The 922,746-nt window shown below is 52.3% G+C and carries 821 protein-coding genes, 23 tRNA genes, 2 other RNA genes, 9 pseudogenes and 2 riboswitches (2 of these 857 running past the window's edge); of the genes and pseudogenes, 499 read left to right on the forward strand and 356 right to left on the reverse strand.

Annotated features, from left to right (window positions below):
- The 13 genes from rpsJ to IDM49_RS03285 all read left to right on the forward strand — a co-directional run.
- On the forward strand, window positions 1-107 hold the final stretch of the coding sequence (rpsJ, locus tag IDM49_RS03225; protein ID WP_168614567.1) for a 30S ribosomal protein S10. 202 nt of this gene lie to the left of the window's left edge; 107 of the gene's 309 nt are visible here — the last part of the coding sequence; its start codon lies beyond the left edge, outside the window; the stop codon is at window positions 105-107.
- 16 nt (window positions 108-123) lie between these two features.
- Window positions 124-780: a 50S ribosomal protein L3 gene (gene rplC, locus IDM49_RS03230; protein ID WP_168614568.1), complete on the forward strand. Its 657-nt coding sequence runs from the start codon at window positions 124-126 to the stop codon at window positions 778-780.
- Window positions 781-785: 5 nt separating this feature from the next.
- Window positions 786-1,409 carry a 50S ribosomal protein L4 gene (gene rplD / locus IDM49_RS03235; protein ID WP_190725009.1) on the forward strand — a complete coding sequence of 208 codons (624 nt, stop codon included), beginning with the start codon at window positions 786-788 and terminating at the stop codon, window positions 1,407-1,409.
- On the forward strand, window positions 1,409-1,714 hold the full coding sequence (rplW, locus tag IDM49_RS03240; RefSeq protein ID WP_168614570.1) for a 50S ribosomal protein L23: 306 nt from the start codon (window positions 1,409-1,411) through the stop codon (window positions 1,712-1,714). Before rplD ends, rplW begins: the two co-directional genes overlap by 1 nt.
- A 39-nt stretch (window positions 1,715-1,753) precedes the next feature.
- Window positions 1,754-2,590, forward strand: a complete 837-nt coding sequence (gene rplB / locus IDM49_RS03245) for a 50S ribosomal protein L2 (protein WP_190725010.1) — start codon at window positions 1,754-1,756, stop codon at window positions 2,588-2,590.
- A gap of 12 nt (window positions 2,591-2,602) precedes the next feature.
- Window positions 2,603-2,884 (forward strand): 30S ribosomal protein S19, encoded by a 282-nt coding sequence (rpsS, locus tag IDM49_RS03250; RefSeq protein ID WP_168614572.1) that lies wholly within the window; start codon window positions 2,603-2,605, stop codon window positions 2,882-2,884.
- 58 nt (window positions 2,885-2,942) lie between these two features.
- A complete protein-coding gene (gene rplV, locus IDM49_RS03255) occupies window positions 2,943-3,308 on the forward strand; it encodes a 50S ribosomal protein L22 (RefSeq protein ID WP_168614573.1) in 366 nt (121 codons plus the stop codon).
- On the forward strand, window positions 3,309-4,112 hold the full coding sequence (gene rpsC, locus IDM49_RS03260; protein WP_168614574.1) for a 30S ribosomal protein S3: 804 nt from the start codon (window positions 3,309-3,311) through the stop codon (window positions 4,110-4,112).
- Window positions 4,113-4,529 carry a 50S ribosomal protein L16 gene (rplP, locus tag IDM49_RS03265; RefSeq protein WP_168614575.1) on the forward strand — a complete coding sequence of 139 codons (417 nt, stop codon included), beginning with the start codon at window positions 4,113-4,115 and terminating at the stop codon, window positions 4,527-4,529. It abuts the gene before it with no gap.
- 3 nt (window positions 4,530-4,532) lie between these two features.
- Window positions 4,533-4,766, forward strand: coding sequence for a 50S ribosomal protein L29 (gene rpmC, locus IDM49_RS03270; protein WP_168614576.1), 234 nt, complete (start codon window positions 4,533-4,535; stop codon window positions 4,764-4,766).
- 5 nt (window positions 4,767-4,771) lie between these two features.
- Entirely contained in the window at window positions 4,772-5,044 is a 273-nt protein-coding gene (gene rpsQ, locus IDM49_RS03275; RefSeq protein ID WP_168614577.1) for a 30S ribosomal protein S17, read from the forward strand.
- Between the two features lie 230 nt (window positions 5,045-5,274).
- The gene (locus IDM49_RS03280) at window positions 5,275-6,984 is read left to right on the forward strand and encodes a (2,3-dihydroxybenzoyl)adenylate synthase (protein WP_228008170.1); all 1,710 of its coding nucleotides are present in this window, start codon (window positions 5,275-5,277) and stop codon (window positions 6,982-6,984) included.
- Complete coding sequence (locus IDM49_RS03285) at window positions 6,977-7,204, forward strand: phosphopantetheine-binding protein (RefSeq protein WP_190725011.1); 228 nt, start codon at window positions 6,977-6,979, stop codon at window positions 7,202-7,204. The genes IDM49_RS03280 and IDM49_RS03285 overlap by 8 nt, the downstream gene beginning before the upstream one ends.
- Before the next feature lie 44 nt (window positions 7,205-7,248).
- Here the strand turns inward: IDM49_RS03285 and IDM49_RS03290 are convergent, their stop codons facing one another.
- Window positions 7,249-8,478, reverse strand: a complete 1,230-nt coding sequence (locus IDM49_RS03290; protein WP_190725012.1) for an alpha/beta hydrolase — start codon at window positions 8,476-8,478, stop codon at window positions 7,249-7,251.
- Window positions 8,479-8,618: 140 nt separating this feature from the next.
- Between IDM49_RS03290 and IDM49_RS03295 the strand changes: the two genes are divergently transcribed.
- From IDM49_RS03295 to IDM49_RS12405, 32 genes and pseudogenes are all read left to right on the forward strand, one after another.
- On the forward strand, window positions 8,619-9,647 hold the full coding sequence (locus IDM49_RS03295; RefSeq protein ID WP_190725013.1) for a FecCD family ABC transporter permease: 1,029 nt from the start codon (window positions 8,619-8,621) through the stop codon (window positions 9,645-9,647).
- Window positions 9,644-10,705 carry a FecCD family ABC transporter permease gene (locus tag IDM49_RS03300; protein WP_190725014.1) on the forward strand — a complete coding sequence of 354 codons (1,062 nt, stop codon included), beginning with the start codon at window positions 9,644-9,646 and terminating at the stop codon, window positions 10,703-10,705. The genes IDM49_RS03295 and IDM49_RS03300 overlap by 4 nt, the downstream gene beginning before the upstream one ends.
- Complete coding sequence (locus IDM49_RS03305; protein ID WP_190725015.1) at window positions 10,702-11,484, forward strand: ABC transporter ATP-binding protein; 783 nt, start codon at window positions 10,702-10,704, stop codon at window positions 11,482-11,484. Before IDM49_RS03300 ends, IDM49_RS03305 begins: the two co-directional genes overlap by 4 nt.
- A gap of 58 nt (window positions 11,485-11,542) precedes the next feature.
- Window positions 11,543-12,571 (forward strand): Fe2+-enterobactin ABC transporter substrate-binding protein, encoded by a 1,029-nt coding sequence (fepB, locus tag IDM49_RS03310; RefSeq protein WP_190725016.1) that lies wholly within the window; start codon window positions 11,543-11,545, stop codon window positions 12,569-12,571.
- A gap of 147 nt (window positions 12,572-12,718) precedes the next feature.
- Window positions 12,719-19,810: an amino acid adenylation domain-containing protein gene (locus IDM49_RS03315; protein WP_190725017.1), complete on the forward strand. Its 7,092-nt coding sequence runs from the start codon at window positions 12,719-12,721 to the stop codon at window positions 19,808-19,810.
- A complete protein-coding gene (locus IDM49_RS03320) occupies window positions 19,807-21,255 on the forward strand; it encodes an MFS transporter (RefSeq protein ID WP_190725018.1) in 1,449 nt (482 codons plus the stop codon). The genes IDM49_RS03315 and IDM49_RS03320 overlap by 4 nt, the downstream gene beginning before the upstream one ends.
- A 330-nt stretch (window positions 21,256-21,585) precedes the next feature.
- Entirely contained in the window at window positions 21,586-21,957 is a 372-nt protein-coding gene (gene rplN, locus IDM49_RS03325; protein ID WP_168614898.1) for a 50S ribosomal protein L14, read from the forward strand.
- Window positions 21,958-21,960: 3 nt separating this feature from the next.
- Window positions 21,961-22,296, forward strand: coding sequence for a 50S ribosomal protein L24 (gene rplX / locus IDM49_RS03330; RefSeq protein WP_168614899.1), 336 nt, complete (start codon window positions 21,961-21,963; stop codon window positions 22,294-22,296).
- A complete protein-coding gene (gene rplE / locus IDM49_RS03335) occupies window positions 22,296-22,856 on the forward strand; it encodes a 50S ribosomal protein L5 (protein ID WP_168614900.1) in 561 nt (186 codons plus the stop codon). Before rplX ends, rplE begins: the two co-directional genes overlap by 1 nt.
- Window positions 22,857-22,930: 74 nt before the next feature.
- Window positions 22,931-23,329: a 30S ribosomal protein S8 gene (rpsH, locus tag IDM49_RS03340; RefSeq protein ID WP_168614901.1), complete on the forward strand. Its 399-nt coding sequence runs from the start codon at window positions 22,931-22,933 to the stop codon at window positions 23,327-23,329.
- 26 nt (window positions 23,330-23,355) lie between these two features.
- Window positions 23,356-23,892 carry a 50S ribosomal protein L6 gene (rplF, locus tag IDM49_RS03345; protein WP_168614902.1) on the forward strand — a complete coding sequence of 179 codons (537 nt, stop codon included), beginning with the start codon at window positions 23,356-23,358 and terminating at the stop codon, window positions 23,890-23,892.
- A 2-nt stretch (window positions 23,893-23,894) separates the two neighbouring features.
- Entirely contained in the window at window positions 23,895-24,257 is a 363-nt protein-coding gene (gene rplR / locus IDM49_RS03350) for a 50S ribosomal protein L18 (RefSeq protein ID WP_168614903.1), read from the forward strand.
- Between the two features lie 35 nt (window positions 24,258-24,292).
- Window positions 24,293-24,952: a 30S ribosomal protein S5 gene (rpsE, locus tag IDM49_RS03355; protein WP_375546063.1), complete on the forward strand. Its 660-nt coding sequence runs from the start codon at window positions 24,293-24,295 to the stop codon at window positions 24,950-24,952.
- Window positions 24,952-25,161, forward strand: coding sequence for a 50S ribosomal protein L30 (gene rpmD, locus IDM49_RS03360; protein WP_168614905.1), 210 nt, complete (start codon window positions 24,952-24,954; stop codon window positions 25,159-25,161). Before rpsE ends, rpmD begins: the two co-directional genes overlap by 1 nt.
- Window positions 25,162-25,163: 2 nt before the next feature.
- Window positions 25,164-25,619 (forward strand): 50S ribosomal protein L15, encoded by a 456-nt coding sequence (gene rplO, locus IDM49_RS03365; RefSeq protein ID WP_168614906.1) that lies wholly within the window; start codon window positions 25,164-25,166, stop codon window positions 25,617-25,619.
- Window positions 25,620-25,863: 244 nt separating this feature from the next.
- Window positions 25,864-27,174, forward strand: coding sequence for a preprotein translocase subunit SecY (secY, locus tag IDM49_RS03370; RefSeq protein ID WP_168614907.1), 1,311 nt, complete (start codon window positions 25,864-25,866; stop codon window positions 27,172-27,174).
- Window positions 27,171-27,734 carry an adenylate kinase gene (locus IDM49_RS03375; protein WP_190725019.1) on the forward strand — a complete coding sequence of 188 codons (564 nt, stop codon included), beginning with the start codon at window positions 27,171-27,173 and terminating at the stop codon, window positions 27,732-27,734. The genes secY and IDM49_RS03375 overlap by 4 nt, the downstream gene beginning before the upstream one ends.
- 114 nt (window positions 27,735-27,848) lie before the next feature.
- A complete protein-coding gene (map, locus tag IDM49_RS03380) occupies window positions 27,849-28,682 on the forward strand; it encodes a type I methionyl aminopeptidase (RefSeq protein WP_190725020.1) in 834 nt (277 codons plus the stop codon).
- Between the two features lie 24 nt (window positions 28,683-28,706).
- On the forward strand, window positions 28,707-29,891 hold the full coding sequence (gene rlmN / locus IDM49_RS03385; RefSeq protein WP_190725021.1) for a 23S rRNA (adenine(2503)-C(2))-methyltransferase RlmN: 1,185 nt from the start codon (window positions 28,707-28,709) through the stop codon (window positions 29,889-29,891).
- 263 nt (window positions 29,892-30,154) lie between these two features.
- On the forward strand, window positions 30,155-30,376 hold the full coding sequence (infA, locus tag IDM49_RS03390; protein WP_005505018.1) for a translation initiation factor IF-1: 222 nt from the start codon (window positions 30,155-30,157) through the stop codon (window positions 30,374-30,376).
- Between the two features lie 131 nt (window positions 30,377-30,507).
- Window positions 30,508-30,621: a 50S ribosomal protein L36 gene (gene rpmJ, locus IDM49_RS03395; protein ID WP_168614911.1), complete on the forward strand. Its 114-nt coding sequence runs from the start codon at window positions 30,508-30,510 to the stop codon at window positions 30,619-30,621.
- A gap of 186 nt (window positions 30,622-30,807) precedes the next feature.
- A complete protein-coding gene (rpsM, locus tag IDM49_RS03400; RefSeq protein ID WP_168614912.1) occupies window positions 30,808-31,176 on the forward strand; it encodes a 30S ribosomal protein S13 in 369 nt (122 codons plus the stop codon).
- A 71-nt stretch (window positions 31,177-31,247) separates the two neighbouring features.
- Window positions 31,248-31,652 carry a 30S ribosomal protein S11 gene (rpsK, locus tag IDM49_RS03405; protein WP_168614913.1) on the forward strand — a complete coding sequence of 135 codons (405 nt, stop codon included), beginning with the start codon at window positions 31,248-31,250 and terminating at the stop codon, window positions 31,650-31,652.
- A gap of 142 nt (window positions 31,653-31,794) precedes the next feature.
- Entirely contained in the window at window positions 31,795-32,790 is a 996-nt protein-coding gene (locus IDM49_RS03410; protein WP_168614914.1) for a DNA-directed RNA polymerase subunit alpha, read from the forward strand.
- Between the two features lie 112 nt (window positions 32,791-32,902).
- A complete protein-coding gene (gene rplQ / locus IDM49_RS03415) occupies window positions 32,903-33,583 on the forward strand; it encodes a 50S ribosomal protein L17, sunset domain variant (protein ID WP_190725022.1) in 681 nt (226 codons plus the stop codon).
- Window positions 33,584-33,673: 90 nt separating this feature from the next.
- Window positions 33,674-34,600, forward strand: coding sequence for a tRNA pseudouridine(38-40) synthase TruA (gene truA, locus IDM49_RS03420; protein WP_228008171.1), 927 nt, complete (start codon window positions 33,674-33,676; stop codon window positions 34,598-34,600).
- 278 nt (window positions 34,601-34,878) lie between these two features.
- On the forward strand, window positions 34,879-35,322 hold the full coding sequence (rplM, locus tag IDM49_RS03425; protein ID WP_190725023.1) for a 50S ribosomal protein L13: 444 nt from the start codon (window positions 34,879-34,881) through the stop codon (window positions 35,320-35,322).
- 34 nt (window positions 35,323-35,356) lie between these two features.
- A complete protein-coding gene (gene rpsI, locus IDM49_RS03430; RefSeq protein ID WP_168614918.1) occupies window positions 35,357-35,854 on the forward strand; it encodes a 30S ribosomal protein S9 in 498 nt (165 codons plus the stop codon).
- Between the two features lie 178 nt (window positions 35,855-36,032).
- Window positions 36,033-37,112: a polyphosphate kinase 2 gene (gene ppk2 / locus IDM49_RS03435; RefSeq protein WP_190725024.1), complete on the forward strand. Its 1,080-nt coding sequence runs from the start codon at window positions 36,033-36,035 to the stop codon at window positions 37,110-37,112.
- Window positions 37,113-37,134: 22 nt separating this feature from the next.
- Window positions 37,135-38,493: a phosphoglucosamine mutase gene (gene glmM, locus IDM49_RS03440; RefSeq protein ID WP_168614920.1), complete on the forward strand. Its 1,359-nt coding sequence runs from the start codon at window positions 37,135-37,137 to the stop codon at window positions 38,491-38,493.
- Between the two features lie 341 nt (window positions 38,494-38,834).
- A pseudogene (locus IDM49_RS12400) lies at window positions 38,835-40,691 on the forward strand (PTS mannitol transporter subunit IICBA); the annotation flags it as partial.
- Window positions 40,686-41,829 (forward strand): annotated as a pseudogene (locus tag IDM49_RS12405) (mannitol-1-phosphate 5-dehydrogenase). The pseudogenes IDM49_RS12400 and IDM49_RS12405, both read left to right, overlap by 6 nt.
- A 319-nt stretch (window positions 41,830-42,148) precedes the next feature.
- On the opposite strand, the gene mscL reads toward IDM49_RS12405, so the two are convergent.
- Entirely contained in the window at window positions 42,149-42,529 is a 381-nt protein-coding gene (gene mscL / locus IDM49_RS03455; protein WP_168614922.1) for a large conductance mechanosensitive channel protein MscL, read from the reverse strand.
- 218 nt (window positions 42,530-42,747) lie between these two features.
- On the reverse strand, window positions 42,748-43,689 hold the full coding sequence (coaA, locus tag IDM49_RS03460) for a type I pantothenate kinase (protein ID WP_168614923.1): 942 nt from the start codon (window positions 43,687-43,689) through the stop codon (window positions 42,748-42,750).
- Between the two features lie 295 nt (window positions 43,690-43,984).
- On the opposite strand from coaA, the gene glmS reads away from it, so the two are divergent.
- The 3 genes from glmS to IDM49_RS03475 all read left to right on the forward strand — a co-directional run bounded on the left by glmS (window position 43,985) and on the right by IDM49_RS03475 (window position 48,015).
- Window positions 43,985-45,868, forward strand: a complete 1,884-nt coding sequence (gene glmS / locus IDM49_RS03465; protein ID WP_190725026.1) for a glutamine--fructose-6-phosphate transaminase (isomerizing) — start codon at window positions 43,985-43,987, stop codon at window positions 45,866-45,868.
- 190 nt (window positions 45,869-46,058) lie between these two features.
- Window positions 46,059-46,493, forward strand: coding sequence for a holo-ACP synthase (locus IDM49_RS03470; protein ID WP_168614925.1), 435 nt, complete (start codon window positions 46,059-46,061; stop codon window positions 46,491-46,493).
- Window positions 46,486-48,015, forward strand: a complete 1,530-nt coding sequence (locus tag IDM49_RS03475) for an NAD(P)H-hydrate epimerase (protein ID WP_190725027.1) — start codon at window positions 46,486-46,488, stop codon at window positions 48,013-48,015. The genes IDM49_RS03470 and IDM49_RS03475 overlap by 8 nt, the downstream gene beginning before the upstream one ends.
- A 301-nt stretch (window positions 48,016-48,316) precedes the next feature.
- Here IDM49_RS03475 and IDM49_RS03480 read toward each other — a convergent pair whose 3' ends face one another.
- The 3 genes from IDM49_RS03480 to IDM49_RS03490 form a co-directional block, all read right to left on the reverse strand.
- Window positions 48,317-49,795, reverse strand: a complete 1,479-nt coding sequence (locus IDM49_RS03480) for a sugar transferase (protein WP_190725028.1) — start codon at window positions 49,793-49,795, stop codon at window positions 48,317-48,319.
- Between the two features lie 199 nt (window positions 49,796-49,994).
- Window positions 49,995-50,798 carry a phosphatase gene (locus IDM49_RS03485; RefSeq protein ID WP_228008172.1) on the reverse strand — a complete coding sequence of 268 codons (804 nt, stop codon included), beginning with the start codon at window positions 50,796-50,798 and terminating at the stop codon, window positions 49,995-49,997.
- Between the two features lie 6 nt (window positions 50,799-50,804).
- A complete protein-coding gene (locus tag IDM49_RS03490) occupies window positions 50,805-51,998 on the reverse strand; it encodes a glycosyltransferase (RefSeq protein WP_190725029.1) in 1,194 nt (397 codons plus the stop codon).
- A 156-nt stretch (window positions 51,999-52,154) separates the two neighbouring features.
- Here IDM49_RS03490 and alr point away from each other — a divergent pair, with 156 nt between their 5' ends.
- The 5 genes from alr (at window position 52,155) to tsaD (ending at window position 56,257) form a co-directional block, all read left to right on the forward strand.
- Complete coding sequence (gene alr / locus IDM49_RS03495; RefSeq protein ID WP_190725407.1) at window positions 52,155-53,339, forward strand: alanine racemase; 1,185 nt, start codon at window positions 52,155-52,157, stop codon at window positions 53,337-53,339.
- Window positions 53,340-53,344: 5 nt separating this feature from the next.
- Complete coding sequence (gene tsaE / locus IDM49_RS03500) at window positions 53,345-53,905, forward strand: tRNA (adenosine(37)-N6)-threonylcarbamoyltransferase complex ATPase subunit type 1 TsaE (RefSeq protein WP_190725030.1); 561 nt, start codon at window positions 53,345-53,347, stop codon at window positions 53,903-53,905.
- Window positions 53,906-53,969: 64 nt separating this feature from the next.
- Window positions 53,970-54,668, forward strand: coding sequence for a tRNA (adenosine(37)-N6)-threonylcarbamoyltransferase complex dimerization subunit type 1 TsaB (gene tsaB / locus IDM49_RS03505; protein WP_190725031.1), 699 nt, complete (start codon window positions 53,970-53,972; stop codon window positions 54,666-54,668).
- The gene (gene rimI / locus IDM49_RS03510) at window positions 54,655-55,152 is read left to right on the forward strand and encodes a ribosomal protein S18-alanine N-acetyltransferase (protein ID WP_190725032.1); all 498 of its coding nucleotides are present in this window, start codon (window positions 54,655-54,657) and stop codon (window positions 55,150-55,152) included. Before tsaB ends, rimI begins: the two co-directional genes overlap by 14 nt.
- Before the next feature lie 4 nt (window positions 55,153-55,156).
- Window positions 55,157-56,257, forward strand: coding sequence for a tRNA (adenosine(37)-N6)-threonylcarbamoyltransferase complex transferase subunit TsaD (gene tsaD, locus IDM49_RS03515; protein WP_190725033.1), 1,101 nt, complete (start codon window positions 55,157-55,159; stop codon window positions 56,255-56,257).
- 527 nt (window positions 56,258-56,784) lie between these two features.
- Here tsaD and IDM49_RS03520 read toward each other — a convergent pair.
- Together IDM49_RS03520 and IDM49_RS03525 are read right to left on the reverse strand one after the other, a co-directional pair.
- A complete protein-coding gene (locus IDM49_RS03520; RefSeq protein ID WP_190725034.1) occupies window positions 56,785-57,921 on the reverse strand; it encodes a glutamate--cysteine ligase in 1,137 nt (378 codons plus the stop codon).
- 97 nt (window positions 57,922-58,018) lie between these two features.
- A complete protein-coding gene (locus tag IDM49_RS03525; protein WP_190725035.1) occupies window positions 58,019-59,284 on the reverse strand; it encodes a class I SAM-dependent methyltransferase in 1,266 nt (421 codons plus the stop codon).
- A gap of 278 nt (window positions 59,285-59,562) precedes the next feature.
- On the opposite strand from IDM49_RS03525, the gene groES reads away from it, so the two are divergent.
- The 9 genes from groES to IDM49_RS03570 all read left to right on the forward strand — a co-directional run bounded on the left by groES (window position 59,563) and on the right by IDM49_RS03570 (window position 70,425).
- A complete protein-coding gene (groES, locus tag IDM49_RS03530; protein ID WP_228008226.1) occupies window positions 59,563-59,859 on the forward strand; it encodes a co-chaperone GroES in 297 nt (98 codons plus the stop codon).
- A 43-nt stretch (window positions 59,860-59,902) separates the two neighbouring features.
- Entirely contained in the window at window positions 59,903-61,486 is a 1,584-nt protein-coding gene (groL, locus tag IDM49_RS03535) for a chaperonin GroEL (RefSeq protein ID WP_190725037.1), read from the forward strand.
- Between the two features lie 183 nt (window positions 61,487-61,669).
- The gene (locus tag IDM49_RS03540; RefSeq protein ID WP_190725038.1) at window positions 61,670-63,712 is read left to right on the forward strand and encodes an acyltransferase family protein; all 2,043 of its coding nucleotides are present in this window, start codon (window positions 61,670-61,672) and stop codon (window positions 63,710-63,712) included.
- A 178-nt stretch (window positions 63,713-63,890) separates the two neighbouring features.
- Entirely contained in the window at window positions 63,891-65,408 is a 1,518-nt protein-coding gene (gene guaB / locus IDM49_RS03545; protein ID WP_168614938.1) for an IMP dehydrogenase, read from the forward strand.
- A gap of 85 nt (window positions 65,409-65,493) precedes the next feature.
- Window positions 65,494-66,600, forward strand: a complete 1,107-nt coding sequence (locus IDM49_RS03550) for a GuaB3 family IMP dehydrogenase-related protein (RefSeq protein ID WP_228008227.1) — start codon at window positions 65,494-65,496, stop codon at window positions 66,598-66,600.
- Between the two features lie 97 nt (window positions 66,601-66,697).
- Complete coding sequence (locus tag IDM49_RS03555) at window positions 66,698-67,669, forward strand: SURF1 family cytochrome oxidase biogenesis protein (RefSeq protein WP_228008173.1); 972 nt, start codon at window positions 66,698-66,700, stop codon at window positions 67,667-67,669.
- A gap of 19 nt (window positions 67,670-67,688) precedes the next feature.
- Window positions 67,689-68,243: a DUF3817 domain-containing protein gene (locus tag IDM49_RS03560; protein WP_190725040.1), complete on the forward strand. Its 555-nt coding sequence runs from the start codon at window positions 67,689-67,691 to the stop codon at window positions 68,241-68,243.
- A 115-nt stretch (window positions 68,244-68,358) separates the two neighbouring features.
- Window positions 68,359-69,954 carry a glutamine-hydrolyzing GMP synthase gene (guaA, locus tag IDM49_RS03565; protein WP_190725041.1) on the forward strand — a complete coding sequence of 532 codons (1,596 nt, stop codon included), beginning with the start codon at window positions 68,359-68,361 and terminating at the stop codon, window positions 69,952-69,954.
- A 333-nt stretch (window positions 69,955-70,287) separates the two neighbouring features.
- Window positions 70,288-70,425, forward strand: coding sequence for a hypothetical protein (locus IDM49_RS03570; RefSeq protein ID WP_168614942.1), 138 nt, complete (start codon window positions 70,288-70,290; stop codon window positions 70,423-70,425).
- A gap of 413 nt (window positions 70,426-70,838) precedes the next feature.
- Here IDM49_RS03570 and IDM49_RS03575 read toward each other — a convergent pair whose 3' ends face one another.
- From IDM49_RS03575 to IDM49_RS03585, 3 genes are read right to left on the reverse strand one after another with little or no spacing between them, the layout of a single operon-like run.
- Window positions 70,839-72,557, reverse strand: coding sequence for a glycoside hydrolase family 13 protein (locus IDM49_RS03575; RefSeq protein WP_190725042.1), 1,719 nt, complete (start codon window positions 72,555-72,557; stop codon window positions 70,839-70,841).
- A 40-nt stretch (window positions 72,558-72,597) separates the two neighbouring features.
- Window positions 72,598-74,310, reverse strand: coding sequence for a glycoside hydrolase family 13 protein (locus tag IDM49_RS03580; protein WP_190725043.1), 1,713 nt, complete (start codon window positions 74,308-74,310; stop codon window positions 72,598-72,600).
- Window positions 74,311-74,333: 23 nt separating this feature from the next.
- The gene (locus tag IDM49_RS03585; protein WP_190725044.1) at window positions 74,334-75,209 is read right to left on the reverse strand and encodes an endonuclease/exonuclease/phosphatase family protein; all 876 of its coding nucleotides are present in this window, start codon (window positions 75,207-75,209) and stop codon (window positions 74,334-74,336) included.
- Between the two features lie 253 nt (window positions 75,210-75,462).
- On the opposite strand from IDM49_RS03585, the gene IDM49_RS03590 reads away from it, so the two are divergent.
- The 5 genes from IDM49_RS03590 (at window position 75,463) to IDM49_RS03610 (ending at window position 82,877) form a co-directional block, all read left to right on the forward strand.
- A complete protein-coding gene (locus IDM49_RS03590) occupies window positions 75,463-77,400 on the forward strand; it encodes an alpha-glucoside-specific PTS transporter subunit IIBC (RefSeq protein WP_190725045.1) in 1,938 nt (645 codons plus the stop codon).
- A 95-nt stretch (window positions 77,401-77,495) separates the two neighbouring features.
- Window positions 77,496-78,260 (forward strand): MurR/RpiR family transcriptional regulator, encoded by a 765-nt coding sequence (locus IDM49_RS03595; RefSeq protein ID WP_190725046.1) that lies wholly within the window; start codon window positions 77,496-77,498, stop codon window positions 78,258-78,260.
- Complete coding sequence (locus IDM49_RS03600) at window positions 78,257-78,715, forward strand: cell shape determination protein CcmA (RefSeq protein ID WP_168614948.1); 459 nt, start codon at window positions 78,257-78,259, stop codon at window positions 78,713-78,715. The genes IDM49_RS03595 and IDM49_RS03600 overlap by 4 nt, the downstream gene beginning before the upstream one ends.
- Before the next feature lie 108 nt (window positions 78,716-78,823).
- Window positions 78,824-82,666, forward strand: a complete 3,843-nt coding sequence (locus IDM49_RS03605; protein WP_193836674.1) for a DEAD/DEAH box helicase — start codon at window positions 78,824-78,826, stop codon at window positions 82,664-82,666.
- Window positions 82,659-82,877 (forward strand): hypothetical protein, encoded by a 219-nt coding sequence (locus tag IDM49_RS03610; RefSeq protein WP_190725048.1) that lies wholly within the window; start codon window positions 82,659-82,661, stop codon window positions 82,875-82,877. The genes IDM49_RS03605 and IDM49_RS03610 overlap by 8 nt, the downstream gene beginning before the upstream one ends.
- 71 nt (window positions 82,878-82,948) lie before the next feature.
- Here the strand turns inward: IDM49_RS03610 and IDM49_RS03615 are convergent, their stop codons facing one another.
- On the reverse strand, window positions 82,949-83,125 hold the full coding sequence (locus IDM49_RS03615) for an FmdB family zinc ribbon protein (RefSeq protein ID WP_168614950.1): 177 nt from the start codon (window positions 83,123-83,125) through the stop codon (window positions 82,949-82,951).
- Window positions 83,126-83,202: 77 nt separating this feature from the next.
- Entirely contained in the window at window positions 83,203-83,805 is a 603-nt protein-coding gene (locus tag IDM49_RS03620; RefSeq protein ID WP_190725049.1) for a 5-formyltetrahydrofolate cyclo-ligase, read from the reverse strand.
- Window positions 83,806-84,104: 299 nt separating this feature from the next.
- On the opposite strand from IDM49_RS03620, the gene galU reads away from it, so the two are divergent.
- The 5 genes from galU (at window position 84,105) to IDM49_RS03645 (ending at window position 89,624) form a co-directional block, all read left to right on the forward strand.
- The gene (galU, locus tag IDM49_RS03625) at window positions 84,105-85,013 is read left to right on the forward strand and encodes a UTP--glucose-1-phosphate uridylyltransferase GalU (protein WP_168614952.1); all 909 of its coding nucleotides are present in this window, start codon (window positions 84,105-84,107) and stop codon (window positions 85,011-85,013) included.
- Window positions 85,014-85,161: 148 nt separating this feature from the next.
- The gene (locus tag IDM49_RS03630) at window positions 85,162-86,034 is read left to right on the forward strand and encodes a hypothetical protein (protein ID WP_190725050.1); all 873 of its coding nucleotides are present in this window, start codon (window positions 85,162-85,164) and stop codon (window positions 86,032-86,034) included.
- 156 nt (window positions 86,035-86,190) lie between these two features.
- Entirely contained in the window at window positions 86,191-87,804 is a 1,614-nt protein-coding gene (locus IDM49_RS03635) for a CYTH and CHAD domain-containing protein (RefSeq protein ID WP_190725051.1), read from the forward strand.
- A gap of 355 nt (window positions 87,805-88,159) precedes the next feature.
- Window positions 88,160-88,648, forward strand: coding sequence for a DedA family protein (locus IDM49_RS03640; protein WP_190725052.1), 489 nt, complete (start codon window positions 88,160-88,162; stop codon window positions 88,646-88,648).
- 46 nt (window positions 88,649-88,694) lie between these two features.
- Complete coding sequence (locus IDM49_RS03645) at window positions 88,695-89,624, forward strand: LysR substrate-binding domain-containing protein (protein WP_190725053.1); 930 nt, start codon at window positions 88,695-88,697, stop codon at window positions 89,622-89,624.
- A gap of 79 nt (window positions 89,625-89,703) precedes the next feature.
- Here IDM49_RS03645 and IDM49_RS03650 read toward each other — a convergent pair whose 3' ends face one another.
- Complete coding sequence (locus tag IDM49_RS03650; protein ID WP_228008174.1) at window positions 89,704-90,705, reverse strand: mechanosensitive ion channel family protein; 1,002 nt, start codon at window positions 90,703-90,705, stop codon at window positions 89,704-89,706.
- Window positions 90,706-90,858: 153 nt separating this feature from the next.
- On the opposite strand from IDM49_RS03650, the gene IDM49_RS03655 reads away from it, so the two are divergent.
- The 3 genes from IDM49_RS03655 to IDM49_RS03665 are packed head-to-tail and all read left to right on the forward strand — an operon-like array spanning window position 90,859 to window position 93,703.
- Window positions 90,859-91,323, forward strand: a complete 465-nt coding sequence (locus tag IDM49_RS03655) for an NUDIX hydrolase (protein ID WP_228008175.1) — start codon at window positions 90,859-90,861, stop codon at window positions 91,321-91,323.
- A 33-nt stretch (window positions 91,324-91,356) separates the two neighbouring features.
- Entirely contained in the window at window positions 91,357-92,472 is a 1,116-nt protein-coding gene (locus IDM49_RS03660; RefSeq protein ID WP_228008229.1) for an ABC transporter substrate-binding protein, read from the forward strand.
- 10 nt (window positions 92,473-92,482) lie between these two features.
- Entirely contained in the window at window positions 92,483-93,703 is a 1,221-nt protein-coding gene (locus tag IDM49_RS03665) for a pyridoxal phosphate-dependent aminotransferase (protein ID WP_168614959.1), read from the forward strand.
- Between the two features lie 62 nt (window positions 93,704-93,765).
- Here IDM49_RS03665 and IDM49_RS03670 read toward each other — a convergent pair whose 3' ends face one another.
- The gene (locus IDM49_RS03670) at window positions 93,766-94,026 is read right to left on the reverse strand and encodes an exodeoxyribonuclease VII small subunit (RefSeq protein ID WP_168614960.1); all 261 of its coding nucleotides are present in this window, start codon (window positions 94,024-94,026) and stop codon (window positions 93,766-93,768) included.
- A 19-nt stretch (window positions 94,027-94,045) separates the two neighbouring features.
- Window positions 94,046-95,335, reverse strand: coding sequence for an exodeoxyribonuclease VII large subunit (xseA, locus tag IDM49_RS03675; RefSeq protein WP_190725055.1), 1,290 nt, complete (start codon window positions 95,333-95,335; stop codon window positions 94,046-94,048).
- A gap of 129 nt (window positions 95,336-95,464) precedes the next feature.
- On the opposite strand from xseA, the gene IDM49_RS03680 reads away from it, so the two are divergent.
- The 3 genes from IDM49_RS03680 to IDM49_RS03690 all read left to right on the forward strand — a co-directional run bounded on the left by IDM49_RS03680 (window position 95,465) and on the right by IDM49_RS03690 (window position 98,399).
- Window positions 95,465-96,781, forward strand: a complete 1,317-nt coding sequence (locus IDM49_RS03680; RefSeq protein ID WP_190725056.1) for a hypothetical protein — start codon at window positions 95,465-95,467, stop codon at window positions 96,779-96,781.
- A 23-nt stretch (window positions 96,782-96,804) separates the two neighbouring features.
- Window positions 96,805-97,905, forward strand: coding sequence for a 4-hydroxy-3-methylbut-2-enyl diphosphate reductase (locus tag IDM49_RS03685; RefSeq protein WP_168614963.1), 1,101 nt, complete (start codon window positions 96,805-96,807; stop codon window positions 97,903-97,905).
- 110 nt (window positions 97,906-98,015) lie between these two features.
- The gene (locus IDM49_RS03690) at window positions 98,016-98,399 is read left to right on the forward strand and encodes a DMT family transporter (RefSeq protein WP_168614964.1); all 384 of its coding nucleotides are present in this window, start codon (window positions 98,016-98,018) and stop codon (window positions 98,397-98,399) included.
- A 54-nt stretch (window positions 98,400-98,453) separates the two neighbouring features.
- On the opposite strand, the gene IDM49_RS03695 is transcribed toward IDM49_RS03690, so the two are convergent.
- The 4 genes from IDM49_RS03695 to IDM49_RS03710 are packed head-to-tail and all read right to left on the reverse strand — an operon-like array spanning window position 98,454 to window position 101,871.
- Window positions 98,454-99,065, reverse strand: a complete 612-nt coding sequence (locus tag IDM49_RS03695; protein WP_190725057.1) for a response regulator transcription factor — start codon at window positions 99,063-99,065, stop codon at window positions 98,454-98,456.
- The gene (locus IDM49_RS03700; protein WP_190725058.1) at window positions 99,062-100,171 is read right to left on the reverse strand and encodes a sensor histidine kinase; all 1,110 of its coding nucleotides are present in this window, start codon (window positions 100,169-100,171) and stop codon (window positions 99,062-99,064) included. The genes IDM49_RS03695 and IDM49_RS03700 overlap by 4 nt, the downstream gene beginning before the upstream one ends.
- Before the next feature lie 15 nt (window positions 100,172-100,186).
- Window positions 100,187-100,951 (reverse strand): ABC transporter permease, encoded by a 765-nt coding sequence (locus IDM49_RS03705; RefSeq protein ID WP_190725059.1) that lies wholly within the window; start codon window positions 100,949-100,951, stop codon window positions 100,187-100,189.
- A 17-nt stretch (window positions 100,952-100,968) separates the two neighbouring features.
- Window positions 100,969-101,871 carry an ABC transporter ATP-binding protein gene (locus IDM49_RS03710; protein ID WP_190725060.1) on the reverse strand — a complete coding sequence of 301 codons (903 nt, stop codon included), beginning with the start codon at window positions 101,869-101,871 and terminating at the stop codon, window positions 100,969-100,971.
- A gap of 214 nt (window positions 101,872-102,085) precedes the next feature.
- Here IDM49_RS03710 and ychF point away from each other — a divergent pair, with 214 nt between their 5' ends.
- The 4 genes from ychF to IDM49_RS03725 all read left to right on the forward strand — a co-directional run bounded on the left by ychF (window position 102,086) and on the right by IDM49_RS03725 (window position 104,336).
- Window positions 102,086-103,171, forward strand: a complete 1,086-nt coding sequence (gene ychF, locus IDM49_RS03715; protein ID WP_190725061.1) for a redox-regulated ATPase YchF — start codon at window positions 102,086-102,088, stop codon at window positions 103,169-103,171.
- 220 nt (window positions 103,172-103,391) lie between these two features.
- On the forward strand, window positions 103,392-103,880 hold the full coding sequence (locus IDM49_RS12215) for a hypothetical protein (protein WP_228008176.1): 489 nt from the start codon (window positions 103,392-103,394) through the stop codon (window positions 103,878-103,880).
- Window positions 103,881-103,957: 77 nt separating this feature from the next.
- Window positions 103,958-104,092 carry a hypothetical protein gene (locus IDM49_RS12410; protein ID WP_265578804.1) on the forward strand — a complete coding sequence of 45 codons (135 nt, stop codon included), beginning with the start codon at window positions 103,958-103,960 and terminating at the stop codon, window positions 104,090-104,092.
- Window positions 104,058-104,336: a nuclear transport factor 2 family protein gene (locus IDM49_RS03725; RefSeq protein WP_190725062.1), complete on the forward strand. Its 279-nt coding sequence runs from the start codon at window positions 104,058-104,060 to the stop codon at window positions 104,334-104,336. The genes IDM49_RS12410 and IDM49_RS03725 overlap by 35 nt, the downstream gene beginning before the upstream one ends.
- A gap of 140 nt (window positions 104,337-104,476) precedes the next feature.
- On the opposite strand, the gene IDM49_RS03730 is transcribed toward IDM49_RS03725, so the two are convergent.
- Entirely contained in the window at window positions 104,477-104,650 is a 174-nt protein-coding gene (locus IDM49_RS03730; RefSeq protein ID WP_190725063.1) for a hypothetical protein, read from the reverse strand.
- A gap of 286 nt (window positions 104,651-104,936) precedes the next feature.
- On the opposite strand from IDM49_RS03730, the gene IDM49_RS03735 reads away from it, so the two are divergent.
- Genes IDM49_RS03735 through IDM49_RS03745 form a run of 3 tightly spaced genes read left to right on the forward strand, consistent with a single transcriptional unit; the run spans window position 104,937 to window position 106,453 of the window.
- Window positions 104,937-105,503, forward strand: coding sequence for an amidohydrolase family protein (locus tag IDM49_RS03735; protein ID WP_190725064.1), 567 nt, complete (start codon window positions 104,937-104,939; stop codon window positions 105,501-105,503).
- Window positions 105,499-105,900 carry an amidohydrolase family protein gene (locus IDM49_RS03740; RefSeq protein ID WP_403215252.1) on the forward strand — a complete coding sequence of 134 codons (402 nt, stop codon included), beginning with the start codon at window positions 105,499-105,501 and terminating at the stop codon, window positions 105,898-105,900. Before IDM49_RS03735 ends, IDM49_RS03740 begins: the two co-directional genes overlap by 5 nt.
- Window positions 105,901-105,952: 52 nt before the next feature.
- Window positions 105,953-106,453 carry a 2'-5' RNA ligase family protein gene (locus IDM49_RS03745; protein WP_168614968.1) on the forward strand — a complete coding sequence of 167 codons (501 nt, stop codon included), beginning with the start codon at window positions 105,953-105,955 and terminating at the stop codon, window positions 106,451-106,453.
- Window positions 106,454-106,528: 75 nt separating this feature from the next.
- Here IDM49_RS03745 and IDM49_RS03750 read toward each other — a convergent pair whose 3' ends face one another.
- Window positions 106,529-107,770, reverse strand: a complete 1,242-nt coding sequence (locus IDM49_RS03750) for a glutaminase (protein ID WP_190725066.1) — start codon at window positions 107,768-107,770, stop codon at window positions 106,529-106,531.
- Between the two features lie 188 nt (window positions 107,771-107,958).
- Between IDM49_RS03750 and IDM49_RS03755 the strand changes: the two are divergent.
- Both IDM49_RS03755 and IDM49_RS03760 read left to right on the forward strand, forming a co-directional pair.
- Window positions 107,959-108,319 (forward strand): annotated as a pseudogene (locus IDM49_RS03755) (zinc ribbon domain-containing protein YjdM).
- A 132-nt stretch (window positions 108,320-108,451) separates the two neighbouring features.
- On the forward strand, window positions 108,452-108,790 hold the full coding sequence (locus tag IDM49_RS03760) for a hypothetical protein (RefSeq protein WP_193836676.1): 339 nt from the start codon (window positions 108,452-108,454) through the stop codon (window positions 108,788-108,790).
- Between the two features lie 78 nt (window positions 108,791-108,868).
- On the opposite strand, the gene IDM49_RS03765 is transcribed toward IDM49_RS03760, so the two are convergent.
- Window positions 108,869-109,210: a DUF952 domain-containing protein gene (locus IDM49_RS03765; RefSeq protein WP_168614972.1), complete on the reverse strand. Its 342-nt coding sequence runs from the start codon at window positions 109,208-109,210 to the stop codon at window positions 108,869-108,871.
- 140 nt (window positions 109,211-109,350) lie between these two features.
- Window positions 109,351-109,449, forward strand: a riboswitch (TPP riboswitch).
- Here IDM49_RS03765 and thiM point away from each other — a divergent pair.
- From thiM to IDM49_RS03795, 6 genes are all read left to right on the forward strand, one after another.
- Window positions 109,439-110,260 carry a hydroxyethylthiazole kinase gene (gene thiM / locus IDM49_RS03770; protein WP_190725068.1) on the forward strand — a complete coding sequence of 274 codons (822 nt, stop codon included), beginning with the start codon at window positions 109,439-109,441 and terminating at the stop codon, window positions 110,258-110,260. It overlaps the preceding riboswitch by 11 nt.
- Window positions 110,261-110,269: 9 nt before the next feature.
- Entirely contained in the window at window positions 110,270-111,019 is a 750-nt protein-coding gene (locus tag IDM49_RS03775) for a thiamine phosphate synthase (RefSeq protein ID WP_190725069.1), read from the forward strand.
- A 2-nt stretch (window positions 111,020-111,021) separates the two neighbouring features.
- A complete protein-coding gene (locus tag IDM49_RS03780) occupies window positions 111,022-112,611 on the forward strand; it encodes a bifunctional hydroxymethylpyrimidine kinase/phosphomethylpyrimidine kinase (protein ID WP_190725070.1) in 1,590 nt (529 codons plus the stop codon).
- 31 nt (window positions 112,612-112,642) lie between these two features.
- Entirely contained in the window at window positions 112,643-113,587 is a 945-nt protein-coding gene (locus tag IDM49_RS03785) for a patatin-like phospholipase family protein (protein WP_190725071.1), read from the forward strand.
- 14 nt (window positions 113,588-113,601) lie between these two features.
- Window positions 113,602-114,951: an MFS transporter gene (locus IDM49_RS03790; RefSeq protein WP_190725072.1), complete on the forward strand. Its 1,350-nt coding sequence runs from the start codon at window positions 113,602-113,604 to the stop codon at window positions 114,949-114,951.
- A gap of 135 nt (window positions 114,952-115,086) precedes the next feature.
- Entirely contained in the window at window positions 115,087-116,052 is a 966-nt protein-coding gene (locus tag IDM49_RS03795; RefSeq protein WP_190725073.1) for a DMT family transporter, read from the forward strand.
- Window positions 116,053-116,130: 78 nt separating this feature from the next.
- On the opposite strand, the gene IDM49_RS03800 is transcribed toward IDM49_RS03795, so the two are convergent.
- The gene (locus IDM49_RS03800; protein ID WP_190725074.1) at window positions 116,131-117,201 is read right to left on the reverse strand and encodes a lipoate--protein ligase family protein; all 1,071 of its coding nucleotides are present in this window, start codon (window positions 117,199-117,201) and stop codon (window positions 116,131-116,133) included.
- Between the two features lie 141 nt (window positions 117,202-117,342).
- On the opposite strand from IDM49_RS03800, the gene tpx reads away from it, so the two are divergent.
- The 4 genes from tpx (at window position 117,343) to IDM49_RS03820 (ending at window position 121,300) form a co-directional block, all read left to right on the forward strand.
- Window positions 117,343-117,843 carry a thiol peroxidase gene (gene tpx, locus IDM49_RS03805; RefSeq protein WP_168614980.1) on the forward strand — a complete coding sequence of 167 codons (501 nt, stop codon included), beginning with the start codon at window positions 117,343-117,345 and terminating at the stop codon, window positions 117,841-117,843.
- Between the two features lie 167 nt (window positions 117,844-118,010).
- On the forward strand, window positions 118,011-118,457 hold the full coding sequence (locus tag IDM49_RS03810) for an OsmC family protein (RefSeq protein ID WP_168614981.1): 447 nt from the start codon (window positions 118,011-118,013) through the stop codon (window positions 118,455-118,457).
- Window positions 118,458-118,705: 248 nt separating this feature from the next.
- Window positions 118,706-120,199 carry an amino acid permease gene (locus tag IDM49_RS03815; protein WP_190725075.1) on the forward strand — a complete coding sequence of 498 codons (1,494 nt, stop codon included), beginning with the start codon at window positions 118,706-118,708 and terminating at the stop codon, window positions 120,197-120,199.
- 183 nt (window positions 120,200-120,382) lie between these two features.
- Window positions 120,383-121,300 (forward strand): type IV toxin-antitoxin system AbiEi family antitoxin domain-containing protein, encoded by a 918-nt coding sequence (locus IDM49_RS03820; RefSeq protein WP_190725076.1) that lies wholly within the window; start codon window positions 120,383-120,385, stop codon window positions 121,298-121,300.
- Between the two features lie 74 nt (window positions 121,301-121,374).
- Here IDM49_RS03820 and IDM49_RS03825 read toward each other — a convergent pair whose 3' ends face one another.
- From IDM49_RS03825 to IDM49_RS03835, 4 genes and pseudogenes are all read right to left on the reverse strand, one after another.
- Window positions 121,375-121,911 carry an NAD(P)-binding protein gene (locus IDM49_RS03825; protein ID WP_228008177.1) on the reverse strand — a complete coding sequence of 179 codons (537 nt, stop codon included), beginning with the start codon at window positions 121,909-121,911 and terminating at the stop codon, window positions 121,375-121,377.
- A 79-nt stretch (window positions 121,912-121,990) separates the two neighbouring features.
- Window positions 121,991-122,680: pseudogene (locus IDM49_RS12525) on the reverse strand (cation:proton antiporter domain-containing protein); the annotation flags it as partial.
- A complete protein-coding gene (locus tag IDM49_RS12415; protein WP_190725078.1) occupies window positions 122,587-122,976 on the reverse strand; it encodes a cation:proton antiporter domain-containing protein in 390 nt (129 codons plus the stop codon). The gene IDM49_RS12415 and the pseudogene IDM49_RS12525, both read right to left, overlap by 94 nt.
- 25 nt (window positions 122,977-123,001) lie before the next feature.
- Window positions 123,002-124,339 (reverse strand): DUF2252 domain-containing protein, encoded by a 1,338-nt coding sequence (locus IDM49_RS03835; protein ID WP_190725079.1) that lies wholly within the window; start codon window positions 124,337-124,339, stop codon window positions 123,002-123,004.
- Window positions 124,340-124,570: 231 nt separating this feature from the next.
- Between IDM49_RS03835 and IDM49_RS03840 the strand changes: the two genes are divergently transcribed.
- From IDM49_RS03840 to IDM49_RS12530, 3 genes are all read left to right on the forward strand, one after another.
- On the forward strand, window positions 124,571-125,191 hold the full coding sequence (locus tag IDM49_RS03840; protein WP_190725080.1) for a thymidine kinase: 621 nt from the start codon (window positions 124,571-124,573) through the stop codon (window positions 125,189-125,191).
- Between the two features lie 281 nt (window positions 125,192-125,472).
- The gene (locus tag IDM49_RS03845; RefSeq protein WP_190725081.1) at window positions 125,473-125,799 is read left to right on the forward strand and encodes a helix-turn-helix domain-containing protein; all 327 of its coding nucleotides are present in this window, start codon (window positions 125,473-125,475) and stop codon (window positions 125,797-125,799) included.
- 24 nt (window positions 125,800-125,823) lie between these two features.
- Window positions 125,824-126,285: a transposase family protein gene (locus tag IDM49_RS12530; protein ID WP_228008230.1), complete on the forward strand. Its 462-nt coding sequence runs from the start codon at window positions 125,824-125,826 to the stop codon at window positions 126,283-126,285.
- Here the strand turns inward: IDM49_RS12530 and IDM49_RS03855 are convergent.
- From IDM49_RS03855 to IDM49_RS03880, 5 genes and pseudogenes are all read right to left on the reverse strand, one after another.
- On the reverse strand, window positions 126,272-127,123 hold the full coding sequence (locus IDM49_RS03855; protein ID WP_190725082.1) for a hypothetical protein: 852 nt from the start codon (window positions 127,121-127,123) through the stop codon (window positions 126,272-126,274). The two genes, IDM49_RS12530 and IDM49_RS03855, sit on opposite strands and share 14 nt — an antisense overlap.
- A gap of 258 nt (window positions 127,124-127,381) precedes the next feature.
- Window positions 127,382-127,723: pseudogene (locus IDM49_RS12535) on the reverse strand (transposase family protein); the annotation flags it as partial.
- Window positions 127,724-128,437: 714 nt separating this feature from the next.
- A complete protein-coding gene (locus IDM49_RS03870; protein WP_190725084.1) occupies window positions 128,438-129,463 on the reverse strand; it encodes a hypothetical protein in 1,026 nt (341 codons plus the stop codon).
- A gap of 1 nt (window position 129,464) precedes the next feature.
- Window positions 129,465-131,645 (reverse strand): hypothetical protein, encoded by a 2,181-nt coding sequence (locus IDM49_RS03875; protein ID WP_190725085.1) that lies wholly within the window; start codon window positions 131,643-131,645, stop codon window positions 129,465-129,467.
- 100 nt (window positions 131,646-131,745) lie between these two features.
- The gene (locus tag IDM49_RS03880) at window positions 131,746-133,965 is read right to left on the reverse strand and encodes an NADP-dependent isocitrate dehydrogenase (RefSeq protein WP_190725086.1); all 2,220 of its coding nucleotides are present in this window, start codon (window positions 133,963-133,965) and stop codon (window positions 131,746-131,748) included.
- Window positions 133,966-134,101: 136 nt separating this feature from the next.
- Between IDM49_RS03880 and IDM49_RS03885 the strand changes: the two genes are divergently transcribed.
- From IDM49_RS03885 to IDM49_RS03900, 4 genes are all read left to right on the forward strand, one after another.
- A complete protein-coding gene (locus IDM49_RS03885; RefSeq protein WP_190725087.1) occupies window positions 134,102-134,461 on the forward strand; it encodes a DUF488 domain-containing protein in 360 nt (119 codons plus the stop codon).
- Between the two features lie 2 nt (window positions 134,462-134,463).
- Window positions 134,464-134,883: an NUDIX hydrolase gene (locus IDM49_RS03890; protein ID WP_190725088.1), complete on the forward strand. Its 420-nt coding sequence runs from the start codon at window positions 134,464-134,466 to the stop codon at window positions 134,881-134,883.
- A 403-nt stretch (window positions 134,884-135,286) separates the two neighbouring features.
- A complete protein-coding gene (locus tag IDM49_RS03895; protein ID WP_168613836.1) occupies window positions 135,287-136,165 on the forward strand; it encodes a VOC family protein in 879 nt (292 codons plus the stop codon).
- Between the two features lie 126 nt (window positions 136,166-136,291).
- Complete coding sequence (locus tag IDM49_RS03900; protein ID WP_190725089.1) at window positions 136,292-138,274, forward strand: S9 family peptidase; 1,983 nt, start codon at window positions 136,292-136,294, stop codon at window positions 138,272-138,274.
- A gap of 93 nt (window positions 138,275-138,367) precedes the next feature.
- On the opposite strand, the gene IDM49_RS03905 is transcribed toward IDM49_RS03900, so the two are convergent.
- From IDM49_RS03905 to IDM49_RS03925, 5 genes are all read right to left on the reverse strand, one after another.
- Window positions 138,368-138,796 carry a DUF805 domain-containing protein gene (locus IDM49_RS03905; RefSeq protein ID WP_190725090.1) on the reverse strand — a complete coding sequence of 143 codons (429 nt, stop codon included), beginning with the start codon at window positions 138,794-138,796 and terminating at the stop codon, window positions 138,368-138,370.
- Entirely contained in the window at window positions 138,771-139,286 is a 516-nt protein-coding gene (locus IDM49_RS03910; protein ID WP_190725091.1) for a DUF805 domain-containing protein, read from the reverse strand. Before IDM49_RS03910 ends, IDM49_RS03905 begins: the two co-directional genes overlap by 26 nt.
- 39 nt (window positions 139,287-139,325) lie before the next feature.
- Window positions 139,326-140,144: a DUF805 domain-containing protein gene (locus tag IDM49_RS03915; protein WP_190725092.1), complete on the reverse strand. Its 819-nt coding sequence runs from the start codon at window positions 140,142-140,144 to the stop codon at window positions 139,326-139,328.
- A gap of 273 nt (window positions 140,145-140,417) precedes the next feature.
- The gene (locus IDM49_RS03920; RefSeq protein ID WP_190725093.1) at window positions 140,418-140,837 is read right to left on the reverse strand and encodes a DUF805 domain-containing protein; all 420 of its coding nucleotides are present in this window, start codon (window positions 140,835-140,837) and stop codon (window positions 140,418-140,420) included.
- Between the two features lie 80 nt (window positions 140,838-140,917).
- Entirely contained in the window at window positions 140,918-141,577 is a 660-nt protein-coding gene (locus IDM49_RS03925; protein WP_190725094.1) for a DUF805 domain-containing protein, read from the reverse strand.
- Between the two features lie 120 nt (window positions 141,578-141,697).
- Between IDM49_RS03925 and IDM49_RS03930 the strand changes: the two genes are divergently transcribed.
- Entirely contained in the window at window positions 141,698-142,363 is a 666-nt protein-coding gene (locus tag IDM49_RS03930; RefSeq protein WP_190725095.1) for a pyroglutamyl-peptidase I family protein, read from the forward strand.
- Window positions 142,364-142,487: 124 nt separating this feature from the next.
- Window positions 142,488-143,828 carry an MFS transporter gene (locus IDM49_RS03935; protein WP_190725096.1) on the forward strand — a complete coding sequence of 447 codons (1,341 nt, stop codon included), beginning with the start codon at window positions 142,488-142,490 and terminating at the stop codon, window positions 143,826-143,828.
- Here the strand turns inward: IDM49_RS03935 and IDM49_RS03940 are convergent.
- Both IDM49_RS03940 and pgi read right to left on the reverse strand, forming a co-directional pair.
- Window positions 143,825-144,295 (reverse strand): DUF805 domain-containing protein, encoded by a 471-nt coding sequence (locus IDM49_RS03940; RefSeq protein ID WP_190725097.1) that lies wholly within the window; start codon window positions 144,293-144,295, stop codon window positions 143,825-143,827. The genes IDM49_RS03935 and IDM49_RS03940 overlap by 4 nt on opposite strands.
- A gap of 128 nt (window positions 144,296-144,423) precedes the next feature.
- Window positions 144,424-146,103, reverse strand: a complete 1,680-nt coding sequence (pgi, locus tag IDM49_RS03945) for a glucose-6-phosphate isomerase (protein ID WP_190725098.1) — start codon at window positions 146,101-146,103, stop codon at window positions 144,424-144,426.
- Between the two features lie 389 nt (window positions 146,104-146,492).
- On the opposite strand from pgi, the gene IDM49_RS03950 reads away from it, so the two are divergent.
- From IDM49_RS03950 to IDM49_RS03980, 7 genes are all read left to right on the forward strand, one after another.
- Window positions 146,493-148,445 carry a BCCT family transporter gene (locus tag IDM49_RS03950; protein WP_228008178.1) on the forward strand — a complete coding sequence of 651 codons (1,953 nt, stop codon included), beginning with the start codon at window positions 146,493-146,495 and terminating at the stop codon, window positions 148,443-148,445.
- Between the two features lie 267 nt (window positions 148,446-148,712).
- Entirely contained in the window at window positions 148,713-150,620 is a 1,908-nt protein-coding gene (typA, locus tag IDM49_RS03955; RefSeq protein ID WP_168613827.1) for a translational GTPase TypA, read from the forward strand.
- A 148-nt stretch (window positions 150,621-150,768) separates the two neighbouring features.
- Window positions 150,769-151,644 carry a PIG-L family deacetylase gene (locus IDM49_RS03960; protein WP_190725099.1) on the forward strand — a complete coding sequence of 292 codons (876 nt, stop codon included), beginning with the start codon at window positions 150,769-150,771 and terminating at the stop codon, window positions 151,642-151,644.
- A complete protein-coding gene (locus IDM49_RS03965) occupies window positions 151,641-152,075 on the forward strand; it encodes a hypothetical protein (protein WP_190725100.1) in 435 nt (144 codons plus the stop codon). Before IDM49_RS03960 ends, IDM49_RS03965 begins: the two co-directional genes overlap by 4 nt.
- 157 nt (window positions 152,076-152,232) lie before the next feature.
- Entirely contained in the window at window positions 152,233-152,556 is a 324-nt protein-coding gene (fdxA, locus tag IDM49_RS03970) for a ferredoxin (protein WP_168613824.1), read from the forward strand.
- Window positions 152,557-152,754: 198 nt separating this feature from the next.
- On the forward strand, window positions 152,755-153,888 hold the full coding sequence (gene dapC, locus IDM49_RS03975) for a succinyldiaminopimelate transaminase (protein WP_190725101.1): 1,134 nt from the start codon (window positions 152,755-152,757) through the stop codon (window positions 153,886-153,888).
- A 159-nt stretch (window positions 153,889-154,047) separates the two neighbouring features.
- Window positions 154,048-155,337: a citrate synthase gene (locus tag IDM49_RS03980; protein WP_190725102.1), complete on the forward strand. Its 1,290-nt coding sequence runs from the start codon at window positions 154,048-154,050 to the stop codon at window positions 155,335-155,337.
- A gap of 152 nt (window positions 155,338-155,489) precedes the next feature.
- On the opposite strand, the gene galE is transcribed toward IDM49_RS03980, so the two are convergent.
- Window positions 155,490-156,503, reverse strand: a complete 1,014-nt coding sequence (gene galE, locus IDM49_RS03985) for a UDP-glucose 4-epimerase GalE (protein WP_190725103.1) — start codon at window positions 156,501-156,503, stop codon at window positions 155,490-155,492.
- Window positions 156,504-156,712: 209 nt separating this feature from the next.
- Window positions 156,713-157,666, reverse strand: coding sequence for a 2,3,4,5-tetrahydropyridine-2,6-dicarboxylate N-succinyltransferase (gene dapD, locus IDM49_RS03990; RefSeq protein WP_403214983.1), 954 nt, complete (start codon window positions 157,664-157,666; stop codon window positions 156,713-156,715).
- Between the two features lie 59 nt (window positions 157,667-157,725).
- Here dapD and dapE point away from each other — a divergent pair, with 59 nt between their 5' ends.
- A complete protein-coding gene (gene dapE, locus IDM49_RS03995; protein ID WP_190725104.1) occupies window positions 157,726-158,865 on the forward strand; it encodes a succinyl-diaminopimelate desuccinylase in 1,140 nt (379 codons plus the stop codon).
- Window positions 158,866-158,954: 89 nt separating this feature from the next.
- Here the strand turns inward: dapE and IDM49_RS04000 are convergent, their stop codons facing one another.
- From IDM49_RS04000 to IDM49_RS04015, 4 genes are read right to left on the reverse strand one after another with little or no spacing between them, the layout of a single operon-like run.
- A complete protein-coding gene (locus IDM49_RS04000) occupies window positions 158,955-159,875 on the reverse strand; it encodes an amino acid ABC transporter permease (protein ID WP_190725105.1) in 921 nt (306 codons plus the stop codon).
- Window positions 159,872-160,555 (reverse strand): amino acid ABC transporter permease, encoded by a 684-nt coding sequence (locus tag IDM49_RS04005; protein WP_168613817.1) that lies wholly within the window; start codon window positions 160,553-160,555, stop codon window positions 159,872-159,874. The genes IDM49_RS04000 and IDM49_RS04005 overlap by 4 nt, the downstream gene beginning before the upstream one ends.
- A 42-nt stretch (window positions 160,556-160,597) precedes the next feature.
- Window positions 160,598-161,449 (reverse strand): glutamate ABC transporter substrate-binding protein, encoded by an 852-nt coding sequence (locus tag IDM49_RS04010; protein ID WP_168613816.1) that lies wholly within the window; start codon window positions 161,447-161,449, stop codon window positions 160,598-160,600.
- Window positions 161,450-161,484: 35 nt separating this feature from the next.
- A complete protein-coding gene (locus IDM49_RS04015) occupies window positions 161,485-162,213 on the reverse strand; it encodes an amino acid ABC transporter ATP-binding protein (RefSeq protein ID WP_190725414.1) in 729 nt (242 codons plus the stop codon).
- Between the two features lie 219 nt (window positions 162,214-162,432).
- Here IDM49_RS04015 and IDM49_RS04020 point away from each other — a divergent pair, with 219 nt between their 5' ends.
- The gene (locus IDM49_RS04020) at window positions 162,433-162,759 is read left to right on the forward strand and encodes a DivIVA domain-containing protein (protein WP_190725106.1); all 327 of its coding nucleotides are present in this window, start codon (window positions 162,433-162,435) and stop codon (window positions 162,757-162,759) included.
- 24 nt (window positions 162,760-162,783) lie between these two features.
- Window positions 162,784-164,130: a hypothetical protein gene (locus tag IDM49_RS04025; RefSeq protein WP_228008179.1), complete on the forward strand. Its 1,347-nt coding sequence runs from the start codon at window positions 162,784-162,786 to the stop codon at window positions 164,128-164,130.
- Window positions 164,131-164,215: 85 nt separating this feature from the next.
- Here the strand turns inward: IDM49_RS04025 and IDM49_RS04030 are convergent, their stop codons facing one another.
- Window positions 164,216-164,851 carry an O-methyltransferase gene (locus tag IDM49_RS04030; protein ID WP_190725107.1) on the reverse strand — a complete coding sequence of 212 codons (636 nt, stop codon included), beginning with the start codon at window positions 164,849-164,851 and terminating at the stop codon, window positions 164,216-164,218.
- A 98-nt stretch (window positions 164,852-164,949) separates the two neighbouring features.
- Here IDM49_RS04030 and IDM49_RS04035 point away from each other — a divergent pair, with 98 nt between their 5' ends.
- The gene (locus IDM49_RS04035; RefSeq protein ID WP_168613812.1) at window positions 164,950-165,336 is read left to right on the forward strand and encodes a twin-arginine translocase TatA/TatE family subunit; all 387 of its coding nucleotides are present in this window, start codon (window positions 164,950-164,952) and stop codon (window positions 165,334-165,336) included.
- Window positions 165,337-165,402: 66 nt separating this feature from the next.
- Here IDM49_RS04035 and IDM49_RS04040 read toward each other — a convergent pair whose 3' ends face one another.
- The 3 genes from IDM49_RS04040 to IDM49_RS04050 are packed head-to-tail and all read right to left on the reverse strand — an operon-like array spanning window position 165,403 to window position 168,512.
- Complete coding sequence (locus IDM49_RS04040) at window positions 165,403-166,581, reverse strand: P-loop NTPase (RefSeq protein WP_190725108.1); 1,179 nt, start codon at window positions 166,579-166,581, stop codon at window positions 165,403-165,405.
- Between the two features lie 4 nt (window positions 166,582-166,585).
- On the reverse strand, window positions 166,586-167,200 hold the full coding sequence (locus IDM49_RS04045; protein ID WP_190725109.1) for a DUF1003 domain-containing protein: 615 nt from the start codon (window positions 167,198-167,200) through the stop codon (window positions 166,586-166,588).
- Window positions 167,193-168,512, reverse strand: coding sequence for a magnesium transporter MgtE N-terminal domain-containing protein (locus IDM49_RS04050; RefSeq protein ID WP_168613809.1), 1,320 nt, complete (start codon window positions 168,510-168,512; stop codon window positions 167,193-167,195). Before IDM49_RS04050 ends, IDM49_RS04045 begins: the two co-directional genes overlap by 8 nt.
- Window positions 168,513-168,666: 154 nt before the next feature.
- Between IDM49_RS04050 and IDM49_RS04055 the strand changes: the two genes are divergently transcribed.
- Window positions 168,667-169,659 carry a general stress protein gene (locus tag IDM49_RS04055; protein ID WP_190725110.1) on the forward strand — a complete coding sequence of 331 codons (993 nt, stop codon included), beginning with the start codon at window positions 168,667-168,669 and terminating at the stop codon, window positions 169,657-169,659.
- A gap of 84 nt (window positions 169,660-169,743) precedes the next feature.
- On the opposite strand, the gene IDM49_RS04060 is transcribed toward IDM49_RS04055, so the two are convergent.
- Window positions 169,744-171,276 carry an aminopeptidase P family protein gene (locus IDM49_RS04060; protein WP_190725111.1) on the reverse strand — a complete coding sequence of 511 codons (1,533 nt, stop codon included), beginning with the start codon at window positions 171,274-171,276 and terminating at the stop codon, window positions 169,744-169,746.
- Between the two features lie 119 nt (window positions 171,277-171,395).
- On the opposite strand from IDM49_RS04060, the gene IDM49_RS04065 reads away from it, so the two are divergent.
- Window positions 171,396-172,229 carry a PHP domain-containing protein gene (locus IDM49_RS04065; protein ID WP_190725112.1) on the forward strand — a complete coding sequence of 278 codons (834 nt, stop codon included), beginning with the start codon at window positions 171,396-171,398 and terminating at the stop codon, window positions 172,227-172,229.
- Between the two features lie 460 nt (window positions 172,230-172,689).
- A complete protein-coding gene (locus tag IDM49_RS04070; protein WP_190725113.1) occupies window positions 172,690-175,068 on the forward strand; it encodes a fibrinogen-like YCDxxxxGGGW domain-containing protein in 2,379 nt (792 codons plus the stop codon).
- 114 nt (window positions 175,069-175,182) lie between these two features.
- On the opposite strand, the gene IDM49_RS04075 is transcribed toward IDM49_RS04070, so the two are convergent.
- From IDM49_RS04075 to IDM49_RS04095, 5 genes are all read right to left on the reverse strand, one after another.
- Window positions 175,183-176,232, reverse strand: coding sequence for a DNA-methyltransferase (locus tag IDM49_RS04075; protein ID WP_228008180.1), 1,050 nt, complete (start codon window positions 176,230-176,232; stop codon window positions 175,183-175,185).
- A gap of 9 nt (window positions 176,233-176,241) precedes the next feature.
- The gene (locus IDM49_RS04080) at window positions 176,242-177,837 is read right to left on the reverse strand and encodes a DEAD/DEAH box helicase (protein ID WP_228008181.1); all 1,596 of its coding nucleotides are present in this window, start codon (window positions 177,835-177,837) and stop codon (window positions 176,242-176,244) included.
- A 297-nt stretch (window positions 177,838-178,134) separates the two neighbouring features.
- Window positions 178,135-178,362 (reverse strand): DUF3107 domain-containing protein, encoded by a 228-nt coding sequence (locus IDM49_RS04085; protein ID WP_190725114.1) that lies wholly within the window; start codon window positions 178,360-178,362, stop codon window positions 178,135-178,137.
- A 117-nt stretch (window positions 178,363-178,479) separates the two neighbouring features.
- Window positions 178,480-179,133 (reverse strand): TetR/AcrR family transcriptional regulator, encoded by a 654-nt coding sequence (locus IDM49_RS04090; protein ID WP_190725115.1) that lies wholly within the window; start codon window positions 179,131-179,133, stop codon window positions 178,480-178,482.
- Window positions 179,134-179,226: 93 nt separating this feature from the next.
- Window positions 179,227-180,516 (reverse strand): glutamyl-tRNA reductase, encoded by a 1,290-nt coding sequence (locus IDM49_RS04095; protein ID WP_168613803.1) that lies wholly within the window; start codon window positions 180,514-180,516, stop codon window positions 179,227-179,229.
- A 610-nt stretch (window positions 180,517-181,126) separates the two neighbouring features.
- Here IDM49_RS04095 and hemE point away from each other — a divergent pair.
- The 8 genes from hemE to hemL all read left to right on the forward strand — a co-directional run bounded on the left by hemE (window position 181,127) and on the right by hemL (window position 190,176).
- Window positions 181,127-182,239 carry a uroporphyrinogen decarboxylase gene (gene hemE, locus IDM49_RS04100; protein ID WP_228008182.1) on the forward strand — a complete coding sequence of 371 codons (1,113 nt, stop codon included), beginning with the start codon at window positions 181,127-181,129 and terminating at the stop codon, window positions 182,237-182,239.
- Between the two features lie 5 nt (window positions 182,240-182,244).
- Window positions 182,245-183,705: a protoporphyrinogen oxidase gene (gene hemG / locus IDM49_RS04105; protein WP_190725116.1), complete on the forward strand. Its 1,461-nt coding sequence runs from the start codon at window positions 182,245-182,247 to the stop codon at window positions 183,703-183,705.
- Window positions 183,706-183,807: 102 nt separating this feature from the next.
- A complete protein-coding gene (gene hemQ / locus IDM49_RS04110; RefSeq protein ID WP_228008183.1) occupies window positions 183,808-184,635 on the forward strand; it encodes a hydrogen peroxide-dependent heme synthase in 828 nt (275 codons plus the stop codon).
- Window positions 184,636-185,964, forward strand: coding sequence for a ferrochelatase (locus IDM49_RS04115; RefSeq protein WP_190725117.1), 1,329 nt, complete (start codon window positions 184,636-184,638; stop codon window positions 185,962-185,964). It begins immediately after the preceding gene.
- Entirely contained in the window at window positions 185,961-186,968 is a 1,008-nt protein-coding gene (gene hemC, locus IDM49_RS04120; RefSeq protein ID WP_168613800.1) for a hydroxymethylbilane synthase, read from the forward strand. Before IDM49_RS04115 ends, hemC begins: the two co-directional genes overlap by 4 nt.
- A gap of 50 nt (window positions 186,969-187,018) precedes the next feature.
- Window positions 187,019-187,804, forward strand: a complete 786-nt coding sequence (locus IDM49_RS04125; RefSeq protein ID WP_190725118.1) for a uroporphyrinogen-III synthase — start codon at window positions 187,019-187,021, stop codon at window positions 187,802-187,804.
- Complete coding sequence (hemB, locus tag IDM49_RS04130) at window positions 187,801-188,808, forward strand: porphobilinogen synthase (RefSeq protein ID WP_190725119.1); 1,008 nt, start codon at window positions 187,801-187,803, stop codon at window positions 188,806-188,808. The genes IDM49_RS04125 and hemB overlap by 4 nt, the downstream gene beginning before the upstream one ends.
- Before the next feature lie 42 nt (window positions 188,809-188,850).
- Complete coding sequence (gene hemL, locus IDM49_RS04135) at window positions 188,851-190,176, forward strand: glutamate-1-semialdehyde 2,1-aminomutase (protein WP_190725120.1); 1,326 nt, start codon at window positions 188,851-188,853, stop codon at window positions 190,174-190,176.
- A gap of 119 nt (window positions 190,177-190,295) precedes the next feature.
- Here the strand turns inward: hemL and IDM49_RS04140 are convergent, their stop codons facing one another.
- The 3 genes from IDM49_RS04140 to IDM49_RS04150 form a co-directional block, all read right to left on the reverse strand.
- Window positions 190,296-190,685 (reverse strand): SRPBCC family protein, encoded by a 390-nt coding sequence (locus tag IDM49_RS04140; protein WP_190725121.1) that lies wholly within the window; start codon window positions 190,683-190,685, stop codon window positions 190,296-190,298.
- 12 nt (window positions 190,686-190,697) lie between these two features.
- On the reverse strand, window positions 190,698-192,032 hold the full coding sequence (locus IDM49_RS04145) for a threonine/serine exporter family protein (protein WP_168613795.1): 1,335 nt from the start codon (window positions 192,030-192,032) through the stop codon (window positions 190,698-190,700).
- A gap of 82 nt (window positions 192,033-192,114) precedes the next feature.
- The gene (locus tag IDM49_RS04150) at window positions 192,115-192,798 is read right to left on the reverse strand and encodes a 3'-5' exonuclease (RefSeq protein ID WP_168613794.1); all 684 of its coding nucleotides are present in this window, start codon (window positions 192,796-192,798) and stop codon (window positions 192,115-192,117) included.
- Between the two features lie 147 nt (window positions 192,799-192,945).
- On the opposite strand from IDM49_RS04150, the gene IDM49_RS04155 reads away from it, so the two are divergent.
- From IDM49_RS04155 to IDM49_RS04165, 3 genes are read left to right on the forward strand one after another with little or no spacing between them, the layout of a single operon-like run.
- On the forward strand, window positions 192,946-193,443 hold the full coding sequence (locus IDM49_RS04155) for a hypothetical protein (RefSeq protein WP_190725122.1): 498 nt from the start codon (window positions 192,946-192,948) through the stop codon (window positions 193,441-193,443).
- Window positions 193,444-193,501: 58 nt separating this feature from the next.
- Complete coding sequence (locus IDM49_RS04160; protein ID WP_228008184.1) at window positions 193,502-196,993, forward strand: ATP-dependent helicase; 3,492 nt, start codon at window positions 193,502-193,504, stop codon at window positions 196,991-196,993.
- Window positions 196,994-197,010: 17 nt separating this feature from the next.
- A complete protein-coding gene (locus IDM49_RS04165) occupies window positions 197,011-200,763 on the forward strand; it encodes an ATP-dependent DNA helicase (RefSeq protein WP_190725123.1) in 3,753 nt (1,250 codons plus the stop codon).
- Window positions 200,764-200,906: 143 nt separating this feature from the next.
- Here IDM49_RS04165 and IDM49_RS04170 read toward each other — a convergent pair whose 3' ends face one another.
- A complete protein-coding gene (locus IDM49_RS04170) occupies window positions 200,907-202,181 on the reverse strand; it encodes a macrolide 2'-phosphotransferase (protein ID WP_190725124.1) in 1,275 nt (424 codons plus the stop codon).
- Between the two features lie 139 nt (window positions 202,182-202,320).
- Here IDM49_RS04170 and nudC point away from each other — a divergent pair, with 139 nt between their 5' ends.
- From nudC to IDM49_RS04185, 3 genes are all read left to right on the forward strand, one after another.
- On the forward strand, window positions 202,321-203,424 hold the full coding sequence (gene nudC / locus IDM49_RS04175) for an NAD(+) diphosphatase (protein ID WP_190725125.1): 1,104 nt from the start codon (window positions 202,321-202,323) through the stop codon (window positions 203,422-203,424).
- 134 nt (window positions 203,425-203,558) lie between these two features.
- Window positions 203,559-205,385 carry an ATP-dependent helicase gene (locus IDM49_RS04180; protein WP_190725126.1) on the forward strand — a complete coding sequence of 609 codons (1,827 nt, stop codon included), beginning with the start codon at window positions 203,559-203,561 and terminating at the stop codon, window positions 205,383-205,385.
- 8 nt (window positions 205,386-205,393) lie between these two features.
- Complete coding sequence (locus IDM49_RS04185; RefSeq protein ID WP_190725127.1) at window positions 205,394-205,996, forward strand: M48 family metallopeptidase; 603 nt, start codon at window positions 205,394-205,396, stop codon at window positions 205,994-205,996.
- Between the two features lie 268 nt (window positions 205,997-206,264).
- Here the strand turns inward: IDM49_RS04185 and IDM49_RS04190 are convergent, their stop codons facing one another.
- A complete protein-coding gene (locus tag IDM49_RS04190) occupies window positions 206,265-207,683 on the reverse strand; it encodes a zinc-dependent metalloprotease (RefSeq protein ID WP_190725128.1) in 1,419 nt (472 codons plus the stop codon).
- 186 nt (window positions 207,684-207,869) lie between these two features.
- On the opposite strand from IDM49_RS04190, the gene IDM49_RS04195 reads away from it, so the two are divergent.
- The 3 genes from IDM49_RS04195 (at window position 207,870) to IDM49_RS04205 (ending at window position 212,532) form a co-directional block, all read left to right on the forward strand.
- A complete protein-coding gene (locus IDM49_RS04195) occupies window positions 207,870-209,009 on the forward strand; it encodes a YlbL family protein (RefSeq protein ID WP_190725129.1) in 1,140 nt (379 codons plus the stop codon).
- A 211-nt stretch (window positions 209,010-209,220) separates the two neighbouring features.
- A complete protein-coding gene (locus IDM49_RS04200) occupies window positions 209,221-212,256 on the forward strand; it encodes a UPF0182 family membrane protein (protein WP_190725130.1) in 3,036 nt (1,011 codons plus the stop codon).
- Window positions 212,257-212,458: 202 nt separating this feature from the next.
- Window positions 212,459-212,532, forward strand: a tRNA-Met gene (locus IDM49_RS04205).
- 140 nt (window positions 212,533-212,672) lie between these two features.
- Here IDM49_RS04205 and IDM49_RS04210 read toward each other — a convergent pair.
- From IDM49_RS04210 to IDM49_RS04220, 3 genes are all read right to left on the reverse strand, one after another.
- On the reverse strand, window positions 212,673-213,503 hold the full coding sequence (locus tag IDM49_RS04210) for a helix-turn-helix transcriptional regulator (RefSeq protein WP_228008185.1): 831 nt from the start codon (window positions 213,501-213,503) through the stop codon (window positions 212,673-212,675).
- Between the two features lie 131 nt (window positions 213,504-213,634).
- Window positions 213,635-215,008 (reverse strand): L-serine ammonia-lyase, encoded by a 1,374-nt coding sequence (locus tag IDM49_RS04215; protein ID WP_190725132.1) that lies wholly within the window; start codon window positions 215,006-215,008, stop codon window positions 213,635-213,637.
- 56 nt (window positions 215,009-215,064) lie between these two features.
- Window positions 215,065-216,432, reverse strand: coding sequence for an SLC5/6 family protein (locus tag IDM49_RS04220; RefSeq protein ID WP_190725133.1), 1,368 nt, complete (start codon window positions 216,430-216,432; stop codon window positions 215,065-215,067).
- Window positions 216,433-216,891: 459 nt separating this feature from the next.
- On the opposite strand from IDM49_RS04220, the gene udk reads away from it, so the two are divergent.
- Window positions 216,892-217,527: a uridine kinase gene (gene udk / locus IDM49_RS04225; protein ID WP_190725134.1), complete on the forward strand. Its 636-nt coding sequence runs from the start codon at window positions 216,892-216,894 to the stop codon at window positions 217,525-217,527.
- A gap of 121 nt (window positions 217,528-217,648) precedes the next feature.
- Here udk and IDM49_RS04230 read toward each other — a convergent pair whose 3' ends face one another.
- Both IDM49_RS04230 and IDM49_RS04235 read right to left on the reverse strand, forming a co-directional pair.
- The gene (locus IDM49_RS04230) at window positions 217,649-218,365 is read right to left on the reverse strand and encodes a PspA/IM30 family protein (RefSeq protein WP_190725135.1); all 717 of its coding nucleotides are present in this window, start codon (window positions 218,363-218,365) and stop codon (window positions 217,649-217,651) included.
- Between the two features lie 170 nt (window positions 218,366-218,535).
- Window positions 218,536-220,560 carry a TPM domain-containing protein gene (locus tag IDM49_RS04235; RefSeq protein WP_190725136.1) on the reverse strand — a complete coding sequence of 675 codons (2,025 nt, stop codon included), beginning with the start codon at window positions 220,558-220,560 and terminating at the stop codon, window positions 218,536-218,538.
- Window positions 220,561-220,817: 257 nt separating this feature from the next.
- Here IDM49_RS04235 and IDM49_RS04240 point away from each other — a divergent pair, with 257 nt between their 5' ends.
- The gene (locus IDM49_RS04240; RefSeq protein WP_228008186.1) at window positions 220,818-222,359 is read left to right on the forward strand and encodes a S1C family serine protease; all 1,542 of its coding nucleotides are present in this window, start codon (window positions 220,818-220,820) and stop codon (window positions 222,357-222,359) included.
- A 73-nt stretch (window positions 222,360-222,432) separates the two neighbouring features.
- On the opposite strand, the gene IDM49_RS04245 is transcribed toward IDM49_RS04240, so the two are convergent.
- On the reverse strand, window positions 222,433-222,900 hold the full coding sequence (locus IDM49_RS04245; protein ID WP_190725138.1) for a tRNA (cytidine(34)-2'-O)-methyltransferase: 468 nt from the start codon (window positions 222,898-222,900) through the stop codon (window positions 222,433-222,435).
- 152 nt (window positions 222,901-223,052) lie between these two features.
- On the opposite strand from IDM49_RS04245, the gene IDM49_RS04250 reads away from it, so the two are divergent.
- The 10 genes from IDM49_RS04250 to secA all read left to right on the forward strand — a co-directional run bounded on the left by IDM49_RS04250 (window position 223,053) and on the right by secA (window position 235,868).
- The gene (locus IDM49_RS04250; RefSeq protein ID WP_190725139.1) at window positions 223,053-224,303 is read left to right on the forward strand and encodes a cysteine desulfurase family protein; all 1,251 of its coding nucleotides are present in this window, start codon (window positions 223,053-223,055) and stop codon (window positions 224,301-224,303) included.
- A gap of 63 nt (window positions 224,304-224,366) precedes the next feature.
- The gene (gene mnmA, locus IDM49_RS04255) at window positions 224,367-225,551 is read left to right on the forward strand and encodes a tRNA 2-thiouridine(34) synthase MnmA (RefSeq protein ID WP_190725140.1); all 1,185 of its coding nucleotides are present in this window, start codon (window positions 224,367-224,369) and stop codon (window positions 225,549-225,551) included.
- Between the two features lie 84 nt (window positions 225,552-225,635).
- Complete coding sequence (locus IDM49_RS04260) at window positions 225,636-226,016, forward strand: chorismate mutase (protein WP_168613775.1); 381 nt, start codon at window positions 225,636-225,638, stop codon at window positions 226,014-226,016.
- A gap of 4 nt (window positions 226,017-226,020) precedes the next feature.
- Entirely contained in the window at window positions 226,021-227,133 is a 1,113-nt protein-coding gene (locus IDM49_RS04265; RefSeq protein WP_190725141.1) for a uroporphyrinogen decarboxylase/cobalamine-independent methonine synthase family protein, read from the forward strand.
- Window positions 227,134-227,201: 68 nt separating this feature from the next.
- Entirely contained in the window at window positions 227,202-227,888 is a 687-nt protein-coding gene (mtrA, locus tag IDM49_RS04270; RefSeq protein ID WP_190725142.1) for an MtrAB system response regulator MtrA, read from the forward strand.
- Between the two features lie 5 nt (window positions 227,889-227,893).
- The gene (gene mtrB / locus IDM49_RS04275; protein ID WP_168613772.1) at window positions 227,894-229,594 is read left to right on the forward strand and encodes an MtrAB system histidine kinase MtrB; all 1,701 of its coding nucleotides are present in this window, start codon (window positions 227,894-227,896) and stop codon (window positions 229,592-229,594) included.
- Window positions 229,595-229,596: 2 nt separating this feature from the next.
- Window positions 229,597-231,279: an LpqB family beta-propeller domain-containing protein gene (locus IDM49_RS04280; RefSeq protein ID WP_190725143.1), complete on the forward strand. Its 1,683-nt coding sequence runs from the start codon at window positions 229,597-229,599 to the stop codon at window positions 231,277-231,279.
- A gap of 231 nt (window positions 231,280-231,510) precedes the next feature.
- Window positions 231,511-232,155, forward strand: coding sequence for a ComF family protein (locus IDM49_RS04285; protein ID WP_190725144.1), 645 nt, complete (start codon window positions 231,511-231,513; stop codon window positions 232,153-232,155).
- A gap of 219 nt (window positions 232,156-232,374) precedes the next feature.
- A complete protein-coding gene (gene hpf, locus IDM49_RS04290; RefSeq protein ID WP_228008187.1) occupies window positions 232,375-233,064 on the forward strand; it encodes a ribosome hibernation-promoting factor, HPF/YfiA family in 690 nt (229 codons plus the stop codon).
- Window positions 233,065-233,264: 200 nt separating this feature from the next.
- Window positions 233,265-235,868 carry a preprotein translocase subunit SecA gene (secA, locus tag IDM49_RS04295; RefSeq protein ID WP_190725145.1) on the forward strand — a complete coding sequence of 868 codons (2,604 nt, stop codon included), beginning with the start codon at window positions 233,265-233,267 and terminating at the stop codon, window positions 235,866-235,868.
- Between the two features lie 62 nt (window positions 235,869-235,930).
- Here secA and IDM49_RS04300 read toward each other — a convergent pair whose 3' ends face one another.
- A complete protein-coding gene (locus IDM49_RS04300; RefSeq protein WP_190725146.1) occupies window positions 235,931-236,437 on the reverse strand; it encodes an Rv3235 family protein in 507 nt (168 codons plus the stop codon).
- A 5-nt stretch (window positions 236,438-236,442) separates the two neighbouring features.
- Complete coding sequence (locus IDM49_RS04305) at window positions 236,443-237,267, reverse strand: LysM peptidoglycan-binding domain-containing protein (RefSeq protein ID WP_190725147.1); 825 nt, start codon at window positions 237,265-237,267, stop codon at window positions 236,443-236,445.
- A 265-nt stretch (window positions 237,268-237,532) separates the two neighbouring features.
- On the opposite strand from IDM49_RS04305, the gene IDM49_RS04310 reads away from it, so the two are divergent.
- Window positions 237,533-237,952 (forward strand): hypothetical protein, encoded by a 420-nt coding sequence (locus IDM49_RS04310; protein ID WP_168613766.1) that lies wholly within the window; start codon window positions 237,533-237,535, stop codon window positions 237,950-237,952.
- Between the two features lie 3 nt (window positions 237,953-237,955).
- Here the strand turns inward: IDM49_RS04310 and IDM49_RS04315 are convergent, their stop codons facing one another.
- Complete coding sequence (locus IDM49_RS04315) at window positions 237,956-238,174, reverse strand: helix-turn-helix domain-containing protein (RefSeq protein ID WP_168613765.1); 219 nt, start codon at window positions 238,172-238,174, stop codon at window positions 237,956-237,958.
- Window positions 238,175-238,453: 279 nt separating this feature from the next.
- Between IDM49_RS04315 and IDM49_RS04320 the strand changes: the two genes are divergently transcribed.
- The 3 genes from IDM49_RS04320 to IDM49_RS04330 are packed head-to-tail and all read left to right on the forward strand — an operon-like array spanning window position 238,454 to window position 242,085.
- Window positions 238,454-239,113, forward strand: a complete 660-nt coding sequence (locus IDM49_RS04320; protein ID WP_190725149.1) for an SAF domain-containing protein — start codon at window positions 238,454-238,456, stop codon at window positions 239,111-239,113.
- 3 nt (window positions 239,114-239,116) lie between these two features.
- A complete protein-coding gene (locus IDM49_RS04325; RefSeq protein ID WP_190725150.1) occupies window positions 239,117-240,451 on the forward strand; it encodes an AAA family ATPase in 1,335 nt (444 codons plus the stop codon).
- Between the two features lie 26 nt (window positions 240,452-240,477).
- A complete protein-coding gene (locus IDM49_RS04330; RefSeq protein WP_190725151.1) occupies window positions 240,478-242,085 on the forward strand; it encodes a sensor histidine kinase in 1,608 nt (535 codons plus the stop codon).
- Window positions 242,086-242,136: 51 nt separating this feature from the next.
- Here the strand turns inward: IDM49_RS04330 and IDM49_RS04335 are convergent, their stop codons facing one another.
- A complete protein-coding gene (locus tag IDM49_RS04335; protein WP_168613761.1) occupies window positions 242,137-242,385 on the reverse strand; it encodes a WhiB family transcriptional regulator in 249 nt (82 codons plus the stop codon).
- Window positions 242,386-242,746: 361 nt separating this feature from the next.
- Between IDM49_RS04335 and IDM49_RS04340 the strand changes: the two genes are divergently transcribed.
- A complete protein-coding gene (locus IDM49_RS04340) occupies window positions 242,747-243,151 on the forward strand; it encodes a hypothetical protein (RefSeq protein ID WP_190725152.1) in 405 nt (134 codons plus the stop codon).
- Here IDM49_RS04340 and IDM49_RS04345 read toward each other — a convergent pair.
- The gene (locus IDM49_RS04345; protein WP_190725153.1) at window positions 243,114-246,860 is read right to left on the reverse strand and encodes an FtsK/SpoIIIE domain-containing protein; all 3,747 of its coding nucleotides are present in this window, start codon (window positions 246,858-246,860) and stop codon (window positions 243,114-243,116) included. The genes IDM49_RS04340 and IDM49_RS04345 overlap by 38 nt on opposite strands.
- 384 nt (window positions 246,861-247,244) lie before the next feature.
- Here IDM49_RS04345 and glf point away from each other — a divergent pair, with 384 nt between their 5' ends.
- From glf to IDM49_RS12230, 5 genes are all read left to right on the forward strand, one after another.
- Window positions 247,245-248,432, forward strand: coding sequence for a UDP-galactopyranose mutase (glf, locus tag IDM49_RS04350; RefSeq protein WP_168613757.1), 1,188 nt, complete (start codon window positions 247,245-247,247; stop codon window positions 248,430-248,432).
- Window positions 248,433-248,456: 24 nt separating this feature from the next.
- Window positions 248,457-250,481, forward strand: coding sequence for a glycosyltransferase (locus IDM49_RS04355; protein ID WP_190725154.1), 2,025 nt, complete (start codon window positions 248,457-248,459; stop codon window positions 250,479-250,481).
- Entirely contained in the window at window positions 250,478-251,374 is an 897-nt protein-coding gene (locus IDM49_RS04360; protein WP_190725155.1) for an ABC transporter permease, read from the forward strand. Before IDM49_RS04355 ends, IDM49_RS04360 begins: the two co-directional genes overlap by 4 nt.
- 2 nt (window positions 251,375-251,376) lie before the next feature.
- On the forward strand, window positions 251,377-252,423 hold the full coding sequence (locus IDM49_RS04365) for an ABC transporter ATP-binding protein (protein ID WP_228008188.1): 1,047 nt from the start codon (window positions 251,377-251,379) through the stop codon (window positions 252,421-252,423).
- A gap of 395 nt (window positions 252,424-252,818) precedes the next feature.
- Entirely contained in the window at window positions 252,819-253,277 is a 459-nt protein-coding gene (locus tag IDM49_RS12230; protein ID WP_228008189.1) for a hypothetical protein, read from the forward strand.
- A gap of 170 nt (window positions 253,278-253,447) precedes the next feature.
- On the opposite strand, the gene IDM49_RS04375 is transcribed toward IDM49_RS12230, so the two are convergent.
- Both IDM49_RS04375 and IDM49_RS04380 read right to left on the reverse strand, forming a co-directional pair.
- Window positions 253,448-254,623, reverse strand: coding sequence for a helix-turn-helix domain-containing protein (locus tag IDM49_RS04375; RefSeq protein ID WP_190725157.1), 1,176 nt, complete (start codon window positions 254,621-254,623; stop codon window positions 253,448-253,450).
- Window positions 254,624-254,779: 156 nt separating this feature from the next.
- Complete coding sequence (locus IDM49_RS04380; protein ID WP_190725158.1) at window positions 254,780-255,598, reverse strand: hypothetical protein; 819 nt, start codon at window positions 255,596-255,598, stop codon at window positions 254,780-254,782.
- Between the two features lie 114 nt (window positions 255,599-255,712).
- Here IDM49_RS04380 and IDM49_RS04385 point away from each other — a divergent pair, with 114 nt between their 5' ends.
- The 3 genes from IDM49_RS04385 to IDM49_RS04395 are packed head-to-tail and all read left to right on the forward strand — an operon-like array spanning window position 255,713 to window position 259,610.
- Window positions 255,713-256,921 (forward strand): tyrosine-type recombinase/integrase, encoded by a 1,209-nt coding sequence (locus tag IDM49_RS04385; RefSeq protein WP_190725159.1) that lies wholly within the window; start codon window positions 255,713-255,715, stop codon window positions 256,919-256,921.
- 24 nt (window positions 256,922-256,945) lie between these two features.
- On the forward strand, window positions 256,946-259,144 hold the full coding sequence (locus tag IDM49_RS04390; RefSeq protein ID WP_190725160.1) for a tyrosine-type recombinase/integrase: 2,199 nt from the start codon (window positions 256,946-256,948) through the stop codon (window positions 259,142-259,144).
- 34 nt (window positions 259,145-259,178) lie between these two features.
- A complete protein-coding gene (locus IDM49_RS04395; protein WP_190725161.1) occupies window positions 259,179-259,610 on the forward strand; it encodes a DUF6262 family protein in 432 nt (143 codons plus the stop codon).
- Between the two features lie 27 nt (window positions 259,611-259,637).
- Here IDM49_RS04395 and IDM49_RS04400 read toward each other — a convergent pair whose 3' ends face one another.
- Window positions 259,638-261,275, reverse strand: a complete 1,638-nt coding sequence (locus tag IDM49_RS04400; protein ID WP_190725162.1) for an Eco57I restriction-modification methylase domain-containing protein — start codon at window positions 261,273-261,275, stop codon at window positions 259,638-259,640.
- Window positions 261,276-261,368: 93 nt separating this feature from the next.
- Here IDM49_RS04400 and IDM49_RS04405 point away from each other — a divergent pair, with 93 nt between their 5' ends.
- The 14 genes and pseudogenes from IDM49_RS04405 (at window position 261,369) to IDM49_RS04470 (ending at window position 271,600) form a co-directional block, all read left to right on the forward strand.
- Window positions 261,369-262,643: a phospholipase D-like domain-containing protein gene (locus tag IDM49_RS04405; protein WP_190725163.1), complete on the forward strand. Its 1,275-nt coding sequence runs from the start codon at window positions 261,369-261,371 to the stop codon at window positions 262,641-262,643.
- A gap of 128 nt (window positions 262,644-262,771) precedes the next feature.
- Window positions 262,772-263,593 (forward strand): annotated as a pseudogene (locus tag IDM49_RS04410) (CpaF family protein); the annotation flags it as partial.
- Window positions 263,590-264,444, forward strand: a complete 855-nt coding sequence (locus IDM49_RS04415) for a type II secretion system F family protein (protein WP_168613753.1) — start codon at window positions 263,590-263,592, stop codon at window positions 264,442-264,444. The pseudogene IDM49_RS04410 and the gene IDM49_RS04415, both read left to right, overlap by 4 nt.
- Window positions 264,441-265,373 (forward strand): type II secretion system F family protein, encoded by a 933-nt coding sequence (locus tag IDM49_RS04420; RefSeq protein WP_190725164.1) that lies wholly within the window; start codon window positions 264,441-264,443, stop codon window positions 265,371-265,373. Before IDM49_RS04415 ends, IDM49_RS04420 begins: the two co-directional genes overlap by 4 nt.
- A 51-nt stretch (window positions 265,374-265,424) precedes the next feature.
- On the forward strand, window positions 265,425-265,613 hold the full coding sequence (locus tag IDM49_RS04425) for a hypothetical protein (protein ID WP_228008231.1): 189 nt from the start codon (window positions 265,425-265,427) through the stop codon (window positions 265,611-265,613).
- Window positions 265,614-265,617: 4 nt separating this feature from the next.
- Window positions 265,618-266,013: a TadE/TadG family type IV pilus assembly protein gene (locus IDM49_RS04430; protein WP_168613750.1), complete on the forward strand. Its 396-nt coding sequence runs from the start codon at window positions 265,618-265,620 to the stop codon at window positions 266,011-266,013.
- The gene (locus IDM49_RS04435; protein WP_190725165.1) at window positions 265,994-266,464 is read left to right on the forward strand and encodes a pilus assembly protein TadE; all 471 of its coding nucleotides are present in this window, start codon (window positions 265,994-265,996) and stop codon (window positions 266,462-266,464) included. The genes IDM49_RS04430 and IDM49_RS04435 overlap by 20 nt, the downstream gene beginning before the upstream one ends.
- Window positions 266,461-266,928, forward strand: a complete 468-nt coding sequence (locus tag IDM49_RS04440; protein ID WP_168613748.1) for a pilus assembly protein TadG-related protein — start codon at window positions 266,461-266,463, stop codon at window positions 266,926-266,928. The genes IDM49_RS04435 and IDM49_RS04440 overlap by 4 nt, the downstream gene beginning before the upstream one ends.
- Before the next feature lie 101 nt (window positions 266,929-267,029).
- Window positions 267,030-268,142 carry a peptide chain release factor 2 gene (prfB, locus tag IDM49_RS04445; protein WP_190725166.1) on the forward strand — a complete coding sequence of 371 codons (1,113 nt, stop codon included), beginning with the start codon at window positions 267,030-267,032 and terminating at the stop codon, window positions 268,140-268,142.
- Window positions 268,143-268,164: 22 nt separating this feature from the next.
- A complete protein-coding gene (gene smpB / locus IDM49_RS04450) occupies window positions 268,165-268,656 on the forward strand; it encodes an SsrA-binding protein SmpB (RefSeq protein ID WP_168613746.1) in 492 nt (163 codons plus the stop codon).
- Between the two features lie 26 nt (window positions 268,657-268,682).
- Window positions 268,683-269,309 carry a DUF4190 domain-containing protein gene (locus IDM49_RS04455; protein WP_190725167.1) on the forward strand — a complete coding sequence of 209 codons (627 nt, stop codon included), beginning with the start codon at window positions 268,683-268,685 and terminating at the stop codon, window positions 269,307-269,309.
- Window positions 269,310-269,468: 159 nt separating this feature from the next.
- Window positions 269,469-269,842: a transfer-messenger RNA gene (gene ssrA / locus IDM49_RS04460) on the forward strand.
- 111 nt (window positions 269,843-269,953) lie between these two features.
- Window positions 269,954-271,048, forward strand: coding sequence for a class I SAM-dependent methyltransferase (locus tag IDM49_RS04465; protein ID WP_190725168.1), 1,095 nt, complete (start codon window positions 269,954-269,956; stop codon window positions 271,046-271,048).
- A 132-nt stretch (window positions 271,049-271,180) separates the two neighbouring features.
- Window positions 271,181-271,600 (forward strand): hypothetical protein, encoded by a 420-nt coding sequence (locus IDM49_RS04470; RefSeq protein WP_190725169.1) that lies wholly within the window; start codon window positions 271,181-271,183, stop codon window positions 271,598-271,600.
- Window positions 271,601-271,662: 62 nt separating this feature from the next.
- Here the strand turns inward: IDM49_RS04470 and hisN are convergent, their stop codons facing one another.
- From hisN to IDM49_RS04490, 4 genes are all read right to left on the reverse strand, one after another.
- Window positions 271,663-272,463, reverse strand: a complete 801-nt coding sequence (gene hisN, locus IDM49_RS04475; protein ID WP_190725170.1) for a histidinol-phosphatase — start codon at window positions 272,461-272,463, stop codon at window positions 271,663-271,665.
- 30 nt (window positions 272,464-272,493) lie between these two features.
- On the reverse strand, window positions 272,494-273,582 hold the full coding sequence (rsgA, locus tag IDM49_RS04480) for a ribosome small subunit-dependent GTPase A (RefSeq protein WP_190725171.1): 1,089 nt from the start codon (window positions 273,580-273,582) through the stop codon (window positions 272,494-272,496).
- On the reverse strand, window positions 273,582-274,943 hold the full coding sequence (aroA, locus tag IDM49_RS04485) for a 3-phosphoshikimate 1-carboxyvinyltransferase (RefSeq protein ID WP_322745991.1): 1,362 nt from the start codon (window positions 274,941-274,943) through the stop codon (window positions 273,582-273,584). The genes rsgA and aroA overlap by 1 nt, the downstream gene beginning before the upstream one ends.
- A 169-nt stretch (window positions 274,944-275,112) precedes the next feature.
- Window positions 275,113-275,625, reverse strand: a complete 513-nt coding sequence (locus tag IDM49_RS04490; RefSeq protein ID WP_190725173.1) for a DoxX family membrane protein — start codon at window positions 275,623-275,625, stop codon at window positions 275,113-275,115.
- Between the two features lie 303 nt (window positions 275,626-275,928).
- On the opposite strand from IDM49_RS04490, the gene IDM49_RS04495 reads away from it, so the two are divergent.
- Together IDM49_RS04495 and rsrA are read left to right on the forward strand one after the other, a co-directional pair.
- Window positions 275,929-276,561, forward strand: a complete 633-nt coding sequence (locus IDM49_RS04495) for a sigma-70 family RNA polymerase sigma factor (RefSeq protein WP_190725174.1) — start codon at window positions 275,929-275,931, stop codon at window positions 276,559-276,561.
- 6 nt (window positions 276,562-276,567) lie between these two features.
- The gene (gene rsrA / locus IDM49_RS04500) at window positions 276,568-276,828 is read left to right on the forward strand and encodes a mycothiol system anti-sigma-R factor (RefSeq protein WP_190725175.1); all 261 of its coding nucleotides are present in this window, start codon (window positions 276,568-276,570) and stop codon (window positions 276,826-276,828) included.
- A gap of 84 nt (window positions 276,829-276,912) precedes the next feature.
- Here rsrA and IDM49_RS12540 read toward each other — a convergent pair whose 3' ends face one another.
- From IDM49_RS12540 to IDM49_RS04510, 3 genes are all read right to left on the reverse strand, one after another.
- Window positions 276,913-276,987 (reverse strand): 50S ribosomal protein bL37, encoded by a 75-nt coding sequence (locus tag IDM49_RS12540; RefSeq protein ID WP_095343185.1) that lies wholly within the window; start codon window positions 276,985-276,987, stop codon window positions 276,913-276,915.
- Between the two features lie 173 nt (window positions 276,988-277,160).
- Window positions 277,161-277,760: a GDSL-type esterase/lipase family protein gene (locus tag IDM49_RS04505; RefSeq protein WP_168613736.1), complete on the reverse strand. Its 600-nt coding sequence runs from the start codon at window positions 277,758-277,760 to the stop codon at window positions 277,161-277,163.
- Window positions 277,761-277,975: 215 nt separating this feature from the next.
- Window positions 277,976-281,749, reverse strand: a complete 3,774-nt coding sequence (locus IDM49_RS04510; protein ID WP_228008190.1) for a multifunctional oxoglutarate decarboxylase/oxoglutarate dehydrogenase thiamine pyrophosphate-binding subunit/dihydrolipoyllysine-residue succinyltransferase subunit — start codon at window positions 281,747-281,749, stop codon at window positions 277,976-277,978.
- A 607-nt stretch (window positions 281,750-282,356) separates the two neighbouring features.
- Here IDM49_RS04510 and IDM49_RS04515 point away from each other — a divergent pair.
- The 5 genes from IDM49_RS04515 (at window position 282,357) to IDM49_RS04535 (ending at window position 287,656) form a co-directional block, all read left to right on the forward strand.
- Window positions 282,357-283,694 carry a hemolysin family protein gene (locus tag IDM49_RS04515; protein WP_190725177.1) on the forward strand — a complete coding sequence of 446 codons (1,338 nt, stop codon included), beginning with the start codon at window positions 282,357-282,359 and terminating at the stop codon, window positions 283,692-283,694.
- Complete coding sequence (locus IDM49_RS04520) at window positions 283,691-284,764, forward strand: hemolysin family protein (RefSeq protein ID WP_190725178.1); 1,074 nt, start codon at window positions 283,691-283,693, stop codon at window positions 284,762-284,764. The genes IDM49_RS04515 and IDM49_RS04520 overlap by 4 nt, the downstream gene beginning before the upstream one ends.
- Window positions 284,765-284,927: 163 nt before the next feature.
- Entirely contained in the window at window positions 284,928-285,890 is a 963-nt protein-coding gene (locus IDM49_RS04525) for a metal ABC transporter substrate-binding protein (RefSeq protein ID WP_190725179.1), read from the forward strand.
- A 5-nt stretch (window positions 285,891-285,895) separates the two neighbouring features.
- Window positions 285,896-286,747, forward strand: a complete 852-nt coding sequence (locus tag IDM49_RS04530) for a metal ABC transporter ATP-binding protein (protein WP_190725180.1) — start codon at window positions 285,896-285,898, stop codon at window positions 286,745-286,747.
- Window positions 286,748-287,656, forward strand: a complete 909-nt coding sequence (locus IDM49_RS04535) for a metal ABC transporter permease (RefSeq protein WP_190725181.1) — start codon at window positions 286,748-286,750, stop codon at window positions 287,654-287,656.
- Window positions 287,657-287,719: 63 nt separating this feature from the next.
- On the opposite strand, the gene IDM49_RS04540 is transcribed toward IDM49_RS04535, so the two are convergent.
- Window positions 287,720-288,142 (reverse strand): Fur family transcriptional regulator, encoded by a 423-nt coding sequence (locus IDM49_RS04540; RefSeq protein ID WP_190725182.1) that lies wholly within the window; start codon window positions 288,140-288,142, stop codon window positions 287,720-287,722.
- Between the two features lie 162 nt (window positions 288,143-288,304).
- On the opposite strand from IDM49_RS04540, the gene IDM49_RS04545 reads away from it, so the two are divergent.
- Both IDM49_RS04545 and IDM49_RS04550 read left to right on the forward strand, forming a co-directional pair.
- The gene (locus tag IDM49_RS04545; RefSeq protein WP_190725183.1) at window positions 288,305-288,955 is read left to right on the forward strand and encodes an MBL fold metallo-hydrolase; all 651 of its coding nucleotides are present in this window, start codon (window positions 288,305-288,307) and stop codon (window positions 288,953-288,955) included.
- An 18-nt stretch (window positions 288,956-288,973) separates the two neighbouring features.
- Window positions 288,974-289,402: an HIT family protein gene (locus tag IDM49_RS04550; protein ID WP_168613727.1), complete on the forward strand. Its 429-nt coding sequence runs from the start codon at window positions 288,974-288,976 to the stop codon at window positions 289,400-289,402.
- Between the two features lie 180 nt (window positions 289,403-289,582).
- Here the strand turns inward: IDM49_RS04550 and hrpA are convergent, their stop codons facing one another.
- On the reverse strand, window positions 289,583-293,920 hold the full coding sequence (gene hrpA, locus IDM49_RS04555) for an ATP-dependent RNA helicase HrpA (RefSeq protein ID WP_228008191.1): 4,338 nt from the start codon (window positions 293,918-293,920) through the stop codon (window positions 289,583-289,585).
- A 105-nt stretch (window positions 293,921-294,025) separates the two neighbouring features.
- Here hrpA and IDM49_RS04560 point away from each other — a divergent pair, with 105 nt between their 5' ends.
- On the forward strand, window positions 294,026-295,000 hold the full coding sequence (locus tag IDM49_RS04560) for a GNAT family N-acetyltransferase (RefSeq protein ID WP_190725184.1): 975 nt from the start codon (window positions 294,026-294,028) through the stop codon (window positions 294,998-295,000).
- Here IDM49_RS04560 and IDM49_RS04565 read toward each other — a convergent pair.
- Both IDM49_RS04565 and IDM49_RS04570 read right to left on the reverse strand, forming a co-directional pair.
- On the reverse strand, window positions 294,997-295,881 hold the full coding sequence (locus tag IDM49_RS04565; protein ID WP_190725185.1) for an alpha/beta hydrolase: 885 nt from the start codon (window positions 295,879-295,881) through the stop codon (window positions 294,997-294,999). The two genes, IDM49_RS04560 and IDM49_RS04565, sit on opposite strands and share 4 nt — an antisense overlap.
- Before the next feature lie 239 nt (window positions 295,882-296,120).
- Window positions 296,121-296,193 (reverse strand) — tRNA-Arg (locus IDM49_RS04570).
- A 241-nt stretch (window positions 296,194-296,434) separates the two neighbouring features.
- Between IDM49_RS04570 and argS the strand changes: the two genes are divergently transcribed.
- The 9 genes from argS (at window position 296,435) to IDM49_RS04615 (ending at window position 309,012) form a co-directional block, all read left to right on the forward strand.
- Window positions 296,435-298,096: an arginine--tRNA ligase gene (argS, locus tag IDM49_RS04575; protein WP_190725186.1), complete on the forward strand. Its 1,662-nt coding sequence runs from the start codon at window positions 296,435-296,437 to the stop codon at window positions 298,094-298,096.
- Window positions 298,097-299,581, forward strand: coding sequence for a diaminopimelate decarboxylase (gene lysA, locus IDM49_RS04580; protein ID WP_190725187.1), 1,485 nt, complete (start codon window positions 298,097-298,099; stop codon window positions 299,579-299,581).
- Window positions 299,582-299,742: 161 nt separating this feature from the next.
- Window positions 299,743-301,038, forward strand: a complete 1,296-nt coding sequence (locus IDM49_RS04585) for a homoserine dehydrogenase (RefSeq protein WP_190725188.1) — start codon at window positions 299,743-299,745, stop codon at window positions 301,036-301,038.
- Between the two features lie 56 nt (window positions 301,039-301,094).
- Window positions 301,095-302,195, forward strand: a complete 1,101-nt coding sequence (gene thrC, locus IDM49_RS04590) for a threonine synthase (RefSeq protein WP_190725189.1) — start codon at window positions 301,095-301,097, stop codon at window positions 302,193-302,195.
- 106 nt (window positions 302,196-302,301) lie between these two features.
- Window positions 302,302-303,321: a homoserine kinase gene (gene thrB, locus IDM49_RS04595; RefSeq protein WP_228008192.1), complete on the forward strand. Its 1,020-nt coding sequence runs from the start codon at window positions 302,302-302,304 to the stop codon at window positions 303,319-303,321.
- Window positions 303,322-303,713: 392 nt separating this feature from the next.
- Window positions 303,714-305,843, forward strand: a complete 2,130-nt coding sequence (gene rho / locus IDM49_RS04600; protein ID WP_190725190.1) for a transcription termination factor Rho — start codon at window positions 303,714-303,716, stop codon at window positions 305,841-305,843.
- Window positions 305,844-305,962: 119 nt separating this feature from the next.
- Entirely contained in the window at window positions 305,963-307,042 is a 1,080-nt protein-coding gene (gene prfA / locus IDM49_RS04605; RefSeq protein ID WP_168613718.1) for a peptide chain release factor 1, read from the forward strand.
- A 6-nt stretch (window positions 307,043-307,048) separates the two neighbouring features.
- On the forward strand, window positions 307,049-307,939 hold the full coding sequence (gene prmC / locus IDM49_RS04610; RefSeq protein ID WP_190725191.1) for a peptide chain release factor N(5)-glutamine methyltransferase: 891 nt from the start codon (window positions 307,049-307,051) through the stop codon (window positions 307,937-307,939).
- Between the two features lie 47 nt (window positions 307,940-307,986).
- Entirely contained in the window at window positions 307,987-309,012 is a 1,026-nt protein-coding gene (locus IDM49_RS04615; RefSeq protein WP_228008193.1) for an L-threonylcarbamoyladenylate synthase, read from the forward strand.
- Window positions 309,013-309,089: 77 nt separating this feature from the next.
- Here IDM49_RS04615 and IDM49_RS04620 read toward each other — a convergent pair whose 3' ends face one another.
- Window positions 309,090-310,160, reverse strand: a complete 1,071-nt coding sequence (locus tag IDM49_RS04620; protein ID WP_168613715.1) for an NAD-dependent epimerase/dehydratase family protein — start codon at window positions 310,158-310,160, stop codon at window positions 309,090-309,092.
- 283 nt (window positions 310,161-310,443) lie between these two features.
- Here IDM49_RS04620 and IDM49_RS04625 point away from each other — a divergent pair, with 283 nt between their 5' ends.
- The 14 genes from IDM49_RS04625 (at window position 310,444) to IDM49_RS04690 (ending at window position 323,761) form a co-directional block, all read left to right on the forward strand.
- On the forward strand, window positions 310,444-312,324 hold the full coding sequence (locus IDM49_RS04625) for a glycosyltransferase (RefSeq protein WP_190725192.1): 1,881 nt from the start codon (window positions 310,444-310,446) through the stop codon (window positions 312,322-312,324).
- Between the two features lie 2 nt (window positions 312,325-312,326).
- The gene (locus tag IDM49_RS04630; protein WP_228008194.1) at window positions 312,327-314,162 is read left to right on the forward strand and encodes a nucleoside-diphosphate sugar epimerase/dehydratase; all 1,836 of its coding nucleotides are present in this window, start codon (window positions 312,327-312,329) and stop codon (window positions 314,160-314,162) included.
- 11 nt (window positions 314,163-314,173) lie between these two features.
- The gene (locus IDM49_RS04635; RefSeq protein WP_190725193.1) at window positions 314,174-315,184 is read left to right on the forward strand and encodes an MraY family glycosyltransferase; all 1,011 of its coding nucleotides are present in this window, start codon (window positions 314,174-314,176) and stop codon (window positions 315,182-315,184) included.
- The gene (locus tag IDM49_RS04640) at window positions 315,174-315,632 is read left to right on the forward strand and encodes a hypothetical protein (RefSeq protein ID WP_168613712.1); all 459 of its coding nucleotides are present in this window, start codon (window positions 315,174-315,176) and stop codon (window positions 315,630-315,632) included. The genes IDM49_RS04635 and IDM49_RS04640 overlap by 11 nt, the downstream gene beginning before the upstream one ends.
- Before the next feature lie 2 nt (window positions 315,633-315,634).
- Window positions 315,635-315,901, forward strand: a complete 267-nt coding sequence (locus IDM49_RS04645) for a DUF2339 domain-containing protein (protein WP_190725194.1) — start codon at window positions 315,635-315,637, stop codon at window positions 315,899-315,901.
- 99 nt (window positions 315,902-316,000) lie between these two features.
- On the forward strand, window positions 316,001-316,792 hold the full coding sequence (gene atpB / locus IDM49_RS04650; RefSeq protein ID WP_168613710.1) for a F0F1 ATP synthase subunit A: 792 nt from the start codon (window positions 316,001-316,003) through the stop codon (window positions 316,790-316,792).
- Window positions 316,793-316,921: 129 nt separating this feature from the next.
- Window positions 316,922-317,131 carry an ATP synthase F0 subunit C gene (atpE, locus tag IDM49_RS04655; protein WP_190725195.1) on the forward strand — a complete coding sequence of 70 codons (210 nt, stop codon included), beginning with the start codon at window positions 316,922-316,924 and terminating at the stop codon, window positions 317,129-317,131.
- A 50-nt stretch (window positions 317,132-317,181) separates the two neighbouring features.
- Complete coding sequence (locus tag IDM49_RS04660) at window positions 317,182-317,733, forward strand: F0F1 ATP synthase subunit B (protein WP_168613708.1); 552 nt, start codon at window positions 317,182-317,184, stop codon at window positions 317,731-317,733.
- Window positions 317,733-318,545 carry a F0F1 ATP synthase subunit delta gene (locus IDM49_RS04665; protein WP_168613707.1) on the forward strand — a complete coding sequence of 271 codons (813 nt, stop codon included), beginning with the start codon at window positions 317,733-317,735 and terminating at the stop codon, window positions 318,543-318,545. Before IDM49_RS04660 ends, IDM49_RS04665 begins: the two co-directional genes overlap by 1 nt.
- A 173-nt stretch (window positions 318,546-318,718) precedes the next feature.
- A complete protein-coding gene (gene atpA / locus IDM49_RS04670; RefSeq protein WP_190725196.1) occupies window positions 318,719-320,344 on the forward strand; it encodes a F0F1 ATP synthase subunit alpha in 1,626 nt (541 codons plus the stop codon).
- A 75-nt stretch (window positions 320,345-320,419) separates the two neighbouring features.
- Window positions 320,420-321,346 carry a F0F1 ATP synthase subunit gamma gene (locus IDM49_RS04675; RefSeq protein WP_168613705.1) on the forward strand — a complete coding sequence of 309 codons (927 nt, stop codon included), beginning with the start codon at window positions 320,420-320,422 and terminating at the stop codon, window positions 321,344-321,346.
- 59 nt (window positions 321,347-321,405) lie between these two features.
- A complete protein-coding gene (atpD, locus tag IDM49_RS04680) occupies window positions 321,406-322,869 on the forward strand; it encodes a F0F1 ATP synthase subunit beta (protein WP_168613704.1) in 1,464 nt (487 codons plus the stop codon).
- Between the two features lie 2 nt (window positions 322,870-322,871).
- Window positions 322,872-323,129, forward strand: a complete 258-nt coding sequence (locus IDM49_RS04685; protein ID WP_168613703.1) for a F0F1 ATP synthase subunit epsilon — start codon at window positions 322,872-322,874, stop codon at window positions 323,127-323,129.
- An 89-nt stretch (window positions 323,130-323,218) separates the two neighbouring features.
- Complete coding sequence (locus IDM49_RS04690) at window positions 323,219-323,761, forward strand: mycothiol transferase (protein WP_190725197.1); 543 nt, start codon at window positions 323,219-323,221, stop codon at window positions 323,759-323,761.
- Between the two features lie 61 nt (window positions 323,762-323,822).
- Here the strand turns inward: IDM49_RS04690 and nucS are convergent, their stop codons facing one another.
- Window positions 323,823-324,539: an endonuclease NucS gene (nucS, locus tag IDM49_RS04695; RefSeq protein WP_168613701.1), complete on the reverse strand. Its 717-nt coding sequence runs from the start codon at window positions 324,537-324,539 to the stop codon at window positions 323,823-323,825.
- 106 nt (window positions 324,540-324,645) lie between these two features.
- On the opposite strand from nucS, the gene IDM49_RS04700 reads away from it, so the two are divergent.
- Window positions 324,646-324,972 carry an ATP/GTP-binding protein gene (locus tag IDM49_RS04700; RefSeq protein WP_190725198.1) on the forward strand — a complete coding sequence of 109 codons (327 nt, stop codon included), beginning with the start codon at window positions 324,646-324,648 and terminating at the stop codon, window positions 324,970-324,972.
- 71 nt (window positions 324,973-325,043) lie between these two features.
- On the opposite strand, the gene IDM49_RS04705 is transcribed toward IDM49_RS04700, so the two are convergent.
- The gene (locus IDM49_RS04705) at window positions 325,044-326,303 is read right to left on the reverse strand and encodes an AI-2E family transporter (RefSeq protein WP_228008195.1); all 1,260 of its coding nucleotides are present in this window, start codon (window positions 326,301-326,303) and stop codon (window positions 325,044-325,046) included.
- A gap of 134 nt (window positions 326,304-326,437) precedes the next feature.
- On the opposite strand from IDM49_RS04705, the gene IDM49_RS04710 reads away from it, so the two are divergent.
- The 4 genes from IDM49_RS04710 (at window position 326,438) to IDM49_RS04725 (ending at window position 330,360) form a co-directional block, all read left to right on the forward strand.
- Window positions 326,438-327,379: a co-chaperone YbbN gene (locus IDM49_RS04710; RefSeq protein WP_190725199.1), complete on the forward strand. Its 942-nt coding sequence runs from the start codon at window positions 326,438-326,440 to the stop codon at window positions 327,377-327,379.
- 106 nt (window positions 327,380-327,485) lie between these two features.
- Window positions 327,486-328,421: an ABC transporter ATP-binding protein gene (locus tag IDM49_RS04715; RefSeq protein ID WP_190725200.1), complete on the forward strand. Its 936-nt coding sequence runs from the start codon at window positions 327,486-327,488 to the stop codon at window positions 328,419-328,421.
- The gene (locus IDM49_RS04720) at window positions 328,403-329,998 is read left to right on the forward strand and encodes a hypothetical protein (protein ID WP_190725201.1); all 1,596 of its coding nucleotides are present in this window, start codon (window positions 328,403-328,405) and stop codon (window positions 329,996-329,998) included. Before IDM49_RS04715 ends, IDM49_RS04720 begins: the two co-directional genes overlap by 19 nt.
- Before the next feature lie 74 nt (window positions 329,999-330,072).
- Window positions 330,073-330,360, forward strand: a complete 288-nt coding sequence (locus IDM49_RS04725; RefSeq protein ID WP_168613696.1) for a DUF3039 domain-containing protein — start codon at window positions 330,073-330,075, stop codon at window positions 330,358-330,360.
- Between the two features lie 58 nt (window positions 330,361-330,418).
- On the opposite strand, the gene IDM49_RS04730 is transcribed toward IDM49_RS04725, so the two are convergent.
- Window positions 330,419-330,997: a YdhK family protein gene (locus IDM49_RS04730; protein WP_190725202.1), complete on the reverse strand. Its 579-nt coding sequence runs from the start codon at window positions 330,995-330,997 to the stop codon at window positions 330,419-330,421.
- A gap of 267 nt (window positions 330,998-331,264) precedes the next feature.
- On the opposite strand from IDM49_RS04730, the gene IDM49_RS04735 reads away from it, so the two are divergent.
- Window positions 331,265-333,061, forward strand: coding sequence for a DEAD/DEAH box helicase (locus IDM49_RS04735; RefSeq protein ID WP_190725203.1), 1,797 nt, complete (start codon window positions 331,265-331,267; stop codon window positions 333,059-333,061).
- A gap of 83 nt (window positions 333,062-333,144) precedes the next feature.
- Here the strand turns inward: IDM49_RS04735 and IDM49_RS04740 are convergent, their stop codons facing one another.
- Window positions 333,145-333,771 carry an isochorismatase family protein gene (locus IDM49_RS04740; RefSeq protein WP_190725204.1) on the reverse strand — a complete coding sequence of 209 codons (627 nt, stop codon included), beginning with the start codon at window positions 333,769-333,771 and terminating at the stop codon, window positions 333,145-333,147.
- Window positions 333,772-333,785: 14 nt separating this feature from the next.
- Complete coding sequence (locus IDM49_RS04745; protein ID WP_265578806.1) at window positions 333,786-335,105, reverse strand: nicotinate phosphoribosyltransferase; 1,320 nt, start codon at window positions 335,103-335,105, stop codon at window positions 333,786-333,788.
- A gap of 264 nt (window positions 335,106-335,369) precedes the next feature.
- On the opposite strand from IDM49_RS04745, the gene clpS reads away from it, so the two are divergent.
- From clpS to IDM49_RS04780, 7 genes are all read left to right on the forward strand, one after another.
- Complete coding sequence (gene clpS / locus IDM49_RS04750) at window positions 335,370-335,651, forward strand: ATP-dependent Clp protease adapter ClpS (RefSeq protein WP_228008233.1); 282 nt, start codon at window positions 335,370-335,372, stop codon at window positions 335,649-335,651.
- Window positions 335,652-336,212: a DUF2017 domain-containing protein gene (locus IDM49_RS04755; protein ID WP_190725207.1), complete on the forward strand. Its 561-nt coding sequence runs from the start codon at window positions 335,652-335,654 to the stop codon at window positions 336,210-336,212.
- A gap of 146 nt (window positions 336,213-336,358) precedes the next feature.
- Window positions 336,359-337,330, forward strand: a complete 972-nt coding sequence (murI, locus tag IDM49_RS04760) for a glutamate racemase (protein WP_168613690.1) — start codon at window positions 336,359-336,361, stop codon at window positions 337,328-337,330.
- Window positions 337,331-337,360: 30 nt separating this feature from the next.
- Complete coding sequence (locus IDM49_RS04765; protein ID WP_190725208.1) at window positions 337,361-338,212, forward strand: MBL fold metallo-hydrolase; 852 nt, start codon at window positions 337,361-337,363, stop codon at window positions 338,210-338,212.
- A gap of 38 nt (window positions 338,213-338,250) precedes the next feature.
- A complete protein-coding gene (rph, locus tag IDM49_RS04770) occupies window positions 338,251-338,991 on the forward strand; it encodes a ribonuclease PH (protein WP_168613688.1) in 741 nt (246 codons plus the stop codon).
- A 3-nt stretch (window positions 338,992-338,994) separates the two neighbouring features.
- The gene (gene rdgB, locus IDM49_RS04775; protein WP_190725209.1) at window positions 338,995-339,630 is read left to right on the forward strand and encodes an RdgB/HAM1 family non-canonical purine NTP pyrophosphatase; all 636 of its coding nucleotides are present in this window, start codon (window positions 338,995-338,997) and stop codon (window positions 339,628-339,630) included.
- A gap of 92 nt (window positions 339,631-339,722) precedes the next feature.
- Window positions 339,723-340,541: a phosphotransferase gene (locus tag IDM49_RS04780; RefSeq protein WP_193836678.1), complete on the forward strand. Its 819-nt coding sequence runs from the start codon at window positions 339,723-339,725 to the stop codon at window positions 340,539-340,541.
- Window positions 340,542-340,596: 55 nt separating this feature from the next.
- On the opposite strand, the gene IDM49_RS04785 is transcribed toward IDM49_RS04780, so the two are convergent.
- The gene (locus IDM49_RS04785) at window positions 340,597-341,637 is read right to left on the reverse strand and encodes an ADP-ribosylglycohydrolase family protein (RefSeq protein WP_190725211.1); all 1,041 of its coding nucleotides are present in this window, start codon (window positions 341,635-341,637) and stop codon (window positions 340,597-340,599) included.
- A gap of 92 nt (window positions 341,638-341,729) precedes the next feature.
- Between IDM49_RS04785 and IDM49_RS04790 the strand changes: the two genes are divergently transcribed.
- From IDM49_RS04790 to IDM49_RS04800, 3 genes are all read left to right on the forward strand, one after another.
- Window positions 341,730-342,884: an exonuclease SbcCD subunit D gene (locus IDM49_RS04790; RefSeq protein ID WP_190725212.1), complete on the forward strand. Its 1,155-nt coding sequence runs from the start codon at window positions 341,730-341,732 to the stop codon at window positions 342,882-342,884.
- Complete coding sequence (locus IDM49_RS04795) at window positions 342,881-346,015, forward strand: AAA family ATPase (RefSeq protein WP_190725213.1); 3,135 nt, start codon at window positions 342,881-342,883, stop codon at window positions 346,013-346,015. The genes IDM49_RS04790 and IDM49_RS04795 overlap by 4 nt, the downstream gene beginning before the upstream one ends.
- A gap of 76 nt (window positions 346,016-346,091) precedes the next feature.
- Complete coding sequence (locus IDM49_RS04800) at window positions 346,092-347,339, forward strand: hypothetical protein (RefSeq protein WP_190725214.1); 1,248 nt, start codon at window positions 346,092-346,094, stop codon at window positions 347,337-347,339.
- A gap of 81 nt (window positions 347,340-347,420) precedes the next feature.
- On the opposite strand, the gene IDM49_RS04805 is transcribed toward IDM49_RS04800, so the two are convergent.
- From IDM49_RS04805 to bcp, 8 genes are all read right to left on the reverse strand, one after another.
- The gene (locus tag IDM49_RS04805; protein WP_168613681.1) at window positions 347,421-348,068 is read right to left on the reverse strand and encodes an MBL fold metallo-hydrolase; all 648 of its coding nucleotides are present in this window, start codon (window positions 348,066-348,068) and stop codon (window positions 347,421-347,423) included.
- A 31-nt stretch (window positions 348,069-348,099) separates the two neighbouring features.
- Window positions 348,100-349,188, reverse strand: a complete 1,089-nt coding sequence (locus tag IDM49_RS04810) for an S-(hydroxymethyl)mycothiol dehydrogenase (RefSeq protein ID WP_190725215.1) — start codon at window positions 349,186-349,188, stop codon at window positions 348,100-348,102.
- Window positions 349,189-349,288: 100 nt separating this feature from the next.
- The gene (locus IDM49_RS04815) at window positions 349,289-350,023 is read right to left on the reverse strand and encodes an alpha/beta hydrolase (protein WP_190725216.1); all 735 of its coding nucleotides are present in this window, start codon (window positions 350,021-350,023) and stop codon (window positions 349,289-349,291) included.
- 223 nt (window positions 350,024-350,246) lie between these two features.
- Entirely contained in the window at window positions 350,247-351,362 is a 1,116-nt protein-coding gene (locus IDM49_RS04820; protein WP_168613678.1) for a YihY/virulence factor BrkB family protein, read from the reverse strand.
- A 148-nt stretch (window positions 351,363-351,510) separates the two neighbouring features.
- Complete coding sequence (locus tag IDM49_RS04825; protein WP_190725217.1) at window positions 351,511-352,986, reverse strand: malate:quinone oxidoreductase; 1,476 nt, start codon at window positions 352,984-352,986, stop codon at window positions 351,511-351,513.
- Window positions 352,987-353,155: 169 nt separating this feature from the next.
- Window positions 353,156-354,829 (reverse strand): ABC transporter substrate-binding protein, encoded by a 1,674-nt coding sequence (locus IDM49_RS04830; RefSeq protein WP_190725218.1) that lies wholly within the window; start codon window positions 354,827-354,829, stop codon window positions 353,156-353,158.
- A 78-nt stretch (window positions 354,830-354,907) separates the two neighbouring features.
- A tRNA-Leu gene (locus tag IDM49_RS04835) sits at window positions 354,908-354,989 on the reverse strand.
- Window positions 354,990-355,061: 72 nt separating this feature from the next.
- Window positions 355,062-355,535 (reverse strand): thioredoxin-dependent thiol peroxidase, encoded by a 474-nt coding sequence (gene bcp, locus IDM49_RS04840; RefSeq protein ID WP_190725219.1) that lies wholly within the window; start codon window positions 355,533-355,535, stop codon window positions 355,062-355,064.
- Between the two features lie 150 nt (window positions 355,536-355,685).
- Here bcp and IDM49_RS04845 point away from each other — a divergent pair, with 150 nt between their 5' ends.
- From IDM49_RS04845 to IDM49_RS04855, 3 genes are all read left to right on the forward strand, one after another.
- Window positions 355,686-356,258 carry a MarR family winged helix-turn-helix transcriptional regulator gene (locus tag IDM49_RS04845; protein ID WP_168613674.1) on the forward strand — a complete coding sequence of 191 codons (573 nt, stop codon included), beginning with the start codon at window positions 355,686-355,688 and terminating at the stop codon, window positions 356,256-356,258.
- A 179-nt stretch (window positions 356,259-356,437) separates the two neighbouring features.
- Window positions 356,438-356,510, forward strand: a tRNA-Lys gene (locus tag IDM49_RS04850).
- Between the two features lie 263 nt (window positions 356,511-356,773).
- Window positions 356,774-356,846 (forward strand) — tRNA-Lys (locus tag IDM49_RS04855).
- A 93-nt stretch (window positions 356,847-356,939) separates the two neighbouring features.
- Here the strand turns inward: IDM49_RS04855 and IDM49_RS04860 are convergent.
- Window positions 356,940-357,404 carry a hypothetical protein gene (locus IDM49_RS04860; RefSeq protein ID WP_190725220.1) on the reverse strand — a complete coding sequence of 155 codons (465 nt, stop codon included), beginning with the start codon at window positions 357,402-357,404 and terminating at the stop codon, window positions 356,940-356,942.
- A gap of 407 nt (window positions 357,405-357,811) precedes the next feature.
- On the opposite strand from IDM49_RS04860, the gene IDM49_RS04865 reads away from it, so the two are divergent.
- The 5 genes from IDM49_RS04865 (at window position 357,812) to metG (ending at window position 364,840) form a co-directional block, all read left to right on the forward strand.
- Window positions 357,812-359,650, forward strand: coding sequence for an acetolactate synthase large subunit (locus tag IDM49_RS04865; RefSeq protein WP_190725221.1), 1,839 nt, complete (start codon window positions 357,812-357,814; stop codon window positions 359,648-359,650).
- Window positions 359,651-359,655: 5 nt separating this feature from the next.
- On the forward strand, window positions 359,656-360,165 hold the full coding sequence (ilvN, locus tag IDM49_RS04870) for an acetolactate synthase small subunit (RefSeq protein ID WP_168613671.1): 510 nt from the start codon (window positions 359,656-359,658) through the stop codon (window positions 360,163-360,165).
- A 137-nt stretch (window positions 360,166-360,302) separates the two neighbouring features.
- Window positions 360,303-361,331: a ketol-acid reductoisomerase gene (ilvC, locus tag IDM49_RS04875; protein ID WP_168613670.1), complete on the forward strand. Its 1,029-nt coding sequence runs from the start codon at window positions 360,303-360,305 to the stop codon at window positions 361,329-361,331.
- Between the two features lie 279 nt (window positions 361,332-361,610).
- Complete coding sequence (gene serA / locus IDM49_RS04880; protein WP_228008196.1) at window positions 361,611-363,206, forward strand: phosphoglycerate dehydrogenase; 1,596 nt, start codon at window positions 361,611-361,613, stop codon at window positions 363,204-363,206.
- Window positions 363,207-363,301: 95 nt separating this feature from the next.
- Window positions 363,302-364,840: a methionine--tRNA ligase gene (gene metG, locus IDM49_RS04885; protein WP_190725223.1), complete on the forward strand. Its 1,539-nt coding sequence runs from the start codon at window positions 363,302-363,304 to the stop codon at window positions 364,838-364,840.
- 65 nt (window positions 364,841-364,905) lie between these two features.
- On the opposite strand, the gene IDM49_RS04890 is transcribed toward metG, so the two are convergent.
- Window positions 364,906-365,958, reverse strand: coding sequence for a hypothetical protein (locus IDM49_RS04890; RefSeq protein WP_168613667.1), 1,053 nt, complete (start codon window positions 365,956-365,958; stop codon window positions 364,906-364,908).
- A 116-nt stretch (window positions 365,959-366,074) separates the two neighbouring features.
- On the opposite strand from IDM49_RS04890, the gene IDM49_RS04895 reads away from it, so the two are divergent.
- From IDM49_RS04895 to IDM49_RS04940, 10 genes are all read left to right on the forward strand, one after another.
- Window positions 366,075-366,980: a hypothetical protein gene (locus tag IDM49_RS04895; protein WP_190725224.1), complete on the forward strand. Its 906-nt coding sequence runs from the start codon at window positions 366,075-366,077 to the stop codon at window positions 366,978-366,980.
- A 146-nt stretch (window positions 366,981-367,126) separates the two neighbouring features.
- Complete coding sequence (locus IDM49_RS04900) at window positions 367,127-368,191, forward strand: 3-isopropylmalate dehydrogenase (protein ID WP_190725225.1); 1,065 nt, start codon at window positions 367,127-367,129, stop codon at window positions 368,189-368,191.
- A gap of 110 nt (window positions 368,192-368,301) precedes the next feature.
- Entirely contained in the window at window positions 368,302-369,405 is a 1,104-nt protein-coding gene (locus IDM49_RS04905) for a branched-chain amino acid aminotransferase (RefSeq protein ID WP_190725226.1), read from the forward strand.
- Window positions 369,406-369,532: 127 nt separating this feature from the next.
- A complete protein-coding gene (locus IDM49_RS04910; RefSeq protein ID WP_190725227.1) occupies window positions 369,533-370,306 on the forward strand; it encodes a fumarylacetoacetate hydrolase family protein in 774 nt (257 codons plus the stop codon).
- Window positions 370,307-370,350: 44 nt separating this feature from the next.
- Window positions 370,351-371,868, forward strand: a complete 1,518-nt coding sequence (gene gltX, locus IDM49_RS04915) for a glutamate--tRNA ligase (protein WP_190725228.1) — start codon at window positions 370,351-370,353, stop codon at window positions 371,866-371,868.
- Between the two features lie 392 nt (window positions 371,869-372,260).
- Window positions 372,261-372,332: transfer RNA gene (locus tag IDM49_RS04920), tRNA-Gln, on the forward strand.
- Between the two features lie 22 nt (window positions 372,333-372,354).
- Window positions 372,355-372,427: transfer RNA gene (locus IDM49_RS04925), tRNA-Glu, on the forward strand.
- Between the two features lie 153 nt (window positions 372,428-372,580).
- A tRNA-Glu gene (locus IDM49_RS04930) sits at window positions 372,581-372,653 on the forward strand.
- A gap of 41 nt (window positions 372,654-372,694) precedes the next feature.
- Complete coding sequence (locus IDM49_RS04935) at window positions 372,695-374,701, forward strand: dynamin family protein (RefSeq protein ID WP_228008197.1); 2,007 nt, start codon at window positions 372,695-372,697, stop codon at window positions 374,699-374,701.
- Complete coding sequence (locus IDM49_RS04940; RefSeq protein WP_190725229.1) at window positions 374,701-376,419, forward strand: dynamin family protein; 1,719 nt, start codon at window positions 374,701-374,703, stop codon at window positions 376,417-376,419. Before IDM49_RS04935 ends, IDM49_RS04940 begins: the two co-directional genes overlap by 1 nt.
- A gap of 66 nt (window positions 376,420-376,485) precedes the next feature.
- Here the strand turns inward: IDM49_RS04940 and IDM49_RS04945 are convergent, their stop codons facing one another.
- Complete coding sequence (locus IDM49_RS04945; RefSeq protein WP_168613842.1) at window positions 376,486-377,193, reverse strand: IclR family transcriptional regulator; 708 nt, start codon at window positions 377,191-377,193, stop codon at window positions 376,486-376,488.
- Between the two features lie 220 nt (window positions 377,194-377,413).
- Between IDM49_RS04945 and leuC the strand changes: the two genes are divergently transcribed.
- The 6 genes from leuC (at window position 377,414) to IDM49_RS04975 (ending at window position 384,081) form a co-directional block, all read left to right on the forward strand.
- Complete coding sequence (leuC, locus tag IDM49_RS04950) at window positions 377,414-378,835, forward strand: 3-isopropylmalate dehydratase large subunit (protein WP_190725230.1); 1,422 nt, start codon at window positions 377,414-377,416, stop codon at window positions 378,833-378,835.
- Between the two features lie 36 nt (window positions 378,836-378,871).
- Complete coding sequence (leuD, locus tag IDM49_RS04955; protein ID WP_190725231.1) at window positions 378,872-379,459, forward strand: 3-isopropylmalate dehydratase small subunit; 588 nt, start codon at window positions 378,872-378,874, stop codon at window positions 379,457-379,459.
- Window positions 379,460-379,747: 288 nt separating this feature from the next.
- Window positions 379,748-381,070 carry a UDP-N-acetylglucosamine 1-carboxyvinyltransferase gene (gene murA / locus IDM49_RS04960; protein WP_168613658.1) on the forward strand — a complete coding sequence of 441 codons (1,323 nt, stop codon included), beginning with the start codon at window positions 379,748-379,750 and terminating at the stop codon, window positions 381,068-381,070.
- Between the two features lie 5 nt (window positions 381,071-381,075).
- Window positions 381,076-381,855: a lysophospholipid acyltransferase family protein gene (locus tag IDM49_RS04965; protein ID WP_168613657.1), complete on the forward strand. Its 780-nt coding sequence runs from the start codon at window positions 381,076-381,078 to the stop codon at window positions 381,853-381,855.
- A gap of 10 nt (window positions 381,856-381,865) precedes the next feature.
- A complete protein-coding gene (locus IDM49_RS04970) occupies window positions 381,866-382,936 on the forward strand; it encodes an NAD(P)H-dependent glycerol-3-phosphate dehydrogenase (RefSeq protein WP_228008198.1) in 1,071 nt (356 codons plus the stop codon).
- 20 nt (window positions 382,937-382,956) lie between these two features.
- On the forward strand, window positions 382,957-384,081 hold the full coding sequence (locus IDM49_RS04975) for a D-alanine--D-alanine ligase family protein (protein WP_168613655.1): 1,125 nt from the start codon (window positions 382,957-382,959) through the stop codon (window positions 384,079-384,081).
- A gap of 80 nt (window positions 384,082-384,161) precedes the next feature.
- Here IDM49_RS04975 and IDM49_RS04980 read toward each other — a convergent pair whose 3' ends face one another.
- The gene (locus IDM49_RS04980; protein ID WP_228008199.1) at window positions 384,162-384,662 is read right to left on the reverse strand and encodes a DUF3515 domain-containing protein; all 501 of its coding nucleotides are present in this window, start codon (window positions 384,660-384,662) and stop codon (window positions 384,162-384,164) included.
- A 141-nt stretch (window positions 384,663-384,803) separates the two neighbouring features.
- Between IDM49_RS04980 and IDM49_RS04985 the strand changes: the two genes are divergently transcribed.
- From IDM49_RS04985 to rsmD, 5 genes are read left to right on the forward strand one after another with little or no spacing between them, the layout of a single operon-like run.
- The gene (locus IDM49_RS04985) at window positions 384,804-386,057 is read left to right on the forward strand and encodes a hypothetical protein (protein WP_190725233.1); all 1,254 of its coding nucleotides are present in this window, start codon (window positions 384,804-384,806) and stop codon (window positions 386,055-386,057) included.
- A 2-nt stretch (window positions 386,058-386,059) separates the two neighbouring features.
- Window positions 386,060-387,115, forward strand: coding sequence for a thiamine-phosphate kinase (gene thiL / locus IDM49_RS04990; RefSeq protein ID WP_190725234.1), 1,056 nt, complete (start codon window positions 386,060-386,062; stop codon window positions 387,113-387,115).
- Entirely contained in the window at window positions 387,045-387,932 is an 888-nt protein-coding gene (locus IDM49_RS04995) for a DAK2 domain-containing protein (protein ID WP_228008235.1), read from the forward strand. The genes thiL and IDM49_RS04995 overlap by 71 nt, the downstream gene beginning before the upstream one ends.
- A complete protein-coding gene (locus IDM49_RS05000; protein WP_190725236.1) occupies window positions 387,932-390,748 on the forward strand; it encodes an ATP-dependent DNA helicase RecG in 2,817 nt (938 codons plus the stop codon). Before IDM49_RS04995 ends, IDM49_RS05000 begins: the two co-directional genes overlap by 1 nt.
- Window positions 390,749-390,781: 33 nt before the next feature.
- Complete coding sequence (gene rsmD / locus IDM49_RS05005; RefSeq protein WP_168613649.1) at window positions 390,782-391,357, forward strand: 16S rRNA (guanine(966)-N(2))-methyltransferase RsmD; 576 nt, start codon at window positions 390,782-390,784, stop codon at window positions 391,355-391,357.
- 59 nt (window positions 391,358-391,416) lie between these two features.
- On the opposite strand, the gene IDM49_RS05010 is transcribed toward rsmD, so the two are convergent.
- A complete protein-coding gene (locus tag IDM49_RS05010) occupies window positions 391,417-391,989 on the reverse strand; it encodes an LURP-one-related/scramblase family protein (RefSeq protein WP_193836680.1) in 573 nt (190 codons plus the stop codon).
- Window positions 391,990-392,050: 61 nt separating this feature from the next.
- Window positions 392,051-393,250 carry an aminotransferase class I/II-fold pyridoxal phosphate-dependent enzyme gene (locus tag IDM49_RS05015; protein ID WP_190725238.1) on the reverse strand — a complete coding sequence of 400 codons (1,200 nt, stop codon included), beginning with the start codon at window positions 393,248-393,250 and terminating at the stop codon, window positions 392,051-392,053.
- Between the two features lie 103 nt (window positions 393,251-393,353).
- Between IDM49_RS05015 and coaD the strand changes: the two genes are divergently transcribed.
- From coaD to mutM, 5 genes are all read left to right on the forward strand, one after another.
- On the forward strand, window positions 393,354-393,830 hold the full coding sequence (gene coaD / locus IDM49_RS05020) for a pantetheine-phosphate adenylyltransferase (protein WP_168613646.1): 477 nt from the start codon (window positions 393,354-393,356) through the stop codon (window positions 393,828-393,830).
- A 228-nt stretch (window positions 393,831-394,058) separates the two neighbouring features.
- Entirely contained in the window at window positions 394,059-394,547 is a 489-nt protein-coding gene (locus tag IDM49_RS05025) for a YceD family protein (protein ID WP_190725239.1), read from the forward strand.
- Window positions 394,548-394,573: 26 nt separating this feature from the next.
- Complete coding sequence (rpmF, locus tag IDM49_RS05030; protein WP_168613645.1) at window positions 394,574-394,777, forward strand: 50S ribosomal protein L32; 204 nt, start codon at window positions 394,574-394,576, stop codon at window positions 394,775-394,777.
- Between the two features lie 11 nt (window positions 394,778-394,788).
- Window positions 394,789-395,481 (forward strand): ribonuclease III, encoded by a 693-nt coding sequence (gene rnc, locus IDM49_RS05035; RefSeq protein ID WP_168613644.1) that lies wholly within the window; start codon window positions 394,789-394,791, stop codon window positions 395,479-395,481.
- Window positions 395,482-395,544: 63 nt separating this feature from the next.
- Complete coding sequence (mutM, locus tag IDM49_RS05040; protein WP_190725240.1) at window positions 395,545-396,531, forward strand: bifunctional DNA-formamidopyrimidine glycosylase/DNA-(apurinic or apyrimidinic site) lyase; 987 nt, start codon at window positions 395,545-395,547, stop codon at window positions 396,529-396,531.
- 85 nt (window positions 396,532-396,616) lie between these two features.
- Here the strand turns inward: mutM and IDM49_RS05045 are convergent, their stop codons facing one another.
- The 3 genes from IDM49_RS05045 to IDM49_RS05055 form a co-directional block, all read right to left on the reverse strand.
- Window positions 396,617-397,681, reverse strand: coding sequence for an NAD-dependent epimerase/dehydratase family protein (locus tag IDM49_RS05045; protein ID WP_190725241.1), 1,065 nt, complete (start codon window positions 397,679-397,681; stop codon window positions 396,617-396,619).
- Window positions 397,681-400,350: an alpha/beta fold hydrolase gene (locus IDM49_RS05050; RefSeq protein ID WP_190725242.1), complete on the reverse strand. Its 2,670-nt coding sequence runs from the start codon at window positions 400,348-400,350 to the stop codon at window positions 397,681-397,683. Before IDM49_RS05050 ends, IDM49_RS05045 begins: the two co-directional genes overlap by 1 nt.
- Before the next feature lie 65 nt (window positions 400,351-400,415).
- Complete coding sequence (locus IDM49_RS05055) at window positions 400,416-401,447, reverse strand: 3-oxoacyl-ACP synthase III (protein WP_190725243.1); 1,032 nt, start codon at window positions 401,445-401,447, stop codon at window positions 400,416-400,418.
- Window positions 401,448-401,731: 284 nt separating this feature from the next.
- On the opposite strand from IDM49_RS05055, the gene smc reads away from it, so the two are divergent.
- Entirely contained in the window at window positions 401,732-405,178 is a 3,447-nt protein-coding gene (gene smc, locus IDM49_RS05060) for a chromosome segregation protein SMC (protein WP_190725244.1), read from the forward strand.
- An 83-nt stretch (window positions 405,179-405,261) separates the two neighbouring features.
- Here the strand turns inward: smc and IDM49_RS05065 are convergent, their stop codons facing one another.
- On the reverse strand, window positions 405,262-406,614 hold the full coding sequence (locus tag IDM49_RS05065; RefSeq protein ID WP_190725245.1) for an MFS transporter: 1,353 nt from the start codon (window positions 406,612-406,614) through the stop codon (window positions 405,262-405,264).
- 245 nt (window positions 406,615-406,859) lie between these two features.
- Between IDM49_RS05065 and ftsY the strand changes: the two genes are divergently transcribed.
- The 23 genes from ftsY to IDM49_RS05180 all read left to right on the forward strand — a co-directional run bounded on the left by ftsY (window position 406,860) and on the right by IDM49_RS05180 (window position 427,410).
- The gene (gene ftsY / locus IDM49_RS05070; protein ID WP_168613637.1) at window positions 406,860-407,948 is read left to right on the forward strand and encodes a signal recognition particle-docking protein FtsY; all 1,089 of its coding nucleotides are present in this window, start codon (window positions 406,860-406,862) and stop codon (window positions 407,946-407,948) included.
- 274 nt (window positions 407,949-408,222) lie between these two features.
- Window positions 408,223-409,488 carry an ammonium transporter gene (locus IDM49_RS05075; protein ID WP_190725246.1) on the forward strand — a complete coding sequence of 422 codons (1,266 nt, stop codon included), beginning with the start codon at window positions 408,223-408,225 and terminating at the stop codon, window positions 409,486-409,488.
- A 3-nt stretch (window positions 409,489-409,491) separates the two neighbouring features.
- A complete protein-coding gene (locus IDM49_RS05080; protein WP_190725247.1) occupies window positions 409,492-409,830 on the forward strand; it encodes a P-II family nitrogen regulator in 339 nt (112 codons plus the stop codon).
- Between the two features lie 154 nt (window positions 409,831-409,984).
- Complete coding sequence (locus IDM49_RS05085; RefSeq protein WP_190725248.1) at window positions 409,985-410,569, forward strand: GNAT family N-acetyltransferase; 585 nt, start codon at window positions 409,985-409,987, stop codon at window positions 410,567-410,569.
- 30 nt (window positions 410,570-410,599) lie between these two features.
- Window positions 410,600-411,187 carry a GNAT family N-acetyltransferase gene (locus IDM49_RS05090; protein WP_190725249.1) on the forward strand — a complete coding sequence of 196 codons (588 nt, stop codon included), beginning with the start codon at window positions 410,600-410,602 and terminating at the stop codon, window positions 411,185-411,187.
- A 128-nt stretch (window positions 411,188-411,315) separates the two neighbouring features.
- Window positions 411,316-412,143 (forward strand): exodeoxyribonuclease III, encoded by an 828-nt coding sequence (locus tag IDM49_RS05095; protein WP_168615324.1) that lies wholly within the window; start codon window positions 411,316-411,318, stop codon window positions 412,141-412,143.
- A gap of 189 nt (window positions 412,144-412,332) precedes the next feature.
- Window positions 412,333-413,907 (forward strand): signal recognition particle protein, encoded by a 1,575-nt coding sequence (gene ffh, locus IDM49_RS05100; RefSeq protein ID WP_190725250.1) that lies wholly within the window; start codon window positions 412,333-412,335, stop codon window positions 413,905-413,907.
- Window positions 413,908-414,142: 235 nt separating this feature from the next.
- Window positions 414,143-414,631, forward strand: a complete 489-nt coding sequence (locus IDM49_RS05105; RefSeq protein WP_168615322.1) for an NUDIX domain-containing protein — start codon at window positions 414,143-414,145, stop codon at window positions 414,629-414,631.
- Window positions 414,632-414,670: 39 nt separating this feature from the next.
- Window positions 414,671-416,593 carry a hypothetical protein gene (locus IDM49_RS05110; protein WP_190725251.1) on the forward strand — a complete coding sequence of 641 codons (1,923 nt, stop codon included), beginning with the start codon at window positions 414,671-414,673 and terminating at the stop codon, window positions 416,591-416,593.
- Window positions 416,594-416,890: 297 nt separating this feature from the next.
- Complete coding sequence (rpsP, locus tag IDM49_RS05115) at window positions 416,891-417,319, forward strand: 30S ribosomal protein S16 (RefSeq protein WP_168615320.1); 429 nt, start codon at window positions 416,891-416,893, stop codon at window positions 417,317-417,319.
- A gap of 1 nt (window position 417,320) precedes the next feature.
- Window positions 417,321-417,563 (forward strand): RNA-binding protein, encoded by a 243-nt coding sequence (locus IDM49_RS05120; protein ID WP_190725252.1) that lies wholly within the window; start codon window positions 417,321-417,323, stop codon window positions 417,561-417,563.
- 131 nt (window positions 417,564-417,694) lie between these two features.
- The gene (gene rimM / locus IDM49_RS05125) at window positions 417,695-418,282 is read left to right on the forward strand and encodes a ribosome maturation factor RimM (protein ID WP_190725253.1); all 588 of its coding nucleotides are present in this window, start codon (window positions 417,695-417,697) and stop codon (window positions 418,280-418,282) included.
- On the forward strand, window positions 418,283-419,179 hold the full coding sequence (gene trmD, locus IDM49_RS05130) for a tRNA (guanosine(37)-N1)-methyltransferase TrmD (protein WP_168615317.1): 897 nt from the start codon (window positions 418,283-418,285) through the stop codon (window positions 419,177-419,179). It begins immediately after the preceding gene.
- Between the two features lie 312 nt (window positions 419,180-419,491).
- Window positions 419,492-419,839, forward strand: a complete 348-nt coding sequence (gene rplS / locus IDM49_RS05135) for a 50S ribosomal protein L19 (RefSeq protein ID WP_168615316.1) — start codon at window positions 419,492-419,494, stop codon at window positions 419,837-419,839.
- 13 nt (window positions 419,840-419,852) lie between these two features.
- Window positions 419,853-420,533 carry a signal peptidase I gene (lepB, locus tag IDM49_RS05140; RefSeq protein WP_190725254.1) on the forward strand — a complete coding sequence of 227 codons (681 nt, stop codon included), beginning with the start codon at window positions 419,853-419,855 and terminating at the stop codon, window positions 420,531-420,533.
- Between the two features lie 66 nt (window positions 420,534-420,599).
- Window positions 420,600-421,349 carry a signal peptidase I gene (gene lepB, locus IDM49_RS05145; protein WP_190725255.1) on the forward strand — a complete coding sequence of 250 codons (750 nt, stop codon included), beginning with the start codon at window positions 420,600-420,602 and terminating at the stop codon, window positions 421,347-421,349.
- Window positions 421,349-422,116 (forward strand): ribonuclease HII, encoded by a 768-nt coding sequence (locus tag IDM49_RS05150; protein ID WP_190725256.1) that lies wholly within the window; start codon window positions 421,349-421,351, stop codon window positions 422,114-422,116. The genes lepB (IDM49_RS05145) and IDM49_RS05150 overlap by 1 nt, the downstream gene beginning before the upstream one ends.
- The gene (locus IDM49_RS05155; protein WP_168615312.1) at window positions 422,113-422,445 is read left to right on the forward strand and encodes a DUF2469 family protein; all 333 of its coding nucleotides are present in this window, start codon (window positions 422,113-422,115) and stop codon (window positions 422,443-422,445) included. The genes IDM49_RS05150 and IDM49_RS05155 overlap by 4 nt, the downstream gene beginning before the upstream one ends.
- 218 nt (window positions 422,446-422,663) lie before the next feature.
- Window positions 422,664-423,047 carry a YraN family protein gene (locus tag IDM49_RS05160; protein ID WP_168615330.1) on the forward strand — a complete coding sequence of 128 codons (384 nt, stop codon included), beginning with the start codon at window positions 422,664-422,666 and terminating at the stop codon, window positions 423,045-423,047.
- A 3-nt stretch (window positions 423,048-423,050) separates the two neighbouring features.
- The gene (locus IDM49_RS05165; RefSeq protein ID WP_190725257.1) at window positions 423,051-424,589 is read left to right on the forward strand and encodes a YifB family Mg chelatase-like AAA ATPase; all 1,539 of its coding nucleotides are present in this window, start codon (window positions 423,051-423,053) and stop codon (window positions 424,587-424,589) included.
- A 42-nt stretch (window positions 424,590-424,631) separates the two neighbouring features.
- A complete protein-coding gene (gene dprA / locus IDM49_RS05170; RefSeq protein ID WP_190725258.1) occupies window positions 424,632-425,888 on the forward strand; it encodes a DNA-processing protein DprA in 1,257 nt (418 codons plus the stop codon).
- Window positions 425,889-425,901: 13 nt separating this feature from the next.
- Window positions 425,902-426,888, forward strand: a complete 987-nt coding sequence (locus IDM49_RS05175; RefSeq protein WP_190725259.1) for a tyrosine recombinase XerC — start codon at window positions 425,902-425,904, stop codon at window positions 426,886-426,888.
- A gap of 24 nt (window positions 426,889-426,912) precedes the next feature.
- The gene (locus tag IDM49_RS05180) at window positions 426,913-427,410 is read left to right on the forward strand and encodes a DUF3145 family protein (RefSeq protein WP_168615308.1); all 498 of its coding nucleotides are present in this window, start codon (window positions 426,913-426,915) and stop codon (window positions 427,408-427,410) included.
- A gap of 55 nt (window positions 427,411-427,465) precedes the next feature.
- Here the strand turns inward: IDM49_RS05180 and fabF are convergent, their stop codons facing one another.
- From fabF to aceE, 5 genes are all read right to left on the reverse strand, one after another.
- Window positions 427,466-428,731, reverse strand: a complete 1,266-nt coding sequence (fabF, locus tag IDM49_RS05185; RefSeq protein WP_190725260.1) for a beta-ketoacyl-ACP synthase II — start codon at window positions 428,729-428,731, stop codon at window positions 427,466-427,468.
- Between the two features lie 109 nt (window positions 428,732-428,840).
- Window positions 428,841-429,086, reverse strand: coding sequence for an acyl carrier protein (locus tag IDM49_RS05190; RefSeq protein ID WP_168615306.1), 246 nt, complete (start codon window positions 429,084-429,086; stop codon window positions 428,841-428,843).
- A gap of 201 nt (window positions 429,087-429,287) precedes the next feature.
- Window positions 429,288-430,313: a beta-ketoacyl-ACP synthase III gene (locus IDM49_RS05195; RefSeq protein ID WP_190725261.1), complete on the reverse strand. Its 1,026-nt coding sequence runs from the start codon at window positions 430,311-430,313 to the stop codon at window positions 429,288-429,290.
- 14 nt (window positions 430,314-430,327) lie between these two features.
- Window positions 430,328-431,245: an ACP S-malonyltransferase gene (locus IDM49_RS05200; protein WP_190725262.1), complete on the reverse strand. Its 918-nt coding sequence runs from the start codon at window positions 431,243-431,245 to the stop codon at window positions 430,328-430,330.
- A 235-nt stretch (window positions 431,246-431,480) separates the two neighbouring features.
- The gene (gene aceE, locus IDM49_RS05205; protein WP_228008201.1) at window positions 431,481-434,225 is read right to left on the reverse strand and encodes a pyruvate dehydrogenase (acetyl-transferring), homodimeric type; all 2,745 of its coding nucleotides are present in this window, start codon (window positions 434,223-434,225) and stop codon (window positions 431,481-431,483) included.
- Window positions 434,226-434,619: 394 nt separating this feature from the next.
- Here aceE and IDM49_RS05210 point away from each other — a divergent pair, with 394 nt between their 5' ends.
- The 5 genes from IDM49_RS05210 to IDM49_RS12550 all read left to right on the forward strand — a co-directional run bounded on the left by IDM49_RS05210 (window position 434,620) and on the right by IDM49_RS12550 (window position 438,095).
- Window positions 434,620-435,030, forward strand: coding sequence for a DUF3052 domain-containing protein (locus IDM49_RS05210; RefSeq protein WP_228008202.1), 411 nt, complete (start codon window positions 434,620-434,622; stop codon window positions 435,028-435,030).
- A gap of 374 nt (window positions 435,031-435,404) precedes the next feature.
- Window positions 435,405-435,719 carry a transposase family protein gene (locus tag IDM49_RS12545; RefSeq protein ID WP_210729674.1) on the forward strand — a complete coding sequence of 105 codons (315 nt, stop codon included), beginning with the start codon at window positions 435,405-435,407 and terminating at the stop codon, window positions 435,717-435,719.
- A 510-nt stretch (window positions 435,720-436,229) separates the two neighbouring features.
- Window positions 436,230-436,883: a hypothetical protein gene (locus tag IDM49_RS12235; RefSeq protein ID WP_228008203.1), complete on the forward strand. Its 654-nt coding sequence runs from the start codon at window positions 436,230-436,232 to the stop codon at window positions 436,881-436,883.
- Between the two features lie 439 nt (window positions 436,884-437,322).
- Window positions 437,323-437,829 (forward strand): transposase family protein, encoded by a 507-nt coding sequence (locus tag IDM49_RS05225; RefSeq protein WP_190725263.1) that lies wholly within the window; start codon window positions 437,323-437,325, stop codon window positions 437,827-437,829.
- Window positions 437,727-438,095 carry a transposase family protein gene (locus IDM49_RS12550; protein WP_403215262.1) on the forward strand — a complete coding sequence of 123 codons (369 nt, stop codon included), beginning with the start codon at window positions 437,727-437,729 and terminating at the stop codon, window positions 438,093-438,095. Before IDM49_RS05225 ends, IDM49_RS12550 begins: the two co-directional genes overlap by 103 nt.
- A gap of 3 nt (window positions 438,096-438,098) precedes the next feature.
- Here IDM49_RS12550 and IDM49_RS05230 read toward each other — a convergent pair whose 3' ends face one another.
- A complete protein-coding gene (locus tag IDM49_RS05230) occupies window positions 438,099-438,875 on the reverse strand; it encodes a transposase family protein (RefSeq protein WP_190724528.1) in 777 nt (258 codons plus the stop codon).
- A 274-nt stretch (window positions 438,876-439,149) separates the two neighbouring features.
- Here IDM49_RS05230 and IDM49_RS05235 point away from each other — a divergent pair.
- The 4 genes from IDM49_RS05235 to gndA all read left to right on the forward strand — a co-directional run bounded on the left by IDM49_RS05235 (window position 439,150) and on the right by gndA (window position 441,165).
- Window positions 439,150-439,222 (forward strand) — tRNA-Val (locus IDM49_RS05235).
- 41 nt (window positions 439,223-439,263) lie between these two features.
- Window positions 439,264-439,336, forward strand: a tRNA-Val gene (locus tag IDM49_RS05240).
- 61 nt (window positions 439,337-439,397) lie between these two features.
- A complete protein-coding gene (locus IDM49_RS05245; RefSeq protein ID WP_190725264.1) occupies window positions 439,398-439,577 on the forward strand; it encodes a hypothetical protein in 180 nt (59 codons plus the stop codon).
- A gap of 109 nt (window positions 439,578-439,686) precedes the next feature.
- Window positions 439,687-441,165 (forward strand): NADP-dependent phosphogluconate dehydrogenase, encoded by a 1,479-nt coding sequence (gene gndA, locus IDM49_RS05250; protein ID WP_190725265.1) that lies wholly within the window; start codon window positions 439,687-439,689, stop codon window positions 441,163-441,165.
- 72 nt (window positions 441,166-441,237) lie between these two features.
- Here the strand turns inward: gndA and epsC are convergent, their stop codons facing one another.
- The 3 genes from epsC to msrA all read right to left on the reverse strand — a co-directional run bounded on the left by epsC (window position 441,238) and on the right by msrA (window position 443,554).
- Complete coding sequence (gene epsC / locus IDM49_RS05255) at window positions 441,238-441,822, reverse strand: serine O-acetyltransferase EpsC (protein WP_168615300.1); 585 nt, start codon at window positions 441,820-441,822, stop codon at window positions 441,238-441,240.
- A 144-nt stretch (window positions 441,823-441,966) separates the two neighbouring features.
- The gene (gene cysK / locus IDM49_RS05260; protein WP_190725428.1) at window positions 441,967-442,893 is read right to left on the reverse strand and encodes a cysteine synthase A; all 927 of its coding nucleotides are present in this window, start codon (window positions 442,891-442,893) and stop codon (window positions 441,967-441,969) included.
- A 139-nt stretch (window positions 442,894-443,032) separates the two neighbouring features.
- Window positions 443,033-443,554 carry a peptide-methionine (S)-S-oxide reductase MsrA gene (msrA, locus tag IDM49_RS05265; RefSeq protein WP_190725266.1) on the reverse strand — a complete coding sequence of 174 codons (522 nt, stop codon included), beginning with the start codon at window positions 443,552-443,554 and terminating at the stop codon, window positions 443,033-443,035.
- A 117-nt stretch (window positions 443,555-443,671) separates the two neighbouring features.
- Here msrA and IDM49_RS05270 point away from each other — a divergent pair, with 117 nt between their 5' ends.
- Window positions 443,672-444,574, forward strand: a complete 903-nt coding sequence (locus tag IDM49_RS05270; protein ID WP_190725267.1) for a Nif3-like dinuclear metal center hexameric protein — start codon at window positions 443,672-443,674, stop codon at window positions 444,572-444,574.
- A 54-nt stretch (window positions 444,575-444,628) separates the two neighbouring features.
- Here the strand turns inward: IDM49_RS05270 and IDM49_RS05275 are convergent, their stop codons facing one another.
- Entirely contained in the window at window positions 444,629-445,396 is a 768-nt protein-coding gene (locus tag IDM49_RS05275; protein ID WP_190725268.1) for a YaaA family protein, read from the reverse strand.
- A 42-nt stretch (window positions 445,397-445,438) separates the two neighbouring features.
- Here IDM49_RS05275 and rnpB point away from each other — a divergent pair.
- Window positions 445,439-445,803, forward strand: an RNA gene (rnpB, locus tag IDM49_RS05280) — RNase P RNA component class A.
- 490 nt (window positions 445,804-446,293) lie between these two features.
- Here rnpB and def (IDM49_RS05285) read toward each other — a convergent pair.
- The 3 genes from def (IDM49_RS05285) to orn all read right to left on the reverse strand — a co-directional run bounded on the left by def (IDM49_RS05285) (window position 446,294) and on the right by orn (window position 447,834).
- A complete protein-coding gene (def, locus tag IDM49_RS05285; RefSeq protein ID WP_168615295.1) occupies window positions 446,294-446,863 on the reverse strand; it encodes a peptide deformylase in 570 nt (189 codons plus the stop codon).
- 120 nt (window positions 446,864-446,983) lie between these two features.
- Window positions 446,984-447,056 (reverse strand) — tRNA-His (locus IDM49_RS05290).
- A 154-nt stretch (window positions 447,057-447,210) separates the two neighbouring features.
- Window positions 447,211-447,834 (reverse strand): oligoribonuclease, encoded by a 624-nt coding sequence (orn, locus tag IDM49_RS05295; RefSeq protein ID WP_190725269.1) that lies wholly within the window; start codon window positions 447,832-447,834, stop codon window positions 447,211-447,213.
- A gap of 190 nt (window positions 447,835-448,024) precedes the next feature.
- On the opposite strand from orn, the gene mptB reads away from it, so the two are divergent.
- A complete protein-coding gene (gene mptB, locus IDM49_RS05300) occupies window positions 448,025-449,569 on the forward strand; it encodes a polyprenol phosphomannose-dependent alpha 1,6 mannosyltransferase MptB (RefSeq protein ID WP_190725270.1) in 1,545 nt (514 codons plus the stop codon).
- Window positions 449,570-449,692: 123 nt separating this feature from the next.
- Window positions 449,693-449,765: transfer RNA gene (locus IDM49_RS05305), tRNA-Arg, on the forward strand.
- Window positions 449,766-449,822: 57 nt separating this feature from the next.
- Here IDM49_RS05305 and IDM49_RS05310 read toward each other — a convergent pair.
- Window positions 449,823-450,488: a hypothetical protein gene (locus tag IDM49_RS05310; protein WP_190725271.1), complete on the reverse strand. Its 666-nt coding sequence runs from the start codon at window positions 450,486-450,488 to the stop codon at window positions 449,823-449,825.
- 85 nt (window positions 450,489-450,573) lie between these two features.
- Window positions 450,574-451,122 carry a DNA-3-methyladenine glycosylase I gene (locus IDM49_RS05315; protein ID WP_190725272.1) on the reverse strand — a complete coding sequence of 183 codons (549 nt, stop codon included), beginning with the start codon at window positions 451,120-451,122 and terminating at the stop codon, window positions 450,574-450,576.
- Between the two features lie 209 nt (window positions 451,123-451,331).
- Between IDM49_RS05315 and IDM49_RS05320 the strand changes: the two genes are divergently transcribed.
- Window positions 451,332-451,940 (forward strand): single-stranded DNA-binding protein, encoded by a 609-nt coding sequence (locus tag IDM49_RS05320; protein ID WP_168615290.1) that lies wholly within the window; start codon window positions 451,332-451,334, stop codon window positions 451,938-451,940.
- Window positions 451,941-452,094: 154 nt separating this feature from the next.
- Window positions 452,095-453,774 carry an energy-dependent translational throttle protein EttA gene (gene ettA, locus IDM49_RS05325; RefSeq protein ID WP_168615289.1) on the forward strand — a complete coding sequence of 560 codons (1,680 nt, stop codon included), beginning with the start codon at window positions 452,095-452,097 and terminating at the stop codon, window positions 453,772-453,774.
- Window positions 453,775-453,838: 64 nt separating this feature from the next.
- Here the strand turns inward: ettA and IDM49_RS05330 are convergent, their stop codons facing one another.
- The gene (locus IDM49_RS05330; protein ID WP_190725273.1) at window positions 453,839-454,744 is read right to left on the reverse strand and encodes an acyl-CoA thioesterase; all 906 of its coding nucleotides are present in this window, start codon (window positions 454,742-454,744) and stop codon (window positions 453,839-453,841) included.
- 76 nt (window positions 454,745-454,820) lie between these two features.
- On the opposite strand from IDM49_RS05330, the gene IDM49_RS05335 reads away from it, so the two are divergent.
- Window positions 454,821-455,492 (forward strand): transcriptional regulator, encoded by a 672-nt coding sequence (locus tag IDM49_RS05335; RefSeq protein ID WP_190725274.1) that lies wholly within the window; start codon window positions 454,821-454,823, stop codon window positions 455,490-455,492.
- 25 nt (window positions 455,493-455,517) lie between these two features.
- Here IDM49_RS05335 and IDM49_RS05340 read toward each other — a convergent pair whose 3' ends face one another.
- Window positions 455,518-455,925: a globin gene (locus IDM49_RS05340; RefSeq protein ID WP_168615286.1), complete on the reverse strand. Its 408-nt coding sequence runs from the start codon at window positions 455,923-455,925 to the stop codon at window positions 455,518-455,520.
- Window positions 455,926-456,035: 110 nt separating this feature from the next.
- A complete protein-coding gene (gene pepN / locus IDM49_RS05345) occupies window positions 456,036-458,579 on the reverse strand; it encodes an aminopeptidase N (RefSeq protein WP_190725275.1) in 2,544 nt (847 codons plus the stop codon).
- Window positions 458,580-458,836: 257 nt separating this feature from the next.
- Here pepN (IDM49_RS05345) and IDM49_RS05350 point away from each other — a divergent pair, with 257 nt between their 5' ends.
- Together IDM49_RS05350 and IDM49_RS05355 are read left to right on the forward strand one after the other, a co-directional pair.
- Window positions 458,837-459,328 (forward strand): ribose-5-phosphate isomerase, encoded by a 492-nt coding sequence (locus IDM49_RS05350; RefSeq protein ID WP_168615284.1) that lies wholly within the window; start codon window positions 458,837-458,839, stop codon window positions 459,326-459,328.
- An 80-nt stretch (window positions 459,329-459,408) separates the two neighbouring features.
- Window positions 459,409-460,296: an Fpg/Nei family DNA glycosylase gene (locus IDM49_RS05355; protein WP_190725276.1), complete on the forward strand. Its 888-nt coding sequence runs from the start codon at window positions 459,409-459,411 to the stop codon at window positions 460,294-460,296.
- Window positions 460,297-460,366: 70 nt separating this feature from the next.
- On the opposite strand, the gene IDM49_RS05360 is transcribed toward IDM49_RS05355, so the two are convergent.
- Window positions 460,367-461,854 carry an LssY C-terminal domain-containing protein gene (locus tag IDM49_RS05360; protein WP_228008204.1) on the reverse strand — a complete coding sequence of 496 codons (1,488 nt, stop codon included), beginning with the start codon at window positions 461,852-461,854 and terminating at the stop codon, window positions 460,367-460,369.
- A gap of 79 nt (window positions 461,855-461,933) precedes the next feature.
- The gene (valS, locus tag IDM49_RS05365; protein ID WP_190725277.1) at window positions 461,934-464,567 is read right to left on the reverse strand and encodes a valine--tRNA ligase; all 2,634 of its coding nucleotides are present in this window, start codon (window positions 464,565-464,567) and stop codon (window positions 461,934-461,936) included.
- Between the two features lie 202 nt (window positions 464,568-464,769).
- Here valS and IDM49_RS05370 point away from each other — a divergent pair, with 202 nt between their 5' ends.
- Window positions 464,770-465,561: an SDR family oxidoreductase gene (locus IDM49_RS05370; protein ID WP_190725278.1), complete on the forward strand. Its 792-nt coding sequence runs from the start codon at window positions 464,770-464,772 to the stop codon at window positions 465,559-465,561.
- On the forward strand, window positions 465,562-466,293 hold the full coding sequence (locus IDM49_RS05375) for a sirohydrochlorin chelatase (RefSeq protein ID WP_190725279.1): 732 nt from the start codon (window positions 465,562-465,564) through the stop codon (window positions 466,291-466,293).
- 92 nt (window positions 466,294-466,385) lie between these two features.
- Here the strand turns inward: IDM49_RS05375 and pdxY are convergent, their stop codons facing one another.
- Entirely contained in the window at window positions 466,386-467,237 is an 852-nt protein-coding gene (gene pdxY, locus IDM49_RS05380) for a pyridoxal kinase PdxY (protein ID WP_168615278.1), read from the reverse strand.
- A 310-nt stretch (window positions 467,238-467,547) separates the two neighbouring features.
- Between pdxY and IDM49_RS05385 the strand changes: the two genes are divergently transcribed.
- From IDM49_RS05385 to IDM49_RS05405, 5 genes are read left to right on the forward strand one after another with little or no spacing between them, the layout of a single operon-like run.
- A complete protein-coding gene (locus IDM49_RS05385) occupies window positions 467,548-468,348 on the forward strand; it encodes a phosphoadenylyl-sulfate reductase (RefSeq protein WP_190725280.1) in 801 nt (266 codons plus the stop codon).
- Window positions 468,345-469,253 (forward strand): sulfate adenylyltransferase subunit CysD, encoded by a 909-nt coding sequence (gene cysD / locus IDM49_RS05390; RefSeq protein ID WP_228008205.1) that lies wholly within the window; start codon window positions 468,345-468,347, stop codon window positions 469,251-469,253. Before IDM49_RS05385 ends, cysD begins: the two co-directional genes overlap by 4 nt.
- A gap of 1 nt (window position 469,254) precedes the next feature.
- Entirely contained in the window at window positions 469,255-470,529 is a 1,275-nt protein-coding gene (locus tag IDM49_RS05395) for a sulfate adenylyltransferase subunit 1 (RefSeq protein WP_190725282.1), read from the forward strand.
- Between the two features lie 33 nt (window positions 470,530-470,562).
- Window positions 470,563-471,474: a sulfite exporter TauE/SafE family protein gene (locus IDM49_RS05400; protein ID WP_168615274.1), complete on the forward strand. Its 912-nt coding sequence runs from the start codon at window positions 470,563-470,565 to the stop codon at window positions 471,472-471,474.
- Between the two features lie 31 nt (window positions 471,475-471,505).
- Complete coding sequence (locus tag IDM49_RS05405; protein WP_190725283.1) at window positions 471,506-473,233, forward strand: nitrite/sulfite reductase; 1,728 nt, start codon at window positions 471,506-471,508, stop codon at window positions 473,231-473,233.
- Between the two features lie 77 nt (window positions 473,234-473,310).
- On the opposite strand, the gene IDM49_RS05410 is transcribed toward IDM49_RS05405, so the two are convergent.
- Complete coding sequence (locus tag IDM49_RS05410) at window positions 473,311-474,669, reverse strand: SLC45 family MFS transporter (RefSeq protein WP_228008206.1); 1,359 nt, start codon at window positions 474,667-474,669, stop codon at window positions 473,311-473,313.
- A 216-nt stretch (window positions 474,670-474,885) separates the two neighbouring features.
- Window positions 474,886-475,254 carry a hypothetical protein gene (locus IDM49_RS05415; RefSeq protein WP_190725285.1) on the reverse strand — a complete coding sequence of 123 codons (369 nt, stop codon included), beginning with the start codon at window positions 475,252-475,254 and terminating at the stop codon, window positions 474,886-474,888.
- Between the two features lie 324 nt (window positions 475,255-475,578).
- On the opposite strand from IDM49_RS05415, the gene IDM49_RS05420 reads away from it, so the two are divergent.
- From IDM49_RS05420 to IDM49_RS05430, 3 genes are read left to right on the forward strand one after another with little or no spacing between them, the layout of a single operon-like run.
- Window positions 475,579-476,802, forward strand: a complete 1,224-nt coding sequence (locus tag IDM49_RS05420; RefSeq protein ID WP_228008207.1) for a DNA adenine methylase — start codon at window positions 475,579-475,581, stop codon at window positions 476,800-476,802.
- Entirely contained in the window at window positions 476,803-477,720 is a 918-nt protein-coding gene (locus IDM49_RS05425) for a Dam family site-specific DNA-(adenine-N6)-methyltransferase (protein ID WP_190725286.1), read from the forward strand.
- 1 nt (window position 477,721) lies between these two features.
- Window positions 477,722-479,497 carry an AlwI family type II restriction endonuclease gene (locus tag IDM49_RS05430; RefSeq protein ID WP_190725287.1) on the forward strand — a complete coding sequence of 592 codons (1,776 nt, stop codon included), beginning with the start codon at window positions 477,722-477,724 and terminating at the stop codon, window positions 479,495-479,497.
- Between the two features lie 67 nt (window positions 479,498-479,564).
- On the opposite strand, the gene cobA is transcribed toward IDM49_RS05430, so the two are convergent.
- Both cobA and nirB read right to left on the reverse strand, forming a co-directional pair.
- The gene (gene cobA / locus IDM49_RS05435) at window positions 479,565-480,641 is read right to left on the reverse strand and encodes a uroporphyrinogen-III C-methyltransferase (protein WP_190725288.1); all 1,077 of its coding nucleotides are present in this window, start codon (window positions 480,639-480,641) and stop codon (window positions 479,565-479,567) included.
- Window positions 480,642-480,788: 147 nt separating this feature from the next.
- Window positions 480,789-483,440: a nitrite reductase large subunit NirB gene (nirB, locus tag IDM49_RS05440; protein ID WP_190725289.1), complete on the reverse strand. Its 2,652-nt coding sequence runs from the start codon at window positions 483,438-483,440 to the stop codon at window positions 480,789-480,791.
- A 159-nt stretch (window positions 483,441-483,599) separates the two neighbouring features.
- Here nirB and nirD point away from each other — a divergent pair, with 159 nt between their 5' ends.
- The gene (gene nirD, locus IDM49_RS05445; protein WP_190725290.1) at window positions 483,600-483,935 is read left to right on the forward strand and encodes a nitrite reductase small subunit NirD; all 336 of its coding nucleotides are present in this window, start codon (window positions 483,600-483,602) and stop codon (window positions 483,933-483,935) included.
- 176 nt (window positions 483,936-484,111) lie between these two features.
- Here nirD and IDM49_RS05450 read toward each other — a convergent pair whose 3' ends face one another.
- Entirely contained in the window at window positions 484,112-484,807 is a 696-nt protein-coding gene (locus tag IDM49_RS05450; protein ID WP_190725291.1) for a GNAT family N-acetyltransferase, read from the reverse strand.
- Window positions 484,808-484,876: 69 nt separating this feature from the next.
- On the opposite strand from IDM49_RS05450, the gene IDM49_RS05455 reads away from it, so the two are divergent.
- The 7 genes from IDM49_RS05455 to ndk all read left to right on the forward strand — a co-directional run bounded on the left by IDM49_RS05455 (window position 484,877) and on the right by ndk (window position 493,264).
- A complete protein-coding gene (locus IDM49_RS05455; RefSeq protein WP_190725292.1) occupies window positions 484,877-485,323 on the forward strand; it encodes a precorrin-2 dehydrogenase/sirohydrochlorin ferrochelatase family protein in 447 nt (148 codons plus the stop codon).
- Between the two features lie 926 nt (window positions 485,324-486,249).
- Window positions 486,250-489,552: an isoleucine--tRNA ligase gene (ileS, locus tag IDM49_RS05460; protein WP_168615415.1), complete on the forward strand. Its 3,303-nt coding sequence runs from the start codon at window positions 486,250-486,252 to the stop codon at window positions 489,550-489,552.
- A gap of 1 nt (window position 489,553) precedes the next feature.
- Window positions 489,554-490,975, forward strand: a complete 1,422-nt coding sequence (locus IDM49_RS05465) for a bifunctional folylpolyglutamate synthase/dihydrofolate synthase (protein ID WP_403215169.1) — start codon at window positions 489,554-489,556, stop codon at window positions 490,973-490,975.
- Complete coding sequence (locus IDM49_RS05470) at window positions 490,976-491,437, forward strand: DUF4233 domain-containing protein (protein ID WP_168615414.1); 462 nt, start codon at window positions 490,976-490,978, stop codon at window positions 491,435-491,437.
- 196 nt (window positions 491,438-491,633) lie between these two features.
- The gene (locus IDM49_RS05475) at window positions 491,634-492,251 is read left to right on the forward strand and encodes an LGFP repeat-containing protein (protein WP_190725293.1); all 618 of its coding nucleotides are present in this window, start codon (window positions 491,634-491,636) and stop codon (window positions 492,249-492,251) included.
- A 6-nt stretch (window positions 492,252-492,257) separates the two neighbouring features.
- Window positions 492,258-492,650: an LGFP repeat-containing protein gene (locus IDM49_RS05480; protein ID WP_190725294.1), complete on the forward strand. Its 393-nt coding sequence runs from the start codon at window positions 492,258-492,260 to the stop codon at window positions 492,648-492,650.
- A gap of 194 nt (window positions 492,651-492,844) precedes the next feature.
- Window positions 492,845-493,264: a nucleoside-diphosphate kinase gene (ndk, locus tag IDM49_RS05485; protein WP_168615412.1), complete on the forward strand. Its 420-nt coding sequence runs from the start codon at window positions 492,845-492,847 to the stop codon at window positions 493,262-493,264.
- Between the two features lie 86 nt (window positions 493,265-493,350).
- On the opposite strand, the gene IDM49_RS05490 is transcribed toward ndk, so the two are convergent.
- Window positions 493,351-493,995 (reverse strand): vitamin K epoxide reductase family protein, encoded by a 645-nt coding sequence (locus IDM49_RS05490; protein WP_168615411.1) that lies wholly within the window; start codon window positions 493,993-493,995, stop codon window positions 493,351-493,353.
- A gap of 522 nt (window positions 493,996-494,517) precedes the next feature.
- On the opposite strand from IDM49_RS05490, the gene IDM49_RS05495 reads away from it, so the two are divergent.
- The 12 genes from IDM49_RS05495 to IDM49_RS05550 all read left to right on the forward strand — a co-directional run bounded on the left by IDM49_RS05495 (window position 494,518) and on the right by IDM49_RS05550 (window position 507,654).
- The gene (locus tag IDM49_RS05495) at window positions 494,518-497,934 is read left to right on the forward strand and encodes an Rne/Rng family ribonuclease (protein WP_190725295.1); all 3,417 of its coding nucleotides are present in this window, start codon (window positions 494,518-494,520) and stop codon (window positions 497,932-497,934) included.
- A 402-nt stretch (window positions 497,935-498,336) separates the two neighbouring features.
- The gene (rplU, locus tag IDM49_RS05500; RefSeq protein WP_168615409.1) at window positions 498,337-498,648 is read left to right on the forward strand and encodes a 50S ribosomal protein L21; all 312 of its coding nucleotides are present in this window, start codon (window positions 498,337-498,339) and stop codon (window positions 498,646-498,648) included.
- Window positions 498,649-498,699: 51 nt separating this feature from the next.
- Window positions 498,700-498,957, forward strand: a complete 258-nt coding sequence (gene rpmA, locus IDM49_RS05505; RefSeq protein WP_168615408.1) for a 50S ribosomal protein L27 — start codon at window positions 498,700-498,702, stop codon at window positions 498,955-498,957.
- Between the two features lie 149 nt (window positions 498,958-499,106).
- Window positions 499,107-500,678, forward strand: a complete 1,572-nt coding sequence (obgE, locus tag IDM49_RS05510) for a GTPase ObgE (RefSeq protein ID WP_168615407.1) — start codon at window positions 499,107-499,109, stop codon at window positions 500,676-500,678.
- A gap of 94 nt (window positions 500,679-500,772) precedes the next feature.
- Window positions 500,773-501,933, forward strand: coding sequence for a glutamate 5-kinase (gene proB, locus IDM49_RS05515; protein WP_190725296.1), 1,161 nt, complete (start codon window positions 500,773-500,775; stop codon window positions 501,931-501,933).
- A 63-nt stretch (window positions 501,934-501,996) separates the two neighbouring features.
- The gene (locus IDM49_RS05520) at window positions 501,997-503,289 is read left to right on the forward strand and encodes a glutamate-5-semialdehyde dehydrogenase (RefSeq protein ID WP_190725297.1); all 1,293 of its coding nucleotides are present in this window, start codon (window positions 501,997-501,999) and stop codon (window positions 503,287-503,289) included.
- A 106-nt stretch (window positions 503,290-503,395) separates the two neighbouring features.
- Window positions 503,396-503,641: a hypothetical protein gene (locus IDM49_RS05525; RefSeq protein WP_210729685.1), complete on the forward strand. Its 246-nt coding sequence runs from the start codon at window positions 503,396-503,398 to the stop codon at window positions 503,639-503,641.
- 103 nt (window positions 503,642-503,744) lie between these two features.
- Window positions 503,745-504,461, forward strand: a complete 717-nt coding sequence (gene nadD / locus IDM49_RS05530; RefSeq protein ID WP_190725298.1) for a nicotinate-nucleotide adenylyltransferase — start codon at window positions 503,745-503,747, stop codon at window positions 504,459-504,461.
- An 80-nt stretch (window positions 504,462-504,541) separates the two neighbouring features.
- Window positions 504,542-505,789: a putative sodium/potassium/calcium exchanger gene (locus IDM49_RS05535; protein ID WP_190725299.1), complete on the forward strand. Its 1,248-nt coding sequence runs from the start codon at window positions 504,542-504,544 to the stop codon at window positions 505,787-505,789.
- A 65-nt stretch (window positions 505,790-505,854) separates the two neighbouring features.
- A complete protein-coding gene (gene rsfS / locus IDM49_RS05540) occupies window positions 505,855-506,301 on the forward strand; it encodes a ribosome silencing factor (protein ID WP_168615403.1) in 447 nt (148 codons plus the stop codon).
- A 103-nt stretch (window positions 506,302-506,404) separates the two neighbouring features.
- Window positions 506,405-506,477 (forward strand) — tRNA-Ala (locus IDM49_RS05545).
- 79 nt (window positions 506,478-506,556) lie between these two features.
- On the forward strand, window positions 506,557-507,654 hold the full coding sequence (locus tag IDM49_RS05550; protein WP_190725300.1) for a tyrosine-type recombinase/integrase: 1,098 nt from the start codon (window positions 506,557-506,559) through the stop codon (window positions 507,652-507,654).
- Window positions 507,655-507,714: 60 nt separating this feature from the next.
- On the opposite strand, the gene IDM49_RS05555 is transcribed toward IDM49_RS05550, so the two are convergent.
- The 51 genes from IDM49_RS05555 to IDM49_RS05805 form a co-directional block, all read right to left on the reverse strand.
- Window positions 507,715-508,080 carry a hypothetical protein gene (locus IDM49_RS05555; RefSeq protein WP_190725301.1) on the reverse strand — a complete coding sequence of 122 codons (366 nt, stop codon included), beginning with the start codon at window positions 508,078-508,080 and terminating at the stop codon, window positions 507,715-507,717.
- 1 nt (window position 508,081) lies between these two features.
- Entirely contained in the window at window positions 508,082-509,542 is a 1,461-nt protein-coding gene (locus tag IDM49_RS05560) for a GH25 family lysozyme (protein ID WP_190725302.1), read from the reverse strand.
- 78 nt (window positions 509,543-509,620) lie between these two features.
- Window positions 509,621-511,015 carry a glycosyl hydrolase family 28-related protein gene (locus IDM49_RS05565; protein ID WP_190725303.1) on the reverse strand — a complete coding sequence of 465 codons (1,395 nt, stop codon included), beginning with the start codon at window positions 511,013-511,015 and terminating at the stop codon, window positions 509,621-509,623.
- A gap of 11 nt (window positions 511,016-511,026) precedes the next feature.
- On the reverse strand, window positions 511,027-511,989 hold the full coding sequence (locus IDM49_RS05570) for a spherulation-specific family 4 protein (protein ID WP_190725304.1): 963 nt from the start codon (window positions 511,987-511,989) through the stop codon (window positions 511,027-511,029).
- 14 nt (window positions 511,990-512,003) lie between these two features.
- Complete coding sequence (locus IDM49_RS05575) at window positions 512,004-513,461, reverse strand: SGNH/GDSL hydrolase family protein (protein ID WP_190725305.1); 1,458 nt, start codon at window positions 513,459-513,461, stop codon at window positions 512,004-512,006.
- A gap of 2 nt (window positions 513,462-513,463) precedes the next feature.
- Window positions 513,464-513,880: a hypothetical protein gene (locus IDM49_RS05580; protein WP_190725306.1), complete on the reverse strand. Its 417-nt coding sequence runs from the start codon at window positions 513,878-513,880 to the stop codon at window positions 513,464-513,466.
- Between the two features lie 47 nt (window positions 513,881-513,927).
- Window positions 513,928-514,248, reverse strand: a complete 321-nt coding sequence (locus IDM49_RS05585; protein WP_190725307.1) for a hypothetical protein — start codon at window positions 514,246-514,248, stop codon at window positions 513,928-513,930.
- Window positions 514,245-514,640 (reverse strand): hypothetical protein, encoded by a 396-nt coding sequence (locus IDM49_RS05590; protein ID WP_190725308.1) that lies wholly within the window; start codon window positions 514,638-514,640, stop codon window positions 514,245-514,247. The genes IDM49_RS05585 and IDM49_RS05590 overlap by 4 nt, the downstream gene beginning before the upstream one ends.
- A gap of 73 nt (window positions 514,641-514,713) precedes the next feature.
- The gene (locus IDM49_RS05595) at window positions 514,714-515,013 is read right to left on the reverse strand and encodes a hypothetical protein (RefSeq protein ID WP_190725309.1); all 300 of its coding nucleotides are present in this window, start codon (window positions 515,011-515,013) and stop codon (window positions 514,714-514,716) included.
- Complete coding sequence (locus IDM49_RS05600) at window positions 515,013-515,180, reverse strand: hypothetical protein (RefSeq protein ID WP_190725310.1); 168 nt, start codon at window positions 515,178-515,180, stop codon at window positions 515,013-515,015. The genes IDM49_RS05595 and IDM49_RS05600 overlap by 1 nt, the downstream gene beginning before the upstream one ends.
- Before the next feature lie 21 nt (window positions 515,181-515,201).
- Window positions 515,202-516,449, reverse strand: a complete 1,248-nt coding sequence (locus IDM49_RS05605) for a hypothetical protein (RefSeq protein ID WP_190725311.1) — start codon at window positions 516,447-516,449, stop codon at window positions 515,202-515,204.
- Window positions 516,450-517,544 (reverse strand): hypothetical protein, encoded by a 1,095-nt coding sequence (locus tag IDM49_RS05610; RefSeq protein ID WP_190725312.1) that lies wholly within the window; start codon window positions 517,542-517,544, stop codon window positions 516,450-516,452.
- Between the two features lie 3 nt (window positions 517,545-517,547).
- On the reverse strand, window positions 517,548-518,423 hold the full coding sequence (locus tag IDM49_RS05615) for a hypothetical protein (protein WP_190725313.1): 876 nt from the start codon (window positions 518,421-518,423) through the stop codon (window positions 517,548-517,550).
- A gap of 8 nt (window positions 518,424-518,431) precedes the next feature.
- The gene (locus IDM49_RS05620; RefSeq protein WP_193836682.1) at window positions 518,432-518,974 is read right to left on the reverse strand and encodes a hypothetical protein; all 543 of its coding nucleotides are present in this window, start codon (window positions 518,972-518,974) and stop codon (window positions 518,432-518,434) included.
- A 328-nt stretch (window positions 518,975-519,302) separates the two neighbouring features.
- The gene (locus IDM49_RS05625) at window positions 519,303-522,686 is read right to left on the reverse strand and encodes a phage tail protein (protein WP_190725315.1); all 3,384 of its coding nucleotides are present in this window, start codon (window positions 522,684-522,686) and stop codon (window positions 519,303-519,305) included.
- A 24-nt stretch (window positions 522,687-522,710) separates the two neighbouring features.
- Window positions 522,711-523,016, reverse strand: coding sequence for a hypothetical protein (locus tag IDM49_RS05630; protein WP_190725316.1), 306 nt, complete (start codon window positions 523,014-523,016; stop codon window positions 522,711-522,713).
- A 71-nt stretch (window positions 523,017-523,087) separates the two neighbouring features.
- A complete protein-coding gene (locus IDM49_RS05635; RefSeq protein ID WP_190725317.1) occupies window positions 523,088-523,504 on the reverse strand; it encodes a hypothetical protein in 417 nt (138 codons plus the stop codon).
- 94 nt (window positions 523,505-523,598) lie between these two features.
- Window positions 523,599-524,222, reverse strand: a complete 624-nt coding sequence (locus IDM49_RS05640; protein WP_190725318.1) for a phage tail tube protein — start codon at window positions 524,220-524,222, stop codon at window positions 523,599-523,601.
- A gap of 60 nt (window positions 524,223-524,282) precedes the next feature.
- Window positions 524,283-524,669, reverse strand: coding sequence for a hypothetical protein (locus tag IDM49_RS05645; RefSeq protein ID WP_190725319.1), 387 nt, complete (start codon window positions 524,667-524,669; stop codon window positions 524,283-524,285).
- A complete protein-coding gene (locus IDM49_RS05650) occupies window positions 524,666-524,968 on the reverse strand; it encodes a DUF5403 family protein (protein ID WP_190725320.1) in 303 nt (100 codons plus the stop codon). Before IDM49_RS05650 ends, IDM49_RS05645 begins: the two co-directional genes overlap by 4 nt.
- A 333-nt stretch (window positions 524,969-525,301) precedes the next feature.
- Complete coding sequence (locus IDM49_RS05655) at window positions 525,302-525,727, reverse strand: Gp19/Gp15/Gp42 family protein (protein WP_190725321.1); 426 nt, start codon at window positions 525,725-525,727, stop codon at window positions 525,302-525,304.
- An 11-nt stretch (window positions 525,728-525,738) separates the two neighbouring features.
- Entirely contained in the window at window positions 525,739-526,035 is a 297-nt protein-coding gene (locus IDM49_RS05660; RefSeq protein WP_190725322.1) for a hypothetical protein, read from the reverse strand.
- A gap of 2 nt (window positions 526,036-526,037) precedes the next feature.
- The gene (locus IDM49_RS05665; RefSeq protein WP_190725323.1) at window positions 526,038-527,063 is read right to left on the reverse strand and encodes a major capsid protein; all 1,026 of its coding nucleotides are present in this window, start codon (window positions 527,061-527,063) and stop codon (window positions 526,038-526,040) included.
- A gap of 17 nt (window positions 527,064-527,080) precedes the next feature.
- Window positions 527,081-527,455 (reverse strand): hypothetical protein, encoded by a 375-nt coding sequence (locus tag IDM49_RS05670; RefSeq protein WP_190725324.1) that lies wholly within the window; start codon window positions 527,453-527,455, stop codon window positions 527,081-527,083.
- 3 nt (window positions 527,456-527,458) lie between these two features.
- The gene (locus IDM49_RS05675; protein WP_190725325.1) at window positions 527,459-528,337 is read right to left on the reverse strand and encodes an AAA family ATPase; all 879 of its coding nucleotides are present in this window, start codon (window positions 528,335-528,337) and stop codon (window positions 527,459-527,461) included.
- Window positions 528,334-529,410 carry a hypothetical protein gene (locus IDM49_RS05680; RefSeq protein WP_190725326.1) on the reverse strand — a complete coding sequence of 359 codons (1,077 nt, stop codon included), beginning with the start codon at window positions 529,408-529,410 and terminating at the stop codon, window positions 528,334-528,336. Before IDM49_RS05680 ends, IDM49_RS05675 begins: the two co-directional genes overlap by 4 nt.
- Before the next feature lie 14 nt (window positions 529,411-529,424).
- Window positions 529,425-530,867, reverse strand: coding sequence for a phage portal protein (locus IDM49_RS05685; RefSeq protein ID WP_190725327.1), 1,443 nt, complete (start codon window positions 530,865-530,867; stop codon window positions 529,425-529,427).
- Window positions 530,868-530,882: 15 nt separating this feature from the next.
- Entirely contained in the window at window positions 530,883-532,562 is a 1,680-nt protein-coding gene (locus IDM49_RS05690) for a terminase (protein WP_190725328.1), read from the reverse strand.
- Between the two features lie 3 nt (window positions 532,563-532,565).
- Entirely contained in the window at window positions 532,566-533,015 is a 450-nt protein-coding gene (locus IDM49_RS05695; protein WP_190725329.1) for a phage terminase small subunit, read from the reverse strand.
- Window positions 533,016-533,168: 153 nt separating this feature from the next.
- Entirely contained in the window at window positions 533,169-533,468 is a 300-nt protein-coding gene (locus IDM49_RS05700) for an HNH endonuclease (protein WP_190725330.1), read from the reverse strand.
- 238 nt (window positions 533,469-533,706) lie between these two features.
- Entirely contained in the window at window positions 533,707-533,952 is a 246-nt protein-coding gene (locus tag IDM49_RS05705; protein ID WP_190725331.1) for a hypothetical protein, read from the reverse strand.
- A gap of 67 nt (window positions 533,953-534,019) precedes the next feature.
- Window positions 534,020-534,092, reverse strand: a tRNA-Thr gene (locus tag IDM49_RS05710).
- A gap of 213 nt (window positions 534,093-534,305) precedes the next feature.
- A complete protein-coding gene (locus IDM49_RS05715) occupies window positions 534,306-535,019 on the reverse strand; it encodes a hypothetical protein (RefSeq protein ID WP_190725332.1) in 714 nt (237 codons plus the stop codon).
- A complete protein-coding gene (locus tag IDM49_RS05720; RefSeq protein WP_228008208.1) occupies window positions 535,020-535,406 on the reverse strand; it encodes a VRR-NUC domain-containing protein in 387 nt (128 codons plus the stop codon).
- Window positions 535,399-536,619 (reverse strand): HNH endonuclease, encoded by a 1,221-nt coding sequence (locus tag IDM49_RS05725; RefSeq protein ID WP_190725333.1) that lies wholly within the window; start codon window positions 536,617-536,619, stop codon window positions 535,399-535,401. Before IDM49_RS05725 ends, IDM49_RS05720 begins: the two co-directional genes overlap by 8 nt.
- A gap of 98 nt (window positions 536,620-536,717) precedes the next feature.
- Window positions 536,718-537,161, reverse strand: coding sequence for a hypothetical protein (locus IDM49_RS05730; RefSeq protein WP_190725334.1), 444 nt, complete (start codon window positions 537,159-537,161; stop codon window positions 536,718-536,720).
- Window positions 537,158-537,481, reverse strand: a complete 324-nt coding sequence (locus IDM49_RS05735; protein ID WP_190725335.1) for a hypothetical protein — start codon at window positions 537,479-537,481, stop codon at window positions 537,158-537,160. The genes IDM49_RS05730 and IDM49_RS05735 overlap by 4 nt, the downstream gene beginning before the upstream one ends.
- Window positions 537,478-537,786, reverse strand: a complete 309-nt coding sequence (locus tag IDM49_RS05740) for a hypothetical protein (RefSeq protein ID WP_190725336.1) — start codon at window positions 537,784-537,786, stop codon at window positions 537,478-537,480. Before IDM49_RS05740 ends, IDM49_RS05735 begins: the two co-directional genes overlap by 4 nt.
- Window positions 537,787-537,940: 154 nt before the next feature.
- A complete protein-coding gene (locus tag IDM49_RS05745) occupies window positions 537,941-538,708 on the reverse strand; it encodes a hypothetical protein (protein ID WP_190725337.1) in 768 nt (255 codons plus the stop codon).
- Window positions 538,705-539,463 carry a phage antirepressor KilAC domain-containing protein gene (locus tag IDM49_RS05750; RefSeq protein ID WP_190725338.1) on the reverse strand — a complete coding sequence of 253 codons (759 nt, stop codon included), beginning with the start codon at window positions 539,461-539,463 and terminating at the stop codon, window positions 538,705-538,707. The genes IDM49_RS05745 and IDM49_RS05750 overlap by 4 nt, the downstream gene beginning before the upstream one ends.
- A 307-nt stretch (window positions 539,464-539,770) precedes the next feature.
- On the reverse strand, window positions 539,771-540,016 hold the full coding sequence (locus IDM49_RS05755; protein ID WP_190725339.1) for a hypothetical protein: 246 nt from the start codon (window positions 540,014-540,016) through the stop codon (window positions 539,771-539,773).
- Between the two features lie 84 nt (window positions 540,017-540,100).
- On the reverse strand, window positions 540,101-540,712 hold the full coding sequence (locus tag IDM49_RS05760) for a hypothetical protein (RefSeq protein WP_190725340.1): 612 nt from the start codon (window positions 540,710-540,712) through the stop codon (window positions 540,101-540,103).
- Window positions 540,712-542,133: a ParB/RepB/Spo0J family partition protein gene (locus IDM49_RS05765; protein ID WP_190725341.1), complete on the reverse strand. Its 1,422-nt coding sequence runs from the start codon at window positions 542,131-542,133 to the stop codon at window positions 540,712-540,714. Before IDM49_RS05765 ends, IDM49_RS05760 begins: the two co-directional genes overlap by 1 nt.
- Before the next feature lie 62 nt (window positions 542,134-542,195).
- Window positions 542,196-542,477, reverse strand: coding sequence for a hypothetical protein (locus tag IDM49_RS05770; protein WP_190725342.1), 282 nt, complete (start codon window positions 542,475-542,477; stop codon window positions 542,196-542,198).
- Window positions 542,434-542,730: a hypothetical protein gene (locus tag IDM49_RS05775; protein ID WP_190725343.1), complete on the reverse strand. Its 297-nt coding sequence runs from the start codon at window positions 542,728-542,730 to the stop codon at window positions 542,434-542,436. The genes IDM49_RS05770 and IDM49_RS05775 overlap by 44 nt, the downstream gene beginning before the upstream one ends.
- Before the next feature lie 14 nt (window positions 542,731-542,744).
- Window positions 542,745-543,068, reverse strand: coding sequence for a hypothetical protein (locus IDM49_RS05780; RefSeq protein ID WP_190725344.1), 324 nt, complete (start codon window positions 543,066-543,068; stop codon window positions 542,745-542,747).
- A 75-nt stretch (window positions 543,069-543,143) separates the two neighbouring features.
- Window positions 543,144-543,365, reverse strand: coding sequence for a hypothetical protein (locus tag IDM49_RS05785; protein ID WP_190725345.1), 222 nt, complete (start codon window positions 543,363-543,365; stop codon window positions 543,144-543,146).
- Window positions 543,362-543,613, reverse strand: a complete 252-nt coding sequence (locus IDM49_RS05790) for a hypothetical protein (protein WP_190725346.1) — start codon at window positions 543,611-543,613, stop codon at window positions 543,362-543,364. The genes IDM49_RS05785 and IDM49_RS05790 overlap by 4 nt, the downstream gene beginning before the upstream one ends.
- A 7-nt stretch (window positions 543,614-543,620) precedes the next feature.
- Window positions 543,621-543,902, reverse strand: coding sequence for an OTU domain-containing protein (locus IDM49_RS05795; protein ID WP_190725347.1), 282 nt, complete (start codon window positions 543,900-543,902; stop codon window positions 543,621-543,623).
- Between the two features lie 8 nt (window positions 543,903-543,910).
- A complete protein-coding gene (locus tag IDM49_RS05800; RefSeq protein ID WP_190725348.1) occupies window positions 543,911-544,198 on the reverse strand; it encodes a hypothetical protein in 288 nt (95 codons plus the stop codon).
- A gap of 72 nt (window positions 544,199-544,270) precedes the next feature.
- Window positions 544,271-544,507 (reverse strand): helix-turn-helix domain-containing protein, encoded by a 237-nt coding sequence (locus IDM49_RS05805; protein WP_190725349.1) that lies wholly within the window; start codon window positions 544,505-544,507, stop codon window positions 544,271-544,273.
- A gap of 114 nt (window positions 544,508-544,621) precedes the next feature.
- Here IDM49_RS05805 and IDM49_RS05810 point away from each other — a divergent pair, with 114 nt between their 5' ends.
- The 3 genes from IDM49_RS05810 (at window position 544,622) to IDM49_RS05820 (ending at window position 546,278) form a co-directional block, all read left to right on the forward strand.
- Window positions 544,622-544,951, forward strand: a complete 330-nt coding sequence (locus IDM49_RS05810; protein ID WP_190725350.1) for a helix-turn-helix domain-containing protein — start codon at window positions 544,622-544,624, stop codon at window positions 544,949-544,951.
- A 36-nt stretch (window positions 544,952-544,987) separates the two neighbouring features.
- Entirely contained in the window at window positions 544,988-545,407 is a 420-nt protein-coding gene (locus tag IDM49_RS05815) for an ImmA/IrrE family metallo-endopeptidase (RefSeq protein ID WP_190725351.1), read from the forward strand.
- Between the two features lie 64 nt (window positions 545,408-545,471).
- Window positions 545,472-546,278: a hypothetical protein gene (locus IDM49_RS05820; protein WP_190725352.1), complete on the forward strand. Its 807-nt coding sequence runs from the start codon at window positions 545,472-545,474 to the stop codon at window positions 546,276-546,278.
- Window positions 546,279-546,522: 244 nt separating this feature from the next.
- On the opposite strand, the gene IDM49_RS05825 is transcribed toward IDM49_RS05820, so the two are convergent.
- The 4 genes from IDM49_RS05825 to IDM49_RS05840 form a co-directional block, all read right to left on the reverse strand.
- Window positions 546,523-547,491 carry a hypothetical protein gene (locus IDM49_RS05825; protein ID WP_193836684.1) on the reverse strand — a complete coding sequence of 323 codons (969 nt, stop codon included), beginning with the start codon at window positions 547,489-547,491 and terminating at the stop codon, window positions 546,523-546,525.
- Between the two features lie 85 nt (window positions 547,492-547,576).
- Window positions 547,577-547,864, reverse strand: a complete 288-nt coding sequence (locus IDM49_RS05830) for a helix-turn-helix domain-containing protein (RefSeq protein WP_190725354.1) — start codon at window positions 547,862-547,864, stop codon at window positions 547,577-547,579.
- A gap of 565 nt (window positions 547,865-548,429) precedes the next feature.
- On the reverse strand, window positions 548,430-548,807 hold the full coding sequence (locus IDM49_RS05835; protein ID WP_190723847.1) for a type II toxin-antitoxin system death-on-curing family toxin: 378 nt from the start codon (window positions 548,805-548,807) through the stop codon (window positions 548,430-548,432).
- Entirely contained in the window at window positions 548,804-549,325 is a 522-nt protein-coding gene (locus tag IDM49_RS05840; RefSeq protein ID WP_190723848.1) for a Panacea domain-containing protein, read from the reverse strand. The genes IDM49_RS05835 and IDM49_RS05840 overlap by 4 nt, the downstream gene beginning before the upstream one ends.
- A 599-nt stretch (window positions 549,326-549,924) precedes the next feature.
- On the opposite strand from IDM49_RS05840, the gene IDM49_RS05845 reads away from it, so the two are divergent.
- Entirely contained in the window at window positions 549,925-550,329 is a 405-nt protein-coding gene (locus IDM49_RS05845) for a hypothetical protein (protein WP_193836639.1), read from the forward strand.
- On the opposite strand, the gene IDM49_RS05850 is transcribed toward IDM49_RS05845, so the two are convergent.
- Window positions 550,326-551,303 carry a GNAT family N-acetyltransferase gene (locus tag IDM49_RS05850; protein WP_190723850.1) on the reverse strand — a complete coding sequence of 326 codons (978 nt, stop codon included), beginning with the start codon at window positions 551,301-551,303 and terminating at the stop codon, window positions 550,326-550,328. The two genes, IDM49_RS05845 and IDM49_RS05850, sit on opposite strands and share 4 nt — an antisense overlap.
- 647 nt (window positions 551,304-551,950) lie before the next feature.
- Between IDM49_RS05850 and IDM49_RS05855 the strand changes: the two genes are divergently transcribed.
- The 11 genes from IDM49_RS05855 to IDM49_RS05905 all read left to right on the forward strand — a co-directional run bounded on the left by IDM49_RS05855 (window position 551,951) and on the right by IDM49_RS05905 (window position 563,087).
- Window positions 551,951-553,036, forward strand: coding sequence for a 2,3-butanediol dehydrogenase (locus IDM49_RS05855; protein WP_190723851.1), 1,086 nt, complete (start codon window positions 551,951-551,953; stop codon window positions 553,034-553,036).
- Between the two features lie 141 nt (window positions 553,037-553,177).
- Window positions 553,178-553,609, forward strand: coding sequence for a hypothetical protein (locus IDM49_RS05860; RefSeq protein WP_190723852.1), 432 nt, complete (start codon window positions 553,178-553,180; stop codon window positions 553,607-553,609).
- A 124-nt stretch (window positions 553,610-553,733) separates the two neighbouring features.
- Window positions 553,734-554,813, forward strand: coding sequence for an App1 family protein (locus IDM49_RS05865; RefSeq protein WP_190723853.1), 1,080 nt, complete (start codon window positions 553,734-553,736; stop codon window positions 554,811-554,813).
- Between the two features lie 593 nt (window positions 554,814-555,406).
- Window positions 555,407-555,631 carry a glutaredoxin-like protein NrdH gene (nrdH, locus tag IDM49_RS05870; RefSeq protein WP_168615397.1) on the forward strand — a complete coding sequence of 75 codons (225 nt, stop codon included), beginning with the start codon at window positions 555,407-555,409 and terminating at the stop codon, window positions 555,629-555,631.
- Window positions 555,632-555,802: 171 nt separating this feature from the next.
- Window positions 555,803-556,279, forward strand: a complete 477-nt coding sequence (gene nrdI, locus IDM49_RS05875; protein WP_228008013.1) for a class Ib ribonucleoside-diphosphate reductase assembly flavoprotein NrdI — start codon at window positions 555,803-555,805, stop codon at window positions 556,277-556,279.
- Window positions 556,249-558,429, forward strand: a complete 2,181-nt coding sequence (nrdE, locus tag IDM49_RS05880; RefSeq protein WP_190723854.1) for a class 1b ribonucleoside-diphosphate reductase subunit alpha — start codon at window positions 556,249-556,251, stop codon at window positions 558,427-558,429. Before nrdI ends, nrdE begins: the two co-directional genes overlap by 31 nt.
- A gap of 223 nt (window positions 558,430-558,652) precedes the next feature.
- A complete protein-coding gene (locus tag IDM49_RS05885) occupies window positions 558,653-559,042 on the forward strand; it encodes a MarR family winged helix-turn-helix transcriptional regulator (RefSeq protein WP_190723855.1) in 390 nt (129 codons plus the stop codon).
- Window positions 559,043-559,160: 118 nt separating this feature from the next.
- Window positions 559,161-560,135 carry a class 1b ribonucleoside-diphosphate reductase subunit beta gene (gene nrdF, locus IDM49_RS05890; RefSeq protein ID WP_190725434.1) on the forward strand — a complete coding sequence of 325 codons (975 nt, stop codon included), beginning with the start codon at window positions 559,161-559,163 and terminating at the stop codon, window positions 560,133-560,135.
- 446 nt (window positions 560,136-560,581) lie between these two features.
- Window positions 560,582-561,448: a GNAT family N-acetyltransferase gene (locus IDM49_RS05895; RefSeq protein ID WP_228008014.1), complete on the forward strand. Its 867-nt coding sequence runs from the start codon at window positions 560,582-560,584 to the stop codon at window positions 561,446-561,448.
- A gap of 2 nt (window positions 561,449-561,450) precedes the next feature.
- Window positions 561,451-562,137, forward strand: a complete 687-nt coding sequence (locus tag IDM49_RS05900; RefSeq protein WP_190725436.1) for a lipoate--protein ligase family protein — start codon at window positions 561,451-561,453, stop codon at window positions 562,135-562,137.
- Entirely contained in the window at window positions 562,137-563,087 is a 951-nt protein-coding gene (locus IDM49_RS05905) for an SOS response-associated peptidase (protein ID WP_190723856.1), read from the forward strand. Before IDM49_RS05900 ends, IDM49_RS05905 begins: the two co-directional genes overlap by 1 nt.
- Before the next feature lie 50 nt (window positions 563,088-563,137).
- Here the strand turns inward: IDM49_RS05905 and IDM49_RS05910 are convergent, their stop codons facing one another.
- Window positions 563,138-563,650, reverse strand: coding sequence for a GNAT family N-acetyltransferase (locus tag IDM49_RS05910; RefSeq protein WP_190723857.1), 513 nt, complete (start codon window positions 563,648-563,650; stop codon window positions 563,138-563,140).
- Window positions 563,651-563,782: 132 nt separating this feature from the next.
- Between IDM49_RS05910 and IDM49_RS05915 the strand changes: the two genes are divergently transcribed.
- Window positions 563,783-564,619 carry a fumarylacetoacetate hydrolase family protein gene (locus tag IDM49_RS05915; RefSeq protein WP_190723858.1) on the forward strand — a complete coding sequence of 279 codons (837 nt, stop codon included), beginning with the start codon at window positions 563,783-563,785 and terminating at the stop codon, window positions 564,617-564,619.
- A gap of 79 nt (window positions 564,620-564,698) precedes the next feature.
- On the opposite strand, the gene IDM49_RS05920 is transcribed toward IDM49_RS05915, so the two are convergent.
- On the reverse strand, window positions 564,699-565,286 hold the full coding sequence (locus IDM49_RS05920; RefSeq protein WP_228008015.1) for an ArsR/SmtB family transcription factor: 588 nt from the start codon (window positions 565,284-565,286) through the stop codon (window positions 564,699-564,701).
- A gap of 256 nt (window positions 565,287-565,542) precedes the next feature.
- Here IDM49_RS05920 and thrS point away from each other — a divergent pair, with 256 nt between their 5' ends.
- Window positions 565,543-567,570, forward strand: coding sequence for a threonine--tRNA ligase (thrS, locus tag IDM49_RS05925; RefSeq protein WP_190723860.1), 2,028 nt, complete (start codon window positions 565,543-565,545; stop codon window positions 567,568-567,570).
- A 258-nt stretch (window positions 567,571-567,828) separates the two neighbouring features.
- On the opposite strand, the gene IDM49_RS05930 is transcribed toward thrS, so the two are convergent.
- Window positions 567,829-569,691, reverse strand: a complete 1,863-nt coding sequence (locus IDM49_RS05930; protein ID WP_190723861.1) for an NERD domain-containing protein/DEAD/DEAH box helicase — start codon at window positions 569,689-569,691, stop codon at window positions 567,829-567,831.
- 278 nt (window positions 569,692-569,969) lie between these two features.
- Between IDM49_RS05930 and IDM49_RS05935 the strand changes: the two genes are divergently transcribed.
- Window positions 569,970-570,353, forward strand: coding sequence for an STM3941 family protein (locus tag IDM49_RS05935; protein ID WP_190723862.1), 384 nt, complete (start codon window positions 569,970-569,972; stop codon window positions 570,351-570,353).
- Window positions 570,354-570,444: 91 nt separating this feature from the next.
- Window positions 570,445-571,743: a carboxylesterase family protein gene (locus IDM49_RS05940; protein ID WP_190723863.1), complete on the forward strand. Its 1,299-nt coding sequence runs from the start codon at window positions 570,445-570,447 to the stop codon at window positions 571,741-571,743.
- 28 nt (window positions 571,744-571,771) lie between these two features.
- On the opposite strand, the gene IDM49_RS05945 is transcribed toward IDM49_RS05940, so the two are convergent.
- Window positions 571,772-572,797, reverse strand: coding sequence for a nitronate monooxygenase (locus tag IDM49_RS05945; protein WP_190723864.1), 1,026 nt, complete (start codon window positions 572,795-572,797; stop codon window positions 571,772-571,774).
- A 17-nt stretch (window positions 572,798-572,814) separates the two neighbouring features.
- The gene (locus IDM49_RS05950; RefSeq protein ID WP_190723865.1) at window positions 572,815-573,306 is read right to left on the reverse strand and encodes an FBP domain-containing protein; all 492 of its coding nucleotides are present in this window, start codon (window positions 573,304-573,306) and stop codon (window positions 572,815-572,817) included.
- Between the two features lie 143 nt (window positions 573,307-573,449).
- On the opposite strand from IDM49_RS05950, the gene IDM49_RS05955 reads away from it, so the two are divergent.
- The 3 genes from IDM49_RS05955 (at window position 573,450) to IDM49_RS05965 (ending at window position 575,734) form a co-directional block, all read left to right on the forward strand.
- Entirely contained in the window at window positions 573,450-574,535 is a 1,086-nt protein-coding gene (locus IDM49_RS05955; protein WP_190723866.1) for an NADH:flavin oxidoreductase/NADH oxidase, read from the forward strand.
- Window positions 574,536-574,675: 140 nt separating this feature from the next.
- The gene (locus IDM49_RS05960; RefSeq protein WP_190723867.1) at window positions 574,676-575,131 is read left to right on the forward strand and encodes a 23S rRNA (pseudouridine(1915)-N(3))-methyltransferase RlmH; all 456 of its coding nucleotides are present in this window, start codon (window positions 574,676-574,678) and stop codon (window positions 575,129-575,131) included.
- A 48-nt stretch (window positions 575,132-575,179) separates the two neighbouring features.
- Window positions 575,180-575,734 (forward strand): HIT family protein, encoded by a 555-nt coding sequence (locus tag IDM49_RS05965; RefSeq protein WP_190723868.1) that lies wholly within the window; start codon window positions 575,180-575,182, stop codon window positions 575,732-575,734.
- A 139-nt stretch (window positions 575,735-575,873) separates the two neighbouring features.
- Here IDM49_RS05965 and IDM49_RS05970 read toward each other — a convergent pair whose 3' ends face one another.
- A complete protein-coding gene (locus tag IDM49_RS05970) occupies window positions 575,874-576,881 on the reverse strand; it encodes a hypothetical protein (protein ID WP_190723869.1) in 1,008 nt (335 codons plus the stop codon).
- A gap of 130 nt (window positions 576,882-577,011) precedes the next feature.
- Here IDM49_RS05970 and IDM49_RS05975 point away from each other — a divergent pair, with 130 nt between their 5' ends.
- The 9 genes from IDM49_RS05975 (at window position 577,012) to IDM49_RS06015 (ending at window position 587,851) form a co-directional block, all read left to right on the forward strand.
- A complete protein-coding gene (locus IDM49_RS05975) occupies window positions 577,012-578,289 on the forward strand; it encodes a Mur ligase family protein (RefSeq protein ID WP_190723870.1) in 1,278 nt (425 codons plus the stop codon).
- Window positions 578,289-579,020: a type 1 glutamine amidotransferase gene (locus tag IDM49_RS05980; RefSeq protein WP_168613863.1), complete on the forward strand. Its 732-nt coding sequence runs from the start codon at window positions 578,289-578,291 to the stop codon at window positions 579,018-579,020. The genes IDM49_RS05975 and IDM49_RS05980 overlap by 1 nt, the downstream gene beginning before the upstream one ends.
- A 111-nt stretch (window positions 579,021-579,131) precedes the next feature.
- Window positions 579,132-579,893 carry a YebC/PmpR family DNA-binding transcriptional regulator gene (locus IDM49_RS05985; protein WP_168613864.1) on the forward strand — a complete coding sequence of 254 codons (762 nt, stop codon included), beginning with the start codon at window positions 579,132-579,134 and terminating at the stop codon, window positions 579,891-579,893.
- Between the two features lie 28 nt (window positions 579,894-579,921).
- Complete coding sequence (ruvC, locus tag IDM49_RS05990) at window positions 579,922-580,602, forward strand: crossover junction endodeoxyribonuclease RuvC (protein ID WP_228008016.1); 681 nt, start codon at window positions 579,922-579,924, stop codon at window positions 580,600-580,602.
- Between the two features lie 57 nt (window positions 580,603-580,659).
- Window positions 580,660-581,286, forward strand: coding sequence for a Holliday junction branch migration protein RuvA (gene ruvA / locus IDM49_RS05995; protein ID WP_190723871.1), 627 nt, complete (start codon window positions 580,660-580,662; stop codon window positions 581,284-581,286).
- A 44-nt stretch (window positions 581,287-581,330) separates the two neighbouring features.
- Window positions 581,331-582,362, forward strand: a complete 1,032-nt coding sequence (ruvB, locus tag IDM49_RS06000) for a Holliday junction branch migration DNA helicase RuvB (RefSeq protein ID WP_190723872.1) — start codon at window positions 581,331-581,333, stop codon at window positions 582,360-582,362.
- Between the two features lie 203 nt (window positions 582,363-582,565).
- Window positions 582,566-584,251, forward strand: coding sequence for a protein translocase subunit SecD (gene secD, locus IDM49_RS06005; RefSeq protein ID WP_168613868.1), 1,686 nt, complete (start codon window positions 582,566-582,568; stop codon window positions 584,249-584,251).
- Window positions 584,244-585,305 (forward strand): protein translocase subunit SecF, encoded by a 1,062-nt coding sequence (gene secF / locus IDM49_RS06010; protein WP_190723873.1) that lies wholly within the window; start codon window positions 584,244-584,246, stop codon window positions 585,303-585,305. The genes secD and secF overlap by 8 nt, the downstream gene beginning before the upstream one ends.
- Window positions 585,306-585,478: 173 nt before the next feature.
- A complete protein-coding gene (locus tag IDM49_RS06015; protein ID WP_190723874.1) occupies window positions 585,479-587,851 on the forward strand; it encodes a RelA/SpoT family protein in 2,373 nt (790 codons plus the stop codon).
- 66 nt (window positions 587,852-587,917) lie between these two features.
- Here the strand turns inward: IDM49_RS06015 and IDM49_RS06020 are convergent, their stop codons facing one another.
- On the reverse strand, window positions 587,918-588,664 hold the full coding sequence (locus IDM49_RS06020) for a hypothetical protein (protein ID WP_193836641.1): 747 nt from the start codon (window positions 588,662-588,664) through the stop codon (window positions 587,918-587,920).
- 96 nt (window positions 588,665-588,760) lie between these two features.
- The gene (locus IDM49_RS06025) at window positions 588,761-590,050 is read right to left on the reverse strand and encodes a DUF349 domain-containing protein (RefSeq protein ID WP_228008017.1); all 1,290 of its coding nucleotides are present in this window, start codon (window positions 590,048-590,050) and stop codon (window positions 588,761-588,763) included.
- Window positions 590,051-590,388: 338 nt separating this feature from the next.
- On the opposite strand from IDM49_RS06025, the gene hisS reads away from it, so the two are divergent.
- The 30 genes from hisS (at window position 590,389) to IDM49_RS06175 (ending at window position 623,730) form a co-directional block, all read left to right on the forward strand.
- A complete protein-coding gene (gene hisS / locus IDM49_RS06030; protein ID WP_190723876.1) occupies window positions 590,389-591,732 on the forward strand; it encodes a histidine--tRNA ligase in 1,344 nt (447 codons plus the stop codon).
- Between the two features lie 105 nt (window positions 591,733-591,837).
- Window positions 591,838-593,616 (forward strand): aspartate--tRNA ligase, encoded by a 1,779-nt coding sequence (gene aspS / locus IDM49_RS06035; RefSeq protein ID WP_190723877.1) that lies wholly within the window; start codon window positions 591,838-591,840, stop codon window positions 593,614-593,616.
- A 213-nt stretch (window positions 593,617-593,829) separates the two neighbouring features.
- Window positions 593,830-594,267, forward strand: a complete 438-nt coding sequence (dtd, locus tag IDM49_RS06040; protein WP_168613875.1) for a D-aminoacyl-tRNA deacylase — start codon at window positions 593,830-593,832, stop codon at window positions 594,265-594,267.
- The gene (locus IDM49_RS06045) at window positions 594,267-595,637 is read left to right on the forward strand and encodes a replication-associated recombination protein A (protein ID WP_190723878.1); all 1,371 of its coding nucleotides are present in this window, start codon (window positions 594,267-594,269) and stop codon (window positions 595,635-595,637) included. The genes dtd and IDM49_RS06045 overlap by 1 nt, the downstream gene beginning before the upstream one ends.
- A 305-nt stretch (window positions 595,638-595,942) precedes the next feature.
- Window positions 595,943-596,731 carry a hypothetical protein gene (locus IDM49_RS06050; RefSeq protein ID WP_190723879.1) on the forward strand — a complete coding sequence of 263 codons (789 nt, stop codon included), beginning with the start codon at window positions 595,943-595,945 and terminating at the stop codon, window positions 596,729-596,731.
- A 411-nt stretch (window positions 596,732-597,142) separates the two neighbouring features.
- Window positions 597,143-597,775, forward strand: coding sequence for a 30S ribosomal protein S4 (gene rpsD / locus IDM49_RS06055; RefSeq protein WP_168613878.1), 633 nt, complete (start codon window positions 597,143-597,145; stop codon window positions 597,773-597,775).
- Between the two features lie 176 nt (window positions 597,776-597,951).
- Complete coding sequence (locus IDM49_RS06060) at window positions 597,952-598,347, forward strand: DUF948 domain-containing protein (RefSeq protein ID WP_190723880.1); 396 nt, start codon at window positions 597,952-597,954, stop codon at window positions 598,345-598,347.
- A 5-nt stretch (window positions 598,348-598,352) separates the two neighbouring features.
- Window positions 598,353-598,832, forward strand: coding sequence for a peptide chain release factor 4 (locus tag IDM49_RS06065; protein WP_190723881.1), 480 nt, complete (start codon window positions 598,353-598,355; stop codon window positions 598,830-598,832).
- A 50-nt stretch (window positions 598,833-598,882) separates the two neighbouring features.
- Window positions 598,883-601,561 carry an alanine--tRNA ligase gene (gene alaS, locus IDM49_RS06070; protein WP_190723882.1) on the forward strand — a complete coding sequence of 893 codons (2,679 nt, stop codon included), beginning with the start codon at window positions 598,883-598,885 and terminating at the stop codon, window positions 601,559-601,561.
- A 27-nt stretch (window positions 601,562-601,588) separates the two neighbouring features.
- Entirely contained in the window at window positions 601,589-602,110 is a 522-nt protein-coding gene (ruvX, locus tag IDM49_RS06075; RefSeq protein ID WP_168614057.1) for a Holliday junction resolvase RuvX, read from the forward strand.
- Window positions 602,103-603,308 (forward strand): endolytic transglycosylase MltG, encoded by a 1,206-nt coding sequence (gene mltG, locus IDM49_RS06080; protein WP_228008018.1) that lies wholly within the window; start codon window positions 602,103-602,105, stop codon window positions 603,306-603,308. The genes ruvX and mltG overlap by 8 nt, the downstream gene beginning before the upstream one ends.
- 9 nt (window positions 603,309-603,317) lie before the next feature.
- Window positions 603,318-604,238, forward strand: a complete 921-nt coding sequence (locus IDM49_RS06085; RefSeq protein WP_190723883.1) for a shikimate dehydrogenase family protein — start codon at window positions 603,318-603,320, stop codon at window positions 604,236-604,238.
- Between the two features lie 118 nt (window positions 604,239-604,356).
- Window positions 604,357-605,571 carry a chorismate synthase gene (gene aroC, locus IDM49_RS06090; RefSeq protein ID WP_190723884.1) on the forward strand — a complete coding sequence of 405 codons (1,215 nt, stop codon included), beginning with the start codon at window positions 604,357-604,359 and terminating at the stop codon, window positions 605,569-605,571.
- Window positions 605,572-605,574: 3 nt separating this feature from the next.
- Entirely contained in the window at window positions 605,575-606,210 is a 636-nt protein-coding gene (locus tag IDM49_RS06095; RefSeq protein ID WP_168613884.1) for a shikimate kinase, read from the forward strand.
- Window positions 606,210-607,307, forward strand: coding sequence for a 3-dehydroquinate synthase (gene aroB, locus IDM49_RS06100; protein WP_168613885.1), 1,098 nt, complete (start codon window positions 606,210-606,212; stop codon window positions 607,305-607,307). Before IDM49_RS06095 ends, aroB begins: the two co-directional genes overlap by 1 nt.
- A gap of 156 nt (window positions 607,308-607,463) precedes the next feature.
- Window positions 607,464-608,027 carry an elongation factor P gene (gene efp / locus IDM49_RS06105; RefSeq protein WP_168613886.1) on the forward strand — a complete coding sequence of 188 codons (564 nt, stop codon included), beginning with the start codon at window positions 607,464-607,466 and terminating at the stop codon, window positions 608,025-608,027.
- A gap of 8 nt (window positions 608,028-608,035) precedes the next feature.
- Complete coding sequence (gene nusB / locus IDM49_RS06110) at window positions 608,036-608,446, forward strand: transcription antitermination factor NusB (RefSeq protein WP_168613887.1); 411 nt, start codon at window positions 608,036-608,038, stop codon at window positions 608,444-608,446.
- A 186-nt stretch (window positions 608,447-608,632) separates the two neighbouring features.
- Entirely contained in the window at window positions 608,633-609,208 is a 576-nt protein-coding gene (gene pyrR, locus IDM49_RS06115) for a bifunctional pyr operon transcriptional regulator/uracil phosphoribosyltransferase PyrR (protein ID WP_190723885.1), read from the forward strand.
- 5 nt (window positions 609,209-609,213) lie between these two features.
- Entirely contained in the window at window positions 609,214-610,194 is a 981-nt protein-coding gene (locus IDM49_RS06120; protein WP_190723886.1) for an aspartate carbamoyltransferase catalytic subunit, read from the forward strand.
- A gap of 35 nt (window positions 610,195-610,229) precedes the next feature.
- Window positions 610,230-611,540 (forward strand): dihydroorotase, encoded by a 1,311-nt coding sequence (locus tag IDM49_RS06125; RefSeq protein ID WP_168613890.1) that lies wholly within the window; start codon window positions 610,230-610,232, stop codon window positions 611,538-611,540.
- A 13-nt stretch (window positions 611,541-611,553) separates the two neighbouring features.
- On the forward strand, window positions 611,554-612,078 hold the full coding sequence (locus IDM49_RS06130) for a PH-like domain-containing protein (RefSeq protein WP_228008019.1): 525 nt from the start codon (window positions 611,554-611,556) through the stop codon (window positions 612,076-612,078).
- A gap of 39 nt (window positions 612,079-612,117) precedes the next feature.
- The gene (gene carA / locus IDM49_RS06135; RefSeq protein WP_168613892.1) at window positions 612,118-613,275 is read left to right on the forward strand and encodes a glutamine-hydrolyzing carbamoyl-phosphate synthase small subunit; all 1,158 of its coding nucleotides are present in this window, start codon (window positions 612,118-612,120) and stop codon (window positions 613,273-613,275) included.
- A gap of 17 nt (window positions 613,276-613,292) precedes the next feature.
- The gene (gene carB, locus IDM49_RS06140) at window positions 613,293-616,598 is read left to right on the forward strand and encodes a carbamoyl-phosphate synthase large subunit (RefSeq protein WP_190723887.1); all 3,306 of its coding nucleotides are present in this window, start codon (window positions 613,293-613,295) and stop codon (window positions 616,596-616,598) included.
- Window positions 616,595-617,434, forward strand: coding sequence for an orotidine-5'-phosphate decarboxylase (gene pyrF / locus IDM49_RS06145; protein ID WP_190723888.1), 840 nt, complete (start codon window positions 616,595-616,597; stop codon window positions 617,432-617,434). Before carB ends, pyrF begins: the two co-directional genes overlap by 4 nt.
- Before the next feature lie 186 nt (window positions 617,435-617,620).
- Window positions 617,621-617,935 carry an integration host factor, actinobacterial type gene (gene mihF, locus IDM49_RS06150; protein ID WP_190723889.1) on the forward strand — a complete coding sequence of 105 codons (315 nt, stop codon included), beginning with the start codon at window positions 617,621-617,623 and terminating at the stop codon, window positions 617,933-617,935.
- A 17-nt stretch (window positions 617,936-617,952) separates the two neighbouring features.
- Window positions 617,953-618,522 carry a guanylate kinase gene (gene gmk / locus IDM49_RS06155; RefSeq protein WP_190723890.1) on the forward strand — a complete coding sequence of 190 codons (570 nt, stop codon included), beginning with the start codon at window positions 617,953-617,955 and terminating at the stop codon, window positions 618,520-618,522.
- Window positions 618,523-618,694: 172 nt separating this feature from the next.
- Window positions 618,695-619,084, forward strand: a complete 390-nt coding sequence (gene rpoZ, locus IDM49_RS06160) for a DNA-directed RNA polymerase subunit omega (protein ID WP_168613897.1) — start codon at window positions 618,695-618,697, stop codon at window positions 619,082-619,084.
- Between the two features lie 17 nt (window positions 619,085-619,101).
- Window positions 619,102-620,352 (forward strand): bifunctional phosphopantothenoylcysteine decarboxylase/phosphopantothenate--cysteine ligase CoaBC, encoded by a 1,251-nt coding sequence (gene coaBC, locus IDM49_RS06165; protein ID WP_190723891.1) that lies wholly within the window; start codon window positions 619,102-619,104, stop codon window positions 620,350-620,352.
- A gap of 40 nt (window positions 620,353-620,392) precedes the next feature.
- Complete coding sequence (gene metK, locus IDM49_RS06170) at window positions 620,393-621,598, forward strand: methionine adenosyltransferase (protein ID WP_168613899.1); 1,206 nt, start codon at window positions 620,393-620,395, stop codon at window positions 621,596-621,598.
- Window positions 621,599-621,606: 8 nt separating this feature from the next.
- Complete coding sequence (locus tag IDM49_RS06175) at window positions 621,607-623,730, forward strand: primosomal protein N' (RefSeq protein WP_190723892.1); 2,124 nt, start codon at window positions 621,607-621,609, stop codon at window positions 623,728-623,730.
- A gap of 9 nt (window positions 623,731-623,739) precedes the next feature.
- On the opposite strand, the gene IDM49_RS06180 is transcribed toward IDM49_RS06175, so the two are convergent.
- Window positions 623,740-624,837 carry a glycosyltransferase family 4 protein gene (locus IDM49_RS06180; protein ID WP_190725440.1) on the reverse strand — a complete coding sequence of 366 codons (1,098 nt, stop codon included), beginning with the start codon at window positions 624,835-624,837 and terminating at the stop codon, window positions 623,740-623,742.
- Window positions 624,838-624,841: 4 nt separating this feature from the next.
- Window positions 624,842-625,726, reverse strand: a complete 885-nt coding sequence (locus IDM49_RS06185) for an alpha/beta fold hydrolase (protein ID WP_228008020.1) — start codon at window positions 625,724-625,726, stop codon at window positions 624,842-624,844.
- A 158-nt stretch (window positions 625,727-625,884) separates the two neighbouring features.
- On the opposite strand from IDM49_RS06185, the gene leuS reads away from it, so the two are divergent.
- From leuS to holA, 6 genes are all read left to right on the forward strand, one after another.
- Entirely contained in the window at window positions 625,885-628,440 is a 2,556-nt protein-coding gene (leuS, locus tag IDM49_RS06190) for a leucine--tRNA ligase (RefSeq protein WP_168613902.1), read from the forward strand.
- Window positions 628,441-628,530: 90 nt separating this feature from the next.
- On the forward strand, window positions 628,531-629,409 hold the full coding sequence (locus IDM49_RS06195; RefSeq protein ID WP_190723893.1) for a DegV family protein: 879 nt from the start codon (window positions 628,531-628,533) through the stop codon (window positions 629,407-629,409).
- A 412-nt stretch (window positions 629,410-629,821) separates the two neighbouring features.
- The gene (locus IDM49_RS12245) at window positions 629,822-630,364 is read left to right on the forward strand and encodes a helix-hairpin-helix domain-containing protein (protein ID WP_228008022.1); all 543 of its coding nucleotides are present in this window, start codon (window positions 629,822-629,824) and stop codon (window positions 630,362-630,364) included.
- 2 nt (window positions 630,365-630,366) lie between these two features.
- Complete coding sequence (locus IDM49_RS06205; protein ID WP_190723894.1) at window positions 630,367-631,950, forward strand: ComEC/Rec2 family competence protein; 1,584 nt, start codon at window positions 630,367-630,369, stop codon at window positions 631,948-631,950.
- On the forward strand, window positions 631,934-632,836 hold the full coding sequence (locus IDM49_RS06210; protein ID WP_190723895.1) for a ComEC/Rec2 family competence protein: 903 nt from the start codon (window positions 631,934-631,936) through the stop codon (window positions 632,834-632,836). Before IDM49_RS06205 ends, IDM49_RS06210 begins: the two co-directional genes overlap by 17 nt.
- 61 nt (window positions 632,837-632,897) lie before the next feature.
- On the forward strand, window positions 632,898-633,878 hold the full coding sequence (gene holA / locus IDM49_RS06215; protein ID WP_228008023.1) for a DNA polymerase III subunit delta: 981 nt from the start codon (window positions 632,898-632,900) through the stop codon (window positions 633,876-633,878).
- 81 nt (window positions 633,879-633,959) lie between these two features.
- Here holA and rpsT read toward each other — a convergent pair whose 3' ends face one another.
- Together rpsT and IDM49_RS06225 are read right to left on the reverse strand one after the other, a co-directional pair.
- A complete protein-coding gene (gene rpsT / locus IDM49_RS06220) occupies window positions 633,960-634,226 on the reverse strand; it encodes a 30S ribosomal protein S20 (protein WP_168613907.1) in 267 nt (88 codons plus the stop codon).
- 182 nt (window positions 634,227-634,408) lie between these two features.
- Complete coding sequence (locus tag IDM49_RS06225; RefSeq protein ID WP_190723896.1) at window positions 634,409-634,975, reverse strand: type II toxin-antitoxin system PemK/MazF family toxin; 567 nt, start codon at window positions 634,973-634,975, stop codon at window positions 634,409-634,411.
- A gap of 235 nt (window positions 634,976-635,210) precedes the next feature.
- Between IDM49_RS06225 and lepA the strand changes: the two genes are divergently transcribed.
- The gene (gene lepA, locus IDM49_RS06230) at window positions 635,211-637,067 is read left to right on the forward strand and encodes a translation elongation factor 4 (RefSeq protein ID WP_190723897.1); all 1,857 of its coding nucleotides are present in this window, start codon (window positions 635,211-635,213) and stop codon (window positions 637,065-637,067) included.
- Window positions 637,064-638,311 (forward strand): radical SAM family heme chaperone HemW, encoded by a 1,248-nt coding sequence (gene hemW, locus IDM49_RS06235; RefSeq protein ID WP_190723898.1) that lies wholly within the window; start codon window positions 637,064-637,066, stop codon window positions 638,309-638,311. The genes lepA and hemW overlap by 4 nt, the downstream gene beginning before the upstream one ends.
- A gap of 71 nt (window positions 638,312-638,382) precedes the next feature.
- Here hemW and IDM49_RS06240 read toward each other — a convergent pair whose 3' ends face one another.
- The gene (locus IDM49_RS06240) at window positions 638,383-638,799 is read right to left on the reverse strand and encodes a DUF4870 domain-containing protein (protein ID WP_228008024.1); all 417 of its coding nucleotides are present in this window, start codon (window positions 638,797-638,799) and stop codon (window positions 638,383-638,385) included.
- Between the two features lie 133 nt (window positions 638,800-638,932).
- A complete protein-coding gene (locus IDM49_RS06245; RefSeq protein ID WP_190723899.1) occupies window positions 638,933-639,796 on the reverse strand; it encodes a DUF3097 family protein in 864 nt (287 codons plus the stop codon).
- Between the two features lie 173 nt (window positions 639,797-639,969).
- On the opposite strand from IDM49_RS06245, the gene hrcA reads away from it, so the two are divergent.
- From hrcA to IDM49_RS06305, 12 genes are all read left to right on the forward strand, one after another.
- Window positions 639,970-640,950 carry a heat-inducible transcriptional repressor HrcA gene (hrcA, locus tag IDM49_RS06250; RefSeq protein ID WP_168613912.1) on the forward strand — a complete coding sequence of 327 codons (981 nt, stop codon included), beginning with the start codon at window positions 639,970-639,972 and terminating at the stop codon, window positions 640,948-640,950.
- Between the two features lie 63 nt (window positions 640,951-641,013).
- Window positions 641,014-642,141, forward strand: coding sequence for a molecular chaperone DnaJ (gene dnaJ / locus IDM49_RS06255; RefSeq protein WP_168613913.1), 1,128 nt, complete (start codon window positions 641,014-641,016; stop codon window positions 642,139-642,141).
- A gap of 25 nt (window positions 642,142-642,166) precedes the next feature.
- The gene (locus IDM49_RS06260; protein WP_190723900.1) at window positions 642,167-642,931 is read left to right on the forward strand and encodes a 16S rRNA (uracil(1498)-N(3))-methyltransferase; all 765 of its coding nucleotides are present in this window, start codon (window positions 642,167-642,169) and stop codon (window positions 642,929-642,931) included.
- 130 nt (window positions 642,932-643,061) lie between these two features.
- Window positions 643,062-644,159: a PhoH family protein gene (locus tag IDM49_RS06265; protein ID WP_228008025.1), complete on the forward strand. Its 1,098-nt coding sequence runs from the start codon at window positions 643,062-643,064 to the stop codon at window positions 644,157-644,159.
- Window positions 644,160-644,162: 3 nt separating this feature from the next.
- Window positions 644,163-644,669, forward strand: a complete 507-nt coding sequence (ybeY, locus tag IDM49_RS06270; RefSeq protein ID WP_190723901.1) for an rRNA maturation RNase YbeY — start codon at window positions 644,163-644,165, stop codon at window positions 644,667-644,669.
- A gap of 5 nt (window positions 644,670-644,674) precedes the next feature.
- Complete coding sequence (locus IDM49_RS06275; protein ID WP_228008026.1) at window positions 644,675-645,973, forward strand: hemolysin family protein; 1,299 nt, start codon at window positions 644,675-644,677, stop codon at window positions 645,971-645,973.
- Window positions 645,974-646,128: 155 nt separating this feature from the next.
- Window positions 646,129-647,217 carry a GTPase Era gene (locus IDM49_RS06280; RefSeq protein WP_190723902.1) on the forward strand — a complete coding sequence of 363 codons (1,089 nt, stop codon included), beginning with the start codon at window positions 646,129-646,131 and terminating at the stop codon, window positions 647,215-647,217.
- 91 nt (window positions 647,218-647,308) lie between these two features.
- The gene (locus tag IDM49_RS06285; protein WP_190723903.1) at window positions 647,309-648,787 is read left to right on the forward strand and encodes an LCP family protein; all 1,479 of its coding nucleotides are present in this window, start codon (window positions 647,309-647,311) and stop codon (window positions 648,785-648,787) included.
- Between the two features lie 238 nt (window positions 648,788-649,025).
- Complete coding sequence (gene leuA, locus IDM49_RS06290; protein ID WP_190723904.1) at window positions 649,026-650,771, forward strand: 2-isopropylmalate synthase; 1,746 nt, start codon at window positions 649,026-649,028, stop codon at window positions 650,769-650,771.
- A 102-nt stretch (window positions 650,772-650,873) separates the two neighbouring features.
- Window positions 650,874-651,647, forward strand: coding sequence for a DNA repair protein RecO (gene recO / locus IDM49_RS06295; protein ID WP_190723905.1), 774 nt, complete (start codon window positions 650,874-650,876; stop codon window positions 651,645-651,647).
- A complete protein-coding gene (locus tag IDM49_RS06300; protein ID WP_190723906.1) occupies window positions 651,637-652,410 on the forward strand; it encodes an isoprenyl transferase in 774 nt (257 codons plus the stop codon). Before recO ends, IDM49_RS06300 begins: the two co-directional genes overlap by 11 nt.
- 54 nt (window positions 652,411-652,464) lie before the next feature.
- A complete protein-coding gene (locus tag IDM49_RS06305) occupies window positions 652,465-653,550 on the forward strand; it encodes a quinone-dependent dihydroorotate dehydrogenase (protein ID WP_190723907.1) in 1,086 nt (361 codons plus the stop codon).
- Window positions 653,551-653,608: 58 nt separating this feature from the next.
- On the opposite strand, the gene IDM49_RS06310 is transcribed toward IDM49_RS06305, so the two are convergent.
- Window positions 653,609-654,277: a DUF3043 domain-containing protein gene (locus tag IDM49_RS06310; protein WP_228008027.1), complete on the reverse strand. Its 669-nt coding sequence runs from the start codon at window positions 654,275-654,277 to the stop codon at window positions 653,609-653,611.
- Window positions 654,278-654,332: 55 nt separating this feature from the next.
- Between IDM49_RS06310 and IDM49_RS06315 the strand changes: the two genes are divergently transcribed.
- From IDM49_RS06315 to IDM49_RS06335, 5 genes are all read left to right on the forward strand, one after another.
- The gene (locus IDM49_RS06315; protein ID WP_190723908.1) at window positions 654,333-655,733 is read left to right on the forward strand and encodes a M20/M25/M40 family metallo-hydrolase; all 1,401 of its coding nucleotides are present in this window, start codon (window positions 654,333-654,335) and stop codon (window positions 655,731-655,733) included.
- Between the two features lie 120 nt (window positions 655,734-655,853).
- A complete protein-coding gene (locus IDM49_RS06320; protein ID WP_168613923.1) occupies window positions 655,854-656,207 on the forward strand; it encodes a HesB/IscA family protein in 354 nt (117 codons plus the stop codon).
- A 238-nt stretch (window positions 656,208-656,445) separates the two neighbouring features.
- Complete coding sequence (ctaC, locus tag IDM49_RS06325) at window positions 656,446-657,315, forward strand: aa3-type cytochrome oxidase subunit II (RefSeq protein ID WP_168613924.1); 870 nt, start codon at window positions 656,446-656,448, stop codon at window positions 657,313-657,315.
- A gap of 10 nt (window positions 657,316-657,325) precedes the next feature.
- A complete protein-coding gene (gene ctaD / locus IDM49_RS06330) occupies window positions 657,326-659,035 on the forward strand; it encodes an aa3-type cytochrome oxidase subunit I (RefSeq protein ID WP_168613925.1) in 1,710 nt (569 codons plus the stop codon).
- Between the two features lie 4 nt (window positions 659,036-659,039).
- The gene (locus IDM49_RS06335) at window positions 659,040-659,441 is read left to right on the forward strand and encodes a cytochrome c oxidase subunit 4 (protein ID WP_168613926.1); all 402 of its coding nucleotides are present in this window, start codon (window positions 659,040-659,042) and stop codon (window positions 659,439-659,441) included.
- Between the two features lie 1,335 nt (window positions 659,442-660,776).
- On the opposite strand, the gene qcrB is transcribed toward IDM49_RS06335, so the two are convergent.
- Genes qcrB through ctaE form a run of 4 tightly spaced genes read right to left on the reverse strand, consistent with a single transcriptional unit; the run spans window position 660,777 to window position 665,100 of the window.
- A complete protein-coding gene (gene qcrB, locus IDM49_RS06340) occupies window positions 660,777-662,465 on the reverse strand; it encodes a cytochrome bc1 complex cytochrome b subunit (protein ID WP_190723909.1) in 1,689 nt (562 codons plus the stop codon).
- Window positions 662,465-663,559 carry a cytochrome bc1 complex Rieske iron-sulfur subunit gene (qcrA, locus tag IDM49_RS06345; protein ID WP_168613928.1) on the reverse strand — a complete coding sequence of 365 codons (1,095 nt, stop codon included), beginning with the start codon at window positions 663,557-663,559 and terminating at the stop codon, window positions 662,465-662,467. Before qcrA ends, qcrB begins: the two co-directional genes overlap by 1 nt.
- Before the next feature lie 53 nt (window positions 663,560-663,612).
- Window positions 663,613-664,407 carry a cytochrome bc1 complex diheme cytochrome c subunit gene (gene qcrC, locus IDM49_RS06350; RefSeq protein ID WP_190723910.1) on the reverse strand — a complete coding sequence of 265 codons (795 nt, stop codon included), beginning with the start codon at window positions 664,405-664,407 and terminating at the stop codon, window positions 663,613-663,615.
- Between the two features lie 54 nt (window positions 664,408-664,461).
- Complete coding sequence (gene ctaE, locus IDM49_RS06355) at window positions 664,462-665,100, reverse strand: aa3-type cytochrome oxidase subunit III (protein WP_168613930.1); 639 nt, start codon at window positions 665,098-665,100, stop codon at window positions 664,462-664,464.
- Window positions 665,101-665,295: 195 nt separating this feature from the next.
- On the opposite strand from ctaE, the gene trpD reads away from it, so the two are divergent.
- A complete protein-coding gene (gene trpD / locus IDM49_RS06360; RefSeq protein ID WP_190723911.1) occupies window positions 665,296-666,342 on the forward strand; it encodes an anthranilate phosphoribosyltransferase in 1,047 nt (348 codons plus the stop codon).
- A gap of 42 nt (window positions 666,343-666,384) precedes the next feature.
- Here the strand turns inward: trpD and IDM49_RS06365 are convergent, their stop codons facing one another.
- A complete protein-coding gene (locus tag IDM49_RS06365) occupies window positions 666,385-666,732 on the reverse strand; it encodes a DUF3054 domain-containing protein (RefSeq protein WP_168613932.1) in 348 nt (115 codons plus the stop codon).
- Window positions 666,733-667,274: 542 nt separating this feature from the next.
- Between IDM49_RS06365 and IDM49_RS06370 the strand changes: the two genes are divergently transcribed.
- The gene (locus tag IDM49_RS06370) at window positions 667,275-667,613 is read left to right on the forward strand and encodes an RNA polymerase-binding protein RbpA (protein WP_190723912.1); all 339 of its coding nucleotides are present in this window, start codon (window positions 667,275-667,277) and stop codon (window positions 667,611-667,613) included.
- Between the two features lie 91 nt (window positions 667,614-667,704).
- Here the strand turns inward: IDM49_RS06370 and IDM49_RS06375 are convergent, their stop codons facing one another.
- From IDM49_RS06375 to IDM49_RS06445, 15 genes are all read right to left on the reverse strand, one after another.
- Complete coding sequence (locus IDM49_RS06375; protein WP_190723913.1) at window positions 667,705-668,439, reverse strand: polyprenol monophosphomannose synthase; 735 nt, start codon at window positions 668,437-668,439, stop codon at window positions 667,705-667,707.
- 113 nt (window positions 668,440-668,552) lie between these two features.
- Complete coding sequence (locus IDM49_RS06380; RefSeq protein WP_190723914.1) at window positions 668,553-669,623, reverse strand: amidohydrolase family protein; 1,071 nt, start codon at window positions 669,621-669,623, stop codon at window positions 668,553-668,555.
- A gap of 31 nt (window positions 669,624-669,654) precedes the next feature.
- A complete protein-coding gene (locus IDM49_RS06385) occupies window positions 669,655-672,504 on the reverse strand; it encodes a DEAD/DEAH box helicase (protein ID WP_168613936.1) in 2,850 nt (949 codons plus the stop codon).
- A gap of 36 nt (window positions 672,505-672,540) precedes the next feature.
- Complete coding sequence (gene tatC, locus IDM49_RS06390) at window positions 672,541-673,398, reverse strand: twin-arginine translocase subunit TatC (RefSeq protein WP_168613937.1); 858 nt, start codon at window positions 673,396-673,398, stop codon at window positions 672,541-672,543.
- A 111-nt stretch (window positions 673,399-673,509) separates the two neighbouring features.
- Window positions 673,510-673,773, reverse strand: coding sequence for a twin-arginine translocase TatA/TatE family subunit (locus IDM49_RS06395; protein WP_168613938.1), 264 nt, complete (start codon window positions 673,771-673,773; stop codon window positions 673,510-673,512).
- The gene (locus IDM49_RS06400) at window positions 673,773-674,135 is read right to left on the reverse strand and encodes a hypothetical protein (RefSeq protein ID WP_190723915.1); all 363 of its coding nucleotides are present in this window, start codon (window positions 674,133-674,135) and stop codon (window positions 673,773-673,775) included. Before IDM49_RS06400 ends, IDM49_RS06395 begins: the two co-directional genes overlap by 1 nt.
- Before the next feature lie 90 nt (window positions 674,136-674,225).
- The gene (locus tag IDM49_RS06405; RefSeq protein ID WP_193836643.1) at window positions 674,226-676,076 is read right to left on the reverse strand and encodes a helix-turn-helix transcriptional regulator; all 1,851 of its coding nucleotides are present in this window, start codon (window positions 676,074-676,076) and stop codon (window positions 674,226-674,228) included.
- 89 nt (window positions 676,077-676,165) lie between these two features.
- A complete protein-coding gene (locus IDM49_RS06410; protein WP_190723917.1) occupies window positions 676,166-676,564 on the reverse strand; it encodes an FKBP-type peptidyl-prolyl cis-trans isomerase in 399 nt (132 codons plus the stop codon).
- Window positions 676,565-676,592: 28 nt separating this feature from the next.
- Window positions 676,593-677,621 (reverse strand): FKBP-type peptidyl-prolyl cis-trans isomerase, encoded by a 1,029-nt coding sequence (locus IDM49_RS06415; protein ID WP_190723918.1) that lies wholly within the window; start codon window positions 677,619-677,621, stop codon window positions 676,593-676,595.
- Window positions 677,622-677,705: 84 nt separating this feature from the next.
- Entirely contained in the window at window positions 677,706-679,139 is a 1,434-nt protein-coding gene (pafA, locus tag IDM49_RS06420; protein WP_190723919.1) for a Pup--protein ligase, read from the reverse strand.
- A 48-nt stretch (window positions 679,140-679,187) separates the two neighbouring features.
- Window positions 679,188-679,388, reverse strand: a complete 201-nt coding sequence (locus IDM49_RS06425) for a ubiquitin-like protein Pup (RefSeq protein WP_168613944.1) — start codon at window positions 679,386-679,388, stop codon at window positions 679,188-679,190.
- 46 nt (window positions 679,389-679,434) lie between these two features.
- Window positions 679,435-681,024, reverse strand: a complete 1,590-nt coding sequence (gene dop, locus IDM49_RS06430) for a depupylase/deamidase Dop (RefSeq protein WP_190723920.1) — start codon at window positions 681,022-681,024, stop codon at window positions 679,435-679,437.
- Between the two features lie 2 nt (window positions 681,025-681,026).
- The gene (gene arc / locus IDM49_RS06435; RefSeq protein WP_190723921.1) at window positions 681,027-682,703 is read right to left on the reverse strand and encodes a proteasome ATPase; all 1,677 of its coding nucleotides are present in this window, start codon (window positions 682,701-682,703) and stop codon (window positions 681,027-681,029) included.
- 51 nt (window positions 682,704-682,754) lie between these two features.
- Window positions 682,755-683,774, reverse strand: coding sequence for a tRNA (adenine-N1)-methyltransferase (locus IDM49_RS06440; protein ID WP_190723922.1), 1,020 nt, complete (start codon window positions 683,772-683,774; stop codon window positions 682,755-682,757).
- 104 nt (window positions 683,775-683,878) lie between these two features.
- Window positions 683,879-685,021 carry a zinc metalloprotease gene (locus IDM49_RS06445; RefSeq protein ID WP_190723923.1) on the reverse strand — a complete coding sequence of 381 codons (1,143 nt, stop codon included), beginning with the start codon at window positions 685,019-685,021 and terminating at the stop codon, window positions 683,879-683,881.
- A 127-nt stretch (window positions 685,022-685,148) separates the two neighbouring features.
- Here IDM49_RS06445 and IDM49_RS06450 point away from each other — a divergent pair, with 127 nt between their 5' ends.
- Window positions 685,149-686,024 carry a proteasome assembly chaperone family protein gene (locus IDM49_RS06450; protein WP_190723924.1) on the forward strand — a complete coding sequence of 292 codons (876 nt, stop codon included), beginning with the start codon at window positions 685,149-685,151 and terminating at the stop codon, window positions 686,022-686,024.
- Between the two features lie 93 nt (window positions 686,025-686,117).
- Here IDM49_RS06450 and mshC read toward each other — a convergent pair whose 3' ends face one another.
- The 3 genes from mshC to IDM49_RS06465 form a co-directional block, all read right to left on the reverse strand.
- Window positions 686,118-687,401 carry a cysteine--1-D-myo-inosityl 2-amino-2-deoxy-alpha-D-glucopyranoside ligase gene (mshC, locus tag IDM49_RS06455; protein WP_190723925.1) on the reverse strand — a complete coding sequence of 428 codons (1,284 nt, stop codon included), beginning with the start codon at window positions 687,399-687,401 and terminating at the stop codon, window positions 686,118-686,120.
- Between the two features lie 86 nt (window positions 687,402-687,487).
- Window positions 687,488-688,318, reverse strand: coding sequence for an undecaprenyl-diphosphate phosphatase (locus IDM49_RS06460; RefSeq protein WP_168613951.1), 831 nt, complete (start codon window positions 688,316-688,318; stop codon window positions 687,488-687,490).
- Window positions 688,319-688,409: 91 nt separating this feature from the next.
- Window positions 688,410-688,715, reverse strand: a complete 306-nt coding sequence (locus IDM49_RS06465) for a hypothetical protein (protein WP_190723926.1) — start codon at window positions 688,713-688,715, stop codon at window positions 688,410-688,412.
- Between the two features lie 52 nt (window positions 688,716-688,767).
- On the opposite strand from IDM49_RS06465, the gene IDM49_RS06470 reads away from it, so the two are divergent.
- Window positions 688,768-689,010 (forward strand): DUF5703 family protein, encoded by a 243-nt coding sequence (locus IDM49_RS06470; RefSeq protein WP_168613953.1) that lies wholly within the window; start codon window positions 688,768-688,770, stop codon window positions 689,008-689,010.
- A 101-nt stretch (window positions 689,011-689,111) separates the two neighbouring features.
- Here the strand turns inward: IDM49_RS06470 and IDM49_RS06475 are convergent, their stop codons facing one another.
- Both IDM49_RS06475 and IDM49_RS06480 read right to left on the reverse strand, forming a co-directional pair.
- Window positions 689,112-690,080, reverse strand: a complete 969-nt coding sequence (locus IDM49_RS06475; RefSeq protein WP_190723927.1) for an L-lactate dehydrogenase — start codon at window positions 690,078-690,080, stop codon at window positions 689,112-689,114.
- A 306-nt stretch (window positions 690,081-690,386) separates the two neighbouring features.
- Window positions 690,387-690,472 (reverse strand) — tRNA-Leu (locus IDM49_RS06480).
- Between the two features lie 355 nt (window positions 690,473-690,827).
- Here IDM49_RS06480 and pepN (IDM49_RS06485) point away from each other — a divergent pair.
- Entirely contained in the window at window positions 690,828-693,488 is a 2,661-nt protein-coding gene (gene pepN / locus IDM49_RS06485; RefSeq protein ID WP_190723928.1) for an aminopeptidase N, read from the forward strand.
- A gap of 149 nt (window positions 693,489-693,637) precedes the next feature.
- Window positions 693,638-694,804: a hypothetical protein gene (locus IDM49_RS06490; RefSeq protein ID WP_190723929.1), complete on the forward strand. Its 1,167-nt coding sequence runs from the start codon at window positions 693,638-693,640 to the stop codon at window positions 694,802-694,804.
- A 94-nt stretch (window positions 694,805-694,898) separates the two neighbouring features.
- On the opposite strand, the gene IDM49_RS06495 is transcribed toward IDM49_RS06490, so the two are convergent.
- The 4 genes from IDM49_RS06495 to IDM49_RS06510 form a co-directional block, all read right to left on the reverse strand.
- Window positions 694,899-696,083, reverse strand: a complete 1,185-nt coding sequence (locus IDM49_RS06495) for an LCP family protein (RefSeq protein WP_190723930.1) — start codon at window positions 696,081-696,083, stop codon at window positions 694,899-694,901.
- Between the two features lie 139 nt (window positions 696,084-696,222).
- Window positions 696,223-696,477 (reverse strand): type B 50S ribosomal protein L31, encoded by a 255-nt coding sequence (locus IDM49_RS06500; protein WP_168613958.1) that lies wholly within the window; start codon window positions 696,475-696,477, stop codon window positions 696,223-696,225.
- A gap of 203 nt (window positions 696,478-696,680) precedes the next feature.
- Complete coding sequence (locus tag IDM49_RS06505; protein WP_190723931.1) at window positions 696,681-697,559, reverse strand: TrmH family RNA methyltransferase; 879 nt, start codon at window positions 697,557-697,559, stop codon at window positions 696,681-696,683.
- 164 nt (window positions 697,560-697,723) lie between these two features.
- Window positions 697,724-698,509, reverse strand: a complete 786-nt coding sequence (locus tag IDM49_RS06510; protein ID WP_190723932.1) for an ABC transporter ATP-binding protein — start codon at window positions 698,507-698,509, stop codon at window positions 697,724-697,726.
- Window positions 698,510-698,631: 122 nt separating this feature from the next.
- On the opposite strand from IDM49_RS06510, the gene serB reads away from it, so the two are divergent.
- A complete protein-coding gene (serB, locus tag IDM49_RS06515) occupies window positions 698,632-699,564 on the forward strand; it encodes a phosphoserine phosphatase SerB (RefSeq protein WP_190723933.1) in 933 nt (310 codons plus the stop codon).
- 317 nt (window positions 699,565-699,881) lie between these two features.
- Here the strand turns inward: serB and IDM49_RS06520 are convergent, their stop codons facing one another.
- Both IDM49_RS06520 and IDM49_RS06525 read right to left on the reverse strand, forming a co-directional pair.
- Complete coding sequence (locus IDM49_RS06520) at window positions 699,882-700,625, reverse strand: SDR family oxidoreductase (RefSeq protein WP_190723934.1); 744 nt, start codon at window positions 700,623-700,625, stop codon at window positions 699,882-699,884.
- A gap of 50 nt (window positions 700,626-700,675) precedes the next feature.
- Entirely contained in the window at window positions 700,676-701,386 is a 711-nt protein-coding gene (locus IDM49_RS06525; protein WP_168613963.1) for a beta-ketoacyl-ACP reductase, read from the reverse strand.
- A 208-nt stretch (window positions 701,387-701,594) separates the two neighbouring features.
- Here IDM49_RS06525 and IDM49_RS06530 point away from each other — a divergent pair, with 208 nt between their 5' ends.
- The 4 genes from IDM49_RS06530 (at window position 701,595) to IDM49_RS06545 (ending at window position 704,200) form a co-directional block, all read left to right on the forward strand.
- Window positions 701,595-702,083 carry a DUF3099 domain-containing protein gene (locus IDM49_RS06530; RefSeq protein WP_190723935.1) on the forward strand — a complete coding sequence of 163 codons (489 nt, stop codon included), beginning with the start codon at window positions 701,595-701,597 and terminating at the stop codon, window positions 702,081-702,083.
- The gene (locus tag IDM49_RS06535) at window positions 702,080-702,319 is read left to right on the forward strand and encodes an acetone carboxylase (RefSeq protein ID WP_168613965.1); all 240 of its coding nucleotides are present in this window, start codon (window positions 702,080-702,082) and stop codon (window positions 702,317-702,319) included. The genes IDM49_RS06530 and IDM49_RS06535 overlap by 4 nt, the downstream gene beginning before the upstream one ends.
- Before the next feature lie 68 nt (window positions 702,320-702,387).
- Window positions 702,388-703,353, forward strand: a complete 966-nt coding sequence (locus IDM49_RS06540; RefSeq protein WP_168613966.1) for an SURF1 family cytochrome oxidase biogenesis protein — start codon at window positions 702,388-702,390, stop codon at window positions 703,351-703,353.
- Window positions 703,354-703,474: 121 nt separating this feature from the next.
- Window positions 703,475-704,200, forward strand: coding sequence for a metal-dependent hydrolase (locus IDM49_RS06545; protein ID WP_168613967.1), 726 nt, complete (start codon window positions 703,475-703,477; stop codon window positions 704,198-704,200).
- A 557-nt stretch (window positions 704,201-704,757) separates the two neighbouring features.
- Here the strand turns inward: IDM49_RS06545 and abc-f are convergent.
- Window positions 704,758-706,356 carry a ribosomal protection-like ABC-F family protein gene (abc-f, locus tag IDM49_RS06550; RefSeq protein ID WP_168613968.1) on the reverse strand — a complete coding sequence of 533 codons (1,599 nt, stop codon included), beginning with the start codon at window positions 706,354-706,356 and terminating at the stop codon, window positions 704,758-704,760.
- Window positions 706,357-706,596: 240 nt separating this feature from the next.
- Here abc-f and IDM49_RS06555 point away from each other — a divergent pair, with 240 nt between their 5' ends.
- The 10 genes from IDM49_RS06555 (at window position 706,597) to IDM49_RS06600 (ending at window position 716,383) form a co-directional block, all read left to right on the forward strand.
- Entirely contained in the window at window positions 706,597-707,193 is a 597-nt protein-coding gene (locus IDM49_RS06555; RefSeq protein WP_168613969.1) for a biotin transporter BioY, read from the forward strand.
- 70 nt (window positions 707,194-707,263) lie between these two features.
- Window positions 707,264-707,995, forward strand: coding sequence for an energy-coupling factor ABC transporter ATP-binding protein (locus tag IDM49_RS06560; protein ID WP_228008028.1), 732 nt, complete (start codon window positions 707,264-707,266; stop codon window positions 707,993-707,995).
- Window positions 707,992-708,639 (forward strand): energy-coupling factor transporter transmembrane component T family protein, encoded by a 648-nt coding sequence (locus IDM49_RS06565; protein WP_190723937.1) that lies wholly within the window; start codon window positions 707,992-707,994, stop codon window positions 708,637-708,639. Before IDM49_RS06560 ends, IDM49_RS06565 begins: the two co-directional genes overlap by 4 nt.
- 95 nt (window positions 708,640-708,734) lie before the next feature.
- Window positions 708,735-709,646 (forward strand): KPN_02809 family neutral zinc metallopeptidase, encoded by a 912-nt coding sequence (gene ypfJ / locus IDM49_RS06570; protein ID WP_190723938.1) that lies wholly within the window; start codon window positions 708,735-708,737, stop codon window positions 709,644-709,646.
- A 109-nt stretch (window positions 709,647-709,755) separates the two neighbouring features.
- Window positions 709,756-711,558, forward strand: a complete 1,803-nt coding sequence (locus IDM49_RS06575; RefSeq protein WP_190723939.1) for an ABC transporter ATP-binding protein — start codon at window positions 709,756-709,758, stop codon at window positions 711,556-711,558.
- A complete protein-coding gene (locus IDM49_RS06580) occupies window positions 711,555-713,462 on the forward strand; it encodes an ABC transporter ATP-binding protein (RefSeq protein ID WP_190723940.1) in 1,908 nt (635 codons plus the stop codon). Before IDM49_RS06575 ends, IDM49_RS06580 begins: the two co-directional genes overlap by 4 nt.
- A 421-nt stretch (window positions 713,463-713,883) precedes the next feature.
- The gene (locus IDM49_RS06585; RefSeq protein ID WP_190723941.1) at window positions 713,884-714,168 is read left to right on the forward strand and encodes a hypothetical protein; all 285 of its coding nucleotides are present in this window, start codon (window positions 713,884-713,886) and stop codon (window positions 714,166-714,168) included.
- Window positions 714,169-714,326: 158 nt separating this feature from the next.
- Window positions 714,327-714,473: a hypothetical protein gene (locus IDM49_RS06590; RefSeq protein ID WP_168613977.1), complete on the forward strand. Its 147-nt coding sequence runs from the start codon at window positions 714,327-714,329 to the stop codon at window positions 714,471-714,473.
- Window positions 714,474-714,532: 59 nt separating this feature from the next.
- Window positions 714,533-714,772 carry a hypothetical protein gene (locus IDM49_RS06595; RefSeq protein ID WP_190723942.1) on the forward strand — a complete coding sequence of 80 codons (240 nt, stop codon included), beginning with the start codon at window positions 714,533-714,535 and terminating at the stop codon, window positions 714,770-714,772.
- A 21-nt stretch (window positions 714,773-714,793) separates the two neighbouring features.
- Window positions 714,794-716,383 carry a hypothetical protein gene (locus IDM49_RS06600; protein WP_190723943.1) on the forward strand — a complete coding sequence of 530 codons (1,590 nt, stop codon included), beginning with the start codon at window positions 714,794-714,796 and terminating at the stop codon, window positions 716,381-716,383.
- A 74-nt stretch (window positions 716,384-716,457) separates the two neighbouring features.
- On the opposite strand, the gene gltS is transcribed toward IDM49_RS06600, so the two are convergent.
- Window positions 716,458-717,684: a sodium/glutamate symporter gene (gene gltS, locus IDM49_RS06605; protein ID WP_190723944.1), complete on the reverse strand. Its 1,227-nt coding sequence runs from the start codon at window positions 717,682-717,684 to the stop codon at window positions 716,458-716,460.
- A 352-nt stretch (window positions 717,685-718,036) separates the two neighbouring features.
- Here gltS and IDM49_RS06610 point away from each other — a divergent pair, with 352 nt between their 5' ends.
- The gene (locus IDM49_RS06610) at window positions 718,037-718,939 is read left to right on the forward strand and encodes a GDSL-type esterase/lipase family protein (protein WP_190723945.1); all 903 of its coding nucleotides are present in this window, start codon (window positions 718,037-718,039) and stop codon (window positions 718,937-718,939) included.
- A gap of 186 nt (window positions 718,940-719,125) precedes the next feature.
- On the opposite strand, the gene IDM49_RS06615 is transcribed toward IDM49_RS06610, so the two are convergent.
- The 5 genes from IDM49_RS06615 to IDM49_RS06635 all read right to left on the reverse strand — a co-directional run bounded on the left by IDM49_RS06615 (window position 719,126) and on the right by IDM49_RS06635 (window position 723,836).
- The gene (locus IDM49_RS06615) at window positions 719,126-719,467 is read right to left on the reverse strand and encodes a metal-sulfur cluster assembly factor (RefSeq protein ID WP_168613981.1); all 342 of its coding nucleotides are present in this window, start codon (window positions 719,465-719,467) and stop codon (window positions 719,126-719,128) included.
- 6 nt (window positions 719,468-719,473) lie between these two features.
- Complete coding sequence (gene sufC / locus IDM49_RS06620; RefSeq protein WP_168613982.1) at window positions 719,474-720,229, reverse strand: Fe-S cluster assembly ATPase SufC; 756 nt, start codon at window positions 720,227-720,229, stop codon at window positions 719,474-719,476.
- Between the two features lie 86 nt (window positions 720,230-720,315).
- Window positions 720,316-721,566, reverse strand: a complete 1,251-nt coding sequence (gene sufD, locus IDM49_RS06625; protein ID WP_190723946.1) for a Fe-S cluster assembly protein SufD — start codon at window positions 721,564-721,566, stop codon at window positions 720,316-720,318.
- Window positions 721,567-723,024: a Fe-S cluster assembly protein SufB gene (sufB, locus tag IDM49_RS06630; protein WP_168613984.1), complete on the reverse strand. Its 1,458-nt coding sequence runs from the start codon at window positions 723,022-723,024 to the stop codon at window positions 721,567-721,569.
- A gap of 77 nt (window positions 723,025-723,101) precedes the next feature.
- Window positions 723,102-723,836, reverse strand: coding sequence for a helix-turn-helix transcriptional regulator (locus tag IDM49_RS06635; protein ID WP_228008029.1), 735 nt, complete (start codon window positions 723,834-723,836; stop codon window positions 723,102-723,104).
- 197 nt (window positions 723,837-724,033) lie between these two features.
- Here IDM49_RS06635 and IDM49_RS06640 point away from each other — a divergent pair, with 197 nt between their 5' ends.
- From IDM49_RS06640 to IDM49_RS06650, 3 genes are read left to right on the forward strand one after another with little or no spacing between them, the layout of a single operon-like run.
- Window positions 724,034-725,047 (forward strand): ABC transporter ATP-binding protein, encoded by a 1,014-nt coding sequence (locus tag IDM49_RS06640; protein WP_190723948.1) that lies wholly within the window; start codon window positions 724,034-724,036, stop codon window positions 725,045-725,047.
- On the forward strand, window positions 725,044-725,805 hold the full coding sequence (locus IDM49_RS06645) for an ABC transporter permease (RefSeq protein ID WP_168613987.1): 762 nt from the start codon (window positions 725,044-725,046) through the stop codon (window positions 725,803-725,805). Before IDM49_RS06640 ends, IDM49_RS06645 begins: the two co-directional genes overlap by 4 nt.
- Window positions 725,806-725,841: 36 nt before the next feature.
- Window positions 725,842-726,951 carry a COX15/CtaA family protein gene (locus IDM49_RS06650; protein ID WP_190723949.1) on the forward strand — a complete coding sequence of 370 codons (1,110 nt, stop codon included), beginning with the start codon at window positions 725,842-725,844 and terminating at the stop codon, window positions 726,949-726,951.
- A 349-nt stretch (window positions 726,952-727,300) separates the two neighbouring features.
- Here the strand turns inward: IDM49_RS06650 and IDM49_RS06655 are convergent, their stop codons facing one another.
- A complete protein-coding gene (locus IDM49_RS06655; protein WP_168613989.1) occupies window positions 727,301-727,900 on the reverse strand; it encodes a hypothetical protein in 600 nt (199 codons plus the stop codon).
- A 218-nt stretch (window positions 727,901-728,118) separates the two neighbouring features.
- Here IDM49_RS06655 and IDM49_RS06660 point away from each other — a divergent pair, with 218 nt between their 5' ends.
- Together IDM49_RS06660 and IDM49_RS06665 are read left to right on the forward strand one after the other, a co-directional pair.
- Window positions 728,119-728,547 carry a LexA family protein gene (locus tag IDM49_RS06660; RefSeq protein ID WP_168613990.1) on the forward strand — a complete coding sequence of 143 codons (429 nt, stop codon included), beginning with the start codon at window positions 728,119-728,121 and terminating at the stop codon, window positions 728,545-728,547.
- On the forward strand, window positions 728,540-729,820 hold the full coding sequence (locus tag IDM49_RS06665) for a Y-family DNA polymerase (protein ID WP_190723950.1): 1,281 nt from the start codon (window positions 728,540-728,542) through the stop codon (window positions 729,818-729,820). Before IDM49_RS06660 ends, IDM49_RS06665 begins: the two co-directional genes overlap by 8 nt.
- Window positions 729,821-729,914: 94 nt before the next feature.
- On the opposite strand, the gene IDM49_RS06670 is transcribed toward IDM49_RS06665, so the two are convergent.
- Window positions 729,915-730,889: a heme o synthase gene (locus tag IDM49_RS06670; protein ID WP_168614065.1), complete on the reverse strand. Its 975-nt coding sequence runs from the start codon at window positions 730,887-730,889 to the stop codon at window positions 729,915-729,917.
- A gap of 478 nt (window positions 730,890-731,367) precedes the next feature.
- Here IDM49_RS06670 and tkt point away from each other — a divergent pair, with 478 nt between their 5' ends.
- The 5 genes from tkt to pgl all read left to right on the forward strand — a co-directional run bounded on the left by tkt (window position 731,368) and on the right by pgl (window position 738,080).
- A complete protein-coding gene (gene tkt, locus IDM49_RS06675; protein ID WP_228008239.1) occupies window positions 731,368-733,443 on the forward strand; it encodes a transketolase in 2,076 nt (691 codons plus the stop codon).
- 145 nt (window positions 733,444-733,588) lie between these two features.
- On the forward strand, window positions 733,589-734,683 hold the full coding sequence (gene tal / locus IDM49_RS06680) for a transaldolase (protein ID WP_190723952.1): 1,095 nt from the start codon (window positions 733,589-733,591) through the stop codon (window positions 734,681-734,683).
- 124 nt (window positions 734,684-734,807) lie between these two features.
- Window positions 734,808-736,343, forward strand: a complete 1,536-nt coding sequence (gene zwf, locus IDM49_RS06685; RefSeq protein WP_190723953.1) for a glucose-6-phosphate dehydrogenase — start codon at window positions 734,808-734,810, stop codon at window positions 736,341-736,343.
- Window positions 736,343-737,326 (forward strand): glucose-6-phosphate dehydrogenase assembly protein OpcA, encoded by a 984-nt coding sequence (locus IDM49_RS06690; RefSeq protein WP_190723954.1) that lies wholly within the window; start codon window positions 736,343-736,345, stop codon window positions 737,324-737,326. The genes zwf and IDM49_RS06690 overlap by 1 nt, the downstream gene beginning before the upstream one ends.
- Complete coding sequence (gene pgl, locus IDM49_RS06695; protein WP_190723955.1) at window positions 737,319-738,080, forward strand: 6-phosphogluconolactonase; 762 nt, start codon at window positions 737,319-737,321, stop codon at window positions 738,078-738,080. Before IDM49_RS06690 ends, pgl begins: the two co-directional genes overlap by 8 nt.
- A 167-nt stretch (window positions 738,081-738,247) precedes the next feature.
- Here pgl and secG read toward each other — a convergent pair whose 3' ends face one another.
- From secG to uvrA, 11 genes are all read right to left on the reverse strand, one after another.
- Window positions 738,248-738,508 carry a preprotein translocase subunit SecG gene (gene secG, locus IDM49_RS06700; protein ID WP_168613997.1) on the reverse strand — a complete coding sequence of 87 codons (261 nt, stop codon included), beginning with the start codon at window positions 738,506-738,508 and terminating at the stop codon, window positions 738,248-738,250.
- 158 nt (window positions 738,509-738,666) lie between these two features.
- Entirely contained in the window at window positions 738,667-739,446 is a 780-nt protein-coding gene (gene tpiA, locus IDM49_RS06705) for a triose-phosphate isomerase (protein ID WP_168613998.1), read from the reverse strand.
- A 178-nt stretch (window positions 739,447-739,624) separates the two neighbouring features.
- Complete coding sequence (locus IDM49_RS06710; protein ID WP_190723956.1) at window positions 739,625-740,848, reverse strand: phosphoglycerate kinase; 1,224 nt, start codon at window positions 740,846-740,848, stop codon at window positions 739,625-739,627.
- A 95-nt stretch (window positions 740,849-740,943) separates the two neighbouring features.
- Window positions 740,944-741,948 carry a type I glyceraldehyde-3-phosphate dehydrogenase gene (gene gap, locus IDM49_RS06715; protein ID WP_168614000.1) on the reverse strand — a complete coding sequence of 335 codons (1,005 nt, stop codon included), beginning with the start codon at window positions 741,946-741,948 and terminating at the stop codon, window positions 740,944-740,946.
- Between the two features lie 428 nt (window positions 741,949-742,376).
- Entirely contained in the window at window positions 742,377-743,345 is a 969-nt protein-coding gene (gene whiA, locus IDM49_RS06720; protein ID WP_168614001.1) for a DNA-binding protein WhiA, read from the reverse strand.
- A gap of 117 nt (window positions 743,346-743,462) precedes the next feature.
- Window positions 743,463-744,473 carry a gluconeogenesis factor YvcK family protein gene (locus IDM49_RS06725; protein WP_228008030.1) on the reverse strand — a complete coding sequence of 337 codons (1,011 nt, stop codon included), beginning with the start codon at window positions 744,471-744,473 and terminating at the stop codon, window positions 743,463-743,465.
- Between the two features lie 10 nt (window positions 744,474-744,483).
- Window positions 744,484-745,371 carry an RNase adapter RapZ gene (rapZ, locus tag IDM49_RS06730; protein WP_190723957.1) on the reverse strand — a complete coding sequence of 296 codons (888 nt, stop codon included), beginning with the start codon at window positions 745,369-745,371 and terminating at the stop codon, window positions 744,484-744,486.
- Window positions 745,372-745,437: 66 nt separating this feature from the next.
- A complete protein-coding gene (uvrC, locus tag IDM49_RS06735; RefSeq protein WP_190723958.1) occupies window positions 745,438-747,459 on the reverse strand; it encodes an excinuclease ABC subunit UvrC in 2,022 nt (673 codons plus the stop codon).
- 20 nt (window positions 747,460-747,479) lie between these two features.
- Window positions 747,480-748,154, reverse strand: coding sequence for a lysophospholipid acyltransferase family protein (locus IDM49_RS06740; protein ID WP_190725444.1), 675 nt, complete (start codon window positions 748,152-748,154; stop codon window positions 747,480-747,482).
- Window positions 748,155-748,282: 128 nt separating this feature from the next.
- Window positions 748,283-748,963 carry an HAD hydrolase-like protein gene (locus tag IDM49_RS06745; protein WP_190723959.1) on the reverse strand — a complete coding sequence of 227 codons (681 nt, stop codon included), beginning with the start codon at window positions 748,961-748,963 and terminating at the stop codon, window positions 748,283-748,285.
- Between the two features lie 4 nt (window positions 748,964-748,967).
- Entirely contained in the window at window positions 748,968-751,853 is a 2,886-nt protein-coding gene (uvrA, locus tag IDM49_RS06750; protein WP_190725445.1) for an excinuclease ABC subunit UvrA, read from the reverse strand.
- A 145-nt stretch (window positions 751,854-751,998) separates the two neighbouring features.
- On the opposite strand from uvrA, the gene IDM49_RS06755 reads away from it, so the two are divergent.
- A complete protein-coding gene (locus IDM49_RS06755; RefSeq protein ID WP_190723960.1) occupies window positions 751,999-752,688 on the forward strand; it encodes an MBL fold metallo-hydrolase in 690 nt (229 codons plus the stop codon).
- 60 nt (window positions 752,689-752,748) lie between these two features.
- Here IDM49_RS06755 and IDM49_RS06760 read toward each other — a convergent pair whose 3' ends face one another.
- The 5 genes from IDM49_RS06760 to IDM49_RS06780 all read right to left on the reverse strand — a co-directional run bounded on the left by IDM49_RS06760 (window position 752,749) and on the right by IDM49_RS06780 (window position 759,444).
- Window positions 752,749-753,378: a pentapeptide repeat-containing protein gene (locus tag IDM49_RS06760; RefSeq protein WP_190723961.1), complete on the reverse strand. Its 630-nt coding sequence runs from the start codon at window positions 753,376-753,378 to the stop codon at window positions 752,749-752,751.
- Window positions 753,379-753,486: 108 nt separating this feature from the next.
- Entirely contained in the window at window positions 753,487-755,196 is a 1,710-nt protein-coding gene (locus IDM49_RS06765; RefSeq protein WP_190723962.1) for a formate--tetrahydrofolate ligase, read from the reverse strand.
- 109 nt (window positions 755,197-755,305) lie between these two features.
- The gene (locus IDM49_RS06770) at window positions 755,306-757,042 is read right to left on the reverse strand and encodes an ABC transporter ATP-binding protein (RefSeq protein WP_190723963.1); all 1,737 of its coding nucleotides are present in this window, start codon (window positions 757,040-757,042) and stop codon (window positions 755,306-755,308) included.
- The gene (locus IDM49_RS06775) at window positions 757,035-758,762 is read right to left on the reverse strand and encodes an ABC transporter ATP-binding protein (protein WP_190723964.1); all 1,728 of its coding nucleotides are present in this window, start codon (window positions 758,760-758,762) and stop codon (window positions 757,035-757,037) included. Before IDM49_RS06775 ends, IDM49_RS06770 begins: the two co-directional genes overlap by 8 nt.
- A 133-nt stretch (window positions 758,763-758,895) precedes the next feature.
- Window positions 758,896-759,444 carry a P-loop NTPase family protein gene (locus IDM49_RS06780; protein WP_190723965.1) on the reverse strand — a complete coding sequence of 183 codons (549 nt, stop codon included), beginning with the start codon at window positions 759,442-759,444 and terminating at the stop codon, window positions 758,896-758,898.
- A gap of 170 nt (window positions 759,445-759,614) precedes the next feature.
- On the opposite strand from IDM49_RS06780, the gene IDM49_RS06785 reads away from it, so the two are divergent.
- From IDM49_RS06785 to IDM49_RS06800, 4 genes are all read left to right on the forward strand, one after another.
- Window positions 759,615-762,212, forward strand: coding sequence for a DEAD/DEAH box helicase (locus tag IDM49_RS06785; protein ID WP_190723966.1), 2,598 nt, complete (start codon window positions 759,615-759,617; stop codon window positions 762,210-762,212).
- 95 nt (window positions 762,213-762,307) lie between these two features.
- Window positions 762,308-762,925 carry a cation transporter gene (locus IDM49_RS06790; protein WP_190723967.1) on the forward strand — a complete coding sequence of 206 codons (618 nt, stop codon included), beginning with the start codon at window positions 762,308-762,310 and terminating at the stop codon, window positions 762,923-762,925.
- A 51-nt stretch (window positions 762,926-762,976) separates the two neighbouring features.
- On the forward strand, window positions 762,977-764,407 hold the full coding sequence (locus IDM49_RS06795; RefSeq protein ID WP_190723968.1) for an alpha/beta fold hydrolase: 1,431 nt from the start codon (window positions 762,977-762,979) through the stop codon (window positions 764,405-764,407).
- Between the two features lie 129 nt (window positions 764,408-764,536).
- Window positions 764,537-765,751 (forward strand): right-handed parallel beta-helix repeat-containing protein, encoded by a 1,215-nt coding sequence (locus IDM49_RS06800; RefSeq protein WP_190723969.1) that lies wholly within the window; start codon window positions 764,537-764,539, stop codon window positions 765,749-765,751.
- A gap of 84 nt (window positions 765,752-765,835) precedes the next feature.
- On the opposite strand, the gene IDM49_RS06805 is transcribed toward IDM49_RS06800, so the two are convergent.
- The 6 genes from IDM49_RS06805 to coaE form a co-directional block, all read right to left on the reverse strand.
- Complete coding sequence (locus tag IDM49_RS06805) at window positions 765,836-766,189, reverse strand: SdpI family protein (protein ID WP_190723970.1); 354 nt, start codon at window positions 766,187-766,189, stop codon at window positions 765,836-765,838.
- A 244-nt stretch (window positions 766,190-766,433) separates the two neighbouring features.
- Window positions 766,434-767,630 (reverse strand): TerC family protein, encoded by a 1,197-nt coding sequence (locus IDM49_RS06810; RefSeq protein WP_190723971.1) that lies wholly within the window; start codon window positions 767,628-767,630, stop codon window positions 766,434-766,436.
- Between the two features lie 307 nt (window positions 767,631-767,937).
- Window positions 767,938-768,573, reverse strand: coding sequence for an NAD(P)-dependent oxidoreductase (locus IDM49_RS06815; protein WP_190723972.1), 636 nt, complete (start codon window positions 768,571-768,573; stop codon window positions 767,938-767,940).
- A 101-nt stretch (window positions 768,574-768,674) separates the two neighbouring features.
- The gene (gene uvrB, locus IDM49_RS06820) at window positions 768,675-770,828 is read right to left on the reverse strand and encodes an excinuclease ABC subunit UvrB (protein ID WP_190723973.1); all 2,154 of its coding nucleotides are present in this window, start codon (window positions 770,826-770,828) and stop codon (window positions 768,675-768,677) included.
- Between the two features lie 126 nt (window positions 770,829-770,954).
- Window positions 770,955-772,805 carry a BCCT family transporter gene (locus IDM49_RS06825; RefSeq protein ID WP_190723974.1) on the reverse strand — a complete coding sequence of 617 codons (1,851 nt, stop codon included), beginning with the start codon at window positions 772,803-772,805 and terminating at the stop codon, window positions 770,955-770,957.
- Between the two features lie 137 nt (window positions 772,806-772,942).
- Entirely contained in the window at window positions 772,943-773,608 is a 666-nt protein-coding gene (coaE, locus tag IDM49_RS06830; RefSeq protein ID WP_228008031.1) for a dephospho-CoA kinase, read from the reverse strand.
- A 42-nt stretch (window positions 773,609-773,650) separates the two neighbouring features.
- Here coaE and IDM49_RS06835 point away from each other — a divergent pair, with 42 nt between their 5' ends.
- Entirely contained in the window at window positions 773,651-774,334 is a 684-nt protein-coding gene (locus IDM49_RS06835; RefSeq protein ID WP_168614022.1) for an IMPACT family protein, read from the forward strand.
- A gap of 135 nt (window positions 774,335-774,469) precedes the next feature.
- Here the strand turns inward: IDM49_RS06835 and rpsA are convergent, their stop codons facing one another.
- From rpsA to polA, 3 genes are all read right to left on the reverse strand, one after another.
- Entirely contained in the window at window positions 774,470-775,939 is a 1,470-nt protein-coding gene (gene rpsA, locus IDM49_RS06840; protein ID WP_190723976.1) for a 30S ribosomal protein S1, read from the reverse strand.
- A gap of 267 nt (window positions 775,940-776,206) precedes the next feature.
- Window positions 776,207-776,845: a GNAT family N-acetyltransferase gene (locus tag IDM49_RS06845; protein ID WP_190723977.1), complete on the reverse strand. Its 639-nt coding sequence runs from the start codon at window positions 776,843-776,845 to the stop codon at window positions 776,207-776,209.
- Between the two features lie 86 nt (window positions 776,846-776,931).
- Window positions 776,932-779,763 (reverse strand): DNA polymerase I, encoded by a 2,832-nt coding sequence (polA, locus tag IDM49_RS06850; RefSeq protein WP_190723978.1) that lies wholly within the window; start codon window positions 779,761-779,763, stop codon window positions 776,932-776,934.
- 145 nt (window positions 779,764-779,908) lie between these two features.
- Here polA and IDM49_RS06855 point away from each other — a divergent pair, with 145 nt between their 5' ends.
- The 3 genes from IDM49_RS06855 to IDM49_RS06865 all read left to right on the forward strand — a co-directional run bounded on the left by IDM49_RS06855 (window position 779,909) and on the right by IDM49_RS06865 (window position 781,993).
- Entirely contained in the window at window positions 779,909-780,334 is a 426-nt protein-coding gene (locus IDM49_RS06855; RefSeq protein WP_190723979.1) for a PaaI family thioesterase, read from the forward strand.
- A gap of 119 nt (window positions 780,335-780,453) precedes the next feature.
- Entirely contained in the window at window positions 780,454-781,722 is a 1,269-nt protein-coding gene (locus tag IDM49_RS06860; RefSeq protein WP_190723980.1) for a dicarboxylate/amino acid:cation symporter, read from the forward strand.
- Between the two features lie 118 nt (window positions 781,723-781,840).
- On the forward strand, window positions 781,841-781,993 hold the full coding sequence (locus IDM49_RS06865) for a hypothetical protein (protein WP_190723981.1): 153 nt from the start codon (window positions 781,841-781,843) through the stop codon (window positions 781,991-781,993).
- A gap of 107 nt (window positions 781,994-782,100) precedes the next feature.
- Here IDM49_RS06865 and IDM49_RS06870 read toward each other — a convergent pair whose 3' ends face one another.
- Entirely contained in the window at window positions 782,101-782,712 is a 612-nt protein-coding gene (locus IDM49_RS06870) for an ANTAR domain-containing response regulator (protein ID WP_168614029.1), read from the reverse strand.
- A gap of 196 nt (window positions 782,713-782,908) precedes the next feature.
- Between IDM49_RS06870 and IDM49_RS06875 the strand changes: the two genes are divergently transcribed.
- Window positions 782,909-782,990: transfer RNA gene (locus tag IDM49_RS06875), tRNA-Leu, on the forward strand.
- Between the two features lie 146 nt (window positions 782,991-783,136).
- On the opposite strand, the gene IDM49_RS06880 is transcribed toward IDM49_RS06875, so the two are convergent.
- Together IDM49_RS06880 and pyk are read right to left on the reverse strand one after the other, a co-directional pair.
- Window positions 783,137-784,138, reverse strand: a complete 1,002-nt coding sequence (locus IDM49_RS06880) for an acyl-CoA thioesterase (RefSeq protein ID WP_190723982.1) — start codon at window positions 784,136-784,138, stop codon at window positions 783,137-783,139.
- A gap of 176 nt (window positions 784,139-784,314) precedes the next feature.
- The gene (gene pyk / locus IDM49_RS06885; protein WP_190723983.1) at window positions 784,315-785,784 is read right to left on the reverse strand and encodes a pyruvate kinase; all 1,470 of its coding nucleotides are present in this window, start codon (window positions 785,782-785,784) and stop codon (window positions 784,315-784,317) included.
- 330 nt (window positions 785,785-786,114) lie between these two features.
- Here pyk and IDM49_RS06890 point away from each other — a divergent pair, with 330 nt between their 5' ends.
- On the forward strand, window positions 786,115-786,684 hold the full coding sequence (locus tag IDM49_RS06890; protein WP_168614031.1) for a flavodoxin domain-containing protein: 570 nt from the start codon (window positions 786,115-786,117) through the stop codon (window positions 786,682-786,684).
- Window positions 786,685-786,779: 95 nt separating this feature from the next.
- Here the strand turns inward: IDM49_RS06890 and IDM49_RS06895 are convergent, their stop codons facing one another.
- The 12 genes from IDM49_RS06895 to IDM49_RS06950 all read right to left on the reverse strand — a co-directional run bounded on the left by IDM49_RS06895 (window position 786,780) and on the right by IDM49_RS06950 (window position 802,750).
- Window positions 786,780-788,243: a glutamate synthase subunit beta gene (locus IDM49_RS06895; RefSeq protein ID WP_168614032.1), complete on the reverse strand. Its 1,464-nt coding sequence runs from the start codon at window positions 788,241-788,243 to the stop codon at window positions 786,780-786,782.
- Window positions 788,236-792,894: a glutamate synthase large subunit gene (gene gltB / locus IDM49_RS06900; protein ID WP_190723984.1), complete on the reverse strand. Its 4,659-nt coding sequence runs from the start codon at window positions 792,892-792,894 to the stop codon at window positions 788,236-788,238. Before gltB ends, IDM49_RS06895 begins: the two co-directional genes overlap by 8 nt.
- Before the next feature lie 486 nt (window positions 792,895-793,380).
- Complete coding sequence (locus IDM49_RS06905) at window positions 793,381-794,001, reverse strand: DsbA family protein (RefSeq protein ID WP_168614034.1); 621 nt, start codon at window positions 793,999-794,001, stop codon at window positions 793,381-793,383.
- A gap of 98 nt (window positions 794,002-794,099) precedes the next feature.
- Window positions 794,100-795,380, reverse strand: coding sequence for an ATP-dependent Clp protease ATP-binding subunit ClpX (gene clpX / locus IDM49_RS06910; protein WP_168614035.1), 1,281 nt, complete (start codon window positions 795,378-795,380; stop codon window positions 794,100-794,102).
- Window positions 795,381-795,566: 186 nt separating this feature from the next.
- Window positions 795,567-796,244: an ATP-dependent Clp protease proteolytic subunit gene (locus IDM49_RS06915; protein WP_168614036.1), complete on the reverse strand. Its 678-nt coding sequence runs from the start codon at window positions 796,242-796,244 to the stop codon at window positions 795,567-795,569.
- Between the two features lie 37 nt (window positions 796,245-796,281).
- Window positions 796,282-796,920, reverse strand: a complete 639-nt coding sequence (locus IDM49_RS06920) for an ATP-dependent Clp protease proteolytic subunit (RefSeq protein ID WP_168614037.1) — start codon at window positions 796,918-796,920, stop codon at window positions 796,282-796,284.
- A 192-nt stretch (window positions 796,921-797,112) separates the two neighbouring features.
- Window positions 797,113-797,868, reverse strand: coding sequence for an iron ABC transporter ATP-binding protein (locus tag IDM49_RS06925; RefSeq protein ID WP_168614038.1), 756 nt, complete (start codon window positions 797,866-797,868; stop codon window positions 797,113-797,115).
- Window positions 797,865-798,932, reverse strand: a complete 1,068-nt coding sequence (locus IDM49_RS06930; RefSeq protein ID WP_168614039.1) for an iron chelate uptake ABC transporter family permease subunit — start codon at window positions 798,930-798,932, stop codon at window positions 797,865-797,867. The genes IDM49_RS06925 and IDM49_RS06930 overlap by 4 nt, the downstream gene beginning before the upstream one ends.
- On the reverse strand, window positions 798,922-799,758 hold the full coding sequence (locus IDM49_RS06935) for an ABC transporter permease (RefSeq protein WP_400679999.1): 837 nt from the start codon (window positions 799,756-799,758) through the stop codon (window positions 798,922-798,924). Before IDM49_RS06935 ends, IDM49_RS06930 begins: the two co-directional genes overlap by 11 nt.
- A 234-nt stretch (window positions 799,759-799,992) precedes the next feature.
- Window positions 799,993-800,988 (reverse strand): siderophore ABC transporter substrate-binding protein, encoded by a 996-nt coding sequence (locus tag IDM49_RS06940; RefSeq protein ID WP_322745978.1) that lies wholly within the window; start codon window positions 800,986-800,988, stop codon window positions 799,993-799,995.
- Window positions 800,989-801,241: 253 nt separating this feature from the next.
- Complete coding sequence (gene tig / locus IDM49_RS06945; protein WP_168614040.1) at window positions 801,242-802,549, reverse strand: trigger factor; 1,308 nt, start codon at window positions 802,547-802,549, stop codon at window positions 801,242-801,244.
- 126 nt (window positions 802,550-802,675) lie between these two features.
- Window positions 802,676-802,750: transfer RNA gene (locus IDM49_RS06950), tRNA-Pro, on the reverse strand.
- Between the two features lie 314 nt (window positions 802,751-803,064).
- Here IDM49_RS06950 and IDM49_RS06955 point away from each other — a divergent pair.
- From IDM49_RS06955 to IDM49_RS06965, 3 genes are all read left to right on the forward strand, one after another.
- Window positions 803,065-803,138 (forward strand) — tRNA-Gly (locus IDM49_RS06955).
- Window positions 803,139-803,301: 163 nt separating this feature from the next.
- A tRNA-Leu gene (locus IDM49_RS06960) sits at window positions 803,302-803,387 on the forward strand.
- A 178-nt stretch (window positions 803,388-803,565) separates the two neighbouring features.
- Window positions 803,566-804,936 (forward strand): threonine/serine exporter family protein, encoded by a 1,371-nt coding sequence (locus tag IDM49_RS06965; RefSeq protein WP_190723985.1) that lies wholly within the window; start codon window positions 803,566-803,568, stop codon window positions 804,934-804,936.
- A gap of 49 nt (window positions 804,937-804,985) precedes the next feature.
- Here IDM49_RS06965 and lgt read toward each other — a convergent pair whose 3' ends face one another.
- The 8 genes from lgt to hisI all read right to left on the reverse strand — a co-directional run bounded on the left by lgt (window position 804,986) and on the right by hisI (window position 812,032).
- Complete coding sequence (lgt, locus tag IDM49_RS06970) at window positions 804,986-805,876, reverse strand: prolipoprotein diacylglyceryl transferase (protein WP_190723986.1); 891 nt, start codon at window positions 805,874-805,876, stop codon at window positions 804,986-804,988.
- Window positions 805,873-806,724, reverse strand: coding sequence for a tryptophan synthase subunit alpha (trpA, locus tag IDM49_RS06975; RefSeq protein ID WP_190723987.1), 852 nt, complete (start codon window positions 806,722-806,724; stop codon window positions 805,873-805,875). Before trpA ends, lgt begins: the two co-directional genes overlap by 4 nt.
- On the reverse strand, window positions 806,724-808,043 hold the full coding sequence (gene trpB, locus IDM49_RS06980; protein WP_190723988.1) for a tryptophan synthase subunit beta: 1,320 nt from the start codon (window positions 808,041-808,043) through the stop codon (window positions 806,724-806,726). Before trpB ends, trpA begins: the two co-directional genes overlap by 1 nt.
- A gap of 55 nt (window positions 808,044-808,098) precedes the next feature.
- Complete coding sequence (trpC, locus tag IDM49_RS06985) at window positions 808,099-808,920, reverse strand: indole-3-glycerol phosphate synthase TrpC (RefSeq protein WP_190723989.1); 822 nt, start codon at window positions 808,918-808,920, stop codon at window positions 808,099-808,101.
- Window positions 808,921-809,028: 108 nt separating this feature from the next.
- On the reverse strand, window positions 809,029-809,307 hold the full coding sequence (locus IDM49_RS06990; protein WP_168614046.1) for an HGxxPAAW family protein: 279 nt from the start codon (window positions 809,305-809,307) through the stop codon (window positions 809,029-809,031).
- A 128-nt stretch (window positions 809,308-809,435) separates the two neighbouring features.
- Window positions 809,436-810,059, reverse strand: a complete 624-nt coding sequence (locus IDM49_RS06995; protein ID WP_190723990.1) for a Trp biosynthesis-associated membrane protein — start codon at window positions 810,057-810,059, stop codon at window positions 809,436-809,438.
- A complete protein-coding gene (locus tag IDM49_RS07000; RefSeq protein WP_190723991.1) occupies window positions 810,052-811,644 on the reverse strand; it encodes an anthranilate synthase component I in 1,593 nt (530 codons plus the stop codon). The genes IDM49_RS06995 and IDM49_RS07000 overlap by 8 nt, the downstream gene beginning before the upstream one ends.
- 4 nt (window positions 811,645-811,648) lie before the next feature.
- A complete protein-coding gene (gene hisI, locus IDM49_RS07005; RefSeq protein WP_190723992.1) occupies window positions 811,649-812,032 on the reverse strand; it encodes a phosphoribosyl-AMP cyclohydrolase in 384 nt (127 codons plus the stop codon).
- Window positions 812,033-812,154: 122 nt separating this feature from the next.
- On the opposite strand from hisI, the gene IDM49_RS07010 reads away from it, so the two are divergent.
- From IDM49_RS07010 to IDM49_RS07040, 7 genes are all read left to right on the forward strand, one after another.
- On the forward strand, window positions 812,155-812,814 hold the full coding sequence (locus IDM49_RS07010) for a TIGR03085 family metal-binding protein (protein WP_190723993.1): 660 nt from the start codon (window positions 812,155-812,157) through the stop codon (window positions 812,812-812,814).
- Between the two features lie 338 nt (window positions 812,815-813,152).
- The gene (locus IDM49_RS07015) at window positions 813,153-814,538 is read left to right on the forward strand and encodes a hypothetical protein (protein WP_168614051.1); all 1,386 of its coding nucleotides are present in this window, start codon (window positions 813,153-813,155) and stop codon (window positions 814,536-814,538) included.
- A 42-nt stretch (window positions 814,539-814,580) separates the two neighbouring features.
- Window positions 814,581-814,751, forward strand: coding sequence for a hypothetical protein (locus tag IDM49_RS07020; RefSeq protein ID WP_168614052.1), 171 nt, complete (start codon window positions 814,581-814,583; stop codon window positions 814,749-814,751).
- A gap of 137 nt (window positions 814,752-814,888) precedes the next feature.
- On the forward strand, window positions 814,889-816,877 hold the full coding sequence (locus IDM49_RS07025; RefSeq protein WP_228008033.1) for a type I restriction-modification system subunit M: 1,989 nt from the start codon (window positions 814,889-814,891) through the stop codon (window positions 816,875-816,877).
- A complete protein-coding gene (locus tag IDM49_RS07030) occupies window positions 816,877-818,148 on the forward strand; it encodes a restriction endonuclease subunit S (RefSeq protein ID WP_190723994.1) in 1,272 nt (423 codons plus the stop codon). Before IDM49_RS07025 ends, IDM49_RS07030 begins: the two co-directional genes overlap by 1 nt.
- Before the next feature lie 8 nt (window positions 818,149-818,156).
- Window positions 818,157-819,479 carry a hypothetical protein gene (locus IDM49_RS07035; RefSeq protein WP_190723995.1) on the forward strand — a complete coding sequence of 441 codons (1,323 nt, stop codon included), beginning with the start codon at window positions 818,157-818,159 and terminating at the stop codon, window positions 819,477-819,479.
- 676 nt (window positions 819,480-820,155) lie between these two features.
- Entirely contained in the window at window positions 820,156-823,293 is a 3,138-nt protein-coding gene (locus IDM49_RS07040) for a type I restriction endonuclease subunit R (RefSeq protein WP_190723996.1), read from the forward strand.
- Window positions 823,294-823,411: 118 nt separating this feature from the next.
- Here the strand turns inward: IDM49_RS07040 and IDM49_RS07045 are convergent, their stop codons facing one another.
- The 25 genes and pseudogenes from IDM49_RS07045 to zapE all read right to left on the reverse strand — a co-directional run bounded on the left by IDM49_RS07045 (window position 823,412) and on the right by zapE (window position 844,937).
- The gene (locus IDM49_RS07045) at window positions 823,412-824,053 is read right to left on the reverse strand and encodes a hypothetical protein (RefSeq protein ID WP_168615652.1); all 642 of its coding nucleotides are present in this window, start codon (window positions 824,051-824,053) and stop codon (window positions 823,412-823,414) included.
- 109 nt (window positions 824,054-824,162) lie between these two features.
- Entirely contained in the window at window positions 824,163-824,924 is a 762-nt protein-coding gene (gene hisF, locus IDM49_RS07050) for an imidazole glycerol phosphate synthase subunit HisF (protein ID WP_190725449.1), read from the reverse strand.
- A 60-nt stretch (window positions 824,925-824,984) separates the two neighbouring features.
- The gene (gene hisG, locus IDM49_RS07055) at window positions 824,985-825,830 is read right to left on the reverse strand and encodes an ATP phosphoribosyltransferase (RefSeq protein WP_168615667.1); all 846 of its coding nucleotides are present in this window, start codon (window positions 825,828-825,830) and stop codon (window positions 824,985-824,987) included.
- A gap of 17 nt (window positions 825,831-825,847) precedes the next feature.
- Complete coding sequence (locus tag IDM49_RS07060; protein WP_168615654.1) at window positions 825,848-826,111, reverse strand: phosphoribosyl-ATP diphosphatase; 264 nt, start codon at window positions 826,109-826,111, stop codon at window positions 825,848-825,850.
- Between the two features lie 239 nt (window positions 826,112-826,350).
- On the reverse strand, window positions 826,351-826,824 hold the full coding sequence (gene ribH, locus IDM49_RS07065) for a 6,7-dimethyl-8-ribityllumazine synthase (protein ID WP_168615655.1): 474 nt from the start codon (window positions 826,822-826,824) through the stop codon (window positions 826,351-826,353).
- A 33-nt stretch (window positions 826,825-826,857) separates the two neighbouring features.
- The gene (locus IDM49_RS07070; protein ID WP_190723997.1) at window positions 826,858-827,610 is read right to left on the reverse strand and encodes a GTP cyclohydrolase II; all 753 of its coding nucleotides are present in this window, start codon (window positions 827,608-827,610) and stop codon (window positions 826,858-826,860) included.
- Window positions 827,607-828,905, reverse strand: coding sequence for a 3,4-dihydroxy-2-butanone-4-phosphate synthase (gene ribB, locus IDM49_RS07075; RefSeq protein WP_190723998.1), 1,299 nt, complete (start codon window positions 828,903-828,905; stop codon window positions 827,607-827,609). The genes IDM49_RS07070 and ribB overlap by 4 nt, the downstream gene beginning before the upstream one ends.
- A 59-nt stretch (window positions 828,906-828,964) precedes the next feature.
- Window positions 828,965-830,008 carry a bifunctional diaminohydroxyphosphoribosylaminopyrimidine deaminase/5-amino-6-(5-phosphoribosylamino)uracil reductase RibD gene (gene ribD, locus IDM49_RS07080; RefSeq protein ID WP_228008241.1) on the reverse strand — a complete coding sequence of 348 codons (1,044 nt, stop codon included), beginning with the start codon at window positions 830,006-830,008 and terminating at the stop codon, window positions 828,965-828,967.
- 13 nt (window positions 830,009-830,021) lie between these two features.
- Window positions 830,022-830,735: a nicotinamide riboside transporter PnuC gene (pnuC, locus tag IDM49_RS07085; RefSeq protein WP_190724000.1), complete on the reverse strand. Its 714-nt coding sequence runs from the start codon at window positions 830,733-830,735 to the stop codon at window positions 830,022-830,024.
- A 148-nt stretch (window positions 830,736-830,883) separates the two neighbouring features.
- Window positions 830,884-831,011, reverse strand: a riboswitch (FMN riboswitch).
- Window positions 831,012-831,090: 79 nt separating this feature from the next.
- Window positions 831,091-831,879 carry a tetratricopeptide repeat protein gene (locus IDM49_RS07090; protein ID WP_168615660.1) on the reverse strand — a complete coding sequence of 263 codons (789 nt, stop codon included), beginning with the start codon at window positions 831,877-831,879 and terminating at the stop codon, window positions 831,091-831,093.
- A 42-nt stretch (window positions 831,880-831,921) separates the two neighbouring features.
- Entirely contained in the window at window positions 831,922-832,506 is a 585-nt protein-coding gene (gene bioD / locus IDM49_RS07095) for an ATP-dependent dethiobiotin synthetase BioD (RefSeq protein ID WP_228008034.1), read from the reverse strand.
- Between the two features lie 57 nt (window positions 832,507-832,563).
- Complete coding sequence (locus IDM49_RS07100; protein WP_190724002.1) at window positions 832,564-833,562, reverse strand: aminotransferase class I/II-fold pyridoxal phosphate-dependent enzyme; 999 nt, start codon at window positions 833,560-833,562, stop codon at window positions 832,564-832,566.
- Window positions 833,562-834,427, reverse strand: a pseudogene (locus tag IDM49_RS07105) (aminotransferase class III-fold pyridoxal phosphate-dependent enzyme). Before IDM49_RS07105 ends, IDM49_RS07100 begins: the two are co-directional and overlap by 1 nt.
- A gap of 190 nt (window positions 834,428-834,617) precedes the next feature.
- Complete coding sequence (locus IDM49_RS12460) at window positions 834,618-834,881, reverse strand: aminotransferase class III-fold pyridoxal phosphate-dependent enzyme (protein ID WP_311242438.1); 264 nt, start codon at window positions 834,879-834,881, stop codon at window positions 834,618-834,620.
- 180 nt (window positions 834,882-835,061) lie between these two features.
- Complete coding sequence (rpe, locus tag IDM49_RS07110) at window positions 835,062-835,721, reverse strand: ribulose-phosphate 3-epimerase (RefSeq protein ID WP_190724003.1); 660 nt, start codon at window positions 835,719-835,721, stop codon at window positions 835,062-835,064.
- Window positions 835,722-835,886: 165 nt separating this feature from the next.
- Window positions 835,887-837,278 (reverse strand): NAD-dependent succinate-semialdehyde dehydrogenase, encoded by a 1,392-nt coding sequence (locus tag IDM49_RS07115; RefSeq protein WP_190724004.1) that lies wholly within the window; start codon window positions 837,276-837,278, stop codon window positions 835,887-835,889.
- 216 nt (window positions 837,279-837,494) lie between these two features.
- The gene (locus IDM49_RS07120; RefSeq protein WP_228008035.1) at window positions 837,495-839,273 is read right to left on the reverse strand and encodes an RsmB/NOP family class I SAM-dependent RNA methyltransferase; all 1,779 of its coding nucleotides are present in this window, start codon (window positions 839,271-839,273) and stop codon (window positions 837,495-837,497) included.
- A complete protein-coding gene (gene fmt, locus IDM49_RS07125) occupies window positions 839,270-840,205 on the reverse strand; it encodes a methionyl-tRNA formyltransferase (protein WP_168615664.1) in 936 nt (311 codons plus the stop codon). Before fmt ends, IDM49_RS07120 begins: the two co-directional genes overlap by 4 nt.
- Window positions 840,206-840,835 (reverse strand): peptide deformylase, encoded by a 630-nt coding sequence (gene def / locus IDM49_RS07130; RefSeq protein ID WP_168615665.1) that lies wholly within the window; start codon window positions 840,833-840,835, stop codon window positions 840,206-840,208. It lies immediately after the preceding gene.
- 102 nt (window positions 840,836-840,937) lie between these two features.
- Window positions 840,938-841,951: a PD-(D/E)XK nuclease family protein gene (locus IDM49_RS07135; protein WP_168615666.1), complete on the reverse strand. Its 1,014-nt coding sequence runs from the start codon at window positions 841,949-841,951 to the stop codon at window positions 840,938-840,940.
- 267 nt (window positions 841,952-842,218) lie between these two features.
- Window positions 842,219-842,292, reverse strand: a tRNA-Cys gene (locus tag IDM49_RS07140).
- A gap of 65 nt (window positions 842,293-842,357) precedes the next feature.
- Window positions 842,358-842,430: transfer RNA gene (locus IDM49_RS07145), tRNA-Gly, on the reverse strand.
- 1,046 nt (window positions 842,431-843,476) lie between these two features.
- Window positions 843,477-843,548: transfer RNA gene (locus IDM49_RS07150), tRNA-Val, on the reverse strand.
- A gap of 30 nt (window positions 843,549-843,578) precedes the next feature.
- Window positions 843,579-843,651: transfer RNA gene (locus tag IDM49_RS07155), tRNA-Gly, on the reverse strand.
- Window positions 843,652-843,884: 233 nt separating this feature from the next.
- Window positions 843,885-844,937: a cell division protein ZapE gene (gene zapE, locus IDM49_RS07160; protein WP_190724005.1), complete on the reverse strand. Its 1,053-nt coding sequence runs from the start codon at window positions 844,935-844,937 to the stop codon at window positions 843,885-843,887.
- 238 nt (window positions 844,938-845,175) lie between these two features.
- Between zapE and ybaK the strand changes: the two genes are divergently transcribed.
- Complete coding sequence (gene ybaK, locus IDM49_RS07165) at window positions 845,176-845,673, forward strand: Cys-tRNA(Pro) deacylase (protein WP_190724006.1); 498 nt, start codon at window positions 845,176-845,178, stop codon at window positions 845,671-845,673.
- Window positions 845,674-845,745: 72 nt separating this feature from the next.
- Here ybaK and IDM49_RS07170 read toward each other — a convergent pair whose 3' ends face one another.
- Complete coding sequence (locus IDM49_RS07170) at window positions 845,746-847,014, reverse strand: alpha/beta hydrolase family protein (protein WP_190724007.1); 1,269 nt, start codon at window positions 847,012-847,014, stop codon at window positions 845,746-845,748.
- A gap of 116 nt (window positions 847,015-847,130) precedes the next feature.
- Here IDM49_RS07170 and IDM49_RS07175 point away from each other — a divergent pair, with 116 nt between their 5' ends.
- The 4 genes from IDM49_RS07175 (at window position 847,131) to IDM49_RS07190 (ending at window position 850,199) form a co-directional block, all read left to right on the forward strand.
- Entirely contained in the window at window positions 847,131-847,625 is a 495-nt protein-coding gene (locus IDM49_RS07175; protein WP_190724008.1) for a hypothetical protein, read from the forward strand.
- A gap of 87 nt (window positions 847,626-847,712) precedes the next feature.
- Window positions 847,713-848,129, forward strand: a complete 417-nt coding sequence (gene msrB / locus IDM49_RS07180) for a peptide-methionine (R)-S-oxide reductase MsrB (protein ID WP_168614997.1) — start codon at window positions 847,713-847,715, stop codon at window positions 848,127-848,129.
- Window positions 848,130-848,420: 291 nt separating this feature from the next.
- Window positions 848,421-849,710 carry an HRDC domain-containing protein gene (locus IDM49_RS07185; RefSeq protein ID WP_228008036.1) on the forward strand — a complete coding sequence of 430 codons (1,290 nt, stop codon included), beginning with the start codon at window positions 848,421-848,423 and terminating at the stop codon, window positions 849,708-849,710.
- Window positions 849,711-849,767: 57 nt separating this feature from the next.
- The gene (locus IDM49_RS07190; RefSeq protein ID WP_210729633.1) at window positions 849,768-850,199 is read left to right on the forward strand and encodes a Rieske (2Fe-2S) protein; all 432 of its coding nucleotides are present in this window, start codon (window positions 849,768-849,770) and stop codon (window positions 850,197-850,199) included.
- 61 nt (window positions 850,200-850,260) lie between these two features.
- Here the strand turns inward: IDM49_RS07190 and IDM49_RS07195 are convergent, their stop codons facing one another.
- A complete protein-coding gene (locus IDM49_RS07195; protein ID WP_190724010.1) occupies window positions 850,261-851,220 on the reverse strand; it encodes a hypothetical protein in 960 nt (319 codons plus the stop codon).
- 77 nt (window positions 851,221-851,297) lie between these two features.
- Window positions 851,298-853,295, reverse strand: coding sequence for a 1-deoxy-D-xylulose-5-phosphate synthase (dxs, locus tag IDM49_RS07200; protein WP_190724011.1), 1,998 nt, complete (start codon window positions 853,293-853,295; stop codon window positions 851,298-851,300).
- Window positions 853,296-853,789: 494 nt separating this feature from the next.
- Between dxs and IDM49_RS12555 the strand changes: the two are divergent.
- The 3 genes and pseudogenes from IDM49_RS12555 to IDM49_RS07210 all read left to right on the forward strand — a co-directional run bounded on the left by IDM49_RS12555 (window position 853,790) and on the right by IDM49_RS07210 (window position 855,807).
- Window positions 853,790-854,669, forward strand: a pseudogene (locus tag IDM49_RS12555) (alanine:cation symporter family protein).
- The gene (locus tag IDM49_RS12560; protein WP_403215273.1) at window positions 854,654-855,016 is read left to right on the forward strand and encodes an alanine:cation symporter family protein; all 363 of its coding nucleotides are present in this window, start codon (window positions 854,654-854,656) and stop codon (window positions 855,014-855,016) included. Before IDM49_RS12555 ends, IDM49_RS12560 begins: the two are co-directional and overlap by 16 nt.
- 161 nt (window positions 855,017-855,177) lie before the next feature.
- Entirely contained in the window at window positions 855,178-855,807 is a 630-nt protein-coding gene (locus IDM49_RS07210) for a mismatch-specific DNA-glycosylase (protein WP_190724012.1), read from the forward strand.
- An 80-nt stretch (window positions 855,808-855,887) separates the two neighbouring features.
- On the opposite strand, the gene acnA is transcribed toward IDM49_RS07210, so the two are convergent.
- The 4 genes and pseudogenes from acnA to IDM49_RS07230 form a co-directional block, all read right to left on the reverse strand.
- On the reverse strand, window positions 855,888-858,572 hold the full coding sequence (gene acnA / locus IDM49_RS07215) for an aconitate hydratase AcnA (RefSeq protein WP_168615002.1): 2,685 nt from the start codon (window positions 858,570-858,572) through the stop codon (window positions 855,888-855,890).
- Between the two features lie 287 nt (window positions 858,573-858,859).
- A pseudogene (locus IDM49_RS07220) lies at window positions 858,860-859,818 on the reverse strand (aldo/keto reductase).
- Between the two features lie 80 nt (window positions 859,819-859,898).
- Window positions 859,899-861,341, reverse strand: coding sequence for a class I SAM-dependent RNA methyltransferase (locus tag IDM49_RS07225; RefSeq protein WP_190724013.1), 1,443 nt, complete (start codon window positions 861,339-861,341; stop codon window positions 859,899-859,901).
- A gap of 11 nt (window positions 861,342-861,352) precedes the next feature.
- Complete coding sequence (locus tag IDM49_RS07230) at window positions 861,353-863,302, reverse strand: APC family permease (protein WP_190724014.1); 1,950 nt, start codon at window positions 863,300-863,302, stop codon at window positions 861,353-861,355.
- 272 nt (window positions 863,303-863,574) lie between these two features.
- Between IDM49_RS07230 and IDM49_RS07235 the strand changes: the two genes are divergently transcribed.
- Together IDM49_RS07235 and IDM49_RS07240 are read left to right on the forward strand one after the other, a co-directional pair.
- Window positions 863,575-864,258 carry a potassium channel family protein gene (locus IDM49_RS07235; protein ID WP_168615005.1) on the forward strand — a complete coding sequence of 228 codons (684 nt, stop codon included), beginning with the start codon at window positions 863,575-863,577 and terminating at the stop codon, window positions 864,256-864,258.
- Window positions 864,259-864,269: 11 nt separating this feature from the next.
- A complete protein-coding gene (locus tag IDM49_RS07240) occupies window positions 864,270-864,926 on the forward strand; it encodes a potassium channel family protein (protein WP_190724015.1) in 657 nt (218 codons plus the stop codon).
- 66 nt (window positions 864,927-864,992) lie between these two features.
- Here IDM49_RS07240 and IDM49_RS07245 read toward each other — a convergent pair whose 3' ends face one another.
- The 4 genes from IDM49_RS07245 to dut are packed head-to-tail and all read right to left on the reverse strand — an operon-like array spanning window position 864,993 to window position 867,401.
- Window positions 864,993-865,640 carry a DUF3159 domain-containing protein gene (locus IDM49_RS07245; protein WP_190724016.1) on the reverse strand — a complete coding sequence of 216 codons (648 nt, stop codon included), beginning with the start codon at window positions 865,638-865,640 and terminating at the stop codon, window positions 864,993-864,995.
- A 21-nt stretch (window positions 865,641-865,661) separates the two neighbouring features.
- On the reverse strand, window positions 865,662-866,141 hold the full coding sequence (locus IDM49_RS07250; protein ID WP_190724017.1) for an asparaginase: 480 nt from the start codon (window positions 866,139-866,141) through the stop codon (window positions 865,662-865,664).
- Window positions 866,142-866,144: 3 nt separating this feature from the next.
- A complete protein-coding gene (locus IDM49_RS07255) occupies window positions 866,145-866,909 on the reverse strand; it encodes a DUF3710 domain-containing protein (RefSeq protein WP_190724018.1) in 765 nt (254 codons plus the stop codon).
- A gap of 45 nt (window positions 866,910-866,954) precedes the next feature.
- Entirely contained in the window at window positions 866,955-867,401 is a 447-nt protein-coding gene (gene dut, locus IDM49_RS07260; protein WP_228008037.1) for a dUTP diphosphatase, read from the reverse strand.
- Window positions 867,402-867,603: 202 nt separating this feature from the next.
- On the opposite strand from dut, the gene IDM49_RS07265 reads away from it, so the two are divergent.
- Window positions 867,604-868,158 carry a DUF3093 domain-containing protein gene (locus tag IDM49_RS07265; protein ID WP_190724019.1) on the forward strand — a complete coding sequence of 185 codons (555 nt, stop codon included), beginning with the start codon at window positions 867,604-867,606 and terminating at the stop codon, window positions 868,156-868,158.
- A 60-nt stretch (window positions 868,159-868,218) separates the two neighbouring features.
- Here IDM49_RS07265 and IDM49_RS07270 read toward each other — a convergent pair whose 3' ends face one another.
- Complete coding sequence (locus IDM49_RS07270) at window positions 868,219-868,515, reverse strand: DUF4193 domain-containing protein (RefSeq protein ID WP_168615011.1); 297 nt, start codon at window positions 868,513-868,515, stop codon at window positions 868,219-868,221.
- A gap of 589 nt (window positions 868,516-869,104) precedes the next feature.
- Here IDM49_RS07270 and sepH point away from each other — a divergent pair.
- Together sepH and IDM49_RS07280 are read left to right on the forward strand one after the other, a co-directional pair.
- On the forward strand, window positions 869,105-870,631 hold the full coding sequence (gene sepH, locus IDM49_RS07275) for a septation protein SepH (RefSeq protein WP_190724020.1): 1,527 nt from the start codon (window positions 869,105-869,107) through the stop codon (window positions 870,629-870,631).
- 48 nt (window positions 870,632-870,679) lie between these two features.
- Entirely contained in the window at window positions 870,680-871,687 is a 1,008-nt protein-coding gene (locus tag IDM49_RS07280; protein ID WP_190724021.1) for a hypothetical protein, read from the forward strand.
- A 149-nt stretch (window positions 871,688-871,836) separates the two neighbouring features.
- Here IDM49_RS07280 and IDM49_RS07285 read toward each other — a convergent pair whose 3' ends face one another.
- The 4 genes from IDM49_RS07285 to IDM49_RS07300 all read right to left on the reverse strand — a co-directional run bounded on the left by IDM49_RS07285 (window position 871,837) and on the right by IDM49_RS07300 (window position 878,252).
- Window positions 871,837-873,069 (reverse strand): alkaline phosphatase family protein, encoded by a 1,233-nt coding sequence (locus IDM49_RS07285; RefSeq protein WP_190724022.1) that lies wholly within the window; start codon window positions 873,067-873,069, stop codon window positions 871,837-871,839.
- Window positions 873,069-873,656, reverse strand: coding sequence for a DUF5998 family protein (locus IDM49_RS07290; protein ID WP_190724023.1), 588 nt, complete (start codon window positions 873,654-873,656; stop codon window positions 873,069-873,071). The genes IDM49_RS07285 and IDM49_RS07290 overlap by 1 nt, the downstream gene beginning before the upstream one ends.
- 76 nt (window positions 873,657-873,732) lie before the next feature.
- The gene (locus tag IDM49_RS07295; protein ID WP_228008038.1) at window positions 873,733-876,522 is read right to left on the reverse strand and encodes a bifunctional acetate--CoA ligase family protein/GNAT family N-acetyltransferase; all 2,790 of its coding nucleotides are present in this window, start codon (window positions 876,520-876,522) and stop codon (window positions 873,733-873,735) included.
- Between the two features lie 143 nt (window positions 876,523-876,665).
- Window positions 876,666-878,252, reverse strand: a complete 1,587-nt coding sequence (locus IDM49_RS07300) for an Ig-like domain-containing protein (RefSeq protein WP_190724025.1) — start codon at window positions 878,250-878,252, stop codon at window positions 876,666-876,668.
- Between the two features lie 706 nt (window positions 878,253-878,958).
- Here IDM49_RS07300 and IDM49_RS07305 point away from each other — a divergent pair.
- Window positions 878,959-881,604 (forward strand): DNA gyrase/topoisomerase IV subunit A, encoded by a 2,646-nt coding sequence (locus IDM49_RS07305; RefSeq protein ID WP_190724026.1) that lies wholly within the window; start codon window positions 878,959-878,961, stop codon window positions 881,602-881,604.
- An 82-nt stretch (window positions 881,605-881,686) separates the two neighbouring features.
- Here the strand turns inward: IDM49_RS07305 and IDM49_RS07310 are convergent, their stop codons facing one another.
- The 3 genes from IDM49_RS07310 to IDM49_RS07320 are packed head-to-tail and all read right to left on the reverse strand — an operon-like array spanning window position 881,687 to window position 883,009.
- Window positions 881,687-882,154, reverse strand: a complete 468-nt coding sequence (locus IDM49_RS07310) for a hypothetical protein (RefSeq protein WP_190724027.1) — start codon at window positions 882,152-882,154, stop codon at window positions 881,687-881,689.
- A 52-nt stretch (window positions 882,155-882,206) separates the two neighbouring features.
- The gene (locus IDM49_RS07315) at window positions 882,207-882,524 is read right to left on the reverse strand and encodes a hypothetical protein (protein WP_228008039.1); all 318 of its coding nucleotides are present in this window, start codon (window positions 882,522-882,524) and stop codon (window positions 882,207-882,209) included.
- Window positions 882,525-882,550: 26 nt separating this feature from the next.
- On the reverse strand, window positions 882,551-883,009 hold the full coding sequence (locus IDM49_RS07320) for a prevent-host-death protein (protein ID WP_190724029.1): 459 nt from the start codon (window positions 883,007-883,009) through the stop codon (window positions 882,551-882,553).
- A gap of 121 nt (window positions 883,010-883,130) precedes the next feature.
- On the opposite strand from IDM49_RS07320, the gene IDM49_RS07325 reads away from it, so the two are divergent.
- Entirely contained in the window at window positions 883,131-883,937 is an 807-nt protein-coding gene (locus tag IDM49_RS07325; protein WP_190724030.1) for a GIY-YIG nuclease family protein, read from the forward strand.
- A 103-nt stretch (window positions 883,938-884,040) separates the two neighbouring features.
- On the opposite strand, the gene cydC is transcribed toward IDM49_RS07325, so the two are convergent.
- From cydC to IDM49_RS07350, 5 genes are all read right to left on the reverse strand, one after another.
- Complete coding sequence (gene cydC, locus IDM49_RS07330; RefSeq protein ID WP_228008040.1) at window positions 884,041-887,616, reverse strand: thiol reductant ABC exporter subunit CydC; 3,576 nt, start codon at window positions 887,614-887,616, stop codon at window positions 884,041-884,043.
- A 38-nt stretch (window positions 887,617-887,654) separates the two neighbouring features.
- Window positions 887,655-888,716 carry a cytochrome d ubiquinol oxidase subunit II gene (gene cydB, locus IDM49_RS07335; RefSeq protein WP_190724031.1) on the reverse strand — a complete coding sequence of 354 codons (1,062 nt, stop codon included), beginning with the start codon at window positions 888,714-888,716 and terminating at the stop codon, window positions 887,655-887,657.
- Window positions 888,717-888,728: 12 nt separating this feature from the next.
- Window positions 888,729-890,306: a cytochrome ubiquinol oxidase subunit I gene (locus IDM49_RS07340; RefSeq protein WP_190724032.1), complete on the reverse strand. Its 1,578-nt coding sequence runs from the start codon at window positions 890,304-890,306 to the stop codon at window positions 888,729-888,731.
- Between the two features lie 258 nt (window positions 890,307-890,564).
- The gene (locus tag IDM49_RS07345) at window positions 890,565-891,587 is read right to left on the reverse strand and encodes a malate dehydrogenase (protein WP_190724033.1); all 1,023 of its coding nucleotides are present in this window, start codon (window positions 891,585-891,587) and stop codon (window positions 890,565-890,567) included.
- 102 nt (window positions 891,588-891,689) lie between these two features.
- Window positions 891,690-893,792: a DNA gyrase/topoisomerase IV subunit B gene (locus IDM49_RS07350; protein WP_190724034.1), complete on the reverse strand. Its 2,103-nt coding sequence runs from the start codon at window positions 893,790-893,792 to the stop codon at window positions 891,690-891,692.
- A 215-nt stretch (window positions 893,793-894,007) separates the two neighbouring features.
- Here IDM49_RS07350 and IDM49_RS07355 point away from each other — a divergent pair, with 215 nt between their 5' ends.
- Window positions 894,008-894,205, forward strand: a complete 198-nt coding sequence (locus tag IDM49_RS07355) for a DUF7455 domain-containing protein (RefSeq protein WP_190724035.1) — start codon at window positions 894,008-894,010, stop codon at window positions 894,203-894,205.
- 287 nt (window positions 894,206-894,492) lie between these two features.
- Here IDM49_RS07355 and IDM49_RS07360 read toward each other — a convergent pair whose 3' ends face one another.
- The 3 genes from IDM49_RS07360 to IDM49_RS07370 all read right to left on the reverse strand — a co-directional run bounded on the left by IDM49_RS07360 (window position 894,493) and on the right by IDM49_RS07370 (window position 898,668).
- Window positions 894,493-895,884 carry an RNA polymerase sigma factor gene (locus tag IDM49_RS07360; protein ID WP_400680289.1) on the reverse strand — a complete coding sequence of 464 codons (1,392 nt, stop codon included), beginning with the start codon at window positions 895,882-895,884 and terminating at the stop codon, window positions 894,493-894,495.
- 186 nt (window positions 895,885-896,070) lie between these two features.
- Window positions 896,071-897,528 carry a DUF4192 family protein gene (locus IDM49_RS07365; RefSeq protein WP_190724037.1) on the reverse strand — a complete coding sequence of 486 codons (1,458 nt, stop codon included), beginning with the start codon at window positions 897,526-897,528 and terminating at the stop codon, window positions 896,071-896,073.
- Between the two features lie 210 nt (window positions 897,529-897,738).
- Window positions 897,739-898,668, reverse strand: coding sequence for a proteasome assembly chaperone family protein (locus IDM49_RS07370; RefSeq protein ID WP_168615035.1), 930 nt, complete (start codon window positions 898,666-898,668; stop codon window positions 897,739-897,741).
- Between the two features lie 256 nt (window positions 898,669-898,924).
- Here IDM49_RS07370 and IDM49_RS07375 point away from each other — a divergent pair, with 256 nt between their 5' ends.
- The 4 genes from IDM49_RS07375 (at window position 898,925) to IDM49_RS07390 (ending at window position 904,441) form a co-directional block, all read left to right on the forward strand.
- Complete coding sequence (locus IDM49_RS07375) at window positions 898,925-900,439, forward strand: leucyl aminopeptidase (RefSeq protein WP_190724038.1); 1,515 nt, start codon at window positions 898,925-898,927, stop codon at window positions 900,437-900,439.
- 319 nt (window positions 900,440-900,758) lie between these two features.
- Window positions 900,759-902,138 carry a dihydrolipoyl dehydrogenase gene (lpdA, locus tag IDM49_RS07380; RefSeq protein ID WP_168615037.1) on the forward strand — a complete coding sequence of 460 codons (1,380 nt, stop codon included), beginning with the start codon at window positions 900,759-900,761 and terminating at the stop codon, window positions 902,136-902,138.
- Between the two features lie 92 nt (window positions 902,139-902,230).
- On the forward strand, window positions 902,231-903,916 hold the full coding sequence (gene sucB / locus IDM49_RS07385) for a 2-oxoglutarate dehydrogenase, E2 component, dihydrolipoamide succinyltransferase (protein WP_190724039.1): 1,686 nt from the start codon (window positions 902,231-902,233) through the stop codon (window positions 903,914-903,916).
- Between the two features lie 180 nt (window positions 903,917-904,096).
- Window positions 904,097-904,441 (forward strand): DUF2463 domain-containing protein, encoded by a 345-nt coding sequence (locus tag IDM49_RS07390; protein WP_168615039.1) that lies wholly within the window; start codon window positions 904,097-904,099, stop codon window positions 904,439-904,441.
- Between the two features lie 67 nt (window positions 904,442-904,508).
- Here the strand turns inward: IDM49_RS07390 and IDM49_RS07395 are convergent, their stop codons facing one another.
- Window positions 904,509-906,143 carry a serine/threonine-protein kinase gene (locus IDM49_RS07395; RefSeq protein ID WP_190724040.1) on the reverse strand — a complete coding sequence of 545 codons (1,635 nt, stop codon included), beginning with the start codon at window positions 906,141-906,143 and terminating at the stop codon, window positions 904,509-904,511.
- Window positions 906,144-906,326: 183 nt separating this feature from the next.
- On the opposite strand from IDM49_RS07395, the gene lipB reads away from it, so the two are divergent.
- The 3 genes from lipB (at window position 906,327) to IDM49_RS07410 (ending at window position 909,050) form a co-directional block, all read left to right on the forward strand.
- On the forward strand, window positions 906,327-907,022 hold the full coding sequence (lipB, locus tag IDM49_RS07400) for a lipoyl(octanoyl) transferase LipB (protein ID WP_168615041.1): 696 nt from the start codon (window positions 906,327-906,329) through the stop codon (window positions 907,020-907,022).
- A gap of 53 nt (window positions 907,023-907,075) precedes the next feature.
- A complete protein-coding gene (gene lipA, locus IDM49_RS07405; protein WP_190724041.1) occupies window positions 907,076-908,089 on the forward strand; it encodes a lipoyl synthase in 1,014 nt (337 codons plus the stop codon).
- Window positions 908,090-908,219: 130 nt separating this feature from the next.
- A complete protein-coding gene (locus IDM49_RS07410; protein ID WP_375546070.1) occupies window positions 908,220-909,050 on the forward strand; it encodes a DUF4191 domain-containing protein in 831 nt (276 codons plus the stop codon).
- 132 nt (window positions 909,051-909,182) lie between these two features.
- On the opposite strand, the gene IDM49_RS07415 is transcribed toward IDM49_RS07410, so the two are convergent.
- Window positions 909,183-909,614 (reverse strand): RDD family protein, encoded by a 432-nt coding sequence (locus IDM49_RS07415; protein ID WP_190724042.1) that lies wholly within the window; start codon window positions 909,612-909,614, stop codon window positions 909,183-909,185.
- A gap of 299 nt (window positions 909,615-909,913) precedes the next feature.
- Between IDM49_RS07415 and glnA (IDM49_RS07420) the strand changes: the two genes are divergently transcribed.
- Window positions 909,914-911,338, forward strand: coding sequence for a type I glutamate--ammonia ligase (glnA, locus tag IDM49_RS07420; protein ID WP_190724043.1), 1,425 nt, complete (start codon window positions 909,914-909,916; stop codon window positions 911,336-911,338).
- A gap of 395 nt (window positions 911,339-911,733) precedes the next feature.
- Window positions 911,734-912,486: an acetolactate decarboxylase gene (gene budA / locus IDM49_RS07425; RefSeq protein ID WP_168615046.1), complete on the forward strand. Its 753-nt coding sequence runs from the start codon at window positions 911,734-911,736 to the stop codon at window positions 912,484-912,486.
- Window positions 912,487-912,551: 65 nt separating this feature from the next.
- Here budA and IDM49_RS07430 read toward each other — a convergent pair whose 3' ends face one another.
- Together IDM49_RS07430 and glnA (IDM49_RS07435) are read right to left on the reverse strand one after the other, a co-directional pair.
- Window positions 912,552-915,713: a bifunctional [glutamine synthetase] adenylyltransferase/[glutamine synthetase]-adenylyl-L-tyrosine phosphorylase gene (locus tag IDM49_RS07430; protein WP_190724044.1), complete on the reverse strand. Its 3,162-nt coding sequence runs from the start codon at window positions 915,711-915,713 to the stop codon at window positions 912,552-912,554.
- Between the two features lie 115 nt (window positions 915,714-915,828).
- Window positions 915,829-917,169, reverse strand: a complete 1,341-nt coding sequence (glnA, locus tag IDM49_RS07435; protein ID WP_190724045.1) for a type I glutamate--ammonia ligase — start codon at window positions 917,167-917,169, stop codon at window positions 915,829-915,831.
- 251 nt (window positions 917,170-917,420) lie between these two features.
- Between glnA (IDM49_RS07435) and panB the strand changes: the two genes are divergently transcribed.
- Window positions 917,421-918,323 carry a 3-methyl-2-oxobutanoate hydroxymethyltransferase gene (gene panB, locus IDM49_RS07440; protein WP_190724046.1) on the forward strand — a complete coding sequence of 301 codons (903 nt, stop codon included), beginning with the start codon at window positions 917,421-917,423 and terminating at the stop codon, window positions 918,321-918,323.
- A 48-nt stretch (window positions 918,324-918,371) separates the two neighbouring features.
- Here the strand turns inward: panB and IDM49_RS07445 are convergent, their stop codons facing one another.
- Complete coding sequence (locus IDM49_RS07445; protein ID WP_168615050.1) at window positions 918,372-918,563, reverse strand: SPOR domain-containing protein; 192 nt, start codon at window positions 918,561-918,563, stop codon at window positions 918,372-918,374.
- Window positions 918,564-918,760: 197 nt separating this feature from the next.
- Here IDM49_RS07445 and map (IDM49_RS07450) point away from each other — a divergent pair, with 197 nt between their 5' ends.
- Entirely contained in the window at window positions 918,761-919,660 is a 900-nt protein-coding gene (gene map, locus IDM49_RS07450; protein WP_168615051.1) for a type I methionyl aminopeptidase, read from the forward strand.
- Window positions 919,661-919,700: 40 nt separating this feature from the next.
- Entirely contained in the window at window positions 919,701-920,528 is an 828-nt protein-coding gene (gene ppgK / locus IDM49_RS07455; protein ID WP_168615052.1) for a polyphosphate--glucose phosphotransferase, read from the forward strand.
- A 116-nt stretch (window positions 920,529-920,644) separates the two neighbouring features.
- Here ppgK and nrdR read toward each other — a convergent pair whose 3' ends face one another.
- Window positions 920,645-921,121 carry a transcriptional regulator NrdR gene (gene nrdR / locus IDM49_RS07460; protein WP_168615053.1) on the reverse strand — a complete coding sequence of 159 codons (477 nt, stop codon included), beginning with the start codon at window positions 921,119-921,121 and terminating at the stop codon, window positions 920,645-920,647.
- A gap of 43 nt (window positions 921,122-921,164) precedes the next feature.
- Window positions 921,165-922,505, reverse strand: a complete 1,341-nt coding sequence (gene hisD, locus IDM49_RS07465) for a histidinol dehydrogenase (RefSeq protein WP_190724047.1) — start codon at window positions 922,503-922,505, stop codon at window positions 921,165-921,167.
- A 148-nt stretch (window positions 922,506-922,653) separates the two neighbouring features.
- Here hisD and IDM49_RS07470 point away from each other — a divergent pair, with 148 nt between their 5' ends.
- Window positions 922,654-922,746: the 5' portion of a ferritin gene (locus tag IDM49_RS07470; RefSeq protein ID WP_168615572.1), read on the forward strand. 426 nt of this gene lie beyond the right edge of the window; only the first 93 of its 519 coding nucleotides appear in the window; its start codon is at window positions 922,654-922,656; its stop codon lies beyond the right edge, outside the window.

Raw genomic sequence — 922,746 nt, forward strand, 5'->3', positions numbered from 1 at the left:
GTACTCACAAGCGTCTTATCGACGTGGTTGATCCGACTCCGAAGGCTGTTGATGCACTTATGCGTCTTGACCTTCCGGCAGACGTGAACATCGAAATCAAGCTGTAAGAGGATCGTCTCAAAAATGACTAACAAATTCGAACGCCAGGTGAAGGGCCTGCTCGGCACCAAGCTTGGCATGACCCAGGTCTGGGACGAAAACGGCAAGTTCGTGCCGGTTACTGTCGTCAAGGCCGATTCCAACGTAGTAACCCAGCTGCGCAATGCAGAAACCGACGGCTACGAAGCTGTTCAGATCGGTTTCGGCGCTATTGAAGCTCGCAAGGTAACCAAGCCTTTGGCTGGTCACTTCGAGAAGGCTGGCGTAACTCCTCGCCGTCACCTCGTTGAACTCCGCACCTCAGATGCTGCTGAGTACTCCCTCGGTCAGGAACTGACCGTAGAGCTCTTCGAAGCAGGTCAGAAGGTTGACGTAGTTGGCAAGACCAAGGGTAAGGGCTTCGCAGGCGTCATGAAGCGTCACGGCTTCGCAGGCGTAGGCGCATCACACGGTGCTCACAAGAATCACCGTAAGCCCGGTTCAATTGGTGGCGCATCATACCCCGCACGTGTGTTCAAGGGTATGCGTATGGCTGGCCGTATGGGCGCAGCACGTCACACTACCATGAACCTGACTATCCAGGGTGTAGACGCAGAAAACAACGTACTTTTGATCAAGGGTGCAATCCCCGGTCCTAAGGGCGGCGTTGTTCTGGTTCGCACTGCTGTGAAGGGAGCCTAATTACAATGGCTGTTAAGACCCTCAAGGTAGATTTGCCCGCAGACCTGTTCGACGCACAGGCATCAGTGCCTCTGCTTCACCAGGTAGTTGTTGCACAGCTTGCAGCAGCACGCCAGGGCACTCACAAGACTAAGAACCGCGGCGAAGTTTCCGGCGCAGGTCGTAAGCCCTTCAAGCAGAAGGGTACCGGCCGTGCACGTCAGGGCTCAATCCGCGCACCGCATATGACTGGCGGTGGCGTTGTACACGGTCCTACTCCGCGTAACTACGCACAGCGTACCCCCAAGAAGATGATTGCAGCTGCACTCCGTGGCGCACTTTCAGACCGCGCACGTAACGGTCGCGTTCACGTTGTTGAAACCCTGGTAGAAGGCACCAAGCCCTCAACCAAGGCAGCAAAGGCAGCACTTGCATCAATCTCAGATCGTAAGAACGCTCTCGTTGTTATCGATCGCAAGGAAGACGTTGTTGCATTGTCAGCTCGTAACCTTGAAAACGTACACGTTCTCTACGCTGACCAGCTGAACACCTACGATGTTCTGGTTTCAGATGACGTTGTATTCACCAAGGATGCATTTGACGTATTCGTCGCAGTTGCTTCTAAGGCTAAGAAGGAGGCCGCTAAGTAATGAGCGTCCTGACTTACAAAGATCCCCGCGACGTTGTTATTGCACCCGTCGTGTCAGAAAAGAGCTACTCACAGCTCGATGAAGGTAAGTACACCTTCCTGGTTGACCCCAGCTCAAACAAGCTGGAAATCAAGCAGGCTATCGAAACTATTTTCGATGTAAAGGTTGCTTCAGTAAACACCGCCAACCGTGCAGGTAAGCGCAAGCGCACCCGTTTCGGCTGGGGTGCTCGCAAGAACACCAAGCGTGCGATTGTGACCCTCAAAGAAGGCACCATCGACATCTTCGGCGGTCCGCAGGCATAAGGCCCGCGGAGACCACTTTAGCGAAGGAAAAATATCTAAATGGGTATTCGTAAGCACAAGCCGACGACCCCGGGCCGCCGTGGCTCGAGCGTTGCAGATTTCGCAGAAATCACTCGCTCAACCCCGGAAAAGTCCCTGGTTCGCCCGCTTCCTAAAAAGGGCGGCCGTAACAACACCGGTCGCATCACCACCCGTCACAAGGGTGGCGGACACAAGCGCCAGTACCGTCTGATCGACTTCCGTCGTCACGACAAGGACGGCGTAAACGCACGCGTTGCACACATCGAGTACGATCCCAACCGTACCGCTCGCATCGCACTTCTGCACTACGTAGACGGCACCAAGCGTTACATCATCGCTCCTAACCGTCTCAAGCAGGGCGACGTTGTTGAATCAGGTCCCAGCGCAGATATAAAGCCCGGCAACAACCTGCCGTTGCGTAATATCCCCGTTGGTACCGTTATCCACGCTGTAGAGCTTCGCCCCGGTGGCGGCGCTAAGATGGGCCGCTCAGCTGGCGCATCAATCCAGCTCGTGGCTAAGGAAGGCAAGTACGCTCAGTTGCGTCTGCCTTCAGGCGAAATCCGCAATGTTGACGTTCGCTGCCGCGCAACTGTTGGTGCAGTTGGCAACGCAGAGCAGTCAAACATCAACTGGGGTAAAGCAGGACGTAACCGCTGGAAGGGCATCCGCCCGACCGTTCGTGGTGTCGTTATGAACCCGGTTGACCACCCCCACGGTGGTGGTGAAGGTAAGACCTCAGGTGGCCGTCACCCGGTTAACCGCAACGGTAAGCCCGAGGGTCGTACCCGTCGTCCCAACAAGGAAAGCGACAAGCTCATTGTTCGTCGCCGTCGTACTGGCAAGAAGCGCTAAGGAGCCTGAAACATGCCTCGTAGTTTGAAGAAGGGCCCTTTCGTTGATCAGCACCTTTTCTTGAAGGTTGCAGCTCAGAACGAGAAGGGTACCAAGAATGTAATTAAGACTTGGTCCCGCCGCTCGATGATTATCCCCGACATGCTCGGACATACCATCGCAGTGCACGACGGACGTAAGCACGTACCGGTATTCATTACCGAGTCAATGGTTGGACACAAGCTCGGCGAGTTTGCGCCCACCCGTACTTTCCGTGGCCATGTGAAGGACGACCGTAAGGGTAAGCGTCGCTAAGTCGGTTATACCGATTTAGTCTCGTAACCCTTTCGGCAAAGACGAAAGAGAGATAGGCATGGAAGCCAAGGCATCAGCGCGCTATGTACGCGTTACGCCTATGAAGGCACGCCGAGTCGTCAACCTGATCCGTGGTAAGCAAGCGGAAGAGGCTCTGGCAATTTTGAAGTTCGCTCCTCAGGGCGCTTCAGAACCGGTGTACAAGATCGTTGCATCAGCTGTTGCAAACGCTCGCCAGAAGGCAAACGCTGAAGGCGTTTCCTTCAAGGAAGAAGAGCTGTTCATCAGCGAAGCATTTGTGGATGAAGGACCCACCATGAAGCGTTTTCAGCCTCGTGCACAGGGTCGCGCATTCCGCATCAACAAGCGCACCAGCCACATCACCGTGGTTGTTGCGACCCCGTCAGAGGAGGAGGGCCGCTAAATGGGTCAGAAAATTAACCCGAACGGTTTCCGACTGGGCATCACCACCGGACACGTTTCAAAGTGGTTCGCAGACTCCAACAAGCCTGGCGAACGTTACGCTGACTTCGTAAAAGAAGACGTTCAGATTCGCGAACTCCTGTCCAAGGGCATGGAGCGCGCAGGTATCGCAAAGGTAGAAATCGAGCGTACCCGTGACCGCGTACGTGTGGACATCCACACTGCACGCCCCGGTATCGTTATCGGTCGCCGCGGTGCAGAAGCTGATCGTATTCGCGGCGAGCTGGAAAAGCTCACCGGTAAGCAGATTCAGCTGAACATCCTCGAAGTTGCACAGCCTGACCTGTCAGCACAGCTTGTTGCACAGGGCATCGCAGAGCAGCTCGCTTCACGTGTGGCATTCCGCCGCGCAATGAAGAAGGCAATTCAGTCAGCACAGCGCGCAGGCGCTAAGGGTATTCGTATCCAGTGCTCAGGCCGCCTCGGTGGCGCTGAAATGTCACGTTCAGAGTTCTACCGCGAAGGTCGTGTACCCCTGCACACCCTGCGTGCAAACATCGACTACGGCTTCTTCGAAGCTAAGACCACCTTCGGTCGCATCGGTGTTAAGGTATGGATCTACAAGGGCGACCTGACCGACAAGGAACTGGCTGCACAGCAGGCTGCAGGTAACCGTCGTGGCGGCCGTGGTGGCCGTGATGGTGACCGCCGTCGTGGTGGCAACCGTGGTCCTCGTCGTGAACGTCGTAACGACAACGCTTCAGCAAACACTGAAGCAAAGACTGCAGAAAACGGTGAGGCATAAATGCTTATTCCCCGTCGAGTAAAGTACCGCAAGCAACACCACCCCAAGCGTAACGGTCTCGCCAAGGGCGGCACCGAGGTTACCTTTGGTGAGTGGGGCATCCAGGCACTGAGCCCTGCATACGTGACCAACCGTCAGATTGAGGCTGCACGTATTGCTATGACCCGTCACATCAAGCGTGGCGGTAAGGTCTGGATCAACATTTACCCCGACCGTCCGTTGACCAAGAAGCCTGCTGAAACCCGTATGGGTTCCGGTAAGGGTTCACCCGAATGGTGGGTCGCAAATGTAAAGCCCGGTCGAGTCATGTTTGAACTCTCCGGTGTATCCGAAGAAGTGGCACGCGAAGCTATGCGCCTCGCAATCCACAAGCTCCCGATGAAGGCACGCGTTGTGCGTCGCGAAGGTGGTGAATAAGAAATGGCAGTTGGATCAAAGGATCTGAACATCGACAAGCTCGCAGAGCTCTCCAACGAGAACCTGGCTGACGAGCTGCGCAAGTCGAAGGAGGAACTATTCAACCTCCGTTTCCAGGCAGCCACCGGCCAGCTTGAAAACCCCGGTCGTATCCGTACCGTCAAGCGCGATATTGCACGCATTTACACCGTGCTGCGTGAGCGTGAGCTCGGTATTCGTCCCTCAACCGAAGGTTAAGTCAAGTGAGTGAAGTAAAGACTGAAGAGCGCGGCTACCGCAAGACTCGCCGTGGCTACGTAGTGTCCGACAAAATGGACAAGACTGTAGTCGTTGAGGTCGAGGATCGCGTTAAGCACGCACTGTACGGCAAGGTTATGCGCCGTAGCTCAAAGATCAAGGCACACGACGAGCAGAACACTGCTGGTATCGGTGACTTGGTTCGTTTGGCAGAGACTCGCCCGCTGTCAGCGTCAAAGCGCTGGCGCGTGGTAGAGATCATCGAAAAGGCTAAGTAAGCCCTTTTCGTTCTCTACTAGAACATGAGCTAAAAAGGCTCCTTCCACGAAAGTGGAAGGAGCCTTTTTGTTTTAATCCAGTGGGCCAAACGGTAGAAATTGAAGTATAACTTACTTAAAGATAAGGTAAGGCTTAGTAAAAGATTTGCTAGGGCTAAATCAGTCGGTAAATGCCGTGTTTTGCATAGATTTTGCCCTCTTTGCACTTATCTAGCGAAAGAACCATTACTGTGTGTGAAACTCCGTCGCTTCTACCGGTTGCTCCTTACCCCGATGAATTTGCTGAACGCTATCGAAAAGCAGGGATGTGGGTTGATGAGACCATTCCCGAATTTCTTGAAACCTCTTGCACGGACTCTGCAGAAAATCTAGCTGTCATTGCGGTCTCGCATCAAAAGATGTCACAAGGTGAGTCCGATCTGGTGGCGAGGCTGACGTATGCAGAGCTGCGGGAACAGGCGCTGCTGGCTGCGGCTCGTGTGCGAGACGCCGGTGTGCGGCCGGGGGATCGCGTCCTGCTTCAATTACCTAATATCGCCGAATACCTCGTGTATTTATTAGGTATTTTTTGGGCTGGGGGAATTCCCGTCTTTTGTCTTCCTGCTCATCGGGCATCGGATCTAATTCACTTTGCTATAAAATCTGATGCTTCAGCGCATGTATTTTCTTCGCGCACTACCGGTGCAGATTTTCAGCAGCTACACCGGTCAGTCGCCTCGGCTGTGCAGGACCAGCAATGCCGTAGGTTAGCCGGTATCGACGCATCCTTGCCCTATGATACGGAGAAGTCTGAATCTTTCACCCCTGCACAGCCCGTCATCAATACTGATAGGACGCGAAAGAGCGAGCAGGTTGCCTTCTTGCAGCTTTCAGGTGGCACCACGGGGCTTTCCAAGCTCATCCCTAGAACTCACGCTGATTATTTGTATTCGGTGCGTCAGTCGGCGAAGATCTGTCAGCTGAATCAGGAAAGTACCCTGCTAGTTGTTTTGCCTGCCTCTCACAACTTCGCCATGAGCTCCGCGGGCATTTTAGGGGCAATATACACCGGTAGCACCATTGTCTTTGCGGCCGATCCTAGCCCGAAAACTGCATTTACTTTAATCGAGCAAGAAAAAGTGAGGGTGGTGCAACTTGTGCCGCCTCTCGCTCAGGCGTGGTTGGCTTCCGCTCCTAAGCGTCAACCCAACCTAGAAACCTTAGAACTGATTCAAATTGGGGGCGCAAAACTACTGCCGTCCGTTGCAGAGCAGATTACGCCTGTGCTCCACGGAAAACTGCAACAGGTTTTCGGGATGGCAGAGGGCCTCGTGAATTACACGAGAGCTGATGATAGTGATGAGATGAGGCTGCATACTCAAGGACGCCCGATGAGCGAGTTCGATGAGATCCGTGTGGTTGACGATAATGATGTGCCGGTTGCAGAGGGAGAATCGGGTCATTTGCTGACTCGTGGTCCCTACACGATTCGCGGGTATTACAACGAACCTCACATTAACGTGAAAAGCTTTACGGAAGATGGTTTCTATCGCACCGGTGACATTGTGCGACTGCATCCCACTGGCGATATTGAGGTCACAGGCCGGGCTAAAGATCAGATTAATCGCAACGGAGAAAAAATTGCGGTGGATGAAATCGAGGATGTCGCTCTGACGCATCCGCACGTATACGACGCGGTTGCGGTGGGGCTACCTGATGAGGCGGTGGGGGAGCGCATCTACTTGGTTGTTGTTCCTCAGCCGGATGCAGACTTCGGCGAATCTCCCGTGAGTGCCATGCGCGAGTATTTTGCTGAACGGCAGGTGACTCCATATAAATTCCCTGAACTGGTAGAAGTCATGGACGCGTTACCGCTGACTAACGTTGGCAAAATTTCCCGCCGTGATGTTCGAGCTGCCGTATTAGATCATGTACTACAGAATAAGGAGAATCATGCCTAACAATGAGCTGATAAATGTTTTGGAGCGTCACATTAAAGACCCCATGGGGCTTGAGAAAATTGTGTCCCAGCCTGAAACTGACTTGTTTACCGTGGGGCTTGATTCTATGAGCGCGTTTGCTCTTATCGATGACTTGGAGGAGATTGGTATTAGCGTGGAGTTCACTGATTTATTAGCGAACCCTACCGCTCAATACCTAGATAGCCAGTTGCGAGAATAAGGTAAAGCAGTGGCCTCTTCCCTTTTTGGGTAAGAGGCCACGTTTTATTTCTGGGTGAAATAATGAAGCGAATCTACGATTCCCCGGCTCCAACAGGCGTAATCGTGCCCTCCTGAATATTCCCGGTAGGTATGCGTAATGCCTTGTTCTTGAAGAACCTTTCTAAAGGCCCTGTTCCATGACAGTAAATATCCTTCGTATGCGCCGACCTCTACAAACAGATTGATATCTAAAGGCGTTGTATCTGCCTTTTTCCATTCGACCAGCAGGGTTCCTTCGGTGATGTCGTTCGAAAGGTTGTTCCACCACCAGGAGGCTGACTGCACGGTGGCGCATCGAGCGATGTGAGGGTAATATCTGCATAGCTCGGCTGCAGCTAAACCACCCAGCGAGCCACCCGCGATGATGCGGTGCGTCGCATCCGGAAGAACTGTGAGGCTTTGTGCCCATGGCAAGACATGTTGCTGAAGTAGTGCCGCAAACAGGTCTCTCTCTGCAAAAAGTTTTGCTCGATCGAAAGGGCCTTCCGCCCACAAAAAGAGCACCGCTGTTGTGGCAGAAAAAGGAGTTTCTTCTAGGGAGTTGAGCAGTCCGTTGGAAAGGTGCTGATCGCCATCTAGCGCTATTACTAAGTGTTCAGGTGCTTCGGGCGTATAGAGCGCGACCTGAACTGGCTCTGCGAGGTCAGGAAGCGTAAAAGAGGTAGAGGAAAGATCAGGGGCGGAATCTGCAGGCGGTAGAAGTTCGAGGACGCTAGATTCTGCGGTAATCACAGAAGTCCTCACGTGGGAGGGAAGATCTTGACCGCGCGCGCTAAGGGGCTCGGTGCGGCTGAAAAGCTCCCGCCACTGACCTCGATCCGTGATTGCATCAAGCTCGGACTGGCTGGTTCTTATCATGCCTGCGGTGCTCACAATATCCGAGGGTACTTGGAAAACAGCTGCGTGTGCTGGAGTTCCTTCAACCTCTATCTGCTGAAGGATGAGGGGTGTCATGTCGTGTTTGTGCATGTGGGTGACGGTATCCAGCACAAAGATCATTCTTTCATCTGTACTTTGCGCAGGGTAAATCAACTGAAGTGCCCGGGTGCCAGCTTCTTGAGTCTCATTAATCGAGATTCCCCAGAGTATTTCTAATGATTTTCCGTCAGCTATCTCGGATTCGATGAGAGCTTTGACCTGGGCGGCCTCTAATTGCGGGGGAGGCGGTGGTGTGAAGGTGTGCTGGTTGACGGTTTGAAGCCACTGTTTTTCTGCCGCAGTTAGACGCGTCATGAGGTCAATCTTTCGCTCAATTTTTAACTTTAAGGGAAGCTTAAATACACATTAAGACATAGCTATGCTATAACTAAGGCTGACCTAATAAAAATAGGTCAGCTTTTTATGACTTAATTTTTTTTGAGGAAACGTTCGCCATGACATTGGAACCGCAAGCCAGTGCCCCCAGCTCTCGACTCTCTCGTCGGATCGCTGTGCTCGCCGTGGGATGCGCGTTGCTGTTTTTGTGCATCGTTGGCTCATTCCTGGTGGGATCCTCGCACATATCCGTTGAGTCTGTTCTGACCTATCTGCAGCATCCTGATGGCTCGAACGATAGCTATATCGTCAACGAACTGCGGAAAACCAGAACGCTTTTAGGGGTGCTCGTGGGGGTATGTTTAGCGGTTGCTGGGGCAGTGATGCAGGCCGTCACCCGTAATCCCTTAGCCGATCCGGGCTTGCTGGGAGTGAATGCGGGAGCGTCCCTTGCTATAGCTGTGGGAGCTGCGGTTTTTGCTGCGCACAGTACGGTTGCTCAGTTCTTCTTGGCATTGGCGGGGGCATGCATCGCTTCGCTGATTGTGTACCTTGTGGGCAATGCTGGCCCGTACGGCGGAACACCGGTGCGGTTAGTGCTGGCAGGCGTGGCGTTTTCTACCGCAGCAGGTGGTGCAACCAGCGCTTTGCTGATGATTAATCCAACAGCTTTCAACACCTTTAGATTCTGGGATGTTGGCGCACTCACCCGTACCGATATTTCCCTGCTCGGACTGCTAGTGCCTGCGCTTGCAGGACTGGGGATTATCGCATCCATTGTGCCGGGCCTCTCGGCACTGGCGTTAGGCGACGATGCGGCAACAGCTCTCGGCACTCGTGTGAAAACGGTCCGTGCATTAGCGCTTTTAGCGTTGACGCTCCTGTGCGCTGTAGCTACAGCGGCAGCCGGCCCTATCGGTTTTGTAGGACTGATGGTGCCCTACTTTGCTGGAGTACTGGTGGGAGCCCACCGCGGCTGGATTATCGCCACCTGCGCCGTGCTTGGGCCAGTCTTGGTCTTGAGCGCAGACATCCTAGGACGCGTGTTAGTGCGTCCTGCAGAAATGCAGGTAGGTTTGCTGACGGCGTTCGTTGGCTCGCCGGTTCTATTACTTCTGGTCTACAAGATGCGGGGAATCAAGCGATGAACAAAGCTCAAGTTTCTGCGTTTGTAGAAAATCCACCTCGCGATGTGTGGCTGAGAGCCGGTTCTCGAAGCGTGCTGATCCGCCGCCGAACCGCCGTGATAACCGCGGTGCTACTGCTATCCGTTGTGGCAACGGGTCTCTGGGCTCTGGGTGTTGGTGGTAGTTCTTTGAATCATTTCAAGGTCGCGGAGGTTTTGATGGGCGGCGGAACCCCCGGTCAACGGATGATTCTTGTACAGTGGCGTGCTCCCCGCATCCTTGCCGCAGTAGTGGTGGGCGGTGCCCTGGGAATTTCAGGCGCAATTTTTCAAACACTCACCAGGAATCCGTTGGGGAGTCCCGACCTCATCGGCTTTACCATGGGTGCGCAGACCGGGATCCTTGTCGCGGTTATCGTGGCAGGCGCCTCGCTGGCGTCCGTGACGTCTTTTGCTCTGGTGGGCGGTCTGCTAGCCGGCGCTATTGTTTATGCTCTGTCATTCAAAGGCGGCTTTGGCGGCTTGCGCCTGATACTTGGCGGTATCGCGGTGAGTTCTATGCTGGGCTCTTTTAACCGCTGGTTGATTGTCCAAGCAGACTCCGATACCGCATACGGCGCCCTCAAAGCAGTAACCGGAACCTTTGCCAGCGTTGGCTGGGACACCGCAGGGTGGTCTTTAGCGGGAATAGCTCTGATAAGTTTGCTCGCACTAGGGTTTTCACAATCATTAGAAACCCTTTCTCTCGGACACGAACTGGGAACCACTCTCGGTTTACCGATGCAAAGAATCCAGGCTCTGATGGTTCTCACCGGCGTCGCCCTGGTCGCCCTCGCCACGGTCGTGGCAGGACCCATCTCATTTATAGCTCTCTTAGCCCCGCACATCGCCCGGTCTCTGTGTCGTAGCTACGTCGCTCCGCTCGTAGCATCAGCGCTTACCGGATCGCTACTGCTACTTGCCGCAGACGTCCTGGGCCAAGCCGTGCTCGAATCGCTACCGGTCGGTATTGTCACCTCCGCACTGGGCGGCCTTTACTTCCTTGCACTCTTGATCGCAGAAACGAGAAAGAAACTGTGAACGCACGCTTTACTCTCGACAACATCACACTGGGCTACGACGAATCAGTGATTTGCCAGTCGCTGAGCCTGAACATTCCTGCGGGTGAGTTTAGCGTCATTGTGGGACCCAACGCCTGCGGAAAATCGACGCTACTCAAAGCGCTCGCACGCATCCTCAAACCAATGAGCGGAATTATCACTCTCAACGGGCAGGCACTTGAAAGCTATAAAGCAAAAGAAGCTGCGCGAACGGTCGGTCTGCTACCGCAAAATGCTATTGCTCCAGAAAAGATGCTGGTGCGAGATTTGGTGGCCAAAGGACGCGCACCCCACCAGAGCCTGCTGAAACAGTGGAGCCTTGCTGATGCTCAAGCGGTACATCGAGCCATGGAACTGACAAACACGCTTGACCTTGCGGATGCTGCGGTGGATGAGCTTTCCGGCGGTCAGCGACAGCGCGTGTGGATTGCAATGGTGCTAGCGCAGGATACCGAGACAATCCTGCTCGATGAGCCCACCACTTTTTTGGATCTCAAACACCAAATTGAGGTGCTTGAGCTGTGCAAAAAGCTTCACCGTGACGAAGGACGAACGATTGTTGCTGTGCTGCACGACCTCAATCAAGCCGCACGCTATGCAACCCACCTTATCGCGATGAAAAAGGGATCCGTTCAGGCTCAGGGGCGGCCAACAGAGGTTGTGACTCAGCAAAATATTGAGGCGATTTTTGATCTTCAATCTGAGATTATCAGCGACCCCATTACCAACACTCCCATGGTTATTCCGTACGGAAGTTAACCGCTTTTTCAAAGACTTGAACCACATCAAACACTAACTCACATGAAAGATTGAACCTGTGAAAAAACTATCCTTCTCACGCCTTCGCGCAGTACTCGCGCTGGTACTGGTAGCCTTCGTCGGCTTGTTCGTGACCGCTTGCTCACCGAGCGGAGAGTCCGCAGAATCTTCCGCTGCATCGAACGCAACGGAGGGTAGCTGGCCACGTACTCTTCAAACTGATGACGGGGAACTTACGTTAGATGCTAAACCCGAGAAAATCGTGTCAACTTCCACTACGTTGACGGGTAGCTTGCTCGCTGTGGGCGCTCCTGTTGTGGCTTCAGCTGCTACCGTGCCCAACGTTGAGGGACTGAGCGATGATCAGGGCTTCTTCTCACAGTGGAGCCAAGAAGCTAAAGACGCCGGCGTCGAAAAACTCTACGAAAATAGCTCACCCAACCTTGAGAAGGTAGCAGAGTACAGCCCCGACCTCATCGTCGTCTCAAAGAACAGCGGTGACTCGGTGATGGATAGCGTTGACCAGCTACGCAAGATTGCTCCGGTTTTGGTCATCGACTACAGCGGTTCTTCATGGCAGGATGTCACCACTAAGGTCGCTGAGGCAACCGGACACGAAGAAGAAGCGCAGAAAGTTATCGAAGATTTCGACACCCGTCTGAACGAGGTTAAAGACAAGATTACCGTTCCTGAAGGTAGCACCTCAGCGTTCATCGTTTTCGGTGATGGTTCCGGCGCAGCTGCTCTCACCGAAGAAGCTCCTCAGGTGCAGATTTTGACCAGCCTCGGCTTCACTATGGCTGAGATTCCTGAGGACGTTAAGGGCGATACCTCTATGGGCGCTGACCGCCAAGATATTGTCAACCTCTCCCTGGAGAACGTGCAGAAAGGCTTGACCGGCGACAACTGGATCGCTGTCTCAGCAGACGATGTGGCTAAGGATCAGATTAAGAATGATCCAGCGTTCAATACCGCTGCAGCTGTTAAAGACGGCAAGGTTTACTACACTCCCGGTGAAACTTTCCGACTTGATAACTACTCAGCGCACATCATGCTCGATTCTCTTGAGCAGTCATTCGCTCAATAATCACCACCAATAGTTCATAGGGCGGAGCCTATTGTCTACCCCAGGCAGTGGGCTCCGCGCCATTTAGATTGAACAAATGACCGTGCTGATAGTGGCACGTTTCGCGCTACACCACTTGAAACCACCAACAACGGAGCGAAAATTTTTATGTCTACCCGAACCTTCCCTATGACTGCTGCACAGCAAGGCATCTGGATTTCGCAACAGCAATTAGATGATGCGTGTGTATACGGAGTTGCTGAAAAAATTTGCATTGAGGGAGAACTCGATGTGGATATTCTCAGGTCTGCTGCGCATCGTGTTCTTGCGGGCATACCGTCATTGACGATGCGTTTGGCAACGGACGATGGCGCAGATCTTCCACAGGTAGAGGTAACTGGTAAAGCTACAGCCGAACCTACGGTGTGCGATGCGCGTGGCCAGGAAAACCCGCGCAAGTTTGTGGATCAAAAGATCGCTCAAGCACTTGAGGTTCCTCTGGATCCGTTTGTGTCGATGGTTTCACACGCGATTTTATTCCAAGTATCTGAGACGGAATTTTGCTGGTTTTTGCGTGTTCATCATTTAGCTGCTGACGGCTTTGCATTTGCCTTGATAGGTAAAGAGCTAGCCGCAGCGTATTCCTTACTAGCAGGTGGTGCAGATGCCACAGAACCGCATCGGCTGTCTGATACCGTACTGCAACGCTATACGCAGTCTATGCAGGATCTGGAGAATTCTTCGGACGCCGATAGCCAGGCGTACTGGAAGAGTCAAGAACCTGAAGAAGACGTGCGCGTGCTTGCCCCGGCTCATGAATCTACAACCAATACGCGGTGGTCCGCCGGACGCTACGCGCACCGAATCTCACCCACACATCTAGCCTTGGCGACCAGCATCCTGGTGAGCACCATTAATCGTAAGGATGAGGTTATTCTCGGCATTCATATGATGGCGCGCTCTACTCGTGCTTTGCTGGGGACAGTGTGTACCACCCAAAATGAGTTGCCGCTGAGGGTCCAGTTGGATGCTACTTCTTCCGTTGCACAGTCGTTAGAAGAAGTTGGTGACCTGTGGGCTTCTATGGGTAAACACCAGCAGTATCGTCACGAGAGTATTCGTCGTGATCGCGGATTGACTGCAAATGCCCCACTTGTTGAGGCAGCGTTGAACATTGTTCCTTTTGGGCAAAAGCTAGTTTTTGGTGATGCGGTGGGCTATGCCGAGCCGGTCTGGGACGGGCCGGCTGATGTTCTGACCATTGATGTTCGTGCAACTGCCTCTAAGGAGCACGAGGTTTCTTTGTTAGTTCCGCAGGGAGCTATGGCAGAGGCTCAAGCGCAGGGCCTCACTCAGATGTTTGACGTGATTTATCGTCAAATACTCGATGCATCAGCGGCAGAAAAGCAACTGCGTCAGATTGAGCTGATCGACAGCCCTACCGAGGTTCCAGAGTGGTTGCCGGGAAACTGCGATATTTTCAATGAGATTTTAGGATGCTGGCAGACAGAAGGAATCGCCGTGTCTGCGCCGGATCGTGAGCTCACCGGAGACCAGACCACGGAAGAAATTACGGCGTTGAGCCGTCTGCTCCGCTCTCACGTAGCACCCGGTGGGAGCGCTCTGTTGGCGCTTCCTCGCAGTAGCTGGGCAGTTTTGGCACCCGTGGCATGCATTCTGAGCGGTATTACCTTTATTCCTGCCGATATTCAGTGGCCCGCTGAGAGACTGAGGACTATTGCAGAAATTGCTGAGCCTGACATTCTCGTAACTACTCGGAACTACCGGGACGGAATTGTGGCTTCATGTAAGGGCTTGGAAAAGACAATCGTGGTGCTGGACGAAACCGCATCCTATGAGAGCCTCGGCCATAATCTTGAGTTACCTGGCACTGAGATTCCTGACGATGCTGCAGCGTACATCCTCTTCACTTCTGGCACTACCGGTGTGCCCAAGGGCGTTGTGGTGGAACGTCGTAACCTTGCAAATTATCTGCGCACCGTACAAGAGGTTCATATACCACGTGCTCTTGAAGCTGCAGGAGAACCGCGGGCATTGAAATGCGTTCACGAACACTCGCTAGCTTTCGACTCAGCGTTGAGCCCCCTTGCCTTCTTTATGCGGGGTCACAGCCTGTTCATACCCGATGAGAACACTCTTAAGGACGCTGTAGCGCATCGGGCGTACCTTGAAGGTCACCGCATTGATGTTCTAGATATCTCACCCATTGTGGTTCAAGAACTGATGCGAGAAGGCTATGTTTTCGGTGGTGCTTGCGGCGCCACCACTCTCATCGTCGGTGGAGACCGTTGCCCCGATGCACTGTGGGGCTCGCTTCACCAGCGTCCTGAAATCTACGCGGTCAATTCTTACGGGCCAACAGAAAATACCGTTGATGCTACCTACGCAGTCATTGCTGACCATCCCTCACCAAGCATCGGTGGCAGTTACCCCCACCAGTTTGCTGTGGTTACCTCAGCGTGGGGGCAAGAATGCCCCGCTCTAGTTCCGGGAGAGCTGCGATTGGGCGGCGCTTCTGTTGCCCGAGGCTATCTCAAAAACCCCGAGCAAACCTCCCAATCCTTTATCACCACTGAACGCTGGGGACGCCTGTACTCAACGGGAGACCTTGTATCGCGAGACCTTCAGAACAGCATTGAATTCTTAGGACGCTGCGACCACCAGATTTCTTTGAACGGTGTACGTATCGAGCCCGCTGAAGTAGAAAGAGCACTGGGCGATATTCCTGGCGTGCATCAGGCATATGTAACCGTACGCAATGAAGGCGCGGGGGATTACCTTGTTGCCTATCTGGTGAGCTCCCGCAATTTTGAGGGGTCTCATTTAAGGGGCCTACTTCTTGAAAAGCTACCGGCTTCTTTTGTGCCCATCGCTTTCATCGCTTTGGACGCTTTGCCGCTGACCGAGCGCGGAAAAGTTGACCGCAAACGATTGCCTGCCCCCTCGCAGAGCATCTACAGCCAAGGACGTTCGTGGGAACAGCTCAGCCACGAAGAGCAGGCTGTTTCGCACATTTTTGCAGAAGTTACGGGTACCTTTGCCCAAGAGATGACGAGTGCCACTGATCTCTTCCTCATCGGCGGGCACTCTCTGTCAGCGACCCGCGTCTTGGGCCGTCTGAAAGAGTTGGGATGCAAAGAACTTGGTCTCAAGGATATTTTTGCGTCCTCCACTGTGGAAGCACTGGCGCAGTTATGTCCGGGTCTGAAGATATCCTCGCTTTCGAAAGAAGAGCCCGTAGCAGAACAGACGCCGGCGCTCACCGATGCGCAGCGTCGCCTGTGGTTCATTGAAAGCGCACAGGGACCCTCACCGCTTTACACAATCCCTCTGGTTTTCGACGCTCCGCTAGAGACCGACCTAGAGATTTTCACGCTCGCGCTGCAAGACACAGTGGCTCTCTACCCGAGCTTGCACTCACGCTACGGAGCCGATGCAGAAGGAAACCTACACCTTGCTGCCGCGACCGAAACCGAGCTACGCAAGATCGTTCAACTGCACGAGCGTCCTTACACACAAGACACTTACGAATTCGTGCAGTCTCTACCACTTACGATAGATATCAGCGCAGAACTGCCCCTCAAAGCCTTCTACGCGCGCGGTTCTAAAAGCCTGAGAATAGCCCTCATCATTCACCATATCGCTGCCGACGGATGGGCACTATCTGCCCTGACTGAAACGCTGTCGAAAGCATACGCGCGGCGAAGCGTTGGCCAACAGCTAGAAGAAGTAACCCCCTTCTCTGTACCTGCCACAACCACACCTACAGCAGAAGAACTTAACTGGTGGCGCGAAAAAACCAGAGCCCTCCCCACCGCCATTGAGCTACCGAGCGACCGCCCGCGTCCGAACACACGAAACCACGAAGGCGGCGAAGTTCGCCTCACCTTCACTCACGAATTATCACAGGGATTTGCGAAACTTGCCCAGCGCCTCAACTGCACCCCCTACATGCTGATGCAGGTGGCGGTGGCGTCAGTTCTCACCCGATGCGGTGCGGGAGACGACATCGCGCTAGGAACCATCACCTCATCACGCGCAACTGCCACCGAAGAAGCTGTGGTTACCTTTGCCGCCAACACCGTGGTGACCCGAACAGACACAGCGAACAACCCCTCTTTTGCCGCGCTCGCAGAGCAGGTTCGAGAGAGCACCATTGAGACGCTGAGTTATGCGCATGTTCCGTTCGACGCTGTAGTCGCTCAAGCCAATCCGCTGCGGTCGACGGCGCATCATCCCTTGTTCCAAGTACTGTTAATTCATCAAAATACTCAGCGTCTCGAGATGGAACTTCAACCGGGAACAACGATTTACCCGCAAACTATTGGAACTCAGTCCGCAAAATTTGATGCCACGTTTGAATTCTCACAGGTTACTGAGAACGGCCAAGACCTATTAGAGCTGCGTTTTGAGTACGCGACGGACATTTTCGAACGTGAAACAGCTCAGAAGATATGTGTTTGGACTCAGCGCGTGATGGGTCAGATGGTGAATAATCCTTCTGTCCATCTGTGGGACTTTCCCTTGGATAAGACCAAAGTGCAGGATGCCGTCGCTGAGGCTCGACGCATGCTTGAATTCCGGCAGCAACAGCGTGAAGCTTCACCACAGTTCCCTTTCCGCATCGATAAGTCTCTGACCGAGTGCCTTGAGCATGCTATGCAGTCTTACCCGGATTCTGTGGCTTTAGTAGAAACTGCTACTAACGGAACACGCATCTCACGGACATACCGTCAGCTGGAGCAGGAGTCACGACAGCTCCGTGATTATCTGATACATCAGGGCATTGCTCCCGGCGAGCGCGTTGCCTTGCTGATTCCTCGGTCTGCTCAACAAGTGATTGCGTGTGTTGGCGCTTTGCGCGCGGGTGTTACGTATGTGCCTCTTGACCCGCAGTATCCGCTGAGCCGTTTGCAGAATATTCTTGAGGACGCGCAGGTGAGTGCCGTGCTGTATCAGGATGCCGCTGAGGTTCTTGAGGAACTTCCTGCAAGCGGCTTAGGCGTTCCCGCTGTTGATCTTGCGACTGTGGAACCGGTTCCCTCACCGGTGGTTGTTCCCGATATTCCGGCGGAGACTCCGGCTTACATTATCTTTACATCGGGTTCCACCGGGCGTCCGAAGGGTGTGGTGGTGCCGCAGAGCAATGTTCTGCGCCTCTTCGCATCAACGCAGCATTGGTTTGCCTTTGATTCCAAGGACGTGTGGACGCTCTTTCACTCTTTTGCTTTCGATTTTGCGGTGTGGGAGATGTACGGTGCCTTGTTGACGGGAGCAAAACTGGTAGTTGTCCCGCACGAGATCAGCCGGAGCCCGCAGGAGTTTGCCGATGCCCTGGTTGAACACGGAGTCACGGTGCTGAACCAGACACCGTCAGCTTTCGCGCAGTTGGTAATTGCTGATGAAAGTACGCCGGGAAGGGATTTTGCTGTGCGCACCATTGTTTTGGGCGGTGAGGCAATGGACTTGCCGATGGTGCGCAGATGGCAGAAGCAGCATCCTGCAGAATCATGCGACGTTATTAACATGTACGGCATTACTGAAACTACCGTGCACGTGACCTATCACAGGGTGCTTGAATCGAGTACCGGAGTGTCGCCGGTGGGGGAGCCTATTCCTGATCTGTCGGTGTATCTTCTTGATGAAGGTGGACACCCTGTACCCGATGGTGTGGTCGGTGAAATTTATGTGGGCGGCGCCGGTATCGCTCAGGAGTATTTTGGCCAGCCTGAGTTGAGTGCTCAACGTTTTATTCCTGATGTGTATGCGCGGCAGGTCGCCGCCGAGAACCCCGATTTGTCTGCCGGCTTGGGCGCTTTGCGTATGTATAAGTCTGGGGATCTGGCCGTGCGAGGTGCCGGTGGTGTACTTGATTTTCGAGGACGCGCAGACCGACAAGTGCAGGTACGAGGTTTCCGTATCGAGTTAGGTGATATTGAAGCAGCTGCTGTTGGCTGCCCGGGCATTGATGATGCTTTTGCTCGCGTTGATGGCGCAAAAGAAAACGATCAAAGGCTCTTGCTGTATGTGACCGGCCCGAATTCTCTGCTCATAGATCCGGTGGAGGTACGTAGAACTATTGCGGCTGCTCTGCCGGCCTACATGGTGCCCTCTCACGTTATTGCGGTGGATCAGTTCCCCCTGACGGTGAACGGCAAGCTAGACGTTGACTCTTTGCCTGCCCCTGTGAGTAAGCATACGGGCGGACGCGCGGTAGAAGGAGCACTGGAAGAGCAACTTCACGAGTGTTTTACCCGCGTCCTGGGTATTGAGAGCTGTTCAGCTGAGGATTCATTCTTCGATTTGGGCGGGCATTCGATGCTTGCTGTAGAACTGGTGGCAACTATCGATGAGCTTACGGGACACAAGGTGCGTGTGGGTACCTTGATGGGCGCGCCCAGCATCGCGCAACTCGCGCAGACACTTACCGATAAAGAGTCTGAGCAGGCACCTGAACTCGAGGTGATGCTACCTCTTCAACGCTCGGATTCATACGAGCACGGTGCGCTGTACTGCATCCATCCGGCAGGTGGATTGTCGTGGTGCTACTCATCGATGACCAAATATCTACCGGGGGATTTCCCGGTGTGGGGTATACAGGCTAGGGGAGTGCTGTCGCCCGATCAACAGCCCGCGTCCTTAGAAGTGATGGCTCGCGATTACTTGGCAGAAATTCGAAAGGTACACCGAGGCGGTCCCCTGCATATTGTGGGTTGGTCTCTGGGCGGTATGGTGGCGCAAGTATTAGCTGCTATTGCCTATGAGGAAGACTTGCCGATCGGCACTGTAGCCTTACTCGATGCTTATCCCTCTGAAGCTGAAAGCAATATTGAGCATCCGCCGTATGAGGACGCGATTTCGTCGGTGCTGGCGATGGCCGGACTCGAAGACGATGTGCTCAGCGGGCAATTTACTTCTGCCGCCTTAGCGGAGGCACTGACGGAGCACGCATCGCCGATGGCAGGTTTATCTTCTGACACGATTGATGCTTTGCTAGTGACTTACCTGAACACTGCAAAGATTTTGAGGGAATATGCGCATCCGGTGCTTGAAACAGATGTGCTGTTCTTTAGCGCGCTGAAAGCTGGTGTGGGTAAAGACCATAATCCTAACGAATGGTTGCCCTACATCGGCGGAGAGCTGAAAGAAATCGGTATTGATTGCACTCACCGTGAGATGACGCAGGCTGGGCCTATGTCAGTGATTGGTCCGGCTATTGCGCGGGAGGTTTTGCGATGAGCAAAGCAGTAACTTCTGCTACCGCACCAACTGAGCGCCGACAAATACCGGTAGCTGTTATTGTGATTTATCTGTGCGCGATGGCAATCAATGGTTTTGACGGAACCGTGGTGGCGCCCGTTCTACCAGCAATTGCTCACGATTTTTCGGTGTCCCCGGAGTCGCTTGGGTCAATTGAGTGGTCTTTCTTGTTCGCATCTGCGGTGGTGTTACCCGCAGCTGCGTGGCTAACGCATTGGCAGGGTACTTCCCGGATTTTTTGCTGGTGTTTGGCGGGGCTTAGCATCGGTCTTGTCTTATCAGCCTGCGCACCGAACCCAGCGCTACTAGTGGCTGCCCGATTGGTGCAGGGAGCAAGCTCAGGCATTTTGGTGCCGGTTGGTTTAGCGCTGATGTACAAGGACGCAACGGGCGAAGACCGTCTGCGAATTGCCCGGTGGACGCTGGTGCCGCTCACCATTGCACCGATGCTTGGTCCGGTGGTCGGTGGCGTAGTAGCTGAGCATTGGGGATGGCGCTGGATCTTTGGTGCCCTAGCGCTTCTTTCGATGTGTACATGGGCGGCGGCTTATACCCTGCTACCGCGAAAACGCACCATCGATAGTGGTGTGAGAGGTCACCTTGATATTGTGGGGTTGTTCCTGCTGGCTGCGGGCACCGGTGCCCTCACCCTTGTTGCGCCGCTCATGGGCGAATCTATTCAGACTCACGGCATTGTATCCTGGCGCTTTGCGGTGCTAATTGCTGTTGCCGGAGCGGGAGTTATAGCTTTGATCGCGTGTGTCAGGCGAAGTCTGACATCAGAATTCCCGGTATTAGCGCTTGAGGTCTTCCGTTCGCCCCTGTACAGGTTCAGCGTCTTATCTATCAGCACCGCATCACTTGCACTATCGGGCTTCTTGTTTTTCTTGCCGCTCATGCTCAGCGCGCAGGGTCACAGTCTTCAGTCCATTGGGGTAACGATGTTCCCCGAAACTCTGGGGCTTTTATTGGGCAGTCAGATGATGATGCATCTGAATAAGAAGTTCGGTTCTCGATGCACAATGCTCGGTGGCTTGATGGTTGCGCTCGGGGCTTTGATTCCGATACTTCTGATGCAATTGCCACTTGTGGCCGTAGGACTACTTCTTTTGGTCTTTGGTGTCGGTTTGAGCCAGCCCGTTTTGCTGGGGCAAGCTGCTGCATTCAATGACATTGCACCGGAGCAAACTGAGGATGCCACTACTTTATTTATCGTGATTCGCACAGTACTGAGTGCGTGGGGAGTGGTGTTGGTGATGTCATTAATCCATGCTGAGCCGAATAGATGGGGGAGTGAGCCGTCATATTCCGTTGCTTGTGCGCTGGGGCTTCTGATAGTTGGTGCGGGGGTGTGTCTTCTTGCGCTTCCGGCACATCGATGGCAAGAAGCAACCTCCACAGAGCCGCCTCAAGAACAAGGGTGAACCATGCAGTACACATCACTTTTAATCCTTGAAAACACCCCTGTTACCTGAAAATATGCTGTGCTAAGATTGTAAATCTGTGTGGATTACTCTATCTACACAAACCACGGATTTTTCCGTGCCAAAGCATAATGCCGCTACATCAGTGGGCACTCGCCCGCAACCGATGCGGGTCAAATGTTCCTGGCATGGCCAAATCCCAGGCGTAACCGCTAACCCACTTTTCATCACGAAAAAAGGGACCGGTGCGTCACAATCCCGTAAAAATGTTCCGCAAGGCTGGCCCACAAAATACCGTGCGGTCGGAACCGGTGAGACGACAGGAGAAATATGATTCAGCAGGAGTCACGACTGAAGGTCGCTGACAACACTGGTGCTAAGGAAATCCTTACCATCCGTGTTCTCGGTGGTTCTGCACGTCGTTACGCAGGCATTGGCGACATTATCGTCGCTACCGTCAAGGATGCAATCCCTGGCGGCACCGTAAAGAAGGGCGACGTCGTTAAGGCAGTTGTCGTTCGCACCAAGAAGGAAACCCGTCGCCCGGACGGTTCCTACATCAAGTTTGATGAGAACTCAGCAGTTATCATCAAGAACACTGATGGTGATCCCCGCGGTACCCGTATTTTCGGACCCGTCGGTCGCGAGTTGCGCGATAAGAAGTTCATGAAGATTATCTCGCTCGCTCCGGAGGTGCTCTAACCCATGGCTAAGATTAAGTCAGGCGACCTCGTTCAGGTTATCGCAGGTGCAGACCGCGGTAAGCAGGGCAAGGTACTCAAGGTATTCCCTAAGACCGAACGTGTACTCGTTGAAGGCGTAAAGGTCGTCACCAAGCACACCAAGGCTAACCCGATGACCGGTGCAGCCGGCGGCATTGAAAAGGTTGAGGCTCCGATTCACGTATCAAACGTCGCAATCGTTGATCCCGAGACCAAGAAGCCGACCCGCGTTGGCTACCGCCTCGAGACTGAAGAGCGCAATGGCAAGACCCGCACCAACCGCGTGCGCGTTGCCAAGAGCTCGGGTAAGGACATCTAATGACCGAAACCAAGATCACCCCTCGCCTCAAGACCAAGTTCAACGACGAGGTAACCAAGGCACTGCAGGAAGAATTCTCATACGAGAACGTTATGCAGGCTCCCAAGGTTGTCAAGGTAGTTGTAAACATGGGTGTTGGTGAAGCTGCTAAGGACGCGAAGCTCATGGATGGTGCTGTTCGCGACCTTGCCGCAATCACCGGTCAGAAGCCGATGGTTACCCGTGCAAAGAAGTCAATTGCACAGTTCAAGCTCCGTGAAGGTCAGCCCATCGGTGCGCACGTTACTCTTCGTGGCGATCGCATGTGGGAATTCCTGGATCGTTTGATCTCATTGGCTCTGCCCCGTATCCGCGACTTCCGTGGTCTCTCAGACCGCCAGTTCGACGGCAACGGTAACTACACCTTCGGTTTGACCGAACAGTCAATGTTCCACGAAATCGATCAGGATTCAATCGATCGCGTTCGCGGTATGGATATCACCATTGTGACCTCCGCAAAGACTGACGAAGAAGGCCGCGCACTTATCAAGGCGCTTGGCTTCCCGTTCAAGACCCAGTAACAACTACGTTGTAGGTCCCTCCCAATAATTTTCAAGGGTGAGGAAACCACAGCGAGGAAGGGCTAAAGCCCACTATGACTATGACAGATCCTGTCGCAGATATGCTGACTCGTTTGCGCAACGCAAACTCTGCATACCACGACTCAGTATCTATGCCCAACTCAAAGCTGAAGTCTCACATTGCTGAGATCCTGAAGGCTGAGGGCTACATCGCTGACTTCAAGGTAGAGGACGCTAAGGTTGGCAAGACCTTGACCCTCGAACTGAAGTTCGGCCCCTCACGTGAGCGCTCCATCGTAGGCGTTCGTCGTATCTCCAAGCCGGGTCTGCGTGTATACGCAAAGTCAACCAACCTGCCTCAGGTTCACGGTGGCCTCGGTATCGCAATCCTGTCAACCTCTTCAGGTCTGCTCACTAACAAGCAGGCTGCGAAGAAGGGTGTTGGCGGCGAAGTCGTCGCTTACATCTGGTAGTCGGTAAGAAGAGAAAGGAAGAGCAAATGTCACGTATTGGACGTCTCCCCATCTCGGTTCCTGCCGGCGTTGAGGTTAAGATTGATGGCAACGTAGTTGCTGTAAAGGGTCCCAAGGGCGAACTGTCCCGCGAGATCTCAGCACCTATCACCGTTGCTCAGAATGACGGCGAAATCGTAGTTTCCCGTCCGAACGACGAGCGTGAATCACGCTCACTGCACGGTCTTTCACGCACCCTGATCAACAACATGATCATCGGTGTCACCGAAGGCTACACTAAGAAGCTCGAAATCGTTGGTACCGGTTACCGCGTGATGGCAAAGGGTTCCGACCTGGAATTCGCACTGGGCTACTCACACCCCATCAGCATCAAGGCACCCGAGGGTATCACCTTTGCTGTAGAGGGCGCTAACAAGTTGTCAATCTCAGGTATTGATAAGCAGCTCGTTGGTCACGTAGCAGCTAACATCCGTGGTCTGCGTAAGCCTGATCCCTACAAGGGCAAGGGTGTTCGCTACGAAGGCGAGCAGATCCGCCGCAAGGTCGGAAAGGCTGGTAAGTAATAATGGCTATCAAGACAAAGTCAGCTGCACGCGCACGTCGTCACGCACGCGTTCGCAAGTACATTTCAGGTACTTCAGCACGTCCGCGTCTGAGCGTTACCCGCTCATCACGCCACATGTTCGTTCAGGTTATCGACGATACCAAGGGTCACACCTTGGCATACGCTTCAACCATGGAAGCAGACCTGCGCAACGCATCAGATCTCGATAAGACTGCTAAGGCTAAGCGCGTTGGCGAGCTCGTTGCAGAGCGCGCTAAGGCAGCTGGCGTTGAGTCAGTTGTATTCGACCGCGGTGGTAACAAGTACCACGGTCGTGTAGCAGCAGTAGCTGAAGGCGCACGCGAAGGAGGCCTGGCACTCTAATGAGCGAGCAGACTGTAAACGAAAAGGAAACTCAGGTGACTGAAGCAACTGCAGAAGCAGCTGAAACCACCGAGAACTCCAAGCGCGAAGACCGCCGCAACAACCGCGGCGAGCGTGGCGGCCGTGGCCGTGGCGAGCGCGGTGGCCGCAACAACCGCGGTCGCGAAGAGGAGAAAGACAAGTTCATTGAGCGCGTTGTAACCATCAACCGCGTTTCCAAGGTCGTCAAGGGTGGTCGTCGCTTTAGCTTCACCGCACTCGTCGTTGTTGGTGACGGTAACGGCATGGTTGGCGTTGGCTACGGCAAGGCTAAGGAAGTTCCCGCAGCTATTGCTAAGGGTGTTGAGGAAGCAAAGAAGAACTTCTTCCGCGTTCCCCGCATCGAAGGCCGCACCATTCCTCACCGCGTTCAGGGTGAGCGCGCAGCAGGCGTAGTTATGCTCCGTCCTGCTACCGCAGGTACCGGTGTTATCGCTGGTGGTCCTGTTCGCGCGGTACTTGAAGCAGCAGGTATTCACGACGTGCTCTCCAAGTCACTCGGTTCTTCAAACCAGATCAACATCGTTCACGCAACTATTGAAGCATTGCGTCAGCTCGAGGAACCCGTTGCTGTTGCAGCCCGCCGTGGCCTGCCCAACGACGAGGTTATCCCTGTGTACTTGCTCAACGCTCAGAACGAAAAGGCAGGTGCGTAATGACCGGTAAGCGTATTAAGCCCAGCGACGCAAAGCTGGAAATCACCCAGGTCAAGTCCTACGTTGGTGAAAAGCAGAACATGCGCGACACCCTTCGTTCACTCGGTCTCAAGCGTCCGGGTAACACTGTTGTCCGTACTGCTGATGCTGTGACCGTTGGCATGATCAACACTGTCGCTCACCTCGTGAAGGTTGAGGAGGTCAAGTAAAGATGGCAGAACAGAACGACGCTATCAAGATTCACGATCTGCGCCCGGCTCCGGGTGCCCACAAAGCAAAGACCCGCGTTGGCCGTGGCGAAGGCTCAAAGGGTAAGACTGCAGGTCGCGGTACCAAGGGTCAGAAGGCACGTTACCAGGTAAAGGCTGGTTTCGAAGGTGGTCAGCTACCGCTGCATATGCGCCTTCCGAAGCTCCGTGGCTTCAAGAACCCCTTCCGTACCGAGTACCAGGTTGTTAACTTGGATCGCATCTCAGAACTGTTCCCCGAGGGTGGCGACGTCACCGTTGAGGCACTGGTTGCAAAGGGTGCTGTTCGCAAGAACGAGCTGGTTAAGGTTCTCGGCAACGGCGACCTCACCGTCAAGGTGAACGTTACCGTTGACAAGGCTTCAGCAAGCGCAATCGAGAAGATTGAGGCTGCTGGCGGTTCAGTAACCGTTAAGTAAGTAGCTTTGTAAAAGTGGCTATGCCTTCCCCTTCAAGGGAAGTGCATAGCCACTTTTTGTTTTAAGTTTGTTCAGTTTTTCTAAGTTACTTTTCAGCTGTGCGATGTAACCGGTGTTAGCTGGCTTATCTTTTGGTGCGTGAGACTGAAAGTTTGTAGCATTCGCGCTAGACTGTTCAGAAGTATGTATTCAGGTAGGGCAATACTCTGTGTCCTTCCTGAGCGAGAAAATTTCAGGAGGACATGTGCTGAGCGCTTTAGGTCGGGCTTTTAAAACCCCCGATCTGCGAAACAAGCTGTTGTTTACCCTGGGCATTATCGTGATTTACCGTATTGGCGTGTTTATTCCTGCGCCAGGTGTCTCTTTTGGAAACGTGCAGCAGTGTATGGCTACTGCTAGTGCTTCTGGTGGAGTCTTTGACATGGTGAATCTCTTCAGCGGTGGCGCTTTGTTGCAGCTGTCGATTTTTGCTCTGGGTGTGATGCCGTATATTACGGCGAGCATTATTGTTCAGCTTCTACGCGTGGTTATTCCACGATTCCAAGAACTTCATGAAGAGGGCGCGCAGGGTCAGACTAAGCTGACTCAGTACACCCGTTACCTGACTATCGGTCTGGCATTTTTGAACGCGACCACCATCGTGTCATTGGCACGCTCTGGTTCTTTGCTTCCTGGCTGTACTTTGCCTGTTATTCCTGACGATAGCTTGATTCACATTTTGTTGATTATCATTACGCTGGTTGCAGGTACTGGCGTCATTATGTGGCTCGGTGAGCAGATTACTGAAAAGGGCGTTGGCAACGGTATGTCACTGCTTATTTTCACTTCAATCGCATCAAGCTTCCCGACCGCACTGGGCGACATTCAGCGCACCCTGGGCTGGGGAATTTTTGCGGGCATCGTTGCGATTGGTCTGCTGACCATTATTGCTGTGGTCTTCGTTGAGCAGTCTCAGCGTCGCATCCCTGTTCAGTACGCTAAGCGCATGGTTGGACGCCGCACTATCGGTGGTACGACCACTTACATCCCGCTCAAGGTCAACATGGCTGGAGTTATCCCCGTCATTTTTGCATCGTCATTGCTGATGCTCCCGGGTATGCTTGCGCAGTTCAACACCCCGCAGGATGGCTCTGAACCCGCTCCTTGGGTGACTTGGATTAGCACCTACCTGGTGCGCGGCGACCACCCGCTGTATATGCTCTTGTACTTTTTGCTGATTATCGGTTTTGCATACTTCTATGTATCCATTACCTTCAATCCAGAAGAAGTCGCTGGCAACATGAAGAAGTATGGCGGTTTCATTCCGGGCTACCGTGCAGGGCGCCCCACTGAGCGTTACCTCAGCTATGTGTTAAACCGTATTACTTTGCCCGGTGCATTGTACTTGGGCATCGTTGCATTGATTCCGCTGGTTGCGTTGGTTCTGTTCAATGCAAACCAGAACTTCCCGTTCGGCGGTACATCTTTGCTCATTATTGTCGGTGTCGGTCTTGATACTGTGAAGCAGATCGACGCTCAACTCCAACAACGTCATTACGAAGGATTGCTACGATGAATCGTTTGCTCATTATTGGTCCTCCCGGTGCAGGCAAAGGCACCCAGGCTGTTCGCATCGCTGAAAAGCTGAATATCCCCGCCATCTCTACCGGCGATATCTTCCGTAAGAACATTAAGGAAGAAACCGAACTCGGTAAAGAAGCTAAGCGCTACATCGATTCAGGCAACCTGGTTCCTGACTCAGTGACCAACAATATGGTACGTGCTCGTTTGGCTGAAGAAGACGCTGCAAACGGCTTCTTGCTCGACGGTTACCCCCGTAACGTAGCTCAGGTTCAGGAGCTCGACAGCATCCTTGAAGATATGGGTGTTGAGATTGGTCGTGTGCTCTTGCTCGTAGCTGATAACGATGAGCTCGTTCAGCGTCTGCTGAACCGCGCGGCTGAGCAGGGTCGTTCAGATGATAATGAAGAAGTTATTCGTCACCGACTGAAGGTGTATGAGGAAGAAACCGCTCCTTTGGTTGCTCTTTACACCGAGCGCGGTATCGTCAAGGAAATTAACGGTCTTGGTGATATCGATGAGGTTACAGAACGCATCTTGGATGCTCTCAAGTAAATCTTGAGAACGTTGTGCCCCCGGTCATTGCGGGGGCACACTTTTTTAAGCAGTATTAGTTAGTTACGCGCAATGAACCTTACCCCGCGTCCTTGGAAGATAGAAAGAAAATAGATGCGACGTATTGAATATAAAAGTGATGCCCAACTTGCCATGATGGCCAAAGCAGGCGTCGTTACCTCGCGAGCCTTGGACGCGGCAGTTGCAGCTACCCGCCCCGGTGTTACTACCGGTGATCTTGACTTGGCGTTCCGTGAGGTCTTGGCTGAGAATAATGCAACCTCAAACTTCTTGGGGTATTACGATTACCCCGCAACTATTTGCGCGTCTGTAAACGATGAAGTGGTGCACGGTATTCCCGGTTCTAGGGTTCTTGAGGATGGCGATATGATTTCCATCGATGGCGGCGCAATTATCACTGAACCTAGCGGAAAGAAGTGGAACGGCGATTCTGCTCGCACTGTATTGGTCGGAAATATTTCTGATGAGCGTCGTGAGCTTTCAGAAATTACGAGGGCCGCATTGTGGCACGGTATTGCTGCTGCAGCATCAGCCCGCAAGGTCGGTGAAATTGGTGTAGCGATTGAGGACTTTGTGCGTTCAGAAACCGGCGATAAGTACGGCATTATTGAAGATTTTGTAGGCCACGGCATCGGTTCGCAGATGCACATGGCGCCGGATGTGTTGAACTATGCTACTCGTGATCTCGGTCCGCGCCTCAAAAAAGGTATGGCTCTAGCGATTGAACCGATGCTGGTAACCGGTTCAATTGAGACGACGACTTTAGAGGACGAGTGGACTGTTGTCACCAACGACGGCGGGGACGCGTGTCAGTGGGAACATTCGGTAGCTTTCCATTCTGAAGGTATTTGGGTTCTTACTGCTGAGGACGGCGGTGCATCGGAGCTTTCCAAGCTTGGCGTTACCGTGAAACCGATTCCTGCCTAAGACAGATTTTTACTAAGGATTTTTATGACTGAAACAACCACTAAGACTCCGGTTGAGATCTCACCGATTCGTCCTGAAGCGGGCAAGATCGCGCTGAAGGCTCCTCGCCGTGAACAGCCTCCAAAGCATATTGCTGATTTCGATATGGCTGGTCGTCGTGAGTTCCTTCAGGAGCTGGGGTACAAGCCTTTTCGTGCGTCGCAGCTGTCTAAGCACTATTTTGAGCGCTTGGTGACTGATCCTGAGCAAATGACAGATTTGCCGGCTGCTGAGCGTGAGGAGATGGTTGCTAAGGCTATGCCTCAGCTGCTGACCACAGTGCGTACTCTAGAAGCTGATGGGGGAGACACCCTCAAGGTTGTTCACCGTCTTTTTGATGGGGCTCTCGTTGAGTCTGTGATTATGCGTTATGACAACCGCGTTACGATGTGTATTTCTTCTCAGGCCGGTTGCGGAATGAACTGCCCTTTCTGTGCGACGGGACAGCAGGGGCTTACCCGAAATCTTTCAACCGCTGAAATTGTTGAGCAGGTTGTTGCAGGTGCGCGTTACCTCAAGCAGATGAAGGGCTTAGAAGAAGCAGAAGGCGGTAGTGAAGATACCCGTCCCCTGCGCGTCTCAAACATTGTTTTTATGGGTATGGGCGAGGCTCTTGCTAACTATAAGCGTACTATGGGTGCGGTTCACCGACTCATTGATTCTTCGCCCGAAGGTCTCGGTATTTCTGCTCGCGGTATCACCATGTCGACTGTTGGTTTGGTTCCGGGTATCCGTAAATTTGAGATGGAAGAGTTGCCTGTTACTTTGGCGCTATCTCTTCACGCACCGGATGATGAGCTTCGTGATGAACTGATTCCCATCAACACTCACTGGAAAGTTGATGAAACCTTGGACGCGGCATACAGCTATTACCGCACGACCGGTCGCCGTGTGTCTATCGAATACGCGCTTATTCGCGATATCAACGATCAAGGATGGCGCGCTGATCTGCTGGGTAAGAAACTTGCGCAGCGTGGACGCGGCTGGGTACATGTCAACCCGATTCCGCTGAATCCGACCCCCGGTTCTAAATGGACGGCATCACGCAAGGGCGTTGAGCAGAACTTCGTTGAGCGTCTGCGTTCACACGGGATTCCAGTAACTGTCCGCGATACTCGTGGTAGCGATATTGATGGTGCTTGCGGTCAGCTGGCAGCGCAAGACGACTAACCCCTACGAGAGCCCAGAGTAGCGAACCGATAACCAACTGATAAAAATGCATAGCGGGTTTGTTTGATATACAACTCACACAAATTAAGTGAATCAAAGCATTAACTTATTTGACTGAGTACCGTAAACTTATGAGTTGGTTGTCTGTGCCGTTCATAAAACAGGCATCTCTTGTCGCTTTCTGTAAGAAGGCACAGGAGAAACAGATATAACAATCAACTGCCCCTGCAGATGCAGTAGGGCACCGAACGTTAGCGGAGGATATGGCCAAGAAAGACGGCGTCATTGAGATTGAAGGCTCTGTGGTAGAAGCTCTGCCCAACGCAATGTTCCGCGTTGAGCTGGACAACGGTCACAAGGTTCTTGCACACATCTCAGGTAAGATGCGTCAGCACTACATTCGAATCCTACCTGAGGACCGAGTAGTAGTGGAGCTGAGCCCTTACGACCTCTCCCGTGGTCGTATCGTTTACCGCTACAAATAACCACGAACGCAAACGTCGCGCATAGGTGCGGCGTTTACGCCGTGTAAAAGGGGGTAATAGTTCAGTTCACGCTGAACCTCTTATCCCGCAAATGTCAATGCAAATAATTGCAATCAACGCAAAGGAATGCGATGAAGGTCAAGCCGAGCGTTAAGCCGATCTGCGATAAGTGCAAAGTGATCCGCCGTAATAGCGTGGTCATGGTGATCTGCGAGAACCCGCGCCACAAGCAGCGTCAGGGCTAATTTTTATCCCTCACGCTCTTTAGAGTGAAAAACTGCTTCGATGATAAGAATCGAAGCAGTCACATGAAATAAGGCACCGCTTCTCGTTCAAACGAGAATACCTCCGGATTCAGAGGCCGGGGACCGAAAAGAACTTTCGGGCAGTGATGCCGAAGACCTCTGGTAATAACAAGGAGAACGCCCCATATGGCACGTCTCGCTGGAGTGGATATTCCTCGCGAAAAGCGCGTGGAAGTAGCTCTTACTTACATCTACGGCGTGGGCAAGACCCGTGCAAAGGAAGCTCTTGCTGCAACCGGTGTCTCACCCGACATCCGCGTCAAGGATCTTGACGATCAGCAGCTCGTAGCACTTCGTGACTTCATCGAAGGTAACTACAAGGTTGAAGGTGACCTTCGCCGCGAGGTTGCTGCAGATATCCGCCGCAAGGTAGAAATCGGTAGCTACCAGGGTCTGCGTCACCGTCGTGGTCTGCCGGTACACGGTCAGCGCACCAAGACCAACGCACGTACCCGTAAGGGCCCGAAGCGTACCGTTGCAGGTAAGAAGAAGTAATAAGCGTTGAATCAGTTGAACATTTCTTGCTCAACCAACGCTAATCAACCAACTTTGTAGGAGAATCAATAATGCCTCCCAAGACTCGCGCAGCGGCTGCTCGTAAGCCCCGCCGCAAGGTTAATAAGAATATTGTTGCAGGTCAGGCTCACATCAAGTCAACCTTCAACAACACCATCGTTTCAATCACTGACCCCTCAGGTGCAGTTATCTCTTGGTCATCAGCAGGTGAAATTGGCTTCAAGGGTTCACGTAAGTCAACTCCTTACGCAGCGCAGATGGCTGCTGAGACCGCTGCAAAGCGCGCTCAGGAACACGGCGTTCGCAAGGTAGACGTATTCGTGAAGGGCCCGGGTTCAGGTCGCGAAACCGCAATTCGCTCACTTCAGGCTACCGGCCTCGAAGTTGGCTCAATCCAGGACGTAACCCCCGTTGCTCACAACGGTTGCCGTCCTCCGAAGCGCCGCCGCGTCTAATGCCGGTTCGTCCCGAAGCACGTTAGTTTCGGGCAATCACGTATTCTCGTGATTACAGACGGATCGTTACGTCTGCTTCCTTATCCCTTGTTTTCCCAAACTTGTGAGCTCATATAGCGGATGCTCACTGAAAGGAAACACAGTGCTAATTGCACAGCGTCCTACTTTGAGTGAAGAAGTAGTAGCGGATAACCGCTCACGCTTCACCATTGAGCCCTTGGAACCCGGCTTCGGCTACACCTTGGGCAATTCGCTTCGTCGTACCCTGCTTTCTTCAATCCCCGGTGCTGCTGTAACCAGCGTTCGCATTGACGGTGTGCTGCACGAATTCAGCACGGTTGAGGGCGTTTCTGAAGACGTTACCGAGATTATCCTGAACATCAAGAAGCTCTCAGTATCTTCAGAAAACGACGAGCCTGTAACTGCTTACCTGCGCAAGCAGGGCCCCGGTGAACTCACCGCAGCAGACATTGAGGTACCTGCAGGTGTTGAAATCCATAACCCGGAACTTCACATCGCAACCCTCAACGCTAAGGCTAACTTTGACGCTGAACTGACCATCGAACGTGGCCGTGGCTACGTTTCGGCAGCTCAGAACAAGACCGGTGACTCAGAAATCGGCCGTATTCCGGTTGACTCCATCTACTCACCTGTTCTCAAGGTAACCTTCCGCGTGAGCGCAACCCGCGTTGAGCAGCGCACTGACTTTGATCGTCTTACTTTGGACGTTGAAACCAAGGAAGCTATTGCTCCTCGCGACGCAGTTGCATCAGCAGGTAGCACCCTGGTAGAGCTCTTCGGTCTTGCACGCGAACTCAACACCGCTGCAGAAGGTATCGAAGTTGGTCCGTCACCCGCTGACGAATCAATGGCAGCTGACCTGGCTCTTCCGATCGAAGATCTTGAAATGTCCGTACGTTCGTACAACTGCCTCAAGCGTGAAGGCATCCACACTGTGGGTGAACTTGTAACTCGCTCAGAGGCAGATCTCATGGACATCCGTAACTTCGGTGCAAAGTCAATTGACGAAGTCAAGGCTAAGCTCACTGAGCTCGGCTTGGCTCTCAAAGACTCACCTCCCGGTTTTGACCTAGCTTCACGTGCATACGATGAAGACGGTTACGGTAACGAGTTCTAAGACTAAAACGGTCCGCACCTCATTGCTAGGTGCCTCAACGTCATAAACTTGGTTTCTTGTCGCTTCCACAGGTGGAATCACACAGGAAACAAAAACCATGGAGAAATAAGATATGCCTACTCCCACTAAGGGTCCCCGCCTCGGCGGTAGCCCGACTCACGAGCGTCTGATGCTCAACAACCTGTCACAGCAGCTGTTCGAGCACAAGCGCATTACCACCACTGTTACCAAGGCAAAGCGTCTGCGCCCCGTTGCAGAGCGCCTCATCACCTTCGCTAAGAAGGGTGACTTGGCAGCACGTCGTCGCGTTCTGCGTTCACTGACCGACAAGTCAGTTGTTCACGAACTCTTCACCGTTATCGCTCCCGCAATGGCAGAGCGTCCCGGTGGGTACACCCGCATCACCAAGATCGGTAACCGCAAGGGCGACAACGCTCCCATGGCAGTTATCGAACTGGTTATGGAGCCCGTAGCATCAAAGGGCGCAGTAGCTGAGGCAACCAAGGTTGCTGAAACCGCTGCTCCTGCTGAAGAAGCTCCCGCGGCAGCAGCACCCGCTGCTGAAGCAACTTCAACCGAACTTCCTGCTGGTGCACACGCACCCATCGAGTCCGGCGAAGCGCCCGAGGGTTTCGAGATCAAGGGCAAATCAGACTCAATGAAGTATCACGTACCCGGCTCACGCTGGTACGCAAACACTCAGGCTGAGATCTGGTTCGATACCAAGGAATCAGCTGAGGCAGCAGGCTACGCACCCGCAGGTGGCGCAGCCGCTCAGACCATCTCAGAGTAATCTGATTTAGGTTTTATACTTCATAAAAATCCGTTGCTCACTGGTACAGTGAGCAACGGATTTTTCTTTTAAACGGTGAACGGTGTGTACGTGGAATCTAATTTTCAGCGGGTTCGGATTGATCTTGCCTACGACGGCGGAGCTTTTGCAGGCTGGGCAAAACAACCCGGTTTGGTGACTGTTCAAGGATGCTTGGAACAGGCGCTTGCGCTCATAACCAGGGTTGACCTACAGGTAACGGTTGCGGGACGAACGGATGCCGGTGTTCACGCATCGGCGCAGACTGTTCATGTTGATATTCCTCGTGAAAATTGGGCTAGAATTCCTGGTAGAAGCAAGAGGGCACCAAAAATTGCGCTGGAAACTCGTTTGCGTGGGGCGATGACGCGGGTGCTTGCCGATGCTGAAGCTCAGCTGGGGTTGCCTAGCACTATGCGAGGTTTCATGCAGGGGGCTATCTCAATTCATCATGTCTCAGCGGTTTCAGCTGATTTTGATGCTCGGTTTTCGGCGTTATCGCGTAGATACGAGTACCTTATTGCCGATAACTCCCTGCACCAAGCTCTTCCTGTTCAGCGTCTGAGCTGCTGGCAAGTTGAAAGTTCATTGGACATTGATTATATGAACAACGCGGCTCGAGAGCTTCTTGGGCTCCATGACTTTTTATCCTTTTGTAAACCACGTGTTGGTGCGACGACTATCAGGGAGCTACGAGAGCTTGAATTTGAGCGTCGTGACGATGCAGTCATTGCCGCTCGCATTGTTGCGGATGCATTTTGCCATAATATGGTGCGATCACTGGTGGGCTCTTTGGTGATGCTGGGAGCAGGGGAGCGTTCGTATGAGTGGCTGCTAGACCGCATTGAAAATCCTCAACGGGACGCCACCGTAAAGTTAGCACCGGCTAATGGGCTCAGCCTGGCGGAGATTTCTTATCCCGAAGCGGCTCACTATAAAACCCAAGCTGAACGTACCCGTAATACTCGGAAATTACCGGTAGAAAAGCGTCCTAAATAACAACGATGGCATTTACTGCGGTTTAAGTGTCCTTAATCCCTTATTAAATATGGATTAAGGGCTGTATCTACTGTATAGTTTCATACGTTGTGCGTGTTCCACCCTGATTCACGCGTACCATCTGACGGTCCAGTTGCAGGACGACACGCAGATAGGTGCCCAGGGGATGTGAACGAGCAGTTAGCTTCTGGTCCTCACCCAGATCCTGCTATCGCACGTGGTAATAGGCGCGATACCCAACTAGCGCCGACATGAACAAACGAGACAAAGGCGAAATTTTGCGCACTTACACTCCGAAACCCGGCGAAGTAGAGCGCCAGTGGCACGTTATTGACGCTACTGACGTTGTTCTGGGTCGTCTTGCAAGCCAGACCGCTATTCTTCTTCGCGGTAAGCACAAGCCCACTTTTGCACCCCACGTTGACACCGGTGACTCAGTTATCATCATCAACGCTGAAAAGGTTGCACTGACCGGCGCTAAGCTCGAGCAGAAGAGTGCATACCGTCACTCAGGCTACCCCGGTGGTCTAAAGTCAGTTAACTACGCAGAACTGTTGGAAACCAACCCCGTTCGCGCAGTTGAGAAGGCTGTTAAGGGTATGCTTCCCAAGAACAAGCTTGCAGCTCAGCAGCTTAAGAACCTCAAGGTCTACGCAGGTGCAGAGCACCCGCACGCTGCACAGCAGCCCAAGACCTACGAATTCAACCAGGTCGCCCAGTAATTCGGGCCTACGAAGACAACTTTAAGGAGAAATCGTGGCTCAGAACGAAGAGCAGATTGTAAACGAGGAAGAGCTCACCAGCTACACCTCAGAATCCTCAGCTCCTGTAGCAGAGGCAGCTAAGGCAAACCGTCCTGCACTGACCGTTTCAGGTCAGGCGGTTGGTCGCCGTAAGGAAGCTATTGCACGCGTACGCGTTGTGCCTGGCTCAGGTCAGTGGACCGTTAACGGTCGCACCCTGGATAACTACTTCCCCAACAAGCTGCACCAGCAGGAAGTAAACGACCCGTTCAAGCTTCTTGAACTCGAAGGCGCATACGACGTTATCGCTCGTATCTCCGGCGGTGGCCCCTCAGGTCAGGCTGGTGCACTTCGCCTCGGTGTTTCACGCGCGCTGAACGAAATCGATACCGAGAACAACCGTCCTGCACTGAAGAAGGCAGGCTTCCTTACCCGTGACGCACGCGTTATCGAACGTAAGAAGGCTGGTCTTAAGAAGGCACGCAAGGCTTCACAGTTCTCAAAGCGTTAATCAACGTTTCGACTTCGTGTCGTATCTTGTACAAAGGGCTTCTTCCCTCAAGGGAAGGAGCCCTTTGGGTTTTAAAAAAACCAAGACAAAATAGCTGTATGACTTTAACGCAATACTTCGGGGAATACGTGAGGGAACATACAATTAAAGCATCTATGTGAGACAAAGGAGTCCTATAATGCCATCACAGCAGCCCTCACGTCGCCCTTCAGCCAAGGGCGCTTCGCGTACATCGGAAACTACGAACTCTGGAACCCAGGCGGATAAGACTACACCTGCTACTTCGGAGAGCAACGAGCGCAAAGACGCCGTCAAAGCTGCCCTGAAACGCGAGGCGAGGCGTCCTTCAGTGGTGAGTGATTACGCCACTGAACTTGATGAAATTGCGTCATTAACTCACCGCCTCAACGGGGACAACGATAGCTCCGATGCCTGGAAAAAGGGCTACCCCTACGATAAAAAGATGAGCCGTAAAGAGTACGAAAAGACAAAGCGTGCCTTACAGATTGAATTGCTGAAATTGCAGCTCTGGTTTAAAGAGACCGGTCAGAAGGCACTCATTATTTTTGAAGGACGCGACGCTGCAGGTAAAGGTGGGGCCATTAAGCGTTTTACCGAGCACCTGAATCCCCGAGGATCACGCGTCGTCGCACTTGAAAAGCCTACCGAGGTTGAGCAGACCCAGTGGTATTTTCAGCGTTATATCGCGCACCTGCCTTCAGGCGGTGAAATCGTGATGATGGACCGCTCGTGGTACAACCGTGCCGGTGTCGAGAGGGTGATGGGCTACTGCACCTCGCAACAGTACTATGAGTTCATGCGAGAGGTTCCAGAGCTTGAACGTATGCTGGTGAACTCGGGAACTAAACTCATTAAATTCTGGTTCTCTGTAACGCGAGCGGAGCAGCTGGCTAGGTTCAACTCGCGTCGTACCGATCCTGTACGCCAGTGGAAGCTTTCGCCCACAGATTTGGCCTCACTTGATAAGTGGGACGACTATACGGCGGCTAAAGAGGCAATGTTCTTCTATACTGATACAGGAGACGCGCCTTGGACTGTTATTAAATCCAATGACAAAAAACGCGCGCGTCTAGAAGCAATGCGTCATGTACTCGCTCAATTCGAATACCCCAACAAGGACTATTCAGTGGTTGGTGCCACCGATCCTTTGATTGTAGGACCAGCGTCCGCGATATTTGAGGAGGACGAACTTGAGAATCCTTCGGGTTTTCCAGTTCTAAAAGATGACACAAAGTAAACACGGCGTAGAATGAAGCGTGATGTCACAAAGATTATTTGGTACCGACGGTGTACGCGGTCTAGCTAACGAAAAGATTACCGCTGAGCTTGCTTTGAAGCTGGCTCAGGCGGCTTCAGTAGTTCTTGGTCATAGAGCAAAGGCGGAGGGGCAACGTCCCCGCGCGGTAATTGCCCATGACTCTCGCATTAGCGGTGAGTTCATTGGTGCAGCGATGATGGCGGGTTTTGCAAGCTCAGGTGTTGATGTATTCGACGCCGGTCTTGTGCCGACTCCTGCATGCGCTTACCTCGTTGCTTCAACCGAAGCGGACTTTGGCGTAATGATTTCAGCATCGCATAACCCCGCTGAAGATAACGGCATTAAGTTCTTGGCACGCGGTGGCAAGAAGCTTGATGACGCTATTGAAGACGAGATTGAGGCTCTGTATCGTTCAGAGAAATTTGATTTTCCGACCCACGGCGATGTGGGACGAATCAAGGTTCTTGCCGATGGCGAAGATCGCTACGTGACCCACTTGATTTCAACGATGCCTGACCACCGAGGTCTGTCTGGTCTCACGGTTGTTTTGGACTGTGCAAACGGTGCTTCATCTGGCGTCTCGCCAGACGCTTTCCGTGCCTTGGGCGCAAAAGTGCACGTTATTGGTGCTGAGCCTAATGGCACCAACATCAATGACGGCTTTGGTTCAACCCACCCTGAAATTTTGCAGGAAGCTGTGAAGTTTATTCAGGCTGATTTCGGTATTGCTCATGATGGTGATGCTGACCGTTGCATGGCTGTTGACGAACAGGGAAACCTGGTCGACGGCGATCAGATTATGTCGATCTTGGCAGTTGCTATGAAAGAAGCGGGCAAGCTCAAGGACAACACTCTGGTTGCAACCGTTATGTCTTCGCTGGGGCTTGAGCTGTATCTCAAGGAACAGGGCATTAAGTTGGAGCGTACCGCTGTGGGTGACCGCTACGTCCTCGAAGCTATGCGCGACACCGGGTACAACTTAGGTGGTGAACAGTCTGGCCACGTCATTATGAGTGACCACGCAACCACCGGTGACGGTGTGCTGACCGGTCTGCACCTTGCGGCTGAAATTGTGCGCACCGGTTTACCGCTTTCTGAGCTTGCTAACCGTATGCAGGCAACTCCTCAGAAGCTAATCAACGTCAAGAACGTTGATCGTTACGGTATTGATAACAGCGATGCGCTACAGTCTGAAATTTCAGCTGTGGAAACAGAGCTGGGGGAGACCGGACGTGTTCTTTTGCGAGCGTCCGGCACTGAGCCTTTGGTACGCGTGATGGTTGAGGCTGCTACTCAGGAAGAAGCAGACTCGTACGCTCAGCGTCTTGCCGATGTTGTAGCTAAGGAACTTGCGCTTTAGACACGATTGTCTTTGATGACGGGGGTTCACCTTTCGATAATGAAAGGTGAACCCCCGTTTTTCGTATGGAAAGCTAGCTGCGAGAAAACAAGACTACTTGGTATAAAAATCAGGCAAAAGTTTCTGTGTCGGGTAACCCAGAAAACCGCGTTCAATCTGGTAATGGAGTGTAGTTTTGACCCTAAGGGCTAAGCTGTCTAGACAGGTTGTCTAATGCCTTGCCCATTTCACTGCAAAAATACTCAATGTTCTTTGAAAGAACTATGTCTACGACAACTACTGAAAAGGCCAGCGTACGCGTTCGCGTGTAGCGCTTTGGTACTTTCCTCTCCTCAATGATTATGCCCAATATCGTTGCATTCATTGCATGGGGTCTTATTACTGCTCTGTTTATTCCAAAGGGCATTATTCCCGCACTGTTCCCCTCAGCAACTGACTTCAGCGCCAAGGTTGCATCCATGGTGTTTTACCTCTTGCCGATTCTGATTGCTTACACCGGCGGTAAGCTGATTTATGAACACCGCGGTGGCGTTGTTGGCGCAACTGCAACTACGGGCGTTATCCTCGGTACCTCATCAGAACTCTTCGTTGGTCCTGAAGGTGCTAAGTCACCGATGTTCCTCGGCGCAATGATCATGGGCCCTCTGGCCGCATGGTGCATGAAGAAACTTGACGGCCTGTGGGACGGTAAAATCAAGCCCGGCTTTGAGATGCTCGTTAACAACTTCTCAGCCGGTATTTTCGCTGCAATCGCCGCGATGCTGTCGATGTTCTTCCTCAGCCCCATTATGCATTTTGTTCAGTCAGTCGCCCGTGCAATCGTTGACTGGTTGATTTCTCACAACCTCTTGCTGCTCACCTCATTGCTGATTGAGCCCGCAAAGGTTCTGTTCCTGAATAACGCCATTAACCAGGGCTTGCTAACCCCGCTAGCGGTACAGCAGTCACTCGAACAGGGCAAGTCACTGCTCTACCTGCTTGAAGCTAACCCCGGCCCCGGTTTCAGTATTCTTCTTGCGTACATGTTCTTTGGCCGCGGTTCAGCTAAGGCAACTGCGCCCGGTGCGGCAGTCATCCACTTCTTGGGTGGTATTCACGAGATTTACTTCCCCTACGTCTTGATGAAGCCTCAGCTCATTATCGCTGCCATCGCAGGTGGTATGAGCGGTATCGCTGTTGAGAGCATCTTCAAGGTTGGCTTGGTTGGCCCCGCAGCTCCCGGTTCAATCTTCGCTGTTGCCGCTATGACCTCACGCGATAGCTACTTGGGTATGGCACTTGGCGTACTTGCCGCAACCGCTGTGTCATTCATTATCTCTGCACTGATCCTCAAGTTCTCTAAGCAGGAACAGGGCGATCTCGCCGCTGCTGCAGAGAAGATGCAGGACATGAAGGGTAAGAAGTCATCTGTTGCTGGCGCTTTTGCAACTTCAGATAACAACAGCAACAAGAAGATTGAAAAGATTGTATTTGCTTGCGACGCTGGCATGGGTTCATCTGCAATGGGCGCATCTGTTCTGCGTAACAAGATTAAGGACGCGGGCCTTGGCGACAAGGTGACTGTTACCAACTCAGCGATTAACAACCTGAAAGACGAGTACGATCTGCTCGTTTCTCACCAGGATCTCGGTGACCGCGCAGCAGCGCCGACTCCTTCAGCTATCCACGTTGCCGTTGATAACTTCATGGGATCACCGCGTTACGACGAAATTGTTGAAAAGCTTCAGGAACAGTACTCCGATGCCCCTGCAACTCAGCAGACCGCTCCTGCGGCTGAGACTGCAGCACCCGCATCCGCAGGTACTGCTGCAGCGACCAACTCTCACATTGCATCTATCAAGGGCAGCGCAGTTCGCGCGGTAGATAACTCAAACTACGTGCTGACTAAGAAGTCCATCGTCATGGATGGCGTAGCATCATCCCGTGCAGAAGCTATCGACCAGGCTGGCCACCTACTGGTCAACACCGGTTCAGTGGACCAGTCATATGTTGCAGCAATGCACGAGCGTGAAGCATCCGTATCAACCTTCATGGGTAATGGACTCGCAATTCCTCACGGCACTAACGAAGCCAAGAGCGCAATCTACGACTCCGCGATGTCCTTTACTCGCTACAACGAGCCCGTAGACTGGAACGGTAAGCCCGTAAAGTTCGTCATCGGTATTGCTGGTGCCGATGGTGAACACCTCGAACTGCTTCAGAAGATTGCAAAGATTTTCTCATCAAAGGCGTCGGTAACTCAGCTTGAAGAAGCAGGCTACGAACTCGTTTTCTCCGATGTAGCAGCACCTGTTATCGACAAGCTCAATTCCCTGGAGTCATACACCGTCCACGAAGTTGGACACGACCCCAAAGACATTGAGATTAAAAACTTCCGCGGTATTAACTCCGCTGAGAATCCCGAGGCCTTGGCTGAAGAAATCGCAACCTCAGATGTTGTGACCACTGCAGTTGGTCCCACCATTCTTAAGTTTGTTGCTAAGAATATTGCTGAAGGCCTCGAAAAGCGTGCTGCTGCTGGAGCTTCAGGCAAGGTTGCTGTCATGGCGTGTGAAAACGCTATTAACGCAACTGATATTCTTGCTGCCGCTGTTCGTGAGCATTACCCGGCAGCGGATAACGTTGCTGTCTTTGCGAACACCGCAGTTGACCGCATCGTCCCTGCACAGGATCCCGGTGAAGGCCTGGATGTTACCGTGCAGAACTACTACGAATGGGCCATTGAAACTGGCCCGTTCGGTGACAGCCACCCGGATATCCCCGGTGCAACGTGGGTCGATGACCTCGCCCCCGTACATCACCCGTAAGCTCTTTACCGTGAACACCGGTCACGCAATCACCGCTTACTTTGGTCGCGCGGCTGGAATCTCAAAGATTTCTGAGGTTCTTGAAAGCGATGATATCCGCGCCAAGGTTGAAGCTACGCTGGCAGAAACCAAGGACCTTATCGTCCGTAAGTTCGGTTTTGAGCCCGAGGTTCAGCAGGCATACATCGAGAAGATTATCTCTCGCTTTGAGAACCCGCACCTGCCTGACACCGTAGAACGTGTAGGTCGCGGTCCTCTGCGTAAGATTTCACGCCACGAGCGTTTTATCGGTCCGGCAGCGGAGCTTGCTGAGATGGGCCGCCCCACCGATGCACTTCTAGCAACGGTCGAGGTGCTGCTGGCCTTTGATGTTGCTGAGGATGAAGAATCACAGCAGCTTCAAGCTAAGTTGGCATCGCTCAAGGCAGGGGAGACAACTCCTGCGGCGCTGGCAACCGAACTCAACGGTATTGAATCAGGTCACCCGCTCTTCGGCGGCCTTGAGAAGGTGTTCGCTAAGCTTGCATAAGCAATAAAGCACAGAATAAAGCCGGATGCTTTGTCCCCGTGAGGGGCGGAGCATCCGGCTTTTTCGTTGGGTGATACCTTACTGTGAAATATATTTATAGGTGCTAAGAGCCCTCTTCAATGGCAGCGACGACCGACGATCCTTTCTCATTCTCTGCTTTATTTTCCAGTGAATCCGTGCAAGACTCAGCTAGCTTAGCGGTCGTTGGATATACTGGCGAGCCATCAGCTAGTGAACGCTATCTGAGCTTTAAGAGAAGAATTAGGATAAGAAAAAAAGGGGCTGATCAAAAGATCAGCCCCTAAGTTATACGACTTAATTATTTACCGGCAACCAAAGCGTCACGGATTTCCTTGAGCAGTGCAACGTCAGCTGCTTCTTCTTCAACTTCTTCTTCAACAGCGAGCTTTGCGTTACGACGCTCGTTCATCTTGTTGATGGGCATAACGATGCAGAAGTACAGAGCAGCTGCGATAAGTAAGAAGTTGATAACTGCGGTGATGAAAACACCAATTTTGATGTCGCCAAATGCCAGCCAGTTATCGAAGTTGGGTGAGCCAAATACTCGCGCAATGGCGGGCATGAGGATGGAGTTAACGAGGGCGTTAACAACACCGGTGAAAGCGGTACCTACAATGAGACCTACTGCGAGATCGATAACGTTACCGCGGGTGATAAATTCTTTGAATCCACTAAGCATGAGATAACAATAGACTGATATATATGCAGGTGGAAAGTGTTTACAGCGATAAAAGTTTACATCCAAAAGTATGTTTAATCACAACTCCGCAATATTATAGTCGTCCGTCACTTTTTGGGCTGTTTGAGGGACAAAATCACCTGTTAGCCAGGCGTAAGGCCCCACAAGAGTGGCGCTAAGTGATAACAGGGTAACTTGTCAGTTTTGTCTATAAACTCTTAGTTCTTTCGCAATAAAACGCGATGTGCCGAGTGGTCGGAGGCTTTAGACAAGATCAAGTGAGCTCGGCTACGAGTAGGACGCACATTTTCGAGCAAATTGGGCTCGTTGATACTCTTCCAGATTGACGTTGCACGAGCTACGGTTTCATCGTGTGAGAGATTTGCGTACTTTTTAAAATACGATTCTGGATTCTGAAAAGCAGATTGCTGAAGTGAAAGAAAGCGGTTGATGTACCACCGTTCAATATCGGAGGTACGCGCATCCACATAGATAGAGAAATCAAAGAAATCGCTGATCGAAAGAGCCCCGGATTTATCGGGAGCAAGTACATTGAGCCCCTCAATAATGAGCACGTCGGGTGAAGTGACCTGAATTTTTTCATCGGGAATGATGTCGTAATACAGGTGAGAATATTTTGGTGCTTCAACGAGTGGGGCGCCGGATTTAATCTCTGATACAAAGCGAAGGAGCGCGCGTCGATCGTATGACTCAGGAAACCCCTTGCGGTGCATGATGCCGCGTCGTTCTAACTCCGCATTAGGGTAGAGAAAGCCGTCTGTGGTCACGAGCTGAACGTTAGGGGTTGACGGCCACCGGCTGAGCATCGCTTGCAGCATACGAGCCGTCGTTGACTTGCCCACTGCAACGGAGCCTGCAACGCCAATAATAAAAGGGACACGACGCTGGGAAGCTCCCAGGAAATCGTTAGTCATGTGGTTTAGTGAACTCGCCGCGTTGACATACAGGTTGAGGAGTCGTGAAAGCGGAACATACACCTGCTGAACCTCATCGACATCCAATATTTCGCCGAACCCGCGCAGATTTGCAATTTCTGATGCCGAAAGAGGTACAGAAATGGTCTCCGCAAGACGTGACCAGGTGTTCCTGTCGAGTTCAATAAAGGGCGAATGCTTAGCAATCGAAAGTTGAGGGCTCATTCAATACAGTCTAAATAAACACCGAGGTGCGCGCACATTGCGACTTGCTCATTACGCCGGTACATGATTCTTAGCGCATGAGAAAGCAAAAATGAGCGCTGATGCAGGGCACAAAAGCGAATTGTTGAAGAAATGCGTGCAACGTTCGTAAAAATACTTATAAATTAGTGATAATAAGCCGTATTTGTTCTTGGGGTTCTTAGAGTTTTAAAGACGCTTTTCCTATGAAGAGCATCATCAATGTGTGTACATTCAACACGCATTATTCCTAAAGTCAGTGGGGTAAACTAAAACCATGTGTGGAATCGTAGGATACGTAGCTCTGGGAACTACCCCGGACAATAAGAAATTTGACCATACCGCGTACGACGTAGTGCTTGAAGGCTTGCGCCGTCAGGAATACCGCGGTTACGACTCAGCAGGCGTTGCTGTTATCGGCGATAACGGAATTGAATTCCGTAAGAAGGCCGGTAAGCTCGTCAACTTGGCAGAAGCTGTAGAAGCATCACCCCTGTCAGAGTCATCAATCGGCATTGGCCACACCCGTTGGGCAACCCACGGTGGTCCCACCGACGCTAATGCTCACCCCCACGTTGTAGACGGCGGGAAGCTCGCTGTAGTTCACAACGGCATCATCGAGAACTTTGCAGAACTGCGCTCAGAACTTCTGGACGAAGGCGTACAGTTCCTGTCAGAAACCGATACCGAAGTTGCAGCAAACCTGATTGCAAGCATCTACAACAAACTCGAGAACAAGGACCTGACCGAGGCTATCCGCCTGGCATCAAACCGTCTCGAAGGCGCATTCACCATCCTTGCAATCCACGAGGATCACCCTGACCGCGTCGTTGCAACCCGCCGTAACTCACCGCTGGTTATCGGTCTTGGCGAAAACGAAAACTTCCTGGGCTCAGACGTTTCAGGCTTCATTGATTACACCAAGGAAGCTGTTGAAATGGGCCAGGACCAGATTGTTACTATCACTGGCGAAGGCTACGAAATTATCGACTTCGACGGTAACTCAGCAGAGGGCAAGCCCTTCCACATTGAGTGGGACGCAACCGCAGCTGAAAAGGGCGGCTACGACTCCTTCATGGAGAAGGAAATCCACGAGCAGCCCGCAGCTGTTCGCGACACCCTCATGGGCCGTCTGGATGAAAACGGTAACCTCACTCTTGACGACATGAAGATTGACGACGCTATCTTGCGTTCAATCGACAAGATTATTGTTGTTGCATGTGGTACCGCAGCTTACGCAGGGCAGGTAGCGCGCTACGCTATCGAGCACTGGTGCCGTATTCCCACCGAAGTTGAGCTCGCACACGAGTTCCGTTACCGCGATCCCATCGTGAACGAGAAGACTTTGGTTGTTTCACTCTCACAGTCCGGTGAAACCATGGATACCCTGATGGCAGTACGCCACGCTCAGGAACAGGGCGCAAAGGTTGTTTCAATCTGTAACACCAACGGCTCAACCCTGCCCCGTGAATCAGACGCAGTTCTGTACACCCACGCAGGTCCTGAGATCGCTGTCGCATCCACCAAGGCATTCCTGTCACAGATTACCGCTGCTTACCTGCTGGGTCTCTACCTCGCACAGTTGCGCGGCAACATGTTCAAGGACGAAATCAAGACCATCCTTGCTGAACTTCAGGAAATGCCCGAGAAGATTCAGAAGCTGATCGACAACGAGCAGCAGGTAAAGGACCTCGGCACCTCCATGAAGGACGCTGATTCCGTACTCTTCCTCGGCCGTCACGTAGGCTTCCCTGTAGCACTCGAAGGCGCACTGAAGCTCAAGGAAATTGCGTACATCCACGCTGAAGGCTTCGCAGCAGGCGAGCTCAAGCACGGTCCTATCGCTTTGATTGAAGAGGGCCAGCCCGTCTTCATCGTTGTACCTTCACCCAACGGTCGCGATTCACTGCACTCCAAGGTTGTCTCAAACATCCAGGAAGTTCGCGCACGCGGTGCAGTAACCATCGTTATCGCTGAAGAAGGCGACGAAGCTGTAAAGGCATACTCGGATCACCTGATTACCATTCCGGCTTCACCGAGCCTGCTTCAGCCCTTGCTGTCAACCGTTCCTTTGCAGGTCTTCGCATGCGCGCTGGCAGCTGCTAAGGGCTACGACGTTGACCAGCCCCGTAACCTGGCTAAGTCAGTAACCGTTGAGTAATCCTCGGTTGGTGATTTCACGATAGTCAGTAAATGATGAGCGACTAGAGTGAACAGCTAAAGATGCCGCCCGACCTGGCACCTTCCATAGAGTAGGTAAGCTAGAAGGGCGGCATTTTTGTATTAAAAGACCAGCGAATTAACGAGTTCAACGCACAGATGCTGGAGAACAAGCGGGGAGAAAACAAATCATGATTATCGGTACAGGCATTGACGTGGTGAACATTGAACGCTTTGAGAAAATTATTGAGCGTAACCCGGCTTTGCTGAATCGAGTTTTTGTAGAGCACGAACGTCAACTCAACCTGCGTTCACTGGCCGCCCGTTTTGCCGCTAAGGAGGCTATCGCAAAAGCACTGCGCGCCCCTGCCGGCATGGTCTGGCAACACTGCTGGATTGAGAACACACAAGACGGCGCGCCCTACATCGTGACGGAAGGGACAGTAGCCGCCACCGCCGCGTCCTTAGGTATTAATCGCTGGCACCTGAGTATTACCCACGATGATCCCGTTGCCATCGCATCTGTGGTCGCCGAGCACCTCACCGATCAAGATCTCTTACTGCTGGCACAACTAGACCCCGAAGGCAGAGGACTTTCACCTGTCAGGAGTGAAAACAATGATTAACGCATACACCGCCGAAGATATTCGCCGACTCGAAGAGCCATATGTTACCGCTGAAACATACGACGGCTCTTTGATGCGCAAAGCCGCTTACGGACTCTACAAACACGCCGCGCAACTTCATGAGCAGCGGGCGGACTCTCGCATCCTAGTGCTCGTTGGTAGCGGAAACAACGGCGGCGATGGGCTCTATGCCGCTACCCACTTACTTGCCGACGGGTTTGCAGTGGATGCGGTCTTGCTGGGGTCGCGGGCCCATACTGAGGGACTGGAAGCATATAAAGATGCCGGGGGAAACCTTATAGACCCTGATTCGCTCGACCCATCAGCTTACGGTCTGATAATTGACGCGATTTTAGGGACCGGCGCTCGCGGAGGCCTGAGAGATGAGGCTGCCACCGTTGTTAACCGGCTGCGTACTGAAACCGACCGCGATATTCTTGTTATCGCCTGCGATGTTCCCTCCGGCGTCGACGGAAATACCGGTGCCGTTCATCAGCCCGTTCTGCCGGCGGACGTAACCGTCACCTTCATAGCTCGGAAGGTACCGCACCTGAGTGCAGCAGAACATTTGTGCGGACGCGTGGAGGTAGTGGAACTCGGTATCGAGGAGGATCTGGCGAAATATGAACCTGCGGTATCCCGGCTGGAAATTCATGAACTCCGCCAAGCAATGGTTGTTCCTGGGCCTTACGATCATAAATACACGCGGGGCGTCTGTGGAATCCTCACAGGAAGTGAGGAGTACCCCGGTGCCGCGCTCCTGAGTACCCAGGCCTGTGTCAATACCGGTGTTGGAATGGTGCGATTTGGGGTAGTGGGCCAACTAGCCAGTATGATAAATCTGCGAACCCCGGAAGTCGTTTGCTTTACATCCAGCCCTGAAGAACAACACGTGCAAGCCTGGCTAGCAGGCTCTGGTGCTACCGGAGAGGCCCGTGAACGAGATATTGACGTAGCTTTGGCCGCCTCTGAGCCAGCAATTCTTGACGCGGCAGCGGTCGCTAGAACCGCTCAATGGGTCAGCGATAACGGAGTCCTTGAGACGAATAATATTCTGACACCGCATGCTGGCGAACTTGAAGAATTTCTGGTCTGGATGAGTGCCTTAAGCTATTCAACATGGCACCGAGTTGTGGGGGATGAAAAAGCTCCCACCCGCGCCGAGATTGAAAACGACCCTCTTCGTTGGGCAAAAGTTGCCAGCTCTCTCAGCGGAGCAACCGTTCTTCTCAAAGGCGCGGTCACCCACATCGCCAGCCCCGATGGTAAGGTACTCAGCGTCCGCTCCGACGCCCACTATCTCGCAACAGCAGGAAGCGGGGACGTCCTTTCCGGTATTCTAGGCGGGCTTATCGCACAGAACGAGGCGCAGACAAAGCCCGCACCCACCGCTCATGTCGCTGCCCTGGCTAGCGTCATCCACAGTAACAGTGCACTTTTAAACAACGGCGGCAAAGGCCCGACACCGGCATCGGCAATAGTGGACAATATTCCAACCGCTATAGCGTATTTGCTGGGGTAGCTGGGGTAAAGAAAGCACGTTGGGGCGCTACCCAGCTAACGATCGCTGCCGCCATATACCGCGGGCAATTACTCATAAAAATCAAATAAACAATAAGCTCGGGATCAGATAACTCATCTGATCCCGAGCTTTTGCATCTTGAGTATTTTCTGTAGAGCTCTATTCGTCAAGCTATTGGCTCCGTGTACATCTACAGCGGCGAAGCAATCCTTCTCACCGGTTCGCTTCGCTCACAAAGCGATTGCCTAACTCAGCCCAGTCTGCCGTCCGCTGTATATGTCTTTTCGGCTACATACGTCTTTTAGTACGCGCCGTCTTTCGCGAACACTGCGCGGACAGTACGGAAAAGAATCACGAAGTCGCCAATAACAGACCAGTTATCAACGTAGTAGAGGTCCAGACGGATTGATTCTTCCCACGAAAGGTTGGAACGTCCTGAAACCTGCCACAGACCGGTAATACCGGGCTTTACGAGCAAGCGGCGGTAGGCGTCCTCTTCGTACTGCGCAACTTCAGAAGGAAGCGGCGGACGAGGGCCAACCAATGACATATCACCGACAAAAACGTTCCATAGCTGAGGAAGCTCATCAATGGAGTACTTGCGAATGAACTTACCAATCTTGGTGATGCGAGGATCGTCGGCCATCTTGAAGAGAATGCCGTTACCCTCGTTCTGACTCATCAGCTCCTTCTTCAGTTCCTCGGCATTAGTCACCATAGAACGGAACTTAATCATGTGGAACGGGCGGCCACGGTAGCCCACACGCTCCTGGAAGAAGAAAATCGGTCCGCCATCTTTTTTCACCATCAAAGCAACGACCACAAGAAGCGGCGAAAGCACGATGAGACCCAAACCCGATGCCACGATGTCCAAGGTGCGCTTCAAGAAAGCAGGGAAGCCCTCCAGACGAGGAGTGGACACGTGAATCAAGGGCACGCCGTTGAGCGGCTGCGTCTTGATACGTGGACCGGCGATATCGGTGGTAGCAGGCGCCAGAATAAGCGAAATATGCCATGCTGCCAATTCCCAGCCCAGACGACGAAGCTCCTGCGGAGTCAGACCGTGACCGGAACCCAAAGCAACCGCATGAATGTTGTTCTGACGAACAGCCGCCAGAATATCTTCAGCATCGTGCGAGTAACCCAAAATGGGAAGGTCATGATCCTCAGAAATCGTGGTTCCCTGTGCCTCACCGCTCAGATAGAAAGCAGCTGGGCTCAAACCTGACTGCTGACCTGCCTTGAGCGTGGTGTACAGGTGCTCACCGGAGCTAACGTCCGAGAGAATCATGACGCGGGTAAGCGCGCGACCGCGGTCGCGGAAAGCGACAAGGACGCGACGCAGACACCAGCGTCCGATCAGCAAAAGCAAAATGCCGATGGGGTAGGCAACAATGATGTAGCTACGCGCAAAATCAACCGTGGTCAAATACGAAAAGATGACGATAAGGCAGAAGAAATATGTGGTCGCCTTAGTGACCAAACGATATTCATCGTTACCCTGACCAAGGTGGCGCACATTTCGCGAATCTGAAATATGCAGTGCAATAAACCACAAAATGCCAATGACTGGTCCGACCATAAAATAGTTCCAGTCGGTTTCACTGCGGCCGAGCACCGGTGCGTCGCGCAAACCAAAGCTGACAAAGTGGGCAACCACCAAGGTGATGAGAATTGCTAAGGCATCTACTGCGTAGAGAGCCGCAACAATTTTAGGATGCCAGGATTTTCTAATGCGCGTACCTGACCAGCGCTCTTCTAAATCAATGCCATCTAGCACGTGATTCTTACCCCCAAAAAATGCAAAAATCTGCCGACCTTAATTTATTTTCCCCATTTATTGGTCGCAGAATTGTTCTAAAAGTATATCGTGAACAATTTATTTATAGCAGTGTAAATGGGAGGTAAGTTCCGCTGTACATTAGGGGACAAAATGGGCGAATTTGGCTCTATCTAGGGTAAATGTGAGCCTCGACAATCTATTTTAGGTTGGCGTGAGTCACAATAAAATTGGTTACTGGCTTGTAAAGATGCGGGGTTACATTGTCGTCCATGGGCACAGCGACTTTGATTTGGTTCTGCTCTGCGGAAACAAATAGACCGGGATCATTGCAGTCAGCAATTCCAATAGTCGAAATGCCTCGAGAGGCCGCAACACCGGCAAGACCGTGGTCCGCAACAATAAGATCCGGAGTGATGCCGCGCTCCGTCAGCTGAGTCAGCGCCAATTCCATGGGGCCGGGAAAATGCGTGTGCTGCAAATTGCCGTACTGCTCAAACATCACAACGTCAAGAATCTGGCGAATATCACCGTCTAAAAACTTATCGCCCTCATCAATAGTGAGAACCTCAGCACCGAACGCCCTAGCAACACGAGCCAGTTCTACATAAATTGGAAACAGTCCCGCCGGATGGCCGGTAGCAAAAAGAATCTTTCCGCGATTTCTCACTGCCTCACCAAAGATTTCTGTATAACGGTAAAGTTGCGTGATGCATTCTTCGGCGCTAATAGTGTCTTGGCCAAACAGGTGGTGAGGATCAGCGCTGGTGCCTACTCGGCGCGCCATCAACTCAAAAATGTCCTCGTACGTCCACTCACGGGTGAGCTTCACGCCGAACTCAAGGTGTTCGTTACCCTCAACAAAACCGTGCATATGGGCGATGTTGACCTCGCGTGAGGTAGCTACTTCACCGCAAATTTTAGAGTCGTTGAGATACTGCGCGAATTCGCTGTCAGACATTGAAAATGCATAGCTATCGAGAAGAGAAGAAAGATTGGTCATGAGGATTTACTTTTCTTTCGTGAGAGAGGAATAAAGCTCTAGCGTAGTGGATGCTGCTGACGCCCAGTCCATCGTTTGGGCGCGCTGTGCTCCAGCGCGTCCTAACTTTTGGCGGATATCAGGGTTGCGGATGAGGTATTCGAGTGCAGCTGCCCAGGCGGAGGGGTCGCGGGAATCAACCAGCAATCCGCTCTCGGCGTCGGCCACCGCGTCCTGTAACCCGTCGACGCGGGTTGCAATCACCGCAGTGCCGGTGGCCTGAGCCTCTAAGGCAACCAACCCGAAGGTTTCTGATGACGAGGGACAGGCTACGATATCGGCTTGTTGCATGGCGCGGGCAAGCTCGGGTGCAGGGAGAGCTGGAACAATGCGCACTTTATTGCCGAGCCCGAGAGCCTTGGCGCGAGCCACCAACCGATGCTCGTAATCATTAGCTGAAGTACCGACCATGGTGAGCGAAACGTTGAGTTCGCGAGGCAGAAGGGCTAAGGCTTCGACCAAGATATGCGGCCCCTTAAGCGGTTGCGGTCGCCCCGCAAAGAGAATCTCTCCTGCCGCGTCACTGAAATTAGTTTTTACTGCAGGATAGAAAATCTCGGTATCGACACCGGGGCGGATAATATGCAGGTTCGACGCATCGGCGGAATAAAACCGAACCATCTGTTCTAGTTCGTGCATCGTGTTCACGACTAGGGCATCGCATGCATCAACGATGCGTCGTTCCCCGTCAATGCGTTGCTGCGGTTCAAGCGGTTCACCGGCGCAGGCCTTGTCGTTTTTGACTGCGCCCGTGGTGTGCATGGTGTGAACAATCGGAACGTCCTCCGGCGCATACTGCAATGCCGCTAAGCCGGAAAGCCAGTAGTGCGAATGCACGATATCTGGAGTGTTTACCGCATACCGGCGCATATGCTCTACAAACTCGGGGATGAGCTGCGGCAAATCTTCTTTCACAGCACCTTCAGCCCGTTCAAAAGCCAGCGTGTGAACACTACAGCGTTTCGAAAGGTCTGTGCGTTCATAGATTGCACCGAACTCAGTCGAGAGAGTAAAAACTTCAATATGCAGATTCTCGTCTGCTGCGAGCATAGCTTTCACCAGGCTGACGATATAGACGTTCATACCGCCGGCATCCCCGTTACCAGGCTGAGACAGGGGAGAGGTGTGCATTGAAATCAGATGAAGGTTGCGAGTTTTCACGTTTCTAACTCTAACAACTCTCACCTGCGGTTACATTTTGGGTGTATACCTAGTGAGTGAAACAATAAGTACACGACCCACCGCTACTACACAGATGAGGTTTAGTCCATGAGTTCTCAGCAACCGACAGTAACTTTCGACTCGAATGTTCTGAATATGCTCACGAGCGGCCCTGAACGTGTTGCGGAGGTTAACTTAGACGCTATAGTGCACAATGTGCGCACCATTAGATCGTTGATTGGTGAGCGAACGCTGATTGCTGTGATTAAGGCAGATGCGTATGGTCATGGAGCTGCGGGGATTGCTCAGACCGTGCTGGATGCAGGTGCGGATGCGCTCGGTCTGGTGCACGTGCGTGAGGCATTGGCATTGCGCGCTGTTGGTATTGACGCGCCGCTGATGGCCTGGTTGCATACGCCTTCCACTGACTTTGTGCGAGCAGTGCAAGAGGGCATTATTCTTGGCGCATCGGGCTGGGATCTAGAGGCGATTGCCTACGCCGCCCAACAGGTCGGAGCTGTTGCACGCGTCCACCTCAAAATTGATACAGGCTTGGGACGCAACGGCTGCACCCCAGCTGACTGGCCGAGCTTCACCGCACGAGCCAAGGAACTTCAGGACGCGGGACTGATTGCCGTTGAAGGAATCTTCACCCACCTTGCAGTAGCCGATGAGCCAGACCGTAAAGAAACAGATCAGCAACTGGACGTATTTGAAAATATGGTGTCGCAAGCTCGGGCGGCAGGGCTTAATCCTGAACTGATTCATGCAGCTAATACGCCGGGAACCTTCACCGCTGCAGATAAAGAAACCGGTGAGATCCTTTTGGGTAACGGAGTGCGCGTAGGTCTAGGACTGTACGGGCTATCGCCCTTGGCTGGGGTAACCTCTGGTGACCTGAACCTGCGTCCGGCCATGACTGTATCTACGCGGGTCAACTCCGTCAAAGAAGTGCCTGCGGGTCAGGGAGTCTCGTACGGTCTCAATTACTCGACCCCGCATGCCACCACACTGGCGCTTATTCCCGTGGGATACGCAGACGGTGTGCCGCGTGTTGCTACAGGTGCACCGGTTAGGCTCTATCCCAACGGAAAAGCTGAACCTCGTACGTACCCGGTTGTTGGGCGCATCGCCATGGACCAGATGGTTATTGACTTGGGAGAACCCGGTCTTTCAGCACCCGAGCACGGTTACTTGGGTGCACGCGCAGTTCTTTTTGGTGAAGGCGAAAACCCTCCCGTCGAAGAATGGGCGGACGCGGCCGGCACCATCAACTACGAAATCGTCACCCGCATCTCACCCCGCGTAGCTCGCGTGCACACAACCGACAAGGACGCCTAAACCGCATGGAACACCTCGACATTACCGTTAGCGACCCGGACCATACTCGCAGGCTAGCGCATGCGCTCGCCGATTACTTGAGTGCCGGCGACCTGCTTATTTTGACAGGCGAACTGGGAGCGGGTAAAACCACTTTCACCCGCAGCCTTGGTCAAGGCCTAGGCGTACGCGAGGGTGTCATTTCACCCACTTTTGTGTTATCCCGCGTGCACCCGAACCTACCCGACGGCAAACGTCCCGGTGGCCCAGACCTAGTGCACGTTGATGCATACCGACTCACCAGCCCCGACGAAATCGATGACCTAGACCTTGAATATTCGCTAGACCGGTCAGTGACCGTAGTGGAATGGGGAAAAGACAAAGTAGAGCACCTCAGCGAATCTCGCCTAGAGATTGAACTGACGCGGGTTACCGGGGACTTACTGGATCTGAGCGATCCCCACGCTTTTGATGATTTGGATGATGAAGATGTGCCAGAATCTCGCGAGATGCGCGTGATTGCCGTCGGCCCTCGTTGGCGAGGCTCCGCCTGGGCGTCTTTGCAGCAAGCGCTACAACAGGCTTAAGGCTATGCGCGGGTGTGAGCGGCAAAACTGAGCGGTTATTTCGCACAGAAGCTAAGATAGATGAGTGCTTATATTAGCTATCGACTCATCAGCAACCGCATCCGTTACCCTGGGCAAAATCAGCTCCACCGTAGCAGGCTCAGAAGTAGAAATCATTGCGCACCGTGAAACTCAAGACACCCGTTCACATGCAGAGGTGATGTCTGCCTTCGTCCGAGATGTGTTGGCAGAGGCCCAGGTCTCTTCTCAGGACATTGACGCGATTATCACCGGTACCGGACCGGGGCCTTTTACCGGCCTTCGCGCGGGCATTGTCACCGCCCGCACCTTGAGCTTTGCATGGGGTGTGCCGCTGTACGGACTGATGAGCCTGTACAGCATTGCCGAAAACGCCTGGCAGGACGCCAACGAGCGCAACTACACGGAATTTTTGGTAGCTGCCGACGCGCGTCGTCGAGAGATTTACAGTGCAACTTTTGCGCAGCATGAGGCCGGTTACCAGCTTGTAGACGGCCCAAACGTAGGCGCAGCAGCAGATGCTCCTGCTCTACCCGCCTACGGCTTTGGTGCTGGGCTTTACCGTGAACAAGTGGATGCTGTCGAAGAGTTCGATAGCCTTCACGCAAACTCTCGTGGGCTCCTCAAGGCTGCCGCGCGCATCGGACTCACCAACCTCAGCACCGACACTCAGGCGCTGTATCTTCGGGAATCAGACGCTAAGGTTCCGCAAGCCCGCAAGAAGGCGACCCATGCTCAACGCTAAACTGCCTGCGGATATCGGCACCATTACCTTCACCGAAATGACACTGCATCATCTAGAAGCAGTGCACATTCTTGAAACCGATCTCTTTCCCGCCGATGCCTGGCCTCTTGAGATGTTTCTTGCCGAGCTCCAGCATCCTACCCGCGGATACATTGCCGCCTTTGACCGGGATCTTTTAGTGGGATACGCAGGCGTTATGAGCATCGCCGAAACAGCTGATGTGCAAACTATCGCTGTACGTCCAACTTACGAAGGACGGGGGATAGGACGCGCCATGCTCGACTTCCTGCATCGTGAGGCAGCCGCACGCGGCGCTGAGACCATACTGCTTGAAGTGCGCGCCGACAATCCGCGCGCCCAAGATCTGTACACCAAAAACGGTTACGCCCACATTCACACCCGCCCCGGCTACTATAACGACGGTGTCGATGCGCTGATCATGCAAGCACCGCTGACCGCCCACCCCACAACCGAAAGCGAATAACACCGTGACGCACGAACCCCTGATTCTCGGCATCGAATCATCATGCGACGAAACCGGCATCGGTATTGTTCGCGGGAGCACCCTGCTCACCAACACCGTCTCATCTTCCATGGACGAACACGTAAGGTTTGGCGGGGTAATTCCCGAAATTGCCTCCCGTGCTCACCTCGACGCTATGATCCCCGCCCTTCACGCCGCGCTTGAGGAAGCCAACGTCACCCTGGATGAAATGGACGCCATTGCGGTCACCGCTGGGCCCGGTTTGGCAGGCGCACTCATGGTAGGCGTCTCAGCGGCAAAAGCGCTCGCTGTAGCTGCCAACAAACCGCTCTACGGCATCAACCACCTGGTAGCTCACGTAGGCGTTGGACTGCTTGATGACAGCGGCATTGAAGGTTTCAACGCTGACTTCATGGACTCCCTACCGAAAGAAGGACTGGGTGCTCTGCTCGTCTCAGGTGGACACACCGAAATCCTTGTGGTACGAGATATCACCTCTGACGTAGAACTCTTAGGCGCAACCCTCGACGACGCTGCAGGCGAAGCCTACGACAAAGTAGCGCGTCTACTCGGACTCAACTACCCGGGTGGCCCAGCTATCGATAAGGCAGCTCGTAACGGCAACCCCAAAGCCTTCGCTTTTCCTCGCGGACTGACCGCCCGTAAATACATGGGAACCGACGAAGAACACGGCCCGCACCGCTACGACTTCTCATTCTCCGGGCTTAAAACAGCCGTCGCGCGAGTTGTGGAAGGCTTCGAAGCGCGAGGCGAAGAAGTGCCGGTTGCAGATGTCGCCGCGTCCTTCCAAGAAGCAGTGGTAGATGTCATCACCCGCAAAGCGATGCTCGCCTGCACCGAACAGGGCATCAAAACTCTGCTACTTGGTGGAGGCGTTGCCGCAAATTCTCGCCTGCGCGAACTCACAGCGCAACGTTGTCAGGAGCACGGTATCAAACTCATCATTCCCAAGTTGAGCCTGTGTACCGATAACGGCGCGATGGTTGCGGCACTCGGTGCCCGATTGATGGGTGAGGGGCGTGCTCCCTCGGCCATTGACTTTGTGGCGGATTCGTCGTTGCCGGTGACGACGGTGCAAATTTAGGTTTTTTGAGTACGCAGGCGGAAGTTTTTTGAGTAACGCGGGCGTGGATGTGCTTAGCGTAGGTGCCGCGGGCGTGGATGTGCCCCTGTCTGCGATGAAGCGGTCGCTGGGCGACCTGTCATCGGCAGACAGACGGAGCCCACGCCCCGCAACACCCGAGGGAAAATCGTAGCGGCTTCTTATGTTGCCTTAAGTATTAGCTGGTACTTAGGAATTAAGTTCAAGTAGTAGATACGTCAATAAGCTCCACTGCCTGCAGCACCGAAGAGAAAAATTCGGAGAAACTTCTCGAATTACTTACAGTAGGCAAAGCGCCAAGCGCTAGCTACGGCAGTAAAATCACCTGCTCTACCGGGGTAGGCGCGCTGCCTATAGAACTCGCTCCGGCTATACCTTCCGAGTGATGCAAGGCGTGGGCTTCGTCCTGCAACAATGTGCAGGACGCCCAGCGTCCTCTCACATTTTGCAGGGGGCACACCCACGCCTGCATTACTCAAAAAACACCCACGACCGCAATACCTAAATAGCTATGCGCGTCCTTGTTTCACGAGGTCGAAGACGACTGCGGTGAAGTCGCCGTTGTTTTGTTCGGCGATGCGTCGTTGGCGTTTGTAGCCGGGGCCGTCGTTGATGATGCGTTCGATCTGTGCGAGGTCATCTGAGCAGCCGAGGTCTGCCGCGATGGGTTCGAGGATGTTGAGGGTCTCGAGGGTGTGTTCGGTGACGAGTTGTTCGGTGTTTTGGTTATCTAAAATGACGATGGCGTCGGTGCCGTAGCGTGCTGCTCGCCATTTGTTTTCTTGGACGTGCCAGGGTTTGAGGGGTTCGATGTGTTTGCCGGCGTCTACTTGGCGTGAGAAGTGTTCCGCGAGGCATTGGGTGAAGGCTGAGATGCCTGCGATGTCGTTGAGGGATGCGAGTCCGTCGCAGACGCGCATTTCGACGGTGCCGTAGTGGGCGACGGGGCGGATGTCCCAGCGGTTTTCGCCGGGTTCGTCGATGACACCGGTGGTTTTGATGTCGTTGAAGTATGACTCGTATTCTTCCCATGTTTCGAAGTTGAAGGGTAGCCCCGCAGTGGGAAGTTGTTGGAACATCTGGGAGCGGTGGGAGGCGAATCCGGTGTCGGTGCCTTCCCAGTAGGGGGAGGATGCGGAGAGCGCGAGTAGGTGCGGGTAGAAGTTGGTGAGTCCGTTGAGGACGGGGAACGCTTTGTCGCGGGCGTTGACGCCGACGTGGACGTGTACTCCGTAGATAATCATTTGACGGCCCCAGTATTGGGTGCGGTCGATGACTTTTTGGTAGCGCTCTTTGTCTGCGACGGGCTGTTCGCGCCATTGTGAGAAGGGGTGGGTGCCTGCTGAGAAGAAGCCCAGGTTGAGCGGTTCGAGCACTGCGTTGAGTGCGTCTGTAGCTTCTTTGAGCTGTGCTGTTGCTTCTGCCGGGGTTTTGCAGACGCCGGTGACCAGTTCGACGGTGTTGTCGAGGAATTCGCCGGTGATGTGCGGACCGTTGTTTTCTTTGAGGATTTCTGGTGATTGTGCTTCGAGCGCGGCAAATACTTCTTGCGCGCGTGAGGCGAGTTCCCCTGTGGAGAGGTCGACAAGTGCGAGTTCCCATTCCACGCCGAGGGTGGATTGTGGGGAGGATGCAAAAGAAATCATGGGGTCTCTTCCGTGCAAGTACTGGTCATATCATCCTAGAGCAATAAGGTGAGGTTACTAGGACGGTGTTCAGTAGGTGGGCGAACTTGACTCTGTATTACGCGACCGGTTTGACGTGAAGGGCGAATCGCTCTGACAATGCCCCCGAACCTATGCGGGTTGCTATGAGGGTAGCAGTAACAGCGGGCTGTCCTTTTTTCTTTTTTGAGCCTGCAAGTAGTTTTGAGCGCAGGGTTTCGGGCACGACGTCCACACCGCGTTTTTTGATGGTGAGTGCGGTGATTCTCTGTTCTTTAACCCATTTTTTGAGGTGTTTTTCGTGCAGGGGAAGTTTGTCGATGATTTCGTATGCGCTCGCTAGGGGAGTGGGAACGTATTTATCGCCGGTGAGGTAGGCAATGTTTTCATCGATGAGGTGGAGGCCTGTTTCTTCGGCAAGTTCAGTGACGAGGTGGGCTCGGATGACGGCGCCATCGGGTTCGTAGATGAACTGCTGTAGTTCGCGGATTTCGGGCTCTGGGGAGTTCTTATCCCACACATCACTGGTGATTTCGCCCAGAACTTCCGGTTCTAGCGCGTTGTTGCTCATGACGGTGGCGGATCTTTTTACCCCGGGACGGGCTAAAGCGTTGAACCAGAGCACTACTTCTACCACGCTGCCGCCATGTGAAATCCACTGGGCTTCGCAGTTATCGGGAATTTCATCGTGGGGAATTCCCGGCCCCATTTTGACGCCCATGGGTATGCCCGTTGATGCGAGCTTCTTGACGAAGGAGAAGGGCGGCGAGAAACTTTCAGCGTCCCACACACGTCTGGACGCTGAGCCCTCCACCTCGCGGCGGGCAGGATCAAGCCATAACGCTCCAATGGGCTGACCGGTAGCGTCCGTCAGTTGGCTGAAGGGCAGCTCCATCATGTTGGCGCAGATAACCTGGCAGTTTTCATAGGCAGACATATTGTGTTGCGTAAAAGCGGCGGTTTGTTCATCTAGCTCGACCGAAACTACCTTGAGCCCCGCATCGGCAAATGCCATTGAGTCTGCCCCGATGCCGCATCCTAGATCTGCCACAGAAAAGAGATTGGCATCGATAAACCGCTGTGCGTGTAAACGAGCGACAGCCAAGCGCGTGGACTGTTCATACCCGGCTTCTGTGAAGAGCATAGTCAAAGCGCGCTGACCGAACTTAGCCTGAGCCTGAGTGCGAAGCTTCGCCTGCGTCAACATGGCCGATGCGTCGGCAGAGTCGATACCGGCCTTGCGTAACCGCGTGGCTGCAGTGAGCGCAGAATCGGCGGTGTAGGGGACGCAGGAGTCAATGAGTTCGAGCTGAAGCGGCGAGAAAATCGCGGTAGAAGAAGTCACGCCCCTATTTTAGAACAGAACCTTACCCTCTAAAGATCGGCGGTTCTTAGATTCTTGAACGATCACAGACAATACATTCGTTATGCCCACAGCCATAAACAAAACCGCTCACCTTGACCCTCTACACACACCGGTTCTAAAGTTTTAGTTAGCACTTGGCTACAGACAGTGCTAACGTCTTCTTGAGTACTGGCACCGCGACGACAGTGCTCACCGGACGCTAGCGCCCCGTTGACAGCCACCCATGAATACAAGAATTCATTCTTAAACAAGGAGCTATCATGGCAAACATCAAGCCTTTGGAAGACCGCATCGTTGTTCAGATTGTAGAAGCTGAGCAGACCACCGCATCAGGTCTGGTTATTCCTGACACCGCAAAAGAAAAGCCCCAGGAAGCAAAGGTCGTTGCAGTTGGTCCCGGTCGTGTAGACGACAAGGGCAACCGCATCCCCGTAGATGTTGCTGAGGGCGACATCGTCATCTTCTCAAAGTATGGCGGAACCGAAGTTAAGTACGACGGCGCAGAATACCTCGTACTCTCAGCACGCGATGTACTTGCTGTAGTAACTAAGTAATTTATTCCTTCACCTGATTTTTAGAAGGAGATGAGACGGATTCATGGCAAAACAGCTTGAATTCAATGATGACGCACGTAAGCACCTGCAGGCCGGCGTCGATAAGCTTGCCGATGCAGTCAAGGTAACCCTGGGTCCTCGCGGCCGCAATGTAGTTCTTGATAAGCAGTGGGGCGCCCCCATTATCACCAACGACGGCGTATCCATCGCTCGCGAAATTGAGCTGGAAAACCCGTACGAAAATTTGGGTGCACAGCTGGCTAAAGAAGTAGCAACCCGCACAAACGATGTTGCTGGTGACGGCACCACCACCGCTACCGTGCTCGCACAGGCTCTCGTAGCTGAAGGTCTGCGCAACGTAGCATCCGGCGCGGCACCCGGTGAAATCAAGCGGGGCATCGAAACCGCTGTGCAGGCAGTTTCAGCTCGTTTGCTGGAAAACGCACGCGAGGTTCAGGGCGAAGAAGTTGCTCACGTAGCTGCTATTTCAGCTCAGTCACCTGAAATTGGTGAACTGCTGGCTGAGGCATTCGATAAGGTCGGCAAGGACGGCGTTATCACCATCGAAGATGGCTCTTCAACCGATATCGAACTCGATATCACCGAAGGTATGCAGTTCGATAAGGGCTACCTGTCACCCTCATTCGTGACTGATCCCGAGCGCGCTGAAGCAGTTCTTGAAGACTCTTTGATCCTGATCTATCAGGGCAAGATTTCTTCAATCGCAGACATCATGCCTTTGCTCGAGAAGGTTGTTCAGGCTAAGAAGCCTCTGACCATCATCGCTGAAGACGTCGAGGGCGAGGCTCTATCAACCCTCGTTGTTAACAAGATGCGCGGCAACCTCGACGTTGTAGCGCTGAAGGCACCCGGTTTTGGTGATCGACGCAAGGCCATCATGCAGGATCTTGCGATCTTGACCGGCGGCACCGTTATCACCGGTGAACTCGGTATCTCACTGGATTCAGTGACTATCGAGCAGCTCGGTTCTGCCCGCCGCATCACCGTTACCAAGAACAACACCACCATCGTTGAAGGTGCTGGCACCGCAGAAGCTGTTGCAGAACGCGTTGACCAGCTCCGCGCCGAAATCGACCGTGTTGATTCTGAATGGGATCGCGAAAAGCTCAAAGAACGCTTGGCTAAGCTCGCCGGTGGCGTAGGCGTCATCAAGGTGGGTGCAGCAACGGAGGTCGAGGCCAAGGAACGCAAGCACCGCATCGAGGACGCTGTTTCCTCCACCCGTGCAGCTCTTGAAGAAGGCATTGTGGCTGGTGGCGGTACCGCACTGGTACACGCGCTTAAGGCACTGGACGGTTTTGAACTGGAAAGCGCTGATGCGCAGACCGGCGTTGATATCGTTCGCCGAGCCCTGGTTCAGCCCTTGCGCTGGATTGCTGAAAACGCTGGCGAAGATGGCTACGTTGTGACCTCAAAGGTCGCTGAGCTTCCTCTTGGCTCCGGTTTCAACGCTAAGACCGGCGAATACGGCGACCTCATCGGCGCCGGCGTTATCGACCCGGTCAAGGTCACCCGCTCAGCTTTGGAAAACGCATCATCCATTGCAGCGCTGGTTCTGACCACCGAAACCCTCGTGGTAGAAAAGCCCGCTGAGGAAGAAGAGTAAACTTCTCACCGGCCGATAGTAAGCCCCGTTCATTGTGTTAGTCACAGTGAGCGGGGTTTTCTCGTTTTAAGCCAAACTTCACAAAAAATCTAGGTAGTGTTTTGACGGTGCACAGATTGAGTATCGACGGTGCATTTTACTTTTTACTCCCCTAAGAGACAGTGCAGCGGCTAGAGACCCTTCATGAGAATTTTTGCTGACCCCAACGCATCGGAGACCGCACCTAAGCTGGCGTTTCGTCCGGAAATTCAGGGACTGCGCGCTCTCGCGTTGTTCTTGGTGGCTGCTTATCATTTTTGGTTTGGCAAGGTCTCCGGTGGCGTCGACGTCTTTTTGCTGATTTCAGCGTTCTTGATGACTCTTTCGTTCACTCGCAAAATCGAGACGGGACAAAGGGTTTTTCTGGGGACGGTCACAAAATACTGGGCGCATACTTTCAAGCGCATTGTTCCGCTGGCAACGGTCACGGTGTTACTGGTTCTGCTAGGAACCTGGCGTTTTCTGCCTGAGCCTCGCTGGGCAGGGATTATGAATGAGGCTCGCGCTGTTATCTTCTACCGCGATAACTGGTGGAGCATCAAAAATCTGGTGGATTACTACGCCGCTGATTCTTCAGAATCTTCACCGCTGAGACATTTTTGGTCGTTGTCAGTTCAAGGGCAGATTTTTATCATCTGGCCCCTGCTCTTTGCCCTGTGCTGGTTGCTGTACCGAATCACTAAAATCAAGGCGAGACTGATTCTTGCTGTTGTTTTTGGCTCCGTATTTATCTGGTCTTTAAACTATTCTGTTCACGTCACTGCCGCCGATCAACAAAGTGCTTACTTCAATACCTGGGCTCGATTGTGGGAGTTCGCTCTAGGTACCTTGGTGGCATTAGTCCTGCCGTATCTCAAGCTTCCTGCGGTGCTTCGTGCGCTCATGGGGTGGGTTGGAATTTTTGGTATCGTCACCTGCGGTCTGTTGTTGGATGTCGAGGGAAACTTCCCGGGCTTTTATGCCCTGTGGCCTACGCTTTCTGCATCCTTCATCATTCTTGCCGGTTCAACCGGTACTTCCTGGGGCGCTGACCGTATTCTCTCGCATCCTTCTCTTCTCTGGCTGGCTAAGTACTCATACGGGCTATACCTTTTGCACTGGCCCATGTTGGTGTTCTACCTGTACATGGTCAATCGCGAAAAAGCTGGATTTTTGGCAGGGCTGGTGCTTTTCGCCGCGTCCTTAGCCCTGTCGTATGTACTGACTCGTTTAGTTGAGAATCCTCTGCGTTCGTGGGCGTGGCTGGATGCTGCTCGCTACCGTGGCGTGGCATTAGTGGCGCTGTGCATGATTGCCGTAGTCGGAGCCACCAATGCATGGACTGCGTACAACCAACACGAAACCGAACGTTTATTGGCGCGCGCATCCGTGGATAATCCCGGCGCGAAAATTCTTGATCCGAACTTTACCTACCAGGGGAGCGCAGATGCCGGATACCTGCCGCTGTCGGTAGAACGCTACAGTGACCGCCCTATTTTCAACAATCTGTGCGATGTCGCAAAAACTGACAGTTTTGGCATGCCCACCTACACCTGCCACCATATTGTGAAAAACGAAAATCCCTCTAAAACGGTGATCGCTTTTGGTAACTCTCACGTTGAGCAGTGGATGGCAAACCTAGAGCAGACCGGTGAGGAAAACAACTGGGACGTTAAATTCTTGCAGTATAACGATTGCCAGGTTTTTGATGCCAGCGTGAACAAGCAGCCCTGCAACGAGTGGACCCAGCAGGCCTTTGAATACATCAAGGACGCTCGTCCCGACTTCGTCTTTACAATCGGCACGGTCTCGGTATGGGAGAACGCGGGGGAATACGTACCGAGCGGTCTCGAACCCTATATCCAACGCCTGCAATCTGAAGGGACTCAACTGATAGCTCTGCGTGATAATCCGCGTTTTCAGGTGCCGCATTCTGACTGCGAGACTCGAACCAACGCCGACTGCACACTGCAATCAGAGATAGCGCAGAACCCTGACCCGCTGGTGGATCTTGAGAAAAAGTACCCCAACTTTTCGGCGATGGACATGACCGATATCATCTGCCCCAATGGTGCCTGCCCGTCAGCTGTTGGAAACGTGTACACCTACCGTGACCACTCGCATCTGACCAAAACCTTCACCGATTCAGCGCAGGGATTCTTCGACGACAGACTGCAACGCGCGCTCGCGAGCTCACACGGGGAATGAAAACTGCCGGAGACTGGTTACAGTCTTATATTCCAAACCGGTAGCTTGAGCTGTGGTACTCAACACGCTTGAGGTGCAATGGGTCGAACGAATCAACCTGCCGGTTTACTATTGAAAAAACACATGTGCAATGCGTTAGTGTCCAACGTTGCTTAGTCCCGAAAGGTACAAAGGTTCTATGACCACTCCTACCGCTCTGTCCGATGATCCCTTTGGCTTTACCGGCCTCACCTACGATGATGTGCTGCTTCTGCCGGGCAACACCGACGTAAATCCTGCAGATGCAGATACTTCAACCAAGCTGTCTAAGCGTATCCATCTGAACACCCCCATTATCTCCGCCGCAATGGATACCGTGACCGAGTCTGAGCTGGCTATCGCCATGGCTCGACTGGGCGGCATGGGCGTCCTGCACCGTAATCTTTCCATCGAAGATCAGGCTTCTCACGTAGACCGCGTCAAGCGTAGCGAATCAGGTATGATTACCAACCCGGTGACCATTACCCCCGACGCGACCATTGAAGAGCTGGACCAGGTTTGCGGTCATTTCAAGGTCTCTGGTCTGCCTGTTGTAGATGAGAACGAGGTTCTGGTTGGTATCATCACCAACCGCGACATCCGTTACCTGCCCGAGGCTGACTACGCAGAGCGTACCGTCCGCGAAATCATGACCCCCATGCCTCTGATTACCGGTCGCGAAGGCATGGACAAGGACGAGGCTTTCAAGCTGCTTTCCGATAACAAGATTGAGAAGCTGCCTTTGGTGGATGATGCTGGTAAGTTGACCGGTCTGATTACCATCAAGGACTTCATCAAGACTGAGCAGTACCCCAACGCTACTAAGGACGACGAAGGTCGCCTGCGCGTTGGTGCAGCTGTTGGCTTCTTTGGCGATGGCTACGAGCGCGCAATGTCTCTCATTGAAGCTGGCGTTGATGCTCTATTCATCGACACTGCTAACGGCCATTCCCAGGGCGTGCTCGACATGATCGCTCGCCTGAAGAAGGATTCTGCCGCAAACCACGTTGATATTATCGGTGGACAGGCTGCTACCCGCGAAGGCGCCCAGGCAATCATCGATGCCGGTGCGGACGGCGTGAAGGTGGGCGTTGGCCCCGGTTCTATCTGCACCACCCGTATCATCGCGGGCGTTGGTGTACCTCAGATTACCGCAATCAACGAGGCAGCTAAGGCCGCAATTCCTGCGGGCGTTCCGCTCATTGCGGACGGCGGTATGCAGCACTCCGGCGAAATCGGCAAGGCACTGGTTGCTGGCGCTGACTCCGTGATGATGGGCTCCATGCTGGCAGGTACTGCCGAGGCTCCCGGCGACCTCATCTTTGTCAACGGTAAGCAGTTTAAGGCCTACCGTGGTATGGGATCACTGGGTGCGATGGTTACCCGTGGCCGCCACAAGTCATACTCTAAAGACCGCTACTTCCAGGCAGATGTTAAGGGCGAAGACAAGCTCATCCCCGAGGGCATTGAGGGCCAGGTGCCTTTCCGCGGCCCGCTATCATCCGTTTTGCATCAGCTTGAAGGCGGCTTGCGTCAGACCATGTTCTACACCGGTGCTCGCACTGTTGAAGACCTCAAGAACAACGGCAAGTTCGTTCGTATCACTCCTGCAGGTTTGAAAGAATCGCATCCTCACGACATCATGATGACCGTTGAGGCACCGAACTACCGCCGCTAACCCTCAAAGTCGGTACCACCGAGAATTATTCGGCGTTACCGCGCTTGTGAAAGGAAAACACCGCGTGAGCGATATTCAAATTGGCATGTCAAAACGTGCCCGACGCACATATTCCTTGGACGACATTGCGCTCGTTCCCACCCGCCGTACTCGCGATGCATCAGATGTTGATACATCGTGGCAGATTGACGCGTTCAAGTTTGATACTCCCTTGATTGGTGCACCGATGGATTCGGTCACCTCACCCGCTACAGCTATTGCCCTCGGTAAGCTGGGCGGTCTGGGCGTGCTCAACTTGGAAGGTCTGTGGACCCGCTACGAGGATCCCCAGCCCTACCTGAACGAAATCACCGCTATGCCGGTAGACAACCCCATTGCGGCTACCTGTCGTATGCAGGAAATCTACGCGGAACCCATCAAGCCCGAGCTTATTACTGCACGACTTTCGGAGATCCGCGAGTCAGGCGTCATTGTTGCAGGTTCATTGACCCCGCAGAACATTCAGGAGCACTACGAGACCGTCGTCAAAGCCGGCGTCGATATCTTTGTAATTCGCGGTACCACCGTCTCTGCGCAGCACGTTTCGCAGAACCGTGAGCCGCTGGACCTCAAAAAGTTCATTTATGAGCTCGATGTTCCTGTCATCGTTGGTGGCGTGGCTGGTTACACTCCGGCGCTGCACCTGATGCGTACCGGTGCAGCCGGTGTGCTCGTTGGCTTCGGTGGTGGCTCAGCAATGACCACCCGTCGCGGTCTGGGCATTCACGCGGCCATGGCAACCGCTATCTCTGATGTTGTTCAGGCTCGTAGCGACTACCTGGATGAATCAGGCGGACGCTACGTGCACGTGATTGCTGACGGTGGCCAGGGACGTTCCGGCGACATCGTAAAATCACTGGCACTTGGCGCAGACGCAGCTATGATCGGTGCTCCTTTGGCGCGTGCTGAAGAAGCCCCCGGACGCGGTCTCTACTGGGGCAACGAGGCACACAGCCCCGAGTATCCCCGCGGCGTCCGCACCTCGCTTGAAGTTGTAGGACCGCTAGAGGAAGTTCTCTACGGCCCCTCACACCACGTTGACGGTACCTCCAACATTGTCGGCGGCATCAAGCGCGCCATGGCAACCTGCGGTTACACCGATCTCAAATCCTTCCAGCGCTCAGAAGTAACGCTTATTCCGTACGGCGGCTAATAACCGGTGAACGCTTAAGCTGAAAGTTCCCCGCACATCGGTAGATATCCCACGATGATGCGGGGAATTTTTACTTTAAAACAGATAGGGTAGAAGGGTGTTAAAACAGGCTCTTAAACCTCGGTGGATTGGTTTGCTACTGGTGGCGCTCGCGCTGGTCAGTGGCTTTGTCATGCTTTCGATGTGGCAACTTAATTCTTCGACGCTGGGGCGTGTGAACGCTGATCCTGCTAAAGATCGGGTGCGTCCTTACACAGAGGTTCTCAAGGCTAATGAGCCGCTGATACAAACTCAGGTTGATACTGTGGTTGAAGCTGAGGGCACATACGTTCAGGGGTCTTCGTATCTGATCGAGAACCGCCTGGAAAACGGTGCACACGGGTATTGGATTGTTAGTGAATTTGTGCCCAAAGACGCTCAAAAAGTGTCTATCGATGGCAAACAGACCCAGCGCGCTATAGCAGTTGCCCGTGCGTGGTCTCGCACCACTGAGATTCCTCAAGAGCCGCAAGGGACGGTCAAGATTGCAGGACGCGTGGTTTCTAACGAACCCGCCGTTGCCAGCCAATCTCGTCACGATGAGGATGCCGCAAACCCCCGCACACTCGCATCCACCAGCACTGCCCAGCTCACCAACCTGTGGGAACGTCCGCTCTATTCATCTATCCTGACGGTTGCCGCAGAAGTTCCCGCCTCGCAGAGCCTTCCGGTCACAGTGGAGAAAACTATCGATGAAAGCTCCACCATCATAGGGCAGAACCAGGATCTCACCCCCGTAAGAGCTGCCCAGGTTGAAGACCACGATATCAACTGGCTCAACATTTTCTACTCGCTGGAATGGCTGGTATTCGCAGGCTTTGCACTGTACCTGTGGTGGCGTATGCTCAAGGATTCTCTCGACAAAGAAAGTGATCCCGCTCAATACTTTGAATACACCGGTGAGTACTTTATCGATGAAGAAACCGGACGCGCCTACTACTTTGATCCCGCCGATCAGCAGTACTACTTCTTTGATACGGTCCCTGATATGCCGTCGTCCACAACTACTTCCCGACCTACTGCGCAATAGCTAGAAAAGAGATTAATGTATGGCTTCTGATAAGACCCCGCGTCCTGTTGAAAGAACCGACGGTAAGAAAGTGACCCTCGCATCATCAGCATCGCAGGATGCCAATGCGCGCGGTGGTTTTACCGTTCGCAAAAAATTTGGCGGTACTGAGTCGCAGATTCGCTCAGCTCTGACGCTCTACAAATGGTGCGCCTGGATTTCAGGTACGTTTTTGCTACTGCTAGTAGCCGAGATGATTTCTCGCTATATTTTTGGTTACGACCTCATGGCAGGAGCTACCAATGCGGCAACCGGTGAAAACGTTGCTCTAGGCTGGCTCAACCGAGAAACGGGCAACCTGACTGGCGGTATTAACATCTCAACTTGGATTTTGATTGTCCACGGTTGGTTCTATGTCATTTACCTGCTGTCATGCCTGCGCCTGTGGTTGCTGATGCGCTGGGGTATTGCTCAGTTGATTGTGATGGCTCTTGGCGGCGTCGTGCCTTTCCTCTCATTTATTGTTGAGAAGAAGATTCACCGTGAGACTCTGTCGCTGGTTGAGGCTAACCCGCAGGCTTTAAAGCGCTACTAAGCACATGTGGGCACAGGGCAGTGATGCATAAAGTCCGCTCTGTAGCTTAGAATGAACCATAGACCAGGTCTCAACACCTGTTGAGGCACAAAACCACCGACCTTTAAGGTAATAAGTGACCAACGCAGAAAATACCGTAGAGCAGCTCGAAGAGCGCCCGGTACTGGTTGTAGACTACGGTGCTCAGTACGCGCAGCTGATTGCTCGTCGCGTACGTGAGGCCGGTGTTTACTCAGAAATCGTTCCTCACAGCATGTCCACCGAGAAGATTTTGGCGAAAGATCCTGCCGCAATCATTCTTTCGGGCGGTCCTTCATCTGTTTATGCAGATGGTGCGCCTGCAGGTGATATCGCTTTGTTCGAAGCTGGCGTACCTGTTTTTGGTATTTGCTATGGCTTCCAGCTGATGGCTCATACTCTGGGCGGTACTGTTGCTCAGACAGGTTTGAGTGAGTTCGGCGCTACTACCGCGACCGTGTGTGCTGAAGACTCATCATTCTTAACCGGCACCCCCGACAGCCAGAATGTTTGGATGAGCCATGGTGATTCCGTGTCGCACGCACCTGAGGGGTTCGATGTTTTGGCGAAGACCCCCGGCGCTGAGGTGGCTGCTTTCGTTGATACCAAGCGTAAATTCGGCGGCGTGCAGTGGCACCCCGAGGTTAAGCACTCTGATTACGGTCAGGTAGCTCTGGAGAACTTCTTGTTCAACGTTGCGGGCCTTGAGAAGACATGGTCAACGGGCAATATCATCGACGAGCAGGTTGCTAAGATTCGTGAGCAGGTTGGCGATGACCTCGTAATCTGTGCACTGTCCGGCGGCGTTGATTCTTCTGTTGCTGCGGCTTTGGTCCACAAGGCTGTTGGCGATCAGCTGACGTGTTTCTTTATCGATCACGGTTTGTTGCGTGAAGGTGAGCGCGAGCAGGTTGAGCAGGATTACGCGTCAACTATGGGCATCAAGGTTGTGACTATCGATGAGTCAGAGCGTTTCTTGGGCGCTCTGGAGGGCATTACTGAGCCTGAGGCTAAGCGTAAGGCTATTGGTCGTGAATTTATCCGTTCGTTTGAGGACGCTCAGCGTAAGTTGATTGCTGAGGCTGGCGTTGAGGGAGCGGATATTAAGTTCTTGGTACAGGGCACTTTATACCCGGACGTTGTTGAGTCCGGCGGCGGCGAGGGCGCGGCTAATATTAAGTCTCACCACAATGTGGGCGGTTTGCCTGAGGATTTGAAGTTTGAGCTTGTAGAGCCGTTGCGCACTCTCTTTAAGGATGAGGTTCGCGCTATTGGTCGTGAGCTTGGCGTTCCTGAGAAGATTGTTGCTCGTCAGCCCTTCCCGGGTCCTGGCTTGGGCATTCGTGTAATTGGCGAGGTCAATAAGCACAATTTGGATGTTTTGCGTGCGGCTGATGCGATTGCTCGTGAGGAGCTGACTGCTGCTGGCATGGACGAAGAGATCTGGCAGTGCCCGGTAGTGTTGTTGGCTGGTGTTCGTTCTGTTGGTGTGCAGGGTGATGGTCGTACGTATGGTCATCCGATTGTGTTGCGTCCGGTTTCTTCTGAGGATGCGATGACTGCGGATTGGACTCGTATGCCGTACGATGTGTTGGCTAAGATTTCGAATCGTATTACGAATGAGGTGCGTGAGGTTAACCGAGTTGTGCTAGATGTGACTTCTAAGCCGCCGGGAACAATTGAATGGGAATAAAAGCAATTTTCGGCTTCGCCGAAATAAAAATTGCTTTTATTAAAACGCCGACGTAGGCGTTTCTCAAAGGGGACAGATTCTCAAGGGTCTGTCCCTTTTGTCTGGTTTCGCCCGCAGGCGGAAAAGAAATTCAGATTAATCAGGCGTTGATGTAAACGTCTGAGGAAGGGGACAGGTCTTCGCGGATCTGTCCCTTTTCTGTTGCTCTTTTTGTTGTTTGGGTGGGTTTTGCCTTCAACTAAGTGGTAATCATGCTTATTTCCTGTATGCTGTGGTGGTTATAGTAATTAGGGCGGGCGTGTGAGCGTCTGTGCCTGTTCCGGTGGAGGAAAGATGAATAACGTACTTCGTACTGTTGTGGCTAAGTTGACTGAGATCGCTCGTGATCCTAAGAATCAGCAAAAGATTCGGGAGTTTGCTGCGAAGGTTCAGCCTAAGGTGCAGGAGCTGTTGCGTAAGCGCAATAAGTAAGTATTTTTTGATGCCCTGTCTCCGGTGGAGGCGGGGTGTTTTTGTTAAAGGAAAAGCCTCGCCGTACACTACTCGGCGAGGCTTTTGCATCCTAAAAAATAAATGAGGTGCTCTCTATTCATTCACATGTGGATGCTTTGCTTTGCGGCGCTTTTTGGGGAATCTGCCGCAAAGAGGTTCGCATTCGAGTAGGGAAAACCTCGAGTGTGCGAACGTTTTTATTCTAGTATGCGGTGGATTTTTTAGGAGGCATGGCGCGTTGTGCGCGATAGAAGAGCGTACAAATTAATTTACTTTGTCGGTCAAACCGTTGTCCTAGATATAGATTTTCGTGGTGTAAGTAACCACCTTGAATAGGCCAAAAAGGGGCTTAGCTGCGTGTGCATGCTAAGCCCCTGTTTCGGTAGGACGTATTAGTCGGAAATTTTGTATACCTTGGCTTCGTACGGTCGCAAGGTGTCACCGGCGTCATCGGAGTAGTTAGAGATGACGAGCTGCTGGCGGCCGTCTGCTAGCTCGTAGCTACGTTCTACGTCGTGGTCGGTGAAGTTCGCGATGACAAGAAGTTTCTCGCCGTTCGATGCGTGACGTTCGTAGGCGTATACTTCTGAGTCTTCGGCGTCCAAGGGCTTGAAGGACGCGTACACCATGTGGTCTTGCAGTTCGCCGCGTCGTAGGGAGATGAGACGCTGGTAGTAGTAGAACAGTGAGTCTGGGTTATCCAGTGCTGCCTGGGCGTTGATTTCGGTGAAGTTGGGGTTAACGTCAATCCACGGAGTTCCGGTGGAGAACCCGCCGTGAGCGCTGCTGTCCCACTGAACGGGGGTGCGTGCGTTGTCGCGTCCTTTGGCGTAGATCAGTTCCATGCCCTCAACAGGAGTTAGAGAGCCGCGATCGGTCACAAAATCGTCGTACATGTTGAGGGAATCGAGATCGCGATAGTCCGAAATGCTCGGGAACTTCACGTTGGTCATGCCGAACTCTTCGCCCTGGTAAATGTAGGGGGTTCCCTGCATAAAGTGAAGGACGGTGGCAAGCATTTTCGCGCTGACTTCGCGGTACTCAGCAGAGTCATTGCCAAAGCGCGATACCACGCGCGGCTGATCATGGTTGTTCCAGTAGAGTGAGCCCCACGCCTTGCCGTCCAACTCCGTCTGCCAGGCATTCAAAACCTTTTTGAGCTCGCGAAGATCGTATTTTTGTAAGGACCATTTGCCCATGCCAGCGCCCGGGTCTGAGTCCACACCCATGTGTTCAAAATGGAAGATCATATTGAGCTCATCGGTTTCAAAACCGGCGAACCCTAAAGCTTCGGACGGGGGAGTTGCAGACATCTCTCCAACCGTCATGCAGTCGTAGCGCGAGAATGCCTGCGCATTCATCTCGTGCATCCATTCATGAACCTTAGTGCCATTGTGAATGACGAAGGGAATGGACGAACTGTGTTTGTCAGGATCCACTGAAGGATCGTCAGGCAATCCCTCGGGTTTGGAGATGATGTTGATTGCGTCCAGGCGGAAGCCATCGATTCCTTTATCTAACCACCAGCGGGTCATCTCGTAGATAGCCTCACGCACCTTGGGGTTTTCCCAATTCAGGTCGGGTTGCTTCTTCGAGAAGATGTGCATGTACCACTGATCGGTGTTTTCGTCGTATTCCCACGCGCGTCCGCCAAATTCCGAGCCCCAGTTATTCGGCGGGAGTGGATTGCCCTGATCATCGACGCCGGAAGAATCTCGCCAGTAGTAGAAGTCGCGGTAGGGATTGTCTGTGGAGGCACGCGACTGCACAAACCATTCGTGCTCATCAGAGGTATGATTGGCGACCATATCCATCAGAATTTTGATGCCGTGGTTGTGAGCGGTTTCTAGAAGCTCATCAAAGTCAGCCATGGTGCCGAACTCGTCCATGATGCTGTAGTAATCGCTGATGTCATAGCCCATGTCGTCGTTGGGAGATCCAAAAACGGGGGAGAGCCAGATAACGTTGATGCCTAGCTGCGAGAGGTAGGGAATACGCGAGGTGATACCGGGGATATCGCCGATGCCATCGCCGTTAGAATCTTGGAATGAACGCGGCCATACCTGATATACAACGGCTTCTTTCCACCACTGTTTACCTGCGTTAGACATAAAATTTCTCCTTCAAAAACTAAAATATTGCTGTTGCCCGTTATGCGGTGAACCTGTAGACAACTGACTCATAGGGGCGCAAGACGTTGTCTGTGGGTGCATCCTCGTAGTTGCTGATCAGCAGCTCGGCGGATGCGGTATCATAGCCGTAATCACGTTCAACAAGCTGATCGGTGAAGTTACTAATGACTAGCAGGGTCTCGCCCTCAGACTCTCCGGTGCCTCTGCGCAGGTAGGCGTAAACCGCTGCATCATCGGAATCTAGCAGCTTGTAGATTCCGTTGATAATAATCGGGTGGTTCTGCCGTAATTCAATGAGCTTCTTATAGTGATAGAAGACGGAGTCTTTGTCACTCAGTGCCTGGTCAGCGTTGATTTCTGTGTAGCGCGGATTGAGCTTGAGCCAGGGAGTACCGTCGGTGAAGCCTGCGTGCTTGCTGTTGTCCCATTGCATGGGGGTGCGTGCGTTGTCGCGTCCTGACGCTGAAATATAGCGCATCATGTTCTCATGCGGTACGGTGCCAGAATCCACGAGTTTGCGGTAGTTATCGTGAATTTCGATGTCGTTGTAATCGTTGATGTCCTCAAAGAAGACGTTGGTCATGCCCAGCTCTTCACCTTGATAAATGTAGGGGGTTCCCTGCATCATGTGCAGGGTTGTGCCCAGCATTTTGGCTGATCGGACGCGGTGCTCCGGGCTGTCATTGCCAAAGCGAGAAACAGCGCGCGGCTGGTCATGGTTGTTCCAATACAGAGCGTTCCAAGCCTTGCCTGAGAGATCATCCTGCCATTTAGTCAAAATGCGTTTGAGGTCAACGAGCTGGAACCGAGTATCGTTCCATTTACCGATCATCGGGTCTGGGTTAGAGTCCACTCCCATGTGCTCGAACTGGAAGAGAGTTTGTAGTTCTTCACGGTCAAAGCCGGTGTAGAGCAAGCCGTCTGCAGTTGTCACGCAGGGTGTTTCACCCACCGTCAATACGGGGTACTTGCTCAGGACCTCTGTGTACATCTCATGGAGGAACTCATGAACCCGAGGACCATTAGCGGCCATAATCAAAGAATTATCTTTTGAACCTGCGGTGACAGCTAAATCATCGGGGTATGACTGATCTTTAGAAATCAGGTTGATGACGTCCATACGGAAACCGGCAACACCTTTGTCGAGCCAGAACCGCATGACATCGTAGACTTCTTCGCGTACCTTGGGATTCTCCCAGTTCAAATCAGGTTGTTTGATGGAGAACATATGAAGGTAGAACTGCTGGGTAGTTTCATCCCACTCCCACGTAGACGGTGAGAACGCTGCAATCCAGTTGGTGGGCGGAATCGGGGTGCCGTCGTCCTCGAAGCCCTGTGCGTCCTTCCAAATGTAGTAATCGCGGTAGGGATTGTCTTTTGAGGACCGCGCTTGCTTAAACCACTCGTGTTCATCTGAGGTGTGGTTGACCACGAGGTCCATGATGATTTTGATGTTGTGCTTGGTCGCCTCGGCAAGGAGCTCATCGAAATCTGCCATGGTGCCGAACTCATCCATGATGGCTCGGTAATCAGAGATATCGTAGCCGTTATCGTCGTTGGGGGACTGATAGACGGGGGAGAGCCAGATTGCTTGAATGCCTAGGTTAGCGAGGTAGGGGATGCGAGAGGTAATGCCCGGGATATCTCCGACACCATCGCCGTTAGAGTCTTGAAAACTGCGGGGGTAGATCTGGTAGATGACGGGTTCTTGCCACCACTGAGTTGTGCTCATGGTTCTTTCCTTAAATGTGGGGTTTAGGCGGTACGGGCGAAGAACGCTTGTGACGGGTGCGAGAGTTGAAGCGGGTCGAAGGATGCGAGCACGCCACTGTGATCTGAAATTGCTTGTGCGGTGTTGTCGGCAAATACGACCTTGTGAGTCTTGAATTCAATGGGTTCAGAGGTGAAGATGTGATCCAACGTCATGGCTGATAGGACTTCGTCCCAGCCGTGGATTGCTTTGTGAACGGTGGCTTCGCCTGAAACCTGGGTTGCCGATGCTCGGGCATCATGCCATCCGCGGGAGAGTACCAGATCGTACCCCTGTTCCCGCAGGGCACTGTCATTGTTGAAGTCGCCCATCATCACGGCAGGGGCATCCGCAATCTCACGTAATTGGCGGTCAAGAAGCGCAAACTCGTGTTCAAAGAGGGACTGCCCGTCGTTATTCCACCACGACAGGTGGCAGGTTGCAAACCATAGCGGCTGGCCTTGAACTTCAATTTTCGCAGCTAAAGCGAAGCGTTTTTGGATGTCATAGAAGCCGTAGTTCGGCGCTAAATCGAGGGCTTGAGTGCGTTGAAGCGGAGCCTTAGAAAGTATCGCGAGTCCTTCTTCGTACATCTCAAAGCCAAGGTGGGTTGCAATCCAGCTCCAATGGTAGGTGTAGCCCATCTTTTTCAACAAACGGACCAGGAGTAACGCGTAGTTATCTTCGCGGATGGGATGTTCGACTGAGGTCGATACAAAACATGGGGTAGAGGTGGCCTCGAAGAACTGTTGGTGTTGGTTGACTTCTTGCAGGGTAATGACATCAATGTCTTCGTTGACGATGTAATGCGCTAAATCGATGAGCTTATCAATCTGGTTAATCTCTAGCCAGCTATGGGTGTTGAGAGTCAAAATTTTCATGACCGGAAGGAACTTCTAACGCTAATAAAGGGGTGTGGTGATAGTAGAAAAATCAGTTTTATCCTATGGACGTTTGCACCGCGAATGCGAGGGAAAGGGCGACCGCGATGCCCAGAACTTTTACCAAGTCTTGAAACACTAATGCCACGTTGTGAAACTCTTGTTCAAGATAGAGATTTAGTGCGGTGAAATACGTTACTTCGGGGTATTCTTCTATTCGTTACTGGTACTTTTGAAAACGAGGTTTGATCCGATGATGGAGAAAATCCAGAGGTTCGGCTCGGCAATGCTTGCCCCCGTCCTCCTCTTTGCTTTTGCTGGTCTTGCAGTAGGTATCGCTATTATCTGCAAGAACGAGCAACTCCTTGGCCCGATCGCGGCTGAGGGTACTGGCTGGTTTAACTTCTGGTCAGTGTGGGAGGCAGGCGCTTGGACTGTCTTCAACCAGATGGAATTGTTGTTTGTTCTTGGTTTGCCCATTGCACTGGCAAAGCACGCACAGGCACGCGCTGTTCTTGAAGCAGCAATGGTTTACCTGACCTTCAACTACTTTGTAGCTACCATCCTCAGCATTTGGGGCAACAACTTCGGTATCAACTACGAGCAGGACATCACCGAAACCGCTGCCGGTACCGGTTTGAAGATGATCGCTGGTATTAAAACCATGGACACCGGTATTTTCGGTGCGATCATCATCTCTGCAATCGTTGTGTGGTTGCACAACCGCTTCTTTAACACCAAGCTTCCGGACTTCCTCGGTATCTTCCAGGGCACTCAGTTTGTATACGGTATTGGCTTCTTCTTGATGATGCCCGTAGCACTTTTGTTCTGCGCTGTTTGGCCCACTATCCAGGCAGGTATCGGCTCGTTGCAGGGTGTTTTCATGGGCTCAGGCGTCTTCGGCATCTGGCTATACGTCTTCTTAGAGCGCATCCTGATTCCCACCGGTCTGCACCACTTTATCTACACCCCCTTTGTCTTTGGTCCCGCTGTTACTCCTAACGGTGTTACCAAGGACTGGGTTGCTGCACTGCCGCAGATTGCACAGTCATCTGCACCCCTATCAGAGCAGTTCCCCGCTGGTGGCTTTGGTCTGCACGGTAACTCAAAGGTCTTTGCGCCGCTGGGCATTGCTGCAGCGTTCTACACCACCGCGCGTCCTGAGAAGAAGAAGGAAACCCTGGCACTTCTCATTCCCGTTTGCTTGACCGCAATCCTCATCGGTATTACCGAGCCTCTTGAATTCACCTTCCTCTTCTTGGCTCCGCCGCTGTTTGCTGTTCATGCAGTATTGGCTGCAACCATGACATCAGTGATGTGGCTCTTCGGTGTTCGCGGCAACATGGGTGGCGGTCTGATTGACTTCCTGTTCCAGAACTGGATTCCACTGTGGAGCAACCACTCAGGCACCTACATCGCTCAGATCATTATCGGTCTGATCTTCACCCTGATTTACTTTGTTGTCTTCCGCTTCATGATTTTGAAGTTCGATTTCAAGACTCCCGGTCGTGAGGTCGACGGTGGCGAAACCAAGCTGTACTCAAAGGCTGAGTATCGTGCAGCAAAGAAGAACGGCAAGATTGGTGTTGGTTCAGTAGCTGCAGCAAGCGCAGCTGGTGCTGCGACCGGTGCTGTTACTGCGGATGCTGATGACACCTACAGCCAGCGTGCACGCGACTTCCTGGGACTGCTGGGTGGCCCGTCAAACATCACCGATGTTAACAACTGCGCAACCCGCCTCCGCGTTTCGGTGAAGGATCCTGAACTCGTTGGTAACGAGTCAGACTTCAAGAGCGCAGGTGCTATGGGCCTGGTCAACAAGGGCAAGGCGCTGCAGGTCATTGTGGGTATGGACGTTCCTCAGGTTCGTGACCGTTTCGAGGATATGGTCAACGCAGCTGACTATGCTCCTGCCGAAGCAACCGCATCCAACGATCCTTATTCACAGCGCGCTCACGATTTCTTGGCTCTGCTCGGTGGCGCTGAGAACATCACTAACGTGAATAACTGCGCAACACGCCTTCGCGTTTCTGTTGCAGATGAGAACAAGGTTGATACCTCGGATGCGAACTTCAAGAACGCCGGTGCACTCGGTGTTGTTCGCAAGGGCAAGGCATACCAGGTCATTGTTGGTATGGACGTTCCTCAGGTTCGCGATCGTTTCGAAGATATGGTTAATTCCAACAAGTAACCGTTCAGGTCTCTGAGCGGATACGTTAGCTCCCGGTGTTTACGATGCTGTACTATCGTTTTTGATAGTAAGTAAGTATTCACCGGGAGTTTTTGTTGGATCTGCAAGACGTTGTCAACGCGAATCAGCATCGATTTAGTGAGACTGAGCGAGATATTCTTGCCTTCATGCTAGAGAACGAGGAATTCGTTGCAGAGGCAACTATTTCTTCCCTTGCTCACCGCACTTTTACGTCGACGTCCAGCATCATTCGACTGACAAAGAAACTCGATTTCTCGGGTTTTGCTGAGCTGAAATACTTCATTAAATCTTCTATCAACAAACCCACAGATTCTGCGGTTGACTTTATCCAAGCCGGTAAAGATGACATCGTGAAAACTCTGGAATTTGTCGAGTATTATAATCTCAAACCGGTGTTAGCGAAGATTCAGAACGCGCGCAGTGTCTACTGCTATGGCACCGGTTATGCCCAGCGAAATGCAGTTCAAGAATTTGCGAAATCGATGTTAGCGTGCGGCAAATTTATGCACGTTATTCCGGCACATAACGAGTTTTCCGGTAGCGTGGACGCGATGACCAGCGAGGACCTTGTGATTGTGGTGTCGCTATCGGGTAATACGGATCAGATTCGCGAGACGCTCAAAATGCTGTCACTGCGTAAAATCCCGGTCGTTGCCGTGACTGATTTTGGAATGAATTATCTGTCATCCATCGCCGTTCATAGCCTGCACTATGCGGCCACTCCAACTACTATCAATAATCAGCGTGCGCCTTACCATTCCTTTGTTGGCCTCAATATTTTGCTTGACTATTTAGTGCGTAGCTACATCGATTTTATTGACCCGAAAGATACACCATGAGGGCCCTTTTACTTTTGCTGAGCGACTCAGCTAAGCTGACTAAAATTCTGTTTTGGTACTGGTTGTTGAGCGCCGGTGCTTTCGTGCTGTTTGCGTTTACGCAGGCTAGTTCTACGAGTACATCGTTTGAGCAGACGCTTCAGCAACCTTCGATTGCCCTGTCATTTTTGATTTCGTGCATGTCTATCATTCAAGCGGTCATGCTGAAGATGGCGCATAGTGAAAATGAAAATACGGTGCGAATTTTTTCGATTTTTAGCGGTGTTCAGCAGGTGCTGGTAGGCAATATTCCTGCTGCGCTTTTATCGTATTTTCTAGCCCGGTCTTTGCATGATGCTCCGCGTGAGCCGTTCGCTCCTACCTGGCGTTGGGTACTGATCGGCGTGTGTATTCTTTTGAGTTTCTTGACATTTTTGACGCTACTTGCACGCTATAACCAGTTCTTTGGCGCATAAGAAACAGACGGGTTTATGAGAACCGGTCATTGATTGATGCTGTCAGCACGTAAAATAGTGGCGTAACACTTTGTGAGGGTGAGAAAAATTTCTAACGAATCGATGCACTTGGGGCAGACCTCTGATGCCGCTGAACAGAACGACGACGTTGAGAACACTGGTTTCAATGAGGAAAGCGCGGCAGGCCTAGAGAAATGGGCTGAGCAGATGGACCTGTATACAGGTCCTGACGCCCTGCTTGATTTTAATCAGGTGGACTATGTCCATATTGATTTCACCCATGCCAATCCTTCAGGTATCGCGCAGCTGATGATGGGACGTAAGACTCGTCTTTCAACTATTTTGCGCGATAAACAACAGCTCGAATCGGGTATGCGGGCTGCCCGAGGCTTGCGCGCTAAGATTTTTGAGCTTGAAACCGGGCACGGATTGGACGCCGGTTACTTTGTTGCTGGTACCGCGTCCTGGCTGTCGCACGATGTGCGCGAGCGAGGAATGGCGAGTGAAAAGCGCTTTATTGCGCCAATTTTGCTGGCTCCATTAGCCATTACTCCTCATGCCTCGAGTGATGATTTTGAGCTTCGTTTAGCGGGTTCAGCTAAGCTGAATCCGGCTCTAGTGCGCCAGTTGCGTAAGGAATACGGCATCGATTTAGGAACGATGGATGTTGCCGCTCTTGCCAACTCCATGTCGCGTCTTGATCCAGAGCCTGTGATTGATCGTATGCGCGCATCGACCGCATCTATACCGGGCATGATGATTGAAGCGAAGTATCTCGTCTCGACCTTCGCTGATCTGAAGGAAAGCATGGGGGAGCTACCCCATACCGCCCACACTAAGGTTGTGCGTGACTTAGCGCAACTGAAATCCGGTGTTGAGGGCTCAGGCAATATTGCCGAAGTCTCAACTACCCGTCCTCCGCTTGATGCGCGTAATCCCGAAGACGAGATGCTGGTGTTGGATGCCGACGCCGCTCAGCAAGAAATTATCGACCTCGCCTATGAGGGATATTCTCTGGCTGTCACCGCCGCACCCGGCACCGACTCTTTACGCACCGCGGTAAACCTATCCACCACGCTGATTGCACAGAACAAGTCTGTTTTGGTAGTGGGCGAGAAAAGCTCAACTCTGCGCGATTTTTCGTCCTTGCTCGCTAAAACCGGCGTGCAGGAACTTCAGTACGACCTGCTGGCTGATACCGAACCTGAAGAACAGCGTCAGCAACTGATCCGCGGTATTGTACGCAACGAAAAAGCGATTACTCCTAACTACCGCGATGTTCAAGAAGAACTGGTTGAAACCCGCAATAAACTGGCCGGCCACATTAACGCACTGAAGTTTACGGAATCACGTTGGGGATGCTCACCGTTCGATGCGATGCAGACTCTTGCAGCGCTCACCGCACAGAACCCAGCACCTGCCTCTCACGTTCGTTTTGATCGTCCAGTCATGGATGCTCTCACCGAACGAGCACAGACCACCAAAGACCTGGTGCGTTTAGGCGAGCTAGCTGCTTTCAAGAAATCCACCCGTCAGTCACCGTGGCATAATGCCAAGCTCATTAGCGAAGAAGAAAGTTCGGTTGCACACGAACTCGTTAAGAGCCTTCAAAAATCGCTGACGTCCATGAACGCAGCGATGAGCCGTATGGCCGCTGAAACCGGTATGCGCGAAGGCAACTGCCTCAACGAGTGGGAAGAACAGCTTAACCTGCTCACTCGCATCCGCGAAACGCTCAAGAGCTTTACCGGCGATATCTACGACCGGCCGGTGACCGATCTGATTGCCGCAACTGCAAGCGGTTCGTGGCGTCGAGAAAACGGCATCGACATGAGCACCATGCAGCGTTCTCGTTTGCGTAAAGCGGCTAAAGAGTACATTCGCAACGGCGTACATATCTCTAACGTGCACGAGGCTCTGACAGTCGTACAGTCCGAGCGAGAAGAATGGCTACAGTGGGCTACCAAGGGCCACAAACCCGTTCCACCAGCCAACCTTGACGAGTTGAAAAACGAACTCGAGGTACTGCGTAACGAATTTTCCGGTCTTGCGCTGGTGCTTGAAGAGAGCCCATACGGCAACGACTTCTTCAACACTCCCGTGACTCAGATTGCGGACCGTCTAACTCAGCTAGCAGAAGATGAGTACTTGCTACACACTCTGCCTGAGCGCGACCGTCTGCTAGAGCGCCTACGCCAACAGGGCTTACACGATCTCATTGAGGACTTGCACGAGCGTGAAGTTGAAGCTTCGAATGTTGCAGCCGAGCTCGAGCTCGCATGGTGGCAGACTGCACTTGAAATGATGCTGGCTTCACAAGAAATCGAGATCTTAGACGGCGATGCCCTGCGCGACCTCGAAGCAAGGTTCCGCCGCGCTGACTACCGCCACCTCGCGTCCGGAGGCGCCCGTCTGATGTCGCAGGCAGCTGCGCACTGGAAGCAGGCAATTTCAGAGAATTCTCACCAAGCCGCCTATCTGAAATCTCAGCTACGCGGCCACGAATTCAGTATGAATGCAATGCTGTGCAACGCCGCCCATATCACCACTACCCTCTACCCGCTGTGGACCACCAGCCCCTTCGCGATCTCGCGTAAGCTACCGGTTGATATGCGTTTTGATGCGGTGATTTTGCTGGATGCGGACTCCACCCCGCTTGCTGCCAACCTGCCGGCGATTACTCGCGCTGATCAGGTCATCGCAATTGGCGACCCCGTCAGCGGTGTACCCGAGCCCTTCATGGTCTCGGCTATTGCTAACCCGGCAGTTCTAGAGAACGACGAAAAACTCGATTCAACCATCGAAGTATTAGCAAAGATTTTGCCCACGCGCTCGTTGGCTGTTATCAACCGGGCTCTTGACCGTTCTGTATTCAATTACCTGAACGAGAACTTCTACAACAACCAGCTGAAGAACTACCCCTGGGGCGAAGAACTGACGGATAACGTCAGCGGCTTTAGCGTAGACCGCATTAGTTTAGAAGGACGCGTCAGCGATAACGCATCGCTAGATTCCCCTTCTTTGGAGGTTGAGCACGTGGGGTGGCGCGTTATTGAACACGCCATTAAACGACCGCAACAATCTCTTGCCGTTGTAGCAGCAAGTGTTCGACATGCACAGCGTATCGCTGATTTTGTGCGCCGTGCTCTTGCCCAGTACCCGCAAGCGGCGGACTTCTTCAAACCCGGTAAAGAACCTTTCCGCGTGGTTGATATTAGCCGTGCAGACGGTATTGAGCGCGACGTTATTATGTTCTCTCTGGGAGTGGGGCACGCCCGCCATAAAGCACCCGTGCACCAGCTCGGGCAGCTCTCTGAACCCAACGGACGCAACCGTTTTGTACTGGCCATGACACGTGCTCGCCACGAGACGCGCATTATGACGTGCCTAGAACTTGACGATATGGATCCGGCGCTCATGCAGCACGGTGCACTGGATATGTATAAGCTGCTTCAGGAATACGAACGTCAGCAGGCTGTCGATACTGAAATGCAGCTCAACGCGCAGATCACCGATAAGCTACCCGCCAACGAATTTCTGCTCAATGAAGACATTGAAGCAACCGATATGGGCGACTGGTTGCTCAACGATCTTGTGCGAAGGCTCAAAGAACGCGGAGCCACTGTGCACACCTCATATAACGGTGAAATCTCTTTGATTGCTACCGCCGACAGTGAGTCTCTCTCAGCTGGTGCTGTGCAGTCACCGCGTGCTCGTGCGACTTCCCAGAACCAGAAGACGCTTCGTCTGCCATTGGCGCTGTCTTCAGACGGTGCTGATAATTGGGCAGAGCTATCGGTACGCGAACGCACGCGTCTTCTGCCCGAGCGTTTGGGCAGAACAGGCTGGAACTACCTCACTCTGTGGACGATTGAGGTGTTCTCTGACCCCGAAGCAGTGGTAAACCGTATGAGCACCTACTTGGGAATCAGCGAGCCTGAGCATGTCTAAATCGCAGGAACAAGCACCGTCGGTGGGTTACTCGGCGACTCCTCAGAAACGACGCGGCCCGCGTCGGGCAACAGGCGGAAGCTCCATTGGCGGACCCGAACCTCAGCTTGCCGGTCTCAGCGCCCCCGTTGAACCTGAGGCACGAGCTGAGAATAACTCCCGCGATGAGTGGATGAAAGAGCAACGACCACCGCATTACGGTGGTAACTAGTAGACCAACTTAAAAAGCGGTGGACGCATCTTTTGATGCGCCCACCGCTTTGACATAACGAGTGTAACTTTTTACTTATCGTTGGAGTAAAAACCTGAGCCTTTAAAGACGACTCCCACGTTGCCGAACTTCTTACGAAGCTGATCTTCGCCGCAGCTGGGGCAAGTTTTCAGTGGTGCATCTGAGAACGACTGGTGTTCTTCAAAAGCATGTCCGCAGTTCTTACACTGGTAAGCATAAACTGGCATGGGTATTCCTTAGACGTCTGTGCTGATAATCTGCACACCATACTACCGCGAAAAATAAGACGGTTATGCCATGCTTTCTAGGAGCGTAGTCGACGAGGTCCGCTGGGCGTAAGAACAGCAGGTGTTATGAAATCATGCTTCTCGTAGGGCAGTCCGTCGAGCAAGTCTTCATCGAAAATAACGGTGTAGGTGCTTTGAAGATGTTGTTCTGTCAGCGCAGCGCAGAGCGTATCGTAAAAGCCGCCTCCCTGGCCCAGTCGATGGCCTTCGACATCGACTGCCAGGGCGGGCATGAGCCTGATATCAGCGTCCAAGAAAATCTCGGAACCATATTCTTCGCCTACCGGCTCATCAATTCCTAGAACATTGTGGACGCTCGGCGCATCCGGAACCCAACGCACCCAGGCAAGTTGTCGCGACGGTTTTACCACGGGTACAAAAATATTAATTTTGCGATTTATAAGGTTCAAAAGAATCTTTTCAATGGGCGGCTCGTGTACCAAAGGCAAAAAAGCTACTACCGCATCTCCTTCTTTTAGGAAGGAGAATAAATCCTTTGAGTTTTTCTCAAATTCTTGGGCAAGAAAAGAGCGGTAATCAGGATTAGACCGTAATTGACTGCGGCGTCTACGGATAGAAGCCCGAAGGAAAGCTTTATGGCTCTTTATACCTAGCATCATTGTTTTTCTGCGTCCTTGTCATGTATTGCAACTACAAAACATCTCTGTTTCACCCGGCACTCGTACACCGCCGGCAAGCGAATACTGCTGTAAAGGCTCGGTGGTTGCCCCGACCTCTATGAATAAAACACATCACACGTAAATCAGAGTATGAAATGAATATTTATGAATTTGTTTTGGCGTAGGGGCTGTTTAGTCTACAAGTGCGACGAAAAAGGGGGTATTTAGCGTCCGTAATTTGCTGAACATTACTTACTAATAAGCAGGTTTGCTCTATTTTATCGGCTATTGTTGACTCTATGACTGATACTAATTCACCTCGTCCTGTTACCAAGGCAGTAATTCCTGCAGCTGGTTTGGGCACCCGTTTTCTTCCTGCTACCAAGGCTACTCCCAAGGAAATGCTGCCGGTAGTTGACCGTCCTGCAATTCAGTATGTTGTTGAAGAGGCTGTTTCAGCAGGTCTGAACGACGTTCTGATGATTACTGGTCGTAACAAGCGCGCTCTTGAAGATCATTTTGACCGCGTTCCCACTCTTGAGGACTCCCTCGAAGAGCAGGGCAAAGACAAGCTTCTCAAGTCTGTTTTGGACACCAACGATATGGGCGAAATTCACTACGTTCGCCAGGGCGACCCTAAGGGTCTGGGTCACGCGGTGCTACGCGCTAAGATTCACGTTGGTAACGAGCCTTTCGCTGTGTTGCTCGGTGACGACCTCATTGACGAAAAGGATGACCTTTTGTCAGAGATGGTTCGCGTGCAGCAGAAGACCGGCGGCTCCGTTATTGCGTTGATGGAGGTTCCTGAAAGCCAGATTTCAGCATACGGCTGTGCAGCGATTGAAACGGTTGACGGTGAAGATTTCTTCAAGGTTTCTGAGCTTGTTGAAAAGCCCGCAGTTGAAGAGGCGCCTTCAAACTACGCGGTGATTGGACGCTACGTTCTCTCACCTAAGGTATTCGAGGTTCTTGAGAACACTGCGCCCGGTCGCGGCAATGAAATTCAGCTGACCGACGCACTGCAGACTCTTGCTAAGGGTAATGAGGAAGGCGACGGCGTATACGGCGTTGTCTTCAAGGGTCGTCGTTTCGATACCGGCGATAAGCTCAGCTACCTAAAGGCTAACGTTATTCTCGCTGCTGAGCGTGATGACCTCGGTTCAGAACTGCGTTCATGGATCAAGGAATTCGCATCAGAGCTCGACTAATAGCTTAATAATTTATCTAAAAGTGAGACAGAAAATATTTTCTGTCTCACTTTTTGCTTTTAATGAGTGACACTGTTGTAATTTAGATAGACTAAATTTTTGTAAGTGTGGGCTTGACGCTGTTTTTCAGTAGACTGGGGTGGATTGTATGGCTTGGGGTTGGCTGGGCGCATCTAGTTTTTTGCTGGTTATTGCCGCAGTTGTGACCTATATAGCCATGATCCGTCTCAACCGCTCGCGATTTGAACCCATTGGTGCTGAAAAGATGGCATGTGATGTTCTGGCGCAAGAGGCACGCTCGTCCGAAAGCACGGATATTGATTCATCATTCAGCAACGATGAACGTGGACCTTCTCGAAGTGGGCGTCTAGCTATTTTCGGTGCGGGTTCTCTTTCACTGGTGCTCGGTCTGCTCTTTGTGGCGGTTGCTGCTTTCACCAATGTTTCTTGGGCTGTGCCCGTGTGTTTTGTACTTGTAGGTTTTGGGTCTCTTGCCTTGCTACGTTTTTGGGCAGTGCGAGATCAACGTGCTCAGCAAGAGCGTTCAGTAGCTTATTCGGCAGGTATCCCTAGCGACCATGAATCGGGTGAAACCGTAAAACGCCAGGACGCGTCGACTCACTCTGAAAACCCGGTTTCGGATGCGCATTCGGCAGGTGCCCGCGTCGTGAAAGCAAAGCCTGTTGCTGCGTCCGTCAAGTCGCTACGATACGCTCGCACGCACCGAGATTTTGATCGCTACGAAAATAAAGCTAATGACCTTCAGCGCACAGCGACGCCCGAGCGCAAGGTCGCTACATCTTCAACGATTGACCACCGCGCCTTGCAGGTTGAAGATAACTCCTGGGCACCGGTGCAGGTACCGCGTCCGCTCTATCTAGATGCTGAAGAGCGCTTTCAACACATCGAACTGATGGAACTGCCAGAAGAGCCTTATGCTCGCTCCAAGACGCTCAAAGAAGCCGCATCGGGTAGCGTCCGCATTGACCTTGACGATGTACTGAACCGTCGACGCGCCTAAGACACATTCGTTTGCGCCCTCCCTCGCCGAGAACGGTGAGAGAGGGCGTTACGTCTTAAAGATACGACTGCTGAGAACGATGGGTATTTGTTATCTTTGAAAGTGGACAAACGCACAAATGATGCGCTGATTATGAGCCAGACTAAGGGGATATCAATGCCTGCTCATCACCTAGAAATTGAACGCAAATACGAGAGTCCCGATGGGGCAGAGCTGACTATTGATTTCTCATCGCTCAAGGGCTTCTCAATTCAGTCGCCGGTGACCGAAGAGATGGACGCCGCATACATGGATACCGCCAACCGTGACTTGTCTTCAGCGCGGGTAGCGTTGCGCCGTCGGCTGGGCGGTTACGACGAAGGCTGGCACATTAAATTCAATGGGCATAATGGCGGGCGTCACGAAGTAACTTTTGAACTGCTGAAAAACCGCGAAAAAATGCCCGCTGCCGTTGAACACATTCTGCAAGGTGTAACAGCGGGGCAACCCTTACAAGAAGTTGTCTCTCTCAAAACAACGCGTATTCGAACCGTTGTCACCGACGGGGCGCAGCATCAGATTCTTGAAATCTGTGATGACACCGTACAGGCCTTTGACTTCACCACTCAGGTAGAGCGTTCATGGCATGAGTGGGAAGTTGAACTTATTGACCCGGAACACGAGAAAGCTGATGAAGCCTTCAGCGCAGTGGATGCGATCATCACCGAAGCCGGAGCCCAAGAATCTCAGTCAATCGCTAAAATTGCCCGCGCTATGGGGCAGGATGTTGCCTTCGAACAGCGACGCGGCGCACTCACAGAAGCCCCTGAAGGCACTGCCGAAGACGACCAGCATCAGTGGCGTCCCGCTCAAACCGTCGAGTATCGTGTGCGGTCAGGCCTTGACCATCTGGTCTCCGATTTAGCAATAAGCGATCTGAAAGTCAGAGCAGAGATTGACGATGGTACCCAGCAGCTGCGCGTCAGCGCCCGCAAGCTTGCAGGTTTTATCGAACTCGCAGTGCTGCCTTTTGTGAGCGATGAGCAGGCAGAAATTGAGCTCAACGAGGTGATTACAGAACTCAGCGAGCTCGCAGCTGATACCGCTAGCGTCCGTGAGCTGGTAGCGGTGCGTCGTTTTATGGCCGGGCACAACGACTACGGTGTTATCTCGCAGTCTGCCGAAAACGAGTTAGAAGCTATGATTCAAAAAGACGAAGAGGCAAGCCATCGCGCTGTTCGCCGCCGTCTGGATTCAGCAGAATACCTCGAGCTGGTTCTTTTCTTGCGCTCGCTAGTGTTGCACGTGCAAGACCACATTGAACTGCCGCGTGAGGAAAAAGAGTTTCTGAGCGCGGTTGCGCAGCACGGACGGTCGATGCTGAAAATGCATCTGAAAGACTCAAAGGCGCTGTGGAAGGCAAAACGCGCTAACTTTATTGATGTACCCGAGTGCGAAAATACGTTGCGCATGATTGCCCTGGACGCTAAAAGTGTGGCGTACGCACTGGGCACCTGCCGTAGCGCCGGGCTTAAACTTCCTAAGAAAATCAAGCGTTTAGCTAAGCTGACGGATCAGCTGCAAGAAGGATTGATTGAGCAACGGCAGCTTCAGGAAATTCATCAGTGGCTGGATGCTGCCACCCGTAAAGTGGGGCGTGCAGGTAGCGACCGTTTAGCGGTGGGGTACTTGCTAGGTATTGCAGAGCAGAAGCGCTATACCGTTGCCTATGAGGCTCACAGCTATGTGCCCGAACAGCTACAGAAAATTAAGGACAACAAGATTAAATAAAGCGTTCGTTCTGTGTAGCACGCCTGATACTGGGGTGCTGAGAGATAGAACCTGAATAAAAGTTAGGGGCTGAATCATCTTGAGATGATCCAGCCCCTAGCATCACACACAGGAAGAAAAGTCTTCACACCAAGTTTCGGGACTTCCCACAAGCCCTGAAGTATTTGGTAATAAAAATATAACCTAATTATTGGTGCGATTTCTACCCTCTTTCTCAAAAAATTTTGAAAAACCTTCCCCAGAACTTAGGTTTGCCTTAATAAGTAACTGAACGGTGCGGAAAATCAGCGGAATTTCGGTGCTTTATGGCACAGTCGACCCGCACTTTCACTCACCCTGAGTAAACTAAAGGGCGATGAAGGAATGGATTGAGAGCTTAGACCTGTGGGCTGCCATAACTGTCTTATGGGCAGTAGGGATTCTACGAACGAGCATTATGTTTAGCTTGGGACACTTGGCCGCGGCAGGCGGTGCACGTTTTCAACGCATCCGGTCAGCTCTTGAACACCCGATTTACCGCAAAGCTCAAGCCTTCGTTAACCGCTGGGGCGCGCTGGCAGTGCCTGCCTGCTTTTTCACCGTGGGCTTTCAAACAGCGGTTATCGTCACCACAGGCTTTACTAAAATGCCACTGTCGCGATGGATTCCAGCGATGCTGGTGGGCACCTTTATCTGGGGCGTTATCTACGGAACTGTAGGCATGGCAGTTGTCTGGGCCTGGCTTGAGCGTCCTTGGATTGCAACACCGATTATTCTTATTGCTGTAATTCTTGTGACGGTACGCCATTTTTACCGCAAAAAAGCTCGGAGAACCGGCAACGTGCAAGCGCACGACACCATCTAATTCCCCTGTCTGACCGCACCATTCCCGCCTTCAGAAAGAACTTTGTATGACAGAACAAGCCGATGCAACGCGTCCTCTTTTGCACCCGAAACACGAGGAACTATTAGCCGACCCCCAAGTTTTTGAGCGCCTATCTGCCTACCGGCAACAAGAAAATCAGCTGGTGGTGGGCTTCGTTCCCGGCATGATGCCCGGTAAATGGTTTGGACGCTGGCACGAGAGATTTGGGCAGATTCGCTCGCTGGTTGAAATGCCGTTGAGCGAGAAAAACGGTCTTCGTGCTCTCGATGAGTTTGCCACGATGGTTCTTCTGCGACCGGAACATGAACCGGAATCTGCCGATAAGGATCGCTACCACCGGATTGAGCTTTACCGCGAGAAACAGGTGGTCGTGATGCCCACGGACCACGTGCTCACAGTACTTAATGAAGTGCCGGTGGCAGAGCTCGCCGAGGAATTTCTCCTGCAAGAGCCGCAGACCGCACCGGAATGGGCCGAAGCCTCAGCGGAATATCGACAGCAGAATCCACAGAAACTCCCGCAGATGCGTCATACCAAGGACGCTATTGAGCTGGTTGCCGCCGGAATCGGCCTGCTGATTGTTCCGCTGTCGGTTGCTCGCATCTATCACCGTAAAGACCTCACCCACCGTGTGGTGCCCGATGCGGCAGAAACGTCTGTGGCGCTGGTGTGGAAGCGTCAGGTGCGTGAGGATGTTGAAGAAGCCATGGTGCAGGACTTCGTGGGTATCTGCCGAGGACGCACCGCATCCTCTGATCGCGGTAGTGACAGTAAGCAGACAGCGCTAGAGAAAAAACGCAAAGAAAAAGAAATTGCCCAGCGCAAGCGTCGTGCGGCTAATGCCCGTCGTGAGCTTGCCGATAAAAAGGCTCGGAACGCGCGCAAAAACGGGAATGCGCGTCAACATGCGGCGCAAAAGGCTAAGAGCAAGTCCGGCGGTAAAAAGCGCCGCTAAAAAGATTCGGAAAAGATAGCTGTGGGATTTGGTGAAAAATGCTAAATCCCACAGCTATTTTGACAGTGCCAGGAGTAAGTTAGCCTTCGGTAGCTCCGGTATCTTGCGGTATGATGCTCGTTGCTCCAGCTTGTTGTGATGCCGTGTGATCCGGCGCTGAGCGCACAACAGACTGATTGATGAGCGGGATATGGTAGCCGTTGTTATCCAGCGCCTGCTTGAGAGCAAGACGCAGGACGCGTGCAACCGCCCACTGCTCACTCGGCGCAGTCTTGACGGAGAGGCGAATGGTGAGAGCCTCACCGCTGACCTTCTCAACGCCCCAAATTTCTGGTTCACTCACTACGTGGTCGCGAATGGCGTCTGTTGCGATTGCTTCTTTCGCGGCGTCCATAAGCACAGAATTGACGTGCTCAATATCGGCATCGTAGGGCACAGGCATATCGATGTTGGTGCGTGCCCAGCCCTGAGATGAGTTGCCCACCCGCAGGATTTCGCCGTTGCGCACGTGCCACAGTGTGCCGTTCGTGTCTCGAATTTGGGTAGTGCGCAGGCTCACTGCCTCAACTTCACCCGATGCCTCACCTACATCTACCCAGTCGCCAATGCCTAGCTGGTCTTCGGCGACAATAAAAATACCGGTCAAGTAGTCCTTAACTAGCGACTGAGCGCCAAAAGATAGCGCCACACCGACAACGCCTGCTGACGCTAGCACCGGTGCAATATTGAAGCCCAAATCAGCGATGATCATGACGATTGCAACTGCCCAAATCACAATGGACGCTACAGAACGTAGAACCGACCCCACCGTTTTAGCGCGTTGAGCCTGGCGCGCGTTTGCCGTTTTGATGTCTTGCGTCCAGCGGCCTCCATAGGATTTGCTGGATGCCGGAATAACGCGTGCACGAGTGCCACGATCAATCGAGTTGGTAATGTGTTTGATCGCGATCTGCATGAGAGCGCTTGTCACCAGCGCAAGTACTAAAATCAGCACAATTCGCAAGGGCTTATTCACCCAAAAATCAAGAGAGCTGATGGACCGCAACACTTTATCGGCTGCAAGAGTTACTGAAGACGTCATAAACGGAGATTCTGCCACAATCATAGTTACGAGACTAACCGGTTATTGCGGGCTCATTCCAACTAATTCACGGTGAATTACTAGACTCTATGGTTACTTTCAAGAATGCATCAGCGTGCGTAAAGCTTTAGTATTGAAACTATGCCGCTTTCTATGGATACACGCCCCTCTGCTTACGCCGTCATTATCGAACAAGGCAAAATTCTGCTCACTCGCTGGGTGCCTTCTGACGGTAAAACTCCTGCATGGAGTCTGCCCGGTGGCGGTATAGACCCGGGGGAGCAACCTTATGACACCGTGGTTCGTGAGGTTTTTGAAGAGACCGGGTACGACGCGGCCCCTGAGGATTTGCTCGGTGTGGATGCCGGCTACTTCGATCCCAACGCTGGCTCTGATCGCATCTTTTGTGCCCTGCGTATTGTGTATCGCGCCCATATCGAGGGTGGTACTTTGCGCCATGAAATTGGTGGCTCATCAGATCAAGCCAAATGGGTGCCTATTTCAGACCTCGACAAAATCCAAAAAGTACATCTGGTAGATGCAGCGGCAACCATGATGGGGTATGCGAATAGCACCGACTGGGCGCGTCGTTTTAGAGAACGTAAACTCGCTAAATAGCGCGGGAATTCAAGGGATATTGCAGTGAAGAAAATGCGTCGAGCGCGTGTTCTAACCGGTAGCGCACTTGCCGGTTTATTGGTGTTGAGCGGGTGTAGCCAGGCATCGCCTACCATTCCTACCGACCCCAAGGGTTCGGATCTTGGCACCATTACTATTTCTTCTGGCATCTCTTCTGAAACTGAGATCGTTGCCAATATTTATGCCCAAGCGCTTGAGCGAGCGGGGTACACGGTTGAAGTTACTGACACCGGCGATAGTCGCGATGACTACCTGACGGCAATGGAAAGCCCCCGAGATTCTTCCGGCGCTGAAGAAAGCACTGATAGTGCATCGGCATCTGACGAGACCGTGGTCAATGACCCAACCACCGTTGATATCACTCCTGACTACAGCGGTAACCTGTTGCTCAAACTCACCAACGACGGTGAAATCAGCCCCTCCGATATTGAAAAAGAGCGTCAAGAAGAAACGGAAAGCCCTACGCCGGAGCCCACTGAAACCCTGCCCGGTCTGACTCAGTCACCCACTCCCTCTCCCACAGGTAGCCCCCTCAACATCCGCGGGATGAACGGTAACGACATCATCTCAACTCTCGACCGCGTGCTACCCACCGGACTGAGCCTACTCGACGCCGCAAGCGCTGAAAACAAGGACGCCCTCGTCGTAACCCGTGTGACAGCGGCTAGATACGACATCAGCACCATCAACGATCTTGCACAATACTGCGGAAAGCTTACTTTCGGCGGCCCAGAAAGCTTTAGCACCAGAAGCTACGGTCTACCCGGCCTCGCAGAGAACTACAGTTGCAAACCCGCAAAGTTCATCGGCGAAGACTCTCAACAAAAACTCGCCGACAACCTCGCCGACGACACCGTTCAGGTAGCAGATATCTACACGAGCTCACCCGACATCGTTGACAACAAGTTCATTGTGCTCGAAGATACTCAAAACAACTTTATTGCCCAAAACATTGTGCCCGTTGTCCGAGAAAACGAGTTGCCCAGTACCGCAAAAGACACCATCAACACCGTCTCAGCGAACCTGAAAACAACCGACCTCGTTCAGCTCAATAGACTCACCACCGGTGAGCACTCTATTACGACACAAGAAGCGGCAAAATTCTGGTTAGACCACCTAACGGAGTAACCTAAATCTCATGGCAGTATATAAGCAGTCGAAAAAGCTCCAGAACGTTCTGTACGATATCCGCGGCCCGCTCCTTGAAGAAGCAGAGCGCATGGAATCCCGCGGTCAACGCATCCTCAAGCTGAATATCGGTAACCCCGCGCCCTTCGGCTTTGAAGCCCCGGACGCCATCATGATGGACATTATCCGTCACCTACCCGAAACCCAGGGGTACTCAGACTCTCGCGGTCTCTATACAGCGCGTACTGCCATCATTCAGTACTACCAGAACAAGGGAATCATGGACATCGAACCCACCGATGTCTACCTCGGCAACGGCGTCTCAGAACTTATCCCCATGACCCTGCAGGCACTGTGCGATCAGGGCGATGAAATTCTCGTGCCCATGCCCGACTACCCGCTGTGGACGGCATCCACCGCGCTCGCTGGCGGCACTCCTGTGCACTACCGTTGCGATGAAGAAAATAACTGGTTCCCGGACGTTGAAGACATCAAGTCGAAGATTACGTCTAAAACCAAGGGCATCGTTATCATCAACCCCAACAACCCCACCGGCGCAGTCTACTCCAAGGAGATTCTGCAGGAGATTATTGATGTGGCCCGCGAGTACAACCTCATTGTTTTCGCTGACGAGATTTATGAGAAAATTACCTATGATGGCGCTGAGATGGTTCACGCCGCAACAGTGTGCGACGATGACGTGCTGTGCTTGACCTTCTCAGGCCTATCTAAGGCGTATCGCGTGTGTGGCTACCGCGCAGGCTGGGTAGCTATTACCGGTCCCAAGTGGCAGGCAACCGACTACCTCGAAGGTATTCAGCTGCTCGCATCTATGCGCCTGTGCGCCAACGTACCCGCACAGCACGCTATACAGACCGCCTTGGGTGGATACCAGTCCATCAATGAGCTTCTGGTACCTGGCGGACGTCTGAAAGAACAGCGCGATTTGAGTTACAAGATGCTCAGCGAGATGGACGGCGTGACCGTTAACCAAGCTGACGGCGCGCTCTACCTGTTCCCCAAGTTAGATACTGACAAGTTCAATATCACCTCGGACGATCAGTTTGCCCTGGACCTGTTGCACGATCAGAAGATTCTCATTAGCACCGGTAGCGCTTTCAACTGGGACGCTCCCGACCACTTCAGACTGGTCTTCCTGCCCGATACGCAGACTCTGCACTCGGCACTTGAACGACTAGGAAACTTCCTGTCTGAATATAAACAGAACTAAATACTGTATCTACATCATGGGGCGAACACTCGATGCGTTCGCCCCATTTTTATATCCGAAAGCTATGAGCCGTGGTTTTCAGCGTGATTGGGCTCAGCCCTTGCCGCGGCAAGACGAGCCTGCGCACCGTCCAACCACGCTTCACAGCGGGCTGCCAAGGCCTCGCCGCGCTCCCACAACGCAATGGATTCTTCAAGAGACGACGTACTGGATTCCATGCGGGTAACAACCTGCATCAGTTCTGTACGTGCCTGCTCGTAGGTAAGTTCCTCTGCCGGGGTGCCGCCGGTGGAATCATTGAAAGTAATGTTGTTCTCGCTCATAATGTGCCTTTCCTAAAAATTAGATATTCGATTCAAAAACAGTGGTGATATTAGCCTTCGCGGAACCCTGAGCCGCACGAATCATAACCTCAGTGCCCTCAGCCAAAGCGGCGGCGTCACGTACAAGCTCGCCAGCATCCGTCTGCACCACCGCGTACCCGCGTTCAAGTGTTCGCTGCGGTGAAAGAGCGGTGACGCGCGCTCGCAACTGCATGATATTCTCGCGACCTCGCAGCACCTGAGTTTGTGCCGCCATGTGCAGGCGCGACCGCAGACGTTCGAGATCTTCTTCGCGAGCTAGTAGCGTTGAATCCGGGGTGGCCAGTACAGGGCGCGATCGAATCTGTACCAGTGCGTACCGTTCATTTTCAATGAACTGCTGCACGGAGCGTTCGATATAGGCACGTGCCTGAACGATGCGTTGTTTCTCATCAGCAACATCGGGCACGATGCGTTTACCCGCGTCCGTGGGAGTGGACGCGCGAACATCGGCAACAAGATCGAGGATGGGGTTATCTGCCTCATGTCCGATAGCTGAAACCACGGGCGTGCGAGCAGCTGCCACGGCTCGAACCATCGTTTCTTCGCTGAAGGGCAGAAGATCTTCGAGTGAGCCACCGCCACGAGCAATCACAACCACGTCAACCTCGGGGTGAGCATCTAATTCTGCAAGAGCCGCCGTTACCTCACGCACAGCGTGAACACCTTGCACAGCGACCTCTCGCACCTCAAAATTGACTGCTGGCCACCGCAAAGAGGCGTTGCGAATAACGTCCTTCATCGCATCGGAATCTCTACCGGTAATCAAACCAATGCGGTGAGGTAAGAGCGGGAGCGGTTTTTTCAGATGATCGGCAAAAAGTCCCTCTTGCGCTAGAGCCTGTTTGAGCTTCTCAATACGCTCTAACATCGAACCTGTGCCCACAGGGCGGACGTCGCGTCCTAACATCGATAAACGGCCGGTCTTAACCCAAAAATCAGGCTTAAGCTGAATGACCACACGCTGACCGCGCTCAAGATTTTCCTGCACCTTAGCCATTTCCTGGCCGAACAAGGTAACGGACACCGAGATTTCTTCATCGACATCTCGCAAGGTTAGATAGGTGACGCGGGCACGCTTATTGAGCTCAATAATCTGACCCTCAACCCAGGTCGGTGAAGAGCGGGCAATATACTCATGCAACTTGGTCGAAAGCACACGCAACGGCCACGGGTTCTCGGGCGTAGTAGAACCGGCGGTCGGCGCCAAAATACGCTGAACATCGGGTACTGGCACCTCGCCGGGAGCTGGTTCAAAAGATTGGGACATGTCTACAACCTTAAAGGCAACCCCTGACAATATAAGAGCCTTCGCAAAAATAGCGCGAAAATTCTCGCAAAAAATCAGCTCACCGCGCATCCCTAGCCTGCGCACAGAAACACCCTGTACTTTAAAAACATGCCATCACAGCAAAACCGATTCGAAGATCCGGACGCTACAGAAATCTTTTCTGCCGCGGTCGATGACCACACGCGTCCTATGAACACCACTGAACAATCCTTGCCCAAGGTAACTCCGCTCAACGACGACTACGGTGATGGCAACTGGGAGAACCCTGAAGTACCTGCCTACACACAGGACAGCGATTACGCACAACATCATCAAAGCGTTGCGGCATACTCTGCGCCGGTAGCTCAGCCAGTCAAGCCGAGTCCTCAGGCTTTTTATCCTGCGCATCATCAGGTGTCTCATAACTATGCCGAGCAACTTCACAGTTATATACGCAACGAAGAAGTACAAGAAGTAGCGGCTTACTCGCCTGAAAGAAGGACGCGCCGCGCTCCCATTCTTGCCAAGACGCGTCGTGCCCTGTGCATAATATTGGCCCCATTTTTCTTACTGTCTGGTGTAGCCAGCGCACTGGCCTACTGGACACAGCAGACTATCATCGATCCGCAAGGTTTCAGCCAGATTAGCTCGTCGATGGCTCACAACGCTGATTTTCAAAGTTCACTGGCGAACTCTGTGGCAGATGACGTCATGAACTCATCGAGCGTTCAGAGCGTGCTAGGCGATGGTAACTCAACGGCCTGGTACGGTAGCGCGCAGAACTGGTTGCACGATCAAGTGAATACGACCGTTCATGATTCAGCTCAAGCTGTGGTGACGAACGACAACTATCCGCAGACCTGGGAAACCGTCATGAACGATACCCATAACTACTTATTTAACGGCGAAGTAAAACCTGCAGCGCTTGATCTGAACTACCTGTATGACCAGGTGGATCAGACTATCGGGCAACCGCTTGGCATCGATATCAATGCTGACGCCGATCAAAAATTGGTTCTGCTGGATGGATCGGACGGCGGGTACCCCATTAACTCGTTTGCTCAGCGTCTGACAAACTTTGCAGCAAGTTGGAAAATACTGACAGGAATTACAGCGGCTCTTGGGCTGGCGATGTTTGCTCTGTGGCCGAAAAATCGCTTCTTGTTCACCGCGATTGTTGGATTTATCGGCGCTGCTATCCTCTGGATTTTTTCGATGCTCGCATCCGGCGCGACATGGGGATTGGGGTCACTGAACATACCCACCAACACCGGTAAAACATTCATGAACCAGCTGGTGCAAACCCTCTCAGGCTCAGTTGCCGAATTCGCCAAAATGCTGGCTACTAACGTCGCTCTTGTTTCAGCGGTATGCCTGCTTCTTGCCATTGCAATAAGCGTTGTATCTTACGGTGTCAGAGCCACCACATCGGCACGCACCCGCTAAAAATTCCTATTAGGATAGAGACTATGTCTGCACTTTCAGTCGAAAACAATTCTGTTTCTCTCGGTCTGCCCCATGTACCGCGCGTCCGTCGTACTCGCGAAGAAGTTGAGGTGGCAGCCCCTGTACTCGGTGAGAAGAAGGTTCTTCTTGCTGCCCCTCGCGGTTACTGCGCTGGCGTTGACCGCGCGGTGATTGCAGTTGAAAAGGCTTTGGAACACTACGGCGCTCCTGTGTACGTGCGCAAGCAGATTGTGCACAACCGCCACGTGGTTGAGACATTAGAGGCGCAGGGCGCAATTTTTGTGGACGATGTTGATGAGGTTCCCGAGGGCTCAGTCACCGTGTTCTCAGCGCACGGTGTCTCACCCGCTGTGGTGAACTCGGCTGCTGAACGCCAGCTCAACACTATTGACGCGACCTGCCCGCTGGTGAATAAGGTTCACCGCGAAGCTGTGCGTTTTGCAAAGCAGGACTACGACATTCTGCTGATTGGTCACACCGGTCACGAAGAAGTTGAAGGCACCGCTGGTGAGGCTCCCGAACACATCCAGATTGTGAATTCACCTGATGAAGTTGACCAGGTAACAGTACGCGATCCTGAGAAGGTTGTGTGGCTGTCGCAGACCACTTTGTCTGTCGATGAGACCCTTGAAACCGTTGAGCGTCTTAAAGAGCGTTTTCCCTCGTTGCAGAACCCGCCGTCAGACGACATCTGCTACGCGACCTCAAACCGTCAGGGCGCTATCAAGGAGATCGCTCCCAACGCCGATTTGGTGATTGTTGTGGGATCCACCAACTCATCAAACTCAGTGCGTTTGAAAGAGGTCGCCCTGGAGTACGGTGCAAAGCAGGCATACCTGGTCGACTTCGCCCACGAGGTAGATGAGGCATGGTTTGAAGGCGTAGCAACGGTTGGTGTAACTTCCGGCGCCTCTGTGCCCGATGTTCTCGTGCAGGACGTGTTGCGTCTGCTGTCAGATTACGGGTACTCAAGCGTTGAAGAAGTTGAGACCGCTAAAGAAGACATTCTCTTCTCCCTGCCTAAGGAACTGCGGTCTGCGCTAAAGGGTACTGAAGCCGAAGGACGCCAGCTAGGCGGACGCGGCTCGAAGCCAACTCGCTAGGCTTTCGCCTGAGCGTAAGAGGTACCGTAGGTTCAAGGTTGAACCTACGGTACCTCATTTATTTGTAGAGAAATTATGCACACATTGACCACAGCATTCAGGAACACCACATGCCCTACCTCTTTTTGACGCTAGCCATCGGCGCAGAACTTCTAGCAACGTCCCTGCTGAAAACCACTGAGGGTTTTACCCGTTTGCTACCGACGCTAGGTTGCTTGACACTTTACGCTGTATCGTTCTTCGGCCTTGCCCAGGCAGTCAAGGTAATCCCCGTGGGCGTAGCGTACGCGATGTGGTCCGGGCTGGGCACTGCAGCGATTGTCGCGATAGGTGTAGCCTTTTTGGGCGAGCCGCTGAGCCTTGTAAAGGTTGTAGGCGTGGCGCTCATTATCGCCGGCGTCGTCATCATCAACCTCGGCGGGGGAGCGCACGAAGCCGTCGGCCCCATGACCGGTGTTATCGATATTATCGACATACCCGAGCATGAGGTTTAGGCGCGGGGCATAACAGATAAAAAGTCTGAGCTGAGCCCGATGTGACGCCGAAACCTATAGCCACCCGTTCTGCTCAGCCTTGCGCGCCGCATCAAAGCGGTTCTCAGCGTCGAGTTTTGCGATAGCGTTCGAGAGATGATTGCGAACAGTTCCTTGAGACAGGTGGAGCCGTTTGGCTATCAGCAAAACAGATGCGCCCTCTTTAGAAGACACCAGAACTTCGCGCTCGCGTGTGCTCAACGGTGACGCACCGACCGAAAAACTCTCAGCAGCTAGAGCCGGGTCAACCACTCGTAGACCAGAATGCACTTTACGAATAGTCTCCGCTAACTGAGAAGCCGGAGTATCTTTAACGATAAATCCGCTGGCACCAGCTTCTAAGGCGCGTGAAAGATAACCGGGGCGTCCAAAAGTTGTGACAATGAGAGGCCGAACATCGAATTTGTGTGCCTTCAGCTGTGTCGCAACTTCAATTCCCGAAAGTCCGGGCATCTCAATATCAAGCAACACGACATCAGGCTTAGTCTCCTGAACGAGTGGCATCACTTCGTCACCACGTCCACAAGAACCTACAAGCTCTATATCCGGTTGCAAAGAGAGCAAAGTACCCAGAGCCTCGCGAATAAGTTGCTGATCATCTGCAATCAGAATTTTGATGGTATTCACTGTATAGTTCCTGTCTTAACAAGGGGGCTAGTATCGCCGTTCATGGTGACCAATATGCGAGTCATATGAGTGGTCGATAAGAAGAAGTCGCCTCCTGCTTCTTGCACTCTATCTCGAAGACCAATCAGCCCATTACCCGGCGCGAACTGTGTGTCCAACCCGTCGTCTACAATTTCTATTCGCTCGGGGTCTATTGCCACCCAACAATTATTAGCGTGTGAATGGCGTATCACGTTGGTGATAGCTTCTCGCAAAACCCAGCTAAAGAGCGTGGCATTATTACCGGGTACTTTCGCCTGATCATTAGAGGGCAGATGAGCTGTTATAAAAGCGGTATTAAGTGCTCGTTCCGCTGCTTCAAGTTCCCCAGCGAAATCTGGTTTTTTCATACGAGTCACGGTGGCTCGTACTTCTGCAAGTGCAGTTCGAGACAGCTCGGCGATCTGTTGCATCTCCTCGACCGCCCTGTCAGGTTGCGAAGAAGCGAGTGCTGATGCTAATTCAGCTTTGAGATTGATAACAGTCAACGAGTGTCCCAAAATATCATGGACGTCGCGAGCAATTTGTTCTGCTTGTTTTGACTGAGCTAGTTCAGCGTCTTTAGCGCGACGAACCTCACCAATACGCATCAGTTGAGCAACGATTAAGACAAAACCTGCGCCAATGACAAAACCGTAACCGCCGTTATCCCAAACCTCTGGGGCGAAAAAGTACATCACAAGGTAGCTAATAATAGTGATGCCGCTACCAACCTTGATGCCCACTGCTGGAACGGTAAAAGCCCACAGAGAAACGAAGTAGGTGGAGAGAAATAGAATCCAAGGGCCTAGAGCTAGAAAAAGCCCCAAGGTTGGTAAGAGTAATAAACCACTCCAGGATAGTGTTCGTACTAAAACTGATGGAGCAACAACCAGTTTATTTGCGCCAAAAGCAAGAATGTAAATAGCACAAAAAACAATGATGCTTGCTGTGCCACCATACGTTTGAACTGGAGTATATCCAGAGTCTGCCCACAAATACTGCAGAGGGTATCCCAAAAAGATAAGCCATATACCTGCGTTTACTGCTACAGCCTTATCAAAGGTACGAAGTGCTGAGGTGTTCATGGGAGGCTCTATCCACTAGCGAGTTTTAGCACGGTTACGTAGGGCAAAGCACAGTCCCACAAAGAACGTGCCCCATATTAGAAAATTAGCCGTTGCGTACCATAAGGGTTCAGTGGTAATCATGTTTGCACTATCAGTAGTGAGCGTATCGCCACCAGTAAAAGCGTAACGCGAAAGCTCCGTAACACCATACATTGGGGTGAACCGAGCGATTTTCAGCAGATCTAATGGAAGAGGGTTGAAAGTGGTTCCGAAGAATGAAAAGAACAACATGATACCCGAAGCAATTGAGACTGCTCGTGAGCTCTTGAAAAGTCTCACCATAGCAACAGCGTAGAAAGAGAAAATAATTCCAGTCGTCACTGCAATGAGAGAACAAACAATTTGTTGATTGAGGGGGATTTTAACGTTAGTTGCAACCGCCACCACATTGACACCTAAAACCGGAACTAGTGTGGTGACTAGAGCTTTTGTTGCATGGACCAAGCTATGTTGTGTATTCGTTAGTGGCGTGAGTGCTAGTTGACGCCCCCACCCGGCGTCAAGTTCAGTCGCGGTGTTACCTGCAGCTGACATTGCGCCTAACGTTGCACCGTAAATACACATGCCAATCATGACGTAGGCGGCAAAATTACCACTCCTAAAACTGTAGGAACCGTAATCTTGAGCGGCGCCAAAGATGAGGTACATTCCGCACGGAATGATGATGAGGTTGAACAACGCGGAACCGTTGAGAAGTGATTGTTTGAGGTCATATCCAATGAAACGAATTAATTGCATGAGAGTACTTTCTATAGCTATGCGTGAGCGAGTTTGCTGAACGCCTCGGCAAGAGTTGGACGGATAATTTGTAAGTCACTAACTTCGTATGAAGAGAGCACATAGGGGAGAAAGTTCTCTACGGATGCGCATCTCATTGAATACTCCGTACCATTACTGATGAGATTGGTGATTCCCCAGAGCTGTTTCTGCTCGGGGGTGAGTTCTAAATGTTGTTCGCCTGGTAGGGAAAAAGATATTTTTCGGAGACCGTTTAAGGTACGAATCTTGGTTGTAGTCCCATCGGCAATCACTTGTCCGTGGGCCATCATGATGATGCGATCAGCAAATTCCTCTGCTTCTTCAAGGTAATGAGTAGCGAAAATAATCGTCTTTCCTGCATCCGCCAAAGCGTGCATTGAATCCCAGAACGTTTTGCGAGCATTTACGTCCATTCCGGTTGTGGGTTCATCCAAGATTAGAATTTCTGGATTCCCAAGAAGCGCGATAGCGAACTTAACCTTCTGTTGCTGACCGCCGGAGCACTTACCAATTTTTTGCGAAGCTATATCAGTAATACCAGCTTCGGTAAGAACCTGTTGCGCACCGGTTGAATTCTTATATGTTGAAGCTACCATTGCCACTTGGTCTTTAACCGTCAACTCTTTGAGCAACCCACCAGCCTGCAACATTGCGCTTACCAGAGAGTGACGTACGGCTTCGACAGGGGATTCACTCATGAGTTCAACTGAACCGGATGAAGGGACAGATAACCCTAAAAGCATGTCTATGAGAGTTGATTTCCCAGCACCATTTTCACCGAGCAGGGCAACAACTTCGCCCCGAGGGATACTGAAGCTGACGTCCTTGACTGCTTCTACTGAACCTGTCGTGGCTCTAAATGTCTTTGAGACGTTTTCAACGTTTACTGCTGTATTCATATTTATAGTTTGCACTTGTCAAACTGAAGGCACAGATGCTAAAAGTCATCACTTAGAACTGACATTTGTCACGGTTCGCAGAGCTTCTAGGGTCATAACTTCAGCAAAGTAAAACCAAACTCACCTGCCTTGTTCGCATCGGAACAAGCGCGCGCCTTGCTGTGCCTAGTAGACTAGAGGCAAAAGAACGTCCACAAACAAAGGTTTATTTTCCGTGGCTCTTACTATCGGCATTGTTGGTCTGCCCAACGTTGGCAAGTCAACCCTCTTCAACGCGCTGACCAAGAACAACATCCTGGCAGCAAACTACCCCTTCGCAACCATCGAACCCAATATCGGTGTTGTGAACCTTCCCGACGAGCGTCTGAATCGTCTAGCTGAAATCTTCGGTTCCGAGCGAATCCTGCCCGCAACTGTCTCCTTCGTTGATATTGCGGGTATCGTTCGCGGTGCGTCCGAGGGCGAAGGCCTGGGCAACCAGTTCCTGGCAAACATCCGCGAAGCACACGCTATCGCGCAGGTTGTTCGTGCCTTCGATGATCCCGACGTAATCCACGTTGACGGCAAGGTTGATCCCGCGTCCGACATGGAAACCATCAACACCGAGCTGGTTCTTGCCGACCTGCAGACCCTCGAAAATGCTATTCCGCGCCTTGAGAAGGCTGTAAAAATCAAGAAGGGCGACGCCGCCCAGCTTGAAGAATACAAGAAGGCTCAGACCGTCCTTGAAGCAGGCGACACCCTGATCTCTAAGAAGGACGAGGCGAAGCTGGACTTCGCACTTTTACGCGAGCTGAACTTGCTCACCACCAAGCCTTTTATCTACGTCTTCAACTCAGACGAAGGCGTCCTGGCATCTGAAGAAAAGCAGAAAGAGCTGCGCGACCTCGTTGCGCCTGCTGAGGCTGTCTTCTTGGACGCCAAGCTCGAAGCTGACATGGTTGAACTCGACGAAGAAGAAGCGCGCGAGATGCTCGAAATGTCAGGTCAGGACGAGTCAGGCCTAGACAAGCTTGCACGCGTTGGCTTCTCCACCTTGGGGCTACAGACCTACCTCACCGCAGGTCCTAAGGAATCACGCGCGTGGACCATCTCAAAGGGCGACACCGCTCCGCAGGCTGCTGGTGTTATTCACACCGACTTCGAGCGCGGCTTCATTAAGGCTGAGGTTGTCTCATTCGAAGACCTTGATGCCGCTGGCTCCATGCAGGAAGCGAAGGCAAAGGGCAAGGTCCGTATGGAAGGTAAGGACTACATCATGGCTGACGGCGATGTTGTAGAGTTCCGCTTCAACGTCTAACCCCGGCTGATGCATCGTAACCCCTAGCGTTCCGCTCACCAGAAGGACTTAAAGTCCCAGTGGATGAGCGGAACGCTAGGGGTTTTGCGTACCCTGTGAAAAATAATCAGCCCACTTGATAAAAGTTCGGTGAACTTGGTGTGTTATGAGGCGGACCACTTTGGGTTGTTTGGCATAATGACAAACAGTAACCGCTCACTTCAAACAAGAGGTATTTACTATGAAGACTCGTTTGGCATTTGTAGCTGGCGCAGGTGTTGGCTACGTACTCGGTGCACGTGCAGGCCGTGGCAGCTACGAAAAGCTCAAGACCCAGGCTAACAACGTGTGGAATGACCCCAAGGTTCAGGAAACCGTAAAGACAGCACAGGAGACCATCAGCGAAAAGGCTCCCATTGTTGCTGACAAGGCTAAGGAAGCCGCTGCAACCGGTGCTGAAAAAGCTAAGGCTAAGACTGAAGAGGTTAAGGAAAACCGTGCTGAAGCTAAGGCTGAAAAGCAGGCAGAAAAGGACCTCGCTAAGGCAGAGAAGCAGGCTGACAAGGAGCTTGCTCAGGCAGAAAAGGATGCGGCTAAGGTGGAAAAGAAGGCAGAAAAGGAAGCTGAGAAGGCTGACAAGAAGGCTCAGAAGATCGCTGATAAGGCTCCCGCAGATGTCGTTTCAGACCCTGCAGCTGACCCCAACGATGAAGGTCCTGCAACTGCATAAGGTGTAGAGCCTCATGTGCAAGTGAGTTGCCAGATAATCCAACCATCTGGCAACTCATTTTTTGTTAAGGAAAGTAAATGTCCCACCAGGCTAAAGAAGGAATCGCAGATAATTGGAAAGCGCAGCTGGCCGCAATGGATGCTGCTGACACCATTGCGTTGAGAGAGTGCTTCACGGATGACGCCTGTGCTGGTGCATATGATTGGCTATAGACAACCGCTGGATGAGTGGATGCGCGGCATCGAGTCGGAGGAGTTTGTTTACCACCAAGTCATCGAGAAGGGAGTGAGCATTTCTGTTCTACCTCATTCCGAGGCTAAGGTGGTCGGCGATATCATCACCGGGTATAGAGCCGACGGCACGGGCCAAGCATGGCCGCTGCATGTAGAACAGAAGTTTGTGCAGGAAAATGGGCGCTGGCTATGTGCCGAAAGCATTGTTAACTTGGGCCGTTAAAAAGAAATCTTAAATAAAGAAACCCACCCGCTAGGGGTGGGTTTCTTGAAGAAAGTCGACTGGAAGTCTTCTTCCAGTCAGGCTAGCCCAATCTTAGTAGCCAAGGTTGGGGATGTAGACGCCGGGGAAGTACTCATTAATCATGAGACCCCAGTCTTCCTGAACCAGCTTGTTGTACTCTGCGTCCGACAGGTTTTAGTGTCAGCAGCATTTGCAGGAGCAGCTGTGCCAAACAGGGTAGCGGTTGCAAGAGTTGCACCAGCAAGGGTAGTAGTCAGCTTCTTCATGGTGTTCATCTCCTCTGGGTTGCCCACAAGCTTTTCTTGTGGATCTTTTGGTTTGAACAATTTCTAGCCTAGTAAATACTTGTAAGTAAAAGTAACTGTTTTGTTGAAAAAACTGCAAAAAATCTGATAAATAATGCTCTGGCTAGTGTAAATAGATTTAATAATCAAGTAATAACGGGTACCTCTCCCAGGATTTGTGTGCGGTTTCGGATGCGAATCTGCCGCCGTAGTGCGAGAGTAAAAGACGCCATGGCAAGGCATATTCTTGCCGGAGAAAAGGTCTTGCACACCCCAAAATTGATAGGCTAAAACCATGACTCTTGTACTCAAAAACGTTCGTGAGTGGTCTGCAAGCAACGGTGCTGAGACCACAGATTTTCTGATTGAAGACGGGCAGATTTCTCGCAAAGAACCCGAAATAACCGCGCCGCAAGATGCAACGATTATCGACGGAAAAGGGCTTCTGGCTCTGCCGGGTTTTGTGAATGCTCACGCGCACATCGATAAAAGCTGGTTGCACCGCGACTGGGTGTCTAATCGTGCTGAGCCCAGCACTCAGGGGCGCATCTCTTTCGAGCGAGAAAAGCGGGATGAGTTCAACATTCCTAGTACCCAAGTGACTGAAACCGTTTTGTGCCAGATGCTGGCCTTCGGCACCACGCGCATCCGCTCTCATATCGATGTTGATTTGGGAGTTGGTCTTCGCGGGCTTGAAACTGTTGCTGAAGCTGTAGAGAACCTGCAAAACGCCGTAGAAGTTGAGGTCGTAGCCTTCCCTCGAGACGGTGTGATCCGTCGCCCTGGCGTCCGCGACTTACTCGAAAAAAGCTGCGAGCCCTGGCGTCGCTCATATCGGTGGTCTCGATCCTTGCCTGATTGATCGTGATCCTGCGGGGCAGCTCGATCAGCTTTTTGAAATCGCTTCAAAATACGACTGCGGTTTGGATATTCACTTGCACGATGCGGGGACACTGGGTCATTTTGAATACGAGATGATTCTGGAGCGCATCCACGCGTTTGGTCTCCAGGGCAAGGTCAACATTGCTCACGGATTTGCGTTGAGTACTGTTCCTGCATCGCGCCAGGAGTCTTTGCTGAAAGAGCTGGGCGAGGCCGGTGTATTGTGGTCAACTGTCGCTCCTGTGGGGTCTGCCCGTCTGCCGCTGCAGCTGATGAAGAACAACAGCGTGCGTTTAGGGCTTGGTACGGATGGCATTCGGGATTTGTGGTCGCCGTACGGTGATGGTGATAGCCGGCGGGCAAGTCGTCGTGCGTGAGGGCGAATTGGTGATCTAACGGTCTCTTACGCGGTGAGGAAGGGAATCATTAGTGCCATCGCCTGAGAACATTTTGTTGAGGCTGTCTGCTCGTGATGATGCGTATGTGCGCGAGCTTTTCGACAAACTCGAAGCTCTGGGTTTTCCCAGGCAGCATCAAAGTCCGCATATTTCTCTTACATTTGCACCAGAGATGGACGCTGCAGTGGTGCATCGGGCGCAGGAGGTTCTGCCGGGGTGCGTACCTTCGTTCTTGCGACGAGCTGGCATTGTCACCTTTGGCGTGAAACGTAAGCAAACAGTGGCGTGGCTACTAGAGGCATCTGATGATCTCGAGGACGCTGCTCGCCAGCTCAGCGCCCTCAATCCGGAAGGACGCGGTTCGCGTTGGGTTCCGCATCTGACCTTGGGTCTGCGACTTCCACGCGAGATAGTGCCCGATTATATTCGGGCGCTGGATGAACTAACGTCTCCTTATGTCAGAGAACTGACGGCTGAGCGGGCAGTTTACTGGCGGCCTCAGCTGGGTGAAGAAACTCAGCTTGCGCCGTGACAGATGTTACCACGAAAGCGTCATTTTCGCCCGATAAAACCGGGGAAAATGACGCTTTCGTGGTCACCTTTGTAGTTAGCCGCAGTACTCGAACGGGTACGTGCCGTCGCCCATGTCGGGCTTGGGCAGTACGCCCTCGGGGTCTGCCAGGCCTACCTGCTTGCCTTCTGCACACAGTCGGCGCATCGCCTCAAGCGTCATACGGCGGCCCACACCGGTAAAACGTTCAACACGGCTCACATCGAAAACGACCTTAGAGCTGAGCTTCTCATTCTCCAAACGGTAGAGCAGGCTTTCCGCTGCGTTGAAGGTAAAGCTGCCCTGCAACGTCACGATGCTGGTGTCATCACCCGTATTGAGGGTGCGAACGGAGCGCGACACCACACCGTCAACTTCCATCATGTGCATGGACATATCCGATGACATGCGCTTGAAAACCTCAACGCCGCGCACACTGTTGCCGTGAGAATCCAGGAGAGGAGAAAACACACCTACACCCAGCTGCCCAGGAATCGCGCCGAGAATACCGCCGGCAACACCTGATTTCGCCGGAATTCCAACATCTGTAAACCACTCACCGGCAGAATCGTACATACCCGAGGACGCCATCACGGACAGCACATGACGCACCACGCTGCGTTTAATCACGCGCTCACCGGTTACCGGGTGTACACCACCGGTTGCGAGGGTTGCGCTCATCATTGCAATATCCTGAACATTGACCAAAATGGAGCACTGGGCGGTATAGCCCGCAACTGCCTCGTGAGCCTTGCCTTCCATCATGCCGTAGCTGGTCAGCATGTGCGCAAAAGCAAGGTTGCGGTGGGAATGATCCATTTCTGACTGGAACACTTCTTTATCCATGGTCAGCTTGCGGCCAGCCAGTGCCGAGAAGAAATCAGTCACGCGGTCAACGCGTTCTTGCATTGTCGCGTCCTCACCGATGAGCATCTGGTGGGCCAAAATGGCACCGGCATTAATCATGGCGTTCTTGGGACGCTTGGTGTCTTCTTCAATTGAAAGGTCGTTGAAAGCATCACCCGAGGGCTCAACATCGATTTTGGTCTCCACGAAATCGATGCCGCGGTCAGTCAAGGTCGCAGCGTAGGCAAAGGGCTTAGACATGGACTGGATAGAGAACTCAGCCTCAACATCACCGGCAGAATAGGTGTGTCCCTCAGCGGTGGTCATGGCGATACCCAGCAGGTTAGGGTCAGCGTCCTTCAGTGCTGGAATGTAGTCGGCAACTTCGCCGTCTTTAATATCGCGAACCGAGTCGAGGATTTCCGTCAAATAATCGGGGATAGGTGTACGCATCTGTCCTGTCTTGGATAGTGAAGTTGGGCAATATACTTTTATATAACTATTGGCGCTCTTTTCGCTATCAATGGTGATAGAAAGCTCGAAGCTTTCCGCCGCTAACAGGTCAGCTGGGTGATATCTACCGTTTAGTATTTTTAAAGCATGATGCGCGTTAATGCGACTCACACAGACAAGGGATCCTCATGGCTGATACTTTGCCCGCTTGCCCCGAATGTTCAGAAGACTACACCTACGAAAACGGTGCGCTTTTTGGTGTGCCCTATGTGCGGTCATGAGTGGTCCGCGGATGCTGCTGATGCTGAAACCTCCGAGGTTGCAGTGGCGGTCGTGAAGGACGCGGTGGGTAACGAATTAGTAGACGGTGACACCGTTACTATTGCTAAGGGTCTGAAAGCCAAGGGCGGTGCTGATATCAAGGCCGGCACTAAGGTTCGCGGTATTCGCCTACTGGAGTCACCTGTCAACGGTCACGATATTGAAGCGAAGGTTCCCGGCGCAGGCCAGATGTACCTCAAGTCCTCTGTCGTGAAGAAGGCTAAATAGCCTTCTTGTTCCTGTAGGTGAGCCAGAGAAAAAGCGTTACTGGTAGCGGGCGTCCTGCAGTCTGGGATAGCCACTTGAAACACCATTGCTCATACTACTTATTTACTGCGAGCGGGTTGTAGTATGGCTTACATGGAAACACCTTTTGGCAAGACTCTCGAAGTCTACGAAGATAAGCAGTCCTTCTACAAGAGCTTCCCCGAAGCCGGTGAAGGCTGGAACCTGCAGGAATACCCCGGCAAAAGCCCTCTCGGGATTGACCTCTTTGATGGTAGCCCTGAAGACGACCCTCGCTGGGTGGTGACGTTCTGCGCACCGAAGAAAGCCGTCGAATTCGAAGAGACACCGTCAGGTTCATGGCCTGTAGTTGCGTTCGACCGTAACTCCGGTGACATCTATCTGCTGGCAGAAAGCGTAGCTTTCGAGCAGGCTAAAAACTCATACGACCACCTCTCACACGAGGTCAACTAATTTCATTTAGAACAAAGAAGTCGGCACCTTTTCATAAGGTGCCGGCTTCTTTTATATAAGTATTGGGGTGTTCCGATGCTAGTTCAGTGGAAGTCCAGATGACTGAATTTTCAGGGTAGACAGGGGGAGCGGACCGCCGTAAATATGCGGGAAAATCTCGGATTCAGCATCGTTGGGATCGCTGTTTTCAAACTTGATAGTGAGACCTTCTGCTTCAACCGCGTCCTCGTTGATGGCGAGCAGAAGAATGTCTTCACGGTCGCTGTAAAAAGCCTGCCACACTTCGCGCACCTGTTCGACGGACGCTGAGCAGTGAATAAAGCCAACCTCGTCAATAGTGCGACCGCGGGTTGAAACGGTGTAAACGCCGGTGTCTTGAGCTACGGCAAAGTCTTCGGGCAGAGCGAGATGAAACAACATATAGATAGCTTAGTGGGTGAGTGCTCTGATAAAAGAACTCTGTGCAACCAAAGAATTAACTTTTCACATATTTTCGTAAAAAATACTGTCAAATATCTGTTTACTCTTCTCTGACTAGGGTTAACAGGTGTAGTGTGTTGCGTATTGCCACGGGGTGTCTCTATGCAGGGAGGCTGAGAAAATACCCGTTTGAACCTGATCTCGGTAATTCGAGCGGAGGAATGGACAATGAGCGAAGTAGCTCTTGTGCGACGTATTTACGATGTATGGAAAGCATTACCCACCCATAACCCACTGGTGCAGTGCCTCACGAACACAGTGGTTCAGGGGTTTAGCGCCAATGTTTTATTGGCGGCTGGGGCATCGCCTGCGATGGTGGATGTGCCCGGTGAGGCCGGAGATTTTGCGGCTATCTCATCTGCAACGCTGATCAATTTAGGCACTATCGGCACTAGCCAGCAGTTGGCGATTCCAGAAGCGGCACAGTCCGCTCACCATTCTCAGACTCCCTGGGTACTAGACCCTGTGGCTGTTGGTGCGTTGAAGGTTCGCACCCGTCTAGCCCATGAGCTATTGAACTACCGGCCCACAGTGATTCGCGGTAATGCCTCCGAAATTATTGCCCTGTGCGGTGGTGCAGCCGCCCGAGGCGCAGACAGCACAGCTCAGGTGCAGGACGCACACGGGAGCGCCATAGAACTGGCGAAAAAGCACAAGACCGTGGTCGCGGTATCGGGAAGCGCAGACTTTATTACGGACGGCGAACGCCACTACCAATGCGCTAACGGCCATGCCATTCAGACCAAAGTAACCGGCTCGGGGTGTGCATTGGGTGCGGGGATTGGTGCCTGTGTTTCTGTCACCGAGGATGCCTTGTGGGGCACGGTTGCGGCACATGCAGTGTACGGGATTGCCGCTCAACAGGCCCAAGAGGTGTCAGCCGGTCCCGGTACTTTTGCCGCGAATTTCCTGGATGCTCTTGCGAACGTGAGCGAAGATGACGTGGAACGACTTCTCGCTGTACGACAGCTCGCCACCGATAAAGAATAGGTGGCGACCGTGCAACAGAACTCACCGCGGCCTGGAATTTACTTGGTGACGGATCCGCCGCTTTCCCTGGCGACTCATGCCCCCGAGCGGCACTTTAGAAGTGAGGCAGAGCGTCACAGCGCGGCTATCGATTTGACGACTCAGCTGGTAGAGACTGTCGTTGCGGCGGGAGTCTCAACCGTTCAACTGCGCTGGAAGAACGTAGAAGCCAGGTATTTTTATGACCTTTCGTTAGCAGTCTCAGACGTCACCGCTGGCACAGCGGATTTAATCATCAATGACAGGGTCGATGTTTATTTAGCAGCACGCGAAGCTGGCGCTCAGCTTGCGGGGGTGCACATCGGCCAAACCGACCTTCACCCGAGTAGCGTCCGAAAACTGATAGGCCAAGACGCACAGATTGGCTGGTCGGTCTCGCAACCGGCAGAGATCGTTGAGGCTAACCGGCTAGCTGACGTGATTGACTCGGCAGGTGTTGGTGTTTTGCGGGCGACCGCCACTAAAACGGATGCTCCACCACCGCTTGGATTCGACGGAATTGCTCGCCTTGCGGACGAACTTAAAGTACCTACCACAGCCATCGGTGGCATTAAAACAGCCGATATTGCGCATCTGGCGCCGAGCGTCCATAACATCGCGGTGGTTTCAGCGCTGGTGGCTTCACCCGCCCCTGGTCAAGAAGCCCGCGAGATGGTGCGCCTGTTCAACCATGCCCGTCAACCGGGTGAAACTTTCACTGCAAACGCTCAAGGAGCATAGAGATGGCTATTCCTCGTGTACTTTCCATTGCGGGAACAGACCCCACTGGTGGCGCTGGAATCCACGCCGATATTAAATCTATTACTGCTGCCGGCGGCTACGCTATGGGAGCGGTGACCGCACTGGTTTCGCAGAACACTCACGGGGTAACTGATGTACATTACCCCGACGCCTCAGTGCTTACCATCCAGTTGGAATCGGTCTCAGCAGACGTGATTGTCGATGCTGTGAAGATTGGTATGCTCGGACAAACTGCCTATATTGATGCTGTCAACCAGTGGCTAGAGAAAACAAAACCGCCGATTGTGGTCATTGATCCGGTAATGGTTGCAACCTCAGGCGACAGACTCATCGATGAGGACGCCGAGCAGCATCTGCGTCAGCTTTTTCACCGTGCAACGGTGCTAACTCCCAATGCTCCAGAGCTTGAAATTCTGGCAGGATGCGAAAGCGGGAGCATTCTCAGTGATGAGGGCGCGATTGATGCGGCGCGTACACTGGCGCAGCAGTACGATGTGCTGGTCGCGGTGAAGGGCGGGCATCTTGACGGAGAGCGCATTATCAATCATCTGGTGGATGCGCACGGTATTGTTGCGACCACCATGCAACCTCGCATTCAAACAAAATCAACTCACGGCACCGGTTGCTCACAGTCGTCGGCGCTGGCTACCCGGCTCGCGGCAGGAGAGAACCCCCAGGATGCTTTAGGCTGGGTGTCGCGTTGGCTACATGATTCCATTAGGGCGGCCGATGGACTGCAGGTTGGCACGGGGCACGGTCCCATTGACCACTCGCACCGGGCGCGTACTCTCGCCGCTCATGCGCTCAACACACCGTGGTTATCGCAAACTGTGGATCTGCAGGCGCTCGCCTCAGATCCTTCCTCCGACTTATTGCCGCACGCTGACGCCGTGGCACGTTACCGCATCCAACCTGCCGGTCAGTGGACGCATCTGCTGGCGCAGCTAACGCACGACATCTTAGAGCAGACCCTGTTCGATGACTTTCTCACCGTTTTGCGGGAAGGAACTCTTGAAACCTGGGAGTTCACCGCTTATCAGCGTCAGGACGCGCACTACCTCAACCGCTACGCGCGTGCCTTAGCGGCGTTGGCGGCACGAGCAGCAGACCCGGTGCACACCGTGTTTTGGAGTTCCGGTAGCGCCTCAGCTATCTCTGTGGAACAGGTTCTTCACCATACGTGGTTGGCTGAGGTTACCGGTGAGGAGCTGACCCAGGTAGCCTCGATGGCTATCACGCCCATTACTGCCGGGTACACCAACCACCTGTTAGCAAACACTGCATTAGAAAGCTACGTTGTAGGTGCAGCCGCCGTTCTGCCCTGTTATTGGATGTACGCAGAAATAGGCCTTCGACTCAGCGAAATCAACACTGAAGATCACCCTTACCATGCGTGGCTGACCACCTATCAGGACGAAGCTTTTACCCGTTCTACTCAACAGGCGATTGCTATCGTTGAAAGTCTGTTAGCGGCTGCTTCTGCACCCGAACGTGAACAAGCCATGCGCGCGTTTATCGAAGCAAGCCTCTGGGAGCGTGAATTTTTCGACCAGGCTAGCCGTATGCGCTAAGTACAAAAAGTGTGCAGTAAAGTTAGGCTTTATGCACCCCACCTTAGAACTTATTCAGCAACGCTATGAATCAAACTCTCTTCCCCTGCATCGTACTGACGATGCGCGGTTAGCCCTTGTGCTGGAAGGCGGAAGTTCACGCGCTGCCTACGGCGGTGGCATGGTGGGCGTGCTCGAAGACTACGGACTTGTGGATGTTTTTGACGCGGTCTACGGCACCTCAGCCGGTGCGCTGAACGCCGCCTGGTTTGTCTGCCAGCGCGCCAACGCTAATATGTTCGGCTGGTGGGAGCCGGAATCGATGAAATCAATCATCAATTTTTGCAACGTGCTGGCGCGTAAGCCTATCGTTGATGGCGACTACCTGATCGATTACGTGTACCAGAACATCACGCACATGGGTTTTGACGACATCATCGCCTCAGACGTGGAGTATCACGCTATCGCAACCGACGCTGACACCGGTGAAAACGTTGACCTTCACCCCTTCATCACCGATGTTCCCAGCCTGAAAAAAGCGATGAAGGCGACCGCGCGCATCCCCGTGCTTTCCGGACAGCCGGTGGAGCTTGCCGGACGCCGGTTTATTGACGGCGGTATGACGGAGAACGTACCCGTTGAAACTGCTCTTGCTGACGGCGCTACGCATGTACTGGTCATCCGCACCAAAGCCCCGAGCATTGAGCTACCGGCTACCAACAAATACAAGCAGCGCGTTGTCACCCGTTGGATGGAAAAACACACGCCTGGTTCAGCGCACACCTGGGAGCTTCGCAACCGGCGCAAGCAGGAGATTGAGATTCTGATGCACGAATCTTCTGACCGCGTATTGCAGGTAGCACCGCCTGCAGACGCGCCGAAAATCTCCATGGTCAACAGCAACACTCAAACACTCAAACGTGCGGTGGACATCGGCAAAACCACCATGCAAGCGGCGCTCGCTCCGCTCAACCTTGACCAGCGCTCACGCCGATAGGAGGTAAAGCACTCATGAAATGGCTCATTTGGGCGGTGAGCGTACTTGCCTACGTGCTAGCTGTCATCAACCGAAGCTCGTTTTCTGCCCTCGGCCCCGTTGCCCAAGAGCACTTTGGCGCCGAAGCAACCGCGCTGTCTACCTTCCTCACCGTGCAACTGGTAGTGTACGCCGGTGCGCAGATTCCCGTAGGCATTGCGCTTGATCGCTGGGGCGCACCAACCCTGATTACCAGCGGCCTCAGCGCAATGGCAGCTGGCCAGTTCCTGCTAGGAGCCTCAGACTCCATTCCCGTTGCAATTATCGCCCGCATCCTCGTTGGTGCGGGGGACGCGTGCATCTTCACCTCAATGGTCCGGCTCATCTCTGAATGGTTCGGTTTCAAACAGATTCCCGTGATGAACCAGCTCAGCGGCAACATCGGACAAATCGGGCAGATTATTGCCGTCACCCCGCTGGTGATGCTGGTTGCCGCCGCCGGATGGCAAGGAGGCTTCAGCGTCCTCGCTGTTCTCTGCCTGATCGTGGCGCTCGCATCCGCTGTTATTCTGCGCGATAACCCGCGCCAGAACACCGTTCTGCAACGTTTGCGCGGCAAGAAAGCCCAGCAACACTTTGAACAGGCTAACCTCGAACAAGCTCATCAGGCATCGCCGATTACCGAGGCGCTACCGATTACCGGGCCAAACTCCAGCGGTATTTTTCCGGCACTCAAGGCACTGCTCAAGCGCCCGGGTATACGTATGGCGTTTTGGGTGCACCTGTCAACATCTTTCACGATTTTCAACTTCACCCTGCTGTGGGGCACCCCGTTTGTGACCGGCGGTCTAGGCTATTCGCAAGGTGTTGCAGCGATGCTGATTACCACCATCATCATCACCACACTCGTCTTCGGCGTTTTTGCGGGCGGCTTGCTCACCCGTTTTGCCAGCTACCGCGTACACATGGTGCTAGGACTGGTCATCTGCTCACAAATTTTGTGGGCAATCATCGTCTTGATGCCCGGTCAACCTCCGCTGTGGCTACTCTTTACGCTGGTCATTGTGCTTGGAATGAGTAGTCCCATTTCGATGGTCGCCTTCGAGCTCGTTCGTGCTCACGCACCACTGACGCAACGCGGCGTAGCCACCGGCATCGCCAACATGGGCGGTTACGTTGGTGCTTTTTCGATGATGCTGATCGTTGGCCTTCTGCTGGATGCGCAGGGCGCTGGCTCACCCGACACCTACGCCATGCAACCGTTCAAGTGGGCAATGGCGTCCCAGCTGGTAGTCGGAGTACTGGGAATCTGCATGATTCTGCGTGAGTACCCCCAAGCCAAAAAATATTTGCTCTCAAAATACCCGCCCTCGCACAGAGGCTAACTGGCAGCAGGCACTACTGCCCAACAGTTACTACTTCTGAACATAGCGTCCTAAGTGAGAACGGGCGAGATGACGGTCCGCAGATACTTTCACCTACAATAAAAATGAACAGAGGCGGGTGAAAGGACATTAGATATGCAGGGGCTTGAAACATTCGGTGTAGGTATTGGCGTGCTGGCAGGCTTGCTGCTACCTATCCAGACCTGCCTGAACTCGCGGCTGCGTGAATCTGTAGGATCGCCCTTTCTCTCGTCCTTGATTTCGTTCATTGGCGGTACGGTGTTTTTGTTCATCGTTACCTTATGCGTGAATGGCTCCGTGCTCTTTCCGCTCAGCACCATCGCGCAGAACCCCGCGTGGCTGTGGCTCGGCGGTTTATTCGGCGTTATTGGTCTCACCACTAACATCTTTATCTTTCCCAAAATCGGTGGAGTTCAAACCGCGATTCTGCCGATTACCGGACAGATTATTATGGGGCTGATTATCGATACTTTCGGGCTGTTCTACTCAGCCCAACAAACCCTCAATATCACCCGGCTACTCGGTATCTTGCTGGTAATCGCCGGCGTGGTTGGTGCCGTAGTTCTGGGGCAAAAGCGCTCTCATAAAAATCTGCCTTCAGATTCTTCGCCCTCTGATGGACAGGACGCGGGGCTGTGGGGCTGGCGCGCGCTCGCACTGGGAACAGGTTTCTTGATGGCCGCCCAGTCAGCTATCAACGGTCACCTCGGCGTAGTTCTCGGTTCAAGCGCTAAGTCAGCATTTGTATCTTTCACCGTTGGTACCATCGTTTTAGCCCTGATTGCTTGCGTGCTCAAGCTGAAAATTCGCATCCGCGCGCCTCAAGGCAAGACGAAGAACCCCTGGTGGATGTACTTTGGCGGCGTGCTTGGTGCGCTGTTTGTTGCCGGTAACGCGCTTCTTGTGCCCGTTCTCGGCACCGGGCTGACGATTATGGCGGCTTTGACCGGCATGATTACCGGCTCGCTCATGGTCGACAAATTTGGGCTTCTGCAGGCTCCGCAGCGGGCAGTAACGCTGACGCAGGTGCTCAGTCTGGGCGTCATGGTCATCGGCATTGCGCTGGTGCGCCTGACGTAAAGGCATCTCACGCGACAGGACGCGCCCCTGAGTCAAGGGACGCGTCCTTTCATGTTTGTACGGCGGGTAAGGTGCGCTTTATGGCACGCGATGACGCCACTGCTCGGTGGAGAACTTCTCCTCAACGAGCTTTTGACCGGCTGCCAAATCAGCTTCGCTGAGTTTGCCCATGTGAGAGGCGTAGCGGGAGGTGAAAGTGTCGATGAGGGTCTGCACCACTTCTTCGCGGGTCGCACCGGTTTGACGGCGTAGCGGGTCTACTCGCTTCTTCGCTGAGCGGATTCCCTTGTCAACGATTTTGACCTTACCGATGCGCAAAACGTCCATCATCTTATCGGCATCGATATCGTAGGACATAGTGACGTGGTGTAGAACTGCACCGTTAATACGCTTTTGTGCGGCACCACCAATCTTGCCGTTATCCGATGTGATGTCATTGATCGGCTGGTACCAGGCATTGACACCCAGTTTTTTCAATGCCGCCAAAACCCACTGATCCAGGTACTCGTAAGACTGCTCGTAGCTCAGACCAGCAACGAGTTCTTCAGGGAGGTACAGCGAGTAGGTTACGCAGTTGCCGGCTTCCATGAACATGGCACCGCCGCCAGAGATGCGTCGAACCGCCTGTATACCGTGCTTCTCAACGCCTTCTTGGTTAATTTCGTTTTGGTACGACTGGTATGAGCCAAAGACTACCGCGCGATCTTCCCAGTCCCAGATGCGCATGGTGGGGCCGCGGCGTCCTGCCTGCACTTCTTCAAGCAGGTACTGGTCAAGAGCAACATTCAAAGGTGAGGGAAGCGGGCCGGGGTTGAGAACCTCCCACTCGTAATCGGTGAAATCCTTGGCGCCGGATACAGCTCGTTTAACCACGAGAGCCACATCAGCGGTAGAGAATCCATGGAGCGCAAGCGACTCACCGTATTTAGCGAGTGACGCGTCCAGGCGGTTCTTCAGCTCATCGGCAGAATCTTTGGTGGACGCATCGACCAACGCCTGCGTCATATCGTCGAAAGCCTCTTCAGGCTCTAGAAAATAGTCCCCTGAAATAAGCGTTGAGGTAATGATGGTGTCCTCAACGGTTACATCTGCAACGAGCAGTTTTCCGCCGGGAACCTTGTACTCAAAATGGAAGGAATTCGTGTTCATGCAGCAGAGTCTATGCCCGGCCCAACAGCTTGTATAGGAAGTTCGCAACCAGCCAATCTTTACCCGCAGGCAGACTTGGCAATCAGCTTAATTACGTTTTCTACCTGTACAAAGTGCTGATATGTGACCCACAATAAAGATATGGCTGAAACTAAATTCCAAGGAACTGAAGTACACACCGTTGGCGAGCTGCCCGCAGTAGGCGCGCTCGCACCGGCGTTTTTGACCGTCAACACCGACCTCGAAGACGTCAGCGCTGATAAGTACTCAGGTAAGAACATCGTTCTCAATATCTTCCCGTCCATCGACACCGGCGTCTGCGCACAGTCAGTCCGCCAGTTCAACCAGGACGCTACCAAGCTCGAAAACACCGTTGTTGTAGGTGTTTCACAGGACCTTCCCTTCGCACTGGGACGCTTCTGCGCTGCTGAGGGCATCGAAAACGTTGAGGCAACCTCAGCATTCCGCTCATCATTCGGTGAAGACTACGGCGTGAAGATGGAAGACGGCCCTCTGGCAGGTCTGCTGGCGCGCGCAGTTGTCATCATCAACACCGAGGGCGAAGTTATCTACACCGAGCTCGTTCCCGAAATCACCGAAGAGCCTAACTACCAGGCAGCTTTGGACGCGCTCAAGAAGTAACGCGTTACAGCTTTTAACTTTGTTCGGCCTCGTCGCTATGTAGCGGCGGGGCCGTTGTAGTGTGTATGCGGTGTCCGTCTTCGCAAATGCGGGCACCACTCAGGAATATTTCGAGTACTCGCGTCCTTATACTGGGGTAAGAAAAATCTTCTGAAAGGACGCCTGACATGAGCGAAAACAACGAGCGTGCACAAGACCCCAACTACCGCGCAGTTAAAGTGGAACGCGTTGGACAAAAGCACTACCGCGCCACCAATAAAAACGGCGATACCCTCGATTTCGGGCAAGGCGAGGGGATGCTCACTCCGGTCGAGCTCCTGCTGGCAGCTATTGCAGGATGCTCGTCTGTTGACGTTGACGTCGTCACCTCTCGCCGTAGCGAACCCGAAACGTTCGAGGTACTGTCCTCGGGCATTCGCAAAGACGATAACGGTGCCGTCAGCCTGGACGATATCGAGGTCAGTTTCAATGTGAAATTCCCGGCCGACGCTGATGGTGAAAAGGCACAGGGAATGGTCGATCGCCTCATCAAACTTTCAGCAGAAAAAGACTGCACCGTTTCGCGCACTGTCGAACACGGCGCATCCGTCAATTTCATCAACGAAAACGCGTAAGCTACGTCTACGAAAAACCCAGCATTACAAGGGCATCTGCACTCACAGCAGATGCCCTTGTGCGCACCTTGCTGGTAGATGCGTCTCAAGAAAAGCCCCGACACTTGCCTGCAGTGGGCAAGGACTGAGAGATAAAGTGATGAGCAGACTTAGAAAGAACGCCGCGCGGTGGTAATCTAAAGAAAGTCTTAAGGGGCATAAGAAAACATTAAGATGCCCGTTCATCAACGTTACGGAAAAACACTCCTATGGCTTCACACTCAGCCGGGTCGGATATCGAGCAGGTCAACACCACCGCCGACGACTCCAAGCTTCAGCGCGGGCTGGCTAACCGCCACCTGCAAATGATCGCAATCGGCGGTGCAATCGGTACCGGTCTGTTCGTGGCATCAGGCTCATCCATCGCAACAGCAGGCCCCGGCGGCGCACTTCTCGCCTACGGCCTCATCGGCATTATGGTGCTCCTGCTCATGCAGTCACTGGGCGAAATGGCAGCGCACCTGCCCATCGCAGGCTCCTTCCAAGCCTACGCATCCCGCTACGTCTCACCCTCCTTCGGCTTCGCAATGGGCTGGAACTACTGGTTCAACTGGGCAATCACTCTCGCTGCCGAGCTCGTCGCAGCAGGCATCATCATGGCTTACTGGTTCCCCAGTGTCCCCGGATGGATCTGGGCAGCAGTCTTTCTCGTAGCCCTCACCGGTCTCAACGCGCTCAGCGCTCGCGCCTACGGTGAAGGCGAATTCTGGCTGGCAACCATCAAGGTTGTCACCGTTATCGTCTTCCTCATCGCTGGCATTGCTATGATCTTCGGCATCTTCGGTGGACACACCGGCGGCCTCAAGTACTGGACCGAAGGCGATGCGCCCTTCGTCGGCGGCTGGCTCTCCGTCGTCTCTATCTTCATGGTCGCAGGCTTCTCCTTCCAGGGCACCGAAATGATCGGTACCGCAGCCGGCGAAGCTGAGAACCCGCGTCGTGACGTCCCCAAGGCAATCAAGACCGTGTTCTGGCGCATCATGCTTTTCTACGTGGGCGCTATCTTCATCATCGGCACCCTGGTGGTGTACACCGACCCCAACCTGCTGCGCTCGGATGCAACCGACATTGCGTATTCGCCGTTCACCATGGTTTTTGAACGCGCGGGTCTGGCATTCGCAGCTGGACTGATGAACACCGTTATCCTGACCGCGATTCTTTCAGCAGGTAACTCCGGTCTCTACGTGTCCTCACGTATGCTCTACGGTTTGGCGAAAGAAGGTCAGGCGCCAAAGATTTTCACCCGCGTGAACTCAGGTGGCGTCCCCGTACCTGCACTGCTTATGACCGCAGCTGTTGGCATGGTTGGATTCGTTACCGCAATCGTCGGTCAGGGCACCGCGTACACCTGGCTGATTAACATCTCCGGTCTGTCCGGCTTCATCGTGTGGGTTGGCGTGGCACTGTGTCACTTCCGTTTCCGCCGTGCCTACGTCAAGCAGGGTCACGACCTGAAAGCGTTGCCCTACCGTGCACCGCTGTTCCCTGTCGGCCCGATTCTCGCATTCGTCATGTGCAGCATTGTGATTCTCGGCCAGAACTATGAGGCGGTATTCGCAGGACGCGGCATGGAAGTTCTCAGCGCCTACATCGGCTTGCCCGTATTCATCGCTGTATGGCTGATCCACAAGGCTGTTACCAAGTCGAAGACCGTCCCGCTGGAGACCATGGACGTGTCAGGTTTGGACGTGCAGCAGCGCTAAATCCGCCTAGGCGGCTACTACATACAAAATTCCCGAGCTACATATGCTTTTGATATGTAGCTCGGGAATTTTGTATGTGGACACTTTTCAACTGTTGACACCCAGCTTGTGGAAGAGCGTTGACTTATCCACATTTCAGCGTTTCTGCATATATGTCTTACCGAATCGGCTCATAGTGGGCTTATGAACCATGAAAAAGACATTCCACGCATCATTGCGCTGACCAAAACCACTCAAGATCTAGTCAACGCTGGTGGTAGCACTTCTAGTATCAGCAGGCAGACCCAGCAAAAGCAGCTGCACCGGTTACGCCACGGAGTGTATATGGACGCGGCTACATGGAAGACACTGAACCCAACGCAGAAGTATGTGGCCTCCACTGTTGCTGTTCTCAAGACCTCCACGGCTCCGGTGCTGAGCCACCAAACAGCGGCACTCTGGTACGGCGCGCCGCTTTTGAGTCCGCCCACCAGCATCCACCTTGCTGTTGCCCAGAACCGTATTGGCAAACGACGTGGAGTTACTGCGCACTGCAACAAAGCGGAGGTAATAGAAGACTCCTGCCTCTTACACGGGTTTGCAGTAAGTTCTGCTTTACATACTGTTGTAGATTGTGCGGGCGTTTTACCTTTGAACTCTGCATTGTGCATTGCTGACTATTTTGCTCACCACGGGCTGGTAAGTATTCCCGAATTACAGGAAGCTTTAAAACAGAAAACAGGCAGGGGAGCGGCGGTATCTCGCACGGTTGCGGCACGCGTCAGTCCTTGTAGCGAGTCACCTGCTGAAAGTATCGCTCGTAACCTGATGCACCAGTGGAAGATTCCCCTTCCCGAAGAACAGTCTGTTATCTATACCCGTTCAGGTGGGGTTTATCGTCCGGACTTTTTATGGCGCGAGCACGGCGTCATTTTAGAAGTGGACGGTGAAGTGAAGTACTCGGGAATCTATGGGGACGCTGAGGTCGTTATCCGCAGGGAACATCGACGCCAGCGCGAATTAGAAGCGGAGGGCTGGAAAATTATCCGAGCGCGCTGGAATGAATTGCTAAACCATCCGCATACTCTGCGTCGGCGGTTGGCGGCTGCTGGCATCCGGTAGTAACTACATACGAAATGCCCGAAGTACATATGAAAAACGTATGTATCTCGGGAACATCGTATGTAGTTGGCGTCCTACCGCGCCGCGTCCTTACGTTTCATGTTGATGAAGGCATCGTAGGCGTGCTCCGCGAGTGTTTCGCCAGCACCGTCGTACACGTTGATGACTTTGTCGATACCCAGCGCTTTGAGCTCGCGGTACTCATCGACGTATTGGGCGACGGCGGCAAAGGCACATTCTGATTTAGCTTCGAGTGCGTAATGGTATGCCTCAACGTTCACACCGTGCGAGGGCATGGCGAGCACTACGAGTTCGACGTCTTGGTCGTCTTTGAGGCGCTTCCAGAATTCGGCGTCGGATGCGTCTGCCTCCAGCACGTTGTACCCGCGGGATTGTAGGTTTTCCACGCGGAATTCTGAGTTGTCTACGCCGATGACATTGAACTGATAGTCGTCTGCGAGCTGGTCGTAGGCACGGCGTCCGATGCGTCCCATGCCGAGTACGACGGCTTGTGCGGTGCCGAGGTCGATGGGGCGTTCTTCGGGGGTGCATACGATCTTCTGGAACCTGTGGGATAAATGAGCCGAACCATCGCGGGAGCTTGGAGCCACGCATGTTGAGCACGGTTGAGACCACAAAGCTCAGCGAAACGGCGATAGAGAACGGTACAACCCAGGTTTCGCTGACTAGGCCTGTGCTGGCACCAATAGCGCAGATGATAATGCAGAATTCTGAGAAGTTGGTGAGGGTAAAGGACGCGAGTGTCGAGGTTCGCGGGGATAGTCCGGTGAGGCGCAGAATGCCAGCGTAAATGACGGTATTAATGGGTAGTAGGATCAATAGCACGATGGCAAAGCCGACCTGCGCTAGCGTGGGCGTGGCGCTCAGGCCGATGGATACAAAGAATCCGATGAGCATGAATTCTTTGAGGGAGAAGAGAACGCGAGAGAGCTCGTTGGATTTGGGATGCGTGGCGATGAGCATACCGATGATGAGCGCGCCGAGATCACCCTTGATGCCGACGAGGTCAAAGAGCCAGTAGCCGGGAACAAAAGCCAGTACCACGCCGTAGAGCACGAGTAGCTCGCCGTGGCCAACGCGCGTCAGACCCTTGTCGAGGAGCCAGCGGGCGGGAATCAAGAGTACTAGCAGTAACGCCCACGGGCTGGGCAGATGTTCGCCGGTGAGAGCCATGAAGATGACGGCGAAGATATCTTGAATCACGAGGATGCCGATGGCAGTGCGTCCGTAGAGGGAACGTGTTTCGCCGCGTTCTTCGAGGGTTTTTACAACGAGTACTGTGGACGAGAACGACAGGGCAAAGCCGAGGAGTGCAGCCTCACCGAGCGGGACAATGCCGCTGCCGCCGAGCCCCAGCATCGTAAGCAGAAGAATAAGACCGGTACCCAGGAATGATGTGAGCACCACGTGTATGCCTGAGTCAGCCAGACTTCTTTGCGGGTAAGCAGGCGAACGTTGATTTTCAACCCGATGGTGAAGAGCATGAGCGTGACGCCGAGGTCGCCGAGTTCGGTGATGATCCCGAGCTCTTCGTAGCCCATGAAATTCAGTATGAGGCCGCTGACCAGAAAGCCGATCAGCGGTGGCAGGTTAATTTTCTTGGCGAATAAACCGCACAGCACCGGAACAACGAGATAGGGGATATAGTGCGACATCTGGCTCCTTTGCTGTGCTACGGGGTTAGAGACCGTACTGGACGGGTACGACACCCTTTTCTGCTACGTATTTGAGGTTTTCGAAGTCTTTCATGCACTGTTGCGCGTAGCCTTTTGACCACTGTGCCAGCGCGATATCTAGCGGTTTGCCGCCTTCAGCGAAGATCGCGATATCGCCGATGCGGTGAGACTGCGCGTGCGCGCGAGCCAGCAGGGACGCGCAGAGTTTAGCGGTGCCTTTGAGGCTGTTGGCGTCGAGCGCGGCGAGGTTGATGGACCCCTTCATATCGCGGAACTGGCGCACGTAGTAGTCGCGGGGGAGTCCGTCGTGGCCGGGGATGCGGTCAACCCAGCCGAGGAACATATCTGACTGTGCCTGCAGGACCTTCTGCGATGCGACCACGCGATAGCCGTTGCCGCGAATCTCGTTACCACCGGGAATGTGCGCTTGGGAGCCCATTTTGCCGTACTGGTAGAGAACGGAGGTCTGCGCTTCCTTGATTTGCAGGAAAAGCGGCGCGCGGTTGACGTCCTCAAGTAGCGAAATATAGCAGCGAGTGCCCACAGAACCTACACCGACCACGCGAAGCACCTGGTCAACGACCTCAAAACTCTGCAAAAGGTAGCGGATTTCGCTGGATGCGCTATTGATGTACTTGCCCCACAGCGTCTCTTGGACGTCCTTGGGCAGAGCATCGGAGTGCATGGTCAGCGGCGGCTGGTCAACGATGCGGTGGCTACCGTTTTCCTCGCGCACGGCGAATTTGGCGAGTGCTTGCGCTGAGTTGCGTGTGCGTGCCTTGTTGGTGATCTTCTCGAACTGCTTGCGCATCTTGCCGTGGGTGAGCGTGGGCAGAATGTTGTCGGCGTCCACGGAGTAGTAGAAGCGCTCAAGGGTATCGAGCTCCAGCATCTCGAGCAGGGTCTCGCGGTAATACTTGGAGGTCTTGCGGGTGATCTCGAAGGCGGTGTCTTCAGATTCTTTGTTGTCGAGGGCAGCCAGATAGACGGATGCCATCAGACGTTTGAGATCCCATTCCCAGGGGCCGTAGCCTGACTCATCAAAGTCGTTGAGATCGAACAGGAGCTTGCGCTCGGGGGAGGCGTAGAAACCGAAGTTGGAGATGTGCGCGTCACCGCAGATCAGCATGTGCACGGATGAGTTAGGCACAGTTGCTAGGTCAGCCGCCATGATGCCCGCTGTGCCGCGGTAGTACGCGAACGGTGACTCCAACATACGCCCCATACGCACCGGCACCAGGTGCGCCAGACGCGTCTGGTTTTGCTCCATGAGGATGTCCAGCGGCTTGCGCTCTCGCTTAATCGGTTCAGAAAGAGCAGCGATATCGGATTTAGAGAGCACGGTGGAAACTTCCTCATATCGAATTCACGCATAAAAATGCTTTTACTTAACACTAACTGCTTGCGCGGTTGGGAAGGTAACTGGATAACGTTTATGACGGGTACACCAAGAACAATGGGTGAGAATACTCGCACAGATGACGCTCATTAGCTTCACCAGACAACCCGTGGTTAGGGGAGTGGGCTAAAATTATCTGCAGTTTTGGTTATTTGTGCGAAGGTGGTCTGTCTCGTGGCTAAGCTTTATTTCCGTTATGGCGCGATGAACTCGGGCAAGTCAACTGCGCTGTTGCAGGCTGCCTATAACTATGAGGAGCGTGGTCAGCGCGTCCTGCTGGCTAAGCCTCGAGTTGATACTAAGGGCGATACCGAGATTGTCTCGCGCCTGGGCGTGACCCGTCAGGCGGACTTTCTGATCGGTCCCACCGATAGCGCGCTAGATCTTTTTCATGCCGCAGCTGCTCAGGACGAGAATGACGGACGCATGCACTGGCATCTGCCGGTTTCGTGCCTACTCGTGGATGAGGCTCAGTTTCTCACCGCTGAGCAGATTGACGATCTGATGCGTATCGCCGTGGTGGAGGATATTCCCGTGATGGCGTACGGCATCCGCACGGACTTCAAGACGATTGCGTTCCCCGGTTCTTCGCGTCTGCTGGAAATCGCACACACCCTGGAAGAGTGGAAGACCATTTGCAGGTGCGGACGCAAGGCTTTATTCAACGGACGCACGGTGGACGGCAAGTTCATCTTTGACGGCAATCAAGTGGCCATTGACGGTGTGCACGTAGGTTACGAGTCGCTGTGTGCGACCTGCTACTTGGAGGAATCGGGCGGGAAACTGAGCCAGTAAGTTAGCACGATTTCGACGCCTCACCCTTGCGGGTGGACGCTACCTTTTTTCATGTGAAAAAGTTAACAATGAAAGCAAATTCAATTCGAATTTAAAATAAGAAAGCAGAATGTTAACTATTTGTTGTTAAATTTCTTTTTGATAAAGTGTCGTTTTCAATATTTCTATACCTAGAGACTTATTCATAAGGGGTAAAACCCACCAAGAGACAACGGTCCCACCGAAGGCAAAAATGAGCATTAAATCATCACAAATAACCTCAAGCCAAACCGGAAGAACCGTTGCACAACAAGCGTACAACCGGGCTCACTAGCGCACAATTCGCCACACCCCTGAACAAGAACCTTATCTGGAATCAACCAGGCACCAGACCTCGCAAAACCAGCCTGACACAAGCCCAGAAAATTACCCTCATCTATCTACGCCACAACATCACCGAAGACCTCTTAGCTGATATCTTTGATCTCTCGCAAGCCACCATTTCTAGAATCATCAACCGCATCGAAAGTGCCTTATTGAAGCTGACTGAGTTGAAGGTTCCCGAGCTTGAATCACTCAAGAATGTCCCTGGCTCACTCGTAATAGACGGCACGTTAATTCCCATCTAGAACTGGTCTTCACAAGGGCAAATACTGTTTTCAGGTAAGCACAGAAGAACCGGTTTCAATCACCAAGTCATCTGTACCTTAGACGGGAGATTGCTAGCCATTACCGACCCGGTGCCGGGGGCTAGGCATGATGTTTATGCTTTTCGCTTTCACCAGCTAGGGAGGTTCTTGGATGAGTCCACTTTGGCAGATAAGGGGTACATCGGGCTGGGGTTGCTCACACCGACTAAACGAAAAGCGGGTGCAAGGATGAGGGCTAGGGTGAAGGAGAATAATCGGAGGATCAATCGGTTACGTTCGGTGGTTGAACGGACGATTGCGCAGGTGAAGACCTGGCGGGTTTTACATACGGGCTTCCGTCGGTTGCTCGGTGTTTATTTGTGGGTGTTTTCTTCTGGTGCGGGCGCTGATTTTCTTTGCGGTGTCGGAACCTTTATGAATAAGCCTCTTTGTATAGATTCGCTCAGAATCGTTAGCAACGGTTGATACCACCGGGGGAGTCTGAAGAATCACATACCTTAGTGCTGGGTTGATACATCGTCAGTGTTGTGCTTACACCGTTGACGGTGTAGGTAAGATAAACAGTTCTATCCACATAAATGGTGCGTTCAGCATTAGCTGCCTGCAGAACATTGGGGTAAGAAACATTAAACTGAGGTGTATTAAGCTGTGGTAAATCAAGGCAGCCCGTAGTGGCATTATTCTTAAGCTGTGCCGTAGCAAGCTTAGGGTCGCCAATAAACTGAAACTGCCATGCTTTTGCAGTGACGGTAGAACCGTCGAGCTTCTTAAACTTATGGTCCACCCAGTTAGCAGTAACAGCGGCTTTCGAAGTGCCGGAAGTGAATACTGGACTGGCGGGGAATTTTGAGTTATTACTCAAAGGAGTCGATAGACCCGAGTAGGAACAGCCCGTAATAGTGCTGTAGCTTGTCGTACAGGTTCCTGCAGTCCTCGTGGAAGCTTTGGAGTTACCAGGATCGTAAATACCTGGACCGTGGCCACCAGATGACCCATCAGGGTTAGTAAGGCTATCATTACGGTTCTGAATCCAGTATTCAAAGCGGATATCAGTAATTACAGCTCCAACAGGTAGCCCAGTAGCGTTCATGGCGACTACAAGGCTTAATTTCTGAGTAGTGGTGCTAGAAGTCTTAGGGTCGGTAGCCACAACTCCCCAGTTGTAATCAACAGATCCCTCGGCGTAGACAGAGGGATTATTACATTGAGAAGCTGCGTATGCCGGAACAGCTGAAGATGCAATGACAACGGGGGCTACCCACGCTGAGCCCTTTGCAAGGTTGCGTCGTGAAATCTGTGTCATGAAGTTTTTCCCTAGATTGCGAACGTGAGGGATAGATGCCTCCCCAGTTTAGGGGATAAAGGTAACTTTTTCAAGGGACACAGAATCCCTAAATATCGTGTTTCAGATGCGAAACAATTATCTGTCGTTTTAAAAATCTGAAATACCTTTTATTCTTACCATCTCGATGTCACAACTCACATAAATAATGAGGCTTATTCATAAGGGGTGCCCCGCAACCAAAAACACCAACCCCCACACCAGAAAAAACACCCGCCCCTACAAACCCAACGGGCGCCTGAACCCGGTATGAAAAATCCGCCAGGTCTTTACCTGAACGATGACCCGCTCCACCACCAACCGCAAACGATTAAGCACCCGATTATTCGTCTTCTGCTCCCGAAGCAGCCGCAGCCCAGGCCTGCCCTGAGTAGGGGTAGTCACGTCAAGTCCCACATAGCCCTTATCGGCCAGGGTGGATGAATCCAGCAGCTAATTAAGTCCATGAGCCCCAAAAGCATGAGCATCATGCCTAGAACCAGGCAGCGGATCGGTTATCGCCAGGAGTGTGCCATCAAGTGTGCAGATCACTTGGTGATTGAATCCTGCGCGTTTGTGCTTGCCTGAGAAGTTTGTTTTTCCTCATGGACGCCAGTTCCAGATGGGAACTAAAGTGCCATCCACCACGAGGGAACCAGGTGCTTTAAGGTTCTCTTTGAGAGGTCGAGTCAGTGGGGTGAGGACTTTCTCTAGGGCCTTCTCGGTTGTTTTAATGGTTGGTGAGATAGTTGGCTGTGAGACTTCGAAGAGGTGGGTGAGGGCTTCTGGGGTGAGGTTGCGGGGTTTTCAGCAGGTTTGACCCAGGTGGTGGGTGGGGGCTGTGATGAGCGTGGCGAAGTGTTTGGCGGTGAGGCCGGTTGTACGCTGGTGGGGCAACGGTTCTTTTGGTGTGGTGTGAGGTTATTTGTAGAGATTTAGTACTCATATTTTTGCCGCCTGGTGGGGTCGTTGTTTAGTTGGTGGCGGGTTCTTGGTTTTTACCCCTTATGAATAAGCCTCAGTATAGAACTGAACTGCAGACTGCGCTCGATTCTTGCGGTGCCATGAATAAATTAATAATGGATAATTTTATAAAATCATAGATGGATACTTTGCTCAGATAACTTAATCTTTCAGGCTCGCTTTCTCTTTAAGAAAGCGAGCCTACAATTTTCAGAATATCTCGGGAACTATGATAAGAGTTTCTTAAAATATTTTATTCATTACAAGTTGGCTAGAGTTTCACTGTAATTACCATTTTTAACGAAGGGGAGGGCGGATAAACATTTAGAAATATCATAAATACCGAGGCAGGAATTGTTCTTGTGAAATTTTATCCTGGACCCTATTTTGACCATTGAGCCAGTAGACTGATAATAGTTGTGAAATTGTCTTGAAACCAGAATCATTTTCTTCATTAGGAAAAATTGTTTGATTATTTATAAGACTACTATTTCCAATGGCGGATATCGCTAATTTTGTCTTAAGTTTTACCCCAACCACATTAGTGGTTTTAGGATCGGTTAACTTTTCAGTTGATTTATATTCTCTTAAAAGCATAGCATGTTGAGAATGCGGTCTTAGATATCGTGATGGTAAAGCTTCTCTTAAGTCGAGTAACAGCGAGTCCTCGGATTGATATAGACCTAAATCTATAATTTTGCTTGGGGTAAATGAATACATGTAAAGGTAGATATATGCATCTTCATCGTATTTAATCTCACTTACTTTTATCGGATTATAGCAGTTAACTTTATCAAAATTTTCAGGTAGCTGAGGTATATAACTTCTAGTAGCCATCCAGAGAGCAATCTGTAGATTATCAACTACATCTATCCATCTAGTGCTCCCAATATATTGTTGAAGCAATCCTTCTAGCGCATACTCTGGTACATGTTGGTTAGTGTAGGTCCCAGCACCACCAAGACCATCAATCTTATTCTGTGACTGAGATATGGCATCGAGAGATGCCCAAAAATCCAACTTGGATTTTCCTCTTTCAAGAATATTAATGCCCGGGCATGCAAGAATAAACTCAAGCGTTTTTTCTTTGTTACATAGCGCCGAGCTAGAAGGATTTGATAAATCATTTCGCTCTTTACCAGAAATTGGAATTTGTTGATGAAATTTACTCTGTCCCCTAAAAAAAGTTTTTGCTTTTTGGTATTCTCTCCAGTTTGCAATTACTTTATTTAGAGATAATTCATTGCTCACTTCGATTACAGGTATAGGTTTAGAGTTGATTTCTTCAACAGGGTAACTTATATTCTTATCTTCAAAATTCTCTTTCAAATCCCTTATGAAGTCAATGCTATATTTCATATTAGTTATCCTTAAGAATTTCAGTTATATCGTTCAATAAGGATGCCCAATTTTTTCGTTTTGACTCTGCAAGTGAATTAAATCCAATTGACTTAGAAGTAGACACAGGTGTTTCAAATAAGGGATAATTTTCATCAATATCTGTATATGTAATTTTATCGCCAGATGTTGATATTATACTGCGAGTTTCGAGTTCTTTTATCACTTTAGAACTCTTTTCATTCTTTTTATCAAGATGGCAATATGCGCAAAACCCACTTCTGGATAATCCGGACTCTTTATATTGCTTAGATAGGGCATCTAGAGCTGAAATAACATAAAAGACTCTGGGGGAGTAAGAATCAAAAGTTGGAATTCTTACGATAAAATCATTCCAGGGATAACCTAAATTCCAGTTAATATCGGATTTTTCTTCCTCGTCGGAATTTTTTATTTTAATAATGGCAGGGTTGCTGTAGGGGTTGCTCTGAGTGTATCCAAACAACACTGGTAGGGGCGATACTATTTGTTCCGTAGCTATTGCTGTTTGTAAAGGCTTGCCGTAAAGTGCAGGAATCTTAATCTCTTGAGATTCTATGAATATACTTTTGCAAAAACAGAAGAATTCTGGTCCTAGCTCAGGCGAGGCAGATTCAGGTCTAAAGATGACTTTTGAACTTCTGGTATTTATTCTGATATTTTTTGGTTCTGAATATAATATAAGTTCATTTTCAGATGAAGACATAAATTTAATTGAAAATGGCTGATAATCTTCTGATTTTTTTTCGTATGGATTTATTGACGAATATGTGAAATACCCCTTTTCGATGCTCTCAGTAATTTCAATAATATTTCTATCAAAAGCGGTTGTTGAGTAACTGGCGGGGGTTTCCGCTCGATCATCATATTTTAACGCTATGAACGAATTATGTAACGCAGAGACCATCCAATGGTCATAAATATCATCCTTATCGAGAATCCCAATTGACAGGAGGTAAAATACAGGATTGTGAGAAGCTCGATGATGCATTTTTTTCATTTCCGAAACAAATTTAAAACCTTTGATAAAACAATAGGCTTCAAATATGTACGAGGCCCACTCGCCAGAGTGATTCACGTTCAAAAAAGGATGATCTTGAATTTGAACGGCTCGTTGGTCCTGGTAGTTTTTTTGTTTATCAATAGGTATATCGGCGGGAACTGGCGCTGGAGAGGCTAAATTCATTTCTGCCAATAAACATTGGATTTGCTCTTTAACCCGGAAATAATTGTCAGATCGTAACTCTGGGTCTAGGGCAGATATGAATTTTTTCTGTTCACGATTAAGTATATTTTCGACTATCTTATCAATACGTTCAGCTCTTTTGCTGATTGAATTTTCATTTAATTCGTTGACGTAAGAAGAAAGGTTGTCGGAGTTAGAAAGCTCTGTTGATATAGCCTCCAGTACTGGAGCATAACCGAGAAAATTTTTCTGATCTTCAGCCGATAGGCCCTCAATTTTAATATTATCTATTAATTGATCTCGGGCTTGCGTGTAGTGTTCACTTGTGACAAGGGTGTTGTGGTTCACTAGAGAATACTTTGAATCTATAAATTGCTTTATTTGTGTTTCATTAAAGTTTTCGATTATGAAGGATTTATATGGAATATTTTCATCCTGAAAATCTTTCATTAAATCGAACAAAGCATTTTCGCGTCCTAGGAATATGTACTTTAGACCATTTTCGCTCATTCTCTTTATGCCTTTTTTGAAGTCAATCCAGGTTTGTGGAGAAATTTCTACCATGGCTTCATCAAGAGCGTCTACGATAATTAAAGGGTTTTCATTTTTTGAGAAAAATTCCTGGAAATTCTTTTCATTTGTAAAATCAATGAGATGTAACTTTAATGAATGTCCATTAATTGTCCAATCCTCCGAGGTCATCCATAGTGGGGCTTGAAGATGATTTGATAAATATTTTGCAAATGCAGTCTTTCCAGTTGCCCCCCTAGCTACAAAAAAATAATTGATAGTTGATTTGTCTGAGGATTCTGGATCTAAGCCTAATGGGTTTTGAATTAATTGGGTTGGTATATAGTTTTGCTCAGAGTCAACCGTAAAAAAGGCATGCTCTAATTCTGGGTCTCTTTCTTTGGAGAATTGCTTTATCCCGGATTTTTTTATGGACTGAGCTATTTGCATTGTATTAATTTCAACCATTAAATTTACCCTCATTGTAGGTTAGATTTTGAAATGGCTGGGCATTAACTGCAGAGTGCCCAGCCAGTTTAATTTTATTTACTTATAGAAACAGAAGCTCTTACTTCAGCCCCTCCACAATTGCATTCAGCGTCTCACTCGGGCGCATCACGCCGCTAGCCTTCTCATCAACCGGCTTGTAGTAGCCGCCGAGGTCCGCAGACTTGCCCTGCACGCCGAGTAGCTCAGCAACGATTTGCTCTTCCTTCTTGCCCATAGCCTTCGCTACCGGCGCGAACTTCTTAGCCAAACCAGCGTCCGCGGTCTGCTTAGCCAGCTCTTCAGCCCAGTACTTCGCCAAGTAGAAGTGTGAGCCACGGTTATCGATCTCGCCGACCTTACGTGACGGTGACTTGTTCTCGTTCAAGAAAGTACCGGTCGCCGCGTCCAAAGTGTCAGCCAGAACCTGAGCCGACGCGTTATCGTACTTCTTTGCCAAGTGCTCGAAGGACGCTGCAATCGCCAAGAACTCACCCAGCGAATCCCAACGCAAGTGGTTTTCCTCCACCAGCTGCTGAACGTGCTTAGGTGCAGAACCACCCGCACCGGTCTCGAACAGGCCACCACCATTGATCAAAGGAACAATGGAGAGCATCTTTGCAGAGGTGCCCAGTTCCAGGATCGGGAAGAGGTCGGTGTTGTAGTCACGCAGAACGTTACCTGTCACCGAGATGGTGTCCTCACCCTTGCGGATGCGGTCAATCGAGAACTGGGTTGCTTCCTCGGGGGAGAGGATGCGGATATCCAGGCCTTCGGTGTCGTGCTCGGGCAGGTACTGCTCAATCTTCTTGATGAGGTTAGCGTCGTGTGCGCGCTTCTCATCCAACCAGAAAATAGCGGGAGTCTTTGAATCGCGTGCGCGAGTTACTGCCAGCTTGATCCAGTCCTGAACGGGGATGTCCTTGGTCTGGCATGCACGCCAAATGTCACCTGTTGAAACTTCGTGTTCAATCAGAACATCGCCAGCGGAGTTTACAACCTGAACCTTACCGTCAGCGGCAATCTCGAAGGTCTTGTCGTGTGAACCGTACTCTTCAGCCTTCTGCGCCATCAGACCAACGTTAGGAACGGTACCCATGGTGGTAGGATCAAACGCGCCGTTCTTCTTGCAGTCATCAATGACTACCTGGTAGATGCCAGCGTAGGATGAGTCGGGCAGAACTGACAGGGTGTCCTGCTCAGCGTCGTCCTTGTTCCACATGTGGCCGGAGGTGCGGATCATCGCGGGCATGGAAGCGTCCACAATAACGTCTGAGGGAACGTGCAGGTTGGTGATGCCCTTAGCGGAGTTCACCATTGCCAAATCGGGGCCGTCCGCGAAGCCCTTCTCGATGAGCGCACGAACATCGTCCTGAATATCTGCAGGCATAGTCTTGATGCCGTCGAGAATTGCAGCCAGACCGTTGTTGCCGTTCAGGCCAGCTTCTTCAAGAGCCTTACCGTGCTTCTCAAACAGTTCTGAGAAAAAAGCGCGTACCACGTGGCCGAAGATGATGGGGTCTGAAACCTTCATCATGGTTGCCTTCAGATGCACGGAGAACAGCACGCCTTCTTCTTTGGCACGAGCAATCTGAGCCTTCAAGAACTCATCAAGCTTTGCTGCATCCAGGTAGGTGCCGTCGATGATTTCACCCTTGAGAACCGGCAGTGATTCCTTGAGGACGGTCTCGGTGCCATCAGCAGCAACGTGCTTGATAACCAGGGTGTCGTCCTGCTCAAGAATGACTGACTTCTCGTTGGTCTTGAAGTCGTTGACGCCCATGGTCGCCACGTTGGTCTTCGAATCAGCTGACCAAGCACCCATCTTGTGCGGGTTCTTGCGAGCGTAGTTCTTCACCGACAGAGGAGCGCGGCGGTCTGAGTTACCCTCACGCAGTACGGGGTTCACCGCTGAACCCTTAACCTTGTCGTAACGTGCGCGAACGTCCTTGTCCTCATCAGTCTTAACTTCGTCAGGGTAGTTGGGCAGGTCGTAGCCCTTTTCCTGAAGTTCCTTGATAGCTGCCTTGAGCTGCGGAACGGATGCTGAAATGTTGGGCAGCTTGATGATGTTAGCTTCGGGCTTCTTTGCCAGCTCGCCAAGCTCAGCCAAAGCATCGGGCTGACGCTGTTCTTCGGTCAGGCGCTCCGGGAACTGCGCAATAATGCGGCCTGACAGCGAGATGTCGCGAGTTTCAATCTCAACGCCCGCGCTGGTGGCAAAAGCCTCAAGAATCGGCTTGAACGAGTAAGTCGCCAGCAAAGGCGCTTCGTCAGTGTGAGTGTAAATAATCTTTGCCATGTAAGGCCTCTCCCTTGAGATAAATACGGGCAGTGTCAATAGTTACATTACCCGATGTGCCACCCCTCACTAAAAATGTTGCGTTGTAGGGTGGAGATAAGAAGTATATGACGTTCAACCCTCACAAGGAGTTCTCATGAAGATCACCGTTCAGCGAATCTATGATGATGCGAGCACCGGTAGCGCCCTGCGCTGGCTGGTGGATCGCGTGTGGCCGCGCGGCGTGGCAAAAGAGGACGCGGCGCTGGATGAATGGGCGAAAGATTTAGCGCCCAGCACCGACCTGCGTAAATGGTTTGACCACCGTGAAGACCGCTTCGACGAGTTCTCAGAGAAGTATCGGCACGAGTTGGACGAGCGCGATGAAGCCGGTGAACTCATCGACCAGCTAAAACAGTCGAAGAAAAAAGAGCTGGTACTGCTCTACGCCGCCAAAGACGAAAAGATTAACCACGCAGTCGTCTTGCGCGACTACCTGAAAGAACAGCTGAAATAAACATGGGAGTTATCGAAGTAAGCGCCGTCGTTTTTGTCAATGAGCACAACGAAATTCTGACGGTGCGCAAACGCGGAACCACCGGCTTTATGATGCCCGGCGGAAAACCAGAGCCGGGGGAGAGTCCCGCGCAGACGGGCGTCCGCGAAATATCAGAAGAACTTGGCCTTGAACTGTCAGAAGATAGCCTGTGCACAGTGGGTATCTTTCAAACCGCAGCCCTCAACGAGCCCGACATGCTGGTGCGAGCCAACGTCTTTATGGCGCCGCGTCTCGACCAAGAAACATTGGACACCCTGAAACCCTCTGCGGAACTCGACGAGTTCCGCTGGGTGCAGCCCGGCGCATCTGACCATGAAAACCAGGCACCGCTCAACCTGGAATTTATCTTCCCGACAGTGGCAAGGATGCTTGAGAGCTAGAAGTTGTTGGTTGCACAGTGACTTCTGGTTTGTGGATGATGGCAGTGCCTCGTCCTCAACTTCCCTTAAACGCCAGCCCCGAGCCAGTTGATGACGAGACACTGCCACCCGCGAGTCAGGGTGCACGTAAGGTCGCCAGCTGGCATCGGGTCTGGCGTGAATCGCGTATGAGCGCCTCGCGCGAATCCGCGAGAGGGACTGCTGGCGACTGCGTGCGCCCCGATGAATTGCAGTATCAAGAAAAGTTGACTACATCGTCCTGTCTGTGCCTCTTTGTTAGTATTCAGGAGACCAAGCCGCAAAACATGAATTTAGATTCCTCGAAAAGTTTTTCTTGACATTCAAAATAGTTTACACGTAAAGTAATTCTTGTTCGTGAAATAGACCAAGAAAGAAGATAGCCATGAACGTTCTCGATAAACTTCCCGCACAGACAGACATGGGCGCAGTTCGCTTGCGCGTTCGCGATATGAAGGCTGTCTACGACTTCTACACCACCGGTGTTGGTCTGCAAGAAATCCCGACCGACAACAATGAGACCTGGTTGGGGTTGGGGGATAAGCTCATTCTTATTCTTGAGCACGATGCGACGTTGCGTCACCCCTCACGCACTGAAGCTGGTCTTTTTCACGTAGCAGTTCTGTTTGATAATCCGCATGATCTCGCGCTGTCATTGGTGAGCACCCTGGCTCGTTACCAGGAGCGTTACACCGGTGCCGGTGACCACCTGGTGTCCGAAGCGTTCTATTTCGCTGATCCTGAAGGTAACGGCGTTGAGCTTTACCATGACCGTCCTCGTGAGCAGTGGCAGTGGAACAACGGTCACGTGGCGATGGATACCCTCTACATTGATCCCGTGGCGTTTATTAAGAAGCACGCCACTGATGAGGAAATCGGCAAGACCATTACCGAAGGCCCGAATCTGACCGGAAAAGTCGGCCACGTGCACCTGCAGGTGGGCGATGTTGAAACCGCGCACAAGTTCTACGTCAAGGCTCTCGGCTTTGATGAGACTTCACGCTTTGGTTCGCAGGCGCTGTTCGTTTCAGCGGGAGGCTACCACCACCACATGGCGATGAACACCTGGAACTCGGCCGGTGCGTCACCGCGTCAGAAGACCCTCGGCTTGGGGGTTGTAAACCTGACTGTTCCTGAGGGGCAGACCATCGAAGCTGTACGCGATCGCCTCAAGTTCTCGGGCATCGAATCAAACAATGAAGGCTCGGCACTGACCTTCCTTGACCCCTGGAATAACAGCATCCGCTTGACTGCAGCTGCATAAAACTTCTTCCTGAGTGCTCTCTATAGGGCGCCGTAACATCGTGACATTCTGGTCATCTGCGATGTTACGGCGTCTTTTTTCTTCCGGTTCTTTACCTTCAAATGTGACCGCCATTATGTTTGAAGTATGACTGATTTTCTCAATGATCTGATTTCTAAACCCCGCGTGACGTCGCTGGTTGCTAACCGCGCTGGCGATGCCGTACTGAACGTTAATTACCTTGCCAAAGACGGCAATAAATATCGTTCGCAGCTATGGCAGGTCGCCGAGAGCGGCAACGAACTCGCAGAGCCGTATGCACTGACCTCACTAGATTCCAATGCAAAACTCCAGGTGCTGGCTGACAACGGCGATATCTACTACACCCTCGATAAAGAGGTGGACGGTGCCGATTCATCCAACATCAAGGGCGTCTGGAAGTTGGGTTCGCGCGGTGAAGCCCAGCTTGCCTTGAGCTTTCCCGGTGGCATCGATGAGCTTTCCGTGCGGGAGACTTCGAACGGTACCCGTCTGATTTTCACTGCTACGGCTATTGGTGATGACTTAGAAACGCAGACCAAGATTCTGGACGCCCGCGATAAAGCAGGTGCCAGCGCGGTGCTGTACGACTCTTTCCCCACGCGTTTTTGGGATCACGATAATGGCATCGGTTCAACTGCACTGTACGTACACGATGGTGAGAAACCGCGTCGTATTACCGGTTTGCCCGAGGGGAAACTAGAAGACTTTGAAGTTTCACCGGACGGCTCAACTGCGATCATCACCGTTGGTACGGTACTGCGCGGCATCCACCAGCGTTCCAGCGTCTTCCAGATTTCTTTGGACGGCGACGCTGCACCCCGCCTGATTGCTGAGGCCGATGAGAAGCACAGCTATTCAGCAGGAGCATTTAGTCCTGACGGTTCACAGGCGGTTATCTACAAGAACCGCATCTGGCTACCGGGGCAGAGCCTGCAGGTTACGGCTCACGTCTATAACTTGGATACCGGCGAGTTCACCGCACTTGCTGAGGATCTTGACCGCTGGCCGGGTGACGTGGTCTGGCTCGATGAAAAACGTTTTGCTTTTGCTACCGATAATCTCGGTGCAGGCGCAATTTTTGTGGGTGAAGTCGGTGGAGAGTCTCGTCAGCTCACCACAACTGACCGCACCTATTACGCGTCCTTGAGCGTTTGCGACGGCAAGCTGGTGGCGCTGCGTAACTTCATTGACCGAGCATCCGAGCCTATCGGCATCGACCCTCAAACCGGTGTTGAGACTGAACTGCCTTCACCCGTTAAAAACTTTGTGGCGCCCGGACGCATAGAGCAAGTCAAAACCACTGCTGAGGACGGTAGCGAAATTACTTCATGGCTTGCGCTACCGCGTGAAGCTAATGGCAAGCATCCACTGGTAATCTTCGCCCACGGTGGGCCGTGGGGTTCGTGGAATGCTTGGACCTACCGCTGGAACCCCTGGGTGCTCACTGAGCTTGGCTACGCTGTCTTATTGCCGGATCCCGCGATTTCATTGGGCTACGGCCAGAAGATGCTTGACCGCGGTGGTGATGCCATTGGCGACACCCCGTACACCGACATTCTTGCCCTGATTGATGCTGCATCGCAGCGGCAGGACATCGACGGCAACAACGTTGCTTTTATGGGCGGCTCCTACGGCGGGTACATGACCAACTGGGTAGCCGGGCACGCCGGTACTCGCTTCAAGTGCTACGTCACCCACGCGTCCCTTTTCAACATGGAAAATATGTACTTCACCACCGACAACGGCAGCTGGCACGAGTGGATGTACGAGCACGAAAACGGTCAACGCAACACCTACTCACCGCACCAGCACATCGAAAGTGTTCAAGCACCGATGCTGGTGATTCACGGCGATAAGGACTACCGCGTGCCGATCGGTGAGGGGATGGCACTGTGGGCGTCCTTGCAGCGTAACTCCCCGGAGCTCGGCCACAAGTACCTGTACTACCCGGATGAGGGACACTGGATTCTCAAGCCCGAGAACTCGCGTATCTGGTATCAGACCGTGAGCGCCTGGTTAAACCAGCACCTTCGCGGTGAGAACTTTGAGGCCCCGGAGAACCTGGGCTACGCCAACCCTGCCTCATAAAACATACTGAAACACGCCAGAACCCTTCATGGTAAGCCTTTATAAGAGCTCTTCCATGAAGGGTTCTGGCGTATTTTACAGTGTCTGATGCGTCTAATCGATCGTGCCCTGTTTGGCGTTGAGACGGCGGCGGATCAGAGAGATAAACGGGCCGATGTTCGCCATAATCCACAGGGGTACCAGCCAGTACATCAGCATGTAAACCGTGCGCACGAGTGAGGACGCGGTGCCGTTGGTGACCATATCTCCCATGACACTCATTGCTACGGCTAAAAGCATGGTGATAATAGCGATCCAGAGCATCGCCCACCAAAATTCTGAGGCTGACGCACCGCCGCGTGAGTTCCAGTAGTTACCGTAAAACCTGCGGATTGCACCGGGCAGAGAAACCCCGTGCGCGGGTACCGCGGCAGCACGAACTTCTGAATCGGTTTCTTCATCATCGTAGATGCCGTCGATGTTGAGGGCATCCGGTGTGTCGTGAAGTTCTAAGGGCTCATGGTGCAGATGTTGTTTGCTCACCTGACCCATTGTGCCAGAAACCGCCGGCGTCCACTGCCCGGTACATTTCGGTTGGTGGTGCGGACGCCTGCCCCGACAATACTTGTGGCGGTGCACTAAATCCCGAGGGAACACCGCAAGGTGGTGATGCCGTGGGTATCGAAAATACGGGGGAGTGCTGGTAGCTAGTTGGTGTTTGATCGTAGATAAACCCCTTGGACGATGACGGGGAGAAAGGCAGCATCACCCCGCCTAAGAAGAGTACCGCCCAGCCGCTGAACCCAGCGTCGTGCAGACGTCGTACTGTCACGGGAATGAGCGTGAACCCCAGCGCAACCACAAGGGCAAAGGCAACTTTGAGCCCCACGGGAAACCAAACAGTGAAAAAGAAGTCGAAACCGGGATTAGCCAGCACTCGATAACCGTACTGATCCACTGCCGCGTAATCACCGACGCCGCGGGCGAAGAACCACCAACAGATACCGGCGCCTACTAGCCAGATGAGATACACGGTAAGAGAAGATGCACTAACGAAGAAGATGCTCCACGCCTATTCGCTCAGACCGGCCCTCCCCGAGAACGTGAACAGTCGTTTGCAGAAAAGTTTGAGTGAGGTGCGCGCACCAGTGTAAGAGGTGTAGCGGTGTGAAACGCCGTTGACAGTATCAAAGTGCTGATGCTCAGCACCACCATTAATGGGAAAGCCGGTACTGACCTGACGTAACCGCTCTAACTCGGGAACCGGGTGCCATACATATGCAGGGTCAACGCCGGGCGGTAGCTTGTAATTAACGGAGTTAAAGCCGGACTGAAGGGCCAGTGGATGATTCGGTGGCACGCAATAGTCCGGAATCCGAGCTACCGACCGCGGAAGACACCCGATGATGAGATGCCCAAAACCTGGCGCTAACACTAACAGTAGATAACCCAGCCATACGGGCATCGAGGTGTCGTGGACGCGTCGCATCGTCACGCCGAAGGTGCAGCCCTGCCACGCCAGAATGAAAAACAAGTAGAGGGTCACGGGAATTACACCGTAGGACGCCGGTATCAGGAGCACATCGGCAAGAAACTCGAGGTCGGCGTCGTAGTAGGAGGCGTCCTGCGTAAAAGCGGTAAAGAGCCAAATGCTGATTGCGCTACCACCCACCACGACCAGCAGAAAGATTGCTATCCATAGCGTGTGTTCCTCCCAAAACTGGGTGCGTGATGCCGTACCACGCAGATCGAAACGGTGAATGAGAAACCGCATAATGCTGTGCCTGAAAATGGGACGGTTGTAATGATCTTCGAGAGTCGGATAGAAGGGCGGGACAGCTGACGTGAAAGCCTGTGGGAGAACCTGTGGCGGCTGGTTCGCGAAACTCACGGTGGGTCCTTTCGTGACGAAATACGCCCACACGCTAACACCGGGCTGATCTTGTTTTCTCCCTCAGGTTTTTCGGCTGTGGATAAGCCACAACTAAACCACTACTTGCGCTGGTCAGAGCCACAACCCAAGGATGTCCACAGTGGGTCTGCACTCGCGTCATCATTACCCCAGCGCCTCATCTTCTGTTGTCAGCACCGCGGACCCACGGCCTGGCAACAACAAAAGCGGCGGCGCAGACACACTGCACAGCCGCTTAAATACTGAGACCGTTTAGGGGCGGTTAACGTCAACCGGTTTGTCGTACTCAATGCCTGTCGGCGACGACGGCATGATGCACAAAATCAACGGTACGATACCGAGCCCAGCAATACCAACAAACTGCAAAAGGTAGATAAAGCCGGGAAAACCTGCGTCATGCAGTCGCCGCCAGCCGAGGGCAAGCGTGGTGACACACATGGTAAGTGACAAGATGACCAACAACGCCACGATGATTCCTTCGCCCGTTGTAAATGCTTCACTGCGAGGAGCATCGGAGCCGAAAAACCTCAGCGAGATGAAAGAAGCTACAGCATAGAGCGCAAAAATTATCAGCCAGAAAAGCTGAATCCACCAAAACTCAGACCGCGACGCGCGACCGGAAAAGTGGAAAAGATAAGCTCCCCAATTCTTTACGGCCTGTCCAAAACTCACGTGCGGTCTGGGCAGCGGTGCGCTTACGTACTCACGGTGATACTCAGACTCAGAGGGATATTCCACTGTTATGTCCAGACCTAGGGACGGTTAACGTCAACCGGTTTGTCGTACTGGTAACCGCTGGGTGATGACGGCATCAGGCACATGATGAAAGGAACAATGCCAAGACCTACGAAGTTCAACAGGTAAAGACCACCCGGAAAACCAGCGTCCTGCAAACGGCGCCAGCCCAAAGCGAGGGTTGTAATCCCCTGTACGAGGCCGAGCACCAGAATGAGGATGTACGCGAAGAAGAAGGAACCCAGGAACCAGCTTTCAGAGGTCGTAAACGCCTCGTCGGGTGCGCTGGTTTCCATGGCGGATGCCTGACCAAGCAAGACGACGAAGGTTATCGCAACCAGTCCAAACATGATCAGTGCCCACAGAAGCTGAATCCACCAGTACTCGGAGCGTGATGCTCGGCCTGAGAAATGGAAGATGTTGTCTTTCCACTTTTTGATGGCTTCACCAAAACCAACGTGCGGGCGGGGTGAGAACTGACCTGAACCGTGATAGCCACCGTAGGGGCTTCCATAGCTGGAGTTGTTATAGTTTAGCGACTGATCGCCGTAGCCGGTGTCATATGTCGGAGGAGTGCTCTGCGAATAATCACCGTAGTGCTGATTCGAGGACTCTGGAGAGCCGCTTCCCTGAGAATTGCCGTCGTTGTGTGAGGGGAGAGGAGATGAAGAAGTCATATACTTTTCTTATAAGTGAATATGTGAAAGTTGTCAGTATACAGTATGGCAGATGCGCCTATTTTCTAGTGCATATTACGGCGGGCTTTCCCCAAGCCACCGAGCGGAATGGAGGTTTCAATGAAGAAGCTACTCATCACCTATTTCGGTGCTTTTGAAGGCGTTGAGAAGAACCCGACGCAGGAGATTGCGCAGAACGTTCGCGACTTACTGAGCGAAACGCATCCGCACACTCAGGTGGTACTTACGGAGCTACCAGTGAGTTTTGCAGGTTCTACACGGGAGTTAGAAGCAGTTCTGCAACGTGAAAAGCCGGACGCTGTGTTGAGCTTGGGCGTAGCTGTAGGTCGTGACAAAGTGAGCCTCGAGAGAGTCGCCATTAACCTTGATGATGCTCGAATCGCTGATAACGACGGAGTGGAGTCCTGCGATCAGCCGATCCGCGTGGACGGGCCGGTCGCCTACTTTTCGAGGTTGCCCTACCGTGAGCTATTCACCAGTATGAAAGATTCTCAGCTGCCGGTGGAAATTTCCGATACCGCGGGTACCTTCGTTTGCAATCACGTGTTCTACGAGCTGATGCACGCGCTAGAGCCCACCGACATTCCCGGCGGTTTTGTGCATATTCCAGCGACGCGTGATGACGATCAGACTTCACATACTGCTGAGGGTATGACAGCTCATGCTGATGCCGGTGGGGCAGAAGGACGCGAAATCCCCGCGCTACCTGTGAGCACAGTGAGCGATATCGTTGCGTGCGTAGCCCGTGCCCTTGTGGAACTTTAATCCAGAAAAAGAAACAGTAAGCTGAGCTTATTGACAGCCACATCTTTGACATTAAACAACTGGCGAGGGGGAGATGACGCTAATCTAGGCAGTACAAAAGATTAGATATATCGAAAGAACTGCTATGTCATCAACAATTTCTGGGAAGAAATCTAAACTTCCTGTTTTCCTCCGCAAGGGACGTGTGAGTGGTTATCTGACAGTCGCCATGGCTGGACAGCTGGTGTACTCGTCTTTTGAGGCGTTCAAAGGCTCACTGATGGTGCCGCTGACTAACGCCCTGGGCATCGGTATCGACCAGTTCGGTATTCTCATGGGCTGGCTGGGTATCGCAATGTTCTTGTATGTACCCGGTGGCTGGGTCAACAACCGCTTTACGATTCGCTCCATTCTGATTGCTTGGGGCATCTGGCGTATGCTGACAGCGCTTGCACTATATCTTGTGCCTGATTTGTCCTTCCACATGATGATTGCTATCGCGATTTCATGGGGCGTGTGGGATGCGATTGGCTGGCCTGCCGTGGTCAACGGCGTTGCGTTCATGTCTCAGGATGCCGATAAAGAAGGTCGTGGTCTGGCAATGGGACTTCTGGAGTCAATCCGACGCGGCGCGGAGTTTTTGATGAACCTTGGCATTGTTGGTTTGCTGGCAGTGATGCCGGATAGGGCAGACACCGTGATGACGGTGATGGGCGTGCTGTACTCCCTACTCGTTATCCCGTTGATTTTCTGCTTGCAACGTTTTGTGCCCCGTAATGCTGTTGCAGGCCAAGAAAAGCGCGGTACCGAAGTACCCACAGAGAACGCCAACATTGCAGCTCTGAAGGGTCTGGTCAAAGTGCTGGTTCTGCCTCGCGTCTGGCTGGCAGGCTTGGCCGGTCTTTGTGTGTACTGGTGCTACGTCAACCTGGTGTACTCGTCCGCGCCGTACCTGTCACTCGTCTTCAACGCTTCTGACGCTGTATCCGGTGCCTTCGGTATTTTCAACACCGGTTTGGTCGGTATTCTTGCGGGGCTGGTCTCTGGTCTGCTGGCTGATTACATTTTCAAATCATCAACCCGCATGCTGGGAGTCGCCCTAACTGTGGTGGCACTGGGCACAGGACTGGTGTACCTGCTACCGGCATCCACCAGCATGTGGCCAGCCATGTTGCTTTTGATGGTCATGGCATTCGGTGTCTTCATGGGCAAAGCCGTCATTTTGGCACCCATTGCCGAGCTACATCTACCGGAGCAGATCAATGGTTCTGCGATGGCTGTGGGCTCTTTCTTGGTCTACGCGTCAATCTTCTGGGCTAACCCGATGACATCGAGCATCGTAGAAGCCAACCGCGACAACGCTCACGAAGGCTACCAACAGATCTTCCTGATAACCCTGGCAGTTGCTTTGGTGGGAGCAATCTGTGCCTTTGTCTTAGACCGCGTCAACGCACGCGTACTGACGCGGGAAAAGAGCCGCGACTAGCGTCCCTGCTGTGTGTAGCCCTGCTGTTGATGCTGAATCTGCGACGGCAGGGCGCACAGAATCAAGACCACCGTGAGCCCCGGCGGAATCAAGCAGAACCAGAAAACCCAACCCGGGGTGCCGGCATCCTGTAGTCTGCGCGCGCCTAACCCCGCGTTCAGTATCGTAAATAAAAGCCAGAAGAGGCCATAACAGGTTACTATCCCAAGCCAGACCTGAAAAGCGCGTTCTTCCCAGATGCTACCGGTTGGAGCTGAAGGCGGGTTGGTAGCTAGAAAATGTAGGGTATATATCCACACCGACATAGCCACGATGTTCACCACAATCCACGCCACTAACCACAGCCCAATAACCTTCCAGAACTCAGAACGGCTGGCTGTTCCCTGAAAGACAAAAAGGTTTTTACGCCACCGGCTCAGAGCGGTTTTTAAAGTGGTGCCCGGCTGGGCGATAAGGTGGTTCTTCATCGGTAGTACTTTCAGTCAATCACCGGTGTGAGAGCCGGCAATAAAGGTGAATGGCTTTAGTGCGAGCATATACAAAAGGCGAGTACCCGCTGAGGGTACTCGCCTTTTGCTCTGAAAGAGCGCAAATATTACTTGCGGTTATTCAGGTAGAAATCAACCAGACCCTGGGTCGATGAGTCCTGCTGAGCCAGAACTTCACGGTCGCCAGCAACAGCCGGTGCCAGTTCAAGTGCTAGCTTCTTGCCGAGCTCAACGCCCCACTGATCGAATGAGTCAATACCCCATACAACACCCTGAACAAAGGTGATGTGCTCGTACAGTGCAATGAGCTGACCCAAAACTGACGGGGTCAGCTTGGACGCCATAATTGAGGTGGTCGGGCGGTTACCGGTGAACACGCGCGCCGGAACAATAGCCTCATCGGTGCCTTCAGCACGAACCTCGTCGGCGGTCTTGCCGAAAGCAAGTGCCTTGGTCTGTGCAAAGAAGTTAGCGAGGAAGAGCTCGTGAACGTCCTGCTCGCCATCCTTAGCAGGATGCACGGGGTTAGCGAAGGCAATGAAGTCCGCCGGAATGATGCGGGTACCCTGGTGAATCAGCTGGTAGAAAGCGTGCTGGCCGTTGGTACCGGGCTCGCCCCAGAAAACTTCACCGGTTGAGGTGGTCACGGGTGAGCCGTCCATGCGAACGCCCTTACCGTTTGACTCCATGGTCAGCTGCTGCAGGTAGGCGGGGAAGCGGTGCAGGTACTGATCGTAGGGGAGTACCGCGTGGGTTTCAGCACCGAGGAAGTTGACGTTCCAAATGTTCAGCATGCCCATGAGAGCCGGAACGTTCTTTTCGAACTCGGTGGTGCGGAAGTGCTCGTCCATGGTGTGGAAGCCTGCGAGGAAGTCCTCGAAAACGTCCTTGCCGAAGACGATAGCCAGCGAAGTACCGATAGCTGAGTCAACGGAGTAGCGTCCGCCCACCCAGTTCCAGAAACCGAAAGCGTTCTCGGGGTCGATGCCGAATTCTGCAACCTTATCCAGCGCGGTTGAAACCGCTACGAAGTGCTTTGCAACTGCTTCGGAGTCTTCCTTGCCTTCTAATGCGCCAGCCTCGCGAAGAGCGTTCAATAACCAAGCGCGAGACACACGAGCGTTGGTCAGGGTTTCGAGAGTGCCGAAAGTCTTTGAAGCCACGATGAACAAGGTGGTTTCGGGATCTAGATCAGCTACAGTCTCAGCCACGTCGGTGGGGTCGATGTTCGAGATGAAACGAGCTGACAAGCCCTCCTGCTTGTAAGGTTTGAGGGATTCGTAAACCATGACGGGACCAAGGTCTGAACCGCCGATACCGATGTTAACAACGGTTTCAATCTTCTTGCCGGTGATACCCACCCATTCACCGTTGCGAACGCGATCAGCGAAAGCGTAAATTTTCTTGAGCACGGCGTGAACGTCTTCGTCCACGTTCTGACCGTCGACAACGAGCTCGGGAGTCTTACCTTCGGGGCGACGCAAAGCAGTGTGCAATACAGCGCGGTCTTCGGTGATGTTGATGTGCTCACCAGAGAACATTGCTTCGGTGTAACCCTTGAGGTTTACAGCCTCAGCGAGTTTGCCCAAAAGCTCAATGGTCTCATCGGTGATGAGGTTCTTAGAAAGATCCACGTACAAATCGCCCGCGGTGTGAGTGTGCTTGGACGCACGGTTGGCGTCAGCGTCAAACCATCGGCGAAGATTGGGAGTCAATGAGTCGTGGTGTTCGTTCAGTGCCTTCCACTCGGGTGTGGTGGTGGCATCTACTAGCTTTGATGAATCCATGTCTCTATTGTCGCTCTAAAACGCACACAAAACCACCTGATTTCTACTTAAACCGAGAAGAAAAGATGGTTTTTTGTCTTAAATACACAAAACAATATTAAGGTTCATTTGACGCAATCTTGCCTGTTATCTCAAGGAAGTATCCCTGTTCCAATTCCTTGATCTCAAATGTGACCTTTATCGAGTGGTCAACATATGTCTAGATATCAGAGGAGCATTTCGTTAGGGTTGAAAGTAAGTTATATGAGTTATGCCAAGTTCGCGTGACATTCAGGCACCCTCATACGACGTAAGCTTTCGCCCTTTGATGAACCACCTGCGCCAAAGGGCTTTTTTATGCCCGTCGATCATGTATCGGCAGCATGCACATACAATACGAAGGAATCAACATGGCACGAGATATTAAAGCTCCGCCCGGAGACGCCGGTCTTGCACCCAACGGTCTCTCGAAAGAGATGATGGACAAGGTCGAGGCTGGTTCGCTGGCTAAGCGCGTTTTCTGGCCCGCTGCCATCATCATGGCGGCATTCATCGGATGGGTTTTGCTCTTTCCCACCAGCGCGCAGGAGATTTTCTCTAACCTGCAGACCCAGGTCATCGGCTACTTCGGCTGGTACTACGTTGCGCTGGTAGCGTTTTTTGTTATTTTTGCGCTGTACGTGGGCTTCTCCCGTCTTGGCGACGTCAAAATCGGTAACGACGATGACGAGCCCGACTTCGGGTTTATGACCTGGCTGTCCTTCCTCTTCGCAGCGGGTATGGGCATCGGTCTGGTGTTCTACGGTGCATCCGAGCCGCTGATGCACTACGTGAACCCGCGTCCCGGCGTTTCGGGTAACGACGCGCAGGTAGCGCAGGCTGCAATGAGCCAGTCATTCTTGCACTGGGGTCTGCACCCTTGGGCTATCTACGTGATCGTAGGTTTGGCGCTTGCATACGCTACACACCGTCAGGGGCTGCCCCTGTCAATTCGTTACGCGCTGAAGCCGATTTTCGGTAAGAAAGTTGAAGGTGGCTGGGGCGACGCGATTGACGTTGTTGCTCTTGTAGGCACCCTGTTCGGTGTTGCAACCTCTATGGGCTTGGGCGTTATGCAGATTGCTGCTGGTCTGGGCTACATGAACATCGATGCGAACACTAAGCTGGGTTACGTTATTATCATCGCTGTTCTGACCGTTGTCACCCTGGTTTCAGTGGTTACAGGTCTTGAAAAGGGCATGAAGTGGCTGTCTAACGGTAACCTGATTCTGGCGGCAGTCGTCTGCCTGTTTGTGCTGGTAGCTGGCCCTACAATCTTTATCTTCCGCGAATTTGTTTCAGCTATCGGTAACTACGCTCAGAACTTCATTTCGCTGACATTCAACACCTTGGCGCTGTACGGCGATGAGGGACAGAAGTTCCAGGCTACCTGGACTACCTTCTATTGGGGCTGGTGGATTTCATGGTCGCCCTTCGTAGGTATGTTCATTGCTCGCGTTTCTAAGGGTCGTACCGTTCGCGAATTCGTTCTCGGTGTTCTGCTGGCACCGTCACTGATTTCATTCTTCTGGTTCACCGTGATGGGCGGCTCAGCTCTCTACCAGGAGCTTTTCACCGATAAGCCCTCACTGCTTGAAGCAGACGGTAGCGCAGTTGCTGAGCATATTCTCTTCAACATGCTGGGCAATATGCCCGGATCAGTTGCTCTTACCATCGGTAGCGTTCTGCTGATTATCATCTTCTTCGTGACCTCAGCAGACTCAGGCGCTCTGGTTCTGGGTATGATTTCCACCCACGGTTCGCCCGAGCCTAAGACCTGGATTCGCGTGTTCTGGACGCTGGTTGCAGGCGCAGCATCCGTTGCTCTGCTTCTTGCAGGTGGTGCGGAATCGCTGACCACCATCCAGACCGTCGCTATTCTTACTGCACTGCCGTTCTCCGTCGTCATCTTGCTGATGTGCGCATCCTTGACTAAGACCCTGCGCCACGAGCACCAGCTCATTGTGCGCGGTCAGCGTCGGCAGGCTCGTCAGGAAATCGAGCGAGCTGTTCACAGCCGCGTCTCTGACAACATCGATGAGATAGTGGCAACCGAGGTCAAGTCATCGGTTTCATCGGTGGTGGACGCTCGTGTTGAGGCAGCAGTTGATGAGGCCGTGGCTGAAATAGTTGAAGAACGCGTTGAAGCTGCGGTATCAGACGTTGAGTCTCGCGTGGATCGCGTGGTCAACCAGGTCAACCTGCACAGTGTAGCCATTGAGCAGATGACCGATACTCAGGCTCAGCGTTCTCTCACTCAAGAAGAAGTTGAAGCTGACCGTACAGCTAAAAAGCCGGGTACTTCGGCTCCTTGGAAGAAGTAGAGACTTCTCCCAGGCTCTAAAGAGTGAGTGACTTTCTATCGCGCTCGCACACTGTGTGCGGGCGCGATAGTGCTTTAAAAAGCGAATGTGCCTGGACGTTTTATAGGTGTCGAGCGCACCACAGATATGGGGTGTGGTGCAATAGACAAGCTTTTAGGGGCATTCAGTAGGTATGATGTACCTAAAGCCCGTGCTGTTGCGCGCCTAAAAACTTGTTATAGCGCACACGAGCATTTCTATTCCCTAGATTAAGCGAGATCATAACGCATGTCTGAAAACACCGCTTCACGTAGCGATCTACGCAATGTGGCAATCGTTGCTCACGTTGACCACGGTAAGACCACCATCGTTGACGCGATGCTCAAGCAGACCAACGCATTTAGTGCACACGCGGATGTTGAAGACCGTGTCATGGACTCCGGCGACCTTGAAAAAGAAAAGGGCATTACCATCCTCGCGAAGAACACCACCGTGTTCTACGATGGCCCCAGCTCAAACGGTGAAAAGATCACCATCAACGTCATTGACACCCCCGGCCACGCCGACTTCGGTGGCGAGGTTGAGCGCGGTCTGTCCATGGTTGACGGTGTTGTTTTGCTGGTGGACGCGTCAGAAGGTCCCCTGCCCCAGACCCGCTTTGTACTGCGTAAGGCACTTGCTGCAAAGCTTCCCGTTATTGTTGTGGTTAACAAGGTTGACCGCCCCGACGCTCGTATTGACGAAGTCATCGGCGAGACCATGGACCTTCTGCTCGGCCTGGCATCTGATTTGGCTGAAGAAGTACCCGATCTGGACGAAGAATCACTGCTTGATGTGCCGATCGTTTTCGCATCCGGTAAGGCAGGCGCCGCGTCCTTGAACCAGCCTGCTGACGGCTCACTGCCCGATAACGATGATCTTGAGCCGCTGTTCAAGACCATCATCGAACGCGTTCCTGCACCTACTTACAACCCCGATGAGGTTCTGCAGGCGCACGTGACCAACCTTGACTCATCACCCTTCTTGGGTCGTTTGGCACTGCTCCGTATCTTCAACGGCACCTTGAAGAAGGGCCAGACCGTTGCATGGGTACGCCAGGACGGCGAAACCAAGAACGTTCGTATCTCAGAGCTTCTGGCTACCAAGGCGCTTGAGCGTGTTCCCGCTGAATCAGCTGGCCCCGGTGAAATCGTGGCGGTTGCAGGTATCGAAGACATCACCATCGGTGAAACCTTGACCGACCCTGAAACCCCCAAGCCACTGCCGCTGATTACCGTTGATGACCCCGCGATCTCCATGACCGTCGGTATCAACACCTCACCTTTGGCTGGTAAGGTCAAGGGCGCTAAGGTGACCGCTCGCCAAGTGAAGGATCGCTTGGACAAGGAGCTCATCGGTAACGTCTCCATCAAGGTTCTTCCCACCCAGCGTCCTGACGCATGGGAAGTTCAGGGACGTGGCGAGCTTGCTCTTGCAATTCTGGTGGAGCAGATGCGTCGTGAGGGCTTCGAACTGACTGTTGGTAAGCCTCAGGTTGTTACCAAGACTATTGACGGCAAGGTTCATGAGCCCATGGAGCACATGATCATTGACGTTCCCGAAGAATACTTGGGTGCTGTTACTCAGCTGATGGCTGCTCGTAAGGGCCGTATGGACAACATGTCCAACAACGGCACCGGCTGGGTTCGCATGGAATTCAACGTTCCCGCACGTGGCCTGATTGGCTTCCGCACCCAGTTCCTCACCGAAACCCGCGGTGCAGGTATCTCATCGTCCTACGCAATTGGTTACGAGCCCTGGGCAGGCGACATCGAGTACCGCACCAACGGCTCAATGGTTGCAGACCGTGCCGGCGTTGTAACCCCGTACGCAATGATTAACCTGCAGGAGCGCGGCTCATTCTTCGTTGAACCCACCTCAGAGGTTTACGAAGGCATGATTGTTGGCGAAAACTCCCGTGCAGATGACATGGAAGTTAACATCACCAAGGAAAAGAAGCTGACCAACATGCGTTCAGCATCTGCAGATAACTTCGAAAACTTGACCCCTCCGCGCAAGCTGACCTTGGAAGAGTCACTGGAATTCGCTCGCGAAGACGAGTGCGTTGAGGTTACTCCCGAGGCTATCCGCATCCGCAAGGTTATCCTGGACGCTAACGAGCGCGTTCGCGAATTCCGTCGCCGTGCGCGTGCATAAGCTGCACTAGCTGTTATACAAAAGTGAGGTGAGAGCCGGTTGGCTCTTACCTCACTTTTAGTATGGGTGCCGATCAGGTTCGCAGAAAGCACCCAGCAAGACCCTATAAAATAGGTGAGACCTCAAAACACGTATGAAAGTGATGGCAGTGACTCAAGAGAACACCCCCTACTATCCGGAGCAGGGTAGCTTTGTGGCTGAGAACTACGTGCAATCGTTATTGCCCGCAGATCTGGCTCCTGCTGATGCCAGGGTTCTTTTTGTGCACGCGCATCCTGACGATGAATCTACCTCGACCGGCGCCACCATGGGAGCACTGAGTAGAGCCGGTGCACAGGTAGATTTGCTGACTGCTACCCGCGGCGAGATGGGCGAGGTCATTCCTGATGACCTCAAATATCTTGAGGCCTGGGACCCCGGTACTACTGATCGGGGAGAGGGCCTAGGGGAGCTTCGCGAAAAGGAACTCAAAGCAGCCCTTGACGTTTTAGGCGTAAGGCACCATGAATATTTAGGACGCGGTGATGCTCGCGCAGAAAACGGTGCAACGATTTACCGTGATTCCGGTATGGAATGGGGTGAAGACGGCCGCGCTAAGGCTAACCCGGTAGCTGCCGATGACTGCCTGACCAAGCTCTCGGAGGAAGAAGAAGCCGAAGCAATCGCATCCTATATTCGCGCGCACAAACCGCATGTTGTGGTGACCTATGACGATGGTGGCGGGTACGGCCACCCAGATCACGTACGTGTTCATCTTGCGACATCTCGGGCATTGAACATCTTGCGCGGTAGTGATGCTGAGCCGCATCTGGCTTGGGGGCTTGAAGGTGACTCCAACCCCGACGATACCCGCTTGCAGGCTGTTATTGAGGGCGATAAGGACGCTAAACGTGAAGCCATGCGCGCTCACGCCACACAGGTCATTATCGTCTCTGACGACGTCTTTAAATTCTCCAACCTCGTGCCGCAAAAAATCTCAGCGGTAGAGACCTACCGACTTCTCAGTTCAAAGGGTTCAGCATGATGAAACCTTCTTCGCCTACCGCGCCGGGAACAGCATCCAGCGCGATTGCTGCTATAGCGCTGGGTGCTATCGTGGCGTTTTGTGGAACCATGTGGCACGCATCCATCTGGTACCTCTCGCAGACCGTTTATATCCCGTGGGGAACCCTGCTCGCCCTGCTGATGACGTGCCTGGCGACCATCTGGCTTTGCTTGCACACGCAAAGAACGTGGACCGGTGGTCTGATGGGTGTGACGATTTTTGCGATTATTACGTATTTTGCGTTCGGCCGCGCCCGCGATCAATCAGTTTTAGTGCTGATGAATACCGATTTGCCCATTGGCGTCGCTGGTACGCTATGGGGCTTAGGTTCCTTATTTTGCGTGACTTTAGGCATCATTATCGCCGCAAAATCGCACGCCAGAAACCGGGCAAAAGTAGCCCGCGACTAGCTCGATTTTCCGTGTAGTGTATGCCACTAAAATCTGTTTCGATGCAGGTTAAGGGCTAAACTGTTCTAAAGATAACCCAATTTCGCACACAGGACGCCCGGGTCCCATCTCATTCCCACTTTTAGAGATCTCGGGCGGACGCTAGAGAAAGGCAAGCATGACTTACGTTATTGCTCAGCCCTGCGTGGATGTTAAGGACAAGGCATGCGTTGAAGAATGCCCCGTTGACTGCATCTACGAAGGTGAACGTTCCCTGTACATCCACCCCGACGAGTGCGTTGACTGTGGTGCATGTGAGCCCGTTTGCCCCGTTGAAGCTATTTACTACGAGGACGATGTTCCCGAGGAATGGGCTGATTACTACAACGCAAACGTTGACTTCTTTGACGACCTCGGTTCACCCGGTGGCGCAGCTCGCTTGGGCAAGATCGAGAAGGATCACCCGATGATTGCGGCTTTGCCTCCTCAGAACCAGGACTAAGCGTCCATTTACTGATGAAAATCCTGCTGGCTATATGCTGGCAGGATTTTCTTTTAACTTCTTTTATAGCGGCGTTTAGCGTGAAATACGGGTAGCGCTGAGGTTTCTATAGATGAAATTTTTGGTTCTGAACAAGCGGGCGACTTGCCCAGAGGTTTAGACTGGAAAAAATATTCAACGAGCTAGAAGAGATTGACGATGCCTGAATTTGGTTTGCAACTGCCCGATTACCCGTGGGATACCATGGTTCCTTACCGTAAGACAGCGGAGGCGCATCCGGACGGCTTGGTGAATCTTTCGATTGGTACGCCTGTTGACCCTACGCCGGATGTGATCCGCCGTGCTCTTGCTGATGCGACGGATGCGCACGGCTACCCAACAACGCACGGTACGGTTGAGGTTCGCCAGGCGATTGTTGACTGGTTTGAGCGTCGCCGCAATGTTCCCGGGCTGAGCGTTGAGCAGGTGATGCCGACTGTTGGTTCTAAGGAGCTGGTAGCCTGGTTGCCTTTCTTGCTTGGGCTCGGCAAGGGCGATGTCGTGGTGCGTCCAACCGTTGCTTACCCCACCTATGATATTGGTGCCCAGCTTGCCGGGGCGGACTTTGTTGCGGCTGATTCTTTGGACGAGCTGGATGCTGAAACCCGTGCTCGCGTGCGCTTGGTGTGGATTAATTCTCCGGCAAATCCCACCGGCATCGTTCGTGACGTAGATGAGCTGAAGAAACTCGTTGATGACGCCCGAGCTATCGGTGCCGTGGTCGCATCTGATGAATGTTACGCCGAATTAGGATGGGGCGAATGGGACGTTCAGCGCGGCGGACGCTCCGTTCCTTCAATCCTTGATCCGGCAGTAACCGGTGGTTCTAACGACCTATTGCTCAGCGTTTATTCCCTGTCTAAGCAGTCAAACTTGGCGGGCTATCGCGCCGCATTCATTGCGGGCGATGCGGCGATTATGAAGAACCTTGTGAACTCTCGCAAGCATGCCGGCATGATTGTGCCAGCGCCTGTTCAGCAGGCAATGACAGTAGCGCTGACTGAAGATTCACACGTAACGGCACAGAAAGATCTCTACCGCGCGCGTCGAGAAATGTTACTACCTGCCGTCGAGAAGTTTGGGTTGCGCGTCGAGCATTCTGAGGCTGGCCTCTACCTGTGGGCTACAGCGGGGGAGAGCACCTGGGATACTGTGCAGCGTTTTGCCGACAAGGGCATTCTGATTGGTCCCGGTGTTTTCTACGGGGACGCGGGTGAAGGCTACGTGCGTATCGCGCTGACCGGTAGCGATGAAAACATCGCAAAAGCTGCGCAGCGCCTCTCTAACGGTTAAACCTTGCCGGTGCAAATATTTCGTCCGAAGAAGCGCCCGATGTGACCGAGTGCATGATTCAGGGTAATCTAAACAACAGATGTTTGGTGATGTTGAGGTGCACTGTGTTCGATGTCGAACCTTCCACCTCAACTACATTCCACGAAAAATGGAGGAACAATGGCTGAGACTTCAGCAACTCTAAGCTTCGGCAAAAAGGAACTAAAGCTCCCCGGTGTTAAGGCAACCGAAGGTGGCAACGGCTTTTCAACCGCAGGATTGCTCAAAGAAACCGGTCACGTAGCCTACGATCCGGGCTTCATGAACACCGCTAACGCTAAGTCAGCAATTACCTATATTGACGGTGACGAAGGTATTCTGCGCTACCGCGGTTATCCCATTGAAGAATTGGCAGCTAACTCAAGCTTTGTTGAAGTAGCTTACCTTTTGATTTACGGCGAACTACCCAGCGGCTCACAGCTTGATGAGTTCGACACCATGATTCGTCGTCACACCATGGTGCACGAGGACTTCAAGACCTTCTTCTCGGGCTTCCCTCGCGGTGCTCACCCCATGGCTGTGCTTGCAGCGAGCGTTTCTGCAATGTCCACCTTCTACGGTGACTCACTTGATCCTTTCGACGATCATCAGGTTGAGGTTTCTACCTTCCGACTGTTGTCTAAGGTTCCCACCCTGGCTGCTTACGCGTTCAAGAAGGAACGCGGTGAGCCTTTCATCTACCCCAAGAACGATCTCAACTACTCAGAAAACTTCTTGCGCATGTGCTTCGGCTTCCCGACCGAGGACTACGAAGTTGACCCCATAACGGCCAAGGCACTCGATACCCTCTTGCTTCTTCACGCTGATCACGAGCAGAATTGCTCCGCATCAACCGTGCGCCTGGTAGGTTCAGCTCACGCTAACATGTTCACCTCTGTTTCAGCAGGCATCAATGCGCTGTACGGCCCGCTTCACGGCGGCGCTAACGAGGCTGTTCTCAACATGCTCCGTAAGATCAAAGAAGAGGGCATCAGCCCCGAAGACTTCATGGAGAAGGTTAAGAAGAAGGAAGACGGCGTACGCCTGATGGGCTTCGGCCACCGCGTCTACAAGAACTACGATCCTCGCGCACGCATCATCAAGAAGACCGCGGACGAGGTTCTGGGCAAGGCAGGTGGCGATAACGAGCTGCTTGAGATTGCTCAGCGTCTTGAAGAGAAGGCTTTGGCTGATGATTACTTCATCGAGCGCAAGCTCTACCCGAACGTGGACTTCTACACCGGTCTGATTTACACCGCTATGGGCTTCCCCGAGCAGATGTTCACTGTGCTCTTTGCACTGGGACGTATGCCCGGCTGGATCGCTCAGTGGCGCGAAATGATTCAGGACCCGGACACCAAGATCGGACGTCCTCGTCAGATTTACACCGGCGAGAAGCTGCGTCACTACCCGGGTGTAGAGACTAACTAAAGTTTCCGCGAGGGGGCATGTATCGTTCAAAAATCATGAGATTTGAACGATACATGCCCCCTCGCAGTGTATCCGAGCACTACTTATAACGAGGGGGCGGGAACTTTCACAGTGAAAGTCCCCGCCCCCTCGTATTTGAGATTTAAGAAAGCTTAGGCTTCGTAACCGTTGGGGTTGTTCTTCTGCCAGTTCCAGTGGTCGCGAACCATGGTCTTGATATCGCGTGAGGCGCTCCAACCCAGGTCAGCCAGTGCTGATGAAGGATCAGCGTAGGAGACTGCTACGTCGCCGGGACGGCGGTCAACAATCTTGTAGGGCAGTTCCTTACCAGCTGCTTCTTCAAACGCGTGCAGAACTTCCAGAACCGAATAGCCGTTGCCGGTACCCAGGTTCCACGTGTGCAGCCCGCCGTGCTCAGCAATGTAATCCAGTGCCTTGAGGTGGCCGTCAGCCAAGTCAACCACGTGGATGTAGTCGCGCACACCAGTGCCGTCCACAGTGGGGTAGTCGTTGCCGAACACGTTCAGGTGTTCGCGGCGTCCGACTGCAACCTGAGCGATGAAGGGAACAAGATTGTTGGGGATGCCTGCAGGATCCTCACCAATACGACCTGACTCGTGTGCGCCAACGGGGTTGAAGTAGCGCAACAGAGCGATGTTCCATGAATCATCGGATGCTGCCAAGTCAACGAGCATATCTTCGATGTGCTCCTTGGTGCGGCCGTAGCAGGACTGCGCGTCCATATTGATCTTTTCGGTCAGCGGCATTTCTTCAGGAGCACCGTACACGGTTGCTGACGATGAGAAGACGATTGACTTGCAACCCGATTCTTCCATTGCGTACAGCAGATTCAAGGTACCGGTGACGTTGGTCTGGTAGTACCACAGCGGCTTTTCAGCCGACTCGCCAACAGCCTTCAAACCAGCGAAGTGAATAACAGCGTCGGGCTTTACTTCGTTGAACAGATCCTTCATGCCCTGAAGATCAAGCAAGTCAACGTTGCGGAAAGCGGCCTTCTTGCCGGTCAGCTCTGCCACGCGTGCCAATGATTCTTCTGATGAGTTTGCCAAGTTGTCCATGACAGTGACGTCGTGGCCTGCGTTGAGTAGCTCTAGAACGGTGTGCGAGCCGATGTAGCCGGCGCCACCGGTAACCAAAATCTTCATAAATCCCCTTTAGATGAAACCGTGCGTTATTCCCCACGCACGATAAGAAAGCAAATGCTTATTATATAGTGCAATTTCTACTCTACCCGTAGAAGCAATTGCGGTGGCAGTAATTCCGCTAGTGAGCGCACAACTACCTACAAAATTACGATGAAAAGGGGAGTACGAAAAAGGTTTTCGTACTCCCCGGTAATGTTTACCAACTGGAATTAGTTGATATGCAGTGCTTCGTTAAGCTCAACCGTGTTATTTGCGCGGGGCAATACTTCGATTGCACCGGTGAGTGAATTGCGGCGGAACAAAAGGTTCGAGACGCCTGAAAGTTCAACTGCTTTGACGGTCTTAGGCTCAGCGCCCTTTTCAAGAATGACATTGACGCGAGAACCCGCAGTGATGTAAAGACCGGCTTCAACGACGCAGTCATCGCCCAGGGCAATGCCGATGCCAGCTTCAGCACCAACCAGCGAACGTTCACCTATAGAGACGCGTTCGGTGCCGCCGCCGGAGAGAGTGCCCATGGTGGATGCGCCGCCGCCGATATCAGAACCGTCGCCGACGATAACGCCCTGCGAGATGCGTCCTTCGACCATTGAGGTGCCACGAGTACCCGCGTTAAAGTTGACGAAGCCTTCGTGCATGACGGTGGTGCCGGACGCCAAATGCGCGCCAAGACGCACACGGTCAGCGTCGCCAATACGAACGCCTGCAGGTACCACGTAGTCAATCATGCGCGGGAACTTATCTACGTGAGAGATGCTCAGATGGCCACGGGTACGCAACTTGATGGAAAGCTCATTGATTTCAGATGCCAAAACAGGGCCGAAATTAGTCCACGCCACGTTAGCGAGCTTCCCGAAAAGACCGTCAAGATTGATGGAGTTGGGCTCTACCAGCGTATGCGAGAGAAGGTGCAGGCGCAGGTACGCGTCTGATGCGTCAGCGGGAGCCTCGTCCAAGTTGATGGAAACATCCACAACCTCGGTGCGAACGTTGCGAGAAGCGTCCTCCGCAACGAGCTGCTCTAGCGCTGCTCGTGAGGATTCGTCTGCCTCTTTGGTAAGTGCCGGTGCAGGAAACCAGGTATCAAGAACCGTGCCGGCATTGTTGCCAGAATGTACGATGGTTGCCAGGCCCAAGCCTGAAGCTACGCGTGAATCAGTCATACAGTCCAGTCTACGAAAAGATGATGAGTCTTGCCCAGTGGTAGTTGTATGGTGGACGCATGACTACAACACCTCAGACAGCTGATAATTTTTCTGATATCGGACCTCAGGAGCTCGACTTAACCCAGGACGTTGCGGAGCTGACTCGCGATCTTTTAGATATTTTTTCTGTGTCGAGCGATGAGAAACGCATCGCTGATGCTGTTGAGAAGCAGCTGACGTCCTTAGAGCATCTGAGCGTCACTCGTGACGGGGATTCCATTATTGCGCGTACTAACTGGGGCAAGGACAAGCGAATAGTGCTTGCCGGTCATCTCGATACCGTACCCCTGCCGCAGGTTGAAGGGTCTTTGGGTACCGTGCCGAGCCAGTGGGTCGAAGAAGACGGCGAAAAAGTGCTATACGGACGCGGCGCCACCGACATGAAAGGTGGCGTGGCTGTGCAACTGGCATTGGCGGCTGCACTGACCGACGCTCACTATGACATTACCTACGTCTTTTACGATCACGAAGAAGTCGCCTCGGAGCTTTCCGGCCTTGCCCGCCTCATGCGCAATCACGAGTCTTTGCTAACAGACGCTGATTTTGCGGTGCTACTAGAACCCACTAATGGCACTATCGAAGGCGGCTGTAACGGCACCATGCGTTTTTGGATTCACACTCACGGTAAGGCATCCCACTCAGGACGCTCGTGGGTGGGGGAGAACGCGATTCACAAGATGGCAGACGTCCTGGGCCGCCTGGCCACCTACGAGGCCCAAACCTACGATGTAGAGGGACTTGCCTTCCGCGAAGGGCTCAACGCTGTGCAGATTGAGGGCGGTATTGCGGGCAACGTGATTCCCGATCATTCTAAGGTGCACATCAATTACCGTTTTGCGCCCAACAAGACGCTGGATCAAGCTATCGCTCACGTTGAGAACGTTTTTGAAGGCTACGAGCTAGAATTCGTTGATAAGTCGTCAGCGGCGCGTCCTGGACTCGATGCAGAACTCTCACGTTCCTTGATTGAATCTGTAGGTCAAGAGCCTAAACCAAAGTACGGTTGGACGGACGTGGCACGCTTTAGTGAAATCGGTATTCCCGCCGTGAACTTCGGCCCCGGTGACGCTCTACTAGCGCACACCGATAACGAGCATGTCAGCGCCGAAGCCATCCGCGAATGCTACCGCGCACTGTACCAGTGGTTGACTGCCTAGCAGATACGCCCGGGCAGAACTAAAGCACCCGCGTCTTTACCTGTAGTAGGTAGGACGCGGGTGCTTTTATTTGCTGCGAAAGAGCCAGATTACGCCTTAGGAATCTTGAACATCATTTCGGTCTTCGGGCGAGGATCATCGACCTCGCCGGGAACACCGTCAGCGTGCTTGATTTCCACGTTGGAGCGTGAGCTCATGAACTTCGATAGACGTTCAGCAAGCAACGTCAACGCAAAGTTGATGACGATAAACAAGAGAGCTGCCAGAAGGAGCATCTGCAAAATGTTGCCTTCACCGGAGCCAAAGCGTCGTGCGGATGCGAGCACCTCGGGGTACGAGATGATGTAGCCGAGCGCGGTGTCTTTAAGGATCACCACGAACTGTGACAGCAAAGAGGGCATCATGGCGGTCATAGCCTGCGGCATCAGAATCGAAGTCAGAACCTTCCACGGGGTCAAACCGATGGCAAGGCCAGCTTCACCCTGTCCCTTAGGAAGCTGATGAACACCGGAACGCAAGAGCTCTGCAATAACCGATCCGTTGTAGAGCGTCAGACCCAGCACAACAGCGATAAAGGGAAGCTGCTGCGGTGAGAGCACAGAGAACTTGCCCAAGAAGAGCCAGAAGAAAATCATCATGATTAACACCGGCACTGCGCGGAAGAACTCAACAACGATAGTTCCGAACCAGCGTACGGGAGCTAACGGTGAGAGGCGTGCCATGCCAAAGAACACACCGAAAGCTACAGAGGTAACGACTGAAATTAGCGCAGCTTTCAAGGTATTCCACAGGCCGGGCAGAATGTAGTTAGCCCATAGGTTGCCACTGAAAAGGGACGTCCACTTATCAGCCTCAAGCTGTCCCTGACGATGCATGACATAACCGATGTAGCCAAGAAGCGCGAGAATAGCGAGCACCGACAAAATATTGAAAAGTCGGGTGCGAGCCACTGCCTTAGGGCCGGGAACGTCAAAGAGTACAGATGACGAGGTAGTAACTTTACGATTCATCGTTTCACCGCCAGTTTACGTGAAGCCCAGGTAGTGAGCAGACCGATCGGAACCACGATCACCACAAAGCCCATCGCAAAAACAAAGAAGATCATGAACACTAGATCAGAGTTGAACTCGATCATGGATTTCATCATGCCCGATGCTTCTGCCACGGACGCTACGGTAGCAACAGTGGTGTTCTTAGCAAGAGCAATCAGAGTATTGCCCAGAGGAGTAATAGAACCACGCAGCGCCTGCGGGAAAATCACGTAGCGTGCAGTGGGCATAAAACCCAAACCAATAGCACGTGCAGCTTCCGCCTGACCGGTGGGCACAGTATTCACACCGGAGCGAATAGCCTCACACACAAAAGCAGCGTGATAAATCGCCAGGACGATAATTGCGTAGAGAAAGAAGTTAGTCTCAAAGTTGCTTGAGAGGGAGAGTTGAAACTGAGTCCACACGCCCAAAATTGCCAAAGTCATCAAAATGGTCAGCGGAGTATTGCGAACCAAGTGAACGTAGGCGGTACCCGCCGCACGCAGCGAAGGAACCGGTGAAATACGCATCAATGCCAGAATCGATCCGAGAACAAAAGCACCGATAGCTGCCCAGAAGGTCAACTGCACGTTTGTCCAAAACGCATCGATCACATTGTATTTGGCAAAGAGCGTGGAGAGCTGTTCAGAGAACGACATGAAAGTCTCCAATATCTAAAAGTATGTATAGGTGAGAGATGCTTATTTAGCCGGTGCAGTAGCGCAGGCTGAGTCAAGCTTGGGAGGGTTGAGTTCGCGGTTGTACTTGAAGCCGGATTCACCAACATTTTTGGTGAGGGCTTCTTCCCATGCACCGGTTTCAACCATTTTGTTAATGGCTTTGTTGATAGCCTCGCACTTGTCGGTACCCTTAGGCAGGCCAACGCCGTAGCGTTCCTCAGTGAAAGTATTGCCGACTACCTTGAGCTCACCTTTATTAGCTTTGGTCGACGCAAGACCAGCCAAAATGATGTCGTCAGTAGTCACCGCATCCACCATGCCAGCGTTCAGCGCGACCACACAGTCAGAGTAAGAATTCTGCTGAACCAGCTGAACAGAGGATGCGTACTTATCCTGAACTTTTTTCGCCGAGGTTGAACCGGTCACAGAACACAGGTTCTTGCCATCGAGCGTATCGGGGCCGGTGATGTCAGTGTTGTCCTTCTGTACCAGAAGGTCCTGGCCCGCGGTAAAGTATGGGCCGGCGAAATCAACGGTTTTCAAACGCGATTCAGAAATGGAGTAGGTCGCAAAAATCATGTCGACCTGTCCGTTTTTCAGCATGTTTTCGCGGTTTGCTGAGGGAGATTCAACCCATTCGATATGGTCTTCATCGTAGCCCAGCTCGTTGGCAACGTAGCGGGCCACATCGGTATCAAAACCGGTGTAGTCGCGCCCGTCCTGGTAACCCAGACCTGGCTGATCGTACTTGATGCCGATGCGGATGGTATCGCCATCTGCCGACGTTGAAGAACCACAACCGGTCAGCGCAAGGGTCGCAACTGCAGCCACGGATGTTGCCTTTGCGATTTTGCTTGTGATGTTGTTGAACATGTGTGTCTCTTTCACATCTAAAACCGGTGCGCCGGTTAGTGGTTGAGGATTTTGCCCAAGAAGTCGCGTGCGCGTTCTGACTTGGGGTTTGAGAAGAATTCGTCGGGGCTGGACTGCTCGATGATTTCGCCATCTGCCAAGAAAACGATGCGGTCGGCTGCGCGGCGGGCAAAGCCCATTTCGTGGGTTACTACAATCATGGTCATGCCTTCGCGAGCCAGTGAAACCATGGTTTCGAGAACCTCATTGACCATTTCGGGATCGAGCGCTGAGGTGGGCTCGTCAAAGAGCATGACCTTGGGCTTCATGGCTAGCGCGCGCGCGATAGCAACGCGCTGCTGCTGACCGCCGGAAAGCTGAGCGGGCATCTTATTTGCCTGTGAATCAACGCCGACCTTCTTGAGAAGTTGCATGGCTTCAGCCTCAGCTTCTGACTTGGACAGGCCGCGGACCTTGCGAGGGCCGAGCGTTACGTTATCCAAGATGGTCTTGTGCGCAAAGAGGTTGAAAGACTGGAAAACCATGCCCACATCTGCACGAAGTTTAGCTAGTTCTTTGCCCTCGGCGGGAAGAACCTTGCCATCGATGAGGATTTCACCGTTATCGATGGTCTCAAGACGATTGATGGTGCGGCACAGGGTGGATTTACCCGAGCCTGAAGGGCCGAGCAAAATAATGACTTCACCTTTACCAACCTCTAGGTTGATGTTCTTGAGTACGTGTAAAGCACCGTAGTGCTTATTGACGCCGCGTACCTGAACCAGAGCTTCTTGGCTCATCGGGGCCCTCCTGGGTCTTGTAGAGTAATTTGCTCATGTAGCATGAAGTATTTAGGCATGCTTCACGAGCTTGAGTGTGGCATGTTTGAATCAACAGTAAACAGTCAAAGTAACCGATATGTTACGGACTGCATCTTTTGGAGTGATTCACTTCGCTCATATGGTGTGATGTGCACAATATCCTATGAAGGTAAGGTAGGGCAAATGGCGTATATTTTGGTGGTTCTCGTTTTTGTCATGCTGGCCATGCTTGTAATTGCAGGATGCTTGTTAGGCGGTCAGCGACTCTTTCCCGGACGACAGACAATGGAGCACTTTGCCTCTGACGGAATCGATCTTCATGAAGCTGTTGAACCAGCCCTGATCTTGCCTGAGAATCTATCTGCCGAAGACCTCAAGCGCCTTCGATTTGCGACCTCTCTAGGTGGCTATAACAAGAGCGAAGTTGACCAGTTCATTGCTCAGCTTATCGAGCATAACGAAACGCGGGTAACTCACCACCACCCTGCGTCCACCACCGAGGTCAAATAATTGTCGGCAGACAATAGGTCTCCTGTGTACCCCTCTGATCAACTGGAACCCCAAACCGGAGCCAGAAAACTTCGTGTACCGCAGGCAACTCAGCGGTTGGTTGAACTGTTTCTGCGTGCCAAACTCCGCTTTATGGGTTTGCCTGCCTTCGCGCAGGTACTTCTTGTGTTTGCTGCATCAAGGGTTTGGGGATGGTTCGTTTTCTCAACGGTAGCGCGCCAACAACTGACAAGCCCCTGGGGTAGTGGTCCTCTGAGCTATGCCCAGTTTTTGAGCATCTGGGATGCTGGCTGGTACGAGAAAATAGCTGTTAGCGGCTACCCCCAGCACCTTCCGCACAGCGCCAGCGGGGTAGTAGAACAGAACCAGTGGGCTTTCATGCCTGCATATCCCATGGTCTCCGGTGGGCTAGCCAAAATATTTGATGTTAGTTATATGAGTGCCGCCATTGGGGTAGCTCTTATCTCCGGGTTCATTGCAGCGTGGGTCATCTACCTGCTCTTTAAAGAGTCTCTTGCTAAAACCAACTGGCAGGAGCCAGAATCTGTATCGGCTGCTTCAGCTCAAAGTAGCCGCCACACCTTAGCTCTGTGGGCAGTTGCTGTCTTTGGTTTCGCACCCGTGAGCGCAGTCCTGCAAATTCCCTACGCGGAATCGTTTAACCTCATTTTTCTTGCTGCTAGTCTTTTATTTTTACTGCGCAGCCACTATATTCTTGCCCTGCCGTTTGCACTCATCGCCTGCCTCTCGCGTCCTATCGGTGTGCCGCTAGGTGCAACCTTTGGGCTGTGGTGGGCATGGACAGTCTTCACAGAATCAGGCGGTACAGCGCTGAGCTACAGAAAGCTAGCTACATCTTTCAAGAAACACCTGGTACAGCTGGTGTGCGCGTTGGCGGTGTGTGCCTTCGCTCTTCTCTGGCCTTTAATAGCGTGGATGCGCACCGGAGAACCCGATGCCTATACAGCAACAGAAACAGCGTGGCGCGGTAGCCACCTGTACCTCTTTGCACCGTGGATCGAACAGAGTAAACACTATCTCGGCGTTTTTGGCCCGCTTTTACTGGCAGCATTGGTAGTTGCCTTTTTCGGAGTGCTATTGTCGCCGCTCACCTCACGGACGCTTGCCCCAGCCCTGAGACTATGGTGTGCAAGTTTTGCGGTCTACTTACTGCTGTTCTGGTTCCCGCAGAGCTCAACCTTCCGCATGATGCTACCGCTTTTTGTTCTTGTATTGCCGCTGGTTGCACTTTCAACATCGCGAGCCTACAGAGCACTGCTGATTATCAGTGGTGCTGTGCTTCAGGCTGGGTGGGTTGGCTGGCTTTGGCACTGGAAGCAACTGCCCGGTGGCGGAGACTACCCGCCGTAAAAAATATCTCGATCTCCCAAAGCTACAGATTGGGGTAAGAGAGCTTTACCCACCGGAGGCAAGTCAGCCATTGGCTGTAGAAAATCTAACGTTTATAGACCAGAAACAGCCCCAAGCCAGCATGCACCAGCGAGACAAAAATATCGTCGATTTCGCGTAGCGAGTTCAACACCGAACGATGCGAGTTAGTCACTTCATCGCGCGCAGTAGGCGAAGCCACCGCCCCGTTGTTGAGCGCATCATGCACTATGAGCAGACCCCCTGTTTTGAGCAGGGCCAAACATTCATACACATAGTGTTCAAAGTGTTCTGCATCTGCGTCGATAAACGCAAGATCGTAGGAATTTTCAGACAGACGGGGGAGCACGTGGGCGGCATCCCCGGTGATAGCACGAACCCGGTGAGTCTTATCAAAGCCCGCCGCCTTAATAGCTTCTTTAGCCGTTTGCTCACGGGTGGAGTCGATATCAATGGTGGTCAGCGCTGACCCCTCGGGCAAGCCTTCTAACAGGGCAAGCGTCGATACACCGCTACCTGTACCCACCTCAACGGTATTCTGAGCAGCAGAAACCGCCGCGAGAACAGTCAGCAAAGAAGCAACAGGGGCGGAGACACCCGAGACACCGCTGCGCTCGCCCTCGGCACGGGTTTGCTGCATCAACTCGCTTTGTCGAGGGTACTCCTCAATGAACGCTGCGCTGAGTTGAGCTAGCTGAGCCATAGATAATCTCCCTGAAAAGCTGTGGATTCCCTACTAATCATATAGACCCGTACCACTTATATGTGCGTTTTGTGCGCCAATGCTGGTAATCTCTCAATGTGTTCGGAATTAGCGGTATGGAATTTATTATCATTGTCGTCATCGCACTAGTGGTGATCGGCCCAGAACGCATGCCCGAATACGCCCAACAGCTCAAAGAACTTGTGAAGTCTGTTCGTCGTATGGCGTTTGACGCCAAAGACGATTTCAAAGAGGCAATGGGCCCTGGTGTATTGGATGACATCAACTGGCGTCAGTATGACCCTCGCCAGTATGACCCCCGCACCATTGTTCGAGAGGCGCTGGCTGAGGACGACGCTGAGCGTGAGAGAGAGCGGCAGGCAGCTGAGCAGCGCACGCGAGTGATTGCGCCGGTTCAGGGTACCTCTCAGACTGACCGTTTGAGTGCAGGTAAACTCGCTCCGTTCGATATCGAAGCCACCTAAAATTTTATGTACAAAGAGCCGCCCGGAACATAAGTTCCGGGCGGCTCTTTATCTGTTGCTCATTGGCTAGAAGTTCAGCGGAAGTGCCTTACCTGCGAGATCTCGCTTTTGTTCAAGGACGCGGTCGGCTACTGCCTGCATAGCTGATCCGGCAGGGGAGTCGGGGGCGCTCCACACCACTGGAACACCGGCGTCCCCACCGCTGCGCAGGCTAACATCTAACGGAACCGAACCCAAAAGCGGCACCTCGTAGCCCAACGCATCACGAAGACGCTGTGAGAGTACCTCTCCACCGCCGGAACCGAAGACCTCCATGGTGCTACCGTCGGGCATTACCATTGCGCTCATGTTTTCGATAATGCCGGCGACTTTCTGTTCTGTCTGAAGGCTAAGAGTACCTGCGCGTTCGGCAACATCAACGGCAGCCACCTGCGGGGTTGAAACTAATAACAGCTGAGCGCCGGGCAGAAGCTGAGCCATTGAAATCGCGATATCACCGGTACCCGGCGGCAAATCCAAAAGCAGAACATCCAGATCACCAAAGTACACATCGGTCAGAAACTGCTCTAGCGCGCGATGCAACATAGGACCACGCCAAGCAATAGGTTGGTTGCCCTCAACGAACATGCCAATGGAGATGACCTTGATGAAACCGGGATCTTGGTGGGGGTGTCCTTTTTCCCAGGCCTGACGCTGAGCCTCTGGCAGCGGCACAACCGGCGGCAAAATCATTTCTTCTAACTTAGTGGGTGGCTGCGTAATGCCCAACAAGCCTGGAATAGAAAAGCCGTGAACATCGGCATCGACCACACCAACTTTGAGCCCGGCAGATGCCATCGCGGCAGCTAAGTTTGCTGTTGCTGAGGACTTGCCAACGCCGCCTTTGCCCGACACCACCGCATAAACCTTGGTCAAAGAATCGGGGCTGGCAAAAGGATTAGCGCGGGAGCTGTGACCCAAAAGTTTTTTGAGCTCGCTTCGCTGCTCGGGGCTCATATAGCCAATACGAACATCCACCTGTTCGATGCCGTCCACTGTCAGGGCAGCCTCGCGTACATCCTGCTCAATAGTGTTTTTGAGCGGGCAACCCTCAATGGTCAGCAGAACCGCCACGGTGGCAACACCTTCGCTGACTGTAGCCGAATCCACCATGCCAACCTCGGTAATGGGCTTACGCAGTTCGGGGTCAATAACGGTATCGAGGGCGCGCATCAGCGCGGTATCAAGCGATTCGTGATCGCTCATGACATCACTTCTTTTCGATAGTTTCGTCGTCTTCATCTAGGTCTTTGACGAGCTTGACCTCGCGGTCTTTACGCTGATAATCCTGCTCATCATCATCCGTAGCTGACTCATGATTTTTCTCATGCTGCTGCATTTCCATGATTTCTTCGAGCATGTCTTTGAGTTCGCTACGCACAAAGTCGCGGGTGGCAACTTCGCGAAGGGCAATGCGCAAGGACGCGATTTCACGGGTCAGATACTCGGTCTCCTCCAGATTTTGCTGATCACGCTTGCGGTCTTCGGTCGCAACAACGCGGTCGCGGTCATCCTGACGGTTCTGTGCCAAAAGTAGCAGCGGCGCAGCGTAGGACGCCTGCAATGACAGCATGAGCGTGAGCAGTGTGAAGTTCAAAGAGCGCGGATCGAACTGCATACTCTCTGGCGCCAGCGTGTTCCACCCAATCCAGATGGCACAGAACAAAGTCATCCACAGCAAAAACTGCGGAGTACCCATGTAGCGCGCAAAACCTTCGGTCATACGCCCGAAAGAATCGGGGTTTGGCTTAGGCAAAAGTGAAGGACGCTTGGCCTGTTGAGGGGTGCTCAGCGAACCGAAACGGTCACGGTTTTTATCACTCATAGCGGCGTCCTACCTTTCGAATGGGGGTTCCGTCATCGTATGTACGCCAGTCCTCTGGCAGAATCGCATCGAGAACGTCGTCAATAGTAATAGCGCCGACCAGGCGGTTAGCGTCGTTCACAACGGGGAGCAGAGTGAGGTCGTAGGTCGCCAAAATACGGGAGATTTCTTCCATCGACGACATATCTGAGACCGGCTCAATGGAGCTATCCAAGAGCGTGCCTACCTGAACGGACGGCGGAACGCGCAACAGTTGCTGCATGTGAACCATGCCCAAATATTTACCGGTGGGTGTCTCTAGCGGAGGACGCGCTACCAGAACCGCCGCAGCCATCGCCGGCGAGATTTCTTCTTGACGAATATGCGCCAGCGCCTCAGCTACGGTAGCCTCGGGTGGCAGGATGATGGGGACGGGGTTCATCAGTGAACCAGCAGTACCTTCCTCATATTCCAGAAGGCGTCGGACGTCGTCTGCCTCTTCGGGCTCCATGAGCTTGAGCAACTCTTCGCGCTGGTTGTCCGTCAGCTCGTTCAGAAGGTCGGCAGCATCGTCGGGTTCCATCTCTTCAAGCACCTGAGCCGCGCGTTCAACGTCAAGGTTCGACAGAATCTCAACCTGATCGTCTTCAGGCAGCTCCTGCATAACGTCTGCCAGGCGCTCGTCTTGAAGTTCTTGCGCAATTTCAATCATGCGCTTGTCATTCATCTCGTGCAGAGCGTCCGCAAGGTCTGCTGCCTGGGTATCTTCGTGATTAGCCACGAAGGATGTTGCCGCCTGCGGCTCATGGTCGGTAGAGACAATTGCCTCGTGCCAGTCAATAATCATGGACTCTTTACGGCGACGCATCAGACCGGTGTGGCCGTTGCCTCGAGAAACAAAGAGCTCAGAAATAATCCAGTCACCGTTGCGACGCTGTTCCATCGCTACGTCCTCGATAATTGCCTCTTCAGAACCGTCCGTCATTTTGACGCGACGATCAAAAAGTTCAGCCACAACCAGCGCCTCAGAACCGCGCTGTTCAAATCGGCGCAGGTTCACCAGGCCTGTCGAAATCACCTGGGTGGAATCAATTGAAGTAATGCGTGTCATTGGCACAAAAATACGTTTTTTGCCCAGCACCTCAATAACGATGCCGACCACAACGGGTTCTTTGCCAATAGAAGGCAAAGAACTAGAGACGGACGCTGCCGAACCAAAATTACGTTTGAGCACGACAACATCGCGTAATCGACCCAGGCGGTCGCCCATCGGGTCAAAAACGTCGAGGCCTAGAAGGCGGGCAATAAAAATCTTATTTGGTGCACTACTCACATCTATAAGACTAGGGGCAAGCAGTCACAAAATACAGTTGAGTTACAGAGTTTGTGGGGCAATACACCCGGTTAAACCTCCGCTGTTTTCACCGGTGGCGATAACGTGAGGTTTCTCCTGTGACAAAGAGCAAAAGTCCTGAAAAATAGAGGGCATGGAACAAGTTCACATCGAAAACGTAGCACTGAATGGAAATAGCATTCCGGACGGCCAGAAAATCGGTACTTTCAAGAACCGTGATGAGATCAATCAGGCTGTAGCTCGCCTGTCTGAAGCTGGCGTGCCGGTGCAAGGTCTCTTTATTGTGGGAAACAATATTCGCCAGGTTGAGTTGATTGCTGGCAAAATGACCTACCCTAAAGCCGCAATCTCAGGGGCTGTCTCAGGTGCTGTTTTCGGTGGTTTCATTTCGGTGATTATGGCACTTGTTACCAATACTTCATTCTTGGCAAATGCTCTGACCGCTATTCCGCTGGGTATAGCATTTTGGATGCTGTCAGGCGTTTTATCGGTCTCCCGCAACAAGAGCCGCGGATCCATTGTTACCCGCCCGCAGATGATTGCTGACTCCTATGACCTCATGGCGGTTGGTCCCATTGCGCACCAGGCACGTCAAGTACTGGGTGTGCCCGGATTCGGTGTGCCTCAGCAGTTCAACTCGCAACACAGCGGCGGTCAAAACTACGGTGCACCCCATCACCCTGCGGGTCAGCCAAGCCAGTCGCACCAGCAGCCCAATGGTCCGGGATATCCTCAGTGGCAGCGTCCTACCAACTCGCCAGCACAGCCTTCACCGCATCACCAGCCTGAACCCTGGAATGCCAGCCCGCAAAATGACCAGCACGCGGCAGAACAGCACGGCTCGTATGTGGCTCCTGAGCAGTCCCAGCCTCGCGAGGAAACTCGCCAGAGCGCCGAATTCGCCCCTCCCACAGCGCAAGAAGGCAGCGCCTCTAAGTTCGGTTTACGCGTGAATAACCCCGCAGAATACGAGGCAATGATTCGTCAGGCACCGACTTCACCCGAAACAAACCCCGCTGTTGAAGCTGTACGCAATGAAAAGCCTTTGCAAAAGTACGGTAAGCGTATAGAAGACCCCGCAGAATACGAGGCAACTATTCGCAAGCCCGAGGAAAATCAAAACTAAGACTTTCCACTCATAGATAAAGGTGGCGTCCTTTCCAGTTCAAGGAAAGGACGCCACCTTTATATAAGGCGAACCTACCGCAGGTTATTTGAGGATGTCAGCCATCCACGCCTCAACATCCTCAACGGTGCGAGGTAGCGCAGCCGAGAGGTTCTCATTGCCGTCTTCAGTAATCAGAACATCGTCCTCAATACGCACGCCGATGCCGCGATATTCTTCAGGAATGCCGAGATCTTCTTCCTTGAAGTACAAACCGGGCTCAATGGTGAAAACCATGCCGGGTTCAATCACACCATCGATGTAGAGCTCTCGCTTAGCCTGTGCACAGTCATGCACATCCAAGCCGAGATGATGCGAGGTACCGTGAGGCATCCAGCGGCGATGCTGACCGCCCTGTTCAGACAAAGAAACCTCAGCAGAGACAGGCAACAGACCCCACTCTTCAAGGCGAGCCGCCAGAACTTCCATAGCGGCCTGGTGAACATCGCGGAACTTATTGCCCGGCACTGCCACCTTGAAGGCCGCATCCGCAGCCTCAAGAACAGCGTTATAAACCTTCGCCTGAACCTCTGAATACTTACCGTTGACAGGTAAAGTTCGGGTGATATCGGCGGTGTAAAGCGAATCATCCTCAACACCGGCATCCACCAGAATCAACTTGCCCTCATCGACAGTGCCGGTGTTATGAATCCAGTGCAGAATCGTTGCGTTATTACCGCAAGCCGCAATGGTGTCATAGCCCAAGTCGTTTCCCTCTGCACGTGCCTGCGCAAAAAATGCGCCTTCAACGATGCGCTCGCCGCGGCGGTGCGCGGTTGCCCGGGGGAATGACTCCACAATCTTTTCAAAACCAGCAATGGTGGATGCGACGGAGCGGCGCAGGTTTGCAAGCTCAACCTCGTCCTTAACCAGACGGATTTCGCTCAGTGCTTCGGTGAGCTCACCGTCGAGATTGTCGGACTGTTCCAAATCTACGCCGGTGTTGTAACGCGAAGTATCAATAAGGGCATCGACGTTGAGATCCACGTTGCGGACCAGGCGGATGCGAAGGCCGCCTAGAGCCTCGTTGCCTGCGTTCTTGGTGACAGCGACTTCGAGTTCAGCTAAATCAGCGGTTTTGATGCCGTATTCAGCTTCGATGCCGGCAAGCGTGGGGCGCGGACCAATCCAGAATTCGCCGTAGCGGGGGTCAGCATAAAACTTTTCGCTTTCGCGTCCTGCCAGCGGTGTAAAGTACAGGGTTGCCTTGTGATGCGAGCCGTTATCGCCTGTTCCCTCGTCAACGGGATCCAGCACGAGTACGGCGTCGGGCTCATGGTCTACACCTAAACCAGTGAGGTGCGCGAATGCTGAGTGCGGGCGAAAACGGTAGTCGGTGTCGTTAGAACGAACCTTGAGCGGGCCGGCAGGAATCACCAGACGCTCACCTGCAAAACGCTGGGAAAGAGCAACGCGACGCTTCGCCGCAAAATCTGCAACCTCTGCGCGTTCGGGCAGGGTTGAATCGGCAGGCGCCCAGTTTGATGCCATGAAATCTTTGAAAGCCTGCGATGTAGGAGGCTGCGAACGGTTATTGACGCGTTCTTCAATATTTTGAGGGATAGTTTCTTCAGTCATGCTCTCCACTGTACGACCTTGGGCGCGACTGTGCTAGCTACGCCCAACGTTCACTGGCTTTATGTGCCTCACCGGATGCGCGCCCACCATAAACTCCTCTGATTGGCTAAAGTGGAGCTATGGCATACGATCTTCACCTGCATTCTGTGCTATCGGATGGCACACAAACCGTGGATGAGCTTGTTCGCGAGGTTGCGGCTACGGGGCTCACAGGCTTTGCATTGACCGACCATGATACCACGGTGGGGTGGGCTCGCGCCCAAGAGCTTGCTGGTGAGCTTGAACTGGATTTCTTGCCGGGGATGGAAGTCTCGTGTGCAACGGCCGGGCTAAGTGTGCATCTGTTGTCGTACTGTCACGACCCGCGCAATGAGGCGCTGTTGGCTGAAATCGCTAAAGCCCGCGATTCTAGGCTCACCCGTGCGCAGAAAATGGTGGAGCTGATTAGCCGTGATTACCCCATCACGTGGGAATCTGTTCAACAATGGGTGGGGGAAGGCGCGACCGTGGGGCGTCCGCATATTGCCGATGCCCTGGTCGAAGCCGGTGTTGTTGCTACTCGATCCGATGCCTTTGCTTCTTTACTGACTCCTCATGGTGGCTACTACGTTCCTCATTACGCAGTGCACCCGGTGGACGCGGTGCGCTTAGTACGCGATGCCGGGGGAGTTCCGGTGATGGCCCACCCCAGGGCCCGATCTCGTGGAAAAGTTGCGTCTGTAGAGCTCATTGAAGAAATGATTGATGCGGGTCTTGCCGGACTGGAAATCTATCATCGCGATAATTCTCCGGAAGATCGAAACGTGTTGCTGGAGATCGCGCGGCAGCATGATTTGTTGGTGACTGGTTCTTCTGATTACCACGGAACCGGTAAACCCAATGTCTTGGGTGAGAACACGACGAATGCGCAGGCAATTCAGAGAATACGCGAGCTCTCATCGTTCTCTCAGTAGATCTGTCATAGAGACGTACAAGGAGGTAGACCTTTGTCTGCCTCCTTTTTGTCCACTACTTTGTGGTTCTTGCTCAGGTTCTACGCTAGTTAAGCCTACAAAGCGTTCATTTGCGATGCAGATAACTTTACTTGTCAGTAGGTTCATCTACTCTATGAGGTAGGGAATCTTATTTGGGGATGCTAAACATGCCTTCGGGGAAATGTTGTGCATTGTTTATAAGTTACGCACTTTATGTTTGCTGTCGGGGAATTCCGCTGTGAAGTCTTGCCTGTAAATAGCAAAAAGTCTAGTCAAGCCAGAAAATAGGAAGTTCTGGCCGTGCCTGGAAAGCAAAACCTCTCTGAGAGGTGATTGTCGTTCAAGGTTGATTTTGACCGGTAAAGAATACGGAACTATAAATTATGCGGCTCTCAGTAATTTCTTATGCATAAATGTTAAGAACGTTTAAAGAATAGAAATGACATACACTAAAAAACTCGTGGGAGTTGCCTCATCTTTGGCTGCTCTCACCATGCTCTCAACCGTTCTACCCGCGTCCTACGCAGTAGATACTGAAGAAACAACAAACACTTTCGACGGTTCATCATCAGAGAAAGCAGCTGCGTCCTGCTTTGATATTAAGCAGCAGAACCCTGACTCGCAGTCCGGTTCTTACTGGCTCTATACGCCGCAGATGGACGCACCTGCCCAGTTCTACTGTGATCAGGAAACCGACGGCGGTGGCTGGGTCATGATTGGCCGCGGTCGCGAAGGCTGGTCTGAAGATTACGATGGTAAAGGCAACGTAGCTGACCTCGCGTCGAACCCCGACGGTACCGATGCTTTCAAGCCGGTACAGCTTCCTTCAAAAACCGTTGATGCTTTGGCTAACGGTCAAAAGCCCTCTGAGTACCAGGACGGTGTACGTTTTCGTCGTTCCTACACCGCAGACGGCACGCAGTGGCAGGAAGGTCGCGCAACTCGCGGTCGCGTTGAAAACTGGACCTGGGCACTTCGCGGTTACGCAGAGTGGAACAAGGTCAGCTTCAACACTCCTGGTCAGAGCACCTATACCTTTAGCCAGGACTACAACCGCATCTTTTCAGAGCCTCTAGAGCGTCAGAACACCATGCGTTTTAACGCCACTAAAGACACCGGTTGGAACATTGGCTTCCAGTACGGTTCGCGCTTTGTAGGCGGTAGCCAGGATGCAAACTCATACCTGTACTCAAAGACCGGCTCAGCGCCGTTGCCCTTTACCCAGGTATACATTCGTCCGCACCTGACTCAGGCAGATCTTCACTTTGACGCTGTGGGCGCTGAGGGCACTGCTGAGAAGACTCAGCCTAACTTGCCCAGCAACTACTCCGATGCGTGGAAGTGGCGTACTTCTGAGGAAACCGCAAGCGGCAACGTCAACGAGATGAACACCTATGTTCAGGCGATTACCGAGGTTGACGGTATCGTCTTCACCGGTGGTGACTTCAAGTACCTTGAAAACAACGCAGGTGCTCGCGTCGACCAGTCTTACTTGGCTGGTTTTGATGTGAACTCCGCTGAACTCGTAGAAGGTTTCAAGCCCACTTTCAACGGTCAGATTAAGGCTCTTGAAGCTTTGCCCGGCGGACGCTTGGCTGTAGGTGGCGAGTTCACCGAAGTTAACGGCACTCCGGCAGCGGGCTTTGTCATTCTGGACGCTCACACTGGCCAGATTGATAACACCTGGAACATTCGTTTTGAGAACAACCTCAAGACCGGTATCACCTCCGTTCGTACCCTGCAGGTGTCAGGCGACTACCTCTACGCAGGTGGCTCCTTCACCCACGTGAAGGGTAATACTTCAGAGGCGACTACCTACGCACGTAGCGCAACCCGATTCAACCTTAAGACCGGCGGTGTTGACTGGAACTGGCGTCCTAACTTCAACGGTACTGTCAACGGTATTAGCGCCGCTGAAGATGGCGGTAAGGTCTACGCTGCGGGTTACTTCACTACTAACCACGGCGCATCCTCGCACAAGCTGGCTGAGCTTGATCCGACCACCGGTAAGCTCGCTCGTGACTGGAAGTGGGATCTTTCCTACATTCCGCCGTCATGGGGCATGAGCAATGCTGGCTTCCAGTTCGACGTGCAGGATGCCGGTAACACCGTGTGGACCGGTGGCGCCGAGCACCTGATTGCGCAGTACTCCAAGCAGGATCTTTCACGCGTTCGTTCGCACATCACCAAGGCTGGTGGCGACTTCCAAGACCTTCATAAGTCGGGCAACGTGATCTACGGTGCGTGCCACTGTGGCGACTTCATCTACGAAGACGCTAAGACTCACAACAACCCCTGGCGTGAAAACACCAATATTCATAAGGTTCGCCTCGTCACTGCAGTGGACGCAACCACCGGCGATATCATCCCTGACTTCAACATCAATGTCAGCGGCCGTAGCGGCTTTGGCGTGTGGGAATCATTCGTTGATTCAACCGGTACTCTGTGGATCGGTGGCGATATCAATTCATCGCTGAGCACCCGCGGTGTCCAGAAGACCGTTGGTTTTGCTCGCTTCACCCCGCGTGACGCTGCAGCGCCTGCATCAGCTACTAATCTCCAGGTTAAGCGTCAGGACGACAAAGATGTTCTGAACTGGACTCGCAGCTCGGAGTGGGGCGTTACCTACCAGATTATTCGAGATGGTCGCGTCATTGCTACCACTAAGAACACCACCTATGAGGTTGAGGCATCGGACGCTGGCCAGTACGCGGTACGCGTTGCAGACAGCGCCGGTAACATCTCAGCGTCTACCGCTCCTGTCATCTCGCAACCTGCCCAGGCCCCGGTCCAAAAAGAGCAGGCACCCGCTGCCTAGACTCTAGCGGTTGCATTAACAAAAGCGGTGGTCATTTCTTCCTAGAAGAAACGACCACCGCTTTTCCTGTCTGTGGATGAGGAAAACCGGCGCGAAGCCCGAGCCTACGAAAGTCTATTCAGCACCCATAGCCGGCGCAACTGCCGCTTGTTCAGCTAACCGTTGCTGTTTGGCTCGCTTGCGTTCAGCCCGTTCTTTGCGTCGGGCTTCAAGAACAGCAGTCTCGGCTTCGATGCGTTTTTCAATAGCGCGAGCAGACTTGTGCTTGTCATAGACCGCACTGACGTTCTCACCCATCTCGGTGAGGAGCTTCGCTTTACGCACTCCCACGGTATTCAACCGTTTTTTCATGACCTTGATAGCGGGCGGGTTCTGATCGATACACACAAAACGTCGTCCCAGCTCTGCTGCCGCTGCACCAGTGGTGCCAGAACCGGCAAAGAAATCTAGTACCCAATCGCCCTCACGAGTAGAAGCTGCAATCATACGGCGCAACAGGCCCAGCGGCTTCTGAGTCGGATAACCCGTCTTTTCTTTACCGGTGGGGGAGACAATCGTATGCCACCACACGTCAGTAGGTAGCTTTCCACGAGCAGCTTTTTCAGCCGTGACCAGGCCCGGAGCCATGTACGGCTCACGGTCTACCTCATCGGTATTGAAATAATACTGATCGGGATTCTTCACGTAGACCAAGATATTGTCGTGCTTGGTCGGCCAACGTTTAGTCGACTTAGCACCAAAGTCATAGGCCCACACGATCTCGTTCAAAAAGCACTCGCGTCCAAAAATCATGTCGCACATGACCTTTGCGTAGTGCACTTCTCGCCAATCAAGGTGAAGATACAGGGTTCCATCTTCTGCCAACAGACGATGAGCCTCACGAATACGCGGCTCCAAAAAAGCCCAGTAATCCTCAAAAGTATCTGAATAACTCGACAGCTGAGCGAGCACCGAAGAATACGATTTTCCCGCGAAACCAACCCGGTCGCCCTCACCCTCTTCTACAGGTTTAGTGGTGAGGGTGCGACGGGTCTGAACCTTACCGGTATTAAACGGCGGGTCAATATAAATCATGGTGAAGGACGCGTCTGGAAGCTCGGCGAGGTACGCCAAGTTGTCAGCTTGAACCACCATGCAGTGGCCATCAACATCGAAACGAGTCAACAACGAATCCTATTCGGTCTCGGAGGCAGGCTTACGGCGGCGACGGCGTCGGCGGGCACCGTTTTCAGTTTTCTCTACAGACTTGGTACGTTCAGGCTTGCCCTCCCCACCGCGAGTGCGACGACGCGAAGAAGCTGATGACGAAGACTTCTGCTCAGCACTCTCGCGGTGCTCAGATGTCTGGGTGTTGTCACCGTTTTCGCCTGAACGGGTGCGACGACGGTTGCGAGAGGGACGCTCGCTTGAACGTGAGCTCTTATCGCGTGAACCGCGACCGCCTGTACGACCACCCGAGCGTGAATCACGGTTGGAATCGCGTCCGCCGCGTCCTTCGATGTCTTTACGCTGTGATCCAATGCCTTCGAGGGTCTGCTCTTCCTGAGGCAACTTACCCTTGGTGCCCTTGGGAATATCCAGGTCAGTGAACAGATGAGGAGATGAAGAATAGGTCTCAACCGGCTCAGGAACATTGAGCTCAAGTGCCTGGTTGATGAACTTCCAGCGCGGTACGTCTTCCCAATCAACGAAGGTTACTGCGGTACCCTTGTTCGCAGCGCGACCGGTACGGCCGATGCGGTGCGTGTAGGTTTTTTCGTCCTCAGGCATCTGGTAGTTGATGACGTGGGTGACGTCGTCAACGTCGATACCGCGGGCAGCCACATCCGTAGCTACCAAAATATCAATCTTAGAATCGCGGAAAGCCTTCAGCGCCTTTTCACGCGCACTCTGATTCAAATCGCCGTGCAGAGCAGCAGCCGCGAAACCGCGATTAATGAGCTCTTCAGACAGCTTTGCCGCACTGCGCTTAGTTTTGGTGAAGATGATGGTGCGCCCGCGTCCTTCTGCACGCAAAATACGCCCCACCATTTCATCTTTATCCAAAGGATGCGCGCGGTAGATGACCTGACGGATAGAAGCCTTGGTCTTTGAATCGTCGCCGGGTGCTTCTGCACGAATGTGCATGGGCTTATTCATATAACGGCGCGACATGGTGAGTACCGGGCTGGGCATAGTTGCCGAGAACAGCATCGTTTGGCGTACCTCAGGCAAAGCCGCCAACAGCTTTTCAACATCGGGCAAGAAGCCCAAGTCAAGCATTTCGTCGGCTTCATCAAGAACCACAATCTTCACCTGAGACAGGTTCAAATGGTGCTGACGGTGCAAATCAATCAAACGGCCGGGCGTGCCCACAATAATTTCAACGCCCTTTTCAAGAGCTTTGACCTGCGGATCGTAGGGAGTACCGCCGTAGAGAGTCTCAATACGAGCGTTACGCTGCTTAGCAGCTGCCTTCAGATCAGCACCCACCTGAACACACAGCTCACGGGTAGGCACCACAATCAAAGCCTGAGGAGCACCCGGAGACTTTAGCTTTGCCCAGCCTTCATCATCGCGTCCTACAACACGCTGGATAGCGGGAAGACCGAAACCCAGAGTCTTACCGGTACCGGTCTTAGCCTGACCAATAATGTCATGACCATCCAGTGCAACAGGCAAAGTCAGCGCCTGAATAGGAAAAGGGGTAGTAATGCCCTTTTCAGCGAGGGCAGCGGCGATATCTTCGCGCACCCCGTAATCAACAAAAGTCTTATTTTCTTCCGACACGTCGAAATTCCTTAGAAATGATAAATAGCGCTCTACAGCGCACAATACATACGAGGAAGCCGATCGCGGAAAATGCGTGATGGGCTCGTTATGAGCGAACACATCAAAATGTCTTTGGTGTAAATAATCTTAGAAACGACCGGGCAACCACATCAAGAGACTTCACTAGTCTATACGTTTCACCGAACAAAGAGCCAAAACCCCGATAAAAATCACGCTGAAAAGTACACAAAAAACCGGTGGTGAGCGTAAAACTATTGACGCTCACCACCGGTTTAAAACCGAATATGTGAAATTCTATTCAGCGAAGCCGAAGCCAATACGACGCTTGTTCTCAGCGCCGAGCTCAACGTAACCAATCTGAGCCGCAGGAATCAGAGTCACTGAACCCTTGCTGTCGGTCAGTTCAAGGACGCCGCCTTCTGAAAGTGCCTGAGCTACCTGAGCCTTGATGGTCTCTGAAGACTCTTGGCTTTCAATAACAATTTCACGCTGAACGTGCTGAACGCCAATTTTGATATCCATCGGAAGTGTACCTTTCTGATGTATTGGATGTCGAGAGACAACGTACACTGTGAATCAGTCTACAGTTATCGGTTCGGCGGTGTATCGCCGCATCTCTAACAGAGAACAGAAAAACTTTTACATCCAGTCTTCGTCAATAATTGAGACGCCACCCCAGGCAAGCTTGAACACGAGTTTGCCAACCTGATCAAGTTCGGCGGGGCTCATGCCGCTTTGCAACGCGTGCTGGGTAGCACTCAGCGCCATGCCCGAGAGAGTGCGGGAGAGCAGAATCGCCTGTTCCTGTGCAAGACCGGCATTCGGTCCGAGAATATCTGCAATATGCTGCGCAATGGAGCGGTACAGTTCTTCGACGCGGTCTTGAACCATGAGATCTCCGTGCACATCTGACTCAAAAATCAGACGGTAGCCCTGAGGGTTTGAACGAGTGAAGTCGAAGAAAGCCATGAGCATGCCCTCAACACGGTCACGATTCACTTCGGTTTCATACAGCGGAGATGTCACAGCAGAAACAAAATCTGAAATCTGCTCATCCAAAACCGCCAGATAAAGATCCTGTTTGCCGGTGAAGTGCTGGTACAGCACGGGCTTTGAAACCTGAGCTTCTTCTGCCACATGTTCCATAGTGGTCACATGGTAGCCCTGCGACGAGAACACACGAAGAGCGCTAGCAAGCAACTGCTTGCGGCGAAGTGCCTTAGGTAGACGAACGGTGCCGCTACCTTCCTTAGAAGAAACGCGGCGCGGTTTACGAGTTTTTGCTTCAGCCATTTTTAATATCCTGGTCTAGATGTAAATACATGCAAGATCAGCAGGAATTCGTTACACAGCGGGGGTTTGTTTAACGTCCTACCAACGAAGTCGCTAAGAAGCGTTACGCTTCTGCTCAGAGACTTGGGGCTGCTGAACATCAATGCCGTAGAGAGCATCGAGTGCAGCAATATAATCTGCTGTGCGACCTTCTTGAGCTAGCTCACGCGCGCGTACTGTTGGGGTGTGAAGCAAAGACTTCACCATGCGACGCATTGCAAACTCCACCTGTTCTGCGGCGGCGCCGCAACCAAACTGACCGCGAACTTTTTGCAGTTCGGTTTCAAGAACAGACATTGTGTGTGCTCGGAGAGCAACGATAGCAGCATCCACGTTTCTCGCCTTTTCTTTTTGCGCAAAGTCTGCGCTGGCGGCGTTAACGATGGTGCGTGCCGTTTCTACTGATTCCGCTGTTTCCTCGGGGGCAGCCAATCGGACAGACTCCAAGGTGATGAGGTCTATCTCTGGCATGTCAGCCACAGCGGGATCAAAATCTCGGGTGAGGGCAAGGTCTAGAATGACGCGCTTGCCCGCAGGAATTTCGTTGGGGTGCAGGGGAGTGGAACCTCCCGAGCAACCAATGATGACATCAGCTTTTTCCATGGCCGGATGTAGCTGATCAAGAGGAACAGGGGAGCCGCCGCGTTTTTCGGTGAACGTTTCTGCGCGGTTTGAACGGGAATACACATAAATTTCGGTGCACCCTCGATCGCGTAGAGCTGCCATCGTGGCGCCCGCGTATGCACCGGTGCCGAAGACCAACGCGGTGCGGTGTGCCCAATCGCTGTCAGAAACTTCGTCAGCCAAATCAAGAGCCACGGAGACAACCGAGCGTCCACGTGAACCCAGGGCAGTTTGCTGACCCACCTGACGAGCGGTGTGCGCGCCCCTGTCGAAAAGTCGTACCAGATTACCCGTAGCGTAGCCATCGTCTTGAGCGGTTGAAATAGCGCGTCGTACCTGACCGGTAATTTCGCGCTCACCGACAACAGCCGATTCCAGGCCGGATGCCACCGTAAAGAGGTGGTGCGCGGCTCTGTCATCGATAAATGTTTCAAAGCTGGTAGCTACAACCGACAAAGAAAGCGATGACGTGCGAGCAATATAATCAAATATCTTTTCGCTGATAGTTGCTACCTGAGTAGCAATAAATTGCTCGGTTGAAGAAGGTGGGGTGGTTACCTCAACGTAAAGTTCAAGACGGTTGCATGTTGATAAGACCACAGATCCATCAATATTTTCTTCACGCAAATATTCAGGTAGACCAATAACACCGTTGCTCAACTGGGCAACGGTTTCTAAGTCAACTGACTGGTGCGATGCTACAAGGGTAAATATTGTCATGAAAATTTAGGTTCTTATTTCGAGAACTCATCAACAGTATCAAATATTTTGGGTTCTGCCCTATTAGATAGCTAATACAGGGAATGCTGTACCCATAAGAGGGAGCGAGGTGGGGTGCAGATTGCTAAAAATAGTGAAGGAATAAGGGGATTCTTACGTGCTCTGCGGGTAGCTATCGTATGTAGATGCTAGGGATCGATTTATCGGGAGTGTAAAGTCCTTCGCAAACACAGCGGCGGCAAACAGTCCTTCTCTCCCGGTTCGCTTCGCTCCCAGGACGATTCATGCCAGACCCAGCCAGTTTGCCGCCCGTTGTTTTTGCCGCCGGATTGTCACCGAGAGAAGTCTTTAAGGCCGTTTGCAAAAAGAGCAACGGGCGAGTGCACTGCTTGTCCCTGAGGTGATTCGCCCTTTGTAAGCATAAGACATTGATGATGAAAGTGCCGTTAATTTGTGAGGTAAGAGCGTCTGAAGCATTACCTAAGTTTTTGTCAGGACGCATGTATGAAGGGTCCGAAAACCTGCGGGGCAGGGGACAAAACGCCATGCCGGTACTTTCGGTGACACTGTGTCTGCAAACTTCAGCTCATTAATTGGCACAATGGTGAATATGCCTAATTCTTTAAACCAGCGTCCGCTACTGACGGATGCACATCTCTCACTGCTTTCACCGCAGCATCCACTGCGCGCGGCGAACACCGCGGATTCCGCAATGTTGCAAGCTCTGACGGGGCGCGCCTCCGCACACACACCCGTGTGGTTTATGCGTCAGGCAGGACGCTCGCTACCTGAGTACCGTAAGGTACGCGAAGGTATTCCGATGCTGGACTCCTGCCTGAACCCTGAATTGGCTGCTGAAATTACGGTACAGCCCGTGCGCCGTCACCAGGTGGATGCCGGAATTTTCTTCTCGGACATTGTGGTACCGATGAAGCTTGCCGGCGTCAACGTTGATATCGTGCCCGGTCGTGGCCCCGTGCTTGATGTGGCAATCGATAGCATGAGCGATATCGATAAGTTACCTGAACTTGAAGACTCTGCTCTTGATGTTATCCGCGAAGCTGTGTCTAACACCGTCGAGCAGCTTGGGTCTACCCCGCTTATTGGCTTTGCAGGCGCTCCCTTTACCGTCGCGGCCTACATGGTAGAAGGTGGCCCCTCACGCGATCACCTCAAACCGCGCACCATGATGCACGCGAACCCTGAGGCGTGGGCAAAACTAGCCGCGTGGGCTGCTCGTACCTCAGGCCAGTTCCTGCGTGCTCAGATTGAAGCTGGCGCATCAGCAGTTCAGCTCTTTGATTCCTGGGCAGGTTCTTTAGGTGAGGCCGACTACCGCCGATTTGTGCAGGAGCACTCAGCAACCGCGCTGTCGATGGTCGAAGAATTCGGTGTTCCCCGCATCCACTTTGGAACAGGCACCGCGGAACTTCTACCCGCAATGCATGAGGCTGGCGCCGACGTCATGGGCGTTGACTACCGACTGAGCCTCTCCGAAGCTAACCGTCGACTGGGCGGCGGCATCCCTCTTCAGGGCAACATCGACCCCGCGCTGCTTGCCTCGGGAAGTGAAGCCCTGTTCGCGCACGTCGACCAGGTGCTTGAGTCAGCTCAGGCAGCTCCGACTCACATCGCTAATCTCGGTCACGGCGTACCGCCGAGCACCGACCCTCAGGTTCTCACCGATCTCGTTTCATACATCCATACGAACACAAAGAAGTAAGAATCATGGCAGTTTCACCCGCTTCATCATCAACCGAACAAAGTGTGCTCGTCGTAGGTGGCGGCATCGCCGGTTTGCTCTCTGCTCGCATGCTGGCACGCAAGGGCTTTAAAGTCACCGTTGTTGAGGGGCGAGCGCACTTAGGTGGTGCGGTGGGCTCCCACCAGCTTGCGGGTATGGTGCTGGATGCCGGTGCTGAATCTTTTGCAACGCGCTCTACGGTTGTCTCTGATTTGCTACAGGAGCTGGGGCTCAAAGATAAAATTGTGTTGCCGAATAGCTTGGGTTCCTGGCTGTATCTTCCCACGGGAGCTAAGCCTTCGCCCAGCACCGGTTTGATGGGTATTCCCGGCAGCTTTGATGATCCCGCCTTGAAAGCTACCCTGAGCGCCAGCGGTATTGCTCGCGCTCGCATGGATAAGTTTTTGCCAGCATCCGTGGGAGCGAAGGCTAAAACGCTGGGTGAGCTGGTACGGGCACGTATGGGTCAACAGGTGCTGGATAATCTGGTAGCGCCTGTAGTTTCAGGTGTTCACTCGGTGCACCCCGATAAGCTCGATGTTGATGTTGTGACTCCTGGCCTCAAGGACGCAATGCTGCGCCTGGGTTCTTTGGCTGCAGCGGCGGGCTCCATTCGTAAAGCGGCTCCCGCGGGGTCTGCCGTTGCGGGTATCGAGGGTGGCATGAACCAGCTGTCTGAGGCTTTGGTGCAAGATTTGCAGCGCATGCACGTGCGCATCATGACGGGGTTCAACGTTATTGCTGTAGACCGTGATCCCGTGACAGGGGAGTGGACCTTAATCCAGCGCCGCTCGGATGTGGGGGCGCGTCCTATCGCTATCTCAGCACCCAATCTCGTCATGGCAACAGACGGTCCCACCGCTGTGCGTATTTTGGGCTCGCACCTTCCCGCACACGCGGTGCCCTCCATCAAGGCCGGGCCCGAAATTGCTTTGGTCTCACTGGTCGTTGATAAGCCTGAACTTGATCGCGCACCGCGCGGCACCGGCCTGCTCATTTCAGATCAGGTGACGAACGTTCGCGCAAAAGCCCTAACCCACGCATCGGCAAAATGGCAGTGGGTTGCCGACAAACTGGGCGAAGGACGCCACGTTGTCCGCCTGTCGTACGGCCGCTCCAGCGACGCCAACTCGCCGCTGAGCGAGGTAGCCTTGCACGATGATCAGCTCATTACGCTGGCACTGCATGATGCCTCAAAGTTGCTGGGCACTAATATCTCTCCCAAACAACTGGTGGACGCCGACGTTGTGCGTTGGCAGGGCGCGATGCCCGCGCCTAAAGCCGGTCATAAAGAAAAGATCGTTGCCTTTAGACAGTCACTGGACCAGCTAGAGGGAGTCTGCGCCGTTGGAGCATGGCTTTCGGGCACCGGACTTGTAGCGGTTACCAAAGACACTCACGCTGTCATCGAAGCATACGCCGATGAACTGTTGAACCACCACTAAAGACTTGCTGGTTGAGAACAACCGGCACACTATTAGCCCTGCACCGCAAAACGGTGCCCGGCAAACTCACGCACAAGCTGTGAAATGAAAGGAATTATTCACATGGCACACCACGGCAAGCCCGAAGAGCACGCACACGAAACCGCTGGCGGTTCACACCCCGCGTATTCTCACAGCGCACACGGACGTCCCGCTATGCCCACCGCCAAGGACGCTCACGGCAAGATCCAGGGGCAGCGCCCCGGTGAGGTAGCGGAGGGAGACAGCCAGTTCCACTACGCTCTTTACACTGTTTTTGCCCGCGAAGGCGCACCGAGTGCTACCGCTAACTCAACAGAAGCAACTGCAGAGCTCAACGCTGTGGTCGAAAATTTGAAGTCTCGCGGAGTCACCGTTCGTGGCTTCTACGATGTTTCAGCAATGCGCAATGACGCTGATGTTATGGTGTGGGTTCACGGCGATAAGCCTGAGGAACTTCAGGCAGCAATCCGCGATATCCGCCGTACCGATGCTTTCTTCGGCACCAAGATTGTGTGGTCAACAATGGGCGTGCACCGCGATGCTGAATTCTCAGCCGGTCACACTCCCTCCTTCGCTAAGGGTATTGACCCCGAGAAATGGGTCTGCGTTTACCCCTTCGTTCGTTCATACGACTGGTACACCATCAACCCCGAAAAGCGCCGCGAGATTATGAAGAATCACGGTATGAAAGGCATCGACTTCCCCGAGGTGTTGCCCAACACCATCGCAACCTTCGGCCTGAACGACTACGAGTGGCTCATTGCTCTTGAAGCTCCCGAACTCGTTCTGCTCGTTGATCTCATGCGTTCATTCCGCAACACCGAAGCGCGCCTCTACGTTCGTGATGAGCTGCCCTTCTACACCGGTCGCCGCATCGAAGCTGGCGAGGTCGCAAAGGTACTTGCCTAAATGACTGCAACCGTACCTAACGACGTTCGACCCAACCGCACTGACCCTCACAACACCGCGTCTAACGGACCTGCTGTGCTTGATGAGAACAGCGCACCGGATTTTCACGGCGAAGAAAACCTTGAGCGTGCGCGTTCACAGGCACCTGAGGATTACGACCTCGTGATTCTGTCATCGTTTGGCGGTCCTGAAGGTCAAGACGACGTGATTCCCTTTTTACGCAATGTCACCGCAGGACGCGGGATCCCCGATGAGCGCTTAGAAGAAGTCGCTACTCACTACCGTGCTAACGGCGGTGTCTCACCGATTAACGAGCAGAACCGTGCCCTACTGGAAGCTTTGCGCGAAGCCCTTGAGACGCGCGGGCCCAACGTGCCTATCACCTGGGCTAACCGTAACTGGGAGCCCTACGTCAACGACGTGGTGCAAAAGGCATATGACGACGGCGCCCGCAAAATTCTGGTGCTGGCAACTAGCGCTTACCCCGGCTACTCATCGTGCCGTCAGTACCGTGAAGACTACGGTATGGCACTTGAGAAGCTCGGGTTAGAAGGCAAACTTCAGATCGATAAGGTGCGTCAGTTCTGGGATGCCCCCGGTTTTATCAAGTCATTTGTGGATGGCCTGGTGGACGGTCTGACTGAGGTGCGTTCCGGCATTGCCTCTGCAGAAAAAACAGCGGCTGGCAATGGACGCGTTCGCATCATGTTCTGCACACACTCGGTACCCACTAGCGCAGCGAATGAGGCTGGCCCCCGCGGGGTAGACTACGAAGGCGGTAGCGCCTATGTAGAGAAGCACCTTCAGGCTGCTCGCGCTGTACTGGCAGGTGTAGAAGCGGTTGATCCCGCTTTGTTGGATAACGTTGATTGGGAGCTGGTCTACCAGTCACGTTCAGGCCCGCCCAGCATGCCCTGGCTTGAACCAGACGTTAACGATGCCCTTGAAAAGCTTGAGGGTGAGGTTGACGGTATTGTACTGGTGCCTCTGGGCTTTGTCTCTGACCACATGGAGGTCAAGTGGGATCTGGACACCGAGGCTCTTGACACCTGCAAGAACCTAGGATTCATCGCCACGCGTACTCCCACCCCGGGTGTGCACCCCGAATACATCGAGTCCTTGCGTCAGCTCATTGCCGAACGCGTAAGCTCAACGGCAAGTTCTCAAGACCCTGCTGAGCTCGAACAAAACCGCGATTCCGTGTGCGGATCCCGCGGTTGGTTTGATGCCTGCAACCCCGATTGCTGCAAGTCAGCGCGGGCTAAGGTCGACCGTCCCGTGATCGCTAACTATCAGGGCGACGACGCTCAGGCAGGTGCTCGCTCATGAGCAAGTACCTGCTAGGCACCCGCGGATCAGCGCTGGCTCTCACCCAGTCAGGCATGGCAGGGGCACTCGTTGCAGAAGCCGGGGACTTCGACGTCGAGCTCAAAACAGTGAAAACTGAAGGGGACGTGCTCACCGGCCCGCTCTCGCAAATGGGCGGTACCGGCGTGTTCGCCGCAACCTTGCGTATGCGCATCCTTGATAGCACCGTCGACTTTGCGGTTCATTCACTCAAAGACCTACCCACCATGCCCGCTGAAGGCTTGGTCGTAGCGGCTATTCCCGAGAGGGAAGACCCTCGCGACGCCCTGTGCGCTCGCGATGGCCTGACCTTAGAGCAACTTCCTGAAGGTGCTCGCGTGGGAACCGGCTCGCCGCGTCGTGCCGCGCAGATCCTTGCTCTTCGCCCCGATATTGAGATTGTTGATATTCGCGGCAACGTGGGAACTCGCCTGGCGCGCGTGAAAGGTCTTGAAGAACACGGAATCGCAGCGCACGGTTTGCACGGTGAGAAAAAGCTGGGTGCCATTACCGGCGACTGCGATGCCGTTGTGCTGGCTGCGTCCGGCTTGATTCGTTTGGGCAAAGAGGACGCGATTACCGAGTACCTAGCGTGCGATAAGGTACTGCCCGCTCCGGGGCAGGGGGCTTTAGCCCTTGAGACCCGCTCCACTGAGTTCGGTGCTGAAGGCGATCAGCCCAGTGAACTGGCGAGGGCTCTGGTTGCCGTTGACCACCTTGAAACCCGTTTGGCGGTCACCGCTGAACGTGCGCTTTTGCGTCGTTTAGAGGCTGGATGCGCCGCCCCGGTAGGCGCTTACGGGCGAATTCAAGATGGTTCTTTGGTGCTCGATACTCTGGTCGCGCATCCGAATGGTACGCGCACCCTGCGTCATCAGGATTCAACGTCGGATATGAGCGTTGAAGCTGCCTACGAACTCGGCGTGCGAGTTGCTGAGGCACTGTTAGACCAGGGCGCCGCAGAGTTGGCTGGTCTAACCCTGTGACCTGTACAGACCGAAGGGTTCTTATCACCCGCACGCATGGGGCAGCTGGTGTGTTCGCGCAAGAACTTGCCAGCTGCTCTGGTCGGTTAGCGCCTGTGGAGCTTATCTATGCGCCTGTTCATGAGGCTGAGCTTTATCAAGGGGCGAAGGCTGAGCGTGAGGCATTTTTAGGTAAAAACTTTCGTTGGGTCACCTTTACCAGCGCTAACGGCGTTCTCGCAGCTGAGGTTGTTTTGCATCAGCCGCTGAGTCAATTTTTAGCGTCGTTAAAAGTAGCTTGCGTGGGCAAAGCTACGGCTCGTGCACTGGAAGGCAGGGGAGTGAAAGTAGACTTCACACCCACAGTTTCCGATGCCGCCCACCTGGCGAGTGAATTGCCAGAGACAGCTGCTGATCACGCGAACCGTGCTGTACTGTGCGTTCAAGGAACGAACGCTCGGGCAACCCTTACGAAGGGGCTCACCTCAGCGGGGTGGGAGGTTACTCCGTGGAATGTCTACACCATGAGCCCGTACCCCTGCCAGAACCCGCTGAACACTCGGGAAGCAGACGCTGAACTTACCAATGTGCGGATTGACCAGGCCGTTGAAGAACTGCCGTCGGTAAGAGCAGTGGTCGCAACAGCTCCCTCCCTGCTAAACGGGCTTTACGAAAGTTGGCGTTTAGCGCAAAAGGAGCCCGACACCGAGTTTCCGCTGGTCATCGCCATTGGCGCAACCACTGCCCGCACCGCTGAGCAACTGGGACTACGCGTCGTGCAATCTCCTACACCTTCGCCCAGCGATCTAGCGCAGACAACCATTGACAGTATTGAAAAGGAAGACAACGCATCATGAAAAATCTTGATTTAGCTTTTCGACCGCGCCGCGCGCGTACCACCGATGCTATGCGAGCACTGACTGCCCAGACTTCGCTGGAACCTCGCAACATGATTCAGGTTCTCTTTGTGCGAGATGGCATTGATGCCCCGGTAGCCATCGAATCTATGCCCGGACAGTATCAGCACACCCTAGACAGCCTCAAATACGAGGTACGTCAAGCTATCGATGCAGGTATTGCGTGCGTTGACCTCTTTGGCGTGCCGCGCGATGAAGACAAGGACGATGAAGGTTCAGTAGCGTGGGCTGAGGACGGTATTCTCAACCGCGGTATTCGTGCTCTTCGCGAAGAATTCGGCAACGAGATTGTCATCATGGCAGATACCTGCTTGGATGAATTTACTTCTCACGGTCACTGTGGCCCGCTGGTCACCGATGAGTGGGGCAACGAGGTTGTTGACAACGATCGCGCTGTGGAATCTTACTGCAAGATGGCTGTTTCACAGGCGAAAGCAGGTGCGCATACTGTGAGCCCCTCGGGCATGATGGACGGTCAGGTCGGCGCAATCCGTGCGGCTCTTGATGATGCCGGATATCCCGATGTTTCTATCATGGCGTATTCTGCAAAATACGCATCAGCCTTCTTTGGTCCTTTCCGTGACGCCGTCGGTTCAACCTTTAAAGGCGATCGCAAGACGTACCAGCAGGACCCCGCTCAGCGCCGAGAGGCACTGTTGGAAGCTCAGCTGGATATTGAAGAGGGCGCTGACTTTGTGATGGTCAAACCCGCCATGGCCTACCTTGATATCGTGCGTGAACTTGCCGATGTATCACCAGTTCCCGTCGCCGCTTACCAGGTCTCTGGCGAATACGCCATGATCGAAGCAGCAGCAGCTAAAGGCTGGATTGACCGTGAGCGCATCGTCACGGAATCGCTGATGGGCATTCGCCGCGCCGGCGCCGATATCATCTTGACCTACTACGCGACCGAAGTTGCTACCTGGCTGAACCAAACCAAGTAAGCTGACAACACCACTGTTTTCACCGTCGAAAGAAGATAACACATGACTCATAACGAAGAGCTTTTTGAACGTTCTCGTCGCGTAATCCCCGGCGGCGTGAACTCACCCGTGCGTGCATTCAACTCTGTGGGCGGCACTCCCGCGTTCATGGTGGATGCCGAAGGCGCCTACCTGCGCGATGCTGACGGTAAAGAGTACGTTGATCTCGTGGGGTCTTGGGGACCTGCGATTTTGGGTCATAAGGACGCTCGCGTCATTGATGCTGTACACACCGCAGTTGATCACGGGCTATCCTTTGGTACCTCAACAGAATCTGAAACTCGTTTAGCTGAGCTGGTCATCGAGCGTATTAACGCTGTTACTCCCGGGGCTATCGACCAGGTTCGTATGGTCTCAACCGGCACCGAAGCCACCATGACGGCAGTGCGCCTGGCACGCGGTTATACGTCCCGCGACAAAATCATCAAGTTCGCTGGCTGCTATCACGGACACGTGGACGCCCTGCTCTCAGAAGCGGGCTCAGGCGTAGCTACCCTGGCACTGCCGGGTTCCGCAGGCGTCACCGCCGCAACTGCAGGGGAGACCATCGTCCTGCCCTATAACGACGAGGACGCCCTGCGCGCAGCTTTTGAAACCTACCCCGGTGAAATCGCAGCGGTCATCACTGAATCAGCGCCCTGCAACATGGGCGTTGTCACCCCTCACGAGGGATTCAACAAAACCATTCGCGAGCTCACTACCGCAAACGGTGCCCTCATGATTTTCGATGAAGTTCTTACGGGCTTCCGCGTCTCATCTGCAGGTTACTGGGGCTTTGCATCACCCAACGACGGCGGCTGGGTTCCCGACCTCTTCGCTTTCGGTAAGGTCATTGGCGGCGGTATGCCCATCGCTGCGCTCGCCGGAAAGCGCGAGATCATGGAATACCTCGCTCCCACCGGACCCGTCTACCAGGCTGGTACTCTCTCGGGTAACCCCATCTCTATGGCAGCGGGCATCGCCACCCTCACAGCCGCAGATGCTGCGGCGTACCAGCATATCGATGAACGCTCAGCTCAACTCCAGAAGGCTTTGACTGAAGCATTCAACGATGCCGGAGTGGACCACTCCATCCAAACGGCTGGCAACCTCTTCTCGGTGGCTTTCGGTACCTCTGCCAACGGTGTTCACAACTACGATGACATCAAGGCAAGCGAGACCTTCCGCTACAACGCGTTCTTCCACTCCATGATGGAATCAGGCGTCTATCTGCCGCCGAGCGCGTTTGAGGCATGGTTCCTCTCCGCCGCTCACGATGATGCTGCGATGGATCGCATCATCTCGGCTCTTCCTGCAGCGGCTCAAGCAGCGGCATCAGCCACCGCATAAGCGTCACGACTCATCAGACAGGGCACCTGAAATTTTCAGGTGCCCCGTTGCTGTTTATAGATTTGTGCGCCGTAGCGGTGTTGCGGCGAAGGCTGTAGATTACCGCGATTTTCTGTCTTTTACCGCTCTAACAGCTGAGCAAGCGTCTCTAAATCTGCAGCCACAGCACGACAATCGGCGGCGAACTGTTCATCGCTCATCTCTAACTGTCGCACCGTAAAGATAATTTCAGAACCCTGCGGATGCGGTATGACGCGCATTGGGTTGTAGAAAGTTGCGCCGTTCTCGGTGATGACCCCGTGGTCTAGCACCCCAGAACTGTTGGTCTGCACAAAGCGTACCTGCACGCGTCCAAAAGGAGCCTGCGCAAAATACCTTCCGTTATCCTCAGTCACAGTTGAAGTCGCCAACCCCGCGGCCCAGAGCGGCAGGGTGAACGGATTACGCACATAGTCATACACCTTCTGCGGGGAGGTTCCGATGATGCGTGAAATATGTTGAGAGACCACGGCTGGTTGTTCCTAACGCATGTGTTGATCGGCTCTGAGAGAGCCAAGCTTTTGTGTATCGCGATCGTACAGCCAGTTTTTATCCATCATCAAACGAGCTGCGGCAAGTCCCATACCGATGGCGGCGAACACCAATATCACTTGCACCATTCCTGCGAGCGCCGAGGTGACATCGCCGTTACTAAAGTGAGCCATCGACATATAAAACAGCACGCCTGGAACCATGGTGACCACCGCGGGCACAGAGAGTGAAACGCGGGAGATTTGACGGTGATGAAGCGGCGCAATAACTTCTGCCAGCAAACCGGCGACAAACGCAGCAATAGCAACGGACAATTGGGGTGCTAAACCGGCATCCGTCAGCCACACGCGTGCGGGGTTAACCAGTGCAGCGATAACTCCTGCCCACGTGCAGGCCAGCGGAGTTGCATTGAACAGCATGGCAAAACCGACGGCGGCACAGAAGGACGCGATGATTTGCAAAGCTACGAGCGCAAGCACCGGAAGCCCCAAATCAGGGGCAGTTGATAGCGGCACATCAAAAAGAAAGGACAGGAGCCAAATCGCGAAGGACGCACTCATCAGCATCAGAACCACGTACGTTAGGCGCGAGAGCCCTGCTGAGATATCCATCCGTGCTAAATCCAGCATCCCGGTGACCAGCGGAAAACCCGGCACCAGAAACAGAACCGAAGAAATGAAGCCCACCATATGGTCGGCAGAAATAAGCCCAGCGGAGCTGAACCCCGTCATCACGGCGATATATAAACCGGCGGAGAGCACCCCGCACAGAATCCACACCGCCATATGGTTAATGTGCCGGTGAAGTAGCTGAGAGCGAAGAAACTGACCTGCGCAGGCGGCAAAAAACACCACGGTACACTCCAGCAAACCACCGCGGTTCATGAACGCAAAAGCCGCACACGCTATACCGGCGATCAAGGCCAAAAGCCACGGCGCATACAGCTTGGGCAACGCCTCAATACGGTCGAGAGTGCGGTTTGCAACCGCCGGCGAAATCTGAGAAGGCAAAGCAGAAACAAACTCGCCTAAAGCATCGATGCGATGCGCATTGATTCCCACGGCGCGCTGTTCGGAAATTTCAGTGCGGTAAAAACCCTTGGCATAGGACGTCGTAGAGATTTCAGTGAATGATACCTGCGCATGATGCTCGGTGAGTCCAACAGCACGAGCCAACCGAGCCATCGACGACTTCACTCGGTACGCGCTCGCGCCCGATGCCATCAGCATCATACCCAGGCGCATCACCACCGCAGACTGTTGAACGAGTTCCTCATGTTGTAGGCGAGAAGAGCCCAGAGTGATACTGCGGGTAAAATCATCCATCGCTATCTATCCTGAGTGTCGAGATACGAAAACAAGAAAATATCGGCCGCAGAATAACCTGCGACCGATACGTGAATCTGAGCTATCGAACAGGCCAGGTGCCGTCTATATCTGCCTGCTTTCCAATACGATCAAAGTACGCCTGAAGGTCAGCTGCTTGTTCCGCTGCCCAGCCAATCTGCGCATTGTGCAAGGTGACCGCGTCCTGCTCAAGTTCATCGGGGTACTCAAGGCTCATCGCGGTGAGAACACGTTCAGCGGCAATAGCATCTGCGGTTGATGAGTGCGCATTATCAAGCTCGACATTGTATTCTTGCGCCAGTACTTCTAAGGTGCGCTTGCCCTTTTTGAACTTATGTACCTGCTTGTTAATAACTAGCGGGTCAAGAACAGGGAAGGCGGTGAGCGGCGGAAAACCGTAACGAGAAAGCTCGTAGTGCATGACCGAAAAATCGTAAGCGGCGTTGAAAGCAATCACAGGCACACCATCAGCAAACAGACCGCCGAGCGCCATAGCAACTTCGTAGGCGACCTGCTGGCCGGGCTTACCGTTAGCCTTTGCGTATTCGGTGGTAATGCCGTGAACCTTAGAAGCTTCTTCGGGGATTTCTACGCCCGGATCTGCCAGCCACTCAGCCTGACGGATAACCTCACCTTCAGCATCCACCAGAATAAGGGATGCGGTGACGATTCGAGCGGTGCGCACGTCGATGCCGGTGGTCTCTAGGTCAAAGGTGGCGCGGGGTAGTTCAGTCCATGAAGTCATGTTCTAAGAGTACAACGCGGGGCAACTGTGGGCGAGTACATGCGAAAAGATGCTGATTTGAGAAGGTGTCTTCACGAGAAGTTTTAAGTCACGGATGGTTGAGCAGACTACACTTATAAAGCGTACTTATTGTTGGAAGGGGAAAGCATGGCTCAAAAATTTAGTAGCGGCTACTCGCATGGAAGGGGTAGCCGAGAAGAACAAATCATGCAAGCTATCAACTGGGGTTTGGAGTTTGCGGCTTCACGCAATCAGTCGAGTTCACATCGTAAAAAATCAAAGTTATCGCAGGCACTGTTTATCGCGCAGCAGGTCAACAAATTCAAAAATGGCTCAACGCGTGGCACGGGGTTTAGACGCGGTAAATCAGCGGACTACCATCAGGGGTACGACCGCGGTTTCCAAGACGGTATGCGCCAAGCCGGTGGATCGCGTCCGGGGTACTCCAAGCCAACCGGTGGGTTCTTTGGCGGATTCGGGCAGGGCAGTGCCCAGCAACAGAATCCCTACAGTCAAACGCATCACGGGTACAACCCCTATAACGAGCACCAGCGTGGCACCTCATCGCAGAGCGCCGGCCTGTACGCGGCTGAACAGTTAGCCCGTCACTTGCCCACAGTGCTCAAAATGATGAAGAAAAAATAAAGCCGAGAGATCTCAAAAACGTTCTTATTTTGTCAGTGGGTGCTGAAAGAATAAGAACATGAGCACTTCTTTGCACAACACGATGGACGCCGCTAACCGTTTGAAAGAGGTGAGCGGTGTTCATTTTATTGCCGGAGCACCGGGCACGGGAAAGACGCGCGCGCTGATTGAACGAGCCGCGCAGTTCATTGAATCCGGTGGTAATCCTGCGCGACTGCTAGTGCTCACCCCCTCGCGTGCTAGTGCAACTCGCGTCCGCGAAGAACTGACAGCCCGCGTGAACACCACTATGTCTTCAGCTCCGGTGCGCGCATGGCAGGCATACGCCTTTGATGTTCTACGCCGCGCTCATATTCTGGAGCTCCTACCGGGTCTAGAGTTTGCACCCAAATTGCTCTCAGGCCCTGAACAAGATGTGATGATCCGCGAACTTCTTGAGGGTCACAGGCAAAGCGGGTTTGGCCCTCACTGGCCTACGGACTTAAGTGAGGCTTTGCCAACCAACGGTTTTCGCCATGAGATTCGCGATTTCTTTGACCGTATGGCCGAGTACAATCTGGACGCGGGCGCCGTCCAAGAACTAGCCAGCCGGTATCAGCACCCTGAATGGGCAGCAGCTGCGCAACTTTACACGGAATACCGACAAATTCGTCGTTTGCGCGCCCCCAACGCCTTTGACCCTGCGGCACTCATCCACGAAGCCGCCCGGGTTTTTGTGGCTAACCCCGAGTTTTTAGCTGACGAACGCGCTGCATTTGACCTGATTCTAATTGATGATTTGCAAGAGGCAAGCCCGTCGATCTACAGGCTACTCAGTATTGTGTGCGGCCACCAGCTTTCCCTTGTTCTCGCTCAAACAGCGCAGAACATGACGGTGGACGCCGACGCCCTCGCGCAAGCTTTTACCGTTGAACCCACCGTGTATATGACCGCCTGCACTGACACCGTGGTTCAAGGTTTCCGCGGCGCGCGCCCCGACATGATTGCCCGCGTCCGCGATATTTTCACCGAGGTGAATGTTCACAAGCTCAAGACCTCGTATCGAATGAACGCTGAAATCGCGGGTGCCTGGTCTGCACTCGCTCACCGCATTCCACCTGCTGTAGCTGGTTTGGACGCCCCGCGCATCCTTGAACAACCTGAAGAAACTGAACTGATACAGCAAGAACTTTTGCCACTGGGCGATGACCACGAGCTACTAGATCTTGAAAAATCAGCGGGAAATGACCTAGCTGTTGAAGCACTAACCGTTGATAGCCCGCAGCACGAAGGTGCCTTGCTGGCTCAGATGATTCTCGAAGACCGCCTGCACCGCGGTAGAAGCTACCGCCGTAGCGCCATTATCGTGCGTAACGGTGCCGATATCTCTCGTCTCAAGCGTGTACTAGACGCCCAGGGAATCCCCGTTGAAGTATCGGCTGCCGAGACTCCTGTGCGTGATGAACCTGCGGTACGTCCCTTCTTAGATGCCCTAGCGCTTATCATTAATGCCGCTGCTTCTCAGCCTGAGGATGATGCGGACGGCGCACTCACTATGAATACAGAGGGGAGCGCCGCGCACGATACCGAGGCTGATATCGCCGCTGAGAACGCGCAACCTTCATCGTCCTACGCCCTGGGCTATGAAAACGCCGTCGCGTTGCTGTCCTCGCGCCTGGGTGGAGCATCCACCATGGACATCCGTAACCTCAGGCAGCTGCTGCGCGGGCAAGAACTTCGTGCCGGTGGCAGCCGGAGCTCAGAAACCTTGCTAGTGGAGTGTCTGACTAACCTTCCTATGATTCCTCGCGGACGCGACGGCGCCGCCGCCCGGCGTGTAGCGAAAGTTCTGTCGGCGGGCACAGAGGCACTTCATGTTCCCGGGGCTACCGCCGAAACTGTGCTCTGGGCTTTGTGGGATGCCAGCGGCCTGGCTGAGATGTGGCGAGAAATTTCTGCAGAAGACAGCACCGCAGGCCAACGAGCACACCGCGATTTGGACGCCATGATCGGTCTGTTCGAGGCAGCCACCCGCTATGTTGACCAGATGCCAGGGGCTACGGCTGCGCAGTTCTTGGAGTACATTGATTCGCAAGATTTGCCCATGGATACCCTGGCAACCCGTTCGACGGCGCAGGACGCTGTGGCTTTGTTGACCCCGGCAACGGCAGCTGGACGCACATGGGACATTGTGTACGTTGCAGGTCTTCAAGACGGCGTGTGGCCCAACACGACAATTCGCGGTTCTTTGCTGAGCACTCAAGAGTTAATCGATACCGTTGAATTTGGTGGGGATATTGCCCGCACCATGACTATTTCTCAGCGGATTCGCGATACCCGATACGATGAATACCGCATGTTCTCCACCGCGATTTCTCGTGCTGAATACAGACTGGTGTGCACAGCGGCGTCCTCAGCAGACGATATGCCCTCAGAGCTGATAGATATTGTGGCACCTGCAGTGGGCGAAAAACGCGTCAATACTGAAGTTCGACGCCCGCTGACCCTGCGTGCCCTGGTGGCTGAGTTGCGTCAATGGGTCGCTGAAGAGGACCGCAACCCGGTGCGTGCCCATCACGCTGCTGTTTTGCTCAACCGCCTCAATAACCCGGAACAAACAGCCGGGGTAGAGGTTCCCGGTGCGCACCCGGCAAGCTGGTGGGGCCTGTTACCGCTCTCCTCAAGCGGACCCATCTTCACCCGCGAAGAACGAGTGAGAATCTCACCGTCGCGCGTTGAAACAATTCACCGTTCGCCACTGGATTGGTTTGTTCAAGCCGCGCGCGCAGAAGCTCTCACCGACGTCTCACGCTCCATCGGCTCGCTGGTACACGCTATCGCTGAAGATCTACCGCAGGGCACTGAAGCGGAGCTCCTTGCTGAACTGCGTACCCGCTTTGAAACCCTCCATCTGCCCGATACCTGGGAAACTCAGCAACAGTTTGACCGCGCTCAAGAGATGATGCGTCGCTTCGCATCCTACGTGCAAGAACTCTCGACCAACGGACGCGAGCTCGTCGGCGTAGAAGGCTCCTTTAGCGTGATTGTTCCCGGACCAGCAAAAGACGCTATTTTGTCTGGACGCGTGGACCGCCTTGAGGTCGACCAGGCGGGTAAATTTGTGATCATTGACTTGAAAACTGGAAAGAGCAAACCCACCAAGAAAGACCTCGAGATGCACCCGCAGCTGGCTGCTTACCAGGTAGCTCTCGAAGCCGGTGCTGGCCAGCAAATGAACGACGATATTGAGGCAATCCACGAAGGAAAAGACCACCCCTATATCGCCGAGGATGAAATGCCCGAGCTGGTAGGTTTGCACGAAATGACCGGCGGAGCGTGGCTCATTCAACTGGGCGATAAGAGCACCAAGGTCGATACCTTCAGCCAGAAACAAGAACCGCTGAACCCAGACACCGGGCAGTGGGCGATTGAGCTCATTAACCGTGCCGCCGAGCTGATCTCGCACGATACTTATCAGGCCCGTCATACTGCCGATGGAGGCTTTAGCATCGGCTGTAAGCTACCAGAAATCTGTCCCTTGTGCGCTCGCGGCCGTCAAGTAACACAGTAGGGGAAAGAGAAAGAACAATGACTAACGAGAGAATTCTGAGCCCCGAAGATATTGCTGATGTACTGGGCAGGCACCGTCCAACGCCTGAACAGTCGCAGATTATTTCTCTGCCGCTGAAACCTCGCCTGGTAGTTGCCGGTGCGGGTTCGGGCAAAACTGCCACCATGGTTGATCGCGTGGTGTGGTTGGTTGCTAATGGCTACGTTCGCGCTGATGAGGTGCTGGGCGTGACCTTTACCCGTAAGGCTGCCGGTGAATTGCGTGAGCGTATGCGTAGCGGGCTTGAGACTTTGCGGGCTAAAGGGCTGATGCGCGTGGCAGAGGGTGCGGAACACGAGGTGACGTCCACTGATCCGGTCGTGAGCACCTATCATTCCTACGCGAACACTCTGGTGCAAAACTACGGGTTGCGTATTGGCATTGAGCAAGACGCGCAGATGCTGGGACAAACCCAGTCGTGGCAGCTGGTGGCGCAACTGGTGGAATTCTATGAGGGCGAATTGCCCGAGAAAGCTATGGCGAAGTCTACGCTTATTTCTGCGGTGATGAAGCTAGCCGGTGACTGCTCAGAGCACCTGGTATCTACCGAGCACGTGCGTGAATTCTGTCTACAGCAACAAACTATATTAAAGAACCTGGAGAAGCCCGGTGCGGTTTCTAAACGTAACGGTGTGGCACAAAATATTCAGGCGCGGCTGGTCGTAGCAGATTTAGTGGAGCGTTACGTCCGTCTGAAAAAGAGTATGCAGGTACTGGACTACGGTGACCTCATTGCCAACGCTGCTCGCATCGCCCGTGATGTACCGCAGGCAGCAGCCGCAGAACGAGACCGCTTCAAAGTGGTGCTACTCGATGAATTCCAAGACACTTCTCATGCTCAGATGAAGCTGTTCTCTGACCTCTTTGGCGCTACTCAACGAGCCGTTGATGCTGAACGACGCGCCGAACACCCCGTCATGGCGGTGGGCGATCCCAAGCAGTCTATCTACGGTTTTCGCGGAGCATCGGACGGTCAGCTCTTTAGCTTCTACGATTTCTTTCCAACTGATGACACTACACCCAGCTACCTGAGCGTTGCTTGGCGTAACGACACCTCAATTTTGGCAGCCGCTAACCGTGTAGCTGAACCGCTGAAAGAACCTGCTAAGTGGGTACGCGCGTCCAACACTATCGATTTACCTGACCTGAAAGCACGACCCAAGCCAGGCACCGGTCAGGTACTGGTGGGAACATACATCAGCGAAGAAACCGAGGCCGACGCTATCGCCACCTTGATTGCTGAACGTCGCGCGCCCTTTGCTGACAAACCGCTTCATCAGATGCCCACCATGGCGGTACTTACCCGCGCTAAATCGAGCATGGAGCCACTGCGTCAAGCCTTCGAACGCGCCGACATCCCTTACCAGGTAGTGGGGCTCGGAGGTCTTCTCGATACGCCCGAGATCGTTGATCTCGTCTCTATCATGCATGTGCTCTCTGATCCGGGACGATCCGATGCCCTCATGCGTATTCTCTCGGGCGCTCGCTGGCGTATTGGTGTCTCAGACCTGCTGGTGCTGGCTGAGTGGGCCCGGTTCTTAGAAAAACGACGCGAACTTTTAGTGCGCGAAGGCATTGAACTTGATATTGCTGCCATGGGCGAAGGTCTAGATCTTGAAGAGCTTTATGCCGTTGCCACTCAAAGCGCACAGAGTGCAGAGGAGCTTATAGCTGAACACTCACGATCTAAGAGTGCCGCTTCGCGCGCTAAAGATGAGCACACGCGTCGTCAAGCCCGCGAAAAATGGGCAAGTATTACAGCGGCGGCAGAGTCTGATATTGCAGATAACTCGTCATTGATTGAGGCAGTTGAAAACCTCCCACCGCAGGGCTGGGTATCACCGGCATCCGGACGTTCGTTCACCGATACCGGGTATGCGCGTCTGTCGCGTATCGCCTACGAGCTTGCCTACCTCCGAGAGTTTATGGCTGATGATCTCAATACCTTGATGTACCGCATCGAAGAGACAACGCTCATGGATATCGAGGTTGCCGCGAAATCGCCGGTGAACTCGCAGACTGCGCGCCGACACTTGGATGCTTTCCACGATGTCGCGTCCTCGTATCTTGTGAGTGCACCGCGCATTAACGCCACTCTTCTAGCCGGACGCGACGGTGTGGCAACGAGCGCGGATAGCGAAGGTGAGCAGGTGCAGTTCTCGCTCAATACGTCCTCGGCATCTGCTAACGGTGTGAGCGGTTTTCTTGCCTGGTGCGAGCAGGCAGCACAACAGGAAAACGGCCTTGAAACTGCGGGGGAAGAACCCCGTCACGATGCCGTTCAGATTCTGACCGTGCACGCATCGAAGGGGCTGGAATGGGATCATGTGTATATCCCGGCGATGTCCACGGGTAAATTTCCCTCCACAAAAGATAATCGGTGGACTCAAAACGCTGAGTCATTGCCGTGGGTCTTGCGCGGGGATCACAACTATCTGCCGCCGTGGGAAGCAACGCCAGGAACTTTGCGGGAGCTGGACGAAGAACTTGCCCTCTTCAAAGAACAAGCTGACGAGCACGCTCTAGGCGAAGAACGCCGTCTTGCCTATGTGGGGTTCACCCGCGCGCGTTCATTGCTAATGCTCAGCGCAAGTAGCTGGATTGGCTCTACTCAAAAACCAGCTGAAACGTCCATATTCTTGCAGGAGCAGTTAGAGATCGCTGACTCTGAGAACGCTGAGGCACCGGAACTCATCGCTTACGCTACGCCCGAAGAAATCGGTGAAGAAAACCCTCAACGGGCTGCCATTACGACTGCGCTGTGGCCGTTTGACCCTCTCGATGGTCCGGTGACACGTACTTGGGATTCGCAGGAGGACTTAGATGCGGCCGGTGCTGAGGCCGCGTTAGAGGGGCGGAACGTTGAACATTCAGCTCCTGCACCTCATGACCCAGCCCTGCATTTTGCGCTGTCGCGTCGTGCCCGTTTAGAGCGAGCCGCGCACAACGTCTTTAGGGGAGGCTTAGAAGGCGGTGAACCGCAACCAGATAGCGATGATCCGCTGCAATATGTTCGCGATGAATCTGCCGAACAGGTAGTGGCGTGGCGTGATGAAACCGAGCTGTTGCTCAGCATCCTCAACGCTCCACAGCGTGAAAAAACGGTGGAGTTACCAGGCCACATGAGTGCTTCGCAGTTGGTGTCGCTGAGCTCATCGCCCAAAGACGTGATTGAGCAGCTGAGACGTCCCATGCCGGTGCGTCCCACTTTGAGTGCACGGCAGGGTACAGCTTTTCACCTGTGGATTGAAAACCATTATGAGAGCGCCGCTATGCTTGATCTCGGGGAGGATATTTACGCCGATGACGAGGTTGAGGAGTCGCTTCAGCTAGAAACGCTCAAGAACAATTTCTTGGGCAGTCGCTGGGCGCATCTGACCCCGTGGGCGGTGGAGTACCCGATTGAGACTCCTGTTGACGGTATTTCGGTGCGAGGACGCGTGGACGCGATTTTCAAACGTCCGCTAGAGAACGGTGAGGTTGAATGGGAGCTGGTTGACTGGAAGTCTGGACGCGTACCTACCGATAGTGAACTCAAGCATCGTGAAGTTCAGTTGGCTGTGTACCGTCTGGGGTTCTCGCGGCTGATGGATGTTCCGCTGGAGAACATCCGGGTGACCTTCTACTATGTGGCCCACGATTATGAGCATTCACCGGAGGACGTTCGCTTGGCTGATGAGAAGAAACTGACGCAACTGATCAAGAAGGCGCGTAGGCTCGGCGCATCCTAGAGCGAGTGCTTGCACCATCGCTGAGTCGGCGATTGTTAACAAAAAGGATGCTGGTGTGCACCTAGATGGTGGCCACCAGCATCCTTTCAGAGATCAACAGAAGCTCAGGTGCGCAGGGGTTTTAGACGCTTATGAATAAGTCTCTATGCCCTTACCGAACCGCCTGCTGGATCGTGGTGAGAATCTGTTGCGTCCAAAGTTTTTCGTTGCTGAGGTTGTGAAATCTGAGCGATATCGTCGAGCAGAGAGCTCTTGGGACGTGACGCGGAGGACGTCGTGCCCGCATCGGAATCAGCCTTTACTGAACCGGCGGAAGGCTGAGTCTTAGAGCCCTCAGCCTGAACTTCAACAGCGTTTGAGGCATCCTCAGCCGGTTTGCGCTCAGCGGCACCGGTTGACGGATTCCACGTGATGGTGGGGTCAGTATCGGGAATGTCAGAATCATCGACGGCAGCCGGTAGCGGCTGTTCAATTTTGAGCTCACCGGCATCGTACAAATCGCGTTCGAGCCCCTGAAGCATGCCAATGCCCTCAGCAATCATGCCGTCATCATCCAGCTCAATACCGCGAATCAGCCACTGCGCCAGCGCGAACTCTGCATAGAGGTTCGCGCGACGCTGCAGGTTGCGATCAGGACGCTGCGGCATCTGCTCCGAATACACGTCAATGACCTTGTCTCCGAAACCTTGATCTGAGCAGGCGAGCAACCACGAGAAATCCACAGCGGGATCACCCACACAGACCTCAGACCATCCAGTAACTTCGCTGACCTTTTTCTTATCGATAACCAGATTGTCTTCGTTCAAATCGCCGTGAATTACGCGGGTGCGGAAAGACCACATCTCATCATCGTTGAGCATATCCGTCCAGCGTTTGAGCAGGGCGGTGGGTACCTTGCCGGTTTCGCGCGCGCGGGTCAAATCAGTGCGGCGACGTTCGCGTAACTCTTGCGCAGAATAGACCGGCAAATCAGCTTCATCAATGATGGTCTCGGGCATCACATGGATGGTAGCAATAAGCCTGCCGAGCGCAGTGGCTAAATCTTCGGTGCCGGGTTTTGCCATCGCCGAGATTTCTGCGAGATCGTCGATGTCGTAGTGTTCACCGGGAATATGAGTGTAGATAAAGGTTTGCATACCGTTCAGCGGCACAGTACCCACGATGGTGGGTAGCTGGAACGGCAGACGAGCGCGCAAACCAGCAGAGAATGACTGCAAAATAACGTGCTCCGATTCAAGGCGCACACTAGCTTCAGGGTGGCGCGGCGAACGCACACGCCAACGCTTATTGGCGGAGTCGATGATAATTGCCGAATCGAAATCGGCAACGTCGTCGGCTGAAGGCAGGGCGGCTACGGGGTAGAGCCCCGGCACGCCTGCAGATACAAGAGCGGCAAGTTGAAGCGGTGTAACAGTCACCCTTTAAGGGTACTAGAGATAAACACCCACATGAATCGGCTGAAAGCATACGCACCGTTTTTTATGGGTTTTCTCGGCAGAACCCAAAAGAATGCATGTTTATGATGGAGTGGAGTATTCGTCACAAAAAGGTTGAGACATGAATTTTTCACCGCTAGGCGCAACGCCCCTCTCAGGAACAACGATGCGCCGGTTCGATGAGCTACGCAACCGGGACGACTTTCTATCGCACCTAGTAGAAGCTGTTGCAGGAAAGACCCCGGATGCGGCTATTTACCCCTGGAGTGAAACCCCCGTGGTGATTGCGGTTCAGGGGGAGTGCATTCTCATGCAACGCAATGCCGCCGGACGCGTCGTGCCTCAAGAGCTCCAGCTAGAGCAGCTCAACCTTGAGGCGTTGCGCACCCACGTCACCGACCAGCCCAGCACGTCCTCACTCATCTACAGCGGTGAACTCGTAGTGGACACCCTAGACTCTGCCCGCCCGGTCTTAGCAATTATCGGAGACCACGAGAGCCTGCTGAGCCACGAATGCTGGACCGAACTCAAGGATGCTCAGCGGGCGTCATCACTGGCTGATATAGAGAACACACCGGCCCTGGTGCACCTCAGAACTTTCGCTCCGCTCAGTTTTGACGTGCTGGCGGAGAACCGCGTTGAACGCGCTTGGGGAGATATTCTCAGCGCAACCATCGCGTTGAACAACTGGCATCAACGCGCGTCCTTTGACCCCGCAACCGGCCAGCCCACCCGCATCATCAAATCAGGGTGGGCACGAGTGACGCCGGAAGGACGCGAAATTTTTCCGCGCACAGATCCGGCGGTTATTACCGTGGTCAGCGCAACTTTCGACGGCGAAGAACGCATACTTTTAGGTAACGCTCAAGCTTGGGGTAAGAACCGGTTCTCAACCTTTGCTGGCTTTGTTGAGGTTGGCGAATCCCTTGAAAATACTGTGGAGCGAGAACTTTTTGAAGAAGCCGGTGTGCGGGTTGAAGCCATGCAGTACATGGGCTCTCAGCCCTGGCCGTTCCCTCGCTCGCTGATGCTGGGATATAGCGCGGTCGCCGCTAACCCTCATGAGGTTCAGGCCGATGGTGAAGAAATCGCAGAAATCCGCTGGTTCACCCGCGATGAGTTGCGCACCGCTTGCGCAAGTGGAGAAATCAGCGTGCCGCAGCGTAGCTCCATCTCCCGTAAGCTCATCGAACACTGGGTTGGGTGCCCCTTGCCCGTGGAATAACCAGAGGTAAGCCCTCCTGTCGGGTGCTCTCACGCCTGAACTCCCACACAAGACTATGAGTTTTCGCACGCCCCACACCCGTGCGAAAAGCACTAAACTAAATGGGCAACGTTTGAAACTCGTAAGGGGCGCATATGTCACAGCAGGTAACCACCGCTTTACCCACCGCAGGCGCTCCCAGCCCAGAACAAATCCTTGAGGGCCTTGACCCGGAGCAGCGACGCGTCGCCACCGAACTTGACGGGCCTATGTGCGTATTAGCCGGTGCAGGTACCGGTAAAACCCGCGCAATCACGCATCGTATTGCCTACGGTATTGCCATCGGACGCTACGTTCCCCAACGAGTTCTTGCATTGACTTTTACCACGCGTGCAGCTGACGAGATGCGCGTGCGTCTACGCCAGCTCGGCGCCGTTGGCGTGCAAGCACGAACCTTCCACTCGGCGGCACTGCGTCAGCTTCAGTACTTCTGGCCCCAAGCTGTGGGCGGCACACCGCCCACCATCATCCCTCACAAAGCACAACTCATCACCGAGGCAGCCAACCGTCTGCGCCTGTCAACAGACCGCGCTACCATTCGAGATCTTGCCGGCGAAATTGAGTGGGCAAAAGTCAAAATGCTCACCCCCGATACCCTGATGCCGCATCTAGCTGACCGCGCGCTACCTAACGACATCACGCCCATTAACATGGTGCGTCTTTACCGCACTTACGAAGAACTCAAAGACGAACGACACATCATCGACTTTGAAGATGTACTCATGCTGACAGTGGGCATCTTAGAAGAAGACGAAACCATTGCCGCCGCCGTTCGCGCTCAGTACCGTCACTTTGTGGTTGATGAATACCAGGACGTTTCACCTCTTCAACAACGTCTGCTCAACGTATGGATGGGCGGACGCGATGACGTCTGCGTAGTGGGCGATGCCTCGCAGACCATCTACTCATTTACCGGCGCAACCAGTCGGTTTCTCATGGACTTCAAACGTCGCCACCGTAACGCCAACGTGGTCAAACTCGTGCGCGACTACCGCTCCACTCACACCGTGGTAGAGCTCGCTAACAACCTACTCAAAGCGCGCAAGCCCGGCAAAGATTCAACACCCGGCGCATGGGCTCAGCCCCTCGAACTAGTCTCGCAACGAGGTAAAGGGCCGGACGCTGACTGGATTGAGGCAGCAGACGACGAAGACGAAGCGCACCGCATCGCCCGAGACATTAAAGAACTCATCCACCACAATGAAATTCCCGCATCAGAGATTGCCGTACTGTTTAGAACCAACGCGCAGTCGGCAACACTGGAACAAGCACTCTCAGAAATCGGTGTGCACTACCAGCTGCGCGGCGCCGAGCAGTTCTTTGCCCGTCCCGAGGTTCGTAACGCAATGACCTTGCTGCGCAATTCAGCCAACGCCCAAACAGACGAAAAAACCCCGCAACTAGTACGCGATGTCCTCAAATCTTTGGGATACTCCGATCAAGCTCCCGCATCTAGCGGCGCAGTACGCGCAAAATGGGAGTCACTCGCGGCCCTGGTCTCCATGGCTGATTCGCTCAACGCCACCCGCGAAAAAGAACGCGCCCAAGCACGCGAAAACAACGCCAGCGAACTCCCTCAAGTCTTTAGCCTGCACGAATTCGCAGCCCACCTCGCCCAGCGTCTTCAAAACCAAGATGCACCCAGCATGGACGGCGTCACGTTAGCATCGCTGCACTCCGCTAAAGGCCTGGAATGGGACGCGGTCTACCTCTGCGGACTCAACGAAGGGCTGATGCCTATCTCCTTCGCCAAAACAAGCGACGAAATCGATGAAGAACGCCGCCTGCTCTACGTAGGCATCACCCGCGCACGCAAATACATCACCTTCTCGTGGTCGCTATCGCGCACCCCCGGAGGCCGCGCCAACCGCAAGCGCTCGCGCTTCTTAGATACCCTTGCACCCAAGAATATGTACAGGTAGGGCAACAGATGCCGCGAAAAACTGCTTCTCGCACCGGTACACCTCGCACTAGGAACACGAGAACTGAGTGGTGGGATGCCACAGCTCAGCATCCTGCCGTTGAAATTGTGCGTTCATCGCGTCGTACCAAGACAGTCAGCGGAGCCATGAACCCCGATGGCAGTCTGCGGCTACTCGTGCCAGCATCCTCTACTAGACACGATATTGAAGAATATCTTCAGCAACTGGCACCCAAAATAATGGCGCGAGCGCAACAGCAGGGGCAACGCAAACGCAAGTTCTCCAGCGATGCCTATCTGGTCGAACGCGCTCAATACCTTATTGACACTTATTTGCCCGAAGTCAGCCTGCCCGATGAAATTCGCTGGGTCACCAACCAAAAGACCCGATGGGGTTCGGCAACCCCGGCGACCTCGCGCATCCGCATCTCTCATATGATCCAGGGCGCGCCCGAGTACGTGGTGGACTACGTGCTACACCACGAACTCTGCCACTTTGTGCATCTGGACCACGGGCCGCAGTTCAAAGCCCTCGAAAAGCGCTACCCTCACCTTGAGAAAGCGCAAGGATTCTTGGACGGCGTGAGTTTTCAGCACCGTCAAGAGAGCTAGCGGTGTTTTGCAGAAAGACTGAGACTCTCCTGCTAAGCAAGAAAAGCATCTGAATACATAAATGCCGGGAACACCCGTGAAGGGAATGTTCCCGGCATCGATGTTTTAACCAGCCTATTTCTCTACAGCATATTCTGGTCGCCAGCTGGCATCGGGTCTGGCGTGAATCACTTCCGAGCGCCCCGCGCGAGTGAAGTGAGAGGGACTGCTGGCGACCAGAAATGCTGTGGAGATTAACTCATGGCTGTTCTCGACGGTTTCAATTTGGCTACTGTTTACCCTCTGAACTATCGTCATCAGAACCGTTGTCGCCTGAGTCCTCGTCAGTCTTTTTCTCATCGGAGCTGCCCTCCGCGGGCTCGTCATATCCGCCGGCTAGAAGTTTCTCAAGCGCTGCATCGAACTCATCGTCGGATGCGTTGAGGAATTCGCTGCGTTCTTCGAATGCTTGAGCGTTATCCATTTCTTCGCTGGTGGGCAGATTTTCGGGTGCTTCCCAGAGTCCATCGCGTGCTACTGCGCCGTGTTCTGATTCATAGGTGCGCCAGAAATCGGTTGCTTCACGGAACTTTCGGGGTTGCACTTTGAGGCCCAGTAGGCCCTGGAAAACGTGCTGAACGGGGCCGCCGGATGCGCGTCGTCGAGCCATTGCTTCGCTCATGCGTGATGAACTGGGCAGGTTCTTGGTTGCTTGTTCGGTGACCACTGTTGCCCAGCCATCAATGAGCGCTAGCAGGTTTTCGATGCGATCGAGCGCTAGTTGCTGGTCCTCGGTATGCTGGGGTTCGAACATTTCGGCACCGAAGATTTCTTGCAGGTTTTCGGGATTAAGTGAATCAAGGTCAATCTCAACTGCCTGCGATTGGATGCGTTCGATGTCTACGTGGATACCGCGGGCAAAGCGCTTGATGAGGCTCATGATGTCTTCGCGTAGCCAGGGGTTTGCCTTGTGCAGACGAACGAGGGCAGCTTCACGAACAGCCAGGTAGAGCATGACTTCCTGGGCTGGGATTTCTAGATCGTCGGTGAAGGACTTGATGGCGTCGGGTAGTAGCGCGCTGCGTCCTGAGATCAGTGGGATGCCGATGTCGTTGGTAGAGAGAACTTCTTGCGCTAGCTGGGCAACACCTGAGCCGACCTGCATGCCAAACATCATGGAGCCGATACCGCCGAGCAGATTACCGCCACCGAGCATTCCCTTCATTTCTTCGGGGATCTGCTGCTGAATGGACGCGTTCATAGCGTTGGTGGTCTCTTCAGCGACGGGGCTTGCGATTTCGGTCCAGGTGTCGAATGAGTTCTCTACCCATTCTGAGCGTGACCAGCTTTCGGTGGCGTAGTCGGGGCGTGAGAATTCAACGACGGGGTCAAGCCACAAATCTGCTAGTTGAGATGCGTCGCGTACCGCTGATTTCTGGTTGGCGGTGACTGAAGGATCGTTTTTAGCTGCAACAGTCTGACGCGCGTGCTGGCGAGCCATATCCCAGTTGACGCTACCGTCCTCACCCTGCCCGTTCATCATATTGGTGAACTGGGAAAAGATGCCTTGGAGCATTGAGGGATCGAGCGGGATTCCCATGCCGCGCAAGTCATCAGCGTTGAAGTTTGCGCCGCCGTTTTGGCTGAGTTTTTTGAAGAATTCTTCGAACGGGTCTTGGCCGTTTTCACCGAAGGGGTTGTTAGACATTGTGCACCTTTCGTTGCCTTACCAAAACAGGCTTACTGTCTCTACGTTACAGATTTTTGCTGGGAGTTGCGTAAGTGTTTAGCGCACAGCCGAGAAGAACCGGTTCCAAAGTGGTTCTTGTGACGGTGCTGGGCGGGTAGTGCCGTTATCAGCGTCTTTGCATGTTTTCGCGGTACTCTAGTACGCATGCACAGTGAGCGTCCTTCTTCTATTTCTTTTGCATCCGAGAATCAGTCCAAGCGAGCCCACAATTTGCGGCGCGCAAATCGTTCGCGTCGCCCGTGGACGCTTGCTCGCGCTTGCGGTTTTGGTACGGCGTTGTTGGCGCTTGGCTCGTTTGTGATTCCGGTGCAGTACATTACTGAGCAGCCCGGTCCTACCTTCAACACCATCGGTGAATATGACGGCAAGCAACTGATTACTATTGAGGGGGAGAAATCTTACCCGGTCGAGGGACAGCTAGATATGACCACCGTATCTGTTGCGGGCGGGCCTAATACCGATGTGAATTCGCTGTATGTGCTGGCGAATTTCTTTGATAAGGCATCCAACGTGGTGCCGAGCGCGCTGATGTATGCTCCCACCACGTCTTCTGACGAGGTGAGCGCACAAAACGCTGCCGATATGACAGATTCCCAGCAAAATGCTGAGGCAGCTGCATTGACGTATCTCAAGAAGGATTTCACTGAGAAACTTGTGGTTGCAGGTTTGGCTGATGACAGTGCCAGCGCAGACAAGATTCAAGAAAACGACGTTGTTACCGCTATCAACGGTGAAAAACTCGAGCATTATGATCAGCTGAACAAACTGGTTGATGAATCAGACGGTAAAGAGATCACAGTAACGGTGGAACGCGATGGTAAGGAACACAACGTCGCAGTAACTCCTCGTTATAACGAAGATTCTCAAAAGTATCTGCTGGGGCTTTACATCAAGAAGGACTACACGTTCCCGTTTACCGTAAATTACGGACTTGAAGAGGTCGGTGGTCCAAGCGCAGGCATGATGTTTGCCTTGGGCATTATCGATGAGCTCAATGAAGTGAACATGACCGGTGGCAAGCATTTTGCGGGAACAGGTACCATCGATAGCGCCGGAAACGTTGGTGCTATCGGCGGGGCGCCGCAGAAACTGACCGGTGCTCAAGACGCCGGTGCCGAAATCTTCTTGCTACCTGCCGATAATTGTGCGGATGTTGCCGGACGAATCCCCGAAGGCCTGACTGTTATTCCTGTGAAGACTCTGGATGAGGCAGCTCAAACAGTGCAGCAGATAGGGGAGGGCAGTAAAGATCCCTCAGACTTCGCATCCTGCCCGGCCCCGTAAGTCTGAATATTTACCGAACGTCAAAGATTTGGGGCTTAAAACCGCTTAACAAGGTCATCTCGCCTTATATCTGCAGGCGCGAGCTGGCACAATAGATAGTAATAATTTTTTCAAAATCGCACATTTTGAAATTCAAGCAGTGCCTGCCTACAAGGCATAAGGCAACGACATTACTATCGATGAGGAAAACGTGATAAACGGACCATCCAGCGTGCGGCCCGCCCCATCAGGTAAGCGCAAAAATAACACCCTCACGCTCACTCTTATCATCGTGGGCATTCTCATTGCACTCTTTGTGTTCGCCACCCAGGTGTACACCGAGGTGCTCTGGTTCAACCAGCTCGGTTTCGGCAACGTCTTTGTAACCGAGAACCTAGTGAAAATCGTGCTGTTTTGCGTGGGTACTTTGCTGATTGCCCTGCCACTGTGGGCTAGCATCCGGTACGCTCTCAAACATGCAGATCCGCAGGCGCAGACGACATCGCGTCCGCGTACTACTCACCAGCGTCCACAGCAGTTCGATGCTCAGGGCAACCCCATTCCGCAGCGTCCGCAGGATTCTTTTGTGGAACTGCAGGATATGTTCAACCAGAACCTTAACCGTTACCGCAAAGCCGGTGATTCCCTGAGCAAGACGTTGACGTGGGTTGTGCCGCTTATTGTGGGCGTGTTCTTAGCGTCTTCGTTGATGACTCAATGGAAAACTGTTCTGCTGTTTTTCAACGGCGTAGATTTCGGTCAGACCGACCCCGAGTTCAACAAAGATATCGGCTTTTACGTTTTTAATCTGCCGTTCTGGAACTTGCTCACAGGCTTTTTGAGCTCAGCAATCGTGATCTCAGCTATCGGCGCTATTGTGGTCCACTACTTCAACGGCGGCATCAAGGTACTCGACCGCGGTGTTGAAACCACTCGGCACTTCAAGCGTCATATTGCTGTTTTGATCGCCTTGTTTATCGTGGTGCGCGGCGTGCGCTATTGGCTTGAACGCTACACCGCGATTCAGAGCCAGTCCGGACGCTGGGCCGGTGCTATGTACACGGACGTCAACGCTATTATTCCCACGCGTGCAATCTTAGCGGTTGCCGCTGTGCTGGTAGCCGCCTTGTTTATCTACGCAGCTGTCTCTCATCAGTGGCGCCTGCCTCTGATCGGCACCGCAGTCTTGCTGATAACCAGCCTTGTGGTAGGCGGTATCTACCCGTGGATTGTTCAGCGTTTTCAGGTCACCCCTAACGAGCAGGCCTACGAGAACGAGTACATTCAACGCAACATCGATATGACGCGTGCTGCCTACGGTCTCGATAAAATCGAAACTAGCGATTACGACGCGACTACCAACGCCGCATCCGGCGCGTTGAAAGGTCAGTCAGAGACCGTTTCAAACATTCGTTTGCTTGACCCGAACGTAGTGTCAGATGCTTTTGCGCAGCTTCAGCAGTTCCGACCCTACTACCGTTTTGAAGATAACCTGGCAGTTGACCGCTATGAGATTGACGGCGAGGTCCAAGATACCGTTTTGGCTGCCCGTGAGCTCAATCCCCAGCAAAACGCTGACTCATCGTGGCTGAATCAGCACGTGGTTTATACTCACGGCTACGGTGTTATTGCGGCATCCGGTAACCAGGTTGAATCAGATGGCAAGCCGAAGTTCACTCAGTCGGGTATTACTGCGACCGGTGATATCTCTAAGGACTACGAGCCGCGCATCTATTTTGGCCAGTCTTCACCGGACTACTCCATTGTCGGTGGCGGCGAGGGAGACGAAGCTCTTGAGCTTGACCGCCCTCAAACTGCAGGTGATGAGAAGGGCGATGCCAAGTACACCTTCACCGGTAACGGTGGCCCTAGCATCGGTAATGCTCTGAGTCGTCTGGCGTACGCTATCAAGTTCCAGTCCACTGATATCTTGCTATCGGACGTCGTGCGAGATAACTCGCAGATTCTCTACAACCGCAATCCGTCAGAACGCGTTGAGAAGGTAGCGCCCTATCTGACCGTTGATGGTAACCCCTACCCGGCAATTGTTGACGGTCAGGTGCAGTGGATCGTGGACGCCTACACCACCTCTGACCAGTACCCCTATTCTGAGAATTCACAGCTGGATGCGGCTACTTCAGACTCAGAGACCGCAGCGGGTGTGGCGCAGGCACTGCCGCAGGATGAGGTCAACTACATCCGTAACTCGGTGAAGGCTACGGTCAATGCGTATGACGGTTCTGTCACCTTGTACGCGTGGGATGAAGAGGACCCCGTACTGCAGGCATGGCAAAAGGTATTCCCGAATAATCTGAAGAGCTACAAAGAGATGAGCTCCGAACTGCTGGATCACGTGCGCTATCCGCAGGATATGTTCAAGGTGCAGCGCGAGATGCTTAACACGCATCACGTGACTGACGCGAGCAGCCTCTACGCAGGCGACGACGTGTGGGCAACTCCTAACGATCCCACCGTTGAGTCTGAGACTCCTCAGCCTTTGCCGCCGTACTACCTCTCATTGCAGATGCCCGATGAAAAGAAGGCAGCGTTCTCGCTGACCACCTCGTTTATTCCGCAGCAGTCAGATTCCAACACGCGTAACGTGATGTATGGTTTCTTGGCGGCGAACGGCGATGCGGGTACCGGTAAGGATGGTGAACGTAGCGCGGACTACGGCAAGCTCAAGCTGTTAGAGATGCCACGTTCATCGGTTGTTCCTGGTCCCGGCCAGGCGCAGAATAACTTCAACTCTGATGCCGATGTGTCGACGGAACTTAACCTCTTGCGTCGCGGTGCGTCCACTGTGATCAACGGTAATCTGTTGACCTTGCCCGTGGGTGACGGCATTTTGTATGTGCAACCTGTCTATGTGCAGTCATCCGGCGATTCTGCTTACCCGACCTTGCGTCGTGTGCTGGTCAGCTTTGGCGATAAGGTGGGCTTTGCTCCTACCTTGGATGAGGCGCTGAATGAGGTCTTCGGTGGAGATTCCGGGGCAAATGTAGCCGCTGACTCCGGAGTTGATGAGAAGAAGGCAGCTGCTGAGACCGGCACGGAGTCGGTTGATGAGAATAAGTCTGACTCTAATGATTCAGCTTCTTCTGCTGATACGCGTAGCCTGCAGCAGGCACTCGATGACGCTAATACTGCAATGAAGGACGCCGACGCTGCGATGAAGAAGGGCGACTGGGCTGCCTACGGCGAAGCTCAGAAACGACTTCAAGAAGCGTTGGATCGTGCTATCGAGGCTGACGGCGCGAACAAGTAGTTTACTCGCATCAAGTCAGCGTCATTGACCCCCTGCCGTACGGTTCTGTGCGGCAGGGGTTTTACTTGGGATGCGGTAGGGGTGTTCCTCAAAGAGCCTCTGGTTATCTACGCCCAATCGTGCTTATAATTGTGTTTTGAGTCTCAAACGGGCAAATTGGTTTGCAATGACTGTTTAAGGTGTGTAAAGTAAATATCAACGCCGCGGGGTGGAGCAGTTCGGTAGCTCGCCGGGCTCATAACCCGGAGGTCGCAAGTTCAAATCTTGCCCCCGCAACGATAAAGAAAAAGACCCAGTTCTTCGGAACTGGGTCTTTTTGCTTATCTACAATTAGTTGCGAGAAAGTTACCCGGTTTCCGCGCCACATCCACCAAAAATCGGGCATGAAGCGCGGAACCGGGTAATTTTTTATCTACTTAGTCTCGCACCTGTACAAGATCTCGATACACGGTCGGCTCAGAGACCCCCAAGCGCTTAGCGGCTGCCGTGATGCCACCCTTGAGAATAAAGAAACCCATATCTTCCAGGTCTTTTACAACAGCAAGTCGCTCTTCCTTCTGCATACGCTCTGGCGGAATACTTTGCTTTGACAGTGCCGTATTCAGCATTGAATCGATGAGGTTCTGAATATTGGAGCGCAGGCTTTCTGTAATGACTTCTTTCCCGTTTTCACCCACAGGAGCCGTTGGCGCCGCCGCCGCGGGAGCTGCCGCAGGTAAGCCCGCGTCCTGAACTGTAGGCTGCACGCTATCTACAAAATGCGAAACAACAGCGTCGGCATGGGCAGGGAGCGGCGTCCCCGGGTAGCTACCAAAGGCGTCAAATTTATCGGGAAGGGTTGTTTCTGAGCCACCCAACATTCCCGCGGCAACATCGCGCAGGTGAATCCACTCTGAAATATCAACGTTGATGCAGAGCATCCCCCGCATGACATCATTTTCATCGCGCAAGAAATAACTGGACGAGCGGCATACGCGACCTTCTGCATTGACCGCACGGTAGCCTGTCATCATGGGTACGTGGGCGGTGTTGCCCTGCTGCATAAACCAGAGGGCAAAATCTGTGACGGGGCCACCAATTTCACGACCGCTGATGTGGCTATTGGCGATGGCAATGATGGAGCGGTCAGGCACATCAAGATCATGCAGCACAATCTCAACGTTTGGTCTTAACGATTGGCCCAGAAAATCAACGAGAGGAATGTAGCGCTCAATAAACCTGCTGGTGTTTTCAACTGGTGTAGCCACATTTGCCTTCATTCTGCTGTGTGTTATGCAACTCATAAAATTTCATTTATTATGACACAAACTTTTTATAAGAATGGGGTGCGTCCGCTTAGAATCAAGCGAAGCGCCCCCTAACTATGTACAGGTATTAGTTAACCGCAGGGAGCTACCTTGGGCTTGATAACGGAAGCTAAGCCGCCCAGCGAGGTCTCTCGGTACTTGCGATTCATATCTTTACCGGTCAGGTACATGGTTTCGATGACCTTATCCAACGAGACACTGGGCGTGGTTTCACGCTGTAGTGCCATGTTAGCTGCATTGATAGCCTCAACCGATGCCACGCCGTTACGCTCGATACAGGGAACCTGTACCTGCCCAAGAACCGGGTCACAGGTAAGACCCAAGTTGTGTTCCATGCCGATCTCAGATGCAACGCAGACCTGCTCGGGTGTTGCTCCAAGAAGCTGGGCTAAACCGCCGGCCGCCATTGAGCACGCAACACCGATTTCACCCTGGCAACCAACTTCAGCTCCTGAAATCGATGCATTCATCTTGTAGAGCGATGCAATCTGGTTACAAGCAAGAATGTAATCGGTCAGTATCTTCTCATCAACAGGAGCCACAAACTTGTCGTAGTAGTGCAGAACCGCTGGAACCACACCGCACGCACCGTTCGTGGGAGCTGTGACCACGCGTCCGCATGATGCGTTTTCTTCAGAAACCGAAAATGCGAACATATTGATCCAGCTCAGCACACTCATAGCATCGGTGGTCTCTTGAGCTTCTAAGCGACGACGCAGGGCTGCTGCGCGACGCGGAAGCAAAAGGTTACCGGGCAATGGCCCATCAGAGTGAGAGCCGCGTTCTACACCTGCGTGCCAGACTTCCCACACCTTATGGATATGAGCGCGAATCTCGTCCTCGCTTCGCACTGCTGTTTCATTAGCCCAGCCGAGCTCTGGAAGAGTGAGATTGTGCTTTTCGCACAGTTCCAGCATCTCTTCTGCATTGCTGAAATCGTAGGGGACCTCAGCCCCGCTCTCGCCGCGCTTTGCGAAGTTCTCTTGATCTACGATGAAGCCGCCACCGATGGAATAGTAGGTTTTGTGAAGAACCTCTGTTTCACCGTTGAAAGCGATGATGCACATACCGTTTTCGTGCATGGGCAAACATTCATCGCAGAAGAAGAATCCGCTGTCGCGGGGAAAATCAACAGGATGGGTGCCAGCCAACATGAGTCTTTCGCTGGAGCGAACCTCCGCCATGAACGAATCGATAGCGTCAGTGTCAACGGTTTCTGGAACCTCACCGGCGAGGCCGAGCAAAATAGCTTTGTCAGTTGCGTGGCCGATGCCGGTGAGGGATAGGGAGCCGTACACGTTCGCTTGAACACGAGTCACTTGCTCCAGTTTGTTTTCTTCGATGAGCTGATCGACAAAAGCTTTACCTGCTTTCATGGGGCCAAGCGTATGCGAGCTGGAGGGGCCAATGCCGATCTTGAACATATCAAAGATACTGATAAACATTTTTCATAGTCCTTGCCATGAGAATGCGCGAATAATATTCGCTAATAAATCATCGTTTAGAAGGCCTGAACGATGCTGTAGATAATGGTGGCTAGTGCAACTAGTCCCATGAAGAAGATGAAGTAGTTTGAGGCCTTACCCTTGTACTTCTGAAGTGCGGGCACCGTATGAATTGCCCACATCGGCATGAGGAAGAGCAGAATTGCGATGGTCGGGCCGCACAGGGTCTCAATCATGCCCAGAATTGAGGGGTCAGCCCATGCGACGAGCCAAGCGGTGATCAGCATGAAGAGCAAGGTTGCGGTTGAGAGCTTCTTGCTGTGTCCGATGGAGCGCTTGCCGCCTGCGTTTGCCCCCTTGATAACGAGGCCTTCGAAGCCTTCAGCTGCACCGAGGTAGTGGCCGAGGAATGACTTTGCAACAGCAATCATTGCGATGACGGGAGCAATCCACTGAATGATGGGGTTGTCGAAGTGGTTTGCGAGGTAAGAGAGGATGGTGACGTTCTGCGCTTTTGCTTCAGCCATATCTGCGGGGCTGAGTGCCAGCGCACAGGAGAAGACGAAGAACATTACAACGATGACCATCAGGCCTTCTGCGCGGCGCAGAATCTGACCGGTTTTTGCATCTGCGTGTTTGCCGTACTTTTGGCGGCGGTCAACGGCAAAGGAGGAAATCATGGGTGAGTGGTTGAACGAGAACACCATCACGGGAACAAGCAGCATGAGCGTGACAGCGAGTGAGTGGCCGGACGCTTGTGCGGCTACCGCGGGGTCGAAGGTCTGGAAGATCGCACCGTTCCAGCTGGGGATGAGGTAGAGCGCTAGAAGAACCAGTACCGCGATGAAGGGGTAGACTAGGTATGACATGACGCGAACGATGATGTCTTTACCCATGCGAACAATCAAAATCAGGCCGCCCACGAGAATGAGTGACATGAGCCAACGGGGGAGCGGGGTGATACCCAGCTGGTGTTCTAAGAATGAGTTGACGGTGTTGGTGATGGTGACCGAGTAGACCAGCAGAATGGGGTAGACCGAGAGGAAGTACAGGACGTTGATGAAAGCGCCCGCTTTGATGCCAAAGTGTTCGGTGACGGTTTCGGTGAGGTCTGAATCCGCTGTTTTTCCTGACAGTACAAATCGGGTGAGGCCGCGGTGTGCCCAGTAGGTCATGGGGAAGGCGATGACCGCCATGATGATCAGCGGGATAATGCCGCCGATGCCTGCGTTAATGGGGAGGAAGAGGACGCCGGCGCCGATTGCTGTGCCGAAAAGGCTCAAGGTCCAAAGAGTGTCTGTTTTATTCCAACGGGGAACTGCACTGTGTGCTTCGGAATCTTGGGTTGCTGGTGACTGACCAGCGCGAGTAGATGCCCCTGATATGCGGTGTGAGCGCTTGGGTGACTCAGCGGTGAGTGCCATTTTTCTCTCCAGTTGTGGTGAAGTAACGGCCGAAGTCAGTGGGAGTTGGAATCCTCTGTAGGGTGAAAAATTTTTATCAGTGTCCGCGGGGTATTGCGGGATGATAAATTTTTCTCTCACTCGTGGATGCTGCGCTGCGGCAGATTTTCCTGATTTCCCGGTTCTTCGGAAGATGTAATCCATGTTACACGCTTAAAATCTGAAAATATATAAGAAATTATCAATCTGATAAATAATTTATTATCAAGTTGTGAAACTTAGGGTCAGAGCCTTACATGCGCCGCTTCTTGTGGCAATCTATCCCGCTAAAGACAGCATCAAAAACCGAGCAGTTACTGGCAAACCGGGTGAGTGCCTGCGCACAAAAACCAGACACACGCGTCCTCACACCGCAAAACATGGAAGAATAGAGCAAAACTTTTTATCAGTCACCAAACGCGCACGAACAGGGGATAGGGCATGAAACCGCTCGTCATGGGTATTGCCGGTGGTACCGGATCGGGAAAAACCACTTTAACGCAGGCAATCGTAGAATCTTTCGAAGGCCAAGTAGCTGTTGTCTACCACGACAACTACTACAAGCGAAACGATGGGCTAACCTATGAAGAACGCGAACTGCTGAACTACGATGCGCCAGAGGCCTTCGACAACGAACTGATGACCGCCCAGCTCGACGAGCTAATCTCCGGACAAGTCATTGAGACCCCGGTCTACGACTACACCGTGCACAACCGTAGCGAAGAAACCATTCCAGTTCAGCCCCGACCCATCATTATCGTCGAAGGCATCCTCATTTTCGCCGAACCTGAGATTCGCGAACGTTGCGATATCAAAATCTTTGTTGATACCGATGCCGATGTACGCATTCTTCGCCGTATGCGACGCGATGTTGTGGAGCGCAAACGCACCATTGAGTCAGTACAAAATCAGTACCTTGCCACCGTCAAACCCATGCACGAATTGCACGTGGAGCCTTCAAAACGTTTTGCTGACATCATCATCCCAGAAGGCAAGAACATGGTAGCGCTGGATATGCTGATCCACCGTATTCACCGTCAGCTTGAACTGGGGCAAAACCCCACAGCGACTGTCTAACCCACTGTCACAGCGCCGAAAATAAAGCAGGCTAAGCTGACACAAGAAAAGGTCCCGCATCCTTAGATATCAAGGATGCGGGACCTTTCAGCTTCTTGGCCCTTATGCGGAAAACCAGACGCTATGCGTTCTTGTTCTTCAACGCTGCAAGGCGAGCATCAAGCTCTGACTGCTTGCCGAGCTCTTCAAGCTCGTTGAACTGAGCATCGAGTGAGGACGCTGCGAGCTCCTGCTGGCCGCGAACCTTCGCTTCTTCACGGCGAACTTTCTCTTCGAAGCGTGAAACTTCGCTGGTGGGGTCCATAACGTCGAACGACTTGAGAGCGTCGTTGACCTGAAGCTGGGCAGATGCTGACTTCTGACGAGCGTTGAGCTCATCGCGCTTGTTGGCGAGCTCATTGAGCTTCTCATGCATCTTGTTCAGACCGTCCTTGAGCTTTTCAACAACCTCGGTCTGAGCAGCAATCTGAGGTTCTGCTGCCTTAGCTTCGCTTTCAGCCTGAATCTGGCGTCCTAGAGCGACCTTTGCCAAGTTATCGAACTTGTCAGCATTTGCGGTATCGCCAGCGGAACGGAACTCATCAGCCTTATTGGATGCAGCGAGAGCCTTTGAACCCCATTCCTCAGCTTCGCGGAGATCCTCTGCGTGATCTTCCTCGAGCATACGAAGGTTACCGATGGTCTGAGCCACAGCCTGCTCTGCTTCTGCAATGTTATTGGTGTAGTCGCGAACCATCTGATCCAGCATCTTCTGCGGATCTTCAGCGGAATCCAACAGTGCGTTGATATTCGCCTTGGTCAGCTGAGCAATACGACCAAAAATTGACTGCTTTACCATGAATTACCTTTACCTTTCGAGGTGAAGCTTCAAGCTGGATGCTTGGTGAGCTACATATATCTATTTTCTCACGACGCCCTGACGTTGGGTAGGGAGGTTTTTGTGTGAAGGCTGAAAATCTGTGCGCTCTGCGCTGAATTTTCAGCGCAGGACGCAAGAGTACGCCGGACTTAGAAGTTGCCGCCTGCTCCGCCGCCATCGCCCCAGCCGCCGCCACCAAAGTCGCCACCGCCGAAACCTCCGCCGCCGAAGGAGCCTCCGCCACCCCAACCGCCGCCGAATCCGCCGTGATTGCCTCCGTTGAGGATTCCGCCGAGCAAAATACCGCCGAGCATCGCCGAGTTGAAGTCAACACCGCGTCCGCCACCGCCGCCGTAACGGTTGAAATCATCAACATCGTTCTGAGCGATGCGCTGCGCTTCGCTGGCAAGACGGATGGCGTCGTTAGCGTGCGACAAGGCGGTAACCGCGTCGGTGTTTTGAAGGGCCTGTGCGTCCTGAAGATGGCGTTCTGCTTCTCGCAAACAAGTACGCGCATCCTGGCGTACTCCACCGCGTCGAGCCCATACATAATCGCTAGCAGTTGAAACCTGAGCCTGCGCCGAGATCAATGCGTGTTGCAGGTTCTGACGCGCTGCATTTTGTTGGTCGTTGACTTCACGCACGGTGCCCAAGGCACGGTCAAGGTCGCTGCGAACAGCCTGTAAGCGCTCTGTGAGAGCCAGCGGGTCGGATTTACCGTTGGCGCTGGAGGCTCTAATCTCATCAAGAACCGCATTGACGCCAGCAGCAGCGGATGCGAGCTCAGCCGTATTGCCGCCGTGTCGGGAATATTCCTGAGCCTGAGCAACGTCGCGAGCTGCAATCAACAAAGCCTGATTGAGTGACTCTTGAGCCTGAGCCAATTCGATTTTGAGGTTGCGAATAGCGTTGAGCAAGCCCTGAGCCTGATTTTCTGCTTCCTCTGCCGCGCGCAATTTGATAATCGCCTCGGAGCGATTGGTATCTACTAGTGTGCGTGCTTCGGCCAACGTGGTACGGGCAAAATTCAAACGGCTGCGTGCCTGATCGATATTGTCAGAAACATGCTCTGAAGCGCTCGGCGCGTAATCGCGCTGCAACTGATCCAACGTTTGCTGCGCTTCTGGGAACGATGCCTCAACGTTTGCAATAGTTCGCTCAGCATGGTCAATGGCAGCAGGGGCATTCTGCTCCAGCTTGCGCAAAGCAGAAAAATTCTCATTTTGTTCATTGAGTGACTTCTGAGCGTCCTGCGAGCGCGCAATAATCTCGCCCAGCCAAGCGCGCTGATCCTGCTCGGTGTCGGGAATATCGTCGTCTAACTGTTTCTGAAGTTGGAACGAACGTTGCATGTGCTGCTTTGCTTCTGCAATAGCCGTAACGAACGGCGCCACCTGCTCTTCGCCGTACTGTGCACGAGCAAACTCAATTTCTTGCTCTGAGTGGGCAATTGCGTCATCGGTTTGAATCAGTAAAGCTCCGGCTTGCTTTCGTAGATCTTCAAGGGGCGGGAGGGGAGCGCCGTTAGCGTACGGCTGACTGTTGCCTTGTTGCGGTGCGTAAGATTTCTTTTTGCGACGCCCGCGAGTTGCAAGGTAAGCACCGCCAGCGGCTACCGCACCAACACCAACCAGTGTTGCTACGCCGGTGCCAACTCCGCCGTCTGAGGAGTTATTAGCAGAAGAGGACGAAGTTCCAGAAAGCTTGGCATCAATTCCTTCGAGAGCTGCCTCAGCAGCACCTGCATAGTCGGAGCTACGCAGCTTGGGGAAGATGTAATCGTTGTAGATTTCTTCTTGCTGGGTTTGAGAAAGGACGCCGTTGCCACCTGCGGTGAAGTACGCCTGGCGGTCCTGAGTTGCAATGACAAGTACAGCGTCATTGGTGCCCAGGTTATTGAGTTTGGCAAACTGGTCGGCCCACTGCTGAGAGTTGGTGGGGCTTTCAAAAGAATCTACGGTTACGACAAAAAGATTAACGTGCTCATTTGTGGCCAGCTGATCAATATCGCTTTGCAGGGTAGAGGTGTTACCGAGCGCTTTTGTGGTGTCGAGGATGCGCACACCCGGATCTAAATCCATGGGCGCCTCAGCGAACGCGGCGGTGGGCAAGGCCATCAGACCGAGCGCAGCCAAAGAGGCAAAGAGCGTACGATGCGAAGACTTGGGCGTCATGAAATGTCCTTACTGTCTAACTGCCGTGAGACGTGAGTACTCGAGAGCGGAGCGTCGTTTTAAATCATTGTAGGTGTCGGAGGGAACATCGAACAGGTGCGGCTAGCGGGTTCGCGGCAGGCACAACAAAAAATGCGGGTCAAACGTAACGAATACTTTCAGTGAACTTTCAGAATTGGCTCACGATTAGCACAGAACCGCAAGGCATAGTAGGTGCTAAGTAAAACTTTGACATGCACGCACGAAAGCGAGTTGTGATGACTAACAACCCCTGGGGACAGTCCCGCGACAACAACCCCGAATTCCAGCAGAATCCACCGGCCGGTGCTGGATCGTATCACCAGAACTCTTCACAGTGGGGTGCTCCCGGGGCAGATGCAGATGCAACTATCCCGCTTCAGGGACATCACACGGAGAACTCCCAGCAGGCATACAACCATCAGGCGTCCGGAAGCTATAGCTCCGCTCAGGGGCAAGCGTCCAACCCCTATGGGTACCCGCAGCAGGGCGCTTACGACAATTCTCACGGCTACTATGCGCAGCCTGGGCAAGAGCAGTACCCCGTAACTCACGAGAACCCGCGTAAAAAGCACACCACCCGATTGTTGCTCACCTCAGCAGCGCTCGCTGCTTTAATCGGTGGTGGCGTGGGCGGATGCGCCGCAACACTCGGTTCGCACGGCGGCAACGCCTCAACCGTTTCAAGCGGCACCACCATCGTGAACAACACCGATTCGGTCAACACCGTCACCGCGGCAGCTGAGAAGGCGACGCCATCGGTGGTCACTATTTCAGTTGCTGGTTCTGGTGCATCAGGCTCTGGCTCTGGCATTGTGCTTGACGATCAGGGGCATATTCTCACCAACACTCACGTGGTGACTCTTGACGGGGCAGCTGCCAACGCTGATGTTGAGGTGAAACTTTCTGATGGCACCGTTAAGAAGGCATCCATCGTTGGTACTGACCCCACCAGTGACCTCGCGGTGGTAAAAATTGATCCCGCAGGACTGAACCTGACACCGGCTACCTTGGGAGATTCTGACAAGCTCAACGTGGGCGATATCGCTGTGGCTATTGGCGCGCCGCTGGGTCTGGATGGCACCGTGACGGACGGTATTATTTCAACGCTCTCCCGCACTATAGAAGTCGCATCCAGCGCAGCACCTGAAGGCGATCAAGAGACCAGCGGTTCTCAGAATTCGCAGCAGGATTCCCCTTTCCAGTTCGAGTTGCCCGGCCAATCCCAACAACAGCAGGCTCAGAATACTATCTCTTTGAACGTGCTTCAGACAGATGCTGCGGTGAACCCCGGTAACTCGGGCGGTGCGCTGGTGAACTCCCAAGGTGAGGTGATCGGCGTTAACGTTGCTATTGCGTCAGCTGGTTCTAGCTCATCCTCAAGCGAGGGTAGCACCGGCAACATTGGCGTTGGTTTCTCCATTCCGATTAACTACGCCCAGCGTATCGCTCAAGAAATTATTCAAAACGGTAGTGCATCACACGGCTACCTTGGCGCATCCGTTAGCAGCTCACCGGCAAACAACGATTCAAGCCAGAGCTTTGGCGACGGCGCTGTTATTCAGTCCACTGTTTCAGGTGAAGCCGCTGAAAAGGCCGGCCTAAAGGAAGGCGACGTCATCGTAGAGTTCAACGGAAAGAAAATTTCCGAGGCGAATGAACTCACCGCCGCTGTACGTCAGGCTGCCCCCGGCGACACCGTGAAGGCTAAAGTCCAGCGAGGAAACAGTACTGAGGAAGTTGAGATAACGCTCGGTAATTCTGACAACGCCAATAACTAATAAGGTTCGGCAAAAGCGCTGAGCTCACTAACAGTGTCCCCGTAGCTGATGAGCTACGGGGACACTGTTAGTGTTACAGCGAACCTCCGGCAAAACTGTGTTGACGCCAGGCCTCGTACACCGCGATAGAGGCGGAATTGGCGAGGTTGAGGGAACGGCGGCCCTCAAGCATCGGAATCTTCACGCGCTCGGTAATATGAGCATCATTCTGCACCTCTGGCGGCAAGCCCACAGATTCAGGGCCAAACATCAACACGTCGCCTTCTTGATAGTCGATATCCGCAAAACTGGTGGTTGCCGTGGTGGTGAAAGCAAAAACTCGTGCCGGCATGAGGGCGTCCCACGCGTCTTCAAGAGTTTTATGAACTGTCATGACAGCTAGGTCATGGTAGTCCAGCCCGGCACGACGCAGATGCGCGGATTCAAAGTTAAAACCAAGAGGTTCGACCAAGTGCAATTCGGCACCGGTGATAGCTGCTAGACGAATAGCATTACCGGTATTGCCGGGAATTTCGGGAGTATAGAAAAGAATTTTGAACACGTAGGTAAGTTTAGTGCTCCAAAGCTGAAAACGCCCAGTACGCACTGAGACCCAGGGGGTAGCCAACGGTTATTAAGTTCGTGGCATATCTCATGCGCATAAACACTGCGTGCACCGTAGAATAGTTCTCGCCCCTCGTCCCTAAATATTTGATGCGTAAAGGAATAATCGTGGCTCGTATCTACCTTGATCACGCGGCAACCACCGACACCTTGCCTGAGGCTGTTGATGCTGTTGTTGCTCAAATGCGAGCCGGTGGTAACCCTTCATCGCTACACTCTGCGGGACGTCGTGCGCGATCTACCGTTGAAATGGCGCGTGAGAAAATTGCGCGTGTTGCCGGATGCGACAGCGCTGAAATCATTTTCACATCGGGCGGCACCGAAGCGGATAACTTAGCTATTAAGGGGCTGTACTGGAAGCGCCGCGAAGCTAACCCTGCTGCCCGCAAAATTCTCGTGTCTTCTATTGAGCACCATGCAGTGGGCGACGCCGTTGAATGGCTTGAAAAATATGAGGACGCGACGGCGGTCTGGTTGCCGGTTGACGAGTTCGGCGTCGTGGACCTTGAGACACTACGCGCCGAGGTCTCCTCTGACCCCGAATCTGTAGCGCTGGTGACGGTGATGTGGGCAAATAATGAGGTCGGGAGCATCCAGCCTATTGCTGAGATCGCTGCAATCGCTCAAGAATTTGATATTCCAATGCATACCGATGCTGTTCAGGCATTCGGCGCTATTCCGGTGAATTTCCGTGAATCCGGCGTGACCACGATGGCGATTTCCGGCCACAAAATCGGAGGACCTATGGGCGTTGGTGCGCTGATTGCCACGCGTTCTGCGGCCATGATGCCTGTATTGCACGGCGGCGGGCAGGAACGTTCGGTGCGTTCGGGCACTATCGATGCGGCGTCCATCGCTGGTTTTGCCGCTGCAGCCACCAGCGCGGGGGAGAATCTCGCTGAAGAGTCAACCCGGATCGCTCAGCTTCGAAATACCGTGATAGAGCGAGTACAGCAGCTGATTCCCCAGGCCACTTTGCGAGGCCCCCACCCCGAGAGTAACGAAGAGCTTGGTTCAATGCCGTGGCGTCGATTGCCCAATAATGCTCACTTCACCTTTGAAGGGTGCGAGGGAGATTCTTTGCTATTCCTGCTAGATATGGCTGGTATTGAAAGCTCCACCGGCTCGGCATGCAACGCCGGGGTGCCGCGTCCTTCACATGTTTTGCTAGCAATGGGACTCGACGAGGTGACCGCGCGTGGTGCGCAACGCTTCACTCTGGGGCACAGCACCACTGCAGAAGATATTGAAGCTTTGATCAAGGCTTTGCCCGCGGCGTTTGAACAGGCCCAAAAAGCAGGCCTTGCAGCGCATACACCCGACGCCGCCTTGTGGCACTAACGCAATTTTTACGTATTTACTGATGATGTGTGCACGCGGATGCGTGATGAAGGATAGAAAATTATGAAGATTCTTGCTGCGATGAGTGGCGGCGTGGATTCAGCTGTAGCTGCCGCACGTGCGGTTGAAGCTGGTCACGATGTTGTTGGCGTTCATTTGGCGCTGTCTCGTATGCCCGGTACTTTGCGTACCGGTAGCCGTGGTTGCTGCACTATCGAGGATTCCATGGATGCGCGTCGCGTGTGCGATCAGCTCGGCATTCCCTTCTACGTGTGGGATTTCTCCGAGCGATTCAAAGAGGATGTTGTGGATGACTTTATCTCTGAATACGAGCACGGTCGCACCCCCAACCCTTGTATGCGATGCAACGAAAAGATCAAGTTTGCTGCGCTTCTTGAAAAGGCAGTGGCTTTGGGTTTTGACGCGGTGGTTACCGGTCACTACGCCAAAGTGATTACGAATGAAAACGGTAATCGTGAGTTGCACCGTGCAGCTGACTGGGCGAAGGACCAGTCGTATGTACTCGGTGTTCTGACTCATGAGCAACTCAAGCATGCGTGGTTCCCCCTAGCTGATACTCCGTCTAAGGCTGAGGTGCGTGCTGAGGCTGAACGCCGCGGCTTCTCTGTGGCTAAGAAACCTGACTCCTACGATATTTGCTTTATTCCTGAGGGTGATACCCGCGAGTGGCTGGCTGAGCATATTGAGATGAACATCGGCGATATCAAAGACACTGAAGGTAACGTGCTCGGTCAGCACGAGGGCTCACAGGCATTTACCGTCGGTCAGCGTAAGGGGCTGAAAATTGGTCACCCGGCTCCCGATGGTAAGCCCCGCTTTGTGCTGGAGATCAGACCCAAGAGCAACGAAGTTATTGTAGGATCCAAGGAACTTCTTGCCGTTGAAGAAATCCGCGGCATCCGCTGCACGTGGGCGGGTGAACCCGTTGCTCAGTTCGCTGAATTCATCCAGCGCCCGGCTGAGCTTGGCGCAGCGAGCGCTGACATTGATATCACCTCTCAGGTGCGTGCCCACGCAGACCCTGTACTGTCTTCCGCGCATCTTGAATGGGTCAGCGACGATGAATCAAACGATGAAAACGCTCTGCGCCTTGAAATCGTCGTGCGCCTGAAAGAGGGGCTGCGAGGAGTAGCACCGGGGCAAACCCTCGTCATGTACCAGGACACCCGCGTCCTTGGGCAGGCAACGATCAACCGCGCGTACTCACTCGACCGCGCAGACGTCTAAAACCAACACAACACCTGTCTAAATGGTGGGCAAGCTATGAGACCCATTTCGCGAAGTGGGTCTCATAGCTTTTAGACTAGGTATATGACTTCAGCCGAAAACCCCCAAGACGTACAGGCACACCAAGAATTCGATGCAGAAGCGAGTTCTTTGCGTGGAACAGTAGATGAAGCCGTGTTGCAAGAGCTTTACTCTATTCGTCAGAGTATTGATAATTTGGATGCCGCTTTGGTGCATGTGCTCGCTGAGCGTTTTAGGGCTACTAAACGCGTGGGCTATCTCAAAGCAGAGCATAATCTTCCCTCTGGCGATCCTGACCGTGAAGCTGCCCAGATTGAGCGACTGCGCTCGCTTGCTGAGGTAGCTCATCTTGACCCCGAGTTCGCTGAAAAAATTTTGAACTTTATTATTTCTGAGGTGATTCGTCACCACGAAAGAATTGCTGAGCAGACACGAGAGAGCTAGCGTTGTGAACCGTCGCGTGGCCGATAGCTACAAGATTTTAGATGAAAACGAGCGGGCGCTGCTTGCCGATTTGCGCGCGCAGGCTTTGGAGCACGACATTAATTTTGAGCCAAAGTTTTTTGTTCAGGCAACTGCTTTAGGCAGGTGGCCCGGTGAAGACGCCGTGGACGCGGTAACCCGTGTTCGCGGGGAGTTAGGCGATCCGCATCTTTCGTACCTTCCGGAACTTTCGCAACGCGGTTTTCAAGCCACTACTCTGGCACGAACCATTGCAACGTTCGAGGGACTTGAAGCCGACGGAACATCAGCCGGCTGGCGTATTAATTCTGGCTTTTCGCAAGAAAGCCAGTGGGCGCGTCATACCTTTGCTTCTGACATTAATGTTCTAGCCGATGTTATTGGTAAAGAAAGCGCCAAGCCGCGTGAGCTGAAGATCCAGTTTGTGGGTCCGCTGAGTCTAAGCGCTCAGCTTTATCTGACGAACGGTGAGAGAGTGTTGAGCGATGTCGGCGCTCGCCGCGATGTGCGTGATTCATTGATTGCTGGTTTAGAAGATCAGCTCAAATCGCTCCGTGAGGCGGCTCCCGGCGCCAAACTCATTGTGCAGTTTGATGAGCTGGATATGGTGAGTATTCTAGAGGGCACTATCGCCACATCAAGTGGCTATCGCACCTTGCGCGCATTGCGTCCTCACGAGGTTCACGAAAACTTTGATGTACTGACTCAAGCAGTGCGTCAGCAGAACGCTCAGCCTGTTATCAACGTGGGGCCACAGGTCGTTCCGGTTTCTTTCCTCCAGCCATTTGAGGCGGTTGCTCAGAGCGTCCAAGGTTACAAAGACTCCGACTGGGAAAAGATCGCGGCTCTAGTTGAAGCCGGCCAGCGTCTGTGGCTGGCAACCGTGAATCCTCACGCCAAACAATCGGTGAGGACGCTTGTTGATTCAATTTTTGGGCCGTGGCGACGCGTCGGCTTACCGGCGGCTCAGCTGTCGCAGATTAGCCTCACTGAATCCGCGTCCCTAGAACATTGCAGTCCAGCTCATGCCACAGCGGTGTTGGCCCACCTGACAGAAACCGCCACAGCGCTGTCTGAAACCGCGCAAAATTCTGAGTAAATGCACTAACCACCGGCAAAACACGTAATATAAAGAGTCAGATATTTTTTGCTCACGAGAGGAGGAGCATGAACGCAACGATTCTAGTTGTTGACGACGATGAAGCTTTGGCAGAAATGGTTGGCATCGTCCTGTCTCAAGAAGGCTACGAAAGCGTATTTTGTACCGCTGGAGATCAAGCTGTAGAAGCATTTGAACAGCATCAACCCGAATTGGTTTTGCTTGATTTGATGCTGCCCGGTATGAACGGTATCGAGGTCTGCACTGAGTTGCGCAAGGTCACTGAAGTACCGATTATCATGCTCACCGCTAAGTCCGATACCGAGGACGTCGTAAAGGGGCTCGAAGCAGGGGCAGACGACTATATCGCTAAGCCTTTCAAACCTGCCGAGTTGCTTGCTCGCATTCGCGCTCGTTTGCGTCCGCGCGAAGACAAGAATAGCGAAATCATCAATATTGGTGGTCTCACTATTGATCTTTCGGGCCACAGCGTTACCCGTAACGGCGCCCCCATCGCATTGACACCGCTTGAATATGATCTTCTGGTGAACATGGCCCGTCAGCCCGGCCAGGTTTTCTCGCGCGAAGCTCTGCTTGATAACGTCTGGGGCTACGGCAAAACCGTTGATTCTCGCCTGGTTAATGTCCACGTTCAGCGTCTTCGCGCAAAGATTGAGCAGGATCCCGAAAACCCTGAAATCATTTTGACGGTTCGCGGCGTCGGCTACAAAGCTGCTCCCGCTAACATCCGATAGTTCAGATGGCTGAAGAATCTCTTACACCCTCACCGACATCGCAACGCTGGTATAAATCACCGATTAAACAACTGGCGTGGCGATGGCAGCATTCCCTGCAGTTTCGCGCTGTGGCGATGGCAATCATTTTGCTCATGATTACCTTCGTTGTGGTGGGAACCTTCCTCTCTAGCCAGATTGCGTCATCGCTCTTTAACGGTCGGCTTGACCAGGCACTTGAGGAATCCTCAGCAGGGTTTACGAACGTGCAAAGTGTTATTGATTCTTCAGACGCGATTGATCGCACAGAGATTGAGTCGGATGTTCGTAGATTCTTGACGGTGCTTGAGACAGGTAGCACCGACTCTCAAAGACAGTGGATGCTGATACCGACTGAACCTGATAATTCTCAGAGTTTTATTCAACAACAGGCCCAATTTTCGTGGGCTAACCCCGATGATATACCAGAGGATCTGGTGCATACCGTCGCCGGGCAAGACGGTATTTATTGGCAATCTGCGCAGATGCCTGTTCAAGAAAACGGTAGTCCAGTTCCTGTGGTTGTCGTGGGCACTCGCATCAACATACCGCAGAGCCCCGAATACGGGCTGTTTCTCGTCTATGACCTCTCCAGTTCGCAACAGATCGCTCAGTACATCAGCCTGGTGCTGTGGCTTGGGTTCGCCATTATGCTACTGGTCGTTGTCTCTATCGTGTGGCTGATTACCCGTTCCGTGATTCGTCCTATCAGTCTGACAGCTGTTACTGCAGAAAAGCTGGCCGCGGGGGATCTCAATCAGCGCGTTAATGTTCAGGGGCTTAATGAGACGTCGCGACTCGGTGTTTCCTTCAATAAAATGGCTGATAGCTTGCAGGAACAGATTTCGCGTCTTGAGACTCTCTCTACGATGCAGCAGCGTTTTGTCTCTGATGTTTCGCATGAGTTGCGCACTCCGTTGACGACGGTTCGTATGGCAGCTGAACTTCTTCATGATGCTCGCGATGGTCTTGACCCTCTTCACCGACGTTCTACCGAGCTGCTGTATAACCAGGTCGATCGTTTTGATACCTTGCTTGCTGATTTGCTTGAGATTTCTCGTTTCGACGCGGGGTCAGCAACCCTGGATCTTGTGCCCGCTGATATTTTGACAGTGCTGAATGAAATCATTGATTCCGCTCAGCCTCATTTGGAGCGCGTGGGAGCACCCTTAGAAGTCCATACGGATATCGCTGAGCTCACCGTAGAGATGGACCACCGACGCATCGAGCGCGTCCTGCGTAACCTTATTTTCAACGCGATTGAGCACAGCGAGGGGCGTCCCATCGACGTCTATGTTGCTGCCAGCGATACCGCGGTGGGTGTAGCTGTTCGCGACCACGGTGTGGGGCTATCACCGGATGCTATTGACCATGTCTTTGACCGTTTTTGGCGTGCTGACCCTTCGCGCAAACGTACTTTGGGCGGTACCGGTCTGGGACTTTCAATTTCTGCAGAGGACGTGCATCTGCACAGAGGTACCCTTGAGGCCTGGGGACGCCCTGGTGAAGGTGCTTGCTTCAGAATGACTATTCCTTTGACCCAGGGAGCAGAATTGGGGGAGTCCCCGGTACTGCTGAGCGGTGAGCCCGATGTGAAGTATTTCGAGTTGGAGGCGCCGTCCACCGCATCGACTTCGATTCCGATTATCATGACAAGTGCTTCACCTATCGCTGAGGATGAAAAGTAGCCATGGCAAAGTTATCTCGTCTAACAGTTATCACCGTCAGTTCTGTAGCACTTTTGGCGTTGAACGCGTGTGCCGGCATTCCCACCAGCGGTTCCGTTAACCATTATGCGGATCCGCGCGCCACAGCATCCTCTACGAGTGAGAGCATCGAGATTGACGGCCCCGCTGGCGGTGCTTCACCTGAAGAGATTATTCGCGGCTTTTTAAACGCAGGAGTTGGCGTTCGCGATGACTATAAGGTCGCACGAGAATTTTTGACGGACGATTACGCTCAAAGTTGGGCACCAGATGATCACACCGTGGTTTATTCTGATCAGCCAAGCATCACTAATAGTTCTGGCGATAGCTATAAAGTGAGTGTGCCTGCAACTTCTGAGATTGATGACCGCGGCATTGCTACTTCTTTCAACGCCAATGAAACAAAAAACTTAGAGTTTGAGCTCAAACGCGTGGACGGCAACTGGCGTATTAGCTCAGCTCCGGGAGAAATAGTTCTTCAACAGAACCAGTTTGATCAGGTGTACAACCCGTTTACCCTGTATTTCTTTGACCCGACTTATTCGTATGCGGTGCCGGATGTGCGCTGGTTTGCCGATCGCGATACTGTTGCTACCTCTTTGATTCGAGTTCTTTTGCAGGGGCCTGCACCGTATCTTAAGGACGCGGTGGTCTCGGCAGTGCCGGAGGGAACCAAGCTGACGCGTAACTCGGTGCCGGTTGACGGCGGTACCGCTGATATTGACATTTCTGGTGATGGAATTAGCAATAACCTCTCACAACTGACCATTGAGCGCATTAACGCGCAGATGAATGAGACTCTGACTTCGCTGGCAAATATTAATTCTGTGAAGCTTTTGTTGAATGGTCAGGCGGTGCAGACAGGCACCTTGTCTGAGGTAAATCCCATCGTTGATCCCTCGGTGCCTGATTCTGTGATTGGCACCGAAGACGGCTCGCTCGTTACTCGCTCGCAAATTGACGATCCTGCTAGCCAGAGTACTGTTTATACGCCGCAGGGAGCGAATGCTACCTTGCCTGCTATGGGTATTGCGCGCGGTATTTACAGCTACCTGAGCGAAGATCGCAAGAACATGTGGCTGGTGCGTAATGGCGAAGCACAGCAGATCCTAACGGGTAACGATCTTTCCCAGCCAAGTTTTGATTACCTGCACTGGGCATGGGTAGCTCACGATAATTCAACGATCTCAGTTGTATCTTCGACCGCTGAAAATCCGGAGCCTGAAGATCTTGAGGTGCCGTGGCTCAACGGGTACTCCGTCCACTCAATTAACATCTCGCGAGGTGGCTCTCGCGCGGTGTTGACGGGAACCGATGGAACCTACTCGTACGTGTGGGTCTCTGGGGTGATCCGCGGCAAAGATGGTAAACCCATCGGACTTCAAGAACCTGTACGTATCGGTACCTCAATCATCCCTGATTATGCTGACTTCACCTCTGATCAGGAGATTGTGGTTGCTAATTATGAAGAAGGAACAGCGGAGATTGTTTCACTTTCTGGCATTAGTCGTTCCCTGGAACCTCTCAAGGGGCTGACAAAGCTTACCGTGGGTGGTGGCGACAACCAGATTATGGCTGAAACTAAAGATTCAACGCTGTATCGCCTCACCTCATCCGGGTGGACGCGCGTTGAGAGCAGTATGCACGATTTCAACTATTCAGGCTAGGGAATAGGTCGGCGTTATCCACAGACACACGATGTCCACAGTTTCCGGGTAACTCCAAGAAGCTACAAAAAATGCATCACTATATCTGATATGAACTTTTCAAGTATCAGAAAGAGTGTGTGGCAGATAGCGGAGCTTTCTGTACCTCAAACGTGTGCCAGCTGTCGCACCTATGGAATAGAGCTGTATAACAACAATGGCTTGTGTCCGGCTTGCTCACAGTTGGTAAGAATGAGCCTGCTAAATGTGCATGTACCTCACCTGCGTGTTCCTTTGAACAATGTGGTTGCAGCCGGGGTCTATGAACATGAGTTAGCCCGGACTGTCCTCGCCTTCAAGAACGAGGGCAGATACGATCAGCACAGGGTTCTTGGGGGAGGACTGGCTCGGTCGATACAACTTATCCTTGAAGCACATGAAAACCCGTCAATGTGCGTCCTTGTACCGGTTCCATCGTCCTCAAAGAACACGAAAAAACGAGGTTATTCCCCGGCTGAAGTGCTGGCCCAAACTGCCCATAGAGACCTCAAGTTGCAGGGTATTAACATCACCCGTGTTATCCCCGCTGTGTCGGTAGGTCGAAAGGTATCCCAGGCCAGCGGACAGAAAAATCTTGGCGCGCAAGCCCGCTGGGCACGCATCCATCGCAGCATGGTTCCGGCGACCTTACCGAGCATGTACCTGGGGTTCTCTATCGACCTACGCGATACCCCTTGCATCGTCTGCGACGACGTAGTTACTACAGGTGCATCAATGGCCGAAACCGGGCGAGTTTTAGCGGAGATGGGTGCACGCGTTATCGGCTATGCGAGCGTGGCTGCAGTGCCCCGCCGAAGTGAGCTTCTCCCAAAGCAGCTAGAGAACAAGAACTGCTGAGTACGCTGTGCAGGAGCAACAGACTTCAAGCAACAAACAATATGCTGAGCTAGAAAATAACGAGTGATTTTTGCCCGCTTGTCACCATTTTCCAACACTTCTGCAGTCAAGAACAAATATGTCGGCTACTAGGTGAAACAAACAAAAATGTGATGTAACACATGATTTTTGGTGCTTGAAAGGGCTACAGTTGAACTACGGAGCAAGAAACTCCCGGACATGAACCGCTTCATGGTCCTCGCCGCTAATGCTTTGGAGGCAATCGTGGAACTGAACATCTACGGACGCAACGTCAAAGTAACTGACCGACTGCATGAATACGTTGAAAGCAAGGCTGAAAAGTTTGAGCAACTCGGCGATCACGTATCTGACATCGAAGTCAAATTCACCAAAGACGGACGCACCGGCCCTAACACCATCCGAGTTGAAATCACCGTAACCGGCCGTGGTCCCGTTCTTCGCGCTGAATCAGTAGGCTCAGATAAATATTCAGTCTTTGACGATACTTACGGCAAGCTACTTGAACGCCTTCGCCGAGCCCGCGACCGCCGCAAAGACCAGCGTCATGGTGGACGCGCCCCCGTATCAGTTTCAGAGGCAACAGGATCAATGCCAATTGTCGGTGACCAGACCTCCGTCACCGAAATTCACTACGACGATGTACCGCTTGAAGAAGCAGCATTCGATAACCAATACGCACTGACCGATGAGGTTCAATCGCCCATCGAAATCCGCCGTAAGACCTTCCCCGCAGTCAAGCTCACCGCCGAAGAAGCTGTCGATCACATGGAACTCGTTGGCCACGATTTCTTCATCTACATTGATGCTGAAACCGGAGCGCCCAGCGCAGTCTACCGCCGTAAGGGATGGACCTACGGTGTTATCTCACTCGATGAAGAAACCGCATAAAAATTAGACCCCTCACACCAAAGGACGCCGCCGAAAAAATTCGACGGCGTCCTTCATCTTTATACTTCACCTGCACATATTTGTGTGCTGACAGCTATATTTTTATTTATTTTTTGCACGCGTGATTTACAATGAGTTGTTAGTCTGCGTGCAAGTAACGCACTATATTTCACCGTCTTCAACCTCAAGGAGCACAAGTCGTGGCATCTTTCTTGGAAAAACTACTCCGCGTCGGAGACAAGAAAGTCCTCAAACAGCTTCGCACCTATACCGATGCTATTAATTCGCTCGAAGACAGCATGGTAGAACTTACGGATGCTGATTTGCGTGCAGAAACCGATAAGTTCCGCGCTCGCATTGAAGACGGCGAATCACTTGATACTTTGCTTCCCGAAGCTTTCGCCGTGGTTCGTGAGGCCTCAAAGCGTACCTTGGGCAAGCGCCACTACGATGTTCAGCTGATGGGCGGAGCCGCTCTGCATCTGGGCAACATCGCTGAAATGAAAACCGGTGAGGGCAAAACTCTGGTGGCAACTGCACCGGCATACCTCAATGCACTCAGCGGTAAGGGCGTTCACGTGGTGACTGTGAACGATTATCTTGCTGAATACCAGGCAAACCTCATGGGACGCGTCTACCGTTTCTTGGGTCTTGAAAGCGGCGTTATTCTCTCTAACCAGAACCCTGAGTTGCGTCGCCAGCAGTACCTAGCAGATATCACCTACGGTACGAACAATGAATTTGGCTTTGACTACCTCCGCGACAACATGGCGTGGGCGCTCGAGGAGCAGGTTCAGCGCGGTCACAACTTCGCTATCGTCGATGAGGTCGACTCAATTCTCATTGACGAAGCCCGTACCCCGCTCATTATCTCAGGTCCCGCATCCGGCGAAGCCAACCGCTGGTACGGTGAATTTGCGCGCATGGCTCAAAGCCTCAAGGTCGATGAAGACTACGAAGTCGACGAGAAAAAGCGCACCATCGGCGTTCTCGAATCCGGCATCGATAAGGTAGAAGACCACCTCGGTATTCGAAACCTTTACGAATCCGTCAACACTCCTCTAATCGGCTTCTTGAACAATTCGATCAAGGCTAAGGAACTGTTCAAGAACAACAAAGATTACGTGGTCGTCAATGGTGAGGTGCATATCGTTGATGAGCACACCGGCCGTATTCTGCCCGGTCGACGTTACAACGAAGGCATCCACCAGGCTATCGAGGCTAAAGAAGGCGTCGAAGTAAAGCCTGAAAACCAGACCATGGCTACCGTTACCCTGCAGAACTACTTCCGTATGTACGACAAGCTCTCGGGTATGACCGGTACCGCCGAAACTGAAGCTGCTGAGTTCATGAACACCTACGAGCTCGGTGTTGTTCCGATTCCGACTAATAAGGACGTTCAGCGTACTGATCAGTCCGATAAGGTCTACAAGAACGAAATTGCTAAGTTCCGCGCTGTCGTTGAAGACATCAAGGAACGCAACGAAAAGGGTCAGCCTATTCTGGTGGGTACCACCAGCGTTGAAAAGAGCGAATACCTCTCTAAGCTGCTTGTTAAAGAAGGCGTCCGCCACGAAGTTTTGAACGCTAAGAACAACGAACGCGAGGCTGCAATCGTTGCTCAGGCAGGCCGCAAGGGCGCAGTTACTGTTGCTACCAACATGGCAGGACGCGGTACCGACATTATGCTCGGCGGCAACGCAGAGTTCAATGCGGTAGAGAAGATGGAGACCTTAGGTCTTGATCCCAACCGAACCCCTGAAGAATACGAGCAGAAGTGGCCTGCAATTCTTGAACAGTGCGAGGCAGAGGTTGAGGCTGAACACAACGAGGTTGTAGAACTCGGTGGTCTCTATGTTCTCGGTACTGAGCGTCACGAGTCACGCCGTATCGATAATCAGCTTCGCGGTCGCTCCGGCCGTCAGGGCGATCCCGGCGAATCTCGTTTTTACCTGTCATTGACTGACGATTTGATGCGCCTGTTCAACGGTCAAGCAGCAGGTCGCCTGATGGCAGGTGCCCCCGACGACACCGCGTTGGACTCCAAGTTAGTCTCACGCGTCATTGCATCTGCTCAGGGACAGGTTGAGGCTCGCAACGCTGAGCAGCGTAAGAACATCCTCAAATACGATGATGTTCTAAACCGTCAGCGCGAGGCGATGTACAAAGACCGTGCTGAAATTTTGCACGGTGCAGATATTCAGGAACAGATTCAAAAGTTCATTGATGAGGTTGTAGTCTCAACCATCGTTGAACACACCGCCGGTCACCCTGAGGATTGGGATCTCGAGAAGCTGTGGGATGTTCTGAAGCCGATCTATCCCGTGTCAATCACTATTGACGACATGATTGAAGAAGCTGGGGATCGAACCAAGCTCACTCAGGAGATGCTGATTACTGAGTTGCTCACTGATGCGAAGTACATCTATGAGGAACGAGAAAACAAGGTCGGCTCTGAAGCGATGCGTGAGATTGAGCGCCGCGTGTTGCTCTCCGTTATCGGACGTCGTTGGCCTGAGCACCTGTACGAGATGGACTACCTCAAGGAAGGTATCGGCCTGCGTGCAATGGCTCAGCGCGATCCCTTGGTTGAATACCAGCGTGAGGGCTACTCCATGTATCAGTCCATGATGGAAGCTATTCGTGAAGAGACCGTTGGCTACCTGTATAACTTGGATCTTTCAAAGCAGCGTACTACTTCTTCAAGCATCAAGATGAACCTGCCTCCGCAGCCTAAATTCTTGAAGTATTCAGCGCCTTCTGAAGACGGCGGCACTGACGTGCGAGTACAGGAAAATAAGTAGCTTTTAGAAAGCAATAGCCGGGGTGGCACACTGATTTCAGTGTGTCACCCCGGCTATTTTGCTTAAGCAATCTCGATTTCGACAACCTTCCACATAGCGCGGATTTTTTGGACTCGGAAAGCAAGTGCACGGACTCTGTATCCGTCCTCAACAATGACGCAGGCCTCGATAGTTGACTCATTAATTTGCTGAGCGTGTGCCCTGCGAACTTTAGGCCGGGTGAGGTCTTGCGTAAATGGATTATGCTGATGCTCATTTTGTGCCTTGGCAATCAGCACTCGGCGAGTGAGATCTGCGCGGCGCTTGATTTTCATGAGGCATTCGGATGAGAACCATTTTGCAATCTGTTGAGCTCCACGTTTTCCTGCAAAGATTTCTAGAACGGCTATTGATAAACCGCTGCACATGGTTTCAACCGATTGACAGAGTGAAGATGCTTCTTCAAGCGGTATGCCGCTTGAGGGGGTGATGACAGATGGGTTGGCTTGTTTGAATGACTGCCTTAACAGCATGTAGTGTTCGGCTGAAACTGCATAGGGCTTGTGTTCGCGATGTGCTGGGGAGTTCATGATGATTATCTTTCTTGCGCTGTGGGGATAAGAAGTTGTTGACCGGGCCGTATCAAAGTGTCTATAGAATCTAGCTGGAATTCGTTGAGGTGGTATATCTCATTTACAAACTCCATGATTTGTGCATCCGTGGAATCGGTAGGTAAATAGTGTTCTGCAATAGTCCAAAGTGAATCTCCGGCTACGACGGTGTGAAGCCCACTTGAATTAGCATCGCTTGCATCTAGAGGTTCTCTAGGGTTCGCGGTGAAGAATGGATTGATAGATGGGGCTGTCTGGTTGGTGTATGTTTTGACATCGACTTCTTGTATTGAAACACCGGTGTCATAGAAGAACGAAATGGGATCTTTATCTGCGGTCGAATCGGCTGGTGCTGTGAAAAACGATGATATGGAGTTCTTTTGCGCGGAGCTCAGGGACGAATCATGTTCAACAAAATCGGTGAGGTGTTGCGCTGACGATTGTTCAACTGCGGTTGCTGGTGCTATGGACGTAACAACTGGTGCAGCATAAATGCTAAGACCGATGGACCCGATAGCCAGCTTCTTCAAAACCTTTGGCATCCAGCGAGGGATTGAAACTGCTTTTCCTGAAGCTTTCTGGTAGGCGGCCAACACCGCCACAGTTACAAACCCGAATAACCACCAGCACAGAATTAAGGCGCTACTGATGGTAACTACCATAATGACGGTGCGTTCAATCGGTGATAAGTATTCGGCAAGCGTCAAGAGCAAAAAACACAGCGCAAGCGCCACGCTGGCTACCAGCGGCGTGAGAAGAGCTGCCACCCACGCTTCATAATCTTGATGATTGCGATTATTTTCGCTCATTGCGTCCCTAAACGTTTCATTTGATGTCATTTGATGATGTTTAGAGTATCTATCTTTTGTTTGAGAAAGTAAAGCTTTTTTCCAAATATTTAGTATCGGTGGGGTCTGATGGGTGAGGCTTATGGCGCGAGAGTACCCTGAGGGTATGGCAAATTTAGACAGAATTTTTAGAGATTATGAAGTGCAGCTGAACGCTGCCAAGATGCGGGAAATGGAGCAGGACGCGCAAGAGGTGAGGCGGCACGAGTTTTCCAGGGTGCAGCACATGGATCGATTCGCTGCGCAAATTGGGGAGCTGATTACCTGCTTTACCGTCGATTCGCAACGGCTCATCGGTGTTTTGGATGGCATCGGTCAAGGCTGGATACAGCTAAATACTCGTGCTGAGTCCCTGGTGATTCCTTTGACCGCTATTGACTTTTGGGAAGGCGGAAACAAATTCTCACACGTAGATGCCTCATCAGTGAATCGAAAGCTGTCTTTTGCGTTTGCGCTGAGAGCGCTTTCCCGTGCGCGAGCGCACGTGAGGTTTTACCACGTATCCGGTTCTATGAGCGAAGGCGTGATTGAGCGGGTAGGTGCTGATTTTGTTGAAGTATCTGTTCGAGGAGAAGACGAAAAAGGCAGGACTCAAAGGGGGATGAGAGTCCTGCCGTTATCGTCGGTTATTGCTGTTGGTTCTTAGTCTTTAGGCATTTTGCCGTTCTTTCGCAATTGACTGTTGGGTCTTTGCGTACGCCTCAGAGATGTATTCTTCGAGCTTGATTTTCTCAACTCGCCATTGGTTGCGGCCACCAATCTGTATTCCCTGCAATTCTCCTGATTTAACAAGCTGACGCGTTTGGGAAAGGGTGATATTTAAGATTTCTGAGACTTCTGGAAGGGTGAGGAATCGAGGTTCTGCCACGGTGGCTCCTTAGAACGGGGGAGTGGTACTGTTCTTCATCATTGCACGGTTTGTCGGTCGTGTGGTGGATATTTTCACCTTTGTCGCAGTTTTGTGTCGTTTGATGAAGTTTAATGATTGTCGATGTGACTTGGCTTTTTGTCGTGTGGGTCATTCTGTGATGATGCATTAGCTTGTAATTTGGTGTGTCCTGACTGAAAATTGCCGTGAGCTAGCTTATTGCTGGCTTCATAGTTGACAAACACCGGGTGACACCGGATTACCTCGCAGGAATATCACATGGCATCGAAAAAATCTGACGCGACCGCTGTTAGTGCTCGTTTTCAGCGTCCAGGCTTTAAAGACCCCCGCCTACTCATTGGCCTTCTGCTGATAGCAGTCTCAATTGTTGCTGTTATTGGGATTTTGAGGCTGGGCAATAAAACTGCGCCTTATTACAAAGCGAACCACGATATCAGCGTGGGCGAAAAAATCTCTGCTGATGATTATTCCCTGATTGACGTTCGATTAGCCGATGCTGAAAATCTTTATGTTTCGGAGCAACAGGGTATTCCCGAAGGAGCTGTTGCTACCTCACGCATTGCAAGCGGACAGCTGCTTCCTTCTACTGCAGTATCTACCCAAAATACGGATGGACGCCGATTAGCAACGGTTACCGTAGACAGTGCCTATGCATCCACCCTGACGGCTGGAACTCAGGTAGATGTCTGGGTATCAGCCAAGCAGGACGGGGCCGGCAATAGCTTTGCCGATCCCACCGTGGTGATGGAAGGTGCTGAGATTTCTAAGATTAGTAACGAAGAGACTCTCATGGGTGGAACAGGTAAATCTGCGGTGCAGTTGCTGGTCAGCGAAGATGCACTGGGCACAATTCTGCGCGCTATCAACAACGAAGAAAAAATCAACCTTGTTCCTACTGACTTTTCACAGAAAGGTTAGTTCGTGAATATTCCAGTTGTTGTCTATGCCGACCACGCTAACCGTTTCATTAGCGATATTGAAGCTCAGCGCGGTGAAGTGAGCGTTGCTCGACATGTTCATGATATTTCTGAAGTGTACGGATTGGGTCAGACAGGCATCGTGCGTGCAGCTCTGCTAGTTTCTGACTTTCAAGAGTTCCTCAGCGCATCCTTTGTCGCGCAACTCAAGGATGTTGACGTTGCTGTTGTCGCTGTGTGCGACCCCGGCGAAGAAATTGAAATCTCAGGTGTCCATTGCATCAGCTCCTTGGCTGAACCGGATGAGGTTATTCAAGCGATTTCTTATGCTGTGGCGCATATCGATGACATTCCAGCATCCTCTGCAACCCATGCCCTTGAACCTGAAGATACTCTGTCTGCCTCAGAAAGCGGCACTGATGATGACCGCGGTCGTGTGATTACTGTATGGGGTAGTGGCGGAGCGCCGGGACGCACCACTGTTTCTACAAATCTGGCAACATCGCTGGCTCAGCAGGGGTACTCCGTTGTCCTAGTAGACGCAGATACTTACGGACCTTCCGTTGCAATTTCTCTTGGTCTTATTGATGAATACTCTGGCTTGTCTCAGGTCTGTCATCTGGCGGACCACGCTGAGTTAGATGAGGAAAACTACGAGAACTTAAAGAGCACAATTGCTGTCGGTAACACTTACTTGGATGTTCTCAGTGGACTGACGCGTCCTGACCGTTGGGCTGAGATAAGGGAAAAACCGTTGGCTGATGTGCTGACGTTTCTCAAAGCACGATATGACGCTGTGGTGATTGATACCGGGTTTAGCGTAGAGGCTGATGAGGAACTTAGTTTTGACGGAGTGGCGCCTCGGCGAAACGGGGCAACGTTGACTGCTATCGAAATGGCCGATGCCGTGGTGCTGATCGGTGCTGCTGATGTCGTGGGTTTTCCCCGACTAGTGCGTGCTTATGAGGAACTCACCCGCAGTCATGTTGAACTTTTGCCTCAAGCAGAGGTCTTTGTGTGGCTCAATAAGGTGCGCTCCGAGATCACCGGTGGACGTTCAGAAGAAGAACTTGAGCGCGCATGGCAACGTTTTGGTCCCGGCCAGGAACTGAACGGTTTTGTTCCCTATGCACGTGCAGAGCTGGATAAAGCAATTTCAGCAGGAAAAACAATGATTGAGTTTTCACCGGGGCATGAGCTCTCAACTGCATTCGAGAAAATGGCGCAGACAGCAATCGGTAAAGAGAGAAAACCCAATGCACACCAACAGCACGAAACGTCTCCCACTCAATCAACGCGTTTTTCGTTGAGGGGAACTTTTGCTCGGAAGAAGCGATAAATCGACTCCTGGGCAGTACACACGGTATGCTCAAATTATTCTGCCTGTCACGAGCTGGAGTTGCGCTGTTGTTTACTAAGCCTATTTTTGAAGCCGCCGAATACGGCCCAGGAGACACCGAATGGTTACACTTGCTGGTGGGGGATTGGCAGATTATTGCTGACACCGCTCACGGTGATCTCGTTCTGTGGTTGCCTACCCAGTTTGAGTCTACTGTCATGCATTTGCGTGATTATCCGGTTGGCCCGACGCAAGACAGTAACTTCACGGCGGTGGCGCAAGTACGCCCCTCTACAGTGCATACCCTGTTTTATAAGGACCTCATCAATCAGCAGATGAAGCCCCAGCTACGTGCAATTGCGCACCGAGTGTGGAAGACCCAACAAACCGAAAGATTCGCTGACTCCGAGACTATTGCCGGGCTAGACATGCAGACAACTGCTGTACCTCTGATTCGAAACGGTCGCACCTTAGCTGTTCTTACTCTGCACTCAGAAACCGTCAAGCCACGCCAGCGTACTCACGTAGAACTTGTCTACCGAGAGCTCGCAGACGAACTGCTGAGGATGACGAGCAGAGGAATCTGGCCAGAATTTTCTGCGCCCGTTGGGTCTTCGCGAGGTAACCCGCGAGTGAGCGATGGTCTGATTACTGTAGATGCCGAAGGTAACGTTACTTTCGCATCGCCCAACGCGGTTTCCATTTATAAACGCCTGGGGTTTGAAGAAGACCTAGAAACCCACAGCCTTACATCCATTACCCGAGATTTGCTTCCTCAAGGCGATCAAGTTGATGAAACCCTTCCGCTCGTGTTGGCAGGGAGAATGCCGTGGCGCTCTGAGATCCGCACACATACAGTGAGTGTTACTTTCAGGGCTATACCGCTTCGTCGCGCAACAGCACTGGGTGAGGAACGTTTTGGCGCCATTATTCTTTGTCGCGATGTCACTGAGCTGCGACGTCGTGAAATGGAATTAATGACTAAGGACGCGACGATTCGTGAAATCCACCACCGCGTCAAAAATAATCTTCAAACCGTCTCAGCTCTGTTGCGGCTTCAAGCACGTCGAATGGAAAGTGATGAGGCGCGTCAGGGGCTTGAACAGGCGATGCGACGAGTTGCAACAATTGCCACCGTCCATGAAGCTTTATCGCAGGGTCTCACCCAAAACGTAAATTTTGATGGTTTGATTGAGCGGCAATTTCATTTGGCAGCTGAACTGGCTTCTCCCGGACAGCACGTTCGTACCGTCCTAACCGGCGAATTTGGTGCGTTGCCCAGTAAATTTGCTACCCCCTTAGCACTGGTTATCAATGAGGTTGTAGCCAATGCGGTTGAGCACGGACTTGGCACCGAAACCGGCACCGTTACCATGGATGCTCATCGCTCAGTTAATTCGAGAGCAGAGCAAACATTGACCGTCACAATCACTGACGACGGCCGTGGCATGGGAGCTAAGAAAATTGAGTCATCGGGTGTTGGTACATACTCATCCTCTGGAGATGGATTGGGCATGCAAATTGTACGGACGCTGGTGGCAAGCGAACTCAACGGATCAATCCGTTGGGAAGATAATGAACCGCGAGGTACAAAAGTAATCATCGATGCGATCCTGATCGGGGCGCATACTTAAAATAAATGGCGGTAGTTGGCTAATCCAACTACCGCCATTTCATATGTAATGTTATGAAGCGCGACGGGCGCGTGCTGCGCGGCGTTTCATCGCGCGGCGTTCCTCTTCGCTCATTCCACCCCATACACCGGAGTCTTGTCCGGTTTCGATTGCCCACTGCAAACAGGTGTCCATGACCGTGCAGTTACGGCAAACCGTTTTTGCTTCTTCAATCTGCAAAAGGGCAGGACCGGTGTTTCCTACAGGAAAAAACAGTTCGGGATCCTTTTCCAGGCAAGCAGCACGGCTACGCCAATCCATGAGCACGCTCTCCTCATAAACTAATACTTGAACGACATCACATGCGATAAAAGTGATGCACCAATAAATCAGGCCCCTGGAAAACCGGGGCCGGATTGAACCTAAATAACTTTCGCATGTAAGCAGAGAGTAAACAAGGGGTTTATAGTCGAAAACTCTTCATGAACCCTGAGTTATGTATCACATGAGGAATGTATTGCTGTTATCAGTAGAAATTTGTGGGCGTAATTGCTGTTGATAAAACTCATGGTCTAAGAGCAAACACGTTAAGCTAATGGGAGCTTCATATATCATCAGAATAAATTTCACCCGGTGTTGTGGCGAGAAAGTTACTTGTAAACAAGATGGAAAGGCATTAGCTGTGCGGTTACCAGCTCCAGTCAAAGTTATTTTGTCGTTGATGGCACTTGAGGTTCTAGCGGTGCTCGCTATCGCTGTTTTGATGGTCGTCAGCGCTGCTCATACCCCTGGTGAGTCGGTAACATCAGCTATTTTATTAGCCGTCGCTTTCGTCCTCATTGCAGGAGCTTTGGCAGTAGCAATGGCGGGGATGCGAAAAGGACGCTTGTTCTCTCGAGCATTAACGCTTATTTGGCAGGTCTTTGGCGTCATTATTGGCACTCAGACAGCCTTGGGTGGACAACCCGGAATCGGCATCCCGGTAGTGGTTGTATCGGGTGCTGTATTGCTTTTGCTCTTTTCGACTCCGGTCATGAATCACCTGCGTATCAATAGCAATCTTCCGCCTCTGGGGCAGGACCGCTAATAGGCGTGCACTTTGCCACTTGAAAGGCACGGGCTGATGCGGACTCTATATAAATCGCTCGTCCTGCAGGTAAAGCCCCATCGGTCTTGAGGGTCAGCGGTAGATCTCCCATCGTGAAAATTTCAAGATCGGAGGCGGTTGCCGGTTGCAGAACAATTCCTTTGCTTGTTCCTGCAAGCTTTGAAAGCAGAGGCGAGCTGTGCCATCTCTTCCACGATGTGAAAGCTATAAAAACATGCTGAAATAAGGCGCTCGCGTTGATGACAACGTTTTGGCATTGGGCATCTAACACTTGCAAATTATCAATCAAAAGTGCTTTTTGTTCGCTCTGTGGCACACTAGAGAGCACCTGTTTAAGGGCTGTTGCGCTAGGTACTTTACACCCGTCTACGGTGATGAATTCTTGATGCGGATTAAGGGCTATGAGCGCGCTGAGAGCAGAGGTTTTCCCCGATGATTTTTTGCCTGCGATACAGAAGAACTTAGAGCCTTCATTTCGAATATAGACAGGTTTGGAGTGGCTATCTATTCCTAGGAGAAAATCATGGGGGTTTGCAGGTACCGTTCGCGGAATGTCTTGATCAAAGATTACAATAGGTAGCTGATTGAGCACGGGTGATAAAGGACACAGCTGGTCGGCTTTTTGAACCGTTAAGACGGCATTGCTTCTGGGGTCGTTTTGAAGTTTTTCTCGCACAATTTCGCCTAGCATTTTCCATTGATGAGGAAGCGGTGGTATTTCAGTGCGCGGTTTAAGTATTGAGAGATCCTGAGTGTAAGAACTTTCATGTATTGCTGTATTCGAAACGGCGGTAGCAAATTTACCTCTGAGCGATAGATGGGAAGACGTCACCACGCTGATTCCTGAACGATGTCCGTCCTGAAGTAGCTGAAGGAGCTTGAGCTGGAGATCCGGCGACCGCATCGTTTCTTCTAGCAGGACGTCTAGCCCGTCAATGATGATTCCGGCGGGAAGAGTATTTTTCGTGAGTAGATAATCGATAATTTCGTGCAGGAAATCAATATCCTGTAGGCCTAATATGCAGTGTGTAACAGGGCTGGCTGCTTTGAGTTGCCGATAGAAATTTCCATCCGCGGTGAAAATGGTGCACGCCGTATCTGAGTGAGACCACTGCTGCACGATGGAAAGTTCAACGGACTGACGGAGAGCACTATCAGCTACGAGATGAAGAGATCCGTGCGTAGTTGGCTCCCAGATGAGGTTCTCTATGAATCCGGCAGCAGGATTTTCGTGCAGACCTAAATACAGCTGGCCTGCATGAAGCTGGTTCTGCCCAGGCTGCAAAGGTGCAACAAGCGGCGCCGGAATAAGATTCTGTGAGCCGTGCTCTGCAATACCTCGGGTGTAGGCTGCAACGATACGCTGAAGCACCTGGTCTTCATGTTCATCTGAGCGAGCAATTTTTGGCACCTCAGATTTCGTCCTGAGGTTAGTCAGACTGACGGCATCATTATTCAGCTGTGGTACCTGATCAATCAGGGGAGCCTGAAAAGCCACCGGACTGGCTTCTGGAGTTTTAATATAGCCGGCACCCGGGGTAGAAGCTGAGATCGAGGATGCTGCCGGGCCGCCAATAAGATTGTGTGAATCTTGTTCGCTGGATACTCGCAGTGCGATAGTCGTTGCAATATTTGCCCGAATATCTTGCGAGATAGCGCCCTGCGGTCTCTGGGTGGCGAGCACCAGGTGAACTCCGAGTGAGCGTCCAATAGTTGCCACTTTCAGAAGTTCCGTCATAGCTTCTGGCATAGATTCAACCAGCATTTTGAATTCATCGACAACGATAAAAATCTCGCTGAACTCCAACGGCTCCTGTGTCTTTCGTCGGATGCTGACGTAGTCACGGTATGAACTGATGCCAAGAGCCGCAAAAAGGGATTCGCGGCGTTTAAGGTTGGCAGTGAGGAAAGCTAGAGCACGCTTGACAGCTGCGATATCAAAATCGCTGAGAAGCCCCAGAGAATGAGGGAGCTCATTTAGCGGCCCTAAACCTGCGGAGCCTTTGAAATCAATCAGAAGGAATGAACAGCGACGCGGTGAATATTGTGCCGCTAAGGATAGGATGATGGATCTCAACAACTGGGATTTTCCGGCACCGGTCGTACCGCCGAGTAAGAAATGCGGACCGTGGAGCGTAGCGTTCAGGCTCTCGCATCCTAAACCGATGTGCAGGTTGAGCTCGTTCTGATAGTAGGTTTCATGCCAGCGTTGCTGCCGTGTCTCTGTTGCCAGGTCTCGCAAGGACGAGAAACGGTGTGGACGACCGTGAGGGCTGAGGTCTGAGCCATGAGCGAGCGTGCCTGAAGATTGAGTTGCTGTGTGTAGCGCGGTTTGAAATGCTGAGGTGCTGATGCCGTCTGCACATACCTCTAAGGTACGGTCTACGGACAGCCCCGGTACTAAAACTTCTTCATGCTCATGAATCTGCTGAATTTGGATGTATCGATGATTCGCCTGTAAAGAAATAATGATGTCAGTGGCGGGCTCAATGCGGTGCTCTAGTGTGTTTGAAGCAATTCTAAAGACGGACTGCTGGGCCGATTTTTTCAAGGTGCGTGCTGATGCATGCCAGATGATATCTGCCTGACTTTCGTGCTGATGTGTCGGCAGAATTTCGACATTTCGCAAACCGTAAAGGCTGTGGAGCTTCGGGTTTTGCTGAACTAATGTCTCATCGATTGCAATGGAATACTTTGTTGTACAGATGATTTGCATGAGGATGCTGCGCTGTACGGCCTCATCGACGTTGATGAGGTAGGTGAGCCCCTGGTGCAGAGGTAGGAGGCAGAGGATGTCATGTTGCTGGGGAATCGTGTAGCGGTCGATATTGCGGCCACGAATGTTAGCTGGACGATGATGTAAACCGAGCGAAAAGTATTGTTGCGGTGCAGAACCTAGAGACTGAGCTATCGCTCCTAAAGAAGGGTACGCGCTGATGTGGTCTTGCTCCTTAGCGGACGCTTGTGCAAGCGCCTGGCGCGTTTTTCTGCTGCTGCCTCCCTGCGCAATCAAGTGAGTGCCCATCACCACAGTGGTAACCAGACTCATCACCATAAAAAGCCAGTTGTGTGTTAGCCATGAGACGATGATTCCGGCGAGCAAGGGTACACCGATCATGACGAGGGTCAACGTAAGACTGCGCGGCGGGTTGAGATCGAGCTGTACCGGGGCAACTGAGACGGTTGGTGAAGGCTGAGGGCCTTTCGTAGAAATGATGAGCGTAGTAGCACCAACGGTGAAGTGTTCGTTGGCTGTTACCTGTTCAAATTTCTGGCCAGTCTGCCACTGGAAGCCCGATTCGAGAACATGCAGATACCCGTGACGCGGTTCCAGTGCATCATCTGCGATAGTGAGATCGCATTGGAATTTGCCAAGAGAGTATACGCCACGATGGAGGGGGTAGCGGGTACCGGCATCCGGGCCATGTAAAACCTCTAAAGACGCAATTTCTGAGTGATGGTTAGAGGCGGCTGAGGGGATGCGAGATATTTCAGCTCCGTCTGTCAGCGGCGCGAGCCCTACAGTGCATTGATCAAGTGGAGTGTCTTGCACCCACCATTGAGAGCGGCGACCAAATACATCATCGAGCAGTGCGCACAGTTTGCCGCCGGGGCTAGCGTCAGCAGCCTCAAATTCAAATGGCTCCCAAATACCACGGGTGATCTCTACGAAAATCCTCAGTTTCATAGCTCTATACGACGCGAAGATGAGGTGAGCTGCAAGAGGCGGCCTGTGAGTCTGTGGATAACTCACGCTATCTGATAGAGGGTACAGGTTGTGTGTCCACAATCGAGCTCTAAAACCGGGAATTTTTGTCATAAATACGTCATACGGATTGCGGCTCTTCTCGTGCTCAGGACATCCGCCAACCATAGAGTTCTCTAAGAATCACATCGAAATGCGCGGCATCAAGTGATATCGATTCAAAAATTCCGGTAGTTTTATAGGTACACATAAATGTGCACTTATTGATATAAGTTCCCTTACTAAGCCGTTGCGTACACGCAGCGGTTCAACGGAAGACTTCACACGCAAAGTGTGTGGCACATCCACAATCAGCAGGAGACTCTTGTGAACGCAGATCTGGTAATTGTCGGCTCGGGCCTGTTTGGTCTGACTATTGCAGAACAGGCAGCAACCGAGCTTGGACTGAAAGTTGCCATCATCGATCGTCGTCATCACATTGGTGGTAACGCATACAGCAAGTTCGAAGAAAACACTGGCATCGAGGTTCACCAGTACGGTGCTCACCTCTTCCACACCTCAAACGAGCGCGTATGGGAATACGTTAACCGCTTTACTGAGTTCACCAACTACGTACACCGCGTCTACACCCGTCACAATGACATCGTGTACCCCATGCCTATCAACTTGGGTACCATCAACCAGTTCTTCAACGCGGCATACTCACCTGCAGAAGCTAAGGCACTCATTCAGGATCAGGCTGGCGAGCTGGCAGGAACCAACCCTAAGAACCTGAACGATAAGGGCATCTCACTAATTGGCCGCCCTCTTTACGAAGCTTTCATCAAGAACTACACCGCTAAGCAGTGGCAGACTGACCCCTCAGAACTGCCCGCATCCATTATTTCCCGTCTTCCGGTTCGCTATAACTACGACAACCGCTACTTCAACGACAAGTACGAAGGTCTGCCCTTAGACGGTTATGCAGCGTGGCTTGAGCGTATGGCTGCTCATCCGAACATTGAAGTTCACCTCAACACTGACTTCTTCGAAGAAGGTCACGAGTTCTCACGTTCAAAGGTTATCGGCCAGGCACCGGTTATTTACACCGGCCCCATCGACCGTTACTTCGACTACGCTGAGGGGGACCTCTCATGGCGCACCATCGATCTGGAAGAAGAGATTCTTCCCATCGAAGACTTCCAGGGCACTTCCGTCATGAACTACGCTGACGCAAACGTACCCTACACTCGCATCCACGAGTTCCGTCACTTCCACCCCGAGCGCACCTACACTAAGGACGCGACCGTTATTCACCGTGAGTTCTCACGCTTTGCAGAACACGGCGATGAGCCTTACTACCCGATTAATACCTCCGCTGACCGCGAGAAGATCCTTAAGTACCGTGAGCTTGCTGCAGGCGAGAACCAGGTTCTGTTCGGTGGACGCTTGGGTAACTACAAGTACTTCGATATGCACATGGCAATCGGTGCGGCTTTGTCGATGTTTGACAACAAGATCAAGCCTCACTTCACCGGTGGAAACAAGATTGTTTCCGGCGGCATCGACGAATAATTTTCTAAAGGATTGTAAAAACTTATGTCAGTTACAACAACTGTCGATACTTCTACTTTGCGTACCTTGCAGCGCGTCATTTTGCCTGATGCTGTTCAGACCGATGTCATTCCGCTGTACGTGGATGCTGGTGCTGCGACCGGTGTACAGTTGCCGACGCGTGAAGATGGCGATTCTTCAAAGACTTTTGCTCAAGCTGCTGCGGCTCAGGAACAGTCGAAGGCCAGCTCAAGTCAACCGGCAGATGCAGGCGATGTTTTGGGACGTCATTCAACTCAGGTAGCGCAGGGCAAGTCTTTGTCTTTTGGTACCTACTTCAACGCGTTTCCTGCTTCCTACTGGCGTCGTTGGACTGAGCTGCGCACTGTCTACCTCAGCGTGAAAACTGAGGGCGAGGGCATGATTGTGGTGTACAAGTCTAATGCTCGCGGTGTTATTCAGCGCGTTGACGCCAATGTTGTGTCAGGTCGCCAGGAGTCAGTTTTTGAACTTACTTTAAACCCGTTTGGTGATGGTGGCTGGTACTGGTTCGATTTGGACGCTTCTCGCGGGGATCTTGAACTGGTTGAGGCTAACTGGCTGGGCGATATTACTCCTCGAACCGGTGATGCTGGCGGTAAGGCAACTGTTCAGATTACTACTATGAACAAGGTGTCATACTGCATCGATAACATCCGTGTTTTGGGCGAGAATATCGATGTTTTTGATTCTGTCAAGGAGCTTCTGATCGTTGATCAGGGCACCGATAAGGTTCAGGATCACCCTGATTTTGAGGAGGTTGTAGCTCCTCTGGCCGGAAAGTTCCGCATCATCAACCAGGGTAACCTGGGTGGTTCTGGCGGTTTTGCCCGCGGTATGTATGAGTCAGTGAACAACGGCAGCGATTACGTGCTGTTGTTGGACGACGACGTGGTTGTTGAGCCTGAGTCGATTTTGCGCCTTATCACCTTCGCGGACTACTGCAAGAACCCCACCATTGTGGGTGGTCACATGTTCGACATGTACGACCGCACTGTTCTTCACGCATTCGGTGAAGTCGTCAATCCGTGGCGTACTTTCTACGATCGTCCGCACGATGACATGAGCTTGGGTCACGACTTGGGTCGCTCAAACCTGCGCAATACTCACTGGTTGCATCGCCGTGTAGACGTTGACTATAACGGTTGGTGGATGTGCCTCATTCCGACTGAGGTCATCAACAAGATTGGTCTGTCTTTGCCGCTGTTCCTCAAGTGGGACGATGCTGAGTACGGTCTACGCGCTAAAGAAGCGGGCATCGCAACGGTTTCATTCCCCGGTGCCGGTCTTTGGCACGTTTCCTGGACCGATAAGGACGACTCCGTTGGCTGGCAGGCTTATTTCCACGAACGTAACCGCCTGATTACCGCATTAACCCACTCACCGTTCGAAAAGGGCGGTTCAGTCATGCGTGAATCACTGTTCTTGGATGTCAAGCACGCTCTCAGCATGCAGTACTACACCGAAGAAGGACGCCTGATGGCGCTTGAAGACCTTCTGTCGGGTCCTGAGCATCTGCACGAGTCATTGAGTGAGCGTCTGCCTGTTATTCGTGGCAAGGCGAAGAACTACATTGACGCTCAGCTGAAAAGCGATATCGATGCCTACCCTGCGCCCAAGAGCAAGAAGCCCCCGTTCAAGGGGCGTCGCAACTTCTCACCACCGTCCTACGGCAAGCTTTTGCCCTGGGCAGCTAAGACTGTTGGACGTCAGGCATTCGTGCCCGTTGACGAACAGGCTCAGCAAAACCCGCAGATTCAGCTGTCTTACCAGGAAAACCGTTGGTGGACTGTGTCGCGCTTTGATTCATTGCTCGTGACCAACGCTGAGGGTACCGGTGTTTTCTGGTACAAGCGCGATCCTAAGGAGCTTCGTTCAAAGCTAGCTAAGGCAGCGTCATTGCACGCCAAGCTATTCAAAGACTGGGCAAAGCTCCGCGCACAGTACCGCAATGCAGCGCAGGATGTCGCGTCCTACGAGGCCTGGAAGAATACTTTCGATAAGCATACGGAGTCAGAACTTACTCGATGAGTGATTTAGCGAATCGAGAGTTTTCAGCCCCCGGTCGTGGCCGGGGGCTGAAAGACGCTCTCAATAACAGGTATCTACTGAAGCTGCTGGTTGATAAGGAAATCCAGGTTCGTTACCGAGGCTCAGTGCTGGGTATCGTCTGGTCTTACATCAAGCCCGCAGTTCAGTTTCTGGTGTTCTACTTGGCACTGGGTATTTTTTTGGGTCTTGAAAAGGGTCTGCATAACTACTCGGTGTACTTGTTTTCGGGCATCATCGTCATCAACTTCTTCTCGGAGTGCTTTAGCAACGGCGCCCGCGCTTTTGTGGTGAACGGTGCGTTGATTAAGAAAATTTATCTGCCGAGGCAGTTGTTTTCTCTGTCGACAATTTGGGTGGGTATTATTCACTTCCTCCCTCAGATTTTGGTTCTGATTGTTGCCTGCCTTTTTGTAGGGTGGACGCCTGATCTTAAGCAGATTGCCGCGATTATTGTTGGCATTCTGCTGATTATGCTCTTCGGCTTGGCTGCCGGCATGATTTTCGGTGTTGCAAACGTCTTCTTCCGAGATTCTGAGAATCTTGTGGATATGTTCTTGATGATGGCAACCTGGCTGTCACCTGTGATGTATTCATGGACCATGGTGGCGCGAGAGGTTAAGTTCCCCTACATTGAGCAGATTTATATGTCTAATCCGCTGAGTGTGGCGGTAGAGCTTTTCCATTATGCATTTTGGCAGCCAACGTTGAGCCCCGAGCAGCAGCTCGGTTTGCTGAATGAAGGTAACTGGCATATGTTCCCGCACCTTTTGACGGTGTGGGTGCCTATCGCTTTTGCCGTATCTCTCGTGTTGTTGCTGATTGGCAACTTCTTCTTCCGCAAATTTGAAGGCAACTTCGCTCAGGAGCTCTAATCATGAAACTGGATATTTTTGATTTACCCCCAGTCTCACCTGATGCTCCTGACGTTATTCGCGTGGAGAATTTGGTGAAGCGTTTTGTGTTGCGCCATACCCGTTCCATGAAGGAAGCTTTTATCTGGCTCATCAAGGGGCGTAAAGGTGATTTGAGCGAGAAGTTCAACGCGTTGAACGGCGTTTCTATGAACATTCGTGAGGGCGAGCGTGTTGCGTTGCTGGGCTATAATGGCTCGGGCAAATCAACCATGCTCAAACTCATTTCCGGTGTTATGCAACCGGACGGCGGTAGCGTCCTGACGCGCGGTCGTATTGCTGGTCTGATAGAGGTGGGCGCGGGTTTTCATCCGGACCTCACCGGTCGCGACAACGTCTACCTGAACGCTGCAATCCTTGGTATGTCCAAGGAACAGACCGATGCATTGTTCGATGAAATCGTTGCTTTCTCTGAAATTGGTGACTTTATCGATACCGAGGTGAAGTTCTATTCATCCGGTATGTACTTGCGCTTGGCGTTTGCTGTAGCGATTCACACTGACCCTGAGATTTTCTTGGTGGATGAGATTCTGGCGGTGGGCGATGAGCCTTTCCAGAAGAAGTGTCTGAAGAAAATCAAGGAGCTGTGTGCCACCGGTAAAACTCTTGTGGTAGTTAGCCATGACCTTGATCTGGTGTCACAGATTTGCGATCGCGGCGTTGTGCTTGAAAAAGGCAATGTGAAGTTTGACGGTAAGGCTATGGAGGCGGTTGACGTGATGCGTGATCAGCCTCTTGGCACCACTTTGAAGCATCGCAATGAGGGCGACCTTTTGGTTGCTCAGCAGAAGCTTGAGACCCTTGCTATCAATAAGCGTGATCTTGAGTCTGCGATTGCAGCTGGTTCTTCTGAACCTGTAACTGTTGCGTTGCTGGGCATTGCTGATGAGACTCAGGCTGAGCTTGATGCGATGTCGAACCCGCAGAAGCTGGAGATCGTGAATTCTGAGATTGAGCGACTTACCAAGAAGAAGGCTCGTTTGACCTCTGAGATTCAGAAGTACCAGTAAGTTAAATCAGTAAGCCCCGTAGGGCAAGCACAGCTTACTCAAGAGCGGTGCAGGACGTACCAACGTCCTGCACCGCTCTTTTTTGTATCTGTGGCGCAGTGGCTCAAAGCGGGATATTTCTAAATGTTACGTAGGTCATGCAGATATGTGGACACAGCGACCCGGTAGGAAGAGGCGTTAAGTTACTGAAAAGTACCGATAGGTCAAACGTCTGTTACCTTGCGGTAGTTAAAGTTTGTAAATCACTAAATGGGTTACATCGGCCAAGTTATCCACAGGCAAGAAATTGGGCGATTGAAATCTTGAGAGGTTGTCGACTATCTTCAGAAATCACCAGGTTGCATAACGCAACGGGGGAACCACTTCGCGAACCACACATCAAGAAAGGGGTAGCCTTGGCTACTACACAAGAAGCCCGTCAAGGTTACCGCCTTGTTGAAAACGAGGTGCGTGAGCTCATCCGTCAAAGTGGTATCGACCCGCTGACTGATACCGAACAGGCAAAGAAGCTTATCGATACAGCACTTGCCGACTATGAAAAAAGAATGATCAAGGGCGCCCTGCCGCTGATCGATAACTTGGTGAACGCTCAGCGTTGGCTGATCGACTCTATCTGTGGTTTTGGCGAGCTCCAGCAGTATCTTGACGATCCCACCGTTGAAGAAATTTGGATTAACTCTCCTCACGAAGTTTTTGTTGCGCGAGCAGGGGAGTCAGAACTCACAGGGCTTTCACTCACCCACGAGCAGGTGCGTTACCTGGTGGAGCGTATGCTCAAATCTTCTGGCCGTCGCCTGGACCTCTCAAGCCCCTTCGTAGACGCGTCTCTACCTGATTTATCTATAGTTCTTTAGATAGTGGAAACGTAGTTACCCAAGTAAGGAAAGAAGAACCTACACCACTTAGGTAACAGTCTTATATGTAGTACCAAGAACCACGTCAGAATAATAACCAACAACCTAAAAAAATGCCCCTAGCTCTTGTGAAAGAGCTAGGGGACATCCCTTATGCTGTTCTATCTAAATCAACCAACAGCTAGTCTCATGGAAGCTCTACCGGCACCCTGGGACAATTTGTTATCAACACCGACAACCTGCTCAAAATCGTTTCTGCGGACATACACCTCAGAAAGCACAGAAGCCATATTCCAGTGATAGGTTTCTAAGAAATCGGTAATCTGGCCGAGAGCTTTGAATACTACGGGATAGGCAGGGATTTCGTTCTCAATTCGCCTTTTAGTAATACCGCCCAGACGCTTATACCAGGATGAGGCCTGGTCTTTACTAATATCGCCATGCAGCGATGCTCTTGTAACAAAGCTCTTGGGGTGTAGACCCCAATAATGGCTGAGATTAATTAGACCATCCACATCCCCAGTCTTTAACGCAAGGAATTGCTCTTTGACAACCTCGTAGGGTGCTAGTAGTTCGCCAGCAAATAGATCAGCACGAGCCTCAACATCCTTGGGGGATTCTAGCTGAGCTGAGTGCTTATCTAGTACCAGGTGCGCGAACTCGTGAGCCATCGTGAAACGTTTAGTGCTGTCAATGGTTTGGCGGGTAAGCATCATCAATGGCGGGGTTAGCTCATCATGCCAATAGGTAACGCCGGTGACTTTCTCGATTTCGATAGGTAAGAAAGAAAGCAGGATTCCATCGTGCTCCAGGTGGCCTGCAAGGTTTCCTATAGGTGTATCTGCGGGTATGCCCCAGCGTGTGCGTGTTTGTGCCGCTGCTTCAACAATCTGCTCTTTAGTGTTAGCGGCAATCTGTTCAAAGCGTGGTGCACCAGGCTGGTTAGAGATTTCTAGTAGACGATTGATGACATGCAGGCGTACAGAGGCTTCCGACTCCAGCCTGGAAACAGTTTTCATAGGTGTTCGATACTTACGGAACATCATGCCTTCAGCATTTACTGCTGGCAGGTCGATTGTCATTAGTTTTACAGGAACTTCTAGGATTTCTGCGTAGCGTTCTAGGTCTTCACCTTTGAGGGCTAGGTTTCCGTTTTCAATTTTTGATGCCCAACCCTTTTGTTTACCGATTTGAGCTGAGGCGGATTCAAGAGTGAAGCCTCGGCGGAGGCGTAGTTTTTTGACGGTTTCGGGAATCGCTACGAGTTCCTCAGAGGCCTGCTGAAAGAGGGTTAGATTTGGTGATGTTGATTCAGGGTTGCTTACTAGTTGAACAGTGGCGTTCATACCTGTACCTACCCTTCCTTGATGGAGTTAGTCATGCGAGGGTTTCAAGAAGTCGGTTCTTGTAAACGTGTGAACGGTTTTTACAAACGTTCTATGATACACATGTTAATCCATCAAGGAAACAAAGGGGTAGATTTTTCGGTTTTAGGATAATAGTTACAAGCTCTTACGGCTGCCCTGTCGTTCTTCTTCTTGGAGGGGTGCAGGGGCAGGGGTGATGCTGGTATCGAGTTCTCGTCCCACATCCTGCGTCTGAACGGGTGAAAGCTGATGGGTTTGTAGCGCAGGGGCAGGGACGGTGTTTTGGCGCAGTAGAGTGGCGGGGGTAAAAATATCCGGGTCGCTAGCCAATAGTTCTTCAAGTAGTTCGCGCACTTTTACCAGATCAAGCTCATACGTGAAGATGGGGTGCTCTTGTGAGATAGTTTGTGCCGAAAATACTGCCTTGGTTAGCATCCCGTTTCTACCTACACGGTATTCCAGTTGGCAATATAAGGGTTCATCGTCAACAGAAGCCTGATGGTTGGGGGAAAGGCGCGAACGGTAGAGGTCTGCTGATATATCATCGGATTCGTCAAAGAGGTTTTCCATATCGTCTTTGATGGTGTTGATGATGTCCAGCTGCTTCTTGCGACTAGATTTATTTGAAGTGCTGCGCAGGAGGTAAATCTGCACTTCTTTATGTCGGAACTCGAACCAATCGTTATTCCATAGGTCAATCGTTTTGAGGGCGTCTGCGTGGCTGGTTTTTGCCAGGCGTTTGATGAGTAGAAGGCTGAGGGAGGTGGCTGAGAGTGACCTGTTTTGTTGAATGAAGACCTTTTTATCGTACTTATCCCAGCCTGCCGTTCGGCGTTCAAAGTCGGCATAGTTTTGGGAGTGGGCGTACATGATGCAGGTGGCCATTTTTTCTGCAACCGCTAGCGTGCCATCGTTCGCTAGTAGCTCTGAAATGTCTTCTCGATCAATTCGCATTGCTTTTCACCCTCCGATACAGGTACGATTTTTATGTGAAAAAGTTTCACATAAAGTTTCCTGCGGTTAAAGGTAGCAGGTGAATAGGTATCGTGCAATAGAAGATGCAAGCAGATGTATAAGACCCAGAAAATACAGCACCTTAACGGTGGTAAAAGCCTGACTATCATCGGCTCTGACTACTTACCCTTCCCACCGGCACACAAATACCTGACCTTCCTGCGTTACCAAGAAACATCACCTAATACCATCACTACCTACGCCACCGCCTTGACTCAATGGCTGAACTTCTTAGAACTGACTGAAACGCCCTGGGAAACCCCTAACAATTTGACTGTTGCCCAGTTCGCGCACTGGCTCAAAACAGGGCTAACCCCCACCATGCCCTACGTCGGCAAAGAACCAGAACCCTTACGTTCACCAGCCACTATTGGTCTGAAAATCGCTGCCGTATCAGCCTTCTATAAGTTTCACGCCCAAAATACTGGTAACGACTCCGGCTACCTAGCAGTAACCTCACATCATGGTTCCCGCTACAGCTCACCCTATAAAGGTTTCTTGACTGGTGTAGCTGATAAAAAGCCCACCCGCTCCCCGGTATTCCGCATCCGCACAGGAAACAAAACACGCACACCCATATTCACACCCACCGAGATAAAAACCATCCTTGATGCCTGCGCCACCCAAGACGAATACGGGTACTGGAAAGCCAGTATGCAAGGGGTGCGTAACCGCTTCCTCTTTGCAACCCTGGCAGAAACCGGCATACGACTAGGCGAAGCCCTCTCACTAAGGCACCAAGACATCAATATCACCTCTGGGGTGCAACCCTATATTGACGTGATACCCCGTCAAGACCACCCAGGCGGCTCCCGCGTCAAAGCCCGCTACGAGCGACGTATCTACATCGGGGATGACCTAGCCTCCCTCTACTCGGCCTACGTCTGGGAGTTGATGGAGAACAACATCGACCTGGTAGTAGATGAACTGGGGCAACACTTCATCCTGGTCAATGGGCACAACGCTAAAGACCCATTTTCTGCTTTGACTCAAACCAACGTCTATGACCTGGTACGCCGCCTGAAAAAGAAACTAGGTGCCAAGGTAAACCCAGCATGGACTCCGCACTGGTTTAGACACACTCACGCTACCGCACTTCTGCTCTCTGGGGCACCACCTCATATCGTCATGCGAAGACTCGGGCACCAAGACATCCAAACCACCCTGAACACCTACGGGTGGGTGACAGAAGATGCAGAACTCAAATCCATCAGTAGCTGGAAAGATTATGCAACCGGCTGGGAAAACCACACCGCAGACTAAAACAAGCAGAAGCAGGGAAAAATCATGGTACAGAAAAACATCCTGACATTCCCCACCATACCCGAACCAGCTCTTAGTCGTTCATGGGAAACCGCGTGGGAAAAAGTACCAGCAGAATGGCAAGAACCGGTCTACCGGCTAGATCGGGCACCAAACAACCGGGTATTCGTGCGCAACTCCAACTACCTCTACTCCAACAAAACCTACGACTACCGCACCGGTCACACCCTAGCCGATCAAGAACTAGCCTGGTACATCTATACCATCTGGTCTGAGGGCACCCTGAAAGTAGACCCCGCTATGCTCCGCTGGTACGTCACCAGCACCCAAGCCCTAATAGACCGGCAACCAGCAGAGATGCGTGATACCTATTCCCTGGCGAATATCGAACCATATATGCTCATCAAAGAAGCCGCCCGCGCCTTCTACGAACGCAACGAACGCTACCCCTCACCAAACAACCTCAAAAATGTAGAATCCATTGCTAAAAACCTCTACCAGCATCTGACCGTTCGATGCTCAGATACGCCCTGGTACGAGCATGATGTATGGAATATGCGCCTAGACTCTCGTATTCCACGCCGCGAGAACGAACCCCACGCAGAAAGAGTCATCAGCCTAGAACAGCTTACTCAGACCTGGCTTAAAGAGGCCGCCCGATTCTGGTTCTCACAAGCCCTGACCTATGGGTACTACACCTGGACTTCAGTTGCTTCACGGGTAACCTACCTCAACTATTTTTCACGGTTCCTCGCCACCTACGAGCACACCCCAGCAACACTAGGGGAAAGCCTCGGGTCAATCCGAAAGCTCACCACAGCCTTCACTGATTACCTAAAAAACCCTGTAGAAGGTTGCCATGAGAACGCACTCTCAGAAACTACCATCGGTTCAGTAACCTCAACCCTGCAACGCTTCTACGAGTTCGCCTACGAAAACAAAGACCTCATAACAGAAACCACTCATACCGAAGCCTGGTTGAACCTAACTGCTGACCACACCCGACTATTCCCTACTTACAGGCGCAAAAAGAAGGGTAAAGCGCACCCGGTTACTTTCTTCACCTCAGACGAGCTAACCCTCATGCTAGCTCATCTGGATGTGCTGAAAACACCTATGACCCAACAGGTAACTGTTCAAACGCCCGGTGCGGAACCTGCCACATTTACTGGGTTAGGGGATGAACAAGCAGCCCGCGCCTGGATGATCCAAGCCTTAACCGGACGCCGCGCCTCAGAAATCCTGATGATGGACTACCAGCCTCTCACCATGCTGGATGTAGACCCCGAAAAAATCCAAGAAGACTCCTTCATCGCCCGCATGACCTACCAACAAACCAAAGTAGACGGCGTAGAACCAACCATTCTGGTTGATGTTGCGGTGGTAAACATCATCAAAGAACAACAAGCCTATGTAGAAGAAAAGTACCCAGGGCTAGAACACCCCTACCTCTTTCCCAACCCCAGAGCCAACTTCACCGGCTCCAGGCCACGCTCATACCGCTCCTACGCTGATACCCTCAAACGCCTAGATGCGACCGTAAAACTCACCAACAAAGCCGGTGAACCTCTACGCTTCTCACAAACCCACCGCCTACGCCACACCCGCGCCACCGAACTACTCAACAACGGCGTACCGGTGCATGTGGTTCAACGCTATTTGGGGCACCGCTCCCCAGAAATGACCATGCGCTATGCAGAAACCCTAGCGGCAACCGCAGAAGCAGAGTTCCTACGTTATAAAAAGGTAGGCTCAGACGGACGTGACCTCGGACTCTCAGCTAAAGACCTGCTAGAAATCAGCCAACTAGACCACAGAGCAGACCGTATTCTACCCAACGGGTACTGTATGCTCCCACCAACCCAAACCTGCGACAAAGGCAACGCTTGTCTACCCTGTGGAGCTTTCGCTACCGACGCCTCCTACATTCAAGAGCACCGCGATCAGCTCACCCGCTTAGAAGCCCTCATTGAAGCCCGCAAAAACCAGTACAAAGCGCGGCGCGGGGAAGACATGCCAGAAACTAACGTATGGCTCACCGGACGCCTACGAGAAAAAGCCTCCCTTGAAGCCATTATCACTAAACTAGAAAACGAAGCAGCCCAAAACAAGGCGGTTTCCGGTGCAGGAACATCAGGGCGTGTAGCACTAACCCTCCTCACTAACCCTGCCAAGAACGGCACCTCACCCATCGTCCAACCTAACCTACGCACCCAACGCTAAAACCCTATCCCTGCTCTGAGACAAACTAACCCCCATGCTAAACACCGCCCCTGATACCAGCCCGGAAGAAAAACGCGCCGACGCCCTCCGAAAGGCAGGTAAAAAACGCACCCAAGAAGCCATCACCTGTACAGAAAAAGCCATCCGCCAACTCATCAAAGACGGCGGAGCCATCAACTTTTCCTCTGTAGCCCGCAACGCAGGAGTCTCCACCAAGTTCCTGCACCAAAACCAGGAACTAGCAGAACGCATCCGCACCCTAGCAGACCAGCAAAAAGGAAAGCCCCCACGCCGTCTGACAGAAGCCAGAGACACGGGGGACTCACCAATTATCGCTGTGCTCAAAAAAGAGCTAGAGAACGAAAAGCAACGTACCAAACAGCTACGCAATCAAATTGAGGAACTAGAGGATGCTAACCAGAAACTACTAGGCCGCCTCATGCAATACGAAACCTACATGGATTAGTTAGTAACCTGATTGGAGGCTCATTGCTTAGAGATCAAAAAATTTAGCATGGGTTCGCATGATTCTCCGATTATTTAAGTCTTGACGTGCTTCATGGAGCGTCCAAAGCATCTCAGCGTCCAAAGCAGGTGAAAGTTCTGAGACTACCCTGTTCGTAGCTTCGATGAACTCATCAGAGTCTCCGATTTCCCTATAGAGTTTATCCAACTCTGGAAGGTGTTTCCCAGCACCTTGCGTTATCGGGAGAATCAATGAACTAACTTCGCTAGGAACTAGCTCAAGCACACCGCCACCAAAATTTCTACCTTCAATCTCAGCAGATAACAGAGTAAGCGAGTTATGGAAGGTAGCTGCAAAGTCATCCGCAGTCACAGGTGAACCTGGTAGTAAAACACCTCGATAAATAGTATCGGTCGTATATACGTTGGCATGATTAGAGATTACACGTGGGAATTTATTTGATCGTTTTGACAAGAGTAATTCCCCCGGTGCAACAACAGGAACTCGATACCAGGGAGTCCTGATTCTGCACTTGTAGCGAGCATCTATCCCTAAGTGCACACCTGATCCCAAGTATTTTTTCGCGATAGGAAATTCCATAGGATCAGGGTTTACAGAGGAAAAATTGATAAGGCTGGACTGGACACCTGATGCTTTAAGATTTGCGTAGTCCTGCTGTGTGAAGATAAGTCCATCAGCGTAACGGGTGCGTGAAAGTAGAGGAAGAACCCAGTCGTCTAAACCATTTTCTGCCACAGTATCTTCAGAAACACAAAAGAAATTATTAGCACCAGTGACAGTCGATACGCTAAATTTTGCTATCTCATGCAGTTTTCTAGTCCCAGAGTGGTGTTGTGCTTCTACATAAGCTTGGTTTTGTTTTGGAGTAAGTAGGAAATTAGTCCAGGTTCCACTACCTACGTTTATTACATGTTCCCATTCCCTCACGGAACCATTGTGGTCGCTAAATCTAACGAAACGGCTGGTAGCGGAACTATCGGAAATCTGACCAGTGAGTACCAGAACCTCCTGAAGAACACTCGGAAAAGAACCTGGTTTGAATAGATCAATATGCAAGTTCTCAGCATTGGCTACTAGCCAATTTCTGATGGAGCTTGCTGAGATTCCGGTAAGAAATTCAGTTGGCAAGATTACGGAGAATACGCCGCCGGTTCGTAGTTTGGATAGACCTAGTAGCAGCACTGAAATCCAGAGGTTTGATACAGAGCTACTACTGATTCCATTTTGCGTCAGTATCGTTTTAGCTCGTTGCTTATCTTCATCGCTGATGAATTGGAAACGAACGTAGGGGGGGTTTGCCAACATGATGTCATATTTTTCCTTGTTGGTTTCTCCCCATTCAAGAAAATTGCCGGTGACAACTAAACCTGATAGCCCAGACTCTGACAGGGCGGCGCGTGCCTTATCAGCTTCTGTCGGGATGAGTTCAATAGCGGTGATGTCATTGACTCGGTTTGTAAGTGGAGATTGAGAGATCCCCCGGATGAACGCACCGTCTCCTGCTGATGGTTCTAGCACGCGCAGTTTCTCATTCTGTTTTGCTGTTAGGTCGTTTGCGCGTTTGAGGCAAAGCTGAACCAACGGGGCGGGAGAGTAGAAACCGCCCCGTAATTTTTCGTCACTAACTTCATTTTTTGTACGCATTAGATCCTCACTTCAGTTACTGAAGTAAATTATATCTTACGATTGCGTTCCTTTGAAAGATGGACTGAAATAGCTACATGGAAAACTATAAGAATGGAAATAAAATTTGTAGGTCAGCCCTTCGACCAGTACAGCAATTTGCTGGAATTTATTAAGTACGTCGAAGAAGAAAAATACTCATCCCTAAAGATCGCTGTGGCATGGGCTAAAAAATCCGGCATAGGCCGCGTCTGGGACAGCTTAGAAAACTTCAAATCCGAGGGAGGGAAACTAGAGCTAATACTTGGAGTAAGTGAAGGCGGAGCAACCGAAGAAGGTCTGCTCCTGGCAAATGAACTCACCAATAATCAATCAGGGTTCGTCTTCCACGACCCTAACAGAACTTTTCACCCCAAAGTGTATTGGGCGGCAGCAGATGATGGTCGTAATACTATTTTCGTAGGTTCGAGCAACCTTACCGCTGGGGGAGTTGCCTGGAACTATGAAGCCTCGCTATGGGTAACACTTGCACCTGGCGAAGAACCGGAACTTGTCGCTAACGTGCAAGAATGGTTTTCAATCCTCAAACAGAACACAGGCTCTCTTAAAAAAATCGATCAAACTCTAATTGATAACTTGCTCAATAGCAGCGATATACAAATAGGCCAAGAAGGAAGAAGCCGAAGAAAACCTGCCACTAAAACAGCAGAAGAACCTGAAGATAACGACAGCCTAAATTCCAATGCGATAAGTGGAATCTTTGACAAGATAGTAACTAACTTAAAGTCGTTGCCCAAGATCAGTGCAAAGCTCCCTAAAATCTTCACAAGGCCTGGAGCGAATAGCCAGGCTCCCCTGCCAACCCCCAATTCCCAAACGAACGTAGGTACTACACAGACCTCATCTCCATCTAGCAATACGCCGACAAATACGCTTCCGCCTGAAAATCAGGTCTATCGTAGATGGTCAAAACAGATGGGAGCATCGGACGCGCAGAACCCACCCAGCGCCAATACGAATCCTACCGGTGCTTTGCGACTTGCTGTTGTGGATTCCAATTACTTTACTTCGCTCTATTTCCGACAAGATTTTTGGGGCAATGAACCGTGGGGAACACCAGATTCAGGCGGTAAAGAAGAGCTATTTGTTAATTTCGATGTATGGATAGATGGCACTTACCTTGGCAAGTATGAAATTCGTATTTCGCATAAGCCATCACGCGCTGCGAATCAGGGGAACGTCATGACGGTGCTCCACTGGGGTCACGATTTGGTTCAAGAGCTGAGGAAGAAAAATTACAAAGACTACTATGTGAATCTGGAAGAGACTCGTTCGGGTGATTATTTATTGATAGTCAGCGATAAACAGCGAGGGGTTTTGAAACCGTAAAAATAAGGGCTGGCAAAGTAGTTGTCAGCCCTTAACTTGCAACAGGGGTAATACTGTTACTGACGTTGTTGCACTCACTATCAGGGGATTTTTAAGAAGGTAGGCTCAAAGCCTATATATAATCTGGCGGGTCTCGCCTTCACGTAGTAATCCCTGACGTCACCCGTAAGCACTGGTCGGTCAACATTCGTAAATTCATTGCCCGTGCCCGTCGACTTGATGACCTGGTAACCCTTGGTTCTTTGAGCAAAGAAGCGGCAACATTTTTGGACGCGGCAGTGGCAAGCGGTCTGAATATTCTTGTTTCCGGCGCTACCCAAGCCGGAAAGACAACCATGTTGAACTGTTTATCAGCATCAATTGGCGCTCGTGAACGTGTGGTGACCTGTGAAGAAATTTTTGAGTTGAATGTACCGCTACGCGATGTCGTTGGAATGCAGTGCCGACAGCCCAACCTTGAAGGCAAGGGTGAAATCCCACTGCGTCGGTTGGTCAAAGAAGCTTTGCGTATGCGCCCCGACCGTATGCTGATCGGTGAGGTTCGTGAAGCAGAATCTCTAGACATGCTGATTGCTCTGAATTCTGGACTGCCCGGAATGGGAACCATCCACGCAAACTCAGCGCGAGATGCCATCACCAAGATTTGCACCCTGCCCTTGTTAGCGGGCGAGAATATTTCATCGAGCTTCGTTGTGCCGACCGTCGCTTCTTGTTTCGATCTCGTGGTTCACTGCCAACGAGACCGCAGGGGGCGTCGCCGCGTGCTTGAGATCGTTGCTCTGGGCAACCGCGTGGAAAACAATGTCATCGAGACTTCAACGGTTTTCCAGCTGGAATCAGGGCAGCTGACATGTGTGGCATCAGAATTACCCGCTGCATATAAGTTTGAACGCACCGGTTACCGAGCAGACGCAGTGTTGCCTTCGCTGACCTCTGAGGTGTTGAAATGATTGCCCTTGTTGGATTATTGACGGGGTTAGGTACTTTCTTAGTGTGGTGGTCTTTCTGGCCGTTGACCACGCGAGAGAAGAAGCCGAAAAATACATCACCAACTCTGGCATTGCTTCAACAAGCAGGGGTTGAGAGGGTTAGCCCGTCCTTGTTCTACGCCATGTCTGTGATGTGCGGAGTCATTATTGCCCTGCTGACTTTGGCTGCGACAGGTCTCTATAATCTTGCGTTGCTCCTGTTTCTCGTGGGAATCATCCTGCCACGGCTGATTATTGGGTGGCGCGCAAACAAGCGCCAGGCGCAGATTCGTGAGCTGTGGCCAGATGTCGTTGATCATCTTCGCTCAGCTATCCGTGCAGGTCTTTCACTGCCAGAAGCTCTCATGCAGTTGCAGTATCGCGGGCCTGAACCCCTGCGTCCGGCTTTTGAGGTTTTCTCCCGCGATTATCGGGCAAGCGGTGAATTTGTGTCTTCCCTGAACCGTTTGAAAGACCGACTTTCCGATCCCACCGCAGATAACATCATCGAAGCTCTCAAGGTAACTCGTGAAGTGGGCGGTACAGATCTTGGACGGTTGCTAGGTACCTTGAGTGAGTTCCTTCGAGAGAGCGCGAGAACCCGCTCAGAGCTTGAAGCGCGCCAGTCATGGACAGTGAACGCGGCGCGTCTAGCTTCTTTTGCGCCGTGGCTCATTCTTTGTCTGATGGCAACACAACCGGGAACTGTACAAATCTATAACTCTTTTGCCGGCTTTGTGGTCATGCTAGGTGGTCTTACTGTCACCATCTTCGCGTACGTGCTCATGTTAAAACTCGGTGCATTACCGCAAGAGAAACGAGTGCTGGCATGAACTGGACCATCATTATTGGGCTGATTCTGGCAAGCGGTCTATGGCTGGTTTTTCAAAGTGTGAAGGCCGTTCGAACCCTGAACTTCAGTGACCGAATCGCACCATATATGCGGTCGTCAGAATTGCAGGCATCTCTTTTAGAAGAGACTAAAACTAACCCCAAAGGTATGTGGGATGGGTTCTATGAGCTGTTATTGCCGTTCATTACAGATGCCGTCTCTAAGCTGAACAAAACATCAGCTAATACGCATCTGCTAGAGAAGCGGCTAGAACAGGCGAATCTACCTAAGACCACCGCTGATTACCGCGCGGAACAAGTGGTGTGGGGCTTTATCGCCTTCATAGCTTCTGTGGCTTTATTGGGTCTGGCAGCGATACAGGGGCGAGTCTCCGTCGCAGGAGCATTGATTTTGTCAGTAGCTTGCGCTGTTACCGGTTTCTTGGCTCGAGATTACTGGCTGACTCAGACCATCAAAAAACGTGAGAAGCAGATGCTGGCCGAGTTCCCTGCGCTCGCTGAATTGATGGCTTTATCGGTGACTGCCGGTGAGTCTGCTGTTGCAGCATTGGAGCGTGTGTGCAGAGTTTCCTCCGGTGAGCTCTCTACCGAGTTCAATAAGATTCTGGCTCAAACAAGAGCCGGTGATGGTCTTGTTCCTGCCTTACAAGAATTTTCGCAGCGTACATCTGTTGCAGCGCTTGCAAGATTCGTCGATGGCATCGTTGTCGCTATTGAACGCGGCACGCCGCTCTCGGACGTCCTCAGGGCTCAAGCTCAAGATGTTCGTGATGCTGCTAAACGAGAACTCATGGAAGCCGCCGGCAAGAAAGAGATTGCCATGATGGTCCCCGTCGTATTTTTTATTCTTCCACTCACAGTGGTTTTTGCGATTTTCCCCGGAATTTCGCTGTTACAAATCAATCTGTGACGTCTACACACATCCATTATCGAAAGGTAAATAACCATGAAAATCCTTCTGATGCTTCAGGTATTCGTAGCCCGTTTCTTCGCTTTCTTGGCTACGGATGATGATAGCGAGCGCGGCGATGTTCCCGGCTGGGTCATGATTACCATGATGACCGCGATCCTTGTAGCTGCCTTGCTGGTCGTTGCTCAGGATGCGCTGGTGGCAATGTTCCAAAACGCTATGGCTAAGGTGAGCGGCTAGTTCTGTGGTTAATCCATCGAAATCATCGAATTCGGCAGAAGCGGGTAACGCCACTGCCGAATTTGTGATGGTGATTGGGCTGGTTGTTCTGCTGTTTGCGGGTGTATTGCAGGTAGCTTTTGTGCTGTATACCCGCAATATGATGGTGGACGCGGCGGCCTCCGGCGCTAGGTATGGGACTTTGCTTGATAGGAGTTATGAGGATGGTGCTGTGAGAACCCGTCAGTTACTTGACGACAATCTGCCGGTGGGTGGAACGACCGAGGTGAGTTATCAGGTCGTGAACCACGGCGGCGTCCAGATGCTTGAGATGCGGGTTAATGCTCCTTTGCCTATTATTGGCCCGTTTGGGGTTCCACATACTTTGACGGTGAGTGGTCATGCAGCTTTGCAGCGATAACACATCCAGTGCTCAACAGCTCAGCGGAGAGCCAGCGCGATGCGGAGAAGATGCGGAGGCTGGCAATGCCATGATTGAGTTCGTGGTGCTGGGGTTGATGCTTATGATTCCCACGGTTTATTTTTTGCTGGCAGTATTTCAGGTCCAGTCCGCCGCGTTGGCAGCCAATGCTGCAAGTCAGCAGGCGGTGCAGTTAGTTGCATCCACTCCGCGAGATCAGATTACCTCGCAAGGCTTGACTGGGGCTGCGCAACTTGCCGCCGCAGATTTCAAGGTTGCTCCCGAAAATATGTCAGTGAGTATGAGCTGTGATGGTGGCTGTTCTGATCAGTCGCCCATTCGTGTAGATGTAACGGTGCAAGCTACCTTGCCGGTGATTCCGTGGATAGCTCCGGGCGGTTTTGCTGAACTTCATTCCTCTGCGACCAGCTGGGGAGGCAAATACAGATGATCGTTAAACTCACTCAAAAGCTCCCCGCAGATGAGCCAAAAGACCAGGGCAGTATTTTATTGCTACTTATTGGACTGTGCGCGATTCTTTTGCTGGTTGCTTCCGTTGTTACAGGTGTTACCGGCGTCTATCTCGAAAAACAAAAGTTGCAGGCGCTGGCTGATCAGACCGCATCCTCTGCCGTGCAGAATTTTGCCGGGCTGCAAGGGGAGCGCGGCAAGCGTCCAACCCCTGTACTCACGAGCGAAAAGGTTTCAGGTACATCGCAGGAATTCCTCGCTCAAACTGGTGCCTACGCAGAATTCGACGGTCTTCAGCTGGTAGCGCCCACCGGTATTTCTGATACGTCAACCGCTCAGGTGGGCTTAGCCGCAGTTGCTCATCCACCGCTGGTATCCTTTATCGTGCCCAACGGGGTGCCTATCAGCGTTGAAAGTAGCGCTCGCATCACCGTCAACCAGTAAGCGTTACTCTCTCGCGCTCACAGCGTAAAAACCGGTAGTTTGAGGGCGCTCACGCCTGAAAGCTCGCATAGTTCAGCGTTTATCCGATAGGGTTAATAGTCATGGCTTCTATCGATTTTTCCGCTGAAATTAAGACCTTACGTTCCACCTATTCATCTATTGAAGAGGTGTCGAATGTTGATGCCATCAAGGCATCCATAGCGGAACTTTCTGAGGCTGCCAACGCGCCAGACCTATGGGATAACCCCGATCAAGCTCAGAAAGTTACCTCACAGCTTTCGCGCCAGCAAAGCGAACTGGAACGGTTAGAAACACTCAAGTCACGCATCGATGACCTTGAGGTTATGGTGGAGCTCGCTGATGCTGAGGACGCCCCTGAAATGCTGACCGAAGCTGAAGTTGAGCTTCGCGATATCAGCAAAGTGCTGGCAGAACTTGAAGTTGTCACCTTGCTCTCGGGCGAATACGATCAGCGCGAAGCTGTGGTGACCATCCGTTCGGGTGCTGGCGGCGTGGACGCGGCTGATTTTGCGGAGACCCTACTGCGCATGTACTTGCGGTGGGCTGAGAAAAATAACTACCCAACCCAGGTACTTGATACGTCCTATGCTGAAGAAGCCGGTATTAAGTCAGCGACTTTTGAGGTACAGGCCCCTTACGCTTTTGGGCGGCTCTCCATTGAAGCGGGTACCCACCGACTGGTGCGCATTTCGCCTTTCAACAGCCAAGGTAAACGCATGACGTCCTTTGCTGCTGTCGAAGTCATTCCGCTGATCGAAGGAACGGAAGCAATCGAAATCCCCGAATCGGAGCTTAAAGTTGATGTTTTCCGCTCATCGGGGCCCGGCGGTCAGTCCGTCAACACCACCGACTCTGCCGTTAGAATGACGCACATTCCCACCGGCATCGTGGTCTCCATGCAGAACGAAAAATCGCAGATTCAAAACCGCGCAGCTGCTTTACGCGTTTTGCAATCGCGCCTATTGTTGCTGCGTAAGGAGCAAGAGGACGCAAAGAAAAAAGAGCTTGCGGGCGATGTGAAAGCCTCGTGGGGAGACCAGATGCGCTCCTACGTGCTCAACCCTTACCAGATGGTTAAAGACCTGCGAACCAACTACGAAGAAGGCAACCCGCAATCGGTGTTTGACGGGGCTCTAGATGGTTTTATTGATGCCGGTATTCGCTGGCGAGCAGCTTCTCGCAACGAAGCGTAGAGACAGAATTTAGAAGGAAAAGATGGCACAGAAGAAAAAAGCGGGTACAAAAGACCCGAATAATCACATCATCGCTCAAAATAAGAAGGCACGCCACAACTACAATATCGTAGACACGTGGGAAGCTGGCTTAGTATTAATGGGGACAGAGGTTAAATCGCTACGAGATGGCGGGGCCTCTATAACCGACGGATTTTGCCAAACCTATAACGGTGAACTGTGGCTTGAAGGCATTCATATCGCCGAGTACGGACGCGGCTCGTGGACAAACCACGCAGCCAGGCGCCGTCGCAAGCTACTGATGCACCGCACTGAAATTAATAAGATTGACCAAAAGCTGAGGGAAAGCGGCTACACCGTTGTTCCCCTCAAACTCTACTTTTCTAATGGTCGAGCAAAAGTTGAAATCGCTCTTGCCACCGGTAAGCGCGACTACGACAAACGCCAAGCATTGCGTGAGCGTCAAGATAACCTCGAAGCGCGAAGAGCAATGCGGTATAAAAACCTGGGCTAGTCCGAGGCGAAACTAAGGAGAGAATAATGTCTCAAGATAACACCCCGAACAGCAACTCAAACTCACCGTACGGTTCATACGGTGACACTTCTGCAAACCGTGACTCAGCGTCATACAACAACGCAGGCTACAGCAACAATAGCGGTAGCTCAGTTGCAGCAGGTTCGCAGGATTCCGCGTACACCAACCAGAACCACTACGCACAGAACAACACCGCTTACACCAACGACGGTTACAACAATAACTACGCCCAGGCGCCGGCTTACAACGGCAACCACAACGATCAGTACGTAATGCACAACCGCAAGCCCAATGGCCGCGGTTTGGCTATTGCGTCACTGGTTCTCGGTATCCTGGGTCTGTTGACCTTCTGGGTATTGGGTTTCGGTGGCCTGCTGGGTCTCATCGGTCTGATTCTGGGTATCGTAGCAATCGTTAAGCTCAAGAAGTCCCACGGCTCGAAGGGCTTGGCTATCGCAGGTATCATCACCAGCATCCTGGCAACCTTGCTGGGTGCAGGTATGCTTGTTCTGAGTATCATTGCCGGTGGCGCTGGTCTCGATGCTTACAATGCTTGCCAGGATCACCTCAACGACCAGGCTGCTTTGGAGCAGTGCATGAACGACCACATCAACAACAACATGGGTAAGTAGTCTTTAGCGACTGACAATGCTCATGCCCTCGCATCCTCTTGAAAAATAGGGGAGGCGGGGGTATATTTATATCTCAACGCCTTAATGGCCCGGCGCTCTATCTTAGGTAAGAGTACAGCTGATAACTTTTTGGCGTATGTTCTTTGAGAACTAAATATTGGGGATGATCGGTTTCGACGATGCGGGTTGAGACAGGGGAAGCGTGCCGAGGATGCAGAGTTATCTCGTAAACGCTCTCTGTAAAAAAATAAGTGCAGAATCTAAGCGCACTGACTTCGCTCTCGCTGCCTAAGCGCGACTAGCGAATCTGCTGGCCTGAGCTCGCCTTTAGCTCAGTTACCAGTATCAGTTTAAAAGGCCACTGCTTTCTATCTTCGTCGTAGGGATAGAAGGAACACTTATACGAATAGGTTCGGCAGCATGTGTGTTTGTGCAAATGCTGGAGCCGAAAATTAACCGTTACGCAAACTGCGCACGGAGAAGACCTGACGAGGTCGCATCGGACCGGGGTTCGATTCCCCGCATCTCCACTTTTCTTACCTCGGTGTGGTTCAGCTGAATCGCACCGAGGTATTTTTGTAGGTGTGAATAATGAGTTAAACTGTCGCCCGTGGGGGTGCGGTGCTTGGGGGGGGGGCGAAGTTATGACTGCTCGAATTGATGAGGTTTTGCTGTCTGTGCTCAGCGACGAAATTGCTGATGCAAACGGCGATTTTGTGGTTTTTGATGATCCTGACGGTGCGTTGCTTCGCTTCAGTCTTGATGCTGTTCGAGAGACCAGCAATGGTGTGTATGTAGCGTCCCGTAGTTTTTCTCAGGCGGTGTCTGCCCAGCGGGTTTCCCACCAGGAGGCAGCATCCAACGTGCTGGTTGCCGGTATGGATAATCCACTATACCTGCCAGATTTCTTTGCAGAGAATTTTACGGATGAGACTCGTACTGTTATTGCGCTAGGCCGTTTGCCTAAATCTTTGGCGGAGCTGGATTATATTGCCCACTGTCTGGCTCAGGTGAAAGGCACTGCTACGTTCGTTGCTGTGGGGAATACCAAGCACATGACCAAGTCCCAGAACCACGTGCTCAGTCAGCATTTTGCAGAAGTTTATGCGAGCCGCGGGCAAGGTAAGTTCCGCTGCCTAATAGCTCGAAATACTGAAAAGACAAGTGCGCAAACCAGTACATACCAGCCCGCTGAAAACGAAGGACGCTACGGCGTCGGAGGCGTCTTCGGCTCGGCTAGTCGCGATCACGGCGGCACTCTCTTGGCTGAAACCGTTATACCTTATCTGCTAACCGGTGGGCGCGTCCTTGACCTTGGTTGCGGCAACGGTCAAGTCTCATTTGACCTCCTTACAGCGGTACCGGGAATTAAGTGCATAGCTACCGATATTTCGGCGGACGCGGTGGTGTCGGCGCGAATGACGCTGCATGAGCATGTAGAGAACAACATGGCGCAGGTAATCTGGGACGATGCGGCCCGTTCTCTTGATGACTCATCGGTAGATACTGTGGTTCTCAACCCGCCTTTCCACGAGGGTACGAGGGTTGACGCGTCCCTATACGAGGAACTGGTGAAAGCGGCGCATCGAGTACTCAAACCGGGAGGAAATCTCTTTCTCGTACATAATTCTCACCTGCGCTATCGCGGGCTGCTCGATAAAAACTTTGCAACTGTAGAACAGCTAGCCCGTAACTCGAAATTTACGGTTTTGCGGGCGACCACAGCGTCAGCAAAGTAGTTCTGTAGGAGCTTGTCGCTGCCTTATCGCTCGGAGCACACCCAAAAGTAGGTGCGGGTTATCGCGTCCTACACCCCTAGCCCTGTAGGCTAGTGAACATCAGATAGCTTCAAATCTTTAGAAGGATCATAGATGTCGACCCAGCCTCAACTGCAACCTCAGATGGCTCCTGTTCAGCATCCCTACGATATGACAACACCGGGCGAACCTGCAGGCTATCGCATACCGGCACAGTACCGCCGCCCTCTCGGTGAGTTTCCTCGCGATAAACGAGGGGCAGGCTGGTTTTACGCCTTTGCATCGGTCACCTCGCTCATCCTGACCATATTCATGCCGCTAACAGGACTCAGCGGAATCTTCGGACTCACCGCCATACCGTCGGTCGCAGCTGTGGTGCTCGGTATCGTTGCTCTGGTCAAACTCGGTCGATACCCTCAGACAATATACGCAGGCAAAACCAAGGTGTGTGCCTGGATTGGCATCATTGGTGGGGTGTTAGGCACTCTCATCGCCCTGTCGCTTGCGGTACTTTTTATCACCATTGATTTCTAACGCAAAAATGGCGGTTGTACTCACCAAGTACACCCGCCATTTTTGTCTTTTACACGGTTTAGTTAGCTGTTTGATGTTCCGATGCGACGCAGAACAGTATCATGCAGGTGACCATTAGATGCTAGAGCGTTAGCACCAAAGGGGCCTTCTTCACCGTCCAATGAGGTGAAGCGTCCGCCTGCCTCAGTCACAATGGGTACCAACGCGGCCATATCGTGCAGAGCCAATTCAGGTTCTGCCGCAAAATCAACAGCCCCCTCAGCAACCATGCAATACGACCAGAAATCGCCGTAGGCGCGAGTACGCCAAACATCGTCGGTCAGCTGAATAAACTCATCACGCTTACCCAGTTCCTTCCAACCCGAAAGAGAAGAATATGAGAAAGAGGCATCGCTGAGGTTAGTAACATCTGACACCGAGATGCGTTTTGCATTAGCCAGCGAACGGCCGGTATACGCGCCTGTTCCTTCAGCCGCCCACCAGCGTCGTTGAAGAGCGGGAGCAGAAGCAACACCCACAACTGGCTTACCGTTATCAACAAGAGCAATCAAGGTGGCCCACACTGGCACACCGCGCACAAAGTTCTTGGTACCGTCAATGGGATCAATAATCCACTGGCGCGGTGAAGCACCGGTTGCCCCGAATTCTTCGCCCACAATGGCATCACGGGTACGGACGCGGGAGAGCTGCGAACGCACCAGCTGCTCGGCTTCTTTATCCGCTTCGGTAACAGGGGTGAGATCAGGTTTAGTCTCAACCGTAAAATCTTGTTTTTGAAAGCGGGTCAGGGTGAGCCTATCCACGGCATCGGCAATAATGTGAGCCAAGCGGAGGTCTTCGGTGTACTGGCTAGATGATTTCATGGTTACTTTTCGTGTGTGAGTAAAGGTCTGTTACAGAACGATACCGAGTTCTTTTTCAGAATCAGCATCGGTTTCGGTAGATACGTTCAAAAGTTTTTGAAGCGATTCGAGGCGAGCTTGCCCGGAGTCTCCAGCTTGACCGCTGTTGACGTAGGCGATGATGCCGCATCCGGCAGAGGCAGGGGAGTGCTCGCAACCCTTGGGGCAATCCGCTGAACCGGGAGCAAGGTCCTCGAACGAGGCAACGATAGTCTCCGGTTCAATGTGCGCTAAGCCAAAGGAGCGGATGCCCGGTGTATCAATAATCCAAGTACCGGCAGTTCGCTCAGCAGGACGCACAGCGAGAGCAGAAGAGGACGTGTGGCGTCCTCGCCCCGTATGGGCATTGACATGGCTCGTGGCACGGTCAGCGCCCGTTAGAGCATTGACCAGGGTCGATTTACCAACGCCCGAATGCCCGAGCAAAACAGAAACCTGCCCCTGTAGATGCTCACTTACCTGCTCCACCAGCGAAGCATCTAAACCCTGAGTATTCTCTTCACTCGGCGCTAAACCGTCGAGAGATTTAGAGAGCACAATCTGAAGACCGGTATTGGCATAGTAATCAAGAAGCTCTTGGGGATGCTTGAGATCCGTTTTGGTAATACACAAGACCGGGGTAATACCGGCATCAAAGGAAGCTGCGATTGAACGGTCAATAAAGCCCGTTCGCGGCTCGGGATTCTGAGCTGCCACCACAATCACGAGCTGATCAGCATTAGCAACAACAACGCGTTCCACCGGGTCAGTATCGTCAGCGCTACGACGCAGCAATGACGTACGCTCCTGAATGGTGACAAGACGCGCCAGAGTATCGGGCTTACCTGAGGTATCACCGACTAGCCCCACGATATCGCCGGGAACCACCGGCGTCCTGCGCAAATCTTTAGCTCGTACCGCTGTGACAGTGCGCTCGCTATCGGTGTTCTCATCGAGAACAGCAGTGTAACGGCCGCGGTCAACGGTGATAATTCGTCCGAGCTCCGCTTTATCGTACGAAGGACGGTCTTTGGTACGAGGACGTGAGCCTTTTTTATTGGGGCGGACGCGAACGTCGCTTTCATCCCAGCTTCGTCGCATTAGTCAGCCTTACCTGTTGATGAAAAGTTCTCTAGCATGGTTTCCCATAAGCCGGTGAAATTCGGCAGGGTCTTTGCGGTCGTTGCAACGTTCTCAACGATAACGTTGTCAACGGCGAGCCCAATAATAGCTGCGGCTGTGGCCATACGGTGGTCAGCGTAGGTACTGAACCTACCACCGTGCTGGACAGGGCCGAGGATGCGGATCCCATCCTCGATTTCCTCTGCACGAGCCCCCAACTTGTTGAACTCGGTGGTGAGCGCAGCTAGTCGGTCAGTTTCATGCCCACGCAAATGCGCAATGCCGCGTAGAGTCGAAGGTTGCGGACTCAATGCGCACAGCGCCGCAACGGTGGGCGCCAACTCGCCGGCTTCTGACAAATCTAGGTCAATTTCAGGTAACGCTGAAAGATTGTCTTCAGCCGGACCTGTCACGGTCAACCCCTCAGCAGTAAGTTCCACCGAGGCACCAAACAGAGGCAAAATCTTCTTCCAATGATCCCCACCCTGAGTGGTTTTAGCAGGCCATAACGGGACATTGACACGAGAACCTGTGACTACAGCGGCGGCAAGGAAAGGGCCTGCATTTGAAAGGTCGGGTTCAACAGTTACTTCAAAACCCTCAAAGGTTTGCGGTTCAATAATCCAACGATTCGGCTGAGAGTCATCGACCTCAATACCTACCGAGCGCAAGACATCAACCGTCATTTCGATATGCGGCATCGAAGGAATGGACGCACCAACATGTTGCAGATCCAGACCGTTATTAAAGGAACTGGCAGCCAGCAACAGCGCCGAGACGAACTGAGACGAACCCGAAGCGTCAATTTCTAGCTCACGAGCAGCTACTGATCCGCTAGCAGAGACAGTGAACGGTAACGCACCGCGGGCGTCATCTTCGACTAAAATACCCAACGAACGCAGGGCATCGATGACCGGTCCCATAGGGCGAACACGAGCATGCGCGTCCCCGTCAAAATGGATATCACCTGAGACCAGCGCAGCAACAGTCGGCACAAAACGCATCACCGTTCCTGCCAAACCAACGTCCACGCTAACACTGCCGAGATTAGCGGCACGGTTCAACGGCGTTACTCGTAGATCAGGACCGAAGACCGAACCAGTCTCAATTTCTTCAAACTGTGCGCCCAAAGAAGTCAGCGCAGAAATCATCAGCGCAGAATCGCGAGAGTGAAGAGGTGCATGGATTACTGAAGGCGAGGACGCTAACGCTGCCAACAGCAGATAGCGGTTAGTCAGCGACTTCGAACCGGGCACAGCAACGGTTGCATGACCGCCACGTGCTACAAATCGCGGTGCCAACCAGTCGCCGGGCATCAGCGCAACCTCTGCAGAACCCAAAATACAAACCTCACTTCTCATCACGTGCATCAACGTAACGCTGTCTTTAGTTATCACGCCTATTTTACGCTGGCACAAGGCATACAAAAAGCTCCGCGCCGAGCCGGCCAAATAAGAAAAATCCTAAATACCGTCTCAGCGCGGAGCCAACTCTCTCAAGAGTCAAAGATTAGCTATGGAAAAGGTTATCTGCCTTATCCAGAACATCTGAAGAAATCTGCTCAGACTTCTTAGCAACCTTGTCGCTCAGCTTGCTTGCACGCCAAGCAAGTGAAGGGCTACCGTCGGTGTCAACCGAAGCAATAGCGATAGCACCAAGAAGCGATGAATTCTTCACTAGGTTGTTGACGCGAGCTGACTTCTGTTCCTTGCTGTCATGCTCGGTTGTCATGAACTCGAGGTAAGCATTAACAGCACCGGTCGCAAGCAAAACGGTTGATGACAAACGGGGGAGCTTGCCCAACGCAAACAGTGAACCTGCAGCCACCTGTGAACCGGCAAGAGCCTGGCCAACCAAACGCTCCTGACCCTTCAAAACTGACAAGTAAGGTGAAGTGGAAGCTGCAAGCGAAACAGCCTTTTCAAGGTGAGCTGCAGAAGCGGGGTCCTTCAAACGATCAACGCCTGAGAGAATAAAGCTAGATGCAAGCGCGGGACGCGCGAGACGACGTACTACTGACATAAAACACTCCTAAGTGTCGATGGTCGGGGATCATAACGAGAAAATCCCCTCTACCCACCATCATAAGCTTGCTGGCAGTATTCGACTAAAAATAATCGCGATTTCAGCAAAGATTTCTTGAGTACTCAGCCTCAAGAAAGGTGGGGTGTCTTATGAAAAGAATGGTTTGTCTAACACGATGCCTCACCCGGGAATAAACCCGCATGCCGTAGGGTTGAACCTAACAGATGTTTCACGCATCCTCACATTCAACAACCTGTGAGTACAAGGCTCTACCATCGGGAAAGAGCAAAAGGAAAGCCAATGACAGCACCCACCGTTGCCAAGCACGAGACACCGGTAGATCTTGCCACGGAAACAGCCGAACAACGCAAAATTCGTTTTGAAAAGGACGCGATGCAGTACGTTGATCAGCTCTACGCAGCTGCTCTGCGCATGGCACGCAACCCCACCGATGCTGAAGACCTCGTGCAAGAGGCATACGCGAAAGCGTATTCCTCATTCCACCTGTACACGCCGGGTACTAACCTCAAAGCGTGGTTGTACAGAATTCTCACGAACACGTACATCAACCTCTACCGTAAGCGCCAGCGCGAGCCCCAGCAGTCTCACACCGACTCTGTCGAAGACTGGCAGCTAGCCCAAGCAAGTCAGCACGACTCATCGGGGCTGAAATCCGCTGAAATGATGGCGTTGGATAATCTACCCGACACCGACATCAAACGTGCCCTTCAAGAAATCCCCGAAGATTTTCGTATGGCCGTTTACTACTCAGATGTTGAAGGGTTCTCCTACAAAGAAATTTCAGACATCATGGGCAGCCCCATCGGCACCGTTATGTCTCGACTACACCGAGGACGCAAGCTACTGCGCGACTCCCTTGCTGACTACGCCCGCGAACGCGGCATCACCACCAACAACTCGCAGAAAGGATAACCTGCAATGACCGATTCATCAGATAAATCGCAGAACTGCTGCGAGCAAGAAATCAACAAAATCTATGAGTACCTTGATGGTGCCGTCAGCAAAGAAGACGTTGAAACCTTCAAAAAACATCTGGGAGAGTGCACCGACTGCACACAGGAACACGACCTTGAAGTCATGATTCGCGAAGCTATTAAACGCTCCTGTTGTGAAAAAGCACCCCAAGAACTTAAAGACAAAATTCGTATCAGCATCGACGAAATCAAAAATAAAGCATAGGCGAAGCTCATTTGCCTGTTAAAAACCAGGCGCCGGTTAGACTCTAAAGAATCTAACCGGCGCCTGAAAAGTATTCAAGGTACCTTATGCGTTGGGGCGCTTACCGTGGTTTGCGCCGCCCTTACGACGGTCCTTGCGCTTACGACCGCGCTTGCTCATGAGAGCCTCCTTCTACAAATTACGGTTCTACCGCAACCCAAAAGACGGGTTACAACCGAATGTACTGCTGCGGCAGAAATGAGCCACAGCACTGCCGTCCATTTTCGCACAAATAACAGGTGAATGCACCTTTAACCGTGCACAAAAAACAGCGGGACGGCTCACACCGAACCCTAGACAGGCTCAGGCAGATTCAACCAGGAGTACCAGCCGCGGTGCAAAACAAGCCACGCCATCAGACCGTAGCCTGACTGGCCGGGACGTCCGTCATTAGCTGCCAAGTCATTGCGCCACTGCTCGTGATGCAACAGCGGGTTGAATGTATCAACATAGACATGGTTTCGGCGAGTCACAACATCAGCGTAAGCCGCTGACAAATCAGCGATACGGCGGTTGCGTTCAGCGTCCAGTGTCGGGGGAGGACCAACGACCAAGACCTTCACATTGTTCTGCGAGGCCATATCGACCATGTTCGCAAGGTTCAAACGTGAACGAGCGCTGGTGATATCCAAATCAACATCCAAAGTTGAAGGTGCAATCACTAGGCGGTTATCAGCACCCTGCGAAAAACGACGAGCCGCCTCTTCAAACCAGCGGCTATTCAACAGTTCGCTACCTTCGCCCGGTGCCGCCAAATTGTAAGCTGCAACCGATGCGATATTCTGCGGGGTGCGTGCCATGACGCGGCCGAACCAACCCAGGGCGCGGGGATCTCCAACGCCTGAGAGCAGCTCATCACCCACTGCTACAATTCGAATGTTTCGCTGATCCACGAGAACCTTTTCTGTTGTTGACTGAAATGCGCACTTTCACGTGCCCACTTTTACTCTTACATACAGAATACAAGGCACGCGCGTTATCGTGCCAAACCTAGTACATATTTACTTAAGTTCGTGAACTCTATGAAGCTGTATTTGCTGTACAAAATGCCCCGTACCGTCAAAGACGACAGTACGGGGCATTTTGTGAGTAGCTTCTAAGCTAGAGTTTAGCGGTCAAACGCCTCAGCCAAGATGTTGTCCAATTCAGCCTGGTGGCGACGTCCGGTACCGGCAGCCGGTGAAGCTGAAGCGGGACGTGATACCAAGCTCATCTTGTAACCAACATGGGGCAGAAGGTTGAGAGCCATAAAGGGCCACTGACCCTGGTTAGCAGGCTCATCCTGTGCCCAGATCAACTCTGCGTTGGGGTACTGGGCAATCTGCTCCTTGATTTCTTCAAGAGGCAAGGGGTAGAGCTGCTCGACACGAACAATTGCAGTCTTGGTGTCCTTGCGCTTGATGCGCTCAGCCTCCAAGTCGTAGTAGAGACGACCGGAGACCAGGATCAAGCGGTCTACCTCTGAAGCATTCAGGTTGCCCTGATCCTCGATAACAGGCTTGAAGCTGCCGGTGGTGAAGTCCTCAACCGATGACGCTGCTGCCTTGAGACGCAGAAGCTGCTTGGGAGTGAACAGAACCATGGGCTTGTGAGGACGCGAGTGAGCGTGCTTGCGCAACAGGTGGAAGTGCGATGCCGGGGTGGAGGGCATAGCAACAGTCATGTTGTTCTCTGCACACAGCTGCAAGTAACGCTCGATGCGAGCTGATGAGTGGTCAGGGCCCTGACCCTCAAAGCCGTGAGGAAGCATCATAACCAGTGATGAACGCTGTGCCCACTTCTGCTCTGCTGAAGAGATGAACTCATCGATGATGGTCTGAGCGCCGTTAGCGAAGTCGCCGAACTGAGCTTCCCAAACAACCAGTGAGTCAGGGCGCTCGACGGAGTAACCGTACTCGAAGCCAAGCACGCCGTACTCAGACAGCAGTGAGTTGTAGATGCTGAACTTACCCTGATCTTCGCTCAGGTGAGCCAGCGGGGTCCATTCTTCGTCAGTCAAACGGTCGTGCAGGACAGAGTGGCGCTGTACGAAAGTGCCGCGCTGAACGTCCTGACCTGACATACGCACGTCGATACCCTCCAGCAACAAGGAACCGAAAGCAGCGAGCTCGCCGAAGCCCCAGTTAATACCGCCCTCGGTTGCCATTGCGGTGCGCTGTTCCAAAAGCTTCTTGAGTTTCTTGTGAACAGTGAAGCCCTCGGGAACAGCCGCAAATGAATCGCCGATGCGCTTGAGAGTATCGGCCGAAATTGCGGTTGAACCGGCTTCCTGAACTGAATCCTCTGACTGCTGAGCAGCCGGACGCTCGATGTTAGCAACAGCCGCAGCATCAGCGGTGACCAGGGGAGCAGACGATGACTGGGCCTCGTGGGTCTCAGTGAAGATCTGCTCCAGACGTGACTGGTAGTCCTTGAGTACGCGCTCTGCTTCTTCCTGGGTGATATCGCCGCGTCCTACCAAAGACTCGGTGTAAATCTTGCGGGTTGAAGGCAACTCTTCAATCATGTTGTACATCTTGGGCTGGGTCATCGAAGGATCATCAGCCTCGTTGTGACCGCGGCGACGGTAGCACAGCAGGTCGATCACGATGTCCTTGTTGAATCGCTGGCGGTACTCGAATGCCAGGTGACCTGCACGAACAACTGCCTCGGGATCATCTGCGTTGACGTGGAAGATCGGTGCCTGAATAGCACGAGCCGAGTCAGTGGAGTAGGTCGATGAACGGCCATCTGACGGGGTGGTGGTGAAGCCCACCTGGTTGTTGACGATCACGTGAACGGTGCCGCCAACCTTGTAGCCCTCAAGCTGTGACATTTGCAAGGTTTCAAAGACAATGCCCTGACCAGCGAACGCTGCGTCGCCGTGAACGAGAATCGGCAGAATCGGGTAGTCCTTAGCGCCGGTACCTGCAAGGTTATCCTGCTTAGCGCGGGCAATACCTTCGAGCACGGGGTCAGCGGCTTCAAGATGCGAGGGGTTAGCAGCCAGGTAAACCTGGGTCTGGTTACCGTTATCTGAGGTGAACGTGCCCTCGGTACCCAAGTGGTACTTAACATCGCCCGAACCACCGGTGATGCGCGGATCCATCTCGCCTTCGAACTCGCGGAAGATCTGTGCGTATGACTTGCCCGCAATGTTGGTCAGAACATTCAGACGACCGCGGTGAGCCATACCGATAGCAACACCAGACATACCATCATCAGCAGCTTCAGAAATGATGTAGTCGAGCAAGGGAATCAAGGATTCGCCGCCCTCGAGCGAGAAGCGCTTCTGACCGAGGTACTTGGTCTGCAAGAAAGTCTCGAAAGCTTCTGCAGCGTTGAGCTTACCCAGTACACGGAACTGCTCCTCGCGGCTGGGCTTGGAGTAACCGTGCTCCAGCTGATCTTGGAACCACTTACGCTCGACGGGGTTTTCAATGTGCATGTACTCGACGCTGACGGTCTGGCAGTAGGCCTCGCGGAGCAATTCAAGAATCGCGCGCAACTGCAAGGTGTCCTTCTCACCGAAGCCGCCGGTAGGCCAGTAACGATCCAAATCCCACAGAGTCAAACCGTAGTTCTCAATGCGCAGATCCGGGTGTGTGAGCATCTCATAGCCCAGCGGATTGGTCTGTGCAATCAAATGACCGCGAACACGGTAAGCGTGAATGAGCTGCTGGATGCGAGCAACCTTTGAAACCTCAGTTGCGGGGTCAACCTGGTTGTCCTTAGCCCAGCGAACGGGCTCAAAGGGAACGCGAAGGGCTTCAAAAATCTCATCGTAGAAGCCCTCGTTACCCAGCAAGTAGCCTTCAATAATCTTCAAGAACTCACCGGATCCTGCACCCTGAATGACACGGTGGTCATAGGTTGAGGTAAGGGTGAGAATCTTTGAAACGCCAGCGCGAGCAATAGTCTTATCGGATGCGCCGCGGTACTCTGCCGGGTAGTCCAAAGCACCTGCACCAATGATGGCGGCCTGGCCCTTTGAGAGGCGGGGGACCGAGTGGACGGTACCAATACCACCGGGGTTGGTTAGTGAGACAGTGGTGCCACGGAAGTCCTCAACAGTGAGCTTGCCATCGCGTCCGCGCTTTACGATGTCATCGTATGCCTCCCAGAACTCTGCGAAGGAGAGCTCTTCAGCGCCCTTAATGTTGGGAACAACCAGGTTGCGGGTTCCATCGGGACGGGGAAGGTCAATAGCCAAACCGAAGTTGACGTGAGCGGGCTGAATAGCGGCGGGACGACCCTTCTCATCTTCACCAAAGGTAACGTTCATAGACGGGAAATTCGCAAGGGCGCGAATAATGGCGTAACCGATGATGTGAGTGAACGAAATCTTGCCACCGCGAGTACGAGCCAAATAATTATTAATCGCGGTGCGGTTATCGATGAGAACCTTGGCGGGAATTGCGCGAACAGTGGTCGCGGTAGGAACAGTCAGTGACTCTTCCATAGTGGTTACAACTGCCTTTGCGGGACCGCGCAAGGTAGAAATTGTTTCTTTCTTTTCTTCTGCAGGTTCCTGAGAAGGTGCCACGGTCGCCTCTTTTTTCTTCAGTTTCTCTTCGGTTTTAGACACAGTACCGCTTGCCTTTTTGACCTGTTCACCCTCATCGGTAGGCGCAACTGGGCGGGGTTCTGCCTGAGCCGGTGCGGTTTCTTTGACCTTGTTGGGATCAGGGTGATGATCTTCTTTTTTCTCTGCCGGTGCAGGTTTCTCTGAAGACTGTGCGGATACTGAGCTACCGGACTTCTTCAGTTCTGCTTCGAACAATGGCCACCAGGACTGCTCAACTGATGATTTATCGTTCTGGTACTTTTCAAATAGTTCATCAATGAACCACTCGTTACCAGCAAATTCTTCTGGCCAGCGACTTTCTGACTGGTTTGGCACGTTTAGCCTCTTCCATTCGATGTGGGGTTTGAACGCCGTCGAGTTGCTTGGTTTCGAACCATGCCTCGGAAGGTATCTGGGTATCCAAGCGAACGGGTCAGCTTCGTCTCTTGAGACCAGTCTAATAACCCAAGAGCTATATGACGAAAGGCACCGAGGCATAAAGAAACATTATTTCGCGCAGAAAAATAAGTTTCAGGCAGGGGAGTTCAGGTCAAAGAGCAACAAACCACACGATACCCATGCTTATTTGTGGGTTTGACCCTGTAAAACAATTGGTTTTGAGTGGGTTTACCTATTTTTGTGTCTGGAAAAAAATTCTAAAATATTAACTGCCGTGACACGCAAAGGCCTTTCACGTACTGAACTGGCTCAGAATAAACCCCACCTTTACGCCCCTGGCAAACACACGCATCCGTAACGAACCTCGCAGAACAAATACTAGGAATAGCACTCACTCTTTGATTAAAATTGGGGCATTATGGACGACTCTTTTAGTTGCCGCCCACACCAGCATCATGCGCTCAGCGCAGATGCCAGAGTCACTGGATATCCGGCTCCCGTTTTTACATCACATTCGTGCCCTCGCAACAGGGGGATTCGCTAAATGGAATGGCTTCTTCTTCTCGTTGGTATTTTGCTGATTTTTGGCACTGGATTCTTCGTTGCAATGGAATTCGCACTGGTTGCTTTGGACCAGTCAGCTGTCCAGCAAAAAATTGACAATGGCGATACCAAGGGAGTTGCGGTTTTAAAATGTCTCAAGACATTGTCAACCCAGCTGTCCTCGTGCCAGTTGGGTATTACCATCACAACCCTGCTCACCGGTTACACCTTGGACGTTGCACTCCAGGCTCTAGTGGTTGACTCAGTATCTAGCTGGGGTCTTCCTGAATCGGCTGCCCGCATCCTTATCTTGATTTTCTCAATGGGTGTAGCCACCGTCTTATCTATGGTGCTTGGTGAGCTGATTCCCAAAAATATGGCGATTGCTGTCTCTTACCCCACTGCACGTGCCCTGGCACCTTATCACCTGATGTTCACCAAAATTATGAACCCGCTGGTGCGCACCATGAACGGGGGAGCCAACAAAATTTTGCATCTCTTTGGGTTGGAGGCGAAAGAAGAGCTTTCTGGTGCTCGCACTCCCGAAGAGCTTTCATCGATGGTTCGTCGATCAGCCGTTGAAGGCACCTTGGATTCAGATACCGCACGGTTTGTGGATAAGACACTATCCTTTGCAGAGCTGACAGCTGTAGACGTGATGACCCCGCGCCGCCAGGCAATCATGCTTGAAGACACCGCTTCGGTTGCGGACGTCGTTGAGATGGCGCGTACCACCGGTCACTCGCGTTTTCCTCTCTATCGCGAAGACCAGGACAACGTTGTTGGCGTCGTCCATCTGAAAAAAGCTATCGGTGTTCCTGAAGATGTGCGCCCTAATCTAGAAGCTGGTGCGCTGATGGAAGACGTATTGCGTGTTCCCGAAACGGTGCACCTTGACTCCTTGCTGTTGCAGCTGCGCGAGGGTGCCTTGCAGCTGGCTATCGTTCTCGATGAGTACGGTGGCACTGCGGGTATGACCACTCTTGAAGACCTCGTCGAAGAAATCGTTGGCGAAGTTTCTGACGAGCACGACTCAGGTAACGTAGAAGAACGCCCCCTGCACATGGGTAACGAAGACTGGATGTTCTCCGGTCTTCTGCGCCCCGATGAAATCTCTGATTACATCGATGAGCTGGATATTGAAGAGAACCCTGCCTTTGAGACCATGGGTGGTTTCATGATGTACGCGTTAGGACGCGTGCCTGAGGTAGGCGACACCGTACCTGTAGAAGGCGGAACACTGCGCATCGAAACTATGGAGCAGCGTCGTGTCGACCGAATCCGCTTTATTCCCACCCCTGAAGCTAGTTCAACACGAGAAGGGAGCGTGCGCGCATGAATGACTGGTTAGCACTTGGTCTTTTGGTTGTTTTGTTGGCGGGTAATGCTTTCTTCGTGGGAGCTGAGTTCGCGATTATGTCGACCAGACGCTCACAGATCGAGCCTCTGGCGGAAGCCGGTAACAAGCGGGCGAAGACGGCACTGTTTGCGATTGAACACGTATCTTTGATGCTGGCTACCTGCCAGATGGGTATTACTGTTTGCTCGCTGCTGATTTTGAATGTTTCAGAGCCGGCTTTGAAACACCTCATGGCTGGCCCGCTAGAAGCCATCGGTATTCCTTACGAAATCGTGGCGACTCTCAGCTTTGTGATTGCCCTGATTATCGTGACCTATCTGCACGTTATTTTCGGTGAGATGGTGCCCAAGAACGCGTCTGTTTCGCTGACCGATAAGGGTATCGCTCTCTGGTTTGCACCGCCGCTGGTATTCTTCTCGCGTCTGCTCAAGCCCATCCTCGTGTTCTTGAACTGGTTGGCGAACCATGCTTTGCAGGCTTTGAAAATTGAGCCTAAGGATGAAGTTTCATCGACCTTTACCCTGGATGAGCTTCAGAATATCGTGAAGCATTCCACTGAAGAAGGCACCGTTGAAGATGAAACAGGTGTGCTTTCTGGTGCTTTGGAGTTTAGCTCTAAAAAGGTGGAAGAGATCATGGTGGAGTGCGAAAAGGTGGTCACCCTTGACTTCCCGTGCACCCCCAACGATATTGAGCATGCTTGTGCACAGACCGGCTATTCCCGTTTTGTGATGCAGGATGCGGCGGACGGTACCTATATGGGCTACGTTCACGTCAAGGACATGCTTGCATACGTTGGTTCTCGTGGCGATGAAAATATCCCGTGGGGACGCCTGCGTCCGATGGCGATTCTTCGCCCGGATGTGGAGATTGACGACGCGCTTGCAGCTATGCAGCGTAACCGGGCGCATCTTTCGCATGTGGTCTCTGCAGACGGCGTCAGCTTGGGTGTTCTCTTCCTGGAGGACATTCTGGAACAGCTGGTGGGCGAAATCAAAGACACCACGCAGGAGCACGTTCGTAGGCGTGAAGCCGCGAACAGGGTGTAAGGCTCACTGAGAAAAGTCTAGGGAAGGGTCGATGCTGGAATACCGGCGTCGACTCTTCCGTTGTATTCAGTGTGTTCTGAAGTACGCAGGCTTATATTGCAAAAAGGTTGCGGGAGCAAGTAAGCTCTATTTGAAAATGATTCGCGTTTAGAAAGTTCTAAAAATGTCCAAGTTGCTCAATAATGTAGCCCTGTTTTCCGTAGCAGCCCTTGCACTTGCTGGTTGTTCAGCGGGGGATAGCAACGCATCCGGATCATCGGATGACAGCCTGAAGATTGTAGCTACTACGGACGTCTACGGCGATATCGCCAAGCAGGTGGTCGGAGATAAGGCTGAAGTTACCTCCATTATCAACTCCACCAGTCAGGACCCCCATTCATACGAATCAACCCCCAACGACCGTCTGACCATTAAGGACGCTGACGTTGTAGTGTACAACGGAGCGGGATACGACGTTTTCGCTGAAGAGATGGTGGGGCAGGATAACCCCGACCAGAAGGGCGTCAACGCCGTTAAGCTCTCCGGCATGATCTCTGATGATGAGTACAAGGAGCTGTACGAAGAGCACAACCAAGCTCATCAGGAAGGCGAGCATACCGCGCACGACCACGAATTCAACGAGCACATGTGGTATAACCTTGAAACCATGAAAAAAGTAGCTGATCAGGTAGCTACCGATATGGGTGAGCTCGACACCGAGAACGCTCAAGCTTACAAAAAGTCTGCAGAAGAGTTTGACCAGAAGCTTGATACCATCAAAGCATCTGCCAAAGATTCTGGTGCTCAAGACAAAAAGTTTGTGACCACCGAGCCTGTACCCAACTACCTGCTGGAAACCGCGGGTATGCAGAACGTAACCCCCGAAAACTTTGTGGCAGCTATTGACTCGGACTCTGACGTAGCACCGCTGACCATGCAAGAAATCAAAGATCTGATCACTGCTGGAAACCTCGATTTGGTTGCCTACAACGAGCAGACCGAAACCAGTCAGACCAAAGAAATTCGTGATACCGCTGAGAATTCATCTGTGGCCACCGAATCATTCACAGAAACCCTGCCCGAAGGCAAAGACTACGTTCAGTGGATGACCGACAATGTAGAAAACGTGAAGAAGGCAGTAGCCTAGAACCTATGACACATGTGCAGCACGCGCCCGCGTCCATCGAAATAGCTAACGGTGCGCTATCCTTCGGTCAGCGCGACCTCTGGCAAGACCTCAACCTTCGAGTCGAACAGGGCGAGTACTTTGCAGTGCTCGGACCTAACGGCTCAGGAAAGTCAACATTTTTGAAAGTTGTTCTGGGTCTCACCCACATGAACAGTGGTCAGATTTCGGTGCTTGGTGCGCCTGCACGTGCCGGTAACCCCGGCGTGGGGTATGTGCCTCAGCAAAAAAGCATTAGTCAAAATACACCCATGCGAGCTCGAGACCTCGTGGGATTAGGCATCGACGGGCACAAGTGGGGGATTCGCCTCAACACGAGATCGTACCGGTCAAAGGTTGATGAACTCTTAGAAGCTGTCGGCGCAACTGAATACGCTAATGTACCCGTTGGTCTCTTATCGGGTGGTGAGCAGCAGCGTCTACGTATTGCTCAGGCCCTGGCAAACGATCCGCAAATTCTACTTGCCGATGAAGCCCTGCTCTCGCTGGATCTACACCACCAATACGCTGTCTCTGATCTGATTCACCAGTACAACAAGCGACATAACGCAACCGTTGTCTTCGTGACCCATGAAATTAATCCAATCATCGATCACGTAAATCGTGTGCTCTACCTAGCAAATGGACGTTTTACCGTGGGCACAGTTGAGCAAGTGATGACCTCTGAGGTGCTGAGCGATTTGTATCAAACCCATGTTGAAGTCATACGATCCAACGGACGCTACATCGTAGTTGGCGGCGATCAAAACGCTGAACACGAAATGCACCAGGGGCTAGAGCACGCGCTTCCTGCAGACCCAGCGAAAGGACATCACTAATTGAACTCTCTTGTACTTGGAGTAACTGCTAGTGATCTGCTCAGTCGCATCTTTGTATTTGACCGCTACGGCGAGCTCGTTGACCTGCTGAGCCATTCTATTTGGGCCGGTGCTGTCCTGGGCGTTATCGGTGGCTTTGTGGGAATGTTCATTATGATGCGCGACCACGCGTTCGCTGTGCACGGCATCGCTGAAATTTCTTTTGCCGGCGCGGCTTTGTTCTTGTTGCTAGGTTTCAACGTGGTGACAGGCTCTTTGGTGGGATCGATCGTTGCGGCTCTCTTGATTGGTCTTTTGGGTGTGCAACGCGCTGAGTCTAACTCAGTCATCGGCGTGCTCATGCCCTTCGGGTTAGGTTTGGGTATTCTCTTTCTGTCGCTCTATGAAGGACGCAGTGCCAACAAGTTCTCCCTGCTCACCGGCCAGATTGTCTCAATTAGTGGCTCGCAGCTGGGCACCATGATGATTGGTGCGGTGGTGATTATCGCGGCTTTGGTAGCTCTGTGGCGTCCCCTCACGTTCGCCTCTGTAGACCCTGACGTGGCTCGCGCTAAAGGTGTGCCGCTGGGCTTCCTGTCCCTAGCATTTATGGTCATTCTCGGCATTGCCGTCGCGCTGTCAGTACAGGTTGTCGGCTCGCTTTTGGTACTTGCCCTGCTCGTCACCCCGGCTGCATCCGCACTGCAGGTGACCGCGTCCCCACTCAAAGCACTCATCTTCTCAGTAATTTTTGCTGAACTTGCAATCGTCGGTGGCATTATGCTGGCGTTGGCAGGCACGCTGCCCATCAGCCCCTACGTCACCACTATCTCATTCATTATCTACATTATCTGCCGCATCATCGGTGGCTACAAACGCCGCAACAGCGCATCGGGACGTCATCTTGGTGCCGTCAAAGTGGCGTCCTAGAAACATAAAGAATGGGGGCGGTGACATCTCGAGTCGCCGCCCCCATTATTTGCTGTTTTAGACCTAACGGGCTGCTTCTGAACATTCCTTACACAGACCGGTAATCTCTACCACGTGTGAGAGATCAGTAAACCCGTACTTCGCCGCAATAGAATGAGCCCACTCCTCAATAGCAGGAGCCTCAAGCTCTACCGCCTTGCCACAATTGCGGCACAGCAGGTGGTGGTGATGATGCTCTGCCTCGCACCTGCGATAAATGGACTCACCATCTTCAGTACGAATAACATCCACCTCATTGTTAGCCGCCATGGACTGCAAAATACGGTAAGTAGTTGCTAGAGAGACTGACTCGTTACGAGATGCCATGAGCTGGTGAAGTTCCTGAGCGCTCATGAAATCATCGAGATCAGCGAGGGTCGCATTGACGATGCGACGCTGCTTAGTATTGCGGATTTCAGGCTTACCATCTGACTTAGTTTGAGGCATAGCATCGTCCTTAGCGGTAGAAAATCTTTTTCTCAGTAAACTTTACCGGAGCGAGAAATATTCCGCAGACTCTCTCACCTCTCGGCGAATTGTTGAAGAAATAAGCCAGCTTGTTGCCGCAAGTCAGATGAATTTACTGACACCGTGGACTAGGGTTGAGGTATGAAACTTACTAAATACACTCACTCATGTGTTCGTCTTGAAAATGAAGGCAAAACGTTGGTTCTTGACCCCGGTGGATTCTCTGAAGTTGAGAAGGCACTGGACGGCTCAGATTATATTTTCATCACCCACGTGCATCCTGATCACTTTGATTCTGAGCGTGTTATCGCATTTTTGAAGGAAAATCCCGAAGTTCCTCTTTACGCACCTCAGGCTGTTATCGATGAGGTTTCCAAGGAACTTCCCGAGGCTAAAGTCCAGCTGGCTGATGCTAAAGAAACCATTGAGCTAGAAGGTTTTACCCTGAAGACCTACGGTGGTCAGCACGCACTGATTCACCCGTTGGTACCCACTATCGATAACGTTGGTGTTTTGGTCAACGACAACGTGTTCCACCCCGGCGATTCATTCACCGTGCCTCACGGAATCCAGGCAAAGACCCTGCTCGCTCCCATCCACGCACCGTGGAACAAAATGAGCGAAGTCATCGACTTTGTGATTTCAGTTCGCGCGCCTCAGGTGTACCCGATTCACGACTCGCTCTTGGCTGACAACGGTCGAAACCTCATCGAAACTCAGGTCACCAACCTCACCGCGGACTACGGTGTCACCTACGCCCACCTTGACCCCGAAGAAAGTGTTGAGCTTTAAACTTGAGCGGAGGAAGACATGTCCACTGTATTCACCAAAATCATTGAAGGCGAAATTCCCGGACGCTTTGTGTGGAGGGACGAGAAAGCTGTTGTTTTCTTGACCATCGAGCCTTTGGCGCAGGGCCACGTACTCGTGGTGCCTCGCCAGGAAATCGAGCACTGGGTAGATATGCCCGCGGACCTTTCAGCCCACGTCTTTGATGTGGCGCACAAGGTGGGTAACGCTATCAACAACGTCTGGAATCCCACTAAGGTGGGCGTCGAAATTGTCGGCTTGGACGTCCCACACGTTCACGTTCATGTATTCCCGGCCAACGACTTCCAAACCTTCAACTTCGCTAACGCAGATTCAAACCCCGACTCAGCCGTTATGGATGAATCAGCGGAAAAGATTCGCGTAGCATTGCGGGATGCTGGCTTCGGAGAGTTCGTTCCTGAAAGCTAGAGCGTGAGCTGAATGTTTTGCGTCGCGGGATGCTGATGGTCAATTGGCTCGGGGCTGGCGTTTAAGGGAAGTTGACCATCAGCATTCTCGCAGACGCGTTGTAACCACCATTTCTAGAAAAATCCGGTGCCGTTGACATCAACGACACCGGATTTTTGTTACCCCTGCAGAGTAGAGAGTCTAGCCCTTCTTCAGCGCCTCTACAGCTTCGCGCAGTGCCTTAGAGATGCGCTTTTCGGACACGGTATAAGCGGTACCTAACTCTTGGGCGAAGAAGCTCACGCGCAACTCTTCAATCATCCACTCCACACGCTCAAGATCGCGAGAGGGCGATGTTCCCGTTGGCAACGATTTGATAGCCGCATCGTAGGCGTCCTCAAGATCTTGAACAATCAGCATCTGCTGGTTATCGCGGTTGACGTTGGCGCCCACCAGCTTTTCAATGCGGGACTGCATTGCTTTGAGATAGCGCGGCATATGCACCAGCTGGTCGTAGCCTGTTTGCGCCACGAAACCGGGGTAAACCAGGTTATCTAGTTGTCCCTTCATATCGCTCATGGCGTGTACAACAGCCAGCGATGAAGATTTCTTGATCATCTTGCGTACCTTGCCGGCCTCGCTGAGAATTTCGGCCACGAGCTTGGTGACGTCGAAGACGGTATCAATGAGATTGGCACGGACTGTGTTGAACAGCGCATCGAACTCACCCTTGGTAAAGGGCGCGGACGCGGGCGTCAGTTTATCGACGGCAGCCACTGTGCAGTCGGTGATAAGCTGGTCGACTGAGCCGTGCGGGTTCTGGGTGAAGACGATTTTCTCTTTGTTGTTGAGATGATCGCTCACGTAGCGCACGGGGGAGGGAACCTGCAACTGCAAGAGGCGAATAACACCGCTACGCTGAGCCCGGTCTTGCTCGTGTGTTGAGGTGAAGATGCGAATGCCCACCGATTTGCCTTCATCTACCAGAGCGGGATAGCCCGATACCGCCTGGGTTGCGATAGTGCGCTCAATCTTGCGGGGCAGATCCTTCTGAGGCCATTCGGTGAGGCCGCTACGCTCTACAACACCGTGCGACGCTGGTTGCGCGGATGAGGGAACAGGGGACTGCTTCTTGCCGGGCTGACCGGGTTTGCCGGTATTCTTACCCGGTTTTTGAGTAGCTGACTTACCGCCCATCATCGCTGCCAGAGCATCGGGGGATGCCCCTAACGATGCCGCCAGCGCAGAACGAATCTCGGTGTGTAGCTTGCCCTGAAGCTCTTTCAGGTCTTTGCCCTCACCGAGAATCTTGTTCTGCGGGTTGCGTACCTGGAAAGTGAAGCGCAGATGAGCAGGGACAGCGTCCCAGTTGAAGACCTGCGGGTCTACAACATGGCCGCGTAGGCGTCGCAGGGTTAAAGCCAGAGCTTCTTCAATCGAAGTTTCAAGTGGGGAGAACTCCTCGCTCATCGCGGCTACTGCTTGGCGTGCAACATCCGGTGCTGGAACAAAATTCTTGCGAATCTGCTTAGGCATGGACTTGATCAGCGCGGTCACAAGTTCTTCGCGAAGGCCAGGAATCAGCCATTTAAAGGGCTCAGGTTCGAGCTGGTTGAGAAAGAGAATCGGCACCTGTACCGCGATACCGTCTGTTTGTGCCTCATGAGAACGCACGCCGCCCACCGATACACTCGGCGCGTATTCGTACCGCAAATCAAGAACCAGCTCGCCATTGGGGCTGTGCTGGGTCCAGGTGCGGGGAAACTGCGACTCATCGTAGTTAGCAGCGTCCTCATCAATGAGATTTTCGAGATCAAAATCGAGAAGGTGCTCGTTGCGGGTTCGTTCGTCCTTCCACCATTTATCAAAATGGCGTTCAGAGACGATATCAGCGGGAATGCGCGCATCGTAGAAGTCGAAGAGCGTTTGGTCATCGACGCGTAAGTCACGACGACGCAAGCGTGCTTCAAGTTCTTCGACGGCTGCCAGAGCTTTCTGGTTGCGTTTGAAGAAGTGATGACGCGTGTTCCAGTCGCCTTCAACAAGGGCTGCCCGAATGAACATTTCGCGGGCAGTTACTGGGTCGATGCGCCAGTACTGCACACGGCGGTCGGCAATAATGGGCACTCCGTAGAGGGTGACTTTCTCGTGTGCCATGACGGCGCCGAGCTTGGACGACCAATGTGGCTCTGAGTACTGACGCTTCACCAGGTGAGAGCCGACTTCTTCAACCCACTCGGGTTTGATGTCGGCATTGACGCGCGCCCACAGGCGACTGGTTTCCACGAGCTCCGCTGAAACGACACAGTCAGGACGCTTCTTGAACAGTGCCGAGCCGGGGAAAATCGCAAAACGGGTACCGCGAGCGCCCAGGTATTCATTGGGGTTGCGTTCGTCTTTCAGACCAATATGGGAGAGCAGGCCAGAGAGCAGTGACTTATGGATTTCGTCCTGGTGGTCAGCGGGGGAGATATCGCGTCCACCGCTCACGTTCATGCCGGCGCCGCGTCCCATCTCACGCAGCTGCGCAAACAGATCCTGCCATTCACGAACGCGCAAAAAGTTGATGAACTCGCGGTGGCACATCTTGCGGAACTGACTCGAAGACAGCTCGTCCTGCTTTTCGTTGAGGAAGTTCCACAGTAGCAGGAAGCTCATAAAGTCTGAAGTTTCATCGGTGTAGCGTTTGTGGAGCTCATCGGCTTCGCCGCGTTTTTCGGCAGGATGCTCGCGCGGGTCTTGGACGGTCAGCGCCGCCGCAAGCACCATCATTTCTTTGGCGCATCCGCGTTTATTGGCTTCAACAATCATGCGGGCAAGACGCGGGTCAACCGGTAGCGACGCCATGGCACGTCCGACTGCGGACAGAGGTGAGTTTCCACGACGATTGTGACCGTGCGAATGCTTGCGCTCGCGTAGGGCACCCAGTTCACGCAAGAGGTTAACGCCGTCGTTAATAGCACGCTGCTCAGGCGGCTCAACAAACGGGAACTTCTCAATATCACCGGGCGCACGAACCACACCGATAGAGGTCATTTGCAAAATAACAGCAGCAAGATTGGTGCGCAGAATTTCGGGGTCGGTGAATTCGGGGCGTGATGCGAAATCATCTTCGGAATATAAGCGAATAGCAATACCGTCAGAGGTACGGCCAGCGCGTCCAGAACGCTGATTAGCGCTCGCCTGCGAAATGCGTTCAATCGGCAGGCGCTGCACCTTGGTGCGAGCTGAATAACGCGAGATGCGGGCAGTACCCGTATCAATCACATACTTGATGCCGGGCACCGTCAGCGATGTTTCAGCAACGTTGGTTGCCAACACGATGCGCGGCTTCCCCGAAGGTCGGAAGACGCGGTGCTGCTCTGCCATGGACAGACGGGCATAGAGCGGCAGAATTTCATAGTTTCCGAAACGACGCGACGACGTCACCAGCGAACGCAAAGCGTCCTCAGCATCGCGAATTTCGCGCTCACCCGAGAAGAAAATGAGGATGTCACCAGGCTCTTCTTCTGAGAGCTCGCGAACGGCGTCCAAAATGCCGTCGATAGGGTCGCGGTCATCATCGTCTAATCCGTCGCCCGCGTCGTCGGCGTCCTCGCCGCCGTCGCCTGTGCGTGGATCAGACAGCGGGCGGTAGCGAATTTCCACCGGGTAAGTGCGACCGGAGACCTCAATGATCGGCGGGGCATCATCGGGTAGAAGTTGCTCAGCAACTTCCTTCTCTTCGGGAGAGAGTGAATCATCAACGATGCCTTCACCGGGCACGAAAGAAGGCGCAAAATGTCGGGCAAAACGCTCGGGGTCAATGGTCGCCGAGGTGATAATGACTTTGAGATCGGGACGCTTGGGCAACAGACGCTTCAGATAACCCAGAATAAAGTCGATGTTAAGTGAACGTTCGTGAGCCTCATCGATGATGATGGTGGAGTACTTCTTGAGCTCGCGGTCGTTGGCGATTTCAGCCAGCAAAATACCGTCTGTCATCAGCTTGATCGCTGAGTTTTCTGAGACTTCAGAGGTAAAGCGCACTTGGTAACCCACAGTGTTACCAAGTTTCTCGCCCAACTCCTCGGCGATGCGCTCAGCGACGCTTCGGGCTGCCAGACGACGGGGCTGGGTATGACCAATCAAGCCGTTGTCCGCCAAGCCCAGCTGCAGGCACATCTTGGGAATCTGGGTGGTCTTACCCGAGCCGGTTTCACCCGCGATGATAACCACCTGGTTGTCTCGAATGGCGTCCATGATGTCATCACGGCGCGCTGAAACGGGTAGGGACTCAGGGTAGGTAATCTCATCGAGATTGAGCGTGACGACCGGCTTTTCAAAACGGGCTGGCTGCTTGTTGCCGCGCCGCTGACCACCAGGATTGCGGGGCATACGACGCTTGTCGCTGGAGGTGCGCTTGCCGCGCTCGCCGGGCGGCGCGTCCGTATTGGCGCGCTGTTCTTTGGCGCCGGGCTGCGGTTCAGAACGATGCGTGGGTGCGGCGTGCATTGCGGATGCGACTGAGGCTAAAGAAGGCTTAGAAGAATTAGACATACTGCACACTATTTTAGTGCGAGCAGGTCAAATTTGACTATGAGCCACAGCGCGGGCGCAGAACGTGAGAAGATTCTTAGAACACAGGGTAGAAAGGGCGAAGACATGACTGATTTTCTTCTGACCATGTGGAATGAACGTCACGCGCAAGGACTTCTAGACGCTTACGTTCAGAATCCTGATATCCATCGTCAAATGGATGAACTGGTCTCTGCCGAAGATGCACGTCGTCTTATTGCCGAACAGTATGCGATGTCTGCAGAACGAGCTGTGTGGTGCGTTGAAGCTAACAAGCAACCGGTAGGGGCTATCGGCGTGACGTACTCCGGGATATCCGATTCAGGTTTCGATCGGGGATGGGTGTTCTATTGGAACGTGCCACCCTTACGCGGTTCAGGCATCATGAAACACCTTGTCAAGCAGGTGTGTGACTGGGCTTTAGGGAATACCGAGCTCGGCACTAGTGATTTAATGACTGCTGATATATCGGAGCTTGTAGCTCAACCGAGTCCTTGCTTGCGCAGACTTGAACTGGGATATCGGGCTAATAACCCTACCTCAGCATCTGTCGCTCAATTCGCCGGTTTCAGCGTTGAAGGGTGCGAGCGTGAAAAGTTTCTGGTAGATGGAACGCCTGTAGACGTCATTACAGCCGGCCGCTTAGCGACTGGCCCTACACGTGTCGCGCGCAATGGCGGATTACACCATATTGAGCTATGGGTTTCAGATTTTTCTCACGATCTTCCTGCGTGGACCTGGCTATTTCAACAACTAGGGTGGAGGGTTTTAGATAACTGGACCAACGGGGTCTCTTTCCAAGACCCGATAAGCTCTACCTACTGCGTCCTCGAACAATCACCTGATGTGCAAGCGTGTCATAACCGTATGAACGCAGGTCTAAACCATATAGCGTTTAGGGTTCGTGAGAAGGATATGTTGGACCGAGTCCGCTCTGATGCCCGTCAACACGGTTGGGAAGAGCTGTTTGGGCAGAGTTACCCTCATGCGGGAGGTTCGCAACACATGGCTCTCTACCTTGAGAACTCCCAGGGGTTTGAAGTCGAGATAGTGGCGGACTAAAGCCCTACCTGCACGATCGACCACGCAACAATCTGCTGTAGCAGCAGGGGGTTCGCGTAAATCGCGGGATCGCCGTGTTCTGCGTCCTCTACTAATTTCAATTGCGTCTCGATGCCGTGTTTCTCTAGTGCTGTAAATGCTTTGGATGATTGATTCCACGGAACCAAAGAATCTGCAGTACCGTGTACGAAGAATAGGGGCGCGTGCTGGTGTGTGCCGCTTGGGCTTGCCAGCTGAGCATAGTCAATAGGATGCGCGGTAGCCCACGCCTGCTCAGCATCAGAACCACGGGGCGCAGGGTAAGCACTGCCCAAAAGTAGCTTTTCAGCGTCTCCATCTTCTGGGTGTTCGCCGCTAAAACCGCAAGCTACTCGGTCATCAAAAATCGTGCGCAAATCACTGACCCCGTAGATGCTAATCGCAGCTTGAATATCTGACAAAGTATCAGGAGCCGCACCTTCTGAATACGCATCTTTCAAGTGTCCTGTACCAGCCAAGAGTTGAGCCAAGTGCCCACCGGCTGAGCCACCAGCAACGACGATGCGGGACGCATCAATGCCTAGCTCTAAAGCGTGTTCTTTGAAGTACCTAACGGCGGCTTTCACATCGTGCAACTGTGCGGGAAACTGAGCGATGTCAGAGAGACGATAATTGATCGAGGCAACCGCAAAGCCAGCTGCAGTAAATGCGATGCGGAGTTTATGCGCACCGGACAGTGAATTTTCCGCGCTACTTTTATCACCGTAACGCCACGCTCCTCCGTGAATATAAATCATGAGAGGTGCACGTTCAGTACCGTGCAAGGATGCTTGCGGCGGGTAGAAATCGAAGGCATGACTGACGTCGTTGTTAGGTGTGTAGAAACCGGTGAGCGGTGTCATTAGAAGGGCTCGCTCCAATCAACGGGGGTAGTGGTTCAATCAGCAAGAACCTCAGGATTCATGAGACCACCATCATATTCAAAAAGGACGCGTACATGCGGCTGTTATGAGCCGAGATCCTGTTTTGTCGCCGAAATCCTGATTTATACCAGGATTTCGGCGACAAAACAGGATCTCGAGGGTTAGCGCGTGGCCAAGAAAAAATCCCAGCACAGAAAAATCTGTACTGGGATGTTATGTGCCCCCGAAAGGAATCGAACCTTCGACACCAGGTACCGGAAACCTGTGCTCTATCCACTGAGCTACGGGGGCCTATATTTATTTTAGTTTTGCCGGTGGTAGCTCAGCGGATGGCAAAGCTGGCGCTTTGTTCTACGCCTTGATTTTTGTTTCCTCGCTTGCTCGGAAAATCAATGCGTAGCTGAGCCACGAGTGTAGCCGCCACACCTACCGGTATAACACCCCGCCATACTACCAGATGAGGAGGGCAAGTGACCAAGTCTTGCCCTGTTTCAGCTGTTATCAAAGGGCGATGTGCGGGTAGACTGAGGGTATGACTCCCGAAGAATTATCACTCGCAATTGAAAATAGTTTGAATGAAGCGCTGGCTGAAGGTCAGCTTGAACTTGTTGAGGGCGCTGATCGCCCGCAGGTTAAGGTTGAGCGTCCTAAGAACCGTGACCACGGTGACTGGGCTACCAACATTGCTTTGCAGCTGTCTAAGAAGGTCGGTAAGAACCCGCGTGAGGTAGCGACTATTCTCTCCGAGCGCATTCAGCAGATTGATGGCGTGACGAAGGTTGATATCGCAGGTCCTGGCTTCTTGAATATTGTTCTGGATGCGGCTGCTGCTGGCGAACTGGCAAAGACTATTGTGGAGGCTGGTAAGTCTTTCGGCACAACAACCGAGCTTGAGGGCAAGACCATCAACCTCGAATTTGTGTCTGCTAACCCCACCGGCCCCATTCACTTGGGCGGTACCCGCTGGGCAGCTGTTGGCGACTCGCTGGCACGCGTCCTTGAGGCTTCAGGCGCGAATGTTGTGCGTGAGTACTACTTCAACGATCATGGTGGCCAGATTGACCGTTTCGCTCGTTCGTTGCTGGCTCGTGCTAAGAACGAGGCTGCGCCTGAGGACGGTTACGGTGGAGAGTATATCACCGACATCGCTAACCGTGTGCTTGAGGCTAATCCCGGTGCCCTGGAGTCTGAGGACCCTCAGGAAGCTTTCCGCGCTGCCGGTGTTGAGTTCATGTTCGGTGATATTAAGAAGTCACTGCACGAATTCGGCGTTGATTTTGATGTTTACTTCCACGAGAATTCACTGTTCGAAAACGGCAAGGTCGAAGAACTCCTTGAGAAGCTGAAGGAGTCAGAGAACCTTTACTTCAAGGATGGCGCATGGTGGCTGAAGTCAACTGACTTTGGTGATGATAAGGACCGTGTTGTTATCAAGTCAGATGGTAACGCTGCCTACATCGCTGGCGATATTGCGTACTTCCAAGATAAGACCAAGCGTCCTGAAAACCCTGCTGACTTGGCTATTTACATGCTGGGTGCTGACCACCACGGTTACGTTGCGCGTTTGAAGGCGGCAGCTGCTGCTCTCGGTGATGATCCCGATATGGTTGAGGTCATGATCGGCCAGATGGTGAACTTGGTCAAGGACGGTAAGCCCGTCCGCATGTCAAAGCGTGCAGGTACCGTTGTGACCATGGAAGACCTCGTCGACATTGTGGGCGTTGACGCGGCGCGTTACTCACTGACCCGTTACTCGGTTGATTCAAACATCGATATCGACCTTGACGTGCTCACCAAGCAGTCCAACGAGAACCCTGTCTTCTACGTGCAGTACGCTCACGCTCGTACCTGTGCTGTTGCTCGAAACGCTGCGACCGCTGGCGTTGAACGTACAGCTTTTGACGCGTCCTTGCTTGACTCGGACGCTGACTCAGAGCTGTTGGCTGTTCTCGGCCAGTACCCGAATGCGGTGAAAGAAGCGACTAACTTCCGCGAACCTCACCGTGTAGCTCGCTACCTCGAAACTCTGGCTGGTGCCTACCACCGCTGGTATGGTAACTCCCGCGTTGCACCGCAGGGCGAAGAAGAGGTCTCGGATCTGCACCGTACCCGCCTGTGGCTCAATGACGCTACTCGCCAGGTACTCGCTAACGGACTGGGTCTGGTTGGCGTGACTGCTCCGGAGAAGATGTAAATGGGTGCAGAAGCAGCTTTATACAAGCCTGAGTGGCTGACTTACCCGGAAAACCCCGCTGAGCTAGATCGCCGCATTTGGACGCAGTCCTTTGACCGCGCCGATGACGGTGAGCTCACCGTGGACGGCGTTCGTGTCAGCCAGTTGGCGGAAAAATTCGGCACCCCCGAGTATGTCTTTTCTGAAGACACCTTCCGTGCCCGCGCTCGCGAGTTTTGCACTGCTTTCGAGGACGCTTTTTCAGCCCACGGTGCTGAGGTTTCGGTCTACTACGCGGGCAAGGCTTTCTTGACAACGGCGGTAGCTGCTTGGGCGAAAGAAGAAGGTCTCAATATTGATACCGCATCCGGCGGCGAGCTGGGCATAGCACTTCGTGCCGGAGTGCCGGGGGATCGCATCGCTCTTCACGGCAATAACAAGTCGGTGGCTGAGATTCGTCGTGCTCTGGAAAATAAGGTTGGACGCATCGTTGCTGACTCGGTGCCCGAGGTGCAGTTGATTGCCCAGGTGGCAGCTGAGATGGGTGTCGTTGCTCCTATCATGCTTCGTCTGACACCCGGCGTGCACGCGTCCACTCACGACTTCATTGCTACAGCGCATGAGGATCAAAAATTCGGTCAGTCGCTGGTGGAGGGTACGAGCGGTCTTTCAGGTCTGTCATTGGAAGAACTACTTGGGCTAGGCCTGGACGCCAATGATTGCTATGCGGCAATTTCCGTAGCTATTGCTCATCGCGAGCAGTCCCTGGACCTGCGCGGTTTGCACTGCCATATTGGTTCTCAGATTTTTGAGGCTGATGGTTTTGGTAAGGCAGCTGAGAAGGTGCTGACTTTCATGCACGAGATGAATCAGCGCTTTGGTATTACTATGCCTGAGATTGATTTGGGCGGCGGCTACGGTATTGGTTACACCGAAGAGGATCATCCTCGCGGTTCTGCAGATGTGGCTACTTCGTTAGCTGATATGGTTTCGAAGACTTGCGCAAATTTGGGTATGGATATTCCTCACCTGTCATTTGAGCCCGGTCGTTCCATTGCCGGCCCCTCGGGCATCACTCTCTACACAGTAGGAACTATCAAGAACGTTTCTATTGAGGATGAAAACGGTGATACCCGCGTACGTCGCTACGTGTCGGTCGATGGCGGTATGAGCGATAACGCGCGTCCGGTTCTTTACGAATCTGACTACACTGCAACACTGGCTAACCGTGCACCCGCCGGAGAGCAGGTTCTCTCACGCGTGGTGGGTAAGCACTGCGAGTCCGGCGACATTGTGGTTCGCTACGTTTATTTGCCCGAAGATTTGCAGGCAGGCGATATTCTGGCGGTTCCCGCCACCGGTGCGTACTGCTTTGCGCTGAGCTCTAACTACAACTACCTGACGAAGCCGGGCGTTGTAGCAACCAGCGCAGATAAAGCACCTCGAGAAATCGTTCGACGCGAAACCGAAGAGGATATGCTTCGCCGCGATATGGGCCTTGTCTAACCGCCTGTTCATCTCAAAGTTTAGAATGTGAGCTCAACATACGGTAATGCGTGTAATACTGCACCATAATGTAGTGGGTAAAGCTTTTAAAAAGTTTTGCCCACTACAGTTGTATATCAGCGAAATATTCAACATTTTTTATCTAATCACGGGAGTGATGCATGAATAATCAGGCCATCAAGGTAGCCCTTTTGGGAGCCGGAAATGTGGGTTCGCAAGTAGCTCGCATGCTGCTGCAGGATGCCGAGACTTTGGCGCAGCGAATTGGTGCGCCTGTTGAGCTGATTGGTATTGCTGTTCGCGATACCTCAGCTAAGCGTCACTTTGAGGTTGATGCATCGTTATACACCACCGATGCTGATGCGTTGATTGACGCTGCTGATGTCGTGATTGAGCTGACCGGCGGTATTGAACCGGCTCGCACCCGTATATTGCGAGCGTTGACCGGCGGAAAATCTGTTGTCTCAGGTAATAAGGCTTTGCTTGCTAAGCACGGCATGGAGTTGCAGGCGGCTGCCAAAAAGACCGGTGCTCAACTTTCTTATGAAGCGGCAGTGGCAGGTGCTATCCCGATTATTCGCCCGCTGCGCGACTCGCTGGCAGGCGATAATGTCACGCGTGTTCTGGGCATTATGAACGGCACCACCAACTACATTCTTGATCAGATGGATACCACCGGTGCTCAGTTTGAGGATGCGCTCGCTGAGGCCCAGCGTTTGGGCTATGCCGAGGCTGATCCCACTGCCGATGTTGAGGGTCACGATGCTGCTTCTAAAGCGGCTATTGTTGCCTCCCTTGCATTCCATTCTGAATTCACTATTGACGATGTTCATATTGAGGGCATTACATCTGTGACAGCAGATGATGTTGAGGCCGCGGTTGCTGATGGCTTTGTTATCAAGTTACTTGCAGTGTGTGAACGCGATGGTGATGGCGTGAACATTCGAGTCAATCCAACCTTGGTTCCTCGTAAGCATCCGTTGGCATCTGTTCACGATGCTTTCAACGCTGTTTTTGTACAGGCAGATAACGCCGGTGAACTCATGTTCTACGGTCCCGGTGCAGGTGGCGCACCCACCGCATCGGCAGTGCTGGGTGACTTTGTGTCGATTGCCCGCCGCATGGTTCTGGGTGGCCCCGGTATTCCCGAATCGTCGCACGCCTCTTTGCAGGCAACCGCGATGAAGGACGTGGTGTCTCGCTACTCGGTAGGTCTTGAGGTCGAGGACAAGATTGGTGTGCTGGCGAACATTACTCGCATTTTTGCAGAGCACTCGGTGTCCATTCAGACCATCCGTCAGAACCACTTATCTGGCGATGAAGAAAACAGCATCAGCTCTATTCGCATCGTGACTCACCGAGCTACTGATGCCGACCTCACGAAGTGTATGGCAGTGGTGGATGCGCTCGATACCGTGCGGGAGATTACCAGCGTCATTCGCGTTGAGGGCGAGTAACCCTCTCATCCGTTTTTGATCCTTATTAGTTATTTTTGTAAGAAACGAGGCACCCCATGGCGCATGTGTGGCAGGGCGTAGTTAATGAATACCGAGATCGCCTTCCTTTCGGCGATGATGTTGAGGCTGTAACTCTGGGCGAGGGTGGCACCCCGCTTATTTACGCTCCGGCGTTGAGCGCTCATACCGGGAACAAGGTCTACATCAAGTTTGAGGGTATGAACCCTACCGGATCTTTCAAGGATCGCGGTATGACCAGTGCAATTACTGCGGCTAAAGCTGAAGGTGCTCAGGCTGTTGTCTGCGCTTCAACCGGTAATACCTCAGCTTCTGCTGCAGCGTATGCAACCCAAGCTGGTTTGCGCTGTGCTGTATTGGTGCCTGAAGGCAAGATCGCTTTGGGCAAGCTTTCTCAGGCTATTGCACACGGAGCTGACCTTCTACAGGTTAACGGCAACTTTGATAACTGCCTTGAAATTGCGCGCAAACTGGCCGATAACTATCCCGTGTTCCTGGTGAACTCGGTTAATCCTTACCGTATCGAGGGTCAGAAAACCGGTTCTTTTGAGGTCGTTGACACTTTGGGCGATGCCCCCGATTACCACCTGCTTCCCGTGGGCAACGCCGGTAACATCACCGCTTACTGGAAGGGTTACAAAGAATACTCAGAGAAGTGGGAGGACCGCGACGGTAACGTGCTAGAACCCGTAGCAACCAAGCGTCCTAAGATGTGGGGATTCCAGGCTGCAGGCGCAGCTCCCATTGTTTTGGGTCACCCCGTTGATGAGCCAGAAACCATTGCAACGGCAATTCGTATCGGTAATCCTGCGTCTTGGGCTCAGGCTGAAGCTGCTCGCGACGAGTCCGGTGGCTTGATTGACTCTGTGACTGACGAGGAAATCCTTGAAGCTCATCGCTGGCTCTCGTCGAAAGAAGGCGTGTTCTGCGAACCCGCCTCAGCTGCGGGCGTTGCTGGTCTGCTGAAGAAGTTTGAGGCTGGCGAGGCTCCTCAGGATTCAACTATCGTGATTACCGTGACCGGTCACGGACTCAAAGACCCGCAGTGGGCTTTGAAGAATGCTGATGGTTCTGATATTCAGCCCACCAAGGTAGACTTCGATGTTGTGTCGGTAGCGGATGCGCTCGGACTGGCATAAACAGTGCTGAGGGAAAGTGCGCGACCGCCTTTGCGTCAGGTCACACGCTTTCCCTTTTTTGCTTAAACTCAAGGTTATCTCTGGCTCAAATTTTAAAGGTTTTCCCATGACTATTCCTATGATTGACGGTTCTAACGAGGCTCAGTACACCCCAGATATTATTCCGGTGGGCACCTCCGTAACCGTGCACGTGCCGGCATCTAGCGCTAATCTTGGCCCCGGCTATGACTCTCTGGGTGTGTCTTTGGCGTATTTTGATGAGTTGACGATTACTCGTATTGAAGAAGGTCTTGAGTTTGAGCTGTCGGGGGAGGGTGCCGAGGAGGTTCCTCAGGACGCCTCGCATTTGGTGGTAAAGGCGATGCAAACCGCGTGGAAGGCTATTGGCCTCTTCGAGCTCCCTACTTTACGCATCACGGCGCATAATCGCATTCCGCATTCACGTGGCATGGGATCTTCAGCTTCAGCTATCGTTGCAGGTGTTGTTGCCGCAAATGCACTGCTCCCTGAAGAAGTTCGTCTGAGCGAGGACGCTGTTTTGCAGATTTGCTCCGGCATGGAGGGGCATCCTGACAATGTGGCTCCGTCGCTGTATGGAAACCTTGTCATTTCTTATGGTGATAATGAGGGGTGGCATTCTCTGCCGGTAGCAGTACACCCTGACATCAAGCCCGTTGTGGCTATTCCTGATTATGAGGTGCCCACTAAAGTCGCGCGAGGGCTGATTCCCGAGACCGTCCCACACCGCGATGCAGCTGCAAACTCAGGACGCGCGGCCCTCCTGAGCCAGGCGTTGAGCAGTCATCCCGAATACCTGTTTGCAGCCACCCAAGATCTGCTTCACCAGTCTTACCGTGCCACCGCAATGAAGCCCAGCGCATCCCTGGTAGCGGTGCTTCGCGGCCACGGATACCCGGCAGTTATCTCGGGTGCTGGCCCCACCGTTATGGTATTTACACGTGGTCAAGAAGAGCGTGAAAACGTTATTTCCACCATCGAGCACTTCAGCCAAACATCACCAGCATCCATCTTTGATCAGCGAAAGCTGGTGTGGCGTGTGCTACCTGTCGAAATCGACACCAAAGGTGTTATAGTTACACGAGAAGAAAACGCATCTGCCAAATAAATTGGCACGTTGACTTCAGCTGTTATTGAGCAACTTCTGATGTTGCTCACGCAAGATTTACTTCTTCTGAAAGTAGTAAATCATCAACAGCGCACCGTGCAAAATGTTTTGAGTGTTAGAGCATAGCCGTGCGAACATCTAGAACACTTGTCTTTAGTTTTCCTTTAGCTCATCGCGCGCATACAAATCCCTGTGACGGCACCCGATTTACTCGTTGAATCTGGATGTTCATGCCAATAGTTTCAGGCAGCGTTGTGAACCAGCTCTTGGTGAACTTTCTTGAACCTGAGAAAGACTGCTAACGCTGTGGGCGGGAAACTTATCGCATCATTGCACCGGCACGCATCTGTACGCGTTGCCCACCAACCGACCATTCCAGGGAAGGACCATTCGTGGCAGAATCCACCGACCAGAACACTGGTGCGGACACCACCGAAAACAAGACCCCTAGCCTGAGCACCCTGAAACTTGCTCAGCTGCAGTCTCTCGCATCGCAACTTGGCATCGTTGGCGCCCGCCGCATGCGCAAGTCAGATTTGGTAGAGGCTATTACCGCTCACCAGCGTGGCTCATCTGTGGCTGATCGCCCGGAGGCTACCGCTAGCACCGAAGCTAGCGAGAACTCCTCGAAGCCCGCTCGTAAGCGTTCCACGCGTAAAACTGCTGCTGATAAAGCGCAGAGTGAATCAGCGCAGGACAATGGCGAGCAGGTTGCTACTGAAGCAGCAGCTCCCGAGGCTCAGAGCGAGCAGACTGAACAGGCAGAAAAGCCCGCTCGCAAACGTCGTAACCGTCGTGCAAGCTCAACCGGCAACACAGTAGAAGCTACTTCTGAAACTTCAGAAAACACTGCGAATACCCAGGCCGAAGACAACAAGCAGAACGCTGAGTCCTCAGAAGAAAACTCTTCAGAGAACACTAACCGTCGCACTCGTTCACGTTCAGACAGTCGTCGCAAGAAGACTGACGATTCAGCTAACGAGGCCGCAGAATCATCGCAGTCAGAGGCTAAGAAGGACGACGCGTCCAACGACGAATCAGCGCCTAACGAAAACGCTGAAAAGAGCGAGCGTCACGACAAGAACGAACGCGGCGATAAGAACGAGCGCAACGAGCGTCGTAACCGCCGTGAGCGCAACAACCGTGATGATCGTAATAACGACCGTCGCGAGCGCAACAACGATGACAAGAGCGAGAAGAACGAAAAGTCTGATCGCAACGATAAGTCGGAGCGTAACAACCGCGATAACAACGGCCCCGATGACGATGATCGCCGCAACCGCCGTAACCGCAACCGTCGTGACCGCAACCAGGAACGTCGCGAGCGTCGTAACCGCCGCAATGACAACGACGAGCCCGAGATTACCGAGGACGATGTTCTTGTACCGGTAGCGGGTATCTTGGACGTCCTGGACAACTACGCTTTCGTGCGTACTTCAGGCTGGCTGCCCGGCCCCAACGATGTCTATGTATCACTGGCTCAGGTCAAGCGCTACGGCCTGCGTAAGGGCGATGCTGTAGTGGGTGCTATTCGCGCACCTCGCGATGGTGATAACCAGAACAACAGTCGCCAGAAGTTCAACGCTTTGGTTCAGCTGACCTCAATCAACGGTTTGAGCCCTGAAGAGTCAAAGACTCGTCGCGATTTCGCAAAGCTGACCCCCTTGTACCCCAAGGAGCGACTGCGTCTGGAAACCGAGCCTAAGAAGATTGGTACTCGCGTGGTTGACCTCGTGGCTCCCATTGGTAAGGGTCAGCGCGGTCTGATTGTCTCACCTCCTAAGGCAGGTAAGACTCTGATGCTGCAGTCAATCGCAAACGCTATCACCACCAACAACCCCGAGGTTCACCTCATGATGGTTTTGGTCGATGAGCGTCCTGAAGAAGTGACCGACATGAAGCGCACCGTCAAGGGCGAAGTTATTGCTTCGACCTTTGACCGTCCCGCAGAAGATCACACCACTGTTGCTGAACTGGCTATCGAGCGCGCTAAGCGTCTGGTAGAGCAGGGTCACGACGTTGTTGTTCTGCTGGATTCTATGACCCGCTTGGGACGTGCTTACAACCTCGCGGCACCGGCATCAGGACGCATCCTCTCCGGTGGTGTGGACTCAGCAGCTCTGTACCCGCCCAAGAAGTTCTTCGGCGCAGCTCGCAACATCGAAGAAGGCGGCTCGCTCACCATTTTGGCAACCGCTCTGGTTGAGACCGGCTCAAAGATGGATGAGGTCATCTTCGAAGAGTTCAAGGGCACCGGCAACATGGAGCTTCGCCTCTCACGCCAGTTGGCTGACAAGCGAATCTTCCCCGCAGTCGACGTTAACGCATCGGGTACCCGTCGCGAAGAGAACCTGCTGTCTTCTGAAGAAGTCAAGATTATGTGGGGTCTTCGCCGAGTTCTGGCGGGCATGGAGCAGGAGCAGGCACTGAACCTGCTGACTACCAAGCTCCGTGACACCGGTTCAAACGTAGAATTCTTGCTCTCTGTGCAGAAGTCACAGTTCAAGGGCTACAACGACTAGCAGCTTGATGTGCACCGCGGAACACCACCGCGGTGCTCATTAGCGTTAGTCCACAAATTTTTTTGAGCGCGCCGTGGTACAAGGCTCGGTGCGCTGACTCAGATAAAAGAAGGCATAAAATGTTTGATTCAATTCAGACTCTGCTTGATGAACACGCTGATATTCAGCAGCAGCTGGCAGACCCCGCGGTTCACGCTGACCAGGGAAAAGCTCGCAAGCTGGGACGTCGTTACTCAGAACTCAACGGTATTGTTGAGGCGCATAAGCGTTACGAAGGTCTTAAAGGCGACCTCGAAGCAGCGAAAGAAATGGCGGACGAGGATCCCGAGTTCGCAGCTGAAGTTGAAGAAATCGAAGCTCAGATTCCCGAGGCAGAAGAGAAACTCCGTCGCTTGTTAATTCCTCGCGACCCGGATGATGGCCGTAACGTCATTCTCGAAGTTAAGGGCGGCGAAGGTGGCGACGAAGCTTCCTTGTTCGCTGGCGACCTTTTGCGTATGTACACCCGTTACGCTGAAACTAAGGGTTGGAAGACCGAGATTATCGAGTCGAACATGACCGATGTCGGCGGTTACAAGGACGTTCAGGTTGCAATTAAGGGTAATTCCAACGATCCCGCCGAGGGCGTTTGGGCTCACCTGAAGTACGAAGGTGGCGTGCATCGTGTGCAGCGCGTTCCCGCGACCGAGTCACAGGGCCGCATCCACACCTCAGCGGCTGGCGTTCTTGTCTTCCCCGAAGTTGATGAACCCGACGAAATCGAGATCAACCAGAACGATCTGAAGATTGACGTCTACCGTTCATCCGGTCCCGGTGGTCAGTCTGTGAACACCACCGACTCCGCTGTCCGTATTACCCACCTGCCCACCGGCATCGTGGTAGCAATGCAGAACGAGAAGTCACAGTTGCAGAACCGCGAAGCTGCAATGCGAGTTCTTCGCGCCCGTCTGCTCGCCCACCAGCAGGAGCAGATTGACGCTGAAAACGCAGCGCACCGAGCATCTCAGGTGCGTACTATGGATCGTTCAGAACGTATTCGTACCTATAACTATCCTGAAAACCGCATCGCTGATCACCGCACCGGCTACAAGGCATACAACCTTGACGCTGTGATTGACGGTGCTCTTGACCCGGTGATCCAGTCCGCGATTGAGATGGACGAAGCTCACCGACTCGAGGCTCTGGGCCAGGAGAAATAAGAGCTCGTGAGCGATTTTGTGTATCAGCCCGGTGAAGAGCTTGATTCAGCCCTTCGCCGGGCTGGCGCGTATCTTCAGAGCGCCGGTATTGATTCTGGTTTTGTGGATGCACAGTTGATTGCTGCGCATCTTGTGTCGAGTGAGTTGGGGGAGGACGTCTCTCGTGGACGCATCCAGTCCATGGCTCTTACAGGTACTGCTGTTCCTGCTGGTTTTGCTGAACTGGTTAGCGAACGCGGCGCGAGGGTGCCGCTACAGCACTTGACGGGACAGGCATACTTCAGGCATTTGACGCTAAGAGTGGGGCCCGGCGTCTTTACCCCGCGTCCTGAGACTGAACTGCTGGTTGATCATGTCCTGGACTATATGCGATTCCGTAGCCTGGAAAATCCGGTCGTTGTTGATTTATGTACAGGATCCGGCGCAATCGCTGCCTCTGTAGCAACTGAAATACCTGGTTCTCAGGTGTTCGCTGTTGAACTGAGCGAGGATGCTTGTGCTTGGGCAGCGCTGAATCTTGAGCCTGTGGGTGTTCAGCTGGTTCAGGGGGATGCGACTGATGCTCTTGAGCATCTGGTCGGTGAAGTTGATGTGGTGGTGACGAACCCTCCCTACATTCCAAATGGGGCTGTGCCTAAAGACCCCGAGGTGCGCGATCACGATCCGCACTTGGCGCTTTTTGGCGGTAGCGAAGACGGGATGAAGATACCTTCAGCTATTGCGAATCGGGCTTATCAGTTACTGAAACCCGGTGGGTTTGCCATAATGGAACACGCAGAAACGCAACGTGAGCTTGCTGCCTCCCTCTTCAAGAATCTCGGGTTTACCGGTGTGCAATCGATTGATGATTTAGCGGGTAAACCGAGACACACTGCCGGCCGCAAACCCTTGGGATAAGCTGAAAGAGATTTGGCTTCCTTAATTTTCGTGGAAGAATGGAAATCGTGACTGCAACTATTTTTTCTGTTGAGACTTCTGAAGAACGCGCCGAGGCACTGTCAGCGGCAGCTACTGCCGTGCAGGGTGGCAGGGTCATTGTCGTACCCACGGATACTGTTTACGGCATTGCAGCCGATGCTTTTTCAGCCGGTGGCGTTCGCGCCTTGCTGGCTGCTAAGGGACGCTCTCGTCAAATGCCTCCTCCTGTTTTGATCTATGATCCTTCGGTATTGCCCGGGCTGGCTGATCGCATCTCGTCCGATGCGCAGGCATTGGCCGATGCTTTTTGGCCCGGTGCCTTGACTCTGATTTGTCATGCTCAGCCCTCGTTGACCTGGGATCTTGGCGAGACCAAGGGCACCGTAGCTTTGCGTGTACCCGATGATGAGCTCACTATTGAGTTGCTGCGTCAGACCGGGCCGCTGGCGGTCTCATCAGCTAATAAGACCGGACGTACTGCCGCTACTACCGCTGAAGAAGCAAACAGCCAATTGGGTGAGAACGTCAACCTCATCATCGACGGTGGTATGCGTCCACGCAACCGCGCTGAAGGCACAGCGGCTCAAGATGTTGCACCTTCCACCATTATTGACTGCACCGGCGATGTCCCGGTAGTAGTGCGAGAAGGTGCTATCTCGCTAGCAGAAATTCGTTCCGTTGCTCCCAGCGTTATGACGCGTGATGAATGGGAGGAGCAAAAGCGACAGGCAGCCCAGTCCTCACTTCAAAATGCTGGTGGTAGCGTTGCCGCATCCTCGGTTGAGCAGTCACAGGCAGGTGAAACTGAGAGCAAAGATTCAGGCTCACCCCATGACGACGCGGTAGAACCTATCAAGCCTGCCCGTCAGGCGGCACCAGTGTCAGCGGGTAGTCCCCTCAATGGTCTGGTCACCGCTTCAGGGGCTCAAACACAAGCTATTGATCAGTTGCGCACCGAGGGCGCGCACTTTGTCGATACCAAACGAGTCTCAGATCAGACAAAACCTCTGTCAGTGTCTGACGCACGCGCTTTAGTTTTCGGCGAAGACTAAGAATTCCTGGCCGACACAAAAATACGGGGCGTTATCGCTAGATGCGATAACGCCCCGTATTTTTTATGAATTTTTCATTATTTGCTGTACTTTTTATCCTGCTTTTTGCCAAGAGCAGTATGGGCATCGCGCAAAACTTCGCTGACTCGAGAGGTCGGAACCAAAGAGTTGGCGCGCGTCCACGAGTCATCTTGGTCTTGCCCAAACCACATCAGCTCTACTCGGCGTACCGGTGCCTGAAAACGGTCACCACAGGCGCGTGACACGGCGTAGCCGGTTGAGACCGCAACCTTGCAGAGAGCAGCCGGAAGGCGGAGCGGAAAACGGCGCCCTGCATCCATGAGCACGCTAGAGGTGGTAGCGCCTTCCCACGGTTGCAAAACGATGGGCGGTAGCTCACCCTGGAACTGGCCAATCATGACGGTGAATTCTGCCAGTGCATAGTTTGAGGTAATCGGTGACTTGCGATCACCAGAAGCGACGGAAGCCAGGGGAGAGGACGCGATTTTCGCAAAAGCTTCGGTGGTACGACGGCCACGGCCCATCACAGAAGTTGCGCGAATAATACACAGCTCTAGTGCATGGTGAGCTGAAACCTGAACAGGTGCAGCAGCTGGAGCGGCAGGAAACTGTGACTGCTCAGAGCCGGGCGCTACACCAGCAGCTGCGGTCTCCTGAATAAAAGCACGCAAGTAGAGTAGCGCTTCTTCACCCAAAGCCTTAGAGAAAGAGTACTCAGAGAAGGGATCGGTGCGAGGGGACGCATCCAACGTTTTAGTATTACCCTGCACCGCTGCCGAACTCATGTGGATCAGTCGCTTAACACCTGTACGCTGAGCCGCGATAGCGATAACAGCCGGCAAAAGAGCGTTCGCGCCGATGAGTGGAGCGGCATCTTGCTGAGAAGGAGCCGCAAGACCGGAAGCATTCACAATAACTTCAGCACCGGCAAAAGAATCCGCTAAATTATCGATAATCGATTCAAGGTTGCGAGCCTCTTTGACGAGTTGCTGCACATTCGTGGTGTGGGTTGCAAGACGAGGTGCTTCGATAGGATCAGCATCGATACCCTCGGCACGTAAACGGGCAAGAATGGAAGACCCCACAAAACCGCTCGCACCGATAACTTTCCAGGAGGAAGAACTCATAGGGTAGGTAGCTCCTTAGATTGTGGCATTACGATATAAAACGCGATACCTTGAATACTTACCTTCAACTCTTGCATATAATGAGGGCAAAACCACGAAGACTTGTCCGGTGTACTCCACGGAAATCTGAGATTTAGACAGAATCTATTCAGACAGTTTGGGTAAACTTACTACAGCTACTAAATACTGGCTCACCAAAGCACAATTCTTGAACCACGTTGAGCGCAACAGCGTCGCAGCACGTAGCTACTGTCAGAAGATCCAGAAAGGTATTGGGTAACCTATGCAGAACCATTCACAGGTATTAGTGGATTCGTATGCACATGAACTACCTGTGTTGCATGATCGTGTGGTTGCTGTCGTCGTCACCTACAACCGTCTAGAGCTTCTCAAGAAGACCATTTCTGGCATTATTGAAGCTCAGCGCGTGCCCGATACTGTGGTGATTGTTAATAACGCTTCGACCGATGAGACCGCTCAGTACTTGGCAGAGTTAGACCTCCCCGTAGCGGTAGATATTATCAACCTGTCCAAGAATACGGGCGGTGCCGGTGGTTTTACTGTTGGTATTGATCGCGCGCTCACTCAACACCGCGCTGATTTAGTGTGGGTTATGGACGATGACACCGAACCTACTGACAACACATTGGCAGAATCTCTTGCGGCGTGGGAGAACTATTCACCTGTACGGCTTCAGCGTCCTGCGGTTGTCGCGTCTAAAGTGGTGTGGGATGACGGCACCGACCACCCCATGAACACGCCGCGTACCATGTTTGCCGCAGGCTCTAAGCGTCACGAACGGGCGCAGGCTGTAGGCGCTCGCCCCATTCGCTCGGGTTCTTTTGTTTCTTTGCTCATGGATGCTACCGTCATGCGTCAATACGGTCTGCCCATTGCAGAGTTCTTTATCTGGAACGATGATTTTGAATATTCAACGCGTCTGATTCACCACCGCGACGGTATTTCAACTGATCAATCGGTGGCGTGGCATCATACTAAAAACGCAGGGAACACGAATTCTGATCCCGGCCCTCGTTTTTATAATGATGTGCGTAATAAGCTATGGGTCTTTACCCGTCGCCGTACTCTGGCCTCATGGGAGAAGGTTCTCTACGGCGGTTCAACTGCCCGACTGTGGGTCACCACCTTGCTCAATACCGCCGAGAAGAGAACCTACGTGGGCTACCTTCTACAGGGGCTTAAGGATGCGGCGCGGAACTTTAGAGACAACACGGCGTTTTTGCAGGGCGTCTATGAACCTCAGCTACCGCTGACAGCTCATCATCTAGAGCCGGTTGAGCAGAAGTTTTCGCTTCTCATGAGCGTTTATTCCGGTGACACTGCGCATCACCTACAGCAAGCTTTGATGTCAAGTATTGATGAGCAGACAGTACGACCAGATGAGCTGGTACTTGTCGTGGACGGTGAAATTTCACGCGAGCTAGCAGAAGAAATTGAGCGCTGGAAGTCTCGTTCAACCGCCGGTGAAATCTGCCCTATGACCGTGGTGACTTTGCCCTACAACGCGGGGTTAGCGGCAGCATTGAACGAGGGCCTTCGTTACTGCTCCTACGATATTGTGGCACGAGCAGATGCCGACGATATCTCGTTGCCCGCCCGTTTTGAACAGCAGATTCCTGTGATAGCAGCTGGCAACTTGGCAGTACTAGGTTCTGCGATGGTTGAATTCGATGGGAAATCCGATGCCCCGGAAACTTCGCGAGAAGCACTAACGGGTAGTGAAAAACTGAAAAAAGTCTTGATGACTCGTAACCCCATCATGCACCCCACCGTGGTTTTGCGTAAATCAGCAGTGGATGCCGTGGGCGGTTATGAGCATGTTACCGGAGCGGAAGATTACTGGCTGTGGGCTCGGCTCACCCAGCGCGGGTACCGCATGGACAACCTGACGGTTCCCCTCGTGAAGTACCGTGTCGGTGAAGGAGCCTACCAGCGTCGCGGTGGGGCACAAGCCCTCTCAAAAGATATAGAAATCCAGCACCGCTTATACACGGGTGAGTTTATTTCTGCGCCTCAGCTGGTTAAAAATATGGTAGTTAGAGTGGGATATCGAGCTATGCCTGTTGAGCTACGCAAGAACTTGTACCGAAAGCTCATCGGGCAAAACAAGAACGCTGTCACGGTATTTCGTAAAGGAAAATAACGGTGCCTGAAAACGTAAACACCACAACAGTTCCCGTCGTGAATACGGGATATGAACGTAAAACCTGGTGGAAGTATGTTCAGGTTCTGCTTGACTCAGTAGCTTGGATGGTTGCTCTGCCTATTGGCTTTGCCTTGCGCTATGGTGGGCATCTGGGAGCAATTAGCCCTAGCGGAATCCTCATTGTCATCGTGACGGCTATTGCTTTGCAGATTGGTATTGGCGCTGCCTGCGGTTTGTATCGAGGACGCTACAGCTACGGTTCTTTTGCCGAGGGTAAGATTCTCTACCCGGTGACCGTTGTGGTAACGGTTCTGATGCTGGGAATTTTGCTGATGTTTGCGTGGCATATTGATGTGCCTCGCTCGGTCATTCTAATCGCCTTCCCCTTTGCGCTGCTGTTGATGATGGTTCTGCGCTATATCAAGCGTATTATCGAGGACTTCACCAACCGTCCCAGCTACGAACATTCTGAACCGGTGATTGTGTACGGTGCAGGTTTTGTAGGACGTGCACTGGTGTCCAATTTGATGTCGGATACTAACGGCACCTACCGTCCCGTAGCTATTGTCGATGATGATCCTTCATTGCGAAATGCTCGCATCCAGTCAGTGTCAGTGTTGGGTACCGGAGCTGATTTGCCATCGCTGGTCAAGCGCTACCACGCGACCAAAGTGTTCGTGGCGATGACGGATATTCGTGACACCAAATTTTCGCGAATCCGTCAGTCCATGCGCGAGCTTGGCGTAGATGTCTATCGGGTAAAAAACATTCTGTCCAATATCTCTGGTCTCAACGAAGATAACGTGAAAGATATCAATCGTCACGTCATTGAGGGTATTCGCGGCAAGATTGACTATCAGATTAAAGATGAGGACATCCGTTCGTACATCACCGGTAAGCGAGTGTTGGTGACTGGCGCGGGGGGATCGATTGGTTCTGAGCTGTGCCGTCAAATTGTTGATTACAATCCGTCAGAACTCATGATGCTGGATCGTGATGAAACTCTTTTGATGGATACCCGTTACACCATTTGGGGCGATTCTAATCTGAACGATCCGTCAGTAATCTTGGCTGATATTCGTGATCAGGACGCCTTGCATAAAGTTTTTTCTGAACGTAAACCTGAGGTTGTATTTCACGCGGCTGCACTCAAGCATGTGACCGCTCTTGAGGCATACCCCGAAGAAGCGTGGAAAACCAATACCTTGGGAACTCGAAATGTTCTTCAGGCTGCATCTGAAGTAGAGGTTGAAGTTTTCGTGAATGTTTCAACCGATAAAGCTGCAGACCCCACTACCGCTTTAGGTCAGTCAAAACTGACTGCTGAGATGTTGACCAGCTGGTTTGGCGATCAAACGGGCAAACGCTACGTATCGGTGCGATTTGGCAACGTGTTTGGCTCTCGAGGTTCGATCAAGCCGCTGTTCACCCGTCAGATTATGGATGGCGGTCCGATTACGGTCACCGATATGGAGGCTACCCGCTACTTCATGCTTATTCCGGATGCTTGTTTGCTGGTGATGACGGCAGGGGCGATCGGTGCTCCTGGGGAGGTGATGGTCCTTGACATGGGCGAACCCGTCAAAATTTATAACGTTGCTGAAAATCTGATTCGTACTTACGAACGCTATGACGTGGAAATTAAGGTCACCGGATTAAGAGCCGGTGAAAAACTCGATGAGGTGTTGTTCGGGCAGAGCGAGGACTTTGAAGTAAGTGATCGTAACCCGTTTATTTCTCACACTCATGCTGAGCCGAAGAGCCCGGCATCCTTGGATTACTCAGCATGGTACGAGAACTACCTTGATCATCGCACCTACACCGTGAAGAAGTAGGGGAGTATAACATGAACTTTTCACTGGTTTTCCCTGCGCTGTGCGCCGGTGTTCTGGGGTTGCTGTTGCCATTTGCTGTGCGACCTCTTCTCCACCGCTGGAACTTAGTTGATTTGCCAACCGCTCGTTCATCTCATAGTGAGCCGGCCTTTCGCGGCATGGGATTAGCTACTGCTATCGCGGTAGCTGCTACGTATTTTGTGTCGTTGTTGCTGGGGCTGATCGCTGTTGACCGTTCAGTGGCACTGGTAGTGCTTGCTGGGGCTGTGCTTGCTGGCATCCTGGGTTGGTTTGAGGATTTGCGAGGCGTGGGCATTCTCAAACGCTTCAGCGTCCAGTTGCTCATTGGCATTGCGGTGACCGTAGCTCTGACCTTCATTTTGAATACGGCTATCTGGTGGATTCCGGTAGGTGTATTTGCCATTGCTGCCTACATCAATGTGGCGAACTTTATGGATGGCGTCAACGGCATTTCGGGTTTGCACGGCTTGATGGTTGGCGTTTTTTACGCTTATGCAGGTGTGCAGACAGATACCCAGTGGTTGATGGTGGGTGGCGCGGCACTGGCCGCAGGATACACAGCTTTCTTACCCTGGAATGTCCGCACGGGTAAAAACGTATTTTTGGGGGACGCTGGTTCTTACTTCCTGGGTGGAGCTATCGCTTGCATGGCAGTTGGTGCATTCTTAGCAGGTATCTACGTAGAGTACATTCTCTCTCCGGTGTTGATTTATTTGGCAGATACCGGTTTTACGCTTCTCAAGCGCATGCTGCGAGGCGAGCAATGGTACAAACCGCATCGCACCCATGTGTATCAGCAACTCACTGACTATGGTGTTTCGCATATTGGGAGTGCCCTCATCGTCAACGGCGTATCTGCACTGGTCTCCATCATTACGATCGTTGCCTTGCCGTTCCAGACTCAGCAAGCTGTCTGGGCGGGGCTTGCGGTCGTTCTAATCATCGCAGGCTACCTGTCGTTACCTACTTTTTTGAGGAAAGTGACGCGACGTGAGCGTTAGCGGTTCAGCGGCTTCTATCGGCTCTGGAATATCGTGGAAAAATATTTTTCTCAACGTGAGTAAGTATTTAGGGGCAGTCACCCTGCTAGGGCTAGCGATCGGCGGAGTTACTAGGGGATACGAAGGTTCCTTGGCATTTTTGGCGGGTTCACTTTTAATCTATCTATGCTTTAGTATTGGTATTGTTGTAGTCTCCATTACAGAACGTCGTTCTATGGCGAATGCAGCACGCGCTCTAGTAGCAACCTATGTAGTAAAGGTGTTCGTTTTGGGAATCGCTCTGTTAGGGTTTTCTTGGCCATCAGCTATTAAAAACGGTTGGATGCTTGCTGGAGCTATTTGTGCCGTGACAGTTTGGCTTGTCGTGGAAATGATAACCATCATGAAAATGAGAATTTTGTACTTTGATGACCATGACGGTTCAGCCGCGAAGCATTTGGGAGATTAGACGTGACTCGTTCACATTACCAGGATGCAGACAAAGTTAAACTTCGTACCACGGGGGAGCTGGTCTCTGGCGGCGGATTATCCGGTGCAATCATGACACTTCTCTATGTCATAATCGGCATTGCTTTCTGGAGTTTGGTAGGCTTTGGGCTTGACAAGCTTTTTGGAACCACATGGATTGTTTGGGTAGGGGCACTTATTGGTGCTTTTGGCGGGTTTTATCTTGTCTATTACTACATGTCGCAGAGCAATTCAGATCATAAACGCTGATTTTTATTGGCCATACACATCAAACTTTGACAATACGACGTTGTCTGCAATGGATGCAGTCAACTACAGCGTACGCACACTGCAAGAAAGGAACTTGCCTTGATTTCAAACGGGCTAGTTGTCGCAGCGGGGTATACCGCGCCCACTGTAGAAGAAATGCATCTTCCCGACTTCTTCCAAATCGGTTCGTTTGGCTTTGGCAAGCAGATGCTTCTTGTTCTGCTTTCAGTTGTCATCGTGAGCTGGTTCTTCCTCGCCGCTGGTCGCAAGCGGGCGATGGTGCCTTCACGCACCCAGTTCTTGGCTGAGTCAGGTTATCTGTTCACACGTAACTCATTGGGTAAGCAGTTGATTGGTGTTCACCACTTCAAGCCATTTGTGCCTTTACTATTCACCTCTTTCTTCTTTGTTTTGGTGAACAACCTGTACGGCTCAATTCCTCTGGTTCAGTTGCCGTCCTTCTCTCACGCAGGTAGCGCATACGCAATCGCAATTATTGCGTTTTTGGTGTGGGTTGGCGTTGGCATCAAGCGCAAGGGGCTGGGTGCCTTCTTCAAGGACCTCACCATGCCTCCCGGCGTGCCCCCGGTTCTATACATCATCCTCGTCCCGATCGAACTGCTGTCTAACCTCATCATTCGTCCCGTTACTCACGCATTGCGTCTGTTCGCGACCATGTTCGGTGGTCACTTGGCAATGATGGTTGCAGCCTCACTCGTTGCTTACATGGCAACTCAGCTCGGTGGTATCGCCGCTGTTGGAGCTATTGCTCCTACCGCTTTGGGTCTGTTCCTCTTCTTCCTAGAGTTGATGATTCAGGTTATCCAGGCTTACATCTTCACCCTTCTGCTTGCTGTATACCTTCAGGGTTCAGTTTCAGAAGGTCACTAATAAAGTTTTCTTGCGGAACCCCGCAACGAATAAAGCAACTCGCATCTAGGCGAGTGTTATATACCCTCATAAAAGCTCCGTTCAAGCACACACATCCCGTACGTTTGAACGCTGTTGAAAGGAAACACAATGGAAATCACCGGTTCACTGAGTGCTATTGGTTACGGTCTCGCTTCAATCGGTGGCGGTATCGGCGTAGGTCTGATCTTCGCTGCATACATGACCAGCGTTGCACGCCAGCCCGAATCACAGCGCACCCTGCAGCCGATGCTGTTCATGGGCTTCGCGGTTGTTGAAGCTTTGGCTATTCTCGGCCTCGTGCTTGCCTTCATCGTCTAATCCAGACGCCAATCACTGACCGTACTTACTAGAGAACAGGAAAATTCCCTATGTCATATCTGATGGCAGCTGAGGAGGGTCACACCAACCCCCTGCTCCCGAATATCTGGGAAATCGCCATTACCGCCATTGGGTTCCTGATCCTCCTTTTCATCGTCACCAAGTACGTTGTCCCGATGTTCGAATCGATCTATCAGGACCGTAAAGAAGCAATTGAGGGTGGTCTTGCCAAGGCTGAAAAGGCTCAGGCAGAGGCAGCCGCGGCTCGCGCAGAGTACAACCAGCAGCTCGAAAGTGCTCGTCTGGAAGCTCAGAAGATTCGCGAAGAAGCACGTGCAGAAGGCGAAGCTATTCTCGCCGACTACAAGCAGCGTGCAACTGTCGAGGCTACTCGCATCACCGACAACGCTCAGAAGACAATCGAAGCAGAGCGCTCAGCAGCTCTCATCTCACTTCGCAGTGAGGTAGGAACCCTGGCAACTGCGCTGGCTGGCAAGATTGTTGGCGAGTCACTCAACGATGATGAGCGATCAAACCGCGTGGTCGATCGTTTTCTTGCTGACCTTGAAACCGAGCAGCGAAATGCAGGTGCTACTCGGTAATGACAGGAGTATCGACTGAATCACTGAAGAAGGTGGAAGAGGTTCTGCACACTAACGTAGACCAGAACCCCACCCAACTTGCAGAAGAGCTGTTTGCTGTGGTTGACCTTGTTGACCGCGACGGCAGTCTGCGCCGCGCTCTGATTGATTCTTCCCGCGAGCCTGCAGCACGCGCTGGAATCGTCAAGGCTTTGTTCACCGGTAAAGTCTCTGAATCAACCTTCAACGTAGTCTCAGCTGCTGCTGAACAGCGTTGGAGCGAAGAGAGAGACTTTGCTGATGCACTGGAAAACGTAGCGGTTGTAGCAGCGGCAGCTGGTGCAGAAGCTCGTGGTGGCGCTGATGCACTTGAAGCAGTGGTCAACGAACTATTGACCTTTATCAATATTGTTGATTCTTCTGCAGAGGCTCAGGCGGCCCTTTCCGATGGCCGAGCAAGTAATGAAGCAAAGCAGAAGCTTGCAGTTTCACTCGGTGGCGTAAACCCCACTGCTGAAGGCAAGCTCTTGCTCGAACGTGCAGGCGCACATTCACGCGGTACCACCGCATCGCGCCTTGCACAAAAGTTCGTGGAAATCATCGTCAAGCGCCAGAACCGTTGGATTGCACGCGTTACCGCTGCACGTCCGCTGTCTGACGCTCAGATTCTGAAACTCCAGAATTCTTTGAACCGCGTCTACAACCGCAACCTGAAACTCGATATCACTATCGATCCTTCAGTTATTGGTGGTTTGCGTGTTCAGGTAGGGGACGAGGTTGTAGACGGTACCGTCTCAAACCGCCTTTCAGATCTGGATCGAGCAGTCGCGTAACACCCAACGGGTGACCTCTGTGCAGGCAGACGGTGATTTAGAAGATACAACTCGTTTGTTCTTCACGAAAAAGTCAATGGGTGACTGTTTTCGTGAAAAACACACAAGCAAGATTAGGTTCTAACTGATGTATATCGGTACAGAACCACAAATTAGGAGAGCAGGGACACAAGATGGCCGATTTGACCATCAACGCCGATGACGTCCGTAATGCGCTGAATGAGTTCGCGGCGTCTTACGAACCCGGCAACGTAGAACGTGTTGAGGTGGGTCGCGTAGCAACCGCGTCCGACGGCATCGCACGTGTCGAGGGACTTCCCTCAGTAATGGCTAATGAGCTGCTTCGCTTTGAAGACGGCACTTTGGGCCTTGCACAAAACTTGGATACCCGCGAAATCGGTGTCATCATCTTGGGTGACTTCACCGGTATCGAAGAGGGCCAGGCAGTTCACCGCACCGGTGAGGTTCTGTCTGTTCCTGTGGGTGATGAATTCCTTGGTCGTGTAGTTGATCCCCTGGGTCAGCCCATTGACGACCTCGGTCCCATCAACGCTGAAGGCCGCCGCGCACTGGAGCTCCAGGCACCCGGCGTTACCATGCGTAAGTCAGTTCACGAACCTTTGCAGACCGGTCTCAAGGCTATCGACGCAATGATTCCGATTGGTCGTGGTCAGCGCCAGCTCATCATTGGTGACCGCCAGACCGGTAAGACCGCTATCGCTGTTGACGCAATTCTGAACCAGAAAGCTAACTGGGAATCGGGCGACGTCAACAAGCAGGTTCGTTGCATCTACGTGGCTGTTGGCCAGAAGGCATCAACCATCGCATCAGTTCGCTCAACCCTTGAGGCACAGGGTGCACTTGAATACACCACCATTGTTGCATCACCCGCATCAGATGCTGCTGGCTTCAAGTACTTGGCACCCTACACCGGTTCAGCAATCGGTCAGCACTGGATGTACGGCGGCAAGCACGTTCTGATCATCTTTGACGATTTGTCAAAGCAGGCAGAAGCTTACCGTGCAGTGTCGCTTCTTCTTCGCCGCCCGCCGGGACGCGAAGCTTACCCCGGTGACGTCTTCTACTTGCACTCACGCCTTCTTGAGCGTTGTGCAAAGCTGTCAGACGAACTCGGTGCAGGTTCAATGACCGGCTTCCCGATCATTGAAACTAAGGCTAACGACGTTTCAGCCTTCATTCCGACCAACGTTATTTCAATTACTGACGGTCAGATCTTCTTGCAGTCAGACCTCTTCAACGCTAACCAGCGTCCCGCAGTTGACGTGGGTGTCTCGGTTTCACGCGTTGGTGGTGCTGCGCAGACAAAGGCAATGAAGAAGGTTTCAGGTACCCTCAAGCTTGAGCTCGCTCAGTACCGTTCAATGGAAGCATTCGCAATGTTTGCATCTGACTTGGACGACGCTTCAAAGCAGCAGCTCACTCGTGGTGCTCGTTTGATGGAACTTCTGCGTCAGCCGCAGTACACCCCGTACGCAGTTGAAGAGCAGGTTGTTTCAATCTGGGCAGGTACCAACGGTCACCTGGATCACCTGGAAGTTTCAGACGTTTTGCGTTTCGAATCTGAGTTCATTGACTACCTGCGTCGTAGCACCTCAGTTCTCGATAGCATCGGTGCTTCAGGCAAGCTTGAAGACGACACTCTGGCAGCTCTTAAGGACGCTGTTGAGGTTGTCAAGCGTGACTTCCGTTCAGAGGGTTCAAGCCACTTGGTTGCAGCTGGTCATGAAGAATTCCAGCCTGCTTCTGACTCTGACGTGTCACAGGAAACCATCGGTTAGCGATTATTGATCATGTAGTTTGTGGCTCATCGTCACGGTGAGCCACAAACTACACCGGATCAGAAAGGAAGCTTCATGGGAGCCCAGATTAGGGTTTACCGTCAAAAGATTGCTTCGACATCGTCTATGAAGAAAATCTTCAAGGCGATGGAGATGATCGCGACCTCACGTATTAACAAGGCTCGTAAAAGTGCAGATGCAGCTAGCCCCTACGCAGATGCGTTGACTAAGGCTGTAACTGCTATTGCGACACAGAACTCAATTTCGCATCCGCTCATCAACCGCAGTGCGAACTCGCGTCGCTCAGCTGTCTTGGTTTTGGCATCTGACCGCGGTCTTGCAGGTTCATACTCGGCATCAGTTTTGAAAAAGACTGAATCCTTGATTGAGAAGTTGCGTTCCGAGGGTCGCGAGGTGCAGTTGTACCTCGTAGGTCGCAAGGCAAAGTCATACTTTGATTTCCGTGAACGTTCATACGAACGCGCATGGGAGGGCAATACTGATAACCCCAATATTGATATGGCCGTAGAGATCCGCGATGCGTTGCTTGATGCATACTCGCGTCCCTACGAGCAGGGCGGCGTTGACGATTTGCACATCGTGTACACCGAGTTCGTATCAATGGTTACTCAGGAAACCACGATTTTGCGCCTGTTGCCTTTGGCCGTTGCTGAGGCACGCGATTTTGGTGAGCAGATTGTTCCTGGCCAGCAGCTTGAGGACGACCAGTTCACCCAGAATTCTGCCTTCGAATTCGAGCCTAGCCCGCAAGAAGTTCTTGATGAACTCTTGCCCCGTTACATCGCTTCACGACTGTACGCATGTCTGCTTGAAGCAGCAGCGTCTGAGTTGGCATCTCGCCAGCGTGCAATGAAGTCTGCTGGCGATAACGCCGACGAGCTCATCAAGAAGTACAAGCGATTGATGAACAACGCTCGTCAGGCTGCGATTACTCAGGAGCTTTCGGAAATTGTTAGTGGCGCGGACGCCCTCGCCTCCTAAGCATTTTTACGAAAATTGCTTCAACCAAATCTTCAATCTTAACCAGGTAAGTGAGAAAAATGACTGCCACTTTGAATGAATCGGCTACTCAGCCGACTGGCGGCGCTACCGGTCGTATTGCCCGAGTTATCGGACCTGTGATCGACGTAGAATTCCCCGCCGGTCAGGTTCCGGACATCTACAACGCGCTCACCACTGACCTCACAGTCAACGGTGAAACCCGCAAGATCACCTTCGAAACCGCACAGCACCTCGGTGACTCAATCGTTCGCGCGATTTCACTGCAGGCAACTGACGGTCTTGTTCGTGGTCAGCTTATTCAGGACACAGGCGCACCCATCACCGTTCCCGTTGGCGACGCTGTCAAGGGTCACCTCTTCAACGTTCTCGGTGATGCGCTGGATGTTTCAAACGATGAAATCAAGGCTGATACCTACTGGCCTATCCACCGCTCAGCTCCCGGCTTCGCTGAACTTGAGGGTTCAACCGAAATGCTGGAGACCGGCATCAAGTCCATCGACCTTCTGACCCCCTACATCAAGGGCGGTAAGATTGGTCTGTTCGGTGGTGCAGGCGTTGGTAAGACCGTTTTGATTCAGGAAATGATTACCCGTGTTGCTCGTAACTTCGGTGGTACCTCAGTGTTCACTGGCGTGGGCGAGCGTACCCGTGAAGGTAACGACCTCTGGGTTGAAATGGAAGAAGCGGGCGTTCTTAAAGACACCGCCCTTGTGTTCGGCCAGATGGATGAACCCCCTGGAACTCGTCTTCGCGTAGCGTTGACCGGTTTGACCATGGCGGAGTACTTCCGCGACGTTCAGAACCAGGACGTTCTGCTCTTCATCGACAACATCTTCCGCTTTACCCAGGCAGGTTCAGAGGTTTCAACCCTTCTTGGCCGTATGCCTTCAGCTGTGGGTTACCAGCCTAACCTTGCAGACGAAATGGGTCTGTTGCAGGAACGTATTACCTCAACTCGCGGTCACTCCATTACCTCGATGCAGGCAATTTACGTTCCCGCGGATGACTACACCGACCCGGCACCTGCAACCACCTTCGCGCACTTGGATGCAACCACCGAGCTTTCACGTGATATCGCATCACGTGGTTTGTACCCGGCGATTGACCCCTTGACTTCAACCTCACGTATTCTTGACCCCCAGTACATTGGTCAGGAACACTACGACACCGCAATCAAGGTTCGCGCAATCCTTCAGGAAAACAAGGAACTCCAGGACATCATCGCGATTCTTGGCGTTGACGAGCTTTCTGAAGAGCAGAAGGTTGTTGTTTCTCGTGCGCGTCGTATCGAGCAGTTCCTTTCACAGAACACCTACACTGCAAAGCAGTTCACCGGTGTTGAGGGTTCAACTGTTCCGCTCAAGGACACCATCGAGTCGTTCCAGATGATTTGCAACGGCGATGTGGACCACATCCCCGAGCAGGCGTTCTTCAACATTGGTGGCATGGACGATGTTATGCGCCAGTACGAAGAACTCAAGGCTAAGACTGGAGCTAAGTAATCATGGCGCTCAAGGTAGAGGTCGTATCCCGCGAATCAGTCGTGTGGGTAGGCGAAGCTAAGTATGTTCGAGCACGCACCCGTAACGGTGATATCGGCATCATGGCAGGCCACATTCCTACCTGCGCGCTGCTTGCTGAAGACGGCGAACTCTTGATCCAACCCGTCAGCGGTGAAAAGGTGACGACTCGTTTGCACGAAGGTTTTTTGACCGTCTCTAACGATCGCGTTACCATCGCAGCTAAGCACGCTAAGATCTAATCTTAGAAGTCTTTATCAAAGCGCCCACACTCCGATTGAAGGTGGGCGCTTTGATATACCTGGGGATTTGAAAACTATACTGAAATATCGTGAGCTTAGAAATGATGACCCTAGAAGAACCGCCGCTGCTTTCTGATGAGAAGCAAACTATACTTGGGTTTCTCGCTGATCAGCAGCAAGTATTTTTCAACAAACTCGTCCATGCTGATGGAAGTGTACTCTCTGATCGCGACCTTAACTGCCGGGTCAAGCCGTCCAGCTTGACGCTCAAGTCTTTGATAGCTCATCTGTGGTGGGTGGAGGACTATTGGCGTGAAGAGAGAGTTCAAGGCAGAGACAAGATGCCGCAATGGAGCCACCTTGATTTCACGCAGGATGCAGATGCTGAGTTTCATTGGGCGTTAGAACAAGACACTGAAAGCCTTGTGACAGGGCTTTTAGAATCGTGTAAAAAGACACATGAGCTACTGTCTACCCGAAATTGGGACGATAAAATTTTAGCTGCTGAAGGCGAAATCGTGAATATCCGGTGGGTGGCTGTGCACCTCGTGGAGGAGTGGGCACGTCACCTGGGACACGCAGACTTTTTACGTGAGGCTATCGACGGTTCTGTTGGTGATGAACGCCAGTAGGCGCACCCGTGCTGGAGAGTTCACCAAAACGCGCAACTAACACCCAGCTCCGGCGCTGTATTTAGAACAGGCGTGCCTCTACATCGTCTACACCGCGCATCGCATCGTAGTCTAGCGATACACAACGAATACCGCGGTCTTCTGCGAGCGTGCGTGCCTGCGGCTTAATGCGCTGTGCTGCGAAAATTCCCTTGACCGGACGCAAGAGGGGATCGCGATTGAGAAGTTCCAAGTAACGGGTGAGCTGCTCAACGCCGTCAATATCACCCACACGTTTGAGCTCGATCGCAACCGTAGCACCATTGACATCGCGCGCCAGAATATCGACAGGGCCGATGGCAGTGGGATATTCGCGTCGTACTAACTGATGGCCGGTGCCGAGGATTTCAATCTGTTCAGCTAACAGACGCTGCAAATCAGCTTCGACACCGTCTTTGATGAGACCGGGATCAATACCCAGCTCATGTGCAGAATCATGTTCTTTATCGTAGATGCGAATTACTAAACGGTCATCGGTTTTAGCTGCTTGAACCGTCCACAGCTCTTTGACATCGGCATCCATATCTTCGCCGATGGTAGTGCCCTCGAATTCCTCGCGCGGTGCGATATGCAAGCGCGCAGGAGGGCTCATCCAGTTGAGAGGCTTATAGGAGCCGCCATCTGAGTGGATGAGCACTGAGCCGTCGTTCTTGACCATGAGCAAGCGCTTGGCGCGGGGCAAATGGGCACGAAGTCGACCTTCATAATCTACTGAGCAAGTTGCAATTACTAAACGCACCGTACAACCTTAGCGCATCGTGTTTGTGGTTTCTATGTCGCAATGATCAGCTGATGCGTGAGATGCATAATGCCGCAGGAACTGTAAGTATGCGAAGATTGGTTGTATGGGCAAGAAAAATAATCGAAAGCGCACCCCCTCAAATTTGAGCAAGTGGCAGAAACCGCGTCCTGCATCAGGACGCGATATTTCGCGTATTCTTGACCCCACTCCGCGCATCGAATCGGCGGCCGATGGCGACTGGTTTGTTGCCTATATCGCGTCCGTCAATGCCCTCAAGACCTACAAATGTCCCGGCTGTCACCGGCAGATTAAGCCAGGGGTTGCCCATCTCGTGGCGTGGCAGGATGACCATATGTTTGGACGAGAGCGAGCCATTGAAGAACGTCGCCACTGGCATCAAAAATGCTGGCAGACGCGGCGTCCTTACTAAAGCACATCCTTAAAATAAAAGGCGGGCTACCTTCTCTAGCGAAAGTAACCCGCCTTTTTCTGACCGGAATTTTATTTTTTATCTTGTACGGGGATAAAGACCTCACGTACCAAAATGAGAAGGGACGCGGCCACCGGAATAGCAATCAGAGCGCCCAACACGCCCCACAGTGCGCCACCCGCAGCGACTGCAATGATGGCAAGACCACCGGGAACTGCAACGGCTTTAGACATGATGCGCGGTGAAATAAGGTAGGCCTCGAGCTGCAGATAAATTAGGTGGCAGATAGCGAAGATGAGAGCTGTTTTCCAGCTCACCAGCAGGCACAGAGTGGAAACGAGAATCAGAGCTGAGATGGGACCGACCAAAGGAATGAAGGTCAAAATCAGCACAAAAAGAGCTAGCAAAAGCGGAAACGGTGCCCCGATAATGAGCATGACAATCAACGCGTAGGTGGCATTGAGAAAAGCGACAAGAGCCTGACCAGCCACGTACTGGCCCACAGAATGAGTAATTTTTTCCGTCAGATCGCGCACCCGATGACGTTTGGAGGCCGGTGCCAAACGCACACCCCAGTTTTTAATAATGGGAAGGGACGCTAAGAAATAGATGGACAAAATGAGCACCACAATGGTGCCGGTGGTGAGCTCAGCCAGGGTTGTTCCTGCTGTCACCAGACCGTTGAAAAAGCCGCTGACGGTTGAAGAATCCTGCGTCATATGTGCAAACGCGTCCTGAACTTCATTATCAACCGACGCGCGAATACTGAACTGCCGGTCAAGGTTTTTGAAAAAATCAGAGTTGAGAAAATCTTCAAAAGCTGCAGGAAAACTATTGATGAACGAAACTGCCTGACGGCCAATCATCGGGATAATCAGGGTGAAAAAGGCTACGACAACGCCCACAAACGCAAGGATGACGGCCGTAACACCGGCCCCGCGGGGAAGGCCCCAGGACTCAAATTTACGAACAGCTGGATCAAGTCCCAAAGCGATGAAAACCGCAACAGTAATCCACCCACCGAGAGCTCCTATATTCATGAGGATATAGAAAACAAGCAGCGCAAATCCCACACCGGCCGTAGCCCAAAAGCCAAAGCATAGGGGATTAGCGATAGTGCTTGATGCAGAATAGTTAGCTGATTGGTTCTGACCCGACCACGGTACTACCTTGTCAGCTGAAGTAGGTTGTGGGGTCGTCTCACTGTCTTCAAACTTTTCGGTAAACCTGGGTTCCGGGGCACGAGTTGCAGCCGCACGCTGCTCTTGTCCGCGCTTAAAAGTAGCGCGAAGCATTTGTTGAGCGTGAGTAAAAGGGCGTTTCTCTGACATGAACCTGAACTTTTCTGCGCAGTGTGTTGACTATCTGTAGTTATTCTAATTCAGCCAGCGGCGTGAGAGGCACTGTCTTAAATCCAATCCCTTTTACAATGGCGGTAAGAGAGAAAGAATGTGAGGAGCTTTTCATGACAAACCCCGGTGTTCCAACCCCTTCAGAAGAAAACATTCCTGCGTCAGTTCGAGGCGCGATGGACTTATCACAGACTGTTTCTGCGCAGACGCCTTCCTCTGAGTCTCAAGCATCTGCACCCTCAGAACCTAGCTGGCGCTTTGACGTTGAAAGCGCAGAAGATTTTCAAAAGTACGTGCAACTCTCCAGCCAGGGTGCAGTCATCTTTGTGATGTGGGCTGACCACTCACCGGCATCCAAAGACACTCTGGCCACCTTAGAACGCATTATCAATACCGCAGGCGGCAACCTCTTGCTTGCGGCGGTCGATACCAACAAGCATCCTGAAATTGGTCAGGCCTTCCAAATTCAGGGCGTTCCCGCCGCTGTAGCCGTAATTAACGGTCAGCCTGCTCCCATGTTTAATTCGCAGGTGACCGAAGAACAGATGCTCCAGGTGTTGCAGCAGGTGCTTCAAGTAGCTGCTCAGCAACAGTTGCCCGGCGGATTCGAGCCGAATGTTGCGGATGAAGACGAAAAGCCTCTTCCGCCGCTGCACCAAAAAGCGGTGGACGCAATTGACGCTGGCGATTACGAAGGTGCTCGCGTAGCTTATCAACAGGCGCTCAACGAAAATCCAGGTGATAAGGACGCGAAAATCGGGCTGGCTCAGGTGGGCCTGCTTGAGCGCGTGAGCGGTTTAAATCTGGCAGATGAGCGTCAAAAAGCTGCGGCTGACTCAACCGATGTCCAAGCGGCATTGAACGTTGCCGATCTGGATGTCACCGGAGGTCATGTTGAGGATGCGTTCAACCGATTGATTTCTTTGTTCAAGGTGGTAGATGCTGATACCAAGAATGTTGTGCGTCAGCGACTGCTCGACTTGTTTGAGGTGGTGGGTTCAGCAGACCCTCGCGTCACAAAGGCTCGTGCCGATTTGATGATGGCTATTTTCTAAGAGCCGAATAGGTCTCAAGGGGGTGAAGTCACTTGTTGCGGTTTCGCCTCCTTTTTCATCCCCTGGAATGAGGTGGATGTCACTATTTATGGGTTAGTGTGAAACTATGACACAACCACATCACTTTCAAGAACCACATGATAACTTGCCGCTGACAGGGAGAGACGAAGCTCGTAGCAGAAGCTACACCAACCATGATAAGCAAGCGTCCCCTGCGCCGGTCGAACAAGAAAGTGCCGCCGCCCATGAGCAGGCTCCGGTGCAACCTGAGACCGTACCGGTGGGCGAAGCCGCATTAGAGATTAGCGGACTCGTCAAAGTATTTGATGACAAAGTAGCTGTGAACGGCATCAACCTGTTTGTTCCCTACGGCTCATTTTTCGGACTTGTTGGCCGAAACGGTGCCGGCAAGACCACTACGCTGTCGATGGCAACCGGGATGCTGCGTCCTACCGAAGGCACCGTGCGCATAGCCGGTGTCGATGTGTGGAGTCAGCCATTGGATGCAAAACGTAAAGTTGGCGTGTTGCCCGATGGTGTTTTCCTCTTTGACCGCCTCACCGGCGAACAATTGATTACGTATGCTGGCCGGTTGCACGGTTTGGATGAGAAGACGGTTGCTTCTCGCACCGCTGATCTTCTGCGTGCGATGGATTTACAGGATGCTGCCGGTCGCATCGTGGCGGACTATTCAGCCGGTATGACCAAGAAAGTTGCTCTGGCAGCAGCGATGATACACGCGCCGTCTTTGCTCGTGCTCGATGAGCCTTTTGAGGCTGTTGACCCGGTGTCGGCGTCGAATATTCAGGACATACTCAAAGCATTTGTTGCTCGCGGTGGAACAGTGATTCTCTCATCGCATGTCATGGATCTAGTGCAGCGTTTGTGCGATCATGTGGCGATTATGAATGACGGACGCTTGTTGGCCGCTGGAACTACCGGGGAAGTTCGTGGCGGGCTGAGCTTAGAAGAGCGGTTTATCTCTTTGGTTGGCGGGCGACACGAAGGTGGTGAGGGTCTTTCATGGTTGCAGTCCTTGTAAAGCTAAAATGGGCGTACTTTAAAGCTGGTTTCCGGAAAAATCCGTGGGCGTGGGTTGGCATCATCTTTGGCGCGTTTTACGCTTTGGGCGGCCTAGTGGGTTTTTCTTTTGTCGCCGTGATGCTGAGCGGTAATCCCGATGCTGTCTTTACTTTTTTGGTGGGGGCCGGTGCCGTCATCAGCCTTTTGTGGTGGGTCGTGCCCTTAGTGGTCTCAGGTGCCGATGCCACGCTTGACCCCGACCGGCTGGTGGCTTATCCGATTCGCACCAAGGACCTTCAGCTTGGCCAATTTATTGGTGCGTTCATCGGTTTGCCGGGCATCATCACGCTATTGTTTATGCTCGCAATGGTCTTGAGTCTTTTGCATGCACCACTGGCGATTTTGGGCTTTTTAGCGGCTTTCGTGTTGGCCTGCGTAACTACGATTGCTGTTTCGCGATTTATTACCGTGGTGAGCTTGAGATTGCGGTCTAACCGCCGATCTTTGCAGCTCATGAACACTCTCGCTTTTCTACTGCTGATTGCGGCCGGACCACTTCTGGGATTCGCAAGCACCGGTTTGGTAGCGCTCTGGGAGCGAGCGCCGTGGATTGTCGATGCGGTGAGCTTCACTCCGCTAGCGTCCTTCTGGGGTATTCCCGCTCACCTCGTGAAAGGGCAGTGGGGTGGTGCTTCGCTGTGCCTGATGCTTTCCGTTATCTACGCTACGGTGGCGTGGTGGCTGTGGCATCGTCACCTTGCCAAGACTATGCGTAACGTGAGCGCATACGCAGGGAACGTAGCAACCAAATCTGTAAAAACGGGAGATCTTGGGTTGCTCGGTAAATTCCCCGCCACCCCGCGCGGCGCTATTGCAGCCAGAACAGTTCTCACCATCCTCAAAGATCCTAGGGCAAGCTTTATGGTGGTGATGATTCCAGCGTTCTACATCATTTTCGCCATGATGAATTCGGCTATTTACGTGAATGGGGAGAGCGGCGGAACAAACTTCTTTCTCGTTGTCTTTCTCCCGGCGATGGCAGGCTATCTATTTGCATACCTGGTCTCGTATGATAATTCGGCCTTTTCAATGCACGTTCTTGCACCGCTGCGCGGTATCGATGACCGCATCGGCCGTGCAACCGGCGTCCTGGTTGTGATGTTCCCCATCATTGTGCTGGGTACCTTGCTGATGGCGTTTGTGAGCGGGGGATACGCGTCATTGCCGATCATGATGGGGCTATCGGTGATGATGCTTCTCAACGGCATTGGTTTGGGCGCATACATGGATATGGTGATTACTTTGCCAACGCCACCGCCGGGAACCAGCCCCTGGAAAACTCAGCGTAATCCGGACGGTTTTTCTAAGGGAATTGCTCGTGCCTGCTACATGCTGGTCTTGCTGGCCAGTAGCATTCCCGGTCTAGTGTTTTGGGGCGTCCAAGAATTCACCAGTAATTCTCTGTGGGGTTGGGTTGGGGCGGTTGCCTGCTTAGTCATCGGCTGTGCCAGCATCATGCTCGGTTTACGCGCTGGTGCTCATCGGTACGATGCGAAGGCCGCAGACACATTGCAACGTGTTACTAGAGCCGCGTAGCGAGAAAGCTGACGATGATAGAGGTTGTGGACTAGAATAAAAACCCATTGATTGAATATTCAAGGAGCGCATAGATGTCATCAATTCCCGGTGTTGAGGATCCGTTTGCACCGACTACCTCTGGCGGTACGGCTGTTCTAGAACGTGAAGAAACTCAGGCAGCTGAACCCGGCGATCACGAACGTTTTTCGCACTACGTCCGCAAAGAAAAAATCATGGAATCAGCGCTGACGGGTGAGCCCGTGCGTGCCTTGTGCGGCAAGATCTGGACTCCCGGGCGAGATCCTGAGAAGTTTCCTGTTTGCCCGCAGTGCAAAGAAGTCTATGAAGGTTTAGCTCCTGGCAAGGACGACGAAAACTAATACATGAGGGTGTCTACCGTGCGGTAGACACCCTCATGTGTTCTAAAAGAGAAGTAACTTATTCAGCGGATTTCATTTCATCTTCGGTGACCCACTTGTGGTTTTTCATGGTCATGCCGTCCGACTCGTAATCAACCATGTAAACGGTTTGGTCGGTAACGCCGCTGATGGTTGCCTCAGCACCTTCCATACCCTCCATATGATCAGCGGTGATGGTCGCTGTATCGCCAACCTTCAGAGGTTCAGAAGACGGTACGTCAAGCTCTTCTTGTACGACCCACTTATGGTTGGTGACGCGCTCGCCACCGGTAGTGGGGGTGTAGTCCACCTGGTAGACGGTGGTGTCGTATGCTCCAACCACTGTAGCGGGCGCGTCCTTCATGCCGTCCATGTGGTCAGTGGTGAGGGTGACTTTGGAACCCACCGGAAAAGTCGGGTTGCTGGCCTCCTGGATACCCTCAGGCGCGGGACCGCCATCCATTGAATGAGCCATGTCGTGGTGAGAATGGTCCATTGCTGAGGCTGAGGTGGACGGTGAATTTTCGCTCGTGGGAGAGGACGCGTTAGTGCAGGCTGTGAGCGTGAGAGCTAGGAGAGCGGATGCGGGCACTGCCAAAAGACGCGGTGAAAACTTCATGGTTGACTCCAATCATTGAAATACCCCCTGGGGGTATTAATTACTATAGCGTGACAGCGCCGGGCCGCAAAACAAAAAATTCAAAATATTAAGTAAACGTGCACGCGACATTAAGGCATGCTACTGACGTCACCGGTGCAAACAATGTGATTATTTAGCTATCTGCTGCACTGTGCTTTTACCAGCGCGCACGGCTAGAATCTTAAAGCTTGAACATGCGCGGTGATCTCACCTCGCGCATCAATAACATCGTCAATGGAGGATTTTATGAGCGGTCACGAACAGCCCACCCTATTTGGTGCAGGTGCAGATCTTCCTCCGGCGTTTCCTGAACGCGCAGCATGGGGTACCGCGCCAAAGCTGCGTGCCTGGCAGCAAGAGGCTATGGAGAAGTACTTTGCCACCAACCCGCGGGACTTCATGGCTGTGGCGACTCCCGGTGCAGGTAAAACTACCTTTGCATTGACCGTGGCAAAAGAACTCTTTAATCGTGGCACCATCAACCGTATGACGGTGGTTGCGCCTACCGATCACCTCAAACGTCAGTGGGCCGATGCCGCAGCTCGCGTCGGTATTTCCATTGATCCCAACTTCAAAAACTCAGATGGCTCACACGGTCGCGAATACCAGGGGGTGGCACTGACCTACGCTCAGGTTGCCAACAAACCGCTTCTTCACCGCGCTCGTACCGAAAACGGCAGGACGCTGGTGATTATGGACGAGATTCACCACGCCGGCGATGCACTGAGTTGGGGCGACGGTCTGCGCGAAGCTTTTGAGCCCGCGCATCGACGTCTTGCCCTGACGGGTACCCCTTTCCGCTCTGATACCGCGGCGATTCCTTTTGTGCAATATGAGGAAGATAAGGACGGCATCCGTCGTTCTAAGTCAGATTATTCGTATGGTTACGGCCCGGCTCTTAAGGACCATGTGGTTCGCCCCGTCATTTTTATGGCGTATTCCGGGCAGATGCGTTGGCGTACCTCAGCCGGCGAAGAAATGGCGGCGAACCTTGGCGAAGGCTTTACCAAAGATGTCACCGCTCAAGCGTGGCGCACTGCTTTAGACCCTCAAGGTCAGTGGATTCCCACCGTTTTGTCGGCTGCCGACAAGCGCCTGAGTGAAGTTCGTAAGACGGTGCCCGATGCCGGTGCGCTGATTATTGCTACCGACCACGCGGATGCGAAAGCCTACGCCGCGCAGCTTCAGGCAATTACAGGTGAGAAGCCGGCGGTCATTCTTTCTGACGATAAAGAAGCATCAAATAATATCGATAAGTTCTCTGAAGGTACCTCGCGCTGGATGGTTGCGGTGCGCATGGTGTCAGAAGGTGTTGATGTTCCGCGTCTAGCAGTAGGCGTTTACGCAACCTCAACATCTACGCCGCTGTTTTTCGCGCAGGCTATCGGACGTTTTGTGCGAGCCCGTAAACGCGGCGAAACCGCGTCGGTATTTTTGCCGTCCGTTCCACAGCTGATGATGCTTGCCAACGAGATGGAAGAAGAACGCGACCACGCGCTCGACCGTAAATCCCCGGCAGATGAGATGCCGCAAGACCCGCTCAATGAAGGCCTCGATGACCACCTCATTGACGAGGCAAATAAAGAAGAGGTCGCATCTGATCAGCTAACCCGCGGTAAGTTTGAAGCTATCGGCTCTCAAGCATCCTTCCACGGTGTGCTTTTTGATGGTTCAGAGTTTTCAATGGGCGGAATGGATGAGCAAACCGATGAAGACCAAGACTTTTTGGGTATTCCCGGACTCCTCGACGCCGATCAGGTAGGTACTTTGCTACGCGCACGTCAACAGGAATACGCGTCCAAGCGTCCCGCATCGGCACGAGCTCAGGAGCCCAGCGTCGTTGACCATAGACAGCTGAAGAACCTGCGCAACCAGCTAGCTAAAAACGTGTCAGCCTGGGCAGCTAAAACAGGCAAGCCGCACGGGTCAATTCACAACGAATTGCGTCGCATCTGCGGCGGTCCCGCTGTGCCCCAGGCCAATGCGGAGCAGTTGCAGGCGCGCCTGGATAAACTGCAAGACTGGTTCTTGGGTCGAAAATAAAGAAGAGAACACACTAAAGGTGAGGTGCTTGATATAGCCACACACGGCTATATCAAGCACCTCACCTTTTGTAGTGGTACAGCCTACAGAACCTCTAAGGCTTCAACACCGGCGTCCTCAAAGTCTTCAAGCGCGGTGTCGAAACCTTCCTCAGATACTGGTGCAGTAAGATCGGTGAGCACGCGGGTCTCGTATCCGGCATCTACCGCATCCAGCGCCGTGGCTCGAACACAGAAATCGGTGGCGATACCGACAACATCAACATCGGTAATCTCCTGCTCCTGCAACCAGTCATCCAGCGACACCTTCGGGGTCTCTGGTGCTACCGGCGCATTTACGTCGCGTTCACCGGTCATCACGGTATCTTCTGGCGCCAGCAGGCCTTCAAACCCCGAATACGCGGCTTCGAACTCGCCTTTACGGAAGTAAGCGGTGATGTAGTCAGTATCTAAGTCTTCGTGAAGCTCAGCCCCAAAAGATTCAGCTTTGCAGTGTACCGGCCAGGAATTCTTGTAGTCCGGGGTCTCGCTAAAGTGCTCGCCCGGGTCTACATGCCAGTCCTGCGTTGCAACGATTGCCTCGTACTCCGTGTGGTGGTTTTCAACGTACTCACTGATGAGCGCAGCAACTTCAGCTCCCGCCTCGGTTGCAAGCGATCCACCTTCACAAAAATCGTTCTGGACGTCAACGATAATAAGTGCCTTGGGCATTAAAAATCCTTCGACTAGTTGGTCTGTTCTTTGACAATAAATTCGCTAGGAATCACGGGTTCACCCGCTGACAGCCTGGACGCATTGCGCGGTAATTCACGAATCGATTGAGCGTGTCGTGTGGACGCTGCGCGCACACCTTCGGCACCCGTGAAGCCGGGCTGTAGCTCACCATTGATGACGAAATCTACGAGCAGTTCACGATCATTAGAATCAGCGGGGGCGGTAACGTCAACACCAATGAGTTCTGCGGTTGCTACGCCGGAATCATTGATTCGGCGGACGGCGTTCTTGCGGCCACCCACAGAAGACTTGTTCTTAGATGCTTTAGCAACGGGCTCCATGACGCCTTCGCTGTTTTCACGTGCCACAATCTTGTAGACCATCGAGGACGTCGGCGCACCCGAACCGGTGACCAATTTAGTACCGACGCCGTACGAGTCAACAGGGGCGGCCGCAAGCGAGGCAATCGCGTATTCATCAAGATCGCTAGTCACAGTGATTTTGGTTTTCTGATTGCCCAGGGAGTCAAGAAGTTCACGAACCCACATCGCTTGTGCCACGAGATCACCGGAGTCCAGGCGCACAGCCCCGAGCTGATCACCGGCAAGTTCAACCGCAAGTCGCACTGCTTTTTCGACATCGTAGGTGTCAACGAGCAAGGTGGTATCAAGACCCAGTGAATCCAGCTGAGCGCGGAAAGCGTCCTCTTCGGTATCGTGCAAAAGAGTGAAGGCGTGGGCGCTGGTGCCGATAGTGTGCAGACCATAGCGCAATCCAGCTTCAAGATTAGAGGTTGAGGTGAAACCGGCGATAACAGCGGCGCGTGCGGCGGCGACTGCTGCTTCTTCGTGAGCGCGTCGTGACCCCATTTCTAGGCAAGGACGCGTGCCCGCTGCAATGCTCATGCGTGAGGCCGCCGATGCCACCGCTGAATCGTAGTTCAAGATGGACAGCAGATACGTTTCTAAAATGACAGCTTCGGCAAAGGTTCCTTCGATTTGTAGCACGGGGGAGTGCGGGAAGAAAATCTCACCTTCGGCGTAGCCGTAGATATTGCCGGTGAACTTGAAGTTTCTCAGGTACTCAATAGTTTCTTCATTGACTACCTTGCGCTCGGCCAGAAAATTCAGCTCACGCTCGGAAAACTTGAAATTCTGGAGTCCTTCAAGAAACCGTCCGGTGCCGGCAAGCACACCGTAGCGGCGTCCTGCGGGGAGGGAGCGGGTAAATACTTCGAAAACACAGGTGCGATGCGCAGCGCCCGACTGTAGGGCGGCTTGCAACATGGTGAGTTCGTAGTGATCTGTCATTAATGCTGTTGATAAAGCCACGGGTCCATTTTAGTGGTTTTGGCTGGCCAACTGCTAAAAGTTCACCCCTGTGTTCGTTCGTGGCATGACGCGACTTCATGAAAAAGTAGCGCATAGCCAATCACTTTGGCTATGAGATAAACCGGTGCCCCCTTGCTGATACTGACAGGTAGTTTAGGATAGAGAAGTTAGCGCACATAAGTGACACGGTGTACCTAAATGCCGTGGAAAGGATTGACTGTGGCTTGTTCTACCGCGGTTCTGTCAGTGGCAGAGCCCGAAGCGATGACGCTTCCGTCCATTGATTCCGATGAATCTGTGGCACCAGATACTCCGTGGAAAGTGATTGTGTGGAACGATCCTGTCAACCTGATGAGCTACGTGACGTACGTGTTTCGCTCTCACTTTGGCTTCAGCGCTGAAAAAGCTCAGAAACTGATGCTTGCGGTACACGAAGAAGGCAAAGCAGTAGTTTTCGTGGGTTCCCGTGAAGAAGCGGAACAGCATACCTCAGCTATGCACCGTTGGGGCTTGTGGGCAACATTTGAAAGAGTGCAGGAGAACTAAATGGCTGAAGGCTTTAGAAAAACACCGGCAGGGTACGTAGCGCATTTTGACCCTGAAGAAATCAAACTTCTCACCAAACTTTTTGACGACGTTGCGCTCACTCTTGAGCCTGAAGAGTTAGACAGTGTCGATGAATTTGAGCGCATGTTGGGAATCAAGACGGATGCGCGTCCGCCCTCAGATAACGCAGTTTTACGTATGCTTCCCATCGCGAGCGACGACCCCGAGGTTGCCGATGAATTCCGAAAATTCACTGAACTGAACCTGCGCGAGCAAAAAATGTCAGCTTTAGCTCTGGCATCTATGGACGTTCAGAACCAGCGGGTTGTGCTGAACGAAGAACACGCCCATGCGTGGGCAAGTGCCCTCAACGATGTGCGTCTGACGCTGGGTGCTCGTCTCAACCTGGCCACCGATGAGGATTCCGCTCGCATCGAACGCCTGTACTCTGAACCTGAATCCGTGGAAGATATCGCAGGCTACATGGGCCTGTTGTACAACTTCACCACCTGGCTTCAAGACACCCTCATGACGGCGATGCTTGAATCATTAGAGAACTAATTTTTAGCCCCGCGCAGCACTTCACCACGGTGCGTAATAATCGGGCATGAACGCCGCCATAACGCGTGATAACGCCCTCATTTACCTGTTTAGTTATCGCTACAACAGCAATCTTGGCAGCATCAGACTACTGTTCGAAGGTAATTATGAATTCGACTGACACGCCGCACACCGTAGCCTCCGCTTGGGGGTCTCAGGTGCCTGCGCATCCGACGCCCTCTGCTCCCATCGGAATCTTTGATTCTGGTGTGGGTGGTTTGACGGTGGCGCGCGCAATTATGGATCAGTTGCCACATGAACAAATTATCTATGTGGGGGATACCGCTCATGGGCCCTACGGTCCGTTGCGAATTGCAGAGGTTCGAGCTCACGCGCTACGAATCATGGACGAGCTGGTGGATTCTGGTGTCAAGCTGTTAGTGATTGCCTGTAATACCGCATCCGCGGCTGTTCTCAGGGACGCCCGCGAGCGCTATACCCGTACTTACGGCATCCCGGTGGTTGAGGTTATTCAGCCTGCTGCCCGTCGTGCTGTTGCTGCCACTCGCAATCGCAAAGTTGGTGTGATTGCAACTGAAGCTACAGTGACGTCGCGTGCCTACGAAGATACCTTTGCTATTGCCAGCGATATTGAAATTATCTCTGTGCCTTGCCCGCGATTTGTCGAATTTGTTGAAAAAGGCATCACTACCGGCCCCGAGCTTCTTGAGACTGCTCAAGAGTACCTGCAACCGCTCAAGGATGCTGGCGTTGACACCGTGGTTCTGGGGTGCACTCACTACCCGCTACTGACCGGTGTTATCTCGTACATTATGGGCGATGACGTGACCCTCGTATCTTCGTCAGAAGAATCTGCAAAAGACGTTTTTAAAGCTTTGGTTCGCCACGGGATGGAAAGAAACTCCGAGCTTGAAACTCACCACGAATTTTTGGCAACAGGCGAAACTGAGACCTTCCAGCGGTTGGCTCACCGTTTTCTAGGTCCTGAGGTTGCAACCGTGCGTCACACTAACTCTGTGGCTGAGCGTTACCCTACCGGTTCTCTTGCTGTAGTGCCCCCTGCTGCCCATACACCCACTATCACTATCGATCCGTCCGTAGATTCAACTCGCGGATAATCGAGTATTTTCACTGAAAAGGGAAGCTCTATGCGTTTGACTGTCATCGGCAATTCGGGTTCCTTTCCGGGCCCGGATTCACCCGCATCTTGCTACATGGTTTCGGCAACGGATTCTGCCGGTAAGACCTGGCGCATCATTTTAGATATGGGCAACGGTGCTTTGGGGGTTCTGCAACGTCACGTCAAACTTGAGGATATTGACGCGATTTTGGTGTCGCATTTGCATCCTGATCATTGCATTGACCTTTCGGGTGTGCATGTGGCGGTGAAGTGGGATCCTCGCGGATGGAGCAAGGGACCTATCCCGCTGTACGGACCGTCGGACTTGCACGATTATTTGCGCCATTCTCATGGGCAATACGATGAAATTGGCATGAGCACCGAATTCGATTTTCACAGTTGGATGCACCATGAAATGGTGAAAATTGGTCCTCTCACTATTACTCCGTTTGAGGTTCTGCACCCGACGAAGGAGCCTTACGCCCTGCGTATTGAATGTGATGTTGCTGGAAAGCATACAGTGCTGACCTACTCCGGTGATACTGACTACTGCGCGGGTGTTGTTGAGGCAGCGCACAACGCTGATTTGTTCTTGTGTGAGGCGGCTTATCAGGAGGGACGCGACGACGCGTTGCGCGGCATCCATTTGACCGGTAAGCGTGCCGGGGACGTTGCCCGGGAAGCTCATGCTCGAAATCTTTTGCTCACCCACCTGCCTGTTTGGAATGATCCGCAGGAAATTCTGGCAGAAGCTCGTAGTGTTTTCGATGGTTCCGTTGAATTAGCGGAGGTATCTGCAAGCTACGAGGTGCAACCGCCTCGCGTCTCAGAGCTGCACCCGCCCACGACAACGCTCAACGTTGTGCAGCGTCATTCTTAAATTCTTTGATTACTTGTTCTACGCACTAGGAGATAACTATGAGCGAAACCACTGTAACCCGTGCCGACGGACGCGCTACCGATCAGCTGCGCGAAGTAAAAATTACTCGCGGTTGGTCACAGAATGCTGAAGGCTCGGCTCTCATCGAATTCGGAAACACCCGTGTGCTGTGCACCGCGTCGTTCACCGAAGGCGTGCCGCGCTGGCTCAAGGGGCAAGGCACCGGCTGGGTCACTGCTGAATACGCGATGCTGCCTCGCGCTACGGGTACTCGTTCATCACGCGAGTCCGTCAAAGGAAAAATTGGTGGACGCACCCACGAAATTTCTCGTCTGATTGGTCGCTCGCTCCGCGCCATCATTGATACCAAGGCATTGGGCGAGAACACTATTGTTCTTGACTGCGATGTTCTTCAAGCAGATGGCGGCACCCGCACTGCGGCAATTACCGGTGCCTATGTTGCCTTAGCAGAAGCTATCGAGTGGGCTAAGAACGAAAAAATTCTTCCTCAAAACGCTAAGGCACTGACAGGTTCTGTATCTGCTATTTCGGTGGGCATTATCGACGGTGTGCCCATGCTTGATCTTCCGTATGTTGAAGATGTTCGCGCTGAGACCGACATGAACGTTGTCGTTACCGGTGACGGTAAGTTCGTTGAAGTTCAGGGCACTGCAGAGGGCGCACCCTTCGACCGCGATGAACTCAACTCCTTACTCGACCTTGCCCTGGTTGGCACCAAAGAGCTAACCCGCATCCAGAACGAAACCTTGGAGAGCTAAAGAATGCAGCCCCGCGTCGTATTAGCAACCCATAATCAGGGTAAGCTTCGCGAACTTCGTGAAATTTTACGAGGTCAGATTGAAGGTTTGGACGTCGATGCTCAGGTGGTTAGCGCCGCAGACGTTGATGTGCCAGATGTGGTTGAGCACGGCATTACGTTCGCCGAAAATTCCCTGCTCAAGGCACGCGCTGCAGCTCACCATACAGGGCTGATTGCTATCGCTGATGATTCTGGACTAGCTGTTGATGTGCTCAACGGAGCCCCCGGTATTTTCTCGGCTCGCTGGGCGGGAGCGCACGGCGATGACACCGCTAACCTCAACCTTCTTTTGGCGCAGCTCTCTGATATCGCTGATGAACACCGCGGCGCACGATTTATGTGTGCAGCATCCATGGCGACTCCGACGGGCGAAACGGCCGTCGAGCACGGTGAGCTGCCGGGGACGCTTCTGCGCGAACCGCGCGGCGAAGGGGGATTTGGGTATGATCCCATCCTGGCACCTGCCGCACTTACTGGTGAGCTGGCTGGTAAGTCCTGTGCAGAGATTGGCCCCGAAATTAAAAATTCGATGAGCCATCGAGCTGAAGCATTTAAAGCGCTGATTCCGCATCTTCGCCGAGCTCTTGATGTAGAGTAACACGTATCACAGATAGAGCATTGAAAAGGGTGAAATAGCCAATGGTCGCGCACCTGGAGCAAATGAGGTCTATGGCCGTGGTCAAAGCGGTCATGACTCAGGCCGGTGTCAATGTCGCCCTCGACCGCTGGGACGTCCGTCATTCGGGCTCAGCACACATCATTATCAACATGGGAAACCAGTTGAGTGTGCGCGTCGCCAAAACGGACAAAACCGCGTTTATGGTGGCACGACGCACCGAGATTCTCCGGCGTCTTCCGACCGATTTACCTTACGAAGTGCCGCGTCCTATCACCCGCGTCATTACTCGCAACGGCCACACGGCGGTCGGTACCACCTGGATTAAAGGTGAGCCTCGGAAGCCGGGGCCAGCGCCAGAAAAAGCGCTCGCCACCCTAGTCAACAGTCTTAAAAAGATTGACACCACAGGCTGGGAGCCCTACCTCGATGACCCTCACGCGCACTGGGGTGGTACAGACTGGGTTCGTACCCTGAGACAGGACGTGGTTCCGCTCTTGCTTAAAACTAACCAGAAAATTGCTCACGCGGTCATCGATAGCGTGCTAGAACTTGATCCGGTAGAACCGGTGCTAGTACACGGTGATTTAGCGGGACATAACATCTTGTGGCAGGGGGATCGCCTAGCGGGTGTGATTGATTGGGACCATGTGACGATAGCTGACCCCGCTTTCGATCTGGCCGCATTGGGTAACTGGTACGGCTGGGAGAGCCTACGAAAAGCTGCGACCGAAGAAGAAATCACTCGAGCGAAGATTGTTTCTAGGCTCCTGGCGTTGCAAGCGGTTGCATATACCGTTCACAGCGGTATGGGCGGAGCGATTTTGCGTCTTGCTGTGGAGCGCGCCGACAACTGGCTCATGGACCATAAGCACGAAATTATGGGGCAGTAAGACACCTCTAAAATAAGAAGCCGATGCACGAATTCTTCGTGCACCGGCTTTCGTGTTAAGCGATACCGAGCTGTTTGCGCCAGTTGGCTGACAGAAGATCAATCGCTTCGTGGGCTTGCTCTGAAACGTTAGAAATAGCGGTCATTGGTGTGGGGTATGCTGCCGCTAACAAGATAGCAACCAGATGATAGAGCAACTGCTGGTCGTTGCCGGTGAGAGCTGCATCTATTTCAGAGACATCAGAGAGGAATTCGTTGAAAATATCCTCTGGAGTTGAAGTTTCAGCTATTGTGCGTTCAACATGCAGTAGCAGATAAAGAGCAGCAGCAAGCATCTGAGAGGCGGTGCGGGCGTCCTCGAATTTTTGACGCAGATGCTCAACGGTCAGCGGCTCATTGCGGGCTACCAGAGCTTGATCAACCAGAGCAAGAACCGACGTTGCTTGTGCGGCGAAATCAGCATTCGAGTAGTTAGCCAGCCAGTCGCGCAGTTCTCGAACCGCAAATTCCACGGAAGCATCCGACGTAGCTGACGCCATGGAACGAACGAGCAATGCAACACACATGGCAGAGAGCACCGTGCGAGAATCACCGTGAGTAAGAGCGCAGGTATGAGAGCTGAGCTTGGTTACTGTTTGATAATCCTTAACGGGTAGGAGACCAAAAGCGGTGCTCCAGATGAGCACACTGGGGGAGTTGACGTGCCTGACCGATGATTTAGACAGTAGTTGCATCTGACCTGTATTGAGAATATCTACGACCGATGCCTCTTGATGCGCGCTGGAAGACATCAACGGCAAGGCATCGATGGGACGGTCTAGAGCGAACGGGACATTATCTGATACCGGTGCCCCCGTCGTACGTAGCCAGCGGGTGAACGCAAGCCAAATGCAGGCGAACTCGTCTGCCGCAGCGCCTTCATTGTTCCACTCTAGAACTTCGCTAATCCCATCAAGGGTATACAGGAGAAGTTGCGAAGACGCTGGTGCGATAGATGATCCCGCAGGAGGAGTAGTCAGGGCAGCAGCGAGTACTGCATCCACGGTGGTGATATAGCGTGGGTTTGTTGCATCGGGCGCTAGAAAACGATCAGTCATATTTTTATCTTACCGGGGTGAAACTCAGCCAGTCGCGAGTCATATATAGTTTCTCGCCCGCGCTTTGAGCCGATGCTCAGTACACTGGAATTATGCGTATTCTTCACACCTCTGATTGGCATTTAGGCAGAACTTTTCACGGAACCTCACTGCACGAGCTGTGCAAAGAGTTCGTGCAAGAGCTGGTTGAATTGGTTTCTACCGAGCATATTGATGCCGTGCTGATTAGCGGTGATGTGTATGATCAGGCGCAGCCTCGCCCCGACACGGTGTCGCTGTTTTCTCATGCTTTGAGTGCAATAGTGGATGCCGGTGCCGCCGTAGTTGCCACCAGCGGCAACCATGACTCTGCGCTCCGTCTAGGTTTCGCATCCGATCTTTTACGCAAAGCTGAGGTGTATTTTCTGACCGATGCTAGCCGGCTGGCTGAGCCCGTGGAACTGACGAAAGACGGGGTAACGGTTGCGGTGTTTGGTATTCCTTACCTGGAGCCGCGTGCTTTTGCAGGGCGTTGGGACGTGCCGGCGCAACACACCGCGGTCTTGAGCCGCGCTATGCAGCAGGTAGGGGAGCACCTCACCGAACATACGTACACGGCTAGCATCGCTATGGCACACTGTTTCGCCTCGTCAGCGCAGGTTCCTGAGGTTTCTGATTCTGAACGAAATATTAGTGTTGGAGGGCTTGAAACCGTACCTGCATCCGTTTTTGAGACTGTAGATTATGCCGCGCTGGGGCATCTTCACGGCAAGCAGAAAATCACTGAAACTGTGCGTTATTCAGGTTCCCCTCTAGCTTTTTCATTCTCTGAAGCTTTCCACCGTAAGGGCGCATGGATGATCGATGTAGATCACAGCGGTATACGAGATATCCGGGAGCACCTGTGGCAGACCAAACTTGAGCTCATCAAACTTCGTGGCACCCTCGATGAGGTGCTGAGCGCTCCGGAAGCTGTACTGTCGCCCGACGCCATGTTCAGCATTACGCTCACCGACGCCAATCGTCCGCCCCACGCCCTTGAAAAACTCAAAGAATCCTTTGCAAACGTCTCTGAACTGTACTTTGAACCGCAAGGCGCAGAACAAACCCAACGTGTAGCTCCTGCGAGAGTCTCTCCCACTAAACCGATCAATGAGGTATGCGATGATTTCTTTGAATACGTGCTGGGCAATGAACTGACACCGACCGAACACAGCTACATGCAGCAGGTACTTGCACACATCGAAAGTGAGAGTGTTTCTCGATGATTATTCACCAACTCACCCTCAATGCTTACGGGCCATTCGCCGGCAAAGAGACACTAAACTTTGATGTCCTCAACGATGCCGGACTCTTCTTACTCAACGGTCCAACAGGTGCCGGTAAATCTTCAATTCTCGATGCGCTGTGCTACGCGCTCTACGGCACCACATCCACCGGACGTCCGGATCTGCGCTCGCACTTTGCTGCAGAGAATGAGGTTCCATGGGTAGAGCTTGAATGTACCATTAGCGGGGTTCGCTACCGTATTTACCGCAGCCCAGAGTGGATGCGTCCCTCTACGCGCTCCAAATACGGGGCAGTGAAAGAACACGCTAAAACCCAGCTGGACCGCTGGGAAGACGGCGAATGGGTCTCTATTTCAAGCCGGAACGATGAAGCCGGTGCCTACATCGAGCAAACGATCGGCCTCAAACGCGAACAATTTGTGCAGGTTATTCTTCTGCCGCAAGGAGAGTTCGCTAAATTCTTGAACTCAAGCTCTACTGAGCGCGAAGGACTACTCAAGAAGCTCTTCGGCTCCTACGAATACGAGCAGATCCAGGCAGAACTCATGGCGCGCGCCCTAGCTGCCAAAAACCGTGCAGAAACCTCCCTTCGTCAACTGGAGGAGCTAGAGAGTCAGCTTGACGATGCGTTCTCGCGTGCTCGCATCCGCGAAGCTCAGGAGTTTTTGGACGCTCACTCTGCCGAAGATACTGAGACGCCAGTAGAGCCTGTGGCCCAGTCTCTACAAGAGCTCCCCGAAGAAACTGACCACCCCCAAGAGGCAGAAAATCTGCCTGCCTTTGTGACAAAGCACCGTGCCTACCTCTTAGAGGTCAATAATTCTCTCGATGCGCTGTCGACTGTGCGCTCGGGGCTTGACCAACAGCTTCCGGAAGCTCGCCAGAAGCATCGTCAGCTCGCTGACCGAGCCAAAGACTGGGATACCTACCACCTTTTACTCGCGCGCAAAGAAGAGCTGGGCCAGCAAAGTGAGAACATCGAACAGCTTAAAGTCCGCGCACAACGGGCTGAGCAAGCGGCAGAAATCCACGCCTACATCGAAACTGCCACCGCTGCGCACCAGGACGCGGATGCGGCGCAAGATGACCATCAAAGGACGCGCACTAGCGCGGCAGAGCGTCTAAGGCGCATCGTAGAAGCAGCAGAGCCGCAGCATCCTGAAGCAACCCTCAAAACCGTCTCTGCCGAGAAACTTGATGAGGAAACCCTGCAACAACCGCTCACCGAGTTAGAAGCACTGGTCACTGCAGAACAGCAAAGGGTCGAAACACAGAAAAACCTTGCAAAACTCAGGGCTGAGGCAGAACGCCGTCGTGTGCAGTGGAATCAAGAAGACGTACAGCTGAAAGATGCCCAAGAGCAACGCGATAGCATCAGTCAAGAGCTCGAAGCTTTAGAACATATTGCTGTGGAGCTAGAACGCGCTCTCACCACCGAGAAAACTTCAGCCCGCATTGTTGAGCTTTCACAATCCCTCGAGCGCGCTACCCAACAGCGCGAACAACGAAAGAGCGCCTTACACGATGCTGAACGCACAAGAACCCAACGCGCGCAGGTCGCTGAACAACTGCAACGCGACAGATACGCGCAGGCTGCCTTCACGCTAGCTCAGCAACTGAACGACGAACACCCCTGCCCAGTCTGCGGCTCTCAAGAGCACCCGCGTCCTGCCACTGTCAACGGCGGTGAGCGAGTAGTCGAACAACATGATATCGACACCGCGCTAGAGCTTCGTCAACAAGCAGAAAGCACTGTACAAAAAGCCTTGCAAGCGGTAGCAGAAAGCACCGCCGAGGTGCAGGCACTTACAGAGCAAGGGGCCGTAGAGCTCGCGACTGCGCAGCAACAGCATCAGCATAATCAGCAACAGGTAAGAGAGCTGAAGACACAAAACGCACGTGCACAGCAACTGCGAACCCAGCGTCAAAGCATCGAATTGCAGATTCAAACCCTCACCCAGACTCTTCAAGAACTCAACGACCAGCTCAAGACACTGGAAGGCAGCGTACAAGCCGACCAACACCGTGAAAAGCACCTCAGCGAGCAGCTAGAGCACAAGCAACAAGAACACACCAGCTTTTCTGAAAGACTGGCGAACATGCGCGCACTGACGAAAGATATCGCCCAGCTTCACGCACATCATCAAGCGGTAGAAAGTGCTCACATCCGACTGCGAACTGCACAGGAGAACCTATCGCAGGCCATTGAGAAATCAGCGCTCGATAGTGCCGAAGAGGCAAAAGCAGCCTTCCTGCCATCTCACAAACGTGTTCAGATGCGCGAGGAGATTCAGAACTACGACGCCGCGTGGGCTCGACTACTAGGACAACTCGAGACCGAGACCATGCACAACATCGCCCAACGAATTGAGAATCAAGAAACTCGCCCCGCAGCAGAAGACATTGAAGATGCTGCGCGCCGCGTAGAACATCTCGAAACCGCCAAAGAAGAATCCGTCTCTTTGAGCTCTTCCCTTGACGGAACCCGCCAGAATCTTGAAAGTATCCAGCAACGCTACACCCAGCAAATGGCTGAGTCTCAGACCATCGTGCAGTCCGCACAAACCTGGCGTCACCTGGCTGATACCGCCAACGGAACAGACGCCGACAACCAGCTTAAAATGACGCTCACCACCTACGTGCTGGCAGCGCAGCTACAAGATGTAGCCACCAGCGCATCACTGCACTTGAACGCCATGACACACGGACGCTACACCCTCGAATACAGCACAGAACGCGAGAAAGGACGTGGCTCTAAAAAGTCGGGCTTGGGCATCGTTGTAAAGGACGCTTGGCACGACAAAGTGCGCCCCACCAAATCTCTTTCCGGTGGCGAAACCTTCATGGCATCGCTGGCACTGGCACTGGGACTGGCAGAAGTGGTACAGCACAGAAACGGCGGGATCTCCATCGATACCCTGTTCGTTGATGAGGGATTCGGCTCTCTCGATGACTCCACTCTCGAAGAAGTCATGGGAACGCTCGATTCTTTACGCGAAAATGGTAGGGTTATCGGGCTAATTAGCCACGTTTCAGAAATGAAGAACCGCATCACCACCCAAGTTCAGGTGCGTCGTTCGCCGGAGGGATCTCACATTGTCGCCCCTTAGAAAAACCATTGTGCCCCAGGAGATTGAAACGAACCCTCCTGTCAGGAGCAGATGGAAGTACTCCATCAGGTACACCATGAGCCGTTTACAGGTGATAGTACGTACCCTCGGCATACAGTTTCTGCTGTTTGTGGTGCTCATGCGACTCGCCCCATCTGTGCTCTCACTGTCCCTTCTGATATTGATGGCATCAGAAACGGGGGAGGTCACGCTCGGTGGGTATGCCGCCGGCATCGCGGCGCTCTCGTTTGCCGTCATGATGCCTCTCTACAGTGCCGTGGCGCGAAAATTCGGGCATACTCCCGTTCTGGTGACGACAGGCATCCTCAATATCCCCATGATGGCGATTTTGCTGTGGAAATTTCTGCAATTCAGTAACAAAGCTTTTCAACAGGGCATTGTGGGTGTTCTAGTTGCTGCCGCGCTCGCCGGTGCAACTACACCTCCCATGGCTGCAATGATGCGGTCGTATTGGAGCCGGGAGTACGCAACCAGCAAGGATTGCAAGATGCTGAATTCTGCCATTGCGCTAGAGTCGATGCTTGAGGTTTTGGCATTGCCACTTGCTGCGGTTCTAACCGGTGCTATCTCTCTTTTTGCGAGTCCGCTCTACGCTGTGCTCGCGCTGATTGCGATTAATATGCTTGGCGTTCTTTTTGCTATTTCGCGCATCAATAAGCCTCTTTTTATGCCCATACATTCATCGAGGTTGAGCAAGTTTGACGATGATGCCGTGCACGGCGACCATCGCGGTTTTATCTGGCTGCCGTTGCTGGGAGCCGTGTGTATCGGTGCGATTATCGGGGCCACTCAGTCATCGCTGGCAGCTTATACCCTCAATGCGGATGACGTTGAAACTGTAGGATTCTATATCGGGGCAATGGGTCTATCCAGTGCTACGGTCGGAGCTTTGTTACTGGCTGGACGCGTGCGCATTGCGGGCTGGCAGTCGTGGCTGTTGAGCGCGGTGGCTTTGATTGCGTTGACCATGATGCTGTCGATTCCGGTCACGAATTTTGGTGTAGCTCTGGCACTGTTAGCGTTGGGTGCAGGTATTGGCGCGGCTACGGTGTGCATGGAGTCTGTCACCACCGCAATTTCAGCCCGAGGTTATCTGGAGCTTGCCCTTACCTTTTCGCAGTCCACCTTGACGGTGGGCTTAGCGATTGGCCTGGTGTGGGGAGCTCTCGTGGGTGAGGGATTTGGGTTTCAAGCCGCTATGTTGATCCCCCTCATCGCCGCCACCATCTTTTTTATCGTCGGACACTTCTACGGCTACCTCTGGCGTCGTACTTATGAAGTAAACCTGAGAAACTTCGTGTAGATACTGAACCTTATCTAGATAGGCTCAAGGGGCGGATGCCGTTTGCTTCCACCCCTTGAGCTTTTAACAGTGAACCTGACCTTAGTGGCCTCGAGCGATCCATTCGTCCAGGTCGGGAGCCTCAAGACCGATTCCGGTGGTATCACCGTGTCCCGTGAGAACAGCGGTGGACTCGGGAAGAGTCAGAAGGTTTGCCTTGATGGACTCGATAATCGTGTCAAAGCTGCTGAATGAGCGTCCTGTAGCGCCGGGGCCACCCTGAAAGAGGGTGTCGCCACTGAAAACTACACCCTCACTGTTGTCCCAGCTCAACTCGGGCGCGTAATAGCACACAGAACCGGGGGAGTGACCGGGAGTTTCAAGAGCTGTCAGCGTCGTCGAACCGATGGTAATCTGCTGACCGTCTTCAACATCGTGGTCGAAATCCCAGTGAGGATACACCATTTCCCACAGCACGCGATCCTTGGAATTGAGGTACACCGGAGCATCAAATCGTTCCGCTGCTTCTTTTGCGCTACCAATGTGATCATCGTGAGCATGAGTCAAAACAATTTTCTCGACGGTTCGACCGTTCACAGTGCGTGAGATTTTATCAACGTCGTGGGCGGGGTCAACAATAATCACTGACTCATCGTTGCCAATAATCCACACGTTGTTATCAACATCCCACGTACCACCATCCAACGAAAAAGTACCGCTGGTGACAACTCGTTCAATACGTTCTGCCATGATAAGTCCTTTCAGCAAGACGGTCCGAGAATTAGAATTCTACAACTGAACGCAGAACCTTACCGGTCTTCATGGTTTCAAAAGCGCTTTCCACGTCTTCAAGAGCGATGCGTTCGGTCACGAAAGCATCGAGGTCGAGGTTACCCAGCTGATAGTGCTGAACGAACATCGGGAAGTCGCGGGTGGGCAGAGTATCGCCGTACCACGACGACTTGATGGAGCCACCGTGGCCAAAGAGTTCATCAAGAGGTACTTCGAGGGTGGCTCCGGGAGCGGGAACGCCCACGAGGACGACGCGTCCCGCCAGATCACGAGCCTCGAAGGCCTGCTTGAAGGTATCGGCTACGCCTACTGCATCGATAACCAAGTCTGCGCCGAAACCGTCGGTGAGCTCGCGGATTGCTTCAACCGCGTCCTTCTTCTTGGAGTTCACAGTGTGGGTCGCTCCGAGCGAGCGTGCGCGTTCGAGCTTCTGCTCATCGACGTCTACCGCGATTACCTTGGTTGCTCCACCGAGTTTTGCACCGGCGATAGCGGCGCTACCAACACCGCCACAGCCAATCACAGCAACTGACTCACCTCGCTTCACCTCACCGGTGTTGAGAGCTGCACCAATGCCTGCGGTAACGCCACAACCCAACAGGCCAACTGCAGCATACTGGTCGTCTTCAAGCTCTGCTTCAATCTTGGTGCACTGACCAGCCGCTACCAGAGTCTTTTCAGCAAATGAACCGATGCCGAGGGCTGCCTCAAGTTCGGTGCCGTCTTCAAGCGTCATTTTCTGGGTAGCGTTGTGAGTGTTGAAGCAGTACTGTAGCTGACCCTTCTTGCAGGCACGGCACTCGCCGCAGACTGCGCGCCAGTTCAAGATAACTTTGTCGCCCACTTCAACGTTGGTGACGCCTTCACCGATTTCTTCCACAATACCTGCTGATTCGTGACCGAGCAGGTACGGGTAGTTATCACCCACGCCGCCTTCAACGTAGTGCTCATCGGTTTGGCAAACACCGCAGGTCAGAACCTTTACAAGAGCTTCGCCCGGACCTGGGCTGGGGACGTTAATAGTCGTTACGCTGACATCGCCTTTTTTGAGGGAGACGACTGCTCGAACCTTGTGCATCGTGTACTTCCTTACGTTCATTGTCTAAGTGTCCAACACGTATCATGTGCTTATCTTCTACCATAGTCGAGCAAACCGTCAGTCCCAAACATCGAGCGGATTACCCTGTATGACGAGTAAAAAATTTTACGGCGGTGGAGCGTGCTAAGCCCGAGGTCAAAACTGAGATATGGTCACGACCGGGTACCGCTAGCTTTTCGCATATTTGGTGGCTGGCAGTGATTGCTGTGACGAGTTCATCTGAATCCTGCGCTAACTCATCAAATTCTCCTGAAATGAGCAGCACGGGAGCATTGATAGTATCGTTGCCCGGTTCAAAATTATCAGCGGTCAGCTGAGCAAATCGCAAAAGATTATCCTGAGGCACTGCAGTGTGCGCAAGGACGCGATCGAAAAGTCGTGCGGGATGATGGGCAGACGCCTGACCTGTTGCAATTTCGTGGGCGGCAGCATCCATATGATTAGTAGCACCGAGACCGATGAGAACTGCGCTGGTTAGCTGCTGATCGGGGGTAGCTAAGAGCTCCCAGATCACCCTGGCACCGAACGAAAACCCGAGGCCCATGACAGGTGGACTCAGCTGAGGTATTTGGGCAGAAAGCTGACCGATAAAAGCCTTTAGTAATGAGTCATCAGAAACCTGACTGCCAGCATTCGCAGTGTGTAAAGGGAGGGGTACCGCATACACAGCGAACCCTGCCGCATTGAGTTTTTTGATCAAGCCAGGTTTCACCCAACTCTGCTCGGTAGAGCCGCCAAAGCCGTGAATCGCAAGAACCGTGGCACGAGTCGTGGCATCCGGTTCAAAGAGCTGAGCGTTGAGTAGGGGCATCATCGTCATCCTTTTGCTGAATAAACATCACCGCTCATAATATCCGCACCAGGTCTTAATCTTTGACTCTCTCATACTCATAAACTCTCATAAACGGTGAAAAACCATCGCACGACTGTGGGGAACCGATTCTTACTACTTCTTGCCCCACGAAAAATAATTCAGCAAGAGTTAAAAGACAAGGGCCCGGTACAGCGGAACCGAGCCCTCGATTTATAGCTAAAAACTAGCTCAAATCAATATCGTTGATGTTCTTGCTCTTTGAAGCGGTCTTTTGCATATTCATTCCTGAATCATTGCTCAGGCGAATTTCTTTGCCTTCTTCAACCAGCTTGTCGAGCTTCTCAAGATTCTTGACAGCCATGGTGTCATCACGGGGTTCAATCTGAATGTTTTCTTCAGCAACAATACCAGCATGCAACTCACGAGCTCGCTGAATCTCAGCATCCAACTGAGCACCGAACAGAAGAACATTGTTCATAATCCAAATCAGCATCAGCAAGATGATGACGCCACCGATGGCACCGTAGGTCTTGTTGTAGTTGCCAAAGTTAGAAACGTAGAAAGTGAATGCTGCGCCGGAGACACCCATCATAATCAGCGCAAAGACAGCGCCGGGTGAAATCCAACGGAAATTGGGTTGCTTCACGTTCGGGGTCGCGTAGTACAAAATCGCAATCAGAACGATAGCAATCAGCAGAAGAACGAACCAACGAACATACGTCCAAATCGCTGCGAAACCGCTAAGGTCTACACCGGTGAAGTCACCCACCACGTTCAATACGTTCTCAGATGTCAGAAGAAGTAACATCATCAGAACCATGATGACAACCATAATGGTAGTAATCACCAGGTTGATGAGGCGCAATTTCCAGAGCGGGCGTCCTTCAACCACATCGTAAATGCGGTTCATTGCGCGACCAAACGCACCGATGTAACCAGACGCGGTCCACAGGGCACCCACGATACCGGTAACCAACGCTAAACCGGCAGCGCTGGATGCGGTAAGCTCGGTAATTGGCCCGCGAACTACTGACAGAACGTCTGACGGTGCGTAGTCTGACAGGAAGCTGATGATAGCGTCAGTTGTTTGTTTGCCCTGACCGAAAACACCAAGGAGCGAAACCATCGCAAGGAGCATCGGCACAGCTGACAGCACGGTGAAGTAGGTCAGTGCGGCTGCGAGGTCGGTGCAACCATCTGCAAGAAACTCGCGAAGCGAGCGCTTGAAAATGTAAATCCAGCTTGGCTTACCCAACTTTGTGAGTTTCTGAGGCTTCTCAGACGAGTCCGGTTTAGAACCGCGTTCAGCTCTTTGGACCGTCAGTTCTTCTAGAGACATACATTTCTCTCTTTGTGTATACGGTAATGGTGATTACTTCAAGGATATCCAGTGTACTGGGTATTCTGAGATAACTTCAGAACGTGCCTTTCAAATACGACAGTGGGACAACCGCCACACGGCGATTGTCCCACTGTCGTATGAGAGGTTAGTTGTTGATGCCCAGTACCTGTGCGGTGTGAGCCATAACCTCATCCGCCAGTTCGGGGTTATCGTTGAGGGTCACGCCGTAGGAGGGAATCAATTCTTTCAAGCGGGGTTCCCACTCAGCTTGCTGATTGGGGAAGCACTGCTTGAGGAGCTTGATCATAATCGGTGCCGCGGTGGATGCGCCGGGGGACGCACCGAGCAGAGCTGAGATTGAACCGTCTGCGCTACTGATCAGCTCGGTACCGAACTGAAGAATGCCGCCCTTTTGCGGGTCTTTCTTCATAACCTGGACGCGCTGACCTGCAGTAATCAGCTCCCACTCGTCGCCGTTAGCTTCGGGGTAGTACTCGTGCAGTGATTCAATATGCTGTTCGCGCTTTTTGAGCAGCTCGGTGATGAGGTACTTGGTGAGCGACATATTAGCCAGCCCGGCGCGAGCCATCGGGTAGATGTTGTCGGGGCGCAATGAAAGCGGCAAGTCCAAGAGTGATCCCTGCTTGAGGAAGTTGGTCTTGAAACCGGCGTAGGGACCAAACAGAAGCGAACGCTGACCATTCACGTAGCGGGTGTCCAGGTGCGGCACTGACATGGGCGGAGCACCTACTGATGCCTGACCGTAGACCTTAGCGTTGTGCTGCTGCGCGGTTTCTTGGTTGGTGTTTCGCAGGAACAAACCTGAAACGGGGAATCCGCCGTACCCCTTGCCCTCGGGAATACCGGACTTTTGCAAAAGGGACAGTGCGCCGCCGCCTGCGCCGAGGAAGACAAACTTAGCGCGAATGGTTTTGTTGTGTTCTGAATTCAGGCGATTCTTGACCTTGAGATTCCAGCTCTTGTCTGATTCCTGGGTGAGGTTGGTGACCTGCTGGCCGTATTCAACCTGAACACCGTTTGCCTGAAGGTAGTCGAGCATCTGCTGGGTGAGATCGCCGAAATCAACGTCGGTGCCTTCAGGGGAGTAAGTGGCAGCCACGCGTCCGGCTGCACGACCGTTCATGGTGAGCGGTGCCCACTGAGCAATCTGGTCACGGTCTTCGCTGAATTGCATGCGCTCAAACAGCTTGTTTGCTGAAAGAGCTCCGTAGCGCTTTGCCATGTAGTCACTGTGAGCGTCTCCGAAGACCAGTGACATGTGGGGCACGGGGTTAATGAAGGACGCGTTGTTCAGCTTGCCTTCTTCTACGAGTGAGGCCCACAGCTGACGGGTAACCTGGAACTGCTCGTTGATGCCCAGCGCCTTTGCCGGGTCTACAGTGCCGTCTTTACCCATGGGCGCGTAGTTCAACTCGCAGAGTGCGGAGTGACCTGTACCTGCGTTGTTCCAGGGGTTAGATGATTCCTGAGCAGCTTCATCAAGACGCTCAAGAATGGTGATGTTCCATGATGGCTCAACCTCTTTCAAAAGCACACCGAGGGTGGCGCTCATGATGCCCGCGCCAACGAGGACTACGTCTGTATTTTCAGTCCGTGTCACTGTGAGAACTCCATTTGTTGTGGCAGTAAAACCGCTGTTGTGGTCTTACTGCAATTAATAAAAGTATCGTTCTTATTTACAGTAGCGCGTCTGTGTGCGATGCGCATAACACGTCAAGCGGAGTTCGCGGAAGATGACATAAAAATAAGTATTCTTTTGAAGCAGACCGTTATTTTTGAACATCAGCATGCGCGATGTCATCGATTCCTGTTGACGTTACTGAGTAGCTTGTAACGTTTTTCCCCAGTGCAACGGAGCTAACCGCGTATGCGATGGGAACTGCTACGGTGTGTTCCATCAGGTGGTAGCTGGCATCTTTGAATGCTTCGCGTCTTTCATCAAGGTCATCCAGTGCATCTGCTTTTTGAATCAGCTCTATGACATCAGAAAACGGCATAATAGTGCCGTCTTTAACCTTGGGTGATGCGTCCAAGGCTGAAAGGGCTTTTGCCGAGATGAGCGTGGGGGCTAGTACTCGCCACATGAAAGCATTGGGGTCTCTGTAGGAGCCTGTGAAACCGTGTAGGGAGAGGCCTCGTTTGGTGCCGGTGGCGTTGACCTTATCCAAATAGCCGTCTGACCACTTAATCGGAACGGGTTTGATAGTAAAACCGGCACGGGTCAAATCCGCGGCGATGCTGGAATACACAACTTCTGGTTTTTCCATGGACGTGAGCGAGACGTCGGTGGGGTAGTAGAACTCAACCTCTTCGCCTGAATATGAGGATGCTTTGAGGAGTTCTTTGGCGCGGTCTTGATCATGTTTGGTCAGGGTCTCGATGCCCTCTGCTCGCGACATGAAAAGCGGGGGAATATAGTCAACTGCGGTGTTGCTGCCCTCGGGAAAAATCGCGTGTACCAATGCGGAAGCATCGACTGCGTGGGTTACTGCCAGTCGTACATTTGGGTCAGCAAATACGGGATGTTCCAGATTGATGCCAACGTAGGTCAGAGCATACGGGTCACGGGTGCGGGTTTGATAACCGGACCGAGCCAGCGGCACATAATCTTCTCGACCCACCTGGTCATAAACGTCCAGCTCATCCGATGTGAGCTTATAAAAACGCAACTCGGAGCTTTTGATGGTGATAAATTCAATAGAATCGAGTGGAACCTCGTTGCCCCAATACGACTCAAATCGAGAAAGTTTGACAGTGTCATTCTCTGTGGATTGCACGGTAAATGGGCCGGTGCCAATCGGGGAAGAGCTGAGTGTCCCATCCGCGCCGATGATGCCAGTGGAACAAACAGCGAACGCCGGTTGAGCAAGGGCTGAGAGAAAAGAGGTACTGGGACGCGAGAGCTCAATGATAAACGAGCTGCCCTGTGCTTTGTAGGAGCTGATAAGGGGCTCTAAAACCTCTGATTTATTTTCGGTGCCGAAGAACGTAAGGTACCAGGCATGCGAAGAAAGATCGGAGGTATGAGCTAGCTTTTCAAATCGTTCGAAATTTTTGCGGACTGTCTCAGAATCCAAGGTCGAACCGTCATGAAATTTTACGTCGTTTCGGAGGGTAAAAGTGTAGGTGAGCTGATCATCCGAAATCGTCCAGTCCGTGGCAAGGGCTGGCTCAGGCTGGCCGGTAGAAAGGTTGGCTGCAACTAATCCTTCAATCACCTGGGCATTGATGCGCGCGGTTTCTAGGCTAGAGCTGGTGGCTACGTCTAAAGAAGTAACGGACGCTGCTTGGGCGAACCGTAGATTTTTAGAATCTTGCTGGCTATTGGAGGCTGATGCGCTGTCTGTGTGAGATTCGGCGGAGCAGGAGGCAAGGGAAAATCCTGATGCCACAGCCAACGTAAGTTTTGCGAGGGTGCGACGTGAAAACTGCGAAGAGGCCATCGGTAAACCTTCTAATAATCCGAACTCAACTATATCGTCGTTGATACAACTAAAGCCCAGAAAAAATCTGGGCTTTAGTGCGCGAGGAGGGACTTGAACCCTCACGCCGTAAGGCACAGGAACCTAAATCCTGCGTGTCTGCCAATTTCACCACTCGCGCTTGTCGAATATGAAAAACAACGTTTTGAATATTACAACAGTTTGCGCGTTGATGCTAATCGGCGCGATGAGTTTAGCTATCGATGCCCAAATCTCGGCGGAGTTTGGCAACATGTCCAGTTGCGCGAACGTTGTATTGAGCAAGCGTTACTTTGCCTTCTTCATCGAGCACAATAGTTGAGCGGATGAGACCAACGTAGGTTTTGCCGTAGTTCTTTTTCTCTCCCCAAGCGCCATATGCTTTAGCTACTGTATGGTCTGCATCAGATAACAGTGGGAAGTTGAGAGATTCTTTATCTTCGAACTTCTGGATTGCTTGCTGGGCATCGGGAGAGATGCCGATGACTGAATAGCCTTCCGCAGTGAGTGATGAGAGATTGTCGCGGAAATCGCAGGCTTGTTTGGTGCATCCCGGGGTGGATGCCTTGGGGTAGAAATAAACGATAGTTTTCTTTCCACGAAAATCGCTGAGCGTGATCGTCTCGTCGGCTGAATTTTGGAGTGAAAAATCTGGCGCTACATCGCCAACAGAGAGTTTATGAGACACGTTGCTTGTACCTTTCTTTGGTGACAAAGTTAGACAATCAAACTAATATCACCGCTTATTATCGGCTTTTTGGCCCAACTCTGCTACATCGATGGTAAGGGCTACCTATTTTATAAGTTGAGAGCCTCTAAAAACACTTATAATAGCTGTATGCCTGATATTGGTAAGTGGTCTATTAATCGTTTATTGTCAACCGCCGCTCGAATGCTTGAACATAGCTGGAACGCTCAGCTCAAGGATTTAGGGCTTACTCACGCGGGTGTAACCGCACTCGGTGTGATTTCTCAAAATGGTGAGATTTCGCAGGTTAAGGTTGCTCAGATTGTCGGTGTTCAAGCGCAGACAATGGGTAAAACCTTGGCTCGTCTGGAGTCTCACGGTCATATTGCTCGCATCCGCAGTTCAGCGGATCGTCGTAGTTATTTGCTAACTATTACGGATGCTGGTGAGGATGCTTTGATGCATGCTCAGCAGGTCGATGAGACTTTGTCGCAGCTTGGTCAGCTGGCTAACCCCCAGTTCCATGAAATGCTTATTGATGTAATTCATGAACTGTCTACCCATGAGGGTGGTAAGGAGATCTTCCATTCAGCAGTGGAAGGCAACATGGTTCCCAGCCCTGAAAAAGTTAATACTGTTGAGGTCGATGAAGAAATTGACCAGTCTAAGCCGCTGACGGCTGTTATTGAGGTTCTCTCCCCGGAGGACTCTCGAGAAAATTAATCCCCATGTCTCCCCGGGTGCATCGCCAAGCGTGATGCACCCTTTATCTTTACCCAAAAAAATTACGCTGAAAGTGTGCTTGGTTACAAAGGGCGGTTTCGATTTGCATACCCATTTGAGACCCCCTATAGTTATACATGTCTTCACGGCGAACATGAAATGTTTGAAGCGATAGATATGCACCTCTAGCTCAATTGGCAGAGCAATTGACTCTTAATCAATGGGTTGTGGGTTCAAGTCCCACGGGGTGTACAAGCTAAAGGCTGGTTCTCATTGAGAGCCAGCCTTTTTTATTTATCTCGGGTCCGATGCTGAGGCTGTGGGTTTTTTCTCGAGTTATCTACAGTCTTGTCGGTTCCTTGCCTTTGTTGCTTTTTGCGCAGGGTTATATTTCAGGCAAGGGGAGAGCCTGAAGGTCGGCAAAATTGTGAATAGCGTTACAAATAGCTGTTTTGGCTTGCATGCTGCTTTTGATGTGCGTATAGTATTTATTCGTTGCTTCACGAAGTAACTAAGCACCTCTAGCTCAATTGGCAGAGCAATTGACTCTTAATCAATGGGTTGTGGGTTCAAGTCCCACGGGGTGTACATTCAAGAAAAGGTCGGTTTCATCTGAAACCGACCTTTTTGTTTTAACTCTTAATCCCGGTAGAAGATTTAAGGGCAGGGTCTATCGTGGCGCTATGCGACTTCTTCTAATAGGTGGGAGTTATTGATGAAATTGAAAAAATCGTCGAGGTCGAAGCTCTGATCAAGTTGTCCCTGGCCGTGGTCACTCTTGAAGGTGTGAACGGGGATAAAGCTCAAGTCAAAGACACTGCCGTTAGTGAGTGAAATTTTGAGCTGCGTAGCATCAACAGTGCTCATCGAGGCAATAGTGGTGTTATCTATTGAAGTAGGAGCACCACCGCTTGTGATTTCGGGTGTCTGAATAGGGGTAATTACCATTTCTCGAGGCATCTCGCGGTAGCCCACCAAAAAAAGCTCCTGATCGGCTGATTGGTGCTGAGCCACATCGGGATTTTGGTAAATGGCAGAACCTGTGGCAAGAACAAGGTTGTAGGCGCCGTAATTGATGATTTGTTCATCGAATACGGTGTGTAGCAGTGTAGCAATCTGATTGCTCTCTAAATGTTCCTTGTTCATGTGACCCAGTTTACCGAGCGAGGTTGAGAGTATCGACAGTATGAACTGATGTTTCTCTGTGGGAAGAGGCGCGCTCAATAATCAGAAACAAAGCTGGAAACTTGAGTCTGACGTCCTAAAATGAAATCTTGTAATGTGAGATAGCTTTGACAGTGTTCCACCGCACAGAGAATACTGGACAGCATGAAACAGCACCGTATTGAAGCCGTTGAAATTCTTCTAGTGATTGTGCCATAGGGCGCGCTACCTAGAACTATTTTTTGTGTTCACATGACGATGCGCCCTTCGCTTTACATTAGCGGAGGGTTTTTTTGTAAGTTTTGCACGTCAAACACACGGGTCGATTCGAGCAACTGTTCCTTATCAACGCACACCAGGAACAACAGGTTAGAAAATAAGGACGTGACATGACTACGGGAAACCCTATAACCCCCGCGGCAGTAGCCAATAAGACTGGCGACCGTCGTAGTCTTGATGCACAGCATAAAACATCAACGACTGAGAGGATGACTGGCTCTCAGGCTATTGTGCGTTCTCTTGAAGAACTCGGCGTGACGACTGTCTTCGGTTTGCCAGGTGGAGCTATTTTGCCCACCTATGACCCGCTGCTGGACTCAACCGCTATTAACCACATCTTGGTGCGCCACGAGCAGGGAGCAGGGCACGCAGCTCAGGGCTACGCTATCTCTACGGGAGAGGTGGGCGTTTGCATCGCGACTTCTGGGCCCGGTGCGACTAATCTGTTGACTCCTTTGGCAGATGCCAACATGGATTCTGTGCCGATGGTTGCAATTACCGGTCAGGTTTCATCAAAGGTTATTGGTACCGATGCTTTCCAAGAGGCTGACATTGTTGGTATGACGATGCCAATTACCAAACATTCCTTCATGGTGCGTGATGCGCAAGAGATCCCGCGTTGCATCGCAACAGCCTTCCACATTGCTTCTACTGGCCGTCCCGGCCCCGTCCTTGTCGATATCACCAAGGACGCACAGCAGGGAATGATGGATTTTTCGTGGCCACCAACCACTGATGTACGCGGTTATCACCCCGTCACCCGCGGTCACTCAAAGCAAATCCGCGAGGCCGCAAAACTCATCGCTCAGGCAGAGCGTCCTGTGTTGTATGTGGGCGGTGGCATGGTACGTGCAGGAGCGGCTGATGAACTGCGCCAGCTGGCAGAGATTACCGGTGCCCCCGTTGTAACAACCCTCACCGCGCGCGGTGCTTTCCCCGACTCACACCCGCAGAATCTGGGTATGCCGGGTATGCATGGAACTGTGCCTGCAGTGACGGCTATGCAAAAATCAGATCTGTTGGTGACTTTAGGCGCACGATTTGATGACCGTGTGACCGGCGTGGTCGATACCTTTGCACCAGATGCAAAGATTATTCACATTGACGTTGACCCCGCAGAAATCTCAAAGATCCGTTACACTGATGTGCCTATCGTGGGCGATCTGAAATATGTTTTGCCCGAGCTCAATCAGATTCTCCGCACTGAATTTTCTGAGGGGTTGCAGGATCTTGAACCGTGGTGGAACAAGCTCAACAGCTGGATTAAGAATTTCCCGCTGGGCTATACCGCAACTCCCGATGGGCTGGGGCAGCCGCAACACGTGATCGAGCGTCTGAGCGCTTTGACCGGTCCGGATGCCTACTATGTAGCAGGCGTTGGCCAGCACCAGATGTGGTCTGCTCACTTTATCGAGCATGAAAAACCGCGTCACTGGATTAATTCAGCTGGTCTGGGCACCATGGGTTATTCCGTTCCTGCCGCGATGGGCGTCAAGGCTGCGCATCCCGAAGACGTTGTATGGGCAATCGATGGCGATGGTTGCTTCCAGATGACCAACCAGGAATTGGCGACCTGCGTGCAAAACAACATTCCCATCAAGGTTGCGATTATCAATAACTCATCATTGGGTATGGTGCGTCAGTGGCAGACTCTCTTCTACGATGGTCGCTACTCCAACACTCATCTGAATACCGGTCACGGTACCGCGCGCATCCCTGATTTTGTGAAGTTGGCAGAAGCCTATGGTGCTGTTGCTCTGCGTTGCGAAAATGACGACGACGTTGATGACGTCATCAAGCAGGCTCTGGAGATCAACGATCGCGTGGTTGTTATTGATTTCACCGTGAGCCCTGATTCCATGGTGTGGCCGATGGTACCGGCAGGTATTTCCAACGACCTCATCCAAATCGCTAAAGACACTTCACCCGATTTCGACCGAGAGGACTAAGGCCGATGAGCAGTCATACACTCTCCGTATTAGTAGAAGACAAGCCGGGTGTGCTCGCACGCGTCTCAGGTCTTTTCGCCCGCCGTATGTTCAATATTGACTCACTGGCCGTGGGTCATACTGAAGTTCCAGGAATTTCGCGTATTACTGTAGTGGTCGATGCCGATGGAATCTTGCTGGAACAGGTTACAAAGCAGCTCAATAAGCTGGTGCATGTTCTAAAGATTGTTGAACTTCCTCAAGAATCCTCCGTTCAGCGTGATCACATCATGATTAAGGTTCGCGCGGATGCGGCAACTCGACTTCAGGTTACCCAGGCAGCTGACTTGTTCCGCGCAGCGGTGGTTGACGTGTCTACTGAATCCGTTGTCATTGAGGCAACTGGTTCGGCTGAGAAGCTGAATGCTTTCTTGGATGTTCTTGAGCCGTTTGGTGTGCGTGAAATTGTACGTGCGGGAACCATCGGACTGGGACGCGGACCGCGTTCGATGAGCGAGAAGACCCTTCGAAACTAAAAATATTTCACGATGTGACTACAAAAAGTTCAAAATATAAGACGAGTATTTATAAAAACGCGTAAACATCGTGAACCTAATACCATTAGAAACAGGTAGCACATACCCGTTCGATCTATTTCAAGGAGATCATTTTCATGGCAGCAAAGATTTTCTATAACGACGACGCTGATTTGGCGAACATCTCAGAGCGTTCCGTTGCAATCATCGGTTACGGCTCACAGGGTCACGCGCATGCGCTCAACCTGCGCGACTCAGGCGTCGACGTTCGCATCGGCTTGGCTGAAGGCTCAAAGTCACGCGCAAAGGCAGAAGCTGAAGGTCTGCGTGTACTTTCAGTAGCTGATGCAGTTGAGGAAGCTGATCTGATTATGATCCTGGTTCCGGATCAGGTTCAGGCTGAGGTTTACAAGAACGAAATCGCTCCTCACCTCAACGAAGGCGATGCTCTTTTCTTCGCGCACGGCTTCAACATCCGTTTCGGCTTCATTGAAGCTCCCGCAGGCGTAGACGTGGCAATGGTTGCGCCCAAGGGCCCCGGCCACACCGTGCGCCGTGAATTTGAGGCTGGACGCGGCGTCCCCGCCATCGTTGCTGTAGAAAAGAACGAGTCAGGTAAGGCTCTCGAGCTGGCACTGGCATACGCTAAGGGTTTGGGCGCAACTCGTGCAGGCGCTATCGAGACTACCTTCACCGAAGAAACTGAAACCGACCTGTTCGGCGAGCAGGCAGTTCTTTGCGGCGGTACCTCACAGCTGGTTCAGTACGGTTTTGAGGTTCTCACCGAAGCTGGCTACCAGCCCGAAATCGCATACTTTGAGGTACTGCACGAACTCAAGCTGATTGTTGACCTGATGATTGAAGGCGGCATTGCTAAGCAGCGTTGGTCAATCTCAGACACCGCTGAATACGGCGATTACGTTTCAGGACCCCGTGTAATCTCACCCGAGGTCAAGGAAAACATGAAGGCTGTTCTGTCAGATATTCAGGACGGTACCTTCGCAAAGCGTTTTATGGAAGATCAGGCTGCAGGTGCACCTGAATTCAAGGAACTGCGTTCAAAAGGTGAATCACACCCCATCGAAACCACCGGTCGCGAACTTCGCAAGCTCTTTTCATGGAACAAGGTAAGCGACGACTACACTGAAGGTAGCGTAGCTCGCTAAACTCAGCGACAGCGTAATTTTTAGTGGCAGCCGGTCATTTGAGCATTCAGATGACCGGCTGCCTGTATATAAAGCGCGTAATATCGTGTTAATGGTGTGCAGACACCACCACAATTTTCAGAGGGTGTGCATTGGCCGTAAATGGTGAACCGATGCAAAACCCACGGTCCATATCGTGAATGTGTGGTTGACGTTCGTGAGGTTGATTTTTATGAGATACCTGCTCGTCAACGCATCGTTTCGAACTTTTACAGAAGAATTCTTATAAGGAACACTCTCGTGACTGAAAAACCAGTAGTACTTCTTGCAGAACAGCTTTCACCGGCAACGGTGGATGCATTAGGACCCGATTTTGAGATTCGTCAGACCGACGGTTCTGACCGGGATCAGCTATTGACGGCAATCACTGATGTTGATGCTATCTTGGTGCGATCTGCCACGCAGGTTGATGCTGAGGCTATTGGCGCAGCATCCAAATTGAAGGTTATTGCTCGCGCAGGTGTGGGTTTGGATAACGTTGATATCAAAGCCGCTACCGCTGCGGGCGTCATGGTCGTCAATGCGCCAACCTCCAACATTATTTCGGCAGCGGAGCTCACTGTAGGTCATATTCTCGGGCTTGCTCGTAACATCTCGGCTGCAGATGCATCTATGAAAGCAGGGGAGTGGAAGCGCGCTGAATACTCTGGCACCGAACTGTACGAAAAGACAATCGGCATCATTGGTCTGGGACGAATTGGTGCTTTAGTAGCGGAGCGTTTGCGTGCATTTGGCACCGATATCATTGCTTATGACCCCTTTGTCACTTCGGTACGTGCCTCGCAGCTTGGCGCTCAGCTCGTTGATCTTGATGAGCTTCTTGAGCGCAGTGACTTCGTGACTATCCATATGCCGCGTACGCCTGACACCATGGGAATGCTCAACGCTGAATCATTCAAGAAGATGAAGAAGACCGCGTGCGTAGTCAACGTTGCTCGTGGTGGTCTCATCGATGAGGCAGATCTTGATGTTGCTCTACGAGCGGGAGAAATCGCTGGTGCAGCTGTTGACGTTTTTGTGAAAGAACCTGCAAAAAATGTTCCCTTCGTGGGATTGAAAAATGTTGTTGCTACTCCTCACCTGGGCGCATCAACTACTGAGGCTCAAGAGAAGGCCGGCATCGCAGTTGCTCGCTCTGTTCGTCTGGCTCTAGAAGGCGACCTTGTGCCGGATGCGGTGAACATCGCGGGCGGATCTATCGATAAGGACGTTCGCCCTGGTGTTCCTTTGGCTGAAAAGCTCGGTCGCATTTTGACTGCGTTGAGCAAAGATGAAGCATTGACCCGTGTTGAAGTGAAGGTCGCTGGCGAAATTGCGACCAAGGACGTTACCTCGTTGAAGCTTTCTGCCTTGAAAGGCGTTTTCACGGATGTTGTCTCTGACAAGGTCTCCTACGTGAATGCCCCGGTTATTGCTGAACAGCGCGGCGTCAAAGTTGAGCTTGAGACTACCGCCGAAACCGAGTACTTCAGAAACGAAACGATTGTCACCGGAACACTTTCCACCGGCGAAAATATCGTAGTGGGCGGCACCGTCACTGGGCCAAAACACATTCTGAAACTCACCAATATCAACGGCTACGACTTTGAAACTCCCATTACCGACTACATGCTGGTATTAGAGTACGAAGATCGCCCGGGAATGATTGCCGCGATGGGCACCTTGCTAGGTACCGCGTCCATCAACATTGCAGGAATGCAGGTATCGCGCGACGAAAATACCAATCGCGCTGTCTCGGTTCTTGCTCTTGACTCAGCAGCCCCTGCAGAAGTCATTGAATCAATCAAGAAGGTAGTGAGCGCTTCCCGCGCCGCTCATATCAACCTCGCTGACTAGCAAGAGATAGGCGGCTGAATTTCTCACGGAGTTCAGCCGCTCTTTTTGTATTCACAAATTCAATGAACCATACAAGACACGGTAAAGTTAGAACTATGACTTCACAGCCGTACTACATCACCACCGCAATTGCTTACCCCAACGGTGACCCTCACATCGGTCACGCTTATGAACACATTGCAACGGACGTCATGGCGCGATTTAAGCGTCTTGACAGATACGACGTTCGCTTTCTGACCGGTACCGATGAGCACGGCCAGAAAATGCAGACCACCGCTCAGAAGCTGGGCATGAGCGCTAAAGAACTAGCAGATCAGAACGCTGCGAGGTTCAAAGCAATGGACGATGCCCTCGAGATTTCCTATGACCGCTACATTCGTACCACAGACGCAGACCACTACACCGCGTCACAAGAGATGTGGAAGCGTATGGAAGAAGCCGGCGATATCTACCTCGATAAGTACGAAGGCTGGTACTCAGTACGCGATGAGGCCTTCTACGCTGAAGACGAGACCGAGGTACGCGACGGTATTCGTTATTCCGTCACTACCGGCACCGAGGTGGAATGGACCGAAGAAGAATCTTACTTCTTCCGCCTCTCCAAGTACGCTGATCGTTTGAAAGAACTGTACGCCACCGAAGGGTTCATCTACCCCGAGTCACGCCGTAACGAGCTTGCCGGATTTATGAAAGACGGACTCAACGATCTTTCAATTTCCCGCACCAGCTTTGACTGGGGCGTACCTGTGCCCGGCAACGACAAGCACGTGATGTACGTGTGGGTGGACGCGCTCACCAACTACCTCACCGGCATCGGGTTCCCCGATACTGACGGTGAAATGTTCACTAAATACTGGCCAGCGAACTACCACGTCATTGGTAAGGACATTTCACGCTTCCACGCTATTTACTGGCCCGCTTTCTTGTGGTCAGCAGGACTAGAACTACCCAGGCGCGTCTTTGCCCACGGCTTCTTGCTAGTTGATGGCGAAAAAATGTCGAAGTCAGTGGGTAACGTCGTTGACCCCTCTGACTTGGTCTCCACCTTCGGTCTGGACCCGTTGCGTTTCTTCCTGCTTCGCGAAGTGACTTTTGGTCAAGACGGATCCTACTCGGCAGAAGCAATCAAAAACCGCATCAACTCAGATCTCGCTAACGATCTTGGTAATCTGGCGCAGCGCTCGCTCTCAATGGTTGCTAAAAACTGTGAGGGCAAGGTTCCCGAGTTTGGTGAGTTCACTGCTGAAGACCGCGCCATGCTCGATGCAGCGTACAGCTTGTATGAGCCCGTGCGAGCAGATTTCGATGAGCTTGCTTTCCACAAGGCTTTAGAGCGCATCTGGCATGTGGTCGCTGATGCTAACCGCTATTTCACTGCTCAAGAACCGTGGAAACTTCGCAAGACCGATGAAAATCGCATGAAGACCGTTCTGTACGTAACGGCTGAGGTGATTCGTGTGGTTGCTACACTCGTGCAGCCGGTGATGCCCGGTTCGATGGCTAAAATGCTAGATCTGCTGGCCGTATCCCCGGATGCGCGTCAGTTCGCTCAGCTGAACAAGTCTCTTGTTCCCGGAACGGAGCTTCCTGCTCCTTCAGGCATCTTCCCGCGTTATGAAGAGCCTAAAAACTAAATAACCTTTAAAAACGGGTGGGGCTGGTCAACTATGTTGACCAGCCCCACCCGTTATGAAGTAGCTTATGCCCAACCTAGGTAGCTCACTCGGGCTGCCATCATCTGCGCTAGGACTAGGTAGCCCCAACCATTGAGGTGGAAAAAGTCATCAGCATAGAGCGAGCGGGGTACGTTACCGTCCTCGTAATCTTTACGGTCATCGGGGGAGTTCCAAACATCTGATCCCTGAAGATCGCCGTAGCGCAACCACGATTCTTGGGACTTTTCGCGTAACCAGTCCATGGTGTCTAGAAAACGATCACCGTAGGTCTCAGCTGCCCATGCGTTATATGCAGAAACCTGCTTGAGGTTTTCAGAGTCTTTAGCTTGTTTGCCCGCAGGGAAGTGCCCCATGACTAGCGTTGTTTTGGGAGCCATATCAAAGGCAGCTTTGGTGTCTTTTTTCAGCTGATCCAGTTGATTGAGATTATTTCTGCCGATTTGGATGATGTGGTTTGACGCCCGAGACATCATTTCTTGACGCGAATAAAATTCTGAGGCCGCACCAGCAGGCGCATATCGCTCTTCGCCATCAACGGAACGGGTGAAGTAATAGGCACCTTCTGATTCTTTGATTGCGGTGAGGGTTCCAGGAATGTCTTGCACGTAACCGGGGAAGATTGTGTTTTGGTTCCAGGTTGAAGTGGTTGAAGAGTCGAGCGTGACCTTCACTGTTCCTGAAGCCGGAATTTTGTTATCGGGAAAAGCTAAGCGGTAGCGGGCATCGCCAACACCGCGACGAGCCAAGATATTAGACGAGGTCTCACCGCCGCGTCCGAAATTGAAAATATCGATCCCTAAAAGGGTCTTGAGTGAAGTTTCAAGTTTTGCATCGAGTCCGGCGGGCACACCTTGGGTTACGTGGGCGTTTTCGATGGTGGAGCTTCCCCACAGCGCTAGCGAGAAACCCCGAGGGCTGGGGTATTTAAAAGTGGGTGTTTCTACGGCGGCTTCGGTCGCTGTAGCCACGGTAGTTGTAGCTGCTGCCATGCCGACGCCGGTGGCCAGAGCACCGAACATGAGGGAGCGGCGAGAAGGGGAAAAAGTTGTCTCAGTTGCGTTTGAGGAGTGAGGCATAAACCAGCTTTGTCTCTTGTGGGGTGTGAGATAGTCGAATTTCTAAACCAGTTATCTAGTGTAGTGTGTTAGGGCGTATCAGGTACGAGTTTTTTGGTTGGAGTTTTACGGTAAGAATGGTCACTTCTAAAAGTTCTTGGGCGGCTGTTGTAGCTATCGGCGTTCTTGCAGTCTCGGGTTGTTCATCTGCGCCCGAAAATCTAAATGATCTAGAAGCGGCTACAAAAACTAACCAGAAACATATCGACAAATTTAAGAGCTGGGTATTACCTTCTGAGGACGCTGAAAAGGCGCGCGCAAAATTCGCCCAGCGTTGCGTAGAAAAGCGCGGTGGCACCTATCTGCCTCAGATTCAACCGCATTCTATCGACCAAATTTTGGGTACGAACCTGACAGTAGATGACGCCAAAGATCACGGCTATCAGCTGGCTAAAGACGCTGATCGCACTCCTTTGGATAGCTCTGACAAGGCTGGCCAGAAAGCCTATTTCGGTGATGCGAAAAACGGCACCGCATCCGCCACTTTGCTTGAATATTCATCGGGTGATATCCCCACCGATGGGTGTATGGCCGAGAGCTTGAACTACATCTACGGAAGCGTAGAAGACGGTTTGAAAGCGGCCGAATTGGCGCCATCTTTCGTGCATTCTGTGCGAGATAAGATGCTAGAAGATGATGAATACACCAAGCTTCAAGAAAAATGGTCGCAGTGTATGAACGATGCAGGATACCCGAACCTGACGGATACGAATAGTGCTGTAACCGCTGCCAACAATTTTCAGCTGGATGAGCAGAAAAGACAGGCGACTGCTGATGCTCAGTGTCGTGAGGATATAAGTTTCAACCAGTCGGTCAATGACTTGGCAGGTAAATATTATGAAAGCGCGTACAAACGAGTAAAGAATGTAGGTTCTGAGCTCGAGAGAATTCATGAGACCGCGTCGAAGAGAGTCGAAGAGGATAAAAACGATCCGAAGTCTTCAGCGCCTGTTACGAGCCAACCCAGTGCGAGTAATTCATAAACCGATGCTCTTGTCGCACGAATAAACATCTCTATGCGGTGGATGCTGATGAAATAGCATCAACCGTTTCTGGTGAATGTGTTCATCATCTGGGACGCCGACGCTAAGTCTGGGTGAAACTCTGTGTGCAGTATTACGGTTTAAACATGAGTAAGACCCGTTCATTAGATTTAGCAGTAATTCCCGGCGACGGTATCGGCCCCGAAGTAGTGGCACAGGCACTTCGAGTGTTGCAGACCGTTGCGTCCTCATCTGATATTGACCTCGCGCAGCGTGAATACCCTCTGGGAGCTGACCACTGGCGTGCGACGGGGGAGACTCTCACCGAGGACACCATGCACGCGCTTCGTCAGCACGATGCTATTTTGTTTGGCGCAGTAGGCGCTGATCCTCGTTCAACTGATATTCCATCCGGTCTAATCGAACGCGAAATGCTGTTGAAACTTCGGTTCTCATTCGACCACTACATTAACCTGCGCCCCTCCAAACTCTTGCCCGGGGCGACCTCACCGTTGAGCAACCCCGGTGAGATTGATTTTGTGGTGGTGCGTGAGGGCACTGAAGGCCCCTATGTAGGTAATGGCGGACGACTGCGTGCAGATACCGACCAAGAAATCGCAACTGAGGTGTCGCTGAACACCGCCCACGGCGTTGAGCGCCTAGTGCGATATGCCTTTGAACTGGCTCAAACGCGTCGTAAAAAGCTTACTTTAATTCACAAAACCAACGTTTTGGTGAATGCCGGAAAACTGTATTCACGCTACTTCAATGCGATTGCCGCAGAATACCGGGATGTCCAAACCGATTACCTGCACATTGACGCGGCAACTATCTTTATGACAACGGACCCCGCCCGATTTGATGTCATCGTAACCGATAACCTGTTCGGCGACATCATTACTGATCAGGCTGGTGCTATTACCGGCGGTATCGGATACGCCGCATCCGGAAATATCAATGCTTCGGGTGAGTTCCCCTCCATGTTTGAACCTGTTCACGGCTCTGCACCGGATATCGCGGGACAAAACATCGCTAACCCCACCGCAGCGATTTTGGCGGTTGCGCTACTGCTTAAGCACCGTGGTTTTGAGGCTGAAGGCGCGAAAATTGAGCAGGCCGTTGAAAAAGATCTCGCTCAGCACATTGGTGAAACTCGTAGCACCGATGCTATCGGTGACGACATCATTGCAGTTTTGACCGGTGAAAAATAGCGCTCAATACTTATTCATACTTTGGTTTTGACGTATCGGTAATCTGCTGACCACGAGTAGGGTGGTAGTAATACCAACGTTCAATTTGTTAGAAAAGGTAAGTCGTAATCATGACGGTTTCATTCCGAAAAGAACCCAATCCTAATCCCGCATCAAAAGAACAGCTAGAAGAAATCTTTGCGAACCCCGGTTTCGGTAACTTCTTCTCGGACCACATGGTCACTATTGACTGGAAGGGTACCTACGAAGACGGGGGAGAGTGGAAGAACGCGCGCGTCCACGCCTATGGGCCTCTTACTCTCGACCCTGCTGCGGCTGTCTTCCACTACGGACAAGAAATCTTCGAAGGTATTAAGGCCTACCGTCACAGCGACGGCTCAGTGTGGACCTTCCGCATCGAAGAAAACGCTAAGCGTCTGAACCGTTCAGCTGAGCGATTGGCATTACCTCAACTTCCTGAAGAAACCTTTATTGAAGCTGTCAAAGAACTCGTTAGCATCGATGAGCACTGGGTACCTTCAGGCGAGGGCGAGGCCTACTACATTCGTCCTTTCATGATTGCGACAGAAGCGTACCTGGGCGTGCGTCCTTCACACGAAGTGAGCTTCATGGTGATTGGCTCTCCCGTGGGTAACTACTTCGGTACCCCAAAGCCGGTAGATATTTGGCTGTCAGAAAATTACGCTCGTGCAGGCGTCGGTGGTACAGGTGCCGCAAAGTGCGGCGGCAACTATGCAGCATCCATGATTGCTCAGCTAGAAGGCGAAAAGCACGGGTGTCAGCAGGTCATCTTTAAGGATCCTAACCGCGAAGAAGCTATCGAAGAGCTCGGTGGCATGAACGTTTTCTTTGTCTACGGCAAAGAAAACAAAATCGTTACCCCCGAATTGACCGGCACCATTCTTGAAGGCGTTACCCGTAAGTCAATTCTGCAACTCGCCGAAGATCGCGGTATGAGCGTTGAAGAGCGAGCTATTACTCTGACGCAGTGGCGCGAAGGCGTGGCAACTGGCGATATCACCGAAGTGTTTGCGTGCGGTACCGCTGCTGTTATTCAGCCCATTGGTAAGCTCAAGTCGGCTGAATTTGAGATTCCTAATGCTGCCGGCGACGGTGAAAACGGTGAGGTTACCATGGCAATCCGTGATGAGCTGGTTGGCATTCAAACCGGTGCTGTTGAAGATCGTCACGGCTGGTTGACCAAACTGGTCTAATCTTTAAACGCAAGGGGCTGCGGAGAATCATCTCTGCAGCCCCTTTTTGGTGTGAACTTTGCCCGAAAATAGTGAAAACAAGCTCATCAATGGTGGGGTTGGCTGAACTTTAGGTAGCCTAGAGAGTATGCGTATTGCTCGATTTACTGTAGATAATGAACTCTACTTCGGTGTTGTAGAAGGGGAGCAGGGCGAAGAAACTCTCACTGCTCTTTCCGGTGATCCTTTTTACGGTGGCGTCCAGCCTACCGATAAGAAGTTTTCGATTGAAGATGTGCGTCTTTTATCGCCGATTATTCCTCGTTCCAAGGTGATTGGTGCTGCTCGTAACTGGCACGATCATGCATCAGAACTGGGCAACGAAACACCCGCGTCACCCCAGTTTTTCCTGAAGCCAAACACCGCAGTCGTTGGGCCTAACGATCCCGTGACTTTGCCTGAATGGTCTGAGGACATTTCTTACGAGGGCGAGCTCGCCGTCGTGATTGGCCGCATTGCAAAGTCGGTACCGGTCGAGCGAGTTCCCGAAATCATTTTCGGTTACACCGTTGCCAACGACCTCACTGCCCGCGATGCCCAGAAGTCAGACCTTCAGTGGACGCGTGCTAAAGGGTTTGATGGCGCCTGCCCGCTGGGTCCGTGGATCCAAACGGAGTTGCAGACCGATGATCTTTCTATTCAGACCTGGGTAGATGGCGATTTGAAGCAAGACGGTACTACCGCAGATATGGTTTTCTCCGTTGCAGAAGTCGTAGCTGCCGCATCTGAGATGTTCACACTTTTGCCCGGTGACGTTATTCTTACCGGCACCCCCGCTGGTGTAGGACGCGTGGATGAAGGCTCCGAAGTCGAAATTGAAGTTGAGGGCATTGGTGCTCTCGTCAATACCTTCCGTCGCTAATTTTTTTGTAAACCTCTAAACGTAGAGAGAAACACAACATTACAATGACTGATTATTCACTGAAGTTGAATGACCCCAGCGAGACTCGCGTGCGTTTTTGCCCGTCACCGACTGGCACCCCGCACGTGGGTATGATTCGCACCGCCCTCTTTAACTGGGCTTATGCTAAGCACACCGGCGGCAAGTTGGTTTTCCGTATCGAAGATACCGATGCGGCGCGTGACTCAGAAGAGTCCTTCAACCAGGTGCTAGACTCACTGCACTGGTTGGGTATTTACTGGGATGAAGGCGTTGGCGTGGGTGGCCCTCATGAGCCTTACCGTCAGTCGCAGCGTGGCGATATCTACCAGGACGTCATTCAGAAGTTGGTAGATGGCGGCTATGTGTATGAGGATTTTTCAACTCCGGCCGAGGTCGAAGAGCGTCATAAAGCGAAGGGCGAAGACCCCAAGCTGGGCTACGATAACTTTGACCGCGATCTGACCGAGGAGCAGAAGGCCGCTTACCGTGCTGAGGGACGCGAGCCCGTGTTGCGCTTGCGCATGCCTGATGAAGACATCACCTTCACCGACCTGGTGCGCGGTGAAATCACCTTCAAGGCTGGCTCTACCCCCGACTTCGTCGTCGTTCGTGCCAATGGTAAGCCCCTCTATACCCTGGTTAACCCCGTGGATGATGCGTTGATGGGCATCACCCATGTTCTGCGCGGCGAGGACCTACTCTCATCTACTCCGCGTCAGATTGCTCTCTACCGTGCCCTGATTGAGGTTGGCGTTGCCAAGTTCATCCCCGAGTTCGGTCACCTGCCCTACGTCATGGGTCAGGGTAATAAGAAGCTTTCTAAGCGTGATCCCGAGTCCAACCTCTTCCTTCTGCAGGAGCAGGGCTTTATTAAGGAAGGTTTGGACAACTACCTGGCATTGTTGGGCTGGTCGCTTTCACATGATCAGGACATCTTCACTCTTGATGAGATGGTTAAGCACTTTGATATCAAGGACGTTCTGGCAAACCCCGCGCGTTTTGATGTGAAGAAGGCAGAGGCAATCAACGGCACTCATGTGCGTATGCTTGAAGCAAATGATTTCCGTGACCGACTGGTGTGGTATCTGAACCGAGCTGGCATTGTTGAGGGCAACTCTTTTGAAGATCTGACTGAACGCGAGCAGAAGATTCTCACCGAAGGTGCGCCGCTTGTGCAAGAACGCATGCAGCTTTTGGGCGAAGCTCCTGCTTTGCTGGGCTTCCTCTTCAAGAGCGATGACGAGATTGTTATTGCTGACGATGCACGTAAGCAGCTGAAAGAATCTGCACCTCAGGTTCTGCAGGCGGCTATCGATGTGCTTGAGCCGCTCGATGACTTTACTGCTGAGCCTATTCAGAATGCTCTGCGTGAGGCAATTGTTGATGGTCTTGAAATCAAGCCTCGACTAGCATTCGGTCCAATTCGAACCGCTATGTCCGGTGCGAAGGTTTCACCGCCTTTGTTCGAGTCGATGGAGATTTTGGGCAAGGAATCTTCGTTGAACCGCCTGCGTTCGCTGTTGAAGGACGTGCAGGGCTAAGCTAGAAGGCCTGGAAGCAGAGCGCTGAAAATCGGGGGAGTTCCGCTGCATCCACTGTGAGCGTTAAAACGCGAAAGTGGGTGGTGGTGACTCCTCCGATTTTTGTTATCTACATTAAGTTTATGAGTCAGTCGATGAATGCTCACCGGGGTGTATGTGTTGCTTGAGCCACTCTTGTTAGCGTGAAATGAGGGTTTCATCAGGCGCATAAAATATTTTTAGAAAATTTTTCCTGCTCATAATCCGCACGAATTCAAGGAACTTAGTATCTGAATCCAGATATTGTGAGCTAGCTCTACAGATTTTGATTTGCACGGGTTTAAAACCTCGTATAGAGTTATTACTCGTTGCGGCGATGACAACGAAGAAATTCGGAAGTCAGAGCAAAACATTGGGATATGGTGTAATTGGCAACACTACGGTTTCTGGTACCGTCATTCTAGGTTCGAGTCCTGGTATCCCAGCGAACAACTTGATTGTTGTTTCGGCCCCATCGTATAGCGGCCTAGTACTCCGCCCTCTCACGGCGGCAACACCGGTTCGAATCCGGTTGGGGTCACAGGCTCAAAAATCTCCTTCAGGAAACTGAGGGAGCTTTTTGTTTATCTCAAGAAAAACAATTGTTTCATTAGAGTTGCATATCACACCTTGTTGATTTGTGGTTCACAGATCATGCTTGGTAAGCTTTTACTCGTTGCTTTGAGCAACATATGGCCCCATCGTATAGCGGCCTAGTACTCCGCCCTCTCACGGCGGCAACACCGGTTCGAATCCGGTTGGGGTCACAGGCTCAAAAAGCTCCTTCAGGAAACTAAAGGAGCTTTTCTTGTTTAACCCCTCAAATGGTACGTATACGTGCGAAAATAGGGGAGTGCAGAAAGATTCAAATAACTTCACTCCGCAAGAATTCGAGGATGACGCGACGATGAGCGACCGACTCGCATCCGTCGACGACTCGGCGGTAGAAGAAACTAAAGTTTTAGACAATAGCTCAACGCTGAGCGGCGCAGTGCGCTTCACGGACGATGAGCCTACCGTTTCTTGGGAAGCTCAGGGAGCGCAAGCCCCCGCGTCCACGAGTGTTCAAGAGCATCTTGAGCAGGCACAGGAAACCACCGAAGACCTTCAGCAGGTTCGCACTGCAAACGCAATTTTGAAGGATCTCTCGTTCCCTCTACAAACCGCCTCTGTGGATGCTCAGAGAGCTCAGCAGCGCAAAACGGTAGCGCAACTTGATGACTACGTGTTGCCTAAGCTGGCATCCGTAGATTCACCGCTCACCGTAGTTGTCGGCGGTTCAACCGGCGCGGGCAAATCGACGCTGGTCAATACCTTAATCGGTAAACCCGTGACGCGCTCTGGAGCGATTCGCCCCACCACGCGTCAGCCTGTTCTTTTGCACCGCCCAGAGGACCTAGCATCCTACGCCCCAGAGCGCATTTTGCCGCACCTGGTAAGGGTTCACGCTGAGAACGGTAAACTGCCCGGTGCTGACCCGCATACAGGCGTAGACCAGCTGATTATGATGCCTGAAGAAGCTATTCCGTCGGGTATCGCATTGATTGATGCCCCAGATATCGACTCTATTTCTGAGGAGAATCGCAGACTTGCCAAGCAGCTTCTGTCAGCCGCTGATTTGTGGCTGTTCGTGACGACTGCAAACCGCTATGCAGATGCTGTGCCGTGGGAACTTCTCAATGAGGCCGCGAACCGCGATATCACCGTGGCAGTGGTTCTTAATCGTGTGCCAGAAGGTAGCGAAGATGAAATCGAAGAAGATCTGCGCCGTATGTTGGAAGAAGCGGGGATTCAAGCAGCCTTCCTTCTGACCGTCAGTGAGCAGGAACGCGATGAGCAGGGACTGATTTCATCGGCCGCTGTGCTTCCTCTTATCTATTGGCTGAGAGAGTTGGGGGCAGATTCCGCTCAGCGCTCAGCTATTGCCAAGAAGACGCTGGAAGGCGCACTCCGCTCAATTGCCGCTCAGACCAATACCCTGTATGAGGGTCAACAGGCGCAGTACGCAACGGCTGACCACCTCAAAAATGCCGTGTATTCGGCATATGACGAGGCCTTTCACACCATCCACGCATCGACCCAAGACGGCGCTCTACTGCGTGGAGAAGTGCTCTCACGCTGGCAGGATTTCGTAGGCACCGGCGAATTCTTCCGTAGCCTAGAAAGCGGTATCGGACGTCTGCGTGACCGCGTAGCAAGCATCCTGAAGGGCCAGCCCTCTCAGGCAGTGCCGGTTGAAGAGGCTCTTGAAGTGGGGCTTCACGCTGTCATTCTTGAAGAAGCTGCTAAAGCTGCTGAAGTTTCACAACGACGTTGGCTGGATGAACCTGCAGGTCGTGCCCTACTCAATGGCGAAGACCTAGGACGCATCCACGAAGGTTTTTCTGCCGATGTAGCTGATAGCATCCGTGCATGGCAGCAGGACATCATGGACCTCATCCAGCGAGAGGGAGCAGATAAGCGCCAGAAGGCACGTTTTATGTCGCTGGGCGTGAATGCAACCGCTGTTGTACTGATGGTGGCGGTCTTTTCGATGACCGGCGGTTTGACCGGTATTGAAGTGGGTATCGCCGGAGGATCTGGTATCGTCGGCCAGCGATTGCTCGAAGCGATTTTCGGTGAGGACGCTGTTCGTCGTATGGCTCACGAAGCTCGTGAGAATCTGGATACCCGTATCTCAGAGTTGCTCGCAGAACACCAGCTGCGCTTTATCGAACTTGTAGATTCTGTGGGCCTTGGTCCCGAACCGGAGCTGGTGCACTCAGCAGCTCAAAACTTTGAAGTCGTTAGCCAGTCCATGAGCAAAGGAGCATAATGGCCCGCTTGGATAAAGACAGCTCACTCACTGCTCTTTCCCGAAAAGTCGAAGGCGTACACGCTGCCTGGGAACTGGGTCAGGGTCGCGTAGATCCTCAGGTACTTGAAGACGTCCAGCGCATTTTGGAGCGCACTTCCTCTCGTCGTGAGCTCTCTGCAGAACACACTGTGATTGGGTTCTTTGGCGCTACCGGCTCTGGTAAATCCACCCTTTTCAACGCGGTCGTTGGCAAGGAACTTGCCCGTTCGGCGACGCGCCGTCCTACGACGTCGACTGCTCAGGCAGCGGTCTGGGGAGAAGCTGGCAGTCAGGAGCTTTTGGACTGGTTGCAGGTCAAAAATGCAACCGTCATGGACGAAAGCGCTGAGGACGCTGTGGAAGCTCTCAACAGCGCTCAGGTGCCCGTAAAAACTGGTATTTGGAACAAGGTCAAGTCTTCGGTAGGACGCGGCTCAACCGTGACGGCGCACGGCGGGCTGATTCTGCTGGATTTGCCGGATTTTGACTCCATCGAAGCGTCCAACCGTGCCATCGTTGAGCGCATGGTATCGATGGTCGATGTGCTGGTGTGGGTTGTAGACCCGCAGAAGTACGCTGACGCTGTGATTCACGATGACTTCATTGCCCCTCTCTCCCAACACGGGGGAGTGATGCTTGCAGTGCTCAATCAGGCCGACCGGCTCGAGGAAGCTGAAATTCCGCATGTGCTGGATTCGCTGAAACTCCTTCTTGCTCAGGACGGTCTGAGCGGATCTTTGCTCGCACAGCCTTTAGCGGTGTCAGCCCGCACGGGTTACAACATCAATCGTTTGCGAGAGGTGCTGGGGCGAGTTGCCGTCGAAAAATCAGCTGCGGTTTCTCGCATCGCCGCTGATATTGACAGCGCTCGTGAAAATCTACAGCATCACGACGGTGGCGGTATGCCTGACGGAATTACTGGCACCAGCACCAGAACCCTGGAAAACAAGTTGTATTCAGCTTCCGGTGCACCGCAGGTGGTTAAAGCTGCCGGGGATACCTATAAGTTGCATGCGGCGCAGAGCACCGGATGGATTCCTACCCGCTGGTTGCTATCCATGCGTAAAGACCCGTTGAAGCGACTTCATCTTCACCAGGATCACGACGGCGAGCCCATTTCAAAGTCATCTCTGCCACCGCAAAGTGCCGGTCAGAAAGCTAACATGAGTTCGGCGTTGCGTGGTTTTGCATCAATGAGCTCAGAGGGTACAGGCGAGCCGTGGAGTCACAGTATTCGACAGGCAGCCCGTAGCCGCGAAGATGAGCTTCCCAATGCATTGGAACGCGCTATCGCAACCACCCATTACAGAGCCGAGAAAAAACAGTGGTGGTGGCACCTGTTCAACGCTATTCAGTGGATTGGAATCATTGGAGCGTTGGTGGGGCTTTTGTGGCTTACCGGTCTTTTTGTCGCGCAGTACTTTCAGATTCAATTACCTGAGCCTCCCACGGTTGAGGAGTTCCCGTTGCCGGTGCCTACGCTCTTAGTGGTGACTGGGCTGCTGTTGGGCGTTGTGATCGCAATGCTTGGCCGCTTGTTCACTGCAGTGGGCCACCGTATGTACGCTAAGAAGATTGAGCGACAAATTTTCGCCAATATTTCTGAAGTCGCGCAAAACTACGTGGTGCACCCCGTGCGTGAAGAACTAGATCGACGAGAGCGCTTTGTCGAGGCTCTAGACTCAGCGCGGGACTAAACACAAAAATTGCGGTCGCATCACATGATGCGACCGCAATTTTTTGTTAAAACTACTCAAGGTGAGTTAGTTACGCAGGGCTTCGGTGAGCTGTGATGCTGCATCGCAGACAACCTCGGCGTAGAGACGGCCTGGCTGGCGTGTCAGTCGTTCAATAGGCCCTGAAATTGATACCGCTGCTATGACTTTGCCGGAGGGGCTTCTGACGGGGGCTGATACCGATGCGGTGCCGCGTTCACGTTCGCCGATAGACTGAGCCCAGCCGCGTCGGCGGACCGCTGCGAGCATGGTTGCTGAGAATCGCGCGTTGCGTAGTCCTTCAACCAGGCGTGAGTGGTCTTCCCATGCCACGAGGATTTGTGCGGCAGATCCTGCTTTCATGGACAGCTGGGTTCCCACAGGAATGGTGTCGCGCAAACCGATAGGTCGTTCGGCTGACGCTACGCACACGCGCCAGTCACCTTGACGGCGGAAGACCTGCGCACTTTCGCCTGCAACATTGCGCAGATTATTGAGAATAGGACCGGAGGCTGCGATGAGTCGATCTTCTCCGGCAGCTGAAGCTAACTCGCCCATGCGAGGTCCGAGCATAAAGCGTCCTTGTATGTCGCGGGCTACGAACCGGTGATGCGCCAGGGCGACTGCCAAGCGGTGAGCGGTAGGACGCGCTAAGCCGGTAGCTTTTACCAACTGCGAGAGAGTGGCGGGGCCGGCTTCTAAGCAGTCCAAAATATATGCGGCTTTGTCGAGCACACCAACGCCTGATGAACGCATGGTGGGGGTATCTTCAAGCTCGCCTGGACCAGGAGCTACCTGTTGCGCAGATAGCGGGGCTGATAGATCTGATGATTGAGCTGGGGAATGCTGATATGGACGTGTGTTCATGACACCATGATGAAGTCTCATATTGTGATATGCAAGTTCAATCTATGGAAACACGTAATAAAACGGTTCAAAATAGTAATGAAAGAACCCCATCACACTGGAGGAAAACATGGCTGGTGACATTACCCATGCACCTCGCACCCTGGCTGAAAAAGTCTGGGACGCGCACACCGTCGTACGCGGAGAGGATGGCAAGCCCGACCTTCTCTACATCGATTTGCACCTGGTGCACGAAGTAACTTCACCTCAGGCATTTGAAGGCCTGCGCCTTGAAGGACGTCCCCTTCGCCGTGTTGATCTCACCATCGCAACCGAAGATCACAACACACCTACCCAAGATATTTTCTCGACCATCGCTGACATCACCTCGCGTACACAGATTGAGACTCTGCGCAAAAACGCTGAAGAGTTTGACGTTCGTATTCATTCACTGGGCGATTCTGAACAGGGCATTGTTCACGTTGTAGGTCCTCAGCTGGGCTTGACCATGCCGGGCATGACGGTGGTGTGCGGTGACTCGCATACCTCCACCCACGGCGCTTTTGGCGCGCTCGCATTCGGTATCGGCACCTCTGAAGTAGAGCACGTGATGGCTACCCAGACTTTGCCTCTTGCCCCCTTTAAAACCATGGCTATTAACGTTGATGGCACCCTTAAACCGGGAGTTACGGCAAAGGATATTATCCTCGCCGTGATTGCAAAAATCGGTACCGGTGGTGGTCAAGGCTATGTTCTTGAGTATCGCGGTTCTGCAATTGAGTCTCTGTCAATGGAAGGCCGTATGACCATATGCAACATGTCCATTGAGGCAGGTGCACGTGCCGGCATGGTGGCTCCCGATGAAACTACTTTCGAATACGTTAAAGGACGCGACCACGCGCCCAAGGGTGAACTGTGGGACGAGGCAGTTGAGTATTGGAAGTCGCTGAAGACAGATGATGGCGCAACCTATGATGCTGAAGTTTTCATTGACGCTAATGAGCTGGAGCCTTTCGTAACTTGGGGTACTAACCCCGGCCAGGGTGTGCCCCTGTCGCAGGCGGTGCCTGCCCCCGAAGATTTCGATGATGAAAGCTCGCAGAAGGCAGCATCTCGCGCTCTTGAGTACATGGACCTCACTGCTGGTACTCCCATGAAGGAAATCCCCGTGGATGTTGTCTTCTTGGGTTCGTGCACCAACTCGCGTCTTGAAGATTTGCGAGCTGCGGCAGAAATCGTCAAGGGCAAAAAAGTTGCCGATGGTGTACGCATGATGGTTGTCCCGGGCTCTCAGAAAGTGCGCGCTGCCGCTGAAGCTGAAGGCCTGGATCAAATCTTCAAGGATTTCGGTGCAGACTGGCGCTTTGCCGGTTGCTCCATGTGCTTGGGAATGAACCCCGACCAGTTGGCACCGGGCGAGCGATGCGCTTCCACTTCAAACCGTAACTTCGAAGGTCGCCAGGGTAAGGGCGGACGCACGCACCTGGTATCACCGCTGGTAGCTGCGGCAACTGCCATTCGCGGCACCCTGTCGTCACCGGCAGACCTGTAAAACTTCTCAAGAACGTAGACAAGGATTCCCGCACTTATGGAACCTATTAAAAAGCACACGGGCATTGGCGTACCGTTGCGTCAGTCCAACGTAGACACCGATCAGATTATCCCCGCTGTTTACTTAAAGCGCGTCACCAAGACAGGCTTTGAGGATGCCCTGTTCGCCGGATGGCGCAAAGATGAGAACTTTATTTTGAATCAAGAGCCGTATAACCGCGGTTCTGTGCTGGTTGCAGGCCCCGATTTCGGCACCGGTTCTTCTCGTGAGCACGCTGTGTGGGCTCTGAAGGACTATGGATTTCGCATCGTAATTTCTGCACGATTTGCAGACATCTTCCGAGGTAACTCAGGAAAGCAGGGACTGGTTGCGGCGCAGGTTGCTCAAGATGATATTGAACTGATCTGGAAAGAACTGGAGAACAACCCCGGTACTGAAATTACCGTTGATCTTGAATCAAAGACTGTTGAGTGCGGCTCCTTGACCGTGCCCTTTGAGATTGATGAATACGTGCGCTGGCGACTGATGGAGGGGCTCGATGATATTGGGCTCACTCTGCAACATGAGGATGCGATTGCCGACTTTGAATCAAAGCGTCCAGCGTGGCTTCCTCGCACACAATAAACCGGTGCGATAAATGGCAATGTGCCGCTCCTTCGTTATTCAGTAACGGGGGAGCGGCATTGCTATAAAAACTAGAGGATGCGTGTTTGCTACTAGGTGAATAGACTAGGGCGAACTTCTCATTGTGGGATGCTCTCATAAAGCTTTTGAGTAAACTATGCTTATATTGCTACGCTTTGTGACCTCTCAAAAGTAAATAGAAAGGTCACAAGTTTTTTCTAGATTTTGTACCTGTGACACAGTAAGTTCAAAGCTATAACCACAGGACACATCAACGATTGGATTTACATGACCAGCGCACTTCGTATTGAAGGTGGAACCCCACTGACCGGTGAGGTCAATGTTCGCGGAGCTAAAAACTTGGTTCCCAAAGCTATGGTTGCAGCTTTGCTGGGCTCAACCCCTTCAGTTTTGCGCAACGTACCTGAAATTAAAGACGTTCAGGTAGTGACCTCTTTGGTAGAACTGCACGGCGTTGCAGTTGATCTCGACAAAGAGACCGGCGACCTTCGCATGGATCCCAGCAACGTATCCGTAGCGCAGCACGCAGATATTGACGCGCACGCTGGCGATTCACGCATCCCGATTCTTTTGTGCGGCCCCTTGCTGCACACCATCGGTGAGGCTTTCATTCCTGACCTCGGTGGTTGCCGCATCGGTGATCGCCCGATCAACTACCACCTGCGCGTCCTTGAGGAATTCGGTGCACAGGTAGAGAAGTTGCCCACCGGTATCTCCATGAAGGCACCGGCAGGCGGCCTGAAGGGTGCATCCATCACTCTGCCTTACCCCTCCGTTGGTGCAACCGAGCAGGTTCTGCTGGCTGCAACCATGGCAGATGGCAAGACCGAGCTCAAGAACGCCGCCATCGAACCCGAGATCATGGACCTCATCGCAATCTTGCAGAAGATGGGCGCTATCATCACCGTTGAGACCGACCGCCAGATTATCATCGAAGGCGTTTCAGAACTCAAGGGTTACCAGCACGTCGCTCTTCCTGACCGCAATGAATCAGCGTCATGGGCGTCAGCCGCACTTGCAACCGGCGGTGACATCTTTGTTCGCAACGCTTCACAGAAGGACATGAGCACCTTCATTAACGTCTACCGTAAGCTCGGTGGCGGTCTGGATATCCGCGAAGACGGTATTCGCTTCTACCACCCCGGTGGCGATTTGAACCCCTTGTTCGTTGAGACCAATGTTCACCCCGGATTTATGACCGACTGGCAGCAGCCCCTCGTGGTAGCGATGACTCAGGCTCAGGGTGTATCAGTGGTACACGAGACCGTGTACGAAAACCGTTTTGGCTTCACCGACGCTCTCGTTCGCATGGGCGCAACTGTTCAGTTGCACCGCGACTGCCTCGGCCCGACTCCGTGCCGCTTCGGTCACAAGAACTTCAAGCACTCCGCGATTATCACCGGTAAGAGCCAGTTGCACGGCACTGATATTCACGTGCCTGATTTGCGCGGTGGCTTCTCCCACATCATCGCAGCGCTCACTGCTGAAGGAACCTCAAACGTCACCGGCGTACAGGTTATTTCTCGCGGCTATGAGCACTTTGTTGAGAAGCTTGAATCGCTCGGCGCTAACTTTGAGGTCGTGAAGTAACCTTCATGAACACTCAGCCAGCAAAGAAGAAGCAACTTCCTGAACTCAAACCCACAGCGTGGGGTAATGCAGTGTACAAGATCGCGGGTAATACCCTACGCCCCTTGTACAACCTGGTGATTGATATCGAATTTCGCGGTATTGAAAAGCTGCCTGAAGGCGGTTGCATTGTGGTAGCTAACCACATCAGCGAAGTTGATCCGATTACTGTGGCTTACCCGCTGTTTAAAGAGGGAAAACTGCCTCGCTTTCTGGCTAAAGAGTCTTTGTTCCACGCACCCGTGTTGGGCTGGCTCATGCGCACTATCGCGCATGTGCCGGTCTCACGCGGGTCCGTGGATGCGCGCAAGTCTCTTGAAACTGCCCGCAACATTGTTGAAGCGGGCGGTTCAATCATCATTTACCCCGAAGGTACTTTGACTACAGACCCCGATCAGTGGCCTATGGTAGGACGCACCGGTGCGGCTCGGTTGGCTCTGGCTACCGGTGCTCCCGTTGTGCCTATTGCTCACTGGGGTGATCAGCAGTTTATGCCGCCTCACAGCAAGCCCCGCTTTGGTAAGCGGCACAAAGTTGTTGTTGAAGTCGGGGACCCCATCGATTTTTCTGATCTGGTGACAGAGCAAAAGGCAGAGCGTTACTCACGCTCCGAGCTGATGGCCGTTACGGATCGCATGATGGATGCTGTCACTGCTGTTCTCGCAGATATCCGCGGGGAGAAAGCACCTGAAGGACGCTGGAATCCAAGCACCGGCGTCCGCGAGATTGCTCGTACTGAAAGCTAGGAGTTATCTCGTGCAAAATATCGCGCATAAAGTAGCTATTGTAGGTGCCGGCAGCTGGGGTACAGCCTTTGCGAAAATCGTGGCAGACACTGTTGAAACGCATGGCGCATCAACGGACGTTGTGCTGTGGGGGCGCAATGCCGACGCTATGAGCGCGATGGCTGACACTAGAATCAATGAGCGGTATTTTCCCGGCGTAGTTTTGTCTCAAAGCATCGAATATACGGCTGATATTCAACATGCTCTGGCAGGTGCTGACATTGTTGTTCTTGCTGTTCCAGCCCAGTCACTAAGAGAGAACCTGCTGAAGTGGGGCAGCTTTCTAGAACCCCATGCCATTTTGGTTTCCCTCGCAAAAGGCCTTGAGCGAGGAACCGGCTATCGTATGTCTGAAGTCATTCAAGAGGTACTGACTCAGGTGTCGCCTGTGAACAGCAACGATATTTCAGGGCGAATCTGTGTGCTCTCTGGCCCCAACCTGGCTAAAGAAATTATTCAAGAAGAACCCACGGCATCAGTGGTTGCCGCATCGTCTGAGCAAACCGCTGAAAAAGTAGCCGCTATCTGCGCTAACAGCTACTTCCGTCCCTATACCAACACCGATATCGTCGGTGTAGAAATAGGTGGCCTGGTAAAAAACGTGATCGCTTTGTGCGTTGGTATTTGCGAAGGCAAAGACTACGGCGACAATTCCAAAGCATCCGTTATGACGCGTGGATTAGCCGAAACCACTCGTCTGGCACTTGCGCTTGGAGGAAAGCTCGAGACGATGAGCGGTCTTGCCGGAATGGGCGATTTGATTGCAACCTGCTCATCACCGCTGTCTCGCAATCATATGGCGGGTAAGCATCTTGCCCAAGGCGTGAGCCCTGAAGATCTGGGCACCGTGATGACTCAAACGGCTGAATCTGTAAAAACCGCACCGGTGGTGGCCGAACTTGCTCAACGTCACGGCATCGAAATGCCCATTACCGAAGCCGTAGTAGCGGTTCTTCAGAATAGAATTACTGTTGATGAACTCGCGCCGAAGCTTTTGGGACGCGCTCTCAAATCAGAATCGGCTCACCTCTCACGTTCTTAGAAAGAGAGCTCAAGATTTATATGACTCACGCTGTTGATTCAAAGCCAACGGTCGCGCTTTTGTGCGGTGGGCGCTCCTCAGAGCATTCCATCTCACTGATTACAGCTTGCGGTGTGCTCGGTGCTATTGACCACGAGAAATACAATGTGGTGACCATCGGTATCACTCGTGATGGAAAATGGTATCTCACCGATGAGAACCAGCTCAAAGATCTCACCACGCAAGAAGCGCTAGCAACCTTCCCTGAAGGCGGCCAGCAGGTCTTCTTGCCGCTGGGTGCAGGTGATAACCGCTTGCGACTGGTCAACGAAAACGATGAGCTAGAATACGGTGAGCCCATCGACGTCGTCTTTCCCCTGCTACATGGCCCGTTCGGCGAGGACGGTACCTTGCAGGGCTTGCTCGAAATGGCAGACCTCAAATATGTCGGTTGCGGTGTTACATCCTCAGCGGTAGCCATGGATAAGCACTTTATGAAGGTTGCTTTTGAGGCAGCAGGTCTTGAAGTCGGTCCCTACGAAGTTATCACGATGCGTCAGTGGGCAACCGATGCGCAGGGCGCTCGCGAGCGCATCGAAAAGTTGGGCTACCCGGTTTTCGTCAAGCCAGCCCGTGCAGGGTCGTCTTTCGGTATCACCAAGGTTGACTCGGCGGATCAGCTCGATGCAGCTATCGAAGAGGCTCACCGTTTTGACCCCAAGCTAGTTATTGAAGCGGGGATCGTAGGACGCGAAATTGAGTGCGCTGTACTTGATACCGCTGACAACGGTCGTCCGCGCGCATCCTACCCCGGCGAAATCGTAGTGCAGGACGTTGAACATAGTTTCTACGACTTCGAAGCGAAGTATGTTTCTAAGACATCCGCAACCACTCAGTGTCCGGCAGATTTGCCTGAGAGTGTCACCGAAAAAATGCGCGAACTGGCTGTTGAAGCGTTCTTGGCGGTCGATGGTGAGGGGCTGTCACGTGCTGACTTCTTCTACACTGAGGACGGACGCCTGGTGATTAATGAGGTGAACACTTTACCTGGCTTCACTCCGATTTCGATGTACAAGACGATGTGGGAGAACTCAGGTATTCAGTACCCGGATTTGATTGATGAGCTGATTACACTGGCTCTCAAGCGTCCTTTGGGTCTGCGCTAAGCTTTAGACATCGTATAAAAGGGAGGGCTCACTGCCAAAGTGAGCCCTCCCTTTTGTGTGCCTCAATATAAGGTTATTAGCTATGCCTGCGTGTCATCCATGTTCAAGCATTGTTGGCTCTGGTCAATCTGCTGTACCGCTGAATTAATTCCGCTCAGGAGCGTTGAGGATGGCACCTGGTCGGCGTTGAACGTTACTTGAATGGCTGGGGTTCTACCGAAGGTGGTAGCCGTCCAGGTGCCGGTCGCTGACTGCTCTGGAGAAACCCCTTGAGAATCAGCGTCTTCAGTCGGTTTGATGATCCAATCAACACCGTTGACTTCGGCACAGACATCTGTGACAGGTTGCTCAATGCTGACGCCGCATTTGACCACGATAGCGGTAGGGTCACCCCACGCTGAGGTTCCCTGCGCAGTGGTTTCGCGTTGTTTGAAACCAGCTAATTCATCGGGCATAGCAATCATGGCTTTGGCGCAATTAGGGTTAGCAGCATCCGGAGCGGCGTCAAGGTTTACAGAACTTGAGCAAGCAGTCAGAAGCAGACCGAAAGCACCCATACTTACAATTCGTTTAAGACCCACAGCATTCACCCCTCTATCCTAATACGAGATGAAGAAGGGGACCGACAAGGTTGGTTGAGGTGGTTCTGCTCATTGAGAGAAAAGAACGATGCGGGTATGCTAAACCAGTAATTCGTCAGGACGAAAGAGGTCTCTTCAGGTATGCGTAGTCTTAACCGAAGCTCTCTGGTAGCGGTAGCAGCGGGTTCTGTAGCTGCTGTTGCATGCGGGGCGGGTGCATGGGCCGATCCTATTCAGCAGGGAGAGCAACTGGATTCTCCAGTGCTCGTACAGGAATTTGCGACGCCTGTTTCTCCGCAACCTTCTTCGACTGTTCTTGCCACACCGGTTGTTCCTACACCCGCAGAAGTGCCTACTTCTCAGCCCAGTACTGTCGCTCCTGCCGAATCTCCGGTGCCAGCTCCCTCCGTCACTGAGCCGGTGCCGAGTTCATCTGCCGGTGAGCCGACACCAACTTCTCCCGTTGACGAATCGCAGTCACCAGCTCCCTCTGACCTTCCAACAGCTGCGCCTACCGTGAACCCGACTCCTGCTCCTACTGCGGAGTCGACAGATGTGCCTGGGGAAGAAACTCAGCTACCGGTTCCTGAAGAAAGCGATGAAGCCACGCAGACTCCAGTTTCTGACATAACCGGTGCTACAGCGGATCCCCACCCGGGGGTTTCGCCGAGTCCGATAACTCCCGAACCCACTGAACACACTGTTGAACCAGTGGCTCCGACTCCTCCTATTGAGGCTACACACAATGAGCCGGTTCAACCGGTTTCACCTGATTCGGTGGTTCCTCAACCAGCACCGTCCGTTGCACCAGAGCAACCGAGTAGCCCCAATGCGTCATTGCCGGTACCCGCCCCGAACGTTCCTCAAAATGACGTGAATCCCGCGCAGGTAGTTGCTCCGCGGTTCAGTGTTCAGTCCTCACCGACTCACCAAGAAGCACCTGCACAACAGGTGCCCAGCTCAGAGCAGCTTCCTCAATCTGCTCACATTATTGAACAGGCCAATCGACCCTTGATGACATTCGGTGTGCAAAGCAAACCGGATGCACGCAACGACAAAACAGGTAATACTGTAGGTTCAACGCTAGGCTCAATTTTTCACGGCTCAGGAAGTTTGCAAGAAGGACAGATTCCCGGAGCGGCTGAATGGGTTAGTAGTTACCTGGATGCCACCGAACCTAAAGAACGTGGCCGACTAACTGCGGGCTCAAACTTTGGCGTAAACGGGGCTAAGGACACCAAGAGCGTAGCTGGTGGGTCTAATACTTACGGCAACGTGATGCGCGGCGAAAGTCTAATTTCTGGGTCTTTGCCTCTTGCCGCATTTAGTGCCCTTGCCCTTACCAGCATCGCTGTGATTATCCGAATCTTTATCGCTACCAATCGAAAGTCGTAGTCATGCCATCTGTTGACCGTGTTGAATCTAGTTCAGAGTCTGAGGTGCTGGCACGGTTCACGCCCACTTTATTTCAGCGGCAGCAATCGGTGCGTCAGGCTGGTTTCTCACACCTCATCGTGGGCCCTGGTGACGATGCCGCTGTGCTGGATTTACGCGGGGGACAGACAGTTGTTACCACTGACACGCAGGTGGAAAACCAAGACTTTCGTTGGCGGTGGCCCAGCGGGCTCACTACCACCGGGTATGACATTGGGTGGAAGGCCACCACACAAAATCTAGCTGATGTGGCGGCTATGGGTGCTCAGCCTGTCTCAATGGTGGTCTCTATTTCTTGCCCGAAATCATCCCCGGTGCAGTTTTTTGAAGATTTTGCTCAAGGAATGGTGGATGCCTGTGCCGCTCTTGGTGCTGAGGCCTGCACCGTCGCTGGTGGTGACCTTGGAACGTCCACGGAGCTTTCAGTAACCGTTACTGCACTGGGGCTGACGCCTCAGCCCGTTTTACGATCGGGGGCGCATGCGGGCGATCAGGTAGCTATTGCAGGAGCACTCGGCACAGCTGCTGCCGGGTTAGCGCTACTGGAAACTGAACAGTTACCCGATCTTGAAGAGCCCGCCCTTGCGTGCATTGCTGCCCAGCAGCGTCCTCAATCACCGCTGAAAGCTGGCGAGAAAGCTCGACTAGCCGGAGCAACAGCGATGCTTGATGTATCTGATGGTCCGCTGAAAGATGCCTCGAGAATAGCGGATGCCTCTGGCATTACTATCGACTTTGAGACTGAAAGCCTGCGCCGGTTTATCACGCCCTTAGAGAATACTGCTTCTTTGCTCAGCAACTCACCGGAACATCTGGCTTTAGAATGGGTATTGACCGGCGGAGAAAATCATGGATTGCTTGCAACATTTCCTGCCGATGCTGAACTGCCAACTGAGTTCACCCGCATCGGCACGTGTCGCGAAAAACTAGATTCTGCCGTTACCGTTGATGGAGTATCTGTGGAGTCGAAAGGGTGGGACCATTTTGGACAGTCTATGGTGGAGGACCTGGCTGACTAGCGCGGAACAAGTTCTGTCTGATCGCGCGCAAGGTCTCAATGCTCTAAACCTTTTCCCGGTGCCCGATTCTGACACGGGTTCTAATATGGCGGGAACTCTAGCCCGTATTCGTGAGAGCCGCGAAAATAGTAGCTTCGCTGATTTCGCAGAGAGCGCTATGAACAACGCCCGTGGCAATTCAGGCACACTATTGAGTGTGTGGCTCAACAGTTTGGCTCCGTTTGTGCATGACGATGCACAATCAGCAGTCCGTTGTGTTGAAGGATTCGCTGCAGCTGCAAGGGTTGCTGAGAAGTCTTTATCAACTCCTGTCGAGGGCACAATGCTAACGGTGATGAAAGCTATCGGCAGTGTAAAGAATCTAGATGATGCCCGCGATTGCGCTGAACAGACAGTGCGAGAAACTACTTCAATACTTCCGGCATTAAGCGAAACCAATGTTGTGGATGCTGGTGCGCTGGGCTTTCTGTATGTCATCGATGCGTTAGCCCAAGTAGCCGGGCAACCGTCGCGGGCAGCTCGATACGATGCAGAATTTCTCACCGCACATCTGGCAGTAAAACATCGTCAGTCTCACGCGTCCAAAGACTCCGGTGTAGAAGTGATGGCAACTGTGACCGCAGATCTTCTGACCATGAGCACTTTGCGTAACTCTTTAGAAGCCATGGGAGATTCCTTGAGCATCGCGCGGGTAGGTAACGGTGAACCTGCGCGCTGGGCGGTACACGTGCACGTAACGACAGAAGAAGCCGCCATCTCTGCGCTTCAGGCAGCAGGTGAAGTCGAAAACCTACGTACTACCTCGTTGGGTCACTAATGTCAGACGAAACTACACCCGATACTGATTTTGAAACGCTTTTTGACCTGCCCGATACCGCGCGGTTAGAGAAGACCCCTCAGAGAACCCAGGACGCTCGCTCTATCAAGCGTGCTGCGTCTTCACATAAGAAACAGCCCGAGGTGACTCAACCTGATCTCTTAGCTGTTGCGCAGGAAATAACTCAGAGCAGCCCACCTGAGCCCAAGAAACAGGCGACAGCGCGCCAAAAAACGCGTAAGCCTCGCCAGAGCAGTACCTCAAAAAACTCTAAAACCAAGGCTTCACAGAAGATTCAGGCCACTTCCAAGACAAAGACAAAATCCCGCAAACCAGCGCCATCAACGCGTCAGAAACAAAAACTCAGCCCCGAACAACAAGAAATAGCTAACAAGGTCAAAGAGGCGAAAGAACACTACAGCGAGGAAAACCGCCTCGAAAATGAGCCGCTCAAAAACTATCTTCACCATGCAACAGCTAAAAGCATAGCCACTCACCTGGGTATCTCCACTGTGGGGGAATTTCTAGAATATTACCCCCGCAAGTATTTACCTCGCGGTGAGCTCACCAGCTTTTCAGAGCTGGTCGAAGGTCAAGACGCGACCCTGCTAGCTAAAGTGCTCAGCGTCAGCACCAGAAATATGCACTCGCGTAGGGGATCGATCACCGAAATCACCATCACAGACCAGCTGGATGAAACCGACTCGACCCCCAGCACCGGTGGGTTTGGAGTGCAACCCGGGCGAGTCAACCAGGCGCATCCGCGCATTGCAGGCAACGCCTCAGGATACGCTGACACCTACGGCGCATTCCCCGGCTTTGAGCCGACGCTAGGCAGCTGGCAAGGTGAGGGATTCATCCGCAATCAGTCAACCATGACGCTGTCCTTTTTCAACGCTTGGACAGCGGCACGAGAAATCCATGCAGGCGATCATGTGATGTTCTCAGGAAAAGTGGGTGCCTACCGCGGTGAACTCACGCTGACAAACCCGCATTACGCAGTACTTGCCGGGGACGAAGACCTGACCGGCGCGTCCTCGCACGCCATCGAGCGCGCTAAAAATCGCGCCACGGCTCCCATTCCTGTCTATAAGGCTCCAGCCAAGTTACCCACCGACAGAATTGCAACTGCAATGGAGCAGGTACTTGACCGCGCCAAGTTATCAGAACTTGAAGATCCGCTGCCGGTCTCTGTTCGTCGTGCCCGCAAAATCCCATCACTAGCGTGGACGTATCGCGCTCTGCACACTCCCGATACCGAAGAAACGTGGCGCGCCGCTCACTACGCTTTGCGTTTTAGGGAAGCGTTTATCTTGCAGATCGCTCTTGCGAAGACTCGCGCTGCCCGTGCAGCACACGACACTGTTGCTCGCCCCGCAACCGCCAACGGGTACGCTAAGAAACTTCTACAGCTTCTGCCTTACAACCTCACCGAAGGTCAGTACAGAGTTGGGGAGCAGATTGCCCACGATCTCGCATCCTCCACTCCGATGAACCGGTTGCTGCAAGGTGATGTTGGGTCAGGTAAAACCGTTGTAGCTTTGCGTGCCATGCTCCAGGTGGCTGATAATCACGCGCAATCAGCGATGCTAGCCCCCACCGAGGTTTTGGCGGAGCAACACTATAATTCCGTGTGCGCTATTTTGGGTGACCTCTTGGTGAGCGAGAAGAATCCGCACGGTATTCATGTGGTTCTGCTCAAAGCCTCACTGCCTGCTCGCGAGAAAAAACAGGTGTTAGCTGATATGGCATCGGGTGCTGCCCATATCGTTATCGGTACCCACGCCCTCTTAGCGCATAATGTGCAATTTGCTGATCTCGGCATGGTCGTGGTGGACGAACAGCATCGTTTTGGTGTGGAACAGCGCGATGCCTTGCGCGGACCGAACGGAGCATTGCCCCACCGACTCGTCATGACAGCAACCCCCATTCCGCGTACCGTTGCTATGACCGTCTTTGGTGACCTTGACACCTCAGTACTTGATCAGCTTCCTGCCGGACGCCAGAAAATCACTACGCATGTGGTGCCTCTTGCCGAAAAACCAGCGTGGCGCGATAGGCTCTGGCAGCGCGCACGTGAAGAGGTAGACGCCGGTCACCAGGTCTACGTGGTTGTGCCCAAAATTGGTCAGGATGATTCTTCGGTCGGCGATGACGGCAGCACTTTGCTGGGTACGGATTCTCAGGAGAAATCACGAGATCCGCTCACTTCGGTCAGCTCTATGTTTGAAGAGCTGACATCGGTGGATGCTTTGGCAGGAACTCGCATCGAGGTTCTGCACGGCAAAATGGATACGTCGGCTAAATCCGATGTAATGTCTCGTTTTGATGCCGGTGACATTGATATTTTGGTGTCGACTACTGTCATTGAGGTGGGCGTGAACGTTCCTAACGCTACGCTCATGATTATTATGGACGCTGACCGGTTTGGCATTTCTGGTCTTCATCAGCTTCGCGGTCGTATTGGTCGTGGAACCTTGCCCGGTACCTGCCTGCTCGTGACTAAGCAGAACTCCGATGGTATTTCCAGAGAGAGGCTCGCCGCGTTGGCTTCTACCACCGATGGTTTTGAGCTTTCAAAGATCGACTTAGAGCAAAGACGCGAGGGGGATATCTTGGGTGCTGCTCAGTCCGGTAAGAAGACTACGCTCAAGTTGTTACGAGCTTTGACGGATGCTTCTCTCATTGAAAAAGCCCGTGAAGATGCCAGAGCGCTCGTTGAAAAGGATCCAACGCTTGCTCGCCATCCAGATATTGCCCGGACATTGGAACGCGCGCTAGATGCTGATTCTGAGGCATTTTTGGGCCGCGGTTAGAATGATGGAATACGTTCACGAGAGGATTGTGTTTTGAGCCGAATTATTGCAGGTATTGCCGGTGGTCAACGTTTAGCTAATGTTCCGGGTGACAACACGCGTCCAACGACAGACCGCGTGAAAGAGGCTCTTTTTTCTCGATTGGATGCGTACGAGGTACTTGAAGATGCTCGGGTGCTCGATTTGTTTGGTGGCTCGGGAGCTTTAGGCTGTGAGGCTTTATCGCGCGGTGCCACCCATGTTGATTTTGTGGATCATTATCCCAAAGCTATTACGGCGATTGAGAAGAACGCAGCATTGCTGGGTAAGTCGGTGAGTGGTACGTCAAAGGTTCACAAGATGACCGCCGCATCGTTCACGGAGCACTACACGGGGGCACCCTTCGACGTGGTTTTTATTGATCCGCCGTATGCCGTATCTAACGACGATATCTATTTACTGTTGGAAAAACTAACTGCCCATGTGGTGGAGGGTAGCGTGATTGTTCTTGAACGATCCACTCGCAGCGAAGAACCTTTACTTCCGCAAGGGCTAGAGCGGTTTGCGACTAAGCAGTATGGCGAGACAACGCTGTGGTACGTCGAACCTGTAGAGCCAGAAAATTCTTGAGAATAAAAGAAAAACCGGTAGTAGATCAGATGCGTACCCCCGGTTTTTCTGATGACAATTTAGTTTTTGCTCGCTTTAGCGCGAATTAAATCAAGGGCTAAGACTGTGCCAAAAATCGCCAAACGAATCTCTGGCGGCGCACCGGGGTCGAGCTCAATGTTGTACCTGCTACGTCCCATCAACCCTTTGCCCATTCCAGCCCATGCGCGTGAAACGGCCGCGGCACGATGGGTGCCCGCCAGGATATCGAAGTCGAACTTTAGCGGCGACCCCTGCAACGTCAAAATAAGCCCCTGCGCCATTTCAACGGTGACCTTTGTTGAGAACAAAGCAATATTTTGCACCACCGAAGCTAGGCGCTCGCCGTTACCGCTGTAAATCTCAAAGCGGTCGCGTCCAAACGTTATTTCGTCGTTTAATTTGAGGTAGACCAGACCGTCAGCGCCGATGAGATCGAAATTTCGGCTACCCATGACCATACGCGAGAGACCATCGCCTTGAGTGACAAAATCACCTAAGACTTGCTCTGCGCTGTTCTGGATCTGAAAATCATTGCTCATGAAACCGCTCGTTTGTTGGAAAATAAGCGAGTTTTCTGTCAGAAGTGCGGGAAGGTTGTAGTGTTCATTCATGGTTTAACCTAACGTACTTTGTAGATGTGCATCACAAATCAATGGTTTAAGTCTGCTAAGGCTAGCCAAGAGTCTTCAAACGATCAACCGCTGCATCAAGCACTTCAGGTCGCTTACAAAAGGCGAACCTGACCCAGGTCGATACCGCCGGTTTATAGTTCTTCGTCGCAAAGGCCGTGAGCGGAACAACCGCTACGCCTGCTTCACGCGGCAACACGGTGGCTAGCTCTACCGCGTCCTTAGCACCCATCTTTTCGAGTAGATCGGTGGCATCGGCAACGGCGAAGAAAGTGCCCTGCGGTTTTTGCAACTTCCAGGCAGTGTTATCTAACCCGTGCAACAGAATATCGCGTTGTTGCTGGTAAGCGACTTTCAGCCCGTCATAGAAGGATGCGGGTGAGTTTAGTGCCGCCGCGGCGCCTACTTGTAGGGGAGCAGCTGCTGAATGCGAAAAATATCCTTTGACAATTTTCAGGGCTGAAATGAGGCGCTGTGGCCCGGTCACCCAGCCGATTCTCCAGCCGGTTGCTGAAAAGGTTTTAGAGATGGCAGATACAAACAGCGTTCGGTCTTTAGCTTCTGGAATCAGAAAAATTGGCGAGAACTTTTGGTGATCAAAAGTGAGATGCTCGTAGACTCCATCTTGAAGAATCAGCGCGTCGTGCTCAGCAGCCAGCTGGGCTATTTTATGTTTCGTCTGAGGCGAGAAAACAGTGCCGGTGGGGTTGTGAGGGTCGTTGAAAATCACCATGCGCGTGCGCTGTGAAAAGGCATTTTCCAATGCATCCAAGTCGGGATCGAACGTCGGTGGCACAAGCGGCACCGTTTTTATCACTGCACCGGCCTGGGCGATGGCTGCGGGGTAGATGTCATAGAAAGGTTCAAAAACTATGACTTCATCACCGGGTCGCACGAAAGCGGCAACGGCGGAAGCGATGGCTTCTGACGCGCCTGCCGTGATAAGAACGCAGTCGGTTGATAGTGAATCGTTGTAAAAGCGATGCTGATGGGTGGCAACGGCTTTGCGCAAAGCCTCATCCCCGGCGATGGTTGCGTATTGATTTTTCCCCTCTGCAATAGCGTCCTGTGCCGCCTGAAGCATCGCTGAGGGGCCATCGGTATCTGGAAAGCCCTGTCCCAAATTGATGGCATCGTATTGATGAGCCAGCGCAGACATTTCTTCAAAGATAGTTGAGGTCTGTTGCCCAGTTGCACTCAGCAGGCCGGTGGCGCGGCCTACGTGTTCGTACGGGAAAATCATAAGGGGACTCCTCACGCCAAGACATGTACATTATTGAAGAACTTTGCAACACTTGCCGGCTGCTGCCTTCTGGGATTTTTAAGGCACTGTTAGTCTTATTATCATGCAATTAGTTGTTTGCCCCGGTTCTTTCGACCCCATTCACAATGGGCACGTTGAAATTATTACCCGCGCCGCCAAGATCTACGGTTCAGTGCTCGTAGCTGTAGCCCATAACTCTGCTAAAAAATACCGATTCTCGCTCGAGGAGCGGGTTGCAATGGCGCAAGAAACTTTTGAGTATCTTGACGGCGTGCGCGTTGAAGCCATGCCTCAGGATGCGTTGCTAGCGGACTATGTGCGCGCGCAGGGTTCTACATTGATGATCAAGGGCTTGCGCAATAGCCAAGACTTTGAATATGAAGCTCCCATGGCAAGCATGAACCGTCATATCTCCGGTGTTGAAACCAGCTTCTTGGTAGGTGACACCAAATGGACTCACCTGTCATCCACCATCGTCAAAGAAGTAGCATCCTACGACGGCAATATCACCGCATTTGTGCCGCGGTCTGTACAGCGAGCATTTGGGCAACTCAACTAAGTAATGCGCACAGGCAGTGGTAATGACACCGCATATCACTAGGATGAGGTTAACCCCACACCACCTAGCGTTGCACTGCATAAATTAACGTGGAATGCTTGTAGTGCTCACTTTTTATATCTAAAATAGTGGGTTGGTTATAAAATTCGTCAGGAGTTCGTCATTAATCGAAAAAATTCATCGCCCCTGAAGGTATCGGTGCGAGAACTGAGCCATCGACCTGGGACAATGGAAACCCTCGATGAAGTTGTACCCGCGCCAAAAGATTTTGGCAATGCTCTCATCGGAGCGGAAGAAGGTACCGACATTGACCTCAATGTCCGACTGGAATCCGTTGTAGATGGTATTCTGGTATCTGGCGTTGCCTCCGTGGATGTACACGGAGAATGTAGCCGTTGCCTTGATTCAATCGACTATGAATTATCAGCCGATGTTCAAGAGCTCTTCGTCTTTGAGAAGGCCCCTGAAGGTGGCCCTGAAGATGAAATTGATGAGCAGTACGCAGTAGAGGACGAAGAAATCGACCTTGAACCAGTATTGCGGGACGCAGTGATTCTACAGCTGCCGTTCCAGCCCGTTTGTCGGGAAACCTGCTTGGGCTTGTGTTCAGAGTGCGGCTTCCGCCTTGAAGATGACCCCGAGCATCACCATGAGGTGCTTGATTCTCGTTGGAACGCCCTAGCCGGGTTGTTCAATGAGGGTGATAAGAACTTATAAGTTATTAAGAGAGAAAAGAGATAGCTGTGGCTGTTCCCAAGCGGAAAATGTCCCGTGCTAACACCCGCGCACGTCGTTCACAGTGGAAGGCATCAGTGCCTCAGCTGGTAAAGACCGTTGAAAACGGTCGCGTGACCTACAGCCTGCCTCACCAGGCTAAGGTTGTTACCGATTCAACCGGTAACGCGCTGTTCTATGAGTACAAGGGCCGCAAGGTCGCTGACGCTTAATCTTTGCGTCAATGACTGACTCTAACAATAGAGCTTTTTTGAAACGTCTCGGTGTCTATATCGACACCGAGACGTTTGTGCTTGCGCTAACTCACCGTTCATACTCCTTCGAAAACGGGGAAATCCCGCACAATGAGCGTCTAGAGTTCTTGGGGGATTCCGTACTGTCTTTGGCCGTCGCCGAAGAGCTGTACCGCCGTTTTCCGGCCGTCCCTGAACGCGAACTTGTGTCACGACATCACGCGGTCGTATCAACTCGTACCCTCGCTCAAATTGCGCGCTCGCTGGAGCTTGGCCCTCATATTCGTTTAGGTAAAGGCGAAAAGCGAAGCGGCGGAGCTGATAAAGATTCAATTTTGGCAGATACTCTCGAAGCTATTTTTGGTGCTGTGTATATGAGCGCCGGACGCGAGCCTGCTCGTGAGTTGGTTCTTCGTCTCACCGGAGATCTGCTGGACGATGAATACGTTTTGGGTGCCGGTGCTGACTGGAAGACCAAGGTGCAGGAGCTTGCCGCATCTTTGTCCAAGGGTGAACCCTCGTACCGTATTACCGGCGTTGGTCCCGACCACGCGCGTCGTTACACAGCCGTACTGGTTATCGACGGTGAGGACATCGTTGCCAGCGGTGGTGAAAGCACTAATAAAAAAGAAGCAGAACGCGAAGCTGCACATCGCGGCTATAAAATTTTGACGCAGGACTAAAAACTTAGCGTCGGGCGGTACAGTTGATGTACCGCCCATTTATTTTTAAAAAAGGTTGTGAGCATGCCCGAGTTGCCCGAAGTTGAAACTGTTCGAGCCGGAATCGTTGAGTATGCCTTAGGTGCTGAAATTGAGAGTGTGGTAGTTCATGATATTCGCTCCATTAGAAGATATGCTGGCGATGCTCACCAGTTTGTAGAAGAGCTCACGGGGGCTGTTATTGTTGATGCTGCCCGACGCGGTAAGTACTTATGGTTGGTGCTTGCACCACGCCACTGTGCGGCAGGTGGAATTGAAAAGATTTCTGATCTTTCACAGATTCCGCCGGCGCTAGTTATTCACTTGGGAATGAGCGGTCAAGTTTTGTTTAAAGACTCTACTTTCGCTGCCGACAAGCACCTGAAGATTACGCTCGGCTTGAAACTCAACGACGGGTCAGCCACGGAACTTAGATTCGTTGATCAACGAATTTTTGGCGGTATGTTTTTAGATGAGTGGGTGCACACCACAGATGCGGCGGGGGAGCTTATACCCTCAGCATCAAGATCTAATCTTGGGCTACCAGTGGTTCCGCGTGCAGTATCGCATATTGCTCGTGATCCCCTTGATCCCAACTTTTCGTATGCAGACTTCCGAACCAAGCTACGTAAAACATCCAGCGGTATTAAGCGACTGCTATTAGATCAATCGGTGATTTCTGGTGTTGGAAATATCTATGCTGATGAGGCTCTATGGCGGGCTAAGCTACATTACAATAAGCCAGCGAAATCGTTGACCGCTGCGCAAAGTAGGACGCTGGTTGATGCGGTCTCAGACGTTATGCAGCAAGCGCTGGTAGCAGGTGGTACGAGCTTTGATGCGCTATACGTCAACGTGAACGGCCAATCGGGTTATTTTGACCGGTCTCTTCACGCTTACGGTCAAGCGGGCAAGCCCTGCGTGCGTTGTTTAGAGGCCGGTAAAACGTCGATAATCGTTCGCGAACCCTTTATGAACCGTAGTTCTTATCGTTGTCCGCGATGCCAGAGAGCACCGCGTCAAGCTCCATAAAGACAAATAAAGAATAATAAAACTGTGGGTCGGAAAACCGGTAAGGCGTCCGACCCACAGTTATACAAAATGCTCTTTGAGCAGATTATCGCGTGTAACGTCCCGTGTAGAACTGACGCAGGCGTTCGTAACCTTCTTCAATAGAAACGCCAGGCGTCCATTTGAGAAGCTCGCGGGTTTTACGCTGATCAAACCAGTGCGCAGTCGATAGCTGTTCCGCCAAAAAGGCTGTCATGGGCGGTTCATCCTCGCCGGGTTTAATCTCCCAAGCCTTTTCGATGACTTTTCCTGCCGCATAAGCTAGTTTTGCCGGAATGCTCTTGGACGGTGCCTGAACACCAGCAGCTTCGGCAAAGCCAGTAAGCAGCTCAGCGACGGTACGCGGCTGACCATTGGTGACTACCAATGGTTGTCCGTGAATATGCTCAATGCGTTCGTACCCGGCAACAACAGCGTCCACAGCGTTATCGATGTAGACAGTATCAATGAGTCCGGTGCCACCATCAAGAAGTGGCAGACGCCCGGCGGCGCTACGCTCAATCAGACGTTCTACCAACTGGGTATCTCCGGGGCCCCAGATAAGATGCGGACGCAAAACGCCAACGCGGAAGTCTGTAGCATCAGATTCTAGAGCTAGTTGCTCAGCGTACGCTTTAGACCGTGCGTAATTGCCGCGGGCGTGTTCAGGGCTAGCAGCGGTGTTGCCTTCACCCACCAATGAGGAACCTGCGTGAGCAACAGACGGTGAAGAAACGTAAATAAACTTCTTCACACCGTGTTGTTTAGCGGTCTCAATCACGGTGCGTGTTCCCACGATATTTGCTTCAACGTAATCGTCCCACGCGCCAGAAACCGATACCTTAGCCGCGATATGGATGACTCCGTCAACATCCTGCATAGCGCTGTCAACGGTTGCAGCATCAGATACAGAGCCGCGAACCTGGCTAACGCGGGATACTACAGAGGCAGGAAGCAGCGACTCTAGCTGAGCGTCCGAGCGTTGAAGCACACGAACCTGATAACCGTCGCGCAACAGCTTGAGAGCTACTTCGCGGCCGAGCATACCTGATGCGCCGGTCACCAACACGCGTTCATTGCGTTCTTTCGCGAATGAATTCTCGCTCAGCGGATGCTGTGAAAAAGCAGTCATTACTTCAACTTCGCTTTCTTACCGGTCAAGGTTTTCTCTGCCCACTGCGCAAGAGCGGGGCGATCAATCTTTGAGTTGTGACGGACATCGGTAGGGTGCTCATCAACGACGAGCACAGCGGATAGTTCAATACCGGTCGTCGATAGAACATGCTGACGGATGCGCTGTGTCAGGCCGAACGGGGCCTGGCCGGCCTTGGTCTTTTCAACAGTCTCGATGACCGCAACCGGGGTTGCTACTGATACGGGGCCAACGCTCACAACAGCAGCGCGCTTGACGCCTTCGACTTCTTCAGTAGCTAGCTCGGCAGCGACGGGAGTGAGAACACCGGCTGACGTCACCATCACGTGAGCCAGGCGTCCTTCTACCCACAGGCGTCCTGAAGCATCGAAATGACCGATATCACCGGTGCGGTGCCAGCCGGGGTTCTGAGTAGAAACTTCTTCTGTAACCCACAAGGTATCGTAACGGTCTTTCACGTGCGGGGCACTGACCATAATCTCGCCGGTAATACCGGCCTCGGTGGTCGGGGTTCCTGTGGCTTCACCGCGAGAATCCAGGGGAGCCACAAGAATCTGAGCACCGTATACAGGGGTTCCAACGCATACACCATTGCCAGCACCGGGCACTGAGGTCTCAGCATCTTGTTGGGCTTCACGAATACTCTGGAAATCAACATCGGTTACCGGTAGAGCCTCAGTCATGCCGTAAGGGGTATGCAATGATGCGTTGGGCAAAATTGCGCTGACCTTCTCTAGCAGAGGCATGGGAATGGGCGCGCCTGCTGAAAGCAACAGGTCTATGTTCTTCAAGGCTGAGCGTTGCTCTTTGTTCAGATCAGAAGACGTAGCCACCACGTTCACTAGTGCGGCGGGAGATGCAAAGATTGCGGTTGCTTGGATAGCATGAGCTGCCGATGCGAGCGCCGAAGCAGAGAGCGTTTTGGGCTTGGTGACATCCATCTTCGGAGTGACGGAGGTACAACCCAACGCTGGCCCGAGCAGAGCAAACGGAGCGAAGCCTGCGACTAGACCGGTGCCAGCAGTAAGGGAATAGGTGTTTTTGATGGTGTCGCGCATTCCTGCCATCTGACGATGCGTGTATACAACACCCTTTGCCGGTCCCGTAGAGCCGGAGGTGTAGAGGACTGCTGCATCGGCGTCAGGATCAACCTGCTCAATCTCAAACATCGCGGTCGGCGCAAAATCTGTAACCGAAGCAATAGCACCAAGAGCCTTCAATGCAGGTGCGGGAAGCTTATCGGCGCTGATGCGCTTGCCAGGCCAGCCCAAGGTCTTTGCCGCGACCAGCGCGGTTTTGATGCCCACAATGTAGTCCGGTTGAGCACCTTTGAGTGCACGGGTGAGTCCCTTAGCTCCCAAACCGGTATCGGCAACGACGATCACAGCGCCGATTTTCAGGCATGCGTAGAGCAAAGCTGTCAGTTTAGATCCGGGAGGAACCATCAGATTGATGCGGTCGCCACGTTTCACGCCCAGCTGGGTAAGACCGTAAGCGATGCGGTTGACCTCAGCGGCTAGGTCAGCCCAGCTGAGACGAGCGACCGCGGAACTGCCGTCGCCACCCATATCAATGACAGCGAGGCTTGAGTCGTTGGATCGCGAGAATAGCTCGGCAATCATGGGGGAGTACTCGGTGGTGAGTCCCTGATGCAGCCGTGCGCGTTCTTCGGTGTGCAACTGACGTGCGGTTTTTTCGTTCACAAAATTCTGGGTGAGCCAGTTGAGTGCAGGAGTAGCAATATCTTCATCTTCAGCTACAAGGTGCGAGGCGTTTTCATAGCGGTGAACCTGGGCCTGCGGCATACGGCGCATAAGATCCATCATGTATTTGCGCTGGAACACCGGGTCTTTAGTGCCCCATTGGAAGAAAGCGGGAACGTTGAGTTCTTTGATGCCTTCAGCAATACGCACCATGTGCGGGTGGGAGGCGGTTTCGGGGCCGAAGGGAATATCTCCGACAAAATTCTGGATGGCAGCGCGACGCTCTTCAGTTTTGTAGGGAGCTCGATAGGTTGCTCGAATATCAGAATCGAGACCACCCTGCACAAGACCTAGCGTTACGTCCAAGAACGCAGTGGTCTTTGAGGTGGCAACAGGATGGACCTTAGGAGCCAGGGCCAAACGTAAGGCTGAGGGCAGATTCTCACGGTGATCGTGAAAGACGCCGGTGTTGGTGAGCATGACGCCGTTGATGAGCTCGCGGTGCTCAAGCGCCCAACCCAGTGAGATCAGCCCACCCCAGTCATGCGCCATGGTCACTACAGGTTTGTCGGTGGAATTCAGGCCTACCGCAGCAGAAAAATCTGAGAGGTCGCGGACGCGGTCAGCTAAGCTGCGAACGGTTCCCGTTCGTTCTGAAAAGCCCATATCGATCTGATCAACTGCAATCACGCGCCAGGGGTGCTCCGCTTGGGTGGCTGCTGAAAGAACGGAGCGCCACAGATAAGACCACGTGGGATTACCGTGCACACAAAAAACAGTGCCCACGTAATCGCGTGAACCGAGTGCATCAATATTATCGAGGTAATGCCACGTGCGGGTGGTGCCAGCCTTCTCAACGGGCGCAGTGGATGCCACTTCAAGAGTTTTAGACCAGAGGGGGTCTACTCCGGGCCAAGTGGCAGGATCAAAAGTTACGGTTGCCATCAAAATACTTTCTTAACGGTAGAAGGACGCGCTTTTGACGGCGCGTCCTTAGTGAGAAAACTTGATTACCAAATAATTTCCATGAGAGCGGTGTTCAAACCGGAGCCAACACCGAGGCACAGGATGCGATCGCCCTTGGAATACCCCGCAGCTTCTTCTGCTAGCGTCATTGGGAGTGCAGCGGACGCCACGTTACCCCAGACAGGGAAGGTCAGCGGAAGTTTACTGCGGTCCAAATCAACGGCTTCAATAATGGCGTTGGTGTGCGCGTTTGAAACCTGGTGGGTCACGATGGAGTCCATGTTTGACCAGTCCCAGCCGTTTTCCTGAGCTTCCTTCCATGCTTCAGCAACCAGTTGCAGACCGTGCTTCAACAGACCGGCAGCATCGGTATTCATGCCCTGATCAGCCTCACCACCAATGCACAAATCGCGGTGTTCAGTACCTGCGCGAGAAACAGTGCCGACAATCTTATGAGCATCGGGATGCAAATCGGTAGGACCAATAATTGCCGCAGCAGCACCAGAACCCAAAGTGAGTGAAGCAAACTGGGCAAGAACATCGTCACGGGTAGTTTCAGGGTTATTCAGGATGCGCAAAGCGGTACGGTGCCACGGTGAAGGGTCTTCCCCAGAAACGATCAGAGCATACTTGATAGCGCCAGCATCAATCATTGAAGAAGCCACGGTAATGGCGTTCACAAAGCCTAGGCATGCGTTGGTGATATCGAAATCTAGAGCGTGACGCGGCAGTCCCAAACGGTCATGAATACCCACTGCAACTGCAGGCTCAAGGTTGTCACGAGTGACCGAAGCATTGATAATCAGACCAATCTGATCTTTGTCGATACCCGCACGCGCAATAGCTTTTTCAGCAGCCGCTACAGCGCCGTTTTCAAAGTGCATACCCTCGGGCCATGCGCGACGCTCTTTAATGCCCGCCAAGCGTTCAAGTAGGCCTTTGGGAAGTCCCAAACGCTTATAGGTGTCAGACAGCTCATCTTCGAAGTATGAAGAGGGCACCACCTTCGAGGGGATTTCATTTGCAATTGAAATCAGCGATGCGTTCGCGTGTCGAATATCTGAGTTTCTGGTCAATCTATTGGAGCTTTCGTACCTGGAATATCGGTGTTCACTTCTCGTCTAATGAGCAAACAGAATAAGAATGCATGCACATTTGGCAGTACACAATTACCTAAGATTCTAATACTTATGCCAAAGGTTACTGTGTATTTCACTGACGGGGCAATATCACAGTGTTTTGTATTGCTACGTGGTCATTGACGTGACACTTGCAGTAGCCGTAATCGACAGAGCGAGTTGGCGACCTGCGGTACTCTGGGTACTACTTGCTTATTGATACCGATTGGGGAAGTTCTTTCGTGCACCTGACCTCGCTCACCATTCGCGGATTCAAATCATTCGCATCTGCAACTACCTTCACTTTTGACCGGGGTATGAGTGCGATTGTTGGCCCTAACGGTTCGGGCAAATCAAACGTTGTGGACGCGCTTTCCTGGGTGCTGGGCGAACAAGGCACCAAAAATTTGCGCGGCGGTTCGATGCAGGACGTGATCTTCGCGGGCGCCGGTCAGCGCTCTGCTTTGGGACGCGCGAAAGTGAGTGTCACTTTCGATAACTCAGATGGAGAACTCGATGCTCCGTATTCAGAGGTGGAGATATCTCGCACCATGTTCCGCACAGGTGGCTCTGAGTACGAAATTAACGGCGAACCCGCCCGCCTAGCTGATATTCAAGAACTGCTGTCAGGAGCAGGTTTAGGTAAAAACCTTCATGTTTTGGTCGGGCAGGGGCAACTCGATCAACTGCTCTACGCCTCGGCAGAACAGCGACGCGTCCTACTTGAAGAAGCTGCAGGAATTAACAGACACCGTCGTCGTCAGGATAAAACCGCGCGCAAACTAGAGTCCATGCGCGAAAACCTCACCCGCGTCGAAGATCTAGTCAAAGAACTCGAGCACCAGCTAGAACCTTTAGGCGAACAAGCAGAATCAGCACGCGAAGCCTCCAAAATCCAGGCAGAAATCCGTGAACTGCAATCTGTACAACTTGCAGTTGACATCAAAAATCTTTCTCAGGACATCGAGAAAATTTCGGAGCAACAGGCACAAGCCCACGAGGCTTTTGAACAGCTAACGGCTGAGGATAAAACTGCTCAAGAAAACAGCGGCGTCTTTAGAAAAACGTTCTCTGAAGCGCAAGAAATAGAACGTTCCATTGAGAACAGACTGCAAAAAATCTCAGCTTTAGAATCTCAAATCGCAGGACTTATTGATTTAGCCCATGAACGCTCAACGCGCTCAGAAATTGATGTTACGCCTTATCAGCGGGCGCTGGCGAGCGCTCGCGCACGTGTGAGTCAAGCGCAGCAGGACGCTTCGGATCTGAGTGCACACAAAGTACTCGTAGCTGAGCAAGTCTTTGTCGCGGGTATAAAGCAGCAGGTCGCGGCGGAAGATTATGACAAAGCGTCTCAAGCAGTGCGTAGTGTTCACAAGCAGATTCAGGCAGAGCGTCAACGCAAGGCGGAGCTTACAGAGGAACTAGCTGCTCACCGGGCACGCGCAACGCGAGCGGAGGCAGAGGCTCAAGAACGCGGTCAAGAACTAGATGAAATTATCGAATTGAAGTCTAATGCGACCGCGATTCTTCAAGAACACCGCTCAGCTCTCCAGGACGCTGAAGATAAGGTTCGCCAAACGCAAGAGCAGCATGAGAGCGTTCAAAAGCGCCGTTCATCTGCGCGTCAGAATCTTGAGAGGGCTCGCACTGAGCATGCAAAAATCACTACTTTAGAGGCGACCCACATCGCTGAAAGAGCTACCCTTCACCGTGCCCTAGCTAGTAAAGCATCGCAGGACGCCCCGGCTAAAGCGCAGCAGCTTTTCAAACGATTCAGCGTCGAGGACGGGTGGGATGAGGCTGTTGCCGTAGCTTTAGGCGATATTGCCGAAGCCTATGTGGTCGAACGTCAGACAGTACGTACCGCCGGAAAAGTCACAGAGGTATCTGTCGTCTTCAGCCCTTCGGCGCATTCTTCGCTACCTGATTGTGCAGAGAAAAACGTCAGGCCAATTCTTGAGGTCATTGACGCCGACGCAGATGCCGAGCCTATTGTTCGCGCTGCACTGGGGTACTATGTTGTGACAGAAAATATCGAGGACGCTCATTCCTTCGTGGAGAAAAACACCGGATTCGTGGCGGTTACCCGTGCAGGTGTCAGAATCAGCAACTGGTCGGTGATTTACCCCCGTGCTGCTAGCTCTGCGGTGCAACTGCAGCACGATTTTGAAAAGGTGTCTCAGCAACTGGAGAACATTCAGCGTCGGGTGCTGGAATCGAGTGAAACAGTGCAGGCCGCCGAGAAAACTCTGGCTGACGCTCGCACCGAGGAAAAAGAAGTGCTTCGCCACCTCGGCGCGGCACGAGGTAAAGCTGAAAAATTACACCGCGAGACTGCCGCCTTCGAATCGCGTCTGGCGACTCTTGAAAGCCACATTAAGCGGCAGAGTCATTTGGTAGAGACTGCCCAGCAGCGCGTAAAGGACGCTCAGCGAGAGCTGAAAACAACACTCGATTTGATCGGTCAGCAGCGACCTGTCGACCGCGATATAAGCGCACTTGAAAAGCGTCAAAACCAGGTTCAGCAACGAGTCAACCGCGTCCAGTCTGTGCTTGATGCCGCTACCAGTCGCGCGCAAGCATCCGAAGAAAGTCTCACACGCGCCAAAAAGGGTCTCCAAACGAGTAACCAAGAGCTGAATCAAGCTCTAGGTGAGTTCAACCGGGCGTTGCAGCGTCAAGAGCTCGGTGAGCAGAGGGCGCACAAAGCCCGGGTGGCTAAAAAGAAAGCTATCCTGCTTCAACAAGCGTTAAAAACAGCTCACAAACATGAAGAAGATGCGCTGGTACACGCGCAAAAGAAACTAGCAGACCTAGCCAAACAACAAGAACGCAAAACTTCCGAAAAGACTATCCGACAAGCCCAGCTATCATTGCTCTCAACGCAGGTTTCAGAGTGCAAAATTCAACACGCTCGCCTAGAAACCAGGTATGAAGACCTGAGCCAGAAATCCTTAGAGATTTCAGGTAAAACAGCCAGCCAGCTCGTTGAACGCTATGAAGAGCACCTTGAAAACTATGACAGCGACCAGACTCTACTAACCCTTGAAAAGCTGACTCAACAGTTACAGAATCTAGGGGCGGTAAACCCCCTGGCGCTTGAGGAGTATGAAGCCCTTCAAGAACGCCACAGGTTCATGAACGAGCAGTTAAATGACCTCAAATCATCACGTGCTGATCTGCGTGCCATTATGAAGGACGTCAATACGCATATTGCCACGCTCTTTGAATCTGTTTTCACCGAGGTTAAAAACAATTACGAGGTGATTTTTCCGCGTCTTTTCCCAGGAGGCGAAGGCACCCTCGTCCTCACCGACCCCACCAACTTACTAGACACAGGCATCGAAGTTCACGCGCGTCCAGCAGGTAAAAAGGTCAAGCGTCTATCGTTGCTGTCTGGTGGCGAGAGGTCGCTGGCATCGTTGGCGCTTTTAATTGCAATCTTTATGGCTCGTCCCGCCCCGTTTTATGTGCTGGATGAGGTTGAGGCAGCTCTTGATGACCGCAATCTTTCACGCCTGTTGGATATCCTCAAGGAGCTTTCACAGCAATCACAGCTGGTGATGGTGACGCATAAAACCCGCACGATGGAAGCTACGGAAGTCCTCTACGGAATCGCTATGCACGACGGCGTCAGCACTGTAGTTAGCCAGAGAATCGAACAGCTCAGAGAACTGCTGGCATAGCTGTACCGCCCTTAGCCCTAAGTTTTATTTTAAAAAAGTGCCCCAAGAACACCTTGGGGCACTTTTTAGTGAGATGAGGACGCTTAGCGGCCGGTATATTCTTCGTCCGCCAGACCAGCGGGGTAGCTAGGGCGCATGGCGGGTAACCAGAGTACCGACGTCAAAATCATGAGCGCACCCGATACACCAAATGCCCAGCCGAAGCCCGCCGCATCGGCGATAGCGCCGGCTAAGATTGGACCAACAATCTGCCCAACATCAGAAAACATCTGAGAGGACGCCAGCACCGAACCGCCGGAGCGCTTGTTGCCGATAATATCCGCAATGGACGCCTGCATCGCGGGCGCCAAAATGCCGGTGCCGATACCGGTGACCACAGACAGGCCAACAAACCAGATCGGATGCGAAGCGAAGCCAAAGAAAATTGTGCTGATACCAGCAATGATGAGCCCGGTAAATACAAAGGGGCGACGTCCGGAACGGTCACTAAATTTTCCGGCAATATTCTGTGCAAACGCGTTACCTACGGCGTATGCAGCCATCGCAAAACCCGCCAAGAAAGCGGCCTGGTTATCAACGTTGACGCCTTCGCCAGAGACCATCGTCATGACTGAAATAGCTGCCAAAGGAATCAGCGAGACACGAATGCCCAAGGCAACCCAGCCAACAGCAAAGTTACCTGCGAGCGCTGCCCGATAGTTACTGAATTTTAAAGCATTCCGGAAGGTGAGCGGTGGGTTCACCTGCGCACGCATCATGGTGGTGGTCATGCCGGTATCTTTGAGTCGCAAAAACAGTACGGCGGATGCGGCAAAGAGCAAAACGGCGTATGCGACAAAGGGTACTCGCATGCCCAGGGGTGTAGCCAACGCACCCGCGACAGGACCCAAAATGTTACCCAGCAAAAATGATGTTGCGTAGTAACCGCTGACGCGTCCGCGAATAGTCGGGGGAGAGAGACGAACCAGCAAACCCATTGCTGAAACCGAGAACATGACTGATCCGACGCCGCCAAAGGCTCTGGCTGCGAGCAAAAACCAGATGTTAGGCGCAAAGGCTGTGGCAAGAGAGCCAACAGCAACTATCAGAAGTCCTGCGATGTAGACGGGACGTTCCGTGAACTTTTCAATAAGCTTGCCAGCGCCGGGAGCGAAGAGCAGGCGGGTAAAGGCAAAAATCGAGATAACAACACCGGCAATTGCGGTGCCCACATTGAAGCTTGTGGCATAGCGGGGGAGAACCGGTGCGATGAGACCAAACCCGAGTGCAATAAGGAATGATGCAACAATCATTACCTTGATCTGCTCGGGGACTTTTGGTTTTTCTACTGACGGGGGAGCCGTTGCCTCTTCTGAAGCGATAACCGGTAGCAGCCCGGTTTCGGGTGCGATTGAGTTGATAACTCCCGTTTTGGGGTCTTGTTCATAGCCTGACATAGTGACAATCTGTGTGGGTTCGTTACGTATCTTCTGACATCTTTTAACATTCAAGTATGTAAAAAATATTCCTCAAGTAAAGCGGGGTTTATTTATAAGGGTCTCAAGTCCTGCGTCGATCTTTGCCCATTCCTAATGGAGGGGTCGCAGTAAGCGAGCTTACGTTTTGTCTCTGATCTCAGTTGTGATGAGCTCACGGCTAGAAAACCCACATGTCAAAACTAATTTGTGGCAAGCTAGAGAACATGAATGATACGTTGACGCTTATTTTGTACATTGTGCTTGGCGTCGCTGTTTTGGTGGGTTTGGCTACTGTGCTGATGCGCGGTCCCAAGGCCCCTCCAGGCGGCTACTCAAGCACCCGAGATGCTAATGATCCTGCTGACGGTAAGCCTTCGGTAGATTCACCTGCTCCGGTAGCTGGGCGTCTGGTTCGACTGCGAGAACGCTTGGCTCGTTCCAACAATATGCTGGGCAAGGGGCTTTTAGCGCTACTTTCTCGCGACAAAATCGATCAGGACGTCTGGGACGAGGTCGAAGAAACCTTGCTCATGGCTGACCTCGGTTCAGAGCCGTCCATGCGTCTTGTGGAGGCTTTGCAATCTCGAGTCCGTGTAGAAGGAACCGAAGACCCGGCACACGTGAAGCAGATGTTGCGTGAGGAACTCTTGAAGGTTGTTAACCCCGACCTTGACCGTTCTTTGAAGCTCGATGGTGCTGACGGTAATCCCGGCGTTGTTTTGGTGGTTGGCGTCAACGGCGTAGGTAAAACTACGACCGTTGGCAAACTGGCACGCGTCATGGTCGCTGAAGATAAGCAGCTGTTGCTCGGTGCAGCAGATACCTTCCGTGCGGCGGCAGCTGATCAGCTACAGACCTGGGGCAACCGTGTTGGTGTTGAAACCGTCCGTAGCGAGAAGGACGGTGCTGATCCCGCGTCCGTGGCCTTCGAAACTATCAAGGAAGGTAAACAGCGTGGTGTTGATACCGTCATGATTGATACCGCAGGACGCTTGCAGAACAAGGCTGGTCTTATGGATCAGCTGGGCAAGATTAAGCGTGTTGTCGAAAAAGAAGCACCCGTTACCGAAGTTCTGTTGGTAATTGATGCGACGACCGGCCAGAACGGTATGGTACAGGCAAAGGTTTTCGCTGAAGTTGTCGATATTACCGGTATTGTTCTGACCAAGCTTGATGGAACAGCGAAGGGCGGCATCGTGGTTGCCATTCAGGAAACTCTGGGCGTTCCGGTCAAACTCGTTGGCTTGGGTGAGGGCCCGGATGATTTGGCTCCGTTTGATGCTGAAGGTTTTGTGGACGCACTTATTGACTAGATCAATAGCTGTTTGATTCACCTACCTGTGCAAGGGGTGGCACTTCTTTTGAAGTGCCACCCCTTTTTGTGTTTGCGGTGCAATAAGTCAGCGGTAACTGGTGCTGGCGTAACGTATTTCTAACCTCTGTAACACCGCTGAAACGTGCTGATACACAACTGCAACACTGAACATGCATCAGTAACCTGAGCGTTACGTACCGGCGTAGAAACCGAAACACTGCTCCCGTTGAATAGAGACATCACATACGCACTACAACGAAAACGGGGATGATATGGAACTGTCTGCCGAGAACGTGTGGAGTATTGTTGCATCGGCAATGGTGCTATTGATGACGCCTGGTCTTGCTTTTTTCTATAGCGGAATGACCCGCGCCAAAGCCGCATTGAACATGATGATGATGTCTTTTATCGCGATGGGATTGGTCGGGGTTATCTGGGTGCTGTGGGGTTATTCTATGAGCATCGAACCGGCGCTGATTCCTGAAATTGTGGGTTCGCCTTTTTCTAATTTCGGGGTGATGCAACTGCTCCATGATTCGCCTGAACAACTATTGACGGTGGGTTTTAGCTCAACCTTCGCCATTATTGCTGTGGCCATTATTTCTGGGTCTGTAGCTGATCGCGCTAAATTTAGTGCCTGGATAGCATTTGTTCCATTGTGGATTACTTTGGTGTACTGTCCGCTTGCGTTTATGGTGTGGGGTGGTGGGCTCTTCTCAGATGAAGGTCTTATCGGCTCGGTATTTGGTGAAGCTATTGATTTTGCGGGCGGTTTGGTCATTCACATTAACGCGGGTGTTGCGGGTTTGGTTCTCGCGGTGATTCTTGGTGCACGTCAGGGGTTCGGCAAAGATCCTAACCATCGACCGCACAACTTACCGTTCGTGATGCTTGGTGCGGCTGTGCTGTGGTTTGGATGGTTCGGCTTCAACGCGGGTGCAGCAGATAGCGTAGTGCAGGCCGGTCTGATTTGGATTAATACCTTAGTAACACCCGGGGCCGCAATGCTGGGTTGGACAGCGCTCGAACGTTTCCGCGATGGTCATGCGACCTCGCTGGGCGGCGCATCCGGTATCGTGGCGGGATTAGTGGCAATTACTCCTGCATGCGCAAATATTGCCCCAATTTGGGCAATCGTGCTGGGGCTGATATCCGGTGTAGCTTCGGCGTACGCGGTGGGTTTGAAGTACAAGTGGGGTTACGATGATTCCCTGGATGTTGTGGGCGTACACCTTGTATCTGGAATTATTGGCACCTTAGCGCTGGGCTTTGTTGCTACCCCAGACACCGGACAAGCTGGACTTTTCTACGGCGGCGGTTTTGGATTGTTAGTAACCCAGACGGTAGCTACTATTCTTTCGATGATTTTCTCGGCTGTCATGACGCTTGCGATTGCGTACCTGGTTCATCGCACCATTGGATTCCGCGTGAGTGAAAAGCAGGAAATTCAAGGAATTGATTTGGCGCAGCACGCCGAAACAGCCTATTCATTTGCCTCCGGTACGTCGGGTAATTTTTTGAAGAGTCTAGGGGAGTAGCCCATGAAACTGATCACCGCTTTGATTCAGCCAGAAAAATTTCAGGAAATTCATGCTGAGCTGGAGGCCTTCGGGGTTTCGGGCATGACAGTGACTGAAGCATCTGGTTATGGAAAACAACGTGGCCATGTTGAGGTCTATCGCGGTCAGGAGTTCACCGTGAGTCTGCTTCCAAAGGTTCGGTTGGAAATCGTGACCACCGAGCAGAGGGCTCAGGATATTGTTGAAATCATTATTGCAGCAGCAAATACAGGTTCACCGGGCGACGGAAAGATCTGGATTTCAACAGTTGATGAGGTGATTAGAATCCGTACGGGGGAGCGAGGTAGCGCAGCCCTTTAGGTGCTGATTCTTCTGGTGCAAGGACGCGGGTGCTGAGGCGCTCGCGTCCTTTTGCGTTGAAATAGGGGATGAAGGGGTAGCTGAAATTTTGTGTCTAAAGTGTTTAGATAGAAGAGTAAAAACTTTACTCGTAAAATAAATAAGGGGTGTTGTGATGGCAAGTTATTCAATGGTGAACGCGTCGATTGATGATTCTGAGGCTATATCGTCGCTCTTGCAAGCAGCCAAAAGAGGGGGACTTGCCCCATCTCAACGTATCAAGCTGGGCTACGTGCAAGGAGATATGTCCTTGGGGCTCGTACGGCGACGGTTTGAACGGGGGTTCGGCGCGCTCATCGCCGTCGATGACTCAACCGGAGAAATCGTCGGAGTGAATTTTTACTCCGATGCCCCTTCGGATACCCAGGTTAAGCATCCGCTGACCGGGGTAGCGTCCAGTCTTCAAGGATTTCAAGAAGACGGTAGAATCGATGAAGCCGGATACCCCATTAGATTCGATAACAGCATGATGTACGGGCCGATGGCAGTTACAGATCACGCGTCCGGGAAAGATCTGGCCCGCAAACTTATCGAGGGGATGGTGCCCATTGCTCAGCAACGAGCGGACGCGCGTATTATCTCGTTTGTGGACAACGCTAACTCAGCGTCCATTGCAGTACACCGCAGGGTTGGCCTCTCCAGCCTCACAGAATTTGAGTTCGAGGGACGTCCCTACACTTTGTTCTCTCGCAACGTTTAGGCACAAACAATATGGAGAAAGAAGACCCCCATGTTTTCACTTACCGAACTAGAAGACTTTGATTTCCGTATCGCAGAAGAAAAAGACGTCAACCATATCGTTGATATTCTGCACGCAGCGGCTCGCGTGGATGCCAGCCAAGAAGAGCGCTCCTCCCAAGGCTTCGTGCAGGGACGCATGGGTAAAGAAGGTATTGAGCAGTGGATTCTCGCTGATTCGCCGGTGCGCGGAGCGGTGGTTGCTCATAACAAGATGGATGATTCCATCATTGGTGTTTGCTTCTTCTCGCCGGTTCCCACCGAGATTGCAGGCCCTCCCGTGGTTCAGGGCATTGCTCAGGCGGTTGCTGATAGTGCAGATATTGACGCTGCCAAGGCGCTTGCATACGGTCCTTTGGCGGTTCGCGACGTATTTAGCGGACGCGGCCTAGCAAAGCACATGATTGCGTTTATTGCAGGTGTAGCTCGCGACCACGAAAAGACTCACATCGTTGCCTCCGTGGAGGACGCTAACCAGAAGTCACTTGGCATGCACGAGCATCTTGGTGCTGAGCGTATTGGCAGCTTTGAACGAGAAGGACGCCCCTATTCTGTAGTGGCATTCGAAACCGTGGCATAGGAACCTGCGTGGCCCATTGGGTCGCTAAACCTCACTCAGGGGGTGCATGAAAATCTCATGAGCCCCTTGAGTATGGGGTTACTAACAGCACCAACCTGCTGTACTAACCACCCCGTACAATGGTTCACATGAAACTCATTTCTTGGAATATTGACTCATTAAACGCCGCTCTCACCAGCGACTCCGCGCGAGCACTGCTTTCGCGTGAGGTGCTCGAAACAATTGCGTCCTACAACCCCGATGTCATCGCACTCCAAGAAACCAAACTTTCCATCAAAGGCCCCACCGCTAAGCATCTTGAGGTTCTCGAGCATTACTTTCCGCAGTACCAAATCGCGTGGGTATCCTCTGATGAGCCTGCGCGCAAAGGCTACGCGGGCACGATGTTCCTCTACAAGCCAGAGCTACAACCTGAGGTAACCTACCCCAAAATTGAAAGCCCGACCACCATGGACTCTGAGGGGCGAATGATCACCCTCGAATTTGATGATTTCTATGTCACTCAGGTTTACACACCCAACGCATCGGACGGGTTAAAGCGCCTAGCTGATCGCCAGCTGTGGGATCGCCAATACGCGGCTTACCTCTCCAGTCTCGATCAGAATAAGCCGGTGCTCGCTACCGGCGACTTCAATGTGGCGCACACCGAAATTGATCTCGCAAACCCTAAATCAAATGTGCGTTCACCAGGCTTCACTCTTGAAGAACGCGACGGGTTTACCTACCTACTAGAGCAGGGATTCACCGATACCTTCCGACACCTTCACGGAGATGTCACCGGCGCCTACACATGGTGGGCACAGCGCTCGCGTACCTCAAAGATTAATAACACTGGTTGGCGCATCGACTATTGGTTAGTCTCACACCGTGTGGCAGATAAAGTACTCAAATCTGAAATGATTGATTCGGGTACCCGCCAGGATCACACCCCGATTCTGCTCGAGATTGAACTGTAAACTCAGTTTCTGCTGAGCTCAACACTCAATACTCAGCCAAAGCCTTACAAACTCTTGCGTGCACTTGAGTGTACTCCCAACGTTTTGCCCTTCTCGCATGCTGCAAGCTCATGCGATATTGTTAGAAGTTGACTTATGTACAAGCGGGCGTAGACCCCACTATCCATCGATGAAAGTAGATCACGACTCGTGTTCAATTCACTCTCAGACCGGTTATCCGCAACTTTCCAGAACCTTCGAGGCAAGGGCCGCCTGTCAGAAGCGGATATCGACGCTACCGTACGCGAAATTCGCCGTGCCCTGCTCGATGCTGACGTTGCAGTGCCGGTTGTTCGCGAGTTCACTGCTCACGTCAAGGAGCGCGCGCTCGGTGCCGAGGTTTCAGAAGCACTGAACCCTTCACAGCAAATCGTCAAGATTGTTAATGAGGAACTTCAAAACATCCTCGGTGGTCAGACCCGCCGCATCAACATGGCGAAGACCGGTCCGACTATTATCATGCTGGCTGGTTTGCAGGGTGCCGGTAAGACCACCTTGGCTGGAAAGCTTTCGCACTGGCTGAAGAAGCAGGGACACACCCCCATGCTGGTGGCGTCCGACCTTCAGCGTCCTAACGCTGTGAATCAGTTGCAGGTAGTGGGTTCGCGGGCAGGCGTCCCGGTTTTCGCTCCTCACCCCGGTGTTAACAGCGAATTTGAAGAAGTGACCGGCGATCCTGTACAGGTAGCTCGCGATGGCGTTGCTGAAGCTCGCGCTAAACTGCACGATGTCGTGATTGTTGATACCGCGGGCCGTTTGGGTGTTGATGCTGAACTCATGCAGCAGGCACGCGACATCCGCGATGCTATCAACCCTCACGAGGTTCTCTTCGTCATCGATGCGATGATTGGTCAGGACGCGGTGAACACCGCTAACGCCTTCAACGAGGGCGTCGACTTCACCGGTGTTGTCCTCTCAAAGCTCGATGGTGATGCTCGCGGCGGTGCTGCGCTGTCTGTCGCGTCGGTGACCGGCAAGCCCATCATGTTCGCCTCAACCGGTGAGAACGTTACTGACTTTGAGCAGTTCCACCCTGACCGTATGGCATCACGCATCCTTGATATGGGTGACGTTCTGTCGCTCATTGAGCAGGCTGAGCAGACCTGGGATAAGGCTGAAGCCGACCGCATGGCGCAGAAGTTTGCTGATCGTGAAGATTTCACGTTCGAAGACTTCTTGGCTCAGATGCAGCAGATCCGCAAGATGGGCTCCATGAAAAAGCTGCTCATGATGATGCCCGGCGCAGCTCAGATGCGTCAGCAGCTTGAACAGTTTGACGAGAAAGAAATTGATCGCGTCGAAGCAATTGTTCGTTCGATGACCCCTCACGAGCGCGTTGCACCCAAGATCATTAACGGCTCTCGTCGTGCTCGTATTGCACGCGGTTCGGGCGTGACCGTTTCTGAGGTAAACCAGCTGATGGAGCGTTTTGCGCAGGCTCAGAAGATGATGAAGAAACTTGCTAACGGCCAGATGCCCGGTATGCCCGGTGGCATGCAGATGCCCGGTATGGCTGCAGCCGGTGGTTCTAAGAAGAAGAATTCTAAGAACAACAAAAAGAAGAAGGGCTCAGGTAACCCTGCAAAGCGTGCTCAGCAGGAGCAGGCTGCACAGCAGAAGGCTCAGGCCGCTCGCGGTGCTTCCTTTGGCCAGCAGCAGAACCAGGACTTCGATATGAGCGATATGAACCTGCCTAAGGGCTTTGAGAAGTTCTTGGGCAACTAGTTCCTGGCTAACGCATAGCCTAGTCTCTGTGGCGGTAACTGACAACAGTTACCGCCACTGTTGCACTGTGGTGCAAGAGCTGATGCCCGGCATGGATTGCGCTCTCAGAAAGCTTAGAGTGTCTTAACTAGTGTCTCAGAGCCTGTATGGGTACATTGGGTAGGTAGTGTTTTATCGGGGAGCGCAGAAGCTCGAAAGGCCGGTAAATACCCCTATTTTGAGGCAAGGAGTGGTTATGAGTTCGTATCTATCCCACGAGGAACTCGTGAAGTTCATTGCAACGTTGCCCACGCGCAGACTTGCCGCTGCCGCTCTCATCAGAGATGAGCACAACAGGATGCTTGCGGTGAAGCCCAATTATAAAGACGGTTGGACTCTTCCCGGCGGCACAGTTGAAGAAGGCGAATCCCCGAAAACTGGCTGCTTCAGAGAAGTCGAAGAAGAAGTGGGGCTTACCCTACCAGAAGGACGCGTGCTCCTGATTTTCCACGGCTTGCAGATGGGTATCTGGGGTGACTCCACCTATTACATCTATGACGGTGGCGTCATCGGCTCACACGCAACCATCACTTTGCAAGAAGAAGAGCTCACCGAATACCGGTGGGTAGCAGAATCAGAATTAGAATCTTATTTTGGTCGGGAGTTCGCAAACCGTCTCAGTGCTTGCTACCGGGCTTTAGAAACCGGCGAAGTAGTAGAGGTCGCGTCCGACCAGGTTGACTAACAACCGCTGATGCTTTTGAAAAGGAATTGAACACACAACATGTCTGATCGTAACTTTGACCCCAATTTCCCCCAGGGGCAGTTCGAGACTTCATGGGCGCGTATTAGTTTGGACTTTGGTCCGCTGGGCTATGAATTAGTTGAAGAAGTTGTAGAAGATACGCAAAATCCAGCTGATGTCATCCGTCAGGAGATTCAGCAGATGATTAGCGCGCTGAAAAGTGTGCAGGGACTTCCGAGCGAGTCTGATATTCAAAAGCTTGATTATGTTGATCTGACTGCTGAACTTTTTGAAAAGCTGTGTGAAACAAAGAACGTAGATGAGCTTGCGGCTTTGTTGGATGACGACAGCGAAGAAGTTCAGACTGCTCAAGATGTTGTAGAAGCGCACGATCAGTCTGAGCAGATGTCTGAACCTCCTACAGTGGCGTCAGCTGATGATTCTGAGACGGAACTTTCCGAAGAAGAACGCATTGACCAGGAATTAGAGCGCCGTATTACTGAGGCGACCAGTGATGATGTAGTGAAAGAACTCTTACTGGCAAGCGTCGATATGCCGCAGCTAATGGTTTATGAGGCAGATGAGAACCATGTTGAGGTCTACGTTCTGTGCACCGAAGCTGATGAGGAGCTTTTGACTGTCGAAGTTAACGAGAAAGGCGAGCTTTCTCAGGGGGCACCTTTCGAGCTCTTCGCTGCTGAACTGATAGAGAAGCTTCCCACGCGCGGGGGCATCTGTGCTGACCAGCAGTCATACACGGTATCTGCACCCGTCACTGAAATCGGGGAAGAACTGACCCTAAATGCAGATGCCAAAGTTTCGGCACTTATTGAAATTGAGATGGGCGAGCTTGCTTTGCATATCGCCCAGGTTGCGTTGCTCAACCCCATTGACGCGGCACCTACAGATCACGGGTGGACGCTGGTCACCAGCGATGCGGTTTCTGTCTTGTCCTTGGTGTCATACCTGCAGCGTCCTTGCGTCGTTGCCGCCGTCACTGAAAATTCGCATCACCTGTCATTTATTTTCCCCGGTAGTTCATCATCTGTAGCTGCTCCTGAATATGATGAAGGCACATGGGGTGATTGGATGCAGAAGGTCGTTGGTGTACCAGGTGACGACACTGAGAGCGGCGTAGTGATTGACCTTGTATGGGGTGTTCCCAAAGTACTGACCCGCCACGTCCCGCAAGGTTCGGTTGCGCTGGATACTTTGTGGTTGCTTCCAGGTATGCTGCCGGAGCCCTTGAACTTTGTGCATATGAACGATGAGATTGACAACTTGACATGGGTGTACGGACTCGATGACCCCACCTCCAAGCGACTTCGCAACTACGTGGAGAACTATGAGTCAGACCTGGGCATGGAATCAGTGTTGCAACTTTTAGGTCATACCGATGATCTCGCGAAAGTGGCAGAGGGTAGGGCTGATATTTCAACGTTTACAGGTTTTAAGAGTTTCGCGCCTGATATGTCGACCATGAAAGCTATCGCCGAGTCTGTGACCTCCTACCCGAGTGGAGATTCTGCGTTGGCAACAGCGCAACGTGCTGCCATGGATCGTCCTTGGACTCTTACTGTTGACGGAGCGGCACAATTAGGTGCCTCTGGCGTCCTTGCCTTTATTGCGGCTCGCCGTAGGGCGCAGGGCAATCCAGCACGAGGTACTTCATTTGCCTCTGCCGCCTTGGCAAGTTCTGGACTAACCGAGCTGATTGTGGCGCGTACTTTCAACCGTTTGCAGAAGCTGAGGGCTGAGCAGGATGCGGCTGACGACCGGGCGAGTGACAAGATGCTCACTAAATATCTCGGTGAAGTCACGGGAGAAACCCCCACTGACTCTATTAGAAAAGCATTAGATTCCACTGCCTGGGGAGCGAAAGCGCACCGTAAAGCAAGCCAAGCAAAGGGCAAAGCAAAAGACGGCGCGAAAAAGTACTTGCGTAAGTTCTTCGGCCAGTAAACCTGAGATTAAAGCGCGGAGAGTCACTGATGATTCAAAACCCATGAATTTTTTGAACGATCTGTGGCTCTCCTCATCTGGGCAGATAATCAAAAAATCGCCTATTTCACACGGGTGTTTTTCGCGTTCACCTAGATTAAGGCCTTTATCTCTGGCATACTACTATGCGTACCCAGTGCGCTCGGCCCCTCTCACCGGGCGTTCATTGTGTCCACAGAGTTTTTGTTAAACGGCCCGCCCCACGGGAGCGTAAGGCAAAAATTCGACCATTAATATGAAACAGGAGAGTCCACTACAGTGGCTGTTAAAATTCGTCTGAAGCGTTTTGGTAAAATCCGCGATCCTCGCTACCGCGTAGTTGTAGCTGACTCACGCACCAAGCGTGATGGCAAGGCTATCGAAGAAATCGGTCTGTACCACCCGACCGAGAACCCTTCACGCATCGAGATCAACTCAGAACGCGCACAGTACTGGCTCAGCGTTGGCGCTCAGCCCACCGAGCAGGTTGCAGCATTGCTCAAGCTGACCGGTGATCTGCAGGCAGCTAAGGGTGAAAAGGCAGAAAACACTGTTAAGCCCGTTGAAGCTAAGCCCGAATTTGTTGTTCCCGAAAAGGGTTCAGTAATCCTCCCCGAAGCTATCACTCCTAAGGAAGAAGCTAAGGCTGAGGAAGCTCCCGCAGAAGAGGCTGCTGAAGAAGTAGCTTCAGAGGAAGCAGCTGAATAAGATGTTGGCAGATGCTCTCGAACACTTGGTTCGGGGAATCGTTGACAACCCGGATGACGTAGAGGTTCGCGCCCGTAGCACTCGCCGCGGTGAAACCCTTGAGGTTCGCGTCAACCCCCAAGACCTCGGTCGCGTTATCGGGCGTCAGGGACGTACCGCTAATAGCGTACGCACCGTTATCAACGCCATCTCCGGCGGTGACCACGTACGCGTGGATGTGATTGACACAGACCGCCGACGCTAACAAGATTAGCTTTATAAAGGGTGGGTTTCGGTATTGCACCGAAACCCACCCTTTCTTTATCCGTTTTTCGTGAAAATGTTCGAACGCTACAATGATGAAAGTAGATAGCGCGAATTTAAAGGAGATTTTCCGTGCACGTTTTGGTTGCTCGTATTGGCAAGCCCCACGGTATCCGTGGTGAGGTGACGGTCCAGCTGTTCACCGATAACCCCGAGGCTCGTTTTGCGGCCGGCGAGGTATTGAGCATCCAAGATTTTGATGCGAGCTCGGCCGTAGGAAAGCTGGTGCCTAGCGGTGAGCTGACTGTTGCGTCCTCCCGCTGGAACAAGAAAATCCTGGTGGTGAAGTTCGACGAGGTGAAGAGTCGAAATGACGCTGAGGTTCTGCGTAATTCACACCTTGAGTTTGACTCCAGCCTTGATGAAGATGACACCAGCTTTTACGAACACGATGTGGTGGACCTGCCCGTTTACCTCATCTCTGAGGTTCCTGAAGGCGAGCTACCCAGTGGAGAGGCCCTAGGCAAGGTCACTGGATTACAGGCGATGCCTACTCAAGACCTTCTTTTAGTCGAGCTAGCACCTAATGGCGAGGAAGTCATGATTCCTATGGTAGAAGAACTCGTACCCGAAATTGATCTCGATGAAGGTTTCGTGTTGATTGACCCGCCGGCAGGCTTGCTTGAACTGGCTGAGCATTCAGAGGGCGAGGACGCCTAAGTGCGCTACGATGTCGTCACTATCTTTCCGGAGTATCTAGAGCCATTGCGTCTGTCCTTGCTAGGCAAGGCACAGGAATCTGGGTTGGTGCAGTTGAACTTGCACAATCTACGAGATTTTGCGTTCGACCGTCACAAGACCGTGGATGATACCCCTTACGGAGGGGGAGCGGGCATGGTCATGAAAGCAGAACCATGGGGGTTGGCATTAGACTCCATTTTGAATTCTGCGCTCTCCAACCAACCCGCTGTTACTGCGGATGCAGAACCTCATGACGCACGCCCTTTGCTAATTGTTCCTTCACCCGCTGGCAAGGTCTTTAACCAAGCAAAGGCCTATGAACTAGCAGAGCAAGAACATCATATTGTTTTTGCTCCCGCTCGTTATGAGGGCATCGATGAACGCGTGCTGAATTGGGCAGAAGATCATTTTCGTGTGATGCCCGTGTCTTTGGGCGACTATGTGCTTTACGGGGGAGAGGTTGCCGTCATGGCAATGATTGAAGCCGTAACCCGTTTGATTCCCGGGGCGATGGGCAACCCTGAATCCTTAGACGAAGAATCACATACCGGTGGGTTACTCGAGTACCCGGTGTACACCAAGCCCTCGGTGTGGAGAGAGCGGGAAGTACCTGCCGTCCTGCTCTCGGGAAATCACGCTGCTATTGCTCGCTGGCGTCGCGACCAACAAATTGAGCGTACCTTTGCGCGGCGTTTTGACATGATCGAAACCTACCCTGAAGACGGGTGGGACAAAAAAGATCGAAAGCTTCTCAACGAGCTGAGGGCACAGCGCAACAGGGTAGAAAAAGAGGCCCGACGCATCGCCCATGAACGCCGAGTAGCTGAGGATGCGGCTCGTAAGGCCCAGGTGCAGCCTGCTGAGACCAAGCAATAAGGCTCACACCTCACCGGAGCGTGATGAACGCATCATTCAAGACCGGGTGTTTCAAAGCAGTAAAGTTCTGGCTAAAGCTCCACAGCTGTGCCATAATTTTAGATTGTGTTCTTGTGTGGGTACGCCCCTGCCGTAGGGGGAAGAGCGGCCACAACACGCAAGAGCCTTACCTCACTGTCAAATACAGGGGGTAAGTAGAAAACCTCTTCGGTGCAACATCAGTCTTCAAAACCTAGCGTTTTGACTCAGACATTGCGCCGTCGCATGTATGGGCTATTTGACCTGCGGCAGATAACCCATGGAGATAACTCAATGCAGACTCTTGACTTCATTGACAACAAGTCACTTCGCAACGACGTTCCTGACTTCGCACCCGGCGACACCCTCAACGTTCACGTAAACATCGTTGAAGGTAACCGCTCACGTGTTCAGGTCTTCAAGGGCTACGTTGTAGGTCGTCAGGGCGCAGGTGTTCGCGAAACCTTCACCATCCGCAAGGTTTCATTCGGCGTTGGCGTAGAGCGTACCTTCCCGGTTCACTCACCCGTTATCGAAAAGATCGAACTGTTGACCCGCGGTGACGTACGCCGTGCGAAGCTGTACTACATGCGTGATCGCCACGGTAAGGCAGCTCGCATCCGCGAAAAGCGCGAAAGCTAAATTTTTCGTTTCTATGAGCGATGCTTTTGATCAAGCAGAGCCCGTAGAAGGCAGGCGTCAGCCCTTTGTTAGGGGTTGGCGCCTGCTTGCTATTGCGGCACTTTTAGCATTTGTAGCTCTGGTCGTTATCAGAACTTTCATCGTAGATCTCTATTACATTCCATCGGATTCAATGCAGCCGGCGCTCGAGCCGGGTGACCGCATCCTGGTGAACCCTACCGGACACACGAGCGATATTGAGCGCGGCGATATCGTAGTTTTTGATGGCACCGGCTCTTTTAATAAATATGTTCCGGGTAACGCCTTTTTGCGCAACCCTCTCAAAGAGGCAGGGCAGTGGGCTGGTCTAGCTGGATCAGACACTGTATATGTCAAGCGCGTTATCGGTGTTGCTGGAGATACGGTTGCCTGTTGCGATGCGAACGGCAAGCTCATAGTTAATGGTGTACCCCAAGATGAACCGTATATCTTTGGCACTGATGTCGCATCGACTGATCGTTTTACTGTTACTGTGCCAGAGGGACGCATCTGGGTGATGGGCGACCACCGTAGTGTGTCAATTGATTCTAGAGCACTCATCGGTGCCCCCGGCGGAGGATTTATTAAAACCGAAAAGATTATCGGCGAACCCACCCGCATTATTTGGCCACTTAATCGTGCTGGACGCATTGAATCACAAGCCAATACTCAGTAAATTTCACACCTTGCCCGGTTACAATGGACGCGTTACCCGCTTCCCAACAGAAAGCAGTCATAGATTATGGCCTCTACAGCACACAACCCGCTGAACGAACCTGCACCCGCAAGTGGCGTAACTCCTGAAGAGGCAAGCGGCTCTAAGAAGCAGAAAAAGCCCCAAACTTTTGGTGAGCAAGTCAAAGAGTTTCTGCTCATTATTTTTTATGCGTTGCTGATTGCGTTTGTTTTAAAATCTTTCATCATTCGCGGATTCTTCATTCCGTCGGGGTCTATGCTCAATACCCTTGAGATTAACGACCGCGTATTTGTGAATGTTGCTGGTTCTATGTTTGGCGAAGCTGAACGCGGTGACATTATTGTTTTTGAAGATACCCAGAACTGGATGCCTGAATCTGAAACTTCGCAGAATCCTGTGCGAAACGCACTGTCTTTCATTGGTGTGTTGCCTGATTCTTCGCAGAATTATTTGGTCAAGCGAGTCATTGGTGTGGGCGGTGACCGCGTGGTATGTTGCGACGCCGATGGCAAGGTGACCGTCAATGGTCAGGCTATTGATGAACCTTATCTTCGCGAAGGCGTAGCACCTTCAGAGGTTCCTTTCGATGTGATCGTTCCTGAAAATTCATACTTTGTGATGGGTGATAACCGAAGCAATTCAGCTGACTCTCGCTACCACATTGAACAGAACACCGCTTTTGTGAACGACAGCGATGTTGTGGGTGAAGTTTTTGTGGTGGCGTGGCCTCTTGATCATTTCAAGTTTGTGCACGGTGCATCCGACGTATTTGCTAACGTACCTGCGGGCCAGTAATGCCAAAACAAGTTTCGGGTGCGACGCTAGAGACTGAGAAGTCGATCTTTGCACGCGGATTTACCCAGATTGCCGGTATTGATGAAGTAGGACGCGGTTCGCTCGCCGGACCGGTTAGCGTCGGGGTTGCCGTGGTTTCTGCTGAGCATTCTTTGGTTATTGAAGGACTTATTGATTCCAAAGCTTTATCAGCTAAGGTTCGTCAAGACATGGCACCGCAGATTCGCGAGTGGGCGAAAACCGCAGTTGGGCACACTCAGCCCGGTGAAATTGATGTATTAGGAATGACATTAGCCCTGCGTCTGGCAGCTCAGCGTGCAATGGCTCAGGTAGTTGCTGCCGGGGCGCGTCCTGACTTTGTTTTGCTGGATGGCAAACACGATTGGCTGACATCACCTGAACCTGATTTGCTGGGGGCATTGGACGACAAAGAACAGCTTTATCAGCAATTATTGGCAGATGCTTGGAAAGGCCGTTCGCCCTACGATTTACCTGTTCAGACCGTCATCAAAGGCGACTTTATCTGCGCATCTATTGCCGCGGCGTCTGTGGTGGCAAAGATTGAACGCGATACTCTCATGGATCAGCTTCACACCCAATATCCTCAGTACGAGTGGAACAAGAATAAAGGGTACGGTAGCTCAGTCCACCGAGCTTCTTTAGCTGAATCAGGTCCGACGGTACTTCACCGTCTGTCATGGAATTTAGGTGTTACCCCTGAACAATTACACACCGCACATATTAACCGAGCGAAACTAGGGTTATGAGTAACGAGGAACTTGAAAACTACGAGACAGAGTCGCAGATGGCTTTGTACAACGAGTACAAAGAAGTCTCAGATCTCTTCTCTTATATCGTTGAAACAGACCGCCGATTTTACCTGGCTAACAAGGTAGAGGTTACTCCCAAAACTGCGGGGGACTCCCTGTACTTTGATGTAACCATGAACGATGTGTGGGTATGGGATATTTTCCGCAAATCTCGTTTTGTCAAAAGCGTCCACGTGTATTCTCTGAACGATGTCAATGTCGAGGAAAAAAGTGAGCGAGAAGATCTCACTATTCCAGATATGCCAGATTTTCCACCGCCCTCATAAATTTTAAAAGCTCCTGTCTCATCACCGACAGGGGCTTTTTGTTTCTTCTGGCTGATTGATCAAGATTGTGGACACACGCCAACTGTGGACACCGTCTTATAGGGATAACTCATTTAAAGCGGTGTTTTATCCACAGATTTACAAAAAGTGAGTTGAGCTGAGATTCTTTGCGATAAAACTTGGGTGAGAGAACAAGTAAAAGTAAAGGAACCACTGTGATGCGAACTCACACCCATGTAGGACGCTGGGGCGAAGACTTAGCTGCCGTCGTTTTGCAACAGCACGGTTTTAGTATCATCCAGCGCAACTGGCGGCCGGAGCCTGTCGAGGGCATGGAAACCTTCAAAGGCGAGATTGATATCGTCGCCTTAGATGCTGAGATGAATCTGGTGTTCGTCGAAGTCAAGACCAGAACAACCGATAGCTTCGGTCACCCTTTCGAAGCTATCACAGCAGATAAAGCTAAGCGCCTGAAATTTCTGGCATATTCGTGGTGTACTCATAAAGAAACAACCGACTTTTTGAGTATGAGAATTGATGCTGTAGCAATTACGGGAACACCTGAGAATTTCACGTTTGAACATTTGCAGGCGGTGGCGTAAACCATGAGTTTTGCCCGTACATACTCCGTTGCGCTGGTTGGGATTACCGGTCACATGGTTGAAGTAGAAGCCGATATTTCAAATGCGTTGCCCGGCTTCGTTCTTTTGGGATTACCCGATGCTGCCTTGAACGAATCAAAAGACCGCGTCCGCTCAGCGACCAAAAACTCTGGGATTCCGTTGCCGCAGCATAAAGTTACCGTCAACCTGACACCGGCAACACTGCCCAAAAAGGGATCAGCTTTTGATCTTGCTATGGTGGTCGCTGCGCTCCAGGCAGCGGGGGAGATCAAACACAGTGGAAAGACCGTATACCTGGGTGAGCTAGGGTTAGATGGGTCTATCCGATCGGTTCCTGGAATCCTGCCCGCTGTAAAAGCTGCCGTTGATGCTGGTTTTGAGTCGGTGGTCGTACCTGCAGAAAACGTTGAAGAAGCTCAATTGGTCAGCGGCGCATCCATCAGCGGATTTAGCTGTTTAGCTGAAGTTTTTGTTGCCCTCGGTGCAGATGCCCATACAGTGAAATATCCCAAGACAGTAGAAAAAGCTAAACCCCATTCCGCCCCCAATCTGCAACTAGCCCCCGATATGGCAGACGTTGCTGGCCAAAGCGAAGGACGCCTCGCTCTAGAAATCGCTGCGGCTGGTGGTCACCATCTGCTGCTCAACGGTCCTCCCGGCTCAGGTAAAACGATGCTGGCCGAACGGCTAACCGGAATTCTGCCGGAACTCGATGACCACAGCGCGATGGATGTAACAGCTATTCATTCCCTCTCCTCCGGCGGAGGACAGTACAAAGAACTGATTCGCATACCTCCTTTTGAGGCTCCTCACCACAGTGCTTCGGCCCCCGCTATTTTGGGCGGAGGCACCGGCATCCCACGCCCGGGAAGTGTCTCAAAAGCTCACCGCGGCGTTCTCTTTTTAGATGAAGCCCCGGAGTTCAAAAGAACGGTGTTAGATGCACTGCGTCAGCCTCTAGAAAGCGGAGAAATCGTCCTGGACAGAGCAGCCGCGCAAGCCAAGTATCCGGCGCGCTTTCAGCTGGTGCTCGCCTGCAACCCTTGCCCCTGCGGTCTGAACACCGGACGCGGGTTGCACTGTACTTGTTCATCAAGAGAACGACGTGCTTATTTCGGCAAGCTTTCAGGCCCACTTCTTGATCGCATCGATTTGCAAATTACAGTCCCTAAGGTTTCATCCGTAGAGCTTGCAACTTCTAGTAACAACGAACCAAGTAGATCTATCAAAGAGAGAGTAAAGCAAGCCCGAGCTGCGCAACAAGAACGATTGAAACCATTTGGATTACTGACAAATGCTGATACCAACGGGAAAGTTCTCAGAGGCCCACTCAAACTAGATTCTAAGCTCACTCGGGAGCTTTCTGCCTCGATGGATCAAGGAAAACTAACAGCCCGAGGCTACGACCGCGTACTGCGAACAGCATGGACGATCGCTGATTTAGAAGGTGCTACCTCGCCTACGAGTGATCACCTTGACTTAGCACTGTACTTCAGGCACATGGCGACAAGCGCCCAGTAAACAGCTGTGAAGCTGGTGAAACCAAAAGACGAAAGAACCACTATGAGCAATCCTTCATTCTTACTCACATCAGAGCACCAATCGTTTGATGACAAACGACTAGCGCGAATAACGCTGATGCGCTGCGCAGACCCAGAGGACCCAACCATTCAGCATCTGACTGAGAATTTTGGCCCGTGCTTACCTGCTGCGCTACTTCGCGGATCAGCTACCTTAAACGATAAACACCTCAAAGAGGCGATTGCTGAGAGCATCACATCAGACAAAGATGCTTTCCTAGAATCACTGCAACAAAAAATCTCACGATGGGGTAAACGCGCCGCTGTTGCTACCCCAGAATATGAAATGGATTTCGCGTCAAAAATCGGTGCATGGGTGTGCATCCCCGAAGATCCCGATTGGCCAGCTGGCGTAAACGACTTTGGCTACAGCGCTCCCTATGCACTGTGGGGCAGGGGCGAGAGAGGACGACTGAAAAGCTACAAAGAATCCCGTTCTGTAGCCGTGGTGGGGTCGCGCGACATCAGTGCCTACGGAACAACGGCAACACAGCATATAGCCGGGGACCTAGCAACCCAAGGGCTGACAGTCATATCCGGTGGCGCATTCGGTATCGACGCTGCGGCACACCAGTCTGCGCTGGCAAATGGAACATCAGAGCTGCCCACCATCGCCCTCATGGCAGGAGGAATAGATACTCTCTACCCTAAACACAACGAAATCCTGCTGAAGCGGGTCATCGACAACGGATTGATTTTCTCTGAAGTATCGCTTGGACAAAATCCCACCCGGTGGCGGTTTTTGCAACGTAACCGGCTCATCGCAGGTCTCGCCCGAGCTACTGTCATTGTCGAAGCCAGATGGCGCTCCGGTGCGCTCAACACCGCCCATCACGCGATGGAAATTGGTCGAGATGTCTATGCTGTTCCCGGCTCAATTTTTAGCCCCAATTCAGAAGGTTGCCACCGGTTGCTCAGCGATAATCTGGCTACTGTACTAACCAACGCAGATCAGCTGGTTCAAAATTTTGTGGGCACAGATACTGCTCTTCAGCAAACTACTGCTTTTGAACTAGAAAATCAGGGACACATTACAGACACGCTGAGCGAAGGTGAAAAAATCATTTGGGACGCACTGCCAGTACGTCGCACCATGACCATTGAAGAGCTTTGTTCAGTGACGGGCCACTCAGCCCGAGAAGTCATGAAAATACTGGGGAAGCTCAGACACCAAGAACTCGCTGTGCAAGATACTGACAACTTACAATGGAAAAAGAATAATAAGCGTACTCAACGGTGAAAGTCGGTGACCCATGCCTGAGCAACCACAATTGCCAGATACTCTTGTGCTGACCGAGCCCGCTGAAGATGCCTACCACAGAGCCTACGTTCAAGCAGTTAGAGCCTTCGAGAGGTTTCTGACCTACGAAAAACACCGTTCACCACAAACCATCCGCGCCTATGTTTCAGACATCACCCGCTTCTTGGGCTACGCCAAGCGCCACGGCGTGATGGAGCTTGAAGAAATCACCATTGAACATATGCGCGAATGGTTGGGAACCCATTACGCAGGGAACTCTGCCCGAAGCTCTATGGCGCGACGTGCGTCCTCGCTCAGAACGTTCTTTAGCTGGGCAGAAGAAGAACAGCTCATCACCCAAAACCCTTCATTAGCGCTCGCAACAGCTGCAAAAAACAAGTATCTTCCCGAGGTTTTGAGCAAACAACACATGGAAACTTTGCTCACATCTTTGCAAGAGCAACTGCAACTGGCTCCTCGCGATGCAAAGTTGTTGCGTCTCATTGCTGTGGTTGAGCTACTCTATGCCACGGGAATGCGCATCTCCGAGCTCACCGGTCTAAACCTTTCAAGTATCGACCGCGAAAATCTTACGATGCGCGTCATCGGCAAAGGCAATAAAGAACGCGTCGTACCCTTTGGCAAACCGGCGATGGATGCGCTGAACCAGTGGGTGATGAGAGGACGTCCGCAGTGGTTTCCTCACGAAACTTCTGCAACTATAGAGGCACTTTTTATCGGGCCTCAGGGCAAGCGAGCCAACCCTCGACAGATACGTGAGGATCTCACTCGTTTACTGCGACAGCTAGACAACACCAATGCCAGTGGAGCGCACGTCTTCCGTCACACAGCGGCTACTCACCTCGTGGAAGGTGGCGCGGACATCAGAAGCATCCAGGAGCTACTAGGTCACTCATCCTTAGCAACAACCCAAATCTACACCCATGTTTCTATTGATAGACTGGCTGGAACATACGCAGGGGCACACCCGCGTGCCTAGTCATTACCAACCAAAGCTGGATTCGTGAACACAACCTCAGGCATCATCTTCGTTCACTGTGTGAGCGCTGCACTTAAACCGCATGTGCAGTGGACATGCGAATCAGCATTAGAAGAAAAGCTGAACATACGATGGAAACCTCAACCAACACGCGAGGGAACCTGGTGCGCTAACATCCCGTGGAAAGGCCCTGCAGGTACATCAACCAAGGTGTCATCAGCGCTGTATAAGTTGCAGAACCTTTGGTTTGAAGTCACCGAACACGGTACTGCCTCCACAGACTCTTCTCGGCTGATGCACACACCCTCTCTGGGACTTTTTCATATTCATACAGATCGTGCCGGTAATTTTGTTCTGACGGAGGAACATATCAAGCGCGCGTATGAAGTGGCAGGAAACAACCCCGAAAGGCTTTACCAGCAATTCTCGCTGGCTTTAGGTGAGGCGTGGGACGCCGAACTGGAACCGTTACGCGCAGCACACGATCTGTCCTCTGTAACGGTCATACCGCACTTTCGCTAGCTAAAAAGGGAGTAGGAAAAATTTTTCCTACTCCCTTTTTATAGTCTGCTAAACGCTAGACACTTCGTACAGCAATCACAGCATTGTGACCGCCAAAACCGAATGAGTTTGATACAGCGACAATTTCGCCATCGGGCAAGTCACGCGCTTTGGTTACAACATTGAGCTCAATCTGAGGATCCTGTTCATTCAGGTTGATGGTGCAAGGAGCTTTTCGATGGTGCACAGCCAGAACGGTGAACACAGCTTCAATAGCGCCAGCGCCGCCGAGTAGGTGACCCGTCATAGACTTGGTCGCAGAAACAGCAACATCCTTGGTGTGCTCACCAAACACCTCGCGAAGCGCCAAGGACTCGGGGATATCTCCCACGGGGGTTGACGTTGCGTGCGCATTGACGTGAACAACCTGCTCCGGATCAATGTTGCCATCTTCCAGAGCTTCGCGCAGAGCGCGAGTAGCGCCGAGGGCGCTAGGATCGGGGGCAGTGATATGGTAAGCGTCAGCTGAAGCACCGGTGCCAGCGATTTCAGCATAAATACGTGCATTGCGAGCTTTTGCGTGTTCCTCTGATTCGATAATCAAAGCCGCTGCGCCTTCGCCCATGACAAAGCCATCACGCTCGGTGTCGTAAGGACGCGACGCTGCCGTGGGATCGTCATTGCGGGTGGACAGCGCCTGCATCTTAGCAAAAGCTGCGATAGTCATCGGGTGAATAGCTGCTTCAGAGCCACCGACAACTACAACATCGGCCTTGCCCGAACGAATAAGCTCAACACCGATTTCCATGGCTTCGGTTGAAGAAGCGCACGCAGAGACCACCGTCTGAGCAACCGCACGTGCCTTCAAGTTCATTGAAATTGCTGCAGCTGAGCTATTGGGCATCAACATCGGAACAGTCATCGGAAGCATACGACGCGGGCCCTTTTCGCGCAGGGTGTCCCACGCATCCAGAAGCGTCCACACACCGCCCATACCGGTGCCAAAAGCTACCGCCGTGCGCTCGGAGTCGACTTCCTCAGCTGAATCGGCGTCTTCACCAGAAAAACCAGCATCGGCCCACGCCTCGCGCGCTGCGATTAAGGCGAACTGGCCTGAAGGATCAAGACGCTTAGCTTCTACCTTGCTCAAACGCTCAGACTCAGTGGGGTCGATAGCGACCTGTGCCGCGAAGCTTACGGGAATGCCGTACTCTTCAACCCACGGTTCTTCAATAGTCTTTACGCCTGATACGCCTTCGAGGGCGTTCTTCCAGGTAGTAGGTACATCTTCGCCGAGGGGGCTAAACGCACCGAGGCCGGTTACCACAACTTTATGGGTCATAGCTACGCTTTCTGGTTGTGCTGAGGTTGTCATCTAAAGCGAAATTATATGAAAAACGTGGACGCGAGAATTATAGTGAAACCTCGCGCCCACGATAAAAACGGCTGAATTACTTACCAGCGTTTTCGATGAAATCTACTGCATCGCCAACAGTCTTGAGGTTCTTAACTTCTTCGTCGGGGATGGTGACGTCGAACTTCTCTTCTGCGTTTACAACGATGGTCATCATTGAGATTGAATCGATGTCCAGATCTTCGGTGAATGACTTGTCGAGCTGTACGTCTGACTGCTCAACACCGGTTTCTTCGTTGACGATTTCTGCCAGACCTGCGAGGATCTCTTCTTTGCTAGCCATTGAAGGCTCCTTCTGTTGTTTGTGGCCGGCTTTTTATAACCGGCTCTCATCTTTTCGTCTAATACGAAAGCGACTTTTTACGCGGTAGGTTGCCGGTAAAAAGACTTCCTCATGAGTTTATCCCGTGAGCTTCTTTAAATACGGTACATACGCTACGGGGCTTTTGAAAATTATAGTGATAATTTTCAAAAATCTCTTGAGTTAGGGGAGTACTACAACCTGCGCTGCAAACGCTAGACCGGCACCAAAGCCAATCTGCAGAGCGAATTTTCCAGAAAGTTCTGGGTTCTCCTGCAAGAGACGATGGGCAGCCAGAGGCACCGATGCAGCTGAGGTGTTACCAGCATCTACAATATCGCGGGCTACAGCCACGGTTTCAGGAAGCTTGAGCGTCTTGACCATCTGATCGATGATACGTTCGTTGGCTTGATGGGTAATCAGTGCGCCGAGGTCGTCAGCGGTGATTCCTGCGGTTTCCAGGGCCTGCTTTGCAACCTTTGCCATTTCCCATACTGCCCAGCGGAAGACGGAAGGGCCGTCCTGGCGCAAAGTCGGCCAAATCTTCTCACCTTCCTGAACGGGATGAGCCACAAAATCGCGGTTGCGAATCTCAAGCATTGAGTGTGTCATACCTACGGTGTCGAATCGGCTACCGTCTGAACCCCACACTGTTGGTGAGATGCCGGGGGTGTCTGAGGTAGAAACAACTGCTGCACCCGCGCCATCGCCCAGCAGGAATGAAATGGTGCGTTCGGTGTCATCAATAAAATCAGAGAGTTTTTCGACACCGATTACCAGCACATTTCGTGCGGTTCCAGCTTTAACCAGTGCATCGGCCTGAGCTATTCCGTAGCAGAAACCAGCGCATGCGGCAGAAATGTCGTAGGCAGGGCATCGCGAATCGATAGCGTCAGCTACCAGTACAGCCAATGACGGAGTGGCGAAAGGATGCGTGATTGTTGAGCAGATAACTGCATCAATATCAGCACCGGTCAGGGATGCGTTGTGCAATGCATCTTTAGCTGCTTCTACAGCCAAATCAGTGACTGACTGGTTCTCATCTGCGCGGTGGCGGGTTGCGATACCGGTGCGCTGGCGGATCCACTCATCTGAAGAATCAATTTTTTCAACCAGGTCATCATTGGGAACGATGGTGTTTCCACGGGATGCGCCATAGCTGAGGATACGTGAGTACTGGTTAATGGGGTTTTGAGCAAGTGTTGTCATTTAAAAAGGTATTCCTACGCGTTGAGGGACTGAGCAGCTGTGGTGATGTCGCTGGGTGAGTTGATGGCGGATGCGGGAACGCCCTTCATGCCTCGCTTAGCAAGGCCAACGAGAGTGCCGGCGGGGGAGAGCTCAACGATTGCTGAGACCTCATGCTCCAACAAGGTTTCCATGCACAGATCCCAGCGTACGGGGCGCGTCACCTGGGCGACCAAGGATTCTAGCGCTGCGGAACCTGATTCAACTGCTTTACCGTCAAAGTTTGAAATCAGGATGCCTTTGGGGTCTGATGCCGTGAGAGAGCCTGCAATATCACGCAAGGGGGCTACAGCGTCCTGCATGAAATCGGTGTGGAAAGCACCGGCGACCTTCAGCGGAATGACGCGAGCACGTGCAGGAGGATTTTCTGAAAGTTTAGCTAGGTTTTCCATGCTACCGGCAGCGACAATCTGTGAGGCACCGTTGATATTCGCAGGAGTCAGACCGGCAGCTGCAATTGCTTCGCGAACTTCGTCTTCTTTACCGCCCACAACGGCAGTCATGCCGCTGTCATATTTACCGGCTGCCTGTGCCATGCCCTGAGCGCGTACCTTAATGAACTTCATGGCGTCTTCTTCAGACAACACACCGGCAAGGGCGGCAGCGGTAATTTCACCAACTGAATGCCCAGCATAAATAATTTCTGATTCATCAAGATTCGCCTGCTTTTTGAAGAGCTGACCGGTGACGATACCAGCAGCAACAATCAGTGGCTGAGCGATCGCGGTATCGCGAATGGTTTCTTCATCGGCTTCAGTACCGTAATGAATCAGATCAATATCCACAGCTTTTGAGAGCTGCTCGAAATGCTCGCGAACACCCTCTACATCAAGCCATTCCTTCAGAAAGCCCGGTTTCTGAGATCCCTGACCTGGGCTAACAAGCGCAATCATAGTGTCACTTTCTGTGCAATAGTGTTGGTTCTAACCTATAACCTACTCTAGTCAATCTGCTGTTGATAAGTGCAAACTAGTCAGTCTTTAGAGCGAAATATCATCAGATTTACAGGTAATCACCCGGGATATTCTCGCGTATTCGTACTGGGCTTATAGACAGTGATACACATAAAGCGATGGCTCCCACACAGTGTGGGAGCCATCGCTTTTTATAGCAGACTAAAAGTTAGCCTTACGCGTCGCCGCCAGCGTTACCTGAAGAACCTGCCTGGATGCTATCAAGCTGGTACTTTTCGTAAGCCTTAGCGGGGATGTCTGCAGAGATCTCGCCGCGCTTAGCCAGCATCTGGAGTGCACGTACCGCGATGGAGTGTGCATCGATGTGGAAGAAGCGACGTGCGCCTGCACGAGTATCTGAGAAGCCCCAGCCATCTGCACCGAGAGTTGCGAATTCGTTCGGTACGTACTGGCGGATGGGATCCATCAAATCTGATGCGAAGTCTGAGACTGCTACAACGGGGCCGGTTGCGCCTTCGAGCTGCTTGGTGACGAACGGTACCGGGTTTTCCTTACCTGAGGTGCGGAATGAGGTACGCTCTGCTTCCATGCCGTCGCGGCGTAGCTTGGTCCATGAAGTAACGGACCAAACGTCTGCTGAAACGCCCCAGTCCTTTGCGAGCAGTTCCTGTGCTTCAAGTGCCCAGGGCACTGCCACGCCGGATGCGAGAAGCTGGGTGCGAGGACCGTCGTTCTCTGCCTCCTTCAGGCGGTAGATACCACCGATAACACCGTCAACGTCAAGGTTCTCGGGCTCGGCCGGATGAACGATCGGCTCGTTGTACACAGTGAGGTAGTACATGACGTTGTGGTCTTCATCCTTGGTGCCGTACATCTGCTCGAGACCGCGCTCAACAATGTAAGCAATCTCGTAACCGTATGCGGGGTCGTAGTGGATGACTGAGGGGTTGGTCGAAGCCAGAATCGGTGAGTGACCGTCCATGTGCTGCAGACCTTCACCGGTCAAGGTAGTACGACCTGCGGTACCGCCGATAATGAAGCCGCGGGTCAACTGGTCGCCAGCTGCCCAGAAAGCGTCACCGGTGCGCTGGAAGCCAAACATCGAGTAGAAGATGTAAACGGGAACCATGGGCACACCGTGGGTGTCATAGGATGAACCCACTGCAGTCATTGCTGCAACGCCACCAGCTTCGTTAATACCAACGTGCAGAATCTTACCCTCAGGTGATTCCTTGTATGCCAGCATCAGCTCGCGGTCAACCGCGGTGTAGTTCTGACCGTTGGGGTTGTAAATCTTAGCGGTGGGGAAGTAGGAGTCCATACCGAAGGTACGAGCCTCATCGGGAATAATCGGGACGATGCGGTCGCCGAAGTCCTTCTCACGCATGAGGTCCTTGAGCAAACGAACGAATGCCATGGTGGTAGCGGCCATCTGCTTGCCGGTACCCTTCTTAGCACCCTTGTATGCCTTCTCGCCAGGCAGAGTGATTTCTTTCTGCTCGTTGAGGCGACCGGGAACGAAACCACCGAGTTCCTCACGGCGAGCCATGAGGTACTTCATCTCTTCAGAGTCCTCAGCCGGACGGTAGTACGGCGGGTTGTAGAGATCCTTCTCCAACTCTTCGTCAGAGATAGGAATACGCAAGTGATCGCGGAATGCCTTGAGGTCATCCATGGTCAGCTTCTTCATCTGGTGGGTTGCGTTACGACCCTCGAAGCTGGGACCAAGACCGTAGCCCTTAACGGTCTGAGCCAAGATAACGGTGGGCTTACCCTTGGTTTCCATAGCGCGCTTGTATGCTGCGTAAACCTTGTGGTAATCGTGGCCGCCGCGCTTCATTGCCCAAATCTCGTCGTCAGTCATATCTGCAACGAGTTCCTTGGTCTCAGGTGAGCGACCGAAGAAGTGCTCGCGAATGAATCCACCGGACTCTGCCTTGTAAGTCTGGTAGTCACCGTCGAGAGCTTCGTTCATGATGCGTACGAGTTCGCCGCTCTTATCCTTCTGGAGTAGAGTGTCCCACTCGCGTCCCCACAGAACCTTGATAACGTTCCAGCCGGCACCGCGGAAGAATGCTTCGAGTTCCTGAACGATTTTGCCGTTACCGCGAACGGGGCCGTCAAGGCGCTGTAGGTTGCAGTTGACAACGAAGGTCAGGTTATCGAGCTTGTCGTTAGCGGCAAGCTGGAGTGCGCCGCGTGACTCGGGCTCGTCCATTTCGCCGTCGCCAAGGAAAGCCCAAACGTGCTGTTCTGAGGTGTCCTTGATGCCACGGTTGTGCAGGTACTTGTTGAACTGTGCCTGGTGAATTGCGTTGAGCGGACCAATACCCATTGACACGGTCGGGAACTGCCAGAATTCAGGCATATTACGGGGGTGCGGGTATGAAGGAAGCGCGTGACCTTCTTTGGTCTTTTCCTGACGGAAACCGTCGAGGTCTTCTTCGGTCAGGCGGCCTTCAAGGAAGGCGCGTGCGTAGTTACCGGGTGATGAGTGACCCTGGAAGAAAATCTGGTCGCCGCCACCGGGGTGGTTGCGTCCGCGGAAGAAGTGGTTGTAACCGATTTCGTACATGGTCGACTGACCAGCGTATGAGGAGATGTGTCCGCCAACGCCGATGTGCGGTTTCTGTGCACGCTGAACCATCATTGCTGCGTTCCAACGCATGAATGCGCGGTAGCGGCGTTCAATCTGCTCGTCACCGGGAAACTCGGGTTCCTGGTCAACGGGGATGGTGTTTACATAGTCAGTGGTGGTGACCATGGGAACTTCGATGCTCTGGTCGCCTGCACGCTGCAAAAGCGAACGAACAATAAACTGCGCACGTTCGGTGCCGTGCTTTTCTACTAGTTCGTCAAAAGATTCAATCCACTCGCCGGTTTCTTCGGGATCGATATCTTTCAATCCGTTGGTGAGTGCGCTGAGGACGTGGTGGTCATTAGCTGATGAAGGAGCCACTATCCAACCTCTCTTGTTTGGTGGTTGTGCCGCAATTACTCGGCAAACAAGGCTGCCAGTGCAATCGCTGTGCACCTGTTCGCACCGCGTGCGAGATAAAGGTCATTCGCACCCTGTGCTTTCTCTTATATGTTGTCACACTCAAGCAAATTTATCAGCCAAAAGTTGCCGGTAGAAGTGAGGTTTTGGCTGTAATATCCCCCTCATTTTTTGTGGGGGTTTGAGAAAAAACACCGGCTTTTCGCCGTGTTTAGTTGCTTATGGTGTGGCACCTGTGTTCTCTTGGTAGCGGAGAGTGAATTCTGTGATTCACGCACAGCTGATGAATGGCTGTGAAACCTATAGTGAGGGCAACATTACGGTTGTTCTCCATCCAACTCTTGGGAGGCTATCAGTGAGCGAGACCAAGACCACCGCACAGGAAGCGGTTGTCCAACTTGGTTTCAAGGACGGGGATCTCGTCCAGGAATTCGGTTACGACGAAGATGTTGACTTCGAAGTTCGTGACGCATTAGAGGATCTCATTAATTCAGATCTTCTAGATGAGGATGAACATGAGGTGGTTGACGGAATTCTTTTGTGGTGGCGCGAAGAAGACGGTGACCTTGTCGATGGACTCATGGATGTTTTGTCTGATCTTGATGATGAGGGTGTTGTCTGGCTGCTGACTCCTAAGTCAGGACGTGAGGGATATGTATCTCCTGCGGATATCCAGGAAGCCGCTCCTGTGGCGGGCCTGCATGTGACAAAGCCGGCGGCTGTATCTGAGGATTGGGCAGCTACCCGTTTGATGATGAAAAAATAGTGAAAGCTTGCATCGTCTGACTTTAAGGCATAAAGAGGCACCTGCCGATGCGGGTGCCTCTTTTTCTTTCTGGGAGTTATTGGGGGAGGTCTTGTGGTTGTATGGCTGGCGTGATGCTCGCAAATGTTGAGGGTCTAAGAGGCTTATTCATAAAGGGTAAAAACCAACACCCCGCCGCCAAGAGACAACAACCCCACCAGCAGCGAAAATAAGATGATTAAATCACTACAAATAACCTCAAGCCATACCGGAAAATACCGTTGCACAATCAGCGTACAACCGGGCTCACTGCCGAGTTATTCCCCACCCTCACAACAGCCCTGCAGAAGAACCTCACCTGAAACAAACCAACTATTAGACCACGAAAACTATCCCTGAACCAAGCTCTAAAAATCATCCTTCTCTATCTACCTCACAACCTCACAGAAGAGCTTCTCGCCGATATATTTGAAACCTCTCAAGCTACGATTTCCAGCACTATCCATCGCATCGAAAGTGCTCTGCTTCAATTACCTGAACTGAAAACTGCAGGCCTGGAATCTCTCAGCAAAGTTCCTGATTCACTCGTGGTCGATGGGACACTGATGGCGGTATGGAACTGGGCTACACAAGGGAAAATATTGTTTTCGGGTAAACACCATCGTGCAAGATTCAATCATCAAGTGAGCTGTACGCTACATGGAAAATAATTGGCTATTACCGCCCCGTTGCCCGGGGGCTAGACACGATGTTTATGCTTTTCGTTTTCACCAGCTCGAAAGGTTCTTAGATGAGTCCACTCTGGCAGAGAATGGGTTACATCGGGTTAGGGTTATTGACTGCGCCTAAACGGAAGCCAGGAGTGAAGGTGAGGTCAGCGGTGAGGTAGAATAACCGTCGAGTTAATCGACTAAGTTCAGTGGTTGAGCGGGTTATTACTCAGATCAAGACGTGGCGGGTGTTTTCTATGGTGCGGGCGTTGTTTTTCTTTGCGGCTTCGGCCCCCTTATGAAATAAGCCTCATAGAATAACTCGAAATATACTTGAAAAAAATTTATGGTTAGCATAATATAAGGTGAAATTAGAAAGATTCATTTGGAATTTTATGCCTTCTTACAATTATTACTTATTCGAGAAGAAAGTAATTTTATATATCGAAGTCAATGGATTCTACAAAATTCTTCTTTGAATTTTCTTACCACAACGCCCAAAGGAAAAATATGTCCCCCTCATTCACTCGCCGCTCCCTCACTAAAGGGGCCGCATGGGCTGCCCCTATAGTAGTCGCGTCTGCTTCCATTCCTGCTTATGCCGCTTCCCGTCCGCGCTACTCAATTTCTGCATCTTGGTTTGGGCGACTAATTTTTAGTCAATCAGCAAGGTGCGCTGCCGATCAGCGTCTGGTTACTGATATGGGTCTGTGGACTAACCAGCGAGCCGGAGGAACTGCGGCTGCTGGCTTTGCTGTGCCTCCAGTAAATGGTGCACCTCAGACCACTGTGACTTTGTCTAATTTCCGTCAGCAGATAGCTCTCCCTGCAGGCTTGGTTTCCTCCATCGTTGTTACTAGCGGTAGCTGGGCTAACCCAACTGTCGTCCGAAATCAAAACATTAACGGTGACGGTTATCTATGGGATGTCTTTACTTTCAACTGGATTGGTTCGAACATCGGACAATCATCTGATCGTTCCGTTCCTTGGCCAGATAGCCCCATGACTACTTCTATCAGGTGGAACAATACAACCTGTTTCAATCAAGATGTTTTCTATCGCCGCTATTTCTGGACCCGCCTCTTGGGATCCTATACCACCGCTAATGGATTTTCTTATACCATCCCTACTGGTTGGTTGCAGACCCCCTTGGCATCTGCATAGTCCACCATTTTCTTCTTTGGGTAAATTCTTCATGAAATTTAGAAATTTTTGTTTTTATTTAGATGTGAATGTCTAAATAAAATATTTTCAAATATTTCCCTATAGAGGCTTACTCACAAGGAGTCCGAAGTAGCAAAGAAAATCAGTGTCCGCACTACCGCAAACACCCGCGAATAAGAACTCAACGGCCCCTGAGGGGTTACTCTTTATGCCATGGATTGGTCGTTCATAGGATTTTTGTCACTACATTGAAGTCCATAGACTTCATAATGAATCATATATCATATTCGATAGAAAAATAAAATGCTATAGGGTCAAGAATCTATTATGAGGCTTATTCATAAGGGGTAAAACCCACCAACTAGACAACGGCCCCACCACACGGCAACAATGAGGATAAATAACCACAAATACTCTCAACACCGCACCGGAGGAACCGTTGCCCCACCAGCATATAACCGGACTCAACCCCCAGCAATTCACCACGCTCCTCACCGCTCTAAATAACTACCTCACCTGGAGAAAACCAGATACAAAACCACGCAGACTCACCCTGACCCAAGCCCTGAAAATAACGCTGCTCTACCACCGATATAACCTCACCGAAGACTTCCTCGCCTATATTTTCAGCATCTCCCAGCCCACGGTTTCCAGAACCATCAACCTCATCGAGAAAACTTTAGATAAGGTTCTCCAACCGGTTGTGCAACCTCTGGAAAAAGCACTGGAAGTACCTGGTTCACTGGTCATTGATGGGACACTGATCCTCACCTGGAATTGGCGCTCACAAGGGAAACAAACTTCTCTGGTCAGCATAAGAAAGCTGGTTTTAATCATCAGATCATCTGCACCATTGATGGGAAACTGTTGGCTATTACTGATTCTTTGCCGGGTGCGCGGCATGATGCTTATGCTTTCCGGATGCATGGATTGGAGAGGTATCTAGATGATACTACCCTGGCTGATAAGGGTTATGTGGGGCTGGGGTTATTGACGCCGGTTAAGCGTAGATCTGGGGTGAAGATGCCCAAGGCAGTCAAGGATAATAATCGTGTGATTAATGGCTTGCGGTCGGTGGTGGAGCGGGTGATTGGGAATATCAAGACGTGGCGTGTTTTGCATACGGGGTTTAGGCGGCCCTTGGATGTTTATGGGCGGGTGTTTGCGGTGGTGCGTGGGTTGATTTTCTTTGCGGCTTCGGACCCTTTATGAGGCTTATTCAAAAGTCCCACCAGCCGCCAAAAACACCAACCCGCGAACTACCGAGAACACCCGCTGATACGAGCTCAACGGCCGTCTGAAACCCATGTGCAGAACCCGCCAGGTCTTAATGTGAGCGATGACCCGCTCCACCACTGACCTCAGGCGATTGAGCAGCCGATTATTCCTCTTCACTTCAGCATTAAACCGCTGTCCAGGCTTACGCTTGACCGGGGTGGCTAACCCCAGACCAACATAACCCTTATCAGCCAGAGTCGAAGAGTCTAATAACTGATCAAGTCCATGGGCTCTAAAAGCGTAAGCATCATGCCTCGCTCCGGGTAAGGGGTCGGTAATTGCCAGGAGCCTACCACCTAGGGTGCAGATAACTTGGTGGTTGAAACCAGCACGTTTATGCTTGCCTGAGAAGTTTGTTTTACCTAGTGAACGCCAATTCCATGTGGGTATCAGGGTTCCGTCGATGACCAAGGATCCTGGTGCTTTGAGGCTTTCGCCCAGAGGGCGATTCAGTGGGGTGAGGATTTTCTCCAGTGCCCTCTCAATGGTGTTGATAGCTCGTGAAACCGTCGGTTGTGAGACGGTAAAAAGTTCTGCGAGGAGTTCTTCGGTGAGGTTGTGGCGGTGGTAGAGCAAGGTGATTTTGAGGGCTTGGGTTTGGGTGAGGGCTGGTGGTCTTCCGCTTGGTTTTGCCCAGGTGAGGTGGTGGGTGAGGGCTGTGAGGAGCGTGGTGAATTGCGTGGCGGTGAGGCCGGTTGTACGCTGGTGTTGCAACGGTTCTTCCGGTATGGCTTGAGGTTATTTGTAGAGATTTAACGCTCATATTTTTGCCGCTGGTGGGGCCGTTGTCTAGTTGGTGGGTGTGGGGTGTGCTCTTACTTTTGAATAAGCCTCTATGTATAAGCCTCTAAATGTCCTGTCTGGTACTTAGTAGCTGGGCATTTTGAGGTGTAATGCAGAACACTTCATTTCGATTTGCGAGAGTATTTAAGTCTGTGTATAGTATTTATCTGTAGCCGAGAGAAAACGGCTTCACCAATTAGGTTTTGGGTCTTTAGCTCAGCTGGTAGAGCGCCACGTTTACACCGTGGATGTCATCGGTTCGATCCCGGTAGGACCCACTGCAAAACTTCTTTGGTTTTGCTCAGGCATTCATTGCCTCGGGTCTTTAGCTCAGCTGGTAGAGCGCCACGTTTACACCGTGGATGTCATCGGTTCGATCCCGGTAGGACCCACAAATTAGCCCCGCTTAGGCGGGGCTTTTTTGTATCTTCTTTTTCAATGAAGGGACGAGCTATGCGCACCTCTAAGCCCCGAAATTTCACCGCTGTTTTTCTCTCCGCGGTGTGGTTTCTGATTTCCATTTTCTTTATTGCACAGGGAATGATGGTGATTCTATGGTCTGTTTTTGCCCTGATTGCCCTGGTCATCGGTGCAGCAGCGTTATGGGTTTTATTTAACGACCGACCAGAATAGGTCAAGCCTCAGATTTCTGAGATTCTCAGCGACTTCATCGAGATTCACGGTTCGAGAAATTGAACTCAAAAAAAGACAAAGGTCAGCCCAACCGCGTAATCTTAGAGGTATGGCTGAAAATAATACTAATCGTAAGGCGCAAATCGGTGTAACTGGTCTGGCTGTTATGGGTGCCAATCTCGCCCGTAACCTGGCTCGTAACGGTTACACTGTAGCGTTGCATAACCGTTCTTCTGAAAAGACCGACGCTTTGCTCGAAGCACACGGTTCAGAGGGCGATTTTATTCGCACTGAAACCCTGCAGGAACTCGTTGATTCGCTGGAATCTCCGCGTCGCATCCTTGTGATGGTTAAAGCTGGCGGCCCTGTAGATGCTGTCATCGATCAGCTTGTACCGTTGCTCGATAAGGACGATATCATTATTGATGGCGGTAACTCACACTTCCCAGATACCATCCGCCGCGAAAAAGATCTTGCCGAAAAAGGTCTGCACTTTGTGGGCGTTGGCGTCTCAGGTGGTGAAGAAGGTGCTCTTAATGGCCCTTCAATCATGCCCGGTGGTTCAGCTAAGTCCTATGAGTCTGTTGGACCCATGCTTGAGAAAATCGCTGCCAAGGCTGAGGATGGCTCACCGTGCTGCGCATGGATTTCAACCGACGGCGCTGGCCACTTTGTAAAGATGGTTCACAACGGTATTGAGTACGCTGACATGCAGGTTATCGGCGAAGCCTATGACCTCATGCGTTCCGTTGCCAATATTGAACCGGCTGAGCAGGCAGAGATCTTCAAGCAGTGGAATACCACCGAGCTAAGCTCTTACCTCATTGAAATCACCGCTGAAGTTTTGGCTCAGGTTGATTCGAAGACCGGTAAGCCTTTCATCGACGTTATTGTCGATCAGGCTGGTCAGAAGGGCACCGGTCGCTGGACCGTTCAAAGCGCACTGGATTTGGGTGCTCCCATTACCGGCATCGCAGAGTCTGTCTTCGCGCGTGCTCTGTCTTCATCTAACTCAGCTGCTCGTGAGCAGGCACAAAAAGGATTCACTGATGGTCTCATCGCGACCACTGGCGTAGCAACTGCTGACCCCGAATTCGTGGAAGACGTTCGTCGTGCTCTGTTCGCATCTAAGCTTGTTTCTTACGCGCAGGGTATGGATATGCTCTCCATTGCGGGTAAGGAATACGGCTGGGATCTGAAGCTCGATACCATTGCTAGCTTGTGGCGAGAAGGTTGCATCATTCGTGCAGAACTTCTGGCTGAAATCATGGAAGCATACAAGGACGAAGCTCCTGCGAATATGCTTCTTGCACCGGCTTTCAATAAGCTCATGGAAGAGCTCGTTCCTTCATGGCGTCGCGTGATCTCAAAGGCAGTAGCACTGGGTATTCCCGTACCTGTTTTCTCATCATCACTGGCTTACTACGATGCTCTGCGTCGTGACCGACTGCCCGCTGCCCTCATCCAGGGTCAGCGAGACTACTTCGGCGCACACACCTACAAGCGTGTAGATGCTGAGGGCGACTACCACGTCATGTGGAGCGATGATCTTCGTGAAGTAAACGCAGAGGACGCTCACGTTCATTAAGTAAATCGCTGGACATCAGCAATCAAAAAATCGGTGGCATCTGTAAAGATGCCACCGATTTTTTATAAGTTTCTAGATCCACATTGCAGGATCAATGTACTCGACTGCGTCGACCAACGGCTTCTTCTTCTCCGGTGTGCGAGGACGCGAAGACGCAGGAATACCGGTAATAATAGAATCTGCCGGGTGGTCGTGAACAACCACAGCGTTAGCGCCAATGGCCGAGTCATCGCCGATATATACGGGGCCTAAAACTTTTGCACCGGCACCAATAGTGACTCGGTTACCGACCGTGGGGTGGCGCTTGACCTTTTCCAGGGAACGTCCACCCAACGTGACACCGTGATAAAGCATAACGTCATCACCAATCTCAGCGGTCTCACCAATCACAATACCCATGCCGTGATCAATGAAGAACCTTCGACCAACAGTTGCGCCCGGGTGAATCTCGATACCGGTCAAAAACCTAGTGAACTGCGAGAGCGTACGCGCCACGGTTTTTGTTGAAGGATTTTGCCACAGTTGATGAGCTAGGCGATGGGACCATATCGCATGCATGCCTGAATAGTTGACGATAATCTCAAGGTCGCCGCGCGCTGCGGGATCGTGCGCTCGCACCGTTGCAATATCCTCACGAAGACGTGAAAGAAAGCTCACCTTTGTTCCCCTTATAGATGGTATGGGCTGTGTCATAGTCTGCTTATTACAACGTAGCAGAGAACTTTAACTATTCCCGTCTCGCATAAAAAAGTGGCTCCATCGAGATTTTCTCGACGGAGCCACCTCGTAACAGTGGGCATATTAGCCGCGGATATCTTCGTAAAGAACGGTTGAAATGTAACGCTCACCGAAGTCGGGAACAATCGCAACAATCAATTTGTCAGTGTTCTCTGACTTCTTAGCTTCTTCAAGAGCTGCCCAAACTGCTGCGCCTGCTGAGATGCCGCCCAGGATGCCTTCCTGCGCGCCGAGAGCACGGGCAGTGTTAACAGCGTTTTCAGTGGTAACAGCTGAAACTGAATCATAAATCTCACGGTCCAAGATACCGGGAATGAAGTTAGCACCCAGACCCTGAATCTTGTGGGGGCCAGCCTTGCCTTCAGTCAGAAGGGGCGAGTCCTTAGGCTCAACAGCAACAATCTTGAGATCTGACTTCTGTTCCTTGAGGTACTTACCCGCACCGCTGATGGTGCCACCCGTACCGATGCCGGCAACGAAGATATCTACCTTACCATCGGTGTCTTCCCAGATTTCGGGGCCAGTGGTCTTGTAGTGGATGCGGGGGTTTGCCTCGTTCTCGAACTGAGATGCAAGGATTGCGTTCTCGGTATTCTCAACAATTTCCTTAGCCTTCTCGACCGCTCCTCGCATACCTTCGGCACCGGGGGTCAGAACAATTTCTGCACCGAATGCGCGGAGCATGACGCGTCGTTCGGTTGACATGGTCTCGGGCATGGTGAGAACGACCTTGTAGCCGCGTGCAGCGCCGACCATAGCCAGAGCGATACCGGTGTTGCCTGAGGTGCCTTCAACAATGGTGCCGCCGGGCTTCAGTGCGCCAGCTTCTTCAGCAGCGTCAATAATGGCCGCACCGATGCGATCCTTGACCGAGTTAGCAGGGTTGTAGAATTCGAGCTTTACAGCAACATTGCCGGGAAGGTCTTTGTCGAGAGTATTGAGGCGAACAATGGGAGTGCCGCCAATAACTTCGGTGACGTTGTTGTACATCTTGCTCAACGTTTTAGCCTTTCAATAGTCAAAAATTATGGGGTGGTTTGTTATCAAGCTTAGAAGATTTATGACGTGCCAGGGCTGGAAAAGAAATATTTCGTAAACAGTTCACCGTTAGCGCACATCATGGAGATTTCTACTTGAGATACTGCGCAAAATTGCGGCGGGCTGCGCTGACCTTGGGGTTAATGATTGCCTGGCAGTAACCCGCAAAAGGATTACGAGCATAGTAATCCTGGTGATATTCCTCAGCCTCGTAGAAAGTTTCAAGCGGCTCGATAACAGTTACGATTTCCTCGTCCCAAATGCTTTGAGCTCGCTCTTTAGCCCGTTCAAAGACCTCTTTTTCATCGGAATTTGTATAGAGCAATGCTGAGCGATACTGAGAGCCAGCATCGTGACCTTGACGGTCCCAGCTGGTGGGGTTGTGCGAGGTGAAGAAGATATCCAGAACCGTATCTTCATCAATCACGGTTTCATCAAACTCTACTTTAACTACCTCATAATGACCGGTGGTGCCGGTGCATACGGACTGATAGTCGGGGTTCTCGGTATGTCCTCCAGCGTAACCACTAATGCTCGCAGTGACGCCCTTGATTTGGCGATAGACCGCATTGATACACCAGAAACAACCGCCACCAACAACAAAACTTTTCATCTTCGCTTCTTTCGTTGTAGAAAGTTTTCGTTTTTACCTATAACTAATGGGGCTTAGTATTTATTCCTGGGGGAGCGGTGCACCAGTCAGTATGCGTGAGCAACTAGACTAAAAAGCATGACTACCGAACTGAAAACACCGACATTAGCCGATGTCATGGACGCTTTTGAACATTTATATCCTGCAAACCTGCAAGAAGACTGGGATGCTTCTGGGTTAGTGGTAGGACGTCTGAGCGCCCCCGTGCGTACCGTGAGCTTTGCGGTGGACGCTATTCAAGCCACCGTGCACGAGGCGATCGTACTGTCATCAGATCTGCTAATAACGCATCACCCGCTCCTGTTACGCGGTGCAAAATTTTTGCCCGATACAGACTATAAGGGCAACATCATCCATACCTTGATTGAAAATAAGTGCGCCTTGCTCGGTGCTCACACCAACGCTGACTCAGCCGTTGACGGTGTTAATTCGGCTTTGATGCTTGCGCTGGGGATTACTGAATCCACCTCGCTCGATGGCGATAAAACCCAAACCATCGACGGGGCAACACACTCGGTTGGTATCGGACGCGTCGGCGAACTCAGCGAGCCTATCACCTTGAAAGAGCTCGCAGAGAAGCTGGCAAGCGTGCTACCTGCCACAGCAGGCGGTCTGCGCGTCGCTGGCAACCCAGCTGACCGCGTCCAAACCATCGCTGTGTGCGGTGGATCCGGTGATTCACTTTTCTCACTCGTCAAAAAAGCGAACGCAGACGTATTCATTACAGCTGATCTTAGACACCACCCCGCATCAGAACTCCGTGAACAAGCCCTGATAGAGGGCGGAAAGCCGTATCTCATTGACTGCTCACATTTCGCCTCGGAATGGGTGTGGCTCAACACCGGCGCCCAAAAACTGAAAGAAGAATTAGCCGCGCGCGGCTTCGCGATAGAAACCCAAGTGCTCACCACGAACTCAGATCCCTGGGACTTCAGAGTCTCAACGGGGGAGTGCGCAGGATCCGCTAGCACCGCATCCTAAAATCAACGGGCGATGAATCAATAGAATCATCGCCCGTTATTTTCTGCCCTTTTTCTAGCCTTCAGGAATAATCAGCGTCAGAACGCCCGGTTTTTTCTCCGTTGGTTCTACCAACTCAGCCTGCCAACAACGCTGCACAGCATCAAAAAGCTGCCGCGGCTCAGCGATATGCGTAAGATTCTCCGTCACCAAAAAACGAGCAAGTTCCCAGCGATAATGCTTAGCCATATGAGAGACAACCTTACGAGAGCCATCAGCTAACAACTTCTCCACTCGAACCTGCACCGTCTTCACTGCAGGAGTAACCCACGCCTTCGCATACGCAGCCGAGCGACAATCCACAAAAAGCTCATCAGACATCAGCTCATTGAGACGCCCCAACTCAGCCTTCCAAAACGTCGCAAGAGAACCCACCCCCGGCAGCTTCACGCCCATAGACAAACGATACGCAGGAATGGCATCATCCAACCTGACAGCACCCCACAAGGCAGAAACAACCACAATAGACTCCACCGCGCGCTCAAATTCCTGCGCAGACAATGAACCAACATCCAAAGCCTCAAACAACACACCCGTATACACACGCCACGCCTCCCACGCAGGCTCATCCCACACACGAGTATTACGCTCAACCTCAGCACCCAAAGATGCCCCCACCTTCAGCACATCAAAAGCACCCTCAGACGCACTCACCTCAGCCAGCACATCCGCAACCCGCTCACGAGCATCCGACAAAAACGCAAAACTCAAATCGCCCAACTCAACAGGCCCACCAGCAACAGCAGCAGCCTTACCCTCAGACGGAGGCAACAAAATCTTCATACAACCACTCTAACCAACATGTAGTAAAGTAGAGCGCGGACGCGGGAGAAGCAGGCAATCGCGCGACGCTACGTAAGGTACGTCTCGAGGAAAGTCCGGGCTCCACAGCACAGGATGGTGGATAACATCCACTCAGGGCAACCTGCAGGCCAGTGCCACAGAAAACAAACCGCCCACATAGCTGGGTAAGGGTGAAAAGGTGGTGTAAGAGACCACCAGTGCCGTGGGCGACCACGGCAGCTCGGTAAACCCCATCCGGAGCAAGGTCAAATAGAGCATGCCAGAGGGTAGTGCGCCCAAATGCTCGGGTAGGCCGCTTGAGCGCCTCAGCAATGAGGCGCCTAGATGGATGATTGCCCCCACTCACAAGGTGGCGACAGAACCCGGCTCATCGGTTCTCCCGCGTTCTTTTTATCTTTAAGTTTTTATCAAGGTTCGTCTTTGGCGTTTTAGTGCCCTGAGCATGCACAGCGGCAGCTAACAATCCTTCTCGCCCGGCCTCGCTTTTCTCACATGGCGATTCACGCCAACACCAGCCCGTTTGCAGTCACTGTACTTGCCTCATTTCACCTCAAATGAAGAACACGTGTTATTGAAATCGAAGCGATGAGCCGGCGCTGCGCGCTCTACCCTCAAAGACTTTTTCCTCGCTCACATCCCTCCCAGCCAAGGTGACCACATAAACACCAAAAACGGCGCACAATAGGGAGTACTTTGACGTTTACATGGTCACAATGATGCTTTTCTGGTAACTCCGGGCGAAACGTAGTCAGATTAGGCAGGGGAGTTGCAGGGCGTTTATTCTTCTGGCCTTAGCACCTATAAAAAATGTGCAACCCCTTTGCCTTACCCGCAGGAAAAGCAAAGGCGTTGCACACCACGCGCACACTGGGTCGTCTAGTGACCAAACGGATCAGGGTCAACACCAGGGGTCCATGAATTACCATCCACGGTCCAGCCTTCTTTCTTAACAACCTTCTTGGCTCGAGCCGACCACTTCTTGTTCAAACGATTAACATACAGTTTGCCGTCCAAATGATCAGTCTCATGCTGCATCACGCGAGCGAACCAACCCGTCGCATCAAACTTCACCGGTTCACCGTGCTCATTCATACCCGAGACAGTGACCCACTCAGCTCGCTTCAGCGGAAAACCGTAACCAGGGAAAGAGAGACAACCCTCTTCTTCGTCATCATCAGGATCAGCTGCTGAAATTTTGCCGACGGTCAACACGGGATTAATAATGCATCCGCGAGGAGCTACACCATCTGAATTCTCAAACACATAAGTGAACAGACGCAAACCAACACCCACCTGCGGTGCAGCCAAGCCCACGCCGTGAGAAGCATCCATGGTCTCATACATATCGGCAATCAGAGTTTTGAGCTCGTCCGTGATCTCGGTGACAGCCTTAGCAGGCTGGTGCAGAACCGGGTTGCCGTGAATAACGATGGGAAGAATAGTCATGCGATGAAGCCTCGGTGAATACTAAAGTCTGTGTGCCTCTAAGCTAAATCCTCAAGGGCACTGAATAAGTTAAAACAAAAGGGTCGTTATGGCTACTGCCATAACGACCCTTTTCTTCGGGGTGATCGACGGGGGTTGAACCCGCGACCTCCTGGACCACAACCAGGCGCTCTGCCGACTGAGCTACGACCACCATATCTGCTAAAACACTGTTGAAAATTTCTTTTCTTTTGCGTTTGGCAGCGAGTAATACTCTACCGAAGGTTGGCGGTATTTGCAAAATCGAAACAGGCCATTTTTATCGTGATTGCGCTCACTAGGTAAAAAGTGCTGAGAGAAGTGGCAACCTAGGAACTAAGTTCCTGCCGAGTTTCAGCGATTTTTCGTGCAATTTTCTGAGAAGTCTCACTGTCTGGGCCCGGAGCTTCGACGAAAACAGTTTCACGGTAGTAACGCAACTCATCAATGGAATCGCGAATATCACCCAAAGCTCGATGATTGCCGGTTTTAGCAGGAGCATTCCACAAAGCCTTGGGGAACCAGCGACGGGAGAGCTCCTTGATAGTTGAAACATCAATGACGCGGTAGTGCAGGTAATCAATCAACTCAGGCATATCGCGCACCAAGAAAGTCTTATCGGTGCCAATCGAATTACCGGCGAGCTGCGCTTTGCCTGCTTCGGGTACATAGCTCTTGATGTAATCAAGAACCTGCTTCTGGGCGTCTTTCATGCTCAGGCCCGCGTCCAGCTCATTAATCAAGCCGGATTCAGTGTGCATATTGCGCACAAAATCATTCATATGATCCACCGCTTGGGCTGAGGGTTTGATAACCACATCAACTCCGTCGCCCAAAATGTTGAGCTCAGCGTCTGTCACCAGTGCGGCAACCTCAATCAGCGCATCATTTTCCAGCGAGAGTCCGGTCATCTCGCAGTCAATCCATACAATTCGTTCGTTAGAAACACTCATGTTTTCAACATACCCCCAATAAAAGCCAAACCAAAGAACCGTGTGATCCCAGAGCGTAACTGAAAAAATAGTGAGAAAGTTAGCCCTCGGCTCATAAGGATGCGAAGCTAACAAAAACACCCAGATAGACTTGAAAAGTTAAGAGTTATAACTGGCTCATAGGAGCTTTATGAAAGTCAAAAGCACAAGGGTGAAAAAAGGCGGATCGTCGCATCGCTATAACCCAAGCCATCTCAACTATGTCACCGGCAGCCCACTTCGCACCATCGTCTTCGGAACCATAGGTTCGTTGTTGATGATGTTTGGGTCATTTGGTGTGGGGTGGCTGGCATCGGCGTCGCCGCTGAACAGTATCGAGTGGATAATCCCGCTGAGATACAGCGTGAAAGGGCTTGTCGCCTCAGTCATTATGGTTGCTGTGGGTGGCATGATGATGTGCCGTGAATGGCTACGTTTGTCGCAGAAAATGCCGCTCTGGGACGCATCCAGCAAAAAATGGACATGGGCTGCCATCATCGCGTGGTCTCTACCTCAGCTCATTGCCTTCCCCCTTTTTAGCCGCGATATATTTTCCTATTTCGCGCAGGGACGCGTCATGCAATCCGGTCTGAACCCCTATGAGTTCGGGGTCAGCTCTGTGAGTGGATTTTTTCAGTATGGCGCCGACCCTATGTGGGCCCAGTCCCCACCACCTTATGGTCCTGTGTTCTTGTGGCTAGCAGAATTGGTGGCTACTCTCGCTGGTAGCAATGTGGATGCTGGTATCTATATGCTGCGGGGTCTGGCTGTTGCTGGCTGTCTGCTCATTGCTGTTTATGTGCCTAAACTTGCCCGTTTGCATGATATTAATCCCACGCGAGCGCTGTGGCTTGTGGTGGCTAATCCGCTGTTTATCGCGCAGTTTGTGACGGCCGGTCACAATGATGCTTTGATGACTGGCTTCATGATTGCTGGCATCTACTATGCTGCTCGCTGGCGAAACTGGGCTGGCGGTATCAGCGGTGTCACTCTGGTTACCTTGGCGGTCGCGGTTAAACCCATTGCTATCGTCGTTCTTCCCTTTATCGGGCTGCTCTGGGCCGGACGCGGTGCCAACTGGATGCGCCGGTTTATCTTCTGGGCAATTTCTGGTCTGATTTTTATTGCTGAAATGGCTTTGATGGGGTGGATGAATGGTCTAGGGTTCGGCTGGATTGGCGCGCTTTCAACCACTGAAGGGCAGTACATTTGGTACGCACCGGTTGGATTTGTAGCGTGGATTGGTGGAATTTGGGCCCATAACACCCTTGATGTTCCGTCGGCAGAAATTCGTGAGCATATTGGGTCATTTGGCAAGCTCATTGGCATGGTCCTTGCAACTCTGCTGATGTTTGTAGGCAAAGACAAACATCTGATTAAGCGTGCAGGTTTTGCCTTAGGGTGCGTGGTTCTGTTTAGCCCCATGATTCAGTCCTGGTACCTGCTGTGGTTTATCCCGCTCATTGCGGTAGCCGGTATTCGCACCGGGCATCAGCTTGATTTTTACTTCCTGACCACCCTGTTCTTCATGATTTACGCTATTGCGGATCAGCTATCCGTATCGCCCTACCTTGATGATTTCGATACCAACATGGCGCGACTGATTGCAGCTATCATCTCAATCGCTTACGCCAGTTATCTTTTGTTCCTTGACCCAGCAACCCGCAGGGTGCTGAGAACACGCAGGCGTCAATCAGTGTTTGATCTCGTAATCTAAATCAGTTCAGCTCAGGCCGGTTATAACTCTGACACCCGTGAAATAGCGGCCAGCGAAAATATGAAAAACCCCAAAAACATCTGTACTATAGACGGGTAGCCACAGCGCAAAACGCTGGTGCGAGCCTCAGTAGCTCAGTGGATAGAGCAGGAGCCTTCTAATCTCTTGGTCGGGGGTTCGACTCCCTCCTGGGGCGCAATAAAGCCGGTCTGACATGAAGAAATATGTCAGACCGGCTTTTGCTTTTTAGATTTTATAGACCATATTCGGTACCGCAGTATTGAATCTGCCCGCTCATCGCGGTGTTATGGTCAAGAATTTGGCACTGTTCGTATGTTAATTCGTTGTTTGTGTAACCGAATTGCGGCTCAGGCCTAGTAGTTTGTTGCTGATACTGTTGCGCGTAGGCGTAAGGATCATTGCCACCAGCCCAGTCGCCGAGATCATTTGTATCGCAGTACATTTTGACCTTTTCGAAAAGTTCCTCGTCAAAGGGGAGAGTTGAGGTCCAAGCATCTGAAATGCAGTTTCCTCCCGTATTGATGAAATCCTCAACAGTCAGTTGCTGAGCGGCGTTGGGATCATACTCAGGAATGGCAGAAACCGGCATCTCGGTGGCGACAGGTTGATCTGCCGGAGGATTGATTGCCTGCACGGGGGTCTCTGTAGTCTCTGGTGTTGCAGGAGCGACAGGAGCAGGTTGCTCTGCCTGAGTCTCTGTAGCCGTGGTTTCAGGTGAGGCGGGGGACTCAGAAGAAGGGCTCTGGCTCGGTGAAGGGCTAGTGCTGGTCGCACTTGCTGAACTACTCGAAGTACTACGTGAGGGAGACTGGCTGGGGGAAGCCGCATCCTCATTGTTAGTTCCGCAACCGGTAAGAACCAGCGCGGTAAGAGCGATAACGGGAAGAATCTTTTTCATGGTTTTTCCAAAGGGGGACGACAGTAGTATGCGGGGGATGAAAGTGACTCCCAATGAAGTCTACGTCACTTTCACTACCTCTATCCTAACCTTTTTGCGGTCGAATATAACCGGTGGCCTGCGCCAACGCGCAACACAGAACCGGGCCGACCAGTTGCATCTCGCAATCTTTGAAAAAATTTGAAAGCTCATCAGTTGCAGGGTAAGTGCGCGGCATACCGTGGGCAGATGTGTCTAAAACAATGGTTTTACCAAAATGTTCAGATAAGACCTCCGGTAGATCGATCTCGTGGTACATCAACATTTTGGCGTTGTGGACGCACGCCTCAATTTTTCGCCTGTTTCGAATCATCGACGGTTCAAGTAGCAGGGAATCAATATCTGCATCCGTCAGAGTCGCCATATGCGCAGGATCAAAATCTTTGAGGTGCTTGGCTAGAGCTTTTCTGTGTTTGAGGACCACCTTCCACTGCAATCCCAGCTGAAAAGTGAGAAGGCACAGGTGCTCGAAAATTTTGTGCTGAGTGAGGGGAACAGTACCCCACTCATTCCTGAAATACAGGTCGGTGCGTTCGTCTTTTACCCAGGATGGGACAGCGTCATCGGTTATTTCTTGTGGTTCAAAAGTAGTCATGGTTTGAGACTAAATCGTTTTGTATTTACCGCCAAGAAACTCCAAAAACTGTGGACACTCAACCTGTGGAAACCAAATATTACACACAGCAGACTGTGCAAAACCCTGCCAGCAGCGCAGTTTTCCACAGATTTTTGATTTTCCTTGTCGACGGGCGAACACGCGATTTACAAATAAATCACCCGCTCACAACGATCATTGGAGGAACCATGAGCGACACTCTTACACTTCGAGCATTTGTAGCGACTGCACCCACCTTGCGAACCACCGCTAGCGGAGTGCCTGTCACCAACTTTCGTGTGGCATCCACCCCGCGCTGGTATGACCAAGCAGCCGGTGTTTACAGAGAAGGAGACACTAATTGGTACACGGTCAATGCTTTTCGCGCGCTTGCTCAGAACACCGTGCGAAGCCTGCGCGTCGGCCAGCCTGTCATTGTGACGGGCCGCCTTAAAGTTAAAAAGTGGGATCGCGACGAGAACACCACTATTACCAATGTGGAGATTGATGCCACCACCGTGGGGCACGATCTTACCTTTGGTACTGCTCTTTATGAGCGCACCGTTGAACGCAGAGCCCATTCTGAACCAGGTCAGAACACGCAGTCGGGTGAACATCAGGCAGACCAGCAGAATTCACAACCTAGTCAGCAGAACACCGGTGAGCATGCGTCCTACACGGAGCGCCACAGCTCAGCGAATTCCGATGAACATTTTTTCACCCCTCAGAATGGTGTAGCATCCTCTGACGCAGAATTTTCTGATCTCGTTGAACCTACCGAGGATAATCAGAAAGCGCTGTACGCAATGACGCATTAGGCAACGAACCCTCACCACCTGCGTTCGGCAACAATGGATAATGAACCACTATCACTCGTTGCCGAACGCTCACCTGACCAGGTGGTGATTAAAATCCTTTTCACGGCGAGAGCTGTAGGTGCATATCTTTAGTGTTCACGGTAGCCTTGAAGGTATGGCTGAATTTATTTACACGATGTCTAAAGCCCGCAAAACTGTGGGCGATAAAGTCATCCTCAACGATGTATCTATGTCGTTCTTCCCCGGCGCCAAGATTGGTATGGTCGGCCCGAACGGTGCAGGTAAATCAACCATCCTTAAAATCATGGCTGGTTTGGATACCCCTTCAAACGGTGAAGCGCGCCTGTCTGAGGGCTACACCGTGGGTATTCTTCTGCAAGAACCCCCGCTGAACGAAGAAAAGACCGTCCTGGGCAACGTCCAGGAAGGCGTTGGCGAAATCTACGGCAAGATTGTTCGCTACAACGAAATCTCAGAAGAGATGGCTAACCCCGACGCTGACTTCGATGCTCTCATGGAAGAGATGGGTAAGCTTCAGGAAGCTATCGATGCCGCTAACGCATGGGACATTGACTCACAGCTTGAGCAGGCAATGGACGCCTTGCGTTGCCCTCCCGGTGATATGCCCGTAACCCACCTTTCCGGTGGTGAGCGTCGTCGCGTCGCACTGTGCAAGCTCTTGCTCGAGAAGCCCGACCTTCTGTTGCTCGATGAGCCCACTAACCACTTGGACGCTGAATCAGTGCTCTGGCTCGAGCAGCACCTGCAGTCCTACGAGGGCGCAGTCATTGCCGTTACCCACGACCGCTACTTCCTCGATCACGTTGCAGAGTGGATTGCAGAAGTTGACCGCGGCAACCTGTACCCCTACGAGGGTAACTACTCCACCTACCTAGAGAAGAAGCAGGCACGTCTGCAGGTTCAGGGTAAGAAGGACGCTAAGCTTGCTAAGCGTTTGAGCGAAGAACTCGACTGGGTACGTTCAAACTCAAAGGGTCGTCAGGCAAAGTCAAAGGCTCGTTTGGCTCGCTACGAAGAAATGGCTGCAGAAGCTGAGAAGACTCGCAAGCTGGACTTCGAAGAAATTCAGATTCCGCCGGGACCCCGCCTGGGCAACGTCGTTATCGAAGCTAAAGACCTTCAGAAGGGCTTCGACGGTCGCTCACTCATCAACGACCTTTCATTCACTTTGCCCCGTAACGGCATCGTAGGTGTGATTGGTCCTAACGGTGTAGGTAAGTCAACCCTGTTCAAGACCATTGTTGGTCTGGAACCGCTAGATGGCGGTGAACTCAAGATCGGTGAAACCGTCAAGATTTCATACGTTGACCAGAACCGTGCAAACATCGACTCAGAGAAGACCCTGTGGGAAGTTGTCTCAGACGGCCTGGACTACATTCAGGTTGGCCAGGTTGAAATGTCATCACGCGCGTACGTGTCGGCATTCGGCTTCAAGGGTCCCGACCAGCAGAAGAAGGCAGGTGTGCTCTCCGGTGGTGAGCGCAACCGCCTGAACCTGGCACTGACCCTCAAGCAGGGCGGCAACTTGCTCCTGCTCGATGAGCCCACTAACGACTTGGACGTTGAGACCCTGACCTCTCTTGAAAACGCACTGCTGGATTTCCCCGGCTGTGCTGTCGTGGTCTCCCACGACCGTTGGTTCCTCGACAGAGTAGCAACCCACATCCTCGCATGGGAAGGCACCGATGAGAACCCCGATAACTGGTACTGGTTTGAGGGTAACTTCGAGTCTTACGAGAAGAACAAGGTTGAACGCCTCGGCCCCGAGGCAGCTAAGCCTCACCGCGTCGTACACCGCAAGCTCACTCGCTAAGTAGTGCCAAAAACAAAACCCCGGTCAGTGTTGCTGGCCGGGGTTTTGCTGTACCTAACTTCACTTATTTGAACTCGGGAAAACGCAGCATTGCCTCTTGCGTTACCGTAGCAACGTGAACGCCATCGCGAGTGAACAACCTACCGGTGCTCAAACCGCGCGCGTCTTGAGCAGTGGGAGATTCTTGTACGTAGAGAAGCCATTCATCGGCACGCGCCTGCCGGTGGAACCACATGGAATGATCCAGCGATGCGAACTTGATGCCGGGCTGCAACCAGAATTTGCCGTGCGCTCGCAGAATGGGCTCCATGACTGTGTAGTCGGATGCGTAGGCTAACGCCGCCTGATGAACTACAGGATTATCGGGTAGCGCGCTGGTGGTTTTGAGCCAAACCATGTTCGTAGCACGGTGGTTTTGATCCGTCTGCGTATAGAGCGCGGGGGTGATATGCCTGATGTCGAAGGGACGAGTAAAAGCCACTGCCTGAGCCATAGGATGCGGAACTTTTCCGATGAGATCCGCGGCAGTCGGTAAGGATTCAGGTTCCGGCACGTCCGAGGGCATCGTCGCTGAGTGTTCAAACCCGCGAGCGGGTTCTTGGAAAGACATAATGCATGAGAAGATTGGCTCTTCGTGCTGATAGCCGTGCACGCGTCGCGCTGAGAATGAGCGGGCATCGTTAAGTTTTTGAACACCGTAGGTCAGTGGGTCTGCCACTGCGCCGGGGCGTAGAAAATAGCCGTGGAGGGAATGCAATGAGCGGGATTCTTCAACCGTGCGTGAGGCGGCAATGATGGATTGCGCTAGCACCTGACCGCCAAAAATGCGCGGAGTTTCTTGGGTGAGTGACTCGGCGCTGTACAACGCATCATCGTGACCGTTAGGCGCGAGATCTTCGAGGTTGAGCATTGAAAGTAGAAGCTCGGTGGGTTCTGGCTGAAGCTGATGATTGTCAGTGGTGGTGGTCATGTTCCTTCAATCGGTGAAAAGGGTATTCTTACTTAAACCTGATGATATAGATTTTGTGGATAAGGGGCGAGATACGATGAGTGAAAATGTAGAAGCGGTAAGTGAGAGAGCTCAGTTCTGCGGTAAAGCGGATCCCCGCGATTTAGCGACCTTCTTCTCTCGTGCTCGTGCCGTTGATTCGCAGGTTGCTGTTAAGCTCTTGAGCCGTGGAAAAGCCTTGGCCGCTTACGTTGCTGTGTTAGCCCCTGCTACCTTATTGGACGCTATGCCTACCGTGTTAGGTATGCGCGCTGTCCCTCTGGAAAATTCTGCTCACATCGATACAGTGGTCGAGGCTTCGGCTCTGCTCGATCGTCTGGCTCGTATTGAGGACGAAGGGTTGAAGCTTACCCTGCCTCCGGTAACTGTCAATGCGGCGTGGGCGGGCATAACCCCGCCACTGAGCGGGTGGCAGTTGCAGGGTAGCATCGATGCTGAGACTTTGCGGAGGACCGCCAAAGAGGGCATGGACGCGGTTGATCAGGCACTACCTCAGAACCCTGGCCATGCGGTCTTAGATACTGTCCGCTCGCGTATTTGGTCATCACCGTTACCTGGCTTTGAAATGCCGATCCCCGCCGGTGTTGCTTTCGCAGCTGAGGTGCTGGGTTTTCTGCCCAGCAAATCGATGGACGCGGTAAGCGTCTACACCGCCGATGGGTGGGTGCGTCTGAACGCTCCGGGCGGTTACGTACTTGCTCGCGTGTAGCCTTATCTCATTCTGGCCGGTATGCTTATGCCCGGTTCTGCATTGCGTGGGCGGCGCGTTCAAAGTAGTCCCACATCATGGCATCGTGCATAGGGGAGAGCTCTAGTGTGTTCATGGCGTTGCGCATGAATTTGAGCCAAGTGTCGCGTTCTTTGGGCCCTATCGCAAATGGATTGTGACGCATGCGCAGACGCGGGTGCCCACGCTCTGCCTGATAACTGGTGGGACCGCCCCAGTACTGTTCCAAGAACATGCGTAAACGTCGCTCCGCCGGGGCGAGATCTTCTTCGGGATACATCGCCTTGAACTCGGGATCAGCCTCGACCTGCTTGTAGAACTCGCGGCACAGTTTCTCAAAAACCGGAGCGCCACCTACCTGCTCGTAGAAGCTTTTCTGAGTATGAGGGTTAGGACCAATTGAAATATCTGCCATACTTCAACTCTAGCCCCGGGCACTTCTTGCAGAAAAATTGGTTGACACAAATGCCGGGGACACCTGGTGAAGGTGACCCCGGCATTCTGATGTGCTAGCTGAGCATGCTCTTAGAGGTGATCAGCTTTCTGAACAGCAAGTGCACGCACGACCCCGTCGCGGTTTTCGGCCACTTGACGCTTGAGGGATGCCGCGTCCTCACCCAGTGAACCCAAGAACTTCTCGGTTTTCTCCAGCAGTTCTTCGGTGGGGTTTGCAGGGTACAGCCCGGTAATAATTTGGGTTGAGATCTCGTGGCTGCGTTCGCGCCAGACTTTCTCAATTTCAGCGAAGTACTTGTCGGTGTACTGCTCCAGAACCTCATCATTGTTTCCGTTGTAGAAACCGGCAATAGCTGAGCGCTGGACGATGTTTGAGAGTTCGCCGGTCTCAACTACCTCGTGCCAGACCTTAGCCTTTGCCTCAGCGGTGGGAATGGACGCTGATGCGGTGGCTGCAGCCTGTTGCCCGTTGGAAGTGTTGTCCTGCTTCAGCGCCTCATCAATATCAGCCTGGGTACGGCGTCCACCAGCTACCAATGAGGTTAGCAGAGCCCACTGAAGATCGGTGTCGATCTCAAGATCCATCAGCTTTTCTTCACCCGAAAGCAGAGCCTCTACAGTATCGAGCTGTTCGTCGGTACGTGCCAAACGAGCGAAAGCTCGCACAAACTGCAGCTGATTGTCCGAACCGGGCTCAGCTGCCTTTGCGATATTCCACAGAGAATCTGCTGCGTGAACCTTGGATTCTTCAACGGTGTCGCGGTCAACGTACGAACGAAGGGTTAGCTCTAGGTTGCGAAGTTGAACCATCACAGCGGTGGAGTTGGTCTCTTTGCCAATGTTGTTGAGAACCAGTTCGACAAAACGGCGAGCTGCCATTTCACCGTCGCGTGTAGCATCCCACAGTGCGCCCCAGATTACGCCGCGAGCAACGGAGGAATCGATATCGCGCAGGTGCGCCACCACGGTATCCATGGAGTCATCATCAAAGCGAACCTTGGCAAAAGTCAGGTCTTCATCGTTAAGCAAAATCATGTCAGGTCGCGGCTTACCGACTGCCTCGACAACCTCGGTGAGCTCACCGTCCACATCAATTTCAAAGCGTTCGGTGCGATCAAGAGTCAAACCGTCGTAGTTGTAGAAACCAACAACCATGCGGTGAGGACGCAAGGTTTCAAAGCCTTCTGCGTAAGTCTGCTTGATGGACAGCGAGGTGATGTAGTCATTCTCGTCTTGCTCAATCACGGGAGTCAAAGTGTTTACGCCAGACGTCTCTAGCCACTTAGCGCTCCACGCACGCACGTCGCGTCCTGACTCAGCCTCAAGCTCCACCAAAAGATCGTCGAGCACGGTGTTGCCCCACGAATGCTTATCAAAGTAGGTCTTGAGCGCAGCCATGAAGTTTTCCTGACCAACCCATGCCACCAGCTGACGCAGAACAGAGGCGCCCTTAGCGTAGGTGATGCCATCGAAGTTCACCTGAACATCGTGCAAATCCTTAATCTCAGCCACAATGGGGTGGGTTGAAGAAAGCTGATCCTGACGGTAAGCCCAGGTCTTCTCCGATGCTGAGAAAGTCGCCCATGCTTCCTGCGAGAAACGGGTGTTTTCTGCGGCCGCAAGAGTAGACATGAACTCGGCGAAAGACTCATTAAGCCACAGATCGTTCCACCACTTCATGGTCACAAGATCGCCAAACCACATATGTGCCAGCTCGTGCAGAACAGTAATGGCGCGGCGCTCAATCATCGCCTCAGTAGTCTTGGAACGGAAGATGTAGTTCTCCAAGAAAGTTACCGCACCAGCGTTCTCCATTGCGCCAGCATTGAACTCGGGAACAAAGAGCTGATCGTACTTATCAAAGGGGTAGGGAGTTTTGAACTGTTCTTCATAGAACTCAAAACCCTGGCGGGTCAGCTCAAAAATATCCTCAGAATCGAGATAAGGCATCAGCGACTTACGAGCAAACACACCAAGAGGAACTTCGCGTCCTTCAGCGTTGGTCAAGGACGAGCGCACTGACTCGTAAGGACCAGCAATAATTGCGGTGATGTAGGACGAAATGCGCGGTGTGGGCTTGAAATACCAGGTCTTTGAATCGCCGTTTTCATCTACCGAAGTCTCTGACTGGTTAGACACCACAACCCAGTGAGCCGGGGCAGTCACAACGAACTCGAACTCAGCTTTAAAATCGGGCTGCTCAAACACCGGGTACACACGGCGAGAATCAGGAACCTCAAACTGCGAATACAGGTACACCTCGTTATCCACCGGATCAACAAAGCGATGCAGGCCCTCACCCGTATTGGTGTACAGCATGTCAGCGTCAATACGCAGAACATTTGACGCCTCCAGAGCCGGAAGCTCAATACGGACGCCGTCTGCCAGCGAGGCATCCAACGACTCACCGTTGAGCTCAATGCTACGCACAGAATCGGTAATGGCATCAATAAAGGTTGACTCGCCTTTAACCGCTTCAAAACGAATCTCGGTGATAGCAGAAAAAACGCGCTCGCCACGAGTTAAATCAAGCTCAACCTTATAGGACTGGACATTAGTAACAATGCGTGAGCGCTCGGCAGCTTCTTCACGGGTCAGGTTCATACCTGGCATGGGGTTCCTTTCGAAAAAACGAGGTGTTGTCGATAAGACTGAAACTGAGGTGACGAGCGAAAAGCCTAGGATGCTCTGAGATCAAAAGTGCAATACAATCGATAAGAAGACACCAACAGTTGCAGTGCTACACAACACACTCTAGTGCTGAAGGTGCTCAAACCAGAAATCTTTTCTTCAATAGCGAGAAGCAACGAGTTTCATGAACATACTGTTGCATCTCACCGTCATACTTTGTGCTAATAAGGAGCAACACTGTGCGAGTTCATATCGCCACTGACCACGCTGGTCTTGAGTTGAGCCACTACCTCATTGAATCCCTCACCGCCGAGGGCTACGAGATGGTTGACCACGGCCCCGCTGAATACGATGCTCTGGACGATTACCCCAGCTTCTGCATCAACGCGGCACTCGCAGTTAAGGCTGACCGGGAATCTGGTCTCGATTCATTGGGCATTGTGCTGGGTGGTTCAGGCAACGGCGAGCAGATGGCAGCTAACAAGGTAGAGGGCATTCGCGCGGCACTTGTCTGGAACCAGAGCACCGCAGCTTTGGCTCGCGAACATAACGATGCTCAGGTTGTCGCTGTGGGCGGCCGCCAGCACGAAAAAGAAGAAGCACTTGAGCTCATCAAAACCTTCTTGACCACGCCTTTTTCGAACGACGAACGTCACGTACGCCGTATCAACCAGATTGATGAATTCTTCTCGACCGGCGATATTGCTGGCAAAGAGATCAACAAGCACTAACTACTTATATCGCTGCGCCGGGGCTAAAGACAGTCACCGGCGCAAATTTTTTTTCAACTCCAGTCTCTGGAAGGAAAATCATGCCAGAAGGTCACTCCATTCACCGCCTCGCGCGTCAGTTTAACGATGTCTTTGCGGGGGAGAAGGTTGCCGTCAGTAGCCCACAGGGAAGATTCGTAGACGGTGCCGCCCTGCTGGATGGGCACACGATTATTTCAGCCTTTGCTCACGGCAAGCACCTGTTTGTGAATTTTGAGAACGATCTGACGCTGAACGTACACCTTGGCATCTACGGCGCGTGGACTTTCGGCGGCGATGACCAGTTCAACGGCGCATCCTCGATTGGTGCCCCGCGCACCATCGGTGAGAAAGAACGAGGTACCGCCGAAGTTTCGGGTGAATACCAAGGGGCGCCCGAGCCAAAAGCTACCGTGCGAACTCGCATCGTAAGTGAACACGGCTGGGCTGACCTGATTGGTCCTACTATTTGCCGGGTGCTCACCCCGGACGAGGTCCGCGGCGTCCGCGCCAAGCTGGGCCCAGACCCTCTCAACGATGATGCCGACCCCGCGTCCTTCTATCGCGCAGCGTCCAAAACTGGCCGCCCCATCGGTGTTGTTCTGATGGACCAAAAATCTATCTCGGGCGTTGGGAACATCTTTAGAGCTGAGTCTTTATGGCGCCAGAAAATAAATCCGTTCCGCCCGGCAAAAGAGCTGGACGCCAGCGAGCTTGAAGCGTTGTGGGAGGACAATAAGCACCTATTGCATATCGGTGTGCGAGTAGGTCGCATCATCACCACCGAACCTGATGACCGTCCGGGTATACCCGAAACAGAAGCGTGGCCAGAACACGCAAACTACGTTTACATGCACCACGGCGAACCCTGCCGGCGATGCGGCAGTATTATCCGCGTTGAAGAAGTAGCTGGACGCAAGCTTTACTGGTGTCCAGGCTGCCAGCACTAAACCATGTAAAAAGCCCACTGATTCCTCGTGAACCAGTGGGCTTTTTGTGTGTTGCGTGATGAGCAAAAAACTATCGTGCTCTACGGCTACCGTACGGGTGAACCAACTTGCGTGCACGGTCTTTCAACCGCTGGATGCGGCGTGATCGCGTGATGTTGTGTGTGTAATTCACGGCACCGTCAGAAGTGTATTCAAGCATTGCGAAAACGTGAGATGCCATGAGTACGTACACGGTAAAGGTACCGGTGTAGTTTAGCGAATCACGCAACCACAGAATCGAGGTGAAGATGAGCGAGACCGTCAAAATCAGCAAGATAATCTTGCGTGAACGCTGCCTGCCGCGCAGAACACCGATTGCCAAAATTATCTGGAATACAGACAGCCCAATCAGCGAGAGAACCAGTGTGCTGTCGAAGACCTCATCGGGCTGGGTTGAATGCTCGATCGCGAACATGAGAGAGTCTAAATCACTCACGTGCGCAAAGAGATGCTCGTTAATCAAGCGGAGCACACCGTTAACAAAGTGCAACAACGCGCCGATAATGATAAAGGCCGATGCGAAAACCGTGCTCAGCGGAATCTGCTCCACAAGCTCCCACGGGCGTCGGTGATGCGAATACTCAGATTCCGGTGAAAGATCCGGGATATCCATTTCTTCGGTAATAACATTATCGAGCTCGAGAATGGGCAAATTACCGTCGGTGATGATGTTATCGCCGCCGCCGTTGCGCGAATGATAGCCTGCCGAGAAGTCCTTAATCACGTGGTGATAGGCTTCTTTGTTGCCGAAGAGAACAGTGTCTACAACATAGTCACGCTCTTTATCGGTTTCAGCATCAATCTTGTGCGTCACCTGCAAGGTAAAAAGTGAAAGACCAACAGCGCGGTCAAACGTTGCCGCGGCCACCCAGTCGACCTCAGCGCCGCCCGGAAGCTTCCACTCAGGTGGCGTCTTCCAAAAACGCACATGGTGACGTTTCGAAGGGCTTCCATCAACCTCCTGCTGGTAAGCGAAATCCTCTTTACGGTTGAACAGGTAGAGAGGCGACACCGGGGCAGTGGGGTAGGGGCGGCGGCGCAAAGTATTGATAATGATGCGCCACGAACTCGCCAGCGTCACCGGCTCAGCCTTCAGCCAACCCGCCTTGCGCATAGCGCGGTGAACGTCAATCGACTCACCGCGAATACCGATATTGACCGGGTCACCGAGCAGACCATCGCCGGTTTGAGTTCTACCGATAAAGTAGGCGGGAACATACAACGCGGTCATGATGCGATGCAAGCGCGGCAGCGTCATGTAGGCTGCGATTGCCCAAATCAGCAAAATCAGGGGCACGGACGTCCAGCTTTTATTAAACGCTGTAGTGAGCGTTACGATAGCCAACCAAATAGACGCCAATCCTGCAAAACCAAAATACGCTTTATCAATCCAACCGTTGAGGGCGGTGCGCCCACCAACACCGGGCAAATGCTTGTGGGTGGTGGTGAGTGGTTCCTTTGTGTCGCCGTGATACTGCGGGTACCCCGGCATCTGGCGTATGTCGAATTTCTCTGACACCGTTCAATCCTTCACAAAGACGCTTGGCGCCCAGGTGTACTGGGCGCCAAGCGATGAGCGTTAAGCTGAGGAAGCGAAATTATTTTGCTTCTTCGGTTTCTACAACCAGTTCAACATCGCTAACAGTCAGCTCGTCAACGTCGCCCTCAACCAAGTTGAGTTCTGCGACGTTACCTGCAGCCTTGAGGTCTGCTTCACCTGCGCGGACGCGGGCGATGGAGCTTGCATCGGCGGTAATGGTAGCAACCTTAACCTCGGTGCGCTGCTTGACCTTAGCCTCAGACTTTGACTTGCGCAGACCACCCAGCGCCAAACCAACGGTGGGCAGAACTTCTGCATCTGCACCGTTAACAACAGCTGAATAACCCTCGGCGGTGGGCCAAGGGGCGCGGTGAACTGAGCCGGCACGCCACCAGCTCCAAACCTCATCGGTTGCGAAAGGCATGAAGGGGGCGAAGAGTCGGAGCATCGCGTCCAAGGTGGTAGCCAAAGCTGCCAGAACAGAAGCCTGCTCTTCTTCACCGCGAGCGCCGTAGGCACGATCCTTAATCAGCTCTACGTAGTCGTCGGTGAATGACCAGAAGAAGGTCTCTGAGATCTGCAGAGCACGTGCGTACTCGTAGTTCTCAAAGGCGCGAGTTGCTTCTTCAACGAGGGTTGCCAGGCGAGCAAGCAATGAGCGGTCAAGCTCATTCGTGACAACCTGAGCCTGCTGCTCAGAAGTAATCACTGAATCCTGGGTTGCGCCGAGATTGAGCACGAACTTGGATGCGTTGAGCAACTTAATAGCCAGGCGGCGGCCGATCTTCATCTGACCTTCGTCGTAGGCGGTATCTGCGCCCAAGCGAGCGGATGCCGCCCAGTAGCGAACAGCGTCCGAGCCGTACTTGTCCAAAACGTCGTTAGGAACAACGACGTTTCCCTTTGACTTGGACATCTTCTTGCGATCGGGGTCAAGAATCCAGCCGGAAAGCGCGGTGTTGTGCCAGGGCACGCTACCCGCGAGGGTCTCAGCGCGTACAGCGGTTGAGAACAGCCAGGTGCGGATGATGTCGTGACCCTGCGGACGCAGGTCCATGGGGAAGGTCTTTGAGTGAAGATCGTCATCGACACCCCAACCGGTCGCAATCTGCGGGGTCAGTGATGAAGTTGCCCAGGTATCAAGGACGTCAGGGTCTGCAATGAAGCCGCCAGCAACGCCGCGCTGATCTTCGGTGTAACCAGCAGGAACCTCGGATGCGGGATCAACAGGCAAGGACGCCGCATCGGGAAGAATCGGGTTCTCGTAATCCGGCTCGCCCTCAGCATCAAGCTTGTACCACACCGGGAACGGCACACCGAAGAAACGTTGACGCGAAATCAGCCAATCACCGTTCAGGCCTTCAACCCAGTTTTCGTAGCGTGAACGCATGAAAGCGGGATGCCAGTTCATCTCACGGCCGCGCTCAATCAGCTTCTCGCGGCGGTCAGCGTCACGTCCACCGTTGCGAATGTACCACTGACGTGAAGCAACGATTTCAAGAGGCTTGTCGCCCTTTTCGTAGAACTTCACGGGGTGCATGATTTTCTTGGGCTCGCCCTCCATCTCACCGGTCTCAACCAGCATCTCAACGACAGCCTTCTGTGCTGAGAAAACGGTTGCGCCAGCCATACGCTCGTAGCGCTCGCGTCCTTCAGCTGAGGTAATCCACTCGGGGGTTTCCTTGGCAAAGCGGCCGTCGCGTCCGATGAGCGCACGGGTATCAAGCTGCAACTCGCGCCACCAGGTGACATCAGTGGTATCGCCGAAGGTACAGACCATTGCGATACCTGCGCCCTTATCGGGCTGAGCCAGCGGGTGAGCCTTAACCTCAACCTCAACACCGAACAGCGGCGAGGTTACCTTGGTGCCAAACAGGGGCTGGTAACGCTCGTCATCGGGGTGAGCAACGAGAGCAACGCAGGCAGGAAGCAACTCGGGACGAGTGGTTTCAATCCAGACCTTCTCACCATCGGGGCGGTGGAATGAGATGCGGTGGTACGCGCCTTCGCGTTCCTTATCCTCAAGTTCAGCCTGAGCAACCGCGGTGCGGAAGGTGATGTCCCACATGGTAGGAGCCTCAGCCATGTAAGCATTGCCAGCTTCAAGATCCTTTAAGAAAGCAAGCTGGGAAACCTTGCGTGAGTGAGCATCGATGGTGCGGTAGGTGCGTGACCAATCCACTGACAGGCCCAAGGTGGTGAACAGCTGCTCAAAGACCTTCTCGTCTTCAGTTGCCAACTCTTCACACAGCTCAATGAAGTTACCGCGTGAAATACGGGGCCAGTCGCGCTGATTCTTGGCGGGCTTTTCGGGCGCCTTGAAGTCAGGATCGTAAGCAATAGCGGGGTCACACAGAACACCGTAGTAGTTCTGGACGCGACGCTCAGTCGGCAAACCGTTGTCATCCCAACCCAGCGGGTAGAAGACATTCTTGCCGGTCATACGCTTGTAACGCGCAATAACGTCGGTCTGGGTGTATGAGAACATGTGACCAACGTGCAAAGAACCCGAAGCCGTCGGGGGAGGCGTATCAATCGAGTACACCTGCTCACGCGTAGTGTTCTCATCGAACGCGTAGGTTTTAGTTTCTTCCCAACGCGAGGTGAGCTTCTGCTCAAGACCCTCAAGCGCGGGACGATCAGGAACATTAATGGTTACGGGCGTGTCTGTGCCCAATGTATTTTCAGCCATGCTCGCCATTGTCTCATGTATTGAAGTCAGACGCTAAGATACCCCTACTTTATACAGCGTGAGATTGTGCAACATTGGAGCACTGCTAGAGCTTCACAAATCAAAATATGAACCTCGCTTCTTAGTTTTAGAAGGCTTACACCCGCGACGCTTCATAGAATAGAGACTGACCAACGATTAGCGGGATACTAGGAGGCACACCATGACCATTCCCACCAACCCCTTCGCATCCGATGCACACACCGGCAAGATTGCCGTTGTATCAGGTGCATCATCGGGAATTGGGCGGGCAACTGTCGAGCAGATGCGCGCTACCGGGTGGACGGTCTACGCAGTCGCACGACGCGAAGGCCGCCTGAATGAACTGGCTGAACAGACCGGCGCTATTGCCATCCCGCTTGATATCACTAACGAGGACGCAGTCAATAAAGTTGCGCAGAACATTGTGGAACAGCACAGCGGTGCAATCTCCACTCTCGTGAATATTTCCGGTGGCGCTCGCGGTGTTGATTCGGTGGGCAGCGGCAAAAGCGAAGACTACCGCTTTATGTTTGAGCTCAACGTGGTGGGTACGCTGAACATGACGCGTGCCTTCTTGCCCGCCCTACGTGCATCCGGGGAAGGAACCGTGCTGACGCTGACCTCAACCGCTGCTGAGGCCGGTTATGAGGGCGGGGCAGGCTACAACGCCGCCAAGTTTGCTGAACGCGGTATGACCGAAGCCCTGCGCCTAGAAGAAGCCGAAAACAACGTGCGCGTCATTGAGATTCGCCCCGGCATGGTGCACACCGAAGAGTTCTCACTCAACCGACTGGGATCAGCGGACGCTGCCGATAAGGTCTACGCTGGGGTCGAAAAGCCCCTGCTGGCGGAAGATGTTGCGCAGACCGTCACGTTCGCGGTCAACGTGCCACACCACATCAACCTTGACCACATCACCCTGCGCCCGGTTGCTCAAGCAGCGCAGTACAAAGTGATTCGCAAAGGACTCTAAATGAAACACGTCATCGCAGTTGCCCACGGCACCGACAGCCCCGACGGACGCGCCACTATCGACGCCATCCGCGAGTCCCTCGCTCAGCAACTTGAGGCTGAAGATGCGGGGGCGTTTCAGGTGCACGAGGCGTACGTTGATGTTCAAGAACCATCGTTGGACGCGGTTGCCGCGAAGTTCAGCGAGGAGGATGAAGTCATCATGGTTCCGCTTTTACTTTCCACCGGTTACCACACTCAAGTGGATATGAAGAAAGCCGCCGATGCGTCCCCGGCACGCGATGTCCGCATCGCCCGTGCACTGGGGCCTTCCGCCCAGCTCGCTAAACTGCAGCGTACCCGCCTAGAAGAAGCTGGCTGGGATGGCTACGGTCAGATTGTTATGGCCGCCGCCGGTTCATCTCGCGCTGACGGGCGTCAGGCAGTGGAGCTGCAGTCCGAAATTTTTAGCACTCTACTCTCTCAGCACGCGCCGCACGGTTTTGTGGCGTCCATCGACCCTAAAATCGCCGATGTTGTTGAGGAACATTCAGCTGAGTTCGTTTCAACCTATCTCATGGGACGCGGCTTCTTCCAAGGCCTGTTGCACAAACTCGATGGAGCGGGGAAGGGTCTGATTGTGGCTGAGCCTCTCGTGATTCCTGGTGATGAGGACTCTGCGTCCGTCGTCGCTTCGGTAGCTAAGGAGCGCGTGCTGGAGGCGGACGCGTCCTACCGGATTTGTAGCCACTGACACGTTGACCCGGCGTTTTCGCTTGAGCTGGCGGTTGGTTGTAGCCGGTTCAAGCCAAAAACGCCGGGTCAAGGCGTGTGTATGGCAGGACGTTACTTGATACGCTGCGCCTCGAACTTCACCTGAGGCGCTACGTACGATTCCTGAGCTTCAATGAGTTGGAGTTCTCGCTGACCTGAATCCAGGGTCTTCTTCAACAGTTCGTAAACGGAGGCGGTAGTCACCTCAAGTGCTTCTTTCAGTGACTTGCCGGATGCGAAGTGCGATGCGAAAAGCGCCTGCGTAACGTCGCCTGAGCCGTTAGCCTTCATAGGCAGACGGTCGGTAGTGATTAGCCACGCTTCATCACCTGAAACAGCGAGCATCTGAATGGAATCCTTGGGGGTGTCCGGGGTTGAGACACTGGTGACCAAAACAGTCTTCGGGCCGATTTCCTGAGCCTTCTTCACCGACTCAAGCACCTCGTCCAAGGTCTTGGGATCAGTGTTAGTCACAAAGCCGAGCTCAAACTGGTTGGGAGTGATGATATCCGCGTGCTGAATGACGCGGTCGCGAATGAGTTCCTGAACTTCGGGAGAGACAAAGCAGCCCGAGGTTGCGTTACCGAGCACCGGGTCGCAGGAGTACAGGACGTTAGGGTTTTTAGCGCGTGCCTTGGCAACCGCGTCCAAAATTGCGTCGCCGATGGATGAGCCACCCTGGTAGCCGGAGATGACGAGGGCGGTGTCGTCGAGGCCGCCGCGCTCTTCGATGCCGGTGACGATTTCGCGTACATCATCGCCTGAAACAAGCGGGCCGCGCCATGCGCCGTAGCCGGTGTGGTTTGAGAATAGAACGGTGTTGACGGGCATAACGTCGTGGCCCAGACGCTGAAGCGGGAATACTGCTGCTGAATTGCCAACGTGACCGTAGGCTACAGCTGATTGAATAGACAAAATACGCATAGGACTCATTGTGTCACGCTTCTTCTCAACTAGCCGCTAGCGTGACGCAATGCGACAAAAGCAACTGACGCGGCTCGCATCCGGCAAACATGACGAAGTGTTAAAAAACACTGGAATCACCGGTGATGACAGCTTATAATCACGCGCACGGGCGCGAGTCTACATATTTACTCTTTACGTAAAATTGCAAAGTTACTTTTTCTGACGAATCTATACGTGACATGACGGGCTGAATAAAAAGTACGTGAAAGACCTAGTGGTAGGTGTTTAGACTGGCAACCAACTGAACACACAGTTGGAAGGACGTCCCATGCCGCAAGCAATACCAACATTTAAGAATTTTGGGATTGGGTCTGATGCGCGCTCACTCAAAGACCCTGAGGTGAGCCCGGAGGGCACCCAACCCCCGCTGGAACTGAGCGATGCTGAAAAATCCCACAATCAGCAGCTGATTGAGCAGTATGCGGATGCTTTGTACGATGCGAGCGCCCAAGAAATCTTGGAGTGGGCTCACGAGCATGTGCAGGGCAAGCTGGCTGTCACCTTGTCCATGGAGAACACCGTTTTAGCTGAATTGGCAGCGGATTATCTGCCGAATGCTGATTTTCTGTTTCTTGATACCGGGTATCACTTTCCTGAGACGTTGACCGTGGCTGAGCAGGTCAAGCAGCGTTACCCGCAGGAACTGATTACGGCTAAGCCGTTGCTGAGCACTGTTGAGCAGGACGCGACCTACGGTAAAGATCTCTTTGCCTCGAACCCGACGGCGTGTTGTCGAATGCGCAAGGTTGAGCCTTTGGCGAGCTTTATGGGTCCGTACGTTGGTTGGATTACCGGTTTGCGTCGCGCTGATTCGCCGTTGCGTGCTAACACTCCGGCGTTGGATATTGACGCGAATGGCCGGTTGAAGATCTCGCCGCTGGTCACCTGGAGCTTAAAAGAGACTCAGCAGTTTATTGAAGACAAAGATTTGATTATTCACCCGCTGACGCTGGCTGGTTACCCTTCGATTGGTTGTGCACCGTGCACCGCCAAGGTGGAAGAAGGGCAGGACCCTCGCAGTGGACGCTGGGCAGGATTTAACAAGACGGAATGCGGTTTGCACACATGAGCACATCAACTTCACTATCACCTCATCTTAAAGATTTAGAGAACGAGTCGATTCATATTCTTCGCGAGGTTGCGGGGCAGTTCGACAAGGTCGGTTTGCTGTTTTCTGGCGGTAAAGACTCTGTTGTTGTCTACGAGTTGGCGCGTCGAGCTTTTGCGCCTGCGCCGGTGCCGTTTGAGCTTTTGCATGTTGATACCGGCCATAATTTTCCTGAGGTTTTAGCTTTCCGCGACAACCTGGTGGAGAAAACCGGTGCGCGTTTGCGCGTGGCTAAGGTACAGGATTGGATTGACCGCGGCGAGTTGCAGGAACGCCCTGACGGTACTCGTAACCCGCTTCAAACTGTGCCTTTGGTTGAGACCATTGAAGAGCAGGGGTACGACGCGGTGCTTGGCGGCGCTCGACGCGATGAGGAGCGTGCGCGCGCTAAGGAACGCATCTTCTCGGTGCGTGACTCTTTCGGCGGCTGGGATCCTCGCCGCCAGCGTCCTGAATTGTGGAACCTCTACAACGGTGGCCATCTACCGGGTGAGAACATTCGTGTGTTCCCGATTTCTAACTGGACTGAGGCTGATATTTGGGAGTACATCGGTGCTCGCGGTATTGAGCTTCCGCCGATTTATTTTGCGCATGACCGCGAGGTGTTTGAGCGCGACGGTATGTGGTTGACGGCTGGCGAGTGGGGTGGCCCGCGCAAGGACGAAACCACCGAAACTAAGCGTGTTCGTTACCGTACGGTGGGTGATATGTCGTGCACCGGTGCTGTGCTGTCAGATGCCGTCACGGTTGAAGACATTATTACCGAAATCTCTACATCTACTTTGACTGAACGCGGTGCTACGCGCGCCGATGACCGCCTGAGCGAATCCGCTATGGAAGACCGCAAGAAGGAAGGGTATTTCTAAAATGACTCTTACACCTGAAAACACTGCTTCGCAGGTACTACAGCAGCGTCAGACCCTTCACCTGTGCACCGCAGGTAGCGTAGATGACGGTAAGTCAACCTTTGTGGGACGCCTGTTGCATGATACTAAGAGCGTGCTCGCTGATCAGCTGTCAGCGGTAGAGCGTACCTCGCGTGAGAAGGGTCTTGAGCATATTGACCTTTCTTTGCTGGTTGATGGTTTGCGTGCTGAGCGTGAGCAGGGCATCACTATTGATGTTGCTTACCGGTACTTCTCAACCGCGCAGCGCACTTTTATCCTGGCTGATACGCCCGGTCACGTGCAGTACACTCGCAATACCGTCACCGGCGTTTCAACTTCTGATGTTGTGGTTTTGCTGGTGGATGCCCGCCACGGTGTGGTGACTCAGACTCGCCGTCACCTGAGCGTTGCAGGTTTGCTCGGTATCAAGCATGTGATTCTGGCTGTCAATAAGATTGACCTGGTTGATTTTTCACAGGAAATCTTTGAGAACATTCGCGATGAATTTACTGCGTTGGCGCATGAGCGCGGCGTTGATGACGTCAACGTTATCCCGATTAGTGCTTTGCTCGGTGACAACGTGGTGGAACCCTCTGAAAACACTCCCTGGTATGACGGCCCGACCGTCTTGCACCTGTTAGAGACCATTGAGACCGCGAACGATACCTCTACCGAGTTCCGTTTTCCGATTCAGTACGTGATTCGTGATCACGGCAAGGATTACCGCGGTTATGCAGGACGCGTGACTGCAGGTAGCGTACGCGTGGGCGACACGGTGGCTACCGGCAACGGTTTGAGCTCTACAGTGACTCGCATCGAGACCACCGACGGTGCTGTAGATAGCGCTGGTGTTGATGACTCCGTGGTGCTGTTGCTTGCTGATGATGTTGACCTTTCACGTGGTGACCTGTTGAGTTCAGCGCAGCGTCCTGAGGATCAGCGTGAGTTCACCGCAACACTGGTGGGTCTGTCTGAGAAGCCACTCAAGTCCGGCGCTAAGGTGAACGTTCGTTATGGAACCTCGCTGGTGCGTGCGCGCATCCGCAGCGTTGAGAGCGTTTTTGATATTGACTCATCAACCTCTGCACCGGCTGAAGAAGTGGCGCTCAACGACATCGCAACGGTGAACATTCAGCTTGCTCAGCCGCTACCCGTTGAGCAGTATTCCGGCCGTGGCCGCGTGGGCTCGTTCCTTGTCATTGACGCTCAAGACGGCAACACCCTAGCAGCAGGATTGGTTGGACGCGCCGCGTAACGCGAGGCGTGGTTCAACGGTTAAGAGGCTGATATGCGCTCTTTGATTCTGATTGCGTTAGGGGGAGCGGTTGCCCAGCTGGTCGATGGCAGTTTGGGTATGGGTTTTGGCGCTACATCAACTACTTTGCTGATGGCGCTGGCAATGATGAACCCCGCATCGGCATCAGCAACGGTGCATGTGGCTGAGCTTGGCACTACTTTGGTTTCTGGTTTGAGCCACTGGAAGTTCAAGAATGTTGACTGGGGTGTGGTGTTACGGCTCGGTATTCCTGGCGCTATCGGTGCTTTTATTGGTGCAACGCTGCTGGCTCATATTTCCTTAGCTTTTGCTAAGCCGGTGACGGCAGGAATTTTGACGCTGATTGGTATCAGCTTGGTGATTCGCTTTGCCCGGGGCAGGGTAGCGGGCAAGCGCGCTGGTATTCCACGCGGTCGTATGCTTTCCGCTCTTGGCCTGTTCGGTGGCTTTGTGGACGCGGCCGGTGGCGGCGGCTGGGGGCCGGTCACGTCATCGACCCTGCTGAGCATCGGCCGTGAAGAGCCACGGCGCATCATTGGCACCGTCAATACCGCCGAATTCTTGGTGACCTTGGCAGCGTCCGCCGGTTTTCTGCTGGCTATGTGGGACGAGCTTCTTCAGCACCTGATGGCTGTGGGCGGTCTTTTGCTGGGCGGAATGGTGGCAGCCCCGATTGCCGCCTGGCTGGTCAGCATCGTCAACCCCACGGTGCTGGGCGGTTTTGTCGGCACGACGCTGGTGCTCACCAACATGGGCTACGTACTGGATGCGATTCCCAACCACGAGCAGTTTGCCCCGCTCGCATACGCCCTCGTGGTGCTCGTAGGCGGTGGCCTAAGCATCCGAGGAATGCTCGCCAACAAAAAGCTCACCCAGCGCCGACGCTACTACAGCGAAAAAATGGCACCCTCAACAACGCACTAAAGAAATAAGATTCACACAAGGTAAGAAACTCATGGCAAAAACACTGACACCTCGAGCTGATGAGGCCACACCTGAAAAGAAGGCACCGCGCTCCGCTAAGCCCAACGGCCAATGGAAGATTGACGGTAAGCAGGCTCTCAACGGCAACGAAGAATGGAAGCTAGATGATGACGGTCTGAACGTTCGCGACCGCATCCTCAACACCTACGCCCGCGAAGGTTTCGACTCCATTGAAGATCACGACCTTCACGGACGCTTTCGCTGGTGGGGTCTGTACACCCAGCGCAAACCCGGCATCGACGGCGGCAAGACAGCAACCCTGTCTAACGAAGAACTTGAAGACAAGTACTTTATGATGCGTGTGCGCATCGACGGCGGCCAGCTGACCACCCAGCAGGCACGCGTCATCGGCGAAATCTCCCGTGATTTTGCCCGCGACACCGCAGATATAACCGACCGTCAGAATATCCAGCTGCACTGGGTTGAGGTAGAGAACGTACCCGAAATCTGGCGTCGACTTGACGAGGTTGGGCTGCAAACCACCGAGGCATGCGGCGACGTACCGCGCGTTATCCTCGGCTCACCCGTTGCAGGCATCGCCAAAGATGAACTCTTTGACCCCACACCCGTCCTCGAAAAAATCAGGGACCAATACATCGGCAGCCACGAATTCTCCAACCTGCCGCGCAAATACAAGACAGCGATCTCGGCGCACCCCTCACAGGACGTCATCCACGAAATCAACGACATCGCTCTGATCGGCGTTGAACACCCCGAACTCGGGCTCGGCTTCGATTTGTGGGTAGGCGGCGGATTGTCCACCAACCCCAAATTCGCAGAACGCCTCGGCGCATTCGTCACTCCCGAACAAGCACCCGAAGTCTGGGCAGGCGTCACCTCAATCTTCCGCGACTACGGCTACCGACGCCTGCGCAACCGCGCTCGCATGAAGTTCCTCCTGGCTGACTGGGGCCCCGAAAAAATCCGCGACGTCCTTGAAACCGAATACCTCGGCTACAAGCTAGCAGATGGCCCCGCCGCACCCGTGCCCGAAGTATCTGGCGATCACATCGGCATTCACGAACAAAAAGACGGCAACTACTACATCGGCGCTGCAACCACCGTCGGACGCTTCTCGGGCACCAAGCTAATCGCGCTCGCTGACCTTCTTGAAGCTAACGGCTCGCATCGTCTGCGCACCACTGTCTACCAGAAGTTCGTGGCACTCGACATTCCCGGTGACAAAGTTCCGGCAGTCGTGCAGGGACTCAATGAGCTGGGTTTGGCACACGCGCCGTCGCTGTTCCGCCGCAATACCATGGCGTGCACCGGCATCGAGTACTGCAAGCTCGCGATCGTTGAAACCAAAGACGTTGCCACCGAGGTCATTGCGGAGCTCGAAAAGCGTTTGACTGATATTGAAGACCAGCTTCCGGCTAAGTTGACTCTGCACATCAACGGTTGCCCGAACTCCTGCGCTCGTATTCAGACCGCTGATATCGGGCTTAAGGGGCAGATTATTACCGTTGATGGTGAACGTATGCCCGGTTACCAGGTTCACCTGGGTGGCCAGCTTGCGGATTACACCAACAAGGGCGAGGGCAATGTAGGACGCACGGTGCGAGGCCTCAAGGTCGCGCAGCACGAGTTGGCTGACTACGTTGAGCGCCTGACTCGCAACTTCGTTGCCCACCGTGAGAGCGCAGATCAGTCCTTCGCATCATGGGTATTGGACGCTGACGAAGACCTGCTACAGTAAATCCCTAGCGGGTATATAACGAAAGCCTCGGGAATCTATCCCGAGGCTTTCGTTTATCGTATGCAGGTAGCCGTGAACTAGCGTCCTTCGTGGACGGTGTACACAGAGACCGCGCCGATGAGCATGAAGACTGCGCCAAAGAGCATCATGTATGAAAGGTTGCCGCCGAACGCGGGTACCAAGAAGAAGCCAGCAACCGAGCCGATAATCTGCGGCAGACACACTGCAATGTTGAACAGGCCCAGGTACGAGCCAACGTTCTTGCCTTTGAGCGAGGACGTCAAAATCGCAAACGGCATGGTGTTGATAGCGAAGTTGCCGAAGCCGTAGAGAACAAAGGCGGCAAGAGCTACCCACTTGTTCTGGGTGGTTGCCACGGCGACGATAGCGACTACGTCGCAGAACAGGCCGAAGGCGTACCAGTGCTTGCGGTGGCCAGCGTCCGAACGCGAGTAGAGAATACCGAAAATGAGAGCTGAGATGCTTAGAACCGCAGTCATGACGGAGTACCAATTGCCGGCGTCCTGGTAACCGGCAGAGGTTGGGTCGGTAGTGCCCCAGATGTTCTTTGCCATGGCTCCGGTGGCGTAGGTCCAGGTGTACATGATGCCGATCCATGAGAAGAACTGTACGACCGATAGTTCCCAGAAGGCGCGAGGAGCGTTCTTGAAGAGCGTGAGTGTGCCGACGTTTTCTGCCTCAGCTTTGGCGCGCAAATCAACGCCGTGGTAGCGGGCGTAGGTTTCGGGATCGTATTCTTTGGTGCGCAGGGCGGTAAAGAGCCCCGATATGACCAGCAGAACCGCTGAGATCATGCATGACCAAATCACTGACTGCGGTACGACGCCTTTCTCGGCTGTGTTGGGAACGCCCAGCTGAGTGAGAACGTAGGGCAACAGCGCCGCCAAGATACCGCCTGCGTACGCGAAGATTTGTTGGCAGGCGAAGGCAAAGTTCTTCTGTTTGTCATTGACGGTATCGCCTAGAACCATGCGGAAGGGCGCCATGGCGATGTTGCTGAAGACGTCCATGAGGCAGACAGCGGTTGCCATGTAGATGAGCGCGGCGAGTGAGCCGTAGCCAAATCCGAAGGAGCCTGAGAATGGGAGCAAGAAGGTGACGATTGCCGCCAGCGGGGTGCCGATCAGCAGGTAGGGCATACGGCGGCCAAAGCGTCCCATCCAGGTTTTGTCTGACATGCGTCCGAGGATTGGCTGCACAACCATGCCCATGAGCGGTGGGAAGACGAAGAAGAAGCCGAGCTGGTTGGGGTCTGCTCCGAGGGGTTGAGCGATGCGGCTCATGTTCGCGCTTTGGAGCGAGAACGCCATGTTGACGCCGAAGAAGCCGAACGTCATGGTGAAAATTGCTTGCTTGGTGAGGTCTGGCAGGCGTGAGCCCGGGGCAGCCTGTGAAGCAGTGGCGTTATCTGACACGATAACGCGCTCCATTTCTGTGTGTAAGAAATAATAACTGTGGTTAGTTTCAGCTTAGGGGCAGAGGTGCGTAAGGCAGGGGATTAGTGAACGTTTGCTGCTTTAAACGTCAATATGACGTGCGGTTTTATTGACCTGTTAGAAGAGTTTTAGACGGCAAAAACCGGGGCTCAGTTGTTGTCTGAGTCCCGGCTTTTAGCTGGTTTATCTTGTGGTTTAGCCCTGGAAGAAGCCGTCCGGGCCAATGCCGAAGGTGGCGCCAATGGCGTTGTCGCAAATGAAAGTGTGCTGACCGACGCGGCAGGACGCTCCTTCTGAGGAGAGCTCGTAACCGTCAGGCAGGGTGTTTTGTACCGCTGCCATATCGGATGCTGAACCGGGTTGGCCTGCGGGTACTTCGGTGTAGCCGTGGTCGCTGAAGAAGAAGTTGACGTTATGGGTTGGGTCGAATCCGCTGCAGGATGCTTCTCCGCCAGCTAGGTAGCAGTTCATGCCGTTGAAGTTGAAGGCGAGGGCACCGGGCTGAGCTGGTGCTTGCGGTGCTTTGCTCGGGGGAGCTTGACGCTGTTGCGGTAGCGGATGCACTCGTTGATGCTGAGGATGCTGGAGTTTCGGGCTTATTCTCGGTGATTGAGCTGGATGAGCAACCAGTTAGGAGGGCAGTGAATGCGAGCGCGCCGACGGCGAGCGGTGTGGTTTTCATGGGTGGTGCCTTTCAGGCCTCGGTGATACTACGTTGTATCGATACCTCAACAATGAGTGCGGCAAAACCACTGGTCAAGAGGGATTTAAAAGTGTTATGAAACTGTGATGATTGGGGTGGGGAGGGGGTGGAAACGTCTGCTGGCTTTTATAATCCACTAAAATATGCAAAACTGATTAAAAGTGATGGAAATTGAGGGACTATAAGTGGTAAAACTAGAAAAAATTCTTGCTGATAGGGGATACACCTTTAGCGATTTAGCTCAGGATTCAGGAATCTCGGAAGCTACTTTGAGAGGCATAAACAAAAAGCCTGTAGAAAAGTGGAAGATTAGTTATGTCAAGGCATTAGCAAATCTTTTAGAAAACGATATTTCTGAGGCTTTCAGCGAAATACTAAAAGTAGAAAATTATGATGAAGATTTAGGGAAATACAATCTTGAGAGTCGAAGGTACATTGGCAGTAAAGCTAAGTTGGCAAATTGGATAGTGGAAAAAATTCAAGAAGAAACAGAAGGGGATTCATTCCTCGATTTGTTCGGTGGTACGGGGATAGTAACTAAGAGCGTATTGCCTTTCTTTGAGAAGGTTGCCATTAATGATTTTCTATATTCAAATAATATAATTTACAAAGCATTTTTCGGACCTGAAAACTACAATTACCAAAAGTTACTGGATATAATGCAAAGTTTTCAAAGTTTGAAGACCCGTTCTGTTGATGACGAGTATTTCTCTAAGAGCTATGGTGGAAAATATTTCAGCTTTCATGACGCTGAAATCATTGGCGAGATTCGGCAGTCAATTGAGAATAATAAAAAAATTAATGACAGAGAAAAATCGATTCTGATTGCTTCATTGATCTATTCTGCTGATAAAGTTTCGAACACGGTAGGACATTATGAGGCCTACAGGAAAAATCAGAATATACCCGACAGGTTTAAATTCGAACTTATAAAACCTGTCGATAGTGAAAATAAAGAAATAAGTATCTATCGGGAAGATGCTAATACGCTTGTCCGTAATACTAGTGCTGATATTGTATTTGTTGATCCTCCTTATAACTCACGTCAATACTCACGGTTTTATCACCTTCTTGAGGTTCTTACAAAATGGGAGAAGCCTCAACTTACGGGGGTAGCAATGAAGCCCCCTGTAGAAAATATTAGTGAATATTGTAAAACATCAGCGCCAGAAGCCTTCGATGATCTAGTCAAAAATATATCAGCTAAATATATCGTAGTTACCTATAATAATACATACACTTCAAAAAGTAGCAGCTCTCAAAATAAGATAACTCAATCACAGATCATAGATTCTTTAAATAGAGTTGGAACAACAAAAATATATGAGACTGACCATAAATTTTTTAATGCAGGAAAAACTGAATTTGCTAACCATAAAGAATTTCTCTTTATAACAAAGGTTAAATAAATGAGTGGTAAATCCGTGAGGTCCCCTTTGTTTTATGTTGGGGACAAGTATAAGTTGACTCCACAGCTCAATAGCTTATTTCCTAATAATATAAATATTTTTCATGATGTATTTGCGGGTGGCGGAAGTGCTTCACTAAACGCTAAAGCAAATTCATTTTCCTTAAATGACGTAGATAAAAATGTAATTTCGATACATGAATTTCTAATAGAAAACAGTCCAAAACTAGATGAATTGATTCTTCATTTCTATGAATTGATTGACATGTATGGATTGAGTCATTCTGAACTAAACCTCAATAATATTATTGTAGATTTGAAAAAAGATTACCCAAAGACATATTTCTCGAAATACAATAAGAATCAATATCTACAAATGAGAGATGATTATAACGGAAATAAAGATAGAATAGATTTATTATATCTTTTGATAATCTATGGATTTAACCACATGATTAGATATAATAAATTAGGTAATTTTAATCTTCCTGTCGGAAATGTTGATTGGAATAAAAATGTAACGAAAGCTTTAAAAGATTATTCTGATTGGGTGTTGCGAAATAACGAGATAAATATTAGCAATTTGGATTTCGAATCTTATATTTCTATTCAAAACCCAACTGAAGATGACTTTTTTTATTTTGATCCTCCATACCTAATTACTTCAAGTGATTACAACAAAATTTGGAGTGTTGACAATGAACGGCGTTTATACAAATTACTAGATAAGTTATCAGATGAAGGTGTCAGCTGGGGTCTTTCTAACATGGTTTACCATAAAGATCGAACCAATGAAATTTTGACAGAGTGGTCTGATAAATATCATGTATTTGCAATTACAAGTAATTATATTTCAAGATTTGATAATAGTATCAAAAATAGTAAAGAAATATATGTGACTAACAAGATTGAGGAATAAAATGGCACCAAAAAGGAAACCTGTTTCTTTTGATACAACATTGAGAAATCCTGCTAGGATTCCAGACTTCATTGCGGTTCTGGAAGAGTATGAAGACGTACTTTTGGATGATGATACGGCTATAAAGATTGAAGCTGAAATTATTAGGCGAAAGATTTTCGAGCCCACTAAATCAACATTAGGTACGTATGTCCCAGAATATCATGACAAATTTGATTTTAGCGCTGCAGATCATAGCGCTGACGCCTCAAAAAAAGTCGATTATCTTTTCGATAAATGGAAGAGATCTGAATCAGGTGAATGTAGCTTAGATGAAATCGTTTATCTATTAAATAATACAATCACTAAACATGCTGAAAAGGGATGGAAGGGCGGTTGGCAGTCTAGGTTACATACTCAGTTTAACTTCTTAAATGAGTTGGGTTTTGTTCGTGTCGTAAAAAATAAAAAGATTCTGATTTCTGAGAACGGTAAGCAAATGATCTCGGGTTTCAGTAATGATAATGCAGAGATAAAACCAAACTTTGATAATTTAGTTCAATCTTCTTTCTTAAACGCATTTGCAAAATATCAAGTAAATAATCCTTACCGATTCAATACTGTTAAAGTAAACTTTTTCCCTCTTGTTCTGAATACTATTAAGTATCTAAAAGATACATATGGAAGGCCGGGAGTTTTTACTCAAGATATTTCGTTTATTATTTGTTGGCCAAACAATGACTATATTTCTTTAGCTGAATTTATTTATAAATTTAGAGAAGAAAATGGGTATTCAAAATCTAATGAGTTTGTATATGAGTATGCCATGAATTTATTGGACGACACAAGTGTCAACTCTCCCTTTGTAAAAGCGTCTGAGTCATTTCTGGCCAAAAATTCTAATTTGTATAAGATTGACAAAATTATGCATGAGACTCCTGATGAGGTAATTAGAAAACTTCGACTGACTATGCTGGTCTCATTAAGGGGAGGCGGTCGATTTATCGATTTGAACCATATAGAGCAGAGTAAAATAAATCATATTATCGAAGAATATTCAGACAATAAAAATTTCGATGCTGATTATAGTAATTACTTCACGTATATGGGGAAAATTGACTCTAGTCTTAATTTTTCTGATTCTGATGAACCTCAGAATACTGATGTTAAAGAGCAAAAAATTCAAGAATGGGCAGGTTCTAGTACATGGGAATTCTTGGAAAAAGAAATGAAGAACACTGTCAGTAAATCTTCATCAGCTGATTTGGTTCTTAAGTACATTAACGAACCAGTCCGCTTAGAATTTCTTTCTGCTGTAGCATTGAAAAAAGCATTACCAGATTTAAAGGTAATTGCTAACTATAAAGCTGACGATCAAGGTATTCCTTTTAGTCATGCAAGTGGGGCTGGAGCCGGTAGTAGCGGATCTGATATTGATGCATATGAGGGAAATATGCACGTCATAGTGGAACCAACTATTTCCAAATCTCGCAGTTTTCATGTTGAGCATGAACTGCCTTCAATCCGTAGTCATGTCTTTGCAGCTTGTGCTGAGGATACTAATTCCCAGAATGGTTATAACGACTGGTTCTCTGTGTTTCTAGCAGTTGATGGTCTCTCAAGAGATGTGGGTGAGCAAGCACGATTAATTAAGGACTCTACCGGTGTGGAGATTTATCCGTGGGAGATTACTGACTTTATAAAGCATTCTCAAACTGTGACATCAATTAATGATTACCGTCTAATTAGAAATTATGCGGTTCCTCGTAAAATGCCTAACCTTAAAAACAATAATTAGAATAGTTGAACTCATCGGGCTCAGTCAGTTATCTTTAGGGCCCGATGAGCAATCAATTTGGGTGCGTCTACGCCTTCTTATCCCTTCCCTCGCTCAGTGCCAGCTGCAGGAGCGCGTCGCGGCGGGCTGTCGCGTCCTCACCTTCGGCGTTGCCGGCATCCACAACATCACCAATCACGGTAATGGCAGGCGGCTTCACATCCGACAGGTCCTCGGTGGCCCTCGCCAGCGTCGAGTAGCGCACGCGCTCATTCTCGCGGTAGACATTCTCAAACGTGCCCAGCGGCATATCCTCGCGGACGCCACGCGCCAGCAAACCAGCCACCGTGTGGGGGAGCGTGCGCACACCCATCAACAGTGAAATCGTGCCACCGGACTTCACAAAACCAGCCAGATGATCCAGCTCAATATCAGACAGCTCAGCGTGACCAGACACCACCGTGAACATATGCGACACCTTGCGCAACGTCATCGGCACCTTCGCGCTAGCCGGCACAGCAATCGATGAGGTTACACCCGAAATAACCTCAACCTTCAGCCCAGCACGCTCACACACGTAGAGCTCCTCAGTTCCGCGACCAAACACGTAGGGGTCACCGCCCTTCATGCGCGCCACATTCTTACCAGCCAACGCGTAATCAATCATCATCTGATCAATCTCGCGCTGCGGCACCTTGTGCGCACCGGGCACCTTACCCACATCAATAATCTCGGCACCAGGAGCCCACGACTCAATATCAGCAGTAGGTGCCAAATGGTCAATCAGCACAACATCAGACGCGGCCAGCGCCTCAAACGCGCGCGCAGTCATGTAACCGGGCGTGCCGGGTCCTGCACCGATCAAAAAGACAGTACCCGTCTCACCCAGGGGAGCCTCGCGGTCAACGCTCACCACAACTCCTGGCAGAACCTCAGCAATAGCCGAACGCCAATCAGCCACAGCAAGCGCACCGGCGTCCTCACGCGCATCCGCACAGATAACTACCAGCGCAGGACGCAAAGCGGCAGCGCCCTCCAAGCCATCTACACTCGGGCACTGAATAACGGACGCCGCCGCACCGTACTTATGTGCCACACGCGCGGTGCGCTCAGATTCACCGCACAGCAAAACCAGCGAATCGGCGACATCAAGATCAACAAACACAGTTCTCAAAACCTTTCATGGGCACGAACAACACCGCCGCGCCACTGTGCAAAAAGTCGGGCTCTACCCAAGTACACCACGGCGGGTGAGCAAAGGGTAAAAGCCCGACCTTTCACTGTTCACATCTGAAATTTATGTAACAAATGTTTACGCGGGAGCGCCCACAGGAATCTTAGCGCCGGTAATCAAAACCGGGCCATCTGCGTCCTCAGCGTCAGCTGCTGCCAGTTCCTCCGGAGTTGCCGGGCGAATCTGGTCACGCTCTAGAACGTACAGGCGTGATGCCTCATCCTGTGCCTCGGGCTCGTTGACGAAAGCACGGAAGCGCTTCAGACGCTCGGGATCCTTCAAAGTTGCAACCCACTCATCTTCGTAGTTGTCAATGTGGTACTGCATATCAGCATCCAAATCAGCGCAAATACCGAGTGAGTCATCGATGATTACCGAGCGCAGGTGCTCAATCGCATCACCGAACTGCTCATCAAGATCCTCAGCCCAGCGAGCGGTACGTTGCAACTTATCAGCGGTGCGAATGTAGTACATGAGGTAACGGTCAATGTACTTGTACGCGGTTTCCTGATCAAGATCCTGAGCAAACAGGCGACCGTGAGCGGGATTAGCGCCACCGTTACCTGCAAAGTAAAGGTTCCAACCGTTGGTGGTTGCAATCAAACCGATGTCCTTGCCCTGAGCTTCAGCACATTCACGGTTACAACCAGAAACAGCCAGCTTGAACTTGTGCGGGGAACGCAAGCCCTTGTAACGGTTCTCAGTATCGATAGCCATCTTCACAGAATCCTGAACACCAAAACGGCACCATGAGTTACCAATGCAGGACTTCACGTTGCGCAAAGACTTGCCGTAAGCCTGGCCTGACTCAAAGCCAGCGTCAATGAGCTTCTGCCAAATCTCGGGCAGCTGCTCCAGGCGAGCGCCGTACATACCAATGCGCTGAGCACCGTTGATCTTGGTGTACAGGCCGTATTCCTTAGCTACCGCACCAAATGCCAGCAGCTTATCGGGGGTGATTTCACCACCGGGAACGCGCGGAATGACGCTGTAGGTACCGTCCTTCTGCATGTTGCCCAGGTTGCGGTCGTTGGTGTCCTGCAGGGTGCCGCGGCCACCGTCAAGAGCGTATGACTTGCGAGTCTGAGCAAGAATCGATGCGACGGTCGGCTTACAGATTGCACAGCCGTCTTCGCCCTGGCCAAAGCGCTCAAGTACCGAGTAGAAGTCGTCCAGGCCATCCACTGCCTTAACAGCTGCAAAGAGCTCCGCGCGTGAGAAGCCGAAGTGCTCGCACAGCGCGTTAGAGACGGTCATGCCCATCTTCTTCATCTGCTGCTTGAGGGTCTTCTGAATCATCGGAACACAGGAGCCACACTGGGTACCAGCGGTGGTTGCCTTCTGAATGGATGCGACGTCCTGATTGCCGTCAACGATTGACTGGCGGATAGTGCCAAAGTCAATGTTGTTGCAGGAACACAGGATAGCGTCGTCGGGAAGCTCAGTATCGGGAATGCCGTCGCCGCCACCAGCTGCCGTCAGGTAGACAGCAGGTTCTGCCGGCAACTCGCGTCCGAGCAGAGGTTTCAGTGAATCGAAGGGAGCGGTGTCGCCGACGAAGACGCCACCGAGTAGGGTCTTAGCGTCCGCGGTGGTCACAATCTTCTGGTACATACCGCGGGCCGGGTCTGCAAAAAGCACCTCAAGTGCGCCGGGAGTAGTGGCGCGACGGTCACCGAAACCAGCAACCTGAACGCCATCGAACTTCAGCTTGGTTGCAATATCGAACTCTTCAACGGTCTCATTGCCGCCCATGAGGTTCTTAGCAACAGCCTCAGCCATCTGGTTAGCAGGAGCAACCAGACCCCAGGTACGGCCCAGAACGCAAGCGACCTCACCGATAGCCCAAATGTTTTCGTCCTCAGACTGGCAGTTGTCGGCAACCACTAAACCGCCGCGTTCACCCATACGCATTTCAGCTTCGCGGGGAAGATCATCGTTGGGACGAATGCCGGCAGCGAACATGACGATATCAGCATCAATGACGCGAACATCGGCTTCATCGCCCATACCGTTAGCAACAGAAACGGAGACAACTTCGCCAGCGTTATCGCGGTTAATGGTTGAGATGAATGAACCGGTCTCAACACCGATGCCGGTAGCTTCAATCTGCGCGTTGACTGCGTGGCCACCGCCCTGGTCCATCTCAATGGACAGTAGCCAGGGAGCAACATCCAAAATAGTCGGCTCAGCGCCAAGGTGCTTAAGACCCTCAGCAGCCTCCAGACCGAGCAAGCCACCACCAACAACAATGCCCTTAGGAGCGCGTCCAAGCTTCTTGGTCAGACGATCCATCTCAGAAACAACGGTGCGAACATCGTTGATAGTACGGAAAACGTGAGCTGCCTCAGCACCGGGAATCGGAATCTTAACAGCGCGAGAACCGGTAGCCAGAACGAGCTCGTCGTAGGGGAAAACTTCGCCACTGGTAGTGGTTACAGTCTGATTTTTGCGGTCAAGAGCGGACGCGCGGGTGTTGAGCTTAAGCTCGATGCCGGGCTGCTCCCACAGGGTGCTCTCACCGAGAGTCAAATCTTTCTCGGTGTCATTAAAAATCTGTTCAAGGGCTACGCGGTCGTAGGGAACGAACGGCTCATCCATGAGAACCGTAACCGTGTCTTCACCCAGACCTTCGCCGTGAATCGCGCGAACAAAACGCCACGCAGCGGGGCCACCGCCGACAACAAGAATCTTGCGACCTGAGCGAGGTTCTTTCACAGTGTTAACCATTCTTTATCTACCTAATGTGTGAGTACTTAGCTTGCCAAAAAGTGGTGTGGGAATCAGCAAACTAATTATTGGTATCAATAATGCGATAATACCAACTTATGACCACATAATCAGTCATACTTGAAACTGGAAAACTCACTCACACACAAGGGAAAGAACATGGCAGAGACTAACCTTCAGCGTGTATGCAACGTCAGCGATCTTGAAACCAACTGGGGAGAAGTCGCGCTGATTGGCGACCACCAGTACGCAGTATTTCTGGTCAAAGACGGCTCCGTTTTCGTGACCGACCACAAGGATCCCGCCAGCGAAGCACTGGTGATGGCGCGCGGAATCGTGGGGGAGAAAGACGGTAAGCACACCGTGACAGCACCCCTGTACAAAGAGGTCTACGACCTTGAAACCGGCGAATGCCTCTCAGATAAAGACTTTACTTTGCCCGTCTACGAAACCTCTGTAGAAGATGGCGTTGTCTACATGACGGCGACCGCCTAAACGCCTACACAGACTTCAAAAGCCCCGCCCAACATCGACTGTTAGGCGGGGCTTTGTGTATGCTAAAACATCAAAATTTTAGTTATGGTGTGTCTGACGTAGTGCTTCACAATCTGTAATAGTGTTGACGCGACTCTAAGCGGAAGCCTTGCACCAAAGTTTTAGCCGTCCCCTTACTAAAAGTGAAGGGTCATATCGTGCCAGCGCGCGCCACCGTGAGTTGAATCAGATACGCCATCGAGTTCAAAACCGAACTGAGAGTAGTAACCAATCAGCTCCTCTTTACAGGTGAGAATCACTCCGGTGCGCTTTTCGTCCCTCGCCTGCTCAATTAGTTTATTGATCAGCGTAGCCGCGTACCCGCGTCCGCGATAGTCAGGCAAAGTGTTAATGCCGAAAATACTCTGGTAAGCACCATAACGAGTGTGCGCATTGGCATCTTCAAACAGCTCATCAAAAATAACGGGGGAGTCAGTCACCATTCCGTTGATAAAACTAACGATTTCACCGTCAGCCTCAAGGACCCAAAAATGATCTCCAAAAACGTTAAAGCGCGCGGACAACGATTCTAAGGACGCTGCTTCTGCCGCCGGAAAACACTCCGCCTCAATTTCAGCTAAGCGCGCCATATCATCACTGGTCGCCTGACGTACCTTCACAGTGGGCTCGGGCTGAGACTTCTGAACGTCCATGTGCGCAAGCGACTGACCTCCAACGCCCCAATCAGCGCGCGGAACCTCATTGAGCATCACCCACACCGAAGACTCTTGAGTACCCATGACACGGGTATACGTTTTCGTAAGCTCGGCAATCAGCTCAGCTTTCTGAGACTCCGAAACCTGCGCCGCGTAACTAACATTAATCAGGGGCATCTGCTTTCCCTCCATATGAAAAAATGAGTTGAGTTCAATGCTAACAACCGCGCAGATAAGGAGCCGGCCATGCTACCTGTCAACATAAACCTTGAAGGCAAAGACGTGCTGGTTGTTGGCGGGGGAGTCGTGGCTACCCGGCGCGTCCGCACCCTACAAGAGCAAGGTGCCCTAGTGCACGTAGTTGCCCCAGACATCAGTGAGGAGCTGCACCAACTACACGCCGAGCAGAAAATTATCTGGCACCACCGCTTTTTCGAACCCAAGGACGCCGCCGATAAGTGGCTCGTGGTAGCCCACACCGACAGCCCACGCGTGCAACAACAGATCAAGGACGCCTGCGAAACACACCGCGTGTGGTGCCTGGTGGGCGGGCAACCCGAGAACTCAAGCTTCTGGTTTATGGCGCACCGCGTCCTTGAAGACATCACAGTGGCGGTCAGCGCAAAAGCCAACCCCAAAAAAGCGAAGCGGCTGGTGGGAGAAATTGCGGGTTTTCTTTCCCATACCTCATAAGGTTCAGCTACACGAGTATCCTCATGACGCCAGCAGTCCCTCTCGCACTCTCGCGCTGGGGCGCTCGATTGTGATTCACGCCAGTCCCGATGTCAGCTGGCGTCATGAAAATACTCGATGCGAACTGCCTACCGAGTGATCCGGTGATAAAGATTTGCTGCGCTTAGCTTCACGATGTATTGGTGCTCAACTGGCTCGGGGCTGGCGTTTGAGGGAAGTTGAGCACCAATATCTCGAGGAAGCTCTACAAGAGAACTCAAAAACTGATGTTTGATTGCGAGCCCCGCGAGAGGGCCTGCTGGCGGCACGCGTCCTGCGACGTCAAGTAATGATGTTCCTGCTTTTATGTGTGAACCTAAATGTAAAAGAACTGTTTATCACAATGGCTCAACACGAATTCAACAATTGTAATTTGAGTGAATCTCGTCAAAGCTCACCAACCCCTAAACCCCCTATCTGGGGTTATCCAAGAGCGCTCAGCACAAGATATGGGACTCACACGCGTGTAATTCACTAGATGAGCGATTTTGCCCCGCGTTGAGCCTTCCAAATACGTTAGACACTCAGGCTTAGAACACATAAACTAGGTACCAGTTGCAACGACCCGGCTATCACCGGCGAGCAATTCGGAAGAACAGGCCGTACCTGCTTTTCGCCCACGAATCGTTGCGACGAGGGCGAGCAAGCGGAATAGATACAGCCTCAGTAGAACCGAACGGGTAAGCCCGAAACAGCAGTCATGAAGCGACTGATAATGCTTTGTGCGCACTAGCCCCCTCAAGGATTCTCACGAGCCTTGAGGGGATTCGTGCACCCAAGTGATAAGTCAGTAAGCAAGGTGGTACCGCGCTGTGCCACCCGCACCTTGTGTGTGGGTTCACGCGTCCTTGCACCCCGAATTTAAGCACGAGACTTAAGGGCGTAAAGTGACCAACAAGCCTGTTTATCCCAAGGCGAGCGCTACTGGCGCGAGCGACGTTGTGGCGTCGCCGAAGTTCCCTCAGCTTGAAGAAGCTGTTCTTGAGTACTGGAAGAAGGATGATACCTTCCAGGCATCTATTGATAACCGTGATGCTGGTAAGAACGGCGAAGACGAGTTTGTTTTCTACGATGGCCCTCCTTTTGCGAACGGTTTGCCGCACTACGGTCACCTGTTGACCGGTTATGTGAAGGACCTCGTGGCGCGCTACCAGACGCAGCGCGGCCAGAAGGTTGAGCGCCGTTTTGGTTGGGATACCCACGGTTTGCCTGCTGAGCTTGAGGCTATGAAGCAGCTGGGTATGACTGACAAGCAGGAAATCATTGAGATGGGCATTGATAACTTCAATGCTGCTGCTCGTAAGTCTGTGCTCAAGTACACCAATGAGTGGGAAAAGTACGTGACCCGTCAGGCTCGCTGGGTTGACTTTGAGAACGATTACAAGACTTTGAATGTTGAGTACATGGAGTCTGTGATTTGGGCGTTCAAGCAGTTGCATGATAAGGGTTTGACCTACCAGGGTTTCCGCGTGCTTCCGTACTGCTGGAAGGACGAGACCCCGCTGTCTAACCACGAGCTGCGTATGGATGATGACGTGTACAAGGACCGCCAGGATCCTTCGGTAACCGTTGCATTCAAGATCACCGGTGATAAGTCGTTGGCTAAGCATCCCGAGACTGTGGATGCCCTTGCTGGTGTTGAGGCGATGGCGTGGACTACTACTCCCTGGACTTTGCCGACTAACCAGGCGTTGGCTGTTGGCCCCGAGGTTTCTTATGTTGTGGTTGAGGCACAGGGTGATTTCGCTGGACGCAAGTTCCTGATTGCTCAGGATCTGCTGGGTGCATACGCTAAGGATCTTGGTTTTGAGGACGCTGCTGCAGCTGCTGAGGCTGTGACCGCGACCTTTACCGGTAGCCAGCTTGAGGGCGTGCGCTACGCACCGCTGTGGGACTACTTCACCGACACCGAGAAGTTCGGCACCGAAACCTCATGGCAGATTCTGGTGGCTAATTACGTGACCACCACTGACGGTACCGGTTTGGTTCACCAGGCTCCTGCCTACGGTGAAGATGACCAGAAGGTCTGTGAAGGTTACGGCATTCCCGTGATTCTTTCCATGGATGAGGGTGCGAAGTTCCTTGATTTGTTCAAGGATGACTCATTGGCAGCTGGCGCTCCGTTAGCTGAGATTGCTGGTGTGCAGATCTTCGAAGCTAACCGCACCCTCATCAACATTTTGAAGAACGATGGCGCTCTCATCCGTGAGAAGTCCTACGTTCACTCCTACCCGCACTGCTGGCGTTGCCGCACCCCGCTGGTGTACCGCGCAATCACCTCGTGGTACGTGAAGGTTACCGACTTCAAAGACCGCATGGTCGAGCTGAACGAGGAAATCAACTGGATTCCCGATAACGTCAAGCACGGTCAGTTCGGCAAGTGGGTGGAGAACGCTCGCGACTGGTCAATTTCTCGTAACCGTTTCTGGGGCTCACCCATTCCGGTGTGGGTTTCAGATGACCCGAACTACCCGCGCACCGACGTCTACGGCTCACTAGCTGAACTGGAAGCTGACTTTGGACGCCTACCGCTAAACGAGAAGGGCGAGCCTGATCTTCACCGTCCCTTCATTGACGAGCTGACGCGTCCTAACCCCGATGATCCCACCGGCAAGTCAACTATGCGCCGCGTTGAAGACGTTCTGGATGTTTGGTTCGACTCGGGCTCTATGCCTTACGCGCAGGTTCACTACCCCTTTGAAAACAAGGAATGGTTGGACAACCACCATCCGGCTGACTTCATCGTGGAGTACATTGGCCAGACTCGTGGCTGGTTCTACACCCTGCACATTTTGGCAACCGCGCTCTTCGACCGCCCCGCCTTTAAGAACGTGATTTCACACGGTATCGTGCTGGGTTCAGATGGCCAGAAGATGTCGAAGTCTTTGCGTAATTACCCGGACGTTTCAGAGGTTCTGGATCGCGACGGTTCGGATGCGATGCGCTGGTTCCTCATGTCATCGCCCATTCTGCGCGGTGGTAACTTGAGCGTGACCGAGCAGGGTATTCGTGACGGCGTTCGCCAGGTCATGTTGCCGCTGTGGAACGTTTACCACTTCTTTGCGCTCTACACCAACAGCGCAAATAATAGCGAAGGCTACGACGCTCAGCTGCGCTACACTTCAGATAACGTGATGGACCGCTTTATCTTGGGCAAGACCCGTGAGCTGGTTGCTGACGTTACCGAGGCAATGGACGACTATGACGTCTGGAAGGCATGCGAAATCCTGCGTACCTACGCAGATACGCTAACCAACTGGTACGTACGTCGCTCCCGCGAGCGCTTCTTCGAAGAAGACACCGTCGCATTCGATGTTCTTTACACCGCGCTGACCACCGTGGCTCAGGTTGCAGCACCCCTGATGCCGCTGATGAGCGAAGAAATCTACCGCGGTCTCACCGGCGAGCGTTCAGTTCACCTGACTGACTGGCCTTCGGTTGAGAACTTCACCGACGAGTCAGAGCTCATCGAGCTCATGGAGACCACTCGCTCCATCGCATCCGCGGGTTCATCACTGCGTAAGGCGCAGAAGTTGCGCGTGCGTCAGCCGCTGAACAACCTGACCGTGGCTGTTGCTGGCGGCAAGCAGCTGGCTGGCATCTTCGAGCACATCATCGCATCCGAGCTCAACATCAAGCACGTTAAATTGCTGGATGCCTCAGAGGTATCACCTGCTGACTTCGGTATCTCACAGCAGCTCAAGGTCAATGCCCGTGCCGCTGGCCCGCGTCTGGGCAAGCAGGTTCAGGTTGCTATCAAGGCATCAAAGTCCGGTGACTGGAAGGTTGAGGAAGACGGTACCGTCGTTGTTGGCTTCAACGCTGTAGACGGCGGTATGCCGCTGGTTGAGGGTGAATACGAGCTCGAGACTGTGGTGGCTGAGACCGAGGGCGAGCAGCAGCGCGCTGTTTCTGTTCTGCCCGGTGGCGGCTTCTTGGTGCTCGATACCGCGCTGACCCCCGAGCTTGAGGCAGAGGGTACCGCTCGCGATATGATTCGTGCGATTCAGCAGGCTCGTAAGGACGCTGACTTCAACGTTTCAGATCGAATCGTGGCAACCATCAACGCACCGGCTTCAACCCTGGACGCTGTTCGTTCGAATGAAGAACTGGTGGCGGGTGAAACCCTTGCCAACAGCATCGAGTATGTTGAGGCAACTGAGACCACCATCGATGTAAAGAAGGCATAGTTTGTCAGATTCAAACACCGGTGTGTTTGAGCAGCCCGAAAGCGGCGCTAACCCTAGCGCCGCTTTCGGCGTTGAATCGGTGTATGCCGATTTGCTCTCACGCGCACCAGAAAACAAGATGGCTCCGCGCCTGGATGCGATGCAGCGCGCTACCGAGATTTTGGGGGAGCCGAATAAGGCTGCCCCGGTTATCCATATCACCGGTACCAACGGTAAAACCTCGACGGCTCGCATGATTGAGCGCCTACTCATGGCGCACGACATTCGCGTAGGGCGCTACACCTCACCGCACATTTCCAAGGTCACCGAGCGCATCAGCATTGATGATGAGCCCGTTGCTGATGAAACCTTTGTGCGTATCTGGGACGAGATTGCCCCTTACCTGCAGATCGTAGATGCTGAGCTTGAGGCAGACGGTCAGCCGCGCATCACCTACTTTGAGGCTTTAACGCTGCTCGCATTCGCTATTTTCGCGGACGAGCCCGTTGATGTGATGGTGCTTGAAGTCGGAATCGGCGGCGTGTGGGATGCTACTAACGTGGCTGACGGAGCTGTTTCCGTTGTCACTCCGATTGGGCTGGATCATACCGATATGCTCGGCGATACCCTGGCTGATATCGCTGCTGAAAAGTCGGGCATCATTAAACCCGGTGGCTTCTTGGTATCTGCAGCTCAAGACCCCGAGGCAGCTGAGGTTCTTCTTGAAGCTGCTCAATCCAAGGACGCGCAGTACCGCTTTGAGGGCGTGGAATTTGCTCCGACCTCGCGGGTTGGTGGCGTTGGCGGTCAGATGGTTACCGTCAAGGGTCTTGCAGGCACCTACGAAAACGTGGCCGTCCCGCTCTTTGGCGCCCACCAGGCAGAGAACGCCGCAGTGGCTATCGCCGCTGTGGAGGCTTTCTTGGGCGGGGGCGAGAAGCAGCTAAACGATGAGCTGGTACGTGCAGCTTTCGAGCAGGTCACCTCACCGGGCCGTCTTGAAGTCGCATCCACCAACCCCACCGTCATCGTGGACGCCGCGCACAACCCGCACGGTTTGCGCGCCTCAGCAGCCGCCTTCAAAGAGTCGTTCAACTTCTCCAACGTCAACATTGTCATTGGTATCTTAGAAGAAAAAGACGCCGTTGCCATGTTCGAGGTGTTGCGCGAGGAATACCGCGACTCCGCCGACTTTGCAACGCGACTGTACCTCACAGCATCCAACTCGCCTCGAGCCATTGACCCCGAGCGTCTAACAGAACTCGCACTCGACGCGGGCTTTGACGAAGATGACCTCATCACCTTCGACAAGCTCCCCGATGCTCTGGGCAGCGCGATGGAAGCTGCCGGTACCGAAGACGACAGCTCAGCGGTACTGGTCACCGGATCCATCACCGTTGTGGGAGATACCGTGGTTCTTTTGGGAGAGAAGAAAGAAGACTAAATGGCACGCCTGACTCGCAAACAGCAAGAATGGTACCCGGGCAAGAAAAAAGAGATGCGATCCATCAAAGTCATGTTCGCATCCACCGTTCTCACCCTAGAAGCGCTCGTCGCTTTCTTCGGCACCCTGGCAGCCTTCGGCCTGTTCTTCAACGATGCGTCCTGGATCAAAACCCTGGTGTGGGTACTTGGTCTGGCACTCGTGCTGGCATTTTTGGTAACCCCCGCTTTACTGACCAAAACCAAGTGGGGCTACACCATGGGCTGGGTCCTTCAAGTCCTGCTTATTCTCGTGGGCCTCGTCGTACCCATGATGCTCTTTGTCGGGGTCTGCTTTGCGCTGGCTTGGTGGTACGCGGTGCACACCGGTGAGAAGCTCGATCGCGAAAACGTTCAGCGTGCACGCGAACAAGAAGAGTGGGAACGCAACAACCCCGTAGAGGCGCCAGCCAAAAATCAATAAGTACATTGCGTACACCTGTGGCGGTAACTGGTTCTTTCCAGTTGCCGCCATTTTTTATACGCCATCTGGTGAAATTCAGGAACTTCTCTATCTCGTGGGTCATTCCATAGAATGGGGGACAAACCTGCTCTACAATAAGTACATCGAATTCCCCAGCATGGATACGAACCATGAGTCAGCACAAGAAAGATACAACATGAAGTCCCCCAAAATTTTGGCAGGAGCGCTCGCGCTTTCCCTCGGCGCAGCAGTTATCACTGGCGTACCTGCTCAGGCAGAACCACAGCAACACCCTAGTTTTACGACGACTGCCCAGATGGTGAACCTTGCCCGCGTCGCCGCCGATGACTACGAGGTTACCTTACGCGGTGCCATTGGTGACTATTTCCGAACCCACGGTGGTGAGGCTCATTTTGGTGAGCCTCTTGCCGATGAATGGCCGCTAGAAGACGGCGGTGCCGGTCAGCAGTTCGATAATGGATACATCATTTATTGGAGCCCTCAAACCGGTGCCTTTGCCGTTGATTTCGATGGAGCGATTGGTGATACCTACCGCCAAGGCGATTATGAATCTACCTACGGTTACCCTCTGTTCGATGAGGTCAATATTCCCGGTGGTGCCATGCAGAAGTTTTACAAGGTCGGGAAAGGCACCTATGCCTTTTACTGGTCACCGTCAACTGGCCCGCACACGGTCTGGGAAGGCGGAGCAATCGGTGGACGCTTCACGAGTGAAGGCGGCACCGGCACCTTTGGCTTCCCCACAGGTGAAGAAGAAGTAACCCCTTACGGAGCTTTCCAAGTCTTCCAATAAGGTGGAGTGCAAAACCGCATCTACTGGTCAGCGAACACCGGCACCCACGTGGTGAAAGGTAACGGCGGCATTTACACTAAGTGGCAGGCACAAGGTGGCGAAGATCGTTTCGGTTATCCCGTCACCGACGAGATTTCTGAAAGCGGGGCCGTAGTGCAGTACTTCCGCACCTCCGGTGGTCGCGAATACGGCATCTGGTGGCATCCCACGTACGGTACTCACACCATGAACTCAAAGGGTGCCCTGTACAACTTTTGGTTCAAAGCCGGTAATTACCGCACTTTGGGGTACCCTACCAGCGATGAAACCACCCATGCCGACGGCTCAGCAACCATCAGCTTCTCATCGGGCGCTCAGCTCAAATGGACTGCTAACGGGGGAGTGCAACGCATCCGCTAACCAGCGCTCTCAGGGTGAGCTTGAGAGACGGTGAACATAAGGACGCGGGTTTCCGTCTTTTCCTGCCATGGCAAGTGTGTGCCGGTGGCAAGGCAGCGGAACACCCGCGTCCTTTCATTTTGAAATAAATCGCCGACTAAAAAAGTGGAGTAAAGTGAGATAAACCAAGTCAATCTCAATGAAGAGGACAAACCATGACTGAACGTACCCTCATTCTGGTCAAGCCAGACGGTGTAGAGCGCAACCTGATTGGCACCGTGCTCGCCCGCTTTGAAACCAAGGGCTACCACATCGCAGATTTGAAGATGCTCACTCCCAGCCACGAGCTACTCGAGAAGCACTATGAGGAGCATAAAGGTAAACCCTTCTTTCAGCCGCTAGTTGACTTTATGAGCTCCGGACCGGTTGTTGCCGTGATCTTTGAAGGTGAGCGCGTGGTAGAAGGCGCACGTTCATTGATGGGTTCATCCGATCCCACCACTGCCCCCGCTGGCACTATCCGCGGCGATTTTGGACGTGATTGGGGCGAGAATATTCAGAAAAACCTAGTGCACGGCTCAGATTCTGTGGAGTCAGCTCAGCGCGAGATCGATATCTGGTTCAACCAGCACTAAATCTGACTCATTGCATCTGCCCACAACTTAAAACTCATGGGCCTGCCGAGCGAACTCGGCAGGCCCATGATCATGTGCTGAATAAATTACAGCAGGAACATAATCTGATCGAAGAATCGGATGAAGATGATTCCGAATATCAGCAGGTAAATCATGATGACAGTGAACCATGACCAGCTGCTGACTGAGCGGCGAAGTACTGCGGGGGCAGGAATAACACCGGCAACGATATTGCGGGCGGTGACCTTCACAAACAAGGGAATGGTCATAATCCACACAATCATGCAGAACAGGCACAAAGCGTTAATGACGAAGGTGGTCTGCGACCACAGCCACAGGATAAAGCAGAAGGCGAAAGTTACACCGATCTGCGCACCCCACCAGAACCAGTTCTTAAAGCGGGCACCAGCCATCAAAGCGGCACCGATAGTCACAATAATGGTGAAACCAATCAGGCCGATATAAGGGTTCGGGAAGCCGAAGACTGATGCCTGCCAGTGGCGCATCACGGTGCCGCAGTTGAGCAGGGCATTCAGGTCGCACACCGACTGGTGGTTAGCGTCCATGAGAATCTGAAGCTTCTCATAAATCAGCATGGATGAGGCTGCCAGTGCAATGATGCCGGTGATAAACATCAGCGGTCCGAGCCTGCGATCGGTGCGTTCGGTCAGGACGTCAATGGATTCTTCCGAATCGATGTAGCCATCTTCTTCGGTTGAGGCAACACTCATGGATTTCTACCTTTTTCATGTGCAGTAATTGATGACGGACAAATAAATTCATTCACAATCGTACTCACTTCCATGAAAACTGCACCGGTCGCAAACGGTTTTGTGGGCAAATTTATAGAGAAGTCATAGTGATTGTTCACGGAGAATTTTTAGGTACCAAAGCGCAACCGGGTGTTAATAGAGTTCACGGTATGAGAGAATAGGTGCTGGTAACCTCTTGCCCGCCTGCAAGATTCAGTTACCCGACGAAAGCTGTTTCGATAGAACAACGTACCGTACGACGCCCCAGGACGATTGTGGGCGGGGGCGAAGGTTGTTCACTGTAAGTTCTGGCGCGCGATGCGCTAGCTCGGTACGCGCGTCGGCTTTGCACCCGGGGCAATAGATGCCCGTGGTACTCGCTCCAATGCGGGCTCGAGATGTGCGAAGTAGCCTAGGTTTTAGTTAGCGGCGCTTGAACTTTTTGAGCGCCAGATGCTTCTTTTGTGCGGGGCGGAGCGCAAAAGGGCAGGAGATACGTATATGTCTGATAATAATTTTGGGGGCGTTGGCGAATCTGTTGAGTCGGCTGATCAGCAGAGCGCAACACCAACGCAATCCGAGCAGGCGCCGAAAAAGCGCACTCGCACCCGTCGTAAGTCTTCAGACCGCAAGGCCCAGAGCACCGGTACTGTTGAGGTTCAGGATGTAGCTTCTGAAGTTACCGTGCCCGCAGAGCAGCCTGATTCTGCCGCCAAGACTGAGCAGGGCGAATCAGCTGCAGAGCAAACAACCTCTGTAGAGGCGGATGCGGCTGCTCATACGATCCGTAGCGCGCAGGCTGAGGACGCGCAGGGTCAGCAGGTAGCTGATAACGGTGAACAGCTGGTTGCTCAAACCGCAGATATCACCGATGCTAAAGATGCACAGGTTCAGCAGCCAGAATCTGAAGGTGAAACTGCGCAAGAGCAGAATCAGCCTTCTACACCAGCACAGTCAGAAAACGAACAGGTCGAAGCTGAGCAGCCCTCAGCAGCTGAAGCGGAACCCCAGCCCGCTCCTTTGCAGAAACTGCGCGTTGACGCATCCAACCCCGCCAACGAGCACGCCTTCTTGCTTGCCGACCTCATCAACTCAACCGAAGAGGCCGAAGAAACAGAGAAAACCGCTAAAACCCAGCGCGAAATTCAGGCAGAAAAGCTGGCTGAGCTCACCCGCGCAGCATCCGCGTCGCTACTCTTTCACGAACCCGCACTCGAAGAAGTCATCGAGCAGACACGCGCAGAACGCAAAGCCCGCCAAGAAAAAGAAGCCGCTGAACGTCGCGCACGCCGAGCAGCCGAGCTCGCCGGCGAAACCGAGGTCACCTCGCGTCGTCGCCGCCGTCGCCGCCGTGGTGAAGAAGACATGGAAATCGACGGCGGTAATGCAGATGATCCCGAGAACACCGTCACTAAGGTTCGCGCACCGCGCGTGTCAGACTCGCACACCTCAAACCGCGTAGCCGGCATCCGCGGCTCAACACGCATCGAAGCTAAGCGACAGCGCCGCCGCGAATCACGGGCAACCGGACGCCGCCGCCACGTCATCACCGAGGCAGAGTTCCTCGCACGCCGCGAATCCGTAGACCGCCAGATGATCGTCCGTCTAAAAGACGACCGCATTCAGATCGGCGTACTCGAAGACGGCGTACTCGCTGAGCACTTTGTCTCCAAAACCCAGCAGGACTCCCTGATCGGCAACGTTTACCTGGGTAAAGTGCAGAACGTTCTGCCCTCCATGGAAGCAGCCTTCGTTGATATCGGACGCGGACGCAACGCAGTCCTTTACGCAGGTGAAGTCAACTGGGACGTCACCGGCTTGGACGGCGCACCGCGCAAAATCGAAAACGCTCTCAAGCCCGGCGACTCCGTGCTCGTACAGGTCACCAAAGACCCTGTCGGTCACAAGGGCGCTCGCCTGACCAGCCAGGTGTCACTGCCCGGTCGCTACCTGGTCTACGTACCCGGTGGCTCCATGACCGGTATCTCACGTAAGCTTCCCGATGTGGAGCGCGCTCGCCTGAAGAAGATTCTCAAGGATAAGCTTCCCGAGGGCGCAGGTGTTATTGTGCGTACCGCTGCTGAGGGTGCATCTGAAGAAGAGCTGACGAACGATATCAACCGTCTGCGCGTGCAGTGGGAAGATATCCAAGAGAAGTCCACTTCTAATAAGGTGCTTGCCCCCGAGATGCTGTACCAGGAGCCGGATCTCACTATTAAGACTGTTCGTGATGTCTTCAATGAAGACTTCTCCTCGATGGTGGTGCAGGGTTCACACGCCTGGGATTCTATCGAAGCTTACGTTACCTATGTTGCGCCTGACCTCGTTGATCGTCTGCAGCGCTGGGAAGGTAACGATGACCTCTTTGACCACTACCGCGTTGAAGAACAGCTGCACAAGGCTCTTGATCGCAAGGTATACCTGCCCTCAGGTGGTTCACTGGTCATTGACCGCACCGAGGCAATGACGGTTGTTGATGTCAACACCGGTAAGTTCACCGGTAGCGGCGGCAACCTTGAAGAAACTGTCACCAAGAACAACCTGGAAGCGGCAGAGGAAATTGTTCGTCAGTTGCGTCTGCGCGATATCGGTGGCATCGTCGTTATCGACTTCATCGATATGGTGCTCGAGTCAAACCGCGACCTCGTCCTGCGCCGCCTGGTGGAGTGCCTGGGACGCGACCGCACCAAGCATCAGGTCGCTGAAGTGACCTCGCTGGGTCTGGTACAGATGACGCGCAAGCGCATGGGCACAGGTCTTCTGGAAGTCTTCTCAGAATCCTGTGAAGCGTGTGCTGGTCGAGGCATCCTCGTACACGATCAGCCGCTGAAGGGTCGTAGTGGCGGCACCACCGATTTCATGCATCGTCATGATCGTGAAGACCGCAAGCGCTTCCGCAACTATAAGGCTCACCAGAACCGTTCGCAGCATCACGATGAGACTGACAATCCGCAGGATCAGCAGCGTAATGAGGCACGACGCGCGGCACTTGCTAACATCGTTGCCGCATCATCGCACCACGATGAAGAAGAGCAGGTCACTGAGTCCAAGTCAGCTCGCAAGCGTAAGCGTCGCAAGAACAACCGCCGCCAGGAGCAGGAGGCTCTTGCTGCCGAATCACAGGTTACTGCAGAGAACGTGCTGACCATTGGTGATGAAGTCATTGAGCTGCCTCAGGGCAATAAATCAGATGACGAAATCACCGAGGGTGAGCAGGGCGATTTCACTCTCGAGTCATTGGCTCAGGTCTTCGAGAAGAAGGGCGATAAGCCCGCTCGTAAGAAGCAGCGTCGTGAGATTCGTGCTGAGGCTTTGAACGAGAGTTCAGACGCGTCGGTTGATCCCGAGGTTGATGATCGCTTTACTCAGAACTCTGATCGTTTTGAGGCTATCCGCGCCGGTGAGGCTCGTGCGCGAGCATCGCAGAAGGCAGGACGCCAGTACGATCAGGCAGAGCGTGATGGCAACGGCGGTAAGGGCAAGGGCTCCAAGGATGATGCGCGTGAGTCACGTTCCTCATCCGAAGGTAAGAAGCGCCGTAATCGACGCGCTAGCTCACAATCATCTGCTCCTGCCTACGTTCAGCCGCAGGACGCGCCTGTTACTGAAGGTGTCACCGGTGTAGCAACCCCGGGGAAAGTTGAAGAAGAGTCCCAGGTGGAGTCATCCACTCAGGCAGCTGCAACCGCAACCCAGGCAGTTCAGACACCCGCTAAGCCCAAGCGTCGTTCGCGTCGAGCAACCAGTGCTGGTGCCGGTGTTGAAATTAAAGTAGCCGAGGTGAAGTCTGAGGCAACTCAGGGCTCATCGGTAACAGCCCAGGTGACCGCAGATACCAAGCCGACGGCAGAAGTTTCGGCGCCGGTTATGCTCGGTGTCGGTGTGGCAGCCGATGAGATCAAACGCGAAGGTAAGTAGCCTTTAGCTCCACAGCGTCCCGTACCTGAGTAGGTGCGGGACGCTTTAGCGTTAATGTGGCATCATCAGCGGGGGGGGCTGACGTAGTGAGTCTTTGCCCACAAACCAGGCAAAACCGGTGGGTTGAAGCAGGGATTACTTGCCCGATAGGCGAGCATCCCGTAATCTAGTGTGCTGGTGCTGTTCTCACAAGCAAACGTTAGCGTGGGTTCAGTGGAGCACAAACCGTTCTGTGAACGGTGGAAGCTCAGCCGTAAGGAGAGCGTTATTACCTCCTGAAAAGCAGTTTGAGAAAGTCAAAGCTAACGCTTTGATAGGGCTCAAACCGTACACGTTTTGGTACGCAGTAAAAACGCTTTATCCTCATTGTTAAAAAAGACGTCAAGAGAATTGAGTTCCCAAGTGTCCTACGCAATTGTTCGCGCTGGTGGCCGCCAGGAAAAGGTCTCCGTTGGAGACATCGTTACCCTTGATCGCGTAGCTGGCGAAGCAGGCGACAGCATTGAGCTGCCCGTTCTGTTGCTGGTTGATGGCGACAAGGTTACTGCAGACGCTAAGTCACTGGCTTCTGCAAAGGTAACTGCTGAAAAGATCGAAGACCTCCGCGGTCCCAAGATCGTTATTCAGAAGTACAAGAACAAGACTGGTTACAAGAAGCGTCAGGGTTTCCGCGCAGAACTGACCAACGTTAAGATCACCTCGATCAACGCGTAATTTCGGTCTAGAATCAGTTTTAATTCAATTTTTTACCTAAGGTAGGCACAAATGGCACATAAGAAGGGCGCAAGCTCCACCCGCAACGGCCGTGACTCTAACCCCCAGTACCTCGGTGTTAAGCGCTACGGCGGTCAGACTGTTAACGCAGGCGAGATCCTCGTACGTCAGCGCGGCACCCACTTCCACCCCGGCAACAATGTTGGTCGCGGTGGCGACGACACCCTGTTCGCTTTGGCAGCAGGTCAGGTCGAGTTCGGTACTCGTAAGGGTCGCAAGGTTGTCAACATTCTTGCAACCGCTGAGTAATTTTTCTCAGTAGCAAACCGCTAAAGAGGGTGAGCACATCTGTACGTGCGAGCCCTCTTTCGCTTTAATGGGTTATACCCATTCTTTCCCGTCCACTTGAGTGGCGAAGTAAACGTGAAGTAAAGATTTCTAAAGGAGATACGCCCGGTATGGCAAGCTTTGTTGATCGCGTCGTGTTGCACATTTCTGGTGGGCACGGCGGGCACGGTTGTGTGTCTGTGCGCCGTGAGAAGTTTAAGCCGCTGGGCGGCCCCAATGGTGGTAACGGCGGTAATGGCGGCAACGTAGTGTTGCGTGTGGACGGCCAGACCACCACTTTGCTCGAATACCACCACAGCCCGCATCAGCATGCACCGAACGGTGATATTGGACGCGGCGATATGCATCATGGTTTCCACGGCGAGGATCTGATTCTTTCAGTGCCTGAGGGAACCGTGGTTAAAGACCGTGAGGGCAATGTTCTTGCCGATTTGGTGAACATTGGTGATGAATACCTGGCAGCCCAGGGCGGTTACGGTGGTCTCGGTAACGCTGCTTTGGCGTCCACCAAGCGTAAGGCTCCCGGTTTTGCGCTGTTGGGCACTCCTGGCGATGAACGCGATGTTGTGCTTGAGGTCAAGTCCATTGCGGATGTTGCTCTGGTGGGTTACCCCTCAGCAGGTAAGTCCTCGCTGATTGCGGCTCTGTCGGCTGCTCGTCCCAAGATCGCCGATTACCCCTTTACGACGCTGGTTCCCAACCTTGGCGTGGTGCAGGCTGGCGATACCCGCTTCACTGTGGCGGATGTCCCCGGTCTGATTGAAGGCGCGTCAGAAGGTAAGGGCTTGGGCCACCAGTTCTTGCGTCACGTGGAACGTAGCTCTGCTATTGCTCACGTGATTGACTGTGCAACTCTTGAGCCTAACCGTGATCCGATTACCGATTACGAGATTATCGCGAACGAGCTGTCCAACTACGAGGTAGACCCCACCGCCGGTGTGACCGTGCCTTTGCACGAGCGTCCTCAGCTGATTATCCTCAATAAGATCGATGTTCCTGAGGCACGCGAACTTGCAGATTTTGTGCGTCCCATGTTCGAAGAGCGCGGTTTGCGCGTTTTTGAGATTTCAACGGCGTCTCACGAGGGTCTGCGTCAGCTGAGCTTTGCGATGGCTGAGCTGGTGGCTGAGGACCGCGCTGAGCAGGCTAAGCGCGAAGCTGAAGCTCCCAAGGTCGAGGTTGAGGTTATCAAGCCCAAGGCAATGCGCGGTAAGAAGAAGCAAGAATTCATTATCCGTAAGGAAGAACGAAATCTTGAGCCGTTGTTCCGCGTGATTGGCGAAAAGCCCGAGCGTTGGATTATGCAGACCGACTTCAATAACGATGAGGCAGTTGGTTACCTGGCGGATCGTCTGAACCGCTTGGGCGTTGAAGATGAACTATTTAAGATGGGTGCTCGCGCCGGCGATGCCGTGGTGATCGGTGAAGAAACCGACGCTGTGGTCTTCGACTGGGAGCCCACCATGGTGGGTGGCGCTGAGCTTCTGACGTCGCCGCGCGGTACTGACTCTCGTCTTGAAGAGATTATTCGCCCCACTCGCGCCGAAAAGCGTGCCGAGTACAAGGAGCGTATGGACGCTAAGACTGCTGCTCGTGAGGAGCTTGAGGCTGAGCGCAAGGCGGGTATTTGGACTGAGTCTGTTGATGCGAAGCGTCGTGAACGCGAGCGCGGCAACTCTTAAGTAGAACTTAATATTTATCTGTAGAATAACTACCGTTATGCCGAAGGCGTGACGGTAGTTATTTGTTGTACGTGAAGACGGGACGGAGCCGCGGATGAATGATCAGTTCGGTAGCAAGGTGCAGCGTGGTGCTGTGGTGGAGCGCGCTGATATTCCTCGTGCGATGCGCGTTGTGGTGAAGGTTGGGTCTTCATCGTTGACGTCCATTGAAAATTCGTTGGATGAGCTGGCGATTGCCACGATTTCTGATGTGTTGGCGAAGTTTAAGCGGGCTCATCAGAATGTGGAGCTGGTTTTTGTTTCTTCGGGTGCGATTGCTGCCGGTTTGGCGCCTTTAGGTTTGAAGCGCCGTCCTAAGGATTTGGCGACTGCTCAGGCGGCTGCGTCGGTGGGTCAGTCCCTGTTGATGACGCGCTATACGGATATTTTTGCCAGGTACGGTGTGACTGTTTCGCAGGTGTTGTTGACGGTGCAGGATCTGATTGCGCGCGATAGGTATACCAACGTGCATCGTCAGCTGGAGCGTCTGCTTGATTTGGGTGTGACGCCTATTGTCAATGAGAACGATGCGGTGGCTACTGCCGAGCTGAAATTTGGGGATAACGATCGTATTGCGGCGTTGGTGGCTCACGCGGTGAAAGCTGATGTCTTGTTGTTGCTTTCTGATGTTGATGCGCTATACACCAGGCATCCTGATGAGGGCGGTGAGCGAGTAACTCACGTACGCGGCGCTCAGGACTTGGCGGGGTTGAGCATCGGTTCTGTGGGGAGTGCAGGTGTGGGCTCTGGCGGAATGGTCACCAAGGTGAAGGCGGCTCAGATTGCTGCGGCCAGCGGCATCCCGGCGTTGGTGACGTCGGCGGCGAAGGCTCGCGAGGCCTTGGCCGGTGAGGATGTTGGAACCTGGTTTTATGCGACCGGTCAGCGTCGTGCGGTGAATATGCTGTGGTTGGAGCATCTGGCCGATATTCGCGGCACGATTACGGTCGATCGCGGGGCGGCAGCGGCGTTGACGCGTCGTAATTCTTTGTTGGCTGCCGGTGTTGTGGCGGTGCATGGAAATTTTGAGGCTAACGATCCAGTGGAGATCATCGATGAGGACGGTACGGTGGTCGCTCACGGTTTGAGCTCGTACGATGCAGCCGCGGCGCAGAAAATGGTGGGTTTGCATACCGAGGAGATTGTGCAGATTTTGGGTGATGAAAATGATGGCACGCTGGTGCATGCTGACAATATCGCTTTAATTCGCCGCTAGCACTAGAAGAATACAGGTTGTATTGTGAATCACAGGAATGAGTTTTGGGAGAAAGCGATAACGATGAGTTCAACGACTGCTAACGTGAGTGTTCCTGCAGATGTGCTCAAGAAGGTTACCGATATGGCGTATGACGCCCGAGTAGCTTCTCGGATTCTAGCGAAGGCTGACACCCGCTGGAAAAACAACGCGCTGGAAGCTATTGCAAAGGACCTTGAGCACAAGGCAGATATTATCGTGCGTTCTAATGCCGAAGACCTTGAACGCGAGCGCGCAGGCGGTATGAGCGAAGCGATGCTTGACCGGCTAATGCTCAATGCTCACCGCGTGGGGGAGCTGGCGAATTCTTTGCGAGAGCTAGCTGCCTTACCTGATCCGGTGGGTGAGGTTGTGCGCGGTGCAACCTTGGATAACGGTTTGCACATGACTCAGGTGCGCGTACCAATGGGCGTCATCGGCGCAATTTATGAGGCTCGCCCGAATGTGACTGTTGATATCGCTGGTCTTGCCATCAAATCAGGTAATACGGTGATGTTGCGCGGTGGCTCAGCGGCCGCGAAGACCAACGAGACGATTGTGGGCATCATCCGTCATGCACTGGATAAGAACTCTTTGCCCATGGATACTGTGCAAAGCGTCGATGAATTTGGACGCGGCGGCGCGAACGCTCTAATGGTCGCGCGCGGGTACATCGATGTGCTCATTCCCCGCGGTGGCCGCCAGCTGATTCAGTCAGTGGTGAACAACGCTCGTGTGCCAGTCATTGAGACAGGCGAGGGCAACTGCCACATCTTCGTTGACGTCACAGCAGATGTTGAGGGCTCAGCCAAGATTTTAGTGAACGCAAAGACCCAGCGCCCGGGTACCTGCAACACCGTCGAAACTCTGATCTTAGCGCAGGGCGCAGAGGCTACCCCTCGCGTCCTTCAAGCCCTCAACGATGCCGGAGTAACCTTGCACGTGGACGCGGCAACCCGCGAAAACCTTCCCGGAGGCGTAGAGGCAGTCGACGCCACCGACGAAGACTGGGCCACCGAATACGGCTCGCTCGATCTGGCCGTCAAAACCGTCGCATCACTTGATGAAGCCCTCAACCACATCGGCAAGTACTCCACCGGGCACTCCGAGGCGATCTTGACCAACAACCTCGCCCACGCCGAAACGTTCATCCGCACCGTCGACTCCGCAGCGGTCTACATCAACGCATCCACCAGATTCACCGACGGCGGCCAGCTCGGACTCGGCGCAGAAGTCGGCATCTCAACACAAAAACTTCACGCCCGCGGCCCCATGGGTCTAGAGCAGCTCACCACCACCAAATGGATTATGCGCGGAAACTGGCAAGCACGCGCCTAAAGTCTCACACAAACACCTCACGAGCTTTACAGAAAAACCACTCAAAACCCGGTAGCATTGCTTGTAGTTTCACACGCACACCATCGTGATTATTCCTGGAGGACACATGATCAACTCACTCATTCTTGCAGCGGGCACCGTAGCCGCTGAAGAAGGTGCTCACGAGCGCATGCTCTTCGGCATCCCCACCTTCTGGTTCGGCATCCTTTTCGCTGTCGGCTTCCTGGCGATGCTCCTTGTCACCATCTCATTCTCAGGTCGCGGTATCGTGCGCTCGCACACCGCAACCGACCGCCTGGACCGCGATGAGCAGGTAGCAATCCGCTCATACCAGGGCAAGCACCACGTCTAAGCTCACCGCTACAGACCTCAGGTTCGGCGCGACTTTATAGCGAATATTTCGTATAGGGTCGCGCCGAACTTTGTTGAATTAACCTATTTGTTTTCGGAGAATTGTGAATCCGCAGCCCCGCTCAACTATCCACTCCCTGAACCTTCCACCGCGCGTTGAAGGACGCATCCGGCTAGGCGTCATGGGTGGTACCTTCGACCCCATCCACCACGGCCACCTCGTAGCGGCAAGCGAAGTCGCCGCCGTGCTGGATCTCGATGAAGTTGTGTTCGTGCCCACCGGCAAACCCTGGCAAAAGGCAGGAGCACGAGTTGTAACGGATGCCGAACACCGCTACCTCATGACGGTGGTGGCAACAGCATCCAACCCGCAATTCACCGTCAGCCGCGTCGATATTGACCGCGGGGGACTCACCTACACCATCGACACCCTCAAAGATCTGAGCGAACAACGCCCCAACGCCGACCTGTTCTTCATCACCGGCGCCGATGCCATGAGCCAAATCATGACATGGAAAGACGCAGACAAACTCTGGGAACTCGCCTACTTTGTGGGTGTTACCCGCCCCGGCCACGAGCTTGAGCTGCCACCCATCGCTAACACCTCCAAAGCCGCTTTGCTCGAAGTTCCCGCGCTCGCAATATCCTCCACAGACGTACGCGACCGCGCCGCCGAAGGAATGCCCGTGTGGTACCTCGTACCCGATGGCGTAGTGCAGTACATCAACAAGTACGACCTCTACACCCGCTGCGATGAGACAGGGGACGGGCACCTCTACAGCAACGGACTACCTGCCCCCGAGACAAGAGACACCGAATAACTCTGCACACGACGTATTCCGTCCAGCGCACCCACAGACTAGAATTTACATAAACCCCCGCTCACCAACAAAGGATTCCGGTGACTGAGAACAAAGATCAGAACACGTCCTATGACGAATCAGAGGCCTACCTCTACGAACCGTTCACCACTGAGGACGACATCGTAGTTCCCCCTCCGACGCGTCCCATGGGCCCGCGTCGTCTCACCCGTTACCGCACCGACGCAGCTGAGTACTTGCGCGCCCTCAAAAACGGTGAGCAGCTGCCAGATGAACCCGTGGCATACATGGGAGCACTGGAAGACGATGAGTCTGTCAACGCCGAATCAGCCGCAGCCCACCAGCGTCTATCGGCGCTCGCCGCGCAGGGGTCAATAGAATCTGCCGCCTCGGATGAGAGCACTTTGAACAAGGTGCAGGGCAATGGCACAGCAAAATCTACTGTTGCGCAGAGCGATCCTACGCTGGTGGGTCTCGATGATTCATCGCTTGTCTTCGATGATGAGGTGGAGACCGGGCCTGCCGCCGTGGATGCTGATGATCAGGTGCATGAGACTGAGGTTGTTGTCTCTGATCCGCTAACTCAGCACGATGGTGAGGACGCGAGCGCTGAGATCATCTCGCCTCTTGAGAGCGATGAGCTGGTAGATGCGGGGGAGCCTGAGGATTTCTCTGCTGCCGCTAGTGAGCCAGCTGTTGATGAGGGTGTGCACGAAACCGAGGTTGTAGAAGTTACTGATTCTGCACTCTCAGATGAAGAGCAGGACGCGCCGGTTGAAGAGTACACTCCCGAGACCGTGAGTGCGCTATCGGCGCAGGGTCTTGATTTGACTCCTGTTGCTTCTGAGTTCTCGGAGTTTACCGATGATGAACTGTTGGGTGAGGACGCTCAAGGGCGAGAAGATGCACCTATTCAAGAGCACGACTCGTTTGAGGATGTAGACGTTGACTCAACCGCGGTGGGGGATTCGCAAGAATTTGAGGATTTGCGCGGTGAAGAGAGTTATGAGGCAACTGAGCCACAGGACGATCAGGACGCCGCGGCCAGTTCTGAACGCTCTGAGGTCGTTCATGAAGAAGCCGTAGCTCAGTCCCAGTTCGATGTAGCTCAGATCGGTAGCTTGGCATCAGGAGCGAAGGAGAACCAGCAGCTCGCAGATGAGTCCGCGACACCTTCTGGTTATGTACAAGATTCAACCGACGTGGCATCATCGGATAGCTCCACGACTGCCGCTCAAAAGAGCACCTCAGCCGTGTGGTTGCCCCTTGTGCTGATTATCATGGCGCTCATTATTTTTGGTACCTACTTTTTCATGAATAATGGCTAAGTACCTTCTTACACCCGCGCTGATGTGCAGGTGAAGAAGATAAGAAAATTTTTTGAAAGGAATCTATGGCTGCGGCTAAAGAATCAATTGAAGCACTTAAGGTTGCTGCTGTAGCGGCCGAAGAAAAACAGGGCACCAACCTGTTGGCTGTTGACGCATCGGATCTTATGGGCCTGATTGATGGCTTCCTGGTAGTGAGTGCGCACAACGAGCGTCTCGTAAACGCTATTTCTGATGAGATTGAGGACGCTCTTCGCGAAAAGTTGAGCCTCAAGCCCATCAGCCGTGAGGGACGCGCATCCGGACGCTGGATTCTGCTGGACTTCGGCGACATCGTAGTGCACGTTCAGCACGAAGAAGACCGTGCGTTCTACGCATTGGATCGTCTGTGGGCTGAGGCTCCGCGCATTGAGCTCGGTGTTGAGAATGAAGCTCCCGTAGCAGATGCTGAAAGTGAAGAAGAAGCAGAAGCTATCATTACCGATGACGATCTGGTGGGCGAAGACCGCTAGAAAACCCCTTTCGGCGCGGCGAGCGTTTTCAATTTGCGTTTGCCCGCCTGTGATGGTTAATATAGTTGAGTCGTCTCTTGCAGGATGCGACTCAACTGAATACGGGGATATGGCGCAGCTGGTAGCGCACTTGCATGGCATGCAAGGGGTCAGGGGTTCGAGTCCCCTTATCTCCACTCTTTGACTAGGCTAAACGCTCCTCATGTTGATATTTCGTTGACGCGGGGAGCGTTTTTAGTCCCCAGGAGTCCTAAAATGGCAAGCCTCCGAGAAAGAAAACTCAAGAACGGTATCACTCGCTACGTAGCGATTTGGCGAGATCCAGAGTCTAAGAAGCAAACTTCTCACCCATTCGATACGAAACAAGCTGCAGAACAATTCATCGCAGACCTTGAAGCCAACGGCCATCAGCTCAGCAAAGTCATCGACTATGTCAATAAACGCGAAGGTGACGGTCAAACTGTTCAGCAAGTCATTGAAGAACACCTAGCGCAGCTTGATGGCGTGGAGAAGGCGACGCTGGCCAAGAACTATGCAATGGCCCGCAAACATATCTACCCAGCATTGGGGGAGGTGCGCGCCCAGCACCTAACACGCGCGGACGTCGTAGGCTGGATCAACGGACTAGAAGTCTCACCTAAGACCGCCAAGAATATCCACGCTGTCCTCAGTAGTTCCTTGAACACCGCGGTACGGGAAGGGAATCTCAACACCAACGTAGCCTACGGGGTAAAGCCTCCTAAGCCAATCTTTACCGGTGCAGAATTTGAAGCCGTTTTCCTCAGCAAGTTTGAGCTAGAGCAAATCATCGAGCATACCCCAAAGATCTTTAAAGGACTGATGATTCTTCTAGCCAATACAGGATTACGCTATGGAGAAGCTACTGCTCTACAGGGTAAGGACTTATCTACGGACGACGATGGTCGCCTTGTCCTGCAGGTGCGTCGAGCATGGAAGGGGACTGGCACGAAAGATTCCATGTATTTAGGGGAGCCGAAGACTCGTCAATCACGCCGTGCAGTGACTCTCTCCAGAAGCAGCTCAGCAGCTTTGCGTCCATACCTCACAGGGGTGGCAGCAGATGACTTCCTATTCACTATCAACGGTCGCTTCATACCCCATTGGATATTCCGCGACCAAGCATGGACCACCTCACTCAAAGCAGCAGGAATTACCAGTAGTCCCCGTATCCACGACCTACGCCACTCTCACGCGAGCGCACTACTTCGCGCCGGCGTCCCCATGCACCTAGTATCACGGCGCCTTGGGCACTCGAGCATTAAGACCACGGTGGATAAGTACGGACACCTAATGACGACCGACGACGCAACGGCTGCGGATCTTCTGGACTAAAAAGCCCCCCCTACCCGCCGAAGCAGGTAGGGGGGTAAATGAGACTTACACAGACTCAAATTAGCTGGTGCTAGCCACACGACCAGAAGAATCCAACGGAATCGGCTCGAAACCGCCACTCATATCTTGCTGGTTCTCTTCAACAATGGTCGTTGCATCCACTGGCTCAATAGTCGCCACACCATCATCAACCGGCTTCACCGCCGAAACCGGGGTCTTAGGGGTAAACACCGCCGCCTGCAAACCAAGCATCGCACCCGCGTAAGCAAGTACCGCAAGAGCGCCGGTAATCCAATTAGGTTGAGCCGCGCCAATAGCAGCCACATACGCTTGGCACGAACCAACAACCAAAGTGACAGCGAAATAAACCCAATAGATAGCCTTGCGAGCGGCTGGGCTGATCGTGTCTTTGTACTGCTCTTCCACTTTACTTCTTACCCTCCACAATAGAACGAACTAGCGAGCGCATACCGCCTTCATAGCGCACACCCGCCTTACCCGGCATGAACAGATTTTTAAACTCCTCCAAATGCCCGGCGATGTTGTAAAGCATGATGAACACATTTCCTGCGTTCTTCACACCAGCCTTGCCGGGGGTAAGTTCATCAAGGATAGGCTGCGCGATATTCTTGCGCAGCGCGGCTTCAAATTCTTCTTTGCTGTTATACAGCGCCATGATTTCCTCCAAGAAATCTTTTTCAATGCTAATGCCCGCAGCTTTTGCTACGCGCTCAATTTCTTTATTCGACGCCTCCACAAATGCACCGGGCGACACGCGACCGTAATAGCCATTCGTCCACCATGCAAAAGGCTTAGGCACGATTTCCCAATGCAAGTGCGGCCCCGTCGTTGCCGAGCCAGTATTTCCGGAATAACCGATAACGTCGCCCTTCTCAACCGCGTCACCCACATTCATCGGTGTGAAATTCAGATGCGCGTACAGGCTCAAATATGAGCCGTGGTCAACCACCACAGTGACACCTGCGAATGATTTATGCACGAGCCAACGGGATTCCCACCCGGCAGTAGAATCATCACCGGGCAGGTTGGAGGCCCAATCAGCCCACAGAACGGTCCCCGGCGCTACCACCTCCACCGGGGTGTCAATGTTCACGGCGTAATCACGCCCAGTATGACCACCAGTTGCGAGATTGAAGTTCGTACCTGACTGCGCGAAATCCTGAGAGATTCGCGTATTGACATCTACCGGGTATTCCAGTTGCGCGAGTGCAACCGGTGCCGGGGTAATAGCCCCGACCATCTCATTGAAGGCGTCATCGAAGAAGAAATTCAAATCAAGGTCGGCATCCCACCCCGGCAGTCTACCCACGGGGGTGTACTGCCAGCCGGCGAAATCAATACCGACGGTGTTCACGTCGTTGAACAGAATGTACTCATCCAGGCTCATCGGCGGTGTAAATCCGAAAATGGGGTTATACCCGAGGTAGTAGCCTGCTAGCCAGAATTTGTAGTGCGGTCGAATTGATTTGTATTTATAGGCTTTCAGCGGTGCTACATAGCAGTAGAACCACACCGGTAGCCCAGAGACTTCAGCGGTGTAATCAAGGAATGCTTTAGCCCACGCCTCATCGTGGGTCTGCGTCTCGTCCTCAAAGTCCAGCACGTAGAAGTCGGGGGTTAGTTGTAGCTCTGTCATGTAGTCCAGCATGTATTGAGCCTGTGCCGCGGCTGTGGTGCCGGGGCGCGCGAAATGGTACACGCCGATCTTTTTGCCCTCGCGTAGGGCTTTCATGAAAAGGTCAGCGGTGTGCGGGTCACGGAAAGTGTTACCCTCTGTTGCCTTGATGATGACAACATCTGCTTGCGCTATGACCGGCTGTGGCAGTCCTGCTTGGTAATTGGAAATATCTATTCCTGTGTAGGGCACGTCTTCACCTCCTAAAATGTAGTGCCCTCGCAATTATTGTGCGGGGGGCAATAAAAAAGGGACTCAAAGAATGAGTCCCTACGGAGCCAGCGTAATTGCTCGCGTGACGTGGTCAGTGTAAATACTGTTATTGACTTGGATATAAACGTCCCCGGTCTTAGCAAAAGTATTAGGTATAGACACCGCAAGAGCTGGATCAGTCAGGTCAGTAGCGCGGCATCCGGTGATGTCCATGGTGTCACTGTAGGACTCCACGTAATACCCCCACTTGTGCTGCCCCGGCCCGTGCATTGAATAAACGTGGCACGAGCTCATAGCGAGGTCATGAGCCCAGTTCGTGATGAAGAAACCCGGTGCGGTACCCGACAGCGTTGAGGTCTTCGTGCCAGTATTGACCACGCCCGCCTGAGAGAATACCGATGCAGAGTCAGCTGAGCAACCAATGACCTGCAATTGAGCACCTGCTAGTACGAAGCATGCGCCGCCGGTTTCTTGCGATTCACACCCAATCAGGCGGTTACGGGACCCACGAATGTAGAATCCTGCGCCGTGACGTACACGCCAGAAGCGATCAGTGTCAGTAGCAGACGCTCCCATGGTCATATTGTCAGTGAGAGTGCGCTGCACGTACCAGACCTTGCATGCCACGAACACGCAGTTCGAGGAGTACACTTCAACGCCCGCGAAATCGCCGCCGCCCTTGTTGCACCCGTGAATATCGAGATTCACAAAGTGGTTATCAGCACCTGATGAGCTGATTTGCTGTGGATGCCACAGTGGACGCCCCACGATAAGCCCAGCGGAGTTCGTGCGGTCAATATGAATGTTCTCTGCTTTGATGCCTTGGTCGTCGGGACCAATCAGCAGGATTCCGAAATCTACGTCCCAAATCTCAATGTTCGAGAGATGGTGGTAGGCGTCCGGGTTCTGTGGTGAGCTGGTCAGATTGGTGTTAAAGAGGACACCAGTAAGATTCTTGATAATCCCGCTAGATGCCTGCCAATCGTACTTCCACACGCCCTTGATGACGATATTTTCAAGCCCTGAGCGCATACGATACTGATCGCCCGCGTCCCCACCGGTAGGCTTTGACCAGGATCCGATACCGAACATAGCTGTCGGCTCAGTGAACCCACCAGAGGGAACATTGCGCTTATCTGGAACAAACACCGTGTTCTTAGGCGAACCAAGAATCACAGTACGCCCAGGAATATCCAGCACACCGGGAGTAATCAGATAAGTACCTGCCGGCACGTGCACGGTTGCACCGCCGTAGCCTTTGTCATAATTAACTTTGATTTCATCAAAGATTTTCTGGAAAGCGGCAGTTGAATTTGTGTTGCCGGTTGGGTCAGCGCCGTAGCGCGGGGCGCAGACGTTATAACTCAGCCCGAGCCTAACGTTCTGCGCCGCCTTGAGACCCTCACCAGCAAGCTCACCATTTTTGATAGTGGGCACTGTAAGAGTGGCCAAGATATTGCTCCTTATAGGGTGATAGTCGCGGTGCCGTCGCCGTTGTCAGAGACGGCGGGCGCTGCACCTGTTTGGATTGAATCAATTTGCTTTTGGAGCTCAAGACCTCCACGCGCCCAAATGAGCTGACGCTCTAACAGCCAATCAGAGGGCGGAGCGGCATACGGGTTTACCGCCGGGGTTTGTGGGTCAGGTGAGGGCACGAAAGAAAGGTCCGTCAAATACACATGATCTGCGTGCTCGGCAGCTGCTTTCTCCATCACCGCGACGTAATTTTCTTGAGTCACGTCGTGCACCACATGCCAGAACTTGCTCGAAGGGTACTTGCGATAGTGATCGGGTGTCACTGGCACTTCTGGGGCGAGGTACTTTTCTGCTGACTGCTCATACGTCATCAGCACATCAGCGGTACTCACCATTGCCTCAACCGTGTTGCTCCCAGGATTATTGATGACCCAGAAGATTTCCCCATATTTTGCTTTGATGGAGTCGTAAAGGTCTTGGTAGTAAGGGATATAGGGCTTCTGCGCATCGTCCCAGCCATTGACAGCCTCATCGAGGAAGACACCATCCACTCCATACCAATCAATATGATTCTGGATTTCTTGCATGACTTCAGCCTTGGGGCGCTTGCCAAAGGTGGTACGAACGTAGCCCAGCACGCGCGCACCAGATGTTTTAGCCCGCCGCGCCTGTTCCTCCCAGTCAGCATCCTTTGCGGTGCCAGAGCCAGAAGAAATATTCAGAATGACGAAGCCCAAGGCATCGGAAAGTGTCAGCGTCTTACCCCATTTAGAAGAATCGCCGCTATACCAGTCAGCCCACCAGTAAGTGATGGGTGAAAGGTGGCGCTGCCCTGGTCGGAAGCGGTATCGCTCCACAGCCAGGGCATTTGATTCCTCTACTTGGGAAAGAGCTTCACCCTTGAATCTGCCGCGCTCATCTGTGGTGAGTACGGTAATTTTCTGAGTCACTCTTTCAGTCCTTTCTAGATGCTGATAGTTGCGGTGCCGTTACCGTTATCAGTGATAGCGATATTCGACCCCGCACCAGCGACAGCCACCGGCAGTGTCAAAGCATCAGCCAAAGCACCATACGCAGCCTGGTTCAAGTGAATACCATCAGGGGTAGAGCCCACAGAGCCGTACTCAGTCTTGATGGTCTCATCATCATTGGAGATAACAGAGACCCACTCGAAGACACGCTTCAAAGTGCCCGCCTCATCAAGCTGCGCCAGCCAGGTGTTGTACGCGCGGCGCAAATCTTCCTGAGCACCAGTAATCTTGTCGCGCGGGAAAATAGTGGTAGCGAAAACATCTGCGCCAGTCTTCACATGCTTCTTCATCAAAGCTAGCGATGCAGTGAAGCGATCCTTGACGGTCTGCAAATCGCCAGTGCCAGAGAGGGAGAAAATATCATTTGACGCCATCGAATGAACGAGCACGTCGCCCTTAGCCAAGGAGTCCCACTGGCTTACCTTGATAGAGGTGTCCCCGCCGTCAATCCAGGACTTCATGGTGTCACCAGAAGCCGCGTAATGAATCGGGAGGCCGCCGTTCTTACGGGCGTACTGCGAACCGACCGACTGGAATACAGGCAGGTTTGAGCCAATACCCACGGTAAGTGAGTCACCGAAGAAGGTGTACACAGGGGTTGACGCGGGGGTCTCAGCCTCAATCCATACGAAAAAAGGCGCAGTATTCACAGACCATGGAGTAGTCGTAGTGTCCATGAACTTTGTCGCGCCGGCAGTGTAGCAACCGCCAGCAAGACCAATCACCCCCGAAGCCGCAGCGCCTGAGTAAGCAAGCTCCAAAAGGTTTTCCTTATTGCCACCAATATCCTGAGTGAACCACGGAGAAACCCAATCAGAGCCATCAGCAGGGGTAGTGAAAGCGTCCTGAATCTTAGTAGGAGCACCAGAATACTTGCCAGGGTTAGCGGTATCGTGAGCGCCGAAAGCAAGACCAGTGACGTTGATAGCGCCGGTTTTCACGGTGCCGTACATGGGGTTCACGTTGCGGATATGCACACGCCACTTGCTGATAGTAGCGTTGAATTTCAGTGGGAAACGCACCGCATCAGCAGTTTTCGTGTAGTAGTTAGCGGCGGTATCAATCTGACCCAAAGTAAGCGCCAAAGGAACATACTTTGAAGAAACAGCGGCAGCAGAACCGGTGCCAGCAGTAGCCTTGAAAGAATCAAACTCGCTCTTAGTCACAAGACCAAAAACTTCAGTCTTAGTAGCTAAAGAGGTCAAGTCGGTCTTCGTAGCAAAGGTAGAAGTGCTAGGAATTTCAGCCTTAGTAGCTAACCCTGAAATATCAGGAATTTTAGCCTCAACAGCCGAAGCAGCGGTTTTAGCCAGCCCTTGTACGTGGGCAAGGGGTTTACCCGTGAGCTGCCCATCTGAATCGGTCAATGCGAAATTTACGGTAGTTGCCATTATTAGGCGATCCTTACTGTAGCGGTACCATCTTCATTTATGGTGATTTCCGGCGCGATAAGGCGCGCGGTGCCGTCACCATTCGGCACGATTTCAAAGCCCCAGCCGGTGCCGGGGGTATGGGTTATCCAGGCGTCTCCGGTGAGAGAAAAATTTACGGGGGTAATAGGGACAGTTCGCCCCTCATGGCGCAGCAGGAATACTGCACGCCATTCGCCGAGCATCAGCACCAGTGGCGTGCCGTCTTTAGCGGTGAGCTCACCAAATTCATTGAGAACACCTGTGACCGGCACTGCGGGGTAATCGATGCCGGGGTCTGCTGCGAGACGGCGCGGGTAGAAAATTATTTGTCCACTCAGCGGTGTTTGCGGGCCGTCTTGTGCGAGGAATTGACCTTGCACTTTTCCGTACTGTGCCAAAGGGCGTCAGCTCCTTAAAAACAAAGACCCCGGTATCTACCGGGGTCTTACTCGTCATAAATTTCTTGCACCTTCTCCAAATCAGGGTAAGGCGGTATCTCATCAGGCGGCACACTGTGAGCAAAAAGAAGCGCCCTCAGCTCAGACGCGTACTCCTGCATACGGCGCCGATTGCGCGCCTCAATCTCCCAGAAGAGGCGCCCATACATTTTTTCTTTGAGCTTTGCTTGCTCAGCCTCTTTTTGCTCCTGCGCACGGCCATCACGCCACTTACGATAAGCATTCCAGATGATGATGCCACCGCCACCGGTAGTAAGCCACGCTAAATACTCTGGAAGGTGGGCAAGAAGCGAATCCAAAGCACTCATGCACCACCTGACTTTTTACTGCAAATTCGGATAGTGCCTGTGTGTGTGGGGTCTAGATCGCGCCCTCGAATTTGAAAGTATCTTTTAATGAGGAAGAAGATAATGATTCCGAGACGGCAGAATTTGCCCGGCTCCACAAGACCATTCCCATCAATATCAATCACCACCCATGTGAGGTGAATTAGCTCCACTCCGAGGAGCATGAAGATGCCGGCTTTTTCCAGCATCCACACACCCCACGGCAAAGATAGGAAGCCGATAACCCCGCCGCCAGCAAGCAGCACGAGAACCCATGTTCTTACGAATTGATCGAAGTGCTCTGCGCCATCCGAGGGAACGAAGAAGCTCCAAATACCCTGCGTGACAGCAAACAAGTAAACAAATCCCATCATCACGGTGGCTTCACGAGGCGGGGGGACATTCCGCCAAAGATTGCGTATATACTCTCGCATCAGCCCACCACCTTTACTCAGAACGCAAAACATTGAGTGCATACCGGATGTGTTCATCAGTCACAGCGGCAGGGTTCTTACCAGGCGGGGTGAGTTTACTAAGCTCCTGATTGTAAATCGCATCAGCATATTCGTAGACGCTGGCGATAGTATCCTCACCTGCACCTACCTTAGCTGATGCCAGCTGCTGCAACTTCGAGTCAATAAAGCCATGAGGATTATCGATACCCTGTTCAGCAGCTAATGCGATAAACCGCTCACGCAGATCGTTATCTTTTGCAGCTTTAATAATTGCCGCCGACGATGTAGCCATTACTTATCACCTGCTTTACTGGAATCAGCGCTTTCTTCAACAACATTCAGAGAGATGTTTCCGCTGAGAATATCGCGGTCAATCATTGCGGCTTGCAACCGCTGAGCCTCGCTCTGCCAATACACGGCCTTAGTCTGCCAATACTCTACTGAATCTTTCTCAACCATAATTTCTTTCCTTCTGCTTCCTTAGATTGCGAACGCTACCCACTTAACCCACACCGTGCCCGTCGCACGCGGCGTCATATTTTTAATTAGCCCATCAAAACCCGTAGCGCCGTCATTAGAGATACCCCATGACATCTCATTCTTATTCGCCGTCACCACAGAAATCAGCACACAAGCCTGTGTACCAGCAGTAAGACTTCCTGCAAACGTCCCTCTAAAGGTGAAGTAGTTGTTAGCATCTAGCCCGCTATGAGTGTATGAGCCAGACTTGAACGCCGACCCGAACGGGCTGAACCTGCCCTGAAAACCGATGCCCATTGCTGGGCGTAGCATAATGCCGGGATCACCGGATTGTACTGCGCTTTTATCCGTGGCGAAAATTGAAAGCCCACGTAAATCAGGCGGGAAACCAGGTGTTGTGTACCACATTGCACCGTGAGAATAGAGAAGCGAACTATCACTAGCACGTGTGGGAGAAAACAGCTCGACACCAGCGACATTTCCCTTATGCACTAGATTGATGCCGGTCTGCGCGTCACCTGAGGTGGAGAGGTTGCCGACAAGGTAGTTGTCTTTGCCGTCCAGACGCATAGTGAGCGTCCCCGCATCGTTGTATGCGAGCATGCCGGAGTTGCTGATCTTCACGCCACGGTTCGCCGCAGAATCCGTTTGCAAAGCACCAGCAGTCACCAACTGCGCCCCGAGGTTCTTCACATCAATCTTCTGCGCGATCAGCTGCGGGGTCACAATATCCTGAATCACGGTAACCCGGTTCATAATCGCATCCTCAGTGACCACGAGTTTCTTGGACTCCACGGACATGAACCGGGCAATCTCAGCTGACATCTCACCTGTGACGTTCAACTGAGCAATATCAACCGTGCCCGTAAGAATAGCATCCCGGCCCACCAATAACTGCCGGTCATTAATCTGCGCCGCCGCCGTATCACCAATAGCAACCGGAGTCGTCGCACCCTCAACAGCCTTAATACGCTCGGAAGCACCTGCCAGATTCTGCTCAGTATTATGCAGTGAGTCACCGGTAATTTTTATTTGCTCTTGTGCATCTTGGATGCGCTTGTCATAAGCGGCAATAGTGTCGCCGTCCCACACACGAGCAGTATCAGACGAATCATAAAATACTACTCGCTCATCAGAACCAGCCACCTTCACACCATGAGGCACCGTCTGCTTATTGCGAGTATCAGCCAACAACTTCTTCAAAGAATCAGTCGGGCTCTTAGGATCAATATCAACCCACTTAGCCACCTACTGCCACACACCTTCCTGAAATGCCAGCTGAACAGCGTCCGACAGATCACCATTAGCTCTAAGAATTTTCATCGACCGCATACCATCCGGGATATTCAACCACCCCTCTAGTGTCACGTTTGCGGTATCACCCACAAAATATGAGGTCACTGGGTGCTTACGAGAATTAGCGCGTACCGTAAACGTCACCTGGTCAATCATGGACCGACCGGCAAGTAGTGCGCCGTCTGCTTTCTGCTGCAATGATAAAGAGCTTTTCACGTCAGAATTAGACTGCACTGTTTCAAGGAACGGGTAACCCGCGCGCACCGTATCGAAGTTCTCAGACTTCACGCGCTCAATACCCTCACCCTCACCAGCACCAGTGACCCACACACGGTTAGTCAACATGGCAGCAGACGAGGCGATAGACGGCAGCCCAATATCAGCCACCGGCACCGTCGTATCAAAATCAGGAGTGAACTGCTGCGGAATACTCGTAGATAGCGACGTGCCATGCATCAGCACCCACACGATGCGCGTGTGTGAATCATCAGCCCACCGCGGGCGGAACATAATATCCGGGCCCATAATGACCTCAGATAGCTCAGTGAGGCGCTTATCAATCTGGTTATTCGCAAGATTCCACGCCTCATAGGTACGCTGATACCGCCCCGGTTCAGCAGGTACGCCGTGGGTGATTGGCAGTTGCCCGCCGATCTTATCCATACCGTGCTGAACCAGTGCCCACGCAATATCCCCGTAGGTCATGGCCTTGTATTCAAGGTTTTTCTCCACGGTGCGGTGCTCAAAGATAGAGCGAATACCAGCGCATTCAAAGGTGAGTTCATCAACCGTCTCGTACCCATAATCAATAATGGGACCAGCGACGATAGGTTCTTCACGCCCGAACGCATCAGTGTAAGTCATCAACACGCCACCGCCCCACGGGGAGAACCAGAGGCGTTCACGATTCAGCAATGCACGCTTTTTAATAGTTACGCTGAAATCTTCAATCTTGTTCAGCGTGATGCTCCAGTTAGCGTCTACCGGGTCGTAGCGTGATCCTACTTCACCGGTGAGGGTACGGAGAGCGTAGACCTTCCAGCCCATGGGTTAGCCTTTCCATACGCCACGGTCGGTAATAGCGAAATAGTCACCGGGAAATTTCTCGGTGTACCCGTAACGCACCTTCCACTTACCCGAGGCACCAGAGGGAGCGAAGCGGCGCTGAACGGTGTAGCTGAAGGTGTGTCGTCCGGCTTGCATGGTCACGCCGCGCACATACTGTTTGATGTCCCAGTACCGGCTATAAGGGCGCTCCCAGGAGGCAATGAGCGCGCCGTCTTGGTAGAACTTGTAGACCACGCTGCCTGTTTCATCGAATACGTTACCGTTTGTATCAGAGGTAGAAACACACGATGCTAGCGACAGCTCACAGTAGCGATCAGTGGGCACGTAGATGCTCACTGAGCCACGCGTCAACAGTTCGTTGGTGTGCTCGCTGGTATCCATATCCACCGCGTCCCCCAGCAAGCCGAGCATGCCACCGATAGGGCGGGCATAAATGGTGTTGCCGGTGCGGGTGAACTGGTTCGATGCAGTGGCCCCAGCGCTCACCGTGTACCGCGCGATCTCTTGAGCGTTCACAGGTACCGTTGCGCCGACGCCTACCACCACTGCGTTGTTGCCGTTAGCGGCGGGTAAGTTCTGTTTCACATAGATAATGTCGGTGCGTGTGCCTGTGGCTGGTGCTGTGACCGGTGCAGTGTACTGATCATCGACTGCGCACTTCACATAGTGCGTCTTATCCAGGGCGATAATTACTGCACCAGCAGCTACCTTGTACCGCATATCCGTACCCGTGGATACCTCCACCCCGGCGAGAATACCGGGGTTAGCGTACTCAGCGGCAGTAATCACCTGAATGTTCTCAGGTTGGGTGCTGGTGCCGTTTTGGTCAGGGCCCATGCCGAAGCCAACAGAAACCATGTTTTCTCCTAGATGTAGGTGCTTGAAATTTCGACGTCAGCCCAGCCGCTGGAAGGGGCAAGTGCCCGGATCGTGGGCTGAAAGGTTGACTCGGGGTCTACGGCGAGCCATGCGCGTTCTGTGAGCTGGTAGGTTTTATCCATATCGCCGGTGAGTACGCTTCCGGTTTTGCAGTCCACGACCACAGGTGTGGAATTGTGTACCGGCGCGGCGTAGGTCAGGCGCTTGCCGTTAGCGGTGAGTGTGAACCCTGCTGGCCAGTCACCACGGACAGTGATTGTTGGGTACGCGGTGGCGTTTCCCTCGTTGATTCCACTACCACCCACAGGTGTGCCGGCGCCCCAATCTAGCACTGGTGTTCCATCTACTGCTTTCTTCGTAGTAAAGAGAGGGTACATAAGACCTGTGCCAGCGCCAGCTGGGTAGATTTGAAAACGTTGTGGAGGTCCATATAAAAATGGGTCTGCTGCAACTAGCGGAATCTGTATTTCAGCTGACTGCAATCCTTTATACGTATGCTTGATATCGCCATCGAGTCGAACTTCGCACATCAACTCTAAGGAATCGGTTAAGACAGTTAATGTTCCGTATTCTCCGTCCCAAAGGATTCCAGAGAGAAAACGGTCGGCTACCAAACGCGTAGGATCATCTGGGAAAATTAATGTCCCTCGAAGAGTAAGCACACGTCCCGTACGTTTGGCAGGTCTCAGAAATAGACCATGTCCTAGTCCTCTTTGGGACTGCTCACCAGAGACCCCGACTCCTCCAAACCATCCGTCGAGCCCCGTCAACCAAAATCGTGATTTTTGCCCTGATTCTCGGTTGGAGAGCACTAGACTTCCATGTGCACCATCAAGCCGTGCATAACGAATAGCGGTATCAGACATTTAACCTCCCTAGTGTGACAGCCAAAGATTCTCCAACACGTCGGCCAAAATGATCAGGTTCAATCCACCCAGGGTTCTGGACGTTTACTGTGACACCTTCGTTGATTCGGCCACTACGCGCATCAAAAGAATCTGCTTCAACCAGGTTGAACTTAGGTACAGTAACCGGACTCAGAGAGGGCGGTGCAACCATCTTCCCCATTGCTTTTTGAACATTGTCCTGTTCATTAGCAAGGCCAATCGCCATGCCTTCACCGGTATAAGCACCAATTTTCATGAATACACGCGATGGCGAGTGAATACCGAGTAGGTTCTTCGCCCCACTAATCGCCCCATCTACTACACCTTTAGCGGCTGATACAACTGCGCCTGCCATTGACTTAATGCCGTTGATGAGACCCTGAATCATTTGTGTGCCGACAGACACCATTTGACCAGCAACCCCTGACAAGGTGGAGATGATGTTGCCACCCAGTTGCGTGAAGAAGCCGACTACAGCACTTAGACCTGCTGAAACAATTGATTGAAATTGAGAAATCGCGCTTGAAATAGTCGAAACTACAGATGCGAAAATACTGCTTACAATCGAAAGAATTGAACTCAGAACGCTGGAGACTATGCTTCGTGCCGCGCTAAAACCAGCCGAAATCACAGATTGAACATTGCTGATAGCAGAGCTGATGAACGAAGTGATTGAAGACCATATAGAGCTGACAACACTCATGATGGACGACATGATGCTAGAAACAACGCTCAGTGCAGAACTAAAACCAGAGCTCACTGCGCTGACGACATTCGCTACTGCGCTAGCAACCCAGCTCACGATACTGCTCCAAATACTCGAAACAGTCGAACCAATCGAACTCATAATGGAAGACACCACAGCGAGCGCAGCGTTGAATCCTGAGCTGATAGATGAGGTTACTGAGATTACTGCTGTGGATACGATCGAGACGACTGATGTCCATACACCGGAGATGATGGCGGTGATTCCTGACCATATTCCGGAGATGATGGCGGTTAACCCTGCCCACGCTGATGTTATGAAGCTGACTACCTGCATTGCGTAGGTCGTTACAGTCGTGATGATTGAAACCCAAACGGCTGTGATAACTGCGACGATGCCGTTCCACAGTGCTGAGGCGATGGCTACTAAGCCTGCCCAGGCAGCCTGGATGAATGTTACGACCTGCATTGCGTAGGTCGTGACAGTCGTGATGATGGTTGTCCACACAGTGACGATGACCGTCACGATTCCGTTCCAGAGTGCTGAGGCGATGGCTACCAAGCCTGCCCACGCAGCTTGGATAAAGGTTACGACCTGCATCGCGAACGTTGTCACGGTCGTGATGATTGACGTCCATACAGTCTGAATAATCGTGACGATGTTATTCCATGCTGTGGTGGTCCACTGGACGATGGTGTCCCAGTTCGCGATAACGAGCGCGACGAGTGCCGCTACTGCTACTGCGATGGCGACGCCTGCTGCGATCCATGCTGCTGCGGCCGCTCCGATCACACCGACAATTGCTGCGATTGCGCTGACCACAGGTGCCACCGCGGTAACAATGCCGATGATGACTGCGATAAACGCTCCAACCGCGGCTACGGCGATGAGCAGTCCCGCGGCCAATTGCGGGTTTGCAGATAGCCATGAAGCAATCGCGGTAACAATCTGCGCGATAATCGGTATCACAACTGTGAGTGCCGCTGAGAGCTTCGCGCCGATAGCTTCAATTACTGGTTGCAAGGATGTCATCAGCTGTGTGAATGCTGGTGCTAGGCCGGTTGCGATCTGCGCGACTACGGGTGCAAGCGTAGCTACTAGCGTTCCGAAGGTGGACGCTAGAGCTCCAAACAAGGGGGCGAGCGCGCCGATAGCAGGTTGAAGCGCCTGTGACGCGGTGACGATGCCTTGGAACATCTGAGTAATACCCGCGCCGAGCGCAGGGTCAGCTAGGGCTTGACCGAGCCCTGAAACGAGGTTCGATATTGCTTCACCTGCCATCGACATTGCACCGCTAATGGTGGGAGCAAGAGCAATGAAAGCGTTTCCGAGTGCTTGGACACCTGGCCCAAGATTTGAAATTGCGGCGTACGCACCTTCAAATACGGTAGTGAGCGCCCCTTGGAATGCGGGGCCGTTGACAGCCTGGTTGATGCGCTCTAGACCTTCAGCTAATGCACCGAGACCACCACCGCCTGCGGCGTTTGCGGCTTTTACAAGTCCACCGATAATTCCCCCTGCGGACATGGCAGCTGAACCAAGGAGTTTGAGGTTAGCGATTGCTCCGTCAATCCAGCTAAATATTTCACCGGATGCGGTAACGCGCGTAGTCCAGTCTTCGAAGCTGAAAGCGAGGTCATTGAACGTGGAAGCTAGTGGAGCCATATATGCTGAACCCACTCCACCGAGGTTGATAAGTCCCTGCACCATGGAGCCCACGCCGTCGCCTGCGGTGTTGATGGCATCTCGCATGTTCTGCAAGAATCCAGTCATGACCGCAATTGAGTGAGATGAAGAGACCGCGGAAGCAATAGCTGTCGCCCAGCCGCCGAACTGACCGGCTACTTCAGTGAGTGAGCCAGAAAGTGCCGGCATTACTGTATTGACCATGTCTCGGATAGGCTGAGCTGCACGGTCCCAGAAAGCGGCAGACATTGAATCTTGCAATGCATGGAATTGCGGGGCTAGATCACCTAGGACAGTAGGTAAATCCTTCAGCACCGAGACGAGGACACCCACACCAACGGCAGCCCCGGTAAATATACCGGGGAGCGCTAAGGCCGCCGGAGCAATCGCGGCAAGACCTGAACCGATACTGAGAAGCTGACCTGACGCACCAAGAGCTACCGCGCCTAGACCAGCGATAGCGGTTGAAGCGGTAGTGGCTTTCACACCGATAGTGTCAAAATTCCTGAACAGATTGCTCAAGCCAGTACCAATGCCCTTGAGGACATTGCCACCAGATAAAGACGCAAGCGCAGCTTTAGCGGACGCAATCGAGGAGGTGCTGACGCGCGCGTTGATAACTGCTGTGCGAGCGCGCGCGAGGGTAGCAAGAGTAGCTGATGCCTTGCCAGTATCTGCGTCTGCGTTGACGGTGGCGGTGATGTCATCGTCGAGTGAGTTGAGTTTCTGTTCTGCGCGGGCTGTATCGACATCGACGTTGATGTCGATTTTTCCGATTGCTGTTTCTGTTGCTTTTGCAGCATCGCGCGCAGAGTTGAGCAGTGTTTTAGCGTCAATTTCTGCTTCGAGTTCAAGACGCACACTGCGTTCTACTTGGCGTAGGTCATTGAGCAGATCTTTATAAAAGCTTTTCGTGTTCGGGAGGGCACGAACTTCAACGCGCCCAATTTCCGCTGCTGCCATTCGTGCCCCTCCCATGCCGGGTGCTTATGCTCCGGCAAAAAAAGAACCCACATCATCCAGTGATGTAGGTTGCTGTGTTGTATTTGTTTTTGAACCCGGTCTTTCCACATAGGTGGGTGATTTGACCGGTTTTTTGCCCGCGTTGATTTTTTGTAGAACAAACTGGGTGTTTTTGAGTTCGTCTTGTACGTTGTCTAATCGCTGGGCGGTCGCGTCGTAGCCGAAGAGTTTGATGTCTTCTAGCTCGTTGGCGCGGTATAGAGACCAGGGTTCGTGCCTGATCCGGTTGATAAGCGCGAGAAGCGGTCGGATATCTTCTTGCCATACCATCTCGTAGGGGTCACGTTGGTAAAGGGCAAGGAAATCCCCAACTAGGTCTTCGCGTGCTTCGAACCAGGTCTCTAGTTCTTGTCTTTTCCCACTTCACCGGCGTAGTTCAGTGATAGGTTCATCGCGTCCTGCCAGCGGTTGATAGGGAACTTCTTGTTCCAAGCTTCGAGGTCAACCACAAATGAGTCTTCGATGATGTCCATGAAGTTCTTGATGCCCACAGGGTTCATGGATGAAAGGAGTACCATTGCGTCTTCATCAGACATGGACTCAAAAGCTTCATCATCAAGTCCTGCGATGTCCTTGCCCAGTGCCTGTCCGAGGGTTAGCGCGAGAAGCGCTGCTTCAGAGCGTCGAAGCTGGCTGATGGGCTTGAGCAGTTCTGCGCCGTCCAATTCGCGGTAGGACTGTGCAGGTTCTTTGTGATCCTGGGGGAGCTTTGCTCCAGCAGTTTTTGCCTGCTTTTTGGCAGTAGTTGCAGTAGTCACGAGGTGAGCCTCCTATAGAGAGAAAATGTGAGCCGTCAAAAATGAACCTCTTACCCCGCGAGGCTCACATCAGCGGGGTAAGAGGGCGTTTTGTTTAAACCTGGTCAGGTGCTTCTACCGTTACCGGGGGAATCGATGCATCATAAGGACGAGCCGAGTACCAGAAAATCTTCTTGTACTTCGCTGAGTCAGACGCGAGGATGTCACCCTTAAGCTCAATCTCAAAGAACTGCTCGGGATCAATCGATGGAGCGTCACCAGCACCGACTTTAATGCGTCGGATGTAAGCGCCAGCACGCTTACCGTTGTGCGCGAAGATGATCATCATGGACTTGGTAATGGGCTCCACATCGCCCATTCCGTAGCCCTTAAGCTCATCATCCCACTCACCGCCACCAAAAGCGTACTCAAAGGTCTTACGCTGCATCGAAAGCGCGCGAATAAGAACACTCCACAGAGTTGCCTCATAGGTAGTGTCCATGCCGTCTTCTTCCCAGGTATCTACTGAAGAGACATCGCCACCATCTTTGGAGAACTCCACGGTGTTCTCTTTCGACGTGTAACCAAGCGACTCCCAACCGGGGCCGTAGGTTGCCGTGTCCTTAATGTTGAAGCCGGTAATATCGAACGGCTCAGCAGTCTCATCAGTGGAGATCAGGACGTTACCGTGCCCTGGCACCACCAAGGTCTTAGGGTCAAGATTAGGGTCATTAGCCATCTTGACTACCTCCTTAAATATGAAAGGCACCCCGGAAGGTGCCTAGAGTTCTTGAATTATTTACGTGATGATTAGACGGTACTGAGCGTTGTACTGATGAGACAGTTTCTCAGTCACTGCTGAAACATTAGGTTGTTTCAGCGGCAACATCTCAGCCGAGAAATATGCAAGACCACTACTGCCAACTTCTTTTCCCTGCTCGTATATATCTTCGAAAATTTCAGTTACTTTCTGCGCAATTGCAAAGGCTTTTGCGTTACTGGGAGAAATGACTGAAATCGCGAACGACGTATCCATAGATGCGGTCACTGGCCCGTTAGCTACTGGCCGGTTCGCGGTCATGGTGTGCAGGAGAAAGGTATCTGGCACTTGTAGGGGTACTTGCGAATGAACTGGTACATCAATGGCTTGGGAAAGGACAGTTTGAACAAATTCAGTTGGATTCATTCTTGTGCCGCTCTCGTCAAGTTGAACTGACCAGGTACAAACTTTCCACCTTTTGTGTAATGCCCAAATTCAATGGACATCGCATTCGGGTCATCGTTGTAGGCGACAGTATCAACTACTCCCTTTTTGCCGGGTACTTTTTCTGTGCCGAAGCTCGAACTATAGTGTCCTGTCTTTGAATGCCCTGCGGCATTCTGGCGAGCTCGCTGAACAACTTTTTCTGCTGCTTTATCGAGCTCACCCGACGCTGATACCATGCGAGCGATTATGACACCCGCGTTCTTATCAACTGACGCCATTTGTATTCTGGCCTCTCTGCATGAAAATGCGATCTGCTTGAGTCCGTACCCCCATGCGAGACATTCGAGGGCGTCCGACCTGCTTGAAATCGAAACCGTTCCAACGAATTATCGAGTTCGGTTCACCTGGCCAAGTCCCAGCGGGAGCTGTTATCCGATACGAATCTGTAAGAATCAACCCATACTGCTCAGCTTCATTAGCCGAAACAGGGTGTACATTGCACCGAACGCTCACTTCTTCTGTCTGAACATGGTCAATAGCGCCCATTGAATCTGTGACAGCCTGTTGCAAGAAAACTTGCACTGTGTGTCGTGGAGAACCAAGTAGCCCCATCAGATCCCACCAGCCCAGATAGTTCCACGAGCCAATGACGCCGAGCGAGGGATAAACACGTCGCCGGCAGCGCCGCATCCCAACAGAGCTAGATCCTTGTCGGGGAACCAGATGTTCCCGGAACGGGTCAATGGATCAACGGTATAGCTATAGCCGTCTTCAGATTCAGACTTAATACCGACTTCGTCAGCTTTAGTGCGGGCGACACGAGCCACCGCTTCAATGATGATATCTTTCGCCATATCAGCGGTGGCAGTGTCTTCACGCTCGATGAGAGTTTTGGTCTGTGGGCACTGAGCAAACAAGCGACGCTCAGCCTTTTCAATCTGGGTCATTACCCATTCTGAAACCCCAGCATCATTCATATCCAAGATGCCACGAAGTTCGTACTGCACTTCTTCAGGAGTAATTGCAAGAATGCCCATGCAACACCGCCTTACTCGGTCTCGAACGCGTTATCCGGGTCCAACTCATCAGATTTGTTCTCGACTACCTCGGTAGTGACTTCCTCAACGACCTCAGTTACCGGGGCATTAGCTTCATGCACGGTTGTTTCAACAACTGTGGTTTCTTTCTTCACCTCAGTACCTTCAGTTACAAAGTGATCATCGGAAATCAGCTTTCCGAACCCATGAGGAACAGGCGTCCCTGCTTCCAAAAACACCGGCTCATCAGTTTTAGGGTCACGCACGAAAATGCTGGCTGTAAGAATCTTCTTAGCTTTAGCTGCCATGGTTAGAAGACCTTTGCAACCAGTGAACGGTTCGCATTTGCAAGTACAGGCAGTGCAATCGCATCTGCAACAACCTCAAGACCTACAGGGGGCTTGTCGTTGTCGAAGAGTGCCGCTACCAGACCGGGAGCGTCAGCATCTGAGATGCCCCACGATGGAGTCTGCGAAGTCGCTGTAGTACCCCAAGGAGTACCGCCGAGCTCGCTTGCTTCGGTAGAGAACTTCTCACCGGGTGCAGGCAGAAGAAGCAAGCGGTCATCAGGAATGAGGCGGCCGGCAGCGTTAGCACGGTCGAAAATGGTGAGCGTCGGGAGACCCTGACCAAGAAGAATATCGTTGATATCTTCGATACCTGCGGCGCGTGAACCGCCGTTTACCATCTGAGTTGCGAAAGCACCGTTCTTGGCGATCTGACGCACAACGCGACCAGAGGCAACAATGGTGCCAGGCTCAGCCCCAAAGTTATTCTTCTTGTAGGTTTCAACCCACAAAGCGATATCATCGAGGATATCGCCACCGGCATTCCACAAAGTAGCTGCAGTGACGTTGTGTTCTGCTGAGCGACCGAATGACTCATCAATCTTCAGGTCTTCCTGAGTAATGGTGAGGTTACCCGTGAGCAGCAAGCGAGCGCGGATTGCTTCGAGTGCTTCAAAGTATGAGTTCACGATGCGTGATGCGCGGCGCTGTGCCCAGCGGGTTTTTGCTTCGATTGAGCTTGAAGGACCGCCGTTGATGGCATCAAGCTCACCAAACTTGCCCTGCTCTGAGAGGGGGAGGAGTCGGATGGTGCGCTGTACCATGGGCACGTCTGCGCCAAAACGGGGTTCTGCGTCGAATGCGCGGTACTTCGCAGGTTCAATGGGACGGTTGCCTTCGACGGTTACATCGATGGTTGCGCCGTCGATGTCGAAGTTGGGCAAGAAGGCTGAGAGGACGCCGTCCTTTTCTTCCTTTGCCACGTAGAGTGTGCGCATGAATTCGGTCAGTGATGCCGGATCCATGATTTCGGTGTTGATGACACCCATATCGTGTGCCGCCTTTCTTAGAGGTAATTGATGGTGGTGTTAGCCTGAGTTGCAGGCGCTTTGAATCCCTGGAAGGGGACCTTTGAAGCAACGACGCGGCCGTGGTCGAGTAGTGCTGCGGCTTCAATCTTGCCGGTTGCATTGACTGCATCGACGGGGTAGTCGTTGAGCAGGTGTCCTGCGAGGTTGGTGCCGTCGTAGGGGACTGCGAGACCGTCCTCTCCGATGGTCACGGGGAAACCTTGGGGGATGAACCCCTGTGGGTAATGGGTTTCCTTGGTGAACTTGGAGAGATCAACGGTGACTGAGCGTCCGTTCCAGATGGCGTGCGCTGACGCAAGCCATGACTGGTCACCACCGAGGTTTGAGGTGCTATTAGTAATCAGAGCCATTTCTTACCTTCCTTTGTTGAGAAATTCCTCAGCCATCGCCTTGCCGTGCTCTTTGCCGGAAATCGGTGTTGAGTTACGGTAGCCTGCATGATTTGACGGGCCGCGCTTAGACTGAGCAGGTGCGAGCGCATCGAAGAACGCGTTGAGTTCATCGCTTTTTAGCTCACCGCCTTCACCGACGTAGAGAGCTGGGTTGATGCCTGCTCGAATGACGGAGAGACGTTCTTCGTCGATTCCACGGGATAGAGCTGAGCTGGTGAAGTTGGAATCGAAAATTTTTGTCGCGTACTCTGATGCGACTTTGTTGCGCTCTTCGAGCCGGGCTTGTTCGAGGAGTTCAGCGATGGATTCCTCGGTGTACTGCGGGGAGTCAGCTTCGTCTGGTTCTTCCGCTGACTCAGAGTCAGATTCAGTAGAACCAGAGTCTTTGGCGTCATCCTCTGAACCATGCTCTTCATCTTCAGGTTCGGGAATGATGTCTTCATCCAGCACCAAGGTTGTTTCACCGCTGTTGGGCTTGAAGGTGTTCCACCATTGAGTAATCGCTTCGTGCTTTGAGTCATCACCGTCCCGAGCGGTCACACGCTTCTTGGCGATTTCCGGTGAAGTCATCAACACGATGGTTTCGTCTGCTTTAATGCGTTCAGCGGCTTCTGCGCGCTCTTTAGCGTCAGCGAGAGTGCGAACCACATAAACATCTTTTTCGAAGCTGTGGGCGGCGTTTTCAGCATCCAGTCGCCATTTCTGGGCGATATCCTCAGTGGGAGCTGCTTTACGGTACTCATCGAGGTCTACGACGATGCCGTCATTTTCTTGCGCGAGCTTCTGTGCATAGGTGGTTTTACCTACGCCGGGAGCTCCAACGATAAGCTTGACGCTCATGCGACTTTCTCCAATTCTTTCGAGTACTTTTTGAGTTCTTGTTCCATACGGCGGCGAGCGAAAATCATTCCTAAGACCTTCGGGTCATGAGCAGACATTCCGCTGTCTCGAAGTTCTTGGATGCGACGTTGATACGCTTCATGCTGGGTTCTCGCGTTGCCAATAAGACGGTTCAAATCGTGCTTAGTACGGTCTTCTTTCTGGCGTAGGTATCGCAAGCTGCTGGTATCGACCACAGCAACTTTTGGTTTGCGGGCGCGTTTGCGAGTTTTAGCCTCGTCTTCAGTTAGATATTTATCGCCGGCACGAATTAGCACAGGACCAAGCTCACCATGCTCGTAGGATGCCACACGGATATTTTTTAGGTCTTTAGCCGCGGTTGAATCACCTGCAGCTGAATACAGCTTTTTCAAATCATCTTGGTTCAGACTCATGCCAGGATCATTAGCTTTAGTTATGGGAGCTACATCGCAGTTACAGCCGTCATGAATCGGCATTAAGTCATCAACTTTGTAAACCCTGTCCGCGGCCACAATGCATAGACCGCAGACGCCTGATTTAGAGAGTTCAGGATGAATTATGCGTCGGTACCCAATAACCTTGTCCGAGCGCCGTAGCTGACGAACCTGAGCATCACGCCGCGTAAGCTGCGCATCAGTATTAGCGATGTGCTCCACACGGTCGAGCGCTGCCAACAACGCATCTTGCTCTGTTTCGCCAACAGACACAGCGTAACGGTATTGCTCAGCAGGACGCTTCCACACCTCTAACGGATCAACTCCGCGCGGATACTCAAACGGCTGAGGTGCCTCGGCCTTCAAAGCTTGCCCAGTCTGAAGCATCAAAGCCTGCATCGTTGACTCAGCCAACGTCTTCACTTGCTCCAGAACCCTCTGTTCAGCATCAACAGCGAGTTGAGCAGCCTGCTCAACGCCGTCATCGTCATACCAGCCGTCAAACGAACCCCAAATCTCAGCGAGCGCCTGCATCATTGCTGACACCAGGCGGCCTTGCATTCCTGCTGAGCTGAGCACCGTCTGGGCTAGTTTGGTGGTGAGATTGTTCTGAGCCAAATCTCACCACCGCCTTAGCCTTGAACTGGTGTTTGGTTTGAAACGTCTGAGGTGGTCAATGCGCTAGCGCCGTTGAGTACGGCGTTGAGAGCATCGTCCATACGGTGCGCTTTCATCTGCTCAATCTCAGCGGGGGAGAACTCGTAGAATTTCTCCGCCACTGTCTGCCAAGGCAACCCAGATGATGCCGCAAGCTGGCCAGACTGCGCGCGTTCGAGTAGAGATGAGCGTCGAGCCGGCGCCCAAATAACGCGCATCTTTCGCCGGTCAGCCAAATCCTTTTCACCAGAGAATTTGAGCATGTGAGAAATTGCTGCAGCAAAGCGTGGGGTCAGTCGTTTCTGCAAATCTTCTGCTTTGAAAATCTGGCCTTCACGCATTAGCTCTGAAGATGCAGCTGATTGCTGAGCGGCATCTGAGGACAAGGCATAAAGCGGTGATTGCGCGGCAATTGCCAGACGCTCAACGTCCTTGGTGACAGCTGAAATGATTTGATTGATATCTCCTTGCCCTGATTCCCAAACGTTGGCTGCTTCTGGGAGAATCCACAAAGAGCCAGGATCAGAGGTGAAGATATTGGCATAATCGATTTGTTTACCCGTTTTCGGGTCAGTACCGGGCACACCCTTAACCGCGCGCTGTCGAAACGCCTGCATGACGGTGATAATCATCTGCTGAAGAATGGTGTGATTAATGCGCTGCATATGCGGAATATGTTTCTCATACTCACCCACACCAAACCGGTTGAGCAACGTATAAATGGGCACGTCATCAAGCTCAGAATCTTCACGACCCACAAATTCCGAATCAAAAAACTCATCCGACCAGTCGTAACCGTTCAGACTGACACGATTCTTCCAGATACTCGTGGCACCGTATTTATAAGCTATGCGTTGGTACCCAGCACGATAAAGCACAAGGACATCACGCCCACGGGCGTCATCGCGATAGACCTTTAGAGCCGCGACATTCTTCGCGGGGTCTAGCGGGTCAGCTTCAGCTACTACCTCAGAAGGATGCTCAGCCGTAATGCGACCTTCCATACCGTTTTCGGTTTCAACCTGACGCACCAGAAGGTACGAGACAGACAAAGAAAGCATCCACTCAATAGCCTGGCGAAACTGCGCCGATGCGTCAGTGGCAAGCATCAGCTCAATGATGCGTGCCGCTTCTTCATCGGTGGGATTAGTACCAGAACTAACAGCTTCAACCTGCACGCGATACAGCGTTGAAGAAACTATCAGCTCAGCCAAGTTCAACGACGCGATACTAAGCAATCGCTCATAAGCCTCACGGTTCTGTTTGCCCGTCATCTCCCACGGAGGCGGAGGCTTACCATCGAGCCACATCTGTAGGTTCTCGATGCGCGGCCGACGATCGCCCAAAGACTTAGCTAAACGCTTGACCCACCACTCATCACTACCGGGAGTATCTACCAAGTTTTTACTGAATGCCATTGGTTTTCATCCCTCCTAGTAAGCGCGGAAAGGCACAAACGTATCTTTCGGTTTCTCTTGTTGTTCAGGCTTAGCCAGATAATTTGCTCTAGCTTCATACGCCAAAGTTGCAGCAATAGCCGCGTCAATCTTTCGGACGCTGTTCTTGGATTCTTTACCGATCACTTCGAAATTGCGCGAGCGCGTCCACTTCTGCGCGTTCTGTAAATGACGTTTGAGCTGCCGGTTCGGAATGACCTTCGCGCGGCCGTCACCAAGCGCAATCTTCAAGCGCTGCAGTGCGCGGTGCATCGATGAATCAAACGAGGTATAGAAAGCGATTTTGCCTTTACCTGTAGCGGTTGCAACGAGGCGGTCGCCGTACTTCTTCTCCCAGTCGTCTACCTGGTCGTACCAGTACGGGGGATCAGCAAAGAAGCCTACAACTTCGAATCGCTCAAAGGCGCTATCTACAGCGGTTTCAAACTTCTTGATATTTACGCGCCAGTCGCGAGCTTCTGGCCCGTCTGGGCGTTCTTGAATCAGCAGTGGAAATATGAGGCCGTCTTCCACGCGGCAAGCAACTAGAGCCGTAGCATCGTGGGTTAGCGCGCCGTCAAATCCCAGGGTGATCTTGTCACCGTTGTTGACGATGCCTCCCCATTTCTCGGGAAGTCCAGCAGTGGCTTTCTGAATAGTGTCCAGCGTCAGCCATGCGTTCGAGCCCTCCACCAGTGCATTCAGGAAGTATCGGCGTGAATCGTTGACCGTTGAACGCAAATCAAGAATGTCATCCATGATGCCTTCAACCGAGTTCCATTCAAGAGCCTCGCCATACGACTCAATGATTGCTTCGCGCAGCTTGTCATGATTATTGAGATCCGACAGCTGAGAGCCACGATGGTCATAGAGCATGCGAGCGCGTCCACGGAACTTGCCGTCCTCAATCGCTTGAGCCATTTGGTAGGTGGCTTCAGCAATTGAATCCTCGCCTGGCGCGTACATAGTCGTTGTTTCCAGATACCAAGTGCCGGCACCTTTAGCGCGCTTCGCGAGATTTCGCTTGACCGTGCTGTACATATCGCGCAAGCGCTTGATGTTGTACAGATGGGTCTCATCGAAAACCACAAAAGTTTCTTTGCCACCGTCTTTAGACGCTGAGCCTGATGAAGTCGGTACAATCTCGCCACCGTCTGGCAGTTTTACGCGCGTCAAACCTACGTCCATCCCTTGAGCGGTCAGCGCTGAGAGCGGGCCTTCAGTGAGATTCACGTAAATATTGTCGTAGGTGTTACCAGTCTGCCCTTCTTCGGTCGCCATAACACGTACAACAGGGTCAGTGACCGGCCTGCCCATTGGTTCACCGGGGGAGTAGTAGTAACGCTGACCTAGAAACTCGTAATATTCTCCACCTTCCGCCCAGCCGAGGAAGCGACAAGGCCCAAAAGCTTCGAATATCGCCAGATGCGCAGCCATACCCGACTTATCGCAACCTTTCGGACGGGAGAAAAAGGCAGAGTCCACAAGGCGGTCTCCATTTTCATCGAGCAGATAGCAGTCAACAATAAAACCGCCGAACTCATCACCGCGCTTGACCGGCGTTCCGTGAGCATCACCTGGACCATTGACTAGAAAAGTCTCAATCCACCACCAAGCAAGAAAACCAAGGGATCGTTTACGAGTCGCACCTTCAGGCTTTATGAGAGTGCGAGGCATTGGCTACTCCTCGCTCAGAAGACGTCCACGACGGTTCTTATACGGAGACATCTGAATAACGTCAGTATCAAGACCTTCACTCACTTCTGGGACGGTCACGATCTCGGCCCGGAGACGGTTGCGGTCATCTGGGGTAGCACCAAACTTTGCGACACGCAGACGAACCTCAGAAGCGAAATCCCAACGACCATTCATCCACATATTGTGGTGGATCAGCGCGGTATCAAGCAGATAATCCCAGTCAGGCGCCGAGAGCATACGCGTCGCCTGCGGTGAACTACGCCAGTTCTCCCACCACTGTCTAGTGACTGGATGCCATTGCTGACCGTCAGGAAGAACGCCTTCGGGCAAGTCAGGACCATGAACTGATCCGTCCTCAATCAGCTGCGTAAATTCAGGCTTTTTATTGCGCCGAATAGCGTCTTTTTGAGGGGCAGGACCATTACCAGCCATACAAAAACACCCCTTTCGAACACATTTTCTAAGACCGAAATCACGTTTTGACTAGGACTTTCTCAATTCCCCCAGACCCGTACACACTGCGAGAGGCAGAACGCAGCGGACAAGGGCAAAACCGGGGTGCCGGGAGACCCTCCAAGGGGAGGGTCAACCACCAGCCAACCCCGGATGACTCACAGACTTCTTCGCTTGACGCACCCGAGAGCCACCTTGACGCCCCGTTTCTTGGTTATGATGCCAAGAACAAAGCGATTCAAGCATTTCAATACGATGATCATGAGGTGAGCCGATATGATTCACATCGGTTGCCTTCTCCATGCAGCGCTGGCCGGTGTCTTCACGAATACGAACGCAACGATGACCGTCCATCTTCAAACGCTTAGCCCGAAGACGCCACCAATCTTTAGGCAACGGAACAGTCCGAGAACTCTTAGACTTCCAAGCCATTGCCTAACCTTTACCTAATGGGTTCTTGCCTTTACGCTCACCTGGCCACATCCCAGTCACATCATGAAACCACTGGGATGCAACACGCTTAGCAATCGCATCAGCCATGTGCTTCTTCAGGTGGTTGTACAACGTAGTCCACGGATGCGGAGAACTAACCCACTTCGCAAGCCCAGGCCCCTTCGTCCAGTACCACTTCAGATACCCACGAGACCCAGGCTTAGGGTTAGCTACCGCATCAGTCCTCGTCGTCGCCATCGCGCTCAGCCCAGGAACCAGACTTACTCTCTTGCAAAGCCACTGACAGTAGACCAACCTGCACAACAGCAGAAAGGTTAGGCGAAGCCCCCATTGCAAAACCATCGAGAATCTGACCATCAAGGATCTGTTCTCGAAGAACTACCACTGCGTCGTACGCTTCGTTAACATCTTCGAGACCGGTAATCTCAATCTCGTTACCATTGTCGAGGACTAGCTTCGCCATAATTTCTCCTTCATAAAAGAATGCCGCTGGCTGGCGAAAAATCCGTAAAACTCCAACCAACAGCAAGAGCCCAGCGCCGGAATCGAACCGACAACCCCTCGATTACACATCGAGTGCTCTACCAATTGAGCTAGCAAGGCATACACAAAGAGCGCCGTGCAGGTTCCAATCCAACCTGAACACGACGCCCCATGCACGTAACTTCACACACCAAGTAATTCCGTTCAAGCAAATACTTTTCACAAAGGGTTAATAAGTATTCTTTAAACGACGAAAGCCCCGACCCTTGGAGTGTCGGAGCTTCCGGCCTGGCTTACTGTTCTTAGTTACAGTAAACCCCTGCGAGAACAATATTAATCTTCAACAGAACTATTTGCAAGCAGTTTCTGAAAGATAAAAGGATCCATCAACCGAGCGAAATCAAACAGCTCATGCCGATGCCACAACATCGAACAGCACATGCACTGAATATGATCCACACGCTCATCCTTCCACACCGCATACAAGGCAGGAGCATGAACCGACCCACCATCCTCATCAACCGTGACCCAATCACTAGCACCACACTCAGCATTAGGACAGTTGCCAGGAATAGGGGTCTTACGACCAGGATTCAGATGATCCACAATCCTCGTCGTCCAATCACGCCACACCACAGACTTAGACTCCAGCACCTCAGCATCCACAGACCCCAAAGCACCAAGAAGAACCTCACCATCAAACTCAGGACTAATCGAAGCAAACCCATCCACAAGACCAAGCTCAACAGCATCACCATGCAAACAAGCAGCCAAAGCATCCATCATCTCAGTCGCCACAAAGTCAAACGGCAACCCAGCAGCACCCTTACCAGTGCCACCGCCACCAGCAACCGTATTCTGCGAAGCAAGACGCAACTGCTGAATCAAAGACATCTCAACCGGCGGCACCTCACCAAACTCAACAACATCAAACCGAGGATGCTCCCGACACAACAACGTCAAAGCATCACGCGCACGAGACCGAGTCTCCCACACCTGAATACACCCAAAGCACGAACAATCAACCGAATCCACATGCTCACCCATCTATGCCACAACCTTTCCCAAAAGCTCATTCCTGATGCGCTCGCTGAACCAATCTTCTGGACGCCAGACCTCAGCGTCATGCCCTGCAGCTTTCAACCCGTCAATCCACATCTGCTGTTCTTTGCGGATGCGTCCTTTAGCTGACTTGAGTTCCCTCCACAGCGTTCGGCCAGTTCGAGAATTGATGAGAACAAGGTCAGGAAACCCAGGCTGTGAACGGCGGGAATCATGGGTGTGATAAATCAGGTCATAACCAAGCTGTTTCGCCAGGTCGATGACATTGTCTTGAAATTGTTTCTCGGTCCATTGGTTGATGTTGTGCAGACGGATTTCCGATGCACTCATGTTCAAATAAGGTGGGAAGAAACCTTGGATTGGTTTAGTCATTCTTCTGTCCTTTACTTCTTCTACGTCGTCTTCTTCTGGGTTTAGTTCCAGTGGTGCCATGGTCTTTAGGTTCTGGAGAGTTCTCTTGTATAGAGTTCTTCTCCTTTCCAGTCCCGTCCCGTCCCGGCAAATCCAAATCCGACGGAGTGGATGTTGCGAATAATTCGGAGTGATTGAGTGAATCGGGTTTTCCCGCGGCTGGCGCTGTGGTGGGAGCCGTACGCCCCGGAGCCGATGTTTCAGGCTCTACAGGGTTCGATTCAACCGTTTCAGCGTTAGCGATGTGCATCGGGTGCCAGGCAGGGTATTCGCCTGACACTTCGATGTAGTCATCCAATTCATCAAGAGTAGGATTCCAGTCATCTGAGCTATCAGCTGCAGGAGTCTCTACTTCACCGGGAGCCGTGCACTCAGGATCAGCGGGACCCGGAGCCAGTGTTTCAGGCTCAACGGTGTCGCGATCAACCGAGTTCGATTCGACCGGTGAAGGAGACTCAACCACAGGTTTGAATGACTCAGCGCGTCCTTCAAACTCCATATCGAGAGTTTTCTGGTTGGTAACTGTAATCCCGTTTTCAGCAAGGAAAGCGATACTCTTCTTGCTGTAGTAGGGGTCTTTGGGAACATTCAGTAGCTGTCGCCCCTGCCAGCTTTCCACATCATTACGACGCGACAAGTTGCACTGACGGCAAGCTACTACAAGATCGTCAGGAGTCTCTGCACCTACGCCCGGTTTGACGTGGTCATAAGTTCCCCCGATGCCTGATTTCTGGTCTCCCCAGCGAACAAGACGGCCACACCAGCGGCAACCATCACCGTCACGATGACGAACCGGCACAATGAGCGACTTATTACGAGTGTCATTGCGCTGTGTACGTTCCCATTCGATTTCGTCTTTCAAACGCATGTGGAACAACTCATCGTCGCTCACCAGCTTGAAAGCAAGACGGCCGTCCTCACCCTCCACGCGTGTGAAGTAACCGCTGAATACAGCGGCTTCAGTGAGAGCCTGCCAGCGTGACATTCCAGCCACCTGTTTGGCGATACCTGTTTCAACGATGTAGTCCGTCTTATGAGCAGCGGCGAGTACGGCGCAACGAGAGACGAATCCAAAGAGCTCATTGAGGATTCGGTCATCTGCATCGTCCAGCTCAAGTGCGCGCAACACAATCGGGTGAGTCGCTGAGGTATCTCCTACACGAAGCCATGGCATGTTAGAACCACACTCCGCGAGCGCCGGTGGTGGTGTTCGTTGTGTGTGGTGTTTGCATGGGGTGGACTCCTTGGTTGGTTGGTGGTCATGGGGTGTGGTTATTTTTTGGGTTTTACTGGGCCGTAGATGGCTTGGAAGATCTGTTCGTCTGTGAGTCCTGGATAGGTGATTTTTCGGATAGTTGGAGATTTGGTGGCTATCCACATTCCTGCTTTGACTCCGGCGTAGTTGATTTTTTTGCCGTTTTTGTCGATGCCGATGAGTGCTGGGTCGTTTTCGAAGTCTTGGAGGGTGAGGCTGTTGAGTTGCGCAGGGTGTGTCGGTTCGTCCTCGATGAGGTATTTTGCGGTGTGGCCCGATTTGCGTATTTCTGCTCGGGTGCGTTGCGCTTGTGATGATGCTTCGCGGATGTTTTTCGCGATTTCATCTGCCTGTCGGGGTGTCATGATTCGGTTGCTGATGTCGCCTAGAGAGAGGTGGATATCTCCGTTAGTCTCAGCGATTTGAATACCGTTGATGTTGTAGCGGTTGTTAGTGGTCATTGCACTTGCTCCGTATAGGTCTGCTGGAAAATATCTGGCTTGCAGGGGTAGAACTCGTCTTTGGTGCCTTTGATGATGTAGTCACCGGGTTCGGCGGTTAGCGTGCCTTCTAACGTTTCGATTTCGAACTTCCAGTCGACATATCCACCTTCAACCCAGGAGGTATATTCGGTGAGTTCGCTGAAACCTGCAGATAAGGTGGGACCTGCGACTCGTGATTCGGAGATCCATTTCATGATTTCAGTGCCACATTCTCGGGTGCCGTCGAAAAGCATCGCTTCGATGGTTATCGGCTTCTTGGTGTATTTAGTGGGTTTCATTTTTCTGCGTCTTTCCGTTCTTCAAGGAGTTGGTGGATATCTCGTAGCGCGTTGAGTATTTCGATAAGCGCCACATTCAATGTGTCGATGGCGATGGTGTTCTTTGCCTGCTCAAGCTGAAGAAGGTTTAGACCGACGTTCGTTGAACTTGCGATGAACGCTTCTTCGTTGCCGTTCTGGATTGCGTCTGTGGCTTCTTTCTCCCAGGTTTCAGAAATCTCCTGAGCAGTTTTTGTCAGCTCATCTCGCATTTTGTTGGACTGTTCATGCCCTTCTTTTAATCGGTTTAGCCAATCTCTTTTCATGCTTTGATACCTTCTTGTCTATTTCCATAGTGTTCTTCTTTGTGCCAGTATTCGGTGTCTTCGTCACGGTCATATGGGTCGCAACCACAGTCGCAGCCAGCATATTGCGGGACAGTGCCGTGCCCCTCGTGGTGGATACTGTCGCCCAGGTGAATCATGATTCTTCCTCCCCTTCGTCATAGATCTTGTGTTCTGGGAACCCAGCTGAGGCAGTCTCGAGGATGTTTGCCCATTTGCCGGTTTCCATGAATTCTTGGTCGCTGGTGCTGAGCCAGAGGCGGGCGATAAAGTTCTCGCCGATTCGGGCTAGCGCGGTGTGTGAACCCGTCATGTGAATCACTGGGATGCCTAGAAGCTTCGTGGCTTTGGTGAGTACTTTGAAATCAGAGGGTGCGCAGGTCGCATACACCACTTGAGACGGTGCAATGTTCCCTGCAGCGTTCACCCAGATATTTCGCAGTGAATACTGGCGTCCATCAGCGCCGGCGAACTGAGTAACGCGGTTACCGAACAGTTTCCCTTCCTCTTGGAAGTGCAAGAGGGTTCGGCGGCCATACTCAGTAACGCGCTTCTCGTCGCGGACTGTGACGGTCTCGAACTCCGAATGATTGACCTCAATAGCCAGCGTGGATTCAAAAACCTTCGCGCGGAACTGAGACACCAAAGCTGGAACCTCATCACGATGAATTGCGAAATCCACCAGCTCGCCATCAGCATCCTGAATACGAACCATGCCAATAGCCCAATCCGCTGAACTCTCGTAGGTCGTTAGCGCGAGCTCACCAGAACCGGTGAGATTGCCGAAGATAAGTTCCTCAACAGCCGGCTGATCCGGCGTACTGTCCTTATTTGCAGAAGTAAAAGGAAGCAACGCCTGCAACATCGTGATGAACTCCTGCGTATCAACCTGAAAAACACTCATGCTGCCAACTCCTCAGTTAGTGGTGGTAAAAGTTTGATGCGGAGCTTTTCTAGCCCCTTAGGTGTTACACGGATTTGCGGGTCAGCTGTTTTCCGCTCACCAGTGATTGGGTCTGGATAAGTACGTGCCCTATAAACCAGTAGCCCCTGTTCACGTGCGTACTGCATGATTTGTCGAGTCTTGCCACGCTTGTAGGTCCACTTGATGTTGTCCAAGAAAGCGAAGAGGCGTGTTTGCCCGATGACAATGCCCGATTGCGTTAGTAACCCTGCAGCTTGAGCAACAGAGTGCGAACCGTCTGAGGTCATGTAATCGTCGTAAACCTGGGCTTTAGGCGCCGCAATAGCTAGAGCATGTTCTGCCGCTTTCACTCGTGCGTCCAGAATCCCCATTGCCTGGGCAATAATCGCGTCTTCACCGCCGACCACGCCGGCAGCATTTACGGTCTTGCCGCTGAGCAACTGTTCTACTCGCTCGTCAGCCCAGTCTTGAAAAGATTCCACAAGTGGAGAACGGCTGGTCTGGAGAATGCGAATAAGTCCGCGTTCATCAACGAAATTCATGGGTTTGACCCCGTACCCGGTATCTACCTCCACAATGTGGAGGGAGCTTTCTCGGACGCGTTTTACAACGTTTGAGGGGTTGGCATCTCCGAGCACTGAGCAAACATCAGAGAGCGCAAAAGTAAGTTTGTTATCTCTCACTTCGGTACGGACACCGTGACCTTGGAAGTCTAAGACTTGGATGGTGTTCATTGGTCAGCTCCTTTCAGGTCTTGCAGGGTGGTCGTTTGTGTAGTGGCCGTGTGCTTTGCAGATTCGGCAGTATCGGCTGGTCATTGTCGTGGTAATGGCTGGATGCCGTGTGTATTGGTGAGGTGGTATCGGAGTTCATCAGCGAGGAAGGCGATTGGGTTTTCAATCTCGACGGGTGCTTGCCAGATACCTGTTCCTTCTGGGCAGATGTTGCACTGCCCGACGAGTGGCGTGCGGGGTTGCACCGATAGTGGCTGGGATCGGTCGACACTGATGCTGCCAGCGTGGTCGCGTTGGTATTTTCCACTCATCGGGTTGACTCCTTACGGATGGGCTTTGGGAATGGGCTCGGGGTGACTTTCTTTGTCAGACGGTCAACCCGAGACTGGTTGTAACCGGCTCGCCCTGCCTCATACTGGGCTTCATCAATCCAGGCATCGATGGCGTCCTCATAATCTTTAGGAATCAACGGGGTGAACCTTTCCAGTGAAGAACCAGCGCCCGAGAGAACGCGGGTTGCGGATAATGACTGGGAACCGGGTGATGCAGCCACAGGCGTACATCAGGCAGACCGAGAAAATAAGGGTCATGCCGGTATAGAACACCTGAACGGCAATAATGACTTTGATAGCTTCGTTCACGGTGCAGTCACCACCAAACGCAGACGCTTACCACCAAGATCAGCCAAAACCCCCGGCGTCAGGTCAATGATGGAGCCACCAAATAGCTGAGCAGTCTCAAGAGTTCCCTCAAACACCACAGAATCCTGAATACTCATAAAGGACTGCAACTGTTGTTCCAGATCGATAATGCGCGCGTCACGCTCATCAATAATCTGCTCCAACGCGTTCACAGCTTCAGCGTCCAGCTTGCCGGCATGCGCAGGGTTCTCGTACTCCGCGACCTTCTTCTCAAGCTCATCAATCCTGCCCTGGTAAGCAGCACGCAGCGTGTTCGCTTGCTCTTCCAACCGAGCTTTACCGCGCTTGCGTTCTTCCTTGAGCTTGTCCTTCTCCTTGCCGATAGCAAGATCGCGGGAATCAAGAACGGTGTTGAGTTTCAGTTGTACTGAGTCTCGCTCATCACGTGCTTTGTCGCGCTCACGCTCTAGACGCTCAGCTACCTTGCGCATACCAGCGTAATTAGCAGCTGAAACTTCCAATTTTTTCTCAAGCACCATCACGCGCTGAGAATCAACAGTCGTCGGATTATTTCCTGCACGCTTAGGATCGCGGTACTTATAAGTCATTAGAATTTCACCTCGTCATTGATGGCGGTTGAAGAATTTTCAGTGTCGATAGCCGGTTGCCAGAACTCGCGGGCCAGCTTTTCACCCGGCGACTCCTGCCAGCCCACCGCGTCACGCAGAACCTCGCGAGAGAAACGAGTAACGCTGGCATCATGACTACGCGGGTCAAACCTGTCTAGGTCAAACAAGAAGTAATACGGCGTCGAGGTACCAGACCCCAGTTGCACCAGCATCAGCGCCAGCGCCAACTGCTCAGTGGTGAACTTCTGCAGCTCTTCAACCAGAAAAGAAGAAACCTGCTCGAAGGTTGAAACACCTTCAGGAATATCGATGCTCAGAAGCTCTGCAATGTCCTTACGCTGATACCCCATGCCCACGATGTAGCGGGCAAGCATCTTCTGAGCGTCCTTGATTTTCTTCGGCTTAGAAATGACATCCTTCAGATGCTCCACAAAGGTCACCCGCGAGGTGCGCAACGCGGTTTCCGCTTCTTCACGAAGCTTCTGCTCAGCAAGTTCCTCGGCCGTGGGCTCAGGACTACGCTCAGGTTCATCTTCAACCATCCACCACTGCACCACACGGGAGTTATGGTTGAGCACCACGCGGTAATCCGCAATATTTTCCAAAATCTCGGCCGAGAAATGATCCTTAGTCAAAGCTGCAACTGTAGGAGCATCCCCAGGGAACTGGTCCTGCAAGTTGTAATTGGTGATTCTCTTATAACCCTCACGAGCTTCCTCAAATGAAATGATTGTGAAGCCAATAGACTCTAAAGCTTCCTGAGCCTGAGAAACGTTGTCTAGCCAATCCAGCTTTTCCTTAGCCCGGTTATACTCCCAGTCAAAATTGAAGTGATCGATATTCTCCTCAAGAGCTTTCTGAACTTCAGGATGATTTTTAAATTCGTCCACCTTGACCACACGGTCCAGCGTCGCGTTGCCTGAATCCACCAGCTTCTGAGTGCGCTCAGACATTCCAGCCAGCTTCACGCGAGACTCAATCGTTTCGTGCTTGCGTCCGATGCTCTTAGCAACCTGGTTGATATTCATCCCCAAATCGAGCATGCCCTGAATCGCGGCTGCTTCTTCAGACTTGGTGATATTCGCGCGCTGGACGTTCTCAATCAGCATGGTCTGCAGAACGGTCTTATCGTCCTTGACGCTGGCATCAACAATGCAAGGGATACTGAGCAGACCAGCTTTTTTAGCTGCTGCAAGGCGACGGTGCCCAGCGATAACCTCAAAGTCGCCGTCAATGCTCGGATGTTCACGCACAGTCAACGGCTGGACAATGCCCTTGGCGCGGATTGAGTCAGCCAGTTCGCTAACATCGCCCACATCAGCGCGTGGGTTCAAAGAGCTAGGGCGAACCTGTGAGACTGACAGGTGTTGCAGCTTCTGGTTGAATCGTGAAGTCATCATAAATTTCCTTAGAAATACTTGGCGGTGAAGTGTGGTTCGGTGAAGTCTTGTGGGCCAGCTTTTTAGCGCAGGTGCTGGCGTTCCCAGTTCGCGCGTTCACGGAGGTTTTCTTTGGTAATGCCCTGTTCAGCCCGGTACGTGCTGAGAATCTTCTGCTCCGATGCATTCGGCATTCCACGGGCTATCTCGGCCAGCTGATCCGTCATTTTGGTGACGCTCACGCGAGCTAGAGCGCGGGTTCCTTTGAACCAGTCCTCGTTTCGACGTCGGAACCAGTACCGGGGCTCAGTCTTACGTGGCTCAGGCTGCAAGCTCGCTACCGTGACCATCTGATTGGTTGCCATGAGGATCCACCTCCCACTGACCAAGAGCTTCCCGACGGCGGAACTCCTGCAGCTCTACTTCCTCGTTGTGCTGAGCAATATCGAGCGCGTCGCTGATCTCATACCAGCCAGCGAAACCCAACACCAGAGCAAGAAGGCTCTTGCCATTGAACGTCGGACCGCCATGAACAACGTCCAATCCAACTGACAGCCCCAGCAGACCCGCCAAGAAAAGCAGACTCAAGCCGATGCAAATACGTTTGCGAGTACTCATCAAAACTCACTACCTTAGGATTCGAAAAGATTGGTTCGGGCAACCTGTTCACCGGAGTCTTCGTATTCGCTCTGACTGATTTCAGCCGTGCTGTACTTACCAGCGAGAGATGGAGCATTGCCCTGCACGCGGTACAAGAAGATTTCACCGGTTGAATGATCCACATCGAAAGGGCCTTTCATGCGGAACACTTCAGCAATAGCTCGATGCAACGCCATATGGCGGGTCTTCTTATCTCGGAACTTGATATCGCGATGCTGAGTCTGGACGATGCGCTGAGTTCCATCAGCTTCAAAGAAGCGGAAACTCACTCGCTCGTACTTGGTTTTGGTAGCCATTTAGTGTCCTAAAATCTGTAAAAAGGCAAAGGAATGCCCGGTGCACCCTAACGGATGCTCTAAAAAGTGGGGTAATTATTCGGTGGTAGCAACGCTTCGTTGCGCGTGCTCAAGAGCGAGCTTTTCTATTTCTTCGCAGTTATTCAGATGACGCATAGCGGTTTGCGCGTCCCGGTCTTCCTCGTACGAGCAGTCCAGGCAGCTCACCTTGGTATAGAAGAAGTCTGAGAGTGATGCACCGCCAAGGCGTTTTACTGTGCTGTGCACTTCACTGATAACAGGTTCATGCTTGCTCATAGTGCCAACCCAAAATCGTCTCGGGTAATATCTTTCAAGGGAGCGAAAATACCGTGCAATGCTTCAGCAATTTCCGCGAGACCTAGCATTACGGGTTTGAGCGCTTGCCCGATTTCGTCAAAAGCTTTGTTCAATGCCTCAGCAACGTTTTGGGGTGTTGCCGGCTTTCCCTTACCAAGCACATTCCATGCTTGGATGATTTCAGTAGCTTGCGTAGCGGATTCAGCGCCAGGCACTGCTTCCCACATGTACTGCCTAAGCGATGTAGAGCTGACTGATTTTGCGTTTCGCATCAAGATGAGTCACTTCCTGTGAACGAGATACTTCGTGAATCTCTCGGGCTGGCTTATTGAACATCTGCAACAGCTCTTCAAACTGCTCTTGAGTGAACCTGATAGGCATCCTCATCCCGTTGACTACGCCACCGGTGTAAGAGACCTTGCCCTTGCTGGCCCAGTCTTTGAGAGTCCTCGCACTGGGCGTCCCGCCAAGCTGTTCGGATACCTGCTCGGGGGAGAGGAGTGAACCTTTTCGCATGGTCGCTCCTATGCGGCTACCGGCTCTAGATGCCGAGTAGACGGGTGTTGCGAGCTTCGAATGGTTAGCTCTCGAATAACTTCGTCATGGACAGCGTTGAGTGCCCTGTTGGACGCTTTCAACTGCATCTTCTTGAGGCCGCTGGTTGCTGGGTCAGAGTGAATCATCTGATCTTGCGAATCAATGAGGTAATGCAGAAAGCTCTCTACGATCTGAAGATGCTCGCGACTTGATTGCTTGAACAGCAGTTTGCGGTTTGAAGCCCCGCAGATTTCATCGTTCTTTTTCTTGAACATTGGTCTAGTCCTTGGTTAGTGAAGTGTTTAGCGAGCGCATGAATGTATATACATTCAGTTTTGGTAAAAAAATTATGCCGCCACTTTTTGAGCGGCAAGTCCGCGCATTAGTTGAAGTGGTGACACTTTCAGCCATTCAGCGGCTTGGTCGACCTCATCGGTAGTCCATTTTGACTTGCCGTTCATTTTTCGTGCCGCTGTGTGTTCCGACACTCCAATTTTCTCCGCCAAGTCTTTGGCGACAAGGCGTGGGGTGTGCGCTTTCATTAGGCCTCGCACAGCTGATGCCACGTTTTCGTTTGATGACATATCATCACCTCTCGTTGTCGATATATTGAGTGTATATGCATTCATATAGCTTTATCAAGCACTTTATGAATGTTTTTTGTAGGTTTTTGAACGTATATGCGCTAGGATGCTTGTATGCCTAGAGGAACAAAAGAACTGCCTACCGCTTTTACGCAGGCAGTCCACGCAGAAATTAATGAACTCATGCGACAGCGGGGTATATCCCAGCGCAAGCTAGAGGAGTTATCTGGGGTAAAGCAACCGAGACTTTCTCAGACTATTGGGAAAAATGCTCGTTCTCTTGATCTGACGGAACTGGATCGAATTTGTGAGGCTCTAGGAGCTTCACCAGAAGCAGTCGTTGCCACTGCCGAAAGAGTTCTCCAGGCACGTTCAGCTTACGCTCTTGCTGCTAAGGAAGCCCCCGCGCCCGCGGCAGACATCAACGAAGAAGACTACCTCTAAACAGAACGCCCCCCCTTTCGAAAGCAGGTGATCTCCATGCACCTGAACCACAAACCCTACGAACCACACATCGATGCCGATAACAAAGGCATCCACATCATTTACAAAGACCCAGGAGCAAACCGCCTGGGTCTTTACATTGGCAAAATCAACGGAACACCAACAATCCTGCTCAAACCCGGCATGTCAGCCCGAATCGAACGATGCGTACTCGCACACGAAATCGTTCATGCAGAACATGATGACCAACCCACGCCAGACCCCGTATGGCACGCAAAACGCGAAAACAGATGCGACCGCATCGCAGCAGACCGACTCATCGACACAGAGAAGCTCCAGCAAGTAGTCGCCCAATACGACGACCCAGGACAATGGGCCAACGAACTAGACGTCACCGGCTGGATACTCGACGCATGGCTTACAGCTAACCGTGGTGTCCTGGCGAGCGCAGCCTGAAAAATATAGAGGCCCTATACAACAAGGAAGTTGTGCAGGGCTTTTTAATCGTATGGTTAACGGTATGAGTTCTCAATTTTCCCATGTCTTTCCCGAAGATGTTCTCGCTTATTTTTCGCAAGGTACTAAGAACGCCAGATTGGGTGCGATGGCGCAAGAGATTGCGCGACTTGCTAATGAGAACGCAGAGTTGCGTCAGGGGTCAATGGTGGTCAGTGAAGCAACTGTTGAGGCGCAGCATATTGTTGCTAAGGCTAAAGCTGATGCTTTTTCAGCTGCACGTAAAGCGTGGGAAGAAGGTTCGGAAGCTCGGGCTAAATGTGTTGCTGAAGGTACGTTTATCCCTGCACCCTTGAGAACTGCGGCTGTGGAGTTACAGGAGTCTCTATCTCACATTGGCCATTTTGATCCCGAAAAGAAGTATATTCTGCTCAATGGGGGAGACGAGTACCCTATTGCGGGCAGTAAAAAGGACTATATCGATAACTATGTTGAGTTCACGGGTGTGCCTGCGAATGGGGACGAAGCTGAGGCTTCAGTTGTAGTAGATCTCGTGGGCAATTATGCAGCATCGGGCGATAATGAAGACTATACGACATCATTAGGCGTGGAAGTTGGCGGCAAGATGCTGGGGTATATCAGTAGCTCCTACGCTCGTGATGTCAAAAAGTTCATTCTCGCGGCAAGCGCACTAGGCATCAGCGTTTTTGCAGAAGCGGAGCTTTACGTGACAGCAAGCCAGAAAACAGGCTCCTTGCGCAACAAAGCGGTTGTTCACGTACCCGATAAGTTCCTGACGCGAGATGCAGCGCCAAAGATTCACCGGGCCATAAAGGTCATGAACAGTATTTACGCGAGCGCGTCCCGATAGAAAGATACAAGCCCCGGGCAACAACAAAGTTGACCGGGGCTTTATAAACTCTACTATTTCTTTTCGAGACCAAGTATGGCAACTACTCCGAGAGCTGCTGGAGGTAATACCACCCAGACGCCAGTTCCTTCTTGAAGCATTGAAATAAACGCTAGCCCTATACACACTAGGGAGATGAATAAGATTGCCAGGGAGAATAAATCTATATGGAAATGGTGCTGGCGCATCATCTTCCTCCCTTGATTTAGTTTAGTTTTTCGCCGTCTCCAACGCGGGTTCGGCGAATCTTTACTACTACCCACTCAGATTTACTAGACCCCTCTGTGATCAGTTGAGTCTCTTTGATGGTTACCTGAAATGTATCATCTTTTCCGATTTTCATGCCGTTATCCAGCTCTCTCAGAAAGTCTGTGTCTTCAATAGCGACTTTCCTATCCCTCTGACCTACTTTGAGCAACCATTTGCCATCCGGCCTAAAATCAATGCTTTGAACGACAGCCTCCGACTCGAAGAATCCTATCTTTTCAACTGGTTCTTCTTTTTGAGCCCATAGATCTCGGAAATCCTGGTTATCGAAAGTTTCTTCAACTTCATTGTTGATTATTTGATCTGAACTTTCCTCAACATTACCTGAACGGACCTCTAGCTTATCCGCACTGTCAGCTAACGGAGCCATGATTTTTTGTAAGTTTTTGCGTGTTTTCACGGGTGCTTTTTGCAAGGTATCCCATGCAACTCTAGGCACATAGTTCACTTCCTCGCTCTTCCACGTTACCTTGACGACGTCTTCTTCATTGGGGACAGGTTCAACGTCTTTGACTTTGTCAAACATAGCTAGCTTCATTGCAGATTTAACTGTGTATGCAATTCCACCACCGCCGGTAGCCCCTAGCGCAGAAGCACCTGTCGGATTATTGGCTATCCAATCGATGACTGGCACAACGAATTCGAGAATGAACGAGCCTTCTTTAGGTGGTCTTACTTTTGTTCCTTGAATTACGCCTTCACCAAATGCACCTGACCTAGCCAGCTGCTCAGTGAATCCAGCAAACCCTTGAATCGCGTCCGCGAGTTCCCACGCGTTGATCTCCACATCATCTGAATCGTTATCGGCGAATCTGAACTGGATAACTTCTTCTTTTATCCGCGTTGAATGTTCTTTTTCCTTCGCAGCTAGGGCGTATTCTTCGGGGCGTGCGTGAGATTCCATCATCGTCCTTTCAAGGGGTCTAAGCTGAGGTTAAGCTTAGGTCTTGAAAAGAAGGTTTCTTTAATTAATACCTTTTAAGAAGCCGGTTTTAATCGACGATGCGAGCGCCGTCTGCATTTACTTCGATGGTGAAGCGCTGCGTGGTGGTCCCTATGGTTTGCTCGCCGTCTTGCGCGTAGAACCATTCGCGTGGCACGCCTGTTGCTTCCGCGATTGACTGGACAATGGAATCTGGGGCAATGCGCTGACCTGTTTCATATCGATTGAGAGTGGCGCGGGTGATGTGCAGCTTATCTGCTAAGTCTGCCTGCGTGTAGCCAGCGGTTGTGCGGGCTTTTGCGAGACGGTCTCTCAATTCGAATACAGGGATTGTCATGGTTCTATTTTCACACATGATTACTTTTGACACCAGAACACCACTTTCTTTAGTTGCTTTTGTAACCCTCTAAGCGTATTCTGAGTTTATTGGTTACTTTTGTAATCATGTGGAGATGTTCTTCCTTTACGGTTCTTGACTCCACACCTTCAGCTTGCAACTGAAGGTGAACACAAGTAACCGCTCGGTTAGACCCGTTTGACTGGGTCACTTGAGATAGGGCCAGTACCGAGAATGGCACACAAAGGAAACAGCAGCAGACTAGCTATCTGATGGTGAATCATACGAACAGGCACTCTGAATTTTCTGCAAGGAAGAAACGGAGGGTCTAAATGTCGTATCGCCAGGAGGCTCTGGTGCTCAAAACCTCGGGAATTCTTTGGAGGATGGGAATCAAGAAGCTCACGCGTAGCGCAACCTCTAGCCATGTGGGAGCGAAGCGACCAAAGAACCTCACCACCACACCACTCAACCTGCAGCTACCCACACCCTGAACCACCCAAGCTAAATAGATCGCTACTCAATAAAGAAGCACCTCCTCGGTGAGCCGAGGAGGTGCTTCTTCCTATATCCCATAAAACTTTGCTAGACCTTGTACGACGTCTTCATGAGGTAACTTTTCTTCAACCACACGAACCGTAAAATTAGCAATTGCTTCATCATCAAGGGTTGGGTCAATGTCCACGCCGTTAATGTATAGGAATATTTGACAACAGCTGATAGCTGTACGTTTATTTCCGTCTGCAAATGCGTGATTTGTTGCAAGCCCTATCAACAAAGCTGCTGCCTTGTCGAGCAGAGTAGGATATCTTTCATAACCCATAAAGGATGCCTGAGGCTTCCCCACTGCGCTGGCAAGCAGATTCTCGTTAAAGCTACATTTAAATTTGCTGTCATGGATAGTGACTACCTGGTCAAGTGTTAGATACTCATACTCAATCATCTATCTGCCAGGATCTTGTCAACGCCTCGGAATTTCTCATTAGTTTTAGCTAAAGCCAGTTGAAGCTTGTCGTTTGAGACTGGCTTCGCTGATGCCGGGGGCTTTAATGGACGATCCGAAACCTGCGAGAAATAACGGAACATTGCATCTTTGCTGATTACCTGATTCTTACCCGAGCTGTATGCTTCTTTCCATGGGTCTTCTTCATGCGTCATAGAGCTGAGTTGCGTACCAGTCTTATTTCCATAGAAAGCAATGATGGATTTAATATGGTGCTCCACAGCGGGTTCCAGAGCAATAGCGGATCCTGAAGTTACTGGGCTTTTTTCGTGATAATAAACAGACGCCGGAACCGGTCCCATATCCCAAGCTTGAATCTCATCATCAAAAAGGGGGCGACCGTACCAAGCCAAATGCCATGCCTGAGCATAATAAAGAAGCTTCATGCGTTTCATCTTGGTGTCATGAGCTCCAACCTTAGTTTTCAGGTAAGAATTTAGCTGAATAGCGGTATACATTTTTCACCTCCATGCACATGTTTCCAGACGCTGTGGTTACTGCATTTCTTTCAAGAATTCCGTATTTGCGAGCGCCGGATAGGTGACACCACCTATTACTCCACACAATAGTCGTTTAAGCGGCAATGTCTACTACATTTCACCGTTTCTCCGCTTACTAACGTGAGTCAGCGGGTGTAACGTGTTAACTCGTCCAATACCCCCGTGTTGATAATTTCAACAACAAGAGCGTAATGCAACCTTTTTCAACCGCTTGTCAACGGGAGAAACCGCTTTATTACGCGAGCACGGTTTGTGGATGCGGTGGACTGGAGTTTTCGAGTCCCCTTATCTCCACTTCCTTAGCCGACCGGTTGAACATTGGTTCAATCGGTCGGTTTTTTTGTATCTAAACCACGTGAGTCTTCTGTAGCCCTCTCTTTTCTCTGGCGGCTGGCACCACATGAGGGATATCTATCGCCTGGGTTTGCGCAAAACCGCCAGAAAAACGAGGTCGGTGGCAGTAAGAGATAGCCCTTGCCCGTGTTCGCTCCTGCTATCGTGTGGGTAGCACACACCACACACCACCTGAAGGTTCCGTTGCCATGGTTAGAAAACGCGTGAAGAGAACTATCCGCAATGCTCGCGGTTTCCATCGCAACCCCAGGGGTGTTCTAACCGCGATAGGTGTGGGCCTGGCGTCCTTTGGTGTGCTGGCTCTATCGGCAGGGATGGTGACTCGTGTACAGGTAGCTACGCGCTACCCAACGGTTGCCGAAGCGCTGCAACACGGGGAGGCCTACGAATACCTTCCCGGCCTGTTCTTAGGCGTCGTAGCCTGTTGCGGGTTTTTGGTCATGTTCGTTTTGAGTCTGCGCGGGATCATCCGTCTAGGACAGTACCATCACCCGGTCTGGATGAGCATCAGCATCCTGTGTCTGATAACCAGCGCCCTAGTGCTTTTGCTGCTGTTTGTGCCGGTGGTTCTCGGTCTGGTCTTTGGACTTGCCACCGGGCAGCTTTAACGTGCCGCCTGTGGGTAAATCAGGGCAAAGCGCTCGCAGACTACTTGCATATGCGGATAAAAACCGTCGGGGGAGTTAGCTTCCCAGTATTGACGGTGGTTTGCTCGCCAGGAATCTAGCGTCCGGTCACCTTCTCCCTCTGCCTGTGCGTGATCGGTACTTACTTGCCAGAATTCGGTGACGGTAACGCTGGTTGTTTGGATGATTGCGCGAGGAGTCCCTGTGCCGTTGCAGAGAACGCTGTACTGACCGGCAACTGGGAGCGGTTCGTTTTCTGCTGCGTAATCGTGAAGCGCTGAAGATGTGGCTGTTTTGGTTTCCGATAGTACGAGTGCAAGCAGATCATCGGCTTGCTTGGCGGTGGATCCGAAGCTCCACGCATCCGGTGCAGTCATAGGCAGTGACGGTAGTACTGTGCGGGCGGTATCCCAGAATTCCTGAACTTCTCTACGGACGTGTTGCCTATAATCTATGCGCAGTTCAAAGAGTTCAACGGTGCTGGTGACCCTGCCTGCCTGATGTGGTTTTGTCTCACCGGTGAAGGTATAGCCCAGTGATTCCCAGAAGGGGGTGGCGGATGCGGCGTTGGTGGCAACGATGCCCAGACGAAGAGTTTTTATCGCTGTATGTAGTTGGAGGCGCTCTAATAGGTATGAATGGAGTTGGCGTCCAATGCCTTGCCCCTGATAATCGCGGTGCGTGGCAAGTAACCCAATATAGGTGGTGGCGGGGGTGGGCCAATAAGTTACCGTGACGCACAAGCCCACGAGCTGAGTATCTTGCCATGCGCCTATAACCAGCAGATCTTCAGGCGATGCACCTGCCGGTAGAGTCTCAAAAATCCCTGATGCAGCGTGAGGTGAGACGTTCTGACCGCTAATGCGGTGGGTGTAATCGGCGTTGGATTCTAGGAGCTCTTGAATCTGAGAAAGGTGATCGCATGTCAGCGAAGAAAAGCTGAGATTGTGCATCATTAAACCTCTCTGGTTAGAGTTGCCGGGGAAGAAATGGAGCTGAACTGCACACATTTTCGCTATGTTCGAACGAATATTCGAATACATCCTAACCTGTTAGCAACTTTTTATTCCGCCCGTGAAGCACGGCCATTTTTTACCGCCGAAATTCGCGGTTTTTACAACCAGTAGTAAGAACTAAAACATGCCTTGATGCTTGCAATCCGACCTGTGAACAACCCCACCCGGTGTGTACCTACAAAGACAGCCTAATCATGTTTGAGTCTGTCAGAACAACCATGCCGGGCGCACCGGATATTCCATACTAACGTGTAAGCCTCAGAAGATAAGGACCCAACAATTACACCAAAAACCACCTGGCTTTCCAGCAAGTACAACCGGGACTTCAAGAGACATCCCACATGTGTCACACAACGCCCATAAAAACCTCTCCAACTACAGGGGATCCCCTAGCTAACCTGCACCCACCTTCATCATGTCCCGCGCAGCCCCGAAAGCAGCCAATAAAAGAGCAATTGACTAAGGTCACCAACACCCAAACGCAACTTCCTGTCATAAACAGCCCACCCTTTAGAAAACCGCTCTCACAGGACTAGCATTAACAGTGAACTACCAATAAACACAGACAACGACAATAGGTGGACACCATGAAAGCTGCACGCTACTACGACAACCACGACATCCGCATCGAAGACATACCAGAACCAACGCCAGCTAACGGAGAAGTTCTCATCAAAGTAGCCTGGTGCGGTATCTGCGGAACAGATCTCCACGAATACCTGGATGGGCCCATCTTCTGCCCCACCCACAACACCCCACACCCCATCTCAGGTGAAACCGCACCCGTCACTCTCGGCCACGAATTCTCAGGAGTCATCGAAGCACTCGGCGAAGGAATCACCGACCTTGAAGTTGGCGACCACGTCGTCGTAGAACCCTACATCATCAACGAAGACGTCAACGTAGGACCCGACTCCAACGACTACCATCTCTCCGACAACATGAACTTCATCGGGCTGGCAGGACGCGGCGGCGGACTCTCCGAAAAAGTAGCCGTCAAACGCCGCTGGGTCCACAAAATCTCCAAAAACATTCCCCTCGATCAGGCAGCAGTCATCGAACCTCTCACCGTCGGCTACCACGCAGTAGACCGCGCAGGCGAACTCCCCGAAGGCTCAATCGCACTCGTCGGCGGCGCCGGCCCCATCGGCCTACTCACCGGCGCAGTACTCCGCGCCAAAGGCATTACCGTCGTCATCTCAGAACTCTCAGAACTCCGCCGCAAAAAAGCACTCGAAGCGGGTTCAGCAGACTACGCCTTCTCACCTGCAGAAACCAACGTCGTAGAAGAAGTCCGCAAACTCTCCAAAGACGGCCGCGGCGCAGACGTAGCCTTCGAATGCACCTCAGTACAAGTAGTACTCGACACCCTCATCGACGCAGTACGACCCACCGGCAAAATCGTCATCGTCTCCATCTGGGGTAAACCAGCCACCATCGACATGCACAAAATTGTCATGAAAGAAATCGACCTCCGCGGCACCATCGCCTACGTCAATAACCACCCCGACACCATCAAACTCGTCGAATCCGGCAAACTCGACCTCGCACCCTTCATCACCGGCAAAATCCAACTCGAAGACCTCATCGACAAAGGCTTCGACACCCTTATCAACCACAACGAAACCGCCGTCAAAATCCTCGTCACCACCGACCCGCAAAACCTAAACTAAACACACCAAACCACAAAGCCCCGGAACGCAACACGCGTCCCGGGGCCACAACCATACCCACCACACAATTTACTGACTACTTGTGCCAAAAACCCACCAATATCACCCCAAAACCACCCAACAAACGATATATTCAACTATATGAAGAATCCCAAAGCATTCACCGCACTAGCTCTGGCAACCGGCGCCCTCATCACAGGCTGCGCACACACCGTACCCGCCGGCATCGCACTTGAAAAAACCGACAGCTTCAACCACCGTGACGACATCGTTGTCTCAGGCGCCATCCATACCGAAGACGGCAAAACCGCACCCGGCAACATCCGCATCACCGTAGACGGCACCGACTTCGACGGCAACGAAGTAAAATTCAACGGCGAACAGTCCTACTACAAACTCACCGCCGACAACACAGCGGACCTTCACGACACCACCTACTGGGTCACCGTCCAAGCAGAAGACCCCGAAGCCGAAGTCAGCTGCTACATCAAAGACACCGGTATCACCGAACCCCTTCACACCTCAGAATCAGAAGGTAAAGGCTCAGCAACCTGCAGCCTCGACTACAACTAAACACCACACACATACATACACAAACGGCCGTACGCACCAGGCGCGCACGGCCGTTTCTCACACCCCAAAACCGACAACAAAATGAGACAATAAAACAACAACCAACCCCAACCACCAAGAAAACATGGACACCCCAAACAACCAAACAACACCCAAAAAAATCAAAAACGAAGCAGACAACATCGCCTACCGCATCGGTAACAAAATCCACGACTGGCGAGAAAACCGCGCTCGCGAAAAAGGACTAGAACGAGTCGTCGTCGCCAACCAAGGCTACGGCTCAACCAGCTGGGTACGCGTCCTCGGTCGAGCACTCTACAAAACCGACGGATTCGAAGAAATCTTTGACTCCATCACCCAAGCCAGCTCAACCGAAACCCTACGCGGCTGGCGATCCTTCACCTCCATCGCCATCCGCCACGCAGCCGTCAAAGTCATCATCGACGACCAACACGAATTCACCATCACCGCAGACGAAGGCGGCGTCATCGACGTCAAACTCGCCGTAAACCTCGAACCCGGCATGCACAAAGTCGTCCTCGACCTCGAAGACGGCGACAGCTCAGAAACCGAAGTCTTCGTCGTACCCGACGACCAAAAAATCGGCATCCTCTCAGACATCGACGACACCGTCATGGTCACCGCCCTACCACGCCCCATGCTCGCAGCCTGGAACTCCTTCGTCGTCGACGAACACGCCCGCACACCCACCCCCGGCATGTCAGTCCTCATGGACCGCCTCCACCAAAAATACCCCCAAGCACCCATCATGTACCTCTCAACCGGCGCATGGAACATCACCCCCACCCTCACCCGCTTCCTCTCACGCAACGGCTACCCCAAAGGCACCTTCCTCCTCACCGACTGGGGCCCCACCGCAGACCGCTGGTTCCGCTCAGGCGCACAACACAAAGTCAACTCACTCAAACGACTCGCCGAAGAATTCCCCAACATCAAATGGATACTCATCGGCGACGACGGACAACGCGACCCCGACGTCTACAGCGGCTTCGCCGTACGCTACCCCCAAAACGTAGCCTCAATCCTCATCCGCAACCTCACCGTCGGCGAAAGCGTCCTCGCCAACCCCACCCGCGTCTGGGCAGACAACCGCTCCAAACAAATCACACGCGAAGAATTCTGGAACGAAGCAAACGACGGAACAACCTTCCGCCACGAACTCGAAAAAGACGGACTACTCTAACCAACAAAAACCCAAAACACGGGGGCTGAGCCACCACACCCGGTGACTCAGCCCCCACCTTTTAAGCCCGTTTCAAAAATTTGTCAATCCACAAACCCCGACACGCCAACCACCAAAAAAGCACAAAAAAATTCTCCCCACCCCACCCAAAACCTCAAGATTAACGTCATGCTTGAACCTCCCACCGCGAAAAATCAAGGCAAGAATTTGCCCACCCCCATCAGCAACCCCGCCATGTGATTAACCAAACCGAAAACCCCCACCCACACAAGCCTGTACCCGAACATGTGGATAACCCACCCCAACACAGAAATAAACCGCGAAAACACGCCACTTAAGATGTGGATACTCAAATTCACAAAAAAACTTAAGCGACAAACCACACCATCTGGGGGCTCTACCCCAGCCACAACACTAGATGTAGTATTGATACCTGTTGAGATAACTACAGAGCAAAAAGCCTAAAACAACAGCCCCAGCTCACAACAGCGCCCACCCGCGACTGCCCAAACAGTTATCACACGCGCAAACAACTACAAGAATTTACGCACAGCCGCGCTCGCAAAGAGTCAGCTGATGAGGAGAGAGACAACATGTCAGTTACGGTGTACACCAAGCCCGCATGCGTTCAATGCAACATGACTTACCGTGCGCTGGATAAGAACGGCATCGAGTACAACGTTGTTGATGTCACCGAAGACGCTGCGGCGCTCGAACACATCAAGGGTTTGGGTTACATGCAGGCACCTGTTGTTGTTGCAGGCGATGACCACTGGTCAGGTTTCCAACCCGACAAAATTAACGCTTTGGCGCAGTAAATTCTCTGCGCCGCAATAACCCGGAGAACTTACGAGCCCACCTGCTCGTGAGCCGGGTTTTTATATGCGCTCCTTCAGCTCCGCAAATCTTCCAGTAGACGATGCGGAAGCGGTGAGACGAACGGGGGAGTAGCACTACAAATCACACCAGCACAAAGAAAGTTTTCTACTGTGGAGAAATTTGCAGAAGAGACCACCGGCGCCACTGCCGACCTTGACCACCGGGCGGTCAATCCGCTGATTGTATATTTTTCGTCTGTTTCTGAGAACACCCATAAGTTTGTGGTGAAGACGGGCGTAAGAAATGTTCGGTTACCACTGAGAACCTCCGATGTGGCTCCAGAAGTCAATGAACCTTTTGTGCTGTGTGTGCCCAGCTACGGGCGTCCTGGTGGTAGCGGATCTATTCCACCCCAGGCTGTGAAATTTTTGAATAATCCCGTCAACCGTGAACACCTTGCCGGTGTTATTGGAGCGGGAAACACTAATTTTGGTGAACTGTACTGCATAGCAGCAGAAAAGGTAGCCGCAAAGTGCCATGTGCCGGTTCTTTATAAATTTGAGCTCATGGGCACTGCTGAAGATGTAAGTAAAGTAAGAGATGGATTGGAAGAATTTTGGAAGCAAAACTCCCTGCACCGAATCTAAGTGCTGAGCCGGGTCACGAAGATCCCACTACTCCTGAGAAGTTCCAGGGCTTGGGCTATCACGAGCTCAACGCGATGCTGAACCTGTATGACGAGAACGGTCAGATTCAGTTTGACGCTGACCGCCAGGCAGCGCGCCAGTACTTCTTGCAGCACGTTAACAACAACACCGTTTTCTTCCACGACCTGGAAGAAAAGCTCGATTACCTGGTCAAGCACCAGTACTACGAGAAGCACGTGCTTGATATGTACTCCTTTGACTTCATTAAGTCACTGTCTAAGTTCGCGTACTCCAAGAAGTTCCGCTTCCCGACCTTCCTCGGTGCTTTCAAGTTCTACACTTCGTACGCGCTGAAGACTTTTGATGGTCAGCGTTACTTGGAGCGTTTTGAAGACCGCGTGGTCATGGTTGCACTGTTGCTTGCTGAGGGCAATGAACAGTTGGCTCGTGAGATTGTTGAAGAAGTTATTTCAGGACGCTTCCAGCCGGCAACCCCGACCTTCCTTAACGCGGGTAAGATGCAACGCGGCGAACTGGTTTCGTGCTTCTTGCTCCGTATTGAAGACAACATGGAGTCCATCGGTCGTTCCATCAACTCGGCTCTGCAGCTTTCTAAGCGCGGTGGTGGTGTAGCTTTTGCGCTGACCAACCTGCGTGAATCGGGTGCGCCTATTAAGAAGATTGAGAACCAGTCATCAGGCGTGATTCCCGTGATGAAGCTTCTGGAAGACTCATTCTCTTACGCTAACCAGTTGGGTGCTCGTCAGGGTGCAGGTGCTGTGTACTTGCACGCGCATCACCCCGATATCTACTCATTCTTGGACACCAAGCGTGAGAACGCTGACGAGAAGATTCGCATCAAGACCCTGTCATTGGGCGTTGTCATTCCTGACATCACCTTCGAGCTCGCTAAGCGTAACGAAGACATGTACCTCTTCTCGCCCTACGATGTTGAGCGCATCTACGGTGTTCCTTTCTCTGATGTGAATGTCTCTGAGAAGTACTACGAGATGGTTGATGACGCGCGCATCCGCAAGTCAAAGATCAATGCACGTGAGTTCTTCCAGACTCTGGCTGAGATTCAGTTCGAGTCAGGCTACCCCTACGTGATGTTCGAAGATACCGTGAACAAGGCTAACCCCATTGAGGGCAAGATCATCATGTCGAACCTCTGCTCAGAGATTCTGCAGGTTTCAGAGCCTTCACACTACAAGCCCGGCCTTGAATACGACACCGTAGGTAAGGATATTTCCTGCAACCTTGGCTCACTCAACATCGCAACCACCATGGACGGCGATGACCTGGGTAAGACTGTCGAGACCGCTATTCGTTCATTGACCGCAGTGTCTGACCAGTCAGATATCTCATCTGTTCCCTCGATTGAGCGCGGTAACTCCATGAGCCACGCTGTTGGCCTTGGTCAGATGAACCTGCACGGTTACTTGGCTCGCGAGCACGTTCACTACGGTAGCGAAGAAGCGTTGGACTTCACCAACATGTACTTCTACACCGTGACCTACCATGCAATTCGCGCGTCCATGCTGATTGCTAAAGAACGCAAGCAGACCTTCGTGAACTTTGAGAACTCAAAGTATGCGTCGGGGGAGTACTTCGAGAAGTACATCAACGGCACCTGGGACTTCGAAACCGCGCGTGCACGCGAGCTCTTCGAGGGCCACTTTGTTCCCGGCCCTGAGGACTGGAAGCAGCTGGCAGCTCACGTAGCTGAGCACGGTATATACAACCAGAACCTGCAGGCTGTTCCGCCGACCGGTTCTATCTCATACATCAACGGTTCAACTTCTTCGATTCACCCGATTGCATCGAAGATTGAAATCCGTAAGGAAGGCAAGCTTGGTCGCGTGTACTACCCGGCTCCTTACCTGACCAACGACAACCTTGAGTACTACGCGGATGCGTACGAGATTGGTTACGAGAAGATTATCGACACCTACGCTGTGGCAACCCAGCACGTCGATCAGGGCCTGTCATTGACTTTGTTCTTCAAGGACACTGCAACTACCCGCGATGTTAACAAGGCTCAGATTTACGCATGGCGCAAGGGCATCAAGACTATCTACTACTCACGTATTCGCCAGATGGCGCTCGAGGGTACTGAGGTCGAGGGCTGCGTTAGCTGCATGCTGTAAGGCATAGGTAGTAGCCCGTTTGGGCTAGGAGGCGAAGTTTTCGGTTGCGAAGACTTCGCCTTCTTTCAGTCTTGCTGTATTATAGAAATAACTGACAAGTTAAACTGATTATCTTCGGGTGGGCGTTATGGAAAAATTTTCTAGAGAGCAGTCGGACAACCTCCATTTTGCGGTGTTTAAATTACAACGACGCCTGAGGAACGAGACGGCAAGCATCACTTCTTTGAGCGCAACGGAAGAAAGCGTCCTTTTTACACTCTCGAGGACGCCGCGTCTTACCAACGCCGAGCTGGCGCGTCACGAGCACATCACCGCACAGTCGATGAATAAAATTACAGCCACCATGATGAAACACGGTGTTCTTGACTCCGGTAAAAATTCCCGCGATAAGCGTCGCAAAGAACTCTTTCTGACTGAGCAGGGCAGAGTCCTCGTAAGTTCAATCAGTCAGCAGCGTTCCCGGTGGCTCACCGCTACCATTGAGCAAGAATTCACGGAAGAAGAAGCGGCCCAACTGGACGCTGCACTAGAGCTTTTACACAAAATCAGCGACAAAACCTCAGCTCCCACCAGCAAATTTATTCCGATGGCGCCGCAAGCTGAACAAGGTTAATAATCACAGCTTTTCTAGATGCAAAAGCACCTGTTCAATGGTTGAATAGAAGCTATGTAAAGCAGTCTTCGCTACACGAAGTCTGACCCATATTTCCCCTAGGAGTTAATCGCTAATGATGAGCGAAAAGGTCACTCTTGTTGACCACGTTGAAGCAATCAACTGGAACCGTCTTCAGGACGAAAAAGACCTTGAGGTGTGGGATCGCCTGACCTCTAACTTCTGGTTGCCTGAGAAGGTGCCGCTGTCTAACGATGTGCCGTCATGGAAGACTCTCACCGATGAAGAAAAGCAGCTGACCATGCGCGTCTTCACCGGCCTGACCTTACTTGATACCATCCAGGGTACTGTTGGCGCTGTTTCACTTCTTCCCGATGCCGTTACCGCTCATGAAGAGGCTGTGTACACCAACATTGCGTTCATGGAGTCAGTGCACGCAAAGTCATACTCATCCATCTTCTCTACTCTTTGCTCAACCCGTGAAATCGATGAGGTTTTCCGCTGGGCAGCTGAGAACCCGCACCTTCAGAAGAAGGCGCAGATTGTCATGAAGTACTACCAGGGCGATGATCCGCTGAAGAAGAAGGTAGCTTCAACCCTTCTCGAATCGTTCCTGTTCTACTCAGGCTTCTACCTGCCCATGCACTGGGCATCACGCGCTAAGCTGACCAACACTGCTGACTTGATTCGCCTGATTATCCGTGACGAAGCTGTGCACGGCTACTACATCGGCTACAAGTTCCAGCGCGGACTTGAGAAGGAAAGCCCCGAGCGCCAGCAGGAACTCAAGGACTACACCTTCGATTTGCTCTACGAACTCTACGAGAACGAAGTGCAGTACACCCACTACCTCTACGATTCAGTAGGTCTAAGTGAAGACGTCAAGAAGTTCTTGCACTACAACGCGAACAAGGCACTCATGAATCTGGGCTACGAGGCTATGTTCCCCGCATCCGTTACTAATGTGTCACCTGCGATTCTCTCTGCATTGTCACCGAATGCCGATGAGAACCATGACTTCTTCTCAGGTTCAGGCTCGTCTTACGTAATCGGTAAGGCAGTGAACACTGAAGATGAGGACTGGGACTTCTAAATCAGAACTGTTTTAGTTAACTGCGTAAGGGCACCGGGTACACCGGTGCCCTTCGGTTTTAAGGTGAATGATTTCAAAGAATCATTGGAGCACTCACGACAGGTTGCTGACCAATATAAGATGCCCTCAGCACAAAGAGCCGAGGGCATCTGTCTGAATAAATATATTTTGGGGGAGCGGGGCGAGGGGCTACCTCGCCCCTTACTCACCTAACTCTCATTACCGTCTTCCTTCTTACGGGCAGTCTTGAATGCTCCAACAATATTCTTGACTCTAGTTGCAAGGCAAGAAAAAATGAGAGCAAGGGTTGCAATGTCTTGCAGCGACATAACAACTCCTTCAATATATTTATTTTTCAGACGCGCCGAGCTCATAGCTTGGCGCGTTTTTGATTCTGGCAAGCCGCTATTTTTGAGGCTATATCGGCCAGCGGTAAACTGGGCTTCATGCTTATTTCCTCCGTCGCAAAAGTGCGCGACGTCCTTGATGCACAGCTTGAGGTTGATTACTGCCTTACGCCAGGTGCCATCGGTTTGATGCGTCAGTTCGGTGGTAACCTATTGACCGCGCCGCGTCAAGAACTGGTTGATATGGGGCAGGCCCGTAGACGCTACACCGATCATTGGGAACTACGGCTGGCGCACTATTCGGGCATTACGCTTTTGAGTGCAAAGCATCAAAAAGTTCTGGAATCCATAGCGGATTTGCTGAATGGCGATAACGGCTCGTGGATTGGAGACTACTCTAAGCTGCAACGCGTCAATGATTATCTGACACCTGCCGCTTTGCAAAACACGGGGACGGCTTTATTCTTCGTTCCTAGTGCTACTTTCTTTGCGTCGTCAGAAATGCACGTGAGGGCACGTGAGCAACTCAGCCAGAGCTTTAACTTTCGTTGGCTAGAACCTCACGAGTTTGAGCAATTCAGGGACGACCGCCGTTTTTCAAATGCGCTTGGATTCAGCGCCTTGCGTCCAGATATTCATGTTCTTGCTGCTGAGAAAGATGGTGAGATTCAGGCGATGGCAGGTGCCTCCGATGACTCAGAACTGATGTGCCAGATCGGTATTGATGTGTTGGAGCCTTTGCGCGGCCACGGGCTGGCACCTGTAATGGTGCGCGAAGTTGCCCAACGGGTTTGCGAAACCGGAAAAGTCCCTTTTTATGGAACCTCACCTTCGCATATCGTCTCTCAGAAGGTCGCTATTAACGCTGGGATGGAACCTGCGTGGTATGAGTTTGCCTCAACCAGTCTGTTAGATATTGATGTGGATACCCCTGAACAAGGGCTGATTGAAGGGCGACCGGAATGAGCATGGAAATTCTCCACGATGTAGTGGCGCCCGGTCAGCAGATTGCTGCTTACGCTCGGAGCCTTGAGCTTTTGCGCGAGGTGGGTTCGGGCAAGCGCGGGGCAACATTGCGTGTCTATGCGCCGCAGCCCGTGATTGCCTTTGGTCGAAGAGACGAGCTAAATCCCAACTTTCAATCGGCAGCTCAAGCGTGCCGAGATCATGGTTTTGAGCCTATCGTTCGTAAGGTGGGTGGCCATGCGGCCGCCTACCATCAGGGGTGTTTGGTAGTTGATCATTTGCAGCCTGCCAAGGATGCGGTGACCGGCAATAACGAACGGTTTGGGATTTTCGGTCAGATGTATGCGGACGCCCTGCAAAGTCTGGGTGTGGACGCTGCTGTGGGTGAAATTCCGGGGGAGTATTGCCCCGGTGAATACTCAGTTCACGGTGTGCTACCTAACGGCGGAAAGATTAAACTGGTGGGCACAGCGCAGCGGGTGGTCTCCGGTGCGTGGTGGTTTAGCGCGGGCATTGTTGTAGATGGCTCGAGCCAGTTACGCGCGGTGACGACCGACGTTTATCGCGCTCTGGAATTGCCATTGATACCTTCCACGGTGGGCGCTGTCACCAACGTCTTGCCTGAAATCACCGCTGAAGATGTCGAAGACGCTGTCATTGAGGCGTACGCGAATGAAGGGTTTGAATAATGTGCGGTCGCTACGCCGTTGAATTTGACCACGATATTTATCTTGCCGAGGTACCAGTCACTGAACCCATCGCGTCCTACAACGTGGCACCAACCCAAAACGTACCGGTTCTGGTTGATCGCTTACTCACCGCGGAGCAAGCCGAAACCGGCGTGCTTTCGCCGCAGGCATCCGTCCTAACCGATGATGCGGGAAACAGCTTTATTCGCGAGTTACACTCGGCGCGCTGGGGTTTGCTACCTGGCTGGGCTAAGGAATCGAGCTTTTCATCGCGTGCCTTCAACGCTCGCAGCGAGACTGTGTTTTCAAAGCCTACCTTCCGCAAAGCGGCGGTTTCAGGCCACTGCGCTGTGCCAGTCAGTGGTTATTTTGAGTGGAAAACCGAGACCACTGACTCCGGTAAAACCAAGAAGACCCCATTCTTTATTCATCGTGCAGATGCTGACCCTATTTATTTTGCAGGGTTGTACGACTGGTGGAAGATTCCGGAGACCGAGGATTTTGCGGAAGCCAGGTTTGAAAATCAGGCGGGGCAGTGGCTACTGAGCTGTTCAATCATCACGATGGCCAGCCCCGATGAACTGGACGTTGCCGAGGCTACGGGTCATCAAGAATCAGCTCACGCTCTAATGGATTTAGGCAATTTGCATGATCGTTTGCCCGTTCCACTCACTTATTCGGCGAATTCAGAGAAGAACACCGTGGACGCTTGGCTTCGCTCGGGCGGTATTTCAGGGCTTGAATCCCAGACCCCGCTGATCGGTTACAGTGCTGAGGGCCAAAGTCTGAGTCAGAGTGCTCAGACGGCACTAGCCGGGATCATCGAGAACGCGTACGCTGAGGCATCCAATTGGCGTATGCACGCGGTTTCATCTCAGGTGGGCAACGTTGCCAATAACTTTCCTGCGCTGATTGAGCCTGATGATGACCTATTGAGCTTTGCCCATTAACATTCATAGGGCAGCTGAAAACTCAGCCGCCCTATGAATGTTTTGTGGGTTTAGAAAATATCGTCATCATTCGCTGGGAACCAGCGGTTGAAATCTAGCGTGAGATAGAGAGCTAACGCCGCCGCGTTGTTCTCTGAAATGCGAACGGTAGCTTGCTTGTGGCCGGCCTCGTTCAGAGCATGCAGTGAAGTGCGGATGAGGTGTTCTGCCAAACCTTCACGGCGGCGAGATGCTGCGGTGAAGAGCTCATAGATTGATGGCAAGTCAGCTGGTTCCACATCGTCAGCGCGGTTGTTGAGAACAAGCGCAGCTGCTACGATGCGATCATTTTCATCAACAATGACGGGTGAAGCCTCGGGAAGGAACTCACCGAACTTACCATCAAGTACTTCTTGAATTGCCGCCAGAGCCTCAGCCTGTGAGGTGATGCCGGTGTCATCGTAAGAAGCAAAATATAGACGAGCCAGGCCCTCAGCATCTTCAAGCTTTGCCGGGCGTGTAGTGATGGTGTCAGCCTTATTGTTCGGTGATGTTTTGGTGACGAGAGTGATCATGCCGTCCATCGTATTGCCTCCTTCGGATGTGGTGAGTACTTATGCATAAGAGTACAAGGTCTTGCGAATTTTAGGAGACTTATGACACAAAATTAACGTAAAATTTATAGAAGCTGCAGGTCACAGGGTGGAGGGAAAGCTATGAAGTGGGGTCAGATTGTAAGAGATAATCGCTTCAAAGCGGTTGCTGTGCTCAGTGATCAGGTGTTTGAGTTTGAATGCACCATGGCGGATGCCTTGGCTTCAGGATTGGTCTATCAGGTTCGCGATGAAGCTTCGGCAACTGATGCGGGTGGTTCGATCATCGAGGAGTTTGATGAGAGCCAGCTGGTGATGCCCTTAAAGCCGGGAAAATTTCTGTGTGTGGGACTTAACTTCACGGATCACGCTCAAGAAGTTGGCGCGGAACTGCCGAAGTATCCCACAATTTTTACTAAATTTTCCAATGCGTTGATCGGCCCGCACGATCATATTCAACTTCCTGATGCTGATGCCTCTACCAAGGTTGACTGGGAGGCTGAGCTTGCCGTGGTTGTGGGCAAGTCGGTGCGCAACGTAGATAGGCATCTGGCGCAGGATGCTATCTTCGGTTACACGGTGTGCAATGACATTTCGGTGCGTGACTGGCAGGGTAGAACAAGCGAATGGTTTCAGGGCAAAAACTGGGATAGCTCAACCCCGCTCGGACCGGTGATTGTTCCGGCAGATCAGAAGGATGTCGCATCCGGCTTACGCATGACGTGCTCAATTGATGGCGAAGTGCGACAAAACGGTAACACTGCGAACATGGTCTTTTCGCCCGCCGAGATTATCGCCTATCTTTCGCAGTTTATGACGCTTGAGCCAGGGGACGTGATTATCACGGGAACACCCGCCGGGGTTGGGTTATCGTTGCATCCGCGCAAGTGGCTTGAACCCGGTCAGGTTGTTGAAACCGAAATTGAAGGTATTGGCATACTGAGAAATAAATGTATCTGATACACCCCTAGCTGATACTTGAAGCATAAAATTTCCCCCACCGGCTACTGTCGGTGGGGGAAATTTTTTGGATCAAACCTTATGCTGCGTGTTCGCAGGTGGGGCAAGCGCAGTTCTGACAAACGCAGTTAGCGCATGCGTCTGAGCAGTCACCGCACTGGCACTGTGCGTGGTTGCAGGTTTCACAGGTGCAGTTTGCGCAGTCACAGGTAGCGCAGAGCTCGTTGCAGTCACCGCATGAGCAGGTGTTGCATTCGTCGTAGTGGCCTTCGTGTTCGCGGTGTGCGTGACCGTCGTGCAGGTAGTCAACGTGGTCAAGGTGGATCACAGCTTTGTGACCGCAGTCAGGACCGTGGGTGTGTGCGTGTTCTTCTGAGTGAGTGTGTTCATGGACATCGGTCACGATGTGGCTGATGTGATGATCTGTGAGGTTGTAGAGGGATGAGCGTCCCTGCTGGGTTTTTTCGACCACGTGAGCATCTCTCAAAATTCTGAGGTGGTGTGAGACCAGCGGTTGTGAAACCTGTAGTTGCTCGGTGAGCTCGCGGACGGTACGCGGTTTGTTCACGAGACAGTGGGCTATTGAAATACGTATCGGATGCGCTAGGGCGGCGAAGATGGCGACGGATGCCTCGTACTTGATTTCCCACGGGTGTGAACTTTTCATAAACATAACTTTATATAAGCGATTCTTTATGTTCAATAGTATTCCAAAATTTAATTAAAAAATTTACGGATACCTGTGTGGGATGCAAACTCAAAGTCAGGGGAGCGCAGCTCACTCTGCAACTCGCATCCAAACATAGCTGAATGCTGACCCAACGCCGTAGAATAGAAGTGTTCTGCGCCCTTGTACCGCGCAGATGTAACGAAAGCTTGCCCTTAGTACGGGTGAGCACCCAAATTTTTAGGAGAGAGACGTTTTGTCTATCGAAATTACCGTTGCCGGCGAACCCCGTAATGTTGAGGCTGGCACCACCGCGGCTGACCTTTTCGCTGAAAACCGTGAAATCGTTGTAGCGCGCGTGAACGACGTGCTGGTCGACCTCTCACACGAGGTAGTTGCTGGCGATACCGTTGTTCCGGTAAGCATCCACGAAGAAGAGGGCCTTAACGTTCTGCGCCACTCAGCAGCGCACGTAATGGCACAGGCTGTGCAGGAATACCGCAAGGACGCCAAGCTCGGCATTGGTCCTTACATCACTGACGGCTTCTACTTCGACTTTGATGTGGACGAACCCTTCACCCCCGAGGACCTCAAGAAAATTGAGAAGTCCATGGTGAAGATTATTAAGTCAGGCCAGACTTTCCAGCGCCGCGTGGTAAGCCACGAAGAAGCTGTTGCTGAAATGGCTGATGAACCGTACAAGCTTGAACTGCTGTCTTTGACTCAGGGGCCCGGATCTGGCGCTGAAGCTGCCGAGGGCGCATCCCAGGAAGTTGGCGGCGGTGAAATCACTATTTACGACAACGTCAATAAAAAGGGCGAGACCGTTTGGAAGGACCTCTGCCGAGGACCGCACCTGCCCAATACTAAGCTGATTGCTAACGGCTACGCTTTGATGCGTGCCGGTGGCGCGTACTGGCGCGGTTCTGAAAAGAACCCCATGTTGCAGCGTATTTACGGTACCGCGTGGCCGACCAAGGAAGAACTGGTTGCTTACAAGGACCGTCTTGCTGAGGCAGAGCGTCGTGACCACCGTCGTCTGGGCGAAGAGCTGGATCTCTTCTCATTCCCCAAGACCATCGGCCCCGGCCTGCCCGTATTCCACCCCAAGGGCGGCATCATTTTGCGCGAGATGGAAAACTACGTTCGCACTCGCCACATTGAAGAGGGCTTCCAGTACGTGAAGACCCCGCACATCTCGAAGGAAGACCTTTTCTACACCTCGGGTCACCTGCCGTACTACGCTGACGGCATGTTTCCCGCGATGGAGGATGAAGGTCAGGCCTACCGCCTCAAGGCAATGAACTGCCCCATGCACAATGAGATTTTCCGTTCACGCGGACGCTCTTACCGCGAGCTGCCCTTACGTTTGTTTGAGTTCGGTACTGTTTACCGCGATGAGAAGTCAGGCGTTCTGCAGGGGTTGACCCGCGTGCGCATGATTACTCAGGATGATTCACACTCCTACGTGACCAAGGAACAGGCGCCGGACGAGGTTCGCCACTTGCTGAAGTTCATGCTGAGCTTGCTTGAAGATTTCGGCATGACTGACTTCTATCTTGAGCTGTCCACCCGTGACATTGAGGGCGACAAGAAGGACAAGTTCATTGGTACCGATGAACAGTGGGAAGAAGCTACCGCTGTTTTGGAGCAGGTTGCCAAGGAGACCGGTCTCGATCTCGTGCCCGATCCCGGCGGAGCTGCGTTCTACGGCCCGAAGATTTCAGTTCAGGCGAAGGATGCGATTGGACGTACCTGGCAGATGTCGACTGTTCAGTATGACTTCAACCAGCCGACCCGTTTCGGTCTGGAATACCAGGCATCAGACGGTAGCCGTCAGGAACCCGTGATGATTCACTCCGCGAAGTTCGGCTCATTGGAGCGTTTCTTCGGTGTGCTGACTGAGCACTATGCGGGTATGTTCCCGGCATGGCTGGCTCCGGTGCAGGTTGTGGGTGTTCCCGTGGCTGAGGCGTTCAACGATTACATGGGTGAGGTTGCGGCTAAGCTGCAGGCTGCCGGTGTGCGCGTTGAGGTGGACTACGGCACTGACCGCTTCCCGAAGAAGATCCGTACCGCGTCCAAGGAGAAGGTACCCTTCATCCTCATCGCCGGTGGCGAGGACGCGGAGAATGGCGCGGTCTCATTCCGCTTCCGCGATGGTTCGCAGGAGAACGGCGTACCCGTGGACGAGGCAGTGAAGCGCATCGTGGAGCACATTCAGTCACGTAACAATGAGGACCCGAAGTCGCAGGCGACTGAGGGCGAAAACCAAGATGTGTAAATGATGGCCAAACCATCTGGTGCTTTGGTCTAATGCAAAATATGGGGGGCAGGTAAACCTGCCCCCCATATTATTTCTATAAATTATTACCGCATTGAATATCGCTTTATGAAATGGGTAATGAGTTTACTAACGGATTAAGGAAATACCCCCCGACTTTAATTCAGAGATCTCTCCTTCAAAGAGTCAAACGTCTAGAAACTATAACAATCAAAATCTTTAAGGAGGTGCATCAAAAGTCGTATCTCCTGCCTAGAATTACCCCATAAGTTGCTTCAGCAATTGCTGGCCATAAGCTTCGCGACAGTTATTCACATAGCTTTGGAACCCAGATGGTTCCTCATCAGTGAACTCCACAATATGAGTTCCATTCATAGCTCTTGAAAGTGCAATGTAAGGAACAGTGCTATTCCAGACTGTTGAATCTTCGCATTGCTGGTTTGCCGAAATTAAATGAGGCGCGAATAAAATTGTTCTCGTCGCTTGAAGTCCGCGTGATGAGTGAACTGTTACAAGACGAAGATGTCCTGGTGCTAAACGTTCTCGACGATTCCCTGGTATAACCTGATCGAGATAGGGAATATCTAGATTCTGCAACGCCTGGACGACCAACTCACGACCCGTTGAGTCACGGTCAGTTCTTGGAAACAAGAGCATTAAATCTTGAGGCGCTCCAAGAGCTTCAACCTTTTGAAGTTCGTCGATTAGCAACTTCTCATACTCTCGTACATCGGTGTCTCGAGAAAATTTTGTTACCTGAATCGATTGCAGTGCCTGACGGTATGTGTTGTCAGAAAGCGTTTCATCTCCTTGAATACGTCGCAACATATCTTTTGCGGCGGTTTCAGCTTTTACGGGATCAAAACCATAGTCAAAGCCCACCTGGGAAAATACGCTTTCCCGGAAACTATCTGTTGCGCTACGTGCTGGACGTCGAAGCTCCTGCACATTATCTGAATTTTCCAAGGCATTGAGTACTCGTTCAGGAGCAGTGCCATATAACTCTTGATCTCGTCCATAGGCAAAAAACCATTCCGCGTTCTCAGCTACTACATCGTCAATCAATTTGAGCAAATCTTGACGCACTCCATAATGGTATAAATCCTGAGATTCATCTACGCATACTGTTTCAAAAAACTTTTCGTAGGTTGCCTTCATGAACTCATCATTCAATGCATTATGCAGATCGTAAATATCTGCAATTAGGACACGACCCTTGGTTTCCGCGGAAACGGTTTCCAAGGCTTCCATATCCTGACGAAAACGAGTTGCAAGCACCTTGTTGTAGCAAACGAAGAGCGAATTGCGTCCTGCCTCAGCATGGCTAACTGCAATATCAAGTAAAGCCTGGGTTTTGCCTGCTCCAGGTAGGCCATTGATGACAACAGCACCACGGTTCCCTGGGGCCGTAAAGTTTTTTATAGTGTCTTTTCGTGGTCTGTTTGGCTGAATCTGGAATTGGCCTACCGACTGAATTCTCTCCTGGGGAGAATTTCTTTCTGTGTTCCTTTTCTCGGTGTCTAACACCTTAGAAAGGTTTTTGAATGTTTCTTCGAAATCAAATTTGAGTTTAATTGGGGCGAAACCAATTGGGGGAGTAGTTACCATACGCAGCAGACAATCTTCAAAATGTTCCTTGGCGCATAAATCCTCAGCAAAAATCATGCCGTTAATCTGATCATTAATGGCACTTTGTTCGTTAGGTAAGGGGTTGAATTTTCTGCTGAAATCTCTGCGAGAGATTAATGGCAAAGCAGCTGTCGACCGTATCCATGGTGCGCGGTATCCATAATCCTCAAACTTTTGCTTAAGGGGGTAAACGGCATGGAGGGCTTGTTTAAGCGGGTGTATAGAGCTATTTTGACCTGTTAACTGACAGGTATGAATATTGAAATGCTCCACCATGTCAAGTGGTTTGGATTTTACCTCGATGAGAATGCAACCATGCATGGGGTGAAGTAGCAACGCATCAATTTCTTTGCAACCCGGTAGTTGAAGACTGAACCAAACCTTAGCCTCATCGGGTAGACAATCCAGGAGCTGAATAGCAAACGCTCGCTCACCTGTATGCACTGGCATGTCAGTTTGTAAAATCCTCGAATATTTCTGGGGCGAAGTCATTTTTATAACCTAACGAATGTTGTGCGCTATACCATGTTTATCCTATCGAATTGAGAGTTGGTCGGATAAATTTCGTCAAGTATATGACTCATGATTCTCCAAACAGGTTTACCAAAGTCAAGGGGTATAACTTCTTCGCGGTACCTCTTACACCCATTGGCTGCTGTTTTCTGGCGGACCAATTCCAATACTGAAAAATCGTAATAAGTTGAGAGTCATGCGCTGACGTTGTTACTATTCAGGCGAAAACAGTAACCTATCGTTTAAAAGTCTTCACCATGCAAACCCTTGAAATCAAGATGAGCCCTAGCCGAGTACTTCTTCTCTTTCTCGGCGGTATTCTGATGATCCTCATTTGCCTATGGGCAGGTATCTCAGCTACAGGCGTCATTAAACTGGTGGGCTGGTTCGGAGTCATCTTCTTTGGCCTAGCAACCATTGCTTGGCCAGTCGCATACTTCAAGAACAAAAATGTCCTCGTGCTCACCAACGACGGCTTTTACAACACCTCAACAGCGCTTTTTTCTTCACAGATGGTTCCTTGGGAACATGTCGCAAATATTGAAGTAGCAGAACGCCCTCGTGAAATTCATGTGACAAGAAATAACGGTGCCCGTCAGATTGCAATTGTTACCACTGCGATGCAACTAGAGGGAAATTAACGGGAAAACCTCGTTGGCGCAATGTTTGAATACCGGGACAACAGAATCAAGCAACTCGGTCTTATCTAAACAAGCTGACTAGACTGTAAGAATGCCCCTCACTATCTCCACCCATACTTCCAGCATCCAGCCCCACAGGCGCGGACGCGTCCTCGAAGTCCTCGGTATTCCCTACGCTACATCTGACCGCTTCGGTTATCCTCAGCCTGTTGCCCTTGAAGATTTACCAGCTGACTTTGATCCATCACAACCCGCGCCGGCTGCCCCGCAGCTTATTCGCGGGGGAGGACAACCCGACATCCGCCAGTCCGTGCTGATGAGCGAAGACTGTCAGAACCTATCGGTCATTATTCCCGCTGATATTCAAGAGGACGAGAAACTGCCCGTCATGGTCTACTTCCACGGCGGGTCCTACGTCGTGGGTAGCGGCGACGGCGCCCGCTATAATCCAGACAAATTGCTAGCCGAACACCGCGTCATTCTTGTGCGCGTCACATACCGCCTAGGTATTCTCGGCTTTCTCGGCGGAACTGAAGAACGTCCTGCCAACCTCGGTTTACTTGATGTGCGCGAAGCCCTGCGCTGGGTGAAAAAGTACATCTCTCAATTCGGAGGGGACCCCAATAACATCACCGCATTCGGTCAGTCAGCCGGTGGCGACCTCATCTCACGTCTCATGATTTCTGAAGGCGTCATTGAGGAAGAGCTCATCCATAAAGCCATTATTCAAAGTGCCCCGCTGGACCTTATCCACGGTAAAGAAAAAATGGCTGAGTTCATGCTCAACGAGGTCATCGAAAAACTGCCTGTGGACGCGCCTTACGAGCAATACGGCGAGCTCGCCTACAAAATGCAGATGCAGAACCCCATCAAATTTGGTTTCGAGCGTTCCACTATGGCATTTGGAACCCAGCTCGGTCACTATCCGCTACCAGCTGCTAAAGACATCGACGCTTCTTATGCAAAAGTAGCTCAGCACATCAAGGTTCTCATCGGCTCCAACAAGCGCGAAACTGCTTACTTTATCTCGCACAAGCTGCCTTACCGCGTAGTGCGAATGATGGAGCCCATCACCCGCTATTTCTCGCAAAAAATGTACGCAAAAACAGCCGATCATTTTGCAGAACGCCATCGCAAAGCTGGGGGAGAAGCCACCCGCTACTTGCTACAAACCGGTTTTCCCACTCACCGCATGGCATCCGCGCACTGCACAGAACTCGGACTACTTTTCGATAATCCATCGTGGAAAGGCTCAGACCTTTTCGGCGGTCTCTACGCCCATGAACGAGAAGAACAAGCCCGAGCAGTCCGCGATATTTGGGCGACCTTTGCAAAAACAGGAGACATCCGTCGAGAGCTAGCCAACAAAGCACGTATCGAATTCAGCTAAATTGGGCTAGCGGAAGCGGAGCTTAGCCCTAATGACTTGGGAACAATTCCGCAATAACCTCAGCTGCCGGTTTGCTCTGCGCATTCTCAAAGCCGGCACCCGCCCATGCGTTCACATGTTGCCAAGTACCAGCATCCTTGGCTTTAGCGCGTAAAGGTGCCGTCAAATAATGCATGTGAGGATAAACTGCGGGTGCTTTTGCGTCGAGTTCAGCCACAAATTCATTGACAACTGCACGGGCAGGACGTCCGGTAAAGGCTCGTGTAATGCGTGTTTCGCGAATGCCCGAACGTAGTGCATTACGGTGCGGCTGGCTGGTGCCTGCCTCGTCAGTGAGCAACAACAGAGAGCCAATCTGAACTGCATGAACACCAAGGCCCAGTAAGGCGTCAACATCTTGAGCTGATTCCACACCACCACCGGCACTCAACGGTAGGCCTACCGCATTCTGAATATCACGTACAAGCTGGGGAAGAGCTATCGTATTTGCATCCTCAAACACCCCGAATGTCGACTGGTGACCACCGGCATCCGGGCCCTGAACGCAGAGGAAATCAGCCCCGAACTCGTGGGCTGAAAGCGCGTCGGCAACATTCGTCACGGTAACACCAACTGACGTACCGACAGCATGAAGACGTTCGATAACGCCAACAGGAGGCAGACCAAAAGTGAAAGTCACAACTGGTAGCGGATTAGATTCTAGCCAGCTGATCAAAGACTCAAAATGGTCAGGAACGTTAATCTCAACCGACTGCATATCTAAACCGTACTGGTCACCGAAACGCTGTAAGTCGGTGCGGTAAGCGTCCAAATTCTGCACAGCGGTGTCGGGCATGGGTTCCTGCGGCACAAAGAGATTGACGCCAAACGCCGCATCAGTGAGCGCACGCGTTTGCGCCACCGCGTCCGCCAGTTGCTTCTCATCAAAATAACCGGCAGCTAGCATTCCTAAACCGCCTGCGTTAGAAACTGCAGCAACGAGTTCTGGGGTTGTAGGGCCGCCAGCCATCGGCGCCCCAATCAGCGGCAGTTTCAAATCTTTCAGCTCGAACACGATGTACCCCTTAGTTTTTAAGACTCGCCCTTGAGTCGTGCGATAAAGCCCAGCGCATTGCTCTTGGTGCGCTCAATCTTTTCTTCGAGAGTCAGTGTTTCTTCCATTTGTCGAATGCCCACTGGCTTTTTCTTGCCCAGCACGTAATCGGTGCAGGCTAGGTTAGCGCAAAGGTAGGTGCCGATGGTATTACCGCGTCGACCTGACTCGCCCGGGCGAGCAGCCGTGTACATCGAGATACCCGAGCCGGGGTGCAGGGTCATGCAGAACTGACACATCTGCGCTGCCTTGCTCTGTGCCTTAGCTTTCTGCAACAAAACTGCCTGAACCTCACCCTCATGTTCAACCACTAGGCAACCCTTGAGCGGGCTTTTGTGGTCAAGCCATGAAAGGAAAATCTGATCCTCCCATTTCACCTCGCGCAATGTAGGCAAGTTGAGACGCTTAGCCTCGCCCTTGGAACAGTTGACAAAGCTCTTGCGGATGGTCGTTTCTGAAAGTTCATGCATGACTGCAAGTTTACTTTTCACGACCCCCGTTCGCACGTCTGATTTTTACTTATCTCACTGAGCGAATTGACTCAGACAGGAATTTTCATTCGTTCCATGTGGTTAAAGCTCGTGCACACTGAATCCATACCGAAAGGGAAAACATGGCATCCCCGCTTTTTGACACATTCACTGTTCGCTCTATGACTACCCGCAACCGAATCTGGATTCCGCCTATGTGCCAGTATTCGGTTGAAAAGCGGGATGGTGTTCCGACCAGTTACCACGAGCACCACTACAATGCGCTGGCACGCGGTGGCGCGGGCGCCGTCATCGTTGAGATGACAAACGTCCTACCCGAGGGACGCATTAGCCCTCTTTGCCTAGGAATCTGGAGCGACGAGCACACTCAGGCGCACCGTCGCGTCGTCCAGGCAATCCACGATGGTGGAGCTAAGGCAGGCGTCCAGATTGCTCATGCAGGACGAAAGGCATCTAGCGTGTCAGAACGTGAAAAGCGGGACGGCGGTTCGCTGTCCATTGAAGAAGGTGGTTGGGAGACTTTCGCACCTTCAGCTATTGCATACCCGGGGCTGAAAGAGACGACTGAACTGACCGAAGACCGCATTGACGAGATCGTTGAGGCATTTGGTATAGCCGCAGCCCGTGCGGTTGAAGCAGGTTATGATTTCCTCGAAATTCACGGTGCGCACGGTTACTTGCTGACTCAGTTTCTTTCACCGCTTTCTAATAAACGCGAAGATTCCTACGGCGGTTCGCTGGAAAACCGTGCGCAGATGATTCGACGTGTAGCCCGTGCAATGCGTGCCAACATGCCTGCAGACATGCCTCTGCTCGTCCGTTTGTCAGCAACTGAATTCGTAGACGGCGGCATCACAGTTGAAGAAACCGCGCAGGTTGCTGCGTGGCTTAAGGAAGACGGCGTAGATATGGCGGACATTTCTACAAGCGGAAATTATCCCTCACCCATCAAGGTCTACGCGGGGTACCAGACCCCTATGGCAGCGCAGGTCAAGCGTGAGGCAGACATTCCGGTTGCCGCGGTCGGCATGATTAACTCACCGCGTCTAGCCGAGTACATTGTGGGTTCAGAACAGGCTGACGTAGTGCTGGTAGGACGCGAGGCTCTGCGCAACGCGTCCTTTGCCTTGAACTGGGCTAAGGAACTCAATGTTGACATTGATTATGTTCCCTCTCAGTACCTGCGTGCATGGAACACACGTCGCTAACGTGCTAACTCTTTCACTAACCCCTAGCGTTCCGCTCATCTGCTTAGACTTTAACACCCGCCTTTGAGCGCAACGCTAGGGGTTTAGCATTGGGTACGATTGAACCTAGCCTCGCAAAACGCAAAGACTAGGGGAGTACCGTGACTATTAAAATTATTGCCATCGGCAAGAAGCACGAGAAGTGGGTTAAAGACGGTATTGACCGTTACGAAACCCGCCTGCGCAAGCCATGGGACGTCACTTGGAACTACCTTGCACATTCATCTCTTGCCGAGGAACAGGCACGCGCTGAGGAATCCAAACGCATCCTCAGTAAAGTAAGCGCTGACGATTACCTTATTCTCCTGGACGAGCGTGGCAAGAACCTCAGCTCACCCGAACTTTCACAGCTCCTCAATCAGAATCTGGGGCACAAACCCGTCACTATTGTCATTGGCGGTGCCTACGGAGTGGACGATTCGGTGCGTCAGCGCGCCAACACGGTGTGGTCTCTATCCAAGCTGGTCTTCCCGCATCAGCTGGTGCGCCTGATTCTTACCGAACAGATCTATCGCGCCGGAGAGATCACCAATAACCGTCCCTACCATCACGTCTAAAAATTTCCTCAACACGCCCTGACTTGCATCAACGGTTAGACTGAAAACATGCACGAAGACACCACTTACGAAACAGATGACTTTCAACTTCCCGGCGTTCCCGATGCTTTTCAGCGGTTGTGGACGCCGCATCGTCGTGCGTACGTCAAGACAGGGCAACAGGACTACACCAAAAATACGTGCCCGTTCTGTGCCGCTCCTGAACGCGATGATGAAGGATCGCTCATTGTGTACCGCGGCAAAAACGCCTATGTGGTGCTCAATCTTTACCCCTATAACCCCGGGCATCTGCTGGTGTGCCCCTACCGTCACATTCCAAACTATGATGACGCCACGCTTGAAGAAGCTACTGAGATTGCTCAGTTAACCCAAAAGGCAATGCGGGTGATGCGTGTGGTCAGCAAAGCTGACGGCTTTAACATTGGTATGAATCAGGGCAAAGTTGGTGGTGCAGGCGTGGCTGCGCACCTGCATCAGCATATTCTGCCGCGTTGGTCGGGCGACACCAATTTTTTGCCGATTATTGCCGGCACTAAAACCATGACGCAAACACTGGACGATATTCGTACTTTGCTGTCTGAAGGGTGGAAAAACGTCGAGTAAATCAGCTCGCGGGTCTTCATTATAAGTGGTGGATGCTCGCGGCAAGCTTGGCGTGTCTGTACCTAGAGTCTTTGACCGCGCACTTCTTTTACTTGATGTCCCGTATCAATCGATACGGAGACGAAAACAACGTGTGTGTTTAAAACAGAGCACCCTGTGTGGTTGGTTCTTCTGTCACCGTATCGGTGACAATGAACGCCCGGTTTGCTACTTCGGCAAGATTGACCAGAAAGACGGCCTCTGAGTTGCCAAAGTGCGCCACCAGAAATTTTCCGGTTGCGCCGTTGATATAGAATCCGCGAGGGCTATTGAGTAGCGGTTCAAAGGTGTGCAAAGATCCATCATTACCTTCAGCAATTGAAGAATACGCACTCTTCATGGCTGGAGATGGTTGCCACTTTTCAGCAATGATTTGGTCTTCTTCGATGTAGTCCTCGAAAAGCGCTGCTTCTTGTAAGGACCAGGTTGCAAGCGCGACGGCCTTCTCATGGGCTTCCTTAATCTCTGATGCAGGCAGCGGTGACGTCCATGCTTTGTATTTTGCTCGTGCTTGTTTTGCCTGGACTAGACCCGCTTCGCGAGTTACTAAATCTTCCCAGATGCGTACCTGCCGGCCGTCATTGGCGTGAGCTACGTAGGTTGCGCAGGCGACGGCTTGCTCATCGAGGCGGCGCGGCTTTGAATGGGCGGACGCGGTGCCCACCTTGGATGTGCCGTCGGGGAAGGTCGCGATGTAAAGCCAGTGCTCGAGCTCGGCGTAGTCTTCAGCCGCTGAGGTTAAGCGAGCGCCGCGGTGAATCCCGTGCATCGCTGAAAATTCGTCCAGTGCCAAGCATTGGGGGCACTGTTTGCCTTGAGTTATGGTTGCGGAATGGGGGCAGGCCACTGTGTAGAAACCAGTGTGCTCTTCGCTGGCTCTGGCATAACCGGCGCAAAACCGTTGGTCGGAAATCCCACGGCTCGCCAGGGCGGCCGAAGAAAAATCGACCCCAATAAACGCATCCGGGGTGATAGAGATCCGTTCTAATTCACCGCTTGGAGTGCCGTCTATAAGCGGTTCAACAACCATGGTAGGTGAACGGTCAATCCATTTAAGATCGCGGAAAATGAGAGTATCTGACTGAGCTTGTGAGAGAAGATTTTGCACGCCGAACAGTTTAGGCGCACTGACCGGCATCATCAAGACTCACGAAAACCACCTGCAATCTCTTTCACACTGCCTGAGATCCTCGTCGCGCACCGGGCATAAAAAACCTAAGCACGCTAAACTTGTCGATATGTCTAGACCAGTAACTCGCCTCATTGGGCAGGGTGTTCGCTACGCAACCAAGCTTCGCGGTGGCGGCTCAGCATTTCCCGGCCTTGTGATGGAAAAACTTCACCCCGATTTTGTTTCTGAAGAGCTCGCTAAGCTTCCTCGCGGAGTCGTTGTTGTCTCAGGTACCAACGGCAAGACTACCACTACCAAGATGGTGGTGCAGTTGCTGGAATCTCAGGGCCTGAAAGTTTTCACCAACCGCACCGGCTCCAACTTTGTGCGCGGCGTTGCCGCTGCGCTATTGGGTGAGATGAATCTGCGCGGCAAGCTCGATGCTGATATTGCTGTGCTTGAACTCGATGAGGCTCACGCGGTTCATTTTGTAAAGCGCGTGAAACCCAATTACGCCTTGTTGCTCAACGTATTGCGCGACCAGCTAGATCGCTTTGGTGAAATCGACACCACGCGTCGTATGCTCTCAACCGTTGCTGCCGCAACCACCGGCACCGTCATTCTCAACCGCGAGGACCCCCGCATCCGTCGGATTGCCAATGATGTAGCTGCTGACACCAACATCGAGTATTTCGGTCTGAGCGAGAAGTTGCGCGCCATGTTCCCCTCAGACGATGAAATGCGTTCAGGTGTAACTGCCTCAACCGAGCAGCTGCCCGATGCAAAAGTCGCACTGACAGGATTCACTGGCACTCGTTCAACCTTCCTCATCGACGGCGAAGAAGTTACCGGAGACGTCAACCTCTACGGCGTATATAACATTTTCAACGCGGCTGCAGCAATGGCCATGACCCTAGAGGTTATGGGTCAGGACGCCGATCGTCCGGCATTGATCGCAGAGCTCGCTAAGATTGCCCCGGCTTTTGGTCGCGGTGAAACCCTGAATGTCGACGGCCAGACCCTGCAGCTTTTGCTGGTGAAGAACCCCTCTGGTTTCCGACTGTCGCTATCATCGGCATCCGCTGAAGACTACGCAACCATGATTGCTATCAACGACCAATACGCCGACGGACGCGATGTCTCATGGCTGTGGGATGTTGACTTCCACTCCCTTGAGGATGGCGGAGTTGACATGGTCTCAGGTGTTCGTGCGTACGATATGGCGTTGCGCCTTGAACACGATGACGTAGCCGTTGCTCATGTTGAAGAGGACCTTGAAACTGCACTCAAGCGCTTCATCAAGCACTCCGAAGGCAAGTCGATGCGTATTTTCTGCACCTACACCGCGATGTTGGCGTTGCGTAAAGAGCTGGCAAAGATTACCGATGTTGAGGAGATCTCATAATGACTGCACAGGATAAAAAGTCCCTCACCATTGTTCAGCTGTACCCCAAAGATATGAATATCTATGGCGACTGGGGCAATACGCTGTCGCTCTCGCGTCGTGCACAGGCACACGGGTTCGACACCGAGATTATTGACTACAACCCCGGTGACGAATTTCTTGAGCATGCAGATATTATCGTAGGTGGTGGCGGCCAAGATTCCGGTCAGACCATCATTCAGGACGACTTACTCGCTATTGGTGACCGTCTCAAAGCGATGGCTAAAGGCGGCACACCCATGCTGGTGATCTGTGGTCTGTATCAGCTCTTTGGTAAAGAGTTTCGCACTATTGGCGGCGAGAATCTGACCGGCATTGGCATCTTTGACCTCATTACTGAAGGCGGCGAAGAACGCCTCATCGGTAACATCGTCGAAGAATCCGATGAATTTGGCACCATCGTGGGCTACGAAAACCACTCTGGTCTTACCCACCTCGGAGACGGCGTCACGGCGCTTGCCACCGTCACCAAGGGCGAAGGCAACAACCGCGACGACAAGAAGGAGGGCGCCCGCGTCCACAACGTTATCGGCTCATACCTACACGGCCCACTTCTGCCAAAGAACCCCAAGATTTCAGATTTTTTGATTTCAAAAGCAGCAGAAAAGAAGTACGGCGAGTTCACTCCAGCAACCATCGATGACTCGCTCGTAGAAAAGGCTCGCGCAGCCGCTATCGAGCGTCCTCGCTAAAAATTCATATACCGGTACAATAGAACCCGGTTTACTACGCAATAAAGCTTGATTTTTACCGCACTTTTGGCGCTAAAACACCAAGCAGACACTACGTACAAGGAGAATTCCATGTCGGGTCACTCCAAATGGGCGACTACCAAGCACAAGAAAGCTGCAATCGACGCTAAGCGCGCAAAGGCTTTCGCGAAGTACATTAAGGCAATTGAAGTTGCAGCACGTATGGGCGGCGCTGACACCTCAGCTAACCCCGCTCTTGACCTCGCTGTGTCAAAGGCGAAGAAGAACTCTGTTCCCAACGACAACATTGATCGCGCAGTTAAGCGTGGCGCTGGTCTGACCGGTGAAACCATTGACTACACCGAAATCATGTACGAGGTACGCGGCCCTCAGGGAACTGCGCTCTACGTTGAATGTTTGACCGATAACCGCAACCGTGCAGCTGCTGAAGTTCGCACTGCTGTTACCCGAAATGGCGGTACCTTGGCTGACTCAGGTTCAGTTGCGTTCATGTTCGAGCGCAAGGGTGTTGCAGAAGTTACCAAGACTGATGGTCTGACTGAGGACGATGTTTTGATGGCTGTTTTGGATGCAGGCGCTGAAGAGGTTATTGACGAGGGCGAGGTTTTCACCGTTGTTTCCGGTGCTTCAGACCTTCCAGAGCTGCGTAAGGCTCTCGAAGAAGCTGAGCTCGACTACAACAACGATGAGCCTGCTTTCCGCCCCACCATGCAGGTAGCTCTCGATAAGGATGGCGCAAAGAAGTTCCTCAAACTGGCTGATGCTCTTGAAGAACTTGACGACGTTCAGAACGTGTACTCAAACGCTGATATCTCAGAAGATGTTATGGCTGAGCTTGAGGCAGACGACTAAGTCTTGAAGAGAAAGGTGAGGGCAGGGTTTGCCTACTTCACTGAACTTTAGGCGCCCGGAAGGCGAGCGTGAAGCTCGTGTTCCGGGCGCTGCCCGTATTTTGGGTGTTGACCCGGGCTTGACGCGTTGCGGTTTTGGCATGGTTGATATGACTGCTAACCGTAAGGCGCATTTTGTTGATGTTGGTGTTGCTGGAACTCCAGCGACCCAGTCTTTGGATCATCGCGTGCACACAATTTTCGAGGCTGCGGGACAGTGGCTTGATGCGTATCAGCCCGACACTCTGGCGATTGAGCGTATCTTTGCCCAGGAGCAGGTGAACACTGTTATCGGTACCGCTCATGCCTCGGGTGTGGTGATTGCAGCTGCCGCTTCTCGCGGTGTTCCTGTTTTCTTTCACACCCCATCTGAGGTGAAAGCCGCTGTGACGGGTTCTGGTCGAGCTGATAAAGCGTCGGTGCAGCGAATGGTTGCACGTATCTTGGGTCTTGATGCTCTTCCTAAGCCTGCGGACGCGGCGGATGCGTTGGCTTTGGCCATCTGCCACGGTTGGCGCGGTGGAGGTATTGGCTCCGGTATTAACATGTCCGAGCACACCCAGACTCACCAGGGCTCAAGGTCTACCCATGCTCGCGTGCGTCGTAAGCAAAACCTCACCCCGGCACAACGTGCTTGGATGGATGCTGAGGCGAAAGCTAGAAGGTCGTAACTAGCCGCACGCCCATAGGGTAGATATTCGAACATATTTTCTAATAGAATTATTTTTATGATTAGTTCTTTGACCGGCCGCGTACAGCACGTAGGTCTTGATTCCGCAGTGATTGATGTCAATGGTTTTGGCATGTTGGTGAACGCGCCAGCGCGTGTTTTGGCATCCTTGCATGTGGGGGAGACAGCCACCGTACTCACCACCATGATTGTGCGCGAAGATTCCATGACTCTTTACGGTTTTGCAGAGCCGGCAGAACGCGCTGTTTTCGACCTTCTCCTGTCCGTTTCGGGCGTTGGTCCGCGCATTGCATTGGCTGCCTTGGGCATTCATACCGCCTCTGATATTGAACGGGCCGTGGCGACCGGTGATGATAAAGCCTTTACCAAGGTGCCGGGTATTGGCCCTAAGGGGGCGCGTCGCATCGTCTTGGAGCTTGCCGGAAAGCTCATTCTTTCGGGTGAAGAAAATTCAGCTGATCAGTTGCCTTTGAATACCGGGATTGCATGGAAGCCTCAGGTAGTTGATGCTCTGATGGGGCTGGGGTGGAGCGAAAAGGACGCTACCGCATCAGTGGATGCGTTCATTCAGCACGACCCCAATGCGGAAACACTGTCGGTTGCTCAGGCGCTCAAGTCGGTACTGGCAACGCTGGGGTCTCAGCATTCTTTGGGCCGCCATTAAGCACCGTCAACCGCGCACTAAGTTTGAAGTAGAGGTTTAGGTCTATGAGTATTGCAGGCGGAGCTGACATTCCCGGTCAGCGCCTAGTTGCAACAGAGGAAGAACCCGAAGAAAAGATGATTGAGGCGGCACTTCGCCCCAAGAATCTCGACGATTTTGTAGGGCAGAAGCGCGTCCGCAAGCAGCTCTCTTTGGTTCTTGAAGCATCCAAGATGCGCGGTCGTAGCGCCGATCACGTCTTGCTGTCTGGTCCTCCCGGCCTGGGCAAAACCACGCTGGCCATGATTATTGCTGCAGAGATGGAAGCACCCTTGCGCATCACCTCCGGCCCCGCAATTCAGCATTCCGGTGATTTGGCGGCTATTCTTTCATCATTGACTCCGGGTGAGGTTCTCTTCCTCGATGAAATCCACCGCATGTCACGTCCTGCAGAAGAAATGCTCTACATGGCGATGGAAGATTTCCGCGTTGACATTGTGGTCGGTAAGGGAGCAGGCGCAACCTCAATCCCGCTGGATCTGCCGCCATTTACTTTGGTGGGTGCAACCACACGAGCCGGTTTACTTCCTGGCCCATTGCGAGACCGTTTTGGTTTTACCGGACATCTTGAGTTCTATTCTGTTGAAGAACTTGAACTGGTGCTTCGCCGTAGCGCTGGTTTGATGGATATGCGAATTTCAACCGAAGGTTTTGGCGAGATTGCTGGTCGTTCACGCGGCACTCCGCGTATTGCTAACCGCTTGCTTCGTCGCGTCCGCGACTGGGCTCTGGTGAATGGGATAGACGATATCAACGCCCACGACGCGGCATCAGCCCTTGATATGTATGAGGTTGACTCGCGTGGTCTTGACCGTCTCGACAGAGATGTTCTCGAAGCTCTGATTCATAAATTTGGCGGTGGACCAGTTGGTCTCTCAACTCTTGCCATTGCGGTCGGCGAAGAAACTGAGACAGTTGAAAGTGTGGCTGAGCCCTATCTGGTGCGTGAAGGTATGGTGGGTAGAACCCCTCGGGGACGCGTTGCCTTACCCGCTGCGTGGGAACACTTAGGGCTAGAAGCACCGGAAATGGCGTAACCAATTTTTGTGGTTAAACCAACGCAAGACGGTTTGCGTGGCACTTAATTTTCTAACTGTGTCTCAAAATCGGATAAGAATACAGCGTTCCACCAGCTACAGCGTTCATAATTAAATATCAAAAGCACAATGCACGTAAGCGAATATTTTTGATGCTTACGTGCATTTGCGTTGTGAATTTAACTCAATATAAGGGGCAGTATATGGCTAGTAGCCGTAAGCTCGCTAAAGCTAGGAACGCCATCATTGGTATGTTCGTGGTGATAGCCGCTGTGATAGGCGGTATTTTTGCATTCGCATCGACCGGTGGAACCTGGTCACCTAAGCTCGCTTTGGACCTATCCGGTGGTACACAGTTGATTCTTGCGCCAAAGGTTTCTGGTGATAACTCTGGAGAGGTGAACGAGGAACAGCTGGCTCAGGCTGTCGATATCATTCGTCAGCGCGTTGATGGTTCTGGTGTTGCCGAGGCAGAGGTGACAACTCAGTCCGGTAAGAATGTGGTTGTTTCTGTTCCGGGTACACTTGATAGTCAGACTCGTGATTTGATTCAGGCTTCCGCTGAAATGTCTTTCCGTTCAGTGTTGGTCGCTGGTAATGGTGCTCCTGTCGCAGAAGATCAGCGAACTGCTGAGGATAAGCTTCCTCAGCCAACGGGGGAGCCTCAAGACGGTTCCGATATGAACTGGGTGACCGCTGACATCTTCCGGGAATATGAAGCGAAGGATTGTGCGGCTGTCGCAAATGAAGATACCGAAGCACAGGATCCTAGCAAACCGGTTGTAGCGTGTTCTACTGATGGTGCAGAGAAGTACATTCTCGGCCCGGTTGAAATGAACGGTACTGACATTAAGGATGCTAGTTACTCGCAGGTTCAGTCGTCTCAGGGTGTTTCAACAGGCCAGTGGGGCGTGAATCTGGAACTGACCGATACCGCACGCCAGAAGTTCCAGGATGTGACTTCTCGTCTTGTGGGTATTGGTGCGCAGAATCCTCAGGATGCACGTTCACGTTTTGCGATTATGCTGGACGGTAAAGTGCTATCGGCACCTACATCTCAGGCTGTGATTACCGATGGTAAGTCTCAGATTACCGGTAATTTCACCGAGGAAACCGCTAAATCTTTGAGTGAACAGCTCAAGTACGGTGCGCTTCCGATTAGCTTCGACATTCAGTCTGAGCAGCAGATTTCTGCAACTTTGGGTCAGGATCAGCTCAAGTGGGGTCTGATTGCTGGTGCGATTGGTTTGACTTTGGTCTTCATTTACTCGCTGTTCCAGTATCGCTTAGTGGGTCTGATTAACATCATCTCGATTATGGTTGCTGCATCGTTCTCACTGACGCTCATTATTCTGCTGGGCAATATGATGAACTACCGCCTGTCGCTGGCGGGTGTCGCTGGTCTAATCGTGTCTATCGGTTTGATGGCTGACTCCTTCATCGTCTACTTCGAACGTATCCGTGATGAGATTCGTAACGGCCGTACCATCGCAGCTGCAATTGATCATGGTTGGGATCGCGCGCAGCGCACAATCTTGGCCTCGAAGGCAGTGAATCTTCTCGCTGCTGTGGTTCTGTACTTAGCATCTGTTGGTAACGTACGCGGCTTCGCATTCACACTTGGTTTGACTGCGATTTCTGACCTGATTGTTACGTACCTGTTGATTCACCCCATGATGGTTCTGTTCGGCCACACCAAATACTTTGCAAATGGTGGTCGATTCTCGGGCATGGACCCTGAGGCTCTGGGGGCTGCACCGTTGTACAGAGGAGCAGGACGCGTCCGCACACCTGAAGAGAATGATGGTATGGGAGCGGCGGAACGTCGTCGTGCGTTGCGCCTAGCCCAAGAGGAAGAAGAAAAGGCAGCGGAGGTCAATAATGGCTAATAAACTTGCCCAGTTTGGTAACGACCTGCATTCGGGCAAAAAGTCTTTTGGCTTTGTTGCTCACCGTAAGCGTTGGGTTGCCTTGGCATTTGCAATTGTTGTGATTGCAGCTTTGATTCCCGTACTTAAGGGCGGTTTCAACCTCGGTATTGATTTCCGCGGCGGCTCAGAATTCACGGTGTCATCTGTTTCTAACACCGATATTACAGTGGGGCAGGACGCGGTCTCTCAGGCTGCACCGGAGGCAACCGATGTACGCGTGACGAATATTGCTCCCGGTACGGTTCGCGCGCAGATGAGCGAACTCAGCGATGAGCAGACGTTAGCTGTAGCCTCATCTCTCAAGGACGCTTATGGCGTACAGGACTCAGATGTTACCTCATCATTCGTTGGTCCTACTTGGGGTGCTGATGTCACTCGACAGGCGATGTGGGGTTTGGTCTGGTTTGTTCTGCTAGTGATGCTGGGTATGGCGCTTTACTTCCGTACGTGGAAGATGGCGGTTTCTGCTATCGCCGGTTTGATTTTTACCGTCAGCACTACGGTCGGGCTTTATGCTCTCATTGGCCTGGAGATCACTCCGAGCGCGATCATCGGCTTCTTGACCATTTTGAGTTACTCTCTGTATGACACGGTGGTTGTCTTCGATAAGATTCGTGAAAACACAGCTGATATTTTTGAACGCAAGGATCGTACTTTTGGCGAGCAGATTAACTTGGCCGTCAACCAGACGCTGGTGCGTTCGATTAATACCTCGATTGTGGGTCTCTTGCCGGTCGGTTCGATTTTGTTTATTGGCGCGATGTTGCTTGGTGCCGGCACCTTGAAAGATTTATCGTTGGCTTTGTTCATCGGCATTATTGTGGGTACGTTGGGAACCTTGTTCGTTGCAGCTCCGCTGTATGCGTTGCTGCGTTTAGGCGAGAAACGTGTGAGCGAACATGGTGAGCTCGTTGCAAAGTATCGCTCTGGCGAATTGAAAGATGAACCGGTTGCGGCGCGCGTTGCCACAGCACCTGCTCAGAACATCGAAATCAATAGCGTTTCGTTCTAAGTATGGGTTCATCACCCCTCTATAGCGAAGGCGGTCACCTGCACAGGTGGCCGCCTTTGTTGTGCCTATGTTAGCCGGGGTATCGGTGAAGCAAGGTTACGCAAGTCAACGTGCAGAAATATGTGCTTGGGCATACAATAAACCTACACACGGAATGGAACAGGGGGAGCGTCATGGCAGATGTTCACAATGCTGGTTCGGCTCAGGGCGGCAAAAACCCTAAACCCACGCGAGGTTCTCACCGCGTCATGTCTGCTGGCGAACGCGTCCCCACCCGTCTAGTTTTTCCTCGTTATGCACCTGATGTCTCACCGTCTGGTCATTTTTCTCCGGTGCTGGCACCCGTCATTAGAACCGTCAAGAAGTATCATCCTGATGAGGATCTCGATGTTCTACAGCGTGCTTTTGAGGTAGCTGATAAGTACCACCGCGGGCAGAAACGTAAAAGCGGTGATCCTTACATCACGCATCCGGTTGCTGTTACTACTATTTTGGCTGAAATCGGGGCTACAGGTCCTGTACTGGTTGCTGGTCTTCTTCATGACACCGTCGAAGACACCGAATATACCCATGAGCAGCTCACTGCTGATTTTGGTGAAGAGGTTGCCTATCTCGTTGATGGCGTGACTAAGCTCGATAAGGTTAAATACGGCGAGCACGCACCCATTGAAACAATTCGCAAGCTCGTGCTTTCCATGAGTAAAGATATTCGCGTACTGCTCATTAAACTTGCAGACCGTCTTCATAATGCTCGAACCTGGCGTTTTGTCTCAGCAGGATCAGCCGCAAAGAAGGCAGAAGAGACGCTTAAAATTTATGCTCCGCTAGCTCATCGACTCGGTCTGAACACCATCAAATGGGAACTCGAAGACCTTTCGTTTGCGGCCATGTCTCCAGATATTTACGCTGAAATTGTGCGTATGGTTGGGGAGCGAACCCCCAAAATGGAAAAGTACCTTGCAGAAGGACGAACCACCATTTTGGAGCATCTTAACGCGGTGGGTATTGATGCGCAGATTACGGGCCGTCCCAAGCATTTTTATTCCATCCACCAAAAGATGAAGTCTAAGAATAAAAGCTTTGACGACATCAATGACATTCTCGCCGTGCGTATTTTGGTGGATGACGAGGCCACTTGCTATACCGTGTTGGGTCATGTGATGGGGCTGTGGCCTATCGTTCCCGGTCGTTTTAAGGACTACATTAAAGCTCCTAAGAATAACCACTACCAATCCTTGCACATTACCTTGGTTGGCCCTGGTGGCTTTCCCTTCGAAGTCCAAATTCGTACCTACAAGATGCACGAAGAAGCTGAGTATGGTGTAGCAGCACACTGGCGTTACAAAGCGGCTTCGCGCGGTGAGAAAGACGCCGCATCCACAAACGGTAAAAGCCACGAGCATCAGCCTCATTCTCAAAATCTCAACATTGATGTTTTGCAGAGCATCGCTGAAATCTCGAGTTCAAACCCTGAGTCCGAGAAATTCTACGAGATGCTGGCTGAAAATCTCGATACTGATGAGATTGTAGTGCTAACCCCGCAGGGTAAACCTATTCCGCTACCCAGTAACTCGACCCCTGTCGATTTTGCATACGCAATTCACACTGAAGTTGGAGAGAAAACTGTCGGGGCTCGTGTTGATGGCAAGCTGGTTCCGCTTCACACTGTCTTAGATTCAGGTAATACCGTTGAAATCTTGACCAGCAACGCTCAAAATGCTGAGCCGAGTGAAGACTGGTTGAAATTTGTCGCGTCCTCACGTGCTCGCACTAAAATCCGCCAGCACTTTGCTAAAGGACGCCGTCTAGAGGCTATTGATAAAGGCCGCGACAATCTCACCAAGTCTATGCGTCATCACGAGCTGCCTCTGCAGAAAATGATGACGCCCGCCTTAATGACTCAGGCTGCGCAGATTCTCCATAAGAACGATGTAGCTTCGCTCTACCATGCTGTGGGCGATGGTCAGATTAGCGCGCAGGATGTCATTGACACTCTGGTAACGCTTTACAATGGCGATCAGACCGAGCCTGAGCCCGAAGTTAATGACTTTGACGAGCTAATGTTCACTGAACGTCGTCAGCCGGTGAGCGATAACGGCATTGTGGTTCCCGGCGCTGAAGGTGTGATGACAAGAATAGCTCGATGCTGCAATCCTGTACCCCCGGATGACATTGTTGGTATTGTTACCAAGCTGCAGGGTATTTCGGTGCATCGAAAAGACTGCCCTAATATGCGTCGTGCTGAAGAAGAACCTCGACTTACCGAGGTTGAATGGGCTCCGACCGGTACGGCTGTATTCCGCACGCAGATTCAGGTGGAAGGTATAGACCGCAAGGCCCTACTATCTGACGTAGTTCGTACCATCTCTGAGCAACACGTCAACATTGTGGACGCGAGGGTTCATACGAGCGAAGACCGTTTTGCGGTATCTCGTTACACCTTGGAACTCGGGGATAGGTTTATGTTGGAACATCTCATCAATGTTATTCAGAACGTTGATGGCGTCTACCGCGCCTACCGCCTGACGGGATTACGTTCTTCCTAAAACGCTATTCAGTATAAAGTGCGCTGTGAACCAAAAGTCACGGCGCACTTTTTTACATTGAGATAACTATCGGATTCTGCTGAGTGCCTCTACAACTTTAACGATATCTACGGCCCTATCTTTATTGCGAACGTAGGGGGTTTCTTGAATATAACTGATGATGCTCTCAGGCGTGCATCCGTATGGCGCATCAGACAGCGTGGTGGGTAGATAATCTAGAGCCAGGTTTTCATGATGAACAATCAAGTCAACAACGGTTTTCAGGGGTGTAGTGCACGTCGTCTCGTGATATTGGGCGCCTTCAAGTGGATGCAAATGTACCTGGTGCACAGTTAGTCCGTGTCTTTTGAGAATCTCTTGATTGGGCCTTTTGAGCCTGTCGAAATCCATGTGCAGTTCTTCCGGTAATGGATTGAAGCCCCATGCCCAACCTGCAGTGGTGCGCGAGAACCGCCCAGCTTGTCTGGCAACTTCAGGAACCGATGCACCAAGCGCTATGAATCGATGGCGTGGTGTAACGCTCACAGTATTTTGAACAAAAAATGTCCCCACTAGATGCTTCAAGTTCAGGTCTGCAACTAGGGCTGAAGTCTCTTCGGGTTGTAAATCAAGAGAGCCGATATCAATCATTTCTTCCAGACACTGGTGATTGAGAGACCTGTTGACCTCATTTTCTCGGATATACGGTTCAGGTTTTCGGACGGGTACAATTCTACGGCTCAACTGCGCTATCTGTTCAGCTTCAGATTGCTCGGAAGCATCAAGCAACGGGTATGGAAGCATCGTGAGAATTGAATGTGTGTCATGGCTCATGAGATTTAGGGTACATGAAAGCGAGCAATAAAAAATCGCGGATTCCGGAGGCTGTGGATAACTCCGAAATCCGCGAAATTTTACGTCATAAACTATTTAGTTATTGAGCTCAGAAGATGAAGCCTTCAAGGTCTCAAGCCACTGACGACGCGCATCCAGTGCCTCTTGCGCTTTCTTAATCTTGTTCGAGTTTCCACCAGCTTGCGCCTTCTCAAGGTCAGCTTCAAGTCCCGCAATGGAACCTTCAAGCTGAGTCAGCATTGAGTTGGCGCGTGCCTTCTTTTCAGGATCGCTCTTTGACCACTTAGCACTCTCAGCGTTGTGGATTTCATCCTGGATTTTCTTGAGTTCGCCTTCGATGCGACGCACAGCTTTGCGGGGAACTCGACCGGCAGCATCCCATCGGTCAAGAATGGGTTCAAGTGCGGCCTTAGCTGCCTTTATATCCTTGACGGGCAGGATTGCGCGAGCTTCTTGGAGTAGCTGTTCCTTGACTGCAAGGTTGGCTTCATATTCTTTATCCAGCTCAGCGTTTGCTGCAGTGCGAGCGTCAAAGAACTTATCCTGTGCGGCGCGGAACTTAGCCCAGAGGGCGTCATCTTCACGGCGTGATGCGCGGGGAGCTGCCTTCCAACGATCCATCAGAGCTCGGTATTTAGCGGTGGTTTCAGCCCAATCGGTTGAGGATGAAAGAGCTTCTGCCTCTTCAATCAGACCCTGCTTAACTTTCTTAGCCTTAGCGTTTGCTGCATCGAGCTGCGAGAAATGAGCGCGGCGTGCTTTATCGAATGAGGTGCGTGCTGCGCGGAAACGCTTCCAGAGCTCGTCTTCAATTGCCTTGGGCAAGAAGAGTTCACGCTGAACTTTCTTCCATTCTTCGAAAAGCTCATTCATGCGGTTGGATGAGTTCTTCCAGTGAATCTTGTCTTCATCCTGAGCCGCAATTTTTTCAGCTTCAGAAACAATTGCTTCACGAGCCTCAAGTGCCTGAGCACGCTTAGCTTCAGATTCCTTGGTTTCTTCTTCTGCGCGTTCAGCAATTTTGCTGGTGAGAGCGGCCAATCGCTCAGTAAGTTTGGTGTAGTCACCCACCATGTCACGCTTAGCAAGCTGGCTAGCAAGCTGTTCTACAGCCTTCTGTGTATCAGCAGCTGGCGCCTTGTTTTCAACTCGTGATTCAAGCAGGGCAACCTGTGATTCTACGTTCTGGAATTTGCGAGCGAAATAAGCGAGAGCTTCGTCAGCGGTCTTTGCCTCAGGCACCTGACCAACTACAAAATCTTCGCCTTCTACGATGACAAAAACGTGATTGTCTTCTGATACTCGGCCAAATTTACGGGCCTCTTCGAGGTTGACGGTGGTGTTGTCGTCGGATTTGTTAGTCACCGCTAAAACTTCTCTTTCGTTTGGTGCATAAAGCACATATGTACAACGTGACGTCGTGAGTATACCTAACTCAGTGGGCATGGGCGCACGACGTCCTCCTAGTCTACTGTCGTCTGGTCTTGTTGCGCATCATTCACAGTGAATTTTGTAGGGGAAATGCAGGTCATTTCCTGAGATACTGGTGTGACCAATCGTAAGAGCTCATCAGCTTGTGAATCCGTGCGTTAGTTGGGGGAGTAGTGGTTTTTCAAGTAATCTTTAAAGTAACTGTGTTTTCCCGTTATCTGACGGGGATTACAGGTTGGTAGTATCATCGTCCGTTTTCAGGAGTTTAAATAATGGCCCGTAAGGCTTCACTTTCTGGTTTCCCAGAGCACTTGCCTCAAGAGCGTCTGGTTGAGAATTTTGTACTGGATACTTTGCGTGAAACCTTTGAGCTCCACGGCTTTTCTCCTATCGAAACTCGTAGCGTTGAAACTATCGATCAGTTGCTGCGCAAGGGTGATATCGATAAAGAGGTTTACGCAATTTCTCGCCTACAAGAAGACGATTCTCGCGGTAAGAAAGAAAAGCTGGCTCTGCACTTTGACCTCACTGTGCCGTTTGCGCGTTATGTCGTTGAAAATGCGGGATATCTAAACTTCCCCTTTATGCGTTACCAGATTCAAAAGGTTTGGCGTGGTGAACGCCCCCAAGAGGGACGCGCACGTGAGTTTACCCAGGCGGACGTTGATGTTGTGGGGGATGGCGAGTTGCCCTTCCGCTACGATGTGGAGCTCGCTCTAGTCATGGTGGATGCTCTCTCCAAGCTTCCGATTCCTGCTTTTAAGTTGCGCATCAACAACCGTAAACTTTCCGAAGGTTTCTATAAGGGCATTGGTCTCGAAGACACTGCCGGCGTGTTGCGTTCTATCGATAAAATTGACAAGATTGGCCCGGACGCTGTGGCTCAGCTTCTCAAGGACGAACTCGGCGCTAACGATGAGCAGGCAGAAGCCGCAATTAAACTGGCTCAAATCAAAACCGATGACACTTCCTTTGTAGAACAGGTTCGAGCTCTTGGTGTTGAGCATGAGCTGCTTGAAGAGGGCATTGCAGAACTTGAAGAAGTCATTGCAGAAACTTCAAAGCGAGCACCCGGTCGCGTCCTTGCTGATCTTTCTATTGCACGCGGCCTTGACTACTACACCGGCACCGTTTACGAAACTGTGCTGGTAGGCCACGAACAGCTGGGTTCCATTTGCTCTGGCGGACGCTACGAGTCTCTCGCATCCAACGGTAAGAAGACTTACCCCGGTGTTGGTCTGTCGATTGGTGTCACCCGTGTGGTCGCACGCATCCTGTCACAGAACTTTGCTCAAGCCTCACGCTCAGTTCCCTCAGCAGTATTTATTGCATTGACCAATGATGAGATGTGGTCATCAGCTCAGGACGTTGCAGATAATCTTCGTTCACGCGGCATTGCGTGTGAAGTTTCTGCCAATGCGGCTAAGTTCGGTAAGCAGATTAAATACGCTGAAAAACGTGGGATTCCCTTTGTCTGGTTCTTGAACGAAAAGGACGGTGTTATCGACCACCAGGTCAAGGACATCCGATGTGGAGAACAGGTCGAGGCAGACCCGACCTCCTGGAACCCTCCGGCTGAGGATCTGAAGGTTTCAGTGACAGCGGTTGGCGAATAAGCTTCACTGAACCGATAAACTTTTATTAATTCACCGTGCCTACTCAACGGCACGCCCAGAACATAGTGAGCCAGTTAGAAGCTGGCGCCTACGAAAGGATTATGAGTGCTACGCACACATACCCTCGGCGAATTGACCGCCGAAAACATTGGTGAAACCGTTACTCTTGCAGGTTGGGTTGGACGCCGTCGCGATCACGGTGGCGTCGCATTCGTTGACTTGCGTGACCGTGAAGGTGTAACCCAGGTCGTCTTCCACAACGAAGCTGATTTTGAGCACCTGCGTAACGAGTACGTCCTGAAGGTCACCGGTGAGGTCTCCAAGCGTCCTGAGGGCAACGAAAACCCTAACCTAGTGACCGGCGAAATTGAGGTCATGGTTAAGGAGGTTGAGGTTCTCAATACTGCAGCGCCTCTGCCTTTCCAGATTGATGAGCATGTTGAGGTGGGCGAAGAGGCTCGCCTGAAGTACCGCTACCTTGATTTGCGCCGTCCCGAACCTGCTCGTTTGATGCGTCTGCGTTCAGATGCAAACCGTGCAGCCCGTGAAGTTTTGGCTTCGGATAACTTCACCGAGGTTGAGACCCCGACCTTGACCCGTTCAACTCCTGAGGGCGCACGTGACTTCTTGGTGCCTGCTCGCTTGGCGCCCGGATCATGGTACGCGTTGCCTCAGTCACCGCAGCTGTTCAAGCAGCTTCTGCAGGTTGGTGGCATTGAAAAGTACTACCAGATTGCTCGTTGCTACCGTGACGAAGACTTCCGTGCGGATCGCCAGCCTGAATTTACTCAGCTCGATATTGAAGCATCATTCGTTGATCAGGAAGACATTATTGATCTCGGTGAGCGCATTGTGGAAGCAGTCTGGAACCTTATCGATGTGAAGGTTCCTCGTCCTATTGAGCGCATCACGTACAAAGATGCAATGGAGAAGTACGGTTCAGATAAGCCCGACCTTCGTTTTGGTCTTGAACTTACTGAACTTACTGATTACTTCAAGGACACGACTTTCCGCGTCTTTAAGGCACCCTACGTTGGCGCGGTAGTTATGCCAGGCGGCGCTTCGCAGGCACGCCGTACCCTGGATGCTTGGCAGGAATGGGCTAAGCAGCGCGGCGCAAAGGGTCTTGCGTACGTTCTCATTCAGGAAGACGGCGAACTCACCGGTCCCGTAGCCAAGAACATCACTGATGCAGAACGTGAAGGTCTGGCTGCTGCAACCGGTGCTAAGCCCGGCGACTGCATCTTCTTCGCTGCGGGTGACGCTAAGGCATCACGCGCACTGCTCGGTTCAGCACGTGTTGAAATCGGTCACCGCACCGGCCTCATCAAGGATGGCGACTGGTCATTCGTGTGGGTTGTAGATGCTCCCATGTTTGAACCCGCTGCAGATGCAACCGCATCCGGCGATGTGGCTCTTGGTAACTCAGCTTGGACAGCAGTGCACCACGCATTCACTTCGCCTAAGCCCGAGTTCCTCGATTCTTTCGACCAGAACCCTGGTGATGCCCTGGCTTACGCCTACGACATCGTATGTAACGGTAACGAAATTGGCGGCGGTTCAATTCGTATTCACCGTAAGGACGTTCAGGAACGCGTCTTCAACGTTATGGGCATTGGCGAAGAAGAAGCTCGCGAGAAGTTCGGCTTCTTGCTGGACGCGTTCTCCTTCGGCGCTCCTCCCATGGGCGGCATCGCATTCGGTTGGGATCGCGTTCTACAGCTGATTGGCGGTACCGACTCAATTCGCGACGTCATCGCTTTCCCGAAGACCGGTGGCGGTTACGATCCTTTGACTGCCGCACCTGCGCCCATCACCGCTCAGCAGCGTAAGGAAGCTGGCGTGGATTTCAAGCCTAAGAAGGATGAGAAAAAGGACGCGTAAGACGCCTGTTTCACTGGTTATTACCAGTGATATATTCCTTTAGCTGATGGGGCTACTTCGGTTGAATCCAGACCCACTTTTAAGTTGGGTCTGTGAGCTTCGGGGTAGCCCCATTTTTGTCTTCGCCGTCTGTGAAAGACAAAGAGGGCCAACGACACTATTGGCTGTAAAGGGTAGATTTAAGACATCCAGTGTACGAAGAAAGGTTTGACGGTGCGAGTAGTAGTACAACGCGTAAAAAACGCAACGGTTAAAGTCGATGGCAACGTGGTAGGTGCAGTTGACGGGCCTGCTCTAGTCGCACTGGTTGGTATCACTCACGAAGATGGTAATGCCGAAGTCAACAAACTTGCTGAGAAAACAGTGAACCAGCGAATTTTTGATGGCGAAAAATCTGCTACTGATATTGGCGCACCTGTACTTGCTATCAGCCAATTCACTCTTTACGCCGACATGAAAAAAGGCCGTCGTCCTTCGTGGTCAAAGGCGGCACCGGGTGAAATTTCTGAACCTCTGTATGAGCAGTATGTTGCCAAGTTACGCGAACTAGGTGTGTCGGTAGAGACGGGTGTATTTGGTGCTGATATGCAGGTATCTCTTACTAACGATGGTCCCGTGACGCTTATTCTTGACTCGAAAGATCTTCTGTAATGGCAGATTTATTTGACACTATGAATTCTGAAGATGATGCGGCAGAGCCAGAGATACGTCGCGCCAAGGCGCCGTTGGCGGTGCGGATGCGTCCACGCGTCCTCGATGAGATTGTAGGTCAAAAGCATCTTCTGCGACCGGGCTCGCCACTGCGTGTTTTAGCGGGGGAGTCTGGCTCAACGACTGCGCCGCAGTCCGTGATTTTGTGGGGGCCACCCGGGACAGGAAAAACCACTCTTGCGAATGTCATTGCTCGAGCGGGTGGTCGCAAATTCGTTGAACTCTCAGCTATCACTGCGGGCGTAAAAGATGTGCGTGCCGTCATGGATCAGGCCTTGCAAGACAGAGACTTTCACGGGATTTCAACGGTCCTGTTTTTAGATGAGATTCATCGTTTTACAAAAGCTCAGCAGGACGCTTTACTTCCTGGCGTTGAGAACGGTTGGGTCGTTCTGATCGCGGCGACTACTGAGAACCCCTCATTTTCAGTGATTTCTCCCTTGTTGTCGCGCTCAGTTTTACTGACTTTGACTTCGCTTGAGGACACCGATATTGAGGGGCTCATCAATCGTGCTGTTTCAGATTCCCGCGGTTTGGCAGGCGCTGTTGTTCTGAGCGATGAAGCCATGGAACATATAGTACGGGTTTCATCGGGGGATGCACGGAAAGCGCTAACCTCTCTTGAGGCGGCAGCTTCTGTGACTTTAGGTGAAGCTGATGCATCAGATAAACAACCAGGAATCAGTATTGAGCACGCTTTGCAGGCACTAAACCAAGCGGCAGTTCGATACGACCGTAATGGTGACCAGCACTATGATGTGGTGAGCGCGTTTATCAAATCTATCCGTGGTTCTGATGTAGATGCGGCACTTCATTATCTTGCCCGTATGTTTGAGGCAGGGGAGGACGCGAGATTCATCGCGCGTCGTTTGGTAGTTCATGCCAGTGAAGACATCGGAATGGCTGACCCCACAGCATTGACAGCTGCGATCAACGCAGCCCAAGCAGTGCAGTTCATTGGGATGCCGGAGGCTCGACTAAATTTGGCTCAAGCGACCATTCACTTGGCAACTGCTCCTAAGTCGAACGCTGTATGTGCGGCTATTGATGCGGCGCAGGCCGATGTCAAGGCCGGCGGTTCTGGTGCAGTTCCCATGCACCTTCGTGACGGGCACTATCAGGGGGCATCAGCTTTAGGGCACGGTAAGGGGTATATCTATCCGCATAATGTTCCACATGCGATAGCTGCTCAACAGTATCTACCCGAGAACCTCACCGGGACTGAATACTACAAACCAACGCAATATGGTGCTGAGCGGACCTTGTTTGATCGCCTATCAAAGATTAAGAATTTGCTCAGAAATAAATAAGCTTGTTGATTATAAATAGTTTGCAATCGGCTGGGGAGTAATTGCTAGGCGCTGATTGGTTACCAGGTAGTTAAGGAATAAGTTCAGCTGGTTTAAAGCTGCAACTACCGGGTAGGTCAATCACTCTTGACGAGCGTGCGACTTCGCCGAATTTGTGGGGTGTTAAGAGGTTTAGACGCACTGTCACTTTCGGTTAATATTTATTTTAAAATAAAAAGTGTAATCATATATTGGGAAATATTATCCCTATCAATGACTCATGCTTACTATGAAGTATAAGTATCGACAGTGACGGTAAGGGAAGCATGTCTTCAAAATTTTCACGACGTTCCTTGGCTCAAGGCGCTATGTGGGCAGTGCCTACAATCGCTGCCACTTCGGCAATTCCGGCGTATGCGGCATCAATCTGTTCACCTACGAGTAAGCAAAAAATTGATGAAGCATTCAACAAAGCGCGTGCCCTTTATCAATGCAACGGGCAACCAGCCCAGCTGGAACTCAATCTCTATCAGGCTCTTGCGGCCTCTGATGGATTCGTTTCGAACGTAGCAGTCAATGTTAAGAATCTATCTAGTTGCACCCTTAACTTTACTGCCGCAAATCCGCTCCATCTGACTGTGGCTATCCGAAATAACGTTTCACTCAATGACACCGGCCGAAGTCTCTCTAACCCTTCTACATCACAGGGATCAATTTCCTACCAGAATTATCCTATTCAGAACCAACCTGTCGGAACTGCCCAGAGAATAGTCAATTGGACCTTCGTGGGCAGTATTTCTCCCAACCAAGAAAAGGATCTGGCTCTAGGATTCTTGGACGGTAACTCTCCTGCCGGGCGTTGGAAGAATTACATCACTATTACACCTGAACTTGCTTCTGGTGCTCCAACCTACGAGTCCATTGGGCTAAGTAGCAACGAATGTCGTGACTATTACAATCAGCAGTTGGCATTGTGGAAGCTTACGGTTAATTGGGTTACACGCGGACCAAAAAATGGAACGCAGGCGCTACCCAGCGGATCCGCTGCTGATTCAAGAGTAATTGGAAATTTCTCATCTGTAACTGGTTCAGCAAGCACAAACGGTATCTGGTAGTCCCGATACTTGGGCTTGGACTGCTTGATTGGCAGGATAAATCAGCGCGAGTAGAACCGTTTGCAGCGCCCGCTTGTGCCTATGAAGGGTAATTAGACTCTACTAAATACTCTTTATATAAAGAATGAGCACTCAGGTATGAGTAACCAAAACCACGCACCACGGTTTCTGAAAAATAGCTGACATTGATTAGCTAAAGCCGTAGTATGGGTGATTGGCTGGCAAGCCCGTTAAAACGCAATGAAAGGGTTTACCTGATTTGATCACCAACGGGTTGTAGTGAACAGTGCGGCTGCTGTGAACTCTCCACCGCACGAATACGTGTGCGGATATTACCGGAGGCCAGACCACTACAGAATAAATGATGTTGCATGCACCGTTTGTGCAATATCAACCGCTTGAAAGGCAAATATGGCTAAGCAGAATCGCACTCGCCGTACCGTACGTCACTCACGTGCACTCGGCATTGCTCTGACCCCTAAGGCAGAAAAGTACTTCGAACGTCGCCCTTACGGCCCCGGCCAGCACGGTCGTGCACGCAAGAAGGCTGACTCAAACTACGCAGTACAGCTGAAGGAAAAGCAGCGCCTGCGCGCTCAGTACAACATCCGCGAAGCACAGATGCGTCGCGCATACGCTGAAGCAAAGCGCATCGAAGGTCAGACCGGTAAGAACCTGGTTGAGATCCTCGAAAGCCGTCTCGACGCACTTGTTTTGCGTTCAGGCTTTGCACGCACCATTGCACAGGCTCGTCAGCTCGTTGTTCACCGTCATATCATGGTTGACGGCGTTCGTGTTGACCGCCCGTCATTCCGCGTAAAGCCCGGTCAGCTGATCCACGTTCACCCCAAGTCAGAGAAGATGGCTCCGTTCCAGGTTGCAGCAACCGGTGCACACCAGGACGTTCTGCCTGACACTCCTGCTTACTTGAACGTTGAAATCGAGAAGCTGCACGCTAAGCTCGAGCGTTCACCCAAGCGTGAAGAAATCCCCGTAATCTGCGAAGAGCAGCTCGTGGTTGAATACTACTCACGCCTTGCATAATAGCTTGTTGGGTTAGGCGGTTTGCATTCCACACCGGAATGCAAACCGCTTTTCTTTTACTCAAAATGTGTTTTTCGCCCGTTCTCGTAGCGGCGTTTGCTTAACCGCTGAAATCATGCCCTGTGTACAGTAGACTGTTATCTGTTCGTTATCTTAAATCGTAGAAAGTAGGAGCCGTGAGCGGAGCCGATATTGCCGGATTAATTTCAGCAGGTGTATTTGCCGTTTTGGTTGCTCTGTTGGCTATGCCAATCATCAAACTCGGCAAAGTGTTTGATGAGCTGACTCTTACTATTAGATCGTTGAACGATAACACCACCCCCTTGATTGATGAAGTAACTCGCACTGTTGCCTCAACCAACTCCCAGTTGGAGAAGGTAGATGGCATTACTAGTAACGTTTCTGATGCGTCAGCGAATGTCTCTGCTTTATCTTCTCTTGTTGCTTCGACGGTTGGACAGCCTCTGATTAAGGTGGCGTCTTTCTCTTACGGTTTGAAAAAAGCTGTGAAGGGGGAGCGCGAAACTCCCGGTGCATCTGCAGCGTCAGAACGAGCTGAGGATGGAATCTAGTGGGTATGTTTCGCGCTCTTGCGCTGATCGCAGGTGGGGCAGTCGCCGGCTATATAACATCTCAAGCTCAGAAAACTCGTCCGCAGAGTTCGACAGATCTTGTCTCGCGAGCAACCTCTGGACGTGAGGTCATGTCAACTATGGAGGGTACTATGGCCAAGTTTTTCGACTCTACGGTTGGCAAAAAATTGCAGCCTTACGCGCTGAAAACTGTTGAATTTGCTGCAAACGTGAAAAAAGGCATGAATGAGCGCGAAGCTGAGCTAAAGCAACGGTTTGAGACTCAAAAGAAAGATCTTCGTCCCGGTTCTTTAGATACCTGGGATCGCCCACTTGATAATAAGTTGCACTCAACAGAATCTTCACCGGCGCAACAATCCTCAGCGCCGACTGTTGATGCTCACGTCATTGAGTCCGTTGAGATTTCGGGAACTCAAACCCGTATTGAACGAGATGCCAAATTAGGCGACAAATTTTTTGAGTAATAGTCTTATACATATAGTTTTGATGAATCGACGTTAAGGAAAATCCCTTCATGCTTTCACAGGAAATTTCAAAGCGGTGGATTGAGTTCTTCGAGGCTCGCGGTCACACCGTTGTTCCTTCAGCTTCACTGGTTTCAAACGAGCCCGGCGCAATGTTCACCATTGCTGGTATGGTTCCGTTCATCCCCTATTTCTTGGGACGCGAAACCCCTCCCTACTCACGCGCAACTTCGGTTCAGAAGTGCATTCGTACCTTGGACATCGAAGAAGTTGGTAAGACTGCTCGTCACGGCACCTTCTTCCAGATGGCAGGTAACTTCTCATTCGGCGATTACTTCAAGAAAGAAGTTATCCCGTGGGCTTATGAACTGCTGACTAGCTCTGTTGATAAGGGCGGTTTTGGTCTTGATACTGATCGTTTGTGGGTCACTGTTTATGAGGGTGACGATGAAGCTTACGATATTTGGACCCGCATTGTTGGTTTCCCTGCTGAGCGCATTCAGCGTATGAACATGAAGGAAAACTACTGGTCAACTGGTCAGCCTGGTCCTGCCGGCCCTGACTCAGAGATTTTCTATGACCGTGGCCCCGAATACGGTAAAGAGGGCGGCCCCGCGGTTGACGATGATCGTTACATCGAAATCTGGAACCTCGTCTTCATGCAGTACCAGCGCGGTGAAGGCATCGGCAAGGATGACTTCGAGATTTTGGGTGAATTGCCCAAGAAGAACATCGATACCGGCCTCGGTGTTGAGCGTCTAGCTATGCTTTTGCAGGGTGTTGAGAACTTCTACGAGACCGATCAGGTTCGTCCCGTGCTGGACGTTGCATCCAAGCTCTCCGGTAAGAAGTACCAGGGCTCCGAGTCAGCTGAAGACGCTGGCTACGAAGATGACGTACGCATGCGCGTTGTTGCGGATCATATCCGTTCGTCATTAATGCTGATTGCAGACGGCGTCTCACCTTCGAATGAGGGACGCGGTTACATTCTGCGTCGCCTGATGCGTCGTGCAATTCGCGCAATGCGTCTTCTCGGTGTTTCTGAACCCTGCCTGCCTGTTCTGTTCCCTGCATCTCGCGATGCTATGGCTGGTGCCTTCCCTTACGTGGCTGACGACTTCGAACGCATCTCGCGTATTGCGTACGCTGAGGAGCAGGCGTTCTTGCGCACTATCGAGTCGGGCACTGAGCGCCTTGAGCAGGCTGTTAAGCACGCGAAGACCGGTAATGCTGTCGTTTCTGGTGAAGAAGCATTTGCTCTGCACGATACTTACGGCTTCCCGATTGACTTGACCCTTGAGATGGCTGAAGAAGCTGGCGTTAAGGTTGATGAGAAGCAGTTCCGCGCTTTGATGGCAGAGCAACGTGAACGTGCGCAGGCTGACGCAAAGGCTAAGAAGGGTGCACACGCTGACCTTTCAGCTCTTCGCCAGTTGGCTGATGAGCGCACTTCGGTATTCACCGGTTACGATGAACTGCGCACCGAGACCACTTTGCGTGCGATCTTGGTAGATGGCGCTAACGTACCTGCAGCCAAGGCTGGTGACAAGGTAGAAATCGTTCTTGACGAGACCCCGTTCTACGCTGAAGCAGGTGGTCAGGCAGCTGATACCGGTACCATCCGCGGTAATGGTTTCAGCATTGAAGTCCACGATGTACAGCAGCCGGTTAAGGGCCTGAGCGTCCACCGCGCTACCGTCATCGAAGGCGAAGTAGTTGCAGGTACCCCGGTTATTGCACATGTTGATGAGCAGCGTCGTCGTGACGGCGAAAAGGCTCACTCAGCTACTCACATTATCCACGCTGCTCTGCACCAGGTGCTGGGCAATGAAGCTACTCAACGCGGCTCCTTTAACAAGGAAGGCTACCTGCGCTTTGACTTCGCGTGGAATGAAGGTCTTTCAGCAGCTGCTCAGCAGGAAGTTGAAGAAGTAGCAAATATTGCTATTCGCGATAACCTGCAGACTGTCACCCGTGAAATGCCTTTGGCTGAGGCAAAGGCAATGGGAGCGATGAGCCTCTTTGGTGAGAAGTACGGCGATACTGTGCGTATGGTTGAAATCGGTGGCGATTTCTCTCGCGAACTTTGCGGTGGTACTCACGTTTCAACGTCATCACAGATTGGCTCTTTGAGCCTGCTTACCGAGCAGTCCGTAGGTTCAGGTAACCGTCGTGTTGAGGCTCTAGTCGGTTTGGATTCCTTCAACCACTTGGCAGCTGAGCGTACTCTGGTCAATCAGCTCACGGGCATGCTGAAGGTTCAGTCCTCAACAGACCTTCCTGAAAAGATTACTCAGACCCTCAACAAGCTCAAGGCCGCTGAAAAGGAACTGGAAAAACTCCGCAAGGAGAAACTCCAGGCTGAGGCTGGCAAGCTCGTTGAATCAGCAGAAATGGTAGGCAAGGTCCGCGTCCTTCTGCATAACGCTGGAGAACTATCCGCTAACGATGTTCGTGGTCTTGCCCTCGATCTTCGCTCACGACTTGGCGAGGATGCAGCGACAGTAGCTGTCACCGGCGTCAACAACGGCCGTCCAGTAATTCTGGTAGCAACTAATGAAGCTGCTCGATCAGAAGGCGTCAAGGCTGGCGCGCTGGTTCGCGTAGCAGCCGGCGTACTCGGCGGCGGCGGTGGCGGTAAGGACGACGTCGCACAGGGTGGCGGTCAGGACGCTACCAAGATTGACGAAGCATTCGTCGCTATTAGAAATGCGATTGCAGGAGCATAACGCGTGAACTTTACACGTGGTGTACGTATGGGCGTCGATGTGGGCAATGCCCGCGTCGGCGTCGCAACGTGCGACCCTGACGGCATTTTGGCAACCCCTCTAAAAACTCTTCGACGAGATATGAAGAAGAATTCTGATCGAAGAGTCCTTCGGAAACTCATCGAGGTTCACGAAGTAACAGAGGTGTTTGTAGGGCTACCCAAAACCATGTCTGGCGGAAGTAGTGCTTCGACAGAGATGGCTGAAATTTACGCTCAAGCACTAGCCAATGAACTCAGCACAGATGGGCATCAGATTCCAGTTCATCTCGTTGATGAACGTCTCACAACTGTGAGCGCTCATCGTTCATTGCATGAGGCTGGAGTCTCTTCCCGCGACTTTAGAGCAGTGGTAGACCAAGTAGCTGCCGTCAATATCCTGCAGTTCAGCATTGACACTGTTAAAGCCGGCAAGAATCTGCCTGGCTACACTCTAACTCCCCAGACTGTGTCAGCTGAGGAATCGGTTGACACATTACCTGCAAACGAAACGGAGAACCCGAGTGACTAAGAATCCGAGTTCTAACGGTGCTCACGAAGATCGTGAAAGCCTCTCACATCTATTAGCACCCACCGATGAAGAAGCACGTGCAGGTATTGTCAGCCCACTTATTGAGCAGGCTGAATACAGCGATGAAGAACAACGTCGCAGGCGTGCTCGCAGTCGTAATTTCATGATTACTGCAACCCTCGTTTTTAGTGTTGCAATCATTATGGTTATCTCGTCATTGGCTCCAAAATATGATTGGTTCAAACGCAAAGACTATAATGGCGACGGTAACGGCACTTCAGTCTCTTTTGTAGTGAGCGAAGGCGATACCAACGGTCAGATTGCTGCGAATCTCGAAGAAGCTGGTGTCATTGCAGATGCAGGGCGTTTCTTGGAAACTTACCAGAAGGATGCTGCAGATAAGTTCATTCAGCCTGGCGATTATGACCTGCAAGAACATATGAGTTCTTCAGCAGCGATTTCTCAGCTGGTAGGCGATCAGGACGCTAATTCGATTTATCTTGCGATTCCGCAGAACATGCGTAAGGACGAGGCGTACCAGGCTATTGCAGATGCATTGGGCGTAAATATCACCGAGGTTTCTAAGTACGATAAAGAACTGGATACTTTCGGGATTCCGAAGAAGTTCCCCAACCTTGAGGGCTGGTTGCATCCCGGCGAATACCGTTTTGAACAGGGTACTTCGGCTGAGGACGTCATTCGTACTTTGGTAGATCACACCAAATCAGAGCTCAAAGCAGCAAACATCACCTCCGAGGATGATCAGTTCCATGTATTGACTGTGGCTTCAATCTTGGAGTTTGAGGCTACTGCGCGCGACTACAAGCCTGTTGCTGGTGCGATTGAGAACCGTCTTGATAATCCTGATGGCGAAACCGGTGGTTTCTTGCAGTCCGATGCAACTGTTGCTTACGGTCTTGGCAAGAAGACCTACCACATTTCGAATGAGGAAAAGCAGGACGCGTCTAACAAGTACAACACGTTCTACTACCAGGGTTTGCCTGCAGGTCCGATTGGTTCACCGGCCACCGAAGCTATTAATGCTGCGGCTAACCCCGATAAGAACGATTATTACTTCTGGGTTACCGTAAACCTCGATACTGGCGAAACCAAGTTTGCTAAGACTTTCGAGGAGCATGAGAAGAACGTAGAAGAATACAATCAGTGGTGTTCAGATAACGAAGGCAAATGCGTCTAAACTAAAAATATGAATATTCACTTAGGCCCCAAGGCATTTGTCTTGGGGCATCCTATTACCCATTCAAAGTCGCCGGCGTTGCATTCAGCGGCTAGTGTTGTACTCGGTTCATCGATTGAATATGGTCGCTGGGATGTTACGGAGCGGGATTTGCCGCGTGAGTGGCAGTACCTTACTGAGAATTACGATGTTCGAGGTTTTTCAGTCACGATGCCGCTTAAATCAGCGATTATTGATTACCTGGATGAACTTACACCTTTTGCTCGTGCTGTTGGGGTTGTAAATACAGTGTTTTGGCGCAACGGGAAGGCTGTCGGTCATAATACAGACGTCTCTGGAATTGTGAACGCTTTGACGGATGCTGGAGCCAATCCGAGCGCGGACAGCGAATACGCTATCTGGGGTGGGGGAGGAACCGCCACCGCGGCGTGCGCGGCACTTGCGTATATGGGAGCCGAAACTGTCCATGTCTACGCACGGGAGCAGAGTCGAACCCAACGCGTCCAGGATGTGGCAGAAGCTGTTGGCGTGGAATTTGTATTTCACGATATATCAGACGCTGGCGCGGATGCCCATCGATATGCTGTTACTGTGTCTACGCTGCCTGCTGGAGTTGCTGATCTGATTCTAGAACCGTCCTCAGCAGTTGCCCCGAATTCTGTCCTGCTGGATGTTTCGTACGCGGTGTGGCCCTCGCCGGTGGCTAAGGCTTATGAGGCGTTGGGTGGAAAGAGCGTTTCAGGTCTTGAAATGCTGATGCATCAGGCGCTCGACCAAATTAAGTTGTTCAACGGTTATGAGCTTGAAGACCGGCTTCCTCAAGAATTAGAAATCCTAGCTGCAATGTGCCAGTCAGTAGGTCTACCAGCCCGCACTAAACTACCGGTGCAGGTATTTGACCAGATGAAACTCATCAAAACCTCAAATTAATCTGGTTTTTCATATCATGACGCCAGTTTGAAGTACGTCCGGTTTTTTGGAAGTCTTTAACCAAAGTATTGAAATGGCAGGGGCGGTAGCCCTCGGAGACTGAAAAGGTAACACAGCAATGTTGCGTTGGCTGACAGCCGGTGAATCTCACGGCGAAGCTCTTGTAGGAGTAATTGAAGGCGTCCCGGCTGGCGTGGAGCTAACCTCGGAGATGGTTCGTGACGCTTTGGCCCGACGTCGACTGGGCTACGGTCGTGGTGCTCGCATGAAATTTGAACAGGATCAGGTTCGCATTTTGGGCGGTGTCCGACATGGTAAGACCATGGGTGGCCCTGTTGCTATTGAAATTGCTAATACAGAGTGGCCCAAGTGGGAAAAAGTTATGAGCTCAGATCCCGTTGATCCTAGCGAAATTGAAGGCAAAGCCCGGAATGTTGCTCTGACTCGTCCGCGTCCCGGTCACGCTGACTTTACCGGTATGCAAAAGTACGGGTACGACGATGCGCGTCCTGCCTTGGAGAGAGCATCGGCGCGTGAGACTGCTACCCGCGTGGCTTTAAGTGTGGTTGCTGCGCAAATTCTAAAAGCTTTGGGCGTAGGGCTGGTTAGCCACACAACCGCAGTTGGGGGAGTAGAAACACCCTACGATTCCTCCCGTCCTGTTCCTGCTGATGTTCATACGCTAGATGCTGATCCCTTACGTTGCTTTGATGCTGCTACCAGCGAAAAGATGGTGGCTCGTGTAGATGAGGCTCATAAGTCAGGCGAAACTTTGGGCGGTATTGTTGAGGTGCTTGCTTACGGCGTAGCGCCGGGTCTTGGGTCATTTGTTCATTGGGACCGTCGTCTAGATGCTCGCTTGGCTGCCGCCCTGATGGGAATTCAAGCGATCAAGGGCGTTGAGGTCGGTGATGGTTTCCTGACCGCGGCGCGTCCCGGTACCGAAGTTCACGATGAAATTGAAGTAACCGACGCTGGTGTCAAGCGTTTGACCAACCGTGCCGGTGGCATCGAAGGCGGTATGAGCATTGGCGACGTCTTGCGTGTACGCGCTGCTATGAAGCCCATTGCCACGGTTCCTAAGGCTTTGGCGACTATTGATACCTCAACTGGTGAACCTGCACGTGCGCATCACCAGCGTTCCGATGTATGCGCTGTTCCTGCCGCTGGTGTAGTAGCTGAAGCCATGGTAGCTCTTGTACTGGCTGATGCTGCTATGGAAAAGTTCGGTGGGGATTCCATCGCCGAAACCCGTCGCAATCTTGATTCATACCTTGAAAACATTCCCGATTCACTCAACTGGGAATCTAACGTGTCTGGCTGGGATCTGTAATTCATGACATCCCATCACACGGATCTGTCTAAAGCTAGCTCTGCCGGCAATAAACCGGCGGAGCTAGTTGATCCACAACAATTGCGTGAAATTCAAGAAGGTTACTTGGATCGGCAAAGACCCATCGTCATTATTGGACCTATGGCGGCTGGAAAATCATATGTAGGAACGCATTTAGCACGTTTCTACGGGTATGAATTTATCGATTCTGACTACTTGATTGTTGAGCGATACGGTCCGGTTACAGATATTTTTGAAGTTCATGGCGAAGAGTATTTTCGCAAACTTGAAGCAGAGGTAATTTCCGAGGTTCTGAACTCACCTCACCATAGAAACACCGTTTTGTCTCTGGGCGGCGGTGCGCCTATGACGGCAGAGGTGGCAGAAATGCTCAAGAATGAAACCGTAGTCTACATCAAGGTAGATGTTGATACGGTCAAACCCAGAATTGTTGGTAATAGCAAGAGACCACTGCTACAACCTAACCCCATTGAAAAATGGTCACAAATATTTGAATCGCGTAGAGAGCGGTACGAGCAACTTGCAAAATATACGTTGGACGCTCGGGGACACCGCAATATCACTGAGATGACTTCTCAAATTCAGCAATTTGTTGTGGATAGCAGAAAGGCTAACTGATGAGTGAAAACGAAGTTACTAAGATTTCGGTAACGGGCTCTCGCGTGGAGGAAAACTATGATGTTTTGGTTGGTCATAACCTTCTTGGGCAGATTCCCGATATCTTAGGGCAGCGTACTCGTCGCATCCTGGTGATTCACCCTCGTGCTTTGCGTTCCACCGGGGAACTCGTGATGGAAGATTTGCGTAAAGTGGGGTTCGAAACCTTCAGCGCTGAGATTCCGGATGCTGAAGAAGGTAAGCATATACAGGTTGCCGCATTTTGCTGGCAGGTCTTGGGGCAAAATGATTTTACTCGAAGTGACGCTATTATCTCTGTCGGTGGTGGAGCCGTAACAGATGTTGCTGGCTTTGTAGCTGCCACCTGGTTGCGCGGCATCCGCATCATTCATATTCCCACTACTTTGCTAGCAATGGTGGACGCGGCAGTAGGCGGTAAAACCGGCATTAATACCGCTGAGGGTAAGAACCTTGTCGGTAGCTTTCATGCTCCAGCTGCTGTTTTGTGTGAAATTGGGACCTTACGCACCCTGCCGGAATACGAGTTGTTGACAGGCATGGCTGAGGTCATTAAATGCGGATTCATCTCGGACACTAAGATTCTTGATCTTGTCGAAGAGAACCCGGAGAAACTTCGAGACTCGCAGTCTAACGTAATTAGAGAGCTTATTGAACGGGCTATCAAGGTAAAAGCTGACATTGTTTCTGAAGATTTCAAAGAAGCGGGTCGACGCGAATTTTTGAACTACGGTCATACCTTTGGCCATGCCATTGAGTACAACGAACGTTATCAGTGGCGGCATGGTGCAGCGGTTTCTGTGGGTATGGTCTTTGCGGCAGAACTCGCTGCCGCGGCGGGCAATCTTGATGAGTCCGTTGTAGCTCGTACTCGAGCACTATGCGATCTGGTTGGCCTGCCCACTTCATACCGGGGGGACCAGTGGAGTAAGTTGCTCGAAGCAATGCGACGCGACAAAAAATCACGAGGAGCCCTTTTGCGTTTCGTAGTTCTTGACGACATTGCGAAGCCTAGAATTATGGAAGTCCCTGACGACTCAATTCTTTTCGCGACCTATCTTGAAATAGCTGCAAACTAAAGAAGATGCGGTGACCTTACCGATGAAAGTACGGTCACCGCATTCACTATTTGGTAGAAAACACGCCCTGTCACCTACCATTGACATTCAAAACCACGTTAGAATTGCTATCGTTCATTCGTTCATTGAAAAATCCCATATCCTAAGGAGAGTCGGTTGGCTACTACCAGCGACATCAAAAACGGCGTTATCCTCAAGATTGACGGCAACCTCTGGTCCGTCATCGAATTCCAGCACGTAAAGCCCGGTAAGGGTGGCGCATTCGTCCGCACCAAGCTTCGCAACGTGACCTCCGGCAAGGTTGTTGACCGCACCTTCAACGCAGGTGCAAAGGTTGATATTGCAACCGTAGATCGCTCCGATTACCAGTACCTGTACCAGGACGGCGACGACTACGTATTCATGGATTTGAAGACTTACGACCAGATTTACGTCCCCAGCGTAGTAGTTGGCGACGCCGCGAACTACATGCTTGAAGAGCAGAATGCAACTATCGCAATGTACGACGGGTCACCCCTCTACATTGAGTTGCCTGCTTCAGTAGTTCTGGAAATCACCTACACCGAACCCGGCTTGCAGGGTGACCGTTCATCAGCAGGTACCAAGCCTGCGACTGTTGAAACCGGTGCCGAGATTCAGGTTCCGCTCTTCTTGGAGCAGGGCACCAAGGTTAAGGTTGATACCCGCACCGGTGACTACCTCGGTCGCGTCAACAACTAATAGGCGTCATGAATTCACGAACTAAAGCACGTCTCCGAGCACTTGAGGTGCTTTTTGAGGCTGAGCAGCGCAATGATGATGTACTCGATACACTCGTGCGACGCCGTGCACATACTTCTGCACAGATTTCGACATACTCTGAGCAAATTGTGCGTGGGGTTTTCGAACACGACGAAGAAATTCGTGAGTACATCGAAACTTATTCACAGGGTTGGACGCTGGATCGCATGCCCGCTGTAGACCGCACGATTCTGCGACTTGGCGCTTGGGAACTCTTGTTCAATGATGAGGTTCCCGATGCTGTAGCTATCTCTGAGGCTGCAGGTCTTGCGAGAACTCTTTCAACTGATGATTCACCTAAGTTCGTCAACGGTCTGCTGGATCGTTTGCGTCAGGTGAAGCCCACCTTGTTGGCATAATTTACTGAAATTAAAACGGGGTTTCTGACTAGTACATCTAGTCAGAAACCCCGTTTTTGTTTCTATAATGAAATTGTTACGACACAGTGAGCGCTCGTAATGACGCGTCCGCGCACTGCGTGATACATTATTGCTTGCAAGCAACCTTTAAGTCCGTCCTGCGAGGCGGGGAAGGAGGCCGGCACTATGACTGAGCACGAAGCAACCTCTTCTAGCGAGGCTCGCGTCATCCTCTCAGATGCCGACATCGATCGAGCTTTGACTCGTATTTCATTTGAGATTCTCGAAGCCAATAAGGGCGTTGAGAACCTTGTTATTTTGGGCATTCCGCGTCGTGGTTTTCCTATTGCGCAACGTCTAGCTGAAAAAATCGCTAAGACAGATTCTGATTTCAGTATCGAGCGTTCGCTGGGTCAGTTGGATATCACCATGTACCGCGATGATTTACGCTCACACCCCTCAAAGACACTTGAACCCACTCGTATTCCTAGCGGCGGTATTGACGGCAAAAACGTCATTCTAGTTGACGATGTGCTGTATTCAGGTCGCACTATTCGTGCAGCACTGGATGCGATTAATGACTTCGGCCGTCCTTCCATTGTCCGCTTAGCGGTTCTGGTTGACCGTGGTCACCGACAGCTACCCATCCGCGCTGATCATGTGGGCAAGAATTTGCCGACTGCGTCCGATGAAACCGTTCGAGTACTAATTTCTGAAATCGACGGTGTCAGTGACCGCGTCGAAATTCTGCAGGGGGAGTAAATCCAATGCGTCATCTTCTTGATACTAAAGAGCTCACTTACGAGCAAGCAATCAATATCCTTGATACTGCCGATTACATGGCAGAAGTTGGAACGCGAGAGGTCAAGAAGCTTCCGGCGCTTCGCGGCCGCACTGTGGTCAACCTTTTCTTCGAGGATTCCACCAGAACTCGTCTTTCATTTGAGGCAGCAGAAAAGCGCCTGTCAGCAGACGTTATTAATTTCGCTGCTAAGGGTTCATCAGTGTCAAAGGGAGAGTCACTAAAAGACACTGCACAGACTTTGGCGGCTATCAATGCCGATGCCGTTGTTGTTCGCCACTCAGCATCTGGCGCACCTCAGCGACTAGCTGAAGCTGGCTGGATTGATGTTCCTGTTTTGAACGCTGGCGATGGTACTCACGCGCACCCAACTCAGGCTCTACTGGATGCGATGTCGCTTCGCCAGTTCAAGTCTCAAACCACCGGTAAGCCCACTCGAGGCACCGATTTGAAGGGAATGCGAGTAGCAATTGTAGGCGATGTACTTCATTCCCGTGTTGCTCGATCTAACCTGTGGTTGCTCAATACTTTGGGTGCGGAGGTTATCTTCGTAGCTCCTCCCACTCTTCTTCCTGTGGGTATTGAGGACTGGCCCTGCGAAGTCTACTACAACTTTGACGAGGCACTGGAGACTCATTTAGACGCTGTGATGTTGCTTCGCATTCAGCAGGAGCGTATGCACGCTGCATTCTTCCCCAGCGCAGAGGAATATTCTCGTCTGTGGGGTCTGACCCCGGAGCGTTTTGCTCTTCTTGATCAGATGGATTATGAGACCGCTGTTCTTCACCCCGGTCCGATGAACCGTGGTCTAGAAATCAGTGCTGTAGCAGCTGATTCAGATCGTTCGTGGGTACTTCGTCAGGTTTCTAACGGAGTTTCAGTGCGCATGGCAGTGCTGTACCTGCTGATGACCGGCGGTAGTGCCGAAGACTTTTACGGTAACTAGAAGTAGCTCTAAGACTGAAGAAAAGAGAATTGACTGTGACTGAACAGAATACCTATCTCATCAAGGGCGCTTCGCTACTGGGTGAGCGCACTGCAGATATCTTGATTGAAGATGGCAAGATTGCTGAAATTGGCGATTCACTAGAGAGCAAGGACGCCCAGGTCGTAGAGGCAGACGGTCTGATTGCGCTTCCTGGCCTGGTTGATATCCATACTCACCTTCGTCAGCCCGGCCAAGAGGATGCCGAAACTGTCGAGACCGGTTCAAAGGCAGCAGCACTTGGCGGTTATACCTCGGTGTTCGCGATGGCTAACTCAAACCCTGTAGCAGATACTGCCGGTGTGGTGGAGCAGGTGCTTTCACTGGGTGAATCTGCTGGTTGGGTCGACGTACGTCCGGTAGGCGCTGTCACCGTTGGCTTGAAGGGGGAGCGTCTTTCTGAAATTGGCGCTATGGCTAACTCACGCGCAAAAGTACGCGTGTTCTCCGACGATGGAATGTGTGTCTGGGATCCTGCCTTGATGCGCCGTGCCCTAGAATACGTCAAGACTTTTGATGGCGTAGTCGCTCAGCACGCTCAGGAGCCGCGTCTGACCGAGAAAGCTCAGATGCACGAAGGCACTGTTTCTGCAGAGCTGGGTTTGGCAGGGTGGCCGGCAGTTGCTGAAGAGGCAATTATTGCACGCGATGTTTTGCTAGCTGAACATGTAAACTCACGCGTTCATATCTGCCACCTTTCGACCAAGGGCAGTGTTGAGATTGTCCGTTGGGCAAAAGAACGCGGTATCAATGTAACTGCTGAGGTTACCCCGCATCACCTGATTCTGACAGACGAAAAGGTTCGTTCATACGATCCGGTGTTCAAGGTGAACCCGCCCCTGCGTGCACAAGAAGACGTCGAGGCATTGCGCGAAGCTGTTGCCGACGGAACCATCGATGTGATCGGTACCGATCACGCGCCGCATCCTACCGAAGCCAAAGAGGTTGAATGGGCTAACGCTGCAAATGGTATGACCGGACTTGAGCAGGCTCTTTCGATTATCCAGATGACTTTGGTCGATACTGGAAAAATTACCTGGGCTGATGTTGCTCGTATCATGAGCCAGAAGCCTGCCGAGATTGGTCGTGCAACTGATCAGGGACGCCCACTTGAGGTAGGGGAGCCCGCAAATATCGTGCTGGTTGATCCTGAGGCAAAGCGCACCATCAACCCTGAGGCGCAGGCAACTAAAGGCAAGAACAATCCCTATCGCGCCATGGAAGTTCCCGGCGAAGTCCGTGCCACTTTCCTTCGTGGTCATGCAACCGTATTAGACGGTCGTCTGGCTACTCCCATCAATCAGTAAAAGGATCAACACATTGGATTCACGGGTAATTCCTACCTTAGTTTGTCTGCTTATTGTTGTAGCAATCACCGGATTGATTGCTCTTGGATGGAACAACCGTAAGAAGCGTCAGTCAGATATTGCGCCGCTTGCTGAGGTTCCACCGAAGTATGATGATGCTCCAGCTGAGGTAGGAATTCCCGGCACCTATGTAGTGACCACTCGAATGGGTGATTGGCTAGACCGCATTGCGGTGCACACTCTAGGAGCCAAGTCCCCTGCTCAAGCTCTTATTTTCGATGATGCGCTGATTATCGCTCGAGATGGTGCGCAAGACATCTATATCCCCTCATCAGAGATCAGCGTCGTCCGCTTAGACTCTGGGATGAGTGGAAAGTTCGTTGAAAAAGACGGTCTTGTAGTGATTTCATGGCAACATCACGGTGTCGATCTTGACACTGGGTTTCGTACACAGTTTGCAGAAGATAAGCGTATTTTGGTGGAGCGACTTCAGCTGATTGCCCCTCAAGCCCACCATGAACTTCCAGTACAAAGCTAACGCAGTTAGTTACGACAACAACCATTAAGGAAACAGTAGATGAGTCATTCAACGTCATCTCCAGCGGTATTGGTGCTAGAGGACGGAAAAGTTTTCCGTGGCACCAGCTACGGAAAAACTGGTAGCACTCTCGGCGAGGCAGTTTTTTCAACAGGAATGACCGGGTACCAAGAAACCCTGACCGATCCCTCCTACGCAGGACAGATTGTTGTTCAAACCGCGCCGCATATTGGTAATACCGGCGTAAACTCTGAAGACGCTGAATCTCGAAAGATTTGGGTCGCAGGCTATGTGGTACGCGATGCAGCCCGCCGTGCTTCTAACTGGCGTAGCGAACGCACCCTCGATGAAGAATTGATTGATCAAAACATCATTGGAATTCAGGGAATTGATACCCGTGCTTTGACTCGTCATCTACGTTCTGCTGGTTCGATGCGTTCAGGTATTTTCAGTGGTGATGATGCGCGTCGCCCAGAGGCAGAGCTCATTGAAGAGGTTAAAAATTCAGAGCAGATGAAGGGCCGCAAACTCGCCGAATCCGTTTCCGTTGATTCAGCATTTGTGGTGGAGCCGAAAGACTTTGGTTGGGCAGAAGAGCCTAAGGCAACCATTGTAGCCGTTGACTTAGGGATCAAAGCAATGACTCCTCAGCGCTTTGCAGAACGAGGTGTACGTGTTCACGTTGTTCCTGCAGACACTACTCTTGAAGAGATTCAGTCCTACAATCCTGACGGTTTCTTCATGTCAAATGGTCCCGGTGACCCGGCGACAGCTGACGCACAGGTAGATTTGCTTCGTAGCGTTCTCAAGAACAAGACTCCGTTCTTTGGCATTTGCTTTGGTAATCAAATTCTTGGACGCGCCTTGGGATTTGGCACCTACAAACTCCCGTTTGGCCATCGAGGCATTAACCAGCCTGTGCTCGATAAGCTCACTGGTAAGGTTGAGATTACAGCTCAGAATCATGGTTTTGCGGTGGACGCCCCTGTTGAGGGCAAAACCACAGCTCCCATCGCAGAATTTGGTGAGATAGAAGTTTCCCATGTTGGCCTGAATGACCAGGTGGTAGAAGGCATTCGTTGCCTAGATATCCCTGCATTCAGCGTCCAGTACCATCCCGAAGCAGCAGCAGGTCCGCATGACTCTGCCTACCTCTTTGACCGCTTCATCGATCTCATGCTCGAAAACAAGAACTAGAGAAGGAACCTACAACTATGCCACGCAGAAAAGATCTGAACAGCATCCTCGTGATTGGTTCCGGACCAATTGTTATCGGTCAAGCAGCCGAATTTGATTACTCAGGAACACAGGCACTTCGCGTTTTGAAGGAGGAGGGCGTTCGCGTCATCCTCGTGAATTCAAACCCGGCGACCATTATGACTGACCCCGAGTTTGCGGATGCTACGTACATCGAACCGATTACACCTGAAGTCATCGAGAAGATTATCGCCAAAGAAAAGCCCGATGCAATTTTGCCGACCCTCGGTGGTCAGACAGCGTTGAACGCGGCTATTTCACTGGACGAAGCCGGAATCTTAGCTAAATACGATGTTGAACTCATCGGTGCGAATATTGAAGCGATTAACCTCGGTGAAGATCGTGAAGCTTTCAAAGGTGTAGTAGAACGTGCCGGTGGTGAATCTGCTCGATCCATCATCGTTCACTCCATGTCCGAAGCGCTCAAGGCAGCAGAAGAGCTGGGCTATCCTATGGTGGTACGCCCGTCCTTTACGATGGGTGGTTTGGGTTCAGGCCTTGCGTACAACGAAGAAGACCTGTACCGAATCGCGGGTGCTGGTATTCAATACAGCCCCACTAGCGAGGTTCTTCTTGAAGAATCCATCCTGGGCTGGAAAGAATACGAACTTGAGATGATGCGTGACAAGAATGATAACGTCGTTGTTGTCTGCTCCATCGAGAATTTTGATCCCGTAGGTGTTCACACCGGTGACTCAATTACGGTTGCTCCAGCACTCACCCTCACTGACCGCGAGTACCAGCGTTTGCGTGATATCGCGATCAACGTCATTCGCGAGGTTGGTGTGGATACCGGTGGCTGTAACATCCAGTTTGCGATTGAACCTGATACCGGCCGCGTAGTCGTTATTGAGATGAATCCTCGTGTATCACGTTCATCAGCTCTTGCGTCAAAGGCAACGGGCTTCCCGATTGCGAAGATCGCAACCAAGTTGTCACTGGGCTACACTCTCGATGAAATCCCTAACGACATCACTCAGAAGACTCCCGCGTCCTTTGAACCGACTCTTGATTATGTGGTTGTCAAAGTTCCGCGCTTTGCTTTCGAAAAGTTCCCGGCTGCTGATCCCACGCTGACCACTACTATGAAATCCGTGGGCGAAGCTATGGCGCTTGGCAGAAACTTCACTGAAGCACTGCAAAAAGCAATGCGTTCATTGGAACAGAAGGGATCTGCCTTCTCATTCATTAAGCCTGAACTGTCAGAGTCAGAACTGAATGAGTTAATCGAGAAGACCAAGGTGCCCACCACCGAACGCATCCATCAGGTGCAGCAGGCACTACTTGCAGGCGCAACCATCGAGCAGATGTATGATGCTACCGGCATCGACCCTTGGTTCCTAGATCAGTTAGTTCTGCTCAATGAAGTAGCCGAAGAGGTCGCTGACAAGGGAACTCTTGATGAAGATATCCTGCGTTACGCAAAGCGTCACGGTTTCTCTGACGAGCAGCTCGCTGAAATTGTTGGTATGAACGAGGACATTGTACGCGGTGTCCGCCATGCGCTGGGTGTTCGTCCTGTCTTCAAGACGGTTGATACCTGTGCTGCCGAGTTTGAGGCATTTACTCCGTACCACTACTCCTCATATGACACAGAGGATGAAGTAGCTCAGCACGACAAGCCCTCTATCATGATTTTGGGCTCTGGCCCGAACCGTATTGGCCAGGGCATCGAGTTCGACTACTCCTGTGTTCATGCATCGATGGTTCTACGTGAAGCCGGTTACGAAACTGTCATGGTGAACTGTAACCCGGAAACTGTTTCAACCGACTACGATGTATCAACCCGCCTCTACTTCGAGCCTCTGACTCTTGAGGATGTACTTGAAGTTATCGAATCCGAGCGTCGCACAGGCGGGCTCATGGGCGTATTTGTGCAGCTGGGCGGTCAGACCCCATTGAAGCTTGCTCAGCAGCTCAAGAGCGCTGGTGTGCCGATTTTGGGAACTTCACCTGAGGCAATTGACTTGGCTGAAGATCGCGGTGAATTTGCACAGGTTCTTGAGAATGCCGGTCTGCTCTCACCCAAGAACGGCACTGCATACACTTTCGACTCTGCTAAGAAAATTGCTGACGAGATTGGTTACCCTGTTCTGGTTCGCCCTTCATACGTTCTGGGCGGACGAGGTATGGAAATCGTGTATGACGAAGAAAACCTGGCGCGCTACCTGGAAAATGCGACCGAGGTTTCACCTTCACAGCCTGCACTGATTGATAAGTTCCTCGAAGACGCTGTCGAAATTGACGTGGATGCTCTCTACGACGGTACTGAAATGTATCTGGGTGGCGTGATGGAGCATATTGAGGAAGCTGGTATTCACTCCGGCGACTCCGCATGCACCTTGCCACCTATCACGTTGGGCACTGACATTATTCAGCGCGTGAAGGAAGCTACCTACGAAATTGCTAAGGGCGTAGGCGTACGAGGTCTCATCAACATTCAGTTCGCTGTCGCCTCGGATATTCTTTACGTCATTGAAGCTAACCCTCGTGCATCGCGAACGGTTCCGTTTGTTTCTAAGGCAACCGGCGTACAGATGGCGAAAGCAGCAGCTTTGATTGGCACCGGCAAGTCGATTGCCGAGCTCAAGCAGGAAGGCTACCTGCCACAGCATATGGATGGCGCTTCGCTGCCTTCAGATACAGCGATTGCTGTCAAGGAAGTTGTCTTGCCGTTCAGTCGTTTCCGCACCCCCGGGGGCGTCGTTGTTGACTCATTGCTTGGCCCGGAGATGCGTTCAACCGGTGAGGTTATGGGTCTTGATCGATACCTGGACACAGCTTTTGCTAAAGCCCAGACTGCAGTAGGGTCTACCCTTCCCACCGAAGGTAAGGTCTTCGTTTCTGTGGCTAACCGCGATAAGCGAAACACCATTATCTACGTGAAGATGCTGCAACAACTTGGATTCGAGATTGTTTCGACCGGTGGCACCGCGGACGTTTTGCGTCGTAACGGTGTTGACTCCCAGGTGGTCGCTAAAATGCGTGAAACTGCTGAAGATGAGAAGTCCATCGTGGATATGATCAATGATGGTGAAATCAACATCATCTTCAATACTCCTTCAGGTGGTGGAGAGGCACGAGGCGATGGTTACCAGATTCGTGCTGCAGCTACCAGTGTGGGTTGCCCGGTGATGACGACCGTGTCTGAGTTTGGCTCAGCAGTTCAGGCTATCAACGCACTTCGGGAATACAGCTGGAGCGTTATGAGCCTGCAGGAACATGAGCAAAACCTTGCTAAAGCACAAGAGGTGAATGCATGAGCTCTTTAGGCTTTGGTGATCGCCTAGCCGATGCTATTGAGGCTAAAGGTCCGCTGTGTATAGGTATTGACCCCCATGTTCAATTACTTGAGCAGTGGGGCTTGCCGTTGAACGCTGATGGTGTAAGAGCTTTTGCAGAGGCTGTACTTGAAGGATGCGGTGATCATGCAGCAGCACTGAAACCGCAGGTCGCTTTTTTTGAGCAATACGGTTCAGCTGGCATGGCCGTCCTTGAAGATGTTATTGCTGAGGCGAAGCGCCGCAATATTATTATTGTGGCGGATGCTAAACGCGGTGATATTGGCTCAACAATGAAAGCGTATTCAGATGCGTGGTTGGGGGAATCTCCGTTAGCTACCGACTCGGTAACTTTGAGTCCTTATCTCGGATTTGAATCATTGCGTCCGGCCTTTGATGCAGCGCATTCAAAGGGGCGTGGCACCTTTGTGTTGGCGCTAACTTCAAATCCCGAAGGTAAAAGTGTTCAGCATATCGGGGGAGCTCAATCAGTGGCTGCAAATATTGTGGATGCTGCGCGTGAGGAAAATGCGCGTCAGGAATGGTCCGCTATGGGCTCTTGTGGCCTGGTGGTTGGCGCAACTGTGGCTGATGCTCTTGAGAAGCTAAAGATTGACCTCAGTAGCTTCAACGGACCGATTCTTGCTCCAGGCTATGGTGCGCAGGGCGCGACCGCAGCTGACCTGTATCGTGTTTTCGCCGGAATCGAGAATCAGGTTCTGGTGAACTCCAGCAGGGGAGTGCTTTCCCACGGTCCCAACCTTCAGAAGTTGGCTGAAGCGTGCGATATGTCCCGCGAGGATCTACTGAACCGCTAGTACGATACAAATCACCGTAAAATAGTGTGCTAATACATATTAAATAAGTATTAGCACACTATTTTTCTTTAAGTTACCGTAGGATAATATCTATAAAACAATCACCGTTAACTTCTCGGCTGTGGGGAACAGCCTGGTAGGGTGACGGTTTTTGGGGAAAGAAAAAATAAACAAGGGAATAATATAATGGTGCTCAATCCACTGACCGACGAACAGCGCGCTGCAGCTCGCGAAAAGGCTAAGACCGCACGTATCGCTCGTGCTGCAGTCAAAGAAGATTTGAAACATCGCAAAGTTACTGTCGAAGAAGTACTCAATCGTGCAAAAAATGAAGAAGCACTGAGTAGACTTAAAGTCACTGAACTGCTGACCGCTCTGCCGAGCATCGGCGAAGTTCGGGCAGAAGCTATTTTGAAAGAACTCAACATCGCATCATCACGCCGCTTGCGTGGTCTCGGCGTTCACCAGCGCAGTGCATTAGTTGAGTACCTCAACAAATAACCAAGGATTGTGTACAGATGACTGAAAAAACCACACCTCGACTAACAGTTTTAGCTGGTCCAACAGCAGTTGGTAAGGGAACAGTTTCCGCCTACATTCGCGAGAACTATCCCACCGTGTGGTTTTCGGTCTCTGCGACCACTCGCGACCCGCGTCCGGGGGAAGAAGACGGCGTTCACTATTACTTTGTTTCTGATGAGGAATTCGACTCAATGGTTGAAAACCGCCAGATGCTTGAGTGGGCTACAGTTCATAATTCCTACCGCTATGGAACCATGCGTTCCATGGTTCAACGAGCGTTGGACGCTGGGCGTGATGTCTTCTTGGAAATTGATTTACAGGGTGCTCGTCAGATTCGCAACGCGATGCCGGAGTCGCAACTGATTTTCTTGGCTCCTCCGAGTTGGGATGAGCTCGTTAATCGTTTGGTTGGACGCGGCACTGAAAGCCCTGAGCAGCAGGCTATTCGCCTTGAAACCGCTAAGGAAGAATTGGCTGCTGAGCCTGAATTCGACTATACCGTGGTCAATGACAAGGTAGAACGAGCGGCTGAGGAGATTGTGAGCTTGATGGGTCTGACCCGATAGCCAAATCTATCTCGCATGAGTGCCCTGCGTATTCACGTAATGTGTTTCGCAGGGCATTCGCGTGCTAAATACTTTTAGAACCGCTATAGTTGATACTTAGTTTTGGCTTCTCTGATGAGGAGTTCTACCGAAATTATCCGGTACATTTTATTCGACAATTTTTGGAGTATTCGTGGCTAACGTTCACAACGAAGAAGGAATCATCAACCCCAGTGCTGACGCGCTGATTGAAAAGGCTGAGTCCAAGTACGGTCTGGTGATTTTCGGTGCTCGTCGTGCACGCCAGATCAATGCTTACTACTCACAGTTGCACGATAACCTTTACGATCATGTTGGTCCTTTGGTTGACAGCGAACCCAACGAGAAGGCTTTGTCTGTTGCGATGCGCGAAATCAACGAAGGTCTGATTGAGGCTCATCACGTTGAAGATTCTAAGTTCGATGAGAACGGTCAGATCATCCACGAAGTAACCGGTTCTGACTTCTTCCCCGGTGAGGTGTACGGTGAAGAGTTTGTTGATGCTCCCGTAGTTGAATACGTGGATGCTGAAGACTCAGAATAAGGGTTTCATCTAACGGTATGCGTATTATCGTAGGTTTCGGAGGGGGCATTGCCGCTTATAAGGCGACAATGCTCCTTCGTCTTTTTTCTAAAGCTGGTCATGAGGTAGTTGCTATGCCAACTGCTTCAGCCCTGGAATTTGTTGGCAAACCGACGTTTGAGGCACTCAGCGGCAATCCTGTTTCGACTTCTGTTTTTGAGCGGGTACCTGAAGTTAACCATGTGCGTCAGGCAGAGCAGGCCGATGCCATTGTGGTAGCACCTGCCACTGCTGATCTCATGGCGCGTTTAGCGTCCGGTCGTGCAGATGATTTGCTGAGTGCTACCATTTTGACAACGCACGCTCCGGTGATTCTTGCCCCCGCGATGCATACGCAAATGTGGGAGCATCCGGCGACGGAACGAAACGTAGAGACTCTTAAAGGGTTTGGCTATCACGTAATTGAGCCTGCTGTGGGGCGGTTAACTGGCCCTGATTCTGGTGTTGGGCGGATGCCCGAACCCGAGGAAATTTTTGAAGAAGCTCATCGCATCTTGGCATCTTTAGAAGCCGGTGTTGCGCCCAAATCTTCAGCTTCAAATGAATTGCAGGGCAAGAAGGTCGTGGTGACAGCAGGTGGAACCCGTGAACCGCTAGATCCCGTTCGATATTTGGGTAATCGTTCGTCGGGCAAGCAGGGCGTGGCTATTGCGCGAGCAGCTCAGGTAGCTGGCGCCGATGTCACTTTGGTTGCTGGGCATATGGAAGTTGATCCTCCTGCAGGAGTTGAAATTAGGTCCATATCAACCGCTCAAGAACTTCAAAAAGCTGTTTTTGAAGAAGTTATCGACACGGATGTTCTCATTATGGCGGCGGCCGTAGCTGATTTTCGACCCGCTCAGTACGAAGACTTCAAAATCAAAAAGACGGACGGCGATCCCCAAGCTCCGGTTATTGAGCTAGTGAAAAATCCGGATATTTTGAAGAGTATAGTCGAGGCCCGTGAGCAGAAAACTATTTCTGCACTTGATCTCATCGTGGGTTTTGCAGCCGAAACCGGCGATGGTCATACTTCTCCTTTAGAATTCGGACAGGCGAAGCTCAAGCGCAAGGGATGCGATTTGCTAGTGGTGAACGAAGTCGGTTCAACTAAAGGATTCGGTACCGACACCAATGAAGTCTCGATTCTTTCGTCAATGACATCGAATATCGTTCATGCGCAGGGCAGTAAAGATGACGTAGCTCAGTCACTCATTCGACTTATTGCGCAACAACTCAAACAAAATTAATGATTGCCCTCATGGGCCCGAAAGACAGTACAGTAGATACGTGACTAATAATCAGCATTTACGCCTTTTCACCAGTGAGTCAGTCACTGAGGGGCATCCAGATAAAATTTGTGATCAGATTTCAGATGCAATCCTGGACGGTCTGCTTGAGCAGGATCCAGCGTCCAACGTTGCTGTCGAAACCATGGTGACTACCGGCCAGGTAATGGTAGCCGGTGAAGTCACCACTAATGGTTATGTGGATATTCCTTCGATTGTCCGCAAAACAATCCTTGATATTGGGTACAACTCTTCAACCCACGGTTTCGATGGCGAATTCTGTGGAGTTTCGGTATCCATTGGTGAGCAGTCTCCTGACATCAATGCGGGTGTTTATGAGTCTCTTGAGACCCGTAAGGGTGAAGCCAAGGACGCCTTGGACGCTCAGGGCGCAGGCGACCAGGGCATCATGTTCGGCTACGCATCCAATGAGACCGAGGTCTTGATGCCTGCCCCCATCTGGGTAGCTCACCGTCTTTCGGAGCAGCTGACCAATGTTCGCAAGCAGGGCATTCTCGAAGACTTGCGTCCTGACGGTAAAACCCAGGTTACTTTGGGCTATGACGGTGCGAAGCCCGTCTCTATCGATACCGTTGTAGTTTCAACCCAGCATGTGCGCGGCTATGATTTGGAGCAGCTCAACGCTGATATCAAAGAACACGTGATTTCACCGGTTCTTGAATGTCTGCCGTTTGAGACCTCCAACGATACTAAGTTCATTATCAACCCCGCTGGGCAGTTTGTTCAGGGTGGCCCAGTCGGCGATGCTGGTCTGACCGGTCGAAAGATTATCGTTGATACTTACGGCGGCATGGCTCGTCACGGCGGGGGTGCTTTCTCCGGTAAAGATCCTTCGAAGGTTGATCGTTCGGCTGCATATGCGATGCGTTGGGTTGCTAAGAATGTTGTAGCAGCTGGTCTAGCTGATAAAGCAGAGGTTCAGGTAGCTTACGCAATTGGCCAAGCAGCTCCCGTGGGTCTGTATGTTGAGACTTTTGGAACCGAAAAAATCGATCCTGCAAAAATTGAAAAAGCCATTCGTGAAGTCTTCGACCTGCGTCCGCTAGCTATTATCAATGACCTAGATTTGCGCCGCCCGATTTATGCAAAGACAGCTGCGCACGGTCATTTTGGTCGCAATGAACCCGAGTTCACCTGGGAGCGTACCGACCGAGTAGATGCATTGAAAGATGTAATTGGAGCATAATAGAACCTATGGGTTCTAACGATTTTAAGGAATCCCTGCAAACAGATTTGTTGCAGGGATTTCCTGCTTTTGAGCAAGGTGCGGTAGGCAGTTCTATTGAGTTGCCGGTTGCCCGTGTACTCGTTGAAACCCACGTACCTCATCTGGACAGGCTTTTTGACTACCTTGTACCTGAGGATTTGGCTAGCGTGGCGCAGCCAGGTGTGAGGGTTAAGGTTCCATTTGGCTCGCGCACTGTGCAAGGGTTCATCAGAGAACGCACAGCTGAATCTTCTTTGCCCGGTCGCCTGTTGCCTCTCAAACAAGTCATCTCACCGGTCCCGGTGGTGAGTACCGAGGTGTTTGAGATTGCTGATGAAGTAGCGTCGCGTTTTGCCGGAGTTACACAGGATGTATTGCGTTTAGCGGTGCCGGCCCGAATCGCACGAGCTGAAGACAAGTACATCAAGAAGGCACTAACTAGTCGTGAAGAAGAAATCGCGCCAGATAACAAGAGGTTTAGCTTAAAGAAATTCTTTGCGGAAGCTCCTGATATCGAGCCTTGCGAAACGAGCGGTTTTAACCTCTACAATAACGGACCAGAATTTATCGAAGATCTTCCGCATTCAGCCACTCGAGCAGTTATGACGGTGTTGCCTGCTAGCATGCAACAGCACAGCTGGGAAAATCTATTAGCTGCGGCTCTCGTGACAGCAGCGAACGCTGGTAAAGGTTCTATAGCCGTTGTACCTGAACAAAAATCTTTACAACGACTAAGCGATGCTTTGTCACTGTTAGTCCGTGAAGAACATTTTGTTCAGCTCACCGGCAATGATAAGCCTTCACAGAGGTACGAGAACTTTATGAAAGTTCGTACAGGGGAAGTCCGGATAGTTATTGGTACCAGGTCAGCTGCATACGCACCTGTCCACAACCTGGGTTTTGTGGCTTGTTGGGACGACGGCGATTCTAACCTTATTGAACGACGCGCCCCGTATTCTCATGCGCGTGATGTTTTGTTGTTGCGTGCTCAGCATAGTGATTGCGCGGCACTTTTCATGGGCTACTCCATGAGCAGCGAGAGCGCCCGCCTAGTTAAAACTCGTTGGGCTACCTATCTCGGCGCTGACCGCTCAGTAGTTCGCGACCATTCACCGCGCGTCCTATCTACCGGCGATGAGTACCAACTGGCGCGAGACCCTATGGCAGCTTTCGCGCGCATCCCTCAGGTTGCTTATCAGCTGGCTCAGCAGGCGCTGAAAAATGGACCAGTACTGGTTCAGGTGGCTCGTGCAGGCTATGTTCCATCGCTTGCTTGTCAGCGGTGTCGTATGCCGGCTCGTTGTCAGAATTGCCGTGGACCATTAAAAGTGACCGGACAATCCAGCGTGCCCGAATGCGGCTGGTGTGGTAGGGGAGCCCATCAGTGGAAATGTTCTGAGTGTGGATACGACAGGTGGCGTATGAGCGCCGTTGGAGCTTTACGTACTGCTGAAGAATTGGGTAGGGCTTTTCCTGACGTGCCCGTTATTTCCTCTAGCGGTGAGCATGTTCGAGCGGATATTGGTGCAGAACCAGCTTTAGTTGTCGCTACTCCCGGTGCTGAACCTGTGGCAGATGGCGGGTACAGCGCAACACTACTTCTTGATGCCGACCGCATGTATGCTCGAGATTCTTTGCGAGCCCCAGAAATGGCACTCAGACGCTGGCTAAATGCGGCTGCGCTGACTCGCCCCTTTGCTCAAGGCGGACGAGTGGTGTGTACGGCTCAAGAGTCCGTCGCCCTCCAAGCTTTAGTGCGCTGGGACCCTGTAGGTTTTGCTCTGGAAGAATTAGAGGAACGAGCACAACTCATGCTTCCGCCGGCGGTTCGGACTGCTGCCATTACCGGTGAAGAAGCTGCCGTCAAAGATTTTTTGGGTAAGCTCAATCTTCCTGAGGACGTGCGTGTGGTAGGACCTGCTATCTTAGAGAGCCCCGAAGGATTTTATGAGCAGGAGACTGATCAGGTGCTTTGGCGCGTTATTTTGTTTTTCAGCTACGCCCGGGCACATGACATTACCCCTGCATTGCGAGCGGCGCGGTCAGCTTCTTCTGCTCTAAAAATCCATTCACCGGTACAGATTCGCTGTGATGGCTTGGATATTCTCTAGCTTTCCTGGCTAGAGGTTTTTGAGTACTTCGAGGAGTTTTCGTGCGGATGCGTCCCACGAGTACTGGTTCGCGTCGTGCAGTCCTTCAATGATTTGCTTGTTTTGCAGAACTGGATCTTCGAGATCTCGGACTGCTTGGGCAAATTCGTGTGGATTGCGCGGGCTTGCGAAAAGTGCGTGCGGTGCTATTTCTTTGAAGATAGGTATGTCTGAGATGACGACAGGACAGCCGGATGCTTGTGCCTCCACTACGGGTAGGCCGTAGCCTTCGGCGCGTGTTGCGGTGATAAGGGCTGAGGCTTGTGAAAGTAGTTCGGTGTAGTGATGTTCTTCGACACCGTTATGAAAGATGACGTTGCTCGGCGCTTGTTGTTTAAGCCTGGCGTGGTCTGCAGGGTTGATGCGTGAGAGCAAGTGCAACCGGTAGTCGGGGAGATCTTTCATTGCTTGGATGAGGGTCTCTACGCCCTTATAAGGCATGAAGGACCCCATGTATAGAAGATCTTTCGTACGATGCGTGGCGACGGTAAGTGCTTCCTGCTCGCTGATGACCGATCCAGGCTGTGGAGCATTCGCTATCACATGGATCGGACGACGAGTGAGACGGTGTTGCTTAATGAGTTCTGCCGTAGTCCTACTCACTGTTGCTACAGCATCGGCCCTGTTGAGTAAAAATCGCTGCGGTAGGTACGACTTATGAAAGATGCGCCATCCGATTTGTACTGCCCGCGGCAGAAATGATGGGGGAGTAGGGTGCTCATAATAGATGAGGTCGTGCAGGGTCAGAACCACTTTAAATTTTCGCCCGAGAGTACCCATGGTTTGCATGGGTGAAAACACAACATCCGGCGAATATTTGTTCAGTTGTAAGGACGCCAGCGGCTCGAGCGGCCCCGTGGGAGAACAAATTTTGATGTGGGGCACGTTAGATAGCATTTTGAGTTGGGCATCATCGCTGATTGCCATGAGTAATTCGAAGTTCGCGGGAACGGCATCATCATTAGTATGTTGTAACCGTTGTAAAGCTTCAATGAGTGATGCTGTATAACGAGAAATGCCGTCATGCTGGGTGGTTCGGGTGTAACGCGCGTCCACAATAAGTTTCATGGTGCTAGTCCTCGATGAATTCTTTGATGAGTTGAGCTGCATGACGTGGTGTTTCGTAATGCACCAGATGACCAACCTGTTCGATGACGTCCATTCGAACCGTGGCAATTGAATCGCGCATAGCGGTGGCGGTTTTAAGTGTGCCCAAATCGTCATCTTCAGCAACAATCATCTGGGTTGGAGTCTGCAGAGCAGGGGCATAATAAGCTGCGGTTTCGCTAATAGATGTTTCATAAGCATCCAGTAGAGTTTGTCTGGAGCTAAATGCACCGAAGTAGGCGTCGTGCTGGCCATTGATAAAGGCACGTAATTCGGGGCTGGTTGTACGCATCATAAATTCACTACTTGCTCGTGTCACAATTTTTGACGTAAGCCAGAGAAAACCAAGCTTTTCCGGCAATTTTGTGCCCACTGAATAGTAGGCGGATGCCAAGCGAGATACCAGCTTTTGAGAACCTTCTAAAGCAGGCTCAGAAATAGGGTTGATGAGTGAAACCCTCGTGAAATTTTCAGGACGTACAACTGCAGCGTAGGTGCTGACGATAGACCCAAATGAATGCCCAACTAGGACAACGGAATCCTCGATTACTGTTTCTACAAATGCGTTGAGCCAGGCAGCGTAAGTAGAGAGATTATGCTGAGCATCAGATACAGATGAAGTTCGGCCAAACCCCGGCAGGTCAGGAATAATCACACAAAAATCATCGGAAAGGTACTGACCAATCAGAGCAAGTCCATGGTGATCACCCCGAAAACCGTGTACAAGAACCACCAGTGGATTGCATGTATCCCCATAAATCCAATAATGCGTTTGCGTGCCTAAGACCACCGCACTGTGCTCAGCTCCTCGAAGGATAGTATCCGGTACATTTTCAAAGGGGGGAGTCAACGGAACGCCTCTTCTCATCAAAGATTGCCAACAGCCATGAAATAGCTCCATAACAGCTTACAGGTTTGAGCAATACTGATGCCTTTTGGTATGTGAGCTAACGTTGAACCACCTCAGCATTTAGTGCAAAGACACGTTAGACTTGGTACAGAATTATTATGTTTTCCGTCAGATGCTTCTTGTGCATTTGTCAGGATGCGCAGGCACCAATAGACAGGATTTTTCAGTTGTCTCACGAGACAGAAACTAACGAAAAGTCATACGACTTCAAAGAAATTGAAGCGAAATGGCAGCCCTACTGGGAAGAAACTAATGTTTACGCTCCCACCAATGAGCCGGGCAAAGAACGTCGCTACGTACTAGACATGTTCCCGTACCCTTCAGGTGACCTTCACATGGGGCACGCTGAAGCATTTGTTATCGGCGACGTCAACGCGCGTTTTTGGCGTCAGCAGGGCATGGACGTTTTGCACCCCATCGGTTGGGACTCTTTCGGTTTGCCTGCGGAAAACGCGGCAATTAAAAACAATACCCACCCTAAAGAGTGGACCTACAAGAACATTGAAACCCAGGCGAACTCATTCAAGCGGTACGGAATCGCAGTTGATTGGTCCCGCCGCTTACACACCTCAGATCCTGAGTACTACAAGTGGACTCAGTGGTTGTTCCAGCAGTTCTACAAAAAGGGTCTTGCCTACCGCAAGTACTCAAAGGTGAACTGGTGCCCTAAGGATCAGACTGTTCTTGCCAACGAGCAGGTTGTTAACGGTGCCTGCGAGCGCTGCGGAACCACCGTCACTAAGAAGGATCTGAACCAGTGGTACTTCAAGATTACTGACTACGCGCAGGAGCTCCTTGATGACATGAAGCAACTTGAAGGTCACTGGCCTGAACGCGTCCTTGCGATGCAGAAGAACTGGATTGGTCGTTCTGAAGGTGCAGAGGTTAACTTCGTTGTTGCTGCCGGTGGTGGTAAAGATGAGACTTCAATTCCTGTCTTTACAACCCGTCCGGACACTCTGTACGGTGCTACTTTCTTTGTTGTAGCTGCTGATTCTCAGCTCGCAGTTGATTTGGTCGCTGAAGACCAGGTTGAGGCGTTGGAGAATTATCGTGAGCAGATTAAGGCTCTGAGCGACATTGAACGTCAGTCGACTGAGCGTGAGAAGACCGGTGTGTTTACCGGACGCTACGCTGTGAACCCTCTGACCGGCAAGGAGCTGCCGATTTGGGCTTCTGACTACGTGCTGTCTGATTACGGTACCGGCGCTATTATGGCTGTTCCTGCTCACGACCAGCGCGATCTTGATTTCGCTAAGAAGTTTGATATTCCCGTTGTCACCGTGGTGGAGACCGGGGAAGAGGATCCTGCAGAAACAGGTGTTGCCACCGCTGGTGAAGGCACTTTGATTAATTCAGGTGAGCTTACCGGTTTGTCGAAGGCTGAAGGTATCGCTAAAGCTATCGAAATCATTGAGAAAGCCGGCACCGGTGAAGGCAAGACGATCTTCCGTTTGCGTGACTGGTTGCTCTCTCGTCAGCGTTTCTGGGGTACCCCTATTCCCGTTATTCATTGTGAGAAGTGCGGTGAAGTGCTTGTTCCCGAGGAGCAGCTTCCCGTAACTTTGCCCGATAACCTTAAGGGCGAGGACTTGGCTCCTAAGGGGCAGTCACCTCTAGCGGCTGCTACCGAGTGGAATACCGTAGAGTGCCCTGAATGTGGCGGTGAAGCAAAGCGTGACTCAGACACCATGGATACTTTCGTGGATTCGTCATGGTACTTCTTGCGTTATGTTTCGCCCCAGTATGACGGCGGCCCCTTCGACCCAGAAGAAATGAAAAAATGGGGTCAGGTGGATATGTATGTCGGCGGTGTAGAGCACGCGATTTTGCACTTGTTGTACGCTCGTTTCTTCACCAAAGTTATTCGTGATCTTGGTTTGATTGAGCACAACGAGCCTTTCAAGGCACTCATGAACCAGGGCCAGGTACTCAACGAAGGCAAAGCCATGTCCAAGTCATTGGGCAACGGTGTTGATCTCGGTGAACAGTTGGACGCTTTTGGCGTGGATGCTGTTCGTACTACTATGGTGTTCGCATCCCCGCCCGAAGATGACGTCGACTGGGCAGATGTATCACCCGGTGGTGCATCAAAGTTCTTGGCACGTGCATGGCGTATTGCTAACGACGTAGAAGCCGAAGCGAACTCAGATATTACCCAGGGCGATGTATCGCTACGTCGTATCACACACCGCGCTTTGAACGATGTTACTCAGCTGGTAGAAACCGGTAAGTTCAACGTGGTTGTCGCTAAGACCATGGAACTTGTCAACGCAACCCGCAAGACCATTGATTCTGGCGCAGGTGCTACTGACCCAGCAGTACGTGAAGCTGCAGAAGCAATCGCAATTTTGCTCTCCCTGTATGCGCCTTATGTAGCCGAGGACATGTGGCACAACCTTGGCCACGATGAGCCTGTACTCACCGCAGGATGGCCAGAGATTGATGCGTCTTTGTTGGTTGATGACACCGTAGTTGCAGTTGTACAGGTCAAGGGCAAAGTTAAGGATCGCCTTGATGTTGCCAAGGACATCTCAGAAGCTGACCTTGAGAGGCTTGCGCTTGAGTCCGAAGCTATACAGCGTGCACTCAACGGAGCTGAAATCCGTAAGGTGATTGTTCGAGCACCCAAATTGGTTAACATCGTCATCTAGTTTCGGCTAGAACATGAAAAATGCGGGGATACGTATTTCACGTATCCCCACATTTTTTATGGCTTGATTCGCGCACGCTAGTATAAGGGTGTGAAGAAGATTGCTATCGTTACTGATTCTGCCTGTGCTTTGGATGCAGGTGAGATTAAAAAGTTTGAAGAATCTGGGCGTTTTGCTGTCGTCACTCTCGGCGTTCGCATCAACGACACAGATATTACCTCTACCCCAGATGTTGAAGAACGAATAGCGTTAGCTCATATTCAAGGCGAAGTTGTTCAGACGTCCTCTCCTTCGCCCGGTGATTTTCAGCGGGTTTATCAACAATTTGAAGCTGAAGGATTCGATGCGATTTTCTCAGTCCATCTCTCCGGGCAGCTTTCAGGTACAGTCAACGCGGCTCACGCCGCATCCCACCAGCTTGATCTGCCAATCCATGTCATTGATACCAAAACTGTAGCGATGGCTCAGGGAACAGTGGTACGCGAACTCATGCGTCTGACTGAAACTTACGACAATCTGGCCGTTTTGGTTGATGCAGCATACGAAATTAGTGAACGCACACGTCTCATTTTTTATGTGCCTACTTTAGATGCGCTACGAAAAGGCGGCCGCATACATCCGGCATTAGCTCGAGTAGGTCAGATGTTCCAAATCATGCCGGTAGCAACGGTTGAAGATGGTCGTTTGGTGTACCTTGAACGCCCACGCACCGCGTCGAGGGCTAAAGAGCGTCTTAAAGAAATTATTACCACTGAATGCCGAGAGCGATATCAGGTAGCAGGTAGCGATGATGAAATGCTTTTGGCAACCCAAGGACGCGTTGTCGCAGTACATTACTGTGGGAATAGAGCCGAAGCAGTAGATTTTGCTCGAGACATCAACTGCGATCAGGCCACCGTTTTGACCGCATTGCCAGTAGTTTTGTCAGCTCATACTGGTCTTGGTATCTTAGCAGTTGCCGTTTACTAATGTGGACACCCGTCTTTTGTGGACACAGCTTGTGTGGATAAGTCACTAAAAACCGGGTTTTATCCACATTTTCATATTTTCCCCAACATCCTGAGTGGGACGCATTTACTCTTGAGGCATGTACGAACCACATTCTCCTGAAACAGACGCTGAACCGGATGCTGTGACTCGGCTACTAGCCAAGCGGAGAGGCCGTGATACAACTGAACCAGATCAGTTTCCACGAAGTGCCATCAACTATGCCTACGAATTTGATCACGAAGATCGGCCTCAGCCTGAGCCACTTAAACATTCCGTAGTTCGTTGGCAACCGCCTTCCTTAAAATCTATCGCTGGCTTATTTATTCTTTTTGCCACGGTCATAGCTCTTAGTTTCCTGCTTTCGCATCAAGGATCCCAGGATGCTACAGTCGTGGCTACAGCAGAAGATGCGAAAACTTCAAACGAAGCGTCGGAGAACCCAGCACAAATCCCCACTACCTCAGCTACAGCATCACAGGTGACTTCCAACGGCACGGTAGTTGTTCACGTTGTTGGGCAGGTACATCAACCCGGTGTCTTTCAGTTGCCCCAAGGTTCTCGCGTCAACGATGCGGTAGAAAAAGCTGGGGGAGTAACGGCAGAAGCAGATACCTCTAAGGTCAACCTTGCTGCATCAGCGACCGATGGCGCCCAAATATATATTCCTGCGGTGGGGGAGCAAGTTGTAGGGCTACCCGTTGCGGCGAGCACTGCCGGTGTAAATCCCTCCGCCAGCTCCGGCACAGTTATCAATCTCAATACCGCAACATCCGAGCAACTTCAAGAGCTACCTAAAGTCGGACCTGCCACCGCTGAAAAAATCATTTCGTGGAGAGAAACTAACGGTGGATTCAGTTCGGTTGCTGATTTAGATAACGTTCCCGGCATCGGACCTGCGATGCTCGAGATGCTGACACCGCTAGTGACGGTGTAAACATGAAGTCAATCAAGGTGCAGAGGATCTGGAAGTCATTAGCTGCTTCATATTCAAAAGATCTCGAGGCAAGCTACCGGAAGAGAGCGCACGCCAGCATCACCGATACGCGGATGCTATTACCGGCTCTTGGTATTTGGGGTGCAACGTCCGGCATTATCATCTCCCCGGATCAGTTTTTGGGTTACATCTATCTAGTGTCGGCAGTGCTGATCTGTGCTATTGCCGCAAGAATGTTTTACACACCCGCTGAACAATACACCGGTCTAATCGTCTTAGCTTCAGGTATAACTCTTGCGCAGAGTTTGTTGTTAACTGCTACCCATCAGGTAGAGGCGTTCAAGGCAGCTAATGAGTGGAACAATTCATTTGTTGAAATCACCGGAACTGTGAGAACTGCTGAAAAAGGCGAAAATTCTCAAAGAATCATTGTTCAAGGGACAAAAATGAAAGCGCGCAATTTTCAAAGTCCTTTTGATCTACCTGTTTCTTTCACCACCTACGATAGCGCTGAAATGAAAGTAGGCGATACCATCTCGGTGCGCGGAACCTTGCAAGCGACAGGTAGCCACTACCGCATTATGCGACCGACCGCGACTCTTCAGCACAGGGGACAAGAACCCGCGACGTTGGCTTTTAAAACGAGAATGCGTGAGTACACCGAATCAAACCTTGACCAAGACGAAGCGGCCCTCGTTCTAGGAATGACCTACGGTGACGATTCCGGAATGAGCGATGAGACAGCGAATGATTTTAGAACCACCGGTCTAACGCATCTCACCGCGGTTTCCGGTGCAAATATAAGCCTGGTCTTTGTGTTAGGTTTCAGGGTGCTTCAGTATTTTAGGTGCCACCGCACTCTCAATATCATGATTTCAACTGGGGCTATAGTACTCTACGTGTCATTAGTAGGTGCTGAACCGTCAGTTCTGCGAGCCCTATGCATGGGTGTTCTAGGAGCCCTTGCACTCATCTCAGGCACAGGACGCTTTAGCGCACCCATGCTCTGGGTCGCTGTTATTGCGCTTTTGATGATAGAACCGCGTTATGCCCTCGATTATGGTTTTGCCCTATCTGTTATCGCTACTGCAGCTCTCATTATCCTGGCGCCAGCACTGGTCATAGTTTTTTCAACTGTTATGCCGCGTCTGATTTCGGAAATACTAGCGATTCCTATCTCTGCCTCGCTGTGGTGCGTTCCTGTGATGATTCTGATGGTGCAGTCCTACCAAACGTACTCCGTTCCAGCTAATATCATGGCAACATTCATTGTTGCACCGGTGACCATAATCGGTTTGCTCGCTACAGTAGCTATTTTTCTGCATCTAAACTCAGTTCCCAGCTTGGATGCACTCGTGCAGTTGCTCATACAATTAGCTGGAATGTGCTGTCGAGCTCTCATGAATATTGCCCACTGGGTATCCGGTTTACCACTGAGTGTCGTGCCCCTTGAACCATCGTGGAGAACAATGTCTCTCGCCCTAATAGTTATCGTATTGGTGACTATCTGCGGACTGAAGCTTAGAGGGCATCTTGAACGAACTGCCTTCTACACTGATAGAGGTCACGATGTCCATTCGTGGTAACCATAGAAGGATGCGTCGTCAACAGACCTGGTTTTTTTGGCTGATAATCACCGTGTTAGCTGGGTTCACAATTGGTCATGAATTGGGGACGCAACGTGTAACCGCGGCTCCTCATCAGTGGCAGATTGTGACCTGCGATGTTGGGCAGGGGAGCGCGTCCTTGATACATATCGACCATGACAGTGCAGTCCTCGTGGACGCTGGGGACGAGCCCGATAAGCTCCTAGGCTGCTTGAATTGGGCAGGAATATCGAAATTGGAAGGAATATTTTTGACCCATGAACACGAGGACCATGTCAAAGCCCTAGAAAGCGTTGAAAAATTTCGTGGTACACCCGTATACGTCTCAACTGTTTTTGAGCAGAAGCAACTGCCGTCAGGGTACACAAATTTGCAAAGGCAGCTACAAGGTCAGTCGTTAGGATTCACCGGTGACCAATGTAGCGTTGAAGCAAAGACGTTGAGTCCAGACGGTTTAACAGCACATCTAGAAGCATCGTACAACAATGACTCGTTGACAGAGCTACTCAATATCTCTTGCATCGAGGATCGAAATCTGACATATCTAGCCACCGGCGATCTAGAAAAACCGGGTGTGCAGAAGTTGCTATCGCAAAATCCAGATGTTCACGCTGATGTATTGGCTGTCCCTCATCACGGTTCGAAAGGCGCAGGCACAGCTTTACTGGAGGCCACGCATCCACAACTTGCGCTGATTTCAGCAGGCAAGAATAACGAATACGGTCACCCACACCAAGAAATTACTCAATATCTTGCCCAACATCATGTACCCACCGCGAGCACCATCGAGTCAGGGCACATCGCTACGTATGTAGAACAAGGAAGACTTATGATGGTTAGCTCTCATGCGCGCGGTAGGAGTTAGCGCTAGCGGGTTCATTTCGTTATGCTCTAATCGGACTATAAGACAAAAATGAGGTGCTGTCGTGGCTCGTGCAACAAACAATTCAGAAACCTATGCGTGGAAAACAGTGGGCCCAGCACCCGTCATCATGCTCTACGGATCAGAAGAGTTCTTTGCAAGTCGAGCACGAGATCGAATTCGCGCTGAATTTCGAAAAGCCAACGATGATGTTGAAGTTATTCAGTTGAACGCTAAAGATTACAAAACTGGTCAACTAATCGCCGAAACAAGCCCTTCGTTGTTCGGTGGCGCAAAGATTGTTGAAGTAGAAAATCTAGCGTCAATGAGCGATGCTTTTCTTGCAGACGCTTTGCAGTACGTGCAAACACCAGATACTGACTCAGTTGTAGTGATGATTCACAGCGGCGGTAACAAAGGTAAAAAGCTGATTGATACCGTCAAAAAATCGTCGCATCCCTTTATTGAAATCAAGCCGCTTAAGAAGGATTCCGAAAAACAGAATTTTGTTCACTACATGGTGAAAGATATGGGACGGCACATTCAACCGGATGCGGTAGAGATGCTGGTCTCGGCTGCTGGCAACGATATTTCGGAGTTAGCCTCCGCCTGCCAGCAATTGGTTAAGGACTCTGAAGGAACAATCGATCTCAAACTGGTCGATAAATACTACGGTCATCGGGTTGAGGTTACTGCCTTCAAAGTTTCTGATGCGGCTGTTTCAGGAAATCCGCGGGTAGCTATGAAACTTCTTCGCAATGCTCTAGATACAGGAGTTGAGCCTATTCCATTGGTAGGTGCTCTTGCCGCCCGCATGCGAAATATTTCGAAAGTGCATGGCGGCCGTTCAGCCAATGGAATACCGGGTATGGCTCCCTGGCAGGCTCAACAGGCACTGCGCGAATCACGCAGGTTCTCATCCGACGATATCGCTCGAATATTCACTGTATTAGCTGAAGCTGATGCAGCTCTGAAGGGGGAGTCCTCAACTCCCGAGTACGTTGTAGAGAAGGCAGTGCTTGCCATTGCAACCGATGGCAGGTAAAAACTTTAAATAAAAATGACCCCTCGTGATGAGGGGTCATTTTGCTTTTTAGAAGTTTCTAAAAAGCTACATAAGTAAAACTTATGCTGAAAGCTTGTTTACACGAGCTGCAAGGCCTGACTTCTTGTTAGCAGCGTTCTTCTTGTGCAGAACACCCTTTGAAACAGCCTTGTCAAGCTTGCGGCTTGCAGTGCGGAGCGCTTCGGTTGCTGCTTCAACGTTTGAAGCCTCTACAGCCTGGTTTACCTTACGGATGCTGGTCTTCAGATCAGACTTGATCGTGTTGTTACGCAGACGAGCCTTCTCGTTGGTAAGGATGCGCTTCTTCTGGGACTTGATGTTAGCCACTTGTATAACTTTCTGTTTGTCTAATTGGTCGGTGAGGGCGACGCTGGTCGATCATCGACTGAGCGGCGTGGGGATGCCTATGGCAATCAACCAGCTGTGTCCAATGACCATCGGACACACATCTATAGACTGTACCAGACTTTGCCAGCCAAACCTCTAAGATTTATGCCACAGAAACCGTGTTATTGCTGGTTCAGAGCGTAAATAATCTTATTGAAAAGGTTCTCTGCAATGACAGAGCCTTCACGGCGAACGTCCTGGGGGAGAACCCGTAGAACGCGATCGAGTTTAACTTCAGATGCACGCCCCTTTGAGTCCCATGAGCCGGTACCGATATCAAGGTATCGCGGGTCACGATCTAAAACGTTGGTGTTGTCTTTGCTGGTCAGCATCAGGGCCAGTAGGTACTGGTTGTCGCGTCCAATAATAAGCACGGGACGATCTTTACCTTGCGAGTAATCTTCCTGGTAAGGAACCCATGTCCATACCACTTCACCTGAGCCTGGTTGACCATCAGGTTGAGGGGAGTAGGCTGCGTGAACTGTGCCTGAGTAATCGCCGGGGTAGGGAGCTGACAATCGCGAGGCGGCTGTTCCATGCGTGGGAACGTTTTCGGGAGAGGTATAGCCAGCCGGGCGAGATTCCTGGCCGGAAGTGGGTTTTTGGAGTTTCTGAACTTTTTGATATTCGCGGTAGGCGCGTTGACCGAAACTGATGATCTTTCGGACGGTGGAGAGATTGAAATTCATGTTTTAACTTTACCGCTGTACCCACGCTACGCATTGAGTTTCAAGATGAGCTAGACAAAAACTTTGCCGGATAGCTACATCACCGTGCTATTTGCCACCCGGCAGATATCGGATTGGAATACGTTTTCTACGGTTGCCTTGTTAGAATTAACTTTTGAGTTTTCAACGGGCATTTTGTGTGCCTCATATCTACTGTTCTTCGCGTGAGCGCGCGTGTAGAAAGGACGATACCTACGTGTCACCCTTGGCCACTAACCCTCCGGTTCCTTCGGCAACAAATCCAGCCGTCATTCGCAATTTTTGCATTATTGCGCATATTGACCACGGTAAGTCGACCCTCGCTGACCGCATGCTGCAGGCTACCGGAGTTGTTACACCCCGTGAGATGAAGGCGCAGTATCTTGACCGTATGGATATCGAACGTGAACGCGGCATCACTATTAAGTCGCAGGCCGTTCGTATGCCGTGGGAAAAAGATGGCGTGAATTATGCGTTGAATATGATTGATACCCCCGGTCACGTTGACTTCACTTACGAGGTATCACGCTCGCTGGCTGCGTGTGAAGGTGCGCTTTTGTTGGTGGATGCGGCTCAGGGCATTGAGGCTCAGACCCTGGCGAATCTGTACCTGGCAATGGAAAATGATCTGACCATTATTCCTGTGCTTAATAAGATTGACCTTCCGGCAGCTCAGCCTGATAAGTATGCGGAGGAACTCGCTCATCTGATTGGTGTCGAGCCCGAGGATGTTTTGCGTGTTTCAGGTAAAACCGGTGAAGGCGTGACAGAACTTCTGGACCGTATTGTTGAGCTTCTCCCCGCGCCTGAGGGTAAGGCGGATGCTCCTGCCCGAGCTATGATTTTTGACTCAGTCTACGATTCCTACCGCGGTGTGGTTACTTATGTTCGCGTGGTGGATGGCCGTTTGGAGTCGCGTCAAAAAATTAAGATGATGTCTACTAGCGCCGAGCACGATCTACTTGAAATTGGTGTGATTTCGCCCGAACCCAACCCCACTAAGGGTCTTGGCGTTGGTGAAGTAGGCTACTTGATCACCGGTGTTAAGGACGTCCGCCAATCTCGTGTTGGCGATACCGTCACTAGCTCAGTGAATGGAGCATCAGATTCTTTGGGTGGATACGAAGATCCCAAGCCCATGGTGTTCTCGGGATTGTTCCCTATCGACGGCTCTGACTACCCGGTCCTGCGTGATGCGCTGGACAAACTCAAGCTGAACGACGCAGCTTTGATTTATGAGCCTGAGACCTCGGCAGCACTCGGCTTTGGTTTCCGCGTAGGCTTTTTGGGTCTCTTGCACCTTGAAATCGTACGCGAGCGCTTGGAACGCGAGTTCAACCTCGACTTAATTTCTACAGCACCCAACGTTATCTACGATGTAGTGGACGAATCAGGCGAGACTCGTCGTGTGACTAATCCCAGCGAATTCCCCGAGGGTAAAATCGCGGAGATTCGTGAACCAATGGTTGCGTGTACGATTATTGCGCCCAGTGAATTTATTGGTGCAATTATGGAGCTTTGCCAGTCCCGTCGCGGCATTATGGGGGGCATGGACTACCTGTCACAGGATCGTGTTGAACTTCGTTACCGGTTGCCGCTTGCTGAAATTGTCTTCGACTTCTTTGATCAGCTGAAATCACGTACCAAGGGTTATGCCTCATTGGATTGGAAACTCGATGGTGAAGAAGAAGCTGACCTCGTCAAGGTCGATATCCTCTTGCAGGGTGAGAAGGTTGATGCTTTCAGCGCGATTACTCACCGAGATAAAGCGTATTCGTATGGCGTGATGATGACCGGTAAGCTCCGTGAGCTTATTCCTCGCCAGCAATTTGAGGTGCCAATTCAGGCAGCCATTGGCTCACGCATCATTGCGCGTGAAAATATTCGCGCGATTCGCAAGGACGTTTTGTCGAAGTGCTATGGTGGCGATATTTCACGTAAGCGTAAGCTTCTTGAAAAGCAGAAGGAAGGTAAGAAGCGCATGAAGATGGTGGGCCGTGTGGAGGTTCCCCAAGAAGCCTTCATCGCTGCGCTTTCTTCTGGCGAAGAGTCAAAGGATAAGTCCAAGAAGTGACCCCAGCTCAACCTTTAGGTTTGCCTGCTCCGCTCGATGGTTCGATTCCGCAAGAATCCACCATCGGCGCGGAGCATCGCGCTTTTAGCCTGTATGTGCATGTACCGTTTTGTTCGATTCGGTGTGGTTACTGTGATTTCAATACGTACGCTGTTGATGATTTTGGCAATGGTGTAGGTCTTGATTCTTATGCGCAGGACGCCATCGCTGAGCTGGATTTTTCGGCTCGCGTCCTTCGGGATAATGGGGCACCTGCACGGAAGTTGCATACCGTATTTTTTGGTGGCGGGACGCCCACCAAATTGCCTGCTCGCGATCTGGTGCGCATCCTCCAACATGCTATTGATTTGTTCGGGCTGGAAGATAATGCAGAAGTAACCACCGAGGCAAATCCAGATTCTGTGACCGCGGAAGATTTGCAGGTGTTAGCTGATGGTGGTTTCACTAGAGTTTCTTTTGGAATGCAATCTGCTGTTCCGGAAGTTCTAGAGGTTCTGGATCGTACTCATACTCCAGCTAATGTGCCCAAGGTAGTTCAGTGGGCTAAGGATGCTGGTTTGCAGGTTTCGGTGGACCTTATTTATGGCACACCGGGTGAGACTTTGGAGCAGTGGGTACAGTCGATTAAATCTGCGATCAGCTACCGCCCTGACCATATCTCAGCGTATTCACTCATTGTTGAGGACGGTACCAAACTAGCGGTGCAGATTAAGCGTGGACAGTATGAGTTGCCCGATGATGATCTCATGGCAGATATGTACACCGAGGCGGAAAAACTATTGTCTTCGGCAGGTTACCGGTGGTACGAGGTCTCAAACTTTTCAACTAGTCCACAGACTCAAAGCACCCATAATTACGCGTACTGGAAGAACCAGGACTGGTGGGGCATTGGCCCCGGAGCGCATTCTCATATCAACGGCACTCGTTGGTGGAACGTCAAGCACCCCGTTGCCTACTCTGGGCGCATCCGAAACAACCAGTCTCCAGCAGCTGCACGCGAGATACTTGAGCCCTCCACCCGGGACTTTGAAAATATCATGTTGATGCTGCGAACCGTAGAGGGCGTCTCAACTTCTTATCTCCAAGAGATCCACGGTGAGGCGTTAGAGCCAAAACTTCAATGGCTTGTTTTACAAGAACTAATTGACTCCACTGAACTAGCCAACGGTAGGGTTGTCCTGACCTTCAAGGGTCGTCTGCTGGGGGACGCAGTGACGCGGGAGCTTCTGCCAGAAACCGAATAAAGAGCGTTTAACTAAGCATCGGGGGTAGCAAAGCTTTGAAGCTTTGCTACCCCCTATGCGCTTAATAGATGTTATTTCTTGCGAGAAATCATATCGAACAAGCGAGTGTTCATGGGGTAGAGATAGGGGTTACCCTTATTGACTTTGATGCCACCGACCAAGGACATCACTGCAAGATAAGCCCAAATCAGAGCGGCAAGCATACCGAAAAATCCGCCAACGTCGGGAACGGTGCACAGAGCGAAAGAAACAACGAGAACAATCGTTGGCAACAAGGTGAAGTTCAGTGCTTCGCGCGATTCCTGCTGGGTGAAAGGGCCACGTCCCTTGTAAAGGTAGTAAATAACTGCTGAAGGTACGCAACCTAGAACACCGCTGAAATGAGCGAGTGTTGCGATATTGCGGTCTTCAGAAACGCTTAAATTACCAGCAGCAGCATGGGTTCCTTCGAATTGTGAGTCAGAAGGAATCTTAGTTGCAGTATTCAAGGGCAGCTCATTCTTATAGGGGTTTACAAGGGGGAAAGCATCGATAAACGCTTTACGTCATGTTTATTTTATGAAGAAACTAGGTGATTGCACAGGGAATCTAACTAATTTCATCAAGAGATTGCTCACAGAATTATTGGTCAACCGTCAAAAAGTCAATCAGTTGTTCGACAGGTCCAAGTATCTGCGGTTCCAAATCGGAATAAGAATCAACTTTGGATAACATTAATTTCCACGACTGAGCGATGCCGGCTTGCGTTGAATGTGGCATACCTAGTCTTTTGAGGATGCCTTCTTTCCATGATTCTGTGCGGGGCACTACCGGCCACTTAGAAAGACCCAGGGTTTTAGGCTTAATAGCTTGCCACACATCCACAAATGGGTGCCCCACCACGAGAACATTCCCTTTTGCCCCGGGCACGCGAAGAGCATCTTCAACAATTCTGCTCTCTTTGGTACCCGTTACGAGGTGGTCAACTAGAACCCCCAATTTTCGTTGTGGTGACGGGCCGAATGCTTGAATAGCGCCGGCCAAATCGTCGACGCCGTGCAAAGGCTCAACAACGATGCCCTCAACCCTTAGATCATGTCCCCACACTTTTTCAATCAACTCAGCGTCGTGAGTTCCCTCAACCCAAATGCGTGACGCTCGAGCAACTCGTGCAGGAGCATTTTCAACCTCGATTGAACCTGATCGTGAAATTTTAGGTTGAGATGGCGCGGTCTTCTTTTTGGGCGCTACGACGATGACGGGCTCGCCCTCAAGCAGAAATCCCGGCCCCAGAGGAAATTTTTTGACGCGTCGGGCAGCGTCCTCAAGTCCAAAAACCTGCATCCCGCCGATTGTCTCAAAAGAAACAACAATTCCTACCCAGCCTGATTGGACGTCCTCCAATAAAAGTCCTTTTTGGAGGTAAATGGATTTCGCCTTCGGTGTGTTGTGTTGCTGGGCGAGGACACTCAAATCCTGAGCCCCCCACGAAGTGGCACCGCTCATGCTACCCCTTGCTCTCGTCATGAATGAATTCTTTTAATTGTGCAGTATCGGCAGCCGCTCTTGTGCCAACAGCGTACGGGTAGGCGCAAAACTCAGAAAAATATTAGAGTAAGAATTAGCACTCTGCTCTCTAAAGTGCCAGTGGACAACGTGTGGAAGGAGGATACACTCAGGTGAACCGCGAGCGCCAGCTGAAAGTTTTACAGGCAATCGTTGAAGACTATGTTCATTCTCGAGAACCGGTGGGTTCTAAGGCTCTGATTGAGCGCCACAATATGAAGGTCTCGAGTGCCACTGTCAGAAATGATATGGCTTCATTAGAAAATGAAGGGGTGATTACTGCCCCTCACGCCAGTGCTGGCAGAATTCCAACCAATAAGGGCTATAGGCTATTTGTTGACCAGATTGCAGCGGTCAGACCCCTGTCTACAGCGCAAAAGGACGCAATCGAACGCTTTCTCGACTCTGCTGATGATGTAGATCAGATGATGGATCGAACGGTTCGTTTGTTGTCGCAACTCACTCACCAGGTCGCGGTCGCTCAGTACCCGATAATCTCTGAACCGCTTGTTCGCCATATAGATTTGGTTCCTCTTGGGGCGCATCAGTTACTGTTGATCGTTGTCTTAAGCAATGCCGAGGTGCTTCAGAAACAGCTGAAGCAGGTCAATATCTCTGATGCAGATATACCTGTGCTGTGCAGAACCGTCCGCGCATCCGTTTTGGAGAAGGATTCCGCTGTTACGCCATCCGTTTCCCACCGCCTGCGGGCCGCTTATGACACCGTTATGTCGGCCGTAGAGCAGCTGATGCGGCATCATCAAGTGTCCCGCCTAGCTATTGCCGGTACGTCCTATCTTGTTGAATCAACCGATGATTTCTCACACAGTATCGCTCCGATTCTCGACGCGCTTGAAGAACAAGTTGTGGTCTTGCGACTATTAGATGAGCTTCAGCAAGATCAGCGTGGATTTTTAGTACGCATTGGATCTGAAAATGAGAAAGAGCTACTGAACGATACAGCGGTGGTTGCCTCTGGATATGGCCAGGAAAACGTCTCTAAACTAGGGATTGTCGGGCCTACACGCATGGACTATTCAGCGAACCTAGCCGCTGTACGAGCTGTAGCTAAATATTTGTCGCGTTTAATGTAATCAATCTAATGCGATTCAAAGCTTTTAATTATTAACACAGAGTATGAAGAGGAAAGAGTATCCGTGAGCGATCACTACGAAACCCTGGGTGTCTCTAAAGACGCCAGCCCTGAAGAAATCAAGAAGGCATACCGTAAGAAAGCTCGCACTCTCCATCCCGATTTGAACCCGGGTGAAGAAGCGGCCAACGAATTCAAGCGAGTTTCGCATGCCTACGAAGTTCTCTCAGACCCCGAAAAGCGTAGCAATTATGATCGCACTGGCAACGAGAACGGCAATCCCTCTGGCTTCGGCGGCGGTGGCGGCTTCGGCGGTTTTGGAGGCTTTGAAGATATTTTCAATACTTTCTTCAGCCAGCAGCCGCAGGGGCCCGCTAGCCGTACTCGCCAGGGACAGGACGCGCTCATTCAGGTACGCGTTGACTTGGTAGATGCTGTCTTTGGCGTGAACAAAGAAATTACCGTAGATACTGCGGTGAGCTGTGACGTCTGTGAAGGCGAAGGCACAGAACCCGGTTATAGCCCAGAAACGTGTGATACCTGCGGCGGTCAGGGGTACATGCAGCGTCAGGTTCAGTCTATTCTCGGCACCGTTGTACAGCCCGTTCAGTGCCCCTCCTGTAACGGGTATGGCACTGTTATTAAGCATCCTTGCCACGAATGCTACGGCGAAGGGCGCGTACGTGAGCGTAAGCCGCTGACCATCAAGATTCCTGCTGGCGTTGCTGATGGCACTCGCATCCGCCTTTCGGGTCAGGGCGAGGCTGGGGTTGCCGGTGGAGCTAACGGTGATTTGTATGTAGAGCTTCGGGTAAATCCGGATCCCACGTTTACCCGCGACGGCGATGATTTGCACGCAACGATTGTCATTTCAATGGCTGCTGCGGCTTTGGGCACTGCAATTACTCTGGATAGCTTTGACGGACCTCAGGAAATCTCCGTCAAGCCTGGCACCCAAACCGGTGATGTTGTAACGCTCAAGGATTTGGGCGCTACCCGTCTGCGCGGTGGTGGTAGGGGTAGCCTGCACGTTCATTTTGAGGTGCGCATCCCTGACGATCTCACCGACCACCAGCGCGATTTGTTGCGTCAATTCGCAGAATCACGCAACGAGGACTTGGGACGAAGCGAGGTCGTAGAGCAAAAGCATCACACCGGTTTCTTCTCACGATTCAAAGAACGTTTTCAGTAAATAAGGGTTAGGCACAGGCTAAGCTATGACGTCACCAGTTTTTTATGTTGAGCCTTCAGAATTATCAAAGGTTGAGGTTGGAAGTTTCATTGCCCTCACCGGCGAAGAAGGTCATCATGCACGAAACGTGAAGCGACTTTCATCTGGGGAGTCTGTTGATATTGCAGATGGCGAAGGAACGCGAGCTGTCGGCGTCGTAGAGTCTGTTCTGCCTGAAGGTTTGAGTATCCGCGTCATCGAAATGGCGCACGAGTCACGGTCTCCTCGGCTTTACCTTGTCCAGGCTTTAGCAAAGGGCGATCGTGACATCATGGCCATTGAGATGGCTACTGAAGTTGGTGTTGCCGGTGTTATTCCTTGGCAAGCTGACCGTTCAATCGTTCGGTGGAAGGGCGAACGTGCAAAGAAGGCTCATGCCAAATGGCAAAATGTTGTCTCTGCCGCAGCTAAACAATCTCGCCGGTCGCTGATTCCTACGGTGTATGACCTTCACACGTCAAAGCAGCTTACCCAAACGATTGCCGAGGTGACGGGCGAAAATGCAGCTGTATTCATACTTCACGAGCAAGGCAATCAGCAGCTCACCTCTGTTCTAGCTGATACTAATCTCTCAAGCACCGAAGAAATTTATGTAGTGGTGGGGCCTGAAGGCGGAATCTCCCCTGAAGAGCTGGATGCGTTTGTGCAAGCAGGTGCGCAGGTCACGCTCTTAGGACAAGAAGTTCTGCGAAGCTCAACAGCCGGTCTTGCAGCGCTATCGGCTGTAAACATCGCGGTGAAGCACTGGTAAACATTGCCAGATGCTCGTTTTCTCGAGTCACACTTTCTATCTCGTTGACTCTAAAACTTGTACTGTAGTACTAACACTTACTTTTCAGGCTAGGAGCTCTGAGCAAGTCCCATAGGGGACGAATTCTTTTATGACTATTAATTCCACTTCATCATCACGTCCGTTGTCTGTGGCTCGTACTTTTTCATTCAAAAATCGTACAGAAATGGTTTCCGTACTAGGTCCGCATGATTCATCTCTGGCGCTCATTGAGCAGCAGTTCCCAGGTGTCTCTTTGCGCCCTAAAGATTTGGATATAGTGGTCACTGGCCCGTCAGAGACAGTTGCTACTACGGTGCGTTTGTTGGGCGAGCTACGCATATTAGCAAACAGCGGTTCAATCATTTCGCAAGAAGTTGTGACCCGTATGCTCAAAATGCTAGCTGTCGAGATGGCGGCTCCTGCTGAAGCTTTGAGCCAAAATATTCTAAGTTCGCGCGGCAAAAGCATCCGCCCCAAGACTATTAACCAAAAAACATACGTTGATGCTATTGATGATGCCACGGTTGTTTTCGGTATTGGTCCAGCTGGTACCGGTAAGACTTATCTCGCGATGGCTAAAGCAGTTCAGGCTTTGCAAGCTAAAGAAGTTAACCGCATCATTTTGACGCGTCCGGCTGTTGAGGCCGGGGAACGGCTAGGCTTTCTGCCGGGATCGCTCAACGATAAGATCGATCCTTACCTGCGCCCTTTGTACGATGCGTTGCACGACATGATGGATCCCGAAGCCATTCCACGACTGATGGAATCTGGAACCATCGAGGTTGCTCCGCTTGCTTATATGCGTGGACGCACCCTCAATGATGCTTTCATCATTCTTGATGAGGCTCAAAATACTACGGTGGAACAGATGAAAATGTTCCTCACCCGCTTGGGATTCGGCTCAAAAATGGTGATTACCGGCGACGTGACGCAGATCGATTTGCCCAACGGTCAGGCCTCGGGTCTAAAGCAGGTTCGCGAGATTCTGAAAAACGTTGAGGATATTCATTTTTCGATCTTGGAATCTGTGGACGTCGTTCGTCACTCGTTAGTGTCAGATATCGTGACTGCTTATGACCAATGGGATGAAGACAAAACAGCGATGGAAAGAAAGCGCAATCGCAAAGTAAAACGCGCGACAATCGAGGCTGCAGCAGAAAAACTTTTGGAGCGCTCAGGCGTTGATACTTCGAAGGGCGAGAAATAACCAATGGCCACAGAATTTGAGATTGAGGAAGTCCCAGCCACAGCTAACTCTTTTGTACAGAAGGCATTTTCTGAAGTAAGCACAGAAGAGCTGACTCGTTTGGTGGATTTTGCTTTCAACAAGTTATATCTGTCTCCTGCTACTGAACTTTCAATTAATATCGTGGGGGAGCAAGAGATGGAGCGAATTCACCTTGAATGGATGGATTTGCCTGGCTCAACAGATGTCATGTCATTCCCAATGGATGAGATGACCGAAGGCACAGCAGATGAACTGGCTGAAGGTATGCTTGGCGACATCGTGCTATGCCCACCCGTTGCCGCGCGCCAGGGCGCTGATGCTGGTCACTCCACCAGCGATGAGCTCTGTCTGCTGACAGTTCACGGAATTTTACATTGTTTGGGCTATGACCACGCCACCGCTGAAGAAGAGGCAGAGATGTTCGGGATTCAGCGCTCAATTCTTGAGGAGTTTTTAGGTCGACCAGCTCCCGTTGAAACGAGGCACTAACTGCAATGATGCTTTCACTAGGTTTATTTGCGGCAAGCGTCCTTTTAGCTTTTCTTTGCTATGTCCTAACTGCAACTGAAACAGCTTTTACCTATATCTCAGGTTCTGATTCTGACCGGCTGAGGGAATCTGCTCGTTCCAAGCGTTCCATTCGTCTGGTGGATGAGCCCGAACGCTTCATGTTCGCAACCAGAGTTTGGAAAGTTATCTTTGAGACGGCGTCCATCGTCTTGTTTTACGTGCTTGTGGATCGTTTTACAGATAACCGCCCCTGGGTAACGGCGATTATCACAGTGATTGTGATGAGCTTGGTGGGCTTTGTCTTGTTCGGTGCCCACCCCAAATACCGGGGTCGATCAAATCCGTATCGTGTGTTGCGCACCTTTGGTGGATTGACTTATCTTCTGGGGTCAATTCTTGGACCACTGCCCGATTTGGTATTGGCATGGGGTCGCAAGGTAAACCCGTCTGAGGCTGAAAACAAGGCCGGATTTTTTACTGAAGATGAGCTTCGCGAGTTTGTTGACCGCGCCAACACTACCGATGCAATCGAAGATGACGAGGCACAGATGGTTCACTCCATCTTTGAAATGGATGAGACTCTTATTCGTTCATTGATGGTTCCACGTACCGACATGGTGACGATCGGTATTGATGAGCCTTTGGACGATGGTATGAATCTCATGCTCCGTTCAGGTTATTCACGCGTTCCTGTCCTGGGCGAAAATGTGGATGACGTACGCGGACTGCTCTATCTGAAGGACGCGACCCAGGCTTTTGTTAAAGCGCGAGCTGGGGGAGTTCTGCCTTCCATTGCAGAAATTATGCGCGAACCTCGCTTTGAGCCGGAGTCTAAGCGCGCTCTTGAGCTCCTTCAAGAAATGCAGCGCGAATCCACTCACGTTGCAATTGTCATCGATGAATACGGTGGCACGTCCGGTTTGGTGACACTTGAGGATCTGATTGAGGAGCTGGTTGGTGAAATCGCTGACGAGTACGACAATGAAAAGCCTGAAGTGGTCATGCAAGAAGATGGCACTTTCAAGATTAGTTCTCGTTTGAGTGTTTTTGAACTGGGAGAGACGTTCGGTATCGATCTTGAAGACGATGATGTTGATACTGTTGGCGGTCTGCTTTCGAAGCATCTAGGACGCGTGCCAATAGTTGGAAGCGAAGTCACGGTGGAGGGCCTGCACATTCGTGCTATCGGCACCCAGGGACGTCGCAACCAGATTGCAACCTTGCTGGTGTGGGCTGAACCAGGACTTCACGAACCAGAAGACCACGTAGTAGCGCATCCATAATTTTGTTGTTCACAGGGGAGAAACGTATTGACGTTTCTCCCCATACTGGTTGAGATTCACACTGGCTAAAGCAAGAAAAAGCGTGTCACTTTCAATCGATAAGCTGTAGAGTTAGCCCTTAGTTATTTTGTTTTTATCGTTACGAAGGTGACAGTATGGATTTTGCTTCCTTCCCGGAGGACTTTACAGCAGGCTTTGCTGTGATGGTCGGGCGTCCCAACGCAGGTAAGTCAACTCTGACTAACGCGTTAGTGGGACAGAAAGTTGCAATTACGTCCAACCGCCCTCAGACTACACGTCATACCATTCGCGGCATTGTGCACCGTGATAATTTTCAGCTAGTTCTGGTTGATACCCCCGGTCTTCATAGACCTCGAACTCTTCTTGGTGAGCGCCTCAACGACATGGTGGCTGAAACTCTGGCTGAAGTGGATGTTATCGGTTTCTGCATTTCTGCAAACGAGAAGATTGGCCCAGGCGATCGGTATATCGCTCAGCAGTTGGCGGCATCCGGCAACAAGCCAGTCGTTGCGATTGTCACTAAAGCCGACACTGTGAGCCAGGAGGAACTGGCTATTCAGCTACTTGAGGTTTCTCGTTTAGGCGAAGAAATTATGAGCGCAGAACGCGCTACTCGTGCTGAACGCAAGCGTCGTCAGCAGCCACGTAAAAAGGGCGATACCAATCTGGCTTTCCGTAAGGATTCTGGCCCGGCAGCTCAGCGTCGTAAATCTCAAGCAAGCTCTGATACCCCGGTGAATGACGGAAAAGGCGGATGGGCCGATATTATACCCGTGTCGTCTGTCAAAGGTTTCCAGGTTGAGCAGGTTGCTGAACTTCTTGCCTCTCATATGCCTGTTTCTCCACCGCTTTACCCTGAGGGGGAGCTAACGGACGAGCCCGAGATGACACTTGTGGCGGAGCTCGTTCGCGAAGCAGCGTTGGAGGGGGTGCGTCATGAACTTCCCCACTCCGTTGCGGTGACTGTCGAAGAAATGGAACTTCGCGAGGGACGTCCGGAGGACAACCCCTTGGTAGATATTCATGTCAATCTATACGTCGAACGTGATTCACAAAAAGCTATCATCATTGGCAAACGTGGGTCACGACTGCGTGAAATCGGTGCAACTGCCCGCCAGAATATCGAGGCATTGCTGGGTACTAAGGTGTATCTAGATATCCACGTTAAGGTAGCTAAGGACTGGCAGCGAGATCCCAAGGCGTTAGGACGTCTAGGGTTCTAAGCATTCTTTAGGCCCTCTTCAGGTAATACCGGGGTTATGCGGTTACCCTTGAACACTGCATCCGTTTGAAGTGAGTTAAGAAAGTTCGTTGATGGCATCTCATAAAACCTCTGACACAGGTCTGCTCAGCGCTGGTCGTCATATGCAAAACCAGGCGGTGCGTTCCCACCGATACCGCTGGGTAGCGCTTGCTGTAGCGTCGATGCTAGTTTTTGTAGTAGCGCTGTCCGGCTTTATTTTTATGCGCCTTCAGAACAACGTGCATACCGCAAGCCTAAATCTAGGAGAAGCTAGTTCTCAGCTTGAAAATGGAGCTCTTGACATTCTTTTGATCGGCTCCGACACTCGAGCTGGTTCTAATTCAAATTATGGGGATGCATCTGACCAAGCCTCCGGTGCTCGTTCAGATGTGATGATGCTGATTCAAATCAGTGCAGACCGTCAGAACATCACTTCTCTATCGTTCCCGCGCGATTTGATGGTAGATATTCCAAAGTGCACGGACCCTGAAACTGGAACTGTGTATCCCGCAACTGAGGCTACTCAAATTAATGAGTCGCTCACTCGAGGTGGCCCGGGCTGCACCGTAGCCACAATTTCACAGATCACCGGAGTGAATATTGATCACTTCATGCTGGTGGATTTCAACGCGGTAAAAGAGCTCAGCAAAGTTGTTGGTGGCGTCGAAGTATGTGTCAATGAGCCTATCGACGATTCATATTCTGGTCTGAAATTGCCGGCGGGTACCTCATCGGTTGAAGGTGAGCAGGCCTTAGCGTTTCTGCGTTCACGCCACGGTTTTGGCGATGGTTCCGACACCGGTCGCATCAAGGCTCAGCAGGGGTTTCTAGCAGCTCTTCTGCGTAAGGTACAAGCCGAAGGAACCCTTACAAACCCGGGCGGGGTAGTCAACATTGCAGAGGCGATTACTCAGAATGTAACCGTTGACGAGGGTCTTACCAGCATCAAAACCCTTGCCGGTTTAGGAAGTATCTTTGGGCAGGTCGATCTCAGCAAAGTTGTATTTGCGACAGTTCCTACCGAGCCCTATGATCTCGATGCTAACAAGCTACAGATTTCAGCCGATGCGGACACCGTTTTCAAACGTTTGCAAGACGATAAGAGCTTAGTTGAAGAACAGCCAGCTGAGCCCGCCGCAAGTTCCTCGTCTGCACCTGCGTCCTCTCCTACTGAGGAGCAAATCCAATACGACACGTCAGCGCATGTTACCGTTTTGAACGGTTCGGGCAAAGATAACCGCGATCAGGATATTTCAAAGATCGTGAAGGATTTGGGATATATCTCTGTATCTTCAACCCAGGCGGATAGCCAATACTCTGCCTCAGCTCTGTACTTCCAGACCGGGTACGACAATGAAGCTCAGCAGATTGCTGACAAGCTGGGTATCAAGGAAGTAGCTGAATCGGCAGCAGTTACTGGCATTCAGGTTGTTGTTGGTACTGACTTTACTGACGGTGAAAAGGTCGGCAATAATTCAACCGAGATTGCCGGCGGAGCTAGCGGCCAAACAGCAGATCAGCAAACCTGTCAGCAGGCATTCGCTTACTAAAATCCACAGAGGGTGAGGACACAAGTCCTCACCCTTTCTCTGTTCAAATATTGAGAATTCCGGAAGCTCATCTTTTGCCGGCCAGATTTTCTGATACGTTGAGAATGTGAACTCGGTTATACATTTGCTGTTGCTTATGAGCCGCAACGAGGTCTGAATACCAGGTCGTCTCTCGTTGCGGTGTTCGTCGTACACGACCACGTTCACACATTAAAGATTTTTAGGTGGAAGAAACATCATGACCAACGCACAAAAGCCTTCATCCATGCCTTTTCACAAGTATCGCTCGTTTCAAGAGCAAATTAAAGTTTCGCTGCCTGACCGCACCTGGCCAAATAACGTCATCACTAAAGCTCCGCAGTGGTGCGCAGTAGACCTTCGTGACGGCAATCAGGCGCTGATTGACCCCATGGATACTGACCGCAAACTGGCGATGTTCCATCTATTGGTCAAGATGGGTTATAAAGAAATTGAAGTAGGTTTTCCATCGGCATCACAGACTGACTTCAATTTTGTGCGTACGTTAATTGAAGAAAACCATATTCCTTCAGACGTCAAAATTCAGGTGCTGACTCAGGCGCGAGAACATCTGATTCAGCGAACTTTTGAAGCCATTGAAGGCGCTCCTCAGGCGATTGTTCATTTCTATAACTCAACTTCAATTTTGCAGCGGAAGGTTGTCTTCCGTCAGGACGAAGACGGTATCTTGGACATCGCGCTCTCCGGTGCTCGTTTGTGCATGAAGTACGAAGAGCAGATGGTATCTGACACAAAAATTACCTATGAGTACTCACCTGAATCTTTCACCGGCACAGAACTCGAATTTGCTGTTCGCGTGTGCAACGCTGTTACCGATGAGCTGAAGATTGGCGAAAACCGTAAGGTTATCATCAACCTTCCAGCCACCGTTGAGATGGCAACCCCCAACGTATATGCGGATTCAATTGAATGGATGAACCGTCACCTGACCAATCGTGAACATGTCATTCTGTCCCTGCATCCACATAATGACCGCGGCACGGGCGTTGCGGCTGCTGAATTAGGCTACATCGCAGGAGCCGACCGAATTGAAGGTTGCCTGTTTGGCAACGGCGAGCGCACCGGCAATGTTGACCTCGTAACTCTCGGCTTGAACCTCTACACTCAGGGTATCGACCCGGAAATCGATTTTTCTAACATCGATGAGATTCGTCGCACCGTCGAATACGCTAACCAGCTGAAGGTTCATGAACGTTCGCCATACGGCGGCGATTTGGTGTTTACAGCTTTCTCAGGTTCGCATCAGGACGCTATTAAAAAGGGTTTTGATGCGATGGAAGCTGAAGCGGCTCAAACCGGTAAAACCATTGATGAGTTGGCTTGGGCTGTTCCGTATTTGCCGATTGATCCTAAGGACTTGGGTCGTAACTATGAGGCTGTTATCCGTGTGAATTCTCAGTCAGGCAAGGGCGGCGTCGCGTACCTGCTCAAGCGCGATTATGGCCTGGATTTGCCGCGTCGTGCTCAGGTCGAGTTCTCACAGGTGGTTCAGGTACGCACCGATAGCGGCGGTGGAGAGATTAGCAGTGAAAACCTGTGGAAGGTCTTCACTGATGAGTATTTGCCATCCCAGGGTGACGATGGTCGCTGGGGTAAATACCGTCTCGATTCCATCAATATTGATTCAAAGGATAATGGCGATACCTTCTTGAAGGTCGGTCTCATTATCGATGGCAAGAGAGGTGAACGCACCGGACGCGGTAACGGACCTATCGATGCGATGCAGAACATTCTGTCTGCAGAGGGTATTGACGTTCGTTTGCTTGATTACTCAGAACATACGCTGGCAGCCAGCTCCAATGCGCAAGCTGCAAGCTTTATTGAAGCAGCTGTAGGTAGTCGTGTTCTGTGGGGTATCGGTATTGATAACTCGACAACACGAGCATCCCTCAAAGCAATGGTGAGTGCCGTTAATCGCGCGCTACGCGATTCTGAAGTTGCATAATTTCATCACTGAGATAAGAGACCGGGAGCAGATGTGAAAATATTAGCTCCCGGTTTTCGCTTGTGCCCAGTTGAGCTTTCTCGGTAAGGAATAATAATAAGTGTGAGTTCATCAGCACTTTCCACAAAGTCCCATAAGGATATTGCGATCGTTCTCAGAACCCAACCATTGGGGGAGGCCGATCGCATCATTATTTTGTTAACCCGTGAACGCGGTATTGTTCATGCCGTCGCTAAGGGGATAAGACGAAGCAGCTCGAAATTCGGTGCGCGCCTAGAGCCCTTCATGCTGATAGACGTTTCACTCGTAGCCGGTAAAAATTTAGAGACAGTTTCGCAAGTCCAAACTCGTCGTGCTTATACTTCGTCCATTATGGGTGATTATTCTGCCTACTTGACAGGTCTGGCACTGGTTGAAATCACTGAACAATTATCGGTGTATGACGCGGAAACTTACACAGAGAGCTTCAATTTACTGGCTGGTGCCCTATCAGCTATCGCAAGAAATGTCCATCAGCCCATTGATGTACTCAATTCATTCATTTCGCGAATGATGCGCTTATCGGGCTGGGACATACAGGTGTATCAGTGCTCTGTGTGCGGACGCCAGGAAGATATCAATTACTTCTCAGCAAGTTCTAGTGGTATCTGCACTTCGTGCGCCTCAATGGTGGGCGAGAAGCTGTTGGCTTTTTCCGATGACGTAAAATCTTATATTGATGATGTTTCATCTGGGCGATGGGAACAGGTTGATTCTCAGATACAGCAGAGCATCAAGCTACGTTCGTTGGAGTTATTAACGCGGTATCTCCAATGGCACGTAGAAAAACCCATCAGATCGATTGAAGTAGCGCTGAAGGATTTTCATGCCAGTTAAACCCTATGCACACCCTAACGGAGCTGTCGCTCCGACTATTCCCACTCAGTTTGTTCCACGACACGTGGCTGTTGTTATGGACGGTAATGGGCGCTGGGCTAATCAGCGTGGCTTGCCTCGCAACGAAGGCCACCGTGCGGGGGAGGCTGCATTACTCGATGTTGTTGCTGGCGCCATTGAAATGGGAATCGACTGTGTAAGCGCGTACGCATTTTCCACAGAGAACTGGAAGCGTTCCATTGACGAAGTCAGCTTCATTATGAAGTTTTCAGTGGATGTTTTAGACCGCCAGCTGGAGACGTTGAATAACTGGGGCGTGCGCATCCGTTGGGCAGGCCGACGTCCTAAACTATGGAAGTCTGTGATTAAACGCCTCGAAGAGTGCGAAGAAGCAACTAAGAACAACACAGTCTGCACACTGGTGATGTGTGTTAACTATGGTGGACGGGCAGAAATAGCTGACGCTGCAGCAGCGCTTGCTCAGGATGTTGCTGACGGCAAACTGAAGTCCACATCTATCAATGAGAAGGTATTTCAAAAATACCTTGATGAACCTGACCTACCCGATGTTGATTTGTTTCTACGCACCAGTGGAGAGCAACGATTCTCTAATTTCTTGCTCTGGCAAAGCGCATACGCAGAGATGGTATTCATGAATGTTCTATGGCCAGACGTTGATCGTACAACTTTGTGGAAAGCTGTAGAAGAATACGCGTTGCGTGACAGGCGCTATGGTGGCGCGGTCGATAAAATTAGTAAGTAGAAACCGCGTCAAGGTTTTGATATCGCACCCCATACCTTCGTGTTAGGCAACGTTATGCGCATTTACCCTACTCTTTTCAAACTGGTCTTTACGCCGATGGATCCCGAAAAAGCTCACCACGTGGGTTTCTGGGGTGTTAACACACTTCGCAAAACCGGTGTCAGCAATATTGGCCGCAAGGTTCTAGCGCCGCATCCCTCATTGAAGACCACTGTGATGGGTCTGGACTTTCCCTCGCCCTTTGGTCTTGCCGCTGGGTTTGATAAGACCGGAGCGGGCATCGCAGCATTAGCTAATCTTGGCTTTGGCCATATTGAGGTGGGTACCGTGACGGGGCAAGCTCAGCCGGGCAATCCTCAACCGCGTCTTTTCCGTTTGGTCGAAGATAAGGCTGTCATCAACCGTATGGGATTTAATAATGACGGTGCTGCTACGGTAGGCCCGCGAGTGGCAGCTGCTCGCGCTGATTTTGATCATGAATACGCAGACAAGACGCGTCCTATCATCGGCGTCAACATTGGTAAGACTAAAGTTGTCGAGTTCGATCAGGCTATTGAGGATTATCTCATTAGTACTCGCACTTTAGCGCCGCAGGCAGACTACCTTGCAGTCAATGTCAGCTCACCTAACACTCCGGGTCTTCGTGATCTACAGGCTGTTGAGACGCTTCGTCCCTTGCTAAAGGCAGTTCGCGAAGAGGCAGATCGTGTAGTGACCGATCGTAGGGTGCCTCTAACTGTAAAGATTGCCCCCGATTTGGCTGATGAGGATATTGTCGAAGTAGCCAAGATGGCTATAGAGCTTGGTCTTGACGGCATCATCGCTACCAATACGACCATCGCGCGTGAAGGCCTGGGCCTGACCTCAGATATGAATAAGGTTCATGAGATAGGTGCTGGCGGATTGTCAGGAGCACCGGTAGCACGCCGTTCCCTCGAAGTTCTCAAACTGATCAAAAGCAGTGTGGGGGACCAGCTCGCTCTTATCTCCGTAGGTGGTGTAACTACCGGACGCGACGTTCAAGAACGTTTGGATGCTGGAGCTGATTTAGTCCAGGGCTACACCGCTTTTCTCTATGAGGGACCGTTATGGGCACATCACATCAACCGGGAGCTTCTTAAAATACGTAAAGGTGCATAGCTAATACAACAAAAGGGTGAGTAAGCATTTGCTTACTCACCCTTAGCTTTTATCAAATCTATGCTGGGTACTGGCCGCGCTTAACCTGAGGCTTAGGAAGGCGCAGACGTCGAATCATGAGAACTCGGTTCATGGTGTACATTCCTGAACCGGGCTCAACCTCACCAAACTTAGCAATAAGGCGTTTTTTAATCTTCCGCCATACATACCAGGTATCGAGTACCCACAGCAGGATGATAATCCACATGATGGCAGTCGCAATCAACTGGTAGCGTGCAACGAAAAGAGTTACGAAGAAAACCGCAACCAATGCGATGAGCACAAAGTCACCGACATTGTAACGGGCATCCACAAAATCACGAATGAAACGACGCTGAGGACCGCGATCACGCAGAGGCAGGTATCGCTCATCGCCGGTCTGCAGAGCTCGTTGTTCACGCGCACGATTTTCGCGTGCTATCTTACGTTCTTCTTCTTTAGCAGCCTTACGGTCTTCGGGCACCAAGGGCTGACGACGCGCAGCTTGCTGTTCCTTACGCGAGGGGGTAGGACGTCCCTTAGGTTGCGTAGTCTTTTTCGATTTAGTTTCCTTAGCAACCTTGGGGCTGGTCTTAACATCGTCCCTTGCCGGCGCTTTAACTAACTTTGAAGGTTCTTGCGAGGGAGCTTTCACAGAGCCACGGGTTGATGGCTGTCCCTGAGTCTTATCTTTATTACGTCCAAACACTATTCAAGAATATCGAAGATATGAGATTGATGTGTATCGAGAGTAGTCTAAAGATATGAATATCTCACCAGAATTTGATTTTTCGAACCATCCGCAGTTGGCTCAGAAAGTAAGCGACAATTTGGATATCGCAATGAAGCGACTGTCTGATTTGGTAGCGATTCCCTCCATTGCGTGGGAAGCTTTTGACCGGACTCAGGTGCATAAAAGCGCAGAAAAAGTTAAAGAGCTGGCTTTGGAAGTCGGGTTTGAGAGCGCAGAAATCCTGACAGCTACTTATGGCCAAGACGCCAAAGAGGGCATGCCTGCGGTAGTAGCTCATAAGCCCGCTAAACCGGGGTATCCCACAGTTCTTCTGTATGCTCATCACGATGTTCAACCGGTCGGTGATGAAAACGAATGGGAAACTAAGCCGTTTGAAGCTACACAGGTAGGGGATAGGCTCTTCGGCCGCGGTGCGGCAGATGACAAGGCAGGTGTGGTTGCACATCTCACTGCATTTGAAACTGTCAAAGAAGCGATGGGAGCTGACTTTAATGCCGGCGTCACTCTTTTCATCGAAGGTGAAGAAGAAGCTGGTTCACCCAGTTTCGCGTCGTTCTTAGAAACCTACAGCGATAAGCTGCAGTCGGATGTCATCGTTGTAGCTGATTCTGCAAACTGGCAGAAGGGTGTACCTGCGCTGACCACCAGTCTCCGAGGTGTCGCTAGCGGTGAAATTAGTGTTCGAGTTGCAGATCATGACGTTCATTCAGGGATGTTTGGTGGCCCGTTATTGGATGCGCACACCGTCATGGTTCGCGCTTTAGCGTCACTCCATGACTCTAAAGGTAAAGTTGCAGTTGAAGGTTTAGTGCATGGAACTGAACCAGAAGTTGAATACACTGAAGAGAATTTCCGTACTGACTCTGGAATCCTCAACTCAATGCGCCTTGCAGGAGAAGGCTCGCTCTCATCACGCCTGTGGACGCAGCCAGCAATCTCAATTATCGGCATGAGCATTGCTGATGTTGATAAGGCATCGAATACTATTGCGTCACGTTCGACTGCAAAAATTAGCGTTCGTCTCGCTCCAGGCAGTAATCCGCAAGAGGCTCACCACGCTCTTGAGAAGCATTTCAAAAACCTCGATTTATGGGGTGCTGAAATCAGCTACAGCGCGGATGATTCCGGTCTTCCTTTTAGCACCGATACCTCTTCAACGGGTGCTCAGTTAGCTCTGCGTTCATTTGAAACAGCATGGGGTGTCACCCCCGTGAGCACCGGCCTAGGCGGCTCAATTCCCTTCATTGCCGACCTGAAGGAAGTCTTCCCCACTGCAGAAATCCTCATCACCGGAATTGAAGACCCCGATACTCGGGCACACAGTGCGAATGAGTCCCTGTACGTTCCCGATTTTGAGAAAGCGATAGTTGCTGAAGCGTTGATGTTAAGCGCATTGAGCCGTAACAGCTAAATCACCCGCACGGGGCTATGCGGTAGCGGAATAAATCAAACCCGCATAAAGTTAACTCCGGTAGCAATATTAAATTTTAGGTAGGCTCGTTGCTTACCTGCTGAGAGAAAGGAGCTACATATGACTGATGTAGCTACTGAACTTCCAACCCACGGCGTCAACCTCACCGATGTTGCAGCAACTAAAGTACGCACTTTACTGGAGCAAGAAGGACGCACTGACTTGCGTCTTCGCGTAGCGGTCCAGCCCGGTGGCTGCTCCGGTCTGATCTACCAGCTGTACTTTGATGAACGTGTACTTGATGGTGACGCAACACGCGATTTCGACGGCGTGGAAGTTATCGTCGATCGTATGAGCGTACCTTACCTCGAAGGCTCAACCATCGACTTTGAAGACACCATTGAAAAACAGGGTTTCTCAATTGATAACCCCAATGCGCAGGGATCATGCGCATGTGGTGATTCATTCCACTAAATCATCGCTTGATTAAAACGAACTTGTGGGGGAGCAACCTAGTTGCGACCCCACAAGTTCGTTAAAAATCAATATTTTTAAGAAATACTTTGAAATGACACGAGGTTTGCATGACAGAGTGTCACCACAACGAATGAAATACGGGTAAGCTCGTATTCGAAAGTATTTAAATCTTGTGCTAATACTGTCCACACTCAGTATTCCAAGAACACGCACACCGCAAAAGGAAGGGCCGTCTGTGAGTTCGCAGCATCGAACCAGCAGCCGCAAGCTGAAGGGTCTGAAGATTTCATCAGTTACCCTGGCTTCCGCATTGTTTCTGACTGGATGTTCAGATCAAGCAAAGGTGGGTTGGCTGCCCACCCATCGAGGTGTGACCGATAATGCTGACCTCATCATGGATCTTTGGATCGGTTCATGGGTCGCAGCATTGATCGTTGGTCTCATTACTTGGGGCCTCATGCTATGGTGCTTCATTGCATACCGTCGCCGTAAAAACGAAATCGGTTACCCTCGCCAGCTGGCATACCATGCACCGCTGGAAATTTTTTACACCATTGCTCCCATCATCTTGATTGTGAGCCTCTTCAGCTTCTCCGATACAGCTGAACGTGCGATTACCGCACCTAAGGCTGATCAGGCAGATGTAACTGTCGAGGTCTACGGCAAGCAGTGGGCATGGGATTTCAACTACCTCGATGAAAATGTTTATTCATCAGGTGTTCAGGCTCGTTTGGATAAGCAGGGCGACGAAGGTGTTGAAGAAACCCTTCCCACTCTGTACCTGCCTGTTAACTCGACTGTTGACCTGCAGCTCAAGACCCGCGACGTCATCCACTCATTCTGGGTTCCCGCGTTCCTTGAAAAGCGCGATACTATCCCCGGTCAGACCAACCACATGTACTTCACCACGCATGAAGAAGGCTTCTACGCTGGTAAATGTGCTGAGCTCTGCGGCGAGTACCACTCCGAGATGCTGTTCAATGTTGCAGTTGTATCTCAGGAAGAATACGACCAGCAGATGAAGGCTCTGGCTGATGAGGGTAACACGGGTCGTTTGGGCGAGGAATTCAACCGCAACCCGAACCTTAACGTTATGGACAAGTAAGGGGGAACACATGTCAACTTTTGAGTATTCAGCTGAGGGCACCAGCCCTGTAGTATCACGTGTGGTACCTAAGTCCAAGGGACGCATCATCGTCAACTGGCTTACCTCCACCGACCACAAGACCATCGGGTACATGTACCTGATTGCCGCTTTCATCTTCTTCTGCTTCGCAGGTGTTATGGCACTTGTGATGCGACTTGAGCTCTTTGAACCCGGTATGCAGGTTCTGCACACCAAAGAACAGTTCAACCAGCTCTTCACCATGCACGGCACCTTGATGTTGCTGATGTTCGGTACACCTTTGTTCACTGCATTTGCAAACATTCTTGTTCCTTTGCAGATCGGTGCACCTGACGTTGCATTCCCTCGCCTTAACGCTCTGGCGTTCTGGTTCTTCCTGTTCGGTTCATTTATTGCAATCGCAGGCTTCATTACCCCTCAGGGTGCTGCATCATTCGGCTGGTTCGCTTATGCGCCCCTGAACAGCACCACTTACTCACCTTCAGTAGGTGGCGATCTCTGGGTATTCGGCCTAGCTCTACAGGGCTTCGGCACCATCATGGGTGGCGTCAACTTCTTGACCACCATCCTTTGTATGCGTGCACCGGGTATGACCATGTGGCGTATGCCGGTCTTCACCTGGACCACTCTCATTACCTCAATCTTGATCATCATGATCTTCCCCCCGTTGGCATCTGCACTCTTCGCATTGGGTATGGATCGTCGTTTGGGTGGACATATCTTTGATCCTGAAAACGGTGGCGCAGTTCTGTGGCAGCACCTATTCTGGTTCTTTGGTCACCCCGAGGTTTATGTCTTGGCTTTGCCCTTCTTCGGCATCGTTTCTGAAATTATTCCTGTCTTCTCACGTAAGCCCATCTTTGGCTACAAGGGTCTTGTTTTTGCGACCATCGCAATTGCAGCTCTTTCAGTAACCGTTTGGGCTCACCACATGTACGTAACCGGCGCAGTTATGTTGCCGTTCTTCTCGTTCATGACCATGATGATTGGCGTTCCGACCGGTGTGAAGTTCTTCAACTGGATCGGTACCATGTGGCAGGGTTCAATCACTTTTGAGACTCCTCTCCTGTGGGTTATCGGCTTCTTGATTACCTTCCTCTTCGGCGGTATCACCGGTATCATCCTCGCGACTCCGCCGCTGGACTTCCACCTATCAGATTCCTATTTCGTGGTTGCTCACTTCCACTACGTAATCTTCGGTACCATCGTGTTCGGTATGTTCGCAGGTCTGTACTTCTGGTGGCCTAAATTCACCGGTAAGATGCTCAACGAGCGCATCGGCAAGATTCACTTCTGGTTGCTCTTCATTGGCTTCCATATGACCTTCTTGGTACAGCACTGGCTCGGCGTCGATGGTATGCCCCGTCGTTACGCGGACTACATGCCCGAAGATGGATTCACCTGGATGAACCAGCTCTCAACCGTAGGCTCAATGATTCTTGCAGTTTCAATGATTCCTTGGTTCTGGAACGTTTACACCACTAGCCGCAATGGCAAGAAGGTAGAAGTTGACGATCCTTGGGGCTTCGGCGGTTCGCTGGAGTGGGCAACCTCTTGCCCGCCTCCTCGCCACAACTTCACCGCTCTGCCTCGCATCCGTTCAGAGCGTCCGGCGTTGGACCTGCACCATCCTGAATTGTCAACCAACCATGACGTAGCTGCTGCAGCTCGTCGTGCAGTAGCAGACGTAAGGGCATAACCTCATGAAACTTCTTGCAAAGATTTTCGGTTTGATTGGTGTCTTCTTGATTCCCGTAGGCATTGTTTACGGTTTCATGACACACTTCAAGGAATGGGCTGGTTTCCCTGCAATTCTCGCAACTGCAGTAATGTGTCTCTTCCTCTGGTGGTTCCTTGGATTCACTGACAAGATGCATCCTGATCAGCCGTACGAAAACCTCGACGGTGAAATCTCAGATGCAGCAGGAGCATACGGTTTCTACTCACCGTGGTCATGGTGGCCGCTAGCACTTGGTACTGTTGCAGCTATCGCAGTTGTAGGTATCGCTATTGCACCATGGGTCACTCTGTTGGCCATTCCTGTTGCACTGGCTGCACTCGTTGGTTGGGTCTACGAATACAACCGTGGTAACCATGCTCACTAATTGAGTAAGCAGGCATAAGTCGTTCAGGCGGATACAGATTATTCTGTATCCGCCTGAATTTGTTTAAGCTGGCAGTTCCTTGCCCAATCTCCGTTAACAACAGCAATAGTAGGTGCCCGGCTGCAGCCTGTCTACAACACTACGAGCATATTTTGGGTCTCTATCAACACCGCGGCTTTTAGCAAAACAATCTTTATTCAGCGCAACAAAGCGTCCAGAATATACAGCGGTTTTGAACACGCTCAATGACTCTAAACTCTACTCAGCGATCCAAGATAGAACACTGAGCATTTGCGGTGCTGAGCAACAGACCAACAATGCCAATATCAATAAAAAGTCATTGGTGACCAGGGATATCAGGAAAATTTTTATGGTGCGGCTGTGAGGGCTGTGCCAAAGCCTTTTATTCCTGGTGCACGTGGGTTTGAGGGATACAAGCAAAACTAGCCTCGTCTGGCTAGATTGAGCGATAGTTGCAGCCTCTTGCAGGCAGATTGATGGTTGCGAGATTGTCCTTACTACCGCCAAGTGGCTATAAAGCAATAGAGAGTATAAATTTTATGGCCCGATGCGACTGCTCTGCCTTAACGCATCATGGCGCAGGCCGAGTCTGTCTAAACGCACGAAAGTTACCAGTTTCCTTCTGCTATCTTTCAGAGGATCATATCGGCTTCGTAGGGGAGCACCCAGACGAGTAACAAAGTAATTTGGGTTCGGATCTGTTTTCCGTTAGCTTCAGGAAAACTGGCCGATCGAAATCACGCTGACTATAGATCGTGTATTCATCTCAAGAATCTTGGTGCTGTATCTATTCTGATTTCTACTTTTAAGGCGTGCGCTGATATGAAGAGATACTTCACTAGGGCTGTATGAACAATCTCGCAGCCAATAGATCATCCCTATAGGTTCATGCGATCAATCGATCTAGATTGCTAGGCCCCAAAACATTCTCACTCTTTAGACTAAATCTTCGTTCTAAGGGTCTAAATACCAGATATCAGTGGGGGCCGAACTGATGATGTATTTACCTTCTGAAATGGCTTTGTACGGCTTTAACAGGCTATTAGTCCATACTGGGTGAGTCTAACCCGCCCGACCTCTGACGGAATAATCTGCTAAGACTGCAAATGTGTAAACGATCAGTTCGAGTTTCGTTGACCTGTTGCACCGATGATGACCATAGGAATAGCTCAAGGCTTGTCGACATCTTCGGACCATTTCATTACATTCAATCCATCTCACCAAACGACACCGTCGTTTGTTGCTTAGAAGCAACAAAAAGGAGGACCCCTCGGCGAGGGGTCCTCCTTTTAAGAACTATCTCTAACTTTAGATTTAGTTGTGTGAGTGGCCGCCCAGGGAGCCAGTGGGCTTAGGACCTGCCTCAACGGCTTCGGACCCATGGCCGTGATGATGAGCCGCTTCAAGCTCAGCCGGGCTTACAGGAGCTACGCGATCTTCAAAGAACCACTTTGAAATGCGAGCGCGAGTCTTCTCAGCACCGGTAATCTTACCCTTAGCATTAGGCTGTGCAGCCAAAGGCTCAGGTGATTCGAAAGAAACGAGCTTATAACGGTGGTACTCATCCAACGGCTTGTGAACTTCAATGAATTCACCGTGGGGGAGCTGAACAACGTTACCGGTTTCGATACCGTGCAGAACCAACTCACGATCCTTGCGCTGCAATGACAGGCAAATACGGCGAACAATGATGAACGCAATGATGGGTCCAAAGAACCACAGGAAGCGCAATACGTAAGCCACATCGTTCAGTGAGACATGGAAGTGGGTTGCAATCAAGTCGGAGCTTGCTGCAATCATCATCACTGAGTAGTAAACGATACCTGCGGCACCTGCAGCGGTACGGAAAGGAGCGTTACGCGGACGATCAAGAATGTTGTGAACTCGATTGTCCTTGGTAACCCAACGTTCAATCCAGGGCCAAGTGAACATGAACAACACGAGGACGCCTGCGAGCATGAAGGGCAACAGAACTGCTAATACGAAGGTGTGGTTGAAAAGATCAATCTTCCATGACCAGGGGAATGAACCGGGCCACAGGCGCAAGGCGCCATCGCCGAAGCCTACGTACCAGTCAGGCTGAGTACCGGCCTGAACGGGTGAAGGATCGTAAGGACCGTAGTTCCAAATCGCATTGATGGTGAAAGTTGCACCAAGGAACGCAATAATACCGAACACGATGAAGAAGAAACCGCCAGCCTTAGCTGCATAGACGGGACCTACAGGGAAGCCCACAACGTTGTCCTCAGTGCGGCCGGGGCCAGGGTACTGAGTGTGCTTGTGAACAACCACCATGAACAGGTGAATAGCCATAAGCAACAGCAACAGTGCAGGAATCACCATGATGTGAATCGAGTACAAACGGCTAATCAACAGGGTACCGGGGAACTCGCCACCGAAGAAGAACATCGAGAGGTAAGTACCTACAAGAGGAATAGCCTTCATGATGCCGTCCACAATACGCAGACCGTTACCTGAAAGAACGTCATCGGGGAGTGAGTAACCGGTGAAGCCAGCAAAAATGCCGAGCAACCAGAGGCAGCAACCTACCACCCAGTTGAGTTCACGAGGACGACGGAATGCGCCGGTGAAGAATACGCGGAGCATGTGGATCGTCAGTGCAGTCATAAACAGCAACGCTGCCCAGTGGTGAATCTGGCGCAGCAACAAACCGCCACGAACATCAAATGAAATATCCAAAGCTGAGCTATAAGCTGCAGACATATGGACACCCTTGAGAGGCAAATAAGTACCATCGTAGGTTACTGATGCCATCGAGGGGTTGAACCACAGGGTCAAGAAAGTACCCGAGAGGATCAGAATGATGAGGCTGTACATTGCAACCTCACCGAACATAAAGGTCCAGTGATCGGGGAAAATCTTGCGTCCGAATTCACGAACGATACCTGACATACCTACGCGGGTATCAACGAAGTTAGTGATTTTACCGGTAGTAGTGCGTGCCTGGTAGTTATTTTCGGTCTCAATAACGTGGTGTGCCATTAGTTAGCCTCACCTGCCATTTCGTTAACGTGCTTAGCGCGTTCCCAGTATGCAGGGCCGACGGGCTCATGGAAGTCGCTCTGAGCAACCAAGTAACCTTCTTCATCCACAGCAATGGGAAGCTGGGGCAAAGGATGCGCAGCAGGTCCGAAGATAACTTCGCACTCATTTGCAGCGTCAAAGGTTGACTGGTGGCAAGGGCACAACAGGTGGTGCGTACGCTGCTCGTAAAGAGCAATGGGGCAACCAACGTGAGTACATACCTTGGAGAACGCCAAGATGCCGTCAACGTTCCAGTCCTTGCGGTCCTCTGAGATGTTGAGTTCTGCAGGGTTAATACGCATCAGAAGAACTACAGCCTTAGCCTTTTCTTCAACGTAGCCGGTTTCGTGAGTCAGTGACTGCAGGTTTTCAGGTAGGACGTGGTATGCCGAACCGATGGTAACGTCTGCAGCCTTAATCGGGGTACCTGAGGGGTCACGAACCAGTCGTACACCCTGATCCCACAAAGTGTGCTTCAGAAGTGAAGGATTAGCAGGACCCAAGTCGCGGAACAAGGTAACAAAAGTCAGCGGTGCAAGAATGATTGAACCGATCAAAGTGTTACGCAACAGCGGGCGACGCTTGATGCCCGACTCGTCAATAATGGTTTCCATGATGTCCTGTGCCTCTGCGCGGGACTCTTCAGAAGAAACCGGGTGACGCATTTCGACCATTTCATGGTCGGGCATCAACGCGCGTGCCCAGTGAACAATACCGATACCGATACCGAACATTGAAAGAGCAATGCCAAGACCCAAGAAAAGATTCTGCAAGCGAAGCAGGTGGTTATTCTCAGGGTTGGTTACATCGTAGAAGTTGCCCTCTACGCGAATGCCAAAGTAAGCAAACCAGAAAAGCAAAGCGCCAAGAATCGAAATCACGAAAAGAAGCGTGACGTGGCGTTCTGCCTTTTTGTTCTGCTTAGGATCCACGTCGGTTAGACGCGGGGAGTGCGGAGGCAGTCCCGGATCAGGGAACTTCTCCTTACTTGCCTCAAGAGAGGTAACTGCAACTGAAGAAACTTCTTCAGTGCTGTCACGATGGTTACCCATGTGATGCCTCAAATCTTCCTAGAACTAGTCAAATATTGTGTGTGCTTACCGAACTATGCTGAACGTGAGGTCAGCCAGATGGTGAAGGCGATTACGATGCCAAGACCCAAGGTCCAAATCAAAAGACCTTCAGAAACGGGGCCAAGTGATCCAAGCTTAAAACCACCGGGAGATTCATTAACTTCCTGAGCCTTCAGGTAAGTAATAACATCGCGCTTTTCTTCAGGGGTGATGTTCGCATCGTTGAAGACCGGCATGTTCTGAGGACCAGTCTCCATTGCCTCGTAAATGTGCTTTTCTGAGACGCCCATGAGGGTAGGAGCCCACTTACCACGGGTAAGTGCACCACCAGCACCTGCTGCGTTGTGGCACATTGCGCAGTTAGCCAAGAAGACCTTGGCACCATTGGCTGCATCGCCCTTCGTAACATCAAGGTGCTCATCTTCAGGAACAGTAGGACCAGCGCCAAGAGATGCAACGTATGCAGCAAGCTGATGAGTCTGTTCATCGTTGAACTGTCGCGGCTTAACCTGAGCCTGGGTGCCCTGCATCTGCATAGGCATACGGCCGGTTCCTACCTGGAAGTCAACAGCAGCAGCGCCAACACCAACAAGTGAAGGACCGTCGACGGTGCCTTCAGCGTTGAGACCGTGGCAGGTCGCGCAGTTCGAAACGAACAGCTTCTGACCTTCTTCGATATCAGATGCAGTGTAAGTAGTGCTGGATGCTGCCTGTGCCTGGTTGCTTGCGGTTGCTACTGCATAAAGACCGCCAGTGAGGATCAGAGCAATAGCCAACAACACGACAGCTACAAGCGGATGGCGCCGCTTTTGAGAAAGTGCCTTCACGTGTTTTCCTTAGTGTGTGCTTATAAAGCTGAATTTAAAGTTTCACTTCGAGGTTTACTTCAAGAAGTAAACGACGGCGAACAGAATAATCCAAACGACGTCAACGAAGTGCCAGTAGTAAGAAACAACGATTGCTGAAGTTGCTTCGTAGTGGCCAAATCGCTTAGCCAAGTAAGCGCGTCCAATAATGAACAAGAAAGCCACAAGACCACCGGTCACGTGAAGTGCGTGGAATCCGGTGGTGATATAGAAGGCTGAACCATATGCGCTAGAAGCGATGGTTACACCTTCTGAAACGAGGTTTGCGTATTCGAAAGCCTGAACTGAAACAAAGAACGCACCCATGATGAAGGTCAAAATAAACCATTCAACCATGCCCCACTCCTTGATATTGAAGAGTGAGCCGGTGCGGCGAGGCTTCAATTGCTCAGCCTTGAATACACCAAACTGGCAGGTAACCGAGCTCAAAACGAGCACGATGGTGTTACCGAGTGCCATCGGAACTTCAAGGTGGTGCACATTTTCTGCCCAAATATCTGGGCGTGCAGCACGAAGCGTAAAGTACATTGCGAATAGTCCGGCAAAGAACATGAGCTCTGACGCCAACCAAACAACGGTGCCTACTGATACAACGTTGGGTCGGTTCAAAGTCACGGGGGCGGACTTACTGGGTGTATGGGTTGCAGTTGTCACATAGACATTATGTCTATAAAACTTCGCATGAACCAATAGGTTGAGGCGTGTTGCAGGGGTGTGTTGCATTAAACCCCGAATTATCGGTCTTTTTTGGACAAATTGTGACATTTCTTTTACACGTGAACATCACCTACTGTTCACATTGCGCCGCGAGTTAGATTGTCGGGGGAGCGGCGTCATACAATCAGCTACATGACTTCACATGAACCCTTGAGCTGGAAACCGTTACTTAATGATCTAGTGGCCCGCAAAGATCTCACCGATGAGCAGGTTGCTTGGGCCATGGACCAAATCATGTCAGGCGAGACATCAGAGGCTGTTACAGGCGCTTTTCTAGTGGCACTCCATGTAAAAGGTGAGACCCCAGCAGAACTTAACGCTCTTGCTCAAGGAATGTTGGAGAAATCTGAAAATATTCAAATCACCCGTGACGCTGTGGATATTGTTGGCACTGGTGGGGATATGCAAAACACGGTCAACATATCGACCATGGCCTCACTCGTGATCGCTGGCGCTGGGGTTCCCGTTATCAAGCATGGAAATAGATCGTCAAGTTCATCTTCAGGTTCAGCTGATGTACTTGAAAAATTGGGTGTTAATCTCCAGATGCCCATTGTCGATGTCGCTGAATGCGTCAATAATTCAGGTATTACGTTTCTGTTTGCGCAAGTTTTTCACCCATCCATGAAACATGTAGCACCGGTACGCAAAGCACTGGGCGTTCCCACGGCATTTAACTACCTCGGGCCTATGACTAACCCTGCCCGCGTCCGAGCTTCGGCTATCGGTGTAGCGGACGGCGAAATGGCCGAGAAAATTGCCGAAGTTTTTGCCTCACGCGGTGACCATGCTTTGATTTTTAGAGGCAGCGACGGACTGGATGAAATCACCATAACGGGGGAGTCAACCGTGTGGGAGACTAATGATTTCGCCATCGAAAAATACCCTGTTTCTCCGACAGATTTTGATATGCCGCTCGGGTCTATCGATGATTTACGCGGGGGAGACGCCACCCATAACGCTCAAGTAGTACTTGATACTCTCAATGGGCAACCAGGCTTCATTAGAAATGCTGTACTGCTCAATGCGGCAGCAGCTATTGTTGCTTTTGAAGATGCGACGACAGATCCATTCCAGCAGCGTTTCCAGAAAGCAATTGACCGAGCCAAGGGCTCAATAGATTCCGGCAAGGCTCTAGCGACTCTCAACAGCTGGATACAATTCAGCAACAAATCATAGACTAAAACCCTCATCCTTAAAGTAAAGGTTGAGGGTTTTTGTTTAGTAAATGCTCTTTCTAAGAAGCAATCGCCAGATGCCACAGAATATCAGCAAGGCAATGGCGGTCACTATATAAAAAGAAACAGCAAAGCCGCCGCCAAAGGCAACACGCAAAATCATTCCCAGATTCAAGGTAAATAGCCACACAATCAGACCTTGCACCATGAGATTTCGAGTCAAATAACGACCAACGATAAAACCAATAAGAGTTGCCACTAAGAACGGCGCAGCGGTCGAAAGGACGCCTAACGCCGTCAAGCCGTGCTGATGAGACATCCGTCCGATGAGCGCAAAGATAGTCACCGCTATAAGGTCAAGGGCAAGGTAGGAAAAAGGAATTCTCTTCATATCTTTACTTTACAGAATTCCAACTCCGAAGAATCGTTGTCAGATCTATGGTGGGCATCAAAAACTCAGCACGCAGGAGAGTGTTTTTAGAACTACTTTACATAATATAGATTATCGGCGTTCTATAAATACCTACGAACGGAAGGTTTTTGCCGATGACTACAATGTTTTTCTAATTGTTTTGCAGACGGCAATCGTTCATCATCACACCTTTGATAGTTCCTAGAACCTGAATAAAGCCTCGGCACAGTTATTCCACCACTGAGACTCGCTAGAGTATCTGCCAAATTCAAACTCAAGTCGTGCATTGTTTCAAGTAGCTCTTAGAGCTGCATCCACTACCGGCGGCACTGACATCGCCACAACTTCCGCCTTGTTAACACAAGTCACCCAACTAGACCCGCCAATCGCAGCTTTGCCAACCACCATGTCCGCCCGATGTAGCTATAATGGTTGTTTAGCAATTCTTCAACCACTCGGAATAAATACGATTACGCTGTGGTTATAGCTTTCGAATCTAATCTTCTGTGGAAGGAAAATGCATGAGTGATCGCAGCCTGCGCGGTATGCGCCTTGGCTCACAGTCAATGGAAACTGAAGCCGGCGTTGAACCCGCACCTCGCCAGCGAGTTGAGTACCGCACCGAGGACGGCGAACGCGTCTTTGTAACTTTTGCTCAAGAAGCTGAAGTCCCCACTACATGGACCGCTAAGTCCGGTAAAGAAGCACGCATCGTCAACGGTGACTCTCAGCAGGAAGAAGCTACCGATAAGCCTGCACGTACCCACTGGGATATGTTGATGGAGCGTCGCTCAATGGAAGAACTCGAAGAAACTTTGCAGAAGCGCCTCGAAATCTACCGCGAGCGTCATTCTCTCTAAACCTTGGTTTTTACAACACGAGGGGCCCTGAACTCTAAAGTTCAGGGCCCCTCTTGGCTTAACTCCCCCACTGGTGGGTCGGAGCTCGTGCTTATTTCTTAAATTTTGCTCGCAGGTTATTTGCACGACCGGTCAGGCCCCAGCGAGTTACCTTGGTCATGGAGTCAAGGATGATGTTTCCGTCCATTTTTGAATCGCCAATTTCGCGTTCTACAAAGGTAATCGGTACTTCGGTAATTTTCAGTCCGGCCTGCTCTGAACGCCATGCCAAGTCAACCTGGAAAACGTAACCCTTAGAGTCGATCCCGTCCAAATTGAGCTTCTGAAGAGCTTCACGGCGGTATGCACGATATCCTGCGGTAATATCCTTGATTTTGGTACCCAAGATTAAGCGGGTGTAAAGGTTTGCACCGCGAGAAAGAATCTGACGGTGAGCTGGCCAGTTCTTGGTCTTACCACCGGGAACATACCGTGAACCAATAGCGAGTTCTGCGCCGTTCTCAATAGCTTCAATAAGCAAAGGAAGCTGCTCCGGCTGGTGAGAACAGTCGGCGTCCATCTCAACCAACACCTCGTAGTTATTAGTTAGACCCCAATCAAAGCCGGCCAAGTACGCTCCGCCGAGACCGTCTTTTACCTTGCGGTGCAACACGTGGATTGCAGAATCTTCAGCAGCCATTGAATCAGCAAGTTCACCTGTACCGTCGGGGCTACTGTCGTCCACAACTAGGATGTCGCTGTCTGGAACGGCTGCGCGTAGACGAGAAACTACCACTGGTAGATTGTCTTTCTCGTTATAGGTCGGGATAACCGTCAGAACACGCATATAAATCTCCTACTAGCAGCTTTTGAGCTACGCGTTTAAATATCAGAGTTCTAGTATAAAGCACTAGTTATCAATCGCTTGTTTAAAGATTGAATAACTAGGCATAATACTGATTATTTACGTACAAATATGGGGGCAGAGCTACGGTATGTTGTCGCACATTGCGGGTAGGTATCTCCGTCAAGTGTCGGCAACAACGGTGTGCGGGCACGTGGATCAGTGCTCCATGCGGCAACGCGTTCATCAGCGGTTTGAACCATCAAGGAATCGAAATACCACAGTGCGAAATCTGCGTTACCTCCGGGCACCAATTGTCCCTGGGTAGGCTCAGCAAAGCCAAGTCCGCGCCAGGCACCTCGCGTTTGCGAGTTGAAAGCTGCGCGAGCTGAAATATTGTCTGATGAGTTCTGGCGATGTACCGCTAACGTCGTCAGTTCCCAACCCCACAGTTTTTGGGTGGGTTGAGTTGAAGAGCCGATATAGGTGGCAACACCGGCTTTGATGGCCGATGCTAGTGATGCAGACGTTGTGTTAAGATCGTCTACAAACCCTATGCTGATATTGAGCTTTTCAATACGGTTCAGCTGCGCTTGGGTGACTTCAAGTACTCCATCGAGACGGACCCCTGCTCGTAACCTTTTCAACGGACTTTCTGCGTTTAGTGCCTCAATGATCGCCAGAGCAGACTCAATGAGCTCCTCTGAACTCGCATCGAATGCGACCTTAAGCCCCGCATCGACGGCCTTTGAGACCAATACGGAAGCTTCTGTCTGACCGGCATCTACTAAGACTCCGTATGCACCTAAATTTTTAAGATGCTCAACTTTGCTCTCACGTTGGATGCGAACATAGGGATACAGGGAAAGTCCCGAAATTTTTGATGCCTCTTTGAGTAGGTCCTCTCCGATAAAAATCGTACCGGCGACATAGCCATGAGCTGGTAGCTGTTCCTCAAGATTCTGCAATTCCTGAAGGGAGTCGACCGTGACTCCCCCAACAACAAAACCCGGTGTTATCAGAAGACCGTTGAGATCCTGAGATTCCATAGAGTCATCCATAATTGATTCTGCACCGGCATCGGACCCAACCCATTCAACTTTTTCTCCGTTGGCTACCAATGAGGTCGCAAAGGGATCTGCAGGACTGTAGACAGAACCGTTGGAAAATACCTGTACCTTTGTCACGTTAATTCTCCTTTTCTAAAAACCTTGCACGCTACATCTGGTCAGCTACAACGCCGCGACGAATCTTTCCGATAGCAGCTTCACATGCGGTACGCATTTGCGCATCGTTGTGTGCAACATGTGAAATCTGGTCGAGCACATCGATGACTTGCTTGACCCAGCGTACGAAGTCGCCAGCCGCTAGGTCAGTGCCTTCAATTGACTTCGCAAGTGAATCTCCACGGGCCCATTTATAGATCGGCCACACCATACCCAAATCAGGAGTCGCAGTTTGAGGGAGCTTCATCTGTTCCTCAGCATCGGTTAGCTGGCTCCACAACGTAATCATTGTGGTAACTGACTTCCCAATTTCTGGGCGCGGATATTTGCTGAGAAAACCGTTTTCATCGCGTTTGCCTTGATATACCAAAGCTGAGACAACGGATGCCATTGAAGCTGAATCGAGACCGTCCAAGAATCTCTCTTCCAGGCAGAGAGATGTCAGCAAATCTTTTTCGCCGTAGACCCGCCTGAGGCTCTGTCCACGAGATGTTAAAACCAGCTTGCCCTCCGCCGTGGTCGATACGTAATCATAGCTACGAAGGAGCTCAGTAATCCGATCAAACACTTGAGAAATAGTATTAGTGCGACGTGAAATTTGCCGGCGCAATCCATCTGTCTCCCGCTCAAGTTTCCACCATCGTTCAGACCAGCGTGCGTGCTCTTCGCGTTCTGAACATCCGTGGCAGGGATGCGTACGCATAGCGTGGCGTAGCTCATCTAGCTTGGTTTCTATAGCGCTTTCTTTATGGTCAAACCACGTATTTTGCGCGCGCTCGCGGGGTGGGCGTCCCTGATAGATCGCCTCCCTCATACGTGAAGCCATGTCGCGGCGTTCTTTAGGCGTCTTTACGCTGTATTTCTTGGGAACCTTGATCTTTGAGACAGGAACAATGGGCCCCACTAAATCTCGTGTCTCTAGACGTCGAACATGGGCATCTATCGTCAGAATCGAGGGTCTAGGGTCATCGTTTGATTCCGCACGCGTCAACACGACTGCATAGCCTCGGTTTTTGCCTTTGGGGATATCAACGACGTCTCCGGGTACGAGCTGCTGCAATGATGCTACAGCTTGTGAGAGTGATAGCTTGCGGCGACTCTTCTGCACCTGTTTTTCAAGATCTTTAATTTCACGACGAATGCGGGCGTATTCGGTGAAATCACCAAGGTGACACTGCATAGCGTCAGCATAACCTTCGAGGGCGCGCTCATTTTTACGGACACGTTGGGCTACACCTACCACTGACTTATCGGCTTGGAACTGTGCAAACGATGATTCCAGGATTTTACGGGTACGCTCGGCTCCGAACTGAGCGATGAGGTTTGCACTCATGTTGTAGGTGGGACGGAATGATGAGTTCAGCGGGTAGGTGCGGCGTGATGCAAGACCGGCAACTTGTTCAGCTTGCATACCGTTACGCCATGTCACCACTGCATGGCCTTCAATATCGATGCCTCGACGCCCTGCACGTCCTGTCAGCTGCGTGTACTCCCCCGGTGTGATGTCCACGTGGTTTTCGCCATTGAACTTGGTAAGTTTTTCAAGCACCACTGAACGAGCAGGCATGTTGATTCCGAGGGCCAGCGTTTCGGTGGCAAAAACAACTTTGATAAGACCTTCGGAGAATAGGGTCTCAACAATTTCTTTGAAGATAGGCAGCAAACCAGCGTGGTGCGCTGCGATGCCACGGGTGAGCCCCTCACGCCATTCGTAGAAGCCGAGGACGTTCAGATCACGGACATCCAAGGATGCGGTAGCCTCTGCGATGTAGGCTCGGATAGTTTGCGCCTGGGCGTCGGTCGTCAGACGGATATCTGCGTCAATGCACTGCGATACAGCACCGTCGCAGCCTGCGCGTGAGAAGATGAAACAGATGGCGGGAAGCAACCCATTTTTATCAAGGGTCTCAATCATTGCCGGTCGGGAAATACGCGCTGGAAGTTGTGCAGAGCCCGAAAAACCGCTTGCTGTTGTTTTCAGCGCGGGAGTACGGCGGTCACGCGGTCCGCGTCCGTTGCGTCCACGATTATTTCGTCGCCCACCGGGACGGCGGCCTCCCCCACGAGAACCTCCGGTACGCATTTTAAGAAGCTCCGGGTTGACGGCGGGAGCCTCATTGTCAGCTGATGATAGTGCATCCGCTGCCTGAGAAACCGTAGTTTCTTCGGCGAAAAGATTCATCAGACGCTTACCCACCAGCACATGCTGCCACAGGGGAACCGGGCGATGCTCCGACACAATGATGTCGGTAGAGCCACGCACAGTATCGAGCCACGCACCGAATTCCTCAGCGTTAGAAATAGTGGCAGAGAGCGAAATTACTGAGATGTGCTCGGGTAAGTGAATAATCACTTCTTCCCACACAGCACCGCGAAATCTGTCGGCAAGATAGTGAACCTCATCCATGACGACATAGGCGAGATTAGTAAGAGTTGAGGACTCAGCGTACAGCATGTTCCGAAGCACCTCAGTTGTCATCACAACTACCGGTGCCTCTGAGTTTATCGACGTGTCGCCGGTCAAAAGACCAACTGAATCTTCACCATATTCTTTGACCAGATCGTTGTATTTCTGGTTACTCAAAGCCTTAATAGGCGTGGTGTAGAAAGCTTTTTTGCCCTGCGACAGCGCCAGAAAAATAGCAAATTCTCCGACGATGGTTTTACCTGCGCCGGTCGGTGCAGCAACGAGGACGCCGCGTCCTGCTTCTACGCTTTCACACGCTTGACGCTGGAAATCATCGAGATCAAAACCAACCCGATTTTCAAACACCCCGAGCTGAGTTTTGGCGTAAGCGGCTCGCTGCTTTGCTTGCTGATAACGTTCTGCGTAGGAAGACATAAAAACTATCCTACGTGAAAAGTCAAAGTCAGAATTTTAGTTTTGCTCTACGCGTCCAAGCTGGTCTAGTTCTTCGGCTGAGGTTGCGCGGTTGAGCTCATCATCTGTCAGACCGGCCGCGAGTTTAGCGTTCTTTTTATCGCGGCGCTTATCGTTCATCATGCAAATACCGATGGCAATAAAGAAGAAGATAATCAGAGGAGCCGCCAGATAGAACATAGTCATCGGGTCGGTGCCCGGAGCAACGGCTGCCGCCAGGGTAGCAACAAGGACGATAACCCAGCGCCATGCCTTGAGAATGGTACGACCGCGAATAAGTCCCATCATATTGACGCCAACCAGTACAACAGGCAGAACGAAAGCTACACCGAAAACCACCATGAATTTGATGAAGAAAGCGATGTAGATATCAGCCCCCATAATGTTAGTGGTTCCCTGGGGATTGAACATGGTGAGTGCCTTGATGGCAGCAGGGATGCACCACCACGCCACTGCAAGACCGATAAAGAACATGGGCACTGCGGCGGCCACAAAACCAATCGCGTACAGCTTCTCTTTTTTGTACAGAGCAGGAGTAATAAAGGCCCAAAGCTGATACAGCCACACCGGAGATGCTAAAACCAAGCCAATGTACAGCGAAACAGTAACCATAAGGTTGAAGGACGCCGCCGGAGTTGCGTAGTTCAACACAGCCTCGCGTCCATCAATCGAGTTAATTTCAGCCAGAGGCCCAGAAATCGCATCGATAAATGGCTCATACAAAAAGAAACCCGCGATAGACGTCAGTACAGTTGCAACCGCAGATTTAATCAAGCGGTTACGGAACTCACGAAAATGTTCCCCCAACGCCATCTTCGCCTGGGGGTTATTCTTTCTGCTATTTGGATTAGCCATTACATCTCCGAGAAGTTCAGGTCTGTGCACAGCACAAACTAGGCGTCAACAGGACGATACCCGCATAACCTGCTACAACCAGATTATGCGGGTACTCGTGCACATCAAAAATTACAGCTTATCGGTCGAATCCGGGGCTGCTACTGAACCGTGATTGTTGTTATTCACAACTTCGCCCTCAACGGGATCTTTAGCAGAAGCCACCTTTGTGCTGTTGCCATCTTTCTTCATGCCATCTACCTCTGACTTGAAGATTCGCATGGACTGACCCAAGCTACGAGCCATACCGGGAAGCTTCGGAGCGCCAAACAGCAAAATGATAATCAAAAGAAGAATAAGGAGCATTACCGGGTTATCAAATAAACCACGAACCATTAGTCTGCACCTTCCTGTGCGTATATACGTAGATCATCTACGCGTTGAGGCTGACCGAGTGTCTCACGACGCTGGTAGCGTCGAACTGCACGATCGATTTTACGTTCTTGTTTGCCAGACTCATAGTGCGAAACTGCTTCACCTACAGGAGTAAAGATTGCAGGTTCACTGGGTGATTCTAGTTTGCGGTAGCTAACACTGTTCGCTTCAGCCAAACGCGATGAGAAATCGGCTTCCCACGCCTCAACTTCAGACAGTGCTTTCCAGCCTTTTTTGAGGGTTACAAAGAGCAGATAAGCAAGTAGCGCAAGTGATGCTACTACAAGGCTTCCCCACAAAACAATCCAAAACCACCAAGGCATAAACTCAAGTATAGAGCGTTATCTTTGTGTTTTATACCGGTAAGTGTATGAGAACACTGGGAATTTTGTGAGAGATTAGCAAATACAGGCTTAACTGTTTGAACCGTATGCGCGGATGCGCTCGCGCACCTCCAGGGGAGCAATCACCTCTATGGTGCCGGCAGCATCCGTCACAAGAGAATCAAACCACGCATTGTTGAAAAGATCTATCTCAAAGATGGTTTGATCTTTGCTGTATCTCTCAGCAACCGATTCCAGCATCTGCTGTGCGCTCGCGTCCTGCCCTGTATAACGAATGATGACCTTCTGATGAGTCAGGCTATCACCTGTATGAGAAGAAGCCTTTTCAACAGCATCAATTATTTGCTCCTCGTCTAACACCTCGATATCAGCCATTTTAAATTTTCGTTGTGCCCGACGTAAGTGACACCATGCCACCAGATAATAGGAGTCATTGTCGAGAATAAGTTGCTGAGGCGTTATCGTTCGTTCGGAGCTGTCCCGAGAAGTACTGTAACGAATTCTCATGTTCTCACGTAACCGGATAGCGGACTCAAACCGGGCTAAAGAAACCGGTACAGCTGAGTAAATAGCGCATCTATTGGTGAGCTGACGCAGCTGAGGGTAGCTTGCAAATATCTTGCCGAACACTTGGTCCACAACACCGGCTGAAGGAATGACGCGACGTAGCTGATCTATCGTCAAAGATAAATAGAGGGCTTCTTGCGCTGACAAAGGCGCGCCACTTACCAAGTAGTCTGCGCCACTGAGCGACTGAACCTTACCCTTATCAAGCTCCAAAGTCAGTGATTCCTCATCCACTGCAAGCCATAAAAGCTCTAGGTCTTGACGGATCTTGCCAGGCGTAGTTTGAAAATATACAGCGGTTTCTTTGAGCGACACCGGCGCATTATCTTTGACGAATTCAGCTATCCGTAGCACACGAGTGAGGTGATCCAGCGCTGTTTCTTTGCGCCTTTTACTACTTCTTTCAACCCACTTAATACTCGCAGGAGAGATACTAGGTTCCCCCTCATGCATTTCAGTAAGTTTCTTGGCCGCAACAGACAAAGTCTTTTTGACGCGCTGTTGCAAGTTTATGGAAGCTGAGTACTGATAAGGAACAGAATGCGGGGCAACATCAGCTACTCGGGCATGGTGGCGAATCATCCACCCAACAGCCTCATGCCAGTTATACAACGGCACACCAGAAACATTACCCACGTGAACCACTGCCGAGCTATCAGGGGCATCTTCGATAAAAGCAAGTGGAGTGTTTGCATCAGAAATCTTTTCTAAAGCCCGCTTCATCGAAAAACTCTGCGGAGGCAGATGAGTCTCGATGTTCACCAGCTTTAGCTGCCGCATCCGATCACGTTTAAAAATCCGTTCATCACGAACAGCATGATCAAAACCGTACACATACCACTGACCAAAACGATGCCCCAGTCCCCACACAGTCACTGTACGGGATGAAACATCGCCCTGCGCATTGCGATACTCAAACGTCATTGCCTTAGATTCAGCAACCGCTTCAATAAGAGTATCGATTTCTTGAGGCGCAGTAATAAAGGCCGACGTCTCCGTCAGCCCATTAGCCAGACCGGCCAGACCAAGTTTAGTAAGGATACGAGAAACCGTCCGGCGTGCCGGGACGCTTCTCCCCCAAACGTTCGTCAACGCCGACAAAATCGCCACCTCCCCAGGCTCAAACTGAGGAAGAACCCTAGCTGAGCCATTGCGGATACGGTAGCGTGAATACAATCCCCCAAGTACCGGCTTAAGCGTCTCAAGGTGATAGCCCAGCGCCTTAAGCTGGTTTTTATCCCTTTCAAAAGCGCGCTCAAAAGCCGCCTCATTACTGTATTCCGCATAAGACGGAACGGAGGTTTTAATGCTTTCGCGCGTAATCCCTCGCTCAGAACGAGAGAGAACATCCAAAAGCGCAATCAGTCGCTCAACAGAACTTTTGCTCATCGATTAAAACAATAGCCTCTCACCGTGACGTGAGAGGCTATGTGCTGAAAATATTACTTACGAATATCCACGAGATCTACGACGAAGATCAATGACTCGTTAGGACCAATTGCGCTACCGGCACCGCGCTCGCCATAAGCCATTGCTGAAGGAATCTCAAGGCGACGACGTCCACCAACCTTCATACCAATTAGACCTTCATCCCAGCCCTGAATTACCTGACCAACACCAGCAGTGAAACCAAGAGGCTCACCACGGTTCCACGATGAGTCAAATTCTTCACCGGTGGAAAAAGCTACACCAACATAGTGGCACTGGATGTAATTGCGGGGTTCAACAGCAGGACCATTGCCCTCAATGAGGTCGGTAATCACCAATTCAGTGGGCTCACCGCCCTCAGGGAAATCAATTTCAGGCTTGGTGCGATCAAGTTTGCGCTCGCCAAATGACATAGTGTTCTCCTCTTCTTCGATGAGTGTTTTACTTAGATTCTTCAGGCTGAGGTGTTTCTGACTGAGCAGGAGCTGATGATGCCTCACCAGTCTCAGCAGGTGCAGACTGAGTTTCAGTCGCAGCGGGTGCATCTGAGCGTCCCAAGATATCCACCACGAAGACCAGCGGGCCTTCGGGCATCTGGTTTTCCTTAGCGTTCTCGCCGTATGCCTTATCAGTGGGGATAGTCACCATGACGCGTGAACCGACCTTCTTACCGGTAAGGCCTTCAACCCACCCCTCAACCAGGCTGTCTTTATTGAGCTGGAAAGCTGCGGGAGCCGCATCGTAATTCTGGTCGAAAACCTTACCGTCGTTCCAGGTCACACCGATGTAACGTGCGTAGACGGTATCGCCCTCATTGACGGTTTCGCCGTTACCGGTAATCAAATCGTCGGTCACAACTTCCTTGGGCTCGTCCCCTTTATTCTCAGGAAGAGTGAGGGTAGCTTTATTGCCTTCGAGAGTGAACTTAGGCTTATCAGCACCAAGATCTTTCTGCTCACCTTCTACAGAGGACGGAAGCTTCTGAGAAATGGTGTACACCTCTACGTTGGTGGCGGAGCCGGGGCTGCTGGTGGACTTAGTTCCATCTTGACCCATTGTGGTGTTGGTGGTATACGAGAAGCTCGTGCCAACCTTAGCCTGAGAGACTACATCGTAGATTTCAGGGGCATTTTCTTTCAGCTGGTCATTGACCTCAATAATCAACGGCGATGAAGTGTAGGTTGAACCCTGCGATTTACCGTCAGCACCTGAGAATACAGATGCATTAAGTACAAGCGCGTCACCTTCATTCACCTGATCACCAGAACCATCTTCAATGATGTGAGTCTGGTTACCGGTAGCCGCGAAGGGGGTCTCAAAACCGACAGAAGGCTCAGCAGTTGCGCCCTTCATATCGTAATCAACATCCTCAAGCTTCTGAGTACCTGAACCGCACGCGGTCAATGCCAAAACAACCACAGCGGAGGTAGCGGCCCACGTCAACTTCTTAGCTGCAAATTTCTTCTTCATCCATATTCTTTCGTCGAAGCTAAACTAAATTTTCGTAACTATCCTACAGTTGCTCGCTCACAATTTGCTGAGAGCAACCCTGAATTAGATAAATGGCGGTGCCCAAGAGGTGCTTGGCGCAATACCATCCAGCACTTTGATCAGAGCCTGAACGTCCTCAGATTCCGTGGCAAACGGATCCTTGCACATCACCGTATGCTGCGGGTACGCATTCAGTTTCATGTGCACCCAATCAACGGTGAACTGCTCACCAGCATTACGAGCCGCATTGATGAATGCACCACGCAATTTTGCGCGAGTTTCAGGCGGGTGGATAGCAGCGCGGGCAATTTCCTGCTCGCTGACAACGGTCTTAGCTTGCCCTCTTGACGCCAGTAGGTTGTAGACTCCGCGTCGGGGGTCGATGTCGTGATAAGCAAGATCCAACTGCGCAATTCGCGGATCGTCGTAACCGCTAGCACCTCGGGCGATGTAGGCGTCCAAGAGTTTTTTCTTAATCGCCCAATCGATCTCAGTGTCGATTGTAGAAAAATCACCGGCTTCAATCGCGTCTAACGTACGGGTCCAAAGATCCAGAACATACGCTACGTCTTGGTGATGTTCACCCTTGATTTCTACGAAAGCTCGAGCAGATTCAAGGTAGTGACGCTGCATTTCTAAAGCGCTGATTTCCCCACCGTCAGCTAGGGCAAAACGCGCCGTGCCGGTGAGATCATGAGAAATGGTACGCAAAGCCGTCGCGGTATCTTTAACGGCAAAGTCCTTGAGCGGATAGCGCTCTTCGAGCATGCGTAGCACGAGGTCGGTCGCACCAATTTTTAGAAGCGTGGTGGTTTGCGACATGTTAGAGTCGCCGTTAATCACGTGGAGTCGGCGGTATAAAGACGCATCCGCATGCGGCTCATCGCGGGTATTGATGAGCGGACGCGAACGAGTGGTGGCTGTGGATGAGCCTTCCCAAATGTGGTCGGCTCGTTGAGAAAATGAATACGAAGGTTCTGCGCTGATACCCGGCTGTGTTCCCCACGCCGGAGGACCGGCAGGATGAGTTTTGCCAGCACCCACAATAATCTGGCGAGTAATCAGAAACGGAATCAGCGAAGCTACAAGCTTTGCGAATTCTACTTTGCGTTCAAGCATGTAGTTTTCGTGAGAGCCGTATGAGTTATCAGCAGAATCTACGTTGTTTTTGAAAAGGTAGATAGTGCCGGTCAAATTTTCATCTTCTAGTGAATCCTCAGCCTGATTGATGAGGTCATTGAAGAGATACTCCCCCGCTTTATCGTGGGTGATGAGGTCCCGAAGAGTCGCGGTTTCTGCCGTGGCGTATTCCGGGTGTGAACCAACGTCTAGATAAAGTCTGCCGCCGTTGGGTAAAAAGACATTGGTGGAACGCCATGTGTCTACAACGGGTTTGAAGAGTTTACGGGCAGTTTCTTCTGGTCCGAGGTGTCCTAGGCTTTTAGGGATATATCTAATGCCGTATTCGGTTTCAATGCCGTATATTCTGCGTTCCACGGGTGAATCTTTCTGGAGATAGGCGGTCAGGGTGAGGTCAGAGTATGGTTACTGACCGCCCTTTTGTACAAAACCCTTTACAAAGTCTTCTGCGTTTTCTTCGAGAACACCGTCAATTTCAGCGAGGATGTCATCGACGTTGGTGAGAAGCTCTTGGTTGGTCTCTGTGGTTTTTTGAGCAAGTTCTACGTGTTCCTGTTCCTGCGCGGTATGAGTAGTTTGCTGTGCCTGAATATTTTTGCGTTCCACAATGTTCTCCTGGTGATGGGCGTAGTCTGAGTGGCTAATGCCCGGTTTAATAGGTGTGAGAGTTTGCGCCAAGCGCTGTGAACAGCGGTTCGGCACTGGGATTTGTTAGGTAGGGCTCAATGGTTCGACGCGTGAGATCGGAGGGCTCGTTCATGGTCAGTCGATAGGTTGTTATATCGAGTGGGTTGCGAACAACGATTGTGTCCCAGTTGGCACTAATCACTTCATTTCCCCAAGTCGAGAGAATTTTACCGCGGGCGTATGCTCGAGTGTCATCAGGTGGCTCACTTGCTGCCTTTTTGATGTGCTCTGCGCTGAAGAGAGTCTTTAGACGGCCGAGCCCCACCAGTTTGAAATATAAGCCTTTATCAGGTCTCAAATCTGAGTATTGGATATCGATGGCTTTGAGCTTAGGACTGTCCCAGTCAATACCTTGAGCCACATATGCTTTGAGCAACTGGTATTTTGCCGCCCAGTCGAGACGATCCGCAAGTACATCGGGGGCGGTCGCCAGAAGGTGCAGTACCTCTTCCCACAGTTCGAGTACCTCGCGGGTTTGCTCATCTGGATTGGGATTATTATCAAGGGACGCTTCAAGATATGCCTGCTGCACCTCAAGGGCTGTGATGCTTCCGCCATTTGCAAGTGGGAGTTCTTGGGTGAAGGTGAGGTCACGGCTAACAGTGTGCATAGCAGTCACAGGATCCGTCAGCTGAATAACAGGAGCCTTGCCTTGCTCAATAAGTTCCAAAACCAAGGACATGGTACCGAACTTCAGCAAGCTAGAGTAGTGCGCTAAATTGGCGTCTCCGGTAATCACATGCAACCGGCGGTACTTTTCGCGGTCTGCATGGGGCTCATCACGAGTGTTAATGAGAGGCCGGCGGATAGTTGTTTCAAGCCCCACCAAGCGCTCAAAGAAATCAGCTCTCTGCGAGAGTTGGAAACCCGGTTCATCACCGTCAGTACCGAGCCCCACGCGTCCTGCGCCGGTATAGATAATGCGAGTAGCAAAGAAGGACGCGAGAACTTTAGTCAAGTAGTCGAAGTCAGTTTCACGGGAAATCAGGTAGTTTTCGTGAGAACCGTAAGACTGTCCTTTACCGTCGGTGTTGTTTTTATAGAGGTTGATGGGCTCGATACCGGTCTTTGCCGATGAATCGGCAAGAGTAGCAATAGTAACTGCGGCGATGTGATCGCCGGCAGCGTCCCAGAGAACGGCGTCTTGAGGGCTGGTGACCTCTGGTGATGAGTATTCGGGATGGGCGTGATCAACATAGAGGCGGGCTCCATTGGGCAAAATGGAGTTCATGGTAATTTTGTCCCAGTCAAGACGCTCAGCAAACATACCGGATTCTTTGAGGGCCTCGGCTGCGATGTCTTCGCTGGTGAGCTCGTATGCTTCATCGGTGAGCTGGCTAGAGTGCGCCTCTTCACGTTTCATCGCAAAACCGCGAGCGTCCTGAAGAGGTTGCTCAGAATCGTATTCCCATGCCGTCTTTTGGTGCTTGGAGAACGCCAAATTGTCGTAGGTATTGACGATGGTGGCTGAAAGGACGGTATGATTCGCGGCCGGGTTGGTCGGTGAGATGACACCAAATTCGGTTTCGGCTCCCATAATGCGCTGAACACCCATGGTTACTCCCCTCGTCCTGAGCGCGCTGGAGTGACGGTGTGGATGCGCGCCCTGATGTTGTATTGCGTGAGCACGTCTTCGATTTCAGCGGTTTGCGGAACTTCGACCTGATCCTCAAATTCTGCGCGGATAGCTTCTAAGACGTGCTGGGCAGTAATACCTTTTTCGCCACCGGTGAGTAGCGACTTAATGGCCTGTTTTTTGGCGGAGTCTACGATATTGCGGATCACCGCGCCCGTGAGAAAGTCTCCACGGTACAGGGTGAGAGTTTGCCCGTTGTCCAGGGTGAGAGTGAGGTAACGATTGTAGTCTTCGCGTGAGAACAGGGACTCTACTGCCCGATTAATCATCGCATCAATAGCGAGCTCTTTACTGCCGGCCGCATCGATAGCGTCCTGACTGATAGGGATGCGCGGCGTCAGGTAAAGCGCGAAAATTTCACGTGCGCCTTCAGCATTCGGGCGATTGATGCGAATCTTAATGTCGAGACGGCCCGGTCGCAGAACCGCGGGATCAATCATGTCTTCACGGTTAGTAGCACCGATGACAATGACGTTATCCAGGGATTCGACACCGTCGATTTCTGACAACAGCTGGGGAACAATAGTGGTTTCCACGTCGGAGGAACGACCTGTTCCGCGGGTACGGAAGAGCGACTCCATCTCATCGAAGAAAACAACAACGGGATTACCCTCTGCGGCCTTCTGACGGGCAGCAGAGAAGATATCGCGAATCTGCCGTTCTGTCTCGCCTACATATTTATCCAGTAGCTCCGGACCCTTGATATTGAGAAAGTAGCCGGTTGTAGACGAATCTTTTGAAATCTCAGCTGCGCGTTGCGCAAGGGAATTAGCTACGGCTTTTGCAATAAGAGTCTTACCGTTACCGGGAGGGCCGTAGAGCAGGATGCCTTTGGGCGGAGTCAACTGGTGTTCACGGTAAATCTCGGGGTGCAAGAAAGGTAGCTCAACCGCATCCTGGATCTGTTCAATCTGAGAAGAAAGACCACCAATGTTGGCGTAGGTGATGTTCGGAACCTCTTCAAGAACCAGCTCCTGCGCCTCAGTAGAAGGAACCTGCGCCAGAATGAGACCGGTCTTAGAGTCATAGGTAACGGTATCGCCCGTACTCAACGAAACCCCAGCAAGCGCTCCCGAAATACGCGCCACTGCTTTGTTCTGATTAGGGAGATCAATGATGATGTGCTTATCATCAATCTTCTCTCGGATAGTAACAACTTCACCGTAAGTGCTGTACCCCAGTGATAGGACAGCTTGATTATGCTCGTTGAGCAGAACTGTCATACCGGGTTCTACATCCTCGGGCGACAGAAGCGGTGAAAAGGGAATACGCACCAGCCTACCGCCGAGCTGAACGTCAAGGTAATCCTCAACCTCAGCCGGGGTCTTACCGGAAGCTAGCTGGTCGTAGGTCATCTTGCCGCGCCCTACCTCAAGAACCACAGCTGAATTGAGCGGTGGTTCTACCTCTTGCGCGACGGAGACTCGAATACGCTCGATTTCAGCTTTAGTAATTTCTAGCGCTTTTACAAGTTTTTGGTTCTTCTCCCCGGCAAGGCGCAGTTGGCGGTCCAGGTTCTTGCGGTTTTCGTTCGCAAGAGTGAGCTGGCGCAGTACGCGTTCGTAATCGGTGGTTGAAGGTCCGTTAGTGTCGGTCATCGTGTGCTCTTATCGATTCGCGTTGGGTGTTTAAGGTAGGACGCGGGTTAATTAGTTACTGGTATTGATATGTTCGCTAGCTCGCGCAGCATGCTGAGCAAGATTCTGTGCATCTCGAGCCGCACGTCGCAACTTGCGGTCAGTCACATTGCGCTCGCCCAGTGCTGCTGGCGTCCAGGCATTCATATCTTCTTCAGAGAACTCGGTCTTGGACGCGCGCCGTTTGGGTGCAAGACGCACCGCACCGTCGGCGAGACGGCGGGCAGTAATCAGGAAGCCGGTGTGCGCGACCATACGGTGGTCAGGTCGAACAGCGAGACCCTCAACATGCCAGCCTCGAACCATGGTTTCGTGCGACTCAGGTTCGGTGAAACGGCCGTCAGCGCGAAGTGCTTCTGCGGTACGAGAGAGCTGAGTGACGGTTGCAACGTAGCAAATAATCACACCACCAGGCGCCAGAGCAGTCGCCACAGCATCAAGGCATTCCCAAGGGGCAAGCATATCGAGTACCGCACGGTCTACGCTGCCAGGTTCTTCGACCTCCCCAAGAGTTTCAGCCAGATCCCCGAGAGTAATCTCCCACGCTGGATGCGGACCACCGAACATAGTTTCAACGTTGCCACGGGCAATATCCGCGAATTCCTCGCGACGTTCAAACGAACGCAGATGACCTTCATCGCCGATTGCACGCAACAAACCAATAGACAAAGCACCGGAACCTACACCCGCTTCAATAACGCGTGCACCCGGGTAAATATCTGCCATGGTAACAATCTGACCGGCGTCCTTGGGATAAACCACAGCCGCACCGCGAGGCATCGACAGCACAAAGTCCTTGTAGAGAGGGCGAAGGGCCTGGAAAAGAAGACCCTCAGAATTCTCAATAACAGTGCCCTCATCGTGCCCGATGAGGTCGTTGTGATTGAGGAACCCTCGATGCGAGTGGTACTGGCCATCCTCTTGCAAGGTGATGGTAGTGATGCGTCCGCGCTCATCAGTAATTTGGACGCGCTCGCCGGGGCGGAATGGACCGCGGCGGTTGTTAGCGCCAGTGGGATTGTGTTGAGTCATAGATTTTTCTTTCGCCAAGATGTTAGTGACGGGTTGGTGCCGTCCTGCGGTAAGAGCGCTTGAGACGGTGCTGTAGTTCTATTGTCTCAAACCGAGTGAGATTTTTATATTTGGTGGTCGAGTCCGAGCATATGGTTTTCGCGGTTGATGATGTTGGTGGCGTCTTTGTGAGTGATAACGCCTATGGGCTGGTGGTGTGCATCGGTGACAGCCCAGGCCAGCACGGTGGGGTTTTGTTGATGTGAGACTGGCAGACGATGCCAGTGGGTACCGTTGAGGTATTCCATGACGTCATAACGCAGGGCGTTGTAGCTAATAGGCGGTTCTGCGAGTGGAACGGCTACCTGCATGATGGGAGTGCCGGGTTTGACCTGAAGTACGTGCCCATCTGCCCAGAGAAGCTGACCGGTGTGAGGATGCGAGGTAATTGCAAGGAAGCCGTTGCCGATGGATTGTGCAACGATTTCAACAGGTGTGGTGGGGGCAAAAGAAATTGCCGGGCGCATCAGATTTTTAGCTTGAAGAGGATCGTAGCCAGCGCTTTGGTGTCTGAGAATTGATAGATGCGATGACGCGTTCTTCCACAAATAGGTGCACAGATAAATCAGGATAATAAGCGCAACGGGAGTGCGCATCATTCCGCCAAACGCAAAAAGAAGCACAGCAACCGGTATGAGTATGACCCCGACATATGAAGTTATTTTGACCGCGGTTGATTTTTTGGCACCGCAGAGCATTGCGAAGGACTCGATGGCGTGACCGCCGTCAAGCGGGTAAGCAGGCAGAAGATTAAAAAATGCGATAGCGAGGTTAGCGTCCGACGCGAGACGAAGGCCAAAGGCAAAGGAACTTGGTTCCACAACTTGTAACAGCCCATACCCTGCAAGGGCGAAAAGTACGTTGACGGCAGGTCCTGCTAATGAGACAAGAAGCGAGCCAGCAGCGCTCCCCTGCGTTAGCTTGGTGAAACCGCCCCATAGAGTCATGGAAATAAAGTGCACTTTTTGTCCGCTGGTGTGCCCTACAGCGGCGTGAGCAAGTTCGTGCACAAAAACCGCAGCGGCAACTACCACGGCGACTGTAGTCGAGACAATGAAACCATCGCCCCAGCTCATACGCGGCGAACGTTGAATGTAGTAGGCGTAGCCGAGAATGACCACTGCCATGAAAACAAACCATGAGGTGCGCAGGTACACGGGTGCACCAAAAATGCGGGCTACTTGTACGCCGAGTGCGTCCTTATGCATATGCCCTACTCTCAGGTTGATGTGGCGGGGTGTTTTACCATCCTACTAAAGAGCTTGCGATAAAGAGCAGTCTGCTTTTCATCTGGTGGTCTGCGTGGCTGAGCTACGAGCGGTAAAGTAGATTCTAATGAGCGCAGAATACAACCCAGAGTTCCACACCGTTAAAGATTTATTGTCTCCCACCGGTGAAATGTACACCATCGTTCTGGCCGCTTTTGAAGGCTGGAACGATGCCGGCGGGGCAGCTAGCGAGGCCCTGCAATATTTAACTCGCCTGTGGGATTTTACCCCGCACTCCGGTATCGATGATGAGGATTATTTTCTCTACATGCACCAACGCCCCGTCATGATGTCGCAAGAAGAGGGCGGTGCTGAAATTTTATGGCCTGAAATATCAGTGCAACTGACTGAACTGCCGGAGCACAACGTGCGAATCGCCGTGGTGACCGGCCCGGAGCCCACCCACAAGTGGAAGGGTTTTGTCAGAGATTTTTATGAGCTCACTGAACAGCTCGGTGCTGGCGCAGTAATTTTGCTCGGTGGTCTTTTGGCAGAAACCCCGCATACGCGTCCTTTCCCAGTAGACGTCACAAGCGAGTCAATTTTGATGCGACAGCTCGATGACGTTCACCCCAACACTTATACCGGTCCGACGGGCATTACAGGGGTGCTTGCGGTGATGGGTACCCAATACAGTATTCCCGCAACCAGCCTGTGGGTTTCTATCCCCCACTATGTTGGTCAGCCGCCGCATCCTAAAGCAACTTTAGCTCTCTTGAAAAAACTTGAGACTCTAGTGGGTATCGCTATCCCCCTCAAACCGCTAGAAGAAGAGGTGGATGCGTGGGAGCGTGGCGCTGCCGAGTTGCTAGAGGATGAGCGAGAGCTCGCCCAGTATGTCGCACAGTTAGAAAGCACCTACGACATGGAGAATGATCCGCAAACCTCGGGTGATGATATTGCCGCCGAGTTTGAGCAGTTCCTCAAGCGTCGCGAGCAATAACCTTGGCTACTGATAAAGGCCCCCGCGAAAACTCACCGGAGTTTTCGCGGGGGCCTTTATTTCTGCACACGTATTGTGTGCAGTTTTTGTGTTTTAGAGCTTCACGCCAAATCGAGCATCCAGTAGATCAGCTACCAGGGAGCCACCACCGGCATGGCCCTGTTGCGCCCACTGTTCAATGCGGTCAAGAGCAACCGGAGTATTCAAATCATCTGCCAGTAACTGACGAACGTCCTCAATGAGCTCGCGTGCAGCACCGTCATCTTCGCCGGCTGCGGCTGTGACAGCCTGGGAAATAGCGCCAAAACGTGACTGAGCCTGAGCAAGCAACTCATTGGTCCAGAACCAGTCGGTACGGTAGTGATTGCTCATAATCGCCAAGCGAATAACGCCCGGGTGAACCCCCGCAGCGCGAAGCTTGGATACCAAAACGAGATTGCCCAAAGACTTCGACATCTTCTCACCGTCAAGACCTACCATGCCGGTATGAGCAAAGTGCTGCGCCATGGGCACCCGATTGACGGCGTAGGCATGAGCTGCACCCATCTCATGGTGCGGGAACTGCAGGTCAGAGCCGCCGCCCTGAACGGTGAAAGGTGCAGGCAAGAACTGCTGTGAAATCATGGTGCACTCAATATGCCATCCTGGACGACCGCGTCCCAAAGACTTTCCATCCCATGCAGGCTCACCCTCGCGTTCAACACGCCACAGGAGCGGGTCCAAGGCATCCTTCTTACCGGGACGCTGCGGGTCTCCACCGCGCTCGGCAAACACGGGAAGCATCTGCTCACGGTTAAGATTCGAGACATCACCCAGGTGCCATCCTCGCTCGTCGCCTTCGCCCAAACGCTGAGCAGCTTCCACATCAAAATAGACATCGCCATCGGGGGCAACTACACCGTTCTCATCGGTAAAGCCCGGTACACGGTAAGCAATCCCCTGCTCAATCCAACGCTCAACCGTAGGAACGATCCATTCGATGGATTCGACAGCACCCACATAATGATCGGGAGCGATAACGTTCAACGCCTCCATGTCACCAAAGAACAACTCAGTCTGGTCCTTTGCCAGCTCGCGCCAGTCAACGCCAGTAGCGTTCGCGCGTTCCAACAAAGGATCGTCAACATCGGTGACATTCTGAACATAGGCAACATCCATACCGGCATCACGCCACGCACGGTTCAACACGTCAAAAGCCACATACGTGGATGCGTGCCCCATATGAGTCGCATCGTAAGGAGTAATACCGCACACGTACAAGCTCGCCTGATCCTCAAAGGGCAACTCGACCTTCAGCTGTGCAGCTGTATCAAAAATATGCGGAACCGGTGCTTTGCCCGGCAACTTAGCAATCTCAGGGCTCTTCCAGGATTCCATTACTACCTCTTCCAAAATTTCTTTTCTGCATAAAACAATACCCGTTCACCGGTGGCGGTGAACGGGTATGAAATCAGTTGGCTTAATTACGCTACAAGAATTCCTAGACCGAGCAAGATGTATACAAGAACACCTACCGCGATGCGATACCAGACGAAAATGCCGTAGCTGTTCGAAGAAACATACTTCAAGAACCAGCCAATCATCAGGTAACCGGAGACAAACGCTACAAGCGTTGCCACAACAGTTGAGCCTAAACCGTAGTATCCGGTAAAACCCTCAGCCAAACTATCGGAAAGCTTAAACAGGCCGGATGCGAACACTGCAGGAATTGCCAGCAAGAACGAATAACGCGCGGCAGCTTCACGAGTGTACCCCATCAGCAAACCGGCAGTAATAGTGCCACCCGAGCGAGAAACGCCGGGAATCAATGCCAACGCCTGAGCAAAACCAAAAATCAGACCGTGCTTCACGTTCAAATCTTTAAGCTCACGCTGTTCTTTACCCATACGATCGGCAATACCCAAGAAAATCGCGAACACAATCAACATGGTCGCAACAATCCACAGGCTGCGGAAGGTCGTATCTATGTAGTCCTGCAAGAGCAAACCCAAAATACCAATGGGCAAAGAACCTACGATAATGAACCAGCCCATACGAGCATCCGGGTCCTTCTTATCGACCTTGCCAGTCAATGAGCCGAACCACTTACCGATAATGCGCACAATATCGCGCCAGAAAAACAACAGAACAGCCGTCTCAGTACCCAGCTGAGTAATCGCAGTAAAAGCCGCGCCGGGATCTTCAGAAACCGGCAAGAACTGCCCCACAATTCGCAGGTGACCGGATGAAGAAACCGGCAAAAACTCAGTCAGACCCTGAACAAGGCCCAAAATAATAGCTTGAATCCATTCCACGCATCAAACTGTACCGGTTAAAAAACGAACACAGCAGTACTTTCATACTGCTGTGTCTGTTCTAACAGCTAAACCACACTAGCTTGTGGGCTTAAGCGCGGGGATCCTCATCGTCATCCTCATCAAAGAATTCGATGTCATCTTCGTCGTATTCTTCGCTGTCATCGAAATCGTCGTAGTCTTCGTCATCATCATCTTCAATGAAGACCTCCAAAGGAGTAACCTCTTCATAGGATTCAAAGAGGGAGTCCTCATAACGTTCAAAAGCATTAGCGATGGCAACATACGCGTTATCAATCGCGGTATCGTGCTCGCCACGACGGTTAGCAATAGCTGTAAGGTGTTCTTCTAACGCTGAAGTCAATACTGATAGCGCTGCGCGAGGATCATTACTCATGTATAAGACGTTATCACTAAACGCTTGAACGCGAACTATATCGGAGGGAATTTTGAGAGAAACACAGATTAGTGCACCGATTGTTCACTCGACGTTCAACACGGACCGCTATGAATACCTGATTATCACCGTTGAACCCGGCGATTCCATCAAGGCTGCCCGCCAACGTCTGGGAGAACATGCCGAGTACGGCAAGTGGGAACTTTCTCGAACCGTTATTCTGTATGGCGGACGCCGACGCTACTGGTTGCGCCGACGCATCATGAAGGTCGTTAAGACCACGCAATTTATCTAAAAGATTTTCTTGTCTTCGCTAGCTCAATGCAAGCTGCGAAGAAAAACTAAGCGGTGGCGCCCTGATAGAGGACGCCACCGCTTACTTATTTGAATCGATGGCTACTTGTCGCCGTAACCAGCTGATTCCAAAGTCATCTGAATTTCGCCAGCTGACTTGCGCAGACGCTCGATTTCTTCGTCGCTCATGGGAACATCGAGCACGCGCACAACACCCTCGCGGTTGACGACTGAAGGGAGCGATACTGCAGCTTCACCTTCGATACCGTACTTACCGCGAATCTGGGTGGCAACGTTGAGTACAGCATCCTGACCTTTCAAGATTGCCTCAGCGATGCGTGCACCCGAAATACCGATTGCGTAGTTAGTGGAACCCTTGCCCTCGATGATCTTGTAAGCTGCGCGCATAGCCTGAGTTGCAAGCTCATCCTTGACCTCATCGGTGAAGACGCGCTCACCGTCTTCGCTGGTCCACTCATCCAGCGGAACCATACCGATGTTAGCTGCTGACCATACGGGGAATTCTGAGTCGCCGTGCTCGCCGATAACGTTGGCGTGAACGTTCTTGATAGAAACGCCTGCCTTGTTTGCGATCAGCCAGCGCAGTCGTGATGAGTCCAAAACGGTGCCGGATGCGAAGCAGCGTTCGGTGGGCAGACCGGTAATCTTCTGAGCTACAACAGCCAGAACGTCGCAGGGGTTGGTGACAATCATCAAGATTGCGTTCGGTGCAACTTCCATAACCTGGGGAAGCATTGCTTCAAAGATTTTGACGTTAGCGCCAACGAGCTCAAGGCGGGGCTGCCCGGGCTTCTGGCGAGCACCTGCGGTAACAATAACCAAATCGCAGTCACGCAGGATTTCGATATCCCCACCGCCTGAAACCTTAGCTTCTGAGGCAAACATCGAACCGTGTGCGATATCGAGGCCTTCTGCTTCTGCAAGTTCTGCAGCGATATCGTAAATCACGATTTCATCGGCAACGCCGCGCAGCATGGATGCGTATGCGGTTGCTGAGCCGACGCCGCCTGCACCGATGACGCCGAGTTTGGTGGATTTTGCAGTAGCCATGAGGAAAGTTCCTTTCGAGCTTGTGAGCTTGATGTGGTTTGTGATTACCAGTATGACACACTAAATGTGGTTTTGTGTTGGGTTTATGTGACTTTAAGTGTCTAAAATTCGCCCTTTTTACACCTTGCCGCCGAAAAACCCTCATAAACACAAATAAGTCAGAAATGACCTTTTGTTGAAGGTCACATGAAAGCTCGCTTCCCCACTCCCCTGCAACCCCGCACCAATCATTGAAGTCAACCGAAGAATCCCAGGCTCAATGTAAACAAAAATCCCCGGATGCCGAAGCATCCGGGGATTATTCTGTGCGCGGAGGGGGACTTGAACCCCCACCCTCTAATACGAGGACTAGCACCTCAAGCTAGCGCGTCTGCCTATTCCGCCACCCGCGCAGGTGATAAATCAGAGCTGGGAATCTCTGTAAGCAACAGGTAATAATCTACACGCATCACAAGATGAGACGCAAATTCAGAGGTTGCATTTTCTTATTATCTACCTCACATTTTGAGTTTTCGACCAAAATTTAGGTTCCTAAATTCCAGAAAATAACGAAATTTTTCCACATTATAGGATTTTTAAGTTTCTAGAATCTATCGGGCCTCCCACCCATAAAAAATTTTATCAATGCGCCAACCGAAGGTAATCAGTTTAACTTGTCAGTTATATAGGCTAAATACCCTATTTCATTACGTGAGTACGCACTAACAGCAGGTAGACTCACCCTAAGCCTCGCTATACGATGATGACGTGAATAACGAAAACTTGAGCCGCGACGAAGCGGCGCACCGCTCAGAACTACTATCCGTTGACACCTACGACGTACACGTTGACCTCACCAACGCAGCAGATACATCGTTTGCGTCCTACCCCACCGCAACCACCGTGCGTTTCACCGCCCGTGCGGCTGAAGAAACCTTCATTGACTACATTCACCAGTCAATCGACTCCATCAAACTCAATGGCGGCCATATCAATACCGCAGAAGCCATTGACGGCTCACGCATCCGCTTTACCCCGGTAGAAGGCGAAAACATACTGACCATTCATGGCCGCTCCTACTTCTCCCGATCTGGAGAAGGTCTGCACCGTTACACCGACCCAACCGATGACAAAACTTACCTGTATACACAGTACGAACCCGCAGATTGCCGACGGGTCTTCCCCAACTTTGAACAGCCAGACCTTAAAGCTGTCTTTAATTTCCGCATTACCGCGCCTGCCCACTGGGTAGTCAGCTCAAACGCTGAACTAGATCGAACACTTGAAGACCCAGCAGATTCCAGCATTTCAAAGCGAGTTTTCAAGCCCACAGCACGCATCTCCACTTACATCACTACCATCCTTGCTGGTGAGTACTTTGTAGCATCAGATACCTACGTACCGACCTCAACCGTGAACTCCGGTAAGATTCCGCTGGTTGCCTACTGCCGAGCCTCATTGGCAGAGTACTTTGATGCGGAGAACATTTTCACTGTCACCAAGCAGGGACTTGATTTCTTCCAAGATCTTTTCGACTATGCCTACCCCTTCAAGAAGTACGAGCAAGCTTTCGTTCCCGAGTACAATCTGGGCGCGATGGAAAACCCCGGCATGGTGACTTTCACCGAAAGCTATATCTACATTTCCGGAGCAACCCAAGCTGATCTTGAATCTCGTGCCAACGTTATTTGCCACGAGATGTCGCATATGTGGTTTGGCGACTTAGTCACCATGAAATGGTGGGACGATTTGTGGCTCAAAGAATCATTTGCAGATTTCATGGGTACTTTGGGTTCTATTCAAGCCAACGGGTTTGAGGATGCGTGGACTACGTTTGCTAACCGTCGCAAGTCGTGGGCCTACTACCAGGATCAGCTACCCACGACTCACCCGATTGTGGCAGATATCCCCCACCTCGAAGCAGCTAAGCAGAACTTTGACGGTATTACTTATGCCAAGGGCGCCTCAGCCCTCAAACAGCTCGTCGCGTACGTTGGTTTTGAAACCTTCATCGACGCTGCTCGCGCTTACTTCAAGAAACACGAATACGGGAACACTACCCTTGATGACTTCTTGAGCGTTCTCGATGAAAAATCTGATCGCGATGTCAAAACGTGGGCTCAGGCATGGTTGCAGACAAGCGGGCTATCATCATTGAGTACTGAACGTATTTTTGCCGAAGATGGCACGCTACAAGAACTTCGCATCCATCAGGAACTACCAGCTGGTGTTCCTACTGGACTTGGACGTCCACATCAGCTGATGCTTGAAACCTTTATTGCATCTGACGACGAAGAACCTCAGCTGACCTCCACCGGAAAGTTTTCTCTAGAAATTCCCGCTGGTGATTCGCATAGCGTCGCTATTGACTTAGACGCAGAGGCTCGAGAGCAGGTCGCGGCGGCAGATCTTCTTCTTCTCAATTCTGGCGACCAAACCTACGCGAAGGTTTACCTTAGCGATGAAGACGGTCTGCAGACAGCCCTAAAGTCAGTATCAACCATCGATGATGCGCTTGCTCGCGGTTTGTTGTGGGGTAGCCTGTGGAATCAAGTTCGGGATGGAAAATTAGCGGCAACAACGTTCATACGTGCTGTCGAGTTCAACCTGATTCGTGAACCGTCAGCAACTCTACTGGCAGCGTTGACCTCACAAGCACAGTCGGCTATTTCGCTCTATACCGCTCCTACGGAGCAAGCATCGCTCTGGGATTCTTTGTATTCTGCGCTCTCAGATGCGCTTGAATCAGCGGAGTCTTCCAGTGACGCTCAGCTGATTTTGATGCGGTCTACCCTGGCTGTCGCTGCGCACTCCCCACTGGGCATTGAATTTGCTCGCGAGGTTTCACGTGGCGCCATCGAAGACCTCAAGGACGCTGATATCGAAGGTTTGCAGGGGCTGAAATACACCCAGACACTGGGCTGGTCAGCTCTCATCGCTCTCGCAGCTCATTCGGAAGTTGACGACCTCACTCTTGAGACCGCTCGCGCTGATCAGTCATCAGCAACGTCTGAGCGCGGGTTTGCCTATGCATCGGCGGCTTTCCCCAATGCTCAAGCGAAGCAGGCAGCATTTACTGCTGTAACAACTGACCAAGAACTGTCGAACGAGATCTTGACTGCAACCGCTAACGGTTTCAAACTCGGTGAAGAAAAACTTCATGTCGAGTTCTACCCGCAGTACTTCGAGCAGCTACTTGACACCTGGAACGACCGCTCAATTGGTATGGCAACACGCGTCGTCACCGGCCTTTACCCTGCGGCAGTTCTTCGTGAAAACAAAGCTATCGAAGAGCATCCGGCCGTAGCAATGGGCGAAAAATGGTTAGAAGAAAATCCGGATGCTCCCAGCGCACTGCGCCGAGAAATCATTGAAAATGTTGCTGATGCTCGTCGTGCGCTCACAGCGCAGCAGGCATCATCACGCTAAATAGGTGAGTAGGCACAGATTAAGACAACCTGTGCAAGTGATTTAAGTAATCTGATGAATGCCGGTTTTAGGGGCAAAAATTACCTCTAAAGTCGGCATTTCATGAGAAGCTATACAAGTAGATTTTGTACGTTGCAAGGAGTTGAACATTGGCCGAATTTGCACTGGGCGATCGTGGATCAGTCACTATCATCACCAATGATTTTTACGATGCTGAGATTTTGCAGGTCTTTGAAGAACTCCAAATTGACCGGGAGCGTATTTGGAACGGTCCGGCGCGTCTAGTGCCTGAGCCCGATAACGCGTACGCCCCGAATACTATTGCGGTTTACATCGACGATTTAAAGGTCGGACGCCTGAGCGCTGAACACTCAGCACAGTACTGGAAGCCGATCACACGCGTCGTCTCTAGCGGTTACGATGCTATGGCGCATCTGCAGCTCTCGGCGGTTTTGCGCAAGTTGCAGGGCGAACATACTATCGAGAGCACCGGCATCCTTTCCTTGAGCGCTCCGGGTTCTTTGTTCCCGCTTAATCAGGCACCTGTTCATGCTACTTTGTTGCCGCAGGGTGCTTCAATGAAAGTACTGGATGAAAACGACCATTCAGCGTACTTGCATACTATTTTGCCGCCCAGTGGCGAAGGACGCGTGATTCTTACTCTCGAAGCCAACCAGATTAAGCTGGCGGATGGCTCCGTGGTTGATTCCATTGATGTTCTTCACGATCGCAAAGTGGTTGGACGCTTGAGTACTCAGATCTCAGAGCAGCTAGCACCCGTTATCAAGTACGCCTTTGAACATGAAAAACTCACCAGTGCGTGGGGCACAATCCGAGGCAACGCTTTCGAGGTATCGCTGACTGTTCAGGCTGCTCGCCCTTCAGAGCTCAGCGATGAGTGGTATCGCACCCTGCCCAACAACGTTCCTGAGCTCATTGAAGAAGCAGACTCTTACGTAGTGCCTGATGCCTATGTTCCCACCGAGGGCGAATCTCAGCAGAACGCGAGCACGAAATCGCGTCGTCGTGGATTCGGAGCGACTGTTGCCCCTGTTGCGGCCGTTGCCTCTGTTCCTTCTCGTTCCAAGAAACAGAGTGAAAAAGCGCCTCAGGAGGGCACCGGTTCATCTTCAAAGCTTGCGGCATTGTTGGGTGTCTTAGGTGGTCTGATTTTGACCTTCGGCATTGTTCTCGTGTTCGTTAAGCCCCCGTTGCTGGGCATTTTGGCCATTGTTCTTGGTGCTTCGCTCGCTTTTATGGGTCTATACTTCGGCCGGTACAACGAGGAACCCGAATACGACATCGTTGACAGCTAATTCTGCTGACAACTCTTTGAACTCAAAAATTAAAACGGGTGCCCGGGAGATGATCTCCCGGGCACCCGTTTATTTACCTTAGATGCGGATGGCTTTAGTCCGCGCCGTGAGTGGCCACGTAGTTGTCCATGGTCTCGTTCTTCAAAGCATTTGAAAGCTCCTGGTTAGCGTTCAAATCAACGACCACAATGGACTGTCCGTCTGAGGACCAACCGGTGCCTGCGTTCGGCAAGGTCATCATCTTCAGCCCAAAGTTCGGGTTAGAAATCATGGGCGATGCGATAGATACGATTGAACCGGCATCCAACCCCTCGTCCACAGTCAGGTACGGAGCCATGGTGGTCACCATATTTTTGAATTCTGTTGCGTTGTTTAGTACCCCGCGTGATTTCAAGGTGTCAAAGACGCCGCGGATAAAAGCGCGCTGGTTGCGCACACGCTGGTAGTCGCCGTCTGAGAACTGGTAGCGCTGACGTACGAAGGTAAGAGCTTCCTCACCATCCATCTTCTGCGGACCTGCAGTATAGGTGTAACCGTCGCCTTCGAAGGAAAGCGGCACGTTTACGGTCACGCCATCCATGGAATCTACCAGACCCTTGAAGCCCTCAAAATCAACCTCTGCAATGTGGTCGATGCGGGTATCCAGCAACTGTTCAATGGCGCTAACCTGCAGGGCCACTCCCCCGTGATCAAGAGCAGCGTTAATCTTCGCGGGACCGTAACCCGGGATATTGACCCAGGTATCACGCATAATCGAAATCAGGTAGGCGTTCGATCCGTCTTCAGGAACATGCAGGAGCATCAAAGAGTCAGCACGCTGGCCTTTTACCGTTGCAGATTCAGCAGTACCTGCACGTGAGTCTGAACCCATGAGCAAGATGTTGGTAGCTCCAGTTTCGGCAGGACGCTCGTGGTTCTTAGGCTGGCTTCCATCTGAGCTTTCCTCATCAGCATCCAAAATACCGTTACCGTTTTTATCGATATCAGACGAAAGATCTTTGCCACTGTCGTTAGTGATTGTGACGTCTTTATTCGCCTGACCTTCTTCGGCCATATTTTTCTTGAAAGTATCGAGCTGGTCAGTTGGAATCGAGCCATCTTCATTAGGGAAAGCTGATTCTGAATTCTCAATCTTTTGAGTGTTGTTGTTCCATGCGCTACCGATGCTATAGACATACGCGCCAACACCTACAGCTGCTACCAGTAAAAGCGCAAGAATCACTAGCAGGATATTGCGTCCTGTTTTCTTCTTGCGCGGGGCTGGAGTCTGAACCGACATACTTTATCCCGTCATCTTGCGTACTGTCACCGGAATAGGTGACAACAAATTTATTTTGATTCTACTCAAGGTAAATAAAAAACACCCCGAAACTTTTCTAAAAAGTTCCGGGGTGTTCGAAATAACAGGGCTAAAAAGATTAAGCCTTGCCGAAGTTCTTGAAGCGAGCGTTGAAGCGCTCTACACGGCCAGCGGAGTCCATGATGCGCTGCTTACCGGTGTAGAACGGGTGTGAAGCTGATGAGATTTCAACTTCTACCAGCGGGTACTCGTTGCCGTCTTCCCACTTTTCAGTCTTCTCTGAAGTGCGAGTTGACTGGGTGAGGAAAGCCTCGCCTGATGCGAGGTCGCGGAAAATTACGGGATGGTAATCCGGGTGGATTTCAGCCTTCATAGTGTTACCTTCTTTACTTGCCTGGATTTTGCCAGACACGGTACTTACGTAATGGGATCCGATGCTGTTGGGTAACAGATCTTATCGCTGTTTGCACAGCCAATTCACTAGCTTAGCATTCATCTAGTTTTTCGGGCGCTGTTGGGTGATGAATCTGCAGGCCTGACGTGTCTGCTTAATCACTGGGTACTGCGCCGGCGATTTTACTGCTGCTGTTGCGGACGAGTCTCCCAGAACGCGACAGCACTGGCGGCTGCCACGTTAAGAGAATCAACCCCGTGTGACATGGGAATCATGACGGTGTGCTGCGTTGTTGCCAAAGTTTTAGGAGATAGCCCGTGCCCTTCAGTCCCCAGAATCAACGCTAGTTTTTCATCCTTGCGAGCGCTCAGTTCCGAGAGGGTGAGTGAGTCGTCTTTGAGTGCGAGTGCAGCTGTTGTGAATCCTTGTTCGTGGAGTTTCTCGAGGGCGTCTGGCCAGGAGTCCACGCGTGCCCAGGGTACTTGAAAGACTGTGCCCATGGAGACGCGGATTGATCGTCGGTAGAGGGGGTCTGCGCATCGTGGTGTTACGAGGACGACGTCTACGTCTAGTGCTGCAGCTGACCTGAAGATTGCTCCGACGTTGGTGTGGTCCACGATGTCTTCGAGGATGGCTATACGCTGTGCGTTTCGGGTGAGGTCGTCTAATGGTGTGGGGGTTGGGCGGTGCATTGCGGCGAGCGCGCCGCGGTGTAGGTGGAAGCCGGTGATTGCTTCTAGGTCTTCTTCGGTGCCTACGTAGGCGGGGGTGTCTGGGTGTTGTTGGAGGACGTCGAGTAAGTCCTCTGCCCATTTTTCGCTCATCATGAAGGAGTGTGGTAGGTGTCCGGCGGTGAGTGCCCGTCGGATGACTTTTGAGGATTCTGCGATGTAGATGCCCCATTCGCTTTCTTTGGTGATGCGTAGTTTGACGTCGGTGAGTGATGTGAAGAATCGGGTGTCTGTTGGTGTGGCGTTTTTGAGTGGGTGAACGTTGGGTAGGGCGTGGACGCGTTCGGAGCGTTGACGTAGGTCTTCTTGGGTGAGTTGTTTTTTAGCCAAGGGATCCTCTGGTGTGGTATGTGGTGGGTGTGGTGAGGGGTTGTGGGGTTTTTTCACCGTTATTGCAATTGTGCCCGCTTCGCGGTGGAGGCGGGCACGTTGTGTTTGAGTGGTGGTGTAGAGCTGGTGGCGTGGGCTGGCTCAGCCTCGTGCGCTCTCGTTTTTTAGCGGGCGAATGCGCTGTATCGGCCGTTGTCGGTGATGGTGAGGGCTAGGTCCATGCCGTAGGTTTTTAGTAGGTTTTCCTCGGTGATGGTTTTGTCGATTTCGCCTGCTGCTACGATTTTTCCGTCGCGTAGCATGAGTGCGTGAGTGAAGCCTGCGGGGACTTCTTCGAGGTGGTGGGTGACGAGGATGGTTGCCGGGGCGAAGGAGTCTTGTGCTAGTTCGGTGAGGCGGGCTACGAGGTCTTCGCGTCCTGCGATGTCCATGCCAGCGCCGGGTTCGTCGAGGAGGAGGAGTTCGGGGTCGGTCATGAGGGCGCGTGCGATAAGGGTGCGTTTGCGTTCGCCGTCTGAGAGGGTTCCGAAGGGGCGGTCGGCAAGGTCTGCTACGCCCCAGTCTGTGAGTAGCTGGGTTGCTTGGTCTTCGTCCATAGTGTCGTATTCTTCGTTCCAGCGTCCTTGGATGCCGTAGGCGGCAGTGACAACGACATCGCGTACGGTTTCGTCGGCGGGAATCTGGTTAGCGAGGGTTGCTGATGAGACGCCGATGCGGGGGCGTAGTTCGAAGACGTCAACGGCTCCGAGGATTTCATCTAGAATATCGACTTCGCCGCGGGTGGGGTGTAGGCGAGCGCCGGCGATGGACAGAAGGGTTGATTTGCCTGCGCCGTTGGGGCCGAGAATGACCCAGCGTTCGCCTTCTTGAACTGACCAGTTAATGCTGTCAAGTAGATTTTTGGTTCCGCGGGTTACGGTAACGTTTGCAAGTTCTAGTACTGAGCTCATAGGTGCAAGTGTAGTGCTTTTTGTGGGGGCCTTCCTCTTTGTGCGGTGTTTGTTGCGCGTTGTGATTGTCATAGAGTGAATATTTGTGGGCGTGGTGAGGTAGCGCACCGTAAGATGGGGTCATGACGAGTGTAAAAATTGTTGCTGTAAGTATTGATAATGCTCTTTCGCGGGCTTCTGAGGAGGAGCTGTACGCTGGGTTGACCTCTATTGAGGGTCTTGAGATTGAGTCGGCGATTATGTTGGCTTCGGCTGAGTCTCATGCGCCGGGTGAGGTTGATGGTCCTGAGTATTTTGCCTATGTTGCCGAGGGTAAGTACAAGAAGGGTTCGATTGCTGATTTGCGTTCTGCTGTAGCGGTTCGTGAGGATGTTCTGCTTGCGGGTTATGAGGTGAACGTTGTTGATCCTAAGCTCAGTGAGGACGATAAGAAGCTTTTGGTGTTGGATGTTGATTCGACGCTGATTCAGCAAGAGGTTATTGATGAGTTGGCGGCGCGTGCGGGGCGCGGTGAGCAGGTTGCTTCGGTGACGGAGCAGGCGATGCTCGGTGAGATTGAGTTTGAGCATTCGTTGCGTACACGTGTTGGTGTTTTGGAGGGCTTGTCTGAGTCGACCCTTGATGAGGTCGCCGCTGGTATCACTCTTAATCCCGGCGCTACCCTCTTGGTGAAAACTTTCTTGGATGCTGGGCACGCAGTTGCCGCGGTGTCGGGAGGCTTTGTGCAGTTGCTTCGTCCTGTAGCGCAGAAGCTTGAATTATCTCATGCTCGCGCGAACGTCCTTGAAGTTATTGACGGTGTAGTTACCGGTGAATTGTTGGGCGATATTATCGACGGCGATGCTAAGCGTCACGCTTTGCATGAGTGGGCGAAGGAAGAAGGCGTGAAGAATGCCCATGTTATCGCTGTGGGTGATGGTGCTAATGACATCCTCATGGTCGAAGCAGCGGGACTGGGTATCGGTTATAACTCTAAGAGCGCTCTGGCTGAGGTAGCGGATGCTCGCATCGAAACCGCTCGCCTGGACGCGATCCGCCACTTTGTGGGGCTGTAACAAAATACTTGAGTAGCAAAAGAGCGGGGTAGGGCCATTGATAGGCTCTGCTCCGTTCTTTAGTGTCATAAAAGCGCACGATTAGCTGCGCTTCTGCTAGCAGATGCTATCTGCGAAAAGTATCCCACCTGCACCGTTGAATTCTGGCCGGTAGAACTTGAAATATGGCCGGTACAACTTGATGAGGATTTGTTCCTCTCCCCTGCCGGCGCCCAACAATACAAACTGGTTGACTAGGAACTCAGGATGCAAAAATCTCCGCCTCTAAATATTAGAGGCGGAGATTTTTATAGAGTCTCAAACTCGGTTGAGAACGTTTAGTCGATGAAGCCCTTAGCGCCACCGACCAGCTCAATGTGGCCGGTTTCAACATCGGCAGTGACCATCTTGGCAACTTCGTGCGCGAACTCATTGACGGTGTACAGCTTGCCTGCTGCCTCGCGTCGTTCGTCCAAAGCACCAGGGCGTAGACGGTTGAGCAGGGTTGCGGTAACAGTGCCTTCAATCATATCGGCTGAAACAACAACGAGTGAGATGCCCTTTTCTTTCAGTGCAGGAATCTCAGCCAGCAAAGCTTCTTCGCCAGCTTTCTTTGACTCTGCAACCGGCTTGTATTCGGGCATGGTTTCAACGTCGTGGATGAAGTGAGCCTGGTGGCTGGTGACGAAGACGATGCGTCCGCCCTCGCTCATGCGCTCAGCTGCAGCACGCGCAAAGTTCAGCTGCGCGTCGCGGTTCAAACGCATCGCATAATCTTCACCCATATTGGTCTCCATGCCACCCGATGCGTTAAGAATCAGGTAGTCCAGCGAACCGTAAGTATCGATAGCGGTGCTGATGAGGTTCTGAACATCCTCGGGGTTGGTTACATCGCCACCCACAGCAGTTGCCTTGCCACCTGCCTCTTCAATAGCAGCAACAACCTTGTTAGCGCGAGGCGCCTTTGAACGGTAGTTCACGATGATGTTCGCGCCTGATTCAGCCAGAATCTGTGCGGTATCAGCGCCTACACCGCGCGATGAACCGGTAATGATGATGGTTTTGCCTGAAAGCTCAGTCATTAGTCTCTATCTCTTCTTTCGTAAAAAATGTGGTGCTAGCGGGGCTCAGCTTAGTGGCCCATACCGAGGCCGCCGTCAACCGGAATAACAGCACCTGAAATGTAGGACGCTTCATCGGAGGCAATCCAGCGGACAACCTGCGCCACTTCTTCGGGCTGCGCAAAACGCTTAGCAGGGATCGAATTTACGTACTGCTTCTTGGTTTCCTGAGGCAGAACATCGGTCATCTCGGTCTGAATAAAACCGGGAGCGATCACGTTTGCTGTGATGTTACGTGAGCCCAACTCACGGGTAATGGAACGAGCCATACCAACCAGAGCAGCCTTAGAGGATGAGTAGTTAACCTGACCCATGCCGCCATACAAACCAACAACCGATGAAATCAGGATGACGCGTCCGCGCTTGAGCTTGAGCATACCCTTAGTAGCTCGTTTGACCACGCGGAAAGCGCCGGTCAAGTTGGTGTCGATAACGGAGGTGAAATCTTCTTCACTCATGCGCATGAGCAAAGTGTCTTTGGTGATACCCGCATTAGCAACCAAAACCTCTACAGGACCAAATTCAGCTTCAATCTCTTTGAACGCAGCATCGATGGACGCGGTATCGGTAACGTCAGCTTTAACCGAGAAGAACTCTGCCGGTGGCTCACCCGAACGGTAGGTAATGCAAACATTGTGACCAGCATTCTTGAATTCAGTTGCAATAGCGTAACCAATGCCGCGGTTGCCACCGGTGACCAAAACAGTCTTGGGAGAAGTCATTAAACAGGTTCCTGACGTTGTCGTGTCTCTTATTTCATTAGCAATCTTACGCTGTGGGCGCATATGCTAGCGGGCTAAAATTTAGAATTTTTCCTGAAAATTTTCAAATAATCGCGTCAGGCTTAGACCCGCCGGTCAGGCTAATTCTGACAACTCGTCTCACTGAACCTCATACGCTAATGTTGAAGTCGGTGAGGAGTGAGAAACCATGTCATCTCGTAAAGTGTGGACAGCCGAAGATTTAGCCGAAGCCGGCTACGGCAGCACTGTCGCTCGCGACGTATATTCAATTACAGACGCCAGCGAAAAACACTCGAATTCAGTGGATAAACGCGCTCGCGAATACGCTTTTCGCATGTTCTTGCGCATCGTCTGCATTATTGCAGCAGTCTTTGTCGACGGTTGGCTACGGTGGGTCTTCGTAGCCCTAGCCGGCATCCTACCGTGGGTAGCTGTCGTTGTTGCTAACGGTAACGACAGGCAGCAGTCCAATGATTTCATGGCCTACCTCACCGAAGAGCAGCAACTAGCGCTCACCTCCAATGCTCACGAAAAGCAAGCTCAAGACAGCTCGGGCGAATCAGCTACTCAAGATCCGCACCCTGATGCTCACCGCAATAGCAACCCGGACGAGCCGGTCATCATCGACGGTGAAGTAGTCACAGACTCCCCCACAACACTCAAGGACGCCTCATGAATATCTTCGACGCGCTCAATACATCTCAACCCGATAAGACACCCGCCCCTATGTGCTCCCGTAAAGGGTGCACAGCCGATGCTACCTGGCAGGTACTGTGGAATAACCCCAAAATCCACACACCAGAACGTCGCAAGATCTGGCTCGCCTGCAACGAGCACCGCACCTACCTCGAAGACTTTCTGCGCTCACGAGACTTCCTCAAAGACACCCAGCCCTTCACCCAAGAAGCGTAGAATAAAAGCTCCGCGAGCGACGACCTCCCTCGCATCCGCCACCCAACTCATAGACCAAAGGTATCTTTGTGCATCGCTACCGCTTTCTTCTCACCGGAAAATGGATTGGCGCATTCTTATTGTGCGTAGTTTTCTCGATCATCTGCGTGCAACTAGCAGGGTGGCAGATGGGACGCAAAGAAGCCGTTGACCACCGCAACCAACTGATTGCGCAAAACTTTCACGCTGATCCCATTGATTACACAGAGCATCGGGGAATCTTCTCAAATTTCGACGGCGAGCTTCAGTGGCAGCCGGTAAAACTGTCAGGTGAATACCACCCTGACCAGCAGATCCTAGCTCGCAACCGCCCCTATAACGGTAACAACGGTTTCGAAGTGCTCGTTCCTTTTACAACCGATGAGGGCGATAATATTCTTATCTCCCGCGGTTGGGTTCCCGCTGGCTTTGGCGATGCGTCCTCCACCGCAACTGAAATCGGGGCGCCTCCCTCAGGACACACCACCGTTGTTGCGCGCTACCACAACGGCGAACAGGACACCGGCCGCGATGCACCGGCCGGGCAGATTGCATCCATCGACTTACCCGAATTATCAGAGATGACGGGGATCCCCGTGGGTGAGGCAGCCTATGGACTTCTAGTAAGCGAAGATCCCGAAGTACCCAATACTCCGATTGAAAAGGACGAACCGGAGCAAGATAACGGCCCTAACCTGTCGTATTCCATGCAGTGGTACTCCTTCGCTGTGCTGATTTACGTGGTGTACGGGTGGTCAGCCCGCCAGAAAGTTCGCAACGATGAATTGGACGCTCAGCTCGCCGCAGAACTTGATCAGTACTACCAGCAGTTTTACGACGAGAACGGCAACTACATTGGCGAGGAAGATGAGGAAATCATCATTCGCAAAATGCAGATGGTTGACGACATGCCCTCTCACCTGAAGTCAATCATGCGTCCGAAACCTCAAAAGAAGAAAAAGTTTAGAACCGATGAGGAAGAAGAAGATGCCCTCTTAGACTCCCTCGGTCAGTAGCACCTGAACCGCAGGTTATGTGCTGGGTACAACCGAAATAGCACAATTAGAACATATATTCTAATTGTGCTATTTTTATGCCCTGACTACATTATTTACTTCTTAAGGGGCACAGCATCTTATGATGGGTTATTCGCACTCTGTTACTGCGGCCGGCGCGTGGCTAGCCCTAACCGAGCTGGGCATCACCCCTCACCAAGATACCGGGACGCTTGTGGTCACCACTCTTGCCTGCGCAGGGGCAGGAATGTTCCCCGACGCCGACCATCGCAAAGGCACCATTGCACATTCCATCCCGCCTTTCTCTAATATCATCACCGCTTTGATAGCCACCCTCAGCGGCGGGCACCGGAAAGGCACTCACTCCATCCTCGGAGTTTTAGCTTTTTGGGCTCTTGCCTACTTCTCTCAGACCTTGACACACAATGGAATCCCCTGGGTCTCCCTTGCGCTCACAGCTTTTGCCGGCGGACTTGCGCTACGCGTCTTCAAAGCACCAGGCGGCTGGCTAGGCGCCATTGGCTTGGGCTACCTCGCCTGGCAAACAGACAGCCTCTCACTAGTACCCTGGGCAATATTCTGCGGATGCGTCATGCACATTATCGGCGACATGATGACCACCCGCGGCGTTAACATCCTTTGGCCTATCACCATCAAGCCCCCGGTTGGAACTAAAATCTGGCGCAAAAGCGGCTACTTCTCACTGCCCGTACTTGGCGATGCAGGATCAGCGAGGGAAAACATTCTCACCTCCGCAGTCACCGTCTACATCCTGTGGTTTGCGCTCGCCTATTTTGCCGTAATCCACACATTCCCCAGCCAATGGCTATCAAACCTGTGGCATTAGGATTTATACCTACACATCAAAAAGCTCCGGGGCGAGACTGCCTAGCAGTCTCACCCCGGAGCTTTTCACGTATATCAGCACGTTCCCCAACGTGCAAAGAATTAGTTGTCTTCAGCCTCGGGCCAGAAAACATCAACCTCAGCATCTTCTGAAGTGATTGCGGGGTACATTGAGTGCTCGCCTACTACCATTTGTCTTACATCCTTTCACGGGTGACTCAACGTCTTTGTGAATCTCCCTTGATGGGTTTGCCGTAACCACATCTTGCGTGGTGTACGTTTTTTTCTAACATCTTTCGCAAGATCCTCAACGCGAGGATTTCTTGCTATGTAAAAATAGTAAATCCTTAAAAAACCACATTTCAAGGATATTTTGAAACCCACACAAGCCCAAAATGTGGGTTTTGTTGATTTATCAACCCGATTCCCACATTTTAGTGACTGACATAACGTCATAATTTGAGACGCAATCTGCCTGTTTGTTGCTTCCCACATAAACCAAAAATGGCACGAAAAAGGCGATTACCGCATCCGCGATAACCGCCTTCTGCCTATACGCTAGGCCAAAGTAATAAGATCCTGATAGTCCTTGCTCCACAGATCCTCTACAGCATCAGGCAGCAGAAGCACACGCTCAGGACTCAAAGCCTCAACAGCACCCTCATCGTGAGAAACCATCACAATAGCGCCCTTATAGCTCGCTAGCGCATTGAGAATTTCTTCTCGAGAGGCCGGGTCAAGGTTGTTTGTGGGCTCATCCAGCAACAGAACATTCGCCGAAGACGCCACCAAGGTAGCCAGCGATAAACGAGTTTTCTCGCCACCGGAGAGCACACCGGCAGGCTTATCAACATCATCCCCGGAGAACAAGAACGAACCCAAAATAGTGCGCACACGGGTATCGTCAAGATCAGGGGCAGCTGACTTCATGTTCTCAAAAACAGTGCGATCGTGATCAAGAATTTCGTGTTCCTGCGCGAAGTAACCAACCTTTGCACCGTGACCATAAGTAACCTCGCCGGTATCGGGCTGAGTAGTCTTAGCGAGCATCCGCAACAAAGTGGTCTTACCGGCACCGTTGAGACCCAGCACAACCACGCGCGAGCCACGGTCAATAGCAAGATCGACATCCGTGAAAATTTCGAGTGAGCCGTAGGACTTCGACAGCTCCTGGGCAGTCAACGGGGTCTTACCGCAGGGCGCTGGATCAGGAAAGCGAATAGCTGCAACCTTATCGACCTGACGCTCCTCTTCAAGGCCACGCATCAGCTTTTCAGCGCGCTTAATCATCTGCTGAGCAGCAGCTGCTTTCGTAGCCTTTGCACGCATTTTCTCAGCCTGAGCCATAAGAGCATCAGCCTTTTTCTCGGCATTAGCGCGCTCGCGTTTGCGACGCGCAGCATCCTGCTCACGTTGGGTCAGGTAGTTCTTCCATCCCATGTTGTAAATATCAATAACCGCACGGTTAGCATCCAGGTAAAAAACCTTATTGACAACGAGTTCCATCAGCTCGACATCGTGGCTAATAACCAGTAGACCGCCCTGGAAGTTCTTGAGGAAGTCACGCAACCACATGACAGAATCAGCATCCAAGTGGTTGGTGGGCTCATCAAGCAGCATTATATCGGCATCTGAAAACAGGATGCGAGCGAGCTCTACGCGTCGACGCTGACCACCGGAAAGCGTTGACAGTGGCTGGTTGAGGATGCGCTCGGGAAGGTCCAAGTTATGCGTAATGGTTGCGGCCTCCGACTCCGCAGCGTACCCACCCCCGGCGATAAACTCAGCCTCAAGACGGTCATAGCGGCGCATACCTTTTTCGTGCTCTTTGATATCTTCGCTCGCCATCATTTCTTGCGCTTGGCGCATTTTGCGAGCAACACCGTCCAGGCCGCGGGCAGAAAAAATGCGGTCTTTGGCCAGCTGGGTCATGTCTTCAACTTTAGGATCCTGCGGAAGGTAGCCGATTTTTCCCGAACGGGTGACGTTACCGTCAGCGGGAAGGGTTTGGCCAGCAAGCACCTTAGTCATGGTGGTTTTACCCGCACCGTTTCGCCCCACTAGACCAATTTTATCGCCTTTATCAATACGAAAATTGACCTCGTCCATGAGCAGGCGGGCGCCTGCGCGTAGTTCAAGGTTGTTGACAGTAATCACTGATGATGTTCCTTATTCGTAGGGTGTGATGGTGGCGAGCGCGGGTTGTGCGAGGAGCGCCAACTTACTAGTTTAGCGGTCGGGCGGGTTCTTATGCAGGGTGTGCGGTGAGGTGTGAGGGTGAATCGCAAGACACTAAGGGTCGTTGGGTTGGTTTGGGGGTGGTGTGGTGAGAGGCATTGGGCGGGGGGTATTGGCGCTGATTTTGAACAGCGTTCAATTCTGTTTATAGTGTTGCTCATGACGACTCATTCTTCGATTTCTCGTGCTTCTTCTGGCAACATCGGTGTTGATATTGCGTTGGTGGCGGTTTTTGCCGCTTTGATTGCAGCAATGGCGTTGCTTCCTGCTATTCCGGTGGGGCCGCTGGGTGTTCCTATTACCTTGCAGAATTTAGCGGTTTATATTGTGGCGCTGGTTCTTGGTGCTAGGCGTGCGCCTTTGGCTGTTTTGTTATACCTTGTGGTGGGCCTGTTGGGTTTGCCGATTTTTGCTCGCGGTGGTGCCGGTGTTGGTGTTCTTGCTGGCCCGTCTGCCGGGTATTTGTTGGGTTACATTCCGGCTGCACTGTGCACTGGTTTAGTCGCTTACTCGGTTGTCCGTAAGCGTCGCGTCGGGTTTTCAGCTGTGGTGGGCATGTTCCTTGCGACCTGTGTAGGTCTGATCATTATTACGGGTTGCGGTATTGTCGGTATGATGCTCAACGCTCATCTTTCATTCGGTGCTGCCGTGGGTGCAGCTGCCATTTATCTGCCGGGTGACCTGATTAAGGGTGTTATCGCTTCGCTGGTGGCCGTTGCTGTGCACCGCGCTTTCCCGCGTCTGTCTCTAAGCTAGGGTCATGAAGTTTTTCTTGCGTGGTGCTAGTGACTCTCCCGTGTCCGGCTCTTTTGTTAAGGATGCGGGTGTGAGCTTGCGCGCGGTGAATCTGAGCTACCCCACCCCCGATGGGCAGGTGGATATCTTGCGTGATGTGACCGTTGACTTTTTCGCAAGGTCCACCGCTATTTTGGGGCTGAACGGCAGCGGTAAATCGTCGCTCCTTAAATTGGTCAACGGAATCAACACAGTCCGATCTGGCTCGGTACAGGTTGGCGGTCTTGAGGTTCAAGAGCACACCGCCCGTGTTCGTTCTCATGTGGGGTTGCTCTTTTCTAACCCGCTGACGCAGCTGATTATGCCTACCGCTGTTGAGGATGTGGAGCTTTCTCTTCAGCGCACAGGGTTAAGCCGAGAGAGGCGCCGAGCTACAGCTCTTGAACTGTTGAGCACCCGCGGGGTGGGACATCGTGCTGAGCACAGTATTTATGACCTCTCTGGTGGCGAGCAGCAACTGGTTGCCTTGACCTCTGTGCTTGCGGTAGAACCTGAAATTTTATTGCTCGATGAGCCGACCACCCTCTTGGATCTTCGCAATAAGCTTCGCCTGTATGCCCTGCTTGAGACACTGCCGCAACAGCTGATTATCAGTACTCACGATCTTGATCTGGCAGCGCGATGCGAGCGCGCGGTAGTCATTCATAACGGCCGAGTCTACGCTGAGGGTGCCTCGCGTAGTGTCATCGCGCAGTACGAGAACTGGTGCGCGAGAGAGTTTCCGACGCAGTCACCGCTTGCTTCTGACCAAGGCGTCGCATGACGGGCGTTGATCTCTTTGGCACGTACTCGCATCGCGATACTCTTATTCATCGCGCGCCGCTGTGGTGTAAGGGTATTGCGCTGATCCTTATTAGCTTTGCCCTCGTTGCCACTAAGAGCTGGGTAATAGGTGGTGTAGCGCTGAGTGCGATGATCCTAGTAGGTCTCATCGGCGGCATTACGCCCAAGCAGTGGTTGCAGACGCTTTTGGGCCTCAAATGGCTGGTTATTATTTTGGCAGCCTATTATGTCTTGTTCGGCAGCATCGCCCAGGGAGCTGATGTACTGCTTACTCTGATGTCCATGGTGGCGTTTTCCAAAGTTCTGCTGACTACCACCCCGTTACCGCGCATCATTGATGGGTTTGTGAGACTTTGTGCCCCGCTGAAAATTTTCGGTGTCAAACCCGAACGCATCGCTATGGCAATCGCGGTGATGGTTCGTTCAATCCCCGTCATTATGAATGAGCACACCATGATTTCGCATGCGCTCATCTCGCGCGGGGTCAAAGTGGCACCGCATCGTACCTTTACCCCGCTCATTATCTCTACAGTGGCATACGCCCATGAAACCGGTGAAGCGCTCGCGGCCCGAGGCCTCATGGATACAGAAGTCTCATCGCCAGCATCTGAGCACAAGAACTAAAGGGCGCAAAGCCCCGGGCAAATTTTTGTGACATTTACCGTCATTACCACTGAGTTAACACCGCTTTCACAGCCTGCACCAAGTATGCTGATTTCATGGCATTCACAGACGATTCAAGACTTGATACTTCAGGTATCCGACGTTCCGGCGGCGGCGGACGCGGCGTAGCAGTTGGCGGCGGCATTGGTGGCGTCCTCATCATGCTCGTTGCAGGGCTTCTCTTTGGCCAGGACGGCATTAACGCTGTCAATCAGATGAACGGTGGCGGTTACAGCTACGAACAGGTTGATGGTGTGGCAGAAGACCAGCTGGCTCAAGAATGTCAGACTGGTGCAGATGCGAACTCCAACTCTGATTGCAACATGGTGGGTACTAAGAACTCGCTGGATGCATTCTGGCAGGATTATCTGATTGAGAACACGGGGATTCAGTACTCAGCGCCGGCGCTTGATCTATTTCAAGGTAGTACTGTTTCAACCGGATGCGGCAATGCATCTGAATCAACCGGTCCTTTCTACTGCCCCGTTGATAAAACTGCTTATGTAAAGACCACGTTCTTTGACCTCATGCAGACTCAGCTCGGCGCCCAGGGTGGTCAGAGCGCGGAACAATATGTTCTTGCGCATGAGTACGGTCACCACATTCAGAACCAGCTGGGTAATCTGAAGTACTCACAGTACGATCCTCAGGGAGCGGATTCAGGTGCTGTGCGCGTTGAACTTCAGGCTGACTGCTATGCAGGTTTGTGGGCTCGTAATGCTCAGGAAGATTCTAACTCTCCAGTGCAAGTTAAGCCCATGACTGAGGATGAGCTCAACCGCGTCATTGACGCCGCTGACAAGATTGGTGATGACCACATCCAGATGACCTCACAGGGGCACACCGATTCATCAACCTATACTCACGGCACCAGCGCCCAGCGCGTGGCATGGTACATGGCGGGTTACAACTCGGGCGATATGCAAAAGTGCGACACCTTTGCTGCTTCTGATCTGAATAACCCGTAAACCACGTTTTCATAACGGCTCTTTGGGCGGAGTCGGTTGTGCATCACTCTTAGAGAAAATGATGCGCCGCCGGCTCCGTTTTTGCATGCAGAGGTAGATAATTGCATTTATGCAAAATTCTTCTTACCTGCATAAGAGGGAGTGGATGCTGGTAGCTCTTGCCCTAGTGTCCATTGTGGGGCAGGTCTTTTTAGACCTGAAGGTTCCCGACTATATGCAAAGAATCACGATGCGAGTAGCTACCCCCGGCACAGTAGCGTCCGATCTCACCGGCGATGGCGCGCTGATGCTCAGCGCTGCTCTAGGATCACTCGTGCTGGCAGTTATCACTGGCTTTTGCACCGCCATTGTGGGAACATCACTGGCAAAAAATCTACGCCAGAAAGTCTTTTCAAAAACTTTTGAGCTCTCCAGCGCCCAGGTGAATAATATCGGCACTGATTCTTTGATTACCCGCTCCACTAACGATGTCATGCAGATTCAGATGTTCGTGGTGATGGGTTTTCAGATGCTCATCAAATCACCGATCATGGCGATTTGGGCATCCTCAAAAATCGCCACGCAATCAATGGCTTGGGCTGTCCCCACAGCCATCGCTGTTGTCGCCACGATTATCACGCTTGCGGTTGTGATTGCACTGGTTATGCCGCGCATGGTGCGCATGCAAAAAATTACGGACGGGCTCAACCGCGTCACCCGCGAACACATCAGTGGTCTTCGCGTGATTCGTGCTTACACGTCGCAAAGTTTTCACCGCAATCGCTTTGAAGAGGTCAACGCGGATCTGCGCAACACCACCTTGTTTGTCAACACCGGTTTCGCCTTCCTCATGCCCATGCTGACCGTCATCATGAACGCCCTGTCGCTGGCTATCTATGGAGTGGGCGCGCATCTGATTAACGACGCCGGCTCCCCGGGCGACAAAGTTACCCTCTTCGGTCAGATGGTTGCCTTTAGCTCCTACGCCCTGCAGGTAGTTTCAGCCTTCATGATGCTCGCAGCAGTATTCATCTTCGCCCCGCGCGCCTGGGTCTCCTACACGCGCGTCCGCGAAGTTTTAGGTACCGAGCCCGATATTGCGGACGCTAGTGCATCGCAGGTGCCCGCATCCTCGAGCGTCCTGCCAACAGGTTCAGCTACAGCGCCCTCTTCAGCTACCCAAACCCCTGCCATCGAGTTCGATAACGTCACTTTCAGATACCCCGGTGCTGATAACGATGCGCTGCACGGTATCTCGTTCACCGTCCATCGCGGTGAAACACTTGCAATTATTGGCTCCACCGGTTCAGGTAAGTCATCCCTGATTAATCTGATTCCGCGGTTCTCGGATGTGCGTAAAGGCTCAGTGAAGATCAACGGCACAGACGTTCGCCACATGACTCAAAGCGAACTTCGCAACGGCATCGCTTATGTCCCGCAAAAATCTACGCTCTTCTCAGGCACGGTGGCCTCCACTATCGCCTTTTCACACGCTGAACACGACAACGCCCCACAGCTGGTTGTCAGCGCAGCTAAGACAGCCGAAGCAGCAGAATTCATCGAACGCGCCGACAAAGCCTATGCTGCCCCGGTCGCATCCGGTGGCTCAAACTTCTCCGGTGGTCAGAAGCAACGACTGTCCATCGCACGAGCCGTCGCATACCAGGCGCCCCTTATGATTTTTGATGATTCTTTCTCGGCGCTCGACTACAAAACCGACTCGCTAGTGCGCTCGCATCTGCATGATGCTGGCGCCGACACAACACTCGTTATCGTGGCTCAGCGTATTGGCACCGTCAAAAACGCTGACAAAATCTTGGTTCTCGATAAGGGCCGCGCAGTAGGTCTTGGAACTCACCGCGAGTTGCTAGCCTCTAACCCCGTTTACCAAGAGATTGCCCGCTCACAGCTTTCAGAGGAGGAACTGGCATGAGCACCACACTCACTCACGATGCTGCGATAGAATCTGCCCGTACAGGTCTTGCCCATAGTGAGCAGGCACGGCAAGAATCTCTTATTCACGCTGCCGCACAATCTGGCAAAGGACGCGGCCACCGCGGCGGGCCCCCTCACGGAGTCGCCGGCGGCGCCAAGATCGCCGTAGGACCGGTACTTCGCCGCCTACTTGCCTACGCGCGTCCCGTTCTTCCAATGATGATCACCGGCTTGATTTTTGCCATCGGTGGCGTGATCCTCACCGTCATCATGCCGGACTTCTTGGCAAAAATTACCGATGAAATCCAAGCCGGATTTATGACCGGCATTAACTTCGATAAGGTGCGGTCGCTAACTTTGACCGCGGGGATTCTGATCCCAATCTCATTCTTATGCAGCGCTATCGAAGGTGTGCTCATGGCCCGCTCCACAGCGTGGGTGTCACAGTCTTTACGGAGCGACCTAGATAAAACCATCGACACCCTACCGCTGTCGTATTTTGATACCAACACCACAGGCAACACGCTCTCGCGCGTCACCAACGACGTTGATACCCTGCAGCAAACCCTCAGTAATTCCATTGCTTCGATGGCCACTGGCCTGGTAACTCTGGTTGGTGCGGCAGTCATGATGTTTGTAACCAGCTGGCAACTCGCTCTTGCCGCAATACTCTCATCTCTATTGGGCATCGTGGGTTCCGGCCTTATTATGGCGCGAAGCCAGAAGTACTTCGTTGCCCAGCAACAGAACCTCGGCGCGCTCAACGGTCACATCGAAGAGTCATTGAACGGGCACACCGTTATTCGCGCTTTCAACGCTCAGGGCACTGTGAATACTGAGTTCAGCGAGCGCAATGAGGCTCTCTACGCTAGCGCGTGGAAAGCTCAGTTTCTGTCGGGGCTGATGTTCCCTCTCATGAACTTTATTGGCAACCTAGGCTATGTTGTGGTGTGCGTGGTCGGTGCGATGCTGGTGGTCGGTGGCGATATCACCATCGGTGTTGTTGTTGCGTTCATTATGTATGTGCGCATCTTTACGAACCCGCTGGGTCAGATTGCTCAGGCATCAACGAGTTTCCAGTCAGCGGCAGCGGCGGGCACTCGCGTCTTCGAATTGATGGATGAGACTCGTATGAAGGATGAGACAGATGTGGCCCCGCTGGCACAGCAGGTTGTGCGCGGTGAGGTTGAGTTCCGCAACGTTGCTTTTGGGTATGAGCCGGGCAAAGAGATTATTCACGATTTCTCGGCACATGTTCCTGCCGGTTCTAAGGTTGCCATCGTGGGTCCCACTGGCGCAGGTAAAACCACCCTCGTTAATCTGCTCATGCGTTTTTATGAGGTCAACAGCGGGTCAATTCTTATTGATGGTGTTGACATCGCTTCGATTCCGCGTGAGGATGTCGAGCGGCAGTTCGCCATGGTTCTACAGGATACCTGGCTGTTCGAGGGTACTGTGCGTGAGAATCTTGCCTACGCGCATCCTGATGTTTCTCAAGCAGAAATTGAGCGCGTGGTGGAACTCGTTGGTTTGGATGAGCTGATTTCACAGCTACCTAACGGTTATGATTCCGTGCTTTCAGACTCATCGGCAATTTCGGCTGGCCAGAAACAGCTCTTAACTATTGCACGCGCGATGCTGGCAGATCGCCCGCTGTTGATTTTAGACGAGGCAACCTCGTCTGTTGACACCCGCACCGAGCTGTTGATTCAGCAAGCTCTAGGCGAGCTGGCGTCGGGGCGTACATCGTTTGTGATTGCGCATCGTCTTTCAACCATCAAGGACGCTGACATCATATTTGTTATGAAAGACGGCGATATTGTAGAAACTGGAACGCACACCGAACTACTGCATGCAGGCGGTTTCTACGCTGATCTGTATAACAGCCAGTTTGAGAGCTAGGCTTCTTGGGCGGATATGCGAAAGAGGTACTCAATATCGCGAGGTCAATCAGATGTGTATTGACAACAGCGACCGATGAGTACCTCTTGTTTTTATTGAGGGCGCTCGCTCTCTAAGCCATCCATCGGCGTGCAAATAGTTCATAAAGACGCTTGGGATCCTCTGAGTGCTGCGCCGCCCAGGCTAAGCCGAGGGTTGCCAGGTAGAGATCGCGGCCGGTGACCCCGTCTTTGATGGCACCTTCTGCTTTCGCTTCTTGCAGTAGGTCATCGAGTTAAGCGATCACGTCGTAGCACTTCATGCCCAGCGGAGACTGGGCTTCTTCTACAGCACGACGCATGGGGTCAGTGAGTCCCTCATAAGTAGTGAACCAGTTAGCAAGAGATTCTAGCCAGGCAGTGAGCTTATAAAGGCTGGTTTCTTGGGCTGTTGCGTCGAAGGCTGGTGCGCCGAGCCCGCGTTCTTCGAGGACGGCGGCACGAGCGCGGATGCGTGGCGTCAGCAGCCTGGCTCCCCCGCCTACTGCACCCGCCTGAGCGCAGAAGAACTTAAGCGCGCTTTGGCGCAGGCTGAATCGCAGTTTTTGGCTCAGCGTCGCGAGCTCATTCTGGAAATCATTGCAGACCGCGCAGCGCAAAATCCCGAGGCTATTACCGTTGAGTATGTAACCGCGGTGAATCGTCTGGTGACGGCGGGTACCTTCTAAACCTATTCACAAGGCCAAGGGGCACTAATTGTTTTCGCCGTGCACGGTAAAGAATCAGTGCCCTTTGCCCTCGCTAGACCTCTTGAGATACCAAGCGTACTGTTTATAATGGTGCGCATGACTCAAAATCTTCCCCCCCCCAAAAAAAATCCCCTGTTTTGAGTTCCAAGATTTCCCGCCGAACCATTGTGGCGGGCACAGCTTGGAGCCTCCCCGTTATCTACACGACCTCCCCCGTGCCGGCATACGCCGCATCGATTGAGGAAGAACCTCAACAGCTTGAAGGCAACGCCAACGTCGTGTAGTTGTCGTCCGATTTGCTGATGACACCACCGGCGATGGGGCAACAGGTCTCAACCAGCCGATGCTCAACGACAAGAACACCTATTGGGAATCGCTCAAACAAGAATTTGCACCCACCGGCTTCCCTTATGTGTCAACCAACTCCATGCCGCTGAGCACCTACATCGACACTGTTTCTAACGGCCAGTGGCCAATTGTGACCTCTTACGTACAGGATCCGGACGAAACCGCAACAACCATCGAGTACATCACCCTGCCGTATTCTCTTGCCGATTACCCCGATAGCTCAGATTTCACGTAGGTATCTGGGACCTTTACCGCGGTGGCGAGGTCGGCAATACGCAAGGCGGCGTACCGGTCGGTATTTGGTCCATTATGGGGACAGGCTAACCGCGCATGGCCTCTTGCACAGGAGCGTGAGGATCTTGGCTGGGTCACCATTCCCACCGTGGATATCGCATCCGGGCACTCTCAGCAGATCACCCTGCACAAGCCGTACAGCTCAGACGGCGACCAGGCAATTCGCATTGCTTCACCGTTTAACGACAGCGAATCTTTTGTCATTGAGTACCGTCAGCAGACCCCAAAATATCAGGGGAATATTGATGCTCACCTCCCTGATTCTGGTGCAATCATTTACCGCGTGAACGACGCCGTCAACAATACCCATGACGGCAAATCTAACGTTTCACTAGACGGTCAGGTTCACGATTACATCCACGTTTTCCGTCAGGATTCTGAGACCGCCACCAGCGGGCTAGTGCCGTCAACCGCTGTACTCAGCCCCGACCGCGTCACCGATTACGGCTCAGCCAACTTGGCGAATACTACCAACGCTATTGTGGGTGCGCAGGGACGCAATACCGGCATCGTGGTGAAAGTTGTCTCAGAGACAGCTGACTCTATTACTCTTGAGATTTCTCAGGCCGACACTGCTTCTGTGAGCGTCTGGACGCCGGTCGGTGCCGGGGCGCAAAGTGCAGTGAACGCGTCGGGATCATTGGCGGCCTCCTCTTCTTCCATCGCTCGTAGCTCAGCAACCGGTGGTAGCGGACGATTTAACACGAATGTTGAAACATCAACCGGTGATGCGTGGACTGGCGCGGCGTCGCCATTCTCAGGAGACTTTGGTGACGTACAGCTGGCTTATCTAGGCGACGCCCTTTACGCTACCGCGCCCAACTATGGCACCGGCTCACTTGAGATCAAAAAGTTCGAAGGCGGTACGTGGAGCAACGTTTCTACTCTGTCAGGACTCGGCAACACACCCGTGTACTTCGGGTCCTCAAACGGCACACTCTATGTAGCAGGTGCCACCGGTAATGGATCACAAGCTAAGGTCTATTCCTCAACCGGCGGTAACTTCACTCAGGTAGGCGGGACAGTCAGCGGTCAATACCTCAGCAATTTTGCGCTCGCCAACGTCAACGGTACCGTGCAGCTGGCGGTCAGCGATATCTTCGGCGGCGACCACAAGGTCTACACTTTGCAAGGTAGTAGCTGGAATGCGTCCACCACCGATAGCGGGGCAGTGAAGACCATGTCCCTCATTAGCGTAGGCTCTAGTTCCTACGAATTACTCCTGGACGCATCAGGCACCCTGCAACTGCGCCAGCTCTCCTCCACCGGCCAAGTGCAGTCAACCGCAGACCTCACCGGCGTACCGGCCAAGCCGTCGCTGGCGTCCTTGGCTATCTCAGCAGACAAAGCGTTCATCGTCACCGAAAGCAACGGCACCCTTGCCGTCTACTCCGCATCGTTGAGCGACCTCAACACGTGGACGCAACTGGGTGAGAACGTCACCACCTCAGGAACTAACCCTGAGATTGAGGTAGTTGGATCCACGGTCTATGTCCTGTACAAAGACACTGCAGCGCAGACTATCAACGTCTACCAGCACGATGTAGCCTAAACGGCAAGACTGCTCACAGACACAAGCGCCCGAGTACTGTACCCGGGCGCTTGTGTATTAACCGAATGTAGCGACTATGCAAAGGAAAGGAAAGCCAAAATATTGAAGAGGTTTGTAAAGTCAATAAACATGCCACCAACAATCGGCAGAATAAAGAAGGCCAGACGCGACGGCTTGTACTTAGACACCACCGAATCCATATTCGCCATACCGTTGGGGGTTGCGCCCATACCAAAGCCGCAGTGCCCCGCGGTCAGGATAGCCGCATCGTAATCGGCACCCATAAAACGGAAGGTCACAAAGTTAGCCCACAGCCACATGAGAACTACCTGAGCTGCCAGCAGAACAATCAGCGGGCCAGCAACATCAGCAAGCTGCCACAGCTGAATGTTCATCAGCGCCATCGCCAAGAAAATATTCAGACCAACGTTACCCACCACGTCAATTTCTTCGGGAGGAACCAGCTCTTCAGCGCCCTTTGATGAACGGCGATCACTAATGTAACGAACGATAATCGCCACCACAATCGAGCCCATATAGCTTGGGAAGGCAGCCTTATCGGTGAACTGTCCAATCAGTGCGTTAACGCCGTCGGTGAGGAAGCTACCGAGGAACATCGCGAACAGAATCAGAATAAAAGCACGCAGGATGCGATCGCTATTGAGATCCCGCTTGCGAACAGCAATCAGTGACTCATCGACGCTAACCTTAGAGCCTGACGATGCTTTATTCATGAGATCGTGTTTAACGATGAGGCGGTTAGCCACCGGGCCGCCCATCAGCGAACCGGCGATCAGACCAAAAGTCGCCGCCGTGTACGCAACAGTTTCAGCCCCCTTCACGCCGGACTGCTCAACCAGCGGAGCGATACCGCCCGAGACGCCGTGGCCACCGGTCATCGGAGTAGAGCCAGTCATCAAAGCGAGCGCCGGATCAAGGTGCACCACGGGAGCCAAACCAAACGCCACAATGTTCTGCACAATACACAGCAAAGTCGCCAGAATCAGGAACAAGCCAACCTTAGAACCAGCAGCTTTCAGAACTTTCAAGGACGCACCGTAGCCAACGGTGGTAAAGAACATCACCATGAAGAAACTCTGCAACGTCACATCAAACTTGATGTTCAGCAGACCGGTCTGGTTAAGAACAAGATTAATCAGGGCAAAAAGAAACCCGCCAATAACCGGGGATGGAATAGCAAAGCGCTGAAAGAAATGGACGCGGTTCTTCAACCACATACCAATAACCAACAGAACAACCGACCATCCAGCGGTTTGAACCATTGAAAGTTCGAACGTCATAGGTGTCTCCAGGCGATGTGCGAGATTCAAAGAAAAGGGCAACTTCACGGGCGGAATGACGTCTGCAACGAAGAGATGCCCGAATCTAACAATGTAGTGACCATTAAACGACCGGTCAACTTATCAGTTATGACGGTGTAACCCAACGGCATTCAGTTTGACTTTGAAGAAAATTTGGGGTTGGGCGTGGTACGCTTCGGTCCCGTGCTGTCCACCCAAAACATACTCCCATAGTGCGAACGTACTGACGCTAGTGTCAGTACAAACGCACTTGGGGAGTAACTTTTCACTGAAGTGAACATTTCCGCACTATGTGAAATCGACTTTCTGACTTCCGGTGTATTCTGAAGCCATGGCAGACCCCATCACGCTCTTTTCTTTCGGCACGCTACTAGATGCGAAAGTTCAACACCAAGTCTTTGGTGGCCAGCTCAAAGCCAGCCCTGCCACTTTATCTGGCGTCCGGATCATTGATATTCCTATCAATGATCCGGACGTGATTGCGGTCAGTGACATCTCAGTTCATCGCGGTCTCAAACGTTCTATCGAGAGCACTGTTACCGGTGGCATTCTTGCCTTATCATCTGAACAACTCGCTCAGGCTGATGCCTACGAAGTGAGCGATTACGTTCGGCGCCGCGTCCAACTAACTTCCGGCGATTTGGCGTGGGCATACCTTGACTCACATCCGATCAAAGCCGCCGAGCGGATCGGTGTTATCGGAGACAGCATTGCCTATGGGCGCTCCGACATTACCGGTGGCTGGGCGCAGCATCTTAAAGTTGCGCATTGCGGTAGCGATGAGAAGCGGCATCGTTTGTGGAATTTCGCTATTCCCGGTGAGAAACTAACCAACTTAGAAAGCTATATCTTGCCAGAGCTTGTTACCCGATCGGTCGACACAGTTCTCATTGGCGCTGGAATTAATGATGTGATTGCAGGCATTTCAGCTAATGCCATTCTGACTGCTCTGGAAAGTCTTTGCGAGAAGCTCGAGGACGCTGGTTGCCGCCCAGTGACCTTTACTCCTCTATGGATAGATGCCGAGAAAACAGTGCGTATATTTGGCGCTGACGTTGATTTAGTAAATGTTTGCAACTACCGTGTAGCTTTGCTTGACTGGGGTAAACGCACACATCGCGATGTCGTTGACCTCTACCCTGCGCTGGAGAACCGTTCAGAAATACTCACAGACGGAATCCACCCGGATGCGCGTGGGCACGAGATAATTTTCCGATCCCTCTATCGAAGCTAGAATACGCGTCCCAAAACCTGCTATGTAAAAACTTACTTCCATAGTGCGAACGTACTGACGCTAGTGTCAGTACAAACGCACTTGGGGAGTAACTTTTCACCTTAAACGCTACGAGAGGTCAGTTATCGTTCAAAAATCCTTAAAATCCTGAACGATAACTGACCCCTCGCGGGCACTAGTTACAAACTAGATGTTGAAGCCTAGCGCGCGCATCTGGTCGCGACCGTCTTCAGTAATGCGCTCCGGACCCCACGGCGGCATCCAAACCCAGTTCACGTGCCACTCATCAATCATCATTTCCAGGTTCTGTGCAACCTGTTCCTCGATGACGTCCTGCAGCGGGCAAGCAGCGGTGGTGAGGGTCATGTCCAGAATCAGAGCGTTATCATCATTCCAGCGCATGCCGTAGAGGAGACCGAGATCAACAATGTTGACGCCCAACTCGGGGTCAATCACGTTCATCAGTGCTTCTTCAATTTCTTCCTGCGACGGGCGTCCGCCGGCAGGAGCTTCAGTTGCTTCAGTCATGAATCTTTACTTTCCGACGTATGAAACGTAGCCTTCTTCTTCAAGGCGATCAGCCAGCTCGGGACCGCCCTGATCAACCATCTTGCCGTCAACGAAAACGTGCACGAATTCAGGCTTGATGTACTTGAGGATGCGGGTGTAGTGAGTAATCAGCAGAACGCCCATGTCGTTCTTCTCGTGTGCACGGTTAACGCCAGCCGATACAATCTTAAGCGCGTCAACGTCCAGGCCTGAGTCGGTCTCATCGAGGATGCCGAACTTGGGCTTGAGCAGCTCGAGCTGCAGAATCTCGTGGCGCTTCTTCTCGCCGCCTGAGAAGCCTTCGTTCACGTTACGTGAGATGAAGTCGGGGTCAATCTGCAGGTCGCTCATTGCGGCCTTGACGTCCTTGGTCCAGGTGCGCAGTGCGGGTGCTTCGCCGTCGACAGCGGTCTTAGCTGAACGCAGGAAGTTTGACATGGTCACGCCGGGGATTTCCACGGGGTACTGCATTGCCAAGAACAGGCCTGCGCGAGCACGCTCGTCCACTGACATTTCGGTGACGTCTTCACCGTCGAGCAGGATTTCACCTGAATCAACAACGTACTTGGGGTGGCCAGCAATAGTGGATGCCAGGGTTGACTTACCTGAACCGTTGGGGCCCATGATGGCGTGGATTTCACCTGAGTTGATGGTCAGGTTAACACCCTTGAGGATCTGCTTGGTGTTTTCATCATCGAGGATCACTGAGACGTGAAGATCCTTGATTTCAAGAGTTGACATGAAAGATGCCTTTCTAAAACTTTTTACCCGCGATGGCACGCGGTCAAACTTTTCGTTTCGAGCTTTCGGGCAAGAACTGCTGCGGCTTAGTTGTTACCGAGTGCCAGTTCTGCTTCGAGTGCGTCGGTGAGTTCTGCTTCGAGGTCTTCGATGCGGATCTGCTGAATGATTTCGTTCAAGAAGCCGCGAACTACCAGGCGACGAGCTTCGGGCTGTGACAGGCCGCGTGCTTGCAGGTACCACAGGTGCTCGGGGTCGAGCTGGCCGGTGGTGGATGCGTGTCCTGCGCCTGCGATCAGACCGGTCTCGATTTCGAGGTTAGGTACTGAGTCAGCGCGGGGGCCGTCTTCCAGTAGCAGGTTGCGGTTGAGCTCGTAGGTGTCGGTGCCGTCCGCGTCCTTGCCGATGAGAACGTCGCCTACCCATACGGAGTGCGCACCCTTGCCCTGCAGCGCACCCTTGTAGGTGACGCGTGACTTGCAGTTGGGAATGGAGTGGTCAACGAACAGGCGGTTTTCGATGTGCTGTTTAGCATCGACGAAGTACAGGCCGTACATTTCGGTTTCAGCGCCGGGGGCTGCGAATTTAGTGGACGGGGTAACGCGCACCAGATCGCCGCCGAGTGAGATGTTCACGTGCTTGAACTTTGAGTCGCGACCCAGGGTTGCGTACTGTGCGGACGCGTGGATTGCGGTGTCTTCCCACTGCTGCACGGTAATAACGTGAAGCTCGGATGAGTCACCGACCAGGAACTCTACGTTCTGTGAAAGAACAGCGTCACCGGTGTGGCGCAGTACAACAACAGCTTTCGAGAAGGGCTTGGTTTCGATGAAGATGTGCTGTGCGCCCAGCTTCTCGCCCTTGCCGTTGATGGAGATGTCGATGCGTTCGGTGAGCTCTTGCTCTTTTTCAACGGTGACAACGGTTGCTTCTGAGAAGTTTGACCATGCATTAGCTGCGACGATGTCCTCGGGAATACCCGCGGTGCCGATGCGTGCATCATCGCGTGAGACGGTCTCAACGGTGACGCCGGCGGGTGCCTTGACATCAACCGCAGGTGCCTCGCCGATCAGTTTCTCGGTGTGCAAACCACCCAAGCGCTTGAGCGGGGTGAAGCGCCAGTCTTCTTCGCGACCTGTTAGCTTCTCAAAGTCCTCAACCTTGTAAGAGGTGGGACGTCCAGCACGTGAGGGGTCGCCCTTTACGCCGCCGTCGGTGTTGTGGCCAGCGGGCTTAATGGTGTCATCGCTGACGTGCTCGGTTGCAAGCTTTTCGCCTTCCTGGTCCATGCCGGGAATAGCGGGGTCCTGATGGCCCAGAGTCTTGTTTTCTGACATTTAGCCTACTGATCCTTCCATCTGAAGTTCGATAAGGCGGTTAAGTTCCAGAGCGTATTCCATGGGAAGCTCACGGGCGATGGGCTCTACGAAGCCGCGAACAATCATCGCCATTGCGTCTTCTTCGGTGAGGCCGCGCTGCATGAGGTAGAAGAGCTGCTCTTCTGAGACTCGCGAAACGGTTGCCTCGTGGCCCATGGTGACGTCGTCTTCGCGGACGTCTACATAGGGGTAAGTATCGGAGCGTGAGATGGTATCGACCAGCAAAGCGTCGCACACAACGTTTGATTTGGAGTGCGCTGCGCCTTCACGAACCTGCACCAGACCGCGGTATGCGGAGCGTCCACCGTTACGAGCAACAGACTTCGAAACGATTGATGATGAGGTGTGTGGTGCGATGTGAACCATCTTTGAACCGGTGTCCTGGTGCTGGCCTTCGCCTGCAAATGCGATGGACAGGGTCTCGCCTTTAGCGTGCTCGCCTGCCATGTAAACAGCCGGGTACTTCTGGGTGACCTTTGAACCGATGTTGCCGTCGATCCACTCCATGGTTGCGCCTTCGTGCGCAATCGCGCGCTTGGTTACCAGATTGTAGACGTTGTTCGACCAGTTCTGGATGGTGGTGTAGCGGACGCGAGCGTTCTTCTTGACCACGATTTCAACAACTGCTGAGTGCAGTGAGTCCGACTTGTAGATCGGAGCGGTGCAACCCTCGATGTAGTGAACGTAAGAACCTTCGTCAGCAATAATTAGGGTGCGCTCGAACTGGCCCATGTTCTCGGTGTTAATGCGGAAGTACGCCTGCAGCGGGATTTCCACGTGAACTCCCGGCGGAACGTATACGAAAGAGCCACCTGACCACACAGCGGTGTTCAGGGCAGCGAACTTGTTATCGCCAGCGGGAATAACGGAACCGAAGTACTCTTCGAAGAATTCGGGGTGTTCCTTGAGAGCGGTGTCGGTATCGAGGAAGATCACGCCCTGCTCTTCAAGATCTTCACGAATCTGGTGGTAAACAACCTCAGACTCGTACTGCGCTGCAACACCTGCAACCAAGCGGCTACGCTCAGCTTCGGGAATGCCCAACTTTTCATAGGTGTTGCGAATGTCATCGGGAAGGTCTTCCCAGGTCTTAGCCTGACCTTCAGTGGAACGCACAAAGTACTTGATGTTATCGAAATCGATTTCGCTCAAGTCAGGGCCCCAGGTGGGCATGGGCTTGCGATCAAAGAACTTCAGCGCTTTGGTGCGAAGATTGAGCATCCATTCGGGCTCGCTCTTCTTTTCTGAAATGTCGCGTACAACGTCTTCGCTCAGACCGCGCTTAGCAGCCTGTCCAGCTTCGTCAGAGTCATACCAGCCGTACTCGTAAGTGCCAATGCCTTCGAGCTCGGGGTTAGCCTCCAGAATTTCTGAAATGACGGTGTTGTTCGCGTTGCGCTCAACCTGTTCAGTCATTACGGCCTTTCTTGGTGGGTTGTCTTCACTGGTGGTGTGAAAATTCTAGCGAGTGTAAAACGTTTGGGTGGAAGGTTTTATTCCGATGTTTCTACACTTCGAAGTAGCGGTACGTGGGTAGTGCATACGTGCGCTCCGCCTGCCATGGTTGATAGGCGGCGCACGTCCACTCCGAGGAGATCCGCTATTATTTCGGTTTCCTTGTCACAGAAAACCTGAAAATCTTCTGCCAGATCACGCACGGGGCAGTGAGCTTGGCACAGCTGGATGGATGCCAGCAAGTGTTCGGGTAGTTTTTGACGTCGCGGCGGAGCCATGCTGTTTGCTGAGGCCACAAAACCGTCTTTGGTCATGGCTTCTGCGAGCGCTTCTGCTCGTGCGGCGATGTCTGTTCCGGCAGCTTCGACGATGGGGCGGTATCGACGCTCCATGTCGTCTGCTCGTTCTTGTGCGAAGGACGCCAGTGCCGCGTCTCCTACTTTTTCTTGCAGGATTTTGAGGGCATTGCGAGCGATGTGCAGGTAGTCGTTACCTAAACGCGCGTGGCCTTGAGGTGCTACGACGTAGCGGCGGGCGGGGCGTCCTGCGCCGGCACCGTGCTTTTTGAGCAGGGTAACTTCAATCAGCGCGTCGGCCTCAAGTACATCAAGATGCCTGCGCACAGCTGCCGGGGTGAGGTTGAGGTGTTCGCCCAGTGCGGCCGCAGAAACAGGGCCGTGCGAGAGTACTCCTTGAAGGACTCGATCGCGGGTTCGTTCCTCTGTTTCTGTATTGCGTTTGCCGGCTGAGTTTGTTTTGTCTGCTTGCTTCACGGAATACACAACTAAAGTATGCCCTAATTCATTACCGGCTCTCTAGTTAGGGCTACCTATTAAGTCATGAATTTTCTTACAGCAAAAATAAACTTCGCGAAGTTGACCTCTCACAGAGCCTCCTGCCGCACTTGTTTTCATGTTTCTCACAGGTGGGCAAGAACCATTTTTTGAAGTGGCTGTCATAAGATGGAAAGGTGTCAGTTCAAAACCAACGTATAGCGCGCGAGAGCGGGAGAAAACCCGCACTTTCCATTGATGGTCTTATCAAAGAATTCAAGCCTTCTCGATCTTTCCGAGAAGCTAATCCGCACCTTCTTACAGACCGCGGTACCGTGCAGGCTGTTCGCGGTATTTCTTTGGACGTTTATCCCGGTGAAGTCGTGGTGCTTTTAGGCGCGAACGGTGCCGGTAAAACCACTACCTTAAGTTGCGCACAGGGTCTGCAGCCGGCTGATGGCGGCACCCTACAGTTGCTGGGTGAAAATCCGTGGGGTGCATCTCCGGAACTTCGCGCACAGGTGGGCATCATGTTGCAAGATGGCGGCCTGCCTCAGGCAATTCACCCCATTGAGCTACTCAAGCACATTGCCAAAATGTACAAGAACCCCGCCTCTGTAGATGATCTGGTGCAGCGACTTGGCATTAATGAGTTCAACGGGACAACCATTCGCAGGCTTTCCGGCGGTCAAAAACAGCGCGTTGCCTTGGCAGCCGCCCTGGTTGGCAATCCCAAGGTTCTCTTTCTCGATGAGCCCTCAGCAGGTCTTGACCCGCAGTCCCGTACCGTTGTTTTTGATATTATCCGCGAACAGCGCGAGCGCGGCGTTGCCATCGTTCTCACCACTCACCTTCTTGATGATGCTCAGCGTTTGGCTGACTACGTATACATCGTCAAGCGCGGTGAAAACGTCACCGAAGGAACTGTTGCCCAGCTTCTTCAAGAGACGAACGAACAAGCGCACACTGTTTCTTTTACCGCCGCATCCGCGATCTCTCTGCAAGATTTCCCGGCGCATCTGCGCGATTCTGTCACCCTTACACAGGACTCCCCCGGTCAGTATTCATTGACTGGCGAGCTGACTCCCGATCATTTGAACGCACTGACCACCCTCTTTGTTTCTCAAGGCATCATGCCCAGCTCATTCACGCTGGCATCGCGCACTCTAGAAGATGTCTTCCTCGATATTTCAGGACGTGATATTCGATGAGCAACTTCGCAGCAAGCCCGTCTTCTCGCATCATTGCCCAGGGCGTGTATGAGACCAAAGCAATGCTGAAAAATGGCGAGCAGCTCATGCTTCTCATTGCTTTTCCGCTGATGGCTCTGGTGGCTTTGCGCTATACAGGCATCCTAGATAGCTGGGCTCATGCACACAATGTTGAGCGTTTCGACGTAGCCGTTCCTGGTGTTCTGGCGCTGTGCGTTATGTCTACTGCGCTTTCCGGTCAAGGTATCGCAACCGGTTTTGATCGACGTTACGGCGTTCTGCGTTTTCTATCCACCACCCCGTTAGGACGCGGAGGCCTGATGGCAGGCAAGGTCCTTGCCGTCGTGATGGTCATGATAGTGCAGTTTGTGATTATTCTGGTGACCGCACTGCTTTTAGGGTGGTCTCCTAATATCACAGGGCTCTTCATGAGCATTCCCACCCTGCTACTGGGTGCTGCAGCTTTTACGTCGCTCGGTTTACTGATTGCAGGAACGGTACGCGCCGAAGCTACCCTAGCTATCGTTAACATGGCGTGGGTCATTCTTGCAGGCGTTGGCGGCGTGCTGATTCCCAGCTCCTACCTGCCTGCCTTCCTCGAATGGATTCCTAATGTGTTGCCCTCCGGCGCACTGGGTGAAGCTCTCCGCGCAGAACTCATGCTCACCCGCTTCGAACTTCTGCCGCACATCATTTTGCTTCTCTGGACGCTTGTGGTCGGCGCTATCGCGCTGAAAAAATTCAAGTGGTCCGCATAAAAAGTTTTCCTCTACTCGATACTCAAGGTCTTGACTATGGCTTCTATCGCATACCATCTTCAACAACAATCCACACGATTCGCAGACCGCTACATTCCTGAGCGCTACACCCCCTGGGTGAAAGCAAGTGCCTGGGGTGTGCTCATCGCCAACATGGGCATTGTGGCAACTGGTGGCATCGTTCGTCTGACTGGCTCGGGGTTGGGTTGCGATAATTGGCCCCGTTGTAACGCTGAGTCCTGGACGACTACCCCCGAGATGGGCATCCATGGCGCGGTGGAATTTGGTAATCGCCTGTTGACCTTTGTGCTGATGGCTTTCACCATTGCAGCATTTTTGGCGATTGTGCGCCTTGTTTTCCCAGGCATTACGCGCAAGGGATTTGCCGAGATGTTCTTTTCACAGAAAAAAGTCATTAAGGGCTTGCGCACCTCAGAAAACCGATACGCAGACCTTTTCAACCTTGCTCTTCTTCTACTATGGGGCATTCCCCTGCAGGCGGTTGTTGGTGGCGTCTCGGTGTGGCTCAAGCTCAACCCCTGGATGATCACCGCGCACTACGTTCTATCAGCCATCATGATTGCACTGGCAGCCATCTTCCTCAACCGCATCTACCGCTACTTTGTGCCCGATGTTGCAGCAAGTGAGGACGTTGCCGGCCCGGTACCCAACGGAGCCAACATCATGCATCAGCTGGGTTGGGTAGGCACTTTTATTGCAAGCGTTATTATCTTTGTCGGAACAGTAGTCACAGGAACCGGCCCGCACGCTGGCGACCCCATGACCCACCGTCATCCTTTCGACGTGCTCGTTGTCACCCGCACCCACAGCATCTCAGCTTGGTCTTTCTGCGCAGGAATTATCATCCTGTACGTGCTGGCTAAAAAATACAGCTGGCCGAACATGATCAAGCGCTCACTGAATATCACCGTTATTGTGCTGTTGGTACAGGCGGCTATTGGTTACTACCAGTACTTCAACGGGCTCCCCATTGTCGTTGTTGAACTGCATCTCATTGGCTCGGCGCTCTTCACCTGGGTGGCAGCGTCCCTCATTGAACGCATGCTGACTCTCTCCAAGACCTCCAGCCGCGAACTGGCACTCAACCGCGTAGACCGCGTCCAGACAGAAGACACATTGCGATAAACCTCGAACACATCATCTCAAAGGGCGGGCTCACCGATAACGGTAAGCCCGCCCTTTGGGTATATAAAAACAAGATTGCTAGAGGATAATCGGCAGCCCTTACAGCTCTCCTCGTCGCGCCGACTAAGACGACTTGAGGAAAGTTTCGTGATTGCATAAGAGAAGGTCGGATGCGGGCGCTCAGCAAGGCGCCGCCCGCGGCTGATTGCGAAGTTCGTAAGCATCGGTGCCTGCCACCAGCAACAGTTTCCCACCGGCTGTCTATTCAAGGCACAGAAACCTAATACCAAAAGAGCCCCCGCGGTGTGCGGGGGCTCTTTTTGAAATGAGAACTATAAGAAGTTAGTGCTTACTTCTTGAGTTCGTCAGGAAGGTTGCAAACTACCTTGTTTTCACCTTCAGCAGCGGTCTGCTCGTCCTGAACTACGCCGTCAACGGTAATCTTGCAACCGAGGTTGGCTGCGCTACCATCCTTGTCGGTTACTGCCATTGAGTAGCCGTCCTTGACGTTGATGTCGTTAACGGTGGTGGTCCAGGAGTCAGTGAACGCGTTGTCAGCTGCTTCAGCGCCACCGGGGTGGTGGTTAACAGCTGCGTCACCGGTGGTGGTAGCTGAAAGCTCAACGTTTACCTTGTCATCATCCTTGTTACCGCCGAGTGCTGCGCAACCACCGATGATAAGGAGCAAGAGAAGGAGGAGAGCCAGCAACCAGGGCCAAATCTTCTTCTTTTTCTTGGGAGCGTATGAGCCGTGCTCTTCGGGGTGAGTGTTCTCAGTGCGGTGAACGTGCTCGGTGCGTTCGGTGCGGCTCACGTGCTCAGTGGTGCGGTTCTTTACGTTTTCAACGCGCTCTGATGCGTTGTGACCTGCAACTGAGTCGGCGTGCTTGTTGTTCTTCAATGAGTCCGCAGTCTTGTCGATGCGCTCATTGTTGTTAGGAGTAGTCATGTTTTCCCTATTCATGTCCATCAGTTCGAGGAATAGTCATTCCCCTTATCTTTCAAGAGTAAAGGTTTATTTGTTAGGAAGGCTAACATTTCAAATTATTAAGTACCATTATTAGAAAATTTAGTACAGATGCGTACTTAATGGTATATAATGGCTAAATATTAATTTAATAGAACATATATTCTAATTAATTAGAATATATGTTCTATTATAAGAGCATGAAAGCAATACTCCTCGCGCGCTTAGATGCTACAGCTCAGGCGCCCTACCCTTACCCAGAGACCAGCGTGCCAGCTGGCTTCCCCTCGCCAGCCCAGGACTACCGCGCAGTTTCTATCGATCTCAACGACATTCTCATTAAAGACAAAGCCGCCACCTACATACTGCGCGTGAGCGGACACTCCATGGTGGATGCCGGCATCAGCGACGGCGATGAAATTATCGTGGATCGCTCTCTGCGGCCTCGCCCGGGAAACATTGTGGTTGCCGCTCTCAACGGCGAATTCACCGTCAAAAGATTTCACATTGATCAAGCCGGAGTCGGTTGGCTTTACCCTGAAAACCCGCAATACTCCCCTCTTCAGATTAACGAGGAGTCTGATTTCACCATCTTCGGGGTAGTGACGAGGTGCCTGCATCATGTCTAGTAACCTCATCTTTCACGTTGATATCAACTCGTGCTACGCATCGTGCGAGAAAATCCTTGACCCTTCTCTTGCTCGCAAGCCCGTGGTTGTACTTTCCAATAATGACGGCTGCATTATCGCCTTAGACGCTCACGCCAAAGCATTAGGATTTTCGATGGGTCAACCGTGGTTCGAGGTCAAACAACGAGCGCAAGAGCAGGGCGTCATCGCGCGTTCTTCTAACTATGAACTTTATGGAGATATCTCCGACCGTGTGATGCGTATTCTTCAGGAGTACGCCGGTGACTTTGAGCAATACAGCATCGATGAGGCTTTTCTAACGGCACCCGCCTCACCTGCAGATGCTCGACAGCTTGCGCGCACCATCAAAGATGATGTGGCACGCAGAGTGGGAGTTCCTGTCTGCGTGGGGGTGGCACGCACGAAGACTCTTGCCAAGCTTTCCAATAAAGCAGCTAAGAAGATTCCAGCTCTGAGCGGGGTCTGCGTATGGGATGCATTGCCTACCGAGCGGAGGGAGGCTCTCCTCACGACGCTACCGGTCAGTGAGTTATGGGGCGTTGGCTCTCGCTCCGCACGCCGGCTGACGTTACAGGGAATTTGCAGCATCAAAGATCTCGCATTGGCTCCACCCACCCTCATTCGGGAAAGGTTTAACGTTGTTCTGATGCGCACGGCTCTAGAAGTACGCGGAATACCCGCTATCGAATGGGAAGAAAACCGCATCATGAAAGATCAGCTCATCTACTCCCGCTCATTCTCGGATCCCATTACAACAGAAGAGCAGATGTGTCAGGTTCTCAGCGTGTACGCCCAACGAGCCGCACAAAGACTCGTGAAGCATCAGCAAACTGCGCGCTATATCAGCGCTTTTTGCTCGACTTCTTACTTTGCCCAAGGTGTTCAATCGCATCCGGCTGTGCGCGTTAAGCTCGATACCGCTACAGCTGATCCCGTGGTGATTACCCGCGCAAGCCACAGACTTCTTACCCGAGCAGATTTTGGGGTGGCTCGCTACGTACGCGCCGGAATTATCCTTACCGACTTGCACCCAGCGGCCTATGAACCGCTTCTAGAACCTTTCATCTCTCCCCACGATAAAAGACAAATCGCCCGGCTTTTACATACCGTGCAAGAACAGTGTGGGGAACATTCTGTAGGTCTGGGGTATGCGGGGTTGTCTCACAAACCATCGTGGGAGATGAAAAGAGAGATGCTCTCCCCCAGGGGAACCACCCACTGGAACGAGCTCGCCACCGCTAAAATCCGGTGAAGATCTCCCCCTGTCCGACTCCCCCTTGCCCAAAACTTAAAAACAAAAAGTCCCTTATCGAGCTGTCGATAAGGGACTTTTGACTATACGAAACTTAGATCAAAGCACCTGACATAACAGGTCCACCCACAAACGGGTCTACAGCCAGCGCAATAAAGAGCACCGTCAAGTAGGTGATAGAACCGTGGAAAACGGTCATAGCGGTGCGGCTTGTTGCCTTCTCTTGAGCTGCCAAACTATGCAACTTATGGCAGTTATATAAGAACCAGCCACCGGCAATCACAGCAGACAAGGTGTACACCCAACCTGCCCCGCCCACCGGAACCAATAGGAGCGAGCAGATAACCATCGCCCAGCCGTAGAGTACTACCTGAACAGAAACGCTCTTAGCAGTAGCGATAGCACCCAGCATGGGAATACCAGCGGCCTTGTAGTCCTCGGCGTACTTCATCGATAACGGCCAGTAGTGCGGCGGCGTCCACAAGAAGATGACGGTGAAAAGAACAACAGCTGCCCAACTCAACGAATTAGTGACAGCTGCCCACGCAATAAACACGGGCATGCATCCGGCAAGGCCGCCCCACACAATGTTCTGAGAGGTGCGACGCTTGAGAAAGATCGAGTAGAAAACCACGTAGAGGAAAATCGCAACAACGCCCAGCAGAGCTGATAGCGGGTTCACCAGCAACCAAAGGTACACAATGGAAACCACAGCGAGAACCCACGCGAAAATCAAGGCTTCTTTATCGGATAGCTCACCGGTGACAAGAGGACGCTTTTCGGTACGCTTCATCTTTCGGTCGCTTTCGCGATCGATATAACAGTTAAAAGCTCCCGATGCGCCAGCCGCCATAGCCCCACCCACGAGGGTATTGAGAATGAGCCAAAGATTAGGGAAGCCGCCTGCAGCGAAAATCATTGTGGGTGCAGTCGTTACAAGCAAGAGCTCAATCACCTGAGGTTTGGTGAGATGAATGTACGCTCGAATCTTTCGAGACAGAGGTAGTTTCTGCCCCGAAACCGCTGCGGGTTCGCGAGTAACAGGATTTTCCGCCACTACGCTGTTCATACCGTGACCCTTCACGAAGATAAGCTCCCTAGAGGTCGTGTGCTTTTCTCAAGCACCTTTCTTCCCTGCGTCTCTGCGCCATAGCAGAGGCCGCATCCTAGAAGAAAGGTGTGCTCGGTGGTTTCTGACGCCGCGCATCAAACTGATTTTAGGGCGCACAAAGTCCAAGCGAGAATATGGTCTTTATCTAATACTAGTGGTCGAACCCCTTATTTTCCTAATAAAACGTGCAAAATCACGTCCTCCGTTCTTAATGCAGAACCCTCTCAAAAATTCCTTTTTAAGTAGTCAGTGAACATGACCGGAAAATGAGAAGAAAACGCCTAGTAATTCCCCGAAGACGGCTCACAGTCGATAGACTCGATAGAGAAGAAAGACGTTCTCACTGTGCGCTACGACTTCACACCGGAACGTTGCTAAAAAATAATGAAAGGGGAATTTCGTGCCAAATCTCGATGCGAAATTTGAATGGACCGATATGGATCAGCGAGCTGTTGATTACGCTCGTGTTATCGCCGTGGACGCGGTTGAGAAGGTCGGTTCAGGTCACCCGGGTACCGCGATGAGCTTGGCTCCTGTTGCCTACACTCTGTTCCAGAAAGTGATGCGCCATGACCCCACCGATGACCGCTGGATGGGCCGCGACCGCTTTATCCTTTCCCCTGGTCACACTTCTTTGACCCTGTACCTTCAGCTTTTCTTGAACGGTTACGGTCTTGAGATGAAGGACCTTGAGGCTCTTCGCACCTATGATTCCTTGACTCCCGGTCACCCCGAGTACGGTCACACCAAGGGTGTTGAAATTACTACCGGTCCGTTGGGTCAGGGCTTGGCGTCTGCTGTTGGTTTCGCTTACGCCCAGCGTTACATGCGCGGTCTGTTTGACCCCGAAGCTCCCGAGGGCACTTCACCTTTTGACCACACTATCTTCACTATCGCCTCCGAAGGTGATATTCAGGAGGGTGTTACTTCTGAGGCTAGCTCGCTGGCTGGTCACCAGCAGCTGGGTAATTTGGTCGTCATCTTCGACCGTAACCACATTTCAATCGAAGACGACACCGACGTAGCTTTCACCGAAGATGTTATGAAGCGCTATGAGTCGTACGGCTGGGATACTGCTCGTGTTGACTGGACTGTAACCGGTGAGTACGACGAGAACATTGAAGATCTCTACAATGCGATCGTTGCGGCTAAGAAGAACACCGACAAGCCTTCTATCATCGAGTTGCGCACCCGCATCGGCTTCCCCGCACCCACCAAGCAGAACACCGGCGGTATTCACGGTTCAAAGCTGGGTGCAGAAGAAGTTGCAGCGACTAAGGAATACTTCGGTTTTGATACCGAGAAGTCATTCTTTATCGAGCCCGAGATTTTGGACTACACCCGCGAGGTTGTAGGACGCATGGCCGAAGAGCGCGCCGAATGGCAGAAGTCATTCGATAAGTGGGCTGAAGCTAATCCCGAGCACGCAAAGCTATATGAGCGTCTGCGCGAGGGCAAACTGCCCGAAGGTTATAAGGACGCTTTCCCCATTTTCGGCATTGACGATTCAATGGCAACCCGCGCGGCATCAGGAAAGGTTATCAACGCTATTGCAGATACCTTCCCCGAGCTGTGGGGCGGTTCTGCAGACTTGGCTGGTTCAAACAACACCACCATTGAATCGGCAAAATCATTCAACGTGGAGCAGCACACCACCGGCAAGTATACTGCTGACCCTTACGGTCGCGTCCTGCACTTCGGTATTCGCGAGCACGCAGCTGCTGCCATCGTCAACGGTATTGTGCTGAGCTCACCCACCCGCGCCTTCATGGGTACCTTCTTGCAGTTCACTGACTACCAGCGTCCTGCCATTCGTTTGGCAGCTCTGATGGGCGTTCCGTCTATCTTCGTGTGGACCCACGACTCTATCGGCCTGGGCGAAGACGGCCCCACCCACCAGCCTGTCGAGCACTTGGCTGCTCTGCGCGCTATCCCCAACCTCAATGTGGTTCGTCCTGCAGATGCTAATGAGACCTCTGTAGCATGGCGCAAGATTCTGGAAACCCAGGATTCACCCTCAGGTCTGGTACTCTCACGCCAGGGTCTGCCCGAGATGCCCCGTGAAGATCTGCACGCAGACTTCGACGGCGAAAAGTACGCCTCAGCTGAAGGTGTTGCTCGCGGTGGTTACATCCTTGCAGATACCGAAGGCACCCCTGATGTTCTGCTGATTGCAACCGGTTCAGAGGTGCAGCACGCTATTGAGGCACGTAAGCAGCTGGCAGAAGAAGGCATCGCGGCACGCGTTATCTCAATGCCCTCACGCGAGTGGTTCGCTGCAGAATCTGAGGAATACCGCGAATCAGTTATCCCCTCAGAAGTTAAGGCACGCGTGACTGTAGAAGCAGGCGTGGCAATGCCCTGGTACGACATCTTGGGTAGCGCAGGACGCCCGGTATCACTGGAACACTACGGCGCCTCAGCTTCTGCCGAAGAGCTCTTTGAACGTTACGGCTTCACCGCAGAAAACGTTGTAGCAAAGGCTAAGGAATCAATCGAAGCAGCGAAGTAACGCTGCTCATCAGGTGGTGGGTGCTCGCATCCACCACCTGGTTTATACTTCACTGATATTTATCCCACCGTGTAGCGTTTTGAAGCTCGCAAGCTACATCACAGCGTTGCACCCCTTTAGAGAGATACAGAAGGAGAAATAGCTCGTGGCTACTCCCACTCAGAAAATTTCAGATGCAGGCGTTTCAATTTGGCTCGATGACCTATCACGCGAGCGCCTGAACAATGGCTCCCTTGAAAAGCTCATTGAAGAGAAAAACGTGGTTGGTGTGACCACTAACCCCAGCATCTTCGCTGCCGCACTGTCGAAGGGCGAGGCGTACGCAGCACAGTTCAAAGAACTCGCCGGTACTGACCTTGAAGAAGCTGTTTTTGCGGCTACCACCGATGACGTTCGTGCAGCGTGTAATCTTTTCATTTCAATTTACAAGTCATCACAGGGTGTGGATGGTCGCGTATCAATCGAGGTTGATCCTCGTTTGGCTCGCAACGCCGATGAGACCGCTGTGATGGCGAAGAAGCTTGCTGAGACCGTCAATCGTGACAACGTCATGATTAAGATTCCTGCAACTGTTGAGGGTATGGCTCCCATTACCAAGACCTTGGCTGAAGGAATCTCAGTCAACGTTACTTTGATTTTCTCGTTGGAGCGTTACCGCGAGGTTATCAATGCCTACATGCTTGGTCTTGAGCAGGCTCTGGAAAACGGTAAGGATCTGTCAAAGATTCACTCCGTTGCATCATTCTTTGTCTCGCGTGTAGACAGCGAAATTGATGCGCGTTTGGATGCCCTTGGCACTGAAGAGGCTAAGGCGCTCAAGGGTAAGGCAGCGTTGGCTAACGCTCGTTTGGCGTACCAGGTGTACGAAGAGGAATTCTCTTCAGAGCGCTGGGAGCGTCTTGAAGCAGCGGGCGCTCACAAGCAGCGTCCTCTTTGGGCATCAACCGGTGTGAAGGATCCTGCGTACCCCGATACCCTGTACACCACCGAGCTCGTAGCGCCTAACACTGTGAACACCATGCCCGAGGCAACTCTCGATGCTTTGGCTGCCCACGGTGAGGTTACCGGCGACACCGTTACCGGCACCTACGAAGAGTCAGAGGAAATTCTCAACAAGATTGAGCAGCTCGGCATCTCATACAACGAGGTTGTAGAGAAGCTTGAGAACGAAGGCCTTGAGAAGTTCGACGCATCCTGGGAAGAACTTCTGGCAACCGTTCGCACTGCGCTTGAGGCGTAAGTACAACGGTTAGAGCATCATACCGGGCAACCGGTTATGCAAGAGACATCTGTTTACAGATTAGTGTGAGGTAGCACGGCAATAACGCTGTGTTACCTCACCACCGTATGTGAAGGAATATACTGTGCCCAACAGTGCAGAAAAGAATCCGCTCAGAGACCCCAGAGACCGCCGCCTTACCCGAGTCGCCGGCCCTTCTGCTCTGGTCTTTTTCGGAGTGACGGGCGACTTGGCGAAGAAAAAGCTATTGCCTGCCGTTTATGATTTGGTCAACCGTGGCTTGCTTCCCCCAAGTTTTGCGCTGGTAGGTTTTGGACGCCGCGATTGGAGCGATGACGATTTCCGTCAGCAGGTGCGAGAATCAGTTGAGGCTCATGCGCGTACCTCCTTCCGTGAGGACGTGTGGAACCAGTTCCAAGAAGGCATTCGTTTTGTGCAAGGTGCTTTTGATAATGACGATGCTTTTGAGCGTTTGAAAGCTACTTTGGCTGAGCTGGATGAGACTCGCGGCACCCGCGGGAACCATGCGTTCTATCTGTCCATTCCGCCCAAGGCTTTTGAGCAGGTTTTGCAGAAGCTTGCTGATCATGACATGGCTGAGTCTCAGGATTCTCCCGGTTGGCGACGCGTCGTTATTGAAAAGCCTTTCGGGCATGACCTTGAGTCGGCGCGAGAGTTGAACTCGATTGTTGAGAAGGTTTTCCCCGCTGATTCGGTCTTCCGTATTGACCACTATCTGGGTAAAGAAACCGTTCAGAATATTTTGGCAATGCGTTTTGCTAACAAGATGTTCGAGCCGCTGTGGAACTGCAACCACGTAGATCATGTGCAGATTACGATGGCTGAAGATATCGGCATCGGAACTCGCGCAGGGTACTACGATGGCGTGGGCGCGGCTCGTGACGTTATCCAAAATCACTTGCTTCAGCTTCTGGCGCTCACCGCAATGGAAGAGCCCATTAGCTTCAACGCCAACCATCTGCGCGCTGAAAAAGAAAAGGTTCTAGAGGCAGTGACTCTGCCTGAGAACCTCGAAGAGGCATACGCTATTGGCCAGTATGAGGGCGGTTATCAGGGCGGCGAAGAGGTCAAGGGCTTCTTCGACGAAAAGGACATTCCCGCGGATTCTCGCACTGAGACTTTTGCGGCGTTGAAGGTGAACATCAACACCCGTCGCTGGTCGGGGGTTCCCTTCTACCTGCGTGCGGGTAAGCGTCTAGGACGCCGCGTCACCGAAATCGCTGTCATTTTCAAGAAATCTCCCAATCTGCTCTTTGGCGGTGCTGCCGACAACACCGGTCAGAACGCTATCGTGATTCGTGTTCAGCCTAACGAAGGCATGACGCTACGTTTTGCTTCGAAGGTTCCAGGCACTCAGATGGAAATTCGTGACGTCAACATGGACTTTGGTTACGGTCACTCCTTCGCCGAAGAATCCCCTGAAGCCTACGAACGCCTGATTCTGGACGTCTTGTTGGGCGAACCGCCGCTGTTCCCGCGTCACGAAGAAGTCGAGCTGTCGTGGAAGATTCTTGATCCCTTCGAAGAATACTGGGAAAAGAACAAGGTAAAGCCCGAAGGTTATAAGCCGGGTTCGTGGGGTCCTGCATCGGCACACGAGATGCTCGAACGTGATAACCGTGCTTGGAGGCGTCCATAATGTTATTTGAACTCAAAAACACTACGGCTTCTGCCATTGATAAGAAGCTCAATCAGGTCCTTGAAGACTCGGGTAACACCACGACTTCTCGAGTTCTGACTCTCGTCATTCTTGCCGAGCAGGGGCACTCAAAGTTGGCTGTGGAAGCTGCACAGCAGGCGTCGCACGAGCACCCCTCGCGCATTATTGTGCATATTGCGCATGAGGCTGATGCGGAAGACCGTCTGGACGCTGAAATTTCAGTGGGCGGTGAGGCCGGTGCCTCTGAGGTCATCATTTTGCGCGGCTACGGTAAAGCGTCCCGGGCCACGGAATCTTTGATTTCTGCTCTGCTTTTGCCTGACTCCCCCATCGTTGCGTGGTGGCCGCACTCCGTTCCTGAGAACGCCTCCGAGCATTCCATCGGCAAGATAGCGCAGCGTCGCATCACTGATTCAGCGCGTGCTCAAGACCCTATGATGGTTTTGCGTCAGCTGGCTAAGACTTACACGGCCGGTGACACCGATCTTGCGTGGATTCGTCTGACTCTTTGGCGCATTCAGCTGGCTGCTGTTCTTGATCAGCTCCCCGCGGCTAAGGTTAAGCGCGTGAGCGTGGCTGGCTCATCGAAGTCACCCTCGGTAGTTCTGCTCGGTGCGTGGCTTGGCTACAAACTCGGAGCTGGGGTTCATCTGACGACAAAGGGCGCAGACCGCGGTCTCTACCGCGTGGCTTTGGAACGCGAAGACGGCAAAGTTATACTTTACCGCCCCGGACGAAGCATTGCTACCCTGACGTCTCCGATTGGCCCGGACCAGCAAATTTCGTTGCCGGTTCGTTCACTTGCTGAATGCTTGGCAGAAGAGCTACGCCGTCTTGATCCCGATAAGGTCTACGGCGAAGTGCTTACTCAAGCTATCCCTGCAGTGGAGATGGTTGTAGATATGAACGCTGCAGAAGTTATTGACGAAGTTGAAGATTTTACGGAGGAATACGATGCCTAACCCACAGGTTATCGAACACGCAGATAAGAGCGAGTTGGCTGCTTCTACCGGCTCTCGCATTCTCGCCGTTATCAACGATGCGATTGAAAACAACGGAATCGCACACCTTTCACTGACAGGCGGCACCATGGGTATCGCCGTGTGGTCAGCAATCGCTGAGTCTGGTCAGGCTCGCACCATTGACTGGTCAAAGGTTCACTTCTGGTGGTCCGACGAACGGTTTGTAGAAACCGGCCATGCAGATCGCAACGAGAAGCAGGCTAAGGATGCCTTGCTTGACTCGCTTGAAATTCCGGCTGAAAATCTGCATATCATGGGCGCATCAGACGTTTTCGACTCAGTTGATAAAGCTGCGGAGGCATACACCGCCGAACTCAAGAAGTTTGCACCAGAAGGTCAGGCCTCTCCTGCGTTCGACCTTGGTTTGCTAGGTCTTGGCCCCGATGGGCACATCGCATCGCTCTTTCCCGACCGTGAAGAGATCCATCTGACCACTTTTGATTCTCTGGCTGTCCGCAACTCGCCCAAGCCGCCGCCCACCCGCGTCAGCATGAGCTTGCCCGTCATCAACCGCGCTCGCAAGATTTGGTTCTTGATTGCAGGTAGCGATAAACAGGATGCGACCGCGCGACTTCGTCAGGCTGCTGAACTCAGCGATGATCAGCTCACCGCAGAGATTCTGACAGCAACTCCTGGTGCCGGTGCTAGAGGCGCTGAAGAGACCCTCATCTTGGCAACCCAGGACGCTCTTTAATAACTCTAAAGCCCCGGTATAGTGAGCACGCGCAAACGCTCATTACCGGGGCTTTTCATATCCTCTGAAACCTTTGGCAACGCATCCTTGAAAGATACGCCTAGGGCTAGGATATACAAAAGCGCCTGCACGAAAAGAATCGTGCAGGCGCTTTTGTATAAAAAGACTTACAGCATAGTTGCAGGGTCTGCAAAGCGCAGAACCAAACCGTAACCAATCACAGAGAAAACCCAAATCAAGATCACTGTGATAGTCAGACGGATCAGGTTCTTAGATGCCATACCCGAAGAGTTCAAGGAGGTGGTCATACCGCCACCGAACATATCGGAGAGACCGCCACCTTTACCGCGGTTCAGCAAGACCAATAGCACGGTCAAGACGCTGCTAATCGCGATGAGAACCATCAAAACGATTTTAAGAATCTCCACGGAGAACCCTTCTTTTACATCAATAGTAGATAACGATTTAACTCGTACCTTTATACGGTACACGTATTTATCAAGAGCGTCCAAACATTTGGTTCGCTTTAAGCACAGTTGGCGGCAACCTCACAGGTCGCCGCCAACTGGTTCACCGTGGCTAAGACTTACTTGGAGTCAAAGCGTGCGATGTTTGCAAATTCTTCTGCATCGAGTGATGCGCCGCCAACGAGTACGCCGTCAACGTCAGCTTCACCCAGGATTTCAGGAGCTGATGCTGCCTTGACCGAGCCACCGTAGAGAACGCGAACCTTCTCAGCAACGTCTGCTGAGTACAGCTTCTCGATCTCAGCGCGGATTGCAGCTGACATTTCCTGAGCGTCAGCGCTAGTTGCTACCTTGCCGGTACCAATAGCCCAGACGGGCTCGTAAGCTACGACGAGGGTTTCAGCCTGTTCAGATGAAAGACCTTCGATAGAACCGCGCAGCTGCTCGAGAGTGAAGTCAACGTGAGTGCCAGCTTCACGAATCTCAAGACCTTCACCAACGCACAGAACGGGAGTCAGACCGTGACGGTAAGCAGCCTGCACCTTGTCAGCGCAAATTGCGTCGGTTTCACCGTGAATGGTGCGACGCTCTGAGTGACCAACGAGAACATAGGTTGCACCGAGCTTGTTCAGGAACGCACCTGAAATATCGCCGGTGTATGCGCCGGAATCCTTGTCAGAAAGGTCCTGGCCACCGTAAACGATGTTCAGCTTGTCGCCTTCAACGAGGGTCTGTACTGAACGGATGTCGGTGAAGGGAGGAAATACGGCAACTTCAGCGTTGTCGTAGTTGAAGTTCGCATCATCAAGAGTCCATGCGAGCTTCTGCAGCAGGCTAACGCCTTCTGCGTGGTCCATGTTCATCTTCCAGTTGCCTGCAATGAGCGGCTTGCGAGTCATAAGTACTCCTTGAAAAATTGTTGGGGTGCGCGTCTGAAAGAAATCAACGACGCGCGCTGGCACTGGCCAGCTACAGATGGTGAACGGTACGCACCAAAACTAGTGCGCATCCGCACTAAAAGTTTTTCGATGATGCGTGGTGAGCCTTGAACGCCCACCACGCATCGGTGAGAAAAACTTATGCGCCGAGAACCTCGATACCGGGAAGGGTTTTGCCCTCGATGTATTCGAGTGAGGCACCGCCACCGGTTGAGATGTGGCCGAACTGGTCATCTGAGTAACCGAGCTTGCGAACAGCTGCTGCTGAGTCGCCACCGCCGATGATGGAGAAAGCATCTGATGCAACGATTGCCTCAGCTACTGCCTTAGTACCGTGTGCGGTGTTTTCAAATTCAGCAACGCCAACGGGGCCGTTCCAGAAGATGGTCTTAGCGTCCTTGAGCTTTTCAGCAAAGAGTTCGCGGGTCTTGGGGCCAATGTCCAGACCGTCTGCTTTTTCACCGAGCTCGCCGCCTTCGATATCGTCTATGGGACGGATCTCGAAGTTAGCGTCGTTGGAGAAGTCATCACCGCAGACAACATCTACAGCGGTAACGATTTCGGTGCCCTTCTCGGGAGCTTCTTTGAGGTAACGCTTGACGGTGTCAATCTGATCCTTCTCGAGGATTGACTGGCCGACCTTCCAGCCGTTAGCTGCTGCGAAGGTGTAGCCCATGCCGCCACCAATCAAAATGGTGTCAGCCTTACCGATGAGGTTTTCGATAACTGCGAGCTTATCTGACACCTTAGCGCCGCCCATAATCACTACGAAAGGACGTTCGGGATCGTTCAGGGTCTTCTTGAGCACGTCAACTTCAGTCTTGACGAGGTCACCCAGGTAAGCGGGCAGACACTTAGCTACATCGTAAACCGATGCGTGCTTGCGGTGGACAGCACCGAATGCGTCATTGACGTAAGCGCCGTTCTCGCCAGTCAAAGCAACCAGCTCATCTGCAAATTCGCCGCGCTCAGCGTCGTCCTTAGAGGTTTCGCGTGCATCGTAGCGAACGTTTTCAACAACCAGAACTTCGCCGTTCTGAAGAGCTGCAGCCTTAGCCTGAGCGTCTTCACCCACAACGTCGGTTGCAGTGACAACTGAGAAGTCAGCAAGCTCAGCAAGACGCTTTGCTGCGGGAGCGATAGAGAACTGGGGGTCAACCTGACCCTTGGGGCGACCAAGGTGAGCAGTGACAATAACGCGTGCGCCAGCCTCAGCAAGCTTAGTCAACACGGGAAGAGATGCCTTAACGCGGCCATCATCAGTGACGGTGTTACCGTCGAGGGGCACATTGAGATCTGAACGCACGAGAACGTAGCGACCTTCAACACCTTCTGACAAGAGTTCTTCAAGAGCGCGTGCCATATGGATCAACTCCAATTAGTTTAAAAATCTATAAAGAGAGGGTATGAAAATGCCCCCACCCATATAGCGGTGGGCGGGGGCATTATTGAGTTAGCTTAGAGAGCTGCTGCTACCTTGTTGGTGAACAGAACCAAGCGTGATACGTAACCGAATTCGTTGTCGTACCATGCAACAACCTTAACCTGGTTGCCGATAACCTTGGTCAAAGGTGCATCGAAGATGGTTGAAACAGCTTCACCCTCAATGTCCTTGGACACGATGGGATCGGTTGAGTACTTGATGAGGCCCTTGAACTCACCCTCAGCAGCCTTCTGCATTGCTTCGTTGACTTCTTCAACGGTAACTTCGCGCTTTGCTTCGAAGGTGAGGTCGGTCAGTGAACCGGTGGGGGTGGGAACGCGAACAGCGAAGCCGTCCAGCTTGCCCTTGAGCTCGGGAAGAACCAAGCCGACTGCTGCTGCTGCACCGGTTGAGGTGGGAACCATGTTCAGAGCTGCTGCACGTGCGCGGCGCAGGTCTGAGTGAGGTGCGTCGAGCAGGCGCTGGTCTGAGGTGTAAGCGTGAATGGTGGTCATCAGACCCTTTTCGATGCCGAATGCATCGTTGAGGACCTTAGCCATGGGAGCGAGGCAGTTGGTGGTGCATGATGCGTTTGAAACGATGTGCATTGACTCGTTGTCGTAGGTGTCATCGTTTACGCCAACAACGAAGGTGCCGTCGATGTTCTTACCGGGTGCTGAGATGATAACCTTCTTAGCACCTGCATCGCGGTGTGCCTGAGCCTTGGTACCGTCGGTGAAGAAACCGGTTGACTCGATAACGATATCGATGTCGAGATCCTTCCAGGGCAGGTTAGCGGGATCGCGCTCAGCGAGAACCTTGATTGCCTTGCCATCAACGGTGATTGACTCTTCGTCGAATGAAACCTCTGAATCGAGGGTGCCCATTACTGAGTCGTACTTGAGAAGGTGAGCAAGGGTCTTGTTGTCGGTGAGGTCGTTGATTGCAACAATCTCAAAGCCTTCTGCGTGAGCCTGAGCTGCGCGGAAGAATGAACGACCAATGCGGCCGAAGCCGTTAATAGCTACGCGTACAGTCACTGGAATCTAACTCCTCGATATATCAGTGAATTTTGCTAGGACGGAAACCGCTTGCTACGCAAGGGCTCCCGCATCCGAACCCTGCCAGATAAGTTATCTGACGTGAGCCCGTATGTGGTGGGCTATCCGTCCGGTTCACACACTACTATACCCCACTTTGTGTGAGTTTGGGTGGTTTTTTGAGGTTTTTCTAGCCCAGTTGACTATTTTCTTTGAGGATTACGTGCGGTTTTCCGTGGGTTTCACCAGAATTCAAAGGAATTTAACCCAAAAATTGAAAAAGTTTGCGAAGCGCTCCACTAAAGCCCACATTTTCCCACATTTTCCAACTGTGGGTTTTGAGTGCTCACTTCCCACAAGCACACAGCAACACCACAGCATAAAAAAACTCTGCCTCGGCTAGAAGCCAAGACAGAGTCAAAAAAGTATTAATGGTGCGACGCGCTAGCCTCGGTGCCGGGAATACCCAGCTCGGCAGCGCGCTTATCTGCCATTGCTAGAAGACGACGGATGCGTCCGGCAATCGCGTCCTTGGTCATGGGAGGATCAGCCAAACGTCCGAGCTCATCGAGGGATGCTTGCTTGTGCGCAGCACGCAACTCCCCCGCATAGCGCAAATGATCAGGAACTTGATCTCCCAAAATCTCAAGGGCACGTTCCACACGCGCTCCTGCAGCAACAGCAGCCTGAGCTGAGCGACGCAGGTTTGCATCATCAAAATTAGCCAGACGGTTAGCGGTTGCACGCACCTCTTTACGCTGACGGCGTTCCCGCCAGTTCTCTAAGGCGTGATGAGCGCCCATACGCTCCAACAAATTGCTGATAGTTTCACCGTCGCGCACCACAACGCGGTCAACACCGCGAACTTCACGGGCCTTCGCCATCACATCAAGACGGCGGGCAGCACCCACCAAAGCCAGAGCAGCTTCGGGGCCGGGGCAGGTAAATTCAAGTGCAGAGGAGCGACCGGGCTCAGTCAACGAGCCATGCGCTAAGAAAGCGCCGCGCATCACAGCCTCGGCATCTGCCAACGAACCATTCACAACGGCAGGAGGAAGACCGCGCACCGGGCGACCACGCGCATCCAACAACCCCGTCTGACGAGCCAGCGACTCACCACCGTGATCAACACGCACGATATAACGACCGCCGCGACGTAAACCTCCGCCGGTGACCGCAGTAATCTCAGAATCATGCCCGTACAAATCAGCAATATTGTGCTGAAGGCGCAAAGCAGTTGCCTCTAAATCGACCTCAGCCTCAATCACAATGCGACCAGAAACCAAGTGAAGGCTGCTGGTAAAACGCAAAATAGTTGAAACCTCCGCCTTTCTGACAGAAGATTTCGTAGCGTCATACCGTGCCAGTTCTTCTTTAACCGATGCCGTCAGGGCCATACGGTGTGTCCTCCAACTTATATTGTGTGCATTGCTAACTTCTTAGGCGCTCATCTCAGCCCCGTAAAAACACAATTCACTATTTTATATGTTTTTACATCAAGCTGTGAATTTAACTTATTCCGCGAATAAATCGCGATAAGTAGCACCCAACTTAAGGGAGTCGTGCACAAAAGGATTATTTCTCTCGTGCACGGCAGCCCACCGAACTGTTGCGCCAAAGCTTGAAGCGGTCTTTTCAAAACTTTCACGGTCAGCTACCGCAATGGGATCAGCAATAATGGCATCCAGTTGCAAATCGGGAGCATAGTTTTTGAGAACCATCAAATGATCTCTGGCGTCCAAACCGGTGGTCTCATCGCTGGCGAGCTCAAGGTTCATCACCACGCAGGTGCGGGCTGAGCTACGCTCAATGGCACGACGCGTTTGAGGTAGCAACAGATGCGGCAAAACCGAGGTGTACCAAGAGCCGGGGCCTAGAATAACCCAGTCAGCAGTATCAATCGCTTCAATAGCTTCATCGCAAGCATCAGCATCGGCAGGTTCTAAACGAACGGTTTCAATATTGCCGGCCTTCGCCAACTTAGCTTGACCGGTGACAGTGGTCAGTCCCTTCCCCGGATGCTCACCCTCTCTTACTTCACCGCTAATCACCAACGGTGTGAGCGACATCGGCAAAACGCGTCCGCGAGCACCCAAAAGTGACCCGGCCCAGTCAAGACCGGCAATGGGATCACCCAACAACTCCCACAGCGACACAATGAGCAAATTGCCCAGGGCATGGTTTTCCAGAGAAAAAGTTTCTGGCGAGGTCGGATGTTTAAAACGATGTTGCATGACGCTAGCCCAGGTACGCCCCCATTCCGAATCGTCGCACAGAGCAGAAAGCGCCATGCGCAAATCACCGGGAGGAAGCACTCCCATTTCTTCACGCAATTTACCCGACGACCCGCCGTCATCAGCTACAGTGACCACAGCCGTGAGTTCGCTGGTGACGTGTTTGAGAGCAGCCAAAGACGCATACAGTCCGTGGCCGCCGCCCAAGGCGACCACTCTCAAAGGGGACGATGCGGATAGCGGAGAAACAGCGAGACGCTCACCGTGTTCAGTGATGGTCTTATCCATCATTGCTGCCTCCTTATTCACGCCTCATATCGCGATGCTGAACATTGACGCTCACCGTGCCAAGGGTACGCAGACGCTTAGCGAGCTCCTCGGTCACCGCCACGCTACGGTGTTTACCACCGGTGCAACCGATGGCAATGGTGGCGTAATGCTTGCCTTCACGGCGGTAGCCATCGAGCACAGGTTTGAGAGTTTCCACAAAGTGAGTGACAAACTCTTCAGTCCCGGGATTATCAAAAACATAATCACGGACAGCCTGATCCTGACCGGTTTGCGCGCGGAGCTCCGGCACCCAGTGAGGGTTAGGGATAAAACGCATATCAATCATCATGTTGGCATCAACCGGGGAGCCGTACTTGAAACCAAAACTCGTGAGTGTAAGGTTCAGCAGCTTAGTTGCACCGAACTCGTTAAACATCTCACGCATAGCATGGGCAAGCTGATGTACGTTCTTGCCCGTAGTATCAATGACGGTATCGGCATTAGCTTTCAGATCTGAGAAAAGTTCGCGCTCCTTGGTAATACCATCGAGGATGCGTCCCTCCCCTTGAAGCGGGTGTGGGCGGCGCTGAGCCTCGTAGCGAGCAATGATGTCTTTATCAGAGGCATCCACGAACAACAACGTCAAGTCAATCTGAGGGGTGCGCAAATCTTCGATAGCGCCGGTGATGTCCTCGTACATGGCCATAGAGCGAACATCGATACCCAGCGCCAAACGCGGAATTGATTCGGGGGCGCGGGTCACCAAATCAACCAGCGGCTGCAACATCTGCGGTGGAATATTATCCACCACATACCAGCCCTCATCTTCTAAAGTGTTCGCTGCTGTGCTACGACCCGCACCAGAAATACCGGTAATCACCAGAATTTGAGGTTTGATAATTTCTTTTTGTTGCTCCATGACTGCCCTTTCGAGAGTGTTCGCCGGTGTCTTAGTCTGAATGCGCGTCTCTTATTTTACGCTCTCTTACTCAAGGACTTCTCCGGTTGTCAGGTTAATTCCTTGGGAAGGGATAGCGCGCTCAGCTGAATTTTCTTGCTCGAAATGCGCAATGATTTTTTGAGCCATTGAAGGTCCGATTCCGCTGACTTCTAAGAGCTCATCTTCGGTAGCGGCAGTGAGTTTTTTGTAGGAGCCGAAGTGCTCAATCAAAGCCTCACGTTTTGCCGGGCCGAGACCTGCTACTCCGTCTAAAGCAGACGACAGCATTGCTTTGCCGCGTTTAGAGCGGTGGAAGGTGATAGCAAAGCGGTGCGCCTCATCGCGTACTCGCTGAATCAGGTACAAGGCAGGCGAAGTACGAGGAAGGATGACGGGAAAATCCTCGTTAGGTAGCCACAGCTCTTCTAAACGCTTAGCAATACCGACCACATAAACATCGGTGATGCCAAGATCAGCAAGTGCAGCCGATGCCGCATTCACCTGAGGCTGACCGCCGTCAACCACCACGAGGTTAGGCGGGTAGGCGAACTTGGCGGGCTCTTTCTCATGTGCTCGTTCCGCGCTGACTTCGCCGCTGGTTCGCGGAGTCTGCTCACGCTCAGCCTGATCTTGCAGGTAGCGCTTAAAACGTCGGTGAATAACGTCGTACATGCTGGCAGTATCATCGCGGGCTGAGCTACCGGTAATCGAGAATTTTCTGTAATCGCTCTTTTTCGGCAGTCCGTCTTCAAAGACGACCATGGACGCCACCACGTGGGTACCCTGAACGTGCGAGATATCGTAGCACTCAATACGCATCAGCGGATCGGGCAACTCCAGGTTCTCCTGTAACTCCACCAAGGATGCGCTACGTGTAGTGAGATCCCCTGCGCGACGGCTCTTGTGCAACGTGAGCGCGTGCTTAGCGTTTTCCTCCACAGTTTGCATCAGCGCCGCTTTGTCACCGCGTTGCGAAACAGCAATAGAGACTTTGGACCCGCGGATGCCGCTGAGCCAGTCCTCGAGTTGCTCATGGTTTTGCGGTAACGCGGGAACAATAATCTGCTTAGGAATTTCATGACGCTGGTGAGCTAGTTCTTCTTCAGAATCCCCCACCGCAATGGACGCCGCCACCTCGCCGTAGACCTGTTGAATCAGCTGTTCAATCAGCGCAGCATCGTCGGTGTCATCCATTTTTTCAACGATCCAACCGCGCTGACCACGAATCCTGCCGCCGCGCACAAAGAAGACCTGTACTGCCGCCTCTAGATCATCTTGATCAAAAGCAAACAAATCAGCATCCACGGAATCGGCAAGGACAACTGCATTGCGTTCAAATGCTTTTTCGAGCGCGGCAATGTCATCGCGCAAGCGTGCTGCCTTTTCAAAATCAAACTCGGCAGCAGCGTCCTTCATTTGCACGGTCAGCTCGGCAATAAATTTGTCGGCTCCGCCCGCCATGAACTTCGCTAGATCTTGCGCCAACTTCTGGTGGTCTTCCACCGAAATATTGCCCACGCAGGGAGCGGCGCATTTGTCGATATAGCCCAGCAGGCACGGGCGGTCACTTTTTTGAGCGCGGTTAAAAACACCCGTTGTACAGGTACGCACCGGGAAGACGCGCAAAAGTGCATCCAGCGTCTCGCGAATAGCCCACGCCTGAGAATACGGGCCGAAATAGCGCACGCCTTTCTTCTTCTCACCGCGCATCACCTGAGCACGAGGAAATTTATCCTTAAGCGTCACCGCTAAATAGGGGTACGATTTGTCATCGCGGAAAGCAATGTTAAATCGAGGCTTATACTCTTTGATCCAGGTATACTCCAGCTGCAGAGATTCGAGCTCGCTCCCCACTACCGTCCACTCCACAGACGCAGCGGTATGAACCATTGCATAAGTCTTGGGGCTCAACCCGCTGACGTGGGCGAAATATGAGTTCAGTCTGTTGCGAAGGTTCTTCGCTTTGCCAACATAAATGATGCGTCCGAACTCGTCGCGAAAACGATAAACACCCGGGTTTGTAGGAATCTCGCCGGATGCTGGGCGGTAGTCAGCGGGGTTTGCCACAAACGCTCCTTAGCGTGAATTTAGGAAGTTGCTCCACCGTCGCGCGAAGCTGAGGGGGAAACGTTATAGACGTCTTTACGGCCCTGACCTGAAAGAGCGGCGATTTCGTCCATGATTTTTGCGGTCGTTTCTTTGCGTTGTTTACCTGTCATGGTCTCCCCCGTCTTTTCAAAATAAAGGGGCTTGCCAACGCGCACTGTAAACCGCTTGGGATACACCATATTGGAATCTGGTTTTTGGAGCTTATCAGTGCCGATAAGACCTATGGGAACAACCGGTGCTCCCGTCATATGAGCCAACCAGGCCATGCCAATTTTTCCGCGGTACAGGTAACCATCGCGCGAGCGAGTGCCTTCAGGGTAGATTCCGAAGACCCTTCCCTCATTCAGCACCTCAAGAGCCTTACCGAGCGCTTTCATCGACTCTTTACGATCGCTACGGTTCACCGGAATAATATCGATGGCCTCAAACATCAACTTCATCATTTTGCCGCGCACCCCAGGAGTGTTGACGTACTCGCTTTTAGCAAGAAACGCCACTCGACGGGGCATCAGCGCCGAGATAATGATGGAGTCAAGAAATGCAAGGTGATTTGAGGCTACGATGACCGGCCCATCCTCGGGGAAATTTTCTAGACCGGTGACGCGAGCACGAAAACCAGTACGCAAAATGCCGCTGACTGATTTCTGAATCATCTTGTAATATTCCACGGTGATTCCTTGAAAACTAAGAAACAAGAACAAAAGTGGATGGCTTGTTCTATCAGATGCTGACCATCGACTTACGACTACTTACGGTTATACCTAAAAAGCACGCCTAATGCCTAGCTGGCAAAAAGCTCAGCTACACGAACCTGAAGTTGCTTCGGAGTATCGACAACATTATCAAAGTGCTCCAAGCGCTCTGCCTCATCGCCGAATCCCCAGCTCACTCCAATAGAAGGAATACCGTGCGTAGCTGCTCCTACCGCGTCGTACTGGCGATCACCAATCATCACGGCAGATACGTTTTGACCGTATTTTTCGGTCAAGGCGTTGAGAACGTACCCGATAATCCCCGGCTTATCGCTAGGCATCTCAAGGTTCTTCTGGCCGTGTTCATCGCGAGCGCCACCAACAACCTCAAAGAACTGCGCGATGTCGAACATCTCAACCACTTCCTCAGCTAAATGCAGAGGCTTCTGGGTTGCAACACCCTGGATGTAGCCCAGGGAGGCGAACTTTTCTAAAGTCTCGCGCATCCCCGGGTAAAGCTTTGACTGAGGTAATCCTTTGGTTTTATAGGCGGCGCGATAGGTTGCCACGATATCTGAAAACTTTTCGCGCGGAACATCAGTGAAATGTTCCAAGCTATAGTTCACCGGAGGGCCAACAAAGGCGTCCAGAGTTTTCTCATCAGGACGCTCGAAACCGTTTTTCACCAGAGCTTCGGCAATACCTTCGGTGATTGAACCAGCAGGGTCTAGAAGGGTTCCGTCAACGTCCCACAACACGATATTCACCATGAAACTACCCCAGAATTTCGTTGAGGAACTCACCGGTATGCGAACCAGCTACCTTTGCAACGTCTTCGGGTGTTCCCTCGGCGATAACCGTACCACCACCGGCCCCGCCTTCAGGACCCATATCAACAATCCAGTCTGCACTCTTGATAACGTCCAAGTTGTGCTCAATGGTGATGACGCTGTTGCCTTTATCGACAAGACCATGAATCACCATGAGCAGCTTGCGGATATCTTCAAAGTGCAGACCGGTAGTTGGCTCATCCAAAACGTAGATGGAACGGCCGTTACTGCGCTTTTGCAGTTCGGATGCGAGTTTGACACGCTGCGCTTCGCCACCGGATAAGGTGGTGGCGGGCTGCCCCAGGCGAATATAGCCCAGACCAACGTCAACCAGGGTGTTGAGGTGACGGGCGATGGGAGTGAAGGCGGCAAAGAACTCTGCCGCTTCTGCAACGGGCATCTCCAAAACATCGGCGATGTTCTTGCCCTTGTATTTCACTTCCAAGGTCTCACGGTTGTAACGCTTGCCGTGGCAGGTTTCGCACGGGACGTAGACATCGGGCAAGAAGTTCATCTCAATCTTAAGGGTACCGTCGCCGGCGCACGTCTCGCAGCGTCCGCCCTTCACGTTGAAAGAGAAGCGTCCAGGCTGGTAGCCGCGCACCTTAGCGTCATTGGTTTCTGCAAAGAGCTTACGCACATGGTCAAACACGCCGGTGTAAGTAGCCGGGTTTGAACGCGGGGTTCGGCCAATTGGTGACTGGTCAACGTGAATAATTTTATCCAGGTGTTCCAAGCCCTCAATAGACTTATGGCGACCGGGAACTTGCTTAGCGCCGTTCAGTTTATTAGCCAAAGCGGTGTACAAAATATCGTTCACCAGAGTTGACTTACCCGAGCCAGAAACACCGGTAACAGCTGTCAGTACACCAAGCGGGAACTTGACATCAACATTTTTCAGGTTGTTCTCGCGGGCACCAACAACCTTGACTATACGCTTCTTGTCGATATCACGACGGGTCTGAGGTATATCGATGGTGCGACGCCCCGCCATGTAATCACCGGTAATGGAACGCTCGTTATGAAGAAGATCCTTGAAAGTACCCGAGTGCACAATTTCGCCACCGTGCTCGCCAGCGCCGGGGCCAACGTCCACAATCCAATCGGCTTCTTTCATGGTGTCTTCATCGTGCTCGACAACGATGAGAGTATTGCCCATATCGCGTAGCTTGGTCAAGGTATCAATCAAGCGGCGGTTATCGCGCTGATGCAAACCGATAGACGGCTCGTCAAGAACATAAAGAACACCCACCAGACCGGAGCCAATCTGGGTAGCAAGACGAATACGCTGCGCTTCACCACCCGAAAGGGTACCTGCGGCACGAGCGAGATTCAGATAGTCCAGACCGACATCCAGCAAGAATTGCAAACGCGCATCAATTTCGCGTAACACCTGTTCAGCAATCTTCTTCTCGCGATCACTCAAATGAACCTGACGCATGAAGTCCAGAGCATCTCGCATCGGCATCTCGGTGACATCCGCTATGGACTTACCATCAATTTTGACCGCCAGGATGACGGGGTTCAGACGGGCACCGTTACACGCGGGGCATGCTACCTCACGCATGTACTGTTCGTAACGATCCTTCGACCAGTCAGATTCAGTTTCTTCATGCTTGCGCTTGATGTAGGCAAAAACGCCTTCGAAACCTGAGGTATAGCGACGCTCGCGTCCAAAACGGTTCTTGTAGGCAACGGTGACCTTGAAATCTTTACCGTGCAGAACAGCCTTCTTCGCTTTCTTAGACAAATCTTTCCACGGGGTATTGAGGTCAAAACCAACTTCTTTGCTCAAGCCTGAGAGCAGACGAAGCCAATACTCGGTACGAGATTTACCCTGTGACCACGGTGCGATTGCGCCTTCAGCCAGTGACAAATCAGGGTTAGGGATGATCAGTTCTTCATCAACTTCAAGACGTGAGCCAATACCGTCACACTGCGAGCAGGCACCAAAAGGTGAGTTGAAGGAGAAAGCACGCGGCTCAATTTCTTCAAGCTGAATGGCGTGACCGTTGGGGCATGCCAAATTTTCACTAAAAATCTGCGTGCGGTCGTCGCTGCCTTCTTCGCGGTCCACGAAGTCCATAACGACGCGTCCGCCCGCTAAGTTAAGGGCGGTTTCTACGGAGTCTGTGAGGCGCTGCTGAATACCGTCTTTCACCACGATGCGGTCAATCACAACATCGATGGTGTGCTTGTACTGCTTTTCAAGCTTGGGAGGATCTGAAAGCTGAATCTGTTCGCCGTCGACGATGGCGCGCGAGTAACCTTCAGCGGAAAGCTCTTTGAAAAGATCAACAAACTCGCCCTTGCGAGCGCTCACGACAGGAGCCAGCACCTGCAGGCGGGTGCGTTCGGGGTACGACAGGATTTGATCGACGATTTGCTGAGGGGTCTGTTTTGAAATCTCAGCTCCACATTCGGGACAGTGTGGGTGACCGATGCGTGCCCACAGCAGACGCATGTAGTCATAAATTTCGGTAATTGTGCCTACCGTTGAGCGAGGGTTTTTAGAGGTGGATTTCTGGTCGATTGAAACCGCAGGTGAAAGACCTTCGATGAAATCCACATCGGGTTTGTCAACCTGTCCCAAGAACATACGGGCGTACGATGAGAGAGACTCTACGTAGCGTCGTTGGCCTTCAGCAAAGATGGTGTCAAAGGCGAGCGAAGATTTGCCGGACCCTGACAGCCCGGTGAAGACAACCATAGCGTCGCGGGGAATCTCAAGGTTGACGTTTTTGAGATTGTTTTCGCGAGCCCCCTGCACCAGGATTCTGGTGAGATCGTTAGGCTTATGCGCTGTTTGTGACATGGGCGTCCTACTCATCTTGTCGTGTGTTTCGAACATATATTCTATACGCCTACTTGTCTTAGTGCGAGGATTGTCAACTAATAATTGCTATGGGCTTATCTGCAAGATTTATAGATCGTGTTCTTACCTTTTGGTCTGTGTTTAGCCTAAGATTGTGGTTATGACAACAACTCCTGCCGCACACCTCATGATTGATAACGACGAGCTCACCGTTCGAGTGGTTGCAGTCTCTGAGATGGAAAATAACGTCTACCTTATTACCTCAAAATCCAGCGGTGAGCAGGTTTTGATTGACGCCGCAGATAATTTTAATCGTATTAGAGAGTTTGTAGAATCCGCCGCTGATGAGGATTTAGACGGTGCCTCAGCACGCCTTTCGACGGTGATAACCACCCATTCACACTGGGATCATATTCGCGCTCTGCCCGCAACCGTTCAGCATTTTGAACCGCACACCGTTGCGGGCCACGATGATGTTGAGGCTATCGACGAGCAAGAGGGCGTCAGCATCGCACAGGCAGTGGTAGGCGGTGAAACTCTACGCTTTGAGGGCTTTGAACTTGAAGTCATCAGCCTGGTGGGACACACCCCTGGATCAATTACCCTAGTCTTGCGCGGTGACAGTGAGGAGGCGACTCCCACTATCCTCTTTACAGGGGACTCTCTCTTTCCTGGCGGCGTAGGTAAAACCAATTCCCCTGAGGACTTTAAGCAGCTTTTACACGATGTTCGCACCAAGATTTTTGATGCGTTTGATGACAACACCATCGTTCTTCCCGGACACGGCCAGCACACCACGCTAGGCGCTGACCGCGATAACCTCGATGAGTGGGAAGCTCGCGGCTGGTAAATAGATTTTCCGAAACATTTCAGGCGTCTTTGCACCTCGGTGCAGGACGCCTGTTTTTGGTTAACGCACGCTGATGCCGAGTTCTTGGGCGAAAGTTGGTGCTAATTGTTGCAGTTGAAACTCGCTGATTTCGGCACCGCGTAGCGATGAAGCCCCGAGAACCTTGTGCAGTTGTGCTCCGCTGAGATTGGCCCGGTGAAGATGTGATTGCGATACGGTGAGAGTTTCTACACTGGTATCTGCGAACTCGACGTGGCTGATTGTAGCTCCAGTGGCGTCCAACTCCCCTATCGCGCATCCTTCAATCATCAGGTGAGTGCACCGTGCTGCTCGAAGATTGAGGACATCTATTTTGCAGTCGCGAATAACCATATGTTTGATACGGGAATCTCTTAGTTCTAGGACGCCAAAGCGACTACCTTCGATGACCGCGCGCTCCCAGGATGACTCTGGTGCTTGAAGGTGGGCAACAGAGAGGTTGTGAAGCTCGCTATTTACCACCCGCGCTTTATCCCAGGAGCATCCGTCAAGCCCCACCGCAGTGAGAGAACAGCTATCGAAAGTTGCCGCGCTCTGGTCAACGCCGGACCAGTCTGCACCGGTGAATCGGGAGTGCTCGACATAGTCTTCATCGAGAGGCGTCTGCGCCAAGACTCGCGCGTTCGTTGTATCGGGAAGCCACATATCCATACACTCCACCCTAAAGCACACCGCCGGTACTTTCTGGTAAGACAGAAAGTACCGGCAGTGCTAACGCTAGGCTTCTAAAGTTCAACGCCAGGTATTACGAATAGCTCCTTAGAACAGTCCCACCATGCGACCGTCTTCATCAAAACCGATGCGCTCTGCCGCCGGTGACTTTGATAGTCCAGGCATGGTGCGCATGGTGCCGCAGATGGCATAAACGTACCCTGCACCTGCTGCAAGACGAACCTCACGCACCGGCAACGTCCAACCAGTCGGAGCGCCCTTCAGCGACGCATCCGAAGAAATGGAGAGATGGGTTTTTGCGATCACAACGGGGAGTTCACCATACCCAAGCTCTTCGTACAGCTTGAGCTGCTTGCGTGCGGCAGGCGTGACCTCAATGCCGTCTGCGCCGTAGACGTCGGTCGCTACCTTCTCGAGCTTAGTTTCCAAAGAGTCAGTGAGTTCGTAGGTAAAGTTCAGCTCGCTCACGTCATCGCAAGCCTCAGCCACAGCGTCCGCCAGCTCCATAGTGCCCTTACCGCCTTGTGCGACACCGCGGTGCACAGCGACGCGAGCGCCTGCTTCTTCAGCAATCCGGCGGATCTCTTCATGCTCTGAATTAAAATCAGTGGGGAACGCATTAATTGCAACAACCGGCTGCACGCCGAAAGAACGAACGATGTCGATGTGCTTTTGCAGGTTGGATGCGCCAGCGCGGACGTCCTCGGGGCTTTCCTTGAGCATGTCTTCGGGTAGCGGCTTGCCGGGAACAATCTTGTACAGGCCAGAGTGAGATTTGAGCGAACGAACCGTGACGACCAGAACCGCAGCATCGGGCTTGAGACCGGAGACGCGGCACTTGACGTTAAAGAAACGCTCAGCGCCCATATCAGCACCGAAACCTGCCTCGGTAATCACGTAGCCTGAGTGCTCAAGACCCACGTAATCCGCTACCACCGATGAGTTTCCGGTTGCAATATTGCCGAAGGGGCCTGCATGGATCAGAGCCGGGGTGGTTTCAAGGGTCTGAAGCAGGTTGGGATTAATGGCATCCTGCAAAATAACGGAGAGTGCGCCATCAGCTTTCAGATCGGCGGCGGTCACCGGCTGACCATCGTAGTTGAAACCAATGACGATTTTTGCCAGGCGCTCACGTAGGTTTTCAAAGCTCGTGGAAAGCGAGAGAATGACCATGATTTCTGAGGCGCTGGTGATATCAAAACCGCTCTCGCGAACAACGCCATCCATACGTTCGCCCAGGCCAATAACAATGTTGCGCAGCGAGCGATCATTGACGTCCAGAACCCGTCGCCAGGTGATAGCGCGCGGATCAATATTAAGCTCATTGCCCTGGTGCAGGTGGTTATCGATCATTGCTGCCAGCAGATTGTGCGCTGCGGTCACGGCATGGAAATCACCGGTCAGGTGCAGGTTCAACTTTTCCATGGGGATAATCTGCGAGTAGCCACCGCCTGCTGCACCACCTTTGATGCCGAAGGTCGGCCCCATCGAGGGCTGGCGTAGAGTGAGCATAGCGTTGCGGCCGGTTGCAGCCATTCCCTGTGCCAACGAAACCGATGTTGCTGTCTTACCCTCGCCCAAGGGCGTGGGAGTTACAGCGGTGACAACAACGTACTTAGCGCCTCGCTTGCGAGCGTTTTCAGCGGTCGTGGTTTCATCGAGAACCACTTTAGCGACGTATTTGCCGTAGGGTTCCAGGCGGTCCTCATCGATGCCTGATTTTTCAGCAACCTCAACAATCGGGTGCAGGGTCGCTGCCTGAGCGATTTCAAGGTCGGAGGGAAAAGGTGCGCTCATAGCGGGCTCTTTCTCATGTGGTTATATATACAACCATCATCTTAGTAACAGCCATCACAATTGTCACCATTGCTGGCGCATCATTTCAGCGGACGCAATAGCCCAGACGTTAAGACAACGCGAACATTTGCGCCGGCGTGCCTTCTGCCTCGATTCGACCGCCTTTCAACAGCACCGCACGAGATGCCATCGAAGCGATCCTGGCATCGTGACTGATGATAATTACTGCACGATCCTTCAAAATTGCGTGCAGCGATGCACACGCGTCCGCTGTTTCAAGCTGCGTCGTAGATTCATCGAGAATAACAGCGTGCGGGTTAGCCACAACGATGCGTGCCAGCGACAGCTGCTGAATCTGGTCTCGCGTGAGCTGGGTTGCTGAAGTTCCGAGTTCGGTGTCAAGACCGTCAGGCAAATCGTCCACCCAATCGGCGCCGACGGCATGAAGAGCCGCAAGCTGTTCTGCTTCGGTTGCGTTTTCAGCGGCTACTGTCATGTTGTCAGACAACGTACCTAAGAAAAGATGTGCTTCTTGTGTACAAATCAGCAATGCAGGACGCCCGTCTTGGGCTACCTGAGTGGGATAGAGTCCATTACCCACGGGAGAACCAGCAACAGAAACCGTACCTGAATCAGCAGTCAAAGACCCAGCGATCAGGCGTGCCAAAGTGGTTTTACCTGAGCCTGAGCGTCCAACCAGTGCGATGCTCTCCCCCGCCCGAACGTCAAGGTTAACGCCCTTGATAACTGAAGATTCCGGGGTATAACCATACGTGAGACTCTCACAACGGATGACCACATCGTCAGTAACAGATTCAGTGTTGACCTTGCTACTAGCAGCCTGCTCACGACGCGCTTTTTGTTGATGCGATAAATCAATCACGCCGAATACTCGTCCCATCGTCACCGACATTTCTCGCAGGCGGTCAAGCCAGTAGGTAAAAATATCGGCGTTCACGCGCATGCCAAAGAGCATGATTGATGCTGTCGCTGCATCGCCCCAGCTAGCCCAGCCCCGTTCGACGCAGATGGCACCCCAGATAATCGAAAGCAAGAGAGGCATGTACGAGTTGAATCCGTCAATCGCCCAATAGGTAGCACGAAGCGACACCAGCTTGCGGGCAATGGAATATATGGAATCAACGCGGTTTTCTTGAACCTGCAAGCGGGCGCCCTCAATACCTAGCTCACGCATGGTGCTTGCACCGCGAATATTCTCGTTTGCAACAACGGTAAAGTCAGACATTGCCTCAGCACGATAAAGGGTGAGTTTTCCAATGCGCGGCAGAAAAATAGACAGAAGAATCGCCATCAGCACAAACGTTGGAACAGCCACAAGCCCAATGAAGGGATTGACAAAGAACAAGGTTGTAGCCGTCAGAATCATATAGACCGTGATATACAAGAATTCTGGGAGTCCCTGCGCAAGAACTTGTCTAATGGAGTCGACATCGTCGGTCAGCCGCGACAACAAGTCCCCAGAACCAGCGTCCTCTACGGTTTGAGCGTCAAGTTCGAGGGCAGCCCCCACCATGTCGATACCGAGGTCTCGATTCAGGCGAACGCCCAGGCGTTGCCCTTGAAAAGTCCACGCACGGGTGAGGAGTGCGCCTACCACCACCGCCAGAGCAATCAGAAGAATAAAACCCCACGGAAAGCCGGTCAAAGTACGGGACGACGCGGCATCTACCAGCCTGCCAATTGCGATGGGAATCGCCAACGAGGTCAGTGAGCTCAACACGAAGAGCACTATCAACCAGAAAAACTGACCGGGAGTTCGCATGACGCTTGCCAGCAGCATCCGCCAGGTTTTACCGGTGGACGCGACAGGAAGAAGGTTAGCCACGGTGGTGCTCCTGTTCTATTTCGCGCTGGCTGGTCATCGGCGTCTGCTCAATTTTCTGCAAAGAACTCGTGATGGCTTCTTCGTACTGTTCAACAACGTGGTGCACGGAGTGAGCGGCAACGTTGTGATGATCCGAGCGATGTTGGGTCGCGATCCGTCGTTCAGCTTCCATGGTGGTGCTGACAACATAGATTTTCCGAATGTTCTCTAGCGGATAATCGCGTGCACATTTTTGCTCTAAATGATCAAAAATATACTTTTGGCTAGGTTCATCGACAGAATTCAACGGCTCCGTGAGCACCAATGTTGTAGCGTCCTGCGCGAGCGCACGAGCCAGCGCCAGACGCTGACGCTGCCCGCCGGAGAGGTTTGCTCCTTCAGCGCTGATTGAAGCTTGCAGGTATTGAGCGGGGTCTTTTCCGCCAAGTCGGTAGGCGATCTCTAGTGAGTCGGTCAGCCGTAGCAGCTCGATAATATGCTGATCGTCCAACACATCGGTGCCAAGTTGTACGTGTTCTTGAAGAGTGCCGGCGAAGATCATCGGGTTGGGTTCTGAGAGCAGGACGCGTTCCCTGTCTTTTCCACCGCTACTTTGGCTTCGAAGCTGGTGGACGAGTGCCTCTGCACATTCTTGCGCCGTGAGATTCATATCGCGCGGGTTCATAAACACCACGGTCTGCGTTGAATCAGGAATTTTTACCGATGCAACTGGGGAAGCTGCGCGGTGTGTGTCTACGGGTGCGGATTCGTTATCGTGAACCAGCTGATCTACGCGTTTGAAAGCAACACGCGCGTTACGCCAGGCGAACAGTAGCATTTCAACCGACCAAATGGGGCCAGTCATGACATTAATCAGACCGGCTATAGATACTAGCTGCCCTGCTGGGGTGTCGGCGAGCCATGTGCCTTCAGCAAGGGTGCCGCGAAGTGCAAAGGCAATGGCCAGGAGAGTAACGGTTCCGACGAGAAAGTTGCGGGCCGCAAAAGACCAGGTCTGCACGCGTTCTAACCTCAGCTGAGATTCGTACAGGTCTTCAGCGCTGTGGGTGTAGCGCCGCATCATGCGCGGCCCCGCGCCCAACCCCAAAATGGTACGTATAGCCGAAGCAATATCACTTGCTTTAGAGGTATTGACTCCGACTTTGTCACGGAAAATTTCTGAGTGCTTTTCGATGACTTTTGAGATGCGTGTGAGGGCAAAAAGAGTCACGATGAGTCCCACTAGCACAATGGCAGCAACCACAGGGCTGATTTTCCAGAGCTGATAGGTACCCATTGCGGTGGCACCGACTGCAGAAGATGCGAGAATCATCGGTTGCCACAGAGCGGCCATAGTGCGGCTGTCTTTATTCATGAGTGCGATGAGGTTACCGATCTCTTGCCCCGATGATTTGAAGACGAGTCGGCCAACGTACGTGCGCCAGGCTCTTTCGAGGGCAGCAACCACCGTGAAAGTAATGCCCCAGGTGAATATTTCATTGAAACAGAAGTAGAGCACAATCAGCACTGCCCATTTCATCTGAGACCAAGCGCGCTGGGTTTCGCCAGCCGTGTGAAGGTCAATGATAGTGCCAATCAGCACCGGCAGATAAGCAACCAAGAGCACTGAAATGAGATCCGTGAAAAACGGGATAATGTGAATCGCTCGCCAGCGCCACCCGGGCGGTGCAAGACGAAATTTAACCGGCGCGTCATCGGGTGCCGGTTTCTTCTTCATCATTGCCATGTGCTCTCCTGCCGCGGCATGTGCCCTATGTGGTTTACGTGAATATGTGCTGTGTGAATTTATTCTAAGCGCAGTGAGCAGTGCCTGCACCAGTTGATGCACAATTCATACTCACCGAGTTCCGATGTTAGGCAGCAGATCGGTCACGCTGGATGCGTCGAGAAACCTCATCTGTTTCACTGACGATAAAAATTTTGCTCTTCTGAGCAAGCACCGGATGCTTTTTAACTCGCTTTTCAAGCTGCGTAAAGATGATTGACTGTGTTTGTGGGTCAACAGCTTGCAAGGGTTCAACCAAGATTAGTACATCGGTGTGTTGTGCGTAAGCGTATGCAAGCTGAAGTTGTTCAGACAGAGCCCGCGAATCCGCATCAGGCTCAAGCCCTTGCTCAGCAAGACCAACAAGGCTGGGAAACTCGGCAGCGGCGTCCTCATCGAGGTTCCAGTTCTTACTCATCTCTGCAAGTTGCCGGTGGATATCAGCCACATTGTTGCACTTGATACCGTTGCTCTCAACGATTTTAATGTTCAGCTGCGGATGCTGGCTGACCAGATAAGCGGCAAGGCCTCGCGCATAGTCCTGAGCGTTGACTGACTCTTCGCGAGGATCTTGATATACCACCCGGTGATGGGTTTCAAACGGTACATACAGTGAGGGCTGGGATGACTCAGTCAAAAGGGAGTTCTCTTTTCACTACGGATAACGGCTGAAAAAGGAATGTCGCAACAGAAAGTACACGTTGTTGGGGATCTTATGATAAACCTCAAGAAACAGTGTATTACCTCCCTTCCCTTCAGCTTAATCTTGCAGGCACGCATCTTGCGACCGGTAGAATTTGAAGCATCATGAATATTCTTGAGCATCTTTCACCCAAACTCGCACAGCCGGAAAATCACTATTTCCGCGGTGATTTCGCGTCTAATCCGCTGAGTCCCGACGAAATGTATGAGGGCTTCTTAGCGTGGATTTCATCGCGCGGTATGGAACTCTACCCCGCACAGGATGAAGCTGTACTTGAACTAGCTCAGGGCAACAACGTTATTTTGGCGACCCCCACGGGCTCGGGTAAATCTACCGTGGCAGTTGCAGCGCATTACGTGGGATTAGCCACGGGTCAGCGTTCTTATTACACGGCACCTATCAAGGCGCTGGTCTCCGAAAAGTTCTTTGACCTCGTTGCAATTTTTGGCGCTGAGAATGTTGGCATGATTACCGGCGATTCATCGATCAACGCCGATGCTCCTATCATCTGTTGCACCGCCGAAATTCTAGCGAACGTGGTTCTACGCGAGGGCGAAAACGCTGATTTGTGCCAGGTGATCATGGACGAGTTTCATTTCTACTCAGACCCGCAACGCGGCTGGGCGTGGCAGGTGCCGCTCCTTGATCTGCCCCAGGCACAGTTCTTGCTCATGAGCGCAACTCTGGGTGATACCACCCGTTTTGAGCGGGAGATGACGGAGCTCACCGGCCGCACATCAACGTTGGTCACCAATGCCGAGCGTCCTATCCCCCTGCATTTTTACTATTCCAACAACACCGTACAAGAAACCGTTGAAGAGCTGGTATCTACCCGTCAAACTCCGGTGTATATTGTGCACTTTAGCCAGTTGCAAGCCATCGATGCTGCCCAGGGGCTGATGAGCGTCAACATCGCGTCCAAAGAAGATAAAGAACGCATCAACGAACTTCTGGCGGACTTCCGTTTTATGCCCGGTTTCGGCAAGACTCTCCAGCGGCTGGTGAAAAACGGCATCGGCGTCCACCACGCAGGTATGCTACCGAAATACCGCCGCCTCGTTGAGCAGTTAGCTCAAGCAGGACTGCTGAAAGTCATTTGCGGTACAGATACCTTGGGTGTGGGCATCAATGTGCCCATTCGCACCGTTCTCATTACTGCTTTATCTAAGTTCGATGGTGAACGCACCCGCCGCCTCAAGGCCCGTGAATTCCACCAAATCGCCGGACGCGCCGGTCGAGCAGGTTTTGATACCGCAGGTACCGTAGTGGTTCAGGCACCGGAGCACGACATTGAAAACGCTCGTTTAGAAGCAAAGGCTCGCGAGAAGTTTGCCGGTGATGAAAAGAAGATGGCGCAGTCCCTTCGCGGTAAGAAAAAGAAGCCGCCGCAGGGGTTTGTGGCGTGGAGCGAAAAGACTTTCGATCAGCTGGTTGAAGCATCACCAGAGCCATTGACCAGCTCTTTCGGTGTATCGCACTCCATGCTACTCAACATTTTGCAGCGCGAAGGCGACCCTTTTACCGCAGCCCGTAAGTTCTTGGAAAACAACCACGAACCGCGCATCAAGCAACGTCAACTAATGCGCAAGGCACTGGGCATCTACCGCGAACTATTAGCTGGTGGCGTGGTTGAGCGTCTAGATGAGCCAGATGAATACGGCGCTCGCGTGCGCCTCACTGTAGATCTACAAGAGAATTTCGCGCTCAACCAGCCGCTTTCACCTTTCGCGCTCGCGTCCTTCTCGTTGCTCGATACAGAGTCTGAGACCTACGCACTCGATGCGGTATCGATTATCGAAGCCACACTCGAAAAACCGCGTCAAGTTTTGATGATGCAGGAGAAGAAAGCGAAGTCTGAGGCGCTCGCCGAGTTCAAAGCTGAGGGCATGGACTACAACGAGCGCATGAACGAGCTCGATAAGATTACCTACCCTAAACCGCTTGAAGACTTGCTGGAACAGGCTTTCGAAACCTACTCGTCTTCGGCAGCGTGGGTACGCGAATTCGAGCTTTCGCCCAAGTCAGTGGTGCGCGATATGTACGAACGCGCTATGGGATTTGGTGAGTACGTGCAGTATTATTCCTTGGATCGCTCCGAAGGCATTTTGTTGCGCTACCTATCCGATGCCTATAAGGCGCTGCGTCAGACCGTTCCGGTCTCTGCTCTCAACGATGATCTAACCGACATCATCGAATGGTTGGGCGAAGTTATTAGACAGACTGACTCCTCACTGGTGGATGAGTGGGAGAAACTAGCTGCCGGTGAAGACTACCAGCCCAAGGAAGAAACCCTTGAAGAGTTGGTTGCAGAAAAAGCACCGTCAGTTACCGATAATCCTCGTGCTTTCAAGGTAATGGTGCGCAATGCTATGTTCCGTCGCGTGGAGCTTTTTGCCGATGAGCGTGACAAGATTTTGGGCAGCATGGATGAGGAATACGGTTGGGACGCTGACCGTTGGGCAGATGCCATGGACGATTATTTTGATGAGTACGATGACATCTACACCGACGCGGACGCTCGTGGCCCTCAACTACTGAGCATCGATGACGATGTGACCGAGCATCCTGGCATCTGGAAGGTTCGTCAGATTCTCTCTGACCCCGACGATAACCATGATTGGGCGTTTACCGCCGAGATTGATTTGGTTGCTTCTGATGCGGCCGGTACTCCCGTTGTTCGCATGCTCAGCGTTGGCAACTAACCGCGTCTTGATGAGTACGTGCAATTCTGAAGAATGAATGTGTCAAAAGGCTTCAGAATTGCGCGTTTTCATGGTCTACCGAAAGTTTTCACGATATGACTGAACACCAGGAGCTCAGCGCACGTAACCTGAGTAATTCTGCCCGGCGCATTGTTGGGCTTGTCGCGCTCTTAAACGGTGCAGCTGCAGTTGTTGAGGCAACTATTGCAGCTTTCATCGGTTCTGTCTCGCTCTTTGCCGACTCAGCAGATTTTCTCGAAGACTTCTTGATCAATGGCCTGGTCTTTTGCGCCTTGAGCTGGTCGGTTACCAGCCGCCGGAAAGCGTCGTTCGGGTTGGCAGCACTTATTCTGATCCCGGCTATCGCAGCATTTGGTACAGCTCTTTATAAGGTGTTTTCAGCTTCAGTTCCGGAACCTACGGCTCTCACGGCAACATCCGTTGCAGCCCTTGCGGTAAATCTTCTCTGCGCGATGCTATTGTTGCGCCTTCGCTCAGGTAATACTGCCCTCACTCGTGGCGCGTGGCTTGCAGCCCGTAATGATGCCGTGGCCAACGTTCTGATGATTCTCGCGGGAATCAGCACCTTCTTCTGGTACTCCATGTGGCCCGATGTGATAACCGGGGTGCTGATGGGCATCATCAACTGCTTCGCGGCTAAAGAAGTTTATGAGCAGGCACGAGCAGAAGATCCTGAACTTGAATTGGACTAACCCACCCAAGCATCAACCAACAGACCGGCTGCACAATACACAGGAGTAGCAATGACCGCCCCGCACCTCATTAACGTTTCACTTCCGCAGCCTTCCCACAAGGTAGGCGCGTGTCACCGCATCGGAAATTTTGATCTCATCGATCACTGGTTCACAGTGCCTCTAACACACGGTCTGATTTTTGGGCACTCAGCTGAAGTTGCTCAAGACCACCCGTTAGCACAAGAAACCATCACAGTCTTTGCCCGCGAAGTCATCGATACATCATCCCAGCCCACCACCGCAGTAGAGGCACGGCCCTTCATGGTCTATCTGCAGGGCGGCCCCGGCGGCGCATCCCCGCGTCCTGCATCCGATGCCGGCTGGGTAGCAGAGCTTGCTCAAACCCACCGCGTCATTCTGCTCGATCAACGAGGCACCGGCAATTCGACACCGCTGATTGCTCAGACTCTCACCGCTCTTGGCTCTGTTGAGAGCCAAGTACAGTACGCAGAACTCTTCCGGGCAGATTCAATCATTGCCGATGCCGAAGTTGTGCGCGACTTTCTGACCGTAGACAGGGCAGATCGCCGGTGGTCCACAATGGGTCAGAGCTTTGGCGGATTCCTCACGCTGAGCTACCTCAGTTTTGCGCCGGGTTCCCTAAAAGACAGCCGTATGACGGCAGGCCTTGCACCAATTCGCGCGCACGTCGATGGCGTTTACCGCTCAACTTATGCCCGTACACAGGCTCGTAACCAGGAATTCTTTGGCTGGTATCCAGAGGATGCTGCGCTAGCCAATCGCATTGCAGAGCACCTAGCGAGTAAAACCGAGAAGCTTCCCACGGGTGAACGACTCACCCCTGAACGTTTTCAGATGCTCGGTTCATATTTGGGCGGTAACGCGCGCATCCACCAACTGCACTACATTCTGCAATCTGCTTTTGCCGAAAGCCACTCGCATCTTTCAGAGCAGTTTATTCGTGATGTCGCAAGTTGCGTCAGCTTTATAGGTTCGCCGATCTACGCGCTACTTCACGAGGCGATTTACGCGGATGGTCCCGCTGTACCGGTTGGTGCGAACAAGCTTTCTCCCTCGCCCGCCCCCACTCGCTGGTCAGCGCAACGTATTTCTGCCGAACTGCCGCAGTTCGCGCCAGACGCCCATCAGCTCCTGTTCACCGGCGAGCACACTTTTGACTGGTACTTCGACCAAGATCCATCGTTGAGTCCTCTCGCAGAAGCCGCACATGCACTGGCAGAAAAGGACGACTGGGGTCGGCTCTACGATCACGAGCAGCTGGCTCGCAATGAGGTTCCGCTGGTTGCCGCCGCTTACGTTCCCGATATCTATGTCGATTTCGAGCACTCCATGAACACCGCAAACTTTGTGACCAATACCCGCGTGTGGACCTCTGCTACTCACCATCACGACGGCTTAGGCGCGGATGGTGCCATGATTTTAGGTCATCTCAAAAACTTATTGGCCGATATGCACTAACCCGCCCACAGACGCCACTGACCAAGTAGGGTAAACTCAACAGAGTCTATTGACGGTCCGGTAACTTTTGGGGAGTTACCGGCACCGCTTTGGCGCATTCTTGCGCAACAACAATTGAGGGGAAGATTTTTGGTAACTCGCGCACAATTTTTAGGCGGTGGAGCGCTCGCTGTTCTTGCAGCGTCCATGGGCAGTACCACAGCACAGGCCGCTGACGGTTCACGCTTGCTCGTTGCCACCGACGAGGGCATTTCAAACGACGGCTCCACCCCCGTCAACGGCAAAATTAATCAGCTCTCAAAGTCTTTGGCTGATAACGGTGGCGGAGCGATTGTCTTCCCTCCCGGTATTTACGCGGTTGACGATGAAGGCGTTGAAGTTCGCAACCAGGTCAGCTTTATCGGTTTGGGCGAGGCAACCCAGTTCATGCCCACCGGTACGTGGGGCGAGCTTGCCGGAGTTTTTCGCATCGGCACCGATAAAGAAAACAACTCTGACCCGGTCTACCGTTCTGGCCTGCATGATTTGAGCATCAAACCGGGCAAGGACGCCATCAAGCACGCTGAATCTATTGAAAACGTGGTTGGCGTTTTGTACAACACCAAGAACGGTGATTCGCCAGCTGACCCGGATGCCGCGCATCGAATTTCGGGGCTAACCCTGTGGGATTTGGATATGGGCATCAAGATTAAGGGCGCCGATGATCAAGGTATGACGGTGGAGCGCATCCGCGGACGTAAGTTCTTGCGGTCTGCTCTTGTGGTCGGTGAAGCTTTTAAATCAGGTGGCGCCGACAACATGTTCTCAATGATTGATTTATCATCTGCTAACCGCGCCAAGGTGGACGCTGCAACAGTTGAGCTCTACACCTCCAATACCAGCTGGTCACAGGTAAAAACCTGGTACTCCAAGCGTTCTGTAGCGTTAGACGGAGATAGCAAGGCAGGTGCTGGCTTCTACATCAAGGGCACCCGCAATACTTTCAGCCAGTGCGATGCGCAGGATAACGGCGGTCATGGCTTCCTCATTAAGTACGGCAACAATTCTTTTGTTAACTGTGTGGCTGACTCTAACGGTCACGCTGATAATTTGGAGGGCTCGGCAAAGTTGGGTGAGGCTCACGGCTTCCACGTGTCGGTTGATGCGCCGGGCACTCAGCTGATTGGTTGCCAGGCCTTCAACCGCGATGTACCGAACCCCGGTCAGGGTGTTGGATTCTGGGTTGCTGAGGGCAATAAGAACATTATTCTTTCGGGCAACGCATTCGGCAATACTAGCGAGAACAGTGTCACCAAGGGACTGGATGCGCAGAAGAACCAGGTGATTGACGGCGGCGCCAAGTAACCTCAGTTCTCCAGCGATGCGAAGCTAAAACGACCCCGCTGAACAGGTGTTCGGCGGGGTCGCTTTTTGTTAAAAATTTAAGCGCTATAACTCGTTGTGAGCACGTTGTGCTGCGCGTTTGACACTGGTAAAAGTGGCGATTAGAACAGGTAGGACGCCCGCAAGCAGGGCTAGTATGCCAGCAAGTGACGCCATATCGTCCCCATATAGATGGTTGGTGAGCAATACCGCCACGGTACCCACGATAAAAATCATCAGACCGAGACTGAGCGCGGGAACTGCCGCGCGATGACCTGCCTGCCAGGCCGCATCCGACTCCATGGTCGCCGAAGTTCTCACGCCAACCAGCCCGTTGCGCGTGAGGTTACCGGCCTTAATCATGGCAAGTAAAACTGCAAAGGTAATGGCAGCTATTACAAGGGCTATAAGACTAATCATGGGTGGCTCCTGAAATAAGGATTTGAAAGACTGCTTGATGGTGTGGCTAATAGTCCTGGTTCACTCTTCCAAGCCGTCAAGGGCCCGCTTCCCTCAAACGCCAAACCCGAGCCAGCGGTCCCTCGACGCCCTGTAAGAGCAGAAATGGATCATTGTTCTTCATCATATCGCCCCCCCCTACCTACACAAGAGAACAAAAATTCCCCCGCCGAAAACCCGGCGGGGGAATTTTTAGGTTATGAAACTAGTTCATATACGCCTGATGCGCGCTACGAGCGCGATCTACGAGATCCTGGTACTCTGCTTCAGACTCAATGAGTTCATCGCGGTATTTCTGCGGAACATTGCGTGACTTAGCGGTTGCCGCATCCAATTTGTCCTGAATCTTCTGACGTTCCTCAGTGGAGGCATTGTCGGGTAGGTTCAGGTACTGCTCTGAGAGTCTCTGAGTCTTCTGAATGGCTGCCAGCGCTTTGCCCTTGGGGGAAAGCAACGAGGCCAGAACGGTAATAATCAGTACGCCAACGATAACTGCCAGTGAGACACCGATTGTCACTTCAACAACGTGGACGGGCTGACCGTCGTTGATGAAAGGCAAGGTGTTCTCATGCAATGCGTGCAGAATCAGCTTGACGCCAATGAAGGCGAGGATGATTGCAAGACCCCATGAAAGGTAGATGAGGCGATCCAACAGACCGTCAATCAAGAAGTAGAGCTGGCGCAGACCCATCAGTGAGAACGCGGTTGCGGTGAAGACAATGTATGGTTCCTGGGTCAAACCGAAGATTGCGGGGATTGAGTCCAGTGCGAAGAGGATATCGGTACCGCCGATAGCTACCATTACCAGCAGCATCGGGGTCATTACCTTTTTACCGTTTTCTACGGTGAAGAGTTTATCCCCATCGTAGTAATCGGTTGTGTGCATGAACTTCTTCGCCAGGCGAATGATGAAGTTGTTAGCTTCATCCTCTTCTTCTTTATCGGTGACCTCACCTTTGAGCAGGTTACCTGCGGTGAGCAGAAGAATAATGCCGAAGATGTAGAAAACACCGCTCCAACGGTCGATAGCTGCTGCACCCAAAAGAATGAACACGGTACGCGCAATCAAAGCAAACACGATACCGAAAAGTAGAACCTTTTGCTGATCCTCACGCGGCACCTTGAAAGATGCCATGATAATCAAGAAGACAAAGAGGTTATCGACGCTCAACGCCTTTTCGGTAATATAGCCGCCATAGTATTCAGCAGCGAACTGGCCGCCATCCCACCAGAGAATGACGAGACCAAAAAGCAGTGCGATACCCACGTAGATAGCAGACCAAATCGCTGCTTCTTTGATGGTGGGTTCGTGCGGTTTACGCACGTGAAAAAAGAAATCGTATGCCAACAACGCGAGAATAAACACGATGGTGACAGTCCACTGAAGCCCAGTAATATGCATGGGAGCCTTTCTTGTGGGATTGATACTACAATGACCACAAGTCTCTCCCACCACTATGTCTCAGTGGTTTGCCCCCCGGTTAGACGCCTTCGGCTAACGTGCTGACGAGAAAACAATTAGCGGGATACTCCCTTGCTCGTCACACAACTCTACAGCATTGGGTGTAAATCTAGGTTTCAGGTGGGTAAATACTACCCGTGAACCTGCGCACGTGCGTCGTAAATTTCGCCGCGTTAAGAGAATTCGGTGGATTTTCCTTCCGCCACAAGCGGTTGAAAAATCCACCGAAAAATATTTTATTCAGCTTTTATTTGCCGGATGCGGCCTGCTCATCAACGCTAGCGGCGGTAAAGCGCTTGTTGATGTGTTTGGGCTTTACGGCTTCATCCACGAGGGCGATTGCGAAGTCCTGCGTTGAGATGAAGTTGCCTGCGGGGCGGTCAAGGTCAAGCTTGATGTCACCGGTGCGGACGCCGGGGGCAATGACGGGAGCCGGTGACACCATGGCCCACTGCAGAGATGCCGGAGCTTCTTTGTACATAGCGTAGATTTCTCCGAAGAGATCTGCCTCGCTCTTGTAGATAGCGGGGAAATCGGGGGCGTTACGTAGCTCGTTGCCGTTCTCATCCAAAAGTGAGCCTGCGCCTCCCACAAAGATGAAGCGCCCTGAAGGAGCTGCTGAAATCAGCGCACGGTGCGCTGCCTGGATTTCGCGGTTAGCCTGCTCGCTTTCGCGGGCTACAACAGAGATGATGGTTGCATCGTGTTCATCGATAACTTCTACAACGTCGTCCACGTTGGTGAAGTCGATAACCTGAGCCTGAACTCCTTCAACGGGGTTGCCCGAGCGGTTGTAGGCATCAACCTCAAGATTGCGGCTGAGAGCTTCTGCTACAGCTTCTTTACCAACGTTACCGGTTGCACCAATAATTGCGATTTTCACTGTTTTTCCTTTCGTGGTCGCATCGTCACTTCCAGAATTTATTTTACACGGAAATATTTTGGGCGGGTGGGTTTTCCGAAGAATTTACCCGCCCACAATCTTTAGGCGTGACCTACCGCCTGCATCTGTCGCAGCTCCTTTTTGAGATCTGCGATTTCGTCGCGCAGGCGTCCTGCAATCTCAAACTTCAGCTCTTCAGCCGCCTGCATCATCTGTGCGTGCATCTCTTCGATAAGATCCAGCAGTTCCTCAGCGCCTTCAGCCGCCAAACCGTCGGCGCGAACACGCTCACCGCGTGCCAACAATGCATCGGCCTCGGGTGAGGACACTGCGGGCTCGGCGGAACCCTTCTTCTGAGATGAAACCGGTGCAGTTTTCTTACCGGCCGCCTTGCGCGTTTGAAGCAACTCGTGGGTGTCTTCAGATTCACGCGCCAGCTGATCGGTGATATCCGCAATCTTCTTGCGCAGAGGTTGCGGGTCAATCCCGTGGTCCTTGTTGTACTTCTGCTGAATCTCGCGACGACGGTTCGTCTCGTCGATAGCGGTTTGCATGGAGTCCGTGATCTTATCGGCGTACATATGCACCTGACCGGAGACGTTTCGAGCCGCACGGCCGATAGTCTGAATCAACGAGGTGGTTGAGCGCAAGAAGCCCTGCTTATCAGCGTCCAAAATTGCCACCAGTGAGACCTCAGGCAAATCAAGACCCTCACGCAAAAGGTTGATGCCGACCAGCACGTCAAAAACACCCATGCGCAACTCACGTAGGAGCTCCACGCGTCGCAGGGTATCAACGTCCGAGTGCAGGTACTGAACCTTCACGCCGTGTTCGGTGAGATACTCCGTGAGGTCCTCAGCCATACGCTTAGTCAGCGTTGTGACGAGAACACGCTCATCTCGATTAGTACGCACGCGAATCTCGTCCAGCAAATCATCAATCTGGCCTTGAGTGGGCTTGACGATAATCTCGGGATCGATCAAACCGGTGGGGCGAATAATCTGCTCAACTACCCCATCGGCCTGCGATAGCTCGTATTTGCCCGGAGTTGCCGAAAGATAGACGGTCTGACCAATACGCTCTAAAAACTCGCCCCATTTTAACGGGCGGTTGTCCATGGCAGAAGGCAGACGGAAGCCGTGCTCCACCAGGGTGCGCTTACGGCTCATATCGCCCTCATACATCGCGCCAATCTGCGGAATCGTTACGTGGGACTCATCGACGATCAGCATGAAGTCATCCGGAAAGTAGTCCAGCAAACAGTGCGGGGCACTACCGGCAGGGCGACCGTCGATGTGCCGCGAATAGTTCTCAATACCGTTGCAGTAGCCCATCTGCTCCATCATCTCGAGGTCGTACTGCGTGCGCATACGAAGACGCTGAGCTTCTAGTAGCTTATTCTGCGACTCGAGTTCCTGCAGACGTTCCTGAGTTTCTTGCTCGATGGATGCGATAGCTCGCTTCATGCGGTCAGCACCGGCAACGTAGTGCGAGGCAGGAAAAACGTACATCTCGTTTTCTGCACGAATCACGTTACCTGTCAGCGGATTCAGCGTATAAATGGCATCAATTTCATCGCCAAAGAATTCAATGCGAATCGCATGCTCTTCGTACATGGGAATAATCTCGACAGTATCGCCGCGCACACGAAAGGTACCGCGGTGAAAGTCCATATCATTGCGCACGTACTGCATCTGCACGAACTGCTTGAGCAAATCGTCGCGGTCCATCTCTTGCCCGCGTTCAAGCGTCACCATCTGCTCAACGTATTCTTCAGGAGTACCCAGACCGTAAATACATGAGACGGTAGAAACCACCACAACATCGCGTCTTGTCAGCAAAGCATTCGTTGCGGAGTGACGCAGTCGCTCAACTTCCTCGTTAATCGAAGAATCCTTCTCGATAAACGTATCGGTTTGAGGAACATAGGCTTCGGGCTGATAGTAGTCGTAGTAAGAGACAAAGTATTCAACAGCGTTGTTGGGTAACAGCTCTCGAAGTTCATTAGCCAGCTGCGCTGCCAACGTCTTGTTCTGCACCATCACCAAGGTGGGACGCTGCAGCTTTTCAATAAGCCACGCGGAGGTAGCCGACTTACCGGTACCCGTTGCGCCCATAAGCACAACATCTTTTTCACCGTTTTGGATGCGTTCAGTCAGCTCAGCAATTGCCTGCGGCTGGTCGCCTGCCGGTTTATATTCAGAAACAACTTCAAAGGGAGCAACTACACGCTTAATTTCCTTGGCAAGACTCATACGCTCCAGCTTAGTCGTGCAACCTAGCAGACTGAACCACGTATGCTGAGAGCGTTCAAGACTGAACTTTAAAAGAACTATGCCCCGCCCAAAATCTTGGGCGGGGTATAGTTCAGCTATAAAGCTCTATCCTTTAATCGATTTTCCGGTATTGGGATCAATTTTTTCTGACGGAGCTGCGTGAGCACCTGACAACTCATGAGTTGCGAACTTTTCACCGGGAGCACCGGCGATAGACTTCTCTTTCGCATCATCAGCAATTTCTTCAGCAGTGACGGTGCGAATCTGACCGGTATTAGGTACCAGGCCTTCAAACTCAGGCTCGGTACCAACCTCATATTCAGGACGCATCACAACGTCATCCACCGATGAGAAGTCCTCGCGAGCGCGACGACGGTACTCCTCGATGGGCAGCACCTGCTTCCACTGACGGGTACGCATCGGAGGTAGCTCACCGGCATCCTCACGGAGCGCGCGCACAATCATCCACATTTGCAAATAGCCCAGTGCAAAGACAGGAAGACCAATCACAATAATGACGTTCTGCAAAGCCTTAAGACCGTTGTCTCCTGAAGCCAGCAGGATGATGGTACACACCAGACCGATTGCAATCGCCCAGAAAACACGCTGACGCTTAGGAGCTTCGTCTTCGTGACCATTAGCCATCGCATCCATCACCAAAGCGGCAGAGTCGATAGAGGTAACGAAGAAAAGAGTAATAACAATCAGAGCTACCGCTGCTACCAGCTGGTACGCCGGGAAGTGAGCGAGAAACTCAAAGAGAGCAGCAGGAATGTCGCCCTCATCAACCACAGTCTCAATCAGATGGCCGCCTTCTTGCTCCTGAATATGGAACGCAGACAGACCAAAGACGCCGATCCACACCATGGTGAACGCAGAAGGACCTGAAATAGCTGCAACGATAAACTGGCGAATAGTGCGGCCCTGTGAAATCTTGGCCACGAACAATCCAACAAAGGGTGCCCAGGTTACGGTCCACGCCCAGTAGAAGACGGTCCAGGTACCAATCCAACCGGTGTCGTTCAACGCATCGTTGAAGAACATCATGGCAGGAAGCTTCTGGAAGAAATAACCAGCAGATTCAATGGTGCCGGTAATGATGTAGCGCGAAGCACCTGTCATCAAGATGAAAAGCATGAGAGCGATTGCCATCAGAATATTGACGTAAGAAATCATCTTGACGCCCTTATCCATGCCGGCAACCACCGAGGTGACGCCCGCGGCAGTAATCACAGCGATAATGCCTGCCTGAACCCAACCGCCGATAGGCACACCGTACATGATGTTGATACCGGAGTTAATCTGTAGCGCACCTAAGCCGACGGAGACCGCGATACCAAAAACAGTTGAAATAATCGCGATGGAGTCAATTGCTTTGCCGATAGGTCCGTGGATGCCTTCGCCCAGCAGTGGCTGGAACACTGACGAAACTCGCGGAGGCAACTTGCGCTTGTAGGTGAAATACCCGAATGCAAGACCGGGAACAATAAGAATAATCCAGACGCCCAACCCAATATGCCAGTTAGCGATTGAGAGAGCTTCCATCATTGCCTGATGAGACTGGGGTTCCACACCCTCGTACGGCGGGTTAGCGTAGTGAGTGATGGGTTCGGCTGCGCCCCAGAACAACAGCACAGCACCAACGCCAGCGGCAAACATCATGCCAAACCAGGCTAGACCGGAGTATTCGGGCTCGGCATCATCATCACCAATTTTGATGCGGCCAAAGCGGCTAGCCGCCATGTACAGCAAGAAAATTGCAAAGATAGCTACGCCCAGTACATAAAACCAGCCGAGATATTTAATAATGAAGTCGGACATGACGCCAAAGGCATTTCCTACAGGTGTGGGAAAAATCGCCATGGCAACCGTAAACAGAATGACAGAACCAGCCGAAATAAAGAAAATTGACGGGCTGGTTCTGAGACCTAATTTATCGTGTATCTTGTAGAGCACGTTCAGACCTGGTGGTTAATTGTTTACTCAGCAACGGCACCTAACCACCGCCGTTGCGGATCCACCCAAAAAGGGCGACGTGCCATAATAAGCAAACTTTAGCTTCTATATCCACCCTTTAGCCCTGCTCTAACGCATTAGACCTGTGGTTTTGCACTCTTTGAAGCTAGCTTTTGTATATCTGCCCAGATTTTTTCAATCTGCTCTTCTGTTTCACTGCGGCTACCGGAGTTATCGACTACCCAGGTGGCAATAGCGCGGCGTTCTGCATCTGTGGCCTGCGCGCGGATGCGAGCTTGAGCGTCGGTTTCTTGCATACCTCGTTGATGCACCAAACGATGCAGTCGGACCTCTTCAGCAGTTTCAACAACGATAACGCCGTCAAAGGTTGAGGCTTGCCCGGTTTCGGTCAAAAGCGGAATGTCTTCAACAATAATTCCCGAAAAATTGTGGTCTGCGGCTGCGCGCTCTGCGATTTCTTGAGAACGAGCCCTCACCGCAGGATGCACGATAGCATTGAGTTGCTGACGGGCAGCAGCATCATTGAAAACAATAGAAGCCAATGCTGCACGATTAAGCTCACCATCTTCGGTGAGCAGTTGAGGTCCAAAAGTTGAGATAACGTCTGCCAGAGTTTGCTCCCCCGGCTTCATGAGGTCGCGGGAAATCGCATCAGCGTCGATAAGAAGGGCGCCGCGATCTTTAAGAAGTTGTGCCACGAAAGACTTTCCAGAGCCTATTCCTCCCGTTAGTCCCAAACGAACCATAGCTTTTCCTTTCAATAACTGCCCCGTGATTTCCATTCCATCATTGCATACGCGATTCAAACACTAGAATAGATATCGATGACTGAAGAAACGCGCGCTCATAAATACACTGTACTTTCCCACTACAGCCCTGTTGAATCTCTACTTGAGATTAAAAGAAGTGAGTTCATTGGGCACGTCAAACGCGTTGAATCTGAGGCTGAAGCTCGAGAATTTATTGAGTCTTTGCGCAAGACATATCACGATGCCCGCCACGTTTGCTCCGCATTTGTCATCGGTGCCGACCGCGACATTCAACGCTCATCTGACGATGGAGAACCTGCTGGTACCGCGGGCATTCCCATGTTACAAGCTCTTCTTGCTAGACGAGTAGAAACCGCCAACGGTGGTGAGTCAACTGATTTATCTGATATTTGCGCTGTCGTCGTTCGATACTTTGGCGGCATTAAGTTAGGTGCCGGCGGCCTCGTCAGGGCGTACACGGATGCTGTTGTTCAGGTGCTGGATGAGGCTGAACTTGTCCCCCGCCGCCGCCTTCGTCTGGGCGAGATCGCGGTGAGTCACGCAGATGCTGGACGCTTTGAAAATGACCTGCGCGCACAGGGGTTTACGGTGCTGAACACCGACTATTTGCCGGATCAAGCTGTGGTGCGTATCGGCGTCATAGATGAGGACGATGCTAAACAGTACACCACAGAACAGGTGGCAGCTTTAACCGCTGGATCAGCATCCATTCAGTGGACAACCACTCAGTGGGTCTAAGTTTCTCAACTAAAATTTCGGTCGGTGACTAGCACCCGGGCAAAACTTGCAGCATCCACCTACCGAAAAAGCCCCGCTCTCGTAAATGAGAGCGGGGCTTTTTAGCTAAAAGCCAGAGCTACTAACCGTTATGGATTAGTTGCCGGTCAGCTTCTTGCGCAGTTCAGCAAGTGCCTCGTCTGATGCGAGGGTACCTGACTCAGCAGCGTTATCGTCTGATGAGTATGAGGTGGGTGCTGCTTCTGCAGGAGCTGATAATGCTGCAGGTGCTGAAGCTGCTGCTTCTGCGTCTGCTTCGATTGCCTTTGCAACCTGTACCTTGTGAGCTTCCCAGCGTGCCTGAGCGTCTGCGTACTGCTGCTCCCAAGTTGCGCGCTGTGCTTCGTAGCCTTCAAGCCATTCGTTGGTCTCGGGGTCGAAGCCCTCGGGGTACTTGTAGTTACCTTCTTCGTCGTACTCTGCTGCCATGCCGTACAGAGCGGGATCGAATTCGGTTGACTCGGGGTCAACGCCTTCGTTTGCCTGCTTGAGTGACAGTGAGATGCGGCGGCGGTCAAGATCGATGTCGATAACCTTCACGAAGAGCTCGTCGCCTACTGAGACAACCTGCTCTGCGAGATCCACGTGGCGAACTGCGAGTTCTGAGATGTGGACGAGACCTTCGATGCCGTCTTCTACGCGTACGAACGCACCAAAGGGAACCAGCTTGGTAACCTTACCGGGTACAACCTGACCCAGTGCGTGGGTGCGTGCAAATGCCTGCCAAGGATCTTCCTGAGTTGCCTTGAGTGACAGTGATACGCGCTCACGGCCCAGGTCAACTTCGAGAACCTCTACGGTTACTTCCTGGCCAACTTCAACAACCTCTGAGGGGTGGTCGATGTGCTTCCAGGACAGTTCTGATACGTGTACCAGACCGTCTACGCCGCCAAGGTCCACGAATGCACCGAAGTTGACGATTGAGGATACAACGCCTGAGCGAACCTGGCCCTTTTCGAGCTGGTTGAGGAAGGTTGAGCGAACCTCTGACTGGGTCTGCTCAAGCCATGCGCGGCGTGAAAGAACAACGTTGTTGCGGTTCTTGTCGAGCTCGATGATCTTAGCTTCGATTTCCTGGCCGATGTAGGGTGCGAGATCGCGTACACGGCGCATTTCAACGAGTGATGCGGGGAGGAAGCCGCGAAGACCGATGTCGAGGATGAGGCCGCCCTTGACAACCTCGATGACGGTACCGGTAACAACACCGTCGTTTTCCTTGATTTGCTCGATGTCGCCCCATGCGCGCTCGTACTGTGCGCGCTTCTTGGAGAGAATCAGGCGACCTTCTTTGTCTTCCTTGGTCAAGACAAGAGCCTCAACTTCGTCACCAACGGAAACAACTTCGTCGGGGTCGACGTCGTGCTTGATGGAGAGTTCACGTGAGGGAATAACGCCTTCGGTCTTGTAACCGATGTCGAGCAGAACCTCGTCGTGGTCTACCTTGACAACTTCACCTGAGACGAGGTCGCCGTCGTTGAAGTACTTGATGGTTGCGTCGACTGCTGCGAGGAACTCTTCTTCAGTTCCGATGTCGTTGATTGCAACCTGAGGAGTGTTGGTGCTCATTGAGTAAAGGGCTCCAATATGGATAGTTAATGGTTAGTCGATACAGCCGGTTCGTTCCCCCGTATTTTCTGGCGCACGCTTGTGAAGCGTTTGCAGTCCATAACGGGTTTGTTCGCCGAGTGGTTCACTCTGTACCGAGATTTATTCGGACAATGTGCGGGCAAAATACACGCACCTCTTAATACTAGGGGCGAGCTTTGCATCAGGTCAACGGTCTGTACGGGTGTTTTTGCCGTGTTGTAGCGCGGATGCGTGATTTGTGGCTCTTTAACCTGCACTCGGGTGTTTCTCATCACTTAAATTGGAGTGAGGAGCAGTCGCAAACATCGTCTGCCAGGATCCCAAAGGCTCAGCGGGTAGGAACACGTTTTCAGTTGACGAGCCATAGCTGGTAAGCCCGCGGGCTTCGTAGTTGGCAAGAGCGTAAGGTCCATCCAGCGTGCAGGTATGAACCCACACGCGTCCTATGCTTGGCAGAGGGTGACGTTCAGCCAATGTCCACGCATTAACAATCATCTGCTGCAAAAAGATCTTTCCCAGCCCCTTGCCCTGAGCAAATTCCATGAGCCCAAAGTAAAGAATTTCGGTTTCAGCTGAAATTCGGCCGCTGCTTGACTCAATATGCGCGGCAAGCTGGCAGTAACCGGCGGGAGTCCCATCTACAGTGAGTAGCCATATTTCGCTCCCCACTTCATCAAGTTCCTCTTGCCATTTCTCGCGGTCCCACCCTAGACGTTCATACCAATACCAAGACCCGCCTACTGTCGCATAGAGCCATCGGGCAAGTTCGGGTGATGCGTGAGCAGCGCGTTCAATCTTTACCCCTGCTGGCAGTGAAGAAGGAACTTGAGCTTCATCTCGCTCCAGCATCTGCAGATAGGTAATAGTGACTTCGGTTGCCTGCATTCTCTCACAATCCTTCGCTCTCAAGACAACTAAGACGAAAGCGCCGCCTCATGGTGTAATCCGTGAGGCGACGCTTGCAGCAAAGATTAGTGGCCAGCTGCGTGCCACGAATTACCGGTACCGGCCTGAACATCCATGGGCACGAGAAGCTCAACTGCGCCACTCATCTCCTGCTCAAGAATTTCGCGAGCGCGTTCCTCTTCGCTGGGAGCTACTTCGAGAATCAGTTCGTCATGAATCTGAAGAAGTATGCGGGTTTTGAGTTTTTCGCTTTCCAGCCGTTCATGAACATTGATCATTGCAATTTTCATGATGTCTGCTGCGGTGCCCTGAATAGGTGCGTTGAGTGCGGCACGTTCGGCAGCCTCGCGGCGCTGACGGTTTGAGCTTCCCAAATCTGCAAGGACGCGTCGGCGTCCAAACATGGTTTCGGTATAGCCGGCCTTGTTGGCGTCTTTGACGGTATTGCGTAAGAATCGCCCGACTTTACCGAAGCGCTGGAAGTAGTTGACGGTCAGCTTAGATGCTTCTTCAACGCTGACGCCAAGTTGCTTGGAAAGACCAAATTTAGTCAGACCGTACGCAAGACCGTACGACATTGCTTTGACCTTGGCACGCATCTCGCTCGTGACGTCTTCTGGCTCAACGCCGAAGACCTGCGAACCCACAAATCGGTGAAGATCTTCACCGTCGCGGTAGGCCTGAATCAGTTTTTCATCCTGCGACAGGTGCACCATGATGCGCATTTCAATCTGCGAGTAATCAGCAGTCAGTAGCGAAACATACTCGGTGCCGTCCACAGGTTTGGGATCGACCACGAAGGCCGCGCGAATTTTTCGGCCTTCTTCGGTACGAATCGGAATGTTCTGCAGGTTGGGTTCAATAGACGAAAGGCGACCAGTTGACGTTGCGTTTTGCTGGAAGGTGGTGTGCACGCGTCCGTCTGCTGCTGTAGCCTTGCCCAGGCCTTCAACGGTTTGTTTGAGCTTGGTGTAATCGCGGTAAGTGCCCAGCGCCTGCAAGAATTGTGCGCCGTCAGAATCAGGGTTGATTCGGGTAAGCAAATCAGCCATTGATTCAGCGTCTGTTGAGTAGCCGCTCTTGAGCTTACGGGTGGTTGGCAACTCCAGTTCTTCAAAGAGAACGGCCTGCAACTGCTTGGGTGATCCCAAATTAACTTCGTGACCAATGATGGAGTAGGCAGTTTCGGTTGCCTGTTTGATATGCGAATCGTAGTGAGACTTCAGGTCAGCCAGCGCATCGGCATCCAGTGCAATACCGGCCAGTTCCATCTGCGCAAGGACGCGCGCTACGGGTAGCTCCATCGTTTCCAGGAGGGCTAGCTGCTCTTGATTCTCAAGCTCTTGGTGAAGAACGTAAGAGAGCTCTTGAATATAACGTGTCACAAGTGCGGTGTATTCAAGGTTAATGACCGGTTCTGTAGCGAATAGGTCACCTTGCACTGCTGTCTCTGCAGAAGGTTCTGCGGGGAAAGCATCGCGCAAATACTGCTCGCTCAAATCTTCCATCATGGCGGTAAAGGTGCGACGGCGGGCAGTGGGAATATAGCCCAAGACGTACGAAGACAGCATCGGGTCTTCTAGAACCCCGGCAAGCTCAAATCCTCGCGCATGAAAGTTTTTGTACTGCTGCTTGACATCAAAGACGGTCTTGGCTGATGAGGGATCCGACAACCATTCCCCCACCACCTTTTCAGTGTCAGGCTGAATATCAACAAGGTCAATCCATGCTGCACCGCTACCGGCACCGAGCATCATACCCAGCAGCTGCTTCTCCCGCGCGTTACCGGCCTCTGGAGCGTCTGTATCAGCAACAGGGAAAACGGTAATGGCATCTTCTAATCGGGTGGGCACAGCGGTGGCACGCTCAACACTTTCAATAGCTGAGGATGCTACCTCCAACCACGCGGTGAATTCGGCAGCAGTTTCGATGCTCTGCGTTTGACCCATTGTCATATCAACTTGGGCAGCCGCCTCAGCCTCGCGATCAGCGAACGTTTCAGATACACGTTTACGAATAGTATTGAATTCAAGCTCGTCGAAGAGTGCGTTGAGTTCATCATGATTAGGACCGTAATCGTCCATATCGTCCAGAGTTATCGGCAACTCGAGGTCATCGACCAGGCGGTTAAGCTTGCGGTTACGCAATACGGCATCGACGTTTTCACGCAGAGCCTCGCCCTTTTTGCCCTTGATTTTGTCTTGGTTTTCAAGGACGCCCGCCAGATCGCCGTACTCGTTTAACCACTTAGCGGCAAAGCCGGGACCAACACCGGGAACGCCAGGCAAGTTATCAGCTTGCTCGCCAGTAAGTGCAGCTAAATCGGGATACAGGTGCGGCGGTACCTTATACTTCTCTTCAATCTCAGCCGGACCCATCCGTCTAATACCCTTGGACGGGCCAGAAGTTACGGGATACAGCAAAGTTACGCCATCCCCCACCAGCTGGAAGGAATCGCGGTCGCCAGAAATAATCAAAACTTCAAAACCGGCGTCCTTACCGCGGGCGGTCATCGTTGCAACAATATCGTCCGCCTCATACGACTCCACCGTTACCCACGGAATGTTAAGAGCGTGCAACAAACGCTTAATCAGATCAATTTGACCGGCAAATTCTGCGGGGGTTTCAGCGCGGCCGCCTTTGTATTCTTGATACTGTTCGGTGCGGAAGGTGGGACCGGACAAATCGAACGCCACCACGATATGAGTAGGTTTCTCCGCACGAATCTGCCCCAGCAAAGTATTCGTAAAACTGTAAACAGCGTTGGTGTATTGGCCGGATGCGGTTACAAAGTTCTCCGGTGGCACACCGTAAAACGAGCGGAACGCAAGTGAATGCCCGTCAATCAGAAGCAGGCGTCCAGCAGGATCTTGAGTCTTAGAGTCAGCAGTTGTCATCACTCCTCCATCCTACCGGGCATTGCTAGCACGGTCATCCTTCACGCATTAGGCGGTCACCGCTTCACTGCGCCGGGGTGTTACTGCCCCAGGAGCTTACTTAATCGTCTTAGAATAGGCTCAGATTTTTCGAGAGGACACAACAATGAACGCACTACCTAACTCCCCTGCATCTGACGCTACAAACTTCACCTACGGCGGGCTGATTGAAAAATTAGGTATCGAGTTTTCAGAAATTTCAGCTGAACGCGCAGTGGCAACGATGCCGGTGGTCGGCAATACTCAGCCCTATGGCTTACTGCACGGTGGGGCGTCAGCCGCTCTCGCAGAATCTCTGGGCTCTATGGCTGCTAATGCCTATGCACCGGAAGGTCAGGCGGCGGCCGGCGTTGATTTAAATATCACCCACCTGCGCCCCACCTTCAGCGGAATAGTTACCGGCATCTGCACAGCTGTCAGGTTGGGTAAAACGATGTGCGTGCACACCGTTGAAATTTTCGATGCCAACAAAAAAATGGTGGCAACTGCCCGCATTACGAACGCGATCGTGAACGTTCCAAGCCGGCCCTAGCCACCTTTTATGGTGCGTTTTTTCACATAATGACAGATGAGTGCTCCCTCAGCCCCGTATCACTACTAGGATTGATTCTTCACATATTCCATTTTTAAAAAACCAGTGAGGTAATCCCTGTGAAGAAAATCCCATTGCTAGTGTGGATTATCCTAGCAATCATCACCGGTGTCCTCTTGGGCTCTTTCACTCCCGGAGCCATTGAGACACTCAACAGCGTGACAGGATGGTCGCTCCCCACCGATCTCGTTGTTCAGCTTTTCGTCTCGTTCTCTACGATATTCAGCGCTTTCCTCAGCTTTGCGATTCCGCTGATTATTATTGGATTTATCGTCCCGGGCATTGGTTCTCTCGCAAAAGGCGCGGGAAAACTCTTGGGAACCACCGTCGGTCTTGCGTATTTCTCCAGCGTCTGCGCAGGCTTTTTGGCTCTGCTCACCGCGTTGCTGGTGTACCCAGTTATCCTCAAGGGACAGCGCTTGACAGCTTTTGAAAACCCCGAAGAATCCCTCTCCGCAGGCTACTTGGAGTTCACGTTAGACCCGATTATGCCTGTGATGAGCGCGCTCATTCTTTCCTTCATCCTCGGTTTAGGTCTGACTGCTCTGCCCACCAAAAACTTGCTGGGCATCTTTCAGGACTTTCAAATTATTGTTGAGAAGCTCCTCAAAACAGTAATCATTCCCCTTCTGCCCATTCATATCATCGGCATTTTCGCCAATATGACGCTGGCAGGAGAGGTCGCTATGATTCTCTCCGTTTTCGGCAAGGTCTTCATCATGGTGCTCCTGTTGCATTGGGCTACCCTGTTGATTCAGTACACCGTTTCGGGTGTGGCATCTGGCCGCAATCCTTTTACCATGCTCAAGACCATGCTTCCTGCCTACTTCACCGCATTGGGCACTCAGTCATCTGCCGCAACCATTCCGGTCACAGTACAGTCCGCTAAAAAGGCCGGTATTAAAAATCGCATCGTAGATTTTGCGGTCCCCTTGTGCGCAAACATTCACCTCTCGGGCTCCATGATCACCATTACTTCCTGTGCAGTCGCCGTTATCTTTATGACAAACGGTGATCTCTCCTTCGGCAAGATGGTGCCTGTCATCCTCCTGTTGGGCGTCATGATGGTGGCAGCTCCCGGCGTTCCCGGCGGTGGCGTGATGAGTGCTATTGGTCTACTTCAGTCCATGCTGGGATTCGATGAATCTATGGTTGCTCTGATGATTGCGCTGTACCTTGCTCAAGATTCTTTCGGCACCGCCACTAACGTCACCGGCGATGCGACGATTGCTGCACTCATCGAACGCGTTAGTAAAATTCTCAAAATTGATGTTGATGAGCCAGCTCCTCAACACAGAGACTCAGCATCTGCAGCCGTCTCTGCATAAGGCAAGGTAAGCGGCGTCCTGACTACACTAGAAGATAGTTAGGACGCTGGTTGTTGTAGTACTACGTGTAAAGGCAACTCGAAGCCCACCAGCGAAGTCACTAATAGAGAAAGACGTCATGAATAAAGTTTTGATAGGGCGCATTGCCCTGGTACTTACTATATTGTTCGCTGTTACCGCGCTTTCTCAGGGCGGCTGGTGGTGGGCGTGCGTGGCTGTAGCCACCGCTGTAACACTATGGGCGACAGCTAAACCCAAAGACAACGGGTAAGGCTCCCGTTCTCTGGCTGCTTTTACAGCTATAAGCCCAGCCCGGGCGACCTCGAAAAAATATCGCCCGCATCCTGAATCTTGGATGCGGGCGATAATTTTTAACTCTTATGAAACCTGAGCGACGATGGTCTCTGCGACCTCTCGCATGGACAGTCGACGGTCCATTGACGTTTTTTGAATCCACCGGAAAGCTTCAGGCTCTGTGAGTCCCATCTTGGTAATCAGTAGTGACTTTGCGCGGTCAACAACCTTGCGCGTCTCAAACTGTTCCTTAATCGAAGAAACTTCGCTCTGCAGGGCTTTAATCTGCTCGTAGCGGCTGATAGCTACCTCGATAGCCGGGATAAGATCATTCGGTGTAAACGGCTTCACCACGTACGCCATAGCGCCAGCTTCTGTCGCACGATCAACCAGCTCTTTCTGGCTGAAAGCAGTGAGCAAAACGACGGGAGCGAGTTGCTCCTTGGAAATCAGCTCAGCTGCTGAAATACCGTCCATCACCGGCATTTTAACGTCCATCAGCACAAGATCTGGGCGGTGTTCACGCGCCAGCTCAACTGCGCGTTCGCCGTTATCAGCTTCTGCAACGACAGTAAATCCCTGGTCTTTAAGGATTTCCACAATGTCCAGTCGAATCAGCGCTTCATCTTCTGCTACGACTACGGTGCGCTGTTGCGGCTCAGCTTCCAGGTTCTCTTGAGTTGTCTTCTCTGACATCACTCACACTCCTGACAAGTAAAAGTCTTATTTGGTTTTATACCAACACTATTTTATTTTGACACGCTAACCCGCTCATCAGGGGGAATTTCAGCTGTTTGTTCAGGGTAAGTTCAGACACCGTCTCAGGCTTTTTCGTCTCGATTTCACTTTTGAGAAAAACGTGTGTACAGTAGTGGGTGCACGTTGTGCAGGAGCCCAAGTGGCGGAATTGGCAGACGCGCTGCACTCAAAATGCAGTATGGAAACATGTGTGGGTTCGAGTCCCACCTTGGGCACAACTAACCCGGTCAGATTGAAGAATCTGACCGGGTTTTTCTTTATCCTCATCCCGGTGATGACGTGCTTTCTCCTCGCTCTCCGTTGAGAGTTATTGGCGAGAGAAGATACGCAATCCCGGTAGATGCATCGACTAGCAGTTCTACTAGCTGGTGAGCTTAATGGGTTGTTCAGGAATTTCAACCAGAGGATGCGGCACAAACTTTTCGCGGAGCTTACGCAAGGTCAAAGCGTGCTCTGAGAGTTTCTTGTCTTCTGCTGTCACCGAAACAAACTGGCGCGCGTTCAGCGGAACACCGTCCAGATCAACAGCGATGTAGGTGAAGGACGCGTGAATCGCCAGCGGCAACTTTTCTTGGGGTTTGCGGGGATCGCCCGCGCGTAAATGCACCATGACGCTCATCGAACGCGCATCCGTACGAACCAGACGGGCGTTTACCTCAACCAAATCGCCAATATGAATGGGCTGGTAAAAACGGATGCCTCCGACGTAAACAGCGACCGTTCGCTCGCCGGAGAACGACATAGTCACGTTGGTTGCCGCCTCGTCGATCCACTCCATAGCGGTGCCGCCGTGAACGTTACCGCCCCAATTGACATCGGTGGGTTTAGCGAGAAAACGGTGGGTGATTTCTGGAGCTGTGGAATCCCTGGTGTAGGTTTGTCGAAGCATCTCCGCTTCAATTTCTTTGCGAAGCTCAATACGAGAGAGTGCCGCCTGCTCCACGCGCTTTTCTTCAGCGGTCTCAGGTTCAAACGGGGTAACGGGCGTTGGCTTGTGATCCTCCCCCATCGCCACAAAAATAACCGGACAATCACACGCCAGCGTGAAGATGCCTTCGCGGGGGTCTGCTGAGTACACCTCGTTGACAATATGCATGGTGGAACGTCCGGTGTAAACGATGTGAGAACGCACCTCTACGATATGGCCGGACGGGATAGGACGCGTGAAATGGATGTGGCCAACGTAGGCAGTCACGCAGTAAGTTTTAGCCCAGCCAGCCGCACAAGCGTATGCGTCCTTGTCAATCCACTCCAGCACGCGTCCGCCGTGCACGCCCATGGCACCTGCCATCAGAACATCGGTGGGTGCAGCTAAAAATCTCAGGGTTACCGAGGGTTGCGGCTTAATAGTCTCTGTGCTCATGGCGCTCTTTCAGCTCAGGGTCTTTAGAGTGGTCCGCTTTCAAGTAGCATACCCTCACAGCGAGCCTTAAAATTTCACACAGCGTTTCAGAGTCCTTCAAAGACATATAAAAAGCCCGCCGCTTCCCCACGATGAGAGGGAAAGCGGCGGGCGATCTATCACGAGTTTCTCAAGTTTTACTCGTGGAAAGGACCAACCTTATCGCGCTGCTGGGGCAATACCGCACCAGCATCGTCAAGGTCACCCACACGGTGAACCTTAACCAAGTTGGTTGAGCCTGAGTGTCCGGGAGGTGATCCGGCAGTGATAACTACCAGATCGTTGACCTCAGCACGGTTGGTATCAAGCAGGTGACGATCCACAAACGCGGTGACTTCGTCGGTGTTCTTAGCGCGCGGTGCGTCAGCTGCCTGTACACCCCACAGTAGGCTCATGAATGCACGAACCTCGGGATTAGGCGAGTAAGCAACCACAGGCTTCGACGGACGCAGACGAGCCAAACGGCGAGCGGTATCGCCTGATTCGGTGAAAGCAACAATGTGATCAACGTTGAGCTGATCTGCAATGTTGACAGCTGCGCGGGTGATTGCACCACCACGGGTCTTAGGTGAGGTGCCCAGCTCAGGAACGCGCAAGAGACCGCCCTCTTCGGTGGAGCGGATGATGCGTGCCATGGTCTGAATGGTGATGATGGGGTACTTACCCACTGAGGTTTCACCGGAGAGCATGACAGCGTCTGCACCATCGAGAATTGCGTTTGCGCAGTCAGATGCTTCTGCACGGGTAGGAGTCGGGTTCTGAATCATGGTCTCAAGAACCTGGGTAGCCACGATGACAGGCTTAGCCCAGCGACGAGCCATCTCGATAGCGCGCTTCTGCACCAGCGGAACTTCTTCAAGCGGGAACTCAACACCGAGGTCGCCACGAGCAACCATGATGCCATCGAACTTATCAACGATATCCTGCAGGTTATCAACTGCCTGAGGCTTCTCTATCTTAGCGATAACGGGACGGCGAACGCCTTCTTCGTCCATAATCTCATGGACGCGGGTGATGTCGTCACCAGAGCGAACGAAGGAAAGAGCAATCAGGTCAACACCAAGACGCAGTGCGAAGCGAAGGTCGTTTTCATCCTTTTCCGAAAGCGCGGGAATTGAAACTGCAACACCGGGCAGGTTGAGGCCCTTATTGTTGGAGACAGGGCCACCAACAATAACCTTGGTGGTTACGGTGCGGTCGTCAACAGAAACAGCTTCAAGGCGAATCTTACCATCATCAACCAGCAAAGTATCGCCGGGCTTTACGTCGCCGGGAAGACCTTTAAAAGTGGTACCAACGATTTCTTTGGTGCCGGGAACATCGTCAATGGTGATCTTGAAAGTATCACCGGGCTCAAGAATTTCTGAGCCGTTTTCGAAGGTTGCAAGACGAATCTTAGGACCTTGAAGGTCAGCAAGGATTGCAACGTCCTTACCAAGCTTTTCGCTCTGCTCACGGATTGTCTTGTAAGAGTTCTCGTGAACCGAGTGGTCGCCGTGGCTCATGTTAAGGCGTGATACGTTCATGCCTGCTTCAAGAGCTTCTGCGATCTTCTCGGGTGCCGAGATTGCAGGACCAATGGTTACAACAATTTTTGCGCGTCTCATGTATTCAACCTTAGTAAGTTTGGATGTTCTACAACAGAGTCAAAGAGGTAATCAGGGGATTTTCCGCATTGGGGAAAACAGAAAAATCCCACAAAATCACATACAGTCAATAATGACCCAACATTGTTACTATCATTATATGAGGATTTGGGGAGGTAAAGCGAGAGCATTCGCAACTTTTTTACGCGTAATTCGCAAAAAATCCCACAAAACCAACATTTTTTACAACATTACAAGTAGCTTCCCTTGAGGTGCTATTTCTGCCTAAGCTACTTCACAACAATACAATTACGTTGTGACCTACCTTTTTACCGAAAAATGAGGAATCAAATGGCTAACTCATCGACACTTATCATCTACGGCTCAACTTACGGATATACCGAACGCTATACCGAGTGGACCAAAGAGCAGCTAGAAGCCGAAGGGTACTCAGTTGTAACCGCGCCCATCACCGAAGTAACCGATGAGCAAATCGAAGCAGCACAAACCGTTGTCATCGGCGCATCCTACTACGGCGGGCTCTTCCTCACCGGCGCACCCTCACTGCGCAAAAAGGCAGAACTTCTCAAGAACAAGAACCTGGTGTTCTTCACCGTCTCTTTCAACGGCACCGTAGCGAACAACGGCAAGATGCTTGACGGCAAGGTCCTCAAGAGCTTCACCGAAGACCTCGCATCCGGTAAGCCCACCTTCCACCTGCGCGGCGGCATCAACCACGATGTTCTCTCAGCAACCCACAAAACTGTTCTGCAGGGTGTGCGCATGGCAATGAAGATGAAGCCGAACAAGAACGAAGCTAATCAGCAGATTTTGGATAGCTACGCCACTCATTCAGCTGACTTTATGGACCGAGCAAACGTTGAGCCTATCGTCGCGGCGGTCAAAGCATACGACGCATAAGGCTATCCCACGCAAACCCACATTGTAAGAAATCCCCGGTGAATATGTTCATCACATATTCACCGGGGATTTCTTATCGGTAATAGGACGGTACCCTAGACAGCCAAATCAATCGAGTGATCGAACGGACCAACAGGCTCAGGCATCTGAGTTGAGCCGGTGAGGTAACGCTCCACCGCCGCCGCGCACGCGCGTCCCTCAGCAATAGCCCAAACCACCAGTGACTGACCGCGTCCAGCGTCACCCACCGAGAACACAGAGGGAACGTTTGTCATGTACTGCTCATCGCGAGCCACATTGGTGCGCGCATCCAGCTCCGCACCCAGCTGTTGCGTAATAGAGTCATCCTCTTGACCGGTAAAGCCCAAAGCAAGGAAGACAAGATCTGCAGGAATAACGTGCTCAGTACCGGCCTTAGGCACACGACGCCCATCCTCAAGGTACTCGGTTTCAGCTACCTTTAACCCGGTCAGCTTACCGTTCTCCCCCACAAATTCAACGGTTGACGCTAAGTACTTGCGCTCACCGCCCTCTTCGTGAGATGAAGACACCTCAAAAATCTTGGGGTACATGGGCCACGGCTCATGATCAGCTCGTTCAAGGCCGGGCTTAACACCAATAGCTAACGTGGTTACCGACTGAGCGCCCTGGCGCAATGCTGTACCGATGCAGTCAGAACCGGTATCGCCGCCACCAAGAACAATCACGTTCTTACCTTTGGCATCAATGGACGCAGCATACAGGTCACCGGCAACTACACGGTTAGACTCGCTCAAGTACGGCATCGCAAAATGGATGCCCTCCAGCTCACGCCCCGGAATATTCAGGTCGCGAGGCTTAGTAGAACCGGTAGCTACAACAACGGCGTCATAACGCTTCTTCAGGTTGTCCCAGCTAATGTCCTTACCAATTTCAACGCCGGTGCGGAAGCGGGTGCCTTCTTCTTCCATAACGCGAAGACGACGGTCCACTACGTCCTTCTCTAGCTTGAAGTCAGGAATACCGTAGCGAAGCAGACCACCAATACGGTCATCACGCTCAAAAACCGCCACAGTGAAACCATTTTGAGTCAACTGCTGAGCAGCCGCCAACCCAGCAGGGCCTGAGCCCACCACAGCAACCGTCTTATCAAGCATTCGAGCAGGCATAATCGGCTTCACAAGGTCATTCTCAAACGCTGCCTCGCCAATCGAGTACTCAATCTGCTTGATGGTCACTGCCGGCTGGTTAATACCCAGCACACAGGACGATTCACAGGGAGCCGGGCACACGCGTCCGGTAAATTCCGGAAAATTATTGGTTGCGTGCATACGCTCCACTGCCTGAGCCGTCTGACCACGCCAGGTCAAATCATTCCACTCGGGGATGAGATTTCCCAGCGGGCAGCCGACATGGCAGAACGGCACACCGCAGTCCATACAGCGCGATGCCTGATTCTTCAAAGTAGCGCTATCCTGCTCTACTTGAACTTCTTTCCAATCCAAAATACGCACCGGAACCGGACGCTTAGGACGGTCAACACGTTCAGTTACCTTCAAAAAACCGCGGGGATCAGCCACGTGCGGTCACCTCCAAAATCTGGTTCCAAACCTCAGATGAGTCAGGATCAGTGCCGTTCGCCTCTGCTTCGGCACGGATAAGCTGGACAGCTGCGAAATCTCGCGGCATCACCTTTGTCAGCCGCGCCGCAGTATTCTCGAAATCTTCCAATAGCTGGTGTGCGCGGGCAGAACCGGTCTCTTTAAGATGAAGCTCCAAAAGCTCTGAAACTTCGGCTCTATCGTCAGCATCAAGTGGCAAGAACGTCAGTTCGCCACTTTCGCGGGACTGCTTATTGACCTTATGCTCATCAAGATCAAGCACAAACGCGTAGCCACCGGACATACCGGCACCAAAGTTACGGCCGGTCTCACCCAAGATCAGCGCGCGTCCACCGGTCATGTATTCACACCCGTGATCGCCAATGCCTTCGACTACAGCAGTCGCACCCGAGTTACGTACCAAGAAACGCTCACCCACGATGCCGCGGAAGAACATCTCACCGCTCGTGGCACCGTAGCCAATAACGTTACCGGCAACCACGTTATCCTCAGCAACCAAGACTGAATCGTCAGTTGGACGTACTACTAGGCGTCCGCCTGACAAGCCCTTGCCCGCGTAGTCGTTAGCGTCCCCAGCAAGTCGCAAGGTCACGCCCTGAGGCAAGAAGGCACCCAGTGACTGGCCAGCTTGACCTGACAAGGAAACATCAATGGTGTCATGGTCCAAGAACTCAATACCAAAAGTCTTGGTAACGGTGTGACCCAACATCGTGCCCACTGCACGATCCGTGTTGACTACTGAAGCGGCAATAGACACCGGGTGGCGGTTCTCCAAGGCATCCTGAGCCTCAGCAATGAGCTGATTATCAAGGTGCTCTGAGAGCTCATGATCTTGCTCGCGCATATGACGAACATTCTTATCGGGGAAATCTACCACGGTTGAGCGCAAAATCCCCGAAAGATCCAGACCATCCGCCTTCCAGTGGTCAATAGCTTCTGTCGCATCCAGAACCTCGGCATGGCCAATAGCCTCATCCAGGGTACGGAAGCCCAGCTGCGCCAGATACTCGCGGACTTCCTCAGCAATAAATTCGAAGAAGTTAACCACGTGCTCAGCCTTGCCGGTAAAGCGCTCGCGCAACTTGGGGTTCTGGGTTGCAACACCCACCGGGCAGGTGTCCAAGTGGCACTTGCGCATCATGATGCAGCCCTCGACAACTAGCGGCGCGGTTGCAAAACCGTATTCTTCAGCACCGAGCAAAGCCGCAATGACGACGTCACGGCCGGTCTTCAGCTGACCATCCGCCTGCACAACCACGCGGTCGCGCAGACCGTTGATCATCAAAGTCTGCTGAGCTTCAGCCAAACCGAGCTCCCACGGCGCACCGGCGTGCTTAAGAGAGTTCAGCGGAGCAGCACCGGTGCCACCGTCGTGACCGGAGACAAGAACAACATCTGCCTTTGCCTTAGTTACACCTGCGGCAACGGTACCGATACCGATTTCAGAGACCAGCTTGACGTGGACGCGAGCGCTCGGGTTGGAGCGCTTGAGATCGTAAATCAGCTGAGCCAGATCCTCAATCGAGTAGATATCGTGATGCGGAGGCGGTGAAATCAGCGAGACGCCGGGAGTCGAGTGACGGGTGCGAGCAACCCAGGGGTATACCTTAGTTGCCATGAGCTGACCGCCTTCGCCGGGCTTAGCGCCCTGCGCCATCTTAATCTGAATGTCATCAGCGTTGGTGAGGTACAAAGACGTAACGCCAAATCGACCCGATGCTACCTGTTTGATAGCGCTTCGACGTTCAGGATCCAGCAAGCGGTCGATGTCTTCGCCGCCCTCACCGGTATTGGATTTTGCGCCCAGCTTGTTCATAGCGATAGCTAAGGTCTCGTGTGCTTCTTTGGAAATTGAGCCATAAGACATAGCACCGGTTGAAAAACGCTTGACGATTTCTGAGACCGGCTCAACCTCATCGATAGAAATGGGCTGGCGATCTTCGGTGAATTTGAGAAGACCGCGCAAGGTCATCAAGTCTTTCGACTGATCATCTACTAACTTGGTGTAGGACTTGAAGATGTCATAGCGACGGGTCTTCGTGGAATGCTGAAGACGGAAGATAGTGGCAGGGTTGAAGAGGTGGGGTGCACCATCTCGACGCCAGTCATATTCACCACCGGTTTCGAGTTCGCGGTGGGGTACGCCGATGCCGTCTTGCGGGTAAGCGCTGTCGTGGCGGGTGCGTACTTCCTCTGCGATGACGTCCAGTCCAACACCGTCCATCTGGGAGTGAGTACCGGTAAAGAACTCGTCGATGAGGGCACGGGAAAGTCCGAGCGCTTCGAAGGTCTGCGCGCCGCAGTAGGAGCGCACGGTTGAGATGCCCATCTTGGACATAATCTTCTGCAGACCCTTGCCCAGTGCCTTGATGAGGTTGTAGACAGCTTCCTGTTCGGTAACGCCGGTGATTTCACCTTCGCGAACCAGCTGTTCTACCGATTCCATCGCCAGGTAGGGGTTGATAGCGGATGCACCATAACCAATGAGCGTTGCAATATGGTGCACTTCGCGAACGTCGCCGGCTTCCACGATGAGCGAAGCCTTGGTTCGAGTCGCGCTTCGCAACAAGTGGTGGTGTACCGCGCTGGTCAGCAACAATGACGGGATCGGTGCCCACTGGGGATTAGAGTTACGGTCGGAGAGAATAATGTGGTGAACACCGCGATTGACTGCGGCAGATACCTTCTCGCAGATTTCGCGGATGCGCGCTCGCAGGGCTTCTTCTCCCCCGTTGGGGTCATACAAACCACGCACTTTGAGGGAGGTGTCCATGCCATCTTCGTCTTGCAAGTGCGCGATTTTATCGAGCTCATCGTTGTTGATGACGGGAAAGTCTAGAGCCACGAGAGATGTACGAACCTGCCCCTTACGCAAGAGGTTGCCCTCGGGGCCAATGGTGGTACGCAATGAGGTCACGAGTTCTTCGCGGATAGAGTCCAACGGCGGGTTAGTGACCTGAGCGAATGACTGAATGAAGTAGTCAAAGAGCAGACGGTGACGCTTAGCAAGTACAGCAATCGGGGTATCTGTGCCCATTGCGTAGATAGGCTCAGCACCGGTTTTCGCCATGGGACCGAGAATCTTGGTGAGTTCTTCGGTGGTGTAACCGAAGGTCTGCTGGCGCTTGCGAATTGAGACGCGTGAGGGACGAATGTGCTCACGTTCTGGCAGGTCAGACAGGTTGACGATAGTGTCTTCTGCCCATTTCTTCCAAGGGTTTGAGCGCGCGACGTCCTGCTTTACCTCTTCATCGGGCACAATGCGCTGGTTAGCGGTATCGACAAAGAACATCTTGCCGGGCGATACGCGGCCCTTTTCAACGATCTTTGACTCGGGCATATCTACCACGCCTACTTCAGACGCGAGAATCACCAGACCGTCGTCGGTTACCCAGTAGCGTCCGGGGCGTAGACCGTTGCGGTCAAGTACTGAACCCACGCTATCACCATCGGTGAAGGCAACAGCTGCGGGACCGTCCCAGGGCTCCATCAAGGTGGAGTTATAGCGGTAGAAATCTCGGCGCTCATCATCCATGGTTTCGTGATTTTCCCATGCCTCGGGAATCATCATCATCATGGTCTGAGCGGCAGAGCGACCAGAGAGCATTAGTAACTCTGCAACCTCATCGAAAGACTGCGAGTCGGATGCGCCGACGCTGCAAATCGGGAAGAGCTCCTCGGGATTGCGGCCAAGCACAGGTGACTTGAGCTGGGACTGACGTGCGCGCATCCAGTTGCGGTTGCCCTTGACCGTATTGATCTCACCGTTGTGCGCGATCGTGCGGAAGGGCTGAGCGAGCGGCCACGACGGGAAGGTGTTGGTTGAAAAGCGCGAGTGAACGATCGCGAGCTTGGTCTTGAAGCGTTCGTCCTGAAGGTCCGGGTAGAAGGGCTCTAGCTGCGCAGTCGTGAGCATGCCCTTGTAGACGATGGTGCGTGAGGACAGGGAAGGGAAGTAAACGCCCAGTTTATGCTGAGAACGCTTGCGAACGCGGAAAGCCTTCTGATCGAGCTGACGACGCTCCGCATCAACCGTTAGATCAATGACGGGAATGTGTCCGGTAAAGGGTTCACTCACGCGATCAGAGACCTCAGGCAATGCCTCGGCCAAGAAAACCTGTGAGAAATAGGGCATAACAGCTCGTGCCGAGGCACCAACAATATCGGGCTTAACCGGCACATCGCGCCAACCCAGTACACGCAAGCCTTCTGCCTGCGCGATTTCTTCGATAGAAGACTTCAGTTCATCAGCGTTCACGCCGTGGGTGGGTAGATAGGCGGTGCCCACCGCGTACTTACCCAAATCAGGCAAGTCAAAATCTACTTCAGCGCGAAAGAATTCATCGGGAATCTGCACCAAAATACCTGCGCCGTCACCGGTGCCCTCATCAGCGCCAACAGCACCGCGGTGCTCCAAACGACGCAAAGCAATCAGAGCATGATCCACGATGTCGTGACCGGCAGTTCCACGCAATGTGGCAATCATTGCAAGGCCACACGCATCTTTCTCCATGTCAGGGCTGTAGAGACCTTGAGAATCTGGAATATCAGCAAAGGTCTTAAAGGGGGACGGTGCGTGCTGTGCACCGAGCATGGTGTTGTCAGTCATGCGAAAGGCTCGTTTCTCTCGACAATTCAAAGAAGAGATTGATGCGAATATCAAACTCTCTAGATTTCTTGTGAGATCTCGTCTCATACGCGCTCCCTACCTAAAGCAGGTACGCATGGTCGCAAGACGGTGTCTTATCGAGCACTTAGCTTCCCAGCTAGGTGAGGTTGCGCTATTGCAACGTGTGGGGGCTTCGTTTCCAACTAACGGGGTGGTTAGCCGGTGCGAAATCCGTGGTGTGTGATGCCTTGGTTGCCTACCCACATGAAGTTACCGGGGCTGTTTTCCCGGCGAGTAGTACTATTTTGCACGAGCTACGTTACAGCGGGGTAAAAAATTACGCGCGTGTCTTATATTTTGGGAATTATGACGGCACTAAGTGAGACATCATTTTTCAGTGTTCGCTGCGTCAGCGGAACAGCTTAAAACACGAAGGGAGCCGTGAATTCTCTCATGAATTCACGGCTCCCCCGCCCACCGGCAGTCTTATTTTTCGGTGTTAAAAATCGGGCCAACGTTACGAGAACGCTTCAGCTCGAAGAAACCCGGGTAGGACGCCAAAGCTACAGCAGCATCGAAAACCTTACCTGCTTCTTCTCCCTGCGGCGCAGGCGAGAAAACAGGACCGAAGAAAGCAGTTCCATTGAACGCTACAACCGGTACGCCTACATCGTCGCCTACGAGCTTCTGTGCATCCTTGATGGATTCCTCCAGCTTGGCATCGTACTGATCATTCTCACCGTATTCAGCAAGTTCAGCAGGCAAATCAACGTTCTTCAACGCAATTGCAATCGCGTCTTTATGATCATTGCTCTTATTGTCATTGTGGTGAATCTCTTCACCAATAGCAGTGTAGAACTCCCCCAGCTTCTCAGGATGCTTGTCAGCAACAGCCATTGCTACGCGGGCAGGAGCCCATGACTCATCCATGTGCTTCTGGTAGCTTTTGGGAAGGTCACGGCCCTTGTTCAAAAGAGGGAGCGAGAAGGGGCGCCAGTTCACCTCGATATCACGGATTTTCTCAACATCGAGAATCCAGCGTGAAGTCATCCAGCACCAGGGGCAGATGGGATCAAACCAGAAATCTACAGTATTCTTTTCAGCCATTGCATCTCCTTTTGATAAGTGTGAAGCGGGTTCACACAATCACTGAAAACTATCTAAGGGAACGCTCTCCCCCACGCTTTTATTCCTGATTCATAAGGCTAAGCACTTTTCAGTTGCTTACGCTCGGTAATCAGGGTTGCTTCTTTCACTCCACGCACGGTGTCAGCATCTATAACAATCGCGGTTACGTCATCGCGGCTAGGGACATCAAACATCACGGGCTGCAACAGGTTTTCCATGATTGAGCGTAGTCCTCGCGCACCGGTATCACGCTCAATGGCAAGTCGAGCAATCTCAGAAATCGCGTCCTTCTCAAAAATTAGCTCAACATTGTCAATCGCAAACATGCGCTTGTACTGCTTAATCAAAGCATTCTTTGGCTCAACCAGTACCCGCTCAAGATCTAACTGGGTCAGTTTCTCCAGCGAAGTGACAACGGGTAAACGTCCGATAAATTCAGGAATGAGACCAAATTTCAGCAAGTCTTCAGGCAACAGTTGCGTGAGAATATCGGCGCTTTGAGATGCTTGCTCGATTGAGGCGCCAAAGCCGATGCCTTTGCGTCCTACCCGAGCACCGACGATTTCTTCAATACCGGCAAATGCACCTGCCGCAATGAACAAAATTTTAGAGGTGTCAATATGTAAAAACTCAGACTGAGGATGCTTGCGCCCGCCCTGCGGAGGAACAGCTGCAACTGTGCCCTCCAGAATTTTGAGCAAAGCCTGCTGAACGCCTTCACCAGAAACATCGCGAGTAATTGAAGGATTCTCTGCTTTACGGGAAATCTTGTCGATTTCATCTATATAAATGATGCCGTTTTCTGCTTTTTTCACATCACCATCAGCGGCTTGGATCAGCTTAAGCAGGATATTCTCAACGTCTTCACCGACGTAACCTGCTTCGGTGAGAGAGGTAGCATCGGCTACGGCAAAAGGTACGTTGAGTTTTTTCGCGAGGGTTTGAGCAAGATAGGTTTTGCCAGATCCCGTAGGACCAACCAGCAAAATGTTTGACTTGGCGAGCTCAACGTCCTCACCATCAGTGGCCATGAGCGTCGCGGCATCAACGATGGGATTAGTAGCTGCTTTGATGCGCTTATAGTGATTGTAGACAGCAACAGATAGTGCGCGTTTCGACGCTTCTTGGCCAATCACAAAGCTTTGCAGGTGATCAAAAATCTCGCGGGGCTTAGGTAGTTCATCAAGAACGGGTGCTGTATTTTCTTCCAGCTCCTCCAGCAAAATTTCGTTGCACAATTCAATGCACTCATCGCAAATATAGATATTTGGACCAGCGATGAGCTTTCTTACCTGTTTCTGATTTTTGCCACAGAAGTTGCACTTCAGCAGATCCGCGCTATCACCGATTCGCGCCATGGATTCCACCTTTCGTTCGCACGCTAAGCCTGTTAATAGGCTACCCGCATTAATAGTCAGACCCAATTCATTGAGCGGTCTAACCGATTTGTTGCATCTATTACGCAACCTTGTAAAACGTTGGCGCACAGCATGAAGGCGACGCATCTTCAAGGATGCGTCGCCCTCACGGTTCAGTATCGTAGCTTAGCTGTAGTCATCTGCCTTGTTAATGACAGGCTGCTTAGCCTTGCGTGATTCAAGAACCTGGTCAACCAGACCGTATTCAAGAGCCTGCTGAGCAGTCATAATCTTGTCACGCTCGATATCGTTATCGATCTCTTCTGCAGTCTTGCCTGAGTGCAGTGCAAGAGTCTGAGCGGTCCACTCACGCATACGCATTACCTCGTTAGCATGGATTTCGATATCCGATGCCTGACCACCCTGCTGACCACCGAGTGCCGGCTGGTGGATCAGGACGCGTGCATTCGGCAGCGCCAGACGCTTACCGGGGGTGCCTGCTGCGAGCAAAGTTGCAGCCGCAGATGCTGCCTGACCCAAGCAAACAGTCTGAATCTCGGGGCGAATGTACTGCATGGTGTCGTAAATTGCAGTCATCGCGGTGAATGAACCACCGGGTGAATTAATGTACAGGGTAATGTCGCGGTCGGGATCCTGAGATTCCAGAACCAACAACTGAGCCATAATGTCGTCAGCTGATGCGTCATCAACCTGAGTGCCCAAGAAGATAATGCGATCTTCAAACAGTTTTGCGTAGGGATCCTGACGCTTGTAACCGTAAGGAGTGCGCTCTTCAAAGCTAGGCAGCACATAGCGGTCAGTCGGCATATCCGCGGGAGCTGATGAGTAAGGATTAAAAATCATGAATAAAATCTTTCGCTAGTGAACGTTCGAACCGTTACTACTTTTCTTCGGTTGACGCGCTCTGCGGGTCACGTGAAGTCATGATGTGGTCGAAGAAACCGTATTCGAGGCCTTCTTCAGCGGTGAACCAGTTGTCGCGGTCATTGTCGCGCAAAATGGTTTCGAGGCTCTGACCGGTGCGATCAGCAGTAATCTGGCTCAAACGCTTCTTCATATCCAAAATGAGTTCAGCCTGAGTACGAATATCAGATGCGGTACCGCCGATACCACCGGAGGGCTGGTGCATGAGGATGCGGGCGTTGGGGGTAGCGTAACGCTTGCCCGGTGCGCCAGCAGTCAACAGGAACTGGCCCATTGATGCTGCCATGCCGGTCACGACAGTTACTACGTCGTTGGGAATCAACTGCATGGTGTCGTAAATCGCCATGCCCGCAGTCACTGATCCACCGGGTGAGTTGATGTACAGGTAGATATCCGCATCGGGGTCTTCAGCGGAGAGAAGGAGCATCTGTGAGCAGATGCGGTTAGCGTTAGTATCGCGAACCTCTGAACCCAGCCAAATGATGCGCTCTTTCAGCAGACGGTTGTAGACGTAATCGTCCTGGCTACCCATGGGTGTTTCCATAGCGGGTGCAGTTGAGGTGTTTGACGCCTTTGTCGGCAAGAAATTGGACATTAATCCGTACCTCTCTTGTAGGTGAATTTGCGCCTTTCTTTGCGGCCACTTACTGCCAAAAGAACGCGCAAATATTCTTCATTGCTTAGTACATTAGTGCACGAGGCACGCTCGCGTCAGGTCAAATGACGATAGTTCGCTGTTGGCTCAGATTCCTTGCCGACGGCTGAATGAGATCAGCGCGTTTGCGCGCTAGTGATAACACGCAATAGCTCCATCTGGGCCGTCAATCACTGTGATAGGCGTATTGAATATCTCGGTGAGCAACTCATCGTGCATAACGTTCTCGACAGTATCAAGTACGGCGATTTTTCCGTCTTTCACAGCGCAGATGTAATCAGCGTACCGAGCTGCAAAATTGATATCGTGCAATACCACAACAATCGTTCGTCCAAGTGCTGTTGCTGCTTCCTTCAGGTGCTTCATCATCTGAACGGAGTGCGCAATGTCTAGGTTATTAAGCGGCTCATCTAGCAAAACATAATCTGTTTCTTGGGCAAGCACCATAGCTACATAAGCACGCTGACGCTGGCCACCTGAGAGTTGATCTAGGTAACGGTTTTCCAGCTCCCCCAAATTCAAAAAATCGATATAGCGGGAAATGATGGTTTCATCCTCTGCGGTGAGTCTTCCCTTCGAATAAGGAAAACGCCCAAAACCTACGAGCTGACGCACCGTCAGCTTAGTTACGAAGTGGTTTTCCTGACGCAGGATAGAAACAATTTTTGCTAAATCCTCAGATTTAGTGGATGCAACATCAAAGTTGGCGATGTGAATGGCACCCTCATCGATATCGAGCAGACGCCCGATCATGGTCAGCAGAGTCGATTTACCCGCTCCGTTAGGTCCCACCAGAGCCGTAATACCGCCAGCCGGGATCTGAAGATTAACCGGACCAATCGAAACATCTGACCCGTAGCGCTTGGCTACATTGTCTAACCTAATCACAGGCGTCCCTTCTTCAAAATCATCATCAAAAACACGATGCCGCCCACTAACTCAATCACGATGCTGACAACCCCCTGAGCATAGAAAACGTGTTGCATCAGGAAGTAGGCCACCGTCAAAACCATGTAAGCAATCAGCGCTGCCATGGGCATAATGTATCGGTGATCGAAAGTATCTGCCCACTGATAAGCCAATACCGCCACTAAAAAGCCCAGAAAAGTCATCGGACCCACGAGAGCGGTTGACACAGCCATCAGCACAGCAACCAGCACCAGCACTATTAAGGAATGGCGACGATGGTTGACACCGAGGTTCTGTGAGACTTCACGGCCTAAGCCCAAAACATTCAGGTTGCGAGAATTCAGGTAGATAAGCGCGGTGGACGCTACAACCAGCGGAATAGCGATGGGGTAATATTCGGCTTCAGCGTTATTAACCGACCCAAAGAGTCTGGCCGTCAAAATATCAAACTCACTGGGGGTCAGCATCCTTTGCATAAAAGTTGATACAGACCCCAGTCCGCCGCCAACAATGATGCCTATCAGCAACATGGCATGCATATTCGCATTCTTGCCGGTTAGCAACCATGAATACAAAGCTAGCGACAGCAAAATCATGAGAACAAGCTGGATAATAAACATCTCAAGATTTCGTGATGCAATCAGACCAGAAGCACCAAAGAAATAAATAGTCGCGGTATGTATGGCCGTATAGAGCGACTGAAAGCCCATAATCGAGGGGGTAATGATGCGATTGTTCGTTACCGTCTGAAAAGCGACTGTTGCTACCGCCTGACTCACTGCAACGATCCCCATTGCAGTCACCGCAGACGTCCTGCGCTGAGCTACAATCCAAAACCGTTCAGAGCCAAACGGCATAGGGTTTTTATAGGCAAGTAAACCCAAGGTTGCAAGAGCGCTTAGCAGCAGTAGGATCGCCATAATAATCCAGTATGATCGACGCGAGGAACGCGAAACGAAAGCACCAGAAACACGATCAGACGAGATAGCTGCAGGTGTATTAGCAACAGGCGAGTGCTGATGGGTCAAGAAATTAGCGGACATTCTGACGCTGCCTCACAATCAGAGTAATGAACACCAGTGCCCCGATAATGCCGAGAACAACCGATACGGGCATTTCGAACGGGGAAATAATGGTTCGTGCCAACAAGTCGCATACGGTGACGATAGCGATGCCCGTCAGGCAAACCCACGGCAGATTTGAGCGCAAATCATCACCGCGAAACATACTTACGATATTCGGAACAATCAGCCCCACAAAGGGCAAAGATCCCACTACTACAGTCACAACACCCGTGGCGATAGCAATGAGGGCAGTGCCGATAAGCATCAGACGTTGGTAATTGAGACCAACGTTAGTAGCGATTTCTTCACCCAACCCGGCAACAGTCAGCCGGTCAGCGTAGAAAAATACGGCAAATACTACCAGTAAAACAATCCACAGAACTTCATACTGGCCAACGATGACAGAGGTAAAGCTACCAGCAAACCAAACCCCCAAATTCTGCAAAAGGTCAGTCTGCAGTGCGAAAAAAGTAGACAGAGAACTCACTACCGCGCCGAGCATGATACCCACAATCGGAACAATGAGAGATGAACGCAGCGAAACTTTTCGCAAGAAAGCAAAAAAGACCATCGCACCGATAAAAGAAAATAAAACCGCGGATGACATCTTAAGCAAAATACTGGAGTTAGGCGCAATCCACAGAATAAAAAGCAAGCCTAGACCGGCCCACTCGGTAGTGCCTGTTGTCGATGGCTCAACAAACTTATTTTGTGTCAATAGCTGCATAACAAGACCGGACATCGCCATAGCAGCACCGGCTAAGATGAGCGCAATGGTGCGAGGAACTCGAGTTTGAGCGAACATCTGAGCACCATCATCAGCACTCAAAATACTGTACTCTCCCGTGAACATCGAGATCGTCAGAAGTCCAAGGACGGCAACTATACCTATCAGAAGCTTGGCGTCGAATAACTTTTTACGAGTGTGGGATTTTCTCGTTACTGTGTGTGTCACTGTGCTTACCTCTTATGCGCGTCAAGGAGCTTCACCTCGTGCGGCGTGAAGCTCCTTGACGCAACATCTCAAGCTAGAGATTGATTATTTAGCTTTTTCGAATTCGTCTGCCATTGAATTCAATGTTTCGGTGTATGTAATGATGTTTTCGTTGGTGTAGGTATCACCGGGCGCGAACACTAAATGGTTGTCCTTGAAAGCTGAAACGTTCTGCAAAGCAGCGTTATCTTTAAGAACCTGTTCAGCAGGAGTAGCATCAGACTTCACCGCAGCATCACGGTCAAGCACCAGAACCCAGTCGGGGTTGGATTCTGCAATAGCCTCAACGCTAATGTCATCGCCCTGGTGGTCGTCAGAAGCATTTTCAACTTCTAACGCCGGCTTCATGCCAATCCATTCAAAAATCGGGCCAAAGAAACGTCCCTTTTCGGGAGCGACATAACCAATTTCACCGCCGGAGACATTGACAGCCATTACGGTCTGCTCGGAATCGTATGCCTCTTTTGCACGCGCCTTTGCCTTGTCAAAATCATCGACGAGCTTCTGCGCCTCGTCCTGCTTCTCAAAGACCTCGCCCAAAGCCAGCGTCTGACGCTTCAGTTCCTCATCCACTGGTTCACCATCGCGAGGTTCAAACTCAAGCAAGGTTGCATCGGGGTTTAGTTTTTTAATGTCTTCGTAGTATTGGGAGAAACGTTGCCCATTGATAATAAGATCCGGATTAACAGCGGCCATTGCCTCAAGATCCGGTTCTTTATGGTTGCCGATGTCTACAATCTCGTCGTTGTTTTTGTAGTTCTCGATAGTGGAGGGAATAAGTTGTTTTGGCGCTGCCGCGAGATTAACACCCCACGCATCCAAAATCTCAAAACTGCGGTTATCGGTGACGACAATACTTTCAGCAGGTGTTTTAACCTCGTGTGAGCCAAAGTTATCTTCGATGGTTTTAATAGCGGATGCAGACTGTGAGGAAGTTTCTGATTCAGGGTTAGATGACCCGGTTTCTTGCGCACTGGTGCAACCAGCCAAAGCCAGGATTGCTGAAGCGGCAATGACGGAAAGAGTCTTACGAGATTTCACTATTCGCTCCGAGAGTCGTGTGTCAATTAGCGGATGGTTTTTAGGTCAACCTAACTTCCAAGTTACTAAGACCTTTAGCCGCTCTCAACCTAACAGGGCGCCTCAAAACATAATTACGTTATATTTCCCTTACGTACTATTTTTTATTTAAAAATTTGACATACCGATCTAAAAACCACCTCGAAATTCTCTTAAACACAAACGGCGCCCCTCCACTAAGGAGAGGCGCCGCTAATGTAAACCGAGTTAGAAATTACTCAGCCGATTCTTCTTCACCTGCAGGGTTCAGGTACTTAGACAGGTCAACTGCCTTGCCCTCTGAATCCTTAACTTCAGCCTTTTCCAGTGCTGATGCGAGTGCCTTTGAGCGGCGAACTTCGCCAACCAGCATACCTGCCTGGCCTGAGCCGTCCAGCATCTGTGCGAACTGGTTGGGGTCCATGCCGTACTGTGATGACATGGTGATGATGTAATCAATCAGTTCAGCCTGCTCAACACCGATTTCTTCCTTTTCAGCGATTGCGTCAAGAATCATTTCGTTCTTGAACGCACGCTCGGTGTTCTCACGAACCTCTGCGCGGTGCTCTTCGGTGTCGTGGTCAGCGTCAGCCTGGGGGTTGTCGAAGTGCTGTGAAATCTGCTCTTCAATAACCTTTTCGGGAACGGGGATTTCAACCATTTCGACCAGTGCGTCAAGCACCTTGTCGCGAGCCTCTGCACCCTGCTCAGCTACCTTAGCGTCTGCAGCCTGCTTTGCGAGGTCTTCCTTGAGTTCGTCAATGGTGTCGAACTCTGATGCCAGCTGTGCGAAATCGTCGTCAGCCTCGGGCAACTCGCGTTCCTTAACAGCGGTGACCTTAACCTTGACAGTTGCAGCCTCACCTGAGTGCTCGCCACCTGCAAGCTTGGTTTCGAAGGTTGCGTCTTCGCCAGCTGAAAGACCGGTCAGAGCCTCATCAAGACCTTCAAGCATGGTGCCTGCACCAACCTGGTATGACAGGTCGTTTGCACCGTCTACCTCTTCGCCGTCGATGGACGCGGTGAGGTCGATGGTTACAAAGTCTTCGTTAGCCGCGGGGCGGTCAACAGTCTTCAGGGTGCCGAAGCGGCTACGCAGGTTATCCAGCGCGGTCTGCTTGTCTTCGTCGGTTACCTCTGCTGCTGCAACCTCAACCTTGATACCTGAGTAATCAGGCAGTTCGATTTCGGGGCGAACAGTTACCTCGATGCTGAGCTTTACGTCAGCTTCGCGGTTGCCTTCTTCAGGCTTTGAGATGATATCCAGCTCGGGCTGAGCCAAGGGGGTGAGGTCATTCTCTGCAAGAGCCTGTGAGTAGAACTCATTCAAGCCTTCGTTGAGAGCGTTTTCAACAATGAAATCGAAACCCGCACGCTGCTCGATGAGCTGCTTAGGAGTCTTACCCTTACGGAAGCCGGGAACCTGGATCTGCTGAGCCAGTGACTTGTAGGTGCGATCAAGGTAAGTCTTGAACTCTGAGAACGGTACCTCTACCTCAATTTTTGCGAGGGTCGGATTGAGCTTCTCGACGGCAGTCTTCACGTCCGTAGATCTCCTGATAGTAGTTTGACGAACCCGGAGGCGCATACAACGTCGCCGGATATATTGAAAATTTGTGCTGATGTAAGAAAACCCGCACCTTTAGTGCGGGTCTTCTTGCATTTCACGTCGGGGTGACAGGATTCGAACCTGCGATCTCCTGCTCCCAAAGCAGGCGCGTTAGCCAAGCTACGCCACACCCCGTACTGCACAAGGCGTTATCCAGTGTAACTGTTTTTTCAAGAAATTCCTACTTGAGAGGATGCGAGTCCCCGGCTTTTACCCAGCGCTTGAGAGAGTTGGGCATCTCAACCACCCTCCAGCATCCGCAAGTAGATTCATGGCAGCAACTTTTTAGCTGCTTTTCAGCCCATTCTTGAGATGCCAACTTACGTACCGCCCTCCCCTTGTGAATAATCCCTCCACACACAAGTTTCAACACACAGGGCATTCCGATTTGACAGAGAGGCAGAAAGTTGTGTTTACTAGATGAGTCCCATGCGGATAAAACTAAATACGGGGATGTAGCTTAATGGTAAAGCCTCAGTCTTCCAAACTGATTACGCGGGTTCGATTCCCGTCATCCCCTCCACTAAAAATCCCGACTCGATCGAGTCGGGATTTTTTCTACCCCTTCACAAGCCACTGAAAAACCGATGCGAACATCACATACTGCTGAAATTTGCAAAGATGCCAAGCACCGTGTAAGTTATTACCTGTTGCTTACAGAGCTTCACGGCTCTGATTCATCACCTGCGCGGGTGGCGGAATAGGCAGACGCGCTAGCTTGAGGTGCTAGTCCTCGTATTAGAGGGTGGGGGTTCAAGTCCCCCTCCGCGCACAGAATAATCCCCGGATGCTTCAGCGTCCGGGGATTATTGTATATATTCCCCTTTACTCACGACACACAGATATAGAGATTTAGAAACCCACCACAACTTGTTAAAATTCTAAGTTTTTAAACACAAAATACCGCACCCTTGAAAGTCAGCATACTTTTTATAGGTAGAGTGATTTTCATGTCCCCAAGCAGTACAAAGATCTTTGAGTTCCTCTTCGATGCCGGAGAAGGCTTACTCAGAAGCGGCGCAAGTGCCGCTTCCACCACAAAAACACTGTTGGCTATCTGCGCTCAAGCCGGCCTCAAAAACGTCACGGTGAGCATTATCGTCGGTCAGCTCACCGTCAGCTACCAACCAGAAGACGGCTCCTACCCTATCTCCCGCGTCCACAACATCACCCCCGGTATCTTAGATATCTGGTGGAGGTCACGCTCTGAAAACACTATTGAGCGATTTTTATTGGGCGAAATAGACATAGATCAGGCTGATCGAGAATTTAAACAGTTCTACCAGCGTCAGAAAAACCGCTCAACCTGGTGGTGGACTACCAGCGGCTACGGCATCTTGGGCATGGGCTTCAGCATCCTCTTGGGCGGAGACTTTGTTACAACGCTTGGCGCGGTTCTCGTATCGATGTGCGTTTCGATGCTGTTCCGCTGGCTGTCACGCGTTGGTGCACCGGGAATTTTCAGCTACGCAGCAGGCGGATTTATAGCGGTTTTACTCGCTGCGGGCTTTATGATGCTCACCAACACCAATCAGGCCACCATCTGCGTCGTGTCTGCTTTGGCCGCTAGGCTAGCCGGCGTGACCGCATATGCAGTCATTCAAGACTCTATTACAGGTTGGTATCTCTCAGCGGCGGGACGCTTTGTTGATATTGCGGTGTGCACGGCAGGTCTTATATCCGGTGTAGCTGTAGCAATTGCGGCAGCAAATCCGTTCATCGGCGATGATGTTCAGCTAGTAGAGCTCGTGACCGCCGATACCGGCTCTTGGTTCTACTCAATATTGGGGGCGGCTCTTGTAGCAGGTGGTTTTGCGTTAGCCTCGGGCGGGCTCAAAATTCGATTGGTAGCCATGACAGTGCTCGGTAGCCTAGCTCAAGCTCTCTACCTTGTAATGACGAAACTCTACAATGTAGAAACCTTTTTCGCGATTTTTGCCGTCGGAACAATTATTGGCGGAATCTGCGTCATGGTCTCTCGCAAAGTCAGCCTAACCTCAAACGCTCTGATGCTCGTAGCCTTGCTTCCTTTGTTCCCCGGTCTCATGATCTATCAAGGTGCACTGAGCTATTTCTTTGGTATCGGAGATTCAGGTACCTCGCTGATGGAAGCTCTGGTGACCACGTATTGCCTCTCCATGGGCGGAACACTCGGCCAGTACTTGGTGTCCCAGGCCATGTGGCAGGCACGCAAACAGCAGTTCCGTCGACGCTACCCCGACGGTAACTTCGACACAGACCAAGCCCACGAATACCAGGCTCAAGACATCATGTTGCCGATCTTCAGCAAACCTTTCAACAGTGCTGAACCTCGCGAATAAAAACCAAAAAGTGGCCTGTTCCTTGTAAAGGAACAGGCCACTTTTTGGTTTACGCGACTATTGACCCGCGTTCTTCTTTACCCTGCCGGTAAGAAAGTTGTCCAAGATTCTCTCGGTCTCTACGACGCCCACGAGCACCGGCGACAATGAAGCCTACGATGCCCAAAAGCAACAACGCACCAGACGTCAGAACGTGAATACGAACGCCGAATACATGCTGTGAAGCATCGATGCGCAAGAACAACTCAATCATCAGACGACCAAAGCTGTAATAAGCAACGTACGCCCAGAATGTCTGCCCCAACTTCCACTGCAACTTAGCTGCCAGCCACATGATGCCCAAGGCACCCACGATATTCCAGATTGACTCATACAAAAAAGTCGGGTGAAACAGCGTCCCGGCAGGATACTGATCAGGGAAGTTATAGGAGTTCGGGCTAATCTTCAACCCCCAGGGAAGCGTTGTGGGCTTACCGAAAAGTTCCTGATTGAACCAGTTGCCCCAGCGTCCGATACCCTGAGCGATCAGAATTCCGGGGGCAACCGCATCCGCGAACTGAGCGAAAGAGACCTTATACCGACGGCAGGCAATGTAAGCACCAAGAGCACCGAGTGAAATAGCACCCATGATGCCGATGCCGCCCTCCCAAATCTTCAAAGCATCAATCGGATGAGCGCCCTCACCGAAATAGGACTCCGGGTCAGTGATGAACACGTGGTACATACGCGCACCCACTAGACCAAACGGAATCGCCCACATGGCAATATCCCACACATTATCGGGATCGTTGCCCCAGCTCTTCCACCGCTTAGAACCCAGTAACAAGCAGATAACAATGCCTGTCAGAATGCACAGCGCGTAGAAATGCACCGTAAGAGGACCAATATTGAAGGATGAGACGGAGGGTGACGGAATGGACGCGAGGATCACTTGGTTCATGCGCGTCCTGCCAGTTCGCGAGTCAGCTGCGCCACTCCTTCAACGCCGCTCTCCCCCAGTGCTTTAACAAGTGCCGTACCAACAATCACACCGTCAGCGTAAGCACCGATTTCTTCAACATGCTCTCGACGAGACACGCCAAGACCAACACACACGTTTACAACACCTGCCTGACGAATATCAGCAACCAGCTTCTGCGCGGCAGATGAAACGGAGGAACGAGCACCCGTCACACCCATCACTGAAACCGCGTACACAAAGCCGCTAGATGCCTGAGCCACAGTATGCAAACGCTCGGTAGACGATGAAATCGCCGCCAAGAAAATGCGATCAAGCCCGTTCTCTTCAGAAGCTTTAAGCCATGCGCTCGCCTCGTCAGGCACAAGGTCAGGAGTAATGATGCCGGCGCCACCAGCCTGCGCAAGATCAGCAGCGAACTTTTCAACACCGCGACGCAGAACCGGGTTCCAGTAAGTCATCACTACAACAACCGCATCGGTTGCGGCAGTAATCTCACGGACCGCCCGAAACAAATCATCCAAACGGAAGCCATTATCTAGAGCCTCAGCTGTGGCTTTTTGAATCACAGGACCGTCCATGACGGGGTCAGAGTATGGCACGCCAAGCTCAATAATGTCAGCACCGTTATTTCCCAGTGCAATCGCCGCTGCAATGGAATCATCAACCGTTGGGTAACCCACCGGCAAATAACCAATCAACGCGGCGCGGCCTTCTTTTTTGCACTGCTCCAAACGAGCTGACAACTTTGAGTCAGCGTTTGCCTGAGGATAAGAACGCTCCGCAACAGAATATTTCGCGGCTCCGGGGGTGAAATCTTCGTAGCTCATTACTTCTTCTCGCTTTCTGCTTCAGCAGTTGCCTCAGAATTACCGGTCTGCAACGTGGACGAGGGAATCGCCTTACCCAGACCAAACCACTCAAGCGCGGTGCTCATATCCTTATCACCGCGTCCTGACAAGCACACCACCATAATCTTCTCAGCTGCACCCTCAGGATCCTTCGCTGCCCACTCGCGTCCAACACGCAAAGCACCAGCAAGGGCATGAGCAGACTCAATAGCGGGAATGATGCCCTCTGTCTGGCATAGCAGGCGCAAAGCGTCCATTGCCTCTGTATCGGTCACAGGCTGGTAGCTCACACGACCAATATCAGAAAGATATGCGTGCTCAGGGCCAACGCCGGGGTAATCAAGACCGGCAGAAATTGAATGCGAATCGATGGTCTGCCCGTCTTCATCCTGCATCAAGTACGTCATCGCACCGTGCAGAACACCGGGGCGTCCAAGATTAATAGTTGCCGCGTGACGATTAGTTTCAACACCGTCACCGCCGGCTTCAAAGCCATAAATCTCAACGTCTTTATCGTCCAAGAAAGCATGGAAAATGCCGATAGCGTTCGAACCGCCACCAACGCACGCTGCAACACCATCGGGCAAACGACCGGTGCGTTCTAACAGTTCCTCGCGGGTTTCAGTGCCGATAGCGTCGTGGAAGTATCGAACCATAGCGGGGAAAGGATGCGCACCAGCAGCGGTGCCCAACAGATAGTGGGTGGTCTCAACGTTAGCTACCCAGTCACGAAGAGCCTCGTTAATAGCGTCTTTAAGTGTGCGCGATCCGTTCTGAACAGCAATAACTTTTGCACCTAAAAGCTGCATACGAGCAACGTTTAATGCCTGACGTTCAGTATCTTCTTCGCCCATGTACACCACGCACTCCATGCCGAACAAAGCAGCAGCAGTCGCGGTAGCCACACCGTGCTGACCCGCACCGGTTTCGGCAATCAAACGAGTCTTACCCATGCGCTGAGCAAGCAAAGCCTGACCGACCACATTATTGATCTTATGGCTACCGGTGTGATTGAGATCCTCACGCTTGAGGAACATACGAACACCGGCATGAGCCGCAAAACGGGGAACCTCAGTCAGCAAGGACGGACGATTTGAGTACTCACGTGAAAGACGCTTGAACTCATCCAAGAACTCCGGGTCTTCCTTCGCCTTATTGAAGGTATCTTCAAGTTCATCAATGGCACGCATCAAGGATTCAGGCATCCAACGGCCACCGTACTCACCAAAGTAAGGGCCGGGAGCATTTTTCAGGGACTTACCCTGGCTCAAAAATTGTTCTGCCAAGTTCTCAGTCATGTTATTCCTCGTATCCGTGACTTTGTGAAATGAGTTATCTCTAGCAATAGCAGATTTAGGACGCTGCCAGAAATTCTTTTCGCGCTGTGAGACCAGCTGCGCGGAAGGCTTTAACAGCTTCAGTGGGTTGGCCTGACTTCACCAGCGCCTCACCCACCAGTACAGCGCCTGCACCGTGAGACGCGTAATCTGCAACATCTTGTGCCTCAGAAACGCCTGACTCGGCAACCAGCACAGCATCCTGGGGCAGGTACTGGGCTAAACGTGCAAAGTTAGCGTTATCGACCTCTAAAGTTTTCAGATTACGAACGTTTACGCCGATAATCTTCGCACCAAGTGCAACAGCGCGCTCAATTTCTTCGGGAGCGTGGGTCTCAACCAAAGCATTCATGCCGAGCTCATGGGTAAGGTCAAAAAAGCGTTTGAGAGTCTCATCATCTAAAGCAGCAACAATGAGCAGAACCAGATCCGCTCCGTGCGCACGAGCTTCCCAAAACTGGTACTCATCAACCATGAAGTCTTTACGCAAGACGGGAATGTTCACCGCTGCACGTACGGCATCCAGATCGTCGAGCGAACCTTTGAAACGGCGCTGCTCAGTGAGTACGGAAATAGCTGCAGCTCCCCCGGCCTCGTACGCAGCGGCCAAAGTGGCAGGCTCGGGGATATCAGAAAGAGCCCCCTTAGAAGGGCTAGCACGCTTGACCTCTGAGATCACCTCTACGCTTTCTTTACTCGCCCCGCGCAAGGCAACCAAAGCATCGCGCGCAGGCGCAACTTCAGCGACCTTAGCCTTCAATTCATCTAAAGACACATGGCGCTGGCGCTCCTGCAGATCCTCTCGAACACCAACAATGATTTCATCCAGAACGGTCATCTTGCCCCACCCATTCACTCTTGTACAACCCCTGCGGTTTTCATGACCGCTACTAAAACATAAGCGCCCCGCACCGATGCGAGACGCTTAATGTATAAACACTAAAAATTAGTGGTGAGCTCGAGTTGAAGCCTTTGCGCGCTCACGCTCGATGGTGCGGTGACCACCCTGACCGTGACCTGACTTCTTCAACGCGAAACCAGCAATAGCACCAATGAGCATCAGCGCAATACCGACGATCAGAAGGAAGGTGTTAGCAATCGAGAAACCAATTGCACCAATAATCATGCCCACGGTCATCAAGACGGTGAGCGTCCATGCTGCGACAGTGTTGCCGTGGTTGTTGGGCACAACACCCGGTACCAGGCGGACCTGCTGATCAGACATTATTCTCCTCAAAGTATGTGACAAAGCGCGTGTGTGCTTAGCGCAAAGTTCTTCACGGTCAATTCTAGTGGGTTAACAGCAATTCTTTGCAATGAAAAGGCATCATGTTACTGCACTTTTTGTTGAATCTACCGGTTATCAGTCGGGTCAACTCCCCGAGTCAAAGAATCCCACGTATCAATTTCATCGAGATCCTCATGCGAGTTAGCAGGCACCGCAACACCGTGGTTACGGTCGTATTTAGCTTTACGCTGCTTCCATGACCGAGATGCGATACCAATAAGTACCGCTGAAACGATAATCATCAAAGCCGCGACCATAGCGACCCATGGCCAGGCTGAGAGCGTGTAGTCCGCATCCATACCCACAACGCCGGTTGCCTCACCCACGTTGGTGCGAGCAGCACTAGCGGGATCTGCCATCGTCGACCAGATAGAGAACATCATGCCCACCCCCGATAACGCCACAATTGCAGTAATCACATACCGGATCTTCTGGCTGGCAAGCCGGGCTACCAAGGTGCCCACCAAAGCAACTAAAGCGAGCGCGCTGACCCCGGGCGCCGCGTCCGACCCCGGCACATTAACAGTGGCGTGCTGCAACGCATCTTTAACGTTGACGGTAATCCACGGGGGCAAAGTTGTGCCGAAAGCACCACCGGCAGAAGCCAGCCCCAGCAGTGTAAGAAGCCCGGGTGACTTCCACCGAGGCAAGCGTTGCTCGGTTGTTTTCTCCAGGTGTGCTTTACTCACTGACGCCTCCTTGAGCGGTTGATGCGACGGTGTTCAGATTGGACGCGGCAATAACAGCACGCAAGGGAGCAGCTGACTTGTTGACAGTCTCAAGGGCTTCTGAGGCAGGTACAGAGTCCATAACGATGCCCGCGCCTGCCTGCACATAAGCCTTGTTCTGCTTGAGTACAGCCGTTCTGATGGCGATTGCCATATCCATATTCCCCGCAAAATCGAAATAGCCACACACTCCGCCGTAGACGCCGCGTGCTACGGGCTCGTACTCATCGAGGAGTTGCATAGCGCGAGGCTTAGGTGCACCTGACAAAGTGCCCGCGGGAAAGGCAACGCGCAACACGTCGTAGGCGTTGAAGTCATCAGCCAACTCAGCGTTGACCGTCGATGAGATGTGCATGATATGGCTGAAACGTTCGATTTCCATGAACTGCGTGACCTCAACGGTCCCCGGTTTAGCAATGCGCGAGAGATCGTTGCGCGCCAAATCAATCAGCATTAAGTGCTCAGACCGTTCTTTTTCATCGGCCAAAAGTTCTTCTGCCAGTGAAGCATCCTGGGCAGCAGTTGCCCCGCGCGGACGCGATCCAGCAATAGGATGCGTAGTAGCGATACCCTCGCGCAAAGTCACCAACGCCTCGGGCGAAGACCCAACGATCTGGAACGGCTCACCCTCAGTATCTTCAAAATTAAAGAGGTACATGTAAGGCGACGGATTACTCTGACGCAAAGTGCGGTAGATATCTAGCGCGTTAGCATGATTTTCTACTTCGAAACGTCGCGAGATAACAATCTGGAAAACATCACCATCAAGGATATTCTTCTTCGACTTATCGATAGCATCCAAGAATCCTTGCTCTTCCCACGTATGGGTTACCTCTCGGGAAATAACCTGTTCAACATCGCGAGTACCGTTCATGAAAGACACTGTTGATGTCTGCGGCGGCGAAGCAAGTTTATTGAGCATCTGCTGGATGCGAGCAACAGCATCCTCGTAAGCCTCATCAACGTTCTCATCGGTGCCATTGAAGTTAATAGCGTTCGCAACCAAAAGCACCGAGCCGTCTTTACTGTCATGAATCGCCATATCAGAGACCAGGTTCAGAGCAAATTCCGGTAGCTTCACATCATCAGCAGGGCGGTTGGGAAGCTTCTCCCAATGACGTACAACGTCCCACCCCATATAACCCACCAGGCCAGAAGTCAGCGGCGGCAAACCCTCCAACGGCTCGGTGTGCAACATCTCCAAAGTTTGAGCGATAGCTTCCACAGGGTCACCCTCAACAGGCGCACCCGATGGAGTAATACCCTGCCAGTGCACTTTTCCATCACGCGTCGTCAGCGTTGATTTCGAATGCGCACCAATAAATGAATACCTATCCCAGCGACCGCCCTCATGAGCTGATTCCAGCAAAAAAGTACCGGGCTGCGCCACTCCATTCTCAGTCGCCAATGCTCTGAACAGGCCGATAGGAGTCAAAGCATCAGCAACAACACGCACACGCACGGGAATGACTCGACGGCTACGCGCTAAGTCGCGAAATTCCTCCAGTGATGGCGAGATTAAATTCTCGGTTTCTACAAAGCTCACGTAGCTATCCTTCTTCCTTTACACCGGCAACAGCCTCAAGCTCGCCACCCGCCTCAAAACACGTCCTTGTACCCGTATGGCAGGCGGCACCCACCTGATCAACCTGAATCAGCAAGGCATCACCATCACAATCCAACGCAACACTTTTAACGTACTGACGGTGACCGCTGGTATCTCCCTTACGCCAAAACTCCTGCCGTGAACGCGACCAAAAGGTCACACGTCCTTCAGTTAGCGTGCGCTGTAGGGCTTCATCGTTCATCCACCCCAGCATCAAAACTTCGCGGGTGTCGAACTGCTGAATAATAGCGGCAAATAGACCGTTATCATCTCGTTTTAAACGAGCCGCAAGGGCGGGATCTAAAGAATGAGTTTGTGCAGTAGTCATCAAAAATCATTGTACGCGTCAGCTTTAACGATTACGAAGCGGCACTTTATTACATGAAACGCCGCTTTATGTGTGACAGGGTGTGGCTGAAAATAAATGGATATAAGTGACAAAATAGAAGTATGAGTAAAACTAATACCCCGCTTGAGACCCAACCGATGGACGCCGGTTCAATGGTGACAGCCGAGCGTCATGTTCTTGCGGACGCCCTTTTCAACGCTGGCCCCGATGCACCTACCTTGTGCGAAGGCTGGCAGACCCGCCACCTGTTGGCTCACCTGATTTTGCGTGAGTCAAAGCCCGATGCTGTTGCTGGTATCGCGTTGCCTTTTCTCGCCGACCGCACGGATCGGCTGACGAACGAGTATGCCGATAAGCTCCGGGACGAAGATGTGTATGAAGATGCGATTAACACTTTTGTTGAGCTTCCAGGCTACTTCAAGATGCGCGAAAACCGCCCGCAGCTCGACGCCAATATGAACCTCATTGAGTATTTTGTACACATTGAAGATATTCGCCGCGCAGAAGAACACTGGGAACCGCGCAAGCTTCAACCCGAGATTCAGCAGAAGATGTGGTCAGCATTAACTAAGCGAGCGCGCCTGATGGCAGGTAAGAAGTACCCCAATGGTTTGGTTTTAGCGGCTCCTGGCTACTCGCCAGATTCCGTAACTGTTATCTCACCTAAGTCGGGTCAGCGCGCAACGGTACTCACCGGTGAGCCTGGCGAACTCGTCCTCTACCTCTTCGGTCGTGAGCAGGCGAGGGTCACAGTTTCTTAAACGTACTTGTAGGCTGATTCTTTGACGTAACAAATTTCCCACCCGCTCAGAGTTTTTACTGAGGCGGTGGGAAATTTTTTGTGTTCCTGGGGAACTGTACGCGTTGAGTTTCAGCCTAAATTTTCGAGCTGTTATCTAGTCAGGTCCCTTTGATGATTCACATTTGATTTTGAGTTAGGGCAGGAAAGTCTCACAGATGCTCATCAAAAATTTTTGTTCATGGTGTAATTGAGTTAATCGCTACTTTCAGATTTTGCCGATTGCAATAACCTTATACCTCCACAAGGTTCTCATTCACACTAAAACGCCTCAACGAGTTATCGAGGGAGCACAACAAATTGAGTAATGCACATGCTCAGACTGAGGAAACAACCTGCCCCCAAGAAATACTGATGCAAAAATTCATCAAGCCCCTAATTTTCCAGAGAGACTGGGTGCACCGCGTTGTTGTTAGTATCAAGTACGATGCCGGCGAACTTGAAAATTCTCAATCAATTTCGCTCGATTGCACTGTTCCCGATTTTCCGTCTTGGAGAGCAACTAATATTTGTTTGAGCGGTGATGGCTCAACAGAACTTACTTGGGCTGCTTCACGGACAAAAGATGATGATCAGGTGATTGTTCCTGTTGCTATGTTGAAAAAGGGCATTATTAACAAGTTAGACGTGACTTTTGAGGGTAAGAGTCTTTCAGTTCTCACGACGTCGCAGAACAGATCACTTACTTTCGAAATTATTAGAAGTTCGTTAAGTCGCTTGAGCTTGGACGCCACTCAGATTGAACAAGCAATGGCAGATGTAACGTGTATTTACGAGCAAAGACCTGAGGGTTCAGTTGATCAAGGTTCTGCGGATGCCACCCAAAATATTTTAGAAATAATTGAGAGCTCTCAAATTATTGATGAGGAACGAAGTCGTACACTTTCAGACTTTATATTGCTGTTACAGACGCACTATCTGTTGTTTGTTTTGGTTCCCAAATCTTGTGTTAAGAAGAGAGTGATTCTGAAATATAAAATTTCAGGCGATGCTTCTAATAAGGTTACTGACCCTGCGCGCAAGCGATTGTTTACACCTCTAGTTGCTGACTATGAACTTGATTTATGGTGGAATAAGTCTAATCACCATGTAGATGTTTCTTACCCAACTGAGCTCATGATTTCATCTGTTGTTCTTAGCAGTGAATCTGAGAACTTTGTGGTTGAACGTCCTCAAGTGCACAGATACCATACGAATGTTCCTGCTGAACTGGTTGATCAGTTTTTAGGAAAAAAGCTTTATTTTAAGGTTGTTCCAGCCGTTCAATCTCTGCGGCGTTGGAATGCTTGGTTATCAATATTATTTGCGTTGGGTTATTCCGCTGGTCTGTTCATTCAGATTTGTGCCACCAAAAATTTTGGATTAGATGATGCTTCGTTGAGATCAGCTGCAACTGTTGTATTGTTGTTGCCTGCTTTGTTGGTTTCTTGGTTGGCACGTTCAAATGAGCATCCATTCGTGGCAGCTGCGTTTAGTCAACTCCGCTTGGTGTTTCTACTTCAAGCTTTGATTTTGTATTTTAGTTCTGCGACTTTGGTGTTGCACGTCGGTGGCTGGCTGTGGACACTTTCTTGGTATGCCATTTATTGTGCTGCTGCTGTTGTTTCAATCTATGCAGCTATTTTGCATTGGGTCGTTTTGAAAGAAAAGCAATCTAGAACAAAGCACTATTTTTCTCGCTGTTAAGCGCTGTATAAGTTACACTGTAACCATAGAAAGGAGTTGAAGATGCGTTTACCTACTCTTGAAGAAGCCAAAAAGAACGGTGCAAGGTCTGTTCCGCAGCCGAAAGCAACTTTCAGAATTTGGACTGGTTCGGCAACGAGTTCTGCGGTTCGCGAGGCACGTGAAGCTTTGAAGAAGTCTTCAGCTTCGTCTACCAAAGCCAAAACTGCATAGGTTTTTGTTGAGAGGCTCCCATCACTGGTGATGGGGGCCTCTTACTTTTAAGACAGAGTGGGACTCTATGCACTCTGGCGCGGGATTCCTCGCATAAGATGAGTATTGAGTGTTTTTTCTAGCAGGAGTGTTCTGCCTTGGGCATTAATTATTCGCAGTTCATTTGGAACGTGGCCGATGTGTTGCGTGGTACGTATAAGCAGCATCAGTATGGGCAGATTATTTTGCCGTTTACGGTGTTGGCGCGTATTGATGCGGTGCTTGAGCCGACCAAGCAGGCAGTGCTCAAGGCAGCTGAGGGCTACGAGCTGGACGCCGTCCCCACGGCAATGCTCGCAGCAAGGGCTGACCACCATTACAGCTTCTATAACCTGTCTCAGCACAACCTGAAGACGGTTGCGAATGATCCGGATACTCTTGAGCAGAATTTGCGCTCTTACATCAATAAGTTCAGCGAGAACGTGCGCGATATTTTTGAGAAGTATAAGTTCGAAGACACTATCGCAGATCTAGCAGCGAACAATCTGCTCTTTCAGGTGATTCAGCATTTTGCCAAGGTGAATTTGCACCCTGATAACGTCAGCAATGAGCAGATGGGCAACATCTTTGAGGAGCTGATTCGTAAGTTCGCTGAGGCTTCAAATGAGACTGCCGGTGAGCACTTTACTCCGCGTGAGGTCATAGAACTCATGGTGAACCTCTTGCTGGCTGATGATGAAGATCTACGCACTGATTACATTGCACGTTCCGTATATGATCCGACGGCGGGCACAGGCGGCATGCTTTCGGTAGCTGACGATAAGATTCACCAGCTCAATCCCACGGCTGATGTGAGCTTGCTTGGTCAGGAATTGAATCCTGAGTCTTATGCGATTTGTAAGGCGGACATGGTGGTAAAGGGCCAGGACGTCGATAACATCGCGCTCGGCAACACCCTCACCGATCCTGCGTTTGAGAACCGTACTTTCCACTATGGTTTGAGCAACCCGCCCTTTGGTGTTGATTGGAAGGGCTCCAAGGCGGTGGTTGAGGCTGAGCATAAGAACCAGGGTTTTACGGGTCGTTTTGGTGCGGGACTCCCCCGCGTTTCTGATGGTTCTTTGCTCTTCTTGCAGCACCTGATTTCGAAGCTGAATGAACCGACAGTTTCAGCGAACGGTGTGGCTCAGGTGGGTGGCCGTGGTGCGATTGTTTTGAATGGCTCTCCCCTGTTTACGGGTGGTGCTGGTTCGGGTGAGTCGAATATCCGTAAGTGGGTTTTGGATAACGATTATCTTGAGGCGATTATTGGTTTGCCGACTGACATGTTTTATAACACGGGTATTTCGACCTATATCTGGGTTTTGAATAAGCAGAAGAAGGCTGATCGTAGGGGTAAGGTTCAGCTGATTGATGCGACGAATATGTTTGAGAAGATGCGTAAGTCGGTGGGTTCTAAGCGTAAGCGTCTAAGTGAGAGTCAGATTGTTGAGATTACTCGTTTGTATGCTGCGTTTGATGCTGCGGATGATAAGCGTTCGAAGGTGTTTGATCGTGAGGAGTTTATATACCGCACGATTACGGTGGAACGTCCACTACGTTTGACCTGGGGCTTTACTACTGAACGAGTTGAGAGCCTGCTGGCTTCTAAGGAGTTTGGAAAGCTAAAACTAAGCGAAGAGCAGGACGCCGCGGTTAAGGCTTCGCTATCAGTATTCGTTGAGAGCAAGGCTGGTGTCATGGGTTCCAGTCAGGCTGAGGTTAAGGACGAACTGCTCAAGGTATTTGTGGACGCCGGTGTGCCGGTTAAGCCTGCGGCTTTGGGTAAGTTGGTGGATGAGTTGGCTGAGCGCGACGAATCTGCCGATGTGGTAACCAAGGCTAAGAAGCCGGTGGCTGATGCTTCGCTTCGCGATACTGAGAATGTGCCTTGGGACGAGGACATCCACGAGTATCTTGAGCGCGAGGTAAAGCCCTTTGTGCCGGATGCTTGGATTGATGAATCTAAGACTAAGGACGGCGCGGAGATTCCCTTTACCCGCCACTTCTACGAGTATGTGCCACCACGTTCTCTGGAGGAGATTGACCGCGACCTCAACGAAGTCCTCGGAAGAATCAAGAAGAGGCTGGAAGAGGTGCAGGCGTAATGAGCAACGAAGTACCTTTTAATATTCGATGGCTTTCAGGCGGTGTGCCTGACCACTGGCAAATTGTTGAGCCCCGTAGGATCTTCAAGCTTGTGAAAGAACCTGAGCGTCCTGGCGATATCCATCTAACGCCTTCCCAAAAGTATGGTGTGCTTCCGCAGGAAGAATATATGAAGATTACTGGGGCAAGGGTTGTTCAGAATCTTTCTGGTACGCAGATGCAGCATGTTGAGCCTGGTGATTTTATTAGTCATCTGCGTACTTTTCAGGGCGGTCTTGAGCTGGCAACAATGCCTGGCAAAGTTAGCCCTGCATATACAGTTCTACGCCCTACTGAAGCTGTTTATCCTGGTTTTTTCAAACATGTTTTGAAGTCACCTGGATATGTTTCTCAGATTGCTTCCGTAACTGACCAGCTTAGAGACGGTCAGACCATGCGTTACAACGAGTTCAATCTGACATGGCTACCTCTACCCCCGCTGGAAGAGCAAAAGAGAATTGCGGATGAGCTTGACCGCGAGCTGGCGGAGATTGATGAGTTCATAGATGATCAGCAACGACTTCTCAATCTATCTATGGAACAATACTCATCTCAAATTCATGAGCTAGTAACCAAAGGTCACGAAAAAGATGTGGATTTAGTCGATTCAGCTTTTGACTGGATTGGTTCTCTGCCTGCGCATTGGAGTATACAGAAAATAAGTTGGTTATTTAACGATATAGGCAGCGGAACAACTCCATCCTCGGCAGACGAGTCGGCATTTCTGGATGGAACAATAAACTGGGTTACCACAGGTGAACTAAGAGAAGCTGGAGTATCAAAATCAAAGAATCAGATAAACGAGGATACATTAAATAAGTATTCTGCTTTGAAGTTGCATCCAGCCGGTTCGATAATGATTGCAATGTATGGAGCTACAATCGGAAGGTTAGGTTGGCTTGAAGAACCGGCTACTGTAAACCAAGCTGTCTGCGTTCTGAGCAATCCTAAAAAGGTATTACCTAAATACGTTTTTTACGTTCTAATGGTTGCGAAACCCCACCTACTAAATCAAGCTACCGGTGGAGGCCAACCAAACATCAACCAGGATACTATTCGCAATCTTCGCATTCCGGTACCGCCGATTAGTGAACAAGAAATGATAATACTTCAAGCAGAACGATTAGATACCAATCTTTTCAAATTGATTTCAAGTTTCAACAAGTTAAATAGTTACTTTAGAGAGAAAAGAATTTCATTGTTAACTTCCCACATCAATAGATTAAACTAGGATCTATTATGAAAAAAAATATTAATACGCGAAATGTCCGTCAACCATTCAGCATACCTGAAAAAATATTAAACATTTCAAATCAAAATATCCATAATTTAATATACAGCTCATTATTTCACTGGGATGAAGAAAGTATCACCACAGCATACCTAGGTTCTATATATGGGCAAAGCTACTCCGTTGATGGAAATTGTTTTCAGTGTGGTTTACATATTACAAACTGTCCAAATGGCAACACACCACAATTAAATACAAAAGCAAGAATCGCTTCATTTAATAAAAAACAAGAAAGTAAACATTCTGGAAGTGACTTTTTATTATCATACAAAAGAAGCAACCAATCCATTTCCAGAATATTTATTCAAGCCAAAGTAATAAGAAGCGACCAAAAAATGAACATAACGGCATGGGAAAAAATATTTCATAAAAAATTTGCCCAATACAATAAAATTATCAAATATTCCCACCAAAAGCTAGCTGATCCGTACTACTTATTTTATGTACTGGACGACTCGCCACACTTCAGTTCTCAAGCTTTGTGCAATATACACACCAACCCTTATGACACTTTCGCTTTATTAATAAAAGCTTCTTCTCTTACTTCTATTCATCAATCAAAATCTTCTTGGTCCTACAGTAAAGATACTTTTAATAATACAATTGCTCCACACGCCATCCCATTAACATGCATTTTTAAACATCACCCAAATATGAATTCTAATATAAATCACAGCTTCCCTACTGGCACAATATCAACAATTTTTAACAGGAAAGATGATAGTATAATTACGGGCGCCCTTAATGCTAATATTGATGAAGAAATACCTGAGGTGATTATTGATGAAAAGCTAATTGAAGCCTCGGAATTAAAGGAAAAATCTTATAATTATGATTTTCCATTCAACGCAAAAGAAAGCCTCCTTCCCTCCTCCCCCGATGATCTATCAATTAATATGATTCTCAACCTGCTGGCCAATAATGAATTTACTACATTCAATGATATAGCCAAAGTGTACTCAAATGATAAAATAAATAAAAACTCCATATTAACCTCTGTGCGTAATATTATTTTATCATCAAAAATCTTACCTGAGGATGCCGTGAAAGTGGTAGGCCAAAAATATATTAAAAAAAATAATTCAATTGACCTTAATGGTGAATTTAATAGTTACTATGGTTACACAGATAAAATCACAGTAATTAATAAGTTTTACCCTTATCTTTCGATAAGTAATGGTTTTATCAAAATTGGAGAAAATTCCAATCAAGCAAAATATATTGACTCTAAAAAACTTATTGAAAAAATTTTAAATCGCTTTAATAAATAATTAATAAAAATATTATATTAAAAGTTGATTTGATAGGCACAATCCATATGAGTCTTGATCGCCACGTCAACTAGATAACTGTGGCTAGTTGATAGTCCACCGGAAGTTCACTTCTCTTATGCTTAAGGCTATATATCCTCTAGCGAAACCTCAATCATATCGAAAACCTATAATTGATAACTAGTTTGCTTGGCTAGCACTCCTCCTCGAGTGCTAGTCATTCTTGTTTCAAGAGAGTTTTTCCAGAATACTTTCTGCTACCCTTTCAACCGCTACACGGTATTCTGCTGATCCTCGTTCTGCCCTGCGAGCATCCGACAAATCATACACAGAGTCGCCGAGTTCCTGCGAAATCTTTGGAGTCCTTATCCATTGCACAGGCACAAGATAGTTATCTTCCAGGAAGCTCAAATCCCCCAGCTGCTTGGACCAGCGTGGTATCACGATAGGCAAAAGAACCTGCGGAAGCCTCTAGAGCCGTCGTCCTGAATTGGTCAATTTATACTTTCGTTGTGCAAAATTTTGTACATCGCATGTACAAGTTGTTAAGTATGCAATGTACAAAATTTACTTCTTTGAAAGCTCACGGCTTCATAAATGCTCGATTCTCTGACCAGCTCATAAACTTGTAGACAGATATGTTTTCATCTAGCCCAGCAGGTCAGGAGCCTCACCCATGTCTCGCACCCATCTTGAACGTCCCCTCCAACAAGACATCTGCGCCCATCTGGCTGCCCACGGGTGGGCTCACTCCCCCAACTCCAGCGGCTACGACGCCCAGCGCGCCCTCTTTCCTGCCGACGTCCTGACATGGTTAGAAACCAGCGACCCCAAAAACTACGCTTCCTTCATCAAACCTAACGCCGACGAGAAAACCCGTGAGGCACAAGAAAACCGCCTGCTCGACCGCCTCGTCACCAAACTCTCAGACCCCGAAGAACGCGGCGGCGGAACCCTCAACGTCCTCCGCAAAGGCTTCAGCGTACCCGGCGCCCGCCGTCCCTTCCACCTCATCGCCTACCCACCACAAGACGACCGCAACCCCGAACTCACCGAACTCTACTCCAGGAACATCCTGCGCGTCGTCGAAGAAGTCCGCTACAACCCCAGCGACGAAAAACCCCGCATCGACCTCGTGCTCTTCATCAACGGCCTACCCGTCGCCACCATCGAGCTCAAATCCGAATACACCCAAACCCTGCAACACGCCATCAACCAATACCGCCACGACCGCGACCCCAAAACCTCACCCCTCCTCCAGGAGCACCGTGGCGCTCTCGTCCACTTCGCCCTCACCCAAGACGAAATCGCCATGACCACCAAACTGGCAGGCAAAGCAACCGCCTTCCTCCCCTTCAACCAAGGCAAAGAAGGCGGCGCAGGCAACCCCATCGTTGACGGCAAACTCTCCACCAGCTACTTCTGGGAAGAAATCCTCGAACCCAACACCTGGATCAGCATCCTCACCAAATTCATCTACACCAACCACCAAAAAACCACCGACCCACTCACCGGCAAAACCGTACAAAAGAGCCACATTCGCTTCCCGCGCTACCACCAGTGGCGCGCTGTCACCAAGCTCGTTAATGCAGCTCGTGTTGAAGGCGCAGGCAAAAAGTACCTGGTGCAGCACTCGGCAGGCTCCGGCAAAACAGACTCCATCGCCTGGACGGCACACCGCCTCTCTAACCTGCACACTCCTGAGGGCGATCGCGTCTTTGACTCCGTAATCGTAATTGCTGACCGCCAAGTGCTCGACCAGCAGCTCCAAGACGCCATCGACCAGCTCGTTACTACCGCCGGCACTTTTCAGCCCATCACCCGCGGCACCGGCGACTCCAAATCAAAACAGCTCGTTGAAGCACTAACCACCGGCGTCCCGATTATCGGCGTGACCCTGCAAACCTTCCCTTACGCACTCGAAGAAATGACACGCGAAGGCGGCAAGCTCGCGGGCAAGCACTTTGCGATTATTGCGGACGAAGCGCACTCCTCTCAGTCAGGCAAAGCCACCGACTCTATCAAGGCGATGCTAACAACTGAAGTGGATGCTGGCATCGAAGAGTCAGACCCCGAAGCCGACCAAGAAGCCCTCACCCGCATGGCACAACGAGTCGTCGGTGCCGGGCACCAGGTTTCCTTCTTTGCTTTCACCGCGACCCCAAAGGCGAAGACTCTAGAGATTTTTGGACGCCGCCCCTTAGACGGTGGCCCGCACGAGCCCTTTGACCTCTACCCCATGAAGCAGGCAATCGAAGAAGGCTTCATTCTTGACGTGCTCAAGAACTACACCACCTACGAGATGGCCGCCAAGATTGCCCAGACCAATGCCGATAGCGGCGTCGATGAAGAAATCGATATTCGCAAGGGCACCAAGAGCCTCATCAACTTTGTGGAGCTGCATCCCACCAACGTTGCCTCGAAGGTTGCCGTGATTCTGGAGCATTTCGAAGGCAAGGTCAAGCATGAGCTCGGCGGTAAAGCTAAGGCGATGGTGGTGACTTCATCTCGTGCCTCAGCTGTGCGCTATCAGCGTGCCTTTGAGAAGGCGATTGCTGAACGTGGCTTGCCTCTAAAAACTCTGGTGGCTTTCTCAGGTGAACTACCAGATCCTGATATTGAGCCGGTGCCCGGTGTTGATACGCCAACTGTTACTGAAGCCTCGATGAACCCTGACCTCAAGGGGCGAAATCTTGCTGAGGTTTTCAATCAGGACGGTCAGCACATCCTCATTGTTGCCAACAAATACCAGACCGGCTTCGATCAGCCTCTGCTCGTGGCAATGTACGTTGATAAGAAGCTTTCGGGTATTACCGCCGTCCAGACGTTGTCGCGCCTCAACCGCCGTGCCGAGGGTAAAGACAACACCTACATTCTGGATTTCGTCAACGACCCAGAGCAGATTCGCGCATCCTTCGCCGAATACTATGAAGACGCCCACATCGAAACAGAATCAGACCTTGATTTGGTAGCCAAGCAGGTCGATAAGTTGGACGCCGCCAGCATTTACAATCGCGCGGACGTCGAGCAGTTCTGGGAAAAGTGGGTTGCTCAGGGTGCCCGACAGGCCTCTTATGATTCTTTGATCCGCGTGCCGGTTGAACGGTTTGTCACTCGCTGGGATGCGGCTCGTTCCGATGATGACAAGGCTGCCTTGGAAGTACTGTTGGAGTTCCGCTCTACCCTGGCGCAGTATGTGAAGTCGTATGCTTTCTTCTCGCAGATCTTCAACTTTGGCGATCCCTACTATGAGAAGTTGTCGTCTTTTGCGGATTTGTTGGCGCGTAAGTTGCGCCGTTTTACTTTGGACGAGGTTTCTCCTGAGGTAGTGAATGTGGACGACATCGTGCTCACTCACTACCGTCTAGAGAAACTGCGTGAAGATGAGGATTTGAAGCTTTCTACTTCTGAGGCTGCTGGGTTGCAGGGTATGACTGAGGCTGGTTTGGCATCGATTCAGGAGCGGGAGCGTAAAGCTCGTTCGATACTGATTGAGAAGGTGAACAAGTACTTCCATGGGCTTGAGCTGAGTGATGAGCACCAGGTTGGTTTTGCAACGACGTTTGTGGCTGAAGCAGCTAAGGACGCCGGGCTCAAGCAGAGTGCGATGGCGAACGCCAAGGTGGACTTTTACCATTCAAAGAATGTGCGCAATGGGCTGGCAAATAAGCTGTGGGACTACTCTTCAGATACAGCTGATCTCATCGATTATGTACGCCGCATGCCCGCCGAAAAGTTCGTGGAATTCATGATGGATATGGGGCTCTATGAGCTCTTGCGGGGTGAGAAAGAACTAGTGGACGCCGCCGGTTAGTCTTTACTTTTGTCTCCTAATAACCCAGATCCGAACGGCCTATCTGACGAAGTATGAATAAAGAATGGCACCGAGCTTACCCCCGGTGCCATTTTATTGATGAGCGTGTTCGCCTAAATTATCGGTGGAGGCCCGAATCATCGCGAATCCAAGTTTTGTTGGCTGTGTCCTTAAAAGTCATCATCAAAACACGCCAGTTAGAGCTTCCCAAGATCGGTCGGCCATTCACTGTATCTTCGTAGTATTCGCCGAAAGTCCAGCCATTACTGATTTCTCGCTCGGTCGGCTGACGCTTAGCATCTTTCTGTGAAAGATCAACAATAGTCTTTGCATCAGTAGGTACATGAACGAATATATATTTACCCGGAGGAACAATTTTGGTCTTCATTGTTGTCACCGGGTACTCGCTTTTTCCAGTTGCAAAGTTCTTCTTCCAGATCTTTGCTTTAACTTCAACATCGTAAACCGGTGACTCAGAATTGTTCTGAATAACGAGCAAAGAATTATAGTTATGTGATTCGATCCAAGAAGTCACATGCGAAGCATGTTCCTTTTCATCAGATTCCTGTTGCTTTCGATCGCGGTTATGTTCGATATCTAGCTGCTCTTGCATCTGTTCCAGCTGAGTATTAGTAGCTTTCTGTTGTTCCCGCGCTGCATCTAGCTGACCCTTAGTAAACCACGCGGCAAAAACAGCTGCTATCAAGGCCAAGATTGCAGTTATTGCATTGAGAATTTCTGAGATATTGCCCCACTCCATAGTCACTCCTTTGTGTATTAATTGATTTATGTAGGCGCTTGTTTCTTGTATTCATTCATGAGGAATACCAAAAATCAGATACTAAGTGCTAGCTCAGGCAGAACAGAAGCTACCGCACCTCGTACCCCGCCTCGCGGATTGCCTGCTTCACCTCGCCGATAGTAACCTCGCCGAAGTGGAAGATAGATGCCGCGAGGACGGCGTCCGCCCCAGCTTCAATAGCCGGTGGAAAGTGCTCCGCCGCACCTGCACCCCCGGATGCAATCAAGGGCACTTTGGTCACTGCACGCACAGCTTTAATCATCTCGATATCAAAGCCAGCCTTGGTGCCATCCGCATCGATGGAGTTCAGCAGAATCTCACCCACGCCGCGTTCCTCCGCCTCGCGTGCCCACTCCAGCGCATCAATACCGGTAGATTTACGACCGCCGTGAGTGGTCACCTCAAAGCCGGACGGCGTCGCATCCGAACGCTTAGCGTCCACTGAAAGTACCAATACCTGCGAGCCAAAACGATCAACGATTTCATTGATGACCTCAGGACGATTGATGGCAGCAGTATTGATAGACGCCTTATCGGCACCGGTACGCAACAGTCGATCAACATCCTCCACAGTGCGCACACCTCCCCCAACAGTCAAAGGAATAAACACCTGCTCCGCAGTAGAGCCCACCATCTCAAAAGTGGTCGCACGATCAGCAGAAGAAGCAGTTACATCCAAGAAAGTCAGCTCGTCTGCACCGTCTAAGTTGTATCTCTTGGCCAACTCCACAGGATCGCCAGCATCGCGCAAATTTTCAAAGTTCACGCCCTTAACCACTCGACCGGCATCAACATCTAAACAGGGAATAATTCGAACTGCAACACCCATAGTGACTCCTTTTGATACAGCGATGCCCGCGAGATTAATCGCGGGCATCCAACCTTCTTTTTACAGACGAGCTGCCTGAATCGGCGAAACCAAAATCGCGCGAGCACCAATGTCGTAGAGATTATCCATAACCTTATTGGTTTCACTCCGCTTTACCATCGAGCGCACAGCCACCCAGCCCTCGCGGCCCAGAGGTGAAACAGTCGGCGCCTCCAGCCCCGGTGTCAGTTTGGTCGCCGCATCCAGCAAATCTTCGCGAATATCGTAATCAACCAGCGCGTACTGGCGCGCAATCAAAACACCGTGCAAACGACGGCGCAAAATATCGAAAGCATCTGTCTCTTGGACATCGGCACGTTTAATGAGCAGGGCCTCTGATTTCATGAGCGTCTCACCAAAAGGAGCTAACCCTGCAGCACGCATCGTATTACCGGTTTCAACAACATCGGCAATAGCATCGGCAACACCCAAACGGATGGAGGACTCAATCGCTCCGTCCAACCGCGTCACCGTTGCGTCAACACCGCGCTTCTCCAAATACGCTCTCACAAGTTTTGAATATGACGTAGCGATGCGTTTGCCCGCCAAGTCTTCCACAGACGAGAAATCACCGGCAGGGCCAGCAAAGCGAAACGTTGAACGAGCAAAATCCAAACCAAAAACTTCTTCAGCCGGAGCCTCAGAATCCAGGAGCAAATCACGGCCGGTAATGCCGACGTCTAATGTGCCTTTGCCCACGTAGACAGCAATATCTCGGGGGCGCAGGTAAAAGAATTCCACGCCGTTTTCTTCATCGGCGATGACAAGCTCACGAGAGTCACGACGCTGAAGGTACCCAGCCTCTTTGAGCATCTGAGTCGCTGCATCAGACAACGAACCTTTATTAGGAACGGCAACACGCAACATCATAAAATCCTTACTTGTTATAGGTACTTATAGATGTCTTCGGGAGTAAGTCCCTTGGCTAACATCATGACCTGCAGATGGTAAATAAGTTGCGATGCTTCTTCAGCGAATTCAGCATCAGATTGGAACTCGGCAGCCATCCAGACCTCAGCTGCCTCTTCAACAATCTTCTTACCGATGCCGTGCACACCGGAATCAAGCTCAGCAACAGTGCCTGAGCCTTTAGGGCGCGTACGCGCCTTTTCGATGAGTTCAGCGAATAATGAGTCAAATGTCTTCACAAAATCACCATATATTGCCCACCCTCAGATGTGCTACAGACAACACAAAAATCTCATAGCGTGAAGTCATTGTATAGACAAGAAAGCCCTAGACAAACCCCGAATGCACAAAATCTCCGGGGCTCTAGCGACTCATCAGAGGGTATCTCCTTCCAAAATTTCTACCCCTCAAGAAGCTTATTGAACAGCGAAGACCAGAGGGAAAATCCCTCTGGTCTTCACCATCATTCGTGCAACATTTAGATATTTCGCAAAGCTACAACAGTTTCAAGTGCCGCCGCGGTTGCTTCATAACCCTTATCTTCTTGTGAGCCAGCAAGTCCTGCGCGATCAATACCCTGTTGCTCGTTGTCACAGGTGAGCACGCCGAAACCGACGGGGGTCTTACTTTCAACCGCGACCTTAGTGAGTCCCTGAGTAGCAGCCTCACACACGTAGTCAAAGTGCGGGGTTCCGCCACGAATAACTACGCCCAGTGCAACCACCGCGTCGTATTCTTCAACTAGGTGAGCCGCCGCTACGGGCAACTCAAAGGTTCCCGGTACACGCACTACGGTAGGCTTTTTGATGCCCGCGTCCGTGGCCGCCCGCAAAGCACCATCGAGCAAACCATCCATAATTTGGGTGTGCCACGATGCCGCAACAATTGCCAGCTTTAGCTTCTTGGTTTCTTTTCGTTTGAGATTCGCCTGAGGCGCTCCTGCACCGCTCATTATTCGCCTTTCGATGGGGTGTTGAAAAAAGATTTAGGAAGATGAGAGCTTATGACTCATCCGGTCTCGTTTGGTGTTCAGGTATTTCTGGTTGGACGCGTTGGGCTCAATTTCATCGGGAATCAGTCGGTCGACGGTAATACCCAGACCCTCCAGCGTTTCTTTTTTGAAGGGATTATTGGTAACAAGCCGTATATGCGTTAGTCCCATTTCCTTCAAAATAACAGCGGTCTGCCGAAAGTCGCGAGCTTCTTGAGCCAGGCCGAGTGCAAGATTCGCATCGACCGTGTCAAGCCCTACATCTTGAAGCGCGTAGGCGCGGAGCTTGTTGGTGAGCCCGATGCCGCGTCCTTCATGGTTTCGGATGTACAGCATGGTGCCACCAAGACCTTGCAAAATATCAAGACCCTGTTCAAGCTGAGGCCCGCAGTCACAGCGGAGCGAACCAAAAAGGTCACCCGTTGCGCACTCGGAATGAACGCGCACCGCGTGAGGTTCGCTCCCCCGAATAAGCGCATTAAATTCCAGTTGCGCCCCCGCATTGGTTGGATAGTCGTCGGGTACAGCCGTTGCGCTTATGTGTTCCGTTCCGTCAGCAAAAGCCCAAGCGCGCATGGCAAACTTACCGTGAGGCGTAGGCACGATAACAGGAGCAGTTGACTCGACCAACCGGTCGTCGGAGGACGGAACAAGCTCCTGCGGTGGCACTTTCCACTGCGCGCCAGCCACAGCAGTTGCCCCCATGCGCCCTGAAATTTCTTCAGCTTCAATATCGTGTGAACTCATACCCGCTGCTTTTCAACGTAGTCTATCAGCGCCTCGATAGAAATCATCGGCAGATTGTGCTCAGTGGAGAAGGTGCGAAGTGCATCAAAACGCATCATGGTGCCATCGTCGTGAACCAGTTCAGCGATAACGCCCACGCCGTTGAGGCCAGCCAGCTGGGTCAGCTCGACTGCGGCCTCGGTATGACCGTTACGCTCACGCACGCCACCGTCGACCGCACGGAGCGGGAAGATATGCCCGGGTCGAGTCAGATCGGAGGGCACGGACGCGTTATCCGCCAAGACCAAAGCTGTACGAGCACGATCGGCCGCACTAACGCCGGTGGAAATTCCTGTACGCGCATCGCACGAGACGGTGTAAGCAGTCTGTTTATGATCCTCGTTGTTCTCCACCATGGGCGGAAGTTCAAGAGCACCGGCCCGCTCACCGGTCATAGGCACACACACCACACCGGTTGTGTAGCGAACCATGAAAGCCATCAGTTCCGGGGTTGCTTTCTCCGCCGCAAAAATGATGTCGCCTTCGTTCTCGCGGTCTTCATCATCTACAACCACAACGGCACGGCCATGGCCGATAGCTTCGATAGCGTCCTCAACAGCATCAAGTCCGACCCTTCTCTGACTCTGTTCAGCAAGCGCTGTTGCCGGGGTCGCAGAAAGGTGGGAGTTTGTTTCCATGATGCGTTGCACGTATTTGGCGAGCGCGTCGGTTTCTAGGTTGACGGTGTCACCGATTGCAAGTGAGCCAAGGTTAGTGGCTTCTAAGGTAGCCGGGATGAGTCCAACCTCAAACCATTGTTCGTTTGCGGTTGGCGCTGAGACAGTGGTGACCGTCAGGGATGCGCCTGAGACGGTGATAGACCCTTTTTCTGTGAGGTGAGAGGCTAGTTCGCGGGGTATGCGGATGCGCACGGTGCGCCATGATTCGTGGTCTTCGATTGCGCTGACTGTGCCTAGACCGTCAACGTGCCCTTGCACCACGTGTCCGTCAAAGCGTCCGTTGGCGGGCATACAGCGCTCTAGGTTGACGCGCTGGCCTTCAGTCACCAGCCCCAGGTTGGTACGACGCAGGGTTTCGCCCATGACATCGGCTACAAAGGTGCCGTCCGCTATTTCTTCGGTGCGGGTGGCTGTGAGGCATACGCCGTTGACAGCCAGTGAACCGCCGTGTTCAAGGTCGGCAACGATATCTCCCGCGTGAATGGTGAGGACGGCAGACTCGGTCTCGCCTCGAGAATTTTTCACGGTTTCTATTTTTTCGACGCTGCCCATTGCGCCGATAATTCCTGTAAACATCTTGGTGTCCTCTTATGCTCCAGGCTCAGCGCTGGTGGTTCGCGCGCTGAGCACAAAAATTAATGGTTGGGAATCAGGTGGACTCTAAAGTCTGAGCCCACTATTTGGGTTCCGGGGGTCATACCCAAATCGTCAATTGCCCAGCGGTGAGCATCTGCCAAGGTCGTGATGCCAAGATCCTGTACAGCGGTGCTCCCGGAGCCCAGCAAAATCGGTGCCTGATACCAGAACAGCTCGTCCACGAGATCTGCTTTGAGAAAAGCTGAGACAACAGCTGGTCCACCCTCGATCATGAGCTGCCGCACGCCCAACGCATACAGTTGTTCTAAGCCCTCGTGGGGATCTCGCGTTCGCAGGTGCACAAAATTATCACCGCTGCGAATCATTGCCTCATCCGGAACATCGCGCATTCCCAGAGCGACTCTCAGCGGTTGACGCTCGTAGAGGTTTCCGGCCTCATCACGCGCGGAAAGTGAGGGGTTATCGGCCAGTACGGTGCCTGTTCCAACCATGATCGCGTCCGAACGTTCTCGGATTTTGTGCCCTAATGACCGCGCCTCTGCCCCGGTAATCCACTGGCTAGTGCCGTCTTCAGCTGCTATGTAGCCATCGAGAGTGGACGCGACTTTGGCGGTCACAAAGGGACGCTTGGCGGCACTGGCCCTAAACCAGCGTTCGTTGAGTAAGAACGACTCGTTCTTGAACAGCCCTTCTTCTACCAGCACGCCCTGTTCACGCAGGTATTGCGCGCCGCCTTCGGCATCGCTCATGTCAGGATGCGCATAGACAACTTTTGTAATGCCGGATTCTGCGATTGCGTGTGAGCAGGGACCTGTTCGACCAAAGTGGTTGCACGGCTCAAGGGTGACATACATGGTGGTGTCAGACAAATCAGTATCAGCTAGTTCTGCCTGAGCAATCGCATCGGCTTCAGCGTGAGCGGTACCAGCGCCACGGTGATAGCCTACGTGCACCACGTAGCCTTCTTCGTTTGTGATGACAGCACCAACGAGCGGGTTGCCACCGCGGATTCCTTTGCGCGCTGCTTTGAACGCTAGTTGCATTGCTTCTTCGGGAGTATGCGGCTCCCACGGAATATTCATCGTGTGCACGTTGCTATTTCCTTTGCATCTCGCCGGAGTTGACGGTGACATCGGGAAAAGCGATTTCTACCTGCGCCATCTTGCTCAGTTCGCGGTTGCGGGTGCGCCACCAGACGAAGAATCCTGTGAGAGTAAAAGCACCGTAGAAAACGTACATCAGCGCGGTTGCGTAGTAACCGGCGGACCACAGTAACGGGACACCGACGACATCAACGGCAACCCACATCAGCCAGAACTCAACCCAGCCTTTAGCCATACCAAAGGTTGCCAGAAGCGATCCCGTGAAAATCCACGCGTCCGACCAGACGGGCTCATAGGAACCCAGTGCGCGGAAAATCGGTGTCAGAATCCCGGTGCCTACGAGAAGGGCGACCAGAAGAAAGACTCGTTCTTTGGTACTTGCCCACTGCGGAATAACGGCGGTACCAGCGTCATCACGACTTTGCTTCCAGCGGTACCAGCCCCACACAGAGACCACAATGAACATGACCTGGCGTCCCGCCTGCCCCAGCATATTAATGGGGTGAGGAGAACCAAACACTGTTCCCAGAAAAACAGTCAGCAAAAGAAGATTGCCCAAAATGCCAACAGGCCACGCCCACACTTTACGGCGCATACCGCCCAAAGCTGAGAGTAGACCAAAGAGATTGCCGAGTACTTCGGGCACCAGAAGCGACTGATCGCCAATGTGAATCTGAGCGTCGAAGAGCCACCGCAGAATATCCATGAGGACTGTGTTCCTTTCGCGGAGGCTCCGGGAAAGAACAAAGCGGAATCGGTGCCAAAAATTTTTCGACGCCGCGCACCCGCATCCTCACGTGTGCCCAGATGTTTATTCATTCTGATGCATCGTAAGATTCGAGCGCGCCGTTTTGCTCGTGCTACCTTCCATCCAGACTGTACTGTCGGTATCGGAATTTCACCGATCAGGCTCCCCTGCAAGCAGAAGAGTTAGCGGACTGTCACCGCCGGTTCGGATTTTCACCGGGTCCCGGAGCACGATTATTAGTTGTACTTAGATTATGGCACATGCCTCAACCTTGCGGGCAACTATATTTCTCAGCGTGAACGCTTTCAAGATGCTAGGTGTTGTCCTTGAGTTTTGCCTGTATCAGTTGCGCGAATTCGGCCTGTTCGTGGAGTCCTGAGTTTTCATAGATGTGCAGGGCTTGCTCAATGCTTTCTAATGCTTGCGCAACGTTGTTAGCCTGCGCGTGGGCAAGGGCTAGATTTTGGTAGCTCTCTGCCAGCAACTCGGGTCGGTGAAGCTCTTGCGCGATACTGGTTGCTTCATGGCAGGATGCAATAGCCTCCTGAACGGCCCCGGCGTCGAGTTGGCTGTGGCTGAGTGCCAGTAAAACCGAGCACAGCTGCACCCCGTGTTCTTCACTCACCGGGGCTAGCGCGTCCCGGGCTTGCTGCAGTAAAGCGATCGCAGCGTCATGAGTCGAGGACTGCCGGGCCAACCCCGCCAAGCACAGGAGATTGTGGGCGATATCAGCCGGTCGATGATGGGTTTTATATTCTTTCAGTCCCTCGCTGTACCACCGGCGTGACTCGCTGAGCTTACCCATTTGGGCGCAGATTGACCCGATTTCTGTGGCGAAATCACCAACCTGTTCAGCTTCGGGTTTAGTCCTGACAAAAACTTCGTAAGCTTTGGAGACCGCTGCAAGCGCACGGTCAAGCTGGCCAAGATCCCGATGGGTTTCGGAGAGCACTTTAAGTGCAATAATCAGACCGAAAGGTTCACCGTCTTTTTCGAACCCTTCAACCGCTACCTGAAGTGGTTCAAGAGCTGGCTCCAGCTGCCCATTGGCTACCAGTTCTTGCGCGTACTCCAGTGCAGCGTCCGCAGATGTTTGAGCCATTTTTTATCCCTTATGTCCTACAGTCATTACATCTCAATTCTTTCACTCGCGTTCGCCCAATCGGCAGATTTCAGGTAGCCAGTGCGCGGCGTGATGCTGAAATTCTTGAACGTCGGCGAAACTGTGTAGCGATTGCACATGAATCCCTGCAGCAAAAGCTTTCCCAGCACCGGCAGGAATTTTCCCGAGGACGCTCATGCCCATGTCCGATAACGCATCGAGATTATCTTTTTCAATGGTGCTTGGGTGCCGCGGCCATGAGCCGATGATGACGCCCCGAGCGCTGAGACCCCTAGTCTGTAGGTAGTTTGCGGTGAGCGCGGTGTGATTCAGCGTTCCTAACGAGCTTCGAGCTACGATGATGTTCGTTGGGGTTTCAGGCAACTTGAGCATCAAATCCACCTGATTTTGCGGCAGATAGGTTTCGGCCTCATGGGAAAACGCGAGATCAACGCTGATACCTCCACTGCCTTCGATGATGACTGCGTCATAGTCGGCGCGGAGCTCTTGGATGCGCCGGGAATGTTGCGCTAACGACGGAAGGTCAGAGCCCTGCCTCCTCGCTGCTGCTACAGGAGCCATCGGACGTTCTAGTCGAGCTCCCTCAAACGCATCCGCGCCAGACAAAACGCCGCGAACTGAGCATCACCCATAGCATCGCGCTCTACCCCGGTCTGTACCGGTTTATAGATAGCCACAGTTTTCTTCTGTTGCCTCAGAGCTGTTGCCAGCACCGTCGATACCTACCGATTGCACTGCACCGGCACTTTGGCTGGTCCCCAGTGCAGTACTGATACACTGCGCACTCTCAAAGACCTGTTGGCTAAAACGCTCACCTTCTGTATCCACGATGCGCGCAGAAGCTGCCGCTGCTGCGGCGTTGACCGGTGACGGAGCAGTATCAAAGATGAAAGGGCGAGAAGTATTGATGAGGTAATCTCGTACGGTTTCAGTGCACAGGACAACTCCACCTGCAGAGCCGAGGGCTTTACCCAAAGACGAGGTGATGATTAGGTTGTCTACACCCGAGATATCGGCTTGAGAGCAGGCGCCACACCCCTTGCCTAAAATGCCTAAAGAATGCGACTCATCCACCACTAACCATGCCTCGTACTGCCGGGCTAGCATTTGTAGATTTGCGAGATCTGTAGCATCTCCCAGTACCGAGTAGACACCTTCCACCACGATAAGCGTGGGTTTACCATCGCCGTGGCGCAACAGTTCACGCAAATGATTAAGATTCTGATGTTCAAAAATTTCAACATCTGCGGCGCACAGTTTCGCCGCATCGTGAAGTGAGGCGTGGACGTGAGCATCCAGCAGGATGCGGGTTCCCGTCCGTCCCAGTGCGGCAATGACTGCCAGGTTCTCCATATAACCGCTGGAAAACAATAACCCCGAAGGCGGCATCTGGGTCAAATCAGCAAGAGAGTGTTCAGCGTCAGCATGAACCGGCAAGGTTCCACTGACCACCCTGGACGCTCGTGCTGATGTCCCGTGCTCATCTAGCGCTTTGTGCCCCGCATCCAACACTCGTGGATCGCGTGAGAGCCCCAAATAGTCATTAGACGCCAAGTCACACCAAATACTCTGCAAGACCTGAGTAGAACGGTGATGCCCTCGCCGGATGCGGGTTTTTTGAGCCTGCAGCAACAATGAATCGAAAGACCGTACCGGGGACATTATCCGTGCACCTCCTTGATTGCGGTAACCAGCCCCGAACACCTCAGCTCAAGCTCAACATCAGGGCAGATATAGGTGGGCATCATGTACACCAGGTTTCTAAAAGGACGCACCCACACCCCCTGTTTAAGTGCCGCGACGGTCAGCTCAGCAATGTTCACCGGCTCATTTAACTCGATCACTCCGATAGCCTCCAGCACCCGCACATCCGCTACAGATGTCAGCAATCTGGCGGGCGCTAAACCCCTCCTCAACACAGCAGAGATGCGCGGCACGTTATCCTGCCACTGCGAGTTCGATTCAATAAAGCCACTGATGAGATCCTAGGAGCGAGCAGAAACAGCGCTCGCCAATGGGTTGCCCATAAAAGTTGGTCCGTGCATGAGGGCCCTGTGCTCAGAGGCGCTAATAACTTCGGCAACACCGGTGCTTACCACCACAGCCCCCTGCGTGAGATATCCACCGGTCAGAGCTTTACCTACCAGTAAAACATCGGGAGAAACGCCTGCCCACTTAGCAGCGAATAGTTTGCCAGTTCGCCCAAACCCGGTAGCTATTTCGTCAAAAATCAGCAGGAATCCACACTCGTTAGCGAGCGCTCGCAGGTGCTTGAGACAGTCAGGATGGTAAAAACGCATTCCACCGGCGCCATGGGTTCTACGATAATGGCGGCAGTGTGTTGAGCACACTGTTCGGCAAATGCTGTCGCCTGCTGCTTCCATGTTTCTTGCTCGTGAGCATCCACCGTCCAGCATTGGGCATCGCTGTCGTAGGACGCTCGTGGCGGCCTCGGCAGAAAATACTGGCTTTGCACAAGGTGCTCAAAATCCTTGTGCCTGCTGTTTTCGGGGTCAGATACGCCCATTGCACCAATAGTGTCGCCGTGATACCCCCCCCCCGCGTAGGGCTAAAAATCCTCGCCGTTGAGGGCGTCCTACAGCGCTCTGAAATTGAACAGCGAGTTTCCAAGAGACTTCTACAGCTATTGATCCCTAATCAGCTAGAAAGACGTGGTTGAGACCGTTGGGTGTGAGTGCCACCAATTTCTCAGCGAGTTAGACGGCAGGTTCATGGGTCAAGCCACCGAACATGACGTGCGAGAATTTTTGGGTTTGCGTTGCTAGTGCCTCGTCGAGAAATGGATTTCTGTATCCGTGAACCTGGGACCACCACGAGCTCATGGCATCGATAGCGCGATATGTTCTACCGTTTCGATCTTCAAGCACCAGGGTGCTTTCTTTTGCGTGGGTAACCGCGTACATGGGATGCGCATTGAGTGGTGCGTAGGGATGCCACAGCAGTTGCGAGTCCCGCTCCACCAGGGGTTTTGTTGCTAAATAATCATTTTTGAATACTGTTCAAATATGGCACATTTCATCGAAGAACGCACAGTTATTCACGGTCTCAAGCACTAACTTTCACCCCCTGCACCCAGACGGTAGAAACAAAAATGACCGGGAGGCGCCCTCCCGGTCAACTTATGTGCGAAAAATAGCGAATTAGTGCTTGTGGCCGGCTGCTCGACGCAAACCCTCGATAGCCGCAGCGGGATCATCCGCCCCGTACACCGACGAACCCGCCACAAAACAGTCCGCACCGGCTTCAGCAGCGCGCACGATAGTCTCTTCAGTAATTCCACCGTCAACCTGCAAGGTCAGCTTTGCATCGGAGCCCTGAATAGCCTGTGCCGCACGACGAATTTTCGGCAGCGTAACGTCCAAAAACTTCTGGCCACCAAAGCCCGGCTCAACCGTCATAATCAACAGCATGTCCAGCTCCGAAAGCATATCCAGATAAGGCTCCACAGCAGTTGCCGGACGCAAAGCCATACCAGCCCGAGCGCCACTCTCACGCAACGTACGCGCTAATTTAATGGGCGCAATGGCCGCCTCAGCATGGAAAGTCACCGACTCGCATCCAATCTCAGCGTACTCCGGGGCCCAACGATCAGCATCCTCAATCATCAAATGCACATCAAAAGGAATAGGCGAAACCTCTTTAAGGCGCTTGACCACCGGCAACCCCCACGTGAGGTTAGGAACAAAATGGTTATCCATGACGTCAATATGCGCCGCATCCGCCGTTTTGATGGCATTTAGCTCAGATGCAAGATTGGCGAAATCTGCCGACAGAATAGACGGGTTGATATGGCAACTCATGGATGCTCCTCACGAAAAACTGATGGGTCTACACCAACTTTATCTGTTGATTAAAGGTGCAGAGGCCACTGAGTGTTCAAAACAACGAGTTTCTTGAACACCCGGCGACCTCTGCCGACCTCCGCCCTGCGAGCAGCCTAGGTTCACTGCCCTAGCGAGAGAAATCTAGAAATCACCGTCAATATCGGTGACAACAATGACCTTTTCAGTGACGAATTCTTTGATACCCAAATCAATGAGTTCGTGACCGTATCCCGACCGCTTAACGCCGCCGAAAGGAATGTCAGCTTTAACACCCGTAGGCTGGTTGATAAAGACCATGCCGGTGTCGATGCGTCGAGCCACCTGCTGAGCGCGATCAATATCGGTAGAGAAGACAGAGCCACCCAAACCGTACGGGGTATTGTTCGCCAGGCGAATCGCGTCCTCTTCATCTTTTGCACGGTAGATCGATGAAATCGGCCCAAAGAACTCAATCTGTGAGGTCTGAGAATCATCGGGAATATCAGTGAGAATCAGCGGCTGATGGAAAGCTCCTTGCAAAGGAACCTCAACATCCACCTCTTCAACAGTGATACCTTCATCGCGGGCCTGCTGAACCTGCTTCTTGAGCTCATCTAACGCTTGTTGCGACGACAGCGGCGCCAAAGTAGTTGCAGGGTCCATAGGATCCCCCAGCTTAAACTGCGCAACGTGTTTGCGGTACTCTTCTAAGAACTTATCGTAAATCGCATCAACAACAATGATGCGCTTGGACGAGACACACACCTGACCACCGTTCCAGTGACGGCCAAAGGTAGCCCACTTGGCAGCCTTTTCAACCTCAGCATCCTCAAGAACAACAAAGGCGTCGGCACCGCCAAGTTCGAGGGTTGATTTCTTGAGATTCTTAGCCGCAATGGACGCGATAGCCGAGCCGGCTTTCTCCGAGCCGGTCAGTGCCACACCGCGCACACGAGAATCAGACAGAATAGTCTCAGATGCCTCATGAGAAGCAAACACGTTGGTCAACAAACCTTTGGGTGCGCCGGCTTGGATCAACAGCTCTTCCATTGCAAGTGCTAACTGCGGCACATTGGACGCGTGCTTGAGGACAATAGTGTTACCTGCAGTAATCTGCGGCGCGGTGATGCGGATAACCTGATAAAAAGGGAAGTTCCAGGGCTCAACAGCGTAGAGAACGCCCAGCGGTTCGTTGACAATTTTGACGTCGGTATCACCGAATCCGCGGGCCCTAATATAGCGCGGTGCAAGAATTTCAGCGCCGAACTTTACGTAGTAATCCAGCATCTGCGCGCATAGTTCGACTTCCAGCTCGGCCTCGCCAATGAGTTTACCCATTTCAAGGGTCAGGATTTCAGCGTATTTACGCTTGTTCTCGCGCAAGATTTCTGCCGCTTTTGCCAGTACAGCTTCGCGTTCTTCAAAGCTGGTTTCTCTCCACTGATGAAAAGTTGAATCAGCCTGCGCAATCGCATCTTGAATCTGCTGATCGGTAGCAGTCTCAAATTCTTTGACGACTTCGCCGCTGTAGGGGTTGGTAGTTGCATAAGCCATAGCCGTGCACTCCTCGAGTTATATACAAAAGGCAGTTGAAGCCTCTCAAACCTCTTTGTTTGAAATGTAACCTGAATAACACTTTATGCAGAAAGTTTATGAATGTCGAGTGCTTTGTATACATGAGCCTCATAGCAAGAGACCACTGCACGTTCACATCATTGAATGTCTTGAACGGGCAGTGGCCCCCATCAGTAGCTATACCGAGGTTGTGCTTTATTTCTTTCTAAACAGGGCAAAGAACATCGCATCCGTGCCGTGCACATGAGGCCACAGCTGCGCAGTGGTCTGCTCTGGATGCTTGTCGTTCGGTGCAAATGAGGGATCTTTCTCCCCCGAAAGAACCGAAGTTCCGCTCTCATCAGAAAGCGCCACCTGACGAACAGCTGCGCCTGAATCAAGCAATTCCACAGCACCATCGCGCAGAATATCGTTGACGATATTCTGGGTCTCAGCCATATGCGGTGAACAGGTCACGTAGGCAATGAGACCACCTGAACGCGTCACCGATGCAGCCGCATCAAACAGCTCTTTTTGCAACGGCAGAAGATCAGCAATATCGCGCGGTGTTTTACGCCAACGCGCCTCTGGGCGTCGACGCAACGCGCCCAAACCTGAACAGGGAACATCCACCATCACGCGGTCAAAGCGAGGGTTCTCTTCCATGCCGGCAGGCAGATTCTTGCTCTGGGCAACAGTTTTTTCGATAGCTCGACCATCACCCGTCACTACCGTGTAGCTACCCTGGGGCAAGGGACGCAAGGATGCACTCACTAACTTGGCACGGTGTGCAGATGCCTCATTCGCAACCAGCTGAGCACCTCGCTGAGCACCTAAAGCTCCTAAGAGCGCTGCCTTGCCTCCCGGGCCAGCGCAAAGATCTAGCCACTTCTTATCCGAGCCTTCAAGGGGAGCCTCTGCCAGAGCCCGCGCTACAAGCTGAGATCCCACGTCCTGCGCGCGAACGGTACCTTCGCGAACAGACTCGAGCCTACCCAAATCGCCTGAAGAATACAGCGCTGAGCCTGCTACTAGCTCGCCATCCGTTGCGCCCTTATCTCGAGCTTCATCCAGCGACCCCAGCCCCGGTAGTTCTACCAGGTTGACGATGGGGGCAAGGTTATCAGCATCCAGTAGCTCATCAATTTCTTGAGGTGAGTGACCGTGAACCGCAAGCGCCTGACGGAAGGCACGCACCACCCATACCGGGTGGGACTTTGTCAGTGCCATCTTCTGCAAATCATCAGTTGCTTCAGATTCAATGAGCTCACGCCATTCTTCAGCGCTACGCTCTGACACGCGACGCAACACAGCATTAATGAAGCTAGCAGGACCAGCACCAATCACACCGCGAGCCAAACCAACGGTCTGGTTGAGCGCGGCATGAGAAGGAACACGCATCGCTACAAGCTGGTGGGCGCCAAGACGCAAAGCAGTGAGAATTTTTTGGTCGATTTTCTCTAACGGACGATCAACACAGTGCTTAATAATGGAGTCGTAGTAGCCCTGGTTACGCAGCGTTCCATAGGTCAGTTCCGTTGCGAAACCGGCATCGCGATGGTCAAGACGATGCGCGCGAATAGATTTGGGCATCACGAGATTCGCATAAGAATCCTCGGTCGCTACCGCTTGCATCACCTCAAAAGCTACCAGGCGAGCGGCATCAGCCTCGCGTACACGGGCGCTGGGAGCCGCCGCTGAAAAATCCCTTTCATGAGACTTCTTGCGGTTGCGTTCATGGCCCTTAGCATTACGACGCGACGTATCTTCAGTGCGGCGACGCCCGCCACGGTTTGACTGAGAACTTTGGGTATTGCGACGACTTACAAAATCGTGACCGGACTCTGTGCGCCGCTCCTGTCCACGGTTAGCGCCTGTACGCCCCTGTCCTGCTCGGTTCATGCCCGAGCGATTGCCACCGCGCTGCCCAGACCGGGAACCACCGGAGTTATTTCCGCGGTTATTGGAGCCGCGTCCTGCGTTAAATCCGCTCATGCCAGCACAACTTTCTTTTCGGTGAGAGCCGAGCCAAGACCTCGTGCCCAGTCCGTCGCATTCATCATTTTCTTGCCTGCAGGCTGAACCTGGGTCAATTCAAGTGCACCATTTCCGCAGGTCACCACACACTTTTTGGCGATCAGTTGCACGGTACCTGGTTCAGTTCCTGAAACGTCGGCATCCGCTGAGGTCATCATTGCTAGTTTCAATCGCGCATCGTTATATTCGCACCATGCACCGGGTTCAGGACTCACGCCGCGAACCTGAGCCAGAAGTTCCTCAGCGGAGCGAGTCCAGTCGACCTTGCCATCTGCCAGCGTCAGCTTTGCTGCACGGGTAGGCTCCCCCTGCTGGGGTGTACCGTGATCGCCCTGGGCAATACGGTCAAAAGTTTGCGCGAGCAAAGCACCACCGGTTGACGCCAGTCGCATCAAAATATCTCCGGCGGTATCCCCTTCAGCCACCTGAGTTGACTCGCTCAAAAAGACCGGACCGCTATCGAGACCAGCTTCGATCTGGAAAGTGTTCGAGAAAATTTCGCTCTCTCCAGCCATCAGTGCGCGCTGAACCGGCGCCGCACCGCGCCAGTTGGGCAGCTGTGAGAAGTGAAGATTAATCCAGCCGTTGGGCAAAAGATCCAAAGCCGACTGTGGCAAAATCGCACCGTACGCCACAACCGCCGCGATATCGGCGTTCAAGGATTCAACAGCAGATGCGGTCTCTTCAGACCACTTGTTTGCTTTGATAACGGGCAAACCCAGCTCTTCTGCACGAGCTGCCACTGGGGAAGGCGTCATGACGCGCTTGCGCCCCACCGGCGCATCCTCACGCGTTAGCACACCCACGACATCATACCCTGCCTCAATCAAACCGTTCAGCGGCGCCACGGCAATATCAGGGGTTCCTGCATACAAAACTTTGAAAGTCACTTATTTCACCTGCCCAAAAGATCCGAAAGAACCAAATGATGCCCCACGCGAGGGATTAGTCTTCTGCCCACCGAAAGCAGCACCACCGAAGCCAGAAGACACGCTGTTAGCGCGCTCGTCCTGCACAGACGCTGCCACGGAGTCATAATTTGCGTTGCGAATCGCGCGCATGATGCGTTTTTTATCATCGCCCACCACGCGATCAATGAACATCTTGCCGTACAGGTGGTCGGTCTCATGCTGCAACATTCGCGCAAAGAGGCCTTCGCCCTCAATTTCTACCGGAGCGCCGAACATATCGACACCGGTAACTTTCGCCCAGTTCTTACGGGGAGTATCAGAGCTCAATCCAGGCACCGAAAGGCAACCTTCACCGCCCTCTTGCGGCTCATCCCCCACTTCAATGACGGGGTTAATGACGTGACCTTCGCGTCCGTCAATATTGCCGTAAGTGAAAATGCGTTTGGAAATACCAACCTGCGGGCCTGCAAGACCAACACCGTTGACCTCGTACATCGTCTCTAGCATGTCCGCCACAAGTTCTTGAAGTGCCTCATCAAAAACAGTGATGTCATCGCAGACCGTGCGCAATACAGGATCGCCCACGGTTCTAATGGTCAATATCGCCATAGGTAGTTTTATGCTCTTTCTCGTAAAGTCACAGGAATCAAATTTAAGTGTACGCAATGTGAAGGATGCACCGCATCGACAACATCACAAGGCAAGGCTCAGTTAGTTACCGCGTTCAGCAGTGGGTTCCTCGATGGACGATAGAGCTGTTGCAGTTTCTGAAGACGCATCCAAAGCAAGTTCTTCAAGCGACGGGGCACCTTCGACCTCCTGCACGCTCACCGGCTCAACAACCTGCGCCGGATCAACAGCCGGTGGCGTAGCCAACAGGTGCGCCGGTGGCGGAACCACCGGCATCAAATGATCCCCGGTTTCCTCATCCAACAATCTGTTGATTTCCCACACGCGTCGCAAGGCACAGAATTTACGCCAATTTTCCTTAAGAACGTTTGGATTAGCCTGTTGCGGTAACACCTGCGTCTCACCCACAGCAACACCCATCAAAATTGGTGCTGAACCGTACTGCCACGGTTGCCACTGCCCCGCCTCAGCATCAACGAGAGCTTCTTCAGCCTTGACGCCGGCTACCAGCTGCATCACGACCTTATTATCCAATGGCTTCACACGCCCGCGCTTATCGGTGCCCTTCGTCTTATAGTCGATGATGCACACACGTCCTGCGATTTCAGCGACCAAATCCAAAGTCCCGGCGTACCCCACAGTCTCATTCCACACAGTAACTTCAGCTGCTAGCGGTCGAGGACGCCAAGCATCCCACCATTCATCGAGCCGATCGGCATAAGCCTGCTCACCGTGTTGCAGAAGCTCCTCGCGAGTACGTTCCAGCTCATGATCTTTGCCCATGGCCCGCAGAGCAATATTTTCGGCGTAATTGTGGACGCGGTCGCCGCGCGCTGCGGCCTGGTCACGGTAGCGCTCAGAAGCCGATGCAGCATCACGAATAATCGCAAATTTCATGCCGTTAGAATGCATAGGACGCGAAGCACGAGAATCCTCTAAAACAGCCTTAGCCGCCATGTACCCGTGCCATCCCGATAGGTCGCTCGCCTGCTGACCAATAACGGTAGTAATTGACGGTACGAGCAACTCACCGCCCACTTCACGAGCATACATACGCCCAAAATCGGTTGATGTTGCTAAGCGTGGGTCAGTCACCGGTTATATTCCTACCTGCTGCGTCAAAAACGCTCACAATTAATCGACATTTGGCTGTATATGCGCCTACAATCCGCTGTTGACCTGCACCATTTCGCAATCACAATCGAGCGTTGTTTCGTGTGGCAAACGAAAGGGTAGCAAATTGTTTAACAGCGTGTGAGCACAGCTCTCAAGTTTACTCTTGCCGTCAAAGACCGGTCAAAGAAACCGCGGTGTATAAAACAAAAGTCTCAGTGCCACTTTCGTGATACTGAGACTTTTTCGTGGAGGTGAGGACGGGATTCGAACCCGCGTACACGGTTTTGCAGACCGTTGCCTAACCACTCGACCACCCCACCAGGGCTTACCATGTGGCAAGTGATGAAACAAAAGCGCCTCGACTAGGAAGCGCTTTTGTAATCCGAGCGGTTGACGAGACTTGAACTCGCGACATCCACCTTGGCAAGGTGGTGCTCTACCAACTGAGCTACAACCGCATATCAGTGACTCGAAGAAGTTTTTCACTTCGGCCAGCTGACAGGTAAATACTATACACAGGTTTACAGGCATTGCCAAATCGAGAGTGACAATCAATTATTCCGCGTGTTTTCGCGGTTTTTGGGGCACTCAGAGCCGTTTTTAGACAGGTCGGCAAAAATTTATTTTATGTAACCTGCATCTCAAAGCATCTTGGGTCAGCTCTGCTAGTTATCTCCACGCGCAGGCAAATCACAACTTTCAGGTTTTTGCCACCGCCCCAGCAAACGTCCAGTCACCTTTATTCATAGGCGAACCGACTGGGCGGACAAAATAATGGTGTCAGTTCGGTCCAGTCACCTCTGCGCACGGACGAACCCCTTCCGCAATATTTATTCTTCATATTTCTCACACCCTCTCGCAGATGACCACGTTTTTCTCGACAGTGACCACAGAACTCTCATAGTGGCCAGGAAACTCTCTCATTCACCCCGGTTCTGCATCGTTTGTGAGAGTTTTCTGGTCACATCGAAATAAAACTGGTAACAGCTGGGGTCTTAGTCGTTTTTACTACAGAGTGAGACAACAGGACGCGGGCCGTTTCAGCCAGGTGCGCCCAGTTCGTAGCGTCCGCGTTATACATCAGAGCCGCCTACAAAGTTACGTATCAGAACCGCCCACGGACCCGGACTCGTTTTACCGACTACCCTTTTATCTGAACGCAAGCCGCCGAGATCCTGATTAATCGAGGAAATCCTGTTATAAATCAGGATTTCGTCGATTAATCAGGATCTCGGCACAGTGAAGTGCGGCGTTACCCCGCCGCCGCCCAGGCAAACCCCACCACCAGCATCCGGTTAAACAAAAAATCAGCCCCACATGGGACTGATTACTTTGTGCGCGATACTGGGATCGAACCAGCTGACGGGGCGTTTTTCCGAGCAAACGAGGAAACAAAAAACGCACCTCAGGCGCGACAGCGCGTCACTGCCCAGCCACCAGGCAAACCCCACCATCAGCATCCGGTTAAACAAAAAATCAGCCCCACATGGGACTGATTACTTTGTGCGCGATACTGGGATCGAACCAGTGACCTCCACCGTGTCAAGGTGGCGCGCTACCGCTGCGCCAATCGCGCATACACTTAGCTTTTTCAAGAAGTGTTGCGAGCGGTTGACGAGACTTGAACTCGCGACATCCACCTTGGCAAGGTGGTGCTCTACCAACTGAGCTACAACCGCATATCAGTGACTCGAAGAAGTTTTTCACTTCGTCGAGCTGACAGGTAAATACTATACACAGGTTTACAGGCATTGCCAAATCGACGCCAATGACCTGTTTTTCCTTGTAAGTTCAGGGTTTCAAGCAGAGAACGGAGCTTTTCGAGGAATAAAATTTTTTAGATTTTTTGATAGATGTGGGTCACGATTTCTCTGGCGCGACCCACATCAGTTGGCTCGGCTGTTCGCCGGGGCTACTCGCCAAGTCCTTCGCGTGCGAGCGCGGTGAGGCGAGAGACCGCTCGGAAGTATTTCTTTTGGTACCCGCCTGCCATCATCTCTTCGGTGAAGACCTGATCGAAGGGTACGCCGGAGGAAATAATAGGTAGATCTTTGTCGTAAAGACGGTCTGCAAGCACCACAAAACGCAGGGCAACAGACTGTTCGGTAATGGTGGTGACGTCTTTCCACGCGATGGCGTCAAGGCCCTGCACTAGCTGACGGTAACGAGATGGATGCACCTGTGAGAGGTGGTTGATGAGGTCTGAGAAATTATCAACTGAGACAGTGCCTAAACCGCCGAAGCGGGATTCAACAGCGGCCTCAAGTTGAGCATTATCTACGGGAGCCAGTGCAGCGGGTAGTCCGCGGTGACGGAAGTCCTCACCGTCGACGCGAAGTACTTCAAACTGGTCTGCAAGTACCTGGATTTCTCGTTTGAAGTCTGCTGCAGCAAAGCGCCCCTCACCGAGCGAGCCGGGCAAGGTGTTTGATGTTGCGGCTAGCTTGACGCCGGCGTCCGATAGCTCACGCATCAGACGCGACATGAGGACGGTATCACCGGGGTCATCTAGTTCGAATTCGTCGATGCACACCAGCTTGTAGGAGCTAAGAGCCTCGACTGTTTTATGGAAGCTCATGGCGCCCACGAGATTGGTGTATTCCACGAAGGTCCCAAAGGCTTTGGGACCTTCTACCATGTGCCACAGGGATGCGAGCAAGTGAGTTTTGCCCACGCCAAAGCCCCCGTCGAGGTAGATGCCGTTCTTTACAGCTGGAGCTGACGCTCCCCCGCCAAAGAGTTTGGAAAAGAACCCGCCACATGAGCTGCGTCCTGAGCCGCTATTGATAGCGGTACCGAAATTTTTGAGAGCATCTACAGCCTGCTGCTGTGAAGGCTGTGAGGGGTCTGGACGGTAGGTATCGAATGACACCTCGCCAAAGCGCTCGGAGGGGCGGAAACCCGCCAGTAACTCATCCGCTGAAACGTTGGGACGTCGATCAACTAAGTGTTCGTAGGCAACCAAAGGTCTGTATTCTTTCGCTGGTGTGCTTCGCCGTTGAAGCGTAATCCACGGCGATTATTTCTTATCCAGTTTATCCCGTGAGTAACTTGACAGCGAATATGAAGCAGGGGTGAGAACCCGTCATAGTGTAAAGATGACCAGAATGCTTTTGGCAATCTCACAGCCGCATAGACTCGCTATGCGTGTACAAGTTTTTTAGTCTTGAACAGAGAATACACGCTACCTCAAGGAGTTTTTCGTGGGTAAAAAGAAGAAGGCAACAGCGTCTACAGCAGCTATCGCTTTGCTGACTGAAAAAGGGGTTCCTTTTGAAATTCTCGAGTATGAGCATGAAGAAGGCAATAAGAATTTTGGTGTAGAAGCGGCTGAAAAGTTGGGTCGCAGTCCTGAGCAGGTGTATAAGACTCTCATGGTGAACCACGAAAAAGATTATGCGGTGGCGATTGTGCCGGTGGGCGGAAAGCTCAATGTAAAGGCTGCGGCAGCGGCTCTTGGCTGGAAGTCCGCTAAGCTCGCTGACCCTGCGGTAGCTCAAAAGCGCACCGGTTACGTCGTTGGTGGAATCTCGCCGCTGAGTCAAAAGACAGCACACCCCACGCTTTTAGATGCAGGTGCTCAGAATTTTGACACCGTGTTAGTTTCTGGCGGTAAGCGCGGATGCGACGTTGAACTTTCGCCCAATGATTTGCTTGCTCTAACCAACGGTAGCTACGCAGATATAGCTGCTGAGGCTTAGGAAGATTTCCCCTTGTGTGCAAAGTGCCGGTGAGCTGGTCAGTTCACCGGCACTTTGCAGTTTAAGCGGACTTTACGTTGCGGAGGTTTCAGCGTGAAATTGCTGAAGTTTTCCGGGCAACCATTCCGTGACAGCTGAATGCCATTTGTCGCTGTCGACGTTCCACTCTTTAGTGTGCGCACCGTCAGCGAATGTCACGATATCAACGGTGTTGCTCTTACGAGCAAGTTCTAGGGCGGGGGCAACAGGCACAAAATCATCTTTCACGCTGTGAAGGATTAAGGTGGGCACCTGCATCTCGTCCACTCGACGCGTCCATGACAAGCTTTCAAGCTCGATCGGTTCATCAAGGCCGGTAAATAGCCCCAGTGACGCCGATGAGATCATGTGGATACCCAGCTTACCGATGCCTAACGGCAACTTATTGAGCTCGGTGTGATATTCAATGAGCTTCAGCCAATCAACAGCCGGACCGTCCAGCACGAGGGCTGCAATAGCGTCCTTGTTGCGCGCTTTATCGGCGGCCTGCAAGCAAATTGAACCGCCCATTGACCATCCGAAAAGCACTACTTTCCGAGCACCGTGTTGTAGCGCGTAGTCGATTGCGGTTTCGACATCTTTCCACTCCGTAAAACCTAAGCCGTATCTGCCGTCGCTGGACGGTGGTGCCTCTTTGTCGTTGCGGTAGCTAATGTGCAAACTCGTGAGGTTAAGCTCTTGAGTGGTGGCTAAGGCTCGTAGGGTTTCGCTTCTTTGTACACCCATTCCGTGCACCATCACTGCCCAGGTATCTGAGTGGTCTTCATAGATGGTTTCTGGATTTTGGGGTCGCACAATCCATGCTGGGGCATCGCCCACTGTAAGCGGCAGGGTGATGTGTTCGGCTTTGTACCCTGTGTCTTCGGGGCTAGTTGCGATGACACCGCTCCAATGGCCTCGGTCTGCCCGCGATAAATCACCGTTATGGATTTCTAGAACTTCGCGGATAACGGTCTGATCCACCGGTGTGAAGGCGATGATGTCTCCAATGACCGCGTGCGACTTTCCTCCGTTAAAAAATAATCCGTAGGTTCCTGGGACGCTGGTTTGCTCGGTGGCCGGTAGCGTAATGGAATTGGGTTCATCACCCGATGCGGGGTTAAAGGATGGGTATCCAACGCCTAAGATTTTGAGTTCTTCGACCATGTGTTTGGGCGGTACAACCATTTGACGCACAAAATAGGTTGCCACAGCGGCTGTTCCTACAGCCACTGTAGTGACCATACCTGCCCCAGCCACGGCGCCGGTTGCTAGTCCTTTGCGCCAATCTTTTGCGGTTGTTATCGGCAGTTTAATGCTCATCTTTTTGTTCCTCCCCACGACTTCTACCAAATGTTACTACTCAGTAAATAAATTATCAGCATTCTTTATTCCCCATTTAGGGTCACATTCGCCACGACCAGGCGTACAGTGAGAACATGAAATCGATGCTGGTTGCTACAGAGCAAATTCTTAACGAACAAGATATTCGCAATATTCAACGCGTCGCGCAGTTCTCTACGCCACCCGTTGAAGCCATCCACCTGCTGATTCCCACAGAAGTTCATGAACCGCTACTTCTCAAAGTGCTGGATCAGCTAGCTCTTTTAGATTTCAATGCTGCCTCTCGAACAGCTTTCTCGGCAGAAAAAGGCGCGCTCACGCATCGGCAAGAAGCTCAGGAAATTTCACGCACCTCGCACCTGCTCCTCAAAGACGCTGGTTTTCAGGTGGAGATCACTATTGCCAGCGGAGACCCTGTCGCAGTAATGCGCTCTATCGTTGAGGCCGACGATTCCGTGCAGGCAATCATCATCACGAACCCGCACCCGGTTCAAGATTCACTCAATCTCAACTGGACCAATAAAGCCCAGGATTCTTTGGGGATACCGGTTCTCCATCTGTTATCGGGCACAGAGCGAATTGAAGATTAAAACCGGAATCAAGGAATAACAGACACCATTACTAAGTTCTAGTTAGTATCCTAGTTCTACGCCCCAAACACAATGAAAGGTTTATCTATGAGCGACTTCAAACCCGGTGTGGGAAAAATCGTGAAAAAGTGGGAGGACGTCCTTTCTCCCGAAGAGTTCCATGTCCTCCGAAAAGGTGGCACCGAGCGTCCTCACGTTGGAGAATATACCAACACCACCACCGAGGGTGTGTATTCATGTCGTGCCTGTGGAACAGAACTGTTCCGTTCGGACGAAAAATTTGATTCACATTGCGGTTGGCCATCGTTCTTCGCGCCGTTAGCAGAAGATTCAGTGCGCTACATTCAGGATCGCTCACTGGGCATGGTTCGCACCGAAGTCCGTTGCGCAGCGTGCGACTCGCATCTTGGACACGTTTTCGAAGGTGAGGGCTACTCAACGCCCACTGATTTACGTTATTGCATTAACTCAATCAGCCTTCGACTGGAAGAAAAAGAACAGTAATCACGTAGCTGCCTGTTGCCTCATCATCGCAACAGGCGCTTTTTATGTACCTCATCAATCCTGTGATGTTTTGCGGGACTCTTACATCGCAGACTACATACTCTCAACGCCCGCTACACTACGGACGCAACGAGGTGAACAACAGCCACTTGTGCATAGATTGCTCATAATCACCCTCTTAACCTTGCTGATATTCCCTACCGCGCCAGCATCAAAGCGTAATATTAAATGTTTGTGTGCGCTTTTATCTCAAAATGCACACGCGTCGGAGCACGAGAGAAGGTTTTACGAGTGACGGCACACGGTACTTCACCAGCTGAAACACCGCGCGATACAGTCGGCACGCAAAGTGCCGATTTTGGTCTGCCAGCACATCTCGCGATCCCTGAACTAGTGCCACTGAACGAGCCATTTGAGGGGCTTCCCTCCATCATCACCACTGAAGGCGGGCTCAAACGAGCCGCTCAGAAAATCTCTGCCGCTCACGGTCCTGCCGCAATAGATACAGAACGCGCGTCCGGCATCAGATACGGTCAACGAGCATTTCTCGTGCAAATCAAACGCGGAGATACCGGAATTATTCTGATTGACCCCGAATGCTTTGACGATTTATCCATTATCAACTCTGCGCTTGCTGGCGTTGAATGGGTGCTTCACGCTTCAACCCAAGATTTACCTGCCTTGGTAGAGCTCGGGATGCGACCAGATTTCCTTTTCGACACCGAACTAGCCGCTCGCCTAGCTGGGTTAGAACGCGTCGGGTTAGGTCCAGTCGTCGAACAGCTACTCGGCTACAAACTTGCTAAAGAACATTCAGCAGCTGATTGGTCAAAACGCCCGCTTCCCGCTGAATGGTTGAACTACGCAGCTTTGGACGTTGAAATACTCGTAGACTTGCGAGATGCGCTAGAAGATTTACTCGAGTCTCAGAACAAACTGGAGTATGCTCGTCAAGAATTCGCCTATATTGTTGCGAACCCTACCCGCGAACCTAAAAAAGATCCTTGGCGTAAGACAAAAGGGATTCAGACGCTACGCAACCGCCGCCAGCTCACCGCTTTACGCAATCTATGGACTGAACGCGATCATTTAGCGCGCGCTAAAGACGTTGCTCCTAAAAGACTGCTACCCGATGCGTCACTGATCCAAGCAGCCTCCTCGATGCCTCGCAGCGTACCTGCCATTTTGCAGGTACCAGGTTTTCAGACGCGTGCGCTCAAGCGCGAAGCTCCACGCTGGGTTCGCGCTATTTCAGCTGCTCGCAACGAAGAGCATCCCGTTCCCTACACCACTCCGGCAGAGGGCCCTCCTCCGCTCAAAGCTTGGGAAAATAAGCGTCCCCAGTCGGCTGCGCTCATCGGTCCCTGCCGTGAAGCGGTTAACGCCCTCGGAGCTGAAATGAATATTCCCGCAGAGAATCTAATGGTGCCTGATACCTTGCGCAAGCTCTGCTGGGAGCCGCCGGCTGAGGCAGATGCAGAAACAATCGCTGATGCCTTGCGCCAACTAGGTGCGCGGCAATGGCAGATTGAAGCTGTTGTGCCGGTAATTATCCCTATTTTCGAGGATATTCTGGGATAAACGTCCTTCGATAGCGGGTTGAGGGCTACAGTTGACAGTACGTGAAAGGAAGAAACTATGTCCGATATTTCTGAGTCCCCGATGACTCGCCGCGTTGCCCTTGGCGTAACGGGAGCAGCCTCAGCAGCCGTCATGAGCGGATGCGGCTCTTCTGAAGCGGGTGCCGGTGGCAACGTCAAGCAACCCGAAATCTCTAGCCCCATCGATATGGCAGCAACACAAGATGTACCTGTCGGTGGTGTTATCAAGGCTAACTCTGGCGATGTAACGGTGATGATTTCTCAGCCAGCCGAAGGTACTTTCAAAGCATTTTCTTCAGCGTGCACGCATCAAGGATGCACCGTTAACGCGCAGAACAATAACATCGTGTGCCCCTGCCACTCTTCTAATTTCACTATTGAGGACGGTAGTGTGACCGGCGGCCCTGCCGAAGAACCGCTCCCCCAATACCCGGTGAAGGTTGACGGCGGACGCATCATCGTGGGCTAACTCTACGAGTTCTAAGACAAAGGCTCCCCACCACATCTTGTGATGGGGAGCCTTCATCTTTTTATGGATTAGATTCTTCTAAGGCTTTGAGGTCTTCTACTCCGTAGGCCTCTGAATCACCAAAGACGGGTGAAATTCCGAACTGGAATTTGATGTGTACACCTTGAAGTCTCTCTAGCTGATCAATCAGGGTGAACATGTCTTTGTTCGGCACGTACTTCTCTTTCATCGTGAAGTTGCCACATTCCGGGGATTCAAAGTGAAGCTCGTTATCTTCTTCATCCGCCCACACGTCAGTGATTTCACAGTACTTTTCATGGTGATAACGGGCGCCAACGTATGAACTGATAGCTACTGTCGAAGCTACCAGTAGTGCCATCAGCGCCGCGATGCCTTTGAGGAATCGCCCAAAATGTTTGGGGAGTTCTACTCGATAACCGGGGGTTGATGCCGGAGGAATGCCCGCACCCTTTACGATACCCCAATACTCGACGCGCAAAGGCTCAGCGTAAAGGCCTTTTTCAGGTGAAACCCCGGAAATCTGCGACAAGCCAAACACAAGACGTGCCGGATACTGCTCGATGCGCTCCACAAATTCTGCGGGCATCGATAAATCCGCCACAGCCCAGTTACGAATGCGCAGAAAATACGAGGTAGCGCCGCTCAGATTGTGAGGTTGGGTGGCTTGAGTTGGCTGCAGATACTGCTCTGCTCCTAACGCATCCTGCGGTACATACCCGATGTTTTGTTCAGTGACGTTGACCTTCAGTACGGTTCGCTCCGAAGCGAGAATCCATAAAAGCAAGAGCAATACACCGCATAAAAACGGGGTCATGAAGATGATGGTCGCAATATCTGTGGGCACTTTCCACACGAACAATAAAAGATTGACCGCGAAAGAAACCACGATAATCATTTCAAGCACAAATTTTGCAGCCGCGTATTGACTAGGAAACCTTCGAGGTTCCTTTTCAATGACGCAGTCTGCCCGGTCAATAATTTTTGGGGCTAGCTGAGGCATAGAATCGCTTTGGGTGTAAATGGTGTGTGTAAATGATGCCGGCGCGCATCATGATTGCGCACCGGCATGAGACGTGTTTACTGAGCCTCGGGATTAGAGTTTCGAGTCTGCTTTGGCTTTTCACCCTTGCCACGAGCATAGGGAACTTTCCGGCCTGAGAGCTGCGCCAGCAGATCTTCAGTAATGCGCTCTGCAGTAAGACCTACCTCTTCGAGGATTTCGTTGCGTGAGGCGTGCTTGATAAATTCTGCGGGCAAGCCAAGCTCGTTCAGGGCAGTGTCTACACCTGAGGCGCGCATTTCCTGGCGGATGCGAGAGCCCACGCCACCTGCACGTACGCCGTCTTCGAGGGACACCACGATGCGGTGCTGGGCTGCACTATCTACGATGCTGCTGGGTACCGGCATCACCCACCGGGGATCAACGACTGTGACGCTAACGTCTTCGCGTTCTAATCGAGCAGCTACGTCAAGTCCAAGCTGGGCAAAAGCACCGACAGTAACAATCAGCACATCGCGTTGACCTGACTCCGGATTGGGTTCCCCGGTCTGCGCGAGTACGTCAACGCCGTCGGCGTAGCGGGTCAGTGCAGGAATTTCCTCTCCCACGGAGCCTTTGGGGTAACGAACCACGGTGGGCGCGTCATTGATAGCAACGGCTTCGCGAAGTTCCTCACGCAAAGTTTTAGCGTCGCGAGGGGCTGCCATATGCAAGCCGGGGATGAACTGCAAGAGCGCTAAATCCCACATACCGTGGTGTGAAGCGCCATCGGGACCAGTCACGCCTGAGCGATCCAGCACAATGGTTACTCCCGCTTTGTGCAGAGCAACGTCCATCAGCAGCTGATCAAAGCCACGGTTCAAAAAGGTTGCATACAGCGCAACAACGGGATGCTGACCACCATAAGCTAGACCAGCGCTCATTGCGATGGCGTGCTGTTCTGCAATGCCCACGTCAATCACGCGTTCAGGGTGAGCCTCTGCCATGGGCTTAAGACCAACGGGGATCAGCATAGCTCCCGTGATACCCACGATGTCCTGGCGCTCATCAGAAATTTTCTTAATCTCATCGGCAAATACAGACGTCCACGACGTGGATGTAGACGTTGAAACGCCCTTACCGGTCTCGGGGTCAATCACGCCCACCGCGTGGAACATATCATCAGCATCGGCAACAGCCGGTGCGTATCCATGGCCCTTTTCAGTAATCGCATGGACGATCACAGGGCCAGCAAAATTCTTGGCGGCTGTCAGCGCAGACTCCACTGCCTCTTGATCGTGACCATCAATGGGGCCCACGTACTTCATACCTAAGTCTTCAAACAGGCCGTGCGGTACCATGACATCTTTGATACCGGCCTTCATGCCGTGCAAACCGCGATAGAACGCATTGCCCGCCTTGCCGCCGGACTGCAGGCGTCGACGAATCGCGTCTAATGCCTTGTCGTAGCGGCGATCAAGACGAACCTTATCCAGCTGGTTCTGCAAATCGACTTTGAGATCAGCGAGGTGGTTAGCGAAACCACCAATCGTCGGTGCGTAGGAACGACCATTATCGTTGACGACAATCACCACGCGTCGGTTTTTATCAGCTGCAATATTGTTGAGCGCCTCCCAGGTCATGCCACCGGTCAAAGCGCCGTCGCCAATAACAACAACGGTGTAGCGATCGCCTTCACCGTTGATTTGGTGAGCACGAGAAATACCGTCAGCCCATGACAGAGATGAGGACGCGTGCGACGACTCCACGATATCGTGTTCAGATTCAGCGCGCTCCGGGTAGCCTGAGAGTCCACCGCGCTGGCGCAAAGAGTCAAAATTACGGCGCCCAGTGAGCAGCTTATGCACATAGGACTGATGCCCGGTGTCAAAGATAACGGAATCTCGCGGCGAATCAAACACCCGATGGATTCCCAGAGTCAGCTCGACAACACCAAGGTTAGGCCCAAGGTGACCACCGGTTTTAGCGACGTTACTGACGAGAAATTCACGAATTTCACGAGCCAGCTCTTTAAGCTGATTAGCAGTCAGATGGGCGAGATCGTTTGGTTGATTGATGCTTTCTAGAAGCCCCACTGTGCTTTTCCCTTCGATGATCTTGTCATTGCGATAAACCGGCGTTCGTTCTCAGAGTTGACGGTAAGACGACGCTGACTTAGACAACTATTGCAGTTAACTAACTTTACCGGTTTTGCGCTTGTTTTCACGTTTTAATGTTGTGATGATTCAACATCTTTTCTGACTTTTCAGAAGGTTCCATTTTTCTCTTCTTCACGATGCGCTCCAGTGAGATGGCTCTGCCCTCACGGTGAGGCAAATTAGTCGGGAAATATGCGCGGCGGTGGCAGCAATACAGATACTTTTCTTGATCGATAGGCTAATATATTCCACAACCACAGATGTGTCACGCATTACATTCACCCGTCCTGGTGTACCTCTGCCTAGCGGTCGGTGTCTATTTCACCATTCGCACAAGAATGCTGCAAATCCGCCAAATTCCCGCCATGATCAGCTCAACTTTCAAAGGCGAAAAATCAGCTGATGGCGTCCACCCCTTTCAAGCACTCGCAATGTCACTTGCCAGACGCGTGGGCACCGGCAACATTGCCGGAGTGGCAACCGCAATCGCGTTTGGTGGACCGGGTGCGGTGTTCTGGATGTGACTGGTCGCTTTTCTGGGATCATCCACCTCTTTTATCGAGTCCACGCTAGGTCAGATCTACAAAGAACACGATAAAGTCACCGGTGAGTACCGCGGTGGCCCCGCCTACTATTTCGAAAAAGCGTACCGTCACACCAAGTATGCGGGTACGTTCAAAATCTATGCATCGCTCTTTGCCTTCGCCACCGTAGCAGCCTGCGGTTTCTTCCTTCCAGGTGTACAGGCTAACGGTATTGCAAGCGGTCTGCAGGGCGCATGGCCAGCGGTCCACCCGTGGGCAGCCGCTACGGGCGTCACCATTTTGCTTGCCTTCATTGTGGTCGGTGGCGTCAAGCGCATCGCTAACTTTGCATCGGTAGTAGTTCCCGTGATGACAATCGTTTATATTTTGGGCGCCATCGTTGTTGGCTTTGTCAATGCTGATCAGTTCTTCGATGTCCTTTCGCTGATTTTCTCCTCAGCCTTTGGTCTGAACGCCACCTTTGGTGCCATCGTTGGAACAGCGGTGGAATGGGGTGTTAAGCGCGGTATCTATTCGAACGAAGCCGGTAGGGCACAGGCCCGCACGCAGCTACAGCTGCCGAGGTCAAGCATCCTGCATCGCAGGGTTTGTTCAGACAATGGCGGTTTACATCGATACACTCTTTGTCTGCACTGCAACAGCATTTTTGATTCTTTCAACCGGCATGTACCGCGTCTATCAGGACGGCAGTGAAAGCGACCCTGTGCTTGCCGAAGAGCCGGGAGGCCTACCGGCTGAGGCACCGCCTTCATCGCAATTTCGCTGACTTTCTTCGCTTTTACCACCATCGTTGCCTACTACTACATGGCAGAAACCAATCTGCGTTATCTCACCCGCAATGTACGTAATCTCCTAGTAGTGAGCGGTTCATTGCGAGCTCTGCAGTTACTTATTTTGATTGCGACCGTCATGGGTTGCGTTAGCTCGGCAGGTGCAGCATGGACACTCGGTGATATCGGTGTGGGACTCATGGCTTGGTTGAACATCGTAGGTATTCTGGTCATCCAAAAACCTGCACTCAAAGCACTGAAAGACTACGAACGCCAGCAAAAGCAGGGTATTGACCCCACGTTCAATCCTCGCGAGCTAGGTATTGAAAACGCGGATTACTGACAGGTGCGTCATGATACTGGCGTCATGAGCCGGGTACCGCCTGCTCAACGCCACGAATAATTACGCGTAACTGAAATAAGGACGCTGTTACTTCAGGTAGAGGTGACAGCGTCCTTTTTGTTCCACATTCACATTGTGGTGACGGTGTTAGTGTTAAGAACATGAGCACTAAGCATCCTTCCCCTTTTGGAGATTCCCGCCCCACCCGTGAAGATCTCAGCGACTTTATCAACGGGACTATTGATGACCGGCTACCAAGACCCGGCACTCCCCTACGAATGCTGATCGTCGGCATCAACCCGGGACTTTGGACCGCAGCGGTCAATGCACCGTTTGCCTTTCCCGGCAACCGTTTTTGGCCCTCACTTGACCGAGCCGGCATTGTCTCGCCCAAGGTGGATGCTTCGCGCGGGCTAAGCGATGAGGTCGAAGAACAGTTGGAGAACCTGGGCATTGGCATCACTAATCTAGTGGACCGCGCCACCGCCCGTGCTGACGAGCTCAGCGCCGAAGAGCTCAAGAACAGCGTCCCGAGAATTATTGAGCTAACCCATATTTACCAGCCACAGGCAGTGGCTATCGCCGGAATTACGGCCTACCGCACAGCGTTTGGCGATAAAAAAGCTAAGCTTGGCCAACAAGACACCTCAGACATTGAAGACTGGAACCCAGCAACATCGCTCTGGGTTGTCCCGCAGCCCAGCGGACTCAATGCCCACGAAAACATAGATACGTTGGCAGATAAGTGGTTGGCTGTATGGAATACAACAAGCCCAGTGCATCAGCAATAACAAACATAAAAAAGCCGTGGCGTCCAACATTTCGTTGAATGCCACGGCTTTTCGCTAACTAGCTAGCTCATATATCGCAATTATGAACCGCGAACCAGGTTTCGCAGAACGTACTGCAGAATACCACCGTTACGGTAGTAGTCAGCTTCACCAGGTGTATCGATGCGCAGAACCGCGTCGAACTCGGTAACCTTGCCATCCTCTGAGGTTGCAGTAACCTTCAGAGTCTTGGGGGTAGTACCGTTATTCAGCTCGGTCACGCCCTTGATGTCAAAGGTTTCGGTGCCGGTCAGCTTCAACGAATCACGTGATTCGCCTGCGGGGAACTGCAAGGGCAGAACACCCATACCGATCAGGTTTGAACGGTGAATACGCTCGAATGACTCAGCGATAACTGCCTTAACACCCAGCAAAGTGGTGCCCTTAGCCGCCCAGTCACGTGATGAACCTGAACCGTATTCCTTACCGCCCAGCACAACCAGCGGAACGCCAGCTGCCTTGTAGTTCTGAGCCGCATCGTATACGGTTGCCTGCTCGCCACCGTTGGTGAAGTCACGAGTAAAGCCACCCTCAACACCGTCAAGAAGCTCGTTCTTGATGCGGATGTTAGCGAAGGTACCGCGGATCATAACCTCGTGGTTACCACGACGTGAGCCGTAGGAGTTGAAGTCCTTGCGCTCTACACCGTTAGCAATCAGGTACTTACCGGCAGGGGTATCTGACTTGAATGAACCAGCGGGTGAAATGTGGTCGGTGGTGATTGAATCGCCCAGCTTGAGCAGTACGCGAGCGCCCTGGATATCCTCCACGGGAGTGATATCCATGGTCATACCCTCGAAGTACGGAGGCTTGCGTACATAGGTTGATTCTGAGTCCCACTCAAAAGTCTCACCGGTGGGGGTATCAAGTGAACGCCAGCGCTCGTCACCGTCGAAGATAGAGCCGTATTCCTTGTCGTACATTGCGGTATCGACAGCAGTATCGATGATGTTCTGAACTTCAGCGGGATCAGGCCAAATGTCCTTCAGGTAGACGTCGTTGCCGTCTGCGTCCTGACCCAGTGCGTCCTTCTCGAAGTCGAAGTCCATGGTGCCCGCCAGTGAGTAGGCAATAACCAAGGGCGGTGAAGCCAAGTAGTTCATCTTGACGTCGGGTGAAATACGACCCTCGAAGTTACGGTTACCTGAGAGAACAGCGGTAACAGACAAATCGTTGTCCTGAATTGCCTCTGAAATCTCTTCTTCAAGCGGACCTGAGTTACCGATGCAGGTTGCGCAACCGTAACCCACCACGTAGAAACCGAGCTTCTCGAGATCGGGCAGCAGGCCTGCCTTCTCGTAGTAGTCAGTAACTACCTTTGAACCCGGCGCGATTGAGGTCTTAACCCAAGGCTTAGCGGTGAGACCCTTAGCCGCTGCGTTACGTGCGAGGACACCAGCTGCGAGCATTACTGAGGGGTTTGAGGTATTGGTGCATGAGGTGATTGATGCGATTGAAACCGCACCGTTCTTGAGTTCAAACTCGCGTCCATCAGCCATTGAAACGTGTGCTGACTTGTCGTCTTCACCCTTAGCTGCGTAGTTCTTGATGTCCGAGCTGAACTGCTTCTTTGCATCGGTGAGCTCAATGCGGTCCTGAGGACGCTTGGGGCCAGCGATTGAAGGCACAACGGTTGACAGGTCAAGTTCGAGGTACTCTGAGTACTTAACTTCCTTCGAAGGATCGTGCCACAGGCCCTGTTCCTTGGTGTAAGCCTCAACCAGTGCAACCTGCTCTTCTGAACGACCGGTCAGGCGCAGGTATTCAAGGGTCTTCTCGTCAATCGGGAAGATTGCGGCGGTGGAACCGAACTCGGGGCTCATGTTACCAATGGTTGCACGATTAGCCAGGGGAACCTCGCCAACACCTTCGCCGTAGAACTCAACGAACTTGCCAACCACGCCCTGCTTACGCAGCATCTCGGTGATGGTCAGAACAACGTCGGTTGCGGTAGCGCCTGCGGGAATTGAGCCGGTGAGCTTGAAGCCGACAACCTTAGGAATCAGCATTGAGACGGGCTGGCCGAGCATTGCTGCCTCTGCCTCAATACCGCCGACGCCCCAGCCGAGAACGCCAAGACCGTTCACCATGGTGGTGTGTGAGTCAGTACCAACAACGGTATCGGGGTAAGCACGCAGTACGCCGTCTACCTCACGCGCCATAATGGTACGTGCCAAGTACTCAATGTTGACCTGGTGCACGATACCCATGCCCGGGGGGACAACCTTGAAGTCGTTGAATGCGGTCTGACCCCAACGCAGGAACTTGTAGCGTTCACCGTTGCGCTGGTATTCGATATCCATGTTGCGAGCAATCGCATCTGAAGTACCGAAAGCATCAATCTGAACAGAGTGGTCAATAACCAGCTCAGCCGGTGCCAAGGGGTTAATCTTTGAAGGATCGCCACCGAGTTCCTTCACAGCCTCACGCATGGTTGCCAAGTCAACAACACAGGGAACGCCGGTGAAGTCCTGCATGATAACGCGTGCAGGGGTGAACTGAATTTCAGTGCTGGGTTCAGCTTTGGGATCCCAGCTTGCAAGAGCATTAATGTGCTCTTCGGTAATGTTCGCGCCATCTTCGGTGCGAAGCAGGTTCTCCAGAAGAACCTTCAGTGAGTAAGGAAGCTTGTCGTAGCCCTTAACTGACTTAAGTCGGTAAATTTCATATTCGGTACCGTTGACGTCCAAGACGCCCTTTGAACCGAAGCTGTCCACAGTGCTCATTTGCGTGGGACTCCTCTCGACACTGTTATTTGCCAAGCAGTGCCCGGTGTTCTCATGGGGACGCCGTGCGTTTTATACGGACACAGCGGTGTGATGCTAAATCCTACTTAGAGACACCCTGACACTAAGCTTTCCTATCCAGTGTACTCTGAGTCACCTCAAGAAAGCATTCTTGAATGTTTGATGCGTGAAACAAAGCGTCTTAATTGACGCGTCTCTTCCTCATATCAAACAACCCGATGCTGCACCTGATAGTCGATACGGCATCGGGTTATTCGTAACATTCTTTAGACAGCGCCAACAACGGGATGCGGTACGTACAGCTCCGGCAGATACTGGATATCTTCTTCGGTGAGGGAAACGTTTAGCGCGGCAACCGCGTCATCAAAGTATTTAGCTTTAGTTGCACCAATAATCGGCGAAGTAACTCCGACAGCCCACTGCCAGGCCAGTGCAATTTGTGACATTGAAACACCGTATTTAGTCGCAAGCTCATGCACTCGAGCGACCACCTTTGAATCAGCCTCTTGGGTGCTGTCGTACTTTGCTTGCGCGACCTTATCGGTCTTGCTCCGCAAAGTATCAGTGCTCCATTCAAGGCGGCTCAAGCGTCCAGTTGCCAAAGGACTATAAGGCATCAATGAGATATCAAACTGCTGGCACACGGGAATGAGATCGCGTTCATCTTCTCTATTGGGCAGATTGTAGTGATTCTCCATGGCGCTAAACGCAGTCCAACCGTTATCACGAGCCGCAATCTGCATATTGTGGAACTGATAGCCGTACATGGCGGACGCACCCAAAGCACGAACCTTGCCCGCCTTGACCAGGCCGTCCAAGGCTTCCATGCTCTCTTCAATGGGCGTGTTGTAGTCAAAACGGTGAATGATATATAAATCCAGGTAGTCAGTTCCCAGACGGTTCAAGGTTCCCTCAATCTCACGATTGATAGCTTTCTTGCTCAGCCCACCTTCGTTGAAATACACCTTGAACGCAATCACGAGATCCTCACGTCGAGCATGCTTTTCAGCGAGCGCCCTAAGTACTCCTCGCTCGTTCCGGCTGAGTACACGTTTGCGGTATCAAAGAAATTGATACCCAAATCTAAGGCGTACTTTATCAGCTCATCACTGGCTGACTCATCCAGCGTCCAATCGTGCATTGTTCCGGCTTCACCGAAACTCATGCACCCTACACAGAGTTTTGAGACTTCAAGTTCACTCGTTCCCAGTTTTGCGTATTTCATGGCAGTTCTTTCGCGTGTAGTTATAGGATCCGCCAGAAATGTATCGCTGTGAAACACTACATGACGCTCTAGGACCTAAGTTACTCCGGGTGAGCGAAGAGTGCCACCGTTTCAACATGGTGGGTGTTGGGGTACATGTCGAAGGCTTGGACATCTTTGAGCTCCCAGCCGTGTTCGCGCAAATAACCGGTATCGCGTCCCAAAGCTGCGGGGTCACACGCAACGTACACTATGCGCTTCGGTGCTAACGCGGTAAGACTTTCGATAACTTTCTTACCTACACCCTCGCGGGAAGGATCCATAATGACGGCATCCGGGGCAGGGGACTTTCCCGCTTGCACCTGAGATACTAGCTTGTGAAGATGCGCGCCAACATCAGATTTCACAACATCGATAACCGTATCTTTGCTATCAGCTAGGCGGGCGCGTCCGGACACAAAATTATCGCGAGCATTCGCACTGGTCAAAGGTGAGCCTTCTACCGATAGTACGCGTCCTTTACCGCCAACCTCAGCAGCCGCAACAGCCGTGAACAATCCAGTACCAGCGTAGAGATCGTACACGGTCTCCCCCGCGTTGAGGTCAGCCATCTCAGCGACAGCTGCTGTCAGCGCTTCCGGTGCTGAACGGTGGATCTGCCAAAAACCGCCGGCAGAAACGTTCCATTCCAGACTCTCATCGCCCACAGAAAGTTCTTCGGTGAGTTCGGTAAACCCAGCACCGCGAACCGCAGATTCAGGGCGTTCTCCACGACGGCGCCCGCCCTTACGTTCGGCAGCAAAAACCAGCGAAATATTCTGCTTTTTCAGGTTGCCCCACAACTGTTCGCATTGCTTTTCAACATCATCAGCAACCTGACGCGGTGTAGCAGGTGCAACAACAGCAAAGCTCACCAGCACCTGCCCGGTAGACGATACCGCCACATCTACACGCTTGATGTTTTCAAGGTTGAGACGGTGAAGCTGCAAGCTATTAATGCGGGAATCAGCAAGAGGAAAATCCTGAACCTGTACGCGCTCCGACGAAGAATGACGGAACATACTAATTTTTCCATCGGCAACATTGAAGTAAACCCGAGTACGCCAGCCAAGATCCGAAGGCTCTAGCGCTTCAACGCGAAGCAACTTGAGCAAAGCTGAGTTTTCAGAGACTTTACCCAAGCGAACCAGCTGTTCCCGGATAACCTGTGCTTTAAGCTCCCGCTGATACTGAGGGGTGAGGTGGCCAAATTCCATACCGCCCACCGGATTTTCGCGCAGACCAGCATCCGCTAACGGCCACGGATGCTCTCGACGGTGTTCACTCGGGGTTTTCACCCCGATAGCATCTGCAAAAAAGAAACGTTTCTTAGGTCCGGTACCGGTGATTTTAGCTAAAACAGTCTCACCAATTGCCGTATGACGGACAAAAAATACTCGCCCACCGGCTCGAGCCACAAACGATCCACCGTGCGCGACCGCATCCGGTGTTAGCTCGAGGGTATCGCCCACCTCAAACTCGGTTACTTCGTGAGTTTCAGTCATTTCAACAATCCTTAGTGTTCAGCGGTGTACGTAGAAGTTTCAACGTGTGCCTCAACGGTGTGTTGACCCGGCGCCCTGGTTCCTTCAAGTTGCCAGGGAACCGAGGCAATGACGATACCCTGTTCATAGCGGAGCTTGGCTTTCAGTCGATGCACAATACGACGGTGCAACAGTCTCTCCCACCAGTGCGGTACAACATACTCGGGCAGGTAAACCACGATCACATCGCGTGGAGTTTCTTCCCGTCGACGCTGAACATACTCGATAAACGGTTGAACAGCATCGCGAAATGGAGCATCCAGCACTACAAGCGGTACCGGAATCTCCAATGAACGCCACTGCTTCTGAGCTTCTTTAGCGCGCTTGGGATCCTGGTTAATGAGCACAGCTTCAATGGTCGAAGGACGCGTGGCTCGCGCATACGAAATAGCGCGCATCAGCGGCTTTCGAACGCGCGGCACGTAAACCACCGCGTGGACGCGAGAGGGTAAAGCACGTTGCTGTGCAAGCTCCGGCGCGTTGGCAGGAAGCTCAAGTTCCCGGTTGATGTCGTTGTAATGTTTACGCACTGCAAGCATTCCCTTCGAAAGCACCGCAATCACAATGAGTGTAATCCACGCACCGTGCGTGAGCTTGGTCAGTAGAACCACCCAAAACACGATGAACGTTGCAACAAAGCCCACTAAAGTGATGGCGAGTTGCCTAATGAGCGGGCGTCGTTTGTAGCGGTCGACGGTGAATTTAAAATCTCGCCAACGATACTTGATAATCGCTGCCTGTGTGAGCGTCATCGAGAGAAACACACCCACAATGTACAGCTGAATCAGTGTGTTCAGGTCTGCACCTAAAAGCGCCACCAACACCATCGAGCTGACACCGAGTATCAGGACGCTGTTGGCATGAAGGTGCGGTGATGTTTTAGTACGCAGGTGAACCGGCAGGTATCCTTTTTCGGCAATAGCGTTGGTGAGCTGCGGAAAGCCTGTAAAAGCGGTGATGATAGCAACCAAAAGCATAGCTACGGTGACAGCCACTAAAATCACCGGCATGACTGCTGAGGCGTAAACAGCCTCAGCCATCTGAATAAGAACAGGTACCTGGTAGAGACCGTCGCCCACGCTCATACCGTGAATTCTCAATTGAGAGGTATCGAGTACCGCCACCGCACCTGTAGCACGCACCATATACAGCACGCCGATGAGGAGTAACGCTGAGATACCGCCCATCATCATCATGGTGGCAGCAGCATTAGAAGCTTTGGGTTTTTTGAAAAAACGAACAGAATTACTCACGGTACTCACACCGGTCAGCGCTACTGCACCCGAGGAAAAAGTACGCATCATCAGAACAAACAGCGCAATACCATTCATCGCTGAACTAACGCCATCAGCCGGCACGACCTCCCACGAGCTAGTCGCCGCTTTTTCAAGTGTTCCGTTTAGATCCTGAAAATATCCGTACACCAGCGTGATGCTGATGATCAGCAAAAACGCATAGAGCGGCACAAAAGCAATGCGCCCTAAAAACCGTAAGCCGCGCAGACATAGAAGCATCATGACAGCAATCATTGCGATGGTCAGAGCACGCTCATGCCCGCGTAAACCGGGTACCACCGAGAGCACATAGCCCGATGCCGCCGATGCTGATACCGCCACGGTGAGCATAAAATCGACCATCAACGACGCGCCAGTTGCAACACCGGCAACTTTTCCCAATCGCTGCTGCACCAGCTCATAGTCACCGCCGGTAGCAATGGTTTTCAGGTTGTAACGGTAGGTTCCAACAACAATCAGAAGCACCAACGCGATAGCGAACCCCACCCACGGAGATGTCACCAGCGATGCACTGCCCGCAACAGCAAGCGTCATCACAATTTCATCGGGGGCATAAGATACCGATGAAACCCCGTCAGACCCGAAGAGCGGCAGGGCACGACGTTTGGGTAGCGCAACGGAAGCCACCTGACGATTGTCTACAGGGGTGCCCAGAAAAACCCGTCTTAAACGCTCTTGAACTCGTGCCACAGATACAAAGGTAGCCGGTTTTCAGAAAGTTGGCTAAGACCACGCCGACTCAATGCTCAGCGGTGATGAAACTAGCACGCTCAGGAACACGCATCGCCTTCCACCGGGTAGCAATCGCCTCAGATATACCAGTACGGTCTCAAGGACGGCGTTAAGGTAAGTACACTAGGTACTGCACAGAACATTTTCGTTTGCAAGGGGATACCGTTTTGCCACACTTCGTGATCATGGGCGCCGGACGCGTGGGCGTCATGCTTGCGCACACACTAGAAGATTCCGGGCACACCGTCGCTATCATTGACCGCGACGAACGCGCTTTTCGACGTCTGCGAAGCGATTTCAGCGGCAAGAAGGTAACAGGCATCGGGTTTGACCGTGAAACCCTCAAAAGAGCCGGCATCGAAGACGCCTACGCTTTTGCAGCGGTTTCTTCTGGAGACAACTCAAATATTCTGTCCTCACGTGTAGCCCGCGAAACCTTCCGGGTGCCCCACGTTGTTGCCCGTATCTACGACCCCAACCGCGCGGAGTTCTTTCAACGACTCGGCATTCCCACCGTGGCAGCAGTGCGTTGGAGTACCGACCAAGTACTGCGACGTATCCTCCCCGAACAGGCAATGACAGGCGACTTCCGCGAAGCATCCGGACGCCTCATGCTAGCGGAGCTACAGTTACACGAAGACTGGACTGGCCACGCGCTGACCGATATCGAAGAAGCTGCGGGCGTCCGCATCGCCTATATCACCAGATTCGGCGAAGGTATTTTGCCCACCTCAGATACCAGCTACCAGCAGGGCGATATCATCCACGCAATGCTCCGCACCGACGATGTCAATGAAGTCTCTCGCATCCTAGCAACCGCGCCGGATGACGAAGAAGAAAACGTACGATAGGAGCTTTATCCATGCAGGTTATTATTATCGGCTCTGGCTCCGTTGGCTCTTCTATCGCCCGCGAATTACTGTCGCACGGACACAAGGTCACTATTATCGATGAAAAGCCCGAGGTTATTGGGCGCTCCCCCGATATTAAAAATGCTCACTGGCTGATTGGCGATGCGTGCGAGCTTTCAGTGCTCAAACAGTCACACCCAGAAACCTGTGACGTTATTGTTGCTGCGACCGGTGATGACAAATCAAACCTTGTGGTTTCTCTGATGGCGCGTAGCGAGTTCGGTGTTCCTCGCACCGTAGCGCGCGTCAATAACCCCAAGAATGAGTGGTTATTTGATGACTCGTGGGGTGTTGATGTTGCGGTATCTACCCCGCGACTTATGACAGCCCTAGTCGAAGAAGCTGTTGAAGTGGGCGATGTGGTTCGCCTTCTCACACTGCAGACCGGCGGTGCCATGCTGGTGGAGTACACCGTTCCCATGGATCACCCGATTATTGGACACACCGTTGATAACGTTCAGTGGCCGGCAGAAACCACACTCACCGCGATTTTGCGTGATGGTACTCCCATCACTCCCACTGGCGATGACGTGATTGAAGGAGAGGACGAGCTCTTCTTCATCACAACCCCGGAGGGCGAAGAAGATATCAGGTTGCTCTTTAGCTAATGAATAACGACAAGACCCCGTGAGGATTTCAAACCTTCACGGGGTCTTGTTGTGGGCGGATGCTATTTACCGCTTGCTCTTGGGAGAAGTCATAACCCACGTCAGCCATAGCACCGCAGCGTAAAGTGGCGTGCCCATCACCAAACGCGCAGCACCGAGAGCACCCACATGATCTGCCAAGTACAGCGGAACCTGTACCAGCAAACGGGCAACAAACATTGCGATGAGAACGAGAGTTGCTAGGGTATACGCTTTAACGCGCGCTGGGTTAGAACGCCAGGTGTCCTGCTCACCACGGATAAAGCTGTAAACATACCCAACGACGGGTAGTTTGAAAAGCAAAAGCAGAATCAGGCCAACAGCGTAGGCGAGGTTAATCCACAGTCCGGTGACGTAAAAGTCGGCCGCCTCGCCGCTGCGCAAAGCAACAAAAGCACAAATTGCCACACCCAGTAGGCCGGAAACCGACTGCATGAGCGAGCCTTTCTGCATCAATCTCACCACAGAAAAGACCAATGCAACAGCGCCCGCGATAAGCACCGACAGCATCAAATCTTTGGAGATCAAAAATGCCGATAGAAACAGCAGTCCCGGTGCAATAGCCTCAACGATGCCGCGCACGCCTCCTACCGCGTACAGAACATCCACGTCGCCGCTTTGTGTACGACGAATGTTGGAGGGGGCCTTGAAACTGGGCTTCTCGGTTTCACTCATCTAGCGAATTCACTTTCTCGTTTATCGACGCGAGGGAATAATCTCATACAGCGGGTTGTACATAGTGGCAGGACGCATACGGGTGGAGAGCAGGCCATTGCACCTAATCTCTGTGCCAGCAGCAATACCGGGAACACTGCGCTGACCATGCCAAATCAGCAGTAACCTGCTCCCCTGTTTTAAGGGAGGGTACTCAGGAAATTTGAGGGCGGGCTTGGAAGACTCAGGATGCGGCGCACGCTCGTGAGCTACAGCAGTTTGGTCTTCATCGGCATCCGGTTCTTCCGAGAAATCACCGCTGGTCTCAATCGCGGGAAGGCCCGTCATGAGGGTACGAGTTTTAGACAGCGAGACAGGACGCGACTTTGTCACGATAAGCTCGGCTTCATACCTCAGCGGTTCTCCCGGCGCTGAAAATCGTACCTGGCTGACGCGTCCGGCAACGCGAGCGCGAAAACGTTCGGGGTATTTATCCAGCGCCTGAGGCTGTGTATGAACCATTATTTAGCGTACTTCAGCAATCTCGGGGCCGCGCTCGGGCATCTCTAAATCAGCGTTCTGAGGCGTTGCAGCTTCTGGTTGCGCTTGGGCAGGCATGGACAGTGGCAACAAATCTCGCGGGGGCATGGGATCTTCACCGCGGTGTACCACCATGGTCTTGAAAATCTTTTCCATCTCGGCGCGCGCTGATGCATCGGCGTGGGCGGTACCGGTGAAAACACCGCGTAGGAACCATCGGGGGCCATCAACGCCGACAAAGGTTGCCACACGTGCGCCCTTACGGCCATCCGGAGTGGTTACTGGAATCTGAGACTTCAGTTCTTTGCCCAAGGAACCGTCAACTTCTTCGATGTTGCCGCCCTGCGCACGAACAGATTCTGCAATTTCCGAACGAATCTCATCCCAAATGCCGCGGCTCTTGGGAGCTGCAAAAGCCTGCACCTGCAAAACAGCTTTATCCTTTTGCAAAGTTACTGCAATAACATTTTGGGTGTTATCTTCAACTTCCAATCGCAAAGCGACTTCAGGGTGCGGCTTAATGAGCAAAGATCCAAGGTCAAGGTAACTATCGGTGCCCGACTTTTCCTCGGTATCGTACGGTCCATTGGCACGGTCAAATTCGGTGCGCTCTTCAGCTACAGCTGTAGGGGCGGCAGTATCATCAGCGCGCATATCGGGATCATCGTTGATCTCCGCCTGTGCTTGCTCTACTGCGGTTTCTTGAACCTCAGCGTCCTCGTTTTTCTTCTTGCGTCCAAACCCAAACATACAACTCCTAAAGGGTCGGTCAGAGACTTTATCTTTATTCTGGCTCTAAGCTACACCGGTTGAGCCAAAACCGGTGGCTCCTCGCGGTGTTTCATCAAGTTCATCTACCGGCTCAAAAAGCACATATTCATATTTTTGAACCACGAGCTGAGCGATGCGGTCGCCTCGTTTAACCTCGAAAGGTTCGGTGAGGTCAGTATTCAAGAGAGTCACCATCAACTCGCCGCGGTAACCACTATCAACTGTTCCGGGTGCATTGACGATGGTAATGCCGTGCTTTGCAGCAAGCCCCGAACGCGGGTGCACCAACCCCACGTATCCCTCAGGCAGAGCAATAGCGACACCGGTGGGAATCAAGGCTCGTTCGCCGGGCTTGAGGGTAATATCCACGCGGGATCGTAAGTCAGCGCCCGCATCCCCGTGCTGTGCGTAGGCAGGTGCTGCCAACTCGGGGTCTAACATTTTGATGTGTACTGTCAGCTGTTTATTCACACCAGCCACTGTACTAAACGTTCATGAAGAAACACCGTGAGTTAGTAGTGAACCTGAGGAATGAGGCACCAACCACAGCCATACTCGCATCTTTTTATCAGTCTCAGCGGTGCTATGTTCAACAGGTTAGAATTGAACTACACGCTCAAGATGCCGACTGAAGGCACATTCTGTAAGTTTCAAGTAATGATTGGTGTAGTACATGAGCACTTCGACGTCATCGGTTCTTTACCAAGAACGCCTCACGCCCAGCACAGGGCTATGGGTAGGTGTTCTCGGAGCTGGAGTCGCGAGCTTTTTAGTAGGTGCACCCATCAACATTATGGCCGGCGTCATCGCTGGTGTGATTGTAGCTGTACTGCTCGGGTTTATTCTCTATAGTTCCTCCCCCACCATCACCATTACCGATGATATTTTGCGGGTAGGACGCGCCGCTATTGAACGCGAGCACGTGGGTGTTGCCGAGGGCTTCCGCGGTGAAGCTTCTCGAGTTATCTCAGGCCCTGAACTCGATGGCCGCGCATTTATGTGTTTCCGCGGATGGATTGAGCCCAAAGTGAGGATCCAAATTACCGATAAGGCCGACCCCACGCCCTACTGGATTGCATCAACCCGCCATCCCGAACGCATCGTTGAAATTCTCAATGAGAACATCGGCGACAGCGAGCTAGAGCGGTACCAGCAAGAGATGCAACGCGAGCACGAACAGCGCATGCTACTCACCCACGAAGCTCGCTCGCAGGCTCAAGAATCATAATTATTAAAAAATAAATGCCGGTAGCTAACTACCGGCATTTTTTATATCTCAGGCTATCAATTAGCCCTCACACTCAACGCAGTACTTCAGTGCGCCTTCTTCACGTGCAATCTGTGAACGGTGGCGTACAAGGAAGCAAGACGCGCAAGTGAACTCATCTTCCTGAGCAGGAAGAACAACGACGTTCAGCTCTTCGTTAGAGAGATCTGCACCCGGAAGCTCAAAGCTTTCTGCCGCTGCGTTTTCGTCTTCATCAACCGCGCCGGACTGCATTTCTGAGCGGTGCGCATTCAGTTCTTCGATGGACTCTTCACTGTTTTCGTCCTGCTTACGAGGCGCATCGTAATCTGTTGCCAAGGTGTTTCACGCTTTCTTCAGTGTGAGGCCTGAATGTGCCAACCGGCAAATTCCAGGGCGGATCTTTGTAATCTGTGCGATGCCCCTTTTCAGCGGTGCAAACCACTGAAAAGTGTTAGGGTAACGCGTAGCATTTTTCACTATTAAATTAGTTTTGTCTAGTTGAGATTCTTGTTGGTCTGATTGTTTCTTCACACAGCGAACATTGCGTGTTGAGACTGAGGTTCTTGGGCTCGTAGACGGATTGTCCGCCCGCCTACTAAGCATGGGTTACTTTTATGTTTTTTCTCTCATACAGACTAGGGACTCCCTCACAAACAGTGGCGGGTCGGGGATTCCGGGTGTCGACGTGGCTCAAGATGCGGTGGAACTAAGAACAGCGCAAGAGAGCAATATAAATGCACGCGCCGGTGCCCCTTAATCAAATCTTTGAACCTTCACTTCAGATTTATTATTTTGAGGGCTTCAACGAAAGATTTAACATTAATGTTTGGCTGAACTATGCGCCGTACAAATAAAAGTACCCTTGCCCCCGGTAATCTTTTGTAAAGATATATCTCGCGACCACAAACACTTCAAAGGAGTCTTCATGCTCAACCTGCGCCTGGTGGGAATCCACGATGACGGAGAAAGTCTTGTTCTTGAAGCACAAGACGGCACTTCATATCGCCTACCCATCGACCAAAACCTGCGCACCAGCATCACCAAGGCTCGTCGCGCTCAGCCCGCACGCGCACTGGGTTCCAACGGCGTTTTTGGTCCGCGCGATATTCAGATTCGTTTTCGACAGGGTGCTTCGGTCGAAGAAATCGTTGCAGAATCAGGTTGGGAAGCCAACCGCGTCCGCCGCTATGAGTGGCCCATTCTTGCGGAGCGCTCCAACATCATCCAGTCTGCTCAGAACGTGGTAATTTCGGCAGCCACTGCCGGACGTCGATCAGCCGATCACACAGCTCGTCCCTTGCGCGAACACATTGCCCACGTAGCTGAAAACTATGGTTTCTCCCCGGACGACGCGCAGTGGGCCACCTGGCAGCAGGAATCAGGTCAGTGGACTGTCAGTGTCGATTTTGAGTTTGCCTCAGAGGTTCGCGACGCTCTACCGCGCAACGCAGAATTCCCTGCCCGTTGGACGTACAACCCCGCCAACCAGAGTATCTACGCCTCCAACGAAGCAGCGTACTTCCTCATGGGACGCGACAACGCCGGCGACGGCCCCTTGCCTGGTATTGGCACCCATGATGACAAGGACGCTCCGGTTCAGGTCGACGAGCCAAAAATTTCAGAGGTGCGAGTACCTCACAACCCCGCCCACAATGAGCTGTTGGACGAGCTAGCTGCCCGACGCGGCACTCCTCACGCTAACACCGTCGCTCGCCCGAATACCGACGAGTCAGAGACTCAGAAAACCTCCTCCACCTTCTTCTCGTCATCTTCACCTAAGCGCGGCACCCCCAACGAACGTAAATTGGCTGAGCTGCTCGAACGCGCCCGCCATTCCTCAACACGCACCGCACCTGCTCAAGCAGAGTCCGCACCTCACCACGAGATTCAGCCTGTTCCCGCGGTACTTAACCAGAACAAGAACGCTTCAGCAACTGACGATGCCGCCTTGTCCTCAAGCGATGAACAGGGGGAAAACCAGTCAGCACCTGCAGAAGAACAGGCCCTCAGTACTGAATCGGTTGAGGTAGAACACCTTGACACTTCTCATGACGCGACCAGTGAAGCTACAGACAAGAGCGAATCAACAGAAGAGTCATCACAGAATCAGCAATCAGAAACTTCAGCACCCGCTGCGGAAGAAGAAACCTCTGGTCAGAACACTAATACCCACAATTCATTAGACTCTTCTGTTACCGACTCGTTTACTTCACATGATTCAGATGATGCCGAAAGCACTGATTCCGGCGCAAACACTGAGGAATCTGAGGCAACAAATTCATTAGGTGACGCATCACAGAACAGTGTCGAAGAAACAAAAAAGGACGTAGACTTGGTAAATAAGTCTGCCGAAGAAGAGGCAGAGCCGAAGCCCAGCGCGCGTCCAAACCGCTCAAAGCGTACCTCAGTACCGAGCTGGGACGACATTATTTTCGGCAACCAGCGCCGCTAACATACGGCGCTTACAACAGTTTCATACACAGTCAGGCACACTAACTCTATGAATTCTTCACGCAACGCTACATCGGGTGATCACCACTTCGATGAACCTGCTGACCCCACGGTTCCTTTCGAATCACCGGTAGCAGGTCTTGAGGATTCTGAAGCAACTCAGCCCCTTGCCCCGCTGGCAGATGGCTACGAGTATGTTTCGGAGGACGGCACCGCTGAAGAAGCTGATTTTGCAACCGCCGAGGATGCGTCGTTAGGAATGGCGTTGCTGGCGCGCGGTGAGACGTATGAAAAACGCTCACTCCGCGAGAAGTTAGCCGATCAGGTAGAGGCTCGAGCCGCTGCCCAAGAAGCCAAGGAGCGAGATAAAGAAGAACGGAAGCGACTGGCTGCTATTGCTGCACCCGCAGCACCTGTCGCCGCGTCCTCGGTGGCTGCCTCGCGTCCTGCTCCTGATTTGCCGCAGGGACCTTCATCCAGTGAGTATGAGAGCTCTCGCTCCAATAGAAAATATGCTCTGCTGGGAGCTCTCGGTGTTCTTGTAGTAGGTGCCGGTGCGGCTACAGGCATGATGCTGTCGCAAGATTCCAATGATCGCCCCGTGGCGGCACCTGCTTCGAGCAGCTCAGCATCGCCCTCGCAAAAGTCTTCGCCCACGCGAACACCTCAGCCCACATCAACCAGTAGCTTTGTGCCTGAGGTGACTGAGACGTATGTACCTCCAGTTGTTGAGGAACCCGTAGCGCCTGTTGAAGAGCAACCGGCTCCAGTGCAGGGAGCTCCCGTAGAACAAGCTCCTGTTCAACAGGCACCTGCCCCGGTACAAACGGTTGCTCCGGCACCGGTTGCACCAGCAGAGCCCACAGCGGCACCGACAACCGCCGCGCCGGAGCCTACCACCGAAGCTCCGGCTGAATCCTCAGCTCCCGCTTCTGCAGAACCCAGTGAGGCACCTGCGCCCGCCACCACACAGGCGCCAGCGCCCACCACTGCTGAAGCTCCGGCTCAGACTCAGCCTGCCCAACAAGCCCCCAGCGCTCCTGCAGCAACTCAGTAAGAAGCACCCGCGGCTCAGCGACAACAGCAGTCAGCACCTGCGGCTACCCAGAACGCGCCTGCCGCTGCTACTCAGGCAGTTCAAACTCCCGCTCAATAAGAGCATAAAAAATAGCCTTGAAAAGCTATCTCGCTTTTCAAGGCTATTTTTTATGCCCCGGTCGGCAACACCAATAGGGGAACCTGCGTTTCGTTCTCGGTGAGTGATCCGTGTTGGCCCACCATTTTCAAAGCGTGCGGTTTGAAATGTCGCATATCGTACAGAGCGTAATCTTCACGGCAAGCGATGAGAATATCGCCGATGCGAGCGCGCGCCTGATCGCTCAGGTGCTCTCCGAAGAGACCTTCACGGTAGGCGTCCTCAGTATCGAGGACCCACGCGATATCGCCGTAGGCGGCGTCCCATGCTTTAAGCGTTGCTTGTTTCGCTTGGGTTGATGAGTCTTTGAGGTAAAGCTGAACCATTCGAGGTTCACCTGCCGTGAGTTCAACGTTTTCCAACAGTTCGGTGCGATCTGAGTAGTCAATACGTTGCGGTTCTGGGATATCAACCATGCCGTGGTCTGCGGTCAATACCAGCAAGACGTGGGCTGGCAAGCGTTCTGCAAGCCGGCGCATATGCAGGTTGAGTTCTTCGACCTGTTCGATCCATTCTTGGGAATCCACACCGTATCGGTGGCCAGCTTGGTCAATTTCACCCCAGTACATGTATACAAGCGAGGGCTTGCGGGCTGAAAGAATACTGTGTGCCATAGTGACGCGTGCACTGGCTGTTTGTGCATGGATAAAGCGTCCGCCGCGCAGTCCGGCTTCGCTCAAACCTGTCCCCTGATATTTTGAAAGCGATACGGTTGCGACGTCGCACTGATTTTCATAGCGCTCAAAAACTGTTGGGTAGGGTTGCCAGCTGTGCGGGTCAACGTTTTTATCCCAGCCAGAGAGCTGGTTCATGACCTGGTTATTATCCGGGTTGCGAACCTCATAGCCTGCAACGCCATGAGTTCCCGGCGCGAGTGAGGTGCCGAAGGAGGTTAAGGACGCTGCAGTGGTTGAAGGGATTGCTGAATGAAGCGGGCCTAACGAGGGAACTTTCTTCAGGTAGGGTGTATAAGATCCGTAGCGTCTGAGCAGGTTTTCGCCAAAACCGTCGACCATCACAACGCATACGCTTCGATAAGAATCCGGGTTCAGCCCTGCATCCTTCAAGCGCTGGTAAAGCTCGAGGGTATCGTGCTGACCTGCACCGAGAGTTGGGTGGTCTTGCGGGGTCAGGGAGCGCTGGGCAACGAGTGTTGCGGCGGATTCAAAGAGGTCAGCCACATTATTAGCTGCGTAATGCGGCGCAGTAGGGACGGGAGTTCCGCGAAAGTCTGTGAGCGTCATTATTTTGTTGCTTTCATGTGAGCTTTGCGAAGGGCGGAGGCGAATTTCTGGGCGCTTATAATTGCTACGGCGCCGTCTGCGCTGGCAGAAACACGCACCATGATGTCTTCTCTGACGGCTGATCCGGTGTACCCGTGTTCTGCAGCGCAGTGTGGGTCTGGGCAATCAGCTGGACCAGCATCGATGCGTTGGGAGCCTGTCCATGCAATCGAAAGTTGTAGCTCGCTGGCGCGCATACCGGGTGCGTAGTGCTGAGGTTGCAGGTAGGTCAGGTTTGAGGTGACGGTACCCAGTCGACGCAAGGGAACGATTTCTGAGTTGATATGGGCAGCTACGATAGAGCCCTCTTCATCCAGTTGCTGATCATCGAGATGCGCCACCAAAAGATGGGTATCGGTGAGAACTAAAACAGTGATGTGGCGGTGAACTTCTTCCCTGTCAATGTGGGTTTCAAGCTGCACCAGATGCGAGATGATTTCATCTGGCTCGAATACTGTAGCCACCCCGTCCAGCACCAATTCTGGGTAGAATCCAGCTCGCTTGATATCTTGTACCAGTTCTCGGATGGGCGGAACGTTCTGACTCATCGGTCTCTTTCAGTTGCTGATGACGTGGTAATCTCACCTTATTTTACGCGGTGGCGCAAGCACCTGCCGTTTTGGGTTAGCTACTCATTGTACGTCGAGCTGAATCGGTGCGCTGTTGCGGGTTTCCTAGTTTCATGTGGCACGCGACAACGGTGAGTTCTTCTGCTGCAACCATAATGGGGTTGAGTTCGAGGTGAGCGATTTCAGGGTGATTATCTTTGAGGGATGCTACCTTGGCGATGAGGTCTTGAAGTTTATCGACTCGCACGGCAGGCACTCCGCTGCTCCCCCACAGTTTGATGGCCGCCTTGGGGGTGCGCATCATGGTGTCGATGTCGTTAGACGTCAGTGGCGGAATACCGTATGCCCAGTCATCCAGAAGGACGGTCGCATCCCCTGCCATGCCGAAGGAAACAACGGGACCCAGCAGAGGGTCTTCGAGTGCTCTCAGCACCGCAGTTTGACCGCCGGGTGCCTGTCGTTGCACCATCAAATCGAAGGTGCCAAAAGGGCTGAGCGAGCGATGCATCTGCTCAATTTCGCGCTCAAGCTCTTGGTCTGATTCGATGCCCAGACGTACGCCTCCGAGGTCGATGCGCCGCGCCATTTCAATATCTGTTGTTTTGAGGACGACGGGGTAACCTCCGAGCTCTTGCACGGCCAGCTGAGCTTCTTCAACAGTTTCAAATGCGATAGACCTTAGCAGGCTTATTCCGTAGCTTTCAAGGATGCGGGCAGTAGCTTCTTGGTCAATGTCGAGAAGTTCTTCACCAGCTACGGACGGCATTAGCTCATTGATGATTCGTTGAGCGGTTGCGGGCGATGCACCGTCGGGAAGCTCTGGAGTTCCTGATTCGCTGGTGCGCCATTGTACGTAGTTCATGACCGATGCCATGGCGTGAACAGCCTGCCCTGCGGATTCGAAACAGGGCAACCCTAGGATACTCGTTGTATCGTTAGCTGTATTGTCAGGGTCTTCTTCATTATCTGCAACTAATTCATCGGTGTCAGTTGCAACAGATGCGTCCTTAAAGATTCCGCGTAGCACCTTGTGTTGCTCAGCGATTCCAGGGAACGAAGCCACCACAGGTTTGCCGCTGTCTTGAGAGCATTTGAGCAAAACCGTTGCAATCTCCTCGGCTGATACGGTGTGAGAGGGCATAAATGCCGCGAAAGCCGCGTCGATATCTGCGCCTTCTAGCGAACTCATAACAATGTCATACAGCACGTCCAAACCATCGTGTGCCAGGTCAATTTTTGCTTCCGAATTCTTGACTTCCACCCCGTAACGGGTAGCGCGCTCTGCAATGAGTTGTCCCAACGCATGAGCGTTAGACACCACAGCGACTCGGTTACCTTGAGGTAATGGCTGAGTCACAAGAATCTGACAGATATCAAGCATCTGGTCTACGGTGTCAGCGCGTATAACACCGGATTGCGCGAACATAGAGTCCAGCGCTTTTGCGGGAGCAATAGAAGTACGACCTGAATGCCCCGGTGGCAGCTGGCTACCTGTCACCTCATTAGTCGCAACCACTACTGGTTTAATGCGTGCAAGCCTGCGGGCAATTCGGCTAAATTTACGTGGGTTACCTATAGATTCTAGATAAAGTCCGCAGACCTCGGTAGCGTTATCGTCCTCCCAATACTGCATCAGATCGTTGCCCGAAACATCTGCACGGTTACCAGCAGATACCAGAGTAGACACACCAATGCCACGACGCACCGCCGAGTTAGACAGCAAGAGCCCCAGGGCTGACGACTGGGTGAAAATTCCGAGACTACCGGATACCGGGTCATGCTCGGTAAGCGTCAGGTCAAGTTTAATGTCGGTCGCCGTATTGATAACACCAAACGACGCCGGGCCAATCAGCCGCATCCCATAGGTACGCGCTACACGGACCAGTGTTTTTTGGCGAGTACGTCCGCGCGCACCATCGCCGGCGTAACCTGTAGTCATCACGACGGCACCGCGCACCCCGGCGCGTCCGCACTGTTCAACTAGACCTTGAACCCGGTCAATCGGCGCATCGATGACAGCGAGATCCACGGTATCTTCTATAGTTTCGAAGGACGCGTGTACCGGATATTTCTGTTCTCTAATATCTCCCGGGCACACCGCAAATAGATCACCGGTAAAACCTTCGCTCGCGATGTTGTCCATCAGTTTCCCGGCCCCGGACTCCCACGTGCTGGGATCCCCCATAACCACTACCGTTTGCGGTGCCAATAGCTCAGCAATGGAGCGAGCCTCAGCACGGTGTTCACGAGCCTCCATCACCTGCCGAGACCTCTCCGTAGGATCAATTTCAAACTGAACGTTGACAAACCCGTCATCGAGCTCACGTTTAACCTCGTACCCGGCGTCTTTGAACACGTTGAGCATCTTACGGTTTTGAGGCAAAACTTCAGCTGAGAAACGGACAATCCCCCGTTCCTTAGCAGCCGCCGCTAAGTGCTCCAACAAAATTGATCCGATCCCGCGCCCCTGATGCGCATCGGAAATCATGAAGGCTACCTCAGCTTCCTCTGGCACATGACTGCGATCGTATCTTCCAATACCAATCATTTCGTCGCCTAGAAAAAGCACGAATGCCACACGGTCATTGTGGTCAACCGTCGTAAAACGGGTAAGTTCTTTATCGCTGAGTTTCGGCTTGTACCCAAAGAAACGCAGGTAAATCGTTTTCTCAGACTGCCCGGCATACATGGTTTCTAGCGCCTCGCGGTCTGTGGGCACCACCGGGCGCAAATGAGCCGTGGCGCCATCGCGCAAAACTACATCAGCTTCCCAATGCGCTGGGTAAATGAAAGGAATCTCTGCCGTTGTTGGGTTCTTGGGGCTCGAGGGCTTAGAGGTGCTCACGTTAGGACCTTTACTCAGGCTAATAGTAATAACCACCATCCTAGCAAGCAGTGGCGCATACCACAGACTTTTTGCCGCTCGAGCCCCGGAATACGAAAGAGCCCCCTCTCGAATTCGAGAAGGGGCTCTGAAAATCCTAAAAATTAGGAGTTACGACGGCGACGTGAAGCCGCTACAGCAATCGCGCCGAGAGCAAGGATGCCAACGCCAGCTACAGCAACCTGAGTTGAGCTAAAGCCGGTGTAAGCAAGTGCACCGCGTGATGAAGTTGCAGGTGCCTGAGCCGCACTGTTTGAGGTGTGGCCCTGAACTGAGTAACCGGTGCTTGAGCCGTTACCGGTGTTACCGCCATCAGTGACAACCATGGAGGTTGCAGGTGAGGTGGTCTCTGCCACGGGTGCCTCAGGAGTTTCTTCAACAGAGGTCACAGTCGCGGGAGTCTCTGAGGGCGCAGGGGTCTGTGCCGGAGTCTCAACTGAAGTCTCTGAAGGAGTCTCAGAAGGCTTGGGGCTCTCAACTGCGGTTACAGTTGCGGGAGTCTCTGAAGGGGTTGCCGAAGGAGTATCGGAGGGTTCAGGAGTTTCTACCGGGGTCTCAGAAGGAGTCTCTGAGGGCTCAGGAGTTTCTACCGGGGTCTCAGAAGGAGTCTCTGAGGGCTCAGGAGTTTCTACCGGGGTCTCAGAAGGAGTCTCTGAGGGCCCAGGAGTTTCCGAAGGAGTAGGAGTCTCTACCGGAGTCTCAGAAGGAGTAGGAGTTTCTACCGGGGTCTCTGAAGGCTCAGGAGTTTCTGAAGGGGTAGGCGGAGTCACTGAGGAATCAGTAGGAGACTCTGAAGGCACGGGAGGAAGAGCCTCGCCGTCGCCGGTGCCACTACCCTGGTAGGTCTTCACAGCTGCAGTGCCGCCGGTGATGCCTTCAAGTGAAGTCAGTGACCAGTCGTTGAGCGCCTCCGTGACACCCGCATTAGGGGTTGAGTCGATTTCAACGTGTACCAGCTGACCCGCGGGAACGTTACCCAGGTTTACAACTAGCTGACCGGTGGTGCAGTCGGTTGATACGGGTGAGAAAGGCTGCCATGACTTGGGGTAGCCGTTTTCCTGTGAACCGATGCGAATGTTCAGGGTATCGCACTTGAGGGCAACATTTTCGGGAGTATCGGTGAGAACAGCGTTGTTCTTTTCACCGGGAACTTCAATAGCCCACTTTGCAGAACCGGTAGCGGTGTTCCAGCCGTACTTTTCGGGCTGAGTCTTTGCACCAACAACGGAGCCTGCACTGGGGGTGATCGCGGTTGCCTGACCGGTCCAGTTGAGAATGATGGGCTGACCGGGGGTTGCTGCCTGTGAAACACGTGCCTGAAGAGTCAGGGTGCCGTGAATGTTAACAGGGTGGGTAGCAACAAAATCTGAAAGGGTGACAACGATTTGACCGTTTGCAACGTTTGCTACAGCAACGACGTCGCCGGTTTCGTTGTAAAGGTTGAAGGTGGTTGCCATGGGGATCAGCTCGGCAGGCAAATCGAGGGTGAAGGTATCGCCAGGCTGTGAGTTATCGGGTACATGCCAGGTTGCGTCCAAGGTAAGGACGTCGCCAACCTTAATGTTCTGACCCTGAACGTTCACGTTCAGTACGGCGTTGGTGATTTCTTCTGCTCCAGCGGGCATTCCTACGAATGCTACGCCACCGAGTGCTGTGGTTGCTGCAATGAGGGCAGCTGTCTGCTTACGCATGTCTCTCCTTGTTGTATGTTCGCGGTGCGAATTCGGATTAACATCGGGGCATGTAGATCCTTGAATCTAACCGTCAGCGTTTTCTTCCAGGTGTTACTGACGATGAAATTTTCCCTTTTAATCCGCGACAGGTTGTCATCGCGTGATGTGGGGGATATATGCGGGGGACATTTTGAGCTTTCTTCCCAAAACTCAAACAGCACATTTAAAAGAATACATTTATATCTACCGCAAAATAAAGAAAACCACAGAAGTGTTTATTGGATTGTTTAAAAATGCGATTTATTACTAAAAATCCGCGAGATAACAAGGATTTTTGAGGGTTTTTTAGGGGACATTTGTAGACCTGTTGGCAATTCTTGTCCCCTTTCGCCACCTATAATTTAAATCAGCAACCTCTCCAAAAACCAATATTTCATACTCTTTTTCCTCCACTAGTTACGCACCGGTAAATATATTTCTAGACCACCTACAGCGACCAAACACTTCAATGGGACTTTATTTTTCATACTCGACGATAAAGGTGGCTTTCGTGCCATTTTTTAAAAAAATAATGCCTCACTAGGTCATATATCTCATGTATGGCATTCCACTCACGCAAGCACAGCTAGTCACCTCTACCCTGTAAACTAGAATCAAGCGTTCTCTACCCATAAGAGCACTTTTTCTATCCATGTTTTCTATCCACGCAAGCTGAAGGACGTTCATGGCACGGCGCTCATCTAAAAACGTTGTTGACAATTACCCCGAGGACATCGTTGAGAACATCGTTGATATCGACGTTTCAACCGAGATGGAATCCAGCTTCCTGGAGTACTCCTACTCGGTGATTTACTCACGCGCACTGCCCGATGCCCGCGACGGCCTCAAACCCGTGCAGCGTCGCATCCTATATATGATGCAGCAGATGGGATTGCGCCCCGATAAGGGACACGTCAAGTCTGCCCGCGTGGTAGGCGAGGTAATGGGTAAGCTACACCCGCACGGTGATGCCGCTATTTACGATGCGATGGTGCGCCTGGCTCAGCCCTTCGCCATGCGCCTGCCCCTTGTCGATGGCCACGGCAACTTTGGCTCATTGGACGACGGTCCTGCGGCATCGCGCTACACCGAAGCCCGTATGGATCCCGCTGCTCTTGCACTTACCAATAACTTGGATGAAAACGTCGTAGATTTTGTGCCTAACTACGACAACCAGTTCATGCAGCCCGCCGTCCTGCCTGCTGCCTTCCCTAACCTATTGGTCAACGGTGTAACCGGCATCGCTGTTGGTATGGCAACGAACATGGCACCGCATAACCTGCGCGAAGTTATTGCTGGCACGCGCCATCTGCTGGAAAATCCCGAGGCAACTCTGCCTGAGATCATGAAGTTCATTCCAGGCCCCGATTTGCCCTCGGGCGGCGTCATCGTGGGAACCAAGGGAATTAAGGATGCGTACGCCTCCGGCCGCGGTATCTTCAAGACGCGTGCCAAGGTCAGTATTGAGCAGGTAACCGCCCGTAAGCGCGGCATCGTAGTGACTGAGCTGCCGTACATGGTGGGCCCTGAAAAGGTCATCGAGAAAATCAAAGACGGCGTCAATAATAAGAAGCTCGTGGGAATCTCGGATGTTCAAGACTTCACGGACCGCAAGCACGGTCTGCGTCTGGTGATTGAGGTCAAGAACGGTTTTGATCCACACGCGGTGCTGGCCTCACTTTACAAGTACACCCCTCTCGAGGATTCTTTCGGCATTAACAACGTGGCTCTGGTTGATGGCCAGCCGCAGACACTTGGATTGTTGGATTTGTTGCGAGTCTACGCGAACCACCGCATTGAGGTCGTTCGTCGCCGCACCGAGCATCGTTTGGGCGAACGCAAAGATCGCCTGCACCTGGTTGAAGGTTTGTTGGTGGCTATCGTCGATATCGACGAGGTCATCCAGATTATCCGCACCTCCGATGAGACAGCGCAGGCTCGCGAGCGCCTGATGCAGATTTATAATCTGACCGAGGTACAGGCTAACCATATTCTTGAGTTGCGTCTGCGACAGCTCACTAAGTATTCGCGTATTGAGCTTGAGGCTGAGCGTGATGAGTTGCAGGCTGATATTGCTGAGCTTGAGTCCATTCTTGCTTCAGAAACTAAGCTGCGTGATCTGGTGTCTGCTGAGTTGCAAGACGTGGCTGATCTCTACGGCACGGATCGTCGCACCAAGATCACGAATAAGGACGATTTGGCGGAAGTGGCTGCGGCTGCCGGTGCTGAGCCTTCTAAGAAAAAGGGGCTGGGACTGGCACTTGAAATCGCTGATGATCCCAGCTGGGTTCTGCTGTCTACTTCTGGTCTGATTGGTCGTACCGTCGCGTCCAAGGGTGAACTGACTCCGTTGAAGGAACCGGGCAAGCGCATTAAGCACGATGCTCTGGTGTCTGCTGTTGCAACGACGGCGCGCGGTGAGATTGGTGCCGTGACATCTGCCGGTCGCATGATTCGTGTGAACGTTATGGATTTGGCCCAGCTTGAAGATTCAGCGGGCACTCCCCTACTCTCGTCTGGTGTGAAAGCTGCCGATGTTGTTTCGCTGGCTAAGGGCGAGACTCTGATTGGCTTGGCTCCCATTAATAAGATTCTGGCGCTGGCTACCGAGCGCGGTGTGGTAAAGCGAGTCAACCCTGATTACCCGCTGAACCGTGATGATTGGGAGGTCATTAAGCTCAAGAAGGGTGACCGCGTCATTGGTGTGGCTGTTGCCGATACCGGTGATGAGAACCTGACCTTTATCACAGAACAGGCGAAGCTTCTGACATTCGATGCGTCTAAGGTGCGCCCGCAGGGACGCGCCGGTGGCGGTATGGCTGGTATCAAGGTTGCTGATGACGATAAGGTCATTGCCTTTGGTGTGACAGCACCGGGTACTGACGCTCAGGTTGTTACGATTACCGATTCAAGCAATGATTTTGATCCTTCGGTGAAGGTCACCGAGCTATCTGAGTTCCCGGCGAAGGGACGCGCGACGGCTGGCGTGCGCGCGCATCGTTTTGTTACCGGTGAAAGCAAGTTGGAACTCGCGTGGATTGGTGTCGGTCCTGCTAAGGCGGTCTCCCCTGCCGGTGTTTCGCGTAAGTTGCCCAGTGAGTTCGGTGCACGTGATGGTTCAGGTGTTCCGTTGACTCAGGGTATTGCAGCGATCGGCCCGGCGTACGCGGTAACCGAGCCGCGTGTGGCTCAGGCTGCTGCGGCGGCAGTTTCGTCGACCGTCGAGGATGCGGCGGACACCGCATCCGGCACAGCTGAGGTTAACGAGAGCGCGCCGGTAGCTTTAGATGCTACCTCGGCAGGTGAAGCTGAGGACGTCACGCTGTTCTAAACATGTGCAAACTTTAGCTCTGCTCTGAAAGGCAGGGAAAAATAAGAAATCTCCGCATCCCGTAAAGGGGTGCGGAGATTTTTTATGACCTTGATTTGAGAGCTGTTACAGCCTCTTCTGGTCTGGGAGTTGAGACCACCGTGGTTGCACCATTGAGGGTTTTGATGGCGATACAAGGACCACCCGTAAGGTAGCCGGTGGTGTTATTGCCCATGATGCGAAGCCCAGCACCGGCGCCAAGCCCGGTAGGTTTGCCGCCCCACGCGTCCTGAATATCTTCACGATTAATTGTTGTCGAGAAGATCCCGAAAGTTTTGACCTTGACCTGGTTCGGGGTAATGGTTAGCCGCGTGCTGGCTGCCAGAATCGATAGGCACATCAACAGCACTAGACCTGGCACGATCAGAGATAACAAAATACCACCGTCATCGTCGTCGGGAAACAACCGAACTAAAAATGCAATGCCGATTTGCAGGGCAATAATGCCGCCCATCAGAAGCTGAAAAGGACGGGTCAACCGTGCGGTTGAGCTAAAAAGTGGTTCGGACATGTGTGACTCTTTCCACAAAGATCAGTTCCAGTTACGCAACTAGCTATCTTTTCTATTTAGTTTCGTTCGGATGCCGGGTGAAGACTCGCGTTAGATACACCCGCTTCTGCTTCTCATCAACGCAAAACCAAATCCGAGCTCCATTCGACAAATTACGATACTGCCACTGGTCCATAACATTGCCGTTAACCGTGGAGCTCCCCAAAGCGCCTTTCAAGGGGTAATTTCTTTCTGGATGGTATTGAAGTGGAGTATTTGTCAAAAAATCCCAAGCATCAGCAAGCTTATTCGCCTGTACAGCTTTCAAGTCTTGCCAGTTTTTCACCACATCACGACCTACAGGAACAATGCTGAATTCAGTGCTTTTCACGGGCCGAGAAAGGCTTCTTTGCTTGCTCATGCGGCAGGTCGTTCCAGTACTGGATTTTCTGCATCAACAAAGTATTCGTCAGCTGAATAACCAGCGGCAATAGCCTCTGCCGTATCTCTCCAGGCATTGATAGTACCCACAATCAGATTCGGCTGACCAAGGGAAAAGCTGGCCCGCGCATCATCAATAATCTCGTGTGCGCAGTTCACCCGATCATCTTTGGTCAATGCCAGCATCCAGGGAAAATGACGGGTCATCTCAGCCACCAACTCAGAATCAGGAGCAGTAAAAGTAGAAACCGCAACAATTTGAGCAGCTACGCCCAACAAAGTCTGCTGCCGGTTTAATTCTTCCTCAGTCATAAGAACCAAGTTTTCACCATCACGCCTAGTAATGCGCACAGGCTCAATGACAGCCGCAGCAAACACTTTTGATGCGGAACGGCTGAGGTCAGATGATGCAAATTGTGTTGAAAGAACAGTCATACCCCAATAGTATTTCTGAATATATTCAGAAGTAAAGGGGTATTCATTGATCATTAAGTCAAATGAAATTATGAGCCACCAAGGTCGCTGCCCACTGACTTTACAAGAACGGAGCTGAACGATGCTTACCTTTGGTGACGTGCTGAAAGCTGAAAACACCGACCCAAGCGAAATCCTAGCTATTCGACATACGTTTGTGGAGCTCCATGCGGATGGGCATGCCGGTTTGAACCGCAACTCTACCAACGCAGAGATTTTAGAGTACACCGCCGAACAGTCTTCTCAGGCTCAGCTTTTCCCCCGCAATCCCCCTCGTTATTGGGTTGTATTTATCAAAGATGGAGGCTCCAACGCTCGCTTGCATACCGTGTATGAGAATCACGGAGTTCTATCAGATGACGGCAACCGACGGCATTTTGATCTTCGCCCGGTGGAATTATTGGGCGAGTATAAAGACAAATTAGTTATTTCTTGGGCTGCGCCTATTAGGTGGCAAGTATCCGGAGCCAGCGTCGTAAAATACCGTATCCAAGAAATTGCCCAACAACGCCAGGTTGCATTCCCCGGGTTTTATAACTGTGTTTTAGATTTTCCGATGTTGCAAGCCGTAGTGAGCGAGCCACGCTATGAGCAATGGCGCACTGCACTGAGCGCTATCAGGGCTATTTACCTGATTGCCGATACTCGCGACGGGAAACTTTACGTAGGCAAAGCTGATGGAGGTGAAGGTCTGTTGCAACGTTGGGCGTCCTATGCTTCCACAGGTCACGGTGGAAACGTCGAGCTGCGACGCCGAAACCCTGACACTTTCAGGTTTTCAATCTTGCAGGTTTTTGACCCCACAACCCCGCAATATCTCATCAATGAGGCTGAGACTCACTACAAGCAGGCACTTCTGACACAGAAGTTCGGGCTGAACAGAAACTGATATTTCTGTGATCGGTAAGCTTCCCGGCAGTGCCCACAACTTTCCGTGGATTTGCGCTGTAAAACGCCGAAATTAAAGCGTAAATCCACGGAAAGTGGGAGGGCTACAGTTTTATCACCGCGTCGCATCGGGCGATGTCCTCGGCACGGTGAGAGACCACCACAACCGCCGGCGCGGTTTCGTCCCGATGAGATGCGCCCCGCGTACCCGCAGAAACCTCGTCCATGAGCGCCGTGGCGGACGGAGCATCCAAGTGAGCGGTCGGCTCATCCAACAGAAGTAGGGGCGAGCGCACTAGCAGAGTCCGGGCAATCGCAAGACGCTGACGTTGCCCGCCTGACAGGTAGCCACCGCTGGCACCCACCTGCGTCGCCAAACCCTCAGGCAAGGACGCGACGAACTCCCCCAAACCGACGCGGGTGAGGGCGCGCATCATCTCGGCTTCGGTAGGTGCTTCATCTTTTGAACGCGCTAGGGCCAGGTTGCCGGCAATCGTTGACTCAAAGATGTGCGCTTCTTGCGGGCACCATGCCGCGTATCCACGTAGATCTGCAGAAAAAGCGGGGGTGCCGTTGATGCGAATAGCACCGGATTCCACCGGCAAAAATCCTAGAAGCGTGGCAAGAGCCGTCGTCTTGCCGGCACCGGATTCACCCGTAATGCCCAACCACTGTCCTGATTGCACGCGTCCGCTGACGTTCTCGAATACAGGCTGGTGCATCCCCTGCCATCGGGTAGAAATCTGATCAATCTCAAGGTCCACCGGGCCGGATGCGGGAAGCTCTGCTGTCGCGGGAGATTCCAGCAGCTCGGAGGCAGAGTACGTTGCTCCGGTTGCTTTCAGCGCCGCAACGGTGGTGGCGAACCCACGCCATCCGCGGGCAGCCTCAACGTGCGCATTAGAAACTTCTATCATGGCGGTACACATCAAAATCACGATGGCAGCAATGGGTGTACGCAGCTCACCGGCGCGAACAGGCTCCCAGACCAGCGCGGTCACAGCCACCGCGCTGCCCCACCAGATGGCAGTGTTCAGGGCCGCGCCAAGTCCGGATGCTAAAGCGCCGCGTCCGGCAAGAGTGCTGGCACGTGCGTCTAACTCCGCTTGCGTTTTTACTGCGGTAGAGCTCAGCGCATTAGCCTTGAGATCGGTAGCAGCCAGGATGGCAGATACTCCGAAACGCAGCATCCGGGCTGTTGTCTGGCGTTCAGCTGATTCAGCGCGAGCATCAGCCGTCACCACTACCCACGGAACAAGCAAGGTAGAGCACACCGCAGCCACTGCGACAACCCACCATACGCCAGGTGTCAGCACCGCCGTAGTTGTTACTGCCAGAACCATGACAACCACCTGAGTTGCAACAGGCAACAGGACGCGCGGGGCGGCATCGCGTAGTTCGTCGGCATCTGTAATCAGCGAGTCGATGACCTTTTCACCGCGTAACAGCGAACGAGCGCTCAGGGCAACGGTGCTCAGTGCCCGCCAGGTTTTAGAGCGGACATTTACCGAGGCATCGAGCACCAGCCTGTGTGTTACCAAGCGTTCAAGGTAACGCCAGGTAGCGCGTCCTATGCCAAAGAAGCGCACACCCACTACGGCAAGGGTTAGGTACATCATCGCTGGCTGCTCGGCAGCGCGCACGATTAGCCAACCCGACAGCGCGGTCAAGGCGATACCAAAAATTGCAGTCAGAACAGAGAGGAGCACCGAAAGAGCAGCTCTGCCGGTGTGAAGTTCTGCCAGCAATAAAAAGTCGCGCAGGCTCTGTCGCATAGAGAACCGCTGCGCGCTGTCGGGAGACGGACTTTTATCCGCTTTTATCGGTGTCTGCTCAGCTACCGAGTTTTTCCTATCCGCCAGCATGAACGCTGGCTCTTCTGCACGGTTACGTAATCCCTGATTTTCAGTGAACATCCACTGGGCGGAGCTCACAGCGTTCAAACACCCATCGGCTCGTTGAGCCAGGTTTTCATCGTGAGTAACCATTATCAGGCACACCTGTGGCTGTGCGAGATGGCTCAAGGCGGCATCCACCAGCAGGGCTGCTTCAGCATCGAGATGGGCGGTGGGCTCGTCCACTAAAACCGTTGCGGGTTGTCCGCCCGCGGCATTCAGCCGGGCTAGAGCACGCGCGATAGCTAGACGTCGCTGTTGGCCCATGCTCAATGATTCAGGGGCAAGATGCGCCACATCGGTTAGCCCCACCGCGTCCAAAAACTGCGTAAAGGGTCGGTAATCAAGGTCGGCGTCATCCAACAAAGCATCAGCACCAGCACCTCCATAGAGAGCGACCTCGCCGATAGCGATGGATGCGACAAAGCGCGGATTCTGAGGAACCCATACAATCTCCCCGACGCCGGTAATAGTTCCAGTCACCTGGACGGGGTGATGAGACCCTGTCGAAACCAAGCCGTCTGGGAGTAGTCCTGCAATCGCAGCGAGAATAGTTGATTTACCGCATCCTGACTCGCCGGTGACGGAAAGGGTAGAACCGCGTGACACTTTAAAGTTGACCGGCCCAATGGATGCTGAACGTCCCGGATACTTCACAGTGAGATCAGAAATTGTCAGCGCAGAACCCGGGGCACCGGAAATTTTCTGTTTATCAGCCTCAGAGGACGCTACGGGCAACGGTGCATCAATAATTTCTTGAGCGCTCCTCAGCGCCGCAATGCCGTCTTCGCTTTGATGGTAAGCCGAACCAACATCGCGCAGGGGTTGATAGCATTCCGGTGCCAGCAACAAAATCATGAGCGCGACGTCGAGTCCCATCTCACCGCGCACCAGACGCAAACCGATAAAAACTGCGACAATCGCCACCGAAATAGTGGTAATCAGTTCCAGCGCCAGCGATGACATAAAAGCGCTACGCAACGTCTGCATGGTTTTATCGCGATACCGAACGCCAAGGTCAGTCAGTGCCTTGCGCTGAGCCTCTGCCCTACCCAAACCGATGAGAACAGGTAGTCCCTTTGCCAGCTCAACAATATGGTCAGACAGCCGATGTAAATCCCGTTGGGCATCGGCGGTGTCACGCTTGGTGGTTTTACCGATAAGCACCATAAACAGCGGAATCAGCGGAAGGGTGAGTGCAATAATCAGCGCTGAAAGGCGGTCGTACACCAGCACCACTAGCCAGACCGTCACAGGAATAACCGCCGTAGACACCACAGCAGTCAGCGTCTTGGTGTAGTAGCTGTCCAGCGCTCCTAGCCCCCTAGCGAGCAGCACGCCGGTTGCACCGGCTCCAGCCGGTGTGTCGCGTCCGCCGGTGATCAGGATGCGTTCTAACAGTTGTGAGCGCAAGGTAGCTTTCGCGCCGACCGCCGCCCGCGCGGCGAACGCGGTAGTGGCCCAGTCGACGAGCGCTCGCATCAACACCGCCACTATACCGATAGCAAGCAAGATCCCGGGGGTTGTCAGGTTCTCAGCACCGGGTACGATCCCGGAGATCTGAGCCTGACCGAACCCCGCGAACTCTGCTTGTTGCCGCTCGTACTCAGTGGCGTACGTGGTGCCTTCAAAAAAGTGCGAGTAGGTAAACCGCGCCAGGTGAGCAACAGCCGTGCCGAGTGCTCCAGCGAATATCACGGTCGCAGCAACTTTTACACAGGCGATGACGCCCAAAATTGGCAGATTGCGACGGGCAGCTGGCCCTAGCGGCGGGCGGTTGCTCACGGCGACTCCTTGAACTGAGATGTTGAGCGGATGTTTGATTAGCGCGCGTTAGGTAATGTTGCCAGGTCAGCCGCGTCGTGCGCTTCGGGAATGCTGTGCACGCTCAGACGCTTGCGGAAGACCCAGTAGGTCCAGCTCTGATAAATCAACAGAACCGGGATGCCGAAGCACGCAACGACGCTCATCAGACCCAGGGTGTAGGGTGAGCTGGACGCGTTAGCGACGGTCAGGTTGTTGGCCGCATCAAGCGTTGAGGGCAACACGTTCGGGAACAGTGCTAAAAAGATGCTCAGCATGCCGAAGATGATGAACACCATCATGGATGCGAATGTCTTGCCTTCGCGGGCTGCTCGAGCAAACGCCCAGGCAACTACGACTGCGACAACCGAGATAACGCTAGCCACCAGCGAGAGCACGGACGCACTTGTTATCTGCATGTAGATAATGGCAACGAGCAAGGGCAGAACACCAACAGGCAACAGACGCACCAGCGCCTTGCGAGCGCGCACGCGAATTTCACCGTCAGTTTTTAGCGCCACGAATGCCAGTGCATGAACGATTGCAAAACCTACGAACGCTAAACCACCGATGATGGCAGGAAGCGAAAGCCAGGAGAAGGCACCACCCACGCGGTCGCCGTTTGCGTTCAGCGGCAGGCCAGTGGCTGTAATCGCCAAGGCAGCGCCAATGAAAAAGGCAATCAAGAACGAGCCAATATTCATGGCAAGCGTCCACCCTTTGACCCAGCGCTCAGTATTTTTCTTTCCGCGGTATTCAATGGCAACAGCACGAAAGATCAGTGCTAACAAGGTGAACACCAAAGGCAGGTAGATGCCGGAGAACAGTCCCGCGTACCACATCGGGAATGCTGCAAACATTGACGCTCCGGCAGTCACCAGCCAGACTTCATTACCGTCCCAGACCGGGCCGATGGTGTTGAGCAGAAGCCTGCGCTCTTTTTCGTTACGCGCAAAGAGGCCACTCATGAGCATACCGACGCCTAAGTCAAAGCCGTCGAGAGCAATGTAGCCAATCCAGAAGAAACCAACCACCACAAACCAGACGGTGGGTAAGGTCGGTGCAGAACCAAAAAATTCCATGTCTCTTACCCCTTAGTAGGCGAACGCGAGAACGTCGCGGTCAGTGTGGTCGTCATCGTGGGTGTGATTGTGCGGGTTCTCCACGAGTTCAGGCATTGCAGCCGGCACACCAGCCTTGACATATTTAGCCAGCAGATAGAGTTCTGCCACCATGAGCACGCCGTACACAGCGGTAAGCGCAATCAGTGAAAACAGGATTTCCCCGCCGCTCACACCTGGTGAAACAGCTGCCGCGGTGAACATCTTGATAGCGGGATTACCGTCGGGGTTCGGTGCAACAACGAATGGCTGACGTCCCATTTCGGTAAATACCCAGCCTGCAACGTTAGCGCCAAAGGGAGCAAGGATTCCCACAATCGCCAAGTTAGACAGCCATTTAATCTCAGGAACGGTCCCCTGTCCCTTCTTGCGGGTCACCCACAGTACGTAGAAGTACGACAGCATAGCGATACCGCCCAGCGTAAACATTCCGCGGAATCCGTAGTAAGTTACTTCCATCAGCGGCAGGTAGTTAATTTCTTGACCGGCACGCTCACCGTACATGGGGTCATCGGGCAGATGTGTTCCGTACTGTTCCTGGTACTGCGGCATCAGACTGACAATACCGGGGACGTCCGTAGTGAAGTTATCGTGCGCCAAGAATGAAAGCAGACCGGGAATCTCTACGACAGCCTGTACATCATCACAGTTTTGTGCACCGGGATTCGAAATAGAGAACAGCGAAAAGGCAGTGCCATCGTGGCAGGCTGCTTCTGCTGCCGCCATTTTCATGGGCTGTTGCTGGATCATCAGCTGCGCCTGCATATGGCCGGTGAATGCTGTACCAAAGAAGCCAATCAGACCTACCACAGCACCAATGCGCAGGGAGTTGAACCAGACTTTGAAGTCCGCGCGATCGCGTCCACCCACACCGGCATCGCCGACAATAACCTTGCCGTTTTCGCCCACGGTGTCAACGCCGTCCGCGCGACGTTTGTACAGCTTGTACCAGGCAATACCCACGAGGAATGAGCCTGCCACCTGCACAGCACCGAACAAGGTATGCGGCACAGCTACCAACGCCGTGTTATTGGTAAACACAGCCCACGCATCCGTCATTACAGGGCGGCCATCTACCATCTCGACGCCAACAGGATGCTGCATCCACGAGTTCGCCACAATGATGAAGTAGGCGGAGAACCACGACGCGCATACTGCGCCGAGCAGACACAAAGCATGAATTTTGGGCTTGAGTTTATCCCAACCAAAAATCCATAGGCCGATAAACGTTGATTCGACAAAGAACGCGAGCAAGCCTTCCATCGCCAGCGGTGCGCCGAATACATCGCCCACAAAACGCGAGTACTCGCTCCACGCCATGCCGAACTGGAACTCCTGCACCAGGCCGGTGGCAACGCCCATAATGAAGTTGATGAGGTACAGCTTTCCCCAGAACTTCGTCATGCGCTTCCACTGGTCGCTACGTGTTTTGACGTACATCAGGTTGAAAAAGACAACAACAGCGCCCAACCCCAGGGTGAGGGGCACCATCATGAAGTGGTAGACAGTGGTAATACCAAACTGCCACCGCGCTATTTCAAGAGGATCCACGAACAGTCCTTTAGTGGTGAGTAGTGAGATGCCCCGCGCAACAGCGCAGAGAATTTCGATCAAAAGATTTGTTCTAGGATACTGAGTCAATATGAAAACAAAACCTGAGCGGTTGGCGTTGACGTGATGCTCACTTGACGGTAGAGAAAAGGTTATTAAAACGTTAACGCCCGATCATTGCTTTTAACAGCAATTACTCAGGCGTTAATTCGCTTTTCTGGTATTTAGCTTTGAATAGCTTCAAAAAACAGTGTGATTTTACCTCGCGTTTCCCAGCAATCCCAAGGATGCAACGGCATCTCGCTCGCTTTTCAGCTCGTTGACTGAACGTTCAATGAATTTTCGTGAAAATTCTGAGATGTCATAGCTGTGCTTTATTTCATAATGACCATTCTCACAAACTACAGGGAAGGAGCAAATCAGACCTTTCTCAACTCCGTAAGAACCATCTGAAACAACTGCCATTGATGTGGTCTGACCATTCGTTCCGCTAACCCATGATTTGATATGAGAAATAGCTCCGTGAGCCGCCGATGCAACGGATGAGCCACCACGAACGTCAATAATTTCAGCACCGCGTTGAGCAACCTTCGGAATGAAGGTGCTTTCAATCCAGCTTGCGTTCTTGCCGTTTTCACCTAAAACTTCTATCGCAGGACGCCCAGCAATCGTTGCATTGAAAACATCCGGGTACTGGGTGGCAGAGTGGTTGCCCCAAATGGCCAGCCCTTCAATATCACTCACGCGCGCACCTGTTGCGAGTGCAAGTTGAGCGAGCGCGCGATGATGATCAAGCCGAGTTAGCGCCGTAAAGCGTTCAGCAGGAATGTCCGGTGCATGAGATGCACAAATCAATGCGTTTGTATTTGCTGGGTTACCCACGACGACGACCTTGATGTCGTCAGCGGCATGCGCATTAATAGCCTGACCTTGCGTTGAAAAAATAGCGCCATTAGCTTCAAGAAGGTCGCCGCGCTCCATACCAGCTGTACGAGGACGCGAGCCAATCAGCATCCCGATATTTGCGCCTTCAAATGCTTGATGGGGATCATCAAATACATCAACGGATTCTAAAAGGTCGAAAGCGCAATCATCAAGCTCCATCGCGGCGCCTTCTGCTGCCTTCACGCCCTGCGGAATCTCAAGCAGGCGGAGACGAACGGGAGTATCAGGCCCCAGCATTTCTCCCGCTGCCACCCTAAATAAAGTGGCATAGCCAATCTGCCCACCGGCGCCGGTGACGGTAATGGTGACAGGACTATGGTTCTTTCTATATGACATAACCTCATTGTAGTGAACTGAATCACCCCAATGAGGTTATTGTCGGAATATTTCGTGGAACATTCACCGAGCGCAGACCATCCACATGCCTATTCGGCAGATCTACATATCAATTTGTGACTGATCAAGCTGGTGAGCGCCGTTGATAATAAACTCCTTACGCGGAGCAACTTCGGAGCCCATCAGCAGTGAGAACGCGCGTTCTGCAGCCTCAGCATCCTCAATGCGGACGCGACGCAGCAGGCGGTGACGCGGATCCATGGTGGTTTCTGCCAGCTGGTCAGCATCCATCTCGCCCAAGCCCTTGTAACGCTGAATAGGCTCTTTATAGCTGCGACCCTCATCCTCAAGCTTCTTGAGCAACTGATTGAGCTCGCGCTCTGAATAGGTGTAAACCATCTCGTTAGCTTTACCGCGGTTAACAATCTCCACACGATGAAGCGGCGGAACAGCGGCATAAACCTTACCGGCTTCCACCAAAGGCTTCATGTAGCGGTAGAAGAGGGTGAGCAACAGCGTACGAATATGGGCACCATCGACGTCCGCATCCGTCATCATAATGATCTTGCCGTAGCGTGCCGCGCCAACGTCAAAAGTGCGGCCTGACCCCGCGCCAATCACCTGAATAATAGCGGCACATTCAGCGTTCGCTAGCATGTCGGTCAGTGACGCTTTTTGCACGTTGAGAATCTTGCCTCGGATGGGTAGCAAGGCCTGATACGCCGATGAACGTGCCAATCGCGCAGTGCCCAACGCTGAGTCGCCCTCGACAATAAAGAGTTCTGATTTCTCAACGTCATTAGAGCGACAGTCAACGAGTTTAGCCGGCATAGATGAGGTCTCAAGCGCGGTCTTACGACGCTGGGTCTCTTTGTGAACTCGCGCAGAAATACGCGATTTCATCTCGGCAGCAACCTTCTCGCTCAAAGCGTTAGCCTGAGTTTTCTCGGCGCGAGCAGTTGACTTGAGCTTTGCGGCAAGTTCCCTTGAAACAACCTTTGAGACAATGGCGCGGACTGCCGGTGTACCCAGAATCTCTTTCGTCTGGCCCTCGAACTGAGGCTCAGCCAAACGTACGGTAAGAACGGCAGTTAGACCGGCAAGAACGTCGTCTTTCTCGATTTTGTCATTGCCCATCTTGTACTTACGGGCGTTATCAGCCAAGTGCTTGCGGAAAGTCTTCAGCAAGCCCTGCTCAAAACCGGCCAAATGGCTACCGCCTTTGGGAGTAGCGATGATATTAACAAAGGTATTGACCTTGGTTTCATAGCCGATGCCCCAGCGCAAGGCAATATCGACCTCGCACTCGCGCTCTACATCCTGCAACTTAGAGTTGCCGTTAGAGTCAAGCACAGGCACAGTTTCGGTAAAAGTATCGCGCCCGGTAAAACGCCAAATATCGGTAACTGATGAGTCGGGTGCTAAGAAGTCAACGAACTCCGAGATACCGCCGTCGTGCTGGAACACTTCTTCGTGGCTCTCAAACTCACCGGGGGTTCCGGGCATACGGCGCTCATCGCGAATAGCAATGCGCAAACCGGGGATCAAGAAGGATGTTTGACGCGCTCGTGCCGTCAAATCCTCGTAGCTGAACTTAGCGTCAGGAGTAAAAATCTGCGGGTCAGCCCAATAACGCACGCGAGTACCGGTGACGCCACGCTTAGCCTTGCCCACAATTTGCAAGGCGTCATTGGGTGCAGAGAAAGGCGTAAATTCGGCATCTGGCTTGGGTGTACGTGAGGACGCGAAAGTTCCGGGAATGCCATGACGGAAGGACATCTGATAGGTCTTACCACCGCGGTCCACCTGAACGTCAAGACGCGCAGACAGCGCATTCACTACCGATGCGCCTACGCCGTGCAAACCACCGGATGCGTTGTAGGAGCCACCACCGAACTTACCGCCGGCGTGCAACTTGGTGAAGACCACTTCAACACCGCTGAGGCCGGTGCGGGGTTCGATATCAGTGGGAATACCGCGTCCATCGTCTTGAACCTCAACGGAGCCGTCCTTGTGCAGAATAATGTTGATGGACTGACCGAAACCAGCGAGCGCCTCGTCGACAGAGTTATCGATGATTTCCCACAGGCAGTGCATGAGACCGCGCGAGTCTGTAGAACCGATGTACATACCCGGACGCTTGCGGACAGCCTCAAGACCTTCAAGGACGGAGAGGTTGCGTGCCGTGTAATTCGATGCAGCCAAAATGTTGCTCCCGAGATTAGAGTAGTGAACCTTTATAGTTTAGTTGGTTTGCGGCTCGCTAGCATTCGAATACGGCGCAAGTTTGCCCACAGTATCTGCCGGGTACGAGGGTGTTTGTGGGAAGTGAACAGCGCATTGCCAACAGCGAACGCGGAATAATTCCACCGGCACACGTGGTTGTATGGGTACAACACATTTTCAGACATGAGGAGGCAATGGTGAGCGTAACAGCTGTAGAAACTCAAGAATTGAAGGCAACCGATCGTTGTGATGCTTGCGGAGCCCAGGCGTACGTACGCGTCACTATGGAATCAGGTGAGTTGCTGTTCTGCGGTCACCACGCGCGCGCTAACGAATCAGCCCTGCGCGAGGTCGCAGTTGACTGGGATGACCAGACTGACCGCATCAAGTAGGTTATTCTTTGCTAACTTATTGGGGCGCTTTACCGGATATTGATTTCGGTGGGGCGTCCTTTTTTTGGATTGATTTTGACGGGGAAAGACGAAAGCAAAAAAGCCCGTTCGCTCCCCTAGGTGTCAAGGGAGAGAACGGGCTTTTAGCGTTAACTAGCTGTTTGGGCTAGGTAGTCGCGCAGAAGAACCTGCTGACCGGGAAAAATCCGAGCAAGCGAGGAATCAATTTTTTCCCGCGTCAGATAGCCAGACCGCCTGAACTATCCTTTGCTCGCATTCTTATCGGATTAGTCCAAGTAGTCACGCAGAACCTGCGAACGTGACGGGTGACGCAGCTTAGACATGGTCTTTGACTCAATCTGGCGGATGCGCTCACGGGTAACGCCGTACACCTTACCGATTTCGTCAAGAGTTTTAGCCTGGCCGTCAGTCATACCGAAGCGCATTGCAACAACGCCTGCTTCACGTTCTGACAGGGTGTCGAGGACTGAGTGCAACTGCTCCTGCAAAAGGGTGAATGAGACAGCATCGGCAGGTACAACTGCCTCTGAGTCCTCAATAAGATCACCAAATTCGGAGTCGCCGTCTTCGCCCAGCGGGGTGTGCAGTGAGATCGGTTCGCGGCCGTACTTCTGAACCTCGATGACCTTTTCGGGGGTCATGTCGAGTTCTTTTGCCAGCTCTTCAGGGGTGGGTTCGCGACCCAAATCCTGAAGCATCTGACGCTGGACGCGCGCAAGCTTGTTGATAACTTCAACCATGTGCACGGGAATACGAATGGTTCGTGCCTGGTCTGCCATCGCACGGGTGATAGCCTGACGGATCCACCAGGTTGCGTAGGTTGAGAACTTGAAGCCCTTTGAGTAGTCGAACTTCTCAACTGCGCGAATAAGACCGAGGTTACCTTCCTGGATGAGGTCCAAGAAGAGCATGCCACGACCGGTGTAGCGCTTAGCGAGAGAGACAACAAGACGAAGGTTAGCTTCGAGCAAGTGGTTCTTTGCACGCTTGCCGTCGTGAATGACCCAGCGAAGTTCCTTCTTCAGCTCGCGGTCCATGTCAGGATTTTCTGCAAGCTTGTGCTCAGCGTAGAGACCAGCTTCGATACGCTGCGCAAGGTCGACCTCCTGCTCAGCGTTCAGCAGTGAAACCTTACCGATTTGCTTGAGGTAGTCCTTGACAGGGTCAGCGGTTGCACCGGGGGTAACGACGCGAATTGCAGGTGCGTCGTCATCGTCGTTAGTGGTCAGAACGAAGCCGTTGCCCTTGGCCGCTACAGCTTCGGACTCTTTCTTTTCGACTTCTTTTTCGGTCTCTTCTTCGTCCTCATCGCCGTCTTCGAGATCTACGGCGTCGGGATCTTCGATGTCTTTGTCGTCGATATCAATATCATCAGCATCAATATCTTCGTTTTCTTCGATATCCGCGCTCTTCTTAGTCTTGCGGGTTGAAGCGCCAGCCTTAGTTTTGCGGGTGGTCTTTTTAGCAGAAGCTTCGGTCAGCTCTGCTTCTACTTCTTCGTTCTCGGTCTCTGGCTTGGTTGCCTTTGAGCGAGTATTCGCCTTTTTGGTAGCGGTCTTACGCTTAGGAGCATCGCTCGTAGCGGTCTTCTTGCTTGCAGCAGGTGACACACAGAACCTTTCTTTTTGAAAACCACGTGTCGGTTCAGCGGCACGCAGTCAAAACACCTATGACCCTGTCAAATCTGTTGCGGTTTTAACCGGTTGAGAAACATCTTTGAAGGGTCTTCGGTTGTGTTCAACGCACGAAGTTTTTCAATTATTCCCGAGTGCGGGAGATTTTCTCATCAGATAATGACGGGGTCGAGGCTCAATTATTCCAGAAGAAGTAAAGAAAATATACTTCTAACTCTTGCGTGGCGGGTAAAAATTGGGTATTTGGAGGTAAGTTCCTCGCCATGTTTGCCGGGAATCTTGGCACCACAAGGGAATAAAGTTGCGATTGATAGCTTCTTCAAAAGCTATGAACTCTGTCTCTTCCCGGTACTGTTTGCTGTGCTCCAGGACGGCGCAGGCGGCACTCGTGCGTCCTTTGAGCCAGTGAATCCACGCTTGCATGATGTAGATACGGCCCAGGCAACCGCTTTCAGCACTGTAACTCACCAAATCCAATAGCAGGTCGAGCGCTTCGAGACGTTCCCAGTGTGGTGCGGTGGGTGAAGTGCCCATAAGGTAGCCTGCGATGGTATCGAGGGAGTGCGCCGGAAGCGCGGCGTCATCGCTGAACGAGGCGGACTCTAAAGTTTTTCGTTCTGCTACTGGAAAGAGCACCTGCCCTCGGGCGGTTTTCTCAGTATCATCAAGTTCATCGAGTTCGGCCAGCGCACCTACAACAGTTTCAAGGTCGGCACATGCCAGTGCCAAAACAAGTTGTCCTGTACCCATTGTGGTAAGAGTGGAGGCGAGAAAACCGGCACTTTCTGGCGCAAGGGCATCGCGGAGCTGATCAGCCCAGGTGCCGGATGCCGCTGAGCCGAACTCGTCAGTTTCACAACTTTCCATAATGCGTTGAATATAGTGGTTCCACAGTGTAAATTCTGCGGTTTTTTGCTGACTGTAGTTCTGTGCATAAGAACTATGAGGGGCGGTAATAGTGGCTCGGTAAGAGGTAAACCAAAAGTTAGCATCTGACAGCCATTGGTCTTTGTCGTCAGGACGCGAGGTGGCAAGTACATCCCACGCGGGAGTGGGGAGGTTGTCCTGCGAAGCATGGGCAACGCTGGAGCCGTGTGCAATCATTTGAGCGTAATGCGGGCTCATTACGATTTCATCGACCATGCCGTCAAAGAACATGAGCTCATCGGGGTTATCCAAACGCCAGCGGGTGTAGGTGCTGACGTAAAAAGATTCCACCAAGTGAACATTGTGTTCTCGAGCCGCTGTGAATGAACTTTCAGCCCATGGCTGGATACGGGCAACACTTTGAGCATCCTGTTGAATCAGTTCAAGGTGTGGTTGCCAGCTCTCCCCCGCCTGGATTTTTCGAGCTTCTTCTGTGCTGGTTTCACCGAAGTAGAGAGTGAAGAAAGTTTCAAAACGATGCCCTTGCTCATCGAATTCCGGCATCATTTCCATCAGGTGCGAAATATACGATTGCATATGCTCGCGTTCTTCTAGGTCGATGAGATCAGCTCGCATGCAAGGTCCGACTCCTCCGTCTGAGATTCCTAGAACAACGATGGAGTTTTCGGGCCAGTACCCCAATGCGTGAATGGTGTAGGCTGCAATGTCTGCAGGTGAGCGTAGCGGCGTGAATTCTGATTCTTCAGCAGAGTGCGAAGATTTGTGGTTCTTAGTGTTCATGGTTTTACTTGACCACAGCTGTCCGGCAGCTCGCCAGCGTTCTATAAAATCTGTGGATAATCACTACAGCCGACTAGGGCTAATACACCTATCAACAGTAAAAGATGTCAACATTGGGCTGTGTCCACAATTAAAAACCTTGAGAAACATCAAAGGCGCTGGCAACTTCATCAAAGAAATTGCCAGCGCCTTCGGGTATCTAGTGAAGGTTTATTCGTCTTCAGACTTCTCATCAAGGTGAGCAAGAAATTCTTCAATTTGAGCGCCAATTTCATCGCGGTCGGGAACTTTGTCGCCCTCGCGTTCAGCTAAAGAAAGCAACTGCATATCTGAAGCCTTGACGTTGTAGTCGTAGTTCTCTTCTAAACGCTCAATCATCATGCCAATTTCTGGGTTTGCCTGAACCTGCTCGTTGATTTGCTCTTGCACGCTTTCCGTAGAATCGCGAAGCTTATCTGAGGGCAGGCTCAACTTAGCAGCCATCGAGACGTGTTCCATGGCTAGCAATGTTGATTGGGGCAAATCTGCTTCTGAGAGGTACTGCGGAACATTGATGGCAAAGCCCACAGTATCGATGTTGCGCTCGCCCAATCCGATTTCTAGCAGATGCGAGATAGAACCTTGCACCTCGGCGATGGGGTGCCATGCAGAGATTCCGTGGGTGAGGTCTTTGCGAGAACCGTGAGCGGTGACAAGCATAGGACGCGTGTGCGGAACAGGCATCGGAAAGCCCGAGACAAAAATGGTGAGAGAGACTTCTAGCCGCTCTGCAATATCAGATAACGCGGTGACAAAGCGCTGCCATTGCAAATCAGGCTCAGCACCGGTGAGCAGCAAGAAAGGAGTCTCTAAGCGGTCTTCCATCAGGTAGAGCTTGAGCTCAGGCATCACTGCTTTTTCAAAATGATCTTCTTTGAACTTCACACGGGGACGGCGCACTCGATAGTCGTGTAACTGATCCATATCAAATTCAAGGATGGATGCGTTTTCTAGCTCTTTGAGAAGAACTTCGCCGAGGTGACCCGCGGTACCACCGGCATCCTGCGGATGCGAGAGTGAAACAACGAGGGGAAGTCCGCGTAGGTTCTCGTTCTCGAACACGCCAGCCTTAGCTAAGTACAGGCTATCGGGGTTTAACACGGCGGCTTCCTCCTCTTATCTTTACAACATCTACAAGTTTTTATCGTCGAATAGGAATTTTATACCCTGCACTTGATAAATACTGCTTAATTTCGCTCAGGAGTGGTCAACTGTACACCGCTGCACTGTGTACTTCTAGGGGTGTCCACTTTCTGTGTGGTTGTGGGTACAGTTTTCGCTGAGTATTCTAAAAAGAAGTCACCTATACATAGTCCTTTTTGGCTGTGTGTTTCGTTGAAAATGTAAGGATGTTTTGATGACTTCAGAGATCACATTATCTGTTGCTTCTTCTGGAGCCGATGCTATCGATGCTGATGCTTTGGTTCTCGGTGTTTATTCATCGTCTGAGGGTGCTTCTCTTGCACCTTCTTTTTTGTCTGCTCAGACGGTAGAGGGTCTTGAGGCTGTTCTTGAAGATCTCGGTATCTCGGGCGCCGCAGATCAGGTCTACCGCCTGCCCGGTGTTGAGGATTCAGCCGCAAAGATTGTTGTTCTTACTGGTCTGGGCGAACGCAGCGAGGATGCTGCTACACGCGCTAACGCTTTGCGTTACGGCGTTGGCTCGGCTGCACGTCAGCTAGCAGGTTGCGAGAATATTGTTGTGGCTGTTCCCACCGAGGACGTGGATGATGTTGCAGCGGTTGCTGAAGGTATAGCTTTTGGTGCTTTTACCGACTCACAGCTGAAAGAGAAAAGCGCGGAGAAGGTCAAGGCTCCTGTTTCTTCTGCAGTTATTATCACCGATGTGGAAGCTGACGCTGCTTCTTCAGCATTAGAACGCGCGCTCATTCTTGGCGAGGCTGTTCACCATACTCGTGTATTGGTGAATACTCCCCCGTCGCATCTTTACCCCGAAACGTTTGCTCAGCAAGCAATCGAGCGCGTTAAAGACTTAGATGATGTCAGTGTTCGCGTTTTTGAGCCCGAAGAGCTTGAAGCTGAGGGCTTTGGCGGCATCATGGGCGTTGGTAAAGGCTCATCACGCGGCCCTCGTTTTGTAGAGGTCAAGTATGCACCTCAGGATGCGTCAACTTCCGTGGCTTTGGTAGGCAAGGGCATCACCTTTGATTCGGGCGGTCTTTCCATTAAGCCTGGCGCTGCCATGATGACGATGAAGTGCGATATGGCGGGTGCCGCATCCGTACTCAATGCTGTAGCTGCAGTAGCTGAGCTTGGCCTACCCATTGGCGCAACGGCTTATCTGTGCCTGGCTGAAAACATGCCTTCAGGCACCGCAACTCGCCCCGAAGACGTTTTGACGATGCGTGGCGGCACCACAGTTGAGGTGCTGAATACTGATGCTGAAGGTCGCCTCGTCATGGCTGATGGCTTGGCGTACGCATCGGAACAGAACTTCGATGTAGTTTTGGATGTGGCAACCCTTACCGGCGCCCAGATGATTGCTCTTGGTACTCGCACTTCTGCGGTGATGGGTGATGACGCCATCCGTCAGCAGATTGTGGACGCGGCTGAGGCTGCCGGCGAAGACTTCTGGCCGATGCCGCTTCCTGCTCATCTGCGTCCTGCCTTGGATTCACAGGTGGCAGACCTCAAAAATATCGGTAGCCGTTTTGGCGGAATGCTCTCAGCGGGTATCTTCCTCAAGGAATTCGTGGGCTCTACCGATGAAGGTCAGATTCCTTGGGCGCACCTTGATATTGCATCCCCTGCGTTCAACGAAGAATCCGCGTTTGGCTTCACTCCCAAGGAAGGGACTGGCCAGTCCGTGCCCACGCTGGTGAAGTTCTTGGAAACTCGTGCTGGTAACTAGACCGTAGGTCGCGGTTACCCCTCGTGAGCTAGGTACCCGCCCCGCTATCGCTTTCTTGCTTTCAGCTACAGTCGCAAGCTGAGAGCATAGGGGCTATAGCGGGGCTATGCGTTTAAAAGTCCCCCTTACCCGGTACCCAGTTTTCTTGGCTGAGCGTACAAGTGTTTACGTTCACCTGTGACTATGTTCACCAACACGACTTAGTGTTGAAACGAAACAAAGTAGAGCAACACCCAAACACGCGATAAGCTAGGAATCGAACTACATAGTTAAACCGCGGGGTTTTTAGCCCCGACTTTCAACAAAAGGGAGCATCAACGTGGCCGATACGGCAGCAGCTCAAGAATTTGACGTTCTGATTCTCGGTGGCGGTAGCGCAGGCTACTCAGCAGCACTTCGCGCAGTGCAGCTTGGCTTTACCGTAGGCATGATCGAAAAGGCAAAGCTCGGTGGCACCTGTTTGCACACCGGTTGCATCCCGACCAAGGCTTACCTCCACGCAGCAGAAGTTGCAGCAGAAACCCGCGAATCCGCAAAGTTCGGTGTTAACGCAACCCTTGATTCAGTCGACATGGCTAAGGTTCGCGAATACAAGGACGGCATTGTTGCAGGTAAGCACAAGGGCCTGACCGGTCTCTTGAAGATGAAGAAGGTTACCGTCATCGAAGGCGACGGTAAGCTCACCGGCAAAGACACCATCACCGTAGATGGCACCGAATACAAGGGTAAGCACATCATCCTTGCATCAGGCTCATACTCAAAGACCTTCGGCATCGAGATTCGCGACCGCGTGCTGACCTCAACCGAGGCACTGCAGATGGATTACACCCCCAAAAGCGCAATCGTGCTCGGTGGTGGCGTTATCGGCTCAGAGTTCGCATCACTGTGGAGCTCATACGGCGTAGACGTAACCATCATCGAAGGTCTGCCTCACCTTGTACCCAACGAGGACCCCGCAATCATCAAGGTTGTTGAGCGTGAATTCAAGAAGCGCGGCATCAAGACCAACCTCGGTACTTTCTTCGAGAAAGTAGAGCAGGACGAAAACGGTGCAAAGGTTACCCTGACCGACGGCAAGGTATTTGAAGCTGACATCGTTCTTGTAGCTGTTGGCCGTGGCCCTAACACCGATGGCCTGGGCTACGAAGAACAGGGCATCACCCTTGATCGCGGCTTCGTTATTCCTAACGAGCGTCTGCACACCGGCGTTGGCAACATCTACGCAATCGGCGACATTGTTCCCGGCGTACAGCTTGCACACCGCGGCTACCAGCAGGGTCGCTTCGTTGCAGAAGAAATCGCTGGTCTGAACCCCCAGGTTGTTGAAGACATCAACATCCCCAAGGTCACCTTCTGTGACCCCGAAATCGCTTCCGTTGGCTACTCACAGCCCAAGGCTGAAGAGAAGTTCGGCAGGGAAAACGTTGAGGTTGCAGAGTACAACCTTGCAGGTAACGGCAAGTCATCTATTCTCGGCACCGGCGGCCTGGTTAAGGTTGTCCGCGAGAAGAACGGCCCCATCGTTGGCGTTCATGCTGTAGGTAAACGCATGGGCGAGCAGATCGGTGAGGCTCAGATGTGGGTTGTCTGGGAAGCATTCCCCGAGGACGTTGCACAGTTCATCCACGCACACCCCACTCAGAACGAGTCACTGGGTGAAGCAGCGATGGCACTTGCTGGCGCACCCCTGCACGGCTAATAAAGCTTTTAGGGTGGCACGTTTGAAGACCGAGCGTGCCACCCTCTCATAGATTTTCGTAGCATCACTATAGAAGGACGGAAAGAGACATTATGTCGACTACTGTTGAACTGCCCGCACTGGGCGAATCCGTAACCGAGGGCACCGTTACCCGCTGGTTGGTAGAGGTTGGCGATACCGTTTCAGTTGACGATCCCATCGTTGAAATCTCAACCGACAAGGTAGACACCGAGGTTCCCTCACCCGTTGCAGGTACCATCGAAAAGATCCTCGTTGAAGAAGACGAAGACATCGAAGTTGGTGCTCCCCTCGTAGTTATCGGCGACGGCTCAGGCGCTTCAGAAGAAGCTCCCGCAGCACCCGCTGAAGAAAAGAAGGAAGAAGCTCCCGCAGCTGAAGAGAAGAAGGAAGAGGAAGCGCCCGCTGCTCCCGCTTCATCAGGCTCATCAGAAGGTCAGGAAGTTACCCTTCCCGCACTCGGTGAATCAGTTACCGAAGGCACCATCACTCGCTGGCTCAAAGAAATCGGCGAAGAAGTTGCAGTTGACGAGCCCCTCGTTGAAATCTCAACCGACAAGGTAGACACCGAGGTTCCCTCACCCGTAGCTGGTACTCTCCTTGAAATCCGCATCCAGGAAGACGAGGACGCTGAAGTTGGCCAGGTTCTGGCTATCATCGGTGACGCATCAGCAGCTTCATCAGCTCCCGCAGCTGAAGAGAAGAAGGAAGAAGCAGCACCTGCTCCTTCAGCTGAGGAGAAGAAGGAAGCTCCCCAAGCTGAGGTTAAGAAGGAAAAGACCTCAGAAGAGGCTTCAGCACCTGCATCAAACGGCGAAGTTTACGTAACCCCGCTGGTTCGCAAGCTCGCTAAGCAGGAAGGCATCGACCTCTCCACCATTAAGGGCACCGGTGTTGGTGGCCGCATCCGCAAGCAGGACGTTCAGGCAGCAGTTGAGGCTAAGGGCTCATCAGCACCTGCAGCTTCAGCTCCTGCAGCTTCAGAATCTGCTCCCGCAGCTGCTAAGAAGGAAGCTCCCAAGGTTGAGAAGTCATCAAAGCGTGGCACCACCGAGAAGGCTCCCCGCATTCGCCAGACCGTTGCTAAGCGCATGGTTGAGTCACTTGCTACCTCAGCACAGCTGACCACCGTTCAGGAAATTGACCTGACCCGCCTGGTTGCACTGCGCAACAAGGCTAAGGACGACTTCGCAGCTCGCGAGGGCGCAAAGCTCACCTTCCTGCCCTTCTTCGCAAAGGCAGTGACCGAGGCTCTGCAGCAGTTCCCCCAGTTCAACTCCTCAATGTCAGATGACTTCAAGGAAATCACTTACCACGGTTCAGAGAACCTTGGTTTGGCAGTAGACACCCCCAAGGGCCTGCTGGTTCCCGTGGTCAAGGACGCAGGCGATTTGAACATTGCTGGTCTTGCTAAGAAGATTGGCGACGTTGCAAAGCGTGCACGCGACGGCCAGGTTGGTCCCGAGGAGCTCTCAGGTTCAACCTTCACCATCTCATCAACCGGTCAGACCGGCGGTGTATTCTTCACCCCGATCATCAACCAGCCGAACGTTGCAATCTTGGGCATTGGTTCAACCAACAAGCGCCCCGCAATCGTTCAGGATGCAGAAGGTAACGACGTTATCGCAGTTCGTAGCCTCGCTTACTTCTCACTGACCTACGATCACCGCGTAGTTGACGGTGCAGATGCAGGTCGCTTCTTGAACTTCCTCAAGCAGCGCCTGGAAGAAGCAGCATTCGACGCTGAGCTCGGCCTCTAAGAACGCGTCTCGCCGGTTGCCCGGCGTAGCGCTCTGAGCTAAGGACGCCGGTGTCTCCACTCATAGAGGCACCGGCGTCCTTTATATTTGTCCCGTGACTTTACCTTACGTTGTGTCACACTTGAGGCTTTTATGAACAGATTGTCCGCAAATAGCGTTGGTAGTGCGTAGAGTAAAAGTATGCTTCATACTATTTTGTTGATTTTGCACGTTATTAGCGTGGTGCTCATTATCGGTTTGTGGGTGGCTAACTTTAAGCCGCCGAAGGTTTTGCCGGGTCAGTTTCATTCAGCCTTGCTGGCATTTATCACCGGTTTGACCATGTATATTTTGGCGACTTCTAACGGTGCTCAGATTAACCACATGGGATACGGCATCAAGATGCTGATTGCCCTGGCGATTGTTGTTTGTGCTTTCATCGGTCAGAAGAAGTACAAGCAGGGTCTGCCCGTTTCTACCGGTCTTGCGCATGCGGTGGGCGGTCTAGCGGTTATTAACGTCATCATTGCCCTTGCAATCCACTAAAAATTTTCGATACCCGGCGGGTCAGAACTCACTGTTCTGGCCCGCCTTTTTATGCCTCATTCCTGCTTTAGTCGCTGATAGGCACTGCTGTCTCCAGCTTCCATTGATGATCCTGTAGCGCAAGGGTGAGGCGGGCGCGCTGCTGAGCTCCCCCATTGACCTCGGTTATCCCGCTGGTTCCAGCAAGCTGAGTTTGATTGCTTCTGAGGGTGACTGTCGCCTGCGCGTGTTCAGCGTCGGTTGAGATTTCGGTAATCTCTACGACGCTGAGTGGTTGGGACGCGAGTGTACGATCAGAGTCGCGGGAAATCAGTTCACCGTCTGCTCGGGCTACGTCTGAGGTAAGTACAGCGTATTCGACGATTCCATTGCCGTTGCCGGATGCCAAAACCTTGTTGCGTGCCTCAAAGATTGAGTGAATATCTTCTTCAAGGTGTTCAGCATCCGCAGTGATACTTTCAATGGAGTCAGAAGTGGCTGAGGCAGAGCTACTGGGGTGAGATTCTGCAGGTGTTTCAGCTACCTGCTGGACTGAGGGCTCCGAAGTCACGGTAGCAGCTGATTGCTGCGGTTCTTCGTTACCGTTGACCAGCGTCCGCCCCGCAGCACAGACCGCTAAAACACCTACGGCGGCCGCTACGGGAAGCAGCCACCGTGGTCGAGATTTACTAGTTGTTATTCCAGTAGCTTTCTTCTGACGAGTCTTTGGTGTGGCTGTAGTGCGTGATGCTCGTGAGACTCCGTGAGATGTAGCAGGAGCCACGATGCGCGCCGGCAAGCGTCCTTTAACGCTCGGGTGAGCAGCTGTGTGAAGTTCGATAGGCGTAGGTTTTGCATAGGATGCGAGCGCCGCCGTTATCTCAGCAAGTTGCGGTTGAGCATCTGCAGGCGCGTCCAAAGCTAATTCAAGAACCTGTGCCAATGAGTCTGGCGCATCGGGACAGTATAAAGATAGCGGTTTTCTAGTGATGGTATCTTCAGGAATAACTCCGGTGAGAGCACGCCAGATGAGGGCTGAAAATTCACGAATATCGTGGGCTTTATGCTGGGTTGCAATGGTTGCGGGTGCACCGCGAAAGTCGATGTCTGGGGCAAGGAGTTTGGGCTTCATCTCATCGAGTGTGAAGGCCACGGTGTGCGGGCGGAGTTCTGAGTAAGCAAAGGACTGTTGGTGCACCCAGGTGAGCGCGGCTGCTACGCTCTCTGCAAGGTAAGTGACCTCGCCCGGGGTGAGAGTTGACCTGACAGAAAGTACGTTATCGAGGCTTCCGGCCCCTAGCGGTTCGTACCATTTTTCATGGCGGTGGTCGGATTCCCGATGGGTCAGAAGCGTCGCTACAGATTCTGGGTTATCAAGGTTAAGCAGGCGTTCTAAAGATCGGATTTTTAGAGTATCGCTTTGAGACTCTGAACTGTGCAGGGTGTATTCTCCCGGTGCCAGTCCCCTCGATTTTCCTTGCGCTTCATTGCAGCTGACGAGCCAAAGCGCTCCGTGCGGCAATGATTGCATCTTGTAGATCACGGAGTATTCACCGGTGGAATGAGATGCACCGTTGGCGTGGGTATCACCGGTTTCTATGGCCGATGAAGCTTCAGAAGCATCGTGGCTGTGGGCATGAGCATCCACTTCGTGGGGTACCAGCGGCATCCAATTGGTAATGGGCAGGTTAGTCGACTCAGGTCGTGGTTCAAAATTCTTCATGACATCAGGTGTACACGATTTTCCAAAATCACCGCGAAAGTTATCCACAGGCTAGCAAAAGCCCTAGTGGCATAAGGTTTATGCACGCGTCATAGAACGTAAATTTTATTCTCGCTCCGCCTTTGGTGAATCCCACAGTCTTCTCGTTTTAGAACTTGCCCTTTAAGAGTTAAGGTAGTTCTTATGGCTGTGATATTTGAACGTATGGGGTACGACCCTGCTTTTGTAGATTACTCAGAAGCATTGGACCGTCAGGTGGAACTACTGAATGAAGTAGCCGCCCTTAAAACCCAAAATACGGTCATTTTGTTAGAGCATCAGCCTGTTTTCACGGCGGGTAAACTCACTGAAGACCACGAATATCCTCAGGACAAAAGCATTCCTGTCATCAAGACAGACCGTGGCGGCAAGCTCACCTGGCACGGCCCTGGTCAGCTCACCGGCTACCCCATTTTGCGTCTGCCACTGCCTTTCGACGTCGTTAAGTACGTGCGCATTTTGGAGCAGATGATTATTAATGTTCTGGCAGATATGGGTATTACCGGAGACCGGGTTGAAGGACGCTCGGGTGTGTGGATTCTCGGAGACGGCATTACCCCCGATAAGAAGATTGCGGCGATCGGCATTCGCGTCTCTAAACGAACGACAATGCACGGTTTTGCATTGAACTGCTCAAATGAGACCAACCCCTTCGGTCAGTTCATTCCGTGCGGTATTACCGATGCGGGCGTTACCACTATTAGTGAACAGCTTGGGCGCACCGTCACCCCCGCCGAAATGGCACCGCGCGTTGAAGCAGAAATCGTGAAGCTCGCTGATCAGCTGGCTCTCGACTTTGAGCCTGGCGATGACCCGACTCAGCACGGCTTTAGACGCTAACTTTCACCTCAGATTTTCAAGAATTTACAGGACATATCACTAGGAGATAAAAAATGAGCGATAAGCCCGAAGGCCGTAAGCTTCTTCGCGTTGAAGAGCGTAACAGCCAGGTGCCTATTGAGAAGAAGCCTCACTGGATTAAGACCAAAGCTAAAGTTGGCCCTAACTACGGTGAGATGATTGAGCTTTCAACCGGTAGCGGTTTGCACACTGTATGTGAAGAAGCTGGCTGTCCTAACATCTATGAATGCTGGGAAGATCGCGAAGCTACCTACCTCATCGGTGGTTCTGAGTGCACCCGTCGCTGCGATTTCTGCGCGATTGATACCGGTAAGCCTGTTGCTCTTGATAAAACTGAGCCGATCAAGGTTGCTTTGAACGTGAAGAAGATGGGTCTTCGCTACACCACCGTGACCGGTGTTGCACGCGATGACCTTGAAGACGGCGGTGCGTGGATTTATGCGGAGACCATTCGCCAGATTCACCGCGTAGCACCGAATACCGGTGTGGAGATTTTGATTCCCGACTTCAAGGGTCGTGAGCAGGATGTCCAGCAGGTTATTGATGCTCAGCCCGAGGTTTTTGCGCACAACCTTGAGACTGTGCCACGTATCTTCAAGCAGATTCGCCCCGCGTTCCGCTACGAACGTTCACTCGATGTCATCACTCAGGGTAAAGAAGCTGGCCTTGTCACCAAGTCCAACCTGATTCTCGGCATGGGCGAAACCAACGATGAGATTTACGAGGCTCTGTGCGATTTGCACGATGCGGGCACCGACATTATTACTCTCACCCAGTACCTGCGCCCCGGTCCGCTCTTCCATCCCATCGACCGCTGGGTTAAGCCTCAGGAGTTCGTTGAGTTGTCCAAGATGGCTGAAGAAATCGGTTTTGCAGGCGTTATGGCGGGCCCGATGGTTCGCTCATCTTACCGCGCAGGTAAGTTGTGGGCACGCGCCATGAAGAAGAACGGACGCGAGATTCCCGAGCACCTGTCGCACATTGACGATACCGGCTCAGCAGCCCAGGAAGCATCTTCCCTCGTCGCTGCCGGTCTAGTCGGCTAAGCATCACGGTGTAGCCGGTGTTAGCTTGAGTGTCGCATAACGCATTCGAACTAGCACCGGTTTACCTATAGAATGGTATTTTGCAGTTTGAGTACTGCAGTACATGCCATACCGCACTCAAGGATTCATTGTGACTCAATCGACTGGTAGCAAGCGTGCTTCATCAAAGCGTGCTGAGACCCGCACTTCGGCTCAGCCCACCAGCGCAAAGCGTAACGAGACTAAGCGCAAGCCTGGTTCATCTCGCATCGCTAGCTCAAAGCGCGCTGAAACTAAGAACGCTCAGAACAAGAAGCCGGGTATGTTCGCTCAGATGAAGCAGGTCTACAAGATGACCCGCGAGTCTGACCCGAACATCGGTTGGATTATGTTGCTGGCTGCTCTGGCAACTTTGTTGGTTTTCTTGCTCATCGGTATCTTGCTGCATAACTGGATTACCTTCTTGCTCATTGGTATTCCTTTTGCAGTGCTAGTTGCTGTCATGATTCTTTCGCGCCGCGCTGAAAAAGCCGCCTTCGCGCAGATTGATGGCCAGACCGGTGCGTCCGGTGCTGCCATGAGCACTCTGCGTCGCGGTTGGATTGTTGATCAGCAGCCCGCCGCTGTTAATCCTCGCACCCAGGACGTAGTGTTCCGCGCTGTTGGTCGCCCCGGCATCGTTCTTGTGACCGAAGGTCCGACCAAGCGTGTTGCCCAGTTGGTGAACAAGGAGAAGGCAACCCTGCGTCGCATTGCGCCTAACGTTCCTGTTCACGTCATCAACGCTGGAAACGGCGAGGGTCAGACTCCCATGAAGGAAGTCACCCGCAAGATGAACAAGTTGGAAAATAAGTTGACTCAGCAGGAAGTTCAGGCGGTCAACAGCCGTATTACTTCTTTGGGTAACCAGAACCTTCCGATGCCCAAGGGTGTTGATCCCATGCGTATGCGTCCTGATCGCAAGGGTATGCGCGGTCGCTAAACTTTATAAAAAGTCCCATCGAGTCAGCTCGGTGGGACTTTTTTCTATCCTTTTTGCCTCAGCTAAAGTTCTACAAAAGCAGGGGGTGGCGTTTGCCGTCCCCCTGCGTCCTGCTAATTTTTGGGGTGTGCTCTAGCGAATACGGACAAGAGCAGTATGCCGGATGCGGTCGTGCACACCGCGAGTATCTTTGTCCATCATGAGAACCGGTAAAAGAAGCATGACCAAGAAAGAGCGTAAAAAGGCTGTGGCATAGCCAACGGGACGCCCGTCAAGAGTCTGCACCTGTGCCCCTACAACCAGCTGGCCTACAGTATGGCCGCCAAAGCCGATAAGCAGACTCATATAGAGATAAACCACGATGAGTAGAAGCCATGACTGATCGGCGAAACCAGCTAGAGCTAGCAGGCCCCAACACAGGTACCAGTCAATAAAAAACGCGATGACGCGCCTGATAATGCTGGCGATGGAACCAGGACCGTCGCTGGGGCGTCCCAAGCTTTGACCGGGGTAAGGTTGCTCATTATTTTTGATTGAAGAAGAACCGTAACTATCGTTTTTCACCCCTCCAGCCTACCGTTTAGTACCCGGCAAGGCAGCCAGCGGCAAACGTCCACACTTTGAAAAAGATTGCCTAATTGGTCAAAGAGCCTTAGAAGTTCACCAGCACGCAGGGTATTCCCGCTACGATTTAACCATTACCGCTTTACTGTAAAGCCCGGGAGCTGTTACATACTTGAAACATTCAAGACACTTCAGGGCAAAATTTAGTTCATACAGTAGAACGTAACAAGGCAACAGAAGACGCAAGTTCGCAGACGTTGCACACAGAGTTGACCCGATTCTAAGGAGTACTAGGGACTATGTTCACTAGCGCAGAAGAAGTTCTTGATTTTATCAAGAACGAAGAAGTTGTATTTGTTGATATCCGATTCACTGACCTTCCCGGTGTTCAGCAGCACTTCAACCTCCCCGCAAAAGCAATCGACGATGACTTCTTCGTCAACGGTCAGCTCTTTGACGGTTCATCCATCCGCGGTTTCCAGGGTATCGCTGAGTCAGATATGCAGCTGATTCCCGATGTTGAAAGCGCATACGTTGATCCTTTCCGTGTTGAGAAGACCCTCATCGTTACCTGCTCCATCGTGAACCCCCGCACCGGTGATCCTTACCTCCGCGACCCCCGCGGTGTTGCAGAACGCGCAGAAGAATACCTCAAGTCAACCGGTATCGCTGATACCGCGTTCTTCGCATCAGAAGCAGAATTCTTCGTCTTTGAAGACGTTCGTTACCAGGTAACCCCGCAGTCAACCTTTTTCAAGATTGACTCAGACGAGGCTTACTGGAACACCGGCCGCAAGGAAGAAGGCGGCAACCTGGGCAACAAGACCCCCATCAAGGGCGGTTACTTCCCCGTATCACCCGTCGACAAGCAGGCTGACTTGCGCGACGCTATGTGTGTAGCTCTCGATGAGGTTGGTCTTGAAGTCGAGCGCTCACACCACGAGGTAGGCGCAGCTGGTCAGGCTGAAATCAACTACAAGTTCGATACCCTAACCAAAGCGGCAGACGACCTTCTCAAGTTCAAGTACATCATCAAGAACACCGCGGACGCTTGGGGCAAGTCAGTAACCTTCATGCCTAAGCCTGTTTTCGGTGACAACGGTTCAGGTATGCACTGCCACCAGTCACTGTGGCAGGACGGTGAGCCCCTGTTCTATGACGAGCGCGGCTACGCAAACCTCTCAGATGTTGCTCGCTGGTACATCGGCGGTCTGATCGAGCACTCTTCAGCAGTTCTTGCGTTCACCAACCCCACCGTGAACTCCTACAAGCGCCTGGTTCCCGGCTACGAAGCACCCGTCAACATGGTGTACTCACAGGGTAACCGCTCAGCAGGTATTCGCATCCCGATTACCGGTACCAACCCCAAGGCAAAGCGCCTTGAGTTCCGCGCACCGGATCCCTCATCAAACCCCTACCTCGCATTCTCAGCTCAGCTGATGGCAGGTCTGGACGGTATCCGCAACCGCATTGAACCTCCTGCACCCATCGATAAGGACCTCTACGAGCTGCCCGCTGAAGAAGCTAAGGACATCAAGAAGGCTCCCGCTAACTTGGCTGGAGCACTGGACGCTCTTGAAGCTGACCACGACTTCTTGCTTGAAGGCGATGTCTTCACCGAGGACCTCATCCAGGCTTGGATCGACTATAAGCGCACCAACGAGCTTGAGCCCCTCACCCTGGTACCGCACCCCCTCGAGTACCAGATGTACTACGGCGTCTAATCTTTAGACTCCCGAGCTGATAGCTCGATACTTCGTGCCCCGGCATCATCCGTGATGCCGGGGCACTTGTTTTAAAGTTTTTCCTTAAGCTTCTTTAGTCAGGCCTGAATGTACCGTGCGAGTACAGCAACTACAAACAATCCTTCTCCCCCAGGTTCGCTACGCTCACTAGGTGATTCGTACTCGCATCCCACCAGTTTGAGAACCGCGGCGTTTGCCGCCGGACTCCCCCTTTGACAACAATCCTCATCGATTGCATCACAGCGATTTACATCACCCGATATATCCCTCTCCCTCAGACCGAAAGAAGAGTAACGTAAAGTTCAAGAACAGATTACACGGAGCATCTATTATCAGATATCTGTGGAGCAACATCATGAACTAAGGAGCATTCAGTGGCTTACTCTCCCAAAAAGCTCAACGGCGAAACCGTCTACCGCAACGAGGTATTTCAGACCGGTCTCATGTCGCAGTTGCTGGACGGTATCTATGACGGTGAGATGAGCATCGGCGAACTGCTCGGTCACGGCAACTTTGGTGTGGGAACCTTCAACGGTCTCGACGGCGAAATGATTGTACTGGATGGCAACTGCTACCAGATGCGCCACGACGGCACCGTTGTGCCCGCCGGCCTTGACCAGCAGACACCCTTTGCTGTTGTCATGAACTTTGTGCCCACTATCCGCCGCGGTCTGCCCAACAACATCATTCGAAAGTCCGCATCGCAGGTGCTCGATGACTTCACGGTGTCAAAGAACTATATGTACGCACTCAAAATTGTTGGTGACTTTGAGTGGGTACGCACCCGTACCGTGCAGAAGCAAACCAAGCCCTACCCCAAGATGGTAGAGGCAACCGAAAATGATGACATCGTCCAGTTCGACAACGTCCGCGGCACCATCGTGGGCTTCCGCACCCCCATCTATGAGCAGGGTATCGGCGTTCCAGGCTGCCACGCTCACTTTATTGATGATGACCATGAAAAGGGTGGTCACGTCATCGACTTCAAGCTAGATAACGCTTACGTAGAAATTTGCCTGGGTACCGACTTACGTTTGCACCTGCCACTTACCAGCGAATTCTCTGGGGCGAACCTCTCTCCCGAAGACCTAGCCGATCAGATTACCAAGGCAGAAAAGCACGCATAGCCGTTTGCACACACCAAAATGCCCCGACTCATCACTGAGCCGGGGCATTATGCTATAACAGCAACTTATTCTTCTGATAACAAATCGGCATCAAAGAACAACCGCTCATAAACGGTGCGAGCACGCCGAGTAATACGCAGATAGTCTTCCTCAAGGTCGCGGGCTTTTCCGGGTCCATAACCGCACCAGCGAGCGATAGCCTCAAGGTCAGCGCCAGCACTGGAAAGGGTGTCGGACGCGCGTCCGGTACGCAAGATATTTCCGGCACGAATCTTGGTCGCTAGCTTCCAAGCACTTTGCAAGGCCGCGGCATCCTCAGCACTTACAATCTCTGCCTCATGAGCAGCGTGCAAAGCGCCCAGGGTGCTCGTGGTTTGAAGGGTTGGCTCTTTGTACGCATCGCACAGCTGAATCAACTGAACAATCCATTCAACATCGCTGAGCCCACCGCGTCCTAACTTCAACTGACGCGTGCGGTCTGCACCGCGCGGAAGTCTCTCATTCTCAACTCGAGCCTTCATCCGGCGAATTTCAATCACCTGCGACAGCGCGAAATCCTTGGGGTAACGGAAGTTATTGATGAGCTTAATAAACGCATCTTGAACGTCGGTAGAACCGGCAAACGGACGGGCACGCAACAAAGCCTGGAATTCCCAAGTGTCAGCCCAGCGCTCATAGTATTCACGGTATGATTCCAGCGAGCGCACCATGGGTCCGGAGCGTCCCTCGGGGCGCAAGTCAGCATCAATTTCTAGCACGCGTTCTGCGCGAAGCGCCGGCTTTGTGGCGTGTTTGAGTAACTGGGTCATGACGGTAATCAGATCGATCGCTTGCTTTTGTGCCTCGCGGTCATCTGCTCCTTCGCGCGGAACGTGAACGTACATGACGTCAGCGTCTGAGCCATAGACAATTTCTTGTCCGCCCTGACGGCCCATCGCGATCACGGCCACGTCGGTCAATTGCTCGATGCCTCCCTCATTGAACATATCGCGCTGGGCGATGGTGAGAGCCGCGTTGACCACCACTTGGTCGATGTTTGAAAGACCGCGCATGATTTGGTCGAGTTCAAGTACCTGTGAGGCCTCGCCCATTGCGATGCGAAGGGTTTCGCGTCGGCGAATCAGGCGGATGCGACGCATGGCTTGCGCTGAGTCGCTGTGGCGCTGAATCTGGGCCTCGGCTTCAGCCCACAGTTGTTCAGCGTCTTTGGGGCGCAAATCTGAGTCGCGATCAAGCCAGGCGATAGCTTCTGGCTCAACCTCAATGAGGTCCGTGATAAATCGTGAGGATGCCAAAATCATGCACAGGCGTTCGGCAGCTGCGGTGGAATCGCGCAGCATCCGCAGGTACCAGGGCGTTGATCCTAGAGACTCAGAGATACGGCGGAAGCCCAGTAGACCCGCGTCCGGGTCTACGCCTTGCGCAAACCAGCCTAAAAGCACAGGCATGAGGGTGCGCTGAATTTCTGCACTGCGCTGAATGCCTTTGGTCAGTGCCTGAATATGACGAATAGCGCCCTTGGGGTCCTTGTACCCAAGCGCCGCCAGACGATCGCGTGCCGATTCTTCAGACAGAGCAACATCGTCTTTTGACAGGTGAGCCACAGCAGCAAGAAGCGGGCGGAAGAAAAGACGTTCGTGCAAAGTGCGCACAGAACGCTTAATTTTCTGCCAGTCCTTGAGCATTTGCACAGCGGTGTAACTACCGCACTGCGAAGGGGCCATATAGGAGCGAGCAAGAATGCGTTGCTCGTTTTCCTTGGATGGCATGAGGTGCGTACGACGCAAATAGAGAAGCTGGATGCGGTGTTCTAGGGTGCGTAACTTCTTGTAGTCGAGGAGGAACTGTTGCGCATCGTTTCGCCCAATGAAGCTGGATTTGGCGAGCGCAATTAGCGAATCGGTGGTGGTTTTGGTGCGGACGCTGGGTTCGGTGCGGCCGTGCACTAGCTGGAGGAGTTGTACGGTGAACTCGACATCGCGCAGACCGCCGGGTCCCAGCTTAATCTGACGGTCGACTTCTGCTGCCGGGATGTTATCGGTGACGCGGGCGCGCATTGCCTGCACGGATTCGACGAATCCTTCGCGTGAGGCGGATTCCCAGACAAAGTTGCTCATGGCGCGGGCCCACTGGGCACCGAGTTCCGCTGAGCCCGCGATGGGCCGGGCTTTGAGCAGGGCCTGGAATTCCCAGTTTTCTGCCCAGCGTTTGTAGTAGGTGGCGTAAGACTCTATAGTGCGTACAAGTGCGCCGTCTTTTCCTTCAGGGCGCAGGTTGGCGTCGACTTCCCAGAGTGCAGGTTCTGGGGCAGGTGCCATGATGGCTTTACTCAGTGCCTGTACGAGTTCTGTGCCGATGCGCGCCAGGTCATTGTCGGTTAGCTTCTCTGCGTTTTCAGGAAGCTCGCTGAGTGGGGTGTGTCCCACGGCGTAGACTACGTCTACATCTGAAATGTAGTTGAGTTCTCGTGCGCCACACTTTCCCATGCCTATGACAGCCAGTTGGACGGCAGCTACTTCCTCGGGAGTGCTGGTGGTTGAGGCGACCTCGGCTCGAGCAATGGCGAGCGCACCTTCGATGGCGGCCGCTGCGAGATCTGCCAGGTAGCGTCCGACGGTGGGCATGAACCCCACGGGGTCGGGATCCATCAAGTCCTGCGCTGCAAGTTCAGCTAAGAACCTGCGGTAGGTTGCACGCAGAGCGATGTAAGCGTCCTTGCCCGTCATCGTGGCTATAGGCTGGCCCGCTTTCGGATCTGCGCCAATGGCTTTGAGTATTTCTGCACGGTAGAGCGTATCTAAGGGTGCGATGGGCATTAGTTGCTCATCGTCGGTCTCAGCTAGCAACGATGCAGGGAACTCTTTGAGCTGGTTGAAGGTTCCTTGCCCCGTGAGCACTTCAGCGTGTTCCGGTCTGCGAATAAAGAAGTCGCCAAGTGCCTGCGAAGCGCCTAGGACGCGGTACAGCGCCTCAGCATCGGCGCCTTTGTTTACCTCGCTGATGAGTTGAGGAGATTTTTCGAGAACGCGCACCAAGGAAGGTAACGCCATATCGGGTGATGCTGACCGACGAAGCCCTTCAAGCAACGCGTCCCTATGAGCTTGCGCCAGTTCAGGGGCGTCCAACCAGCGACGCGCTTTTTTCGGTTCGATGAACCCTGCGCTGAGCATGGCTGAGAGAAGTTTCTGTTCGGCTTTGGGGTCTTCAGCCCCTGCTGTTTGACTCACTGGTGTCTTTTCCTTGGCTGTAGTGGTCTGTGCGCTGTAGAAAGGTTAGAGAATGAGACCGAACTTGACGTTCACGATGGCGCCGATAAAAGGCCGACGCCATCGCGTGTTCGGCCTATAGGATTCCGAGATCCTTGTGGAGCTCGTACGGTGTTACCTGTGCACGGTATTCTTTCCAGTTATCGCGCTTGTTACGCAAGAACTGTTCAAAGACCTGCTCACCCAGTATTTCAGCCATGAATTCTGAGTCCTCAGTGATGCGGATTGCTTCATCAAGTGAAGACGGTAGTGCCGAGTATCCCAGTGCGCGTCGCTCTGAGGACGTCATGGCCGCAATATCTTCTGATTCTGCAGGTGACAGGGGGTATTCTTCTTCGATGCCCTTGAGACCGGCTGCCAGAATAACGGCGTAGGCGAGGTAGGGGTTTGCGGCTGAGTCAATGCCTCGGTATTCAATGCGTGCTGACTGCATCTTGTTGGGCTTATACAGCGGTACGCGAACCAGTGCTGAGCGGTTATTGTGGCCCCATGAGAGGTAGCTCGGTGCCTCGCCGCCGCCCCACAAACGTTTGTATGAGTTGATGTACTGGTTAGTGACAGAGGTGAATTCCGGGGCGTGTTTGAGGACGCCCGCGATAAAGTGACGCGCGGTCTTTGAGAGCTGGTATTCCGAGCCGGCTTCGAAGAACGCGTTCGTGTCACCTTCAAAGAGCGAGAAGTGGGTATGCATACCTGAGCCGGCGTGCTCGGTGAAAGGCTTGGGCATGAAGGTTGCGTAGATACCTTGAGAAATCGCTACCTCTTTGACCACGGTGCGGAAGGTCTGAATGTTGTCGGCGGTCTGAAGTGCATCTGCGTGGCGCAAGTCGATTTCGTTTTGTCCCGGACCGGTTTCGTGGTGTGAGAATTCTACTGAGATACCGACTTCTTCAAGGGTTGAGACAGCACGACGACGGAAGTCCTGCACAACACCACCTGGGGTGTGGTCAAAGTAGCCGCCGAAATCCACGGGCTCGGGCACACCGGCTGGCCCTACCTTATTCGACTTGAGCAGGTAAAACTCAATCTCTGGTGAGGTGTAGCAGGTGAATCCCATACCGGAGGCCTTTTGCAAAGTACGCTTGAGAACGCCGCGGGTGTCTGAGGCACTTGGCTCACCATCTGGGGTGAGAATGTCGCAGTACATGCGAGAAGTCGGTTCTTCGGTACCGCGCCAGGGCAAGATCTGGAAAGTGGAGGGATCCGGCTGCAACAGCATATCTGATTCGTAAATGCGTGATAGGCCTTCAATGGATGATCCGTCAAAGCCCAGTCCCTCAAGGAAAGCAGCTTCAACCTCAGCCGGTGCAAGGGCGACAGACTTCAGCGTTCCCACAACGTCCGTGAACCACAGACGCACAAAACGCACGTCCCTTTCTTCGATGGTGCGCAGAACAAATTCTTGCTGGCGATCCATTGCCACTCCTTTATCAGAGGAAAATTTTGTTGTGGTGGCTCAGCGCTGTGAGGATGCTGTAGCCACGCGTTCTTACCTTTACTTTATTATCTGCACGCCAGGTAGAGGATCACCGACCATACCTTTTCCGCTGAATGACGGTTACGAGCGTGTAAATTTTGAAGCTTCTCGTGTCCGTATACCCCGGCGTGGTAATGCTTACGCAGGTGACAGGTTCGAGTCAGTACGTGTCGCACAGTAAAATTGGTTGTATGAGCAATGAACAATCAGCAGAAACTACAGCGCCTTACGGCGGTACACCGCAGACCGCCGGCGGCTTTTCACCTTCTGACAGCACCTACCTTGATGGCATTAAGAAAATCCGCACCGTGCACCTGGCTGAGGCCAAGGCTCGCGGCGAGAAATTTGCAATGCTGACTTGCTACGATGCGCTCACCGCCACAATTTTTGATGAGGCCGGTATTGAGGTTTTGTTGATTGGCGATTCTGCGGGCAACAATGTTCTCGGTCACGAGTCAACCTTGACCATCACCCTGGATCAGATGATTCCGCTGGTGGCCGCTGTGTCATCAGCTGCACAGCGTGCTCTCGTTGTGGCAGATATGCCCTTTGGTTCTTACCAGGTCTCCCCCGAGCAAGCCGTTGAAAGCGCTATTCGTCTGATGAAAGAAGGCGGAGCTCACGCGGTCAAGATGGAAGGCTCAGCCTACTACGCCGAGCATGTTCGTGCGGTGGTAAACGCGGGTATTCCGGTGATGGCTCATATCGGTTTTACCCCTCAGTCAGAGCACGCACTGGGCGGTTTTAGAATTCAAGGACGCGGCGACGCATCCGCAAAAGTTGTTGAAGACGCTGTGACGCTAGCTGAGGCGGGGGCTTTTTGTGTGCTGATGGAGATGTCAACCAACGCTACTGGTTCGGCAGTCAATAAAGCACTTGGCCCGGTGCCTACCGTGAGCATCGGTGCAGGTGCCGACGCGACCGGTCACGTATTGGTCTGGCAGGACATGATGGGATTGCGTTCTGGCAAGATGGCGCGCTTCGTCAAGCAGTACGCTAACCTCCATCACATCATGAAGGACGCCGCATCCGCCTACCGCAACGATATTCGTTCGGGAGCATACCCGGCACCTGAACACGGTTTCGAAGGGTAAAGAAAAGGCTGGGTCGCACTCAACTGTGCAACCCAGCCTTTTATTGTTTTAGTTGTTCCAACCGTCGTTGTCCCAGGATTCATTGCGATCCTGTGCCTTGGCCATCGCGTTGGCAGCCTCTTCACGGGTAGCAAAGGGGCCCCACAGCTTAGTCACTGCTGACTGCTGGCCTTCTTCAACCTGGCCGGTTTCAAGGTTGTACCAGAATTCGGGCTGGCTTACACCGGGAGTATTACTCATGATGCCATCCTTTTCATGCTCTGAGACGTCATTTTTGTGCGACGTTTCACTGGTTCTTACCCTAGCTCATTCCCGGTAAGATGTATAACTTTCCCGAACCTAGAGACAATTCACGGTGGCAAAAGATACACAGTTTGAAACCAGCATGGCAGCTGAGAACCTGCGAACTGCCGGCCTGAGCGACTACCATTGACTGTATGTCTAAGACCTCGCATAATCTTCCAGCAGAACCCAATAAGGCCCCCGTCGGAGCGCTCGTTGCAGGTACAGTTGCACCGCAGCGCTCGGTGCCCTCGAACATTGTTCGCCCCGAATACGTGGGCAAGCAGAACCCTACCGAGGGCGTCCTCTCAAACTTCTACAATGCCGAAGAAGTAGAGCTGGTACGCGTCGCAGGCAAAATTGCTGCCGGTGCGATTGTCGAAGCCGAAAAAATTGCTGTACCCGGCACCACCACCAACGACATTGACGTTCTAGTACACGAGTACATTTGTGATCACGGTGCCTACCCCTCAACCGTTGATTACCGCGGTTTCACCAAATCTGTGTGCACCTCACTCAACGAGGTCATTTGCCACGGCATTCCCGATAGCACCGTGCTTGAAGAAGGCGATATCCTCAACCTCGACGTCACCGCCTACAAAAACGGTATGCACGGCGACACCAACCGCACCTTGCTCGTGGGCGAGGTAGACGAAGAATCACGTTTACTCGTTGAACGCACCGAAGAAGCCCTGAACCGCGCCATGAAAGCTGTTAAGCCCGGACGCCAGATTAACGTGATCGGTCGCGTCATCGAAAAGTACGCCGCACGCTTTGGCTACGGCGTCGTTCGAGACTTCACCGGTCACGGCGTTGGACGCGAGTTCCACTCCGGCCTGATTATTCCTCACTACGACGCGGCACCGGCCTACGACACCGTTATCGAAGAAGGCATGATTTTCACCATCGAACCCATGCTTACCCTCGGCGGCATCGAATGGGATATGTGGGATGACGACTGGACAGTTGTCACCCGCGATCGCAAGCGTTCAGCCCAGTTTGAGCACACCATGGTAGTCACCGCCGATGGTGTTGACGTTCTCACCCTGCCCTAGTTCTCTTTTTCCACCCATACACAGAAAGGTCTGATGACTCATGACTGAAACCGCTGTCGAAACCATCTCAGCAGAAATTCCTGCGCCCACCGCTGCCGATCTTGCCATCGGTATCGATATCGGCGGCACCGGAATGAAAGGGGGCATTGTTGACACCCGCACCGGCAACCTGGTCTCCGACCGCTTCCGCATTCCTACCCCGCAGCCCGCAACACCTGAGAACTGCGCAAAAGTAGTGCGCGAAATCGTTGACGAGCTACAGTCCCGCGAGCTGGCTCCGGCACCCGATTCGGCAGTAGGCATTGACTTTCCCGCTGTAGTGAAAAACGGTAAGACTCTCTCAGCTGCTAACGTCGATGAGTCTTGGATTGGCGCTGACCTTGAGGGCATCATGAGCGCCGCGCTCAATGGCCGCCCCGTCCACGCGCTCAACGACGCCGATGCTGCAGGTCTTGCAGAGGCACTGTACGGCCAAGGACGCGATAAAGCTGGCCTGATTGCTGTTATTACGCTGGGTACGGGTATCGGTTCTGCGCTGATCATGAACGGCCAGCTCATTCCCAACACCGAGCTCGGTCACCTCGAAATCGACGGTGTCGATGCCGAAAGCAAGGCATCAGCTCGCGCTCGCGAACGCGACGAGATTTCGTGGAAGAAGTACGGTAAGCGTCTTCGTCGCTACTTCACGCACGTTGAGATACTCTTTACCCCCGACCTGTTCATTATCGGTGGTGGTGTATCGAAGAATCCCGAGAAGTTCTTGCCCTACTTTGAAGAAGATGTGCGCACTCCGATTGTGATGGCGCAGTTGCGCAATAACGCGGGTATTGTGGGCGCGGCTGTGTGGGCAGCCGGGCACACCCAATAAGTTCTGGGTTCTGTCTCTGCTACCAGCTAGAGGCAGATGAAAAAGAGCCGGTCGGTACTGCATCAGCACCGACCGGCTCTTTCAATATAAACTTTGAGGTTTTAGTCATCTACCTACTAGAGCAGGGTGGTTTGTTCGGGTCCGGCTTCGCCAGTTGCTCGAAGTTTTTCGATAGCGTTTTCGAAGTCTTGCAGAGAGTCAAAGGCCTGATAAACACTCGCAAAACGCAGATATGCAACGGTATCGAGTCGTGACAGCGGATCAAGGATGGTCAAACCGACTTCATGAGCGTCAATCTCAGCAAGCCCCTTTGCGCGGATAATCTCTTCGACCTCCTGAGCGAGCTTAGCAAGATCGTCCTCCCCTACCGGGCGTCCTTGGCAGGCTTTGCGCACACCGTTGATAATCTTCTCGCGGTTAAACGGTTCAGTGACACCCGAACGTTTAATCACCGCGACCGACGTGGTTTCAACTGTGGTAAAGCGGCGTCCGCACTCGGTGCATTGACGACGGCGACGAATCGCAGCGCCGTCTTCGGTGGTGCGGGAATCAACCACGCGTGAGTCGCTATGGCGGCAGTAAGGGCAAAACACTAAAGAGTTTCCTTAGAACAATTGATGTGTCTGTGTCCCTATTCTAACGATTTCGCGCGGTAATTGCTTCTCCGTGGGCAGGAAGGTCTTCAGCCTGCGATAGGGCAACGATGTCTTCCCCAATCTCAGCCAACGCGTCTTGGCTATATTCAATGAGTTGCACGATTTTCATGAAAGTGGTGGTGTTGAGACCGGATGCGAAGGCAGCTGTTCCGGCAGTGGGTAGTACGTGGTTTGATCCGGCAGCGTAATCCCCCAATGGCACAGGCGAGTACGGTCCAATGAAGATAGCCCCGGCGTTTCGAATTTCTGAAGCCACATGGGCCGCGTTACGCGTATGAATCTCAAGGTGTTCGGCGGCGTAGGCATTCGCCACCTGAATAGAGTGCTCTATGGAATCAGTCAGGATAATCCCGGACTGCTCCCCCTGCAATGCTGTTTGGACGCGTTCAGCGTGCTTGGTAATACTCACTTGTTTGTTGATTTCTTCTCGGACGTTCTTTGCCGTATCTTCTGAGTGCGTGATCAGCACAGACCCAGCGTTTGGGTCGTGTTCCGCCTGAGAAATCAGGTCAGCAGCCACGTAGACCGGATTTGCTTCTTCATCAGCAATAACCGCAATCTCAGTGGTGCCAGCCTGACCGTCTATACCCACTGTGCCCTGGAGAGCTCGTTTGGCAAGCGCTACAAAAATATTGCCCGGTCCGGTAATGGTATCGACGCTCTCAAGGTGGTCGCCGGCGTCGTCGATTCCATACGCCATCGCGGCCAACGCTTGAGCACCACCAATAGCCCACACTTCGGTAATGCCCAAAAGTCCAGCCGCTCCCAAAATAGTAGGATGCGGCAGTCCCCCAAACTCTTTCTGAGGAGGGGTGCACAAAACGATGGATTCTACACCGGCAGCCTGGGCAGGAACCGTGTTCATAACCACCGATGAGGGGTACACCGCCAGACCACCGGGAACATACAGTCCGACGCGTCGAACCGGCGTCCAACGATTCACCAGATAAGCGCCGGGGGCAACCTCAATACGAGCGTCTTCGGGACGCTGCGCTGCCGCAAATGCTCGAGTGCGCTCAATAGCTGTCTCCAGTCCGCGGCGGACCTCGGGATCAAGCTGAGCAACCGCGTCATCGATAGCCTGCTGAGGAACACGCAAGGCCCCCTGTTCTACACCATCAAATCGAGTGGACAATTCACGCAGATATTCAGCCCCACGCTCACGCACTGTAGAGATAATCTCATTCACCGTATGCTGAGCGCTTCCCACAAATTCAGCGGTCTGACGGGGCACAAGTGAGCGCAACTCGCTATAGCTGTGCTGTGTTCCGCGCAGATTGATGGTACGAAGGTTAACGTGTGATAACTGCTGATTGCTCATGCAGATAGTGTAGCCGCAAGTGTTTGGCTAAACGACTGCCAGTTTCACAAAGTGAAAAAGCTAAACAGCTCGCTGAGGCTCATCTTCACGGCTAAACTAAGCCTAACCAATGGTGACAAGAGAGCCTTAGCCCGCTACATTTTTAGATATGCAGATTAATAACGATTTAGAAAAACAGTTCCAAGCTCAGATCACTCTCGAATTTGAGTCATCACTTGTTTACCGTCAGCTGGCTATTGAA

It is taken from the genome of Rothia terrae (assembly GCF_014705925.2).
In the GTDB taxonomy this organism is placed as follows: Bacteria; Actinomycetota; Actinomycetes; order Actinomycetales; family Micrococcaceae; genus Rothia; species Rothia terrae.

Excerpts from the sequence above, each read along its gene's own strand:
- rplC (WP_168614568.1), top strand. The coding sequence starts at position 124 with ATGACTAACAAATTCGAACGCCAGGTGAAGGGCCTGCTCGGCACCAAG.
- rplD (WP_190725009.1), top strand. The coding sequence starts at position 786 with ATGGCTGTTAAGACCCTCAAGGTAGATTTGCCCGCAGACCTGTTCGAC.
- rplW (WP_168614570.1), top strand. The coding sequence starts at position 1,409 with ATGAGCGTCCTGACTTACAAAGATCCCCGCGACGTTGTTATTGCACCC.
- rplB (WP_190725010.1), top strand. The coding sequence starts at position 1,754 with ATGGGTATTCGTAAGCACAAGCCGACGACCCCGGGCCGCCGTGGCTCG.
- rpsS (WP_168614572.1), top strand. The coding sequence starts at position 2,603 with ATGCCTCGTAGTTTGAAGAAGGGCCCTTTCGTTGATCAGCACCTTTTC.
- rplV (WP_168614573.1), top strand. The coding sequence starts at position 2,943 with ATGGAAGCCAAGGCATCAGCGCGCTATGTACGCGTTACGCCTATGAAG.
- rpsC (WP_168614574.1), top strand. The coding sequence starts at position 3,309 with ATGGGTCAGAAAATTAACCCGAACGGTTTCCGACTGGGCATCACCACC.
- rplP (WP_168614575.1), top strand. The coding sequence starts at position 4,113 with ATGCTTATTCCCCGTCGAGTAAAGTACCGCAAGCAACACCACCCCAAG.
- rpmC (WP_168614576.1), top strand. The coding sequence starts at position 4,533 with ATGGCAGTTGGATCAAAGGATCTGAACATCGACAAGCTCGCAGAGCTC.
- IDM49_RS03285 (WP_190725011.1), top strand. The coding sequence starts at position 6,977 with ATGCCTAACAATGAGCTGATAAATGTTTTGGAGCGTCACATTAAAGAC.
- IDM49_RS03290 (WP_190725012.1), bottom strand. The coding sequence starts at position 8,478 with ATGACGCGTCTAACTGCGGCAGAAAAACAGTGGCTTCAAACCGTCAAC.
- IDM49_RS03295 (WP_190725013.1), top strand. The coding sequence starts at position 8,619 with ATGACATTGGAACCGCAAGCCAGTGCCCCCAGCTCTCGACTCTCTCGT.
- IDM49_RS03300 (WP_190725014.1), top strand. The coding sequence starts at position 9,644 with ATGAACAAAGCTCAAGTTTCTGCGTTTGTAGAAAATCCACCTCGCGAT.
- IDM49_RS03315 (WP_190725017.1), top strand. The coding sequence starts at position 12,719 with ATGTCTACCCGAACCTTCCCTATGACTGCTGCACAGCAAGGCATCTGG.
- IDM49_RS03320 (WP_190725018.1), top strand. The coding sequence starts at position 19,807 with ATGAGCAAAGCAGTAACTTCTGCTACCGCACCAACTGAGCGCCGACAA.
- rplN (WP_168614898.1), top strand. The coding sequence starts at position 21,586 with ATGATTCAGCAGGAGTCACGACTGAAGGTCGCTGACAACACTGGTGCT.
- rplX (WP_168614899.1), top strand. The coding sequence starts at position 21,961 with ATGGCTAAGATTAAGTCAGGCGACCTCGTTCAGGTTATCGCAGGTGCA.
- rplE (WP_168614900.1), top strand. The coding sequence starts at position 22,296 with ATGACCGAAACCAAGATCACCCCTCGCCTCAAGACCAAGTTCAACGAC.
- rpsH (WP_168614901.1), top strand. The coding sequence starts at position 22,931 with ATGACTATGACAGATCCTGTCGCAGATATGCTGACTCGTTTGCGCAAC.
- rplF (WP_168614902.1), top strand. The coding sequence starts at position 23,356 with ATGTCACGTATTGGACGTCTCCCCATCTCGGTTCCTGCCGGCGTTGAG.
- rplR (WP_168614903.1), top strand. The coding sequence starts at position 23,895 with ATGGCTATCAAGACAAAGTCAGCTGCACGCGCACGTCGTCACGCACGC.
- rpmD (WP_168614905.1), top strand. The coding sequence starts at position 24,952 with ATGACCGGTAAGCGTATTAAGCCCAGCGACGCAAAGCTGGAAATCACC.
- rplO (WP_168614906.1), top strand. The coding sequence starts at position 25,164 with ATGGCAGAACAGAACGACGCTATCAAGATTCACGATCTGCGCCCGGCT.
- IDM49_RS03375 (WP_190725019.1), top strand. The coding sequence starts at position 27,171 with ATGAATCGTTTGCTCATTATTGGTCCTCCCGGTGCAGGCAAAGGCACC.
- map (WP_190725020.1), top strand. The coding sequence starts at position 27,849 with ATGCGACGTATTGAATATAAAAGTGATGCCCAACTTGCCATGATGGCC.
- rlmN (WP_190725021.1), top strand. The coding sequence starts at position 28,707 with ATGACTGAAACAACCACTAAGACTCCGGTTGAGATCTCACCGATTCGT.
- infA (WP_005505018.1), top strand. The coding sequence starts at position 30,155 with ATGGCCAAGAAAGACGGCGTCATTGAGATTGAAGGCTCTGTGGTAGAA.
- rpmJ (WP_168614911.1), top strand. The coding sequence starts at position 30,508 with ATGAAGGTCAAGCCGAGCGTTAAGCCGATCTGCGATAAGTGCAAAGTG.
- rpsM (WP_168614912.1), top strand. The coding sequence starts at position 30,808 with ATGGCACGTCTCGCTGGAGTGGATATTCCTCGCGAAAAGCGCGTGGAA.
- rpsK (WP_168614913.1), top strand. The coding sequence starts at position 31,248 with ATGCCTCCCAAGACTCGCGCAGCGGCTGCTCGTAAGCCCCGCCGCAAG.
- rplQ (WP_190725022.1), top strand. The coding sequence starts at position 32,903 with ATGCCTACTCCCACTAAGGGTCCCCGCCTCGGCGGTAGCCCGACTCAC.
- ppk2 (WP_190725024.1), top strand. The coding sequence starts at position 36,033 with ATGCCATCACAGCAGCCCTCACGTCGCCCTTCAGCCAAGGGCGCTTCG.
- glmM (WP_168614920.1), top strand. The coding sequence starts at position 37,135 with ATGTCACAAAGATTATTTGGTACCGACGGTGTACGCGGTCTAGCTAAC.
- mscL (WP_168614922.1), bottom strand. The coding sequence starts at position 42,529 with ATGCTTAGTGGATTCAAAGAATTTATCACCCGCGGTAACGTTATCGAT.
- coaA (WP_168614923.1), bottom strand. The coding sequence starts at position 43,689 with ATGAGCCCTCAACTTTCGATTGCTAAGCATTCGCCCTTTATTGAACTC.
- glmS (WP_190725026.1), top strand. The coding sequence starts at position 43,985 with ATGTGTGGAATCGTAGGATACGTAGCTCTGGGAACTACCCCGGACAAT.
- IDM49_RS03470 (WP_168614925.1), top strand. The coding sequence starts at position 46,059 with ATGATTATCGGTACAGGCATTGACGTGGTGAACATTGAACGCTTTGAG.
- IDM49_RS03475 (WP_190725027.1), top strand. The coding sequence starts at position 46,486 with ATGATTAACGCATACACCGCCGAAGATATTCGCCGACTCGAAGAGCCA.
- IDM49_RS03485 (WP_228008172.1), bottom strand. The coding sequence starts at position 50,798 with ATGACCAATCTTTCTTCTCTTCTCGATAGCTATGCATTTTCAATGTCT.
- alr (WP_190725407.1), top strand. The coding sequence starts at position 52,155 with ATGCTCACGAGCGGCCCTGAACGTGTTGCGGAGGTTAACTTAGACGCT.
- tsaE (WP_190725030.1), top strand. The coding sequence starts at position 53,345 with ATGGAACACCTCGACATTACCGTTAGCGACCCGGACCATACTCGCAGG.
- rimI (WP_190725032.1), top strand. The coding sequence starts at position 54,655 with ATGCTCAACGCTAAACTGCCTGCGGATATCGGCACCATTACCTTCACC.
- IDM49_RS03520 (WP_190725034.1), bottom strand. The coding sequence starts at position 57,921 with ATGATTTCTTTTGCATCCTCCCCACAATCCACCCTCGGCGTGGAATGG.
- groL (WP_190725037.1), top strand. The coding sequence starts at position 59,903 with ATGGCAAAACAGCTTGAATTCAATGATGACGCACGTAAGCACCTGCAG.
- IDM49_RS03540 (WP_190725038.1), top strand. The coding sequence starts at position 61,670 with ATGAGAATTTTTGCTGACCCCAACGCATCGGAGACCGCACCTAAGCTG.
- guaB (WP_168614938.1), top strand. The coding sequence starts at position 63,891 with ATGACCACTCCTACCGCTCTGTCCGATGATCCCTTTGGCTTTACCGGC.
- IDM49_RS03550 (WP_228008227.1), top strand. The coding sequence starts at position 65,494 with ATGTCAAAACGTGCCCGACGCACATATTCCTTGGACGACATTGCGCTC.
- IDM49_RS03560 (WP_190725040.1), top strand. The coding sequence starts at position 67,689 with ATGGCTTCTGATAAGACCCCGCGTCCTGTTGAAAGAACCGACGGTAAG.
- IDM49_RS03570 (WP_168614942.1), top strand. The coding sequence starts at position 70,288 with ATGAATAACGTACTTCGTACTGTTGTGGCTAAGTTGACTGAGATCGCT.
- IDM49_RS03575 (WP_190725042.1), bottom strand. The coding sequence starts at position 72,557 with ATGTCTAACGCAGGTAAACAGTGGTGGAAAGAAGCCGTTGTATATCAG.
- IDM49_RS03580 (WP_190725043.1), bottom strand. The coding sequence starts at position 74,310 with ATGAGCACAACTCAGTGGTGGCAAGAACCCGTCATCTACCAGATCTAC.
- IDM49_RS03585 (WP_190725044.1), bottom strand. The coding sequence starts at position 75,209 with ATGAAAATTTTGACTCTCAACACCCATAGCTGGCTAGAGATTAACCAG.
- IDM49_RS03590 (WP_190725045.1), top strand. The coding sequence starts at position 75,463 with ATGATGGAGAAAATCCAGAGGTTCGGCTCGGCAATGCTTGCCCCCGTC.
- IDM49_RS03600 (WP_168614948.1), top strand. The coding sequence starts at position 78,257 with ATGAGGGCCCTTTTACTTTTGCTGAGCGACTCAGCTAAGCTGACTAAA.
- IDM49_RS03610 (WP_190725048.1), top strand. The coding sequence starts at position 82,659 with ATGTCTAAATCGCAGGAACAAGCACCGTCGGTGGGTTACTCGGCGACT.
- IDM49_RS03615 (WP_168614950.1), bottom strand. The coding sequence starts at position 83,125 with ATGCCAGTTTATGCTTACCAGTGTAAGAACTGCGGACATGCTTTTGAA.
- IDM49_RS03620 (WP_190725049.1), bottom strand. The coding sequence starts at position 83,805 with ATGATGCTAGGTATAAAGAGCCATAAAGCTTTCCTTCGGGCTTCTATC.
- galU (WP_168614952.1), top strand. The coding sequence starts at position 84,105 with ATGACTGATACTAATTCACCTCGTCCTGTTACCAAGGCAGTAATTCCT.
- IDM49_RS03630 (WP_190725050.1), top strand. The coding sequence starts at position 85,162 with ATGGCTTGGGGTTGGCTGGGCGCATCTAGTTTTTTGCTGGTTATTGCC.
- IDM49_RS03635 (WP_190725051.1), top strand. The coding sequence starts at position 86,191 with ATGCCTGCTCATCACCTAGAAATTGAACGCAAATACGAGAGTCCCGAT.
- IDM49_RS03640 (WP_190725052.1), top strand. The coding sequence starts at position 88,160 with ATGAAGGAATGGATTGAGAGCTTAGACCTGTGGGCTGCCATAACTGTC.
- IDM49_RS03645 (WP_190725053.1), top strand. The coding sequence starts at position 88,695 with ATGACAGAACAAGCCGATGCAACGCGTCCTCTTTTGCACCCGAAACAC.
- IDM49_RS03650 (WP_228008174.1), bottom strand. The coding sequence starts at position 90,705 with ATGACGTCTTCAGTAACTCTTGCAGCCGATAAAGTGTTGCGGTCCATC.
- IDM49_RS03655 (WP_228008175.1), top strand. The coding sequence starts at position 90,859 with ATGGATACACGCCCCTCTGCTTACGCCGTCATTATCGAACAAGGCAAA.
- IDM49_RS03660 (WP_228008229.1), top strand. The coding sequence starts at position 91,357 with ATGCGTCGAGCGCGTGTTCTAACCGGTAGCGCACTTGCCGGTTTATTG.
- IDM49_RS03665 (WP_168614959.1), top strand. The coding sequence starts at position 92,483 with ATGGCAGTATATAAGCAGTCGAAAAAGCTCCAGAACGTTCTGTACGAT.
- IDM49_RS03670 (WP_168614960.1), bottom strand. The coding sequence starts at position 94,026 with ATGAGCGAGAACAACATTACTTTCAATGATTCCACCGGCGGCACCCCG.
- xseA (WP_190725055.1), bottom strand. The coding sequence starts at position 95,335 with ATGTCCCAATCTTTTGAACCAGCTCCCGGCGAGGTGCCAGTACCCGAT.
- IDM49_RS03680 (WP_190725056.1), top strand. The coding sequence starts at position 95,465 with ATGCCATCACAGCAAAACCGATTCGAAGATCCGGACGCTACAGAAATC.
- IDM49_RS03685 (WP_168614963.1), top strand. The coding sequence starts at position 96,805 with ATGTCTGCACTTTCAGTCGAAAACAATTCTGTTTCTCTCGGTCTGCCC.
- IDM49_RS03690 (WP_168614964.1), top strand. The coding sequence starts at position 98,016 with ATGCCCTACCTCTTTTTGACGCTAGCCATCGGCGCAGAACTTCTAGCA.
- IDM49_RS03700 (WP_190725058.1), bottom strand. The coding sequence starts at position 100,171 with ATGAACACCTCAGCACTTCGTACCTTTGATAAGGCTGTAGCAGTAAAC.
- IDM49_RS03705 (WP_190725059.1), bottom strand. The coding sequence starts at position 100,951 with ATGCAATTAATTCGTTTCATTGGATATGACCTCAAACAATCACTTCTC.
- IDM49_RS03710 (WP_190725060.1), bottom strand. The coding sequence starts at position 101,871 with ATGAATACAGCAGTAAACGTTGAAAACGTCTCAAAGACATTTAGAGCC.
- IDM49_RS12215 (WP_228008176.1), top strand. The coding sequence starts at position 103,392 with ATGAAGACTCGTTTGGCATTTGTAGCTGGCGCAGGTGTTGGCTACGTA.
- IDM49_RS12410 (WP_265578804.1), top strand. The coding sequence starts at position 103,958 with ATGTCCCACCAGGCTAAAGAAGGAATCGCAGATAATTGGAAAGCGCAG.
- IDM49_RS03725 (WP_190725062.1), top strand. The coding sequence starts at position 104,058 with ATGACGCCTGTGCTGGTGCATATGATTGGCTATAGACAACCGCTGGAT.
- IDM49_RS03735 (WP_190725064.1), top strand. The coding sequence starts at position 104,937 with ATGACTCTTGTACTCAAAAACGTTCGTGAGTGGTCTGCAAGCAACGGT.
- IDM49_RS03750 (WP_190725066.1), bottom strand. The coding sequence starts at position 107,770 with ATGCGTACACCTATCCCCGATTATTTGACGGAAATCCTCGACTCGGTT.
- IDM49_RS03760 (WP_193836676.1), top strand. The coding sequence starts at position 108,452 with ATGGAAACACCTTTTGGCAAGACTCTCGAAGTCTACGAAGATAAGCAG.
- IDM49_RS03765 (WP_168614972.1), bottom strand. The coding sequence starts at position 109,210 with ATGTTGTTTCATCTCGCTCTGCCCGAAGACTTTGCCGTAGCTCAAGAC.
- thiM (WP_190725068.1), top strand. The coding sequence starts at position 109,439 with ATGAGCGAAGTAGCTCTTGTGCGACGTATTTACGATGTATGGAAAGCA.
- IDM49_RS03780 (WP_190725070.1), top strand. The coding sequence starts at position 111,022 with ATGGCTATTCCTCGTGTACTTTCCATTGCGGGAACAGACCCCACTGGT.
- IDM49_RS03785 (WP_190725071.1), top strand. The coding sequence starts at position 112,643 with ATGCACCCCACCTTAGAACTTATTCAGCAACGCTATGAATCAAACTCT.
- IDM49_RS03790 (WP_190725072.1), top strand. The coding sequence starts at position 113,602 with ATGAAATGGCTCATTTGGGCGGTGAGCGTACTTGCCTACGTGCTAGCT.
- IDM49_RS03795 (WP_190725073.1), top strand. The coding sequence starts at position 115,087 with ATGCAGGGGCTTGAAACATTCGGTGTAGGTATTGGCGTGCTGGCAGGC.
- IDM49_RS03800 (WP_190725074.1), bottom strand. The coding sequence starts at position 117,201 with ATGAACACGAATTCCTTCCATTTTGAGTACAAGGTTCCCGGCGGAAAA.
- tpx (WP_168614980.1), top strand. The coding sequence starts at position 117,343 with ATGGCTGAAACTAAATTCCAAGGAACTGAAGTACACACCGTTGGCGAG.
- IDM49_RS03810 (WP_168614981.1), top strand. The coding sequence starts at position 118,011 with ATGAGCGAAAACAACGAGCGTGCACAAGACCCCAACTACCGCGCAGTT.
- IDM49_RS03815 (WP_190725075.1), top strand. The coding sequence starts at position 118,706 with ATGGCTTCACACTCAGCCGGGTCGGATATCGAGCAGGTCAACACCACC.
- IDM49_RS03820 (WP_190725076.1), top strand. The coding sequence starts at position 120,383 with ATGAACCATGAAAAAGACATTCCACGCATCATTGCGCTGACCAAAACC.
- IDM49_RS12415 (WP_190725078.1), bottom strand. The coding sequence starts at position 122,976 with ATGTCGCACTATATCCCCTATCTCGTTGTTCCGGTGCTGTGCGGTTTA.
- IDM49_RS03855 (WP_190725082.1), bottom strand. The coding sequence starts at position 127,123 with ATGACACAGATTTCACGACGCAACCTTGCAAAGGGCTCAGCGTGGGTA.
- IDM49_RS03870 (WP_190725084.1), bottom strand. The coding sequence starts at position 129,463 with ATGAAATATAGCATTGACTTCATAAGGGATTTGAAAGAGAATTTTGAA.
- IDM49_RS03875 (WP_190725085.1), bottom strand. The coding sequence starts at position 131,645 with ATGGTTGAAATTAATACAATGCAAATAGCTCAGTCCATAAAAAAATCC.
- IDM49_RS03880 (WP_190725086.1), bottom strand. The coding sequence starts at position 133,965 with ATGGCAAAGATTATTTACACTCACACTGACGAAGCGCCTTTGCTGGCG.
- IDM49_RS03885 (WP_190725087.1), top strand. The coding sequence starts at position 134,102 with ATGAAGATCACCGTTCAGCGAATCTATGATGATGCGAGCACCGGTAGC.
- IDM49_RS03890 (WP_190725088.1), top strand. The coding sequence starts at position 134,464 with ATGGGAGTTATCGAAGTAAGCGCCGTCGTTTTTGTCAATGAGCACAAC.
- IDM49_RS03895 (WP_168613836.1), top strand. The coding sequence starts at position 135,287 with ATGAACGTTCTCGATAAACTTCCCGCACAGACAGACATGGGCGCAGTT.
- IDM49_RS03900 (WP_190725089.1), top strand. The coding sequence starts at position 136,292 with ATGACTGATTTTCTCAATGATCTGATTTCTAAACCCCGCGTGACGTCG.
- IDM49_RS03925 (WP_190725094.1), bottom strand. The coding sequence starts at position 141,577 with ATGACTTCTTCATCTCCTCTCCCCTCACACAACGACGGCAATTCTCAG.
- IDM49_RS03930 (WP_190725095.1), top strand. The coding sequence starts at position 141,698 with ATGAAGAAGCTACTCATCACCTATTTCGGTGCTTTTGAAGGCGTTGAG.
- IDM49_RS03935 (WP_190725096.1), top strand. The coding sequence starts at position 142,488 with ATGTCATCAACAATTTCTGGGAAGAAATCTAAACTTCCTGTTTTCCTC.
- IDM49_RS03940 (WP_190725097.1), bottom strand. The coding sequence starts at position 144,295 with ATGAAGAACCACCTTATCGCCCAGCCGGGCACCACTTTAAAAACCGCT.
- pgi (WP_190725098.1), bottom strand. The coding sequence starts at position 146,103 with ATGGATTCATCAAAGCTAGTAGATGCCACCACCACACCCGAGTGGAAG.
- IDM49_RS03950 (WP_228008178.1), top strand. The coding sequence starts at position 146,493 with ATGGCACGAGATATTAAAGCTCCGCCCGGAGACGCCGGTCTTGCACCC.
- typA (WP_168613827.1), top strand. The coding sequence starts at position 148,713 with ATGTCTGAAAACACCGCTTCACGTAGCGATCTACGCAATGTGGCAATC.
- IDM49_RS03965 (WP_190725100.1), top strand. The coding sequence starts at position 151,641 with ATGATGAAACCTTCTTCGCCTACCGCGCCGGGAACAGCATCCAGCGCG.
- fdxA (WP_168613824.1), top strand. The coding sequence starts at position 152,233 with ATGACTTACGTTATTGCTCAGCCCTGCGTGGATGTTAAGGACAAGGCA.
- dapC (WP_190725101.1), top strand. The coding sequence starts at position 152,755 with ATGCCTGAATTTGGTTTGCAACTGCCCGATTACCCGTGGGATACCATG.
- IDM49_RS03980 (WP_190725102.1), top strand. The coding sequence starts at position 154,048 with ATGGCTGAGACTTCAGCAACTCTAAGCTTCGGCAAAAAGGAACTAAAG.
- galE (WP_190725103.1), bottom strand. The coding sequence starts at position 156,503 with ATGAAGATTTTGGTTACCGGTGGCGCCGGCTACATCGGCTCGCACACC.
- dapD (WP_403214983.1), bottom strand. The coding sequence starts at position 157,666 with ATGACTGATTCACGCGTAGCTTCAGGCTTGGGCCTGGCAACCATCGTA.
- dapE (WP_190725104.1), top strand. The coding sequence starts at position 157,726 with ATGACTACAACACCTCAGACAGCTGATAATTTTTCTGATATCGGACCT.
- IDM49_RS04000 (WP_190725105.1), bottom strand. The coding sequence starts at position 159,875 with ATGAATCGTAAAGTTACTACCTCGTCATCTGTACTCTTTGACGTTCCC.
- IDM49_RS04005 (WP_168613817.1), bottom strand. The coding sequence starts at position 160,555 with ATGTCGTTCTCTGAACAGCTCTCCACGCTCTTTGCCAAATACAATGTG.
- IDM49_RS04010 (WP_168613816.1), bottom strand. The coding sequence starts at position 161,449 with ATGTTCAACAACATCACAAGCAAAATCGCAAAGGCAACATCCGTGGCT.
- IDM49_RS04020 (WP_190725106.1), top strand. The coding sequence starts at position 162,433 with ATGGCGTATATTTTGGTGGTTCTCGTTTTTGTCATGCTGGCCATGCTT.
- IDM49_RS04030 (WP_190725107.1), bottom strand. The coding sequence starts at position 164,851 with ATGGCTCAGCTAGCTCAACTCAGCGCAGCGTTCATTGAGGAGTACCCT.
- IDM49_RS04040 (WP_190725108.1), bottom strand. The coding sequence starts at position 166,581 with ATGAGCGATCACGAATCGCTTGATACCGCGCTGATGCGCGCCCTCGAT.
- IDM49_RS04045 (WP_190725109.1), bottom strand. The coding sequence starts at position 167,200 with ATGAGTGATAAAAACCGTGACCGTTTCGGTTCGCTGAGCACCCCTCAA.
- IDM49_RS04055 (WP_190725110.1), top strand. The coding sequence starts at position 168,667 with ATGGAACAAGTTCACATCGAAAACGTAGCACTGAATGGAAATAGCATT.
- IDM49_RS04060 (WP_190725111.1), bottom strand. The coding sequence starts at position 171,276 with ATGACTGAAGAAACTATCCCTCAAAATATTGAAGAACGCGTCAATAAC.
- IDM49_RS04065 (WP_190725112.1), top strand. The coding sequence starts at position 171,396 with ATGGCATACGATCTTCACCTGCATTCTGTGCTATCGGATGGCACACAA.
- IDM49_RS04070 (WP_190725113.1), top strand. The coding sequence starts at position 172,690 with ATGACATACACTAAAAAACTCGTGGGAGTTGCCTCATCTTTGGCTGCT.
- IDM49_RS04085 (WP_190725114.1), bottom strand. The coding sequence starts at position 178,362 with ATGGATATCAAAATTGGCGTTCAGCACGTTCAGCGTGAAATTGTTATT.
- IDM49_RS04090 (WP_190725115.1), bottom strand. The coding sequence starts at position 179,133 with ATGGCTGAAGCAAAAACTCGTAAACCGCGCCGCGTTTCTTCTAAGGAA.
- IDM49_RS04095 (WP_168613803.1), bottom strand. The coding sequence starts at position 180,516 with ATGACAATATTTACCCTTGTAGCATCGCACCAGTCAGTTGACTTAGAA.
- hemE (WP_228008182.1), top strand. The coding sequence starts at position 181,127 with ATGCCTAATTCTTTAAACCAGCGTCCGCTACTGACGGATGCACATCTC.
- hemG (WP_190725116.1), top strand. The coding sequence starts at position 182,245 with ATGGCAGTTTCACCCGCTTCATCATCAACCGAACAAAGTGTGCTCGTC.
- hemQ (WP_228008183.1), top strand. The coding sequence starts at position 183,808 with ATGGCACACCACGGCAAGCCCGAAGAGCACGCACACGAAACCGCTGGC.
- IDM49_RS04115 (WP_190725117.1), top strand. The coding sequence starts at position 184,636 with ATGACTGCAACCGTACCTAACGACGTTCGACCCAACCGCACTGACCCT.
- hemC (WP_168613800.1), top strand. The coding sequence starts at position 185,961 with ATGAGCAAGTACCTGCTAGGCACCCGCGGATCAGCGCTGGCTCTCACC.
- hemB (WP_190725119.1), top strand. The coding sequence starts at position 187,801 with ATGAAAAATCTTGATTTAGCTTTTCGACCGCGCCGCGCGCGTACCACC.
- hemL (WP_190725120.1), top strand. The coding sequence starts at position 188,851 with ATGACTCATAACGAAGAGCTTTTTGAACGTTCTCGTCGCGTAATCCCC.
- IDM49_RS04145 (WP_168613795.1), bottom strand. The coding sequence starts at position 192,032 with ATGGATGATTTTACCCGCAGTATCACTCTGGGCTCTTCTCGCCTACAA.
- IDM49_RS04150 (WP_168613794.1), bottom strand. The coding sequence starts at position 192,798 with ATGACTTCATGGACTGAACTACCCCGCGCCACCTTTGACCTAGAGACC.
- IDM49_RS04155 (WP_190725122.1), top strand. The coding sequence starts at position 192,946 with ATGGCTCAAAAATTTAGTAGCGGCTACTCGCATGGAAGGGGTAGCCGA.
- IDM49_RS04160 (WP_228008184.1), top strand. The coding sequence starts at position 193,502 with ATGAGCACTTCTTTGCACAACACGATGGACGCCGCTAACCGTTTGAAA.
- IDM49_RS04165 (WP_190725123.1), top strand. The coding sequence starts at position 197,011 with ATGACTAACGAGAGAATTCTGAGCCCCGAAGATATTGCTGATGTACTG.
- nudC (WP_190725125.1), top strand. The coding sequence starts at position 202,321 with ATGAATTTTTCACCGCTAGGCGCAACGCCCCTCTCAGGAACAACGATG.
- IDM49_RS04180 (WP_190725126.1), top strand. The coding sequence starts at position 203,559 with ATGTCACAGCAGGTAACCACCGCTTTACCCACCGCAGGCGCTCCCAGC.
- IDM49_RS04185 (WP_190725127.1), top strand. The coding sequence starts at position 205,394 with ATGCCGCGAAAAACTGCTTCTCGCACCGGTACACCTCGCACTAGGAAC.
- IDM49_RS04190 (WP_190725128.1), bottom strand. The coding sequence starts at position 207,683 with ATGTCTAACAACCCCTTCGGTGAAAACGGCCAAGACCCGTTCGAAGAA.
- IDM49_RS04195 (WP_190725129.1), top strand. The coding sequence starts at position 207,870 with ATGCACAGTGAGCGTCCTTCTTCTATTTCTTTTGCATCCGAGAATCAG.
- IDM49_RS04215 (WP_190725132.1), bottom strand. The coding sequence starts at position 215,008 with ATGTTTATCAGTATCTTTGATATGTTCAAGATCGGCATTGGCCCCTCC.
- IDM49_RS04220 (WP_190725133.1), bottom strand. The coding sequence starts at position 216,432 with ATGGCACTCACCGCTGAGTCACCCAAGCGCTCACACCGCATATCAGGG.
- udk (WP_190725134.1), top strand. The coding sequence starts at position 216,892 with ATGAAACCGCTCGTCATGGGTATTGCCGGTGGTACCGGATCGGGAAAA.
- IDM49_RS04230 (WP_190725135.1), bottom strand. The coding sequence starts at position 218,365 with ATGGTAAAGCAGTCAATTTTTGGTCGTATTGCTCAGCTGACCAAGGCG.
- IDM49_RS04235 (WP_190725136.1), bottom strand. The coding sequence starts at position 220,560 with ATGACGCCCAAGTCTTCGCATCGTACGCTCTTTGCCTCTTTGGCTGCG.
- IDM49_RS04240 (WP_228008186.1), top strand. The coding sequence starts at position 220,818 with ATGACTAACAACCCCTGGGGACAGTCCCGCGACAACAACCCCGAATTC.
- IDM49_RS04250 (WP_190725139.1), top strand. The coding sequence starts at position 223,053 with ATGCGTAAAGGAATAATCGTGGCTCGTATCTACCTTGATCACGCGGCA.
- mnmA (WP_190725140.1), top strand. The coding sequence starts at position 224,367 with ATGAAGATTCTTGCTGCGATGAGTGGCGGCGTGGATTCAGCTGTAGCT.
- IDM49_RS04260 (WP_168613775.1), top strand. The coding sequence starts at position 225,636 with ATGACTTCAGCCGAAAACCCCCAAGACGTACAGGCACACCAAGAATTC.
- mtrA (WP_190725142.1), top strand. The coding sequence starts at position 227,202 with ATGAACGCAACGATTCTAGTTGTTGACGACGATGAAGCTTTGGCAGAA.
- mtrB (WP_168613772.1), top strand. The coding sequence starts at position 227,894 with ATGGCTGAAGAATCTCTTACACCCTCACCGACATCGCAACGCTGGTAT.
- IDM49_RS04280 (WP_190725143.1), top strand. The coding sequence starts at position 229,597 with ATGGCAAAGTTATCTCGTCTAACAGTTATCACCGTCAGTTCTGTAGCA.
- IDM49_RS04285 (WP_190725144.1), top strand. The coding sequence starts at position 231,511 with ATGAGCCTGCTAAATGTGCATGTACCTCACCTGCGTGTTCCTTTGAAC.
- hpf (WP_228008187.1), top strand. The coding sequence starts at position 232,375 with ATGAACCGCTTCATGGTCCTCGCCGCTAATGCTTTGGAGGCAATCGTG.
- IDM49_RS04300 (WP_190725146.1), bottom strand. The coding sequence starts at position 236,437 with ATGAACTCCCCAGCACATCGCGAACACAAGCCCTATGCAGTTTCAGCC.
- IDM49_RS04305 (WP_190725147.1), bottom strand. The coding sequence starts at position 237,267 with ATGAGCGAAAATAATCGCAATCATCAAGATTATGAAGCGTGGGTGGCA.
- IDM49_RS04310 (WP_168613766.1), top strand. The coding sequence starts at position 237,533 with ATGGATCGATTCGCTGCGCAAATTGGGGAGCTGATTACCTGCTTTACC.
- IDM49_RS04320 (WP_190725149.1), top strand. The coding sequence starts at position 238,454 with ATGGCATCGAAAAAATCTGACGCGACCGCTGTTAGTGCTCGTTTTCAG.
- IDM49_RS04330 (WP_190725151.1), top strand. The coding sequence starts at position 240,478 with ATGCTCAAATTATTCTGCCTGTCACGAGCTGGAGTTGCGCTGTTGTTT.
- IDM49_RS04335 (WP_168613761.1), bottom strand. The coding sequence starts at position 242,385 with ATGGATTGGCGTAGCCGTGCTGCTTGCCTGGAAAAGGATCCCGAACTG.
- IDM49_RS04345 (WP_190725153.1), bottom strand. The coding sequence starts at position 246,860 with ATGAAACTGAGGATTTTCGTAGAGATCACCCGTGGTATTTGGGAGCCA.
- IDM49_RS04355 (WP_190725154.1), top strand. The coding sequence starts at position 248,457 with ATGTCAGTTACAACAACTGTCGATACTTCTACTTTGCGTACCTTGCAG.
- IDM49_RS04360 (WP_190725155.1), top strand. The coding sequence starts at position 250,478 with ATGAGTGATTTAGCGAATCGAGAGTTTTCAGCCCCCGGTCGTGGCCGG.
- IDM49_RS04365 (WP_228008188.1), top strand. The coding sequence starts at position 251,377 with ATGAAACTGGATATTTTTGATTTACCCCCAGTCTCACCTGATGCTCCT.
- IDM49_RS04375 (WP_190725157.1), bottom strand. The coding sequence starts at position 254,623 with ATGAACGCCACTGTTCAACTAGTAAGCAACCCTGAATCAACATCACCA.
- IDM49_RS04380 (WP_190725158.1), bottom strand. The coding sequence starts at position 255,598 with ATGCGAATTGATCGAGAAGACATTTCAGAGCTACTAGCGAACGATGGC.
- IDM49_RS04385 (WP_190725159.1), top strand. The coding sequence starts at position 255,713 with ATGTATAAGACCCAGAAAATACAGCACCTTAACGGTGGTAAAAGCCTG.
- IDM49_RS04390 (WP_190725160.1), top strand. The coding sequence starts at position 256,946 with ATGGTACAGAAAAACATCCTGACATTCCCCACCATACCCGAACCAGCT.
- IDM49_RS04395 (WP_190725161.1), top strand. The coding sequence starts at position 259,179 with ATGCTAAACACCGCCCCTGATACCAGCCCGGAAGAAAAACGCGCCGAC.
- IDM49_RS04400 (WP_190725162.1), bottom strand. The coding sequence starts at position 261,275 with ATGCGTACAAAAAATGAAGTTAGTGACGAAAAATTACGGGGCGGTTTC.
- IDM49_RS04405 (WP_190725163.1), top strand. The coding sequence starts at position 261,369 with ATGGAAATAAAATTTGTAGGTCAGCCCTTCGACCAGTACAGCAATTTG.
- IDM49_RS04415 (WP_168613753.1), top strand. The coding sequence starts at position 263,590 with ATGATTGCCCTTGTTGGATTATTGACGGGGTTAGGTACTTTCTTAGTG.
- IDM49_RS04420 (WP_190725164.1), top strand. The coding sequence starts at position 264,441 with ATGAACTGGACCATCATTATTGGGCTGATTCTGGCAAGCGGTCTATGG.
- IDM49_RS04425 (WP_228008231.1), top strand. The coding sequence starts at position 265,425 with ATGCTTCAGGTATTCGTAGCCCGTTTCTTCGCTTTCTTGGCTACGGAT.
- IDM49_RS04435 (WP_190725165.1), top strand. The coding sequence starts at position 265,994 with ATGCAGCTTTGCAGCGATAACACATCCAGTGCTCAACAGCTCAGCGGA.
- IDM49_RS04440 (WP_168613748.1), top strand. The coding sequence starts at position 266,461 with ATGATCGTTAAACTCACTCAAAAGCTCCCCGCAGATGAGCCAAAAGAC.
- prfB (WP_190725166.1), top strand. The coding sequence starts at position 267,030 with ATGGCTTCTATCGATTTTTCCGCTGAAATTAAGACCTTACGTTCCACC.
- smpB (WP_168613746.1), top strand. The coding sequence starts at position 268,165 with ATGGCACAGAAGAAAAAAGCGGGTACAAAAGACCCGAATAATCACATC.
- IDM49_RS04455 (WP_190725167.1), top strand. The coding sequence starts at position 268,683 with ATGTCTCAAGATAACACCCCGAACAGCAACTCAAACTCACCGTACGGT.
- IDM49_RS04465 (WP_190725168.1), top strand. The coding sequence starts at position 269,954 with ATGACTGCTCGAATTGATGAGGTTTTGCTGTCTGTGCTCAGCGACGAA.
- IDM49_RS04470 (WP_190725169.1), top strand. The coding sequence starts at position 271,181 with ATGTCGACCCAGCCTCAACTGCAACCTCAGATGGCTCCTGTTCAGCAT.
- hisN (WP_190725170.1), bottom strand. The coding sequence starts at position 272,463 with ATGAAATCATCTAGCCAGTACACCGAAGACCTCCGCTTGGCTCACATT.
- rsgA (WP_190725171.1), bottom strand. The coding sequence starts at position 273,582 with ATGCGACGAAGCTGGGATGAAAGCGACGTTCGCGTCCGCCCCAATAAA.
- IDM49_RS04490 (WP_190725173.1), bottom strand. The coding sequence starts at position 275,625 with ATGTCAGTAGTACGTCGTCTCGCGCGTCCCGCGCTTGCATCTAGCTTT.
- IDM49_RS04495 (WP_190725174.1), top strand. The coding sequence starts at position 275,929 with ATGACAGCACCCACCGTTGCCAAGCACGAGACACCGGTAGATCTTGCC.
- rsrA (WP_190725175.1), top strand. The coding sequence starts at position 276,568 with ATGACCGATTCATCAGATAAATCGCAGAACTGCTGCGAGCAAGAAATC.
- IDM49_RS04515 (WP_190725177.1), top strand. The coding sequence starts at position 282,357 with ATGGAATGGCTTCTTCTTCTCGTTGGTATTTTGCTGATTTTTGGCACT.
- IDM49_RS04520 (WP_190725178.1), top strand. The coding sequence starts at position 283,691 with ATGAATGACTGGTTAGCACTTGGTCTTTTGGTTGTTTTGTTGGCGGGT.
- IDM49_RS04525 (WP_190725179.1), top strand. The coding sequence starts at position 284,928 with ATGTCCAAGTTGCTCAATAATGTAGCCCTGTTTTCCGTAGCAGCCCTT.
- IDM49_RS04530 (WP_190725180.1), top strand. The coding sequence starts at position 285,896 with ATGACACATGTGCAGCACGCGCCCGCGTCCATCGAAATAGCTAACGGT.
- IDM49_RS04540 (WP_190725182.1), bottom strand. The coding sequence starts at position 288,142 with ATGCCTCAAACTAAGTCAGATGGTAAGCCTGAAATCCGCAATACTAAG.
- IDM49_RS04545 (WP_190725183.1), top strand. The coding sequence starts at position 288,305 with ATGAAACTTACTAAATACACTCACTCATGTGTTCGTCTTGAAAATGAA.
- IDM49_RS04550 (WP_168613727.1), top strand. The coding sequence starts at position 288,974 with ATGTCCACTGTATTCACCAAAATCATTGAAGGCGAAATTCCCGGACGC.
- hrpA (WP_228008191.1), bottom strand. The coding sequence starts at position 293,920 with ATGTCTAATTCTTCTAAGCCTTCTTTAGCCTCAGTCGCATCCGCAATG.
- IDM49_RS04560 (WP_190725184.1), top strand. The coding sequence starts at position 294,026 with ATGACTGATTTTCTTCTGACCATGTGGAATGAACGTCACGCGCAAGGA.
- IDM49_RS04565 (WP_190725185.1), bottom strand. The coding sequence starts at position 295,881 with ATGACACCGCTCACCGGTTTCTACACACCTAACAACGACGTCAGTCAT.
- argS (WP_190725186.1), top strand. The coding sequence starts at position 296,435 with ATGACTCCCGAAGAATTATCACTCGCAATTGAAAATAGTTTGAATGAA.
- lysA (WP_190725187.1), top strand. The coding sequence starts at position 298,097 with ATGGGTGCAGAAGCAGCTTTATACAAGCCTGAGTGGCTGACTTACCCG.
- IDM49_RS04585 (WP_190725188.1), top strand. The coding sequence starts at position 299,743 with ATGAATAATCAGGCCATCAAGGTAGCCCTTTTGGGAGCCGGAAATGTG.
- thrC (WP_190725189.1), top strand. The coding sequence starts at position 301,095 with ATGGCGCATGTGTGGCAGGGCGTAGTTAATGAATACCGAGATCGCCTT.
- thrB (WP_228008192.1), top strand. The coding sequence starts at position 302,302 with ATGACTATTCCTATGATTGACGGTTCTAACGAGGCTCAGTACACCCCA.
- prfA (WP_168613718.1), top strand. The coding sequence starts at position 305,963 with ATGTTTGATTCAATTCAGACTCTGCTTGATGAACACGCTGATATTCAG.
- IDM49_RS04620 (WP_168613715.1), bottom strand. The coding sequence starts at position 310,160 with ATGAGTTCTTCCTCCTGGAAAGTTATCGGTGCGAGCGGTTTTGTGGGG.
- IDM49_RS04625 (WP_190725192.1), top strand. The coding sequence starts at position 310,444 with ATGCAGAACCATTCACAGGTATTAGTGGATTCGTATGCACATGAACTA.
- IDM49_RS04635 (WP_190725193.1), top strand. The coding sequence starts at position 314,174 with ATGAACTTTTCACTGGTTTTCCCTGCGCTGTGCGCCGGTGTTCTGGGG.
- atpE (WP_190725195.1), top strand. The coding sequence starts at position 316,922 with ATGGAAATCACCGGTTCACTGAGTGCTATTGGTTACGGTCTCGCTTCA.
- IDM49_RS04660 (WP_168613708.1), top strand. The coding sequence starts at position 317,182 with ATGTCATATCTGATGGCAGCTGAGGAGGGTCACACCAACCCCCTGCTC.
- IDM49_RS04665 (WP_168613707.1), top strand. The coding sequence starts at position 317,733 with ATGACAGGAGTATCGACTGAATCACTGAAGAAGGTGGAAGAGGTTCTG.
- atpA (WP_190725196.1), top strand. The coding sequence starts at position 318,719 with ATGGCCGATTTGACCATCAACGCCGATGACGTCCGTAATGCGCTGAAT.
- IDM49_RS04675 (WP_168613705.1), top strand. The coding sequence starts at position 320,420 with ATGGGAGCCCAGATTAGGGTTTACCGTCAAAAGATTGCTTCGACATCG.
- atpD (WP_168613704.1), top strand. The coding sequence starts at position 321,406 with ATGACTGCCACTTTGAATGAATCGGCTACTCAGCCGACTGGCGGCGCT.
- IDM49_RS04685 (WP_168613703.1), top strand. The coding sequence starts at position 322,872 with ATGGCGCTCAAGGTAGAGGTCGTATCCCGCGAATCAGTCGTGTGGGTA.
- IDM49_RS04700 (WP_190725198.1), top strand. The coding sequence starts at position 324,646 with ATGGGCAAGAAAAATAATCGAAAGCGCACCCCCTCAAATTTGAGCAAG.
- IDM49_RS04705 (WP_228008195.1), bottom strand. The coding sequence starts at position 326,303 with ATGTCAGAGAAACGCCCTTTTACTCACGCTCAACAAATGCTTCGCGCT.
- IDM49_RS04710 (WP_190725199.1), top strand. The coding sequence starts at position 326,438 with ATGACAAACCCCGGTGTTCCAACCCCTTCAGAAGAAAACATTCCTGCG.
- IDM49_RS04715 (WP_190725200.1), top strand. The coding sequence starts at position 327,486 with ATGACACAACCACATCACTTTCAAGAACCACATGATAACTTGCCGCTG.
- IDM49_RS04720 (WP_190725201.1), top strand. The coding sequence starts at position 328,403 with ATGGTTGCAGTCCTTGTAAAGCTAAAATGGGCGTACTTTAAAGCTGGT.
- IDM49_RS04725 (WP_168613696.1), top strand. The coding sequence starts at position 330,073 with ATGTCATCAATTCCCGGTGTTGAGGATCCGTTTGCACCGACTACCTCT.
- IDM49_RS04730 (WP_190725202.1), bottom strand. The coding sequence starts at position 330,997 with ATGAAGTTTTCACCGCGTCTTTTGGCAGTGCCCGCATCCGCTCTCCTA.
- IDM49_RS04735 (WP_190725203.1), top strand. The coding sequence starts at position 331,265 with ATGAGCGGTCACGAACAGCCCACCCTATTTGGTGCAGGTGCAGATCTT.
- IDM49_RS04740 (WP_190725204.1), bottom strand. The coding sequence starts at position 333,771 with ATGCCCAAGGCACTTATTATCGTTGACGTCCAGAACGATTTTTGTGAA.
- clpS (WP_228008233.1), top strand. The coding sequence starts at position 335,370 with ATGACGCTTCCGTCCATTGATTCCGATGAATCTGTGGCACCAGATACT.
- IDM49_RS04755 (WP_190725207.1), top strand. The coding sequence starts at position 335,652 with ATGGCTGAAGGCTTTAGAAAAACACCGGCAGGGTACGTAGCGCATTTT.
- murI (WP_168613690.1), top strand. The coding sequence starts at position 336,359 with ATGAATTCGACTGACACGCCGCACACCGTAGCCTCCGCTTGGGGGTCT.
- IDM49_RS04765 (WP_190725208.1), top strand. The coding sequence starts at position 337,361 with ATGCGTTTGACTGTCATCGGCAATTCGGGTTCCTTTCCGGGCCCGGAT.
- rph (WP_168613688.1), top strand. The coding sequence starts at position 338,251 with ATGAGCGAAACCACTGTAACCCGTGCCGACGGACGCGCTACCGATCAG.
- rdgB (WP_190725209.1), top strand. The coding sequence starts at position 338,995 with ATGCAGCCCCGCGTCGTATTAGCAACCCATAATCAGGGTAAGCTTCGC.
- IDM49_RS04780 (WP_193836678.1), top strand. The coding sequence starts at position 339,723 with ATGACTCAGGCCGGTGTCAATGTCGCCCTCGACCGCTGGGACGTCCGT.
- IDM49_RS04785 (WP_190725211.1), bottom strand. The coding sequence starts at position 341,637 with ATGACTGATCGTTTTCTAGCGCCCGATGCAACAAACCCACGCTATATC.
- IDM49_RS04790 (WP_190725212.1), top strand. The coding sequence starts at position 341,730 with ATGCGTATTCTTCACACCTCTGATTGGCATTTAGGCAGAACTTTTCAC.
- IDM49_RS04795 (WP_190725213.1), top strand. The coding sequence starts at position 342,881 with ATGATTATTCACCAACTCACCCTCAATGCTTACGGGCCATTCGCCGGC.
- IDM49_RS04800 (WP_190725214.1), top strand. The coding sequence starts at position 346,092 with ATGAGCCGTTTACAGGTGATAGTACGTACCCTCGGCATACAGTTTCTG.
- IDM49_RS04805 (WP_168613681.1), bottom strand. The coding sequence starts at position 348,068 with ATGGCAGAACGTATTGAACGAGTTGTCACCAGCGGTACTTTTTCGTTG.
- IDM49_RS04810 (WP_190725215.1), bottom strand. The coding sequence starts at position 349,188 with ATGCACAAGGTTCGAGCAGTCGTCTCCCTCAAAAAAGGCGATGTCAGC.
- IDM49_RS04815 (WP_190725216.1), bottom strand. The coding sequence starts at position 350,023 with ATGATGCCCCTACTCAACGCTCAGCTCTTTGAACCGGATGCCACGACT.
- IDM49_RS04820 (WP_168613678.1), bottom strand. The coding sequence starts at position 351,362 with ATGTCTCTAGAAGAACTGACGGTCCAAAGAGCTGAACGCGGTTCTAAA.
- IDM49_RS04830 (WP_190725218.1), bottom strand. The coding sequence starts at position 354,829 with ATGGCCTCTTCGCAGTTTTCACGTCGCACCCTCGCAAAACTTACGTTG.
- IDM49_RS04845 (WP_168613674.1), top strand. The coding sequence starts at position 355,686 with ATGCCTGATATTGGTAAGTGGTCTATTAATCGTTTATTGTCAACCGCC.
- IDM49_RS04860 (WP_190725220.1), bottom strand. The coding sequence starts at position 357,404 with ATGAACAAGGAACATTTAGAGAGCAATCAGATTGCTACACTGCTACAC.
- IDM49_RS04865 (WP_190725221.1), top strand. The coding sequence starts at position 357,812 with ATGACTACGGGAAACCCTATAACCCCCGCGGCAGTAGCCAATAAGACT.
- ilvN (WP_168613671.1), top strand. The coding sequence starts at position 359,656 with ATGAGCAGTCATACACTCTCCGTATTAGTAGAAGACAAGCCGGGTGTG.
- ilvC (WP_168613670.1), top strand. The coding sequence starts at position 360,303 with ATGGCAGCAAAGATTTTCTATAACGACGACGCTGATTTGGCGAACATC.
- metG (WP_190725223.1), top strand. The coding sequence starts at position 363,302 with ATGACTTCACAGCCGTACTACATCACCACCGCAATTGCTTACCCCAAC.
- IDM49_RS04890 (WP_168613667.1), bottom strand. The coding sequence starts at position 365,958 with ATGCCTCACTCCTCAAACGCAACTGAGACAACTTTTTCCCCTTCTCGC.
- IDM49_RS04895 (WP_190725224.1), top strand. The coding sequence starts at position 366,075 with ATGGTCACTTCTAAAAGTTCTTGGGCGGCTGTTGTAGCTATCGGCGTT.
- IDM49_RS04900 (WP_190725225.1), top strand. The coding sequence starts at position 367,127 with ATGAGTAAGACCCGTTCATTAGATTTAGCAGTAATTCCCGGCGACGGT.
- IDM49_RS04905 (WP_190725226.1), top strand. The coding sequence starts at position 368,302 with ATGACGGTTTCATTCCGAAAAGAACCCAATCCTAATCCCGCATCAAAA.
- IDM49_RS04910 (WP_190725227.1), top strand. The coding sequence starts at position 369,533 with ATGCGTATTGCTCGATTTACTGTAGATAATGAACTCTACTTCGGTGTT.
- gltX (WP_190725228.1), top strand. The coding sequence starts at position 370,351 with ATGACTGATTATTCACTGAAGTTGAATGACCCCAGCGAGACTCGCGTG.
- IDM49_RS04940 (WP_190725229.1), top strand. The coding sequence starts at position 374,701 with ATGGCCCGCTTGGATAAAGACAGCTCACTCACTGCTCTTTCCCGAAAA.
- IDM49_RS04945 (WP_168613842.1), bottom strand. The coding sequence starts at position 377,193 with ATGCGTTCATCAGGCGTTGGTGTGCTCGACAAAGCCGCATATATTTTG.
- leuC (WP_190725230.1), top strand. The coding sequence starts at position 377,414 with ATGGCTGGTGACATTACCCATGCACCTCGCACCCTGGCTGAAAAAGTC.
- leuD (WP_190725231.1), top strand. The coding sequence starts at position 378,872 with ATGGAACCTATTAAAAAGCACACGGGCATTGGCGTACCGTTGCGTCAG.
- murA (WP_168613658.1), top strand. The coding sequence starts at position 379,748 with ATGACCAGCGCACTTCGTATTGAAGGTGGAACCCCACTGACCGGTGAG.
- IDM49_RS04965 (WP_168613657.1), top strand. The coding sequence starts at position 381,076 with ATGAACACTCAGCCAGCAAAGAAGAAGCAACTTCCTGAACTCAAACCC.
- IDM49_RS04975 (WP_168613655.1), top strand. The coding sequence starts at position 382,957 with ATGACTCACGCTGTTGATTCAAAGCCAACGGTCGCGCTTTTGTGCGGT.
- IDM49_RS04985 (WP_190725233.1), top strand. The coding sequence starts at position 384,804 with ATGCGTAGTCTTAACCGAAGCTCTCTGGTAGCGGTAGCAGCGGGTTCT.
- thiL (WP_190725234.1), top strand. The coding sequence starts at position 386,060 with ATGCCATCTGTTGACCGTGTTGAATCTAGTTCAGAGTCTGAGGTGCTG.
- IDM49_RS04995 (WP_228008235.1), top strand. The coding sequence starts at position 387,045 with ATGGAGTATCTGTGGAGTCGAAAGGGTGGGACCATTTTGGACAGTCTA.
- IDM49_RS05000 (WP_190725236.1), top strand. The coding sequence starts at position 387,932 with ATGTCAGACGAAACTACACCCGATACTGATTTTGAAACGCTTTTTGAC.
- IDM49_RS05010 (WP_193836680.1), bottom strand. The coding sequence starts at position 391,989 with ATGAATGAACACTACAACCTTCCCGCACTTCTGACAGAAAACTCGCTT.
- IDM49_RS05015 (WP_190725238.1), bottom strand. The coding sequence starts at position 393,250 with ATGATTTTCCCGTACGAACACGTAGGCCGCGCCACCGGCCTGCTGAGT.
- coaD (WP_168613646.1), top strand. The coding sequence starts at position 393,354 with ATGCAATTAGTTGTTTGCCCCGGTTCTTTCGACCCCATTCACAATGGG.
- IDM49_RS05025 (WP_190725239.1), top strand. The coding sequence starts at position 394,059 with ATGGAAACCCTCGATGAAGTTGTACCCGCGCCAAAAGATTTTGGCAAT.
- rnc (WP_168613644.1), top strand. The coding sequence starts at position 394,789 with ATGACTGACTCTAACAATAGAGCTTTTTTGAAACGTCTCGGTGTCTAT.
- mutM (WP_190725240.1), top strand. The coding sequence starts at position 395,545 with ATGCCCGAGTTGCCCGAAGTTGAAACTGTTCGAGCCGGAATCGTTGAG.
- IDM49_RS05045 (WP_190725241.1), bottom strand. The coding sequence starts at position 397,681 with ATGACTGCTTTTTCACAGCATCCGCTGAGCGAGAATTCATTCGCGAAA.
- IDM49_RS05050 (WP_190725242.1), bottom strand. The coding sequence starts at position 400,350 with ATGGCAACCGTAACTTTTGATCCTGCCACTTGGCCCGGAGTAGACCCC.
- IDM49_RS05065 (WP_190725245.1), bottom strand. The coding sequence starts at position 406,614 with ATGTCAGGCTATGAACAAGACCCCAAAACGGGAGTTATCAACTCAATC.
- ftsY (WP_168613637.1), top strand. The coding sequence starts at position 406,860 with ATGAATGATACGTTGACGCTTATTTTGTACATTGTGCTTGGCGTCGCT.
- IDM49_RS05075 (WP_190725246.1), top strand. The coding sequence starts at position 408,223 with ATGGAACTGTCTGCCGAGAACGTGTGGAGTATTGTTGCATCGGCAATG.
- IDM49_RS05080 (WP_190725247.1), top strand. The coding sequence starts at position 409,492 with ATGAAACTGATCACCGCTTTGATTCAGCCAGAAAAATTTCAGGAAATT.
- IDM49_RS05085 (WP_190725248.1), top strand. The coding sequence starts at position 409,985 with ATGGCAAGTTATTCAATGGTGAACGCGTCGATTGATGATTCTGAGGCT.
- IDM49_RS05090 (WP_190725249.1), top strand. The coding sequence starts at position 410,600 with ATGTTTTCACTTACCGAACTAGAAGACTTTGATTTCCGTATCGCAGAA.
- IDM49_RS05095 (WP_168615324.1), top strand. The coding sequence starts at position 411,316 with ATGAAACTCATTTCTTGGAATATTGACTCATTAAACGCCGCTCTCACC.
- IDM49_RS05105 (WP_168615322.1), top strand. The coding sequence starts at position 414,143 with ATGAGTTCGTATCTATCCCACGAGGAACTCGTGAAGTTCATTGCAACG.
- IDM49_RS05110 (WP_190725251.1), top strand. The coding sequence starts at position 414,671 with ATGTCTGATCGTAACTTTGACCCCAATTTCCCCCAGGGGCAGTTCGAG.
- IDM49_RS05120 (WP_190725252.1), top strand. The coding sequence starts at position 417,321 with ATGTTGGCAGATGCTCTCGAACACTTGGTTCGGGGAATCGTTGACAAC.
- rplS (WP_168615316.1), top strand. The coding sequence starts at position 419,492 with ATGCAGACTCTTGACTTCATTGACAACAAGTCACTTCGCAACGACGTT.
- lepB (WP_190725254.1), top strand. The coding sequence starts at position 419,853 with ATGAGCGATGCTTTTGATCAAGCAGAGCCCGTAGAAGGCAGGCGTCAG.
- lepB (WP_190725255.1), top strand. The coding sequence starts at position 420,600 with ATGGCCTCTACAGCACACAACCCGCTGAACGAACCTGCACCCGCAAGT.
- IDM49_RS05150 (WP_190725256.1), top strand. The coding sequence starts at position 421,349 with ATGCCAAAACAAGTTTCGGGTGCGACGCTAGAGACTGAGAAGTCGATC.
- IDM49_RS05155 (WP_168615312.1), top strand. The coding sequence starts at position 422,113 with ATGAGTAACGAGGAACTTGAAAACTACGAGACAGAGTCGCAGATGGCT.
- IDM49_RS05160 (WP_168615330.1), top strand. The coding sequence starts at position 422,664 with ATGCGAACTCACACCCATGTAGGACGCTGGGGCGAAGACTTAGCTGCC.
- IDM49_RS05165 (WP_190725257.1), top strand. The coding sequence starts at position 423,051 with ATGAGTTTTGCCCGTACATACTCCGTTGCGCTGGTTGGGATTACCGGT.
- dprA (WP_190725258.1), top strand. The coding sequence starts at position 424,632 with ATGAGCAATCCTTCATTCTTACTCACATCAGAGCACCAATCGTTTGAT.
- IDM49_RS05175 (WP_190725259.1), top strand. The coding sequence starts at position 425,902 with ATGCCTGAGCAACCACAATTGCCAGATACTCTTGTGCTGACCGAGCCC.
- fabF (WP_190725260.1), bottom strand. The coding sequence starts at position 428,731 with ATGACCCATAAAGTTGTGGTAACCGGCCTCGGTGCGTTTAGCCCCCTC.
- IDM49_RS05190 (WP_168615306.1), bottom strand. The coding sequence starts at position 429,086 with ATGGCTAGCAAAGAAGAGATCCTCGCAGGTCTGGCAGAAATCGTCAAC.
- IDM49_RS05195 (WP_190725261.1), bottom strand. The coding sequence starts at position 430,313 with ATGACAACACTTGCTCAAAACCCCATTAACCAGTACTCACGTATCCTC.
- IDM49_RS05200 (WP_190725262.1), bottom strand. The coding sequence starts at position 431,245 with ATGATTGCGCTTGTTAGCCCAGGTCAGGGATCTCAGAAACCGGGCTTT.
- IDM49_RS12235 (WP_228008203.1), top strand. The coding sequence starts at position 436,230 with ATGTCCCCCTCATTCACTCGCCGCTCCCTCACTAAAGGGGCCGCATGG.
- IDM49_RS05245 (WP_190725264.1), top strand. The coding sequence starts at position 439,398 with ATGCGCACCTCTAAGCCCCGAAATTTCACCGCTGTTTTTCTCTCCGCG.
- gndA (WP_190725265.1), top strand. The coding sequence starts at position 439,687 with ATGGCTGAAAATAATACTAATCGTAAGGCGCAAATCGGTGTAACTGGT.
- cysK (WP_190725428.1), bottom strand. The coding sequence starts at position 442,893 with ATGTACAACAACGTCACCGAAGTTATTGGCGGCACTCCCATTGTTCGC.
- msrA (WP_190725266.1), bottom strand. The coding sequence starts at position 443,554 with ATGAAAAGTTTTGTTGTTGGTGGCGGTTGTTTCTGGTGTATCAATGCG.
- IDM49_RS05270 (WP_190725267.1), top strand. The coding sequence starts at position 443,672 with ATGACTACCGAACTGAAAACACCGACATTAGCCGATGTCATGGACGCT.
- IDM49_RS05275 (WP_190725268.1), bottom strand. The coding sequence starts at position 445,396 with ATGAAGATTTTGTTGCCTCCGTCTGAGGGTAAGGCTGCTGCTGTTGCT.
- def (WP_168615295.1), bottom strand. The coding sequence starts at position 446,863 with ATGACTATTCTTCCCATCGTTATTCACGGCAACCCGGTTCTGCACCAG.
- orn (WP_190725269.1), bottom strand. The coding sequence starts at position 447,834 with ATGAGTGTTTCTAACGAACGAATTGTATGGATTGACTGCGAGATGACC.
- IDM49_RS05310 (WP_190725271.1), bottom strand. The coding sequence starts at position 450,488 with ATGAAAAAGATTCTTCCCGTTATCGCTCTTACCGCGCTGGTTCTTACC.
- IDM49_RS05315 (WP_190725272.1), bottom strand. The coding sequence starts at position 451,122 with ATGACTACTTTTGAACCACAAGAAATAACCGATGACGCTGTCCCATCC.
- IDM49_RS05320 (WP_168615290.1), top strand. The coding sequence starts at position 451,332 with ATGAGCGACACTCTTACACTTCGAGCATTTGTAGCGACTGCACCCACC.
- ettA (WP_168615289.1), top strand. The coding sequence starts at position 452,095 with ATGGCTGAATTTATTTACACGATGTCTAAAGCCCGCAAAACTGTGGGC.
- IDM49_RS05330 (WP_190725273.1), bottom strand. The coding sequence starts at position 454,744 with ATGACCACCACCACTGACAATCATCAGCTTCAGCCAGAACCCACCGAG.
- IDM49_RS05335 (WP_190725274.1), top strand. The coding sequence starts at position 454,821 with ATGAGTGAAAATGTAGAAGCGGTAAGTGAGAGAGCTCAGTTCTGCGGT.
- IDM49_RS05340 (WP_168615286.1), bottom strand. The coding sequence starts at position 455,925 with ATGGCAGATATTTCAATTGGTCCTAACCCTCATACTCAGAAAAGCTTC.
- pepN (WP_190725275.1), bottom strand. The coding sequence starts at position 458,579 with ATGCCAGGTATGAACCTGACCCGTGAAGAAGCTGCCGAGCGCTCACGC.
- IDM49_RS05355 (WP_190725276.1), top strand. The coding sequence starts at position 459,409 with ATGCCAGAAGGTCACTCCATTCACCGCCTCGCGCGTCAGTTTAACGAT.
- valS (WP_190725277.1), bottom strand. The coding sequence starts at position 464,567 with ATGGCTGAAAATACATTGGGCACAGACACGCCCGTAACCATTAATGTT.
- IDM49_RS05370 (WP_190725278.1), top strand. The coding sequence starts at position 464,770 with ATGACCATTCCCACCAACCCCTTCGCATCCGATGCACACACCGGCAAG.
- IDM49_RS05375 (WP_190725279.1), top strand. The coding sequence starts at position 465,562 with ATGAAACACGTCATCGCAGTTGCCCACGGCACCGACAGCCCCGACGGA.
- pdxY (WP_168615278.1), bottom strand. The coding sequence starts at position 467,237 with ATGCGTATTTTGTCTATTCAATCAGCTGTAGCCTACGGTCACGTTGGC.
- IDM49_RS05385 (WP_190725280.1), top strand. The coding sequence starts at position 467,548 with ATGCCGCAAGCAATACCAACATTTAAGAATTTTGGGATTGGGTCTGAT.
- cysD (WP_228008205.1), top strand. The coding sequence starts at position 468,345 with ATGAGCACATCAACTTCACTATCACCTCATCTTAAAGATTTAGAGAAC.
- IDM49_RS05395 (WP_190725282.1), top strand. The coding sequence starts at position 469,255 with ATGACTCTTACACCTGAAAACACTGCTTCGCAGGTACTACAGCAGCGT.
- IDM49_RS05400 (WP_168615274.1), top strand. The coding sequence starts at position 470,563 with ATGCGCTCTTTGATTCTGATTGCGTTAGGGGGAGCGGTTGCCCAGCTG.
- IDM49_RS05405 (WP_190725283.1), top strand. The coding sequence starts at position 471,506 with ATGGCAAAAACACTGACACCTCGAGCTGATGAGGCCACACCTGAAAAG.
- IDM49_RS05425 (WP_190725286.1), top strand. The coding sequence starts at position 476,803 with ATGAGTGGTAAATCCGTGAGGTCCCCTTTGTTTTATGTTGGGGACAAG.
- IDM49_RS05430 (WP_190725287.1), top strand. The coding sequence starts at position 477,722 with ATGGCACCAAAAAGGAAACCTGTTTCTTTTGATACAACATTGAGAAAT.
- nirB (WP_190725289.1), bottom strand. The coding sequence starts at position 483,440 with ATGGTTAACACTGTGAAAGAACCTCGCTCAGGTCGCAAGATTCTTGTT.
- nirD (WP_190725290.1), top strand. The coding sequence starts at position 483,600 with ATGGCAGAGACTAACCTTCAGCGTGTATGCAACGTCAGCGATCTTGAA.
- IDM49_RS05450 (WP_190725291.1), bottom strand. The coding sequence starts at position 484,807 with ATGCCCCTGATTAATGTTAGTTACGCGGCGCAGGTTTCGGAGTCTCAG.
- IDM49_RS05455 (WP_190725292.1), top strand. The coding sequence starts at position 484,877 with ATGCTACCTGTCAACATAAACCTTGAAGGCAAAGACGTGCTGGTTGTT.
- IDM49_RS05470 (WP_168615414.1), top strand. The coding sequence starts at position 490,976 with ATGGCACGCCTGACTCGCAAACAGCAAGAATGGTACCCGGGCAAGAAA.
- IDM49_RS05475 (WP_190725293.1), top strand. The coding sequence starts at position 491,634 with ATGAAGTCCCCCAAAATTTTGGCAGGAGCGCTCGCGCTTTCCCTCGGC.
- ndk (WP_168615412.1), top strand. The coding sequence starts at position 492,845 with ATGACTGAACGTACCCTCATTCTGGTCAAGCCAGACGGTGTAGAGCGC.
- IDM49_RS05490 (WP_168615411.1), bottom strand. The coding sequence starts at position 493,995 with ATGAGTGTTGCCTCAACCGAAGAAGATGGCTACATCGATTCGGAAGAA.
- IDM49_RS05495 (WP_190725295.1), top strand. The coding sequence starts at position 494,518 with ATGTCTGATAATAATTTTGGGGGCGTTGGCGAATCTGTTGAGTCGGCT.
- rpmA (WP_168615408.1), top strand. The coding sequence starts at position 498,700 with ATGGCACATAAGAAGGGCGCAAGCTCCACCCGCAACGGCCGTGACTCT.
- obgE (WP_168615407.1), top strand. The coding sequence starts at position 499,107 with ATGGCAAGCTTTGTTGATCGCGTCGTGTTGCACATTTCTGGTGGGCAC.
- proB (WP_190725296.1), top strand. The coding sequence starts at position 500,773 with ATGAATGATCAGTTCGGTAGCAAGGTGCAGCGTGGTGCTGTGGTGGAG.
- IDM49_RS05520 (WP_190725297.1), top strand. The coding sequence starts at position 501,997 with ATGAGTTCAACGACTGCTAACGTGAGTGTTCCTGCAGATGTGCTCAAG.
- IDM49_RS05525 (WP_210729685.1), top strand. The coding sequence starts at position 503,396 with ATGATCAACTCACTCATTCTTGCAGCGGGCACCGTAGCCGCTGAAGAA.
- rsfS (WP_168615403.1), top strand. The coding sequence starts at position 505,855 with ATGGCTGCGGCTAAAGAATCAATTGAAGCACTTAAGGTTGCTGCTGTA.
- IDM49_RS05550 (WP_190725300.1), top strand. The coding sequence starts at position 506,557 with ATGGCAAGCCTCCGAGAAAGAAAACTCAAGAACGGTATCACTCGCTAC.
- IDM49_RS05575 (WP_190725305.1), bottom strand. The coding sequence starts at position 513,461 with ATGGCAACTACCGTAAATTTCGCATTGACCGATTCAGATGGGCAGCTC.
- IDM49_RS05585 (WP_190725307.1), bottom strand. The coding sequence starts at position 514,248 with ATGAGTGCTTTGGATTCGCTTCTTGCCCACCTTCCAGAGTATTTAGCG.
- IDM49_RS05590 (WP_190725308.1), bottom strand. The coding sequence starts at position 514,640 with ATGATGGGATTTGTTTACTTGTTTGCTGTCACGCAGGGTATTTGGAGC.
- IDM49_RS05595 (WP_190725309.1), bottom strand. The coding sequence starts at position 515,013 with ATGGCTACATCGTCGGCGGCAATTATTAAAGCTGCAAAAGATAACGAT.
- IDM49_RS05600 (WP_190725310.1), bottom strand. The coding sequence starts at position 515,180 with ATGGTTGAGAAAGATTCAGTAGAGTATTGGCAGACTAAGGCCGTGTAT.
- IDM49_RS05610 (WP_190725312.1), bottom strand. The coding sequence starts at position 517,544 with ATGGGCTGGAAGGTCTACGCTCTCCGTACCCTCACCGGTGAAGTAGGA.
- IDM49_RS05615 (WP_190725313.1), bottom strand. The coding sequence starts at position 518,423 with ATGGTTTCTGTTGGCTTCGGCATGGGCCCTGACCAAAACGGCACCAGC.
- IDM49_RS05620 (WP_193836682.1), bottom strand. The coding sequence starts at position 518,974 with ATGTGCGAAGTTCGACTCGATGGCGATATCAAGCATACGTATAAAGGA.
- IDM49_RS05625 (WP_190725315.1), bottom strand. The coding sequence starts at position 522,686 with ATGGCAGCAGCGGAAATTGGGCGCGTTGAAGTTCGTGCCCTCCCGAAC.
- IDM49_RS05630 (WP_190725316.1), bottom strand. The coding sequence starts at position 523,016 with ATGGTATGGCAAGAAGATATCCGACCGCTTCTCGCGCTTATCAACCGG.
- IDM49_RS05640 (WP_190725318.1), bottom strand. The coding sequence starts at position 524,222 with ATGGCTAATGACCCTAATCTTGACCCTAAGACCTTGGTGGTGCCAGGG.
- IDM49_RS05645 (WP_190725319.1), bottom strand. The coding sequence starts at position 524,669 with ATGAATCCAACTGAATTTGTTCAAACTGTCCTTTCCCAAGCCATTGAT.
- IDM49_RS05650 (WP_190725320.1), bottom strand. The coding sequence starts at position 524,968 with ATGGCGTCAGTTGATAAGAACGCGGGTGTCATAATCGCTCGCATGGTA.
- IDM49_RS05655 (WP_190725321.1), bottom strand. The coding sequence starts at position 525,727 with ATGGGCATTCTTGCAATTACTCCTGAAGAAGTGCAGTACGAACTTCGT.
- IDM49_RS05660 (WP_190725322.1), bottom strand. The coding sequence starts at position 526,035 with ATGGCAGCTAAAGCTAAGAAGATTCTTACAGCCAGCATTTTCGTGCGT.
- IDM49_RS05665 (WP_190725323.1), bottom strand. The coding sequence starts at position 527,063 with ATGGGTGTCATCAACACCGAAATCATGGATCCGGCATCACTGACCGAA.
- IDM49_RS05670 (WP_190725324.1), bottom strand. The coding sequence starts at position 527,455 with ATGGCTCTGATTACTAATAGCACCTCAAACCTCGGTGGTGACCAGTCA.
- IDM49_RS05675 (WP_190725325.1), bottom strand. The coding sequence starts at position 528,337 with ATGAGCGTCAAGCTTATCGTTGGAGCTCCCGGCGTAGGTAAAACCACC.
- IDM49_RS05685 (WP_190725327.1), bottom strand. The coding sequence starts at position 530,867 with ATGGCATTCAGTAAAAACTTGGTAGATACTCCCGGTAGTGATGAGTGG.
- IDM49_RS05690 (WP_190725328.1), bottom strand. The coding sequence starts at position 532,562 with ATGCCTCGCACTCTCATAAAGCCTGAAGGTGCGACTCGTAAACGATCC.
- IDM49_RS05695 (WP_190725329.1), bottom strand. The coding sequence starts at position 533,015 with ATGGCTGGTAATGGTCCTGCCCCTCAAAAAGACGCTATTCGGCGCAAT.
- IDM49_RS05700 (WP_190725330.1), bottom strand. The coding sequence starts at position 533,468 with ATGGCTTGGAAGTCTAAGAGTTCTCGGACTGTTCCGTTGCCTAAAGAT.
- IDM49_RS05705 (WP_190725331.1), bottom strand. The coding sequence starts at position 533,952 with ATGGCGAAGCTAGTCCTCGACAATGGTAACGAGATTGAGATTACCGGT.
- IDM49_RS05715 (WP_190725332.1), bottom strand. The coding sequence starts at position 535,019 with ATGGGTGAGCATGTGGATTCGGTTGATTGTTCGTGCTTTGGGTGTATT.
- IDM49_RS05720 (WP_228008208.1), bottom strand. The coding sequence starts at position 535,406 with ATGACTAAACCAATCCAAGGTTTCTTCCCACCTTATTTGAACATGAGT.
- IDM49_RS05725 (WP_190725333.1), bottom strand. The coding sequence starts at position 536,619 with ATGCCATGGCTTCGTGTAGGAGATACCTCAGCGACTCACCCGATTGTG.
- IDM49_RS05730 (WP_190725334.1), bottom strand. The coding sequence starts at position 537,161 with ATGACCACTAACAACCGCTACAACATCAACGGTATTCAAATCGCTGAG.
- IDM49_RS05735 (WP_190725335.1), bottom strand. The coding sequence starts at position 537,481 with ATGAAACCCACTAAATACACCAAGAAGCCGATAACCATCGAAGCGATG.
- IDM49_RS05740 (WP_190725336.1), bottom strand. The coding sequence starts at position 537,786 with ATGAAAAGAGATTGGCTAAACCGATTAAAAGAAGGGCATGAACAGTCC.
- IDM49_RS05745 (WP_190725337.1), bottom strand. The coding sequence starts at position 538,708 with ATGAGTGTTTTTCAGGTTGATACGCAGGAGTTCATCACGATGTTGCAG.
- IDM49_RS05750 (WP_190725338.1), bottom strand. The coding sequence starts at position 539,463 with ATGAACACCATCCAAGTCTTAGACTTCCAAGGTCACGGTGTCCGTACC.
- IDM49_RS05760 (WP_190725340.1), bottom strand. The coding sequence starts at position 540,712 with ATGACTTATAAGTACCGCGATCCTAAGCGTGCAGGAAATAATCCGACG.
- IDM49_RS05765 (WP_190725341.1), bottom strand. The coding sequence starts at position 542,133 with ATGATGACTTCACGATTCAACCAGAAGCTGCAACACCTGTCAGTCTCA.
- IDM49_RS05770 (WP_190725342.1), bottom strand. The coding sequence starts at position 542,477 with ATGGCAACCAATCAGATGGTCACGGTAGCGAGCTTGCAGCCTGAGCCA.
- IDM49_RS05775 (WP_190725343.1), bottom strand. The coding sequence starts at position 542,730 with ATGAGTACTCGCAAACGTATTTGCATCGGCTTGAGTCTGCTTTTCTTG.
- IDM49_RS05780 (WP_190725344.1), bottom strand. The coding sequence starts at position 543,068 with ATGGCTACCAAAACCAAGTACGAGCGAGTGAGTTTCCGCTTCTTTGAA.
- IDM49_RS05785 (WP_190725345.1), bottom strand. The coding sequence starts at position 543,365 with ATGAGCAAGCATGAACCTGTTATCAGTGAAGTGCACAGCACAGTAAAA.
- IDM49_RS05790 (WP_190725346.1), bottom strand. The coding sequence starts at position 543,613 with ATGTGGGAAGCAGTGCCTGGCGCTGAATCCGCTACGCAAGCTACTGAA.
- IDM49_RS05795 (WP_190725347.1), bottom strand. The coding sequence starts at position 543,902 with ATGCGAAAAGGTTCACTCCTCTCCCCCGAGCAGGTATCCGAACAGCTT.
- IDM49_RS05800 (WP_190725348.1), bottom strand. The coding sequence starts at position 544,198 with ATGTTCAAGAAAAAGAACGATGAAATCTGCGGGGCTTCAAACCGCAAA.
- IDM49_RS05805 (WP_190725349.1), bottom strand. The coding sequence starts at position 544,507 with ATGTCATCAAACGAAAACGTGGCATCAGCTGTGCGAGGCCTAATGAAA.
- IDM49_RS05810 (WP_190725350.1), top strand. The coding sequence starts at position 544,622 with ATGCCTAGAGGAACAAAAGAACTGCCTACCGCTTTTACGCAGGCAGTC.
- IDM49_RS05815 (WP_190725351.1), top strand. The coding sequence starts at position 544,988 with ATGCACCTGAACCACAAACCCTACGAACCACACATCGATGCCGATAAC.
- IDM49_RS05820 (WP_190725352.1), top strand. The coding sequence starts at position 545,472 with ATGAGTTCTCAATTTTCCCATGTCTTTCCCGAAGATGTTCTCGCTTAT.
- IDM49_RS05825 (WP_193836684.1), bottom strand. The coding sequence starts at position 547,491 with ATGATGGAATCTCACGCACGCCCCGAAGAATACGCCCTAGCTGCGAAG.
- IDM49_RS05830 (WP_190725354.1), bottom strand. The coding sequence starts at position 547,864 with ATGACAATCCCTGTATTCGAATTGAGAGACCGTCTCGCAAAAGCCCGC.
- IDM49_RS05835 (WP_190723847.1), bottom strand. The coding sequence starts at position 548,807 with ATGATTGAGTATGAGTATCTAACACTTGACCAGGTAGTCACTATCCAT.
- IDM49_RS05840 (WP_190723848.1), bottom strand. The coding sequence starts at position 549,325 with ATGTATACCGCTATTCAGCTAAATTCTTACCTGAAAACTAAGGTTGGA.
- IDM49_RS05850 (WP_190723850.1), bottom strand. The coding sequence starts at position 551,303 with ATGATGCACAATCTCAGCTTTTCTTCGCTGACATGCGATCACCTTTCT.
- IDM49_RS05855 (WP_190723851.1), top strand. The coding sequence starts at position 551,951 with ATGAAAGCTGCACGCTACTACGACAACCACGACATCCGCATCGAAGAC.
- IDM49_RS05860 (WP_190723852.1), top strand. The coding sequence starts at position 553,178 with ATGAAGAATCCCAAAGCATTCACCGCACTAGCTCTGGCAACCGGCGCC.
- IDM49_RS05865 (WP_190723853.1), top strand. The coding sequence starts at position 553,734 with ATGGACACCCCAAACAACCAAACAACACCCAAAAAAATCAAAAACGAA.
- nrdH (WP_168615397.1), top strand. The coding sequence starts at position 555,407 with ATGTCAGTTACGGTGTACACCAAGCCCGCATGCGTTCAATGCAACATG.
- nrdF (WP_190725434.1), top strand. The coding sequence starts at position 559,161 with ATGAGCGAAAAGGTCACTCTTGTTGACCACGTTGAAGCAATCAACTGG.
- IDM49_RS05895 (WP_228008014.1), top strand. The coding sequence starts at position 560,582 with ATGCTTATTTCCTCCGTCGCAAAAGTGCGCGACGTCCTTGATGCACAG.
- IDM49_RS05900 (WP_190725436.1), top strand. The coding sequence starts at position 561,451 with ATGGAAATTCTCCACGATGTAGTGGCGCCCGGTCAGCAGATTGCTGCT.
- IDM49_RS05905 (WP_190723856.1), top strand. The coding sequence starts at position 562,137 with ATGTGCGGTCGCTACGCCGTTGAATTTGACCACGATATTTATCTTGCC.
- IDM49_RS05910 (WP_190723857.1), bottom strand. The coding sequence starts at position 563,650 with ATGGACGGCATGATCACTCTCGTCACCAAAACATCACCGAACAATAAG.
- IDM49_RS05915 (WP_190723858.1), top strand. The coding sequence starts at position 563,783 with ATGAAGTGGGGTCAGATTGTAAGAGATAATCGCTTCAAAGCGGTTGCT.
- IDM49_RS05920 (WP_228008015.1), bottom strand. The coding sequence starts at position 565,286 with ATGAAAAGTTCACACCCGTGGGAAATCAAGTACGAGGCATCCGTCGCC.
- IDM49_RS05930 (WP_190723861.1), bottom strand. The coding sequence starts at position 569,691 with ATGACTTCGCCCCAGAAATATTCGAGGATTTTACAAACTGACATGCCA.
- IDM49_RS05935 (WP_190723862.1), top strand. The coding sequence starts at position 569,970 with ATGCAAACCCTTGAAATCAAGATGAGCCCTAGCCGAGTACTTCTTCTC.
- IDM49_RS05940 (WP_190723863.1), top strand. The coding sequence starts at position 570,445 with ATGCCCCTCACTATCTCCACCCATACTTCCAGCATCCAGCCCCACAGG.
- IDM49_RS05950 (WP_190723865.1), bottom strand. The coding sequence starts at position 573,306 with ATGCATGAACTTTCAGAAACGACCATCCGCAAGAGCTTTGTCAACTGT.
- IDM49_RS05955 (WP_190723866.1), top strand. The coding sequence starts at position 573,450 with ATGGCATCCCCGCTTTTTGACACATTCACTGTTCGCTCTATGACTACC.
- IDM49_RS05965 (WP_190723868.1), top strand. The coding sequence starts at position 575,180 with ATGCACGAAGACACCACTTACGAAACAGATGACTTTCAACTTCCCGGC.
- IDM49_RS05975 (WP_190723870.1), top strand. The coding sequence starts at position 577,012 with ATGTCTAGACCAGTAACTCGCCTCATTGGGCAGGGTGTTCGCTACGCA.
- IDM49_RS05980 (WP_168613863.1), top strand. The coding sequence starts at position 578,289 with ATGACTGCACAGGATAAAAAGTCCCTCACCATTGTTCAGCTGTACCCC.
- IDM49_RS05985 (WP_168613864.1), top strand. The coding sequence starts at position 579,132 with ATGTCGGGTCACTCCAAATGGGCGACTACCAAGCACAAGAAAGCTGCA.
- ruvA (WP_190723871.1), top strand. The coding sequence starts at position 580,660 with ATGATTAGTTCTTTGACCGGCCGCGTACAGCACGTAGGTCTTGATTCC.
- ruvB (WP_190723872.1), top strand. The coding sequence starts at position 581,331 with ATGAGTATTGCAGGCGGAGCTGACATTCCCGGTCAGCGCCTAGTTGCA.
- secD (WP_168613868.1), top strand. The coding sequence starts at position 582,566 with ATGGCTAGTAGCCGTAAGCTCGCTAAAGCTAGGAACGCCATCATTGGT.
- secF (WP_190723873.1), top strand. The coding sequence starts at position 584,244 with ATGGCTAATAAACTTGCCCAGTTTGGTAACGACCTGCATTCGGGCAAA.
- IDM49_RS06015 (WP_190723874.1), top strand. The coding sequence starts at position 585,479 with ATGGCAGATGTTCACAATGCTGGTTCGGCTCAGGGCGGCAAAAACCCT.
- IDM49_RS06020 (WP_193836641.1), bottom strand. The coding sequence starts at position 588,664 with ATGAGCCATGACACACATTCAATTCTCACGATGCTTCCATACCCGTTG.
- hisS (WP_190723876.1), top strand. The coding sequence starts at position 590,389 with ATGGCCCGTAAGGCTTCACTTTCTGGTTTCCCAGAGCACTTGCCTCAA.
- IDM49_RS06045 (WP_190723878.1), top strand. The coding sequence starts at position 594,267 with ATGGCAGATTTATTTGACACTATGAATTCTGAAGATGATGCGGCAGAG.
- IDM49_RS06050 (WP_190723879.1), top strand. The coding sequence starts at position 595,943 with ATGTCTTCAAAATTTTCACGACGTTCCTTGGCTCAAGGCGCTATGTGG.
- rpsD (WP_168613878.1), top strand. The coding sequence starts at position 597,143 with ATGGCTAAGCAGAATCGCACTCGCCGTACCGTACGTCACTCACGTGCA.
- IDM49_RS06065 (WP_190723881.1), top strand. The coding sequence starts at position 598,353 with ATGTTTCGCGCTCTTGCGCTGATCGCAGGTGGGGCAGTCGCCGGCTAT.
- alaS (WP_190723882.1), top strand. The coding sequence starts at position 598,883 with ATGCTTTCACAGGAAATTTCAAAGCGGTGGATTGAGTTCTTCGAGGCT.
- ruvX (WP_168614057.1), top strand. The coding sequence starts at position 601,589 with ATGGGCGTCGATGTGGGCAATGCCCGCGTCGGCGTCGCAACGTGCGAC.
- IDM49_RS06085 (WP_190723883.1), top strand. The coding sequence starts at position 603,318 with ATGAATATTCACTTAGGCCCCAAGGCATTTGTCTTGGGGCATCCTATT.
- aroC (WP_190723884.1), top strand. The coding sequence starts at position 604,357 with ATGTTGCGTTGGCTGACAGCCGGTGAATCTCACGGCGAAGCTCTTGTA.
- IDM49_RS06095 (WP_168613884.1), top strand. The coding sequence starts at position 605,575 with ATGACATCCCATCACACGGATCTGTCTAAAGCTAGCTCTGCCGGCAAT.
- aroB (WP_168613885.1), top strand. The coding sequence starts at position 606,210 with ATGAGTGAAAACGAAGTTACTAAGATTTCGGTAACGGGCTCTCGCGTG.
- nusB (WP_168613887.1), top strand. The coding sequence starts at position 608,036 with ATGAATTCACGAACTAAAGCACGTCTCCGAGCACTTGAGGTGCTTTTT.
- pyrR (WP_190723885.1), top strand. The coding sequence starts at position 608,633 with ATGACTGAGCACGAAGCAACCTCTTCTAGCGAGGCTCGCGTCATCCTC.
- IDM49_RS06120 (WP_190723886.1), top strand. The coding sequence starts at position 609,214 with ATGCGTCATCTTCTTGATACTAAAGAGCTCACTTACGAGCAAGCAATC.
- carA (WP_168613892.1), top strand. The coding sequence starts at position 612,118 with ATGAGTCATTCAACGTCATCTCCAGCGGTATTGGTGCTAGAGGACGGA.
- carB (WP_190723887.1), top strand. The coding sequence starts at position 613,293 with ATGCCACGCAGAAAAGATCTGAACAGCATCCTCGTGATTGGTTCCGGA.
- pyrF (WP_190723888.1), top strand. The coding sequence starts at position 616,595 with ATGAGCTCTTTAGGCTTTGGTGATCGCCTAGCCGATGCTATTGAGGCT.
- mihF (WP_190723889.1), top strand. The coding sequence starts at position 617,621 with ATGGTGCTCAATCCACTGACCGACGAACAGCGCGCTGCAGCTCGCGAA.
- gmk (WP_190723890.1), top strand. The coding sequence starts at position 617,953 with ATGACTGAAAAAACCACACCTCGACTAACAGTTTTAGCTGGTCCAACA.
- coaBC (WP_190723891.1), top strand. The coding sequence starts at position 619,102 with ATGCGTATTATCGTAGGTTTCGGAGGGGGCATTGCCGCTTATAAGGCG.
- IDM49_RS06175 (WP_190723892.1), top strand. The coding sequence starts at position 621,607 with ATGGGTTCTAACGATTTTAAGGAATCCCTGCAAACAGATTTGTTGCAG.
- IDM49_RS06180 (WP_190725440.1), bottom strand. The coding sequence starts at position 624,837 with ATGAAACTTATTGTGGACGCGCGTTACACCCGAACCACCCAGCATGAC.
- leuS (WP_168613902.1), top strand. The coding sequence starts at position 625,885 with ATGTTTTCCGTCAGATGCTTCTTGTGCATTTGTCAGGATGCGCAGGCA.
- IDM49_RS06205 (WP_190723894.1), top strand. The coding sequence starts at position 630,367 with ATGAAGTCAATCAAGGTGCAGAGGATCTGGAAGTCATTAGCTGCTTCA.
- IDM49_RS06210 (WP_190723895.1), top strand. The coding sequence starts at position 631,934 with ATGTCCATTCGTGGTAACCATAGAAGGATGCGTCGTCAACAGACCTGG.
- IDM49_RS06225 (WP_190723896.1), bottom strand. The coding sequence starts at position 634,975 with ATGAATTTCAATCTCTCCACCGTCCGAAAGATCATCAGTTTCGGTCAA.
- IDM49_RS06245 (WP_190723899.1), bottom strand. The coding sequence starts at position 639,796 with ATGAGCGGTGCCACTTCGTGGGGGGCTCAGGATTTGAGTGTCCTCGCC.
- IDM49_RS06260 (WP_190723900.1), top strand. The coding sequence starts at position 642,167 with ATGACGTCACCAGTTTTTTATGTTGAGCCTTCAGAATTATCAAAGGTT.
- IDM49_RS06265 (WP_228008025.1), top strand. The coding sequence starts at position 643,062 with ATGACTATTAATTCCACTTCATCATCACGTCCGTTGTCTGTGGCTCGT.
- ybeY (WP_190723901.1), top strand. The coding sequence starts at position 644,163 with ATGGCCACAGAATTTGAGATTGAGGAAGTCCCAGCCACAGCTAACTCT.
- IDM49_RS06275 (WP_228008026.1), top strand. The coding sequence starts at position 644,675 with ATGATGCTTTCACTAGGTTTATTTGCGGCAAGCGTCCTTTTAGCTTTT.
- IDM49_RS06280 (WP_190723902.1), top strand. The coding sequence starts at position 646,129 with ATGGATTTTGCTTCCTTCCCGGAGGACTTTACAGCAGGCTTTGCTGTG.
- IDM49_RS06285 (WP_190723903.1), top strand. The coding sequence starts at position 647,309 with ATGGCATCTCATAAAACCTCTGACACAGGTCTGCTCAGCGCTGGTCGT.
- leuA (WP_190723904.1), top strand. The coding sequence starts at position 649,026 with ATGACCAACGCACAAAAGCCTTCATCCATGCCTTTTCACAAGTATCGC.
- IDM49_RS06300 (WP_190723906.1), top strand. The coding sequence starts at position 651,637 with ATGCCAGTTAAACCCTATGCACACCCTAACGGAGCTGTCGCTCCGACT.
- IDM49_RS06305 (WP_190723907.1), top strand. The coding sequence starts at position 652,465 with ATGCGCATTTACCCTACTCTTTTCAAACTGGTCTTTACGCCGATGGAT.
- IDM49_RS06315 (WP_190723908.1), top strand. The coding sequence starts at position 654,333 with ATGAATATCTCACCAGAATTTGATTTTTCGAACCATCCGCAGTTGGCT.
- IDM49_RS06320 (WP_168613923.1), top strand. The coding sequence starts at position 655,854 with ATGACTGATGTAGCTACTGAACTTCCAACCCACGGCGTCAACCTCACC.
- ctaD (WP_168613925.1), top strand. The coding sequence starts at position 657,326 with ATGTCAACTTTTGAGTATTCAGCTGAGGGCACCAGCCCTGTAGTATCA.
- IDM49_RS06335 (WP_168613926.1), top strand. The coding sequence starts at position 659,040 with ATGAAACTTCTTGCAAAGATTTTCGGTTTGATTGGTGTCTTCTTGATT.
- qcrB (WP_190723909.1), bottom strand. The coding sequence starts at position 662,465 with ATGGCACACCACGTTATTGAGACCGAAAATAACTACCAGGCACGCACT.
- qcrA (WP_168613928.1), bottom strand. The coding sequence starts at position 663,559 with ATGGGTAACCATCGTGACAGCACTGAAGAAGTTTCTTCAGTTGCAGTT.
- trpD (WP_190723911.1), top strand. The coding sequence starts at position 665,296 with ATGACTTCACATGAACCCTTGAGCTGGAAACCGTTACTTAATGATCTA.
- IDM49_RS06365 (WP_168613932.1), bottom strand. The coding sequence starts at position 666,732 with ATGAAGAGAATTCCTTTTTCCTACCTTGCCCTTGACCTTATAGCGGTG.
- IDM49_RS06370 (WP_190723912.1), top strand. The coding sequence starts at position 667,275 with ATGAGTGATCGCAGCCTGCGCGGTATGCGCCTTGGCTCACAGTCAATG.
- IDM49_RS06375 (WP_190723913.1), bottom strand. The coding sequence starts at position 668,439 with ATGCGTGTTCTGACGGTTATCCCGACCTATAACGAGAAAGACAATCTA.
- IDM49_RS06385 (WP_168613936.1), bottom strand. The coding sequence starts at position 672,504 with ATGTCTTCCTACGCAGAACGTTATCAGCAAGCAAAGCAGCGAGCCGCT.
- tatC (WP_168613937.1), bottom strand. The coding sequence starts at position 673,398 with ATGGCTAATCCAAATAGCAGAAAGAATAACCCCCAGGCGAAGATGGCG.
- IDM49_RS06395 (WP_168613938.1), bottom strand. The coding sequence starts at position 673,773 with ATGGTTCGTGGTTTATTTGATAACCCGGTAATGCTCCTTATTCTTCTT.
- IDM49_RS06400 (WP_190723915.1), bottom strand. The coding sequence starts at position 674,135 with ATGCCTTGGTGGTTTTGGATTGTTTTGTGGGGAAGCCTTGTAGTAGCA.
- IDM49_RS06410 (WP_190723917.1), bottom strand. The coding sequence starts at position 676,564 with ATGTCATTTGGCGAGCGCAAACTTGATCGCACCAAGCCTGAAATTGAT.
- IDM49_RS06415 (WP_190723918.1), bottom strand. The coding sequence starts at position 677,621 with ATGAAGAAGAAATTTGCAGCTAAGAAGTTGACGTGGGCCGCTACCTCC.
- dop (WP_190723920.1), bottom strand. The coding sequence starts at position 681,024 with ATGGGTGTTCAGCGCATTATGGGAGCCGAAACCGAATTTGGTGTCATC.
- arc (WP_190723921.1), bottom strand. The coding sequence starts at position 682,703 with ATGACCGACACTAACGGACCTTCAACCACCGATTACGAACGCGTACTG.
- IDM49_RS06440 (WP_190723922.1), bottom strand. The coding sequence starts at position 683,774 with ATGACTCAACACAATCCCACTGGCGCTAACAACCGCCGCGGTCCATTC.
- IDM49_RS06445 (WP_190723923.1), bottom strand. The coding sequence starts at position 685,021 with ATGCATAAGGACGCACTCGGCGTACAAGTAGCCCGCATTTTTGGTGCA.
- IDM49_RS06450 (WP_190723924.1), top strand. The coding sequence starts at position 685,149 with ATGAGCGCAGAATACAACCCAGAGTTCCACACCGTTAAAGATTTATTG.
- mshC (WP_190723925.1), bottom strand. The coding sequence starts at position 687,401 with ATGGAATCCTGGAAGAGCCCTGAGATTGCTAAGTTGCCGGGCAAAGCA.
- IDM49_RS06465 (WP_190723926.1), bottom strand. The coding sequence starts at position 688,715 with ATGAGTAATGATCCTCGCGCAGCGCTATCAGTATTGACTTCAGCGTTA.
- IDM49_RS06475 (WP_190723927.1), bottom strand. The coding sequence starts at position 690,080 with ATGGCTACTGCAAAATCCACCAAACTCGGCGTCATCGGTGCAGGCGGC.
- IDM49_RS06495 (WP_190723930.1), bottom strand. The coding sequence starts at position 696,083 with ATGTCGGTTCAGACTCCAGCCCCGCGCAAGAAGAAAACAGGACGCAAT.
- IDM49_RS06500 (WP_168613958.1), bottom strand. The coding sequence starts at position 696,477 with ATGAAGGCTGAAATCCACCCGGATTACCATCCCGTAATTTTCCGCGAC.
- IDM49_RS06510 (WP_190723932.1), bottom strand. The coding sequence starts at position 698,509 with ATGAGCTCAGTACTAGAACTTGCAAACGTTACCGTAACCCGCGGAACC.
- serB (WP_190723933.1), top strand. The coding sequence starts at position 698,632 with ATGACGAGTGTAAAAATTGTTGCTGTAAGTATTGATAATGCTCTTTCG.
- IDM49_RS06520 (WP_190723934.1), bottom strand. The coding sequence starts at position 700,625 with ATGACTGAGCTTTCAGGCAAAACCATCATCATTACCGGTTCATCGCGC.
- IDM49_RS06525 (WP_168613963.1), bottom strand. The coding sequence starts at position 701,386 with ATGACTTCTCCCAAGACTGTTTTGGTCACCGGTGGCAACCGCGGCATT.
- IDM49_RS06530 (WP_190723935.1), top strand. The coding sequence starts at position 701,595 with ATGTCATCTCGTAAAGTGTGGACAGCCGAAGATTTAGCCGAAGCCGGC.
- IDM49_RS06535 (WP_168613965.1), top strand. The coding sequence starts at position 702,080 with ATGAATATCTTCGACGCGCTCAATACATCTCAACCCGATAAGACACCC.
- IDM49_RS06545 (WP_168613967.1), top strand. The coding sequence starts at position 703,475 with ATGATGGGTTATTCGCACTCTGTTACTGCGGCCGGCGCGTGGCTAGCC.
- IDM49_RS06555 (WP_168613969.1), top strand. The coding sequence starts at position 706,597 with ATGACGACTCATTCTTCGATTTCTCGTGCTTCTTCTGGCAACATCGGT.
- IDM49_RS06565 (WP_190723937.1), top strand. The coding sequence starts at position 707,992 with ATGACGGGCGTTGATCTCTTTGGCACGTACTCGCATCGCGATACTCTT.
- ypfJ (WP_190723938.1), top strand. The coding sequence starts at position 708,735 with ATGGCATTCACAGACGATTCAAGACTTGATACTTCAGGTATCCGACGT.
- IDM49_RS06575 (WP_190723939.1), top strand. The coding sequence starts at position 709,756 with ATGCAAAATTCTTCTTACCTGCATAAGAGGGAGTGGATGCTGGTAGCT.
- IDM49_RS06580 (WP_190723940.1), top strand. The coding sequence starts at position 711,555 with ATGAGCACCACACTCACTCACGATGCTGCGATAGAATCTGCCCGTACA.
- IDM49_RS06595 (WP_190723942.1), top strand. The coding sequence starts at position 714,533 with ATGCTCAACGACAAGAACACCTATTGGGAATCGCTCAAACAAGAATTT.
- gltS (WP_190723944.1), bottom strand. The coding sequence starts at position 717,684 with ATGACGTTCGAACTTTCAATGGTTCAAACCGCTGGATGGTCGGTTGTT.
- IDM49_RS06610 (WP_190723945.1), top strand. The coding sequence starts at position 718,037 with ATGGCAGACCCCATCACGCTCTTTTCTTTCGGCACGCTACTAGATGCG.
- IDM49_RS06615 (WP_168613981.1), bottom strand. The coding sequence starts at position 719,467 with ATGACTGAAGCAACTGAAGCTCCTGCCGGCGGACGCCCGTCGCAGGAA.
- sufC (WP_168613982.1), bottom strand. The coding sequence starts at position 720,229 with ATGTCAACTCTTGAAATCAAGGATCTTCACGTCTCAGTGATCCTCGAT.
- sufD (WP_190723946.1), bottom strand. The coding sequence starts at position 721,566 with ATGTCAGAAAACAAGACTCTGGGCCATCAGGACCCCGCTATTCCCGGC.
- sufB (WP_168613984.1), bottom strand. The coding sequence starts at position 723,024 with ATGACTGAACAGGTTGAGCGCAACGCGAACAACACCGTCATTTCAGAA.
- IDM49_RS06645 (WP_168613987.1), top strand. The coding sequence starts at position 725,044 with ATGAGCAACTTCGCAGCAAGCCCGTCTTCTCGCATCATTGCCCAGGGC.
- IDM49_RS06650 (WP_190723949.1), top strand. The coding sequence starts at position 725,842 with ATGGCTTCTATCGCATACCATCTTCAACAACAATCCACACGATTCGCA.
- IDM49_RS06655 (WP_168613989.1), bottom strand. The coding sequence starts at position 727,900 with ATGACTACTCCTAACAACAATGAGCGCATCGACAAGACTGCGGACTCA.
- IDM49_RS06660 (WP_168613990.1), top strand. The coding sequence starts at position 728,119 with ATGAAAGCAATACTCCTCGCGCGCTTAGATGCTACAGCTCAGGCGCCC.
- IDM49_RS06665 (WP_190723950.1), top strand. The coding sequence starts at position 728,540 with ATGTCTAGTAACCTCATCTTTCACGTTGATATCAACTCGTGCTACGCA.
- IDM49_RS06670 (WP_168614065.1), bottom strand. The coding sequence starts at position 730,889 with ATGAACAGCGTAGTGGCGGAAAATCCTGTTACTCGCGAACCCGCAGCG.
- tkt (WP_228008239.1), top strand. The coding sequence starts at position 731,368 with ATGGATCAGCGAGCTGTTGATTACGCTCGTGTTATCGCCGTGGACGCG.
- IDM49_RS06690 (WP_190723954.1), top strand. The coding sequence starts at position 736,343 with ATGTTATTTGAACTCAAAAACACTACGGCTTCTGCCATTGATAAGAAG.
- pgl (WP_190723955.1), top strand. The coding sequence starts at position 737,319 with ATGCCTAACCCACAGGTTATCGAACACGCAGATAAGAGCGAGTTGGCT.
- tpiA (WP_168613998.1), bottom strand. The coding sequence starts at position 739,446 with ATGACTCGCAAGCCGCTCATTGCAGGCAACTGGAAGATGAACATGGAC.
- IDM49_RS06710 (WP_190723956.1), bottom strand. The coding sequence starts at position 740,848 with ATGGCACGCGCTCTTGAAGAACTCTTGTCAGAAGGTGTTGAAGGTCGC.
- whiA (WP_168614001.1), bottom strand. The coding sequence starts at position 743,345 with ATGGCCCTGACGGCATCGGTTAAAGAAGAACTGGCACGGTATGACGCT.
- IDM49_RS06725 (WP_228008030.1), bottom strand. The coding sequence starts at position 744,473 with ATGATGGATAAGACCATCACTGAACACGGTGAGCGTCTCGCTGTTTCT.
- rapZ (WP_190723957.1), bottom strand. The coding sequence starts at position 745,371 with ATGGAGCAACAAAAAGAAATTATCAAACCTCAAATTCTGGTGATTACC.
- IDM49_RS06740 (WP_190725444.1), bottom strand. The coding sequence starts at position 748,154 with ATGATTCAGAAATCAGTCAGCGGCATTTTGCGTACTGGTTTTCGTGCT.
- IDM49_RS06745 (WP_190723959.1), bottom strand. The coding sequence starts at position 748,963 with ATGGTGAATATCGTGTTGTGGGACGTTGACGGAACCCTTCTAGACCCT.
- uvrA (WP_190725445.1), bottom strand. The coding sequence starts at position 751,853 with ATGAGTAGGACGCCCATGTCACAAACAGCGCATAAGCCTAACGATCTC.
- IDM49_RS06755 (WP_190723960.1), top strand. The coding sequence starts at position 751,999 with ATGACAACAACTCCTGCCGCACACCTCATGATTGATAACGACGAGCTC.
- IDM49_RS06760 (WP_190723961.1), bottom strand. The coding sequence starts at position 753,378 with ATGGATATGTGGCTTCCCGATACAACGAACGCGCGAGTCTTGGCGCAG.
- IDM49_RS06765 (WP_190723962.1), bottom strand. The coding sequence starts at position 755,196 with ATGAGCGCACCTTTTCCCTCCGACCTTGAAATCGCTCAGGCAGCGACC.
- IDM49_RS06775 (WP_190723964.1), bottom strand. The coding sequence starts at position 758,762 with ATGATGAAGAAGAAACCGGCACCCGATGACGCGCCGGTTAAATTTCGT.
- IDM49_RS06785 (WP_190723966.1), top strand. The coding sequence starts at position 759,615 with ATGAATATTCTTGAGCATCTTTCACCCAAACTCGCACAGCCGGAAAAT.
- IDM49_RS06790 (WP_190723967.1), top strand. The coding sequence starts at position 762,308 with ATGACTGAACACCAGGAGCTCAGCGCACGTAACCTGAGTAATTCTGCC.
- IDM49_RS06795 (WP_190723968.1), top strand. The coding sequence starts at position 762,977 with ATGACCGCCCCGCACCTCATTAACGTTTCACTTCCGCAGCCTTCCCAC.
- IDM49_RS06805 (WP_190723970.1), bottom strand. The coding sequence starts at position 766,189 with ATGATTAGTCTTATAGCCCTTGTAATAGCTGCCATTACCTTTGCAGTT.
- IDM49_RS06810 (WP_190723971.1), bottom strand. The coding sequence starts at position 767,630 with ATGCATATTACTGGGCTTCAGTGGACTGTCACCATCGTGTTTATTCTC.
- uvrB (WP_190723973.1), bottom strand. The coding sequence starts at position 770,828 with ATGAGTCTTGCCAAGGAAATTAAGCGTGTAGTTGCTCCCTTTGAAGTT.
- coaE (WP_228008031.1), bottom strand. The coding sequence starts at position 773,608 with ATGGAAATCACGGGGCAGTTATTGAAAGGAAAAGCTATGGTTCGTTTG.
- IDM49_RS06835 (WP_168614022.1), top strand. The coding sequence starts at position 773,651 with ATGACTGAAGAAACGCGCGCTCATAAATACACTGTACTTTCCCACTAC.
- rpsA (WP_190723976.1), bottom strand. The coding sequence starts at position 775,939 with ATGAGCACCAACACTCCTCAGGTTGCAATCAACGACATCGGAACTGAA.
- IDM49_RS06845 (WP_190723977.1), bottom strand. The coding sequence starts at position 776,845 with ATGCAGGCAACCGAAGTCACTATTACCTATCTGCAGATGCTGGAGCGA.
- polA (WP_190723978.1), bottom strand. The coding sequence starts at position 779,763 with ATGACAACTGCTGACTCTAAGACTCAAGATCCTGCTGGACGCCTGCTT.
- IDM49_RS06855 (WP_190723979.1), top strand. The coding sequence starts at position 779,909 with ATGAACGCACTACCTAACTCCCCTGCATCTGACGCTACAAACTTCACC.
- IDM49_RS06865 (WP_190723981.1), top strand. The coding sequence starts at position 781,841 with ATGAATAAAGTTTTGATAGGGCGCATTGCCCTGGTACTTACTATATTG.
- IDM49_RS06870 (WP_168614029.1), bottom strand. The coding sequence starts at position 782,712 with ATGTCAGAGAAGACAACTCAAGAGAACCTGGAAGCTGAGCCGCAACAG.
- IDM49_RS06880 (WP_190723982.1), bottom strand. The coding sequence starts at position 784,138 with ATGAGCACAGAGACTATTAAGCCGCAACCCTCGGTAACCCTGAGATTT.
- pyk (WP_190723983.1), bottom strand. The coding sequence starts at position 785,784 with ATGAGACGCGCAAAAATTGTTGTAACCATTGGTCCTGCAATCTCGGCA.
- IDM49_RS06890 (WP_168614031.1), top strand. The coding sequence starts at position 786,115 with ATGGCTAACTCATCGACACTTATCATCTACGGCTCAACTTACGGATAT.
- gltB (WP_190723984.1), bottom strand. The coding sequence starts at position 792,894 with ATGACTGACAACACCATGCTCGGTGCACAGCACGCACCGTCCCCCTTT.
- IDM49_RS06905 (WP_168614034.1), bottom strand. The coding sequence starts at position 794,001 with ATGGCTGAAAAGAATACTGTAGATTTCTGGTTTGATCCCATCTGCCCC.
- clpX (WP_168614035.1), bottom strand. The coding sequence starts at position 795,380 with ATGGCGCGAATCGGTGATAGCGCGGATCTGCTGAAGTGCAACTTCTGT.
- IDM49_RS06915 (WP_168614036.1), bottom strand. The coding sequence starts at position 796,244 with ATGATTTTTAATCCTTACTCATCAGCTCCCGCGGATATGCCGACTGAC.
- IDM49_RS06920 (WP_168614037.1), bottom strand. The coding sequence starts at position 796,920 with ATGTCCAATTTCTTGCCGACAAAGGCGTCAAACACCTCAACTGCACCC.
- IDM49_RS06930 (WP_168614039.1), bottom strand. The coding sequence starts at position 798,932 with ATGTCCGCTAATTTCTTGACCCATCAGCACTCGCCTGTTGCTAATACA.
- IDM49_RS06935 (WP_400679999.1), bottom strand. The coding sequence starts at position 799,758 with ATGTTCGCTCAAACTCGAGTTCCTCGCACCATTGCGCTCATCTTAGCC.
- IDM49_RS06965 (WP_190723985.1), top strand. The coding sequence starts at position 803,566 with ATGTCCCCAAGCAGTACAAAGATCTTTGAGTTCCTCTTCGATGCCGGA.
- lgt (WP_190723986.1), bottom strand. The coding sequence starts at position 805,876 with ATGAACCAAGTGATCCTCGCGTCCATTCCGTCACCCTCCGTCTCATCC.
- trpA (WP_190723987.1), bottom strand. The coding sequence starts at position 806,724 with ATGAGCTACGAAGATTTCACCCCCGGAGCCGCGAAATATTCTGTTGCG.
- trpB (WP_190723988.1), bottom strand. The coding sequence starts at position 808,043 with ATGACTGAGAACTTGGCAGAACAATTTTTGAGCCAGGGTAAGTCCCTG.
- trpC (WP_190723989.1), bottom strand. The coding sequence starts at position 808,920 with ATGACCGTTCTGGATGAAATCATTGTTGGTGTTCGAGAGGATCTGCAG.
- IDM49_RS06990 (WP_168614046.1), bottom strand. The coding sequence starts at position 809,307 with ATGTCTGATCAGCAGGTCCGCCTGGTACCGGGTGTTGTGCCCAACAAC.
- hisI (WP_190723992.1), bottom strand. The coding sequence starts at position 812,032 with ATGACTACTGCACAAACTCATTCTTTAGATCCCGCCCTTGCGGCTCGT.
- IDM49_RS07010 (WP_190723993.1), top strand. The coding sequence starts at position 812,155 with ATGAGTAAAACTAATACCCCGCTTGAGACCCAACCGATGGACGCCGGT.
- IDM49_RS07020 (WP_168614052.1), top strand. The coding sequence starts at position 814,581 with ATGCGTTTACCTACTCTTGAAGAAGCCAAAAAGAACGGTGCAAGGTCT.
- IDM49_RS07030 (WP_190723994.1), top strand. The coding sequence starts at position 816,877 with ATGAGCAACGAAGTACCTTTTAATATTCGATGGCTTTCAGGCGGTGTG.
- IDM49_RS07035 (WP_190723995.1), top strand. The coding sequence starts at position 818,157 with ATGAAAAAAAATATTAATACGCGAAATGTCCGTCAACCATTCAGCATA.
- IDM49_RS07040 (WP_190723996.1), top strand. The coding sequence starts at position 820,156 with ATGTCTCGCACCCATCTTGAACGTCCCCTCCAACAAGACATCTGCGCC.
- IDM49_RS07045 (WP_168615652.1), bottom strand. The coding sequence starts at position 824,053 with ATGGAGTGGGGCAATATCTCAGAAATTCTCAATGCAATAACTGCAATC.
- hisF (WP_190725449.1), bottom strand. The coding sequence starts at position 824,924 with ATGGGTGTTGCAGTTCGAATTATTCCCTGTTTAGATGTTGATGCCGGT.
- hisG (WP_168615667.1), bottom strand. The coding sequence starts at position 825,830 with ATGTTGCGTGTTGCCGTTCCTAATAAAGGTTCGTTGTCTGATGCAGCG.
- ribH (WP_168615655.1), bottom strand. The coding sequence starts at position 826,824 with ATGAGCGGTGCAGGAGCGCCTCAGGCGAATCTCAAACGAAAAGAAACC.
- IDM49_RS07070 (WP_190723997.1), bottom strand. The coding sequence starts at position 827,610 with ATGAGTTCACACGATATTGAAGCTGAAGAAATTTCAGGGCGCATGGGG.
- ribB (WP_190723998.1), bottom strand. The coding sequence starts at position 828,905 with ATGTTTACAGGAATTATCGGCGCAATGGGCAGCGTCGAAAAAATAGAA.
- ribD (WP_228008241.1), bottom strand. The coding sequence starts at position 830,008 with ATGAATATTCCGTGGGAGCCGCATACTCCCGAAGAAGCAATGCAACTA.
- pnuC (WP_190724000.1), bottom strand. The coding sequence starts at position 830,735 with ATGGATATTCTGCGGTGGCTCTTCGACGCTCAGATTCACATTGGCGAT.
- IDM49_RS07090 (WP_168615660.1), bottom strand. The coding sequence starts at position 831,879 with ATGGCTCAAACATCTGCGGACGCTGCACTGGAGTACGCGCAAGAACTG.
- IDM49_RS07100 (WP_190724002.1), bottom strand. The coding sequence starts at position 833,562 with ATGTCCCCGGTACGGTCTTTCGATTCATTGTTGCTGCAGGCTCAAAAA.
- rpe (WP_190724003.1), bottom strand. The coding sequence starts at position 835,721 with ATGAGTTGCCATATCAACCCGTCTATTCTGTCGGCAGATTTCGCCAAT.
- IDM49_RS07115 (WP_190724004.1), bottom strand. The coding sequence starts at position 837,278 with ATGGCTTATGCAACTACCAACCCCTACAGCGGCGAAGTCGTCAAAGAA.
- IDM49_RS07120 (WP_228008035.1), bottom strand. The coding sequence starts at position 839,273 with ATGAGCGGATTTAACGCAGGACGCGGCTCCAATAACCGCGGAAATAAC.
- def (WP_168615665.1), bottom strand. The coding sequence starts at position 840,835 with ATGGCGATATTGACCATTAGAACCGTGGGCGATCCTGTATTGCGCACG.
- IDM49_RS07170 (WP_190724007.1), bottom strand. The coding sequence starts at position 847,014 with ATGAGCATTAAACTGCCGATAACAACCGCAAAAGATTGGCGCAAAGGA.
- IDM49_RS07175 (WP_190724008.1), top strand. The coding sequence starts at position 847,131 with ATGAAATCGATGCTGGTTGCTACAGAGCAAATTCTTAACGAACAAGAT.
- msrB (WP_168614997.1), top strand. The coding sequence starts at position 847,713 with ATGAGCGACTTCAAACCCGGTGTGGGAAAAATCGTGAAAAAGTGGGAG.
- IDM49_RS07190 (WP_210729633.1), top strand. The coding sequence starts at position 849,768 with ATGTCCGATATTTCTGAGTCCCCGATGACTCGCCGCGTTGCCCTTGGC.
- IDM49_RS07195 (WP_190724010.1), bottom strand. The coding sequence starts at position 851,220 with ATGCCTCAGCTAGCCCCAAAAATTATTGACCGGGCAGACTGCGTCATT.
- IDM49_RS07210 (WP_190724012.1), top strand. The coding sequence starts at position 855,178 with ATGAGCACTAAGCATCCTTCCCCTTTTGGAGATTCCCGCCCCACCCGT.
- acnA (WP_168615002.1), bottom strand. The coding sequence starts at position 858,572 with ATGAGCACTGTGGACAGCTTCGGTTCAAAGGGCGTCTTGGACGTCAAC.
- IDM49_RS07225 (WP_190724013.1), bottom strand. The coding sequence starts at position 861,341 with ATGACTGAAACTCACGAAGTAACCGAGTTTGAGGTGGGCGATACCCTC.
- IDM49_RS07240 (WP_190724015.1), top strand. The coding sequence starts at position 864,270 with ATGCAGGTTATTATTATCGGCTCTGGCTCCGTTGGCTCTTCTATCGCC.
- IDM49_RS07245 (WP_190724016.1), bottom strand. The coding sequence starts at position 865,640 with ATGAGTGAAACCGAGAAGCCCAGTTTCAAGGCCCCCTCCAACATTCGT.
- IDM49_RS07250 (WP_190724017.1), bottom strand. The coding sequence starts at position 866,141 with ATGGTTCATACACAGCCTCAGGCGCTGGATAAATACCCCGAACGTTTT.
- IDM49_RS07255 (WP_190724018.1), bottom strand. The coding sequence starts at position 866,909 with ATGTTTGGGTTTGGACGCAAGAAGAAAAACGAGGACGCTGAGGTTCAA.
- IDM49_RS07265 (WP_190724019.1), top strand. The coding sequence starts at position 867,604 with ATGAGCACTTCGACGTCATCGGTTCTTTACCAAGAACGCCTCACGCCC.
- sepH (WP_190724020.1), top strand. The coding sequence starts at position 869,105 with ATGCTCAACCTGCGCCTGGTGGGAATCCACGATGACGGAGAAAGTCTT.
- IDM49_RS07280 (WP_190724021.1), top strand. The coding sequence starts at position 870,680 with ATGAATTCTTCACGCAACGCTACATCGGGTGATCACCACTTCGATGAA.
- IDM49_RS07285 (WP_190724022.1), bottom strand. The coding sequence starts at position 873,069 with ATGACGCTCACAGACTTTCGCGGAACTCCCGTCCCTACTGCGCCGCAT.
- IDM49_RS07290 (WP_190724023.1), bottom strand. The coding sequence starts at position 873,656 with ATGAGTCAGAACGTTCCGCCCATCCGAGAACTGGTACAAGATATCAAG.
- IDM49_RS07300 (WP_190724025.1), bottom strand. The coding sequence starts at position 878,252 with ATGCGTAAGCAGACAGCTGCCCTCATTGCAGCAACCACAGCACTCGGT.
- IDM49_RS07305 (WP_190724026.1), top strand. The coding sequence starts at position 878,959 with ATGGCACGGCGCTCATCTAAAAACGTTGTTGACAATTACCCCGAGGAC.
- IDM49_RS07310 (WP_190724027.1), bottom strand. The coding sequence starts at position 882,154 with ATGTCCGAACCACTTTTTAGCTCAACCGCACGGTTGACCCGTCCTTTT.
- IDM49_RS07320 (WP_190724029.1), bottom strand. The coding sequence starts at position 883,009 with ATGACTGTTCTTTCAACACAATTTGCATCATCTGACCTCAGCCGTTCC.
- IDM49_RS07325 (WP_190724030.1), top strand. The coding sequence starts at position 883,131 with ATGCTTACCTTTGGTGACGTGCTGAAAGCTGAAAACACCGACCCAAGC.
- cydB (WP_190724031.1), bottom strand. The coding sequence starts at position 888,716 with ATGGAATTTTTTGGTTCTGCACCGACCTTACCCACCGTCTGGTTTGTG.
- IDM49_RS07345 (WP_190724033.1), bottom strand. The coding sequence starts at position 891,587 with ATGTCATATAGAAAGAACCATAGTCCTGTCACCATTACCGTCACCGGC.
- IDM49_RS07355 (WP_190724035.1), top strand. The coding sequence starts at position 894,008 with ATGGTGAGCGTAACAGCTGTAGAAACTCAAGAATTGAAGGCAACCGAT.
- IDM49_RS07365 (WP_190724037.1), bottom strand. The coding sequence starts at position 897,528 with ATGAACACTAAGAACCACAAATCTTCGCACTCTGCTGAAGAATCAGAA.
- IDM49_RS07375 (WP_190724038.1), top strand. The coding sequence starts at position 898,925 with ATGACTTCAGAGATCACATTATCTGTTGCTTCTTCTGGAGCCGATGCT.
- sucB (WP_190724039.1), top strand. The coding sequence starts at position 902,231 with ATGTCGACTACTGTTGAACTGCCCGCACTGGGCGAATCCGTAACCGAG.
- IDM49_RS07390 (WP_168615039.1), top strand. The coding sequence starts at position 904,097 with ATGCTTCATACTATTTTGTTGATTTTGCACGTTATTAGCGTGGTGCTC.
- IDM49_RS07395 (WP_190724040.1), bottom strand. The coding sequence starts at position 906,143 with ATGAAGAATTTTGAACCACGACCTGAGTCGACTAACCTGCCCATTACC.
- lipB (WP_168615041.1), top strand. The coding sequence starts at position 906,327 with ATGGCTGTGATATTTGAACGTATGGGGTACGACCCTGCTTTTGTAGAT.
- lipA (WP_190724041.1), top strand. The coding sequence starts at position 907,076 with ATGAGCGATAAGCCCGAAGGCCGTAAGCTTCTTCGCGTTGAAGAGCGT.
- glnA (WP_190724043.1), top strand. The coding sequence starts at position 909,914 with ATGTTCACTAGCGCAGAAGAAGTTCTTGATTTTATCAAGAACGAAGAA.
- glnA (WP_190724045.1), bottom strand. The coding sequence starts at position 917,169 with ATGGATCGCCAGCAAGAATTTGTTCTGCGCACCATCGAAGAAAGGGAC.
- panB (WP_190724046.1), top strand. The coding sequence starts at position 917,421 with ATGAGCAATGAACAATCAGCAGAAACTACAGCGCCTTACGGCGGTACA.
- IDM49_RS07445 (WP_168615050.1), bottom strand. The coding sequence starts at position 918,563 with ATGAGTAATACTCCCGGTGTAAGCCAGCCCGAATTCTGGTACAACCTT.
- map (WP_168615051.1), top strand. The coding sequence starts at position 918,761 with ATGTCTAAGACCTCGCATAATCTTCCAGCAGAACCCAATAAGGCCCCC.
- ppgK (WP_168615052.1), top strand. The coding sequence starts at position 919,701 with ATGACTGAAACCGCTGTCGAAACCATCTCAGCAGAAATTCCTGCGCCC.
- hisD (WP_190724047.1), bottom strand. The coding sequence starts at position 922,505 with ATGAGCAATCAGCAGTTATCACACGTTAACCTTCGTACCATCAATCTG.